Below are 922,746 nucleotides of genomic sequence, written 5' to 3' on the forward strand. Positions count from 1 at the left end.
AGAAGGATTAGAGAAAATACGTAAAGATTTAGGACCAGATGCCATGATTTTACAAACGAAAAAAACTAAAAAAGCAACGGGATTTCTCGGTCTCTTTAAAAAGGAGCAACTAGAGATTATGGCAGGTGTCGACCCTGAGGCAAAGCAGCAGAAATCTGATCAACCACCAGCCTTTCAAACGCAGACTTCTTCAAGTGAGTTAGAGAATATGCAACAAATTATTACGCAGTTGAATGAAGTGAAAGGGCTAATGAAAGAAAAGCGAAACAATTTACATAGGCAAACTGAAACCGTGCCAACAGATGTTAAAACAATGATTGAACGATTACACAATATGGAATTGCCAGCATTTCTTATCAATGAGATGACAGACCATCTATTATCGAGATGGTATAAAGAATCAGAGCAATTACGTGATAGCAAGGTGACAGAATGGATAGAAGAATATCTGACTAGTAAACTAGAAGGTATTTCATTTGGCGGTATTACTTTTAACAATAAATTAATTAAACTGGTAGGTCCAACAGGGGTTGGGAAAACAACTACCATTGCTAAACTGGCTGCTGAAGCGGTATTAAAACATAAGAAACAGGTAGCATTTATTACAACTGATACGTATCGTATTGCTGCTATTGAGCAATTAAGGACATATGCTGATATTTTCCATGCACCTCTAGAGGTTTGCTATTCTGCCGAAGATTATCAGCAGGCAGTAGAAAAGTTTGCTCATTACGATGTGATATTTATAGATACAGCAGGAAGGAATTATCGTCTCGAGGAAAATATAAAGGAGCTTTCCTCTGTAACAAAAGCCACTGATTTTCCGACTGAGACGTTCCTGGTGCTGTCACTTACTGCAAAAGTAGAAGATATGAAAGAGATATATGAGCAATTTACCAGAATGGACATTGACCGTTTCCTATTTACTAAAATAGATGAAACGAGCAACCTTAATGCAGTAGGAGAAATGGTGCTTCGTTTTCAAAAAGGGATTGCTTATATGACAAATGGACAAGAAGTACCCGAAGACTTGAAAGAGATGACAAAGGAAAAATTTTTGAATATCGTTCTCAAAAAGGATTCGGCTTATGTATGATCAAGCAGCTAAACTACGTGATCATTTAAGCAATAATCAACCCTTTATCGATCAAGAAGGTCGTGTCATCTCTGTGATTAGTGGTAAAGGGGGCGTGGGGAAGTCAAATATATCCTTGAATCTTTCCATTTTATTGAAAGAGCAACAGAAGAAAGTCTTGTTAATTGACATGGATATAGGTATGGGGAATCAAGATATTCTAATCGGTCGTTCTTTTCCATTTACTTTAGCTGATTATTTTCATGAAAAGCGCTCATTCAATGAGTTAATAGAAAAGGGGCCATTAGGTATTGATATGATTGCCGGTGGTTCAGGACTCTCAAATATATTGCAACTGGATAAACAAAAGGTGGATAACTTCCTTGATGATTTAAGTGTCGTTTTAAGGACATATGATTTCATCATTTTAGATATGGGAGCAGGGATGAGTTTGGAAGCTGTTTCATTTATTTCATCTTTTAAAGAAGTGATTGTTGTTACAACACCAGAGCCTCCAGCTATAATGGATGCTTATGGTGCGATAAAACAAATTGCCCGAAATCAGTCGGATATTCAATTTTCAATGATTATGAATCGCGTCGATGACATACAGCAAGCTGGTGAAGCATACGAGCGTATTTCGGCAGTAGTAAAGAAGTTCTTACAATTGGAAATTGTATATTTAGGATGTGTGTTTGAAGATAAAAAAGTGAAAAAAGCCGTTCAACACCAAGTCCCTTTTGTCCAATTGGATCGACAGGGACAAGCTGCTAAACAATTAGCACTCATTACTTCTCAATTATTAAATGAAATAGAAAGAATGGAACAAGGAAGCGGTACTTCTTTTATCCAGCGTTTAAAACATTTGCTTTTAAGTAGGAGGTGATGGGTGTGAATAAGATAAAGGTAGTTGTAATTGATGACTCAGCATTTATGAGAAAGCTAATTACCGATTTTTTATCTGGAGATCCACTAATAGAAGTAATAGGTGTAGCGAGAAATGGTGAAGAGGGCGTACGTGAAGTGATTCAAAAACAGCCTGATGTCGTTACACTAGATATTGAAATGCCAATTATGAATGGACTTGAGGCGCTGCAAAAAATAATGGCAAATAAACCTCTACCAGTTATCATGTTATCTAGTGCCGCGAAAGTAAGTACAGATCATACGATACTAGCATTTAAATATGGCGCATTTGATTTTATAGAAAAGCCATCGGGTCCGATTTCCTTAGATTTATATAAAATCAAACATGATTTAATAGAAAAAGTGAAAATAGCACGACAAACAAACATGAAATCGTTAATTAGTCCTATAAAACAACCTCACAAAAACATAAAAACATCTGCCGATTATAGTAATATAGAACTAAAGGGTGAGCATTTAGTATTAAAAGAGAAAAAACCTTTACTCGTTACAATTGCTGCATCAACAGGAGGGCCACGAGCCATTCAATCTATTTTACAAAGTTTTCCGCAGGATATAAATGCAACAATGCTGATTGTCCAACATATGCCACCGTATTTCACCCATTCTTTAGCAAACCGATTGAATCAAATGACTCATATTACGGTGAAAGAAGTAGAAGATGGAGAAAAGTTGGAGAAAGGTGTTGCTTATATTGCTAAAGGCGGCTTACATTTTACTATAAATCAAAAAGGCAGTTTTCTTTTCGCTCATTTATTACCACCGGAGAAAAAAGTGGGGCATTGTCCATCTGCTGATATGCTGTTTGCTTCATTTAGTGAATTGCAGGGCTATAGACAAGTAGCTGTCGTATTGACCGGAATGGGCGTAGATGGAAAAAAGGGAGCACAAAAGTTAAAAGAGAAAACGAAAACAACCATTATTGCCGAATCGAAAGAAACAGCCATCGTTTACGGGATGCCAAAAGCGATAGTTGATAATGGATTAGCTGATGAAGTAGTAGAGTTACAAAATGTCTCATCTACAATCTTGAAGTATGTTTAATGGAGGTGTCCTTAGATGGAAATGAACCAATATTTAGATCTTTTTATTGAAGAAAGTAAAGAACATCTACAAAATTGTAATGATTTGCTGCTTAAATTAGAGCAAAGTCCAGAGGATTTATTCATTGTTAATGAAATTTTTCGCTCTGCTCATACTTTAAAAGGCATGTCAGCTACGATGGAGTTTAATGATTTAGCCCAATTAACTCACCAAATGGAGAACGTGTTAGATCTTATTCGTAATGAGAAACTAGCTGTATCTTCACAAGTACTTGATGTATTATTTTTAGCAGCTGATTACTTAGAAGAAATGGTAGAATCTATTGCCAGTGGAGGCAATGGACAATTGAATGTAGAGACTGTAGTGAAACAATTGCAGAGCTTGGATGGCAAAGAACAGCTTGAGAATGTAAATGCACCGGAAACTATGCAATTTGGGAAGCTGACCTATGATGATTATGAATGGACTGTATTAAGTCAATCAAAAGGTACCGATTATCACCCCTATGAAGTGACGGTGCAATTACATAAAGATTGTTTATTAAAAGCAGTTCGAGTATTTATGGTTTTTGAAACACTAGAGAAAAATGGAGAAATCATTAAATCGCACCCTCAGGCAACTGCTCTTGAAGAGGAACAATTTGACTTTGAGTTTACAGTAACTATTCTCTCCTCTAACACAAAAAAAGAGATTGAAATGGAGCTGTTGAAAATATCTGAAATCGACGCTGTCGAAATCATAGCGATAGATTTGTCTCAGGCAAGTGAAGAAGCGGCGGTAGCTGTAGAACAAGTGGTATTGCCTACAGAAAAAGAGGTTGAAGTAGCACAGCAACAGACTTCATCATTCAAACAGCAGAGCAAACATGCAACGAAAACGATTAGGGTAAACATAGAACGACTAGATATCTTGATGAATTTATTTGAGGAATTGGTGATAGATAGAGGACGTCTACTACAAATTTCTCAAGATTTAGACCATCAAGGGTTACAAGAAACCGTTGAACATATGTCTCGTATTTCCGGAGATTTGCAAAATATAATTCTCAATATGAGGATGGTTCCAATTGATACAGTCTTCAATCGTTTTCCTAAAATGGTAAGACAACTAGCGAAAGATTTACATAAGTCTGTCAACCTAGAGATTATTGGTGCCCAAACGGAATTAGATCGAACAGTCATTGATGAGATTGGTGATCCACTCGTTCATTTGATTAGAAATGCAATGGACCATGGAATTGAAAAGCCCGAAGAGCGTTTAGCGAAAGGTAAGTCACAACAAGGAACAATTATCTTGAAGGCTTATCATAGTGGAAATCATATTTTCATAGAAATAACGGATGATGGGGCAGGAATAAATAAGGACAATGTGTGTCGAAAAGCCATTTCCAAAGGGATTATTAAAGAAGAAGAGATCGCTTCTATGGAAGATCAAGATATTTATCAGCTTATTTTTTCATCAGGCTTTTCTACAGCTAAGGAAATTTCCGATGTTTCGGGCAGAGGCGTCGGTTTAGATGTTGTTAAAAGTACAATTGAATCATTAGGTGGATATGTTACGATTCAGTCTAATGAAGGAAACGGCTCAACCTTCTCCATTCAATTACCTTTAACCCTTTCAATTATTTCCGCTATGTTAGTAGAAGTAGAAAATGAAAAGTATGCTATTCCTTTATCCTCCATTATTGAAACAGCAATTATAAAAAAAGCTGACATTATGAAAACACATAATCAGCAAGTAATCGATTTTAGAGGTAAAGTCGTTCCGCTCGTTTCTTTACAATCTATTTTTGAAGTGAATGATGAAAGTGAAGAAACACCAGAGACGCTTTCAGTTGTTATCGTTCGAAAAGGAGAAAAGCTGGCTGCATTAATCGTGAGTTCTTTTATCGGGCAACAAGAGATTGTACTAAAATCATTAGGTGATTATTTAACGAATGTTTTTGCCATATCGGGTGCGACAATATTAGGCGATGGACAAGTAGCGCTAATTATTGATTGTAATGAGTTGATAAAATAATAGGAAGATGGTGATTGGACTGTGGAAAATAACCAACATACTGTTCAATTAATTGTATTTCAGCTTGGTGATAAAGAATATGGGGTACCTGTTGCAGATGTACTCTCAATAGAAAAAATAGAACATATTACGAGAGTGCCAGGAACAGAGAAGTATATTAAAGGTGTCATTAATCTGCGTGGTGTTATATTGCCAATTGTCGATTTACGCACGAGATTTAATTTACCCGAACACCCCTATTCCGAACATACTAGAATTATTATTACGAAAAAAGGTGAAAAGGAAGTGGGGTTAATTGTCGATGCAGCTAATGATGTGATAGATGTTGCAACATCACAATTAGAGCCCCCGCCTGAAGTGGTAGGAACAGAGTCGTTTGATTATATAAAAGCTGTCGCCAAAATGAATCAACAAATTCTTATTTTGATTGACTTAGCTAAAGTATTAAATATAGAGGAGAATGTAGAAGTTTAATGGCTGATTCTTATTCTATTAATAATCGACACCATCTCCCAAAATTTATAGATATGTTAAAAGAAGTAGCAAATATTGGTGCAGGTAATGCAGCAACAGCACTTTCTTCTTTGCTGGATAAAAAAGTAAATATGCGTGTTCCCTCGGTTCACATCTATACCTATCAAGAGGTAGTCGAGGCGAACGGTAATGACGAGAATGTAACGGTTGGGGGTCTGTCGCAAGTATCAGGCTCTCTTTCAAGCCAACTATTATTATTAATGTCTTATCAAAATGTAGAACGGTGGATAGCAAACTTGCTACAAAGCCAAAATGAAATGTTTAGTAGTCTATACGATCACATGGAACAATCAGCATTAGCGGAATTAATGAATATGTTAACAGGCGCCTACGCTTCAGCACTTGGGGATTTTTTTGAAGAACCACTCTTTTGTTCACTTCCTGCTATAAGTATTGATATGTCAGCTGCATTAATCAGTGATGCTTGTATTACACAATCATACGACTATGATGAGTTATTAGTTATTCAAACGAGTATGGAGATTGTTGAAGAATCGAAAGAAGAGCTTTGTCACTTATTGATCTTCCTCGATAATCACTCGTTATCTGAAATCTTAAAGAAATGTGACGGATAAATATAATGAATACAAGTGAAGTCGTGAAAGTTGGGATAGCTGACTGTCATATTGTTCAGGCACCTCAGTTAATTAGGACGTCAGGTTTAGGTTCTTGCGTAGGTGTCGTACTTTATGATCAAAAAAAGAAAATAGCAGGATTGGTTCATATAATGCTCCCTGACTCATCCTTAGCAAAATCAAAGGTATTTAACCCCGCTAAGTTTGCTGATTCAGGAATTAAGCATTTGTATGATGAGTTAATTAAAAGTGGTGCGCATCGTATTTCCATCATGGCTAAGTATGCAGGTGGGGCACATATGTTTAAATTTTCATCCGGTCAAGATGTGATCCGTATTGGCGAAAGAAATATAGCCACTACAGAACGAATATTAAAAAACTTGCAAGTTGAAGTGACAGGTAAGGATGTAGGTGGTCACTGTGGACGAACGATAGAGTTCAATCCAGAGAATGGCAAGATGATGGTTAAGACGGTTAATCAAGGAGTGACATATATATAAATATTTGTTAGAGGAGGTGAGTATCTGGTTTAAATCATGTATTTAACCAGATTCAATCAATGCTACAAGTTTCAGAAGAGAAAGCTTGGGATGAGTGGGTATGTTCACGAAATCAAGACGCGGGTAATTTTCTCGTTAAAAGATATATGCCACTTGTGAGTTATCATGTTCAAAGGATTGCAGCAGGTCTCCCTAAAAACGTGTCAAGGGATGAATTAAAAAGTCTTGGCATGATGGGTTTATTTGATGCACTAGAAAAATACGACCCCAATCGTGACCTTAAATTTGATACGTATGCATCCTTCAGAGTTAGGGGTGCCATCTTAGATGGTTTAAGAAAAGAAGACTGGCTATCTAGAAGCACGAGAGAAAGAACAAAAAAAGTGGAAGCGGCGATTGAAAGATTAGAGCAGGCCTATATGCGTAATGTCACAGTTGAAGAAATTGCTCTTGAGGTACAATTATCAACTAAGGAAGTATATGCTACTCTAAATGAACAATACATGGCCAACTTATTATCTATTGATGAAAAACCGAGTGACTATGATTATGATGATTATTCATTTGTTCTTCAAGATGAGAGAGCTATTTTACCAGAAAAACAGCTTGTTAAAAATGAATTAATTGAAGAATTAACATCACAAATTAAGCAATTAAACGAAAAGGAACAATTAGTGGTTAGTTTATTTTATAAAGAAGAACTGACATTAACCGAAATTGGTGAAGTTTTACAGCTTTCTACATCTAGGATTTCACAAATTCATTCAAAGGCAATTCAAAAGTTAAAGAAAACATTAGAAAAAATCGTCTAATGTTCTTTGAAGGAGGGTTTTTCTATGGTAGGAGGGCATATCATTTCTGTATCACCTGATAGGTTAACTGCTTTGTTACATCTACAGGCAAGTGAGATACAAGATGATAATATTAAACAAGTAATAGAAAAAAGTATTCGTAAAGCGAATATTACATACGGACTTGACCATGCGCTAATCGCGAAAATAGTTGAAGACCCTCTAGCCTACACTTCCCCAATCGAAATTGCAAAAGGCGAGAAACCAATCGCTGGAAGAGATGCTTATTTAGTAAAGGAAAAGTTAAATATGCATAGTGAGAAGCGAGAGAAGCTTAATGACATACATGAGCATATGGTCACAGTAGCAAATGGAGAGGTGATCGCAACTATTTTTCCAGCTACACCTGGAACGGACGGAATTGATGTTCATGGACAAAGGGTTAACAGCATGAATGGAAAAGAATTACACATCACTCCAGGGGAAAATGTGATCTTACATCATGAGCAATATTATTCTTTAATTGATGGTGAAGTCTTACTGTCAAAAAACAGCTTGTCTGTGTTGCCGATACAACTGATAGATGGTGATTATCATCCAGGAAAAGGTATAATGAAATTTGATGGTAACGTGGTTGTGAAAGGGAATGTCTTAACAGGAAGCCATATAGTGGCAACAGGTAATATAAGGGTAGAAGGAACAGTTGAAAACGCAAATTTAGAGGCACAAGGCTATATTTATATTGAAGGTGGAGTCCTCGGAAATCAATATGGTAAAATTCAGGCTCAAGGTAGTATAAGAGCCCATTTTTTAAATCAAGCAGTAGTAGAATCTGAAAGTAATATATATATAGAGCGTTCAATCCTTCATAGTGTAGTGTTTGCCAAGGAACATATTTATGCTAATAATGCATCTGTCATCGGGGGGCATTTATCAACATATGGTGAAATGATTGTCAAAGATATTGGCAATCACCATTTTACATATACTGAAATTGAATTAAAAGATGAGGATTATTCACTACAAGAAAAGTTAGGGGAAATCTCGAACAAACTTGCTGATTTAAATATCGTAAAACAAAAGTTAGTTTCTATTGAGTCTAAATTGCAGGAGGATCAACAGGGACATCCGTTGGCATTAAAACATAAAAAGACTAAGAAGCATATCGAGCAAGAAATCTTAAATCTAACGAAAAAGAAACAAGAGATAGAAAGTCACCACACTTTTCAAAAGGATAAGCTAGCTATCAAAATTCTTGGAGATCTATACCCTCAAACAAAGATAAAAAAAGGTAAGTACGCCAAGCTTTTTAAAAAGCCGAATGCGCATATTACCATTCATTTTGATAAATCAGAATTTATTGTATTACCTATTGAAAATTAAAAAGTAGAGAGTCACTAATAGTTGACAAAAAAGAAGGGATAAATAATGATTGTTTTCTTCCTTATCATTAGTCTCATATTGAATATACTCGCAATCACTGCGATTCTTCTCCTTTATTTACGGCAAAATCGTTTTGTTTCTTTAGAAAAAGAACAAAAAAATAATATAGAACAAATGGATCAATTATTAGCGATATACATAACGGAAATGCGTGAAGAGAACGAAGCTTTTTTGAAGCAGGTCCAGCAAAGAAATATATTATCTCCAGTAAATGACGAATCTAACGTACAAAATGAGCCAAATCCACAAGAGTTGAATAAACGCTATCGGACAACAACAGCTAAAAAGAAGGCTGCATCTATTTATCAAGCTAATCAAGCCAATAAGGATACTCATATTGACCGTCAAAAAGAAAAGAATGAAGCGACTACCCATTCTTCTATTCAGGACCTTTATCATCAAGGGCACTCCGTCGATGAAATTGCAAAACGCATGAATAAAGGAAAAAAAGAGGTAGAACTTTTATTGAAATTTTCTAAGGAATGATGATAAGTCTTGCTTACTTACTGGAGTTATGCTATATTATAAAACGGTGTTAATACACACGCTTATTGATTTAACTAGTTGGTGCTGTCAATACAGTTTCTAGTTAAAGATGATATGAGCGGAGGAAAATAAAAACCATTAGGAGGAAACATCCATGTCAGTAATTTCTATGAAGCAATTGCTTGAAGCTGGTGTACATTTCGGACACCAAACTCGCCGTTGGAACCCAAAAATGAAAAAATACATTTTCACTGAGCGTAACGGCATCTACATTATCGACCTTCAAAAAACAGTTAAGAAGGTAGAAGAAGCTTATAATTTCGTTAAAGAACTAGCTGGTGAAGGCGGAACAGTTCTTTTCGTTGGTACTAAAAAACAAGCGCAAGATTCTGTTAAAGAAGAAGCAATTCGTTCTGGTATGTACTATGTAAACCAACGTTGGTTAGGTGGTACATTAACAAACTTTGAAACAATCCAAAAGCGTATTGCACGTCTTAAAGATATCGAAAGAATGTCTGAAGATGGCACTTTTGAAGTACTTCCTAAAAAAGAAGTTGTTCAATTAAGAAAAGAGCAAGAACGTTTAGAAAAATTCTTGGGCGGAATCAAAGATATGAAAGCTCTTCCTGATGCTTTATTCATCATTGATCCTCGTAAAGAGCGCATTGCAGTTGCAGAAGCGCATAAATTAAACATTCCAATCGTTGGTATTGTTGATACGAACTGTGATCCAGATGAAATCGATGTAGTAATCCCTGCAAACGACGATGCAATTCGTGCCGTTAAACTTTTAACTGGTAAAATGGCGGATGCAATTTTAGAAGCTAAACAAGGTGAAGAAGTAACGACTGCATAATTGCTATGAAATGCGTTATTTTTGAAAAGGTGATAATAGGGAGCACCCTTTATCACCTTTTTTTAAAAAGAATGACGTATTTGTTGCCTGCAAATCAAAAGAACGATTGGCATACGCAATATTTGGAAAAGATAATGTAATAATAAAAAATCATGCTGAATGTTCATATACGACATTTACATATTCAATAAGGAGGATTCCATAATGGCAATCACTGCACAAATGGTAAAAGAATTACGTGAAAAAACAGGTGCTGGAATGATGGATTGTAAAAAAGCACTTCAAGAAGTAGACGGAGATATGGAAAAAGCAATTGACTTTCTTCGTGAGAAAGGTATTGCAAAAGCTGCGAAGAAAGGCGATCGTATCGCTGCTGAAGGCTTAACTTCTATTAAAGTAGAAGGAAATGAAGCTGTTATTCTTGAAGTAAATGCTGAAACAGACTTCGTTGCTAAAAACGAAGGTTTCCAAACACTTGTAAAAGAATTAGGAGAGCACTTGTTAAGTGTAAAACCTGCGTCAGTTGAAGAAGCACTTCAAGGATCTATGACAAATGGTAACACAGTTGAGTCTCATATCAATACAGCTATTTCTAAAATTGGAGAAAAACTATCATTACGCCGTTTTGAAGTTAAAACAAAAACAGATAACGATGCTTTTGGCGCATACCTACACATGGGTGGACGTATTGGTGTACTTACAGTACTTGAAGGTACAACTGATGAAGAAGCAGCAAAAGACGTATCTATGCATATTGCAGCATTAAACCCTAAATATATCTCTCGTGATGAAGTTTCACAAGAAGAAGTTGAACATGAGCGTCAAGTTCTTACTCAACAAGCGCTTAACGAAGGTAAACCAGAAAAAATCGTTGAGAAAATGGTTGAAGGTCGCTTAGGTAAATATTTCGAAGAAGTTTGTGTAAACGATCAATCATTTGTTAAAAACCCAGATGAAAAAGTTGGGAAATTTGTTGCTTCTAAAGGCGGTAAAATTAGCGAATTCGTACGTTATGAAGTAGGAGAAGGTATCGAAAAACGCGAAGATAACTTTGCAGAAGAAGTAATGAGCCAAGTGAAAAAATAATAAATCTACCATAGTAGATGAATTTGTGGGGAACACTGTGTGTTCCCTGTTTGTTAGAATAAATGTAATTTGAAATTTTAAGCAAAAGCTTTTTTTGCTTACTATTCATTATGGAGGTTCTTATGAGCGACCCTAAATATAAAAGAGTTGTTTTAAAATTAAGTGGTGAAGCATTGGCTGGAGAACAAGGTTTCGGCATTAATCCATCAGTAATTAAGTCAGTCGCACAGCAAGTGAAAGACTTAGCTGAGCTAGATGTTGAAGTAGCTGTCGTTGTTGGTGGCGGAAATATTTGGCGTGGTAAGATTGGTGAAGAGATGGGTATGGAACGTGCTAATGCAGATTATATGGGAATGCTTGCAACGGTAATGAACTCCTTAGCACTTCAAGATAGTTTAGAACAACTTGGGATTGAAACAAGAGTACAAACTTCAATTGAAATGAGACAAGTTGCTGAGCCATATATCCGTAGAAAAGCCATTCGTCACTTGGAAAAGAAAAGGGTCGTTATTTTCGCTGCAGGCACAGGAAACCCTTATTTCTCTACAGATACAACAGCTGCACTAAGAGCGGCAGAAATTGATGCTGAAGTTATATTAATGGCAAAAAATAATGTTGACGGTGTATACTCTGCTGATCCACGAATCGATAAAAATGCAAAAAAATACGATGAATTATCCTATTTAGATGTCATTAAAGAGGGATTAGCAGTCATGGATTCAACGGCATCATCACTTTGCATGGATAATAATATTCCACTGATTGTCTTTTCTATTATGGAAAAAGGAAATATCAATCGCGCTGTATTAGGCGAGCCAATCGGTACAATCGTAAGGGGGAAAAACTAAATGCCAAAAAATATCATAGCTAATGTAAAAGAACGTATGACAAAAGCAACACAATCTTACTCACGCGAATTAGCCGGTATCAGAGCTGGGAAAGCTAACTCTTCTATATTAGATAGAATAACAGTAGATTACTATGGTGCACCAACACCTATTAACCAATTAGCTGGTGTTTCTGTACCAGAAGCACGTTTATTAGTCATTCAACCCTATGATAAATCTATATTAGGTGACATTGAAAAGGCAATCTTGAAATCAGATTTAGGACTTACTCCAACAAGCGATGGAAACCTTATTCGTTTATCCATTCCACAACTAACTGAAGAGCGCCGTAAGGAACTTGTAAAAGTTGTGAAAAAAGAGGCGGAAGAAGCAAAAGTAGGCATCCGTAATATTAGAAGAGACGGTAATGATGATCTGAAAAAACTAGAAAAAAATGGAGAAATCACTGAGGATGATCAACGTGGTTACTCAGATGATATCCAAAAAGCAACAGATGAGTTCATTAAGAAAATTGATGAGCTTACAAAAGATAAAGAAAAAGAAATTTTAGAAGTATAATCTTATTTACATTATATAGGACATACTTTTTCGATTGTAGGCGAAGCCCTCTATGATAAATAGGGGGCTTTTTCTATAATGGACCGATTCTAAAACTTCGTGTTTTATGAATGAAGTGAAAAAGGCAGTAGCGTAGAAGAAAATGGAACTATTTTCTTTACTGATAGAATTTGTTGGCAGATAAACCAAAACGGCAATCCTTGAAATCGAACTCTTAATTTTAATTAATATCTTAAAAAAATATCTTATTGCATCGTTTTGTGGTAATCTTTAAAATGAGGAGCACAATTGGAGGAAAGTTATTGATGTGCTTACTTATTCTGCCTATAATGAATATATCTGAAATGGCAAAAGCGTCACTCGTTTAATCATCGAAGTAGTATGAACGGAAAAGGGTGCTTATCCATTAAATACATGGCATTACTTATTTAATGGTAAATCAGCCGATTAAAAGGAGTATTCAAATGTTCGATAAAATGAAACTTTGGAAAAATAATAATGACTCAATAGATCTTCAAGATAGAATAGATAATATTAAAGCACAGCCAATTCCAGAGCATGTAGCTATCATCATGGATGGTAATGGTCGCTGGGCTAAAAAAAGAACGTTGCCACGTGTTGCAGGTCATCATGAAGGGGCAAAAGTCGTTAGAAAAATCACACGATTCGCCAATCAACTGGGTGTTAAAACGTTAACATTATACGCCTTCTCTACTGAGAATTGGAAAAGGCCGAAAATGGAAGTCGATTTCCTTATGAAGTTGCCATCTGAATTTCTGCAAACGTTTTTACCCGAATTAATTGAAGAGAATGTTCAAGTGAAAATGATAGGAAATAAATCTATTTTACCGGCAGCGACATTAAAAGCGATTGACGAAGCGATCCAATCTACTGCTCATAATGATGGGTTAGTGTTAAATTTCGCTATGAACTACGGGAGTCGAGCGGAAATTATTGAGGCAGTTAAAAACGTCTTAATTGATGCGCAAAGTGGTATAATAGATGATGAAAAGTTAACAGAAGAAGTTTTTTCATCATACTTAATGACAAATGAGTTGACCGATCCAGACCTACTGATACGAACGAGTGGGGAAATTCGTTTAAGTAATTTTATGCTATGGCAACTAGCTTATGCTGAGTTTTGGTTTACAGATGTTTTATGGCCAGACTTTGGGGAAGAACATTTTGTTGAAGCAGTTGAAGTATTCCAAAAGCGTCAAAGGCGTTTTGGAGGAGTTTAATAAAGGTGTTGAAATGAATGAAAGAAAGAGTAATCACAGCAATCATTTTTGGAGCAGTTCTCTTGCCACTAGTATTTATTGGTGGGTGGCCATTGATGCTCCTTGCCTATTTTTTTGCAACAGTAGGCTTATACGAACTATTAAGAATGAAAGGGTTTAATCTATTTTCCCTTCCAGGACTCATATCTACGTTTATATTATGGATGATCATGATTCCTACAGAATTTTATTTTGCTTGGTTAATACGAGCAGGAGTTGGAAAGACAGATATTTTAGTACTTGGTGTACTTCTTTTGCTTACATATACAGTATTAACAAAGAATCGTGTTACATATGATGATATTGCCTTTATGCTCATTTCTACTATCTATATAGGTTTTGGTTTTCATTACTTTCTAGAAACGAGAGCGATGGAGAATGGTCTTATTTGGATCTTTTTTAGCCTATTTATTATATGGGCTTCTGATTCAGGTGCGTATTTCTTTGGAAAGGCATTTGGAAAAAGAAAGCTATGGCCAGATATTAGTCCTAATAAAACAATAGAGGGTAGTGTTGGCGGTGTTATTTCATCTGTTGTTGTTGCTTGTTTGTTTTTGATTTTTACAGATATTAGTGAACCCGCTATTCTCATTATTCTTATGACCTGTCTATTAGCTGTCTTTGGACAAGTTGGCGACTTGGCAGAATCAGCATTTAAAAGACATTACGGGGTAAAAGATTCGGGTAGAATATTACCTGGTCATGGTGGGATCCTTGACCGTTTCGATAGCTTGTTATTTGTTTGGCCATTTATGTATATTATCTTATCTATCATGTAATAAAAGACAGGGTAGAGAAACGATTATATAGAGACGCCGTTTTTAGCGGGGAAAGTGTAATCATACTATATGATATGTGGCTTAGTAGACACTTTTCTTAATAGGAGATGTTTTAGAAATGAAAAAAATTAGTTTAATGGGTGCTTCAGGTTCTATCGGTACACAAACGTTAGATATCATTAGACAGCATCCTGATGAATTCCAATTAGTAGCTTTTTCAGTAGGAAAAAATATTCATTTTGCCCGTCAAGTAATCAATGAATTCCATCCAGAGCTTGTTTCCGTCTTAGAAAAAAGTTCGATGGAGATGCTTAAAGCTGAGTTTCCAAGCATATCATTTACATATGGACAACTCGGTTTAACAGAAGTGGCTGTATACAATAAAGCAAATATATTGGTAAATGCTGTTTTAGGTCGTGTCGGACTAGAACCAACATTACAAGCAATTGAGGAAAGAAAAACGATTGCTATTGCAAATAAGGAAACATTGGTAACAGCGGGGCATTTAGTCATGGAAGCAGCAAAAAACTATGGTGTTGACCTTTTACCTGTTGATAGTGAGCATTCAGCGATTTTTCAAGCATTACAAGGTGAGAATGCGAAGAATATCGATAGATTGATTTTAACCGCTTCTGGAGGATCTTTTCGTGATTATAGCAGAGCGGATTTAGAAGCAGTAACAGTTGAACAAGCGTTAAATCATCCTAACTGGTCAATGGGAGCTAAAATCACAATTGACTCGGCAACAATGATGAATAAGGGCTTAGAAGTAATCGAAGCTCATTGGTTATTCTCATTACCATATGATAAGATTGACTGTCTTCTTCATAATGAAAGTATCATTCATTCAATGGTTGAATTCCATGATAGTAGTGTCATCGCACAATTAGGTACACCGGATATGAGGGTACCTATCCAGTACGCACTTTCATATCCAGACCGTTTACCATTAAAGAATAAGCGATTAGATCTAGCCAAAATTGGCCAGCTCCATTTTAAAGAGATGGATTATGATCGCTTTCGTTGTTTAGCGCTTGCTTACCAAGCAGGAAAAGAAGGTGGATCGATGCCTGCGGTTTTAAATGCAGCAAATGAAGCAGCGGTTGCAGCATTTTTAGAAGGAAAAATAAGCTTTTTAAAGATTGAAGAGTTAATTGAAAAAGCTTTAACAAGACATTCCTGTATAAAAGCACCGACATTATCAGAAATACAAGAAGTAGATGAGGAAACAAGAGCCTATATCTATTCGCTTTTATCAAGCTGATTCGTTTTTGATTCAGAAAAAAAGGTGGTTAAAAATTGAGTACAGTCATAGCCTTTATTATCATTTTTGGGGCACTAGTATTTTTCCATGAACTTGGACATTTAATCTTTGCGAAGCGAGCAGGTATCCTATGTCGTGAGTTCGCGATTGGTATGGGACCAAAAGTTTTTTCATTTACAAAAAATGATACACTTTATACGATCCGGTTGTTACCGATAGGTGGCTATGTTCGGATGGCTGGTGAAGATGTTGAAATGGTCGAATTGAAAGCAGGTTACCGTGTAGGATTAGTCTTCAATGACCAAAATGAAGTTCAGAAGATTATTTTAAATAACAAAGATAAATATCCGGATGCAAGGATTCTCGAAATCGAACATGCAGATATTGAACATGAATTGATATTAAAAGGGTATGTCGAAGGTGAGGAAGAAGAAAAATTAGAAACTTTTAAGGTGAATCGCCGAGCAGTATTGGTGGAAGATGGAACAGAAACACTGATTGCTCCTTATGATCGCCAATTTTCTTCTAAAACTTTAGGACAAAGAACAATGGCTATTTTCGCTGGACCGATGATGAACTTTGTTTTAGCTTTTGTTATTTTTGTCATCATCGCTTTATTACAGGGGATGCCATCAAATGCGCCGATGCTTGGGGAATTAACAGAAGATGGTGCAGCGATTGATGCAGGATTCAAACAAGGTGACATTGTTCATTCAGTCGATGGTGCAGAAATTTCAAGCTGGCAAGATGTTGTAGAAATCATTCAGAAAAACCCTAATAATGAGCTTGAATTTCAAATTGATCGCGGTGGGGAAGAAATGACGATCCCGGTTACACCTAAGTCACAAGAAATAGAAGATGGTCCGACAATCGGTGTGATCGGTGTATATAGTCCGATGGAAAAAAATCCATTAAAATCAGTTGTATACGGTGCTGAGGAGACCTTATTATGGACAAAAGAAATTTTTGTTATTTTAGGGAAGTTAATCTCTGGGGAATTTACGATTGATGCCCTTTCAGGTCCTGTTGGTATCTATGTTTCAGTTGACACAGTTGCTCAATCAGGTATATTTTATTTAATGAAGTGGGCAGGCGTCTTAAGCATCAATTTAGGTATCATGAACCTATTGCCTATCCCTGCTCTCGATGGTGGAAGATTAATGTTCTTTGCTATTGAAGGAGTTAGAGGAAAACCGATAGACAAACAAAAAGAAGGTATGGTTCACTTTGTAGGCTTTGCGCTATTAATGCTGCTTATGTTAGTTGTAACATGGAATGACATTCAGCGATTCTTTTTATAAGAAGATGAAACCTGAGGCTCAGAGATCCGTTTTCACTAAATGGTTTCTGAGCCTTGATAATGAATATAAATAATAGAGGTGTATAAATTAAGATGAAACAAAGTCAGGTATTAATTCCAACTTTAAGGGAAAACCCTGCTGATGCAGAAATTAAAAGTCATCAACTTTTATTAAGAGCAGGATTTATTCGTCAAAATGCTAGTGGTATTTATAGTTATTTACCAATGGCAAGAAAAGTGTTACAAAATATTGAAACGATTATTAGAGAAGAGCTTGAAGCCATTAATGCCGTAGAGATGCTTATGCCTGCACTTCAGCAAGCAGAGTTGTGGCAAGAGTCTGGTCGCTGGTATACATATGGTTCAGAGTTAATGAGAATGAAAGACCGTCATGAGCGAGAATTTGCTCTTGGGCCAACACATGAAGAGGTTGTGACGAGTCTTGTACGTGATGAAGTGAAATCATATAAAAGGTTACCCCTTGCTCTGTATCAAATTCAAACGAAGTTTCGTGATGAAAAGCGTCCGCGTTTTGGTGTGCTAAGAGGTCGAGAATTTATTATGAAAGATGGTTATTCTTTCCATTCAAGCCAAGAAAGTTTAGATGAGATGTACGACCTTTTTTATCAAGCTTATTCCAATATTTTTTCTCGCGCAGGTTTGAATTTTAGAGCTGTTATTGCGGATTCTGGAGCAATGGGTGGTAAAGATACTCATGAATTTATGGTTCTGTCCGAAATTGGAGAAGATACGATTGCTTATTCTGATACATCTCAATATGCAGCAAATATTGAAATGGCAGAGGTAGTTTCAACATATGAAAAATCTAATGAAGAGTTAAGAGAAATTGAAAAAGTTAGTACTACGAATCAAAAAAGTATTGCAGAAATTGTGGATTATTTAAATGTCTCAGCAGAAAAATGCATAAAATCATTACTGTTTAAAGTAGATGAAGATTATGTATTGATACTTGTTCGTGGTGATCATGAAGTCAATGATATTAAAGTAAAGAATCTGCTCGCTGCCAATGATGTGGAATTAGCTGATGCTGAGGAGACAAAATCCGTTATTGGCTGTGAAATTGGTTCCATTGGTCCGGTTCATACAAATGTACGGATCATTGCCGACCATGCTGTCAGTGCAATTGTAAATGGTGTCTGCGGTGCAAATGAAGCTGGTTACCACTATGTCAATGTAAATGTGGATCGCGACTTTACCGTAGAACAATATGCAGATGTTCGCTTTATTCAAGAAGGAGACCCATCACCTGATGGAGAAGGTAGTATTCTTTTTGCAAAAGGAATTGAAGTTGGTCATATATTCAAGCTTGGTACGAGATATAGTGAAGCTATGGACGCGACTATTCTTGATGAAAATGGCCGTTCACAACCAATGATTATGGGTTGTTATGGCATCGGGGTTTCTCGTGTAATGGCAGCTATTGCGGAACAACATAGTGATGAAAATGGACTTGTTTGGCCGGAGAATATCGCACCTTATCAGCTTCATCTTGTTTCTTTAAATATGAAAAAAGAAGACCAAGTGCAATTAAGTGAAAGAGTATACGATTCTTTGAAAGATTTAGGGTATCGTATTTTATGGGATGATCGCGCTGAACGAGCTGGCGTAAAATTCGCTGATAGTGATTTAATCGGTTTACCTTTACGAATTACTGTTGGTAAAAAGGCAAATGAAGGCATCGTAGAAGTTAAATTAAGAAGTACAGGCGAGCAATTTGAAGTATCGGTGGATGAATTACCACAATTCATTCATAATCAGTTAGCATAAAAAACCTAAACATTCCTATATAAAAATATTCCGACCCCATTAGTCGTCAAATGTTAAAGATGAGAATGGGATCGGTTTTTTATTTATCATCGATAGAATTAGATTGTAGTCCTATTAATAAATTGCGTCACTTTCCGAATTATAGCTTGATACTTATGCTTAATAGCCTACGCTTCATTCATTTTTGAAGTGTTAAATAACCCGTTCATTCCTCGGGGAAATAATATACATTACCACAAAATAGTTGACAATTAGCGTGATTTTTACTTTATCAAATCTAGTATTTAATTATGATATAATAGTGACCGATTGAAAAAAATAGAACGTTAATGAAGGGGGAGGGCTGAAATGAGCGATGTAAAAGGAAACAAAGAACGTTTTCAGCTCCTGTTACAACAATTAGAATTAACAGAAGATGCTTTTGTTCATTATTTTGAACAAGCCGAAATCATGAAAGTATATATTCAAAAAAAGGAAAAAAGGTGGCATTTTTCCTTTAGCTTAGAACAAATCTTACCGGCAACTGTTCTTCAAAGATTTGCAGCTCAATTGCACCACAAGTTTTCTCATATTGCACGTACCTCTTTTTCTATTACTGTTACGAATCAACAATATGATGAGAGCTTAATTCAAGATTATTGGACATTTTGTATGAAAGAAATTGAAGGCATCTCACCACCGATGCTTAAGCTTCTTCATGAGCAATTGCCGAAAATAAAGGGAAATAAGGTAATCGTTACCGTTAGTAATGATATGGAAAGTCAGTCTATTAAAAATAAGTATGCGCCCCTTATTCTTGATAGCTTTCAATCATTTGGATTTCCACCATTTCAAATTGAAACAGAATTGTCAACCGAAGAGAGCAATGAAGCATATGAGCGTTTCTTAGAAGCAAAGAGAAAAGAAGATCAAGAACGCGGCATGCAAGCAGCAATTGAAATGGAGAAGAAAGCATTAGAGCAAGAATCAGATACACCGATACCACAAGGGCCATTGACAGTTGGCCTGACAATTAAAGATGATGCTGACTTCCGCAAACTAATTGATATAGTTGACGAAGAAAGAAGAATTGCTGTGGAAGGTTACGTCTTTCATGCAGAAACAAAAGAACTCAGAAGTGGTCGGACATTATTAACTTTCAAAATTACTGATTATACAAGCTCGATACTTGTAAAAATGTTTTCCCGAGATAAAGAAGATGCTGCACTCTTTCAAATGGTACAAAAAGGCATGTGGCTGAAAGTTCGTGGTAGCATTCAAAATGATACCTTCGTGCGTGACCTAGTCATGATTGGTAATGATTTAAATGAAATTAAACCAATTGAAAGAAAAGATACAGCTAAGGAAGATGAAAAGCGGGTTGAACTTCATCTTCATACACCAATGAGCCAAATGGATGCCGTTAGTTCGGTTAGTGCGCTTGTTTCACAAGCAAAGAAGTGGGGACATAAAGCAATTGCGATTACAGACCATGCTGGTGCTCAATCCTTTCCAGAAGCATTTAATGCCGGTAAGAAAAATGGTATCAAAATACTTTATGGTGTTGAGGCGAACTTAATCGATGACGGTGTACCAATTGCTTATAATGATGCTCATAGACGAGTAGCTGAAGATACTTATGTTGTGTTTGACGTTGAAACGACTGGATTATCTGCTGTTTATGACACCATTATAGAACTTGCAGCCGTGAAAATTCACGACGGCGAGATTATTGATCGTTTTGAATCCTTTGCTAATCCGCATCATCCATTATCTGCTACGACAATTAATTTAACGGGCATAACAGATGATTTAGTAGAGAATGCCCCTGAAGTAGCTGACGTTTTAAAAGATTTTTACGAATGGACTGGCGATAGTGTGCTTGTGGCCCATAACGCTTCATTTGATATGGGTTTTTTAAATGTAGGGTATAAGAAAATAGGTCTTGGAAAAGCAACAAATCCCGTTGTAGATACACTTGAATTAGCGCGATTTTTACACCCTGAAATGAAAAATCATCGCCTCAACACATTGGCAAAGAAGTTTGATGTTGAACTAACTCAACATCACCGGGCAATATACGATGCGGAAGCGACAGGCTATATATTAATCAAAATGCTGAAGGATGCGATGGCTAAAGGCATTGAATACCATGATCAATTTAATGACAATATGGGTAAAGGAAATGCTTATCAAAGGGCTAGACCGTCCCATTGTACTTTGATAGCGCAAACGAGTGAAGGATTGAAGAATCTTTTTAAATTAGTCTCGATTGCTCATATTAATTATTTTTATCGTGTGCCACGTATTCCTCGCTCGGTATTACAGAAATATAGAGAAGGTATAATTGTTGGTTCTGGATGTGACAAAGGTGAAGTTTTTGAAGGGATGATGCAAAAATCGCCTGATGAAGTGGAAGAGATAGCTGAGTTTTATGATTATCTAGAGGTTCACCCTAAAGAGGTCTATGCTCATTTATTAGAATTAGAGTTAGTTCGTGACGAAAAGGCGCTCGAAGAAATCATTACGAACGTTGTACAACTTGGTGAAAAATTAAATATCCCAGTTGTTGCCACAGGGAATGTTCATTACTTAAATCCGAATGATAAGATTTATCGTAAGATTTTAGTAAATTCTCAAGGTGGGGCAAATCCGCTCAACCGTCATGAACTGCCTGATGTGCATTTTCGCACGACCAATGAAATGCTTGAATGCTTTGCATTTTTAGGAAAAGAAACAGCGAAAAAAATCGTAGTAGATAATACGAATAAAATTGCTGAGATGATTGATGAAATCAAACCAATAAAAGATGATCTCTATACGCCAAAAATAGAAGGCGCAGACGAAGAAATGCGTGAAATGAGCTATAGCATGGCGAGAAGTATTTACGGAGAAGAACTACCTGAAATCGTAGAAGCTCGTTTAGAGAAAGAATTAAAAAGTATTATCGGACATGGCTTTGCCGTTATTTACTTGATCTCTCATAAACTTGTTAAAAAGTCACTAAATGATGGCTACTTAGTAGGATCAAGGGGTTCGGTAGGTTCCTCATTTGTTGCGACAATGACGGAAATAACAGAGGTTAATCCACTGCCTCCTCATTACGTCTGCCCTGATTGTAAACACTCTGAGTTTTTTGATGATGGTTCAGTAGGTTCAGGGTTTGATTTACCAGATAAAGATTGTCCAAACTGTTCTCAGCATTATCGTAAAGATGGCCATGATATTCCATTTGAAACTTTCTTAGGCTTTAAAGGGGATAAAGTACCAGATATTGACTTGAACTTCTCCGGGGAATATCAGCCTAGAGCTCATAACTATACAAAAGTTCTTTTTGGTGAAGAATATGTATATCGGGCAGGAACGATCGGTACTGTAGCAGACAAAACGGCATTCGGCTATGTTAAAGCGTATCAAAATGATAATAATCTTCAAATTCGAGGCGCAGAAATTGATCGCTTAGCTTCTGGTTGTACCGGTGTTAAGCGAACAACTGGACAACATCCAGGCGGCATTATTGTTGTTCCTGATTATATGGATATTTATGATTTTTCACCTATCCAGTTTCCGGCTGATGATCGTAATTCAGAATGGAAAACAACTCATTTTGACTTCCACTCCATTCATGATAATGTGTTGAAGCTAGATATACTTGGTCATGATGATCCCACTGTTATTAGGATGTTGCAAGATTTAAGTGGGATTGATCCGAAGACCATTCCAACCGATGATCCAGAAGTAATGAAAATCTTCAGTGGAACGGAATCGTTAGGCGTCACAGAAGAGCAAATTATGTGTAAAACAGGGACATTTGGTATTCCGGAGTTCGGAACAAGGTTTGTTCGACAAATGCTAGAAGACACGAAACCAACGACATTTTCTGAGCTTGTTCAAATTTCAGGTCTTTCACATGGAACTGATGTATGGCTCGGCAATGCCCAAGAGTTAATTCATAACAATACATGCACATTAAGTGAAGTTATTGGATGTCGTGATGATATTATGGTGTATTTAATTTATCAAGGCTTAGAACCGGCTTTCGCTTTTAAAATTATGGAATCAGTCCGAAAAGGAAAAGGCCTGACAGAAGAGATGGAAGCGGAAATGAGGAAGAATGAAGTACCTGAGTGGTATATTGACTCTTGCTTAAAGATAAAATATATGTTCCCTAAAGCCCATGCCGCTGCCTATGTCTTAATGGCGGTACGTATAGCCTACTTTAAAGTTCATCATGCGCTTTTATATTATGCAGCTTATTTTACCGTTCGTGCAGAAGATTTTGATATAGATGCGATGGTAAAAGGCTCACAGGCGATCCGAGCAAAAATTGAAGAAATCAATGCGAAAGGCTTAGATGCTTCTACAAAAGAAAAAAACTTGCTGACTGTAATGGAGTTAGCGCTTGAAATGAATGAAAGAGGATATAGTTTCCAAAAAGTTGATTTGTATAAATCCAGTGCAAGTGACTTTATTATTGAAGGTAATACACTGATTCCGCCGTTCAACTCTATACCAGGATTAGGTACGAACGCAGCACTGAATATTGTAAAAGCAAGAGGAGAAGGAGACTTCCTATCGAAGGAAGATCTTCAGCAAAGAGGTAAGGTATCTAAAACAATTATCGAGTACTTAAATAATCATGGTTGTTTAGAAGAATTACCAGACCAAAATCAGTTAAGTTTGTTCTAAGTCGCTTTTACAGCTATTCCATTTGCATAAAAATTATGGTTATGGTATAGTTTTATTGGAAATACTAACGGATATCTTCGCAAACAAGAGTGGGGCAACCCACTCTTTCGTCTTGTTATTAACCAAAATTTTCATCGGTTACAAAGATGATCCGGTATATCTCGATTAGCAGCAACTCTAGTGTTTGCTGCTACATTTATAATGAATAGGCATCTTGCTAGAAGGAGGGATAAAGATGAGTAAAGTGACTGAAGAAGTTGAACAATTAGTCACTCCTATTTTGAGCGATCTTCAGTTGGAATTAGTTGAGATCGAATATGTGAAGGAAGGAAAAGACTGGTTTCTTCGTGTCTTTATTGATAAAGAGACAGGCGTTGATATAGAAGAGTGTGGAGTAGTTAGTGAACGCTTAAGTGAGAAATTAGATGAAATTGACCCAATTCCTTACAACTATTTCCTTGAGGTCTCTTCACCAGGAGCGGAACGCCCTCTAAAAAAAGAACAAGATTTCATGAAAGCAATTGGTAAAAACGTATTTATAAAAACGTATGAACCAATAGATGGAGAAAAAACATTTGAAGGTGTATTAACAGACTTCGATGGCCATATCGTTAAAGTTGAAATGAAAGTTAAAACAAGAAAGAAAACGGTAGAATTACCGTATGAAAAAATCGCAAAAGCTCGCTTAGCTATTGTCTTCTCATAAAGCAATTGGCGTAACGCAACTTATTTAAAGGGGGATATGAATCACATGAGCAGTGAATTATTAGATGCTCTTATTTTGCTTGAAAAGGAAAAAGGAATTTCACGAGATGTCATTATTGATGCAATGGAAGCCGCGTTAGTGTCTGCTTATCGTAGAAACTTTAATCAAGCACAAAATGTCCGTATTGATTTAAATTTAGGTAGTGGCACTATGAAAGTATTTGCCCGCAAAGAAGTCGTTGATGAAGTGTTTGATCCAAGATTAGAGATTTCTATCGAGGATGCACGCAAGATTAATCCTAACTATACGGTTGAAGATATTGTAGAAATGGAAGTAACGCCAAAAGATTTTGGTAGAATTGCTGCACAAACAGCCAAACAAGTCGTTACTCAACGTGTTCGTGAAGCAGAAAGAGGCATTATCTATTCTGAATTCATTGATCGAGAAGAGGATATCATGACAGGCATTGTCCAAAGACAAGACGCAAAATTTATTTACGTTAGTCTTGGTAAGATTGAAGCGATTTTACCTGTAAGTGAACAGATGCCTAGTGAACAGTATCGCCCACATGATCGTATTAAAGTGTTTATTACAAAAGTCGAAAAAACGACAAAAGGTCCACAAATTTATGTTTCTAGAACACACCCAGGACTTTTAAAACGTCTTTTTGAAATTGAAGTACCAGAAATTTATGACGGTACTGTTGAATTAAAATCTGTTGCGCGTGAAGCGGGAGATCGCTCAAAAATCTCTGTACATTCTGATAATCCAGAGGTAGATCCAGTTGGTTCATGTGTTGGACCTAAAGGTACACGTGTGCAAGCCGTTGTTAACGAGTTAAAAGGTGAAAAAATTGACATTGTGAAGTGGTCTAGCGATCCAGTTGTCTTTGTAGCCAATGCATTAAGTCCTTCTAAAGTGTTAGATGTTGTAGTAAATGAAGAGGACAAAGCGACAACGGTTGTTGTTCCAGATTATCAACTATCGCTAGCTATTGGGAAACGCGGACAAAATGCAAGACTTGCGGCGAAGCTTACTGGTTGGAAAATTGATATTAAATCAGAGACAGAAGCAAGAGAAGCCGGCACATATCCAAGAGATGAAGCTCTTTTAAGCTATCATCAAGATGATGAAGATGAAGATTTTACATTCCCTGAAGATAAGGAATAAGAGGTGAATGGCTGGTGAACAAAAGCAGAAAAATTCCGATGAGAAAATGTATAGCGACGGGAGAAATGATGCCGAAGAAATCACTCGTACGCATTGTTCGCTCAAAAGAAGGCGAAGTTTCGGTTGATGTTACAGGTAAGAAATCCGGTCGTGGAGCGTATCTTACAAAAAGCAAGGAAGCCATCTTACTTGCAAAAAAGAAAAATATTTTAGCTAGTCATCTAGATGTACAAGTGGATGAGGACATATATAACGAACTTTTAGATCTTATTGAAAAGGAGAAATGACCGTCCAAAATGAATGAGAGAAAATGGATGTCATTACTTGGCTTGGCCAATCGAGCGCGTAAAATCACTTCAGGTGAAGAGCTTTCTATAAGCGATATTAGAAAAGGGAAAGCGAAGCTGGTTTTGTTGTCTGCAGATGCTTCTGCTAATACGACAAAAAAAGTAACAGACAAATGTAAATCTTATGCTGTTCCTTATAAGATTGTCCCAGACAGAGAATTGTTAGGGCAAGCAATTGGCAAGGAAGCAAGAGTAGTGGTGGCTGTTTTAGACGCTGGATTCGCCAAAAAGCTATTAACGTTGCTCGATTAATTCTAGCGGGGGTGAAAGCATGAGTAAAATTCGCGTTTACGAATATGCTAAAAAACATAATCTATCTAGTAAAGATGTAATTACGAAATTAAAGGAAATGAATATAGAGGTTTCGAATCATATGACAACATTAGAACCAGGTGAAGTAACAAAATTAGACGGTATTTACAATAAGCAAGAAGAGAAGCAACCACAAAAACAACAATCAGCGCAAGCACAACCTGCAAACAATCAGAAAAATAAACCAGCAGGTGCACCAAAAGGCAATAGAAATAAGCCAAATAATAATAATAATAAGAATCAAAAACCTAATCGCAATAATAATCAAAAAAATAAACCAAAGAATAAAGGGCAGAAGCCACCTCAACCACCAGCACCTAAAAAAGTAAAAGAATTACCAGAGAAAATTACTTTTACTGAATCACTAACGGTTGGTGAGCTTGCTAAGAAGCTCCATAGAGAGCCTTCAGAAATCATTAAAAAGCTATTTATGCTTGGTGTGATGGCAACAATTAACCAAGAACTAGATAAAGATTCAATTGAGTTAATTGCAGGCGAATATGGTGTTGATGTAGAAGAAGAAGTATTAGTAGATGTGACAGATTTAGAAGCATATTTCACTGAAGATGAAGAGACTAATCTTGAGGAACGTCCATCTGTTGTAACGATTATGGGTCACGTTGACCATGGTAAAACGACATTACTTGATTCCATTCGCCACACAAAGGTAACTGCTGGCGAAGCTGGTGGAATTACACAGCATATCGGTGCCTATCAAGTAGAAGATAAAGGTAAGAAGATTACATTTCTAGATACACCTGGTCATGCGGCATTTACAACAATGCGTGCCCGTGGAGCGAAAATAACTGATATTACAATTTTAGTTGTTGCAGCGGATGATGGTGTGATGCCGCAGACAATTGAAGCAATTAACCATGCTAAAGCTGCTGAGGTACCAATTATTGTTGCTGTTAATAAAATGGATAAAGAAGCGGCAAATCCTGACCGTGTAATGCAAGAGCTAACAGAACATGGATTAGTTCCTGAAGCATGGGGCGGAGATACAATCTTTGTACCGATTTCAGCCATTAAAGGTGACGGTATTGATGAGTTGTTAGAAATGATTCTCCTTGTTGGTGAAGTAGAAGAATATAAGGCGAACCCTAATCGTAATGCTGTCGGAACAGTTATTGAAGCACAGCTTGATAAAGGTAGAGGATCAGTAGCCACATTACTTGTACAAAACGGAACATTGAAGGTTGGTGATCCGATTGTTGTCGGTAATACATTTGGACGCGTACGTGCAATGGTTAATGACCTTGGACGTCGAGTAAAAACTGCGGGACCATCTACTCCTGTAGAAATTACAGGATTGAATGATGTCCCTCAAGCAGGTGACAGATTTGCTGTTCTAGAAGACGAGAAATCTGCGCGCCAAGTAGGGGAAGCACGTGCACAATTAGCTCTACAAGCACAAAGATCTGAGAAATCTCGTGTTAGCCTTGATAACTTATTTGAGCATATGAAAGAAGGGGAAATGAAGGACATAAACATCGTTGTAAAAGCTGATGTCCAAGGTTCTGCTGAAGCCCTAACTTCCGCATTAAATAAGATTGATGTAGAAGGCGTAAAAGTACGTATTCTTCATACAGGTGCGGGTGCCATTAATGAATCAGATATTACGCTTGCTGCTGCATTTAACGCAATCGTTATCGGCTTTAACGTAAGACCAGATACGAATGCAAAACGTGCTGCTGAAGCAGAAGATGTTGATATTCGTCTACACCGCATCATTTATAACGTAATTGAAGAAATTGAATTAGCAATGAAAGGGATGCTAGACCCAGAGTTTGAAGAAAAAATTATTGGTCAAGCAGAAGTCCGTCAAACATTTAAAGTATCAAAAATTGGTACAATTGCTGGTTCTTATGTTACGGAAGGTAAAATCACAAGAGATTCTGGTATTCGCCTAATTAGAGATGGCGTTGTTATTTTCGAAGGTGAAATTGATGCGTTAAAACGCTTCAAAGATGATGCGAAAGAAGTAGCAACAAATTACGAATGTGGTATCACAATTAAGAACTACAATGATGTCAAAGAAGGCGACATCATTGAAGCTTATATTATGCAAGAAATTGAGCGTAAATGATTGTAGGTTTGGTTTCGTGTGAGTGTATGATATATGATGCTCGTTCATTAAAGGAGAAGAGAAGTGTATTACAGCGAATCCTCACTCGTCTGCAACAGAAGTTTAACATTTCTGTTGCAGAAGTAGGGTTTCAAGATACATGGCAACATACGCAAATTGCCATAACTGCTGTAGCTTCAAGTAAGCAAGCCGTTGAGTGGGAGCTTTCAAATGCGCTTAAATTAATTGATTCTTTTCCTGAGATTGAACGGACAATTACAGACATTGAATGGCTTTGAAAAAGAGGTGTAACAATTGAGCCTAAGATCAAATAGAGTTGGCGAGCAAATGAAAAAAGAGCTCGGAGAAATTATCGGTCGAAAAATTAAAGATCCACGAGTGGGATTTGTAACAGTAACAGACGTTCATGTGACAGGTGATTTACAACAAGCTACTGTCTATATTTCTGTTCTCGGTAATGAAGAGCAAAGAGAAGATACATTGAGAGGATTGGCTAAAGCTAAAGGGTTTATCCGTTCTGAAATTGGTCAGAGAATACGTTTGAGAAAAACCCCTGAAATCACTTTTGAGTTTGACGAATCAATCGATTACGGTAATCGTATTGAAACACTCCTTCATCAAATTCAAGATGACGGTCAATCCAAAGATAAGGAATAAATAATGATTGGCGGATAGACGTTTGTCTATCCGTATTTATTTCACCTTAATTTGAATTTGAAAGGGGGCGTACAAAATGGAAGGAATATTACCTTTATTAAAGCCAAAAGGAATGACTTCTCATGACTGTGTATTCAAGTTACGCAAGATTCTAAAAACGAAAAAGGTGGGTCACACAGGAACATTGGACCCTGAGGTAACTGGCGTATTACCTATTTGTATTGGACGTGCTACGAAGGTTGCCGAATATATTACGGATGCAGGTAAAGAGTATGAAGGAGAGGTCACAATAGGTTTCTCTACAACGACAGAAGATGCCTCAGGTGAAGTGGTTGAAGAGAAGAAGGTAGATAAACCGATTACTCGAGAAGAGATTATCGCGGTGTTCCAGCAATTAACTGGAGAGATTGTCCAAACACCACCCCTGTATTCTGCTGTTAAAGTGAATGGTAAAAGACTTTATGAATATGCACGACTAGGGCAAGAAGTGGAGCGGCCAAGTAGAAAAGTGCGCATTGATCGTATCACCTTGCTAAATGAGCAGGAAGTATATAATGGGGAACGGATTACTTTTCGTTTTCGTGTTGCATGTGGAAAAGGAACATATATTAGAACATTAGCAGTTATGATGGGTGAACTTCTTGGTTATCCTGCCCATATGTCTGATTTAACTCGCATCCGGTCTGCAGACTTTACTATTGAGGATTGTTTGACATTACCACAAGTGGAGGAAGTGATGAACGAGGGAAGAATAGCTGATGTGCTCAAACCTTTAGAATGGGGGATTAGCTATTTGCCGAAATATCAAATAAATGATAAAGTAGCAATGAAAGTGAAGAATGGCGCAGTTCTTCCTACTCCCGAAGAACTTGAGAGTGTATCTGGTCCTATTGTAATGGAGACTGTGAACAATCAAGCGTTAGCCCTGTATATCCATCATCCTGATAAACCAGGTATAATAAAGCCAACTAAAGTTCTATACATAGGTGAATAGGGTAAAGGTAAACGTTCTTTAACATAAAGTAGACGTTCTATGCCTATCTTCATGTTTAAACAATATAAAAAGGTGAATGATCATGGAAGTTATAAAAATAGTACATCCACATAACCATACTAAAGATAGCTGGCCACCTCTTTCAATGGCATTGGGCTTTTTCGACGGTGTTCATCTTGGTCACCAGAAAGTGATGCAAAATGCAAAGGAGAAGGCAGCTGAACTAGGGTTGAAAAGTGCCGTAATGACATTTGATCCTCATCCATCAGCTGTATTAGGTGATCCACAAGAACAAATTAGATACATCACACCGATAAATGAGAAAATTAAGATTGTTGCACAGTTAGGCATTGATTATTTATTTATTGTGCACTTTTCTAAAGCATTTGCTAATCTAGATCCAGAAGCTTTTATCGATCAGTATATTATTGATTTAAATGTATCACATGTATCTGCTGGATTTGATTATACGTATGGTAAATTCGGAAAAGGCACTATGGATACGATAAAGACACATGCTAAAGGGTATTTCTCTACAACCACGATTCCACAATTAAAAAGAGATAATGCCAAGATTAGTTCCTCGCTTATTAGGTCTTACTTAAAAGAGGGGAGCGTTGAAAAAATCCCTCCGCTTTTGGGAAGATACTATACAGTTAGTGGTCCGGTCGTGCAAGGTGATCAAAGAGGGAGACAATTAGGTTTTCCAACAGCAAACGTTGCTGTTAGCGAAGATTTCATCACCCCGCCTACAGGTGTTTACGCTGTAAGAATTTTTGTTCAAGGAAAATGGCGTAAAGGGGTCTGTAATTTAGGCTATAAGCCAACTTTCCATGATGACTTAAAGACCCCTTCTATTGAAGTTCATATTTTTGATTTCGATCAAGATATATATGGTGAAGAGGTTGAAGTAGAGTGGCATCAACATATTAGAGATGAACGAAAGTTTAATGGAATTGAAGCTTTAATAGAGCAAATTGCTAAAGATAAGCAAGCAACACTCGATTATTTTGCAAAAAACAACGGTTAATTCTTGCATTTTGTCTAAAAAAGTTGTATTCTTATAAACGTATTGATTGATGAACCTTTGCTTGGCAAGTCGAGTCACCGACGCTCGCTCAGTAACAGGGGATTGAAATTTTAGGAGGTGAATCGGATGGCAATCACTAAAGAACGTAAAAATGAACTTATCAGTGAGTACAAAACTCATGAAAATGATACTGGATCTCCAGAAGTTCAAATCGCTGTCCTTACAGAAGAAATCAACAATTTGAACGAACATTTACGTACTCATAAGAAAGATCACCACTCTCGTCGTGGTCTATTAAAAATGGTAGGTAAACGTCGTAACCTATTAACTTACCTTCGTAACAAAGATGTACAACGTTACCGTGAGTTAATCAATAAGCTTGGTTTACGTCGATAATAAGAAGCTTGTCTTCTTATTTGAAGAAGCGGGATTTTTTCCCGCTTTTTTATTAGCCTAAAAACGCTATTCTACATAAAATTTTGTTATTTTATATATTTGAAAAAGTGTGCATAATAGTATTAATGATGAAAATATGTCATGGCATTTTGCTTTAGTATATATGATTTTGTAAGTGAAATGGTAGAGAGGGGTACAAATATGGGACAAGATAAGCATATCTACAGCATAGATTGGGCTGGACGCAAGTTGTCTGTTGAAATTGGACAATTAGCAAAGCAAGCAAACGGTGCTGTATTGGTTCGCTATGGTGATACAGCTGTACTAAGTACAGCAACGGCATCAAAAGAACCGAAGAACTTAGATTTCTTTCCACTTACTGTGAACTATGAGGAAAGATTATACGCAGTCGGTAAAATACCTGGCGGCTTTATTAAACGTGAAGGTCGTCCAAGTGAAAGAGCCATTCTAGCTAGCCGATTAATTGATAGACCAATTCGACCACTTTTCCCGGACGGTTTCCGCAATGATGTTCAAGTTGTCAGTATGGTTATGAGTGTCGACCAAGATTGTTCTTCGGAAATGGCGGCAATGTTTGGGTCATCTCTTGCATTAAGTGTTTCTGATATTCCGTTTGCCGGTCCAATTGCAGGTGTAACTGTTGGCAGAGTTGACAATGAATTTATCATTAACCCTTCTGTAGAACAAACAGAAAAAAGTGATATTCATTTAGTCGTTGCTGGTACGAAAGATGCGATCAACATGGTAGAAGCAGGGGCAGAAGAAGTTCCTGAAGAAACGATGCTTGAAGCAATTATGTTTGGTCATGATGAGATAAAACGATTAATTGCCTTCCAAGAGAAGATTGCTGAAGAAATTGGTAAAGACAAGATGGAAGTTACACTTTATCAAGTCGATGAAGAGATTAATGCAACTGTGCGCGCTATGTGTGAAGCGGATATGATTCCTGCTATTCAAGTTCAAGAAAAACATGCTAGAGAAGCGGCCATTAAAGTTGTCAAAGATAAAGTGATCACCCATTTTGAAGAGCAAGAAGTTGATGATGACTATCTTAAACAAGTAAAGCAAGTACTTGATAAAATTGTTAAACAAGAAGTACGCCGCTTAATTACTGAAGATAAAGTAAGACCTGATGGGCGTGGACTAGAGGAAATTCGTCCGCTGTCATCTGAGATTGATTTACTTCCACGTACACATGGATCAGGACTGTTTACACGTGGTCAAACACAAGCGTTGAGCATTTGTACATTAGGTGCGCTTGGTGATGTACAAATTTTAGATGGTCTTGGCATTGAAGAAGAAAAACGTTTTATGCACCATTATAATTTTCCTAATTTCAGTGTTGGTGAAACTGGCCCGATGAGAGGACCTGGTCGTCGTGAAATCGGACACGGTGCTTTAGGAGAAAGAGCTTTAGAACCAATTATTCCATCAGAAAAGGATTTTCCTTATACGATTCGACTTGTTTCTGAAGTGTTGGAATCTAATGGTTCCACCTCACAAGCAAGTATCTGTGCAAGTACTTTAGCAATGATGGACGCTGGGGTACCAATTAAAGCGCCAGTTGCTGGTATTGCGATGGGTCTTATCAAATCAGGTGATTATTACTCTATTCTAACCGATATTCAAGGAATGGAAGATCACTTAGGTGATATGGACTTTAAAGTAGCAGGTACAAGTAAAGGCGTTACAGCACTACAAATGGATATTAAAATAGATGGTCTTTCTAGAGAAATTTTAGAAGAGGCATTACAACAAGCAAAAATCGGTAGAATGCAGATTCTTGATTCCATGCTAGCAACAATTGCTGAACCTAATAAAGAGCTTTCACAATATGCACCGAAAATCTTAATGATGTCAATTAACCCAGATAAAATCCGTGATGTTATTGGACCAAGTGGAAAACAAATCAATAAAATCATTGAAGAAACGGGCGTAAAAATTGATATCGAACAAGATGGTACAGTATTTATTTCTTCAGTCGATGAAGCGATGAACCAAAAAGCGAAGAAAATCATTGAAGATATCGTTCGTGAAGTAGAAGTTGGACAAATGTATTTGGGTAAAGTGAAGCGCATAGAGAAATTTGGTGCTTTCGTAGAAATCTTTAATGGGAAAGATGGACTTGTTCATATTTCTGAACTAGCTGAAGAGCGGGTAGGAAAAGTCGAAGATGTGCTTTCAATAGGTGATGAAGTCCTTGTAAAAGTGACGGAAATCGATAAACAAGGTAGAGTGAACCTTTCTCGTAAAGCTGTATTAAAAGAGCAGCGTGAACAAAAAGAAAAAGCTGAGAATAAATAAACTTGTAAGAAAGTCAGGGTTGTCCCCTGATTTTTTTCTTTCTTTTTTTGTTAGAATATAAAATGATGATGTTTTTTGTGAGCCCTTGGCTTGTTTCTTTTACTTGTCAAAGGGATTGTTATTATGTAAGCGCTTTATCAAATAGTTAAACTGTTCTACCTTGTCCTCCTTTAACATATTTTAATGAAGAGGGAGGCTGGTGTTATGAGAAAAATTGGATACACGCTGGTAATAGTCATTAGTGGATTTTTAATCGTTGCGAACCCGTTAACAGATCAATATATGTCTTTAGCCCTGAATGAAAGCATATCGGTAAGTAAAGTAGATGATCCGCTTTTAATAGAAATAAAGGAGCAAGCGAAGACGTTTGAAGTACCTGCCAAGGATGCTGTTATAGATAGAGTATGGAAGGCGATTCCAGGATTAAATGGACTAAAGGTTGATGTGAATGCATCTTATAAAAAGATGAAAAAGGACGGGTCCTTTGATAAAGAGAAACTCGTATTTTCCGAAGTAAAACCAAAAATCCATCTAGAAGATTTAGAACCTTCACCGATTTATAAGGGCCATCCAGACAAGCCGATGGTTAGTTTATTAATTAATGTAGCTTGGGGAAATGAGTATCTTCCTAAAATGTTGGAAACATTAAAGAAACATAATGTAAAAGCAACGTTTTTTTTAGAAGGAAGATGGACGCAAAATAACCCTGATTTAGCAAAAATGATTGTTGCCGCAGGGCACGAAATTGGCAATCATTCTTATACGCATCCTGATTTGAAAGTTGCTTCTGATCAAAAAACGAAAGAAGAAATTGCGAAAACTAACGAAGTCATAGAGGCGACGACTGAACAAAAGGTGAAATGGTTTGCCCCCCCAAGTGGTAGTTATCGTAATCAAACCGTCAACATTGCTAATGGGCAAGGACTACTTACTGTGATGTGGACTGTCGATACGATAGATTGGCAAAAACCATCACCTGAAACGATTATTAATCGTGTAGTCAATAAAGTAGAAAATGGTTCAATGGTCTTAATGCATCCAACAGAATCAACAGCAAATGCACTGGACAGAATGATTGTAGGGATTAAAGACAAAGACTTACAAATTGGGACAGTGACATCCTTATTATCAGAGGAAAGAATCGGATCACACGAAAAGCCGAAAAAATAACAAGCGAGATTTTGCAAAAAATAGCAACAATAGATACACTTATGTTATTCTACCATCATGAGTCTTTTTTTCTAATGAATGATAAACAGTTGTTTTGAAAAGCATTTCGTATCATTCGAAAAAAAGACAGCTTGCAAACAGAACAGGAGGAGCATGCTTGATTAAAAGATATACTTGCAAAAATGGAACAAGAATCGTATTAGAAAATATTCCGACTGTCCGCTCTGTTGCCATTGGCGTTTGGATTGGAACAGGATCAAGAAATGAAGATAAAGAGAATAATGGGATTTCCCACTTTCTTGAACATATGATTTTTAAAGGTACAGAGTCAAAAACAGCTAGAGAAATAGCGGAGTCTTTTGATAGTATTGGTGGACAAGTGAACGCTTTCACATCAAAGGAATATACATGCTATTACGCAAAAGTACTGGATACTCACGCCTCATTTGCGTTAGATGTACTAGCAGATATGTTTTTCAACTCTTCCTTCGATAACGAAGAGTTGAAAAAAGAGAAAAATGTTGTCTACGAAGAAATTAAAATGTATGAAGATACACCGGATGATATTGTCCATGATGTTTTAAGCAAGGGTGTATATGAAAGTCATTCATTGGGGTACCCTATACTCGGAACGGAAGAAACACTAGAAACGTTTAACGGGGACACATTAAGAGACTATATGCATAATCACTATATATCTGAGAATGTCGTCATCTCCATTGCAGGTAATGTGCCTGAATCATTTATTAAAGAAGTTGAGTCGCATTTTGGTACATATACAGGTGGTAGTCCGGCAGTAAACGAAACAGTACCTACTTTTCACAATAATAAGATCGCCAGAAAGAAAGAAACGGAACAAGCGCATCTTTGTTTAGGGTTTAACGGACTTCCAGTCGGTCATGATGATATGTATCAGTTGATCGTTCTAAATAATATTCTTGGTGGTAGCATGAGTAGTCGCTTATTCCAAGATGTGAGGGAAGATAAGGGGCTCGCTTACTCTGTGTTTTCTTATCACTCTTCTTTTAAAGATAGTGGTTTGGTTACAATATATGGCGGTACCGGTGCGAAACAAATGAATGTTCTTTTCGAAACGATTCAGAACACATTAGACGTTTTAAAACGAAACGGAATAACAGAAAAAGAATTAGTCAATAGTAAAGAGCAATTAAAAGGTGGCTTAATGCTAAGTTTAGAAAGTACAAATAGTCGCATGAGCCGTAACGGCAAAAATGAACTATTGCTTGGATCTCATCGTACATTAGATAAAATTATTGAAGAAATTGATGAAGTATCAATGGATGAAGTCAATGAAATGGCGAAAAAGATCTTTACAGATGACTACTCCTTAGCCTTAATTAGTCCAGATGGTGAATTACCTCAAGGGCTATAAATAAAAGAGAACAATTTCCCGTTTGTTAAGATAGGAAATTGTTCTTTTTTTATTATAAAAATTATATTTTCTTTAGCCTTTGTTCTTTTTTAAAACCGCACGAAAACAACTTAATTCTCCCCATATAGTTGATGTGAGGACATTAGAAGGTCGGGTGAAGGTCACATGATCAAAAAAGGTTAATCCAGCTTCGTGAATCATACGATTGAACATGTCTAGATCGATGGTAGGATAATCACATGTTAAAATAATAAGTCCATCCTCTTTTAATACACGTTTAAACTCTACAAGGCTTTTATATATATCCTCAATACTTAAATGTTCAATAACGGAAATACAGAAGATTTTATCAAATAGTTGCCCACTGTATGGTAAATCAGTTAAGGAACAGCAATTCATAGATAAGTTGTTTAACAATCGCTGTACATTTCCTTCTTGTATGTCGTCATGTGTATATGTTTCCTTCATATCTAACAAAATGGCTTTACTGTCTAATAATCTCTCATCGATATCACAGGCAAAAGTGTGTTTGCATATCTCACTTAGATAAAATTTTAAGGGATGCCCCAATCCACAGGCTGCATCGAGAACAATTTCATTTTTGTCTGCAAAATTTTTTGCCCATTCATACTCATAGGGTCTTGTTTCCCATTCCTTAGGTAACTGGAAGACAAACTGCTGAGATTTCGGATCGTCAGTTGTAATAAACCTAGAATCTGTTATGTTTTTCATTTTATTTCCTCCTCACTTAGCATTTTATTGTATGTGAATAAAGATGAGTCGCTACCTCACTATTTAATAACTTTTCTTATTTAAAGTGTTTTTTAAAAGTAAGGAGTTTCGTCCTTCATTCTTTATCAATCTTCTCTTCACAACTAAGGTTCAAACTTAGAGTCTATTCTTTGTTAGAGAACTCACCGAATAGGTCATTTCTACATAAGATGTTGAAGTAATTGAGTAAAAGAACATAAAAAGTTCTTTAAAAGAAGGTGAGTGTTGCATGCTGACAGGATTACAAATTGCAGTGATCGGCGGAGATGCAAGGCAGCTTGAGGTCATTCGTAAGCTGACAGAATTGGATGCAAAATTATATTTAGTTGGTTTTGAACAGCTTGACCACGCTTTTTCTGGTGCAGTAAAGGAGAAGTTAGATGAAGTTGACTTTACATGCATTGACGCCATTATATTGCCAGTGCCTGGGGCTGGGGTGGATGGACAGATTGATACAATTTTCTCTAATGAAAAAATTACAATAAATGAAGAAATTTTAAAGAAAACACCGCAACATTGTAAAATTTATTCTGGTATTAATCCTCCTTATCTTCAAGAAATTTCAACCAAAGCAGATCGTGAAGTTGTTCAATTATTTAATCGTGATGATGTCGCAATATACAATTCAATCCCCACTGTTGAAGGTGCATTAATGATGGCCATTCAACATACTGATTTTACAATTCACGGATCAAATGTGACTGTATTAGGACTAGGAAGAACAGGTATGAGTATAGCTCGTGCATTTCATGCTTTAGGAGCTAAAGTGAAAGTAGGAGCTAGAAAAAGCGAGCATATAGCGAGAATAACTGAAATGGGTCTTACGCCTTTTCATTTGAGTGATATTGAAGAAGCCGTTGTGGATACAGATATATGCATTAATACAATTCCCGTACAAGTCGTGGTGGCGTCAGTAATAGCGAAAATGCCAGTTCATACGCTCATTATTGATTTAGCTTCTAAACCGGGTGGTACGGACTTTAGGTACGCAGAGAAACGCGGGGTCAAAGCACTATTAGCACCTGGCCTTCCAGGAATCGTTGCACCAAAAACAGCGGGACGTATTTTAGCTAATGTTCTTTCACAATTGATTTTGGCTAATTTTGATGAAAGGGAGGATAAACAATCATGAATTTAAAAGGGAAAAAAATAGGATTCGGGTTAACTGGGTCGCATTGCACATATGATGCCGTTTTTCCGGAAATAGAGAAGTTAGTCGGGGCAGGAGCTGAAGTAATACCAGTCGTGACTTTTACAGTTCAAAACACGGTGACAAGATTTGGCGATGGAGAAGATTGGATTAAAAGAATAGAAGAAGTGACTGGGAATAAAGTCATCGATTCTATTGTAAAAGCAGAACCATTAGGTCCGAAAATCCCATTAGATTGCATGGTTGTTGCCCCATTAACAGGAAACTCCATGAGTAAATTTGCAAATGCTATGACAGATTCTCCAGTGCTTATGGCTGCCAAAGCAACATTAAGGAACGAAAAACCAGTTGTACTAGGTATATCGACTAATGATGCACTTGGCTTAAATGGCACAAATCTCATGCGTTTAATGTCAACAAAAAATATTTATTTTATCCCATTTGGGCAAGATGACCCGGTGAAGAAACCGAACTCAATGGTCGCCCGTATGACCGCATTATCTGATACAATAGTGAAAGCAATAAATGGTGAACAGATTCAGCCAGTCATTGTAGAAAGATACAAAGATGGTAACTAAGTTCGAGATTTATCATAGTTCCTTTTGTTAACTCATGAATATTTAGCAGACGACGGCTTTCGCCAGTAGACTTGGCGATAAGCCATGTTTTCTCATAAAATTTTATTTTTTAATGCGGGAATATGATAAAATATAAAATAATCTTAGTATACTATCTCTAGCTCGCTCTCATAGCTGAAATACGACTGAAAGATAGTCGCTCACTTGTTTGTTAGCTGAAAGGTAAACTAAAAAATATCAATCATTATGTTGGCCGGAAGGAGAAATGGTTATGACAGAGAAAAAAGACTTCCATGTAGCTGTAGTAGGAGCAACAGGAGCAGTAGGTGAACAAATGTTAAAAACATTGGAAGAGCGTGCTTTTCCGATATCAACGTTGAAAGTATTATCTTCGTCTCGCTCAGCTGGGAAGAAGATTCAATATAACGGTAAGGAATATACTGTAGAAGAAGCTACACCTGATAGTTTTGAAGGTGTAGATATTGCCTTGTTTAGTGCAGGGGGAAGTGTATCCAAACAATTAGCTCCAGAAGCTGTAAAGAGAGGAGCAATTGTGGTTGATAATACGAGTGCATTCCGTATGGATGAAAATACTCCACTCATCGTACCTGAAGTAAATGAAGAAGACTTGCATAACCATAATGGCATCATTGCCAACCCCAATTGTTCAACCATTCAAATGGTTGTAGCGCTTGAACCGATTAGAAAAGCATTTGGTTTAAATAAAGTGATTGTCTCCACTTATCAAGCAGTCTCTGGCTCAGGGCAAGCAGCTATTGATGAATTGCAAGAGCAAACAAGAGCGATCCTAGATAATCAAGCATACACGCCTGAAGTATTGCCAGTAAAGGGTGATAAAAAGCATTATCAAATCGCTTTTAACGCCATTCCTCAAATAGATAAATTTGTTGATAACGGTTATACATTTGAAGAAATGAAAATGATTAATGAAACGAAAAAAATTATGCATCTGCCTTCTTTACCAGTCGCTGCGACTTGTGTTCGTCTACCCGTAGGAACTGGTCATTCTGAATCTGTGTATTTTGAGATTGATCAGGAAGGCATTAACGCAAAGGATATAAAAGCTTTGTTAAGTACCGCACCAGGTATAGAACTACAAGATGACCCTGAACAGCAAATTTATCCAATGCCAGCAGATTGTGTTGGTAAATCAGAAGTGTTCGTCGGTCGTATTCGCAATGACTTAGATGAGCCAAAAGGGTTCCATATGTGGGTCGTTTCTGATAATCTACTAAAAGGTGCAGCCTGGAATTCTGTACAAATCGCAGAAAGTCTTGTTAAATTAAAGTTAGTGAAATAAATTGCAATTACTCGAGGTGTTAAGATGAAAATCGTCGTTCAAAAATTTGGCGGTACATCGGTAAAAAATGAAGAAGGCAGGAGTCATGCATTAAGGCATATTAAAAATGCCGTTCAGGAAGGGTTCAAAGTGGTAGTTGTTGTTTCTGCAATGGGAAGAAAGGGAGACCCTTATGCAACAGACACGTTATTATCACTTGTTGGTGCGCCCCTTGCCAAAATCAATAAACGTGAAACAGATTTATTACTATCTTGTGGAGAAGTTATTTCAAGTGTTGTATTTACGAATATGCTTTTAGAAAATGAGCTAACGGCGACCGCATTAACAGGTGCGCAAGCTGGTTTTCGTACAAATCATGATCATATGAATGCGAAAATTATTGATATGAAATGTGAACGTTTAAAAAACGAGTTAGAATTACATGATGTTGTTGTCGTTGCAGGCTTTCAAGGATCAGCTAGAAACGGTGATACAACGACGATTGGACGTGGCGGTAGTGATACTTCAGCAGCTGCGCTAGGTTCTGCCCTTAATGCAGAGTGGATTGATATATTCACAGATGTTGAAGGGATTATGACAGCTGATCCGCGGATTGCACAGAATGCACGTTCTTTGGATGTCGTAACTTATACGGAAGTTTGCAATATGGCTTATCAAGGTGCAAAGGTTATTCATCCACGAGCAGTTGAAATCGCGATGCAATCAAAAATTCCCATTCGTATCCGTTCCACTTATACAGACGGTTTAGGGACGCTAGTTACGGCTGTTACGAAACAAAGTAGAGGAACAGATATAAAAGAAAGGCCGGTTACCGGGATTGCACATGTAGCGAATATTACGCAAATTAAAGTGGTTGCTAAAGAAAATCAGTATGACCTACAATCAGAGGTTTTTAAGGCAATGGCTAAAGAAGGCATTAGCGTTGATTTCATTAATATTTATCCACATGGAGTAACCTATACAGTGACCGAAGAAATGACCGATAAAGCGATACAAATTTTAAATGGATTAGGTCATGAACCAAAAGTGGAAAGAGGCTGTGCGAAAGTTTCAGTTGTCGGTGCAGGTATGCAAGGTGTACCTGGTGTTGCCTCTAAAATTGTAACAGCACTTTCGGAACAAGGCATTAGAATTATGCAATCAGCAGATAGCCATACGACTATTTGGGTTTTAGTTGAACAAGAAGATTTGCCGAAAGCAGTCAATGCACTCCATGATGCCTTTCATTTAGAAAAAGATCAAGTAGAAATGATATAAGTGATTATTAAAAAGAGGTGTAAAAATGGTTTTATTCGGAAGAGTTTCAACAGCAATGGTTACGCCATTCGATATCAATGGGCATATTGATTTTGCAAAGACAACTCAGTTGATTAATCATTTGATTGAGAATGGGACAGATTCCCTTGTTGTTGCTGGAACAACAGGCGAATCCCCTACGTTAACGAAAGAAGAAAAGCTTGCTTTGTTTAAACATGTAGTGAAGGTAACGGATGGACGCGTGCCAGTTATTGCCGGTACAGGTAGCAATAATACTTACTCATCCATTGAATTAACGAAAAAAGCAGCAGAAATTGGTGTAGATGCCATCATGTTAGTCGCTCCTTATTACAATAAGCCAAACCAAGCTGGCTTATATGAACATTTTAAAGCGATCGCAGCAAGTACAGATTTACCTGTTATGTTATATAATATTCCAGGTCGATCATCTGTTAATATTGCACCTGAAACAATTATTGAACTATCCAAGATTAAAAATATTGTCTCTGTAAAAGAAGCGAGTGGTGATCTTAATGCAATGACGAAGATTATCGCTGAAACAGATGACGATTTCTTGTTATATAGTGGCGACGATGGTATCGCTTTACCAGTCTTATCCATTGGTGGAGCAGGTGTTGTATCAGTGGCCTCACATATAATCGGCTCTGAAATTCAAGAAATGGTGCAAGCATTTTTAGATGGACACTATCAAGAGGCTGCAAAATTGCACCAATCCTTACTACCAATAATGGAAGCGATGTTTGCAGCGCCAAGTCCTGTACCAGTTAAAACCGCTTTGCAGGTCAAAGGCCTTGATGTCGGTTCGGTGCGTTTACCAATGGTACCACTTTCTGAACAAGAAAGAGCTACACTGATTGCCATTATTAAATAGTTAGCAAAAAATTCTGAACGTTCATTCCCACCTTAGGGTTTGAATTGTTCAGATTTTTTTTGTGATGTCATAACAAATTTACACTGGATAGTGGAGTAAAAAGGGGGCTCATCTTATATTTCACACAAATCTAAAATATATTAAGCAAACATAAGTAGTGCAGCTATCCTTGGAGAAGTTTTCGCATACTAGCTGAACTAGAGATATTTAAATCTTTGATTACTACTATTTAGTCCTTGTTCAATCCAAATCCAATACATCAATCGGGATGAAGGGAATTTACACGTTTCTTGGGTCTTTTACGTTCTTTTTTTAAAAGCAAGACTAACTGAATTATTAAAAACTTGATATTAGGTATCACTTTTTGAGGAGAGTATTTGCTAAAGTAAAATTATCCTTTATTGTGCCGTCTTCTTTAATTACTAAAGTGTTTAATTACTTAATTTAACTGGATAAATTGCTTAATAACCGCAAAAATGCATAAATTTGGTTGTTATTATTTTCTTAGTTAAAGTATAATGGGAATAACTGATTTTGATCGGGTGAATGAACTATAGGAGGATACATAAGTGAAAAGACAGAACGAAAGCATCAAGTTAGCAGCACTAGGTGGAGTTGGTGAATTAGGAAAGAATATGTACATAATCGAAGTTGATGAGGATTTATTCGTAATCGATGCAGGTTTAATGCTTCCAGAGAACGAAATGCTTGGAATTGATACGGTTATTCCAGATTTCACCTATCTTATTCAACAAAAAGATCGTGTGCAAGGAGTATTTTTAACCCACGGACATGAAGACCATATTGGAGCTTTATCTTATTTGCTTCGTCAAATTGAGGCCCCGGTATACGGAACTAAGCTTACGATTGCGTTAGCAAAAGCAAAAATGAAAGAGCAAGGATTTAAAGGGAAAGCTAAACTAGTGGAAATACATAGTGATACTGAACTACACTTTGATCATTGTGAAATTTCATTTTTTAAAACAAATCATAGCATCCCAGACAGTGTTGGGGTATGTATTCATACCTCACAAGGCAGTATCGTCTACACTGGGGATTTTAAATTTGACCAAGCGGCTGGCCCACTTTATAAAGCCGAAATTGGAAAAATGGCTAAAATCGGAGAAAATGGCGTTTTATGCTTATTATCTGATAGTACAGAAGCAGAAAAGCCGGGCTACACAAAATCTGAAGCTGAAGTATTAGATGATTTAGTGAAGCATTTTTATCAAGCAAAAGGGAGAGTCGTAGTAGCTACATTTGCGTCTGAGTTAATTAGGATTCAACAAGTATTTGACGCTGCGAAACAGACTAACCGAAAAGTAGCAATAGTAGGAAGAAGTTTGCAAAAAATATATGATATTGCCATCAGATTAGGGTTTTTGGATATTTATGAAGACGTAATGGTTTCTATGAACGATGTGAAAAACTTGGCAGATGAAGAAATCATTTATTTAGTGACAGGTACGCAAGGAGAGCCAATTGATGCACTGTATAAGATGGCGAAAAACTCTCACCGTCAAGTGCATATTCAATCTGGAGATTATGTGATATTCTTTGCTTCTCCTTTGAGAGGTTCGGAAGTTTATTTATCAAAAACAGTTGATGTATTGTTCAGGGGAGGAGCACATGTGGTCTCAGGTAAAGGGAGTTTTAATACATCTAGTCATGGTAGCAAAGAAGAGCTTAAATTCATGATTAATTTAATGAATCCGAGATATTTCTTTCCTGTTCATGGAGAATATAGGATGTTAAAGGCACATGCAAAAGTAGCTGAGTCGACTGGTATGGAAAGTGAAGCTATTTTTATTCCTGAAAAGGGAGAATTATATGAAATAGCAAAAGGAACCATGAAAAATGTGGGGAAGATCCCAACCGGACATGTATTAATTGATGGCAGTGGTGTAGGTGATGTTGGTAATATTGTCCTTAGAGATCGTAAGTTATTATCTCAAGATGGGATATTACTTGTGGTTGTTACGTTAAACAAAAAACAAAAAATCATTTCAGCAGGACCAGAAATTATTACAAGAGGCTTTGTTTATGTTAGAGAATCTGAAGAATTACTTGCAGAAGCAAGCAAATTGGTAAAAGAAATTGTTGAAGCCAAACTATCGAAAGAAGCTTTTGACTGGTCAGGTATCAAACAAGATATGAGAGAAGGTCTCAATCAGTTCTTATTTGATAAAACAAAACGTCGTCCGATGATCTTACCGATAATTATGGAGTCCTAAAAAAGCAGGCAATTACGTATTCGTGGTTGCCTGCTTATATTTTTATTTCGATAATAGATATCTTCGTTTCTAAAAGCATTAGTAGAATGAAAATCCCATCCCTGTTCATACTAAATATATAAAAGTTTGAAGGGAGAAGTCTTATGGATTTTGAAATGAATGGGAATGATCAAGAGCAACAACCTAAAGAAGATAAACAATCGCCTTTAATGGAAAAGATACAGCAATTAGGTCAAACAAATGTACCGCAACTATCTCAAGATTCCAAAATTCACTGTTTGACTATCGTTGGACAAATAGAAGGGCATTTACAACTACCGCCACAAAATAAGACAACAAAATATGAACATCTTATCCCTCAGATTGTAGCCATTGAGCAAAATCCAAAAATAGAAGGTTTGTTAGTAATATTAAATACTGTAGGTGGAGATGTAGAAGCAGGATTAGCGCTTGCTGAAATGTTAGCATCATTGTCGAAACCTACAGTTTCAATCGTGTTAGGTGGTGGACACTCAATAGGTGTACCTATAGCCGTATCTTGTGATTATGCCTATATTGCTGAATCAGCAACGATGACCATTCACCCCATTCGGTTAACCGGCTTAGTAATTGGGGTGCCACAAACTTTTGAGTATTTAGATAAAATGCAAGAACGCGTCATTAACTTTGTAACAAAACACTCACAGATTACTGAAGAGAAGTTTAAAGACTTAATGTTTGCTAAAGGAAATTTGACAAGAGATATTGGAACGAATGTGATTGGTGCTGATGCTGTTGAATTTGGTTTGATTAATGAAGTAGGTGGTATTGGCCCAGCATTAAAAAAACTTGAGGAGTTAATTGAAAACAATGAACATCAGGAGGGGCTTGTGCAATGATATTATATACAGCCATGCCAAGTGAATGGATATACCAAGCTGAACCATCTGAATATGCGAAACAAAAAGTGGTTAACTTTGAAGGTATCCCGTTACTAGTGGAATTAACTAGTGGTTCTGAATATCGTGTAATCCAAGTAATGAGTACGGACCCAAATGATTTCATGAATGAAAATATTGGACCTGGAGTAAAAATCACCCTCAGTTAAGTAAAAGATGGATGAAATTATGCTATAATAAATGAACAAACGTAGAGCAGCCACTAAAAGGCTGCTCTCTTCTTTCATGCATCATTCAAGTACTTATAAATCAGGTGATAAAATGGCGAAAAAAAAGAAGCGTAAAACGCGAAAAAAGCAACAAGTGAGACAAACTTTAAAATATGAATTAACTGCTCTAGTGATGCTCGCATTAGCAGTGATTGCTATAGCGAAATTAGGGGCAGTAGGTGGAGCAATCGTACTTTTTTTCAGGTTTTTTACCGGCGAATGGTACATGCTTTGTTTAATTGGATTAGTGATTTATGCAGGATTTCTAATGTGGAAAAGGGAGAGACCTGATCTCTTTCATATGAAATTAGTGGGCATGTACTTCATCATTAGTGCACTTCTTTTATTAAGTCATGTAACGTTATTTGAATTACTTTCAAATGGGGGAGCATTTACCGACCCAAGTGTAATCATGAATACATGGCGTCTCTATTGGGGTGAGGTGACAAATCAAGCCAGCACTTCAGATTTAGGTGGAGGCATGATTGGAGCATTAATGTTTGCCGTTTTCTATTATTTATTTGATGAAGCTGGCTCAAAAATTATTGCATTCCTCTTGATTATCGTAGGAATTATATTAATTACAGGGAAAACTTTTGGCCCTGCGATGGGCGATATGACCATTTCATTTGCTCAATTTCTAAAAAAACAATGGCTAGCATTTCTTGATGATGTAAAAGGTTGGGTAAGTAAAAAGAATAAGCGCAATGCTAAACCTCGTACGAGAAGAAGTAAAGAGAATCAAGAAGAGCGGGCAATAACAATCCATAACAGCTCAGAAGACATGGATAAAGACAATACACCAGAAGAACCAATTATTTCTAGTTTTTCTCAAAATGCTTATGATCAAGAACAAGATGTTACAGTCCCGGTACAAGGGATAAGCGAGAGACAACCGGAGGACGAAGAGCAGCAAGATGAGACTGTACCACCGATTACATTTACAGAAGTGGAAAATAAGGATTATAAACTACCACCAATGAAATTATTAAAGGCACCTAATCACACCGACCAAAGCGGTGAATATAAACTTATTCATGATAATGCAGCAAAGCTTGAGAGAACCTTCCAAAGCTTTGGTGTTAAAGCTAAAGTAACCCAAGTTCATCTTGGACCGGCAGTAACCAAATATGAAGTACATCCTGATGTAGGTGTGAAAGTGAGTAAAATTGTTAGTTTAAGTGACGACTTAGCACTTGCTTTAGCAGCAAAAGATATCCGAATTGAAGCACCAATTCCAGGAAAATCAGCTATCGGGATAGAGGTACCGAATTCAGAAGTTGCGATGGTTTCCTTAAGAGAGGTCATTGAACCTAAAGGTAAAGATCGCAATGATTCAAAACTATTAATCGGTTTAGGAAGAGATATTACTGGCGAAGCTGTCACGGCAGAGTTGAATAAAATGCCGCATTTGCTCGTCGCTGGAGCGACAGGAAGTGGGAAGAGTGTTTGTATTAATGGCATTATTACTAGTATTTTAATGAGAGCGAAACCTCATGAAGTGAAATTGATGATGATTGACCCAAAAATGGTAGAGCTTAATGTATATAATGGCGTCCCACATCTATTAGCGCCTGTTGTGACAAATGCCAAAAAAGCTTCTCAAGCACTGAAAAAGGTTGTAAGCGAAATGGAGAGAAGATATGAATTATTCTCCCATACAGGCACAAGAAACATAGAAGGTTATAATGAATTTATAAAAAGGCAAAATAAAATAGAGGAAGCTAAGCAACCACTACTCCCTTACATCGTTGTTATTGTTGATGAGTTAGCGGACTTAATGATGGTTGCTTCATCGGATGTTGAGGATGCAATCACTAGATTAGCACAAATGGCTAGGGCAGCTGGTATTCATCTAATCATTGCGACTCAACGTCCTTCAGTAGATGTCATCACCGGTGTGATAAAAGCAAATATTCCATCAAGAATTGCGTTTGCTGTTTCTTCTATGACGGATTCAAGGACGATTTTAGACATGGGCGGAGCAGAGAAGTTATTAGGAAGAGGCGATATGTTATTTATGCCAGTCGGCGCATCAAAACCTATTCGGGTACAAGGCGCATTTTTATCGGATGATGAAGTAGAAGAAATTGTTGATTTTGTCATTGGTCAGCAAAAAGCGCAATATCAAGAAGAAATGATTCCCGATGATTTACCAGATTCACAAGCAAGTGAAGTTGATGACAAATTATATGATGAAGCAGTTGAGCTTGTCATTGAAATGCAAACAGCCTCTGTTTCCATGTTGCAAAGGAGGTTCCGTATCGGTTATACGCGAGCAGCGAGGTTAATTGATGAAATGGAGCTGCGAGGAATCGTCGGACCTTATGAGGGAAGTAAACCAAGAACAGTACTCGTCAGCCAAAGTATGGATGAGGCATCTTCTTAAAAATATATTTAACGCTTTTTAGCAACACAGCTTTAATCAACAATTGAAAGAAAGTATGTACAAAGAATAGGTTAATATTTATTATAAATATGACCTATTCTTTTTTTAAAAGGTTTCTAAAATATTTTAGTAGCATTTGATTTTTATCAAAAGAAGCCTATAACGAAAGGGAAAATAAATAAACAAAACTCTTTAAGACATCAACTATGAGTCAACAAATGTGAAAAATATTCACTTTTTTCACTATCTTTTTCGACATTTTTTGAAAAATATGTTTCTTTATATTTAGAAAAATGGTATAGTATTTTCGATTAGTAGAGATGATTGAACATCAGAGGTCTGATGTCTTGAGATTTGGATTTGGAGGAGCACAGCATGTCTATTAAGTCAGATAGCCGCCATTTGTATTTACAAGTAATTGATCGTTTGAAGCAAGATATTGATAAAGGAATTTATAAAGAGAGAGAAAAATTACCTTCAGAATTTGATCTTGCCAAACAATTAGGTGTCAGTCGTGCGACATTAAGAGAGGCATTAAGGATATTAGAAGAAGAGAATGTCATTATTCGTAGACACGGTGTCGGCACGTTCGTAAATACAAAGCCATTATTTACATCAGGAATTGAACAGTTAAATAGTATCACTAATATGATTACCCAAGCAGGTATGCAACCTGGGACTATATTCCTTAGCTCAGAGACGCAATGTCCAAGTGAGGAAGATATCAGACTTTTTTCCTGTTCAGCAGATGAAGAAATCTTAGTAGTAGAACGGGTGAGAACGGCAAATGGTGAACCTGTTGTTCATTGCTTGGATAAAATGTTGGCGAAGCATATTCCAGACTCTATCTCTTGGGAAAAAGAATCTATTTTTGAAAATTTGGAAGAAAAAACAGGCAGAAGAATTACATATGCGGTCTCTGAAATTGAACCGATTGGTTATCACGAGAAGGTCTCACCTATTTTAGATTGTAGCCCTGAGACAGCTCTACTCGTTCTTAAGCAGATGCATTACACTGAACAAGACGAGCCATTACTCCTCTCGGTTAACTATTTTAGAGCAGACAAATTTAGCTTCCATGTTCTTAGAAAACGGATTAACTAATCAATCATACTCATCTACTAATGTAAACCAATTCCTTAAGGGGGAGCAAAATGAAAAAACGTAAACTTGGATTAGTACTTTCTTTTGCACTAGCAGCAGGTACCATTTTAGGAGCATGTGGTTCTTCAGAAGAAAACGAAAAAGGATCAAGTTCAGAAGGCAACAAAGAAGAGTCATTCACGGTTGCAATGGTAACAGATGTTGGTGGCGTAGATGATAAATCATTTAACCAATCTGCATGGGAAGGGATTAAAGCTTTTGGTGAAGACAATGGCTTAGAAGAAGGTAAAGGTGGATACACTTACCTTCAATCCCAATCTGATGCTGATTATGCAACAAATTTAAATAACTTAACTCGTCAAAAATTCAATTTAGTGTTTGGTGTTGGAGCGATGATGCATGATGCGATTGCTGAAATTGCCGAACAACAAAAAGATAGCCAATTTTCAATTATTGATTCAGAAGTAGAGGCAGATAATGTAGCTAGCATTATGTTTAAAGAACAAGAGTCAGGTTTCTTAGCTGGTGTCGTTGCTGCAAATGCAACAAAAGGGGATACAGTTGGTTTTATCGGCGGTATGGAACTTCCTGTTATTGAACGCTTTGAAGCAGGGTTTATTGCAGGTGTTAGAGCTGTAAATCCAGATATTAAAGTAGAAAGCAATTACTCAGGTGCATTTGACAAAGCAGAGCTTGGTCAATCAATAGCCTCTAAGATGTATGCTTCTGGCATTGATGTCATCTTCCATGCGGCTGGTGGAACAGGTAATGGATTATTCAAAGAAGCACGTGACTTAAAAGGAAAAGATCCAGAGAGAGAACTTTGGGCAATTGGTGTTGACGCAGACCAATCAGCAGAAGGGGTAGTCGGAGATCATAATATTATCCTTACATCTGCTATGAAACGTGTAGACGTTGCTGTACAAGATATCGCTACTAAAGCAAAAGTTGGGAACTTCCCTGGTGGCGAAACTACTGTTTACGGTTTAAATGAAGATGGAGTGACTTTGGCACCAATCAACGAAGAGTTCGCTGCCAAAGCGGAAGTTGAAACACAAGTAAACGAATGGATTGAAAAAATTAAGAGTGGAGAAGTTACTCCTCCTCAATCAGTAGAAGAAGCGAAGGCATTTACAGCAGAGTAATGAGGAAAGGAATAAGGGACTTGAAATCTCTTATTCCTTTTTAACTTAAAAGGTTAATTGAAAAGAATAACAAATTATCCTTTTCAATTAGGTTTTTAAAGATAAGCCTAAAATTTCATTCATGGATGTTCAATCAATCATAAATAAAAAGCGAGGTCTGACCTCTAACTACATAAGGGTAAGGAGTGGAGAGGGTGGAATATGTTATTGAAATGCTCAATATTCGTAAAGAGTTTCCGGGTATTGTAGCGAATAATAATATCACACTTCAAGTTAAACCAGGAGAAATTCATGCGCTCCTCGGAGAAAATGGTGCAGGAAAATCAACGTTAATGAATGTTTTATTCGGTCTTTATCAACCTGAAAAAGGGGAGATTAAAGTCAGGGGAAACATTGAAAAAATCACCAATCCAAATGTCGCGAATGAGTTGGGTATTGGGATGGTTCATCAACATTTCATGCTAGTTGATAAATTTACAGTAACAGAAAATATTATTTTAGGGAAAGAGATCACATCAAAAGGTAAAATTGATTTAAAAGAAGCGGAAAAAGTAGTTAGCGACATTTCACAAAAATATGGTTTATCGGTAGATCCAAAAGCAAAAATTGCAGATATTTCTGTAGGAATGCAACAGCGTGTTGAGATTCTAAAAACACTTTATCGAGGAGCAGATATCCTAATATTCGATGAACCTACTGCAGTGCTAACACCACAGGAGATTGCAGAGCTTATTCAAATAATGGGTAAGCTGATTAAAGAGGGTAAATCTATCATTCTGATTACTCATAAACTAAAAGAAATTATGGAAGTATGTGACCGAGTAACGGTTATTCGCAAAGGTGAGGGAATTGGAACGCTAAATGTATCTGAAACAAATCCCGATGAATTAGCTAGTTTAATGGTTGGTAGGGAAGTGACGTTTAAAACTGAAAAAACAGAAGCTATGCCGAAAGAAGCGTCATTAGAAATACAATCGCTTACAGTAAAAGATTCTCGCAATATCGCAGTTGTAGACAATTTAAACTTAACAGTCAGAAAAGGGGAAATTGTCGGTATTGCAGGTGTAGATGGTAATGGACAAACAGAATTGGTAGAAGCCATTGCAGGATTAAGAAAAGTAGAAAAAGGGTCAATTCTGTTAAACAATAAAGAAATTACTAAATTAAATACAAGAAAAGTAACTGAATCAGGTATTGGACATATCCCGCAAGATCGCCATAAACATGGCTTAGTATTAGATTTTACAATTGGTGAAAATATGGTGCTACAAACCTATTACCAACAGCCTTATTCGAAAACAGGTTTGATGAATAAGAAAGCGATTTATGACCAAGCAAATAGATTAATAGAAGAATATGATGTACGAACACCAAGTGAATATACACCAGCTCGCGCTCTTTCTGGAGGTAATCAGCAAAAAGCGATTATCGGCAGAGAAGTAGATCGTAATCCAGATTTATTAATTGCCTCACAACCGACTAGGGGGCTTGACGTGGGTGCAATTGAATTCATCCATCGCAAGTTAATTGACCAAAGAGATCAAGGTAAAGCCGTGCTGTTAGTTTCTTTTGAAATGGACGAAATCATGAATGTGAGTGACCGTATTGCTGTTATTTTTGAAGGGGAAATCATTGCAATGGTTGATCCCAAGGAAACGACAGAGCAAGAGTTGGGCTTATTAATGGCTGGTTCAACGAAGAAAAAGGTAGGTGATGGAAATGTCTAACCGTATGCAAAACATATTAATACCAATCATTGCCGTGCTTCTTGGTATCATTGTCGGGACTATATTAATGATTGTAACAGGTTATGATGCTATTGCAGGGTTTATAGCTCTGTGGAATGGTGCATTTGGTGATGTTTATTTTTTCGGTGAAACCGTTAGACAAATCATCCCCTATATATTAGCTGGCCTTGCAGTTGCATTTGCTTTTAAAACAGGCCTTTTTAACATCGGAGTTGAAGGGCAATTAATTGTTGGTTGGTTAGCTGCTGTTTGGGTAGGTGTAGCTTTTGAACTACCGAAGATCATTCATTTACCTTTAGCTGTGCTAGCTGCTGCTTTAGCGGGGGCGATTTGGGCATTTATACCTGGTTTCTTAAAAGCACAATATCGTGTTCATGAAGTTATTGTCACAATTATGTTGAATTATACTGCACTTCATATTACGAACTATATTATTCGAACAAAATTGTCAGAAGGTAGTGATAGTTCGGACCCAATTGCTGAAACAGCAAGTCTTCGTTCACCTTTATTAGAATCTTTAACAGATTACTCTCGTATGCACTGGGGAATTGTTATTGCCATTATTGCTGTTATTATTATGTGGTTTATTTTGGAGAAAACAACGAGAGGATTTGAGTTGAAGGCTGTTGGCTTAAATCAACATGCTTCAAATTATGCAGGCATGAATGTTAAAAAGAATATTATTCTTTCCATGGTGATATCTGGAGTTTTTGCTGGTTTAGCTGGTGCAATGGAGGGGCTTGGGACTTTCGGATATGCCGCTGTGAAAAGTGGATTTACTGGAGTCGGCTTTGATGGTATCGCTGTAGCTTTATTAGGTGCTAATTCACCGATAGGCATTGTTTTGGCGGCGATTCTTTTCGGGAGCTTGAAGGTTGGTGCCCTTAATATGCCACTAGAAGCAGGCGTTCCGAACGAGTTGGTTGATATTATTATTGCTTTAATTGTTTTCTTTGTGGCTTCAAGTTATATGATTCGATTACTCATAAGAAAGATTAATAAGAAGGGGGTGAAGTAAGTGGGTATCATGGAAATATTAATGATTATTGTGCCAACTACTTTACTTTGGGCAGCACCCCTTATTTTCACCGCGTTAGGTGGAACTTTCTCAGAACGTTCAGGTGTAATTAATATTGGATTAGAAGGATTAATGGTAATAGGTGCTTTTACAGCAATTGTCTTCAATTTATCGTTTGCCGATGTATTAGGGGCATCGACCCCGTGGGTTTCGCTATTAGTAGCCATGCTTGCTGGAGTCATTTTTTCAGCTATTCATGCGGTAGCATCCATCACTTTTAGAGCGGATCAAACTGTTTCTGGTGTCGCAATCAATCTGTTAGCAGTAGGAGTTACCTTATTTCTAGTAAAATTTATTTATGATAAAGGGCAAACAGATATCATTCAAGAGAGCTTCAGTAAAATAGATATCCCGCTTTTAAGTGATATCCCGTTTATTGGCCCGATATTCTTTTCTAATACGTATTACACTTCGTTTGTAGCAATCATTTTCGCTGTGGTTGCTTGGTATGTCATTTATAAGACAAAATTCGGTCTCAGATTACGGTCTGTTGGCGAACATCCGATGGCCGCAGATACTATGGGGATTAATGTGACAAAAATGCGCTATTATGGCGTATTACTTTCGGGAGCGCTAGGTGGTATAGGTGGTGGTGTATATGCCCAAGCGATCTCTTCTGATTTTGGTCATGCGACAATTAGTGGACAAGGATTTATGGCATTAGCTGCAATGATATTTGGGAAATGGCATCCCTTAGGAGCAATGGGTGCAGCGATATTCTTTGGCTTTGCCCAAAGTTTGAGTATTATTGGTTCTAGCTTACCGCTATTAGAGAATATCCCAAATGTCTATCTACTTGTTGCACCATATGTATTAACGATTATAGCACTCACTGGATTTATAGGTAGAGCAGATGCGCCAAAAGCTTCTGGGATACCGTATATTAAAGGAAATAGATAATAAGTAAAGTCTCGGGAGATTGGCCCTGAGACTTTTATTTTACTTATTTTCTCCTATAGATGTCTGCAAGATTAGCATAGGATGGTTATTAACGTATATAATAGAAAATATTGTTTTCTTTTCATACATATACTAAAAAGATGACAAAATAGGAAGAAGTGCGATTCAAATAGTATGTTTTAAGGTAAAAAGGAATAAGGAGGTTTATTAATGAATATTACAACAGAAACGGTTAAAGAAATTGATGGTGTTAAGCTCCATCAAATTAAAACAGATAAATATAAAACAAATACGATTGTTTGGAAAATGAAAGCGCCTTTAAGTAAAGATACTGTCACACTAAGGGCTTTATTACCGCATGTGTTAGAAAGTAGTAGCGCTGCATATCCTACCACGGCTAAGTTGAGGGCATACTTAGATGAGCTTTATGGCGCTTCCTTATATGTGGACCTCTCAAAAAAAGGGGAGTACCACATTATTTCCATGACTATTGAAATGGCAAATGAAAAATTTCTATCTGATCAGACCCCATTACTTAGAAAAGCTTTTGAATTACTTTCAGAGCTTTTACTCCATCCATTATCCAATAATGGAGCTTTTGACCGAGAGGTGGTTGAAAGTGAGAAAAGAACATTAAAGCAGCGGATACAAGCAGTTAATGATGATAAAATGAGATATGCTAATTTACGTCTTGTACAAGAAATGTGTAAAGATGAAGCCTATGCGCTCCATGTACACGGTGAATTAGATGATTTACCATTAATTACAGAATCGTCTCTTTATCATTATTACGAAAAGGCTCTAGCTGAAGATGAGCTTGATTTATATATGATTGGTGATATTGATACGAATGAAGTTGAACAATATGTTCGTGAATTATTACCTTTAAAAACTCGATCTATTAAAGAAACCTCAATGGCTAGAGCAAACGATTTGATTGAGCCAGAAACGATTAAGGAAGAGCAGGATGTGAAACAAGCGAAATTAAATATTGGTTATCGTACTGGTATCACTTATGGTGATCCTGAATATAGTGCGTTACAAATATTTAACGGAATTTTTGGAGGATTCTCCCACTCAAAATTATTTATTAATGTAAGAGAAAAAGCTTCTCTAGCCTATTATGTCGCCAGTCGTTTGGAAAGTCACAAAGGTCTATTGATGGTGATGTCTGGAATTGACAACAACAGCTATGGGCAAGCAACTTCTATTATTGAAGAACAATTAGAGGAAATGCAGAAGGGTGCCTTTACAGAAGAAGAGATTACGCAGACAAAAGCGGTTATTAAGAACCAAATGTTGGAAACGATGGATACGGCAAGAGGTGTCGCAGAAGTGCTCTATCATAATATCGTTTCTCAACAAAAAATGGACTTAACTGAATGGATGAATGGAATGGAAGCAGTTACAAAGGAAGACATTATAACTGTAGCTAAGAAAGTTCAGCTTGATACAATTTACTTTCTTCATGGAAAAGAGGTGCAAAAATAATGGAACAAATCGCATTTGATCAGCTTCAAGAAAAACTCTATTATGAAAAAATGGCCAATGGGTTAGATGTCTATGTCCTACCGAAAAATGGTTTTAATAAGACTTTTGCAACATTTACGACAAAATACGGATCGATCGATAATCACTTTGTTCCGCTTGATAAAAATGAACCAGTTAAAGTACCAGACGGTATCGCCCATTTCTTAGAGCATAAAATGTTTGAAAAAGAAGATGGAGATGTGTTTCAACAATTTAGTCGCCAAGGTGCATCTGCCAATGCATTTACTTCATTTACTCGCACGGCCTATCTTTTTTCAAGTACGTCAAACGTTCAAGAGAATTTAACTACATTGATTGACTTTGTCCAAGACCCTTATTTTACTAAGGAAACGGTAGAAAAAGAGAAAGGCATTATCGGACAAGAGATTACAATGTATGATGATAATCCTGACTGGCGTCTATATTATGGTCTAATAGCAAACCTATATCATCATCACCCTGTGAAAATCGATATCGCGGGAACGATTGAAAGTATTTCTCACATTACAAAGGATATGCTGTATGAATGTTATCATACTTTTTATCACCCAAGTAATATGTTGCTTTTTGTAGTGGGTCCAGTTGACCCAGAAGCTATAATTGCTCAAGTAAGGGAAAATCAGGCTAATAAAAGTTATAGCGAGCAGCCTGCAATTGATAGAATCTTTGATCAAGAGCCGCAAACGGTTGCTGAAACGATAAGTACATTAAGAATGAATGTGCAAACACCGAAATGTATGGTGGGCATTAAAACAAACGACGCCAGCCAGCAAGGAGCGGAGATGCTTAAAAAAGAACTAAGCCTAAATGTTATGTTAGACTTGTTATTTGGAAAAAGTGGGCAACATTACAATGATCTCTATCGAGAAGGTTTAATCGATGATACTTTCTCTTACGATTACTCCCAAGAATCTGGGTTTGGCTTTGCTATGATTGGCGGAGATACAAGTGACCCAAATAAACTTGCTGAAAAAGTGAAAGAGATTTTATTGCAGTCTACGAATGGTGCAAATTGGGATGAAGCGGCACTTCAACGCTCAATCAAGAAGAAGATTGGTGGGTTTTTAAGGGCGCTTAACTCTCCTGAATATATAGCCAATCAATTTACTCGTTACTCATTCAATGATATGGACCTCTTTCAAATTGTTCCTTTTCTTGAAAAGTTAACGTTGGATGATATTAATGAAGCGGCAAAAGAATTAATTTCGGAAGAAAGAATGTCTGTGTGCCAAGTTTTACCAAAATAAACAATGCTAGCCCCGTTTTAGGTGGGCTAGCTTGATTTATGTATTTGTTTTTTGGAGGAAAAAAATGAAGAAATTTGTATTAATAACGGGAGCTAGTGGAGATATTGGCGAAGCAATTGCGCAGTTATTAGCGAAAGAAGGTTATTCCCTTTATTTGCATTACAACAAAAATCAGTCTCGTATTGATCAGTTAATGGCTGCTTTGAATACTTATGGCGGTGAATATATTGCTATTTCTGCTGATTTAACCTCAACTGAAGGATATCAAAAAATTGTTAAAAACATTTTTTCACTTGATGCGATCATTCATTGCAGCGGTCATGCTTATTATGGTCTATTAACTGATATGACAGATGCTGATGTCCAACATTTAATGAACGTACACGTCTTAAACCCGATTTTATTAACGAGAGCATTAATGCCAAAACTTGTAACAAAACAAAGAGGAAATATACAGTTTATTTCTTCGATATGGGGACAAACAGGCTCTGCCTGTGAAACTGTCTATTCAGCTGTTAAAGGGGCACAGATTAGCTTTGTGAAGGCATTGAGTAAAGAAGTAGCCTATAGTGGCATACGGGTAAATGCAATTGCTCCAGGTGCCATTGAGTCAAAGATGATGTCCTCTTTTAACGAAATGGAAATGGAAGATATTAAGAATGATATTCCTATCGGTCGGTTCGGTTATCCAAGTGAAGTAGCTCATGCTTGTGCATTTTTACTATCTGACGCCTCTTCTTATATAACTGGTCAAACCATAAGTGTCAATGGTGGCTGGTATACATAAAGAATGAATAATTTATTTCTCCTCGTTGCATGATAATATTGTACGTTCTAATATTTTGCATTTGCACCATCTACCTGTTGAGGCAAATGTCTATAACGAGGAGGAAATACAAATGTCTGTACTAGATAATTGGCAACAATGGAAAGATTTTTTAGGTGAGCGTTTAGAACAAGGTCAAGATCAAGGGATGAATCAATCTACGGTAAGTGAAATTGCTTATCAAATTGGAGATTATCTTGCTGGTTCAGTAGAGCCGAAAAACGACCAAGAGAAAATTCTTGCTGATCTTTGGTCTGTCGCAAGTGAGGAAGAACAACATGCGATTGCTAATTTAGTTGTGAAATTAGTACAAAAATAATTAGCGGGTATGGGAAAAGCAATGAAGGTGTATATGCCTTTAATTGCTTTTTTCTTATTTTACATATATTTTTACGAACGAAAAGGATTTTCCTTTCATATTAGTGGAAAATCATATATTATAGAACCTAGATTTAATTAAAAATAAATTAATATTGTGTAATAAGAATATCTGGAACTGTAGGCGAATAAGGAGTGTTTTAGGTGGAGAAAAAAGAATGGTATTTCGAATATGAAATCCAAAAAAACAGACCTGGATTACTCGGAGATATTTCATCATTGTTAGGGATGCTTTCCATCAACATTATTACGATTAATGGAGTTGATCAAGGTAGGCGTGGAATGTTGATCCTTGCTAAAGATGATGACCAAATCGTTCGATTGGAATCAATATTAAAGACGATGGATACGATTAAGCTCATTAAACTAAGAGAGCCAAAGCTTCGCGATCGGCTGGCTGTGAGACATGGGAGATACATACAGAGAGACGCAGATGATAAGAAGACTTTTCGATTTGTCAGAGATGAGCTCGGTCTTTTAGTAGATTTTATGGCAGAATTATTTAAGAAGGAAGGCCATAAATTAATTGGTATTCGTGGCATGCCTAGGGTTGGAAAAACAGAATCTATTGTGGCATCAAGTGTTTGTGCGAATAAACGATGGCTGTTTGTTTCGTCAACGTTGCTTAAACAAACGATTCGCAATCAATTAATTGAAGATGAGTATAGCGATGATAATTTATTTATCATTGATGGGATCGTTTCGACAAAAAGAGCAAATGAACGTCATTGGCAGCTTGTGAGAGAGATAATGAGACTCCCAGCTATTAAAGTAATTGAACATCCTGATGTTTTTGTGCAAAATTCAGAATATACTTTGGATGATTTTGATTATATTATCGAGCTTCGTCACGACCATGATGAAGATATCGTCTATGATGTAGTCGAACGTAACAATCATAATATGTTCTCCGATACAGGCTTCGGAGGTTTTGATTTTTAGTAATGTTGGAAGGTGTTAGTTTTGACAGAATTAGGTAGTCGTTTGAAAGAAGCACGTTTACAAAAAGGGATGTCTCTTGATGAGTTACAGACAGTTACAAAAATACAGAAAAGATATTTAATCGGCATAGAAGAAGGTAATTACCGTATAATGCCGGGTAAATTTTATGTGCGTGCTTTCATTAAGCAATATGCAGAGGCAGTGGGCTTAAATCATGAAGAGCTGTTAGATGAGTATAAAAGTGAAATTCCAGCAACATCCAATGAAGATATTCCAGAGAAACTTTCACGTGTGCAAACAAGTAAGAATATCTCTCCTTCAACTTCGAAGTTTTTAGATCTTTTACCAAAAGTTTTAATTATTGTCTTTATCATTGGTGTTATTGCTGTCATTTATTATTTTGTTGAAAATAACGTGTCTAATAGTGATAAGCAATCAAATGAAGACAATAATAATCCAGGTGCAATTGTTGAAAATAATATGCCTAAAGATGAGAAACAAAATGAAGATGCTGCTCCTGAGGAAGAAAAAGACGATGCAGCAGATGAAAATGCAGAAGAAGAGGAGAAACCAGTTCAAGAGTTAAGTGTACAAGAATCCTCGGGTAAAAACACTGTATATGAATTGAAAAATACGGATACGTTTACACTATCTTTATTAGCAGAAGGTAAAAGCTGGGTAAGAGTGGCTAGTGCTGATAATGAAACCTTCTATGAAGAAACAATGGAAGAAGGCGTTGAAAAAGAGTTAGATTTAACAGACCAAAAAGAAGTACAAGTAATCATTGGAAATACAACTGCTACTGAAATTAAAATCAATGATGAGAGACTCGAATATGAAGTCTCACCATCAGAGTATGTAAACCAAAACATTACAATCCGTTTTACATCGCTTGGCGAATAGTCATCAACCATTGATGACTATTTTCGTGTTTAGCCCCCTGAGGTGGGAAATATAAATAAATCCTAACATTGTATCGCAAATTTAGGCTTTATGACTTTTTTTTGATAAAATATGATCATCCCACCAAGGGAAGAATTACATAATTACCGGAGGGAACTTATGAATTTACCAAATAAGATAACGATTTCAAGGATTTTGTTAATACCGATTTTCATTATTATTATGTACAACCCTTTCTCATGGGGAGACATGAATTTTATCGGTGTGACGCTCCCAATTGCTCATTTTGTTGGCGCGCTTATTTTTATATTCGCTTCCGTTACAGATTGGATTGATGGATATGTAGCGAGAAAATATCAATTAGTAACCAATTTAGGGAAATTTTTAGACCCTTTAGCAGATAAGTTATTAGTTTCCAGTGCATTAATCATCCTTGTAGAATTAGGGATGGCTCCCGCTTGGATTGTGATTATTATTATTAGTAGGGAGTTTGCAATAACTGGTCTTCGCCTGATTTTAGCAGGTGGTGGTGAGGTAGTTGCAGCGAATATGTTAGGTAAGATTAAAACTTGGACGCAAATTATAGCTGTATCTGCGTTATTGCTGCATAATACAATCTTCGCATTGATTCCATTTGACTTTGCGACATTTGCTCTATGGGTGAGCATGGTGTTTACTGTTTGGTCTGGCGTTGATTATTTTATTAAAAACAAACATGCCTTTACCAATTCAAAATAATAGGAGAGTGGTCATCATGAATGCTGAAATTATTGCCGTTGGCTCTGAGTTGTTATTAGGACAAATTAACAATACGAACGCCAAATTTTTATCACAGCAGTTAGCTGACCTTGGTGTGAATGTTTTTTATCATACGGTCGTCGGAGACAATGCGGGGCGGTTAGAGTCTGCTATAAAAATTGCTGAAAATAGAGCTGAACTCATTATCTTCACTGGTGGGCTTGGTCCGACAAAAGACGATTTAACAAAAGAAACCATTGCTAAGCATTTGCAAACAAATCTCGTAATGGATGATACAGCACTGGCGTCTATTGAAGAATATTTTAAACGGACGAATCGACCAATGACTGAAAATAATCGTAAGCAAGCCTTAGTTCTTTCTGGTGCGAAAGTACTTCCTAATGATTACGGTATGGCACCTGGTATGTTTTATCAGACGGAAAATAAGCAATATATGCTTTTACCTGGGCCACCAAAAGAAATGGAACCGATGTTTTTGAAATACGGATTTTCTGCAATAAAATCACAATCAGTAGAAGAAGCAGTTATCTCGTCGCGTGTCCTTAGATTCTTTGGCATTGGTGAAGCAATGCTAGAGGCGGAAATAGAAGATATACTTGATAACCAAACAAACCCGACGATTGCGCCGTTAGCGGGAGATCATGAAGTTACATTGAGGTTGACAGCCAAACATCATAATCTTGATACTGCTTTAACACTTTTGGAAGAAAAAGAGAAAGAAATTATGGCAGTAGTAGGAGACTATTTTTACGGTTATGATGATACGTCGCTCTTTAAAGAGCTCTCAAAAAGAATGCAGGAAAAGAAATTAACCCTGTCTGCTGCGGAAAGTTTAACTGGGGGCATGTTTCAAGAAACATTTACATCGATTCCTGGAGCTGGTGGGCTAATAAATGGTGGCGTCGTTTGTTATACAAATGAAGTAAAAGCTAAAGTACTCAATGTAAAGCTAGAGACAATTAAAAATGAAGGTGTTGTCAGTGCTACATGTGCAAAGGAACTTGCGGAAAATGTCGCCAAGTTAATGGAAAGTGACATTGGTGTAAGCTTTACGGGTGTTGCCGGACCTGATGAATTAGAAGGCAATCCAGTCGGTACCGTTTATATAGGGATTTATCACGATGGTGAAGCAAGAGCTGAGAAGCTCAACCTTGGTGGTTCCCGCACATCAATCAGAAAGAGGTCATCTCTTTATGGCGCCTATTTTCTATTGAAATCCTTGGCGTAGTGAGGCGTTTTAGATACTGAAGGAAGTAAGTAGTTGAAGAAATCCGGACAATGATTAACGTTGTTCGGATTTCTCACTTCTAAAGAAGCAATAGATGCTTGTTATGATCGGCTAGGGTGCAAATATAGCTAAAGGAATAGTCGGAGATTAAAAGAAATTTGAAGTTTATACTGAGAAAGAGGTTTGATTAATGGATTTCTATCTGGCAAAACGATCATTTTTCCAAAAAAACCAACCGATAAAAAAAACGAATGGATGTTCGATTTTTTCCTCGACAAAGTCATAAAAAAAAGCTATAGTATAAATATGAAATCGAAAGACCTAATGATAAATTTATCATAGATAATCGAAATTTAAAGGAGGAAATAGCATGAGCGATCGTCAAGCAGCCTTAGATATGGCGTTGAAACAAATAGAAAAGCAGTTTGGTAAAGGCTCGATTATGAAGTTAGGAGAACAAGCAGAGCGTAAAATATCCACTATTCCAAGTGGTTCATTAGCTTTAGATACCGCTTTAGGAGTAGGTGGATATCCGAGAGGACGTATCATCGAAATTTACGGGCCTGAAAGTTCGGGTAAAACAACTGTTGCTCTGCACGCCATTGCTGAAGTACAAGCAGCAGGTGGACAAGCAGCATTTATCGATGCAGAGCATGCACTTGACCCTGTATATGCTCAAAACCTTGGGGTAAATATTGATGAGCTTCTTTTATCACAACCAGATACAGGGGAACAAGCCCTTGAAATAGCTGAAGCTTTAGTTAGAAGTGGTGCCGTTGATATTTTAGTTATTGACTCTGTAGCTGCTTTAGTACCAAAGGCAGAAATTGAAGGGGAAATGGGAGATTCTCACGTTGGTCTTCAAGCAAGATTAATGTCGCAGGCACTAAGGAAACTATCTGGTGCGATTAATAAATCCAAAACGATTGCGATCTTCATTAACCAAATTCGTGAAAAAGTAGGCGTTATGTTCGGTAACCCTGAAACAACACCAGGTGGTCGTGCATTAAAATTCTACTCAACGGTACGTTTAGAAGTGCGTAGAGCAGAAGCTTTGAAGCAAGGCAATGAGATTGTCGGTAATAAAACAAAAATTAAAATTGTAAAAAATAAAGTAGCTCCGCCTTTTAGAGTAGCGGAAGTTGATATCATGTATGGTGAAGGTGTATCAAAAGAAGGGGAAATTATTGATCTCGGATCAGAGATTGATATTGTACAAAAAAGTGGTTCTTGGTACTCCTATAATGATGAACGTTTAGGTCAAGGAAGAGAAAATGCAAAGCAATTCCTTAAAGAGAATACGGAAATTCGTTTGCAAATTCAAGAGAAAATCCGGGAGTACTATGGTTTAGACGTAGATAAATCTTCTAACAGCGATGATGAACAAGAGGAATTCGAACTAATCGATTAATTGAGAGAAAGCAGAGTACAGACTACTGTAACTCTTGTTACTTCGAAAAGAGATATTCACAACTTATAAATATAGTTGAATATCTCTTTTTGTATAGAAAAATCATGCGGTGAAAATCGTCATCTTCTTGAGCTCGTGATTATACATAATAACAGGCATTGTGGACTTATACTCTACCTTCAAGTACTTGACAATGAAATTCTGCGGCTTTACAATTAAAACTGTATAATTTACATTTTTTATATGTTAATTTGCATATTTGTTAAGGGAAGGTAGAAATAACCTTTTCAGAAGATATCTCTGTTGCAAACAATGGAGAATGCTTCCAAATAACTGTATTATTTGCAAACAATAAGAAGAATGAAAGCGTTGAAAAGCTTAAGTGCAGTATATTGTTAAAACGGTATACATGCCAACACTTTAAAAACGTAACAAAAAAGTTTATAGCAAGAGGAGGTGAAATGATGGAACTAGGTTATATCATCTCCATTTTGCTTGGCCTAATCGTTGCTGCTTTTGTTGGCTATTTCTTTCGAAAATCCGTTACGGAAGCAAAAATCGCTGGTGCCCGAGGAGCTGCTGATCAAATCTTAGAAGATGCAAAACGTGAAGCAGAAGCTCTAAAGAAAGAGGCATTACTTGAAGCGAAGGATGAGAATCATAAGCTTCGCACAGAGGCGGAACGTGAAATTCGTGAACGTAGGAATGAACTGCAAAAACAAGAAAATCGTTTATTGCAAAAAGAAGAGAATCTAGACCGAAAAGATGAAACGCTAGATAAGCGTGAAGCGGTTTTGGAAAAAAGAGACGACTCTCTTGGCAAAAGACAACAGCATATTGAAGAGATGGAAAGCAAAGTGGACAAAATGGTACAGTCTCAGCAAACTGAACTGGAAAGAATCTCCGGGTTAACTCGTGAGGAAGCTAAATCCATCATTTTAGATCGTACTGAACAAGAGGTTGCACATGATATTGCCATCATGGTAAAAGAGAGTGAATCAAGGGCGAAGGAAGAAGCGGATAAGCGTGCGAAAGAAATCTTATCATTAGCGATTCAAAGATGTGCTGCGGACCATGTAGCTGAAACAACGGTGTCAGTTGTTAACTTGCCAAACGACGAAATGAAAGGTCGTATTATCGGTCGTGAAGGGCGTAATATCCGTACACTTGAAACGTTGACAGGTATTGATTTGATTATCGATGATACACCAGAAGCCGTTATTCTTTCAGGATTTGATCCTATCCGACGAGAAACTGCTCGTCTTGCACTTGATAAACTTGTACAGGATGGAAGAATTCATCCAGCTCGAATCGAGGAAATGGTGGACAAGGCCAGACGAGAAGTGGATGAGCATATTCGAGAAATTGGAGAGCAAACGACATTCGAAGTTGGTGTCCATGGTTTACATCCTGACTTGATCAAAATATTAGGTCGCCTAAAATTCCGTACAAGCTACGGTCAAAATGTATTGAAACACTCGATGGAAGTAGCACAGTTGTCCGGTATGCTTGCTGCGGAATTAGGTCAAGATGAGACATTAGCTCGCCGAGCAGGATTATTACATGACGTTGGGAAAGCGATTGACCATGAAGTAGAAGGAAGCCATGTGGAAATTGGGGTTGAACTAGCGACGAAATATAAAGAACACCCAGTTGTCATTAATAGTATCGCTTCCCATCATGGTGACACGGAACCAACATCCATTATCGCTGTTTTAGTAGCTGCAGCTGATGCACTTTCTGCTGCAAGACCGGGGGCAAGAAGAGAAACGCTTGAGAATTATATTCGACGTTTAGAAAAGCTCGAAGAAATCTCAGAGTCATATGATGGTGTTGAAAAATCATTTGCTATTCAAGCGGGTCGTGAAATTCGCATTATGGTTAAACCGGAGCAAATTGATGATTTGGAAGCACACCGTCTTGCAAGAGATATAAGGAAGAAAATCGAAGAAGAACTCGATTATCCAGGTCATATAAAAGTAACGGTTATTAGGGAAACAAGAGCCGTAGAATATGCGAAATAAGAGCGATGCCTTTTAGGCATCGCTTCCTTTTTTGAAGGATAAAAAATCTTAAAGAGCTAACAATCTAGCATAGAGCTTGATTGGCGTATGTATGAATACAAGTATTTTTAGAAGGGGAATTTTATGAGAATTTTATTTGTAGGGGACGTTGTTGGATCATTAGGCCGTGAAATGGTAGAAGAGTATTTACCGAAGTTAAAGGAAAAGTATCGACCGCAAATAACCATTATTAATGGGGAGAACGCTGCTGGTGGTAGAGGAATTACCGAAAAAATATACAGGGAATTTTTATCGGCTGGAGCACAAGCGGTGACATTAGGTAATCACACATGGGATAATAAGGAAATATTTGATTTCATTGAGGAAGCAAAGTATTTAGTTAGGCCAGCTAATTTCCCTGATAATAATCCAGGGAAGGGTTTAGTTTATTTAAAATATAATAGTGAAGAAATAGCTGTTATCAATCTACAAGGTCGAACATTTATGCAACCAAGTGATTGCCCTTTTGAGAAGGCAGAGCAACTTATTGAAGAGGCAAAGCAAAGAACTCCGGTTATTTTCGTCGATTTTCATGGTGAAACAACAAGTGAGAAACAAGCAATGGGCTGGTATTTAGATGGTAAAGTGTCAGCAGTAATTGGGACTCATACACATGTGCAAACAGCAGATCAACGCATTCTGCCAAATGGGACAGCATTCATGAGTGATGTAGGTATGACTGGACCATACGATGGTATTCTTGGTATGGAAAGAGAAGCTGTATTAAAGCGGTTTATTACGAATATGCCGGTTCGTTTTGAAGTACCGAAAAGTGGAAGAGGAATATTGAGTGCCGTAACCATTGACATTGATATGAAAACAGGAAAAGCGAAGAAGATAGAAAGCGTTTTAATTAATGATGATCACCCATTTTATAGCTAAAAAAACCTCCTCATTTTTTAATTTTTCTGGTCAAGCTGGAATATGTCTTTTTCATTATGAATATAGTAGCAGTGGAAACATTTATTGAAACCTGATGAACTCTTTAAAAAAAGAGCATTCAGGAGGGGGAAAAATGAGGAGGAGCTAGGAATGGAAATATTAAAAGTTTCAGCAAAATCTAATCCTAATTCTGTAGCTGGTGCGCTTGCTGGTGTTCTACGTGAAAGAGGAGCAGCAGAAATCCAGGCAATTGGTGCGGGTGCATTGAATCAAGCGGTTAAAGCAGTAGCAATCGCAAGAGGATTTGTAGCGCCTAGCGGTGTAGACTTAGTATGTATTCCTGCGTTTACAGATATTTTGATAGATGGGGAAGAGAGAACAGCTATAAAGCTGATCGTAGAACCTAGATAATGGCTGTCATGTCCCATCAGAAAAAGTAAAAGCTCATTTGATTATCAAATGGGTTTTTTCTCTTTGTAGAACGAAAAACAATAGAGAATGAATGAAATATTTTGTATATTTAAATAATAAGGGAGTGAGAAAGTGAAGATAGTTGATGGTCATTGTGATGTATTAGTAAAAATGTTTTTGGACCCTTCCATTGAGTTTCAGTATTCGCAGCAGCTTCAGGCTAATCTCAATCGATTATTAGCCGGTGATGTGAAAGTCCAATTGTTTGCTATTTATGTACCAGAGAAAATTCATCCAGAATTAAAGTTTAACGCAGCACTACAAATGGTTGATATTTTTTATGAGAAAATAGTTAAACCTCATCCTCAAGTGAAGGTAATTCAGTCGAGTGATGATCTTCAAGGATTACAGGAAAATGAAATAGGGGCGGTTTTAACTCTAGAAGGCTGTGATGCGATTTACAATGATGAAGTGAAATTAAAATCGCTGTTAAGGTTAGGTGTACAATCGGTCGGCTTAACTTGGAATTACGGAAATTTTGTTGCCGATGGTGTATTAGAGGAGAATGCAGGAGGACTATCACGATTTGGCAAAAAGGTTATAGAAATATTAAATGAACGCAATATATTATGTGACGTCTCTCATATAGCAGAAAAAGGCTTCTGGGATGTAATGGATATAGCTAAGAGACCGTTTGCTTCACACTCTAATTGTCTTCATTATTGTTCACATCCAAGGAATTTAACCGATGACCAAATTCGAGCTCTTATTAAGAAAGATGGTTTGATTGGATTGACTTTTGTTAGAGAATTCTTAAATGAGCCACATAGAGCTTCAATCAATGATGTATTAAAACATATTGATCATATCTGCTCCCTTGGTGGAGAAGACCATATTGGCCTTGGTTCAGACTTTGATGGCACTGAACCACCACTAAGAGGGCTTGAGCATGCTGGAGAATATCAATATTTGATTGACACATTATTACAGCACTTTCCACACGATGTCGTAGAAAAGATTACCTATTATAATTTTAAAAATATGTTATTTAGTAGATAAATAGATGAATTTTTCAAAACTATCTAAAAAAATAAACAAATCTATCAATTATTTAATCTTAAAGGCTTGCAATTTTACATTGTTAGGTCTAGAATTGAAAGCGTTTAGTACGTTAAATGGTGAAATGGATGTATAAAAAGAGATTATACAAGTTATTTACATATTTCTCATGTAATAAAAGGGGTGTAGGACATGGTGAAACAACTTTCGTGGAAGGTTGGCGGACAACAAGGCGAAGGAATTGAAAGTACTGGTGAAATATTTTCTATTGCATTGAATCGCCTTGGCTATTATTTATACGGATACCGTCATTTTTCTTCTCGTATCAAAGGGGGGCATACGAATAATAAAATTCGTGTGAGTACCTCTCAAACTCGGTCTGTTGCGGATGATTTAGACGTTCTTGTGGCGTTTGACCAAGAAACGATAGATGTCAATTATAAAGAGTTACATGATGGTGGGATTATCTTAGCAGATGCAAAATTTAATCCAGTGAAACCAGAAGATACAAACGCGCTACTTCTATCCATTCCATTTACACAAATGGCGACTGATCTGGGTACATCACTGATGAAAAATATGGTCGCTGTAGGCTCAACTTGTGCCGTTTTAAATTTGGATGTGGAAGTTTTCAAAGAAGTGGTAGAAGAGATTTTTGCTCGCAAAGGACAAGCCGTTGTAGATAAAAATATGGAAGCGATAAAAGCTGGCTATGATACAACAGTTGAACAATTAGGTAAAACAGATGGCTTGATGCAGTTGGATGAAGCGGATGGTAAGAAAAGAATGTTCATGATCGGAAATGATGCCATTGCTCTGGGTGCATTAGCTGCAGGAAGTCGATTTATGGCTGCTTATCCAATTACACCAGCCTCGGAAATTATGGAGTATCTAATAAAAAAATTACCTGAACTTGGTGGTACTGTTATTCAGACAGAGGATGAAATTGCTGCTGCAACTATGGCGATTGGTGCTAACTATGCAGGAGTACGTGCTTTCACAGCCTCAGCCGGCCCAGGATTATCTTTGAAAATGGAATCGATTGGCCTAGCGGGTATTACAGAGACACCATTAGTTATCGTTGATACTCAACGTGGTGGCCCGTCAACAGGTCTACCAACGAAACAAGAACAGTCAGATTTAATGGCTATGATTTATGGAACACATGGAGAAATTCCAAAAATTGTTCTTGCACCAAGTACAGTACAGGAAGCGTTTTATGATACTGCTGAAGCATTTAATCTAGCTGAAGAATATCAATGTCCTGTAATTGTTTTATCAGATCTACAATTATCATTAGGTAAACAAACAGTGGAACCGTTGAATTTTAATGAAGTAGAAATTCGCCGTGGGAAGCTGCAAGGCGATCTACCTGAAATAGATAGCAAAGAATATTTTAAACGTTATGAAGTGACGGAGGATGGCGTATCGCCAAGGGTAATCCCAGGGATGAAATATGGAATCCACCATGTTACAGGTGTAGAGCATGATCAATCTGGAAAACCATCGGAATCAGCAGCAAATCGTATTCAACAAATGGATAAACGGTTCCGTAAAATTGAAAATGTGAAATTTAATACACCAGTATATAAAAATGCCCCTCATGAAGAAGCAGACTTGTTATTAGTTGGTTTCATTTCAACAAGAGGTGCAATTGAAGAAGCGATTACTAGATTAGAAGCAGACGGTTTGAAGGTTAATCACGCACATATTCGTTTGATTCATCCATTCCCAACTGATGAGTTAATGCCGTTAGTTGCATCTGCTAAAAAGGTTGTGGTGGTTGAAAACAATGCCACTGGACAGTTAGCAAATATTATCAAAATGAATGTTGGACATGCGAATAAAATCATTAAATATAATAAGTACGACGGGAATCCTTTCTTGCCGCACGAAATCCATACAAAGTGCAAGGAGTTGTTCTAAATGGCTACGTTTAAAGACTTTCGAAATAATGTAAAACCGAATTGGTGCCCAGGCTGTGGTGACTTCTCTGTTCAAGCTGCTATTCAACGCGCATCAGCTAATGTTGGTTTAGAACCTGAAGAGTTAGCTGTAGTATCTGGAATTGGTTGTTCTGGACGAATTTCTGGCTATATTAATTCATATGGATTTCACGGAATCCATGGACGTTCATTACCGATTGCTCAAGGTGTTAAGATGGCGAATAAGGACTTAACGGTTATTGCTTCTGGTGGTGATGGGGATGGCTTTGCTATCGGTATGGGGCACACGATTCATGCTATTCGCCGCAATATTAATGTTACGTATATCGTAATGGATAACCAAATTTATGGCTTAACTAAGGGCCAAACATCTCCGCGTTCATCTACCGGTTTTAAAACAAAATCAACACCTGAAGGTTCCATTGAACAAGCGATTTCACCAATGGAAATGGCTTTAACGGCAGGAGCTACGTTTGTTGCACAAAGTTTTTCAACCGACTTGAAAGATTTAACTGCTCTCATTGAACAAGGAATTCAACATGATGGATTTTCACTTATTAATGTGTTTAGTCCATGTGTCACTTATAACAAAATCAATACGTATGATTGGTTTAAAGCGAACTTAACTAAATTAAAAGATATTGAAGGATACGATTCTTCCAATAGAGAACAAGCAATGCAAACCTTAATGAAACACGAAGGATTAGTAACTGGACTTATTTATCAAGACACAGAACGTAGGTCTTATCAGGAAATGCTACATGGTTATTCAGAGACACCGTTAGCAAAGGCTGATTTAAACTTAGATCAAGCGTACTTTGATAAGTTAGTAGAAGAATTTATGTAAATTAAATAAAAGACTTAAGAGAATCCATTGTTGATTTTCTTAGGTCTTTTTTATTCTTTATAGAATGTACGCCTATTTTTAATACTTTCCTACGAAAAAGAATAGATCAGGTGCATTGCTATTGTGTTCAATAGAAATACGCTTTATACTATAGTAATGTGTATAGAAATAATGGATAGAAATCGCCTACAGTATCATAGAAAGGGGCATGTCGTAAATGAATGAAAAACAAAGATTAGAAAGTCAACAAGTAAAGGTCGCAAATCCTGCGGACAAAAAATCCGAAAAGGATTACAGTAAGTATTTTGAACATGTGTATACAGCTCCATCTTTAAAGGATGCGAAGAAACGTGGAAAAGAAGATGTCAAATACCATAAGGATTTTGAAATACCGAGTGAATTTGCCGGCTTAGGGGAAGGTCGTAAGTTCTATATCCGTACATATGGATGTCAAATGAATGAGCATGACACGGAAGTAATGGCAGGGATTTTTATGAATTTAGGCTATGAACCAACTGAATCCGTAGATGATGCCAATGTGATTCTTCTAAATACTTGTGCAATCCGTGAAAATGCGGAAAATAAGGTGTTTGGTGAACTCGGACATTTGAAACATTTAAAACAGCAAAATCCTGATTTACTTATCGGTGTTTGTGGGTGTATGTCTCAAGAAGAATCTGTCGTTAATAAAATTCTTAAAACATATAACCAAGTAGATATGGTGTTCGGAACACATAATATTCACCGCTTGCCAAATATTTTACAAGAAGCTTATATGTCTAAGGAAATGGTACTTGAAGTTTGGTCTAAAGAAGGCGATGTGATTGAAAATTTACCTAAAGTGAGAAGAGGTAATATCAAGGCTTGGGTAAATATTATGTATGGCTGTGATAAATTCTGTACGTATTGCATTGTTCCTTACACAAGAGGAAAAGAGAGAAGTCGCAGACCGGAAGATATCATTCAAGAAGTTCGTCAACTAGCGGCAAAAGGCTATCAAGAAATTACTTTATTAGGACAAAATGTGAATGCTTACGGTAAAGACTTTAAAGACATAAAGTATGGTCTTGGGGATTTAATGGATGAAATTCAGAAAATTGATATTCCTAGGGTCCGTTTTACAACTAGTCATCCACGTGACTTTGATGACCATCTCATTGAAGTGCTTGCAAAAGGCGGCAACCTTGTAGAACATATTCATTTACCTGTACAATCAGGTTCGAATGATGTATTGAAAATTATGGCTAGAAAGTATACCAGAGAACAGTTTCTAGAGTTAGTACGCAAAATAAAAGAAAACATACCAGGAGCAACTTTTACTACGGATATAATTGTTGGTTATCCGAATGAAACTGAAGAACAGTTCGAGGAAACGATGTCGCTCTATCGTGAAGTAGGTTTTGAAGCGGCGTATACTTTTATCTATTCTCCTCGTGAAGGTACACCTGCTGCGAAAATGAAGGATAATGTACCAATGGAAGTGAAGAAGGAACGCTTACAAAGATTAAACGCGCTAGTAAATGAAATATCTGCTGAATCTATGAAGAAATACCAAGATGAAATAGTTGAAGTGTTAGTAGAAGGGGAAAGCAAAAACAACCCTGATACATTAGCAGGCTATACAAGAAAGAACAAGTTGGTAAACTTTAAAGGACCGAAGACAGCAATAGGAAAAATCGTCAAGGTGAAAGTGACGGATGCTAAAACTTGGTCACTTAATGGTGAGATGATTGAAGAAAAAGAAAATCTTGAGGTGAGCTAAGATGGCGAAGTATTCTAAAGATGATATTGTAAAGCGTGCAAGAGAACTAGCTGTAATGATTGCTGAAACGGAAGAAGTAGATTTCTTTAAACGTGCGGAAGCACAAATTAATGAGAATGAAAAAGTTTCAAAGATTATTACGCAAATTAAAGGTCTACAAAAACAAGCGGTTAATTTACAACATTATGGGAAAGAGGAAGCTTTAAGAAAAACAGAAGCGAAAATTGATTCTCTTGAAGAAGAGCTAGATGCAATTCCTGTTGTTCAAGAGTTTAAACAATCTCAAGTGGATGTGAATGATTTATTACAAATTGTCTCTTCAGCCATTTCTAACAGAGTGACAGATGAGATTATTTCGTCAACTGGTGGCGATTTACTATCTGGTCAAACCGGTTCACAATTGAAAAATTCAGGCTGTCAACATTAAGAATGAAATTGAAGGGTGATCACAAGTCGATGTGATCACCCTTTTGATTTTTCACTATTGATATCAGCAGCTTTTAGAAACTTGTTTTATAAGTTTATTGTTCTTTAAGAAAGGAAGTGTTTATCATGGATTACTTTAGACTTATGAATATATTCTTAGATTTCGAACTTCTTATTGTTGAATAGAATGATTATCAATATAGGTTAAATATGTGGATTTATCACCCTTTCCTTTATTGTGTAAGATGAAAATAGGGTCTTTTTTTGCTTGTTAAAAAATACATCACATTCAATGCAACCGTATTTATAACCAATTGCCTGCAATCCATAATCGCCCTTTTTAAAAGCAATAATACATCTGCATCGTTGTCGCTTTGGGCAATGATTGAATCGGTTGCAGCTGCACAACCTTTGTTGATGAAAAACTGTAAAGTTATAAAGATATTGTAAAAAAATAGTCTAAAGACCAGCAATAGTACCCAGCGCTGCTGATCTGTGCTTATTTAAACGGCTAATCTCACTTATGCATGTATCTTATTTGTTTCTATTGAGGCGTAAATTTATATCTCTAATTTTGCGCCGTTTTGTGAGAAATGAAAAAGTGTACTATAAGAAAACAATATAATTGGGAACAAACTATACAGTAAGGTGAAATTTGAGAATTCAAATTTTCTACAAGTGAGATGCGTTTTCAAGATATTATTTAACTGACCAATTAATCCTTCGTAAGACAACTATCACAATAACGCCACTTCTATCCTCGTATGATTAATTTAACAGCTACGTGACAATCAATACCGGTATTTGAACCAAAATTGAGAGAGAATGTTTCAAGAGGTTGCTGAAAAATCTTTCCTAGATTGGGCCCTTGCCCACCTCAGTCCGTAACAATCGCCCGTATGCGGCATATGATAAAGCATGCTAATGGATTTGGCTAATTGCCCACAAGAAAATATGTCGCACACTAGTCTAATATCCCGCATAGGATGAATTGAAAATGAATGAGGAGGGTTCGCTCGCAATGGGAGACTATAGAGAGATAATAACGAAGGCAGTCGTTGCGAAAGGACGTAAGTTTATCCAGTCCAATCACACGGTTTGTCCTCAACACCACCCATCTAGTATTCTTGGTGCTTGGATCATTAACCATAAGTACAAAGCGAAAAAGGTGGGAAATACTGTAGAGGTTAGCGGAAGCTTTGATATCAATATCTGGTATTCTTATAAAGATAACACGCAAACTGAAGTAGTAACAGAATGCGTGGAATACAAAGATGTAATCAAAGTGAAGTATCGTGATGAAGAAATCCTTGACGATATTGAAGTTGTTGCACGGGTCGTTCAACAACCAAACTGTATTGAAGCAACAATCTCTAAAAATGGCAATAAAATTATTGTACATGTGGAGAGAGAGTTTATTGTTGAAGTCATTGGAGAAACAAAGATTTGTGTAGCAGTTGCTGATGCTGGTGACTGCGAAGATGAAGATTGGGGATTAGAAGCAGAAGATGAGGAATTTGAAGACTTAAACCCAGACTTCATCATTGGAACTGAAGAGGAATAAAAACTAACTAGGAGGTTTTACTTCCTAGTTTTTTTCTTTTTTCAAAGTGTTGAAGAGTTAAGGCGGGTAAGAGTATGAAGCATTTCTAATCGTTTGTTGACTTTCAAGTATGATATAATGAGATAAGAAAATAATAGATTATGAATTATGTGGAGGAAATTATGGCAGCAACATATACGCCGATGATACAACAATATTTAAGGGTAAAGGCAGATTATCAAGATGCCTTTTTATTTTTTCGTTTAGGCGATTTTTATGAGATGTTTTTTGACGATGCGATTTCAGCATCAAGAGAGTTAGAAATTACATTAACAAGTAGAGACGGAGGAGCTGAAGACCGCATACCGATGTGCGGGGTACCTTATCATTCAGCCCCGAATTATATCGAACGCTTAATTGAAAAAGGCTACAAAGTAGCCATATGTGAACAAACCGAAGATCCGAAACAGGCTAAAGGTGTAGTCAAAAGGGAAGTTGTTCAATTAATTACACCTGGGACTCGGATGGAAGGTAAGGGGTTAAATGAAAAGGAAAATAACTATATCGCTACAGTAAGCGCATTTGAAGATGATACTTATGGTTTTGCATATAGTGATTTATCAACAGGAGAAACAAAAGCGACCATTATAACTGATGGTTTTACTTCCATTTTGAATGAGCTTTCAGTTTCTAATGCGAAAGAAATTGTCGTCTCTTCGCAGTTCTCAGATAAATGGCTCAAAAAGATGAAAGAGAGAATGGTACTGACCATTTCTATTGAAGACGATATCCAAACTCGGGAAGTGTTTCAGGAAAGTATAGCAAAGTTAGCAAATGATCGACTGCGTGAAACAGTAATGAGATTATATAATTATTTATACAAAACACAAAAACGTAGCCTTGACCATTTGCAACTTGCTGAAGTGTATGAAGTGAACCAATTTATGAAAATTGATTACTTCTCGAAGAAAAACCTAGAACTAACTGAAACGATGCGTTCAAATGGAAAGAAAGGTTCACTTCTTTGGCTGCTGGATGAAACGAAAACAGCGATGGGTTCGAGAATGTTAAAACAATGGATAGATCGTCCGCTAATTAATAAGGATGCCATTATAGAACGACAATCAATGGTGGAAACTTTCATGAATCATTATTTCGAACGAGAAGAGCTAAGAGATACTTTAAAAGAGGTATATGACTTAGAGCGACTTGCAGGTAGAGTCGCATTCGGTAATGTCAATGCTCGTGACTTATTTCAATTGCAAAAATCATTACAGCAAGTACCCAAAATAGGTCATGTAGTGAATCAGTTAACGAATGACGTTGCTAAACAGTTGGCAAATGAACTTGATCCTTGTGAGGATGTAACCGACTTGTTAGAAAGAGCCATTACCGATAATCCCCCGTTAACCATCAAGGAAGGGAATATTATTGCTGACGGTTTTAATGAAGCACTCGATCAATATCGTGACGCAACGAAAAACGGTAAAAATTGGATCGCTCAGCTTGAGAAGAGAGAGAGAGAGAAGACAGGGATTAAGTCATTAAAAATCGGATACAATCGTGTCTTCGGATATTATATTGAAGTGACAAAGTCTAATCTTCATCTGTTAGAAGAAGGTTTATATGAACGAAAGCAAACCTTAACAAATGCTGAACGGTTTATTACTCCAGAGCTAAAAGAAAAAGAGGCATTAATTCTACAAGCGGAAGAAAAATCGGTTGAACTAGAATACACATTATTCTTAGAGGTAAGAGAACAGGTAAAAGAGCATATTCCACGCATCCAGAATCTTGCCAAGCTTATAAGTGAATTGGATGTATTGCAATGTTTCTCTGTGGTTAGCGAACAGCGGCAATACCATAAACCGACCTTTTCTAGTGAACGGAAAATCGTCATTGAGGACGGGAGACATCCGGTTGTTGAAAAAGTGATGAATGCGCAAGAATATGTAGCAAATGACTGTTATATGGATGATGAAAGAGAGTTGTTACTTATTACTGGACCTAATATGTCAGGTAAAAGTACATATATGCGACAAATTGCTTTAACCTCAATTTTGGCACAAGTTGGTTGTTTTGTTCCTGCCAAACAAGCGGTGTTACCTATTTTTGACCAAGTGTTTACTAGAATAGGTGCGGCAGATGATTTAATCTCTGGACAAAGCACATTTATGGTCGAGATGTTAGAAGCAAGGAATGCCATTGTTCATGCCACAGAAAATAGTCTTATCCTATTTGACGAAATTGGTAGGGGAACGTCGACCTATGATGGAATGGCCCTTGCTCAGGCGATTATTGAATATATTCACCACCATATTGGGGCGAAAACATTGTTCTCAACGCATTATCATGAGCTTACTGTTTTGGCAGAGGAGTTACCCCATTTAGAAAATGTGCATGTAAGTGCAGTTGAACAAAACGGGAAGGTCGTATTTCTCCATAAGATTAAAGAAGGCTCAGCAGATAAAAGTTATGGTATACATGTTGCCCAACTTGCAGAGCTACCGGAGACATTGATTCAAAGAGCAAACGAAATCCTTACGCGACTAGAAGCAAAGGATTCAACAAAAATAAATGCAACAGCAACAAAAATAGACGTACAAGAAGAAGCGGTTGGCCAATTGTCATTCTTTGAAGAAGAAACGCAAGCGAAAAGAGGAACAAATATTGCAACAAAGGAAAGAAAGTTGCTTGATCAGCTAAAGAAACTAGACATTCTAGAAATGACACCGATGACGGCATTAAATACCTTATATGAAATACAAAAAAAATTAAAATAAAGATTGAAAGGGTGAATCCTAATGGGTAAAATCAAGCTCTTAGATGATTATCTATCAAATAAAATCGCAGCAGGAGAAGTCGTTGAGCGTCCAGCATCTGTTGTAAAAGAATTAGTTGAAAATGCAATTGATGCAGGCAGTTCTGTTATAGAAGTGGAAGTAGAAGAAGCTGGCCTTTCAAGTATCCGCATCATCGATAATGGAGAAGGAATAGCAGAAGATGACGTTCTCCATGCGTTCCACCGACATGCGACAAGTAAAATCCAAGACGAGAGCGACCTATTTAGGATTCGCACATTAGGATTTAGAGGGGAAGCGTTGCCCTCTATTGCTTCCGTTTCCAAAGTTGAATTGAAGACTTGCCATAGTGATATAGGTACGAGAGTGGTGCTTGAAGGCGGAAAAGTTGTAACGATGGAAAAGGCAGCTAGTCGTAAAGGTACAGATATTACCGTGTCAGATTTGTTTTACAATACGCCGGCTAGACTTAAATATATGAAAACGATTCATACCGAATTAGGTAATATTACAGATGTCATGAATCGCTTATCTTTATCACACCCGGAGATTTCATTCAGGTTACTCCATAATGATAAGCAATTGTTAAAAACAACAGGTAATTGTGATGTTCGTCAAGTTTTAGCGGCGATCTATGGTTTAAATATTGTCAAAAAAATGATTCCCATTCAAACTCAGTCCCTTGACTTCAAGGTTTCTGGTTATGTAGCGTTACCAGAAATAACGAGAGCTTCGAGAAATTATATTTCAACGATGATCAATGGTAGGTTTATTAAAAACTACCCTTTAGTGAAAGCGATTCAGGAAGGTTATCATACATTATTGCCGATAGGACGGTATCCCATTGTTTTATTAAACATTGAAATGGACCCATTATTAGTAGATGTAAACGTTCATCCTTCTAAAATGGAAGTTCGGTTAAGTAAAGAGCATGAATTAAACGAATTAGTAACGGCCACCATTAAACAAGTCTTTAAAAAAGAAGAATTAATTCCAAGTGGCTTTACCGAAAAGAAAATAATTAAGCCAAAAGATGAACAAACATTCCTTCACCTCGATCATTTACCTGAAAGAAAACCATTTAAAGAGATCGAGCAAGAAAGGAAAGAAACAGAAGTACAATTCATCCAAGAAGATTCAGTAACACCAAATCAACAAGTAAAAAATACGATCTTTGAAACGGCTCCTGCAATAGAAGTTTCTGCTCCACCTAAAGAAGTGGATTCACAAGAAGGAGAAAATATAACGCTTGCAGAAGAAGAGGAATTCGTGCTTCCTTCTAGAGTCCCAGCGATGTATCCTATAGGTCAAATGCATGGTACCTATATTTTTGCACAAAATGATAATGGTTTGTATATCATTGACCAGCATGCGGCTCAGGAAAGAATCAAATATGAGTTTTTTAAGGAAAAGGTTGGGAAAGTAGAAAGTGAATTACAGGAGCTTTTGATTCCAATGACCTTTGAATATGCGAATGACGATGTGATAAAGATTGAAGAATATAAAGACGAACTTGAAAAAGTGGGAGTTTTCTTAGAGGAGTTTGGCCACAACAGTTATATCGTTCGTGCGCATCCACAATGGTTTCCTAAAGGAGAGGAACAAGAAACGATTGTGGATATGATAGAACAATTGCTGAATATGAAACGAGTGGATATAAAAAAACTGAGAGAAGAAGCGGCTATCATGATGAGTTGTAAAGGTTCCATAAAAGCAAATCGCCATTTACGTAACGATGAAATTCAAGCATTACTTGATGAGTTACGACAAACGAATGATCCCTTTACTTGTCCTCATGGTCGCCCAATTATCATTCATTATTCTATATATGAAATGGAAAAAATGTTTAAGCGTATTATGTAAGACTTGCTTTAAAGAGACCTTTGTTTTAAGAAGGATACAGGAAATCAACTCTAAAACGCTTATGGTCACATAAAAAGAGAGAACCGCAAAATTAGTGATACGCGGTTCTCTCTTTTTTAATTATTTCGCATTGGCTGTTTGTAATTTGTCCATGTATTTTAATGATTTTCCTGTTCCAATTGCGACGGATTCTAACGGATTTGGAGCAAGGTGAACAGGCACATCAATCTCTTGACTGATCCATTCTTGCATACCGTTAAGTAAAGCTCCACCGCCAGTTAAAATGACTCCACGGTCAACGATATCACCGCTTAATTCAGCAGGGCTATCTTCTAATGTTGCTCTTAGTGCTTCTAAAATACTGAGTAACGCTTCTTTCATCGCATCCCTAATTTCAAAGGAAGAAAGCTCAATGGTTTTTGGTAAACCAGTAACTAAATCTCTCCCACGTATCTCCATTTTTAATTCATCATGGTTAATCAGCGCATGGCCAATCTCAATTTTAATATTCTCTGCTGTTCTTTCACCAATAAGTACGTTGTATTCTTTACGCACATACTGAATAATATCATCGTCTAAACGGTCTCCGCCAATACGGACGGAGTGGCAAGCAACTACACCACCGAAGGAAATAATCGCCACTTCAGTTGAACCGCCACCTATGTCAACTACTACATTTGCTACTGGCTCATCGACTGGCATACCAGCGCCAATTGCTGCTGCAACAGGTTCCTCAATAACGAAAACTTTTTTTGCACCGGCGTTTCGTACTGCGTCTTGAATCGCTCTTCTTTCAACACTTGTCGACCCGGAAGGTGTACATACAACAACACTCGGCTTTCTAATTGAGAAGCCACCAGCTTTTGCAGCTTTTTTCATAATATGACGTAACATTTCTGTTGTTGTATCGAAATCGGCAATTACCCCATCTTTTAGTGGGCGTATGGCGACAATTCGTCCCGGTGTTTTACCAATCATTTCTTTTGCTTCAGAGCCAACTGCAAGCACTTTTTTTGTTTCTGTATCAATCGCAACAACAGAAGGCTCATTGAGAGCGATTCCTTTTGCTTTACTATAAACAAGTATATTAGCTGTTCCTAAATCGATTCCAATTTCAGCATTTCCTATCATTATCAATCACCTAATTTCCTATAATTCTGCTTCGTCTCAATCCATTTTCATAAGACCATATTCATAAGACATCTTATCTTAAACTCCGCTTTTTATAAGGTAACATGAAACGACTATAGAAGCCTGAATGTAAATAAAACGTTATAAAAATGTAATCTCCACTGTAAAAAAGAATCGAATCCGCAATAAAAAAGGTTTAATTTGTAGAAAAAGGGTGAATAATGTTTGAGTATTGATTGTCTTTTTTCCTTCCTATGCTTATGGTACGATAAGGTAGAAATTGAAAGACTAAAAGGCAGTGTGAGTGAATGACAAATCAAAAAGAAAAAATCATTATTCTTATAGGACCTACTGCTGTAGGGAAAACAAAAACAAGTATTGAACTGGCAAAAAAATATAATGGTGAAATTATTAGTGGTGATTCCATGCAAATTTACAAAGGTATGGACATTGGTACAGCTAAAATAACGAAAGAAGAGACAGAAGGTATCAGCCATCATTTAATTGATATTAAAGAGCCAGATGAAAGTTTTTCGACAGCTGAATTTCAAACAATTGTCAGAGAAAAGATAACTGAAATCAGTAGTAAAGGGAAGTTACCCATTATTGTAGGGGGGACGGGACTATATATACAATCCGTTCTATTTGACTATCAATTTTCAAATGCCCCCTCAGATGATGATTTTCGATATCGCTTAGAGGAAAGGGCGAAAGTTGAAGGGAATGTTTGTATACATAAGGAATTACAGGTGGTCGATCCGGTATCTGCGGGAAAAATACATCCTAATAATATTCGAAGAGTGATTCGGGCTCTCGAAGTATACCATTGTACGGGAAAAACGATGACAGAATGGCAAAGTAAACAGGAACTTGAATCGGTATATAATGCCGCTGTAATCGGTTTAACAATGGACAGAGATCTTTTGTATAAACGAATTAATCAGAGAATAGATATGATGATGGATAATGGCCTATTGGAAGAGGTGAAAGGGTTTAGTGATAAGGGGTTGCAAAACTGTCAGTCCATGCAAGCGATAGGATATAAGGAATTCTACCCTTATTTTGATGGTTTGATTACTTTAGACGAAGCTGTTGATCAACTAAAGCAAAACTCACGAAGATATGCCAAAAGACAGCTAACCTGGTTTCGTAATAAACTGGATGTTAGTTGGATAGATATGAGTGAAGCTCTCGATTCAAAGGGTTTTCATAAAAAAATAAATGAAATTTATGTAACGATTGAAGGAAAGCTGAAAATTAAATCGAATACATAATAATAGAGATAAAAGAGGAGGATTTGTAATGAAAACATCAATCAATATCCAAGATCAATTTCTAAATCAATTGCGAAAAGATAATGCCAATGTGACAGTTTTCTTGTTAAACGGTTTCCAAATTAGGGGGCAAGTAAAGGGATTTGATAATTTTACTGTCCTATTTGAATCAGAAGGAAAACAACAACTTGTTTATAAGCACGCGATTTCAACATTTGCTCCTCAACGAAATGTATCGCTAGATATGGAACAAAAATAATAAAGTTGCCTTGTCGAGTCCGCAAATGATGCGGGCTTTTTCTTATGCTTTGACAATCTTGTTGGAAGAAATTCTGTTGTTCTATAATTTATATTTAATTATTAACAATTTTGTTTTCACTAAAAAAACTTTAATGATTTTCCTCCAAATTGAATATATATGAACAAGAAGACTCTAACTTCTAATAATAGAATAGGCTAAATAACGACTTGAGATAACGACTAGGCTTTTGTCACAATTAAGGCAATCTTAGCGTATACTGGTGCAAGAGAATGTGAGGTGAAAGCTATTGGATCAGCCGATTCGTTTGAAAAATAATGGACAAATCAGTATTGTACTAAATTCTCAAAAAAGAAAAGCCTTAACAAAGGAAATACCCGAACCGAATGTTGTACAAAAAACCTTACAATCAGAGCATCTTGCTCTTAGAGAAATTGAAGAAGAATTAGCTGCTTTAGTAGGCATGGAAGAAATGAAGAGAATGATTAAAGAAATTTATGCCTGGATCTATGTGAACAAGAAGCGAGAAGAAGCAGGACTGAAAGCGGGAAAGCAGTCCCTTCATATGATGTTCAAGGGAAACCCTGGTACAGGGAAAACAACGGTAGCGAGGTTAATAAGTAAGCTATTTCAAAAAATGGATGTTTTGACAAAGGGACATTTGATCGAAGCTGAAAGGGCTGACTTAGTAGGAGAATATATTGGCCATACAGCTCAAAAAACGAGAGATTTAATTAAGAAAGCAATCGGAGGCATACTTTTTATCGATGAAGCATATTCCCTCGGTAGAGGAGGGGAAAAGGATTTTGGTAAAGAGGCAATCGATACATTAGTGAAACATATGGAAGATAAACAGCATGATTTTATACTGATTTTAGCCGGATATTCAAAAGAAATGGACTATTTTTTATCTTTAAATCCGGGTTTACATTCTAGGTTTCCGCTAGTTATAGATTTTCCAGATTATTCGATTGAACAATTAATGGAGATTGGGCAAAGAATGCTGAAACAAAAAGAGTACGTACTTAGTAGAGAAAGTGAAAGGAAATTAAAAGATCACTTACTTTGGGTGAAAACAGTCTTAAATCCACAAACATTTTCTAATGGAAGATATATAAGAAATATTATCGAAAAGGCAATACGCGCACAATCCATGAGGCTTTTAATGCAAAGTCATTATGACCGCCATGAATTAATGACTATTAGAAGCAACGACTTAGTTTTTGAAGAAGATGATTGACCTTGTTTTAGCTCCGATTAATTTAGGAGCTTGTTTTTGTTATTAATAGAGATGGAAATTGAATTAAGCAGAGCCAGTCTCCTACCTTTTATCGTGGGCTGAAACGTGGCTCTGTTTTTTTACTATTTTATATTTAATTTAACTTGAATTGTTTTGTAGGAAGTTTCCATTTATAAGTGTAAGATAATACTCTAAGGGCTGTAATTGTTATGAATAATATTATGAGTTCTACTGCTGATGTGAAAATATTTAATCCAATTAATAGCCCAGTAATAATCGCCCAAACAGCATAGATTTCTGATCGTAATACTAAAGGTTTTCTTTGTGCTAATAAATCACGAATCATTCCACCACCACTACCGGTTAATACTGCGGCAACGATAATTGCGCTTAATGGATGATTCATATCAGCAGCATAAAGTGCACCTTGTATAGCAAATGCTGATAATCCGATGGCATCAGTGAAGTTTCCCCACTTATGCCAATGCTTCAATAAGTGATGGGGAAAAATAATAATCAATGTAATAGACAAGAGGGCGATTTGAAAAAAAGTTCCCTGTTCCCACAATGTTGATACGGGTACCCCAATTAATAAATTACGGATGGCTCCCCCACCAAAGGCAGTGACAATACCTAAAATATAAATGCCTAATATATCATAATCTTCTTCCATTGCTACGATAGCACCGCTAATGGCAAAAGCAATTGTACCAATCATACTTAAAAAATCCCAAGTTAACATCACATATCACCACACGTTCTTAAAATCCTGCTAAAACACAAACATATAGATTTTAACATGAAAAAGCATGAAATCAATGATTTTCAATAAATAAATTTTTGTGGTAAACAATAATTATTGATTACTTAGCAGGGACATTTTGGATAACCGGAAATTTTCTCCCTTTAACGTAAAGAATAATTAGTGAATTACAAAAGAATTTGATATGATAATGATATGTTAAAAAGAAAGTAGGGCTTTAATGGAACAACAGTCTTTTAAAGAAAAAGCGATACTTGTCGGCTGTCAAACGACTGAAGACGATTTGCAATATAGTTATTCAATGGATGAGCTTGTGTCTCTAACAAAAACAGCTAAAGGTGAAGTGATTACAAGTGTTGTACAAAAAAGAGAGAGAATTCATCCATCTACATATATAGGAAAAGGGAAAGTTGAAGAAATATCACGCCTACAAGAAGAGACCGAAGCAGATGTGATTATTTTTAATGATGAACTATCTCCTAGTCAAGTTCGTAACTTATCCGAATTCATTTCGGCAAGAATTATTGATCGAACCCAGTTGATTCTTGATATTTTTGCTGGCAGAGCTCGTTCAAAAGAAGGGAAACTGCAAGTTGAACTAGCTCAATTAAAATATTTACTACCGAGATTATTGGGACAAGGAACAGCACTTTCACGCTTAGGCGGGGGAATTGGAACAAGAGGTCCAGGTGAGACAAAGCTTGAATCAGATCGCCGTCATATACGAAGGAAAATTGATGATATTGATAAGCAATTGAGGGCAGTTGTTCATCATAGAAAGCGTTATCGTGAAAGAAGAAAGAAGAACCAAGCACTGCAAATAGCCTTAGTAGGTTATACGAATGCGGGTAAATCGACCTTGTTTAATCGCCTAACCGAAGCTGATTCCTATGAAGAAAATCAATTATTTGCCACACTTGATCCAATGACAAGAAAAATGTCTTTACCAAGTGGATATACAGCTCTTTTAACCGATACAGTTGGATTTATACAAGACTTACCGACTACGTTAATTGCAGCTTTTAGATCTACTTTAGAAGAAGTAAACGAAGCGGATCTCATTTTACATGTAGTCGATATGTCTAATCCGGACTACACCCAACATGAACAAACCGTACAACAATTAATTGATGATTTAGAGCAGGAAGAGATTCCACAATTGATTGTTTATAATAAAAAAGATGAAGCACATGAAAGGTTCATTCCAACAAAAGGTAGGCACACGTTACAAATGAGTGCATTAAATGATCGTGATCGCTATTTGCTAAAAGAAGCAATTGAACATGCGGTCACCCAATTAATGGATTCGTATACTGCTGCAATCCCTGCTTCAGAAGGAAAGTTATTATCGCTCCTAAATACGGTGACTATTGTGCGGAGTAGTGAGTTTATAGAAGAAAAACAAATGTATTTGGCTAAAGGTTTTTACTTCAAAGATCATCCAATCACACAAATGCTAAATCATTATAGAGTATAGAAAGTAAAGGTGTAAATCATGTTCCAAAGCTTAATAAATGGAGAATCTCTTTCTGAGATTGTTCAAGAAGTAGAAAAAAAAATTTCTTGTGTGACACATAAAATAGAGGAAAGAATAGATGAGAATCAATTTCGGGTTCTGCGGAGTTTTCAAAAACACCGTGTAAGTGATAGCCATTTTATACCGTCGACGGGATATGGTTATGACGATGCGGGTAGAGATACTTTAGAATTAATCTATGCAGATGTCTTTGGTGGCGAAGCAGCATTGGTTAGACCACAAATCATTTCTGGTACGCATGCTATATCCACTGCGCTATTTGGTATTTTACGACCGGGGGATGACCTTTTATATATTACTGGTAAACCATACGATACGTTAGAAGAAATCGTCGGTATAAGAGGTAAAGGGGTAGGGTCTCTAAAAGAATTTCGTATTGGGTATGATGCGGTTGAATTGCAAGAGGATGGTACTGTTGATTTTGAGGTACTCAAAGAAAGAATGACATCCTCAACAAAGATGGTTGGTATACAACGTTCAAAAGGTTATGCGGAAAGACCATCATTTACAATAAATGAAATTAAAGAAATGATTCATTTTGTTAAGTCCATCAACCCTGAAGTCGTTATCTTCGTCGATAATTGTTATGGTGAATTTGTTGAAGAAATGGAACCTTGTCATGTTGGTGCCGATTTAATGGCCGGTTCCCTTATTAAGAACCCAGGCGGTGGATTGGCGAAAACGGGTGGTTACATTGTTGGAAAAAAAGCCCTTGTTGAAGCGTGCTCTTATCGATTAACTTCCCCTGGCATTGGAGCGGAAGCTGGAGCCTCACTATATAGTTTACAGGAGATGTATCAGGGTTTTTTCTTAGCCCCCCATGTAGTAGGACAAGCTTTGAAGGGAGCGGTTTTTACAGCTGCAATTCTCGAATACTTTGGGATGAAAACTAATCCAAGATGGGATGCAGAGAGAACAGACCTTATACAATCAGTACAATTTGGTGATGCTAAAATGATGGTTGCCTTTTGTCAAGCGATTCAATATGCTTCCCCAATCAACTCTCACGTTACTGCCTATCCAGCATATATGCCAGGATATGAGGATGATGTCATTATGGCTGCGGGTACTTTTATACAAGGAGCAAGTATTGAGTTAACAGCAGACGGACCTATTCGGCCCCCGTTTGAAGCATATGTTCAAGGCGGATTAACCTATTCTCATGTGAAAATCGCCATTTGTACAGCGTTAGACCAATTATTAGAGAAAAAACTCATTCAAAAGTATTAATAAATATAGGGAAAGGAGGCGGATATACGCTGCCTTCTTTCAGTATTAGGAAAAAAGTTTGAAAATTTCATGATTTCCATGTGATAAAACATAACATTTTGTTGACAGATTATCTAACACGACATATAATAGGATATAAGATACAAAGAAATTAAAAGTAAAAGAATGAAGGAGGAGAGATGGTTGACTGGAAGTGAAATACGTCGTTCCATGCCGCTCTTTCCAATTGGCATTGTGATGCAGCTGACTGAGCTAACAGCAAGACAGATTCGCTATTATGAAGAACACCAATTGATTACTCCAGCTAGAACGGATACGAATAGAAGGCTATATTCATTGAATGATATTGATAAGTTGCTAGAGATCAAAGATTTAATTGATCAAGGTGTCAATATGGCTGGAATAAAGCAACTATTCACAGTGAAACAACAACAAGAGATGGATGAACAAGCATTTAAGAAGCAAGAAGAAAAAGTGAGACACGATTTGTCAGATGACGAATTGAGAAAGCTTTTGCGTAAAGAATTTATGCAAGCAGGTAGGTTTACTCGATCGTCTTTAAGACAAGGTGATTTATCACGCTTTTTCCATTAAAATAAAAAATCTTTTCTTGACTTTAAAGGAGGAAACACAAGGTGGCAAAATTCACTAAAGAAGATATCACACGAATTGCTGAAGAAGAAAATGTAAAATTTATCAGATTACAATTTACTGACATTTTAGGAACAATTAAAAACGTAGAAATCCCAATTAGTCAGCTTGAAAAAGCTTTGGACAATAAAATGATGTTCGATGGTTCCTCAATTGAAGGTTTCGTTCGCATTGAAGAATCAGATATGTATTTATTCCCAGACTTAGACACATGGGTAGTCTTCCCTTGGACAGCTGAAAAAGGAAAAGTTGCACGTTTAATCTGCGATATTTATAATCCAGATGGTACGCCATTCGCGGGAGACCCTCGTAATAACTTAAGAAGAATCCTTAAAGAAATGGAAGACCTCGGCTTTACAGATTTTAACCTTGGACCAGAACCAGAATTCTTCTTATTTAAGTTAGATCAACAAGGTGAACCAACTTTAGAGCTTAATGATAATGGTGGTTATTTTGATTTAGCTCCAACTGATTTAGGTGAAAATTGCCGTCGTGATATCGTTCTTGAGCTAGAAGAAATGGGCTTTGAAATTGAAGCTTCTCACCATGAAGTGGCTCCAGGGCAACATGAAATCGATTTTAAATATGCTGATGCACTTACAGCATGTGATAACATCCAAACATTTAAATTAGTGGTTAAAACAATTGCACGTAAACACGGTTTACACGCAACATTTATGCCAAAACCATTATTCGGTGTGAACGGATCAGGTATGCACTGTAACGTTTCATTATTTAAAGATGGTGTAAATGCATTCTATGATACAAAAGGTGATTTAGAACTTAGTGATACAGCACGTAATTTTATTGCAGGTATCATTAACCATGCACCAAGTTTCACAGCAGTAACAAATCCAACAGTAAACTCTTTTAAACGTTTAGTGCCTGGATATGAAGCTCCTTGTTATGTTGCTTGGTCTGCAAGAAACCGTTCACCACTTATTCGTATCCCAGCATCACGTGGTGTCAGTACACGTGTAGAAGTACGTAGTGTTGACCCAGCTGCCAATCCATACCTTGCAATGGCTGTTCTTCTTAAGGCTGGATTAGATGGTGTGAAAAACAACCTAACACCACCAGCTCCGGTAGACCGTAATATCTATGTTATGAGCAAAGAGGAACGTGAAGCTGAAGGTATTAAAGATCTTCCAGCTACACTTTATAGCGCGCTAGAACTTCTTAAACAAGATGAAGTAATGGTTGCTGCACTTGGTGAACATATTCTTGAGCACTTTATTGAAGCAAAAGAAATTGAGTGGGATATGTTCAGAACGCAAGTTCACCCATGGGAACGCGAGCAATATTTACAAATGTATTAATAGATAATACCAAAGTGGTTTTTCAGACTGTAGGTAAACTCGGTGTAATCGAGGTACCTACAGTCTTTTTTATTTAAAAATAGAAGAAAGTAAAGCGGTGAGGATCATCCTTGAGGCGTTTATTATGAACCTCTTTACATTTAATTTATAGAAGTAGCCTTAACATCTGATTTTTCATAAAAACTTAAGAAGATGTAATATAAAATGGTCTTTTAACAAGGTAATATAGCCCGTACAACTCTTCATCTTCCACATATAGTATTAACATAACCATAGAAAGGAGGATGAGAATATGGGATATAATAATCAAAACTATTCAGACTCATACGGATATGATCATAATGATTGTGGATGTGATGAGTTCTTTAGGAACATTTCCCGTGGTGAGGATGTGAAAGTATTCCTTAAAGGTGGCGGCCATGTGTTCGGAGAGTTTATCGATGTTCGTGGAAATTTAGTTTTTCTAGCAAAAGCTAACTGTAATCGTCACGATGATCGTCACGATGATCGTCATGATGATCGTCACAAAGATTGTTGCAACAAGAAAGATCGTGTAAGGATTACTACGATCTGTTGTGATGATATCATTGCAGTTGAAACTCGATAGTAAGAGTCCTTTTTATGAGTCTAAAAGAAGTTCTTGCAAGGGGTATAACTGCTTCGTATCATCATTCAACTAATTAATAGAAACTAAAAAGGGTCTCAGATAAAAGCAGCCATAATGGCTGCTTTTATATATTTGCTAGGATAGGTTTGAAAAACAAAAAAGGTCCACAGAGAAAAATAAAATGGTCTTTCAACAGGGGGATATAGCCCGTACAACTCTAAGACCATCCACATATAGTATTAACATAATCATAGAAAGGAGGAAGAAAAATGGGATGTAATAATAATTTCTATGGAAGAGGCTCAAGATATTCAGACTCATATGGATATGACAACAACAATCACGGTTGTGGTAATTACAGTAAAAACGACAATAAGGATTGTGGCTGTGATGAGTTCTTTAAGAATATCTCCCGTGGTGAGGATGTGAGAGTATTTCTTAAAGGCGGCGACCATGTGACAGGAGAATTCGTTGATGTTCGCGGTAATTTAGTTTTCTTAGCAAAAGCTAACTGTGATCGTCACGATGATCGTCACGATGATTGTTGCGACAAGAAAAATCGTGTAAGAATCACTACGATCTGTTGCGATAATATCGTTGCAGTTGAAACACGATAGTTAGGAGTTTCTTTATTGTGTCTTAGCGGATGCAAGGGCTATAACTGTTTAGTATTAACATTCAACTTGGTATCTATTTAATAGATACCAAAAATCGAGTTCAAAGCAGCCATAAAGGCTGCTTCTTTATTTTAGTTAGATAGGTTTGACAAACAAAAAGAAGGTCCACAGAGAAAATAAAATGGTCTTTTAATAGGATGATATAGCCCGTACACCTCCTTTATTATCCACATATAGTATTAACATAATCATAGAAAGGAGGAAGAAAAATGGGATGTAATAATAATTTCTATGGAAGAGGCTCAAGATATTCAGACTCATATGGATATGACAACAACAATCACGGTTGTGGTAATTACAGTAAAAACGACAATAAGGATTGTGGCTGTGATGAGTTCTTTAAGAATATCTCCCGTGGTGAGGATGTGAGAGTATTTCTTAAAGGCGGCGACCATGTGACAGGAGAATTCGTTGATGTTCGCGGTAATTTAGTTTTCTTAGCAAAAGCTAACTGTGATCGTCACGATGATCGTCACGATGATTGTTGCGACAAGAAAAATCGTGTAAGAATCACTACGATCTGTTGCGATAATATCGTTGCAGTTGAAACACGATAGTTAGGAGTTTCTTTATTGTGTCTAAACAGATATGTATGCAAGGAGTATAACTGTTGAGTATTAACATTCAACTTGGTATCTCTTTATTAGATACTAAAAAGAGTCCAACCAAAGCAGCCATAACGGCTGCTTCTTTATTTTAGTTAGGATAGGATAGCAAATTAAAAGATAGAAACAAAGAGAAAATAAATGGTCTTTTAACAGGGGGATATAGCCCGTACACCTCCAATACCCTCGACATATAGTATTAACATAATGATAGAAAGGAGGAAGAGATATGGGATATAATAATTGTTTTTTTGGAAGAAGACCAAGATATTCAGACTCATATGGATATGACAACAACAATCACGGTTGTGGTAATTACAGCAAAGACGACAATAAGGATTGTGGCTGCGATGAGTTCTTTAAGAACGTTTCCCGTGGTGAGGATGTGAGAGTGTTTCTTAAAGGTGGCGGCCATGTGTTCGGGGAGTTTATCGATATTCGCGGTAATTTAGTCTTCCTAGCTAAAGCAGACTGTGATCGTCACGATGATCGTCACGATCATTGTTGTTGTGACAAGAAAGCTCGTGTAAGAATTACTACGATCTGTTGTGATGATATTGTTGCAGTTGAAGTATAAGGAACTTAGGAACCCCGTAAGTTGAGAGTGCTTTTACTGTGTTTTAATGGAAGCTTATATATGGGAAAATAACTATTGCTAAAACTAAAAGGCATCTTCAAATACCGTTTTAACGGCTGCTTCAGACTGTAGATAAACTCCTTAAATGAGTTTGTCTACAGATTTATTTATTAATAATAGGAAGAAAAATTATAAGTAATGATGCGGATAGTCGAAATCAATGAGAAATAGTTACTTTAAGCGATTTAGTACTTGTGGGTTATTGGGTATGTAAAATCAAGGGGGGCAATTGATTCATTTATGAACTGAATTTAAGGTGTATGTATGATGAAGTAGGTCGTTCAAGTTACCAATCAATTGAATAATTGGCATTTAATCATCCTAGCTATTTGTTTTCATGAAAAATGCTTTAATATTTATTTACCCATAAAACATCATGTCAAGTAGTAGGTATCAAATTTAAAAACATTAGCTCGTATTGAATGGATGAACAGTACTTCAGGAGAGTGGTTCTATGGGCTGTGTAAGACATACATATTACAATTTAAGAAGCAACACAAAACGTTAAACGAAAATGTGTTATGTCCCTTCCATAAAGGTGAAATAGAACTGTTTAAGCGGGTATTTCTAGCGCTAGAATAGTAGGTAAAAAGCGAAGTTGTCTAAATAAAATTTGTTCTTGTTATATACAACAAAAAACCGTTCATAAGAACGGAATAAAATTTTATTCTTGATCTTTTACTTTTAGGGTATCTAATAATTTTAAGATACCCTCACCTCCCATACCAGATACGAGAGAGATGATGAAAACAGCAGTGGGGGAATCCGGTGTTGTTGTCACAATGACAAATACGGCCGCCAGTCCTCCTAGTAAGATGTCTTCTAAGAACCCTAAATAAATGAATTTTTTCGTCATCCGTGGCTTGACTAGTTTGCCTAATCTCTGCAAATGTCCTGCAACACCGACAATTCCACCAATCAACGCAGCGAAGAGAATGTTCATTAACATTTTTCCTTCACACTCCTAAAGCCGAGATTTTTTTGCGACCTTAGGTTGATTCTTGGTGTAAATTTCATTATAATATATTTTTGTCTCGATGTAATGATTCTATTTTACTGAATTTTTCAAATTTTATAATTGTATGAGTAACATATAAAGATAATTGCAAACTATTAAAAAGGAGTGTCAATAATGACACTCTTTTTTAATGTATTTGACGATAAACACCAATAACTTTGCCTAAAATAGATACATTGTGCAAGATAATCGGCTCCATAGTAGGGTTTTCTGGTTGCAAGCGGATAAAGTTCTTCTCTTTAAAGAATCGCTTAACGGTGGCCTCATCATCTTCTGTCATAGCAACCACGATTTCTCCATTATTTGCTGTTTGTTGCTGCTTGACTATGACATAATCACCATCTAATATGCCAGCTTCAATCATACTTTCTCCCATAATTTCAAGCATGAAGATATTTTCATCACTCGGAGCCATTCTTTCAGGTAAAGGGAAATATTCCTCAACATTCTCAATCGCAGTAATGGGGTGACCAGCAGTAACCTTACCGATAATAGGTACGTTCACCGTTTGCACTTTAGGTATTGGGTTGCTCTCTTCTAGATTTAATACCTCAATGGCACGGGGTTTTGTCGGATCTCGACGAATAAGACCTTTACTCTCTAGTCTGGCTAGATGGCCATGTACGGTTGAACTTGAAGCAAGTCCAACAGCTTCACCTATTTCCCTAACGGAAGGTGGATAACCTTTTTGTTTTACTTCATCTTTTATAAAATTCAATATATCTTGCTGCCTCTTAGATAATTTCACGCTATCACGCACCTTCGTCAATTTCATTAAGATTATTATACCATCAGTAGTAAATAGATACAAACATAAGTTCGAATTTTCTTATTGACAGAAACAAATGTTCGCATTATACTAAAATTATTAAATCGAACATATATTCTATTCAGGGGTGGCAATTAATGATAAAACAATTGTGGAATTCTTATAGTTATGCTATTATTCTTATCGCTTTTAGTTTCGGTATGGTTTTCTTATTATTTTTGAACACTGGTAATGCAAATCAGGAGGAATATGTAAAAGTTGAAGTAAAACAAGGAGATTCTTTATGGAAAATAGCGGAGGAGTTTAAAGATGCCCATAATATGTCTTCTAAAGACTTTGTTGCTTGGGTAGAAGAATTTAATCATATACATTTAGGTAAAATACATCCTGGTGATACGGTATATCTTCCCATTACAAATGGTGAAATAATATCTGAAACAAATTTAGCTAGTGTGATATTAGAAGACTAAAGGAATGAAAGAGAATGAATGTAATTATATATTGCAGGGTGAGTACGACGAAGGATACCCAGGAAACGTCTCTTGCTAGACAAGAAGAAGAACTTTTACATTTAGCGAGAATGAAGGATATGAATGTAGTTGAAGTCATACGTGAGAAAGCAAGTGGCTATGATTTAGAAAGAATTGGTGTGTTGCAATTATTGGAGTTACTTAAACAAAATCAAGCAGAGGCTGTTCTTATTCAAGATGAAACCAGGATTGGAAGAGGAAATGCTAAAATTGCCATCTTACATTGTATACTTAAAGAAAATGGGAAGATTTATACAATTGCCCATAATGGAGAATTGCAACTTTCAGATTCTGATTCTATGGTATTACAAATTGTTAGCATGGTTGAAGAGTATCAAAGAAAACTACATAATGTAAAAATAAAAAGAGGGATGCAAAAAGCTGTTCAAAAAGGCTTTCGACCTGAAAAAAATTTAAAAAACCAAGGAAATATAAACGGAAGAGAACGAATAGAGGTACCAATAGAAGAAATAGTAAAATTGAGACAAAATAACCTTACTTTTGCAGAAATTGCTGCAACGTTAAGAGGCTTTGGTTATAAAATATCTAAAGCGACAGTAAACCGTAGGTATAATGAATATATAGATGATATAGAGCAGATGGATAATGAATCATCATGATATAGGCATAATATGTTAAGTCGATTGATTAGTTGTAATTTAACTTAAAAACTAAGAAATATTAGTACTGATACCAAGCAAGATAAAGGCATACTAAAAGATCCTACAATCGTTCGTGGGTTCAGACAAGTGAACTGTGAATGGTTATTTGTTTCCGAGGATTCATCCGTGTTTTTTCATTTAACGTTAGTTGTTAGTGAAAGTATTATTCCCTTATTCCCCTTATTTACATACATACATACATACGCTCCCTATATTAATAGTCTCACATTTTTAAGTTGAGAACACTGCTACATTGCCATACCTAATAATAAAGCAATACGATACCAACTTATTGGCGTCTGAAATGAAAATCAAAAGATGATTGTAAAACTGCTTTCTTGTAAAATGCAGTCATATTTAGTAATATGGCTATTAAGTATCTTCTCCATATGGAATGAAGAACTTTTTGGATGGGAAGGAGTGTAGCACAATGATTTCAAAAGAAAAATTAGCGAGAATTAATTCGCTTGCTAAGAAAGCGAAAACAGAAGGTTTATCAGAACCAGAAGCAAAGGAACAATCTAAATTAAGAAAAGAATATTTAGAGAAGTTTAGAGCTTCTATGTTAAATACATTAAAAGGTGTTACTGTTATTGACCCTGAAGGTAATGATGTTACACCAGAGAAGTTAAAACGTGAACAAAATAAACCACTTCACTAAGATTGTGTTTATAAATTTTTAAAAGGAAACTGTCACGAACAGTTTCCTTTGTTGTTGTTTTATATGACAATTATATAATTTTTTACCTTTCTGGTTGTAACTGAAGGTGAAAGTCTATTATATTTAATTTGTAGGATATATATTGAAAGGATGTCGTTCATGTTCAACAAAACAGATGCTTTATCAATTAGTGCCATAAGAACATTGTCTATCGATGCAGTCGAGAAGGCAAACTCTGGTCATCCAGGAATGCCAATGGGAGCTGCGCCAATGGCGTATACTTTATGGACAAAGTTTATGAATCATAATCCCAAAAATCCTGATTGGTTTAATCGTGATCGCTTTGTGTTATCTGCGGGTCATGGGTCTATGCTTTTGTATAGTCTCCTTCATTTATCGGGATATGGTCTTTCTTTAGATGATATTAAAGAATTTCGCCAGTGGGGTAGTAAAACACCAGGACATCCTGAATATGGCCATACACCAGGTGTAGATGCGACAACAGGTCCATTAGGACAAGGGATTGCCATGGCAGTAGGGATGGCAATGGCAGAAAGTCACTTATCAGCTGAATATAATAAAGATGGCTACAATGTAGTAGACCACTATACATATAGTATATGCGGAGATGGAGACTTAATGGAGGGAGTGTCTGCAGAAGCAGCTTCTCTTGCTGGTCACCTTCAATTAGGAAAGTTGATTGTAATGTATGATTCTAATGACATCTCATTAGACGGAGATTTAGATCAATCATTTTCTGAAAGTGTAGCCGATCGTTTTAAAAGTTATGGCTGGCATTATCTTCGAGTAGAAGATGGAAATAATCTCGATGAAATTGCCCAGGCAATTGACAGCGCTCGTCAAAATACTACACAACCGACGTTAATAGAAGTTAAAACAGTAATTGGTTATGGATCCCCGAATAAGGCAGGCTCATCTGCTTCTCATGGTTCACCACTAGGCTCATCTGAATTAAAATTAACAAAAGATGCTTATGAGTGGACATTTGAAGAAGATTTTCATGTTCCTGAAGAAGTATATGCACACTTCAAACAAAATGTAGCTATTAACGGTGAAAAAGCAGATAGTGAATGGAAAGATCTTTTCGCTGCTTACAAAAAAAATCATCCGGAATTAGCAGAACAGCTAGAAGGTGCAATCAAAGGTGAATTACCAAATGGTTGGGATAAAGATATTCCCGTATATGAAGAAGGTAAAAGTTTAGCCACTAGAGCGTCTTCAGGGGAAGCTCTCAATAGTATTGCGAAGAACTTACCATCTTTCTTTGGTGGTTCAGCTGATTTAGCAGGTTCGAATAAGACGATGATTAAAGATGCAGAAGACTTCTCAGCAACTAATTATGCTGGAAAAAATATTTGGTTTGGCGTACGAGAATTTGCTATGGGTGCCGCTTTAAATGGTATGGCTTTACACGGTGGTCTAAATGTTTTTGGAGGGACATTCTTTGTATTCTCTGACTACTTAAGACCAGCTATTCGGCTTGCAGCATTAATGAAGCTACCTGTTACTTATGTTCTTACACATGACAGTATTGCTGTAGGTGAAGATGGACCTACTCATGAACCAGTTGAACAATTAGCAGCGCTTCGTGCCATGCCAAATTTAGCAGTTATTCGCCCAGCTGATGGAAATGAGACTTCAGCTGCTTGGAAGTTAGCGATTGAATCAAAAGATCAACCAACAGCACTTGTGTTAACTAGGCAAAATATTGCTACACTACCAAACTCAGCAGAGTTAGCCCCTGAAGGAGTTCAAAAAGGTGCTTATGTGATTGCAAAAGCAGAAAAAGAGCAACCAGATGCGCTTCTTTTAGCGACAGGGTCAGAGGTAGAATTAGCGGTGAAGGCTAAAGCTGCTTTAAAAGAAGAGGGCTTTGATGTGGCAGTAATCAGTATGCCGGATTGGAAACGATTTGATGCTCAATCAAATGAATATAAAGAATCTGTATTACCTAAAAATGTAACCAAACGTTTAGCCATTGAAATGGCAGCATCATTTGGCTGGCATAAATACGTCGGTCTAGAAGGCGACGTTTTAGGAATTGATCAATTCGGTGCTTCTGCACCAGGAGATATTCTAATAAAAGAGTATGGGTTTACTGTAGAGAACATCGTAAGTAAATTAAAAAGTTTATAAACATGAGCGAAGAGGGAATTTCCCTCTTCGTTTTTTTTCGACAAAAAAAGTAGAAATTTATAACAAAAAGAGACAGAAAATACAGAAATAAAATTTTATAATAAGAAAAAGACTTGTCTAAAAAAGGAGTAATTCTATGAGAACGTATCAGCTATATTTAATAGATGAACCTTTTGCGTCTCATTATTTTGGTAGAGAGCAAATGTTTTATCAGCTGTTCAAGGAATATGAACAAGCGACTGGGACGATCCAATTTATTTTGGGAAAACAAATTGCCTTTATCACCAAGAATATTCCAAAAGATAAAGTAAATAATGATTTATATAGAGAATTATATGCAGAGAAAAAAGTTTCTTATAAGAGTAATGCGTTTTATATTAAAGAAAAAAATAGTCAAGCTAAGTTGATGATCTATGATCGTTTTCTTAGTTTAGAGGCTCAAGGAAACTATGATGCAGAGACGGTGTTCTTTGAAGTCCTACGAAAAGAAGAAAGTTCTTATTTAGCTATCGACCTTTTTCATAATCGATTTGGCTGGTTAAAGCCAATAAAAGAAAGAAAGTTTGTCTAAATTAGAGAAAATCATCAGCAAATATTGTATAATAACCTTTGGTCTAGTACACTGTATGATAGACAACATGAAGGAGGAAGTAGTATGTGGACATATATTCTAGTTGGTATATTAGCATTACTTGCTGGTGTAGCACTAGGATTTTTCATCGCTCGTAAATATATGATGAGCTACCTAAAGAAAAATCCACCAATTAATGAACAAATGCTTAAAATGATGATGATGCAAATGGGAATGAAGCCGTCTCAGAAGAAAATTAACCAAATGATGAATGCGATGAATAAGCAACAACCTGGAAAATAACTTACGAACTATAGTTAGATAAAGTTACTAGGTTCAATTGCATATAGATAGAAACAGAGCAAACTTTATTTTTCGGTTCTTCATTGCAACTAAGAAATAGACCAAAGCTAAACTTTAGCTTTGGTCTATTTCTTTAGTCAGTATCATATTGTCGAATTCTCTGATATCACGTCACTTGTTTAATCCAAGTGTTAGCCTTTTATGCTTGTCTATTTAATGTGAGTCTGCTCTCGTAAAGACGATTATATTCATTTAATAAAGAATCTAACTCCTGACTATATTTTATGGCAGAAGCAGAGTTGAGGCCGTTTCTCATAGCGGTTTGTATCAGTTCTCGTCTTTTTTGTTCAATTAATAGTAGTAAGTCTTGTTTGTTCACGCACCTAAAACTCCTCTGCGATTTTGTTCTAACCATGAAGTAGTTTCTATTTTGTCCCAAATATACTTTTATTAATTATAGCGAATAATGGTAATTAATTCAAAAGAAACTTATGTAAAACTTTTTACATTCATTATACATATCACCAAATGATTCAACGAGATTGATACAATATCGAAATAAAACTGGTGTTTAACGTGAGTGTTAAATGTTAGACACAAATTATTCAAAAAGATTAATTTCTTTTCTCATAATGTTTTGATAGAATGGGGAAGGAAAAAGGGGAAGGTATGGAGGTGTTGGTATGACTGATGTGAATTTTATTATTGCTCTTGGTGCAGGCTTTTTGAGTTTCATCTCGCCATGCTGTTTACCATTATATCCGGCATTTTTATCGTATATCACTGGAATGAGCGTAGGTGAATTAAAAACGGAGAATGCACTGCTACAAAAACGTAGTTTGATACATACGCTATGCTTTTTATTAGGATTTTCAATTGTGTTTATTGCCATCGGCTTTGGTTCTTCTTATATAGGTAACTTTTTTTATGAATATGCTGACCTCATCCGTCAAATTGGAGCCATTTTTATTGTTATATTTGGTCTAGTGATCTTAGGTTTACTTAAACCAGCATTTTTAATGAAAGAAAGGAGATTTGATTTTAAAAATCGACCGACTGGTTACTTCGGTTCAGTTTTAATAGGTTTAGCCTTTGCTGCTGGTTGGACACCTTGCTCTGGACCTATTTTAGCATCAGTTATTTTACTTTCAGCAACAAATCCTGGATCTGGCCTATTTTATATGATTGCCTATATTATTGGCTTTGCTGTGCCATTTTTAATATTGTCTTTCTTTATCGGTAAAATGAAATGGATTAAAAAACATAATGTAAAGATTATGAGAATTGGTGGGATTTTAATGATAGTAATGGGTGTCGTCTTGTTTTTTGATTGGATGACTGATATAATCTCCCTTCTCACTATGTTGACAGGTGGTTTTACTGGTTTTTAACAGTGATAATTGGATTAAAAAGCGAGGAAAACTCGCTTTTTGTTCCTTGCGAAAATTGTCGTTGGGTTTAAATTGAAATTATTAGAAAAATTAGATATATTGTAATGAGTGATATTATTTTGAAATCGTAGTTCTTTAATATGAGATGTTGTAGCGGATGTGTTTGGAGGAGGAATAATAGGTGGCAAAGATACTAGTAGTAGATGATGCAAAATTTATGAGGCTGACTTTAACAAATATATTAAAAAAAGCCAATCATGATATTGTGGGCGAAGCGGAGAATGGTAAACAAGCCATTGCTTTATATGAAGAATTAACACCAGACCTTGTGACAATGGATATTACAATGCCAGAGATGAGTGGATTAGAAGCAATGAGAAAAATTAGAGCTGAATACCCAACAGCTAGAATTGTTATGTGTTCAGCCATGGGTCAACAAAAAATGGTAGTAGAAGCGATCGAAGCTGGGGCAAAAGATTTTATCATCAAACCATTTGATGAAGTTAGAGTGATAGATGCAGTATCGCGAGTGTTATCTTAATATCATACATATAATTTACTATTGAATAGGAATTAGATATAATAATAAGTGTCATTGATTTTATTGTAAAAGGATGTTTTTTATGGACATGGTGTTGTTGACATCAATTGGAGCTGTTTCTATGGCAGTATTAGCTATGTTCATCCGAATGAAGGCAGCTAATCATCCAGTCACGATTAAGAAGATAATTTTACCTCCCGTGTTTATGAGTACGGGGGCATTAATGTTTATTTTTCCCTATTTTCGCGTTACGCCAATTGAATTAATGGAAGCTGTTATAGTAGGGGCATTGTTTTCCTTAATATTAATCAAAACGACTAAATTTGAAAAGAAGGAAGACGAAATCTATTTAAAGAAATCGAAAGCGTTTATATTTATCTTAATAGGTTTACTTATTATTCGGCTCGTTGCCAAACTGATGCTAAGTTCGACTATAGACATAGGTGCACTTGCAGGAATGTTTTACTTATTAGCATTTGCGATGATTGTTCCATGGCGTATGGCAATGTTCGTTCAATTTCGCAAAATGGACAAAGCGGTAAATGTCAAACAAGTTAGATCAAGACCAACTACTTAACAAGAAAAGAAGCACCTTTAAGAGTGTCCTAACTTTTAAAGGTGCTTCTTTGTTATTGTGCAATTTCTGCTTCGTTTTAAAAAAGATGTTCATATGGTGTCATGTTGATTTCTTTTTGTGCCAATTTTTTTCTTAGAAATTTATGATCTTTTTTTGGAGTAGCAATTATGTAGCCGCGGATGAGAATTTCCTCTGTTATCTTTGTTGCTTTTTCCTTTACAGCTAATTCCCCAATTTTTCCAGCTATCTTTTGTCTGGCAACATCACGAAAAAGTTCTGGTACTGGACTAACGAGATCATTTAATAACTCTTTTTCTTGTTGTCCCCATAAATGCTGTGTTTGTCTTACGTAATATTCTTCCCAATCCATATCAGATTTACCGTCAGCTTTAGGCAGCCGTTTTAAAAACTTTCGGAACATAAAGAAACCACCAATGGACATAAGGATTACTAATATGACAACCCAAAAAAGTATAAACCACATAAACCAACCATCGAGCATGTTCTTTTCACCCTTACCGTTCTTATTCTCTCATTATTATAAGCCTTCTTATGCAATCAGACAAGCAAGCGTCACAGAAGAGGTTCGTTTTTCCCGATTTGTGAAAACAATGTGGCGTATTCCTTGTCGGTGATTAGTAATCGATGATGTAAATCATATGTTCTCAATACATATTCTTTTACACCTATAAATTCAGATTCAGTAATGACGAGAAAAGGGGTACCTTTTTGAAAATTTTGATAGTCTTTTAATAGACGTACTCTCTTCATGATTTCCCTCGCAAACTATAGTAAATAATTTACTTTCTATTATATTAAAATTTCTTGTTATTGTCGAAACTTGTCTAAAAATAAATCTTTTCTTTTAGTACAAATACTATTGCATATATTAATTATATTTTTTAGAATATACATATATTTCAGAAAATGGGAGGGGATCCATTGGATAACTTAGCGAAAGCGCATGACCAAAAGGAAGAGAATGTAGATTATGAGGTTGTGGCAAGTAGTTCAGCTTTTAAAAGTTTATTAAGTGCTAAGAAAGCCTTTTTAGTACCAATGATTATTTTTTTCATGCTCTTTTATTTTATGCTACCGATACTGACTTCGTTTACGAATGTGCTTAATCAACCGGCAATTGGTTCTATTACATGGACTTGGATGTATGCGTTTGCACAATTTGTGATGACTTGGGTTTTATGCATGATTTACGTTAAAAAAGCTGCAAAATTTGATAAAGATGCAGAACAAATCATTGAAAGTCATAAAACACAAGGAGAACGTTAATTATGAGTGGAATTGGTTTAACTTTATTCGTATTAATCGTAGCAATGACATTGGTGGTCACTTATTGGGCAGCAAAACGCACGAATACAGCAAGTGAGTTTTATACAGCCGGAGGGGGATTAACCGGTTGGCAGAATGGCTTAGCGATTGCTGGTGATTATTTATCAGCCGCTTCCTTTTTAGGTATTGCGGGCGCGATTGCATTATTCGGGTTTGATGGTTTCTTCTATTCTATTGGATACTTAGTAGCCTATTTAGTCGTATTATATATAGTTGCGGAACCACTTAGAAATTTGGGTAAATATACAATTGCTGATATGATTAGTGCCAGATTTAGTGAAAAGAAAGTTCGAGGAGTCGCAGCAATTAGTACGTTAACGATTGTTATTTTCTATATGATTGCTCAATTAGTTGGAGCTGGTGCACTTATACAATTATTGTTGGGTATTGATTACTGGATTGCTGTTGTAATCGTTGGTGTCATGATGACAACTTATGTTTTATTTGGCGGAATGACGGCAACTAGTTGGGTTCAAATTATTAAAGCAGCACTATTAATGATAGGAACAGTCATTATTTCATTCCTTGTATTAAAAGAGTTTAACTTTAATATTCTCGGTATGTTTGAGCAAATGAAAACGGTAACATCCCACGGTGAATCTTATTTAAACCCAGGTGTGAAATATACGAACGGTGTTGACACATTGTCAATGATGGTCGCTCTTGTATTAGGTACTGCTGGACTTCCTCATATTTTGATGAGGTTTTTCACAGTGAAAGATGCTAAAACAGCGAGAAGTTCTGTTGTCACAGCTACTTGGATTGTAGGAATATTCTATATCTTAACGATCTTCCTAGGATTTGGAGCTGCAGCGTTTGTAGGCTCACAAGATATCGTTGCAGCAAATGCAGCTGGTAATATGGCAGCACCTCTATTAGCTGAAGCACTTGGTGGAGACTTCCTAATGTCATTCGTTTCTGCCGTTGCTTTTGCAACCATTCTTGCCGTCGTTGCTGGGCTTGTGCTTTCAGGAGCTTCAGCCTTCGCACATGATATTTATGGGCAAATTATTAAAAAAGGTAAAGCAACTGAGAGAGAGCAAATGCTAGCCGCAAGATATGCTTCCATTGGTGTTTCTGTACTTTCGATTATTCTTGCCCTATTTGCGCAAACGTTAAATGTTGCCTTCTTAGTATCTTTAGCTTTCTGTGTGGCAGCAAGTGCGAACCTTCCAGTTATCATTTATACAATATACTGGAAGAAGTTCAACACAGCGGGTGCCATTTCAGGAATGGTTACCGGTCTCGTTACTGCACTTGTTCTAGTAGCTATTAGTCCAAGTGTATTGAGCCCTGAAGGAACAGCAATCCTTGTTGGTGATCCAATATTTCCATTAACCAACCCGGCAATCATATCAGTTCCAGCAGGATTTCTAGCAGCCTATATTGGTGCAGTTGTTTCAAATAAACGAGATGAGAAGAAATATGCTGAAGTAACTGTTAAAGCGAATACAGGTGTTAAATAATATTTTTAATACAACGCACAAGAGCGGCTTTCCATTAGAAAGTCGCTTTTCTTATATTTTGCGAAATAATGGTGGTGGGGATTTAATGGATATGGAAAGAATAGAAAATTTATCGAAGCGTGCACTTATATTAGATTTAGATGCTCTTGATCGAAACTGCCAGGTCATCGCAATGCATGCAAAAGGCAAAAAAATAAGAGTAGCAACAAAGTCTATTCGTTCCATTGATGTAATCAAGCGTATTTTAGCTTCAAATGAATGCTATCAAGGTATTATGACTTATTCTGCTGATGAGAGCTTAGTATTAGTGAAAGATGGTTTTAATGACATTTTGCTTGGATACCCAAGTATGGATGAAAATTCTCTAATGCTAATTGCTCGAGAGCATCCTAAAGAAATAACTGTCATGGTCGATTCTTTAGCGCATGTTGATTATTTAATAAAACTAGCAAAGTCTGTAAATGGCCAGTTTTCAATTTGTGTAGATATAGATATGAGTACAAATATTTTTGGATTTCATTTTGGGGTTCGACGTTCTTCTTTAAGGAGCTCCTCTGAGGTCCTAGCTATAGTAGAAGCTATTCATGCTAGTGATGTGCTTCACTGGAAGGGAATCATGGGATATGAAGCACAAATTGCTGGCGTTGGTGATAACGTCCCGCATTCATATGGGAAAAATACCATTATCCGTTTAATGAAACAAAAAGCAAAGCGAGAAGTAAAACGGAAGAGGGAAGCAATCATTACAGCTTTACTACAAAAAGGGTATACACCTGCTTTAGTGAATGGTGGCGGGACTGGTAGTATCCATTATACGGCAACAGACGAACAAGTGTCGGAAATTACTGTCGGGTCAGGCTTTTATTCACCACTTCTTTTTGATTATTATCAAGAGATTAAATATGAACCTGCTCTCTTCTTTGCCATACCTATTGTTCGTCAAGCGAAAGCGGATATATATACATGTCTCGGCGGAGGTTACATTGCTTCCGGTGTTACTGATCAAACGAGGATGCCACTTCCCGTATATCCATATGGCATGAGACTTTTATCAATGGAAGGTGCTGGCGAGGTGCAAACACCATTGTCTTATTCAAAAGAACGTTTATCCATAGGAAGTGCAGTTGTTTTTAGAGCTGCGAAAGCTGGGGAGGTATGTGAAAGGTTCACAGAGATTCATTGCTACTCGGAAAGTCAATCTACATCAACTGTAAAAACGTATAGAGGGGAAGGGATGTGTTTCCTATGAGAAAAACTTCGCTCGCATCTATCCGTAACTGGGCAGAAAATGTACAATTCAATGCTGAGCAACTATTTTTTCCACAAAGCATAGAGGATGTCATAAAAGTTATAAATAATGCAAGAAAGGAAAAGAAGAAGATTAGAGTGGTAGGATCTGGACATTCTTTCACAAATCTAATTCAAACCGAAGAGTGGTTCGTTTCATTAGACCGTTTATCAGGTATGATTTCTTTTGATGAGGACCAAGGTTTAGTAGAGGTATATGGTGGTACCAAATTATATGAAATCGGCAAATACTTAGGTGAGAAAGGTTGGGCCCAAGAAAACCTTGGTGATATAAATACGCAAAGTATTGCCGGCGCAATATCAACTGGTACACACGGGACAGGTATGAAATTCGGCAATATTTCTACACAAGTTGAAGAACTAGTGATGATTACAGCAGGAGGAGAGGAACTGTTAATCTCTCGTCATGTAAACTCACAATTGTACGATGCATCGCTCGTTTCGTTAGGGTTGTTGGGCATCGTTGTAAAGGTGAAATTAAAGGTCATTCAAGCACCGACCTATGTTTATAAAAGTAGGAAAATACTTTATAGTGATTTAAAGTCTCATATTAGTTTATATATCCAACACAATCGCCATTTTGAATGCTTCTTATTCCCCTTTTCTAACCATGTGCAAATAAAAACAATGAATATAACAGACAAGAAGCCGAGGAAAAGAAAATGGCGTAAGATGGAAAGTATGATAATGGAGAATTATATATTTGGTTTTCTATCTGTCTTATGTCGCAAATGGCCAAATCTAACGAAACCAGTTAGTCGTATAAGCGCAAAAGCCATTAGTGATAGTGAGCAATATGCGCCAAGTTATGATTTATTTGCTACTCCACGAAAAGTAAAGTTTGTTGAAATGGAGTATGCCATTCCGTTAGAGCATATGGTTGCTTGTCTCGATGAAATAAGGAAAAAGATAGAAGAGCAGCAATACAAGGTCCATTTTCCAATCGAATGTCGCGTCGTGAAAAGAGACAATATTTGGTTAAGCCCATCTTTTGGGAGAGATTCAGCTTATATTGCTTTTCATATGTTTAAAGGTATGCCATATGAAACCTATTTTAACGATATGGAAGCAATTATGAATAAGTATAATGGGCGTCCTCATTGGGGGAAGATTCATCAAGCAAAGGTTTCAGAGTTGACTCGTAAATACAGCCACCTAAGAGAATTCCTTATTTGGAGAGCAAAACTTGATCCAAACCATTTATTTGTCAATCCCTATTTGGCGAAGTTGTTTCATATTGAAAAGGGCAACATGTACGGGAAAGAAACAATGACAGAAAAGCCATGATTTTTCTAATATACGAAAGGGATATGGTAAGATAGTATTATCGAATCTACATTCAGGAGGATTCAGTCTATCTTGTCTAAAGAACTATTTCAAAAAGCTCAGGAATTTATTTATCAGTTTTACGAAGAAACAAGGCAAACAAAAGAACAAGCGGATAGAAGATTAAGTATGATATTTGATGAAATAGAATCAACTGGAACATATACGCAATTACAGGAAGAATTGGCTTATGGTAGCAAACTTGCATGGCGTAATAGTAATCGTTGTATAGGCCGTTTCTTTTGGGAAACACTTCAAGTCATCGATAAGAGATTATGTAACACAGAAGAGGAAGTAGCAAAGGCGCTTTTTGAGCACATAAAACTAGCGACGAATAGTGGGAAAATTAAACCTTTTATTACTGTATTTCCAAGTAACGAAAGTGATACAACCTTTCGTATATGGAATCACCAATTGATTAGATATGCTGGATATGACACCAAAGATGGTATATTAGGTGATTCATCTTCTATTGAATTTACAAAAAAGTGCATCGAGCTAGGGTGGGAGCCAACCTATAGTCATTTCGATATATTACCGCTTGTTATTCAAAAGAACAATGAAGAACCCAAATGGTTTACGATACCGACAGAATTAATTGTTGAGGTAGAAATCGAACACCCCGAATATACTTGGTTTAAAGAATTACAGTTAAAATGGTATGGAATCCCCATCATTGCTGATATGAAAATGGAAATAGGCGGTCTTATTTATGAAGCGGCACCTTTTAACGGTTGGTATATGGGGACAGAAATAGGTGCTAGAAATTTAGCAGATGAAGATAGGTACAATCAGTTACCTATTATAGCAGAATTGTTAGAGTTAAATATTCGCTCGAATGCTTCACTTTGGAAAGATCGTGCATTAATCGAATTAAATTTAGCTGTCATGCATTCTTTTCGACGGGCCGGAGTTAGTATTGTAGATCATCATACGGCTGCAGAACAATTCAAACAATTTGAAACGAAGGAAAGAAAACACAAGAGAGAAGTCACTGGAGATTGGACTTGGCTTATTCCCCCTTTATCACCAGCTACTACTCACATTTTTCATAAACCTTATAAAAATGTAAGTAAGTCACCCAATTTTTATTATCAGCATAAACCTTATTAAAAAAAGATAGATACTCTACCCTAAATGGTTAGAATATCTATCTTTTTTATGATGGGGAAGAAGTGTTGTGAACAATAGACTGAAGCCGTATTATACTACTTTTATTACAAATTGAATCTGTCCGTTTTAATGTCTCTAAGGCACTATCAATAAGAAACTTCCTTGGTTTTTTTCTTAAAAGGAGTTCGTCTTGAATAAACTGTATCAATAATTCTTCGTCCTTAGTTAGTGCTTCCGTTTCTAAGATAAGTTCACATAAATACTTAATTTCATCCTGTGTTTCAGTACCTAATAAATCATTGATCTCTGTATCGATTAAAGAAGGTGAGAATAGTTGAACTTCTTTTGTCGCAACTTGATTTGTCATTTCTACAATTCTCTCAACACTATATTGAACAACCTTAGTAATACTGACCGATGATTGGAATAATTCAGTATAATATTTGCTCAACTGATGAAGAATACCAAGGAAGATAATTGACATATCAAGAAGGTATGCTCGCCGATTCTCTCCAAACAGATCAATAAAACGGTAATAAATCCACTTAATTGTCTGGAGCTGACCTTTTCTTATAAATGCTTTAAGTTCTATGTCATCTGATATGAACATTTCATCAAATAAGGAGATGAGCTGATGTTTATGATTAAACATGACTTGCTGTTCCACTTGCTGCTTGAAAACATCAATACTTTGTGGGCTTTTGCCGATAAGTAAAGCATCTCTCTCCTTTTCCATCAGTTTGTAACTATCTTTAAAGATGGCCATTAGTAATTCTGTTTTTGATGAAAAGTAATTATAGAATGTACCTTTAGATATACCTGTATAAGATAATATATCTTGGATAGAAGTAGCTTGAAATCCTTTTTCAATAAATAATTCATGAGCTAAATGAATGACATGTAATTTTCTGTCCTTCAAAAAATATCACCTTATTTTTAAGTTTTAAATAATTAGTATCATAACATAAAATTCTCCTAAGAAAAAATTCGCAAAGCGAAATATAATGATTGCATTCACTAATCATATCAGTTATGATAAGTCCTACGTGAAATAGTGGTATAAACAATTGAACAATGTGTATAGGGAGGGGAAACAATGACCGCAAATCACCAAAATTCAAATACACCACCCTATGGATTATTAGCAATCCTAATGGTGGGTGCGTTTATTGCGTTTTTAAACAATACTCTATTAAATATCGCCTTACCATCAATCATGGAGGATTTGAATGTAGATACAGCTACTGTCCAGTGGCTAACAACTGGCTATATGTTAGTAAATGGGGTCTTAATCCCTGCAACTGCGTTCTTAATCCGTAAATATAGTGTTCGTATTTTGTTTTTATTTGCGATGCTTATGTTCACATTAGGAACATTTGTAGCTGGATTTGCCGATATTTTTAGCATGTTACTTATAGGAAGAATGATGCAGGCTTCTGGTTCGGCTATATTAATGCCTGTTCTAATGAATGTGATGCTCGTTTCTTTCCCTGTTGAAAAGCGTGGTTCTGCGATGGGGATATTTGGTTTAATATTAATGGCAGCCCCAGCGATAGGTCCAACATTGTCAGGGTGGATTGTCGAAAATTATGATTGGCGAATGTTGTTTCATTTTATTTCTCCAATTGCAATTATCGTTTTACTATTAGGCTTTATATGGTTAAGAGATAAAAAAGAAAAGCAATCAATTAAATTAGATTTTCTTTCATTATTATTGTCTAGTATTGGGTTTGGTGGTATTTTATATGGATTCAGCTCAGCAGGTAATGATGGATGGAGTGCTGCAAACGTTTATTTAACCATCATTGTCGGTGCTATTTCTCTATTCATTTTTATAATTAGACAAAACAAGCAAAAAGAACCAATGTTAAACTTTGGTGTTTTTCAATTTCCAATGTTTACTCTCTCAACGATTATTACAATGGTTGTGAATATGGCGATGTTCTCAGGGATGCTACTCATTCCTATCTATGTACAGAATATCCGAGGTATTGCCCCTTTTGATGCCGGTTTAATGATGCTGCCAGGTGCATTAGTAATGGCAGCAATGTCACCCCTAACTGGAAAGTTATTTGATAAATTCGGTGGGAAAATATTAGCTTTAACCGGCTTAAGCATTATGACAATCTCGACTTTCTTTTTTAGTCGTCTTGGTATGGATACAGGAGCAATTCATATTATGGTATTACATACGATTAGAATGTTCGGTATGTCAATGGTAATGATGCCTGTGTCTACAAACGGTTTGAATCAATTACCACCACGGTTTTATCCCCATGGTACGGCGATGAATAATACACTTAATCAGGTATCTGGTGCCATTGGTACAGCGTTGCTTATTACAATTATGTCTAATAAAGCAAACGCAGTCGGAGAAGATTTAGCAAAAACTACTCTACGTGAAAATGGTGGAGGAGAACTATCTCAAGAAGCGATGATACAAATTGGGTTGCAATCTACATTAGACGGGATTAATTTTGCCTTTTTTGTTTCAACTTTTATTTCGGTTATAGCGTTGATTCTCGTCTTCTTTATGAAACGCTCAGTACCTGCAAAAGATCCCGAAGAACAGACTGAAGCATTAGAAACGGGACCTTTAAATGAAACAGAATCGTCAAGATGATAGAATAAAGTGACTGGAGATCCTCATCTCACAGTCATTTTTTTTGATTTTGTTAAAGTATGATTAATTGCATCTTTATACGAAATAATTGCGAATTTCTGATACCCGTGAAATAATAGGTACCATACATAATAGTTTTTATTAAAAGGAAGTGTTTTCTTTGAAAAAGATATATATTATTCACGAGAATGATGAATGGACAGACCATTTGACAAGAAGATTAGATGAATTACAAGTACCTTACGAAACATGGCACTTACATGAGGGAATAATTGATTTAAATTCTACACCACCAGAAGGTGTGTTTTATAATCGCATGAGTGCTTCATCTCACACGAGAGGGCATCGTTTCGCTCCAGAATTAGCAGCAAGTGTGATTACATGGTTAGAAAGTCACGGTAGACAAGTGTTAAATGGGAGTAACGCACTTTCGTTAGAGGTGAGTAAAGTGAAACAATATGCTCTACTAGAAAAAAGCGGGATTAAAACACCAAAAACAATTGGAGCAGTTGGGAAAGAAAATATTATAACTGCAGCTGAAAAAATAGGAACCACTCCTTTTATAACGAAACACAATCGTGCAGGAAAAGGTTTAGGTGTGCAGTTATTCCAAACAATCGATTCTTTAAGAACGTATGTTAATAGCAATTCCTTCGAAGAACCTGTTGATGGGATTACTCTTATTCAGCAATATATAAAGTCGGAGGATCAGATAATTACAAGGGCAGAGTTCATTGGCGGGAAGTTTTATTATGCTGTAAATGTTGATACTTCAGAAGGCTTTGAATTATGTCCGGCAGATGCTTGTCAAATTGGCGATGCTTTTTGTCCAGTGGGAGAAGAGCCACAGATACGTCCTAAATTCGAAATTACTGAAGAAGTGGATACTGAACAAATGGTTAAATATGAGAAATTTCTTGAATATGCAGGAATTGATGTAGCAGGGATTGAATTTATAAAAGATGGTGATGGTAACGTTTATACGTATGACATCAATACAAATACGAATTATAATGCAGACGCTGAAGCAATTGCAGGTAAATACGGCATGTTACAACTAGCAACGTTTTTGAAGGAACAGTTGAAGCTAGCATAATTCATGTTAGCCATCATATACTAATGAAGCTAGTCCATTTTTCTATGAACAGTTCTAAATAGAATGACATATGCTAATTCAAAATGTGTATGTCAGTAATACTGAAATGTTAGGTAATACATCTAAGGGCTGCTTAATTTTAAGCAGCTCTTGATTATGGAGGACTTTAAGGTTATTTCTTGACATTTGCTCAAAAAAGAGTATATTTATAACTCGTGATAGCGTTAAGTTTAAAGAAAAATTTACATTGTCATAGAACGTTCATAATTATCGACTATAATCATAATATGCTATTGTTCAATACAAACGAGGAAAGTAGTTGGTAAGAAAAGGGTTTTTATTACCAATTGCTTATAGAATTTTTTTAAAAGCATGTTATAATAATGTGCTAGAAGGTAGGTGCAATAATGGATAATTTATCTAAAAAAGGTCAAAGTTTATTCTTCGATAAATATATTGGCTTCTTTATGTTAGCTGTATTCTTCCTTTGGATGAAAACGTATATAACACAATTAACTCAATTTAATCTCGGGGTTGACAGCCCAATACAGCAATTTCTCTTATTTTTAAATCCTTTAGGGTCATCGTTGATCTTTCTTAGTTTAGCTTTATTTTTTAAAGGAAGACGAAAGTATATTGCGACATTAGTGATATACAGCATAATGTCATTCTTGTTATATGCGAATGTGGTATATTATCGTTCATTTACGGATTTTATTACATTACCAACATTAACAATGACACAGAACTTTGCAGATGTTAGTAAAAGTGTAACCACTCTACTACGCCCATATGATTTCTTATTCTTTATAGACATCCTTTTCTTAATTGGTCTATTAGCATTTAAATTTGTTAAGATCGAGAAGAAAGATTATGGTAAGAGACGCATGGTTGCCGTATTATCTTTAGGGTTAGCAATCTCATGTGCAAACCTAGGACTGGCTGAAGCAGATCGACCACAATTATTAACACGTGGGTTTGATAGAAACTATATTGTTAAATATCTCGGTATGTACAATTATACTATTTATGATGCAGTACAAAGTACGAAAGCATCAGCTCAAAGGGTTATGGCAGATAGCAATGATACAACCGAAGTCGTGAACTTTACGCAATCTAATTATGCTGAACCAAATCCAGAAACATTCGGTATTGGGAAGGATATGAATGTGATATATCTTCACTTGGAATCCATTCAAACTTTCTTAATGAACTATGAATTGCATGGAGAAGAAGTTACACCATTTCTCAATTCATTAATTGAAGAAGAAAACACAACTTATTTTGATAACTTCTTCCATCAAACAGCTCAAGGAAAAACAGCTGATGCAGAATTTATGCTTGAAAACTCGTTATACGGGTTACCACAAGGTTCTGCTTTTACTACAAAAGGAATGAATACATTCCATGCAGCACCAGCCATTTTAAAAGAAAAAGGCTATACGTCTGCAGTATTCCATGGAAATAATGGGACATTCTGGAACAGGAATGAGATATATAAAGGATTTGGCTATGACCGTTTTTATGATGCAAGTTATTTTGATATGAATTCAGATAACTTAACTGACTATGGATTAATGGATAAACCATTCTTTGAGCAATCAGAAGCTTATTTGGATGAATTACCACAACCTTTCTATTCGAAGTTTATTACCGTAACTCATCACTATCCGTATCCATTAGATGAAGAAGAAGCGACAATTGATAAACATACAACTGGCGATCCATCTGTGGATAATTATTTCCAAACGGCAAGATATGCGGATGAAGCACTTGAAGAGTTCTTTAATTATCTTAAAGAATCAGGACTCTATGATAATTCAATTATCGTTATGTATGGTGACCATTATGGAATTTCAAGTAGCCATAAGAAAGCAATGGAACAAGTATTAGATACAGAGTATAATGATTTTCTTGATACAAGTTTACAACGTGTGCCTTTATTCATTCGTGTCCCAGGGATGGAAGGTGGAACGAACCATGAATATGCAGGCCAAATTGATTTAAAACCAACGTTATTACATTTACTTGGTATCGATTCGAAAGAGTATATTCACTTTGGAACTGATATTTTCTCAAAAGAACATGATGATTTAATACCGTTTAGAAATGGAGATTTTGTTAGTCCAACTATTACAGCTATCGGTGGAAAATATTACGATTCAAATACAGGTGAACTAATAGAAGATGAAGAAGTTATTGCAAAAGGCGATGAGATGAATGAAAATGTTGAGCAAAAGCTCGCATATTCAGATAAAGTCGTCAATGCTGATTTACTTCGATTCTATGAACCAGAGAATTTCACTCCTGTAAATCGATCAGATTATGATTATGCTGACTTTAAAAAGTTGTTTACTGACACTGAATCAAGTACAAACTCAAACGATATGATTAGAGAATAAAAAGAGGAGCCATTAGTGCTCCTCTTTTTATTATTTCACGTTATTTTTTCAAAAACTATTGAATTTTTTAAAAATTTTAATTATTATATAATATATAAACCAATGACAGTAATTACCTTACTGCAAAAATGGTTTCCCTTTTTGAATTTTGAATATGAAAATCATTGACAATGATTCACTTGATTTTTCTTGCCGAAAAACAAGCCGTGAATTGGAGTCAGTAGAGTAAACTTTTCGGAGGAAAGTTTATTTTGCTGACTCTATTTTATTGTTGTAGAAATGGAGTGTATAAAAGATGGGGCTTGCATTAGAAGGGGTTAAGATTATCGACCTATCACGGGTGTTAGCAGGACCATTCTGTACGATGATACTTGGTGATTTAGGTGCAGAAGTCATTAAAATTGAACATCATCAGAATGGAGATGAAACAAGATTCTGGGGACCTCCTTTTGTTGAAGGTGAAAGCGCTTATTATTTATGTGCAAACAGAAATAAAGAGAGTATGACATTGAACTTAAAAGCTGAAGAAGGGAAGGAGGTTTTTCGTCAATTAGTAATAGACGCTGATATCGTAGTACAGAATTTTAAGACTGGTACATTAGATAAATGGGGACTTGGATACGAGCAGTTAAATGAATGGAACAGTAAAATTATTTTAGCTTCTATTACAGGGTTTGGTCAAAGTGGCCCATATAAAGATCTACCTGGGTATGATTACATCATTCAAGCAATGAGTGGTTTAATGAATATTACCGGAGAGGAAGCTGGCTCACCAATGAAAGTTGGTGTTGCCATTTCTGATGTGATTACAGGATTATATACTTGTATTGGAATATTAAGTGCATTACAACACCGTCAGCACACTGGAGAAGGTCAAGAGATTGATATAGCATTATTAGATTGTCAAATATCGGCTTTAGTTAATGTAGCGAGTAATTATTTGGTCGGTCAAACAGAACCTAAGCGGTTAGGTAATCGCCATCCAAATATAGCCCCATATCAAGTATTTACGGTGGCTGATGGAGAAATGGTCATTGCTGTTGGCAACGATCAACAATTTGCCCGTTTCTGTAATATTTTAGAATTAGCTGAGTTGATAAACGATAAACGGTATGCCACCAATCGTAGTCGCGTTGAAAATCGTAGTTCGCTAATACCAATTCTTCAACGAGAGTTGTTAAAAAATTCAAAACAAAATTGGAAGCGTTTATTTGATGAACATGCGATTCCGAACGGTCCAATTCATACAATTAGCGAAATGTTTAATGATCCACAAGTTCTGGCAAGAGAGATGGTGATAGAGGGCAATCATCCTCATATACCGTCGTTGAAATTAACAGGTTCTCCATTAAAGCTGTCAAAATCTCCGGTCAAAGTAAGACATCATCCGCCGCTTTATGGGGAACAGACAGCCGAAATATTACAGAGAGTGGGATATACCAGAGCTGAAATAAAAGAAATGAAAAAAAATCAAGTGATATAGGAGGAATTATGATGATGAATTTCGAATTAACAGAAGAACAAGAAAGTGTAAAAAAATTAGTGAGACGGTTCGTTGACAATGAAATTATGCCAAATATTCAAGAGTGGGATCGTAAACAACATTTTGAACCTCGTATTTTAGAAAGGCTGTCAGAACTTCAATTAATGGGTGTATGTATTCCTGAGCAATACGGCGGGGCGGGGATGGATTATAACACCCTAGCAATTGTATGTGAGGAATTAGAAAGAGGGGATACAGCATATAGAACAGCAGTGTCTGTTCATACTGGATTAAATAGTATGACCTTATTGCAATGGGGAACTGAAGAACAAAAGCAAAAATATTTAGTTCCTCAAGCAAAAGGTGTAAAAATAGGTGCTTTTGGTCTTACTGAACCGAATGCTGGATCAGATGTAGCAACAATGAATTCGACAGCGAAAAAAGATGGTGATTATTATATTTTAAACGGATCAAAGACTTGGATTTCACTTTGTGATGTTGCTGATCACTTTCTTGTATTTGCTAAAACAGATCATGATGCAGCTCATAAAGGTATCACAGCTTTTATCGTTGAGAGAACATTTGCAGGAGTAGAAACAAAGGCCATTAAAGGAAAGTTAGGTATACGAGCGGGTAATACTGGAGAAGTGTTCTTATCTGATGTAAAAGTACCAGTAGCCAACCGTTTAGGTGAGGAAGGGGAAGGCTTCAAAATCGCCATGTCAGCTTTAGATAATGGTCGATTCACAGTAGCTGCTGGTGCAGTAGGCTTAATCGCTGCTAGTTTAGAAGCAAGTGTGAAATATTGTCATGAAAGAAAAACATTTGGTAAAGAGATAGGAAAGCATCAACTTGTTCAACAAATGATTGCTAAGATGACTGCTAACCTAGAAATTTCACGCCTACTTGTTTTCAAAGCTGGATCGCTGAAAAATGCTGGTAAGAGAAATACAAAAGAAACGTCCTTAGCCAAATGGATTGCGTGTGATGCTGCGTTTGAGGCGGCAAATGATGCGGTACAAGTCCATGGTGCTTATGGTTATTCAGATGAATACCCCGTAGAAAGATACTTGAGAAATTCAAAAGCTCCGGTTATTTACGAAGGAACGAGAGAAATTCATACCGTTATGCAAGGTGAATATGCACTAGGCTATCGTGAAGATAAGCCATTGCGTAACCCACTGCCATCTTGGCCCTTTGAAGAAGAAGAGGTGGCAATTCAACAAAGATAAGGAGAGCAACTATCATGAATACATTTTTTCTAGCAGGACACGCTAAGCTTCCTCAAGGAATGGCGGCAAGGAACCTATATGATTCTATTACAATTACATTAGAATTGGATCAAAAGTATGGTGTAATCATTGATGCATCATGCACGTTAGCAACAGAGCATGGAAGAGAATTTATTCGCCAGTTATTAAGAGGATATAGTTTAAATGATGGTTTGGAACCTTTGATACAGAGAGTAAAAGATCATTATAAAGGCAAAGCGGGTCAAGCGATATTAGCTGCTTTAAAAGATGTGCACACACAATATGAAATGGTTTTATCTATGAAATAAGGAGGGGGGCTGCTTTCATGCAGACCCCTTTTTCCTATCATCGTGTAAAAAAGGAGAAGAGTGATATGGATACCATTCGTTTTAAGATCGGAGACAGTGCAGCCATAGCAAGAAAATTTACAGAAGAAGAAATTTTGAGCTGTCAGCAACTAACAAATGATTATAGCCCTGTTTACCAATTACACAATAAGAAATGGGATGAACCTTTTCATAAAGCAATCGTACCCGCATTGTTAATTGAAGGACTGATCCATCAAGTAGTTAGTGAAAAATTACCAGGTTGTCCATGTGTGCTCCTTCAAAAAGAACTGTTATTTTATGACCCTGTCTACCGTGACGAAATTATTACAGCTAAGTTAGATTTGCTAGACTGTCATAACGAACGTCATTGGTTGACGATGAAGGTATCATGCATAAACGAAGATAATCATGAAGTCATTAGAGGTCAGCTCGTGGTACAATTACTCGGGCCTAGAGGTTGAATAAGATGAAGGATATTACATTGATGGAACAATCTCATCAAAATCCTATATTAATCGTAACTGAGCACGGAAGAATGGTTACTGCTAACCCTATATTTACCCAACGGTTTGCGATTACAATACAAGAATTGAAAGGTCAGTTGATAGAAGTTAGTAATTTTCCTTATCTGATTGGCAAACTTCACTGTCTAACGATCTTATCGGTTCTCTGTATCGTCAAAGTTAATAAAGAAAATGGTCATTATCGTTTAACTATTTTTTTAAAAGCAGATGAAATTTCTCTCCCTGTTTTAAAACAGTTTCTTTCTTTATTACAAGAAAAAGAGCAATATACACCTAAGACACATACAGCTAATTATGAATTTGCGCATATTATCGGTGAAAGTCAAAAGTTATTAGAAGTGAAAGAACTAGCTGCTCGTATAGCTGTTAGTTCATCCACAGTTTTAATTACCGGTGAAAGTGGTACTGGTAAAGAATTATTCGCTCAAGCGATTCATCATGCCAGTCCAAGGAGAAAAGGCCCTTTTATTGCAGTCAATTGTGCGGCCATTCCATCAGAATTATTTGAATCTGAAGTATTTGGTTATGAAGAAGGCGCATTTAGTGGAGCGAAAAAAACAGGCAAGCCAGGAAAAATTGAGCTAGCACAGAATGGCACATTGTTCCTTGACGAAATTTCTGAATTGCCTAAAGCTGCACAAGGAAAGCTATTGAGGGTATTGCAGGAGAGGGAAGTTGAGAGGCTTGGTTCCATAGGAAAAAAGCGAGTGGATATTCGGATAATAGCCGCCACGAATAGAGATCTATTTGAGCTCGTCTCGGCAGGGGAATTCAGACAAGATCTATATTATCGTTTATTCGTATTTGATCTGCCTATCCCCCCATTAAGAGACAGAAAAGAAGATATATTACCGCTTGTTCACTATTTTTTAGATAAATATAATCAACAACTAAATAAAAACGTAAATCAGATTCATCCACATTTGCTAAAATGCTTAATGGAGCATGAATGGCCTGGTAATATAAGAGAATTAAAAGCTGTGGTAGAAAGAGGGGTAACACTTTCTTTAGGAGAAGAGTTAGGCGACAATGCTATGGTGAAAAGAATAGCGACTCAGACTAGTCAAACCCAGTGTTTACCAAGCAATAATACTTCAAAAACCTTAGAAGAGATCGTGAAAGAAACAGAAAAAAAAGCTATTGTTGAGGCTTTAGAAAAATCGGATGGAGATAAAACGATGGCTGCTGTAAAATTAAATATTCATTTAGCTAGTTTATATAGAAAAATGGCTAAATATCAAATCAAAACCTAAGTAAGTAGAAAACGTAAGCAGATTTTGGCAGAGAGCCAATTTGTTTACGTTTTTTTTTTTGTTGATAACACTCGTTCATCTACTGTATAATGACTCACTTTTGCAAATATATTTCGCAAAAGTGAGATAAATTCGCAATAGTAAGAAGAATGAAACTGAATAAACAGCTTCAAACAAATAAACTAATTTGGCATGGTTCTTGCTTAATAGTAACTGAGAGGAGGATGGATGATGTTACAATTTTCATTTACTGAAGAGCAAGAGGACTTTCGAAAAATTTTAAGACAATATTCTAAAGAGGTATTATTACCTCAATATACAAAGTGGGACAGAGAAAAAAAGACGCCGAGACATTTATGGGAGGAGCTAGGGGAGTTAGGTGTAACAGGTCTGCGTATTCCAGAAAAATATGGTGGAAGCGCGGCAGATTGTATCACGACAGGTATTGCTGCTGAAGAAATAGGCAAAGGTGATTTTAATTTAACTTATTCAGTAATGTTAAATGCTTTAATAGGAGAAATTCTCTCCATTCATGCAAATAATGCTATTAAATCAGAGTGGCTTCCGAAAATTGCACAGGGAAAATCGATTGTTGGGATTGCAATTACTGAGCCACAAGCAGGTACCGATGCAGGGGGAATACAATCAACAGCTATTAGAAAAGGCGATCATTTCATTCTAAATGGTGAGAAATCGGGGATTAGTGTGGCAACAGTGGCGGATGCATTTATTCTTTTTGCTAAAACCGACCCAACTGCCGGAAATAGAGGAATATCCGCTTTTCTTGTACCTAGTGATTTACCAGGAGTAGACTGCAGAGGTTATGAAGATATGGGAAATATCCCAATAGGTAGAGGCTCCGTTTATTTAACTGATGTCATGATTCCTGAGCAATACTTGATTGGTAATCTAAATGAAGGCTTCTCTCAAGTGATGAATGGCTTTGATTTAAGCCGGCTTTTAATAGGACTTCAATGTATAGGTACAGCCACACAAAGTTTGGATGAAACAATAGAACATGTGAAAACAAGACATTCTTTCGGCAAACCATTAGCTGTGAATCAAGCAGTCTCTTTTCCGATAGTACACCATTATACTCAACTGGAGCTCGTTAAATGGCAAGCTTATCGAGGACTGTGGTTGCGTGATGAAGGTTTACAACATACGAAGGAAGCAGCATCTGTTAAGTGGCTTGCACCTAAATATAGTAGTGAAGCGATTCATGAATGCCTCCTTTTAAATGGGCACTATGCTTATACAAAAGAAATGCCATTTGAACAACGATTAAGAGATGTCATTGGATTAGAGATTGGTGATGGAACAGCCCAAGCAAACCAAATGGTAATCGCCAAACACCTTATAGGGAAAGAATTCCGATCTTATCAAAAAATATAAATTCAAATCAGAAGAAAAGGAGAATCACTAATGGAATTAATAGATACGATACTAGAAAAGAAAAATGGCGTAGCGAAAATAACTATTAACCGACCAGAAGTTTATAATGCCTTTCGAGCACAAACGATTAAAGAATTAATTTGGTGTTTTCGTGAAGCTTGGGATGATAACACTGTTGGTGTGGTGATTTTAACAGGGACAGGAGAAAAAGCATTCTGTACAGGTGGCGATCAAAAACAAAAAGATGGAGAAAGTGGTTATGATGGTAAAGGTGGTCTAGGAAATGGAATTGGCCTTGAAATAGAGAATCTCCATCAAACGATAAGAAACATCCCTAAGCCAGTTATTGCTGCTGTTAATGGCTATGCAATCGGTGGGGGCCACGTATTACATGTAGTTTGTGATTTAACAATTGCTGCTGCTACCGCAAAGTTTGGGCAATCAGGGCCAAAGGTTGGGAGCTTTGATGCAGGATATGGATCTGCCTATTTAGCAAGAATCGTTGGTGAGAAGAGAGCAAGAGAAATTTGGTACTTATGTGAACAATATAGCGCTGATGAATGTAAAGAAATGGGACTAGTGAATAAAGTTGTACCATTACATGAATTACAGCAGGCGTCAGAAGACTGGGCACATAAAATACTGCAAAAAAGTCCAACAGCAATTAAAATGTTGAAACTGTCCTTCAATGCAGATAGTGCAAATATCCAAGGGATTACGCAGTTGTCAATGGCAAATTTAGCATTATTCTATCAATCTAATGAATCAGCGGAAGGAAAAAATGCTTTCCTAGAAAAACGCCCAGTAGATTTTTCTACGTTTAGAAGTTAAATGAAAGATGAAGGAGTGTTTATTGTGGAACAATTAGATGGATTAACATCATATTCTTCACAATGGCTCAATAAAACGATGATTGATTACTTAGATGAAGCAATCACGCGTACACCAAATAAAACAGCGATTATCGATAGTAAAAGTCGATACACATACAAAATGTTAGGTTCAATGGTCGATCGCGTCGCACTAGGTTTATTGGACTTAGGTATAAAAAAAGGCGATGTCATTTCTATTCAGCTTCCGAATTGGAATGAGTTTGTTATTCTACATTATGCTGCTTCAAAAATTGGGGCGATTACGAACCCTCTTGTACCTATTTACCGAGAAAGAGAACTTACTTATATGGTTAAAGAGGCAGGGGCTAAATTATTAATTATTCCAGATTGTTTTAGAGGCCATGATTATATTGAAATGGTAGGAAAATGTCTAAACGAATGGCCGGAACTTGAGAATATTGTTGTTGTAGGAAATTCGTTACCAATACCGGAAAAAATGAAATCGTTTGCATCAATAGTCACTTCTATAGACATACTTCAAAAGCGTAGAGATGAGCTAAATATAGAAATAGATCCTAATGAAGTGACTGAGATTATCTTTACATCAGGTACAACAGGTCTTCCTAAAGGTGTCATGCATACTCATAATACTTTATGTATTACTTCCCATTATTGGATTGATCATTTGCAATTAACGAATGAAGATGTGTTATTTATGGCTTCAACTTTTGCCCATCAAACTGGGTTTGCATACGGCGTAAGGTTACCAACACAATATGGTGGTACAGCCGTCTACCAAGATACTTGGAATCCAGATTCATTCTTAAAGCTTATAGAAACAGAGAAAGTGACTTTTACGGCTGGAGCTACACCTTTTTTAAAAGACACAATCGCAGCGGCTAAAAAAAGCACAGCAGATATTAGTAGTTTGAAGTATTTTATTGCTTTAGGCGCCCCTATTCCGAGAAACTTAGTCAAGCAAGCAGAAAAGGTTGTATCATTCAAAATATTGGCCGGTTGGGGGCAAACAGAAAATGGGTTAGTTACTTTAACAAAGAGAACTGATTCCATTCAAAAATTGACGGAAACAGATGGTGTTGCTTTCACTGGCATGGAAGTAAAGGTTGTCAATCAAGAAGGGGAGACTTGCCAGGCGGGAGAAGAAGGTAATATTTATTGCCGTGGACCGGCTTTATTTCGCGGTTATTATAAACAAATAGAGAAAACGCAGTCTGAATTCGATCGAGATTGGTTTATTACTGGTGATAGAGGCGTGTTGGATGAGGATGGTTATTTAAGAATTACTGGTAGAAACAAAGATATTATTATTCGAGGTGGGGAAAATATCCCCGTATCTTATATTGAAAATGTCCTATATGAGTATGAGTTGATCAATGATGTGCAGGTTGTGGCAATGCCAGATGAACGATTGCAAGAAAAAGCATGCGCATTTATTCAATTGAAACAAGGGGCTACTACGCTTACTTTAGCTATGTTACAACAGTTTTTACTGGAAAAAGGGGTAGCGAAACAATATTGGCCCGAACATTTTGTCCTTCTAGAGGAATTTCCACGAACAGCAAGTGGGAAAATCCAGAAGTTTAAATTAAGAGAATCGTTACTAAAGAATTGAATGTAACTTAAGTAAAAAGGAGTGTTTGAATAATGAGTAAAATTGCCTATATTACCGGTGGCGGTAGGGGGATGGGAAGAGCAATTTGTTTAGCTGTTGCAAATAATTATCAAGTGGTTGCCAGTGATATCAATATAAATAATGCGAAAGAAACTATTGAACTTGTGAAAGAAATAGGTGGAGAGGGGTTTGCTGTACATTGTGATGTTACGAGTTTAGAAAGTGTAGAACGATCAGTAAAGGAAGTGCAGCAGAAGTATGGGAGTATTGATTTACTTGTAAATAATGCGGGATGGGATAAAATTGAACCATTTTTACAAAGTGAACCCGATACTTGGAGAAAGGTAATAGACATTAATTTAATGGGTCAAGTACACACATGTAAAATGATCCTGCCATTAATGATAGAAAATGGGAAAGGAAAGGTAGTCAACATTGCTTCAGATTCTGGGAGAGTAGGTTCAAGTGGAGAAGGAGTTTACTCTGCTGCTAAAGGTGGTGTAATTGCATTTACAAAGACGATTGCAAGAGAAATGGCCAGATATCAGATTAATGTGAACTGCATTGCGCCAGGTCCAGCCGATACGCCACTTTTCCAGGAGATAGGATCTTATAATAAAGGGATTGCTGCTGCACTAGAGAAAGCCATTCCATTCCGAAAATTAGCCCAACCAGAGGATATTGCTGGTGCAGTCGCTTTTTTTGCTTCGAAGGAAGCGGATTATATTACCGGGCAAACACTTTCTGTTAATGGCGGTTTAACAATGTGTTAAACAAGATAAAAAAAGGATAACCTTTTTCCTAAGTTCTTAAGGATAGAAAATAAGTATAAGAGCATGCAAACAAGCCGAAACCTTATTCGGCTTGTTTGTGTTTGTGCTTGAATAGGCAGTAATATATTGTTACTCTTCTATATCATAAGAATGTTTCTCGTCAATGGTTCCATCTTTTTTATATATTACAAGATGTGTTTTTTTATTTTGAGCGATTTCCTTTGCTCTTTTGACTGCTTCTGCCTTCGTAGGAAGGATCTCAGATGGTTTTTTTCCATGATCAGTTGTAATTGCCCAACCATCATCGTGTGGTAGTACATGTTGTCCTTCTTGAACTCGTTTACTCTTTTCTTTATCCCCTTTTCCTTCGGGTTGTAACTCACTGTCAGTTGCTTGAATCATTTGGTTTCGTTCTTTCGTTGTTGCATCGCTATACCATTTTTTACTTTGTTCAATGGCAATTGGGATAGCACGACTTTCATTATAGCCATCACGAATAAGACTGTTAGCTATTTCAATGGCTTTTTTCTTCATCGCTGTTTCTAAGTTTTTGAATGAATCTGGATAATCTGTCGTATGCCAGGGCATGTTCTCCACCTCCTAGTTTATTATTAAATTCATACCCTAGTTTGATAAAGATTACTCATAAAAAAAGTAAGAGTAGTACATAACAATAGTGAAATGTCTAAAAATTTAGAATAATGATTGACAAATGATGGGTATCTATTTAAAATTAAAACAATGTTTTGTTATAGAAACATAATGAAGAGGAGGAGTAAAATGCCTACCATAAGAGTAAGTAAAGAAATGAAGATTCATTACAGAGTGAAAGGTGAGGGAAAGCCGCTTATTATTTTACACGGGTTAGGTAATAATTCTCAGTCGTGGACAAAACAATTGGATGATTTATCAAAAGACTTTCAAGTATTCGTTTGGGATGCACCAGGTTATGGTCAAAGTAGTGATCCGGAGGAAGAGTTTACAAGTTTCCGGCAATTTGCTGATATACTAAAGCAATTTGTCGATGCCCTAGAATTACAAAAATTTTACTTACTTGGTCATTCAATGGGCTCTGCTATTGCTATAGATTTTACCTATCGATTCAAAGATCGAGTTGAATTACTTATTATTGCTGATCCAACACGAGGGGCTGCTGGGAATAGTGAAGAAGAGAACAGGAAAAAGTTAACTAGAAGAGTTTATAATGTGACAAATCTAACAGGAGAAGAACTAGCAAAACAAAGAGTAAGAGAATTGTTAGCGCCAGAGGCAAATCTGGAGGTTGTGAAAGAAGCAGAAAGAATTATGGCGCAAGTTCGACCGAAAGGATATATTTCGGTTGCTAACTCATTATATTCCTTGGATCACACGGACATTTATGGGAGCATAACAACGCCAACTTTAATATTATGTGGTGAATTTGATAAGGCAACTCCTGTTGAAGAGGCAAAAATATTTCATCATGCGATTGCCGAATCACAGTTGGTGATCATTCCTAATACAGGCCATCTTTGCTATCAAGAGGACCCAGCATCTTTTAATGAAGCCGTTCGGACATTTCTGCAAAATCCTGTAAATATATAAATGAAAATGATTCTTAATATCTTTTTGATCGATTTTTTGTTAAAATAGTAATATAGCATTTACTGGGAAAGTGGGGTGATGGAGTGGCTAACGGTGAAAAAGAGAGATATAATGCCAATTCATTAGTCAGAGGATTAGAAATTTTGAAATTATTCAACGGTGGACGTCCAACGATGTCTCTAGCTGAAATTGCGAAGGAACTAAATGTAAGTCGTACAGTACCATACCGTTTACTTTATACATTGCAAACGTTAGGTTACTTACATCAAGATGAACATACAAAGCGCTATAGCTTAACACCAAAAGTGCTTGAGCTTGGGTTTGCTTATTTGAATAGTTTAAACTTACCTGAAATCATTCAGCCTTATTTGGATACACTCCGTGATACAACTGGAGCGTCATGTCATTTATCGATATTAGATGATTATGAAGTCGTATACATAGGTAGTGCACCTGTTCGCGGGGTATCTGCCATAAATGTAAATATCGGTTTAAGATTGCCTGCACATGCAACAGCTAATGGCAAGCTTTTATTAGCTATGCAACCAGAAGGGAAGCTACGTGAGACAGTGTATGGATCTAACTTAAAACCGTATACAGAAAAAACGCAAACTGATTTACCTGGGTTCTTTGAAGAATTAGAAACAATCAGGAAAAACGGTTATGCAATTTCTTTAGGTGAATTCCATCAAGGAATTCAATCTGTAGCGGCGCCAATATATGATCGTAGTGGAAAAGTAGTAGCAGCCATTAATATTGTCGCCACTGATGTCACATATCAGAATGATTTTATCGAAAAAGTTGCTTTACCGAAAATCCTTGATATATCCAAACAATTATCCGGACTTATTGGAAATTGATTCACTAGAAGACACGAACTACTCATTAACAATTGTTGTACCCGAATCTAATTGATTCGGGTTTTTTTATTGGATTTACCTTTTTCTTTCACATGAAACTTACTTCTTTACAGTTTATCTTTCTTTAGTTATGAAAGAGTAATTGTTTTATATATATGTACAATCTTTCCCTAGTGTCGCTCTCATAGTAATAACTCTACAAATTAATCTACTAGATTAATATATTACTTCTCATCATCAACCTCTTCATTTGTCGTTCCTTAAATTGGCAGGGACTCACTTTTTATAAATAGTTCACAATAAAAAAGGTCATTAAATTAAATAGATTAAAAAAAATATATGAAATCACCTGATAAAGTGACTAAAATTTCGAATCTTTTTGGGCTTCTTTAAAATAATACGTATTCACTTTTAAAATAAGTGAAATCAGTTGGGATGTTCAATTTTCATTATAAGTATAGTGAAAATAGTTTTAATTTATAACAATCTGTATTGACAAAATTTTTTAAAAATTTTAAGATTATATAAACTTTGTTTTGTATAAAAAACAAAGTTTTAAATGGATCGAAATTTATATGGAGGTGATTTTTGTTAATTAGTGATTTTTTCCACATATGATAGGAGGGTAAAGAATGTTAACAGGAAAGAAAAGATGGTTATATATTGCTGTACCGATATTCTTCTTTTGGTTTTTTGGCCAAATTGACAAGCTTGGTATTTCTATTATTCAAACAGATGCTGATTTTCTTAGTGACTTAGGGATTGCTGGTGAAAATGCCAAGATTGGTTTCATCACTTTTATATTCACAATTGCTTATGCGGTTTCAAACCTATTTTGGGGTGTAATTATTGATAAACTAGGTGCCAGAAAAACAGCAATGTTAGGTTTGGTTGTTTGGACCATTACGATGATTACCGCTGGCTTGTCGACTACATATGAGATGTTTATCTTGTCAAGAATCGTTCTTGGGTTTGGTGAGGGAATGATGATTCCTGTATGTGGAAAATTCATTGCTAACTGGTTCCATTATAAAGAATTAGGAAAAGCACAAGCATCATGGTTATCTGGTAACTATTTAGGGCCGGCTGTTGGTGCATTAATGCTAACCGCTATCATTGCTAGTCTCCATTGGCAAGCTGCATTTTTCCTACTCGCTGCTTTTAATTTATTGCTTGTACTGCCACTTTTTTATTTTCTTACAAGAGATATACCAGAAGAGCATAAAGGGATTACACATGAGGAGCTTGCCTATATACGTGAGAAAAACCCGATTGATAAAAAAGATGGATCGAAAAATTTTGCTCAAGACTATAGGTACTGGATTGTATGGTTTGGAATGCTGATGTCTTCTTTCTTATTTTTTGGTATTAGTATATGGTTACCTACTTATTTAATCGAAGCGAAGAGTTTTTCTAGGGAAGCAATGAGTAGTATTACCTCCTTATCTTGGTTATTTGCCTTAGGATTTGTCCTTATTTGTGGTTACTTATCAGATAAGACAAACCGCCCAAGCCTGATGGCGACCATTTTATTTGCATTAACAACAATCTTTTTATGTGGTGGCATTATGTCGCCTAACGCGATAGTTGCAGGTATTTGCATGGGATTAGCTATGGGTACACAAGGTGGCGTCTTCCATCTAAGTAATTTATTTATTGTGAAATTCTCTACACCTGAAACCGCTGGTAGAGCAGCAGGTATGATGGGGTTTACTAATATTATGGGTGGTTTCGCCAGTTATATTATGGGATATTTACGAGATTTATCAAACGGAGACTTTGGGACATCAATCATTGTGTTAATTTTTGCCTCCACTTTAGGTTTTGTTGCTTATTTATTTACTCTTAAGCGGGAATCAACTGAGTTAAGGGTTGTTCATAATAACCAGTCAATAGTAGGTTAATCGTTTCATTCCAACTATTTATCTTTTTAAAATTTTCTCAAAATTTGTTGACTTTTTTGTTAACAGATTTTAAAATTGATTTATAGGAGAAACAGTGTTTCTAATATAAAACATAAAGGAGTGTTTTTGAAAATGGCATTTGATGTTAAAGAATTTGAAAAGAAGCATGTAGCAAGATTACAGGATCGTTCATTAGATTGGAATGTTCTTAAATTCCAAGAAGAAATTGACCCAAGATTTAAAAGAGCACAAATGAGATATATTGGTCGTGGAGCCACTGCAAATGCTGATTCTAATGTTATTGCAGCTGAGCACTTTACATTAAGCACAATGGTATTACCTGCAGGTTGTATTGGACCATTGCATTTACATGATGATGTTGAAGAAGTTTTCTTCATTATTAAAGGAAGTGTAAAAGCGTTGATTCAAGAAGTAGATAGTGATGAGGTTCATGAAATTCGTTTAAACGAGCGTGATTGTATCAGTTCCCCACCTGGCGTATATCGTGGGATTCATAATGATGGTGACGAAGAAGCATTAATGTTGGTTATGCTTGGTGCAGTTAAACCGAATTTGCCAACTTACGTTAAAGGGAGCGAATTAGAAGAACTTCGTCTTCAAAGAGCGAAAGAAAGAGAAGCAATTATTGCAGATAAATAATTAAGTGAGGTAAGGAAGACCAATCTCATATGGTCTATCCTTACCGATTTTTATTAACATTCTATATTCACCAATAATTTGTAACGAGCGAAACATTTACCACGAACTTTCGCTTTATTTATAGAGGAGGTTTCAAGATGATTGGTATTACCCATTTAAGACATATCAGTCTTATTACTCCGAACATTGAAGAACAAGCAGCCTTTTATGAAAAAGTTTGGGGATTAGACAAAACGGCTGAGGATGAACAAACGGTTTATTTCAGAGGAGCAGGACCTGAGAATCATATTCTTAGCTTGCACAGTGGAGATAGAAGTGCTCTTCATCATATCGCATTTGGCATGGTGGATAAGCATGCAGTTGACCGTGCTGCAGAATATTTACAAGAAAAAGGCGTACCGATTGTGCAAGCACCGGGCTATTTAGATGAGGAAGGTAAAGGTTATGGTCTCCGCTTTGCTGATCCAGAAAATCGTGTAATTGAATTATCGACGTGGGTTGAAATTCATACATCTATTTGGAATCAAAAAAATGTAGATCCAGTCAAACTTAATCATGTAGTAATGAATACCGCTGATTTACAAATGATTACAGAATTTTATACAGATATTCTTGGCTTTAAAGTGACAGACTGGAGTGAAGATAAAATGGTGTTCTTACGTTGTAATCGAAAACATCACTCCATTGCTTTTAATCAAGAGGGTCATGCATCTGTCAATCATATTGCTTACGAAGTTGATACAGTAGATGAGGTCATGCGTGGCATTGCTAATGTGCGGAAAGCTGGATTGAATGAACTATGGGGACCAGGTAGACACGGACCAGGAGATAATATCTTTTGCTATTTCAAAGACCCAGGTAATTTTGTTATGGAATACACTTGTTATCTTGAAACGATTGAGGATGAAGCAGAATGGAAAGCAAGAGTATGGAAACGTGTACCACACTTAATGGATCAATGGGGGATTGCTGGGCCACCATCCAAAGAAGCACGTGCAGCAATGGGGGGAAAACCAGATCCAGGCTGGGCAAAATTACAATCTTTGATTTAATGGCTGACTTAAGAAAGGAAGAGTGTAATGGATTTAGGATTAAATAATAAAGTAGCAATTATTATGGGGGGGACTTCAGGTGTTGGATTGAAAACGGCTGAGATGTTCCTAGCTGAAGGTGCTAAAGTTGCTATTTGTGGTAGAGATGAAACAAGAAAAAATACGGCAGAGAAATATTTAAATGATTTAGCATCTGCTAATAGCATTTTTGCCGAAACATGTGATGTAACGAATAAAGAAGATGTACAGCGTTTTGTCAAAGGTGTGGCAGAAAAATTTTCAGGTATTGATATTTTAGTCAATGCAGCAGGGCAAAGTGTAATGGGACATTTCTTTGATGTTACTGATGATCAATGGGAACAACAAATTCAATTAAAGTATTTTGCTATCATCCACGCTGTAAAAGCTGTTCATCCCTACTTAGTTAAGCGTGGCGGCGGCCGAATAATAAATATAAATGCTACGCTCGCGAAAGAACCAGAAAGGCATATGATTGCAACAGCTGCGACAAGAGCAGGATTACTTAATTTAAGTAAAACATTATCGCAAGAACTGGCGAGTGATAATATTCTTGTGAATTCTGTAAGTCTTGGCTTAATTAGAACGGATCAATGGGAGAGAAGAAGGAAGAAAAATGCACCCGATATGGATCCAGAAAGTTATTATGCAGACTTAGCGAAGAAAAGAAATATACCACTTGGTCGTGTTGGAGAAGCAGAAGAAGTAGCTAGTGTGATTTTATTTTTAGCATCCAAACATGCAAGCTATGTCGCTGGCTCAACTATTGAAACAGCAGGTGCATTAGGAAAGGCGTTATAAATACACAAAAAAGGTAGGAAGATACTATGACAGAAACAAAGCAAATGGAGACAGCAGGTGTAACAGATAACTCGGAGATGAACTTTACGGTTGCTGATGCGATTGTTCAAGAGCTTGTTAAAGCGGGCGTTACGACAGCATTTGGAATTGTAAGTATACATAATATGCCGATTTATGATGCCATTTTACGAGAAGGAAGCATCCATCTTGTATGTGCACGTGGTGAAAGTGGCGCGGTAAATATGGCCGATGGCTACGCACGTGTTACAGGAGAGTTAGGGGTTGTCATTACAAGTACAGGAACAGGCGCAGGTAATGCAGCAGGCGCACTTGTTGAGGCTTGGGCAGCAGGTGTACCACTTCTGCATCTAACTGGTGAAGTAGCATCCCCCTATTTAGGTACTGGCCGTGGCTATATTCATGAATGTAAAGATCAATTATCAATGTTAGAAGGATGTTCTAAACAAGCGATGCGCTTAAGAGTGCCACATCAAGCAAAAGCAGTGGTAAGGCAGGCTGTTGTAACTGCTCAAACTGCGCCGGCTGGTCCTGTTTCGTTAGAAATCCCCATTGATTATCAATCTGCGATTATTCCTGACCTGCATTTACAAGACTGGTCGGTAAAAACTCCGGAAGTTAACTCAAATACATATATTCCTGAAGATATTCTCTCATTGGTTGCTAAAGCGAAACGTCCTGTGATTTGGGCTGGTGGAGGTGTCATTTCAGCAAATGCATCCCAAGAGTTAACAAGATTGGCTAATCAGCTAGGAGCTGCTGTTATTACGAGCCAATCCGGAAAAGGAAGCATCCCTGAAGATCATCCTCAATGTATTGGTCATTTTGCTGCCTATCCAGACACGAAAGAAATGCTCAAGAATGCGGATTTGTTAATTAGTGTCGGTGTGAGATTTAGAGGAAATGAAACGTCAAATTGGAAGGTTGAAGTGCCGAATAATCATATTGCAATTGATGCCGATTGGCAAGGAATAAATCGAAATTACCCTTGTAGTTATGGACTTGTTGGAGACGCGAAGGATATTTTAAATCACTTTGTCACGCAATTACAGACAAAAGATGTTCAAGATAAACCATCGTATAAGGCTGAAGTAAAGCAACTACGAGAAAAATTACGAGCTAATTTACGAGCAACTTTAGGTCCATATGAACAAATAATGGACGAAATGAGAGCAGCATTACCGAAAGATACAGTGCTCGTACGAGATGTGACAGTACAAGCTAATGTATGGGGCAGCAGATTGTTCGAGATTCTTGAACCGAGAACATCTATTCATGCTTCCGGTGGTGGAATAGGTCAAGGGTTACCGACAGCGATTGGTGCTCAAATGGCTGCAAAGGATCGCAAAGTGGTTTTAATGGCTGGTGATGGGGGCTTTATGGTGAATGTTGGTGAAATGCCGACTGCTGCCGAGGAGGCTCTCCCACTTATTGTTATCTTATTTGATGATGGTGGTTATGGCGTTCTTCGTAATATCCAACAAAATGCATACGGTCGTCAAGTAGCTGTTGATCTACTAAGTCCTGATTTTGTGCAATTGGGAGAGTCTATGGGATTTGATGCGGTACGAATTCATTCAAGTGATGAATTTGCCGTAGAAATAAATAAAGCGGCAAAAAGTGTTAATCCGACAATCATCGTTGTAGATATGGAAGCTGTAGGGCCAATGGCTAAACCTTTTGAGGGACCTCCTGGTGCTGCTGATGCGTTTAAACCGAAGAAGTTATAAGTAAACATCTGAGTAAAGGAGGAAGCATAATGATTTCAACATATCCTAAAGTTTCAGGAAAATTTTTAATTGATGGTAAATGGTTGGAAGCGGAAAATAAAAAAGAAGTCATTAATCCAGCAAATACGCAAGAAGTAGTTGGAGAAGTTGCCCTTTGTACAAAGGAGCATGTAGATAAAGCGATAACATCAGCAGTGACGGCATTCGAATCTTGGTCTCAATCAGATATTCACGAACGCGCAGAAAAAATGAAGGTAGCAGCAGGAGCGATTGAAAAAATCGTTGAAGAGAATGTGAATTTACTCGTAAGGGAAAATGGTAAAATATTAGTTGAAGCAAAGAAAGATTTACTTCGATGTGTCGACATTATGAAAGAAGCGTCCGATGAATTATTAACTTGGTGGCAACCAGAGTCATTAGATGGAAAACAAAAAGTGCAAATTCGTAGAAGGCCGAGAGGGGTAACTGCGGTAATCTCTCCATGGAATTCACCGATGATTTTAACATTTAAGCGTGTTATTCCTGCTATCTTAACAGGTAATACAGTCATCGTTAAACCAGCTACAAGTTGTCCGCTAACAATTATGACATTTCTAGAAAAAGTCGCTTCATACTTTCCAAATGGTGTATTGAATGTTGTAACAGGGTCAGGTTCAGTAATAGGAGATGCACTTTGCAAAGATTCTAGTGTACGAACAGTTGCCTTTGTTGGTAGTACGGAAACGGGTAAAGAAATTATGAAAGCGTCAGCTAGCAATGTGAAAAACATCTTCATGGAATTAGGCGGGAATGATGCAGCCATCATCTTGGAAGATGCGAAACTCGATGATGAATTAATAACTAAGTTAAGATTTGGTATCTTACGAGCAGCTGGTCAAGTATGCTCAGCAGTTAAAAGGGTATATGTGCATGAATCTCGTTATGAAGAGCTTGTGGAAAAATTAAGGAAAAAGTTCCAATATATTCGGATTGGTAGTGGGATTCAACCAGATGTAGAGATGGGACCGTTAAATAATCAATCACAATATGAATATGTGAAAGGGTTAATTTCGAGAGCGAAAGATGGAGGGGCAGAAGTCCTTACAGGTGGAATCAAAATTGATCCAGAAGGTTGGAATGATGGATACTTTATTGAACCTACTATTATTACTGGTGTTAATCAAAATAGCGAAATTGTTCAAGCGGAACAATTTGGACCAGTAATTCCGATTCTCTCATTTAAGACAAATGAAGAAGCATTAAAGCTTGCAAACGATAGCCATTTTGGTTTACGTGCGTCTGTTTGGACAGAAAATGAAAAGAAAGCGATTGCGTTTGCTGATCAATTAGAAGCCGGTGCTGTATTTATCAATAACCATACTGTATTCCAGGACCTTCATTTAGATTTTCCTGGTTTAAAAGAAAGTGGTATTTCACGCGAAACGAGACACTGTAGCTTGGAATTTTTTGCAGACACTTATGGATTCGCGAATTAGAAAGTAGGGTTAAAAAATGAAGCTGGGATTAATAGGTGGAGGAAATATCGGAAAATTTTTGCTACAATCTATCAATAGCGATAAATTGGTAGATGGCGCACAATTCGTTGGATTGTATACAAGAAATCAAGAGAAAGCAAATGAGCTGGCTGAAGAGTATGATTTGCGAAGCTACCAATCAATCGATGAACTGATTGCTTCAGATATAGATGTGATAGTTGAAGCAGCTACTGTAGACGTTGTTCGAGCTCATGCCACATCGGTTCTCACACATGGTAAAGATCTTGTTGTGAGCAGTGTTGGCGCATTTTCTGATAACGACTATTTTCTCCAATTAGAAACGATTTGTAAAGAACAAGGGACAACGATTCATTTACCTTCAGGTGCAGTAGGAGGCTTGGATATATTAAAAGCTGCTAAGGCTATTGGTGCTTTACAAGAAGTATCGTTAACAACAACGAAGCCACCGCATGCCTTAAACGGTGTTACTCTCGAGAATAAAACAGTCTTATTTGAAGGTAATGCCTATGAAGCGATTAAACAGTTTCCTAAGAATATTAACGTATCAATTATTCTATCATTAGCTGGACTTGGTTCAAAAGAGACAAAAGTGAAGATTATTGCTGATCCAAAAGCAACGAAAAATAGTCATGAGATTACAGCTAAAGGGGCGTTTGGAAAAGTGAAACTAGTGGTTGAAAATGATCCGATGCCAAACAACCCAAAGACAAGTTACTTAGCAGCTTTAAGTGTTCTCTCAACATTGAAACATAAGGATCAATCTATCAAAGTGGGGTAAGAATTAGTACAATAATCTTTGTGACATCGATGAATCAATTGGTAAGAAGGGGGATTATTATGATTAAAACGGCAAAAGACATAGAGGATATGACAAAATCGGAATTATTGGAACATTTGAATGATACGGTCAAACCGGAAGTAGGAGAAATACCTGCCTACGTGTTGGCCGATCCCAAAGTTTATGATCTTGAACATAAAAAAGTCTTTATGAAAACATGGATATTTATTGGTCATGAATCAGAAATACCTAATAAAAATGATTATATGCTGAGAGATTTAGCCGGATATTCAATTATTGTATCTAGAAATGCAGATAGCAGCATCAAGGCATTTTACAATATGTGTACGCATCGTGGTATGAAGTTGTGTCGTGCAGACAAAGGGAATAAATCTGCTTTTGTTTGTCCATATCATGGATTTAACTTTAAAAACAATGGTGATTTAATTGGTGTTCCACTACAAAAAAACATCTATGGTGAAGAGCTAGATAAATCTACTATGGGTTTAACAGAAGTACGAATTGAATCCTATAAAGGATTGTTATTTGGTACTTGGAATGATGAGGCAGAATCATTAGATGATTTTTTAGGAGATTTTAAATGGTATCTTGATATATTAGTAGGTCGAGCTGAAATGGAAGTTCTCGGTGCTCCGCAACGTTTCGTGATTCATTCGAATTGGAAGATTGGTGCTGATAATTTTGTTGGTGACTCCTATCATACAATGGTGACACATGGTTCAATTGCTAAATTAGGAATGGTACCCTCTGCAACGTATTCCAAAATGGGTTATCAAATTCATAGTGAAAATGGCCATGGACTAAATCTTGGTACACCAAATCCTGATTTTGCTTTTCCAGAAGAATTAATAGAAGAATATAAATCGAATTTATCGTCAGAACAGTTTGAAGTATTAAGTAACTTGAAGAATATGATCGGGAACATCTTTCCACATCTATCTTTCTTAATTTCTCATACGAAAGTAAAAGGGCAATTGATTTCCAATACCACTGTTAGGTTATGGCGACCAATCGATCACGACAAAATGGAAGTGATTGCTTGGTTTTTAGTAGAAAAAAATGCACCTGAAGATTGGAAGAGACGTTCACGTGAATCCTTTGTCCTTACATTCAGCCCATCAGGCATTTTTGAACAAGACGATACGGAAGTATTTACTGACATTACTGCCGCAGCAAAAGGCCCTATGCCAGTAATGAAAAATTTAACTTATAACTACACAATGGGACTGCATAGAAAACCAGTAGACTTTATCGGTCCTGGAGTTGCTTATGATGATAAATTCTCTGAAGCGAACCAAAGAAATTTTTATAAATACTGGTTGGAGCTAATGAATAGCTAAATTTTCTTGAAGGAAGGAGATAGATGAAATGAGTATGGAAAAAATGCTTGCAAATTATGAATTTGAACAATGGCTATATAAAGAAGCACAATTATTGGATGATATCGATTTTGATGGCTGGTTCAGTTTGATGCATCAAGATTTGAAGTATCAGATGCCAGTCCGTATAAATAAGGAAGGAACAGAGCGACCTGATTATACGACAGATATGTTTTGTTTTGATGATGATATTGACTTGCTAAAACTCAGAGTGGATCGTTTAAAAACAGATTATGCTTGGGCGGAAATTCCACCTTCTCGAACTCGACGTTTTGTCAGTAATGTAAAACTGGAAGATTATAAAGAGGAAGAATTTGCGTCAGTGAATAGTTATTTACTTCTTTATAGAAGTAGAAGTACAGATATCCATCACGATATTATTTCAGGAGAGCGTCGTGATGAATTCAAGTTCGAGAACGGCAAATGGAAGCTATCGAAACGGGTATTTATCGTGGATCAAACAACAATTAATACTCGAAATCTAGCAATCTTTATTTAATTTATTCACAAGGAAGAGAGGAGGACAACTAGGATGGCAGAGTTTAGTGGTCGCTCGCTTTATGTAACTGGTGGGGCATCAGGTATTGGGAGAGCTGTGGTGGATTCATTTCTGAATGAAGGAGCAAATGTGACGATTCTTGATCGCTCAAAAGACGGATTAGCTGCTATCAAGGCACAATATGGTGAGCAGGTGATTTGTATAGAAGGAGATGTCACTATTTTTGAAGACCACGAAAAAGCGGTATATCAAGCGGTTGAAAAATTTGGGGGACTAGATGTCTTTATTGCTAATGCAGGGGTATTCGATGGATTTGCAAAATTCGAAAATGTGACTGCTGAAGCAATGAATGATGCTTATGATTTATTAATGAACATTAATGTTAAAGGATATTTCAACGGTGCGAAAGCTTCCCTTCACGAATTGCAAAAGACAAAAGGTAATATCATTTTCACCGTTTCAGGTGCAGGATTTTACCCTGATGGTGGTGGAGTATGGTACACCGCTAGTAAACATGCGCAAATTGGTTTAATGAGACAATTAGCTTTTGAGGTTGCACCAGACGTAAGAGTGAATGCAGTTGCCCCTGGTGGGACATTAACAGCACTTAATGTCATCCCACCTTTAAAACCATTTGTGAAAGAAATCGACAATGATACGAAAGCGAAAAGCATAAAAACGAGAAATCCATTACGAATCGCAATGAATGCTGATGATCATGTTGGTCCATATTTATTATTAGCTTCGAGTAAATCACGCGCCATTACTGGCGAAGTCATTTCGAGTGATGGCGGCCTAGCCATCAGAGGTCTTAGTTAAGAAAGGAGATAAATGATTATGGCATCGAATACGAAAATACAGCCACTTCTTGGTAGTACAGAGGTCAATCAATTAGCATTTGTTGTCAATGATATTGAAAAAGCCTCGGCTGATTTTTCAAAACTGTTAGGTATACCTAATCCTGGCTGGTTCCTAACAGGTGATGAGGAAGTCTCTAAAGTAATATATAAAGGAAAGTCGACCGCTTCACAAAGTAAACTAGCATTCCTAAATACACCGACTATTCAATTTGAACTCATAGAACCTAATATGGAGCCGGGAACAATGCGCGAATTTCTCAATGAAACAGGAGAAGGAATCCATCATATTGCCGTTGATGTTGATAAGATTCAAAATCATTTGCCGAACCTAGAAAAAAATGGTTATCCGCTTCTTCAATCAGGTGAGTTTACATCAAGTGATGGAAGGTACATTTATGTTGATACAGCGAATGAAACGAAAACTTTGATTGAATTATTAGAAAGTGCAGAACCTAGGGATACTACATACAAAGCGGGAGAAGAAAAGCCACTTTTAGGTACAAATGTTGTGGAACAACTTGCCATTGTGGTAAAAGATTTAGATAGAGCAGCAGATAAGTTTTGCCAATTACTAGGTGTGAAAAAAACAGCAGTGATTCAATCAGGTCATAGTGACATAACAAAAGTTGTTTTTAACGGTGAAGCAACGGATGCGGATAGTCGCTATATGTTCATTCGAACACCATTATTAGAAATTGAGTTAATTGAGCCTGGAAAAGCGCCAAGCACATGGAAGACACATTTAGAATCATATGGAGAAGGTGTTCACCATATATCCTTTGTAGTAAAAGATATGGATGAAAAGATTACACTTTTAGAAGAAATGGGCTATCCAGTTATTCAAAGAGGTAATTTTTATAACGGAAATGGCAGATATGCTTATATGGACACAACTTCAACTTTTAAAGTCATCATTGAGTTGTTAGAAAAATATTAAACTATATTGGGAAGCGCTTTGTAAATGAAGAGGTATACAAGGTTGCTTCTCTCAATTTTTTAAGTAAATACTTATCAGGTGATTTCATGACAAAAGTTGATGTCTTTATTATCTGAATTTTCAAATAAAAAATAAGCGAGGATTATATGATGGAATTAAAGGAGAAAGCACTAGCGCTTCATCGTTTGCATAAGGGAAAACTTAGTATTACCACAAAGGTGCCAGTAAAAACGAAAGAAGATTTAAGTTTGGCGTATTCTCCAGGTGTAGCTGAACCTTGCTTAAAGATTGCTGAGCATGAAGAGTCAGCCTATGAATATACGAGTAAAGGCAATATGGTCGCAGTCGTTTCAGACGGTAGTGCCGTTTTAGGCCTTGGAAACATAGGTGCTCAGGCATCTTTACCTGTAATGGAGGGAAAGGCGATTCTTTTTAAAGAGTTTGCCAATGTCGATGCAGTGCCGATCTGTCTTCAGACCAATGATGTAGATGAGATTGTCCGTACGGTGAAATTATTAGAGCCCTCATTTGGAGGGGTGAACCTTGAAGATATTTCTGCACCTAGATGTTTTGAAATTGAACAAAGATTAGTTGAAGAATGCGGAATTCCTGTCTTCCATGACGATCAACACGGTACGGCAATTGTAACAGTAGCTGGTTTAATCAACAGCTTGAAGGTTGTGGGGAAAAAGCTTGATGAAATAAAAGTAGTCGTTAATGGTGCAGGTGCAGCGGGGATTTCAATTATTAAATTATTAAGAAAATTAAATGTTAGCGAAATGATTCTTTGTGATACAAAAGGAATGATTTATAGCGGAAGAGAGGAAGGGATGAACGCGATTAAAGAAGAGGTAGCCAAAATAACAAACAGTAAGTCTCTATCGGGTACGTTAAAAGAGGCAATGAATGGAGCGGACGTGTTTATTGGAGTCTCTGCAGCAGGTGTATTATCTAAAGAAATGGTACAAACAATGAATCGTGATGCGATAATTTTTGCGATGGCTAATCCTAGTCCAGAAATTATGCCAAAGGAAGCCAAAGATGCTGGAGCAGCCATCATTGGTACCGGCCGGTCTGACTTTCCTAATCAAGTGAACAATGTATTAGCTTTTCCAGGAATTTTTAGAGGTGCATTAGATGTAGGAGCCAAAGTGATTAATGAGGAAATGAAGATTGCGGCTGCTTATGCAATAGCAGGCATGATTAACGAAGAAAAACTTACTAGAGACTATATTATCCCAGATCCATTTGATATCAATGTAGCACATAATGTGGCAAAAGCAGTTAGTGAAGCAGCCATTTCTACTGGTGTCACTAGAAATGCATATAGAGAACCAATTTTTATATAAAATAATGAATACGCCGGGGATGTTTGTCCAAACAAAATAAAGATGTGGACATACTATAATTGTGTAAGATCTCCTCCCTATTAGATCTTTTGATCTACTTTGGCCACAAGCCATTTAAACTTGTGGTCTTTTTTATGTCCAATTAGAAAAAAGATAAAAGCTACCAAACATGCCGGTAGCCTTTACTCTCACGAACACCATACCTCCTCAAATATCAGCCCTCGTTATCTGTTTTTTTATTTATCACTATCCCTTCCTTTGTTTGTTTCAAAACCTGATGACCAAAAACAGCGATCCCTGCTGCAATAATACCGTTAACAATCGCCTCTAATGAAAAACCATATCCGATGCTCCCAATACCGATAGAACAAATAAACAAAATCCAAATGATTGTCCAATCAGGGATAATAGGGGTCTGTTTGAGTGCATGTCCAATGAGCCAAAGCGCCGGTATTAATACAAAATAATTTTGGTTCAAAAATTGCACAAGGTTCATGTCACCACCTCCTTATTCCGGCTATTAAATATAGTATGAAAACCGCATAAGATTGCTTGTTCGCTTGCACTAAGTTTAGAAGCAGAAAGGTATTATTTTTTGAAAAATACTAGAAATAGTATAAACAAATCCTTATTTTTAGGTTATCTGTTGTATGTAATAGGGGTGGAACAACCTCTAAGTTCTAATAAACGAAAGCACCTTGTAAGTAGCTCAATTTTAATTTATCTGATGATAACCTGTCTCTTTTGCATATTAACTTTTATATAAGAAGTGAAAGGGGGGAGAGAATATGGCACAAACAATTTTAGTTGATTCAAAGCTTCGTTTAAGTTTTGAAACAGGTGTAAATGAAAAGGGAGAAGCGGAGTATAAGGTGAAAACTTTTAGCCATGTGATATCAGAAACTACGGCTGATCAATTATATCGATTTGCCGAGGCATATGGATCTTTAGCACAATCACCACTCGTTTCTATCCAAAGAAATGACAACCATGATATTTTACAATAATACTATTTGAAGGGAGAGAGTAAAGAATGACGAAAAAATTAGAGTTAACTTTTGGAACGGCAGATGGAAGTGTTTCGACCATTTCAGTTGATGATCCTAAAGAACCTATTGACATCGCTGAAGTTATTACTGTAATGGAAGAAATGATTGCTTCAGAAGCGGTTCAATCAACAAAAGGAAAGCTTACAAATGTTAAAGGTGCAAGACTTGTAGAAAGAACCGTTACTGATTATGAGATAGTGTAATATAAGGTTATTGTAACCAAGTTGTAATTTTAGGTGAACCTCTATCTTTTGCAAGGAAAGAGGTTCATCTTTTTATTTATCTTCTATATTCTTATTACGCAAATTTAGGAGGGAACGAATGTGAGTGAGCTTGTTAAAATGATCAGTGAAGTCGGCTTTCCTATCATTGTGACATTGTATTTACTTTACCGCATTGAGGCGAAGTTAGATGTGGTTGTTCAATCGATTCAAAGCTTGCCTGAGAAGCTAAAAGATTAAGCGTAATTTGTTGACAGTGATGGGGATAGATGCTAAATTTAACTTAACCGTTACTCATTAGTGGTATATAAAGAAAGCTTTTCCTTTGATTGGATAGGTCTTTGTAAGTACAATGATTAAAGGTGAATTTTTATATGGTTGTTTTTTCAACCATAAGGAGGATTTTTTGTTATGAAAAACGGTAAAGTAAAATGGTTTAACGCAGAAAAAGGTTTTGGATTTATCGAAGGCGAAGACGGAAATGATGTATTCGTACATTATTCTGCAATCCAATCTGAAGGATTCAAATCACTAGATGAAGGTCAAGAAGTTTCTTTCGAAGTTGTTGAAGGTGCTCGTGGACCTCAAGCGGCTAACGTTAATAAAATATAATTCGATGATAAACAGTCTAACATTTGTTAGGCTGTTTTTATATATAAAAATAATAGTTGATCCTTTCACTTAATATGATGCTGAGCCCACTTACGAAACATCTCATCAAGATCATTCATATTAAAAGTAATAGGAAGGTATGATGCTTCAATATCTTTCCAAAACATTTTTAAAGTATTACCTGCTGACTTCGTACTTCCCCACAATCATTAATATGTTTGCAAGGATTTGCCATCATATCATAATTGCTATACATTTGGAATCTTTCATATGTATAGCAATTGGTTAATTGTGACCCACACGGTTCATTTTTTGCACTCGGTAGGAGTAATCATCGAGATGATTATTCAATCACTATGATGAACCAATAATAATCCTCGTTCACTCCATAACAAGCGGTACACCTTTTATATGATAATCTGATTATCCTTCCAATCATTGCATTATTGTCCGTTCTAGCCCATATTTTTCCTTAATATATTGTTATGCTCACTCCTTTACTTGTTTTTATTTTAAAACATATTCGAAAAATGAAATGGAATATATTAATCTTTGCATTAAGAAAATGTTATTAAGATATAGCTTGTAATCATAGTAGATTATTTGTGATAATATGGTGAGAAAATTGGTTACAGAGTTAAATGGTTCGATTATGGGAAAAGGAAGGTTTAGTTCATTATTAACAATAAGACCTTACGAATCGATGCTGTATGATGGATTGCAGACATGGGGTGTAAGTATTACCAATGGGCGCAGCATTCGCTTGCTATGAAAGTACGACTTTATAAAGATATATTAATATTGAAGATAAGATAACACTAGAAGATTTTGTAACAATGTGGAAGAAAAGCAATATGAAGGCAGATTTGCCTCATTTTTATAAAAGGTTAAAGTAGGCAAACAAAGATACATAGAAGAGAGGGAAAATAAGTGAAATTTATTCATACAGCTGATTGGCATTTAGGAAAGCTTGTTCATGGGGTTTATATGACTGAGGATCAATCATATATGCTAAAGCAATTAGTTAAGCTTGTTGAGGAAGAACAACCAGATTGTTTAGTTATAGCAGGTGACCTTTATGACCGATCTGTCCCGCCCGTTGCTGCGGTAGAATTATTAAATGAAGTATTATTTACAATCAATGTAAAATTAGGTGTCCCCATTGTGGCAATTGGTGGAAACCATGATAGTGCAGAACGATTATCATTTGGCAGTTCATGGTATCAACAAAGTGATTTTTACTTAGCTGGAAAGCTGAAAGACACGGTTGACAGTGTCAATATTAAGGGAGTGAATTTCCATCTTGTTCCCTTTGCTGAACCAGGTCTAGTAAAATATGCTTTCAATGATGATCGGATTATCTCACATGAAGAGGCAATGAAAGCGATTATCGAAAAAATAGAAAAGAAGATGAACCATAATGAGCCAAATGTGCTCGTCGGTCATGCATTTGTACTTGGGGGAGAAACGACAGATTCAGAGCGAATATTATCTGTAGGTGGTTCTGGCTGTGTAAGTGCCCGTAACTTCGATTTATTTGATTATACAGCTCTTGGTCATTTACATAGTCCAGATGCGATATCTCATAACAAAATTAAATATGCTGGATCTCTGATGAAGTATTCTTTCTCAGAGGCAAAACAACAAAAATCGGTTTCAATTGTTGAGATGAATGCTAATGGTACTTTTCAATTAGAGAGAAAAAGTTTAATACCGCTCCGAGATATGAGGGAAATTGAGGGCTATTTAGACGAGTTATTAGACGAGCGTTTTTATAGCGAGCAGAAGAAGGATGATTATATAAAAGTAACCCTATTGGATGAAGGTGCGTTGATTGACCCCATCAATAAATTAAGACAAATATACCCTAATATTCTTCATTTAGAACGAAAGCGTACTTTGCAAGATATGAAAAAGAAGACGAAATTAAATGTTTTAACTGATGAGAGAAAAAGTGAACTTGAACTATTTTCGCATTTTTATCAAGAAGTAACCACAGCTGAATTCACTGAGGATAAGCAAAATATTATTGTCGATGTAATAGAAAAAATGAGAAGGGAGGGAGTTGGCCGATGAAACCACTGTTATTAACAATGCAAGCGTTTGGACCATATGCCGGTAAAGAAAAGATTGATTTTACTCAATTAGGTGGTCGTTCAATGTTTGTTATATCCGGAAAAACAGGAGCGGGAAAAACAACTATTTTTGACGGGATAACATTTGCCATTTATGGTAAGGCGAGTGGGGAAGATCGAATGGGTGCAGACTTACGTAGTCAGTTTGCAGAAGAAGAGTTAATAACGGAAGTATCGCTCACATTCACAATTAAAGAGAAACGATTCTATATTGTTCGCTCTCCTCAGCAATTGAAGAAAAAAACAAGAGGGGACGGCTTCACAACCGTTGGTGCGAAGGCCGAATTATATTCGATCTCTAATGATGGTACACAGCAACAATTAGCTGCGAATGTTCGGGATGTAGATGAAAAGATTAAAGAAATCATGCTTATTGATAGCAACCAATTCAGGCAAATACTGATGATTCCCCAAGGAGAGTTCCGTAAATTACTCACTTCAGATAGTAAAGAAAAGGAAGTCATCCTGCAAAAACTATTTCATACAGAGATATATAAAAGAATAGAAGAAAGATTAAAAGATGAAGCAGCTGAACTGCGCAAAAATGTGGAAGTGAAATTCGAGCAAAAGCAGAGAATCGCGCAGCAAATTCATGCTGTTATGAATCAGGAGTTACAGAGAGTACTAGAAGAGGATAAGCTTGAGTCTATCAATCATTATCAGTTTGTAAAACTTTTATCAGAAGAATTAGCACAAATGGAAGAAAAAATAATTGACTGGTCAAAAAAGATAAAAGAGCTTGAAAAGACAAGTTTAGAATTTCAGCAAAAGAAAATAGAAGGGAACCGGATTATTGAACAATTCACATTAAAGGAACGATTAACTGAAAGGTATGAACAGCTAAAAGATACTGAGGAAATAATGGCGAAGAAAGAGAAAGATTTGTCCTCAGCGTACAAAGCAGCTGTCTTATTCGAACAGGAACAAAATTGCCACCTTCTAAAAAAAGAAATTAATCATATTTCCGAGCAAATGCAATCAGTCCAAAGTGAAGAAAATATCCAAAAGGAACGGCTATTACATGCAAATAAAGTATTAGAAAAGGAGTTGCTTCGGGAGAAAGAAAGAGAATTAGTAGAATCAGAATGGTTGTCATTAAAAAATTTACACGATGATATCCACATCTTTGCTGACACAGAGAAAGAGGTTTCATTATTAGATCATGCAATGACTAGTAAAAAGAAAGAGATTGATAAAAGCCAACAAAAACTTAATCATTTACAGCAAGAATTAAAAAAAGTAAAAGAAGAAAAGCAAGAGCTTGAGAAAAATCAAGAACATATGCTTTCAATAGAACAACAACTTCATCAATACAAATATGAAATCAAACAATTACAATCACTTATACACTTAGAGCAAGAATTAGTTTTTGAAAAGCAATCTTATGAAGAAAAGGATAAATATCTACAGAACGCAATTGCTCGCTTGAATGATAGTAAATCACTTCAGCATGAACTCGAGAAGAAGTGGATAGAAGGACAAGCAAGTATTCTAGCAAAGGAGCTTCAACAAGGTGAACCATGTCTTGTTTGTGGTTCAATTCATCATCCGTCAATTGCTAATGGTCATGAAACCATTCCAACTGAGGAGGATTTAAATGCAGCTAAACATCAAGCATTAGTCATTGAAAAGGAAAAAATAGCGGCAGAGCAAGCTTTCTACCTAGTACAATCTAAATTACAACATATAGAAAAATCTATTGCGAAACTATTAACAGAAATACAATCAGAGCATCTACATCATCTAACATTAGATAATGCAAAAGAAGTTTTAGCAGAAGTGGAAGAAAACGAAAGAAAAAAAATACAACAGAAAAATCAACTAGAAAAAGAAAAATCCAGGTTGAAGCAATGTCAAGAAAAAATCATTTTGTTAGAAGAAGAGGAAAGTCAGTATGCAAAAAAAACAGATACGCTTAAGCAGTCTGTTGTTGATCTAAACAATGAATATATTAAGCATCATACCTCGCTGCAAAGGTTGATTAAGACCATTCCAGAAGATTTACGTTCTTTACCGCAATACAAAATGGCTTTGCAAAATAAACAGAACAAATTGCAGACATTAAAAGACCAATTAAAGTTGGCAGAAGAACAGAAAGAAAAAGTGGCCAAACAATTAACCATTTTGAAATCGCGTTATGAAACATTCACCCAACAACATGACCATTTACAAGGACAATTACATCAGGAAAGAACGGACTTTGTTAATCGAATGCAGAAGCAAGGCTTTAAAAGTTATAGTGAATATGCCAATGCGCAAATTTCAGAAGAACTTAGGGAACAAATCGCTCAAGAGATACGTTCGTATCGTGAAGAATTACGTTCTGTTAATGACCGCTTAAATGAGTTGACGAAACAATTAAGAGATATAATGAAACCAGATCTAGAGCAAATTGAATCGAAAATAAATGAACTCGCTAAAAAGATTCAATTTGAAAATGAGCAATACAATCAACTTATGTATAAGAAAAGAGATAATGAAAAGGCATATACACGTTTAGAAAGTCTTCATGAAGAAATTGCTGATTTAGAAGAACGTTATCGCCTCATTGGTCATTTATCCGATATTTCGAAAGGACAAAATACGTATAGATTGACGTTCGAGCGGTTCGTTTTAGCGGCTTTCTTAGATGATATCCTTATTCAAGCCAATTTACGTTTATATAAAATGACGAACGGAAGATATGAATTAACGAGAAAAACAGATCGTTCCAAAGGAAATGTACAAAGTGGATTAGAACTACTTGTATTTGACCAGTATACGGGACAAGAAAGACATGTTAAAACATTATCAGGTGGCGAGAGTTTCAAGGCTTCTCTTGCCCTTGCATTAGGTCTTGCTGATGTGGTTCAATCACATGCAGGTGGCGTTTCGATGGAAACCATGTTTATAGATGAAGGTTTCGGTACACTTGATCCTGAATCATTAGAACAAGCCGTTGAATCACTCATCGAAATACAGAGTAGCGGTAGATTAGTGGGCATTATTTCTCACGTCCCCGAGTTAAAAGAAAGAATAGATGCACGCCTAGAGGTAGAGTCGTCTAAAGGGGGCAGTACAACTAAGTTTATTTTTACAACCTAAGTAATTTTGGACTCTCTTCATTGATAAGGGGGTCCTTTTTACGTAACCAAAAGGTTTGTTATGAAGACGACATCACTTAGTCTCGAATGATTTTTTTTCGAGCGATTATTCACTATTATTAGGAGTTTTCGGGCGAATAGAAGTGTTTGTCTATAGTCAATTTTTCATAAAAAGAAAATACTTGTGCGAAAGCAACAGATAAGAGTATGGTAAAAAAGGTAAGTACTTCACTTAGAAGCACAAAAGGTGAAAAAGGCGAGCGTATGATGTTTGAACTTTACTCTGAACGAAAGATAGAAATGAAAGCCGTGCACACAAACAAGGCTAGCCTGAGTTAATTAGGTTCAAAAACTCCTAACAAGACCCCAGCAAAAATTGTTTATGTTTTCTTTCGAAAAGCGGAATAATAGGAATCAAAGTTTAATTATTGTATAATTATTAATAATCAGAAAATAATTAAAGGGGGTGAAAAGACATGGCCGTTGCATCCTTCACTCGAACGAGCGCTCATAAGCAAGAGAACCCACAATATAAAAAGTTAATTTTAGCACTCTGTTTTTGTAGCTGGTTTGTCGTTATGAACACAACAATGTTTAATATAGCCTTGCCCAATATAATAACAAACTTGCATATTACCCCGATTATCGGTTCGTGGATGGTTTCTGGATACTCCATCGCTTTTGCCATTTTTACACTCACATTTAGTCGATTATCCGATTATATTTCTATAAAAAAATTGCTCCTTATTGGACTTAGTATATTTATAAGCTCTTCGTTGGTTGGATTTTTTGCTGAAAATTTTATTATCCTTTTATGTTCACGAATCTTACAAGCGGTGGGTGCTGGGGCTGTTCCAGGATTATCTATGATCATTGCTAGTAGATATGTGCCGATATCAGAAAGAGCAAAATCAATTGCCATGATTGGTTCAGGTGCAGCATTAGGTTTTGGGTTAGGTCCAGTAGTAGGTGGGGTAGCAACACAATTTTTTGGCTGGAATTACTTATTTCTAATACCGCTAATGGTTCTTGTCTTTTTGCCTATATTAATGCAATTGTCTCCGGAAAATGAAAGAAGGGAAGGTAGCTTTGATATATTTGGTTGCTTTCTTACTAGTTGTACAACTATTGCCGCCCTTTTAACTATCTCGCAAACATCTTATTTATTCGGCGCAGTATTTGTAGGTTTAGCAATCATTACAATGTTCTATTTGATGAAGCAGAATCACCCATTTATATTTCCGCAATTACTATTAAATAAACACTATATCCGATTATTAGTCATTGGTTTATCAGGTTTTATTTTTCATTTTTCAAATTTATTTATGATGCCACTTATTTTAGGGAATTTGCATCATAAAGAGCCGATTACTATGGGTCTATTGATATTTCCAGGTGCCATCATCGCTATGCTTGCTGGACCCTATATTGGTAAGTTGATTGATTTATATGGAAGCAAGCGTTTTATTTCTCTTGGCCAATTAACATTACTGCTCGCCTCATTACTATTTGCTTTTTTACAAGCTTACAATTCGTACTTTATTATGGGTGCTTACATTTTTGCAAGTATCGGTTTTTCTATGCTAAATAGCAGCGTTGCCAATGAAACAGCCTATCTATTATCAGCAGAATTGAACAGTGCAGGTATGGGTCTGTTACAACTACTTCAATTTATTGGTGGAGGAATTGGAGTGACAATATGTGGATTATTAATGAATCTTCAGGGGGAATTGCCATTATATATTCAGTATGAACGCGTCTACTTTATGCTTGCTAGTATTCTCGTACTCGCTTTTAGCTATCAAATCATCTTTCGGAAAGTAGATATTGAAAACTAATCGTTCAAAACAATATAATAATAGAAAAAGAATTCAAGGGGACAATAGATGATGGAATTGAAGATTGATGATTTATCAGGTACAGATATTCAACAATTGATAATGGAACATTTAGAGGATATGAGTAGTCAATCACCTCCTGAAAGTACACATGCATTGAACTTAAATGGTTTAAAACAGCCTTCTGTGACCGTTTGGAGCTGCTGGGAATCTGGTCAACTTGTTGGTTGTGCTGCATTAAAAGAGCTAGACAACCAACATGGTGAGATCAAATCGATGAGAACAGCCAAAAACGCTTTACGAAAAGGGGTAGCAGGAAAACTATTAGATCATTTGCTTCATGAAGCAAAGGAGCGGGGGTACTTGCGTTTAAGTTTAGAAACAGGTTCTATGGAATCTTTTGAACCAGCTAGAAAATTGTACGAAAGTAGAGGGTTTCAATATTGCCAACCATTTGACCACTATAAGGAAGATCCCAATAGTGTGTTTATGACACGAACAATTTAGAATAAGAAAATTATTCTTGTTAGATAAATGGTTGCTAGTAAAGAATCTCTGTAATGAAACAGGTGCAAACCGAATGTGATTTGCACCTGTCTTTCTTCCATTATGGAAATATTTTTTTAAAGGACAAAGGTGAAAATGAAAAATAAAATGTAAATGAAGATTAATAAGCCGATAATTGTAAAGGCAATAGTTGCTATTTTACTACTAGAGTATTTATTAAGAACAAACACCATCACAATATAGAGAATAAAAAAGATTAGAGCTGGTAAGAAAATAAAGAATGTTGAACTCAATTGGAAAACCCTTTCTTTTTGCAATATATGTACATTCTCTACTATCTTAAATGAAAGCTAGTAGGACATGCAATATTTCGTACAGAGCATAACCTTTTTGAGGTATTTTTAAGCGTATGATAAGTATATTCAAGACGGTTACAGAAGGAGATGTGTAAACGTGAAAAAATAGAAAGATGGAACACTGTACTGGGCAACCTCCTTTTCCATTGTTTTCTATCTTCTCTTTACTAACGAATGTGATATTGAATAATTTTCCCCCCTTATAATGAAAATTCCTGTGATCTCTTTTAAGCAGTTCAGTTCCGACCGCTTAATACACTAATTAAAGAGTGTATATTTTAAGAGCGCCAATCCTTTGTCGGTTCACACCCACAACCTCAGGCAATTATTGTTCTGTCCACTTTTGCTACCTAACAGATATGGAATCTTTGAGCAATTCCTTTCCCTCTTTTCATCAATATGTTTTTTACAGTATTATTTAATATGGCAAAAAAGAAGTGTAAAAAATTCAGATAATTATTAACCTGTTTATTTTGTTGAGGATATTTATGGTATCATTTGTAAATAACAAAGGTCCTAAATTCTAGTTTAAAAGGAGATTTGCGCGACAATTGATATCATTACATAATTTGAAAGAATGGAAAAACCCAATCATTTTATTAATCTCACTTTCTAGTGCCCATATTGGTAGTTTTGTATATTTAGCAGCCATTAATGTATTGGTGTACAAAATAACAGATGGTTCAGCAGCGGCTGTCGCCGGTCTTTGGGTGATTTCACCAATAATCAACATGATGACAAAGTTGTGGACAGGTAGTTTTATAGATTATCGTAGTAAAAAGAAAATCGTGATGATTACTTATGTTTTACGTGCTTTATTAATTGTAACCATGTTCTTCGCAACGAATATAACCTACTTGTATCTTATTTTAATTGCTTTAAGTGTGGCCCAATCATTTTTTGTCCCTGCGTCAGTAACCTATTCAACGATGATAGTCCCTGTTGAGAAAAGAAAAAAGTTCAATACATTCCGTTCGGTCACATCATCTAGTGCTTTTATTATTGGGCCAGCGATAGCTGGTGTATTTATCTTGTTGACAACCGTTGAGGTGACTCTTTTATTAACTAGTTTGTTTTTTGTCATCGCTGCCCTTTTTATTTGCTTTCTACCTGATGTGGATAAGAAGAAGATGGAGATCCCTCGATTAACAGTTAACAGAATAAAGGAAGATTTTACCCTTGTTTTTAGCTTCTTAAAAAAAGAGAAATATGTCAGCTTTGTCTACTTAGGTTATTTATATCTGGTAATTATTTCCTATATTATGGATGCGCAAGAGGTCGCTTTTATTCAAACAGTAGTCGGCCTTTCTGAGACTGATTATAGCTTTCTTTTGAGTATTACAGGTATAGGATCGGTTGGTGGCGCTTTAGTATTAACCATGATGGCAAATAGACTATCAATCCGATCAATGATTGCTTGTGGAATGTTCATGATGGCTATTGGATATGTTATCTACTCATTATCCACGTCATTTACGGCTGTGATGAGCAGTTTTATTCTATTAGGTTTTTTTAATAGTTTCTTAAATGCTGGAGCCTTAACTTTTTACCAAAATAATATCCCTGTAGAAATGATGGGCAGAGTGACAAGTATCTTTCAATTGCTGCAAAGTATGTTACAAGTAGGTTATTTAAGTATCATTATACTAATGACTCATCTCATTCCATTAAAAAATATTATCATTACATTGAGTTTGCTCCTATTTGCATTCACTTGCCTTTATGTTGTAGTTATTTTTCGCTATTCTTTTCAACGTTATTTTACAGAAAAAGGTGAGGAGATGTCTGCTGATGAATAACAGCAAATGGCTATGCTTGAATACAACTTTTCTGCAAACAGTTTTATTTGCTACCTAAGAGTGAAAGGAGTATGATGTGTTATAAGAATATTCAGTTTATTATAAGGAGGATTATATGGGAAAAACGGCTTTATCATGGAGTGGGGGGAAGGACGCTTGCTTGGCATTAGACTACTTATTGGCTAATGGAATAAGTGTTGAAGTATTGATTACAACAAAACAACCATCTGAAAAAAGGACATACGGTCATGGAGAAAAAACAAATCTGTTAGTAAAACAAAGTGAATCATTAGGTATACCCATTCATTTTATTGATACAGACATAAATAATTATACAGATAGATTTGTAGAAGAATTAAAGCAACTGAAGTTAAAATATGATTTAGAGGCTATTGCATTTGGGGACATTTATTTTACGCCCCATAAAGATTGGGGAGAGAAGCTTGCTTCAACAGTCGGGTTACAGGCTATTTATCCATTATGGAGAAAAAAAGAAGAAGTAGATGCACTTCTAAAATCGTTTATTCAGCGTGGTTATAGAGCTAAAGTGATAAGAGTCCGTCCGGATTGTTTATCTGATAGTTGGCTAGGCAGAGAGATTGATGATGAATTTTTTCAGAAGATTAAGTTAGAAGAAGTCTGTCCGATGGGAGAAGCAGGAGAATATCATAGCTTTGTTTATGATGGACCGATTTTTTCTAAAGCGGTTTCACTCCTTACTAAGGAAACAGTGTTATGGGAAGGATCTAAGAAGGTTGATTACCATTTAAGTCATGATGGGGAGGTAGAAGTATGAAAATAGGTGTGGCTGGGGCAGGAGCAGTTGGAAGTTTGTTTGGGGCATTACTTGCAAATGCTCATCATGAAGTGACCTTTCTTGCCAGAGGTAAGCATTTAACTAGGTTGCAAGAGAGGGGCATAAAAGTAGTTACTGAGCAATATCCTATCCTTAACTTAAATAATGAGCAAACGATTTTCACTAATGACATACATGCGTTAGCTTCAGTAGACATCCTTCTATTTTGTGTGAAGTCTACTGATACGAAAAAGTTAGCTGATAGCCTAAAGGGTGTTATTAAAGATGAGACAATGATCGTAACGATGCAAAATGGGGTGGATAATGAAGAAATATTGGCACGTAGTCTAACGAATAATAAAATTTTTTCTTGTGCGACTTATGTGCAAGCAAGTATAACTGAACCAGGCTGTGTGAAAGAATCGGGGTCACATCAATTATTAATAGGTGCATTACAAAAAGAAGATAGCAATCAAGCGAGAAAAATGGTTGATTTATTTCAAAGAGCAGGAATAAGTGCAAAATTCACAGAAGAAATTCTTAACCATAAGTGGAAAAAGCTTCTTTGGAATATTACCTTTAATCCGTTGTCGGCTATAACAAAAGCAACAATTGGCGAAATATTAGAGAGTGTGGAATTAAGTGCTTTGGCGAAAAACGTGGCAGCAGAAGCCGTTTCTGTGGCAGCAAGACAAGGTTATCCATTTGATAAAGAAAAAGTGATTCAGTCTATTTTTAAAAAAGCCGCCTATGCCAAAGATCATCAGACATCTATGCTACAAGACCGGTTAAATGGTAAGACAATGGAATACGAATCGATGTGTGGGTATGTTCTTAAACTTGCCCATGAAACAAAAATAGAAGTGCCAACGATTATGTCTTTATATAGTATATTGAAATTTTGGGACGAAAAAGAAAGAAGAAAGGACTACGGATATGTTGAAATCTTATAAACATGAAGGTGTGATTTGCGCCGAAGGGAATTTATTGAAGAATAGTAAAATTTCAAGAAAAATATTTTCTTTTATTATCGACGGTTTGGTGATTGATACTGGGCCGTATTCGATGTCATCTGCCTTCACTCAATTTTATCAATCCTATTTTGTTGATCAGGTCGTTTTAACACATAGCCATGAAGATCATTCTGGCAATGCCTCGTGGTTTGCCAAGCAACAAATTCCTATTTTTTGTCATCGGTTAGGGATAGAGATATGTTCTGAAGAGGCGCCATACCCCTTATATAGGCAAAAAACATGGGGAGCAAGAAAAGCGTTTCCTGCTTATCCATTATCGCAAAAAGTTTCGTCAAGACAGCTTGATTGGGAGGTAATAGAGACACCTGGTCATGCGGATGACCATGTGGCCCTATTTTGCCGCAATAAAGGGATAATGTTTACAGGTGATTTATATGTTCAGCCTCATACAAAGATTGCGATGGATACAGAATCCATTCCGGAAATAATGCAATCAATAAAAAAATTGTTAACTTATGACTTTGAGGCAATGTTTTGTTCTCATTCAGGGTATTTTCCTCATGGTAAAGAACAATTGCAAGCGAAATTGAATTATTTAGAGGATCTCAGTGGTGAAATCATGCAATTGTATCTTGAAGGAAAAAGTGTTTTAGAGATTCAGCAATTACTTTTTCCAAAGCACTATCAAATGATCGCGTTATCAAATGGTGAATGGGATACGCTTCATATTGTTACTTCTATCATTAATGGCAATCAAGAAAAATTCAAAAAATCATCGGTTTAGTCTTGGCAAGAGAAAAAATCTCTGATATTATAATGAATATTAAAAACATACTGACTAGTCAGATAATATTTGATGTTTTTATTACTCCATGACACATTTCCATTCAACTACTAAGAACTTTGCAAAATTACTGCGTGGTTTGGCTGTAGACACTTCTTTGTTTTTAGTTCCGTTACCTCTGCCAAACGTTTTTATCAAAAAATGAAAGCGTTTCCTAACTATTACGTTCAATGAAATTTAACACCATTGTTCTAAGCCGGTTGTAAAGTGAATAGATTCATAATGTCATTTATAGGTGGCTACTCTATGCTTCGCTACAGGCAAGAGTCAAACAAAATGATCATGTTGTTATTAATAATGTGAAAAAACTAACCGGTTAGTATGTAAAGAAGTTCTAACATACTAACTAGTTAGTATAAATAAATAGATAGAGGTGAAAAGAATGGATTTACGGTTAACAGAAGAACAAAAAATGGTACAACAAACCATTAGAAAGTTTGTGGAGAAAGAATTAATTCCGCTAGAAAATGAAGTGTTAAAGAATGAACGAGAAGGAAAGCCAAGCCTTTCTAAAGAAGTGCAGAAGAAACTACAGTTAAAAGCAAAGGAAGCAGGTTTTTGGGGAATTAACACACCTGAGGAATACGGTGGAGCTGATTTGGGACAAATGATGCAAGCCATTGTTTGTATTGAAGTAGCTAAAACGTTTGTGCCATTTAGTTTTGGTGGATCTGCTGACAACATTCTTTATTATGCTAATGAAGAACAAAAACAAAATTATTTAATTCCGACGATAAATGGTGAGAAAAAATCTTGTTTCGCTATGACTGAACCTGGAGCAGGATCTGATACGCAAAATATTCGCATGACAGCAGTGAAAGATGGAGATGAGTGGGTTCTAAATGGTGAGAAAACTTTCATTACTGGTGGTAATGAAGCAGATTTCGTAATGGTCATCGCGATAACGGATAAGGAGCTACATAAGAAAACAAAGGGTAGAGATGGTGTCACTTGTTTTATCGCTGACCGTGAAATGGGCTGGAAATCAGAATTTATCCATACGATGGGTGAATGGGGACCAGCTGGACTTGTATTTGATAATGTACGAGTGCCAGAGAAGAATATACTAGGTGAATTGCATGGTGGTTATAAACTTGGCCTTGAATGGATTGGATTTGCTCGTTGGATAGTAGGAGCAAGAGCAGTTGGAGCAGCAGAGAGACTATTGCAAATGGCATTAGATTATGCAAAAGAACGAGAAACTTTTGGGAAACCAATTGCTGAGAGACAGGCAATTCAATGGCAAATTGCCGATTCAGCCGTTGAAATTGAGGCAGCTAAGTGGCTAGCTTTAAATGCTGCATTTACTTTGGATCAAGGGGAAGATAATCGACACTATGCATCAATGGCAAAACTTTATGGGTCTAATATGGGGAACAGAGTCGTGGACCGCGTATTACAAATTCATGGTGGCATGGGGTATACAAGAGAGCTTCCGATTGAGAGATGGTACCGCGAGGCAAGACTTTGGAGAATATATGATGGCACAGATGAAATCCAACGTATGATTATCTCAAGAAACTTACTGAAGGGACATGTGAAAATCGGACAACAAATATAAAGGAATGATACAGGGGGCATGTGAAAATGACAAGATTCACAGGGAAAACTGCATTTATTACTGGTGGAAGCCGAGGAATTGGTAAAGGCGTCGCTGAGCTTTTCGCACAAGAGGGGGCAAATATTGCTATTATTGATATCAATGAGGAGGCATTAGCAGAAACAGCCGCAGAATTCAAGGAAAAGGGCTATCATATCTTCGTGAAAAAAGCGAATGTTGTGGAAGCAGGCGAAGTAGAAACAGCAATGGAGGAAGTTGTGCAACAGTTTGGTACACTTGATATTTTAGTTAATAACGCTGGTATCATCCGCGATAATTTACTGTTTAAAATGACGGACGATGATTGGCAATTAGTGATGGATGTACATCTGAAGGGTTCGTTTAATGCATCGCGTGCCGCACAAAAATATATGGTCAAGCAAAACTATGGCAGAATCATTAGTATTTCTTCTACTTCTGCTCTCGGTAATAGAGGTCAGGCTAACTATGCAACAGCAAAAGCTGGTTTACAAGGGTTAACAAAAACATTAGCCATTGAACTTGGACGTTATGGTATCACAGCAAATAGTGTTGCACCTGGTTTCATTGAAACAGAGATGACAAAGGCTACAGCAGAAAGAGTAGGGGTACCTTTTGCAGACTTTGTAAATGGAGCGATTGCGGCTATACCGGTTGCGAGAAGCGGAAAACCTGCGGATATCGCAAATGCAGTTGCTTTTTTTGCAGATGAGAAATCATCATTTGTGAACGGTCAAGTAATCTATGTTGCGGGCGGTCCAAAAAATTAAAATAGGAGTTGATACACAGGATGTACACGGATGTGATCGGCAAAGTATCAGATAAGGTGAAGAATACTGTTGAACGAGGGTTAGTCAAACGGTTCGCGCAATCGATTGGCGACCCCCATCCCATTTTTATTGACGAAGAATATGGAAAGAGAAGTAAGTATGGCACAAATATTGCGCCACCTACTTTTCCACGTGTGTTTGAATCGGGCACAATTGAAGAGTTACAGCTTCCTAAAAAAGGTTTGATTCATGGTGAGCAAAGGTTTCATTATGAAAGACCTCTCCTAGTTGGAGAAGATGTTTATGTTTGGACCGAAGTAAAGGATTATTATGAAAAGAAAGGGAGCAATGGTTTAATGGGTTTTCTTTCCGTAGTGAAGTATGGGGAAGATAAGGATGGGAAGCTCATTTTTAAAGAAGAAGCCATTACCATCATTACAGAAGCTGTGAGAAAGGCGATGAGTGTATGAGTAATATCTTGACATTAGAAAAAGGAAAAACATTGTCAGAAACCTTAGCGCCTGTATCGAGAATGGACTTAATAAAGTATTCAGGTGCATCTGGAGATTTTAACCCCATTCATACAGTTGATGAGGAAGCAAAGAAAACGGGACTTCCTGGAATTATCGCTCATGGCATGTGGACAATGGGTAATTTGGCCAAATTATTCACACCATATTATGAAGAAGGGTTTATAAAGGATTATCGCATTCGTTTTTCAGGTATGGTCTTCATTGATGATGTGATTACACTGGTTGCTACAGTGACTGCTGAAGAGGAGCAGGAAATTGCATTTGAGGTGAAAGCAGTCAATCAAGCAGGGAAGGCAGTTTTAAAAGGTGATGTCACGTTTGTTAAAACAAATGGATAAGAGGAGGTGCGGGTAATGAATTTTGAATATTCGGACAAAGTAAAGCGTTTACAAGCAAAAATTAGTGATTTCATGGATCAATATGTTTTTCCAAATGAGAAAACCTATATGGAGCAAATAAGTAAGGAAAATCGATTTAGTACCCATCCAACCATTATGGAGGAACTAAAAGCAAAAGCAAAAGCAGAAGGATTATGGAATTTATTTTTACCGGATAGCGAAGATGGTGCAGGTTTAAGCAATATCGAATACGCTCCATTATGTGAGTTAATGGGGAGGTCATCTATAGGACCTGAAGTATTTAACTGTGCAGCACCAGATACAGGTAATATGGAAGTATTAGTACGCTACGGAACGGATGAACATAAGGAAAAGTGGCTAAAGCCATTACTAAACGGTGAAATACGCTCTTGTTTTTCCATGACTGAACCGAATGTGGCCTCATCTGATGCGACCAATATCGAATCCAGCATTATTCGTGATGGAGATGAGTATGTCATTAATGGAACAAAGTGGTGGTCATCAGGGGCAGGTGATCCTAGATGTAAAATTGCCATTGTCATGGGTAAAAACGATCCAAACGCCGAAAAACATAAACAACAATCGATGATATTAGTCCCACTTGATACACCAGGTGTAAAAATCAAACGCACATTAAATGTGTTTGGTTACGATCATGCTCCTCATGGTCATGCAGAAATTGAATATAACAATGTAAGAGTCCCTGCTAGTAATATGCTACTAGGTGAAGGGAGAGGCTTTGAAATTGCACAAGGCAGATTAGGACCAGGGCGCATTCATCATTGCATGAGAACGATTGGGGCAGCGGAAAGAGCATTATCCATTCTTTGTGAGCGTGTCCAAGAGCGCATTGCCTTTGGCAAAACATTAGCAGAACAAGGTGTTATTCAAGAATGGATTGCTGAAGCTAGAATGAATATAGAACAATCTCGTTTACTTACATTGAAAGCTGCTTATATGATGGACACTGTTGGAAATAAAGCTGCCAAAACAGAGATTGCCATGATTAAGGTAGTCGCACCAAATGTGGCACTTCAAGTTATTGATCACGCCATTCAAGCACTAGGTGCAAAAGGAGTAAGTCAAGATACACCGCTTGCTGCAAGTTGGGCGAATATTCGAACATTACGATTAGCAGACGGTCCAGATGAAGTCCATAAAAGAGCGATTGCAAGACAAGAGTTAAAAAAATATAAAAAAGTAGCACAGGGGGTCCAATAATGCATGTAAAAGAACTGTTCGATCTATCTGGAAAAACAGCTATTGTCACTGGGGGCGGAAGAGGATTAGGTGAACAAATTGCTGAAGGGTTTGCAGAAGCTGGAGCAAACATCGTGTTATGTTCCAGGAAAAAAGAGAATTGTGATGAAGTGGCCGATCGTTTAAAGGAACTTGGTATTGAAGTACTGACTTTTAAATGTGATATTACTAATCCAGAAGAAGTGCAAACAGTCGTCGATGAAACGATTCAGCGTTTTGGAAAGATTGATATTCTTGTCAATAATAGTGGGGCAACATGGGGGGCACCAGTAGAAGAAATGCCTCTAGAAGCCTTTCAAAAAGTAGTCAATGTAAATGTTGTAGGCACATTTCTAATGTCACAAGCTGTTGGTAAAGCAATGCTGGTTGAAAAACAAGGGAAAATCATTAATATAGCTTCTGTTGCTGGACTTAAGGGGTCAAATCCAGAGTTAATGGACGCAATTGGATATAACTCAAGTAAGGGTGGTGTTATTTCTTTTACAAAAGATTTGGCTGTGAAATGGGGACCAAGAGGCATTCATGTCAATGCGATTGCACCTGGGTTTTTCCCAACAAAAATGTCCAAGGTTCTTATTGAAAGAAATAGCGATCGCTTCTTACAGAGGACACCACTTAGGAAATTTGGTTCCGACTCTGATTTAAAAGGAGTGGCTCTATTTTTAGCCAGTGGTGCGTCCGATTTCATTACTGGTGAAACAATTGCGGTAGATGGTGGAACAACGGCGATGTAAAGAGAAAGGGATGGGTGAAATGGGTAATAGAGAAGCAGTAATCGTTTCAGCTGTACGCACAGCGATTGGTAGGCAGGGAGGTGCTCTTGCCTCCGTTCCAGCTCACGTATTTGGTGGCGAAGTAATAAAGGCAGCAGTAGAGCGGGCGCAAGTGAATGTGGGAGAGATTGATGATGTGATTTTTGGTAATGTGCTAAGTGGTGGGGGAAATATTGCTAGATTATCAAGTCTTCAATCAGGTCTTTCTCTTAATCTACCTGGCTTAACAATAGACCGCCAATGCGGATCAGGTATGAATGCTGTTGCACTTGCTGCAGCAATGATTAAAGCCGGTGAGGGAGATGTCTATATTGCAGGTGGAGTAGAAAGTATGTCGAGGGCACCTTACTTGATGGATCGGGCTGATCAACCGTATAGTCCAAGACCCCCTCAATTTAGAAAATCACGACTTTCACCTGATGAAGTTGGAGATCCTCCTATGGGGATAACAGCAGAAAATTTAGTAGAAAAATATGATATTTCTCGTCAAGAGCAAGATGAATATGCCAATCGTAGTCAAGCAAGAATGGCTAAGGCGATGGCAGAAGGCCGTTTTAATGAACAAATTGTTCCGATAAAGATTCCTATTAGAAAAGGTGAGCCGATTACTTTTAATGAGGATGAACACCCAAGACCACAAACGAATATAGAGGGGTTAGCTAAACTTAAACCTGCATTTAAGCAAGCTGGCAGTGTGACAGCCGGTAACAGTTCAGGCTTAAATGATGCGGCCTCGGCGCTTGTTATCATGTCAAGAGAAAAAGCGAATTCACTCGGTTTACGTCCATTAGCCGTCATAAAAGAATCAACTGTCGCTGGTGTTGACCCTAATATTATGGGAATAGGTCCTGTACCTGCTGTTAGAAAACTATTAAAGAAAACTGGAAAAACACTTGAAGATATTGATTTAATTGAATTGAATGAAGCATTCGCCGCACAAGTCATTGCTTGTGACAGGGAGTTATCATTCAATCCTGAAAAGTTGAATGTGAATGGCGGAGCGATTGCTCATGGTCATCCATTAGGCGCAACAGGTGCCATACTTGTTACGAAAGCAGTGTATGAATTGCAACGGTCACTGAGCCAGACGGCTTTAATTACCGCTTGTATTGGTGGAGGTCAAGGGATTGCCCTTCTCATTGAAAGAGAACTAGTCTAAGAATAGGCATAGACATAGTCAGGAGGGCTTTTAGTGAAAAATCAAATTTTAAAGAAAAGCATCGATTTGTTTGATGATAAAGGCTTTAAGGAAACGACCATTCAAGATATTGTCGATCAACTCGATGTGACGAAAGGTACTTTTTATTATTATTTCAACAGTAAGCAGGAAGTATTAAGGGATATCCATTTAGAATACATCGAAGGTTTATTACAAGAACAAGAGGAAATCTTACAAAATCAAACATTAAGTAATAAAGAAAAGCTCTACGAAAACATTTATTTAACATTAAGTAAGATTGACACCCAGGGAAAAGAAGCACGAATTGTGCATCGGGAGTTAAGGCATTTACATGAAGATCATGTCAAACAAATTAAATTAAAGAGAAAAGAATATCGATTAAATTTTGAAAAAATTATTGATGAAGGTAAAAAGACAAGAGAGTTTAGTAATCATATTCGAACGGATATTCTTGCATTCGGATTTTTAGGAATGACGAATTATAGCTATTATTGGTTTCGCACAGATGGTGAACTAACGGATAAGGAATTAGCACGATTTTATACCGAAATTATTTTAAAAGGTATTGAAGAAGTGCCTGTTAAAGAGGGGATTTGATGATGCATAAAAAACATCAAATAGAGGTGTATGTACGGTTTAGTGAAACCGATGCTGTTGGCCATGTCAATAATACAAGTTATTTTCTTTATTTTGAAGAGGCAAGAACGAAATTATTTTATGAGATTTTACCTAATAGAAATAAACAAAGTAGTATGATTTTGGCTTCTATTCATTGTGATTATGTTGCCCCAGCTTTCGCAGGTGAGGAACTAGTTGTGACTACTGAGGTTAGCAATATTGGCCGTAAAAGCTTTGAATTACAGCATTTATTGACAAAGAAGATGGATGGGAAATTGGTTGCTAAAGCAAGTTGTGTCACTGTGTGTTATAACTTCATAGATGATCATTCTATTTTGATTCCAGAACATTTAAGGGATAACTTAAAAAAATATCAGCCTCTCGCATTACTAAGTAAAACAGAGGAGGGTGTTCATGACTTCTGATACAATTCCCATTCGAGAAGGTGAAGGGCTTGATGTTCATCGCTTAGAACAATATTTAAAAGCAAATATAGAAGAAATACCTAACAAACCATTAGAAATCTCCCAATTTAGTGCAGGTAAATCAAATCTAACCTATCAATTAAAAGCTGGCAACTGGGAAGCTGTGTTAAGAAGACCGCCTATGGGACCAGTAGCACCTAAAGCGCATGATATGGAAAGAGAATATAAAGTACTACAGGAAATCCACCCTTTTTTCAATCAAGCACCGAAGCCTTTTATTTACAGTGATAAAGAACTTTTAGGTGCACCATTCTTTATTATGGAAAGAAAAAAAGGGGTGGTGATAGACGATTCCCTCACTATTCCTGATGGTGACAGTACTTATGATGTAGGTCAAAGAATATCACAATTGATGGTAAACACTCTTGTGCAATTACACGCTATCAATTATCAGAAGACCAAACTAAAAGAGATGACGAGACCAGCTGGGTTCATGCAAAGGCAAGTAGATGGCTGGATAAGCCGATATCATCGTAGTAAAACAGATGAAATTAATGGGATTGATGAACTTACAAATTGGTTAGAGTCACATCTCCCACATTCCGAAAAAACAACGATTATCCATTATGATTTTAAGCTAAATAACAGTATGTTCAATCAACAGTTAACAAGATTAATCGGTGTCTTTGATTGGGAAATGTCAACTGTTGGTGACCCGTTAGCAGATCTAGGTGTTGCCTTAAGCTACTGGCATGAAAAAAATGATTCCGATCTATTGAAGAGAGGTCTAGGAGAAGAGTCGGTGACGACAAAGCCAGGCTTCTTCACAAGAGAAGAGTTTATTCAAGCATATGCGCTAAAAAGTGGGACAGATGTCAGTCAAATTCATTATTATTTAACATTTGCTTACTTCAAACTCGCCGTTATATGTCAGCAAATTTATTATCGTTGGAAGCGCGGGCAAACAAAAGACGAGCGCTTTTCTAATCTAAACTTATATGTAAATAACTTAATACAACATGCTGTAAAGACATCTAGAAGAAAATTGTGAGGTTATTGATATGGTGAAACTTCATGTAGTCATGAAAAAAGAAGAAATCGATAAAGAGAAATTAAATGGGCAGAAGGTGGTAGTTGTATTTGATATTTTGATGGCCACATCAGTTATAACAACTGCGATTCAACACGGGGCAAAGGCGGTCATACCAGTAGCGAATCAAGAGGATGCATTATATGAAGCAAGCATTCGTGAAAAAGGAACATATGTGTTAGTTGGAGAATATAACGGGCTAACGATAGACGGATTTGAATCACCCCATCCAGAAAGATTATCTAAAACTGTTGAAGGTAAGGATATCATCTTAACAACCACCAATGGAACAGTGGCCATCAAACATGCTCTTAATGCAAAGAAAGTGTATATAGCATCCCTCTTAAATGCCAAACATTCTGCTAAGGCAGTTTGTAGCGAACATCTTGATGAGACGGTAGTACTTGTTTGTTCGGGATCTTCTGGTGCATTTAATGTCGAGGACTTTTATGGAGTCGGTTATTATATTGATTGTTTAATAACTAGCAGTCATAAGGCTTGGGAAATGTCAGATACAGCACTGTGTGCCCATCAATTTTATTTGGGTGCAAAAGAAAAAGGAACAGAATTATTAATGGCTTCACGTGTAGGTAAAATGATTGCAAATCACGGTATGAAGACGGAAGTAGCATTCGTAGCTCAAAAAGATATTTTTGCCGTTTCCCCTATTGTAACGGATGAAGGCGTAATCGGCGTTTAATAAAAAATGAGGTGAAGATATGACATCGAAAACAATGAGTCATTTACTAATGAAAATTGAGAATGGTGTAATGGAATTAACATTAAATCGTCCTGAGGCATTAAATTCATTTAGCCCTGAGCTAATTCAAGGGTTAAAATCAGCACTACAACAAGCCAAAGCGGATAAAGATATTCGTGTTATTGTATTGAAGGGAGCGGGAAGAGCTTTCAGTTCTGGTGGAGATGTAAAAAGGATGGGTTCAAGATCGCCTATAGCTACTTATGAACATATTGGGAATTTGAATGAGCTTATTCTTTTAATACAATCTGTAGAGAAACCAATCATTGCAGCCGTACATGGATATGCGGCAGGAGCAGGGTTTAATCTAGCACTAGCATGTGATTTAATCTTAGCAGAAGAAGAAACTAAATTTATTTTAAGCTTTTCTAAAGTAGGCTTAATTTCGGATGGCGGCGGCTCTTATTTTCTACCTCGACTAGTTGGATTACAACGTGCGAAGGAACTATTATTTAGCGCAGAGCCATTAACAGTTGAAAAAGCATACGAATTTGGCATCGTTAACCATATTTACAAAAAAGGTCACTTTGAAGATGATGTAAAACAATATGCGGAAAAATTAAGTGCTGGGCCAAATATTGCGTATGGATTTATTAAAAAACTTACTAACGAATCTTATCAGTTATCATTAAAACAAGTATTAGAACAGGAAAGGATTACACAAGGTACGATGGTAACAACAGAGGACCATCATGAAGGAATTACTGCTTTTAAAGAAAAAAGACAACCTGACTTCAAACGTTCTTAAATTAAATATGACACCTCTATGAGCTATTCTAAAAAGTTAAGGAGGAGATTAAATTAATGCAAACAAGACATTTTGATCACTGGCCAAAGCTTCCAAAAAAACTGATTGTTCCAGAAACTTCAGTTTACCAAAACTTGGAATTCTCAGCACTTCAATATCCTTCGCGAGAGGCTATCCATTATTATGGAAATGAAATAAGCTTTAAGCAATTATTAGACGAAGTGAAGAGTGTTTCTAGTTATCTTCAAACGGAATTACAGGTAAAAAAAGGAGATAAAGTCCTGCTCTTTATGCAGAATTCTCCACAGTTTGTCATTAGTTTCTATAGCATTATGAGAATCGGCGCAGTCGTCGTTCCGATTAACCCAATGCTTGTTACGAGTGAGTTAGCTTTTTATATTAATGATTGTCAAATTGAAACAGCAGTTATCGGTCAAGAATTACAACCTATTGTAAAACCACTTATTGAACAGACTTCTTTGAAACACCTACTTATTGCCTCCTATTCAGATTATATTGACCCACAAGATAACATAGATAGACCAGATGTAGTTGCAGAACCACGAAAAGAATGGACAGAAGAGCAAGATCATTTCCGGTGGGATGACGCTATAAAGATAAGAGAAATCGTTCCTTATTATACGAGCAAACAGGATGATTTAATCGTCCTTCCTTACACTTCAGGAACAACCGGTGTACCAAAAGGCTGTATGCATACGAATTATTCTGTTCAAGCCAATACCGTTGGTGGTGCTTTATGGGGGAGGATTTCAAGTAGCAATGTCATTTTATCTTCTTTGCCATTTTTCCATGTGACCGGAATGGTGCAAAGTATGCATGTACCCATTTATGCTGGAAGTACCATGGTCATTATGACTAGGTGGAATAAAGATACGGCATTACAACTTATTGAGAGAAAGCAGTGTAGTAATTGGACAGCTATAAGTACGATGTTAATTGATTTTATTTCTAATCCAAAATTAACAGCTGATCGTATAGCTTCACTTATTGGCATTTCCGGTGGTGGCGCTACTTTGCCGGAAGCAGTTGGTCAGAAATTAGAGAAATTAACTGGATTAACTTTTTTAGAAGGGTATGGCTTGACCGAAACAATTGCACAAACCCATTCAAATCCAACAGATCATCCGAAAATGCAATGTTTAGGCATTCCCTTCTTCGATGTGGATGCTAGAATTATAGATCCTATTACAAATGAAGAATTGGGAATCGATGAGGTTGGTGAAATCATCATTCATGGTCACCAAGTAATGAAAGGTTACTATAATCGTCCAGAAGAAAATGAAAGCGCTTTTATTACTATAGAAGGAAAACAATTTTTTAGAACAGGTGATTTAGGAAAAGTAGATGAAGAGGGTTATTTCTTTATTGTTGATCGTGTAAAAAGAATGATTAATTCTTCAGGTTATAAAATTTGGCCGACAGAGGTGGAGTCGATTCTATATCGTCACTCTGCGATTCAACAGGCTTGTGTCGTTGGGATTCCTGATCCGAGACGAGGAGAAGCAGCAAAAGCCTTCGTAATATTAAATGAAGACAGTAAAGGAAAGACATCTGCTGAAGAGATTATTCAATGGGCTAAAGAGCATATGGCTGCCTATAAAGTTCCGAAAGTGGTTGAGTTTAGAGAGTCTTTCCCGATGACATCTAGCGGGAAAATATTATGGCGTAAACTGAAAGAAGAAGAAGAATCGAAAGTGAATCAACAAAAAGTCTAATCTTCTACTGACGTGAAAAAGGGGGAAAATGATGGAACTTTTAATGCAACAATTGTTTAATGGATTAACAATTGGGAGTGTCTATGCCCTAGTAGCTTTAGGGCTCACTTTAGTATACGGCATTCTCCATATTCCAAATTTCGCTCACGGTGCTCTGTACATGGTAGGTGGATATATCACTTTAATTATGATGACTGAAGCAGGTTTACACTATATTCTCGCAATGGTTGTTTCCATTTGTGTAGTCGGACTATTAAGTGTCTTAATGGAGAGACTTGTGTTCTATCCTCTAAGACACTCTCCTCCTATTCAAGATAAAGTGGCTGCCATCGGTATTTTACTTTTTCTTGAAGCATTAGCACAGTTTATATGGGGAGCGGACTATCGCCAAATGTCAACACCTTTTGGGCAGGTGGTGGAAGTGTTTGGTCTCACACTGACATTGCAGAGAATACTCATTGTATTCGCAGCAATTGCGGTAATGATTTTGCTTTACTGGTTCTTAAAGAAAACATTTACGGGTAGGACAATCATTGCAATGGCCCAAAATAGAGAAGGGGCGCAATTAGTAGGTATCAACACACATAAAGTAGCGATCCTCACTTTTTTTATTGCTGGTGCTCTGGCGGCAATTGGTGCTTCACTTACGTCACCAATTAACCTCGTCTTTCCTGGAATGGGACATCTGGTAATCCTAAAAGCTTTTGTCATTATCATCATCGGTGGAATGGGCAGTATTCCAGGAGCCATATTGGGTGGATATATCCTAGGGTTCACGGAAAGTTTAGGAGCAACCTACCTTTCTGCAGATTATAAAGACATCATCGCTTTTGTATTATTAATTCTCATTCTATCAATCAAGCCTCAAGGAATTTTCTCTAAAGGAGGCGTATAGAATGAACGTTCTAACAAACAAGAAGGTAATTATACCTTTGCTCATCGTTCTCGGAATCGTTTTCCCTTTCGTTATTCCGAATCTTTATTATCTTCATATTATGACTTTGGCTTTTATTTGGACCATCGCAGTTTATGGCTTGAATTTACTTGCGGGTTATACAGGTTACTTATCTTTAGCTCATGGTGGTTTCTTTGCAATTGGGGCGTATGTTATCGGCATCCTTACTGTTAAACTTGAGATGGGTTTTTGGTTAAGCTTTTTGTTAGCCCCATTGGTAACGATGTTCATCGGGTTAATCATCGGGCTGTTTGCCTTAAGAACGAAAGAACACTTTTTTGCTATATATACCCTTTGTGTAGGCTATATTATTTACCTAGTGATTGATAAGTGGGAAGGTCTAACTGGTGGCGTAAGAGGACTAATTGGTATCCCTTTGCCAGAGGCAATCGGTCCAATTACTTTTCAATCACCAACAGCTCAATATTATTTAGCGTTTTTCATTTTTCTCCTCGTTGTGGCTGTCATTTATCGTATCGTGCATTCACTAACTGGGAGAACATTTATCGCTATTCGTAATAGTGAAGATTTAGCGTTATCACTTGGTATTTCAACTAAACGGAATAAACTTCTTGCCTTTGTACTTTCCACTTTTTTTGCTGGTTTGGCAGGAGCGATGTATGCAGGTTTTATCCGTTTCATCGGTCCAGAAATAGCTTATACAACGATCACATTTGATTTGCTTACTTATATGATTGTTGGTGGAATTGGTACATTTGCTGGTCCGATTGTAGGGACATTTCTTATCGTGATCATCTCGCAAAATCTACAATTCTTACAAGATTATCGGATGCTCATATTTGGTCCATTATTGACATTACTCATCATCTTTTCTCCTAGAGGAATTGTTGGGTTTATTCAAATGCAGTTGTATCAAAGAAAACGGAAAAAACAGGAATCTCTTGCTTACAAAAACAGGGAGGAGGAGACAAATGCTGGAGGTTAAAGGCTTAACGAAGCGTTTTGGTGGAAATGTAGCAGTGAAGTCAGTGGATTATTCCGTCCAACAAGGGAAGATCAACGCCATCATTGGCCCTAATGGTGCGGGGAAAAGTACATTCTTTAACTTGATTACAGGTGTGCACGAACCGACCGAAGGAACGATTATCTATAAAAATGAGGAGATTACTAGACAACCAGCGAATGTGATAGCAAAGCTAGGTGTGGCAAGGACATTTCAAAGTACACACTTATTTGAAATGTCGACGGTGAAAGACAATGTAATCGTTGGCCATCGCTTGCGAACGAAATCTAATCTGTTTGATAGTATCTTTCGGACGAAAAGGCTAAAAGAAGAAGAACAACAATGTATCGCCAAAGCAGAGGAATCTTTAGATTTCGTTGGCTTATCACATGTAAGTGATCAACTAGTAACAAATATTTCTCAAGAAGAGAAGAAACGTGTTGCTTTCGCATTAGCACTTGCTACTGATCCTGAGATCGTTTTTCTCGATGAACCAACAGCTGGGGTCAATCCTGATGAAACAGATGAAATGGCAAAATTAATCCAAAAAATGGCGGATAAAGGTTTAACGATTTGTCTTATTGAGCATAAGATGCCGATGATTATGCGGTTGGCGCATCATATTATGGTTTTAAACTATGGAGAAAAGATTGCGGAAGGAACACCAGCAGAGATCCAAAAAAATGAAGAGGTCATCAAAGCCTATTTAGGAGGGACGGTGAGTGCTTAAATTAGATGGAGTTTCTGCTAAATATGGAAAATATTTAAGTATTAAAGATATTGATATTGATGTTGTGGAAGGCGAGATTGTTGTTTTACTAGGGGCGAATGGAGCAGGGAAAAGCACGACTTTCAAAACAATTAGTGGTCTATTAAAAGCAACTTCAGGCAAGATACTTTTTAATGATGTACCTATTCATCAAACGGCACCTGAAAAGATTGTACAAATGGGGATTGTCCAATGTGCCGAGGACCGTAAATTGTTTCCTTATATGAACGTAGAACAAAATCTAATGATGGGAGGTTATATTCATCGTAAGCGTAAAGCGCAATTGAAACAATCATTAAATGATGTGTTCGAGCTTTTTCCGATTCTTTACGAAAAAAGAAATGAAGCAGCAGGTTTACTAAGTGGTGGACAACAGCAAATGCTTGCAATCGGCAGAGCTTATATGGCTAAACCGAAGTTAATGTTACTTGATGAACCTTCCATTGGGCTAGCACCACTTATTGTTGAGCAAATGTTTGAAAGCATTAAAAATATTAATCAAGAAGGAACAACCATTCTTTTAGCAGAACAAAATGCATTTGCAGCGTTAAGTATTGCGAAGAAAGGTTATGTGTTTGAAAATGGGCAGATTGCATTGCAAGGGACTGCGGATGAGCTTTTATCAAACCAAGAGGTAAGAAAGGCTTATATTGGTGCATAAGTAATAATTATTAAGGGGGAGAGTTTTATGAAAAAGCGGAAATGGTTAAGTGTTTTAGTCGTATTCACTATCTTTTTTCTTTCAGCTTGTGCACAATCAAGTGGTGGCAATGGTGAGAAAGTCGTCAATATTGGTTATAGTGGTCCATTGAGTGGTGCTGCTGCTTATTATGGTGAAAACACATTAAATGGTTTGAAGATGGCAGTAGAGGACATTAATAAAGAAGGTTTTGAAGTAAATGGTGATAAATACAAACTGAATGTTGTTGCCTTGGATGATAAATATTTACCTAATGAAACAGCATCAAATGGAAAACGCTTAGTTCAAGAAAACCAAACACCAATTATATTCTCGCCACATAGCGGTGGCATCTCAGCGTTACAAGTATTTAACGAAGTGGATAATTTCATCGTATCAGCCTATTCGAGTGAACCAGATATTGTTGAGCGTGGGAATACATTAACTGTTAGAATACCGCCGAGCTATGAAGGATATATTGAGCCATTCTCCGATTATGCGATGGATAATTTCGGAAAAAAATTAGCTGCTATTCCGCCTGTTACGCAATATGGAAAAGATTGGGCTGAAGCGATTATTCCATACTGGGAAAGTGCAGGAGGAGAAGTAGTTCATAAAGCTTCAGTTGATTACTCGAAAGATACAGACTTTTTTACTCTTTTAACGAATGCATTAAAAGAAGAGCCAGATGTCCTCTTCATTGGTGGACCTTCAGAACCTACTGCTAAAATTGTATCGCAGGCAAGACAGCTTGGATATGACGGAGGTTTTATCGTGATGGACCAAGCGAAATTGGATGAAATGAAAAATGTGACAGGTTCATATGATGTATTAGAAGGAGCGATAGGTGTTGTTCCGCTTATATATACAGAATATTCTGGAACAAAGGAGTTTATTGATAAGTATCGTGAAAAGCATGACAAGGACCCAGGTTCTGAAGCAGGCTATCACTATTTAGCAATGTATGTATTTGTAGAGGCAATGAAAGCAGCGGGATCTGTTGATGATGCTAAGCTTATACGGGAACACATTGAAGATGGATTAACTAATTTACCAGATGATAAAAAAGTATATGATTTGAAACATATTGAAGAAAATGGGGCAATCGAAAACTTTATCAGAATGGGTGTAATTAAAGATGGTGAGTTTGAAGAAGTAGATGTAGAGTAAAAAGAGGGCGTCTGTGAGTGAAGAAGGTTCACAGACGTCCTATCTTTTGTTTTACCTTAATTGATAAGGGTATAGAGAAGTAGAACGTATAAAATGGAGGGATAAAATGGGTAATCGAAGTATTCTATTAGTCGAAAGACCAACCGGAATGCCAAATGATAAAAATTTTGAATTAGTAGAGAGTGAAGAACTTCCTCGTTTAAATGAAGGGGAGGTATTAATACAAACCATTTACCTTTCTGTTGATCCATATATGAGAGGCAGGATGAGTGGGCGAAAATCATATATTGAGCCTTTTGCATTAAATGAAGTGTTATCCGGTGGAATTGTAGGTCAAGTAATTGAATCAAAGGATGGTAATTTTAAAGTGGGTGACTATGTGGAAGGGCGTCTTGGCTGGTCTGATTATAATGTAGCTAAAAGTCATCAAGTACGTAAATTAAATCCTTCTATAGCTCCTATATCAACAGCATTAGGTATTGTGGGAATGCCAGGATTAACAGCTTATTTTGGCTTACTAGATATAGGTGAGCCTAAAGAGGGAGAGACGGTTGTGGTCTCTGGAGCAGCAGGTGCCGTCGGTTCAACGGTTGGGCAAATAGCTAAATTAAAAGGCTGTAAAGTGATAGGAATCGCTGGAACGGAAGAAAAATGCCAATATTTAAAAGAAGACCTACATTTTGATGAAGTCATCAACTATAAAACTGATAATATAAAGGATAAGGTTAAACAATATACACCCGATGGCGTCGATATTTACTTTGATAATGTAGGTGGAGATATTTCCGATGAAGTAATAAAAAGAATTAATTACAAAGCAAGGATTATTCTTTGTGGACAAATCTCCTCCTATAATGCGACAGAAATAGAGCATGGGCCGAGAATACAAGGGTTATTAGTACAAAAAAGCGCATTAATGAAGGGTTTCATTGTTGGTGATTATGCAAATAATCACGAAGAAGGCTTGAAGCAACTTGGAGAATGGGTTAATTCAGGAAAGCTTCAATATCGTGAAAATATCGTGGAAGGTTTAGAAAATGCTCCTCATGCTTTTATTGGCTTATTTAAGGGAGATAATTTAGGTAAACAACTGGTTAAAGTGAGTGATGATTAACATGAACGAACTATAAGAGCATGGATATTGGAGAAGAACAAATAACGTGTTTGGCATAATTTGTTCTTTTCCTTATTATTGTGAATGTTTGATCCTGCTACTAGCTCTGTAATAGAACAATAAGGGACAATTAGATACATATATTGGAGGAATGTTATGCAACTATTTGAGCAAAACCATAGCAACTACTCCTTTGAGATATTTTCTACTTCACACCTTGTAATGGTAGTACTCTTTTTAATAGGATCCTTCTTCTTATATTTCCAGAGAAAAAGGTTAGCCGGACATAAAACGATGTTAAGAGTAATATTCTTATTGCTCTTGCTCTTTTTAGAAGGAAGTTATCACTATTGGTTATGGATAGGTGGAAAGTGGGATGTCTCTTTTGCTTTGCCTCTTCACTTATGCTCGATTAGTGTGCTACTTTGTTTGCTATTACTTATTTTACAAAAACGTTTGCTCTTTCAATTAACTTATTATATTGGTATTGCGGGAGCGACTATGGCTATCTTAACGCCAGAATTGTTTTTCGGATACCCACATTTTCGTTATTTTCAATTTTTCTTTATCCATATGATCATCGTATGGACAGCTCTACTTTATATATTTAGCTTCAAGTACTCTCCATCAAGTAAAGGGGTTGTAGCTGCGTTTATTTCTCTTAATATATTTGCGATTATAGCGGCTGTTATTAACTATGTTACGGATGGAAATTATATGTTTCTTTCTCGAAAACCAGCGACGAGTTCTGTGCTCGACTTTTTTGGCCCATATCCTTATTACATTTTTGTTCTTGAGGCTGTAGCAGTATTGTTATTTGTACTTATGTATCTTCCTTTTAAGGATAGGAGGAAAGACCCTTTAGAGAAAAGAAAAACAATTAGTTGATTAAATCGGCCCATTTTTTTCATAGGTGTCACAAAATGGACAAATAAAATGTAACTATTTTCTTTTGTGTTACATTTTGTTTTAGTGATAAAGAACTGTTTATTGTGGATGCTATTGGAAGTTTAGTATGTATTTTCTTTTAAATTGTAATTATATTACATATAAACCATGTTTTTCACGGTTTGTTTTTCTTCGTATGCACTCTATCATGAATGAGAAATGATAGATTAGGAGTGTACAAAGAGATGAAAAAACAACTCGTGTCAATAGCAGCGGCTACTACTCTTTTTGCGGCAACATATGCAGAAGTTGGAGCAGCGCAAACACATACAGTGCAATCAGGTGATACTTTATGGAAATTGTCTAATACATATAATCTTTCCATCAATCAATTAATGGAGTGGAATCAGCTAAAGAGTTCTACAATTGTTGTTGGTCAAAAGCTGAAGGTAAATGGGGCAGAACAAACAAGTACCTATACAGTCAAAAGTGGAGACTCACTTTGGAAAATTGCACATCAACATGGTATCTCTGTCATTGATTTAAAAAACATCAATGGGCTGAGTTCCGATAGAATATATCCAGGGCAGAAATTAAAGCTAAAGGTGAGTTCAGGGGGGGCACCTTCAACCCCTAATACAAACCAATCAACTTATACAGTACAATCAGGTGATAGTCTCTGGTTAATTGCCTCAAAGCATCAGTTATCAGTGGCGCAGTTAAAAAATATGAATAACTTAACAACGGATGTAATCCGTCCAGGTCAGGTATTAAAAGTGAGTTCATCTAACTCCTCGGCTGGTGGAAATCAAACTAGTAATAACCAACATTCACAGGTAAATCAATTAATAAAAGAAGCGAAAAAACATATCGGTGTTCCTTATACTTGGGGAGGAAATTCACCGTCTTCAGGGTTTGACTGTAGTGGATTTCTAAAATATGTTTTTAATCAAATCGGTGTTTCCATACCACGAACAGTGGAGACGATTTGGCAAGCGACTACATCTGTTTCATCTCCACAACCAGGTGATATTGTTTTCTTTGAAACGTATAAAAAAGGACCATCACATGCCGGTATTTATTTAGGCAACAATCAATTTATTCATGCTGGAACAAGTACAGGTGTAACAATTGCTGATATGTCTTCAAGTTATTGGAAACCGAAATATTTGGGTGCTAAAACGGCATTATAAAAACTGGATTTAAAAGAGCATTTGGGAGACAGTTCCTAGGTGCTCTTTTTTAGGTTAAAACACTGAATTACTCTGTAAATATTCTAAATATTTAAAATTGACAAAAAAGACTATTTTAAATAAAATATTATATATAGATATATAGTATCGAATACCGATAAAATGAGAGGGTGAAAAGTATTGGTTAAATTAGAAGTGCCAACTGTTCAATTGACATCAGATCAGCAGTCATTTAGAAATGAAGTCCGTGCATTTTTAAGAGAAGAAATACAATCCGGGCATTTTACACCTACATGTGATTCATGGCTAAGTGGAGAATCATCTACTTTTTCGAAAAAGCTAGGTGATAAAGGTTGGATTGGAATGACATGGCCGCAAGTGTATGGTGGAAGTGAAAAGAGCGCCATTGATAGATATATTTTAACAGAGGAGTTGCTTGTAGCAGGTGCACCCGTTGCTGCTCATTGGTTTGCTGATAGACAAACGGGGCCATTGCTTCTAAAATATGGGACGGAAAATCAAAAAAAGACTTTTTTACCGCAAATCACAAAAGGGGAATGTTTCTTTGCTATTGGTTTAAGTGAACCGAATGCTGGCTCTGATTTAGCTGCCATCAAAACTCGGGCAGTACGAACGGATGGCGGCTGGCTACTCACTGGTTCAAAGATATGGTCAAGTGGTGCTCATATCGCTCACTATATGGTCGTACTATGTCGTACATCACCAGAAGATGAAGAAAATCGCCATGATGGTATGAGTCAGTTAATTGTTGATTTACATGTTAATGGTGTGACCATTCGCCCAATCACTTTTTTAACAGGTGAGCATCATTTTAATGAGGTATTTTTTGAAAACGTTTTCGTTCCAGATGAACAAGTGGTCGGTCAAGTCGGGAATGGTTGGAAACAAGGAATGGCAGAACTTGCTTATGAAAGAAGTGGACCAGAGAGAATACTCAGTACATACCCATTATTTTCAGGTGTAATTGATGAACTAAAAAGGATAAATGATCGAGAAGGATTAACAGAAATGCTCTCGCTCCTTCCAGAGCTATGGAGCATTAGAAATTTATCTATTGGTGTGGCAAAGTATCTTGACGAGGGGAAGGATGTTTCATTTATTGCCTCACTTGTTAAAGATAGAGGAACAACTTTTGAAACAAAAGTGGCAGAGACGGTGAGGTTAGTATTGTCTAAGCACCCTGATTTATTAAATAGTAAGTCTATCGGTGAGCTGTATACACAATCTATTTTGCATGGCCCAGGTTTCACTCTAAGAGGGGGAACAACGGAAATCTTACGAGGAATTATTGCCAAAGGGGTTGTATCAGAATGAGTGAAATAAAAGAGTATATTTATGATTCGGCCAGTAAATTTTTGAAGAAACAATCTACACAGGACTTACTTGAAAAGGGACAAAAGGGTTTATTTGATGATGAGTTATGGGCATCCCTAAATGACATGGGTCTAACAGGAGTAAATATACCGGAAGCATATGGTGGAGTGGGTGGAGATTATGAAGATGGTTTTACAGTTATTAGATTAGTTGGTCAATACCCAATTCCTCTACCTTTACCTGAAACTTTAATTAGTAAATGGATTCTGTCACAGTACGAGATGAAGATCACTCATGATCAACCGTTATCATTCCATTTTAATGAACAAAACCCTTTGGAAGTTAGGAAACATAACGGTAACTATATTTTAAGCGGAGAGGCTTTAAATGTACCTTGGGGAAGGGTAGCAAAAGAAATCGTTGCCCTCGCTAAATGTCAAAACGAGTGGATGATGGTCCTCTTACCAGTAAACGAGTCAAAGATACATGAACAGGTGAATCTAGCCGGTGAACCACGTGATTCCTTGATTTTTCATGACATTCATATTGGAGATTCAGCCATCAAAATAATAGAAGATTGTGAGAGTAAGAAAATAGTAGAGCAACTGTATGCATTGGCTAAAGCGGCGATGCTTGCTGGCATTAGTGAACGAGTAGTACAGGAGTGCCTGTCTTATGCAAGTGAGCGTAAACAGTTTGGCAAGAATTTATATCGTTTTCAAGCAGTGCAGCAACATATCTCACTTCTAGTAGGAGAAACCGCTGCTTGCTTAGCTGCTGTTAACAATGCAGTGGAAATGCTTCAGGGTAGCTATGATTCGTTGTCTATCATGTTGACGAAGATAAAGGTGAGTGCCGTTGCAGGCGATATTGCGATGACCGCCCATCAGCTCCATGGAGCTATTGGGATGACATATGAACATACGCTGCATCATTTAACAAAACGGTTATGGTCATGGCGTGATGAAGCTGGAAATGAGCGCTATTGGCAAGGGGAATTAAGCACTTATATAGCACACAGTCCAGTCACTATTTGGTCACTATTAGTGGATAATCACGAAGTTAAATCCATTTTATAAGGAGGTAAAGAAAATGTCTGATTTACATTTTGAGGTAAGAGAAGGAATTGCACAAATTATATTAAACCGCCCAAATGCAATGAATGCGTTTAGTGAGGAAATGCTAGATTTATGGATTGACGCACTACAGACTGTGCGAGATTCTAATGATATACGTGTTGTGATTGTTAAAGGAAATGGAAAAGGTTTTTGTGCTGGTGGAGATATGAAAGAGATGGGCGCAGGCAGGGGATTTTATCGTTCTGATGAAGATCGTGTAACCACTGGTCTTGCAAGAAAAAATTCACTATGGAAAAAGGTACAACGGATCCCTTTATTATTGGAAGAGATTGATCAACCTGTTATTGCACAAATTAATGGAGCGGCATTTGGAGCAGGTCTTGATATGGCATTAATGTGTGATATCCGCATAGCCGCAGAAGGAGCGAAGCTATCTGAAAGTTATACAAAAGTCGGCTTAGTTCCTGGGGATGGTGCTGCTTATTTTCTTCCGAGAATAGTTGGAATAGACAAAGCTTTAGATATGCTTTGGACAGCGAAAGTATTGACGGCTAATGAGGCGAAAGAAATGGGATTGGTCACATTTGTAATTGCTGATGATGAGTTGGAAGGTTTTACAGAGAACTATGCCAAAAAATTAGCAAATGGACCACAAACGGCCATTCGCTTCATTAAAAGAGCTGTCTATCAAAATCAAACAATGAGCCTAAGGTCATCATTAGATATGATTTCTTCGTTTATGGCAATCACAACCGAATTAGAAGATCATCGTGAAGGAGTAAAAGCGGTAACAGAGAAGAGAAAACCGAAATTTCAATGAATGGATGTGAAGGGGGGAGGTAGTCGTGGATAGAGCCTTGGATGGAATTAGAGTATTGGATTTATCAAGAGTTTACGCTGCACCGGCTGGTTCAATGATATTAGCTGATTTAGGTGCCGATGTAATTAGAATAGAATCACCTATGGGTACTGATAGCATGCGAGATTGGGGGCCGTTTGTGAATGGTCACAGCAGCTATTATTTTACAGCCAATCGGAATAAACGTTCTATTACCCTTAATTTAAAATCTCATGAAGGATTGACTATTTTTAAGCAGTTAGTAGCGAAAGCTGATATCGTCCTTGAAAACTTTAAAACAGGGACATTGAAAAAGCTTGGTATTGACTTTGATGAATTAAAAAAAATCAATAATAGGATTATACTTTGTTCTGTAACAGGCTTTGGACAAACAGGTCCAATGCGTACAGAACCAGGTTTTGATCCAGTTATTCAAGCGATGAGTGGATTAATGGATGTGACAGGTCACCCTGATGGTGAGCCAACAAAAGTGGGGATTCCAATTGCGGATATTCTTACCTCTAAATATGTCGCTATAGGTATCTTAGCCGCTTTAAGGATGCGAGATAATAATGGTGTGGGTCAGCATATCGACTTATCTTTACTAGATGTGCAAATCAGCTCAATGGCCAATATTGCGAGTGGCTACCTAAATACTGGTATGGAATCTAAAAGATTAGGCAATCAACATAATAATGTTGTTCCCTATCAAGTTTTTGATTGTAAAGACCAACCGCTAATGATTTGTGTAGGAAATAACCATTTGTTTAGACAATTATGCATACTATTAGATAAACCAGAATGGGTAAGTGATCATAGGTTTCAAACAAACGAAAAACGCTTAGAGTATAAAGATATCTTAGTCCCATGGATAGCTGAACAAATGTTAGCAAATACAGCAGACAATTGGTTAGAGAAGTTTTCCCAATACGGTATTCCTGCTGGAAAAGTTAATAGTATTACGCAAGCCTTTAATGATCCGCAAGTAATTGCAAGAGAAACGGTTGGAACAATGTTACATCCAGTGATGGGAGAGGTGAAATTAACGAAAAGTCCTTTACGTTTTTCTGGATTAAACATAAGGTGTGATCTGGCACCACCAATCCTCGGAGAGCATACAAATTTGTTCTTACAAGAGGAATTAGGTTTGGATGAGGGAGAAATAGCAGCATTAAAAAAACAAGGGGTTATATGAGAAAGATTTATATTTTAAAACATTCGTATAATTGAATTGCTCATCTACCTATTCTCATTTGAGTAAAATAACACTTTTTTACCGATGTGTTGGCACCAGAAAGATACTTCATTAGATATTCTATTTTACATGGATGAGAAACTCCTGTTTTTTCTCATCATTCCTTACCAAATTACCTGGCAAATGTGAAGCAGGATATGTGTCGGAAGTAGTAAAAGCCAAGTAAAATATGTGTTGATATCTATCACTACATGGTAAAATATAGATGAGGATGAATATGATGAGGAGGAAGAAATGAATGAGTTTCTTTTCTAAAGTTTTAGCTAGTGTGGGTATAGGTGGCTGTAAAGTGGATACAAAACTTGCAAAAGCATCTTTTGTGCAAGGCGAACAAATCGACGGTGTCATTGCAATCACCGGTGGGAAAATAGATCAACAGATTGAACATTTATATATAGAAGTATGCTGTAAATATGATGTCGAAAATGATGATAATGGGGTAAGCACACAAACAGCAGTTCTGAGTCGCCAATTGATTACACAAAATATAACCGTTTTAGAAGGTGAAGAAAAAGAAGTGCCTTTTTCTTTTCAATTACCTTATGATACACCGATGACTTACGGAAAAACAAAGGTTTGGTTACAGACTTCAGGGGATATTAAGAACGCTATGGACCCTAACGACACAGATTTTATAAAGGTTGAGCCTAATCAATTATCTTCTTCCATTTTACATAGCATGGAGGATATTGGATTTAGGTTAAGAGAAGTAGTATGCGAGGAAGTACCTAGAAGATTAAGAGATAAATATCCGTTTGCTCAAGAGTGGGAATTTGTTCCTGCTAGTGGAGAGTTTCGAGGCCGGTTGGATGAAATAGAATTGATCTTCATGAAGCAAAATGAAAGTAATGTGGAATTACTCATTGAAGTCGACCGTCGAGCAAGAGACTTTGGCTCCTTTCTTTCAGAATTTATGGAAACAGATGAGACGAAATTAAGGGTCTGTTTGTCTGTAAATGATATCCCTCAAATGGAAGCGAAACTTACAGAGCTTATTCGCAAATATGCTTAAAATGTAACAATATTTACTGGTTATATGCTGGAAGTAAGTAGAATAATAGCCTAATAGAAGCTTAACAAGACAATGATTTTAGCTATTATGTTTATTTATGAATGTGATTTTATGCGAACATATCAGAGGATAATCTTCATTGGATATGTTCGCATTTGTCGTTTCAAGCATATTAAGTCAATCTATAGATGTTCTAATAAATCAGAATTTTTGAATTAATCACTTGGTTTGGTATACTTGTATTATGTTTAATTAAGTAAAATAATTGCTTTACATACAGGAGAGGTTTGGAAAGGGGTAGAATAAATGAAAGCGGTTGTATTAAAAGACAAAATGAAAAAAGGAAATATGATTGCTCCATTATATTATGAAGAAGTAGAGACACCACAGCCCAAAAAAGGTGAAGTGCTCGTGAGATTACATTATGCTGCTGTTAATCGTCGTGATGTATTTATCCGATATGGTGCTTATCCTGGAATCGCGGTTCCTTCTGTTTTAGGTTCTGATGGGGCAGGTGTCATTGCAGCATTAGGTGAAGGGGTTTCAGGTATCGCTCTAGGTAGTGAAGTTGTCATCAATCCAGGGCTTGATTGGGGAGATAACATTGACTATCCTCAAGCTAAACATACAGTACTTGGTGTTCCCTCAAACGGGACTTATGCACAGTATGTGACAGTACCTGCTGAGAATGTGCTACAAAAACCTTCTCATTTAACATTAGAAGAAGCAGCTGCCATTCCATTAGGCGCACTTACAGCATACCGAGCCGTTGTCACAAAAGGTGAGGTCAAACCATCTGATACCGTTATTATTCCGGGTATTGGAGGAGGTGTTGCGACTTTTGCATTACAAATTGCTGTAGCAAAAGGAGCGACGGTCTTTGTTACTTCAAGCAGTGATGAGAAAATTGCTTATGCTAAGGAACTAGGGGCTACTGATGGAGTAAACTACCGCAATGAGGATTGGGTGAAGGAATTAAAAGCACTATCAGGTGGTGCCGATTTAAGTATTGATAGTATTGGTGGATCTACCTTTAATGATCTCATCTATTTGGCTAAACCTGGTAGTAAAATCGTCTCCTTTGGTGCGACATTAGGACCGGTAGAGCAAGTTGTGATGCCAAGAATCTTCTTTAAGCAATTACATATTCTAGGGACAACAATGGGTAGTGCTTCTGAATTTAAATCAGTGATTGATTTCTACGGGGCTCATAAGTTAAAGCCAGTAATTGATGGAGTATATGATCTACAAGATATTGAAAGTGTCCATGAGAAAATGGATAAAGGAAAGGTATTTGGGAAAATGGTTTTAAAAATACCGCATGACTAAGAAGGAAAAATGGTATTAAACATGATTTATCGTTGCCAGGCCAGCTATGAAATTATCATCCACTCATCAAAGATATCAAATCCCAACTGACATGCAAAAATGAAAAACATATAAAATAAATAGCAAAAGGTTGATCTTATCATTACTATAAGTTCAACCTTTTTATGCTGCTTATTGATAATTATTCAGGTTTCCATGAGCTAAATCTTTTTTCAATCAAGCCGATAATGCCGGTGAGAATGACACCAGAAACAGCGATTACAACGACACCTACAAACATTTCCGCAGTTTTTAAATTTTGGCCTGCATGTGTGAGATGATAACCAATACCAGCTGTAGATGCATACATTTCACCAACGACAATTGCGATTAATCCCTGTCCTAGCCCTAAGCGAATACCGTTTAGAAGAAAAGGAACTGTGGAGGGGAGAGCAATCGTTTTAAATATTTGGAATTCAGATGCGGTAAAACTACGAGCTGCTTTAATTAAGTTTTGATCTAGAGTGGACATGGCCTTTTGTGCACTCATGACAATAGGAAAAAATGCCATTAAAAATACGACGACGATTTTAGATGCCACACCAATCCCAAAAGCAATGATGATTATGGGTAATAATGCAACTTTTGGCGTAACGTATAGAGCGGATACAAATGGACTAATTATACTGTTGAAAATACGATTCCACCCTGCAAATATGCCAATCGGAATCCCTATCGCCATAGCCAGTATAAACCCAAGTGAAAATTCATAAGCACTAACACCTAGATGTTGCCAATACCTAGGATCTGCAAAAAGTGTCGTAGCCGCTTCAACAATTTTAATAGGTGAGCTTATAAATAGTGGGTTAATAAGCTTATAATAAGAAATCAATTCCCAAGAAATTAAAAATAGAATAACGGAAGTTACACTAATCCAGACGGTGCTTTTTTTTGTTTTTATTTTTAGCGATTTATTTTTCACTGGAATGGTGGATGTCATTTCGGTTTTACTCACTGAATGTCTCCTCCTTAGGCGAATCCTTGTTTTGCTGACTCATTTTCTATTAACTGCCAAATACGGTCAACATATTGTAGAAAATGTGGTTCTCTTTTTATCTTCAATTCTCTTGGTCTTACTAAATCAATCGAAATATCTTCTACTAAATGGCCAGGTCTTGCACCAAACACAAAAACGCGATCAGCTAAAAAAACAGCTTCGTCGATTTGATGGGTGATAAAAATACTTGTTTTTTTCGTTTCACTCCATATTCTCACAAGTTCCTGTTGCATAAATTCTCTTGTTTGTGCATCAAGAGCGGAGAATGGTTCATCTAAAAGTAGTAAGGAGGGTTCCACTGTTAAGGCTCTTGCAAGGTTTACTCGTTGTTGCATACCACCAGATAGTTCATGCGGATAATGACTTTCAAATCCTTTGAGGCCAACCATTTCGATATATGTTTTCGCTAGCTCTCTTGTAACAGGACTCAGTCTCTTTTGTAATTCTACCCCATATAAGACGTTGTCCATTACATTTCTCCATGGAAGGAGACTCGGAGATTGAAAGACCATAGAGCGATCTTTCCCAGGTCCGACTATTTTCTTATTATCTAAAAGAATGGACCCATTACTCGGTTCAATAAAACCGATCACAGTATTTAAGAAAGTTGTTTTTCCACAACCTGATGGACCGACAATACAAATAAATTCTCCTTCTTGAATGGCGAGGTTAATATTTTTTAAAGCAGTTACCTCTTGACCGGTTTTATGGTTCATATAAGTGACATCGAGGAATTGACTTTGCAGTTTAGGTATTGATTGTGTATCTTTCATCGTACCCTTCCTTTCCTATTATTTTGGGAAAGCCTCTTTTAAGTAACGATTTGTCCAAAGTTTTTCTTCAGCCGTATCATGAGTTTGGCTTACACCAGAAATTTCACTTAATTCAACTAAAGGGTCTTGTGCGTGATCCCATGCAGCTTGAGTCATTTCACCATACCCGACATAGGTTGGTTTTAATGAAGTGAGTGATTTTTCTAATATTTCTTGATCAACTCCTTCAAAATACCCTGTAATTAATCCAGCAGCTTCACCTGGATTGTCCCGAGTAAATTCAATCGCTTTTCCTAATGCCCTTACAACTTTTGTAGTAAGTTCAGGGTTGTCTTCGATATAGTCTCTTTTCGCAAAAACAATCTCCCAAGCTAGTTCAGCGTACATTTCTTCTTCACTTAGTTCGAGTGCAAGTGAACCACCATCTTCTGCTTCAACCAGTGCAGAGAATGGAGGTGACGCAATTCCACCATCAATAATACCTTCTTGCATTCCACCGACTTTTGATCCTGTTCCTTCCATTTTTACTGTTTCAAGGGTCGATTGATCTTGTCCATACTTTTCCATTAAATAACGTAAATAAACATCGCCGGAATCTCCCACTTGATTAGAGCCAATTTTTGCACCAGCTAATGCTTTTACTTTCTCCTCAACAGTGGATTCCTTTGTTATGCCTTTTTCTTTCATAAAGGCTTCAGACAGCGCTACTTCATATGTGAGAGCAGAATTTAATCCTTGGATGGCTACAAGGTCTTCTCCTGCCTCAATGGCAGATAACATGGCACGTGGTGCAGCTAGCGCAAATTGTGTATCTCCTGAAAGAATAGTCGCTGTTACTTGGGAACCACCACCACCTGAAGCAATATTTGCCTCGATCCCTTCGTCTTCAAAATATCCATTTTCAATTGCCACATAGAGAGGGGCGAAGGAAAGAATTCGTGCTGGCTCTGCAAAAGTAAGTGCGGTCTTCCCATCCTCTGTAGTAGAAGAAGCATTTCCACAAGCTGTCAGAAGGAGCAGTGTTGACAGTAATAAAGTGAATAAAGTGCTTTTCATGTTAATTCCTCCTTTGTTTTATATATAATACATAGTTTTAAATATACAAAAAATATTTGATTAATGTCAATATTATTTGAATATTTTATTTATTTTGATGAGTTCGATATATCTTTTGCCGATTCTAGAGTAGAAAGATAGTCGAAGGAGAATTTCGTCTTTTAATCTAATTAAAGAATCCTATGTATGAATTGATTATTCTCCAACATTTGGTGATTCAACCGTTTATTATCAGTTATAATGGTAAATAAGGGAGGTGGGTTGATGAAGCCTAAACCGATTTATGTGGAGATTGATATCAATCGTGCGCTAGATGACGTTTGGACATACACACAAGAACCTACTAAGCATGTGGAATGGGATATCAGGTTCTCAAGCATTCACTATGAAGAAATACTGGATGATGATGTACAAACTTTTACATATAAGCGAAATATCCCACCACTTTTAGAAATAATAGGATGGGGGAAAACAAAAGGTAGCGTAGATAGGGATGGAAAAAAGACTTCATCGCTTCATTTCGGTACCGATTATTCGTTTTCGCCAATAAGGGAAGGTAGAGGATACTGGAAATATGAACCTAAAGGAGAAAATAAGACATTATTTATTACCCAATATGACTATGATGTCCCATTAGGTAAGTTTGGTATGTTGCTAGATAACTATTTTTTCCGACCTTTATTAGGATGGTCAACGGCCCTTAGTTTCGATGTATTGCGAAGATGGTTAGAAAAAGGGGAAAGTCCTCAGACGCAATATCGAAATTTTATCATTCACTGGATAGTTACTTTTCTATTTGCTTTTATATGGATCTATCACGGTTTGGTTCCTAAATTGATTACACAACATCCCCTAGAGGTGCAAATGATTACTGATGTATTGCCAGTCTCATATGCGCATGCGAAAATATTGACGGTAATAGCTGGTGTAGGTGAGATTGCCTTTGGCTTGAGCTTTTTATTTATTCAGCGAAAAGGGAAGCTGTTTATAATAGCCCTCTTGCTTTTATTTGCTTTAGGCATAGCGGCAATTGTCGGAATTCCATCTTTAATGACTGCCCCCTTTAATCCTTTTACGTTTAACACTAGTTTAATTATACTTGCCCTGATTGGGTGGTTAAGTTCGGCTCATCTACCGTCTGCTAAAAATTGTAGGAGAGTGAAAAAGCGTAAATGACTATGTATGAGCAAGTATTAGGTGAACATTTTGAAAGATTACATAAGAGAATGCAGCAAAGATACCGTTTCAAAGAGGCAACTTTTATAGGAAAAGGGAAAATGGACATGATTGAAAATAAATGGTGGCTACGCCCTTTTTTATATTTAGCGACAAAAAGACGTTTAATGTTCCCTGAACATGGTAAAAATATTCCGTTTGAAGTGAAAAATACGTTGAATATAGAAAAAAACGAAGTGTATTGGGAGCGGAAGTTTTTCATTGGTGGGAAAGTACGTTTTTTTGATGCAAACATGAGGTGGAATGAACAGACGAGAGAAGTGGATGATTTTTTAGGATATCCGTCCCCTTTATACTCATCACTATGTTTTCAAGTACAACCTTGTGGTGGTCTAAAGATTGTGTCGGGTCGGCAAAAGTTGCTTATTGGTAAACACGAGGTAGAGATTCCCTCTTTCTTTCAAGTGAAAGCAGAGGTGTATGAACAATTTGATGAGAAAATTGGCCGGTTTCGAATTAAAGTAAAAGTAATGAATCGGTTTTTAGGTACATTGTTTACATATGAAGGGACTTTTATTGATGAATAGACAGAAGAAAACATTACTTCTCCTATACATCATTTTATTTATTATCACACTTATCGTATCAATCGATAGTGGCTATTTTTTACTTTTGACCGTAGCACAAATGATTTATGTCCCGACAATGATCTTGCTTATTGTTGAGAAAGGGGATTGGATAGACAGATTCGGATGGCTATTCATTACAATTGGTGTCCTTTCGATTTTTATACTAACGGTTTTCACTTCAGTTGAGACCAATTGGATTTTCTCTACAATTTACCTGTTTTATACGGTTTTCATATGTTTTTATGGGGTATGCCGCTTTCTAAACCGAGGTTTCACTCTCTTTGAAGAATTTTTGATTGATGTTGGCTTGATTTATTTAGCAATTGGAGGATTATGGACATTTGCTCATTATAATGGAATTGATACTGGTTTTTCACCAATGATTACTTGGTTAACGAGTATCCATTTTCATTATGCTTCTTTTTTATTACCGGTTTTTGCTGGTTTTTTAGGACGCGTACTAAAAGGGAAGCGAAGGGGTTTTTATTACTGTAGCACAGCCGTCCTTATTGCACCGCTTCTTCTTGCAATTGGCATTGCTGTTTCTTATTGGTTAGAAGTAGTATCCGTCGTTCTTTATATATATGGAATCTATGGACTGATTTATTATGCATTAAGTGCACGAATTCATAGATTGTTTTACAAATCCTTAGCTGTCATTTCATTTGCTTCCTTAGGTGTAACCATTTTATTTTCTGTTGCCTATATCATAAGTCGATTTGGTGGAAATGAAGGGATTACTATTCCTTTTATGCTTCAATTTCATGGTATAACGAATAGTGTCTTTTTTGCTTTATGTGGTTGCTTAGCTTGGTTTTTTATCCGACCCCAAAGTCGTTTCGTTAAGCATAATATCCCATTGAGTCATGTGAGAGGTGGCATGATGGTTGGTGAAGAAGTTTTAACTAAAGTGAAAGACAATAGACAAGTAGAGGGACTTGTTGAAGAACTACAAAGTTATTCATCCCGTTCGATTCCAAAACCATACCGAGATTTTTATGAACATACAAGCGAGTTTCGCTTGTATGCAACTGTACATTGGGCTAAATGGTTTAAACCATTTGCTTTCTGTTATTACCAAGTGAGCCGCTTCGTTAAACAAATCCATTTACCCCTCCATAGCAATAAAATAGAAATGAACGGTGAGTTGGTATCGGTCTCATCTAAAGTCGATGGGCGAACAAATCCCCGAGCGTGGGTGAGAAAAATAAACAATGACGTTTGCTTTATTGCTTTATATGCAGCACATGAACATTTAGGGAAAAAATATATGAATATAAGTCTACCCCTTCCTTTCTCTGCTATGACCGGTATTCTTTCACTGAAGATGGATAAAGAGAACTTAGTATTAACTAGTTTTCAAGAAAATGAGCAGTCGCATGAAGGGATATATTTTCAATGGAGAAATGACTTCTTCCGTTTGCCATTAAATGAAAAATTTACGATGTTTGTTTCAAAAGATGGCAAGTTAATGGCGAATCATCATATGTGGATATTCGGAATCTCTTTTCTATTTATCTCCTATGAGATTGAAAATAGGCAGGAAAAAAATACTTAGAGTAGAATTATATTAGCATGATTAAATGATAGGTTGCTAAGGAGTGCCTTAAATGGGAGAGATGTTAATAAAAGGATTTCGGATGTTAGATGGGAAGAAATTTTATATACGACATGCTGAAAGCTCGGATGCCAATGAGTTGCTACTGTTTACTAAGGATGTCATAGAGCAATCTCCCTATTTATTGATTGAGCCCAATGAATATCAAGTTTCCTTCAAACAGCAACAGCAAAAGGTTCAGCAAGTACTTGAAGATCCAAGTAAGTTATTGTTAATTGCTGTTTTTGGAGAGGAGATTATTGGCAGGTTAGATTTTAGTGTAGCCAGTCGCAAGAAAATTGCGCATACAGGAACTTTCGGGATGAGTGTGAGTCAATTTTTTCGTGGAAAAGGGGTAGGAAAAGCGTTACTTTCAAGTTTACTTTTATGGGGGAGACAACACCCAAAAGTAGAAAAAATAGAGTTAGAAGTGCTGGCTGAAAATAAAGCTGCTATCCACTTGTATGAGAGTGCTGGTTTTGCAGTTGAAGGTGTTAAAAGGCAGGCAGTGAAAAATCGTTTTAATGAGTATGATGATCTCATCTTAATGAGCTATTTTTTCGATAATAGCAGCATGTAAAGAAGAAAAAAGGTGATGAAAGGAATCATCACCTTTTTTCTTACTTTTGTTTGTTAAAAGCTTCCTTCACATCGCCGAACTTTTCTTTAACTGTTCCTTTCACTTGATCCATCTTACCTTCAGATTTTTTTGATGTATTATTTGTACTATCACCATATTCTTCTTTCATTTTTCCTTTTACTTTATCTTTAAAACCATCCATTTGCTCTTTATTCATTTGTACCACTCCTTTTGAAGTTTGTTACATTTATTCCCTTTATCAAAAAACTGAAACCTTTTTCTTCGATTATTCGTTTATGAAACTGATAAACTATTGAAAAGAGACAACTTTGTGTGGGGGAAAAGAAAAGGTGAAGATGGTGAAAGTTTTTAGGGCGTTTGTATTTGTGCTCATATTAATTATTATTCTATTATTATTTATCCAATATTTATTTGGTTCATTATTTAAGTATAAAGATGTACCTTTACCAGTTGAGGTTCATCCCGAAGTAAGAGCTAAGACAGAACAGCTAATCACATCATTAGAAGACAAAGGAATCAATATATTGATTACAGATGATTATCGCAGTTTACATGAACAAGATGAGCTGTATGCAAAAGGGCGAACTGAAGAAGGACAGATTGTCACACATGCCAAAGGTGGAGAATCTTATCATAATTATGGGTTAGCTGTTGATTTTGCACTAGTCACAAAAGGTGGAGAGGTTGTATGGGATATGACATATGATGGGAATGGAAATGGCCAAGCTGACTGGGATGAAGTAGTTGCAGAAGCGAAAAAGTTAGGATTTGAATGGGGTGGGGATTGGCAGCATTTTAAAGATTACCCGCATCTGCAATATGACTTTGGTTTATCGATTAATGAATTACAAAGGGGGAAAAGACCACCAGAAGAAGAATAATTATCGTTAAGGGAGGGATTGAGTGTGTTGGATATTGCTGCTGTAACTAAAGAGAAAGGTTTTGATCTGCATTTGCATACGACTGCCTCAGATGGTGAACTAACACCTCTTGAGTTAATGCAATATGCTGTTGAAAAAAGATTAAAGACTATCAGTATTACAGATCACGATACGATTAATGGTGTGGAAGAGGCATATAGCATCTCCCACAATCTCCCTATTCAACTTATTAGAGGGATTGAGCTATCATCATCATATAAAGACAGAAGAATTGATATATTAGGTTACGGTATTCACCCAACTAATCATCTTAAAAAAAAGCTTGCATTAATTTTTGAAAATCGGTTAGATCGTGCCAACAAGATGTTAAAACTGTTAAACTCTTATGGCGTGCATATTAATATGAGAGATATTAGAAAACAGATGGTAGGAGAGCTTATTTGTCGTCCCCATATTGCCATGGCTATAGTTGAAAAGGGCTATGCATCGTGTAAGATTGATGCTTTTCGGCGATACATCAGTGATGATAGCCCAACGCATGTTCCACTCGATACGATGTCTGCGGAAGAGGCGATTGCCACTATTCATGAGGCTGGTGGACATGCTGTGCTAGCTCATCCCCGGCTCATAAAAGATGACCAATTAGTGTTAGAATTACTGCATTTAGGTCTCGATGGTATTGAAGTTTGGCATCGCAGGCATACGAGTAAAGATGTGAAAAAATACAAAAGAATGGCAAAAAAATATGAGATTCTGCAAACAGGCGGATCAGATTTTCATACATACGCCCACTATTTGGGTGAATTTGGTTATAAACGATAATGGAATTATGGAGGTTTGTCATGCCTATTTGTCAACATTGCCATCACAAGTGGAGTTGGATGCAAACATTTAAAAGGCTATTTACTATTAGAAGGGCAATAAAGTGTATGTATTGCGGTGAAAATCAATATCAAAGTGTAAGGTCAAGAAAAGTTACTTTCTTTTTACCGCTCGTTTCCTCATTTATGATCGCTTTTATTTATCTTTTTAACCCTTCGCAAACCATTGTATATCTATTCAGTGGCTTCATATTTATCCTTATTTGTCTTGTCATGCCTTTTTTTATCCGATTCATTAAGGATGATGATGTAATGTAGTGAACTAATGAAGAACTAAAATTTTGCTTGCTATGATGATATGGTAAATACCATTGCATCATAGCTTTTTTTCATTATATATACTCCACTGCCTTCGCCCCTTTTAGGTATATGTTTCAATTTTATCTTTCAAAGACTTGCCTATAGCAAAGTCGAGATACAAGCATAAATTAATATTAGATAAAAAAAGTGCTATGGTCTAGTAATGGAAAGGAAAGGGAGTGAAGGGATGAAGATCATGACAATTTTGGGGACAAGGCCAGAAATTATTCGCTTAAGTTTAATCATAAAAAAACTCGATCAATTAATTGATGAACATCTTATTGTACACACTGGTCAGAATTTTACAAACGAATTAAGCGATATCTTTTTTAAAGAACTAGGCTTAAGACAACCTGATTATATATTAGCATCAAAACAGCAATCACTAGGGAAACAATTAGCCAAAATGTATAGCGAGCTAGAAGGTATATTACAAGATGAGGCACCAGATAAAATTCTCGTATTAGGAGACACCAATAGTGGACTCAGTGCTATTTTAGCTGAGCGCATGGGAATTCCAGTATACCATATGGAGGCAGGAAATCGTTGTTATGATTTAGAAGTGCCTGAAGAGAAAAACCGCCGTGTAATTGATACGATTTCAACAGTTAACCTTCCTTATACACCAGGAAGTAAAGAAAACCTATTAAGAGAAGGGATTGCCCCACAAAGAATTTATACTTCAGGCAATCCGATTAATGAAGTCATCCAACACTATTCGGTCCAAATTAATCAAAGTAATATCTTAACCTCATTATCACTACAAAAAGGAAATTATTTGTTACTTACTGCACATAGAGCTGAAAATGTCGACCATCAAGAAAGGCTGCTTGAGATATTAAATGGCGTTAATCAAGTAGCTGACCATTTTAATAAACGTGTCATTTGCAGTATTCATCCCCGCACAAAATCCAAAATCGATCACCTTACCGATTTCGTTTTACATCCATTAGTCGAATTCCATCAGCCATTTGGTTTTTTTGATTTTGTACAGCTTGAGAAAAATGCTTTCTGTGTATTAACGGATAGTGGAACAGTCCAAGAGGAGTGCTGTTTATTCTATATTCCAACTGTAACGATCCGCCATACAACAGAAAGACCTGAAACATTAGCCTGTGGAAGTAATATGATTTCTGGTATTGATGCAGAAAGAATACTTTCCTGTGCAAAAATAATGACGAGTCAGCCGACAAGTTGGAAATTGCCTGAAGGCTACGAAGCAGAGGATGTTTCAGATAAAGTAATCAAACTACTATTAGGGGGACTGACAGTTGTTTAAAGATAAAATCATCTTAGTAACCGGCGGAACAGGGTCATGGGGCTATGAACTCGTCGAGCAATTACTTTTCTTACAACCGAAAGAGATAAGAATACTATCTAGAAATGAGTCTAATCAATTTTCAATGAAAGAAGCATTTGATCATCATCCTTCATTACATTTTTTAATTGGAGATATAAAAGAAAAAGATGCAATGATTGAAGCAACACAAGGAGTACATTATGTTTTCCATCTTGCGGCACTTAAGCATGTTCCTGTATGTGAAGACCAACCGATTGAGGCATTAAAATCCAATGTAATTGGAACACAAAATGTCATAGATGCAGCGATTATTAATAAAGTAGAAAGAGTTGTATATATATCCACAGATAAAGCTTCTAACCCGTCGAACTTCTACGGTTTATCTAAAGCGATGGGGGAGAAATTGATTATCCATGCCAATACATTAAACTCGGCTACAAAGTTTGTTTGTATAAGAGGCGGAAACGTACTTGGTACAAATGGAAGTGTCATTCATGTGTTTAAGAGACAAATACAAGAAAAGGGAAAGGTAGGTATCACCGATCCAAGAATGACAAGATTTTTCTTAACAGTAGAGGAAGCAATTAAATTGGTATTTAAAGCAACTTTTGAAAGTATCGGTGGTGAAACATTTGTAATGAAAATGCCTGCATGCAAAATTACTGATCTCGCTGACTTATTAATTGAGGCATCAGGAAAACCGAATATTGGAACAGAAATTCTTGGAGTAAGACCAGGAGAAAAAATCCATGAACTTTTACTATCAGATTATGAAAGTACAATGACCGTCACTTATGATGATGAATACTATGTTATCCTACCCTCTATTCATATCGATGGTTTGAAGGCTTATTATAAAGATTATCAACCGATTAATCTAGAAGAATATAATTCTGGTCAATCGTTAATGGATAAAGAGGAGCTGAGGAAGATGTTGAAGAAGGGCGGGTTTATTTAAAATGAAATTATTAATTTTGGGAGGGAAGGGCATGGCAGGTCACATGCTTGCCTCCTATTTTCATGCGTATTCAACCTTTGACGTCTACACAACTTCAAGAGGACATTCAGAAAGTGATCATCAACTATATTTAGATGTGACCCGTACAACAGATGTCGAAGCGGTTATAGATAAAGTACAACCAGATATCGTTATAAATTGTGTTGGTATCTTAAACGAGCATGCGAGCTCTAATACAAAGCTTGCCTTTCAAGTTAATAGTCTGCTGCCACAAGCGTTGGCAGGTATTATGGAAAAAAGGGGCGGTCGTCTCATCCATATTAGTACTGACTGTGTGTTTTTAGGCGATAAGGGTGGATATACTGAAGAAGACATAACAGATGGTACATCTATTTATGCGCAATCGAAACAATTAGGTGAAGTATCTTCACCTCCCCATTTAACTGTAAGAACATCAATTATAGGTCCGGAGTTAAAGCAGGACGGTATTGGCCTATTCTTATGGTTTATGGAACAAACAGGTACCATAAAAGGTTTCAGTAATGTGTATTGGAATGGCGTAACAACTTTAGAATTAGCGAAAGCGATTCATCAAATGATCCAGGAGGATATACAAGGACTGTATCATTTAGGTATGCCTCAAGCTGTTTCAAAATATGAGCTCTTATCTTTAATAAAAGAAGTATTTCACAAAGATGATATATCGATTATCTCTGATGATGTAGAAAAGTTAGATCGTACAGTGCAAACGGTAAGGAAAGATTTTTCCTATCTATTCCCAACATATAAAGAAATGCTTATTGAGCTTAAAGCAGAGATGGAAAGAATGAAGGAAAGAGAATAATTGTCATCAACTATAAGGAAAAACTGCACCTCTGATGGTTAGACGCATGACCTAACAATTGGAGGTGCAGTTCTTTCTTAAATTATTCGCATTTAGATTTTTAGCGAATCAAACCGGATTGATCGTTTTTTTAATTCAATTATTCATCTGTTTTTTCTGTATCGCCTGATGATAGAGGGGGAGTACTAGTTTAATGGCGTTAGCTAACGACCAGTGACTAGTAGCAAACTCAAATGCTTTCGTACCTATACTTCTTCTGACCATATCCTCATGTAGTAAGAAAGCCATTTTTTCGGCTAGTTTCTTTGAGTCTCCTATCGGTGTAAGAAATCCTGTTACGCCGTCTTCAATCATTTCAGGTATACCTCCTACATCACTAGCGATAATAGCTAATCCTGATAGTTGTGCTTCGATAATTGATAAAGGCTGGTTTTCTGAGAGTGTTGGTAAAATGAATAGATCAGCTTGTTGTAATAGAGAGGGGACATCATTTCTTTCTCCTAAAAAGAGAATTTGATTTCTTAAATGATAATCATTCGTTAGTTTTTGTAGATGCTGTTTTTCTTCGCCATCACCAATGATCCAACAAACCCAGTCATTATTTTGTTCTTTCAAATATGACAACGCGGTGATCAAATACTGTACACCTTTTGCTTTAATGAGTCTACCTGTATATATGAATAGTTTCTGTCTTTTTTTTCTTTTTCTAATATGGTTTGCAGGTTTTGCAGCTCGTAATAAGAAATCATCAATATCAAACCCATAGTGAAGGACAGTTAGTTGATGACTCTCGATGTGAATATCATTACATAAAATATTTTTCATCCATTCATTAGCTACAATAGTGGTATAACCTGCCATTCCACCGATGTATTCTAAATTCTTAAAATAGGATAAATTCTCCAGTTTTGATGAAGGGTCTTGGAAAAACTGTTCTTTTATTTCTTTTGTCAGGGATCCATGTATAGTTGTAATGAGAGCAGGGTGTTTGAGTTTTAAGTGATCAATTGCCCGGGCTGCAATAACGTCTTGTGCATGTATGATATGATATGCTTCCAAATCCATTTGAGCAGCTGCCTTCTCATATTCCTTGCTTTGATAAGCGGTATATTTAACAATTAATTCATCAGGCGGAAGTTCTGTATGAGGAAACGTTGTAATCGGAATACTAATATCTTTATTAATAATAATGACATGACGGTTTTGTGTATTAAACCCCATTAGATCTACCTCATGACCTTGTGCCTCAAGCCCTTTTCTTAACTGAATCATATAATTCCACACTCCCCCTAAGTGAGGAATCGCCCAATACGTAGCTAATAGAATCTTCATAAAAAAGCTCCTTTACATTAAGTTAGCTTTTGTTTTTCATAAATTGATAGGTTTGTAGTAAGCCCTCGTCGATAGAATGGTTTGGTATCCAATTGAGTTTCTGTTTGATTTTTTCTCGGGAAAGGCAGCTATCTTTTATATCTCCTTGGCGACTTGTAACATATTGTTTCTTTATCGGCTTGGAATGAATATGCGAGAGTTTTTCAATGATTTGATTAACTGAAGTCTTTAAACCTGTGCTCACATGAAAGGTATCATTTGAGACTTGTTTACTAGCAGACACATTTGCCAGAACGATATCGTCAACAAATATAAAATCTCGCGTTTGTTCACCATTACCATGGATATTAAGTGATTCTCCGGATAAAATCTTTTGAAGGAAAACAGCAATAACACCACCTTCTCCTTTTGGTGTTTGTCTAGGACCATACACATTGCCATAGCGTAATATCGTATAGGGTAATTGATATAAATGGTGGTAGAGGCGGATATAATTTTCTGCTGTATATTTTGACATACCGTAGTAGGAGATTGGTTGAGTGGAATCTGTTTCGTGAATAATATCCTCTGATGATTCTCCGTAAACAGCTGAGGTAGAGGAGAATATAAATTGTTTTACTTTTGCTTGTACACTAGCTTCTAGTAGATTGATTGTACCAACGATATTAATATCTGCATCTGCAGTTGGATATTTGATAGATTTTGTTACATCTGCTTGAGCAGCAAGATGGAAAACAAGATCAGGTTTTATGTTAGAAAAATGTTGCTTTATTTTGTCACTTCTTATATCACAATCAAGAACGATTGACTCAGGGTGGATATTTTTATTTGTGCTAGATGAGAAGTTATCAATCACATATACTTTAGCTCCTTCTTTTACAAAATAGTCCACTAAATGTGAACCAATAAATCCTGCTCCTCCACTAATAACAATATTCATGCTTCTTCCTCCCTATGTTTGCTTTGTCTTCAAGGCTTTTTCGTAAACGGCAATAACACAATCAATGGCTGGGGCTAAACGCCAGTAATCATGTGCGAAATGTTTGGCACGCATACCGAGATTATTCAAGAATGCTGGCTCTTGTAGGAGATAAGCAATCGTTTCATAAAGGGGGTAGGCGTTTTTTGGAGGTACTAGCATGCCTGTCATTCCATGTTGAATCATCTCGGGGACACCACCGACTTGACTAGCGATAATGGCTTTCCCAGAAATTTGTGCTTCAATAACTGATAAAGGCTGGTTCTCAATTAACGTTGGTAAAATAAGCATATCTGACTGTTGCAGTAAGGCAGGGACATCGTCTCGTTGCCCTAGAAAGACAATATCTTTCTCTAATCGTGCTTCTTTAACAAGTTTTTTCAATTCGTTCTCTTCAGGACCGTTCCCTACCAGCCAACATACCCAATCACGTCTTTTTTTCTTAAGCATTGAAAGTGCTTCAATAAGAAACCTCACTCCCTTGAATGGTGTGAACCTCCCTGTGAAAATAATCACTTTTTTATTCCGTGGTTTTTTTATATTGGTTGTTTCCTTAGCGCTAGCAGTAAAAGCTTCAATATCATAGCCATAGTGTAAAATGTTTAATTGCTGACTCGATACACCGAATTGGGAGATCAACTTTTCATACATCCATTGGTTTGCCACAATCGTACAATCGCTTGCTTCGGCTCCTTGTTTTTCAAGTTGACAGAAATATTGAACACCTTCGATGGAGCGATTTTCTATTTGCCCATGATAATGGGCATCAATAATTTCTTGAGCTACACATCCATGCATTGTAGTAACTGATGCAGTGTGAGGGTGTTTTAATCGATTGACTGCGATAGAAGAGAAAATATCTTGGGCATGTATGACATTATATTCGCTAAGGTCAATTTGTTTGAAACAATTTATATATATGTCTAATAAGGAAGAATAAGAGCCAATAATTGGATCATTACTCTCAGCCATAGGTGGTTGTCCAGCGGGTGTAGGGATAAAAATATTACGATTAATGACCGCAAGTGCTTTATGACCTTGAGTAAAGCCAATGATATCTACTGTATGACCAAGTAGTTCATATCTATTCTTTAGTTGGTTCATATATTTCCATACGCCACCAACATGCGGAATTTGCCAAAAGGTTGCAAATAAAATCCTCATATGTTCCTCTCCTTTTTGATTGTCCACATACTATGTATATGCAGTGCGCTATAATCGGTTATAGACGGGTATACCTGCTAAATATCATAAATAGAATAGCTCTGTTCAAATTAAAACGCGGACAAAACATGTTAAAAACATATATTGTCCGTGTTTTGCGTCATTCAAGAATTAATCAGAATAGGCAGCTGCATAAAATGTTTCTGGTCCTGTTCGTGTTGGAAATAACACTACCCCGCCTCCTACATTGATTGTTGCGCGATAAATTGGAAAAGTCGTTGAATCAATTGGGTTGTAATCAGCACCATTGAAAGATAATACAGTAGTTGAAGCTACTCCGAGACCTGCAACTGCTAATGATTGTGTGGCTGAATAAATGAGGCTTGGGGTACCGTTCACCACACGATATACGTTGACGACAATCGGTGTTAACACTGTAGCTAATGAAGTGAAGGCGGCACTGATAGAAAATGTTACACGTGGATTAGCACCAGCACCTGCTAAATTCAAGCCTAATGTACCGAATAATGCTGGTGTAGCTGTTACAGGTATACTAATCTGACCATTAGCTGTTGAGTTTTGTGAACTTTGTGAATCTAAAAATGTTCCCATAATGTTCACCTCCTTTGCTTGTCAGTTAGTAATACATTATGTGAATGAAGTGTAAGGTGCTTGGACAAGTTTCACCATTTTTTTAACGAATTGAGCCCGAAACAAATAGACAAACTCTTCATATGCTATTTAGTAAGTTGTTCGAATTGGAGAGTGAGAGGGGCAATATGGGTAAAGGGAAAACAATCCTTATTACTGGTGCTGGTGGGTTTACGGGTCGGCATGCATGTGATTTCTTTCATAAACAAGGTTATCAAGTATATGCATTAATGAGGAATCAACCAATATTATCATTACCATATAATGTAATTATTTGTGATTTATTATCGCTTGAACAAATTGAAGAAGCAGTAAATGTCAGTAAGCCTGATTATATTTTACATTTAGCTGGGAGATGTAGTGTTACTGATTCATGGGAACATCCAGTAGATGTATTAAGTGTTAATACGATGGCAACAGCCAAATTAATAGACGAAGCTAGAAAGCATGTGAAACACTGTCGCATTCTTATACCGGGTTCTGCCTTAGAGTTTGAACCCAATCAAATAGAGACGCTGAAAAACCCTTATAGTCTTAGTAAAACAATACAAGTCATACTGGCAAAGTCCTGGATTCAGCTCTTTGAAAGCCAAGTCATCTTAGCCAAACCTACGAATTTAATTGGGCCAGGAAATTCGACGGGGATTTGTGCCATTTTAGGTCAACGAATCGCAGGAATAGAAGCAATGCATTCTCATGATAAGGAAGAAGCTATTGAGATTGCTGTCAATGCTACAAGAGATTTTCTCGATGTAAGAGATGCTATAAAGGCTTACGAATTGTTGTTAAGAAAAGGAAAAGTTGGTGAAGTGTACGAGGTTTGTTCTGAAACATCTTACACACTTCTTGAAGTGATGGCTATTTACAAATCTCTTACAAATGAAAATATTCATTTTGAAGAAGTGGAAGAGTTACGACCATCTTATGTCGCATCAATGAGTGCACAAAGATTAAGAGAATTAGGTTGGGTGAGAGACTACACGTTAAAAGAATCTTTAAATGATGTGTTAACTCACTTTAGGAATAAGATAAAGAAGGATGTGTAAATATGGAGCCACTAGTTTCGGTCGTTATTCCTTTTTATAATTGCCAATATGTCGATCAAGCAATTGAAAGTGTATTACAACAAACGTATCAAAATATTGAATTAATTGTTGTCGATGATGGTTCAACTGAATACGTACATTTAGTGCAAGCGTATAAAGATAAACTAACCTATCTTTATCAAAGAAATAAAGGGACAGCAGCTGCATTAAATACGGGAATAAAAGCTGCTAAAGGTAAATATATTGCCTGGTTAAGTGCCGATGATTTATTTGAACATGAAAAGATTGAAAAACAAGTAGATTTTATGGAAGATCGTCTAGTGGATATGAGTTTTACAAACTATGATATCATCAATGAAAATAATGAAGTTTTGATGAAAAACTTAACTATTAATTTTCTATCTACCGGTCATATTTATGAAACATTTTTATACTACAATCCTGTTAACGGGTGCACAGTTATGATAAAGAAAGATGTATTTAATGAAGTGGGCTATTTTAATCCTCAATATAAATATACCCAAGACTATGATATGTGGTTAAGAGTGGTCCTTGCCAAAACTTCAATAGCATTTATTAATGAAAGTCTAACAAAATATCGTTCTCATAGTAATTCAACATCAGCTAAAAATCAGCCGGCAATGAAACTGGAAATACGTAAACTCGAAGCCATTTATCGTAAAAAATTAAGGAAACACTTAAAAAAGTTGATATAAAAATGATACTAGTTTTTATAAATAGTGACCTAGATGAATACATGCCAAATGAACACTCCGAATATGGAGTGTTTTCTTTTTACATAAAATACTTTTGTGCGTTCTAATTGTTAAACTGATAGAGATGGTTAAAAAAATGATTGCAGAGTAGGTAAAACCCTAAAGGGCGAATAAATCAATGGAGTTAAGATTCCGAGTTATACCAATAGAGTAAAAACAGAATTGAGCAGTGTAATGTACTGCTCAATTCATTTCCTAATGTATGATTATTACAATCTACTTTTTTCAATTCCTTAAAGAGGCATCTGAATAAATAAAATATTTAAATGAGTAGTTGCAACGTATTCCTTATAAGATGACATTACGTTCAATTAAAAAACAACAGCACGTAACAGATTTGGTATTTGAATTTTTTATTTGTTTTTCCATCCATAAAACATATTCAGTTACTTACTGGTAATGTACTTGTCATCATTTTCTTGAAATTCTGAGCATAAAGCGAGGGTGCAAAGTTCGTTTTTACATGGGATACTGCGTTATTAATAATTGTCTGTCTGAGCGTCTGGTTTTGAATCAGCTCTATTCCTTCTTTAACAGCTTCTTTTGGGTTGCCAATTTCATAGTATTTGCCGGTAACATTATGAGTAACAGCTGTTCTTATACCGCTAGAGTCAGTTGTGAGTATCGGACATCTACAGCTCATCGCTTCTAATGCTGTTAATGGGGCACCTTCTATTTTTGATGTCGAACAAAGAAATCCACCAGAATCACTAATAATGGAAAAGTAGTCAGCCATTTTCTCATTAGGAATATTCGGTAATAAATTGATGTTTTTTTCTAAATGATACTTTTTCATCACCTTAAAAAAATCCTCTCTATCTTCGGGTAAAGATAGTGTGGGATCTTCAAAAAGGTAGACTTGTAGCTGATTACGTAGTTTCCTTTTGAGTAGAAAACAAATGTTCAAAAATTCCTGCCAGTTTTTATTATCCTCGATTCGACCAACCCAACCAATAATTGGTTGGACAAAACTTTTGCCAGTCGCTTTATAGTTAAAGTGACTGCAATCAAAGCAATTATTAAATTCATACTTAGGCACTTTTGGGAACATCTCACTTAATATTGTGGAAATATGGGGAGTTCTTGGATTAAGAAAACCATCAATATCATTCTCTGCTAATGTTTTACCAATAGAAAAACCATATCTTGTTTGTTGTATCGACCCATAACCTTGGATTTCAACAAAGATTTTACCTTTGTATCCACTTTTTTTGATAGCAGGCACCATTTTAAAATCAGAAGTAATGACAATGGCGTCATATTGATGTTTCTTTATAAGGTTAATAATTTCTTCTTCATCATTTTTAATAAATACAGGATTATAGTGTTCATTTAAATAATTTCTACGGTTTTCATAGTATAGAAAATGACAAGTGATTCCAACGTCCTTTAAAGCAATACTTCTTTGTCGATTTAAGGTTTCGACTCCTCCACTTGGTACATAGAATATAAATAATACTTTCAAGATGTACTCCTCCTATCACATTTATCCTCTAATATTATGAATATGCTTAAGTCTCACATGTGGTTTGGACAATACGTCTAGAAAGAAAGAACGGAGTGCATTTAATTTATGGATAAAGTTTCAGTAGTCATCCCTTTTTATAATTGCCGGTATATTGGTGAGGCAATTGAAAGTCTGCTTGCACAGACATATGGAAATATTGAGATTATTGTCATCGATGATGGGTCCACATTACATCTTGATAAACTTGAACCATATAAAAAACAGGTTACTTATGTAAGGAAGGAAAATGGAGGCACAGCTACAGCTCTCAATGCTGGAATTCAAATTGCAACAGGTAAATATTTTTGTTGGCTTAGTGCCGATGATAGCTATAAGCCAACAAAAATAGATAAACAAGTAAAGTATATGGAAACATATGGCGTAAGAGCTTGTTATACCGGCTGTGAGACAATTGGGAAGAGTGATTCACAGATAGATGCTTATTTTAATCAAACCTATTCATTGCGAAGTCACTTTTTAAAAGCTTTATTAAATAGATGTTTTATTCACGGTTGTACAGTTATGCTGCATATGGATTTATTACGCGAAGTTGGTCCATTAGATGTTAGTTATCGATATACACATGATTATGAGATGTGGCTGCGGGTTGGCCTAAGTGAGGAATTTTACTATCTTTCTGAAAAGTTAGTGAATTATCGTGTGCATGAAGAAATGGGGACAGTGCGTCATCAAAGAGAGATAAAGCAAGAAGTTCTCTTTATAAAGAGACAGTATCGAAATCAAGTATTAAAGAAAATCTCAGAGTTAAGAAGGGATGGGCATTAGGAAAAAAATATACCTGCCGTCAAACGATAAGTTTTTGGCAGGTATGGTTATATAAATTGCATATTGGATGTTAAGCTTTAACCCACTAGTTCTGACTGTAAATAATAATAAAGTAAGTCGTAAGTTTGACGAATACTCTTTTCATGCGTGCGCTCAAAAGCGTGGGAGGAATCGATACCTGGTCCTATTAATCCGTGAATAATATCAAATCCAGCTCTAATAGCGGCAGATGCATCGGAACCGTAGTATGGATAAATATCCACTTTATAACCGATTTGATGTTCTTCTGCGAGAGCGACTAAATGTTTACGCAATTGATAATGATAAGGCCCACTAGAATCCTTCGCACAAATAGAAACCGTATATTCATCAGTTGCCTGTCCATCACCGATCGCTCCCATATCCACAGCTAAATACTCTACTGTTTCGTCAGTGATATTTGAATTGCCTCCATAACCAATTTCTTCATTATTTGAAATGAGGAAATGAGTTGTATAAGGTAATTCAATACGAGCAGTAACGATTTCTTTAATTAACTGCAGTAAAATAGCTACACTTGCTTTATCATCCAAATGTCTAGATTTGATAAATCCAGCGTTGGTTATTTCCACTCGTGGATCAAATGAAACAAAATCTCCTACGGCAATTCCTAGTTTTTTAACGTCTTCAATGGAGTGTATTTCTTCATCTAAACGTACTTCCATATTATTTATATTTCTTTCCGCTGTCCCAGCATCTTTATATACGTGAACAGAGGTCTGATGCATGAGAATCGTACCAGTATATTTTTTTCCATCTGACGATTCTATCTGACAGTACTCGCCTTCAATAGAGTTATAACGAAACCCACCAATCAGATCAATTTTTAATCTGCCACTCGGTTTAATTTCCTTTACAATGGCTCCTAATGTGTCCACATGTGCAGTTAACATCCTATGTTGGGAATTGTCTTTGCCAGTAATTGTTGCGATAAGAGCACCTTTGCGGTTTTTTCGTGTTTGTACTCCAAGTTCACGCAAGTATTCCTCAACGAATGAAATTACTTCATATGTATTCCCTGATGGACTAGGGATGGAAACTAAATCTTTTAATAATTGCAGTGTTTCTTTCGTTTGAAAGTTAGTCAAATTTTGTGTGCCTCCTATATGTTTAATTGTCTATTATTATACGCCTTTTTTGTGTGCCTGAACATGCCAGGCTGTTTATTGCTTTTGTGATTGAGATTCTCTTTTTTTAAGCTCTTGTATGGCAAGTATTTTTAGTGAAAGAATTTCTTCTTCACTAAAATGCTTATTAACGGTATCCATTAATTCTTCTTTATCTTTCTCCGTTAACCCTTGTTTTAGTTTTGTAGAAAAATCCTTGATGTCTTGATTGCTGAAGGTTTGCGTTACTTTAGACATGGCTTCTGATCTCGTTTTTATTGGTAAGTCCGTTTTACTTAAGTTCATTGTTGCAAGCTCGACTTTTTCATTTATATATGGCTGGATTGTAGGGTCGTTTAATAATTTTTGCATGTCTTCTTCTTGAAGCGTGTCAGCCAGTTTTGAAGCTGCTTGATAAGTTACTCCCTCTAGCACCGCAAAACAAATAAGTATGGCGGTGAAAACCGTTGTTAAACTTATGAAAGAAATGAATATGATTTTCTTTCTAGGCATGGGGAGCTTGCACCTCCTTTTTTCGTTTCTTTTAGCATATTTTAACATTAATTGAGGAGGTTTACGTACAAACTCGTTAAATCTTTTGTGATTTTCTCAATGTTAAAATCTTTTAATAATGTTTGACGAATATCTTTCATTCCAAGGTTTTTTTCATAAGTCATTAATTGGAGGATGTCATTTTTGATATTCCGTTGATGAATAGGTTGATCTGCCTGATGATCAGCAAAATGACCATATTTCATCTTTTCCCAGTTTTCTTTTGTCACAATTCCACTATAACCTTTTGCTCCTGCTGCTATAACAGGGACTTCACAGCATATCGCTTCCATTGCTGTTCTTCCGGTTCCTACAACCGCATTAACGGAATAGTAAAAGGGACGTAAATCTTGTTGTGAGCCTAATAAATGAACGTATGGTGTTGCTCTTTTCCGATTCATCGCTTTAATCATATTATGAATTTGTTTCGTTCTAAAACCTTCCCCAGCAACAAGTGCGTATAGGTTTGGTTGTCTCAATTCTGCAATGGATTTTAACAGCCGCATGCAAATATCTGCTTTATCAAATTCGAGCCGGCTGGCATAAAAGACGACAAATCCTGTTTCTGGGATATGAAGGTTTTTTCTTACAGTTATATCAGATTGATAAAAATAATCATCTCCATCAATGCCATTTGGGATGAAAATAGATGACAGATTATATTGTTGAACCAATTGCTCTTGAACTAATTGGCTAACAGTAATGATTTGATTACATTTTGGCAGTATTTTTAATAACTCATCTTTTCTATTATATAGGCCATGAAGGGTGTAGACATAGGGGATGTTATGTTTTTGTGCCATATGAAGTAACAAAATACCTGAATATACTTGATGACAATGAATGAGATCAATTTGATGGTTATGAATGATTTCTTCTATTTTTGCTTGTATTTCGGTAGATTTTTTGTCAAAGTTGTTCGGAATTTCAACCTCATAGACAGGAATGTTCTCTTGCTTAAAATTGTCTCCTAATACGCCCGGTCTCCCGATTACAATAATCGTATAACCCATCTGCTTTAATGCTTTACTAATTGTAAATATATAAGTCACTGTTCCGTTTGCTCCTAAGTGATCAGCTACCATTAATATGGATTTCACCTAAACACATCCAATCATGTTTTTTTACATTATATGTGGGGCGTTAAAGGAATTGTTAGAAAAAAGGCGTTTGTACTGGGAAACTCGTCCATTCAGTTTGAGGAAAACAACATAAGATAGTTAGTGATTAAGGAGTGAAGGGAGGGTATTACAATATGTTATGTACTGACTCTAAGAAAAAACATCGTCATCAAGGTGGTAAGAAAAAAGAATGGAAAGAGTGTTGTGGAAGACCATCTCAGAACATTGAAACTGGCGATGACTTCTGTAATTTCGAAGGTTTAAGAAATGAGTTAAGTCGTTTAGTGGGTTCTTTTGTAGAAAAAGAAACTACTGGTGGTCCAGTTGAAGGTGTATTAGCAGCAGTAAGACAAGATTATGCCGTTGTTACTGACGGGACTTCAACATACTTCGTACCATTTAAAAATATTCAATCTGTTGTCAAATTAGGATAAGGAGGGGTTTAAATGTCTAGAGGGGTTTCAAATTTTGCCTCTACACTAGAAGAAGAATGTACCAACTACATTGGCCGTACGGTCACTGTAGTAAGTAACTTTACTTCTCAAACAGGTATCTTGTTACGTGTAGAAGATGGTTCACTTGTGATAGCTCGTGTCGTATCTGGTTATTTATCTACTGAAACGGACGAGATTATTATTCCGTTATGTAATGTAAGTTATATGGAGTTATCAGGAGTTTATTGATGACTTAGAGCCTTCGAAGGTCTTTACCTTTGAAGGCTTTCTCATTTTTATTTGTGTAGCAGGACGATATCAAAAAGCTTCATTTTTGAAACTTTATTATTTTTGTCTTCGTCTTCAATAGGAGCAAGCCTATATCATATTGCATTTATACTTATAAAAGAACGTGAAAGAGGTTTTATAATGGAAGAAAAAAGCCATAAATATATTTCATTTCATACGATTTTTCTCATTGCATTAAGTAGTTTTGTTATGAAGCTCTTGATTACATATAGCACACAGTTTCGAATGAGTATTGAGCTGGGAACGCAAATGATTATATTAGCTACACATATTTTAAGTTCTGCTAGCTTATTTTTTATCTTGTATATATTTAATAAACGTAAACAAATGATTTATTTACTTATCATGGATCTTTTTTTAACCATTATTCTTTATGCAAATGTTGTATACTATCGATTCTTCAATGATTTCATTACAATACCAGTCTTAATGCAAACAAGAACAAATGGGGGGCAATTAAGTAATAGTGCCTTCGCCCTCATACAGCCATTAGATATTCTCTTTTTTATAGATTTGATCGTGTTGGTCGTCCTTTTAACCGTATTTAAAGTTAAGATTGTTGGACATCGAAGCATGAAAATGGCATTGCTAGGTCTTTTCTTAGGAATAATGATGGTTATAGGAAATGTCATTTTAGCAGAAAAGGAACGACCGGGGTTATTTCAGCGCTCATTTGATCGCGCCTATATAGTCAAGTATTTAGGGTTATACAATTTCACACTTTTTGACATTTATCAAAATATACATGCGACTAGTGAAAGAGCAATGGCAGATAGCGAAGATGTGGCAAAGATTAAAAAAGAAATTCAAGATCGCTATGTTTCGCCTTCTCAGGATTATTTTAAATTGGCGCAAAATCGCAATGTGATAGTAATCTCAATGGAATCATTACAAGATTTTGTAATCAATATGAAAATAGAAGGGAAGGAAGTCACACCTTTTCTCAATTCTTTAGTAGAAGATGAGGAGACGTTTTATTTCGATCAAATCTATAATCAAACGGGTCAAGGTAAAACATCGGATGCTGAGTTCATTCTTGATAATTCTTTATATGGCATGCCGCAAGGATCGGCCTATGTAAATAAAGCGCAAAATACCTTTCAATCTACACCAGGAATATTAAAGGAATATGGTTATACATCTGCTTCCTTTCATGGGAATTATAAAACATTTTGGAATCGGAATGAAATGTATCGTTCTCAAGGCTATGACCGTTTCTATGATGCATCATATTATGATATGAATGAGAGAAATACGAAGAATTATGGATTGAAAGATAAACCTTTTTTTGAAGAGTCGATGCCAATATTACAGGGATTACCTGAACCTTTTTACGCAAAATTTATTACATTATCCAATCATTTTCCTTTTGAAATGGACGAATGGGATACAAATTTCCCACAAGCTAATACAAATGATAAGGTTGTTAATCAGTATTTCCAATCAGCAAATTACTTAGATTCCGCATTATCTAAGTTTTTCACAGGTTTGAAAAAGAGTGGATTGTATGACCGTTCTATTATTGTCCTTTATGGTGATCACTACGGAATTTCAGAGAATCATAATGAAGCGATGGCAGAGATTATCGGTAAAGAAATTACACCATTCGAAAGTTTAAAACTACAACAAGTCCCCGTCTTTATTCATATCCCTGGAGTGAAAACAGGTGATTATCCTCAACCTATCGGTGGACAATTGGATATTAGGCCTACACTTCTACATTTATTAGGGGTTGAAACCAATCAATATTTAGGTTTAGGAACAGATTTATTAGCTAAAGGTCATATCGAACTAACGCCATTACGAAATGGTGATTTTGTCTCGAATGATATAAGTATGATTAATCAGCGTTATTATGATAGTAAAAGCGGTAAAATGATATCGTATGAGGAGGAGTTTGATCAACTGACACAAGCAGCGAGAGAAAAACTTGATCTTTCAGATGAAATATTAACAAAAGATTTATTAAGGTTTTATCATCCAGCAGGGTTTACCCCTATCAATCGTGAGGACTATCAATATGTTCAAGACGATGAAGCGGAAAGTTAAAGTATTGAATGTGAACTTCAGGTTAAAATATAGCAAATAACTTATATTCAATGTTATACTTCATACATTGAAAAATTGATTAAGGGGGATAAAAGATGAGCGAATGCAAATTAGATCACACAATGACTGATGTAAAAAATAAGTATATAGATCAGCAATCGTATTTGCCTAAGGATTTGCATGCAAAGTTCGACCTTTTTTTCCAAGAAGAACATAGCCAAGAAATCCTAAACGATGTATTTCATTTATTAAAGAAATACGATTTAGCTGATGAAGAGGAGCAAGACACGAGAAATAATCGTCTTCATTTAGTCTTAAGAAATGTTTGATGATAAAGCGAGAGGACTTTTGTTCTTTCGCTTTTCATTTGTTGTTTTTTGGGTCGATGTGTGTAGCATGATTTGAAAGTATTTTAAAGTTGCTCTCATAAATTTAATCCAAGCTGAAACCCTCACAAAATAAAAAAAGAAGTTTTCCACTTCCAAGAAGAGTCCCAAACTATGAGCGTTGGCAAAATTAAACAAAAAAACTCTGCTCACGTACGAAAAGTGAGTGATTTTGATGTTAGACGTGGGGATACGTTGACACGTAACAAGTAAATGCCCCCTTCTTTCTCGAGTGAATTGTGGATATAATCTATTCTCATATAAATTTACATAATAGCTATTTTAGACTCACTGTTTTTATTTGTTGTTCTTAGTTTATAGTTCTTTCAGAATGATTTTACAAAAAAATTGTATGCATTAAAAAAATATTTTAATTATAGTTTATGTGTGTTATGATGATTAGGATTTGAAATACAACCATTTTGAAAACGGTTTCATTCGAAGAGTATAGGATGTGACAAAGATGAAAAAGAAGGATCAACATATATTTGACTTTGCTATTAGAACGGCAGATATGCTTGTGAAAATGTTTGGCCCTCATTGTGAAGTAGGTGTTCATGATTTCGCAGATTTTAAGAAATCGCTTATACATCTTGCTGGTAATGTAACTGGTCGTTCAATTGGTGCTCCAATTACGGATTTGGTTTTGAACGAATTAGCAAAGGGTAACCATGAGGCAGAGGATCTTGCCAACTATAAAACGCAGACACCAAAAGGAAATGTAATGAAATCATCGACCGTTTTCTTACGAGATGAACATAATAAAATTATTGGCGCGCTATGTATGAACTACGATATAAGCTTGATGATGCAATTTGGTGGTGTCCTTGAAACGTTAACAAACTTTAATGAAGAAGATACAAAGGATGAAACTTTCTTTACATCCGTACAGGATATTGTTCACGAAATGGTAGAACAAGTCCTTCAACCGTTTAAAAAGGCACCTGCAAGTATGACGATTGATGAAAAAATTGAGGCAGTGAAAAGGTTAGAGGAAAAAGGAACCTTCTTAATTAAAGGAGCCAATGAATATGTTGCTTCTATTTTAGGAGTTTCTAAGTTTACTATTTATAATTATTTACAAAAGATAAAAGTGATGAATGAGAATGAGAACACACATGAGTATGTATAAGATAAAGAGTCAGTTAATGATAAAGGAGCATAAGATATGAAATATAGATCAGCATTTGATATTATCGGCCCAGTTATGATCGGACCTTCTAGCTCACATACAGCTGGAGCTGCTCGAATTGGAAGGGTAGCTCGGACCTTATTTGGCAGACAGCCTTCTAAAGCGGAAATATATCTTTATGGTTCATTTGCAAAAACGTATAAGGGACATGGAACAGATGTGGCAATTGTAGGGGGAATTCTTGATTACGATACGTATGATGAACGCATCCCTGGATCGCTTCAATTAGCCGAGCAACTGGGAATGGAAATCGTGTTTTCTGTTGAAGAAGCAGTTGTCGATCATCCAAATACTGTGCGCATTAAATTGTTCGATGATGATAAAGAAATGGAGCTAGTTGGTATTTCCATTGGTGGAGGCTCTATTGAAATAATTGAATTAAATTCATTTGCGCTTAAACTTACAGGTGAACATCCCGCTATCTTAGTGGTCCATAATGACCAATTTGGTGTGATTTCAAAAGTTACTTACCTTTTAGCACAACATGAAATAAACATCGGTCATATGGAAGTGTCAAGAAAAGAAAAAGGGAAAATGGCTTTAATGGTCATTGAAGTTGACCAAAATATTGATCAAAACTTAATGGACGAAATTGCTCAGTTACCACATATCACTCAAGTCATCAAGATGGTGGATTAATGACAGCATGTAGGAGGGATGTATATGTTATTTAAGAACGCGGCAGAATTAGTAGAAATTGCAGACAAAGAGCAAATTAAAATTGCAGAAGTGATGATTCGCCAAGAAGTTGAAGTATCCGGGCGCGCACGTGAAGATATTATTGCCCAAATGGATCGTAATCTTACCGTTATGGAACAAGCAGTAGAGAGAGGTTTAAATGGTGTAACTTCCGTTTCTGGGTTAACAGGAGGAGACGCGGTTTTATTACAAAAATATATAAAAAGTGGAAAAGCACTTTCTGGTCATACACTGCTAGATGCTGTTAGCAAAGCTGTTGCTACAAATGAAGTAAATGCAGCAATGGGAACTATTTGTGCCACACCAACAGCGGGTTCCGCAGGCGTTGTACCTGGAACGTTGTTTGCTGTTAAGGATGTACTTAACCCAACAAGAGAGGAAATGATTGAATTCTTATTTACATCCGCAGCTTTTGGCTTTATTGTTGCCAATAATGCATCCATTTCCGGAGCAGCTGGTGGCTGCCAAGCAGAGGTGGGTTCAGCGAGTGGGATGGCAGCTGCAGCTATTACAGAAATGGCAGGCGGTTCACCTTCTCAAGCAGCACATGCGATGGCGATTACTTTAAAAAATATGCTCGGTTTAGTATGTGATCCTGTAGCTGGTTTGGTAGAAGTCCCTTGTGTGAAAAGAAATGCAATGGGTGCTTCAAATGCGATGACAGCTGCTGACATGGCATTAGCAGGTATCACAAGTAGAATTCCATGTGATGAAGTAATTGATGCCATGTATCGTATTGGTCAAACGATGCCTTCTGCGTTAAGAGAAACGGCTGAAGGTGGGTTAGCTGCTACACCAACAGGTAGAAGGTTAGAAAAAGAGATTTTTGGGAACAAAGCAAAAGCAGGTAAATAATATGAAATAGTACTTAAATGAACATTCTTGCTTCGTGTCTATACGATTCAAGAGTGTTTCTTTTTTTGATTGTTTAGGTAAAAGTTGTAGCATTACGGCTAATAAGGGATGAGGTATAGGAGAAAGAAGTAGAGCAAAGAGCGCTAGGTATTCTTTTTATCAAAATCGAATGAAAAAGTCTTAAAATAGTGCTTATCTTTCAATACGATAGGCGTTCAAACGTTCATCTTTTTCACAGATTTACAATTAAGTACAGACATAGCATAAGAGAAGACCACTACAATAGTGGTCTAATGTAAAATGGGTGCCAAAGGTAGTTGATGCTTGTGTATTTTGTCTATTATCCTCGTTCCCAAAACCTTTGTTTACCTACATTTTGTATATAAGTTTTAAAAGGGCCATTTGTGATTGTTACTCCAGGTTTATTAATAATACCAACTTCTTGGATTAAGTACATGCCACTTCGAGAAGAGCCGATCGGTTTATAATGATTATATTGTTCAATTATATAGCTCTTTGCTTTTTGATTAAAGTGAGGTGTAGCTCCTCTTCCAGATACGACAAATAGACTGTCATAAACCAGTGGAGAGCCTGTTAAAAAGGAATCGTCGACTTGAAGCGTACTACCATCAGTTCCATTCAATGTTTCCTGTGTTTCACTAATAATGAACGGGCGAGTTTTTGCTGCGAGTAGCTGTTGTAATAATGGACGTACAATAGCTGCATCATATTGGTCAGCTACGATGATCCCCACCTTTAAAGTAGCTGGCGAAAAAGTTGTGTTTGCCATACTAAGTGCTTTAGAGGACGCAGTTTCCGATGATTCTTTCACATTTGGTGGCTCAACACCAATTTTATGTGCCACGGATGTGGCAAGATCGTGGCTAATATGACCAATGAGGTTGACTACATTTTGTCTGACCATTTTACTTTTTACTTTACCTAATTCAAAGCTAAAAGCTAAGAAAATATGATTCCTTTCAACATCACTCATACTATTCCAAAATAACCTCGCCTGAGAAAAGTGGTCTGTAAAACTTGGAGCAGTTTTTCGAACTTTCATGCCTTCAACTTGAGAAGGATATGTGAGGAATCCTCCTCTTGCTGGGGGTACTTCATAAGGTGTATTGTTTTGCAAGGAATTATTGTGATAAGCGACTTTATCCTTATCGATAATATATCTGGCTGCTCCATCTCGTTGGTTGTTATGAAATGGACAAACAGGACGATTAATAGGAATTTGCTGAAAATTTGTTCCTACACGATATATTTGTGTATCTGAATAGGAAAAAATACGCGTTTGTAGTAGGGGGTCATTAGAGAAGTCAATACCACGAACAATACTACCAGGGTGAAGAGCAACTTGTTCTGTTTCGGCAAATACATTATCTACATTTCGATTCAATGTCATTTTACCTATTTTCCGTACGGGAACAAGCTCTTCTGGCCATAATTTAGTCGCATCTAGAATATCAAAGCCGAATTTAAATTCGTCTTCTTCATTTATGACTTGTATGCCTAATTCATACTCAGCAAAGTGACCTTCTTCGATATTTTCCCATAAATCTCTGCGGTGAAAATCGGCATCAGCTCCGCCAAGTTTTTGTGCTTCATCCCAAATTAACGAGTGCAGGCCGAGTACAGGCTTCCAATGAAATTTAACAAATCTCGCTTCGTTATTTTTATTAACCAGTCTAAATGTATGGACGCCGAAGCCCTCCATCGTTCTAAAGCTACGGGGAATTGTCCGGTCAGACATAATCCACATCATCATTGCTGCAGATTCTTCATTGCTAGAAATGAAGTCCCAAAAAGTGTCGTGAGCTGTTTGACCTTGTGGAATTTCATTATGCGGTTCAGGTTTTACTGCATGAATGAGATCTGGAAATTTAATACCGTCTTGAATAAAGAAGATGGGAATATTATTCCCTACCAGGTCAAAATTACCTTCTTCTGTATAAAATTTTGTTGCAAATCCCCGTACATCTCGGTTCGTTTCATTTACCCCTCTAGAGCCCGCCACCTGAGAAAAACGGACGAATACTGGTGTTTCTAAACTAGGATCTTGAAGAAAATGAGCCATTGTTATATCTTCTAACGATTCATATACACGAAAAACCCCATGGGCAGCAAATCCCCTCGCGTGAACTACTCTCTCAGGAATACGCTCTCTATCAAAATGAGCCATTTTATCCTGAAATATAAAATCCTCCATCAAGGTGGGACCGCGTTCACCAGCTGTTAGAGTATTTTCGTCATTCGCAATTTTTACCCCTTCATTAGTTGTTAACGGTTGATTTTTATTTTCACGAATGAATGCTTCTAATTGTTTCGTTTTTTTATTTTCTGGCTTTTTGCCTTCTCGCTCCACTACAGTCACCTCCATTATCAAAGGTATGATGACGGTAAAAAAGTATGTATAAAATTTTATGATATACGCTTTTGATGGTCTTTCACGGCAATTAATATCCCTTTATTAATCCAATAATTGAAGTTTTCTGGCGGGAAAACGCCACGTCTTTGTGAAGACCCCATTTCAATAATAATACTACTATCACTTACATCCAAAACCTTCAAAGATTTTGACAAACATAAGTTCGGTAAAAAACCATCTTTAATTTTAAACTCCATATTCTTTTTAATAGCCATGTAGATTCGCCTCCATTTGAAATGATGCATTAATGCGATAGACTAGGCTTTCATTCGCCTAATCTTTTAGATAATACAGAACTTATATAAATCGTATCTTAAAAACCTTTTAAATGTTTATTTTCCTTTGCTGTTTACTTGGATTGTTCAATTATAATGTAACCAATTTTCATGAGGTTTATCCTTTTATAAGAGTATTTCAGCAATGATGAAGAATAATAGAAAGAACAATGTTGTTGGTTTAAATATTGAAAGGGGCAATAAGAGATGGAATTTCCCGTCATACATACAAATTTTTGGGATGCTATGATCGCCATTCCCATCGTGATTATCTTTACGCAAATGTTAAAATATTTTCTAGGGATTAGTAAACCTTTTGTACCAACAGTGGCTATACTTATTGGGTTAATTGTATCGATTTTTATTAGTCATAGAGGTGATCTCATTGCAGGGGTCTTTATGGGTTATTTTTATGGTTATGGGGCTATTGGTAGTTACGCTTCCCTTAAAACATCTTTGCTTTATTTTAGAAATAAAAAATAATTCAAAAGGGTATAGAGTTTATTAAAACGAAAAAACACGAACAAATTTCCATTTGTCCGCGTTTTATAAAGGATATCATTCCGATTTACTTGGCGTATGAGTCACAAATTGCATCCTTTCATTAAACATTGTTGGATAGGAGAGGAATCCAAGTATAATACTCGTAATAACAGCAGATGAAAGCAACATAAATAGAATCAACAATTGAAACATGACAGCCTGAACAGGATCAGCGCCTGCAATTATTTGTCCACTCATCATCCCAGGTAGTTGTACAAGACCAATCGTTTTTTGACTTTCAATTGTTGGTATTGTACTTGCGCGAATACTAGTCATTAACTGGCGATGAATGGCTTGTTTCGGTGTACCCCCCAATGAGAGAAAAAGTTCTACTTCTCCTGTTCTGTTTTCAATTTCCGCGGTAAATCGATTAAGAAATAATATTGATAATACCATCGCATTACCAATAATCATTCCACTAATGGGTATCATATATTGCGCAGTTGCTGGAATAATTTTAAGACTAATAAGGACACTTTGGGTCAACACTTCAATAAAGCAGTATGTAAGAATTAGTTTCCATGTAATGCCTTTGATCATCACACCTTTTTTTCTTGCATTATGTACGGCAGCAGTAATAATGAGAATAATCATTAAAAAGATATAGAAAAAGCTTTCTGAATCAAAAACGAATTGCAACACGTAACCGACCGCAAGAAGTTGGATGATTGAGCGAATGGTCGCAATCAAGACATCCTTCTCAAGACCTAGCTTGAATGTTTTAGATAAGAGAATAGGAATAAGAACAAATATTAATGTCAGAGATAATTGGAAAAAAGTCATTTTTCCTCACCACCTTCAAAAAACTGCTTGACCTTATCATTAGAGGTTGAAACAATTTCAGAACTTTTTCCATGTGCCGCTAGTTTGCCATCTATAATTACCCACGTCTCATCCCCTATGCGTAGTGCTTGATCAAGATTATGAGTAATCCAAACAATGGTTGTTTTTCTCTTTTGATTAATGGATGTAATTAGTTGCTCAACTTCCCTTTGTGAAGTTTGGTCAAGGGCTGATGTAACTTCGTCTAACAATAATATTACTGGTTCATTCAATAATGTCCGCGCGATAGACACCCTTTGTTGTTGCCCTCCAGAAAGGTCTGTTGCTTTGCGGTGAAGAAATTCTTCATTCAATCCAATCAAATTAAGCATTTCAATCGCCTTTTCTTTTGACAACTTTTCTCCATTGAGGGTTAGCGGCAACGATAAATTATCATAGACATCCCCTTCTATCATAATGGCTTTTTGCAGAACTATTCCTACATTACGACGTAAAACTGTTGGTGTAATGGTCAAAATATCCTCACCATGAATGAAAATGTCTCCAGATGAGGCTGATTTCATCCCATTACATAAATGAAAGAGTGTAGATTTGCCCGAGCCTGATGGACCGACAACGGTCGTTATATTCCCCGATGAAATAGTACCAGTTATGTCTTTAATAATTGATAATGAATCAGTGTGATAATGTACATTTTGAAATGAAATTGCTGTATGCAAATATAACCACCCTTTTAAATTTATGATAAATCTTTATGTACAATCTTAGTATATCCTAAAGGATGAGATTGGTTAGATATTTAAAACATTCTTGCTTAAAATGCCGAAGAAATAACTTGATGTTCTTTAAAATAAAGCGCTCTAACGGTTACTTAGTATAAAGACTTCACTTAATATTTGAAAAAAGAAAAGGATTTATTAAAGGAAGTAAAGAAAAGAAAATATATAACAATGACAACATAGAGGAGGTAAAAATGATGAAAAGATATGAATTAGCAGTGATTCCTGGTGATGGTATCGGGAAAGAGGTTGTACCTTCTGCCGTAAAAGTGCTCCAAACAGCAGCGACTTTACATGGTGGTATTCAATTAGAGACAACTGAATTTCCATGGGGGTGCGACTATTATCTCAAACATGGCAAAATGATGAGTGATGACGGTCTAGAGCGACTGAAGAATTTTGATGCGATTTTTTTAGGGGCAGTAGGAGATCCGAACAAAGTTCCCGATCATATTTCATTATGGGGGTTACTCATTCACATTAGGAGAGAATTTGAGCAGACCATTAATATCCGACCAGCCAAATTATTTAAAGGGCTAACCTCCCCTCTCGTTGATCCAGGGGCATTTAATTTTCTAGTTGTACGTGAAAATAGTGAGGGCGAGTATAGTGAATCTGGTGGGAGAATACATAAAGAAACAGACGAAATCGCTATCCAAAACGCCATTTTTACGAGAAAAGCAACGGAAAGAGTAATGGATTATGCGTTTAAGCAAGCTGTTCTTCGTAAGGGTCATGTCACTTCAGCTACGAAATCTAACGGTATTGTCCATTCGATGCCATTTTGGGATGAAGTGTTTAATGATGTGAGTAATCGCTATACAGGAGTGCGTACATCATCTGTGCATATTGATGCACTAGCTGCTTTTTTTGTTACCAAACCGAGCGATTTCGATGTGATCGTTGCTAGTAATCTTTTTGGAGATATTTTAACTGATATTGGTGGAGCGATTATGGGGAGTATTGGTATAGCCCCTGCAGGAAACATCAATATAAATGGGAAATATCCGTCCATGTTTGAGCCTGTACATGGTTCAGCGCCAGATATTTATGGTAAAGGAATAGCCAATCCAATCGGGCAAATATGGACGGCTTCGTTAATGTTAGATCATTTAGGTGAAATCGCACTAGCTAGAGAGGTCTTACGAGCAATGGAAGAAGTTACTGATGCAGGGATAAAGACGAGAGATATTGGCGGAAATGCTACGACTGATGAAGTGACAAATAAAATTTGTCTTCAATTACAAAATAATATTGGCTGAATGTAGGGAGGTTGAAGATATTTGATGAATCAAATGTTTAGTTTTTTATTCGTACCTGCGATCTCTACCAAGATGGTAAATAAGGCTTTAACAATTAAGCAATCAGCCATCATACTTGACTTAGAGGATTCTGTTGCCCATTCCAAAAAGCATGTAGCCAGAGAGAAGGTCTCTGGTTATATGAGTGAACTTAATGAATGGGATAGGCAAAGGGTATATATTAGGATTAATGATAGTGAAAGTCCGTATTTTTATCATGATCTCCAATTAGTTAAAGTATGTAAGCCACGGGGACTATTTATCCCAAAAGCAGAAGATAAAAACATGATAAAGGAGATAGCAACTTATTTGGCAGACGAATCGATAGCTCTTATTCCCTTAATCGAAACGGCAAAAGGGATACATTATTCATTTGACATTGCCACTGCAACAGAAACCGTTGAAAGACTGGCTTTTGGTGCGGTTGATTATTGTTTAGATACAAATATTGAGGTAGGAGAGGGGAGGGAAGAGTTATTATACGCACGTTCACAACTAGTAAACGCTTCAGCAGCAGCTAAAATACTACCCCCTATTGATTCTGTGTTCCTTCATTTAGAGAATAGCAATGATCTCATTAAAGAAACAACCCATGGCCGGAAAATAGGCTTTGCTGGTAAATTAGCGATTCATCCAAAGCAAGTCGTACGAATCAATGATGTGTATCATCAAGAGAATAACAACCGTATTCATGAAGCGAAAGAAGTGATTAGACTGTTTGAAGACGCTGAGAAAGAGGGAAAAGCATCAATTAATGTGAATGGGCGTTTAGTGGATTATCCCGTTTATAAACAGGCTAAGAAATTACTACAGATAAATAGTGAGTGTAATGAATCAAGGTGATGACACTTTCATATTGTGAACTGTAAAATGTTTGATACGCTAGTATTAGCTGACCCCTTTTCGGCGAACACTTAGTTTTACTACTCTTTAAATAAATTTCAGAAAAGTATAGACAATTTTAATTGGATTTTGTATCCTGTTTTAAAAGGGAGTAAAGGGTGAGTGATCATTGACGATTGATGTTGATTTGAAATTAGATAATCGCGATACACTGCATTTAAAAGTATGTAATGTTCTCCGAGAAGCAATTATAAAAGGTCAGTTTAAACCTGGTGAACGATTAAAACAATCAGATTTAGCAGAAAAACTTGGTGTCAGTAGAATGCCGATTAGAGAAGCATTGAGAAAATTAGAATCTGAAGGTTTAATTACCCTAGTACCACATAAAGGAGCTATTGTTAAAACGATTCATTTATCAGATTTACAAGAGGTGTACACCTTAAGAGCACAGTTAGAGAAGATGGCTTTTATCCAAAGTGCAAAGCTGCTTACAGATACTGAAATCACGAGATTAATAGATCTTGTACATTTGATGGAAGATAGTGAAGATGTAGATGAATTTATTGAAAGAAATATAGAATTCCATCAATTATTATTAAAGCACTGCCATTGGGAGAGATTAAATGGTTTTATTGACACACTATGGAATGGGCTACCACAACAAACACCACATTTTATTACAGGTCAGACGGCTACATCAAATGAAGAGCATCGGGAGATTATCAAAGCGATAAGAGAGAAAAGATTTGAGCATGCAGGTGAGATTTTGTCTCATCATATTTTAAGAACAGGTGAATCACTTATTCACAGTTTAAAAAATGAAAGAATGAAATAAATATTGATTCATCAGGAAGGCAGCACGAATTTTTCAGAGCTGCCTTATCTTTTGCAAACGTTTACTTTAACGAAGGAAGGAAGAATGGACAATGGCTTTAACGGAAAAAATTTCAGAATATATAATTAATTTAGACTATCAAGATTTACCAAAAGATGTGATTGAGTTTACGAAAGTATGTATTTTAGATTGGTACGGTTCAGCAATAGCAGGAATAGATGAACCACCAGTGGTTGCATTAAAAGAGACGTTATTTGAAATGGGAGGGAATGAACAGGCAACCCTTATTTCCGGTGAAAGGACTTCTCTTGCAAATGCTGCCATGATTCATAGTGCTGCTAGCCATATAGTGGAGTTAGATGATATTCATAAAGGATCGATTATTCATGCAGCAACAGTTGTGATTCCTGCTGCTTTATCTGTGTGTGAAGCGTATGACTTATCAATAGAAGAATTAATTACGAGTATCGTCATCGGCTATGAAGTTTGTTATCGTATCGGTGAAGCGGTTACGCCTAGTCATTATTATTATTGGCATAATACCGCAACATGCGGGACTTTCGGAGCAGCAGCTGCAGCAGCGAAGTTATTAGGGCTTAATAAACAACTAATCGTTCATGCTTTGGGGAATGCAGGGACACAGGCAGCGGGGTTATGGGAATTTATTGAAGATGGAGCCAATTCAAAACAGCTTCATACTGCAAAGGCATCCTATAATGGTGTACTTGCAGCACTCCTTGCTAAAAAAGGCTTTACAGGTGCCTCAAAGATATTAGAAGGTGATCGTGGTTTTTTCAAGGCAATGAGTGATTCGTACAACGAACAAAAGATTATTGAAGGACTCGGTGAGAAGTTTAAAATAATGGAAAATGGTTTTAAGCTTTATGCTTCCTGTCGTCATACCCATCCGAGTATGGACTGTGTGCATACATTGATGAACAAACATTCAATTGACTCTACTAAAATTGAAAAAATCCTCATAGAAACCTATCAAACGGTATTAGATATAACAGATAATCCCAAACCTCGTTCCATTTATGCAGCAAAATTTAGTGTACAATTCTGTGTTAGCTTAATTGCCCTTAAAGGCAGCGCTTTTCTACAAGACTTTAATGAAAGATCATTAAATAATAGTGAAATTAGAGAAATGATGAATAAAGTACGAGTAGCATCAACAAAGGATTTTACGGATGCCTATCCAGAACAATGGGGTGCAAAGGTAACTATTGTCTTAAGGAATAAAGAAAGTTATAGTTTCGCGACTGAATTTCCAAAAGGAGACCCAGAGAATCCTGCCAGTAAAAAACAAATGGTTGAGAAGTTCCAGTCATTAGTGGCTCATAAGATCACAGATGTAGATCATAGAGTAGATGATATATACAATATTGAAAATTTAAAAATAAAGGATTGGCTACTGGCAAATAGCCCAATTGTAAATGGAAATGAGGCTTGATGATGAAAGTGATTGCTTATGACCATATAGTGGAAAAAGTAGCGAAGCTTTGTCAGGAAGCGAACTTTGACCTTGGCGAAGACGTTATTTCTGCTTTTCGACAAGCGGTAGAAACAGAAAGGTCACCAATTGGGAAAGATATCCTGTTAGATTTAATTGAAAATGCGAATATCGCTACAGAAAACCGTGTGCCTATGTGTCAGGATACAGGTGTTTCCGTTTTTATAGTTGAATTAGGTCAAGACTGTTTGATTAAAGGTGGGACAATTACAAGTGCCATTAATGAAGGTGTAATGAAAGGATATAAAGACGGGTATTTACGGCATTCTATCGTCAATAATCCCCTGACACGAGATAAATCTGCAACATATAACAGCCCTGCCATTATTCATATTGAAATGAAAGCCGGAGATCAACTCGTTATCCATATGTCGGCAAAAGGGGGAGGGAGTGAGAATATGAGTGCACTTAAAATGTTAACCCCAGCAGATGGTATCGAAGGCGTAAAAGAGTTCATCTTAACAACCGTTGAAAATGCAGGACCTAATGCTTGTCCACCTTTAGTTGTTGGAATTGGAATTGGTGGGAATTTTGAACGCTGCGCTTATTTAGCTAAAAAATCATTGTTTAGACCGATTGGTCAACATCATCAGTCTCCAATAGTTGCCCAATTAGAAAAAGATTTAATGAAGAACATAAATGAAATGGGGATTGGTCCTCAAGGCTTAGGTGGCGATACAACTGCCATAGATGTAAAAATCGAGTTAGAACCATGTCATATCGCTGCACTTCCTGTGGCTGTTAATTTAAATTGTCATGCGTCAAGACATAAAGAATTGAGAATGTGAGGCTGATAGAATTGGAAAAAAAGCAGTTAACTTTACCCTTAAAACCAGAAGAGTTGGAAACATTAAGGGCAGGACAGCAAGTCGAATTATCAGGCTTAATATATACAGCAAGAGACGCAGCCCATAAAAAAATTTATGATCTTTTATCTCAACAAGAAACGGTTCCATTCACGGTAGAAAATGCTTTTATTTATTACGTTGGTCCGACCCCAGCAAAACCTGACCAAGTGATTGGCTCCGCTGGTCCAACTACTAGTAGTAGAATGGATAAATATACACCATTATTATTAGAGCATGGCTTAAAAGGAATGATTGGAAAAGGATATCGAAATGAAGAAGTAAAGGAAAGTATAAAAAGAAACAAAGCCGTTTATTTAGCAGCAATAGGGGGCACCGGCGCACTTCTTTCTACGGCTATTAGAGAGGCTGAGGTTGTGGCATTTCCTGAGTTAGGTCCGGAGGCAGTATACAAGCTCACAGTAGAAAATTTTCCAGTTACAGTTATTATCGATTCTTTAGGTAATGACTGGTATATACAAGCAAGAGAGAAGTTTCAACAAAAAAGATCAACTCTATAATTATTAATTACTATTTTTAAAGGACAAAGTCTCATATGTCTATCAATTGTATCCATTATCCCAAATAAATTATCTGTTTTATTAATAAAATATTGAATATTATTAATATATATAATAGTATAATTAATAAATTCAGAAAATTCTAATTAGGTGGTGGGGATAGATGGAGTTCGAATACACAAATGAAAACCAACAAGTCTTACAAATGGTAAAGGAGTTTGTCCGAAAAGAAGTGTCACCTCATATTAAATATTATGAGAAAAATCAATTATTCCCGAAAGATATTTTTGAAAAAATGGGCTATCTAGGTTTTTTTGGTGCTTGTTTTCCTGAGCGATATGGTGGGTCTGAATTAGGTTTTCTTAATTTAGCTATCATTGCTGAAGAAATATCGAAAGCACATCCATCGTTAGGTTATGCCTTTAATATGCAAGCAATGACCTGCCCTTTTACAATCTTAAATTGGGGAAATAAGCAGCAAATTGAAAAATATGTCCCTTCTCTAATAAAGGCAGAGAAAATTGGTATGTTCGCTCTTACTGAATCTGGTGGTGGCTCAGACCCTGCTGGAGCAATGAAGACAACGGCTGTTTTAGATGGTGATGAGTACGTGCTGAATGGATCAAAAATGTGGATTACTTTTGCTAACGAGGCAGATGTAGGTGTGTTGTTTGCGAGAACAAATCCAGAAGCTGGTCATAATGGCATTTCTGCATTTATTATTGAGACTAATGTACCAGGGTTTTATGCAAAACCAATCGAAATCAGTTCACTAGGATATATGACAAGAAGCTGTGAAGTATTTTTAGAGGATTATCGAATCCCCAAAAGTCAATTATTAGGTAAAGAGGGAGGAGGCTTTAAAATTGCGATGAACGCGCTTGATTATGGACGCTTAACTGTTTCTTCACGATTGGTTGGTATTGCTCAAGGTTGTATTGATGAGGCGATATCTTATGCAAACAAACGAGAAGTGAGTGGTGTGCCAATTGGTCAATATCAAATGATTCAACATTTGATTGCGGATATGGTAGTAGAAACAGAGGCTGCAAGATTGCTTACGTATAAAAGCGCTTACTTAAAAGATAAAGGCGAAGCGGCGACTAGACAAAGTGCATACGCAAAATATTTTGCTTCAGAAGTAGCTACCAAAGCTGCAAGAAGTGCGTTAGAGATATTTGGTGGCAATGGTATAGCAGATGAATATCCGATTATGAAGTATGTAAACTATGCGAATATGCTTCACTTTGGTGAAGGGTCGGCAAATATACAACGTATACTGATTGCTAATGATGCCTTAGGGGAAAAGGATGCTAATCGTCATCATATCGAAAGAAAGTATTCTTTAAGTAGTGATATTAAAAAGGTGAGGGTGTAGTCGATGAGTGATAGGCAACCACTTGAAGGCGTAAAAGTATTGGATTTATCTCGTGTTTATGCAGGACCTGGGGGTTCAATGATACTAGCAGATTTAGGTGCTGATGTCATCAGAATAGAGGCACCGAATGGTACTGATAGTATGAGAGATTGGGTCCCTTTCATAGGTGGAGAAAGTACGTATTATTTTACCGCTAATCGTAATAAAAAATCAGTAGAGTTGGATTTGAAAAACCAAAAAGGGAAGGATATCTTTTTAAAGCTCGTACAAGAGGCAGATATTGTCTTAGAAAACTTTAAAACAGGTACTTTGAAAAAGTTAGGTCTCGACCTACAACAACTTAAAAAGGTAAAAAAAGATATTATATTATGTTCGGTTACCGGATATGGGCAAACGGGACCGTATAAAGGGGAACCGGGATTTGATCCTGTTATGCAAGCGATAGGTGGTCTAATGGATGTTACTGGACTTCCAGAGGGAGACGCAACAAGAGTGGGACTTCCACTAGTCGATATTATGACGTCACAATATGTAACAATAGCGATTCTCGCAGCTTTAAGACAAAGAGATCAAACAGGAAAGGAACAATCTATTGATCTATCCCTATTTGAAGTACAATTAAGTGCACTTGCCAATGTAGCAAGTAGTTATTTAAATGCAGGTACAGTTTCAACAAGAGTTGGCAATGATCATAGTTATATTGTTCCTTATCAAGTATTTAAATGCAGTGACCGTCCATTAATGGTTTGTTGTGGTAATGATAAATTATTTGCGAATTTTTGCGTTGTTTTAGATCGTGAAGAATGGATTGGGGACGAGAGGTTTAAAACGAATCAAGCTAGAGTAACTAACCGTGAAGTGTTAACAAATAGAATCGCAGATATGATGATAACCAAAACGGCAGATGAATGGTTCACTCAATTATCACAAGTAGGTGTTCCAGCTGGACCAGTAAATAATATCGAACAAGTTTTTCAACATCCTCAAGTTGAGGCGAGAGAGGTTGTAGAAGAAGTTTCCCATGTAAAGCTTGGACATATTAAATTGGTGAAAAGTCCACTTAAAAATTCTACCCTAAATGTTAAAACAAAAGCAGGGCCACCTGTTTTAGGACAGCATACAGAAGAACTTCTACATGCATTAGGGTATCAAAAATTAGAGATTGATCAATTGAGAAAAGAGGGAGTTATTGGTTCGTTAGCCGAGCGGAAAATGTGATTATGAACAATAATGGAGGTGTTTCCAATGAAAAAGTTTCTTCTATTGACTTTATTTTTTGTATGTATTTTATTAAATGGCTGTAGTCAACAGACATCCAATGAAAGCGCTTCCGATGAAGTGTATGTGATGGATATAAATAATTGGCAGCCATCTACACATCACTATGCTTATAATGCGTGGGAGCCATGGAAAAAGATGGTGGAAGAAAAGACGAATGGAAGAGTTAAAGTCAATATTTATCATGGGAGTGCCTTAGGAAAGTCTAGCTCCGTTTACCAAGATATAAAAGGAGGGCTCTATGATGTGAGTCTTCTCGTAACGAACTATTTTTATGATACACCTTTTTTTCCTTATACAATCGGTAGTTTACCTTTTGCATTACAAGGACCTGTTGAGGCAAACAAGGTTTTAAGTAAATTCGAAGATCGATTTGCAGACAAAGGGTTAGATAATGTCATCCTTATGCCACCAACCTCAACAGATGCCTATGATTTATTTTCTACAACTCCTATTCACACAATGGAAGATTTACAGAATAAAAAAATGAGAATGAGCGGAAAAGGCGAAAATGCCTTTATTCAATCATTAGGAGGAACACCCGTATCGATCACATCTGAAGGCATATACGAAGGATTAGAAAAGGGGATGATTGATACCGCATTTTATACACCTATTGGCGGTGAAGCAGTAAGGTATTATGAACCTGCCCCTTATATTACACAAATGTCAGTACTCGTAAACCCACTCATTCCTGTAATGAATAAAAACTTCTATGATCAGCTCCCACCAGATTTACAAAAATTATTTACAGAAGAATTGAATCCTGCATTATCAGAAATGTTTACAAAGAGTTATGTTACAGAGTTAGCTGCTTCTAATGAGCAGCTAGAAAAAGCAGTTGAAAAAAGAGGCGAATATATTAAACTTTCAACAGAAGAAGACATTAAGTACCGTGAAGCAGGTAAAGGTGCTTGGGAGTTATGGATAGAAGATGCAAATAAACGTGGATTTGATGGAGATGAAATGGTAGAAGCTTTTTTTGAAATTCTCCGTGAAGAAGATTACCCTTTACCATTTGAAAATTAAAACAGTTAAGGTGGTGGAATGCATGAGAAAGCTTGAAGAGGTCATACACTTTTTAACTGCAATAACAAAATATATTGCGTTAGCAACGATGACACTGATGATGATATTTATTACCTTTGCTGTGTTTAGTCGGATGTTATTTTCACCTATTATTGGTGATATCGAAATTGTTCAGTTAGGTATGGTAGTGCTAATCATGTGTGGTTTGGCTTATACAGAACAAGTTAACGGACATATTACAATAGATATTATTACAAGCAGACTTTCATATAAGTGGCAACGCGTATTAGAGATATTTGGCGCATTTCTTACATTTATTATTACCATCCTCATTGCCTATATTTATCTTCATGTCGGGATCTTTCATCAACTAACAATGCCTATATCTACAACTCTTTTAGAAATTCCTTTTTACCCCTTTGATTATATCATTACAATCGGTTTTCTCATGTGGGGAGCTGAGGCTTTTCTAAGAATGCTCAAGCTCATCCTTTCATTAAATCATGAAAATATAGGAGGTGATGAACATGCCGGTTGAATGGTTTGGTGTTATCGTTATTTTGATCATGTTTGTTTTAATGTTTTTTAAAGTACCCATTGCAATCGCAATGGTCGTACCAGCTGTACTAGGAATCTTTTATTTGAAAGGTTGGACGGCATTAGCCACAGTTGTTGAAACAGTGACATGGGATCATAGTTTTAGTTATACGTTAAGCACTATCCCTATGTTTGTTCTAATGGGAGAACTATTATTTATCTGTGGAATTAGTACAGAGCTCTTTAATACTTTCAGACTTTGGCTTAGTAGATTAAGAGGTGGACTTGGGATGGCGACAATTGCATCTTCTGCTGTTTTTGCGGCCGCTTCAGGTTCAAGCCTAGCAAATACTGCCACAATGGGTGTCATTGCATCGAAGGAAATGCTAAAGGCTGGTTATAACAAATCATTAACCGGAGGAACGATTGTCGCAGGAGGAACATTGGGTGTGCTCATTCCACCGAGTACATTGTTTATTCTATATGGGATGATGACTGAACAATCTATCGGACAGCTTTTAGTTGCGGGCATTATACCGGGGATTATTCTTATCATTTTATATATGATCACCGTTTATGTAGTTGTATCTTTAAAGCCAGAATTAGCACCGATGATTCATACAGAGGTGAAATGGAAGGATCGTTTCATCGCATTGAAATCTACAATATGGATTATTTTGTTATTTGGCATTGTGATTGGGGGTATGTATATCGGATGGTTTAACCCAACTGAAGCAGCAGGGATTGGGGCATTCTTTACGTTTATTTTTGCATTAATCAGAAGGAAATTAACGATTCAGTCATTTGTTAAAGCATTATCTGCTACTTTAAAAACAACAGGATTTTTATTTGCCATAATTATTATGGCATTTATCTTAAATTACTTCTTAACAATTACAAGATTGCCTTTTCTATTAGCGGATATTTTCGAATCTATCTCAGTTCCCCCTTTTCTATTATTTGTGCTTATTATTCTTATGTACATTTTATTAGGAATGGTAATGGATGCTCTTGCTATGGTTGTTGTTACATTACCGATTATTCTACCGATCATTCTAGCGATGGATATGAATTTAATTTGGTTCGGTGTCATTATTGTTTTGGTGATGGAAATGGCAATGATCACACCTCCTGTTGGGATGAATTGTTTTGTGCTAAGAGGATCAGCCCCAGACCTTACTTTAGAACAAATTTTTAAAGGAGCAAGTTTATTTTTAATTCCCATTTTCCTATTAATTATTATTCTTTATCTTTTTCCTGATATTGCTCTGTTTCTACCTAAAAATATGTATTAAGAGGAAGGTGAAAATATGTTTACGAGTGACGACCTTAAACCAATGTTAGAACCAAACGCAGTAGCTATTATAGGAGCTAGTGGAGACAAAACGAAAATCAGCTATAAACCAATAGCGAATTTAAAAGAGGTAGGCTATCAAGGTGAAGTTTATCTTGTAAATCCAAAATATGAAGAGATATTAGGTTTTCCATGCTATCAGAAGATAGAAGAACTACCTGAATATATTGACTTAGCATTGATTTGTGTAGCTGCTAAAAGTGTATTATCTATTATTAAACAATTACATGCGAAGAAGGTAAAAAGTATTTTGATTTTTAGTTCTGGATTTACAGAAATAGGTGGAGAAGGAGCGAAGTTAGAGGAAGAGATAAGGGAGTATTCAAAAGGAAACCATTTGCCGATTTGCGGTCCAAATTCTCTCGGGTTATTTAACTTAAATAAGCAGATGATTGCTTCCTTTTCCAGTTTAAAAGCATGTGATGCTGCAGCGATTGCATTTGTTACACAAAGCGGAGCAATGGGTTCTTTAACTCATACATTAGCAACTGAAATGGGTATCGGATTTCAAGCTTTTGTATCTAGCGGAAATGAAAGCACGGTTGATTTCTTTGAGTATATTGATTATTTTGCTAAAAGTCCTGACATAAAAGTCATTGGTGGATATTTAGAGGGAGCAAGAAATATAACTAAAATGAATCGTGCAATAAAGGCTAGTCATGAAAATAATAAACCAATAGTATTAATAAAAGTTGGTACGTCAGTTATCGGGGCGGATGCGGCTAGTTCGCATACTGCATCATTAGCAGGTAATGCGAAGATTTATCAATCTTATTTTGCTGCAAACAATGTGGTTCTTGTTGATGATGAGGAAGAATTAATTGATACATTATCACTGTTTCATTATGCTAAAAATATCTCTAAAGACGGAGGGGCGGTTATCGTCACACAATCAGGTGGTGCAGGCATAATGATGGCTGACCAATGTGAACGTAAAGGAATGAAACTTGCCACTTTAAAAGCAGAAACGAAAGAGAGATTATCACAAACTCTTCCAGCTTTTGCTTCTATTAAAAACCCAGTTGATATGACGGCACAAGTGAATCAAAATCCTCAACAAATACTTGATACTCTATCTGTGCTAGTTGAAGCAATTGAAGTGCAAACCATCGTGCTTTATATTCAAATGACGGATCATTTATTTACACCTATTATCGACAAACTCAGTAAGTTGATTAAACAAGCTAATAAGCCCGTTGTTGTTTGTTGGTCTGGAATACAGGAAGAAACAAAAAAGGCAGTCTTTAAGGAAAAAAGTATTCCTTGGATTCCTACACCAACACGGACCATTAATGCCCTAGCACATGTCGTAAATTACTATACGGCAGAAAAGCAAGCTTACGATCAAACGAGAAAAGAGATTCGTAAGCATACACCCATGATCGTAAATGAAAAACTAAATGAATGGGAAGGAAAGCAACTATTACAATCGATTGGTATAAAAGTGCCTAAAGGTTCTTTTGTTCGTAATCAAGAAGGTCTGCATGAGCATAGTCTTCCTTTTCCTCTTGTCTTAAAAGGAGTTTCGAAGGAGATCACTCATAAATCAGACTATCAGTTGGTTCAAACAAACATCAACAGTCAACAAGAGTTACTGCAATTTTATGAAGGGATGATTAATAGGATAAAGCATCATCATATCGAACATCTTATCGAAGGGATGATGATTGAAGAAATGGCAGATGAGGGAATTGAGGTGATTATTGGAGCAATTGACGACCCTACATTTGGACCGACAATCATGTTTGGTATCGGTGGGGTATTTACGGAAGTGCTTGAGGATGTTGTTTTCTTGCCTGCACCAATTACAGAGAGCCAAGCGTTACAAATGATTGCTTCTATTAAGGCATTTCCACTTCTAAATGGAGTGAGGGGAAAACCTAAGTCAGATATAAAAGCATTGGCATTAACGATACAAACTTTATCCGAATTTTGTTTATCTCATCAAGGGGAATGGAGAGAAATGGAATTTAATCCGATCCTTGTCCATAAAGAAGGTAATGGTGTTACCGCGGTTGACGCCGTCATTGTTGGGAAAAAACAAGCAGAGATATATAGTTGATTCACTTACCCTTATTAATGAGACAAAGTGCAGAGACCTCATTAATAAGGGGGTTTATATACTTAAATCAAATAGGGCTTCTGTTCAGTTACAAACGATAAAAACTTCTGTATTCCTCCAGCAATTACGGTATCTTGATGGTAAACAAGGTGAGAGTGACGATACAAATGCAGGTTATCACTTATTGGAATGATTTGGAGCTTACCATTTTCAATCTCTTCTTGTACCGAAATACTTGGCAAGAAAGAAATCCCGAGATTGATCTCGATCATTTTTTTCGTTGCATTGATGTCGTTAAGCTCCATTCCTGTTTTCATATGGAAACCATAGGAAAAAAGCTTTTGTTCAATTTGTGCCCAGTAGTTTGACTCTTTCCCATAAACAATGAAGGTTTCATCAGCTAAGTCACTTAAATGAGGACTTGGAATATTTGTTAAACGATTGCTAGCTGAGGCAACGAGTACAATGGGATCTTGTCCAATATGATGGCTGACTAAATCTTCTTCTATAAACTCTTTTTGAGCGGAACGTGCAATGGCGAAATGCACTTCACGATGATAAAGCATATCGATCATTTTAGGTGTAAAAGCGGTATGTAGTATGATTTCAATTGTAGGATAGGAAATATGAAAGCTTTCTAAAATTTTTGGTAAGATCCAGTAACAAAATGAATCGGAAGTCACTAGAGAGAGGGAACCTTTATACCCTTCTTTATATTGAGTGAGTGATTTTTCGGCTTCTTTTACTAATGAAAGAATTTGTGTGGAATAGGGATAAAGAATCTTTCCGGCATCTGTTAAGTTACCTAATGATTTATTTTTACGATTGAATAATTGCAGCCCTAATTGGTCTTCTAAAGATTTGATTTGAGAGCTAACTGTTGGTTGTGAGATACATAGTTCCTCAGCAGCTTTAGAAAAGTTATTATGTTTATATACTGATAGAAATACTTCTAATTGTTTAATATCCATTCTATTAACGCTCCTCACATGTTTTCCTGCTCCCACTATTTTACCATATAGATATCAGATAATTTATATCATTCAAAAAAACAATCTTTATTTCATTGACAAAAAAAATTTTTGTATATAAAATTACTGAAAAAAGGATAATGAAGGGGTAGAAAAGATGGATGAGCATGTAAAGAAGGCGAAAAGAAAATATAATGTACCTGCAGTTGACAGTGCATTTAAAATCCTTACATTATTGAGTCGAAAAAAGTTTAGTAAAAGTAACTTAACTGAAATTGCAAATGCCTTATCATTAACCCCAACCACATGTTACCGCATACTGCAAAAGTTAGAAGAGCTATCCGTTGTACGTTATGATCAAAGCTCTAAAAGATATAGTCTTGGCCCCTATTTAGTTGTTTTAGGAGAAAGAGCGAAAGAGAATATTCTAGATTTATCTGTTATAATGCAGTACTTGGAAAGATTAACAGAAGAAACTGGATTAACGAGTTTCCTAGTCAATCGAATTGGTGAGAAAAAATCGACCATTATTGCTAAGGTAGAAGCAGAACAATTTGGTATAAATGTATCAGTAGGTAGACATTTCTCAATTGTAGATGGGGCTTATGGTAAGTGTTTGTTAGCTAATCTAAGGCGAGAAGAAGCAAAACGTTTAATTGATTATAATGATGGTCTTCGTCCTTTAACGGAAAAAGAAATGAAAGAATTATTAGCAGAGTTAGAAATGATAAAAATAAAGGGATTTGCCATTTCACATGGAGAATATATTGATGGTTTAATTGGCATTGCTGCACCAATTTTTAATAATACAAATACAGTGGAGATGTCCATTTCTTTAGTCGGCTTAACCAGTCAGTTGCAAGGAGCGGAAGCGGAAAGAATTGGTGAACTAATAAAGGGAATTGCGAATGAAATTACAATTAAATTAGGCGGAGAACGCCCATTAGTCTAATTAGAAAAGACATTATTATTCAATCAGAAAATAGGGAGTAATAATGTCTTTTTTGCTGAGAATAATCGAATATAGTTAAATAATCTTAATTTTCTAATTTTTTATTGACAAAAAATTTTTTAATATATAAAATCTTAATTAATATCATATTTTTGAAATGGAGGTAGTTTCATGGATTTAAAGAATAAAGTAGCGATAGTTACTGGCGCTGGGAAGGGGATCGGTAGAGAGATTAGTCTTTTATTAGCTCAACATGGCGCCCAAATAGTCGTTGGTGACTTGAATGTAGAGGCATGTGAATCTGTCGTGAATGAAATTGAAAAGGTTGGATCAAGGGGATTAGCAGTTAAAGTAGATGTTGCCAAAAAAGAAAGTGTTGACGAGCTTTTCTCTAAGACAATTAGTCATTTTGGTGATATAGATGTGCTTGTTAATAATGCAGGAATTACACGTGATGCAATGCTTCATAAAATGACAGAAGAGCAATTTGACCAAGTGATTCAAGTACATATGAAAGGGACATTCTTATGTATGCAAGCTGCTGCACTTCATATGAGAAAACAAGAAAAGGGAAAGATTGTTAATATCTCATCCATTGCCGGTAAGGTTGGTAATATGGGGCAAGTGAATTATGCTGGCGCTAAGGCTGGAATTGTTGGCATGACGAAAGCTGCAGCAAAAGAATTAGCTAAATTCCAGGTCAATGTGAACGCCATTCAACCTGGTTTTATTGAAACAGATATGACCAAAGCCATTCCTGACAAGTTAAAGGAGTTGAAAATAGCAGAAATACCGATGCAGAAAGTAGGTCAACCGCTTGATATCGCTAAAGCTGTCGTTTTCTTAAGCTCTAATTATGCTGACTATATCACTGGGAACGTAATTGAAGTAACTGGTGGCAGATATATGTAAGCGATTGCAAAATATGAAAAATATATCGATTCATTTTTAATCTCTCTTCTAAAATCTACAAAATGATCTAACAACATCCTCAACCAAGATACATCCTGAAATACTCGCTGTTAACTTCTTTGTAAAAGACCAAACCCAATAAAAAATATATTTCTACCAATCTATTAGGTATTACTGCTTTCATAAGGATTTCTACAAATAAATGCATATGGAGGGTTATCATGTCAATTAAAAACGCTGCTGCCATTGTCGGAGTAGGTGATATTGAGCTTGAGGAAGGAAAAGTAAAAGACGGTTTATCTGTCTTGCAAATTCAAGCAATCGCAGCAAAACGAGCACTAGATGATGCAGGTTTAACAAAGTCTGATGTAGATGGTCTGTTTGTTGCTGGTCTATGGGGAGTACCTGGTGTTGGTACATTTCCTTCTGTTGTAATGGGGGAATATTTAGGGATTGAGCCGAACTATACAGATTCTACACAGATAGGCGGTTCTTCATTTGAAGCTCATATTGGCCATGCTGCAGCTGCCATTCAAGCAGGGCTTTGTGAAGTAGCATTAATTTTATATGGAAGTACACAGAAGTCAGAGAGGTCGCGATCTTTAGCAGGAAGACCACCTACGTTTACTGCACAATATGAAACACCTTTTGGCTTACCTTCACCAGCTGGTGCTTACGCGATGGCGGCACATCGTCATATGCATCAATACGGAACAACGAATGAAGACCTAGCAGAAATAGCAGTGGCAACAAGAAAGTGGGCTCAATTAAATCCATATGCGACAAAAAGGGATACGATATCCATTGAGGATGTGCTGCAATCGCCAATGATTACTGATCCTCTTCATATACTAGATTGCTGTCTCGTAACAGATGGAGCAGGGGCAGTAGTGCTTGTATCACCCGAACGGGCGAAGGATTGTCGGAAAAAACCGGTCTGGATCCTTGGCCAAGGTGAGGCACATAGTCATTGGTCTATACAAGCGATGCCTGACTTAACCATGACATCTGCTGCGCAATCAGGTAAACGAGCGTTTGAGATGGCTGGAGTTGGCCATGATGACATTGATTTCGTTGAAATCTATGACTCTTTCACGATTACGGTGTTGCTCACATTAGAATCTTTAGGCTTTTGTAAACGTGGTGAAGGTGGCGATTTTGTGAAAAATCAACGTACAGCTCCAGGCGGTGATTTTCCGATGAATACGAACGGCGGGGGCCTTTCATATGCACATCCAGGTATGTACGGGATTTTTTTAATTATTGAAGCGGTTAGGCAACTAAGAGGTGAGTGTGGAGAGAGACAAGTGAAAGAAGCAAAAATAGGACTTGTAAATGGAACAGGGGGAACACTTTCCTCAACATCAGTCGTCATTTTAGGGAGGGACTAAACAGATGGATAAGATAATGAAGCCATTACCAATTATTGATAATGATTCGAAGTTTTTTTGGGAAGGGTGTGAGAAAGGAAAATTATTCATACAACAATGTCAAAGTTGCTCTTTGCATATCTTTTACCCACGTATTCTATGTCCTCACTGTGGAGAGGAAAACGTTACTTGGGTAGAAGCAAGCGGAGAGGGGACGATTTATTCTTATACAATTGCGCGAAGGGCTGGTGGACCTGCGTTTAAAGAAGATTTGCCGTATTGTGTTGCCCTCATCGATCTAAAAGAAGGGGTTAGGATGATGACGAACATTATTGATACGGATATGGAAGCAATTCATTGCGATCAACAAGTAAAAGTCGTCTTTCAAAAAGTCGGAGAGATGACGCTACCCATGTTTACGCCTGTATAACTTTGTTTTCATTGGCCATATCTGGATGGGAGGTTATTACATGAATAAAGGGAATAAAATGCTTCCATTAGTACTGCTGCTATTACTATGTTTTCTTTTAGCTGGATGTAACTCTGCTCCTCAAGCTTCGTTGCTCGCAGATGAATCGGGCCTAGCTGAGCAAATGACGTGGAGTGTATATGATGTAGGCTCTGGTGGTTATGCAGAAATGTCGGCTATTGCGAATGTGTTGACAGAAAAATATGATACAAAGGTGAGAATGCTTCCATCTGCAAGTGGTGTTGGAAGAATGGTGCCTTTAAGGCGTGAAATTGCTTCTGTAGGTAAAGTTGGAGATGAAATTCAACTGGCATTCGAAGGAAAGGAAGAATTCACTTCAAAAAAATGGGGACCGCAAAATGTTCGAGCTTATTGGGCACCCATTAGTCAATTCGGATTTGCTGTAAGAGAAAACTCAGATATACAAACTCTCAAAGATCTAAGGGGAAAGAAAATTCCAATAATAGCTGGAAACACTTCCGTCAATTTAAAAAATGAAGCAATGCTTGCTTTCGCCGGCTTAACTTGGAATGATGTGGAGCCAGTAAAAATCACTTCCTATTCAGGACAAGGAGAAGCACTTATCCAAGGGCAAATTGATGTTGCCGGTATTAATCCGACTGCATCTACAATGTTTGAAGCCCATAGTAAAGGTGGGATTCGTTGGTTAGAAATGGATAAAGATGACAACGGGGGATGGGGAAGAGTAGAGGAAGTGGCTGCGTGGTTATTTCCTATTAATACAAAACAAGGAGCAGGTATGGAAACAGGTATGGATGTTATGGGACATGGCTATTTAATTGGTGGATACGCAGATCAAAGTGAAGAGGCAATCTATCAGTTTATTAAATCGTTAAATGATTCTTTCCATTTATATGGCGATGCCCTACCTAATTTAGCTCTATATAGTAAGGATGAAGTCTTAACAGAGCCAAAAGGGATTCCGTTTCATGAGGGCACAATTCGTTTCTTTAAAGAAGAAGGCTTATGGAGTGAAGAAAAACAACAAAAAAATGATCAATTAATAGAACGGTACGAAGCGTTAAATGAAGTATGGGAAAAAACGGTTGCCTTCGCTGAAAAAGAAGAATTAACAGATGAGGAATTTGAAGCGCTCTGGTTACGGGAACGGGAATCTGTAAATTAAAAATGAGAGAATCATAACCATCCATTCTGATAAATGTGAGGTGAGGTTAGTCTATGGTGCAATCACGTTTAAACACTTTTTGGAAAACGATTATTATTAGCTCCACTTTAATAGGCATTTTCTTATCTGTAAACATGTTATTCTATCTTGAATTATTTGGCATAAATCCGATTCAAAATGCTTACATGATTTTATTATTAGCCTGTTTTCTCCCTTGTGCCTATCTTATGTTTCCCGCAAAGAAAACGGATCTTTCGATTAAATGGTATGATATCGCCTGTTTTTTATTAACCATGATCATTGCTATAGCCATTGGTTTGAATGGTGAACGAATTATTATTGAGGGATGGGATTGGGAGGCTCCAGTTTTACCGACAATTGCAAGTATTCTTCTATGGGGGTTAATTATTGAAGCTTTAAGAAGAACAGCTGGTCTTGTTTTAGCGATGATCTGTCTAGTAATCTCACTGTATCCCCTTATTGCTGGAATTATACCGATAGAATTGCTCCAAGGACAGTCTTATGATTTTCTTACCTTAGCGAGAAATCACATCATGAGTTCTAATAGCGTGTTTGGTATTGCTTATACAACGATTGGGAATTTATTACTAGGATTTTTAGTATTTGGTGTAGTCATTACGAAAACTGGTGGTGGTGACTTTTTCTTCAACCTCGCTCTTTCTATCTTTGGCAGAACGAGGGGTGGCTCTGCGAAGGTTGCCGTTGTAGGGAGTGCATTTTTTGGCATGTTGAGTGGTAGTGCCGTTTCAAATGCAGTGACAATAGGTGCAATGACCATACCGGCAATGAAGAAAACAGGCTATAAACCCCATTATGCAGCAGCTATTGAAGCGACAGCGTCTACAGGTGGTACCATTACGCCACCGATTATGGGTTCGGCAGCCTTTATCATGGCCTCTTTTTTAGCGGTCCCTTATTATGAAATCGCTTTAGCAGCTGCAGTCCCAGCATTTCTTTATTATCTTGGCTTATTTATTCAAATTGATGGGTATGCTGCCAAAAATGGATTGAAAGGGATGGCTGCTAAGGAAATACCATCATTCTGGAAAACGTTAAAAGAGGGTTGGTATTATATTTTTTCAATCGTAGTCATGATTTTCTTCTTAGCAGTACTAAACTCAGAAGGGCAAGCCCCTTATTATGCAAGTGCTGTATTGTTACTCATTGCCATGATAAAGAAATCAACGAGGATGTCAGCTAAAGATCTAGCAAATATGGTCGTGAATATAGGAAAGGTCTTAACTGATATCGTTGTTATTATTGCTGGGGTAGGCTTTATTGTTGGTGCGTTGTCTGCTACAGGTGTATCGTTTTCATTTTCTCGTGAATTAGTGGCTGCTGCTGGAGATAATACTTTCTTAATCCTAATTGGTGGAGCACTTACCTGCTTTATTTTAGGGATGGGTATGACTGTATCCGCTGTATATGTATTTTTAGCAGTTATTATGGCACCGGCACTTGTTGCTGTTGGTGTGGATCCAATAGCAGCACATTTATACGTTGTTTATTGGGCAACTGTCTCCTATATTACGCCACCAGTAGCATTAGCTGCATTTTCGACAGCAAGTATAGCAGGAGCAAGTCCGATGAAAACAGCTTTTCAATCTGTCCAGTTAGGATCCGTCAAGTTTATCGTTCCTTTCTTCATGATTTATAATCCTGCCATATTAATTGGTCGCGGAGATCCGTGGGATACGGTCCTTAGTATAGTTGTTGCCGTCATAGGAATTGCTTGCATTTCCTTTTCATTAGAAGGATATCTTGTGGGAGCTGGTACTTTAGCCATAGTAGAGCGAATCATTTTATTTATCGCAGGATTGATGATGTTTGTCCCAATGTGGCCGTTTATTATCGGTGGTATCGTGATTGCATTATGTCTTTATGTACTTAAATGGCGAAGAAAAAGAAGTAATTATAATCAAGGCAATGAACTGGAGGTATAACGAATGGATAAAAATGAAGCGATACAAAAATTTCTTCACCCAGAATCAATCGCCATTGTAGGCGTATCAAAAGATTTCACATCCATTAGTGGTAAACCGATCAAAAACCTTATTCAGCATCAATATAAAGGCAATATTTATCCTGTTAACCCTAAATATGAAGAAATTGGTGGTTATAAGTGTTACCCTTCTTTGGTTGATATTCCTGACTCCGTTGATGTCGCATTAATTGCTGTTTCAGCTAAAAGAATGTTATCTATCATCGATCAATGTAAACAAAAAGCGATTAGAAGTATCGTACTTTTTGGCTCAGGTTTTGCAGAAATAGGAGAAGAAGGTTCAAATCTACAGAATGAAGTGTTAGAAAAGGCTGAGGAAGCGAATATTCATATTCTTGGTCCCAACTGTGTCGGTTTATTAAATGTTCATTTATCACTACCAATGGGGTTTGCTACCTCGTTTGAAACAGATCGGCCCTTTATTTCTGGACCAGTCGGGTTTGCTTCTCAAAGTGGAGCGATTGGCTTTTCATTATTCGGGATGGCACAAGAAGAGAATATAGGATTTTCCTATGTCGTGAATACGGGAAATCAGATGGATATTACGACACTTGATGTCATGAATTATATGGTAAAGGATGAGCAGACATCAATCATTACTGGTTATTTAGAAAGTATTCCAGACGGGGAACAATTTATTCGATTAGCGAAAGCCGCAAAAGAAAAAGATAAACCACTCATCATGTTGAAGGCTGGAAGGTCAAAATTAGGACAGAAAGCGGCTTTATCGCATACAGCCTCAATGACTGGTTCTGACGAAACGTATCAAGCAATCGCCAAACAATATGGCATTATTACAGTGAATGATATTGATGACTTAATCACAACAGTCAAAGTCTTTTTAAATCAAAAAAGGGCAGCTGGAAATAGAGTGGTAACAATTTCTAATTCTGGAGCTGCAGGTATTGCAATGGCTGATTATAGTGAAGATTTGCAGCTTAATATGATTACGTTGACTGAAGAAACGAAGAGAAAAGTGGCAGATTTAATCCCTACTTACGGATCTGCGATGAATCCGATTGATGTGACTGCGCAAAGTTTAAAAGAACAACATATTCTAACCGATACATTGAAAGTATTATTAGAAGATACAACAATAGACAGCATTGTTTTTCAAACGACATTTGGAGGCGAATTAGGCTTTAATATTTGCAAAGCAATAGCGGAAATAGACCCGAAAACAGATAAACCGATACTCGTGACGATTACTGGCACAGATGAATTAACAGGCAAAGGAAGAAGGTATTTACAACAAAATAATATCCCAGTATATAAAACATCTTATGAAACGATGGTTGCACTAAGTTTACTAGTACAATATTCAACAAAGACTGTTAATGATGTTCAGGTAGCTGGTGAAAACATTTATCATACTGATGAAATAAAGGAACGAATTTGGACTGAAGTGAAGGTTAAACATTTATTAACAAACTTTGGCATCCGTACACCTAAAGGAGTACTCATCAATAAGGTAGATGAGATAGAGACTATGAAAGTAGACTGGGATATTCCTAAGGTGTGCAAAGTCATTTCTTCCGATATTCTTCATAAAACGGATGCAGGTGGTGTTATTGTTAATATACAGAATGAACAAGAATTAGCGTTAGCGGTTAAGGAGATAACAGAAAGTGTAAAGAAATATAATAAAGAAGCACAGATAGATGGCTTTCTTGTGGAAGAGATGGTTAAGCAAGAAGGTGTAGAATTTTTCATTGGCGTGAAAGAGGATCCTCAATTTGGTGCGATTATTGTCTGTGGGCTAGGAGGGATATTTATTGAAGTATTTAAAGATGTATCGCTAAGAAAAGCTCCAGTCAGTGAGGAAGACGCAATTGAGATGCTAATGGAATTAAAAGGTTATGCCGTTTTGCAAGGAGTTAGGGGAAAAGGCAGTCATGACATTCAGGCATTAGCTCGAGCGATAGAGAAGATATCACATTTTGCTGCTAATCAAAATGGTAGATTAAAAGAGATGGATATCAACCCTCTGATTGTGCTTGAAGAAGGAGAAGGTGTGCTTGCCCTAGACGGTGTCATCGTTTGGGATGAAAAAATTGATCATTTAATAGAATCCTTATGAATGGAGAAGTCTCTATTATGAAGAATGAATACTTACAATGGCTAGAAAAGGAGTTTAATACATCTCCTTATTGGCAGCTTCTTGGTATTACAATGGATGAATTGGAAGCAGGGAGAGCGCGCATTAAGATGTCAGTACAAAAACAACATTTAAACTCTAATGGTGTGGTTCATGGAGGCGCAACTGCCTCCTTATTGGATTCGGTTATAGGTGTCACTATTCGGTCAATGAAAGATGTTAAAGTTGCGACGATTTCATTAACAACTCAATTTTTCGCCCCTGTTAAAGAAGGGATCTTGTATGCAGAAGCGAAAATGATACATGAAGGAAGAAGAATCCAATATGTTGAGTCTATCCTTACTCAGGAAGATGGAAGTGTTGTTGCCAAAGCGCTAGGTACCTTTTCTATTAAACAGCGGATAAGTTAGGAGGTGGATTTATGGATGAGTCTATTAAAGTACCTCAACCGGAACCGATAAAAGGTGGCATGCCAGAACCGACAGAAATCAATTATTTCTTATCAGATCCCCATATTCATTTTTTATTAGCACACTATGTAAATGATGAATATCAATTAGTTAAAGATAAGTTAATTGAGTTAGGGGATAGAGCAAATAATGAAATCGATCCGCTTTCGAGAGAGGCGGACAGACATCCACCAACATTAACAATGTATGATAAGCGTGGACAACGAATAAACGATGTTAATTATCATTCATCCTATTCACGTCTCGAGGAAATCGGTTATGAAGAATTCGGCTTGGTTGCCATGAGTCATCGTAGCGGTGTCATGGGGGCTGAAACGGCTTTTAATAAAGTGATGAAATACACTTTTTGGTATGTATTTGCTCAAGCTGAATTTGGTTTATGTTGTCCGATGAGTATGACAGACTCAGCGGCGAAGATTTTGGAGGATTATGGAAGTGTAAAACTAAAGAAAGAATACTTACCCCAATTAATTAGCACGAAGAGTGATAGAATGACGGCTGCTCAATTTATGACAGAAAAGCAAGGCGGCTCGGATGTGGGTGCCAATTCAGTCAGAGCAGAAGCTAATGGAGATTCATGGTTAATCACGGGGGATAAATGGTTTTGTTCAAATGTTAGTGCTGATGTAGCACTTGTATTAGCGAGACCAACAGGTGCAAAAGAAGGAACAAAAGGGTTGGCTATGTTCTTAGTACCAAGAATCTTGCCTAGTGGAGAAAGAAATCATTATACGATCAATAAATTAAAAGATAAATTAGGGACAAAAGGAATGGCTTCAGGAGAAGTAACTTTTGAGCGGGCGACTGGTTACTTAGTTGGGGAACTTGATCATGGGTTTAAACAAATGATGTCAATGGTCAACGCTTCAAGGTTATCAAATAGTGTCCGTTCTACAGGTCTCATCAGGCGCTCTTATTTAGAAGCCTTATACACAACTAGAGGACGTATCGCATTTAAAAAACCATTAGCCAAACTTCCTCTCATGCAGAAACAATTATTTGAAATGATGCTAACATCGGAAGTGGCGACATCCATGTCACTATACACGGCACATACCTTTGATTTGACCGAAACTAAAAAGGATGAGAAAGCAAAAACGATGCTAAGATTGTTAACACCTTTGTTAAAAGGTGTAATATGCAAACAAGCAAGAGTGATTGCAGGTGAATCAATGGAAATGAGAGGCGGCAATGGATATATTAAAGAATGGGCAAATGCTAAACTTGTACGTGATGCACATTTAGGGTCAATATGGGAAGGTACGACGAATATTGTTGCGCTGGATGTTTTAAGAGCAATTACAAAAAATAAGGCAAATACTGTGTTAATACAAACAATGAAAACGATTTTAAATGAAGTGACGTTTGTTGATTTTACCCCATTGAGAAAGAAGTTATTAACTAATATGCATCTATTAGAGGAAGATCTTAATCTAATAGGGCAAGTTAGCCCTACAGAAGTAGAAATGGAAGCTATTTCTATCATGCAACGCATTTATTATTTATTAGCGAATTGCTTATTGTTGAAAGAAGCTGAAATTGAAACAAAGGAAACAAGCAGTTATAGAAAATATTTTAATGCTTGTTATTATTATCATCTGCATATCGAAAATAGTAAAAGTCGGTGTTTTCACCAAAGTGTATGGCAATGGGGAGAAGATGTTATCAATTGGGTGACTATCCCCAAATCAGCGATCTCTCATTTTAATGAGCAATTAAGTAAATAGAAAATTCTAAAAAATATTGCAATTAAAAATTGGATACAGTATCCTATAGATAACCATTTTTATAAGTAGGGTGAAGACGAACGACAACTTGTGAGAAAAAACGTGAAGCTTCGTTGTTACTCCTAGCAAACCATTAAAAACATCATTTAAAGGAACCTTTAAGGATTGAATGAATGTTACGATGCATTTCCACAAAGAACATCTACGAACATTTGGCGAAAAATGAGCAGGTATTCGTCTCCACTTCTTTTAATGAATCATACTAAACCAACAAGAATATTAGGAGCAACTATGTCAATGATTGCGTATGGAATAAATGCTCATTTATAGCAAAAAAGGAGGATATAAATGAAAGTTGAGACATATGAAACGATTGACCTAAAAAAAACTCATCATAATCAAATTGCTATCTTACGTTTAAACCGTCCACAATCAATGAATGCATTGAACACCAAAATGGCGAGTGAAATCGTATCAAGTTTAGAAATCTTAAAATATGATCCAGATTTACGAGTCATTATTTTAACTGCAGAGGGGGATAAAAGCTTTTGTGTTGGAGCTGATTTAAAAGAGCGAAACGGAATGAGCCAACGTGACTGGAAAAAACAACATGATATTTTTGAAAGAGTGACTGAATTAATTCGTGAGTTTCCTTTTCCTATTATTTGTGCTGTAAATGGTTATGCGCTAGGCGGTGGTATGGAGATTGCATTAAGCTGTGATATGCGCACGGCAAATGAAAACGCTTCATTCGGTTTACCTGAAGCGAAACTCGGTCTCATACCAGGGATAGGTGGTACACAAATGGCCATAAGAGTATTACCACTTGCAATAGCTAAAGAAATTTTATTTACAGGTAAAAGAATCAGTGCTACAGAAGCTGAGACATATGGACTCGTGAATAAAGTTTGTCGAGAAGAAAGCTTATTAGAAGAGACAATTAAGTTGGCATCAGAAATTGCAGAGAACGCGCCACTTTCATTAAAGGCATTAAAGAAAGTTGTTAATAAAGGAGCAGATTGCGATTTATCTACGGGAATCGCACTAGAATTAGAAGCATATTATCGTTGTGCTAATTCTAACGATCGTTTAGAAGGAATTTATGCTTTTAATGAAAAAAGAAAACCACAATGGCAAGGAAAATAAAGGAGGGTAAAAATGGCACAGACGAAAGTCAATACTGAACATGACATGATTAGAAAAAGTGTGAAAAGTTTATGTGAGAGATTTCCGGAAACGTATTGGCAAGAAACGGATGAAAGGGAAGAATATCCAACAAGTTTCGTTCAAGCCTTAACAGATGAGGGGTGGCTTTCAGTTCTTATTCCAGAACAATATGGCGGAGCTGGTTTGGGAATGACAGAAGCGAGTATTGTATTAGAAGAAATTAATCGCTCAGGCGGGAATGCGGGTGCTTGCCACGCACAGATGTATACAATGGGTGCAATATTAAGGCATGGTAGTGAAGAACAAAAACAGAGATTTCTCCCAAAAATCGCCAGTGGTGAAGCAAGACTCCAAGCATTTGGGATTACGGAACCTACAGCTGGCAGTGATACAACTAGTATTGAAACTTTTGCCCAAAAAGAGGGAGAAAAATATATAGTTAACGGACAAAAAATTTGGACATCTAGAGCTGAGCATTCTGATTTGATGCTACTTCTAGCAAGAACAACACCGAAAGAAACTGTAACGAAGAAAACAGATGGCTTAAGTTTATTCATACTAGATATGAAAGAACAACGCGATAAAATAACCATTCGTCCGATTGATACAATGATTAATCATGCGACAACAGAAGTATTCTTTGAAAATGCGGAAATTCCTGTAGAAAACTTAATTGGTGAAGAAGGTAAAGGGTTTAAATATGTTCTTAGTGGAATGAATGCGGAGAGAATATTAATTGCCTCAGAATCTGTTGGAGATGGTTTATACTTTATAGATCGCTCAGTACAGTATGCTAATGAACGTGTAGTATTCAATCGCCCTATTGGAAAGAATCAAGGTGTACAATTTCCAATTGCTAAGGCATTTATGGAAATAGAAGCTGCAAAGCTAATGAGAGATAGGGCGGCTGAATTATTTGATGAGGGAGTCAATTGCGGTGCAGAAGCAAATATGGCTAAATACCTTACTTCCGAAGCGACATGGAATGCTGGAAATGCGGCAATGGATACTTACGGTGGCTATGGTTTTGCCAAAGAATATAATATTGAACGTAAATTTAGAGAAGCGAGATTATTTAAGGTTGCCCCAATTGCCAATAATTTAGTATTAAGCTTTGTCGGACAGCATGTATTAGGATTACCAAGGTCTTATTAACTTGTACCATTTCTTTTACTACAGGGAGGGATAAGGATGACGGGACCTTTAGCAGGCATGAGAGTCGTTGATGTCACAACCAATATTTCTGGTCCAACTTTAACAATGATTCTAGCGGACTTAGGTGCAGAAATTATTAAAATTGAACGTCCGGGTACGGGAGATGACGCCAGAGGAATGGGGCCATTTATGAGTGGAGAAGGTGTATATTTTCTCCATATTAATCGAAATAAAGAGTCGGTTGTCATCGACCTTAAGAAACAAGATGGGAAACAAATCGTTTATGATCTTGTCGAATCGGCAGATGTATTCGTTGAGAACTTCCGACAGGGAAAAGCTGAGCAAATGGGATTAGGTTATGCTAAATTGAAAGCAATAAACAATCAAATCATCTATTGTTCATTATCAGCATATGGCCAAAGTGGGCCGCAAAAATTGCAACCGGGCTATGATGCTATTGCTCAAGCTGAAACAGGTATCATGGGTATCAATGGAGCCAAAGACGCTGAATTAGCGAGAGTACCTGTCTCTATTTTAGATCAAGGAAGTGCAATGTGGGGTGTGATTGGTATTCTATCTGCACTTTTGCATCGAAAGCATACAGGTGAAGGGCAATTTGTTTCTACTTCTTTATATGAAACCGGTTTATTTTGGAGTAGTTATCATATGCTTTCCTTTTTAGCGACAGGAGAAGAACCACAGAAAAACGGCTCTGGTCACACGGCATTTGCTCCTTATGGTGCTTACTTGGCAAGCGATACGTATATCATGATTGGCATTTCTAATCAATCGCTATTTGAAAGATTATGTCGGGTTTTAAATAGTATGGAGTGGCTATCAGATCAGCGATTTAGAGATAATAAAAATCGTGTGGAAAACCAATACATCTTAAAAGAAAAAATAGAACTGATACTTCAAAGGGAAACTGCTGATTATTGGGTGACGGAATTAAGCGCGGCAGGTATCCCAAGTTCCAAAGTGAAAAAAATATCTGAAGTCATTGACGCAAAACAGACAGAAGCCCTCGACATGTGGGAACAAGTAACACATGATACAATTGAAGATTTACGTCTCCCAAGACTACCTTTTCAGCTAAGTAAATCTACACCTAAGGTGAAAACGGCATCGCCAAAACTAGGGGAAAATACGGATTATGTCCTACAATCATTAGGCTATACGCAAGAAAGAATAGCAGAACTTTCATCCAGCCAAGTTATTGCACCTTATGAAAAAGAACTGAAAAACAGATAAAGCATTTATGAGCTCTTCTATTAATGTGGTAAGACATTTATAGGAAGAGCGTTTCTCTTGGTTCAACTAACACGTAAAATAGAACAACTGTTTTTCATCTACAGTATCAAAAAAGTTGAAGAAAAGATGTGTTTGATGAATATTACATATGAAGTGGTAATATTTCATTACTACGATAAATATTTCTTTTCATGAGAAAGATTTCTGCTATAATAGTTGTAATACTGAAACGTTTTAATAGAAGAAAGAGTCAAAATTATAAATGAACGATTGAAAGAGGGCTAGTAAATAGGGATTGGCATGAAAGAGAGTGGAATTTATCAGCTGAAAGATTCCACCATGTTTCAACCTATTGAACCTGCCTCTATAGTCTGGTGAAAACCATCAGCGGTGATTGAGACGTTAACTCATAAAGTGGAATGTTTAAAAGAGAGCATTCAATTAAGGTGGTACCGCGAACCTAACTCGTCCTTATGTATTAAGGCTTGAGTTAGGTTTTTTTTTATCTTTTAAAAAACTAGACTGAGACATCACTACATGGGTGTTCGTGCTCTTAAAAGGAATGAATCATATGGGGAAGAAAAGAATGATCGTTAAAATTGGCAGCAGTTCATTAACGAATGAAAGGGGAGAGATTGACCGCTATAAATTTACCGATCATATATTAGCAATTGCAAAAATACAGAAGATGGGCCATGAAGTGATTGTCGTATCCTCGGGAGCAGTAGCAGCAGGTTTTAGAAAACTAGGTTATTCTTCCCGTCCCATTACATTAAAAGGGAAACAAGCTGCGGCTGCTATCGGTCAAGGATTATTAATTCAAAGTTACATGGAAGCCTTATTAAAATTTGACACCTTGGCAGCGCAAATTTTACTGACTCGATCCGACTTTAACAATCAAGTCCGCTTTAGAAATGCGTACGATACGATTATGGAACTGTTAGATCGTAAAGTCATACCGATTATTAACGAAAATGACACTGTTTCTATTGAGGAATTGACTTTCGGGGATAATGATATGTTATCAGCACTCGTTAGCGGGCTTGTTCATGCTGATTTACTTGTAATTTTAACAGATATTAATGGCTTATATGATCAAAACCCGTTTAAGTACCCAAATGCCAGCCGAATTGACTTCTTAAATGAAATTACTGATGTGCAAATGAAAGCGACAGACGGTGCGGGCTCTAAAGTTGGTACTGGCGGCATGTACTCAAAGTTGAATGCTGCTAAAACAGCTATGGAATTAAATGTTCCGGTTTTTATCGGTACTGGTAAAGGTGAAGACAAACTTATAAGCATCCTTAATGGAACTGGAGACGGTACATATCTTTCTAATCAGCAAATGAAAAAGATTAATACGAAACGGCAATGGATTGCCCTTCATTCAACGGTCAAAGGAAAAATCTATGTGGATAAAGGTGCCGAAAAAGCACTTGTGCATGGTGGTGGCAGTCTATTATCACCTGGAATTGTTAAAATTGATGGAAGTTTTCTTTCGGGTGAGGTTGTTGAAGTGAGGTTTGAAAGTCAACTAATTGCTAGGGGAGAAGTAAGTTGTTCTAGTCAATATCTTACGCAAACAGCACATAAGAAAAACCGAATTAAAGAAGTGATTCATCGTGATAAATTAGTTTTGGAATCGAATAGGAGTGAAGGGAAATGACAAGTGAAGTATATGAAAAAGGTAAGTTAGCAAAAAAAGCGAGCTATCGTTTAAGTGGAGCTACGACAGCAGAAAAAAATCAAGCATTAAAGGCCATTGCCAATCAATTAATAGAAGATCAAGAGGAGATCCGTTTAGCCAATGAAAAAGATATAAGGATGGCGCGTGGCCACATGAATGACAGTATGATTGATCGTCTTATGTTAGATGAGTCTAGAATAAAAGCAATGGCACAAGCGGTCACTGATATCGCACAACTTGACGATCCTATAGATCGTGTATTGCAGACAATAAAAAAAGAAAATGGTCTACTTATTCAACAAAAGTCAGTCCCACTGGGTGTTATAGGCATGATTTACGAGGCAAGACCTAACGTAACTATTGATGCAGCTTCACTAGCTTTAAAGACAAATAATTGTGTAATTTTACGAGGGAGTAAAACGGCTCTACATAGTAATCGTGCGCTTGTCCAAACTGTTCATCGGGCATTACAATCGACGGAGCTACCAATTGATAGCGTCTTATTAATTGAAGATACGAGTAGAGAAGCTGCCAAAGAATTATTTCATCTTCATACTTTTCTCGATGTGCTTATCCCTAGAGGTGGAAAAGGATTGATTGATACTGTTGTACGTGAGGCATCCGTGCCGGTTATTGAAACAGGCGCAGGCAATTGCCATATGTATATTGATGAGTTTGCGGAATTAGAAATGGCGAAGAAAGTAGTATTAAATGCGAAGAAACAAAGACCTTCTGTTTGCAATAGTATCGAATCTCTTTTGATTCATACTCATTGGTTGGAAAAATACGGGGGAGAATTTTTAGCTTACATGGAGAACGAGGGAATTGAAATGGTTGGTGATCAATATGTGAAAGCCATTCTTCCTCACATCGAATTAGCCACTACAGAAGATTTTCACAGTGAGTTTCTTTGCTTAAAAATGAGCGTTAAAACAGTTGCCTCTGTTGAAGACGCCATTACTCATATTCGTCAATATGGGACAAAGCATTCAGAAGCAATTATAACTGAAAATAATAGTCGTGCAGCAACCTTTATGAATCATGTAGATGCTGCTGCTGTTTATCATAATGCTTCAACAAGATTTACAGATGGATTTGAATTTGGTTTTGGCGCTGAGATTGGCATTAGCACACAAAAAATGCATGTGCGTGGACCAATGGGATTAAAAGCATTAACATCAAGTAAATATTTTATTGAAGGCAATGGACAAATAAGAGAATAATTGTTAGCTAGAAGTTAGAGGAATTTTGCTAGCGTTAGAGAAGTATAAATGAATAAGATGATATTCTTCTAAAAAGGTGTGACTTATACATGGAAACTATTCCTAAGCCAGCGGCGACAGTCTTATTAATCAATCCACAAGGACAAGTATATATGACGAAACGCCCAGCAACAATGAAATTTCTTGCTGGGCATTATGTTTTTCCTGGTGGCGCAGTGGATGAGAAAGACTCGCTGCTATCTAATAGATTAATTGCTCCAACAGATCAGGCAAATATCCCTTTAGCTTATTATGTTGCTGCCGCAAGAGAAGTCTATGAAGAAATTGGAGTTTTCCTTGGATGTGATAGAACAGGGGAGCCGCTCTCATTTCAAAGAGAAGAAAGTTTGAACGATAGGAAAAGGCTCTTAAAAAAGGAAATAAGTTTTATCGAGTTATTAAAAGAAAAAGAAGCCGCGCTAGATTGTCGCTGCTTCACATATATCGGCCATAAAACGACACCAGCAAAAAGTCCAATACGTTTTGATACACGTTTCTTTATTACGCGTCTTCCAAAACGGCAACAACCAATTCCTGATCCTTATGAAGTGGCAGAAGCCAGGTGGATATATCCAAAAGATGCTTTGCATGCATATGAGAAGGGTGAAATTAAACTCATACACCCGACTATCCGTTCACTTGAAAAAGCAATTTGTTGGTTAGATGCAACTTCATGAATAACTTGAGTAAGCATTTCTGTTCTGTATAACCTTTCTTTCTTCTATCAACTTAATTAAATGAGCTTCTGTTGTTTTTTCTGCCACTACTTTGTTTGAAGGGTGAATATGACCAGCGTATATCTTATTCGTAATTTCGTGTAATAACAGGGGCTCATTCTCTTTTAAAATTTGTAAAATTTGTTCTTCTCTCTGTATCCTTCTATTCAGTACATAATCAATATGTTCGTATGGATTATTAATCCAATCGCCATGACCAGGACCAACCATTGTTAAGGATAATGATTTTATTTTTTCTAATGTGATGAAATAATCTTTCATATTCCCATCTGGTGTACCAATCCAAGAAGTTCCCTTTTCTATTAAATTGTCACCTGCCAGTAAAATCTTCTTAGAAGGTAAATAAAAGCTTAAATGGCCTGAAGAATGCCCTGGGAGATGTAATGCGATCAGAGATTCATCGCCTATAGATATTTCTTCGTGATCAGAAAGGTAATGGAGGTGATCAATTTGAACATTCCTTCTGATTTCCGGCTCCTCAAGTGGATGAGCAAATATAGGTATTTGCCAATCAAGAAGTTGTTTCACTCCAGGTGAATGATCTTTATGTCCATGGGTGAGAAGAATCGCTTTCGGAATGGGAAGCTCATGTTTTTTTAGTGCTGTATGTAGTGTTTCTCTTGTAATGGGTTGATTATAACCAGTGTCAATGATTAGAGTTTCCTCTTTATTACCAATGATGTAGCTATTTGTTGTTGTATATGGCCAAAGAGTGGGAGTAGGAATAGGTATTCGTAAAACACTAATATCAGATTTCATTATGTCCACCTTTTATAAATAATTTGAATATTATGAATATTTTTTAGCTATTGATACTTACTGAAAAAATATGCTATGATACATAAGTATGGCTGTTTGTTATTATTGTGTAAAAGTATCCAATATAATAATACCAAAAATATTGAGATGTGTCAACTAATTTTTTATCGAGGAGTGATTCTATGCAAGAGCGACAAGAAGAGCAAAAAAGGGTTGATAGAATAATACATGAAGTGATTAAGAAGCAAGTCGCTTATATAGAAAATCGCGACCACGTACAAAAGGATGTAAAGCAATTAAAAACAGGATTTTGGGATGATGTGACAGTCAACCTAGAGGAAATGGACGATGTAATTGAGACATTTCAAAGTGTAAAGCAGCAAGCAGAATTATTAGGGGAAAGAGAACGGCGAATGGGAATGCTCGATCAATATGTCAACATATTGTCGAAACAAAAAGACTCACCCTATTTTGGCAGAATTGATTTTAAGGAAGATGGGGAAGAAAAGGAATCCATATATATTGGTGTTGCCTCATTAATGGATGAAAACGATGAGCAGTTTCTTATTTATGATTGGCGGTCACCTGTTGCGAGTATGTATTACGATTACACACCTGGAAAAGCAAAATATGACACCCCTTATGAAACAATTATGGGAGAAATGTTATTAAAGCGTCAATTTATTATAAAAAAGGGGAAAATTGAAGGGTTATTTGATACGGGTTTAACGATTGGCGATAGTGTGCTGCAGGAAGTGTTAGGTGGACACGCAAATGCACAGATGAAAAGTATTGTTGCTACGATTCAAAAGCAACAAAATGCAATTATTCGCAATGTGAAAGACGATTTGATTATTGTTCAAGGAGTGGCAGGTAGTGGGAAAACATCAGCAGCATTACAAAGAATCGCTTACCTACTATATCATTATAGGAAATCATTACATGCTGAAAATATCATGCTATTCTCGCCAAATCCGCTATTTAATAGTTATGTTTCTCAAGTGTTACCAGAATTGGGTGAGAAAAATATGAAGCAGGATACTTTTTGGCACTTCATTCAAAGTAAGTATGATGCAAAGCTTACGATAGAAACACCGCTTGATCAATTAGAATTTCTTCTTCAAGAAAATGATTCAAGTGAAAAAAGAGTCCAGGAAATTGAAAATAAGTCCTCTTTATCCTATAAATCTTCTATGGATCAATATATTAGCCATTTATTAATAGAAGGGATGATTTTCCGTGATATCACCTTTCATAATGAAAAATGGCTGACTGTCGATGAAATCGGTGAGAAATTTTATTCTTACGAAAGTAATATCTCAATCGCGAACAGACTGCAACTTATACAAGAATGGATCCTTTCTATAATAAAGAAAAAGGAGAAAGCAGAACGGAAAAAGGCATGGGTTGAGAATGAAGTAGAATTACTTGATAAAGAAGATTATTTACAAGCATATAAAAAGGCACAGCAAATAGATAATGATGGCTTTATGCAACCAGAAGTTGAGCAAGCGTATTTGATGAAAATGGTTGTAAAAAGGAGACTTAAGCCACTTCGGAAACAAATCAAATCTTTCTATTTTGTTGATATACTTGCAATGTACGTTGAGTTTTTACGTACAAGTAACAAAGATGATTCGGGATTAGAGGCAACTGTATCTGGTGATATGCTGTATGAAGATGTGGTACCCTATTTATATTTAAAACAACAATTACTAAAGGAAGATGGTCATACGTCTGTACGTCATATTTTTATTGACGAAGCACAGGATTATTCACCCTTTCACTTTGCCTATTTAAAAGAGTTATTCCCGCATAGTAAGTGGACGTTATTGGGAGATGTGAATCAAACTATTCACTTTCACGCTGACAATCAGTCTGTCCTTTTTAGTAATGAAAAAGCTACAGTTTATCAATTAAGACAAAGTTATCGTTCAACAAAAGAGATTACGACATTTACTTCAAGTCTACTTTTGAATAATGAAGATATCATTCCTTTTAACCGAAGTGGCGAAAAGCCCGTTATCAAAAATGTGGATGAGAAAGAAGCGCTAACGATACTCATAGATGTCGTTCGTCGATCCGTCTCGCTAGGCCATGAAACCATTGCGATCATTGCTAGGAGTGCGAGTCAAAGTGAGGAGTGTTACCGTCAATTATTTCCTCATTTTAACAATGTGAACCTTATCCATCAAAAAACAACGGAATTTCAAAAAGGAATTACCATTATTCCATCTTATTTAGCAAAGGGGATTGAATTTGATGCTGTTGTTATCCCTGATGGTGAACAATATAAAAAAGAGAGGGACCGCTTTTTATTCTATACTGTGTGTACGAGGGCAATGCATCAATTAGTCATCCTGCAAAAATCGCAAACGAATCCGTTTATAAATGGAGCAAATGTGCACACATATGAATCTATATTATAATGATTGTTTTAGGTATGTAGGATATTATTCGTATCTTGCATACTTTTTTTATATCTTTTGATGTGTTTTTACAAATTAAAGGAGGAAAAGGGGATTTCTTGCATAACCCTTTTAAGGGAGCAATTTTTGCTTTCAACCTGATTAGAGGGAGGAATGTGAAGTGAAAAAAATGGTCGCTTGTATTGCCATCGTCACGCTATTTATGTTAACAACCTCTCAAGTATTTGCTGCTAAAACGATTACGCCTCAAGGAAAGCTTAAGCCACCAGGAGAAGTATTCACGCCGGGAGAATGGTTTCTCGGAAGTGTACCACCGAATTTAGATACAAGTAAACCCCCGATTGTCTTTGTTCAAGGAAAAAATGGTAGTTCAACTAGTTGGTATGAAGAAACGGAATATCATGGTGTAAATGATATGTATACAAAAGCGTATGAATCTGGTTATCAAACTGTGTTTTTACAATTGCATGATGCGGCAGGGGAAGGTTCGGCAAGCCAATTTGATAACGGTGAACTTCTCGCTTCGATGCTTGCTGATATTTCCGCGCATTTTCAAGGGAGAAAATTAAATATTGTCGCTCACAGTAAAGGTGGGCCAGATACACAAGCGGCCCTCATTCATTATGGTGCACACGCATATGTTGGTCGAGTCATTACATTAGGTTCCCCTCATCATGGTTCACATTTGGCTGACCTTGCTTATAGTTGGTGGGCAGGGTGGTTAGGTACGTTGTTAGGGCAAAAGGATGATGGGACCTTTTCTTTACAGGTAGGTGAAATGGCTCACTTTCGCTCAATAACTGATCATCATTCTAATGCAACGAAGAATAAGTATTACACTGTTTCCGGGACAAATAAGGGACCGTCAATGTCCGCTTTATGGATGGGTGGCCAATACTTATCCTCTGAAGGTGAAAATGATGGTTTAGTTAATGATTGGAGTACAAGATTACCATATGGTACACATCTCTTTAATGACACCTCTCTCGATCATGATAAAATTCGTATGGGCTCCGCTGTATTTTCTAGAATTGAACCATATTTGCGTACATCATCTGTAGCCGGATTGAAAACGGATGATGTAAAAAGTAGCGACACATTTATGTCTGAAGATATTTCCTCCTATACCCACGGTGGCGAATGGCAAGGGAATGCCCTTTATAAACAATCCTTTCATGTGGATGAACAACTTAAAAACATACAAATCTGGACATCAACGAAGGATGTTAAAGTTAGATTAATCTCGCCAACTGGAAAAGAGTATCAAAGTTACGCTTCATCACCTAAAAGTGCAGAAATATTTAATGGGGCAGCAGCACATAGTTTTACTGGCATTATATCTGAAACAGGCCGTTGGCAAGTGCAACTAACATCTAATAAGAAAGATAATGCCTATGTGATGAATGTTACCCATGAAGGGAAAAATAATCTAGAACTAAAGATGAATCCACTTTTCTCAAAGGATCCAGTTGCTTTCTCCCTACAATCAAACAACAATATACAATCTATCACAATGAATACGAAATTAGTGGATAAGAACGGCAATACAGTAGTGGCACCTTTAGATGTACAAAACACTTCGCGTAATGGGTCAATTGGCCAATTTAATGCTAAGTTAAGTAGTGGTGTTTATAATATGACTATTGATATAAAAGGTAAAACACTTCAAGGGGCCCCTTATGAAAGAACAGTTATTCGCTCGTTTTATGTACAATAGTAGTGTTTGATTTATCGTTTGATTGATGACTGAGGTGCTGATACTGGCATCTCTTTTTCTTTTTAACTAAAATAAAGGCAAGTCAATTGAATTAGATGGGGTGAGATGTGAATGAAGTTTATAAATAAAACAGTTATTGTCACTGGTGCAGGAAATGGAATTGGTCAAGGGGTTGCACTCGCTTATAGGCGGGAAGGTGCCAATGTAGTAGTGGCTGATTGGGATGATTCTAACTTTGCTGCGCTTGAAGCAAAGGGGCTTGATTGCCTTCAGATAAATGTCCAAGAAGAAGCAGACATTCAACGATTATTAGAACAAACAATCGAGAAGTATGGACAAGTAGATATTCTCATTAATAATGCTGGTGTATCTGTCTTTAAACCTTTGTTCGAATTAACATTAGACGAATGGGATCGTGTCATCAATACAAATGTAAGAAGCGTATTTCTAGCCACGAAAGAAGCGGCGAAATATATGAAAAATAACGAAACTGGTGGAGCGGTTGTAAATATGGCTTCTACTCGTTCGATGATGTCTGAAGTCAATTCAGAAGCCTATGCTGCTTCAAAAGGTGGCATAGTTAGTTTAACTCATGCATTAGCTCTTTCCCTAGCAGATTATCACATTACGGTTAATTGTATTTCGCCAGGGTGGATTGAGACGAATGAGAAGGCGGAACTGCGAGAAGTTGATCATCATCAGCACCCTTCAAGGAGAGTCGGGACGGTAGCTGATATAGCTAAAGCCTGTCTTTACTTAACAGATCCAGAAAATAACTTTGTGAACGGAGAGAATATTACTGTAGATGGTGGTATGACGAAGAAAATGATATATGAAGAATAAATAAATGATAAAAAGCAAGGTTCCTCTAGTAAAGAATAAAGGAACCTTGCTTGTTCATATTTCTATTTCATTGCGTCTGACCACTCTTCTACATTCCACACTTTTGTGACCCAATCTTCGTAAAAATCGGGTTCGTGGCAAACGAGGACAATGGTGCCTTTGTATGCTTTTAAGGCTCTTTTTAATTCTTCTTTCGCAGTAATATCTAAGTGGTTTGTTGGTTCGTCAAACAGCAGCCAATTGCTTTCGTTCATCATTAACTTGCAAAGACGTACTTTCGCTTGTTCTCCCCCACTTAGTTGGTTCATTGGTCTTGAAATATGTTCATTTTTTAGCCCGCATTTAGCGAGAGCTGCACGTACCTGATGCTGATCCATCGCTGGGAACTCGTTCCATACATCATCTATGGGTGTAATTTGCTCGCCTTTCACTTCCTGTTCGAAATAGGAAGGGTAGAGGAAGTCACCTCTTTCAATTTTTCCGCTAATCGCTGGGATTTTTCCAAGCATTGTTTTTAAGAGGGTAGATTTTCCGACACCGTTACAACCAACTATGGCAATGCGATCCCCTTTTTCAATCGTAATTGACATTTTTGGCAATAGGGCATGTGTATAACCAATTTCAAAATTCTCGCCTTCAAACACATAACGGCTACTAGCCCTCGACTCTTTAAATTCGAAAGTAGGTTTAGCGGCTGTTTCAGGACGATCAATTCTCTCCATCCGGTTTAATTGCTTTTGCCTACTTTTTGCACGACCTGTGGTTGAATATCTCGCCTTGTTTTTTGCGATAAAATCTTCTTGTTTCTTGATGAATTCCTGTTGCTTTTCATATGCTTGGATATGTTGATTTTTATTGATTTCTGCCAGTTCTAAGAATTTTTCATAACTAGCCGTATAGCGAGTAAGTTTAGAGAATTCTAGATGAAAAATAACATTTGAGACACCGTTCATAAATTCAGTATCATGCGAGATTAAAATGAAGGCATACGGATATTCTTTTAAATAGTTGGATAACCAGTCTATATGTTCAACATCTAAATAGTTTGTTGGTTCATCTAAGAGTAAAACTTGAGGTTGCTCAAGCAATAGTTTAGCAAGTAAGACTTTTGTTCTTTGCCCACCGCTAAGTGCTGCGACATCTCTATCCAAACCTATTGCATCTAATCCCAATCCTCTTGCGGCATCGTCTATTTTTAAGTCGATTGAATAAAATCCGCCTGCTTCTAGTGTATCTTGAATTTCTCCCATTTGCTCTAGCAAAACTTCTAATTCTTCTGGTGTGGCATCTGCCATCTTCGCTGTGACTTCATTTAATTCTTCTTCTTTTTTATATAATGGTAGAAAGGCATCTCTTAATGCATCGCGCATCGTTTTTCCAGGGGTTAAAACAGTATGTTGATCCAGATACCCATATTGAACATTAGGTGTCCATTCCACTTTGCCCCCATCGTGAATAAGTTGCCCTGTAATAATATTCATTAAAGTAGATTTACCTACCCCGTTCGCTCCAACTAACCCTACGTGATCTTCTGCTAATAAACGAAAAGACACGTCCTTAAATAATGTTCGATCGCCAAAAGTATGACTAAGATGATCAACTGTAAGTAAACTCATTTTGTAATCCTCATTTCTTCATAATCATTTAATAATCATACTAGATTTCTCGATGTTTAACTAGGGGAGAGGCGATATTTATCTATAAAAGAAAAATTCCTTTTGAGGAATGGCTGGTGGTATAATATGGTTTAAATACATATAAAAGGGGGATTGTTATGCAATTAACGATTCATGCAAAAGGAGAAGGAGCGAATGTCCTTTCTTTTTTATTGGCTAAACACCCTGAACGTCTTTATGAAAGAGATCATAAAGGGCATAAAGTACGTCTCTTTTATCAATCCTTTACTCCCAATGAGGTGAAAGTAACGATATACGTCGTTTTGGATGCTATAAGTTTATTAAGGGATAGTGGAGAGAAGTTAGATATTACACATTATATTAATGACCGTGAATTTGCAGTTAGTAGTTTGTTTTTATCGCTCATACGCTCTCCTCTTGCGACAGCTCTAAATGGCTTACCTAAGGAAGAATATTTATCATATGTGGGGCAGGTATTTCAATTTTCTTATTCATTTGGTCCAGTAAATACAGACCTTTCTGTAGAGAATCTTCGGGAGTTGTTTTCACCGCTTGGATTTAGCTTATCTGTGCAATCTGAAACGAAAAACAGTCCTCTTTATGTAACTGTTACAGGTGAGACAACGTTACAAAAGGGGTTAAGGCAGTTATTTATTCTCATTCCAGTTATTGATAATTATAAGCACTATTATATTGATGAAAAAGAGGCGGAAAAGCTTCAGCGTTTCGGAGAAGGTTGGCTAGATGATCATCCTCAAAAAGACTGGATTTATAAACGTGCCTTAAAGTATAAAGGGCTCTTAGGCGACAATATAACCGAACACACAAAGGTTGAAAAGGAAAAGAAGCAAAAAGGACTAAACCAACTACGTTATGAAAAGATAATCGAGATCATTCAATCTAAACCTCATCTTAGAAAGATAATAGACATGGGGAGTGGAGAAGGAAAACTTAGTACTAGATTAGGTTTTTTACCAAATGTGAGTGAAATAATCGCAGTTGAACCAAGTGAACGAGAAACGGTAAAGGCGACAAAAAGATATGCAAAAGCTGCCGAAAATCCGGGCTTCTTAATGCCAATGCAAAAATGGGGTTCGGTATTTTATTATGATGATGGACTAAAGAATAAAGACGTCTTTATTTTATGTGAAGTGATTGAACATATTGCCGAAGAAAAATTGCAAACGGCCATGCAACTTATTTTTCAAGAGTATAAGCCTGCGGTTTGTATTATTACAACACCGAATAAAGAATATAATACACTTTATCAACTTGGTGAATCCATGCGCCATTATGATCATCGCTTTGAATGGACAAGAGCAGAATTACATGCATGGGTTGAGAAGATGACTGCTATGTATGCATATAAGGCAAGCATTTCTAGTATAGGTGATATAGATCATGAACGAGGTGCGCCGACTCAAATAGTCGTTTTCGAAAAAGAGGTGATGGTATGAGGAGAAGAATCACAATTCCTAACGCTGGTGTCATTTTACTTGTTGGGCCTTCTGGTAGTGGTAAAACAACATTATTGCAGAACTGGATCGATAGCGGACAAATAAGAGACTCAGAAGTTTTAAGTTCAGATAAATATAGAAAAATAGTTGCAGATCAAGAGTACACCTCAGTTGAAAGCAGTAATAACAAGGTGGGGCAGATCTTATTTGAACAGTATCAAATGATTTCTAAAGAGGCATTTGAACTACTAGAATCAACCCTACAAGCAAGATGTCGTTTAAATAAATGTAGTTTCATTGATGCGACTAATATAAATAGTGATGATCGCAAAAAATTGATTTCCATTGCACATCGCCATCATTTACCGATAAGCGCAATTGTGCTAGATATCGATTTAGATACATTATTAATGAGAGATAACGAACGAATATTCCCAAGGGGTTCAAAGCGCATTAAACAACAAATGAAAAGGTTCCAATATAATAAGCGTTATTTAAAAACAGAAGGTTATCATCAACTTCATATGATAAAAGAATTGAATCACTCTGTTGAAATAGCACGAATGGATGAAGTTCCTCCTATTGATGTGGGAGCAGGAATTGATATCATTGGTGATATTCATGGTTGTTATACTGAGCTATTACAATTATTAGAGAAGTTAGGTTATGAAGAAAATGAACAAGGGCTCTATACTCATCCCTTTGGGAGAAAGTTTTTATCACTAGGTGATATTATGAGTCGAGGACCGCGCTCTTTAGAAACGCTTTTATTTTTTAAAAATCATGTCAATAATAACTTAGCTTATATGATTGATAGTAATCATGGTTGGAAAATCTACAGATGGTTAAAAGGAAATCAAGTCACTTTGCAACATGGTGACGAATTGACGGCTAAAGAAATCAATCAATGGTTAGCTACCTATTCAGAAGAAGAGCAAAAACGACTGAAGGATGAGTTCATTCAGTTTTTAGGAAATGCTCCGGCACATTATATAATCGAGGATGAAGGTGTGCCGATGCTTGTATGCACGCATGCAGGGATTAAAGATGAGTATATAGGCAAGAAATCCCAACAAATATCGGATTATTGTCGATACGGTGAATCATCAAGTCGCATGAAAGATGGTATTCCCATAAGAGATGAATGGTATCATCATCATACAGGTCATATGACCATTATATGGGGGCATGATCCGAGACCATATCCGACTACTATCAACTCTACGATTAATATTGATCAAGGTGTCGTATTTGGAGGGAAATTAACAGCCTATCGATATCCCGAGAAGTCATTTGTCGCGGTGGATGCTCTCAAAAATTATAACGGTGTAGAGCATAACCCAATAATAGAATGGAAGAGCAAGAGGTTGCAACCCCCTAATATACAAGCGCTTATTGAAGGTTATCGCATACAAATGGAAGAATTCGAAGATGTAAGTGTGAAAGGTAAGTATGTCAAACCAGTCATTGGTTCGTTATCTACAGCCGATACCCATTTTGGTCAACTGGTTTATCTCCCTCCTACTATGAGTCCTGTTCCTATTCCGAGTCAGTTGCCAGATTATTTAGAACATCCAGTAGAGGCTTTTAAATATTATCGGGATTATGGTGTTAATCAACTTATTGTTGAGAAAAAGCATATGGGTTCACGGGGGATTTTACTCATTTTTAAGAATGAGGAAGTAGCATTAAACTATACTGGGATTAGTAATTTAGGTGCGATATATTCAAGAAGTGGGAAGCGCTTTTTTAAAAAGGATATAGAAGAGCGAATATTAACGGTTATTCAATCTAGTTTAAAGAAAAATGACTATTTTGATAAGTACGAAACAGACTTTGTATTACTGGATTGTGAGATCATGCCGTGGAATTTAAAGGCACAAGATTTAATCAATAAACAATATAATCTTGTAGCTGAAAGTGCAATCTTAGACCGAAAAATCTTGGATAAAGCACTAAGCGAAGCATTGGTTGAGAACCAGTGGTTAAAAGAAAATGAAGAGAAGTTAGAACGTGCAGAAAGTTTTCAAAAAGTGTATGAAAAGTATTGCTGGGAGGTTTCTGACATAGATCGCATTGTGATAGCTCCATTTCATATCCTAGCACATAGTGGAAGAGTATATCACGAAAAACCCCATACATGGCATATGACTCATGTGGAAGAACTATCCAACGCATGTAGTATTTTTAGGCCTACTGAATATTTGCTAATTGAAGATGAATCGGATTGGGAGCAAGTAATTAGTTGGTGGAAAGAAATGACAGAAGAAGGGCATGAAGGAATGGTTGTTAAACCCAACCAGTTTACCGTATGGGAAAAAGGGAAGCTGTTACAACCGGCGTTAAAGGTAAGGGGAAGAAAGTATTTACAAATCATATATGGCATGGATTATTTAGAAGAGAAATACTTAGAGCGGTTGAAGAAAAGAAACACGAAACGTAAACAAAAATTAGCTTTACAAGAATTTTCCTTAGGGATAGAGGCGTTAAACCGCTTTGTAAAGCAAGAAGAAATAGGTCGAATTCATGAATGTATTGTCGCTATACTTGCCCTCGAAGGAGATGAAGTCGACCCGAGATTATAGTCGTCATAGAGAAAAGTCATCTATATTGATGGCTTTTTTATGATGGAATTTTATCTTTCATAATCTTATTACCACAAGCGCAAATTGTACTATGCTTTAATTTAATCAATTTTGTTTTACATACTGGGCAAATTTTATCTTCTTTTTTCATCGGAATCATCCTTTCTCTATGCATTCTTGGCATTTCCCATACACTTCCATATTGTGATTATTGACGGAAAAACCTGTAAGATTAGCTACCATTTCTTCAATTTCTGTAAGTTCCGGATAGTTAATATCTGCAATTTTTCCACATAATTCACAGATAACGTGATAATGATTGGACTGACTAAATTCAAAACGACTTAATCCATTGCCATAAGGTAGCTCATTAATGATTCCTAATTCAACAAATAGTTTTAAGTTATTGTAAATGGTAGCGAGACTAATGATAGGGATTCTTTTTTGAATGTCTTCAGCTGTTGGATGTCCATTCATGTCAATCAGTGTCGTTAAAATTTGTATTCTTTGTGGTGTAACCCTTAAATTTTTTTCTTTTAATAAGGGAATTAAGCTTTCTATTTGGTCTTTGTTCATGCTATAACCCTCATTTATAATGATGTAATTGTAGAGAATGCCTTTAAGTAGAACTTAAAGGCATATGAGAAAAAGTGAAAAATAAACGAAATATGAGAATGACTAACATATTAACGATATATATTAATAATAACACTTCTCATTCGAAAATCAATACTTTTTTATAATAATTATAAATAAGGATTGTGTATAAATATAGTTTCGACATTTCCGGTAATATACCTTCGTTGAGTGTGTAATAATTTTAGTTTTTTAATCACCACTATACTAATATGTTACATGATATCAATGTGTGAAAGAATATTGAAAACGGAAGGGGATTATCAATTACACTTTGAATAGGGATTCTAGTTGATAAAAGAGTTTGAATTTTATACAAATATAAAATCCGTAATGTCTCAAAAACATTAGCGTTGTTTGGGACATTACGGATTTTTATATGTTTAATCTAATAATGGAAGTGAATGTTATTTTACTTTTTCTGACCAGTTAATAAAATTGATTACAACCTGATCTAAGAAATCTAAAGTTTGTTCGTGTACAAGTTCTCCTTGTTCATTTACTTTATCAAGGACGGTACCGATAAAAACTTCATTTCCTGGAAGCGTGACAGCGCCGACTCCAGCTGAGTTGAGTATTTGACGCAAGTGCATTTGCGCTTTTACTGTTCCCATTGCACCAGGCGTTGCACCAACAATCATCGCAGGTTTATTGACCATAACTTTTTCCACTCTTGAAAACCAATCAATGGCGTTCTTTAAAAAGGCAGGAATGGAGTGATTATATTCAGGGGTTAAAAATAATAACCCATCACTATCTTTAATTCTTTGGCGAATTTCTAAAACGGACGCTGGCGGTGTAAGTTCATCATCTTGATTATACATCGGTAATACTTCAAGAGGGAGGATATCTATCTCGAGCTCTTCTTTATAACGTTCTTTCATTAATAAGGCTAACTTTTTATTAATTGATTCTTTGCGATTGCTTCCGACAAATGCAGCTATTTTCATAATAAATGCCTCCATTATGTAATAATTAATGTTTCCATCATAGCATAGACCTATTTGAAATCTGTTATAAATGCTCAGAAAATCTAAACGTTTCCATTAAATTTGAACATTTTTTAAGTAAGATGGGTAAATTAACTAATAAAGTTCTTTTGAAAATATGTCCTCTATATGTGTACAATTATTTAAAATGTGGTAAAGTATAATTTGTAAAACCTATACATAGCAAATGTATAACTAGAAAATAGTTGTATTTTTACAGAGGACAGTTGTCTATTTTGAAAAGAAAATGAAGATGAAACACTAGGAGGAAAAGGAATATGTCAAGCAATATTCTAAATCAATTTTTAAGTGAAAATCTTGAGGATTTAAAAGATAAAGGATTATATAACGAAATTGACCCGTTAGAAAGTGCGAATGGTCCAATCATTAAAATTAACGGGAAAGAGTTAATTAACTTATCTTCGAACAATTATTTAGGTTTAGCAACAAATGATACGTTAAGAACAATTGCTAAAGAAGCGATTGATAAATATGGTGTTGGTGCAGGGGCAGTTAGGACGATTAATGGTACGTTGCAAATCCATGTAGAGCTTGAAGAAACACTTGCAAAATTCAAGCATACAGAGGCAGCAATTGCTTATCAATCTGGATTCAATTGTAATATGGCGGCGATTTCTGCAGTTATGGATAAAAATGATGCCATCCTTTCAGATGAGCTTAATCATGCTTCAATTATTGACGGTTGCCGTTTATCCAAAGCAAAAATCATTCGATTTAATCATTCTGATATGGACGATCTTAGAGCAAAAGCAAAGGAAGCAACAGAATCTGGGCAATACAATAAAGTAATGGTCATTACAGATGGCGTATTTTCAATGGATGGTGATATTGCTAAATTACCAGAAATCGTTAAAATCGCTGAAGAGTTTGATCTAATAACATATGTAGATGATGCTCACGGTTCTGGTGTATTAGGTAAAGGTGCTGGTACGGTAAAACATTTTGGTCTTTCTGATAAAGTGGATTTCCAAATTGGTACATTATCGAAGGCAATCGGAGTAGTTGGTGGTTATGTAGCTGGTAAACAACAATTAATCGATTGGTTAAAGGTGAGAAGTAGACCTTTCTTATTTTCTACATCTGTTACACCTGCTGATGCTGCTGCAAGTAAAAAAGCGATTGAGATGTTAATGGAGAGCACAGCGCTCAATGAAAAGTTATGGGAAAACAGTGAATACTTAAAAGCAGGCTTAAAGAAATTAGGCTTTAATATCGGTGAAAGTGAAACACCGATTACACCTTGTATCATTGGGGATGAAGTGAAGACGCAAGAATTTAGTAAGAAACTTAATGAAGCTGGAGTGTATGCAAAGTCCATCGTATTCCCAACGGTACCAAGAGGAACAGGCCGTGTACGTAATATGCCATCTGCTGCACATACGAAAGAAATGCTAGATCAAGCATTAACTATATATGAAACGGTAGGAAAAGAATTAGAGATTATATAAAATCACCCCTTTAGAGAGGGTTGAAAAGGGTAGGAGAAAAAATGAAAAAAATTATGATTACTGGTGCACTTGGCCAGATTGGCTCAGAGTTAACACTCAAATTAAGAGAAATCTATGGAACGGACCATGTCATTGCAACAGATATTAGAAGCAATGACTCAGAGGCAGCTACATCAGGACCTTTTGAAATGGTAGACGTTACAGATGGAAAAACGATGTTAGAAGTGGCGAAAAAGCATCAAGTTGATTCTATTATTCATATGGCTGCCTTATTATCAGCCACAGCTGAAGCAAATCCAGTGTTTGCTTGGAATTTAAATATGGGTGGATTGATGAACGCACTTGAAGCAGCAAGAGAAACGGGTGCGCAATTCTTTACACCAAGTTCCATTGGCGCTTTTGGACCTTCTACACCAAAAGACCTTACACCACAAGATACGATTTGCCGACCAACAACAATGTACGGCGTAAATAAAGTTTCTGGAGAGCTCCTTTCTGATTATTACTATCATAAATTTGGTGTGGATACACGCGGTTTACGATTCCCAGGATTAGTTTCTTACGTAACACCTCCAGGAGGCGGAACGACCGATTATGCTGTGGAGATTTATTACGAAGCGATGAAAAACAAAGCGTATACTTCTTATATTGCAAAAGGTACCTATATGGATATGATGTATATGCCTGATGCCTTAAATGCGATAGTCAACCTTATGGAGGCTGATCCAGCAAAATTATTACATCGTAATTCATTTAATGTGACAGCAATGAGTTTTGAACCGGAGCAAATCGCTGCTGAAATCCGTAAGCATATACCAGAATTCGTCTTAATGTATGATGTCGATCCAGTTCGCCAATCAATCGCTGATAGTTGGCCAAATGCCATTGACGCTTCAGCCGCAAAAGAAGAATGGGGATTTAAAGCAGAGTATGATCTCGCAAGAATGACTGAGGATATGTTAAATAAACTAAAATAAAGATAAAGAAAAACGCCCTTTTGTTACGCGGGCGTTTTTCTTTAAGTTAAAATAGATTTTAGTATATCCATGCAGGAGTTATCATATTGTAAATTTGTTTATTTTAGTTCGAATCCTGAGACGATAAAAGGTTCACATAATTTTATTATGTCAACTAAATATTGTATCATTATTTGTCTATGAAAATTTCCAAAATAGAATGCTGGTGAACGATTCGTAGTGGAGTTGTAATATGAGGAAGCATAAGTTTTCTGCTATATGTTGCACCATCACTTTTTGCAACAGCACTGATAATAAGCTCATCTCCCGTTGGTATAACTTGCACATGATGATAACGATCCTCTTCAATTAAGGCTTCAATTATATAAGCTGATTCAGTATCAAATACATCGATACGAAAGATAGACTCGTCTAAAAAAGATGTTAACGGATCAAGAAACATGCTTTCAAACCAACTCTGCCACTCCATATTCATACATATCACCCCAGTATGATAATGTATGCGTATACACAAATAATGTGAATCGTACAATCGATTTTTTTAAATGTTAATGTGGAAATTATATTTTCTTCCAAAATTGATGATAACTGTACAAGAACTACAGTTTATAAAATATATTTGTATGAAGCTACTTAATCAAGTTAAGGAAATGAATGATGTATTATTTTTATTAATAACAGTCCGGGGATAAGGTGAAATGAGTCCGATACAATACCGAACTCATTTCAAGAATGCAGAGTTATTTCATTAAGGTTTTTATTTTGATCATTTATTCAATTGTATCGAACAAACTTCTACATATCATGATGAGAGTGATTCTTTTGTCTTGAATGATTTCTATTCTTTACTTTCTTAGAGCCACTTAAAGGCTCAGGTTGTCCTGGGTTATCCCCTTTTGGAGCGTTTTTTCTCATATCTTTACCATCATTTTTATTCATTTTTTCATTTCCCTCCTTTTGTTTATAGGATGAAAGAATCCCCATTTTTTATACGGTATATTTTATCCTCACTCTGAACAATTTAATTGTAAGAAAAGCAAAAGAGGTGAAAACAAGTTATGCCTTATCATAAAAATAAACAGCAAGCATTTCAAGCAGCCCAACAAAGTATGGAAGATGTAGAAGAACAGTATCATGTAATAGATAAACATGCTAGTACGTATGGCCAACAACTCAAACATCTGTCTCAAGAAATAGCAGAAACTTATGAACAAATCCAAAATGCTTTAGAAGTTGCATCTGAGCATCAAAAAGAGCAATTGCTTAAATTTCAAACGGATTTGGATGCCATCACAAGCCAAGTGCAATCAGAAAAATAAAAATAGGGCTAAAAAAGTCGAAAAAAGTCAATTAAACGCGATTGGTTTATTTTCTTAATATAATAATTAAATGAAGTGTATTTCACACCGTAATTGATAACCTCTCTCAATTGCGGTGTTTTTATGTTTATCATATCATTTATTAGAAATACCATAAGAAAAACTTATCAATAACAATAACTTTCTTGTTATTTACTTATGTTGAATGTTGTATTATTATAGGAATTGTGAGAAAAGTGAGGATGGGTAAAAATTCAAACTTTTCGACTGATTACCATTAAGTGGTATTATAGTACTTTGTAGTTCGAATTAGGGGGTAATACTATGGCGAAAAATGATGTGTTTAATTCCCGTAAATCATTTGATGTAGATGGGAAACGTTATCATTACTATGACTTAGCAGCACTTGAAAATGCAGGTATAGGACAGGTATCTAAATTACCATATTCTATTAAAGTCCTACTTGAATCTGTACTACGTCAATATGACGGTCGTGTAATTACAAAAGAGCATGTTGAAAACTTAGCAAAATGGGGAACAGCAGATGTGAAGGAAGTGGATGTACCATTTAAACCTTCACGTGTTATCCTTCAAGACTTTACAGGTGTACCAGCAGTTGTAGACTTAGCTTCTTTAAGAAAAGCTATGGCTGATATGGGTGGAGATCCAGATATGATCAACCCTGAAAAACCAGTTGATCTTGTTATTGACCACTCTGTACAAGTTGATAAATATGGCACACCAGATGCACTAGATGCAAATATGGTTTTAGAATTTGAAAGAAACGCAGAACGTTACCAATTCTTAAGTTGGGCACAAAAAGCATTTGATAACTATCGTGCTGTTCCACCTGCGACAGGTATCGTTCACCAAGTAAACTTAGAATATCTTGCTGATGTTGTAATTGCAAATGAAACAACAGAAGGAGATTTTGAAGCATTCCCTGATACACTTGTTGGTACTGACTCTCATACAACGATGATTAATGGTATCGGTGTACTTGGTTGGGGTGTTGGTGGTATTGAGGCGGAAGCTGGGATGCTTGGACAGCCTTCATATTTCCCAGTTCCTGAAGTTGTTGGGGTGAAACTTGTTGGTGAGCTACCTAATGGAGCAACAGCTACTGACCTTGCCTTAAAAGTAACACAAGTTTTACGTACACACGGTGTTGTAGGTAAATTTGTGGAATTCTTCGGACCAGGTGTTCCTGCACTTCCACTAGCTGATCGTGCAACAATCGCGAACATGGCACCTGAATATGGTGCAACATGTGGGTTCTTCCCAGTTGATGGTGAATCTTTAGAATACATGCGTCTAACTGGACGTAAAGAAGAACAAATCAAAGTTGTTGAAGCTTATTCTAAAGCAAATGGCTTATTCTTCGATCCTTCATTAGAACCAGTTTATACAGATGTAGTAGAAATTAACTTAGCTGATATTGAACCGAACCTTTCCGGTCCAAAACGTCCGCAAGATTTAATTCCGCTTTCTGCTATGAAAAAAGAATTTAATAAAGCTGTTACTGCTCCTCAAGGTAACCAAGGTTTTGGTTATGATGAGAAAGAGTTTGATAAAACAGCAACAGTTAACTTCAAAAATGGCGATTCTACGACAATGAAAACGGGTGCAGTTGCAATTGCTGCAATCACTAGCTGTACAAACACATCTAATCCTTATGTATTAGTTGGTGCAGGTCTTGTTGCGAAAAAAGCAGTAGAACTTGGTTTGGAAGTTCCTAAATATGTGAAAACATCTTTAGCACCAGGTTCAAAAGTTGTAACTGGGTACTTAAATAACTCTGGTTTACTTCCTTATTTAGAGCAATTAGGATTTAACCTAGTAGGTTATGGATGTACAACATGTATCGGTAACTCTGGTCCTTTAAAAGAAGAAATTGAAGAAGCGATTGCTGACAGTGATTTACTTGTTACTTCTGTTCTTTCTGGTAACCGTAACTTTGAAGGTCGTATCCATCCATTAGTGAAAGGTAACTACCTTGCTTCACCACCGTTAGTAGTTGCATACGCTCTAGCTGGAACAGTTGATGTTGATCTTCAACATGATGTTCTTGGTCAAGATAAAGATGGGAACGATGTATTCTTTAAAGACATCTGGCCAACAACAGAGGAAATCAATGCAGTCGTTAAACAAACGGTTACACCTGATTTATTCCGTGCTGAATATGAGCGTGTATTCGATGATAATGAGCGTTGGAATGAAATTAAAACAAGTAATGAACCATTATATACTTTCGATGAGTCATCTACTTATATCCAAAACCCACCATTCTTTGAAGGTTTAAAACCAGATCCAGAAGAAGTAAAACCATTAAATGGTTTACGTGTAGTTGGTAAATTTGGTGATTCTGTTACAACTGACCATATTTCTCCTGCAGGTGCAATCGGTAAAGATACACCAGCTGGTAAATACCTTCGCGAAAATGGCGTAGAAGTTCGTGACTTTAACTCTTATGGTTCTCGTCGTGGTAACCATGAAGTTATGATGCGTGGTACATTTGCTAATATCCGTATCCGTAACCAAATTGCACCAGGTACTGAAGGTGGATTCACAACGTACTGGCCAACTGGTGAAGTGACATCCATTTATGATGCATGTATGCAATATAAAGAAGATGGCACTGGATTAGTTGTACTTGCTGGTAAGGATTACGGAATGGGATCATCTCGTGACTGGGCAGCAAAAGGAACAAATTTACTCGGTATTAAAACAGTTATTGCCGAAAGCTATGAGCGTATTCACCGTTCTAACCTTGTGTTAATGGGCGTTCTACCACTTCAATTTAAAGCTGGTGAGAGTGCTGATACACTAGGATTAACTGGTAAGGAAACAATTAGTGTTGAAATTGGAGAAGACGTGAGACCTCGCGACTTTGTAAAAGTGACAGCAATTGCAGAAGATGGCACTATAACTACTTTTGAAGCACTTGTTCGTTTCGACTCTGAAGTGGAAATTGATTACTATCGTCATGGTGGTATCTTGCAAATGGTTCTTCGTAATCGATTGAAGAAATAATTGTAGCTTTCCTGCCCTCTACACCTCTAGATGTGTAGAGGGTTTTTAGTTTCCAAACTTCAACAAACTTCACCCTTTAGGAAGGAATTTGCCTTCATTCAATACACATAGAATCACGATGTGAAAGTTTAAAAAAACCTTAGAACTAAATGAAATGAGTAAAAATGATTGAGCATAGTAAAACAAAAGGAGATAACAATTGAAAGCATGGATGATTGGTCCGTTTTTAATTACTGTGAATCAGTTAAGTCTTGCGATAGCGTTTGTAATCACATATTTTCTTTTAAAAACTTTGTTTAGAGTTGATGGGAAGATAAAAGATGAAGTTAGTTCTAGTCTGGTGACTGGTCTAATTATTTTTCTCCTATGTTATAAAGGGCTGCCACTAATAATGAGGTTTACAGATGTAATAAAAAACCCTCTTATAATTGTTTATTCAAATAGTGGACTGAAAGGTCTATTCTTCGCTTTAGTTATCATGGTAATTTATTTATTTATTAAAGCCTATCACTCGCATTTCCCTATGATTCAATGGATGCGTATCGCTTTTGTTTATTTATTTACATATTTTCTTTCATTTTGGATGATCAGAACACTATATTTTCTTTTCTATTAGGAACAATAATGAAAGGAAGGAGTGTTCTAGTTGAAAAAAACCTTATTATTCCTTTGTTGCCTTTTACTATTTATCCCGCTAGAAACTGCAGCAGAAGATCAATTACCTGGTTTGAAGATCGGCACAAAAGCACCCGAATTTAAGCTTCAGACTATTGAAGGTAAAAATGTCAGTTTAACGGAATTTCGCGGAAAAAAAGTGATGCTCAATTTTTGGGCTACTTGGTGTGCGCCATGTAAACAAGAAATGCGTGATTTCCAATCATTTTATCAAAATAAAAAGGATACTAATATAGAGATCATTGCCATTAACATTGATACAAAAAGTAATGTCAGCAAATATGTTGAGCGATTAGGTATTACTTTTCCGGTTTTATTAGACGAGAATGATCAAGTAAATGAAATTTATCATGTGATGGTAATACCAACTACTTATTTCATTGATGAAAAGGGCGTCATAAGGGATAAATACTATAGTGCTATGCCTTTATCATTAATTAAAGAAAAGTTAAAACAGTTTTAATCTATCTCTTTTATAATTCAATAACTAAGCCCATTATTAAATTTTCTAAAATTTGTAATAACTTTCTATTGAATGGGGCATACTGCTTATAAAATAGAAAGAAATGGTGGGTGAAGAATTTTATGAGAAAACCTAAAAGAAGAACGTTTGCTGATCTGGTATTAGAGAATAAGCTTCAATTAATGAAAGATCAGTCTGCAATGGATAAAATAGAAATGCGATTAGAAGAAAAACATGCTAGTCACCTAAAGGCAGAGTAGATTTTTACCTGACTATTTCACTTAACTTCCGAACATAATAAAATGAAGGAGGGATAAGTGATGGGTAATCCAAAAAAGAACAGTAAAGCTTTTGTCCCCAATCACCTTGGTACACAATCAAGAGGTTTTGGTGGCAATAAAGGTAAACAAATGCAGGATAAAACAGGCAAACAACCTGATGTGATTCAAACAAAAGGTGAATAAATGTCAAAAGGATGCTTAGGTAAGCCGTACCTAAGCATCCTTTTGTATGTAAGCGGCTTTACTTCAATATGAAGAAAAAAATATGGTATAGTTAGTTTAAACCATTGAATAAAGTGATGTGAATAGAATGAAACAAAAGAAAAAAACAGATATTGATAAAAATGGTTCCCAGCAAGTACATACTGAAAGAAATATATTTGAACAAATCTCTCGTTTAGATGAAAAAACGGATGCTGAACAATTATCAGAGTTGCTAACAGAAGCAGCGCAATTGTCTGCTATAAGGGACAAAACAGATGTTCAATTGCCAGTTGCATGGTTACAAAAGGCGATTGAATTATCACCGCAGAATCTCAGAGCAAAAGAAGCGCTCGCAGAAACAAAATGGATGATTAACAAAGAATTCATGGATCAACTTCAATATCCTATTATTCGTGAAACTGATAATCGTGCAACAAAAAAATATGCTGCAGAAGAAATGATAGCCATCACAAACCGTTTTATGCAACAAACTCATAAAGCAAAAGAACATTTAAAACGACAAAAAGAGGAACTACGTAAGTATAAAAATGATCAATTGAGTCCTTTTGTAAACGATTTATATGCTATCCTCGAAGACGCTCTATCCATTGGCGGTGAATTAGTTGAGGTTGCCGAAGCATATGAGCAGTCGATATCTGGCGTATTTCATACAGCGATACATTATGATGAAGTAAAGAGAAAAATTGAGCAACTTTTGAAAGTGAAAGAAAAGTGGCAACAAAGAATTGAAGCCTACGAAATACAGAAAAAGCAACATGTGACTCCTTTAAATGAACTTGATGAAATGGTTGGTATGATAAATGTAAAGAAGAGAATTAAAGCTTATTATCAATTTTTACAGTATCAACATAGACGTCGTACTTTAGGTTTTAACCAGCGAGATCAAATGAGTCTCAATATGGTGATTACAGGGAATCCTGGAACAGGTAAAACAACTTTAGCGAGAACACTTGCGCGTATATACAATCATTTGGGTGTCTTACCAAGGGAGAATGTCATAGAAACTAATCGTTCACAATTAGTTGGTGCATATGTTGGGCAAACCGAAGAGAATGTTGGACAATTAGTCGAAAAAGCGCTAGGTGGAGTATTATTTATCGATGAGGCTTATACATTGAATCGATCAGATCAATCAAAGGACGATTATGGACAAGTAGCAATTGATACCCTTGTTTCGTTAATGACAAGTGAAAAGTATAGTGGACGATTGGCAGTAATATTGGCAGGCTATCCTGATGAAATGCGACAGTTTCTTGAAGTAAACCCGGGATTACGCAGTCGTTTCCCGCAAGCAAACCATCTCCATCTTTCAGATTACAATGACTACGAGTTGTTAGAGATAGGAAAGCGAATCGCTTTAAATAATGATTATGTGCTAACTAGTTCAGGAGAAAGGGCGTTGTTAAAGAGAATAGAAAGAGAGCGTGTTGATGATACCTTTGGTAACGCAAGAGCTGTACATGATGTCATTCTCGATGCGATATTTTCTAAAGGTATAAAGGGTGATCAAGCAGATATTAGAGAACTAACCATATTAGAAGAAGATGATTTTACCATTGATGAGGAAGAGTCTATTGATCAACCGCAGAAGCAACTGGATGAAATGATTGGATTGGAGCATGTTAAAGAAGAAGTAAAGACTTTAGTGTCATTTGTACAAGTACAGCATATGCGAGGGCAACAAGGATTACCGGCCATTCCTGTGCAGCTACACTCAGTTTTTACAGGGAATCCAGGTACTGGGAAAACGACGATAGCGAAAATCTTCGCACAATTATTAAAAGAATGCGGCTTGCTCAAACGGGGCCATCTTATTGTTTCGAGTAGAGCCGACTTTGTTGCTGGTTATATTGGCCAGACAGCATTAAAAACAAGAAAACTTATTCGCCAAGCATTAGGTGGTGTTTTGTTTATTGATGAAGCGTATTCTCTTTTATCTGATATCACTACTGATTTCGGAAAAGAAGTGATAGATACGCTTGTAGATGAAATGACTAAGCATAACGAAAACTTGGTAGTGATATTAGCAGGCTATCCAGTGGAAATGGAAAAGCTATTGGCAAGTAATCCTGGACTAAGGTCGCGTTTTAAAAAGTTTTTACATTTTCCGGACTATACTGCTGAAGAGATGCTGAAGATGATGAAAGCATTTTTAACAAGATATGAAATGAGTTTAACGAAGGCGGCCGAACAATTACTGCTGGAGTATTTTACGACTACAGTAACAGAAGGGAATGGTCGTTTAGTTGTGAATCTTGCTGAAGGGGCTATTCAGAATCAAGCAAGAAGAATTATGGAAGATTCACATACAAGTGAGTCATCGTTATCCACATTAACAGAGAGAGATTTTATAAATACAATTGGTCCGAATAGAAAGGAAGACAAGACTAGTGCTAGTTTCAACGAAAGAGATAGAAGTTAGATATGCGGAAACAGATCAAATGGGTGTGGTCTATCATGCCAATTATATTATTTGGATGGAACTAGGTCGAACGCAATTCGTAAAAGACCTAGGTTTTAATTATGCGGCATTAGAAGAACAAGGTGTATTATCACCTGTACTTGACATACAAGCATCTTATAAAAAACCTCTCCATTATGGAGAGACAGCTACAGTCAAGACTTGGGTAGAGGATTATGATGGTTTAAGGACAACTTATGGATATGAAATATATAACCAAGAAGGCATTCTCGCTGTTAGTGGGTCTTCATTACACACTTGTGTGAAGAAGGATAGTTTTCGACCGATTTCACTTCGGAGGAAGTTTCCAGATTGGCATGAAGCATACGAAAAAGCAAAGAAATAAAGAAAGAAGGCTTAAAAATGGCGTTCGGTATTACTAGGGTTGATGTAAGAAAGTGGAAATCTGATATAGATGCTGGAAAGATCGCCTTTCTTACTCATTATTGGCTTGATGATCGTTTTCCCACGTGTAAGACGGTCACGAAGGTGGGAGCGTCCGATTTGAATCAGCTCATTTTATGGGGGAAGAAGTACGGATTGAAGCCGGAGTGGATTCATCATCGTAAAGACGGATACTCTCATTTTGATTTATTAGGAGATAAACAAATTGAAATTATGAAGTTAGAGGGAAAAGAAGAGCATATTTGGAGATAATAAACATCACCCCTAGTTTTATAGAGCTAGGGGTGATGTTTATTTTTCATATTTATACTGCGGTTCGTTTAAGTCCTCGTCATATTGCACAATCAAATGATGATTATCGAAGTACCACAAGTCTTTTTCCTCGATAAAAAACTGGATACCGTCAGATTCTTTCGTAACGACAGGATTGACCGGTTCTTCATTAGAAATACCTAAAGAAAATCCTTGTTGTATCGGGCTTGAACCTCCATACCGGGCAAAAAAACGAACGTAATCTCCGGCAGTTAAAAGCATCTCATCTTTAAACCAGTTAATGGCTTTGTCACTCAATCGAATGTCCAAGGTCCCCACTCCTTTTATCTTTATAAGACTATTGTATACGAAAGCGAAACACACTGCTAAGATTTTGATTGGAAAGAGAAGGGAACCTTATTTATGCTCAGAAAAATATTCATTGATGGCACGAATCCAATTGATTCTTGTTACATCAGAGGCTGTTTGTTTGTCACCTGCTTCTAGCGCTTGTATGATCCGTTCATGCTCGTCGATAGATGATTCTGTTAAGATAATGGCTTTGTAATAGTAAAGTCTCATAACGTGAGGTTGGAGACCTTCAATCGCCTGAGTTATATAAGGGTTTTTTGTTTCATCTACTATTAATTGATGGAACTCTTCGTCATATTTAAGAGCAGAGAATGAATCCTCAGTTTTAATAGCTTCAGCAAATTTCTGATTAATTTCTTTTAAACGATTAATTACCTCTTGCCCCAGATTGCCTGCTACTAATTCAGAAGACAATGCTTGCAGGACACTTAATGGAGGAAGGATTTTCGTTATATCTTCGTGATTTACTGCAGTAACTTGTGTCCCTACACCCGGATACATTTCTACAAATCCTTGGGAATTTAATAATTGTAATGCTTCTCTAATGGGTGTTCTGCTGACTCCTAAAGCTTCCGCAAGATCAGCATCATTCAGCTTTTCTTTTGGTTTTAACGTGCCATCAATAATCCATTCTTGAATTTGCAAGAATGCTCGTTTTTTAGCTGAAAGTCGTTGTGGAGTTGAAAAATTACTTGGAATTGGCATAATAAACCACCTTTGCGTATCAAATATCTGTAAATTACTCTGTTAGTATAGTGTGATTTTTCAAAATTGCTGAAAGAAATCCGGAAATATTCTATCTATATTAGTAATATATAGAAAAAATTATATAATAATATAGTTTTTAATGCAATATATCACCTCTTCCGTTAGTTTCTTAAGATAATTTATTGTGTTCATTATAGTGATATGTTATCTTATTAATGCAATATATTAACGGGAATTAGATAAGTGACAGAATTTTTAAAAATTATTTCAGAATATTTAATTTTATGAAGAATAAATATTCTGAAAAATACTAGCGGTGAAAAAATCATCTGCTAGTTGTAATTGAGAGGGGTAAACTTGTAAATATGAATCAAAAATCTTCAAATTCTTATGTGGTTGTATTAGGTTTAATGTTATTCTCTTTGTTCTTTGGAGCGGGTAATTTAATATTCCCGATTATGATGGGGCAAGAAGCGGGTACAAATGTTTGGGCAGCGACAGCTGGGTTTATTATAACTGGTGTGGGACTGCCATTATTAGCTGTTGTTGCTCTTGGCTTTTCAGGTAAGAGTGATTTGCAATCGCTTGCAAGTCGAGTGAATCCAACATTTGGACTGATTTTCGCTATTATATTGTATTTAGCTATTGGTCCATTATTTGCCATTCCGAGAGCAGGAAGTGTTTCATTTGAAATTGGAATTCGACCATTATTGCCAGAATCTTCACTGACGATTGGTTTATTAATATTCTCAATCTGCTTCTTTGGTGTTGCGACGATATTATCATTAAATTCATCAAAGATTGTTGATATTGTTGGTAAATATTTAACGCCTATTAAAATTAGCTTTATACTACTATTAATTCTTGTTGCTGTTTTTAATCCTCTAGGATCTTTTGGGGAGCCAACAGAAGCTTATTCACAACACTCATTCTTTAATGGCTTCTCAGAAGGCTATTTAACTATGGATGTACTGGCTGCATTTGTCTTTGGTGTAATTGTTATTAATGCACTGCGGGCAAAAGGTATAGAGTCAAATCGCTCTATTATGTTTGCTACGATGAAGGCTGGTTTGATTGCTGCGGTTTTATTAGCATTCTTTTATAGTGCGATGGCTTATATGGGTGCTAGTAGTGTTGCGGAATTAGGTATCCTTGAAAATGGTGGAGCTGTTCTCTCGGGTGTTGCCTATGCATATTTTGGCTCTTATGGAGGAATCGTTCTAAGTGCTGTTATGATTATTGCTTGTATGACAACAAGTGTAGGTTTGATCAGTTCATGTGCTAGCTATTTTAGTAAGATCATGCCTAAATTTTCCTATAAGACATATGTAATTGCATTTGCTATTTTCAGTACTGCAGTTGCGAACTTTGGTTTAACAGAGTTAATAGCTATTTCTGTTCCAGTACTTACAGCGATTTATCCTTTGGCGATTTTATTATTAATTTTAACATTTTTCCATCAGTTTTTTAATGGGAAGAAGACTGTCTATCAAGTGAGTATGATTTTAACGTTTATTGTTAGTGTTTTTGACGGTTTAAAAGAAGCAGGAGTTCAAATAGAGCCTGTTTATCATTTATTCGCAAACATTCTTCCGTTGTATGAAGTGGGATTAGGTTGGATTGTACCAGCTATCATTGGTGTAATTTTAGGTATTGTAATAGATCTGTTTAAAAGAGAGACAAAGATAAAAGAGAATGAAGAAGTAATTTAACTGTTTTTTACCCTTACAAAAGATTTTCCTTTTGTAAGGGTTTTTTTATGTAACCTATAATAATATTCACTATTTTTTTGATAACTAGAAGGATTATTCTTAGTCATTCCAATCAAGAATGTAAAATTATCGAGGTCTCTACTAGTAAATTAAGTAAGAATAATTCTATTAATATATTACATATGACTATATTTTTTTAAAATAATATATTGCATTCATTACATGGATATGTTACTTTAATAATGCAATATATTGCTTGAATTTTTTCAGAGATTGTAATTCATACAATATTATATTTAAATATGAATTTTCTGAAGAATTAGTAAATTGTAGTAATTGAAGATTGTTAACTACAACAGTAGAGGCAGAAGGGGGTAGAAGATATGAATCAAAAGGTTCCGTCTTCTTATATTATTGCAGTAGGATTTATGTTATTTTCATTATTTTTCGGTGCTGGGAACTTAATTTTTCCAGTAATGATGGGTCAAGAAGCAGGAACGAACGTATGGGCCGCAGTAGCGGGCTTTATTATAACAGGTGTTGGTCTTCCTTTATTGGGTGTAATCGCTTTAGGTTATTCTGGTAAAAGTGACTTGCAATCGCTTGCAAGTCGTGTAAGTCCACTCTTTGGTCTACTTTTTACAGTTGTTCTATATTTATCTATCGGACCATTATTTGCGATACCAAGAACTGGTACGGTCTCTTATGAAATTGGTATTAGACCATTCATTTCTGATGAATGGAGTACGATTGGATTAGTTATCTTCTCTATCATCTTCTTTGGAATTACCGCATTCTTCTCTCTGAATGCATCGAAAATTGTTGATATTGTTGGTAAAGTTTTAACACCTATTCTACTATTATTTATTTTAATTTTAATTGTAGTAGCATTTGTTAATCCACTAGGATCTCTACAAGCACCAAGTGAGGCATATACTGTTAACTCTTTCTTTAACGGCTTTACTGAAGGTTACTTAACAATGGATGCCCTTGCTGCTTTCGTATTCGGAATTATCGTAATTGATGCCATTCGTTCTAAAGGCGTTCAATCAACTAAAGTAGTGATGCTTTCAGTGATTAAAGCAGGATTAATTTCAGCCGGTTTGCTTGCTGTGATATATGGCTCACTTTCTTATATTGGTGCTAGTAGTGTTTCTCAATTAGGTATATTAGGAAACGGTGGGGCGGTTTTATCTCAAGTTTCCGGGCATTATTTTGGCTCATTTGGAGGAGTTATACTAAGTGTGATTGTCATTGCCGCATGCTTAACGACTAGTATTGGTTTAATCTCTTCATGTGCAGCTTATTTTAGTAAAATCATGCCTAAAGTCTCCTATAATACGTTTGTTATTGTTTTCTCAGTATTTAGTGCAGCGATTGCTAATTTTGGATTAAGTCAATTGATTGCTATTTCAGTACCGGTATTAACAGCTATTTATCCATTAGCGATTGTATTATTAATCCTTACGTTTTTACACCCGTTGTTTAATGGTAAGAAATCTGTTTACCAAATGAGTATGTTATTTACGTTTATTATTGGTATCTTTGATGGCTTTAAAGCAGCAGGATATACGATTACCTCAGTAGATAATCTATTCACTAGTATTCTTCCATTATATGATGTAGGGTTAGGTTGGTTAGTACCTGCATTTTTAGGAGCGGTTCTAGGAATAATCATTGGTTTATTTCAAAATAAAAAGGTTGAGGATGAAAAAGAACAATTAATTTAATAAGAAAAAAAGCCTCCGACTAAAACGGAGGCTTCTTTTTTTTGCTATAAAACGATGCCAGATCATTCGGATATGTGAAGTTAATCTCTCAATTGCTGTATGTATTTTCTTTATCTAGCGGTAAAGTAATCTTAATCGTTGTACCAACATTCATTTCAGATGAAATGTTAATCCAGCCATTATGTTGTTCGATAATTCTTTTACAAATGGATAACCCAATGCCTGTGCCCGTCGATTTAGTAGAATAAAAAGGTTGAAAAAGCTTTTCTAATGTCTCTTCATTCATTCCGAAACCAGTATCCTTTATAACGATTAAACATGTTTCAGCTGTCCTTCTAACAGAGATATTAATCGTATTTTCTTGATGCTGCTCTTGTGTATCAAATGATTCCAGTGCATTTTTAATTAAGTTGACTAGTACTTGTTTTAATTGTTTGGCATTACCATAAATATATGGATCGTCTTTTGATAATTGGAAGGAGAGTGCAGTATTCTTTAAAATCGCTTCACTCTGAAACAACAGGAAAGTATCGTGAACAAGTTTATTAATAGAAATACGTTCTTTAATATTGTCTGTTGGCTTTGCTGCATTTAGAAACTCATGAATAATATCATTGGCACGATTAATCTCATCTAGAGCAATATCAACATATTGATTTTTCCCTGACTCATTGAGATAGGGTTTTAACAATTGTAAAAAACCTTTAACTGTTGTAAGCGGGTTACGTATTTCATGTGCCATCGATGCTGCAAGTGTACTTAAATTTTGTGCGTACTCATTTGTGAAATTAGCTTCATTAATCTGAGACGCAGTTTCATGAATGATTTTCTTTTTTTCATTTAGTTCTAAGCTAAATCTGAGGAGTTTTTGCTCTAATTGTTGTGTTTGATAATTATGATCAGTAGATAATGAATGAAATAAGGGGTAGCAAAATAAATGACATGATTCTTCCTCAGGAATCGTATAGACGCGATAATTGTGATAACCGTTTCCGAAAAATAGCTGTAAATTAAGAACTGCTTTTTTCTTGCGTATTTCATTAAATTGTTCGACATCTTCGTAATTCATTAATTGTGTGAATGGGGTACCAATGATTGTATGCTGATTAACTATAGATGTTGAAACCACGTGATTATTGTTGTCAATTAAGAAGTATGGAAATGGTAGTTCTTTTAAGACAATCTCAGTTAATTTCATTTCTTATCATCCTTACCATTGTTTGTCATGTGGAAGTAGTATCTAATGTCATTCTCTTTTATTCTATTAGAAGAAATTGCATTATATGTTAGAAAAACATGTATATTGAGAAAAAAACACGAATCATCTCTACTTTTCTTGTTATGTATATGAGTTAAAATGTCATATTTTTAATTAAATCGCAATGATGGACTTATTAATCTTATCATACCAAAGTCATTCAATGGCTTTCAATCACCGTTTTCATTCGTTAAAGGAATTTTTTAGGAATTGTAAAAAAGATAGATTACTAGAAAAAATTATAGCTTCGATCTACCTAGTATAGAAATGAATAAATAAGAAAAGACAGCATTCTATAACGCTGTCTTTTGAATGTTAACTTTTCTTTTTAAATAAATTGACTTTTGGTTCGGTTTTATTGATAATCCTTTTAATATTTGTACGATGTCGATAAATGATGAACAATGTCATTAAGGCAATCACTATGATTAAAATTGGATCACCAAGAATGAGTGAATAAATCAATCCTGCAATACCAGCAATCATTGATGATAATGAAACATATTTAGTAGTGAGAAGTGAGATGAAAAATACAGCTAATATTACCACAAACATGACGGGCACGAACGCCAGCACAACACCTGCAGATGTAGCAACAGCTTTACCACCTTTGAATCCTGCAAATATCGGGTACATATGGCCAATAACAGCAAAAATTCCTATAATTACTGTATGTATATCTATATCAAAGAAGATTGGTAATAATCCAGCAGCTATGGTACCTTTCAGGATATCGGCCAGTGTAACGGTAAAACCTGCTTTTTTTCCTAGCGTTCGGAAAGTGTTTGTCCCACCAAGATTACCACTACCATGCTCACGAATATCAATGCCATAAAACACTTTACCAATGATTAATCCAGATGGAATGGAACCAATTAAATAAGCAATAAGAAAAACGATGATTACTTCAAATGTCATAAACTCTCCCCCACGGAATAAAAATACAGTTCTTATATTGTACCACGTAAATAAGTGAATGTACTATGTTGCTTTTAAAATATCTTTTCAATTGCAAAGATTACCCTAGTATGAAACGAATGTTAAATAGATATATGATTAAAATTAGTAGAAAAGAACTTTTTTGTTAAGTGGATTACGTGATATTTAGCGAAAAGGAAAGCTTTATAAAAAAGATGAAGCTGTATGTCAGAAAGAACAGCATTGCGATCTATTCGCATTTATACTTTAATTCAGATAAAATAGTGTAGAGTTCAAAATAAGAGGTGAATGTATTGAGTATAGAAAACCCATCAAGAACTGAAATCGGAAAGATGTTAAAACAAGCAAAGAGGATTGCCGTCGTAGGTTTAAGTGATAAACCTAATCGTACATCCTATATGGTAAGTGAAGCCATGCAAAAAAGTGGTTACGAAATCATCCCTGTTAATCCCAAAGTTAAGGAAGTATTAGGTGTAAAAGCGGTTGCATCATTAGCTGAAATAGAAGGCAAAGTGGATATTGTTAATGTCTTTAGACGTTCGGAATATTTGCCAAGTCTTGCGAGTGAATTTCAAAATATTGATTGTCCCATTTTTTTGGACTCAGCTAGGTGTTGTAGATGAAGACGTATTTCAGCAGTTAAGTGATGCTGGTTATACCGTGATCATGGATCGATGCATTAAAGTAGAGCATGCGCTAACAAAATAACATTTGTAGCATGGGATCATGACATTGATTTCATGCTTTTTCTTTCATATGCGGTTTAGACGTATAAATATGATATAATGATTAGAACGTTTGTTCTTATTCGCCTCTTGCAACAGTATATACATGACCTTAATGCATGTTACAATGGGGAACATATATGCATACGACTCGCATGATAAGAAGGAATATAGTGAATAAGAATGGAATAATAAACCGATATCTATTGTAGAGAGGTGCATAAAGGCGCGGTTATGATATAATCAAACTCTATTGCCGACTCGGATTGATAGACAATAGATGGTTTTTGAAGAGATGAAAGGGGAATGCTTGTGGCAAAAAATCAGGAAGTATTTGACTATAATGATGATGCCATACAAGTACTTGAGGGATTAGAAGCTGTTAGAAAACGTCCCGGAATGTACATTGGAAGTACGGATGCAAGAGGGCTACACCATCTTGTATACGAAATAGTCGATAACGCTGTAGATGAAGCACTTGCAGGTTTCGGCGATCATATCATTGTCAAAATACATAAAGACAATTCAATTAGTGTTCAAGATAAAGGTCGAGGAATGCCGACCGGAATGCACAAGATGGGCAAACCTACAACCGAAGTCATATTGACTGTGTTGCACGCTGGAGGAAAGTTTGGCCAAGGTGGATACAAAACAAGTGGTGGACTTCATGGTGTAGGTGCTTCAGTTGTTAACGCCTTATCACAATGGTTAGTCGTTAAAATTAAACGCGATGGAATTGTTTATGAACAGCGGTTTGAAAACGGCGGAAAGCCAGTAACCACGCTTGAGAAGGTTGGTAAAACGAATCAAGTAGGGACAACGATCCACTTTAAACCAGATTCGACAATTTTCTCAACAACTACATATAATTTTGAAGTGCTAAGTGAACGATTACGTGAATCCGCTTTTCTCTTAAAAGGGATGAAAATCGAGATAACGGATGAACGTCATGATCTTAAAGAGATTTATCATTATGAAAATGGGATTGAAGCATTTGTTCAGTACCTAAATGAAGAAAAAGATACGCTCCATCCAGTAGTTAGTTTTGAAGGGGAGCATAATGGTATTGAAGTTGATTTTGCCTTCCAATTTAATGATGGTTTTTCAGAAAATGTCCTTTCTTTTGTCAATAATGTTCGTACGAAAGATGGAGGGACACATGAAGCTGGAGCTAAAACAGCGATGACTAGGGTGTTCAATGAATATGCCCGTAAAGTTCAGCTTCTAAAAGAGAAAGATAAGAACTTAGAAGGAACTGATTTACGAGAAGGTTTTGCGGCGATTGTCTCAGTACGTGTACCCGAAGAACTGTTACAATTTGAAGGACAAACAAAGGGCAAGCTCGGAACAAGCGAAGCGCGTTCAGCTGTCGATGCTGTTGTATCAGAGTATCTCTCTTACTTCCTTGAAGAAAATCCAGATACAAGCTCTTTATTAATTAAGAAAGCAATTAGAGCTTTTCAAGCAAGAGAAGCAGCACGTAAAGCAAGGGAAGACGCTAGAGGCGGAAAGAAGAAGAAACGGGCTGAAGCGGTTCTGTCAGGGAAATTGACACCTGCTCAATCACGTAACCCAGAAAGAAACGAATTATATTTAGTAGAAGGTGACTCTGCGGGTGGTTCAGCAAAGCAGGGGCGCGATAGAAGGTTTCAAGCAGTATTGCCATTAAGAGGTAAAGTAATAAATACTGAAAAGGCAAAGCTCGCAGATATCTTTAAAAATGAAGAGATAAACACGATTATACACGCTGTTGGAGCGGGTGTCGGTGGTGACTTTACGATTGAAGATATTAATTACGATAAAGTGATTATTATGACGGATGCTGATACCGATGGAGCCCATATTCAAGTGCTCTTACTGACCTTCTTCTACCGCTATATGAAGCCGTTACTAGAAGCAGGTAGAGTCTATATTGCTTTACCACCATTGTATAAAGTGAGTAAAGGTTCTGGAAAGAAAGAAGTAATAGAGTATGCATGGAGTGATGAAGAGCTTCCTGATACGATTAAAAAGGTTGGTAAAGGCTATATTATTCAGCGTTATAAAGGACTTGGTGAGATGAATGCTGACCAATTATGGGAAACAACGATGGATCCAGAAACGAGAACGCTCATCCGTGTGAAAATTGATGACGCTGCGAGAGCGGAACGTAGAATTACCACTTTAATGGGTGATAAAGTTGAACCACGGAGGAAATGGATTGAAACAAATGTCGCATTCGGATTAGAAGAAGATGGCAGCATTTTAGAAAATGAAAACATTTCGACGCTTGAGGAGTTAGATTCATGAACAAAGCAGAACAATTTCGTGATCTGCCGTTAGAAGATGTCCTTGGTGACCGATTTGGCAGATATAGTAAATATATTATACAAGATAGAGCATTACCTGATGCGAGAGACGGGCTTAAGCCCGTGCAGCGTCGTATCTTATATGCCATGCATGTTGAAGGTAATACGCATGATAAAGGTTTTAGAAAATCGGCAAAAACGGTCGGTAATGTGATTGGTAATTTTCACCCACATGGTGACTCCTCTGTATATGATGCCATGGTGCGTATGAGTCAAGATTGGAAGTTGCGCAAGCTTCTTATTGAAATGCACGGCAATAATGGTAGTATCGATAATGATCCACCTGCTGCGATGAGGTATACAGAGGCGAGATTATCTTCTATTTCTTCTGCACTCTTAAATGATATTGAAAAAAGAACGGTTGATTTTATTCCGAACTTTGATGATACTTCGAATGAACCAACCGTTTTACCAGCTAGTTATCCCAACTTACTTGTAAATGGATCAACAGGGATTTCTGCCGGATATGCAACGGAAATCCCACCTCATCATCTTGGAGAAGTTATTGATGCTGTTATTCATCGTATGGATCGTCCACAAAGTACTGTCGATGATTTAATGCAGTATATAAAAGGACCTGATTTTCCTACCGGTGGAATCATACAAGGTGTAGAAGGCATTAAGAAAGCCTATGAAACGGGCAAAGGTAAAATTATTATCCGTGGTAAAGTAGATTTCGAGGATATTCGTGGTGGTAGAAAGCAAATAGTCATTACTGAAATCCCTTATGAAGTAAATAAAGCGAACTTAGTGAAGAAAATGGATGAATTTCGCTTCGATCGTAAAATCGAAGGAATCGCTGAAGTCCGTGATGAAACGGATCGTACAGGGCTAAGAATTGTCGTTGAATTAAAGAAGGATGCTGACCCACAAGGGGTTTTACATTATTTATATAAATATACTGATCTGCAAATCCCGTATAACTTTAATATGGTGGCTATTCATAACCGTCATCCGAAAACGATGGGTCTAGTCCCCTTACTAGATGCCTACATTGACCATCGAAAAGAGGTTGTCACACGTAGAACACAATTCGATTTAGAAAAGGCTCAAACACGTCAGCATATCGTTGAAGGCCTAATCAAGGCATTATCTATATTAGACGAAGTCATTGCGACGATTCGTGCTTCAAAAGATAAGCGTGACGCGAAAGAGAATTTAATGAGAGAGTATCAATTTACAGAGCCTCAAGCAGAAGCGATCGTCTCATTACAACTATATCGTTTGACGAATACAGATATCACTGCATTGCGTGCAGAAGCAGAGGAATTAGCGGCCAAAGTAGAGGAACTCACATCGATTCTTGCCAGTGACAAGAAACTCGCATCAGTGATTAAAAAAGAACTTCGTGAAGTGAAGAAGAAATTTGAAGACAATAGAAGAACAGTAATTGAAGCAGAAATAGAAGAAATTAAAATTAACCTAGAAGTTCTTGTAGCAAATGAAGATGTGATTGTTACTGTCACAAGAGATGGGTATATTAAGCGGACAAGCCAGCGTTCTTATTCAGCTTCAAATGGACAAGATTTAGCGATGAAGGAATCCGACCGTTTATTAACAAAGCTAGAGATGAATACAACGGATGTTCTACTTCTATTCACGAATAAAGGCAGCTACTTATATTGTCCTGTGCACCAATTACCTGACATCCGCTGGAAGGACATGGGTCAACATATTGCCAATATCATTGCCATCGATCGTGATGAATGTATCATTCACGCAATCCCTATTACTGATTTTGAACAAGAGAATGCAACATTATTATTTATTACGAAAAACGGTATGGTGAAGAAAACCGAATTAAAATCATATAAAGCTCAACGCTTTTCAAAAGCGCTCGTTGCACTTAACCTAAAAGGTGATGATGAGGTTGTCGATGTTCACCTAACACATGGCGAGCATGATGTGTTTCTCACAACTCATTTAGGTTATGGTCTCAGGTTTCATGAGAAAGAAGTAAACTTAGTAGGCCCAAGAGCTGCGGGTGTAAAAGGAATCAATCTAAAAGATGATGACTATGTTGTTTCTGGAAAAATGATTAGTAATGAGAAAGAAGAAGCAGTTGTCATTGCGACGCAACGCGGGGCAGTGAAAAAAATGAAACTGCAAGAGTTTGAACAAACATCAAGGGCAAAACGAGGTGTAGTGATGTTACGCGAATTGAAAAAACATCCGCATCGCATTGTTGGTATGGTTATAACGAATAATCATGAAACAGCATTTGTTGAAAGTGAAAAAGGGACAATCGAGTCCATAGCAATGAATGAACTTAGATACAATGATCGCTACTCCAACGGATCGTTTATATTAGATGAAGAAGAAAATGGTGCAATTATTCATTTATGGACTGAGACAAAGGAACAAACATAAACGATTTCTTCAAAAAGTTGAAAGGTTGTATTTAACTTAATGACACATTATTAAAAAAGTACACACTCATAAAAGTGATGTACTTTTTTAATGTGCATTATCATTCTTTTAGTTGATCATTTTAGTATTGAAAAAACACTGAAGGCATCCCTCTAACGTTTCTTGGTCAACAGGGAAGATTACTGTGTAAAGTAAATAATTTTTTTATTAATGTTAAGTCTTCTAGTTATCTAATCTTCATGATTAATGAACGGAAATAGACAGAACTTCTGTTCATTTAATCGTAGTTACTTCAAAATTTTAGATAGAATTTTTTTATGGGTGTTCGACAATTTTAACAAATTAAAGTTTCCAGCTCTAACTAAACTTTTAATGATTTTTACTTCTTTCCAAGCTAAATCATATAGAGGTTGATTAATAATATTATTTTTTAGCGCATCTTCAAGTTCGTCGTCATCCAAAACATATAATTCCCCGGTTGGTAATATAACAATATCTAAGAATAAATCGTCCATCCATGGAATATTATTGTCTATTCCATAATGGAGGCATATGTCTATATACCACTGAATGATATTCCCTTTAGAATCGAACATCGTAGTTACTGTATGGTTTTTTCTTAAAGGAAATTGTTGAAGCCACATATATCCATCATCCACTATACATAATTTCTTTCTCCCATAACTTACACATAATGGTGAGGTAACGGATAGTGCATGTAATAAAGTTATGTGACCCTTAAAGTTTTTGGTATTGAGGAAAGCCTGTGAATATTTCCTTTTATCAATTCTTTTCCAATCTGAACGATCTCCGAACTTCCTCTTTAGCATCATCATCCCCCACGCAAGTTTTTATGCGAATTATAGCATTTGATTGTAACGAGTTTACTTATATTAAACAAAATTATTGGATGAAATTCTATATTAAAGATTTATTCAACATATCATCACTTTTATTTGAAATATTAGATACTACCGAAGATATTTCATAAGTAATGCTGTTACCTCTAAAATTAATATGCTTCCTTTTACTGAGCTATATTAGTGAGAAAAAATTTAATTGAGGATAGAGGAATTTTACAATAGGAGGTCTAATACTATTAATAGTCAGAATATTTTCGACAAAACCTATAAAATGTAAGCGCAATCATTTAAGTGGAAAGGTGTGAGTAATTGATGGACAATCACAATCATCAAGATTTCCCTTCCTATGATGCAATCATTGTTGGTGCTGGGTTTTCTGGCATGTATATGCTCTACAGATTACGAGAACGTGGCTTAAGTGTCCGAGTGTTTGAAAAGGGAGCTGGTGTAGGGGGAGCTTGGTATTGGAGCCGCTACCCTGGTGCGAGGTGTGACTCAGAGAGCCATACGTATAATTTTACCTTTTCTGAAACGTTATATGAAGAATGGTCTTGGCGTTCTCGTTATCCGACTCAACCAGAAATTCTCGAATACTTAAACTTTGTAGCAGATCGCTTACAACTGAGAGAGGATATTGAGTTAGAAACAGAAATAAGAGCGGCTCATTTTGATGAAGAAATTACACAATGGAGAGTGTATTTACAAGATGGTCGACAATTGATATGTAAATATTTCATTACAGCTGTCGGTTGTCTGTCAGCACATGCGAAGAATATCCCGAAAATACCAGGTTATAGTCAGTATAAAGGTGAAAGCTATCACACAGGTACTTGGCCACATCACGAAGTAGATTTTCATGGCAAGAAAGTAGGGATTATTGGTAATGGTTCAAGTGGAATTCAAAGTTTACCGGTTATTGCAGAAACAGCAGCGGAAGTATATAGCTTCCAAAGAACTCCTCAATATGCGATTCCTGCACAAAATCACCCTTACACAGAAGAAGAAATCAATGAATATAAAGCAAATCGATTAGATACAAGAAAGAAAATGTTTCAATCTCATACTGGTTATCCCTTTTTTTCACGACCGATTTCTGCCTTAGAGGAAAATCAATTTAAACGGCAGGAAATTTATGAAACAGCATGGAAGAAAGGTGGCTTTGAGATAAGTGCCACTTATAATGATTTATTAATTAATGAAACCTCTAATGAAACACTTAGTCAATTTGTTCGAGATAAGATAAAACAAGTTGTTAAGGATCAATCGTTAGCAGAAAAATTGTTACCCACTTATCCAATTGCCACTAAACGTCTAGTTCTTGATACAAATTATTATGAATCATTTAATTTGCCACATGTCCATTTTGTCGATGTAAAATCTGCGCCTATAACACAATTCAGTGAAAAGGGTATTTGCACAACAGGCAGAGAGTATCCCTTAGATATGGTTGTGTTCGCTACAGGTTATGATGGAATGACCGGACCATTATTAACGATGGATATTAAAGGACGTGGAGGAGAATCACTTAAGGAGAAATGGGAACATGGAGCTAATGTATCAACTTATTTAGGTGTTGCCACTAACCTCTTCCCGAATATGTTTATGATTACTGGACCACAAAGTCCATCTGTAGCAACAAATATGCCGACAAGTATTGAACAGCATGTGGATTGGATTGACCGTTTTATTGCTTATATAGAGGCAGAGGGAATCGAAATGGTAGAAGCTAATGCGCAACAAGAAGAAACATGGCGTATCCACTGTGAAGAAGTATATAGACAAACATTATATAGTAAAACCCCTTCTTGGTATTCTGGAGCAAATGTAGAAGGAAAGCCTGAAGCATTTTTAATTTATCTAGGTGGGCTAGGACAATACGGGAAAATCCTCGAGAATTGTGCTACTAGTGAGTATAGTGGGTTTGACCAACATTCTTCCATCACAAAAAGTATGTAAAGGAGTGCTATTAATGGATTTTATCAGTAGAGTAGCAGAAGAAATAAGAGAAATCTGTGAGGTTTTCCCACCATTTAAGTTACCAGAGGGATTAGAAGCAGCAAGGCAGGCTGCATTCGTCCCAGTCGAAACATCCCCTTATGTAAGAATCAATCAATTATCTATTCAAGGTGGAGATAAACAAAGAATGTTAGTGAAGATCTATGAACCTTCTAATAGAAATGAAGAGGCACTTCCAGCTGTTCTTTTCATACATGGAGGAGGGTATGTAACTGGTCATCCAGATGGTAGTGATGCTATTTGTCAAGCGTTTGTAAAAGAAGCTGAATGTGTGGTTGTGTCAGTCGATTATCGGTTAGCTCCAGAGCATCGCTATCCTTGTGCAATAGAAGATTGCTATGCTGCCTTGTTATGGATGCATGAGAGCTGTGAAGAATTAAAGATTGATAGAAGTAGAATCGCAGTAGCTGGTCAGAGTGCGGGCGGAGGATTAACAGCTGCCCTCTCATTGTTAGCACGAGATAGAAGCGGTCCGAAAATAGCCTTTCAAATGCCACTTTATCCAATGATAGATGATCGTAATACGACTGCATCAAGCTATGAAATCACCGATGAAAAAGCGATATGGAATCGTGGCAATAATCTAGCAGCATGGAGGATGTATTTAGGTAAAAATATCAATGGTGAGATTTCACCGTATGCTGCGCCGGCAAGAGCAAAAAATTATTCTGGCCTACCACCAACCTATACATGTGTGGGTCAATTGGATCCATTTAGGGATGAAACAATTGAATATGTCTCGAGACTTGCGAAAGATGGAGTCGATGTAGAGTTTCATATTTATCCTGGCGCTTATCATGCCTTTGAATTATTAAATCCAACTTCTGATTTGGGTAGTGCAGCCATTCACAACTATATACAAGCATTAAAGAAAGCGCTTAATCCAAAAGTAAAAATCATGAAATAAAAAAATGAGCTGCGAGATTGAATCGCAGCTTATTTTCACGAAAAATAATATTGTTAATTTAGAAATATCTGATATTTAATTGACGGGTAACAGAAATATGGGTTAAATTGGACATATAGAAAACAGATGTAAATAAGTGTTACCGTTTTCATTCGTTCTTTGAAGGGAGAAAAGAAAATGTCTCGTTTACCAAAACAATTTCAGCAATTACAGTTACCGGTCATTGGATCACCACTTTTTATTATTAGTAACCCAAAGCTAGTTATTGAACAATGTAAAGCTGGTATCGTTGGATCAATGCCAGCATTAAATGCCAGACCTTCTTCTCAGTTAGATGAATGGTTAGCGCAGATTACAGAAGAGCTTGCTGATTATAATGCACAAAACCCGGATAAACCGGCTGCACCCTTTGCAATTAATCAAATCGTACATAAATCAAATCAAAGATTAGAAAAAGATATGGAGCTATGCGTGAAATATAAAGTGCCAATTATAATTACCTCTCTAGGAGCGAGAGAGGAAGTATTCTCCGCTACTCATAGTTATGGTGGTATTGCACTCCATGATGTAATCAATAATACTTTTGCACATAAAGCGATAGAAAAAGGCGCAGATGGTTTAATTGCTGTTGCTGCAGGAGCGGGTGGCCATGCTGGTGATAAAAGTCCGTTTGCGCTCATTCAAGAAATTAGACAATGGTTTGATGGAACATTAGCGCTATCTGGCTCTATTGCGAACGGACAAGCCATTTTAGCTGCGCAAGCGATGGGAGCAGACTTAGCCTATATCGGCTCGCCATTTATCGCTACAGAGGAAGCTAGAGCCTCAGAAGAGTATAAACAAGCTATTGTTGATGGTTCATCCGATGATATTGTTTATAGTAATCTATTTACTGGGGTTCATGGTAACTATTTAAAACCATCCATAAAAGCTGCTGGTTTGGATCCTGATAATCTACCAGATAGTGATCCAAGCAAAATGAATTTTGGGGAAAATCGAGTAAAAGCATGGAAAGATGTTTGGGGAAGTGGACAAGGTATTGCTGCTATTTCCGCGGTGACAACTACCGCTAATTATGTCAATAAACTAAAACAGGAATATAAACAAGCACAAGAAGACTTGTTCGCTTATAGCAAACAATTTACGTGAACAATGAATCTTTTAGCCACCTTTTAGGTGGCTTTTTTAATGTTCGAAGTTATAAGCATACAAAAAATTAACGAAAATAATTCTAACAGAACTATGTTCCAAATATTCAATAGATAAAGAAAAAACAAAAAATGCGATTAAGTAAGAAAAGGCCGAAAGTATAAAAAGTGACTTATTGCAATATACAGTTAGACTGTATATAATTGAACTATATAGTTTAACTGTATATATAGTGTCGGGGTGATTCAATGGACATAAATAAATATTCTCCATTAACCGAAACAACCTATTACATTCTATTATCATTAATTGAACCTTCCCATGGATATGTCATGATGCAAAAAGTGGAGGAATTAAGTGACAACAAAGTGAAAATAGCGGCAGGAACGATGTACGGAGCAATAGAAAATTTAGTGAAACAACGGTTAATACAATCTGTGGAAAGTGATGATAAACGTAGAAAAACGTATGTGATCACAGAGAAAGGAATTGAGGTACTAAGACAAGATTATAAAAGGATGAGCCATATGATTCACATTACTGATAACTTATTCTCTAATACAGATATTTAGTGGAGGGGAGAAGATGCGCAAATTCAAGGTTTTTATTGACTTTGATAAAGAGGAACAATGGTTAGAGAGAATGGCGAGTGAAGGGTACCAATTAGAAAGCACTTATTTCGGCTACAAATTTCGGTTAGTTGAGGCAAAAGAGAAGAAAATCAAAATAGATTTCAGAAAGTTCAAGCATTCAGCAGACTTTTTGGATTATATTACACTGTTCGAGGATAGTGGTTGGAGACATATTGCTGGATCAAAATATTCAGGGATTCAATATTTTGAGAAAATCGATGATCAAGCCACAGATGATATTTTTTCTGATAATGTTTCAAAGGCAAAAAGGTATAAACGTTACGCTCATTCTTCTCTCATGCTTGCCATTGGTAACTTCCCACTAATAGTCTTTCTTTATTATACAGGCATCATTGATCCAGCCTATTTCATTCGACCAAGTGAACTTTACTTAACTCCGGGGCTATGGGACAAAAGTGGAATGTCATTTTGGTTTTCGTTTATTTTTGAGACACCTTTTGCCTTGTTAAGAGGGGCAGCTTGGACATTCATTCCACTATCTGTTCTATCCTATTTATTCTTTAGTTATAAAGCAAATAAACGGTATATTCAATCAATGATAAAAAAATAACATGATTCTTCATAGCAAAGGTAGGAGAGAACAATGGAATCAGAATTAAAGAGGGGCTTTCTTGTAAGACAAAGAGCATTTTTGAAGTTGTATTTACTAAAAATGATTGAAGCGAATAAGCGTTATGGTACTCAGTTTTTAGATGATCTTAGAACCGAATTTAAACCATATGGATATCATCCTACTCATTCCGAAATCTATAAAACATTACATGAATTAACCAGAGAGGGATGGGTGAGAAGAGAAAAAAAGTTACTTGGTGAACCTGGTGTAGATTTTCAAGAAATTATTATTTATCATCTTACGGATAAGGGGAAGCAAGAATACGAGCTATATAGAAAGCAAATGAAAGTGGAGTTTGACCGTTGTTTAGGACTGCTAAATCAGGCCATGAGTGATCATTATGGACCAATAAAAAGAAAATAAATTTTTCAAGTCTCTTTTTGCATTATTCTTCCAATAAAGGGCATCCTTATAATAATGTTAGGAGGGTCTTTATAATGAAGAAAGAAGTGCTTGTCGCATTAACTGCCTTTTTCTTGATGAGTTTATCCACGATGACCGCTGTATATGCCGGTGTAGACAAGAATGAAGAGCAAAAAACAGTCATTACCCAAGAAGCAGAGCTTTCTGGAAAAGAGATAAAAGAGACGATAAAGATTAAAGGTATCCGTTATGAAGAAGAAGCTGGTTTTTTTAAAGAATTATCATTAGAAGTAGAAGATGATCTTAAAAAAACTGTCAAAGTAGATTTAGAACCAGGGTTTGACCCACGATTAAAAATAATTGATTTTAATGATGATGGTAATAAGGAATTGCTAGTGAAAATCAACAGCGAAGATAGTGGAGAAAATGCTTCATTCTATCTTTATAGTTATCAAGATGGAAAACTAATTAACTTAGGTGTACCTGATCCAGTCATTTCTACTGCGCAATTAGAGGATAATTACGAAGCTGTTATCGCAGTAGAAAATGAAAATAGAGAAGTAACTTTTGATTTGGCTGAGAATGCAAAAGAATATGAAAAACTCGGTTTATATCATAAAGGAAAATTAAACGAACCTTTTGAACTAACTGTTAACTCATACAATATGCTTACTCCTTTTGAAAATACAAAGGGGGAAAAGGGCTTGAAGGGAATGCAAAGGGTCACAGGTATAGACCAAAATGATACTATAGCTTATTTGCAATCTTTTTGGAAAAGAGAAGATGAAAAATGGCAATTAGTGAACGTAGAAATTTTAGATGTAAGAAACAAATAAGCGGTTATTGCTAAAATGCTTATAGTTTATCTTCTTTTAAAGATAAACTATAAGCTATTTTTTATGATAAGGGCAGCTCAAGGAGCATTGAGTTTTCTTCTTTATGGTAAGAATGAGGTACAAATCTCTAGCTAGCACAACTTTAGTTAATGGGCATATGATGTATAGAAGTAACAATCTTTTAATGAAGGGGAAGGATTCAATGAATCAAGAATTAGATTTAACAAAATTAAAGGTTGATATTCTTGCTCCTGCTACAAATGTTAAGCCAGTTGAATATAGAAATTATTACTTTCGACAGCCTTATGGAGATGAACAAGCTTATTTAAGCATTTCTATTGAGAGCGTAAAAGGCAATGAGAACAATCATTCTGACGCGCTTCAGGCACAGTGGATACCGCAAATGGGGCAATATGTATTGTTCTGCCGATTTCAAATTAGCAAAGGAGAATATACCGAACCGTATGCTAAGATACGATATCTTATTTATGAAAGAGAAATCAATAATTGGTTAACAGCGCTGGTTTTTGGAGATCAACAATTTTTACAGCATTATCCATGGTTACTTGATTCTCCAATCTACGTACAGTTTCAATCTGATTATCCTGCGTTTAATAAGATACAATATTACGGAAATGTAAGACAGTTTTTAAGCAAAGCTTTACAAAGACAATAATATTATTATGTAAACTAAAAGTTATAAATCATAGCATGGTTTATAACTTTTTCTATTTAAAATTCATAAAGTAGAAATATGTTGCAGTTAATTAAATTCGTGAATAATCTTAGTGATCAAGGAGTTATTTTTATATCATGCAGAAAGACATGATAATAGATAAAGCAATTTTTCTGTTACATCCAAACTTAATTATGAGCATTCAGCAGCTGGCAATGCTGGAGCAAGAGCCAGAGTACGATTAGAGGAAAAATAGAAAAGGTAGCTAAGAAAGAGCTAATACGATATTCTAATCGTATACAACATAGCTAGAGCAAGAACGTAAATAAAATTATTGAGTTAACTGGATTTTTTTATTGGATAATAGATTTATAAATACACTAAAACTTGAATCATATGCGAATCAATCATTTTGTTATATTTATTAAAGATGACATATTGATTTGCAATTTATCGCAGAATAAGATCAGAATCATAAAATTTTATTTTGTCTCAATGTTTTAAGTATACTTGGATATTGAGACAAAAATGATTATAATTATTTAACTTCCTATAATATATATTATGTAAACTAGATAAAAATGATAAGAATAGTAGATACTTTCATTTCATTGCGATTTCTCGCCTACGACTTCACCTCCATCTAACCGAAAAATAGCAACTCTATGTTTATTTTTTTTATGCCAGTTCTTTAAACTTTCATAATCCTTATTCTTTTGAATGCTCTGGATTATCAACTAATAATTTGTTTTAGATACTGAGGTACCTTAATCATCTCTATTTTTTTCTAAAGCCAAAAACCAGTCATCAGATGACTGGTTTTTGGCTTTCACTCTGTTAAAAGCATATTAATTGATAGCAACCTCGCTTTGATATTTTAAGTCACCTGCCGCTTTTACTCTTACTCTCGTTGCATTTCCTGGCAAGTAGGCCAATGGGACATCCTCAATATCTACAATCTCTACACTACTGGGTTCGGCTCCAGCTTGCACAGCTTCTTTTATTGCTTGTTCTTTTGCGCTTTGTAACGCAGCAGCTCTGCCGATCTCATCTAAAACAAATATCTTTTCCACTTGCCCGCTCACTTGAGCAATGGCTGAGCCGATGGCATTTGCTACTCCTGAATGGTTCGGGCGGATAACATGTGAGGCACCTTTAAGGGTTTCTGGTAGTAAAATACTACCTCCTCCAACAAGAATAACGGGAACTGGATCAGCACTTGTTTTCATTCTGTCTATTGCTTCTTCGACCATCTCAACCATTCTTACGTATATTTTTTCTAATAAATTTTTATCAAGATGTGACACTTTTTTAACGTCTCCTAAATTACTTTTCCCAAGTGCCACAACAACATCAGTAGTAGTTAATGTATCTCCACCGAAGACCAATCCTTTCTCTGGTAATCGATATCCCACACTTTCAGGACCGATTGTAAAAGAGTGTTCGTCTTCTATCTTTATAATTGTTCCGCCCCCTAAGCCTATAGAAACTAAATCCGGCATACGGAAGTTCGTTCTTGCTCCACCAATCTCAACTGCAAGAGAAGATTCTCGTGGAAATGATTGCACTAGCACACCTACATCAGATGTTGTTCCTCCAACATCTACGACTATGGCATCCGATAATTCACTTAAATATGAAGCTCCTCTCAAAGAATTAGTAGGTCCGCATGCAACTGTGAAAATAGGATATTTCATAGCGTATTTTACAGACATCAATGTTCCGTCATTTTGTCCAAAGAATACTTTCGCTTGAATCCCTTCATTTTTTAATGCATCGATAAACCCTTCTGCAGCCATCTTTGCGACATTAATAACTGAAGCGTTTAATATGGTCGCATTCTCCCTTTCTAAAAGCCCTACAGAACCAATCTCAGAAGATAACGATAATGCGATAGAGTCTCCCAATACTTCTTGAAAAATCTCGGCTGCTCTTTCTTCATGTGCCTTTGATACTGGAGAGAAAACAGAAGTAATTGCTATGGAATCCACTTTTTCCTTTAATTCATTTGCGATTTCATATAAGTGATTTTCATCAAGTTCAACTATTTCTCTTCCATCAAATTCATGACCCCCTCGCACTAAGAAGACATGTTCACCTAGTAATTCTCTAAGGTCATTTGGGACACCTATTAAAGGTTTGACTGCCAGTGTCGCTGGCGCACCAATTCGTACTACCGCCACTTGATTTAGTCTCTTTCTTTCAACAATCGCATTCGTGCAATGAGTTGTTCCTAGCATTGCATATTTTATATTTTCTTTTGGCACATTCGCATGAGAAACAATTTTGTGCATTGCGTGATATATGCCTGTAGCTACATCTTCAGTAGTTGAAGCTTTTGTTTCTGATATGACTTCATTCTTGTCATTTAACAAGACCGCGTCAGTATGAGTACCACCTACATCAATTCCAATTCTATATGTTGCCATCATTGTGTCACTCCTTTTTTTACAAGTTCCTCTACAGGTGTATATGCCATATCATAGCCAAAGTAGTTTGGTCCTACTGTTGCTATGCCTTTTTCTGTTCTCCATTTTGGATGACAAGGGATGCCAATTACAACACATCTAGATCCATAGCGTATGCCTTCTGTTGTTATAGGTAAACCTGTTTCTGAATCGAGTACAGCTATTAAATCCGGCGTCATACATAAAACCTTTTCATTCGTTTGAGCAATAAGATGTTCATTTTGAAAGCGGAGTTTTAAATTTTCACCTTTATTTTGTTCAAGCCCCTCAAAAGTAGCGACACCCTTTGCAAAACCTGATTCAGTTTTCCTATCTATATCAATGACTTTCCCTTTAAATAACTCAAAGCCATTGACTGTTTCTAAAATTTTTTCTATAGGATTCACATTATTTATTTTAGCTAATCTAATACTTTTACCAATTTCCTCTTCAAGCTTAAGAATATTTGTAATCCCACTTTTCTTAAGGTCTTTAGCTTTCATTGAATACATCGCACACATGACTGAACCACCCATTTGTATAGTTGCAGATCTAGCAATCCGCTCTGTCCATACATTATCAATTGTAGACAATAGCGCCGTATTTCCCTTTTCATCAGCTATTATTGCAGGAGTTGCTGATATCCCGTCTAAATAAAAGGTTACCATTTGGAGTTCTGGAAATGCTCGTCCCATCCCATCAGCATCTATTACTGGAATTCCTAATCTTGCAGCTAATGCAAAAGGTAACATGCTATTTACACCACCCGCTTCAATAGGAAAAGTCCCGTATATCTTTTCACCTAAATATTCCTCTAATTGATTAAAAGCACGAATAGCCTCCTCACCACTTGGTGCTTTTTCTAACATAACAGTGGGTGCACCCATCATTGATGATGGGACAACCAATGCATCGTCTGGTACTTCCTCTGGGTCTAATAATATTACTTCTCCATATTCTTCAATTGCTTGAAGCGCCATTAGCTTCCCGATGTACGGATCTCCACCTCCGCCCGTTCCAAGTAAAGCTGCACCAATTGCCATATCCTCAATTTCTTGTTTTCCTATTTTTCTCATTTCGCGCACTCCTTTGAAGTTTCTAAATATTTATGCTACATCTGCATGAATATCAGTTTTATATAATCGCTCCATTTTTTTTGCAACATAATAAATGACCGCACTAATCACTAACGAGTTAATAGACGGTATACCTATTGTAATAAAATAACCAGCTAATCCTCCGCATCCCCAGGCTAAAATCGTAGGCCAGCCAAGTTTCTCGGTATTTGCAGGCAATTGGCCCTTCTGGCGACTTTCGTCTAGTATTTTCCTATGTGTCTTTAAAATGAAATAGTCAATAACCATAATTCCCGCAACAGGTGGAACAAGTATCCCAAGTAAAACGAGAAAATCAGTGAAACGTTCTAGTATCCCTAATACAGATAATAGCGTCCCAATAATACCAATAAGTAACGTAACCATTCCACGATTTAATTGAATTCGAAATAATGAGTCAAAAATATTAGTAAAACCGAGGGATGATGAGTACAAGTTTAAATTATTGATTTTAACTGTGGAAAGGACCACAACCAAAACCCCTAACCAGCCAACTGTTGTCATCATAATATTAGCTACATCATTTGTTCTTGCTGCTAAAGCCATTAAGACAGCAATCATATTAATCCCTAACTCTCCAACTAATAATCCGATGGTAGTCATCCAGAAAACATCTTTTCCACTCTTAGCAAACCTACTAAAATCCGGGGTAATCACGGCACCTATGATAAATCCACCCGCAACCATCGTCGCAGCAACGCCAATTGATAAAGGCTCACCTGCTGGCTGTGTTGCTAGTAAATCAGAAAAACTCTGTCCTTTTAGTGTTTGATAAATTCCTATACTGACAGCTATTAGAAATAAAGGTACAGTGATAGAAGCAGTAATACTTAAAAGTTTAAAACCGAAAATAACCAAAATTGTTACGCCAATTCCTGTTAATGTTGCTGCTAAGGGTAAAGAAATCGCTCCATTCGTAGATTGTACAATTCCTTCAGCAAACACGGAATTTTGTACACCAAACCAACCAATACAAGAAATAGCTATAACTGCACCAATTATGCTCGAACCATGGCGCCCAAACCCTGTCCACCTAGCTAAAAGGCTTGTAGATAACCCTTCTTTCGCGCCTGCATACCCTAAAAGGAAACCAACCACTTGAAGAATCACACTACCTAGAAACGTAGCCCAAAATGCCTGCCAGAAAGTCATACCGTATCCTAAAGATGCTCCTAAAATAAATTGTGAAATGGTTGCTAATGCCCCGACACGAATGATCGTAATACTCCACAGTGATCGTCTAGCCTCCTGAGGCACCCTTGTTAATGAATAATCGTCCCCAATAGTAGAATGATTTGCCAACGTCCTATCCCTCCATTCAATTCGTATTCATCACCCTTTGTTTACTTGGCGGCTTCATATAAGTAATGCGACTTTGCTTCACTCCCATGCTTATTGTTGCTTCTAATAATTTAGTTGCAGCAAAGCCAGGATCTACAACTGGAATGTCATAGCCTTTTTCAGTTAGCTTCATTTGGAGTTCGCTAGCTACCCCCATAAATCCAGTACAGCCCAAAATTAGTGCTTCTGCTTGGTCTTCTTTAATCGCTTTTAACATTTCGTCTAAAAGGGCACTCTTTAACTTCTCTTTCTCATGTACTTCTAAAACGGGGATGTTTACATAACGAATAGAGGCAAGATTATGATAAACACCTGTTACTTTACTAATGTTACTAATCATTGAAACGACATTGGGGAGAACAGTTACAACAGAGAAACGTTTTGCCAGTGTGCTTGTAAACAGCATAGAAGCCTCGCAAGGGCCTATCACTGGAATATCAACGACCTCTCTAGCTGGCTTCACTCCTGGATCTCCAAAACAATTACTAATCACACCGTCGTACCCGTCTGCTTCCGCTTGTTTTACTTTTTCGATAAAATCAGGTACACATAAGGCTTCATCGTACTCACTTTCTATAGAAGCAGGCCCGTAATCTAGGTTTGTTACATCAATGGTTGTTTGAGGATAGGAAAATCCAGTAAATTCTTTTTTCATTTCATCCATAAATGTGTCTGAGATAATAGGTGCAATCACTTTAATTTTCATATTTCGCCCTCTCTTTTTTAAAATAAGATTATAAATCACCAAATGCCATTATTTTCAAACGAAACATTTCACCTTTTAAATAATCGAATGGAAATTCCTCCACTCTATTAATTTTGATCGTTTCAGGTTTTGCTCCTTTATGAATTAACTCTTTAATTACTCTCTCTTTCTCTCTTTCTACAATTTCTTCTTTTGTGCGATCATTTAGCCAAAAAACTTTGTCTAGACTTGAGCTTAGAGGAGCATAACAAGCCCCTACCGCATTACATATTTGATAACCTACAGGCTGGATAGCTTTATCAAATTTAGTGAAAATATTATTTAGAAGTAAAGGACTTCCACCCCCAACTAGAACGAGTGGGATGTATTGATCTTTAGGTTGTAATTGTCTGATTTTTTCTCTTATCCTGCTTGATACCGTATTTACTACTTTTAAACAATCTTCTGTTGAAATACCTTCTAAATTTTCATATTTAATGTGTTTATCCTTGAATGAATGAGGAAAGATTTTTAAAAACGAGTCGGATATTGTCCATTGCTCTCCTCCCCATGCAAGCCCATCTTTTGTTATATCACTTGCAATTGTATCTTCAATTAATAAATTCCCTTTATGAGTATTGACCAAATTGCCTCCACCTGTTGAAAGTGAATGTACTTTTGGAAGCCTAACATTTACTGGTATATCCAATACTTTTACAGGCCCTTCTTCTGTTTGTGGATGACCATGACTTACCATACCAATATCAATTGTGCTGCCTCCAACATCAATCGCTATGAAGTTCTTTAAACCAGTAAGTTTGGAAGCGCCGCGTAAACTATTAGTTATGCCAGAACCGATTGTGAAAATAGGTAACTTAATCGCTTCTTCTACTTTCATCAATGATCCATCATTTTGGGTTATCCAATAAGGGCAATGCAGACCTAAGTTTTTTAAGATATCATTAATGGAGCTTAAAGCATCCTTCATCACAAATGACAACATTGAGTTAAGCAAAGAGGCATTCTCACGATCTAAAAAGCCTATACTTCCTATTTCATTAGATACAGTGACAGAAAGAGAAGGCATATGAGAGGCGATCACTTTTTTTAAGTTATTTTCTTCATCCTCATAAAAGGAAGAAAAGGCGCCTACTATACATACAGCATCTACTTTTGCTTTTTCTATTTCCTTCATTATCTTCAATACACTTTCATAATCGATTTCATAATGAGGTATTTGCCTTGTAAAATCATATCTTGTTTCTAAATGAAACTCTTTTATAATGTATTTACTTAAATGACTTGGCCAAAATAAACCTGGTTTGATTTTCGATGGTTTCTTAGTTAAGCGAATCAAAGCTGTCTTGGCTAAATTTTTTGGATAGTACAATTCATTTAGTACATGTGTAGTGCCTAAGAAGACCCCTTTTATCGATTCTGACTTTACATTAGCCTCATTTAATAGTACTTTTGCGGTTTTATAGATGGTTTCTCCCAAGTTACTTGTCGTCAATTGCTTTGACCAGCCCTTTATATTGTCTGATTCATCAATGATAACTGCATCAGTATTTGTTCCACCTACATCAATTCCTAACCTCATTGGTCTTCCTCTTTCTTTAATAGTTGATAGGATTCTTTCATGTGTATGAGTGTTAACATATCTGTAGTATGCAATATGTTAGGAGCAGGTATAACTAAAACTATGACTGATTGAGCCTTTTGAATGTCTACAACACTGATTGGTTCAAGTGAATCTATATGGAGAAACACAATTAAATCTGGCACACGATAAATGTTTTCGCCATTATGAATGAAAAAAAATTCATTCATAAATTGGATTTCAATTTTCTGGTTATGTTGTTTTGTATAGCTTTCAATGAATAGTTTTCCAACAATCCCTTCATTTTCAAACCAACGAGAGACTTCTGTTACATACCCTTTAATCACAAAAGATAATTCTCCGTAGATAGAATTTTCAAATGCGTTCATTATTTGTCTTAATCGGGTCATTCCGTCGCCATAAGACGCAATAATTTTCCCTAAACGATAAGCTAAATAAAGTGTCCCTGACAACATGGAAGTTTTGATCTCATCTCCACTAGCACCATAGCCAACTAAGTGACTATGCCCTCCATTATTCTTAGCAAATGATTTCGCTTCATCTACTGCCTGATCGGAAGTGTATGAAGAAGGAATGAACTTCATATTTTCTTGCGTGACTAGTGAAAGAGGGGCAAGTGGAATACCATTTAAATGCAAAGTAGTCATATAAAGCTCTGGAAAGGCTCTTCCCATTCCATCTCCATCAATCACAGGAAGGTGCCGCTTTAGAGCAAGTAAAAGGGGAGCCAAAGCATTCACACCGCCTATTTCAATAGAAATGAGGGCATCTACATTTTTGTTAAATTCCTTTTCATATAAACTAAGTGCTGTTTCCACTTCTTCGCCTGTCGGTAAATCTTCATTAAAGAGGACTGTTGAACCCATAATTCCAATAGCAGTTACCCACCAATCATCCTTCACTTCATGAATGGGTATCACCTCTATCACATCATCGTCTTTCATCACAGACAAAATTAAAGCTTCAATTGATCTTGTATTACCACCACCTCCACAAGATAATATTCTTGCCCCAAGGGAAATGAATCGAATGTCTTCTTTAGTTATTTTCCAAGGCATTTCTTTATCTCCTTCCTTTACTAATTGCAAGTTCTGTACCAAAATTCAAAAATAAAATAATAACTTAAAAAACCACGAATCTCGTAACTTTATGTATCTAGATTAAACGTGAAAATCCTCTCAAGTGAGAGGATTTTTATATATTTACTTGAGAATGATAATTGAGAAAAACAGGTTAAATACATTGATTTCTCATTTTTTCTCAACTTTTCTCTTTGTTTCTCAAATTACTTAATTCTTAATTTATTCAGTTTGCGGTATAAGGTTGGTAAACTTATATTCAAAGATTTTGCTACTCTTTTTTTACCCAAGGTATCCCTTCCGAATTCATCTAATAGTCGGAGGATTTCCTCTTTGTTTTCATTGGATTGTTTTCTATATAAACGCTTTTGATTTGGTTGTAATTGTATTTGAGATTGTATTTCATCTTTAAGATACGTTGGCAAACTTTTTTGAGTCACCAATTCACCGATTTCTAATTGAACAAAGTGGTGAACGACATTTTGTAACTCTCTAATATTGCCGCTCCAATTGTTTTTCAATAAAATCTCCAATACTTCTTTAGAAATTCTTTTCGGTTTTTTTCCAGCTTGTTTTGATAAGTTTTTCATAAAATATTCAATCAATATCGGGATATCCTCCCTTCTATCTCTTAAAGGTGGGATGACAATCGGTATAACATTTAAACGGTAATATAAATCTTTTCTGAACTTACCTACTTGAACCAATTGCTCCAAGTTTTGATGAGTAGCAGTAATGATTCTTACATCAACTGGGGTTGATTGATTATCACCTACTTTTTCTATTCTTCTTTCTTGAACAACCCTTAATAACTTCGCTTGAAGAGAAGGAGATAAATCACCAATCTCATCTAAAAAAAGCGTACCGCCATTTGCGAGCTCAAAGCGCCCAACCCTTGTGGTATGTGAACCAGTAAATGCACCTTTTACATGGCCAAATAATTCACTTTCTAATAATGATTCCGGTATGGCCGCACAATTTAGTGCAATAAATGGCCTTTTACTTCGATTGCTTCCATGGTGAATAGATTGGGCAAAAATTTCCTTTCCCGTACCACTTTCACCTCTTAATAGAATAGATGAGTCACTATTAGCTACTCTCTGTGCTTTTTCAATCGTTTTTTGAATACTATGACTAGTCCCTTTAATTTGTTGAAAAGTATAGAGCGTTTGTTTAGCAATCGGTTTTTTCACAGTTCCTTTATCCATTAATATTTGTATTAAATAGGAGATTGTTACATCATTTGATTTGATTGTTCTTAAAGAAACCGTAGCTTTTCCTTTGTTCACCAATAATTCAACCTCTTCAATGACTTTATCCTTTTTGAGTCTTTCCCAATCTTTACTGTACATTAAAGTCGAAATATTTAAGCCTACTACATTTAATCTATCCTCATTAATAGATGAGAATGTTTGACTGGTCGTTTCAATGATGTCTTCTTTGTTAATTAGGACAAATACATCGCTTGTAGTTTGTAAAAAGATTTGCAGTTCATCTAACGTTTCATGATAAAGACGTTCTAGTTCTAGACTTTGTAATTTTATTTCGATCGTCGATTTACATAAGTCCAATTGAGAGTCAATGAGTTCTAATGTTTCATATCGCTGTTCATTTTTCATACCATTTTGAATAACAAGATATGCCACTATTTGATCCGCTATCCTAATTGGGGTCATACTTATTTCTTCATCTGGGTATTCAGTTAATGTACATAAGTCAGTACAAATGCTACATGATTCTTTAAATAATTGTCCAATATGGTTCCTCGTTTTCCGGAGTTTTTCTTCAATAAGGACACTAAAGGTTGAATTCTCCCTATCACAATTCTCAAAATAGATATGTATCTTACAAGAATAGTGGCGAAAGAACCTTATAGCAATTGTCGTTATTTCACTTTTGTATAATTCAGATAACAACAGGATCACCACTTTTACTGAGATTAAAGTTATTATAACAAATAATCTAGATTTCCCATTGGTATATTGACGCATTTAGATCAATGTTACTTTAAATGATCTTATGAAAAATAAACCTTAGTTTAAATAATTCCATTCATATAAAGGTGAATTAAGGTCGCGCCTCCCAAGGCTTAAGTGTGCCAATGATGGTGAAATCCCTCTCTGATTGCATACTGTCAATTGTACCAGCTGATATTTCTTCGTGTGTGAGCCACCTGGAAGATGTTCCGTTATATTTGAAGCCTAGTTGGATGATTTTAAGCTTACATTGGTCTTGGTAGTTTTGTTGGGAGGATTTGATACTTTCGATGTCTGAACTGCTGCCTTTTACAAGATAGAGTGTCCAAGGTTCATTTTGTAATTGCTCTATTTGTTTGTTCATTATAGGAATAGCGTTGGGGGCTGTATTGTGAATCCATGCTAAAACAGTGTGAATGGGACCGCCATCTTTGTGAGCAAGGGTAATCTCTTCAATAAGTTTGTCAGTATCTGTGTAATCTAAAAGGCGATAAGTTGTATTTGAATGCTCTAGGGATTTGCTCTTTCTTCCATAGATTCTTGTTTGAGTCGTGCGATCAATTAACCATTTTGTTGTTTCCTTTAACATACCTGTTCCTCCAAAAATGAGCGTATGTCCAAAGTTTTTCATACTGCTTCTCCCTCCTTCTAATTAGCTGCGATGTTACTGCGAGCGCATACATAAAACTTCCATTTATCAGCGATTAAACCCTCTTTTTTACAAAATTTCATTGAAGAATTTTGACGGTTTAAAGAACTTGCTTCTTGTATTGGAAATATTTCTTTTCTAATTTTGCAGAAGTTGCAAAGATATATTGGTAGCTTTGCTGAATAAGCTGAATTAAATCATTTAGTTGCACATTCGATTCATTCACTACTTCTTCTCTCATCTCTTTAAGTGATTGATGAAAGCCTTTAATGTCTTCATATTCCATAATGTCATAGAGTGTTTCCATATCTTCATATGATGTATAGATGAACCGTTTCATTAGTTCGTGTAATCTTTTTGCTTTCAGATGGTAATCAATGTCTAAATTAAAAACATTAGAGTATAGTAATGCTTCATTAGCAATCTCTTTATATTTAGGTTCAATCTTCGTCGTTATTAAAAGTAGTTTTGAGGTAGCGGTTGAGAGAAAGATTTCCTTATCACGATGCCAAATGGTTACTCTAACACCGTAGAAGGTAATCATTCCGCCAATAATCGCTCCAACAAATCCGATCAAACCAGCTATAATGGTCAAGTCCCATTCAAACATGATATGTAAACAAGCCCCTAGAATCAATGTAATACATAATAGTAATAGAGTAATGATGATGATTAAGAAGCTGTTTTCCTTTTGATGAATCATTGCCTTCCCCACCTATTTAAAAGGATTATTAAGAAAGATTATATTAATCAAAGGCTAATACTTTCCATTTTAGTTACTTTCATTTACAATAAAAGATAAATAGTCAGATTTTTCTATCTTTATTTTATGACCTCTATTAACTGATAATACCTTTTACTGATTTATTTTCATTTACATATTAATTTTATCAATTTCATTTGCGTTTTCTCATATCCTCCTTCTCTTTTTACTATTTTACAAGAATAAAAGGACCCTAATATTCCATTGTTTATCCTCTTAGAATATAATTTTCTCGTAAATTTCATCTTTTCCCTTTACTTTTTTTATTATATTTTATTATAATCATTATATAATAATTATTATTATCTGAGATTGATTAGTAGATGATGATAATTACCTCACTTCACAATAAAGGAGAATCAGTATGAGCGAAAATAATATTATTTCTGAAGCAAACCATTCAGGCGGAGGTGGCTGCCCTTTTCATCATGGAAGTGTAACGAAGCAGCAATCTGAAGCAACGACTAACAAAGATTGGTGGCCCAATCAATTAAACTTAAATATTCTTCACCAACATGATAAAAAGTCTAATCCAATGGGTGAAGATTTCGATTATACTGAAGAATTTACTAAACTAGATTACTATGCTTTAAAGCAAGATCTTCATAAATTAATGACGGATAGCCAAGATTGGTGGCCAGCAGACTTCGGTCATTACGGACCACAGTTTATTCGTATGGCTTGGCATTCTGCAGGTACTTACCGTACAGGTGATGGCCGCGGGGGTGGCGGTACAGGTTCACAACGGTTTGCCCCTCTTAATAGTTGGGCAGACAATGCCAACATTGATAAATCTCGTCGTCTTTTATGGCCTATTAAACAAAAGTACGGTAACAAAATTTCTTGGGCAGATCTCATTCTATTAGCAGGAAACGTTGCCATCGAATCGATGGGTGGTAAAACATTTGGTTTCGGTGGTGGCCGAGCAGATATTTGGCACCCTGAAGAAGATGTATACTGGGGTAATGAAAAAGAAATGCTTGGTGATAACCGCTACTCAGGAGATCGTGAATTGGAAAATCCTTTAGCGGCTGTACAAATGGGTCTGATTTATGTGAACCCTGAAGGTCCAAATGGGAAACCAGATCCTGTAGCAAGTGGTAAAGATATTCGGGAAACATTTGCACGTATGGGTATGAATGATGAAGAAACAGTTGCCCTTGTTGCAGGTGGACATACTTTCGGTAAAGCACATGGTGCTGGAGATGCTGCGCAAGTTGGCCCAGAACCAGAAGCAGCGCCAATTGAAGCGCAAGGACTTGGTTGGATCAGCTCACATGGTAGTGGTAAAGGTCGTGACACAATTACAAGTGGAATTGAAGGTGCATGGACTGCAAACCCTACTCAGTGGGATAACGGTTTCTTCGAACAATTATTTGGATATGAGTGGGAATTAACAAAAAGCCCTGCCGGTGCGTATCAATGGCAAGCAGTAGGTCAAGATGAAGCACATATGGCGCCTGATGCCGCAGATAGCTCTGTCCGTGTAAAAACAATGATGACAACTGCTGATATGGCGCTACGTATGGACCCTGCTTATGAGAAGATCTCTCGTAGGTTCTATGAGAATCCAGAAGAATTCGCCGATGCTTTTGCACGTGCTTGGTTTAAACTTCTGCACCGTGATATGGGTCCACGTGATCGTTATTTAGGTCCAGAAGTACCAGAAGAAGAATTAGTATGGCAAGACCCCATCCCTAAAGTAGACTATGAACTAACAGATGCTGAAGTGTCTGAGTTAAAAGCCAAAATTTTAGATTCAGGTTTATCAATAAGTGAGCTTGTTACAACTGCATGGGCATCAGCTAGTACATTCCGTGGTTCTGACAATCGTGGAGGTGCAAATGGTGCGCGAATCCGTTTTGCTCCACAGAAGGACTGGGAAGTGAATCAACCTGAACAACTTTCTAAAGTACTTCATACATTAGAAGGTTTACAAGCTGGATTAAATAAAAAAGTCAGCTTAGCTGATTTAATTGTACTTGGTGGTAGTGCGGCGATTGAACAAGCAGCAAAAAATGCTGGTTTTGACGTCACTGTTCCATTCTCAGCAGGTCGTGGAGATGCCACAGAAGATCAGACGGATGTAGAAAACTTCGAAGTATTAGAGCCAATTGCTGATGGTTTCCGTAATTATCAAAAGCAAGAGTACAGTGTAGCTTCTGAGGAGTTATTGGTAGATAAAGCACAACTACTAAACTTAACTGCTCCTGAAATGACTGTGTTAATTGGCGGTATGCGTGTATTAGGTACAAATCATGGTGGCACAAGCCATGGCGTATTTACTGAAAATGTAGGCACACTATCCAATGATTTCTTTACGAACTTACTTGATATGAGTGTAGAATGGAAACCAGTTCAAGGCGGTATTTTTGAAGGCCGTAATCGCCAAACAGGTGAAGTTGTTCGTACCGCTTCAAGAGTGGACTTAGTATTTGGTTCTAACTCTGTATTACGTTCGATCGCTGAAGTATATGCACAAGAAGATAATAAAGAGAAATTTGTTAAAGACTTTATCTCCGCTTGGGTTAAAGTAATGAATGCCGATCGTTTTGATTTAAAAATCAAGGATGCCGTATTAAGCAAGTAATATTATTCTAAAAAGAAACGCCGCTACTTATGTAGACGGCGTTCTTCTTATTTGCTTCTGCGTGCGGCTTGTTGCACTGGGTCCCATACCCCGTTGAAAGGTGGCGCATACGATAAATCTAAATCCATTAAGTCATCGATAGACATTTGATTGTATAACGCAGTGGCAAGAACGTCTATTCGCTTATCTACCCCGTACTCTCCAATTATTTGTCCCCCAAGTAATGTGCGATATTTCTTATGGTATAAAAGTTTAACCTTCATTCTTTTTGCATCTGGGTAATACCCAGCAATATCGTGAGCGTCTGTTACGACAATCTCGTAAGGAATATTTAGTTCTTTAGCTTCCTTTTCAGAAATACCTGTTCTTCCTAATGTTAAGTTAAAAAATTTAATGACAGATGATCCTACGATTCCTTTAAACGGCTTAGGAATTCCTAATAGGCTCAGACCTGCAATTTGTCCCTGTTTATTTGCGTGTGTGCCCAAAGGAATATGATCATCTAACGCTTTAATTCGATGATATTGCGTAGCACAATCTCCTGCTGCATATACATCTTTTATACTGGTTTGCATATAATTGTTCACCCGTATTGCCCCGTGCTGACTGAGTGAAATATCTGTTTTTTCGAGAAATGCTACGTTTGGCTTGACACCAATTGCCACTAAGACAAGATTTGTCTTGTATGACCCTTTATCAGTCGTAATGCTTTCGACAAAAGCCTTTCCTGAAAAGGATTGAACTTCTTCACCTAATTTTAAAGTTACTTGATGCTCTTTAGCCTTTTGATGGATTAGCTGTGCCATATCTTCATCAAAAATGGTAGCAAGTTGTTTATTCCGCTCGATAATGGTTACCCTTTTCCCTAACCTCACAAAGCTTTCAGCCATTTCCAAACCAATGTATCCACCACCAATAATCGTCACATGTTTAATCGTTCGATTATTCATTTCCTGGATTATTTCATTTGCGTCAGGTATGGTTTTTAAAGTGAATATTCCTGGAAGATCAGTCCCCTCCCAATCAGGCATAACAGGACTAACTCCAGTGGCAATCAATAATTTATCGTATGTAAGTTGAAATGGTTGTTGATCAATATAGTTATATCCCTCAACAATTTTCGTATCTGTATTAATATTAGAGACTTCATGTTGTACTTTGGCATCAATTCCATATTTCTCGCGGAAAGTTGTTACAGAACGGGCAATTAAGTCTTCTTTTTGAGGAATTACCCCACTAATATAATAGGGAAGACCACATTGTCCATAAGAATAAATCGTTCCTTTTTCTAATACAGTAATTTCGTGATTTTCCTTGCTGTTGCGAATGATTTGCATCGCTGCACTCATCCCGGCAGCATCGCCACCAATAATAATTATTTTCATCTTTCATTCCTCCCTTCACTAGTTTTGCTCAACAATGTGTTTTTCACACAATGATTCGTTTATTACCTACAATTAAACGATTGAACGAAGTTAATTGAGGATTAACGTTATCGTTTCTTATCCTCTTCCACCATCGTGAATTTCTTAATTGAATACCCTTTAGTTCATTTTAAGAAACCATAATGATTGCTTGAGTAATTTATACTCATTGATGGGGCCCAGTAGCAAAACGCAAACTTGTTCACTTATATCATCAGAAATGCTAACAAACGCTAACATTGGTTCTGATGTAAGCTATGCTCTTCCTCTTAACCACATTCTTTTACTATCTTACAAAATTGCTTGGCATTAATGTCGATACAGGGATGTCTTTATGTTTCACTTTTCATTTCCTTTTTTAGCCTGCTTCCTTATCTAAATAACAATAGATAGTTCTACGAAGAAATCCCCCCATTTAAGCAACATCCTTTATAGGGAGGCCGTTTGCCAAATTTGTTTTCTGCATTACTATTTCTTCCTTTCTAATTTTACTGATTTTCAGCCTCATCTACTTCTAACCTTCGCTGCTATCCTTCAGCTTGCTGAATGTTCTTGAATAAGGTTTCGTTCCGGAGAGATTCCTCAAATCCTTTTCTTTCCTCTTTTAATCCACTCATTTGTCAGTTAAGATTTCTTCACAACCATGACTTTTTAAAGCTCTATTGCAAGTCCAACTTCTGAAGACCAGTTGATAGACAAGCTAACTATTTTCATAGAGAACCACCATTTCTAATTATTCCCAAAAATAATTGTACCATAACTTGATGCAATGGTATTAAGGAAACATAGATTTATTAACAGAGTTAATGTGAATTATTTGCAATAAAATATAGAAAACTAGATTACAAAATATTTTCTACAGAAAAAGATGACTTTCCGGACTGAACTCAATAATAAAATAATCTTCTATTTGTATATTTCATTTTCTCTTTTCGGTTATTTATCTCTCTTTATATGAATGAACAAACCCCCAAATAGCGTTAAGATTCCTCCTATAACAGAAACGGTAGTCGGTACCTCTCCAAGCCAAACCCAAGCGATCACAAATGTAAGAGCTGGTGTTAAGTAAAGGGAGCTTGTCGCCTCTGAAGCTCCTACCCGAGATGTTACATAAACTAATACAAGATAAGGAATAACCGTAGGAAAGAGACCTAAGTACAAAATGCTATAGGGAGGATCTTATTATTTCCTGACCCAGTCCCGGGAGATAGAAAAGCATAAAAAATGTACCTGCCAAATCGTATATGTAGTAAAAGCAAGAAATCCATACTTTATTAAATACCGCTTTTGAAAAACGAAGTATAAACTTTCTGAAAAGGATGCTAAGAGAATCATTCGTGAATTAGTAAAGTGTTAATAAAAAATCCTCTTCCAATAGAAAATTGGTTGAGGATTTTTGTTTACGCTTCCTGTCTGTTGATTTTTGAAGTCTTTATTATATTCCTTAATCTTTTTATACAATTTACAATTAAACAGATTCTGGTGTTGCTATTATTGTTATTGTTCCATTTCAAGTAGGTTGAGATCAAATGATATCTTTTTCGACCATTGTCAATACAATCTGGACTGAATTCCAAGCAGCCCCTTTTAATAAATTATCTGATACAATCCAGAGGTGGAAACCATATGGATTGTCAGGGTCTTTTCGAACTCTTCCAACAAACGTTTCTGTTTTTCCTACCGCGTAAATAGGCATTGGATATAGTTGATTACTTGGAGAATCCTGCAAAACAACGCCCGGTGCCGAAGATAATACTTCTCTCATTTCATCAACAGTTGCTACTCGTTCTAATTCAATATAAACAGATTCAGAGTGCCCTGTTACAACTGGCACTCTGACACAAGTCGCAGCCATTTTTAGGTTAGAATCTTCGAATATCTTCTTCGTTTCTTGAATTATCTTTACCTCTTCAAAGGTGTAATCATTTTCAGTAAATACATCTACTTGCGGGATTACATTATAAGCAATTGGATAATGTTTCTTATCTTTTTTTGCAGGCATTATAGAAGCGGTAGCCTCCTCACCCGCGAGTAAACTCATTGATTGATCTTTTAACTCATTGATGGCATGTATTCCAGTTCCTGATACAGCTTGATATGTAGAGACAATAATTCTTTCTAAACCAAATAATCTTCTAATTGGCTGAAGTGCTGTCACCATTTGTAAAGCAGAACAATTGGGTACTGCAATAATCCCCTTGTGTCTAATAAGAGTATGTGCATTCACTTCTGGAACAACAAGTGGGACTTCACTTGACATACGATATTCGCTAGTATTATCAATCACCACTGCGCCACTTTCGACCGCGAATCTTACTAATTGTCTGGAAACTTCTCCGCCAGCACTAAAAAATGCAATATCAACATCCTTAAAGCTTGCTTCATCCGCTTCCTTAATGATGATTTCTTGACCTTTAAAAGAAATTTTCTTACCAGCAGATCGCTTCGATGAAAGAAGAGTGATTTCGTTTATATTAAATTCAGTTATTTGCTCCAGTAAGTTAATAATTTTCTGGCCAACTGCACCAGTAGCACCTACAACAGCGATATGATAGCTCTTTTTCCTCATATTATTCTCCTCCGTTAATTAATTTTAAGAAGTGGAATAGGTCCATTTTTTTATTCCTACTTTTACTATAATGGAAGAGTTATTATTTGATAAATTGAAATATATGATATAATCATTCATAAATTATGATACTAAAAAGAGGTTTAGCTATGGAGATGAGACATGTTAAGACTTTCTGTGCTGTTGTTAAATATGGTGGATTCTCAAAAGCAGCGCGTGAATTAGATTATGCACAATCCACTGTAACAACGCATATTAAAGCTTTGGAGAACGACTTACAATCTCCACTTTTCGATCGGTTAGGGAAAAAAGTACTTTTAACAAAATCGGGGCATCATTTTCATCCTTATGCGTTAGAGTTACTTGCGATTTACGAAAAAGCACAAGAAATCCCAAAAGATAGCAACCATCCTGAAGGTACGCTTACGATTACTGCGAATGAATCTTTAGCTGTTTATCGATTACCAAATATACTACAAAAATATAAACAGATAAATCCTAAAGTGAATATTGTTCTTGAGACGGGAACAAATGAACAAGCAATTAAGAAGCTGAGAGATGGAGAAACAGATATCATTTTTTTGATTGGACAATCAATGGAGTACGATGAGCTCATTACGACTCCTTTGTTTGATGAGACCTTAGGTTGGGTTTTACCGGCTGACTTAGCTTCATGTAAAAATCCATTAAAGATATTAAAGGATTATCAGTTTATCTATACAGAGAGAAATTGTGGGTACAGATCCATGGTGGATAATTACATACGTATGAGTGGACAGATGCCTGACAGAACATTTGAAAGTTCAAGTATTGAAGTTATTAAACAATCAGTTTTGTGTGGGTTGGGCCTTGCTATTCTTCCTTATATTGTTGTGAAAGAAAATTGTAACAATAACGAACTAATCTTTAAGCCAATTGAAGCATCACAACTTATTAAAAGTAATGTGATTTATCATAAATCCAGATGGATCTCTCCAGTACTACAATCTTTTCTTAGTATATTAGAAAAGTAGAGTAATTTAATGTATGATTAAATACTATTATTTTTTCAAACAGTTAGTAACGATTTTAAAGAGCCTTACTATGTATAAAATGTAGTAGGGCTCTTTAAAATCGTTAAGTTAAATAACCAAAATCGACTTTTTTAATATCAAATTTGCTTAGCGTATGTTTTCCGCGTATTGCTACCAGGCCCCCTTGATTTGGATGAGACCAATGTCCTCTAAAATATAATGAACTCGTACTCAAAAAAATCAGTAATATGATAATAATTAGCCCAATCTACTTCAGAGTATGTAAAATTACTCTCATCTATAATCACTATAAATATTTTTTATATCTAATGATTTAAACACTTCGATCGGAGCAACTCCACTATTAATAATAACAGTATCATTCATCTACTTTGAAAATTATTGTATCTTGATCAATATTAGTTACTATAAAATTATTATGTAAACTAATCCTCCTTCAGATTGTCATGTATACAAAAAATTATTACAGTGAAGCAAATAAGGATAAATTACCGGATTAGGTGTAAATTTTGTATAATAATAAATTTTATTAGATGATAGTCCCGATAATTTTGTAATAATATCCTTTTTAAAGTATAATTATGCATCGTAGTTTTCCATAAACAAAGGAATTATACTTGCTTTTTTCAACATGTGTTGTAGTAATATCTTTAATATCAGTTTACAATTTACACTTATTGTAAAAAAGGGGTCAAACTGAATAAAATATATCCTCTAAAGTATTTAGTCCATTTTTATAGTATTATAGTCTAAAAGGTTTGCCGCTTACATAAAGTGGATATGTCATAAGAAAGGAGAATTTACATGAAGACGATAGAGATAAAAAGATTTTCTGTTGGTAGTGTTGTAAAAAGCACATTGTACTTATTATTTATCCCCATTATTGGGATGATTATTTTCGGATTATTTTCTTCCTTATTATTGTTTACCGAAGATGGTGTCATCGCCTTTACTGGCATTTTATTTATGCTTTTATTATCTGTATTGTATGCGGCCATTTATTTTGGCATACTTGCACTCATGACCGTTATTTATAATTGGTTAGCTGGAAAGTTTGGTGGCTTGACGATGGTAATTGAAGAGAAAGAGTAAAGAAACTAGGCTGGGATCATTTCATCCCAGCCTTACTGGTGTTTTAAGAGTTTAAATGTAGCATTTTTTTATGGTAGATTCGAATGATTGTAAAGATAATTGCTGTTACCCATATGATTGCGACAGCACTATACACAATGGGATGAATCTCTTCATTACTAATCCATGTTTGTACAATTGTTTGAATGTTAATGAGAATGATGAATCCTCCAACAAGCACCCCCATTAATTGTGGATTTAATTTCTGTACAAGCCAAGCAGCGATAGGTGCTGCAATCACACCCCCTACCATGAGTGCTCCCACCCAAAGCCAATTTACCTCGTGCCATCCTAAAGAAATAAGAAAACCAATGGATGCAGAAAGGGCAATCGCAAATTCACTTGTGTCAACAGTCCCAACAACTTTCCTTGGGCTTACCCCTTTTTTTGAAAGCAATACTGGTGTTGTAACTGGACCCCAACCGCCACCACCTGTGGCATCAGCAAATCCGGCTATAAAACCTAAAGGAATCGATTGCTTTTTACTGAGATTGATCGATGACTTGTGGCTACTTTCCTTATATTTAAATAAAAATCGTATAAAGATAAAAACACCTAATAGTAAAAGGAAAAGGGCAATATATGGCTTAGCTAAATCACCTGGGATATTACTTAAAAATGTGGCACCTAAGAACGCACCAATGGAACCAGGGATGATTAACTTAAATACTGTTTGTTTATCTACATTGCCAAATTTAATATGTGAGATACCTGAAGCGGCAGTAGTGACAACTTCAGCAAGATGTACCGATGCGGAAGCAACGGCAGGTACAATGCCAAAAGCAAGTAAAAGCGATGTAGAAGTCACTCCGTATGCCATTCCAAGAGCACCATCAATTAACTGTGCGAATAAACCAATAAAAATAAAAAGCAATAAATTTTTCATGGGTAACACCTCTTTCGTTAAATAAAAAAAGACAAAATCTATTTTCTAGATTTTGCCTTCGGTTGACCGAACAGCAGCTATATGTAATGCTTCTAAGCTCTCTCTTTGTTGTTTATTATTTACACGGAATTCATCTGCTAGTACCTCTTGTAAATAGTCATTTTTTTCAATCTTACTTATAGGCAATTTTTTAACCAACTGCCTATATTCGGCAAGAAACGCTGTATACTCCGTCCAACTTTCATCAAATTGTTTACTTAATTGTTGTTTTAATGCTCTTGTTAACTTTGGACTACTGCCATTTGAAGTAACCGCTACTTGCAGATGCCCTCTCGTTACAGTAGCGGGGAAGATTGTATTGCCATCCGTTAATTCATCTACTACACAAACTAACTTTTGCTGGGTTAATATTTCGCCAAAATGGTTATTAATCGCTCGATTATTGGTGGCGAGAATACAAAGAAACGCATCCTCGAAATCAGCCAATTCGACCTCTCTTTCTATGCATTGAAAATGATTTTGTTGCGCTAATTTCAAGACTTCATTTGAAAATGCAGGTGCGATAAAAGTAATATTGGCTCCTTGTTCTAATAAAACTTTCGCTTTGCGTGCGGCAATCTTCCCACCTCCCGCAATGACAATTGCCTTATTACTTAAATCAATAACGAGTGGTTGCAATCTTCTGGGCCCCCTTTATTTAAATATTGCATCAATCGAAGTTGTATGTTGGAGATGCGACTTAACGGTTCAATGATGAAAGTTTGATCTCCTAAAGCTCTTTTTTGTTCGGTGAATTGCTGCAATTCATCTAGTAATAACCCTGAAAATAATAAGTAAGGGATAATAATTACTCTATTATTTGTACGATTCTGTGATAAATGGTAGCCCTCTTCAAGTCGAGGAGTGGCTGCAGCAAGAAAGCAGGAGGTCACGTTATTCACAGCTAACCTTTCCTTTAACCCAGTTGTAATTAAGTGGAAATCCTTATAAATGTTCATATCGCTACTTCCACGTCCTACTACAAGTAAATGATCTGTTTCGGTAATGGGAGAATATTTTTCGTTTATTAAATCAGTTATTCCGTCTAAAATATAGCTCTGGACGCCAAAAGGTGGATGCAAATTGATTTTAATAGCTGAAAAGCGCTTCTTCAATAATAGTAGAAGGCCAGGAATATCCTTCTTGTAATGCCCTCCTTTTAATAAAAGTAACGGAATGACATCAATTTCCCGTGCTCCTTGATGAACACAAGCTTCTATTCCTTGCTCAATCGTTGGGGCACATATTTCTAAATAGGACCATTCTTGTATAGGGACATTTACTTGTTTCATGATGGTCTGCAAAAAACCTTCTACTTCCCGTATCCCTTTTTTTGACCTTGTGCCGTGAGCAATATAAAGGATGGCTTTCATTCGCTATGTACCTTCTGAAGGGCTGAGCCATTTTCAATATACCAGTTCAGTTCGTCTCGTAGTTTAACGACCTCCCCAATAATAATCATACTTGGATTGATGATTGCTTCTTCTTCCGCTAAGTTTACAATCGATTTTAAATTTCCAGTTATCGTCCGTTGTTTTAATGTTGTTCCCCACTCCACAATAGCAATTGGGGTATCACTATTTTTTCCGCTTTTAATAAGATGATCGACAATGACAGGCAATTGTGAAACACCCATATATATACAAAGTGTATCAACCCCATGTGCTAAGTGATGCCATTTTTGGTCAGCAACTGAGTCACCCGCTTGATGACCGGTAATAAATGCAAAGCTTTGACTGATTTGCCGATGGGTGACAGGAATGCCGGCATAGCTCGCAGCGCCAATGCCAGCAGTAATCCCAGGAATCACTTCAAATGGAACACGATGTTTCACACATTCAAGGGCCTCTTCTCCTCCACGACCAAACACGAAGGGGTCCCCACCTTTTAGGCGAACAACTGCTAATCCTTTTTTTGCATATTTCACGAGGAAATTGTTGATCGTTTCTTGTTTCATCGTATGATAATGAGGAAGCTTCCCACAATAAATCAATTGTGCCTCTTCTCTCGCAAATGATAAAATTTCCTGATTGACTAGTCGGTCATATAAAATTACATCCGCTTGCTGAATTTTTTTTATTGCTTTTAATGTAAGTAATTCAGGATCACCACAGCCTGCACCAACAAGGTAAACATAACCCTTCATTTATCCGCCTCCATTATTCATCTAATATAAAACCGATTTTTTTCGTTATTCGTTTCTTTTCTCTTAACGTGACCTCGTCTATTTCTGGCAATTTTAAATAATATTTTTCTAGTTCAATATCTAATTGGGTAAATGCTTCATCATCAGAATCAGCTACAATGACTGCTGGAATTTCCTTATTTACCAATGACAATTCAAACCTATATAGAAAGGCCATCTTTATGATTCTCCAATACAATATTTAGTTGATCTTGCAAAGATTGTGTGCCATTTCTTTGTACAAAAGTATAAAAGTTCTCACCTGCCATTTTTTCTTTATTAAAAAAATGTAGTAGATGTTCAAGTGTATCTGTGAGGAAGTTGGCTGGTACTTTTCCTTTTAACTTTTTGTTAAACTCTCCGCCAGATTCTAACGTTCCTCCAACATACACTTCATAAGCTTCTTCCATTTCCTTATTCTTGTTTCGTACCATCACACCTTGTAAACCGATATCGGCTATTTGCCGTTGACCGCAGGAATTCGGACAACCGATCATATGCATGCGTACCGGAACATCAACAGTTAAGCGACGATCGAGTTCTTCTGCAATTTGGCGCATTCTTTCCTTTGTCTCAACTAAGGCTAAGTTACAAAATTGGATACCTGTGCAAGAAACGGAATGTCCGATGAAAGAATTCGGATTCACTGTAATTCTATTAAAAATGGGCTCGGCTAGTAGCGATTCTACATGTTCTTCTGGGATATGTGGAATAATCAAGTTCTGTGAATTACATGTTCTAATTTCACCTTGACCATATTGATCAGAGATTCGAACAAGTTCAAATACTTCATCAGCTGTTAAACGGCCGACAGGTACATTAAAACCGATGAACTTAAGCCCTGATTGTTTCTGATCATGGACGCCATAGAAATACCCTGCATTCCATTTCTTCACGGGTTCAACTCCTTTAGAAGGCAATTCCCCTGTATATTCTTCAAGTTTTTCTTTAAATTTCTCTACACCCCAGTCAGCAATTAAAAACTTTAATCTAGCACGATGACGTTTATCTCGATAACCGTAATCTCTAAATATTGTCGTTACGGCAATAGCAATCTGCAACACTTGCTCTTTTTCTACAAATATATCAACGGTTTCTGCCAGAAAAGGCTTAGCAGATAGGCCTCCCCCTACTTTTAAATGAAAGCCTTGTTTTACTTCACCATCAATGTTTTTTTCAGCCGGTGTAAAAGAGACACAGTTAATTTCTGCATTAGCGGCGTTGTGTAAGTTTGTACTGATAGACATCTTATATTTTCTTGGTAAATTCGAAAATTCCTCATTAAATTGAAAATACTCATACACTTCTTTGACAATATCTCTCGTATCAAATAATTCGTCAGGGTCGATGCCTGCAATCGGATTTCCGACTATATTCCTCGTTATATCCCCACATGCACCAGCACTGGAAAGGCCAACACTTTCTAGTCTTGTAAAAATATCAGGGATTTCCTCAATTGTTAACCAGTGAAATTGAATCGCTTGTCGCGTCGTAATGTCGAAAATCCCGCGACCATAATCTTTGGCAATACCAGCAAGAATATTCGCTTGTTCCTTCGTTAAAATTCCTGAAGGTACATTTACGCGCATCATAAAATAACCTGCTTCTTTAGGCTTTTGCAAATACAAGCCTGCCCATTTGAAAAGATCCCATTGGTCTTTAGGAATAGACGAGAAGCCATTCTTTGCATAATGTGGAATGTCTTCATAAATTTTCAGTCCATCTTTTTCGAGTTTAGCTATTTCGCTTTTGTTTAGTTTTTCATTATTTGACCAATGCTTTGTATAAGCCATTGCCTACAACTCCTTAATGATTTGTTGTTGTTGTAAAAACGATAGTATTTCAGTTATTGCTTCCTCAACTGATAACCGGTCGGACCTAATAGTTAAATCCGGATGTTTAGGAGGCTCATAAGGTGAATCGATTCCGGTGAAGTTTTTTATTTCACCTCTTCGCGCTTTCTCGTATAATTTCTTCGGGTCTCTTTTCTCACATTCTGCTAACGGGCAGTCAATAAATATTTCAAAAAATTCATTGGAAGCAAACTGTTCACGTACACAATCACGGTCTGCAGAAAATGGTGAGATGAATGCCGTAACAACAATTGTTCCACTATCAACAAACAGTTTAGCTACTTCCCCAATACGGCGGATATTTTCTGTACGATCTTTTTCAGTAAAGCCTAAGTCTGCATTTAGACCATGTCTGATATTATCTCCATCAAGCACATATTCCTTTATGCCCTTCTCAAATAGTTTGGCTGATAAGGCATTCGCTAAAGTTGATTTACCAGAACCTGATAATCCTGTAAACCATAATGTGCAACTGCTATGTTGCTGTTTACTACGGCGCTCGTCTTTTGTAATCACGGCATCATGCCAAGTAAGGTTACGATTCGTCATATTCATTCACCCTCTCGTAACCGTTGCATCTGACTTTAATCCGTTAATCAATACATCAATCACTTCTTTACGACTAAATGTGGAAGGTGGCTGTTCACCCTTACTTAATAGCTCTCGTACTTTTGTACCAGATAAAATTACACGATCTTCCATTTCATGAGGACAAGTTTTATCTGAAGCCATTCCCTCGCAACGGTGACAATAGAAACTATGTTCAAAGAACAACGGTGTAATACCCAGCTCTTCTTTCGTAAAGTTGTGGAAAATTTCTTGGGCATCGTATGTACCATAATAATTGCCAACACCAGCATGGTCTCGCCCAACAATAAAATGTGTACACCCGAAGTTTTTTCTAGCGATAGCGTGAAAGATGGCTTCCCTCGGCCCAGCATATCTCATTGCTGCTGGGTATACACCGAGGTGAACACGTTCACGAGGGAAATATTCTTTTAAAAGAATGCGATAACTTTCTAAACGAATAGTTGCCGGGATATCATCCGCTTTCGTTTCACCGACTAAAGGGTTCACAAATAAGCCATCGACAGTCTCAAGGGCGGCCTTTTGAATATACTCATGGGCACGATGAATCGGGTTACGTGTTTGAAAGCCAACAATCGATTGCCAACCTTTTTCTACAAACAAAGCCCTAGTGTCTTTTGGCTCTAACCAAACATCTGTAAAGTCTTTTTTCTCAGGTTTTCTTATAAGGGTGATCTCACCAGCTACGTAATGATTGCCTCTTTCAAAAAGTCGTTTCACACCTGGATGCTCATGGTCGTTAGTTTGATAAACATGATGTGCCTCTATCTCTAAATCTGGTCTAAACCATTCCGACACTGTGATGACTCCATAAGTTGTATTCTCGAAATCCAAGCGATATTGTTCCCCTTTATCGAGTTGTTCTGCAACCGATAGATCAACAGGTAATGTAATGGGAATTGACCAAACCGTGCCATCACTTAATCTCATTTTTTTCACGACAGATTCATAATCTTCTTTGCCTAAGAAACCGGTTAGTGGGCTAAATAGGCCAATAGCAATCAACTCTAAATCACTTAATGCAATTCGGTCGATTGCGATTGTTTTTGTCACTTTAGCTAGATCGAATTGTGGTTCATATTTTTGAATTAATGTTCCTCCATGTGGACTAGGTAAGCTCATTTGTTTACTCCTTTTTATGAATTAGTATGCAAGCCGCATTCTGTTTTCGTTAAGCCTTGCCAACGACCCGCGCGGGAATCAGCGTCTTCATTTGTTGGTTGCGTGCAAGGAAAACACCCAATACTCGGATAGTTCACATCATGTAAAGCATTATAGGGTAATTGTTTTTCTTTGATATAATCCCAGACATCTTTCGTGCGCCAATGAATAAGTGGACAAATTTTGATGTTTGTGAATTTCTCATCCTTGTTCACAAAATTAGTATGCTTTCTTGTGGGTGACTGTTCGCGCCTAAGACCTGAAATCCACGCTTTTTTTCCCACCATTGCTTCTTGTAAAGGTAGTATTTTACGTATTTGACAGCATTGATTCGGATCTTTTTTCCACAATGCCGACTCGTAACGAGCGGCTTGTTCATCTAATGTTAAATGAGGTTTTTTCATTTCAACTTGAAGCGCTGGAAAACGTTTTTTTATATCTTCAATCACTTGATAAGTTTCAGGAAAGTGTAAATCCGTATCAAGAAAAACCAACTTAGCCTCTCTTTTGATTTGCGTAATTAAGTCGATAAGGACGATGGCTTCGGCACCAAAACTAGAAGCATACACAATTTCATCCTCGTTGTACGTGTGATAGGCCCACTCTAGAACAGACAAAGCGCCTTTCGAGTGATCATCGGTAGTAAAGCTTGCAGAAATATCCTGCCAGTTCTCATAAGTAATCGCCTGTTGCATTTCATCCCTCCTTTTCCGATAAAAAAAGACGGCATTTCCCCATTGAAGGAAAATGTCCGCCTTTAGTTGTCTAATCAGCGAATGACTATTATTTTTTAAGAATCACCTCTTATACAAAAAACACCTTTTCAATAAGAAAAGGTGTGAGATAACGATTCATGACACCTTATCTTTCAAAATGAATCAACATTTTGCTGGAATTAGCACCTTGCATTAAGCAGGTTGCCGGGTTTCATCGGGCCAGTCCCTCCACCTCTCTGGATAAGAAAATATTGGATAAGATAAATCCTAACATACTATCAATAAAAGTCAATACAAAAATCTAATTTTTATGATTTGTCAGAATCATTTAATTGAAACTCATGAATATACATAAACGTTAAGAAAAAGTTAATTTCTTCTGAGAGCGCTTCTCAAATATCCTCATAAAAGAAATAACGTTTTATAAAGGATGTAACTGCCGTTAATAATTAGTTAAAGATATAGTAAAAAACATGGTATGAGCTTCTCTTTTGATGGTCTCAATTGTTCTTTGAAATTAAAATCGAAAATAATCATATTAGGAGAATTATATACTGCATTTACAACTAAAAGATTTCCTCCAAAAGCTGCCCTTGAAAAATTAAAGACATAATACTTCTCACTTAGCTAAAAGTAAAATTCAATCTATCTTCATTCTCTTAAAGGAGGATTAATAAGAATAGAAGTTTTATCCCAACTTTTCTTGGGTTTTTGGAGCTAGGTGTAAGTCAGAACATTTACCAGCCTTCAAAATAAAGCTATCAGAATATTCAGGATATTTAATCTCTATTTTTTTTCCTAGCTTAATGACTTTATCCAAATCTACACCTGTTGAAATACCCATCTCTTCAAAACCATGAATAAGGTCTTCAGAGGAGATATTTCCAGTGGCGTTTGGTGCATAAGGGCAGCCACCTAGTCCAGCAATCGAGCTATCAAAATCCCGAACACCCATTTCATAGCCTGCTACGGCATTGGCAAAAGCCATACCTCTCGTATTATGCAAATGTAAGGATAAGGATAATTCTGGGAATTTACTAGTGAGATGCCCAATAATGCGCTTAACTTTTACCGGATTCGCCATCCCTGTTGTATCAGCTAACGATAACTGGTATATTCCCATATCTATATATCTTTTGCAAATCTCTTCAATTCTTACCAAAGGTACATCCCCTTCGTAAGGACATCCAAATATGACAGAAATGCTGCCTGATACACCCATAGAAGCTTCTGTTGCGCGTTTTACTAGAGGTTCAAAACCTTTCATTGCATCGAACGTTTTGCTATTAGCGTTACTGATACTGTGGGAATCTGTTGCTGAAAGCATTAGTTTTACTTTATCTACTTCTGCTTCAATCGCTCTTTCTAATCCTCGTAAATTCGGGACAAGCGCACGTAGTTTTACCCCTTGCTTGCGCTTTATTTTTTGCAGTACTTCAGCAGCGTCCGACAGCTGAGGAATTGCTTTTGGGTGAACAAAAGATGTGACCTCAATTTGCTTGAAACCACAGCTAATCATTGAATTAATCAATTCGACCTTTTCTTCTGTAGGAATGATTTCTGCCAGACTTTGAAAGCCATCGCGGGGGCAAACTTCAGAAATAATGACCTCTTCTTTCAAATTCATGTTTTTCCCTCCTTAGATTACGTTATTTTCTTTTAAAATCTCAATTTCTTCATGATTATAATTAAGAATGCCAGAAAGGATTTCCTCATTGTTCTCTCCCAAATCTGGGCCTACATTTCGAACAGCCCCAGGTGTCTCAGAGAATTTAGGGATGATACCAGGCATTTTTATTTTTCCTAGACGAGGGTGGTCAACCTCTATGATATTTTGTCGTTCTTTATAGTGAGTGTCTTCGAAGATATCTTTAATACTATATATTGGACTAATTGGGACCCCATAGTCATCTAGCAGATTCTGCAATTCTTCTCTATTAAATTGTTTCACCCAATCGGCAACAATTCCGTTTGTTTCCTCAAATCGGCTAAGGCGGGCGGCATTATTATGATATCGCTCATCTTCAAGCATATCTTCCCTGCCCATTGCAGCTGCTAAACGTTCAAATGTACGATCAGAGCTAGTGACAAGAGACATCCAGTGACCATCTTTTGTTTGAAATGTTCCTGCCGGACTGGAGTGTCCGCTCAAACCTGGCGTACGCTCTTTCACGATTTGCTTTTGATCATATTCCGCAATAAGAAATTCCATCATTCTAAACATAGATTCATATAATCCGATATCAATATATTGTCCTTCCCCTTGTTCTGCTGTATCACGATGATATAGACCTGTAACCGTTGCAAAAGCAACGTAAATACCCGTCACATAATCTGTTAATGAAAAAGACGGACTAATGGGAGGTCGATCCGTGTATCCATGTAAATAAGTAAATCCACTATAGGCAGTCGCTGGTGTACCAAATCCTGCTTTGCTGGCATTTGGACCTGTCTGACCATACCCTGTAACCCTTGTCATGATTAAGTTCGGATTCTCTTTCTTTAAATTTTCGTATCCAACCCCCCATTTTTCCAACGTTCCTGGTCTGAAGTTTTCTATTACTACATCTGACACTCTAACAAGCTTTCTTAAAATTTCTTTCCCTTCTTCTTTATGCAAATCTAAAGTAAGTGATTTTTTATTTCTTGCTAAAGCTGGCCACCTTAATGGTTCATCCTCACGAAAAGGACCCATGCCTCTTAATGTATCCCCTTTACCGGGAATCTCTACTTTAATAACCTCAGCTCCAAAATCCCCTAGTAATGTAGCGCCAAAAGGTGCCGCAATCATTGTAGACAAATCTAACACTCTCTTACCAGTTAGAGGGCCATATTTCTGTTTATTATTCATTACTTTTAACCTCTCTTCTGTTTAAAAAATATACTCTTATTTCAACTCCAACAAAACAAATAGTTTCTCAATATTTGTTTCCGTTTCTAAATGAGTAATAAAATCAATTATTTTATCCTGTTGATTGCTGCTGTAGACGGCAGATGTCAAGGTCTTAAATTTTTCTATCAATTCGCTTTCAGATAGTTTTTTACCCGGCCCGCCCTTTGCAATGTCTACACGTTCGCTATATATATTTCCATATGAATCTATAATTTCCACTCGAGCGGGCATTTGAAGAGGATAGTCCTTTTCGAGCTCAGCAGAATATTGAACAAACACCTTTTTAGCGAACTCTTTTATCTCTTTATCCTTGTGTAGCTGATCTATGAAAACAGATTGATTCGCTTTTTGATGATAGAGCTGTACAGCAATAGCAAAAGGTATGCTAAACTTCGATGACAGTATATTTTCATAATCCTGATGTAATAAAGAGGATGCTCTTGCATAGGTAAATACGTTTATTTTTTCTATCTGATCTGGACCAAGTTGCTGTTTGTCAAGAATAGACTTAAAGGCATCAATAGGTGAATGCACATAACGACAAAAAGCATAGGGTTTAAAATAATTGAGTTCAATATCCCAGGGCACATTCTTACCCCTCTCTAAATCAGTCCAATTAAATCCACTGCCGAGAATAGTGGAAAACACAGTTGAAACATTATTTTTCGGCGCCAAATGATTGGTACGGGCAAATATCACACTCTTCATTCCCATTTCAATCGCATGGCCAGCGTAAATATTTCTAATTAATTTACCTTCTAATGCCGATGTCCATAAGGTTGGCAATGAGAAGCTAGCGCTTAGGTTCACACCTTCTTGAAATGTTGCTTCATCTGCTCCATCAATCATGAGTGCAGTTGCTGCAGCCCCCATTACTCCCCATGTACCATGAGCATGTGCTTCTGGTAATAGAGTAGTCGCTCTACCAAATCTTGAGCAGTATTCATAGCTTTTAATAATCATACTAATCAGTTCTTGTCCAGAAACATTTTTGCTTCTCTGAAGCATCGTGAGAATAACAGGAATCACATGAGCCGCAGGGTGGCCTTTACTATATTGGTTTCCTTCATCCATCTCTGTAGCCACACATGCCGTACCATGTACAAGTCCAGTACTATACATATCTGCATGGAGGGTAGTACCAAGCAGCTGATAGCTACCCGTTCCAGAAAATTGCTTAGCTAATTCGAGCGTATCTTGTTGCTGCATGCCAGCAATCAAAGCTCCTAATGTATCTAACAAGATCCATTTAGCTGAATCAATTGTTTCTTCATTAAAGTCTGACCAAACTGCATCATATATTGCTGAAGCTTTCTTGATCAATCGGCCTTCTCCCCCTTCTCTTATTCAAAATAACCTAGGTTGTTGCTGATTTGTCTAGCTCCCTCCTTTATTTTTGCAATCAATTCCTCCTCATGTTCTGGCGTAAGTCTCTGGATAGGACCTGCAATCGTTAAGCTTGCGACCATCTCTTTGTTTTGATCAAATATAGGTGCAGCAATAGCAAAGCTCCCAGGAACCCTTTCACCTTTCGTAACACAGAAACCACGTTGGTTGATTTGATTGAGTTCTTCTCGTAGTGCTTGAATAGGGATAAGACTGTTTTGCATAGCTAGATTATCGAGTGTTTTTTCTCTGTCGGTTTCCTTCTCGAATGCAATCAATACCTTACCTGAAGCACCTAAATGAAGTGGCTTTCGTTCTCCAATTCTTACAAAGTTTCGGACATCCTGAGGACTATCAACCTTTTCTACGCATACTCGATTAAGGTCGTCCTTAATATTAAGTTCTACTGTTTCGCTTGTTTCTTCTACCATTTTTTTCATTATCGGTATGGCGACATGCCTAAAATCCAATTGGCTTTGAACAATGCTACCCAGCCTAAAAAAATTAACACCTAAAGAGTATCTATGAGTATCTTTGTTCCTTTCAATATAATCAAATTCTTCTAGTGCGTTGAGGATACGAAAGACGGTGCTTTTAGGGTATCCCAACTCCTCTTGTACCTCACTAATAGATAAGCTTGTTCTATTCATAGAGTACAAAGATAGTATTTTAGCCATTTTTTCAATTATTTTCATTTTGTGAACTCTCCAGTCTATCAAAAAACTATTCGGTGCAAGGGTCTTAATTGGCTAGACCTAAATAAGATTCTCTAAGTTTATTGTCCTGCAGCAAAGACTCTGCTGTACCTGACATCACTATCTCTCCATTTTCAATCACATATCCCCTATCAGACATGGATAATGCTTGATGTGCATTCTGTTCAACTAATAGGACAGTGACACCCTGTTGCTTAATTTCCTTAATAATGTCAAATACTTGTTTTGTTAATAAAGGCGATAACCCTGTAGAAGGCTCATCTAATAATAGAATCTTAGGTTGAGCCATCAGTGCTCTACCTATTGCAAGCATTTGTTGCTGGCCTCCACTGAAGCTTCCTGCCATCTGGTTTTCCCTTTCCTTTAAAATCGGAAATAGCTTAAAGCAGTACTCGATATTTTTCTTCATATTTTTACGTGCCCCTGAAGAATAAGCACCTAACTCTAAGTTTTCACGTATTGTCATTTCAGTAAATAACATTCTGCCTTCTGGCACCTGTATTAATCCTTCCTTGACAATATTTTCTGGTTGCATTTTTTGTATATGCTTTCCATTGAACTCTATTTGTCCATTGGTAGTAGAAATTAATCCAGATAAGGTCCTCAACAAAGTAGTTTTCCCTGCACCGTTCGTTCCTAGTATACTGACTAATTCACCGGAGTTCACTTCAAAAGTGATATTTCTTAAAACCTGTAAATTTCCATAACCTGCATTCAGGTTCGATACTCTTAGCATCATGATACTTCCTCTCCTAAATACGCCTCTACTACAGTTGGAATTTTCATTACTTCCTGCGGGTCTCCATCAGCTATTTTTTCTCCCAGATGCATAACAGCTAGACGATCAGATAGTGCCATCACCGCAGACATAAGATGTTCAATGAAGAAGATGGAAATTCCACTGTCTCTAATATTCTTAATAAGCTCAATGAATTCATTAACCTCAGATGGATTAAGCCCTGACATTACTTCATCTAAAAAAAGAACTTCAGGGCTTGTAGCAAGAGCTCTGGCTACTTCTACTTTCTTTTGATTTGGAAAGGTTAGGTCTTTCATTCTGGAATAGGCAAGAGATGAAATACCAATTAAATCTAAGTTTTCCAAAGCCAATCTTTCTGCTTCTTTATAACTTTTTTCTCGATTAAATGCGCCAACAATGACATTTTCTAACACTGTCAGATTGCCAAAAGGCTGCACAATTTGAAATGTTCTCGCAATCCCTTCTTTACATATATGCTCCGGTTTATTTCCAATTATCTCTTTACCATTATACTTAACAGATCCTTCCTCCGGTGTGTGAAATCCACATACAGAATGGAATAAAGTTGTCTTTCCTGCTCCATTCGGACCAACCAGCCCAACAATTTCTCCTTTATTGAGCGTTAAGTTGACATTGTTTACTGCTACTAGGCCAGCAAAGCGTTTTGTCAATCCTTCAATTTTTAAAAGTTCCAACGTCTTCACTCCCATTTATGCTATTATCTTTCTTTTTCTTTGCATTTTTTTCCTTCCCAAATTTATTTTGGAACCACCCAACAATCCCTTCAGGCAAGTACAGCATGACAAGAATTAAAATGACCCCGTAAGCCATTAAATTCGCTCCGACAAAGTCTCCAAATAAAGTGGTTGTAATCTCCCCAATTGGAATAATAATGAGTGAACCTACAATAGGACCTAAAACCGTTCCTGCCCCGCCAATGATAGCCGGTAACAAAATATTAATCGATACATCATTAGAAAAAGTCGTCGCAGGCTCAATAAAGAGCATATATTGTGCATAAAATGTACCTCCTATTGCTGTTAGGCTTGCACTAATTGCAATAGCAATCATTTTATTCTTATACGTATTTACACCTAGTGATTGGGCAGCATCTTCATTTTCGCGGATGGCGACCAAGTTATAGCCCAACTTAGAACGACTAATATAATAAACTAAAACAGTGACTGCGATAGCAAATAATAGAATGATGTAATAATAAGTGGTGCGTGAGCTAAATTGAAACATAAGGGGATCTGGTTTATACGGAATAAGTACACCAAGTGTTTTATTGAAAATGTCAAAATTCTGAATAATGATTCGCAGAATTTCCGCAAATGCAAGTGTTCCGAGCGAAAAGAACACACCTCTCAATTTGAATCTGAACGACAGATATCCAATAAATAGACCAATTAAGGCTGCAATTATGGCCCCTGCAAAAAGTCCAATCCAAGGCGATACACCAAGCTTCGTGAATAATATACTTGATGTATAAGCACCTGTTCCAAAAAAAGCTGCATGCCCAAATGAAAACTGGCCCGAGTAACCGCTTAGTATATTCCATGCTTGGCTCACCAATGCATAATACAAAATGAGAATGGCAATGTGCATGTAGTACTGGTCTTTTACAACAAGTGGAAAGAACGTAAAGATAAGTAATGCTAAGATGATTAGAATAGGAGATTTTCTCATCGTGCTTTCCCTCCAAATAAACCATTAGGTTTTGCCATTAGGACAATGACAAAAATAATATAGGTCATGAGTTCTTTTAAACTACCAGGTAAAAAAGCTCCTCCTAACGCTTCAGAAATGCCAATAATGAGCCCACCTATTATTGCACCGATAAAGTTGCCCAATCCGCCAAGAACTACCACAACAAATCCCTTTAATATAAAAGTGGCACCTACTGTAGGCGAAGTATAGAAAAATGGAGTAATGAGCGAACCAGCGATTGCTGCAAGTGAAGCGCCTAATCCAAAGGCAATATAGTTTATGCGGTTCGTGTTGATTCCTGATAGCATTGCACCGTTCCGATTGATTGAAGTTGCGCGTATCGCCTTCCCAAGCATCGTTTTTTTAAGAAATAAAAACAGGCCTATGGATAATACAATCGCTGCAATAAAAGCAATTAATTTTGGGACATTTACGCCTACTTCACCTATATTAAACGTTTGAATAAAACCTTCTAATTTTACGCTGCGAAAATCAGGACTCCATAATATTAACGCAAGGTTTTCGATAACAAGCATAATTCCAAGTGTCACTAGCAATTGATTATGCTCTGGCGCATTTAACATTTTAGATAAGATTGTCTTCTGAATGATCGCTCCAATGAAAAATAAGGAGATGGCGCTTAATGGTATTGATAAGTATGGATTTAGCCCAAGAAGGCTAAACGACCAGTATGAAATATACATACCTAACATTAATAATGCCCCTTGAGCAAAATTAATAATTTTCATTACCCCAAAGATTAAGGTGAGGCCTATAGCTACCAGTCCATAAATACCTCCCATTAAAATACCGTCCACCAAGGACTGTAAAATCAAAGTGAGCATCAACTTCCCTCCTATACCTAGTGTTTTTTATAAAAGAGAACCCATTTCGTTCCCTCAATCATCCTAATTTTGAAAGTTGGGGTGGAGTTTTCCGATATATGACGCAAGCTTCCAAATGAGATAAGAGTATACAACCGGCCACAAGTACAACTGAAGGCCCTAAATGTTAACATTGTCTATACATAGTACTCTCTCTTCGTTCCCTCTTTTCATTACTTTGCTGGTAATACAGCGTCGGCATTCTTGTATTCATCAGGGAAAACAACTTTAGTTTCACCGTTAATAATTTGATTTAAAACAGCCTGGGCATTTGCGTTTTGTCCACTTTTATCAAAAATAATTGAATCTTGGGGGAGAATATGCTCTGTTAAATTTGTTTCGGATAAAGCCTTCTGAACTTTGGCCCGATCGGTTGATTCAGCTCTCTCTACTGCATCAATTAAGACTTTCGTGGCAGTATAAGAATAAGCTGCATTCGGCCCCATATGTTTATTAAATAGGTCCTCATACTTTTTTGAAACTTCAATTGCCAGGTTACTTTGAGGGTTGATAGAATAGTTGACATCCATAATATATTGATTGATTTCTGTTTCATCATTAATAAATGCCGTATTGCTAAAAGCTCCATTAGCAACACCGATTATTGCTTTAGGCTGAAAGTTAGATTGTTTTAATCCATTTACCAGTAGCGTGCCGTCACGCAAATAGGTTGTTGCGATTACTGCGTCAGGCTTGAGCCGATTAATTTTATTGATTGTCGATGATAAATCAGCTGTTGTTGCAGCGTGAGGGATGTTATCCAACACTTCAATTTCGTGATCTGCTGCCCCTTTCTCTATCAAACTAGCAATACTTGTCCCAAAAACTGAGTCCTCATGAACAAGAACAACTGTCTCTAGAGGGGAATCACTCATTTCATTAAGCACATTAAAATAGTCTAAAAAGTTCGCTGCCATAGTCGATGCTGGCGGCTGAACTCTGAAGGTGTATTTAAAGCCTCTCTTTGTAACTTCTTCGACTGTAGCAATATCGACAACGAATGGGATTCCTGCTCTTTCAGCTTCTTGGGTTGCAGGTAATGTAACACCACTTGAATAAGCGCCAATAACACCAACTACTTTTTCACGATCTAACCTTTGAATTTCAGACATCCCTTTTTCTGGTGCACCTTCATGATCAGCTTCTATTAATTCGACCTTTGCACCGCCTAAAGACTCGATTCCGCCTGCTTCATTAATTTCTTCAACTGCAAGTCTTGCTGCATCACGCATTTCCTGACCTTCATTAGCCAATGCGCCGCTTAATGGATGAAGTGCGCCGATTTTAACAATATTCTCATCGTCTGATTGTGCTTCTCCAGTACAACCTGTCAATATGAACAGCGTCGCCAGCATAAGAAAAACGATTTTTTTCAATTCCATCCCCCACTTTTATCATTAAATGGACCTTCTAACGAATTTACCTCTACCACTTTCCTTTGTTGGTATTCCATTGTTTACGATTACTTCTCCTCTACTGATGGTATACACTGGCCATCCTACGGTCTCAAATCCATCAAATATAGAATAATCTGAATTCGAATGAAGTACTTCTGGCGAAATCGTTTTGGCTTTAGCTAAATCCACAATGGCGAAATCAGCATCTGCTCCTATTTCAATTCGCCCCTTATTTTCCAAATTAAACGATTCAGCTACTTGATAGGAAGTGATATCAGCAATTCTTTCAAGCGGAATTCCTCTTTTTATATGACCTTCAGTAATCATCATTGGCAATAGTGCACCAGCACTTGGGAATCCGTACTCTGCTTCAAATACTCCATTCCCTTTAGAAAATTTGGTTGCAAGTGATCCAGGCACATGGTCTGTTCCAATTGCATTCACAATTCCTTCCTTAAGCCCCTCCCATAAACGATCTGAATCGTATTGACCATGAATAGGTGGACCTACTTTTGCTTTTAATCCAGTTGAAGATTCTTCTGTTAAGTTCAAATAATGGGGACAAGTTTCTACCTTTACCCCTTTTTCAAGTAGCCAAGGCATCTTTTCAAGCACATCGATACTAGCACCTGACGTCAAATGCACAATAAAAACATTTCCACCAACAATGGAATTAATATACAATGTGCTTAGTAATGATTCTGCTTCCGCAAAACCAGGGCTTGTAAGAGACCATGTTTTTAATCCTTCTTCCGCACCTTCTTCTTTATACTTCTTAATCAAACTGCGATTAATATCCATATTCTCGCAATGAATCGCTAATAGCAGTTTAGGAGAGATAGATTTAAACTTCTCCAGAAGACGCATTAAATCATAAGAAGATAAGTTAATGCCATTGGATATTTTGAATTTATCATTTAATTGTCGTTCATAATTCCTAAAAAACTTAAATGATGTCAGCCCGAAACGTGTAACCGTCTCTTCAAGCTCATCAATGTGCTGTTCTGTCAAAATACCTAAGCTATATGTAAAGTCAATATAACTATGTTTTTCACCGATATCTTGTACTTTAGGAAAAAAATCTAAATAGCTAACTGGTTGCCGATCATAATTGACAATCGTTGTAATACCTCCAACGGCATGCTGTTTCGTATCAAGAAAATCTTTTTCAATTGAGTTATAGATTCCTAGATGTTGGTGGGCATCGATCACTCCAGGGAACACATGTAAACGGTTTGCATCAATTACTTCATCAGCTTCTATCTCTGTGTTCTGATTATAAATACCAGCAATTTTACCATTTATGACACCGATATCAACCGCCTTAACTCCTTCTTTAGGGAAGACGACTAACCCATTTTTAATCAGTTGATTAACCTTCAACTTTAACTCCTCCTTCTTAAAATTGTTTTAGATAATCGTAAATTTCTTCTGACGGTGATACGTCGCAATACTTCATCCATAGATCAAGTAGACCGGCTTTATGAGACAGTTCGATCCGATCATAAACACAGTCCTCCACAACAGCCACATTGAAATTATGCGTGACTGCATCTACGGCTGTTGCACGGACACATCCACTCGTCGAACCACCTACAATAATCAATGTATCGACGCCCATTTTTACTAGATAACTAATCAGTGGCGTACCAAAAAAGGCGCTTGCATAGCTTTTATCAACAACAAGATCCTTGCTTTCTGGCTCAAGTTCAGAAACAATTTGTGCCTCAGGCCTTCCGTCAATGTACTTAGAATTATCTCGTTCAGCTTTAACCGCAAATGAATCAAAATTGATGGTTTTCTTCTGCACATTCCTTGTATAGATTGTTGGTATATTTAATTGATCTGTCAGCTTTTTCATTTTCTTTATTTTCTCGATCGATTCCCATGCCTTTGCACCTCCCCCACTTGGCCATGTTTCAAGCTGATCTGCTATCGGAAGGTTTGCCCCTACATAGTTATGTTGAATATCTATCATAACAAGAGCAGGCTTTTTCCCTAATCCTCTCTTTTTTCCATATCCTCCTTTTTGAATTACCATTCTATCTACCTCAGTCAACATATCTTCCCATGGTCTAGTCATAATATTTCTATCCCTTCATTTAAAATTGATAGTGCCGCATGGTCTCCGGCAATTTTCCCGAAACCTAATGCAGCTAAGAGGCCGTTTCCTGACATATAACCATAAGAATGGTTACCTGAAATTCCAACCGCTGCCCCTCCGCCTGCATATAAATTCCTAATAGAATTACCATTCTTATTTATCACCTGTGCATTGGAATTTATTTGCAAACCTCCTTGTGTATGAAAAAGAGCAGGCGATACCTTGATCGCATAATAAGTTGGGGTAAGCTTCTTCGGCCATTCTGCTCTTCCATATGCATCTCTGCCTTCATCAACAGCTACATCAACTGATTCGAAAGTTTTTTGTAGATTTTCTGCAGGCAAACCTAACAACTTCGCTAACTTATCAATCGAATCACTTGTTTTAAAAGCTTTCATCCCAACAAGCTGGTTAAAATCTTCAATACTAATCAATTGATCGTATATATGCTGATCGAAAATAATATATCCGCATTGGCCAGGCTGACTTAATACTTGCACAGCGAATTCTGAGTATCCATGAGATTCATCGCCAAATCGCTCACCATTTTGATTGACCATAAATCCACCCATCATAACCGTTCCCCATGTAACTAAAATACCTTGTGATTTTGCAACAGCAGAGTGCCCTTGATAACTTGTTAAGGAGGCAAATGATGCCTCTACTTTCTCGCCCATCCTAATAGCATCACCTGTATTTGCTTCATAACCAAAATAGAGCGCATCTGCTATTTCAGGAATATATTTACGTACCATTTCTTTATTTGCCCCAAACCCATTTGTTGCTAGTATGACTTTTTTTGCTTTAATTCGCTGGACACCATCATCTGTTTTTACTTCTATTCCAATGACTTCTTTGTTCTCATTTGTTATTAATTCATTTACCTCTGATTTTAATAGCAAGTATATGTTGTCCCGCTTTGCAACAGCTTGTTTAAGCTTTTTTATTAGTTCTAATCCTGATCTCGAGGGCGGTGCATGCATTCGAAAATTCCTTTGACCAGGATATTTAAACTCTTTTACAAGTGAAAGCTGAATTTGCAACGTATCTGCCATCCACTCAATTAATGGGCCCGATTCTTTACATAAAGCTAAGGTTAAATCATAGTCACTTTCATGATGATTTTTCCTTAAGATATCCTCTGTCATCTCTTCTGCTGTCTCAAAAATTCCTTCCTCTTTCTGAAATCTTGTATTCGCTGCAGGAATCATTCCGGCACTGGCAGCTGTATTGCCCAAAACAAAATCTGTTTTTTCAAAAACTCCTACCTCTAAGCCTTTTTCAGCTGCTGCTAATGCAGCCACCAAGCCGCAACCACCAGCCCCTGCTACAACTACATCTAACTCAGCATCCCACATAATGTTGAATCCTCCAATTTGTTCCATATTGTGAAACTAGTTTCATTTAATTATCATAGTAACACTATAAAATAAATTGACAACTAAGATGTCATATTTATTTACAATATTTTTTATTTTGCAATAATTAATGAGCTGGTCTCAGCAATTCTGTGATTGTTGATATATCTTCCAATTCTTCTAAAGAAAGAATTTTTTCTATAAGATCCTTTGCACGCTGACAGCTAAGAACCTTTCCTAAAGTTCTTTCGCTTTTTTCTATTACTTTTTGTTCAAGTCCTACCTCATGAGCATCTCCGCTAGCTCCACTAACAGTCATCGTAAATTGCTGTTGATTTACCATTTTAAGTACAACACGTGAATCGCGTTGGTCAGGAAGCAATTTTGTCATATTAACATCCTCATGAACAAATACTTTCTTGGTAAAATTGAGCCTCTCTTCGTTCTGACTTTCCTTTGGATAAAATAAGCTTGCCACAGCATAAGGTATAGAAAATTTGCCTGCATATGGATTTTTCACATTTTGATTATTTAGCCTAGCTGCCATTGAATAGGTAAAGATATCTACTCTCTTCACATCTTTAGGGAGGATTGTTTCCATTTTTAATAGTTTAATTACTCCATCCATAGGAGAGTGGCAAAAACGACAAAAGTCATAAAATTTGAAATAAGTTTTCAGCAAGTAGTATTCAACGCCAAGATTTTCTGTTAATTTTTCGCTTTGAAAACGCTTTCCTAATATTCCATCACCATAAATTTGCTTCATAGCGTTAGGACTGCTCGAAAAACCAGCTGTAATAAGATGGTCAATTAAAAATGAATGCATATTGTTCAAACCAATGTATACATCCCGTAACCGATGACCTTCTAACACAGGCTGCCATAAAGATACATTAGGCAATGAGCTACTTAAATAAAATCCTCGCTCGTAATCACTTGCATGATAGTTTTTCAGTTTACCTAAAGCAAATATAGCCCCAATTACTCCCCAATTTCCATGGGGATGTATGTCGTCGCGCAAGGTAATAGCTGCCCCTGCTCTAGTTGCAATCTCATAGGCGAGTATAAAGCTTTCTAAAAAACTTCTTCCATTGCAGTGACTCGTTTCAGCATAGGCCAATAAAGAAGGAAAGAAGTGACAACTTGGATGCCCTTTTGCTATCGGATTACCTTCATCCATCTCCTCACTCACCATTGCAATCCCATTAATAAAGGCTGCCATCTGAGGGTTAATAGAAGCTTGTCTGCCTACAATAGTTGCGTAGCCTTTATTGGCTTCATTCTGACTGATATCCTCTTGTAGCTTGAGCATATGTGAAGACTGATTTCCATGGATAATGGCAGTTATTGAATCAAGAATGATTAATTTCGCTCTCCGTTTTACTTCTTCTGATGCATTATGAAGTTGAAATTTGATTGCGTACTCACTTAAAACTTGTTGATATTCCATTCAGACACCTTCTATTGTTCCATATTATGAAACATGTTCTATTTTTTATAAATTCTATCACTATTTAAATTTTTAAGTCAATGAATTTCATTAAAAAGTTTTGAATTAATTTTAAATTTTAATAAATCTGATAATTGTATTGACTTCTCCTAATACTTCCCTTACGATGTTTGTATGTTCGTATCGTGAACATGTTGTTCATAATATGTAATAAGGGGATTAAAATTTGAAAACAAATGAAACTGAAACGGTTCAATCTGTTGAAAGAGCGATTGAACTATTATATTGCTTCACAACACGAACACCGGAGCTTTCACTCAATGATATCGTCAAACGCACAGGGCTGAATCGGACAACGGTCTTTCGATTACTCTCTTCTTTGATGAAAAAAGAACTGATTAATAAAAATGCAGCTATGAATACTTACCGACTTGGTCTACCTTTTATACATTTCGCCCAGATTGTTACTGAAAATCTAGATTTAAGAAAAATGGCCCTGCCTATCATGAATGAGCTTAATGAGATTACGAAAGAAACAATAAGTTTGAATATCATACAAGGAGCTTCGAGAATATGTATTGAGAAATTAGAGGGAAAGGAAGATATTCGACAGTTTATCAACTTAGGCATTCCTTACCCTCTTTATAAAGGGGCTTCAGGTAAACTGCTGCTTGCCTTTTCTAAAGACGAACTAATTGAAGAAGTTATTGAAGGATCCGGATTGACGAAGAATGAAACAACAGAATTAAAAAAAGACCTCTTACTTTTCCAGGAGCAGGGATTTGCCTTCAGCATGGATGAACGAATTATCGGAGCATTTGCGATTTCCACCCCCATTTTAAATAGCCAGCAGCAGCTAATTGGCGGACTCTCTATCTCAGGGCTATCAGCAAGGCTAGATAATAATAAACAGTTATTTATAAAAGCAGCCATACAGTCAGCAGAAAAATTATCAGCTATGATGGGTTATCAAAAATTAGGAGGATGATTCATTATGGGACAAACCATTATTGAAAAAATCGTATCAGCACATGCAAATAAACAAGTTAAGCAAAATGAAATTGCAATTGTCAATGTCGATGGTGTGATGGCTACCGACACAACTGCCCCTCTTACAATTAAGGCCTTTCAGGATATGGGTGGATGGAAGGTATGGGATGCAAAAAAGGTTTTCCTTATTATTGACCATGCTGCACCAGCGCCTAACGAAAAAATCGCAAATCTTCATACATTCATGAGAGAGTTTGCGAAAGCTCAGAATATAAAGCTTTACGATATCGGTGAAGGCATATGTCATCAGCTGATGGTAGAAAATCATCATGTGAAGCCAGGTCAATTATTTTTAGGAGCGGACTCCCATACTTGTACATATGGTGCATTGGGTGCCTTTGCTACAGGTGTGGGTTCAACCGATTTGGCAGGAGTCATGTTGACAGGGCAAACTTGGCTAAAAGTACCTGCTTCATTCAAGATCACTTTGAATGGAAAGCTGCAACGAGGTGTGTCTGCTAAAGACTTAATTTTATATATCGTCGGTCAGTTAGGAATTGAAGGTGCAACCTATAAAGCAATCGAATTCACAGGCCCTGCAGTCGAATTACTTTCACTTGATGACCGGATGACTCTTTCCAATATGGCCATTGAAATGGGAGCTAAAGCTTGTTTTGTTGATACTACAGGATTAGAGCTTCCATACAATTTTGATCATATATATGGTGATGAGGATGCAGCGTATGAAAAAGAGTTTTTATTTAATGTCAGCCAAATTAATCCTGAAATTTCCATCCCTCATTCTCCAGACAATGTAAGAGATATTGCTGAAGCCATTAACACACCTATCCAAATGGCTTTTATCGGAAGTTGCACAAATGGCAGATTGCAAGATTTACATGTGGCAGCAGAGATTTTAAAAGGGAGGCGTATTCATCCAGATGTTCGTCTAATCATTGCTCCCGCATCGCAAAAGGTATTACTAGATGCACTAAAGGATGGGACTGTGGAGATCTTAACTGCAGCAGGTGCATCCTTCATATCTTCAGGCTGCGGGCCATGTGTTGGGACGCACCAAGGGGTACCAGGGAACGGAGAAAACGTTATTTCGGCGACAAATCGTAACTTTCAAGGTAGAATGGGAAATCGTCACTCCAATGTATACTTAGCATCTCCAGCAACTGTTGCAGCCTCCGCCTTGAATGGAAAAATCACTGACCCTACAACACTAAAGGAGGCATTTTCTTGATTATTAAAGGTCAAACACATGTATACGGAGATAATATCGATACTGACCGGATTATACCCGGAAAATACACTAAAACACTAAATTTACAAGACTTAGCCGATCATGTCCTTGAAGATTTAGATCCTGAGTTTCGCACAAGAGTAAAACAAGGTGACATCATCGTGGGAGGAAGCAACTTCGGCTGTGGCTCATCAAGAGAACAGGCCCCTCTTGCGTTAAAAAAAGCAGGGATCTCTGCCGTTGTTGCGCAATCCTTTGCGCGCATTTTCTTCCGCAACGCAATCAACATTGGCTTGCCTGTTATTGAAGTGAAGGATCACTCTATCAATATGAATAATGAAGTAGAAGTAGATTTAAAGAACGGAAAAGTGACAAACTTATCAAAAAATGAAGTATATGAGGGGACACAAATCCCTGAGGTAATGGTAAAGATACTAAATGAAGGTGGATTAGTCCCTTATTTGAAGGAACATAAAACTTATTCTTAATCCCATTTTGGCGCTTTTTATTGACAATTATAAGAGAGATGAAAGACATAGATATATCATGCCTTCTTCTGTTCGACTATAAGGGAGCTTGCATGTACCACTGGAAATTAAGATTTCCAGTGGTACACTTGCTCGAATCGTAGGGCATTTATGCAAAACATTGTTTTTTATAATCAAAATACATGTAAAAATGAACTTAGGGAAAATAGCCAACTTATTCCTGGCTTACATATGTACAATTAATGAACAAAAAGCTCTCCTTTGTAGAAGCAAAATCGACGCCTTCCGATTCCATACCTAGCACATTGCCACTTCTTTTTGATTTCATCCCTCCTAGTGGTTTTTAGCTAAATCTCATTAATTATAATATTTTATTATATTTACTAATAATATTTTTGAAATCTGATTCTTTCATTTATCTGAATAATATCCCTTTATACCAAGAGATATTTTATAAGAAACGAATGAGTAAATACCTATTAAAAAAAAGATAATTTCGTCTGAGGGCGATTCTCAAGCATCCTAATTACTGGAAATATATAATTTTATTTTCATAGATTTCTATGATAATATATAAGTAAAGATAATTACGCATTATCTTTACTATACATAATATAATTATTGTTAATTAAAAAGGAGTTCCTTCTTATGGATGAATTAATTTTATTACATACCATTTCAAATGAAGATTATTTACGGCAATTACAAAATCGGCTAGCATCTAGTAACTTACTAGATTCCAATCGAAATCTCAGCTTAAAAAATGCCAGTGATCAAGAATTACTTGAAATGTTTTTTGTCGTAAAGATTTTTACAAGTAATAAAGAGTTATCTCCCCATACTTTGAAAGCTTATCGTACAGATGCAAAAACATTATTAATTTTTATGAATGATCATCAGCTTGGATTTAGAGATATCGGTTTTCCAGAAGTGAAAGCCTATAATCATTATATTAATGAAAAATATGCACCAAAATCGGCAATTAGAAAATTAGAATTTTTTCGGAGAATATTAGACTTTGGCTATGAGACACAATTTTATGTCGCACATTTATCTACGTGGGTTTCGAAACCTTCTAGTAAAAAAGGGCATTTTGCCCAACCGGATAGCGGTCAAGTACGAGAACTAACACCTCATGATGCTGAACATTTGATAGCCTGCTTTCCCCAAGTTGTAAAAGCAAAGAAAAATCGAGAGGCCTTGCAAAATCGCAACTTATTAATTGGATATTTACTTTATACAACCGGTATGCGTGCCAGTGAGTTATTAAGCTTGAACTGGGGAAGTTTTCGTATTAACCGTAGAGGAGCACTTTATGCTGATGTGTTAGGAAAAGGAAAAAAGCATCGTTCCATACCCATTCGAGGAGAAGTAAAAGAAGTTCTCTTTACTTATCGAGAAAGTATTTGTGCACCGATAGAATGGAATAGCAATGATACAACGCCTCTCTTCTTCTCCCTCTACAATAAAAATGATATTGAGACAGATCCAAAGCGCTTGTCCTATCCTGCCTTGTATAAAATTGTAAAAGAAGCCGTTACCTTAGCAGGAAAACAATCAAATATCTCCCCGCATTGGTTCAGACATACATTTGTTACGATGTTGCTCGAAAACGATGTCCCCCTTGCCGTTGTCAAAGATTGGGCTGGACATGCAGATATATCGACTACCAATATCTACTTGGAAAGGATTAATCAAGATGATTCATTTAAACATTTACAAAAAGTGTCTATATTTCAATAATACCCCTATAAAGTTTGTTTTGCATGCCATCCCCTTTTGAATGTTTGAGGCAATGGCTTCGGACTATTCGCCTGTTTATCTTTAAATTGGTGAATAGTCATATCTATCAAGAAAAGAATATAAGCTTTTTCTCTATCACTCTGCATTCGTTTGTCGTTTGCTACCTTTAGATTTCATGTCAGTCCGTACCCTTTAGTTTAGCTCATTACAATTTTTACCTTTGCTTATGTGGGAGTACTCAATAAAGGGGCTGGGTAATCACTAAATGAGCTAACCTTAAAAACAATCAGTAACAAATGATGATCTTAAGAACATCATTTGCAAAAAAGTCCTTACCATTGTGCTACAGACACTCGCTTTCCGAGATAAGGGGCTGAGCTTCCACGGCATTGCTTGCGGGGTCGCAGCTTTCCCATTTCACTATTTACATCATATAAGGAAATCATTACAAAAAATCCGAATGATTAGATGTTAGATACCCCTAATCACTCGGATCAATCCTTAGCTAGAATACTTATGTCCCAACCTCTTTTGAAAATATGATGATGTCTAACAATAGGATGAAAATAAGCGCTACTACATGCAGAGATTGGCTGTTTGATTTTGAGTAATCGCTATCTTCTTATTGAGTCTCTTCCTATTTAATATATTGTGTTTTAGATAATGCTTGATTCATATAAGCCAGTTCACTGGCTAAGTTTTTCACTCTTAATAAGACATCTTTATCAATTAGTTCGTTCTTATGATTGAAATGATCAATATGTGCGTACACATAGCTTGGAGATACATATGCACGAAAATAGCCTGCAATCGGTTTTAATTGATTTTCAATTACGAGATAATGTTGATATGTTCCTCCTGTCGCAATAAATCCCATGACTTTGTTACGAAATACATCTGGAGGAACTAAATCAAACAAATTTTTAAGTACGCCTGTTATCGATCCTTGAAAAATAGGTGATCCGATAACATAAAAATCAGCGGAAGTGATGGTTTCAATCACTTTTTTTGTATCATCATTGTAATCAGAAGGATGTCTGCCATCACAAAATTGCAGGTCAAAATTCTTTAAGTCTAGTAACTCTACTTCTATTTCAGGGTGAATTGATTTTAATTCATCTAATACTTTATTTACTACGACTAACGTTTTCGAGCCTGTTATTGTTCCAGAAATCCCTAATAATCGCATCCTTAATCTCCCCTTTATTTAGCATTGTTAATATAAGATTAAGTTGCAATATTTATGCCAATTTAAAAAGTAGTGATTAGATGACACAGCTTATTTTATATGTATCATATTCGAACCAATATGATGAATTTTGCAACATTGGGAGCGTTAAGATTCGACGATGATTATATTCAAATTAATTCTTCTTCATTTAACTTCCGCCATAATGTACTTCTGCTGATCCCTAGTAATTTTGCTGCCTCACTTTTGTTCCCATTTGTTTTATTTAGCACATCTTTGATTGTACTCATCTCTGCTTTTTTTATTAGATCTTGAGATGACGTATTTTCGGCATAAAGGTCAGCATTTAATTGTGAAAAGTCATTATCCTCTAATGTTTCAATTAAATAATGCATTAACTCTTTTCTAGTCAACTTTGTTGGTGATTCTAAGTAGGCAAATAACCGTTCAAGATTGTTTTCCAATTCCCTAATATTTCCCTGCCATTGGTACTCTGCTAATAGTTCTGTCATTTCATAAATGTGCTCATTTATCGTATGTAAAAAATGAGGATATCGCTTGGCAGTATAAGATAAAACCAAATCTTCCAAATCTTCTTTGCGTTGATTTAATGTCGGTAAAATAAGATTTAATACACTAATACGATAAAATAAATCTAAACGAAACTCACCTTTCCTCACTTTTTCAAGCAAGTTCACATTTGTAGCAGCAATAATTCTCACGTCTATTGGGATAATCGAAGCACTTCCCACACGTCTAACGACTTTTTCTTGAAGAATTCTTAATAATTTTGATTGCATGCTTAATGGGATTTCTCCTAATTCATCTAAAAATACAGTACCTTTATGAGCAAGTTCGAATAAACCTGCTTTTCCCTCTTTTTTTGCGCCTGTAAAAGCACCTTCTGTATAACCAAAAAACTCTGATTCAATTAAGTTTTCCGGGATTGCTGCACAATTGATTGCAATAAAAGGTTCAGATGAGCGAGAGCTTTCATTATGTATACTTTGTGCAAAAAGCTCTTTCCCAGTTCCTGATTCTCCAATGATTAAAACATTTGCATCGGTTTTCGCAAACTTTCTGGCCTTTAACTTTGTCTTTTGAATCGCTCTACTCTTACCGACAATATCATGAAAGTCGTAAATGGCGCGATTGGATTGATCATATAACTTTTTTCTTATTTTCTTTTCATGTTTTTGTATCTCGTCCGTGTCCGAAATAATGATAACCGTTCCGTCAAAAATACCTTTAACATAGATTGGGAAGGAGTTTAAAAATAAAGTTTTGTTTTTATAATCAAGTAATTTCCCCTTGATAGGAACATTTTGTTTTGAGCTTTTAGAAATAAAACCAAACTCCCCAATTTCATTGATTGAAATCCCTTTCAAATCTCGATATTTTTGTAGATCTAACAATTCGATTGCTTTTTGATTGATTTGAAGGATTCTGTTTGTTACGTTTAAACTAATGACACCTTCATTAAAATGTTCTAATATATATTCTTGACGTTTTAAATTACTTTGCTCTTCAAATCTCCCGGTTAATACATTGAATGCAATATCGACTGCCTGTTTTACACTTTCTCTTCCATACCAAATGAACCCGCTTAATCCTTTTTTAATAGCTTTAGAGACAATTAAGCCAGAACCTATGACACTATTTTGATTGTTCGCAACAAGCTCATCGATTAAATCATCAATGGACTCTACATTCGGATAAGAGTATTGGTTAATCTTTATATTCAATAAATTTTCTAAATCCGACAAATCTTCCTTAAAAAACTTTTCTTTATAATTAATAATATTAATTTCATTTCCAAGTCGTACGGCTTGATTTAATGCTTTTAGAAATTCATTCGTTTGTACGCGAAATGGAATCAAATGTCCTCTAACATGACGCTTCTTAAACTCTTCATAAATGGTAGCACCACAAATTAATACATCATCATTTTGTATATAGGTAGGGTTTTTCAAAATATCTTTTGCTTCTAATTTTTGTACTACTAATTCTTGGAAATTTTGTTTCCTTATTGAGATTTCTTCTTCGACAAACACATCCAAAGGTGAAAAACCAGTTACAAATAACTTCATCCTCATCCCCCCTTATCTAACGATATTAATGAAACATTTGGGTATGTTGATTTTCAATTAATTTAACCATGTTTTCACATTTTCATAGAGCATCGTATGGATTTGTTCTTCACTTACCCCATCAGCTATCAACATAGGAACCACTTTATCTAATAAAAATGTCATTGACCAATCGGGGTATACTTCCTTTTTTAAACTTTCAGGTTTATATCTATCTGTCGTACAACAATAATCTTGTGATAAAAACATTCTATTAGTGTATCCTTTTTGAATAAGCGCGTTTATTGTCGCATTTCGTCTTTCTGTTGATAAAGTAGAGGTAAGACCATAGCGGTCCATTCCGATATAAACCCCTTTATCTAACAATCTTTCGAGATAACCCAGTTGGTCAGTGTCCCCACAATGACCGATTAGGACTTTATTCAATTGAACGCCTTCCTCTTCAAAAATTTCAATTTGAGTGAGGCCATTTTCTTTGGAGGGTACTGAATGAGTCATGATAGGTACTCCTGTGCGGAGGTGTGCCCGAGCGACTGCTCTTAAAACTTTTTCTACTTGAGGAGTAAGACCAGGAACATCCGTTGCACATTTTAAAAAGCCTGCTTTGATCTCACTATTTTGAACGCCTACTTCAATATCCCTTACAAATTGTTCTACCATAAAGTCGATGTCATTGAACATAAAGCGTGTCGGTAAATAATGAAATGTAAAGATACCTGCAGCAGCAATGATATTTACTCCTGATGCCCTAGAAACCCTTTGCATAAATCTGACGTCACGATCTAGTCCCATTACACTTGGATCAAAAATAGTCTGTACCCCTTGTTTCTTAACACCAAGCACTTGTTCTAAAGCTAATTGATATTCTTCATCATGATTGTATAAATGGGGGAATTGAACAGCGACTTCTTCTGCTCTTGTCCTTAAATGTTCATGGATAAGTGTTTTACCTAGTTTGTTGACTTCAATTGGCCCGGTAACCGAATGAATTACTTTCATATATTCAACCTCCATTCATTTTTTAATTATTTCATAAATTTATAATTTTGAATACAAATGAAGGGAGAAGATAGATGTAGTAAACGTTTTCATTTTCACCTTCTCCCTGATTGAAGCAAGTTGGATGTACTTTTGAAGAAAATTGAATCACCTTACGTAATTCGGTAGAAATAGGGCGATTTCAGGGAAAATATATAACAATATTATTAATGATAGAATTGGAATCATGAACAATAGTGCGCCTTTAAATATGGATTGAAGGTCAAGGTCGTCCACGACGCCCTTCAACACAAAACAATTCATCCCAACTGGTGGTGAAATTAAGGCCATCTCTACGAGGAGAACAATAATTACGCCAAACCAAATCAAATCAAATTCAAGCGCTTGAATGATTGGCATGATGATTGGGATTGTGACGACAATCATTGCCATTGTATCCATAATGGCTCCTAAAATTAAATACATAAGCACAATGAGTAAAAAAATCATTGTTGGTGATAATTCTTTACTAAATAAAAAGTCGGCTAATAGATTCGGTACTCTCGTAATCGTCAAAATAAAGTTTAAGAGAAATGCCCCCATCACAATAGCGAAAATAAAACCAGTCGTTTTTACTGTACTAAAAATCGCTTCACGAAATCGAGCGAATGTCAGTTTTTTTCTTAATAAGGCAACAAGTAAAGCACCTAATGCCCCAAAACCAGCTGCTTCTGTAGCGGTGAAAAATCCGATATATATTCCACCCATAACTAGGATAAATAGTAAAATAATCCATATATTCGTTTTTAAAGATTTAACTTTTTCACTCCAAGGTACGTTGTTCTCATAAGTCCCCGAAACTAAACTAGGCTTGATCAATATACTAATCCATATCGTTAGCATAAAAAAAAGCGTCAATAAAATTCCAGGTACAATGCCTGCCATTAGTAACTTGCCTATAGATTGCTCGGTCATCATGCCATAAAGAATGAACATGGTACTTGGAGGGATAAGTATGCCTAATGTTCCTCCTGCGACAATCGATCCACCTGTTAAGCTTTTAGCATAGCCCGCTTTGAGCATTTCTTTTGATGCGACGACTCCAATGGTTCCTGTTGTTGCTAAACTCGAACCTGAGGAAGCGGCAAACATAGCCGATGCCCCAATGGTTGCTATACCTAAGCCGCCTTTAAGCTTGCCGAACCAATTCTTGAATGCGGTGAATAATTCGTCACTAAATCCAGCAACATATAAAAATTGTCCCATTAATACAAATAGAGGAATGGTACTTAATGTATAGCTATAACTATGGTGCCAAATGATGCTTTCAATAGCAGTAAACAATGCATTTTCACTTTTTAAGACTAAAATACCTATACAGGCAGGTAACGCCATTGCTACTACAATCGGAATTCTTAAAAACATTAAAATAAACACAAAAACTAAAACAATTACACCTATAGCAGTTACATCCAAACGAATCCCCTCCCTACTTTCCTTGTGTGAGTAACTTAATGTGACCAACTATCTGCTTGATTGATTCAAATCCCCAGCCGATGAAACCAAATATTAATAGGGCTTTAAAGTAGAAAAAAGGTATCCTGAGAATGATAGAGGCTTCGGCGAGATCAAATTTGATGAAAAAAACATAAGCAACTAAAAAAGCGAAAATCGTAATTAATATAGAAGAAATTAAATCAATCACATATTGAACTTTGATTGGAAAATGATCTGCTAGGATCCCTACCGAAATATGAGCTCTTAGATTTTCAGTATACGAAAGGGCACCTACGATCAATGTAACCATTGTTAATTGGACAAGCTCAACATCACCGACAATCGGACTGCCTAAACCTCTTGATATAGCTGAAAAGGCAACAATTATCATCATTACTATCAATGAGAGGAATGCCAACCATTTATTGATTTGAGTACATTTCGAAATTATTTTCGCCCACATCTTTAACCCTCCAATCACAAATGATCACTACTATTAAAATATGTCGGGGCTCATTTAGTAGCCCCTTTTCATTATTCTGGAATGATAATCCCTTTATCTTCAAGTAGACTTGTAAAGTACGCCATCATTTCTTCGCCAGGATAGCCTCTCTTATTTGCAATTTCTACCCATTGATCCATTACAATTTTTGCAGGTTTTCTAAACGTAGCTAGTTCTTCTTCAGTAGGAATGATTACTTTGCCTCCATCTTCTTTTACATTCATTTCAAAAGTATCAATCGCTTTGTCAGCACTTTGTGTGTAAAGGTCTGTAATCAAACTGGCGTAGGCAGGGCCAAATTTTTCATAAAACATCTCTTTTATCTCTTCAGGTAAGCTCTCTAAAAAGTCATGATTCATCATAAACATTTGTGTTGCCACACCAATATCTAATTTCGTCATATAAGGACTCACTTCTTCTAATTTGAATCCATTTGCACCGACTGCGGTGTAAGCAACGGAATCGACTATGCCTTTTTCAACAGATTCATATAATTCTGTATTATTCAAGGATACTGGTATGGCGTCTAACTCTTTGAATAACTCGATTCTTTCAAGAACTGAATCGGCTATCTTCAGTTTCTTTAAATCCTTCATCGTACGAATTGGTTGAGTACTATATAATTGATAAGCGTCAGTGGAAGAAATTGACATAAATTGTCCTTCTTTAAAAGTATCTTTCATATATTTATCTTTGAATTGAGTAAGGACAGATTCTGCGATTGCGGGGTCATCAATTAGAAAAGGCAAATCACCAATAGTTAACGGGAAAAGGTCTGTATCTATATGTCTACCTGGTGATACAATTCCAGCTTCATAAAGGCCTGATTTTATATCTTCATAGGCAGAAGAAAGCTCTCCTAAAGCAGCACTAGGGAAAATATTAACTTGAACAATCCCATTCGTCTCTTCTTCAACCATTTCTGCCCACGGCTCTGCTACTTGTTTGGTAAAAGGATGTACAGGTCCGGCTGAAACATTTAAGTTTAATTGATATATTTTTTCGCCGGAAGCTGTTTTTTGAGAAGAACAAGCTGATAAAAACAAGAGTGAAATGAACAGTGTAACTATTAATGCCTTGTATCTCATAAAGTTCCCCCTTTTTAGTAAACGTTTTCATTACACCGCATTAGCGAATGGAATGTTCTGTCTGCGAAAAATATGGCATCACTTTTTCTGAGAACAACTTCATCGACTTTAACACTTGCCGTTGTGGTTGACCACCAATATTCATCCAAAGAATCATATTATTTAAACCTGTAATTCTCTTGTATTCTTGTATATCATGTATTACTTTTTCTGGTGATCCAACTAATGTATTCTCCGATTGTAAAAAATGTTGGTAATCTATATTTCTTTCTCTATCAATCACACCAAATGTTGGTCGGTTATCCCTTTCACTCATATACCATTCAAGCCCTTTTCTATATTCCTCTTGTGCTTGTTCAGTCGTTTCTGCAACATAGCAGAAAAGTAACTTTCCAGATCGAGCAACCGCATTTTCAACATATTCAGGAGTTAAACCTGATTCAAGTGCAGACTTTTTATACAATGCAATCTTGTGATTCGTATCTTCATTCGTTATTCCTCCTAGAACAAATGAATGCCCCTGTTTTGCTGCATTAATGATAGAAGAATCATTACCAGATACCATTACAAATATCGGTGGTCCTGAACGACGGACGGGTCTTGGGTAAACAGGAATGTCTTTGATATCAAAGAATTTTCCTGCATAAGTAACCTTCTCATTTTTCAATGCGGTAGTAAGAATATCTAATGACTCTAAGTATTTTTCATGACGTTGATCAAAGTCAATATTATATGCTTCATATTCTAATGCATCGTAGCCTTTACCAACGCCTAAATACAATCTACCATTACTGATAATATCAACTAATGCCATATCTTCAGCTAATTGTAATGGGTGATGGAGAGGTAATCTAGAAACGGCAGAGCCTAGCATAATTGTATTCGTTTGTGCGGCTGCTGCTGCCAGATAAACAGATGTAGAACTAACAACACCGTAAGCACGAGCATTATGTTCAGCAATCCATGCTGAATGAAATCCTAATTGATCAGCAACCTTTATTTGTTCTAATCCATCACGTAACTCTTCTGCATCAGTTTTCCAAGGGGCAACCGAATTCAAGAAGAATAGTCCAAATGTCATATCTTTTCCTAAAATAGGCATAATCCAACACTCCATTTCATTTGATTTTCAACTTTTGACTAAATATTACAAAAATTTAACTAGAGACTATTTATTGTATCTTTATAATCCCTTAAATCTAAGGACTTCTTTTTATATTTCTGAAAGCGCTTCTTCCAAAATAGGCAAGCTTATATGAAAAGTACTACTGCCTTGTGTACTGACAATTTTTAAAATTTCCATTATCTCTTCAAAGCTAGCTCCATACTTCAATGCATTTCTTATATGAATTCGAATCCCATTCTCGAATAAATGTGTTGTAGAGCTATCGATTGCAATATAAATAAATTCTTTTAGCTTTGCACTGATGATGTCTTTTTCCCAAGGGTTTGTTAAAACTTTAAGATAACTTTCAAAAAATGGTTCATCATTAACTAGAAGTATGTCACGAAAACGGTTCCAATAGCCCATTTTCTTTATAAACTGATCTTTTTGTTCCTTTTGGCTTTCGTTCAACTTTACAGGCATAGAATCGTTTGAGTACGCATTATATTCATCTACTAAAATCGGTATTCCTACTGCACAAGTATGCATGCCTAGCACACTAACGAGTTTAAGAACCTCGAATATTTCCTCTTTTTTTGCCCCGTGATTGATTGCGTTTTTCATATGCATTTCTAGTTTGCTTTGGCAAAGGTTTGTCGGAGAAGCGTTTATTGCGATATGAATCAGCTCAATTGTTTTTGCATCAAAAATATGATTTGTATAAGGAGTACATAAGAAGTCTTTGTATATATGATAAAAGTCAGTAACGAAAGTCGATATATAATCCATTATCGAATCCCAATAACCCATTTCTTTTAGTTGATCTTCTGCGATTGTTTTTTTAGTATTGCCGTTAGTTTCCAACGATAAATCCTCCTTCCGTGGGATGAAGAGATGGATTGATCCGTCAAGCAAAACTGGTGACTTAACTTGTTCTACATGATCAATTTTTCTATCCCCTTTTAGTCACAAGTTCAATAAAATCCATAGTCTGTTAATTATTTGGAGCTCCTGATACATAGATGATTTGTCCTGTAACATAATCGGATTTTTCTGTTGCCAAAAATTCAATGACATTTGCCACATCTTCTGGTTGACCAATTCTTCTTATTGGATTCCGATCGAGTATCGCTTGCTTCATTTGATTGAAATTATCAATTCCCCTCTTATGCGCATCGGCTTCAGACACTTTACTCATCTGTGTTTCTATATAGCCAGGGGCAACCGCATTAACATGGATGCCATGGGGACCAAGTTCAATGGCTAAAGATCTTGTCAGTCCTTGAATGCCTGCTTTTGCAGCAGCATAGTTGACTCTTCCTTGTGTACCTAGAGCTGCGACGGATGAAATTAAGATGATCTTTCCTTGTTGCTGTCTCTTCATATAAGGTGTAACCGCTCTACAACAATTAAAGGAACCTTTTAAATTTACATCAATGACTGTATCCCACTCATGATCCAACATATCATCAATTAGATGATCTTTTAATATTCCAGCACAATTGATCAAAATATCAATGCGATTAAACTTTTTATATACACTCTTTACAGCTTCTTCAACCTCTCTTCTATTCCTAATATCTACTTTTATTTCCTCAATATCGTCTTGATAGCCCTGCCATTTTCCTTGTTGTAAATCAAAAACAACTACTTTTGCTTCCTCACTCAACAATTTCTTCACTGTTGCTTCGCCTATTCCCCCTGCACCGCCTGTAATAATAGCCACTTTCCCTCTGAACATCCTGATAGGCATCCATTCCTCCTTTTAAATTTCTTGTTCATTAAACCATTGAATGGTTGGCTTAAGGCCCAATTCATTTATCTTCTCTCTAATTGATTGAATCCCTTCAGTCGTATGGATAATTGCATCCTGTTCTGGACCAAACATTACACTCGTTCTAAATCCTTGAATGTCCATTACGCGATTATGTGCTTGCTTCTTTAACTTCAAAATATCAAGAGGTGTTTTGGCAATTCCTTTAGCAATTTCTAATGTTTTATCTTCTAATTCAGCTTCTTTAAAACAACGAGCGGCAAATCCATACTCTGTTGCTTCAATACCTGTTATTCTACTTCCAGCTGTTAAGTCTAGTAATTTTGCTCGTTGATGCCCAATATGCCACCCCCAATAAATCCCGACAAATCCTCCTCCAAGAGGCAGAGAGGGAAAGCCAAATTGGGCATTCTCCGCTGTGATGACAAAGTCACATGAAGCTAATAGCTGTGTACCCCCTGCCAATGCATAACCATGCACTTGAGCAATGATTGGTTTGGGAAAGGCCCATATTCTTAACCATCTTTTCGTAAATTCCTCTAATTTATCTCGATCTTCAGTGACAGTCGGATGACTGTACTTACCAACATCGTAGCCTACACTAAAGGCTCTCCCACTTCCTTTTATAATGACTACACTAATAGAATCATCTTGTTCAATTTCGTTTAGCGCTTGATCAAGTTCTGTTAACAGCTGGTTATTTAAAGCATTTAATTTTTCTGGGCGATTCAATATGATATAGGCTATTCTTCCTTTTTTTTCTTGTAATACTGATAATTCTGACATCTGATGACCTCCCATATATATTTTTTAAAACCCACCACCACTAACATCCAATGTTACACCTGTAATATAAGATGCATCGTCTGAGCTTAAGAATGTAACAGCAGCAGCTTGCTCATGAGGTGCGGATGGTCTGCCGATTGGAACATTTCTTAATGTGGATCCAACATCTCGGTTCTTCCATATTTTCTGCATTCTCTCACCACTAACACAATAGCCTGGAGCAATTGCATTAATCCTAAATCCTGATGGGGAAAACTCTTTTGACATATGCTTAGTTAAACCTATAACAGCCGCCTTTGCTGCACTATAATGTGGCCTCATCGAATTATTTGGGTTGATTCCTGCTTGTGAAGCCATATTGACAATTGTTCCTTGTGTCCCTTTTTCAACATGATTTCTAATAAAAGATTGAGATACGAGGAAAATACTTTTTGTATTTAAATCAAATACACGATTCCACATGTCTTCTGTTAGTTCCAATAGATGAATGGGGTGTTCCATACAACCTCCACCCGCATTATTTATTAAAATATCGATAGTACCTAGTTGTTTCCAACAATCTTTGATGACATTGTTCACTTGATTACTCGATGTGACGTCACAAATCTTCGGTAGGCAAGAACCAGGAACTTGATGATTGATTTCATTACAAGTGACATGTAAAGATTGTTCGTCTATATCTAATACAATCACGCGAGCTTCTTCTTGAACAAAACGCTCGACAATTGATCTGCCAATTCCTGAGCCTCCTCCAGTGACGAGCGCAATCTTGTTTTTTAGTTTCCCCATTTCAGCTCCCCCTTGTAATAATGCTTCTGTTTAATTAAAGTTCAAGTCACCTTTTAATAGGCTTCTAGCTATTGTTCGTCTATGGATTTCTGATGTACCATCAGGGATTCGCAGGATTCTGGCATAACGGTATCCTGCTTCAAGCTTTAATTCATTTGAAACGCCGACTCCTCCATGAACCTGGATGACTTTATCATATACACGCCCTAACATTTCCGTACAGTAAGCTTTTACCATCGAGATTTCTTTCACCGGTTGCTTTTTCGTGTTTTCAATTTTCCATGCGCAATGTAAAGCCATATTCCTAGCAGCATAGATATCCATGGCAGATTCTGCGATCATATTTTGAATAGTTTGGTGCTCACCTATTGTTTTTCCAAACGTTTTTCGCATATTTGCATAATCTATTGCCTGTTTCAATGCCCATTGAGCAGAACCGATACATTTCCCGCTCATCCCTAATCTGCCATTATTAATCCCGTGCATAGCCTTTGTAAAGCCTTGATCTAATTCTCCAATAATATTTTCTTCTGGAACTCTTAATTGATCGATGCTAATAATTCCAGCATCCCCTCCTAATTCTCCCATAACTGGAATGACTGAATCTACGTTGAAGCCTGTGCTATTTGTTTCAACAAAGAAACAAGTAATTCCACCTTTTCTCTTCGCATGTAATTCGGGATTTGTCACTGCAAATAACATACAGTAATCCGCATAAGGTGCATTCGTTATCCACTGCTTTGTTCCATTTATTACCCATTCATTGTTCACTTTAACAGCCTTTGTTTTAATCCCCCAAACATCAGAACCGGCATCTGGTTCAGTTAAGCCAAAGCATAATGTTTTCTCTCCCTTTCTTATCCCATCTAGATACTCATCTTTTAGTTCTTGTTTCAACCCTCTCAGTACTGGTGTAATTCCATTGGTAAATGGAGAGGGAATCACTATAGGGTCGATTAGTTTTCGATTAGGATAGTTTTTTGCAATCGCTTCTTGCGTTAATAATGCCGTAATAGGTCCAAGTTCCTCTCCACCTAGTTCTTTATCCCCGAACATTGTATAAAAGCCAGCTTCTGCTGAAGCCACTCTTACTTCTTTTCTTAAGCTCTCAACCTTTGGATGACGTTTACCATTTTCTAGATAATAATTCCTTTCATTGTAGAGTAATTCTGCGTTTTCTTCTTCTAAAGGAATGACCTTTTTATCAATAAATTGTTTTAAGCCGTTTATAATTTCTAAAGTTTCTTCTGGTACAGTAAAATTCATGCATAATCCTCCTTCATTATTTATTTAACTTAATTTCATCAATGCGTCCGCAACCTTTACACCTTTCCTACCTTCAAATACCATAATAGGGTTTAGGTCAACTTCCTCTAAAACCCCTTCTTGCATACTGATTACAAAACTAAACTGTGAAATGAGATTACATAATGAGTCAACATCGTACTGAGTTTTTCCTCGAAACCCTTTTAAAATCTGGCTTGCTTTTAATTCCTCTACCATTTCTTTCGCAATTTTTGGTGATACCGGCGCTTTTCTCATTGAGACATCCTTAAAAACTTCAATAAAAATTCCGCCTAAACCGACAAGTATCATTTGGCCGAAAATGGGGTCTTTCTTTGCACCGACATACATTTCTATCGAATGATCGTTTATCATTTCCTGTATTAACACGCCATCAAATGCTGCCTCTTCTTCGTTTTGAATAATCGTTTTAAGTTGATTGAAAACTTCTTTTACTTCTTGGTCACTGTTAATATTTAATTGCACTAGTCCCTTTTCAGTTTTATGTAATATTTGTGGTGACATGCCTTTTAACACTACTGGATACCCTATTGAATTTGCCGATTCCACCGCTTCTGTTGGAGATAGTGCCAATTGCTCTACTGTTATAGGAATCTTGTAATGACTTACTATTTGTTTGCTTTGAAATTCTGTTAACGCTTTTTTACTAGAGTATGAAATGAATTGATTGATTCGATCAAGCGGTACCCTCACACCCTCGTCAGCAGACATTTCTTCTAGATGGTTTTTAGATTTTCTCAATTCATTCATTGCGGAAAGAATCTTTACAGCTCTAGTTGGGTCTTCATTTAAGACCATTCCCGATTCATGGATTAATTTTTTTGCTTCGGGATTACATAATGTAACCATGACACAAGGAATATCAGGAAATTGTTGTTTCATATGCATCAGAGATGTAAGCTTTGTAGCTAATGAATCCGGTTTCAATCCTGAAAAGCCTAAGAACACTATTGCTGCATCATATTGCCCACTCTCTAAAACCGCTTTCATAAAATCTTCTAATAATGTCGGCATGTAAGAGACTTGTGCTGTAGTATCGAGGGGGTTTTTCACTCCAGCAATAGGAATAATTGATTTTAAATGTCTTTGAACTTCTTTAGGCGTTTCTGGTAAAGTGAGTCCGTTTTCTATTACTTGGTCGGAAAGCATAATGCCTACACCTCCAGAGACCGTAAAAATGGCTACGCGGTGCCCTTTCATCCGCGGTAATTGTGCGAATGCGTTTGCTACATCAATAAACTCATCGATCGTCTCTGCCCTGTAGACGCCGTACTGTTTAAAAATCGTGTCATATACCGAATCAGAGCCGACCATTGAACCGGTATGTGACATAGCCGCCTGCATACCTACATCTGACTTTCCTACTTTTAGTAAGACGATTGGCTTTTTCTTTTGCGCAGCTAACTTAAACATATTGATTAATTTTTTTCCATCTTTTGTTCCTTCAAGATAACAGGCAATCACACTTGTTTTATCATCATGTACCAAATAATCGATGCAATCTGCCACATCAATATCACTTTCATTTCCAGTGGCAACAAAGTGACTAAAACCGATATGATGTTGTCTTGCTAAAGTAAAAACATGTGATCCAAATGCCCCACTTTGACTGACGAAACCAATTTTCCCTTCAGGTAATGGTTCTTCGTTTTCTAATATGGTGGAAAAGGTAGCATACATTCTTTTACTTGAATTAAATAACCCTAAACAATTCGGCCCTAATACTCTAATATGATGTTTTTTGGCAAGGGCAGTAATTTGATCTTGGTCTTTTTTGCCATCTTCCCCTAATTCTGAGAAGCCAGCACTAAAAATAACAACAGACTTCACATTCTTTTTGATACAAGCTAGAAATGTATGGAGAACTAATTTTTGTGGCAACGCAATAATTGCTAGATCAATCTCACTTGGAACATGCATAATGGTCTCATAACACTGCATGTCTTCGATCATTTCATAATTAGGATTAACTGGAAAAATGCTTCCTAAGAATCCATATTTCAATAAATAATCTAACGGTCTGCCACCAATTTTTTTTTTGTCAGGGGAACAGCCTATAATGGCAATACTTTCAGGCTCAAATAGAGATTTTAATTCATTCCGCATAAAAGACTCCTTTCATGAAGTAATTATTAACCTTTTTGCAATTTGTGTGCCAAAAAATTTAGAATAATTAAAATAATGGAGATAACTATTCTTGTTATAGAGAATCTTAAGTGACGGAGGGTGAAATTCAAATATCAAAACGATGAATGTGTTTCAAAATAAAATACTAGCTTTTTAAAATGAAACAAATAAAAGATTTCATACTGTTATTTGGGAACATCATTTTCATGAATTTTATGAACGTTAGTCTTATTAAACGCATAGTTAGTTTTTTTACTGAGCAGGTTTGATATACACTGGATAAATGGGGCGGCGGTTAGGTTGGATGCTAGTATTTTTAATTGAAAAATCCCTCCTGCAAGCAGAGGGATCCTCAATCATAAACGCTATTGTTTCTTGCTTTTTAACACATAAGTTGCTCTCCCTGTTGCTAATAGCTTTCCTTCTTCATCAAATATATCTGCTACACCAACTACCAGGGTCCCTCCTTTATGAATAATTTTGCCTTCTGCTTTTATCTCGCCTTTTGAAACTGTGCGGAAATAATTAATATTCATTTCAGCTGTCATAGCATTATGATGATCTGTGAGAATGGTTCTAACAGCTGTCCCAATGACAGAGTCGATTAAAACTGATATTACGCCTCCATGAACAACTAGATTCGGTTGTAGTAATTTCTTACTTACCGGTAGAATAAGTGTCGCCTTACCATCATCAATTTCTTCCAACTTCACCCCGATTAGTTGACGAAAATGATTGTTTTTCATCCGGTGTATTTCTTTATCCCATAGCTCATTTTTCAACGAAATCTCCCCTTCCTCACATAGGTATCTAAACAATTATGTATCATGCAAATTATATGCCTATCTCAACAAGTTAAGATTCTCCCAAATACTTTGTTAACTATTAACTGATGAAAAGCTGGTTGCCTTCATTGGATTGTTTGAATAGAAATATGAAAAAGACAGCCTGGGCGAGCTGTCTTTTTCTCCGTTTGAGGTGAATCAGTTTTTCAGAAGGATTACTATACTATATGTACAAGCAGGGAATGTGGACAAGGACAATGGTCTAATTTTTAAAATTTGGGCTACACTTAAATTTGATACTCTTTATTTAATTCTTTTAATTTTCGTGCGAGTGAGCTAATCTTTAAACCCTCTTCGTGACTTTGTGCCACTTCCTTCATTAAATGGTTTGAATCCATCACCATTTGCTCTGATTTTGCTAAAGTCTCTTGCGAAATCGCTAAAGCATATTCTGTTTTGTCCTCCATTTGCGGTAGAATAGTCTGTAAACCAACTAATTGTCGTTTTGATTCATCTATAATGTTACAAACAGAAAGGACTTCTTTCATTAACAAATCGAATGCTGTTCGATTCTTAGTCATGATCTCTTTATATTGTAAAAAATGGTTATTCGTTTCTTCAGATTCAAAAAGTGTTCTAGATGAGATGTCTTTCATTGAAATAATATTTTCTTTGACTAATTCAACAGCTTGTGCTGATTTTTCTGCCAAAGCACCGACTTCAGTTGCCACTACCGCAAAACCGCGCCCTGATTCCCCTGCTCGCGCTGCTTCTATGGAAGCATTTAAAGCTAGCAGCTTTGTTTGAGTTGAAATATCTTGTATAACTGAGGTCACCTTTTCAATAGAAGAAAAATAGTTATTCATTTGGGCAACAGTGTGAGTCATTTTTGAAAATGAAGTTGAAAAAGATTCAAATGTGGCGATGACTTTACTTATACTCTCTTCACCATCTACCGCAGTACCTTCCATTGTATATGCTTTTTTCATCATACTATCCATACTATCAAATAATTTATTGGTTTTTTCTTTCATAGATTGAAACTTCTTAATACTCTCTTCAGAACTAATGGCAGTTTGCTCTGCTCCCTGTTTTACCACTTGAATACCGACTAATAATTCTTCATTTTCTAATTTTACTTTATGAGAAATATGATCAAGACTATTGCCTGATTGGGATAAATTGTCTGTAGCATCCATTATATTTGTTAATAACTTCCTCATATGAGCAATCATTGTTTGATAACTATTAATAAGTGAGACAATTTCAGGTGTTGTACTTTCCATTTTTATATCATTTATTAGTTGTCCTTTACTAGCCTGTCTCATCATTATTGTTAACTTTGAAATAGGGTTGGTCAAATTTCTTACTAAAAGAATGACAATCACTCCAGTTACTAACAAACATAAAAGGACTGTTACACCAATAAACTGGTTCATTTCTGTTAATGTTTGTAGATACTGTGATTGAGGTATAGCAATAGTGTAGATTCCCTTTAATTCTTGAATGTTACGAAATGCTATCGTGTAGGTTTCCCCATTCATGTCACGCTCAATGATTCCATTTTGTTGTTGAGTAATAGTTTCAACAACGTTATCAGGAAAGTTAATTGGTCGATTTTCACTGACAGAAAAAGGGTCTGCTCCGTTTTGATTAATCAAAAAGAAATATGCACTGAATCCATCTTGGGCTAATTGTGATTCTTGTCTTCTGATCACTTGATTCAGTTTTGTTGTGTACTCATTCTCGTCATCTATGTATATGAGTAATAAATTTTGGGCAATTTCATAAATATAACTTGTTTCCTTATCAAGTCTTTGTTCCATAAAGCCAATAATAGTTTCTTTTGATTTACTAATAGAAATCATTGTCACTACCGTTGCTGAAAAAAGCAGAATAGTAATAACAATAATTAATAGCCTTGTTTGTAAAGAAAGTTTTCCAACAATCCCTTTGATGGCGTCTAAAACATTTTCCATATCTCTCTCCCCCTTGTTCTCATTATGAGGGTGAAATATAAAGAGAATGTAAATAAGGAGTTATAATTGTTTTAATTCTTTATACCCATTACTAAAGTAGCGAGAATGAAAAGTTGTGCACTCATTCTTAATACATTGAATAATGTAATTTCTGTCATTTTTTAATATTCATTTGACATCAGATGTCATACTACCTTATCATCAATACTATTGGAGAAAACTTTTTAAGGGGAGACATCATGGTAAATATTTTAATAGGAATTTTAGGTTTTTTTCTCGTTCTCGGCTTAGCATACCTTATTTCCAATGATAAAAAAAATATCAACTATAAAGCGATTGCTATTATGGTTGTCTTACAGATTATCATTACTTTATTCATGTTCCAAACAACCATTGGTTTAAAGTTAGTTGAATGGATTTCAAATGGCGTTACAACTGTTTTAAATTTCGGTTATGAAGGTATTGATTTTGTATTAGGTGGCTTGGTGCAAGAAGGACAAACAGTCTTCTTTATGAATGTACTTATGCTCATTATTTTCACTTCAGCATTATTATCCATTCTTACTTATATTAGAGTTTTACCACTCGCTATTAAGTATATTGGTGGGTTTTTAGCGAAAATTACCGGTTTGTCAACAGTAGTTACATTCAATAGTATTAACTCCATTTTCTTTGGCCAAAGTGAAGCACTATTGGCGATTAAATCACATTTAGCAAGAATGAGTGATAACAAACTATTTATTATTAGTACATCAGCAATGGGGAGTGTATCAGCTAGTATTATGGGCTCTTACATGACAATGGTTCCTCCTCAATATGTTTTAATAGCGATGATTTTGAATTCGCTTTCAGGCTTGATTATCGCGACAATGATGGCTCCGATCAAAAACAATGAAAAAGAAGAAATTGATGTAAAAGACGTAACGGGGTCAAAATCATTATTCGAAGCTATTTCTAACGGTGCACTTGATGGTGGTAAAGTAGCTTTAATCGTTGCAGCTATGCTTGTTGCCTATATTGCGTTAATGGCTTTACTTAATGCCATGTTTGATGGAATATTCGGTATGGATCTAACAACAATACTAGGTTATATATTTGCTCCTGTTGCCTGGTTGATGGGTATACCATCAAATGAAATTATTACAGCAGGATCCATTATGGGAACAAAACTTGCTACAAACGAATTTGTTGCAATGTTACAATTCCAACCACTTATTGGAGAGCTTTCAGAGAAAACAGTTGCGATTATTTCAACATTCTTGATCTCTTTCGCTAACTTTAGTTCAATTGGTATTATTAGTGGTTCGATTCAAGCTATTAATGGTGAAAAAGCGGCAGTCGTTGCTAAATTTGGTTTGAAGATTCTATTAGCAGCAACATTGGCGTCTACCTTAACATCCATTATGGTCGGTTTATTTAGTTAAACACAAAAAAAGGCATATATCTCTATGCCTTTTTTTCGTGTTAAAATCATGAGTTTGTTCGACTGAACTTATACTTACTTTGATTAAATCTAAAGTCACCGCCCTAAGATCTTATGATAAAAAGATAAAATTGACCAGATGAATATAGGTAGCACAAAAGCACCTATAAGCATATAAGCGAGCGTTTTAATTGCATCATTTGGGCCGCTTCCATAAAACAGAAAATTTGTCAATGTAGCTAAAAATAATATGATTATTGTATTTATGAAAAATACACTTCTTTGTTTCCCTTGAACTTTCCATTTATTTGATTGAATTTTAATCGCTGTCCAAACAGCTGGGATTGCTATGATTGTTAATATTACTGCTACAATTGTGAGTATATTTGCTATCATTCCAGTTGTAAATATTGTACCCGTCCAAGAACTTACTGTAAACAACACTAATGCTCCTATTCCCCATCTTGCCGTGTTACTTAAAGATTCTTCATGTTTTTGGGCAAGTGTTTCCATATCTGAATAAATTGGTTCAGTACCAGGATCGGCGCGAAATAAATGAATACCTGCTTCTGAGAAAACGTGGTTCCAACCTGCGTCTTCAAAATAGCTTAAATATTCCTCTTCCTCATTTTCTTCTACTGTACGGTAATCAATGCTGTATATATACTCTTTTTTCTCACCTTTCACCAATGTATAACCCATGAAACTTAGCTTTTTAACATGCCACCCTTTAAGAGACTGCTGCCTCAGTTTCTCCATATCTTTGCTTTCTGCAAATGCTAATCCACCAGACATCATATACTTTGATTTACTCATTGTCCATTCCTCCCAATCCTTCTTCAGCTAATTGAACCATTAGCTTTCTCACATTCATTTCATCTTTTAAAACCACTTTACCTTGTTTAGTCAATTCATATACTTTTCTTCTTGAATCTGAACCGTCCTGTAAATAAATCCATTCTTGTTTTAAGAGCTTCTTTATAATCGTATACATCGAGGCTGGCCCAATGGCTATTCTCCCCTGTGTAGTCTCTTCGATCAAAGACATAATTGCATATCCATGCCTTGGACGGGTTAGTGCCGTCATAATATAGAACATAGAATCGGTAATCTGCCCTTCTGATTTCAATTTACATCATCCTTAATGTATTCTTTTTTGATATATCACAAATGGATATATTAAGAATATATCACTTTATGATATAAGTGTCTATAGTTATATCATAAAGTGATATAAATTTTTATAAAAAAAAGCTTCCTTCAACATAAAGAAGCTTTCTAGTCAATATTAACGGCGAACATATCTTTGCAATTTTAATTTACTCAAACATTGCGCACTACTTCAAAGAATATACCATCAACCAATGACTACCCTTATTCATTTTTCTCATTTTCGTAAACCCAACTTTTTCATAACAAGCAATAGCACGATGATTGTTAGTCGCAGTATCTAAAATAACCATCTTTGCTTCAGTTCTTTGCGCAATGTATTCAACAAATAGTTTCACCATTCTTGTTCCAATACCTTTTCCGAAAAGCATGGGTTCACCGATGAACTGATCGATTCCATAAATCAGTTCATTGTCCCTAAATCCAAAATATTCATTATCTACCTGATAATACTGCATAAATCCAATCGGTTGATCTTTGAGTTCTACGATAAATGGTGGGACATTGATTTCGCCGTCTATACGAGGACCGTATTTCTCTTTCACCATTTCTAGAGAAAAAGGTTCATTGACATCTCCGTAGAATGTCAATACTTCTTTCGTACTTAACCATTTACTCATATACTGATAGTCATTTTCACACATTTTTCTTATAAATAAATCATTTTCCTTCAACACGAACTCTCCTGTTCAAGATATAGAGTGACCTCTCGCACGCATAAAAACAGAAATGTTTGACGACCAACCTACCGAATAAGAAAAGTCTCCCCTTGGAAAAATAATCGTATCTTAACTGTTCCAAAGAGAAACAACTGAAATTCCGAATATTTATTCATATGTTTATCCATACACATACCTGCTTAATAGGACTGAATTTTCAGTTAATTAATTACACACTATTTCTTAAAGTCCTTATCTATTAAAGGTTTACCATCTGAATCAACCATAACAGTTAATCCACTGACCGGACCTGCATAATGGAACATATACATCACTCCGGTTTCATTATCTCGAATAATCTTAAAAATTTCTATTTTCCCTTGAGAATAAATTGTTTCAAAACGTTTATTATCCATCATTCAACGCTCCCTACATCTTTTTTAATGAAGTTCCTCTGAGGTAATATAGCTGTATATAAGTTTCATTAACTTATTTTTACCATAAAACCATCTCTTGGACAATGCACATTTCAAAGCATTTCTCTTTTAGAGATTAAATCGAAAATTTTCATAAACAATTCTTAAAAATAAAATTAACTCCATGAAAGTGATATAGCAGACTAAATTATTATTATTCCATTCAGTTAAAGTCCACTCAACGCCTGTATTGAGTGAAACTAAAATTCACCTAAATAAAAGCTTGTTAACTTCAAAAGCTAACAAGCCAAAAATGATCTTATTCTGTTTTTCTTTTTTGATCTTTGTTTCGTTTATTTCCCTTACTATTATCACCACTTATTGCGCTTTGAGTTCCTTGCGGTGAGCTTTGGTTCTTACTGCCGTTATTAGGTACTTTCGTCAAACTGCTTCACTCCCTTCTATTAAGGAGTATTGTGGACCTTTCGAGAAAATTCTATACAAGCCCTCTTCTTATCAAATCACGAGGCGAGTAATTCCATCCATATTGCTCTATTGTTTTTTTGAATGATAACCAGTGGTTTCTTCCTCAAAGCAAGAAAAACAAATCATTTTACCATCAGCTTCAAGAACACCACCTAAAAATCCGCCATGACAATAAATCCCCTCACCACAACTACGACATTGACCAAGATACTCTTTTTCCATATATCCTCCTTTAAAAATAAGTGCTCTTTTTACTTCAGACCTTAAAATACTTCATATGTTCTTTTGTAGAATTGAGTCCGATCAAATGAATCTCAAAATTAACTTAGGTTATATATATATTTAGACAACCAGAAAACATATTCCCTCTAGTTTGAAGCCATTTGATGAGAATTTTTGGTAAACTTAAAAGGTACTTTGAGTTTTTATAAAGGAAGAAACACGTAAAATACAAGTGCAAGTTGTAATAAGAGACTTTCTTTTATCATATAGCTACAAATGTTTTTCAAAATTAAGGGGGAATTTATAATTATGTAGTAGAGAAAAATATGTATATTACTACAAAGTAGACGAAATTATTGCAGGTATAAGCGTGCTAAGAAATTATTTAAAAACTACCTGGAATGCTAGATTCCACGTAGTTAATAGATTTTACGATTTCATTCTACTGTTTCGCGTAACAATCAAAAATAACTTTGTAACGTCTCATCTCCAATCTCAGAGATGTGTGAAAGTTTTATCATGTTTTATGACCCGTACTTTTAATATTTTTAAAATCTCTGGGCTTGCCAATTACATTGTTCGTCTATTACAAAGTTAATTATAGTAATAGCCTTAAAAAATAATAAGTAAGAAACCTCATTATCTAAAATGAAGTTTCTTTACTTAACTATAATTAAATGCTCATTACGCCACCTTTTGATGCATTTGTTACTAGTTTGGAGTACCTTCCCAACCAGCCATTTTTAATCTTTGGTTCAAATGGTTGTAATGATTTTTTTCGGTTAGCTAATTCTTCATCAGATAATTTTACGTTCATCGTTCTGTTAGGTAAGTCGATCACAATGATATCTCCATTTTCAATAAGTGCGATTGGGCCACCCTCAGCAGCTTCTGGAGAAATATGACCAATGGAAATTCCGCGTGATGCTCCGGAAAAACGACCGTCTGTTAGCAAAGCAACTGAACTACCTAATCCTCGACCCATAATGGCTGAAGTTGGTGCTAACATTTCCGGCATTCCTGGACCACCTTTAGGTCCCTCATACCTGATGACAACAACATGACCTTCTCTTACAGCTCCATTATCGATTGCTTGTTGTGCTTCTTCTTGTGACTCAAAAACAATTGCTTCTCCTTCAAACTCTTGAATCGTTGGGTCCACTGCGCCGACTTTGATGACAGCACCTTCAGGGGCGATATTTCCATATAAGATGGAAAGGCCACCAACTGGGCTATAGGGATTATCTTTAGGACGAATGACTTGTTCATTAGTAATGTCATGTCCACTTACTAACTCACCCATTGTTTTACCTGTAATCGTTATTCTCTCTGGATGAATGGCATTTGGAATTTTCGTTAATTCATTAATGATTGCACTAATGCCCCCAGCTTTATTAATATCATCCATTGAATAATCTGACGCTGGCATAATTTTTGCTAAATATGGTACACGGGCAGCGATTTTATTAATATCTTCAAGATTATAATCAATACCAGCTTCATTTGCGATTGCCAAAGTGTGAAGCACTGTATTAGTCGAACCACCCATCGCCATATCTAAAGCAAAGGCATCATCAATGGCTTCTTTCGTAATGATGTCACGTGGTTTCACATCTTCTTCAATCATGCGAACTAAATGTTTAGCAGCTTCATAGATTAACTCTTTCCGTTTTGCACTTGTTGCGACAATCGATCCGTTACCAGGAAGAGCGACACCTAGCATTTCCATTAAGCAGTTCATTGAATTAGCTGTAAACATCCCTGAACAAGACCCACATGTTGGACACGCATTATTTTCAATATCATTGAACTCTTCTTCTGTCATTTTTCCTGACTTAAAAGCCCCTACTCCTTCGAAAACAGATGTTAATGAAAGTTGTTTTCCGCTCGCACTTGTTCCTGCTTCCATCGGTCCACCTGAAACAAAAACGGAAGGGACATTTGTACGCGCCGCTGCCATTAACATACCAGGAGTGATCTTGTCACAGTTTGGAATATAAAAAACGCCATCAAACCAGTGGGCATTAATAACGGTTTCCGCACTATCAGCAATTAACTCTCTGCTAGGTAAGGAATAACGCATACCAATATGCCCCATGGCTATTCCATCATCAACACCGATTGTATTAAATTCAAAGGGAATGCCACCTGCTTCAATGATTGCTTCTTTAACCACATCTGCAAATTCTCGTAAATGAACATGTCCAGGAATAATGTCAATATATGAATTACATACACCAATAAATGGTTTCTCTAAATCTTTTGCTTTAACTTTTCCTGTCGCATATAAAAGACTACGGTGAGGAGCTCTATCTACTCCAAGTTTAATCGTATCGCTTCTTCTCATTTACAACCACACCTTCAATTTTCATTATTTTGATTATTTGTATAATGTATTGTAAAACGTAAGTTGTCTGCTGTCAATAACGTTGTTAGACAAAAAGAGCATCTTATACAAAAAGATGCTCTTTTTTGCTTTTTATTCAATTCCTAATTCACTCATTGCATGTAATATATGAATTTTCATCGCACTTCTTGCTCCTTCAGGGTTACGATTCATCATAAAATCCATAATCATTTGATGATCATTCAATGTATCTTTAATTGCAACCTCTTTTTCGACTGATAAAATCACACCTTTATCGATGGCTTGATAAATGACAGGCATGAGCTTTTCCATAAATTCATTATGCGTCGCTTTAACGATTGATTGATGAAATTTCTGCTCTTCAGCCGTTCGATCTTGCTTTTTTTTAATCTTCTCTTCAATTTGTAATCCATAATCGATAATTCTTTTCATTTCTTGGTCACTTGCACGAATGGTCGCATAGTATGCAGCTTCTGGTTCAAATATTAAGCGCATTTCATACAAATCTTTCGCATTAATTTTTGCATCTGTAAGCAATCCGAAATGTTGCATATGGTCAATATCCAAAGCTTCTTTTATAAAAGTCCCTCTACCTCTTTTGATTTCGACAATGCCATTTGTAACGAGGATTCTAATCGCTTCTCTTAAAGTTGTTCGACTAATATTCAATTCTTCCGATAATTCATTTTCGTTAGGTAGCTTATCTCCAGGTTGAAAACGTTTCTCAATGACAATCATAGAGATAATGTCATCAGCAATGGAATCGGATAATCTTTTTTGAGTCATATATTTGTCCACACCTTATTTAGTATTAATATAGAATATAGTGTAAACGATCATTTATGTAAATGCTTATTTTTCGCAAAAAGAAAAACCACGAATGCGAGAACATTCGTGGAAAGAATTTATTCATTATTGGTTGGTTGTTACTAGTGGCGCGTTTTCGTCTTGCACCCATTCTGTCATGGAACCATCGTATACAGCAACATCTTTACGGCCTAGTGTATATAGAATGAAAGCATTCCATGTAGCAGCAATCCCACCGCCACAATAAGTGATGACTTTTTTAGATTGATCAAATACACCGGTCGGCTCAAAAATTTCACGTAATTTTTCTTCATCTTTAATGAGAAGTGATTCATCATCTGATAAGTCGGCAAAGAAGACATTTTTACTATTAGGGATATGACCGGGACGGCCGTAAGTGTTTTTCTTACCACTAAAGACATCTGGTGATAAACAATTCATAATAATCATGTTGGGATCATCAATCGCTTTTTTGACATCTTCTTTTGTAGCTAATAATTCCCGTCTTCTTCTACCATTAAAAGTTGCTTTTGGATAATATTCAATTCCAGACTTAATTTCTCTACCTTCTTCTTTCCATTTTCTAAACCCGCCGTTTAAGATTGAGACATTATCAAACCCTTCGAAGCGAAGTTGCCACCAAACACGTGATGCCCAATCAGACGCGGCATTTGGGGAGCCGACTTCAGCGATTTTGTCATAAATAATTACATGCGTACCATCACCGACACCCAATTTTTCAATCCCTTCTACGAACCTTTCTCGGGATGGCAATGTAAATGCTTTTGGATCATCTGGGTTTGCTAATTCGTTTACTACATCTGCATGCACAGCACCTGGAATATGCTCTTCTTTATAAGCGTCTCGTCCGTTCGTTACAGAGTAAAGTCCATCACCATCTGGTAACTTTAAGAAAGTCGTCGCGTCTAGTATGCGGATATTTTCATCATTTAAATGTTCCTCTAACCATTGGGTTGAAACAATTGGTGGAATAGTTTTGGTCATACTTTTCTCTCCTCTTTCGATTTTTGATTAATATAACATTATACCCATCTGTTTACAAGGAATTAGGTTTGCAATGTTCATTTTTATGAAACAAACCATTATATTTTCATATTCCCTATTTACAAAGGTTAGAAACATTGATAAAAGCTTTATCATAGAAATCATTATTTATGAAAGCTTTCGAGCAAAAAACAATCTCCCGAAACCTGTTCATTGAATGGAGAGAATGAAATGAAGTAAAGACATTCGACATTCATACCAATAATTATAAGAAAATATCTTTTCGATTCGTCTCTACATTACAACTCAATCTTGCTACATAAGGCCCTCCTTTATGGAGGAAAGAAACAACGGGAAAAAAACCGATTCTTATTTTAATCGGTTTTTAAAATAATTTCCTATTAATAGAGGGTGCTTTCTGCTTCTTTTGTATAAATCTTCACCTGATCAAGTGCCCCATCTTTTAACTTGGTTACCCATTCTGGATCTGCAAGTAGGGCACGACCGATTGCCACGTAATCATATTCACCAGCATTTATTTTTTCATCGACAATTTTAAGATTTTTTTCAATGGTGATTTGTGCATTATCTTCACTACTCAAATATGCGCGATTAATGCCAATGGATCCAACTGCAATTGTTGGTTTTTGTGTGATTTTCTTTGTCCAAGCAGCTAAGTTATATGTAGGGTGTTCATCTACAAATTCTGGTTCCCATATGCGTCTTGTTGAACAATGAAAAATATCGACACCCGCTTCAACTAAAGGTAATAATATGGTCTCAAGCTCCTTACTATTATTCGCTAACTTGGCTTTGTAATCTGTACCCTTCCATTGAGAATAGCGGAAAACAATTGGAAAATCGGGCCCAACACTTTGTCTGCATGCCTTAACGACCTCTGCTGCAAATGTAGAGCGTTCCTGTAGGTCTCCACCATACTGATCTGTCCGTTTATTAGTCAGTTCCCAGAAAAATTGATCAATGAGATAACCGTGAGCTCCGTGTAATTCGATGCCATCAAACCCAACCTCTTTGGCAGATTTAGCAGCCTTTGCATACGCATCAACTAGGTCATGTATATCTTCTTCTGTAAGTACCTTGATTTGATCAATTTTCTTTCCTTTTAACGTGATGCCTGAAGGACTGACAGGCGGTGAATCGATGTTAGGTAGACTCCCGGCTTTTCTTGCTGCACCAACATGCCATAATTGTGGAATAATCTTCCCGCCGGCTTCATGTACTTGAGCTACTACATTTGCCCAACCTTTTAATGCATCCTCGCCATAAAAAAGGGGAATTGTTTCACCAGCAACTGCTGATGGATGATCAATCGCTGTGCCTTCAGTAATAATAAGGCCTACACCATTTTCTGCTCTCCTGCGATAATATTGAGCTACCTTTTCATCTGGTACACCATTTGGTGAGAATCCTCTTGTCATTGGTGCCATTACTACCCTGCTTTTTAATTGCCCATTTCCAAATGACACCTTTTCCAATAAACTATGCCCTGCAATTTTTTCTACCATCTTTATCACTCCTTGCTTTCATTTTACAAAGAATGATAACAAATACAAGTAAAATGCTTTCAATTAACAGAATATTTTATTCATTTGTCACTACATAAAAAAACATTTCAAAAAAAGGATTGAAATGTTTTCTCTTTATTAGGAATCAGCTCTTTTAATTTCTTCAGGTTTAAAGCCATAAATGACAGAAACACCTAAATACAACGAAAAGAAATCCAAGAACCAATTATTATTCCTTTCCTTTGTGTGAAGACAACGAAAGATCTCTTGGAACTGCATGCTTTCATTTGCCTTCACCACGGGGGTGATTCCGAAATATTTAATTACCGTATCTAAATTTAAATGTTTTGCAACCTTCAAAACATCCTCTAATAGTGAATAATAGATTGCGATTTCCTTTTCCTGAAATAGTTTAATCATTTGCGTATTTAAGTTAGCTAATAATAACTGTCCTTCTTCTTCCTTCACAACAGGAACTTGATTTAACATTTCTTTTATATCGATTTTAATCACCTATTTTTCCAATTTTATTCACGAGTTGAGAGTTATACTTGCAAAGGTTTATCAAAAACATAAATCGTCATCGCAATATCTTTTTCTAAATCAATATCAGTAAAAATATTGATTAATTGAGCACCAACGAGTACTTCAAGTTTTTCAACCTTTTCTGTATCGCTATATAATTGTTTGATAAGGGTTGTTCGAGCTTCATGGACTACTTGGTAGCCTTTCGTTGATTCAATCATGAACTTCTCGACATTTGTTAAGTTCCCTTTCATTTCCGTAATCGCCCAACAGCCTGTAAATTTTGTAGTCATTTCTCTTGGTCCATTGCCTACATGTTTTTTTCGAATTTCTCTTATAATCATATTGAATTGATGTTCGATATTCATTAAAAGCGTCCTCCAATAATAAAGTCACAGTTTTTCCAAGTTAAGTGTATAGTGAAAATGTAATCTTATGGTCCTCCATGTGACCATTTGTTAAACCTATTACTCTATGCATACAATAAGCCCGCCATAAAATAGCTTGTTTTCACAAACTATTTTATGGCGGGCTAATAGCAAAGCAGCAGACGCTACTCGTTATCCATCTCACCATTCACCTATTATTATATAGTAATAGGCAATCTCTTTACCTATTAGCCATATATTACTTATATAAGTATAATTTCTTTCTCAAAAAATATCAATATTAAAGAAAAATTGCTTTCTCTTCTATTTGATATAGTAATAAACTCATACCCTTGCTGTTTCATTTGCGTCCAAGGTTTTATCATTGATAACGAGCCATTAAGAATCAACTCCATATATTCCTTTATCATTTCGAGTGCTTTTAGGATTTGCACCTCTTCGGTAGTAAATCATCAAGGAGCTCAAACATTGTTATTATTTAATTTGAGCAGCTGCTTTTTATTTTCACCACATTCTACAAGTATTCAACTACTTTCATTTATATTTACAAAAAGGAAATTTATCCTTTGTTAACCAATAGTACCTAAGATCTATTTTACATCTAAAAAACAAATGAGAATACATCCTTTACTAAAGTATGTATTCCATCGATAAAGAGAGAGGTTTGTGGATTTTTCTTCAAAATTTCTTTAAAACATACTTACTTCTCCAGAAGAAAAATTGAATTCTATTATGAAAATTTTAAAATGCGTAAACAAAAAGAAACTACCTTGTGTAAAACATAACTAATACGTAAATAAAAAAACCTTGCTTGCGTGGAGCTTATAGCTACAATCGGCATACAAGGTTTTTTAATTCAATGAAGTTTACTTTTTAATTGTTTTTATGTGCGTTCAGAGTTAGATTACTTTTTTTGAAAGAATCCTTCAACATGTTGAGATGTAAAATCGGATAATTGTGCAAAGTCATATTGGGGATTGCGGTCTTTGTCAATGACCACTGACCGTACACCTTCATAAAAGTCACTATGGTTTAAAAAATTTCTAGCAAGTATTAAGTCTGTTTCTAAGCAAGTTGTGAGAGATTGTTCTTCACCGTCAATCAGTTGCTTAAGTGTGACTTTAAGTGATGAAGGTGATTTAGATAATAAGATATCACTTGTCGTTGTAGCGAAATCACTAGGATGTTCACGAAGAGAGTGTAGAATCTCTTCTAATGTTTGAAAAGAAAAGTGCAAATCAATTTCTTCTTGTAATTGTGATAACTTACTTTCTCCGCTTTCGTTGTTGGCGTACTGATTGAGGAAATCATTCAAGTTATAATCGAGATTTACATCTAACCAATTCATATTCTCTAGATTTTCTAAGAGGGAGTTAAATTGTTCACTCTTGATGAAATAATCAGCTCCTCCTATGTAGAGAACATCAGATGCATGTATCGTCTCTGCCGTCAACGCTAAATAACGGCCAATATAGCCTAGAGCTTTGTTAAGGAAATAGGCAGCACCTACATCAGGGAAGAAGCCAATATTCATCTCAGGCATGGCCCACTTCGTCCGTTCAGTTACGATACGATAGTTTGCCCCATAAGTCAGCCCAACTCCCCCTCCCATTACAATACCATCAAGATAAGCGATAATGGGCTTTGGATAGTCATAAATTAATTGATCTAATTCATACTCCTCTTTGAAAAATTGCATTGCCAGACTTTTATTTTTTTCATTCAAGCGGGCATCGTATAAAGCTTTTATATCTCCACCTGCACACAAGCCTTTTTCTCCTGCTCCTTTGATCAGAATAATCTGTATGTGATTATTGTTTTTCCATCGCAGTAACTTTTCTTTAAGTGGTTGAACCATTGCTAAAGAAAGTGAGTTTAGCGCTTTCGGTCGGTTGAGTGTAATCACACCTAACCCTTTATCATTTACTGTGAAGAGTACTTCATCTGTCATACAATCTCTCCTTTCGTTTTTTTAAAACCAACGTTCAGTTACAACTTTCTTTCTTGTATAAAATTGAACACCATCTTTTCCGTTAGTTCCTAAATCTCCATAAAATGATGATTTGTTACCAGCAAAAGAGAAAAAGGCCATAGGAGCAGGTACATTCACATTTACACCAATCATGCCTGCATCAATCTTCTCCCTGAAAATTTGTGCTTCTTTACCACTGGATGTATAAATAACAGCTCCGTTGGCAAATTTTGATTGGTTCGTTAAAGCGATGCCATCTTCAAATGTTTTTACTCTAACGACACTTAAGACCGGTGCAAAAATCTCATCTTGCCAAATTTTCATATCGGATGTTACATTGTCAAATATTGTTGCACCTACATAATAACCATCTTCTGTCGTCTCTGTATCCCTGCCATCTACGATTAAATGGGCCCCTTCAGATACCCCTGAGGCGATATATTGTAACACACGGGATTTATGAGTGTCACGAATGAGTGGTCCAACAAAATGCTCTTCAAAGCGACCATCCCCGACAGTAAGTTTTTTCGTTTCTGCTACGAGTAGGTTCATAAACTCATCTGCTATATCTTCTACAACGGCTACCACAGAACAAGCCATACATCGTTCCCCACTACTTCCAAACGCTGCGCCAATAACACCTTGAACCGTTTTTTCTAGATGACAACTAGATGTTATAACTGCGTGATTTTTCGCACCAGCTAATGCTTGGACTCTCTTTCCGTGAGCGGTGCCTGTTTGATAAACATGTTTGGCTACCGGCTCTGACCCAACAAAAGAAATTGCACGAATTTCTGGATGATCTAATAAGCGATTAACCACGTCTTTTCCCCCATGTACAAGGTTTAATACACCCTTAGGAAAACCTGCATCATAGAATAACTCGACGAGTCTACCAGCCAAGATCGGCGTTCTTTCTGAAGCTTTCAGTATAAATGTATTCCCACAAGCGATTGCCAGAGGAAACATCCATAAAGGAACCATCATTGGAAAGTTAAAAGGGGAAATCCCAGCAACAACACCAAGCGGATAGCGCCAAATTGAGCCATCTATCCCTTCGGCAATACTAGGAAGAGCATCTCCCATCATTAAATTAGGAGTGGAGGTTGCGAGTTCAACGACTTCAATTCCTCTTTGTACCTCACCACGCGCATCTTTTAATGTTTTTCCATTTTCCTCTGTAATAATTTGAGCGAGGTTTTCTTTTTCCTCTTTTAACAAATGAAGATATTGGTAAAGCAGACGCGTTCTATTTGGGACGGGTACTTCAGCCCACTTAGGATAGACCGCAGCAGCAGCTTTGACAGCTAAATCAACATCTCCTTTACCAGAAAGGGGGACGTAAGCAATAATTGTCCCATTCGCCGGATTCGGTACGGCTTCCACTTCCTTACTACTTGAATCAACCCATTCACCATTAATATGGTTTTTCATTGTTGGAATTTCTGTTTTAATCATTCCTTCATCCCCGTTTCTTTGGCATTTTTTGTTTGATCATTTTTCACTTTTTCATAAAGAACAGCCATATCTTGGCTTCCATAACCCTCGTTTTCAGCATGTTTGTATATATTTAATAGTAATTCACTAACTGGCAATTGCAATTCGTGTTCCTTGGCTAAATCAAGCGCAAAACCAAGATCTTTATTTAATAACTGCAAAGTAAAACCGGGACGATAATCTTCGTTTGCGATAAAACTTTTATAGTTTCTTTCATATATCCGACTTTGGCCGTAGCTCACATTCAACATCTCAAATAATTGCGCTAAATTAATGTTGCTTTTTTCTGCCAGATTTAAGGCTTCGCTTACACCAGCAGTATAAAAACCGATAAGTAAGTTATTGATTAATTTGACTGCAGTTCCGCTTTCAATATGTTCGTTCACATGAAAAATATTCTCTCCAAGAATATTTAACAATGGTTGGGATTGCTCGAAAGCTTGTTTAGGACCACCGACCATAATGGTTAAAGTACGATTTTCAGCACCGATTACACCCCCACTGACAGGAGCAGCAAGAAAATGAATCCTCTTCTTTTTTGCTTCTTCTGCTAATTTTTGATTCAAGCTAGGAGCAACAGTACTTGTATCAATCAGGACAATGCCTTCCCGTCCTTTTGTAATCAATCCTTCCTCACCTAAATAGATTTCTTCCACCGCTTTCATTGAAGGTAAGCTTGTGAAAATAAAATTTACTTGCTTTATGATATTATTGATAGATAATCCAATCACACCTCCTGACCTTAGCAATGCCGCTTCAGCATCTTTGTTAAGGTCGACACCGTACACTTCATTGCCTTCTGATAATAAGCTTTGCGCCATCGGTAAACCCATATTCCCTAAACCAATAAAACCGATTTTCTCACCCATCATTTTAGCTCCCTTCATTTCAGTAATTTTGGTTGATCAATAAGTATTTGTGCTAATTGCCTTTTTTTCAATAACAGATTGCTGTAGAGTGGGATTTGGTAATTTTCAATGTTTGCGAAAGCAACGAATCGTTCTTTTTCATCAAGTATCGCTGCTGAAATCAGGCTAATCGTTTGTTGTTTCAAATATTGAAAGCATTGTTCGCATATAATATCAGTCGCTAAATCTTTCCACTTTTGAATTTGTTTTCGATGTTGCAGTTTTGACGTCCGCATATAAGTCGCTTCCATTGTATATAATTCTGTGATGATATTAGCTAAAAGACGTGCATACTGCTGTTCTCTATTAATATCAATCTTTGCATTTGAAACCGCTTCCAAAGACAGCGATAACAGTTCTTTTCCTAACTCAATAAATTGGCTGTTTCTATCTCGGTGTAATGGTGTCGGGGTATTGATTGTGATACCTTTAGATGAGTGTTTGTGAAGTAAGTTTTTTGCTATGGTTAAGCGATTGATTTCGTTTGTTCCTTCAAAGATACGACTGATTCGAGCATCCCTATATAGTCGCTCAACATCGTAATCTCTCATATAACCGTATCCACCGTGAATTTGAACGGCCTCATCTGTTACATGCCCAAGCATTTCAGAGCATCGTACTTTGTTTATGGCACATTCCATTGCGAATGCTTTTAAAGAGGTGATTCCTTCATCCGTTGGAGCTTGATCAATCATATCTGCTGTGCGATAAGCGGCACTTTCACTTGCATAAATAGATGTCACCATTTCAGCTAATTTTTCTTGTATCAACGTAAATTCAACCAGCGCTCTATCAAATTGTTGTCTCTCTTTCGCATAGCTAAGAGAAAAGTTGAAGGCTTGTTTAGCTGTGCCAATATTCGAGAAAGCTAGCTTCAATCTAGCTAGATTTAATATATTCATGGCAACTTGATGACCGTTTCCTTTTTCTCCTAGTATATTAGCGGATGGCACAACGACATCTTCCAATATAAGAGTAGCTGTTGATGATCCATGAATACCCATCTTTTCTTCTTCTGCACCAATAGATACGCCTGCTGTGTTTTTTTCAACAATAAAAGCAGTCATCCTGTCATTTGTTTGGCAAAACACAACAAACACATTTGCTATGTGAGCATTGGTAATCCATTGTTTTTCCCCATTTATTATCCAACTATCACTCTTGCTGTTGTAAATAGCTCTTGTTTTAGGTGAAAGTGCGTCTGATCCAGCTCCTGCTTCCGTTAAGGCATAAGCACCAATCCAATCCCCAGAGATGAGTTGTGGTAAATACTTTTGTTTTTGTGCTTCTGAACCAAAATAAACATACGGTAATGTGCCAACACCTACATGAATATTATAGGAAACACTAAAAGCCCCACCGTATCCTATCTTTTCAGCAATAAGCCCGGATAATTTTTTACCAAGTGCAAACCCGCCATAATCTTCAGGTACATCAATAGCAAGTAGACCAAGTTCCCCTGATTTTTTAAACAGATTCTTAGCCACTTCATAGTTCTTATTTTCTAATGAATCCATTTGGGGCAACACATCATTCTTAATAAATAATTCTGCCGTTTGTGCAATGAGTTGTTCCTCTTCAAGAAAATCTTCAGGAGAAAAAATATCTCCCTTTTCTTCTAGCGTTTTTTTTAGCTTCGCCATCGTGCACTCCCTTTACATCTTTCTATCTCCTTTGATTGAGCGCTTGCTCAAATCAGTAGTAAGAAGCAAACCTCCTTCAAACAAAAAACAACTCCTATTAAAAGAAGTTGTTAAGTAACGAGTGGACAAACAAATAAACATGTGTAGTGTTATATACATGTTCTTCTATCCGCACTTAACACCCCCTATCCGCGTAGGTAATGATGTTGGCTAAAACAGGCAGGTCTCCTGGCTTATGGTCGTGGCGGATTTGCTCCTTCCCCATTCAATAATGAATAAGTGGTTATGTACAATCCGCTCGCAAATACAGTTGCGGGACAGCACCGGAGTCTAACCGGTTTCCCTTTTAAGCTTGATGAACAAGCACCTGTTTATTTAGCTTATTTAGTTTTCACACTAACAATATATCAATTTTTCGGAAAATTTACAATTTATTTTTTAGAATATGTATTCTCAGCTTAAAACGATGAAAAAGTTAGGCTCTTTATCATTTTTCTTCCAACCACAATATAAGCTAGATTCATTGATTGAATCCACTCCTACAACCCGAGTAGAAGAAGGTCAAATTCTTCATTTTGACCTCGTTTTATGTAACATGAAAGGTTAAATAAATTTACCCCCTAAAAGAGAAACACGCCTCCTAGATTGCAGAGGCGTGTTTTTCAAGTTTACTTAAATAAGTTAAGAAGTTTCTCGAAGAATCCTACTTTATCTTTTGTTTCTTTAACATCTTCTTTGTTATCTTTTATTTTAATCTTATCTGTTTGAATGACAAATTGGACTAGTTCCAACTTATCATTATTTTTATCTGATACAAAAGAAATTGGCTCATAATCAGATTTATCATATTGCGATATCATTTCATCAACTTCTTTTGTCACCTCATCAGGAATGCCTTTAGTTGCATCATGTAATTGTCCAGTTCCATTATGAAGCGAGCTAGCTCCTTTCGTTAGTTGCTCAGCTCCAGATAGAGAACCGCTAATTCCTTCATGGATGTCATTATATGATGTACTTAATTCAGAAACACCGCCTGTATAAGCAAGTAACCCTTGGTGGAATTGATTATAGTTAGATACCATTTCTTCAACACCAGATGTCAATTGTTTTAAACCTTCATCAATGTCAATTTGAAGAATAGATTCATCTATATTAGATGATATTGCACGGAGGTTACCTGCTGCTTCTCTCATTGATTGACTAAAGGTTGATAGAGGTTCAACCATGTCTGTAAGGTTATCTTTGGCTAGTAGTAGAACTTCTTGAGCAACTTTTGTCCCTCTATAGGTTTCTACCAATTGATCAATTACCTCTTTATCCGCATTACTTTCATATAATTTATTTATCTCTTTATCTGAAATTTGGTTATCTGGTATCTGCTCCAGAGCACGGTTGATTTGTGTTTTTACCTCATTGTAATTAACAACTACTTGGTCTACATCATTAGCTGCTTGTTCTAGATTATCCGTCACCTCAGGCAGATCGATTGTTACATTCTCGAGTTCCCCAATACCACTCACGCCACTGGCTTGTTTAATCTCATCTTTAATCAATGATAAAGTATTATTTATTTGTGCTGATCCTTCAGTTAATCGGTCACCAGACTGACTTAATTCATTTAGTCCTTTTTTATATTGTGCAGACCCACCCTCTAATGACCGTAAGCCTGATGAAAGTTCATTCATTCCTATTTCTAAGTCTCCGACACCATGATGAATGTCACCAATTGCCTCAGTTAATGAGTGAAATTCACTCGTCAATTCTTCAGTATCTGGGCTATCAATGGCAAGTGAAGCAGGTAAAGCAGATATTTGCACACCTTCTGTTTCAAAATGATTTGTTTCTGCCTCAATCGTAAATACTTCTTCCTGCTCAGGCATAACGGTAAAAGTGAGCTGCTTATCTTTGCCGGATTGTGCAACAGTGGCATTCTCAGCTTTTATATCCTTAAATTTTTCAGTGTTCAGCGGTACGCTAATTTGCAGCATATAATTTTCAGAGAATGAAGAACGCTTACCTTCATTCGCTTCTACAGCAATTTCCATTTTTATATCGCCAGATTTACCAGCTAAATTTTCTGGATTAATCTTTTTATTATTAAGGTAATAATTAATTGTAAAACGCCAAGGTAACTCAGAGTTATTTGGTAAGTTTCCTTGATAATAATAATTTTCTTCTCTTGCTTGTAATGTGATCTGATTATTTTCTTTGCTAATTTTTGATGTGTCAGTTAGATTTTTAACTTTTTCGTAATTTCCAAAATCCTCAATCACACCAGGTTCTATCATTTCAAAAGAATTGACAACATATAATTCGGTTAGGTTACCGTCTGCTAGCAAGTTAGCATAAATCACTTCATTTTTGTTTGCTACTTTCCCTTTACTCATTCCATCTTTAACAGGTTGTGATTCTGCATGTATATTCATCACAGGAAAGAAAAATAGAGAAGCAGTGATAAGCATCCATTTAATGATCTTCATGTTTTTCCTCCTTGTTACTAAAGTCCATTTGAAGAGATGTTTTTTGAATCAATTTATCACATAGTAATAATAATCCAGGTAGAAAAAGTATAACGAGTAAAAACGCGAGCAATGCTCCTCTACCTAATAATAATCCTATAGAACCGACGATTGGATTTGAGGAAGTTAGCCATAATATAAATCCGACACTTGATAATATGGACGCTGAAACGATAATGGAAAATAATTTCTTATCAATTGTTTTTCTCATCGCTTGTTTTGGAGATAACTTTCCACGATTATGCTTATAAGTCTCTGTTAATAAAATGGCATAATCGACCGTTGCTGCAAGCTGTACAGTGCTAACGATGAGATAACCAATAAATACTAATGACGTATCGGTAAAATAGGGTATGGCGAGATTAATCCAAACAGAAGCTTGTATTGTTAATAATAAAATAATCGGTAATGATAATGATTTGAATGTGACAAGTAACACGAGTCCAACCGCGATAACGGTTAAAGTATTTACTAAAGAATTATCTTCTGTAACAGTTGATTTCATATCATAAAGTGCAACACTTTCGCCTAAAGTTAACGCTTGATTACCAAAATAGTTAGTACCTATTTCCCTTATCTCTTCTACTAATTGAAAAGGAATATCTCCTTCTGTTCCTGCATCAGTATTAATGATGATTCGACTGTAATTATTAGATAAGAATTGTTCCTTTGCTTCCTCCTCCAAATATTCTTGCGGAATAGTCGAACCAACCATATTCGCGTATCCAATTACATTTGAGACATGGTCAACCTCTTCAATAGATTCGATCATTTCTTTTTCTTTACCTATTTCATTATTAGGTACCAATAATACTACAGCGGTTGATTCGCCAAATATTTCTTCTACTTTTTGGATGTCTTGCCCTAATCTAGTACTATCAGGTTGATCCCCCATTCCATAAGTAAATGAGGTTTCTTTTTGTGCTAAAAAGCTAGGTATAATGAGAAGTAAGACGAAAATCAAGACTGGAAACCTTAACTTTAATGTTTTTTTTCCAATACCTTTAAAATTTGGTATTAATGATTTGTGCTGTGTTTTTTCAATCCAATGATGGAATAATAATGTAAGTGCTGGAAGGAATACCATCACACTTATAAAACTTAAAATTATTCCTTTAACAAGGTTTAAACCTAGGTCTGATCCAATCTCAAAATCCATAAACAATAATGCAATAAATCCAAATAGAGTTGTAGATGCGCTCGAGGCAATGACACTAAACGATTCTTTCATAGCTAGTTTCATAGCTTGATTTGGCTCATGCCCTTGTTTACGATAATCTTGAAAACTATGTAATAAAAAGATAGCGTAATCCAAGGAAACAGCTAGCTGCAAAATTGGTGCAACTGATTGTGTCACAAAGGACACTTCTCCTATAAAAACATTACTCCCTAAATTAATAATTACCGAAACACCGATAGCCGTTAAGAAAAAGAGCGGTTCGACCCAAGAGTTTGTCGAGAGAACTAGTATAATGATAATAATGGGAATAAGTATCCCTGCAGCGAGTAACGTTTCTTGCCCTGTCATTTTCTGCTGCGTAGCTGTATTTGCAGCTTCGCCAATAAGTGATCCCTTCTCACCAATTATTTGATATATATCTTCTGTTGCTTCGACCTCTTTGCCACTCTCAATGGTGACAGAATAAAGAGCGTGATTATTTTTGTAGTAATTTTCTATTGTGCCTTGGTCTCCGGTTTCTATTGGTGTTCTTATGTCCATCGCATCATCTAACCACATCACATCAGTTACACCTTGAACCTTATTTAATTTCTCTTTAATAACGAGCGCTTCTTGGATTGTGACATTCTCAACCATTACGCTTGTATTTGGAATGCCACTAGTAAACTCATCTTCCATCACTTCTAAAGCAACGGTAGATTCAGCTTCTGCTGGGATATAATCTTTCATATTATAATTAACATTCACAAACAGAAATCCAATAGCAGAAAGCACTGATAACAAAAAGAAAATGATGGTTACAGATTTTTTATAACGAATAATAAACTCAATCATTATTGGTTTCCCCACTTCTTGATGTTGAAATTCTTTTACAGTAACATTATACATACCACTGTGTTAGATAAACAACAAACAGTTGTGTAAAAAATGTTTTACATCCAACATTTAAGCGTACTTTGTTGGATTTCTCTAAAAAAGTGAGGGTGGCATGATGAACAAAAAATTGGATCGTCGGAAACAATATACTCGTATGGTGTTAAAGGAAAGTTTAATGGAATTATTAAGAGAAAAGATAATTTCATCCATTACCATTAAAGAATTATGTCAAAAAGCAGATATCAATCGTTCTACTTTTTATAGCCATTATCGTGATCAATTTGATTTACTTCAGCATATTGAAGATGAGATTTTGTTAGAATTACAGGTCACTTTAAAACAGTACAACCATAATGAGACAAATGAAACTTTTGCAATGACGAAGTATTTATTAGATTATGTTTATAAACGAAGTGCTGATTTTCTTGTTTTATTTAGTGACCATGGTAACAAAGCTTTTCAAACGAGAGTGATTGATACTGCACAATCAATCATTATTAATAGTTTAAAGGAAGATCCGCAGGTCATAAATATAGATAAATCAAAATATATGATTTACTTTGTAATTAGTGGATGTATTTATGTAATTGAAAAATGGTTAATGAATGGGATGAAAGAATCTCCGGAAGAAATGACAACCATTATTACTGAAATTAGTAATCGGGTTATTCTTCATTCTAAATAGTATGCGAATATATCAACATTCTTCACATCAATATTTTATTCACCTCTACTATATTGGGATTTAAACTGTATTCCTTACTCTTTTGCATCATTTACGTATCAATTAATAAATTGTATTTATCTCTACTACATTATCAATTGACAAGTATTGGTTTACAGATAATGATTTTTTGCTTATGATAGGATAGACGAACAAATAAAATATATCGAATGCGCTAGGGGAGCTATATTTAATGGCTGAGAAGGCAATTGCCTGACCCTTATAACCCGATCTAGATAATACTAGCGTGGGGAAGTGCAGTTGGTCAGTGTATTCTCTTTTTTTCTGCATAGCCAAACTGCATTCCATCGGGGTGCAGTTTTTTTTGTTCAAAAAATGTTAAAAGGAGATTTTTATATGAATCAATTATGTGGAACAAGTAGTATCGTAGGTTGTCAGTTTACGCTTTCTCCAATGAGTGAGAGGTATGTGGACATCATCTTATTTGCCCTTAAAGAAGTGAATATGTCAAAGGTGTGGTCAGAAACTGATGATGTATCTACTTGTATCCGTGGTAAGCAAATTCATGTTTTTGATGTAGTGAAGGCAATCTTTTTACACGCAGCTAAAACAGGAGAACACATCGCTATGAGTGGTACCTTTTCGATTGGTTGTCCAGGAGATTCAGCAGCAGATGTATACATGGACGAATCTGACATTGCCTTGAACAAGGATGATACAAAAGAAATAGACCAGCTTGCAGGTTGTAAATTTGCCCTCTATCCCTTAGGGAGGGAAGATTATATGGAAAAAATTTATGAGCAAATTGATTGGTCCAAGGAGACTGAAGTAAACGTTAGCCATAGCCATTATGCCACAAGGCTTGATGGCAAGGTGAATGATATTTTTAACTTGTTACAGAACGTTTTCGATCAGACCAAGCAAGATGTATCTCATGTGACAATGACATTCACATTATCAGCTAACAGCCCTACTGGAAAAGCTAAAGAAGTGAAAGTCTCATGATAAAATCATGGCGTCTGAAAGATATTGTTCTCATGTCAGTCCTGGGTGTCGTATTTGGCTTTATTTATTTAGGGTTTTTTGGGGTCGGTAAAGTTCTTGTTGCCATCCTTACCCCGTTTGGATTTGGACCCATTGGTTATGAATTGATTTATGGCATATGGTTTATTGTATCCATAATAGCTGCTTACATTATCAGAAAGCCAGGCGTTGCTTTTACAGCAGAAACCATTGCTGCTATTACCGAAGTACTTGTCGGCTCAACATCTGGACCCACTTTAATTCTTTCAGGGATGGTGCAAGGATTAGGGGCGGAAATCGCTTTTGCTCTGACAAAATGGAAAAATTATCAACCTCGTATTCTCGTTTTTTCAGGTGTCAGCGCTGCATTTATTAGTTTTCCTTACCATTTCTTTGTATCAGGTTTTCATGCCTATGAATCCTGGCTTATTATGACAATGTTTGTTATACGTCTCTTAAGTGGAGCTATCATTGCTGGTTATTTAGGAAAAATATTAGCAGATCAACTAGCGAAAACTGGTGTTTTAAATGGGTACCCTATTGGGAAGGAGGTACTAGCAAGGCATGGAAAATCATCAACCAATTTTTGAATTAGACTCTTTCTCATTTTCCTTTGATAAACACGATGAACCTTCTGTAAATAATGTAAGCTGTAAGTTATATGCAGAGGAAGTGACTTTATTACTTGGAGCAAGTGGTTCTGGCAAAAGTACACTGACACTATGTTTAAATGGTCTATATCCTGAGGCGGTTGAAGGTTTTACTTCAGGGGACCTTTTATATAAAGGGAGAAATATCTCCTCCTACCCTAAAGGAGTAATAAACCAAGAAATAGGCATTGTCTTTCAAGATCCAGAAAGTCAGTTTTGCATGGTTCGTGTAGAAGATGAATTAGCATTTGTGTTAGAAAACTTGTCTATTCCCAGATGCCAAATGAAACAAAGAATAGAACATGTGCTAGATATTGTAGGATTATCACAATATATGAAACATAACATTCACCATCTTTCAGGAGGACAAAAACAAAAGGTTGCGCTAGCTTCTATCCTTTTAATGGACCCTCAATACTTAATTTTAGATGAACCTACAGCAAATTTAGATCCGATATCTAGCCTAGAGTTTATCGAGACAATTATTAAGATTCAAAAACAACAAAGATTTGGTTTGCTTGTAATTGAACACGAAATCGATGACTGGGAACCATACGCTCATCGGTTGGTTGCGCTTAATAAAAAAGGAGAAATACTTTTAGATAGTACGCCGAAGGAAGGTTTTCAAAATCATTTACATAAGTTGACGAAGAATCGTATAAGAGTTCCTAAAAGGTATGAAAATAGGAAAATGCCTAGTCGACCATCAAGTGAGAAAGAAAGTACAGAAGTAATCGTCAATCTTAAAGATATACAATTTAACTATAAAAATAAGCAAATCCTAAATGAACTTTCCTTTTCAATCAAAGAAGGGGACTTTTGCGCAATAGTTGGCGAAAATGGTGCTGGTAAATCTACTTTATTACAGTTAATAGCCAAATTAATTAAGCCCGTATCAGGCTCAATCGATTTTTTAAACACTCCATTAAGTAATTGGCATGAAAACGAATTGTATAAGAATATGGGCTATGTATTTCAAAATCCTGAGCATCAATTTATTAACCAAACTGTATACGATGAAGTGTGTTTTGGTATCAAGCTAAGTGGCTATTCTAGAGAAGAAACAGAAAGAATGGTTCATCATTTATTAACCGATTTTGATCTCTTATCTGATAAGTGGAAAAATCCATTTTCCTTAAGTGGTGGCCAAAAAAGAAGGCTAAGTGTAGCAACGATGTTACATTCCAAACCTGATTTACTTCTATTCGATGAACCAACATTTGGACAAGATGCCTATACGACCTCTCAATTTATGCGTAAAGTCATGCACCTAAATGATAAAGGGGCCACCATCGTTTTCGTTACACATGACATGGATTTAGTTGATTCATACTGTAATAATGTCTTGGTTATGCAACAAGGAAAGATCGTTTATGATGGTACACCTAAAGCACTTTGGCGAAAAACTGACCTTTTAGAAAGAGCCAGATTAAGGATACCTTACCGCTTACGGTTGATAAATGAAGAGATGACGATATGATACACTCATTAAATCCAACCATAAAAGCTATTACGGTTATCTTACCTGCCATTTTGTTGAGCTTTTCCTTTGATATTATTACACCAGCGATTATGTTTATTTATATCCTGATACTTACCTTTTTCTTCAGTAAACTGAACATAAAGAAATGGTTGTTTTACTTTATACCGATGTCCTTTTTTGCGCTCGGGTTAGCTTGGATGACAATGCTGTATACGGATGATAAGTACGCAACTGGTCCTATTGTTTTTTCGTTCTTTTCTTTTGATATTAGGACGGGTAGCATTATAGTTAGTATGAGTTTAGCACTAAGGTCATTGTGTTTTATAGGGTTATCTTTACTCTTTGCTTTTACAACTGATCCAACAAAATTTATGTTAAGTTTAATGCAGCAAGTTCGCCTTTCACCTAAGTTAACTTATGGTATTTTGGCAGGGTATCGCTTTGTTCCAACCTTCAAGCACGAATTAGACTTGTTAAAGAAAGCTCATCGTGTTCGGGGCCTTGGTCGTGCAAAAGGATGGAGAAATCGCGTGGAACATACGAGACAATATTTTATCCCCCTATTAGCTGGCGCCATTCGGAAGGCTGAAAGAGTCGCAATTGCAATGGAATCAAAAGGTTTTACAGGGTCAAAAGATCGAACCTATTATACTGTAATGAAAATCAAAGCGACTGATTACCTATTTTTTATCATCATGCTTATCATATTAATAATCGCCTATTACGTCTCCTATCGATTGGGTACACTTAATATATTTGGCCATCGGATTATGCCCTAACTTTACTCGCTAAAACCTTTCTAAGTAAAATTAACAACGAACAAGTTCAGTTATATGATAAGAATTTGTTCGTTGTTGATTATCTTAAAGTACTTAATTCTAATTTTTTTATTGAATCAAGCAAAGATAGATTTATCTAATCAATCTCATCCATCCCCCACGCTTTGACCAATGCTTTCAAGCTGTGTTCCAATTGCTCTTCAAGAATACCTGCAAAGCCTAATATAATTTGCGGTTCTTTATCATCTCTTCTAATTATGGAGTAATTAGATAATGGATAAATTTTCAAGCGCTCTCTTTTTGCGCGTGCTACGAGTTCGCTTTCATTCATTCCGTTCTTGACAATCAATACGACATGTAATCCAGAGCTTTCTCCCATAACTTCTAATTGCGGAAAGGACTTGAGTACGTTTAGAACTATTTCGACCTTTCTTCTATAAACTTTTTTCATCCGGTTTAAATGCTTTTCAAACTCCCCGTCTTTCATAAATCCACTTAAAGCATTTTGGTCTATTCTCGAAACCGTGCAATGATAAAAAGATAATTTTTCTTTATAAGATTTAACAAGGGGTTTTGGCAAAACCATATAACTAATTCGCAATGATGGAATAAAAGATTTAGAAAAAGAGCCTAAATAAATAACCTTTTCCCCTCTGTCCATACTTTGCAGAGACGGTATCGTTTTTCCGTTATAGCGAAACTCGCTGTCATAATCATCTTCAATAATGTAGCGATCATCCTTCTCTGCTGCCCAATTCAACAATTGTTGTCTTCGTTGAATCGGTAAAACGGTTCCATAAGGGAAATGGTGTGAAGGTGTCGTATACAGGATATCTATAGGTGATTTTTTTATGGCGTGAATGTCGACTCCATGTCTATCCACTAACAGTGGATACACTTCATATCCGTAATTATGTAGTATCTTCATCATTAAATGGTAACCTGGGTCTTCCACCCCATAGACTGTATTTTTATCAAATAGAAAAATCAGCTGTTGTAAAAGAACTTCTACACCTGCGCCAATTACTATTTGTTCAGGCTTGCAAGTTACGCCACGGGAATGATATAAGTACTGCGCAATTTCCTGCCTTAAATCAAGTTCCCCTTGGTTTTCACCAAGCAGTAATGAGGACTGATGAACCGGTTCAATATGTTGTTTCACATACTTTCGCCATTTATCATATGGAAAGTGAACAGTATCAATTTGGCTCGGGTGAAAATCATAGATCGCGGTTTGTTCTTTAGGATAAACACCAACTGTTGAACCTTCATTCTTCATTTTACTTTCGATATATTCTAAGTCTGTTAATGGTAATATAAAGTAGCCTCTGCGCGCTTGTACTTCAATATAACCTTCCGCTTCAAGCTGTTCATACGCTGTTTGAATAGTATTTTGACTTATTTTTAACAAGGTGGCTAATTTTCGTTTAGATGGAAGCTTATCTCCTTCTAGTAATCTTCCCACTGTTATTTCGCCTTTAATATAGTCATATAATTGCTCATATAAAGGTACATCACTGTCTCTTAACAACTCACAAGCTAAGTAATCCATCTAACTGCCCCCTCTAACTGATACTATAAAATTATCAAAAACTGATACTTACAATCATATCAGTTCCTTTTTATACTAATAAACAAATCTGAAAAATGCAATGGAGGAATGAAAATGAGTCAATTAGTAGGTACAGAAACAGTAAAACGCGGGATGGCACAAATGCAAAAAGGCGGTGTCATTATGGATGTCGTCAATGCTGAACAAGCAAAGGTCGCTGAAGCAGCAGGCGCAGTTGCTGTTATGGCATTAGAGCGCGTGCCTTCGGATATTCGTGCAGCTGGAGGAGTCGCTCGCATGGCCGATCCAAGAATTGTAGAAGAAGTGATGCAGGCAGTGTCTATTCCTGTCATGGCCAAAGCTAGAATTGGACATATTGTTGAGGCACGAGTGTTAGAAGCAATGGGTGTTGATTACATAGATGAGAGTGAAGTATTAACCCCTGCAGATGAAGAGTACCATATTTTAAAAAGTGAGTTTACGGTTCCATTTGTGTGTGGATGTCGTGATTTAGGTGAAGCAGCAAGAAGAATTGGTGAAGGTGCATCCATGTTAAGAACGAAAGGTGAACCGGGCACAGGTAATATTGTTGAAGCAGTAAGACATATGAGAAAAGTTCAAGCACAAATTCGGAAAATCACTTTAATGAATGATGATGAACTCATGACAGAAGCTAAACTCTTAGGTGCACCATATGATATCCTTCGTGAAATTAAGAAAAATGGCAAATTACCAGTAGTAAACTTTGCTGCTGGAGGGATTGCAACACCAGCAGACGCTGCTCTTATGATGGAACTTGGTTCTGACGGTGTCTTTGTAGGATCGGGTATTTTCAAATCTGAAAATCCAGAAAAGTTTGCTCATAGCATTGTGCAAGCAACAACGCATTATAAAGACTACGATTTAATCGGGAAGCTTTCGCAAGAACTCGGTGCTGCTATGAAAGGATTAGATATTTCTAAATTATCCTTAGAAGAAAGAATGCAGGAGCGTGGTTGGTAATGTTGAAAATTGGCGTACTCGCCTTGCAAGGAGCCGTTTCTGAGCACATAAAACAAATCGAGTCAGCCGGGCAAGCCGCTGTAGCCGTAAAAAAAGCAAGTGAACTATCATCACTTGATGCTTTAATTATTCCTGGTGGAGAAAGTACGGCAATAAGAAAACTAATTGATTATTATGAATTCAAAGCACCAATTCAGCAGTTTTCAGCAGAAAAGAAACCAATTTTTGGCACTTGTGCGGGTTTAGTATTACTAGCTAATGAGTTAGCCGATGGTAGTGAAGCGCATTTACGGTTAATGGATATAAGTGTAAAGCGAAATGCCTTCGGTCGACAAAAGGACAGTTTTGAAACAATGTTACAAGTAAAGGGCTTCACAGACAATGTTCCAGCAGTATTCATTAGAGCGCCCATTATTACAGAAGTAACAGAGCATGTGGAAGTGTTAGCTACATATGATAACCAAATTGTAGCTGCCAAACAAGATCATCTACTTGTTACCTCCTTCCACCCTGAACTGACAGAGGATAATCGTTGGATGAAATTATTTATCGAGATGGTAAAACAAGCACATCAAAAGGCTACCATTCATTAATCAAAAAAAGAGCCTTGCTACAGATAATTTAAAAAGAAATGCCCGGAAAAGTGCTGTTTTCTAATAGGGATTTTTCCGGGTTCTTTATGCATTGATTTACTCTCCTTTTCCTAACCTGCAAATCTATTCCTAAGCGTGAGAAATTATCAATGGCAAGATGACGAAACACACTTGCTTACCTCGGTAAAAATACGCTCCTTTCTTCGAGCCCAATTGTTTAGAAGAATAAAAAGTTCTTTTTACATATTTTGCAATAAATGCCTTTGGCTTTAATATCTTAACTTTATTAGCAATTCCGGACAAATTTACTTTAGTAAGGGTACTACTAAACGCTACACTATATATGAAGTTATATAATAAATAGGGATCTATCTACAGAATTAAACCAAACCATGCTGCATTGTTTGATTGTAAAATGGTTTACACATTTACTTGCTTTTAATCATTGCAACAGAAAAAAAATTTAAATTATGATTGAGATAATATAAAGTTGTATAAATGTATGAAAAATCCTAATTACCATATTTCTACTTAGTCTAATCTTTCAGTCCGTAAAAAAGAAGCGGAATGACCGCCACTTTATGGTAGTTTTTTTCTGTTAATACCCCTTTAATGAAACCTTTTCTACAATTGTTTCGTAATATTTATGAATGGTGTGTTACTGTTAAAACGTAGATTTCTCAACGGCTTTGCGGAAAATTAGTAAACAATCAGGGCGTTTTCCAAAAAGGAGGGTTACTGAATGGCTTATATTGGAGTGGCATTTGCTTTAGCCGTAGCTATTTGGATAGGTTGGAAAGAAGACAAAAAGAAAAAGGTTGAATAAAAATGATAAAAAAACGGGTGCTTAACAATTAATAGAAATTTTCATTTGTATATAGTGAAAATCACCCCAACCGACTGTTAGTTGATTAACCACCTTAAGGTGGCTTTTTTTTAAAAAAAAAGCAGTAAAAGGGGGAGGTGACGAAGGTTTTATTCATGTTTTCATTCATTCTTTAAAAAGAACGAATCGTGCCTTATCACTGTTTCTTAACATGAATAATATACTAGGCCAACAAAAACGCAAAGAAATAGCCAGATTCCACATGGGTTCTGGCTTTTGGTAACTAACTGCCAATATTGAGGCGTTAAGTCTACTAAAATGTATGAGCTTTGTATATATATTTATCAAGTTGGAATTCTAATTTAAGGTAGGTTATTTGCTTTAGAGTTGCTGTTCTGTTCGCTTTACTTCTCTTTTTTATCTTCTTCTAACGCTTTCCCCTTTTTTTGAATCAATAAAATGATAATAGTGAAGATAATTATAAAAAATACAATACCGATGTTCGAAAATGAGATACCCTCTAATCTATTATCCAACCATAAGCTGAAATAAAATATCGTTAATGAAGGTGCCTATTAAATGAAAGAACTCGGTGCTTTTGAATTTCTATACGAATATCATATAGAAATGAGATTCATTCATAAGGGAATAACCATAAAAAAATACATACGGAACTTTTGAACTTGAAATGGGTTAGCGACTACCTATTAAAAGTCTCTTAAATCATTATTTCAATTAGAGTAAAAACCAGCTAATCCCTAGACAGTACATTAGCTGGTTTTTGTTATAAATACATAGATGTAAAAAGAGCACACTCCTTCCTCCGAAAATGCGCCCTATTCGCGAATAAGAACTAAATTTATCAATTGTTATTTTTAATTAAAATTTGATTGTGAATATGGTGTTCCATATGCGAAAGATAATCTTGAATAAGCCACTCGAGTGTCTTATGTTGATTATTGCCTATGTCACAAAGTTTAGATAGGCTTTCGCTAGGAACATTTTTAACAATAGTGAGAATTTGCTTATTTAATGTCTGAAAAAGGTTTATTATTTCACCCAGCGGTCTATCTTGATAATTCTGAACCTTTACCCATTGATCTTGATTATATGATTGAATAACATACACTTGTTCTTCATACTGAATTTTTATAAACCTTTCAATATTATTTATCGCAGAGTCACATAAATGTCCTAAAATTTCTTTTTTAGACCATTTATTTGGTAATGGTCGATTAGAAATTTCTAATTCTGACATAGAATTGTACTCATCTGGCAATGTTTTTATCCAATGATTGATCCCCTCAACTACCTTTTGCATATTTCTCTTCCCCCTAAAATTTTTATAAGACGAATATTCAACTGTACTGGAGGTCTATCCTTTTGAAGTTACCCGTATATAATATCCATCTGGGTCAATGACTCTAAAATCAGTTGCCCCCCAACTTTGGTGTTTAATAGGAGATTCTATGACTTTTGGTGCGACTTTTGTGATTTGCTCGTAATGATCATTGACGTCATCCACACTTAGAATCAACTCAACGCCCACTCCCTTATTTGCTAAATTCCTTTTTCTGAAGTAATGGTCCTCGTCTAGAATGGATTCTCCTGTGAGTAAGAGAAAAGTATCCTCATTCTTAAACAAGGCACTATTCTCCCCTTGTTTCATAAGGCTACATCCTAATATTTCTTGATAAAAATGAATCGACTGGTGCAAGTCTATGACAAATAATTCAATTTTAAAAGCCATCAACTACCTCCTTTATTTTACTAGTAATGGTTGAATCAGTCTGATGACATCTTGATAAAACGAAGGCGGATGCGGAACAAAGTGTGCTTGAGTGATATTAGTGTTCAGCTCATCACTTTGCCTAGGATCTAAGATAGATCGATCTATAATAGGAATCGTATCTTGTTCCCCCACCCATAATCGGCAAAAATCAGTCCATTTCACTTTAACCAAGCCGGCTACTTCTTCTTCTTGAAGAGAAAATTGATCCCAGTTGAATAATCCACGATATAAAAAAACATGTGCATGCTCTCTATCTTTCATCTTTTCGGTTTCTATGGCACAGCGAAGCATACCAATTGAGGAAAGTTGTTTTATAGAGACATTGATGCCTAGCTCTTCCTCTACTTCCCTAACTCCATCTTCAATGGTTTCATCCGCTAATAAATGCCCTGCAGCAGTAATATCTAGCAAATTAGGATAATCTTTCTTTTGCGCACTTCTGATCTGTAAAATGAGGTAGTCTGTTTCTCCTTCCTGACTTAGTAGCCAACAATGAAAGACTTCATGCCAATAGCCATTGTCGTGAGCGTCGTCTCTTGTTGCTATACCAATTTCGTTATATTGTTCATCAAAGATTTTCAAGAATTCTTTAGTCATGTATACCGTCCTTTCCTACAACCAATCTTCTAGTACACTCCAAGTAATAGTGGGTTTGCCGTTGTCTGATTTCATTGTGCCGGTATAGATTAATTCATTTTCCAGGTGTTCATTATAATGACTGGCAATGGCCCTCGACGTTTCAGAAACGTTTTCTTTTTCCAAATTTTTCATCCTGATCCAGCACAATTCTCCCTCCTCACCTGTAATCGGTACATTATCCTTTAAGTTTGCAAAGAAAACATATTGAACCCTTATCTCATTTTCATCTGCTTTTAATCTATGAACAATATACTTTAACTGTAGTTTATCTAACATAAGTCCAGTCTCTTCCTTCACTTCTCTTATAATCGTACGTTCTGGGTCATTTAGCTCATCTGGCTCCATATGACCACCGATTGGAACGAGTTTCTCTGGAAGAAATGCGTGCGTGGAAGGTTTTTGTAATAATAAAACTTCACCATTTCGATTGGTTAAAAACGCAACGGCCATCTGCCTTAACCTCACCCAGTAATCGCCTCACTTCCAATTGACTTTTATTCTCCCCTTTAAATCTGAACCAGTTATGAAAACACGATACTCACCTGTTGTATTTGCTGTAAAATAGATTCGAAAATTGTTCACGTCTTGATCGATTGCCTCTATCATCTGATAAGACACATCTTGATTTTTTTCGTCTAAAATATAATAACCATAGCCACCCTCATTTTCAGGTGAAAATTGAATGGTTATGTAGACTATTTCACCACGAGCAAGTGAAATAGGAATAGGGTGCATACCATTAAAATGAGTAAATTGAGCAGAAAATGAGTTTTCTGACGTTTGTTCATGCCAGTCTTTCTTCTCTGTATAATCTATGGTGGATAAGGCAACTAACACGGGAAGAAGTAGGACAATTACCCATAACTTTTTATGATAGTGTTTCACGATTTTATAGCAAAAGAAAAAGATAACAGCTATAAATGCAGCGAAAACACCTGCGAAAAAGGTAAAAAAGCTGAATCCCGTAAGAGGAAAGAAAGCTATAAAGCCAGCGACTGTATAAAAGATGGCCTGAGCTGACAAGGATAAAGTTAATTTAACCGAAAACCCATCAATAACCACAGCAACGAGTAGAGCATAAATGATGCAATAAAGATAAACCCATGATTGATATGACTGCTTCCATGCGTATAAATCAAAACCAACACTACTTAGAAGGAAAACATTTAGTAGAATAAGTAAGAAAGTGAGTGTAGTCAATAGATTCATTATATATGATAGAATGGATTGGTTTTTATCCGTGTTCATATGTACAACCCCTATGAAGCAAAAGATTTTATTGAAAGATCTGTAATTTCTGCTGATTATTAATGGCAATAATGCCTATCCATTGTTGTTTAGCTACAGCAAAATTCAACTGATCGTCTCCCCAATCCCAAGAAGGGTTCCATACCCCCTCCGTTGTAATTGTTTTATGTAAGTAAACAATATTTTCTTCTACAAGATTGCGATATTGATGATATAGAAGGTCCTCTTTATTATGAATTAAATCTAGTGGCGTTGCGCCATAACTTTTCCCCCATGTATCTGGTAATTTGTTCATCGCTCGCTCTGCTAGTTGATGGATTTTAGCAAGCACTTTTTTGGAATCACCCATTTTGTCCTGTAATAAGTTAGCTGCCTTCTGATAATTATTAATCTCATGAAATCCCATGTCTTCCGCTTGCTGCAGATAGGTGAAGGCTTTTTCAATTACTTGCCATCCCAACTTATTTGCTTCACTCTCCTCGTTCGACCAATGTATCAAATAGGCAGCTAATTCAACTGATGGATTATACATCCACGTAGATTGAACATCTTTTGTATATTGCCAATGAGGGGCATGGGGATAAAGGTTATGTTCTGGTGTTACTGTGAGCCAAAGTTCCGCTTCTCTATTATAAGAAAGTAATAAATAGTTGACGAGATTCCTTACTATCTTTTCATCCTTAGTCGCATTCACTTCTATTAATTGTTGGCACGCTGACCATGTAGCAATAGCCGAAGAATCTGGCAGCCAGAAATCGGGTTCCAATCCATTGCCGAAACCTCCATCTTCGTTTTGGTAGGACGCTAAATACTGAATGACCCTTTCTCGTGACCCTCCATCAAATAGGTATTCCCATCGTGCCAATTCAAGTGGTCGAGCATTACGCTGCATCCAAATCTTCGTTTTTTTATTCATCCTGTCTCCTCCTTAATCTTAGCGTCTTGAATAGAGCTCGTTAGTCAAGATTAGAAAACTGACCACGGCTACTGGCATATCTTGATGAGAGCTGTTTAAACTTTGTTCACCGTTTTCTATTGCCTCTTTTCCTTCTGCCATTGTTTCATCTAAGGAACTAGATGAAGAATCATTATATTCACTAAACGCGTCAGCAATATATCGTGAATAATGAAAGCATCACTAATATTCGATATCATTTTGCGCCTTATCATTCATTCTTTTGCTTAAGCTTCATAGATAGTAGAACCCTTCCATATAATTATAGAAGAATACATTCTAACTTAGGAGGTCTATTAGCAATGAATTTGTTAGGTATGATTACTTTTCTCTTATTAATTATTGCTGTTGATTATTTTAACTTTGATAGGGATAGAAAAAGATGGGGTTGGTTGAAAGGTGCAAGTCGCGCAAAGAAAGCAATTTGCATATCCTCTATCCTTCTACTTTCTATCATATCTTATCTAGGTTTAAGTATGTGATATTCCCTCTGAAAATTCTTATAATTTTTGTTACTTTTGTAATAAAAGAACAGGCATTTTTTCCTCTTTAATATGAAAAGAATGGCTAATCTCTTGTTTTGCTGGTATCATATGTAAATAGTTAAAATTTTTATTGATTTTTCAATTTGATTACATCTTATAATTGGAGGGTCTATTGGTTTCTTTTTAGCCAAACATACTATATAATGCGCACTAGATGATTTTAATCAAAAAATCATTCTGCTTGCAGGAAGGAGATTGATTATGAAGAAATGGACAGTTTTATTAATGACAAGTTTGATGGTGCTTTTCTTAGCCGCTTGTGGAGGAGACGAAGAAGCAAAAGATGCTGAGAAGAAGGACGAAGGGCAAAACACTGAATTATCTGCTGAAGATAAGAAAAAACAAGAAGAAATGCAGAAGAAATTAGACGAACAAATGGTTGAGGATGATTCAACTGTTGCTGTAGTGAATGATGAAAAAATCTTAGGTGTTGATTATAATTTGACACTTACTACACTACAAGGGCAAATGCAACAAATGGGTCAAGACCCAACTACTAAAGAAACATCTGAACAAATGAAGACTCAAGTAATTGATAGCCTTGTTGGACAAGCACTTATCCTTCAAGAAGCAGATAAAAAAGGGATTAAAGCTTCTGAAGAAGATATCAATGAACAATTTGAGCAGACAAAAGGTCAGTTTGAAGATGAAAAAGCCTTTGCAGCTGCTCTAGAACAATCTAAATTAGATGAAAAAGAATTAAAAGCACAAATCGCTGATAGCATTCAATTCAACCAATACGTTGAAAAAGAAGTACCTACTGGTGAAGTATCAGAAGATGAAATCAAAAAAGCGTATGAAGAAGTAAAAACACAAAGTGAAGGTGCCGATCAAGAAGTTCCAAAACTTGAAGATGTAAAAGAACAAATTAAAGCATCTATTCAACAGCAAAAACAACAAGAAGTACTTGCTCAACATGTTGATGACTTGAAAGAAAAAGGGAAAGTTGATATTAAGATTTAAAATGGTATCTCATCCCGAAACGAAGGGGCATCAATAAGTTAGATACAGTTATATTATTAGGCATTTGGGTAAAATGAGTTCGGTACACTACCGAACTCATTTTTCATTTAAGACTTTTACAGTCAAATGGCAATAGGGATGGACACGTTTAATACATATTTTCCTTCAATCGCTCAGTAATTGATTGTTTTGTCATTTTTTTGTAGGTTAGTAATGGAACTGTCACACAAATAATGACTACGACTAATGACACAAGTACCATTGGGGTGACTGGGAACTGATAGACTGCATATTTTGAGACTGAATTAAATAAAGTGAATAATCCATAAGCTATTCCATTTCCTAATGTCCATACTAATCCCAAGGAAAGCATAGCGTAATATGCGCCTTCAATCGCAACCATCTTATTCACTTGCTTCCTTGTCATGCCAATACTTTCTAATACAGATAACTCTTGTTTTCGGTTGATTATTCCGGTAAACATGATATTAATAAAGTTCACAATGCCTATTAAGGCAAGTAGAACAGAAAACCCACCACCAATAAGTGAGATTGCAATTTTTGATAGCTGCAGATTATCACGTAGGGCTTCTTTTGTTTCGATTTGGAAATCACCGTATTTCTCAGATATCTGTTGGATTTGTTGATGGACTTCCTTGTCTTTTCCTTTTTCGACGGACACATAGACCGACCCGATCACTGGTTGAACTTTACCATTGAAGGTATTCATAAATTTTTCCGGTACTATTAAGGTCGGTGCCCAGTGATTAATTCCGGATGATCTTAGAGAGATTGGTAGGTAGCCTCCAAAATTAACTTTATATTCTTTACCCGAGATTGGATGAGTGATATCAAAATGAATTGGAAGCTCATAGGTTCCCTCCATTGATTGACTTAAATAGACCGTATTTGACTTGGGTAAATCTATATTGCTAGTTATTTCACTGGTCTGAATACTAAATAAACGTACGAAATCCTCACTTTCTAAGCTAATCATTTCACCCTCAAATCGCTTTGCCAGATCTGCTTTTGAAATACTATCCTTAGCCCAATTATAATAAGATGAAAATTCATCCGAAAATTCTGCTTTATATTTAGATTCGTACTGCGGCATAACAGCAGTAACTCCAGGAACTGCTTTAACTTCATTGATTAGTTTGCTCGATAAATTGTAAATTGGTTCAAATTCCCCATCATCACCAACCATATAGCTATTGCGCATTTCAATATCGCTTACCATAGTTCTGGACACATAATTCTCAATATCCAAGCTTTCAACAACTGTAAAAACCGATAAAAATGTTGTTAAACCAAAGAATAAGGACATAAAAACTACAGTGGTCCTTTTACCATGTCGGAAAATGTTTCTCCATGCCATTTTCCCTATTTTTCCACCATGGGTTGTTAACTTCGTTTTTTTATTTTGAATTTTTATATCTGTATAACGAGTTGCTTCTACTGGTGATATCTTCCCAACCTTTCGGGCTGGTTTCCATACACTAATAAGAACAGTCATAAATGCGAAGAAACTACTTAATATAATGAGTACTAACTGTACTTGCCAATATCTAAAGAAATGGGGTAGGCCGCCATATAAAGCAAAACCAAAAGCTAAAGCGATAGCTATGGCACTACCAATTGGAATACCAATGACAGAAAGGCTCAATGCTTGTCCTCTAATAATTTGTTGAAGCTGTTTAGCAGTAGTTCCAATTGTTTTCAAAAGTCCATATGACCGAATATCGTGTGAAATCGATAGATAAAAGATATTATAAATAAGTAAGTATCCACTAAACATAATAAGGAGGATAACTACTCCAATACCTACAAGCATCAACATTTGATCACTTGATCCAGATAAATTAAAGTATGTTGCAAATGCTTGAGAATCAAGTGTTTTTATTTGCTGTTCTAACCGTTCTACTTCATCTTCTGCGGTTATTCCTCTTTTAAACTGAACATCTGCATACCCGTTATTTTCTATGGTGTGATTTGTACTTTCTAAGTAGGCTTTTGAAACAAACCCAATACTGGTTAAAGGATTATTTGAAGCTAGTGGATCAGTAAACCACCCTGTAAGAATAAATTCCTGCATAACCTGATTCCCGTGCTCATCAGAAATCGGTAATTCAATTTTCAATCCCTTTTTCGGTGTTGAACCAGTTAAATGGTTAACTGCTTCAACCGAGAGCATGATTTCATTTTGCTTTTTCGGGTATTCTCCCTTTATTGGATATAATGCATCTTGCTTCATTTGAAATGCTTCTTTTGATAAGTAACTTAATTCAATACAATCATCATCCATTTCACTACTTGCAACTTGTGTAATTTGACCTATTCGTTCAACTGAAGATGATTTATCTAAAGTAGATAACTGTAATTCTGTCGGATTGGTTAAATATGCATCAGCTGCTGTTCCCGCAGATTGAATCCAATTTACTTCATTGAACCGATAAGCATTCATGCCAAAAAGGATCAAGGCACTCAGCATAAAACTTGTTAAAATAATCGCCAGTAATGCTACTTTATTTCTAGACTTATTTTCTTTCAGTAAACGTTTAGATAATGTATGAATGACCTTTCGATTATTAACCTTTAGCATAACCCATACCACCTACGATCTGACCATCCGCTATTCGTATGGTGCGATCAGCCATTTGCGCAATTTCTTCGTTATGTGTAATCATGATAATTGTCTGTTTAAAACGCTCACTTGTTACTTTTAATAAGCCAAGGACGTCTAAGCTTGTTTTACTATCCAGGTTGCCTGTTGGCTCATCTGCAAGTATAATGGACGGTTTTGTAGCCAGTGCTCTTGCTATAGCAACACGCTGCTGTTGTCCTCCTGAAAGTTGATGAGGAAGATTGTATACTTTATCCTTCAACCCTAATAATGTAATAATCTCCTGAACATATTCCTCATCGACCTGATTACCATCTAATTCTATTGGCAAAACAATATTTTCATATACATTTAGGACGGGGATTAAATTAAATTGTTGAAAAATAAAACCGATTTTACGTCTGCGAAAAATAGTTAATTCATCAGGACTTAAGGCAAATAAAGATTGACCATCAACGATTACCTCACCTGAATCTGGAAAATCCAAACCACCAAGCATATGGAGTAAAGTGGATTTCCCACTACCTGATGTCCCGATTATCGTTACAAATTCTCCATGCTCAATTTCTAAGGTAACATGATCTAATGCTTTGACAATATTCGTTCCACTACCATAGAGTTTTTTTAAAGCGTTTGCTGTAACTATGTTCAAATGTCTCTCCTCCAAAATACTTGTTTGTTAACAATGTGATTGTAAAAATTAAATCTTTCTATGTTCTTTCTGAAATCTGTCACAATTGAAAGAAATGAAAAGTATTTATGATTTTGGAAGAAAAACTGAAAACAATGATCCTTGATTTTGCTTAGAGGCAACTTTAATATAACCACCTTGGAGCATAATAATTTCTCTTGTCAAAAACAAGCCAATCCCTACACCTTCCATATGATACACCTCTTTAGAGCGGAAAAAACGAATAAAAATCTTGTTAATTTCAGATTCTTTTATACCAATGCCTGAGTCCTGGATATCTATCCTACAGAAGCTATCATATTCAAGTACCTTAATTGTTATTTTTCCTGCTTCTTTCGTATATTTATTAGCATTATCAACAATATTTAATAACGCCTCTTTTGTCCATTTATAATCAAAACTAGCTTGTTCTAGCCCACATTGAAGATGAATACTTTGTTGCTTCTCGTTAAACATGGGCTGCAAATCTTTAATAATATCTTCTAGTAAAGGTCTCAATAACTGTCGTTTTGGCGTCACATGGATCATACCGGTTTCTAATCGCGAGGTATTTACTAAGGCTTGTACTAAAAAGCTTAATTTTGTCGTTTGATGGTTTAATTGATTAATATAAGTCTTTCCATTCACTGATAAGCCTTCTTCATCTAACAGTTGCCCATAAAGCATAATATTGGATATGGGTGTTTTAGTTTGATGGGCTATATCAGATATTAATGTCTTTATCTCGTCACGTTCTTTTGAAAGCTGTTCTTTAGATGTCCCACTTTCTAAGAGATACTGCCTCATCTTTGATTCTATCGCGGATAATTTTGACTCATCATACGTCGACTCTCTGAATTGTCCGTTCTTAGCTGATTCAATCATCTCAGATAAGCGATTTAACATTCGGCTCATTTTTCGCTCATAATACCATTTCCCAAATAGCCATGTGCTTATAATAGATACAATCATCACCAACAAAACAGCTATTTTTTCCATGAGTAGCCTATCCCGTATACTGTTTCAATTCTATTCTCTACCCCTAACTTATCTCTCAGCCTTTTAATAGCAACCGAAAGAGCATTCTTCTCAACAAATGCTGATTCATCCAACCATACCTTATCTATCAACAGTTCTCGTTGTAGAGTTTGCCCTCTATTGATGATTAATAAGCGCAACAATTTCTGTTCCGTCTTGCTTAATTCTATTGGCAGTGATTGATTCATAAATTGCATTTTTTCAAAGTTGAAATAAAAATTTCCGATTTGATAAATATCTGTATTCTGATGAGATTGTTGTCTACGGAACACCGCTGAAACTCTTGCCCGTAAGATCATTAAACTGAATGGTTTCGTTATATAGTCATCGGCACCAAGTTCTAACCCTCTCACAATATCGACTTCAAGATCATTTGCTGTCAGAAAGATGAAAGGACACAAGTCATTCTTCATCATAGCTTGAATCCATTCAACACCATTTCCATCTGGCAAATTAATATCTACAAGCATCAAATCATATATATCCTTATGTAAAGCAACAGTCGCTTCTTCTAATGTATATACTTGAGTAAATGAATAATTATCTTGTTTCAAACTCAGGGTAATGCCTTGATTCAGTGAAATATCATCCTCTATTACTAAAATTTTTTTCATCCTTACGCTTCCTTCCTAGAGACAATTGACATAAACCTGTCCCCCTTTTATTTATCCTTTCCATACTAGACGTATGTAAAAATGCATTCATCAGTTTTAAGTAAAAGCTACAAGTTAGCACCTCAATCAGGGAAAATCATCTTCTTTACATATTAAGTACTTCTCAGAGTTTGTGCAAACAACATCAGCTATTAACAATTGAACACGCTTCCCTTTATCTTGACCTTTTAGTGCTTGTTTCCCATTGCTTTGAAATTTCATTGATTAATGATAAACGCTTCATTTTTTCAAACATAATTAATATACATCCATAACAAATTCATGGTATAAACAGGTGTAGGAAGAAAATAATAGTAGGTATCCATATATGTAAAAGGGAGCGTGGATGATGACTTATATTTTATTACTTGTTGGATTCGCATTATTGATTAAAGGGGCTGATCTTTTTGTTGACGGTTCTTCCAATATTGCTAGGTTGTTAAGAGTCCCGCCCATTTTAATTGGGTTAACGATTGTGGCATTTGGTACAAGTTCACCTGAGGCTACTGTTAGTATTATTGCGGCACTTGAAGGAAGTGCAGATGTTTCACTAGGGAATGTACTTGGAAGCAATATCTTTAATATCACACTTGTGGTCGGTGTTACAGCCTTTTTATATCCATTGAAAGTACAAAGTGAAACCATAAAAAAAGAAATCCCTTTCACATTACTTGCAAGTGTTACTTTGCTCATTCTTATGAGTGATGTGGCATTACAGGGTTTTGATAGTAATTTACTTACTCGTAGTGATGGTCTTGTCTTTTTATTATTTTTATCTATATTTCTGTACTATGTCATTGAAATTGGTCTAAAAAGTAGGCAGAATAAAGAAAATATAACTACTCCTAAAGACATTACGTGGGGTAAAAATATATTCATTTCGATTTTAGGTCTGGCGGCCATTATTTTTGGTGGGAATTTGGTCGTTAACAATGGGACAGAAATTGCGTACTCCCTCGGTATGAGTGAAACATTAGTAGGGTTAACAATTGTTGCAATAGGGACCTCTCTACCGGAGCTAGTAACTTCAATTACTGCAGCGTTAAAAAAAGAGAGCGAAATCGCTTTGGGTAATATTGTAGGTAGTAATATTTTTAATATTTTATTTGTACTTGGTGCCTCGGCAACCATCTCACCATTAGCCGTAAATGATAAAGTCTTTATTGATGTCATTCTTATGATAATCTTAACGATTGTTCTATTTATATTCTCGCGGACCAGTTTTAAAATCGGCAAAAGAGAAGGGTTCATTCTCGCTGTCGCATACATTATTTATTTGGTTTATATTATTATTCGTAATTAAAAAATGCTATAAAATAATTGAATGTGCATGATAAAAAAAGACTTCCATTTCTAGTTTGAAAGTCTTTTTTGTTTACCCTATATGTTTGGCTTACGACATTTGATAATAAAGCTAGTCGGTAATAGACTAGCTTTATCAGGTGAATACCAGCCATTACTATGTCTTTCTTTATCTTCTTCTGTTATACAGACCTCTTCGATTATTTGCTCAATATGAAAGCCAGAAGCAATAAGTAAATTTATATATGTACTTAATTTATATTGTTGCATTGTTGCTGGTTCCTGCCATGCATGATGATTATAAGCACCTTCCTCATGATAGCTTTTAGTCATAACGAGTTGTCCATTTTCGTGGCTCATTCTATTATATAGTGGGTGCTCCCAACTAAAGATAAATAAACCACCATCATTTAAATATTGAAAGACATTGGCCAATGTCTTTCTTAAATCCGTCGACCATCCGATCGCGTATATTGAAAAGACAATATCAAAATACGCACTTGGAATACCAGGATTCTCTTCCATTGGAGACTCAAATAATTGAATCGATGTATTACTTTCTGCTAATAAGTGCTTAGCTGTTTGAATTTGCACATGAGATAAATCAAGCCCCCATAACTCACTAGGAGATTTTCCATCTAAATATTTGATTGAATGACCACTCCCACATCCTAATTCCAATATCCTCTTTCCTTTCACCTCACCGAATAACTGTAAATCTTCTTCTGTAGGTGCGAACGGACCATATTCAGGTAGCGGGTTTCTAGCAAAAAAACGCTCTGCGGCTTTATCCCAACTTTTTTTGTTTTGTACTAACGTTTCATTATTCATACTTTCACCTCTTAAGAACATACATTCGACTATTGAGTAGTGAAACCCTGCAAATTATTTTCGTATTTTAAAAAAAAGCGATATATACATACCATTGTGTATTATTCTTTTAGTCCTTTCCTTTCAGTTCTTTCCACCTAGCAATAGCCACATTCACTCGATGTGCATTTATAATTAACTATTCTAGCATGTTGCAAGATTTAAAATTTTTCTAAAAAAATTGAAAAGAGCATCCTAAAAATTAGGACGCTCCATTACTTTATGCTGTTACAGTGCTTTTATCGAATTCTGTTACAATGTAAGTTCCTGATGTATTAAAATTGCTCATTTCTTCAAAGATTTTTGTTACTTCTGATAAACTGATTTCTGCTGTTACCATCTTACCTGGTGTTATTTTCCCTTGCAATACTAAAGGAAGTAATGAATCAAAACGGTGATTCGGCATCCCTAAAGTTCCGATAAATTGGATTTCTTGCATAACCATTTGATCAATAGGTAAGGCAATCTTTCCGCCTTCAACCTGTGTTGTCACTCCAACTTGCAAGTGACGACCACGTTTAGCTAAACTATTAATCCCATTTAAACATGTATCTGCAATACCAAGGGCATCAATTGATACATTCGCCCCACCACCAGTGATTTCCTTCACTGCATGAACCGGATCTACTTCTTTACTATTAATCACTACATGTGCTCCCATTTGCTTAGCCAACTCTAGATTCTTTGGATTAATATCGACACCAATGACGGTTGCACCAATGGAAGCAGCAATATTAATGGCATTTAAGCCCACTCCTCCACATCCATAGACCACTACCCACTCACCTGGTTCCACTTTTGCTCGATCGACTACTCCATGAAAAGCTGTCATTAAACGACAACCTAATGCAGCACCATCTAGAAAACTAATTTCATCTGCTAAAGGAATAATATTGCGGTCACCCAATGGAACTCCTACATACTCCGCATACCCCCCATTGTAAGTCGAACCCGGAATAAAGGAAGAGTGACAGAGGTTAGAGTGGCCTTGTAGGCAATAAGGACATGTACCATCACTACCAGAGAAAGGAACGATAACGCGGTCTCCTTTTTTATAGTTTTTCACATTTTTACCTACTTCTTCGACAACACCAGTAAATTCATGACCTAATATTTTTTGGGTAATCGGTATATCTCCTGCCCAGTAATGCCAATCACTACGGCAAACGCCATTTGCTTTTACCTTTACAATCACCCCATTCTCATCAATTGTAGGGTCAGCGACCTCTTGAACAATTGCATTTTTTATTCCTTCAATTACTAATGCCTTCATAACATCAGCTCCCTATCCATGGTTAATGGCAACACTTTTTACTTTTGTATAAGCTTCTATACCTGCTAATCCTAATTCCGACCCTATTCCACTTTGCTTAAATCCAGTTAATGGGATATTGTCATCAGTTAAATAATATTCGTTGACCCAAACAGAACCAGCATTTAATGAATCAACCATTTTATGGGTTGTCTCTATATTTGTCGTCCACACACCTGAAGCTAGTCCATATTCTGTAGCATTCGCTCTCTCAACGACTTCCTCGATTGAATCAAAAGGCATAATGCAAAGGACAGGACCAAAAATCTCCTCATAGACAGACTGACATTTTTCATCAAGTCCTTCGATAATTGTTGGTAAATAGAAGTTTCCTTGTTGAAGATCTGGACTATCAGGTCGTTTCCCCCCGGTGAGAATGGTAGCTCCATCTTTTTTGGCAAGTTCAACATATTTTTCTACAGTGGTTATTTGGTTTTTCGAAATGAGTGGCCCCATTTGAGCATTTGGATCAAGAGGATCACCTAAAACAAAGCTTTCTGCTATTTCAACAAGCTTCTCCTTGACCGTATCGTAAACAGAACGTTCAATATATAGTCGTGAGCCTGCCGCACACACTTGCCCTGTATTCATGAGGATCGCTTTTATAGCGCCAGGAATCGCTTTGTTTAAATCCGCATCTGCAAAGATTATGTTTGGCGATTTGCCCCCTAGTTCGAGCGTGATTTTCTTTAAAGATTTCGAGGCTTTTTCCATAATTCGTCTTCCCACACTAGTTGAGCCTGTGAAACCGATTTTATCGATATCAGGGTGTGATGTAATCGCTTCCCCGAGCTTCCCTCCTGCACCTGTAACAATATTAACCACCCCAGGGGGAAAACCAGCTTCTTCTATTAATTTACCAATATATAAAGTAGATAAAGATGTTTGTTGTGAAGGTTTTATCACAACAGTATTCCCGGCTGCTATTGGAGCAGCAATCTTCCAACATGCAACTAAAGCAGGGAAGTTCCATGAGGTGATCTGACCACAAACACCAAGGGGTTCACGTTTAGTAAATGCATGGATATTTCCACCACTAGTTAGTTCGAGAGTATTGCCATAAAGCTTTGTTGCCCAACCAGCATAGTAACGAACATGATGTACTGCATTCTCTGCAAAGCCACCTGCAACTGCAAGTGTACCACCATAATCAAGGGCATCCAGTTGCGTAATAACTTCTAAATTTTCTTCTAATAAATCCGCTAGCTTATTTAATAATCTAGCTCTCTCTCTTGGAGCTGTATTTTTCCAGCTACCTTCAAAAGCTCGTCTGGCAGCCTTTACTGCTACATCGAGATCTTCCTCATCCCCTTCATAGATTTTTGCCAGAATTTCATTCGTTGTTGGGTTAATAGATTCATACACTTTCCCCTTAATTGCCGGAACCCATTTGCCATTTAAGAACATTTCCTTTGTTCCACTTAAAAACGCTTGAACGATCGGATTAATTTCTAACGTAGTATTGGCCATGCTCATTCCTCCTAATCAGACTTGAATTTTATTAACTCCTAAAACATATCCTTTGTAACCCTGTTGAGAGACCTTGTTACATATTTGGCGATAATTGTCTAAACCACCTAAATAAATTAAGAAATCTGGTGACTTTCCATCAATATTAGATCCTGTATACCAGGACGCTGTTTTTGTAAATAGCGTATTATGGGCAAGCTCTGTACAATCCTTACTCCATTGCCTTTGTGCATCCTCAGTTGGCTCAATCGTTTTCAGATGATGTTGACGCATGTACTTTAGGCAATCTGATATCCATTCAACATGTTGTTCAATGGCTGACGGTACATTGGTTAAAACAGAAGGACTTTGTGGCCCAGTAATCGTAAAAAAATTTGGGAATCCTGCTAAGCCAAGTCCTAAATACGTCTCAACTTTTTTCCCATTTTGCCACTTGTCTCTAAGGGACAGCCCTTTACGTCCTTTTATATCTAGTTTCAATAGCGTCCCTGTCATGGCATCATAACCAGTTGCAAAAACAATCAGATCTAGTGGATATTCTTTTTCCGTTGTTTTAATTCCGTTTTTTGTTATACACTCAATTGGTTGCTGTTGTAAATTTACTAATGTGACATGTTCTTGGTTATACGTATCATGATAGTTTGTATCTAAGATTGGGCGTTTTGTTGCGTAGTAATAATATGGAAGGAGATCTTCAGCAACTTCAGGATTTTTAATTTTTGCACGAATTTTATTTCTAAGAAATTCTGATACTAACTCATTTGATTTCTCATTAATCGTTATATCATTAAATGCATTGTTTAAAATCATCCCCCCTTTGTCCCAAGCATTTTCTAAGATTGTATTGCGTTCCTCTTCTGACGTTTCTACTATGGATTTGGTTGCTTTAGGAATGGGTAATCCTGAAGGTGAGGTTAACATGATTCTTCGTGCTGAATGAAACTCATCTTTAAATTGTTCAACTTCCTCGTGCGTAAATGAACGATTTCTAGTTGGTACAGAATATTGCGGTGTTCGTTGAAATACATAGACTTCTTTCGCAGTTTCTGCAATAACAGGAATCGATTGTACACCACTAGAGCCTGTGCCAATCACTCCCACACGCTTGCCTTTAAAATTAACGTCAGTATGTGGCCATTCACCGGTATGGTAGCTTTGACCTTGAAAATCTGCAATCCCTTTAAAGTTGGGAATACTTGAGGTGGATAGGCAGCCGACGCCTGAAATTAAGTAAGTTGCTGCAAACTCATCACCTTTTCCCGTTGTAATGTGCCACATTGAATGTTCTTCATTCCAAACGGCCGATTTGACTTCCGTATTAAATTGCATATATTGCCTAACATCTAATTCATCAGCTACGAAATTCAAATAGCTTAAAATTTCATCTTGACCAGCAAACCTTTTAGACCAAGACCACTTTTTATATAAATCCTCTGAGAACATAAAATTATAATAAAAACTATCTGAATCACATCGGGCACCAGGATACCTAGCGACATTCCACACGCCACCAACTCCAGCTGCCTTTTCAAATGTCTTTACAGAAAAACCGTCTTCGTGTAATTTATACGTCATATAGATTCCAGAAAAGCCAGCACCAATCACTACAGCGTCAACATATTGAGTCATTCCTTATCCCCCTTTGTAGTGTAATAGATGATTTTTAGAACATATGATCTTTAGCTACTTATTTACTGCTTTCTCTCCCCCTTGGTGGACATTATTTAAAAATTTCACAATATGTTGAACAGACTCTTTTGTTTCTTCTTCAAAGAAATCCATATTACTGTAATAACCATGGACTGCCCCTGATATCACTTCATATTGAACAGGTACACCGTCTCGTCTTAACTTTTCTGCATAAGCAATTCCCTCATCTTTTAGAACATCATTTTCCGCTGCGATAATAATAGTTGGGGGTAGCCCTTGAACAGTATCGTATTTTAATGGTGATACATCGGGATGACTATACATTTTTTCATCACCTACATAATGGAAACCAAACCATTTCATAAGATCTCGATCGAGACCATATCCCTCAGCAAATTCATTATAAGAATTGGTATTGAATTCCAAGTTTGTGACTGGGTATATAAGAACTTGTGATTGAATGGATGGCCCATTGTTTAAAGCTCTCTTGGCAATAACCGTGGATAAGTTCCCACCAGCACTATCTCCACCAACAGAAACTTTAGTTAAATCTACATTAAGCTCTTCTGCATGATTAGCTACCCATTCTAGTGCTGTATAGCAATCATTCATTGGAATGGGAAATTGATTTTCCGGAGCAAGACGATAATCCACAGAGATAACTACCGTTTTAGCCTCTGTCGCTACTAATCGATTGGCCGCTTCAAACATTTCAACAGAACCAATGACCCAACCGCCTCCATGATAATAAACTAGTGCTGGAAAAGGCCCTTCTCCTTCCGGTGAATAAATACATAATCGTATTTCTGCTCCATCATTTACTTTAATTAAGCGCTCTTCTCTGCGATGAATATGAGGTAGAATATTTTGTTCAGGTATTGGGGCATTTTTCTGAATTTCCTTTAATTCAATTGGATCAAATGATTCGATTTTCGGACCAGAATAAAAGCTCTCCAAATACAATTTTGCTCTTTCAGATAAACTTGCCAAATGATCTCCTCCTTTTTACTCAGAAAATTGTAATCGCTTACAATGATATTGTATAATCTAAATATTCTAACAACTATTCCTACTTTTTGATAAAACAGTACATACTTTAAGTCAAATTACAAATAAACTATGCCATTAGGTAATGAATATATAAGACTAAATTAAAAAAGGAGAGTGTATTTATTGGTTAAATTAGATAAATGGGAAAGTAACGTAGATAAAATAAAGGCAGCTATCAATCAAGAGCATAAAATTAAAATAATATTGGAAAGCTTTCTTACTGATTTTTCATTAAATGAAGCGATGTTATTTCGATATTCTCCGATAGACCACTTAGCGGAGGGGATACTTTCTGCTACTAAGTCAGAGTTCAAACATATTTCCTCTATAAGGGATGATATCACTTCTATTCCGGCCATATTCAAAGCTATTAAAACGAGAACACCACAATATTACGAAGGAAATAACTTCCATTTAAATATATCAAAAAAATATATTATCGCAGATAACCAAGATGCTCTATTGGTTGTTCCTATCATATTTAACCAAGTTGTCATTGGCTATTTTCTGGGATCCCAATTTAAGAAGCCCTTTGACCTTAAACTATTAATAGAAGCAACTTTATTTAGCAAGGACATTGGGGAAATTTTATTCAATCAATTTAATTTTATCGAGGAGGCAGAAATAAAACTATCGAAACGTGAATACGAAGTAATGAAATGTACTGCAAGCGGTTATAGTACGAAACAAATTGCCCATATATTAGAGATTAGTGAAACGACGATTAAACAATATATCAAAAGTGTCATGGCAAAAACCAATACATTAAATCGAACACATGCTGTAGCGTTTTTAATTCAAAAAAATATTCTTAAATAAGATGGGATTTTGTTAGAATCTCTTTACGTTCTTGTGAAAAAATACAGCTCATAAAAGTATCCTTTTATATAATGTAGAATAAGGTTTTGGATAAAAGAAATACCCCTCTATAAAAGATGGAATTTTCATACTTTTATTCTATCTAAAAGGGAGCATATCATTATAATCTAATATTTGTTTTCTAGTATAATATTTCGTCTTAACGGAATCAAAATCGGATAGTTCTTTAAATCACTTGAATTAAACTCATAAAATCTTCCAAGATTGCATTGTAAAGCCTTAAACACTTAGCTAACTTCTAAAATGAATATTGCTTGCCTCCCTAATTTTCGTTAATTACCAATTGTAGAAACTAAATATATTAATATAAATCACTCTTTCTAGCTCTATAATCACACCATTTTGGAACTCCTGGTTAATGACGTTAGAAGCATTATTTATCGGGATGTTCGCTCATACCCGTGGTTTAGTACCAGGCTTAACAGTTGAAACAAGTGATCGGATTATTCCGTTATTCTTCTCTACTTATGCACTGGTATTTGGGGCGATTGTAGTAGCAGCTGTAATTGCAGCGGGAATCTCGTCTATTAATAGGGCGTTATTATCATCTGCTAGGTTATTAGTTAATGATATTTATGCCCGATTTATCAAAAAGAACGCTTCTTCTGCTGAGATTTACCTTGAAGAAATATCATCAAGACCTGAATTTCAATCATTAGAAAATGAACTAACGAGTGGAGGTAGCTCCATCGTCAACCCACTTAGGCAATTTATAGCCGAGCCTGTATACGGAGAAGAAAAGATTATTTATGCCGATATTATTCTCGACCAAATAGCAGAAAGCAAATTTGACTTTGATGTATTTGGCCATTATGCAAGGCCTGATATCTTTCAACTGACTATCAATGAAAAAGAACAGGAAAACGTCGTTTGGAAAGGATAAAATGATAAAATGCTCGCTAAGATTTTGATTTTCTAAGCACGAACCAGGGGATTCTAGGGTTAGATCTAACCCTAGAATTCCCTATATAAACTTGGTAACCAATTTTAAAATCATACTAAATAAGTATAATAGCAGTAGTCAAAAATACCGGATGTAATAATTATACATTATTTTAAACTATTAGGATTTGTAAATGACTTTCACTATTCACACTCCTATTTGTTATAGCTTTAAATAAAAGAATGAACTATAAAAACTGTTTGTACTACTAAGTTAGACTTATGTGATTTATGTTTCATAGGTTTATCTACCCATTGCGACATTTTTTACATCTATTACCTTAAAATATAGATATGTATAGTTGAACTCATATCAACACCGTTTGGTAAACAGATACCATATACAAGTTATAGTCATTTAGCAACACTACACTTTGTACATTAAATATATCTGATCTGAAATATACTCTGAACTATAGTGAATCCCCTTTCGTATCCACCACATAATGATGCCTACTAAAGAGGCAGTTTTAATTTCAATGGAAACATAATCGTCAGGTAAATCTTTCTCTGTATTCTCTCTTCGTACTTCTATTAATTTTCTTATCTGTAGAAATAATTGATCCTCAAACTGATTTAAATTGAATAAAGTTTGTAAATAGTTTCGATGGATATACAAGAAATCTAATAAATGTGTTAGTTGCTGTTTTTCTGTTAAATCTTTTACTTGAATTAATGAAAAGATTCTAGAAGAAAGATCATTTACTAGCTCTTCTGTCACTTGCGTTAATAAGTCTTCTATATCTAAATAATGCAAGTAAAATGTGGTTCGATTTAAGCCTGCTTTTCCAGCTACTTTCTGAACTGTCAAATTCGAAATGGTGTAGCCTTCCTCTCCTAAGAGAGAGAGTACAGATTTTTTAAACATTTCTTTTGTACGTATGGTACGTGGATCTTCTTTTTTAGAATTAGACATTTATAACTCCTTCGTATATTTTCATTTGACTTCAACGACAACTACTGATCAATATGTCGATTAGTATACACTCGCAAATAAAACTGTTCATGGTCATCAAATTATATATTTGTTACTATAAATTTTATCGACGTCATGTTGATAATGCAAATTGGAGTAAGGAGTATATATATGGAAAAGGAAATAACCAAAAGAAGTAAAAATATTTTAATGGTTGTATTAATTGCTGGCTGCTTTTTATCAACATTAAATCAGACTTTATTAAACGTGGCTATGAGTGGTTTTATGGACATTTTTGAAGTATCCGCTGCAACTGTACAATGGTTATCAACGGGATTTATGTTAGTAAACGGGGTTTTAGTACCGATAACAGCATTTTTAATGAAACGATTTACAACTAGACAGCTGTTTATTAGCTCGATGTTCTTTTTATTGTTTGGTTCAGTCCTATGTGCTTGTTCAATCAATTTCGGCATGTTATTAACAGGAAGAATGATTCAAGCCATTGGTGCTGGCATTATCATACCTTTATTAATGACAGTTGTTTTGTATTTATATCCGATTGAAAAGCGTGGAAGTGTTATGGGTACTATTGGCTTTGCGATGATTTTTGCACCAGCTATTGCTCCTACATTATCCGGTTTTATTATGGAATTTTCATCATGGAGATGGCTATTTATTGGAATAACTCCTTTTATATTAATCGTTATTATACTTGCCTTTAAATATTTAATGAATGTGGCAGAAACATCAAAAGCAAAGTTAGATATTCTAAGTGTCATTTTATCAACATTTGGTTTTGGTTCTATTTTATTTGGATTTAGTAGTGCAGGAAGCAAAGGCTGGGATGACCCTGTTGTTATTACGACCATTATTACCGGATTAATTGTTACGACTTTATTTTGTTCACGTCAATTGACTTCCAAAGATCCATTGTTAAATCTCTCTATATTTAAGTATAAAATATTTACACTCACATCACTAATCAATGTACTAATTACTATGATTATGTATGCTGATTTAATCCTACTACCCATCTACTTACAGGATGGTCGAAGTTTTACAGCTTTTGAAGCAGGTTTACTTTTATTACCTGGTGCGATAATTAATGCTTTCTTATCACCGGTCACAGGTAGGATGTATGATAAATACGGCGCCAAGCCACTTTTTATAACAGGTCTAGTGTTTATTATTATTGCGATGTGGGGCGTGATTGATTTATCAGCATCAACTACCTATTTTTATTTATTGTTACGAACATGTATTTTACGAATTGGCTTAAGCTTTATTACGATGCCTATAAATACAGCGGGTTTAAACGCGTTACCAAGAGAGTTAGGTTCCCATGGTTCAGCAGTAAACAATACTATTCGTCAATTAGCAGGTGCGATTGGTACTGCAGTAGTTATCACGATTTACACCATTCAATCTACATCTTATGCTCAAGAATTATCCCTTGAAAATGGGCATATTTCTGCCGTTCAACTTGCTAAATTGGCATCTATCTTTGGCTCAAGTAGTGCCTATATATTTATGTTAGTTTTATCTTTTGCGGCACTAATTTTAGCATGTTTTATGCCTACTCAAAAAGCAAAGAATCACAAAAATACAACTAAAAAAAATGTATTTAAACAAAGCCCCAATTAATTTACAAAAATTAGCATACCTAACGTTTTTATCAGGTATGCTATTTTTTGTACACTTAATAAATAGCAAACACACAAAATAGTACTCTCATTTTATTACTAAAATCTTACTCTCTTATTATCCTCACCTACCTAAAACGAACTGTGACTCTGCATCTTCAGATTTATCTTCTAGAGGAATAATTCTTAGTCATTTTTACTTATTCAGCACTACTCTTCTTGCTATTAAATCTGATCGCATTTTTCATAAACTAATTTTCCTCATTTATTAATAACTTTCTTTTTTGAAAGTGAACCAAACAAATTATTTTGCTCTCTTTTCAGCTAATGAAATATCAATCTTCTTTTAAAAATTATATATTCATATTGACAAACCACTAAAAACATTATACTCTTTAAAACGTAATCGTTACGATTAAACAGAAAAGACATGCATCTGAGGAAATCATACTCAATACATATTGATCAGCCTTCTAAAAGTATATTCTTTAAAACGTAATCGTTACGATTAAATCCAACGCGAAAGGATGTTTATTTTGAAAAGACCGTATTTATATTTAAGTGTATTGGCTTTAAGTTTAGCATTAGTAGCTTGTCAAGATTCAGAAAAAACAGCAACTACTAACAGTACTTCTGCAGAAGAAGGGGAATCTACAAATGATAATGCAACTTCAGCAGAAACAGCAGATATTGCGATCGATGGCTTAGGTGATCATTATCACACTGGGGATACCATTGAATTGGCTGCTGTATTAAGTGAAGATGCTGATTATGATCACTGGCATTGGTATACAAGAGAAAGTGGTCAATCAGAATGGGAGGTTGCATCTGGTCAAGAAGGTGACACCTTCTCAGGCGAAGCAAGCGTCGATGGTTTAGAAATTAAAGCAGCTCTTTACAACGATAATCATGAGGTATTTGCTGAATCAGAACCGGTAACTATTGTTATTGATGATCATCATGGGAATGATGAAGAAAGCAAACAAATTTATCAAGGGTATTTTGATGATGATCAAGTAGCAGATCGTGAATTAACAGACTGGGAAGGCGATTGGCAGTCTGTCTACCCTTACCTTTTAAATGGTGATTTAGATGAAGTCTTTGCACATAAAGCTGAAGAAGGTGACATGACTGCGGAAGAATACAAAGACTATTATACAGAAGGTTATGTAACAGACGTCGAGCGTATTGTTATTGATCATGGTAATGTAACGTTTTACAAGGACGGAGAAGAGTTTTCTGGAGACTACGAATATGATGGCTATGAAATTCTGACTTATGAAAAAGGAAATCGCGGTGTTCGTTTTATCTATAAACTTGCAGAAAAATCTAATGAGATGCCTCAATACATTCAATTTAGTGACCATATCATATCCCCTCAGAAATCTAGTCATTTTCATCTTTATTGGGGAGATGATCGCGAGAAATTATTGGAAGAAGTAACTCACTGGCCGACTTATTATCCATCTAACTTAGACGGCGATGATATTGTCCGTGATCAATTAGCCCATTAATACTTTGGAGAAGAGATGGATTGGTCCTCTCTTCTCTCTACTTTTGCAACACATTCTAACAAGGAGATTCATAGATAAAATGAAAAAACACCAAACTATATTCATATGTTTTACCGTGATAGCATTTCTTTTTGGTTGTCAGTCTCAAAATTCAAAAGAAGTTGGAAATAAGAATGAATCTGAAATAACTGTTGTCGCTTCCTTCTTACCGATGTATGAATTCACCAAACAAGTAGCTGGTGATCGAGCAAATGTTCAACTTATGGTTTCAGAAGGTCAAGATACCCATCACTACGAGCCTAGTGCCCAAGATGTAGCTGCTGTCAGTCAAGCAGATGTGTTTGTCTACAGTAGTGAAGAAATGGAGTATTGGGTAAAGAGCCTACTTAATACGGTAGAGAACAACAATCTCGTTATAGCACGTGCTGCAGACGGTCTCTATGAATCAAACCATGAAAATGTGCATGATGAACACGACTCAACTGGAACAGAACAAGTGAAGATCAATGGGGTAGCAGATCATTACCATACGGGTGATGAAATTCAACTTTCAGCTGAATTAATAGGAAATGCCGATTATGATCACTGGCATTGGTATCAGCAGTTAGATGAGAGTGAAGAATGGGAAGCTATTTCTGAGCAAAGTACTGAAACGTTGACAATGGTTGCTCCAGATAAAAGTTTAAATATTCGTGCTGTTATTTATGATGATAATCATAATAAATATGCAGAATCAGAGCCAGTAGAAATTAATATTGATAACCATGATAACCATGTAGACACTGAACATAACCATTCCAAGAAGGAAGCGGAAATAAACATTAAAGGGTTAGCAGATCATTATCATACAGGTGATGTTGTTACATTAGAAGCTGTGCCGACTGATTCATTCAATCATAATCATTGGCATTGGATGATGAGAGAAGATGCTAACCAAGAATGGAAAGCAGTACCAAAACAAGTAACCGATCATTTTGAGTACAAAACCACAGGAAAAAGCTTTGAATTGAAAGCTGTTCTTTATGATGATAAACATCATATTCAGGCAGAATCTAACCCTGTATCTGTGTTAATTGATGATCACGAAGAACAAGATCCTCACATATGGCTTGATCCAGTTTTAGCACAAAATCAAATCAAAGCGATTCGTGATGCCTTAATTGAGGCAGATCCAGGTGGAGAAGAAATATATGAGAAGAATGCTGAATCCTTTATGAATGAACTTAAGGATCTAGATGAGGAATATCAAACTACTTTAAAAGATGCGAAAAATCGTGTTTTTGTCGTGCAACACCAGGCATTTGGCCATCTGGCGAAACGTTACAACCTAGAACAAATTGCGATTGGGGGATTATCTACAGAAGTTGAGCCCAGTCCTTCACGTATTGCGGAAATCGGTCATTTAGTCGAAGAGAATAACGTACCTGTGATTTATTATCAACAAGGAGCGAGCTCCTCCATTGCTCAAACCGTTGCATCAGAGACAGGAACAGACACAGCTGTATTGTATGATTTAGAGGTACTTTCTGAAGAATTATTAGAAAATGACTTAGGTTATATTGAAGCTATGCGTCATAACCTTAAAGCATTGCAACTTAGTGTACATTAGAATCAATTGGTGAAGGCGGTTATTTAAAAAAGGCTAACTAACCAAGGTTTGGGTTTGCATCATTCTAGTTAGCCCATCTGGTTAATTTAACTTCTATCTATTAGATAAAGAATCAGATAGACGATCCTGCAATCCTTCCACCTTATTTTTGGAAAATGAAGAAAGGTAGATGAAAAAGTGTTCTATATAAAAGTAGATGATCTCTCTTTCCACTACGAAAAAGAACCCGTCTTAACAAATATTTCATTTGAGCTAAACCCGGGTGATTTTGTCATGTTAACCGGTGAAAATGGCGCCGCAAAAACAACTTTGTTACGTAATATCTTAGGATTGCTTAAGCCTACTATGGGGGAAGTTACGCAGTCTCCTACGAATCGATATGGTGAGAAGTTAGTGGTTGGATATGTTCCCCAACAAGTATCTTCATTTAATATTGGTTTTCCTAGTACAGTCTTAGAATTAGTTCAATCAGGACTCTATCAAAGGGGCAAGTGGTTTAAAAAGTTGACTGAAGCGGATAAAGATCAAGTGAAACGATCCCTTGAATCTGTAGGATTATGGGAGATGCGTCATAAAAAAATTGGTGAATTATCAGGAGGCCAAAAACAACGAATATCGATCGCACGTGTATTTGCTACAGATCCGGACTTATTTGTTCTAGATGAACCTACTACAGGAATGGATAAAAAATCACGGGAGGAATTCTACCAATTATTGCGACATCAAAGTGAAATACACGAAAAAGCAATTCTGATGGTGTCGCACGACCACGACGAATTACGAAATTATTGTAATAAACATATTGAACTTGTTCGAAAGGAGGAATTGCCTTGGAGATGTTTCTCTATGAATTCATGCAGAGAGCTTTCCAAGCCTCGATTCTCATCTCTTTAATTGCCCCTATGCTAGGCTTGTTTCTCATACTACGGAGACAGTCTCTGATGGCAGATACTCTAGCTCATGTTTCTTTAGCTGGTGTAGCACTTGGATTATTAGTTAGTATCAATCCGACTTGGACGAACATTATCATGGTGGTGATCATTGCGATCTTACTGGAATACTTACGTATGTTATATCGCACCTATTCAGAAGTTTCAATTGCTATTTTAATGTCTGGCGGGATGGCCTTAGCATTGTTTTTAATGAGTTTGAACCAAGGTGGAACTACACTTAATATCAATCAGTTTTTATTCGGTTCTATCGTAACAATTAGCACACAACAAGTATGGATGCTCTATCTCTTAGCGGGAATCATCGTCATACTATATATCATTTTCCGTAAGGCGATGTACGTTTTAATATTTGATGAAGAAACAGCGTTTACTGCTGGATTACCAATCAAAACGATGTCGATTGCCTTTAATGTATTAACCGGAGTAACGATTGCTATTATTATGCCTATAGTTGGCTCCCTGCTCGTATCCGCCATTTTAATTCTTCCTGCAGCCATTTCTATGCGATTGAGCCGTAGCTTTGCAAGCACAATTCTATTAGGGATACCTATTGCGTTGACTGGTATGTTAAGTGGTTTATTTACATCTTATGAGTATGGTACGCCTCCGGGTGCCACTATCACTTTAATCTTATTGGCCCTATTTGTGATAGCAATCATAGTAAAAAAAGTGATGAAACAAAACCAAAAAGAAAAAATCACTTTGAAAGAACAGCAATAAATGGTACAACATCATAAAACCAAGCTTCATAAGGTTCTGGTTCTATGTCTTGTTAGGGTGGGGATACTATCTCCACCCTTAATTTATCTTATAGATACTTTTATTTAGAGTATTTATATTCAGAGGTTAAGTAGTTTTTTAACTCTCCACTTAAACTTTGTTCTATTTACCTTTACCTCTAGATAAATTTCAACATTCATTTAAGATATTTTTCAAGTATCATAATATCTTATCTGTTTGAAATAGCGTTCCGTACATATCGAACATTTATATATACTCTCGATGAATAACGTTCATGGCCTCGTCTATCCCTTCAACAACCTTATCCAACTCAATGTCTTTGAGTCTCTCCTGGTGCTCTTTTAATGTTTGCTCTCCTGCCCCAGTTTTGACTAAGATTTTCATTGCACCTACTTTTGAAGCGGCAACCATATCACTCCAGCGGTCGCCAATTACGACGGTTCGAGCTAGGGAAAGCTTATAATCTTCTGCTGCTTGCTGGAGCATTTCAGTATTTGGTTTGCGACATTTACATTCCGCTTCAGGGGCATGAGGGCAAATATACACTTGATCGAATCCGAAAGAAAGTAATTCGTGAATAAATGCCGTTTTTGTCGTTAATCCTTTCGCAATTCCAGGTTGGTTCGTGAAAGCAAAAACCTTTATTCCCTTTTCCTGTAACTTGCTTATATTTTCTTTTACACCGGGAAAGAGTCTAAATTCCCCAGGATAATGGATGGTGTCATCGCCACCAATTGTGCCATCTCTATCTAAGAAAACGGCTTGTATTTTATTGTTTTTCTTCATGATGACTGTTCCCCCATAGGCGATTAACCGTTAACAGTTTTTCTTCAGCAAAAGCCATCTCATAAATATCAGGTTTTGTTGTTTGTTGAAAAAATTGAAAATCAAACTGTTTTTGAAAGTAATTCATTATAATCGTCATGATATTTCCATGTGTCCCAATAACAATAGATTCTCCCTTATAATTGTTTAAAATCTCTTTTATGACTGGAATAGAACGTTCTTGTGCGGCAACTCTGGATTCTCCTCCAACTAAACAGTAATTTTTGTCTTTAAATGACTGCTCAATGGCGGATAATAATTCCTTTTCTTCTGCATGGTAATCGAGCCCCTTAATTGGTCTTTCTCTTAGATTTTCATATGTTTTGATTTGTAGTTGCCTATTTTCTGCAACCTCTCGAACAGTCTCTATTGCGCGTGTATATGGACTAGAGATGACTCTATCAATCTTTTTATCCTTTAAAATCTCAGTGACCTTAATTGCTGCTTCTCTTCCCCTTGGCGATAAACCTCTCGTTTTCTCCTCACCAAATATAAACGGCGATTCTGCATGTCTAACCATATAAATTGTCGTTACCATAGATTTCCCCCTATCATTCTCTATAAGACTCGAAAAAAAATTCCGATAATTTCGAGTCTTATAGTTAACGTAAATCCAAATATATAAAATTCTTTATACAATCTTTACTCTTCTTTTTACGCTAAGAATCGAGCAAAATGACATTCTTTATTCTGCTCCACCCTCATGTTTATCTTGACCTAGGGAAAAGAAAAGCCTGCAAATAATCGAGCACCATATGGAAGCAACACCTCATAAGTAAGTGCGATTAACCCTGCTTTGCTATTTTACTTATCCAATTGAGGATAAGAAGGACCAAAAAAATGAAGTACGAGATATCTATACCTCTTTATTTACAGTAGTTGAGTTGAGAAGGTTAAAAATGGGGAACTATAAATTTGCGAAAGGCATGGTGTGAAACATCCAACATGCCTTTTCTTTATTCTATTTAATCTTTATCATACTTATAATAGATTTGGTTTTACAGAAACTTCTCATAACAAAAACATTCATATGCTCGCTTATACTGTGACTTCACTTCTTCTTTGTTATCACCGACATAATGCGCGAAGATTGTCATTGGTAGGATATTTTTTTCTTTGCTATAAATGACATCACTACCCTCTTCTTCATTGATATAAAGATGAAGATAGGAGTAATCACTAGTAAATCCGTTTTGCTGGTACCAACTGTTGACTCCATTATCGTCTCTCGTCCACGCTTCTAACCGATTGATGTTTTTTTACGAGCTATTCGCTCAGCTTCTGTCAGTAATGCCCGGGCAATCCCTTGTCTTCGGTAATCGGGATGGACAGCGATATGCCAAATCATGCCACCGAGTCCACTCCCATGGTAACAAATACTTCTTTCTTCATTTTCATATTCTACATCGATCAAGCCGACAACTGTTTTGTCCATGATAGCTGTGAGTTCAATCGCTTGATTTTCGTAATGCTCTTTTGCAGTTAAAACATTGTCATAATAAGCTGAATCCAAAAAGGCAAGTACTCTACATCTCACCCAACCTATTTCATCCTCTGGTCTATAAGCTCTTATTTCCATTTACTCTCTCCTTAAGTAAAAGAATCCCCTAAACACCTACATGCAATTATTGTTAGATTCATTGTGAACATGGCAATCACTCCTTTCAATATGAAAGTCTTAATGATTAAAGATAAAAGGCATTAAATAAACAAACGAGAAGTCCAGTTTCTATGGATATAGAACCAACACACTTTGCTAAACGGCCTCACATCCCATTCTATAGAACAAGATTGGCGAGAAACAATGCCTTTTTTGTAAAACGAAATAGCCGATTACTATTATTTTGATATTGCTTGGCATGAATGTCTTTCTCTCGAGATTTCAGTTATCCATTTGAAAATAAAAAGAGCACGTTCTTTTTCTCCATGCTTTACCTTACATTTCGATTACAATAAAAAACAGGTGGAAATTTGATACAGATGATTATCTGGTCAATTTATAAATTGTAGCCTATTTTATTTTCTGTATTTCCTATTTTTTCTTGCAATTATTCAACTTCCTATTACTTTTTTTGCTATAATTAATAGTATCATATTTTGGAAAAAATGTAATTTTGTAAGAGGAGTGAAATGATTTTGTTCCAGTTCTTTCAATACAATTGGCAAGTGAGAGATGAATGGTTGACACTGTTGAAAGACATCCCTCCTAATGAACTATTAAAGGAGAGGGTCGGTGGTGTCAAGAGTATTCTTTATACCTTCTTCCATATCATTGATGTGGAGTATAGCTGGCTACGATGTATCAATGGAAAAGAAGATGTACTATTTGATTATAGTGACTATCAGACACTTGATCGTATTCATTATCTATCAAATCAACTAAGAACTGAAATAAGCGCTACCTTTCCTCATGATGTACCTATAGATAAACAAGTATTTATTCCTTGGGACTCTAGTCACCAAAATGTGACTGCGATTCTTCATCATATAATTGCCCATGAAATTCATCATATCGGCCAGTTGTCTATTTGGGCGAGAGAAATGAATTTACACCCTGTCTCTGCTAGCTACATTGGGCGGAAATTTTAATCGGAGGTATCTATGCGTCGTCTTACTTATTTTTGTCTTAGCTTAACAGTGTTGTTTTTATTATGCGGGTGTTCTGAAATGAGTAGGAATGAAAAATTAGAAACGAACTGGTCTTTCCAAACTGAAACCGGACAATCATTTAATATTGTAGAAATCCAACATTTAATGGAAAAGTACATAAAAGATCATGATGAAGAAGATCTATATTCGCAGATTATAAAGAAGCGGTCATTGATCCTATTTATAATGATTGCTTTCTTGACGGCGAATTTCTTCATATCGCTGAAGATGTATTGTCACATAACCCGGAGAATTTCGACAAACTACAAAGAGCCATCGAACGGATGAATAGTAAGGAGGTAAAAGATAACTTGTCAGAAGCATTAGAGCTTTCTGCTGCTGCCTTACCGATAGAAAAGGAAATCAATGTATGCTTACTTCCTGTTTCCTACCCTGGTTTTGGAATGGCAGTAGGATCAGATAAGATTCTCATTTTGTTTGACGAGTACCTTTCCATCGATCGTTTTAAGGTTACACTCGCTCATGAATATCATCATAGTGCCTGGCAAGCTTCATATAGAGGGCCATCTGAGAAATGGACTGTCCTAGATAATATGGTTTTTGAAGGAAAGGCAGTGATGTTTCAAGAGATCATTTACCCTAATCAACAAATGATCAATACAAATGAGATTTATGACCAAGAGGCATGGGATTATGCTTCACCTCATTTCGAAAAAGGAACACTCGAGCACTCTAATGAGATTCTTTATGGCGGATTTGATCCACTGCCACCATTGTATGGCTATTCTGAGGGCTACCGTATGGTGAAAAATTACATTGAGAAAAATCCGAAAATGAGTATTCCGGAATGGACAAAACAAGACGCTGCCACTATTTTCAAAGAAGGTAATCATGAGGAAAACTATGATTAAGATAGGAGAGCTCTTATGCAACATGGAAATGTATTAATTCCTTCAAAAAAGGGACTGTTTCTCTATAAAAACACCTTTCAACAAGAAAGCTTATTACGTTCAGATGCTTCGTATAAATTGATATATGCTTTAAACGGACCCATTCATTACCATCTATCACAAAGGGTGGAAAAACTTAAGGTTAATCAATTTATTATGGTTGATCCATTTACACCTCATCAGCAATTATTTGTTGAAAAGCAAAAATTTCTTATTGAAATCAACCCTTCTTTTTTAAAAGATGTGAATGAATCTTTTGGTGTTGAACCTATTGATATTGCATTTGCAGCGGTTATTCAGCTCAATCCAATGATCACGAAATGGATTGAGCTGGTAATTGAAATGATGACACTAGAAGAAGACGATCAACAGCCGATGTTTCGCTTATTCCTTGAGAACAGCTACACACAGCTAGCGATCCTTCTATTAAAACACACGATACATACGAATAACCATCAGCTACCAACAGAGCATTATCAAACCGTAGCACCTGCTATTTACAAAGTTACGTCCTCATTAAAAGAAGCCTATCAATCACCATGGACCCTCAAGGACATGGCAACAATTATTGATTGGGATGTCTATTATTTCTCTCATTATTTTAAGGAAATCGTCGGGGTTTCGCCCTATTCGTGGTTACAAATCTATCGTCTGCAAAGAAGTTTGTTTTCATTGAAACAGAATGATACGACTATTCTCGATACGGCTCTGAACGCAGGTTTTTCATCCATTGCTGTCTATAATCGCCTTTTTAAAAGAGTATATGGCATTTCACCTCGAACATTTCGAAACAACTTCACGAAGTAATAAAATGTGAAGAGACATATAAAAAGGCCACATATTGCAAAGAGGAATCTTACTGGTACAATATGTGAGAATAAACCAAATAATAATAAGGAAAAGGCATTCGCACAATATAAAGTAAATGCGCTAAAACTAAATCCTCGGCCTAACATCTCATCTGGTAGGTGTTTTTGTAACAAATAAACTCTAGCTAACCCTGAAATCGGTAGACCAATCGCTGCGAGGGACACACCAATAAACAAAAATGGGAGCCCATTAACTAAACCGACGATACTAATGCCAGCTCCCCATATAAATGAACCAATTACATATTGCATCATAGTGAATCTTTTGATAAATAAAGGAATGATTACATTAACAACAATGACAAATAGGCCGTACCAACTGGTTAAAATACTGTACCATTCTTCTCCCTTTGTAACCATTTGTTCTACTAACAAAAATAATCCTACTTGCCAGACCCAAGTATGGAAAAATACAATCACAACAGTGATGAAAATGACATTCCTAAGAATATGGTGCTGTATTAACCAGTGAAAAAATTCCTTTAAGGACCTGTAAATTTTTAATTTATTCGTTTTGATGTCACTATGAATGTATACCTTCACAAATGAAAGGAATATTGTACTAACAAGATAGCTAACTATCGAAACTGTAAATAAATGTATTTTACCGATCGTAGCTAAAATGATGAGGTTTCCAACTGGGCCTACTATAACAACACCTCTTGTAATAGAGTCAACTAAACTGTTGGCCGTTGTTCTCTCTTCTTCAACCGTCACTTTCATCAATAACGCTCTACTCGCAGGATCATATAAGCAACCTATTGTATGTATAGATAAACAGAGAAAAATAAGTTGCCAATACTGTAATTGCTGAGTATAAAATAAAACAACCACTATCATGATTATCGGTATTTTAATGATTTCCATCCGAATAAGCCATTTCTTAATAGGAATCCAATCCGCTAATACGCCTCCTATTAATCCAAATAGCAAATATGGCAACACCTGTGCGGCCACCATAGCAGTTACATAGCTAGATGAACCAGTTAATGAGAAAGCAAAAAACAATAAAGCCATATTTATCATCATATTACCTAAACTGGTGAAACTCTTACTTAGTAAATAAAATCTGAATGCCCGGTTGTTTCGTAGAATTGATTGATACATCTCGCTCACCTCACCTACTACCTTATAGTTGAGCGAGGGATTTTTCTGCTATGATATTGCATATATTTTGCACAAGATCATACCACTTCTATTGTTTAGTATCATTCATATCAAAAATATGAAAGATGATAATCCTAATTACGATACCATACGAGGCCTATGGTCGGTCTTAAACTCTCACGCATTAGGTAAATCATATAGTTGTTAGGTTACGCTATAGCCTTCCTCACCAATTTCACCAACAATTTCCTCTAGAACATCCTCCATTGTGACAATACCAACGGCTTGATTTTCTTCATTATGAATAAGTGCCATATGCTTTCTTGTTTTTTGCATCGTTAGTAAAGCTTCCTTAATTGGAGAAGTCTCTAGAAAGTTTGGAATTTCATGAATAAGATCACTGATAGATACATCTTGATCCACTAGACTTTTCGTTAATAATTCCTTTGCATTTATATAACCTTTAATCCTTCCATCTATCTTGTCTTTAACAGGATAACGAGTAAAAGCGTGTTTTTCTAAAATATCTAATAATACGGCAAGGCTCATGTTTTTTTCAAGTGTAATGATACTTGATTTAGGAATCATGATATCTTTTAGTTTTCGTTCATCAAAACTAAAAATATTTTCTAAATAAGTAAGTTCTGCTTGGTTAATCTCACCACTTTCAAAGCTTTGTGTGGCAATCAACTTTATTTCTTCTTCTGTATGCGCTGTTTCATGTTTCGACGGTTCGACACCAAACAATCTTAGAAGACTTTGCGAAGCTCCATTTAAGAATTTGATAAACGGTTTTGTTATTTTCCCAAACCAATATAATGGTGGAGCAAGTAACAATGTCATCTTCTCTGAATATTGGATCGCCAATGTTTTTGGAGCTAATTCTCCAAAGACAACGTGGAAAAACGTGACAATCGCTAAAGCAATGAAATACGACAATAAAGTGGCTGTTGCTTTAGATACTTCGAATCGTTCAAAAACAGGATGTAAAATTTTTTCTACTGTTGGCTCACCCAATGCACCGAGTACGAGGGCGGTAACAGTAATTCCTAATTGGCATGCCGATAAATGATAATCGAGCCCCACAACCACTTTTTTCGATATTTTAGCCTTTTTATTTCCTTCTTCAATCAGTTGGTCAATTCGTGACATTCGCACCTTAAGAATAGCGAACTCTGCACCAACAAAAAATGCGGTTAAAATAATAAACACAACAACAAGAAATAGATTTAAAATAATCATACCGTCCATTCTCAATCCCCTTTGGGTTCACCTCCAATATGAAGTCCTTCTAATTGTACTCTTTGGATTTGTAGTTGTTTTACTTTCATTACTGTCCAAGTGAGACCGTTTTCTTCTATGACATCTCCCTTTTTTGCCATGCCCGCTAATTTTTGATGAATCCAACCGCCTAATGTATCAATTTGATCACTATTTGCGAAGGTAATCCCAAATTTTTCTTCTAAATCAGCCAATAAAACGCGTCCAGAGATACAGTATTTGTTAGGTGCACGATACTCAATTTCTTCGACTTCCTCTTCGTCAAATTCATCGCGAATTTCACCAACAATTTCTTCTAAAATATCTTCTATCGTAAGTAAACCAGAGGTACCACCGTATTCATCCACAACTATCGCCATGTGAACACCGGTTTTTTGCATTTTGATGAATGCGTCGTATATTTTTGTTGTTTCTAAAATAAACGGAATAGATTGAATAAAATCAGACAAGTGATAATCCCTTTTGCCTGCCATCTTTGCCAACATTTTTTTAACATTAACGATGCCGATCACTCGATCCTTAGTTTCATCTATAACAGGATATCTTGTAAAATTATGTTCTATCATGGTTTGCGCAATTTCTTCCTTCGCCATGTTCTGCTCGAACACAGCCATATTAATTCTCGGAACCATGATATCTTTGGCCACCCTTTCATCAAAGGAGAAAACATTTTCCATATACTCGAGTTCGGTTTGGTTAATTTCACCGCCTTGATAACTTTGCGTCATCACAATTTTCAATTCTTCTTCCGTATAGGAATCTTCTTTTGCTTTTGCCGGCACGCCAAACATACGTAATATTACTCTTGATGTTCCATTAAGTAACCAAATGAAAGGAAACATGATTTTTCCGAACCAGTAAAGAGGGGGCGCTAATAATAAGCTCATTCTTTCGGCAAATTGAATCGCTAAGGTCTTAGGTGCCATTTCACCGACAACTACATGTAGAATGGTTACTAAAATAAAGGCAATGGCATATGAAAGAACTGATGATAATGATTGTGAAATATTTAACCAATCAAAAACAGGATATAATATCTTCTCAACGGTTGGCTTACCAAGGGAACCAAGTCCTAAAGCTGTTACGGTAATCCCCAGTTGGCAAGCTGATAAATTATAATCTAAGTTATCTGCTACCCTCTTGACAGTAATTGCTTTTTTATTCCCCTCATCAATAAGCTGATCAATCCGTGACATTCTTAGTTTGACAACAGCAAATTCAGCTGCTACAAAAAAACCGGTCGCAAAGATCAAGAAGGCCAGTAGTAGTAAATTTAATATTGTAATCAGATCCATAAGACACCACCAGTATTAAAATTGTATTTTATTAATGTGTCCATTCTTATATCATGTACTCATGCATTTGTAATGATTAGTTAACCTCTAATATCAAAGGCTAAAATGCATAACAGTATCTTATGAAAACTCCTATTAAAAATAAAAACGAGGAAAGAAAATAATTTTTCTTTCCTCGACAACATCAACATGTTTTATAACTGGACCGATTTATCTAACTATTGATTGTCCAGCTAAATGGATCTGGCAGTTCATCCCACTTGGCATCATACTCACTTGGTGATAACAAGCAGTCATCTAATTCTTTTGTTATTAAATCTACATCAATATCCATTCCAATAAACACAAGTTTAGTATGACGATCACCAAATTCCACATCCCAATCATCTAACAAACTAGGGTTTTCCTTTAAGGTCTCATCTTTTTCCTTCTCTGGTAGTGATGCTACCCAATAGGATATGGGCTGCATCATTACAGAAGGACCAGCTTGTGACATTAATATAGCTAAGTTATTTCTGCTCGCGCACCAAACAATCCCTTTTGATCTAACTATTTGTGATGGCATTTTTTGACACCAAGTATTAAAACGTTCAGTATGGAAAGGGTATTTTCGGTAATAGACAAAAGATGAAATGCCATACTCTTCTGTTTCAGGCGTATGATCAGAAGGACCGATCGAGAGCTCTTGTAACCAACCTGCAGATTGACTCGCTTCATCAAAATCGAAAAGCCCAGTATTTAATATTTCATTCGGATTTACTTCACTATTTACCGTACGAATAATCTTCGCTTGTGGCTGCAGTGTTCTAATCACTTTTTCTAATTTATCAAGGGCTATATCATTTACTAAATCACACTTATTTAATATAAGCACATCGCAAAATTCAATCTGGTCAATGAGTAAATCAGCGATATTTCTATCATCTTCTTCCCCAATTGCCTCCCTACGTTCTAATAATGTGTCTCCTGATTCAAAATCATGCCAAAATCGATTCGCATCAACAACCGTTACCATCGTATCTAATTTACAAAACCGAGTTAAATCTATATTCATTTCTTCATCGATATAAGAAAAGGTTTGTGCTACAGGGACAGGTTCGCTAATACCTGAAGATTCAATCAGTATGTAATCTACTTCACCTTGTTTAGCTAATCGTTCAACTTCTATAAGTAAGTCTTCTCGAAGAGTGCAGCATATACATCCATTTGACATCTCCACCAATTTTTCCTCCGTTCGAGAAAAGTTTCCTTGTTTTCGAACAAGTTCACTATCGATGTTTACTTCACTCATGTCATTTACAATGACTGCTACTTTTAAACCGTTTCTATTATTTAATATATGATTTAATAATGTTGTCTTACCGGAACCTAGATAACCACTAAGAACGGTCACTGGAATTTTTTTCATTGTTAAACACCCCTATAATTCAAAATGATTACGATTTAAGAATTAAAAAAATACTCTTCTTATCTTCGTTTATATACTCCCATCTAATAAGGATTGTAGATTACCAGCTCGATTTTTTAACGCCTGGTATTTGACCTTTATGTGCATATTCGCGAAAAGCTATACGAGACATCTTAAATTTTCTAAGATAACCTCTAGGTCTTCCGGTTAATTCGCATCTGTTTTTTAACCTTGTCGGGGACGAATCTCTCGGTAGTTTTCTAATACCTTGAATGTCACCTTTTTCTTTCAGCTCCTTCCGAATTTCTGCATATTTTTTCACTAATTCTTGCCGTTTCTTTTCTTTTGCTATTTTAGATTTCTTAGCCAACTTTCACCATTCCTTTTCTATATTCTAAATTCTCTACTTTGTTTCTCTATGCAAAGTTTTTCTCTTTAACCGTGGACAATATTTCATCAGTTCAATTCTATCTGGATGATTTCTTTTATTCTTTGAAGTAATGTAATTTCTATCACCCGTCTCTGTGCAGGCTAGTGTGATTTTAACTCTCAATTTTTTATCTCCTTTCCGTTTCCTATTCATAAAAAACTAAAAACAATCAGATACTTTCAACTCATAGTATAAAACGTAATCATTACGATTTGCAAGTGTTTTTTACTCCTTTATAAAAAAGAGCCATCATTTTGTATGATCGCTCTATCCTTTGATTATTTAATTTACATAGTTGCTAAGGGGCTAATTTTCACTGCAACTCTTACTGATTGCTCTAATTTATGATCGAGCATAAAGTTCGCTTGAATATAATAATCATTATCTTGAGCATTCATCTCATTTGCTGATGGAATTTCCAATGTAAATACTGTTTCTTTCTGCTCATTCGGTTGGACAGGAATCGAACAAAATACAGAGTGAGATCTCACAATTTCTTCTTTATCATTTTTTTGGTTGCAAGCAATCAAATCAATATCATATCTTCTAATCTTCTGTGGGATGAGACCACCAAAAAATTTTATGCCACCTTCAATAATATGGCCTTCTTTATATTCTTTTTCATTAGTAGATAAATGAATTTTCTTCATTCCTATACCCATTTTTAGAGCATATTTTTTAAGCATTCTAGCTATGTCACCTATACCTTCTTATATATTGTTTAATAACTATGTTTGTAATCGTACTAACCTATAATAGTATATGATAGAAATAATGGTAAAGAATTTTTTTTACATAATTATTTTTTAAAATTATTTATCCTTCTTTTAACCTTAAAATTATAAGCTTTCAATCAGTAACGCATTTTACTAAACAATTAATCAATTCCATTACTCCCTTTTTGAAAGTGAAACGTTACAATTGTCTAACATTTCTTTAGGTAATTAACCAAAAGATAAAGTGCAACGTTATAGTTCTTTAAATTATATAATGCTCATCTACCTTTGACAAGATAAAAACATGTGCTAATAAAAAATTTACTTTGTTTTTACATTCGTTGATAATAAGAAACAAAAACATTCGCCAAGAAATAAGCGAATGTTTTATCATGATTGTTTATGCATTTACAACTTCATAAATCTTCCCACCAACAGCTTCAGTTAATTCTTCAGTTGTTTTTGGTACAAATGATTTTAGGATTTGATTAATCATTGGACCCATAGCACCACCGGCCGTGATGTCCAGATTACCCGTCATTTCCGTGGTTCGATCATTAACAACAACAGCATTAAAATAACCGCCTCCTTTAAAGTTATCCGAAATCCCCTTTAAATCGAAGGTAACTGTTGTTGGTTCTTTCCATTCTATAATATTTATTTTTAGCTTAACTGTTTTTTTCATAAACCCTAAATCACCTTTAAAAGCCCAAGTCGATTCATTTTCATTGAGAATTTCATGTTCGATGTAACCAGGGACTAATGGGGCCCATTTGTTCATATCGCTTACAAAAGACCAGATTTCTTCAATTCCCACTGGTAACGTAATGGTATGTGTTCCTGCTGGCATATATATGCACTCCCTCACTTTTTGTATTTAACTTCATCATTCATTTTCTTGACTTATAGCCAATCCTGCTAAGTAACCAAATGTAAGTGCAGGCCCAATTGTTCCACCAGCGCTAACATATCCTTGGCCGAAGATGCCCATCGCTGCATTTCCTGCTGCATATAAACCTTTAATCTTATTACCACGTAAACTGATTACTTGTCCGTTTTCATCTATTTTTGGTCCCCCATTTGTGCCTAAGCTCCCAAAGTGAACTTGTACAGCGTAGAAAGGACCTTTTTCAATCTTTCCAAGGTTTAGTTCCTTATTACCTCCGCCAAGTGCTAAACCTTCAAAGAAAGTTGTTCCACGGTGGAAATCTTTATCTTCCCCTGCTTCAACTTGGCTGTTCCAACGATTTACAGTTTCTTCTAGGGCATCTGGATTGATATCAATCTTACTAGCCAATTCTTTTATGCTATCTGCTCTCGTCATCCATTCTGGTGCATCTTCACCTGGCATAACAGTAACAATCATGGAAGCGTCTTTTACTTGTTGATCAAAAATCATCCAGTTATTTTTTTCGTTTGGCCATTCTACATTCACTGGATCAAATTCATAAAATGACTTTGGTAAATCATTGTAGGTCGTTCCTTCATGGACGAAACGTTTCCCTTTACCATTTACAATAATACTATTAGGACCCGTACGACCGCCTGAAGCTAATTGGTTCATCACACGATCCTCATATTCAAACGTGGGATCTTGCATTGTCGGATACCACCAAGCCTCACTCATATTCCCTAATGCTGCTCCAGCTTCCATGGCCATAATTAAGCCATCGCCTTCATTCCCCCAAGGTGTAAGTGGATGAGTAATCTCACCTTTTAAAAAGGTTTTAATTAATTCCTTGTTCCATTCAAAACCACCTGAACCTAACATCACTCCTTTTTCGGTACGGTAATAAATTTGATTGTCTTTATTTTCAGCAATGAGGCCAATGACTTCACCTTCGTCATTTAACACAAGCTCTTTACCTGATGTTTCCATCACAATATCGATACCTCGATCTAAACAACCTTTAACCAATCCAGCGATTAGTGATCGTCCCATTGTCACAATATTATTTTCCATTCGCTCTGCGACCTTTACGAAGTCAATTCCACCAATTGCTCCACCTTCTTCAAGTGTTAAAGGTGGGAAAGTTGGATTGTGACGAATGAGTGCTCCCCATTCACCAATTTCATTTAAATCGTATGGAAGGGGATCTAATGAACGTCCCTTTCTAGAACCCTCAAAATAACTATAATATTCTGGATAACTTCCCGGTACAGCGAATCTTACCGGAGTATGCTCATATAAATAATCAATCGCTTTGTAAGCGTTATCAACGTATACCTCAAGCAATTTCGGATCTGGTACTTTGCCACCAGTTACACGATTAATATAGGCAAGTGCATCTTCTCTTGTATCCTCTAATCCTACTTCTTTCATATATCTGTTTAACGGTATCCATGGTACACCACCTGAAAAAGCTGTTGTTCCACCGATTTGATGAGTCTTTTCTAAAACAACAACTTTAGCTCCTTGGTCGTGTGCCGTAATGGCTGCAACTAATGCTGCTCCCCCTGTTCCCATGACAACGACATCGGTTTCATAATCCCATTTCTCTGGTTTCTTTGCAGACATCTCTTTTCCCCCTTATCCCAACGATTAAATTGAATTTTTTAAAAATAATAGTTTAACTATCATGGGTATTTTATCATGCGGCCGTTTGTTAGTAAATAAGTTTTTTTACAATTGTAAATTATTTTTTAATGCTATCATTTATTTTATTTTTCTGTTCGTACCCTTAGAAAAGAGAAATTCATGAAATAGTTATGATAATATAAATGAAATATAGTTATGCTTATGCATTCGCAAAAAATATGAGGAGTTAAGCCGGTATTATGAGAGAGAATACGAAAAAGAAAAAGAGAGAAAAGATTTTACAAAGTGCAGAAATTCTATTTGTTGAAAATGGTATTGAAAAAACAACAATGAATGACATAGCAGTCAAAGCAGAAATGGGTGTTGCAACGATATTTAGACATTTTCCAAAAAAAGATATGATTGTCGATGAGGTTGCTGCTGAGAAATTGAAAATATTGCTTTCTTTTATGGAAGAATTGAGTAAAAAAGAAGATATCTCGTACCTTGAAAAAATCACCTACCTTTTGGATTTCTTCATTTTTCATTCAAACAAAGAATCAGGCGCATTACCGAAAATTTTAGACTATATCGTCAATTACATTGCTGTCAACAATTTTTCCTTTGAAGAAAATCGATGTTATTTAAATGTCCGAGATCAATTGTTTAGCCTTTTTTTCGACATGATTGATGCTGGCGCTAATGATGGAACAATTCGCTCAGATATTAATGCCAGAGAAGTAATTCCAACCATTATTAACAATTTCACTGTTTTCACATTTAAACTTGCTGTACAAAGCAAAACTAATATAATCGAACCGGAATTACCTGCGCAGCATCAACTAGTAACAATGAAAAATGTTATCTTAAACTATTTAACCGCGAATGCAGCAAAATAAAGTCATTTAGAAAAGAGGAGAATAATCATTTCATACTTACCTGAATGTCAGATAGAATGGGGAAAACGTGGTGTGAGAGAAGCAGCAAATCGAGGAGATATTGTGATTATTGTTGATGTCCTCAGTTTTTCTTCTACAGTTGTAACAGGTTTAAATTATGGAGCAATCATATATCCTTATCCCCCTCATTTAAATGGCAAAGCATACGCGCAATCATTGGGAGCGCAATATATTCTTGGGAGAGCTGAGGCAGCGAGATTAGGTGCACCCACTTTATCACCTGTTACATTTAACCACTCACATGATAGGCAAAAATATGTTTTGAGTTCCTTAAATGGTGCCTTTTGTACTTGGATTGCCTCCCATATACCAGCTTTATTCATTGGCTCTTTATTAAACGCTTCTGCAGTAGCATCAGCTGCAAATCAATTATCCGCTTCATTAAACGCTAATATTACTGTTGTTCCTTGTGGAGAATTATGGAATGGCGTGAAAGAATTTGAAGACTCCCTTCGTCCTGCAATGGAAGACTACTTGGGGGCTGGGGCCATCCTTTCTAGGATAGAAGGAAAGCGATCAGCTGAGGTGCAAGTGTGTATTGGCGCTTTTCAGTATTCAAAATCAACACTTAGTAGATTAATATGGGAATGTACGAGTGGAGTAGAATTAAGAGAAAGAGGGTTTGAAAAAGATGTGAAGCATTGTAGCCGTTTAAATATTTACCAAACCGTTCCTATATTAAAAAACCAACATTTTTCCGAGTATACAACAACGATATGAAGAAGCAATCCACGATAATGTTCACAATTGCTTCTTCTTTGGTAGCTTTTAATCTTGTCATCTTCATCTTAAGCTGTTTGATTCGCCAATTATAAGTGTCACTATTTGGTAGAAATCTCGTTGTGCTATGAGGAAGTGGGGATGATTTTCGTCATCTAATAACATAATATAAGGTTCTTCTTCTTCAGGAATAATTAATACCATTTCGTTGATAAAATCATTAAACCATTTGTTTTTTACGGTCAATGATGGTGCCAACGGAATACGAACCATATAGCCGTCTTTAGGCATAGGATTAATCTTCACATATATCCCATTGATTGATTGAAGAATGGATGTTGCTTCTTGTTGTATTTGTTCATTAGGGGGGCGTTTTTTTACAACGTCGTTGACTTCCACATCAAACAATTCCACTTGCGGAAGTCCTTGTGCTGAAACTGTTGAAACAAATGATAATAATAGTGCGAAAAAAAGTAAGATCAACATTTTTTTCATCTTAATCACCTCTATTATTAACTTTTCCCTCAAGATTTTTTTTACTCTTAATTGTGTATTTATTAATTTTCTTCCTATTGAATATTTGGAACATAGTTCGTTTAATTTATTAGTTAAATAAAAAAACCAATCTAAGATTTATACTCAGATTGGTTTTTTTCTTATGCTTGTAAAGATTTCGCTTGCATCTCGTACATTTGTTCGTATATACCGCCTGCTGCAATGAGCTCTTCATGACTGCCTTGTTCTTTGATTTCACCTTTATCAAGCACCAAAATGCGGTCAGCATTTTTAATTGTAGACAGTCTATGAGCGATGATAAAAGTGGTTCTTCCTTGTTTTAGAACATTCATTGCGTTTTGAATAATCTCTTCCGTTTCTGTATCGATATTTGATGTTGCTTCATCGAGGATTAGGATCGCTGGATCGAAAGCGAGCGCCCGTGCAAACGAGATTAATTGTCTTTGACCGGAAGACAAAGTACTTCCTTTTTCAATTACCGGTTCATCTATCCCTTTTTCTAAATGTGATAGCACTCGATCAGCACCAACTGACTGAATCGCATGCTCCACTCTTTCTCTTGTAATATTAGGTTGATTTAAACTTACATTCGAAGCAATAGTCCCGGTAAAAAGATACGGGTCTTGTAAAACTATCCCCATATGTTCACGAATCGTTTGTCGTGGTATCGTCGTAATATCCACTCCATCAATATAAATTTTACCGATTGTTGGATCATAAAAGCGAAATAATAAGTTCATAATCGAGCTTTTTCCTGAACCTGTATGACCCACGAGCGCAATCGTTTCTCCCTTTTTTGCTTGGAATGAAATATCCTTTAAAACAAAATCAGGTTCTTTATATGCGAAGGATACTTGATCAAACACCACATGCCCTTTATATTTTGGTATCTTTTCATTAGATACCTTCTCACCTTTTAGTGCTAAGACTTCAAATACACGATTACCGGCTACGAGTGAACGCTCCATTTGCGAAAATTGATTCACAATATTTGTAATCGGATTAAAAAGTCTTGTTAAATAGTCAACAAAAGCATATAGTGTTCCAGCTGTCACTATTTGTGTACCACTAAATGATTGTGTCCCAAAATAAATGATAAAACATGTAAATAACAGTAGCCTTAACGTATTTACAAGGTTATGAGAAGTCGCAGAATCAAGAATAATTAGCTTTCTCTCATATTGATAATGTTCTTCATTCATTTCATCAAACTCTTTCGTCATTTGTTTTTCTCGACGGAAAGCTTGAATAATAGTCATCCCTTGAATGGATTCATTGATCATTGCATTAATATCAGCAATTTTTGTTCGGATCACGTCATTATACTGTGAAGCATACTTTCTATATAGAATCATCCAAATATAAACGATTGGTATCATAACGAGTGCGATTAAAGCCATTTTCCAGTTCAAAATGAATAGGGCAATATAGACACCAGTTATAGAAATGGCACTCGTAGCAAAACTCGAAAGTACTTGCACAAATAAGTTTCTTATTGCCTCTGTATCATTTGTCACTCTTGCAACAATTTTACCAGATGGTAATTGATCAAAAAAACCAATTGGTAATGTTTGAATATGCTTGAATACATCTTTTCTTAATGCTTGAATAATTCTATTTGAACCCTTTTGTAATTGTAAATACATAAAATAACGGAAAATAGCCGTACAAATTGATAACGAGAAATATAGAATGAGTAAGTATAGAATTGGTGTAAAGTCAAATTGGCCGACTGTCATATGATTATCAATGATGTGTTTAGCAATAAAGGGGCCCGCTAGGTCAGTGAACACTGCAATGGATAGAAATAACAACCCGAGTAAAATGGTGCCTTTAAACCTTAGCGCATACGATAATAATTGTTTGCCTGTGCTCATGAATTGGCCCCCTCTAGCTGTTGGCGTACATACTGTTCTTTATACCAACCGTCTTCATTAATTAAATCATCATGTGTACCTACTTGTGTAATCACACCATTATCTAAAACAATAATTTGATCTGCGTGTTGAATACCTGATAAACGATGTGTTGTAATAATTGTCGTTTTTCCCGCTCTTTCGCGTTGAATATTGCTGATAATTGCAGACTCTGTTTTTGCATCTACAGCAGATAAGGAATCATCTAATATTAAAATATCAGGATCTTTAATTAATGCGCGAGCAATCGATACCCGCTGCTTTTGTCCCCCTGATAAGGAAACACCTTTTTCACCTACTAACGTATTTAACCCGAGCGGAAGATAAGCTAAATCTTTTGTAAAAGCAGCCAAATCAATCGCTTTTTCTATTTCTTCGTCTGTGGCATCTTCTTTACCGAATAATATATTTTCTTTAATTGTTCGAGAAAAAAGCACGTGACTTTGCGGTACATAACCAATCCAATCTAATACTTGTTCTTTCGTCTGTTGGGAAAGGTCGATATCATCAATAGATATTCCTCCTTCTCCTAAAGGATACTCCCTCAACAATTGGCGAATAAAGGTCGTTTTCCCTGCGCCTGTTTTACCCACAATTCCTAACGTTTCACCACTTCTTAAGCTTAAATTAATATTTGAGAGGTTAACGACTTTACTCGTAGGGTATTGAAAGGTTAACTCTTGGAATTGTAAAGTATGGGGCTTATCGACTGCTAAAGGTTTTGTTGGCGGCATGATATCCGCTTCATAATTTAATGTCTCTTGCACCCTGTCTAAAGAAGCGTTCCCTTGTTGCATCACATTGATTAACTCACCAATAGCAAAGATTGGCCAAACCGCTAATCCTAAATAAACATTAAAGGTAACTAATTGCCCAACAGATAAGTCTCCATTAGCCACTAATACTGATCCATAACCTAGTGCGACAATATAACTAATGCCGGTTCCAATTGTTGTGATTGGATTGAATAAAGCATTTATCTTGGCGGTATGCATATTTTTCTCAAAAACATCTTCACTCATATCAGCAAAACGTTGTTCATCTGCCTTCTCTTGCACATAGGCGCGAATAACTCTAACACCAGAGACGGATTCTAAAACACTATCATTCATCTCGCCAAAAGCATCTTGTGCTCTCATATACCTTTCATGGACAAGTTTGCCATAATATTGAATTAATATGGCCATAACTGGGACAGGTAACATGGCGAAAAAAGTAAGTTCCCACGAGATCATGAAGCCCATCGCTAAGATAATACCACCGAGAAAGAAAGTAGAGTCAATCAACGTCATAATCCCAAATCCTGCGGTTAACGAGACAGCATTCAAATCATTGGTCGCCCTGGCCATAAGATCTCCGGTGCGATTTTTTTCATAAAAAGTCGGTGTCATACGCAGAAATTGGCTCATTAATTTTCGCCGCATTAATCGTTGCAAGTTGACGGATCCTTCGAATAGACCGTATTGCCAAAAGAAATTTAACATATAGCTAAAAATAATAATACCTAAGAAGACCGCTACATACTGAATGAGTAAATCACGCGTCATTTCACCTTCTGTAATGTAATCAATAATGACCCCAATTAAGTACGGTGGAATAATTTCTAATACAGTAGCTAACATCAATAATAGAACGGCGATACCGTATTGCTTTTTGTATTTTTTGAAAAACCAACCGAGTTTCTTTAACACATCAAACATTTATTTCACAACCTTTCCTCTCTTGCTGTCTGATTCCTCTACCCACAACCTATACGCTGCTTTTTTAATAGTAATATTCTTTGTTTTCTGTTCATCTTTAACATCCCCTTATCCTTATTCAACTATCTATTAGAAAAACTCGACTTGCACCGAAATTTACATGGCAAGTCTCTGTTTATCTCCCCTATTTACTTCTCCAAAAAAAAGAAAATGCGGCCCCCATAAAGAGGCCGCATTTCTCTTCTAAGGTATGAACGTGTTGCCATACCTCTATTCATTAAAAGAATAAAGCATTATCGAAAAAAAGGTAGGGACGAATATGAATTTGTATTCATGAATGCCTTCACTCTTGCTTTCATCGTCCTTACCTCCTCTCATTTGTAAATAGCGTCTTTTGAATATTACCACTATTTTCATATTTGTGTCAATATGTTTTTTTCAAAGACATTCTTTTTGAATACCTGTCTACTTCAACTGTTATGCCAAAAAAATCAGTTAATGTTTCACTCGTAAGTAACTCAGATGTATTTCCACTTTTAAATACCGTACCGTCTTTGATTAATAGAGATTTATTGAAAATAGGAATGATTTCTTCAATATGATGGGTAACGAAAATAATGGTCGGCGCTTCTTTTTGTTTTGAGATACGAGCAATTGAATCCAGCAGCTGTTCACGAGAAACAAAATCTAGTCCCGTTGTTGGTTCATCAAGAATGAGCAATTTTGGATGGGCCATTAGGGCACGAGCGATTAATATTTTTTGTTTCTCACCTTGAGAGCAAGTTTGATAAGTTTCATTCTGTAATTGGGTTAAATGGAATTGCTCTAACCATTCATTTGCTTCTTCAATATCATCCGTTGAAGGTTCTTCATAAAGTCCGATAGATGCGTATTTCCCACTTACTATAATATCTTGTACTCGCTCATATGGACGAATCTTCTCTTGAAAAGAAGAGGATACCCATCCAATGGATTGCCTTACTTGCTGTATATCTACTTTTCCGTATGTATGACCCAATACTGAAATTTGTCCACTTGTTGGCCAAATATAGCCCATAACCATATTTAATAATGTGGTCTTTCCTGATCCATTTAAACCAAGCACTGCCCAATGATCCCCATTATTTACATGCCAATTCATATTTTGTAGGATGAGCTCCTGATTTCTTGACCAGTAGACATTTTCTATTTGAAGCACTGTATCCATCTTTACCTCCTAAAAACCAAAAATTCTGTTATTTACATCATAAAAAAACAGAACGGTGCTTTTGGCTTTTGTCCGTCCTGTTTATGTAAATTATTCATTTCACTCATAAAAACTGTCAGGAATACCTGCGAATTTACGCTTATGATATAATAACGGTTCTTTTTTATTGCTTTCTATATCAACCACTTTTCCCACTAAAATACTGTGGTCGCCAGCTTCAATTGTGTCATGCATCTCACATTGAAATACACCAGCACAATCAGCAATAATTGGCAATCCATTGGCTGATTCAGACCAATCAGTATTTTTAAAACGATCAAGACCTTTTGAAGCAAATAATGAACAAACTTCTGCTTGATCATGAGCTAATACATGGACAGCAAATTTTTTCGTTTGCGTGAACTTCTCATAAGAAGATACTCTTTTATCTATTGACCACAATAATAACATTGGATCTAATGAAACAGAAGCGAATGAATTCACCGTTAAACCGATAGGTGTGCCTTCTTCGTCCATCATTGTGACAACAGTGACACCTGTAGGGTAATTACCCATGACTTCTTTAAATAAATCTGTTTTACTCATGATTCTTTCCCCTTTCATTCTCCTCATAATCCCCTAAAATTTGTACTTCTCTTTCTAGCTTCACACCAAAATTGGCAAAGACCTTTTCTTGTACAAGATGAATGAGCTGAATATAATCACTAGCAGTCGCTTCATTCATATTCACCATAAAACCTGCATGTTTCGTCGACACTTGCGCGCCCCCAACCGTTAAGCCCTGTAAGCCGCTATCTTGAATCAACTTCCCAGCGAAGTATCCAGGAGGTCGTTTAAAGACACTACCACAAGAAGGATACTCTAGTGGTTGTTTCGATTCTCTCGCAAAGGTAAATTCATCCATCTTTGCTTTTATGTCTGCTTTATTTCCTTTTTGTAGCGTGAATGTCGCTTCTAGTACAATTAGCTTTTTCTTAGCAAATGCACTTGTACGGTAAGCAAAATCGAAGTCTTCTGGTGTTAGCGTTAATAACTCACCTTCCGTATTTAAAGCAATGACCTTTGTTAATACATTCGAGATTTCACCACCGTATGCCCCTGCATTCATAAATACCGCACCGCCTACACTTCCTGGTATCCCGCATGCGAACGCTAACCCATCTAACCCGTGTTCATATGCAGTACGAGAAACATGAATAATTTCAGCGCCACTACCTGCTGTTATTTGTTTTTCATTAACAGAAATATCATTAAAATGATTCAGGTTTAACACAATTCCAGGTAAACCATGATCACTAATAATGACATTTGCTCCTTTTCCAAGTAAAGTTAGAGGAATCTTTTTATCGAAGGCAAATTTTACGACCTTTTGTGCGTCTTCAGTATTTCTTGGCTGTACGTAAATTTCCGCCTCGCCACCAACCTGTATATATGTATGTTTTGACATCGGCTCTTGATGATAGATATCACTATTCGTTAATAGCTGACGTAATGTTTCTTTGATGTTCATTTTTTTACTCCAATCTGTTATGCTTTACAAAAAGTCAATGCATTTTTATACTGAAAGGTATAAAAATAAAATAACATGAAATCATGTATTTATCTAGTACTTTGTGAGACGAAAGAAAGTGTGATAACCATGGGTTTAATATTACTAGAAATTTGCGACATGAACCTCTTGTCAGAAGAAGCGTTGCAAGCACTATTAGAAAAATATCCCGAAGTAGCTGTTATGAGCTATGATTGTCAAAACTTATGTGGTCTTTGCAAAATGAGACCATATGCGCTTGTAAACGGACAAAGGATATTTGGAAAAGACTTGCCGGAATGCATTGAAAATATACGCATTAAAATAGAAGAGGAACTGGCATTGTTCGCATAATTCATTCACACTGGAGCCTAATAAAGGCTCCAGTTTTTTATTTATTCTTTAATGTAATCCCAAATAGATCTTTAGCTAATTGTAAAAATTCAGCTGTTGCTACTTTTCTTTTCGTTATATTTCCCCCTACATTTAGGGTATAGGAACTTTCTGTCAACGTAACCGTTTCATATTCTCTAATAGATGTGAATAGATAACCCTTATTAAAAGGTGATGATTCACTATGAATAATGGTGTCTTGTATGGTTGTTAATTCATCTTCTGATTGTATAGTGTTTGCCAAAGAGAATTTATACCCTGTTTTCCAATCATGTACACCGTTTTTTTTCATATTTAAAATATATTCATCGTTATTGTATGTGATTCTAAAAAAACCGTTCGCTGATTTGACTTCTTCACCGTCTAACGGTACAGCTTTTAAAGGTAAATTATTGCCAAAACCTGTATCTACTAAGAAAGGTTTATTTTCTTTAGTGAGAATGATAAATACATGCGTGTCCCCAGTACTTGACCATGTTTGATTAGTGTGATCATAGACATTCCCTTTTACTAATTTTACATCTAATCCTTCATCTTTTAATACATAAAAAAGCAAAGGGTTCAAATGATAGCAAACACCACCAAATCCATTGTTTAAACAAGTTTCTTCAATTAATTCTTTCGTAATAGGTGTTGTACTTCTCGCCATAATACTCGTGTTTTCAAACGGGAAGATATTTGTTGTTTTTCTTAGAACTTCGTCCAGATTATTAAATGTAATCTTCTCTTGAAAATGAATTTTCTCTTTAAACTTCATAGTCAAGTCTGTCATTGTTCATCATCCTTTGGTATAACTTCACTCTACTATAACACTCTTCGGCTATCTCATAAATGAATCTGCATAAGTTTGGCGAGCTCAAGGTATATTTCTGTTTCTTTGAATTACTGAGAATTATTTAAAAAGACAAAATAATCATTCCTCCTATCACAGATTGCCTACTATTTTATTCCTAAAAAAACAAACACATGCAAACACAAATCACTTTGAATAAACCTTACATAATAAAGAGACAAACCGCTGACAATATAAGCAACAAAGATAGGAGGACTTCATTATGTTATCTGCTGAACAACTACATCATTTTAAAAAATTGTTAACACAATCTTTGAAGGAAAATGAACAACAAATAGAGCAAAATCATCATTTCGGACTACATGAAGATCAAAATAATGTTGGTTTTTCAGGAGAATTATCTAATTACGATAATCATCCAGCTGATTCTGCGACTGAATTATATGAAAGAGAAAAGGACCTAGCCATAGACGATCATTATAGAGATGAAGTGGATGAAATTCGCACAGCTCTTACTGCTATAGAAAAAGGAACTTATGGAGTGTGTCAAGTTTGTCAAAAAGAGATTCCCTTAAGCCGCCTTGAGGCATTGCCAACAGCAACAACTTGCATTGAACATAGTCAACAGCAGAACTTAAATGAGTACAGACCAATAGAAGAAGAAGTCATTAATGCCGATGTCGAGGTACCACATGATGATAATAACGGTTTTGATGAAGAAGATAGCTGGCAATCTGTTGCAAAATGGGGGAATTCAGATGGACCGTCAGATTTATACGATGCCCCAACAGATTATGAAAAAATGTATCTTAATTCCGGTGAAAATGTTGGCTATACAGAAGAGTTCGAAAATAGTGTGGGAACGGATATCGATGGCAAAAACATTCAAATTTTTGACACTAAACAGTTACGTGCTTATGAAGAAGCACTTGATGAAGAAGGCATTATGACCACTTTCGGTGATTTAAAAGCTTATGAAGAAGAACCATATGTAGAGAACGAAGAAGATGAGCAATAATAAAAAGCGAGACTATAGCGTCTCGCTTTTTATAATTCACTGCTTTACTTCTCTTCTTTGGCGAGATCGATTATCATGACAATTAACACGAGTAATTGAATCAAGACATCGGCTTCGATCGGAATCATCCTCCTCCATAAATGGTGAAGTTCATTCCTCCGTTTCTTCTAAGAAGTAAAGACTTACGTTTCCCTTACTCCATCTATATGCAGAAGCGTCTTCATTATGTCTCCATATACTAGTAACCAGTGAAGATATACGTTAAACTAAAAAGGATTATATACATAGGTGGGGAGAATAAATGACATTAAAGGAAATTGAAAACCAATTAGCAGAGTTAAAAATGGACTATATGCGCTTACAAGATGATATCGAAAAGTTAGAGTCATTTGGACGTTCAGTTGAGAAACAAGAATTACGAATGAAAGAAATTGAAGAAGAACTACAAAGGCTTAATCGTTTAAAAGCTGAGCTTGAGAAATAATACGTTGACTATAGGTGAGAAACGGCCTGTTGATTTGCAGCCGGGTCCATTAGGTGATAATGAAGGCTTCCCCCAATTAATTTGGGGGATGTTTCCTGAGTTGATGAACACATGACTTGCACTAAAAAATAATCTTATTTTCATATTTTTCCCTTCACATTCTATTTAACAGAGTGTCAACAGAACGCTGATTTGATATCTTGTGACAGCAATCTTATAATGAGAAACTTTGTGGTTGTATAAAGGATAGTAGAAAAAAACCACTTGTTGCCCTTCCGATTGGATTTCTAACAAAGACAAAAAATAGGGGTATTAATCGAAACCTGCTCATTAAATTTAGTTACCCTTATAACGGATATAGAAAGCTCGCAATTAGAAGAAGTTCAAATACATAACGGTATAATCGGTTATTATGCAGTAACACCGTAACTTTTCTACAAGATGATGTTGCTATTGATACCGTATAAGTTAACTAAAAAGGTGGATGAAGATGAGCATTCTCTGTGGAATCAAGTGATTAATGAGGCAAGCTAAGGAGGCATTACCAATGTCTAAAGGAATGATTCATCATATAGAATTGTATGTGTCAGAACTTTCACGTAGTGTAGCTTTTTGGGATATATTACTAACAGAGCTGGGTTACAGTCGTTTTCAAACATGGAAGTACGGACAAAGTTGGAAAATAGAGAACAGTTATTTAGTCATTGTACAAGCAGAAGAGAAATATTTAGACATCCCCTATCATCGTTGTCGCGTTGGCCTTAATCATTTAGCTTTTCATGCACAGTCACGAGAGCAGGTTGATGTGATTACAGAAAAATTAAGAGAAAATCATGTCACAATTCTCTATGAAGATAAGCACCCCTTCGCTGGTGGTACAGGGCACTATGCTGTTTATAGATCCAGACCGGATGAAGGTCGAAATTGTTGCACCCGCAACATAGTTTCATCGTCATTCTCCACCATTTAAATACTTGTTATCACCCAACATCATCATTTTATCTTCTCTCATATTTACATTAGTAGGAGGCGAATATGGATGATGCCTCCTTTTTCTATCAATCCAAAAAGCTATACTAAATAAAAAAACAATGATAAAAAACAGCACCCATATTTTTATCATCACCACGCTTTTAATCAATCGCTTTTTGTCTAATCCATTTGGTTGCCACCCACTTTTCTCCTCTTTGTACCGGTAAACTTGAATGTAATGATTTGCGATCGACTTCACCTAGAGAATTACTATAGTGAAAAAAGACAGCAGATCCTTTCTTAGGGGTAAATGAAGCATTAATCTTCGGAAATATCGTTTCACCGCCTGATTCGACATCATTCAAATAGATTAGCATCGTCGCTATTCTTTGGCCGCCTTTACGATTGTCTACACGGTTTTCCGGAAAAAAATCAAAGTGAGACTTATATTCATCACCGACTTCATAATGCAATACTTGCAAACCTTCCCCATTTTCAATTGGATAAGAGGTCAGCAAACTGATTCGTTTTTCAATTCGAGCAATAAAATCATCTTCTTGAAGCTTAAAATACATCCCTTTGCTCGTTCTACCAGCAGCGGCTTTTTCTGCTCCAGAATTCGCATCTATTACTTTAGAAGGCTGAAGGCGGCATTTCGCCCGTTCAATGAGAAAATCACATTCCTCATCTGATAATACATGGTCTAATTGGATAATCGTGGGTTTTATAAAGTTAGAGCGAACAAACACCATTTGATTATCTACCACAATGGAATGAGGTTGTTCATTTAAATAGACAGGTTCATATTGATAAGTTGAGGCACCTTTAATATCTGAACTGGCAAACGCAATTTCAAACATTGTCTCATAGGCAAACCTAGCATCAAATCCTTTTTTAATCAGACCATTCGTAATAGCTAATGGACTTACTCCTTGTTTTAATGTATCAATAATCCAATCTTGTAGTTCATTTGAAATAGTTTTCATTTTTTCCAAAACAGACGTCAACTCCTCCCCTATTTTGACAATATGTTTTGTTGAGACTGAACAATCTTCATTAGTTGCTCTGAAGAATAAATACAAACCCCTTGTTTCTCCATATCAGTGATACATTTCATTGCTTGAGCAACATGCTTGGCTTCAATGGCATATTTCATTTTTTTCTCGTCATTCAATAATGGCGACAAAAGTTGATACAGCTTTTTACCCGCAAGTTCCCCTCTACGCTTTTCTAATCGTTCTCCCATTAACAATGAAGGCCTTACAATCGATAATGCAGGTAATGACAATGTTTTTAGTTTATCTTCTAGTAAGCCCTTAATCCTTGGATAGAACAATTTAGAACGAGCATTTGCATTGATAGAACTTATAATGACAAAATGTTCAACCTCATGACTTTTCGCTAATTTTGCCATCGTATAAGGATAATCTACATCTACTTTAATCATTTTCTCTTTTGTTTTTGCTTTTTTAATGGTCGTTCCTAAACAGCAATAAACGTGATCAACACAAAAATGTTCGGCATATTCTTCTAAATAATCAAAGTCAATGACTAATTCAATCAATTTTTCATGTTTCATATGAAGCGGTGTTCTAACAATAGCAATCACTTTCTCATACGAATCTTGTAGTAATAATTTTAATAATTCTTGCCCAACTAGGCCTGTTGCACCTGCTATCAGCGCAGTCTTTCCCATCTTTAAACCATCCTTCTATATTTTTTCCTTTCATTCTATGATACATGGAAACGGGTACAGATAAAAACAAAAAGTTTGAATTATTGTGCATTTATTGTTTTTTTCTAGTCACGAAGCTTTTCTTTTTGCAAAAATTACATCATATGCCATAATATGACCATAACATTAAAGGAGGTACTACATGAATACAATTACTTTAAACAATGGAGTAGAAATGCCCCAACTTGGCTTTGGTGTTTGGCAAGTGCAAAATGAGGAAGCAACCGCTGCTGTGCAAACAGCCATTGAAGTTGGGTATCGTTCCATTGATACAGCGATGATTTATCAAAATGAAGAAGGTGTCGGCAAAGCCATTAAAAATGCTGGTATTGCTAGAGAAGATCTATTCATTACGACAAAAGTTTGGAATACTGATCAAGGATATGAACAGACACTAAAAGCGTTTGACGAAAGTCTAGAAAAGTTAGGATTAGATTATGTTGATTTGTACTTGGTTCATTGGCCAACACCACAATTCGATACTTATGTAGATACATATAAAGCACTAGAGAAATTATATAAAGATGGTCGTGTAAAAGCGATCGGCGTCTGCAACTTTCATATTGAACATTTAGAACGTATATTAAATGAGTGTTCAGTCAAACCTGTCTTAAATCAAGTAGAATGTCACCCCTATTTATCACAAAACGAATTAAAGGAATTTTGTAAGAAACATGATATCTATGTTGAGGCATGGAGCCCCTTACAACAAGGCGGGGAAGTATTACAACTTGATTCAATTAAAGAAATAGCCAACTCAGTAGGAAAAACACCTGCCCAAGTAGTTCTGCGTTGGCATTTGCAGAACGATACAATTGTTATTCCTAAGTCAGTTACTCCTTCTAGAATTAAAGAAAACTTCGATGTCTTTGATTTTGAGCTTTCGCAAGCACAAATGGAAACCATTAATAAACTTAATCGCAATGAAAGAAAAGGACCAGATCCATCGGATATGAATGTTCGCTAATATTCTTTCATCAATAGGATAAAGAGGTAAGTGCTATAATATTCTTATATTTGCACCTCCCTCTTTTTTTATTACCTAAAGGCGTCTTTAATATTATATAGGGCTATATCAATATCTAATTCCTCGCCACTTACAAGCTTTGCTAATTGCGCACCTAAATACGGACCAGATGTTAATCCAGATGCTCCTAAACCATTGGCAGCATATAGTTTCTCGTACCCAGGAACTTGACCTATAACGGGTAAAAAACCAGGTGTATACGGTCTAAATCCCACTTTTGTCTCAACAAGAGTTGCTGCTTGTAAACCAGGTGCCACAGTCAACGCTTTAGATAATACTTCAAGCACGCCCCCCGCTGTCACATTCGTATTAAACGGATGTTCATCCTCATGTGTCGCACCAACAACGACTTTACCATCTTCAAAAGAGAGTAAATAATGATTTGTTGGAGGCTGAACCACAGACCATTCAGATGTGTCTGCATCAGGTACGTGAAGATGGGCAATTTGTGCTTTTTGAGCGCTAACTTGAAAGTTGAGCCCTATTGGCTCTAATAATTCCCTTGCCCAAACGCCGGCGGTTACGATGATTTTATCTGCATGTAATAGCTCTCCATTCACCTTTACCCCGTCTAGTTGACCATTTTCACTTACTAAAAAAGCTTCACCATGAATGATATCTGCGCCATATAGTTCGGCGGCTTTTAGCAGTGCCTTCCTAAGTTTACGCCCATCTACTCTAGCCGCTCCACTCACATATACTGATTGAAAATCTTGCGACAGTGGTGGAAAGGCGTCTCTCGTTTCTTCTTGATTATAATTTTTGATTTCACCGATTTCTGGTGCATCTTCTCGCCTTTTTATCGCCCTATCTATCATCTTTTCAAGTTTTGTTTCGTCGTGATGTAAACTAATCGCACCTACTTTTTTATAACCGGTGTCTTGATCAGTTTCCGCTTCAAGTGCTGGAATTAATTGTTGATAATACTTCGCTCCCCCTTTAGCAAGCTGATACCACGCTTTGTTTCGACGTTGTGACAACCATGGGCAGACGATACCCGCAGCTGCTTCTGTCGCTTGCCCTGCATCTTGCCGATCGATTACTGTCACCTTAAAACCAACTTTCGCTAAATGGTAAGCCGTAGATGCACCTAGTATGCCTGCTCCAATCACTATCATTTGTTGCATATTTTTTTCCTCCATCATGGATAAAAGACGAAAGGCAATATGCTTTCCGTCTTTTTTCTTTCTAGCTTAATCTTGCGAACTCTTCCACAAGCTCTTCAAACGTTTGTAACGCTTCGTCAATCGGTTTTGACGTCGTTAAATCCACGCCCGTATTTTTTAATAAGTCTAATGGAAATTCTGAACTCCCGCTTTTTAGAAACTCAAGATAAGTCTTTAATGTTTCCTCATCGCCATTATAAATCTTCGTTGCTAATTGAATGGCTGAAGCATAACCTGTCGCATATTTATATACGTAAAATGGTCGATAAAAATGCGGAATTCTTGACCAACCATATTTTACCTCTTCATCTAATACAAGGCTTTCCCCGTGATAATCTTTAAATAGTTGTTCATAAATACCATTAAACACTTCTGTATTTAACGTTTTACCTTCTTCTGCTAATTGATGCGTTTTCCATTCAAATTCACTGAACATGACTTGTGTAAAGAATGTGCCTTTAAACTGATCAATAAAATGATTAAGTAAATGTCGTTTAATGTCTTCATTGGTTTCGTGATCAAGTAAATATTTTATTAAAAGTACCTCATTTACAGTTGATGCAACTTCAGCGACAAAAATACTGTAGCCTGCCGTAATTTGCGGCTGATGCTGGGCACTCCATTTACTATGAACACCGTGGCCACATTCATGCGCAAGTGTAAACATACTATCAAGATCATCACGATGATTTAAAAGTATATAAGGGTGTACACCATATACCCCCATATTATAAGCACCAGAGCGCTTTCCTTTCGTTTCTCTTACATCAATATAACGATGTTCTTTAAACGATTGCAATGTAGAAATATACTCTTCCCCTAGTGGCGCTAACGCTTTACACATCGTGGCAAATGCCTCTTCATATGGAATCTGTATATCGACATCTTTCACAAGCTGGGCACTTAAATCGTATTGTCTTAATTCATCTAACTGCAATAACTCTTTTCTTAATGCTGTATATTTGTGCATCGTTTGCAAATGGTCTCTTGTGGACTGAATAAGATTATGATAAACCTCTTTCGGAACATTATCACCAAATAATGCTTTTTCTAATGCAGAAGGATACTGCCTTATTCTTGTGGTTGTAACATTATTCTTGATCGCTGCTGATAAAGTCGAGCCGATTGTATTTTTAAGTTGTACATAAGGCTTATAATACGCCTTATACGCTTCTTTCCGCTTTTGTCGATCATCACTTTCAATTAATTTCGCATACATTCCTCGTGTAAGTTCTACTTTTTCACCATTATCATTTGTTACGAGACCAAACTCAATATCAGCATTATTAATCATATTATATGTATTTGATGGTGCAGAAAGTGATTCACCGAGTTGTGATAATAAACTTTCTTGCTCAGTTGAAAGCACATGCGCTTTATAACGAAACGATTCGAGTAAGTCTTCTTCAAAATATTGCAGCCCTTCTTCTTCTTTAATATAAGCTTTTAATGTCGCTTCATCTAAGCTAAGTAAAAACGGCATAAAGAAAGAAGTTGCACTACTTACTTTTACACTTAGTTGTTTCGATTGATCTAATAAACTTTGAGCACGACTATCCCTTGTATCAACATCAGATTGTAACATCGCATAAGCATATACTTTACCAAACAAATAAGATAAATCTTCCTGCTTCTTCAGAAATTGAAATAAACTTTGCCCATCGCTTATTTCCCCCTCGAACCCAGCTAACTCCTGCGCTAACGACTGAATGGATTCATAATCCTTTTGCCACTCAGACTCCTCACTATAAATATCAGTGATATTCCAAGTTTCTTCTACGGGAATCTCTTTTCGACTAGAATAGGTCGTCATAATTTTTAACACTCCTTAAATAGTTCATTTTTTTGCTCATATGCGTTATATTAACTAAATATATTCTATTTCGCCATTCTTAAACCTTTTTATAGTAATTAATAATGGAAAAAGGAAAGGAGATCCAATCATGGCTATTACATTACCTCATATCGAGGATGCGAATCAAACTAATTATCTCCCACCTCAAGGTGAGATTCAACCGTTTGAATCTGAAGAAGAATACGAAACTAAGTTAAAAGAATGGAAGCTGCCTGCCAAGAAAACGTTTTGGTTTAAACAAAAAACCCATCAACGCAAAGTAGAAATTGTCGGCTATCAAGCATACGGTGAAGAAGATGATCATTACACCATTGTAATCAAGTTCCAAGATGGAAAACTAAGTTGCATTCATCCGGCTTATTTAAAAGAAATGCAAGCAGGCAACTTTGGTAAAGAAGCTTTTGATGCTGCTGGACAACCAAACACCGCACAAATAGAAGAAAAACAGGCCGACGAAAAAACAAAAGAGCAAGCGCCAACACCGCCGAAAATCACAGCTACAAAAACGAAAACAAAGAAAAAAGAAGCAGCTAAAAAAATCCAACTTCCTGAAGATAAGGTCGCTTTTTCAGCAATTGTGAAGCAATTTGCGCTAAGCTATAACCATTTCACTGAGGACCATGATGAAGTCATTGTGCTCGATGAGGTTGTCATTCATCAAGACGACCCTTTACCAATTGGACTAGCTTGGTGCAGTCACTCTAAAACATTAAAAAAACAAGAATTAGCTATCGGAGACAAACTTTCCTTTAATGGCAAAATCGTCAAAAAGAAATTACCAAAAGCCCAAGACGATGTCGATGAAGAGCATAAAGTAGAAGAAACAGTACCTTATAAAATAAACAATCCTTCAAAAATTGAAAAACAATAGCAAACAGAGTGAGGCCATTCCTCACTCTGTTTTGTTCTACTTTAAGATAAGTAAGTAAGCTCGTAACAGATTGGGTACTGATTCGACAAATAGTTCCTCAGCAATCATTCATGCTTGTAGTTAAAAAACATATTTAACTGCGTATACGTTTTTATCTTACTAGCTTGTTTAAAATGTCTTCCTGTTTTGAATCCTAACCTCTTTACACATCATCGAGTTGTGTGATACTGGTCAAGTTTATTCAAGGTTTACACAAAGAATGAGCGACCGTGATTTCCTAAATACAAGTTTTAGGACGTCCTTTAGACAAAAAAAGCACCTCTACAAAAATATAGAGATGCTTTCGTATCGAATTAGAATTGAGCAGCAGCTTTAGCTACGTTTTGTAATCCTTCTTCAATAATATCTTGTGTACGATCTGGGTATTGGTTATGTCCTTCAATCACTACTTCTGAAGGAGAAGTAATGCCCCAAAGGCTGATAATTGTTTTTACTAAGTTAACTGCCATTTCGCCAGCAGCCATACCTTCTAGTGAATAATCAGAACCTCTAGCATTTAAAAGCATCACTTTCTTGTCGCCAGCAAATCCTACTGGACCTTCAGCAGTATATTTAAACATTTTACCTGCTTGAGCTAAGTAAGAAACATAGCTGATCAATGGAGCTGGTACAGTTGAATTCCAAAGTGGGAATGCGAAAACGATTTTATCAGCATCAAAGAACTGATTTAAATACTTCTCAACTAGCGCCGCACCCTTTTCTTCTGCAGCAGTTAATTCCAACCCTTGGTTCTTTTTAAAAGTACCATTGATTGCATCATTACCATAGTAAGGCATGTTTTCTTCAAAAAGATTCAATTCCGTAATATCATCTGATGGATTTGATTCTTTATATGATTGTAAAAATGCATGATACATTTTTACAGAAATTCCAGCTTCAACTGGACGATCACTTGCGTTTACAAATAGAACTTTTGCCATTATGTGAAGACCTCCGAATGTCGTAATAATTTATTCGAAATACACTAAAATGAAATATCTCGAACCAAAAGTAATTTTAGTATATTAATAGTATCTTGTCAATGGAATAAGTTCTCTTTAACTACACTTATGATATTTTTTAGGTCTAAAGGAATAATTGAAGTAAATCTCGAGCTGACTTTTCTGGATTTTTAGATTTACTAATTGCTGAGACAACAGAAACACCTGCTAACCCTCGATTTTTAAGCATTTTTATGTTTTCTAGTTGAATACCACCAATAGCGACAGCAGGAATATCAATCGCTGCAATGATTTCCTCGAGCATACCTGGTGCTAATAAATCAGCATCTGATTTAGAAGTTGTCGGAAACACCGAACCTATTCCAACATAATTTGCTCCTTGTTCTTGAGCAAGTTTCGCTTCTTCCACATTGGATACAGAGATACCAACTACCATATCATCAGGAACAATCTTTCTAACGACGGCACATGGCAGATCATCTTGTCCAACATGCACACCTGCTGCACCTACCGCTAAAGCGATGTCTACTCTATCATTAATAATCAGTGGAATATCCAATGGCTTTAATATAGATTGTAATATTTTCGCCTTTTCATAAAAGAGTTGACCATCCGCTGTCTTCTCTCTTAATTGAACGATGGTCACACCACCTTTTACACCACTTCGAACAATATCATATAATTCATTGTTTGCTATTTTATCATCTGTGACTAAATATAAACGGTAATCCATTAGTTTTGCCTCACTCCATCTAGCCATATGGCTGCATTCATTGTACTAATCGTATCCATTAGCTTCACTCGAAATGAACCTAACCCTTCACCGGCATGTAAGCTCTTAGCTGCGATTTCCCCTGCTAGACTCATAGTAGCCATACCAATAACAGCCCCGTCAAACCAATTTTCTGAAACAGCAGCAGCAGTTGCTACTAATGAAGCTGTCATGCAGCCAGTTCCTGTTACCTTCGTCAAAAGATAATCTCCATTATCAATCACAACTAATTGCTTCCCATCTGTAATGACATCTTCTTTTCCACTAATAACAATGAGACAGTTTAGGACTTCAGCTGCCTCCTTTGCAAGTGCTTCAGGTGCTATTTCAATTGCCCCTGCATCAACACCACGCGTTTTTGTATTCTTACCAATAAGAGCAGAAACTTCAGAAGCATTGCCGCGAATAATGGACACTTTTATTGTGCTAATTAGCTCTTTTGCCTTATTTGTGCGATAAGTGGTTGCACCAACACCAACTGGATCAAATATTACTGGGACCCCTTTTTTATTGGCAGTTTGTCCAGCTTTAATCATTGCCGCAAACATCGCATCATTAATAGTACCAAAATTAATTACGAGCCCATCTGCCATCATAGCCATTTCTTCTACTTCTAAGAGTTGGGTGGCCATAACAGGTGAACCGCCCATTGCTAGGGTCACATTTGCACAATCATTAATAGTTACTGTATTTGTTAAATGATGAATGAGTGGGGTTTGTTCTTGTAACTGCTGAAAGACTCTCTCAACTGCTTCACTTGAAATCGCCATTATCTTTCCTCCATCTTTGCTTTGTTGTATAACTCATAAAAATGATTTGTCGGACCATGCCCATGACCGAGTGCTAGGCTATGCTCAATCGCTATGGAAATATAATTTTTCGCAGACTGTATGGCCTCAATAAGTTCTTCCCCTTTTGCTAACCCAGCAGCAATGGCAGATGATAGAGTACAACCTGTACCATGGGTGTTTTTTGTCTCTACTCTTCGACCATTAAACCAGTTGAAACTTTGTCCATCCCATAATAAGTCATTCGGTTCTCCTTCTAAATGTCCACCTTTTAATAAGACGGCTTTTGGCCCTAATTCATATAATTTTTTACAAGCTTGCTCCATATCATCAACCGTGCGAATTGTCATACCCGAAAGTACTTCAGCTTCAGGAATGTTTGGCGTAATTACAGTCGCAAGTGGTAACATTTTCGCTTTTAATGCTTCAATAGCTTGTTCCTTTAAAAGATGATGTCCACCTTTTGAAACCATAACAGGATCTAACACAATCACTTTTGGACTATAATGATTTAAACGGTCTGCGACGATTTTTACAGTCTCACTAGATGACAACATCCCGATTTTGACAGCATCAACTTGGATATCATCAAACACAGCTTCTATTTGGTCTTTTATAATATTGATTTCTATATCCTGTACCGAACGTACCTCTACTGTATTTTGAGCGGTAATCGCCGTAATGACGGACATGCCAAACACACCATTGGCGGAAAAAGTTTTAAGATCTGCTTGAATCCCAGCTCCTCCTCCTGAATCAGAACCTGCGATCGTTAATGCTGTTTTCATTGATGTAACCTCCAATAGCTTTATTCTTAATTAATACTCTTAATAAACCATATCCTAAAATTGCTCCAGTAAACGAGCTCACCATAAATGCTGGTAGGAATCCGAAAAGGGTTGCTTCTTGTCCTAAAAGTAATGTACTAATCGGATAAGTCGCTACTGCCCCTATCATTCCTGTTCCAACGACTTCACCTAGTGCTGAGAAGCCAATTTTTTTCGTTTTTTGATAAAGGAACCCTGCAAGTAATGCGCCAATCATACTCCCGGGATAGGCAAAAACACTTCCAGTCCCCATCATATTTCTCAATGTAGATGAAAGAAACGCTTGACTAACGGCATACCATGGTCCAAGAAGTACAGCAGATAATACATTCGCCAAGTGCTGAATCGGAAAAATTTTCGCTATTCCAATCGGAATAAAAATGAGACTACTCGACACAGTAGTGATGGCTGCAATCGTTGCCGTCATCGTCATTTTTTGGATTTTATTCATAGACCTTTCCTCCTTTCGATAAAAATAAAAAAGCCGCTATTTTGAATAAGCGGCTTTGGTCATCATGATATGTATGACGTCACTCGCTTCCCTACGCTAGTATTAACTAGATCAGGTTCAAAGGGTTCATCTCAGCCAAGTATTTGGCACCCCTAGCATTTATTCATATATAAAAAAAATCCTCTACTTCCAAAAGGAAGCGAGGACGACTACATCGACACACTTCCCTCCACTGGTACAAACCAGATCAGGTTCAAAGGGTTTTGAACGGCATTCAATCTCAGCCTCTATGTGAAGGCACCCCCAGTGAAAACTTATAACATATGATGCACTCAATATAACATGAAATGATAGAAATGAAAATAAAAAACATTGGATAGAAACGATGTTGCGACATAAAACGTTATGATATGATATTTTATATAACATTCAGGAGGACAGTCTATGGAAGATAAGAGTATTGTACTTATTGGGTTTATGGGGGTCGGTAAGACATCCATAGGAACGGAATTAGCTAAGAAATTACAGTGGGGTTTAATCGACACGGATGAACGCATTGAACAACAGTTTGGGATGTCAACTTCAAAAATTTTCCTTGATCATGGTGAAGAAATTTTTCGAAAAGCTGAAAGCGAATTGATTGAACAACTATCTGCCGAAGAAAAACAGATTCTTTCATTAGGCGGCGGCGCCTTTTTAAACAGTAAGAACCGCGAAATTTGTTTACAAAACAGTACCGTTGTCCTTATCGAGCTCTCATGGGAAAATTGGCTCGATCGATACCCATTGATTAAAGATACAAGACCGAAATTGAATGGTCTTTCTACTGACGAAATGTATCATCTCTACAAAGAAAGACAAGCTCATTATCAACCATATCATCTAAAAATCAATGTTGACGGGAAAACAGCTGAAGAAGCTGCTGAATTGATTGTTAGTGGGATAGGATAAAGCTTGTGATGATTATGGTTATAGTTCATTAGAATATTTCTTTTACTATCTAAGTAATTCGCATTATCCTAAACGAATTTATGAAAGCCGGGCACTCCCTTGCTCGGCTTTCATTTGTGTTTGGTTCTAAATAAATTGCTGAATAACTCCCTTTTTGTGAGGCGGTTATCTCTGGTTTTCTTTCTGAGTGACTTGCTAAACCCTTTTGCGAGGCGTTCATCTCTGGTTTTCTTTCTGAGTGAATTGCTAAACTTTTTTGCAGGGCACTCATCTCTGATTCTCCTTTTGAGGGACTTGCTAAACCCTTTTGCGGGGCGCTCATCTCTGGTTTTCTTTCTGAGGGACTCGCTAAACCATTTTGCGAGGCGCTCATTTCTGGTTTTCTTTCTGAGGGACTTGCTAATCCCTTTTGCGAGGCGCTCATTTCTGGTTTTCTTTCTGAGTGACTCGCTAATCCCTTTTGCGGGGCGCTCATCTCTAATTCCCCTTCCGAGTGACTTGCTAAACCCTTTTGCGAGGCGCTCATCTCTAGTTTTCTTTCCGAGGGACTTGCTAATCCCTTTTGCGAGGCGCTCATCTCTGGTTTTCTTTCTGAGGGACTTGCTAACCCCTTTTGCGGGGCGCTCATCTCTGATTCTTCTTCCGAGTGACTTGCTAATCCCTTTTGCGGGGCGCTCATCTCTGATTCTCCTTTTGAGTGACTTGCTAAACCCTTTTGCGGGGCGCTCAGTTCTGGTTTTCTTTCTGAGTGACTTGCTAAACCCTTTTGCGGGGCGCTCATCTCTGATTCCCCTTCCGAGTGACTTGCTAAACCCTTTTGCGGGGCGCTCATCTCTGATTCCCCTTCCGAGTGACTTGCTAACCCCCTTTGCGAGGCGCTCATCTCTGATTCTCCTACTGAGTGACTTACTATCCACTTTTATTGTGATGTTATATAGATTTTTTTTGTGCACAAAGTCCTTTGTTCAACATATAACTGCTTACTAATAGATTGACCCCATCAGAATACATTTCAATCTATAAGATACTGTCACTTCTCTTCATTACTAAATAATTCAACTGTTTCTTCGGTTTTAAAACCCATTAATGATAATAAAAATAATTTCCACCACCATTAAGTGTATATTTCTCTTGTAAGAATCGTTGTATTGCGGAACTACTTATTGCTCCACCACACCAATCATAAATCGCCGTCTTTGTTACTTTTTCTGATGGAAAAAGAATAATAAAGTCATTGATTGCTTCACTTAATGCATCACAAGATGAAATGTTCCTCCTACATTTTGAGCAATGAAATTTGCGCAAACTCGCTCGCTTCATCTGCCCACCGCACTCTCGACAAACCACTCCTTTTACCAAATCCTCCGTACAATATTCGATTTTTCTAGCGTAATTCTTTTCTTCTTTATGATGACTCAAAAAAGTGTGAACAATTTTTGTATGAAATGGAGAGTGTTGAATGTCCATTTGATTTAGTTCTCTTAATAATCGTGGAATTTGCGGTGGAAGAATAACATTTTGTTTCTTTGTACGGTCATATAACATAAACTCGGGATGGACAAAAACAAGTAGATAATCAAATGCAATGTTTAATTCGTGCTTAGTAAGGAATTGGTGTAGGAGGGTTTCATTTCTTTGGATTTGTAGAAGGGGATTTTTAATTTCCTTGTTTGTTGGTGAATACCATTTAGTGTCCTGAACCAAAAAATCACCACTATAATTTTTCACTTCGAAAGCAATGAGTTTGTGAGGAGTTAAACAGAGAGCATCAATTTGGAAGGATGTATGATTAATTTCTAGCAATACATCATAAAGAATGGGGAATTTTGGTGAAAGTTGCTGCAAATCATCTCGCCATTTACTTTCTCCTTCATATCCTTTTTCTAACATTTTGAGATATTGTTCATTCTCAGGGGACAATTTTGATCTAAGATGGAGCACGCGTAATAATCGGAGTTGATAAGAGGGATTGAGTGGTTTTAGGTCTGGCAAATTACTTCATCCTTTCTTTTTACTCTATTATAACGAATTTTCCGCATGAAAAAAATACCAATTTATTTAACTTCTCTCGGAAAGGACAACCTTGCTTGTTAAAAAGCGTAAAATCCTTTTGTGATTGTAGGGCTGAAGTAGCAAAATCAAACGATAATAATATATACAGTCAGTCCATTTTCTAAATCCATCACTTCGGTTTTATTCTTTTCAGTTTTTGTCCATTTTACAGAACCACATTTCTAGTCTAACCCTTTAAAAAACCACTTACCATCAATGGCAAGTGGTTCTTTTTCTTCTATTAAATTGCTGTCGTAACAGCTTTTTCTTCGTCTACTTTCACGATCCAACCAAATTTATCTTCTACTTTTCCTTTTTGGATTCCTGTTAGCGTTTCGTAAAGTTTGCCGGCGATTTCACCTGTTTGTCCGCCACCAATGGTAAGTTTTTCGTTATTCCAGAATAGTTCTCCGACTGGTGAAATGACCGCTGCAGTACCCGTTCCGAATGCTTCTTCTAGCGTGCCATTTTTTTGCGCTTCATAGATCTCATCGATTGAGATACGACGCTCAGATAAAGGAATACCCCAGTCTTTAATGAGTTCAATAACAGAGTTTCTTGTAACGCCTTCTAAAATGCTTCCGTTCAATTCAGGTGTAACGACTTCACCGTTAATTTTAAAGAAAATATTCATGCTTCCTACTTCTTCAACATATTTATTTTCCTTGCCATCTAACCAAAGTACTTGTGAATATCCTTCCTGTTCTGCTACTTCTTGTGCTTTTAGGCTAGCAGCATAGTTTCCTCCTGTTTTGGCATTACCCGTTCCACCTTTGACTGCACGAACATATTCGCTTTGGACAGCGATTTTCACTGGGTTAATTCCTTCTTTATAATAGGCACCGACTGGTGACATGATAATAATAAATTTGTATTGATGTGATGGAGCAACGCCTAAATAAGGTTCTGTAGAAATAATAAATGGACGAATATATAGCGATGTTCCTTCTACATTTGGAACCCAATCACGATCAACTGCAATTAATTGTCTTAATGCTTGAACAGCAAGTTCTTCGTCAATTGGCGGAATACAGAGTCTGTTGTTCGATTTGTTCAGTCTCTCCATATTTTTATATGGTCTGAACATGAGCACTTCCTGATCTTCAGATAAATATGCCTTTAATCCTTCGAAAACACTTTGGCCATAATGAAATACCATTGCAGACGGGTCAATTTGTAATGGCTCATAAGGGACAATACGTCCATCATGCCACCCCTTGTCTGCATGATAGTCCATTACAAACATATGATCTGTAAAGTTCCTACCGAAAATCAACTGATCAAATGCCGGTTTTTCTTTTTTGGTTGCACGTCTTTGGATTTCAAACTGATAATCATTCATTTCTACTCTACTCCCTGTCTAAGATCAATTTAAAGTGCCGTTAAACATCTTTACTCTTTTTCTTGTGGTATTATGCACCATTGTAAACGAAATACTTTGATGATTAAACTACTCCTTCGCAATTTATACGATATTAAGAATTTATTACTTTAATACATAAAATCAATATAACATTTCCTTAATAAAGTACATTGATTGTTTAAAATATTATGAACCCTATTTTTGGTATTGTCAACACAGTTTCTGAAACTTTTCTATTATTCTTACAAATTTATAATTTCGCTATAAATACAGGATTTTACTAGCTTTTTATTGAAATGATTTGCATGAAATATTATGCAAAAAAAGGTTTGGTTTTTTAGATAATTAGTCAAGAAATACAAAAAATACTCGTGACTTCCTGCTCGTCACGAGTATTCATTAATGAAACCAGCCTTTGTTTTTTGACTCTGTGATGGCTTCGATTCTGTTTGTTACTTCTAACTTCTCCAATATAGCTGATATATAATTACGAACTGTACCAACTTTAATCGTTAATATAGAGGCAATTTCTTTAGTACTTTTTCCCTCTGCCATTAATTCAAGTACCGCTTTCTCACGTTCTGTTAAGGGATTTTCTTCTCGGTAGACATCATCCATCAGTTCCGGGGCAAAAATTCTTTTGCCTGCCATGACATTACGAATCGAATCAGCTAACTCTTCACTCGGGCTATCTTTCAATAAATAGCCCCGTACCCCTGCTTTTATCGCTCGTTGAAAATATCCAGATCTTGCAAAAGTGGTTAAAATAATGACCTTTATGCCACTGTTTTTAATTGCTTCAGCTGCTTCTAACCCTGTTTTTAAAGGCATTTCAATGTCCATAATACAAATATCGGGACTTAGTTCTTGCACTAATGTAACGGCCTCTTCTCCATTGGAGGCTTGACCAACGACTTGCATATCATCCTCAAGGTTCAGTAACGAACCGAGTGCGCCTAACATCATTCTTTGGTCTTCTGCAATGACAATTCGAATCATGCCAAATCTCCTCCTTCAACTTGTTTAACGACAAGTGGAACAATAATTGAAATTGTCGTACCCTCGTCACAACTGATGTCCAAATGGCCATTTACAAATTCTAATCTTTCTTTCATGCCATTAATCCCATTACCATAGCTTTTTTTCTCACTATTCGTAATGCCTATTCCATTATCCTTTACTGTAACGACTAATTCTTTATTTCGTTCTTCTATTGCTACCGAACATTTTGTTGCTCGACTATGTTTGACTACATTTGTAACCGCTTCTTTTAAGCACATACTAATAATATTTTCTATAAAAATGGAAGTGTAAGCTTCTTTTAATGGTTCAGTGATTTCCATATCCATTTGCGCTGCTTGTAAAATTTCCTTTATACGAACGACTTCTTCCTGCAATCGTATTCCTCTCATTTGCGATACCATTTTCCGTACTTCATTCAATGCTGTACGGGCTGTTTGCTGAACATCTTTTAATTCAACTTTTGCTTGTTCTGGATCTTTTTGAATTAACTTTCTCGCCAGGTCACTCTTTAATCCTATTAGTGAGAGTTTTTGACCAAGTGTATCATGTAAGTCACGCGCAATTCTTTGACGTTCTTCTTGTTTAACAAGGTCGGCAATTCTTTGGTTCGCGTATTCTAATTGTTTCTCTAGCCTCTCTTGTTTTCTTTTATTATAGATATTAAAAGGCAACAATATCATACTCACTAAAATAATAATCACAAATGGAATTTGACTTAAAAACATGTCACTTTTAACAACGATATTGTAATTAATGGCTACAGTCGTTGAAACAATGTGAATGATATAAACAATAAAAAACGCCACTCTATTTCTTATATATCCATTATAATAAGCGATGAAAAAAGCAAAATACACATACTGATAAATAATTAACATTGTCATTGAAACTGCAATCAATAAAAGAGACCATATATAAACTGGCCATTTATTAGATATGAAGGCAAAACGAAAAGTGATAAAAAAGACGACCGTTAATATGATACCAACAATAATCTCCCAAGTCGTTGAAGATTGAAAGATAAAATAAAAAGGGAGAATCGTCAGGATAATCCATATGTATGGTGTCATCCCAGAGCTTTTTAATTTATATAAAAGTGGATATGACATTATAAACCTCCGCTTCAATGTAGAAATAGAAAACTCCTTTGTTTCTTTCATACAAAGGAGTTTCTTAACAGTATTATAGCAGATTATTATTAAGATACCGGTACTTTTCGGTATTGTTTTACCGCACGGTAGCCGACAAATATTTTCTTCTCTTCATCCCAAAGCTTAAAGCGAAGAGATTCTAGGCTTGTTGCTAGTGAAATGGTCGGTACATTTTGTAATTGCTCACTGTTAGTATGTGCTTTCTCTAATTCGTAATTTGGGACTCTTGGAGCTAGATGGTGTACATGATGGTAACCAATATTTCCTGTCATCCATTGCAGTGGTTTTGGCAATTTGTAAAATGAACTGCCTTCAATTGCTGCACTCACATATTCCCACTCTTTATCTGGCTCAAAATAAGAATCTTCAAATGTATGCTGGACATAGAATAACCAAATACCAGCTGCACCAGAAATCAGGAAAATCGGGGTTTGCACAAGTAGGAATGCTTCCCAGCCGATGAGATAACACATGAAAGCATATAAAGCAACAATTCCTACATTGGTTAAATACGTATTTAATCTCTCCGGTAAACGAGCACCCTTTCGATTAAAACGATTTTTAAATAAAAATGTGTAAATCGGACCTAATCCAAACATAATGATTGGATTACGGTAAAGTCGATAACCAACCTTCGTTAAAAAAGAGGCATCCATATATTCTTTAACAGTCAATAACCATATATCTCCTGTCCCACGCTTGTCCAAGTTACTGCTTGTTGCATGATGAACGGAATGATCATGTGCCCAAGCGCTATATGGAAAAATCGTAATAATCCCAGCAATCGTTCCCACAATTTTATTCGCTTTGCGGCTTTTAAAGAATGAATTGTGACAGCAATCATGAAAGATGATAAATATACGTATTAAAAAGCCCGCCGCTAAAACAGATAAAGCTAATGTCAATAAATAATGAATGGAAAGTGAAAAATAAGCAAGTGTCCATAAACCCAAAAATGGTACAAGCGTATTGATTAATTGATATATACTTTTGTTACGATTCGCCTTTTCAAATGGCAGCATTTGTTTTCTCAATGTTTTCAAACGTTCTTTTGTCATATTGTAAGTTCCTTTCCTTCAATATAATTTAATAATAAAGACGTCTGAAAATACTGTGAAGACATAGGTGTCATCACGCAACCATGATAAATGTCATGTATCCATTAAGACCAACTACTAATATCAGCCTTCAAGCTCAATTATTAGGTCAAATAAAACTTTATATATAAGAGAAAAAGCTTCGCCTATCTTCATATCTTCAGAAAATCCTTCAATATAATCTAACGTAAAGTTAATTTCCCATAAGCCATCTTTTTGATTAAACATAGGGCTCAGTCGCGCTTCATCACTTGTGAAGATTGACATAAAATAGGCTTTAATTTCTTTTTCCTTTTTCTTAGGCTGCTTTAAACCAATCAAGCAATCATAAGTACGGAATAAATCATCTACTTCAAAAGAAAGTGATTCAACATTTAGTTGATCGAACCATACGGATTCAACATAGACGAATTCATTGATATGTTGCTTAAAATAAGTGATCGGCTGCTCAAAAAATTCACTGGCCGATTCTGTCCCAAGAAAGTTTTCTGTTTCTTTATCGCCTCTTTCAATATAACTATCAAAAAAGCGCTTTTTAGGGTCGAGGACATTTACCTCTTTTTCATCTATTATCTCCTGCTTTTTAGCGTAGTTTAATTCTTCAATAAATAGTAATTCCCCATTATCTTTTGCTTGTTTGATTCTTTCGACTAACTGTTCTTTAAACATTATTCGCACCTCTTTGTCTTTCATTGCAAGTTTTTCTCCTTTACATTCTACACAACTCTCTATCATGCTTTCAACAATGGAAAATCAATATAGACGAACATCCACTATCAATGGGCCCAATAAAGGCCATCTTAGCCTTTTTCAATCCGTTTAGCTTGCAGGATGGTCATAAAATTTATCTTAAAATCTTTACTTCTTTCATATGTATAAAATAGGCTGCAATTGATTCATGAAGGTTCGTGAATGCATAAACTATAAATTAAAAATGTGGTGATGACTTTGCAAATACTTCCTTTTCAAAATTTAAAAGAGAAAAACTTAACATTTGAAAATGTCTTTGAGCGCATTCTTCACTTCATGTACATCCAACCGAGAGGAAATTATAAACTGATTGTTGGAACAGACTCTCAAGTACATCCTGCCCATACTTTATTTATCACTGGTATAGTGATTCAAAATGCAGGAAAAGGAGCGTGGGCTTGTATTAGAAAATGTTCCGTCCCACGAAAGATGCTTCATCTACATGAAAGAATTTCTTTTGAAACTTCTTTAACTGAAGAGATTGTTGCATTATTTGATGAAGAGAAGAAAAACAAGATGATTGATATTGTCTTACCATTTATTTACCAAGGTGCAAGTTTTACGATGGAAGGCCATTTAGATATTGGTGCCGGCTCTCGTAATAAAACGAAGGAATATGTAGCTGAAATGGTCGCAAGAATGGAATCCATTGGTGTGGAAGCCAAAATAAAACCAGAGGCATATGTCGCCTCTAGTTATGCAAATAAATTCACAAAATAAATTACTGATGCAGTGAATACTGCTGTTCTGCTTTCTCTGCGACTGCATTCGTTAACTCAGTTGTAATTTCGGGAAGAGAGGTTTCTAAAATAGCATTCGCCATTTTTGCCATCATTCCCTCAGCTACAATCTCTAAAAAGCCCGTCATCACTACTTCTTTTTTAGAAGAATTTACACTCGAGAAAAAACCATTGCCCTTAAATTTCTCATTGATACCTGTTAAGTTAAATGTCACTTTATTAGGCGCCTGCCATCTAGTGATATCGACCTGTAGCTCTATCTTTTTTTTCATTAAACCGACATCTACTTTAAACACCCAGATGGAGCTTTTTTCATTTAATATTTCATGCCTTATATATCCAGGAACAAGTGGTGCCCAATGATTCATATCACTAACAAACTGCCATAGGTGGTCAATTGATACATTTACCTTTTTCTCATGATGAAAGCTTGCCATTATACCTCTCTCCTTCATTCTCGTCTTAGATGCTACTGCCTTATTTCTATTCAAGCAGTAAGGGAAACATGCTATCGAATTTATGATTAACGCATCGTAAACGAAAACAAATTAGAAACTTTAGAGGTAAAAGCTGCTTGCTTAAAATTGACATTGCTTCAATTTAATACAACCCATATACCTCTCATGTTTGCCCTTTTAAAGAGCGGAAAAAAAGAAAATAAATTCTTCTAGACATGAGCAATAAATATTTATTTATAGAGGAATAGCAACCAGCTTTCGTTTGACCATGACAAAAAAAGATAAGAGCTTCCCCCTATAAATATTGAAGAAATAATGAGTAGGTTGCTTCACATTCCCTTTATATCTCTAAAAAACTGGTTTGTTAATCATATCAGCCAATAATTTATATGACTTTAGACGATCTTCATAATCATGTGTTATTGTCACGATCATGACTTCATCTATGCCGTATTGGTTTGTAAGACTTAACAAGTCTCTCTTGACCTTTTCCGGATTACCAATAATCATTCTTTCTTTCATCTTAGCGACTTTTTCTTGTTTTGCAATGAAATAGGGATGCTTAATTGCTTCCTCTACTGAAGGTACTTCTTGCTTCTCTCCATCATCTGATTGGAGATGCCATAATAATACTGAGGTAGCTATTTCTTCAGCCTTTTCATCTGTTTCAGCACAAATAACAGAGACGGTTAACATCATATTTTGTTGTTCGCTCTTGCGCTTCTCTTTAAAAAGATCAATCGCTTCTTTTCCATTAGCATCACTCATAAATTGTCCAAAACAGTAATGTAACCCCTTTTCAGCTGCTAAACTAGCACTTTTATGGCTTGTTCCTAACATCCACACTTCAGGCTTTATTGGGGGGATGGGACTTGCCTTTACTTTACGAAAAAGATGGTCTTCTGGATGATGGTCATTTAAAAAAGCAAGTAGTGTATCAATAGACTGGGGCCACTCTTTGACAGCTTGCAAATAATTCCCTGCTAGTGCAATACTTGCTTCAGCAGATGCACCTGGTGCTCTTCCTATGCCGAGGTCTATACGTCCTGGAAAAAGTGTGCTTAACAAATGAAAGTTCTCTGCCACTTTAAAAGGTTTATAATTCGGTAGTAACAACGCACCCGAGCCAATCCTTATAGTTGACGTTTGTGATGCAATATATGTCATCATAATTTCAGGAGAGGAACTAGCGAGCCCAGGCAAGTCATGATGCTCTGCAATCCAATAGCGGTAATAGCCTAATTCATCCGCTGTTTTTGCTAACTGCAGTGATGCCTCAAGTGCTTCTTTTGCTGTCTTGCCTTTTGCAATTGGTGATTGATCTAAAATACTCAGCTTCACATTACCCCTCCTGTTTACCTCTTATAGTAACGTCTTCTTCTACTCGGTTGATTCTTATGGCAATCATCGCAAATGTTAAAGGCATGATCCCAAGCTAAAGATTTTCCACAACGCTTACATGTTTTTTTCATATTTGCAATATCATCATCTAATCGTTCAAACACATGATTAGATATATCGTCCCTCACTCTTTCCCAATAGATGGCTTCAGTATGTTGACCTAATTTATAGAGAAATAGTAAATGAAGACCTATTGCTTTATATGAATACTCAAGGTCTTCAAGATTACGGTTTCTTAACCTTGGTTCAGGCAGCTCTTCATGATCAATGATACTGTACATCGCCTGCTCCCATTGCCGAATCAAGTCCGCTTCTTTTTTTGAAAAAGGTAGATGTAAGAAACTGTACAAATCTTTTAAAGGCATTCTCGCCTCAATCTCTGTCCCTCTAACCAGTTCATAAAGCTCCCTTTCTTCACTTAATGTTGCTTTCTTAGTTCCCTTTGGACTCTCAAATAAATCCCAGAGTTCAAAAAACTTCCCTAAATCACGATAATACGAAAGAAAGCGATCAAAAATGGCTGAAGTAGGTGCAATAGCAAAACTTTCAATCGGAGCATCTACTTGTGATAATAAACTGCTCATTAACTTAATCCGGTCAAAAAAGGCCACTCTACCTACAGGGTAAATACCTTTTCTCCCCGCTCTCCCAGCAATCTGTTTCACTTCTTGAGATGTCAGTGTGCGACGTTTCGTACCATCAAATTTCTCCGTTTCCAAAAAAACAATCCGTCGTATCGGTAAATTTAATCCCATTCCGATTGCGTCTGTTGAGACAATGACATCAGATTGACCAGCTATAAAGCGATTAACCTGTTTTTTCCTCGTTTCAGGTGGCATACTGCCATATATCATACTCACTTGATGACCTTTTCTTTGTAACATAGACGCTGTTTCGAGTACCCTTTTACGTGAGAAACAAATCAGCGCGTCACCCTCTTTTACGTTTTTAAGAGTGAACTCTTCACTGTCTACTTCCAAAGGGGCTTCTCGTTTATATCTATGTATTTCAACATTGCTATCTCCAATTAATTGCAACAGCATAGCTTCGGCATTTTTACTCGCAATAATATGCACTTCTCTCGCATTTGCCTTTGTGATTGCCTTAAACCAAGCATAGCCACGGTCCTTATCACTAATCATTTGTGATTCATCTATAACAATGACATCATAATCATCTTTCTCATAAAACATTTCAACCGTACAAGCTAAATGTGTCGCACCTGAGGTTTCTCGTTCTTCTTCTCCAGTTTTTAAAGAACAGGGTGTTCCTTCATTGTTTAGCTTTTCATAGACTTCAAGCGCCAACAAACGTAATGGGGCTAAATATAACCCGGATGGGGCTGCTTTCATTTTCTCTAGTGCTTGGAACGTTTTCCCTGTATTTGTTTCACCAATATGAAGAACAAATTTCTGATAAATATTCTTTCGGCTCTCATAAGCAGAGCCAAAAATATCATTCAACATTTTTTGTTGTTGTTCTTCTTTTTGTCTCCGTTCCCGTTCTTCTTGTTTGCGCTTCATTTTTCTTTCTTTCACTTGTATTTCATATAAGCTTCGCTGCTCTTCTAAATCAAAATTCTCATTTGCTATCTTCAATAAATCTTTCACATAATCTTCCATGATTCGGCCTAGTGCATTTGGAATTATATCTTCCCAATCAATTAGATCTAACAACTTCTCTCCAGTCAAACTATGCTGGAACAAAGATTGATATTTATCAATATGACCTTGACCAAGATGTAATAGAAGCGCTTGTTGTATAAGCGTATGTAAAGTTTCTCCTACCATTTGTTCGTATTCAAAATAGTATGTTTCATACTCAAAATACCATTTATTTTTTATCATCACTTTGTGGAGATTACCTGTAAACTCTTCAAAGAAATCTTCTACACGGGGGTAATCATCAACGATAAATGGCCCCACTTCCACTAAAGGTTCTTCTAAGTAACGTGATTCCGTCTCATGATACTTCACTCTATTTGCTAAATCCGTTTCAAGCTTTAAAGCCAATTTATGTCTTAAAGCTAAAAAGAGATTTTCACTGTTTTTTGACAACCATTGTTCTGCTTCTTCACATAGAAATTCTTGATAGGCGTATCTTTCTTGTTTGATCTGGCGTTCTTTTTCTTCTTGAAGATATTTTTCTCTTGCATAAACATAACGTTTGGCCCACTTTTCAGGTTGATCTGCAAAAATCGAATGTAGCAAACTATTTACATTTAATGGACGGAACTCAATGACTTCTTTCCTAAATGCTTGATTTAACGTTTTCTTATTCATATCTTCAATAACATAGTTTTTTTTCTTTAAATATTCCTTCTTATGAAAACGAGAGAGTTTGTTTGTCGCTTTATTACTCCACACATTTTGCCAAACTTGTGCTAAAAACGGAGCTCGATCTTTGATATATTGTGAAAAACTTAACATTTGTTCATTTGCACCTAAATAATAATCTATATCTTCATAAATTTTCATTTTTGTATATTCAATCGCTTGACGATGGATATCCTCTAATTGCTTCATTCCTTTAACTCCTCTAACAAATACATATTATTCCTATTGTATACGAACTCTTGTCACTTCACTACCATAACATATCGCACTTCCGCGAAAAAATTATTAGAAAATTTAAAAATAAAATTGACAAACACGGATGGCGAGATTATAATTATTTCGAAATCAATTATTTTTAATTTGAGATTTATTAATCAAAGATATATAGGAGGAAAATAAAATGGCTAAAACAAAGTGGACGTTAGACCCAGCACATAGTAGTGTTGATTTTTCTGTTAAACATATGATGATTGCTAATGTAAAGGGATCATTTACAGCGTTTGATGCTGTTATTGAAGCTGATCCTAAAGATTTAACAACAGCGGATATTTCATTAACAATCGACTCAGCTAGTATTGATACCAAAAACGAAGATCGTGATAATCATTTAAAATCACAAGATTTCTTCGATGTTGAAACCTATCCAAAAATTAATTTTAAAGCAACGAATATTGTAAAAAATGGGGAAAATGAATATAGCGTGACAGGTGATCTGACGATTAAAGATACAACAAAACAAGAAACGCTTGCAGTCGAATTTGAAGGAACGGGAATTGATCCATGGGGAAATACAAAAGCTGGATTTAACGTAACTGGATCAATCAGCAGAAATGATTATGGATTAACATGGAACTCTACATTAGAAACGGGTGGCGTTCTTGTCGGAGACAAAATCAAAATTAGTTTAGATGTTCAGGCTAGCAAGGGTGAGTAATTTTTATCAGAATCTTATTTAGAAATAAAGACGATTACAAAAACGCTTGGTGTCCAGCATCCAAGCGTTTTTGTAATGATAGAGCGTAGTTTATTGTTCAGCTAAAATGGTAGCAATTTTATCTTCAATGATTTTCCCCTTTGACCCATCTACCATATTATTCAATATAATAGAAAATACATATCTTTCTCCTGACTTGTTATCCACATAGCCTGAAAGCGAGCTAACAGTTGAAATCGATCCTGTTTTTGCATAAACATGACCCTCAGCTGGAGAGTTTTTCAGTCGATTTCTTAATGTACCCCCTACCATTCTGTCCGCATGACCAGCTACTGGTAATGAATGAAAATACACATCAAACCAAGATTCCTTCTGTACTTCGTATAAGAGTTTGGAAAGCTCATTAGCTGGTAATAAAGTGACATGAGAGATGCCTGATCCGTCTCTTAAAAGCATGGTATCTTGATTGATTCCCCAAGCATTCAATTCATCTGCTAAAACTTCTAATCCTGCATCCCAACTGCCTTCATTTTTAACTACTTTCCCCATTTCTTTGATTAAAATTTCGGCATGTGTATTATTACTCAACTTCATAAAGGGAATGAGCAATTCCTCTAACGGCATGGATTGTTGTTCATACAACACTTCTGTTTGATTAGGTGCGACTCCTACCTTAACGCCACCATGGATTTTAATACCCTCATCTGCTAAAGAATCCTTTAATAACTCTAAAGCATACTGTGTTGGCTCCCATACGGCAATCCACTCTCTACTAGATGTAGCTTCTATAGGAATCGTCCCAGTGATGGTTATCTCATTTGTACCATGTTCTCTTACAATATCAATTTCTTTCTTATCAGATGCACCAACGGTTTTAGCGTTATTGTTGATTTTGACATATCTATTGTTCGGCTGCAGAGTTATTTCTGGCTTTTTCCCCTCTTGTTTACCTGGTTTTACCTCGACAATTACACTTCCAGCATCATAATCTTCATTCGGACTTACAGTCAATGCTGATATTTGCGCACCATAATAATAACTCTCATCTTTCCAGATGATATCTTCTGACAAACGTTCATCATCATACCAACTATCATCTGCAATAAGTTGACCCTTAATCATTTTAATACCTTGTTTTTTTAATGCTTTAGCCATGTTAGTAAAATCTTCTTTCAATAAAGTTGGGTCGCCATACCCCTTTAAATAAATATCCCCATGGTGGACAGAGCCCCGTTGCTGGCCTATCGATAATAATTCTGTTTTAAAGCGATAATCTTCACCTAATACTGACAGTGCTGCTGCTGCTGTTAATAGTTTCATATTAGAAGCTGGTCGTAATCTAGTATCAGCTATATGTTCATAAACAATCTTCCCTTCTTCTGCGCTCCTCACGCTAACACCAGCAAGAGCTCCCGCTAACAGTGGATCATTGTTAATAAGTTGATTAAGCTTCTGAACTAACTCATCACCTTCTTCATTAGCCGAAACTTTAGGTTCCACTGCTGATTGAAACGGTGTATAGGCAATTGAAAATAGTAGTACAACCGTCAACAAACTCACTAAAGCTTTTTTCATTTTCCCTCATCCCCTCCTATATTCTTCCTGTCTACATTTCTCCTACATAGATTGACAAAAAACTACATCTATATGTATTGAACTTCGCTTTTTCTTCATTTTTCTCCTTTAAGTGAATGGATGTGTTTTTCCTTCTGTCCTAAATAGGTAGCAATGACTAGTCAATCATTTCTTTCAGCAAAACTAGGCATACTTAGGGGAAAAAAAGAGGAAAGATAGAGAACAAACCTTGACTGTGTGTTAGTGCTTCACTTGGCGCGGTCATACTGTGAGCGACTCATATCCACTTGATGAGCCTGTATAAAGAAAACTCCTTCTTGTTCAAGTAACTCTTTTTGCATATCGGCTTGGTGGCAATCATTTAGTCTAATTTCACCTACTTTATTGACCACTCTATGCCAGGGCAAACCATATTTATGACTCATTGAATGGAGAATGCGAACAACTTGCCTTGCACCACGGGGGCTACCAGCATATGTTGCGATTTGTCCATAGCTCATTACTCTTCCTTTAGGGATTTCTTTAATTATTTTAATCACTGTTGCTGTAAATGGCTGCATATCCTTTCCTCCAAACGCGCTCGTTTTGTTACTAGTATAATAAACTAAAGGATCATAACATAGTCTCAATTCATTCATCATAAAATACATGTAATACAAAACTACCAAGCCTTGAGAATCTTCTATCTTCATTATTAGACAAAAAATAACAAGAACAAATTCAAAGAAGCAGAATTTGTTCTTGTTTTTAATACAATCAATATATTAACTTTTTACTAATCTATTTTTTACTACTTCAGTTAATACACGGTTTAAATGCTCTGGTACAGTTAAATAAAGTAGACCGTTTCCTTCTAATTTTGGCGAATAGCCCAGCGGAACAGTTCTTCTAATCAATTGCGCATATGACTCAGGCTCTGAGAAATCTCTTTCAAATGTAACTTGAGAAAAATCTTTTATTAATGCCAAAGCCCCTGCGACGTGTGGTGCGGCCATTGATGTACCGCTTAGTTTTGCATATTTACCATTTAAAAAAGTAGATAATATTTCTTCACCAGGAGCGACCAAATCAATTTCGGTATGAGAATTGCTGAAAGGTGATGATTCGCGGTTTAAATTAACAGCACCAACACTAATGACTTCATTATATGAACCTGGATAAGCAAGCTCATCGGTATTATCATCCCCGTCACCTTCATTTCCAGCTGCACAAACAACGAGAATATTTTCTCCGACGGCTTTTTGTATCGCTTCATGTAGTTCTGGAACATCTTCAGGGCCACCTAGTGACATCGATATAATATCTACTTTCTGTTCAACCGCATACAATATTCCATTTATAATCCAATCATATTGACCAGATCCATCTTTGTTCAATACTTTTACAATTAACAAATCTGCTTCCGGGGCTACACCAATTACTCCTGATTCATTAGCAGTAGCAGCAATTGTACCAGCAACATGTGTGCCGTGACCATTATGGTCATCTAAGATATCTGGTGAACTCCCATCATCGTCTGTAAAGTTTCTACCACCTATAATTCTCGCTTTTAAATCTGGGTGGTCTATGTCACAACCTGTATCTAATATTGCCACCTTCATGCCTTTTCCTTTCGTCTCTTTCCAAATCTCAGGTGCCTGAATCAATTGTATTCCTTGCGGCGTTTCATTGACATCTGTCACTTGATCATTGACTGTGTAAGGCATTACTCTAACTAATTGCTTCATCCTTTATCCCTCCCTAACATAATCGTGAAAACCATTTGGTCCCTTCAACGCATAGACAAGAGAATTTTGAAGCGATACAAGTTGTATCATTATTATAACAAAAGATTAAATATTCTGAAAGAAATTAGACCTTTTTTTCTCTCGGTCTTTTTTCCTGTTTTTTACTTCCGTAACTTTTCCCTCAATTGTTTATAGATATCGACAATTTCATCTATTTTCATTCTTACAAGCCCGCTTGATGAAGGTGCAACAAAATCAATTACACCTGGTACAACCGATTCGCTCTGAAATCCCCAAGATACCTTCTTTTTCTTACTAAATTCTTGATATACACCTTTCCCTACATAACAGGCCACTTCAGGTTGATATTTTTTTAGTTTTTCTAATAGTTCTAATCTACCTGCTTGATATTCTTCCTTCGTAATATCGCTAGCCGCTTTAGTTGGTCTTGAGACAATATTTGTTAAACCATATCCTAATTGAAGTAATTGATGATTTTCTTCTGGTAAGTAAACCCGTTCAGTCAGCCCAGATTGATAGAGTATTTTCCAAAACCGGTTATGACGGTTGGCATAATGAAATCCATTTTCTGCAGACTTTACACTCGGGTTAAACCCAATAAATATGACTTTTAAATCCTTTTTGAGATGATCATCTATCGGTTTCATTTATCTTTACTCCTTTTATTTTTTCATACAATAACCATAGCATGTGAATGATCATTTTTGCATTGATACAATCTACAATTTTTTTGAGTGGAAGAAAAAAAGACATTTACAATCTTAAAAATGGACAGTGATTATCCTGACAATCATTTTCATCATTTAAAGTGCTGTTTAGACGATTTCTTAATTTTTATGATGTTGCACTATGCATGCAGAAAACAAAAAAACCTCTCTAAAAAATGAGAGGTTTTTATGCATGATATGCTCTCAAGCCATTCTCCAGTAACTCAATAGCTAAGCTTGCTTCTTTCTCTTTGATAATAAGGGGTGGATGCCATGTGATGCAATTGCCAGCTGCTACTTTAAACGATAGACCATGCTGCAAACAGTAGTAGAGAAGAAACTCGGTCAACTGCTCATCTTTTTCTTTTGTGTCTCGGCTTTTAACAAGCTCGATCGTTATTAACAATCCGCAGATTCGTAAATCCCCAATGCAAGTATACTGCTCCGCTAGTTTTTTTAACTTAGCCGCCATGAATTGAGATTGGCTCAAACTATTTTCTTTTAACCTGTAATCGTCAATATAGTTAAGCATGGCAACGATAGCGGCACTGCCTATTGCTGGCTTTTCATGTGTATAATGACCGAGTGAAACTTCTGCCGCCGTATCAAGCACTTTTTTCACTAAAACGGCAGCTTGTGGCACGATGCCTCCGCCTAATCCTTTTCCCAATACAAGGATATCTGGTTCGATATCATATAATTGATGCACATAACATTCACCGCTTCGGTAAAAGGCGGTTGGAATCTCATCAAAAATGAGTAGGATTCCATGTTCGTCACATATTTTTCTTAACCTTTTAAAATAAGATCGTGGAGGAATATGCGTGTCTGTTGCTCTAATTGGCTCTAGTAAGATGCAACTAATATTCCCTTCATTTATAATCACATACTCCAGATAATTTAACGACTTTTCAGCGATATCTTCTGGTGAGCTTGCACCAAAGACATTCCGGTAGGACTGGTAGGACATTACTTTAATCATCCCAGGTAACATCGGACCAATACCGTTTTTAAATACAGACTCTCCTCCCGCAGAGATTGCATCTAAGCCAGCCCCATGAAATGACTCCCACATGGAAATCACTTTATGATTGCCAGTCACTTTTCTAGCAATTTTCATAGCAAGCCCTACTGCTGCACTGCCTGAGGGAACGAATAATACTTTGAAATCTTTTGAGATCGTCTTCTCTATTAACCTTTCTCCTGCCTCCATCGCAATGTCAGCAGTAAATCTCCGCGGAATAAAAGGCAAAGTATTCATTTGTTTCGTGATAGCTTCAATCACGTACGGATTTTTATAGCCGACTTGATGCAAGCTATTGCCATGGAAGTCTAAATAACGTTTTCCCTCTCGATCGATTAAGTAGCAACCGTCTGCGTCAACAATGGTTTGTAGACAAGGAGTCGACATCGATTGCCTTATAAAGACCGCTTCGTCGCGCCAAAGTGTTTCTCGACTTACCTGATCAAGTGAATGATTCCACCTCATCCGTGAAGGGCTATTATTCACGTCTCCTTCACGGTGTGCTTCTTTATTTTTCAATAGCTTCCCTTTCCTTCCCGGATCCTTGAAGATTAATTGTTTCTATCAGTGAAGGTAATTCTGTCATTGTCTCAATTGTAAAATCAGCCCCTGCGCTTATAAAGGCTTCTTTTGTTCGTGCCATTTCTCTCTGTTGTTCCTCTCCAGATAATTTGTTAAATTCATTGGCTGATAAGCCCATTTCAGAACTACCAACTATCACCCCAACCGTCCATACGCCGGCTTGCGCACCTTCTTTCATATCTGAAATCGTGTCTCCAACCTTCACGACGTTTTTCACACTCGATACTTTTAATGCCTGCAAGTTTTTAAAGATCATAAACGGATACGGTCGACCGTACGAATCGGTATCATCAGCCGTAAAGTAACAATCAGGTGTATAGCCTTTTTCCTTTGCTAAGGGTACAACAATATCCATCATTGTGCTCGTATAGCCTGTCGTTGACCCTATTTTCAAACCATTTGCTCTTAACTCTGTAACCGTTTCGACCACACCAGCTATCGGATCAGTAAAATGAGCTAATGACTGCAATAAAGCCGGTTCGAATTTGCTATACAACCTTTCTACATCTGTTTCAGTGAATGGCTTGCCATTTTCTTCTTCCCAAAGACATGCAATCCGGGGCATCGACAGCATGGCGCGAATATGATCGATCTTTAGCATGCCCATTGGTTCTCTCGCCTCTGCCATCGTCACCTCAATACCCGCATCTTTAAAAATATCAATAAAGACGTTTACAGGTGCAAAACAACCAAAATCTACTGTCGTACCCGCCCAATCAAATATCACTGCTTCTATTTTTTTCATTATGCTTTCACTCCCAAATAGTTTTCGATAATATCACATAAACGGTTAATATCTTCTTCGTAAATTTCGCCAATATTGCCCATTCTAAAAGTATCTTCATCAGTTAGTTTTCCTGGATAAATAACAAACCCATGTTCTTTCATATAATCATAGAAAGCTTGAAAACTAAATTGATCGTTCGGATAAATAAAGGAAGTAATAATTGGTGATTGTTTGTCCTCACTAATATATGTATCAAATCCAATGGCTTTCATTCTCTTCCTTAATAACTGATTATTATTTCGGTATCGTTGTTCACGAGCAGGAACCCCTCCTTCTGTATCCAGTTCATCCAAGCTCTTCCCGAAAGCAGCAACGACATGAGTTGGTGAAGTATAGCGCCATTTGCCATCTTTGTCCATCACTACCCATTGATCATATAAATCGAGTGAAAGGCTTCGTGCATTACCTTTACAAGAGATGATTTTCTCTCTTTTAGCAATCACAAATCCGAACCCTGGCACTCCTTGAATACATTTGTTCGCACTGCTTATTAAGAAGTCAATTCCAAGTGCAGGTATATCAATTTCCATTCCGCCAAAGCTTGACATTGCATCAATAATTAATGTTTTATTTGTTTCTTTAGCAACGTTGGCGATCATCTCAAGTGGATTAAGAATACCTGTCGTTGTTTCACAATGGACCATGACGATATGTGTAATTTCGTTATCTAAAGACAATAAATTTTTAATCTCTGCTTCTTTCGGATATTCATTATAGGCAACAGCGTAATGCGTATGCTTGATACCAATATAGTTAGCGATTTTGACCATCCTCTCACCATAGGCACCGTTCGTAATAATCAATGCTTTATCCTCTTTACTAAAAGCAGAAGTCATAACTGATTCCACTGTAAAAGTGCCGCTTCCTTGCATCAAGACAACGGTATAGTCATCATTTTCTGCATGAGCAAGTTTTAATAAATCTGTGCGGATTTTTTGCGTAATTTGCTTATAATCATCATCCCAAGTACAACGATCAAACAACATTTCTCTTTTAACCGCCTCTGTCGTTGTTAATGGACCTGGTGTTAATAATTTATATTGTTTCATTCGTAAACTCTCCTTTATTTAGCTGAATTAAAGAATGCTTGATGTTTCTCTAATAACTCTAATGTCATTGGTTCTGAGAATATTTTTTGATTGCTAGCAATGTTTTCATCTGCAACCGTCTCGCCATCGTACAAAGCAACTGGATAATAGTCGATTAAACCTTCTCTCGCTTCTTTTACCAGAACTTCAGCCATTTCTTCCGCTAATTCTTTTTGCTCTTCACCTTTATCAATGACGGCAATCGATTCTGTAGTTGAGAAGTTCCCTTCTGTTGGATCGATAAAATCAATTGGTGCGCCTCCCGTTTTTGCAGCAACCGCTTGATGACGCAATCCAAATCCAACCGCGACTTCCCCTGCTTGCACCTTTTTAATAGAACCAGAACCTGAACTTTCTAAATGGGGCCCTGCATTTTTTATAATCCCAGCCATAACCTTCTTACCAGTTTCTTCTCCATACTCACTAATAATTGCCTGAATAAGCATCCATCCTGTGGAAGAATCCATAATATTAGGAATTGACACTAAGCCTTCGTATTGTGGTTCTGCCAACTCTTTTATTGAGGTCGGGACTTCTAGCCCTTTTTGCTCTAAAAGAGAAGTGTTATAAAATAACGAACCAGTATTAGCTAATAAAGGAGTATAAAAGTTAGGATATTCTTCTAAACTACTTGTATCGAAACTTAAATCTTTAAACATGTCATGTTGCTTTTCAGCACTTTCTAAAAAGTAAGAGCTCATTGTGACGATATCTGCTTCAATACTTTTCCCTTCTGCTAATAATTTTCCTCCTAATTCTGATGTTCCTAATGATTGAATTAAATAGTCTCCTTCAAAGCCAGCATCGTTTAATGTTTCTTCCATCACGTTTACTGCTTCTTCATCACCATTTGATAAGATCACGACTTGATTACTGTCACCACTTGCTGCCTCCCCTCCACATCCAGCTAGAATCATGACGATAGCAACTGACAAGAGTGTGAACCATTTTTTATTTTTTCTCATGTTACATCCCTCACTTTTATATATTTTTTAATGATCTTCTTTTTTGTAAATAATCACAGAGTAGTTTGATAATGAGATTAGTGAAGAAGATCAGTAAAGATAGTACAAAAATGTCATTAAATTTAGCAAAGTGCTGTAGTTCTTTGATCTTACTTGAAACAAGCGATGTTTGAGCAGATACGAGAAAAATAATTCCGCTAATCGTGACCATCGCATTGATAAAATAATAACTAAACATTTCTATCACTGTGCCCCAAGAGTTTGGCAGAATCACTCGGTAAATCGTTTTAAACCAACTATCTCCGAGTAATCCTCCCGTTGTTTCCCATGTCGGGTTCATCTTAGATAGAGAATTTTTCGCCATTAAGTAAGGCGTTGTGTAGTAGTGGACAATATTGCATACAATAATAATGATAAACGTGCCTTTTAGACTACTATTATTGAAAAGTAATAGATACGATAGACCAAGTACCATACCAGGCAAGGTATTTGTAATCATTGAAACAATATCAAACGCGCCTTTTCCTTTTATCTTTGTTCTCGCATTAATAATCGCTGAACTGTAGGCTATCAATATCCCAAATAATGTCGTAAAAAGAGCAACGATTAGAGAATTCTTATACACACCAATGAGGTCATTTGATTGAAATACATTGATGAGATGATTCCATGTAAAAGTTGAATCGTAAGGAAAACTTGTTAAAAACGGTGCAATGAACATCACCAGAAAGACAGATAACATACCAATGATGACAATGGAAGATAATAACGCAAAACTCATATCTCTGCCTTTATGTTCAACCATTTCAATCTCAGTGAATTTGTCATAATGGAAATTGAATCGTTCTAAATATTGCAGTAAAAAAACACCGAATAAGGCTGGTAAGAGCATTAATATAGCGATGACTGCCCCATGGCTGAAATTCGGGATTGAACCAAGCATCACTTGATAAAGTTGAGTAGAAACAACCGAGTATGTTCCGCCAATTGAAGCTGGTATCCCATAATCAGTAAAACTTAGAATAAATGAGAGTACAAAGGCTCCACCTATAGCTCCAGTTAATGGACGTAAGATCGTATGAAAAAAACTTCTCCAAGTACCGTCTAACATCAACTTTGAAACAACCATGAATCTCTTATCTATATACATAAATGAGTTATTGATAATAAGAAAGGCAGCCGGTAAAGTGTAAATTGTATAGCCTAACAACAAGCCATTAAATCCATAGATATTAAATAAGGGTTGTCCCATGAGCTGCGTGATTAATCCTTGATTACCAAAAGAATACATAATCGCAAAACCGTATGTAATCGTAGGTAACAACATAGGAATAAGTATCCCAACTTTAATGATACTTTTATAACGTTTTTCAATATTCGTACAATGTAATGCGTAAGCAATCATAAACGCTAACACAGTTGAAATTACGGCTGTTAATCCTGAAACTTTTATACTGTTCATGAACGCTGTTATTAGTTCGCCATTCGCTAGTACATTTATATAATTAGTTAATTCAAGGCCATTGGTTGTTTGGAAGGAGCGGTAGAATAATGCCAGCATTGGCGATACTAGAAATACCGAGAATAATAGGATGATAGCCATATAGATGACTTTCATTTCCAACTTGATATTAGGCATATTGCTCACCAAACAAATGAAAAATATTTTGCCTTTTAATGTGGAGTTGTTTGAGTATAAAATCTTTCACAAATTCATTATTCGGTTCATGAATGATTTCATGTGGGGTACCAAATTGTGACACATGACCTTGATTAATAATTAAAATTTTATCTGACAAAGTTAACGCCTCTTCCGGATCATGCGTAACAATAATGGTTGTCAATTGAAATTGCTTAGCAATCGACTTGATTCTTTCTTTAATGGACTCTTTTATCACCCCATCTAATGCACTTAACGGTTCATCTAATAGAAGAATTCTTGGTTTCATCACTAACGTTCTCGCAAGCGCGACTCTTTGTTTTTGCCCGCCAGATAGTTGACTGATTTTCTTGTCCAAATGTGGACCGAGCTCAAGGAAATCAATATATTCGTGTAATTCATTCTTTGAGTCCATAGATTTCTTATTCTTCAAGCCATATACAATATTTTCATAGGCGTTTAGATGGGGAAATAATGCATAATCTTGAAAAACAATATTAAAGCCCCTATCCTTCATCTTTACATTCGTTAAATCTTCATTCTCATAATAAATTTTTCCACTATCCATTTTTGTCAATCCTAAAATGATGTTTAATAACGTTGTTTTTCCACTTCCACTTTGACCAAGAAGTGACACGATTTCTCCTGGTTGTATTTCTAAATCAATATTTTCTAATACTGATTTGTTATGATATTTTTTAGATACATTCTCAAGTTTGAGCATATTTAAATCCTCCAATAGTTAGAAAATTCAGTATTTAAAACTGAGCATTCCCCTCTTTTAATCTCCAAATATTTACCAAGAGGAATGATAAAAAGTGTCACAATGATAAAAATTAACCATGTTATAGACCCCTTTACCGCCTACAAAAAATATTATCGCTGCTGAAGTAAGTCTCTTTACTTTAAAAACCGTTTTTCATAATTAAATCAGCATCTAGAAATCCTAACCACGATACAATAGTGCGGCAACCGGCATTGGAATAATCATTTTTCCATTCCCCTCTGAACTAAGGAGGGCAGCAATCAGCTACCTAAACTGCATCCCTCTCCTTTTAGCTCTGTATCCATTGTTCTTTAGTAAGGTCAACTGTGTCCGAATAATCGATATTCGTAATAAAGTAATTCACTTCTTCTAATGAGGCGATTTTATAATTGGCTACCTTATCCACCTTAGAATCATCACTTAGCACATAAGATTTTTTTGATTGCGAGATAAAAACTTGTGACAGAAGACATTTATCTAAGTCATAACTTGTAAATCCAGCTTGATTAGCCACACCGTCGATGGCAATAAATGCTTTATCGACATAAAATTCTTTTGCCATTTTTTCTGCCAAAGATCCGGTTGTACGGAAGTGATCATTACGAACATGTCCACCTAAGAAGATAAGTTCACCTGTGAAACTTCTTAACTCCTCTCTTTCCATTAATTTAATCGCGATGGGAAAGGAATTCGTTATCACTGTAATGCCTTCTTTCATTAATAAACCATCAGCCATCTGCATCGTTGTACTTCCTTCATCAATGAAAAGTACATCACCATCTTCAACAAGTGAAGCTGCTTTCTTACCAATCAATTTCTTTTCGTCGATATGAAGAATTTCTCTTTCAAACATCGACAATTCATTATTTACAGGCTCAACTTTGACTGCACCACCATGAACTTTTTTTATTTTATATTCATTTGATAATTCTTCTAAGTATCTACGAATGGTTTCCGTTGATACATGAAATTCTTTCGCCAATTGATTAACCTTCACTTGTCCAAACTCTTGGATTAAACTCATAATCTTCTTCTTTCTTTCTTCGGCTAGTAGAGACATCCATGTTTGCTCCCTTAATCAAAATTCTTTTGTTGTTTTACTTTGTTTTATTTTGTTTTATGTTGTTTTTTATTATATAAGCAAGAATATCACATGTATACCATCCTGTCAGAGAATCTCACAAACATTTACAAAACCTTAAATATCATTTACAACCGCTTAAAGGGTTTTACATATTTCTTATATTTGTTGATTTATAACAACACAAAAAGACCGCCAAAGACATTGCTTTGGACGGCTCTATTACTCAATGATTTACTCTGCTAACAGCAAAGAGATTTCAGGGAATATGATAACAAGAATCAGTGCAACCACCATAAGCAAATAAAAGGGAACCACACCTCTAATCACTTCACCAATTTTTTCTTTTGTAATTCCACTAACTACGAATAGATTTAGCCCTACCGGAGGAGTAATCATCGCTAACTCCATATTAATCGTCATAATAATGGCAAAATGTATGATATTGATATCAAACAATACTAATACAGGTAGTAAGATTGGCAAAGTGATTAAAATAATCGCTGTTGCCTCCAGAAACATCCCCAATAAGAAAAACATCAAGTTGACACCAATTATAAATATCCACTTATTTGCTGCACTAGCTTCAATCCATTGAGCAAAAATCTGTGGTACTTGTTCCGTTGTTAAGAACATCCCAAAAACCATGGCTGAAGCAATTACTAAGAAAATCATCGCAGTTATATTAATAGACTCTTTTAATACTTCTCGAAATTTATTAAAAGTCATCTCTTTGTAAATAAATATCGACACAATTAAACCGTATAAACAAGAAACAAAAGCTGCTTCAGTTGGCGTGACAGCCCCACTATAAATGCCACCTAAAATAAAAACGGGTAGTAAAAAGCCCCAGATTGCCTTATATGTCTTTTTCCATCTCAATTGAAAGGGAACTTTTTCTAATCTACCATAATTATGTCTCCTTGCATGAAATATAGCTGAACACAAAAGTAAACTTGTTAGTAGCAAACCAGGGATTATTCCTGCAGCAAATAATTTACCTACTGAGGCTTCTGCAACTGTTGCATAAATAATTAACGGAATGGACGGTGGGATTAATATACCTAGCGTTCCAGCAGCTGCCACTAAACCCATCGAATATCTTTTACTGTAACCTGCCTTTACCATCGCAGGAATCATAATCCCACCAATTGCTGCAGCTGTGGCTGGGCTTGAGCCTGAGATGGCAGCAAAAATCATGCAGGCAAGGATAGTGACAACAGCTAATCCACCGCGAAAATGACCGACCCATGATTTTAGTGCTTCAATTAAGTGAAAGGATATGCCACCTTTGGACATAATCACCCCTGCAAAAACGAATCCGGGAATCGCCATTAAAGTTGCTGAGTTTAAAGCATTAAACATCTTCAAACCAACCGTATAAAGCGTAAAATCTACCATAAATAAAGCAACGATACTAGATAGGCCAAGGCTGACTGCGATTGGAACTCTTAATAAACAAAGAATCGTAAATACAACAAAGAGGACAATAATCGCACTCATAAACTAACCCCCTTGTTATGATTTTCTCTATTTTGTTGTTCAATTTCTTCATATAATTCTTCTACTTCACCTGTTAACTCTTTCTTGTCTCCTTTAGCAGATCTATAAGCTTTTCTAATGAAGTAAAGCCCTAGTAGTCCCATACTGATAGGTAATACAAGTAAAGTAATCCAAATCGGAATACCTACGTCAACAGTTTCAGTACCTTGTACTCTTGTAAGCGTTACCAATTTAATGCTTGTAAACATTAAAAAAAAGGCAAAACCCGCACCGATACAATTGCTAATACAGTTAATAATCATTTTTGCTTTGTAAGATAAACGATCAAATAGGATTTCTACACTGATATGACGATTTTCTTTTAAAGCGATACCAAAACCCAAAAAGATGGACCAAACAATCAAAAATTCAAAAATCTCTGTCACCCAAGCTTGCGGCATATTGAGGATATACCGTGTAAATACCCCATACAGACTTACAAACACACCAGCAATAAATAACAAACCAGCCATTCCCTCTTCTAAGCTTGATAGTTTCTTAAGCATGACGATTATCAACTCCCTTTTGTAGATTGTATCCAATATTTATACTTTACTATAAAACAAATGAATAATAAACAGAATATTTATTTATTTTTATTTATTCACAATTTTCATTTATTTTGTTATAATTCTAGATATTGTATCCAATATACTATTTTGTAAGCGATTTCTTTTGTAACTTAGGGGGGTTTTTCCATGTTAAGAGTAAAATCGATTTTTGTCCTTTGCCTTTTGATTATCGTTGGAACACTTCTGTCTGGTTGTCAAAGTCACCCTACACATGCAGATGCTACCCAAGTAAACGGCGTTCAAGCAATGACTATTAAGATATCCCACGTAGTTGCAGAAAATACCCCCAAGCATAAAGGGGCATTAAAAATGAAAGAAGTGATTGAAGAACAATCCAATGGGAAGATCCGAGTTGAGATTTTTCCTAATAGCTCCTTGTTCGGTGATAAAGATGAGTATCAAAACTTAATTGCCAATAATGTTCAATTCATCATGCCGGAAATGACAAAATTAGTTGGTTCTGAAGTCGGTTTTAATATTCCAGGTATGCCTTTTCTATTTGAAAATGATGAAGCTGCTGAAAATTTTTGGGATGGACCAAAGGGGAAAGAAGTATTAGCGCGTTTACAGAAAGATAAAGTATTAGGGTTAACCATGTGGCCAAACGGAGCCAAGCATGTGACAAATAATAACCGTACTATATCCTCTCCAAGTGATTTTGCTGGATTGAAAGTGCGGACAACTGGAGGGCAACTATTAGAAGAACTATATAAATCATTAGGGGCCGGCTCAAGTTCGATCCCTTTCGGAGAGCTATATACTGCCTTGCAACAAGGAACGGTCGATGGTCAAGATAACCCGTATAGCAACATCGAATCGAAAAAGTTTGCTGAAGTACAAGAGTACTTAACCATTATCGGTATGAACCGTGTTGACTATGCATTACTAACAAACACAACTTTTTGGGATGGATTAAATGATGAGAGCAAGCGTATTGTGCAAGCTGGAATCGACGCAGGTACAGAGATTGCTAGAGATTCTGCTGAAAAGCTCAATGATGAAGCTTATGTAAAAATACAAAATGAGAGCGATATAGAAATAAATGAACTGACTGATGAAGAGATAGAAGCTTTTAAAGAGCATTTACAGCCAGTGTATGATAAATGGAAGGAAATTATTGGCGAAGATATTATTGAGGATGCTGAAAAAAGATAATCCACATTTCCAATAATTACTATAACATGTATAATGGTTAGAAAGCGATTAAATGAGGTGATATAGGTAATGACTGGGGATATGGTCTTTCAACTAATATTGTTCCTCCTCCTTTTAGCTATTCTATTCATATTCACTGCCGCTGTAAAATTTCTTTTTCGGAAAAATAGTATGAAACCAAACCTTGAGGTAGAGCAAAAATTGGACCAAATTATAGAATTATTGCAAAGTGAAGCAAATAAGAAAAGATAGAAGGCGTTCTTTAATGGGCGCTTTTCTTTATTATCATGTTCTTATTCGTTTCTAAGAGATTTCCGCATTATAAAAGCTTTATCACCTTCTTCTATCATAAAAAATATTCATGTTTTTAAAAGTATCATTGTCATAATATAAGTGGTTACGATAAAAAACAATAAAAGAGTAATAGAAGGATAAAACATTGCGCTATATTCCTGCCTTCTGGTTATATAAGTTTGTCTAAACTGCTCTAAGCTTTCCAAGGACTTATTCTTAACTACCCCTTTTATAAGAGTATTTTCTACTTTTTCAGTTCCTTGTTACCGTACTTCTGGCAATTCTACTTCGCTTTTTTCGATAAATTCCAAATCCCAAAATATTAGTAACAATATCCTGTATGATTATTTTGGTTATTGGCATACTCAGGTACTTATTTTTTTATTGATCGAGTGAAAGACCAATATTCGTTTTAATGTTAGGTGTATTTATCGTTTTTTATTCAACAAGTGGTGATGTGGTTTATTAGAAAAAGAGTGAAAACAATATGTTGGGAAGGTGACTTATTTGAAAAAATAACTCACTCCCTTTAATGATTTAACAATCCGGCGTTATCCTTTAACAAGGATAGCGCTCTTTTTTCATTAAAGGACCTTTTAAAGGAGGAGGCATTATTTCGTCCTCGTTATTTCATGATTTCAAAATAAAACGGAATTGCTTTAAGGCATATTCAAATGACTATGTAAATATGAATAGAATAGAACAGAAGAAGTATTTCAGGGAGGTTATTGAATGAACGGGGATGATACATCTTTGCATGCTGATACCGGTGTTACATCCGGATTGTTTGTTGAGAGATCTTTAAATGAAATTCGTTTTTGGGCTAGGATTATGAAAGAACATTCTCTATTTCTTCGATTAGGTTTTAGAGCAGAAGATACTCAACTAATTCAAGAGGCTAATCAATTTTATCGCTTATTTGAACAAATCGAACAAACTGCACATTCCTTTAATAATCAAACAGATCCCGAACAAATAAGAAGATTTAATTCAGAGGTACAACAAGCTGCAACTAATATTTTCGCATTTAAAAGGAAGGTGCTAGGACTAATTCTTACATGCAAATTGCCGGGGGCAAATAATTTCCCACTATTAGTGGACCATACAAGTAGGGAAGCTAATTATTTTAGAAAACGATTAATTGAATTAAATGAAGGGAAATTACAAGCGCTTCCAGATGCTATTATTAAAGAGAATGTCTTCTTCTTAAGGATTATGGCAGACCATGCAAAATTTATTGGTCATCTCCTTGATCCGTCAGAAAGGAAACTGGTTGATGTAGCACGGGATTTCAGCAATGATTTAGATCAATTGCTGTATCAAGCAAAGGACTTAGAATCTATGAGGCCACAATCTCAAACCGGTCCACTTTTAGATCAATTCCTGGATCAAAATCGGGTGTCAGTTTCATCTCTAAGGGACTTCAAGAAAACAGCCCGTGATTTAATTGAACAATGTAAAATTAAGAGTATTATTCATCCTCTGTTAGCCGACCATGTTTTCCGGGAAGCTGATAGGTTCCTAGAAATCATTGATATGTTTGACGCACATCTTACAGGTGGTTCCAAATCCTGATCAAAGACAGAAAATTTTGGCTAACCTTATATAACGAACGGGTGGCTTTCGTAAAAAGTAGAAAGGGTTCTACATATTAGTCATATCTAATATGTAGAACCTTTTCATTTTTCTATCTTTTTTAAATTTAGGTCCTGAAAAAAAAATCCCTTACTCTCTTTTTTAAACTTCATATTTTTATCACAGTGCGAACATTTTATTTTTCTACTGAATGCGTTCATACTTTAAGCATATTCTTTCTTTTTTTTAAAATAATAACCTAAACCATTCCTTTTTTAAAATAAAAAGCCCCTCATAAAAGAGGAGCCTTACTTAGCTTTATTAGTCTTCTACAACTACTTTTTCCATTACGTCACCATTTTTCATTGCTTTAACAGCTTCCATACCAGAAGTTACTTTACCAAACACAGTATGAACACCATTAAGATGCGGCTGAGGTTCATGGACGATGAAGAATTGGCTTCCACCAGTATCTTTACCAGCATGAGCCATAGAAAGTGATCCTTCTTCATGTTTATGTGGATTTCCTTCTGTTTCACATTTGATTGTGTAACCTGGACCACCTGTACCATTACCAGTTGGACAGCCACCTTGAGAAACGAATCCAGGAATCACACGGTGGAAAGTTAACCCGTTATAAAAGCCCTCGTTAATCAACTTTTTGAAGTTTTCTACTGTACCTGGTGCTTCATTTGGGTATAATTCAAATTCAAGTTTTTCTCCATTTTGTAGCTGTATGTATCCTTTTTCAGACATGTATAACACTCCTTTATATTTCAAAATCTTTTCTATCATAACATTTTTTTATGTAAGAATAAAATCTGAAGGTTAATTAATTTAAATGAAGCATTTATTATGTACCAAATAAGCTTAAGAATAGTAATAAAAGAAATATGATCGATGCATAAAATGAGACATGGAGAAAAAAAGTAGTGAGGTTGAATTTTATTTCTTCAGTGTTAAAAGTTTGTCTTTTCGTCCGTTTTTGCATATCATCACCATCCTTATGTAGATGTTAATAATATTCGTTATTCATATGACAAAATCCTCCAACTTTAAGCAAAATAAATAGCCCTTCGTTTGTATGAAGTGCCATTTATTCAGCTTGTCTTTGCTGAAGTTGTTGAGTTAAATGACGATCAATGATACTGTCTAACTTTTGTAGACTTTGCCTTGCTTTGTCAGCAGTAATGGTCCGATAATGATGGGCTCCTCCTGGTTCTTCATCCTTTTCATCTGCTCTTTTAACAATGGATTGTAAGGCCGTACGATCCACTTCTCCACCTGGTAAGAAAGAATCAGTATGAAATAATATTGCAAGTGAGACTTGTTTGGCTCTAATCGGATTTTCACCTAAGCGAATCAGTAATTTATGGGCTCTTTCCGCTCCTTTGATCGCATGAATATCGTTTTTACGATATAACTCATAGTCCCATTTACCATTTTGATTATACCAAGTGTAATGACCGATATCATGTAAAAACCCTGCTTTTGCAGCTAAGTCGACATCCACATTTTCTATCTTTGCTAATTTCACTGCGTGATAAGCAACCGCTACAGCATGGGCAAGACCTGATCTTGTCACATATTTTTTGGCAATATGATGATCAAAAATATTAGTTAATGTAACATCTCTCATAAAAAATAACCTCCTCTTTTTATCCTTTACCATATTTATACCCCGCTAAACAAACGTTGGCTTATAAAGTTATCATATACATTATTATTGTCGAAAGTGTTAGGGCATATTATGTGGAAATTGATATTTTAACTATACATTTTACTTATTTTCTCTTAAAATTGCTAGTGTTTTGTTTGATTATCTAACAAAAATGTTTGTGAGCAATGTCTCTACCACCTCATAAAAAAACATCATTGACTCATCGTAAGAAAAAGACTGGGACAAAACTAAAATGATCTAACCTTAAAAACGAACAATCACCAATGATGTTCTATAAAAATCAGTTGTAAGAAAGCCCATTCCATTGCACTATTTTTTTATATAAGAATAAAAACACAAAAAAACCGAATGATTAGATATGTATACTACTAATCATTCGGATAAATCCTCAACTAGAATACTTAACTCCCATCTACTTCCTTCTTAATTTACATATTCATTCCATTTATCGCGCAAGTATCTCGCGAAATCTTTTCCGTCTTCAATGCTTTCTTTCATAAATTCTTTCCAAACGGGTAGTTCTTCTTTTATTTTTTCCCCTAGTTTGTCAGATTGTTCTTTAATGGTTGTTTCCATTTTCTCTTTTGCTTTGTTAAAAGTTTCGCCCGTGCTGTTGTTGACTTCTTTAGGTTCAATAGCGCCTTCCATTACCGCTTTGAAAACCGGTACAACATTTGTCGAGGTGCTTCCTGATAAGTAATGTTCTCGGTCCGTTTTATCATACCCCAACCACACTGCGCCAACGATTTCATCTGTATAACCAACAAACCATTGATCTTTTGTTCCATTTAAATCAGCATATGGCAATTGAGTCGAACCTGTTTTCCCAGCAAGTGACACACCCTCTATTTTGGCACCTGCGCCGGTTCCATTTTCAATGACATCTGCAAGCATTGTATCCATTTTTTTTGCGACTGATTTTGATGTGACCTTTGTAGCTTTATCATCATGGGCAACAATCTCATTACCAGTTGGACCAACGATTTTCGTAATAAAATGAGCATCATACCGCTTCCCTTCATTTGGGAAAGTAGAATAAGCTTCTGCTAGTGTTAAAGGAGAAATCCCTTTATGCATACCACCTAAAGCAATACCTAAATACTCATCTTCCTTTTCATAAGGAATGCCAAATCGCTGCAAGGAATCTAACCCTTTTGTTAATCCAATCTGATCTAGTAACCAGACAGCAGGTGCATTAATAGATTCAGCAACAGCTTTTGTCATCTCTACTTCACCAAGGTATTGATCGTTCACATTTGTTGGTGTGTAGTCCCCATAAGTAACTTTTTCATCTTGTAACATTGAATCTGGCTCATAACCTTCTTCAAGCGCAGGGGTATAGGCAGCAAGCGGCTTTAAGGTTGACCCTGGTTGTGCCTTTATATGTGTGGCACGGTTAAATCCTCTAAAAACATGTTCACCTCGCCCACCAACCACTGCACGGACGCCACCAGTTTGTGGATCGAGTAGAACAGCTCCACTCTGAACAAGAGTACTTCCATTACCATTCGGGAATAGAGAGTCATTATGATAAGTCACTTCTAAATTTGCTTGGATATTTTGGTCCATTTGTGTATATATTTTATATCCTCTTGTGAAAATTTCCTCTTGAGTTAAACCATAACGGTTGATCGCTTCATCTAATACCGCATCTACATAGTAAGGGTATTGTCTCTCGAATGTATTTTTTTCCCCTTCTTTTAAGACAATCTCTTCAGCAACTGCTGTTTCGTACTCAGCAGTAGTAATCATGTTCAGTTCCTGCATTTTAGCTAATACGATATTTCTTCTTTTCATTGCGCCTTCATAGTTTTTATAAGGGTCCAGATAAGAAGGTGATTGCAATAAACCTGCAAGCATGGCTGATTCACTTATTGTTAACTCACCGACATTTTTACTGAAGTATTGGTTGGCGGCACTGTCAATTCCCCAGGCACCACTACCAAAGTAAACTTGATTTAAGTACATCTGTAGTATATCTTCTTTTTCATATTCTTTTTCAATTTCAACTGCAAGAAATAGTTCTTCTATTTTTCGGCGGTATGTCTGTTCAGATGTTAGTAGTGCATTCTTAGCTAATTGCTGTGTGACTGTACTACCTCCACCTGTGATTCTACCAGCAAATAGATTGCTTACAAATGCCCTTGTCATTCCTTTTAAATCAAAGCCATTATGTTGATAAAAGCGTTCATCCTCTATGGCAACAACCGCATTTGGTAAATGTTCTGGTAAATCTTCAAATGTTACTCCTTCACTACGATTTGTGGCAAAGCTTGACGCTTCATCCCCATCCTTATCATATATGATCGTAGACTGCTTTAATCCTTCTTGTAATGTAGAAACATTGGCATTTACGGCAAGAAAGGCAAAAAATAGAATCGCAAGTAAAATAAAAGTCAAACCTAATAATAATCCGATTTGCGTTAAATGATATCTTTTCCAAAACTTCTTTATCCATTGCCATAATGTTTTTAATCTCTCTTTTAGTTGAGCTTTCATTGTTTTACTCCTTCATATAAATGCAATAGTGAAAAGTTTTTATTTCCTCTCCTCTATTAAATAGAACGTAATAAATAAAAATAAGTTTCACTTTTATATTATTCTTCTACCAACCATTAGATTTAACCCAGTTGACTAATGTATTTGATATGATTCTTGCACTGACATAAGGGGGTAATAGATTAGTCATTGCTTCAAAAGGAGCTCCAAGCCATAAAATATCATCATCAATCAAGATAAAAGCAAAGCAAGGATGACCTTTTATATGATTAGCCGAAGGAAGCTCAGATAAATGAGACTCGCTACAAATCGTAAGTAAATTCCTTTTCATTAATGATCGAAATACCTCTATATAAGAGGACCCAACACTAAATATTTTCGGCAATCCAATGATTACTTGCTTCTTAGCATGATGTAAATCATATAGTAGGCGTTCACGCTTTTTAGCATAATGCCAAGACAATTTCGGATGAGAATGATTCATCCATTGCCCTATTTCAGCGGGGCCAATCACATGTCCTTCGCTCGTTTGATGTTGCCATAATTTTTTCCATATTTTCTTACTTGATACATGCTGCCTTATAAACGTACCATTTGCTATATGGATAAACTTTCCTTTTGTACGTGTGAGAGCAACATTTAATAATCGTTCACTATTTTGACCGGTTAATAACACACCTGGTCTCGTTTCAGGATCCCCATCGACTGTATCAAATATCATCATATCCTGTTCACTCCCTTGAAAGCGATGGACAGTCGCTGACACAATTTGCGCAGTCATTTTCTCTTTCTCATAGACTTCATCTAAGAACTGTGTCATTAATATCGCTTGTGCCCTATAAGGTGTGACATAGCCTATTGAGCGATTACCCGCCTTATAAGCTTCATGAATGAGTTGAAAAGAGAGCAATAGTTGCCATAGGTTCACACGTGAATGCGTTGATTTTTCCTTTATGCAATAGGCACCTGTACTTGATGTATCTAACAATATAGAGGCACGTTGAGGAAATGGATGACTTTCTACAATGTTCTCTCTCGTTTGATAGACAGATGGATGATCGACAACGAGGGATTGATAAATATATTCATTCGTGAATTTCGATATATCTGGGTGCATTCTTCTTTGTTCATTTAATAAGAACAACTGCGGATGCAGTTTCCCTTTATTCTCTTGACTTACAACACCGGCATGATGGAAAATATCTTCTTGCAACCATTTTTTTACTAAAGGATGCTTTGCTGAAGCTATTGGCGGTAGTTGTTTAAAATCTCCACAGATAATTGTCCGTTTTCCTAGTGAAGTCGCAAGGGCAATTTGAGGGATATATGCCATACTTGCTTCATCTAAAATGATATAGTCGAATTCATCTTCATAGATTAAGGTATCAGTTGCCATTTTCGCCAAGGTTGTGCCAATGATTCTTGATTGCTTTACTAGAGTATTTTCTTTTTTCTTTAGTTTTTCATGTAATGTATGAAGCTTTTTTTCTATTTCAACTAATTGCCTACTATCACGTTGGCTAAAGGAAGAGGATAGATCTAATTTTAATCCTGCTCTTTCCTCCATTAATTGATTTTTCTCTTCTATTAAATCACCATCGCTCATGTTCAATAAGCCAGTCGCTGTAATTGAAACAAACTGCTTCATGAATTCATCTGATTGTCTGCCATACCTTAATAGATCACCAAGATTGTATTTATCCTTTTTCAAGAGAAACTGATAAACTTCTGCCATGAGTACATCCACTGCTTGATTACTATGTGCGACAATTAATATCCGCTTCTTTTTTAAATATTGATTTGCAGCTACTCTTGCTAACGTATAGGTTTTACCGGTTCCAGGAGGTCCCCAAATATAAGTAATTGGATTATACTTCGATCGTAGTACTAACTCATGTAATGATGATTTAATTTTATCTTGCGGATGCTTCACCTCAGTTGAGGGATTCATTAGATGCTTTATTCTTACTCTTTTTTTCTTTTGATCCTTTATTTCCGCTATCCTCTGATAGAGTTGATCTAATAACTCCCAAGGGTCATGCTGCAAATGGGCTTCATGAATCTCTTCACCGAAATAATCTTCTATCGTTACAATAATATTTTTTCCTTCTACAGATACCATTCGGCCCTTTGACTTTCTTTCTCCCCAAAGAACGGTAATGGTTGAACCAATTGGAATTGATAATGGAAAATGGACTTCAAAGTAATAGCTATAGCCCTCTTTTGCATCTAATTTTCTTCCAGCAAAAATATGAAAACTCTTACTACCATATTGTTTTAAGTGACTGATTTCTGCTGCAATCGCTTTTTGCCACTCTTTTATATAAACTTTTGTTGATACCATTTGCTCATACTTCCTTTGTTTTCATTCATAAATATTTACTATACCATATTTACAAACAAGTAGACTCTGCTTGCAATAAAAAGGTAATTAGTCTTCAGCACCATACTCAGTACAAAATGATCTAATCTCGCTACATTCGTTTGGTAAATCACCTTTTAGTAACCACGTTTCAACGATATAAGTAAATAAGTCAGGTTTTGCCAAAGGAAATCCATGGCCAATTTTCAGTAAAGTCACGCCTTGGCAATTTAAATGTGAAGCTACAATGTCTGTTGCAGATTTTTTCATGACTGCTTTTTCTTTCTCACCGACAGTAACCAATATTTTAGTTTTTGCCATTTTAAATTCTTTAGGTATTCGAAACGACATGTTCTCTTGTAATACTCTCATGAGAGTTTCAATCTTCATTCGAGCACTTTCTTCATAATATTTGTCAAAGTAGGCTTCGTTCACATACAATATTTTAGCTTGGATCTTGGAGAAGTATTTATGTTTGATTAAAGGAAATGACCATTTAACTGTGGTTTTTATCAATTTTTCTGTGTATGGATATGGCCTGACCAACGCACTATTGATGATGGCGAAATCTATTAAATATGGTTTCATGCTTAATATTTGTATAATCACTTGAGCACCTAATGAAAAGCCGATTAATATTATTTTCTTACCGTTTGCTTTTTGTTCGAGTAAGTTTATAACTAATTCTGCACTACCTTTTATAGTAAATTTAATATCATCACTGTGCAAACCATGCTCAGGTAAATCTGGAACAATACAATAATAGTTCGAAAAAGGTTGAATTTGTTTATCCCACATCCAACCACTTACGCCACCACCATGTAAAAATACGATTAAAGAAGCACTTTTATCACCGTGTTCTGTATACTTCAAAGTCACTAATTTCACCTATCTTCCTTTAAAATATGACTGATTCATGAATACTTTTCTAATATGCTTTCAATATTAAGATTTTGCATATTTAGTTACTTATTATAGAACGTCCTTGTCGTAAAGAATGACTCTCTTAAATCAAGATTGAACCAGAGATATATGAAAGAGGCTCAATCATTTTTAAAAATGATTGAGCCTCTCTTCCTTATACTTCTAAGCCATAGTTTTTACATAATGCTGCTAGTCCACCTGAGAAGCCACTACCAATGGCATTAAATTTCCATTCGTTATTGTGGCGATAAAGCTCACATACAACAACAGCTGTTTCAATGGAAAAATCTTCTCCTAAATCATAACGTAGAAGTTCTTCATTTGTTTCTTCATTTACTAAACGGACAAACGCATTAGAAACTTGTCCGAAATTTTGCTTTCTTAATTCTGCATCATGAATGGTAACAGCAATTCCGATACGATCAACAGTTGAAGGGATTTTTGAAAATTCGACAATTAATTGTTCATCATCTCCATCTCCTTCACCGGTACGATTGTCTCCTGTATGAATGACCGAACCTGATGGATGTTCCAACTGATTGTAGAAAACAAAATCTTGATCTTGCTGGCAACGGTTTTGATGATCTGCTAAAAATGCAGAAGCATCTAGGTCAAAGGATTCCCCGCCATTATACTTATTTGTATCCCAACCGAGACCGATCACTGCCCTAGTTAATCCCGGGTTTGTTTTCGTTAAATCGATTCTTTGTCCTTTTGATAATTGAATAGCCAAAGAGACTCCCCCTTTTATCGCGTTAAGATTATCCTACTTGTAAGCCGTAATCAGTTGCAATTCTTGCCAAACCACCTTGATAGCCTGAACCAATTGCAGAGAATTTCCATTCGCCATTATGACGGTATAATTCCCCAACAATTACAGCTGTTTCAATAGAGAAGTCTTCTCCCAAATCATAACGAATCAATTCTTCATTGTTTTCTTCATTTAAGATACGAACATAAGAATTAGATACTTGTCCGAAATTTTGCCCTCTTCCCTCTGCATCATGAATCGTAATTACAAACGAGATTTTTGCAATAGAAGCAGGTACATTGGATAAGTCAACTTTTACACTTTCGTCATCGCCATCACCCACACCCGTGCGATTATCTCCTGCATGTACAACTGATCCATTTCCACCTTCTAATTGATTGTAGAAAATAAAGTCTTTATCCGAAGAACATTTTCCAGATTCATCTAATAAAAACACACTAGTATCTAAGTCAAAATCTTGGCCGCCATCATACTTATTTGTATCCCAACCAAGACCGATAACGACTTGAGATAGCCCTGGATTTGTTTTGGTTAAATCAATTTTTTGTCCTTTTGATAATGAAATTGCCACTTTTCATCTCTCCCTTTTCATTGAAAATTGTAAATATGTATACATTCAGTTTAAACGTTTATTAGAAAAACGTAAACTGATATACCCTCGCTTTTCTTCTTAAAAAAGCAAGTGAAAAAAACCTATTCAATTAGCATGGTTTCTTATGCTTATGGAAAATGGAGTTCTTTCATTTCTGACTCTCATTTTCTTTCGCATCCTGTCTATAATACATACGTAAACTCCTGATAAATGGTTTCAAAAATTTTTCATTTAATAGGTGAGTGCCTATTATTGCCACAGTTTAACAACGACACTCATATGCTATAAAAACAGATCTGAAGGGAGGTTTATATTCTGTCTAAACATGAGCAAGTAACACCATCATTGTTTCTTAAGGAAAAAATCACTAGTAATCAAGATGTATATAGAAAAAATTATCTATCTAACCTTTTAGAAGAACAATCACAGCTTAATCATAAAGTATCAAAACAGCATCGCGATTTACAACATCAGTTAGAGGAGACGTATGAAGATTTAATGAGCTTTGCTAAAGATGAGAGTATACGCCACGAAAAAAATATACAGCAATACAATGAGGACTGGACTGCTCTTCAATCAGCCTACCAAGCTCAAGAGCAAAACCAACTCGAAATGAATGGTTATCTTCAACAAATTGAAAATAAAAACGAAGAATTACTAATTCAACTAAGAACTAGTCAGTCTTCATATGAAACTCTATTAGCACAATCATCTATTCAGGAAACAGCTATCTTAGAACTTTCACGAAAATTAGATAACCTTGAGAAACCGACTGAAAAAATCCTAGAGGAATTAACAGTCATTACCGATGATCAAGCTACTATTAAAGACAAAATAGAAACACAAGATATCTATCATCAATCTGTTATGGAAAAACTCGAATCTCAAGATGCACTTAATGAGAAATTATCAAGACAAATCGATCATTTAAAATCGATTATTTTTGAAAGAACAGCTTACCTTACAGAAAACTTTAAGTCACTTATTTCTCCAGTAAAAAGTTTTTTTGTTCATCATGAGGAGAAAAACAAAAATAAATAAGTCCGGTTTATATTTTTCCTTGCGCGATGATTTTGGTTTATTTTAATTGCCTCATCGCGCATTTATTTCCCCGTTGCACTCATCATCCGTAATTTCAGAAATTACATAATATAGATTTCTTCGTTTTATTAGTAATTTAACGAATCTATTGAAATGAGTGTTGTTTTTTCCTCCACTGATATGTTAAATCACTATAATGATTATTACCTTTCTTTTTCTCATTTTCCTTTTTAATAATGACAAGTGCATTCAACTTGCATATTGTTTATGTTGGACCTTAAGGCAGGTTTGGCACAGTCCAATAAACAGAACCTGAGTCTATAATAATTTTTTAGTAGAGAATAAGGATATATACTCCTAAAATCATAGCAAAAAATAACAAGGCAAAATAAGTTTAGTTCGTACATTGCGCAAGATGGTTGAGTAAAAAGGGGTTGTGCAACGTTCAAAGAAAAAAATATAATGAAACTTGAATACGAAATAGCAGTGATCACAACTCTTTCTTTCAGTCTAAGAAAGACCCATAGAGCAAAAAAATCCGAACACATAAACCTTTATAGGTTTAAAATGTGTTCGGACTTGTCACCTAACTATCATACTAGTTTAACCATTTTCTATTTAACAATTAATCTAAGATTGTTACTTTTACTGATTGTCTACCATAATTAATGGCATCCTCTTTATTTGGAATAAAGATATCAATTTTATTTCCTTTAATTGCACCGCCAGTATCTCCTGCGATTGCTTCACCATAACCTTCTACATATACTTTTGTGCCAAGTGGAATAACATTTGGATCAACTGAAATGACCTTCGCATCTGGATTCTCTTTTAAGTTAATCCCAGTTGCTGTTACACCAGAACACCCCTCACAAGATGCTGTATATGCAGTTGCTTCCATTGTAATTTCTTTTGCTCCTTCTTCTGAAGGGGTATTGTTTGTATTTTTCTCTTCCTTAGGTGCATCTACTGTCTCTGCAGGTTCTTCTTTTGCCTGTTCTTTGTTCGTATCTTCATTCACCACTGGTTTTTCTTCTTTAGTTGGTGTAGATTCGGTATTTTCTACCGGAGTATGTACCGGGCTTTCTTTTACGATACTACTCGGTGCACCGGGATATACAACAAGCTCTTGGCCAGGGTGTATCACTTCTGAACTTAAATTGTTCCAGTTTTTTATTGAATCAACCTTCACATCAAGCTCTTTTGCAATGCCCCAAAGCGTGTCGCCTTTATTTACTTTATATTTTTCTTCCTCATATACGTTTAACACATCTTCAATATAAATTGTATTTGAAGATAAGTTATTCCACTCTTTAACCTGTTCAACTGTCGTATTGTATTTTTGTGAGATGCTCCATATTGTATCTCCTTTTTTGACAGTTACTTCCTCGGCTTGCACGCTTGCTGCAGCTCCTCCTGCAATAGTTGCTACAGCTAAAAATGATAATACTGATTTTTTCATTTCGCATAACCTCCTGTATAGCTTGTATTAGCTAACGGTGATAATCATAACAAAAGTTCGTTACAGGAAAAGAACAGGACAATAATAATCTAATGACTTATATAACAGAAGTTTAACAAAATGAGGGTTGTTGCTTAATAAATGTATTAATAGTAATTCTTCTTCCTTAAAATGAAAATTTTTCTTCCTTTTTATTAAAAAATTCAAAAAATAGGTACACATTTTTATTTTAATCGTGTATACTGTATCATAACAGAAGGAATGATAAAATAATTGTTATATAAAAGGAGATGGAAGAAAATGATGAGTCCAGTAGAATTTTTTCAAACTTTACCTAAGAAGGTATGCCCAGAGTGCGGTCAAATAATGGAGGAACAAGCGGAATCCTACTTAATGGAATGTGATCGTTGTCTTTCAAAAAAAGGTGAATAGAACGACAAAAACCGTGTAGTCGCTATAGACTACACGGTTTTTGTATTAATCTTGCTAAAAATAAAGCGATTATCACAAAAATACTATGCTAATTGCTTTATTTTTAACTGGAGTCAAATTACATTAAGATTTCTGGGAGATCTCTTACTTCTAAAGTTGTGTCACTACCACATAAAGGGCATTTCAAATCTACAGATACAAAATCCTTTCTCATCCAGCCATTACATGTATTATCTAGACAAGCATATACATCCGTACTTAAAATCACTACTTCAGGTTTTTCTTCTTGTGCTTTTTTATTAAAAAACATCGTGATCCCCCTCTAAATTTTATCTTCTACTATTAGTATGGACAACTTTGCTTGGATTAATGAATTTAATTCTGTGTATTTTTTCGTAAGTAACGTAAACTATAAAAGAGGTGAATATAAATGTCATCAAAAGAAAAACGATATACAGTAGCAGGAACTGATATTAATGAAGTGAAACGACTGAATCAACAGTCTGGTTTATCTTATAATGAAGTGAAAGCATTATTAGCTGCAAAATATTTAAATTCAAAAAATGAGCGTAACTAAAGAAGCTGCCAGTAAGCAGCTTCTTTAACTTAATTCTGTGATTTTTTTCTTGGAATCGCGATGTCAATACCTTCAACAACATCCCAATTTTCATCTAAATTTTCTAAATCACCATTTAGCAAGGATAGATTCTCATAAAGATTTTTGGATTCACTTAAAGGCATATCCTCATACTCTTTCAAATCTGTTATCCTCCCTTCATGTAATACTATTGTGTTCAAATTTCACTGTTTCATACACTTCTCAAGCATTTATGTACTATTGTCCAACATGATTGCATAGATAGAAGCCATCACACTTGGAATCAATGGTCATCGATTTAAATAGCAGTGGAATAACTGTTCACATGATTAATATGAATACCTTCTTAGCTAAAAAAAGATAAGCCTATGACAAAAAACTTCTATTTCATTTTCATTAGACTTTTGCAGAATTTGACTGGTTGATGAATATTAACATGAACACAGGTAGGTTGAAGGCTGGAAGAAATAAAAAGATAAACTCGGAGGAAAATTCCAAAAATATAATACAGAAGATTATTCTTTATTGAATACTTTTTTGCAAGTTGAAAGTAAATGGTTCCAACCTGAAGTTGCGGAAATTTGACAATGTAGCATAACAAAATTCAAAAAAATTAAAAACAGAAGTATTAAAAAATAATAAAGCAGCCATTACGGCTGCTTCGCGTTTTATTTATCGATCAATTTTAAGACAGTTTCGTATCCTGAACCCATATAATTAAACACAGTATCGTAAAAAATATGGATAACCTTATTTCTTCCTATTCTTTTTACCATAGGATTTAAATTAAGAAGTTGTAACGTCATTATAACAAACCTCTATTATCTTATATTTATCCGTAAGTCCCATGTTGACATCCTCATTTGAAGGATAGCTTTTAACTTTTATTGATCTACTTTTGTTACGGAAAGCGTATTGCGTTAATATCGACATTTAAAGCACTTGAAGAGGTTACATTTGAAGCTACCGTATAAGCTATTCTAATTTCATATGTTGCAGTTCCAGTGACAGTAGCAGTATTTACATTGGTTGATGCAACAGGAAATCTTGATGTACCTGCCGAACTAACACTTCTTTGAACGGAACGCGTATCAAGTAAAGTCCCATTAAGATATAGCCTTATTTGGAAGGTGAAATTAGCATTGGCCGTAGTAATTACATCCACTGATATCGCATAGTCAATTTTAATGTTTTGAGCAACTGTAGTTGGTACATTTAATGTAGCCACTGTCGTTTCAGTTCCAGTAGTTATTAGCGCAATTGGCCCAGCTACTTCTGTAAAAAATAATTGAGATCCAGTTCCTGTGGCTCCCGTTACTCCGGTCGCTCCTGTTGGACCGGTTGCACTTGTGACTCCTGTCACTCCTGTGGCTCCTGTTATTCCTGTTGGACCGGTTAATCCAGCCGTTCCTGTGGCTCCTGTTGCTCCCGTTGTTCCAGTTAATCCGGTCGATCCTGTTACTCCGGTTGCTCCGGTTATTCCTGTTATTCCGGTTATTCCTGTTATTCCGGTGGCTCCCGTTACTCCGGTGGCTCCTGTGATTCCTGTTGTTCCTGTGACTCCTGTGATTCCTGTTGCTCCGGTTATTCCCGTGGCTCCTGCGATTCCTGTTGCTCCTGTTATTCCGGTGGCTCCTGCGATTCCTGTTGCTCCTGTTATTCCGGTGGCTCCTGCGATTCCTGTTGCTCCTGTTATTCCGGTGGCTCCTGTGATTCCTGTTGTTCCTGTTGCTCCCGTTGTTCCAGTTAATCCGGTCGATCCTGTTACTCCTGTTACTCCTGTTGTTCCAGTTAATCCGGTCGATCCGGTTGCTCCGGTTGCTCCTGTGATTCCTGTTGTTCCTGTTGTTCCTGTTGTTCCTGTGACTCCGGTTGCTCCTGTGATTCCTGTTGTTCCTGTGATTCCTGTTGCTCCTGTTATTCCGGTGGCTCCTGCGATTCCTGTTGCTCCTGTTATTCCGGTGGCTCCTGTGATTCCTATTATTCCGGTGGCTCCCGTTACTCCGGTGGCTCCTGTGATTCCTGTTGTTCCAGTTAATCCGGTCGATCCTGTTACTCCTGTTACTCCTGTTGTTCCTGTGATTCCTGTTGCTCCGGTTATTCCTGTTATTCCGGTGGCTCCTGTTGTTCCTGTGATTCCTGTTGCTCCGGTTATTCCTGTTATTCCGGTGGCTCCTGTTGTTCCTGTTGCTCCGGTTATTCCCGTGGCTCCTGTGATTCCTGGTGTTCCTGTTATTCCGGTGGCTCCTGTGATTCCTGTTGTTCCAGTTAATCCGGTCGATCCTGTTACTCCTGTTACTCCGGTTGCTCCGGTTGTTCCTGTTGCTCCGGTTATTCCTGTTATTCCGGTGGCTCCTGTTACTCCAGCCGTTCCTGTGGCTCCCGTTGTTCCAGTTAATCCGGTTGCTCCTGTTGTTCCTGTTGTTCCTGTTGTTCCTGTGATTCCTGTTGTTCCTGTGATTCCTGTTGTTCCTGTGATTCCTGTTGTTCCTGTTAATCCAGTCGTTCCTGTTACTCCTGTTACTCCTGTTACTCCTGTTATTCCGGTGGCTCCCGTTACTCCGGTGGCTCCTGTGATTCCTGTTGTTCCTGTGATTCCTGGTGCTCCGGTTATTCCTGTTATTCCGGTGGCTCCTGTTACTCCAGCCGTTCCTGTTGCTCCCGTTGTTCCAGTTAATCCGGTCGATCCTGTTACTCCTGTTACTCCGGTTGCTCCTGTGACCCCGGTTATTCCAGTCGTTCCCGTTGCTCCTGTTGGACCGATTACTCCGGTCGTCCCGGTAGCTCCTGTTATTCCGGTTTCTCCTGTGATTCCTGTTGCTCCTGTTATTCCCGTAGCTCCTGCGATTCCTGTAGCTCCAGTTACTCCTGCTGTTCCAGTTAATCCTGTTGGACCTGTATTACCTGTGACCCCGGTCAATCCGGTGGCTCCAGTTATTCCTGTTGTTCCTGTTAACCCTGTGGCACCTGTTATTCCGGTGACTCCCGTAGCACCGGTTAATCCTGTCACTCCAGTCGATCCTGTTGGACCAGTTAATCCGGTTATTCCTGTGTTACCTGCGATTCCTGTGGATCCCGTGGAACCGGTTACTCCCGTCGTTCCTGTTGTACCCGTTATTCCTGTTACTCCTGTTGTTCCGGTCGCTCCGGTTAATCCTATTGCTCCGGTCGCCCCTGTAATACCTGCAACTCCTGTGGATCCCGTGGCACCGGTTACTCCGGTCGCCCCCGTGGCTCCTGTAACTCCACTCAAACCTGTAATTCCACTAGCTGTCGCATTAAAACTCTCTGGGCCAACACGTGTTACATCTGAATTAACTGCACCAGTAATATTACGAACATAGGCAGTATATATTAAAAACCCAGAACCTTTGGGGACATTGTAATCTGAAGCGGAAAATGCGTACTCTTGAGGACCGTCCTCAGAACCATTAAGAACAATAGTCTTGATACCTGTAAAAATAGTATTAGCATTAGGATTAGTCCCTCGAACAATTTTTAATTCTACAAAATTTGTATAAGTACTGGCTGTGGGACTTAATTTTAAAGTAATAATACCGTCAAATTGAACACGAATGTTTGAAGTGGGGATTGCTTCACTAACATTAAGGCCAACTTGTCCCCAAATTTGGTAAGCAGATGAAGTTGGAATGTTTATAGAATTGGCATAGGAAGCATTTTGAGATATTATTCCATCAAAGAATTCTGGCATAGGTTGTCACCTTCCTTTTTATAGAGAATACAAGTGAATTTAATTTAAATTAACTTTCTAATTAATTTATGAAATTTGGAACAAAAGTGGAACGGCACATTTATTGATCTTTGAAAAAACTGAGATTAAATAAATGATAAAATTTTGTCGCATTTTAATTAAAAGTACAAGAAATAAATAAAAAAATTCGACATAAAATCTAAAAATAGAATTAAAGACCTTTTCCTATATGCTCATGAGTATGTTGAAAAAGTCATTTCTTGTTGGAATACAAATGTATTTTCACACGGCTCTAGGATGAATATAATACCTGTTAATCCACGCATACATATAGATATCAATTCCGATGTTAAACCTTTACATTAGTGCTGTCCGATAAATAGCTTCTTTCTTATATTCATTAAATGTTATGTCGAATATAGACGGAAAATTATAAATCTTCTTAGTTGATTTATAATTTTAAAAAATGGTACTATATTCATGTAAACGGTTTCTATGCTTAACAATTCCAGCCATGAGAGTACATAGACACTATTTTTAAGGAGGAATTCGATGAGTCAGTTAACTGTAAGTGTGAAAGAAAAGGTGGAGAAATTTTTAAGTGGAAAGAAAAAGCTGTATATTAATGGGGAGTTTGTCGAAAGCAAATCAGGCAAAACATTCGAATCATATAACCCAGCGACAGGTGAAGTACTCGCCCATGTTTATGAAGCTGACAAGGAAGACATTGATTTAGCGGTCAAAGCAGCTCGCGAGGCATTTGATAATGGTAAATGGTCAAAGATCTCTGCTGCACAACGCAGTCGACTTCTCTATAAACTTGCCGACTTAATGGAAGAGAATAGTGAAGAATTAGCACAATTAGAAACCTTAGATAACGGAAAGCCTATTAGAGAAACAACAAATGCCGATATCCCACTAGCTGTAGAGCATATGCGTTATTATGCTGGCTGGTCAACAAAAATCGTAGGACAGACGATACCGGTAAGTGGTCCATTCTTTAATTATACAAGACATGAACCTGTGGGAGTAGTAGGACAAATCATCCCATGGAACTTCCCATTGTTAATGGCTATGTGGAAAATCGGTGCAGCACTAGCTAGCGGTTGTACGGTTGTATTAAAGCCAGCTGAACAAACTCCTCTATCTGCTCTCTATTTAGCAGAACTAGTCGAGGAAGCTGGATTCCCTAAAGGTGTTATTAATATTGTTCCTGGATTTGGTGAAAAGGCAGGTAGTCCATTAGTGGATCATCCATTGGTCGACAAAATTGCTTTTACTGGCTCTACTGAAGTCGGTAAATCGATTATGTCAAGTGCTTCTAAAACATTAAAAAGAGTAACGCTAGAGCTTGGCGGTAAATCACCTAATATTATCTTACCTGATGCTGACCTTTCAAAAGCGATTCCAGGGGCACTAAATGGTGTCATGTTTAACCAAGGTCAAGTGTGTTGTGCCGGTTCTCGTGTGTTCATTCAAAAGAAACAATTTGATAATGTAGTGGCTGATATGGCAAGCCATGCTAAGAATATCAAACAAGGAGCAGGTATACATGCTGACACAGAAATTGGACCACTGGTGTCAACTGAACAACAAAAACGAGTCCTTGGTTATATTGAAAAAGGTGTAAGTGAAGGTGCAGAGCTTGTCGTAGGAGGAACGAAACCACAGGATGATGGCTATTTTGTTTCACCAACAATCTTTGCAAATGTGCAAGATGACATGACGATTGCTAAGGAAGAGATATTCGGTCCAGTTATTTCCGCAATGCCATATGAAGATTTGGATGAACTTATTGATCGGGCTAATCGCTCAGAATATGGTTTGGCTGCGGGAGTATGGACACGTGATGTAGCAAATGCTCATTATATTGCAAATAAACTTCGAGCAGGCACTGTTTGGGTTAACTGTTATAATGCTTTTGATGCTGCTTCACCATTTGGTGGCTACAAACAGTCTGGAATCGGTCGTGAAATGGGTTCCTATGCTCTTGATAATTATACTGAAGTGAAAAGTGTCTGGATTTCAATGAAATAATATAGAATAAAAAGAGTAGCCAAAAAATGGCTACTCTTTTTTTAAGCATATGCTAAAATACTGTCTCTTAAAAGTCGAGCAGCCCCAACACCTGCTTTTTCATCGTAATATTGTGTAAATCTCTCATCAGCGATATACATGTCTGCCAAACCTTTATGTGCCTCAGAAGAATAAGTCGACCATGTATATTGTAACCATTTTTTGTGTAACATCACGATTTGCTTCGCATCTTCTTTTTGTTGATTTTTTTGTTGATTGAATTGTTTTAGTCTTTCAATCAGTTGCCCCTCTACCTCTTGCATTTCTTTATACTTTTCCTCAGACATTCCCAGCCATGATTTATTTGCTTCATCGACTGTTTCTTCACCATATTTTTGACGAATCTCTTCGCCAAAACTGTTTTCGTTTTCTTCTAATCTTTTCTTTTTGAATGCTGCAAATTTTTCTTCATTACTCATTTCTTTCTCTCCTTTATGATAAGCAATCGTCTGTTCCACTGCTCTAATGAGGCTGTCTATATGATTCCTCTTTTCAATTAACGCCTCATAATGTGAATGTAATACACTTTGTATCGATTGACTTTCAGACGATAGTATTTGTTGTATGTCAGACAATTTAAAGTTTAATTCCCGATAAAATAAGATTTGTTGTAACCGATCGACTTCTCTTGTTGAATAGTAGCGATAACCCGCTTCATTGACTGTTGCAGGCTCAAGTAAATGAATTTCGTCATAGTATCTTAAAGTTCGTGTACTTACACCAGACATTTCTGCCATTTGTTTAATTGAATAGAGCATCAATTCACCTCCTAGTCACTACAATAAAGGTTTACGTTGCGTAAAGGTCAAGAGTAAATGAAAAAAATTTTTCAATACCACTTTTAATGCAGGATACAAAGCAACAATATTTTTATATGCTTTTTTGACCCTTTAAACGACAGTCATTAGATGTTCAACCCCAAATGGCGAGTAACACCCTCCTCCACTAGCGGAAGTTCTCTAGAAAAATTCACAATAAATCTTAAATATCTTAAGTCAGTGCTTTTAAGAATCCTTTTATATGTACTCAAATCTTTTTATGGGAAAAGGAATTGATGATGCCTGTCAGGTAATATCCCAAAAGTCTAACTAGTTGGGTTTTATGAACAGTTCGGTCTTTTAGTAAAAGTATTGTTAATTTAGCGTATAATTTCTTCCATGACGCGTTTTGGTAGTTAAATCATCCTTTAATATGAGCCTAATTTACTTAGCTTAAAACCCAATTGTATCATTACACCATGTTCTCTTTAAAATAGAAGATATAGAACTTGAAAATAACCGAAGATAAACTAAAGGGGCTGGGTTATAACTAAATGAACTACCTTAAAACGAACAATAACAAATGATGCCCTTTGAACATGAACATCATTTGTAAAAAAAGTCCAATTCATTGCATTATAGACACTCCTTTCTGACAAAAAATCCGAATGATTAGATGATAAATACGCCTAATCACTCGGATCAATCCTTAGCTAGAATACTTATGTCCCAACCTCTTCAGTTATTTCGTCCTTCTTTCGATCAAATTTACGCCAACGCCCATACAAATCACTCCAATTAATAACATGAGGACTAATGGCATTGTAATCTCAAGCCATCCGGCATCAAAGATGGCTATATCCATTAGGGCTTCAATCGCATGAACGAGTGGAAATAAATCGGCAACGAACGAGAGGACAGGGTGACTAATCAGTCCAGGTGGCATGTAAACACCACTGATGACCGGCACAATTGGCATAACGGACGGGAAAATCATATTAAACTGTTCCGGCGTTTTTATAAATCCTGTAAATAACATGGCTAAACTCACCATACTGAGTGTAAAGACAGCAGCGACAGTAAGTATCATGCCAAAGTTATGTCCTAGATCATAGTCCATCACATAATTAAAAATCGCTAATACAATTACAATTTGCATAAACCCAATCATAAAACTGTAAAACAGATGGCCGGCATACATCCCCGTTTTGCTGACAGGAGAGAGAATCATTCGATCCCATACACCACTCACTTTATCGGAAGTTACTGCATTCACTTTAAATCCAATTGTAAACATGGCTAGAAACAGGGTGAAACCAAACAGTAATTGGAGCTGCATATTATATTCAGGCACTTCTCCACCCTCAATGGATTCCGTTTGCATTTGGAATGGAGCCTCTTCCAAATAACCATTCACTTTCTCTCGTGTGGTGTCAACATTCCCTGTTCCAGATGCGGCTTGGAGCTGCGCCTCTTTCGTAAATACAGAATGAACATAGTCTTCCACTAATTGGACCGCCTGAGTATTGGAAGCTGCAATAATCTGATAATCACTTTCTGATAGCCGAATCGCTGCCTCACTTTTTCCATCTTCCACATCTGTCTGTGCCTCTAATTCATCAGTAATCACAAAATCATAATCCTGATTTGCATTCAACAGAGGCTCCCATTTTTCTTCCACTTCTCTACTATTAGGCTCAAGGCTAAAAATCGGAACGGTTGTTTCTGTTTGTTCATGCAAATCCGTGAAAATAAACGTAAAAAGTATGCTTCCTATGGTCAATAGAATGACTAACCATGGACTTCTTATGTCCTTCTTGAATTGCGCCTTCATCACTGGAAACATTACGACCTCCCCCTTTCAGGAAACAGGAGTATTCCGAGAGAAAAAAATCCACAGAAAAAACCAAATTGCTTCACCAATGGTACGGCAAAAGAAATCGCATTTCCATTTTGCAGAAATTCCGTAAATAAATCTATCGCTACCCCAGTCGGTGTCCATTGACTCAATTCCTGTACCCAATTCGGGAATTGTTCCAACGAGAAAAAATTTCCGCCTAATGCAGCCAACACCATAACGACCATTGTAAACAGTCCATTCGCTGTATTTATATTACTCATCCTTAACGTCAACGAAGTGAAAATCGCAGATAACCCAGCAATAGTTAATGAGAAAAACGTAACAATAACAATGATGCCTAGCCAAAATTCCGATAATTTTTCGGGGAAGATTCCCAACATCAGATCAGTTGCAATAAACACAAGCATTAACTGAATCCAAGCCAGAAAGAAAGTAGAAATTACCTTTCCCATTAAATACGAAAATGGACTGCTGTTCGTTAATAAAATTCGATTGAAAACGCGTTCTCTTTTTTCCGTTGCCGTCTTTACTGCAACTGTTGCAGCAATAAATAGCGCAAAGAGTGAGCTCATCGCAATCGTATAATATTGGGCAAGTTCTATTTCAACAATGTTTTCGCTGATTACGTCTCTTCCTCCTTGCGGTAATACTAGTTCTGTTCCTTCATCTTCTGTCACCGCATCAAGTGCCAATTGAAAATTGAGCGTCTCGATATAATGATCGATTACACTAGCTAAGATATCCGTTTCAAATGAATGCTCTGCTATTTGAAAACGAATAGCTGTATCTGCAGGTTGCCCTAGCATTACCTGACTTAACATATCATGCGTAAATCCTGCTGGAATTTTAATAATGGCTTCTAATTCGCCGTTTTTGACCTGTTTTTTCGCTTCCTCTTCACTCATCTCTATGGTATGAATCCAGGAACTTAATTCAGGATCTTCAAAAAACGATACCATTACCCCACTTGGTGACAATGTTTTAGCCTGGTCCATCATTGCATTTATTTCCATTTCTTCCAAGTTCATTTCCAGTAACGTTTCTTCAAATTGTTTAAATGCGGCAGCTTCATCATCTTCCAGAACCAAACCAGCCCTTACATCCAATTCATCGGTATCATCTATCGATATTCCGGAGAAGGCAACATTCAGAACAATCAAGATCAATATTGGCGCTAATATAGAAATCAAGACTTCTTTACGATCCCGCCAAAAAACCAATAAATCTTTTTTAAAAAATGAAATCATTTGGCTCCCCTTCCTCCTCTTAATCTCTTAATGTCCGACCGGTAATATGCAGGAAAACATCCTCAAGACTTGGCTTTTCCATTTGAAAATTCGTTAAATGAATGGCTTCACTTTCAACCGCGTGTACTAAATCACTTAAGATACTACTTCCTTTTTTGGAGATAATCCGTAAACTTTTATCTGTTACATCTACACGACGTATGTTGTTAATAGCTTTCACTTTCTCGACTACCCTCTCACTCGTCTCGCTCAAAGTTACTTGAATCATATCCTCACTGGACAAAATGCTTAATAACTCTTCTTTACTTCCTGCAGCCACCACTTTCCCATGATCCATAATGTAGACACGTTTGCATAATTGCTCGACTTCTTCCATATAGTGACTCGTATAAAGCACTGTCGTTCCATATTCCTCATTTAGTTTACGCACCGTTTCAAGAATATGGTTTCTTGATTGTGGATCAATCCCTACAGTAGGTTCATCTAGAATAAGAACTTTTGGTTGATGCAACAAAGCAGCTGCAATATTAACCCGTCTTTTCATCCCGCCGGAGAATGTTTTTACCAGCTCTTTTTGACGTTTTTTCAATCCGACCATCTCAAGAACTTCCTGGATACGTTGCTCTAAGATATTCTTTTTGACGTGATAAATTTCACCAAAGAACTTTAGATTTTCATAAGCAGTAAGTTCTTCATATAAGGCAATCTCTTGTGGAACAACACCAAGGATTCTCCTGATTTCTCCCGGGTTTTTAATGGTACTTTTGCCATTTAGTTTCACATCACCGGAAGTCGGCTTGAGTAAAGTAGAAATCATGGAAATCGTTGTAGACTTGCCAGCTCCATTCGGTCCAAGCAAACCAATAGATTCTCCTTCATCTATATAAAGATTAATTTCATCCACAGCTTTTTTTCCTTTAAATATTTTGCTTAATTTTACCGTTTCAATCATATCCACACACCCCTGTATAAGTTGGTAGCACAGAAAAACTTGACGTAACGCTCGTTTTTCTAATACTTATATCCTCTCCTGACATTGTCAATATACATAAAAAAAAACAGTGTCACCACTGCCTTCAGTCATTTTCATCATCATTGGTCATGACTTTAGTCATTTTCATTTTTCGCCTAGTTATTTGCTGCTTCTCTTCAGTTAATCAGACAAGATTATGGCGGATTGCGTAAATAGCCAGTTGTGTCCGGTCTCTTAAATTTAATTTATGTAAAATCTGACTCGTATTATTTTTCACCGTTCCGACAGATAAACCTAGTCGCTCTGCAATTTCATGATTGTTAAGCCCTTCACCGATACAAGTTAATAGTGCACGTTCACGCGGATTCAGCGATGGATCTGGATTTTTTTCTTCCTGGCGATGGAGAAGAAGCGGCATCACTTTGGCTGCAACTTGATCTTCCACACTCAGTCCACCTTTTAGCGCACTACGGATAGAGCGAATGAGAGAATCGGTATCTGCATTTTTTAATAGATAACCGCTTACGCCTATTTTTAATGCTTCCATCACATACTCGTTATTATCAAACGTTGTTAACATTAAAATTTTTGATGGTTTCCAACGGGATTGTATAATTTTAGCAGCTTCGATTCCGTCCATAACAGGCATGTGAATGTCTAAAATAACTACGTCAAATACATGCTTTTCACAAAGGTCGATTGCTTCCTTACCATTGCTTGCTTCTCCGACAACCTTCATTTCCTCATCTGTTTCAATCATCATCTTTAGCCCTTGCCGCACCATCACCTGATCTTCAGCCAATAGAATCCGTATCAACATTACCCCTCCTAGTCTGCTAATTTTATAAAACCCTTAACGATAAATTGCTCTTCCGTTTTCTGTACTTCTAACTGACCGCCGATTTTTTCAAGCCTTTCTCGCATGGAGGTTAATCCGAATCCTTCCTCAAAGCGATAACTATTCATCACCGGATTGGTGATTTCAAAACGAAAAACACTGCCCCCTGGAGCTTCAAACGAAATCTCAGCCTCTCTAGCATTACTATGTTTCATAATATTCGTAAGTGCTTCCTGTACAGAACGAAAAATGACAAAAGACTGTTCACCTGTAAGCGGTACGGTAAACGCCCCATGCTTGACTGAAAACTGAATACGGATAAAACTCTCCGTTTCCAGCTTACGGATTAATCGTAAAATGCCCTGAAGTCCTCCAATTTCATTGCTCTTTAACACTTTCACCGCATTTCGCGTTTCTTCAAGACTTTCACTTGCTAGGGACTTTAAAGACTGGATCTGCTCCTGATCTTTTTCATCTGCCGTTAACCTGAATGCTTCCATTTGCATGAGAAGCGCAGTAAGTTTGTGACCTACAGAATCATGAATTTCATGTGCAATTAGGGTACGTTCCTCCTGCCTTGCTGATTCTTCCTCCGAGGCAACACGCCTTTTTAAACTCCTATATTCACTGAGTAGCACATCATACCTAAGGAAAAAATCATCCTTCTCGTTCTTTGTTTGTTTATAAAGCGTGATCGCTGCAATGAGAAAAACTAAATACAGCAAGATAAAACTAATTTCAGTTGCGGAGAAATCCTTATTTAATATGATAAAAATAACTCCTATAGTACAAACAATTACAATAATACTAGCAAGACGAGTTGACAGCTGATAATAGGCTTCTCCAATTAACAAGGATAAAATCAACAGCAGAAACAGATTAAATCCTTCTCCTTGTTGCGGGAATAATATAATGACCGAAATCACTGCATTAATAGCAATTAACACGGTGGAAATGACAGGCTTTTCCTTAACAAGCGGCATGAAAAAAAACAGTATAAAAAAAAGTGATAAACCAAATAGCCGCCATGTGATCTCTGACAAATCACCTGAAAAGCCTAGAATAGCAAAACTCCAAGCAACTGCATTAAACAACAACCATATCCAGTATAAGTTCATACACATTGTCCCTTTCCTTCCAATGAATATATCGTACCAAATAGGGTTTTAGATAACAATTATCTAAGGTAATATATCTAAAAGAAGAAGAACGTTGTTTCTCGAAAGGATCAGTTATTGGAATTGGGGAAGAAATATGGTTTTTGGTTTTTGGTCTTTGAACTTAACTAAGCAAGCGGCGAGAGATAAATTGACTGGAAACGCCAATGTATTTTTCGTGACATATAAGGTGGAATATTTTATACCTATAGATTTGAGTAATATACGACTGGTGAACAACCACTCAAGTAATGTGGAGGTAGGGGAAAGGATTGTTTATTTTTAGCAAAAGTGTACAAAGTCCAAGTACTTGAACAAATAATGAAATAACTACACATTTAGTCTTCGCCTTATTTGATTTTCTTTAACTGATTGGTGGCACAGCATTTTAGTAACTAGTTTCAGTATTCGGGCGCTTGTCTTGAATAATAAGGCGCCTTTTTAACATGCTCTTCACATTAAAGGATTAAATTATCTATAAATAAAATATTGTAACTTTCCCATTTAAACTCTAAAGTTACCTTACAAAATCTCCGAAATGTGGTCTATACATAAAAAAATATCATTAAACAAAAAAGAAAGAGGTGATACACTCACCTCTAAAATCGATTAATCATATGTAGTAGCCCTGCTTATCCTTAATTAGAAGCAGATGGCATTGCTTTACATGGCTGAATGGTTAATAATGATCTTGGTTTTGTAAGGCTCACTTTAATACCAGCTTTTTTTAAACGGTTCACTAAATCTACGATCTGTGTTTTCTCCATTTATAAAACTCCTTTTTTCCTGCCTTTATACTTTATATATTAAAGGATAATTATGAAAAAACTATGAACAATCCTTTATTTTTTTCCTTCTTTTATAACTTTTTTGTGAAAAAAGTATAAAAGGATTATGATTTTGTTGGATAAAGTGAAAACTTGCTTGTATGTATTGTCCAACGCATCGCATTGTCTATTTTATCATTACTTACCCTTTTAGAATTATGACAAAACCTCAACAATTTCATTTCAAACCATATGTATTTATATTCGCTTTAAAGGGGTAAAATCCCTCTATTTTTTCATGTTTTTCAAATAAATATGATCTAGATTAACACTGTGACTTGAGTTAATGTTATAATTTTATCGATTATGATGCATGGAGGAATATAATTAATGCTAACTGTTACAAACGTAGGTCTCCGCTATGGCGATCGCAAATTATTCGAAGATGTTAATATTAAGTTTACACCTGGCAATTGCTATGGTTTAATCGGCGCAAATGGTGCGGGTAAATCCACCTTTTTAAAAATTTTATCTGGCGAAATTGAATCACAGTCCGGGAATGTTAGCTTAGGACCAGGGGAACGGCTTGCAGTCTTAAAGCAAGACCATTTTGAATATGAAGAATATGAAGTATTAAAAGTGGTTATTATGGGTCATGCACGCCTTTATGAAGTAATGCAAGAGAAGGATGCTATTTACATGAAAGCAGATTTCTCAGATGAAGATGGTATGAGAGCTGCTGAATTAGAAGGTGAGTTTGCTGAGTTAAATGGTTGGGAAGCAGAATCCGAAGCGGCTATTTTACTTAAAGGTCTCGGCATTCCAGAAGAATTGCATATGAAGAAAATGGCTGATTTATCAGGTGGAGACAAAGTAAAAGTATTGCTTGCTCAAGCATTGTTTGGAAAGCCTGATGTTTTATTACTAGATGAACCGACGAACCACTTGGATATTAAAGCAATTGCATGGCTAGAGGAGTTTTTAATTAACTTCGAAAACACAGTCATCGTTGTATCTCATGACCGTCATTTCCTAAATAAAGTCTGTACTCATATTGCTGACTTAGATTTCGGTAAAATTCAAATTTATGTCGGTAACTATGATTTCTGGTATGAATCAAGTCAATTAGCACAAAGAATGGCACAGGATGCAAATAAGAAAAAAGAAGAAAAAATTAAAGAACTACAAAACTTTATTGCTCGTTTTAGTGCGAACGCGTCAAAATCTAAGCAAGCAACATCTAGAAAAAAATTACTTGATAAAATTTCTTTAGATGACATTAGACCGTCCTCAAGACGTTATCCGTATGTAGGGTTTTCACCTGACCGTGAAATTGGTAACGACTTATTAAGAGTAGATGGACTATCAAAAACAATTGACGGTGTGAAAGTGCTTGATAATATAAGCTTTATTATGAATAAAGACGATAAAATTGCCCTTGTGGGTACAAATGAACTTGCTAAAACAACTTTATTCAAAATTCTGATGGGTGAAATGGATCCAGATGAAGGTTCATTTAAATGGGGGGTAACAACTTCTCAAGCTTACTTTCCAAAGGATAACTCAAATTTCTTTGAAAATAGTGAGCTGAATTTAGTCGAATGGCTCCGTCAATATTCTCCTGAAGATGAAAGTGAAAGCTTCCTTCGTGGCTTTTTAGGTCGTATGCTCTTCTCAGGTGAAGAAGTATTGAAGAAAGCAAGCGTGCTGTCAGGTGGAGAAAAAGTTCGCTGTATGCTATCAAAAATGATGCTAAGTGGTTCAAACGTACTTTTACTTGACGAACCTACTAACCATTTAGACTTAGAATCCATTACCGCTTTAAATAATGGTTTAATTGCCTTTAAAGGTTCGATGATTTTTGCATCACATGACCATCAATTTATCCAAACGATTGCTAACCGAATTATTGAAATCACACCAAACGGTATCGTAGACAAACAAGTAACTTATGATGAATACCTTGAAAACGATGAGCTACAAAAGCAAATCACCAAAATGTATCAGGCATAATTGTAAGAAAGCTGGTAGCCATATACGGCTACCAGCTTCTTTAAATGGATATGTAAAGTCGCGAATACCTGAGGACACTCAAAGTTGTATCTATAACAAACACCTACGTAAAAATACATAAATATATCCTTAGTTAATTTCAAGTATTGAATATTCATTAAAGTTATTTTCCGAAATGACTTTAAAACCATTTTTTCTTAATAAGGCTGTTGTGACACCATTACCAACTATTTGTTCCCCTTTGAATTCTCCATTGTAAATAACTGAACTACCACATGATGGACTATTTTCCTTAAGGATAATTGTATCTGCTCCCAACTCTTGAGCTTTTTTTAATGTAGCATATGCACCGTTGATATATTGTTTTGTAACATCCTTACCTGACTTTTCGATCACTTTTGCTTTTCCGTCTAATACATCTTCACCATCTCCGCCCACGATTTCAGCTGGCTCTCTTGGCGTCGTAAAACCTCCGAGTAATTCCGGACAAACAGTCATCGCTTGATTCTCTAATAAAAGTTTCTGGATTCTTTCGTCTAAACTATTAGATCCATTATATCTTACATTCATTCCTGCTAGACATGCACTTACTACTATCATGTTTTCACCGCCATTTGTTAGTCCCAAACAATCTTTTCTATTGATAATAGTAACATAATTCTTTCTTTTTAAAGTTATATTCTCACATTTACTCACATCTATATAAAAGCAAAAAAGCACAGTAAAGTTACTGCGCTTCCTTCCTACCATCTTCTATTATGGATATCATATCGGTTACGTTTCCTCATTTTTCGTATAAATAAGAAAACCACTATCAAAATGATGGCAACCGAGCCTATAGCAATATAAATAATAAGAGTCGTATTTTCCTTCTCAGTATCATCACTAGCTTCATTCATCGTATGATGGTTCGCTACCTCTTGTTTAGGCTGTTCTCTTTCCAAAGTTATTTCTTGTATCACTTTGTCATTATTATCCACGATTTCTAATACACCTTGATTATTTAAGTGTTCTGTAAATCCTTCAATCGGTAAAGATACCTTGTAGCTATTTTCTGTCGGTTGAAACACTTTTTCACCAACAAAATATTCTTGTTCAGGGACAAGTTCTTTATTTTCATAATGAGAGAAACTGTAATCAAAGATGGTTTTGGTGTCTTTATAAATATCACGTTTAAAATCTGCTTTCATAACAATCGCTGTTAATGCCAATTTCCCATTATCTGCAGTAGATGCGAGTGTTTGTTTAGATTCACTGACAAATCCAGTCTTCCCACCAGTAATCCATTCGTACGGTCTTTGTCCAGTTAGGAGTTGATGATGGCTAATGAGTGTCGTATCCCAAGATTCACCATCCCATTTTAATTCTACAGTACCGAAAACTTCAGCGAAGGTCTCGTTTTTCATAGCATAATTTGTGATGATTGCCATATCCTTTGCCGTTGTATAATGGTTTTCGGAAAATAATCCGTGGGGGTTCGTAAAATGAGTCTCGGTCACTTTTATTTTATTTCGCATGTAAGCATTCAATTTTTTCGAAAAATTCTCTTCATTACCTTCCAAATGAATGGCAATTGCCTTTGCCGCATCATTACCTGAGTTAATGAGCATTCCTTGAACGAGCTTTTTTAAAGTTACCTGCTCGCCCTCTTCTAAGTATACTTTTGTCCCATCAACATCTACTGCTTCTTTAGAAATGGTAACCACATCATTTAAGTTTCCGTTTTCAATTGCGTAAATAGCGGTTGCAATTTTAGTTAAACTTGCTGGATACATTTTTGTGTTTGCATTTTTTTCATACAATATAGCGCCCGTTTCTGTTTCCATAACGATTGCCGTTTCACTGACAATTTCTGGTTCATCATCCTTTGCATATGCTTGTGTACCTAATAACATGAGGAATAGGAAGATGATCATCCATTTTTTCTTCATTCATCCACTTCCATTTCTAGTGCTTTTTACCCTATTGAATTGTACCAAAAAAATTAGACTTAATTAAAGATGATAACAAATTGTTACATAATTGAAAGAACATTGTCGTATTTTGTAATAACTTAACTAATACTGGTGATCAGAACTAAACTTATTACGCACCTAATTTTTTGTCATAAAAAAGAGCATCCTTTATTTAGATGCCCTAATTTACTAATTATATGATTTTAACTACTGCCGCAGCCTCCACCGCAACTCCCACCTGAATCACCACTAGAACAAGAACTATCATTGGAAGGTGACGATGCATCACTAGCACAGGCAAAACCACTACATGAAGAAGAAGTAAAGCTATTCTTAGCTATCTCTTCAGGTAAATAACTACTTACCGCTTCCTCAAAATTGTCATAATCATACATTGAAAAATAAATGCTTATAAAAAGAATACTTTGGTGGGGAAATACGGACTTTGATTGCAAACTCTTTTCTTGATTTTCATGAAAATCAGTTGCTAATTTAATATTTTCTTTTATCGATTGAATTAATTCCAATTGGATATTCTTCCATTTAGAATGAGTCCGAAAATAAGTCATTAACAATTCTTTTTCACTTAAAGCTTTAAAATCAGCTATAATTTGCGGGTGCAAAGGTTTTCTCATAAAAGATCCCCATATTTTCACACTATTCTCAGATGGTTGGAAATAACTTAAATACAAAAAGTCAAAAAATGCTCTTTCATTATGTGCAGATTGATTGCCTCCAATGTTAGGGGTATGGTGTAAATATTGACCAAATAATTGCTGGCAAAAATCAGCATATTTTTGTGTAAACAAAATCATTTCATGCCATAATGCATCTACTTTGCTACTATACATGGGTACTGTTTTAAACAAGCTACATAAAAAGAAATATCTTTTCAATTCCATGAAAAGCCAATCAAATTCATGATCTTTCCATTTTGGATGTTCTTTTAGCACACGATTTCTTAACTGCCTTTTATCACTTTCAGTAAATGAATTCTCTACTTGATGAACTAAAGAATGTGCTATCGGCTGAACTAAACCAAGATTATTCGGGATTGGCAATTCCTTTAAAGGTTTTACAGTCGGTTTTAAGAATTTGGCAAATACGAGAATCATGATGATAAATAAAATTATAAATAAGTACAACATTCTCTCTTCCCCCCTCTCGCTCATTATACACAAGATATTGGCACCCCACCATAAATTTGGAAGATTATAACCAAGCATTCAAAAGCGATGCTTTACCCCAAATTTTTCAAAAAAATTTTATCGTTAGGTTTTTTTCATTCAATGATTAATCATAATAAAAAACTCCTCGAAAGGTTTGCTATCTTTTCGAGGAGCTATGACTTACTTATTCTTTTTCATATAATTATCGTATACATCATCTTTCGCTAACCAAGCAAAATCAGCTATCTTAATTGCATTCACTGCCGATTGGAAATCTTTAAATACTGTCGCATTTTCTTGATGATTCTTTTCTATTTTCCACTGCTCTTGTTTTTGGTAGATACGATAAATGTCACCAGAGCGTCCTTCATAAATCGTACCATGGCTATTTTCTTTTTGGTTGAATTTATTTTTAGGTGCATCAATTTTTAATGATTCTTCTGTGAATAATTCTACAACAAATTTTCTAAACGCCTCTTCATTCATCGTACAGCCTGATGCTTTCGCATGACCACCCCCACCGTACGTGCCTGCAACAGCCGAAACATCAATGTGATTGTGAATCGTTCTGAAGCTGACTTTGCGACCACCCGTATTAAGAATTGCAATATAATCTAAATGAGGGTATTCTTTTCCCAGCTCATTGCCGAGTTCGGAATGATAAGATTCCGCATGAACAACACCAACAATATGCTTATCAATCGACGCTTGGATAAGTTCTCTTTTTTTACGCTTAATATAGCGTTCAATTTTAGCTTCTTCCATTGATAATAATTTCGCTTCAAGCTCATCAAATTCAAAATCATCTGCGGTTTTTAATCTTTGCAGTATCATTTCTTCAAATTCTTCTATAGAAAACATATAAAATAAATCATTCAACTGCTTCGCTTTTACATTATTATTTTCGTCCCATTCCCAAGTATCATATTGTCGAACCAATTCAATGAATTGTTCAATGGACCTTTTTGGAGATAGTTTTTTTTGCTCAACAAAATACTCATATAATAATGACGTAGCACAAGTTTGTCTACCATCATCATATTGTACTGTTACTGTAGCCCATTCATATTCATTAAAGTGTAGGGCCGTTTTATGATGATCAATTAGTTGTGCATGACCACCCTGATTGACAAAATCATCTACTCTTTTCGTGTTATCTTCATTGATCGATAAGTCTGTTATGTAAAGCTTGGTATCTTTATGGTCCTTTTCAGAAAAAAACTTCTCGACTTTATAGTCTAAGCCTCCGACAGAATTATAATAAACTTGCCCTTCTTCTCCTAATGCTAGCTTGATTATAATACCACAACCAACACCATCTAAGTCGTTATGAGAATATAATTTATACATTACTTCACCCGCTGTTCTAGAATATTTCAATATGTATGCTCTCCCAAAAGAGTTAGTACTATTATATATGAAAAGAACCCTGCATGAAACCGCAGGGCATTAAATTAAAACAGAAGGTATGCAATAGGTGTAACAAGAATAAGAGCAAGCACTGTTCGTTCAAACCAAATAATCACCATTTGCCTAATGGTAATAGGAATATCAGTTGATAAAATGCAAGGAACTAAAGCCGAAAAGAAAATAATGCCGCTAACAGATACAACACCAATAATAAATTTTGTCATCAAAGCGGCTTCTGTCACTACCATAGAAGGTAAGAACATTTCAACAATCCCAACCGATGTCGCTTTTGCTGTTAGCATTGCTTCTGGTAATCCTAATATAGCTGTAAATGGATAAAATAAATATGCAAGCCAATCAAAAACTGGCGTGTATTCGACTAATACCAAGCCAATAAGCCCAATAGACATAATTGAAGGCAGAATGGACATCGTCATTAATACACCATCTTTTAAATTTTGTTTCACATTTTCAAATATTGATGGTGCTGAAGCAGCAGCTTTCATGGCTTCTTTCCACGCAGTTTTTAGCAGAGGTTTATCATATGCATCTTTCTCTCTCCTCACACCTTGATAATACTCATTTGACATGTTTCTAATTGGCCAAATTCTTACCGTAATTGCTGTTACTACAAATGTAATTATGAAGGATGTCCAAAAATAAATCGCCCACATAGACATTAAGTCTAACGCTTTAGCCACGACAATCATAAAAGTAACAGAAACAGTGGAAAACCCAGTCACTATAATTGCTGCTTCTTTCATTGAGTACTTACCTTCTTTAAAGATACGATTAGTAATTAAAATACCGACAGAATAACTACCGACAAAAGAGGCAACGGCATCAATCGCAGACCGTCCAGGTGTTTGGAAAATCGGTCTCATAACCGGTTTCATTATCACTCCGATAAATTCAAGCAGACCATAGCCTACTAATAAAGCTAAGAAGACAGAACCAATTGGAACTAATAAACCGACAGGCGTAACAAGACTATTAAATAAAAAAGGACCCATATTTGGGTCAAATATGAATGCGGGACCCAAGTTAAAATAAACCATAAATGCAATAACTACACCCAAAAGTTTTAAGAAGGAAAATACTGTTGTCACAATCGTTTCTTTCCAATTACCTTTTATAAAAGGATATAGGCCTCCTATCATGATAATCAATAGCAAATAATAAGGAACAACATTACCTAGAAGGTGGCGCAACCCACTCACAATATGATCGATCATGATGGAAGATTGCCCGTTCAATGTTATCGGAATAAAAAACATAAATATACCAATCATACTGTATATGAAAAACTTCCATACATGACTATTGGCGTTTTTCATTTGAGATTTGGTTTTTGGATTACTCAGTTCAGTTTCCATATTTCCTCACATCCTATCTTCCTTTAAATGTTATTTTTTATAAAAAGAGACTGGCACATACCAATCTCTCCCTTACTATTAGTGACTTTTAAGCTTGTTTGTTACTAGGGCACCATTGTCAATAACTATTCTTCCAGCTTTAATTACCGAATGCGTATGGTTCATTCCATATAAATATTGCGTTTGCATATAATTAGGTACATCAAGTATAAGAACATCTGCCTTTTTCCCTTCTTCCAGACTGCCAATCTCATGGCCCTTCCCAATCGCATGGGCAGCATTGATTGTTGCCGCGTAAATCGCTTCAGCAGGCGTTAAGCCCATATGCATACAAGCAAGATTCATCATAAAAGGTAATGAAGCTGTTGGTGAGGAACCAGGATTACAATCTGTAGACAAAGCAACTGCTACTCCTTCATCAATCATTTTACGACCATTTGCTGCTGCTTCCATTAAGAAAAAGGCTGTACCAGGAAGAAGAACAGCAATGACACCTGCTTCCGCCATTTTTTTAATCCCTTCATCTGATGCTTTCAATAAATGGTCAGCTGATATGGCACCTACTGCTGCTGCTAATTCTGCTCCACCATACGGTTCAATTTCATCTGCATGAATTTTTGGTATTAATCCAAGATTTTTACCAGCTAACAGTAACCTCTTCGATTGTTCAGGCGTAAACACTCCTCGTTCACAAAATACATCATTAAAAACAGCTAACTCTTCCTCTACCACAAGCGGGAGCATCTCATCGATGATTAGATCAATAAAAACATCTGGACGCTCCTTGTATTCTACAGGTATGGCATGTGCGCCCATAAAGGTGCTGACAATATCGATTGCATGAAGATGATTGAGTTCTTTAGCTACAAACAATTGCTTATACTCAGTTTCCCAGTCAAGGCCGTAGCCACTTTTTGCTTCAATCGTTGTTACACCGTGTATTAAAAAGCGATCTAACCGTTTTATACTCTCCTCCTTTAATTCATCTATTGTCGCTGCTCTCGTTTTAGTTGTGGTGGCATGAATGCCACCTCCGTTGTTCATGATTTCCATATAGGTGGCACCATTTAACCTCATATTAAATTCTTCTTCACGGCTCCCTGCATAAACTAAATGTGTATGTGGGTCCACTAATCCAGGCATGACCACTTTACCACTCGCATCAATTATCTCTGCTAAATTTATTTCCTGATGAAATTGGCTGAGCAATTCATCTGTTTCACCGATGGCGACTATTTGTTCATCTTTCATTAGTATCGCCCCATCATTAATGACGTGTAATTGATTCATTGCTGCTTTAACTGCTGGTTGTTGTGAATGTCCCTTTAATGTAAGTAGTTCATTCGCATGCTTTATAAACAAATAAGTTGAGCTCATTACCTCACCTCTCCTCTATTGATTATTTTTCGGTACCCCTCTTCAACATTGGTATATGAATGCCTTTATCTATGGCCGTTTGTTTCGCAAGATCATAACCAGCATCAGCATGCCGAACTACACCCATACCAGGATCTGTTGTTAGCACTCGCTGTAATCTCTTCTCTGCTTGTTCCGTTCCATCAGCAACTATCACCATGCCAGCGTGTAAGGAATAGCCCATACCTACTCCACCGCCATGATGTACTGACACCCAACTAGCACCACCAACACTATTAATTAAAGCATTCAAAATTGGCCAATCTGCTACTGCATCACTGCCGTCCTTCATGGCCTCTGTTTCCCTATTAGGTGAGGCAACAGAGCCTGAGTCAAGATGATCTCGCCCAATTACGATTGGTGCTTTTAATTCACCAGATGCAACCATATCATTAATTATTTTTCCAAACCTTGCTCTTTCGCCATAACCTAACCAACAAATTCTTGAAGGTAACCCTTGAAATTGAATTTTTTCTCTAGCCATTTTAATCCAGTTACATAAATGCTTATTATCTGCAAACTCTCTTAAGATGACTTCATCTGTTTTATAAATATCCTCTGGATCTCCCGAAAGTGCTACCCATCTAAAAGGGCCTTTCCCCTCACAAAATTGTGGACGAATATAAGCAGGGACGAATCCTGGAAAGGCAAAAGCATCTTCCACACCTTCATCATGCGCGACTTGACGAATATTGTTACCGTAATCAAATGTAATCGCACCTTTATTCTGCATTTCAAGCATAGCAGCCACATGAATGGCAATTGACTTCTTAGCTTTTTGAACATAATCTTGTGGATTTTCAATTCTTAACTTGGCTGCTTCTTCCATTGAATAAGCAATTGGAATATAACCATTTAACGGATCATGCGCGGATGTTTGATCTGTTAATATATCAGGGATGAAACCGTCGTCCAACATTTGAGGGAGGATTTCAGCTGCATTTCCAAGCAAGCCAATTGACAGTGACTTTCCCTCTGCTTTTGCTTCCTGTGCAAGCACAATCGCTTCTTTCATATCGTAAACTTTTTTATCCAAATATTTTGTTTCTAATCTTCGGTCTATTCTCGTCTCATCTTTATCTATTGCAATACAAACACCCCCAGCCATTGTCACTGCTAATGGCTGCGCCCCTCCCATACCCCCAAGGCCCGATGTAAGTGTAATCGTTTGCTTTAAAGAACCATTAAAATGTTGCTTTGCCAGTTCTGAAAATGTTTCATACGTTCCTTGCACAATTCCTTGGCTGCCAATATATATCCAACTACCTGCAGTCATTTGGCCGTACATTATTAAACCTTTTTTGTCTAGTTCATGAAAGTGATCCCAATTTGCCCATGCAGGAACAATGTTAGAATTGGCAATTAATACTTTGGGTGCATCTTCATGTGTTTTAAAAACCGCAACAGGTTTCCCTGATTGCACAAGCAATGTTTCGTCATTTTCAAGCTGGTGAAGAGTTTCCATCAAACTATCGTAGCTCTCCCAATTTCGAGCCGCTTTACCAATCCCGCCATATACAATTAATTCATCAGGCTTTTCTGCGACTTCTTTATTTAAATTATTTCTTAACATACGAATAGCAGCCTCTTGAATCCAACCTTTTGCATGAAGTTCACTACCTGTATAATTAATAATTTCTCTCTTCACTTTTTCCATCATTATCCCTCCAACTCATTCATAAGTTTATTTTAACTTAGAATTTTCAGAATAAACCGTCTATTAATATTGGATTATTTATATTTTTTTGTGATTTGTTACTTTGATTTATATAATTATTTATTCATTTATTTGATTTATATAAAAATATAAAGATTATATAACTAAACCATTTTAATTCTGCCGTTCTATTTTTATTATTCTTCTATTTATAAACCATCTAATTCTTTTTTGATCTGAACCAATTCCGTTTCTTTCACGGTAGAATTGCCTCTTTTAATTAATGTTGATTCTGCTCTCTTCATGCCAGACTCGACAATATGTTTAATGAGACTTTCCATGGATTGATTAATCGGCCAAAACAAAAAAATCCAAACAATCATTCTAGGTTTTAAGGAAAAATTGAATGATTGTTCAGATTGAGTTTTGTTTATGATTTCGAGACGAGATGTTCTAGCTGTTCGTCATTAATAAATCGTTGTATATTTTTAAGCGTCAGCTGGTTAATTCTTTGGACTGCTTCAAAAGTAGCCCCACCTATATGAGGAGTTGCTATCACATTTGCTTGTTTTGACAACTCCGTAATAGAAGGCTCTTTTTCAAAAACATCTAATGCAGCACCTTTAATCACATGATTTTTTAATGCTGCAAGCAGGTCCACTTCATTGACTAATCCGCCGCGTGAGATATTAATAAGAAACGCACTCGGCTTCATTTTTGCTAACGTTTTTTCATTTATTAGATGGCGATTTTTCTCAGATAACGACGTAGAGAGAATAATGTAGTCGGCAGTTGATAGTAAATCGTCAAGTTCAGTAAAGGTAACATTCAGCTCTTTCGCTTTTTCCTCGTTTCGGTAATGGCCGAAAGCAATGACTGACATATCAAAACCACTTGCTCTTTTAGCAATTGCTTGTCCGATTGCACCGAAACCAATAATCCCTAACTTTTTCCCGTAAACTTCGTTCCCCATAGAGAGCTGCCATTTACCATTTTTCATCTCATGATCTTTTTGCGCAATTTGTCTTGAAATTGACAATAATAACGAAAAGCCAAGATCTGCTGCGGAATGTGCATTTTCCCCTGGTGCATTTGTAACAACAATCCCTTTTTTCTCAGCATAGTTCACATCGATGTTATCGTACCCTGCTCCGAATTTAATAATGTACTTTAAATTGGGGGCATGGTCAATGACTTCTTGATCAATTTTCACAATAGCAACGACGATGATATCAACATCTTCGACTTCTTTTAATAACTGTGATTTTGTAAGTCCACTATCACTATGAACGAACTTCACTTCTGCATTTAACTGCTTCGCTTCTTCTATGATTGTCGGATATTCCTCGATAAAGGGATCTCTAATTAAATATAAAACTTTCATTTTCATCTTCACCTTTATGTTCATTTTTGTTAGTACGTACGACTGGTGTTTGCACGAAAAGTACTTGGAGAGCACTTCATGATTTGATTAAATACTTTATTAAAATATTGTTGATTACGATAACCACATTCTTTCGCAATTATTTTAATAGGAAGATTTGTTTCCGTCAATTGCTGGGTCGCCTTTTTTATACGACGCATCGTAACAATCTCTCTAAAGGATTGCTTATAATACTTCGTTAATAAGGAGCTAATATAGCTTGTATTACGATTAAATTTGGCAGCAATCATATCTAAGCTTATCTCTTTCTCATGATAATGTTCTTCTAGATAATGATATATTTGCTTGGCTAACTTCTCGGACTTCGAGTCTATTTGCATGTCTGTATCTATTAAACTAGCTATCAGCTTGATCATTTCTTCTATTACTCGATAAATAAGTGGTGAGTATAGAATCGTTTGGAATAACGCTTGATATTTTTCTTCCTTTTCTTTATCAATTAAATGCCTTGAAATCATGTATCGTCTAATTTGTGCCAAAATACTCGTTAACCTAATTCTAATAATAGCTGGATCAGGGTAAGGCGAAGTTAGACTTAAAAATTGCTCATATAGCCATGTTTTGATTGCTTTTATATCCCCTCGCCGTAAATAATCAATCCAAAACTCCTGCTCTTTTGGTGTTAAAAAAGGGTCAATACTCACCCATTCGTTTGCTGACCATGGAATAAGCTTATTTAGACCAGTGTAAAAAGAAAGCTCCATTCGTTGCTTAATCTTACCGTACTGTGATTGCAGTAGACCTGTATCATTTGTATTTCCTTCGGCTAAAATAATCGCTTCATTTGATTCTTTTTCCCATCCACGAATAAAGGTATGGCATTTTCTTAAAAGATCTTGGTCATTCTCCTCTACAAGGCACAAAATCATCTCAGGTAAAAGAAATACTTTTTTGACATTTGCCCATGAATGACCCATTACATATGTATATAACTTAAATATTTCATTTGGATGAATAGTTCTCATTCCTATGACCTTTACATGATGGGCTTGATTTTTTTGCAGTAAGGTTCTATCTTCAGTATTGTCTTCTGCTATTTGCGCATGGTTCAGGCTTTTGCTATGCATACGATAAAGAATCTGAAGTGATCGAAGCACATCCTCTGGTGACACAGGTTTTACTAATAAATCACTCACTCCTATTTCAATGGCTTTCTTTGCTTGATCAAAAGTAGGTTGAATCGTCATTGCTAAAATTTTTATGTTTAAGATAGGCACAAGCTGTTTTAATTTCTTATATCCCACTGAATCGAACATTTCCATTTCCAACAATAAGAGATCCGGACTTTGTTTTTCCAAGGTTGTAAATACTGCATTTGTAGATGATCTTATTTCAATTTGCCAAGTAGGATATACGGTTTTAATTAACCATTTTAATCCCTCTGCATCGACGTTATCTCGATCAGCAATCAAAATTTTATACATTAAAATCATCTCCTTTTTATTATGTTAGCTTAAAATGCAAAAGTAAACAATTTTGAAAAAAAAGATAAAAATGAGACAAGTTCTGCTGTTCAACCTGCATACATATGAAGTACAACCTAATAATGAGGAGAGATAGAATGAAGTTTCTAATTATTACAAAGCAAACGATAATCACTGTTTTATTATTAATTGCCCTTATTGCATCTGCTTCGGTATGGCTTATATCAAAAAATGGGAGTTTAGCGGTGTTTGGGAATACGACAGAAACGACAAGGGAGATTGAAATGGTAACAACGGAATATAAAACAACAATGGAAAATGGGGAAGAAATGGAAGTCTATCGCTGGGATCCAGGAACTGTATTTTTAGAGGTCGGAGAAAAGGTCAATTTAAACATACTAGGTGTGATGGGTAAGGAACATTCCTTTTATATAGAGGGAACTGATATTAAAGGTGTGGTTCAAAAAGGAGAAGAAACTAAAGTCCCCCTCCAATTTGACGAAAAAGGTACCTATCAACTCATCTGCCATAACCATTCCCAAGAGGAAGATCACGGAAAAATGATTGCTTACATTGTTGTACAATAATTATCATTTTCTCTAAGAATATTCAACATAGACAATAGCCAATGAATAATGAAGCGAACAAATTGAATATACTTTTGATTTGTTCGTTTTCCTATTATAATCTCCTTTATGTATCCAGAGAATATCGCTTGGAAAAATCAAAAATCATAAACAACGATTCTATTTTCTTATAATTTAATTTTCAGGAGGGACAAAGGTGTCTAAAGATATGGTTTTTCTTTTTGGTGCTATCATATCTATGATTGGGTTTCTTCTCCAACGAACTTATCAAACCTGCAAAAGAGATACATAGCCTTTATTATTTTTACCAGTATTCTGTTTTCAAGAATTTATTCGATAATAAATTCAATACAGTAAACTAGTTAAAGAGCGCTAAAACATAGCCTTAAAAAACACAATTCGGTAATCGCAATATGCTTCATAAAAAAACTGCCGTAACTCGTACGACAGTAGAATTTCCTTCTATATTATTATTTTGAAATAAACATTTGTGTCCAATAATGACCGTGAGAACCACCTTTAACATAGCCAACACCAATCTCAGTGAACTGACTAGATAAGATATTTTTACGGTGTCCATCGCTATTCATCCATGCTGTTACAACAGCTTGTGCACTTGTTTGGCCAGCTGCAATGTTTTCCCCTGCTGCATTGTATGTTAGACCAAAATCTTTTATCATTTGAAAAGGAGTGCCATATGTAGGAGATTGATGACTAAAGTAACGATGATCGATCATGTCTTGAGATTTAAAGCGTGCCACTCGCGCGAGCTCCCAATTTTCTTTTAATGGTTTTAAACCCACTTTAGCGCGCTCTTCGTTTACAAGCTGAACGACTTGAGATTCCATTGATATTGTTGCTTGAGCAGTGGATGGAATTTGAACTGTTTGACCAGGGTAAATTAGGTTGGGATTCCCAATTTGTTTATTAGCTTGAATAATCTCTTGCACCCCTACTTGATACTTCACCGCTATTTTCCACATTGTATCTCCGGATTGCACTGTATGTATGGTTTGAGCACTTGCTATATTTTTCATTCCAAAGACAAGAGTAACAGTTAACAAAAATAATGATAAGTATTTAGTTATTTTTTTCATATTCATATTAAACCAAAATCTATTAAACTATTATAGCGGTAATTGTTGCCTACATTGGGTAAAAGAAGCTTAGATAGTAAATGAAAGGTAATGCAGGAAAAATCATTACCTATAAATTTGAAATCTGCTCTGAATTTACTTTTTTACGTCATTAAAACTTTTATTGAACAATGGTGTAGGGAATTTGCCTTTATTCTCGTCTATTCTTATGATAATGTTAGTTACTTGTTAGAATCAGATGACAGCAATAGGAAAAATGATTATAATGGAGTAATGACACTAGAAACTGATAGAATAGAAAGGTATTGAGAGATGAACGAAATCAATATTAGTTTATTTAGAGGAATAAATGACCTAGGCTTTGAATATCCAGATTTGAACCCAATAATTGTTTTTATTGCCGAATATACCGTAATATTATTAGCCTTAATAACTTTGATGTATTGGTTTACACGTAAAACAAAACATCGCTATATGGTGATGACGGCAGGATTCACATTTATTTTAGCTGAAATTATTGGTAAGTTCGTTGTTAGCAAACTTCACTTTAACTACCAACCTTTTGTCGAATTGGATAATGTCAATCAGCTTATAGATAAAACGGCAAATAATTCTTTTCCAAGTGATCATACGATATTATTCTTTTCATTCTGTATCGTCTTTTGGTTATTTAATAAGAAAAATGTATTGTGGCCCATTCTTGCTGTATTAGTAGGGATTTCACGAATATGGGTTGGTGTTCATTATCCATTTGATGTGATAACAGGGGCACTCATTGCCATCATTTGTGCGATTATCATGTATAACCTTATAGGTAGAATGCAATTGTTCACGACACTTTTAGAAGTATACGAAAAAATAGAAGAAAAAGTATGGCCAAGAAAAAATAAAGGTAGACATGTAAATCGATAGAAGCGGGATGGATCTTTTTTAGATCCATTCTTTTTTTTCCTTTCTGTTATTGAACAAAAATAAGGGGAGATTATGTAGCATTTGCTCAATAATTTAGCGAAAATGCACAATGATTCGGTGAAAACGACTTATACTCGGTATTCATTCAGGTTTTCTATTTGAAGTAACGCAAACCGTTTTGGCCCGACTTTTACCTTCGTTTTATCTTCGTGATATGTTAACACTGTCTACTTATTTAGTTGTTTATTAGCTTTTAAATTCAGTAGATTGGTTATCCCCCTAATCATGTTGGTTAATTACACTTACCTGTTAAAAAAACAGACTGCCAACTAGCAGTCTGCCTACAAGATTATTTCCACCAATCGTCATGCATAGATGCTGGCATTTGTCTTTTATGTTCCGTTATGATATACCTTTGCTCAATTTTCTTTGCAGCTTCCGCACTGACTTCTTTTCCTTCTAAATAGTCATCAAGCTCATCATAAGTAATTCCTAGTTCTGTCTCATCAGCTTGTCCTGGTGTTTGATCAAGTAAATCTGCTGTCGGCACTTTCATATAGATGCTCTCTTCTGCACCTAGTTCTTTTAATAGAGCTTTACCTTGTCGCTTAGATAAGCCTGCTAGTGGCAATAAGTCTGCTCCTCCATCACCGTACTTTGTATAAAATCCTGTAACTGCTTCTGCAGCGTGGTCCGTACCAATTACTAAAAGACCCATTTCTCCACCGAAAATATATTGGGCAATCATACGTGTTCTTGCTTTCACATTCCCTTTATGGAAATCTTTTAGCTCAGCAATATCGGCCACTTCATTATATACTTTTTGAATCTCATCGACTGGTGATTTCACATTATAAACATATGTTTCATCCGGTTGAATAAATCGCAATGCTTTTTGTGCGTCATCTTCATCATGCTGTTCTCCGTATGGTAATCGAATCGCCACGAACTTGGCTTCATATCCTTCCGCCCGTAATTCTTCTACTGCTATCTGTGCTAATCGTCCGGCTAGTGAAGAATCTTGACCACCACTTATACCCAATACAAATCCTTTTGCACGAGCCTGCTTGACATAATTTTTTAAAAAATTGATTCGTTCAATGATCTCTTCTTTCGGAACAATCAATGATTTGACATTTAAATCAGCGCGAATCTTTTCTTGTATGGACATCATTCCTCATCCTTTCATCAAGCTTTAGCATTTAGGCTATCTTTAATTTTTTTCTTTATTGAATCAATCAGTTCTATTTTGTTATTCCAGCAATTTGGACTTAAATCTACAGGATATTCTTCCGGATTTAATGACCTTCTATACTCATGCCATAATAGAGATAGGTTTTCTTTCACATATCCTTGTATCTCTTGAAGACTAGGCTTTTCATAAACTAATTTTCCATCACTAAAAATGTCCTGATGTAAGTCTTTCGCTTCGAAATTGGTGACAAACTTACTAATATAGGTGTGGACAGGGTGGAACATTTTTAAACGTTCTTCTTCTTTAGGATTTTCACTCTCAAGCGCGATATAATCACCCTCTGATTTGTGATTTTCCCTATTTATAATTCGATAAACACGTTTCAAACCTGGGGTTGTTACTTTTTCTGGATTCCCACTAATTTTAATTGTATCTTCCATTTCCCCAGCTTCATTTTCTATAGACACCATTTTATACACAGCACCCAGTGCAGGTTGGTCATAACCTGTAATCAACTTTGTCCCAATACCCCAAGAATCAATTTTGGCACCTTGTGCTTTAAGATTCATAATTGTATATTCATCTAAATCGTTAGAAGCAACAATTTTTGTGTTAGTAAATCCAGCTTCATCTAACATTTTTCTAGCTTCTTTAGATAAATAAGCTAAGTCCCCGCTATCAATTCGAATACCGACAAAATTAATACGATCACCTAACTCTTTTGCTACCTTAATAGCCGTTGGTACACCAGAACGAAGCGTATCGTATGTATCAACAAGGAAGGTACAATCTTTATGTGTTTGTGCATATTTATGAAAAGCGATATATTCATTTTTATATGCTTGTACAAGTGAGTGAGCATGTGTCCCAGCTACTGGGATATTAAACATTTTACCAGCACGCGTATTTGACGTAGCCCCAAACCCGCCAATTACAGCTGCTCTTGCTCCCCAAACACCGGCATCCATTTCTTGGGCTCTTCGGGAACCGAACTCCATTGCCACACCATCATCTAACACTTCCATAATCCGTGCAGCTTTCGTAGCAATTAATGTTTGGAAGTTGATGATATTTAATAATGCTGTTTCTATTAATTGCGCTTGAGCAAGCGGTGCTTCAATTCGTATAATTGGTTCGTTGGCAAAAACAAGCTCTCCTTCAATCATTGAACGAATATTACCTGTAAAACGCAAATCCGCTAAATAATCAAGAAACGCTTCTGGATAGTGTAATTCATCTCGCAAATAAGCAATATCACTTTTAGAAAATTCGAACCCTTGCAGGTAATCAATGATGCGCTCAAGACCAGCGAACACGCCATAGCCATTCCCAAAAGGTAGTTTCCTAAAATAAATATCAAAAACCGCTTTTCTATCATGGATACCATCTTGCCAATAGGTTTGTGCCATATTAATTTGATATAAGTCTGTGTGTAATGCCATGCTGTCATCTGGATATGGCTTGTTCATACTATTTTATACCCCTTTTTCGTTATTTAACTATTGCATTCAGAGAACCACTAAAATGTTCGAGTGCCCATTTATGACCTATTTCGTTAAAACTTGCTGTAGCTCTTTCATAGACAACCATTGAAAACCCTTTGTTATAGGCATCTACAGCAGTGTGTAACACACATATATCTGTACAAACGCCAACTAAATGCAATTCGTTAATGTTTCGTTCTCTTAGTAAAAGTTCTAAATTCGTCCCGCAGAATGCACTGTACCTTGTTTTATCTAACCACTTTACATGCTCTAAACCCTTATTTTCCTCATAAACTTGTTTTAAATTACCATATAGCTCTCTACCTACTGTGCCGTTTATATTATGAGGCGGGTATAGCCTTGTTTCAGGATGAAAATGATCATTTTTTTCGTGTCTATCGATAGCCAAGATCGTTAAATCACCATTTTTGATAAAATCAGCTGTTATTCGTACAATTTCATCTTCAATAGCAATTGCCGGTTCCCCACAAGGTAATGCTCCGTTAACAAAATCATTGGTATAATCGATATTAATCAAAGCCCTTGCCACTAGTATCTCCCCCGTTATCTTTCTTGGTATCGACCTGTATATATAGGTTTCACTACTTCGACTTCATTAAACCTATATAATTGCGTTGCTTTTTTTGACGTTCTTTGCGTGGTTTTACCCTCAACCTTTTCTATAAAAGGAAGGGATTTAATTTTTCTAGCAAATGCTTGCTCATTTAGTATAGCGGGATCTTTTGTAACTGTTGATAATACGGCTTGTAATTCTGAATATGTAAATTCATCTTGTAATAAATTTTTTGCAGCTGTTGTTTGTAACAGCTCTCTTTTTATTACGCTCAATGCATCACAAATAATCTGTCGGTGATCAAATGCAAGTTCTAATTGCAGGACATCATGAATATTCACTAATTTAACGGCAGATGCGTCATCATTTGCATCCATTTCCCTTAAGTCTTCCTCAGAGATAATTGCATAATGCGCATTGGATATGATCCAACCTCTATTATCACGACCGGGTTCATCGTATATACCAAAATGCTTCATATGCACACAATCAATCCCAGTTTCCTCTTTTAATTCCCTAACAGCTGCTTGTAAGGCGTTTTCATGAACGCCAACAAAGCCGCCTGGCAGCGCCCATTTCCCTCCCTCTGTGTTTAACTCCCCTTCTGTATTCCACTTAGCTCTTTCAATTAACAAAAGGTTTAAGCTCATATCGGGTGGAGTAAATGGTTTAGATTCTTCTGTTACGATGGTAAAAACAGCAATATCTGCTGTATAGCCATCTGGTGTTCGATATTTTTTAGTCATAAGGTAATTGCCCCACCACCATGAATTAATTAACAACTTGATAATTGTTAATTATATTTTACCCTACTTTAAAGAAACTTCAACTCTAATGATTTATTTGATTGCAGGAGTTTTCTTTTTTCCTAAAGAATATATGAGAGGAGGAATAATACTTTTTTTGGAAAGGAAAGAAACCATGATTGAAAATGTCTCGAATCATATACAAACAGTACGTTTATTAACAATCCAATCACTTGATAAAATAAATCCAGCATTCATTTCGACTGTACCAAAAGGATTTAATAATAATATTCACTGGAATTTCGGTCATATCGCTTATATACAGGAGAGACTTGTATTTGAACTAACAGGAGAGCGAATGGGGATTGGAAGTGAGTATGAAACATTTTTTGCTGCAGGTACTGCACCACATCTTTGGCAAGGCAATACGCCATCTATTTTAGAAATCAAAGGTGTATTACAAGAACAGACAGAGAGAGTAATTTCCGTTACCAAAAACAAATTTACTAAAACCTTGCCAACCCCATTCACCAATAAAATGGGGATTACTTTTCAAACAGTTGGCGAATGTATCCTTTTTTCTACCTTTCATGAAGGGATGCATTTAGAAACAATTAAAAGAATATATAAAAGCACGATAAATAAGTAAACCAAAAACAAAACATAGTTGACATAAAAAACCCTCCAAATTATAATGTAAACTATATTATACATAAGGTTAACATTATAAATGAGGTGAAAGAATTGACGAAAGAACAATTACGATTAAGATCGCTCCTTACGACAGCATTATTCGCAGCTATTATTGGGATTATGGCACAATTAATTATCCCTTTGCCACTTGTCCCAATTACTGGACAAACATTAGCCATTGGATTAGCAGCCGTCATTTTAGGGTCGAAATATGGCACTTTTTCCGTACTCTTATATTTAGCCCTAGGATGTGCTGGCGTGCCCGTTTTTGCAGAGTTTTCTGCAGGTTTCTCAGTTATTGTCGGACCGACTGGTGGCTATTTAATTAGCTATATACCAGTAGTATGGATTATGGCTAAATACCTTGAGAAAACAAAATTCACATTTGCACATGCGCTTACAGCAAATATCATAGGTATGTTTATTACGTTAATTATTGGAACGGCGTGGTTAAAGTGGATGGCTGACTTAAGTTGGACCGCAGCATTTCTGTCAGGGTTCGCTCCATTTATTATCGGTGGTTTTATTAAAGCGTTGATGGCAGCATGGATTGGATTGCTAGTTAGAAAACGACTCATTAGTGCTCGATTACTTTTTACGAATCAATTATCAACTAAGGTAGTCGATAAAAGAGCCTCTTAATGATATTATCTTTTTAAAAAGTGAACGAATGCGCATACATCTAAATTGTGTGCGCATTTTACTTTTCAATATTATAATCTTACATTCCCTCTATATATACATTGGATTTAAATCGACACTGGTCTTAGTCCATTTCTCACTCCTAAGCTTACTACTTTCTCTTTGATTTTTTTCTATCTCCACAATCACATTTAATATGATTGATTAACACCGCCCTTTTTAAGCCCTCTTATCTCTAGTCTAACCAACTTTATATATTTGCCCACATTCCAGTATGCATGCAGTTTAAATCTAAATAGTCGATTTTTTATTATTTCATCCTTAGCTGAAAAAATTTTTTGTTTTTAAATGTCCACAAATAGTAGTCAAAACAACCGGTGTACCAACTACCGCAGGAATAAAGTAATAGCTAAGGCGATAAAACATTAAAACCATAAATGTTAATTCTGCAGGTATTCCGTGAGATTCAAAACCGATTAGAATAACTAAATCAAACGAACCAATTCCCCCCGGTAACATACTTATTATGCCAGCACAAGCAGCTACAATGACAATTGGGAAAACAGAAAATAAAGAAAAATTGACACCGACTATATTTAAAATACCCCAAATACAAATAACGACAAATATCCATTCAAACACAGAGATCATTAATAGTTCCGTTATAAACTCCCTCTTGATAGGCAAACTTTGCAGTTTTCTTTTAATAAAATAGACAAAAAGTAGTAGAGGGGTATAAAGCGCAACAATCCAAATAGCAAGATGAGCTAATCTTAACTCTGAGAAAAGTTCAGATCCATTGAATAATACAATCCAAGACAAGATGGATAAACCACAAAGATAAAATAATGACAGTTTAGCGATTACCTTAATATATGGGATATTATTGTCTAAGTAGGGGCGGTAATAAACCGTTCTTAATGTTGCGCCGGCTACCCCGCCAAACCCAATTAAGTTTGAGTAAGCATTTGCAGATAACGAATACCCTAACAGTTTTTGCATCGGAATTTTAACCTGCAGTAATCGATTTAAAATAACATCATAAAAAAACATTGGAGACAAACAAATTAATCCTAGAATAATAATGAAAAAAATCCGCCAAAATGAAAGCTCATCCAAATAATGCTCAAGTAAAGCCCAGTTGAAATCTTTAAAAAATTTATTTGCTTCCATTATTACAATGAGCAAAATAATACATGGCATAACATATTTTACTATTTGAATTAATTTTTGATTAGAAAAAATTGACACGATAATTCACCTTATTCACTACTTTTACAACCATTTTCATTCCCCTTTTGTTTCGATCCTATTAAATATGTATTCAATACTTGTCCATAAATGAACAACCGATTTATGGCAACATTATTAAGCCTAACATGAAAAGGGCTATACCGCCTATATAAGTAACAAAAAAATATATAAATGCCATCTTTTGTTTCTTCACAATTAATTCCACCATCTCCAACTGAACAGATGAAAAAGTTGTAAATGCCCCCAAAAAACCAACTACAAGTAAAGCTGATACATTTTCCCAATGTAGAAAGTGAACAACCACACCCATTAAGAAACAACCAAGTAAATTAACGATAACCGTTCCATAGGGAAAGAGTGAGTTGGTTTTGCTATTTATCAACGTTGATAAGGAGAAACGGGCTATTGCACCAAAAAATCCACCTATCATCACATAAAGTATTTCACTCATTTGTTCCCCTCACCTCTTTACGTTTACCAAAAACAATACCAAGATAGGCCATCACTAAACCTAGTGCGATATTAAATACGATATATACAAAAGCTTGAATGATAAATCCATTTTCAACTAATAAAACCGTATCCGCACTAACAGTCGATAATGTGGTAAAAGATCCAATTACCCCTACAGTGATTGCTTGTTTAAGATTAGGATCAATCGGTAAAGTGATGGACGATAAATAGCCGAGAATAAAGGCACCAAACACATTAATTATCAAAATATCTAAAGGAAATGCACTCTGCCAAAACTGTCCGATGACAATTGAGATAGCAAACCTCATGCTTGCACCTATCATCCCGCCAATTCCAATATATAGATACTTCATCCTTTACCTCCTTGCTTCAAAAAAATTGTTTATGCATACTATCGATTAAATGAGCCAAGCTAACAGTGAAAGAAAAAAAGAAAGGATGTTAAAAGATGAAAGGTACAATCATTGCTGTTGCTCTTTCAAGTTCTCTACTATTAACAGCTTGTGGCATGAATAATGGACAAGATACGAACGACACTGCTTATAGAGCACCAGATATGCATGACTCCGCAAAAGTTGGATATGAAAGAAATGGTAACAATGATAGACCAAGTATTGACAACAATATTCATACTCGTAATGTCGATTATGATGGAACACAACATTCAATGAGGTTTGCCGATAAAACAGCAGATAATATTACACAAATGGACGAAGTTAAAAGAGCAAGGGTTTTACTTACTGGCGACAATGCCTATGTGGCAGCAACCTTAGCGAATGGTAATGAATTAACACAAGATCTAGAAAAGAAAATCGCTGATCAAGTAAAATCAACTGACCAGAACATTGATGATGTCTATGTATCAGTAAACCCTGATTTCTACAACCGTGTGGACACATATGCAAAAGATGTTCGCAATGGAAAACCAATTGAAGGCTTCTTCGATGAATTTAGTGAAACAGTGAAACGAATGTTTCCTAATCATGAATAATGGTCAATTTATGGTCTGGTAGGGAATATCCCTATCAGTCCTAATTATACATAACAGATTTTGTAAGTATTAATCATAAAAAAACCTATTCCCATCCATTCAAGTAATGATAAAAATTCGGTTCAATGCTTTCCTCTATGGTCCCAGCTCTTTCACCACCTGCAAGAATTCTCAAAGGTACATTTTACATATATTATGAACTTAGCTATTTTATTGCACACGAAAAAGCTGTCAGTCAATCTGACAGCTTTTTGCCTTAAACTTCTTTAAAATAGTCTTTATAAAAACCACTAACTTTACCAGAGTTGTCAACAATGAAGAAAAACTCTTCTGTTTCATTTTTCACATCATAGATTTTTCCTTCAGTTAAAGCACGATTAACAATATATTTTGCTGCATTCGTATGTACACATTTTACCTTTTTTAACGTGTCACTTTCATGCCATGTTTGATGAATCATTTTTGCCACTCCTTATGTGTTCTCTTATACAGTGTAAAAAAATTAAATGTGTTCTGCAAGCTGTATAGTGATTTTTTTCTATTTAGGATGGTAAATACTTATTTGAAATGTGTTTTTATAGAAATACTTTTTGTAAAAAAGAAATTTTTTCCTTTTCAAAAGTATACATTTCACTTGTGAAAAAATCTTTAAATGTTATATATAGTATATCACAAATATAATCGACTCTAATCATTTCCAAGTATTGATAATGTTGCTTATCATAAACAATCTCAAAGAAGCATGTTTTCGTCAATTGTTTCATTTAGACGACCTTCTTTCATCTTTGGTGACATTGTTATATACCACCAAAGTAGCTTATAGTAAACTTCTTTGTTTAATTCACGACTCCAAGCTTATTTATCTCTTCTTTTAAATGCTGAACATATTTATAACTGAGTCTCCCTTCAGCTGCACGCAAAATCTCCCTCGCATAAAAGGATGGTGGTGAAGACTGGGGATTTTTATCATAAACATGGAAGGTTAACACATCTTTATATATTTCCCCTTCAATTGTCAAATTAACAAAAGTCGGTCGATAGTGACCAACAGTGACTCCTTCTCTTTGGAATAAATAATCTATTGCTTCTATCGGTAATTGATAAACAATACCTTCTGTTTCACCAGAACCTTCAATGATGTCCGCTCGATTCCCATCAGGTGCATAGAAATAATAGCCCATTTGATAGCCTTTTAATACACCTATACCGACGACATTTTTAAAAAAATGGCCAACTCCAGCTTTCATAAATCTTTCAGTATCCATACAAGACCCATATGCAAAATAGTAAAATGTCTTTGGGGAATTCATTTGCAGATTGTATACCTTCCAGTCTGAAACTTTAATTGCATCTTGCTGTAGACCTTCAGCGGGGGAAACATAAATAAAACCTTGTCGCACTCCCTGATCCGTATATACGTGTACTTTTTTTCTTACAGATAATGAATGCTTGTCATCTTTTACATACCCTTCTAAAACATCAATTGCCTCTAAATGTTCGGCACTTAAAACGTATAATTCTCCATATACTTTTTCAGCTAGTTTATCTGATAATTCGACTCTCGGATAACCATCACCCGTATCAAACATGACTCCATTTATCCAAGCTTGTTCGGCCACTAAACGAGCTTCAGTTAAATAATCATGATGGATCTCATTTTTTCGTAATGTGCCATACACAAAGAGGTGAATCGTTGCCATACCCATAAATGCGCTCCTTTATTGTCACTATAGTAATATACTTATTCTTCCTCCTCCTACAATATTCAACAATTCGAAAGTGATTCCCTCCATATTAACAATTTTTTACCATATTTTTACCTTAACTAAATATCACCAATATCCAATAAAGCTAAGCATTTGGGTGAATAAGAGACAAGGCAAACGATTTGCCTTGTCTCTTGTTCTTTACTCTCCACTTTTTATATTTGATTTCTTCTTTTCACTCATCATTTCTGTGCAGTAATGGATTGAATCGCTTGTTCCTTTAATTTGAATTTTTGTATTTTACCAGAAGCAGTCATTGGATATTCTTTCGTAAAAGTAATATGTTTAGGTATTTTATGCTTGGATATTCTGCCTTTACAATATTCTTTAACTTCTTCAGCCGTAATGTTGGCATAGTCTCTTAAAATAATCCATGCCATTACCTCTTCACCGTATATCTCATCAGGAACACCTACAACTTGAACATCTAAAATATCTGGATGACTATAGAGAAATTCTTCAATTTCTCTAGGGTATACGTTTTCTCCCCCTCTTATAATCATATCTTTCAGGCGACCTGTTATTTTACAATAACCATTCTCATCCATAATAGCTAAATCCCCAGTGTGCAACCATCCCTCTTTGTCGATAGCTTGTTCTGTCGCTTCGGGATTGTTATAATAACCTTTCATAACATGATATCCTTTTGTGCATAGTTCCCCTTGAGTACCAATTGGCACTTCATGTGCTGTCCCAGGTTCAACAATTTTCACTTCAACTTCTGGCAATGCTCGACCAACTGATTCCACGCGTAAATTAATAGGATCATCAGTGCGTGTTTGTGTAATAACTGGTGAAGATTCCGTTTGGCCATAACAAATTGTAATCTCTTCAATACCCATTTTTTCAATAACAGCCTTCATTACTTCAATCGGACAATTGGAACCAGCCATCACACCTGTTCGCAATGATTGTAAATTATATTTTGTGAAATTTTTGCTATTGATTTCAGCTATAAACATTGTTGGCACTCCATGAAGGGCCGTACATTTCTCTTGTTCAACCGTTTGTAAAACGGTATCAGGTTGAAATTCCTGTACAGGTACCATCGTTGCTCCAACTGACACACAAGCCAAGGTGCCTATGACACAACCAAAGCAATGGAAGAATGGTACAGGAATACATAGTCGATCATCTTTTGTGAGCTTCATACAAGCGGCAATATTTAATGCGTTATTCACGACATTACTATGTGTGAGCATAACGCCTTTCGGAAATCCAGTTGTTCCTGAGGTATACTGCATGTTAATCACATCATCCGGCTGAAGTGAAAGCAAACGCTCATTTAAACTCTCATCACTACATCCTTCACCAAGAGCTACAACATCTTCCCAACTGTAGGTGCCAGCAAAGCGCTTCTCTCCTAACACGATGACGTTTTTTAAAAAGGGAAGCTTGCTACATTTTAACTGGCCCGGCTGCGATGTTTTTAATTCTGGTGCGATTTTATAGAGAATATCAATATATGATTGGTCGCGGTATTTTTCCATTAAAATAATAGTGGTAGCATCAGATTGTTGTAATAAGTATTCAAGTTCAGCGGCTTGATAATTCGTATTGACAGTTACTAACACAGATCCGATTTTACCTGTTGCAAACTGAGCACTTACCCATTCAGGTGTATTAGAAGCCCAAATCGCTACATGTTCTCCTTTTTCTAAGCCGAGCTTCATGAAACCTTTAGCAACTGTACGACAATACTCATTAAAGCTATGATATGTGTACCTCAAACCTCTATCTGCATAGACTAATGCTTCATGATTAGGATTTTCTTCTGCTCTTTTTTCTAATAAATCGCCAATCGTTATATTTAATAATTCAGACAATTTTTTTCCTCCTCAGAAAATTAAAATTGAAACGCTTTCATTTTTTTTATGCGAATTTTGAATGTATTATTTTAGTCCTTATCATTTTAAAGTCAATTTCAAAATGAACCAACCCAAGTTTCTAAATTTTCATATTCCGATGGTGCTTTATGTCCAACAGTTAAAAACAAATGTAGATTTATTCTAATAAAAATAAAAAAGCTCGAATATTTATATATTCGAACCTTCTCGTATAATTTCCTTTATTTTTTTCTTACCATTATATAAAAGTTTGTACTTTTTCTTTGAAAATGGTGTTGAATTCTAAAACCGAGTTTTTCATAGAGATGGATGGCTCGTTGATTAAAGGAAGCCACTGTTAACCTTATTGGGGTGCTTGGGAAGAGCACTTCTATTTCCATAAGGATCGTGGTTAAAAAACTGCTTCCCAATCCCTTTCCTGTTAAATCCGGTCTCATCCCTATGCCAATATCAATGCAATCATCTATATATAGATGACTGCTATTCACCGGTACTCTTGCTGATTCACCGTAACAAAAAAAACCAATCATTTCTTCCTGTTTATATATACAAAAGTAGTTTCCCGTTAGCCACTCTTGTTTACTGTCTTCTGTTTGAGCGTGATTATAAAAATCGTAAGGAGATGGATATGTCCAAGAACTGAGGATGACTGCCTCGTATTCTTTTACTTTATTAAACGTAGTAGTTTCCATATCATTTTCCTCCAGTTTATCGTTATTAAAATAATTTCAACTCATATACAAGTTCTTCTTGGCGAGTGTCTTCAAACCACTCTTTTCCTAATAACGTAAACCCTAATTTTTCCATAATTCTTATGGATGCTTCGTTTTTTGGATCACATGAGGCTTGAATATATTTTACTTTTTTATGCCTTTTAGCTAATTTGATACAACCTGTGATAGCTTCTGTCGCATAGCCTTTATGCCAATACGATTTTCTGAAATGGGCAATTAATTCAATTCGTTTTACTGATGCATCAATATTAAATCCAGCCGCTCCAATAACTTCATTGTTTTTCTTATCTTTTAAACTATATACCGATAGGCCGTACTCTTTATGACAGTCTTCATACCATTTGACGATTTTAGGAATCTTAACGGAAGCAACTGCTCCTCCACTTCTGGCCATCACTTCCTGATTGCCCCAAATTTCATTCATTTGCTTAATATACTCTTTTTTAAATACAAAGAATGACATTCGTTTCGTTTCATATATGTGCATATGACACCCCTCTTTCTATAACGAATGATAAGAAGAGCCAAAGAGTTGTATTGCTTCCTCGTTGTTCAAAAAAGGTTGTAATGTGATATGAACGGGACGGTTCTTATTGGCGTATTTTTTGTTATATGCTGCAAACTCAAAGGATACGTCTGCAATCATAACGTTTGTACCGTGTTGTTTTCCTTGAAACAACTCACGCCATTCTGCAGCTGTTTCTTCAGGTGACTCTACATTATACTTAATGCCCTTTATTTTTGTATGGATAAGTTGTTGATCTATCATACCTAATGATTTGAATTCTTCATATCTCGTATGGTCATCTTGTTCCCATTGAATAAAAAAAGGAAAAGGCACTTCTCGTTTTGCTTGCAAAAATAGCATCTTCCATCTAATCATTTGCCCATCTGCCCTCATCCGTTCTCCAGGAAAGATCGGATAGGTTTTATATCCCTTTTCATTCAATTCTTGCTTTAACGCTTCAATATTTTCTGTGCGAAAACATACTTGACCTAACCCTTCAAATGTAGATAAATCCTGCACAGCTTGTTGTACTAAAGGGTTATCTGATTGCGTAGCCTTCGCTTTATTTTCTATTGCTAAAAATTCTATATAAGATGAGTTTAAGTACAATAAACTATTATATGTTCCCCATTTTTCATGTCTACCACCCTGAACCGCTTTTATATTCATAACAGATAAATAATCGATAATCTCTTGCGGGTTTCGTTTAATAAAATGAACGATATGATCAAGTTGCATTGAAGGATACCCCTTTCATTAAAAGAAAATTCATCCAACTTTACCTTAGCTAAGATTAGTTTACCATAACTTTTCTACTTATCTATGAATGTTTTTCACACAACTTTTACTTCTTAATTTAATTGTGTGTCCTTTATAAACATTTTACATTTCCTTAACAATTAAAATTTTTATACATTTCTCCTTTTCAAAACAGGGGATAACGTTTACAATAAATAAAAGAATATTCAATCCTTTACCTAGGAGGTATGTATCAAATGAAGATAATGAGTAATGAACAGTTGGTCGTCTCGTATCGTGATGCATTAAAGTCAGGTTCTGAAAAGGAATGGATTCGGATACTTAAAGATGAAATTCAAAAACGGGGATTAAAACCATTTAAAGAGTAAAGCATAAGGCGAGCAAATATTTGCTCGCCTTTTTATTTTTTATCCTTTCGGTGACGCGGAAGATATCCATCTCATTTTAATTATCTTTGCTTTATTTCCTTAGTGGTTTGGATTTCATTATTTTGTAGTATCTGTTTATAGTCCATATCAGAAATAACACCTAGCTTTTTGAACAGTACGGAATATTTCAATATCCTATTTTTCCTTCCTCTCATAGTAATCACTCCTGCTTTTCTATCATAATATGCATTTTATCAATAAAGTTTCCTTCACGCAACATTTTTACATATCTAAAAATCTTTTTATCAAGTGCATATCCCTTACTATTTCCTATAGTGCTTGAATTTATGATTAATAGTGAAGAATACATGATTTTTTTTTAATGCAACAATAAAAGGTGTGAGTAGCATGTTGAAGAATGATATAGGAAAATGTGAATATTATTTGTTACCATCACCAATCTTGTTTTACTGCTAAAGGGCTGTGATTCTTCCTTTTGTGACAGGATCAAAGCTTTGATTTCTTCTCTTATAGAGGGATATTCCCCTTTTACAATACCCCTCGAGATTCAGATGAAGGCTTCAACCAAGGGTGACTTACAACAAAAAGCGAGGAAGTGAACAATAAATCGCTTCACTTCCTCGCTTTAAACCCTTTTGAGTATTAGTTTATTTTTTATTTTAAATTAAGCTTCAAATAATAAAGACTCAGGGTCTTCAATTAATTCTTTCACACGTTTAAGGAATGTTACTGCTTCTTTACCATCAACAATACGGTGGTCATAAGAAAGTGCAACATACATCATTGGGCGGTTTTCCATTCTTTCAGCATCAATAGCTACTGGACGAGTTTGGATAGAATGCATCCCTAGGATACCTACTTGTGGTCCATTAAGGATTGGTGTTGATAATAATGAACCAAACACACCACCATTAGTAATTGTAAATGTTCCACCTTGTAAGTCAGAAATAGCTAGTTTATTATCTCTTGCTTTTTTACCAAGGCCCATAATATCCTTTTCAATTTCTGCAAAGTTTTTACGGTCAGCATCTCTAACAACTGGAACTACTAAACCTTCATCTGTTGAAACAGCGATACCAATGTCATAGAATTTTTTAAGAACTAGTTGGTCGCCGTCAATTTCAGCGTTTAATAACGGGCTACGTTTAAGTGCTGCGACAACCGCTTTTGTGAAGAAAGACATAAACCCAAGTTTAACATCATTTTCTTCTTGGAATTTATCTTTACGTTTTTTACGTAAGTTCATTACATTTGTCATATCAATTTCATTGAATGTTGTTAACATAGCAGATGTTTGTTGAACTTCTACAAGTCTTTTCGCAATTGTTTGACGACGACGGCTCATACGGATGCGTTCTACTGGTTTTTCACTATTGGCATCAGTTGCTGCTGGCTTAGGAGCTGGCTTAGATGCAGCTTGTGGCTGCGCTGCTTGTGTCGCTTGATTTGGATCGTAGTTCGCAACATCTTGTGAACGTACTCTTCCCATAGGATCTGTTGTTGGAACTTCACTTAAATCGATTCCTTTTTCACGCGCCATTTTTCTAGCTGCCGGTGAAGCAATTGTGCGTTGTTTATTATCTTCCGCTGGTTTGGAATCAGCTGGTTTCGCTTCTTCTTTAACCTCTTGAGGTGCTTCCTCTTTTTTCTCTTCTGCTTTAGGAGCAGGAGCTTCTCCACCTTCACTTACAACTGCGATGGTATCCCCTACATTCACAGTGTCTCCTTCTTCTGCTTTTAATTCTGCAAGTACACCACTATATTCAGAAATGATTTCTACATTTACTTTGTCTGTTTCAAGCTCAACAACATAATCACCTTTATTGACTGTATCACCAGGTTGTTTTAGCCACTGAGCGACCGTACCTTCTGTAATTGATTCTGCTAATTCAGGAACTTTAATATCTGCCACAATAATTTCCTCCTTATTACTTACGTGTTAAAGATTCTTCAATAATTCTCTGCTGCTCTTTTTTATGCACGACTGGATCGCCTTCTGCTGTGCTTGAGCGGCGGCGTCTACCGATATAATTTACCTCTACTCCGTCAGGGGCAATATGTTTTAACCTTGGTTCAACAAAATTCCATGCGCCCATATTCTTCGGTTCCTCTTGCACCCAGATCATTTCTTCAAGATTTGGATAACGTTTTACTACTTCCGTAATGTCAGCAAATGGGAACGGATAAATCTCTTCTACACGTACAATATGGAACCACTCTTTATCTTCAATATCTTTTAATTTATCTTCTAAATCAATAGCCATTTTTCCTGATGTGAAAACAATTCTTTTCACTTGCTCTTTTTTCTCACCAAGGCCAGATTGCTCGAGAATCGAGTTAAACTGTCCTTCTGATAAATCTTTAGCAGTTGCAGCAACTGTAGGGTTACGTAAAAGACTCTTAGGTGACATTATGACCAATGGTCTTACTTCTTCCTGATTCAAAATCGCTGCTTGTCTTCTTAAAATATGGAAGTACTGTGCTGCTGAAGAAAGGTTAGCTACTGTCCAATTGTTTTCAGCTGCCAGCTGCAGGAATCTTTCTAATCTTGCACTTGAATGCTCTGGACCTTGTCCTTCATATCCATGTGGAAGAAGCATTACTAGACCAGATTTTTGTCCCCATTTCGCGCGACCAGCAGAAATGAATTGATCAAACATAACTTGTGCAGAGTTCGCAAAGTCACCAAACTGTGCTTCCCAAAGAACTAAAGTTTCTGGAGCTGACACATTATAACCATATTCAAAGCCTAGAACAGCCATTTCTGACAACGGGCTATTATGAACAGCAAATGAAGCTTTAGCTGTTGAGATTTGATGTAAAGGTGAGAACGATTTACCTGTCACTTCATCATGTAACATGATATTTCTATGGGCAAATGTTCCACGCTCTGAATCTTGACCTGTAAGTCTTACCGGCGTTCCATCTGAAATAATTGAAGCGAATGCTAATGTTTCAGCGTGACCCCAATCAATTTTCCCAACCTCTTCTAGTCCATTTTTACGACGTTGTAATATTTTACTTAGCTTTCTAAAGACTTTATATTCTTCCGGCCATTTTAGAAGTTCTTCATTCAATTGCTGTAAAGACTCTAATGGCACAGCAGTTTGAATGCTTGGTATACCATTTTCCACTGTCTCAGGTGGATTTAATTCAGTTGCATCTTCTTGTTTATCCGGCACTTTATCGTAAGCTTGCTGAAGTTTTTCAGCTACTTCCGAATGAATAGCAGTAACCTCTTCTTCTGATAAGTATTGATCTTTTTTTAATTTCTCACCATAAAGCTCTTTAATCGTTGGTCTTTTATGGATAATATTATACATCGCTGGGTTTGTGGTCATCGGCTCGTCCATTTCATTGTGACCAAAGCGGCGATACCCAATTAAGTCAATTAAGAAATCTTTATGGAATTTATCTCTATATTCAATAGCTAATTTAGCGGCATTGATGACTGCTTCGGGATCATCTGCATTTACATGCACGATTGGAACCTCATAGCCTTTGGCTAAATCACTTGCATATCTAGTCGATCTAGAATCATAAGATTCTGTTGTAAAGCCAATCGTGTTATTAGCAATAATATGGATGGAACCACCAGTATTATAGCCATTTAATTGACCAAGATTTAATGTTTCAGCGACAACACCTTGCCCTGGAAAAGCAGCGTCTCCGTGAATAATGATGGAAAGTGCTTCGTCGTAATTAACTTCTGGGAAACCACCAGTAGTACGTTTATCTTGAGCCGCTCTTGTATATCCTTCAACTACAGGACCAACGAACTCTAAATGGCTTGGGTTGTTCGCAAGTGTTAAGTTTGCAACTGTTGTATTTTCAGCCTTGATTTGTTTGTCTAATCCCAGATGGTATTTTACATCGCCTGTCCATCCATAGCTGATACCAATAGAACCTTCAGATGGGACAAGATCTTTGTTTGGCGCATGCTGAAATTCCGCGAATATCATCTCATAAGGCTTACCAAGTACATGAGCAAGCACATTTAAACGTCCGCGGTGTGCCATTCCAATATTTATTGTTTTTGTGCCATTCGCCACTGAACCTGATACAATTTCATCTAACATTGGTACCATCGTATCTAAACCTTCAATAGAGAAGCGTTTTTGACCGACGAAAGTACGGTGTAAGAATTTTTCAAACTCTTCTACTTCCGTTAATCTTTTGTACACTTTCGCTTTTTCAGGTTTTTGCAAGTTAAGTTTAAGGCTATTTGTTTCAACCTTGCGACGAAGCCAATCCTTTTCTTCTAAATTGTCAACATGAGTGAACTCAAATGCTAACGTATCCATATAAGCATTTTTTAAGTATTCAAATGCTTCTAATCCATCTCTTAACGGAATATTCGCATCTGTACATATAAGATGAGCTGGTATTGCACGTAAATCTGCTTCTGTTAATCCATAATTACTTAAATCAAAAATAGCAACATTCTTTTCTTCCCTATTAACTAGGGGATAAATATCAGCAGCTTTATGTCCGTTTGAACGAATAAAATCGGCAAGACGAATAGCTGATAAAGTTTTTTCAATTTGTGCTGGACTTACGCCAGTGCTTTCTGCTCCTAAACTTACAGGAGCTACCCCTGTTTGTTGCAATGGTGAACCATTAACCTCAAAATACTCTCTCATTTCTTGGTCAACTGATTCTGGATTTTCTAAATACATCTCATAAAGCTCGATTACATAGCCAAGGTTAGGACCATAAAAACTTTGTTCTAAAGGTCCGCTACCCTCTGAAGGCTTCTTCATGGAAAATTACCTCCACAACTCTTTTTTAAATATATTTGGATAATTTATTTCCGCCCCATATCCATTCTAGGATAGTAACAATATTATTTCGTATATTAAAATTCCGAATAATGTTAATTTCCAGAGGACGAAATGTTTCCTAAGCCATTTTACCACGTTAAAGGCGCATATACAAAGGGAAAAAAGAGAAAATCACGAAAATACAGCTAATATTTTTAGAAAAAATACTTATATTAAAAAAGTGAATTAATTTAATTCCTATATCACGCCTATTAGTGTAATAAATTGGAAAGATGAACTAACGTCTACAAGTTGATAATCATTCAACTTCTAAACCGTTTGCCTATTTAAGTATATATCAAAAGCCTTATTATTGGTAGAATTGTGCACTAAATATTCAAACTGAATAAAATACTACGAGAGAGGATGTGAACTTATGGATTTAGCTAGAGCGAGGGAACTACTAAAAAGTCAAAACGAATATGAAGTAACTTTCGATGGCGTAAATATCGTCATTGTCGATCTCTATGAATTAACTAAAATGGCAAGGGTGTGCGAAAGAAACAACGTAGATAAGAATCAAGTTGTTCCACTCGCACAATTAATAGAAGAAAATACAATACGTTAACGGTCCGTTTTTTTCGTTAAAATACGGACGATTTTCTCCGAATCTTTATCATATTCAATAAACACATAGAGCCCATATTCTATCTCCTGTTGACGCATCCAAAGTTTAAACTTTTCTATTTCTGTCTCATCCTTTACTTCTTTTCCAAGATGCTGATAATCAACAATATCTGCTGATGGGTATTTTTCCTTTGCGATCATCATCGCTTCTTTACCCCATTTCGCATAAGAAGGTGCATCATAAACGGCAAAGCTTGTTTGAGGGCTTGAAATAAATATATAGCTAAACAACACTATGACAATTGAGAGAAACACTCTTTTCTCCATTTTCTCCTCACCTCTTCACTTTTATTTTTTGATGGAAATATTTATAGTTTTACTATCTTTTCAATGTTTATTCTTTATGAAAGTTTTTTTGGAAAATGGGTTATATAATGAAAGAAAAATTCAAAGCAAAACTTGCTAGTGCAAAAGTAAATATCAATAGATAAAGAAAAGCGGGCAAGTTAATGGTTAAAACTTGCCCGCTTTTCTTTATCTATTGTTCCATTAACCCTTATATCGTAAATGTCAACATAGCCTTTAAAAAATATAAGAAAATGTTCATTATTATTTCATTTGATTAGTTTTAGTTATGATTATTTTAATAAAAGTAATCGTACAACATCTAAAACAAAAAGTGGAAGACATAAAGGCCTATTTTGTTCTCTCAAGTAAATCATCTATTTCAATTATTTCTATTAAATGATGAATATCATCAGTCGGGTTATATACACCGTCTAAAAATTGATCAATATCAAATTTCTTTAACAAGATAACCCTCCTCTTTTTTCATCCGTTTCAAAACCATTCGAAGACTTCACACTTTTTTTGTGGGTACTGTTAGTCAAATACGCAATATCATTTATATTAATATAATAAATAAAGAAGCAACCTTTAAAATTTATTGAACGATACAATATTCATTTTTCAGTTTTTTCTTAAAATAGAGTATTTAAATAATATTATTTTTTCTTTTTACTTTCAGTTTCATGAACATTTTGTGACCAAATTCATCATTTGTTCATGAACATTTTGTGACACCTATCACATTCAATTGTTTTTAACCATTTATGATACTAACATAGGGTTACAGGCGTGATATTCACGTTCAAATAAAACAATAGATTTTTAGAAAGATAGAAAGGGGTACATCAATGAAATTGAAAAGGGCTCTTTTATTGGCTATAGTTGCCATTGCCGCTGTACTTGCTGGGTGTGAACCACTTACTGTTCTAAATCCTAAAGGTCCACAGGCCGAAGTCCAGGCTAACGATATTATGATGTCCATATGGTTAATGTCTGGCATTGTTATTGTAGTTTTTGCAATGCTTGCATATATGCTCATTAAATTTCGTTCATCTAAACAAGGAAAAGATTATGAACCACCTCACATCGAGGGAAATAAATGGGTGGAGGCAGTTTGTGTCGGAATACCTGTACTAATTGTTGCTTATCTATCATTTGTTTCTGTCCAAAGTAACTATAAAGTTGAAGCAACACCACCAGGGTATGAAGATAAGGAGCCATTAGTTGTATATGCATCATCATCTAACTGGAAATGGCACTTCAGCTATCCTGAAGAAGATATTGAAACAGTAAATTACTTATATATACCTACAGATCGAGCACTTGAATTTAAACTTTACTCATTCGGTCCAATTACCAGCTTCTGGATTCCACAACTTGGCGGACAGAAATATGCAATGGCCGATATGGTAACAACATTACATTTAGCTGCTGATCATCCTGGTGAATTCATGGGTAGAAATGCAAACTTCAGCGGAAAAGGTTTTGCTGAAAATACGTTTGATGTAACAGCAATGTCTCCAGTTGAATTTGAGGAATGGGTAGATGAAGTTCATCAAACAGCTGATCCAATTACTGAAGATAAATTTGAAGAGTTACTAGAGCCAGGTCACTTAGGTAAGATGACCTTTACTGGCACTCATTTAGACTTTAGCCCAGCACCTGAAGGGCATGAACATCATCAATCAAATGATGAAGATTCAGAAGAAAATCATGAAAATCATGATGAGCACGAAGGTCACACTGACCACAGTAGCCATTAATTAGATGAAGTGTCTATTGACATCTTCTGAAAGGAGTATACAGGATGGAGTTCTTTGAACGTTTTGCCATACCACATCCAAGTCCAGCTATTTATGCTTCAATGGTAGCAATTGCAATTGTTTCTATTGCCATTGTAGTTGGGATAACATATTTTAAAAAATGGGGTTATTTATGGCGTGAATGGTTAACAACTGTTGACCATAAACGATTAGGTATTATGTATATTATTGCAGCGATCCTCATGCTATTCCGAGGAGGCGCTGACGCAATTATGATGCGTGCGCAATTATCAGCACCTGAGAACAAATTGCTTGATGCACAGCATTATAACGAGATATTCACTACACATGGTGTTGTTATGATTCTCTTCATGGCTATGCCATTTATTATCGGGTTTATGAACTTTGTTGTTCCACTGCAAATTGGGGCTCGCGATGTTGCGTTCCCACGTCTTAATGCACTTAGCTTCTGGTTATTCTTTGCCGGTGCAATGTTATTTAATATCTCTTTCGTTATCGGAGGATCACCAGATGCAGGTTGGACATCTTACTTCCCGTTAGCAGATAATGAATTTAGTACCTCTGTCGGTACGAACTATTATATGATTGCGATACAGATTGCCGGTCTAGGTACATTAGCAACAGGTATCAACTTTATGACGACAATCTTGAAAATGCGTGCTCCAGGCATGACATTAATGAAAATGCCAATGTTTACTTGGTCAGCATTAATTACGAACGTTATTATCGTATTTGCTTTCCCTGTATTAACAGTTGCGCTTGCAATGGGTACATTAGATCGTTTATTCGGTACACATTTCTTTGCATCAACAAATGGCGGTATGGATATGTTATGGGCCAACCTTTTCTGGGTTTGGGGACACCCTGAAGTATATATCTTAATCTTGCCTGCATTCGGTATTTACAGTGAGGTAATCTCTACTTTCGCTAGACGTAACCTATATGGTTATAAATCAATGGTTGCTTCAATGGTAATCATTTCACTATTATCATTCGTTGTATGGGTTCACCACTTCTTTACAATGGGTCAAGGCGCTTTCGTTAACAGTATTTTCTCTATTACAACGATGGCAATAGCAGTACCTACCGGTGTAAAAATATTCAACTGGTTGTTAACACTGTATAAAGGTAAAATCGTGATGACAACGCCAATGCTTTACTCAATGTTGTTTATCCCACTTTTCACACTTGGTGGTGTAACAGGGGTTATGCTTGGTATGTCAGCAGCTGACTATCAATACCATAATACAATGTTCTTAGTTGCTCACTTCCATATGGTAATCATTCCTGGGGTTGTGTTCGCAATGCTAGCTGCCCTTTATTACTACTGGCCAAAAATGTTCGGCTTCATGTTAAATGATCGTCTTGGTAAAATCGGCGCTTGGATTATTGCGATTGGTACATTAGTTGCCTTTATGCCAATGTTCATCTCTGGTTTAGATGGTCAAGCTAGACGTATGTACACTTATTCTGAAGCAAGTGGATTTGGTATTTGGAATATGATTTCTATGGTTGGCGCCCTTATGTTAGCAGCTGGATTTGCGTTAATCGTTTATAATATTTACTATAGTTTCCGTTATGCACCAAGAGATATTGGTTCAGATCCTTGGGATGCACGTACACTTGAATGGGCTACACATACGCCAGTTCCTGAGTATAATTTTGCAACTATGCCTAAGATCGATTCCTATGAAACATTCTGGGATTCAAAGAAAAAAGGCACACCGTTATTCCCAGATAAAATTGAAAAGATTCACATGCCGAACAACAGTGGTATTCCATTCATTATGGGAATTATCTTCTTCATGTGGGGATTCTCGTTCGTCTTTGCAATGTGGATTCCGTTAATTATTTGTACACTAGGTATTTTCGCTTGTATGGCTTATCAATCATTTGAAAATGATCATGGAAGATATATTTCTATTGAAGAAATAGAAGAAACAGAAAAAGAATTGGGAGGTAAAAGATAATGAAGATTGATCACTCTCTCCCTCTTGAGTACAGTACTGATGAAAATCGCTTAAAGATTCTTGGCTTCTGGATTTTCCTCGGTGCGGAAGTTATGTTATTTGCAACATTATTTGCATCTTACTTTATTTTGTCAGGTGGTACAGGTGATGGCCCATCGGGTGCTGAAATTTTTGAAATCACACCTGTATTAATTGAAACACTCGTTCTATTAACAAGTAGTTTCACAATTGGCCTCATGGTTCACGCGATGAGACTTGGTCGCCAAAAAGCAATGATGGGATTCTTTATTGCAACAATCGTACTTGGGGCTATCTTCCTCGGTGTTGAAATTTATGAATTCGTTCATTATGTTCATGTTGGCGCAGGACTACAAACAAGTGCATTTAGTGCAATCCTATTAACCACTTTAGGAACACACGGCGCGCACGTAACTTTCGGGTTATTCTGGGGAACATGTATCCTAATTCAAGTAAAGAAATATGGCTTAACACCAAGAACAACGAATAAGTCATTTATCTTCTCTCTTTACTGGCACTTCCTAGACGTTGTTTGGATCTTCATCTTCAGCTTCGTCTATCTGAAAGGAATGATGTAATGATGAAAGAATTATTCCCGATGAAACAAGTGATGGGATTTATCTTTTCACTCGTGCTAACAGCTGTTGCCCTAATGGTTTACTTCTTTGATATGTCATTTGCAGTTGGAATGACAATCTTACTTGTAACTGCTTTTATTCAAGCAGGGCTACAATTAGTACTATTCATGCATGCTGGTGAATCAGAAGATAAAAACGCCATCTATATTACAATTTACTATGGTGTATTAATTGCAATCTTCACCATTCTTGGTTCCCTACTAACAATGGTTTGGACTTACCAAATTCAATAAATAAAAAAGGAGCGTCCTCTTTCGGGCGCTCCTACTTTGTTTTAATTGATGTTGCTGTTACTTTTGCTAATGTATCTAGTTTAGATTTTCTTCTACCTGTCTTTTCTAATACTTCCTCTGTAGCTACAAAAAAGACGCCCATTAAAAAGACAAAAATGGCTCCCATTACCGTACCAATACCAATACCAGTTAACGTACTGGAAACGTTTCCAAAGAATCCGATCGAAAAGATGATGATTCCGGCAATCAATAATGTACCTCCATAATACTTAACTGCTTTTAACATAGCTTTTGATGTATTCATTTCCATCATCCTCCTTTTCATCCATTATCCACCCTGTTCACAATTATGTCAATATTTTTTCGCGAATTTGACAAAATTATCTCTTTTTTCGGGTTGACTTTTCGATTAATTAGTTATTTTTTATTATATTATGCAAATAATTATAGTTTGATTTTACTTTTAGCCTTATTTTTGACAAAAATAACGGTTTCACCACTTATTTTCTTCACAAATTATGCATTATATTCCTATGTTAACAACGTTTTATACTAAAAATAGCTTTTCTCTCCCTTTATAATGGACATATATTTACATTACCAAAACATGTTTGATATTAATTTTTTTGGGGGTTATAAATTTGTCACATAAAATAAAACGTGCAACTCTCATTCTTATATCACTGTTATTTATGTTAGCTATTTTTATCACCTATTATTTGATGAATAAACCAACCACTCATACAATCCCCTTCTCTCAATTAGAAGCCAATATACAAAATTATTCCCAAGCTGACATTGAAATGAAGGAATATAAAAACGGAAAAATAGAAGTGGTAATAGACGAGAAAAAATTTATTTCTCATATCACACCTAATAGTGATAAAGTTGAAAACCTTGTCGCTACTTATCCAATAGAATATAAATATTCTACGACTAACTCATATAGTATATGGATTATTATTGCTTTCTTATCATTATTAATTGCAACAGTTATTTATTTGTTTAAATCAGGAAAAATGGGTGCAACCAATCAACTAAAACAATCTGTATCTAAAGCGAAACCGCTCCCCTCGACAACATTAAATGATGTTGGAGGCTTGCAACCAGAAATGAAGGATGAATTATTACAAACCATATCATCCTTAAAGTCGCCATCTAAAGCAGTAGAATTAGGGATTAAGCCTCCTAAAGGGATTCTTCTTTATGGCCCTCCTGGCACTGGTAAAACATTGCTTGCACAAGCAATAGCTAAGGAATTAAATGCGCAATTTTACTCTTCAAGTGGTTCTGCTTTTAATGAAATGTTTGTTGGTATTGGTGCTGCAAGGGTACGTTCACTTTTTCAAAATGCCCGCAAGAATCAACCTGCTGTTATTTTTATTGACGAGGTAGATGCTTTAGCAGGCAAAAGAAAGCCTCATGGCGGGGAAGAAAGTGAAAAAACATTAACGGAATTACTCGTTCAATTAGATGGTGGGCTATCAAATGATGGTATTTTATTTATTGCAGCAACGAACAGAAAAGATATGCTAGATGATGCCTTTCTTCGACCAGGCAGAATTGACTTCAGCTTTCATATTCAGTTACCTGATTTGAAAGGAAGAAAAGAAATCATTGATATTCATGCAAAAAATCGACAACTTGCCAGTGATGTCTCAGCTTCACTTACTGTTTTAGCTGAATCAACATCCGGTTTTTCTGGAGCTGATCTCCATTCTCTGTTTGAAACAGCAAGTAGAAAAGCAATACTCAATAATCATAAAGAAATTACAAAAGATGATCTCAATTTTGCATTGGACCGAACTATACTAGGAAATAGCAGCCTACCTTTACAAGATGTAAATATTAAGCGAAGAGTAGCCATCCATGAAGCGGGCCATGCCCTCATTGCAGCTGTGACAAAACCGGGTTCAGTTAGAAAAGCGACCATTATTCCTCGTGGCCAAGCATTGGGTTATGTTGCACCTATTCAAAAAGAACTCCATTTATCTACTTTTAGTGAACTGCTTGATCAAGTGGCAATGATTTTAGGTGGAGGAGTAGCAGAAAGACAACTATTAGGAGAGCATAGTATCGGTGTTAGTGGGGATGTCCAACAAGCAAAGCAACTATTAGAACAGATGGTTGAAAACGGTCTCTTAGAAGATGGATTCACCCTTTCTTTTGAATCAAAGCGTAAAGACGAATTATTACAATCACTTTATTTTCAAGCATTAAAACGAGCAGAGTCCTTACTACTCGAACATAGTAAGGCGCATGCAGACATTGTTCACGCCCTCATGTCTTATGAAACATTAGATGGAGATGTAATTGAACAATTAGTACGAAACAAATGAATATGCCAACACATATAAATGAACACTTTCAACCGCCTGTTGAAAGTGTTCATTTTTTACTTCTTCCCTCTCCTCAACGATTCTATTATTCGACAAAATGAAGCAGGAATATCCAACTAAATGTATAATGTTTATATATGAATATATAACCATGTTAGGAATGATGCTTTTGTATGAATTCATCACAAATATTATACTGCATTTTTTGATTTTAATGATTATACCAATAACAAAAATAATTGTCCCTTCTAAATATCATCATAAAAAGAAAGTTGGCATTTTTTTTGTTTCTATTTTACTTTCCTTAACCTTAACTATTCTTTTTCCAGTGCATCTTTCTAACCATACTGTTTTTGATTTAATGTACATACCCATTTTTATTTGTTTTTTCTATGTTCATAAGTATACCGGCTTATGCTTATTATTTTTCGCTCTTATTTACCGTTTGATTGAAAGCGATACTAGCGATGTATTTCTCATAGTCAATTATCTCGTCCTCGCTTTCATATTTCATTTACTAACAAAATTTTACCAAAAAAGTTCTTTAAGAAAGAAAATATTGATAGGATTATTATTTTATATTCCTATCGCCAGTACTAGAATGATTATATTTTTTAAGAATCAAGAAACGCAATTTTTTATTCAAGCATTATTTCTTGTCTTCGTTTACGCTTTAACATTAATATTGATTATTTATATGATTGAAATGCACCAATCTCATTTATTAATGAGAGAGACGATCCAAGCGGCAGATAAACTCAATGCGATTAGTCAATTAGCTGCATCCATCGCTCATGAAATAAGAAACCCAATGACTACTGTAAAAGGATTTATGCAATTAATGCACGCTGAGCAAAATCTTACTAAGACACAAATACAGTACATCGAAGTCTCTTTAAAAGAACTAGAACGAACCAATCAAATGATTAATGATTTTCTCACTTTATCAAAACCTGCTAATAACACTGTAATAACATTTGATCTTATTCCTAACATTCAAGATGTAACTGAATTTATGAAATCATATGCCCATCTGTCTAATATTCAATTGCAGTGTAAAATAACCCACTACCCCATTTATATAGATGGAAATGCTAATGAGTTAAAACAACTGCTAATTAATTTTATTAAAAATGCTATTGAAGCCATTAATGAAAATGGTACGGTAGAGATTGAGGTTATTTCCTTAAAAAACAAAGTAAAAATTACGGTTCGAGATAATGGGAAAGGAATGTCAAAAGAGGAGTTATCACGAATCGGACAACCGTATTTTTCAACAAAAACAAGGGGAACTGGCCTTGGTTTAATGATTGCCTTTGATATTATTAAAAAAATGAATGGGAAATATGAAATAGAAAGTAATGAGAACGAAGGAACAGCCATTCATTTGTATTTTTCTACATCAGATTCTGTCTAACGATGTCGCATTTCCCTCAATGAAGAAGGAATATGTCACTTCTTGCGCTTGCCTAGGAAATAACAAGAGAATAAAGTCCTTATTTCCTTATGTATTAGAAGTGATAATCGCTTCATCTAAAATTATCACTTCTAATATATCTTTTCATAAGTTAGTTCTTAACTTCTCGGAACCATTCTATTAACGAAGCCATTCACTTCCTTCAATCTGTTCAGATAAAGGAATGATATGAGCCTTTTCTTTCAAATGCTCAATATGTCGATTTAATACGGTAACCATCATTGGTCCCGAAACGCCAACATGCCCTATCGCAATTAGGCGGTTTTCAGTTTTAAGTCTATTCTCCAGTCTCTGAGTTTGTTTTTCAATGTGACTGACGGAATAAGTGTCATCAAAAAAAAGATTGTTCTCTAGATAAGGTAAGTGTAGCTCTTCTGCTATTTCTGGTATGACACTCTTGCCAGTGGTTTTACTATCAAGATAATATAATCCCCTTTCAGCACAAACCTCTAGCACAATTTGCATAATTCTTTTATCTTCAGTGATTTTCGACCCCATATGATGATTCATTCCAACAGCATGTGGTACATTCTCAATTGCGTCCTCTACCCTTTTGCGAATTTCTTCATCACTCAGATCAGCAGTAATCGCTCCTGGACCTAACCAACTTTTTTTCCCTACTTTGGGCTCCATCGGCATATGAACGATTACTTCGTGACCTTTTTCAAATGCTGCATTGGCATCTGCAGTTGTTGAAGGCATAAACGGCATAATCGCAACAGTTAACTTTGCCTGTAAATTAAGAATATCTTCTGTTCCATTCATATGGTTACCTAAATCATCAATCACAATTGATAAAGAAGGCTTCCCCCCTTCATCAACTTGTGCGAAACTGCCTTTACTCATTAATGGAAATAACATGATATGAACTAGCAAGCTTATGAACAATAATCGTTTCATCTCATCACTCCTCAAAGTTAAATTTCCCATAACTTTGAAGAAAATTGCATTTGTTTTTTATAAAGCTGATTTTTTTTCTACTTGCGTGTAGGGCGTTTTTCTATTTCGAACCCACGCTATGATTACAGCAGCAATAAGAACTAAACCTAAATAACCAGTAATCGGATACAGGATACCAACTAAGTTAGTAAATCCAAAGAAACTAGAGACAAAAGATGTCAAACTAATGGCAAGAACTGCCCATTTAAAGTGTTTGCTTTCTCTTTTCACTATCCTTGAAGTAAAGCTATAGATCATTCCAACGGCAGTGTTATAGATCATTCCTAAAAGAATAATTGTCATCAACACACCAATGATTGGAGAGATTTCATTTGCTAAATAGAGCATCGGAATATCGAGTGTTGCCACATCTTCTATTCTTGTGAACATTCCGACATTAATGAGTATTAGCATAAGACCAAGACCCAGACCACCAAGAACTCCGCCCCAACCTGCTTGTTTCGCGTTTTTAGTTGTGCCACCCATAACCGCTAGCATCGCCACTCCACATGTAATGTTATAGGAAACATAAAGTACTGCACCTAGTAACCAATGTGGTGCTGCTGGACTACCTTCTTGAGCTACGAGACTCAATTGTGAGAAGTTTGCATCAGCTGTAAATAGAGCATACGCTGAAATAATCATGACAAGCATGAGAAGAAAAGGAGTGATACTACCGATTATAGTCATGACTCGATTCACGTTTACAAAACAAGTGAACACTGTTAACAGGACCATGATTAAACTTCCTATTTGACTCGCAATACCAAATTGTTGTTCAAATGTTGAACCTGCACCTGCAAACATAATTGTTGCCACACCGAATAAAAAGAAAGTAATAATAAAATCCACTACTCTTCCTATATATTTTCCACAAATATAGTGAACAACATCTTTGTGAGATTCTGTTTGTAGCCTACTACCTATTTGCGTAATATTCATACCGAGAAAAATGAATAAAATCGTAGCGGCTATTGTACCAATAAAACCTAACCAGCCAAAATTAGTGAAAAATTGCAATACCTCTTGTCCAGATGCAAATCCAGCTCCAATGATTGTACCAATATAAGCACCTGCTATTTGAATGATTTTTCTCATAAAACCTCATCCTTATATTGAATTTTCTGATATTTTATCATAATGAAAGCAGCTGCCTATATACACACAGCTGGCTTTCTTATTAGACATTATTGATATGTTTTTTCCATTATTGTATATTTTTCAATGACCGCTAAATCTGGGGCGTAACCTATTCCGTCGTTTTCAGGTACGGTAATATATCCGTCTTCGACAACAACCTCAGGTGTTATGATATCCTTTTCCCAATATCTTGAGGAACCTGCAGTGTCACCAGGCATAATAAAATTGGCTAAAGTGGTTAAAGCAACATTATGAGCTCTTCCAACGCCTGACTCTAACATTCCTCCACACCAAACAGCAATTCCTTGTTCTTGACAATAGTCATGAATTTTCTTTGCTTCTGTTAAGCCGCCTACTCGTCCAATTTTGATGTTAATGATTTTGCAACTACCCAACTCCACAGCTTTTCGTGTATCCTCCAACGAATGGATGCTTTCATCTAGACATATCGGCGTTTTCATTTCAGCTTGAAGTTTAGCATGATCAACAATATCATCCGAAGCTAAAGGTTGCTCAATCATCATTAAATTGAACTCATCTAATTGTTTAAGATGCTGAATATCTGATAAACGATAAGCAGAGTTTGCATCAGCCATTAGTAGAATATCAGGAAACTTCTCTCTCACTTGTCTCATCACATCTATGTCCCAGCCCGGCTTAATTTTTACTTTCATTCTTTTATAGCCTTCATTTACATAGCCCTCAATTAATTGTAGTAAATCTTCTACAGATTTCTGTATGCCGATACTGATACCTACTTCAATCTTCTTCTTTTCTCCACCAAGTGCCTTAGCCAAAGGGATTTGATTTCTTTTTGCATATAGATCCCAAACAGCGCCTTCTATTGTAGACTTGGCCATATTGTTTTTTCTAATAGAAGAAAAGATTTCATTTACTTCATCTGGATGAGTAATTTCCTTATTTAATAATGCTGGAATGAGAAAATCCTCAAGCATATGCCAATTCGTTTTAAAGGTTTCTTCATTATACCAAGGCACCTCAAAAGCAACAGATTCTCCCCAACCAGTATTACCTAATTCATCAGTTGCTTCTAATAAGATAAACTCTTTATCTTGAAAAGATCCAAAGCTAGTGGCAAATGGTGCTTTCATTGTCATTTTTAGATGGCGTAACTTTACTTCCTTTAATTTCATTGATCTCTTCTCCTCACATCTAATAGTAATTTTTGTCTTTTGATAGTGATGATATAGCTTACGTGATTATTTTTTTGGACATCATACGCGGTGTACCCATGCTGAAATAATTGCTGAAAAATTCTTCTTGTCACCTGTCGCCATTCCTTAGCTAGTGAAGGATTATGTTTTTTAATTTCCATAAACTCCGCGGGAATGGGGACAGCAATACTCATTTCATTATAATCAATGGTTTGTAAAGTTTGTTCCATATCGTTTATCGCAGGAAAATCGTTTCGATTCAAAACTTCAAATGGATATATCGGTGTCACATCATAGTTAAGTTGTTGTTTGACATGTGAACTGCTGATTCGCCACTCTATGTTGAAACGATCGCTTGGTAAGCCTTTATTAATTCCATCTACCATTTCACCATAACAATTCACAAGATAATCATTACAAATACCATTTAGTTTTGATAAATTCAAGTAAGCATTCCTGCTTTGTAAAGGATCAAATGTCCAACGAATCAGATTGTATCCCATTTCCTCAGCAGCTTCCCTCTGTGCAACTTTTAGTAGAGCACCAATTCCTTTATCACGATAGCTTTGATGGATACCGAGCATATGAGAACAAAGAAAAGCTTCTCCATTTGCATAACCAGGAAAGCCATAGCTAAACCCAATCAATTCATTTTCATCAAAGGCGCCTAGCATGAGACCACCGTTTTTTATTGCTGTTGCTGTTTGATGAACAGGAATGGGATCCATTCCCCATACGTCTCGCTCTAACTTTTGGATTGTTTCCATCTCTTCTATCGTGGTCAATTTTTTTATCTCTAAGCTAGTGAGCATGGGTTACGCACCTTCTTTTTCTAACGTATTTAAGACGGTTTTGACAAGAATTTCGATACCCGTAAATATCGCTTCATGGTTAAAATTCATTTCAGGATGATGTAAGCCAGGAGATAATCCACAACCAAGTCCGAGCATCGTTGCTTTCAATTCAGGTCTTTTCAAAGTATAAAAATGAAAATCTTCTCCTCCAGATGTGATAATTGGTGGAATCATTTTGTCTTTACCGATTGTATCAACAATTGCCTGACTCATTAATTGCACTGCGTCAGTATCTACTTGTGCAGCAGCAATATCAGCCGTTGTTTTATAATGAATTTCTACCTCGTGAAGAGAAGAAATATGGGCAAATATCGCATCTACTTTAGTTGCTAATTGTTGCATCACTTCATTTGTTTGTGCCCTTAAATCTAAACTGAAATGTGCTTTACCTGGGATAATATTACTTGACTCACCACCGGCTTGGAACTTCGTCATTTTAACTGAATGCGGAACCATAGGATTTAATTTAATCCGATTTAATTCTTGAACAATCGCTGCACCTATTTCAATCGCGCTTTGCCCGAGGTGAGGTCTCGCTCCATGGGCATCTTCACCAATAATTTCTCCAGTAACGAACCGTCCAGCTCCGTGCATAATTGCTGGTGAACATTGACCATCTCTCAACTCTTGAATCGGCCTTAGATGTACACCGTATAAATAGTTCAGATCGTCTATTAATCCCTCTTCAATAAACTTTAATGCACCAGTACCTTTTTCTTCAGCTGGTTGGAATAGAAATTTAACCCTGCCTTTTTTATGAGCATTCAAACGATGTAGTACAAGTAATGTACCAATCGCCATGGTCATATGTGCATCATGCCCACACGAATGATTGGCCTGCATTACTCCATCGACTTCCTGCCACAATGCATCTATATCAGTTCTAACGCCAATGGCATTTTCACCGCTACCTATTTCGGCAACAAGTCCTGTCGTTTTTGGCAAGGTTTGAAACAGGATCCCTTCTTTTTTTAAAACTTCAGCAATAAATGTTGTCGTTTTTGTTTCTTGCCAACTTATTTCCGGATTTTGATGGAGATGATTAAATATGTTTGTTAATTTTGGCTTTAGTGCTTCAAGTTCCTGCAATTCTTTCACCTCTTTAATCTGTTAACTGGACTCAAAATAATCATGGAATACTTTATCGTAGTAATCCTTTTCTTCTTTAAATGACCCTTTATTCTCTGTCATCATTGCCGCAATCAACGCATTCAAGAATGAAAAAAGCACTGGAGTAGAATCAAGTGTAGGTTTCTTTCCTGAAAAAAGTGGAATGAGAATGTCGACATTGTTTTTTAATGGAGATAGTGGCGTATCAGTAATGCCAACTACTTTGGCATTTCTGCTTTTTGCTTGCTTTGTAAAATCAGTCGTGCTTTTCACATAACGATGAAAGCTGATTGAAACCACTACTGAAGTTTCATCCATCGAATGGAGGATTTTCAATAAATCATCGGACTCTGTTCGAATAAGATGGACATCATCCTTCACAAGCCCTAATGTAAATGCTAACCAGCTTGCAGCAGCAAATGATGTTCTTGCACCAATAATATAAATCTTTTGGGCTGATTTTAATTGCTCAATAGTCAAATCAAATTTCGCTTCATCTATTGTCTGAATGGCTTGTGTGATTCGCTCTGCATCCATGTTCATCACTTTTTCAAGAAAATGTGGTTCGCCAACAAATGGTTGCTTCATTTGAATATAAGAATCCAAACTGCTTTTATCATGAAATAATTGCTCACGAACTTCTTTTTGTAATTGAGTATATCCTGATAATCCTATTCGATAACAAAAACGGATGACAGTGGTTTCGCTCACACCTGCTTTTTTACCTAATTCACTTGCAGACAATACGGCTATATCTTGATAATTGTCTAGTAAATAACTTGCTAATTTCTGCTGGGTTTTCGAAAGTTTTTCATAGCTCCCTGTAATAACTTCTTTCAGATTCACCTGAACACCTACCTCAAAATGAAGTCTGTACTTTTTATGCAATATATCAGAAGTGTTAACTTCTTATTTATAGTAAATTATCACAATTTTTCAGTTATTTCAATGCTTTATAGAGAAAAAGTTTCAACTGCCATATATTTCTTTTTTATTTAGAGTAAGTTCTTTATTTTTTATCCAAGCATGGCTAGCTCTCACGTCCGTTACCCTTCCTATAAATTTAACTGCTCAGCATTTTTAAATGCCACCATTGTTTTGGCCAAAATAATCATAAAGTACGAACAGCATTTGTTGCTTATAACATTTCATTGTACTCTTCCATTAAAAAAGCGGACAAATTCCACCATTGAAATTTGTCCGCTTTTCGGCTGCTATGACGATCTTTTCTAGTCTTTTTTATTTTATTGTTTATTTACGATGCATTTTAAATTCAAGAAATAGTTCGTTATAATAAGCAAGCATTTGTTTACCTAGGTTCTCGTATACCTCTAACTTAGCTGTTTGCTCTTCATCTGGATAGAAGCGCTCATCACTCGTTGTTTCCTCATCCATATGAGGAAGAGCTGCTTTATTCGGTGTTGAGTAACCTACATATTCAGCGTTTTGCGCAGCAACTTTCGGATCTAGCATAAAATTAATAAATTGATGAGCCGCTTCTTTATTTTTTGTTGTTTTTGGGATGACCATGTTGTCAAACCAAAGGTTCGATCCTTCTTCAGGAACCATATATTCCAGTGATTCATTTTCCCACATCGCATCTTGGGCAGTTCCAGACCATAAAACAGCAACGGCCGCTTCATTATTTTGCATTAATAATTTAATTTCATCACCAACGATGGCTTTAATATTTGGTGTTAATGTATCCAGTTTATTCTTCGCTTCCAGTAATCTTGCTTTATCTGTTTCGTTTAATGAATACTCGAGACTATTCAATCCAAAACCTATGACCTCTCTCGCTCCATCAACAAGTAATACATCATTTTTCAAGCTTGGATGCCAAAGATCGTCCCATTGTTTAAAATCAATTTCATCACTTACTTTATCAGGATGATAGAGAATACCTACTGTTCCCCAAAAATAAGGAATAGAATATTCATTGTTCTCATCAAAAGCTAAATCAAGAAAACGTGGATCAATATTTTTCAAATTCGGCAGTTGTGCATGATCAATGGGGAGAAGTAAATCCTCCTGTTTCATTTTGTCAATCATGTATTCTGAAGGTACCGCTATATCGTATGAAGTTCCACCTTGTTCGATTTTTGTTAACATGGCTTCATTTGAATCAAAGGTTTCGTATATTACTTTGATACCTGTTTCATCTTCAAATTGGTCTAATAATTCGGGGTCTATATAATCTCCCCAGTTATAAACAGTAATCGTGTTCTCACCTGTATATCCTTGTGCAGTATTTAAGCGGTGAACGATATACAACAAGACAAAAGAAACAATTAATACAAGTGACAAAGCACGTATGAGGTTTTTCATTTTCTAACCCCCATTCGACCTATCTTGCTCGTTTTCTTTGTTATAAAGTAATAACCAACAACTAAAAGCATGGTGAATAAAAATAACAAGGCTGATAAAGCATTAATACTTAGAGATACCCCTTGTCTCGCCAATGCATAAATTTCTACTGAAAGAGTTGAAAATCCATTACCGGTCACAAAAAAGGTGACAGCGAAATCATCCAAAGAATAAGTAAGTGCCATGAAGAAACCAGCAAATATACCAGGTGTAATATAAGGTAATACAACCTTTGTTAACACATCTAATCGACTTGCTCCTAAATCCAGTGCCGCATAAATGATACTCGTACTCATTTCTTCTAACTTAGGTAATACCATTAAGACAACAATTGGTACACTAAAGGCGATATGTGCCAATAAGACGGAAATAAAGCCAAGCTTTATACCAATCATTGTGAAAAAAATGAGAAAAGATGCGCCGATAATAACATCTGGACTAACAATTAAAACATTATTTAACGACAATAAAGTATTTTTTGTTCTTCTTCTTCTTGCATAATAAATGGCCAAAGCGCCAGCTACCCCTAAAACTGTTGATATAGCTGATGAAAGCAGGGCAACAATAATTGTATTTAATACTATAATGAGTAGCCTAGTGTCATTAAATATTTCTTTATACCAATCCAATGTAAACCCTTCAAAGTGATACATGTCACCGCCACTATTGAAAGAATAAAAAATCAGATAAAAAATCGGTGCATATAAAACCATAAAAACAATGATTAAATAAAGAGAGGACCATTTAAATTTCTTCATCTCATTTCGCCTCTCTTTCTTCTACCAGTAAGAAGCATAATGACAACCATAAAGATAATTAAGAAAACAGCAATGGTTGCTCCCATTCCCCAGTCTTGCGTCACGAGAAAATGTTGCTCAATTGCGGTTCCTAATGTAATCACTCGGTTTCCTGCGATTAACCTTGTCAGCATGAACAAAGAGAGGGCAGGGATGAATACGATTTGACATCCTGATTTCACCCCATCTAAAGTCAAAGGGAAAACGACACGAGAAAAGGTTCGCCAGCTTGAAGCACCTAAATCTTTTGAAGCATCAATAAAAGATGGGTTCAGTTCATCTAGTGCATTAAATATTGGTAAAATCATAAACGGTAAAAAGATATAAACAGAAACAAACACAAAACTAAAGTCAGTAAATAAAATTTGCTTCCCACCTACACCCATCACTTCAAGAAATTTATTCGCTGCACCGTATGTGCCAAAAATACCAATAAATGCATAAGCCTTTAATAATAAATTGATCCATGAAGGAACGATAATAAGGAGTAACCATAGTTGTTTATGCTTTGTTTTTGTTAATAAATAAGCAGTTGGATAAGCGATTAATAACGTGAAAAATGTAATTAAAAACGCGTACCAAAAGGAGCTAAGTGTCATTTTTAAATAAACTGGTGTAAAGAATTTTTGGTAGTTCTCTAAGGAAAATTCACCTTCTATATTAAAAAAAGAATAATATACGACTAGGACAATTGGTGTGATAACAAAAAGAGCAATCCATAAAACATAAGGAATTAAATAATAATTACGAGATTTAGCTTTCATAACTTCCCTCTTCATATGCTTCAAGACGCTTATCGAATTCCTCTTCTGTTTCACCAAGACGCATGACGTGTATGTCTTCTGGCTCAAAGTTGAGACCAATTTCACTTCCGACAATTGCTTTTTTTGTCGAGTGAACGAGCCACTCATTGCCATCTTCATCATAACAACTTATCTCATAATGTACGCCTCTAAATAATTGTGAGTCTACTTTCACCTTTAACTTACCTACATTAGGACTAGTAATTTCTAAATCTTCGGGGCGAATGACAATCTCAACCGTTTCATTTGGATTTAAACCGCCATCAACACAATCAAATGTTTTGCCTGTAAACCGAACGACATAATCTTCAACCATTACACCTTCGACAATATTAGATTCACCGATAAAGTCGGCAACAAAACGGTTAATCGGCTCATCATAAATATCATTAGGCGTCCCACTCTGTTCTATTTTACCGTTATTCAGAACAAAAATTTCATCGGACATCGCTAATGCCTCTTCTTGATCGTGTGTCACAAAAATAAAGGTGATGCCTAAATTTCTTTGTAATTCTCGCAATTCATATTGCATTTCTGTTCGCAACTTTAAATCTAGTGCAGATAATGGTTCATCAAGAAGAATAAGCTCAGGTTCATTAACAATCGCTCGCGCAATCGCAACACGTTGCCTTTGCCCACCTGACATCTCTTTTATCTCTCTTTTTTCATATCCTTCTAAGTTTACAAATTTCAAAGCTTCTATTACTTTTTGATTAATCATTTCAGATTTTAATTTTTTTATTCTAAGTCCAAATGCTACGTTTTCAAAGACATTCAAATGAGGAAAAAGTGCATAATCCTGAAAGACAGTATTCACTTGTCTTTTATTTGCAGGTACTTCATTTACCTTTTTATTATTAAAATAAATATTACCTTTTGATGGCGAAATAAATCCGGCAATTAAGCGAAGTATGGTCGTTTTTCCGCATCCAGAAGGACCGAGCAAAGTATAGAATTTCCCACGCTCTATTTCAAATGAAACATCATTTAAGACAGCCGGGTCATTGTCATATTGCTTTGTTACGTTTTCAAAACGAATAATAGTTTGGTCTGACATTTCAATCTCCTTCTTCTATAAGATATTCCTTAGTAATTCTAGATTAAAAAAAACTGATTATCAATACACAATAATAAATATATATAGATATTTTTATCTACGCATAATAATTGGAATTGCTGAAACAATAAGGAAAAAAACAGGTGAGTAATTGTGAATCAAAAACTAAGCTTTATTAGCATTGCCTATATTATTATTCTCGGCATCGGTTTATTTGCTCATGTTGAAATTATTCCTGCTGTATTGTCTACTTCTAGACGCGATACATGGATCAGTATGTTACTTGCCATTATTCCTTTGATTCTATTCACCCCTCTTATTTATAAAGTGGGGCAAACAGTTAAAGGAACACCATTTATTCGAATTATTAGTGAACAATTAGGGAGATTCAAATTCTATATTTTATTCTTCCCTTTACTCGTATATTTAATAATTTCTGCCTTTGTCTCTACAAAAGAAATTATCTATTGGTCACAGCTAAGTTTTATGCAGAATTTCTCCAGTATGATCATTGGCGGTGTACTATTAATTGCCTGCTTCTATTGTAGTTTTTCCGGTGTAGAATCAATGGCCATTATTAGCCGCTTGTTACTACCAGCCGTCGTATTTTTAGGATTTTTTGTTTCTTTCGCCAATATGAAGAAAAAACATTATGAGTTGTTATTACCCATATTCCAAGAGGGTGTACTAGATATTCTAAAGGGAATGCTTTACACAAGTTTACCGATTATTGAGATTGCTTTTATTTTGTTTTTCCTACCCTATATGAAAGGAATGATTAAAATTAAACATTTAATCATTCTGGGTGTACTTATTATCGGGTTAATGATTGGGCCTGCAATTGGAGCGATAGTGGAATTTGGTCCTAAATACGCTTCCGAATTTAGGTACCCAGCATTTGAAGAGTGGCGAATAATATCTATTGGAAGATATATTTCTCATACAGACTTTTTTGCTATTTTCCAATGGCTTTCAGGTGCTACGATCCGAATTGGATTTTTTATCTACCTCACCTCTCAAATTCTTACGAAAGGGGGGAAAAACAGAACACCCATCTCTATCATTTTTATTTTGTTATTCATTGCAGTTGTTATGCCGTTAGATCAAGACCAATTTTATAATTTTGTTTTTCGTTACTTCTTACCCATATCAACTATTGTTCTTCCTATTCAATTTATTATGGTTTCTATATATATCTTTAAGAATAAACAATTATTCCTAGGAGGATGAAGAGCTTGTATGAGCAATCCCTTTTTACTAAAGAAAAGTTAGCAGAAATCTTTAACCATTCTGCAGATATACACATCAAGAGCATCCCTGTTCGTCATACTCCTAAGGGAGAGCTAATTATTATCTATTGCCGTCCCATTGTAAATATAAAATTAGTCCACTCTCTTGTGATTCCTTATTTAATGGATGAGGAAAGGGAAAGTGAAAAACTTTATAACTACATACAAAGTGACTACAGTTTAAAAGCTAAATTAACAAAAGAAGAATTAATTAACCAAGTATTTTGTGGTAAATTAGCTGTGATATCAAACTTCCGTGAACGCATTTATTATTATGATGTAAAAGAAGAACCAAATAGACAACCAGAAGAATCCGTTATTGAAGTATCAGTAACTGGGCCGAAAGACGGTTTCATCGAAAATATTGACACTAACCTTGGGCTTGTACGTAAAAGGTTAAAAACCCCCTCGTTCGTTAATGAAGTGTTTGTAATTGGACGTCGGTCAAATACGAGGGTTGCACTTCTATATATTAAAGATGTGATGAATGAACAAGTAATTAACGATGTCCGAGAGAAACTAAATAACATTGATGTCGATATTTTGCAAAGTCGTGATGAATTGGAAGAGTTACTAGTAGATAATAAATTCTCACTACTACCACTTACAAATTTCTCAGGACGGCCTGATTTTGTTGTTGAATCACTCAATCAAGGAAGGTTTTCAATTATTATTGATGGTGCCCCAACAGTGATTATCGCCCCCATCAACTTGAGCTTTCTTGTTAAAACAGCCGAAGATAGTAATATTAGCTTTTATTACTCCTCTGTAGAACGAATGATACGTTTACTAAGCTTATTCCTGACGGTGTTTTTACCAGGTTTTTATACAGCACTCGTTATGCATAATGTTGGACAATTACCTTTGCCGTTTATTGCCACTATTACGATTGCAAAGATGGGTTTGCCGTTTTCTACATTATTAGAAATGATTACAATCTTTATTATGTTTGAGTTGTTTAAAGAAGCGGGTGCAAGACTGCCAAAAGGAATTGGACAAACAGTTGCTGTTATAGGGGGATTAATCATTGGTGATGCAGCAATCAGAGCTGGTATAACCTCGCCGACGCTACTCATTGTTGTAGGAATAACGGCAATCGCAGGGTTTACTCTTGTCAATGCCAGTCTTACAGGTAATGTCTTCTTCTTAAGAATTGCTGTTTTATTAATAAGCTATTCTTTTGGTATTTTTGGTTTTATTCTTTCGTTAATTTGTGTATTTATCCACTTATCTACCCTCAAATCCTTTGGTATGCCTTTTTTAACTCTAGCAAGGCAAAGAAAGTGGTCAGAAGAACTAAAAATGTTCATTACACTTCCTTTTAGCCTGCAGAAAAAGAGAAATCTATCTTACGGTGTTAAAGACAAAACGCGAAAAAATAGTGACAATGATTAAAGAAGGTGTTCATTCACAAACATACTACTTGTCTGATTTTTAATGGTTGCCAAAGTAAAGAAGTTCAGCATCGCGTATACACTATAGATATCGGACCCGATTACCAAGAAGAACAGTATATTATTTACCGTTTTAAAACTTATCAAAATTAAGGAAAACGAAAACTACAACAATAGCGATTAAAATGCAGTAACTGGAGCCATCATTCCTACAAAATGAGACGAAGAAAAAAAGGAGTTTTAAACTCCCCAACTTTTAACTGAAATGCTTCATATATTTTCTTTATTATATTTTGATTTTCATTTGTCATTCTTCCGTTTACAATCAATGCGCGTGCCACTTGCGGAAACTCTTTAACTCTTTATAGGGCCTCTTTATTAATGCCTCTACTTGCTTATCTTTAGAAACATTAGGTACTTTTTTTCCTTTAACTTGCTTATAAATTGGGATTACAGAAGTAGCTCCTCCTTCAATAATCCACTTATTTCCATTTTGAGTTAACTCAAGTTCTATTCTTCCTAAATGATTTCCCCAATGCCCCGCTTGAACAATGAATGGTGTTGTCTGAGATTGAAACCATTCATTCGGTTTTTCTGGAAAAATATTATGGCTATGTCCAAATAGAATCACATCAATATTCTCAATCGATTTTAATTCATTGACACTATTCCCTTCTTGCGCAGAAAGGCCCTTATCGGCATTCACACCAACATGAGCTAAAGCAATGATGATATCTGCTCCTTTTGCTTTCATTTGTGGAATATACTGATTAGCCGTTTCAGTGATTGTCCTCATTTTTAGCTTCTGCTTAAAATAATTACTATTCCAATCGGCGACAATAGGGGTTAAAAAACCAATCACACCAATTTTAATTGCACGTTCATCCCCATTGGCATCGACCAATGTCCGATCAAGAATCACATATGGGTTCATATATGAAACATCATCAAAGATGTTTTTCGTCATATCCTCATTGTATATATTGCTACTTATAATGGGAAAAGTCGCATCTCTTAAGCTTTCTGTTAAAAAGCCGATACCATAATTGAATTCATGATTTCCGAGTGTCATGGCATCATACCTTAGTGTGTTCATGACATTAATAACCGGGTGAGTTTGTCCTAAATGCATCAATCTTGTTTGAAATATATAATCTGCAAAGGCATTTCCTTCTAAGATATCACCAGTATCAAATAACAGGACATTTTTGTTTTCATTACGTTCATTTTTAATTAAGGTTGCGGTTCTAACAAGTCCAAAATCGCTAACAGATTCGCCTTCATCGTTTTCATCCATTAAATGACCATGCATATCTGTTGTCTGGAGAATCCGTAATTTAACCGGAGCTGATGAGGCATAAACACTAGTAAATAGCGATAACCCGAAGAGCCATCCAATGATAGGAAGGATAAAGAAAACGACAGTTATCTTTCGCATATGACTTTTCATCATTTCACCTCAACACATTTGATGAATTCTTATTTTGTCATGACTTACTTAAAATCATTCGATGGAAAGTAGAATTGTCCTAAACCACTTTATTCCAATTAGCACATTTATGACAAGTATTGTGCATATGTTAGAACAAGCTATTATATTTTTTTATCTAAAGAAAAATATATGAAATTAAAAAAAAGTAGGATAGAATAATAAATAGAAGGAAATACTGAGAGGATGTAGGTTTTGTATAAGATATGTTTATCAATGATGTTCATTTGCTATATGTTCATTACGCCATTTTTTACTGAGGATATAAACGAACATCGTTCTCTACATTATGATGATGATGTTCAATTAACGGCTACTATTGCCACATTTAAAAGGCCTACGGAGATTGTTATACCAGAAGAAAATAATCCTATTGTACATAAAATCAATGATTTTGTTCGCTTAGAAGAACCCCATAGCATCATTCAGGAGAACCAACAATCAAAACAGGATCGATTTCAACTACCAGTCCAGTATCAATCCAGTTATTTATCTAATCTCCTTATATAAAAAGATGCTTTATTGTTGAAGATTTTATAGGGGGAATGTGAAAATGGAAAATTTAAAGAATTGGTTACAAAGCAGCGGGATTAAAAGAGTTATTATTTTTGCAATTCTCGTATTCGCATTATTTTTAATGAGAAGTATGATTAATGTCATCCTTATTACGTTTATTATTTCCTTTCTAATGGACCGCTTAGTAAATCTTGTCTTGAAGAAAGTGAACATAAATCGAAAATTCACAGTAATCGGTCTTTACTTATTCATTATTGCGATATTTACTGTTGGAATCAGCAGATATTTACCAGTTATTATTTTTGAAATCTCGCAACTGATTGGACAAATGCAAAGCTTCTTTAGCCAAAAGCACGACAATATTATCATGAACTATATTACTGAATTATATGAACGAAATGAAATATCATCTTATTTAGAACAAGGGGTCACGGTTCTACTTAAATACTTCTCTGATATAAGTTCATTTGGCATACAATTTTTGATTTCACTTATTTTAAGTATTTTCTTCGTTTTAGAGAAGCCGAAATTGATGGCCTTTACAAACAAATTCAAATATAGCAAAGTTGCACCATTTTATAATGAGATTGCTTACTTTGGTTCTAAGTTTGTTCAAACTTTTGGCAAAGTAATTGAGGCACAATTTATTATTGCCCTTGTGAACTGTGCATTAACAACATTTGCACTATGGATAATGGATTTCCCCCATTTAATGGGACTATCTATTCTTATTTTCTTTTTAGGCTTAATACCAGTTGCGGGCGTGATTATATCATTGGTGCCATTAAGTTTAATCGGATATACGATTGGTGGATTCATGCTAGTCATTTATTTATTAGTCGTTATTATGATTATTCACGCAATCGAAGCATATATACTTAATCCAAAGCTAATGTCATCAAAAACCAATTTACCTGTCTTCTATACTTTTATCGTATTGATTTTTGGCGAACATTTCTTTGGCGTATGGGGACTTATTGTCGGTATACCAGTGTTTGTCTTCTTACTAGATGTATTAGATGTGCAAACGACAGGAAAAAAGTCGGTAAAAGTGTAAATATAAGATAAACGCCGTGCATATAGCACGGCGTTTATCTTTATTTTTCTCCTGAAACTTTTAGCTGTGAATGACGACATTATCGTTAGATCAGTTGAATTTATACACTCCCGATTAATGTGGTCTATTCCATCATTTATATTGCTTCAACACGATTTATTACTTTAAATTGATCTCAATACCTAGTAACAATCGATAAGAAATATAAAATAGAAACCTCCTAGGTAGTTGTTCTCGTGAGGTTTCCTTACTGTTGATTTTGAATGGACTTTAAACCCGTTATAATTAAAAATAAAGCATATATAAGGAAGAAAACACCTGGAACAATTAATAATAACGCGCTTCCCTCCCTAGACTGTGCGAATTGTGTAAAATAGCCTGCGTAAGGGATAGTAAAGCCGGTATACTTAGCTGTTACATTGTCGGAAAGTACGAGATCTTTATCAATTGTATTATTATTATCTCCTTTTGTTTCATACATGGTGTGCACGCCACTATGGATAACATTATGAATACGATGGGTAACAGGAATGCCTTCTTCACTTTGAAAAGTGATAATATCTTGCTTTTGTAAAGATTGCTTTTCATCCTGCTCTAATGGTTTAACGGCAATAACTGCACCTGTTTGAAACGTTGGTTCCATAGAACCAGATAACACAGACTTTAATTGGTACCCTAAAATTGTTGGTTCCCCGCCTGATGCTTTAGCAGCAACAACAACAACCGCTAACACGATAACTATCACCATTAAGAAAACTGTCAAAGCCGTACTAAACCAATTAAGTACCTTTCTCATTTATTCAACTTCCTCTTCTTCCAGTGTTTGTTCAATTTCGTCATCAGAAGATGGTTTTTCGTTACTAACTTCCTCTTCTTCCAGTTCTTCTTGGTTATGTTCAACATCGACTTTTTTTTCTTCTTCTTCTTCAGTACTTTCGTTTTGCTCCTCCTGCTGTTGCTTATCTTCTTTTGGCATCTTTTCATCCTCTTGCTTTTCTATCCCTTGGTCATTTTCCTTTTCATGCTCATTTTCTGTCTCTCGTTTTTTCTCACTATCGCCTACTTCTGCATTAGATGACCAGACTTTACTCTCTACATTTACATCAACGGAGGTTGAATATGTATAACTTGCTTTTGTTTGTCCTATTAAAACTGAATGGAAAGTCAAAATGAGAGAATAGATAGACAGAACAGAGAGTAATAAAACAATTTTTCCATTGCGCTTCATGTTATATCCCCTTTTCTTTCAAGGGCTGGGGAACAAAGATCATTTCCCCAGCATGTTTTAATTACTGAACGCCAACAGCGTTATAAGCTTGTTCAACTGCAGTAACTGCCGCTGAATCTTCACCATAGAGATCTTCTGCAGCATCGATGGCAGCTTGTCTCATCATGGCAAATGTTGAATTTGGTGTTAAATAAACCGATAAGGCCCGATAATAAATTTGTTCTGTTTTTTCTCGGCCAACACCAGCTACTTCCACTCCGTAATGCTCTCCCCCTTCAGAGACAAGGTAAGCAGCTTTATTATTAATACTACTATTAATATGGACACCACCATTATCAAGAGAGCCTGTATACCTTCTATCCCAATGATCTGGATAAGGTTGTTGTGTTCTATTCTCAATTAAACTAGCTGGGTCTTCCATAGAGCGTAATCCAATCGCCCCATTCGCCATAATATCTTCACCGATAATCCAATCATCTCGATCGACCATAGCACCGAATATATCAGCAAATGATTCATTCAACGCACCTGATTCATTGCGGTAAATTAACCCTGCTGTATGTTGAATGACACCGTGAGACATTTCATGTGCAGCCACATCGAGACCACCAGCTAGCGGATGAAATCTAATACCATCACCATCTCCATAAGACATATATACACCATTCCAAGAAGCATTGTTCCAATTATCCCCAACATGTACACGGGAGAGTAATCTTTGCCCTTGATCATCTACAGAGTTGCGATCAAAGGTTTTTTGGTAATAGTCGTATGTCTTTTGAGAATTGGCATGAGCATCAACTGCAGCACCATCAGTAAATAACTTACTTCTACTAACAATATCTTCATTAATATTATTATCATAATCGTATGTAATGACCCCATCACCTCTTGTTTGGTCATACATTTTAAACAAACCATCAATGTAAGATGCCTTAAACATTTGTTTATCTCCGAATACACCATAACCAAATGCCGTTATTTCATTTGCTGCATTAAAGGAATCAATAATCTGCCCATTCTCTATATTTACAAAGTAATGCCAATACCCTACTTCCGGAGAGGTGGTGGAAGCTTTCACAAGATAAACAGGATAATAGTTATCATTAAACTTGTAAATGAATTTTTCTGCTGTTACTTCACTATCATATTGTTTTACTTCGCCAATTGATGCTTCTATTCCTGCTGTTGCAATGGAAATAGCCTTTTTTTCACTTATTTGTTCGGATGAAGTTTTTATATCAATATCGATGTCTGAAACCACTTCACCATAAAAACTAACTTTATCGCTATCTGTTCTAATATTAAAAGTTTGTTCTGCTCCATATATAGGAATACCTTTATATAATTGTTGCAAACGATAGTGATGAAAGTTTTCATTTTTGTCAAACTCATAATCTTTTACTGTAAAACTTTCGCTTATTTGTTTATTAGATAAATTAAATTGCTTACTTTTAGAAAGAAGATAGCTTTCAAGTACTTGTTTAGGCTGAACAATTTCACTTGCCTGCATATGTTCAGTAAGATTAGATGAGTGGCTATTCAGTTTGGTTTGTGATTCATTTGCATAAACTTGTCCTTGAATAGGACTCGCTAGCATTCCTAAAATGAATGCTGTTGATAATACTTTCGTTTTTATCGACATGCAAAAACGCCTCCCCATTGCTTATTTTAATTTACTTCTCCTCACCAGCTGTTTGTGAAGCATTAAATACCCATTCTAGATTTAACTGGTCCCCTTGGAATTGGTTTTGATCTTCACCGTTTTCAATAAATTCGAATTGTACCCATATTTCATTTGTTTCTCCTGGAGCTAGGCCACTATTCTGCTTCCATAAAGGATCCCATAGGTCTCTTTGAACGATATCAGGGTCCATATTTTTCAATTCATACAAAGTTGTCTCAAAAATAGGTTCAGACTCTTTCTCCCAATTCCACAAAAAGTTCACACGAATATGCTTGCCTAAATCTTCTGTATTATCAGATAATTCATCCGATACTTGGTAATTTGTAAGCAGGTGAACGGATTCAATTGGCAACGAACCACTATTACTTAAAACAAGCTCTCTCGTGACTGTGTCACCCGGTTTTATGTTCTCAACTTGAAACACAACCTCAGGATTAATTGATAAGTCTAGTGTGCCAGCAGCAAATACATGATTCGTCGCTACTTCATCGGAAAAATAGGCAAATGTCCCTCCTCCAACCAGAGCCAATCCAAGTGCTGCTGACATCATCCCAGATGCAAGCTTTCTTTTCACTCCCATAGTAAATCTGCTCCTTTCAACCCTTTATTTTGACTTTTCTTCAATTACTGAGACTTATAAGAAAAGCTTACGTCAAACATAAAGGAATCAATGGTTGGAATTAAGTTTCCTATGCCCTATTTAAATATAGTCATATTCCTTCATTTTTCACATTTTTAGTAAAAATGAGGTATTTATTACCATTATCATAGGCGGAAAAAGTGATTTTTCAAGCTTACTATTAGCAACCCTGTTATATGCCAAGCTTGTTATTCCCTTTGCCCTTCTCCTACCTATAGTACTTAGGTATTTGTCTCATCCAACACCAAAAGTTGAGATTTAACTATGCCGTTTCTCTATTATTCTATGATTGTCACAAAGAGTTGTTTATAGGGTTATTTAATATCAAGTGGACAGATTTTTAAAAAACAAAAGGGGATTGGACCTCATAAAATGTTCCATATGAGAAAATCCATTTCCCCTATAAAAACTTTTTACTTAATGTGCTTAACAGTTTTATACCGCCAAACTCCATTTTCCATTCCCTTCTCTACTTTGTTCTTTTCTTCCAAATAATCTAAGTGACCAATCACCTCTGACATTACAAGGCTGAACTGCGTATAATATTTGTCAGGGTAAAAATGTTGGGCAAGTGCACTCGCTGTTTTTTCTTCTTCAGAAATATAGGACAGGAATTTTTCAGCTTTTCTTTCTATCCCTTTCAACCTTTTATGTATAAGTAAATGTGGCGCCGTTATACGTTCCCCATGCCCACTATAACAATAGTCAATATCATAGGTTAAACATTTTTGCAGTGACTCCACATACTCAAGGACCGTCTTTCTTCTTTCACCATTCATATAAGGTTCAATTAAAGCATTACTTGATATATGGGCGATAAGGTGGTCTCCACCTAACATCACATTGTTTCTTTCATCTATTAAAGCGATATGATCAGGGGCATGTCCTGGTGTTTCAATTACTTTTCTATTAATAATATAATCATTTTCACTTAACGTTCTATAATCAGCACGCAATCCCTCGTTTTGTTTTTCTATGACGATATTCTTAAGCTGCTGTACTCTTTGTTCACCTTCCGTCCCACAACCCATCTCACGATATAACCTTTCATAAAAAGAAGTTCTTTGTTCAAAAAATGACTTTTCCCTCTTTAACCGAGGAATCGCTTCAGCATGAACATAGACGGGGATATTATGCTTTTCAATGATTCTAGGAATCAAGCCTATATGATCCTCGTGTGAATGAGTAAGGATGATTTCATTGATATCCTCTAACAGAAATTGATGGCACTGTAGTGTTTGAAGAAATTGCTGCCAACATGCTTCATGATTAATTCCAGCATCTATTAATGTTAACCCTTTACTGTCTTCTACAATAAAAAAATTAAAAGACCGCAAATCACTGTTTGTCGGTATGGTTATTGGATAAATCATGACCTTATTCCCCCTACTAAACTATTTATCTAAAAATGATTGAGTGAGCACTCAATCAAAATGTCTTATTTCTCTAAAAATTTCACTGGCAATGATTATCTCTTAAGTTTTTTTATACAATATAGTATAATAAGTATGATTGTCAAACCGACCATTGCCACGCGAATATTGTCCATACTTGAGGTGATAGAATGGAATTTCATGCAGAAACAACAAAAGATAAAGTGTTATTTTTATTAAAAAAAGAGTCTTCCATGTCTGTCAACGACCTTAAGGAACGCCTGAATATTAGCCATATGGCGGTGAGAAAACATTTAACCGGATTAGAGAATAGCGGTTTAATCGCATCTATAGAAACGAAACAAGCGCTAGGTCGCCCGACTCAATTCTACTATTTAACAAGTAAAGGCGAACATTATTTTCCGAAAAATTATGAAGGTCTATCACTTGAATTTCTCAATGATATCGAAGAATTGTATGGCAGTGAAGCAATTGAAAACTTATTTATGAAACGGGAAAAGCGACTAGTGGAAGAGTACGAAAATAGATTACTAGAACAAGCGCCTGATATGAAAATGCAAACATTATTAAACATTCAAAATGAAAAAGGCTATATGGCATACTTGTCAAAAACAGGAACAGACGAATATGAGCTCACAGAGTTTAATTGTCCCATTCTTTCCATAGCCCAATCTTATAAAACAGCTTGTCATTGTGAAACCCAATTGTTCAAGCAAGCATTAAACACAAATCAAGTCCACCGTGTAAGATGCAAAACAGAAGGGCATGATCATTGCCAATTTAAAATTAAATTTAATTGACTGAACTATTACTTGATGGAGTAATAGTTTTTCTTTTTTATTGACACTGGTCGGTTGATTGTTTTGTGGATTTTTAGGGCCTCCCTTTTTGTATGTATCTTCTTTTTATGACATGTCGAATAGGAACAACAGAGTATATTTTTTACTTTGTGTTTGTGGTTTGTGTGTATTTTCTATTTGTCCCCTCTTTTTCCTAGATTCCTCATAGGTTGTGTGCTTTTTGTTTTTAGCTTTTAAATGCTTCTACCTCTCATTATGTATATAAAAAAGACCCAAAATCAAATTTTGGGTCCCTCATCAACATCCTTATTTTGATGCTGCGAATAATTTGTTTACTTCATCCCAATTCACAACATTGAAGAATGCTTGAACATAATCTGGGCGTTTGTTTTGATATTTTAAGTAGTAAGCATGCTCCCAAACGTCAAGACCAAGGATTGGTGTTTTACCTTCCATTACTGGGCTATCTTGGTTTGGTGTGCTTGTAATAGATAATTGACCATTTTCAGATACTAACCATGCCCAACCAGAACCAAAGCGTCCAGCTGCAGCTTTAGCGAATTGGTCTTTAAATGCATCATAGCTACCAAAAGCTTCTTCAATTGCACCAGCAACGTCACCAGTTGGTGCACCGCCACCGTTTGGAGAAAGAAGTGTCCAGAACAAGCTGTGGTTTGCATGTCCGCCACCGTTATTACGTACAGCTGTACGAATATCTTCAGGAACAGCGTCTAAGTTAGCAATTAGTTCTTCAATAGATTTGCTAGCTAACTCGTCATGTCCTTCTAATGCAGCATTTAAGTTGTTTACATATGTTGCATGGTGACGATCGTGGTGGATTTCCATTGTTTGCGCATCGATATGTGGTTCAAGCGCATCGTTTGCATAAGGTAATGCTGGTAATTCGTGTTTAGCCATTTTGAATTCCTCCTAATATGTAAAATCTATTTACACTCTATATTTTAGAATACCTTATCTACTTTTTCAACTAATAAGTATAAAAAGTAACTAGAAAATAAAACTCCTTATTTCCACCTTATTTTGTTAAACTTGGGATACAATGAGTGAGAGGGTGACTTTATGAAAGCAGTCCTCCATTTATTTCGATGGTACGTTAGCCAACACATTAAATTGTAACGCTGCGTTAAACAAGATGTTTAACATTTAATGAGCGTACACTTTCTCATCATGAATGCCAACCTATGTTAGGTTCATCAGAATCAGGGATTTCCGAAAACATCTAAAGCTTACCAAACGACGGAGTTTCAACTACAAGCAAATACCGAATTGGATGATTGATAAACATTGTGTAAAGCTTATCAAAGGGGATGAGATAATGAGCGACCAGTGGTTAACATGGGCGAGGAAAATCCAAGCAATCTCACAATCAGGCTTAGCTTTTTCAAAAGATATCTATGATATTGAAAGGTATGAGCAGTTAAAAGAACTGAGTGCTGAGATCATAGGTGAGTACTCAGGGCAAACAATGGATGAGATTGTGGCAGTATTAAGTAAGAATCAGGCTATCAAACACCGAAAATTGACGTACGAGGGGTTGTTTTCAGGAAAAACCAAATTTTGCTAGCGAAAGAAAATGTTGATAACAAATGGTCCTTACCAGGTGGTTTTTGTGATGTTGGCTTATCTGCAAGTGAGAATGTTATAAAAGAAATTCAAGAAGAATCAGGTTTTATTTGTGTTGCGAAGAAGCTCATAGCCTTATTGGATATGAATAAGCACCCACACCCCAAACAATTCTTCCATTATTATAAAATATTTATTTTATGTGAGATGTCGGGCGGACAAGCTGCCTGTGGTATAGAAACCGAGGCGATTGATTTCTTCACTGAAAACAACTTACCTCCTTTATCCCTTAATCGAAATACGGGAGAACAAATCAAAATGGCTTTTAGCTACCTTAAAGATCCTCATAAATTCCCCATCTTCGATTAATCAAAGTAAAAGGCCCATTACCATTTTTGGTTATGAGCCTTTTTCTTATGCATCAATGGTTATCTTCTGTAATCGCTCTTGCCACGCTTCATCTGTTAAACCATTTTCTTTCACGTATAAATTATCAGGGTGTGTGCGGCATTCATCCGAACAGCTCCGTAAATATTTATGCTCGTTTTCTTCTGTCGTCATAAAACGTTTATCACATTCAGGATTAGCACAATTGACATAACGTTCACAAGATTCACCAGTGAAATAGTCTTTTCCGACAATGGTATGTTCTTTCTGATTAATTGGCACACTGATTCTTTCATCAAATACATAACATTGACCGTCCCATAGTTCTCCTTGAACTTCTGGGTCCTTACCATATGTGACAATGCCACCATGTAGCTGACTCACATCTTCAAAACCTTCTCTTACTAACCAACCAGAGAATTTTTCACAACGTATGCCACCTGTACAATATGTTAAAATCTTCTTACCAGAAAGTTGGTCTTTATGTTCACGTATCCAATCAGGTAAATCACGAAATGCTTCAACATCCGGTCTAATCGCCCCTCTAAAGTGGCCGATATCATATTCATAATCATTTCTTGCATCAATAACAACAGTATCCTCTGCTTGCATTGCTTCAAAGAATGCTTTTGGCTCTAAATATTTGCCTGTGATCTCATTAGGATTGAGATCATCCTCAAGTTTTAAAGTCACTATTTCATTACGAGGTCTGACATGCATTTTCTTGAATGCATGGCCATTCGTTTCATCAATTTTAAAGACCATATCACTGAAGCGTTTGTCGTTTTTCATCATATCTATATACGCATTTGTTTGTTCCACTGTGCCTGAAACCGTACCGTTTATACCTTCTTTGGCAACAAGGATTCTTCCTTTTAATCCGAGCTCACGACATGCTTTTAAATGATGTTTACTAAAGGCTTCAGGATGTTCGATTGTTACATATTTATAATAGAGTAAGACGCGGTATTGATTATTTTCTTCTGTCATTTCTTCCACCTGCTTATTTCTGTTCTTTCATTTGCGATAATAGTTCACTGGGCGTTTCACATTGTATAAACTCGCCATTAACTATTGCATATGGACTTTTCTTGCATTGCTTACAATGTGATTGGCATTCATATTGTTTGTAAGATACCTCTTTACTAGAAAGAAAAGGACCAAATAGCGTAAAGTCTTCATCAGTATAAAAACGATCGAGGTTCTTTTCACAAAATTCTATCGTAACTTGTTCTTTTTTCGAAAAAATTTTATTAAATAATCCCATTTACAACATCCTTTTTTAGATGTCTATTTCATATTTATCCGTAGAATACTATACCATGCTTTGACAAGCATTTTCAAATAGATTTGTAACCATTACCTTTCCCTAATCTCATTCACTATAACTTTTAAACCGTTCGTCAAAGGAGATTTGCTCATACTAGCAATCATTTCTGCTCTATCCAATTCCATTTGTCTTAACGTATGTAATAAGGAACCAATTGCTTCTTCCTCAACTACTTTAGCGAATCCTTTTTGTGCAAAAGACTCAGCATTTAACAATTGATCTCCTCTACTTTGTTTTTTAGATAGGGGAATGATTAACATGGGCATATTTAGTGCTAAAAATTCAAATAACGCATTGGATCCACCCCTTGTGATTACACAATGAGTAGCGGCAAGGATATGTGGTAATTCCTCATGAATATATTCAAATTGTTTATAACCTGCTTTCCCTAGTAAACTTTCATCAACTTGACCTTTTCCACAAATATGCACAACTTGATAGTTACCTAATAGATTCGGTAATTCCTTGCGAACTTGTTCGTTTATCTTTTTAGCACCTAAACTACCACCCATAACAGTAATAATTGGCTTTACACTAGAAAAATGAAGCAACTTTAGGGCCGTGTTTTTATCGCCGTTAAATATTTCTGGCCGTATTGGTGAGCCAATGGCAAACACTTTTTCTCGCGGAAAATAAGCTTTCGCTTCTTCAAACGAAGTGAACACCTTTTCAGCAAACCGTTGGGCAATTTTATTTGCTAATCCGGGTGTTAAATCACTCTCATGGATAAATGCTGGTATTTTTAGCATTTTAGCAGCAATTATTACGGGGACTGATACAAATCCACCCTTTGAAAAGAGCAAATCAGGTTTTATCTGTTTTAAGATTCTCCTTGCGTCAATTACACCTTTCATGACGCGAAAGATATCCCTTACATTCTCTAAGTCTATATATCTTCTTAATTTCCCACTGGAAATTGAAAAATAAGGGACCTCGGTCTTTGCGATTAACTCCTTTTCAATGCCTGTTTTCGAACCTATGTAAAAAAAATCGACTTCGTTCTGTAATTCTGTAATAAGGGCGAGATTAGGGGTAACATGCCCCGCTGATCCCCCTCCTGTTAAAACTACTTTTTTCTTAGCCAACATAAATCATTCTCCTCATTCTCTTATTTAATGGTCTTACTGTTATTTTATTTTCCTAACCCCTCCCATGCAAATTTGATTTCTTCTATTTCAGCCTGAGCTCCTCCCTCATCATGAACATCAATAAAGCCAATTGCGCGGTTTAAACTTGTGCCTATTTGATTCAGTTCATTTTTCTCTACAGAAAACTGCACTCGCATCTGAACAGTTAAAAACCCTTCTTTGGCTCTATTGATTTGTTTTTTTGCACTTTTCCAATCACCTTCGTGAATTGATTGTTCAACTAAAGAAAGCGTCCCTATTACATCATCCCCATCAACAAGTGGTTGTTTAAGAAAATCTCCAGACTTCATTGTGAAAATAAAAATAGCCAATATAAGTAATGGAATCAATTTATAAAGAATAAACTCTTTCATTTACTTCAATCCTTTAAAATCTGTTATATCTACGGGTTTTTTCATTTTATCATGATAAGCGTCAATAAAGAGCATCCCGTTGCTATCAATAATCGCTAGAAAGATATCACTAATTTTTGTATATCCACGATTTTTTAATTCTTTCATCAGCCATTCCTCAGATTTTTGCAATTGCTGCAAATTATTGCGGACAAGCACACCATCATAAATTAATTCCGTCCCTATTCCTTTATATGTAGACTTTAACTGTAAATCTCTTGGGGTAACTGGTAAATAATCCGCTTTTTTTAACACTGATATTTGCCCATCTTTTTCTACAATTGCATAATCTACCTCTTTTAAATCAAATATCCCTTTTTCTCTTAGTTGTTCTTGGAGATCAGAGATACGGTAACGCAGTTTCTTCATAACTTCATCCATAATTTCCCCATCCATAATAACGATGACAGGCTCCCCATCGAAATAGATTGATGCTTGTCGCCACTTCATTGTTACTTTTTGCAGACATAATACAAGAACCGTCCATGTAAATAGCCCCACCCAATATGGCCAAGCATCTGTCGCGATGTCTGCTGAAAGATTTGCGGCCATAGAACCAATCGAGATACCTAAAATGTAATCAAAGAATGTGATTTGACTCACTGTTTGTTTACCTAAAAATCGTGTAAATATAAGTAATGTACCAAAAGCAATAATCGACCTTACAATAACGACCGATGTCTCATTCATTGACTTCACTCCTACAATCATTGCCTTTAGTATGAGCAGAACTAGAAAAAGTATCCAGAAAACCATTGAAGTTTGAGGGGAGTAAATAGATTTTTTACAAATGAAATTTTTTTGTATAGATACAAGGGTTCTTATTTAAAGAATCAAGATTCTCGCACCATCTTCACAAGTTTTGCTTGCTTAGTTAACATCTATTTAATTTTACATTTGTTAGTTGCACAATAGATTGCTTTATCCTTTGTCAATTAATATGCACAACACAAAAAAATGAAGCCTTATTAGACTTCATTTCATTTTCTCCCTATATATCTAATTCTAAGAAAATCGGACAATGATCACTACCCATTGTTTGACAGTGTGCACCGGCATCTTTGATTTGTGCTTTTAATTTTTCCGACACGATAAAATAATCAATTCGCCAGCCAATATTCCGCTCTCTCACTTTGGCCATGTACGACCACCATGTATAGACATCTGTCTTTTCTGGATAAAGGTATCTAAAAGAATCGACAAACCCTGATTCAAGGAGAATTGTCATTTTCCCGCGTTCTTCATCAGTAAATCCTGAATTTCCAATATTGGACTTTGCATTCTTCAAATCAATTGTTTGGTGTGCAACATTTAAGTCCCCTGTATAAATCACCGGTTTTTCCGCCTCTAACGAAAGCAAATATGTTTTTAATTCATCTTCCCATTGTAAACGATAGTCTAATCGGGATAGATCTCTTTTTGAATTCGGTGTATATACATTTACAAGGTAAAACGTTTCAAATTCCAACGTGATAATTCTACCTTCTTCTTGTTCTTCGTTTTCCCCTACGCCATATTTTACTGATAAAGGTTTTTCTTTCGTAAAAATAGCGGTTCCTGAATAGCCCTTCTTAACAGCATAATTCCAATATTGATGATAGCCTTTTAAATCTAATTCAATTTGACCCGCTTGAAGCTTTGATTCTTGTATACAAAACACATCCGCATCCACTTCTGCAAAAAAATCGAGAAAGCCTTTCTTCACACAAGCACGCAAACCATTTACATTCCATGACACAAATTTCATGTTGCTAAACTCCCCTTTATCTCTATCTGACCCTTCTTATTCTATAGGAAGTTTGTCTTTGATAAAAGCCTTGTGATTTGCTATAGTTTTTACGTATAGTTGAAGGAGGAATACTAATGGCTGATCATCAATTTCATTTAAAAGCACACTTTCCAGGATTACGAAATAGCATCGGAACAATCGAAAGTGGACAACTGCATACAAAAGTATCTATTCCACCTGAAATGAACGGTCCAGGAGTAGGGACTAACCCAGATGAAATGCTTCTAGGTGCTGCTGCCACTTGTTATATCATTACATTAGCTGCCATGATGGAAAGAAGTAAATTGGAAAAAAATGATTTATCGATGGACTCAACTGCAATTGTTAACGAAACGAATGGCGTCTTAACTTATAAGAAAATCATTCATAAACCAACCATCGTACTTACTAACCGTGATAATGAACGTGACAGAGATCTTGCTCTGAGATTGGCTAAAAAAGCAGAAGCATCCTGCATGATTTCACGCGCCATACAAGGCAATGTAGATATTGAACTAGAAGTAACCATTAGATAAAAGTTTTGCTTTCAATCCACGTCTCTTACAGGTATTCACTAGAGGCGTGAGGATTTAATAAAACGACACCAACCACTTCTCCGTGATTTCTACAAATCTTTTGGCTGCTGGTGACAGATTAAACTTCATCGCTAATCCTAATGTGCGATAGCTTTCTTCCTTTAATGGCATTACCACACAATTTTTAGGAATGGTTTCTAATAATAATTCTGGCAATATGCTTACACCAAAATTATGAGCAACCATTGACTTAATTGAATCTTCCGCCATTAATTCAAAGCGAATATTTGGTTGGATCTCCGCTTTAGCAAATAAATCTTTTACTTCATGGTACCCCCCATATGTCGGCATGATAAAAGGGATATCCTTTAACTCTTGTACGCTTATTTCACTTCTTTTTGAAAAAGGATGATCTGTTGACACAATACAACGCAAACGGTCTTTTTTTAACGGAATAACATCAAAATGACTGGAGCTATCGACATTAATAAAGCCACAATCTAATTTTCCATTAAGAATCCAACGGTCAATCGCTTCATAATCTCCTTCAATTAATTCAATACGGATATGTGGGTAACTTTGCTCCATTGATTTAATGATTTCGGGTAACCAAGTGGATGAAACACTTGTAAATGTCCCTACTTTTACTGTTCCTTTCATCAAACCCGTTATTTTCGCTGCCTCTTGTTGTACTTGTTCGTCATAATGTAACACCTTACGTATACTTACAAGCATGCTTCTTCCTTCATTCGTCAATGTAAGCCCACCTCTTGAGCGATGAAAAAGCGTGAAACCTAATTCCTTTTCTAAATTAGCCATCGCATGACTGACTGCAGATTGTGTCATCCCTAGTACTTCTGCTGCTTTCGTAAAACTTTGAAGCTCAGAAACCTTGCTATAAATCTCATATTTAACTAAACTCATCTCGCTACTCCTTTTCATGAAATTATTTCATATAAACAATGAAAAAGATTCGTTTTATTAATGTTAATAGATTCATTATAATACATGTAGAAAATCATGAGAATGGAGAAATGGTTATGAGTATGCGCACGAAAGCAACGATTCTTTTAGTTGTGGTAAATTTTTTCTGGGGATTATCTTATATTTTTATGAAGATGGGAATCGCGTCGATTGAACCATTTAACCTTGTCGCATTAAGATGTTTAATTGCCTTTATAATTGCCGCTACCTTTTTTTATCGTTCTTTACGGCATGTAAATATCGAACTTTTATTTTACAGTTTTCTATTAGGCTTCTTATTATTACTTGTGTTCTCTTTAGTTACCGTTGGCTTAACGATGACAGATGCTTCTAATGCCGGATTTTTATTAAGTATGACGGTCATATTCGTTCCGGTGATCCAAAGTATTTTGCAAAGAAAGTTACCAATCGTGCCAGTTAGAATTGGCATCATCATTACATTTGTTGGTATTATCATCATGACAATTACACATTCCTTATCATTCAATTACGGCGATATTTTGTGTATGCTTTCCGCTCTCGCATACGCTATTCAAATTCTGATTATTGGAAGAGTCACTAAGGATCATGAACCTATTACAGTTGGTATCATGCAACTCGGCTTTGCTGGTATACTCGCTCTTGTTTTAAGTAGCTTTTTTGAATCACCAATCCTGCCCCAAAACACAGTTGCTTGGATGAGTATACTTGGACTAGCGATCCTATGTAGTGCCTTTGGCTTTATTTCCCAAGCAGTGGCACAAAAACATACATCACCAACACAAACGAGTTTAATGTTTTCGCTAGAACCTCTCTTCGCTGCCGGTCTAGCTGTTATTATTCTTGGTGAAGCATTTACCATTCGAGATATCATAGGTGCTTTTTTAATTATTTGTGGTGTGATTGTTGCGACATTAGGGAGTTATCGAGTGCCTGTTAAGGTAAAAACTGAGCAAACAATGGAACAAAAAACAGAAAAAATTCTACTTTAGTACAGCCATTAACTTAATATGGAAAGGAGGAAGTTTATGTTATCACTTCGTAGAGTCTTAAAATTACGTGATTTAGAAATCTTTCATGTATGGAAGCAAGAACATTTCTTATCTTATGTAATCATTGAAGATACTAGAAAACCTTTTACAATTGATGATAAAAAACTAGAGCCACTATGTTATATGGATGAAGAAGATATTGATGAGATACTAAATGTTTTCAGAATTTCTATCCTTAATGATGAAAAGTTAAACGAAGAGGATTCGGAAACACTACGATTATATTTTTCGGACTTCGTTAACAATACTCACTTAACAAATTTTATTATGAAGGAATATATTCAAGAAGGTTTGTATGAGAACAAAGACGATATAAAATCCTTTAATAAAGTCCTACAAAGTATTGGTTCAAATTATATAATAGAAGAATTTGATGAAAAAAATTGGATTTATTTATCACAAGACTAAGGTTTCTTATAAAAATAGAGCCGTTCACTTCGTTCAGAACGACTCTACTTTTTTAATTTTTTAAAAATGATTCTATATCAATAACCTTTTTTCATCAAATACACACATAATAAAAGTGAAAGAACGATAAAACTAATTAACGCCATAAAACCGCCTGTAAAAGAGCCTGTTGTTGTACTGAAAAAGCCAACAACCATTGGCCCAGCAGCTGCTACTAAATAAGATACACATCCGAATGTACCGCTTATTCTCCCCATCACTTGGGATGAAGCGACTTCATGGAGCATCGTCATGGTTATCGGTGCTGGCATGTATAATACACTTAATAGAATAATTGTAAGTAGAATAACGACTGTAGTATTCGTAGTGTATAAGAAGCCTACGAAGCAGCCTATGATGATGACACTTGCTACGGCGACAAACGCAGCCCGTTTCATCCATCTATCAGAAAGATAGCCACATACTAATTGAACGATGATGGCAAGAGCATAACCCGCTGCATTAATCATAGCTGAATTAACAAAATCAATCCCTTTTGCTTCTGTTAAATAGCTTGGCAAAAATGTAGAAAATCCAAAAAAACCGATGGAGACGCAAGCATATACTGTTGTTAATATCCAGAACAGAGGACTCGTTAAAACAGATTTAACACTTCCTGTATCGATGTTAGCAGTCTTTTTTACTCCTTGCCCCTTTTCTATATAGTTTACTTCTGCAGCATTAGTTGCATAATGTTCAGATGGTTTGTTTCTAATCATAAAAATAAATATGGCCAAACAAATAAAAGAAATAATCGCTAGTGCGAAATAACTTTCTCTCCACCCAAAAGAGGCGGCAATTAATGCGATCGCTGGAATACCAATAACTGGTCCGATTGCATTCCCTGTAAACCAAAAAGACTGTGCTTTCCCTTGTTCTTGTTGCGGAAACCACTTAGCAGTTAAGGTAAGTGCAATGGGGTATAAAACGCCTTCACCTACCCCTAGTAATGCTCTTGACCATAATAATGCCGTAACCGATGTAGCTACTCCACCGATAATCATCGCTATACCCCAAATGGCTATACCAATCATTCCACTTTTAAATGCGCCGATACGGTCGACTACAAACCCCCAGAAAAACTGCCCTAATGCGTATGTAATTAAAAAGACAGAACTTAATGTTCCCTTGATCACATTATCACTAATAGCTAAATCTTGTAAAAACTGTCTTTCTGCAAATAATATATTAATATTAGATTTATCGATCATTGAAACCGTGAACAGTAGCATTAATGGTAGTGAAATATAAATCCACCTAGCATTTGTTGCCTTTGTCATGTTTTCTTCGTGAAGTACATTTGCCTTTTGCATAGTTGAATCACTCCTTGTGAAAATTGGCATGTTAGTAGAAGAGTGATATAATAAATACACTCTTATTGATGGCTTTCCTAGTAATCTTTAAGATAGAACAGGTATCTTGCAATCAAAGGGATTTCCCACAAAATCCTTTGGAAGATACCTGTTTTTTCCTTTAATTTGTTTGTAGTGCTTGAAAAGATGCCTCTGCTTCCTTAATCCATGTTCTTAACTTATTTGGACTGATAGGTAAATCATTTGTTTTAATTTCTAATGGATGAAGTGCATCTACGATTGCATTTGCTATTGCAGCTGGTGGCGCGATGGCACCCCCCTCACCTACACCTTTTATTCCTAGGCGATTTCTTGTTGATTTGTATTCCTGGTGTGCTTTTGCCACCGTTGGTACTTCCATCGATGTTGGTAATAAATAATCCATATAAGTACCGGTAAGCAATTGCCCTGTTTGGTCATAGACGATTTCTTCGTAAAGAGCTGAACCAATTCCTTGTGCAATACCGCCTTGCACTTGACCATCAACAATCATCGGATTAATAACCGTACCACAATCATGTACAACACTATATTTCTGTAAATCTACAAAACCTGTTTCTTTATCAACCTCCACTTGTGCCATATGAATCGAAGCAGCAAATGTAACCGTTGGAGGGGCAAAATAATGTGTTACTTCTAAGCTTGCTTCCATGCCTGCTGGTAAATTCCCTAATTTAGCAGGCAGCGCCGCTCGCCCAACATCTTGATAGGTGACAAACTTTTCAGGAGAAGTCTCTGCATATATTTTCCCTTCATCAATGACTAAATCTTCATCCGTTTTTAGCAAATGTGCGGCGATTTTTAACACTTTCTCTCTCATTTTTAATGCTGCTTCATAAATAGCTGAACCTGCATTTACTGCGCTTCGGCTTGCGTAAGTTCCTTGGCCCATTGGCAACACAGTTGTTTCGCCAACTCGAACAGTAATATTTTGCGGGTTTACACCCAATCCGTCTGCTGCAATTTGTGAAAATACTGTTTCATGCCCTTGTCCTTGAGGGGTACAGCCTAAATAAGCTGTTACATGACCAGAAGGGTCAATAGAGATATGTGCCCCTTCATAAGGTCCTGCGCCCGTACCTTCTACGTAAGAAGAGATGCCGATACCAACTAGCTTACCTTCTTTCTTCTTCTCTTCTTGTTCTTTTCTAAAAGCATCATAGTCAACTAAATCAACTGCCTTGCGTAATGCATCAGGATAATCGCCACTATCATAAATAAGCTGATGGCCATCTTTTACAAGAATTCCTTGATCATAAGGCATGTCTTCAGCTTGGATCATATTTTTCTTCATAATTTCGATTGGATCTACTTTTAATTTTCTTGCGACGATGTCGATAATTCGATCCATTACAAAGACTACTTCAGGTCTACCTGCTCCCCTAAATGGCACATTAGGTGTTTTGTTCGTTAAGATGACTTCACATTCACTATCATAATTAGGGATTTTATAAGCCCCTCTTAAATGATAAGCACTATTATAAGCACAAGTTAAGGCGAAGAAATTAACAGCACCACTATCAATCACAAAAAAATCCTTAATTGCCGTAATCGTTCCATCCTGTTTAAATGAAACTTTCACATCATGGATTTGATCCCTCGATTGCCTTGCACTTGTTAAATGCTCCATTCGGTCCTCTACCCATTTTATCGGCCTCTGCAATTTTTTAGCCAAGTAAGGAATAACAATTTCTTCTGGGTGAACTCCACCTTTTGGTCCAAATCCGCCTCCAACATCAGGTGCTGTAACACGAATACTTAGATCGGGTAATGACAAACAATGTGCTAAAGTAGATCTGATTTCATAAGGCATTTGCGAAGAAGACCAAACTCTCAGCTCTTGATTTCTTGTATCAAATTTCGCCACTACTCCTCTTGTTTCTAACGGATTTGATCCGAGTCGGGGGGTGCGAATTTTTTCATTCATTATATAGTCCGCCTCGGCAAATGCTTGCTCAACATTACCTGTTGTCACATGAAAATGGGACTGAATATTATTTTCTAAATGTTCTTGTATAAGAATTGCATCCTCTTTTCGCGCCTCATATGGGTCAACAAGGGGTTGTAGCGGCTCATAAGTTACTTCAACTAGATCAGCTGCATCTTCGGCGATGTAACGGGTTTTCGCCACAACAATTGCTACAGATTGGCCAACATATGTAACTTTCTTCTTAGCTAAAATATCTTCATAGTTAAAGTTGATTGTTGGCGATATAGCCTCAACCAAATTGGGTGGTAAAAAACAATGTGATTCAAATTGCGTCAATGGTTTTAGGTCTTCAATATCTTTTGCAGTAAATATCCCATAAACACCCTTTAATGCTTTTGCAGCCTCTATATTTATGTCCACAATCTTCGCATGTGCATGAGGGCTTCTTACAAATACTGCCTCTGCCATATTGGTTAAACTAATATCACCTACAAACATGCCCGTTCCAGTTAAAAGGCGATAATCTTCCTTTCTGTGCATGCTTTTTCCGATATATTTATGCATGTTTCTCCCTCCTTTTATACCGTTTGATGTGTAACTTGCTTTACTGCTTTAACAATATTCGCATAGCCTGTACAACGGCAAAGATTTCCTGAGATGGCTTCTCGAATTTCTTCTTCTGTCGGATTCGGATTTTCTTTCGTAAATTGCGTTAATGTCATTAAGAACCCTGGTGTGCAAAATCCACATTGGAGGGAATGGCAATCCGTAAATGCTTGTTGAAGAGGATTTAATTGTCCATCTTCACCAGCAAGCGATTCAACCGTTTCAATTGTAGCCCCATCTGCTTGAACAGCTAGCATTAAACAACCTCGAACCGCTTCACCGTTTAAAAGTATTGTACATGCCCCGCATACGCCATGCTCGCATCCGACATGTGTGCCTGTTAAAAATAATTCTTCTCTTAAGAAGTCTGTTAATAAGAGCCTAGGTTCTATATCTCTTTCCACTTTTTCACCATTTACATTTAAAGAAATATTTACTTTATCCAACCTTCTCTTCTCCTTCCCATGCTCTTGCTATTGCTTCTTCTATTGCACGTTTTAATAGGGTACCAATAAGTTCCCTGCGATAATCAGCACTTCCGTGCAAATCTCCTTCTGGGTCCACACACTCACTCGTTAATTCAGCTATTTCTTTTAATAAAGCTTCTGTCACTTCTTTTCCTATTAATAATTCCTCAGCTTCTTCTATTATAAGAGGAACTGGATTGACACCACCTACAGCTAGTTGTGCCTTTTGAATAAGTCCTTGGTTATCAAGTTCAATTACTGCTGCAGCAATTGCTAAGCCAAAATCTCCATGTCTCCTCGCCACTTCTACAAAAGAATGCCCCACTCTCTCTCCTTGTGTCATAATTGGAAAGCGGATTTCTTTCACTAATTGATTTGTTTGTAATGACGTCAGGAGATAAGTGAGAAAAAAATCTTCAGGACCGACAACTTCCTCTTCATCCACTGAAGCAATCACAATCTCACCTCTTAATGTTGTCAATACACACGGTAGTTCTGCCGAAGGATCACCGTGAGCTACACTGCCACCAATTGTCCCACGATTGCGAATTTGTTTATGACCTACCCACTTAATTGCATCAATAAGCAACGGACATTTTTCTTTAATTAATAGTGAATTTTCCACTTCCACATGCCTTGTCAGTGCACCAATGGCAATATATCCATCCTCTTCACGAATATAATTTAACTCCTTTATTCCGCTCACATCGATTAAAAAGTCAGGGGTGGATAGCCTCATATTCAGTACAGGTATTAAACTCTGTCCCCCAGAAATGATTTTACAATCATCTCCGTATTCTTCTAGATAGGTTAATGCCTCATTAACACTTGACGGTTTTAAATATTTAAATTTTGATGGTTTCATGCTTGTGCCACCCTTTCGTTACGCCTTTTGTAAAGTGATTTGTTTCTCAACATCTTTAAAAAAGTTTCCAGCAATAAATTTCGCCACACCGCTCATTACTCTGCTTCCTACACCAGCAATCATGCCGCCAACTTCAGCATCACATTCCCATTTCACTTCACATTTTTCTTCATCAATTGCAGTAATATAGCAATCCATTTTTGCTTTAACAAATCCTGGTTTCCCACTCCCTTCTGCTATTAATTGATAGTGTACAGGTGCTTCGATATCTTCAAGTTTTACATTCCCTTTGTAATCCCCTTTAACTGAAGCGATGCCCAATTTCATTTCAACATCATAGGTTCCGTCCTCTTTTAACAGTAGGCTTTTGCATCCTGGAATAGCTTTTTCTAATATTTGAGGGTTATGAAGTGCATCCCAAACATCTTTATTATTTTTTTTCATTTTCACTTGACCTGATAAGATCATTATTTTCTCCCCTTTACACTTTTTGAATTGTGCTAATAGTAATAATATTAATTTTTTCAAAAAATTTTGTCAATAAAATACGGATGTTTTTGTTTTGTTAACTAAATAACGTTTATTATATAAAACATAAATGTGTAAATAAGTTTGTTTTAGATAAAGAAATCTATTTTTTGTTTTGAATGTAAAACTACAATTTTATTTTAGCTTTTCATACTCTTTTATTGTGTCTATATCTAATAGAATACCGCGATCATTCACTGCTATTTCTTCCTTATATGGGATGGTCTGAATAAAGTTCTTTCCACTTTGTTGTTGAATCGATTGAATCATTGTATTATTGATGTTTGCAAAATAAACAGGATGGCCAGGCGTTTGATCATATGATGGCCTTATAGATATTGGATGATTTTTATCTCTCGCTAACTGCTGCCCTCTTTGAATAATCATTTCACTTGTTTCCTTTTCTATAAAGGGGGTGTCTCCTAAAAATACGAGTGCATCTTCCTTTGGAAAGGCAACTTGGGTAAGTCCTTTGTACAGTGAAGACGATTGACCATTGGCATAATCCGAATTATAAGCCCAAGAAAAGGAAGGGTCGTTTATCTTTATTTCTTCCATAATGGTAACTGCATCATGACCAATAACAGCTATCACTTCTTTACAATGTAACTTTAATACTTGTTCAATGACATAATGAAGCATAGTTACCCCTTTAAACGGCAGCAACTGCTTCGAGCGCCCCATTCGCGTAGATAATCCTGCTGCGAGAATAATTGCTTTTATTGGACGTTTATGATGATTGGTGGATAAATTCCGCACCTTGTAGAAAGCCTCCTTTATGTCTTGTTCTAACTGCAATCACTTCAGCAACAATACTAATAGCAATCTCCTCAGAGGATACGGCTCCAATATCAAGTCCAATTGGACTATGCATTCTTTGTAAGTCTGTATACGTGAAGTGACAACCTTCCAAATAAAGCTGCTCGAGGATTTTGATACGTCGTGATTTCGGCCCTAAGACGCCTATATAAGGAGCCAGTGAAGATAAGGCAAATTTTAATGTCTGCTTATCTTTCTCAACATGATGATTCATAACGACAATATATGTACGATTTGTTACACGAATACAACCTGAGAAATCCTCTGGTCTAGCTATTATTCTTTCGGCATGAGGAAACCTTTCTTCATTGTTATAAAGGCTTCTTTGATCAATGACAACCGTTTTCATCCCGCATTCTGCTGCATATTTAACAACTGGTATCGCATCATGTCCTGCACCAAACACCATCAAAGTAGGTGATGGAACAAATACATCGAAGAATATGTCTACATCTAATTCATTCTCATCTTGTATCATTAAACTTTCTGATTGCGGGTTGGATTGCCCTAACTTTTCTTTAGCAATGGATAAAGCAGCCAATTCCAATGCTTGATCATAGAAAGATCCAATTGGGGGTTGATTTTCTAGATAGCAAATCCGATAATTTTTTTGTGACAAGCTAGCTTCTGTAATGGTCATTAAAACAGCAGCTTGTTGTTGGTCAATGGCATCTAGCCAAGCATCAAAAGGAGGCAATTTCTTTTGCACATTCATCCACCTCCTCAATATTCTGTATTATATACATTAATGGTTCAATATAGATATGAACCGTTCCTGGACAGCCAAGACCTAACCCCCATACCTCGTCTTCATCTAATTGATACGTTTTAATTATTGGGGTTTTTGTCTCTATTACTTCCTTGGCTATTTCTGCTACATCTGCTTCTAAACAGCCCCCCGATATTAATCCGACAGTAACTCCATCCTCATCGATTAGCATTTTTGCCCCTTCTTTTCGATAAGCCGATCCTTTTACTTTAATAACTGTTGCTAGCGCACAAGGAAGCTTCTTAGCTTTTAGTTTTTGTATTGCCCTCATTACTTCCAGCTGTTCATTTGTCATCGACATCACCCTCCAATGCGTATATATTTAATAGTAAAGATGAAAATTGGAATGTTTTACCTATAAAACAAAGTTTCCGATATAGAATAATATAATCGTTACTTCTTGACTATGTCAATTAAATTTTTAGAAAATTTACAATAGATTACTATTTGAAATTTTTGACTTTTTATTATGGAGGTATTCATTTGAAAAATCCTACATTATCCAATTATTGGCTTTCTCCTCACTCCCCTGAATGGTATAGGCAAATAAGCAAGAACGGGAATGCATACATTTATCCATGGCAATCTACAATTGATTCACCTATTGCAGAGAATATCTTTGATCAACTCGTCTGCTTACATACAAAAGATAAAGTCGCCCTTGATTTTGGCTGCGGTGAAGGAAGATTCACAAAAAAATATGCTTTATATGCCAAGCAAATGATTGGTGCCGATTCTTCTACGCAATTTATTCAGACGGCAATGAAGACAAAGCCCGATAATACATCCTTTATTGTTGCTCATTCAAAACATGTACTTCCTTTTAAACGAGCATTCTTTGATATTGCTATTATCCGTAAAGGGCCTATTTCCATTTATCATCATTTACCTCTTTATGTAAAAGAAGGAGGGCTCATTTTAGGGTTGCACCCTGGTGAAAATGAAGGAAAAGAGTTATCAAACTGGTTTCCTAAACTTTTTCCAAACAACCAACATAACATACCCATTCAACAACATCTCACAAAGATCTTTACAAAGGCTCCTTTCAGGAAATTTGAAATTCACCCGTATCATACGATTGAATATTTACATTCACCCCTTGATCTCATCCACTATCGTTGCTTTGGACAAAAAAAAGAAATCTATGAAGTAGTTAGCTCCGACATACGAGAGATCACTAACATTTTCAAGAAACATCAAACAGTTAAAGGATTACCTATCACCTATGAACGATATATAACAATAGTACACGTGTAAATCCCTTACAATTCTATGGATTAAAGTCATTATTAGAGTAAATATTGGCCTCCCTGCAAGTAGGTAGACCCAGTTTTTATTCTCTAAGGGATAAAAGTATGATTCTTAGGTATGTGTTACTTATAACTCTAGCATGTCTTTTATTTTCAACTTTTTTTGCGGTGGTCATAATTGCTGGATTCTTCTAAAGACAAGATTGGTAACCTTATATAACACGATGACTGATCTTTGATGGAATATAAGATAATAAAAGACTAATCAGTACCTTGTTTATACAGCAAGGTACTGATTAGTCTTCTTCTTTAAATATTTCATGTAAATATCTCTCTCTATTTTCCAAGAAGTATTTCGTTATTTGGTAATGATCTGTTTCTTCATACGTTGTTTCCGCAATGCTACCTTCATCGAAATTTAAAATTGTTGCTCCTGGAAAGCCAAGTAGTATCGGAGAATGGGTGGCAATAATTAATTGGCTTTCTTCTGCTGAGACAATATCATGCATGATTCTAAGAAAAGCAAGCTGCCTTGCAGGCGATAATGCCGCTTCAGGTTCATCTAACAAATAAATACCCTCTCCATCAAAACGATTCAGAAAGAGTGATAGAAACGATTCTCCATGTGATTGTGCATGTAATGACTTGCCACCATAACCACTATATCCTGTTGGGCATTCCCGTTCTAATTCATCAATATGTGAAGAAAACTGATAAAAAGATTCGGCTCTTAAGAAAAAGCCATTTGTTAACTTCGGCATCCAAGAAAGCCTAATGTGGGCAGCTAAGGAAGATTCGGAGGCATGTAATTCATAACTATTACTTCTACTCCCTCCAGCCACATTAAAACCGCATTGATGGGCAATGGCTTCTAATAAGGTTGACTTGCCAGAACCATTATCACCTACAAAGAATGTTACAGGTGACTTAAATTGAATTTCATCCATTGATGCAATCGTGGGAATGGATAAAGGATAGGTATTTTCATGACTACTACTTATTTTCTTTATTTTTCTTAGCAAGGTCTCTCCTCCTGTTTTTAGGATGTCTCATCTAAGCATTTACTAAAAATATGCCATTGTCTATGGTATGATAAACATATCTTTCCAGAATCGAAATTTCTCATAAGAAAAAGAAGGTCTGCACATGAACAAAAGCTATTCACTATTGCTAGCAGTTATTATTGCCGTAGCAGGTGGGGGCATCTTCACCCTACTTCATATCCCTGTAAGCTGGCTATTAGGATCCATAACAAGTATTATGCTTTATTCTATAATATCAAAGAAGACGTTATACTGGCCAAAATCTTTTAGAAACATCGGGATCTTTATAATTGGATACAGTATGGGCCTTTCATTAACAAAAGAAGCGATGGTGTTCATCTTGCACCAACTACCCTCCATGTTATTTTTAACAGTACTTATTATTGGGTTCAGTTTAATCACTTCATTCTTCATAGCAAAATTAACCGGTATCCATTATCCATCGATATTGCTTGGTAGTATTCCTGGCGGTTTGTCACAAATGCTCGTATTAGCTGAAGAAACAAAAGAAATGAATGTGACTGTTGTTACTTTCTTACAAGTAGTAAGATTAATACTTATAATCTTTTTTGTTCCTTTTCTCATATTTGGTCCGTTCTTCCATAATGGCGGTAATATTTTACCAACCTATGAACATACGGCTAGTTGGCAGCAGTTACTACCTGACATTATTCCATTTATGATTCTATCATTTATTTTAGCTATTATTTTTAAGAAATGGAACGCACCAACCCCATTTCTTCTCGGTCCTATTATTGCAACAAGCCTCATGACACTGCTTAATATCAATGGTCCTGAATTACCTAACAGCTTACTTGAGATTGCACAAGTTTTTATTGGTATTAACATTGGTCTCATGATGCATCCAGAAAAACTTGAAAACAAATGGAAATTATTAAGCTTAGGTGCATTGAGCAGCGCTTTATTAATTGTCATTTCGATGGTTCTCAGCTTTCTTCTTAGTCATTTTTATGGGTTTTCCCTTGCTACAAGCTTCTTAAGTTTATCACCTGGCGGAATGGATCAAATGGCTATTATTGCCCATGAAGTCGATGCACAGTTAGCTGTTGTAACCGGCTATCAACTCTTTCGGGTATTTTTCATCTTCTTTATTGTACCACCTTGTTTAAAATATCTATTTTTTCGATATAGGAAAGAAAAAGGGTAACCAGTTGGTGACCCTTTTTGCCTATCCCAAATGATCTACCCTCATCTCAGGACCATTTACCCATTCCTTCCTAAATCTGTTTTTTATCTACAAAATTCATTGTCAAAATAGTCAATTTCCTTATAAAGTGCCTACATTTGTGGAATAACGTCTTGTTTTGATATCTTTTGTCAGCAGGCAGGAAAAGACGGGCTACAATGCGGAATAGCTAATTATACGGAATTTATTATGTAGTTCGGAATCCCCTTCCGAAAGATGAAAAATTACACTATGATGAAAGGGAGTTATTCATGAATCAAATTATGCAAGCATATACCATTAATGAAGTATCTAAACAATTAAATATTCCGCCGGGAACACTAAGACAGTGGGAAAAAGATTTAAAGGATATATTAGTTATTCCCCGATCTAAAAATGGGGCAAGATATTATACAGATGAAGAAATTAGCTTACTAGACACCGTGAAAAAGATGCGTAATCAAAATTTAAGTCAAAAAATGATTCGCAGATTACTTAAGCAACATCTTGATTCAGAGTCAATAGCAGACCAACAAGAGAACCCCTTAGAAACATCATTGAATCCTATACTACATGAAGCAACAACTGAGCAAGATCATCATCCTCTCAATATCGAACAACTATCTATGGTCATGACACAATTCCAGGACCATTTATTACAAGAGATCAAGCAAGAATTAAAAACGAACTTTAAAAAAGAAGTTGTAGAAGAAATGAAAATGGAGCTTTCCAAAAATTCTCTTCATACTGTTAAAACCATTTCAGACTCCATCTATAAATCCAACGAGAAGACGAAAGCAGAAATTCAAGAAATGACTGACGAATGGAAGCATGCTTCAAAACAAAGCTCCGGAGCGCTCGAAACCTTGTCAAAAAGAGTTGCGAAACAGTCGAAGCGAACGACAGACCAGATGCACTATATCACGAACAAAATTACCGAATCCTCAGAAGCATCCTCTGAAGAGTTCAAAACAATGATTCATTATATTTCTAGCTCGCAAGAATTAACAGGTACAGAATTTAGCAATGAAATAAATGAATTAAAAGAGAGCATGAATGCCGATCGTGATATTTATGTCGAAACAATGAGAAAAGAACATGAAGAATATTTACATCGATTACGTGAGCGAGAAGACGCATTTCAAGATATGATGCTATCTTTCCGAGATGCTGCAGCGAGTAAGCAAGAAAAAAAATGGTGGCAAAAGTGGAAAAAATAAATTCGTAGGGGCGAGTATCCCCTCAATATAAAGGGGTTTTTATCAAATGAAAAAACAGCAAAAAGCGCATCATGTGGATGAATTATTAGTTACAATGGACAATGATCATCATCGTGTAGATTTTCGTCTAGATGAACTGGAATCGAAAATGGAGATGTTAAAAAGAAAACTTGAAAAATTTGAACACAAAATGCAAATGCTTAAAGACTAACACGCCTGATAATACCCTCTAAAAGAAGCTGGGACATATATATTCTAGCTAAAGATTTATCCGAATGAACAGGAGTATACAACTTCTAATCATTCGGTTTTTTTGTGTGATTTATATCCTATATGAAAAGAATAGTGGAATGGAGCGGAAGACACTCGACTCCTGCGGAAAATAGAAGGAAAGCTGAGACCCGGCAGGCAATGCCGAGGACGCTCAAGCCCCTCCCCGCGGAAAGCGAGGGTCTGTTTGTGCAATGGAACGGACTTGTTTTCATCTGATTTTTTATAGATCCTAATTTGTTATTGTTCGTTTTTGAGGTTAGGTCATTTAGTTATGTTCCAGCCCTTTTTTAGTTAATCTTCTTAAAAGCGGTCCCATCCCCCATTTATTCAGGGTATTATCTCTCCATTCAATGACTTCTCATACTATTAGAAAGCCAAAACATTTATCCTTTAAAACAAAACTATATTTTCATAAACAGATTATGTTATTCTGTAAATAACAGGAAATACACCCTTGGTGGATAATTATGGATAAGTCGAATGAGTTGTTACCTATGTTTAACGAGACTATAATTTAGGCAATAAAGAGTAGTATCAAGGTTAGAAAGGAATTCTATTTTGAAAAAGATTAGTATATTTTTCTTAATATGTTTACTTATTTATATAAGTTGGCCGTCAATTCGTGAAGCTCTAGGGGATAAAACCAACGAACACTTGAAAGAAATTCAATCATCTATTGAAGAAAAAGATGTTCAAGGCTTTACAGAAGATGCTGTTACTGCTTTTAATCAAATGATTATCAATTTTGAACAATGGATCCAGCCTTCACCTAATGACTCTCCTCCGGCAGAAGATGAATCAATCGAGAAGCCCGCATTATCTAAACCTGATAGCCAAACAATCTCAGTCTATAATTTTGAAATCGGTGAGAAGAAAGCGGAAGTTGAGAATTCATTAGGATCCCCACAAAGAATTACAGCAAATGAATACGGTAGTAAATGGCATGCTTATCATGATAATTATCATCACTTCATCATGATTTCCTATGATGAAAATGAATTAATTAATGGCATCTATACGAATCAAGATTTAATTACTTCTAAAAACGGCTTTCAAATGAATATGACAAAAGAGGAAGTAACAGAAATATTCGGGGAACCGATTAGCGCGATTCGTAAAGGTATAACCAATTATCAATATGCAACCGATAGTAATTATGCACTTTATGAGGTCGATGATAGTTATTTAACCGTTTTCTATGATATTCATGAAAATAACCAAGTAACTGCCATTCAATTAATTGGTAAAGAGCTTGAACTTAATAAAGTTGGTTTCTATGGTGAAAAAAGTGCAGCTTTAAAGGAAGGTTTTGAATTCCAGTTATTTGATTTAACAAATGCTGAGAGAGTTAATTATCGTTTACCTACATTAACTTGGGATGATCCCGTGAGACAAACAGCTAGAGATCATAGTGCTGATATGGCTGTTAATAATTATTTCGGTCATGATAACTTAAAAGGTGAATCACCGTTTGACCGGATGAATGCGGATGATATTCTGTTTCGAACAGCTGGCGAAAACTTAGCCTATGGCCAATTTAGTAGTATTTTTGCCCATGAAGGCTTAATGAATTCTGCTGGACATAGGAAAAACATCCTTAAAGAAGATTACCAGCTTCTTGGTGTTGGGGTGGCATTTAATGATGATAACCAGCCTTATTTCACAGAAAATTTTTATACGAAAAGATAAGCATGCAGAACTGCTCTGACATGCTCTTTTTCATACTGCAAACCATTTAATATAACTATTCACACTTAAGACAAACGTTTAAATGAGCTTTCCTTTAATGATCATATCAGGTAACATTTTATAACCGAATCATTCATTTTAAAAGCAGATAATTTCATTCATGTAATAGAAGTTGCTACAATATGTACAGATACTAAAAAGAAAGTAGCTGAAAACGATGTCAACGATAAAATATTCTGTTTTAGATTTAGCACCAGTCCTTGAAGGTGGATCACCTAGTGAGTCATTAGCGAACTCGCGCGATTTAGCCAAACATGCAGAAAAATTAGGTTATACGAGATATTGGCTGGCCGAACACCATAATATGCCGGGCATTGCTAGTTCAGCCACATCTATTGTCATAAGTGATATTGCCCGCGCTACCAATACAATTAGAGTAGGATCTGGGGGCATTATGTTACCGAATCACTCTTCTTTAGTGATTGCTGAACAATTCGGTACACTCGAATCACTTTACCCAGGAAGAATTGATTTAGGCTTAGGTCGTGCGCCAGGTACTGACCAACTTACTGCGGCGGCATTAAGAAGGACTCGACGAACAGATGCCGAAGATTTCCCTCAACAAGTGGAAGAATTAAGAACTTACTTTGATCCTTCACGCTCGGAACAACCATTACCAGTTAGAGCGGTTCCAGGAGAAGGCTTGAATATTCCAATATGGTTACTCGGTTCAAGTGGGTATAGTGCGCAACTTGCGGGTCAGCTAGGTTTGCCTTTCTCTTTTGCTAGCCATTTTTCACCGGACAATACATTACCAGCAATTGATCTATACCACCGGAGCTTTAAACCATCTGATGTATTAAAAGAACCTTATGTAATGATTGGTGTGAATATCATTGCAGGGGAATCAAACGAAGAAGGACAATACCTAGCAAGCTCTCTTTATCAATCTTTCTTAGGCATGATGCGTAATAAACGTGGAAAGATGTTGCCTCCTGTTGAGAATATGGACGAAGTTTGGACACCTATAGAGAAACAATTATTACAACAACAATTAGGTTCTTCCATTATTGGTGGTCCTGAGAAAGTGAAAGAAAAGCTTGAAATATTCCTTGGCGAAACTGGCGCAAATGAGATCATCGTCAATGCTCAAATCTATGACCATGATAAAAGAAAAGCATCTTATCAGCATGTGGCAAATGTAATGAAGGAAATAAACGCTTAAGAACTTTGAACATCGAAAGCAAACAAAACTACTTGAAATCTAGTTTGCATGTTTGCTTTCGAACCCATTGTTCTCTTTCATATGCGATCGTACTTAGAAGTCTGGGTTACATGGTTTTAGTTGTGGTACGGAGCACCCTTCCTCATCCATCATTTTGATTCACTTCCGATCTTCTTCCCTAGAAAGTGAATCAATTTTTGCTTCAGCTAAGCGGCGATAAAGATTGCTCATATGAACCAATGAGTTAATCATTAATACCTCTTTCATTTCATTGTTCGGTTGGGGGATTTTTTCATTATAATTTTGAGCAATCGATTTCTCCATCCAGTCAACATTTTCATTAAATTGTTCTTCATTCTCATTTATCATGTCAACATACATATCATAAACGTCTTCTATATTCACTCCTTCTTTTTGCACTTCCTCGTTCAGACTCTCTAACGTTGTTTTAATGTCCTGAATCGATAATATACCTTTCAGTTGATAAATAAGGCTCATCGTTAATATATGTTCTTTACTGTAACGCTTATTTTTAATGGGTGGTAATAGTTTTCCTTTGGCATAATTATTAATCATTGTTTTTGTTAAGATTTTCTCATCTTCATTTCGTTTATAAGAATGGTAGTTTTGTTCAAACAGTTGTATGACTTGATCCATATATAAAGCGATAGACGGAATGTCTTCCATGCGAATAGGCTTTCCTTGTCTGATTTTTTCTTGTTTTTCCATCATTTATCCCTCATTATTTTTCTTACTATCATACATCCTATCATTAGAAATGTAAATGTTGACTATATATTATAGTTAGTAGTAATATTATATGTAGTATTAAAAACTACTTATAATATTATTAGGGGTGTTATCATGTCGTTTATAAGAGAACCCATCAATAGCTTAACTCATTTCGTTGGCGCAATATTGTCATTTATAGGTTTACTGGCCTTAATCATCAAAGCATCATTACATAACGGAACAAACATTGCCATATTCTCCGTTACTTTTTTCGGTATTAGTATGATGTTACTTTATCTCGCTTCCTCCACTTATCATGGGGTGAGAGCAAAACATACAGTTATTGCTTTCTTGAGAAAAGTTGACCATTCAATGATTTTCGTTTTAATTGCTGGTTCTTATGCACCTTTCTGTTTAATCGCACTTGATGGCGTATTAGGAATAAGTTTATTCGCTTTCGTTATCACGACATCCATTCTTGGTGTATTATTTAAAATGGTCTGGTTTAGTTGTCCTAGATGGTTATCCACTTTTTTATATATTCTTCTTGGTTGGGTTATCATCATCGCCTTCCTCCCATTAAGTAAAGCATTGAGCACAGCAGGTCTCGTATGGTTAATTCAAGGGGGCGTATTTTACACAATCGGTGGCGTTATTTATGCGGTCAAACCTAAATTCATGGAATTTAAACATATGGGGTTTCATGAGATCTTTCATATCTTTATCTTATTAGGAACGCTTTGTCACTTTATTAGCGTATATGGCTATGTTCTTTAATAAATTGATTGGTCATGGCAATATTATGTTTGTGTAAAAAAATGAAGGGCTAAGTGAGATAGATGTCTATTTTACTCATTAGCCCTTCTATTCTTTATTTAATTAACTTTTTTAATAGCTTTAATGACTTTTCACTCGGATACCGAAATGGAAAATCCACTTTTGTTGTTTGTTTTAAGATGCTTTTATAATGCGTAAATGCATCAAAACTTGCCCGTCCGTGATAAGATCCAATTCCACTATTGCCTACACCACCAAATGGTAAATGTGGGGAACTTAAATGCATGACTGTATCATTGATACAACCACCACCAAAAGAAATTGATTGCAAGATTTTTTGCTGGACTTTTTTATCATCTGAGAAAAGATAAAGTGCTAGCGGTTTCGGTTGTTCATTTATTTTGCTAATGACATCATCTAATTCCTTATAACACAATACTGGAAGGATCGGACCGAAAATTTCATCTTGCATAATCGGATCTTGCCAATTAATTTCAGTTAAGATGGTCGGTTCGATCAGATGATTTGATTCATCCACTCTCCCCCCATAATAAGATTGACCATTAGTTAAAAATGTAGAAAGCCTTTTAAAATGCTTCTCATTGACAATCTTTGTGTAAGATGTATTTTCTATTGCATTCTCTCCATAAAGACTTTCTATCTGAGCTGTGACTTCCTTAAGAAACTTGTCATGAATCTCTTGATGGACATAAACAAAATCGGGTGCTACACATGTTTGTCCAGCATTTAAGAATTTCCCCCATACTAACCTTTTGGCCGCATGGTTTATTTGGGCATCATGATGAATAATTGCTGGACTTTTTCCTCCCAGTTCTAACGTAACAGGTGTTAAATGATTAGCGGCTGCTTTCATAATGTGTCGACCCACTGCTACACTCCCAGTAAAGAAAATATGATCCCAAGATTCTTCTAACAAATTTTCACTAACTTCTACGCCACCTTCCACAACTGTAATATATTCAGCTGGAAAATGCTCCTCGATAAGGTGAGCAATTAAACGAGAAGTGTGAGGTGTTAATTCGGAAGGTTTGATGACTGCTGTATTGCCTGCGGCGATTGCACCAATTAATGGCGCAATCGCTAATTGAAAGGGATAGTTCCATGGTGCAATGATTAATGTATTACCATATGGCTCAGGATAAATCATACTTTTTGAACCGAACGTAGTTAAAGATGATTTTACTTTTGCAGGTCTCGACCACTTCTTCACATGTTTAATTGTAAATTTTATTTCCTCTAGTAAAACAGCAATCTCTGTTAAAAAGGAGTCAAAAAATGATTTCCGTAAATCTTTTTGCAAAGCATCCGCTATGCTGCTTTCGTTCTCCTTAATTAAACTTCTTAATGTATATAATGCGTCCAATCGGTATGTAAGTGCTTTTGTTTTACCCGTATGAAAGAATGCTTTTTGCTGTGCTAAAATATTTTTTTTCATGCTCTTCCCTCTTTCTATTTTCAATTTTATATACCTCCTGCAGGAAAATGGTTTTACACTCTTGAATATATACTAAAAAAATGAGGTGAATCCTATGCGAAAAAAACTGCCATATTTGATTCTTCTATTTGCTATTCTTTATATATTTTTTATACCTGAGGAACCGACAGTCCTAAAAATCTTTTTCAAATTAGTACCGATGATTCTTATTATTCTATACACCTATCGCAATCGGCAAGAAACTAAACCTACTCACTACTATTTTATTTTTTTAGGACTTATTTTTTGTATGTTCGGTGACGGTCTACTCATTTGGTTTGTGGTTGGATTAACCGCATTTTTAATCGGTCATATATTCTATACGATTGGCTTCTTTAAGATCTGGGAATACTCTTTAGCTAGGTTTCTTTCTTTTATTCCTATTCTTGCCTATGGTATCTTTATGAGTTCTGAATTTGTGGAAGCTCTTCACAACCGCAATGAAAATGAATTGATTATACCAGTTATCCTTTATATCGCTGTCATATCATTGATGTTTTGGTCTGCTATTATGTCAGGGCAATTGTATGCCATCATTGGTAGTTTACTCTTTGTCATTTCTGATAGTGTGTTAGCTTGGAATAAATTTATTTCTTCCATTCCTTTCTCTGGAAGCATTATTATGATTACCTATTATTTAGCACAATTTTTAATTGCTTTTAGCTTGCTTCATACAGTCAAACAAGTGAAGATACAGAAACCAATTTCACCCATAGGAACAAAAGGATAATTTTTCAAATTTATGTTAAAATAAAGAAATAACCTAAATTGGGCATTAGCATAAAATAACAATAAGCAAATTTATTTCACTCTCCCTTTTAGGCTTAACTAGCTATACTCTATCTTACATTGTAAAAGGAGGATACCAGTATGAACAAGAAACAGCATTCTTTTCATTCACAAGATAATGGCGAAAATCATGAAAATGAATTAGAGACAGTTGAGACAGCTGCTGAAAGAATTGAAAGAAAACCAGAATTTGATACGTTCGGGACGGGGTTAAATGGTTACGGAAATTAAGAACAAAAAAATGATGGTGATTCATTTTAAAGATGAATCACCATCATTTTTTATGCCGTAACCTCTTCTTGCTCATTACTTTCCTGTTTCTTCTTCTTCACTGGCATTAAGCTTCTTTCCAACCAGCCCATTATCACATCTGCAATTACTGCCATAAATGCTGTTGGAATAGCTCCAGCTAAAATGATTGCCGTTCCGTCTTGCGCATTTGTTCCACGCATAATAATATCACCAAGTCCCCCAGCACCAATAAAAGTACCTATTGTTGCAATACCAATCGTAATGACTAGAGCTGTTCGAAGCCCTGCCATAATGACAGAAAGAGAAAGCGGGATTTCTACCATTCTTAATATTTGCCATTTTGTCATACCCATTGCTTTACCTGACTCTATTAAAGTATGATCTACATTCCTAATTCCTGTGTAAGTATTCTTAATAATAGGCAATAAGGAGTATAGGAATAGTGCAAAAACGACTGTATTTGTTCCAAGGCCCATCACAAGCATTAATACTGCGAGCATAGCGAGTGCAGGGATCGTTTGAATAACATTGGCTAACGAGAGAACTACACTACTCAAACGTGAATATCTTGCTATCAAGATGCCAACAGGAATACCTACTATCGCTGCAAATAAAACCCCGTAGGCTGACATTAGAAAATGTCTAAAGAACTGTTCCCATACATAAGAACCGTTATTTGTAAAATAAGTAATTAAGTCAGAAAACACATCCATTTAAGCCACCCCCTATTCCTTATCACGGAAATAATTATTTTCTTCTAAAAATTCTTCAGCAATGATTGCGGGTTCTCTTAATTCCCCATCTGCTGCATAATTTAATTCTTGCATTTTTTCTGTACTTATTTTTCCAACTAATCTCTCTAATAATGGATCAAGTTCAGGGTACTTCTCTAAAATTTCTTTACTCGCAACAGTAGAGGAATCATATGGAGGGAAGAAATTCTTATCATCTTCTAATACTTTTAAATTAAAGGCTTTTATACGTCCATCCGTCGTGTAAGCTAAAACGACATCCATTTCGCCCGATGCCGCTGCTTGGTAAACAAGTCCAATTTGCATAGGATACACATTCGAAAAATCAAAACCATATGTTTCAACAAAACCATCATATCCATCTCCTTCACGATTCAACCATGAAGTATCTACACCGAAATTTATTTCATTTGCTAATGCCTCTAAATCAGATACCGTTTCTAAATCCTCTGCTTCTGCTAATTCATCAGTTACGGTAAAAGCATACGAGTTCTCAAACCCATAAGAATCATACCATTTTTGATTAAACTTCTCGTCAAACTCTTCTTGGACAACTTCCATTGCCTTATCAGGGTCAAGTACTGGCTCCATTCCTAATGGTCCTGCGATATCTGTGCCTGTATAACGAGTAGATGATATATCTACATCATTACTCACCATTGCCTGGTGAAGCACAATAGAAGATCCAAGATTATTAACCATATTTACACTGAGATCGGTTTCTTCTTCAATTAACTGTTTAATGATTTGACCGACAATTTGTGATTCAGAGGTGACCACAGTCCCTACTGAAATAGAATCTTCACTAGATCCGCTTAAACCAGGAAGTGAACAGCCTGATAATAAAAGAGTCATCGTTAACATCATCGTCATGAAAATTTTTTTGCTTTTTATCAAACTAATCACCACCTTATGCTGTTTTTTCTTTGTCACGCATTGATTTAGGCGTAACCTTAAATTCTAATTTTCCAAGTATTAAATCGACTATTAATGCGAGTATGGTGACAGGAATCGCACCTGCAATGATAAACTCAGTTTGATATAAATTTAACCCGCTAAAAATAAAATCACCTAAACCGCCTGCACCAATAAACGCAGCTAACGTAGCCCACCCAATTAAATATACTGTCGATACACGAATACCCGCCATAATAACAGGGATGGACAGTGGTAGTTCAACATATCGAATTCTCTCCCATCCAGTCATGCCCATCCCACGGCCAGCTTCTAATAAGCTTTTATTAACATCTTTCACACCTGTATATGTGTTTCTTAAGATAGGCAGGACTGAATAGAAAAATAAAGCAATAATGGCGGGGATTTTACCTATTCCAAGAATAGGAATAAAAAAAGCTAAAATTGCGAAACTTGGAATTGTTTGAATCATACCAAGCACTGCCATTACGGGTGATGCCGCTTTATCGAATCTTGTAAGAAGAATACCTAAAGGAACAGCTACAATGACACCAAGAGCTGCAGCAATGACTGATATATATAAATGCTCCCAAGTTTTGATCAATAAATCCGAACCGTTATTATTTAAAAAGTCTATGATGGCACTCATTTATATCTCCCCCTTCTACTGTGCACTTTCTAGCTCTTCGTCTCCCCAAATAGAGTCGTAAACGATATCGACTAAACTTGTTCTTGTCACAATACCGACAAGATGTCTTTGCTCATCTACAACCGGCACATATTTGAGCCCTTTCTTTAATATTTGCCTGATCGTATCACGTACAAGCGCATCTTTATACACAGAAAATGTATCAGGGATTAAGATATCGGCTACATCTTTTGCTTTTTTCCTGTTTTGATCAATGGCTTCCACATCAATATATCCTTCTAAAACTCCTTCTTGATCAATAACCAATAATGAGTCTACACGATTTGTTTTCATAACAGTTATCGCATTAGATAATTGCTCATCACTTGTAATCGTTACAGGATGCGCATTCATTATTTGCTCAACTGTTGTAATGTTTGGTTTTGCTTGCACTAATCTTTCTTTTCCAATAAATTCTTCAACAAATTCATCGGCAGGCTCACGTAAAATTTCGTCAGGAGTCCCACATTGTACAAGCTGTCCATCACGTAAAATGACAATCCTGTCTGCTAGTTTAAGCGCTTCGTCCATATCATGCGTAACAAAAACAATTGTTTTGTCTAACTTCTTCTGCAAGTTTTTAAACTCATCTTGGAGGGCATCTCTCGTAATTGGATCGAGTGCACCAAATGGTTCATCCATTAAGATTAACGGTTGATCAGCAGCTAACGCTCTCAAGACACCTATACGTTGCTGTTGCCCTCCACTTAATTCATGTGGATATCTCTCTAAATAATCAGGAGTCATATCAACGAGAGAAAGAAGCTCTTCTGCCCGACTTTTTCTTTTTTCTTCTGGCCATTTTAAAAGTTTAAGCACAAGTGAAATGTTTTCTTGAATAGTCATATGTGGAAATAGACCAATTTGTTGGATAACATAACCGATTTCTCTTCTCAGCTTAACCGGATCTTTTTCCATAATGTCTTCACCATTAATGAAGATTTTGCCTTCTGTTGGTTCAATTAAGCGGTTGATCATTTTCATTGTTGTTGTCTTTCCACAACCACTTGGGCCGATAAATACAATAAATTCACCCTTCTTAAATTCTAAATTTAAATTAGAAACGGCTGTTTTACCGCCTTTATATTTTTTTGATACATGCTCAAATTTCAGCATTTATAACACCCCCATTTTTTCTCTACCACAAACAATACCCAGTTCTCCGTAATATGAATCCTCTTGTCAGACTTTTTACTTACATAACGTAGTATATTATAAACTTCGTAAAATAAAAAGTTTACAAAGTGTACATATTTTATAAAAAATAGTTAAAATAAATATTGTATAATGTTTTTACTCGTTATATCTTATAATAGCTACGTAATCATACGAATTACTCCCAAAGGTGTGATTATGTAAATTTTTACAAATATGATACATTGACATTAACTAAATGATCCTTATATTGAAAGGGTGATTGGATTGAGCGAAAGTTTTGAGCAAATTGAATCTATTTTTATTGATAAAATAGCTGATAATATGAATACGTATGGTGTTTCCTCAACTGTGGGTAGAGTGTTAGGAATTATTTATATGCACAGAAAACCGATGACACTTAGCGAATTATCGGAAGCAACGGGCATGAGCAAAACACGAATGAGTCAAGTAGTAAGAGAAATGGTGGAGTTAAATATAGCGGAAAAAGTATTTGAGAAGGGCATCCGTAAAGACTTATACAACGTTGAACAAGACTATTACCAAACGTTCGTATCACTATTCACTTCCAATTGGCAAAAAGCGATACAAAAGAACAAACAATTTGAAAAGAAAATAAAAGAAGAACTACACCTTATCACATCAAAAAAGGAACTGACCGCCGAAGATGAATTAAAGATAAATGAATTATTAGCCGAAGCAAAGGAATGGATGGAATACTACAAATGGCTAGCTAATCTTGTGGAGTTTTTTGAAAGTGGGGAAGTATTTAAACATGTACCGAAGCCATACTAAAGAATTTGCTATACCCTTTCTTAAATATTTCTTGTAAAGTTTGTCCTATCTTCTCATATATATAACATATCCAACCGTTTCTAAGGTTAGGAAAAACAATTAAATGGGGATTGTTATATGTTAACTGGACTGATCATCATTTTTTTACTTGTGTTGTTTCTGCCCTTTAGTTCGAAAGTAGTCGAAGAAAATTTAGAAATATTTCTTTTCATTATGGGCGTTTTAGCTGTTTTTATTAGTCAAGTCTATACGGAAGCATTATTTTTTAAGGCAGCAATCGCACCAATTAATATCGCAATAGCGGTTTTTATAGCAGGTGTGTTATTCAAGTGGTTTCGACGCGGACTGCAAAATTCAATCGTCTATGTTAGTGAACGCGTACCCTTTTGGTTTTTTATTTTTTTCACAGTGATCTTTTTAGGACTGATTTCAAGTGTTATTACTGCAATTATTGCCGCACTCATTCTTGTCCTTATTGCTTCTTCACTTCCACTACATAGGCAATCACTAATCATTTTTGTTGTTCTTTCCTGTTTTTCTATTGGTCTAGGTGCATCTTTAACACCGATTGGTGAACCACTTTCAACAATCGCTATTAGTAAATTAAATGAGGATTTCTTCTTTCTTATCAATTTAGTTGGTAAAGAGATTCTAATTGCCTTGTTATTCTTCGGTTTCCTAGCCGCTATTTTTGTTAAACCACCCAACCAAACAGATAAATTCAGCAAAATGGTGCACAACGAGGAAGAAGGCTATGGTGAAATAAGTATCCGTTCTTTAAAAATTTATTTCTTCGTAATGGGGTTAACATTTTTAGGTGCAGGATTTGAACCACTAATTAGTCAATATTTGATCAACCTATCGCCTTCTGCTCTGTACTGGATTAATACATTATCTGCAGTACTTGATAATGCGACATTAGCTGCTGCGGAAATTAGCCCTTCTATGAGTAATCAAACCATTCAAGCGATATTACTCGGCCTTTTAATAAGCGGTGGGATGCTTGTCCCCGGCAATATCCCGAATATTATTGCAGCCGGTAAATTAAATATTACGAGTAAAGAATGGGCGAAAATCGGTTTACCTATAGGACTAGTATTCATGCTTGCTTTTTTTATGGTGCTATTGTTTATTCAATAATTAATCTCCTATAGAAAATAGAGACTTTCTTTGACATAAACGATTGACCAACTGTAGGCTATCTTATTTCACTGATTATTTATAGAAACAAAACTTCACATAATAGAGTAATAGCGGAGACAAATTGAATCGTAAATGTCTCCGCTTCAACATTTGTAGTTTAATAAATAATGGTCTGATCATTTTTTGATTGCTGTATTATTCAACTAAATTTATTTCGAGGATTATTTTATGTATTCCTTTTTCATTTGTATAAGTATGAATAATGTCAAATCCACTTTTTATATTCAAAATCAGCATATTACGCCACTTATTCATCGTTTTTGTCTGAACAATGCGAAAACCATTATTCCTTAAATACTGATGTTGCTTCTTCATTAATATTGATGCAATACCTTGTTTTCTATAATTAGCATCTATTCCACCTAGCCAACTATAAAACTTCGTGCTATCAATTGTGTACCCAATCTTATATCCGACTATCTTCTTTCCATCCTTTGCAATGATAACCAACAATTTAGATTTACTCAGCATATTGGTAATTAAATTATCAGAGGTTCCAAAAATGTCTTCATGCAGTTTCAAAATGTCATTTAATACATCTGCTTCAGGGATTGTATGGTAAGTAATATATTCATAGCCCATATACCTTTTCTCCTTCTAAACATTTTTAGATTGCTTTTTACCTGCTGTAAAAAGACAAAAGTATCCAACATTACAATGACCAAAAATAAATACCTCATTCTCCTTAAACATCAAAGAGAATAAAAAAGAAAAGCTATTTTCCTATAAAAAAAAGCTTTTATGGAAATGTTGATTCACTCCTTATTTAAGCTAAATCAAATAAGGAATGTACAACCGTTTCATTTCTTCCAACGGTCGTTTCAGCTTGGGATAATGAGTTCATAATTGCTTCTTCTGTTACTTCTGCTGCTGCTGCAAACAGCTCATTCATAATTGAATGATCTTCTCTTAAAGTTTTCATCGTATGCAAATAAGATGATTGTTTGTGCTTTATTGTATTTGCAGTAGAAAAAGCAATAACGATATCTCCACTACCATGACTATAATGGCTACCCGTCCTACCCAGTCCAATTCCACATCTTTTAGCAACTCGGTGTAATTGTCTATCACTTAACGGAGCATCTGTTGCTAATACAATTATAATTGATCCGTCAGCTGCTTTATCTAACTCTAAAGGATAATGTAGGTTGTTTTTAAAATAACGATTAAAAGGGAATTCAGGTTTTCCTCCAAAATTACTTAAGACAAGACATCCTACATGAAAGAATCTCCCGTCATTTACTGACAATTTTCTAGAAGAAGTACCTATCCCTCCTTTATAGCCAAAACATACCATTCCCTTACCTGCACCAACTGCACCTTCTTCCACTGGATTTGTTGAAGCGTTCAAGATGGCTTCTATAGTATCTTTAGGTGTAACAACCATTTCTCTTATTGAATTCAGTAGACCATCATTACACTCTCCAGTGACAATATTAATCGTCCCTGTTGTATCTCCAATGTCTTTATTTTCTTGTAACATATATTGCAGGGTACCTTGTGTAACTGCCGGGACTGAAAATGTATTGGTTAACATAATGGGTGATTCTATCTGTCCTAATTCATTTACTTGTACCAGCCCAGTGGTTTTACCAAAACCATTAATAACATACGATGTGGCCACTACTTTTTCTTTAAACAAATTACCACCATGTGGTAAAATGGCAGTGACACCTGTACAGGCATATCCTGTTTCCGTCTTTTCATCAATGGTTTTATGACCGACTCTCACCCCGGGAACATCAATCAAGCAATTATTTTCCCCTGTTGGTATACTACCAATGATTATTCCTCTTTCTCGTATTTTCAATGCTTTTCTCTCCATTTCTTTCAATACCAAAAAAGCAACCTTCCTTGAAGAAGGTTGCTTTTTTTTATTCATTCGTTAACTTATTTAATTCATCAGTTAATTCAATAAATCTCTCTTCGTTTCTTTCTTCAAGAGCGTTATCAATTTCTTGGCGGAGCTTTTTCATTCTGAAGTCAAGTATAGCCTTATTTAACACTTGTTCCGCTACGACTGAGTATTGGTTTTCATCGGTTTGGACTGTTGAGTTAAGCGTGTACTTTTCCATTTTGAAATCAACCCCTTGACCTTTTTTCTATTATAACAAAAAATTTCTGATAATTCAAACCTTAAATGAAATTTATCTTATACTCTATTATTAATTGTTGTTAATATAAATATTACCCCGTTCTATCTTGATTTAAACCTTTTTAAAATATGTTTATTCACTTCCTTGCAAATATAATTTTCTTTACTATAATGGATATTTAGGGAATCAAAATATATCTATTGGTATATATATTTATAAATGAGGTGGGGTTTTGGATCAATCAACAAATTCATTACAAAAAGAAAGAATTTGGACTAAGGATTTTACATTAATTTGTTTTGCAAACTTCTTTGTATTTTTAGGTTTTCAAATGACATTACCAACATTGCCTTTGTTTGTCGAAGAACTTGGTGGCAATGACCAATTAATCGGGTTAGTCATCGGGATATTTACCTTTTCATCCCTTATTATGCGTCCTTTTGCGGGACATGCGTTAGAATCAAAAGGCAGGCGGTTTGTCTTTCTTATTGGACTAGCTGTATTTGTTCTTTCCGTTGGAGTCATTGGCTTTATTACGAGTATATCCTTTCTCCTTATACTCAGATTAGTTCAGGGTTTAGGATGGGGATTCTCTACAACAGCTTCAGGGACAATCGCAACAGATCTTATTCCACAGAAAAGACGTGGCGAAGGGATGGGTTACTTTGGACTATCAGGTAATCTCGCTCTTGCCTTTGGTCCTACTTTAGGATTAGCACTTATTGGTAATATTAGCTTTACTTCCTTATTTCTAATCTGTTCTTTATTAGGACTCGCTGCTTTCATCCTTTCATCATTCATAAAATATAAACAAGTAGATCATACTGCTAGCGTAGTAGAAAAGAAAAAGTTTGATGTTTACGAGAAATCCGCTCTGCCCCCTTCCATATTAATCTTCTTTGTAACCGTTACATTTGGAGGGATTGCTACATTTCTACCTATCTATTCATTACAAAAAGGTATTGATGGAATTGAATGGTATTTCTTTCTCTATGCTTTAGCTCTGCTCATCAGCCGTACTTTTGCAGGTAGAATTTATGATAAAAGAGGGCATCAAGCTGTATTTATTCCAGGTGTGCTCCTTATTATTGCTGCCATGCTTCTACTCGCATGGTTACCGAGTAATGCGATTCTATTTACTGCAGCCATATTATATGGTTTAGGTTTCGGTACGATCCAACCAGCTTTGCAAGCTTGGTCTGTTAAAGAAGCACCGGTCAATCGTAGAGGAATGGCTAATGCCACGTTCTTTTCTTTTTTTGATTTAGGAATCGGTATTGGATCAATTATGTTTGGGCAAATCGCTTTTTACTTAGGATATAGCTCTATCTATATCGTTGCTGCCATTTCAGTTGTTGTTTCTCTATTCATCTATATTGGTATGTTATTACAAATGAGAAAGAACCGCTAACAATCTTGTAAAAAAAATAAGCCTAATAGAAAGCCCGAAAAGACATTTTTTCATTGTGATTAAGATGTTTTTCGGGTTTTTAATTATGACTTATACCAAACTATTATCTCCAAGCTTCGAGATTAGACCGCCTTCATAGGACTGTCTCTTTTATCTTCACACTGCCTCTTTCCTCACATTCAGTCGATCCTTTTCTTCAACCTTATTTATAATCATCCCAAATAAAGCTGCTAATATTTGTTGAAATAGCATGCCAATAACAACAGGCACGGCCACTGGCGGTGGGAAATAGGCAACGGCTAATACAGAGCCTGCACTAATGTTTCGCATACCACCATTAAAAGTAATCGCAATCACCGCTTCTCTATTTTTCCCTACTATTTTTCTAGCAATTAAAAAAGCTACTAAGTATCCTGTAAAGGCTATAAAGAAGACGGTGACAACTAATGCTAGTAAACGTAAATCGAAGGCAGTCAAGTAGGATGAAACAACGGCACTATTAATCATTACAACAGTCGCCATACCTATTTTAGAAAATGGAGCAAGTCTTGCACTAAGTATGTTTGAAACCTTCTCTTTTGCGATCGAATTAACAATCATTGCCAAAATAGATGGAATGACAATCATCATGATTAACCCACTCACCATGCTTATGACATCCATTTCCACTTTTGCTCCTACTAAGAGCTTTAGTGTAAGTGGCACAAGTATTGGTGATAATAACGTATCAACGAGAATAATCGTTAAAGTCAATGGAATACTGCCTTTGTAAATGGAAACCCATATCAGGCTTGAGATTCCTGTAGGTATTGCCATCATTAAAATTAGACCAGTAATTGTATAAGTATCATTTGGAAAAGTAATATGACCAACAGTAAAGGCCCATAATGGCATAAAAATATGTAGAACAAATAAGACAATAAATAGTGGCAAAGGATGAGTGATGGCTTCTTTCATCGATGTAAAATTTGCTTTCAAACTACCTGCGAATGTCATAAATGCAAAGATCCATGGGATAAGACTATCTAGATTTTTTAAATAGATAGCAAAGCATATACCCAATATGACACTAGTAGGAGTAATCAAGGGCATCATTTTATCTAGCTGACTGTTTATTTTCGTTAATATCATCCCTCACTCCTTTCTCTTTTTTATACATATATATTTTAACACTTTTTAGCAATGAATTTTTCGATAAAATAAAAACGTAATATTATGCCTTTATGAGCACAATATTACGTTATTCTTGATTATTCACCTAAAACTTCCCGTAAGGTTACATGATAGTCGCCAATTTCACCTTCACGATACAGATTTGTTACTGATGTATAATATTGAGTTATTGCGGCCTTCATTCTAAAATTATTCGCCGGAACTTGCACATCAAAATTTTCTTCATATAAAAGCACAGCAATATCATGATAGTTCTCACTCGTTACTTTAAAGTCAATGGCAATTTGTTTTAAACCATTTACTGAGGTTTCCTTATATTGATTAATAGATAATGTATAATTGTTTAATTGTATCTCTTGAACCATTATCGTCTGCTCCTTCCTTACAAATTTTATTCTAGCAAATAATGAGTGGATGTTATATTGATTTGCTTATTAAATACCAATGATACAACCTACATGAAAAATGAATGGTGAGAAATATATTCTCATAACAAATAAAAAAACTAGCTAATGACTTCTTAACACCGTTCATACATACATCTATGGAAAAAAGCACTGGTTGCAATCAATGGCAAGCCAGTGCAGCATATATTTAAAGTTGGTTCATTTGCTCTGTTAATGTATCAATTAAAAAAGTGATATCACTATCAGTTATATTTAACGGTGGGGCAAGTGTAATAATATTATTATATCCAGCAACAGTTGCTCCGTTTTTACCTATTAGTACACCTTTCTCCTTACATCCGGAAATGATCTTATTCACATACTCCACAGCTAGCGGTTCCTTCGTCGCCTTATCCTCTACTAACTCAATACCTATTAATAAACCTTTTCCTCTCACATCCCCTACATAAGGGTGATGTTGCAGCTTTTGCAGTAATGTCCTCTTTAGCGCATCCCCAGCTGTTTTCGACCGTTCGTACAGCTTCTCATCTTCCATAATCTCTAGGTTTTTCAATGCTAAAGCGCAAGCAGCAGGGTTTCCTCCAAAAGTATTCACATGGCGAAAGTAATCATATTCTTCTGTTCCTTTGAAATAATCATAGATTTCTTTTTTCACTGCGGTAGCTGACAATGGTAAATACGCACTTGTTATCCCTTTTGCCATCGTAATAATATCTGGTGAGACCTCATAATTCATAAATCCAAACGGTTCACCCGTGCGACCAAAGCCATTAATAACTTCATCACTAATGAGCAATGCCCCGTGCTTCTCACAAACCTCTTTTACTCCTTTCATATAGTTTTCTGGTGGCATAATAACCCCGCCACCTGTAATAATTGGTTCCATTATGACAGCTGCAACGGTCTCGCTTAGCTCCCATGTCATTACTTTATCTATATCCTGTACTGATTGAAGCTTGGTAGATGCCAAGGTTTCATCTTCCGGTTGGCGATACATATCAGGTGGTGCGACATGAATAAAGCCAGGTGCGAGCGGTTCATATTTATATTTTCTTTGCGCCTGCCCTGTTGCTGCAAGTGTTGCCATCGTATTCCCATGATACCCACGATACCTAGAAATAATCTTGTAGCGTTCATGTTCTCCCTTTTGTTTATAATACTGTCTAACGATTTTAAATGCGGTTTCATTCGCCTCTGAGCCACTATTTGAAAAGAAGAATACATAGCCGCCACCGAGCATTTCATTTAGTTTTTCAGCTAATTTTATCGCTGGTGTATGGCTTTGTGATAAAGGAAAATAACTCATCTCTTTTAATTGTTCGTATGCTGCTTCTGCGAGCTCTTTTCTACCATAGCCTGCATTTACACACCATAAACCTGCCATTGCATCTAAATAGCGATTACCTTCATGATCAGTAACCCAAGCACCATCTGCTTTTTCCGCTATAATTGTGCTATTAGGGCTAAATGGTTTCATCGCGTGCCAAACAACCTCTGCATCTTTCTTAAGCAACCCTTTCTCTTCCTTAATTTCAGCCATGCACTTTTCCTCCTTATTAATAATCAAAACGTGAGGTAATCATCTTCTTCCGGGTATAAAAATTAACACCATCTTTCCCGTTTACATGCAAATCACCATAAAACGAATCCTTCCACCCAGAGAAAGGAAAAAAGGCCATTGTTGCTGGGACACCAATATTGATCCCTAACATACCTGCATCCGCTTCTTCTCTGAACTGACGAACAGCACGCGCATCTTTCGTATAAATCGTTGCACCATTTCCATATCTTGATTGACTAATATAAGCTAATCCCTCATCTAAATCTTTCGCTCGCAATAAACTTAGGACTGGGGCAAATATCTCATCCTTCGCAATGGTCATATCGGGTGTGACTTGATCAAAAATTGTCGGACCTAAAAATGTGCCGTTTTTCATTTCAGTCATAACAGCTCTACCATCACGTAACAGCTCTGCTCCTTCTTCAATGCCTTTCTCAATATATCCTAAAACTTTCTGACGATGAGAATCTCTTATAACTGGTGTTAGCAGGACTTCTTCATTAGAGCCTTCACCAATAATTAATTCATCTGCTGCTTGAGAAAGCTTTTCAACAAACTCAGATCCATCACCTACCACAACAACCGCACTACAAGCCATACAACGCTGACCGGCACTGCCAAATGTAGAGCTTATAATATGGCTAATCGCTTTCTCCATATCCGCATCTGGCATAACAATATGATGATTCTTCGCTCCTGATAATGCTTGCACTCTTTTACCGTAAGAAGCCGCTTTTTCATAGACATATTTCGCAACCGGTTGAGAACCAACAAATGAAATTGCTTTGACGAGGGGATGTTCCAGTAAGCCATTAACTACATCATGCGCACCGTGGACAACATTTAAGACGCCAGCTGGTGCACCAGCTTCCATAAACAACTTCGTCAACTCATTAGATAAAATAGGCGTTCGCTCTGATGGCTTAAGAACAAAAGTATTGCCACATGCAATGGCAAGTGGAAACATCCACAAAGGAACCATCATTGGGAAATTAAATGGTGTGATACCAGCGACAACTCCATGTGGGTAACGAAACATTTGTGAATCGATGTCTTCTGCAATCGTCGACAAAGTTTCTCCCATCATTAGTGTTGGGGCTCCAGCGGCAAATTCCACACATTCAATTCCCCTTTGCACTTCCCCATATGCTTCTTTATATGCTTTACCATTCTCTTCTACGATTAATTTTGCTAATCTTTCATGGTTTTCCGTTAACAAATGATGATATTTATAGAGAATTCTCGCTCTTTTTGGAACCGGTGTTTTTTTCCAAGTTAGAAAAGCATTTGCTGCTGCCTTTACTGCTTGATCAACATCTGATTTCATGGATATAGGTACCTTTGCAATAATTTCCCCAGTTGCTGGATTAGGCACCTCCATTGTTTCTGTAGATTGTGAAGGTACCCATTGGCCATTAATAAAATTCTGTAAAGTTTTCGTTCCCTGTTCAATTACGCTCATCATCAAACCTCCTATTAAAGATTGATTATTCTGATTTCATTATCTCTTATTTATTATCCCTTTTTCATTAGACATACTGTAAAAAGGATAACGGTCATTCATAAACAAACGGTCTATATGAAAGAATAGGGTAAATCTTGAAATCAGTGCCTCAAAGGAAATCGTAACAAGCAAAATAAACCGACTACTATAGAGACGGTTCATTCTTTTTTACTTTATTTGTTTTAAATCGATTGGTCGCTGGATAAAATCATAGCTTAATAGCATAAATTCCAATGCCAATCTTTTCTCATGACTCATAAAATCGGAGCCTAATAACTGCTCAATTTTTTCCAACCGATGATATAAAGTTTGTCTAACAATATACAATTTCTGTGCCGTATCTTTTTTTGAGCCATTACAAATTAAGTACATTTTTAATGTTTCCATTAACTTTGATTGATGTGCAGTATCATATTCAACAATCGGTCCTAAATATTCTTCGATCATTCCTTGTAAGTTCATATGCCTACTGGCAACTGAGATAATACGAAATATATGTAAGTCATCATAAAACATACTTGAATACGAACGATGATAAAATTGTTGATTCACTTGGATTGTTTCTAATGCCGTTTGATAACTCTCATGCACCGCATTCAAATCAGATACATATTTTCCAATTCCAAAATTAAAAGTCGTGTCTGATTGCAAATCCGAAAATAATTGCTTCATTTTTTCAATTGCTTGTACTACTCTCCTCTTCCAATCAGTTAATCCTCTTTCATTAAATAATATAAATACAATTGCTTTGTGCTTCTCAACGGCTAAGAAAGAAAAACCTTTTTGTTCTAATATGGAGCGAAAATACAACTTGAAGTAAGTTAAATTTTCTAACATTTCCACTTGATAGACACATACAACCGCCCCTCGAGGTGCATTCGGTAAATAGGCAGATACATGGTTTAGTAATGAAGGAGTCGTTTCCTTACCTTCTAACCAAGAATTTACCCACTCACTTTCTTCTAACCTTCTTTTTTCCTCTACATATAATTCACGAATAAAGAATTGTGCTAGAGCGTTAGCTGTTCTGTCTACAATTAGCTGATCATATTCTGTTAAGTGATGAGATGAAGAAATGATGATAAGTTCAGCAAATTTCTCTCCTAAAAGTTCAATAGTAGCTCTTACGACAAAACGTGAAGGTTCTTGTTGGGCTTGTACCTTCTTTAGGATATTTTCTCTTTTTATTTCCGGTAGTACAGGATAAAACTTCGTACTTTCATCTTGAAATAATAATAGAATTTGCACTTGCAATTCTTCATAAATGACCTTCAAAAGTTCATCATAATGATTAATAGAAAGAAGTTTCTTATTTAAGATATGAGAGATTTTTTCTAAATTAGCTAACATATCATATTGCTGATTAATTAAAGATGTATGAATGTCTTGCGTGATTTCCACGAAAGGAACTTCCTTTAATATGAGAATAATTGGGAAATTCGCTTTGTTTGCCATAGAGATAATTTCATGAGGTATGCCCTTCGTATAAGTGCCATATTCAATACATAAGCCTGCTGCATTCGACTTAATTAACTGTTGTACAATTGAGATAAATAATTCCTTTCTCTCTCGCCATGCAACAGCGGTTGAAAGGATTAGTTCATTTCCTTTTAAGAGATTCCCTATTTTTGTTACCTCAACAATATGAACCCACTTCACTTGATCTACTAACCCATCTTTCCCTGCAACTATTTCTATTTGATCGAAATGCTTCCTTTGCAAGATATCATTGACGGTTAAATAGGATTTCATTCTCGCCCTCCTAAATTCTGAATATATAGAATATTAATAGATAACTAGACAAATTGTCAAATATAATAGAAATATTTAATACATTCAGTAAACATAAGAGGCCCACTCCCATGAAAATAAATGTTTATTCTTTTTACACATTTCTTAAACGCATTGCAACAATTCTTCGGACAAACACTCTTCATACTCAGCAAGATTTCTTTATGTATTCCGTCATATAAATGAGGTTCATAAAATGAAACCCAGCGCTTTATACTGTTTGTACGCTGGGTTTGATAATTTCTTCAAATGTGACAAGTTGTAGATGATGAGGAAGTTTTTCCTCGGGTGACAATGTGCAAATTGATAAGCTATATTGCTTTAGGAGGTTATATACCTTTACTTTTCCCCCTGGATACCGTTTTTGTTGATGGTTGACCTCGAATTCACTCCGATTTTTTTCTTCGAGTTCTATTTCTTGGAGGTCTATATGTAAACCAGTACCGATGGCTTTTAAATAGCTTTCTTTTATCGTCCAACGATTAAAAAAATCTTTCGCTCCCATACACTCTTCTTCCTCTCGAAACAAAAGGGAGTGTAACTCTGGCTTTGGTTTAGTTATTTTTTCTAAATCTATCCCTACCATTCCATCAGATCCAACGGCACACACACACCAATCACCTGAATGAGACAAGCTAAAAGGGGGAAAAGGGTCCGCGTTCAAAAAAGGTTTACCGTATTTGCTGAATTCGAGCTTTGTAAGATCAACTTTAGGTAACTTCTTCATAAGTATTTTCCTTAATAATAGATAACCTACTAACGTACGATATGCATCTTCTATTCTTCTATAACGGTGGATTTGTGTTCTTTTTAATGGTGGTAAATAGTCGCTATAATGATGTAAAGTTACCTCTGAATGTACTTGCGGTAATCGACAAGCAAAAACTTCAAGCATACCTTCCCCTCCTTCTTATACTAGCTTGCTTTTTTCATTTTTGGTGATGTTGACTTAATAGCGGTTTGACTATTGATCGCAAACAAGCACGCAGCAAGTAGAAGCATAGCACAAAAAATAATTGCCACTTGATATAATTGCTCATTTCCGATTGAGAACATGCTGATAATTAAAGAAATACTCACAATTCCCATTGCTGCACCCAAGCGGTTCTGCACATTAAATAATGTGGTTGCTTGTGACATCTTTTCTTTATTAATATGATGGAATGCCGTATACTGCATGGCAATCACGGCATGTCCTAACGTCAGTCCAATTCCAAATAAACAAATTTGTAAACCGATGATAGAACCAGTAGGGCCTATCCAACTGATGAGTAGGAAAAAGACACTGGATAATAAGAATCCATAAACAATCACACGATAAACGCCGAGAAGTTTTAATGTCAGGGGCATTACTCTTGATGCCACCATTAAACCAATCGCTTCAATAAAAATAGTTAATCCACTTTTTAATGGTGATGCACCAGTTGTATATTGATACATAATCGGGAACAAATACAAGAAACCTTGTAAGCCTGCCGCTCCAAGAAAAGAGAGCATGCTTATTCGTTTAAATGTCTTTTCCTCCAATAATTTTAAGTTCAATAATGGTTGATCTGCTTTTAATGCATGAAAAACATATGTAACAATCATTATTAGCCCAATCATCCCAAAAACGATTATTGGCAGACTCATTCCTGCTGTTAGTCGATTCAACGTATACATAAATAATGGAAAACCAATCACCATTAATAATAAGCCTTTCACATCTAGCTTTTTACCCATATACTCATGTTTTTCCTGTAAAAATAGTGCACCGATTATAACGATGAACAAGCCAATCGGAATATTAATTAAGAAGATCCACTGCCATGGTAAATAAGTAACGATTAACCCACCAATTATCGGACCAAGGGCAGGTGCTATAGCAATTGGAATGACGAAAGACCGCGACAGTTTCGGACGTTCTTCAATGGAAAACGTCCGAAAGATCATCGCCATGCCTATAGGGGCAAACAAGCCGCCTCCTAATCCTTGCAGAAACCGGGCTATGTTTAACATCGATACTGAATCTGCTAAAGCACACATATAAGAAGCGAATGTAAAAACGAGTGAGCTAACCATAAACATCTTTTTACTTCCAAAACGATCACCTAAATACCCTGCACAAGGTAAAATCATGCTAACCCCAACAAGATACCAGACAGTCAATCCACTTAACTGAGCGGATGTTACGCCCAGTTCAGCAGCAATCGAAGGAAGGGCAACATAGACGATTGTTCCGTCTAATGCCGCCATAAACATAGCTAGTATATACACTGTACATAATGCTCTTCTTTGGTATTTAACTTTTCTATCCATTGTCATTACAGTGATAGACTTTCCTTCTCTTTTTCATTTGGAAGTAGACTTTCCCAATGCTCTTCAATATATTGATGGCAGCTTGAAAGGGTAGTTTCCCCCCAAACCACTTGCCAGCCTGTAGGCACATCAATATAACTTGGCCATAATGAATACTGCCCTACATTATTCATTAAAACAAAATACAAAGAATCTTTTTGATCAAATGGGTTACTCATGTTTGTAGACTCCCTTCTAAATGCTTGTTTTCAATTAAACACTTTAACTCTCTTGCGATTCCTTCGCCTATTTCTGCTAAAGGTTCTGGTTGACACATATCTTTATGACGGCAAGCAATATCATATTGTCGCATCCTGCCATGAACATATGGTAACCATCTCGCTGGATCATCATTTTTAAACCACTCTGGAACAATGGTTGACTTGAAGAAAATCATATCTCCCTCATATACTTCTGGGTCATATTCTGACATGATACGAACGGAATTTTGATAGGTTTCTTTAAGATTTTCGATTGTTTCTTCATCCAATGATGCAAGTACACTCCCCTTTTCCTGAAGTAATTCTTTAACCAATTTAATTGTTAATTGATCGCCTTTCACTTCTTGAGGATCATAGCCCCCAAGTGCTAGCATCGCAATTAACGCATCATCTTCTGCTTCTTCTTCATTCATAGAAATGAAATGACCTGGATAGGAATCCATCATGACTAAAAACTCAATTTTCTCGCCCTGCTTTTGTAATTCAACTGCCATTGCATGAACAACGTTGCCTCCTAACGACCAGCCAAGTAAGCGATACGGACCTTTTGGTTGAACAGAACGAATCTCTTGGATATAATCCTTCGCCATTTCAACTAAACTTGTAGGTTTATTTTTCTTCTCTTTAATCCCTTTTGCTTGTAGGCCATAGATAGGAAAACGACTATCTAGTTTCGACATCAATCCAGCATAGCACCAGCTTAAACCACCTGCTGGATGCACACAGAATAATGGCGTCTCACTTCCTGTTTTTCGTAAACCCAATAATGACTGTAATGAAGCGCCTTCTTCTGCATCACCTTCAATCACTTTTGCGAGTTGCGCTGCAGTTGGTGCTTCAAATAACACACCAATGCCCAACTCTTTGCCGAATGTTGATTCTATTTTTTTCATTAATTGAACAGCTAATAACGAATGCCCTCCTAAATCAAAGAAACTATCATCAATACTTACTTCAGTTAAATGTAGGGTTTCTGCAAATAACTGCGTAAGTATTTCTTCTTGTGGAGTTCTAGGTAGATGCCTATCTCCCTGCATTGTCTCCATCTCTGGTTTCGGGAGAGCTTTCATATCTAATTTCCCGTGGTTCGTTAATGGAATATCATCTGTTCTAACGAAGTGATTCGGAACCATATATTTAGGCAATCTCGTTTGTAAAAATTGTCTCAGTTCTTTGTAATCAATCTCATTGTGAGAGATGAAATAGCTAACCAATTGCTTATCACCATGCATCGTTAGTACTGTTGTTACAGCTTGTTTAATTGCAGGATACTGAAGAAGTGCTGCATTCACTTCACCTAACTCGATGCGGAAACCACGAATTTTCACTTGATGATCAGAGCGACCAATATAGTCAAGTGAACCATCTTCTGTCCATTTTGCTAAATCTCCCGTTTTGTACATTCGACTTCCTGCTGATCCATATGGATTAGCGACAAATCTCTCCGCTGTCAGTGCTGGTTGATTTAAATAACCATGAGCGAGTCCATCCCCACTAACATACATTTCTCCTATTACACCTTTAGGAACAGGTTGAAGGTAATCATCTAATATATACACACCTAAATCAGGGATACCTTCACCAATTAAACTACTAGCAGATTGTCGAATTATGTCTTTCGTTAGTTCTAAGTAACTGACGTGAACGGTTGTTTCTGTGATACCGTACATGTTAATAAGCTTTGTTTTTGACATTGCATGCAGGTTATACCAACTTTCCAATCTTGGTAGTTCCAACGCCTCTCCACCAAAAATGATATATCTGATTCGCAACATATCCGATAAATCAATTCTTTCTTTTTCAGCTTCCATTAATTGATAGAATGCAGATGGTGTTTGATTTAATACAGTCACTCGTTCTTTAACTAATAATTGTAGAAAAGCTTGTGGGTTTCTAGTCGTCTCGTATGGGACAATAACTAGTTTTCCACCATATAATAATGCACCCCATATCTCCCAAACAGAGAAATCAAAAGCATATGAATGGAAAAGTGTCCAAACATCATCATGATCAAAAGAAAACCATTGATTCGTTGAGGCAAACAGTCTTACCACATTGCTATGTGGAACTAGCACACCCTTTGGCTTACCGGTAGAACCTGATGTATAAATAATATAAGCTGGTGAACTCGGATATATCTCATTCCCATCAATTTCTTCTAAGTTAGAAGTATCATACAATGTCAATGTTTGATGTAATTCTAGATCAAACACAATTTGATTCCCTTGTTCTACCTGTTTTTTATCAGTAATCATCATAGCCGCACCAGCATCACGATGGATATATTGTTTGCGATCTTCTGGGTAATCCGGATCTATTGGTACGTAGGCTGCACCGGCTTTCAATACCGCTAAAATACTTGTAATTAACTCCAAGGACCGTGGTAATGATATGGTGATAAAATCATTTGCTTTTACACCTTTATCAATTAACATTCTAGCAAGCTGATTTGCCCTTTCATTTAATTGTTGATAACTGATTGATGTCTCATCATATGTTACCGCTATTTCATTGCGGTATTGTTCTACCATTTGTTCAAAGTTATGAACGATATGTTCTTGTTTCGCTGTTACTTTCTTTGATTGTAGATGTAATAACTCATTTTTTTCTGTGTCTAATAGAATTGGTAACTTTCCAACAGATTGATTCGGCGTAGCAATGATTGAACTTAAGAGAGTCAACCATTGTTGCAATAAATGTTGGATTTGTTCATGCTTATAAAGGTCTTTTCTATATTCAATCGCACCTTCCAATGTATCTTGATTAGATCCTTGCCAAAATTCAAAAGTTAAATCAAATTTCGCTGTGTTCGTACCGTGAATTTGAATTTCTGCATCCACTCCCTCCACTTTAAATGACGGTTGTGGTGTGTTTTGCATAATAATCATTGATTGGAATAATGGATGAACTTTATTAGAACGGGTTGGGTTAATCGCCTCTACCACTCTATCAAACGGTGTGTCTTGCTGATCATAAATACTCATATTTTGTTTCTTCACGCGATGTAGTAACTGTAAAAATGATGGATTGCCTGAAACATCTGTACGTAGAACAATTGTATTAACAAAGAAGCCAACGATTGCTTGTAATGACGGCTCATTCCTCCCAGCTACTGGTGTACCAAATGGGATATCATCACCAGCGCCTAAACGATGATACAGTGTTGCTAATGCTGATTGTAGAACCATAAACAACGTAACATCTTCATCTTTTGCTAACTGATTGAGTTGTCGATAAAGGTTTTTGTCCATCTCAAAAGTCAATCGTCCACCTTCAACCATTCTTTTTTCTGGTCTTTCAACCCCAAGTGGTAGTGGGATGGCCTCAGGTATGTGGGCTAATTGTTTTTTCCAAAAGGCAAGCTTTTCCTCCATATCATCCACTAACATTTCCTGTTGCCAGAAGGCATAATCACCATACTGAATAGGTAATGAAGATAAAACTGGCTGATCACCCTTAACAAATGCCTCATAAGCAGTTGATACATCTTCCATAAATGGTGCAATCGACCACCCATCAGCGAATAGATGGTGATAAACAATACATAATATATTCTCTTTTTCATTTATTCTAAATAGATAGCTATGCCAACCTAATTCATTTTCCCAATCGATTGGCATTTTGATCGCTTCATCAATCTCATGATTGAGCTCATTTCGATTAATCGTTTTTTCATAGTATTTCAATGTTGCTTCATCAACTGATAATACCCTTTGATATACTTCACCATCTTTTGTTTCTATGACAGTTCTCAACGCTTCATGCTTTTTCATTACCTCAACTAAAGATTCGTATAAAGCGTCCTTTCGGAGTGTGCCTTTCAACTTGACTACTACAGGAATATAATAAGTAGAACCTACATTTTCTGTTTGTTCGATAAACCATAATCTTTTTTGTTCATGACTCATTGGAGCATACTGATCTCTCTTATGTGGCTTTAACTTTCTACCTTCAAACTTGTTGTCTGATTGTTCTTTCACTTGTTCAACAATAAATTGGATTGTTGGGTTTTGATAAAATGCTGAGAATGATAAACTTAGACCGAATTCCTCACGAAGCTTACCCAGTAATTGGGAAGCAAGTAATGAATGACCGCCAAGAGCAAAGAACGAATCGGTTTCGCGTATTTCATTCAACATTAATATTTGGCGGAAAATATGATAAACATCCTTCTGCAAAGGAGTCCAACATTCGTCATCTGTATAGCTTGCGTTACTTTCCAGCGGATTAGGTAATTCACGCAAATTTAACTTTCCATTAAGCGTCAATGGGAAAGCGTCCAAATACATAAAGAAACTAGGAATCATATAATCTGGCAAAAACTCACGTAAGTATGAATTGAAATCTTCACTTGTTTTCTTCACGTTCTCTGCCGCTATTATATAAGCCGTAATACGTTGATCTCCCGGTTGATCTTCTCTTACAATCACTTTACAGCTTTTCACATTAGGGTGTGCTAACAAGTGATGCTCAATCTCGCCTAATTCCATCCGATGTCCACGGACTTTTACTTGATCATCACTTCGTTTCACATAATGAAGTTTTCCAGATAAATCTCTTATGCCAATATCACCTGTTCGATACATTCTTTGGCCGTTTTCAGTAAATGGATTAGCCACAAACCTTGAGGAGGTGAGCGCTGGCTTACGATAGTAACCGTATGTAACAGCCTCTCCCGCAATATAGATTTCACCTGGTCTACCCGGAGCAACTAGTTGCAGGTTTTCATCCAAAATGTAAATTTCTGTGCCTGAAAGGGCGTCTCCCAGTGGTGGTGAAGTAAAACCATCAACTGTCGTTAATACATAATGTGTAGACCAAATTGTCGTTTCAGTTGGACCGTAAACATGATGTACTTCTTGACATAACGTTTGCATTTGCTTAGCTGTATGTGAAGGAAGTTTCTCTCCCCCAACTAATACTTTGACATCCTGTAATTCTTCTGTTATAAATGGCAGGATCATTTGCCAATGTGTCGGTGTTGCTTGAACCGCACTAATGTGCTTTTCCTTTAATTCTTTTACAATATTTGGCGGATCAGAAATGACTGCATTCTTAGCGATCACACATGTGCCCCCAACCGTGATGGGTAAAATCAATTCTAATATAGAAATATCAAACGAAATCGTCGTTAAAGCATAAAAGCGATCCATATGGTTTAACTGTAAATGCTTATTCATTGCCGATAAGAAATAAGAAAGTGACTTTGCAGGTACGAGAACACCTTTTGGATTACCAGTTGAACCTGAAGTATAAATCATATACGCTGGATCTCCACTATTTACGGGAGGTAGCAAAGTTTCACTCTTATCCTTAAAAACATCGATGGTCATAAGATATGGTTGGAAACTTTTTGGTAGTTTCTGCTTCCCTTCAGTATCAGTAAGAATTAGTTGTGTTTGACTATCTTTTAACATATAGTTGAGTCTACTCTCAGGATAATCGATATCAATTGGCACATAGGCACCGCCAGCTTTCCAAACAGCCAATATGGCAACCAAAATATTGGCAGAACGGCTTACAGCTATCCCCGCAATAAAGGGATAATGGTACCCCGTGCTAATCATTTCTTTTGCTAATGCTGAAGTCATCTTATCTAGCTGTTCATATGTCCATATTTCCCCACTATATTCTAATGCCGGATGCTGAGGATATTTCTTTACCATTTCCTTGAATTGAATAAGCGGATGAACGCTTTCAGCTGTCTCACACCCTAAATCTTTTCGCATCAATGCGTTTTCTTCATCTAATAATAAATTAATCTTCCAAATAGGTTGCCCGCCATCAATACTTGGTAGCCTCTTTAGCCAATGGATTATTCTACTTGCATGTTGCTCTACTTCCAATTGCTGAAACTTCGTACCATTTGCTTCAATATCTACTCTTAGACTGCCATCTCTATCTTGCTCAAACATATTCATATTCATTAAATCAATCGGACCTGTGGCTAATTTATAAGTAGTGGCAGCGACATCGCCAAAAATCGGTTGATACGTAAACGGCATAATATTTACTTGAAAAGAGTTCAAAAAACTGCTCTGGCCAATAGTTCCTAAATCTCTTTGTAATTGTTCTTGACGATAATGTTGATGTTTACTATTCTCTCTCGTTTCATTTACAACTTCTTTCACCAGACTCATAAAAGTCGAATCATTAGAAAATGATAGCAGTAATGGTAGAATATTCATTGTTGTTGCTGGAATATTCATCGCAACTGTTGAACGATTCATCATCGGTAATGTTAATAAACTCTTGCGATCCCCCGTTATCTTATATTGATAAACCCCCATAGCTGCAATCACGAGATGTGGCCACGCGATTTTCCATTCTTTTGCCTTGTTTTTTATCTTTTGAAACTCTGTGGCTGTTAATTTTTCAGCAATTTTTATCGTAGATGTTGCCTCAGAAGATTGAAGCTCATTCTGAGACAATGAAACGTCGTGTGTGACTCCTTTATATTTTTCCTTCCAATATTTTTGATCTTCCATATATAACGAAGATTCTTTATACTTGTGCTCTTCTTCAATTAATAGTGACAATGGTTTAAAAGCAGGTTCTGGCTCAAACTTTTCTTTTAGATATGCTGAATAAGTACTTGCCACTTTGTTTGTTATCAATGAAAATCCTAATGCATCACAAGCAATATGATGTATTTTCTGATACCAAAGATATTCATCACTTGCTATTTTAAAGAGAATTTGCTTATATATCGGACCTTTTTTCAAATCAATTGACAGGGATAAGTCATCATTCATGAGATCAATAGCTGTTTGCTTAGGGGTCTTCATTAGACTCACATCGATATATTGAACAGGCACTTCATTCGGTTTTTGAAGAACTTGATATAATTTTCCATTCTCTTCAAAAAAGGTAATGTGGAGGCTGTCTGCTTCTTGAACAGTACTCTTTATACTTTCTATTAATAACGACACGTTTATTCGCCCGTTTATTTCAACATATTCGCCAGTATTATAAGCTGTCTTTCTTTCATCTAATTCATGGGCGTACCAAATACCTGCTTGGGCATCTGTTGCTTGCAGTTTGGTTGCTTCACTGATCATTACATGCTCCTCCTTTTAAGAATAGACTTCGTCTGTTTGTGGAAACATTTCATACCAAGCTTGTAGGGTTGGATTTGATGCCATTTTCATAAAGTTTACATCTGCTCCTTCAGCTCGCCATTCTTCTACTAACATCATCATCCTAATGGAGTCTAACCCTAAGCTCACTAAGTCATCATCATCCTTGATTTCACTAGGGGAGATATCTAGTATCTCTGCTACTTTTGCCTTTATTTCACTGTGCGCACGATTAGATGCGTTTTTTCCTGATAAATCATGAAGTAGTGCTTCTGTTAATAAAACCTTCCCACATCTAGTTGCTGTATAATTTAATGCCTGTACATGTTCCTCATAAGAGAAATCAGCTACTGCATCGGCAATTAGAAATGGTTGGATATCATACATAAATGCTTCCATTGCCGTAGCTAAACAACCTATATGTGCATACACACCACATATAATAAGTTGATCACGACCATCTTCCTTCATACGATCAAGTAAATTTGATTTCTTAAAAGCACTATATCTCCATTTTGTTTGAATCGTATCATTGTCTGTTGGTGCCAACTCAGGTACAATACCTGTTTGCGCTTCATCTTCGGTTAGTCCTGGCCCCCAAAAATCGGTTAATAAGGCACGGTCTTCATCTTTTTGATTACCTGGTTGTGCCGTATAGACAATTGGTATATTTTTACTTTGACAATAAGCTTTTACATGAGCAATCTTTTCAATTACTCCCTCAATCAATTGAGAACCATTCTCATAATAGTTGATAAAATAATTTTGCATATCATGAATTAGCAGTACTGCGCGCTTATTATCAAGCTGCCAATCTACTTTATTTTTTGGTAAACTATTTGCCTCAGGTAATGGATAGGTTTTGATTTTTGGTATTGACATAGGGAATCTCTCCTTTTATATTTTAGTAGCTAATTTTTCTTGGATGATTTCTCTTAAGCTTTTTTTACTTACTTTTCCAAGTGGTGTTTGTGGAAACTCATGTACAAATTCAAAACGGTCAGGTATCTTAAATGCGGCAATTCCTTTTAATTGTAGAAACGACTTCAAAGCTTGACCTGTCAGCTGTTCGTTTTGCGAGATAATAAATGCACAAGATCTTTCACCAAGGAATGCATCTGGCATACTGACAATTGCTGCATCTAATACATCTTCATGTGAGAGCAAATAATTCTCAACCTCTTCAGCAGCAATCTTTTCTCCACCACGATTAATTTGGTCCTTATCTCTTCCTTCTACGATTAAATAACCATCTTCCGTTTGTTTAACAATATCTCCTGTCCGATAAAAGCCATCATGAGTAAATGCTTTTTCGTTATGAGTCTCTGCATTGTAATAGGCAATTATCGTGTAAGGTCCTCTTACTTGTAAATGGCCCGTATCACCAACGGCAATAGACTGATCCTCTTCATCTACAATACGAATCTCATCAAATTCAGACATTGGTCTCCCTTGTGTATAAACGATTTTCTCATCTGTATCATCTAATCTCGTATAATTAACCAATCCTTCAGCCATGCCAAAAACTTGTTGTAGTGAACAGCCAAAGCTAGGTCCCACTTTTTTCGCTACTTCAGCACTACATTTTGCCCCACCTACTTGAATCACCTCTAAGCTAGTAAGATCATAATCTCTTGACTTCTTTGCCTCAATCCAAATAATTGCTAGCGGAGGAACGAGTGATGTAAAGTTGACTTTTTCTTTTTCGATTAATGGAAATGCCGTATCTGGACTAGGATCGGGACTTAAAATGATGCACCCACCAGCATATAAGACACCAAAAACACCAGGTGAACTCATCGTGAAGTTATGTGCTACTGGTAATACAGCTAGATATTTCGTCCTTTCACTTAATTCACAGATTTCTACACTTTTTCGAATACTATATAAATACTCATCATGTGTTCTCGGAATTAACTTAGGCAACCCAGTACTTCCACCAGATAATTGGAAAAATGCTAAGTCGCTACCCGAAATATTTGGTAAATTCACAGACTCTTCAGACATTAGTGCTTCAACGTTTAAAAACTCCTGCTCATCTCCTGCGACAATAATATGTTGTAATGTATTGACTTTTCCTTTCACTTCTCTGGCCATCTTCACATAATCATGTCTATCAAAAACATCAGGTATCACATAAGCAACGGCTTTTGTATGTTCACAAAAGTAAGTAATTTCTGTTTGTCGATGCAATGGCAAAGAGAAAATAGGGAGAGCCCCCATACGGAATAGCGCAAAACAAACTTCAAAAAAGGTAATGGTATTGGTAAGTTGCAATACTACTCGATCTTGCTTCTTTATCCCAAGATGGATGAATCCATGGGCTAAGCGATTGGCTCTATCATTTAACTCTTCATACGTAACTTTACGATTTCCTTCAATCAGTGCAATGGATGTCGGTGTTAATGTTGCCATCCTTTCTAATACTTCACCAAAAGTTTCACCAGTCCAGCATCCATTTGAGCGATATTTTGTTGCCAATTCATCTGGCCAAGGTGTATATCCTTGTAACATTTACAACTCTCCTTTATGAATTATTCAATACCTAATGCACTTAACATCGTTTTTAATTTTGCGGCCGTTTCATCACATTCTTCTTGTGGTACTGACTGAGCGACAATTCCTGCTCCAGCAAATAACTTCATTTTTCGTTGACTCAGTTCTGCACATCTAATCGAAATCGCCCACTCTCCATCACCGTTCCTTTTACTATAACCAATCATCCCTGTGAAATAATGACGATTATATGGCTCGAGTTCATTCAACAATTGAAAAGCTTCAACTGCTGGAGTACCACAAATAGCTGGTGTCGGGTGAATACTCTCGGCTAATTGAACAGATGAAACGCCTTCGTCATACAACTCCCCTTCTATTTTTGTTGAAAGATGCCACATCGTTTTTGTAGAAATAACAGAAGGTCGAGCGGGAACAGTTAGTGTTCGACAATATGGCTTAAGATTTCTTTCAATCGCTTCAACGACAAGGCGATGTTCATATAAATCTTTTTCAGAGCAACTTAATTCTTGGGCCATTCTTTTATCATCCTCTTCGTTCGCCATCCTCGGTCTTGAACCTGCTAAAGGATTGGTAACCACTTTTCCTCCCTCTTTTTTAATCAGCAATTCCGGGCTAGATCCTATCAACGTATTTTTTTCATCTGATAAATGAACCGCAAAATTAAATTTATCTTCATTATCTGCTAATAAATTCTGTAAAACATAACGAATATTCACGTTTTTACTAAACTCAATTTGCATTAAACGGCCTAAAACAACCTTTTTAAGCTCTGCATTTTTTATTCTCGCTACAGCCTTTTCGACCATCATCATATATTCCTGTGGTTGTGGATGAAAATTCACCTTATTAGGTAATGGGAGTCGATTTCCTTCTTGATATCTTGTACTAGTCAACGGTTTCTCCAACATCACTTCTTTAGGGATGAATAAGGTTGCCACATCCTTTTGATCGAAAGGAAAAGCTGCTATCATCAGATCATGATGTCCATATGTCCGGGGACACTTCTGCCAAAGTAAATCCACCCGTTCACTAAAGGATTTTCCTTCCTGTTCTTCCGTATGTAATTCAACTTCCTTTCCCTTTGCTAAAATATGTTTTGTGGGAAAACCAAGGAAACTATCGCCATTATTATATAAATCCGCCATTTTATTGACGCTTTTTTCTTGTAATATCGCCATTAATATTCACCTCTTTTTTCGTCATTGTGCACCTAAGCTCGCTCCACCATCTATCACAATATTATTCATAGTGATATGACTTGCCTGATCTGAAACGAGGTAAAGAATCGAATCAACAATATTTTCCGGAGTGGCAATCCTTTGTAATGGAATACCTACGCGATATTCTTCTTGAACACCCTTAATTCCTTGCTCAATAGCACCGTCCTTCCAGAAGTCTCTTTGCATATCTGTGTCAGTGGCACCTGGCGAAACAATATTGCAACGTATATTGTATTTTGCAAGCTCTAACCCTAAACATCTTGTAAACATGAGAGAAGCAGCTTTTGATGCACAATACGCTGACATAGATGTTCTCGGTACAGATGCTGCGTTTGAACTAACTGTAACAATTGCCCCAGATTGTTTGGCAATCATCACTTTACTCACCTCTTGGGATAGATAAAATACTCCATTTGTATTAATAGAAAAAGTATGTTCCCATTCATCCATTGTCATAGATTGAATCGGATTTACTGATATCACTCCAGCAACATTGACAAGAATATCAATCGTTTTATATTTTTCTATTACTAGTTGTATCGTATCTGTTACATGTGCTTTATTTGATACATCACAGATGTAGCCTTCAAATGTTTGATCCCGGTTTGATAACTCTTCCGATAGTTGTTTTAGTTTTTCTGCTTCGATATCTAACCCAACCACTTGGCAACCTTCAAAACAGAGACGCTTGACTAAAGCGGCACCCATTCCTTTTGCTGCACCTGAGATGACTGCAACTTTTCCTTTAAGCATCAGAACACCCTTTCTCAACAGATAATCATTCTCAATTAAAATTAAAAAAGAAAGCGTTCATTTCTTTCTTAGATTGTTAGAAAAAAAATTCCGCTTGAAATGATAATGATTCTCATTATCACATCACAATATTAACAATAGTATAGATTCCTAATATTCGTCAAGGAGGAAAAAAATCCTATTTCGATGAAAACGAATGGTTTTTTATCGGATTGATTTGTTTTTAATGGAAAATTAAGGATTGAATGACGATCGATTGAACCAAAAAATTTTATAAATGTAGGAAAAGTTATTTAAATATCTATAGTAAAAAATACAGGTGCTTTTTTGGAAATTCATTCATTTTTCTTTTAAAAAACCTTTATTTTCTATTAAACTCCAGATAAAAAAGAAACGAACTCTAAGTGAATGTCACTGTTAAGTTCGTTTCTTTGTTCATTCTTTTATTTTACAAGTTCCAATACAGCCTCTAACATTACATTGACACCTGCTGCACAATCGTTATATGGAGTAAATTCATCTTCGCTATGGCTTTTTCCATTTATACTAGGTACAAATAACATAGCAGTAGGAATCATACTTGCGATAAACTGAGCATCATGCCCTGCACCACTGGCCATTTTTTTATATGGTAATCTCTGTTCTTTTGTCACACTTTCTAGTAATTGAACCATTTCATTATCAAAATGGACGGTCGAGCGATCCCAGAGTTTTTCAATGGATACAGTACATCCTTCACTATTTACGGTTTCTTGTACTTTTTTTATTTTTTCTTCTACAATTGCCATTACTTCAGGTTCCTTATGCCTTGCTTCTATAGTAAAGATTACTTCATTTGGAATAACCGTATGAACATTAGGAGAAACATCTAGTCTTCCCATAGTAAATACGAGGTCATCTGGTAAACTACTTAATTCATTTCTAATATCTTGAATAAAGTTATTGGTTGTAAATAGTGCATCTTTACGTAAATGCATAGGCGTCGTGCCCGCATGATTAGAGTCACCTACGATTTTAATTTCATAACAGACCATCCCTACTACACAGTCAACTACACCAATCTTCAACTCTTCATGCTGAAGAACCGGCCCTTGTTCAATATGTAGCTCTAAAAAGGCATACGCTTCTTTTAATCTATTGGCTTCAGAGCCATTGAAACCGATCTTCGCCAACTCTTCTTTAAAGACCTTGCCATCAGCATCTTTTTTGTTCAGCATCTTTTCACTATCGAACTTTCCACTTAAAACTCCGGAGGACATCATTGAAGGTTCAAATCTAGCACCTTCTTCATTCGTAAAATTAACTAACATAATAGGAATCTTAGGTGTAATATTATTGTCAACAAGTGTTCTCACAATTTCTAAACCTGTAATTACCCCTAAAACACCGTCGAAACGACCTCCGCATTTTACTGAATCAAGGTGGGAACCGATGACCACCGGTGGACGCTCTTCTAAACCTGGTAAGAGAGCATACATATTACCCATATCATCAGTTTTTACTTCCATTTTCAGTGCTTCACAGCAGGTTTTAAAATATTCTCGTGCTAAACGATCTTCTTCTGATAGAGCTAATCTTGTTACACCATTATTCTCTGTCCTACCAAAATTCGCGAAATGTTCAATCGTTTCTGTTAATCTCTCACTATTAATCCTTACTTTTTGTTTCTCCAAAATGTCATCTCCTTCAACTACTTATTTACGATTAATTAAATGGACAGAAAAATACTTGCGTGCATCAGCTGTTAATATGTGTAACGTTTCAGAGTAAATCGTTGAACCTGTAATTCTCTCAAACTCCACAAAGGCACCACTTAAATTCTCTGTAATGCTTTTAATTGTATAACCGTTATTTAACAGGACATCAATGCTTGTTTTTTCTTTCATATATTCAATGTGCTCAGACATTTGACCATCTCCTTTATTGGACTTTTTCTTTGACTTTAGTATTTACTATTTCCTGTTCATCAATAGATAAAACCCAATCTCTTCCGACTGTAATTCCCAAGTATTTCTCATCACTAGGATCATTCATTTCGCTTTGCTTGTATTTTTTAAACCACCAGTACTTCGCTAAAACATAATAGAGAACGGCTCCAACGACAAAACCTACAATGGAAGAGTAAGTAGACAATAGATTTGCACATATCCCCCCGACAATCCAAGCAATTAGTCCAGCACCATTAAAACCTGCAAAATATTTGAATTGCCCTTCATTCTCATATAATGCTGGCACATTTACTCTTCTTTTTCTTAATAAATAATAATCAGCAAATAATATACCAACGATAGATGTTAGGATTCCCCCAATGACTAATAGCGCTTGATTAAGCACATCAAACAAGCTCCATGGCTGCGCAAGAGTACCAATGATTCCTGCAAAAATGACCCCTACCCAAAAAGGTACTTTCGGCCCGCCTACATTAGAGAAAACAGTTGCTGCTGGTATAATGTTGGCCGAAGTATTTGTAGACCACTGTGCTAAAACAATCATTAATAGAAGAATGCCTAAAATAAATCCACTAGCTGATTCTTGTAATGCCACAATTGGATCTGATGTGCTAACTGCCATATATGATACAGCGCCAATCGCAATCATGAATGTATTCACAATTGGCATCACGATGATATTACCAATTAACTGAGATTTATTGCGTTTAAACCAATTCCTCTCATTTCTTGGGGCTTTAAAGAATCTTGATAAGCTTGGCATATCTGCTGCAAGGGTAGCCCAAAAGCCCATATTTGCCATAATAACAACCATAAAAGCTGTAAAAGCAGTTACACCTGTCGCAGGATTTTCCACCCAGGTCCAGACATCTTTACCTTGGCTTGTTGCATTATCTGATAATGTAATATACATCCAACATGAGATTATAATAATAATAGGGGCAGCTAAATCAGCAAACCTTTCAATCGATTTAATCCCTAATGCTGTATTGATTAATTGTGCAGCAGCAAAAAGAATAAAACATACGAACCACTGATCAAAGCCAAAAAGAAGATTAAGTATCCCGTTTATAGCGGAAGCACCAAAATAAGTGTTTATGCCAAACCAACATGAAGCAGTTATCCCCCTAACAACCGAAGGAATATGTGTGCCAATTGTTCCAAACGGCGCCCGCATGTATACAGGAAAAGAAAGTCCATGTTCCACACCAATATCACCAATTAAGGACATCAATATCCCAATGACCACTGAGCCGATAATGGTTGCTAACAGAACCATAGGAAGCGATAAATGAACAATTCCGCCACCACCAATAGCAAATGCTGCTAGCACAATCGCCATACCAATCCAAATAACTGCAAAACCAAAAGTACCAATTTTCCTTTCCTTATAACCAATTGGCATTAGGTCCGGTGATTTTAAATAATTATCTTTCTTCTCCAATATGGACACCCCCTTAATATGAACAACACATTTAGTAAAGTTCTTGAAGTTGGATACCCTGCTGAAATCATTTCAGCAGGGCGCAATAAAAGTTAAATCATTGTTGGTAGTTTTTCTAATGTTTCTCCGTATTTAGCACGCTTAATAAATTTACCCTGACCTGCTTCTCCTACAAATTGTTTATCTTTGATGATAAAGTTACCCCTAGATAACACTGAAATAGGTTCTCCTGTAATTTTCATGCCTTCAAAAGGATTGTAGTCAACTGCCATATGATGCGTTTTAGCCGACAACGTCCTTTCGACATTGCCATCATAGATAACAAGATCAGCATCAGCGCCAACAGCTATCGTACCCTTTTTCGGATATAATCCAAACAATTTAGCTACACGGGTTGAAGTAATCTCTACGAATTGATTAAGCGATAATCTCCCTTTTTTCACACCTTCTGAAAATAAAATACTTACGCGATCTTCAATTAATGGACCACCATTTGGAATCTTAGAAAAATCACCTTTTCCTAAGTCTTTCTGACCAACAAAATCAAAAGAACATTGATCAGATCCGAGCGTTTGTAATTGACCTGTCTTTAACGCATTCCATAAATGATCTTGATTCCATTTTTCTCTTAATGGCGGTGACCAAACATATTTAGCTCCTTCAAAATCTGGTTTCTCCAAATAGGTTTGATCCAAGACCAAATATTGCGGACAGGTTTCACCCCAGATATCAATACCTTGACTTCTAGCTTCAGCTATTTTTTTAGCCGCATCTGCACACGATACATGCACGACATATAATTGGGATCCAGCAAGTCCGGTAAGTGTTGCAGCTCTACCTGTTGCTTCTGCCTCTGCTTCAGGGGGACGAGTTAAAGCATGATAAATAGGGTCAGTATTTCCTTTTGCTAATGCGTCTTTTACTAAATAATCAATCACATCACCATTTTCAGCATGCACCATGACAAGTGCCCCAAGTTCTTTAGCGGCAAGTAAAGTTTTATATAGGGTCTCATCATCTGCTTGGAATTGATTTTTATAAGCCATAAATACTTTTAATGAAGTTATGCCTTCTTCCTCAACCATTTTCGGTATCTCTGCTAATACAGCGTCACTGCTCTCAACAATTTGCAAGTGAAAACCATAGTCAATGACCGCTTTATTTTTTGATTTTTGATGCCAAGTTTCAACCGCGCTACTGAGTGATTTCCCTTTTGTCGTTAAACAAAAATCAACAATCGTAGTTGTTCCACCAAATGCGGCAGCTTTTGTACCCGTTTCAAAATCATCTTTAGTGACCGTTCCACCAAAAGGCATGTCTAAGTGAGTATGGGGGTCAATCGCACCTGGGAAGACATAATGTCCTTTTGCATCAACGATTTCCGCACCACTCTCTTGAATATTCTCTCCGATTTGCATAATTGTTTCATCTTCAATTAGGATATCTGCTTTGTAAGTATCTGTTGCTGTAACAATTACTCCATTTTTTATGATTTTTTTCATAAGTAACCACCCTTTCTCACTCTTTTACTTCGCTGTACTATTTGCAACATAGCTTATATTTGCAATGGCTTCTTGCCTTTCATTCCAAGTCATAGGTGGTAGTTCATTTCGTTTTTCGACCATATCGATTGCTCCATCTACAGGACAAACAATCGAACATAAATTACAACCGACGCAATCTTCTTCGCGAACTTGGAGATAAGGCTTACCATCAGTTCCGGTCAGCATATCAATACATTGATGGGAGGTATCTTCACAGGCAATATGGCATTTATTACAATTAATACAAACATCATTATTAATGTGTGCGACAATTTGATAGTTTAGATCTAAATCGCCCCAATCAGAATATTTCGGTACAGACTTACCGATGATTTCATTTACCGAAGCGATCCCTTTACGATCTAAATAATAATTCAGGCCATCAATCATATCTTCTACGATGCGGAAGCCATGATGCATGGCCGCTGTACAAACTTGTACGCTTGTTGAACCCATGAGCATAAACTCCACAGCATCTTGCCAATTAGATATCCCACCAATTCCTGAGATTGGCACACCAATTCTACTATTACGGGCACATTCTCCAACCATATTTAGAGCAATTGGTTTCACTGCAGGTCCGCAATAGCCACCGTGGGCACCCTTCCCTCCAACATGCGGAATGGTATTCCACGTTTCAATATCTACACCTGCTAAACTATTAATCGTGTTAATCATACTAATTGCATCTGCTCCACCATTAACCGCCGCCTCAGCTGTTGCAGTTATATCGGTGATATTTGGTGTTAGTTTCACGATTACCGGTGTCTTCGCTACTTCTTTTACCCAATAAGTTTGTTGCTCAACAAGTGCTGGTACTTGACCTGAGGCTGCTCCCATTCCTCTTTCAGCCATCCCATGGGGACAACCGAAATTTAATTCCAGTCCATCGACACCTACTTCTTCCACCTTCTTGACAATTTCATGCCATTTTTCTTGTTTCGGTTCGACCATCAACGAAGCAATGATTGCATGATTAGGATATTTCTTTTTTGTTTCATAGATTTCTCTCAGATTTACTTCCAACGGTCGATCAGTAATTAACTCAATATTATTAAACCCTGCTACTTTTTGACCATTAAAACTCACTGCTGCAAAACGTGAAGAAACATTTAAAATGGGGTCACCTAATGTTTTCCAAACTGCACCTCCCCACCCAGCTTCAAAGGCGCGCTGTACTTGATAACCTGAATTGGTTGGCGGAGCTGAAGCTAACCAAAATGGATTTGGGGATTTAATTCCAGCTATATTTGTACTTAAATCTGCCATTATTTCACCTCCAAGATATTTAAGCAGTTTCTATCGTTTCTTTTAATAGAGTGCGGTGGATGCTTATAGCACTCGCTTTTCCTTGTTGTGCAGCAGACACAACCATTGCTTCACCTTGTCCTCTACCAAATATACAATCTCCACAGGCAAATACCTTACTGTTAGATGTTTGAAAGCTTTCACTATCTATTGTCACAACACCACCATCGTGACTAATTTCAAATTGTTCTATTAAATCAATATAACGACTTTGTCCGATCGCTTTAATCACTGCATCTACTTCAATGGTAAATTCAGAATCAGTTAAGGGTACAGGACGTCTCCTTCCATCTTCACCAGGTTCCGATAAAGTCATCTTGACACATTTAATACCTGTAACTTTCCCTTCCTCATCTCCTAAAATTTCAACCGGAGCTGTTAACCATCGAAATTCGACACCATCCTGCTTTGCAAATTCATATTCAAAATCATAAGCAGTCATCTCAGCCAACGTTCTTCTATATAAAATTTTGACATTATCCGCTCCTAATCTAACTGAACAAGTTGCAGCATCGATAGCCGTATTACCAGCCCCGATTACTGCTACCTTTTTTTTGTATAAGTCATCATGAATTGGTGCTGTCTTTGTTTCTTTTACAAATTCAATCGCATCATGAACGCCATTTAAGTCTTCACCAAGAATGCCCAATTCTGGTACAGATGACATACCAATGGCTAAAACAACAGCATCATTTTGTTCCAGAATTTCTTTAGCAGAGATATCTACCCCTACCCTCGTATTTGTAACAATTTCTACATTCAATTTTTTTACTTGTTCTACTTCCCAAAAAGATATATTCTGCGGTAATCTAAATGAGACGATTCCGTAAGTATTTAATCCTCCCGCTTCACTTTCTGCTTCGTAAATCGTCACTTTATAACCCATTCTTGCTAATTCTCTGGCTGCTGATAAACCGGCAGGACCACTTCCTATAATAGCTACTTTCTTTCCATTTGGCTTTCCAGCATGAAACAGGGTCGCTTCATTCTTAATTGCCCAGTCCGTAGCATACCTTTGTAAATTTCCTATTAAAATAGGTTTAGTAGAATGATTGAGTACACATGCGCCTTCACAAAGTTCTTCTGTCGGGCAAACGCGCGCACAACTAGCTCCTACAGGATTAGCAGACATAATTGTTTTTGCAGATCCAAATAAATTATCTGTGGCAATTTTTTTAATAAAACTAGGGATATCAATTCCCGTTGGACACGCTTGAATACAAGGAGCATCATAACAATACAAACATCGATTGGCCTCATCCAGTGCATCATGCTTAGAAAAAGGCGGTTCTACTTCTTCAAAGTTCAGCTTTAGTGTTGCTAATGTCTCTTTTCGGTCGCTTTTCACTATAGAGTAACCTCCTTAAAAGATAGCATCTTTGAATGTTAGTTTTTCTAACATTAATTAAACTGAATTGTTAGAATCTTATAATCATTTTACTGTGTTCTAATCGATTAATCATTATACAATTCGTAAAATAGTTCACTAGTCTTGCTTGTCAAAATGTAAAAAGCAAAGGTTTGTAAGCGCTTCACTTAATACTTGTTCCAAATAGTTTTTTCTTTCTAATTTTCAAATGTTATTTATCCTTACATACCCTGTAAATATTATTGTTCTTTTATATCCTTAAATGGCAAGCCGACGCAATTTATTATGTCTCACAAATAATAATTGAATAATGCTTGTTTTAAGATCTTGTAAGAAATAGAATCATAAACCTTAAATATTAATGTAAAGAATTATTAGGGAGAGCCTTTACAAGACCCTAGAGATGTTTTTTTAAGAGGATACGAGTGGAAAGGACTTTGCAATTCACTATAATGTTATTTCTATTTATTTTTTCTGTATGGAAAAACGAAAACAGTAGTGAGCTCATACAAAGCAAGTGTTTTTCAAAGATCATTTTTTACAGACTTCTTATGTTTATTAGGTATATACCTATTTCTTAATTATTGATCTACTTTAAATTAACACTGTTTTTCGTGACCTTGTTGTTTTTTACATAAATGAAAGAGAACCTCTCTCGTTGTTCCCTTTCTTACCAGACTTTTTCAAACTTTTATTGTTCCTTTGATCGTTTTAATACGTTCTTGCTCTTCTCCCTTATCTAAGTATTCGAAAAAACCAAGTCGATTTCCCCATGGGTCTGTGAAAGTTCCCCATTTCACTGGTACTTCAGGTCTTGAATGTATTTCAAACCTATTGATTTTTAAAACTTCTATAAGTCTGTCTCTTTCAGCCTCAATATTAGTAACTCCTAAACGCAGAGGTCCGTTACCCTCGGAAAGAGTTCCTTCTGCGACCTGCAACCAACATCCAGGAATGAGTTTCCACTCAGCGAACCCCTCATGTGGAGTAAAATCAGGCTTCTTATTAAGCAGTGTTTCATACCACTTTTGCCCTTCTTCAATATTGGCAACTCTAACTTGAGTAGTCATTTCAAAAATCATTTATATCCCTCCTAAATGTAAAATTAAATATAATACATCTTGTACTTTCCGTTATCACTATGAAAACGATTTTAACGTATAATAAGCTTATCAATTTCCTGGAAACAAGTCATTTCTAATAGCTTTAACAAGCACTAATTTTTCCTTTGAAAGTACATTTACCCCTTCTTACAAATTGAAATGCTTCCTTAACCACGATGAAGTTAACCCAAAATAATCGGAAACGGCGTAAATTAAAATAGACCCGAATAATCGATCGGGCCTAATGTTGAAAAAATTATTTCAAAGGAGATTATTGCATTACCTTACAGATATCATTTGTGAACGCTACCGGGTCTTCCACAGATAAGCCTTCAATAAGTAATGCTTGGTTATAAAGTAAATTGGTATATAAAGCTAATTTTTCATCATCATTATTATTAAATGCAGCTTGGATACTATTGAAGACAGAATGGTGGATATTCAGTTCAAGTACTTTATCTGCTTTGACATTTTGATTATCTGGCATCATACTTAATACTTTTTCCATTTCAATGGTTACTTCACCATCAGCTGATAAACAAACAGGATGAGATTTTAGTCGTTTGGATGCACGGACCTCTTTTACTTTACCAGTAAGTATTTCTGACATTTTCGTTAATATTTCTTTATTTTCTTTTACTTCATCTTCATTGTCTTCTTCTTTGCCTTCCGCATCAATTCCTAAATCTCCACTAGATACTGACTTAAACTCTTTTTCTTCATAATTAACAAGCATTTTAATCGCAAATTCATCAATATCCTCTGTAAAATAAAGAATTTCATATCCTTTATCGGCTACGATTTCTGTTTGTGGTAACTTGTCAATACGATCAATTGAATCACCTGTAGCATAATAAATATATTTTTGCTCTTCTGGCATTCTGCTTATATATTCATCTAATGTTACTAGTTTTTTCTCTTTGGACGAATAGAACAATAGTAAATCTTTTAATAAATCCTTATGTGTACCAAACTCATTGTACACACCAAACTTGATTTGGCGACCGAATGATTCATAGAACTTCTCATATTGTTCACGTTCATTTTTCAATAATGTTTTTAACTCGCTTTTAATTTTCTTATTAATATTTTTGGCAATCAATTTTAATTGACGGTCATGCTGGAGAATTTCTCTTGAAATATTTAAGGATAAATCTTCAGAATCAACCATCCCTTTAACAAAGCTGAAATGATCAGTTAATAAGTCTGGGCATTTCTCCATAATTAACACGCCATTTGAGTATAACTCTAACCCTTTTTGATATTCTTGAGAGTAATAATCAAATGGACGATTTTCTGGGATAAAAAGAATGGCATTATATCGGATGGATCCATCGACACTTACATGCACATGCTTTAATGGCTGATCAAACCCATACCGTTTCTCTTGATAGAAGTTTTGATAATCTTCATCCGTTAATTCATTTTTGTTCTTACGCCAAATTGGAACCATGCTATTAATGGTTTGTTCTTCTATGATCTCTTCAAATTCTTTGTCATTATCTTCTTTCGGTTTACTCGTTGTGACATCCATTTTGATTGGATAACGAATGAAATCAGAATATTTCTTAATAATTGATTTTAATTGATATTCATCAAGAAAATCATCAAAGTTCTCTTCTTCTTCATTTTCTTTTAATTTAAGTATGATGGTTGTACCTACTTGATCTTTCGTTGTTTCCACAATAGTATATCCATCGGCTCCTTGAGATTCCCAAAGATAAGCTTGGTCACTATGCAACGCCTTGGACAATACTTTTACCTCGTCTGCTACCATAAATGCTGCATAAAATCCGACACCGAACTGCCCGATAATATCATGACCATCTTTTGCTTCATTCTCTGATTTAAAAGCAAGGGAACCACTTTTAGCAATGACACCTAGATTATTTTCTAGTTCTTCTTTTGTCATTCCGATACCTGTATCAATAATGGTTAATGTGCGTGTTTCCTTATTAGGAATCACCTTTATGTAATAATCGTCTTGTTCGAAAACAAGTTGGTCGTCAGTCAACGCCTTATAATAAATTTTATCAATTGCATCACTTGCATTAGAAATTAATTCACGTAAAAACACTTCTTTTTGTGAATAAATAGAATGTACCATCATATCAAGCAATCGTTTCGATTCAGCTTGGAATTGAATTTTTTCTGCCATCTTCACAGTCTCTCCTTTATCATGAATTTTTCAAAGACTAAATTAGCACTCTATCTTATAGAGTGCTAATACTATTTTAATATCCTCTTTTTTCCCAGTCAATAGTTAATATTTATAAAGAACGCACCATTCCGCCATCTATTAAAATAGAAGAACCCGTTACGTAAGTATTAATATCTGAACATAGGAAAGTGACAAATTGAGCAAATTCTTCGGGCGTGCCATAACGACCTAACGGGATCGATTGTACTGATGCTTTTTGCACTTCTTCTTTCGAAATCCCCTTTCTATTAGCCGTTAATTGATCAAGATAGTCAATACGATCTGTTGCTATTCTACCTGGTGCAACCGTATTGATTAATATTTGATGCGGAGCCAATTCATCAGCAAGCGTTTTAGTCAAACCGACAATTCCTAAGCGAAATGTATTAGATAATAATAAACCTGGGATTGGTTGTTTAATAGATGTGGAAGCAATATTGATGATTTTCCCGCCATGTTTCTTCATTTCAGGCAATACACTTCGGATCGTTCGTACGTAGCTAAGTAAATTTAATTCGAACGAACGATACCAGTCATCATCCGATAAATCCTCAAATCCGCCACCAGGAGGTCCTCCAGCATTATTGATAAGGATATCAATGGTTCCATATGTAGCTTTTGTCTTTTGAACAAGTTCTGTAATATCTTCCTGTTTTGTAATATCACACGCTTGGTACTCCACTTCCATGAAACCACTTGATTTTAGCTCCTGTTGTACGACTTGTAGTTTACTTTCATCTCTACTCGAAATCATTACTTTGGCGCCTTCCTTAGCTAATTCAAGGGCAATCGCCTTTCCTAAACCTTGACTGGAAGCTAATACTAAAGCTACTTTACCTTTTATTTTTAAATCCATCGACTACTCCTCCTATTTCTTTCTATAAAATATATCAAACCGCTCCCATAAGTCTTCTAACTTCTCTAATCTTTCTTCTACAACTTCTGTCCGCTCTTTCCCTAAATAAACAATTAAAGCATTAATTAAACTAAGTGGTGCGGTAAAGGAGTCGATAAACGTTGGAAGCTTGCTAGAAGCAGTTAATACTACGTCTGCATATGGCACTAATGGTGACGTTAAATGATCAGTAATAGCAATCACTTTTGCTCCATGTTCTTTTGCATATTGCACTTGTTCAATTGTATTGATTGAATAACGAGCAAAGCTGATACCAATCACTACATCATGCTCATCCAACTTAAATAACTGTTCAGATACAGTGTCAGCAGCACCGATTAATTCACTATGTCCAAGGATGATATTTAAATAATATTGCAGAAATACACCTAATGACCGAGCACTACGATTGGCACTGATGTATATTCTTCTTCCCTCTAATATATATTGTGCTGCTCTCATAAATTGTTGTTCATCTAACTTTTCCATCGTCAATTGAATGTTAGCCATATCATCCTGGAACAGAGAGACAACCCCTTCTCTTTCGTGTTCATACACATCTGATGACATTCTCAATCTCTCTGTTGTAGTGAGTTGTTTTTGGATAGAGCTTTGCATATATTGCTGTAGATCAGAGTAACCAGTAAATCCAAGAAAAACGGCAAATCTAACAACAGTAGCTTCACTAACTTTCGTAGATTTGGCTAGTTTAGCGACAGTTAAGAATGGAATTTCATTTTTATGATCTAGCATGTATGTAGCAATTTTCTTTTGAGATTTACTCATTATCGGATATTGATCCGTGATTAACTTTTCGATATTCTCCATTTTGTAAGTCATACCTTTTCTTCAAAATTAACAGATTTCTTTCTCATACATTTTATTATACGTGAAAAGCTTAAAAATTGATAATCTGTATAACCATTAATGAATTATTTATTTCATTTTTAATAAAAATGAAATTAACACTTCACAAATAGGTTTTTTCAGCGTATCATGTTCTATATATTTCTTATATTAATAAATATGAAATATACATTTCATTATAGAGGTGAAAAATACAGTGAAAACAAGTTCATTAGATGATGTACACGAACAATTAAAAGCAAAAACGAGTAAATCATATCAATTCTCTTTAGATGCCCAAAGCTATATGCCAGGCGGTGTAACAGCAAATATTAAGTACTTTGATCCATACCCAATTGTTATGCAAAGGGGTAGTGGCGCTTATTTATTCGATATTGATGGCAATGAATACATCGATTACTTATTATCTTATGGCTCTTTAATGCTTGGTCATGGTCACCCAAAAGTGCAAAAAGCATTAGCTGACCAAATGCAAGTGAATGGTACACATTTATTCGGGACGCCTCATCAACTTGAACTCGAAATGGCAAAAAAATTACAAGCACTCTATCCTTCGATGGAAAAACTTAGATATACAAACTCAGGTACTGAAGCAACTTTATTATCAATAAGATTAGCCTATGCTTACACTGGTAAATATAAGATTGCTAAGTTTGAAGGTCATTACCATGGCGGATATGATCAAATGCTTATTAGTGTTAATCCAAAAGTAGATCAAGCAGGTCCAGCATCAGAACCAAATGCTTTAATTGAATCTAAAGGTGTTGACCCCTATCACCAAACTCATACGATTGTTTTACCTTTTAATAATTTGGAAGCAACAGCAGAAATTTTGACAAAGCATAAAGATGAGGTAGCAGCTGTGATTTTAGAACCTGCTCAAAGTGGCTTTATCCCTGCTACACAAGAATTTATGACTGGATTAAGAAAAATAACGGAAGACTTAGGTATTGTTTTAATCTTTGATGAAGTAAAAACCGGCTTTAGATTGGGGCTTGGTGGTGCACAATCCATTTATCATATTTCACCTGATGTAACAACGTTAGGTAAAGTAGTTGGAGGAGGTTTTCCTGTTGGTATGGTTGGAGGTAAAGAAGAGATTATGATGTGTTGTGCCCCTTCTACCTTCTCAGATGTTTTTGACCATAGTACAGGTAAGAACTCCAGTGCCAAAGATGTTCTTTTCCATAGCGGGACATATAATGGTCACCCTTCAATCCTTGCTGCAGGGATGGCAACCATTGACGTATTACAAAATGAAATCTCTACTGTTATAGCTAGAACACATCGTTTAAAACAAGAACTAACAAGTCTTTTTGATAGAAAAGGATTAGCGATGCAAACCATTGGACTCGGTTCCATTTTTAACATCGTATTTACTGATAAAGAAGTATGGAATTATCGCGACTTACAGCAAGCGAATTTTTCCTTACGTAAAAGATTAGATCTATTATTATTAATTAATGGTTTATATACAAAACCAATGAATCGTTTCAGCCTATCTACAGCACACACTGATTTAGAAATTAATAGAACCTTAGAGATATTCGAAAAAGCTTTACAAGATTTATAATCATTAATTGTTTCCAGTGAATAAGCACAAACAAAAACTCCTAAAAATTAGTTTTTGTTTGTGCTATTCATAATTTACCTATTTATCGTTCTCTATCACCATCTGATGCTCATCAATGATTTTTTAAATTTTCTCTCTTTTTCATTCTTTTTCCTCTCGTGCTAGACGAAAGTAGAATTCTGCGAATGACACCATTTATCCTTTTACTAGATTTATAGCATTTTGATTCAGGCTATAAAAACTGCAGCTCTGTTATGACTTAATCAGATAACTATTGATTGTATAATATGTAAAAATATGTGATAATGTAATTAGTTATGATATTTTGAATTCGAGGTAATGACAGATGCAGGTAACTTCTATAGATATTGAAAGTCAGATAAAAGATACAAGAGAAATGCTTTTAATTATCGGGGATATTTTTGGCCTATCAGACCCGTTCACTATTCAAATAAGCGAGGAACTCGACCTCTTAATCAATATGGTACAAAAAGAAAAGTACGCAGTTAATAAATAAGTAAAAGCCTAGTTTCCTACGGAAAGAAATTAGGCTTTTACCATTAAGAGACAACTTTATTTCCTGGTGTCGGCGATGTTGGGAATGGTGGTAGAAATTGTGATAATAAATATTGATAAATCGTTTGTTCAACTGATTTTCCTAGTTTATTTAATCCTTGATTCCCAAATAACACATTAAATTCGATAATATAATATTTCCCTTCGCTCACCATGACATCAAACCCTGCGTGATTAATACCTAATTGACCGGCAATATCTAACACAAGGTCGATAGCTTCTTGGGGAATAAAATCGGCACATAGTTCTCCACCTTGTGCAATATTATGAAGAAACTCTCCTTCTAGTCCCACTCTCCAATAGGCGCCCAATACTTCATTCCCAACCACACATATACGTAAATCTTTTCCATCATTCGGTAAATATTCTTGGATATATAAAGCGTCCACTTTCTCACAATACGTTAGAAAGTCTTCTCTCGATTGGATGAGGAAAACACCTTTTCCCATAGAGTTTCGTGATTCTTTTGCTACAAAAGGAAAGGGAAAAGTATCTAAAACATACTCAATATTGCTCCTTGTATTAGCAAGGATTTCAGTATAGGGAGCATGCTCAGGACTCACCGACCAAAGGGCCCTTGTCATTTCAATTTTACTAAAACCTAGCTGCATTGTTTCTATGCTAGGAAAAATCTTTTTCTTCAACCCATACACAAGTGACGGTACTTGCCACGTTTCAGGAAATAACACGATGTCAGCTTGCTTTATTGCATCTATTTCTTTAAACATATGTTCTGGCTTTATATAGTGCACATTGGGCATACCAATCGTGCGAAATGCATTAAAAGAAACAATTTTCATTGATTCATTCACCTTCATTATTCAATTAGTTTTTCCGTATTACAGATGTTAAAAAATGTATTTAAAAGAATATAAAACTATTAATATCATAGCATTTTTGTAAAAAAATACAATAAAATTTTTAAAGAAATATTATTATTAAAATTTCTAAATATTTATTGTTATTATAAGGAAAAAGAACAAGGTATAATCAGAAAAACAGAACCAATTTTTTTAAAATGAAAAGAGTTGAATGCATTTACACTCACTTTCTTCATTTTTATTCATTTCGAATGCCAAATTTTAAAAACAACTGAGTCAAAAGATTCTCCTGTTTCAATTTCTCGTGTAAGACATCTACCTTAAATTAAACTGGATGGCCTGTTTTGTTAGTCCTTCTAAGGGAACCACCCTCTCTTAAATTATTTAAAGGCAAACCCCATTATCTTACATTCGTTTTACTACGATTCCAACTACATAACCACCTTCACTAGCAAGAGAGAGAGAGAGAGTATTTTTTTGCTTAAAAGATTCATCATATGTCACCATAAAAAAACACCCCGAGCGTTAGACTTCGGGGTGCATATGAAAAGCTCTATTCTATTTTATTTAAAGTTCTTCATTTTCTTCGCCTTTTTTAGTCTTCATTTTAAAATAAGCATCAAATACCTCATCAGCAATATGAAGGTTAATCTTGGATTTATCTGAAGACAACCATGGAATGACAACTGAAATGGCAATTTCAGGATTATCATACGGCGCGTACCCGACAAAGGTTAAATTCCAAGTATCTGGATTCGATTGCACCTTAAGCGGCCCCCCGTAGTAAGCTTGGGCTGTTCCTGTTTTACCTGCAATCTTATACTTTTTATTTGTAATCCCACTATTTGCTGTTCCCTGCGGATGGTTGACTACTTGGATAAACCCATCTTGTACATGTTCAATCCATGCATCCTTCATCGTAATTTTATTCAAAACATTCGGCTCAATGGATTTATAAACCGCACCAAGTTGATTATTCTCAAGATTCGGTTCACGAATTTCCTTCACAATCTGTGGTTGCATACGGTAACCACCATTTGCTATCGTTGATACATATTGCGCCAATTGTAGCGGACTATAAGTATCGAATTGTCCAATGGCAAAATCAAGTGTATTCCCTCCATTAGGAGGAATTGGTGATTGTCCTGTTACTTCACCTGGTAAGTCGATACCCGTTTTCACCCCAAGACCGAACTGGTGAAAATTATATCGTAACTTTCTAATACCTTCATCTTTATCAATACGTAGTTTACCTCGCGGAATGTATTCTTGTTGTCCACCAATTCTCATCGCTATTAGAAACATATAAACATTTGAAGATTTCCTAAGGGCCGTTAGATCATTAATGGCACCAAATCCTGCCGTATTCCAAGATCGTTTAGGTTGTGTTCCGTCAAAATACAAAGGTCTATCTACCAAAACACTCCAAGGTGAGATTACTCCTTCTTCGTAACCTGCTAACACTGTTGCGCCTTTTATAGTGGAACCCATTGAATATTGACTTGTCATATTACCTAAGGCGTAATCCATGACTTCTGTTTCACCAGTTTTTTCATCTTTGACAAATTGTTTGCCAGCCATTGCGAGAACCTCACCTGTTTGTGGGTTCATCGCTGAAACGAAGCCACGATCTAAATAGTAATTACTTCCCCTCAGACTTCGAACATGCTTTTCAATGATTTTTTCTACCTCTTGTTGGAATTCGATATCAGTTGTTAAGACAAGGTCTTTTCCTGCTTGTCCTTCTCTTACCACATCTTGCTTTGTTACTTCACCCGTTTTATCTGTGTAATTTTTCATGATTTTCTTTTGCCCTTGTAAAACAGACTCGTATTGCAATTCTAAATAACTCTTGCCGACACGATCATTGCGACTATAACCTTTAGATTGATAATATTCGAGCATTTCACTAGGCAAGCCCTCTTTTGAACTTGAAACATTTCCAAGTACAGAACTTAATGTTACTTCTCCATCTTCGTCCTTTAAAGCATTATAACGTTCCCAGTCTACCGTTGTATCAATACCAGGTAGTAAATGAAGATTCTCACTAACAAGAGCAAATTCATCTTCATTAACATTTTTGTTCTTAATAAAATGAGGTGTCAACATTCGACTACTTGCCATTTCTCGAAATATCGCTAAAACTTCTAGTTCATCCTTCTTAAAAGCATTCAGTTCTTCTTCTGTTATTCGTTCCCGCGTTCGTTTATATATTTCTTCATCTACTTCTTTTGCTGACATATCACTTGCTTGCAATTCATCTTTTTCTTTATCCGATACTTTTTCTGCTGCTTCATTCGGATACTTTATTATCCAAAAGTCTTGTTTATCTCTTTCCGTAATCGCCTTCAAGTCTTCTTCCGTGTCTTTTTTAATCATTTTCGCTAAAAGCTCTGATGTCTGAATCATTTCTTCTTGAGTTGTAGATTGAGAGCGAGTATAACTTATGGCTAATTGAGGCTTATTCCCTACAACCAGTCTACCTTTACTATCATAGATCTGCCCCCTAGGTGCCGTGCTTGCTACTGGCACCTCCACTTCCCGTTCAATCTCTTTTTTATAATTCTCCCCGTAAACAATTTGAACAATACCTAAGCGGAAGATTAGAATCGAAAAGAGGATAAATACTGCAAAAAACATTAAATTAATCCGAAAAACCATTTTTTTATTTCTTTTCTTTCTTTTCTGCTCTCCCGCCATCATCAACACAACCAATCATCAAAGTATGAATGTTCTTAATTATTACTATATGTAACTATTATATTTCAAAAATATATTATCTATTAAAATTAGATTAATAATATAACCTATCTTACAACAAATATCCAATTTTTTCAATTGTTATGAAGAAATATTTGATAAAAAAAGATCAATTTTACACTTTCAGTAACATTTTCTAAAAAGGACGGTAGATGGTGATCAAATCAGGTATCCACTTGACTGCCTTTTAAGTGATGATTGTTCTTCATTTTTATTAGCTAAATAAAAAAATCGATTGTTAACCAACCGATTTTTTCATTTGACTCATTTGTAGTTTTTGACGATATACTACTGGCTCATATAACATGAATACTCCAATTAACCCAATAATCGCAAAGCTTAAAGGAATATAGAGTCCATATTGATAAGCGGTTGTAAGGTCAAAATTAGCAAAATGGTCCAATACTTTCCCAAAAAGAGCTGGCAGCAACACTGCGCTAAGAAAGCCACCCGTATTGGCGAAACCGGAAATAAGCCCCACTTCCTTTATATGAAAGGACTGTCTAACAACTGTAAAGGTTAGAGCACTCGCACCATTTGCATAGCCTATGATCACGAATAAAAGAATGAATAATAAATACGGTGGCTCTCCACCCAGCAATACTAGTGTGATCCAAGCAGAAACCGACAGCAACTGCACGATAACATACGGTAATTTGACACTGTCAAAAAAAGTAGATAGATAGGTTGTTAATGGCGCTCCGATAATGGCACCAAATAAGCCGTACATAATTACTTCACTTGCACTTGATCTTGATAAACCGTAAATGTCCATACCATAGGGAACAGCCCAAGAGCCAATAAAGCCAATATATGTGCCTACTACACCAAAATGACAAAGGAATGTCGCCCAAGCTTGGCGATTGACTAGTAATCTTCTTATGATGACTAATAACGGTTCATTTGTTTCTTTTTGATTTTTTTCTTCTTCCATTTGAAATTTCTTCTTAGGATATTTTATTAAAACAACATAGAGTCCGATACCGAGGGTGAATATTACGATGCCAACAATTAAAAATGGAAGTCTCCACCCTAATAGAGAAATGGTCGAACTAAAAGGAACTGTTGCCAATAAGAAACCTAAACTTCCTGTCATTCCAGCAAATCCCACTAGCATCGAAAACTCCTGCTGCTTGAACCAAATGCTCAATACAAGAACTAAATTGACCCAAATAGTAGCATCGCCAATTCCACATAATAGCCTAGCAAAGATAAGCATATAACTATTATCTACCGAACTATAGAGGATGGTACCTAGTCCGTTTAGCAGCGTTCCAGCGACTAGAAATACATTTGGACCAAATCTATCAGAGAATAATCCGATGGGAATTTGCAATCCAGCATAAGCAAAAAATTGAATACTCGTTATCAGCCCAATCGTTGCTGCAGTTAAATGAAATTCTTCCATTAATTGATCAGTAATTAAACCAGGTGCTGTTCTTTGACTAACCATAAATAAATAGGCTAAAAGTAAAACACCAAATACAACCCATCTGTACTTACTTTGTTGTTTATTCATTATTTAAACGCCTTCCTCAATTTAACATTCGTCTCTCATTATACGCTTATTGTCTTTATATATATATAGGAAGTTTATATGTCTATGAGGGTGGAGAAGTAGAAGTCATTTCTATTGACTAGATGAGTAGTTGGTGAAGATCTAACTTCTTTTTTAGGAAAATCCGATATGGCAAACTGTCTTAATTGCATAACAAACCTGATATTACAACGATTATAAAGGGTATGATGTTAACAGAATTGAGTTAGTATGAACTAACCTTATTCTGTTAACACTATTCCCGCTTTCATTTATGAAGTTTTATGCATATGTTTTATCACTTAACCACTTTTCTTGGGTATAAGCCATTTCCCAAAAAGCTAACTCATATTGACAGCTAATGGTAAATGCCATTTTCATTTTTTCTTTTTCTGTTTCAGATGCAATTTCAGCAAGCCGATCAAGATGATGAATTTGTTCAAGTACAAGTTTAACAAACCATTCTCCACCGTATGTATCAATCCAGGTACGATAGATTTCTTCTTTTGGTTTTGCCCCTTTAAAGCTCTGCCCAATATCATAATAAATCCAATAACACGGAAGCAAACTAGCGATGACCTCGCCAACTGTGCCTGTCTCTGCTACACGATATAAATGGGATGTATATGCATAGGCAGTAGGAGCGGGTCTAAACTGGTTTAACTCTTCTTCAGAAACTTTTAATACCTCCATAAATTTGTTATGTAACCCTAGTTCAGCTTCATAGGTACCTTGCGCATGCGAGGCCATTCTTGAGGTCATATATAAATTCTCTGCTTTAGAAGCAGCGATTGCTTGCACACGAGCAAAATGTGATAAATAGTAAGAATCTTGTAACACATAAAAGCGGAAACACTCAATTGGTAAATCTCCCTTAGCAATTCCTTTAACGAAAGGGTGTTCAAAATTCGCTTCCCATATATCATGTACTTCTTTCCTTAACGATTGTGTAAACGTTTCTTTTGTTGTCATCATTTCTACCTCTTCTCTTTTTTTATCGAGCATAAAAAATCCAGAAAAGCGAAAAACCACTTCCTATAAGAAAGTGGTTACTGTATACATCATTCATTTAGTTATAGTTATAACGTTAACTAAATTGATATACGCCACTTCCCTACGCTGGTATCAACCAGATCAGGTTCTAAGAGTCTTAAAGTTATTGCACTTTAATCTCAGCCTTTTAAAGGCACCCCTAGTGGATTTATTCAATTATGCTTTCAAAGTTATGTTATCATCTTATCAATAAATGTCAACTGCAAGTTTAGGAATTGAGCAATGTCAAGCTTCTCTTTCAGTAACGATTATGAACAAGTTGGATGAATGCTGTCGTTACCTAAACACTTCAACTGATCTAACACCGCGGCTTAAATTGGCATTGACTCAAGGATGGATAACTCCAAATATTCTCCATGCATTTACACTCTCCACCCTCTTCGCCTAGTGAAGTTTTTCTTTATAATGAAAGCTTACGACTTTTTATCAGCTAAAAAAATGTTTATACTAGAATTATGATTTTGGATAAAGAATGGGTGAATACTACTTGGAAACACATATTTTTTCAAAGGGAGAAGAAATCGCCAACGCGATCGTACACGGAATCGGTGCGCTATTAAGTATTGCGGCTCTCGTCATTTTAACTGTTTTCTCATCCTTATATGGAACAGCTTGGCATATTGTCAGCTTTGTTCTTTTTGGTACAACGATGGTTATTTTATATTTCTCATCAACTTTGCTACATAGTTTACCTGCTGGAAAAGCAAAGGATGTATTTGAGATTCTCGATCATTCTTCCATTTACTTTTTTATTGCTGGAACGTTCACACCGTTTCTATTTATAACAGTTAAAGGAACCTTAGGATGGACCTTATTTGGTCTTGTATGGGGGCTAGCAATTGCTGGAACAGTTTTCAAATGTTTTTTTGTTAAAAAGTTTTTAGTCTTCTCGACATTACTATATGTTTTGATGGGCTGGCTAATTATATTTGCCTGGGAGCCTCTGGTTACACACTTACCTACACAAGGAATGATTTTCCTCATTATCGGTGGCGTTCTATACACTGCTGGTTCAATATTTTATGTATGGAGAGGATTTAAGTACCATCACGCATTGTGGCATGTTTTTGTTCTTGCTGGTTCGATTATGCATTTTTTTGCTGTTCTCTCGCTTTTACCTTGATCAAAATTTACCTCTTTATAAATGATCTGCAGATGGCTACTCTCACCACCTGCAGATTTATTAATATCAGTTTGTAGAGTTTTTATCACATTACTTGTTCTATATTAATAATAAACTACTACTTATAATAACTTCATTACTTCATAGCGAAAGCTCAATTTTTTATACCCTTGTTTACGATACATATCCTTTGGCGTGTCATTGCTGTCGGCTACAAGTATAACCCTATGATTGCTAAATCGCTTCATTACTTCATATTGCAAGCTTGCAGCAATCCCCTTTAATCGGTGAGCTGGTAACACACCTACATTATCAATTTCAGCTGTACACTTATTAAAAAATACTTGTAATGAACCTGCTGGCACACCATGATCATATGCGAGTAACTGTAATGTATCTTTTGCATTATGATGATAGGAATGCATGCTTCTATTAAGGTTCACATATTCCTCACCATAATCTAGATCAAAGTTTCTCTGCAATTGTAGATATTCTCCTAAATTATCATTTGTCACTTCCTCAACCACGATTTCGTTCTTTCTATCTTTATAGATAAATTGAAGAGGGTTAATTTCATATAACTCCTGACACCCGATCGTATAGAATTGTTGATAAAGGTATAATAAAACATCCTCTTGAATCATTTCGTCTGCTGGTAAATAAAACTTCAAATGTTCTTGTTTATGCTCTTTCTGATAGTCTTCCAAATACATTTGTGCCAGTTGAAAATCTTGCAAACTAGGATTTATTTTAAATTGGATAAAGTTTGCATCATATTTAAAATAGAACTGTTTTGTGCCATAGTGATCAAAATTGGCTTTTTCTGCTATTAAATTACCATCATGATGTATATCTCTGAAACTAACCACTGACCATCTCTCCCCTACTTATAGCCCTTAAGTATAACGATTAATTCCTTACGGTAAAAAAATACCTCTATCTATTTTATCATTTTTCACAAATAAAGAAGCCCGAACATTTATGTTCGGGCAACAACACCGCATTATTACAAATACATTTCGATACCGGGTCCAATCGGAATACCGAATAATCCAAAAATGAATAGCATGACTACCCAAATTACTAAGAAAACCATTGAATAAGGAATCATTAAGGAAATAAGCGTGCCTAAACCTGCTTTTTTATCGTATTCTCTCATAAAAGCAAGAACTACAAGGATATACGGATTTAGTGGTGTAATAATATTTGTAGTTGAATCGGCAATTCTATACGCTGCTTGGATAAAAGCAGGGTTATAATCAAGTAACATAAACAATGGAATAAAAATTGGGGCTAATAATGCCCATTGAGCAGACCCACTAAAGATTAATAAATTCAGAATAGAGACGAAAATAATAAATCCAATAATAACAGGAATACCAGTTAAATTGATGGAAGATAAGAATTCCGCACCATTGACTGCAATCCAAGTACCTAAATTGGACCAGTTAAAATAAGCAATAAATTGTGACGCAGCAAATATAAGGACGATATAGCCTGCCATATCTTTCATCGAATCTGCCATATACTTTGGAATATCAGCACTTTTTGTGATTTTCTTTACTGTTACTCCGTATGCTGTTCCCATCGTTATAAAGAATAATAAAACAATTGGGATAATTCCACTTAAAAATGGGGAAGGAATCATACCACCTTCTTCGTTTCTAAGAGGGGAGTCTGGCCAGAAGATAATTGTAAGTAAAATAGCAATATATGCTAGACCCGCTATAACGGCATTTCTTAACCCTTTTGACTCGATAGCTGAAACCGGTTCAAAATTCTTTTTCAAATCCCCATCATATTTTCCTAATCTTGGTTCAATTACCTTTTCAGTTAAGAATCCACCAACTAAAGTTAAGAGAACAGTAGAAATCGACATAAAATACCAATTATCAACAGGTGATACAACAAATGAAGGATCGATTGCTTTAGCAGCCTCAGTAGTAATTCCCGCCAATAATGCATCTGTTCCAGCGATTAAGACATTGGCTGAAAAACCTGCACCTACTCCAGCAAAGCCGGCTGCTAAACCAGCTAATGGATGCCTACCAACAGTGTAGAAAACCATCGCAGCTAACGGTGGTACAAGTACGAACGCCGCATCTGAAGCAATATTCCCCATAATACCAATAAAGAAAACAGCATAAGTGACTAATGACTTTGGTGTACTTAAGATCGACTTTTTAATGGCTGTTTCTAGTAAACCAACTTTATCAGCTAAGCCTACACCAAGCATCATAGCTAACACAAGGCCTAGTGGGGCGAAGCCAGTAAAGTTAGACAGCATCTCAGTTAATATAAACTGCAATCCTTCACCAGAAATTAAACTTTTTATTGCCAACTCTTCCCCTGTTCCTGGGTGCTCAACAGTAACATCAAATTGATTAACAATGAACGTTAATATCATTACAAACGCTGCGAGATAAACGAAAATAAAAAATGGATCTGGTAGCTTGTTCCCTATCGTTTCAATGCCTGACAAGAACTTGGACATCAAGCCCTTCTTTTCTTGTTCGTTGTTTACATTTGCTTGCAAATTATTTCACTCTCCTTACTTCGAAATTTATCGGAATTTATCCTTAACATTTCCGTTATTATATCATCACATTTATATTGTGAATAGTCTTTTTTTAATCTTTTTTGTCTTTTTTATTAATTTTCTAATAAATATCATTTTTATTTACAAATAAAAGAATATATAGGAATTATATGGTTGATAATGATTCTCAATGTTCGTCTTTTATTAGGTGTTATTTAACTTAAACGATAATAAAAACCTAAACAACTGGAAATAAGTGATATTTCTAGTGTTTAGGTTCAAATCATACGGATTTATTTTTTATTGTTTGGCAAACTGATTAAAGTTTATTTGATAAATTTTTCGTGGTCTCCCTCGATGACCTGTCTCTTCTCCTATAATTTCAGCTAAACCTATCTTTTCCATCTCCATCAATATTCTTCTTGCGTTGCGATCAGTGCTTTTTAGCCAATGAGATAAATCTTGAGAAGTAATCTTATTTTTTTGGTAGTGTAATGATAAAGACTCAATTTTTGCAACAATCTTACTACTTATACCTGCATCTTTAAATATTTTTTCCCAATCATTTCCGTAAATCCTTGAATGAAAACTTATTTCTTCTTTTTCATTATTAATAATTGTTAATTCTTTCTCTTCATTAACAGAGATAACAATAGGGCCCTTAAATTCACGGGCATGAGAGAAAGCCATACTCACATTTTCCTCAGCCTCTAATACCGTTAAGCCAAAGCCTACACCTATGCGAACACGTAACCGACTATGAACAAAAATCTCTTCACTGATCGTCAACATCGATTGGTCTCTCATAAAGAGCTCAAGCTCTCCTCGCGTAGTAAAAATATAGTGAACGCCATCATCCATCTGGACTATCGAACCATTCATTTGTTCACCAACGTCAAGCAAGACTTTCTTTAGTTCTAGTTCTTGATGCTTTAACCGGAAGGATCGCCTTCTTTCTTCACTTTCAGAAGAAGCAACGATGCGTTCGACACCAATAATGACAAGCTGGGATTTCCGGTACCATGATGCTTGCCCCTTTTCTTTAATCGTTTCTAAAGAACGTCTGACCGTTAGTTCTGATTGCTCGATGCGATAAGTTGGGATATTCATCTTCGTTAATTCTTTATACACCTTATTCAAACAAGTAATAGCCACATCGACTTTGTTACTTTCATATAATTCTTTATGAAAAGCAATAATCTCTTCAGCCGGCATATATCCATCGTAAGAATTCATCTGGAAAAGGACTCGATTCCTCACTAGCGGATCGAGTCCTCTATCCATTTCTTCTTCTTGAATAGTGTCCAAGCTAAAACGCTTTTGCACTTGATCGCTATCTAAAAAAACCTTTACTAAGACAGCAAGCAGGCTCGCACCACTTAAAGGAATATAACTCGCTTCTTTTTTTGTAATCACTTTCTTGGATAATGCATAAAAATATGGCGCCTGTCCTGAAAAAAGCCACTGGTCAACCCATTCTCTATTTCTAATAATAATTTGCTCAGTTTCTTCAGTCGATTCATACACAAAGGGAATAAAGTGAAGTTCGCCGTAGTCCGCCCCTGTATCTATAATCATTTTAACTGAATCTTTTGGTCCAATAACCCCCACTCGAATTTTCATTCAACGCACCTGCCTCCAACAAATTAAACAATATAGCCTTATTTTAACATGACTGGTTAAGGTTCGTTCTTTTTTAACTTATTGCCATCCTAAAATCACACGACAAATTGATTCAACGGCGATAGGCAGTACCTCTTCATCATAATCAAAACATGGATGATGATGTCCAGCAGCGAGCGGTGTTCCAAATAACATATAGTTCGCCGCTCCCCCATTATTCCTCACCTTCTCTAACATAAAGGCAGCGTCTTCAGAAGCCCCTAGAGGTAATTTCGGAATCACATTTTTAATATTTGTACTTGCTTTCACTGCCTCATTAATAAAATCCACCCATTCTTCTTGACACTCTGCACTTGGCGCTTGGCCAACGATTTCAACATTTGTTGTGACATCATATAGTGCTGCACTAGCTTGAATTATTCTCATGGCTTCGAGGACCATGTACTCTTCATTAAGTTCAGTTGAAGCACCTCGGGTTTCTAATTGCATTTTCGCATAATCAGCAATAATATTTCGGCCACTTCCAGCCTCTAGTGTTCCTATATTGATGCGCGTCGCACCCCCTGCGTGTCTCGTAATACCATTTAAATGTAATGAAGAGGCTGCAGCGGCTAATAGAGCATTCCTGCCTTCATTTGGCTCTAATCCAGCATGTGCTGATTTGCCAAAGTATTCAACGTTTATCTTTGTACTCGCTAAGAACTGATCTGTTGTTGCAACGATGTCACCAATGTTTAATGAGTGGATCCCTATATGTCCGCTTAAAAAGACATCGGCATCATCTAACAATCCTTTATCCACCATCGGCTTTGCCCCTCGTCCGCCTTCTTCTCCAGGTTGAAATAACAAGGTGAAACGTCCGTTTAATTGATGGCGATTTTCATGAATAAAATGCGCCACACCTAAACCAATGGCGGTATGCCCATCATGACCGCACGCATGCATATAGCCCGCTCTGTTACTATGAAACCCATGCACAAAAGGAAAATGTGCTTCATCCTCTGCTTCATTAATCGGCAGGGCATCAATATCAAATCGTAGAACAATATGTTTTCCTTTTCGACCAGTGTCGAAATAAGCTTTAAGTCCCGTAAAAGCACCTTTCATTAAATATAAATACGCTTTATTTATGCCCGCTTCCATCGCTCTTTGTTCTTCTTTTTCTATCTGATCTTCTGTTGGCAACCCCATTCTTGTATGTGGATGGAGAATCGCTTGTCCCATCTCTACTTCAAAATCAAGCTTTTCTATCTCTTCAGCAATTTTTGCAGTTGTCACATACTCTGTCCACGCTACCTCTGGATATGCATGAAACATTCTTCTCATTTTAGTTAAATACGGGGTGATGTCTTTTATGAATGCTTCCATTGAAAAAAATTCCTCCTATAAACCCTTACTTTGTAATTGTTCAATTGTATCAATGGCAACTTGAGCCATTAATTCCATACCGATCGGCAAAATGTTTTCATCAAGTTGAAAAGAAGGGTTGTGAAGCGGCTTTTGATTATTTCCTATTGAACAACCTAGCCAATAATATACACCTGGATATTCTTTTAAAAAGCGGCCAAAATCCTCTCCTGCCATTGAGGGTGCGACTTCTGGGACATTTTCCTTACCTACAAATTTTGCCGCTGTTTCCTTTACTCTTTCAGCCCATTCCGGAGTGTTTACTGTGGAAGGATAACCATCAAGGTATGTGATTTCGACACGTCCACCTAGCGCCTTAACAGTGTCTGTTACGATTTGATGAAAACGATTCTTCACTTGTGTTTTTACCTTATCTGTTAAAGTCCTTACTGTACCTTCAATAATTACTTCTTCCGCAATGACGTTATGGGCAGCACCGCCAGACACCTTACCAACTGTGACTACCGCCGATTCTAGCGGATCAATGTTTCGGCTTACGATCGTTTGCAACATTGTAATTACTTGATTCGCTATAATAATTGCATCTATTGTCGTATGGGGCATACTTGCATGCCCACCTGAACCAGTGATTTTCAAAGAAAATCGATCAGAGTTACCCATCATTGGTCCCGGTCTAACTCCTATTTGACCTGGCGGAAGGTCTGGCCATACATGCTGACCAATAATAACAGACGGTTTATATTCATCAAATACACCATCTTCCATCATGATTTTCGCTCCACCTATTGGAGACTTTTCTTCCGCTGGTTGAAATAAGAGCAAGATTGTGCCGGATATGTTGCCTTTATGTTTATTTAAAATAATTCCAGCTCCTAATAACATTGCTGCATGGCTATCGTGACCACAAGCATGCATCACACCTTTTACTTTCGAAGAATAAGAGACACCACTTTGTTCTTCAATCGGTAGGGCATCAATATCCGCTCTTAAACATACTGTCGGTCCCTGTTTTGCCCCTTTAATAATTGCTAGAATACCAGTTTTTGCAAAACCAGTTTGATATGGTATTTGATAATCGTTTAATTTCTGTTGTATTTTCGAAGATGTTTGTACTTCTTCGCCACTTAGCTCTGGATACTCATGAAGCTCACGTCTAAACAATGTTAATTCAGTAGCTATTTCTTTTGCTTCGCCTTTAAAAGAAACGGTCATAATGATCTCTCCCTCTATCAAATCATTAAGGAAAAATTCCTTATCAATTCCGATAATACACTAAAATGAGTCAAATTTGAGGGAAATCCGAGAATTTTTTAAAAATTTACGCTAAATTTCTTTTGTGAATAGAAAAATATCCGTTAAGATACTCATTTTATTTCACTCTCTGTCTCGAGACGTAAAAGATGCTCCTTCCTTTCTATTCCTCCGCCATATCCACCTAATTTACCGTCTGCTTTAATCACACGATGACACGGTATTATAATGGCTATTTGATTGGCTCCGTTCGCATTTCCGACAGCCCTTACATAATTGCTACTTCCTAATAGCTGACCAATTTCCTGATAAGATACAGTTTGTCCATAAGGAATCTTTTGCAAAAGAGACCATACTTCGAGTTGAAAAGGAGTTCCTTGAAGGAAAAAAGGAATTGTAAATTGTCGAAGTTGTTTAGCATAATAAAGCTTGAGCTGCTCTTCTAGGTTTCTATTAATCTTTGTATCCCCTGGTAGAATTCGCGCATTTTGTTTGTTTCTTAAGTTTTCTATCTCTTTTTCAAGTCCACGTCTATCAACAAATTCCAATAAATATAAATATTTTTCATCACTAATACTGATCATCCGCCCTAGAGGTGTTGATACAATATTTGCATATAATATCGATAAAGAAGCTCTCTTAGGAGACCTACCAAAAATCTTTGAGAATGCATCATTAAACGCACTCGATGAATCATACCCGAGTAATACTTGTTGATCTATGACTTTTTTTCCATTTAATATTTCTTTAAAGGCGATACCCATTCTTCTTGAGCGGGCGTACTGCACAAATGTCATTCCATAAATTTCTTTAAACCTTCTTCTGGCAGTTGCTGAATGGATACCAATTTCTCGAAAATCTGCTTCCTTCCATCTTTTTTCCGGGCTTCCCTCAACGGCTACAACTAATTTCTCAATTTCTTTAGGAATGCTATTTGGATAGAATAATGGTGTACACCGCTTACAAGGGCGATATCCTGCTAATAATGCTTCCTCTGCAGTTAAGAAAAATTCACAATTCTCATACTTAGGCTTTCTTGCCGAACAGGTCGCGTGACAAAAGATACCGGTTGTTTTTATACCAACAAAGAAAATACCATCATATTTTGGATTTCTGTCAACTAAAGCTTGATAAAACTCTCTTGCCTTTTCCTCGCCTATAACCATAGTTGCCCCCTCCTTTATTTCGGTTAATCGCTACTATAATTATAGCGAGACTAAGCAAGATTTCTTTCGAAAAATGAACAACTATTTTTATTTTTGGTTTATCCCACTTTCTAAGTTATTTCAATCATATAGATGATGGGTTATATTATATTCTTTTATGAGCCAGTCTTTTTTCTTTAAAGTAATTGTATTAATACAACCATTTAATAGACGGTCTTTTTTTTGATGAATTTCTCCTTTTGAAAAATGATTTAGTAGTGTGCCAATCACCGCACCATGTGCAACAAGAAGGACTTTTTTATGAGGATATTGATAATGAATGGTTGATAAACCGATTTTTATTCTTTCCATTAATATTTTATCACTTTCATAACCCGGGATATTATGTGATGGAAACTGCTCTTTTCTTTCTTCATAAGTCATTCCCTCTGCTTCTCCAAAACATCTTTCAATAAATTCATCCATGACAACAATAGGTAATTGCAGCTTCTCATTTATAATTTCTGCTGTTTGTCGGGCTCTTTTCAAGGGACTTACAATCATTACATCTGCATCCGTTCCAGAAAAATAGTTTCCACATTGCTTCGCTTGTAGCTTTCCTTTTTCGTTTAGGATAATATCCGTTCTACCTTGAATTCTTCTCGCAGCATTCCAATCGGTTTCTCCATGTCTAATCAAACAAATCGTCGTCATTCTTTTCCCCTCCAAAAAGTTAACGCTTTTTTCATCTTGCGTTCATAGGTTATTCATATTTTATGTGTATATTAATAATACAGCTAGGACATAAACAAATTCCCCCCCTTTTGAAATAGGGATTGAACATTGTTCAATCCCTTTCTTATTGTTTTACATACCGATTTTTCTTATTTTTTTATTCGTATGATGCACATACTTGTCCTGATATCATAAGATATTAACGAATAAAAATTTCTTTCCCGCTAAAACCAGTTTGCTTCGCCTTGTGACCCACCTAGTGACAAAGTCTGCTCGGTGGGCGAATTTATTAGTTTTCAATTTCAAACTCGTTTTATCTATCAAGCTTTTTCTCGTTTTTTTCAAAAAAAGCCAAAGTAATATGCTCACTTACTATCTTCTCGCCCACCAATTGAAAACAATTTTTTTTATAAAAATTGACTGCTGGTGTATTTTTAGTTGCTGTCGAAACCTTCAGTTTTTTTGACTTGTTTTCATTCTCAATAAAGTTTAATAGTGCTTGTGCAACTCCCTTTTTAAAAAAGTTTGGGTGGACCACTAAACGGCAAACCTCTATCACATGCCTATCAATATTGATTGATATAACCCCATATAACCGTTCTTCGCTGTAATAACCAAAAAAAGATTCCCCACAATTTTGCAGCGTTTCTATTGTCTCTTTTAATGGGGGTAAATCATATGAACCAATAATCGCCGCTTCTATTTTATATGCTGCGATTTGAATGGAGAACACCTCTTGAGCTGACTCAAAGTTAGTAATATCAATTGTTTTTATCATTTTACAAATCCCCCAGTCTTCCAACTCTTATGAAGCTTTCACATTGATTGATCATCTGTGGTGTGTATGGCCATTATATCATCAAGTTTTTAAACAAACGCTATAGTTAATATCAAATAACATCATATAAAATCTAGCCATAATCTGAATTTCTTTTCCTTCGATACTTGATTGTCTATAATAATAAAAAGTAATGAAAGGCGGAGAGGAAATTGGATATGTTAACAAAGTGGCTGAATAATGCACATTCAACAGTTGTTTTTACCGGGGCTGGTATGTCTACAGAAAGTGGGTTACCAGATTTCCGCTCATCTACAGGACTATGGAAGCAATTCGACCCAAAGCAATTAGCTAGTATTGACGCATTGAACAATCAACTCAGTGATTTTATGCAATTTTATCTAGAAAGAGTGAACAGTGTACAGCTTGTAAAGCCTCATCAAGGGCATAGCATTCTTGCACAATGGGAAAAACAAGGGTTAATTGAAGGTATTATTACGCAAAATGTTGATGGTTTACATCAAGAAGCAGGTTCTACACATGTAGCAGAACTGCACGGTACATTAAAAAGATTTCACTGTCAAAGCTGTGGGGAGACAAAGGATAGGGAAGATTTTATAAAGCAACAAATCAAATGTCACTGTGGTGGTAAGATAAGACCGTCTATCGTATTATTCGGTGAGCAGTTACCAAATAAAGCTTTCGAAGATGCGTCGCATCTCTCTTCATTTTGCGACCTTTTTATTGTTTTAGGTTCCTCTCTTTCTGTAGCCCCAGCCAATCAATTTCCTTTAATCGCAAAAGAAGCAGGAGCAAAGTTAATAATCATTAATGAAGAATCAACCGATCTCGATCATTATGCTGACTTAGTCATTAATGAGAGGAAGATTGGAGAAGTATTATCCGCTGTGGATCAACAATTACATAGCATTTAATTTAAGAAAATTCGATATAACTTATTAAACGAGCGTTATACATTCTACTTTGTAATAAAAATCATTCGTTCATTCCTTCTATTCAGAACACGTTGTTTTACCTCGGTTAAGCTCATCTTCGCTTTTGGATTCATGTAGGCATATAATTAATTTTTTCTTCATTCTCATAGAGAACTTCCCCACTATCAAAATTGTCATATTTCCATCATTTCATTTCTAAAATGACTAAATTTTTCAGACGGTAACCACAACGATCAAAAAAAGCCTGATAACAATAGTTATCAGGCTTCCTCCCAAGTGGGGCTTAGGATCATATACTTACTATATTATGATTCTTTTCGTTCTGCATCTATTTTGTTAAATAATCTAACATGTTTTTTTATTTTCTTTGCATACGTTGGCTTAGGCTGAATCAAATGTCATCTAATGTTCATTCTCCGTTCAAATTAGCTAGATAGGATTGATTTTGAAGGAGATGAAACGAATAATGAAATCATTAAAAAAAATCGTGCAATTTTCCAGCAGTAAAAAAGGAGCTAAATGGGTCATATTCTTTTGGATCGTCTTTATGATCCTATTAAGTTTTACTGCACCTAGTTCGAAAGAATATGCTTCAAATAGTAGTGAAAGCAGTATATCTGGCAAAATGCCATCAGAAATCGCTCAAGACTTATACGAAGAAGAATATCCATCAGATGATGGATTAACTGCTTTACTCGTTTTCCACCGTGAAGGTGGTCTTAAAGTTGAAGATCGAGAAAAAATTACTTCTTTTAGTGAATGGTTAACAACTGATGACAAACCAGAAGCATTTTCTTCTGTCCTCCCTTTTCATCAATTTAATGAATCTATACAAAATCAAATGTTTTCTAAAGATCAATCCACTTTAATTATAAATGCATCTTTAAAAGAAAATATAGATTCTGATGTCGCTAATCAGGCATTTGACTCTTTACGTAATCAATTCACACGGATGGGAGCAACAGATATTCAGTTCGAAATAACAGGACCAGCAGGTATATCCGCTGATACAGTGACCCTTTTTAAAAATGCAGACTTTGTGCTTATGATTACAACCATCTTACTAATATTCTTTTTACTGATGGTCATTTACCGTTCACCAATCATTGCAATCATACCAGTAATAATTGCCTTAATCGCATATGGTGTGATTGACCGCATCCTTGGTATAGCAGGAAAATGGGATTGGTTTACTGTCGATAGTGCCAGTATCTCTATTATGCTCGTCCTTCTATTTGCTGTCATAACTGATTATAGTCTTTTTATTTTTTCTAGGTATCGAAGTGAATTGAAGAAATATCCGTCTCATTATGAAGCGATGCACCATGCGGCTACACCTTTAGCTGAGCCTATTTTCTTTAGTGGCGGTACTATATTAATGGCAATGCTGACATTATTTTTTACTGTTTTTAAGCCCTATAATCATTTTGCACCAGTGTTTGCTGTAGCTGTCATATTAATCTTATTAGCAGGTTTAACCTTGATTCCCAGCATGTTTGCCTTATTTGGAAGAAAAGCCTTTTGGCCTTTTATTCCTCAAATGGATGCAGCAGATACTAATAAGCATCCGTTTTGGGAAAAAGCTAGTCAATTGATTGTGACATACCCAAAAAGAATGGCTGTTTTACTATTAATTATTTTTGGACTTAGTGCTTATCAATTCAGCACGATTAGTCCTTCTTATAATTTATTAAAATCGTTTCCCGAAGATTTATCCTCACGTGTAGGTTTCGAAATCTTAGAAGAGAACTATCCAGCCGGACAATTAGCGCCGTTAACAGTGTTAGTACATCAAGATCAAATTGCGACTAACAATGTTGCAGAAAATGTAGCAAGTTTGCAGGCGTTGGCAAAAAGTATAGAAGAAACAGAAGGAATATCAACTATTTCGCCTTCCATTACAGATGAGATGGTATCTGCACAAGTATCATTACCAAAAGGTTTTCAATCAGATTCTCTAAATAGTTTTTCCTTTCAAATTATACTAGATGATCACCCTTATGAACAATCGAGTATGGATACGGTGGAAAGCTTGTTGCAACAAAAAGATGAGTTAATGAAAAATGCTGGTTTTGATTCTGAAGAAACTCAACTATATTTAATCGGACAAACGGCTAAATTAGTTGATATCCAATCTATGAATCAACGGGATACTATCGTTTTGATAACACTTGTTACCCTACTGCTGATAGGGCTACTATCAATTCAAACCAAATCATTTAAATTGGCGTTCCTTATGGTAGCAACTATTTTACTATCTTATTTTGCCTCATTAGGCTTCAGTTGGTTGATATTTAAATACTTACTAGGGCTAGATGCCATCAGCTATCGAATACCCGTCTATACATTTGTTTTTATGGTAGCCCTTGGAATTGATTATAATATTATGTTGCTAGCAAGAATTAAGGAAAGAGCAAAAGAAGTTGAATGGATTCAAGCTGTGAAAGAAGGCGTGACGCTAACAGGTGGAGTCATCTCGTCTGCAGGGGTTATATTAGCAGCAACTTTTGCAGTGCTTATCACACAACCTCTACAGGAATTATATCTTTTCGGAATGACGATGGCTATTGGTATCTTACTGGATACTTTTGTTGTTCGTGGTTTCTTATTACCCACACTTCTTGTTTGGACTACTAAAAAGAGAAAGATTACTTTTAATTGTGAAGACACATTAAAAAAATAAAGTAGGTATATCTCTCCACACTTTGATGCAAACTAGTAGAAAAAGTAAGGAGGGACTTTCATGGGATTACTCAATGCTTTTAACGAGTGGCGTGAAACAAGATATGCTAATCACGTAGAGAAGATGAAAGATCTCGAAAAATGCCCTGATTGTCGTGGAAAGGGATTTCAATATTTTGCTGGTCAAGAATATATGTTTATGGACGACGATGCCTACTACTGTGCAAGCTGTAATGGCAGTGGTGAGTATGATATATGGGAAAGTAACCAAATTAAATGATATTCCTCCTGAATTTATTTAAATAGACAAACATAGGAAAACCATCTCCAGCATTATCTCTGGAGATGGTTTTTTATCGAAAATCTATTTCAATGATCATTACTTCTGATTGAGATCCTATACGTAGTGTTGGCCCCCATAATCCGAATCCTGAAGTAGTAAAAGAATGTAATTGCTCTTTTTGCATATAACCCCAATCATTCTCGAACAATTTCGCAGTAATTAAATTTGCTGGAAATAACTGCCCCCTATGTGTATGACCAGATAATATCACATCTGCTCCAGCCACTTGTGCTTCTGTAATCTCATGAGGCTGATGATCTAATACAATAACGGGTAAATCTTTTGTTTTATTCGTAGCAATAAGTTCCTCTATGGTTTTTCTATTTGGGTTCGTTAAATCCTCTCTGCCAATTACTACAAATTGGTCATTTACAATTTCTGCTTCATCCATTAAATAATGAATACCGATATCATTTAATTCCTTTTTCAACTGTTCATTATCACCACCATAATAATCATGGTTACCAGGAGAAGCAAAAACACCAACTGGGGCTTCTAGTTTTGCCATCGTTTTATTCATTTCCTGTTCTACATATGGGGTAATATCATCATTAATAATATCACCAGGTATAAGAATAATATCAGGTTTCTCCTGGTTCGCTATTTTCACCAACTTTTCAAGATGATTATTTCCTATAATCGTACCCAGATGCAAATCTGCCGCTAATAAAACCTTTAACTTCCCTTCTTTTGCTTCTGTCGGTTGATCGATTGTTATTTGATAGTCTCTCACAATCGGAGTCCATGCATTATATGTACCATATACAAAGACAAACGTAAAAAACGCAACCATCGCCCACCCTGAGTAAGTGAAAAATTTAGCATTTTTCTTTGAAATAAAATAAAGCAAATTGATAATCGGTAATAGGAGAATACCATAGCCAACAATGACAAGCCAATATCCACCAATCCATTCAATGACCGGCAGATGAATCGCAAATCCAACAAAAAATGATATTGCAAGAAGAAAAACAACCACGATAAATGTTTTTTTGAATCGAAAAGAAAATGTTTTACTTAACCAACGCCATGTATTAAAGCCAATATAGTAACAAGTTAAGCCATAAATAAGTATCATTGTGATGCCAACGAACAATGTAAGCATATTTTTCCCCTTTACATTATGTATAAAGTATAGAACTGTAAAAAATATTATCAGAGACGTTTGTTGAAAACAACTAATTGCTTCTTAATTACAAAAATAATGTTAAATAACTTTATTACATATATAAAAAGAAAGAAGCCTCCACTTTTACTGTGAAGACTTTAAGGTGTGATTTGTTTTTTGATTTGCTGTAATTCTTTTAAAGATAAACCCTCTAAAGATTGTTTAATTTCTTTTGCAATTTCCTTCTTATGTCGTTCTTCATACTCATTCCACCACTGTCTCAGTCCTTCAGTAGAATCAAGAAGATAATCAAAGTCTATCTCCTCGACTGTTTCATCTGTTAAATAATTCATTACAGCTGCAAGCATAGAGTTGAGATGGTTGATTTCCTTACTATTATTTTCTTCCTTTTTAGCCATGTTTTCATACCCTTCATCTATTGTTAACGATAGTATGGTCGATTTAGCTTTTAATTAATAAATAAATAAAATAAGGTGCGCCAATTGCAGAAACGACTAAGCCAATTGGAATTTCTGAAGGTGCTAAAATGGTACGTGAAACAAGATCTGAAAAGAGTAGTAACACCGCACCGACTAACGCTGAAACAGGTAATAAAATTTCATTTCTTGGCCCTACGAGTTTTTTCGCTAGTTGAGGAGCCACTAAACCTAAGAATGAAATGCCTCCACCAACAGCCACACAAGAACCAGCTAGTCCAACAGCAAGTATTAATAACCATTTTCTTTGACGATTGACATTGACACCTAAGCCAGTAGACATCGCATCTCCTAGTGTAAGAACATTTAAATACCTCGCCTTGAATAACACAATGGGTAACAGCACAATTAACCATGGTAAAAGAGCATAAGTATAACTCCAACTCACCCCAGAAATATTACCCGATAACCAAACAGTTGCTTGTGTAAAGGAACGGGGGTCCATTTTTAATTGGAGGATAATAATTAAAGCAGAAAAAGCCGCATTAATACCTATACCTACTAAGATTAACCTTATAGGTGTAACACCAGAAGACTTTTTCCACGAGAAAATATAAATCAAAAATGCTGCAAGCAGCGCCCCACATAATGCAAATATAGGAAGAATAAACAGTTGTAATAACTCAGATTCAAATCTGATACCTTGTGTAAAAAAGATAAACAAAATTACAGCAAATCCAGCTCCACTATTAATACCTAATATCCCCGGATCTGCTAGACCGTTTTGAGTCGCACTTTGTAATATCGCACCAGAAACAGCCATACCAATACCAATTAAAATGGCTAGAACAATCCTTGGTAAACGAAATTCGAAAAGAATTAAGTCATATTGACCAGGTGTAGAAGATAAAACACTATTGAAAATAGCAACGGGTGAAATAAAACTGGCTCCAAAGCTCAAACTAGCAATGAAGAGTAAAGCTAATAATATCGTTAGAAAGAATACAACCACTTTCCATTTTTGTTTCCTAGATTTATACATCATTATCTTCCCCCTTCCCTTCTTGCTAAATAAAGAAAGAAAGGTACGCCGATCAATGCCATGATGGCACCAACTGGTGTTTCAAAAGGAGGATTTATCATTCTCGCACCAATATCCGCTAACACAAGTAGTAGACCACCTAATACTGCTGAGCAAGGAATGATTAAGCGGTAATCTGTTCCAACTAAAAACCTAATCATATGTGGGATCACGAGCCCCACAAATCCAATCGTACCCGATATAGAAACTGCTGCTCCAGTTAAAAGCAAAACAACTATAAAACCAATTGTACGTATCAAACCTGTCTTTTGCCCTAGTCCGATAGCTACATCTTCTCCCATACTTAAAACAGTAATGGAACTGCTAATCATAATTGCTAGGATTATACTTATAATAAAAACAGGAATAGCAGAAACTACACTTTCCCACTGGATACCAGCCACACCACCTGCATACCAAAAGCTTAAATCTTTTGCGACATTAAAGTGAATAGCAATTGCAGACGAGATAGAACTTAAAAGAGCCGTAATAGCAGAACCTGCAAGAGCCAGTTTAACAGGAGTCAGCCCATTTCGTGATAGCATTCCGACACCAAAAACAAGCCCTGCTCCAATGCTTGCACCGATAAAAGCAGCAAACATAGTTCCAATTGGACTTAAAGTGGTAAATAAGGCTAAAGCAACTGCAATTGCAAATGTAGCGCCAGAGGTAACCCCCATTATAGATGGTGAAGCTAGTGGATTTCTTGTCATCCCTTGCATAATTGCTCCGGCAATGGCAAGTGCAGATCCAACTAGTGCTGCTGCCACTACTCGAGGCACCCTTAAATTCATAATAATTTGATGTGTCGTTTTAGACGGGTCATATGATACAACACTTTCCCATACAGTTGAAAGATTAATATTCACTGCACCAAAAGCAATGGAAGCAGCCATCGATAAACAAAGGATGATTGTACCAAATGTGACGATCATAATCGCAAAAAAACGATTTCTACTCGTGTTTGTTCCATTAAGTAAAGCCATTATGTATCTCTCTTTCATCAAGTTGTGCAAGAAATATCTTGTAATCGATAGTGATAATTGTTATCATTTGCATAGGCTAATTATATCATAGTTCATTTAGGAGGTTAACATCTTGTTTTCATTTCACAAGAAAAAAAACTTATTATTAATTGCTACAATTACAACATCTCTTGCCCTTTTTGGTTGTGGTAATGAGGATGCTGAAAATAGTAACAATGACTCAAACCAAGCAGCTGAGCAAACCGAGGATCGTGTATTAACTGATGCATTAGGAAACGAAGTAACAATTCCTGCTAATCCTGAACGAGTAGTTGCTACATACTTAGAAGATCATCTTGTCGCTTTAGGCATTACACCTATTGTACAATGGTCAGTTGCTAACGGCAAACAAGAATACCTTCAAGAATATTTAAAAGATGTACCTACGATCGCTCATGATTTACCTTTAGAAGCTGTATCTAGTCAAAATCCAGATTTAATAATTATGGATGGAGCAGGTATGGTTGAAGGTGGTAAATATGATCAATATGCGAAAATTGCGCCAACTTACGTGATTGGTGAAGAAGAAAATAGTGATTGGCGTACAGAACTTGAAACAGTTGGTAAAATCTTCGGTAAAGAAGATAAGGCAACTGAAGTTCTTAAAGAGTACGAAGATAAAGCAGCACAAGTTGAAGAAGAGCTACAAAAAGATCATGCTGGTGAATCTGCTGCAGCTATTTGGTTAGTGAATAACAGTTTATTTGTCGTAAGCAAGGATCTTTCTGCAGGTGATGTAATTTATAATGATCTAGGTATGGCAGTTCCTTCTGTCGTTGAAGAAATTTCAGCAGATGCTACTGGGAACTGGTCTGCGATTTCTTTAGAAAAATTAGCAGATATGGATGTGGACCACCTATTCTTTATTAATAGTGATGGTGAAGGAGCAGAAGTCTTATCTGACCCTTTATGGGCAAATATTCCGGCAGTAAAAAATGAGAATGTGTATGAATTCTCTAGAGACACAGGGTGGTTATACACTGGAACGATAGCGAATACACAAATCATTGAAGATGTGGAAGAAACTATTCTTAATAAATAAGACAAGCAAAAAGGCTAAGTTTTCCTTTTGGAATCTTAGCCTTTTTCTTATGCCACGTGATCATGTCCACCTTGTTTATTATGATAAATATGAACAAAAAATGTGATAACGAAGGCTGCAATGATAATACTAAAAAATAATATATGTCCAATCTCTATATGGAACACACTTAATAACATTTTAATTGCAATGATTCCAATAAGAATAAAAGCTGTTGTCTCTAACTCAGGAATCTTATCAATTAGCACTAAAAATAACTTAGCTACTGTACGCATCATTAAAATACCAAGCATACCTCCAATTAACAAAATCCATACTTTATCTGAAACAGCAAAGGCAGCCAATATACTATCTACAGAAAAAGCTAAATCCATTAACTCTACTGAAATAACCGTTCCCCAAAAAACACCAAAAGTACGAATCATCCAACTGTCTTTCTTTACTCCGTCGATATCTTCTTCAGGGGTTTTAAACCAAAATTGTTTAATCACTAAATAAGCTAAATAAGCAGCTCCAAGTACTTTAATCCACCAAAATTTAATCAGCCACATACCTAAACCGATAAATAAAAATCTGAAAAAATAAGCGCCAATTAAGCCATAAGTAAGTGCTTTTTTTTGCTGCTCCTTCGGCAAATGCTTAACCATAACGGCTAATACCAATGCATTATCAGCTGATAATAGACCTTCTAGGACAATGAGTGTGCCTATATAACCCCAAGAAACAGGATCTGTAAGAACCTCTTTCCACATTGACCAATCAAAAAATGATGCATAGGTGGATAACAACTGATTTAATACTTCCATTGACAAGACTCCTTTAAATGAATTGAACCTATTATACTCTTCTATTATATCAAATAGATACGCTACCCGAAAGTTTCGTTAATCTAACAAAATATTTTTCATTTCCTCTCATAAAGTATGAGCAAAAATAATTCTTTTTAATATAATAATTAACAGAAATAGTTACAAACTTTTGCACCCTATAAGATGTACGGGTATATTCAAGACCTTTCATAGTTGAAGCATGAAGTTTAACAGTAGTTTGTCTAGCATCACGACAATTTATCGCTTCATTAAAAAGCGATGCAGAGGTGAAGCCGATGAGTCTAGGTAAATCTTTTAATCAATGGAAAAATGCACGAGAACATAAACATTTAGAAAAGATGAAACGAAGTAATAGATGCCCAGAATGCTACGGACAAGGCTTTTTATTATATCCTAGCCTTATGTACTCCCTACATTCTGATACACTCTTTTGTCCAGGATGCGAAGGAAGTGGTCGTTTCAATGATTGGGTGACTATTCAAGAAAGAGAAAAGCACACAGAGGATGAACAAGTCGAATAACGAAACTTCTACTGAGCAACACAAGTCGAATGTTGAGTGCCTTTAATTATTTGGCAAAGAGTTTTGTATAAGTTACTGCCATTGCCTTTAACTGGAAAGCGTGAATGGACAGAGAAAAGGATGTTTTTCAGCTATATATTCCCATTTCATTATCGAAGTATGCACACATACTCTTTTTAGCTCTGCTCTAATTACTAGGTAACACATTCTCCTCACGCAATATCAATTAATTTTCAATATCAGTATAGAACAATAGACCAATCAAAAAGCCCTCTCCTAAAAATGAAGGAGAGGGCTTAAAAAAGCTTATACTGTTTTCCAATCAGCAGCGAACTTTTCCATCCCTTGATCTGTCAATGGATGCTTCGTTAACTGCTCAATTACTTTATACGGAATTGTCGCAATATGAGCGCCTGCTAATGCAGCTCTTGTGACATGATCCGGATGTCTAACAGATGCAGCAATAATTTGAGCATCTATTTGATGAATACGGAATAACTCAGCAATTTTAGCAACAAGGTTAATCCCGTCTTCTGAGATATCATCAAGTCTGCCTAAGAATGGTGAAACATAAGTAGCACCAGCTCTTGCAGCAAGTAATGCTTGGTTCACAGTAAAGATTAATGTGACGTTTGTTTTAACACCTTTTTTGGATAAATATCTTGTTGTTTCGAGGCCAGCCATTGTCATTGGCACTTTAATAGTAATGTTCTTATCACCATTATTTATCTTAATCAGTTCCTCAGCCTCTGCAATCATTTGTTCAGCTGTTTCTGCGGAAGGAGTGACCTCAGCAGATACTGATTCTAATTCTGGAACAGCTTGAAGAATTTCCTCAATTCTTGTTTCAAACTTAATCCCTTCTTTAGCTACAAGTGAAGGGTTAGTTGTCACGCCTGAAAGGACACCTAACTTGTATGCTTGTTTAATTTCATCTAAATTTGCTGTATCTATGAAAAATTTCATTGTAAAATACCTCCCTTTCTAGCTTCCTTTAACATTATACCATACTAAAGCTGGTAATCGTTTCTAGTTTCATTTGTTACTTTTCCATCCAATTAGTATGATACGTTCCTTCTTTATCTACTCGCTGATACGTATGTGCTCCAAAATAGTCTCTTTGTGCTTGCAGTAGATTAGCTGGTAATGTTGCCGTTCTATAGCTATCATAATAAGCAATAGCACTCGAGAATGCAGGTACAGGAATACCTTGTTCAATAGCAATAGAAAGAACTTTTCTTAATGAAGACTGGTAGCTTTCAACAACTCCCTTAAAATATGGATCCAATAGTAAATTTGCTAATGCTGGTTCACGATCATAAGCATCTTTAATTTTTTGTAAGAATTGGGCACGAATGATACAACCTCCGCGGAAAATCATGGCAATATCGCCATATTTTAAATCCCAATTCTTTTCATCAGACATTGCGCGCATTTGAGCAAACCCTTGTGCATAGGAGACAATTTTACTCATATATAATGCTTGTCTAACAGCTTCTATTAATTCCGCACGGTCTCCACTATAGGTGTCTTCTTTAGGTCCTGCAAGAATCTTGCTAGCATGAACTCTTTCTTCCTTCATTGCGGAAATGAACCTTGCAAATACAGATTCTGTAATAATCGGGAGGGGTACCCCAAGATCTAAAGCATTTTGACTTGTCCATTTACCTGTCCCTTTTTGACCCGCTTTATCGAGAATCACATCAACAAGTGGTTTGCCAGTTTCGTCATCTACTTTTGTAAAGATATCAGCTGTAATTTCAATTAAATAGCTATCTAACTCACCCTTGTTCCATTCTGCAAATGTCTCATGAAGTTCATTCGCTTCTAAACCAAGTACATGTTTGAGGATAAAATAAGCTTCAGAAATCAACTGCATATCACCATATTCAATCCCATTATGAACCATTTTCACATAATGACCAGCCCCATTTGGACCAATGTATGTACAGCAAGGATCGCCATTTACTTTAGCAGAAATAGCTTCAAAAATTGGTTGTACAAGGTCAAATGCTTCCTTCTTACCACCTGGCATGATTGAAGGTCCTTTTAAAGCTCCTTCTTCACCACCAGAAACGCCTGTACCAATAAAATGGTAGCCTTCTTCTGCTAATTCTTGATTACGGCGGATGGTATCTTCAAAATATGTATTACCACCGTCAATTAAGATATCGCCTTTTTCAAGATATGGCTTTAGCGATTCAATTGTCGCATCTGTCGCTGCACCCGCTTTAACCATTAACAAGATTTTTCTTGGTGTTTCGAGTGATTGAACAAAATCTTCAATAGTTTTAGCACCAGTAAAGTTCTTGCCCTTTGCTTCATTTTGTAAGAATGCTTCTGTTTTTTCATAAGAACGGTTAAAAACAGCTACTGAGAAGCCACGACTTTCTATATTCAAAGCAAGGTTTTTCCCCATTACTGCTAATCCAATAACACCTATTTGTTGTTTACTCATTTAATTGGTCCTTTCGTCTTTCATTTTTTCTTGACTGATACTTTAGTCAAGAATAGAATAACCCTCATCTGTGATTATACAAAACGATAAGGGTGATTACAATCAATCCTATTATTGAACAAACTGTGTGAACTTTCTCACTATATCACTCTAATGATAGTATAGTTCCATACCGTTTGAGTCTCCATTGACAATGAATTTCTTCATTAAATCCGATAGAATCATACTATATACCGTGCCATTGCCGCCATATGTGAGAAGATAATAGGCGTTTGAGTAATTCGGATGTCGTTTGATCATAGGTAAGCCATTATGAGTCTCTCCAAAAAAGCCTGTCCAGTAATAGGCAGGTTCTAATTTACCCTCTAACGTGGGGAATAACAAAAATAATTGTTTTAATAATTGATCCCTTTTCTGGACTAACATCCCATCTCTTTTTTTAGAGTCTGAAGTTTTCTCATCAAGACCTCCAATAATGATTCTTTTATCTAATGTACGGCGCAAATATAAATATGGTCTGGCAGTTTCCCAAATTAACATATCTTCTGGCCATTGATAATCAACTGGGTTAGTAGCTAAAGCGTATGAGCTTACAATCATTCCGTTCTTTTCAGCTATATCACTCTGCGCTTCATACCCTGTAGCATAAATTACATATTTCGTTTCAATTACGTTTTTATTATCAGTATATAATTCGACCGTATTTTTCCCCCATTTTTGACCTACAATTTCACTTTCTTCAAAAACGTCCACCCCTTTTTTACTAGCCGCACTTAGTAAATAGTGAACATTTTTAAATATATTAATCTCAGCGTCTCCTTCAGTAACAATGGCACCTTCTTTTTCAAAGGACCAACCATCTCTCATATCTCTCCTTGACAAAAAGCGCACAGGAAACTGATGTGCTTGTAAATTGGCAAACTCTTTTTTCAGCATTGTTATATCTTCACTTTTAGAAGCAAAATATAAGCTTTTTCTTTTTAAAAAATCGGGATTATCTTCTAAAGTAGGCAAAATGGTGTTTTCATAATTAGATATTGATCGAAAGCAGTTCTGTAAATGCATTTTCGCTTTCCTTATGCCAAAAGAGTTAATATAAGATGTAAATGATTTATCATTACTAAATTGTAGTAATCCAGTATTTGCCGAGGAACTACCCATACCGATTTTTCGTTTATCAATGACGATTGTTCGGATGTTTTCTTTCGCTAATTGGTAAGCAAGAAAAGCCCCACTCGAACCACTGCCAATGATACACACGTCACATTTCTTATTCTCTTGCAAGCTGCCATACTTTTTCACGTTGTTCATAGTAATGGGCCAATATAATTTGCCAGTTTTTAAATTCATTGTCATTATCCTTTCATCAACCTATAGAAGGTCATGACATTACTTTCCCCATAAAATATGTATAAGAAACATGATAAGAAAGAAAGTAATGACAAAGAATGGCCATGTCATTACTCATTTACGAAGCTTTTCTATTATGAGATGGCAATAGCGTTAATTTGGTTTTTCTTCTTATATGAGCAACAAAATAGAGCAGAAAGATAACGACGGCGAGTAAAGAAGATAGGATGTACATAAAACCGTATCCCTTTTCGTTTGCAGCAATACCAAGCAGTAATGCGCCCATTGCTAAACCCATATCCATAAAACTTAAGCTCATGGCATTAGCCGTCGCTCTTTTTTCTTTTGGTACGAGTCTAACAGCCCAAGCTTGGAATGTCGGTTGCATGACACCATATGCAATGCCATAAAAAACAGCGGCAATAAATAATGTTGAAACACCTTTTGCAAATGCAATCAGTAACAACCCGATAAATGCTGCAATTGTTGCGCTATATATTAAATAAGCATGTCCAAAGCGATCGAAAATCTTCCCTGAAAATGGGCGAATGATAATGAGCATCGCCACTAAGATGAGAAAGAATAAAGAGGTTTGTTCCCCAACCCCAATAGAACTTCCTAAGCCTTCAATAAAATTCACCACTCCAGCAAACGTAAAATAAAATAATAATACTAAAAAACATGGTAAAAAAGCGCGTGAATCAAAAGCGGATTCAACTATTGACAATTTACTAACTGTCTGCTGATTTATGTTTGAAGTTTTAAGCGCCAGACTACCAATTGTAATCACTATAATAAGAATAAGAGAAAAGTACAAAACGGATTCAAATGAATAGACATTAATCATTGAAATAGCTAAAAAAGGTCCGCTTGTTGTACCTACACTAGTAGCTAACCCAAAATAACCGATTCCTTCACCTAAACGGTGGTCAGGAATTAAATTTGTGGTTATAGTTGCTAATAAAGTAGTAATAAAACCGAAAGCAATTCCTTGTAGTATGCGAAGGATAGTGAATAGAACGATAGAGTTTGTGAATGTTGTCACAAAAATAAACACCAACATACCTATTAAAGATAGAATTAATAACGCTTTTTGATTCAAATACCGTAAGCAAAATCCTAAGAAAAGTCTAGATATAACAGCAGCAATCATAAATGCTGTAGTCATTAACCCTCCATACGTCGGGTTATCACTTAATGCAGTAACATAGATTGGAAATCCCCCTAACAAGGATTGTAAACTTAAAAAAAATAAAAAAGTAAGCATAAGGGCCATGATATACTGTCTGGTCCAAAGCTTGCCTCCTAACGTGTGCATGTTCAACCTTCTTCCTCAAAAAAATGAATATATTATATTTCGACTATCTAAGCAATTATAGCTTAAAATCCTCCAATAAAGTATAATCATTTTACTTATTTTTTTGTCGAAATAAAGTGAAAATTTTTTATTGTTTATGTAAGCGTTTTCATATATACTAAGTATTAGGCGGATAGCAAGTGTGGCTATCAACGTACTTGGCGAAGGTGGGGCCGGTATATTCAATGGTGATCATTTTATTTAGTACATATATAAAGGTTGTGATTAAGCTTGAAAAGAACTAACTTTTCGTATTTTGTTAAGAATAATGAATTTAACCTACAAGCCTACATCAATTATTTATTGTTGAAATATCATTCATCCACTATTCAAATTCAGTCGCATTCTCATCAGACGAAACTTTAATAGCTTAATAATCAAAGCCTATACTAAAAGGTTACCATTACACTTTTTGTAGGGAAATGGATACGTAAAGATGAATGGTTAAACAACATATCCCCCAGTAAAAATCACAGCCATCCGCCATTGGCTGTGATTTTTCATTGTTTAATGGTCTATTTTGAATTTGATTGTTTCTCCATCAACATCAAGATTTGTCATTTCTTCAACTTCTGCTAATGTAATGGTCTGGACAAGTAATGATTCTTGTACAAGCGCCGAAAACTTCTCTAACGCACTTAAAACCCTTTCATTGCCAAACATTGTTAGATGAATACGTAGTTCAACCGCTAACCCTTGCTTTTTTCGAGTGTTTTGCACTTCTCTAATTACTTCCCTCACTAACCCTTCCTGCAAAAGCTCTTCTGTTAATCCGATATCCAGTAGGACCGTACAATCTTTTCCTTCCGCAAATCTATATGGGTGTTTTGCTTTTTTCTCTACTAACACATCCTCATTTTCTAAAAAGAGCATTTCTCCATTTTTCTCTATGTTTAATATTCCATCCATCAGTAACCTATCTTTTTCATGGACCGTTAATCCTTTTATTACTTGCTCAATCATTTTTACTCTTTTACCGAATTTTTTGCCGGCAATTGCGTAATTAACTTTTAACTCAATCATCATGAATTTATTTACATATTTTTCATAAACAATGTCTTTTACATTTGTTTCATCTTTTATAATCTGTTCATAGGGTGACAAATTAACCTTCCCATTAACAGCACTTACGATTAATGTTTGAAGTGGCTGCTTTGTTTTGATATTAGCTGACATCCTGATCGATCTAGTGAGTTCAACAATTTGTCGAATAGCTTTCATTTCCGATTCTAATTGGATGATAGTCTTCATTTTCTCTTGTTTAGGGTAGTCAGTTAGATGAACACTACTGCCGACTAATTGTAAGTGAATCTCATCGGTGACGAACGGCATAAAGGGTGCAAATAATCGTGTTGATTGCTGAAGCACTTCGTAAAGAGTTGTATACGCTGCCCTTTTGTCGTGATCTAACCCTTCCTTCCAGAATCTTTGCCGTGATCGTCTTACATACCAATTACTCACATCATCCAAAAATTCTGCCAGTAATTTAGCACTTTTAAAAAAGTCATAACGCTCTAACCCTTCTCTTACCTCCGCAATCGTATGATGCAATCTTGAAAGTATCCATTGGTCAAAGAGTGCAAATTCCTTGACTCGATGTTGCCTGAAGTCAAAGCCATCTATCTTTGCATACATATCATAGAAGGAAAAAACATTCCTCAACGTATCTACTATTTTTGATTTTGCTTGTTGAACGGTTTTTTTAGAAAATCGCTTATTATTCCAAGGGGCACTATCACTAAGAAGAGCCCATCTTAATGCATCTGCGCCAAACTCTTCAATCAACGATGTAGGATTTAGAGCATTCCCTTTGCTCTTAGACATTTTTTGTCCTTGTTCATCTAATATATGGCCAAGAGATAAGACATTTTTATACGGTGCAACACCTTTGTATAGGGTGGATACGGCCAGTAAACTGTAGAACCATCCTCTCGTTTGATCCACTCCTTCTATTACAATATCTGCGGGAAATTGTTCTTTAAATGGCGTGGTCTGTTCGAAAGGATAATGATATTGGGCATATGGCATTGAACCACTATCAAACCATACATCAATGACCTCTTTCTCTCGCTTCATTTCACCACCACAAGAACATCTCAAATGAATACGGTCAACATAAGGTTTGTGCAGATCGATGCGAACATCTACTTTTTCAATCGCTCTTTCTTTTAATTGTGCAATGGAACCTGGGGCACTTTCTAATCCGCATGTTTGACAAGTCCATACATTTAACGGCGTTCCCCAAAAACGATTTCTTCCAATATTCCAATCAACAAGTTGGTCAAGAAAGTGACCGAATCGACCATTCTTCATATGCGTTGGGTACCACTCAACCATTTGATTATTGTCTATCATTTTTTCTTTAACATCAGTTGTTCGAATGAACCATCCTTCCATCGCATAATAAATCAGTGGATTGTCACACCTCCAGCAATACGGATAACTGTGCTCATACTTCCTCTTGCTATAAAGTAGATTTTGCTGTGCTAACATTTGAATGATTGTTACATCACTTTCTTTCACTCTCTTATTTGCTAGCGGGGCAACTTGTTGAACATACCTCCCTTTCTCATTCACGACTTGAAGAAAATCTAATCCATTTTCTTTTACAGCTTGGTAATCATCTTCACCATGTGCAGGGGCAATATGGACTAACCCAGTTCCTGAATCATCCTTTACGAAATCCGCAGCAATTACAATATGCCCCTTGTTGAGCGGAACAAATGAAAATGGTGCTACATACTTTATACCTATTAATTCTTCACCTCGTATAAACTCGATAACTTTGTAACCTTCTTTAAGTACTGTTGAAACCAAGCTTTCTGCAACAATCAATCGTTCATTATTTTGCTCGACTTTCGCATAACGTAGCTTAGGGTTTACCGCTACAGCTACATTTCCCGGTAACGTCCAAGGGGTTGTTGTCCAACAAAGTAAGTATTCATTTTCAGCCACTTTAAATTTAACTGTTGCTGAAAGGTCATGCACATCTTTATATCCTTGTGCGACTTCATGCGAGCTTAGGGACGTTTCACAATGAGGACAATACGGGACAACTCGATGCCCTTTATATAAACGCCCACCTTGATGAATGTGTGACAATATATGCCAAACTGATTCAATATACTCATTATCGAGAGTTATATAGGGGTTATCCATATCCACCCAATAGCCCAATAGCTCAGTAAACTGTCGCCATTCTTTTTCATATGTGAATACACTTTTCTTACACTCTGCGATAAATGCTTCTACACCAAATGCTTCAATATCCTCTTTGCTATGCAATTGTAATTTCTTTTGTACTTCAAGTTCTACAGGGAGCCCATGTGTGTCCCACCCTGCTTTTCTTAAAACTTGATGTCCCGTCATTGTTTTATAACGGGCAACAAAATCTTTTATCGTTCGACCAAGTGCATGACCAGCATGTGGCATACCATTTGCTGTTGGCGGGCCTTCATAAAAAACAAAGGATGGCGCCTCTTGCCTTTGCTGTATGGACTTTTGAAATATCCGTGTTTCTTTCCAATAATCAGAAATCTTCCTCTCCTTTTCCACATCTCGTTCTTTCATTTGTAAAGACCCCTTTCGATATCCATTCATATACGAAAAAAAACTCGATTCCTATACGTAGAATCGAGTTAAAATATCCCCTCTAAAAAACAAAAAAACCAACTGTAGTGGTTTGTATTTGCTCTCACTACGTACCATCATACGCGTCCAGGTTATCGGTTGGATGCCGTCAAAGCTTAGTTTCACTTCAGCTTTGCTTCTCAGAGAGGATTTTCATTGTGGTCTTAACGTCAGCCTCTCAGCAAATGGCTAACTCTCTTTGGATAAGATGTGCACAACTACTCTTTCTCGTCAACGAATTGAATAGAATTTAATTAATATGAAAGTATCATATGTTAATAATTATGAATTGTCAATAGAAATAAATATTTTATCATTGCAGGATGAAGAGAAGTAACCTATTATAATAATTATTAATAAAAACATGTTAAATAGACAATAAAGCTTGCCTAGAATAAAGGAGATAACAAAATGACGATTCACACCGAGAAAGAGGGCATTTTCACGTCCGTTTGTTCACTTGATTGTCCGGACCAATGTGGTTTACTCATACATAAAAAAGAGGGGAAAATCATTAAAGTGGAAGGCGATCCTAACCATCCTGTAACGCAAGGGAATATTTGCAATAAAGTAAGAAATATGGCTGAACGGCTATATGACCCGAAGAGATTAACTCACCCTCTCAAACGAACTGGTCCAAAAGGTAGTCTTCAATTTGAGGAGATCAGTTGGGATGACGCACTACAAATAATTACAGATAAATGGAAAGATTTAATTAAAACACAAGGTCCCGAGAGCATTCTTCCCTATAGCTTTTACGGTAATATGGGTAGAGTGGCTGCAGAAGGAATGGACCGCCGTTTCTTTTCCCGCTTAGGTGCCAGTAGACTAGAACAAACAGTTTGTCAAGCAGCAGGTAAAGAAGGTTACCGTTACACAATGGGTGGAGGCTTTGGCACTGATCCGGAAGAAACAAGTGAAGCCAAGCTCATCATCCTTTGGGGAATTAATGCTGTCAGTACAAATATGCATCAAGTTATCCTTGCCCGAAAAGCAAAAAAACATGGAGCAAAAATCATCGTGATTGATGTCCATAAAAATCAAACAGGCAAAATGGCTGATTGGTTTATTCCCATTAAACCAGGTACGGATAGTGCGCTTGCACTTGGGATGATGCATATCTTGTTCGCTGAGCATATGGTAGATGAGAAATTTCTTGAAACATATACCATTGGACATGAGCAATTACGAACACATGTAAAAAAATATACGCCAGAAGTAGTCTCGTCTATTACAGGGGTATCTGTAGATGATCTTTATCAATTAGCAAGAGAATATGGTCAGAGTACCCCTTCATTTATCCGGATTGGCAATGGCTTGCAACATCATGATAATGGTGGGATGAATGTACGTGCCATATCTTGCCTTCCTGCTCTAACAGGCCAATGGCTGCATAAAGGTGGTGGCGCACTAAAATCAAACTCTGGTTTTTTAGCTTTCAATACCGCGGCTATGCAGCGTCCCGATTTATTAGCAAATAAACAGACCAGATCGATTAATATGAATCTCATAGGCGAAGCTTTAGTACAAAAAGATAAACCTATCCGCTCCATGTACGTTTATGGTAGTAATCCGGCTGTTATTGCACCAAATAGTAATCTAGTGAAAAAAGGGCTTGAAAGAGAAGATTTATTTTTAGTTGTTCATGATTTATTCTTAACGGAAACAGCTCAATTTGCTGATATCATCTTGCCGTCTACATCATCATATGAGAATACAGATTTTTACACTTCTTATTGGCACCATTATATTCATTTGCATGAACCTGTAATAGAACCGTATGGTGAGTCACGGTCCAATCATCATGTTTTTCAACAGCTAGCACATTATATGGGATATACTGAAGATTTATTTAAGGATTCCGAAGAAGATTTAATCACATCCGCTTTAGAGAATACAAAGAATGAATATATGAAGGAAATTAATTTTGAGCGTCTAAAAGAAAATCGCTTTATGAAAGCAGACGTACGTCCATTACTTCCTGGCAAACTTAAGACACCAAGTGGAAAAATCGAACTTTATTCTGAATTAATGGAGAAGGACGGTTTAAATCCACTGCCGACCTACAATCCAATTGTAGAAGAAGGCGATGCGCCATTTTTATTCGTTCCAGCACCAAACCATAATTTTTTAAATAGTACTTTTTCAAATAATGACAAGCATATTAAATTAGAAAAACAACCAAAACTCCACTTGCATAACAAGGACGCACAAGCTTATCAAATTGAAGATGGAGATCCAGTAAAAATCTTTAATGATCGGGGAGAATGTGAGTTAACCGCTGCTGTCGGAGAAAACGTACTTCCTGGGGTTGTTGTTAGTCAAGGTCTTTGGGCTGATGAGCCAGGTAAGAAACAACTCGTTAATACCCTCACACCTGATAGAGTCGCTGATATGGGAGGCGGGGCGACTTTCTTTTCTGGCAGAGTGTATATTGAGAAAGTCATTAGTAATTAATCCTTTTGAGAAATTGGACAAATGTCAAAAATTACAGAATGGCTAGGACAAACTGTTATCATTGAACGTTTGTTCTAGTCTTTTTATGGTTCTTAAGGGAAGAAGACCAATGATTAGGTTTACTTCTTTAGATTAGTTTCCGTTTTCCATCAACTAAATTGGAAGGTGACCTATTGTTATTTATGTTTAGCTATTTACATTGCCCATGTCCGAAATTGCTCACCTGTTGCCTGTTTCTCCCCTTTTGCGCTAATCTCACATCTCATTAGTTTGGTAGCTATGCATTTACTTCTTCCAATCATACATTTTCCCAAAGAAAAGAGCCGAACAAATCCCTATTTAATAATGGAAATTTGTTCGGCACCTAACGTTTATTTTTTTTAGCCGAATCTGCCAGTCACATAATCTTCTGTACGGCTATCTTTTGGCATGGAGAAGATTTGATCGGTTTGTTCAAATTCAATGACTTCTCCGTTAAGGAAGAACGCTGTCTTATCGGATACACGAGCAGCTTGTTGCATATTATGAGTAACGATGACGATCGTATAATCTTTCTTCAAATGAGCAATAAGTTCTTCCACTTTAAGTGTTGAAATGGGGTCAAGTGCTGAAGTTGGCTCATCCATTAATATGACGTCTGGTTTCATGGCAATTGCTCTGGCAATACAAACACGTTGTTGTTGACCACCTGATAAACCAAGTGCCGAAGATTTCAAACGATCCTTTACTTCGTCCCAAATCGCCGCTCCACGTAAACTTTCTTCAACAATTTTATTCAATTCTTTTTTATTTTTAATCCCTTGCATTCTAGGCCCATAGGCTACATTATCATAGATGCTCATTGGGAATAGATTTGGCTTTTGGAAAACCATACCGACTTTTGTTCTAAGTTCAATAACATCTTTTGATTGATATATATTATTGCCATTAATGTGGATATCTCCATTAATTCTCACACTATCAATTAAATCATTCATACGATTCAATGTTCTTAAAAAAGTCGATTTTCCACATCCAGAAGGACCAATTAATGCTGTTACCTCTTTTTCACGAATATCTAATGACACTTGATAAAGCGCTTGGTTATCACCGTAGAATAAATCTAAGTCTCTTACACTAATTTTCACTGAACGCTGATCATTTTGATTTTCAACATTTGCAGACTCTTTTACTTCTTTACGTTCTAGTGTTGTATTCATGAATAGAACACTCCTTTTTAATAGTCAGCTTTATTAAGCTTTTTAGAAATAAATGTTGCAGCAAAGTTTAGAGCAAGAATCATTACAATTAACACAATACCAATTGCTGCTGCTAATTCAATATCACCAGATTCTTGTGTAACAAGATACGAGTGAACCGTTAATGTTCTCGCTGAGGAGAAAATCCCTTCAGGCATTGCAGCTACTGTACCTGCTGTTAAAAAGATCGCTGCTGATTCACCAATGATACGTCCCATAGAGAGGATAATCCCTGATAAAATCCCGGGCATAGCGCTAGGTAAAATGACTTTATATAGTGTTTGTAACTTTGTTGAACCTAATGCAAGGGAACCTTCTCTATAACTAGCTGGTACTGTTTTTAAAGCTTCTTCTGTTGTACGGATGATCACTGGTAAAACAATAATTGTTAAGGTCAAGGATGCTGAAATAATAGACATCCCCATCGCCAATGTGGTAACAAAAAATACAGCACCGAATAATCCGTATATAATAGATGGAATACCCGTTAAACTCTCTGTTGCAAACCGGATCATTCGAACGAGCTTTCCTTGTTTCGCGTACTCCTGTAAATAAACTGCTGCTAAAATCCCAATTGGAGTGGCAATGACTAGCGATATCACAATTGTATAAATGGTAGTAATAATCATTGGCCAAATTCCACCGCCGCCGACAGGTGAATAGTCACCAAAGATAAAATCAAGATTAATTAATCCGATACCTTTATAAAAAATATAACCAACGATAATAAGTAGGATAGCTACAGTTAAGAAAGCGCCAAACCACAATAAGCCTAATAATAAATTATCTTTAAACTTTCTCACTTTACTTCCCACCTTTCGAACTTATTTTTGCTAATACGAAATTCAATATTAGAATGAATGAGAATAATACAATTCCTGTCGCAAATAACATTTCTTGATGTGTACCATAAGCGTAACCCATTTCAAGGGCAATATTCGTTGTAAGTGGTCTTACACTATCAGTTAAGCTTGTTGGTATAATCAAACTATTACCAGCAACAAGAATGACTGCCATCGTCTCTCCGATTGCTCGTCCTAGCCCTAATACAATGGCTGCCATAATACCTGATTTTGCTGCTGGAACAACGACTTTAAATATGGTTCCGATTGGCGAGGCACCTAATGCTAAGGAACCTTCTCTATACGTTTTCGGTACTGCCCTAATGGCTGTTTCAGCAACGGTTACAATTGTAGGTAACATCATGATCGCTAATACGAGAATAACCGCTATTAAACTTTGCCCTTTTACTAAGCCAAGATTATTTTGTAAGAAAGGAACAATAATCGCTAAGCCGAATACACCATATAATACAGATGGGATACCCGCTAACAATTGTACAGCTGGTGAAATAATTTTTGCAATTGGTTTCGGGGCTATTTCCGATAAAAAGATCGCCGTTAATAACCCAATTGGTACTCCAATGACAAGCGCCCCAATCGTTGCATAAATGGAAGCGACAATCATCGGAAAAATGCCGTACTTATCTTCACTCGGTACCCAATCAGACCCGAAGATAAAATCAATAAAACTATACCCGTCTGCAATGAATGGGTTTGATCCTTTAAAGAAGACGAATCCAATAATGAGAAATAAACTAAGCACAGAGATTAACGCACAGATTAAAAACAATTTCTCTGAAATGAACTCCATAATATATTTTAACCGATTTGATTTATTTGTTTGTTTTACTTCTGATGGATTTGGCAAAACACATACCTCCAAAGTCACTTGCTAATTGTTTGATGTAGCGTTATTCTTCTATAATTGGTATAGCCCCTGCTTCTGCAGCGATTTCCTGCCCAGCTTCACTTAAAATGAAGTCAATAAACGCTTGGCTTTCCTCTGATAAGTCTTTATGCACGAAAAGGAAAGGACGAGATAATGGATATTTCTCTTCAATTACATTTTTAGCGGTTGGTTCTACCCCATTAATATTAATCGTTGAAATTGTATCATCTATATATTCAAAAGAGATAAACCCAATAGCATGTTCATTTGTTGCAACTGTCGTTTTTATATTTCCGTTTCCACTAGCGATAATTGAGCTCCGTACTAACTCACCAGAAGAGTAGTCAACAATTTCCTGAAAAGCATCTCTCGAACCTGACCCGTCTTCACGTGAAACGACAACAATCTCCATATCTTTACCGCCTACCTCTTTCCAGTTTGTTATTTCACCAGTAAAGATCTTTTTCACTTCTTCCATTGTTAAATCTTTTACTTTATTGTTTGCGTGTGTAACGACTACAATTCCGTCAAAAGCAATGATTGTAGGTGATACTTCTTCTTCTTCTCCTGACTCTAAGTTACGAGAAGACATGCCAATTTCGGAAACTCCATTTATTGCATTTGTAATTCCTGCTGAGGAACCAATTTGATTGATTTCAATGTTCACATCTGCATTTTCCATATATTTAGCAGCTAGCTTTTCTGCTAGCGGACCAACTGACGTAGAACCAGAAATGGATATCGTGCTTCCGTTACCTGTACTAGCTTGTCCCTCTCCTTCTTCTTCACCACCATTGCATGCAGTCAAAATTAAAGTAAGTGACAAAAGTAACAAAATACTCTTCCATTTTCGAAGTTTTAACATAGAAAAACCTCCACTTTAGATTGCTTTTAGCTATTTTGTTTGTGTTAATCCCAATATAACGAATCATATTTAATTCTCTATTAACCTTTTGTAAAGCCTTTGTAAATTTCATCAATATACCCATAAATTTATGGAGAAATTGTAAAAATCAACCTAATAATATTATTAATTTTTCAAACTTTCATTTTTTAGAATACGTTTATTATCTCTCCATTATATGATTTAAAAACATTTAAAGAAAAATACGCGGAAGTATGGGCTTTTTTATGTAGGTTGTGGTACGATGATTGCTAGAATAGGAAGTGATTATTGATGATTAATATTGAAATACCTCATCCAGACTTAGTTATCACTAAAAAGAAGCCTGGCGGGGAACAAGGAACAACGGCCATCAGCCATTTATATGGTTTTACGGACTTTACAAAGATTCCAAGAGATAGAGGTGGAATGATTTTATTCTTTGACAAAAAAGAGAACCTTCTTTTTGTTGGGAAAGCACGTAAACTAAGACAACGTGTAAAAAAACATTTCGACGACCAAGTGTCTCCCATTAAAAATCACCGTGAACAAGTGTCTAAAATTGCATGTATGTATGTTGATGATCCTGTTGAGCGTGAAATATACGAAACCTACATTATTAATAAGTTAAAAGCAAAATATAATACTGAAAAAGTTTTCTTTTCAAGCTAATTTTATTTTAGTTATGGGATGAAGGAGAAACCTCCTTCATCCTTTTTTTATAAAATGATTTTTCTCTCCGAAAGACTCAATTAAATTCCTGACTTTATGGTTTCCTAACAACAAAAAAAAGACTCCCAAACTGTAAAATTCTTACTAGTCGGAAGTCTTATTATTTTGGTTCTTTTTAAAGCGGTACGCTAAATAGGCAATGTATAATGGAGTGGCAATATAAATTAAATAAGGATAGGAACCATATGTCCCTTTATAAAGAACAAAAAGCATACAGCCTAAAAAGATTGTCACAATTGTCCCGTACTTTGGTAATGGGATATCTTTTAAACTCGGAATACGAATACGACTGACCATTAAAAAACATAGCGCGGTAAATACAACTGTCGTAATAATACTGGGCACCCAGTGACCAAACAATGTTAAAATAGCTAAAATACCACCAGCGGCAGTAATCGGAACACCGATAAAATAATGCATGGACTGCTTACTAGTACCAATATTGAATCGTGCTAAGCGATATGCACCGAATAGCGGGAATAACCCAGAAACTAATAATCCAATAGAACCAAATTGGTAAAAGTATGTATAATATACGAGAAATGACGGTGCAACCCCAAAAGTTACAACATCCGCTAATGAATCTAATTCTTTGCCTAGCGTACTATCTGCTTTTAACATTCTCGCTGCACGACCATCCATACTATCAAGCATCATACCGATAATAATCAATATCGCCGCATTATTATATTGGCCATGAGCAGCAAATCCAATAGACAAAAATCCACAATATAAATTGCCTAAAGTAAGCATATTTGGTATCATCTTAATAAATTTCACTTACAATCATCACTCACTTTTTTGTGATCTACGTTGCAAAAATAAACCTTCATTTAAACACAAATCACTTTTTAAGGTTTATCTATTATAACACTATATTCTAAGTTGTTACTATATATGTTTGACGATTATTAAGTTCTTTTGTCCCTATTTCTTTTTTTGAGGATTTCTCAAGTCAGAATATTGTTGAATACAAGACCAGTTATCATCATAAACGAAACTCCCTCTTTGTTGATGATAATTACTTTTGGGTACTTCATCGATTTCTAACACAGGTGTTAAGCAACAATCGACTTGCTCGCTAACACCTATCCAATCAGTAAATGATCGCTCCTTAAAAACTGCACAAACTTGTTTATAAACAGGATCACTTACCTTCATCATATGACATGCTATCCATTCGGGATGTTCAACAGCTAAACAAAAAGATTGCCAGAACTTCTTCTCTAATGCGCCTAATGCCATATAGCGACCATCACTTGTTTCGTATAAACAATAGTTAACAATGGTCCCTGCTAAAACCTCTACACCTTGTTTCATTTCTGTCACTTGATGAACGAGATGGTGGTTACCCATCAAAGCCGTCATTGTATCTGCCATACTTACTTGATGGTAGCTACCCTTTGCATTTATCCCTCTTTGAACAAGACCTGCTAAAACTCTTTCGCTTGCCACAATCCCTCCGACTAAATCAGCTATTTGTTGAGAAGGATGAATGGGACGTCCCTTATCATCCTTCCATTGTGCTAACATCCCGCTAATGGCCATATAATTCAGGTCATGACTTCCAAAGGTAGAATAAAAAGTATTTTCACCATACCCAACCAATGAACAATAGACAATTGTGGGATGGTATGTTTGGATCGTTTCATAGTCTAATGTTAAACGCTTCATCACACCCGGTCGAAAACTTTCAATGATTACGTCTGCTTCTAGTATTAGTTCCTTCACCTTATTTAAATCCGTTGTATCTTTTAAATTGAGGAAATGACTGTTTTTACCGCGATTATTACTCGTAAATATGACACCTTGGCCTTTGCCCATCGGCTCTAAATGTCGTGCAGGATCACCATTCGGTCCTTCTATTTTAATTACTTCTGCTCCAAGTTCTGCCAATCTAAGCGTGGCAAAAGGACCTGGTAAATAGTTTGTAAAATCAATTATTTTCACACCTGTTAACATATATTATCCCTTTCATTTACTGGCGGTTATTTTTGCAATAGTTCCTGATTTCTTAATACAAATTTTTGGATTTTCCCAGTAGCATTCCTCGGTAGACTGTCCACAAATTCATATCTTCTTGGTCTTTTATAATTTGCAAGGCTTTCACTTTGCTTACAAAATGCATCTAAAATTTCAGCAGTAATATTCTCCTCTTTTTTGACAACGTAAGCAATAACAACTTCTCCCCAATGCTCATCTGGTACACCTAATACAGCTACATCTAACACGGAAGGATGTGCATGGATAACATCTTCTACTTCCCGTGGATAAATATTCTCTCCCCCTGAAATCACCATATCATCAACACGGTCTTTCACATAAAGAAAGCCTTCATCATCGAGATAGCCCATATCTCCTGAGTGATACCAGCCGTTATGGAGTGCCTTTTTAGTTGCTTCCTCTCTTTTATAATAACCTTGCATCATACTTGGTCCTCTCACAATGATCTCACCTACTGTACCAGTTGGAACGACTTGATCATCATATGAATGACCATCATCATTAGGTGTAACAATTCTTATCTCATGGTTCAAGCAAGCTTGCCCCGCCGAGCCTGCTTTACGAATCTGGTCTTCATCACTAAGGAACGTAATTGCTGGTCCCATTTCAGTCATCCCATATGCTTGAGTTAACTTAACACCCAATTTCTCCCGACAAGCAAATACGAGACTAGGGGCCATTGGAGCTGCACCATATAAACCTTTTTCTAATGTTGAAAGATTATACGCCTGTAAATCTTCTTGAAGCATCATATTCCACATTGTTGGTGCTGCAAAGAAAGCGGTAATTTTTTCTGAATCAATCAGTGATAATGCTTTTTTTGCATCAAACTGGTGGAGAATGGTACTCTTCGCTCCAATATGAACTCTTGGTAAAAAAGCACAATGTAACTCTGCACAATGAAACATAGGCGCAGCAACTAAACCATTATCATTCTGATGATAATTTAGTGCATGGATAACAATCAGACTTTGTTCTGTCATATCTTTATGGCGATGCAGCACGCCTTTTGGTCTCCCAGTTGTCCCACTCGTATACATAATCGCATATAGATCATCAGATGATAGTTTCACATCTACGTTCTCTCTATTAACAGCTGTGATTTGCTCATGATAACTTTTGGCAAAAGGAGGATGGTTGCCATCAATTGACCAAAATTGAACTGTGGGGAAACTATTGGCCACTTTTTCAACAGCTGTCTGTAGAGTTTCTTCAAAAATAAACACCTTTGGTTCAGCATCAGAAATAATAAATGACAATTCTTCTGACATCAGCCGGAAATTAATAGGATTAAATACTGCACCTATTTTTGCACAGGCAAAAAACGTCGTTGCTAATTCTTCTGTATTATATAAATAGGTAGAAACTCGGTCTCCTTTTTTTACTCCTGCTACATGTAACGCCTGTGCTAATCTATTGACTTCGTCTGCCCACTCACGATAAGTAAACCTCAAATCTTTTCTGACATCATATAGCGCCTCCTTCTCTGGAAACTTACTTACCGTTAAATCAAAGATTTCTGCAATCGTCATTGTCATCTATTATTCCTCCCTTTTTTATTAAAAGATTTTTTCTATAATTGTTGCGTTTGCCATACCCATACCTTCACACATTGTTTGTAACCCATATCTACCTTCTGTACGGTCTAATTCACTCATCATCGTTAATAATAAGCGAGCTCCACTTGCACCCAGTGGATGGCCTAAGGCAATAGCACCTCCATTTGGATTCAGTTTATTCGCATTTGCTCCTGTTTCTTTCAACCACGCTAATGGCACAGAAGCAAAGGCCTCATTCACTTCAAATACATCCATATCTGCCAAGGTTAATCCAGACTTGTGCAATGCTTTTTCAGTTGCAGCTATCGGACCTGTAAGCATCAAGGTAGGGTCTGACCCAATAACGACGCGGGTAATTATCTTAAATCTTGGTTTCAATCCTAATTCACGTGCTTTCTCACCTGACATAATGAGCAAAGCACCTGCTCCATCACTTATTTGACTTGCATTTCCAGCATGTATGATGCCATTCTCTTTAAATGAAGGTTTCAATCCGCCTAACTTCTCTATACTCGTTCCTTTTCTTGGCCCCTCATCTTGATCAAAATTGAATGTTGCCCCACTATCGTCAACTAACTCCAGTGGCATAATTTCATTTTTAAAGCGATTTTCTGCTTGAGCAAGTAGTGCCTTTTCTTGACTGTGATATGCATACTCATCTAGTTGAGCACGAGTGAACTGATATTTTTCTGCTATTCTTTCCGCCGATAACCCTTGATGGATAATCTCATATTGCTTTGTCAATTGCTCACTCGGTTTTACACCCTGATAACTTGAACCAATTGGTATTCTCGACATACTTTCAACGCCACCGGCAATAACGATATCCATATCACCTGATGAAATCGCCTGGGCGGCAAAATGAACCGCCTGTTGACTCGACCCACATTGTCGGTCAATCGTTGTTCCTGGTACTGTAATTGGCAATCCAGAGATAAGAGCCGCCACACGAGCAATATCTCCTGTTTGTTCACCTATTTGTGATACACATCCTAAAATAACATCATCTACTAGTGTTGGATTTAACCCTGTTTTTTCTACTAAACTTTTAATGACTGCACCAGCTAAGTCATCAGGACGTGTATTTCTTAAAGAACCGTTCCTTTTTCCGACTGCACTTCTTATCCCATCAATAATAACTACTTCGCGCAAAAGAAATCCTCCCCTATAATCCTAAGTTTTTAGCAATAATTGATTTCATCATTTCATTGGTTCCTGCGTAAATACTGGCAACAGGTATGTCTCTATACCTTCTTGCTATTTCATATTCTTCCATATATCCGTATCCACCATGAAGTTGCATGCATTCTGTCGCAATTCTTCTCGCATTCTCTGTGCATTTCCATTTAGCCATTGAAACTTGAGTGACAATATCCTTTTGTTTCATATGGTCATAAATTAACTTTTGAAGAAAGGCACGGCTCATCTCTACATCTGTTACCATCTCTGCCATTTTAAACTGCGTATTTTGAAAAGAGCTAATAGCCTTTCCAAACGCTTTTCTTTCTTTGATGAAAGCCATTGTCATTCTAATCATTTCTTCGGCAGCAATTTGGGCAGCAATAGCAACAATTAACCGTTCTTGTTGAAGCTTTTCCATTAAATAGTAGAACCCTTTACCCTCCTCACCGAGTAGATTTTCACTAGATACGACACAATCATCAAATATAAGCTCTGCTGTATCCTGACAATGTAAGCCAACCTTGTTTAGTTGCCTTCCTCTTGTAAACCCTTTCATTCCTTTCTCTACTATAACTAAGCTGATTCCTCTATATGGAGGGGTCACCTTCGTATCTGTTTTTACTGCCACAATAACCAAATCTGCATTCATTCCATTTGTAATGAAGGTTTTTTCACCATTCAGTACATAATGGTCATCAACTTTTATAGCTGTCGTCCTAATCGATGCCAAATCAGAACCTGCGCCCGGCTCAGTCATGGCAATCGCCGAAATGAATTCCCCTGTCGCACACTTTGGTAACCATCGCTTCTTTTGTTCTTCTGTACCATATGTTGTGATATAAGGGATAACAATATCATTATGAAGGCCGATACCAATCGTTCCGGATCCGACCCTTTCTAATTCTTCATTTATAACGACAGAGTAGCCAAAATCAACACCACTTCCACCATATTCCTCGTCGATGTTTGGGCATAAGAAGCCTTGCTCACCCATTTTCCTCCAGAAAGCTCTAGGAATCATACCATCTTTTTCCCATTGTGAATAATAGGGATAAGCTTCTTTATCTAAAAATTTCCGTAAAGACTTTCTAAAGAGTTCGTGCTCTTCTGTTATATATGTATCATTCATATTTACCTTTCCTCCTTTTCTATATTTTATTATATTTTTCTTATTTTTTCGAATATTATTAATATAAATCCCACACATAAGCAATATGTAATTATGAAATGGATTTCGTGAAGTTGATTTCTACAGATAATATCCATTTATTAGAAATAACATCATAAAGCTACTAACGCTTGTTGCATGATTATTTTTTTTTGATATGATTACTGTATGAACGTAGGGAAGGACCTGGCATAAAATGAATGATCAAACTGTTTTTGAACTTATTCATGCGATGGAACAAGTAACCAACCGCATGATTATTAAATGGAATCAATCTTTTAATGAGGGATTAGGTATTTCTCATATTCTTCTGCTTAGTCATTTAAAGCGCGATGGAAAAATGAAACCTATCGATCTGGCAGAAAGCCTTGGTATCGCACCATCTTCTATTTCGCATCTTATTCAGAAGTTATCCAAACGGTATTATATTAAACGAATACCTGATTTAAATGATAAAAGGATTTCATATTTAGAAATCACTGATGAAGGCTTAGAAGTATTAAAAAAGGCAGCTGAAGACGGACATCAACTGCAAAAAAATACATTTGCACAGCTCACAAATGAAGAAATAAAACAACTATTAGCAATCTATCAAAAGTTAAATCTTACCCTCGATCAAATGTGAGCTACGTTTTCATCGCTCGTATCACTCGGTAGCCTAGATGGTTACTTAATTGTAAGTTAAGTTGGTAATGATCAATTAACACTTGTGATAAATCTTCTTTTAATAACTTAATATGTTGATGGGAACTATCGTCTCCCATCTTCACTCCTTCTGCAATCATCTCTGCAATCGTACTTGCCTTTAAAACCTCGACCTTTTTAAAGCCGGCAGTGTCTAAAGCCTTCGTCCAATCTTTTTCACTTAACAGTTTTTCTAATTGATAAAAAGCCTTCATTTCTTCTTCCATTTCACTAGTCATTGATGATTCTTTTGTCATCTCTATTAAATAGAGTCTCCCTTTGTCTTTTAATACACGTGCAAATTCCTTTAAGGTATTTGCCACGTTAGTAAAGACGATAACAGATTCAGATAGGATCAGATCAAATTGTTGATCAGAAAAAGATAACTTCTCCACATTACCTACCGATACGTGAAAGGGTTTTGCTAACAAGCTCGCCTTTCTTCTTGCGGCCTGTACCATTTCTGCATGTTTGTCTATTGCTTCTATTCTCGCACCATATATATCACTTAAAAGATAAGATGTACTTCCTGTTCCACAGCCTGCGTCGAGAATAGTCGTTTCTGTTGTAATAGGCTCATTAATTAGTAACTCGCTCGTAAGTTGCTTCCCTCCAGGGTGAGCAAATGGGACCTGAAAATAGGCTAAAGCATCTTCATAAGAATATTTCATTGTTCCCCTCCTTGTATACTATCTATATTATTCTAACTTTCTAGTTGTTGACACTGGATAAAAACTCCGCTCTTCATATAGGACATGTACCTATTCAAAAAAGAAAGGTGGACATACCATAAGGAGAGAAAGCATTTTTATTTCCCGGAGGTGTTATTTTAATGAGTGGTTATTATCATCGCTGTTATAACGGAATAGGAAAGCCTGTAGAAATCAAAATGAATGATGGTAGAATTCATCGTGGAATTATTGAAAGAGTATCTAACGACAGAGTGTATTTACGTCCAATGAACAAAAATTATGGTGGTTACGGTTATGCAGGCGGATACCGCAGAGGTGGTTGCGGTCGTGGTGGTTGCGGTCGCGGCGGTTGGGGCTGGGGATTCGGCGCAGGGATTGCTTTAGGTGCTATTGCTGCCTTAGTCTTTCTTCCTTTATTTTTCTGGTAATTCCAACAAAAAAGTAACCGCTAAATATAGTGCGGTTACTTTTTTTGTTATTACTTTGAAATTGTTTGATTATATTGATGCAACGTATTAAGCCTTTTATTGTTCGTGGCTATAATATAAAATGCAGCCAAAATGATAAGAACAGCAATCAGTGTGCCGAGGTTAAATAAGCCTTTACTTGAATACCATACAATAGAGTACCCTATAGCACCTGCAAATAAAGCGTAATAAACAAATGGCAAGAGTGTTTTACGAATAACTTCTCCCTCTTTACCGACGAGTCCTACTACTGCAGAAGCAGCAACAACATTATGGACACAAATCATGTTACCCGCTGCTCCACCAACTGCTTGTAAAGCTACAATCCAGCTCGGGTTCACCCCAATTTGGCTACCGACATCATACTGGAAAAGGGAAAACATCATATTACTAACCGTATTACTACCAGCGATAAATGCACCAATCCCACCAATAAAGGTAGCAAAGAATGGCCAGAATTCTCCAGCTAATGCCGCTGCCCCATTTGCTAATTCGATTGGCATTTGTTCATAACCGGCGGCTCCACCACCAGTATTGATGAATACTTGAACCATTGGAACAGTGAATACAAGTGCAACTGATGCTGCAGCTGTTGTTTTTGCCGAACTACTCCATGCTTTTTTATAGGAGCTAAAATTCATTCCATGGATGAAAAATGTAATAATTGATACTAAAATAAGAACTGTTCCAGGTGAATAAAGAATCTCAAAGCTTGCAGTAATACTTGAGCCGAATATATTTTCCAATTTAATAACAATAGATTGTAACCACTCTTTTAAAGGAAGCGTTTTCAATCTAGTTAAAACTAAAAAGACTCCCACTAGGATATACGGTGACCATGCTTTTAGTAACCCCATTTTTTTCCCATTGTTATTTAGTTGTACTTCGATTCTACCTGTCCACTCAGGATCCCATTTTGATTTCTCTTCAAAGTCCCACGTTTCATCTTTTGGAAGGAGAAAACCTTTTCTAGCTGCAAGTACAACTATCAGTAAACCAACTAGTCCCCCTGTCATAGATGGGAATTCTGGTCCAAGTGTATTTGCAACAATAACGTATGGAATCGTCATTGCAAAAGCTGCAAACAGCGCAAATTTCCATACTTTAATTCCTTCTGCAAAAGATTTATTTTTACCAAAAAAGCGAGTCATTAAAGCAACAACAAATAATGGAATAAAGGTACCGGCGATCATATGCAAGATTGCGGCATGACCACCAATCGTTGTTACAACATTTAAGAGATTGTCAGTTATACTTTGGTTAGCAGATAAACCTGTTTGTACACCTACTAATACAGGTGTACCCACAGCTCCAAAAGTAACTGGTGTACTTTGTATGACCATGCCAGCCACAACAGCTGCCATTGCAGGAAATCCTAAACCAACCATTAACGGAACTGCTACCGCAGCAGGTGTACCAAAACCTGATGCCCCTTCAATAAATGAGCCAAAGAGCCAAGCAATAATAATCACTTGAATTCTTCGATCTGGCGAAATATCTATGAAGCCTTGGCGAATGGTTCTCATGGCTCCACTTTCTTGTACAGTATTTAATAATAATATTGCACCAAAAATAATATATAACAGTGTAATGGCCACAACTAAACCATTTACACTTGCTGCAGCTACAGTATTGAATGGAACCTTCCATACAAATAATGCTAATGCGGCAGCAATTAGAAAGGAAATCGGCATTGCTTTACTTGCCGGCCATTTAAGTCCTACAAGAAAAATGGCAACAGCAATAATCGGTAATAATGAAATAACTGCTAAAACGCCTGTACTCACACACACTCCCCCTTATTATCTTTGTTGTTATATAACTAAAATATTTTGTTATACAACAAATATTATATATATTAATTATACTAATTTATTATGCAATTACAACAATATTTTGAAAATTATAAATTGATATTTTTTATTTATAATTAAAGTTTTTAAGAAGTAGAATGATTGATCAACAGATGAGGTAATAACAAGTGTTATTCGTCTAAAAAAGTAAAAACGCTCCCTTTTTTATAAGGGAGCGTTTTTACTAATTGAAAGATGACTATTCATCTAAATACCCTAACCGTATAGAAACACTCTTTCCAATATCAACCATAAAGGGAGCGAGTTCCTGCAAACGCTCTTGTGACATTCTTATTAATGGACCGGATACACTGATCGCAGCACATACATTGTTTTGATAGTCAAATATTGGAACAGCAATACACACAATTCCGTTTTCATTTTCCTCTAAGTCAAGAGCAAAACCTTTTGTCTTAATCATCTTTAAATTTTCTAACAATGCCATTTCATCTGTAATTGTATGCTCTGTATGAGGTTTCAACCCTTTTCTCTGTATAATATCTTTGACTACTTGTACTGGTTGATGTGCTAATATCGCTTTACCAACAGATGTACAATGCATAGGCGCACGTTTGCCAACAGATGAGTGCATTCTCAATGCTTCATTCCCATCGAGTTTTTCGATATAAACTACCTCGTCATTATCTGGTACCACTAGATGAATGACTTCATTCGTCTTTTGCTCCAAATCCTGTAAATAAAGCTTCGCTTCTGAGCGGATATCTATTGAATCAAGCAATCTAGTACTAATATTTAATATTTTGTAACCTACTTTATATTTGCCTGAATCTTTTACTTGCTCGATATAACCATACTTCACAAGAGTTGATAATATGCGGTGTACGGAGCTTTTATTGATATCCATTTCATTTGCAATTTCAGTCACACCCATACCGTACTTTCTTAAGCTGATCATATCAATAATATCAAGCGCTCTACTTACCGATTTCACCATATTATCTCTTTCCATACCTTCACCTCAATCAAAACCTACAAAAATCATTTATGACTTTACTTCCGCTTTACTTCTTACGACTGTATTTGTTAACTGACCGATTGATTCAATCTCACATTCAATTATATCACCTTCACCAATCAATTCGGCGCCTACAGGGCTTCCAGTAAGGATAACATCTCCAGCCCTCAAAGTCATTACCTTCGATAGAAAAGCAATCATCTTTTGTATAGAAATAATCATTAACTCAGGTGGGCTATCTTGCTTTAATTGACCATTCAGATTGGCTCTAATGCGAGTTTCTTCTAGCTTAAGCTCTGTTTCTATAACTGGCCCAAGAGGAGTAAAAGTATCAAATGCTTTACCGACCGTCCAATGACCGTCTTGATGGAAAAATTGAGGAGCTGTTACATCATTACCAATCGTATAACCAAAAATATGATCAAACACATCTTCTTCAGCGACATCTTTTGTTTCTTTACCAATCACTACTGCCAATTCTGATTCAAATTTAACTTGATCAATCCCTTTAGGAATGATTATCTCTTCATTCGGACCGATTACGGATGATACCGGTTTAAAGAAAAACACTGGAACTGCTGGTAATTCCTCTGGTAGTTCTTGTTTATCACTAACAAAGTTTGCACCGATTCCGATAATTTGGGTGGGAACAATAGGAGAAACAAGTTTAACATCACTTTGATCATAATAGGTGCCTGTCTCTTCCCACTTATTGAATATATCACCTGAGATTTCTTTGATCTCCCCATTTTCAATGATACCTTGTAATAATTGATTATTAATCGTAAATCTTACAAATTTCATTTAAAATCCTCCTACTACAATCATTTAAGTTTTAAATTACAATTTCAAGTCCCACTCTTCTTACTATATTTAGAAAGAGTGGCCACAAACGAACCACTCTTTTATTCATTATTTTTTTACTGTTTTACAGCAAACTTCGCTTTTGCCTCAATTCTACGACGGTGTAAAATTGGTTCGGTATATCCACTTGGCTGTTTAACTCCTTCAAAAACTAGTTCACATGCAGCTTGAAAAGCAACAGATTCCTCAAAGTTCGGTGCCATCGGATAATACAATGGATCATCCGCATTTTGTTCATCCACTACTTTCGCCATTCTTTTTAGAGTAGTCATCACTTGGTCCTTTGATACAATACCATGATGCAACCAATTCGCCATATGTTGGCTCGAAATTCTTAAAGTCGCTCGGTCCTCCATTAAATCAATATTATTGATATCTGGGACTTTTGAGCAACCGATGCCTTGATCAACCCATCTAACGACATATCCTAATATCCCTTGTGCATTATTATCCAACTCGGCTTGGATTTCTTCCCCAGTCCAATTAGTATCCTTTGCCACTGGTATGGCAAGTATCTCGTCTCTTAAGTCAGTCTTTTTCACTGATAATGATTGCTGTACTTTAGCCACATCTACTTGATGATAATGAAGGGCATGAAGTGTAGCTGCAGTCGGTGAAGGAACCCAAGCTGTATTTGCACCAGCTTTAGGGTGGGCCACCTTTTGTTCGAGCATGGCTGCCATTAAATCAGGCATCGCCCACATACCTTTTCCTATTTGCGCCTTCCCTTTAAAACCGGTAGAAAGCCCTGTTAACACATTAGATGTTTCATATGCTTGCAGCCATTTTGTTGACTTCATATCATTTTTACGAATCATTGCGCCCATTTCCATTGAGGTATGCATTTCATCTCCGGTACGATCTAAAAATCCTGTATTAATAAATACAACTCTCTCTTTTACTTCTTTAATACAAGATTTCAAGTTTAAAGAAGTTCTTCTTTCTTCATCCATTACACCTATCTTCAATGTATAACGATCGAGTCCCAATAAATCTTCTGTTCGGTTAAAAAGCTCATTGGCAAAAGCCACTTCTTCTGGACCATGCATTTTAGGTTTTACGATATAGATAGAATTATTTTTACTATTTTGATATTTTCCATTTCCAAGTAATGTATGTTTTGCTGCTAGTGAAGTAATCACACTATCCAAAATTCCTTCTTGAATTTCCTCACCATTTTCTGTTAATATCGCCTCATTTGTCATTAAGTGACCCACATTTCTGACAAACATGAGTGAGCGTCCATTAAGCGAAAAGGTATCTCCATTAGGTGCCAAATATTCACGATCATCATTCATAGCCCTTGTGATCGATCGGTCACCTTTTTTAAATGTAGAAGTTAAATCTCCTTTCATCAATCCTAACCAATTACGATATACAAGTACTTTATCTTCAGCATCAACTGCTGCAACTGAATCTTCACAATCCATAATCGTTGTAACTGCAGCTTCTAATAAAATATCTTTAATTCCGGCATCATCGGTTTTTCCAATTGGATGTTGACGATCAATTTGAATCTCAAAATGTAGTTGATTGTTTTTCAAAAGAATGGCCGTTGGTTCTGTTTCTGTCCCGCGATAACCGATAAATAATGCTTTATTACGAAGAGATTCTTTTGTCCCACTATTCAATGTAATAACTAGTTCACTGGCTTCAACAGTATAAGCAATCGCGTCTTTATGACTGCCTTCTTGTAATGGGATTACTTCATCTAAAAAGTTTCTACTAAAAGCAATTACTTTCTCTCCACGAATAGGGTTGTATGCACCTTCTTTCGTTGCCCCATCTTCAGTACTAACCGCATCTGTGCCGTACAAAGCATCATATAGACTGCCCCATCTCGCATTGGCAGCATTAATTGCATAGCGCCCATTATTAATTGGAACAACTAATTGTGGTCCTGCTTGAATGGCAATCTCATCGTCAATATTTTGAGTAGTAATTTCAAAATCATCAGCTTCTGGGAGCAAGTAGCCTATATCTTCTAAAAACTGCTTATACTGTTTCGCATCAAACGTTTTTTGTGTTGTATGCCATTCATTAATCTTTGTTTGTATGTCTTCTCTTTTTTGTAGTAACTGTTTATTCTTCGGAGTTAAATCGGCAATTAACTTTTCAAATCCTTGCCAAAATTGTTCTGAATCTACCTCTGCTCCTGGTAATGCCTCTTTTTCAATAAAATGAAATAATTCCTCCGCGATTTTAAGACTGCCTTTTTCTACATATTGCGTCATGATAATCCTCCTTGTTTGTTATTACAAAACACTGTTTCTATTATTCTAAAAAAAATATACCATGATTGACTGATCGCTTCAATGATTTTTAGATTATTCTTACGATTATTCATCCAATAATTTTCTCTTTTATTTCTTTTTTCACTTCTGCACATCTACTTGGAGACGGAAATAACTTGCCAGCATTCAAAAGATTATCCGTATTAAACACAGATCGAATATCCGTTTGTGCTGCAATTTCTTCATCAGTGAAAACGAACCGCATTTCTTCCCTCTTTTCAATACCTACTCCATGTTCACCTGTAATTGTTCCACCAACATCTGCACACACTTTTAGACATGCACTACCAGCTGCCAGCGCTTTCTCTGTTTCGCCAGGAACTCTCGCGTCAAATAAAACGAGCGGGTGTAAGTTCCCATCCCCAGCATGAAATATGTTGGCAATTCGCAAGTCATATTCTTCACTGATCTTATTAATTCTTCGAAGAACTTCAGGTAATTTACTACGTGGGATAACGCCATCTTGAACAAGATAATCAGGTGATATTGCCCCCATTGCACCAAATCCTGTTTTTCTATTAGCCCACCATGCTGCCCGTTCTTTTTCATCCTTTGCTGCTCTTACTTCTCTAACATTACGATGGCGACAAACCGATAAAATTTGCTCAATTTGTTCATCGATTCCTGCTGCAATACCATCTACTTCGATTAATAAAACAGCTGCTATATCTTTCGGATGACCAACCGGAAAGGCCGCTGCTTCTACTCCTTCAATAGCTGTCTTATCCATCATTTCAAGTGCTGCCGGAACAATACCTGCTGAAATGATATCCGATACTGCTTGACTACCGTCTTCAATATCATCAAAATAGGCTAACACGGTTTGTTTTCCTTCTGGATTTTTTAATATTCTGACTATGATTTTTGTTACAATACCTAATGTACCCTCTGAACCTGTAATAAGGCCTAATAGGTCATAACCAGGTTCATCTAAAATACCGTTTCTACCGATTTCAACTATTTCTCCATTTGGTAGAACTAATTCTAACCCTAAAATGTGGTTTGTTGTCACACCGTATTTTAAACAATGGGCACCTCCAGCATTCTCTGCCACATTCCCACCAATGGTACAGCAATATTGACTCGATGGATCTGGTGCATAGTAATATCCGCGTTCAATAATTTGATTTGTGAGTTTCAAATTCACATAACCAGGCTCGACAACTGCTCTCCTGTTATCAAGGTCAATGTCAATTAATCTTTTCATTTTAACCATGCTAATAATGACCTCATTATTAAGGGGAATCGCTCCACCACTCAACCCTGTACCCGCACCTCTCGCTAAAAAAGGTAAGGAATGATCATGACAATACTTGACAATACGTGCCACTTCGTCGGTTGAATGAGGAAAAACAACCGCTCTTGGTAATGATTTATGAATCGTAAACCCATCACAATCATAACTGATTAAATCTTCTTTATGATAAAGAATAGCCTGTTTATCATTTAACAATTGAGAGAGTCCATGAATATGTCGATCTTTTGTTTTTAATTTCCATTTCTTCATCCTCTACTCTCCTTTTGATAAGCCCAATCTAATAGTTGAACGGTATGAACAACCTTTTGACTGCGCCCATGATTTTTCACACCAATGGCCATTTGCAACATACAGCCGGGGTTCCCCATGGAAATCATCTCGACATCATCTGGCACGTTTTCCATTTTACTTGCTAATACAGCTCCCGCCATTTCAGGGTTGGTAATATTATAAATACCTGCACTCCCACAACAACGATCTGCATTCGGCATATGGACCATCTCTACTCCAGGAATATTTAATAACAAATCTCGTGGTTCCTCTCTCACACCTTGACCATGAGCAAGATGGCAGGCATCGTGATAAGTAATTCTTTTATTCAAGGAAGCTTTTGGCTTTTCATAACCTGTATCATAAAGGAACTTCGAGATGTCCTCCACTTTATCTGCTAACGCTTCTGCTTTTTCTCGCCACTCTGGCTCCTCTTTAAATAATTCACCATATTCTTTCATCATACAGCCACATCCCGCTGCATTGACAATTACTGTATCGTCGTTCTCAAAGGCAAGAATATTTTGTTTTGCCAGTTTTCTACCCATATCTCGATCACCTGCATGAACATGTAAAGCCCCGCAACACGTTTGATTTTGAGGAATATGGACATCATTACCATTACGTGTTAACACGTTTATAGTAGATTCATTGACATCACTAAACATAACATCCATTACACAACCAGTTAACATCGCCACTTCACGTTTAGTTTCTTGTTTCGCTTTAATTACTGATCCGTTACGATGTTTTTTCTTTACTGATGAATGAATCTTTGGCATGACCCCTTCCATATCAACTAAATGTTTAGGCATTATTTGAATGAGTTTCGTTTTTCTAACCAATGTTTGCATTCCACTTTTTTGATAGAACTTCAGCAGTCCACCTAAAGTTTGCAGACGATTTTCATGTGGAAATATCCCATGTAAAAATAACTTGTTTACAGACTTTTTCCATCCTTTTAGAGGAATAGCTTGCCTTACTTGCCCACGTGCTTCTTCAATTAATCCACCAACATCAACATCAGCCGGACATGCTGTTGTACAAGCTCGACAATCTAAACATGCAAATACAGGATCCATAAACTCTTCATTTACCGTTAATTTCCCTTCTGCCACAGACTTAATTAAATAAACTCTTCCCCTTGGCGAATGCTGTTCCTGACCTGTTTGTTCATAGGTTGGACAAGATTCTAAACACATTCCGCAATGCACACAATCTGCCCATTTCGTTTCATCAGGCGCATCATTCCACAAATAATTGCTCACCCCGTCTTTGCAAGCTGGTTGCTTTGATTTTTGTTGTGAGACTGTCACCTATATCCCCCCTACATAACGTTTACGGTTTAAGATTTTTTTTGGATCGACCTTCGTTTTAATTCCTTCTAGTAAATAATGAGCACCTTTCGTTTCTCCCCATGTATCAAACACTAACCTTTGAGCTAGCGGTAAATGTTTTATGATACAATAACCACCATTTTCATTTGTTACTTCTCTCATTTTTGTAAGCGCTTCAATCATTTCACTTTCTTTCCCCTTGATATATAGCTGCATCAAGCCATGACCGACTCCTCCATGCGTATAAATATCAATGTTGGTATTTCTTCTAATCTCCATTACTTTTAGGAGAATGTCTATAACGTTTAGATTGATTGTACCTATTTTAGCAACAGCAAAGATTTTTTCACCGTTGTTATACTCATCCTCTTTATCAATAGGCAGATGATAAAGTCGGTCCCATAACTGTTTTTCCTCACTATTTCTAAGAATAGTCAGTTTCATTTCTTCTTCTATCAAACTTTGAATATACTTTATTTGATATTCCACCGATTTTTCTACATCTTCGAAGCTTACGAGTAAGGAAAGTTTATTTATGCCGCTAATATTATATGAAACAATAGGATCAAGTAACTCACAACTAATTGGTTCAATACTATTATTTAATAAATTTCTAGTAAAAGAATAAATCGTATTTCTATCTTCACCTTGAAAAGATATGATGCAAGTGGCTGTACTCTTTGCCAGTGGACGTAATTTAACCGTGACTTCTGTTATCACTCCAAGTGTCCCCATTGAAGAAATAAACAACTTATTCATGTCATAGCCGGCAACATTCTTTACTACTTTACCACCTGTACGAATCACCTTACCATCTGGGTATACTACTCTTAAACCGATGACTGCGTCTCTGGCGGATCCATAATTTAGTCTCTTCGGTCCACTATCATTACTTGCTATCACTCCACCAATTGTACTTACGTGAGGCATAAAGGGATCTAGTGCTAACTTTTGATTAAAATCCTCTAAATAACGTTGAACATCCTCAAGTTTCGTTCCTGCTTTAACGGTTAAAGTCATATCTCCACTATGATGTTCAACGATTCCCGTAAATTTTTCCATTGAAATAAGTAAATCAGCTTGATCAATTAATCCACCGTAACCCCTTTTAGATCCAGCACCTTGGATATTGACCGTGAATTGATGTTTATGAACAAAAGCGAATATTGCACTTAACTCTTCTTCTGAGGTTGGATATACGGTGTATTGTCCACTATTACCATACAAATCAGCTTGAGACATTTCATAGTCTAGTTTATAAGTTGTTAAATACTCCGCTATAGAAAGCACCTCATTCATCAATTTCCTTACCTCCTTATTGTTCGCTATTACAAAACACCGTTTTTTAAATAGCGAAAAATTTTTACTCCATAGTAGATGTCTCTTGTAACATATCTTCGACTGTGGTCAAATGCACCAGCATTTCTTCTGAAGCTTTTTTGCTATTTCGTTCCTTAATTGCTTGGAAAATGTTCCTATGTTGGGCTTCAATGATTGAACCTTTTTCTGTACTGTTCTGTATATATTGATGGAACTTTACTAGCGTTTGCTTCAATGGTGCTGATATGAAGTCTATAAATTGCATTAAAACTGTGTTACCTCCAATACAAGCAAGCTTTTGGTGAAATAAAAAATCCGATTCCCACCCCTTTTTTGCTGTAAGTATATAATGTAAATCCTCTACATCCTTTTCTGATCTGTGATTGGCAGCTAATTCCGCTAAACCTACCTCGACGATCTTACGTGCTTGAAAGAGTTCTTGTATATCCTTTTCATACAAATTCCAATACTTACTCCCCAGCAATGTATGAACATCAAACGCCTTCACATAAGTACCTTCTCCTTGTTTTACCTCAACTAATCCCTTCCCTTTCAATGCAGTGATTGCATCTCGAATCGCTGATCTCCCGACACCAAAAGACTCACAAAGCATGCGGACTGATGGAAGTTTTTCACCGATTTGATATTGACCATCGAGAATCATTTCCTCTAACTTCTCTTCAATAATATGTGAGACTTTCTTCGTCTCAATCTTTTCAATTGCCAAAATCATCACATCCTGTTATATATCACATATCAGATAAGTTAATTTTATTAAAACACCTAATAAGAATAATTGCAACTATTTTTAGAATTAACTGATAATTTTATAACTACTTATAGAAGATAAGTCAGATTTACAATTTTACTTGGAACCTATTTACATAGAGAATACGATAGCTGAGGAGAATAAAACAGGAAGTTTGAAAAACACCACAATCATTTAAGTGCTGATCTATTATTTGATGGGATAATACAACTTAGTACTAGCTTGTTCTCCTTTACCGATTATGATTAGGTTTCAAGATCCATGTTTAAGACGAGAACAGAATTGGGTATAAAATAAATAAGCGCCCTATTACATTCGTAACAAGACGCTCTTTCAAAAATTCAAATGATAGATTAGTTGATGCGGTTAACGCGGCCGTTAAATGCTTTTGCCCAATAACCACTTGACATATCAGCAATGGCTACACCTGTGCTGCTTTGTGAACCGATGAATTTACCGCCACCGATATAAATACCAACATGACCATCTGTTTTATACGTATTAAAGAATACCATATCCCCAGGTTGCATTTGGCTTGCTGGAACTGGTGTACCTTGATTTTTCAATGCATCCGTACTAGCACCTACACTATAGCCACCTTGAGCAAATGCCCAATGTACGAACCCAGAACAATCAAAACGACCTGCAGCGATATCAGATGCTGAGCGACCACCGCCAAATACATAAACTGAATTTCCGATGTATTTATTACCTGCTGAAATAACTGCTTGCATACCGCTACCAACAGTTGTAGATGCTGGTGCAGAAGATGCTTTTGCTGAAGACTTAGATTTAGAACTACTATTAGAGTTTGTAGTATTTGTTGAAGTTGAAGTTGATTCATTATTTGTAACACTTGCTTCTACAGGAGCTTGTCTCGCCATGCTACTCTCAATTTCAGCTTGCATTGCTGCTAGATCAACATCTTTAGCTTGTAACTTAGATTTTTTTTCAGCTGCAACTTCTTCTTTTTCTTTTAATTCAGCTTTTAGCTTATCATTTTGTGCTTCCTGTTCTTTTAGTTGCTCGCGCATACCTTCAAGATCAGTCATTTTTTCATTTAGTGTAGTTAACTCTTTATCTACTGTTGCTTTCTTTTCTTCTACTTCTTTTTTGTCTTTATCATGTTGAATTAATAATTCTTCGTCTGCATCGACAATTTTAGAAATCGCACCAACACGATCAACAAAATCACTGAAGCTAGTAGAACCTAGAAGGACTTCAATATAGTTAACGTTAGAACCACCACTATTTTGGATAGCCACTGCACGCTCTTTTAAGATTTCACTTCTTTTGTCAATTCTTTCTTGAATGACTTTAATTTCTTCTTCAAGTTTTTTTATTTTTGCTTTAGCTTCTTCAATTTCTTTTTCTGTTTCTTTAACAATTTTCTCGTTATCGGCTACTGCTTGGTCTACTTTTGCGATTTTCTCTTCTAAACCATTTAATTCTGTTAATACTGCTGCAAGTTCTTTTTCTGCTTTAGAAAGATCAGATTTGACATCAGAGCGTTCTTTTTTAATGTCATCCAGAGATTCTGCGTTCACTGCTGGAAGTGCGAAGGCTCCAAGGCCTAACATAATTGTTGTGTTTAATGCGATAATCTTTTTCTTCACTCATTTTCCCCTGCCTTTTTAACATTTTTCCTTTTTATGTATGTTTTATCTATATTGTCTATTTTTCTATGTTTTTTTTACTATAGTTCACTTTTATATGTCGGTATATTATCTAGTACAAAATGCATTATATCATCCCTTTTTGACATTCAGGTAATAGCAATGTTACAAATATATTACTAATCCGACATATTTCATCATTTTTTTATTACAAACTGAAACTTTTTCCTAAAAACTTGTATTTTTTTGCACCTTTCTCCTAATCTCTTTGGCCTAATAAAGACGGATGCTTCATCTGTAAAAATCTAGTTATTTCAATTATTTAATTCAGTCTCCATGAAAACATATTCACTTCAACATTTCAATGATTAACTCCTTTAGAATAGACACAGGTTAAATAAATACGTAAAGGTATTGAGTTATATTATTGAGTGAGCTAGCTAGCGAAAACTATAGAATTCCAATTTAAAATTGGTAGACTTTCTTCTTTATATACAAAAGTGAAATATTTGTATGATGAACAACATTAAGTGGATGAACTAGGAATATTACTTGCCTTTATAACACCTAAGCAAGAGACCAGAAACAAAAAAAAGAGACCCATTAGTCTCTTATATCTAAAAGATGTAATAGATCCTCTTCCGTAAGAAAGTCTTCTGTTTCCCGGTCAAGAATTGTATGAATTAAATCTTTTTTGCGATACTGCATTTCTTCCATTCTTTCCTCAATCGTACCTTTAGCAATTAATTTCACGACAACGACATCTTTTTTTTGACCGATGCGGTAGGCACGGTCCGCTGCCTGGCTTTCAACTGCTGGATTCCACCATGTGTCATATAAAATAACAGTGTCTGCACCTGTTAAATTCAAACCAGTACCACCAGCTTTTAATGATAACAGAAAAAGATTCTTTTCCCCGCTATTGAACCGTTCACACATTTCTACTCTTTCCTTTGCGGTTGTATGACCATCTAAATAAAAGAATTCTTTCCCTTGAAAGGAGAGTTCACTACTGATAATTTCAAGCATGCTCGTAAATTGAGAGAAAATGAGCACACGGCGATTCGCCTGTTTTGCTTCTTGTAATAAAGTCAATAAATGATCTAGTTTAGCTGAGCGTCCCTGATAGCCTTCTACAAATAATGCCGGGTGACAACATAACTGTCTTAACCTCGTTAGTCCTGCTAAAATTCTAATACGATTTTTCCTTAACGTCCGTTTATCTAAATGCTTTAATGTATCTTCTTTCAATTTGGCTAGATACGCTAAGTAAATTTTTTGTTGTTCTTTATATAAATCTATTCTTTCGATTTTTTCTTCCTTAACTGGAAGCTCTTCCAATACCTCTGTTTTCATTCTTCGTAAAACAAAAGGTTGAATTATTCGGGCAATCGCAGCGTTATTTAGTTCACTAAATTGTTGTAAGCCGAGAAATAAATCTGGGAAGATAATATGAAAGACAGACCATAAGTCCTCGATTGCATTTTCTATCGGTGTACCTGTTAGTGCAAACTTATATTGTGATAATAATTGTTTTACAGATTTATGTGTTTCTGTTAATGGGTTTTTAAAACTTTGTGCTTCATCAAAGATAATCGTGTGGAAACGTTCATTTTTCAACCAATGAATGTCTTTCCTTATTAACGTATATGATGTAATAACTACGTCTGCTACATGAATATCTTTACGTATTAATTGTCTTTCGCTCTGTTTGCCATCTAAAATCACAACTTTCATATCCGGTACAAACTTCATCCATTCTTGTAACCAATTGTAAAGTACGGATGAGGGGCATACAATAAGAGCAGGTGACTGTTTATGTCTTATTTCATCTATATAAGAATAGATGAAAGTAATCGCTTGTACCGTTTTCCCAAGCCCCATATCGTCTGCTAAAATTCCACCAAATTGGTTTTCTGCCAGCTTTCTCATCCACTGATAACCTTCTATTTGATAGGGCCTTAATATGGACGAAAAATTCCCTGGTAGAGGGTAGTCATCTTCGTTAAGATTTTTAAAATCTTGAAGAAAATTTCTTATAGATGCTTCAAAGGCAATCGTTTCTTCCTTCGTTTTTGCAATAAGCTGTAAGCCACGTACAAGTGTCGTTTCACTCCAATTTTCAGCTTGCAGAGGTACTTCGTTCAAAAAAGCCTTAATTTGTTGATAATCTTCTGTTTCTAATGATAATAATGCCCCGTTCTTGAGGCGATAGTATTTTCTTTTATGTTCAATTGCAGTTAGGATTTCTTTAATTTCTTGCTCAGGAATTCCTTCAATATCAAATTTAAATTGCAGCCAATTCATTCGATCTTTTTTCATTTTCACTCTAATAACTGGACGCGTTTTACCTTTATCAATCCTCATCTTTATGGCTGTAGTCGTGTATATACGTACATGCTCTTGTAAATCAGGTAAAATATGCATTAAAAAATGATATTCCAATTCTTCATTTTGAATATAATAACCTTCATCCGTTTTTGTAAAAGAGGCCTGTTCCATTAAAGAGAGGATTTGCTCCTCGTCTTCTTTATTTCTAAATAGAACCTTTTTAGCTTTTTCGTCATCTAATGGATTAAAACTTAATTTGCCGTAATGAAACTCCAGACTAGCTAATAATTTATGATTTAAGCGATCTAAATAAAGCTTTGCCACTAAGGGGGCTTGCATATATTGCTTTTTAATCGTATCAGCTATGGTTATGGTCGCAAGCCTCTTTAACCCAGGCACTACTTTATTTAAGAAAAATGAGATTTGTTCATCAGCAATCATCAATTTTTTATCTTCCTGCATCATCTTTAACAATTCAGTTAAACGTCTAAAGTCATGTTTAGGCCAATGATAAAAGCATCCCTCTTTATATACAGCTTGATAATATGGTAAAAGCTGAAAAGAATCATTATGATTGTAAGATAAAATAGCCATATTTTCTTCTTCGTTATAAGAGAGTTCAAAAATGATGGGTAAAGGTTGATCTGTTAATCTCATCGTTTGTAACTGTTTGTTCTCTTCTTTAAAGTGACTATTTTCTAACTGAATGATGTTCTCCATTACTTTTTCCCAAGTTAATGAAGGAATGAATAACCATTCGTGCTTTCTTTCTGCATTCTCTAATAGTTGCATAATATTGACGATTGGCTCGGCTAAATAATGTTTAGTAGCATCCAATAGAAATCCATTACTTTCTTTGTAAACCCTTCCTTCCATAAAAGAACGGAACCAATCGAGAGGGGACGAAATAGGTAGACCTTGATAGATAAATGATATCGCTAGCCTTGCTTCATTTTTCCATGTCACCGTACAGCATTGTATATGTATATCTAATTTTTTTCTATACTCAAAATGGGCTTGTTCATTTACTTCCGGAATCTCTTTTGCAAATAAGGAGAATAGTTGATTCGCATCTGAGTCCGCTCTCACTCTGTTCTTTTTTTGACAGGCAATATAAACAGCTGCTAGATGCTGACATTCTTTACGATAAGAAGAGAGTTGAGGGCAACTACACTTTGATTGTATCTCACCATCTATCCGTTCTACTTCTACATTGAAGTGTTCTCCGCTTTTAACAACTGCATAGATTTTGTTTTCTTCTTCTATTATAAAGTTGACTTTCCCTGCAGAGAAAAAAGCTTTACCGCGCTTATAAGAAACAGCTCCACATCTTTCAATAATCATCTTGTCAGTGAGGTTCAATTCCACAAATCATGCTCCTTTTTTCAAATGTTCTTCTATTATAACAAACCTATACATAAAGATTGTATAGCAAAAACTTTCTATTAATTGTTGAATTGATGTTTTGAAAGTGTATAAAAGGAAATATGAATAGTAGCAACAGAAAATATAAACGGAGGAGATTAAATGTTTAAGTTTATACTTTCCTTATCCGTCCTAACATTCGTCCTATTTCTGAACTTAACTGCGGTACCAAATGGGGAACCGGTGGCAGCAAAGGATACTACAGTTGAAAATGTGACTACTCAAGAACAAGCAAATATCGTTTCGACATTAAAAGATAAACTACATAGCGACCTGACAGAACAAGACGTAATCGATCAGTTTGGTCAGCCTGATCAAAAAATGAATGATGATATGTACGGCTTACCCTCTTTTCGCTATGATTTTAAACATGATGAACATTATTCATTAGATGCTGATTATCAGCTCGTCGATATGGATGCGTTAAAAAATAAACAATTAGAGGCCATTATATACTTTGATTTTGATGATAACAAAAATATTAGAAGTGCAGCACTCTATTATGTAAACGATGAGCAGAAAATTGAAGAATACCGTATATTTGCTGATGGTACAGAAAAAAAGATGGAGATTGAATAGTAGAGATAAACTTATAAAGACGATAGATAAAAAGAAAAAGTCAGTCCCGTTAACACTCATATACGGGACTGACTTTTTCTATCCTTTGGCACTCATATATATTCATTAAGTGTTTGCCCTTAATTGATTTCTCAGCACCACACTCGTAAGGTAGTTCGAACATAGAGCGAACCCTTCTAATCATTCTTCTTTATTCAATTCGGCTGCTTTCCTTTGAATTGTAATAATTAGCTTTACTAATACAACCGTACCTGCGATATTAGCGATTAAACTTGAAAGCAATAATAGAATCGCTACGATTGGCGAAACATCTAGTTTAAAGGAAAAATAGAGTAAAACAATACCTATAAATATAAGAAGAAAGCCAGGATATTTTTTCACAACAACACCGCCTATCGAAACCATAATTTAATCCAATCCTATTTTTATCTGTTACTGAGTTTTAACTCGTTTGTTTATCTCAAGGTTCTCCCTAAATATGGACACATACTCACAGTTCTTAGTGGAAAACCAATGACATGTTCAATAATCCTATCTTGCCTTTCCCCAATCATAATATAAATCCGTTCTCCGGTCACGCCAAGTTGTAACAGATCCTTTTTTTCTTACTTCATCCAATAAATGAAGATCGATGTCTGCTGTAATAATCATATCATTATTTAATTCCCCCTCTGCTAAAACACCTTGCGGAGGAAAGGGTATATCGTTTGGTGTCATGATAGCTGCTTGTCCAAAATTTGCACGCATAAAATCAACTGTGGGAAGTGATCCCACCGTCCCTGCACCTACTACATAGATTTGATTTTCGATTGCTCTTGCGTGAGAAGTATATCTGACGCGATGAAAACCATGGCGGTCATCTGTACACGATGGGCAAAAAATAACATCTGCCCCTTTCGCTACTGCCATACGGACAATCTCAGGAAATTCTATGTCATAACATGTAAGAATCGCAATCCTACCTTTTTCTGTATCGAAAACTCTTAAGTCCTCACCCTTTGTTATGCCCCATTCATATATTTCAGTGGGTGTCAAATGAAGCTTTGCTTGTTCTTCTATCCTTCCATCCGGGTAAAAAAGATGGGCCATATTATAAAGACGATTATTTCGCCTGATTACGTGAGTCCCTGCAATCATATGCATATTTGTTTCAGCAGCTAATTGAGTAAACAGCGATTGATATTGTTTCGTAAAACCTGGTAATTCTGCAATGGATAAACTTTCACCCGTTTCACTACCAATTGATAGTAATTGAGTAGTAAAAAATTCTGGAAACAATACAAACTCAGAATCAAACTCTTTTGCAGTAAGAATATAGTGTTTGCATTGTCGAGCAAAATCCTCAAACGAACGAATCGTATGCAAATGATACTGCACACTAGAAACTCTCATCTTCATTGTCATCCTCCTTATCTTTTGGGCATAATAAAACCCAGAGAAAGAAAAGCCGCATTCTTTCTACCGGGTAAACAAGTCAAGTCTTTCTTTAATTTTCTCATAACTTTTATTATGATAAATATTTTTCACTTTGACAACCTTTATTTATTGGTACTGCACATGATGTAGGTTCGCAAATATCCCTTCAAGAGCGAGTAACTCTTCTTCAGTTCCTTCTTCGGTTATACCATCTTCAGTTACAACCATGATTTTATCGGCATTTTTAATCGTGGCAAATCTATGGGCTATAACAAGTGTCGTTCTGTCTTTAGATAACTCAGTTAAGGCCGACTGGATGAGTTTTTCAGTTTCGGTATCAAGTGCTGAAGTGGCTTCATCTAAGATTAAAATCGGTGGATTTTTCAAAAACATTCTCGCAATGGCTAAACGTTGCTTTTGTCCCCCAGAAAGTTTCAACCCTCTCTCGCCAACTTGTGTCTCGAAACCATCAGGTAACGTATCAATCCATTGCGTTAGGTGGGCTTTACTTGCTGCTAATATGATTTCCTCTTCCGTTGCATCCAACTTGCCATAAGCAATATTCTCTTTAATAGTGCCTGTAAACAAAAAGACATCTTGTTGAACGATACCAATTTGATTTCTTAAAGAGTTTTTCGTCATATCTTGAATGTTGATACCATCAATCGTGATGGCTCCTTTATCAACATCATAAAATCTAGGTATTAATGAACAAATCGTAGACTTCCCAGCGCCTGAAGGACCAACAAAGGCAACCGTTTGTCCAGATTGAATATAAAAATTCAACTCTTGTAAAACTTTTTGAGTATCATTGTACCCGAATGTGACATCGTTAAAGGTAATATTCCCTTGTAATGAATCAACTTCTATTGCATCAGGCTTATCATTTATATCTGGTTCTTGATCAATCATTTCGGTGAAACGCTTGAACCCTGCCATTCCTTTTGGATAGAGCTCCATTAACGCACTAATTTTATCAATCGGCTTTAATAAAAGATTAGCATACAATACAAAAGCGACCAACTCTCCTGGTGCTAACTGATTATTGAAAGCTAACCAAGCACCAAAAACTAAAACAGACAGAATTAACACTCTCGTGAGGAAATAGACGCCAGATAATGTGATCCCCATGACTTTATAGCCACGAAGTTTAGCCGAACGAAACCTTCTATTATCCTTTGTAAATCTTTCAATTTCAAAAGCTTCATTCGTAAAAGACTGAACAACACGGGCACCAGAAACACTATCTTCAACCCTACCATTCACTTCGGCAATTTCTGTATACATTCTTCTCCAAGCTTTATTCATAGAAATATTACAATATGCAATGAGCCATACAAGGAACGGTACAATAAATATTGCTACTAGCGCAAGCTTCACATTAATTGTTAACATGATCCAAAAAGCGCCGACAAAAGTCATCGCTGCAATAAAAAGGTCTTCTGGTCCATGGTGGGCTAACTCACCAATATCCATTAAGTCGTTGGTTGTCCGGCTCATAATATGACCGGTTTTCGTATTATCAAAGAAACGAAAAGATTGCTTCTGCACATGTGTAAATAGTTGCTGTCTCATATCTGTTTCAATATTAATACCAAGTTTATGTCCCCAGTAGTTAACAACAAACTGTAGCCCAGTACTCGTAAAATAAAGAGCAAACAAACCCGCACTAACCGCAACAATCATCGACCAATTGTTGGTTGGTAGTAATTCATCTACAAACCAACTAACAGCTAATGGAAAAGCTAATTCTAGTAGAGCAACGATAATTGCACAACTAAAATCAATAATAAATAGTCTTTTATGAGGTAAATAATAAGTCAAAAATCTTCTAAACATGCTATTCTCCTAACTTTCAAAATATATCTTGGATTATATGCTTCGAAGATAAAAGTTACAATACCTTTTTCCTTTATTTACATTCCTGTTCGCTCATTACAATCACTTTTCCTGTTGAATCGTATATTGAAACTGGTAAACATCCTGTTGCTAACAATTCCCCTATAAGATAATCACTTACTGCCTGTATACTAGCTCTCGATTGACTAAATGTAGAAATAAATCCTTGTACAAATTCCCATTGTTCATAGTGATAAGGAGTTGTAGTCGAAATCACTATTATTGGCTTCTTTTCTTTTTGTAGGTTGTTATTCAATAACGCGTCTTTTTTATGATGTAAAATATAAATGAGTCGTTCTGCCTCTTCTTCTGTTGTAACGGTGATTCCCGCATTAACTAACATTTCTGTTAACAGTTTGTTCGATTGATGATTACTGCCATCATCTATGAATGCTACCCTCTCATTTTTTTGAATCGGGAGCGTTTCATCGCGTTTTATAATTGTAATCCCTTTTTCAGCCGCTTCTTTTTCTACCTTAAGATGTTCTTTAGATCGTATGACATCAATCGTGTTATGCTCTTTAAATAACTGTGCTTTCAATTTTAGAATCCTTAGCACAGATAAATCAATTCTTTCCTCACTAATAACCTCTGTTTTGACGGCATTTATTAGTGCCCGCTTAACAGTTAATGCTTCCGTTGGCATTAATAATATATCTGCACCAGCATTAACAGCTGAAATAGCGGCATCAGCTGCTGTAAAAGTGCTCGCTACCGCTTGCATATTTAGGGCATCTGTTATAACTACTCCATTAAACCCAAGACTTTGCCGCAGAAGATTCGTTGTTATAGCGTGAGATAGTGATGCTGGATATATTGACTTCTCAATAGCTGGAAAAGCAATATGAGCAGTCATAATGGATTGAATACCATTATCTATTAAAAATCGATAAGGTATGAGCTCATTTTTCTTTAATTGCTCGATAGATTTAGACACAGTGGGTAACCCTTTATGAGAATCAACCGTTACATCACCATGACCCGGGAAATGCTTTGCTACAGCAAATATTCCTGCTTCATGGAGCCCCTCCATAAAAGCTGCACTCATTTTTGCAACTAAGTATGGATTTTCCCCAAAAGAGCGGACACCTACGATCGGATTTAAAGGATTACTATTCATATCAACCACAGGTGCGAAGTTCATATTAAACCCTAGTGAATCCAACTCCTGTCCTAATACTGAGGCGACACGCTTGGTAAGTCCAAGATCACTACTAGCTCCTAATGCCATATTTCCTGGCATTTCTGTTAAGAAAGGGAGTCTATTCACAATTTCCCCACCTTCTTGATCTACACCTATTAAGAAAGGAATTCCACGATTGCGATGCTGTAATTCCATTGTAAATCGCTTTGTTTGTTCCATCGATTGAATATTTTCCTTAAAAAAAATGATCCCACCAGGTTGGATTTGGTCTATTACCCGAATAATTGAATCATTTACACCTATTTGTCCGCTCCCGACTGTTTGATTAAAATCTATCATCAACATTTGCCCTATTTTTTCCTCTAAACTCATTTCATGGAGTTGCTGTGGTACGTTCGCTTTTTCTATAGTTAGAGCTTGAACCCCCAATGCATTTTGCAATAGAAACATAAAACAAATACAAAATATGACACGCCTCATCCTGCATTCACATCTTTTCATTAATTAATAGAAAAGAGGTGCTATGCGCACCTCCTCTCTATTATGTGTTTCTGGACGTTATTTTATGTTTTGCTTTCATAAACAATTGAAAAAACACTTCTGCAATGACAAGTCCCACCGCAATCGCACCTGATATCATAAATGCCTTTGCTGCCAATTGGATGGCCATATTATAATCATTTAACACAAAATGTCTCATTGCATCATAGGAAATACCACCTGGAACCAATGGAATTATACCAGCAACACTAAAGATAATTATTGGCGTGCGATAGATTTTTGCGAAAATATGACTAATTGCTGAAATGAACACTGCAGAAATTAACGAAGCGGGGATCGCATCATAATGATTGTTCACAAGAATTATATAGATGATCCAGCCAATCATACCAACAAACCCACAACGCAATAATGATTTTCTTGGCGCATTAAAAATGACACCGAACGATGCTGCCGCAATAAAACTTGTAAACAAATGTGTAATAACCATTGTCATGTATTTCGCACCTCACTTTCATTTAACTCATTGTTGCAAAGACAACTGCCACCCCAGCACCTATAGCAAATGCCGTTAAAAACGCTTCTGCGCCCTTGGATAACCCTGAAACAAGATGCCCCGCCATCAAATCTCTCACAGCATTAGTAATCAGTAATCCAGGTACGAGTGGCATGACCGAGCCAATAATGATTTTATCCAGTTGTTCGCCTATTCCGATTTTGACAAAAAGCATCGAGATCACACCAATAATTAGAGAAGCAAGAAATTCAGAAAAGAAGCGAATTTGCACTACTCTCTGCAAAAAAATAAAAGAAAGGAAACCAACACCACCAGTAATAAAGGCAGGAAAAAAATCATGCCACTGGCCTAAAAACATAATCATAAAACAAGCACTAGCAATAGCCGCTGCAAGTACCTGTTGATAAATTGGAAATGTATAATTTGCCTTTTCAATTTCCATTAACTTTTCAAATGCTTCTTGTCTTGTCAGTTCGCCATTACTTACTTTTCTCGATACACCATTTACTAATGTCACCTTATATAGATCTGTAGATCGTTCTGAGATTCTGATTAATTTCGCTGGGTTGGTGTCATCAGTCGAAAAAACAATTCCTGTAGGAGTAACATAACTATGTGAATTAGGAATACCTAATGCTTCCGCTATTCTCGTCATTGTGTCTTCCACTCGATATGTCTCTGCTCCGGATTGCAGCATAATTTTACCCGCTAATAAACAAAGCTCAATTACTTCAAACACATGTTCATTATTTTTACTCAAAGAAATATCCCTCCATGTCGTCAAAACCTTATTCTGAAGGTCCACAATTACGCTTATCCATCGTATACGAATTCGTTAAAATAAGGAAGTATTGAGCAGAAATACAGAATTATTTTAATAATCCCTTCTAAAAGCAATATAGAGGGACAGCCTTCATTTCTCATAGAATATGTATTTATGTCATCATATATAACAGAATACCATTAACATCCTATTCTGTAACTTACGATATAAAAAAAGGGCTTTAAAAACGGAGACTACTTTCGTCATCCTGTTTAAAAGAACCCTGTCACCATCTATTCTTTTCAAATATCAATTAAATCTCTTTCCATTATTTTGCCCCATAAATCTCGCATTGAGCTGTCCTTGTATCATTTTCTTTCTTGTTTCGCGATCTTCTTTCACCTTTTCTTTTTTATATTCCATGCGAATTTCATCTGTTCTCACACCTTCTTCTCGTTTATTTGCAATATCTATTAACCTTTCTACATCCGAAAAAGAATATTTGCGATTACCACGATCAGACCTTGAAGGAAATATCAATTTCCGTTCTTCATAGTATCTAATTTGTCTTTCGCTTAATCCAGTAAGTTCACTAACAGCGCCAATTGAAATGACTTTTCTTTCCTTATATGACCATTCATTTTCCATCTGCAGACCACCCTATTTTTAAGGTTTTATTTCTATTATACAGAATTGTTAAAAAATTTCACTAGTTATGTTAAAAAAAATAACATAAAATAAACCATGTTAGATTATCTAACAATTCAGATGATTTTTTATAACAAACGTTTTAGAATGACATCATCATCAATTTAAAGGAGCAGATAAAAATGCAATATTTACGTAAAGCGGTAGAAAAGAAACGAAATTATTTGATTAAGTTATTACAAGAATACGGTTTGCACGATCAGAAACTTCAAAGCTTAACACTCTCTGAACTTGAGGGATTATCAAAAAAACATTTATCAATTAAATAATCAAAATTAATTGGGGGATTTAACAAATGGAAAATGAAGAAGCAGTTCAATTAGCGAAAAAAATTATTGAACTCGACTTATTAAGAGACGAGATATGGGAGTATTATGCGGCTCTTACAGGAGATGATGCTCATAAACTTCTTCGCCTTGTACAAAACAGTTAAAATCGGGCTATTTTGTTAAATTCTCTAACTAATTATGTAGAGATTATGGAACATGTTAATTATTTTATTCCTATTTACGTAACCATTTATATATAAAGAAACGAACTCAATTTCTAGTAATAGTCTTCGATTGAGCTCGTTTCTTTTTTTATTTATCCAGCCATTCTGTTTATATACAACCATGTTGTACGAAAAATATGATAAAATGAATATTAAAGTCATCTCAGATTTTCCTCATACTGATTAATATATTCCCACTATTAGGAGGGTTATAATTGCCAATTTGGTTAACTATTGCCTTAAGTATTTTAGTAGGATTAATTATCATTGAAGAAGTTATACATTATGTAGTTCATCGTTCACTTTTTTATCAAACCCGTGAAAATGATGAAAACACAACTCGAATCAAGAGATGGTCTCATTTCAAAGAGAAATTAATAAAATTCAGAGCGCAAAAAAACAGGAGTTGAGTAACTTGTTTGCAATTACAAAAGAGGCCACACGGGCACTCTTAGAATGGAGCGGTCAAGACAACGTAATGATTCGCTTTCGAATTACGACCCCTTGTTGTAACCAACGAAAATATGATCTTACACTAACCGATACAATCACAACACAAGACGCTATCTATACACATGATTCAGTGCAAGTCATATACCACCCTACAGATTTACCTTATCTACGGGATACAATGATTGATTATAACGATGGTGGATTCTTTATACGCCATCCACATCCTCTAGTACAACCATTCTAAAATTGTTCAAGAAGGAGCTCTTGAACAATTTTTTTAGATTATAAACTATTCAGTAGCTCAGGATAATCATTATGCACAGAATTCACCAATTCTGAGACTTTAACCATTTGCATTTCTTCACTTTGAAAAGGTTTGCATAATGATTTCAGCTGTTGTTTATCTTTGCTATACATCCACTTATCACCTTCATTACCTGTTAACATGACCGGCATACGATGATGAACAGACGACATGATCTCATTTGCGGTTGTGGTTAAAATACAACATGATGTAAAAAGTTCGTCCCCTTGTCTATATTCGCTCCAGATTCCCGCCATCGCAAACGGCTTATTTTCAAGCAATGTAAAATGAAAAGGCTGGCTTTTACCACCTTCTATTTTCTTCCATTCATAAAAGCCATCAGCTAAGACTAAACAGCGCCTTGTATGGAAAGAGTGCTTAAAGCTAGGTTTCTCATCCACTGTTTCTGCACGTGCATTAATGAATGAAGTGCTATTACGTTTTGCTTTTGCCCACGGTGGTATGAAACCCCATGTCATTTTCCTCCCAATTTTCTCTCCTTGCTCCTCTACTATAGTTAAAATTTTTTGCCCCGGTGCAATATTATACCTGGGTAAATCCGCTTCATCATGATAATAAAACTCAAATGTTTTTTGTAGAATGAACACTTCTTCAGATAAGGTAAATCGACCACACATGATGACAACCCCTTTCTTATTAAAAGCATATACCACTCATATTCAAAACCGTAAAAATATAGCTGCCTGAGCAATCCAAAGAAATCTATTTTCTACCCTAACAACCTTTTTTCATGACCTTAATTACGTGAGTAGTAACGCTCATAGTTACTTTTTAATTCCAATAAAATAAAAAGAAGGGCAACAAGCCCTCCTTTCATTAATAACGATCTGCATCATGCCCCATCTGTTCAGCATGTCCGGGTGCGTCATCGCCATCTTTATCACCAAGTGGACGACCTTTATGCACCCCTTCCTCTTTCCGAGCATTCGCTAAACCTTCTCTTAGCCTCTTGCCATATTCATCATCCGCTGATTCAGCTAATGTAATCATTTTATCTTGTAACACCTTAGCACATGTGGAAAGATCATTCACTAAGTTTGATATCAATTCATCTTTTTCCCAGTCCTCAAATTCACGGAAGGTATGTCCAGCCTGTTTTGTATTATCATTACGATCAATCGATTCTCGAACGAGCTCACCACTGATTTTTGGTGTATGCTCTTTACCGGATTGCTCTGATTCTTTTAAACCACCTAAACTAGAAGGTTCATAGTTAACATGCGGATTTTGACCAGGTGCTTTATCGACATAGTAAGACATCTGTCCTCCACGCTGATTTGTCGCTTGATTTGTTTTCGGCTTATTAATAGGTAATTGCAAGTAGTTAGGTCCAACACGATACCTTTGCGTATCTGAATAAGAAAATGTCCGACCTTGCAACATTTTATCATCAGAAAAATCAAGACCATCAACGAGTACCCCCGTTCCGAAGGCAACTTGTTCGACCTCATTAAAATAATCTTCCGGATTCTTATTTAACACCATCTTACCAATATGAAGCCATGGAAATTGATCCTCCGGCCATAATTTTGTATCATCCAAGGGGTCAAAATCTAATTCTGGATGCGCATCATCACTCATGATTTGAACGAAAAAATCCCATTCAGGATAATTCTCTTTTTCAATTTCGTCATATAAGTCTTGTGTAGCATGATTAAAATTCTTTGCTTGAATCTGTTCTGCTTCCTCTTGTGTTAAATTTTTAATCCCTTGCTTCGGTTCCCAATGATACTTTACAAGTACCGCTTCCCCTTCTGCGTTAACCCATTTATATGTATTCACACCCGAGCCTTGCATTTGGCGATAGTTTGCCGGTATTCCCCAAGGTGAATAAAGAAATGTGACCATATGGAAACTTTCAGGTGAATTAGCACAAAAATCAAAAAACCTCTCTGCATCCTGAATATTGGTTAATGGGTCTGGTTTAAATGCATGCACCATGTCAGGAAACTTCATCGCATCCCGAATAAAAAATACTTTTAAATTATTACCTACTAAGTCCCAATTCCCATCTTCTGTATAAAATTTTGTTGCAAACCCTCTCGGATCTCGAAGTGTTTCCGGTGAGTGACCACCATGGATAACAGATGAAAAACGAACAAACACGGGTGTCTTCTTTCCTTTTTCTTGGAAAAGTTTTGCCCTTGTATATTTAGATACTGGTTCGTCACCTGCCATGCCTGTCGCTTCAAAATAACCATGAGCGCCAGCACCTCTTGCATGCACGACCCTTTCTGGAATACGCTCACGGTCGAAGTGACTAATTTTTTCAATAAAATCATAATTTTCTAGTGTCGCTGGTCCTCTGTTACTTACTGTTCGTATGTTTTGATTATTAGTAACCGGATGTCCTTGGCGGTTAGTCAAGGTTTCTTCTTGTTCGAATTTTTCATTTTCACCATTATGATCATTATTCATAGAAAAAAGCCTCCTTTTACATATCTTTCCTTGAGTAATATGTGCAAGTTAGACCTTTTCTATGTATAAATTTATGGACGAACAACAAATAACTCTCCTTTATAAGCAAAAGAAATACGGCCAGACTCTTCTGATACAACTAAGATAACCGCATCTGTAAGTTCCGATAAACCAAGGGCCGCCCGATGTCGTGTACCTAGAACGCGCCCATCTATTTCCATATTGGTTAAAGGAAGAATATTTCCAGCTGAAATGATTATATCACCACGAATTAATGTTCCTCCATCATGTACAGGACCACCTGGATAAAAAATCGTTTCTATTAAAGCTTGACTCACCCTTGCATCGATTTGAATGCCATTATGGATAAAAGGCGTAACATCCACTTCGCGCTCGATAATGATTAAGCCACCGTGACCTTTGTTCGATAGTGTTTGCCCCGCTAATGATATGCTAGAAAAATGGTTTGTAAACGGTGATAAATAATGCTGCAAGTAATAAGTCGCAGTTAGATTATGGGCATCAGACACGATTTGTTGGAGCTGTTCAAACTCGGTTAAAATGCAACAATCAACGCCAATATTAATATTTGATAAGTGAGAAAGCTGAGCCTCGATATCCTTTATATATTGTTCAAGTGTGCTCTGGTAGTCTTCTAAACCATATTGCATTTTTTTCTCCTTTCGCGGGGATATTTTTTCTCTATATCATATTTTGATTTATCAGTCGTTAATTATGTTCTTTTTCTGTTGTTAGTTTTAGGTAAAAAAAAGAGCCAATCGGCTCTTTTTCGTACTCCATTTTTCAAGCAATAGGTAGCTTGGTTGCGTTAATCAAAGCGCGGATCTGTTCATAATTATCAGCTTCCATTAGCTCTATAATTTTTGATCCGACAATGACACCATCACAATACTGAAGAATTTCTTCTACATGTTCTGGTGTGGAGATTCCAAATCCAGCTAAGACGGGTAGTGGACTTATACTTTTTATTTTCTCTAAATGACTTGAGAGCTGAGAAGCAAATTGTGCTCTCGTACCAGTAATGCCATTTACGGTAACAGCGTAGACGAAACCTTTACCTCGCTTGGTTATTTCCTCAATTCTTTCGATTGGACTTTGTAATGTCACTAAACGAATCAATTCGATCTTAACTTCTTCTAAGTAAGAAGTGATAATCTCTTCTTCTTCAATAGGTAAATCAGGAATGATTAATCCATCGATACCGGATGTTTGAATATCTCTCGAGAACCGCTCCAGCCCATAAGATAATAATGGGTTCATATACGTCATAAAGATCAATGGAATATGGATAATTGGCCGTATTTCTCTAATACAATCAACAATTTCTTTTAATGTTACACCCGTATTTAAAGCTCTAATACCAGCCTCTTGAATAACGGGACCATCAGCTACTGGATCAGAAAATGGGATACCTATCTCAATGGCAGTTGCTCCTGCTTCTTGTAAAAACACTAACTTTTCTTTCAAAGATGGTAAGCCACCGTCCCCAGCCATTACATAAGGTACAAATGCTTTTTTTCCTTCTTTTTTCATTGTTTGGAACACTTTTTCGATGCGGTTCATGCTTTTACTCCCCCTATTTTCGATCTAACAGCCTCCATATCCTTATCTCCTCTACCCGAAAGACAAACAACGATATGTTCTGTTGGCTCCATTTCTTTTGCAAGTTTTATCGCATAACTAATTGCATGGGCACTTTCTAATGCCGGAATAATTCCTTCAGTTTTCGAGAGCACCTGTAACGCTTCCAATGCTTCATCATCGGTAATGGCATCATATTGCACTCGTTCAATATCATGTAAATAGCAATGTTCAGGCCCGATCCCTGGATAATCTAGACCTGCTGATATTGAATGGGCTTCTTGAATTTGACCATCTTGATTTTGGAGGAGATACATATAGGCTCCGTGAAGAATACCAGGTTTGCCTTTCGCTAATGATGCTGCATGCTTTTCACTATGAAGTCCTAAGCCAGCAGCCTCTACGCCATAAAGTTTTACTTCACGATCTTCTAAAAACGGATAAAACATCCCAATTGCATTACTCCCTCCGCCGATACATGCCACTATCGCTTCTGGAAGTTTAGCTTCTTTTTCGATAAATTGTTTTTTCGTTTCCTGGCCAATCACACTTTGAAAATCTCTAACAATTTTAGGGAAGGGATGTGGTCCCATAGCAGAGCCCAGTATATAATGCGTATCTTCTACATTTGACACCCAATATCTTAATGCTTCATTAACTGCATCTTTTAAAGTTGCACTTCCAGACTTTACACTGATGACCTTTGCACCGAGTATTTCCATCCGAAATACATTCAATTGCTGACGCAATATATCTTCTTCTCCCATAAAAATCACACATTCTAAATTAAGAAGCGCACAAGCCGTCGCAGTTGCTACACCATGCTGACCAGCCCCTGTTTCTGCAACAACCTTTGATTTTCCCATTCTTTTAGTCAATAATGCTTGCCCAAGAGAGTTATTTATTTTATGGGCACCAGTATGATTTAAATCTTCGCGCTTGAGATAGATTTTTCCACCCCCAGCGTATTTTGTCAAATTTTTCGCGTAATAGAGTGGTGTTTCTCTTCCAACATAATCTCTTAATAAATCATTTAGCTCATTTTGAAATGCAGGATCGACTTTTGCTTTTTCATATTCTTTTTCTAATTCTAGGATGGCCTGCATAAGAGTTTCTGGTACATATCTTCCTCCATACGTGCCAAAATGTCCTTTTTCATCTGGTAGGGTAGTTGTTGTCATTTTTATTCCTCCTCTTAATTTGTTGCTTCTATAAATCTTCTAATTTTACTCGGACTTTTTTTTCCATCTATTTCAACACCTGAACTTACATCAACCATAAAGGGAGCAGATTGTGAAATGGCGACTTTAACATTTTCTGCTGTTAAACCGCCAGCGAGGATCAATTTCGGGTGTTTTCTTTGCATTTCTTGCAGCAATGTCCAATCAAAGCTCGTTCCATTACCGCCATGGTATTTACCTCTTGGACTATCAACAAGAATGTAATCATCATCGTATTCATAGATAAGGTCGATATCTTTTTCGCTTTTCATTTGTATCGCTTTAATTACCTCAAAACCTTGGGATTTGATTTCTGTGCAATAGGTTTTCGATTCATCACCGTGTAATTGCACATGTGTTAAGCCTACTTCTTTTGCTATAAGAAGAAGCGATTCTATTGGCTCATCAACAAAGACTCCGACCTTCCATACATTTATAGGCAAACCTTTAATAATCTTTTTCGCCTTCTCGGTAGAAATTCTACGTTTACTTACAGCAAAAACAAATCCGAGGGCATCAGCCCCATAGACTATTGCTTGCTGTGCAATTTCCTCACTAACAATTCCACAAATTTTCACTTTCATTTCGATCCACCAGCCAAATTTTGCGTCTTTTTCATTTGTCTCATCAATAATTCTAAGTTTTCAGATTTCATCAATGCTTCCCCGACTAAAATACCGTCTGCTCCAGCATTAATTACTCTTGCTACATCTTCCCCTGTTTTTAAACCACTCTCACTAATTAAGAACGCTCCTGATTCTTTTATAAGTGGAGCGAGTGATTCCGTTACCTGCAAATCCACACCAAATGTATGAAGATCACGATTATTCACACCAATGATTTCAGCTCCTAATTCTATTGCCCTTTCTGCTTCAGCTTTATTGTGTACTTCGACCAAAACCTCAAGACCCTCATTGATTGCAAAATGAAAGAGTTGTTTTAACTGATCTTTCGTTAATGCTGCAACAATCAATAAAATAACTGTTGCCCCATGATTTTTGGCATAAACGATTTGCCTTTCATCGATAATAAAGTCTTTACATAATAAAGGTAGCGATACCGCATCAAAAACAGTTGTTAAATCTGTAAAATTTCCTTTAAAAAATGGGGTATCGGTCAGAACAGACATCGCATCAGCACCAAAGCGCTCATATAAACAGGCTTGCTCGTCAGGTTGTAATAGATTATTTATGATTCCTTTAGAAGGAGATGCTCGTTTAAATTCAGCGATAATCACAGGTTTATTTTTTTCTAATTGTTTTAATAAAGAGCGTGTAGTTCCGTTCCTTCGACTATTTCCGGAATAGGCTAAATTTGATAAAGTTCGTCTTTTTTCTGAAATGATACGATCTAAGATTGTCATGAGTCTATATCACCTTTTCTGTAGATTGAACACTTAATGTTTTTAGTTGCTCTAACTTTTCCATTGCTGCGCCTGAATCAATGATTTCTAAAGCAAGTTGCACGCCTTCCTTAATTGATTCAGTTCTTCCACCAACAAAAATACCTATCCCAGCATTAAGCGCAACGGTTTCTCGATACGCCCCTTTTTCTCCTTCTAAGACCCGAAGTAAAATTGCTGCATTTTCTTTTGCATAACCACCACGAATTTTTTCATTCGCATACACATGTAAACCCACTTCTTCAGGATGAAGCATAGTGGTTTGAATGTTTCCGTCTTTTAAAATAGCTAAATAGTTTTCACCTTGTAAAGAAGCTTCGTCCATATACCCTGCTCCATTGATAACGACCGCTCTTTTTCGCCCTAGCTTTTGAAGGACTTCAGCAAACATTTCAACAGCATCTCTTTTATAAATGCCTAATAATTGATTTTCTAAATTCATTGGATTAATTAGCGGACCTAATAGATTGAATGTTGTCGGAATTCTTAAATCTTGTCTTACTTTCATAATCCTCTTGATTTGCGGATGAACATTAGGTGCAAATAAAAATGCGATGCCAATCTTTTCTAATATTCCTTCAATTTGTCGTGGTGATAAATCAAGACGAATCCCTAAATGTTCCAAGACATCCGCACTGCCCGTTTTACTTGATACGCTCCTATTTCCATGCTTCGCTACAGGAATACCGCTTGCAGCTATAACAAAAGCAGAAGTAGTACTAATATTAAAGCTTTTTGAACCATCTCCTCCAGTACCACAATTATCCATTAAATGAGGAATAGATGTATCAAAGGTTAACGCATGAGCTCTTAATGCTTTTACAAATGTTGCGATTTCATTAACCGTCTCTCCTTTTGCTTTTAAGCTAACAAGAAAGGCAGCAATTTCACTATCCGTAATATCTGGCGAAAACAGATATTGTACAGCTTCTATCATTTCTTCTTCTGTTAATGAAATGCTATTGGTTAATTGCAGCAGAATTTCTTTCATCATTCTCTCTCCTTTTAGTGTTTTCAATAAAATGTCTCAACATCTTTTGGCCTTGTAATGTACCAATCGATTCAGGGTGAAATTGAAATCCATATAAATCAAATGCTTCATGCTTAATAGCCATTATTTCGCCGTCCTCTAGTGAACGTGCTGAAATGTTGAAGTACCCTGGAAGGCTACCTGATTTGATGACTAATGAGTGATACCTCATCACTACCAGCGGTTGACTCATATATTGAAATACCCCCCCACCTGTATGCATCATGTTTGAGGTTTTTCCATGCATAATTTTCTTCGCTTCAGTGATTTCACCTCCGAATGCATATCCAATTGCTTGATGACCTAAACAAACACCTAAAATGGGATATTCTTGATGTAATTGTTGAATTAATTCCACACATATACCTGCATTCTCTGGGCGCCCAGGGCCAGGTGACAAAATGATATGAGTCGGATCTAATAAACGAATTTCTTCGACAGTTATTTGGTTATTTCGTTTCACTACGACCGTTTGCCCTAGTTCTCCTAAATATTGATACAAGTTATAAGTAAATGAATCATAATTATCAATTAATAAAATCATTTGTTTGCCTCCAGAAATGCCTTTAATTTATGAATCGTTTCTTCATATTCTTTTTTAGGAATCGAATCATAAACAATTCCTGCACCAGCCTGAATATATGCGTTCCCATCCTTTGCTACCATCGTTCGAATAGCAAGAGCAAAATCCATATTACCGTTTGTGGATAAATAACCAATGGCTCCGGAATAGATACCTCTTTTTGTTTCCTCTAATTCATTGATAATTTCCATCGCTCTTATTTTTGGTGCACCTGATACTGTACCAGCTGGCAGGCAAGAAATAAGTGCATCAATATTTGTACATTCATTCTTTAACTGCCCCTCTACTTCAGAAACAAGATGCATCACATGTTTATATTTTTCAATATTCATATATTTCCGAATGCTAATCGTCCCAAATTCACATACTCTACCTAAATCATTTCTCCCAAGATCAAGAAGCATTCGATGCTCTGCCACCTCTTTTTCATCTTGCTTGAGCTCTTTTGCTAACAAATCATCTTCTAAATTGTTTCTCCCTCTAGGCCTTGTGCCGGCAATTGGATTGGTCATTACTTTGTGCTGATTCACCTTTACTAAACTCTCTGGCGAAGCCCCCGCTACTTTGTAATCACCAAAGTCCAAGTAATACATATATGGAGAAGGGTTATCAATTCTGAGTTTTCTATAAAAATCAAAAGGATCTCCACTTATTTCTGCTTGTAACCGCTGGGATAATACTACTTGAAAAATATCTCCCGCCTTTATATATTCTTTTGCTTTTTCTACTTTTGAGATAAATGCATCTTCGCTCATTAGTGGTCTATATTGACTGATTCGCGCTTTTTCACCCGTTTTTTGCTCCATAGAAAATAGCTCTGCCTTACGCTTACTTAATTTTTCTTCTAGTTGCCTTTTATTTGATACGATTGGTACTCCTACTAAAAATAATTTTTGCTTTAGATGGTCAAAAACAATCACTTCTTCAAAGAACATGAAATGTACTTCGGGAATTTGCAAATCATCCTGTATTTCAATTCCTATTTCTTCATATTGTCTAATAACATCATAACCAGCAAACCCCACGGCACCACCGATAAACGGGAATTGTTGAGAATTGTGAATGCCAATTTTTTTCATTTGCTCTTTGACTACTTCTAACGGTTTATTTTTTACTTCTTCTCTTTCATTTTCTGAGAGTATAATCGTAGATCTTGCACTTCCTTGCACTTCTAAAACGGGATTGCAGCCGATAAAAGAAAATCTACCAGCGTCTTCATGTTTTAAAGAGCTTTCAAACAAAAATTTCTTTTTACCTGAAAGCTTTTGATAAATGGCAATTGGTGTTAATAAATCACCATCATTGACTTCTAAAATAACCAGGGTTTCTAAAGTCTGATTCATGTTCTCACTTCTCCTTATCAATAATAAATCGAATTTAAACGCAAAAAATCCCCTATACCATAAACGCTCAATAGCTTTAGGTATAGAGGACGTATCTATATAGATGCGTGGTGCCACCTCAAGTTCAGAATGTCCATGGGGACATTCTCTTTTTCAAGTACAGATGTCAAAATCGATACTCTATCCTTTTAACGGCGGAATCCCGTGTCCCTTACTTACATTTTTCAGGGTACCTCTCACAAGTCCATTCCATTTATCGATCACACCGGATTCCCACCAACACCAGCTCTCTTATGTGATTAACGATAAATATACTACTCTTGATCAACGATTTGTTTTATGAAATTAAACGAAAAAGGGCCTCTCTCCTTATTAAAAAGGACGAGAGACCCGTGGTGCCACCTTTATTAGCTGTAAATTACAACTCACTTAACAAATACGAATAACAAATTCGTATTTATCTCTTTTAACGATGAGACATTCGCCAGAGCCTACTAGTTATAAAAGGTTCGGTCTGGAAGCTCGGAAGTCCATTCACTTATATCACCCACTGATTCCCACCAACCATCAGCTCTCTAAAATGAGCATATATAAGATACTACTCTTCGTCATTGCTTACGTCTTATTTGTTACATATGATATGCCTGATTCTTTTAATTGTCAATAGGTTTTCGTTTAATTTTTAATCTTTTTTCTAATATTTCTGTCCACTCTTGCGATAACCCAGATACATTCAACAATTTTTCCATTGCTACAATATCTTTTAGTTTATGTAGTATAATATCAGTCGCATCCCATACAGACAGTTCCGATTGCTTTCTTTCGACTAATTGAATTTCTGACTGAAGGTCAATCGTTCCCTCTTTTAACACACGGAAAAAATAACCTGTATGATTCGTCTGAAAAACCTTTTTTAATAATTGATCTTCACCATTAAATTTTGAGATGGTTGAACAAGGAACTCTCCCTTGTGTCACTTCAACAATCGTTTCACCAATTGCAAACACATCACCAATATATATTTCCTTCTCAGTCATATTTGTTGTACTAATATTTTCACCAAAAGAAGGAAGCAAAAAAGTACGGTTAAATGCCTTTTGCCATTTTTCATAATGTTCGTACGGATAAAGACATAATGCTCTGTCAATCCCACCATGAAAATCTGTATTAGCTACTCCGTCGCCTTCAATCGCATCTTTTTTTAAAAAGAGTTCTTTTACAGGTGTTTTACCGATAGCAGATGTTTCATGCTTTTCTTTCCATTGATAATCTCTAGGTTTACCTTTACTTAAAGATACAATTCTCAATTTCCTGCCCCCTTTATCTACCTTTCATTTTAGCTTTTATTACTAATTTTTACTAGTTAGGAAAAAACAAAATTGTAGCCATACTTTCTGTTCATTTCGTTTATATTAATAAATAGTGTTTGTGAGGGTAAAAACAATTGAAAGTGAGTTAACCATGGACCATATTGAACAAGCCATACAAAAAAAGACGAGTAAAAATAAAAAACAAAATAAAAAGAATAACCAAAAATGGGCTATTTTATCTATTTCTTCCATTCCGCTTGTCATGACCCTTGGAAATTCTATGCTCATACCTGTCTTACCAGTTATGGAAAAAAAACTATCAATTAATTCTTTCCAAGTAAGTATGATTATCACAATATATTCCATTGTCGCCATCTTTCTCATCCCGATTGCCGGTTATCTTTCTGACCATATTGGAAGAAAAAAAGTCATTATCCCTAGTCTGTTGATTGCAGGAATTGGTGGAATTGTTTCTGGTTGGGCTGCATGGAAGTTGGAAAATCCCTATATGGTCATCTTGATTGGAAGAGCCCTTCAAGGGGTAGGAGCTGCCGGAGCTCAACCAATAGTCATGCCATTAGTTGGTGATATGTTTAAAAATGATGATGATGTAAGTAGTTCGTTAGGTTTAATCGAGACCTCCAATACTTTCGGAAAAGTATTAAGTCCCATTTTAGGAGCTTTGCTTGCCGGAGTAATTTGGTTTTTACCTTTCTTTTCAATTCCTGTTTTTTGTTTATGTTCGATTATCTTAATGCTTTTTCTCGTAAAAACACCCAATAAGCGAGAAGAACCTATTCCTTTTAAGGAGTTTTTTCAGCATATAAAAGACATATTTACACAAAAAGGAAAATGGTTATATGCCATTTTTCTTATTGGTGCAATCCTCATGCTTGTTCTATTCGGGATATTATTTTATTTATCCGATTTATTAGAGAAAAGCTATCATATAAAAAATATAAAAAAAGGTCTGCTCCTCGCATTACCTTTATGTTCACTCTGTGCATCTTCCTATATTACAGGAAAGTTAATTAAGCAAAACAAAATATTGATGAAGTGGATGATATTTGTCAGTTGTTTAGGAGCAATGATCTCTGTAGCATTACTAAGCTTAAATGACCAGCTCTGGTTTATGATTATGCTGTTTCTGTTATGCGGAATTGGTATCGGAGCGGCGTTGCCCTGTTTGGATGCAATGATTACTGAAGGCATTGAAAAAGAGCAAAGAGGGACGATATCTTCTATTTATAGCTCTATGCGTTTTATTGGTGTCGCAGCAGGACCACCTATTACGGCATTATTGTTAAAGCATGCAGAAAATTGGATGTTCTATATCTTTAGTCTTATTTTACTGATAGCTGCATTAGCAACCTTCTTAGCAATTAAGCCGAAATCATAAGGAACACAGAAGATAAACCCGTGACAACTGAACACTCATATGATATGATTTTATTATATATTTCGTATAAAAATGACCACAAGTGTTGCAGCACCTGTGGCCATCTGCAATAGGTTCGTCCTAAAAGGGGACGGCCAAATAAGTTTGACGTAGACCTCACCCTAAAAGTTTAAAGGCTCAAGGGGGGTCTATTTTTTATGATTAAAAGCTAAGACCGCCATAATCAGTGTTGTAAATGAAATCATCAACATTAGAGATTCAAATACTGTCAAAAGGCCTCACCCCCTTTCTACGGGGTTAGCCGACCACCCTTGTGAACACTATCGCTCTTCCATTATAACATATTTTCACAAAAATATAAGAACACATGTTCTGTTTTTAAAAATTGAGCCTATCCACCTATTCTACATTAGGTTTTCTTTTGATGGTTCCTAGCAACAGTGCAGCAAAAAGACTACCTACCGCAATGGCCAACAAAAAGGAAAGAGAAGAACCGAACACAAAAGGTGTAACTAATACTCCTCCATGAGGAATCGCAATCCCTGTATGTGTTGCCATCGACAACGCACCCGCAGTTGCAGAACCAAGGAGAATTGGTGGTATATATGCCTTCTTATTCCGCTCGACAAAAGGGATCGCTCCTTCAGTCATAAACAAAAACCCTTTTACATAATTTGTACGATAATATAAACGTTCATTTTTAGAGAACTTCCAATAAAAAATACTCGTCGCAAAAGCAATGGCAAGTGGAGGAACCATTCCACCAACCATAATAGCAGCTAATGGTTCGTATACACCATTTAACATAAATCCAATACCAACCAAATAAGTCATTTTATTAATAGGACCACCTAGGTCAATGGCCATTAATAGTCCGAACATCGCACCAATCAAGATAGACAAAGGTGTCGTCATCGTTTGGAATAATGTTGTAATGAATTGTGTTAACCAGGTTAATGGTTGTAATAATACAAACATCGCCAATAAAGTCATCAAAATGCCGATGACAGGATAAATGATAATGTTCGACATCGCTGTGATAGAGGATGGTAAATAATTCGTCCATTTCTTTAAACGATTAATAATGAACCCACCGATTAAACCTGCACATATCCCACCAATCAAGCCTGAACCATTCATTGCAGCGAATAAACCACCAATTGCTCCTGGCGCAAATCCTGGGCGATCACTAATGCTTTTACCAATATAGCCAGCAAATATAGGCATTAATAAAACAATAATTGTTTGATCACCGAAAAAAGAGAGAATCTCCCAAAATTGATGACGGAAATCTGAACTAAAAATCGTTAATGACAATAAAAATCCAGCTGCAATGGCAAGGGGGAGCATATTAGATAACCCATTCATCACATGTTGATAAAGCTCTCTTGACCAAGTTTTACTATTTTTATTTACATGATTATGGTCATATATGTCACAATCTTGTGAAACAGCTTTTTCTAATAACTGAAAAGGTTTACTCATACCATCTGCAACAGAGGCTTGCACCATATGTTTGCCACTAAATCGCTCCAACTCTACTTTTGTATCGGCTGCAATAATAATGGCAGTTGCTTTTTCTATTTCAGCTTTTGTAATATGTTGCTTAACCCCAGCAGCGCCATTTGTTTCGACTTTTAGAGGAATATGCAAAGTGGCGGCAGCTGACTCTAAGGAATGAGCCGCCATATAAGTATGAGCAATCCCTGTTGGACAACCTGTAACTGCTAAAATAAATGGAGTCTCTTCATTCGTTTCATAAGTTTCATTTCTAGTATCATCTTTATCCAATTCACTAATAATCGAGAGTAAATCACTCTTTGACTCTGCCGTCATTAGTTTGAAATGAGTTTCTTTGTTCATTAAAATGGTTGATAACTTAGCTAATATATCCAAATGAAGTTCATCGGCGTTTTCCGGAACAGCAATAAGGAAGATAAGATGGGCTTTTTCACCATCTAAAGAGTTAAACTCTATCCCTCCATGACTCCTTGCTAAAGCAATACCAACTTGTGTGACTGCCCTAGATTTTGCATGTGGAATCGCAACGCCGTTGCCTATACCTGTAGTACTTTGCGCTTCTCGTTTAAGCACATCAGCAAGGAAAAGCCCTTTTTCCTTTATACCACCATCATTGTACAGCGTATCGACTAACGCAGTAATCGCTTCTACTTTTGTCACTTCCTCAAGTGAGAGAAGAATTGATTCTTCACTTAATAAATCAGTAATATTCAATACCTCTCTCCTTTCCACTAACAAAAAGTCTTTTTATCTTTCAATCATACAAAAAATAATAAGAAAATCAATCATTTTTTCTAGCAAATGATAATTGCTGAAATTGTTCATGTATGCTAGAATCGAAATAACAATATATAGTTAAATTCAACTTCACTAATCACTATATATTGTATTTTGCAAGATTATCCTCATCCATAGTCTCATTTTCCGTTTCTTGATAAGAAACGGCTTTTTTCTGTTTATCTTTTTCCTATTGACTATATCATCACCCAACGATTGGAAATAAAATGATACTTCCAGTATATCTAAAGTTCCTGTATAACTATAGATGTTTACGTATGCATTTCTTACTATTTTTATGACTATTCTGTGACCATTGTATCATTAATTAAAGAAATCATTATTTTTAAAATAGGTAAATAAAATAACTCCATATAGTCCGGTTACATGTTACAATATGAAAAATGCAATATATTACTATTGTTTTGATTCAATTATAACGAAGTGATTAAAATTTAGAGGAGTATGGATCATGGCAAAGCCATCTAGTGAAACAGTCATCTTTTATATTGCAGGAAGTATTTTCACTGTATTATCAATTGGTGGAATTACTTTTTTATTAACAGAATGTTATCAATCACAAACCCTCAATGGTGCAGAGCTATGGATTATTATGCTCGTTAGTTTTGCAGTAACCGCTTTATGTGATTTTGAGTTAGAACTTGAAAAACAAAGTGACACATAAATAATTCACTAACAGGCAGAGGTAATCGTTTTGATTACTGGAATTGCTTTTCTTGTTTGCAAATGGAACATAACAAAAACTTTTTCACTTGTTGCTATGATTTTTTGATCTCTAGTTGCCATTTGTTGAGAAATGACAAAACTCGTATGACCAACTCTCTTTAATGTTGTCGTAATCTCTAACAGTTCTCCCACTAATGCCTCTTTTATATACTCACTTTCCACTTTCTTTACAACGCAACCGATATGTCTTGATTGTAAATATTGATTCGTTAGACCAAGCGCTAAAAACCAGTCATCAATACCACATTCGAAGTAGTTGAAATATTTCAAATAGTTCATATGACCAAGTTCATCTATATCACTCTCACGAACAACAATACTTGTTTTAATTTTTTTCAATTTAAGCCAGTCCTCCTTTTTGTATGCTATTTCCTCTGAACAATATTGATAAAAATGGTGAAAGAAAAGTACTATCCATTCCTTTCACCAAATGAAAACCTAATGATTGATTGCCCTTCTTTTATGAGCAAACTCAATATACGTTTTAAGTATTTCTGGATTAGCCATTGAACCAACATTAATCACTTTTTCTGGCTGATGACCTAATAATATCCTTTTAATCGGTACTTCCATCTTCTTACCGGTCAACGTTCTCGGCACCTGCTCCACAGCAATAATTTCATTTGGAACAAACCGTGGTGAAACTTGTTGTCGTATGACATCTTTAATATGTGAAATGAGTCCATCTTCGAGTAGTTGATCTTGCTTTAACACTACAAATAAAGCCATATATGAATCTTCTTCTAGTGCTTCTAAATCAACTACTAAGCTATCGCTTACAATCTCTATACTTTCGACTGCTCGATAAATTTCACTAGTACCTATGCGAACGCCTTGTTTATTAATGGTTGAGTCTGACCTGCCAAAGATAATGGATCTCCCTTTATCATCAAACTGAATCCAATCTCCATGACGCCAAATTCCCGGAAAAGTACTAAAATAACTTTCTTTGTAACGCTTGTCACCTTCATCATTCCAAAAATAAATTGGCATCGATGGCATTGGATTAAGAATCACTAATTCCCCTACCTCATTAAGTACGAGCTTTCCATCGTCATTAAAAGCTTGAGCGTTTACTCCTAAAGCCTTTGTTTGAATTTCTCCAGCACGAACGGGCAAAACGGGGGACCCTCCAATAAAAGCTGTGCATACATCTGTACCTCCACTTACGGAGGCTAACCATACATCCTGTTTAACCTCGTTATATACCCATTTAAAACCGTCTATGCTTAGGGGAGATCCTGTGGAACAAATGGCTTTTAAATGGGGGAATGTATACTTTTCTTTCGGTTTAATTCCTAATTTTAAACTTGCCTGTATAAAAGCAGCACTCGTTCCAAAGAAACTTACTTTTGTTTTTTCGGCTAATTCCCATAAAACATCGGGTTTTGGGTACATTGGGCTACCATCATATAAAACAATCTTTCCACCTGTTAAAAGGGCACCAACAAGTAAATTCCACATCATCCAACCCGTTGTCGTAAACCAAAAAAATACATCTTCGTTTGTAACCCCTTCTTCAATGACTAATACTTTTAAATGTTCAAGTACAATGCCTCCTTGACTGTGTACAATTGGTTTAGGCAGTCCTGTCGTTCCAGATGAAAATAAAATCCATAAAGGATGATTAAAAGGCACTGGTTCGAAAACAAGTTCACTCTTTCTTTTCATTACTTCTTGCCAGTCGATCGTTTTCTGTGGATTTAACCGTTTATAATCACTATTTATGCTCTTAAACAACACGGTTCGCTTCAAAGTTGGTAGTGCATTCTGTAAGTGAGCCACTTGATCAACTCGGTCTGATGTTTTGCCATTATATACATAACCGTCCACTGCAATGAGTACATTCGGCTCAATCTGTTTGAACCGTTCCACCACACTTTCCATACCGAAATCAGGTGAACAACAAGACCATACTGCTCCAATACTCGCACATGCTAAAAAAGCAATAATCGTCTCAGGAATATTAGGCATATAACCAACGATACGATCTCCTTTTTTTACACCTATCTCTTTTAAATAACCTGCTAGTGAAGCCGTTTTTCCCCTTAATTCTTTCCAGGAAATTTCCTTTATATCTTCCATTTCTGATCGGAAAATAAGTGCTGTTTCATCACCTCTATCATTTCTGAACACATGCTCAGCATAATTCAATGAGGAGCCTTCAAACCATCTAGTTCCTGGCATTTTTCGAGATTGTAAAACATGTGAGTATGGCGTATATGAAATGATTTGACAATATTCCCATACATATCCCCAGAATAATTCTAATTCATCAACTGACCATTTCCACAAATGATGGACATCATTTAATTCGAGCTTCTTTTCGTTTCTGATCCAATGAAGAAATTTTGTTACCCCTGCTTTCTCTATCTCCCTTTCGCTCGGTTGCCATAAAAGTTGACCTTTTGAAACCGCTTCCATTTCCTTCGCCACCTTCATTCTCTTTTGTAAAATGGACGGGAATCTGAGATGAAATGATTTTCCATTTTATATATATTATCAAAAAAATCGTTATTATCATACTATTTAATATATATTCTCCTAGTATAAGTGGCTACTACGATTATTATTATTAAAAATAATTCTATTTGTTTATCTTCCTGTCTCTTCCCTTGACTTCTAAAATTTTAATAAATTCTAACATTTAGCTTTTTTCTAGAGATAACCTTTGACAAGTTGGATAAAATGATGTAAATTACGTAATGGGCGAACAATTAATATGTTAACCCAATATAATATTCGTATTTTGAGGTGCTAGCTATGGAAAACGTATTTGATTATGAAGACATTCAATTAATTCCTGCTAAATGTATTGTGACTAGTCGTTCTGAGTGTGATACAGCTGTAACGCTCGGAAAACATAAATTCAAACTCCCAGTTGTCCCTGCAAATATGCAAACAATTATCGATGAAAAAATTGCTACTTATCTTGCTGAAAACGGTTATTTTTATGTCATGCACCGCTTCCAACCTGAGACGCGTAAAAACTTTATTAAGGATATGCATGCACGTGAACTCATTGCTTCTATTAGTGTTGGTGTAAAAGAAGAAGAATATGGTTTTATTGAAGAATTAGCTTATGAAAAAATTGTACCTGATTATATTACAATCGATATTGCTCACGGGCATTCCAATGCAGTCATTCAAATGATTCAACATATTAAATTACATTTGCCTGATGCTTTTGTTATTGCTGGTAATGTAGGTACACCTGAAGCTGTCCGCGAATTAGAGAATGCCGGTGCAGACGCAACAAAAGTAGGCATTGGGCCAGGAAAAGTTTGTATCACAAAGATAAAAACTGGTTTTGGTACAGGTGGCTGGCAATTAGCTGCACTTCGTTGGTGCGCAAAAGCAGCAAGCAAACCTATTATTGCTGATGGTGGGATTAGAACACATGGCGATATTGCAAAGTCTATCCGTTTTGGCGCATCAATGGTCATGATCGGTTCATTGTTTGCTGGTCATGAAGAATCACCTGGTGAAACAATTGAAAAAGATGGTAAGCTCTACAAAGAATATTTCGGTTCAGCCTCTGAATTCCAAAAAGGCGAACGTAAAAATGTTGAAGGCAAAAAAATGTACGTCGAGCATAAAGGTTCTCTTGTGGATACATTAAAAGAAATGGAACAAGATTTACAATCTTCTATTTCTTATGCTGGTGGAAATAGGCTTGAGAGTATCCGCAATGTAGATTATGTAGTAGTAAAAAACTCAATCTTTAATGGTGATAAAGTTTATTAAACAACCCGATTAAGCCAAGAAAATCATTTATTTCATCCTGCCAGGGATTTGACCCCCGGCAGGATGAGTGCGTTTATTTTGAAGTGAAAACAGGTTTTCTTTTCTCCATAAAGGCCTTTGTTCCTTCCTTTTTATCCGCTGTTGCAAATAAAACTGCTTGTGCTAATTTCTCAATTATTTGTCCTGTTTTTTGATCGGTTTCTGCACCATATTGTACAGCCATTTTAGCGAGCTTAACCGCTAATGGACCTTTAGCTAAAATTTGCTCTGCTATCTCATCTACTTTATCCTTCAAAAATTGCAATGGGACAACTTCTGTTACTAAGCCATGTGTCATTGCTTCCTCAGCAGAAAGAAATTTTCCTAATAGAATCATTTCTAACGCCTTTCCTTTTCCAACAATTCGCGATAGCCTTTGCGTACCACCTGCACCTGGGATAATTGACAAATTTAATTCTGGCAAACCAATCTTGGCATGATCCGCCATCACTCGTATATCACATGCTAATGCCAGTTCACATCCTCCACCAAGAGCAAGACCATTAATCATGGCAATTGTCGGCATGTCATAAGCTTCAATTTCATCATAAATTTCTTGCATACTACCTGTTGCAAAAACATCTAACATTTCCTTCTCATTTAGTTGGGTAATGTCTGCACCTGCTGCAAATGCCTTGTCTCCTTCTCCTGTAAATACAACAAGCTGGGACACTCCATCATGTTTAATTTCTACAAGAGCATCCCTTATCTCACTAAGCGTTTCTTTACTTAATCTATTTCTTACTTCTGGTAGATTAATATATATATAGGCAAGTTGACCTTCTTTTTTTACAATAATGTTTTCATACATCAGATTTCCTCCTTCTTATTTTTGAAGGTTTTCAATCAACATAGCCATTCCTTGGCCGCCACCGACACAGAGAGAGGCAATGCCAAATCTTCCCTTCTTTTTTGCTAGTGCATGCATTAAAGTAACGACAATTCTAGATCCGGTTGATCCAAGTGGATGTCCGAGAGCAATTGCTCCGCCATTAATATTTATTCGTTCAGGTGGTAGCATCAACTCTCTTTGTACTGCAATGGCTTGAGAAGCGAACGCTTCATTTATTTCAAATAAATCTATGTCTGCGATACTAAGCTTTGTTCTTGCCAATAGCTTCCGTATTGCCGGTACAGGTCCAATCCCCATGACTTCAGGTGAAACACCGACAGATGTCCAATCATGAATCATTGCTCTTGCTGATAATCCCCTTTTATCAGCTTCTTGTGCTGTCATAAGCAAGAGTGCTGAGGCGCCATCATTTCTTCCACACGCATTTCCTGCAGTTACGCTACCACCTTCTTTAAATACCGGCTTTAAGCTGGCAAGCTTTTCTCGTTTTGTCTCCGGTCTTGGATGTTCGTCCTGAGCGAAAGTGATTTGTTCTCTTTTGTTTTGTATTGTTACTGGGATGATTTCTTGTTGAAATGCGTTCATTTCTTGCGCCCTTTTATACTTTTGCTGACTTTCATATGCAAACTGGTCTTGATCTTCCCTAGCAATATTGTATCGCTCGGCAACATTTTCTGCTGTCATCCCCATCCCTAAATGAGCGCCATAAATTTCTTGCGGTTGTTGACCATTCTCTTTATTGGCATCCACTAGTATTGTTTGGTCACCTCCAAAGCGTGAGCCTCTAATAAAAATGGGGGAATTACTCATACTTTCCGTACCACCTGCGATAACAACATTTGCCTGTTTGGAATAGATTTGTTGCATACCTGAAGCGATGGCTTGCATCCCTGATGCACATAATCGATTCACAGTAAAAGCGGGGGAAGTTTCAGGAATGCCCGCTCTTAAAGCAGCTACTCTTGCCACGTTGGATGATTGCGAAGATTGTCTCACTTCTCCTAATACGACTTCTTCAATAGTCGATGGGCTCACATTGACACGTTTAAGTAAGCCAGATATAACATCGGATGCTAAGTAGCTAGAAGATATATTACGTAATGTTCCTCCATACCTTCCAATCGCTGTTCTTACGCCATCTACAATGACGATTTTGTTTAGGTCCATTTTCTTCCCCCCTTAGTTATATTCTTTATTTAATTGAGCAGCGATGATATTTTTTTGGATTTCTGATGTTCCTTCATAAATCCTCGTAATTCTCGCATCACGATAAAACCGTTCAATAGGAAAATCTGAAATGTATCCAATCCCGCCATGGACTTGTACGGCTTTATCAGCCACACGGTTATATACCTCTGAGCCGAATAATTTAATCATCGCTGCTTCCTTAATTACTTTCTTCCCTTCATCAACCATCGTAGCTACTCGGTACGTAAAAGATCGTAATGCTTCTATATCGACAGCCATTTCCGCTAACATATGAGCAACGGCCTGATGCTCAATAATTGGCACATTGAACTGCACCCGTTCTTTTGCATACGTCATTGAAAGATCTAATAATTTTTGGGCGGAACCTAAGTTTCTGGCGGCCAAACCTGCACGTCCGTTGGCAAGAATCGTTAATGCATTCACATAGCCTCTCCCTTCTTCACCCAGGACATTTTCTACTGGGACTTCACAGTCTTCCATAATTATTTCTGCTGAATGTGAACCACGAAGGCCCATTTTATGTTCAATCGCTCCTACTTGAAAACCAGGAAAACTTTTTTCTACAATAAAAGAAGTAATCCCTTTTGCACCTTTAGATGGATCTGTGACAGCCATAACCGTAAAAACATCTGCTTGAGGTGCATTTGTAATATAGTGTTTTAACCCATTTAAAATATATTTATCGCCTTTACGTACTGCCGTCGTTTTTAAATTAGTGGCATTCGAACCAGCCTGAGGCTCTGTTAATGCGAAGGCGCCTATTTTCTTTCCTGTAGCCATATCAGGTAAGTACTTCTGTTTTTGATATTCATTTCCCATTTCCACAATGCCCACTGATCCGATACCCGTATGACCACCAATCAAAGTTGTGAATCCATTATGCGTGGCACCAATTTCTTCATACAATGCACATTTGCCTACCATCCCAATGCCTAACCCACCATATTCTTCTGGAATACTTAAACCAAATAAGCCGAGCTCTTTTGCCATTTCTACAATTTTATCTGGGATGTGATCCTCTTTTTCGATCTGCATCGCAACCGCTTCCACTTCATTTTGCACAAACTCTCTAACACCTTTTTTCAACACTTCGATATCTTCACTAACTGTATAACTCATATCATCGGCCTCCCTTTATTTTTGAATATTCTCTATTTTCTTACCATGTTGATCGTATGCGTACCATCCTTTACCTGTTTTTCTACCTAATTCACCTTTTTCCACTTTTTCTACTACCGACTGTTTCGGGCGATCCACCTCTAGCCCTGTTTCTGCATATCTTTGCTTCCTTACAGCATAATTCACATCAAGACCAGTTAAATCCATTAATGCAAATGGGCCAATAGGATGACCTAAAGCCTTTTCGACTACGAAATCGATTTCTTCATAACTGGCATATCCATGTTCATATAAATAAATCGCCTCATCCATGAGTCTCGCTAAGATACGATTGGCGATGAAACCTGAAATTTCTTTTTGTAGAAGTACTGGTTTTTTTCCGATACTTTGAATGAATGTCATCGCTTGCTGTGCAACTTCCTTTGAAGTATGCGGACCTTGAACAACTTCGACAAGCTCCATCACAAGTACGGGGTTAAAGAAATGGATATTACATACACGATTTTGATAGGTTAACTTATCTATCAATTTAGAACTCACTATAGTGGAGCTATTCGTCGCAATGATACAATTTTCCGAGACAATCTTTTCTAAGGATTGAAATAATGTTTGTTTTGCCTCTAAATCTTCAATAATAGCTTCTATGATAATATCTACATCATGTAACTGATTAATTTCAGTAGTAAATGTTAAATGTTCGAAAGCTTTATCCACCTCATCACGCGAAAATCTTCCTTTTCTCACCCTCTTTTCTAACTGTGTTTCTAACACTTCTTTCGCTTTTATTAAACGATCGTTAGATATATCTTGTAACACGACATCATATTGATGAAGCGCTGCTACAACAGCAATTTGTGCACCCATTGCTCCCGCTCCAATCACACCAACTTTTTTTATATTTGTCATTCTCGTTTATTTCTCCTTTCTAATTCTTCTTTCACAAGTAATCTTTTCAATAATTTACCAACACCGTTTCTTGGTAGATGACTTCTTTCTTCGAAAACTCTCGGTACTTTATAAGGTGTTAGTTTCGTATAACAAAATGCTTTAATTTCTTCAAGATGAAGCGTATAACCTTCTTTAGCGACAAGAAATGCTTTCGGAATCTCTCCATTTTCAGAATCAGGGATACCGACTACGGCAACTTCAGCAATACCTTGATGTTCATAAAGGACATTTTCCACTTCTTGAGGATAAATATTAAACCCCGAGAAAAGAATCATTTCTTTTTTACGACCGACAATATAGAAATACCCATCTTCGTCTACTGTGGCTAAATCACCTGTAAACAACCAGCCATCTTGTAACGTAGAGGCTGTATCTTTCTCATTGTTCCAATAACCCTTCATCACTTGTGGACCTTTAATGACCAATTCACCGACCTGATTGATCCCCAAATCCTCCTGTTTTTGATCAACGATACGACAATCTACATCAGGAACAGGAATACCGATGCTCCCATGTTTATGTGTGCCATTTATTGGCGTACGGTGAGTCGTTGGAGATGTTTCCGACATACCAAACCCTTCTAAGATGGTACAACCAGTTAATTGCTTGAATTGTTTAATAACCTCTACTGGCAATGGCGCTGAACCGGATGAACATATTTTAAGAGAGTTTAGTCCTGCGAATCGTACATTTGGATGATGGATAAAAGAGAGATACATTTTAGGGACACCTGGAAACATGGTTGGTGCATATTTCTTCACTTGATTTAAAACCTCATCAACGTCAAATCGTTCAAAGAGCAAGATTCGCGCTCCTAAAAAGATGCCTACATTCATAGCACTTGTCATCGCATACACATGATAAAGCGGGGTTGCCGCTAATATCGTTTCATTTCCAAAAGCCACTTTTTGTCGATACATCACATAACTTTGGTAAACATTCGCAATTAAATTATGATGTGTAAGCATGGCTCCTTTTATCGTTCCCGTTGTTCCGCCTGTGTATTGTATAACGGCTAAATCGTTTTTAGGATCTATAGACGCTTCAGTAAATTTGATACTTCCATTTTTAAAAATATCTATCATATGATGAACGATTGAAGATACTTCCCTATTAATACTGACATTTGTGGCATACATAATATGTTCTAAATCATACACTTCTCTAATTTTCTGCAGTGCAGTGACTGATTTTTCACCAACCACTAGTGCGCGTAATGCTGTATCATGAAACACTTGCAATACCTCTCTTGATGTATAGGCTGGGTTAATTGGCACGATGATAAGACCCAGTGCAAGACTAGCATAATAGGCAGTGATATAATCTGGATGGTTTCCGAGCCATAACCCGATTCTATCCCCTTTTTTTAACCCACAACTCTGCCAATACGAAGCAAGTGCGTCCGTTCGTTTCTTCAGTTCCTCATAGGTAAGTGTTTCGTAATTAAAAATGATAGCCACATGATCTCGATAAGACTGCGCAGTTTCCTTTAGCATTTCATATAGGCCAATATGAGGTATGTGGAAATTTGGTAACCGATCTTCATAATATTTTTCCCATACTCTTTTTAATGAGAGATTACTCAAGACACATTCCTCCTTTATGTGTCACATATAGTCTTTTAATATATCTCTTGCGATAATTAGCCGTTGGATTTCATTTGTGCCTTCATAGATTTTCGTTATTCTTGCATCACGATAATACCTTTCAACAGGATAATCAGCGACGTAGCCCATGCCACCATGAATTTGCACTGCTTTGTCAGCCACTCGATTAAACACTTCAGACGCGTAAAGTTTAGCCATTGAGGATTCTTTCACAACTTTCTTGCCTTGATCGACTAAATGGGCGGCTTTTAATGTTAATGTTCTTGCTGCTTCTGTTTCTGTTGCCATATCAGCTAACATCCATTGTATTGCTTGATTCTTTGCAATTGGTTTACCGAACTGAATACGTTCATTCGCATATTTCGCTGATAATTCAATGAGTTTATCACAAGATCCAACTGCCCTTGCCGCTAACCCAATCCGTCCTTCACTTAAAATAGTTAGTGCAGCTACATATCCGAGACCCACTTCTCCTATAACATTTTCTTCTGGCACTTCACATTGATCAAATAATAATTGTGCAGTATATGAACCTTTTAAACCCATTTTTTTATCCTTTTTTCCTACTGTAAATCCAGGAAAATCTTTTTCTATTAAGAAGGCAGTAATCCCCTTTGCGCCTTTGTTTTTATCTGTAACAGCAAAGACCGTAAATACATCTGCTACAGGCGCATTCGTGATGAAATGTTTTGACCCATTAAGAATCCACTTATCTCCCTTTTTTTCTGCTTTTGTCGCAAGATTAGTAGCATCAGAACCTGCCCCAGGCTCTGAAAGGGCAAAACAAGCAATTTTTTCTCCTGATGCTAAAGCAGGTAAGTATTTTTCTTTCAAGTAAGGAGAGCCAAGCCTTACTAAACCTGTACTACCAATACCTGTGTGTGCACTAATTAAACTAACAAAACCATTATGCGTGCGACCTAATTGTTCTAATACAGCGGTTTTCCCAACCATGCCAAGACCAATACCCCCATACTCTTCTGGTATACTCATCCCAAATAATCCAAGTTCCTTCACTTGCTGAACCAAAGAATCTGGTATACGGTCTTCATCTTCAATTTGTTGTGCTAAAGGCTCTACTTCCTTCTCGACAAATTGGTGAACCATCTGCACGATTTGATCGATTTCTTGGTTTTGAACTGTGAACATAAGATCACTCCTTTGTTTGCTTTATTAATATAGATGCAAAAACCATGCCATCATTTTTAACTCATGATAAATCGTTAATGAATAGCTTTAACACAAGTTATATAGTTATTTTTTCCGCATTATTTAAATCAGCAAAAAAGTAAACGCTTACTTTTTTGATTCAAAAAAGAATAGAGTTGATTCACAAATGAATCAACTCTATTCCATACTTTTTAAGCTTTCTTGAAATTGTCGGCTGGCTTGTATGCAAAGCGGATGCGAGCTCATAGGTTGTTGTACATTTTTTTAAAGCTTTCATAATAGCTTTTTTTTCTGCTGCTTCTACTACATCCTTTAATGTCTCTATTTTTTCATTTTCATATGGAAAATCTATTTCTCGCTGATATTCTGGTGGAAGATCATTCATTGTAATGATAGACTCTTGTGAGACAATAACCAATCTCTCAATTAGGTTGGCTAATTCACGAATATTGCCTGGCCATTGATAATGATATAAAAATTTTTTTACATCATTATGTAGATCTTTGTTGAAATGATACTTTTCGTTCGTCTGTTTTAAGAAATATTCGATTAGAGGATAAATATCCTCCCGCCGATCCTTTAAAGAAGGGATTTCAATGGTAATCACATTTAATCGATAATATAGATCTTCGCGAAAAAGACCTTTATTCACCATCTCTTTTAAATCTCTATTGGTCGCAGCAATGAGCCTTACATTTACATTCTTCGTCTTCGTTCCGCCTACCCGTTGGATTTCCTTTTCCTGAATAACTCTTAACAATTTGACTTGTGAAGCCAACGGTAATTCCCCAATCTCATCTAAAAATAAAACCCCTTCATCGGCTAGTTCAAACATCCCTGGTTTCCCTTGTTTATCTGCACCTGTAAAAGCACCTTTTTCATAACCGAATAACTCAGATTCAATTAATTCTTCTGGAATCGCACCACAGTTTAATTTAATATATTTGCCCTTCATTCTTCTATTGCTTGTTTCGTAAATATATTTAGCAAGAACATCTTTTCCTACGCCTGTATCACCAAGAAGAAGAACTGTGGCATCCACATTAACAATCCTTTCAGCGGTTTCGTATACATGCTTCATTTTTTCACTTTCTATGACAATCGATTGCTGATGTATGTTAATGTTTTGTTTTAACCTTTCAATTTCTTGACGGTAAGAGAGGTTTAATTTATTTGCTTCTTTTAGAGCATTTTGTAGTTCTATCAACTGTGATAAATCTCTAATATTTGTGACAACACTTTCTACTTCACCCGTATCGTCAAAAACTGGACTTCCTGTAAGAAGCAGCGACTCATTGCCAGCTCGATTAAATTGGACATGTGAAATCGTTTCTTTCTTTTCTATCACCCTTTTCGTTAACGAACTCTCGAGAATTCCTCTTTCAATTAAAGCATCGACCTTTTTGTTCATATAATAGTCTTTTGGGATCCCTGTAATTCTCTCCATTGCGGAATTGGTTAAAATGGTATTACCGTTTCGATCGGTTAAATAAATACCATCGTAAGAGTTTTCTATTATTGCTTCTAGTAGCGTATTTGCCTTCATCAAGTCACTTACTTTATTCATTAATTGAGACAATTCGGAAGATAGAATCCCTATATATAAGTAGTGATGTTGTCCTGATTGACTTCTGATAAACAGAAGAAAATCTTCATCCGTTAAAAAGGCAACCTTTATCTTTTCATTACCATACGCATTCCATCTAGGAAATAGGTCGTCAATATATGTAGAAGGCTTCCCTTTTATCAAGATACGTAATGATTCGCTCATCGAAATAATCTCACCAGTGAGCGTTGTCTCTACTGTCAATAAAAGACTACGATTCTTTACAATCATCTACTATCTTCACCTCTTCACATGGTAAGAAAATAGAGGAAATAATTTCACTATATTTCCTCCTAGCTTGGAACGTGGATTAACTATTCGTATCGGCGGTTTTCTTTGTGTGTTGATCAAAAAAAGAGAGAACTTCTTCAAACACAAGCTGCTCATTTTCTTTTTTAGAAAATCCATGTCCCTCATCTTGTAATAAAATATACTTAACTTCACGTCCTTTTTCCCTCAATGCTTGCACAATTTGATCAGATTCCTCTTTCACTACACGGGGATCATTTGCTCCTTGAATAACGAGCATCGGTTTAGTCATAGCTTCCAAATAAGTAATAGGGGAATATTCAGTGAGTTTTTCCTTATCTTTTATGGGATTTCCAACCCATTGATCCATAATCGGTTTCCAATCTTCTGGAACTGATTCTATAAACGAAAATAAATTAGAAGGTCCGAAGATATCGACCACCACTTTAAAATAATCTGGATGTCTACCATGTAAAAGTAGTGCCATATATCCGCCGTAGCTTCCGCCCATTAATAGAATGTCACCTTTCTTTGTATAACCTTTTTCAATGAGCCACTCTATACCAGCTATATTATCTAACCTAGGACCATCTCCCCAATCACCCTCTACCATTTTCATAAAGGACAGCCCATAACCCGTTGACCCTCTAAAATTAGGGGCAAAGATGCTATATCCATGATTGATAAGGAACTGAAAATAGGAACGAAAAGATTTTCTCTCTGCTGCTTGGGGTCCACCATGTGGCCAAAATATAACTTCGCCATTATTTACCTCTTTATTTGCTTCAAACCATAATGCTTCAATTTCTAAACCATCAAATGAAGGATAGTAAATCGTTGTCGGCTCGACAAGCTCTGATTCTTCCACACCTGGTACGTGATATTCAGTTAACTGCTTCCACTTTTCACCCTTTTTGAATTGATAAATATTATGCGGTTTAATAGCGCTTCTTCCTAAAAGATATAAATTTCCTGAGTCATGAACAACTAATTTTTCAATGATATCACAAGGGATTTCTATCTTTTGTAAGGTATTATGATCTAGTGAATAAGCATAAAGAAAATCCTCCACTCCTTTTTCGGAAGTTAAATAGATGATGTGATTACGCTTATCATAATGAATGGAAGAGAAACTTTCATGGTCAAGCCCGATGACTTTACGAAATTGCTTTGTCATGATATTAAATTCGGCCAAATAAGTGAAATTTTCTTTAAAGTTGGTGATCAAATAAATCGTGTCTTCCGTAGTAAACAAAGATCCAGTTACAGTATGCGCCTCTTCCTCTTTTTCAGTTAAACAAAGCTTTTCACTTTCCGTATGTACATAAGAGAGAGAATGCGTATTGGCATATACAGTAGATGAAATATAACTCTCTTCATTTGGACTCCAACTATCTAGAAAGGTCATACCTTCTTTACCCTCTAGGAAAAGTTCTTCTTTCTCCGTTTCTATATGATATCTATAAACATTTAAATAAGTTGGATTATCTTTACCCGAACTATAATATAAATATTGGCTATCTTTTGATAATAAGGGATTAAAATTCCTCGTTTTTTCATTATTGATTAGTTGTTTCAATTTCCCACCACTTGGATGGACTGCATAATATTGCGCACACTCATCCCCATCATGATCAAAACCCGCAAGTATAAACTTGCTATTTTTATCATAGAGGAGACCCATGCACACTTGATTTTTGAATGTTAACTGAACTGGAAATTGTTGCGGCAAATTCATTGCCCATAAATTATAGTAGCCATTTAAATTTGTACTAAACACAACTTGGGACTCATCGGAATTGACGACAAAATCATTAATGCTTAACGTTTTTAAAAACTGATCCATCTCAGGTTTTGGAAATTGAATCATAGAGTTGCCCTCCCTATTAATAGAGTATTCTTATTATTCAGTATACCATACTCTGTTTTACCAATTAAAACCAAACAAAAGCGAACATAGTATGACATTTTTATTTCAAATCTACTTGTTTGCAATAATTTCTCTATAACTGCCCAAAATACCGATAGGAGGAATTACAAATGAGCCTTCTCTTTTTTATATTTTTTTCTTTCTTGTGATTGAAAAAGGTTCAATTGGTCATTCTGTTAATGCAGCGTGTTTACTTAAACTTCCTTCATTATAAATGTAAGGCAAATAGAAAGAGGATACTAACTATGATCAGACTATTTGGAGGACGAATTTTCAAAACAGGCATTTCTGTCTTTATTACTGCATTTCTATGTCAGCTATTTACATGGCCACCAACCTTTGCAGTCATTACCGCTCTCGTTACGATTGAGCCTACGGCGAAAGAATCCATTCGCAAAGCACCAGCTAGATTTCAAGCTTCTTCTATTGCAGCTTCTTTCGCCGTTTTATTTACCTTTATCTTTTCAGATAGTTCGTTGGCTTACGCTCTAACAGCCGTTTTCACTTTGATGATATGTACGAAGTTAAAACTAGAAGATGGCCTACTTGTTGCCGCTTTAACCGGTATGGCCATGATATCAATTGTCCAAGAAGCTTATATGGCAACATTGTTAATGAGACTTGGAGGTACAACACTTGGTTTATTAATTTCAACTTGTGTAAATATATTTATTTTACCCCCGAATTATTTACTAAAAATAAGCAAAACGTCTACTCAGTTAATGAATCGTATGGAAAATATTCTTGTATATGTGACGAACAACATCAAACAAGGAAATAGCAGCAGAAACGAGATCAAACAAGTCATTGCAAAGATTGAGGAAGAAATAGCACATTACCAACAGCTGATACAATATCAAAAAGATGAATGGCGCTTTCATAAATTTTCTAGGAAGGATGTATTTTACCTAAGGCAGAAAGAAAGGCATTTAAATATCCTAAAACAAGCGTTCATCCACTTATTCCAGCTTGTAAACCTTTCTTTGAAAGAGCTTACACCATCACCTTACTTAATGAGATTATTGCAAGATACTATACTGCATCTGAAACAGCCATCAAAGCAACCTAATGAAGAGGACTATTTTCATTTAAGAACACAATATACATTGAATGACAACCACCTTAAAATTGAAGAAAATATGCTCGCCATACAACAACTCATCATGCAGTATCAAATGAATGAAGAAAAGTTAAGAAAACTAAATGAGAGAATAATTAATGTAGAAAATACGAGTATTTAAGTATTTTTTTGAGCGTAGTGTGTAGAAGAGGATTTTATTTTGCAGCGTTATTCAAAATTTGAGCTGTGGTTATTAACTGTTATTTTCTGTTTTGCAAAGGAACTATTACTTATACGGCGCTCTCATTCTTGGGGTTTCGTCTGAGAGCAGCGATTCTCTCATTTAGGATATTTTTATTCTGGGGGCTTTTTCTAAAAGCAAGAATTCGCCCTTATATCACTCTTCTTACAGTTTTAGAAACAAATGAAATTACATTTCAACAAAAAACCACAGATTACTTAATCTGTGGCACTACTTTTCTATATTTATATTGTTCAACATTCATTGCATAGTGTGTATCCTGACACCTTATATCCTTTTCTTCTAAGAAATCGAATGCTCATGTTTTTTTCTATTTTTGATGAAGCAATAACGTGTACGCTCTTTCCATCGATTTCATGATAAAAGCGATGGAGATAAGCAATTGGTATATGCAGACGATGATGAGCCTGATCTACTTTTTCATTATAGTCTCTCACATCAACAATCCGAACATCACTATCATGATTGTCTTGTAACACTTGTGCCTTCACACCTAATACCGGCAAATATCTACTATATATAAAAGTCAAAAGTAAAATGATTAAGAGTATACTAATAAACGTAAGCATTTTTCCCCCTAGGATGTTATATTCACCCTCATATTCTATACCCCTATCGGTATGAAGTCAACAAGAAGAACTCACCATCCACCTATCAATTTCTAAGCGTCATTTATTTTTTCTAAAACCTACAGCTGAAAGCTATTTTTTAATATCACTTTCATGTTTTGTAAAAGTAAGTAATAAGAAAAGAACAAAGCTAATCAATAGGATACTTCCTCCAACAATATAAAAAACCGTATTAATCATCTCTGGCATAAAACCTGGCTTAAAGATAAACATAGCCATTCCAGCTGTTAAACCAATGGTGCCGATAATGGCACTAGTGACATGTAATTTTGCAAGGAATCTTAGCTTTGGAGTAAATAATTGATAATATACCGCCCATGCGAAAAGTGATAGCCAGCCAACAACTAAACTATGAGCATGGATGGGTTTGAAAGCATAACTACCTGCTCCGGCCATATGTGATCCTAGAAAAGCACCTATCACTGCAAAGATAGCAGAAAACCTGAGTAATATTTTGCTAAATTTATTCAATTGACACTCACCCTTTTCATCTTCATTCATTTGATTTTATTTTGTCATCATATGTCCTATCTCACCTTTTATGACTGACAAAATAAGGTTATAGAATGAATATGAACGGAGTATGAACAATGGTTTACAATAGAAATGTTTTACTAATTCGATTGTTTTGGTAGCATAATTGTAAAAATCGTTCCTTCTCCTTCTTCACTTTCAACTCGCACTTCTCCTTGGTGAAGATCTACGATTGAATAAACAATGGAAAGTCCTAAGCCAGAACCAGCAATGGAACGATTTCTAGAAAGGTCGGAACGATAAAAACGATTGAAAACCTTTTTCATTTCCTCCTGATTCATCCCAATACCATTATCCTGAAATTGTACTTTTATCCAGCCCCCTTCTTCTTTAAGAATAATGGAAATATCCCCATTTTCCTTTCCATATTTAATGCTATTTGTGAGTAAATTTTCCCAAACAGAATAAAGCAAGGAGGGGTCCCCTTCGATCATACATTCAGGCAATGAATAACTTAGCATCATGCCTTTGTCTTCTAAATGCCACTGATATTGTTTAATCACTAACTTTATTTGTTCACTCATATTAAATAAAACGATATTCACCATATCTTTCCTATAGTCGATAGAAGATAATAATAACAATTGATTTGTTAAAACAGACAAACGGGTTACTTCTTCTTCCATCATAGTCATTTGATTCATTTCTTCATCTGTTCTTTTCTTTTCCTTAAAAAGATGTAAGTAACCTTTTATATTTGATAAAGGCGATTGAATATCATGTGAGATATTTGTAATAAATTCTTTGCGCATTTCATTTGCTGCTTCTAATTTTTTCGTCATTTTCATAAAACTTTGAGTAAGAGAACCAATTTCATCTTTTCTATTAGTATGTAACTCAATACTGTACTCTCCATTAGCAATTACTGTTGTTGCTTCATTTAACTTTCTAATCGGCTTTACAATATACTTTGTACTGATGAACACGAATAAAATACTTAATAAGAGGATACCAATCAATAACCAAGCAAACATAATGTGCATTTCGCTAAATAAAAGGGAAATGTCAGGTCTGAGAAAAAGAGCATACTCCCTTCCTTGATAAGTAAATGGTACACCGACAGTATTTTTAAGTTCGTTAGCAAAAAAACCGGTCACAAATGTAGCATGTGGAAAGAGATTAATACCGTGATAAATCCGACCATTCAAGACTTGTTGAACAGCAGCACTACTTAAATTATGTTCGCGATACTCCGCTCCATAAAAAGATTCCTCTCCAAGACCATCAGTTACAAATATTTGATAACCAAAAGAGCTGATATGCGTAAGATATAGTTCCTTATTGATTTGTGGATTCTCCTCCATGAAGGTAATAGTAGCTTTCGCCATTTCTGTCACTTTGGCATCGTTTTTGGGCTTTAATGTTTGTTGATAATATGCATTGCTCAAAATAAATGAAATGACACTGCTTAGAAGCATAATACAAATGGTTGTGAGAGCAATTTTTGAGTAAAGTGTTTTCATTTGGCTATCTCCAATGAATAACCGATACCACGAATCGTTTTTATTATTACATCCACCTCTAACTTAGATAAGCGGCTACGTAAACGTTTAATATGTACATCAACGGTCCTTTCATCCCCAGAAAAATCAATGCCCCAGATTTGTTCAATTAATTGCTGTCTACTGTACACTCTATTTTGGTTAGCGGCCAGAAAATATAATAACTCAAATTCCTTCAGTGGTAATAGATAGGTTTTATTGCTCACTTCAATTTCATAGCTTTTTTTATTGATATATAATCGGTCGAGCTTGATACTCGTTGTTCCTACCTTACCATATCTTCGTAATAAAGCATTGACACGGAATAATAACTCTTTCGGCTCAAATGGCTTTACCACATAATCATCTGTACCGACTGAAAATCCCTTTGCTTTATCATCTAATTGTCCCTTTGCCGTAAGCAGGATAATCGGGAGGTCAAAATCCCTACGAATCGTTTTTGTTAGTTGATAGCCATCCATGTTCGGCATCATTATATCCGCAATAACAAGATCGACTACTTCCGTTTCTAATATTGCCATCGCATCCTGTCCATCTTTTGCCTCAGTGGTGTGATAGCCTTCTTTTTGTAAACTATCCTTCATTAAATAGCGAACATGTTGATCATCATCAACAATTAAAATTTTTCTCACAAGAAACACCTCTTCTTCTTAAAGCTTATCATTTCTTCAATTATTAAGAAGAAATAATAAACCTTGCATATGATATGCAAGGTTTATTATAAAACTTATAATTCATCAAATCCATTATCGACTTGATTCACTTTTGTATATTGTCTTGATTTTTGTTCGAAGAAATCAGATTTGCCTTGATCTACCTCTTCATAAGCAACAATCCAACGGAGTGGATTTTTACGAAATCCTTCAAACGGTCGTTCAAATCCTAATTGATTACTGCGGACATTGGCATAAAATTTGATGTATGCTTCAAGGTCAGTAATAAGAATACCATCCATTTTATCACCGATTACCTCACGTGCCCATTCAATTTCGAGATCTGCAGCTTTTCTAAAGGTATCTTTTACAAATTGTTGCAATTCTGGTGTGTTTAATTCAGGATGCTCGTTTAAGATTTCTTTAAAGATTTTTACAAACAAATCAACGTGAATTTGTTCATCACGATTAATATAGTTAATCATCGTTGATGTAGATACCATTTTTTGATTTCTCGCTAAATAATAGAAGAAAGCGAAACCGGAATAGAAGAATAAGCCTTCTAATACTACATCATAAACGATTGATTTTAACATATTTTCCGCCGTCGGTTCTTTTACAAAATCTTTATAACCATTTGTAATAAAATCATTTCGTTCTCTTAATGTTGGTTCTGTACGCCAATAATCGAAGACCTCATCTTGCTTACTTTTTGAAACGATCGAAGAAAGAATATAAGAATACGAGTGATTATGAATAACTTCTTGTTGTGCAAGAATAATCATTAACGCTGAAAGACTAGAATCTGTTAAATAATCTGCTGTCTTCCCAGCATAGTCAGTTTGAATGCTATCTAGTAACGCTAGTAAACCGATAATCTTTAAAAAGGCTTCTTGTGCGTCCTCAGATAACTCAGGGAATTGCTTAATATCTTGAGACATATTAATTTCAAATGGTGTCCAGAAATTAGATAACATCTTTTTATATTTAGGGTAAGCCCAGGAAAATCTTACATCATCCCAGTTTAAAACGTTCGAACATTCTCCATTAATAATACCTGTTGAACGGTTTGGTGCTTCATGATTCATAATGGGACGTTTATTTAAAGTGTTCATTTATTTCATTCTCCTCTCGGTGAAATCAGCTAGAGCATGATTCACAATCTTCAATATCTGTGGAAGTAGAACGTAAATAATACGTTGTTTTCAGCCTGTTTTTCCATGCCGATACGTGAAGATCTAATAATTCTTTAGCTTTAATCGTATTTTTAATATAAAGATTAAATGACACTGCTTGGTCAATATGCTTTTGACGTTTCGCATTTTGAGCAATGCTCCATTTTTGATCGATATGGTAAGCAGATTTATAGTACCACGTAGTTTGAGCGTTTAGGTCTGGTGCAGTTACAGGAATACGATAGTCTTTTTTCTCCTCTGAGTATTGCTTGTTGAAGATTGGATCAATACTCGGTGTACTACCTGCAATTAATGCAGTTGACGCATTTGGTGCTACCGCTTGTAAATAGCCGTTTCTAATTCCTTTTGCTCTCACTTTTTCCATTAGTCCTTGCCAATCAAGTTCGCTATCAGCATTCAGGTAATCTCTTTTTTCGAAATAGGCACCTGTTTGCCAATCTGAACCATTGAATGCGGGGTAGGCTCCCTTTTCCTCAGCTAGATTCATAGAACTTTCAATTGTTAAGTAAGCAATTTTCTCGTAAAGTCGGTCTGCAAATTCTAATGATTCAGGGCTTTCCCAAACGACCTTATTAGTAGCTAATAAATGATGCCAGCCGAAAGTACCTAAGCCAATCGCGCGATATTTTTTATTCGTTAACTGCCCTTGGATAACAGGGATTTTATTAATATCAATTACATTGTCCAGCATTCTTACTTGAATAGGAATCAATCGTTCTATGACTGCTTCATTCACTGCTTTGGCAAGGTTAATAGAAGACAGGTTACATACGACGAAATCTCCAGGTGTTTTCTCGATGACAATTTTACCATCTTTTGTATACTCTTCTTCTCTTGTTGTTACACTTTGATTTTGAACGATTTCAGTACAAAGATTTGTACAATAGATCATACCTGCATGTGCGTTTGCATTCATACGGTTCACTTCATCCCGATAGAACATAAATGGTGTTCCAGTTTCTAATTGACTACGCATGATAGACTTCATAATATCGATAGCAGGAATTTCCTTCTTCGATAGCTCTTCATTATTGACGCATTCTAGATATTTCATTCTAAAAGTACCTGCACCAACTTCTTCATCATAATAATCTTCTAGTGAGAAGCCCATTTTTTGTCGAACCTCATGTGGGTCAAATAAATACCAGTTACTACGCTCTTCTACTTTTTCCATGAATAAATCAGGTAGACATACACCGGTAAATAAATCATGTGTACGTAATCTTTCATCACCATTATTTAACTTTGCATCAAGGAAAGAGAAGATATCCTTGTGCCAAACGTCTAAATAAACGCTAATTGCCCCTTGTCTTTGTCCAAGTTGATCGACACTTACAGCTGTATTATTTAGTTGTTTCATCCATGGAAGCACCCCAGATGAAGCGCCTTTGAACCCTTTAATCATACTACCTCTACTACGAATCTTACCTAAATAAACGCCGATTCCACCACCATTTTTAGATAGTGCAGCAATGTCTGTATTACTGTCATAAATTGAATCTAGACTATCATCAACTGTTTCGATAAAGCAGCTAGATAGTTGTCCCCAATTCTTACCTGCATTAGATAAAGTTGGTGTAGCTACGGTCATAAATAAGTTACTCATTGCCCAGTAAGCTTCTTTTACTAATTGCAGCCGATTTTTTTCTTCTTGATGCATAAGAATCATTGCAATAACCATCCAGCGTTCTTGAGGCAATTCAAAAATCCTCTTTTGGCGATCTTTTGCTACATAACGATCCGTAAGCATTTTGATCCCGAGATAAGTAAAGAGCTGATCTCTTTCAGGGACAATTTCTTTGCCTAATTCATCAATTTCTTCTTTTGTATAACTAGATAATAAAATAGGACTATAAATATCAATATCACTTAATTGTTGAATTAAAGAATGAAAATCACCATAAGCCTGACCACTGTACCCTCGGTTCTCAGCTGCTTGTTGATAAATCTTCTTTAAATATAAATGGGCAGCCACATATGTCCAATCAGGTTCATTAACATTTATGTAAGAAAGACATTCTAGTATTAACTGATCGTAGAAACTATCTAACTCTAAGTGATTTAATTGATCTGCACGCTTTTCTAACGCACTAATTGGTAAGTTGTTGAATTGTTGATATAATTGTTCAAAATTGACTGTCGTATCAATCATTGTTTTCAAATTCCTTCCTCCTTCAAACTATTTCTATCAAATTTAGGCATAAAAAAAACCGCCCCAGTTACACCTTGAGCGGATCAAACGACAGTATAAATACAAGTGTACAATACACTCTTTTCATCAACTGTCGTTTCATCTTCTCAAGCCCCGAAGAATTGAAACTTTTGATTAAGAAGGCAGGTATCCTGGCTTGTGTATCAATCTACTAAGAGCCTTCCCATTCTTTCAAAAGAACAGTGGTTTCCTCTTTTCGTCACACTTACAGTTGCGGGTACAGCTCCGGCTTATCCGGATTCCCATTTTAAGTCCATTTGGACTCCTTCAACCAATTACTATATGTAGTTGTTAAGAAGTAAAAAAATAACTATATATTGTATCTGAGATTGTATGAGTAATCATATCACATCATTTCATAGAATACAATTTATTTCTTTTATCTAAATCTAAAATATACATTTCGTTCTTTTAGCGGTAAATTTAAGACCATAATAAATAATAGCATTTCTTATTTGTGTAAAAAAGTCTTGAAATCCATTAAAAATTGTTCAAGCTGACCAACTCTACTTTTTTACCTTCAAACGAGTATGCTTAAACCAGAAAAGTAATAGTTTTTTGGTAAATAAATTAAAAAATCATAGAATTGTTGAAATAAATCAATGGTGTTAAAGTTGTGGGGCAAAAATTAATTAAAGGTATATTCCATATTAAAAGAAAATAATTTATCTTAAAGGACAAAATTTTTTTACCAATCTTCTTCATGTCTTCTATAAAAATAGAAAAACAAACTAACTATTTAAATTAGCTTGTTTTTCTCATTCAGTTTATTGTATAGAATGTTTTATAGAAATTCATACGGAACTTGTTATTTTTATCTTACACGTTGCAAACGAAGTGCATTTAATACAACGGACACAGAGCTAAACGCCATCGCAGCACCTGCTAACCATGGTGCTAAGAAACCTGCAGCTGCAATAGGAATACCGATTGTATTATAGCCAAACGCCCAAAAAAGATTCTGTTTAATATTACGAATGGTTTTTTTACTCATCATGATTGCATCAGCAATACTATTTAGATCACCACGCATAAGTGTAATGTCTCCTGCTTCCATGGCAATATCTGTACCTGTACCGATAGCCATGCCGATATCGGCAGTTGCTAATGCTGGGGCATCGTTAATACCATCTCCTACCATCGCTACCTTTTTCCCTTGACTTTGTAGCTTTCTTACTTCTTCTGCTTTCGTTTCTGGTAAGACTTCTGCAATGACTTTTGATATACCTACTTCTTTAGCAATGGCTTGTGCGGTTAACTGGTTATCTCCAGTCATCATAATAACTTCTAACCCCATATCATGTAGCCTTTGAATCGCTTCGTTTGATGAATCTTTTATCGTATCAGCTACAGCAAGGAGGCCTTTTGCTCTACCGTTAATAGCCACAAGCATAGCTGTTTTTCCTTCACCTTCTAATTCTTTCATTTGTTTCGAGAACCAAGAGGAGTCTATCCCATTCTCTACCATTAATCTAACTGTACCAATCAGTACATCTTTTCCTGTAACTTTCGCAGAGATACCATAACCCGGTAGCGCTTCGAAATATTCACTTTTTACTTTTTCTATATTTCTCTCCTCTAACCCTTTCACAATGGCTTCAGCAAGAGGGTGTTCAGATGACTTCTCACTCGCAGCAACAATGGAAAGGAAATGGGCCTCATTTGTTCCAGGCTCGACTATGATATCGGTTAATACAGGCTGACCATTTGTAACAGTACCTGTTTTATCAACCACAACAGTTGTAATTTCATGTGTCATCTCGAGATGCTCTCCACCTTTAAATAAAACACCCATCTCGGCTGAACGGCCAGACCCTGCCATAATTGAAGTAGGCGTCGCTAATCCTAGTGCACAAGGACAAGCAATGACGAGTACAGCAATCATTTTTTCTAACGCACTAGCTACATCACCCGGTTGCAAGAAAAGAAACCATATACAGAAGGTAACAAGGGCAATAGCTACCACAATGGGAACAAAGATGCCCGAAATCTTATCGGCTAACCGCTGAATAGGTGCTTTTGACCCTTGTGCTTGCTCGACTACTTTAATAATTTGCGCAAGCGCTGAATCTTTTCCAACCTTTGTTGCTTCAACTGTTAAATGGCCATTTTTGTTTACAGTTGCTCCTATTACTTCATCACCAGCTTTCTTATCAACTGGCACGCTTTCTCCTGTTAACATTGATTCGTCAACTGCTGAATGCCCTTCAATGATTACTGCATCTACAGGAATTCTGTCACCAGGCTTAATGATAACCATATCGCCTTGCATTACTTGCTCAACAGGGACAATGGTTTCCTTCCCTTCTTTTAATACAACGGCTTTTTTAGCCTTTAAATTCATTAATTTTTTTATTGCTTCTGATGATCTTCCTTTTGCACGTGCTTCAAATAATTTCCCTAACAAAATAAGGGTAATAATAATCGCACTCGTTTCATAATAGAGCTCAACATGATGACCATGTGTTGCATTCATCGATTGTAATGTTAGAAACAAACTATAAAAGTAAGCTGCAGAAGTACCTAATACAACAAGTACATCCATATTCGCGCTACCAGATTTCAATGATTTATATGCACCAGTATAAAATTGCCAACCGATAATAAATTGTACAGGTGTCGCCAAAATTAACTGTATCCAAGGGTTCATTAAAAAATCTGGTAGAAAAATGAATGAAGTGAATTCAAAATGCCCAACCATCGTCCAAAGTAATGGTAGAGAAAGGATAGCAGCAGCGATAAATTTCTTTTGCTGCTTTTTAATATGCTGTTCCCTCACATCATTTGCACTGGCTGTTGTTTTTAGCGAAGCGCTATACCCAATCTTATCTACCTTTGCAATAATTTCTTCAACTGAAACCTGTTCAGGATTGTATTCTACAGTACCTGTTTCTAAAGCTAAGTTCACGTTTGCCTGCGCAATACCGGACTGTTTATTTAAAACTTTTTCGATTCGCGCAGAACAAGCAGCACAAGTCATTCCTGAAATATCAAACTCAGCTTTCTCTAAAACAACTTCGTAGCCTAGATCTTTAATCTTCTGCTGAAATGCATGTTCTCCTACTATTTGAGGGTTATAGGAAATGGTTGCTATTTCAGAAGTGAGATTCACATTCGCTTCGTTTACACCATCCATTTTACTTAACCCTTTTTCGATTCGCGCAGAACAGGCAGCACAAGTCATTCCCGTAATTGGCAAATGAATTTTTTGGTGAGAATCGTCTTGATTAGACATATGCTCCTACCACACCTTTCTTTAAATACTATACCCTACTACCCTATATAAACATTTAAAATAAATCGTGCAAAGCTGCACGATTAAGATTTAACTTCATAACCTTGATCATCAATTGTTTCTTTAATTTGATCAAGCTTTACAGATGAAGCATCAAAAGCAACTTTGACTTCTTTTCTATTTAAATCTACTTTAACCGTGTCTACTCCTTTAAGTTCACCAACACTACTTTCCACCGCTTTCACACAGTGACCACAAGACATTCCTTCTACATGTAAAATTACGTTTTCCATGTTTAAAATCCTCCTATTTTTTCATTAATTTTTGAATTGTAATAAGAAATTCATCTAACACTTCTTCGTCACCTTCATTTATCCGATCAATGACACACCCTTTTAAATGACCTTCAAGTAAAATCTTAGCGACACTATTTAAGGCAGATTGTGTTGCGGATATTTGTGTAATCACATCATCACAATACGTATCTTTTTCAATTAGACCTTTAATACCTCGAATTTGTCCTTCGATACGATTCAATCGAGTGACTAAATTCTTTTTTACTTTATCTGAATGATGACTTCGTCTATCTGCATGCTCTAGGCACATTGTTTCTTCTCTTACCTGATCTTCTTCATATCCCATTGAATCGCCTCCCTTACACATATTATATTATACCCCGGTACCCTATGTAAAGTGAAAGAAATTTTAAATATGGTTCATTTCTCCACTATAAATAAAAAGGTAGGTAGCAGTATCTACCTACACTCTAACATGTTGAATTGTAATTACACTTCATTAAGGTCTGAAATATCTACTTCTGTTCTTTCTTCTAAAGGAATTCCTCTTAAATGAACAGTAACTGTTTTATCATCTTCATGTAACTTATCTATCCATACAGAAGTTCCATTGTATTGAACTTCTACATCACTCGATGATGAAAGTATTTGTTTTATCCTCTTTGTTTCCATATGATTCACCTCTCATAATTGATAAATATATTCTTTAACATTTTAGCCTTTTTATACATTTCGAAAGGAACTCATTTGTTGATGAAGGACTTCTCGACAATATACAATTAAGGTTACTAAGAGATGAAAGGTCTTAACAATGGATTGATTTTAATTTATTCATTTATATCGTGTAAGTTGAAAGGGAAAAGGCAAAATTGAATAAACAGAAAAGAGATGAGTTTTCATCTCTTTTCTACTGAAATATTTCAAAAGCTCTTCTTTTACATATTGATCTTTTCTTTTAGAGGAACGGCTGGACCAAACAGTTCAAGATGAATATGCGAATTTTCCACACCTAACATCAATAATTGTTCCTTCATATTTTCCATAAAATTGATAGGACCACATAGATAGTACTCTGCTTCCTCACTAATATGTTGCTTTAAATCCTCACTATCTAATCTGCCCTCGTCATCACTATATTTTACTAGGAAACGCCCATTTTCAATTCCTGCTATCAACGGCCTCACTTCATCTCCAAACGCATGTAAGTTTTTGTTCTTACAACTATGAAGGAAACTTACTTCTCGCTTTGTCCCTTCTAATGTATGAAGCATACTCAATAATGGTGTGGTTCCAACACCACCACTGATGAATACCACTGGTGTCTCTGCTTGGGATGATAATACAAATTCACCAGCTGGTGCACTAACATCCAAACTGTCTCCTATTTGCACATGGTCATGTAACCAGTTAGAGACTTTACCATGTTCTTCTCTTTTAACAGATATACGATACGTCTTTTCTGATGGTTTTCCTGATAAGCTATATTGACGGTTATGGTCGTATTTTTCGCCAGCTATATTTACCCGAATCGTTACATACTGGCCAGGTTGGTGGGTTGGTAAAGTAATACCATCATTTGGCTCAATATAAAAAGAAGTGATAAGATCACTTTCAGGTACCTTATTTACTACTTTAAAAGATTTAAATCCAGCCCATGCTGATGCATTGTATAGCTCTTCTTCTGTGGAAATAAAGATAGCGGCAATCACTCCATAAGCCTCTGCCCATGCCGTAATAATGTCTTCTGTTGCTGCATCACCTAGAACTTCTTTTATCGCTGCTAATAGATGTTCCCCGACGATTGGGTAGTGCTCCTTCTTAACCCCTAAGCTTCGATGCTTATGAGCAATTGTAGCAACTGCCGGCGCTAAATTTTCTAAATGTTCAATATGGTTAGCTGCTTGAAATAATACATTAGCGAGTGCTTTAGGCTGTCTTCCCTTCTCTTGATTAGCATGATTGAAAATGTTAAGTAGTTCAGGATGTTCAGCAAATAATCGTTTATAAAAATGCGTGGTGATAGCGGTTCCATGAATTTCTAATACGGGTATGGTTGATTTGATGATTTTAATCGTCTCTTGTTTTAACATTAATATCTCCACCCTTCAATTTTAAAGCAATATTTTAAATACATCTTTAAAATATACCGTTTCCAAATTTAAAGCAATATTTTAAATACATCTTTTAAAAAGTTGTCACAATTGGTTCCATAACAAGCAATATGTATAATAGAACTATTAATAGAAAAAAGGTGTGATTCATAATGCGTCTTACCAACTACACGGATTATTCATTAAGAGTTCTCATATATTTAGCAACAATTGAAAAAGACCAGCTTACAAATATTAAAGAAATTGCAGACACATATCAAATCTCTAAGAATCATCTGATGAAAGTCATCTATCAATTAGGGAAAAATCAATATGTTGAGACGATAAGAGGAAGAAATGGCGGCATTCGTTTAGCGATGTCACCTAAAGAAATTAATATTGGTGAAGTGGTCAGAAAAACCGAAGAAGATTTTCATTTAGTTGAATGCTTTGATACTAATAACAATCATTGTGTCATTTCACCTGTTTGTGGTCTAAGACATGTATTAAATAAAGCATTAAAAGCGTATTTAGAAGTACTAGATCAATATACATTAGCTGATCTAACGAAGAATCAAGCGGCATTAGCAGACTTTTTGTTTAAAAGTTAATTTTAGATAGCAATGCATTCTTTCCTACCAAGTAGGGAGATGAAATAATAAAATAGCGGACTTTAGTCCGCTATTTTTATTACAATCGAGAACCTAACGCTAAATTGAAGCGAAATTAACATTGATAGCAATTTCAATCATATTGCGTCCGAGGCACATTCGCAATTATCGGCTCACCTCCTCCACTAGCTGACTTACGCAAAAAATGAGCGAACCACTAAAAATTAGGATTCGCTCATTTCGATTACATTGCTTTCTTTCTTTTCTCCTTTTCTCTGACAGGCCAAGCTTCTACTCCTGTTAGACCAGGGATATCCTCTTGATAAAATTGTGGTTCCAAGCCCGCTTTCCGTTGCTGCATATAGTTTTTCAACAGCTTAACTACGATAGGCGATAACATCGTAATGGCGGTTAAATTGACAAGCGCCATGATACCCATTGTTAAATCTGCCATTCCCCAAACAATTTCTAAATTAGCAATTGCACCAAACATGACCATTCCTAATGCGGCTACCTTATAAGCATGATGAAATACTTTACTCTTATGAATGAAATTTAAGTTTGCTTCACCATAATAATATGATCCGATAATAGAAGTAAAAGCAAATAAAAAAATAGCAACACCGAGAAAGATTCCACCTATTGTACCAAAGTGTTCCGACATCGCAGCTTGAGTCAATTCGATACCTGTTAAGCCTGAAGCATAGCTTTCGGAGGATAAAATGATAAAAGCAGTAGCAGAACAAACCAATAAAGTATCAAATAATACCCCTAAAGCCTGAACAAAGCCTTGTTTTACTGGATGAGATACAGTCGCTGTTGCAGCTGCAATCGGATCTCCCCCCATACCTGCACCATTGGAGAATAATCCGCGCTTAATGCCATTAACAATAGCAGCAGCTATCCCTCCACCAATAGCCTGCTCAAATCCGAATGCACTTTTAAAAATAAGAGCAAACATTGCTGGTAACTCAGTAATATTTGAAGCAACTGCGAATAAAGCTAACAGAATATAACCAAAAGCCATAAACGGCACGATTAAAGAAGAAATATCTGCTATTCGCTTAATTCCTCCAAATACTACTAATCCTGTTAAGAAAACAAGAATGATACCAATATAAACAGGCTGAATCCCAAATGAGTTCTCCATTGCAACAGCTATCGTATTACTTTGTACAGCGTTGAATGTCGTACCATACGATAAGATAATCATAATGGAAAATAACACAGCCATCCAAGGACGTTTTAATTGCTTCTTGATATAATATGCTGGACCGCCTTTGAAGCCTACATTAGACTTAACCTTATAAGTTTGCGCTAACGTATTTTCGACAAATGAGCTAGCACTACCAATTACTGCAATTAACCACATCCAAAAGATTGCTCCAGGACCACCTAATACCATCGCAATAGCTACTCCGGCGATATTACCTGTACCTATTCTCGTTCCTGCACCAACAAAAAACGCTTGTAAAGGCGAAATAGTTTTTTTAGATTCTGTTGTAACGGTTTCTTTAACAAACAGTAACCTAACCATCTCACCAATATGCCTGACTTGAACAAACTTTGTTCTTATACTAAAAAACATCCCTGCAATCACTAACACAAATATAAGAACATAACCCCATAATACCTCATTACTCATATTCACAATGTTTTCAATAAACTCCATCAAATCCCCCTTTAATATAAATGAATACTTACTGTATTTATTAAAAAATTCTGTCTTTTCACCCCCTTAAGATATCTACATACCCGTTCTTACAATAAATAAACCTATATTGATAAAGTTTTTAAATAAAATAAAAAAGAGTGGTTATCAAACAACCACTCGTCTTATCCTGTTCATTCAATTACCCTTGACTTAACGGAAGCCAAAAAAATAACAGAAGAATATTATTTGTTATAAAGACTATTGTTATTAACTACTTGTAATTCTTTTGTTGTTGCTACCATTTCACTCTCACAAATTGGGCATTTTGGTGTACTTTTAAAGTTGTCTCTCACCCAAGCATTACATGTTTCTGAGGAACATTCCCAAATTTTAATCTCTTCAGTCTTCACTTCTTCCATGTTCTTTCTTCCAAATCCCATTGCCATTATCAGGCACCTCCTAAAGGTAGAACATATCATCCGAAAAAAATAAAAATCACTCGCTATGCCAAACCAGTATGGTCCTTTATAACAAGTGTGTGTGATATTTTTTACTTAACAAATATTAGTATAGCACATTTTTTTATCCGTGTCAAAACAAGGAAACTTCCACTTTAACATGTTGTCCTATAAAAAACAACCTTTATGTATGAATTATAGTGGAAAAAGTGTATAATAGAGACGCTGATTGCTTTAAAGAAAGGATGAAGACATTTGCATATTTCTAGTTATACGGTGGAAGAGATCAATGATCCAACTGGTATACTGTCTGGAGAGAGGTACGAATTCTTTTTAGATATTGATGTTGATGAAGATGATGAATTATATTCAGAACAAGGTATTCGCTTGCGCGTGTTATTTTATAAAGGTGAGGACGAAATGAAGATACTTAATTATCACTTCCAAGAGAATAATAATGAAGAGATTTTGGAATTTGGATTAGAGGAAGAAGAAGAAATATTAATCACTAAATTCTGTAGTCAACATCTCAATGCAAATGAAGAATAAATCATAAAATGCCTAGGATTAGCTCCTAGGCATTTTTATGATTATTCCTCTACTTCTTTACCTTCTTCAATGATATGATACATTAAATGGGCAAGGTGATGTATTGGACCATACACTTCTTCATCCTCTTGCTCTTCTTCGTTAAATTCTAGATCATTTAAATGCAAGGCAACAAACTGGTAAAAATCCGGCAATGAAAAACTGTAACAAGCGGTTGGCTCTTCTTCTTCGCCTTCATAATGAAGAACCATATACGACTCTTGTCCATCCTTATTAAGACCATCAAAGTAAACAAAAAAGCCAATATTCGTATCTAACTCAAACAGGTGTCTTGTTCCACCTTCTGTCATTCGATTAAAATCTTCCTCTGATAGTTTGTTTACATTCATTTCATCTACTTGATCTTCTTTATGGAATTGTACTCTAAATGATTGCATACATCTCCCTCACTTTCTCTATATGATGATAGCATAAACACCTGTATTATCCTATTATTACCTTCGTAATAAAAAAGAAACTTCTCATTTTAATTTTTACAGATATAATAGCTTAAAGGAGTGTGAAGAATATGAATATTCACGAGATCTATCAGTTGCAAAAAATTTGTGAACAACATGATGATATCATTCTTAAATTAAACTTTGATATGATAGAAAATTCCCAAACCGAAACACCTTTGTACAAGCACTCTATTGATGGTCAACTTATCGGTTTTGTTGCACTTTATCCATTCGGGTCAAAACTTGAAATATGTGGTATGGTTCATCCTAATTATCGTAGAAAAGGAATATTCTCTTCATTATTTACAGAAGCTTTGCCGATGATTGACCACTATCAAGAAGTACTAATTAATATACCAGGTCAATCACATACGGGTACTACCGTTATGTCTGCATGGAAACAACCGTATGCTTACACAGAATATCAAATGGTCTATGAAGGAGACCAACCGACAAAAAAAGAGCAGCGAAATATTCATCTCAAAATCGCAGAATTAGCAGACTCTACTTTCTGCAACCGAATCGATCAACTATGTTTTAACCTTTCAGAAGAGGATGCTAAAGCGATCAATGGTGATTTCAATTTACATAAACAAGATAATCAATTACTAGTCATTTGCGATGGCAATCAGAGAGTCGGTAAGATACGTCTTCAAATAAGGAATCATCATTTATGGATATACGGTTTCGCCATTCATCCCGATGAACAAGGTAAAGGGTTAGGAAGTGAAGTATTGCGTCAAATCATTGAACAATACGAAGGGCATTATTCCATTCACCTAGAGGTTGAGGTTCAGAATAACCGGGCACTCATGCTTTATAAAAAGTGCGGATTTAAAGAGTGTGGCAGTCAGGATTATTATCATTTCAATAAAAACCATAGATAGGCAATCACATTCGTTTCCATCTGAATGGGTTTCTATATAAATCTCTTCAAATACAGCGGTGGAGTACTAATAACCATGAATCAAAGAAAAAGATCACTCCCCAATGGAAGTGATCTTTTTTCTTTGATTGAACATTTGTATTATAGCTTTGTCACATTTACAGCTTGAGGTCCACGTTGCCCCTCTTCTATATCAAAAGACACTTCTTGTCCTTCATCTAATGTTTTAAAGCCTTCTGTTTGAATTGCAGAGAAATGTACGAATACGTCATCTCCACTTTCTTGTTCAATGAAGCCAAATCCTTTTTCTGCGTTAAACCATTTTACTTTACCTGTTGCCATTTTTTCTTTTCCTCCTAAACATTTGAAAAACTCACAGGAATAATCTCCTGCATTTCCTAATATACCACAATTTACTTTATTTTAATCAATCGCGGCCCTTATTATTTTTTACACGACGTCTTTCGCGACCTTTATAGTCACGTCCGCCCCCTTTACGATCTCTTCCACCAGATCTCGGACGATCACCAAAGCGACTGCGGTTACGTCCATCTCTATTTTTAGGTTTTTTCGAACGAAGTGGCTCTACAGCTGTAATTTTTACAGGTGTGACATCTGGATCTTTTGTTAATAATTTTAATGCTGCTGCCAATACTGTCACTGAATCTGTATCTTCTAACAATGATTCTGCAATACGCTTATACTCATCGTAGTCATTCTTATCAATCGTATTCATTAAACGATTAATTGTCACACGTTGGTTACCTGCCACAACATCTTTAAACGTTGGCACTGGTTCTTTTTTCATTTTTGTCTTTGTTACATTTTCAATAATTTTCAAGTGATCGATTTCTCGTGGAGAAACAAATGTAACAGCTAAACCTTTATTCCCAGCTCTCCCAGTACGTCCAATACGGTGCACATAGCTTTCAGGATCTTGAGGAATATCAAAGTTATAGACATGTGAAACGCCTGAAATATCTAGTCCACGTGCGGCAACATCTGTTGCTACCATAATATCGATTGTTTGATCTTTAAAACGACGAATAACTTGATCACGTTTCGCTTGTGGAATATCACCATGAATACCTTCTGCAGAATATCCACGTTTAATTAATCCTTCTACCACTTCATCTACGCGTTTTTTCGTTCTACCAAATACAATCGCAAGTTCAGGAGATTGAATATCCAATAAGCTGCATAATACATCAAATTTTTGTTTTTCATGCACTTCGATATAAGATTGTTCAATATTTTTTACTGTTAACTCTTTTGCTTTTACACGAACAATTTGTGGGTCATTCATAAACTTCTCAGCTAGAGTTTGAATACGTCTAGGCATTGTTGCTGAGAAAAGAAGCGTTTGACGTTCATGCTCAATTTCACCAAGAATTCTTTCAATATCTTCAATGAAGCCCATATTTAGCATTTCATCCGCTTCATCTAGAACAACTGATTTAATATTGTTTAGACGAATCGTTCTTCTTTCAATATGATCAATTAGACGGCCTGGTGTGGCAGCGATTATTTGCGGACGATTTTTAAGTGCGCGAATTTGTCTACCAATATCTTGACCACCATATATCGGTAAAGTTCTGATTCCTTTCACTTGTCCAATACGATTTAATTCTTCAGCCACTTGCACAGCTAGTTCCCTTGTTGGAGCAAGAACCAAACCTTGAATGCCATCTTCTTTCGTTACTTTCTCTAACATTGGGACACCAAATGCCGTTGTTTTACCAGTACCTGTTTGGGCTTGACCAATCATATCCGCACCAGCTAATGCGATTGGTAGTGATTGTGCTTGAATAGGTGTTGGCTCTTCAAAACCCATATTAGAAAGAGCTTTTTCTAGCTCTGTACTTAAACCAAAATCCGAAAATTTTACCAAGATAAATCCTCCTTGTATTTCAAACATACTTCAAAATAATCTATAGTATGAGTGTATCCAGTTTCCATTAATTTTTATCAATTTATAAGCAATAAAAGTAAAATCATTGTAACGGTATAAGAACGGTTGGGGAGTAGTTCACATAAAAAGGTGATGCATGAAAGGCCATGCATCACCGCATTATTATGCTTTTACAACGTTTGCAGCTTGAGGGCCACGGTCGCCATCAACGATTTCAAAAGTAACTTCTTGACCTTCTTCAAGAGTTTTGAAACCTTCAGATTGAATCGCACTGAAATGTACGAATACGTCTTGTCCTTCTTGAGACTCGATGAAACCAAAACCTTTTTCTGCGTTAAACCATTTTACTTTACCGTTATTCATGATAATACCTCCAAAAAATAATCACTAAAAAGTCATAATTATATAAGCTTATAGAGAAAAGTGGAATGCCTCGTACTTTAATTTTCTTATGAAGTTAAAAAGGCCGTAACTGAAAGAAATGAAGAGTACAATCGCCTACATTTCTTGCAGTTACGACCACTTATCCAAATAATATATAACGAACTTTACAGCGTATATTTTATAATACATTGTTTTATCGCTAAATGTCAATAGTTATTTCTCACTGAACCGTTTTCTCTGCGGAAGCTACAGTGTGTTTTAATAACATAGAAATCGTTACAGGGCCCACTCCACCAGGGACAGGTGTAATGGCAGATGCTTTTTCATAACAGCTATCATAATGAGCATCGCCAATATTTCCTGGGTTGTATCCCGCGTCTAACACAACAGCCCCTTCTTTTAGCCAGCTTCCTTGAATAAAATTAGGTTTCCCAACAGCTGCAACAACAATATCAGCTTTGCTTAAATGTTCACTTAAATCCTTTGTTTTAGAATGACAAGTCGTTACAGTTGCATTACGATTGAGTAGTAATGCAGAAACAGGCTTACCTAAAATAGGACTTCTTCCAACCACAACTGCATTTTTCCCTTCAACAGGAATATCATAAAAATCAATAATTTCCATAATAGCAGCAGGTGTACAAGATGGGTAAACACCAAAACCAAGTGCTGTTTGACCATAGCCAAGACTGGTGACACCATCCACATCCTTTTCGATGTCAATCGCTTCAAATGCTTTTCTTTCATCTATATGTGCAGGTACTGGATGTTGCAATAGGATCCCATGTACATTTTTATCATTATTCAAATCCTGAATCGTTTCTATGAGTGTTTCAGTAGAAATACTTGCATCTAGATGTATTCTCTTTGATAAAATACCCAGTTTTTCACAGGCGTTACCTTTCATACGTACATACGTAGCAGAAGATGGATCATCTCCCACTAAAATAGTAGCTAGGCAAGGCGTTACTCCTTGTGCCGATAATTTTAATACTCTTTCTTTTAAGTTTTCTTTTACATCTTTCGAAACTTTTTGTCCGTCTAGTATCGTTTTTTCTTCCATGTCTATTCCCTCCGAAATAAAAAAGAGATAAGGAAAACTTACCTCTGCCCAGACGACCGGCTAAACATAGACGCAGCTCCCCAGCGGTTATTTCCGCAATGTCGTCAGTTACTGCGATTTCTTCAGCTTCCTCTTTATTATAACAGAAAACACATATGTTTCAATAAAAAATACGCTTATTGTTCGCCTTTTTGAATTTACGTCATAGGCTATTTTATTACTTTACATTTGATTATTGGTTGATTATTGCATAATTTTTGTTGAGAATCAAAGGTAATGCTGAGAACTACATAAATGAAGGGAATTTATCTTAATTAACGCTACACGACTTTATCTCTATTATAAAGAATAAATCAAAAGCGAACCGCTTCAATGACGGTTCGCTGGTTATATTTGAGATTATTAAATTTCAATAAGTTCTTTACCTAAAACAACGAAAGCCCTACCTCTCTTCCATCCTTGCAACCCCGAAGCTGCGCCAGTGAGAATCAGGTTAAATCTTCATTTGTTCTTGAGAAAAGTAACTCTTTGTTGAATTGTATATTGGGGTTTAATTATTGAAGTAACCATATAAAGTTCATTTATGGGTAAATAGAAGATGATTTAAGAAGAATTTCAACTTACTTATGAAGTTGTCCACAAAATAGTTCTTAATTATAAACCTTGCTTAGCGAACTTTACTCTAAAGAGTAACTTTCACATCAAGAAAAGCCGTATGACTACCGACTATCTTTCTATCTCAAATACCACAATCTATTATAGTACTTTGGTAGATATATGTCAAATTCATTGGTTTTATACGACAGGATATGAGAGAGGCTCACTATATCCCGTCGTCACCCACGATCTTTTCACCCTTTGTTTGTCGCCCATTTAATTACTTCATTTAGTTCGTTCGTATATGATCGTGTTTGTTCAACTGTCCAGTCAAGCTCATCTTCCATGATCTCAATGATAGCCTTTTTATATGTGAACACACACTTAATGTTAAACAACAATGCGCCTGTCCGGCGGAAAAAAAAGTCTACAGGCGAAACAACCATTTCATATTCAATTGCATATTTTAGCTCTAACCATAAGACTCGTGGGATTAGATGCTCTCCTTTATGATATTGCTTAACCAAAGAGAATAAAACCGGCGCATTTGAACCGTAACGCCTTAAGAGATAAAGAGACTCTTCTCCATTTAATCCAGCTTTTATCCCTTCCTGTTTCTTTGATTCAATAAAAGTAGGGAAATATTTTGCTCCGCCTACTCTTCCACCTGACAACGGTAGATGTTTTGTCATACTTTTTGAAAACAATAGTTGATATTCTTCTTTTAACATAAACGAAACTTTGTCTACAATTGTCTCGGCCATTTTCCGGTAACCTGTTAATTTACCACCAGCAATCGTAATTAAACCGTGCTCTGACACCCAGATTTCATCTTTTCTCGAAATTTCTGACGGTGACTTTCCTTCTTCATGAATAAGTGGACGCACACCTGACCAACTAGATTCGATATCTGCTTCTGTCACCTTCACGTTTGGAAAAATCCCTTTAATTGCGTTCAGTAAATATTGCCTATCTTCATCTGTTATCGAAGGATGCACAGGATCACCTTTATAAAAGGTATCGGTCGTTCCAACATAGGTTTTCCCTTCCCTTGGAATAGCAAAAATCATTCGACCATCTTCACTGTCAAAGTAAATAGCTTGCTCTAATGGGAAAATAGAATGATCGATGACAATATGAACACCTTTTGTTAGTTTTAAAGATTTATTTTTCATTTGCTCATCTTTATCTAAAAGCTGTTCCACCCAAGGACCGGTTGCATTCACGCATTTTTTTCCGAAAACTTGAAAAGACTCATTACTTAGTTGGTCTTGCACCTCAACACCAATAATCGTTCCATCCCTATAAACAAAATCAGTTACTTTAGCATAATTAATCACATCTGCTCCTCGATGAGCGGCTTCTTTCATCACTTCAATAGTTAACCGTGCATCATCAGTCCGGTATTCCACATAATGACCACCACCAAGTAAACCTTCTTCTTTCAATAATGGTTCTTTTATTAGCACCTCTTCTTTATTTAACATTTCTCTTCTTTCATCTCTTTTAACTCCCGCAAGGAAATCATAGACCTTCAACCCAATTGATGTTGTGAACTTCCCGAAAGTTCCTTTTTGATAAAAAGGTAAGACCATCCATTCTGGTTTTGTAATATGAGGGCCGTTTTCATACACAATCGCCCGTTCTTTTCCTACTTCAGAAACGACATGAAATTCTAATTGTTTTAAATAACGTAGACCACCATGCACAAGTTTAGTTGAGCGACTTGACGTTCCTGCAGCAAAGTCCTGCATTTCAATTAAAGCTACTTTCATCCCTCTTGTCACAGCATCAAGGGCAATTCCAGCTCCTGTAATACCTCCACCGATAACAACGAGATCATACTCATTGTTAGTTAAATGCTGAATGGTAGTAGAACGATTTTTCACAGAAAATTTCATTTTCGTACCCTCCTGTTTTTTCAAATGGTGAAGTACCTTACTTAAATGCCATTGTTGCGTTGATTGCTGTTTGCCAGCCTTGATACAGTTTATCTCTTTCTTTTTCATCCATTTCTGGTTGAAATTCTTTATCTAGATCCCACTTCTTGGTAAGTTGCTTTTTGTTTTCCCAAAAACCAACAGCCAAGCCTGCTAAATATGCTGCTCCTAAAGCTGTCGTTTCATTAATCTTTGCCCGTTCAACAACTGTATCCAGTAAATCTGCTTGGAATTGCATGAGAAAGTTATTTTTTGCTGCACCGCCGTCCGTCCGTAAAGAAGTGATATCAATCCCCGAATCCTCAATCATCGCTTGTAATACATCCTTCGTTTGATAGGCAAGTGACTCCAAAGTGGCTCTTATAAAATGTTCCTTTTCCGTTCCACGAGTTAATCCAAAAATAGCTCCCCTTACCTCACTATCCCAATAAGGTGTACCTAAACCAACAAATGCAGGTACCATATACACACCTTCTGTTGATTGTACTTTTGTTGCGTAATCTTCACTATCCTCCGCATGCTTTAACATCCTCAAACCATCTCGTAACCATCCAAGAGCAGAACCGGCTACGAAAATACTCCCCTCAAGCGCATAGGTGATTTTACCATCTATCCCCCATGCTATCGTTGTTAAGAGACCATTATCTGAATGTACTGCTTTTTCACCTGTATTCATGAGCATAAAACAGCCCGTACCGTACGTATTTTTTGCCATACCTTCAGTAAAACATGCTTGACCAAATAATGCAGCTTGTTGATCACCTGCTGCGCCGGCTATAGGAACTGACTGACCGAAAAAATGATAAGGAGCCGTTTCTGCATATATCTCTGAAGAACTTTTCACTTCAGGCATCATAGAATGGTTTGCCCCAAATAAATCTAACAGTTCTTCATCCCATTTCAGGTCAAAAATATTAAACATTAGAGTTCTTGCCGCATTTGTATAGTCCGTGACATGAGCTTTACCACCGGATAATTTCCATATAAGCCATGTATCAATGGTCCCAAATAATACTTCCCCTTTTTTCACCTTTTCACGTGCACCTTCCACATGATCTAGGATCCACTTCACCTTTGTTCCAGAAAAGTAAGGGTCAATTAATAGACCAGTCTTTTGACGCACCTTCTCTTCCATTCCGTTTTTCTTAAGCTCTTTACAGATGTCGTTCGTTTGTCTAGATTGCCAAACAATGGCATGGTAGATGGGGTCTCCCGTTTCTTTGTCCCATAAAACTGTTGTTTCTCGTTGGTTCGTAATACCTATACCGGCAATTTGAATGGGAGTAACATTTGCCTCTGATAAAACACTAGCAATCACTGACAGTACACTTCCCCAAATTTCATTCGCATTATGTTCCACCCATCCAGGTTTCGGAAAATACTGTTTAATCTCTTTTTGCGCACTATGTACTGGTTCCCCTTCATGATTGAATAAAATTGCTCGAGAGCTCGTTGTTCCTTGATCTAATGAAAGAATATATTTTTCCAACCTTTTCCTCTCCTTTTATTTATTAAATATATGCTCATACATATGAAAAACCATAATTGAAAGCATTAACCAAATCGCTCCGACCAAAAAACCAGCCGCTACGTCACTAGGGTAATGGACACCTAAATATATCCTACTTAACCCAATCGACAAAATCAGTAACCCCATGATGATTGCTACAGCCCATTTCATACTTGTCTTTTTAGCTACATGAATGATGACAAAAGCAAGCGATCCGTAGAATATAAACGAGCCCATTGAATGTCCACTTGGAAAGGCATAGCCAGTTTCTTCAATTAATGGAAGGATATCTGGCCTTTCCCTTTTAAAATAGTGCTTAAGAGTCCAATTTAAAAGAGCCCCTACTCCCGATGTCAAACAAATATAAATAGCTAATGCATACTTCTTTTTTAAGACAAGAAGGACTATTACAACAACTGTGGCTATGACAAACCACAGCACAGAACCTAGGAAAGTAAAACGATCGATAAATGTGGTTAATGCAGGAGTTACATTTTGCTGGACAATATGAATGACCTCCATATCAAACCAAGCAAGATCATTGTTTGTGTAATCGAAAACGATAAACAAAAACATACCTAAAAATAGAATGAATAGTATGATGTTTGTCGTTATGTATAAGGTTGATTTTTTCATTGCCCATTCCTTTATATTTTTTAGGAAGTTGGAGAAGTCTAGACTTCTCCAATTGAATAAACAAAACTATGCTTCCTTCTTTGTCTTTGCAGCACTCGTTGATTTTTTCTTTTTTGACTTCGTCGTCGCTTTTTCTTTTTTCGGTTGTGGTGGTTTTGTTTGATCGATGGATGCTTGCAATGCAGCCATAAGATCAGTAACATTGGATGTCTTTGGTTGCTGTTGATTTGTTATTACTACCTCTTCCCCATTTTTCTTTGTTTCAATCAACTCTAGAAGTGCTTGGCGATATTCATCTGTATATTTCTCAGGTTCAAATGTTGTCGTTAGTTGGTCTATCAATAACAATGCGGTGTCTAATTCTTTTTTGGCTATTTTTTCTTCTGCAGGAATATTAGGCACATCTGCAAAATTTCTCACCTCATCAGGAAAGTGGATGGTTTCCATTACTAAAGTATTGTGAAAAACTCTAAGAAGAGCTAGCTGTTCTTTTGCGCGAATGATAATTTTCGCTATCCCCACTTTTTCAGACTCCTTCAAAGCTTCCCTTAATAAGGCATACGCTTTCGATCCACTATCTCCTGGAGATATATAATAAGATCGAGAAAAATATATCGGATCTACTTCATTGATTTTGACAAAATCTAAAATCTCCACTGCTTTATCTTCATTTTCTTTTTTTAACGCTTGTAATTCCTCTTCATCAAGTACGATAAATTTCCCTTTCGTGTACTCATATGCTTTCACTATATCACTTTGTTCCACAGGTTCATCACATACAGGACAAACTTTCTCATACTTAATAGGCGAATGACATTTACTATGCAAATTACGCAATTTAATATCTTTATCTTCAGTTGCCGCATGCAATTTGATCGGGATATTGACTAAACCGAAACTAATGCTTCCTTTCCACATTGTGTGCATCAGAAAACCTCCTCCATTCTTATTAATTGTATTTTTTCTCTGAGGATTATTCATATACACGTACAATGTTGGTAAGATTAGCTACATCTCTTTTATATGTCTTCATCTAACACTGTCTTTACAAAAAAAACAAGCAATAAAAGCAATAAACACCACAGCTGAATCTGTGGTGTTTGTGAAATCTGAGCCATTTTTTTAATAAACCGGATAAGGTGGGTATGGTGGGTATACAGGATATGGTGGATAAGGCGGGTACACCAGAGGTGCTAATAATGCGCCACCTAATAAACCTGCCGCTACACCACCTAAAAATGGACCACCAAAACCAAAACCAGGTCTCCCAAAGCCGGGGCCGCCAAAGCCTGGCCCTCCCCCAAAACCAGGACGACCACCATAAGGCCTTCTATATAAGTGAGTCTGTGTATATGCCGGGTAAAAGTGTTGATTCACCATTTAACCTCCTCTGTCGTTCTCTTTATATACTCCTTATAAACTATGTAAAACACCTAAATTTGCTGTAGGCAAAAACCTATCCGAAAACGATTTAAAAAACAAACGACTGAATGACTGGTTGCCTCATTGTATGATCTTTTGTCCACTCTAAGAAAGTAACCTTCACTTTTAAAATTGGAGAAAGCCATTCATGATTTTTCAATAAGCCGCTATAATTATGAAACGGACTTGCTCCCTGAAGTATTTGGTTAGTCACTTCAGTCACTTCACGCCAATCCTTTAAAGTAAGCTTGCTCGAGCCTGCACTGCCGATATAAATAAGCTCACCCTTTTCATTATATACACCTAAATCAATTGAACGAATAAGTGCTCCATTATAAGTTACCCCTCCAACAATAGCAATAAGGTCCTGTTCTTTTTTCTTTTTTAACCAGCGTTCATCTTTTCCTCCTAATATATAAGCACTATATAAATCCTTACAAACAATACCCTCTAATCCTTGCTCTATGACAGCATCATATAATGATTGACAGTCTCTAAAACTTTGGACGATTTGAATCTCATTTGTTGGCTGGATGATTTCCATCAACATCTCCTGGCGTCTATATAATGGGGTTTCAATCAGCCATTTACCGTTAAAATATAAGAGGTCAAATATCATATAAGTAATAGGAATTTCTGTCTGTAAATGATTGATTGTTACCGTATTCTTCCGCCGATCTCTTCTCATCACATCATAAAAAGAGGGAACACCGTCTTGAAAAGCGATTACCTCTCCATCTAAAATGAAGGAATTCCCCTTAATTAATGAGGGTAATTGATGTAATTCCGGATATTGGATGGTGCGCTCATTTCCTTTTCGATTAAAAATCCTTAAATTCTCTTTTTCATAATAAGTCAATATCCTTGTACCATCCCACTTTACTTGCGCTATCCATTGATCGCCATTTGGAATCTCATTTGTCATTTTTGGTTCAAAAGGAATAATTGGCTTCATTGGATCGATCCTCACTTGTATGTCTTTTTTTAATCTAACCATACTATGACCATGTGTAATAGGTTTTATGAATGTAAACCAAAATCTAGTCAAAGGATGGTTGAAGGTCATATGAGGAAAAAAGGTCGTTTCTTTATTACTGGCTGGAATGTTACAACTAATCAGTTTGAATATAGTATCGTATATCAAAATAAAGTAAAGGCAATGGGCGAATTTTCCGAAGGTCTAAATGAACAAGAATTGGCTATTTTAGTCAGCTTGATTCAAAAGAATGGAAAAAAAGTAAGTCAAGTAAAATACAGCATCTCCCCAAGCATTTGTATTCAACTTTGCTTTCGCGACATAATTGAGGATACCTTGATCCACCCTCAATTTATGCAATTCTTACCGACTGAGCAATGGGAAACATGTACTTGGGAGAGATTACTGATAGAAAATGCAAATATCGACTCTTCTATAGAAGTGACCCACCCAGAAAAACCGTTATGGGACAACCCAAAAATCAATAAAGAGCAGCTCATTGCATATCTTGTTTGCGTCGCTCCACGGTTGTTACCGTTTGTGAAGAATAGATTGTTAACAACCATTCGCTATCCACATGGCTATATAGGGAAAGAATGTTTCTATCAGAAGAATAAACCTGATTATGCACCGTCATTTGTGAATTCTTTTACAAAAGACGAAATCGACTATATCCTTTGTAATGATTTATCTACTCTTGTTTGGCTAGGTAATCAATTAGCACTAGAGTATCATACCCCTTTTGAAACAATTGGTAGCGACCATCCGCTTGATATTGTGTTCGACCTTGACCCACCAGATGAAACACACTTTCTACTAGCTGTTGATGCTGCACAGAAACTAAACAAGATTTTCGAAGAATTAAATATTATCGGCTTCCCAAAATTAACTGGTGGTAAGGGAATACAAGTACATATCCCAATTATGCATCATCATTTTTCTTATGAAGATACCAGACTGTTTACTTCGTTCATAGCTTCCTATTTAGTTGAAAAAAACCCAGATTTATTTACGACAGAAAGAATGAAAAAGAATCGCGGGAAAAAGTTATATATCGATTATATACAGCATGCAGAAGGAAAAACGATGATTGCTCCTTACTCTCCTAGAGGCAGAGAAGGTGCGATAATAGCAGCCCCACTCTATTGGGATGAAGTAAATAAACAACTGCAACGAAAGAATTTTTCACTAGACAACATTCGCAAGTATCGTTTAACTGATCGCTGCCCAATGGCAACCTTTTTCGAAACAAAAAATGACACGATTGCAAAAATTATAGATTCATTAAAAGGATAAAACTATACGCAAGCATATGCGATTTTTTGTGTTTTAGGAAGTGAAAGCTAAGCAAATCTGATATGCACGTTATCCAAAGCCAAAACGCATTTAAACGATTGCCTTTTCAGTTTACGTATCACTCAAAAGCTAAAACTGATTTGAACGTTTTGCTCATTCAGCATGCACGACATCAAGGAGCGAAAACACATATGAAACGACCTGCTAATGCAATTCCTGCGCGTTATTCAGATGAAAAAACAAAAAACCGAACCAACACTATTTACTCATAGTGCCGTTTCGGTCCAAAACCCTTTTTTCTTAAACATTTCTTAAGCATTTAATTGCTTGGTTAAAAAAGCAGAAGCTTCTTGTTGCAACTTCGCATATTGCATCATTTCTTCAATATATTCTTCGCTATTATCGACGGTAAATGTCCCTGGATGATTTATATCTATCTCAATTGTACATTGATAGACAAAGCTAGCATTACCAATAAGGTCGATTGTAAAGCTATCATTTTGCTTATGAACAATGCAACGGACCTTACCACCATTGTTATAAACCTCAATCGGCTGCTCATAGGTATTGATACTTTGCAGACATGTGACTAAACTTGAAGCCGACATCGCTGTCCCACATGCATTCGTAAAGCCCACCCCTCTTTCATACGTACGAACAAAAATCCCACCTTCTGGTAGTGGTTTGACGAAACTCACATTTACACCATCAGGAAAGTAATCATTTTCTCCGTTGACATACAAACTTATTTCTTCTTGAATATCTGATTGCATCTGTTCTTTTTCGACAATAGCAACAAGATGGGGATTAGGTACAGAAAGAGCAGTAAAAGCGATATCTTCCGAAAGGTCTTCCATCTTTTCATTGACTAATTGGTGCTGATTGATGTGAAGTGGTAAAGTAGCAACATCAAATGACACCGGTGAAATTTCTACCTTGTAAGTAGGGATATCTTTATAAATATCGCTTTCTTTACTAACATGAAGGGTTACTTTCATCGTATCAATTGTCGCCTCTTTGATTTTCAGTTTCTCACAAACATACCTCGCGACACAACGAAGACCGTTACCACACATGGAAGCTTCTGAACCATCTGCATTAAATACGCGCATTTTTGCATCAGCAACTTCACTGGCTAATATAAATAAAATCCCATCCGCACCGAGCTCACTGCCACGATTACAAAGACTAATCGTTAATTTCGCTCGTTCTTCATCACTCCACCCGAAGGACTGCTCCATTTCATCAATAATAAAAAAGTCATTTCCCGAACCGTGACATTTAATTAATTCTAATTTCATCATAAACCCTCTTTCTCTTTTAGGCTCTTCATTTATCTTCTATACATGTTTTTACCATTGTTCATGTGAATATAAACGTAATATTATTATAACGAGAAAAAGAAAGAGGGAGCAAAGAAAATTTATTTTTAACGAAAATGTTTATTAAAATTACTCATTTCAATCGCATTAACAGCTGCATCCCAGCCTTTGTTGCCTGCTTTTGTACCCGCTCTCTCAACCGCTTGTTCAATAGAATCAGTTGTTAACACACCAAAAATTACTGGAATGCCAGTTTGTAATGAAGTTGCTGCCACTCCTTTGGCTACCTCTGCATTCACATAATCAAAATGTGGTGTTGCCCCTCTAATAACTGTTCCAAGGGCAACAACCGCATCGTATTCGCCACTTTCCGCAAGTTTTTTCGCAGCTAGAGGAATTTCAAACGCTCCTGGTACCCAAGCTACCGTAATATCCTCTTCAGCCACATCGTGACGCTTGAAGCTATCTAATGCACCATCTAATAATTTTTTTGTAATAAACTCATTGAAACGTGATACAACAACAGCTACCTTTATTCCCGTTCCAATTAAATGTCCTTCTAGTATTGTATTCATTCTACTTCACTCCTAAATTAGATTAGTTTAATAATAATTGTGATTGCTTATAAGATATTAATTGTTCAATCGTAATCATCTTCAAATCATATTTTTCTGCTACTTTCTCTAACTCTGCTACTCTAGCCATTTCACCATTTTCTTTCATAATCTCGCATATAATCCCGACCGGACTTGCCTCAGCCAATTTTGCTAAATCTACTGCCGCTTCCGTATGGCCTGAACGCTCAAGGACGCCACCATCCTTCGCTATAAGGGGGAAAATATGACCTGGACGATTGAAGTCTGATGCTTGTGTTTTGTCGTCTAACATTTTTTCTACGGTTAAAAACCGTTCAAATGCACTTATACCAGTCGTTGTCTCTTTATAATCAATACTTACAGTAAAAGCAGTTTGATGGCTGTCTGTATTATTAGTTACCATCGGATGCAAGTCTAATTTTTTGGCGATTGACTGCTCAATCGGCACGCAAATAAGCCCTCTTCCCACTGTCGCCATAAAATTGATTGTTTCAGCTGAAGCATACTCGGCAACAGCGATAAAATCACCCTCATTCTCACGATTCTCATCATCACAAACGATAATCACTTTTCCCATTTTCAAGTCAGCAATCGCTTCTTCAATTGAGTGACTCATATATTCCCTCCTAACTTAAGAATCCATTATTCTCTAATAACTGTTCGAAATTTCTTTCACGTTTCGATGTGTCTGAAAAGGCAAATACATATTTAGCAAATAAATCATATTCGATATTGACAGTATCATTTGGCTTTTTTTCACTAATCACCGTTTCTTCAGCTGTATGAGGAATTAACGCAATCGTAAAATAACCATCCCCTACCTCCATCACTGTTAATGAAGTGCCATCAATAGCAACAGATCCTTTAGGTAGAATTAGATGCTGATACTTCTCTGATAGTGAAATTGAAAGATAAATCGCATTTTCTTGTCTTTGTTTTTTTAAAATTTTTCTCGTTTCATCCACATGACCACTTACATAATGGCCGCCAAATCTTCCTCCTGCTAACATCGCTCTTTCTAAATTCACATTGCTTCCTACTTTTAAAGAGGAAAGCGATGTCGCATGAAAAGTTTCTGGCATCACATCTGCTGTAAAACTTCTTTGTTGGAATTCGGTCACTGTTAAACAAACACCGTTCACAGCGATGCTATCACCGATATGGATATCATCCATAATCTTTGTAGCATTGAACACTAATTGAATAGTAGATCCACGATGAATCGTTCTTTGTACAGTACCGATTTCTTCGATAATACCTGTAAACAGAATGATCAACCTCTCTGCATAAGATTTATTCGTTTAAGTAAAAGTTGAAATTTTCCGCTCGGGGCAAATACGCGGTATCGGGAGAGTTTGTTGAAAATTACAAAAAGAGTTGGACTCACACTTATCGTTATCCCATATCATCACCACCCTTTTTAAAATACTCATGAATAAATAAACCCGTATACGAATACGTATACGGGAAAAGTAATCATGGCCAAATAAACGTCAAAATCAACTGTTTTTGAACGTTTTTACACACACGCATCCTTCTCCCATCCAGACTATACTGTCGGCTTTGGAATTGCACCAAATCCACCGTTCTCATTCCTGAGCCCGGGTCACGGACTAAGAGGTCACCCTCATCACCGCCGGTTGGGAATTTCACCCTGCCCCGAAGGATATTCTATTAAATTGTTGATACTATAGAGAACAGACAGTATCTAATACTTTTAAAATAAATAAAGATTCCCCTGCTCTTATTACAGTATCTAAATATAGGATAAATGTAAATAAGTAATTAATCAATAGAAAGAGTGTTAAATAGGAGATTATACATAAAGAAAACTAAAATAAACCATCACCCTAACATTTGAGACAGAAAAAGGATAATAGTTATATATCTAATATTATATTTCAAAACCCTACCTCAATTTTTTCTTTACTCCTTAAAGTTGTCAATTCATCTATGTATGATATAAAATACAGTTAAATACAGTTAAATACATTATTTCTATTAAATTACATAGAAAAGAAGGTGTGTTTTTGTAAATAACTATTCATCAGGACATAAAGATAACATAAAAATTACAAAATCCAACTATAAAAGGAAGCCCATCTATGAATAGAAAATTAATTATTATTTTCATCTTTCCTTTAATTTTAGTGTCTTGGATGATTTATTCTTGTAAGCAACCAATTGTACTAAAAGGAAAGAGCTCCGATGGAAATTGGAGAGCGGAATATAGCCCTCATCATTCTCCTAACCCTAAAGGGATTTGGAAAGGAGAGGCAACTTGGTTAGGAGGGACCAATCTCCCTACTCTGAATTTTTTGGTATTTAAATCTGGAGAGGAAATGGTCACTTTATACGATAAGCCAAGTGATTTTCCTCAGGGAGATGTTATTGAATTTGTCAGTATTGGAGACGCCCCGTTATATGCTAATTACTCTTTACAAATTAAATGGACATACGAAAACAAGGAATTTGATGAGGAAATAAAACTAGAAAGAAAGAAACGCTTTTTCATCTTACCGTTTTAATATTATCATTTGCATAAAGCAAATAGCGCTATTAATATTGCTGACAGTATTTTTATCTAAAAATAGCTCCAATTCTTTCTATAATAAATTCATCACACTCCATAAAGTTTGCTTCATTCACAATATTTCAGTGTTCTACTATCTGCAAAAAGGTTTACAAACCGTTCATCATTGATTTGCACACTATTGGCTTCAATAAAAAATGAGTCTTTATTATTTACTTGAAAGTAAAAATTAGTTTTAGCATGTAATTTTTCGATTTCTTTCAAATCTGATTCTAAACTTTCAATTTTTATATGACCAAAACCATTCTTGTGATAACTAATTTCGCTTAATAAATTCGCATCAGTAAAACTACGGTCATTTAAGCGTATCGTTCCTACATTAGGCTCTTGATAAACAAAGAACGACATCACTTCCTTTATGAAGATGTAGGTTCTCTTAATTTGTTGTTTATGACAACTAAGTAATTTTAATGTAATGGATTCATTTAAATAATCAATCTGTAAATCATCTAAATCCCAGTATTCTGCTTTTTCGGCAAACAAAGTATTTATTCTATTTGGACCGCTAGACATCTGATCACCCCGTTTACTTTTTTCTATTACCTGTGGAAAGCACACAATCCACCGGCGATATTTCAGTCAACCATCTTCTTTTTGACAGTTTATTCCCCTTTGTTTTCGAGTATTTCAATATACCTTTCAAAATTGTCATTGAATCTTTGTTGTTCATAATGACCATCATTCCCTAAACTATTATCTAGTAGACTCTCAATCGCTCCAGCAATAGTACAGGATCCCAATATAAAGCAAATTCCAATAATCCAAGCAGCATTAAGTAAATCTTTCCTGTTTATGTTCATCATTTTTCTCCTATCCTTTAATTGTTGGACATCGAATTACATAGAACCGTTTTTTCGGTAATTTCTTAATGACGGTAACACTATTTGCTAATCCGTCTTACAGAAGATTACTCATCTTCGTAGAAAGTATCATACATTTCAGGGAATAGATCTTTTAATCTCCTTATCGTATGCGCATTTGCAACAATATCCAGTACATCAGAACTAATATAAAATAAAAAAGCACGATGCACAAAACAAATATAGAGTGACGTGTGACCATCAATCATTTTAAGGCTATAGCGAAAAAACGCAGATGATTTGACGTTCTTTACTGTTGAAAAGACAAAATAACTGCTCATCTCTTCTTGCCAAACTACTTCATTAGACCAATTATTTATTTTAAAAAACCGCCGTAAATTTAACTTTTCTCTCCTTACCCTTGTGCTATTAATATCTTGATAACCAGAAATAAACGTCATATCTAACTTTTCCTCTATAGGAAATAGATGATGAAATAAGCTTTTCGCTAAACCTGGATGTTGCCTGAATGTCTCTAAACCGAACCGAATTCGATTGTCTTTCACTACTTGAAAATAAGGCGTTGCGGCGTTCGTCATATCAACACCGAAAGTATTTGCAGGGATCATTCTACCACTCGCTTCTTCACAAAATATAATGATTACCATAATTATACACTCATTTCATACTAACCGCTTATATATTTCTTTCACACTTCTTTCCTTAACCTGCGTTCACTTAGAAAATAAAAAAGCACGTGCTCATTCCACCTTTAAGCAGAATCTACACGTGCTTCATTCAATCATTTCCTTATTTAATTAACTCTAACTCAACAGGGATAAATTCTTCCACCGTTTCACCATCGAGTACTTTTTTGGCTATTTCTACAGCTTGCTCGCCCATTCTGTCTGGTTTTTGAGCGACTGTTGCTGCCATATCGCCACCTTCAACTGCAGCAATGGCATCATCTGTTGCGTCGAACCCGACAACAATGACATCTTTCAATCCAGCAGCCGTTAATGCTTGATAAGCACCAAGTGCCATTTCATCATTATGAGCAAATACAGCTTGGACATCTTTATTGCTTTGGATGATGTTTTCCATTACTGTTAAGCCTTCTGCACGATCAAAATTCGCAGATTGTTTTGTTGCTACTTCCACATTGTCAGATGCTTCAATGGCTTCATTGAAACCCGCACCTCTTTCGCGTGCTGCCGATGAACCAGGGATCCCTTCAAGTTCAACTACTTTTCCTTCGCCATCAAGTTGTTCAATGATAAATTCTCCTGCCATTTTACCCCCTTCTGCATTATCAGAAGCTACGTGAGCGACAACTTCGCCACCTTCTGCACTTCTATCAACAGTAATAACCGGGATATCTGCATTATTAGCTGATGTAATGGCAGAAGCAACCGCTGCTGAATCAGCTGGATTAATAATTAATAAGTCAACACCTTGTTGAATTAAATCCTCAATATCACTTACTTGTGTTGCTGGGTCATCTTGTGCATCTACTGTTTTAATCGCATAACCAAGCTCTTTTGCCTTCGCCTCTGCACTATCACGTAGTGTAACAAAGAAAGGATTATTTAATGTAGAAATCGATAGACCAATTGTTTTTTCTCCTGATGCTTTTTCATCATTATCAGTTGCTTCATTATCATCAGCCCCATTATTTAATGAACATGCACCTAATAAAGCGACTACTAAAACCAAAGTAAGAAGCTTCCATATTTTTTTCATTTGAGTATTCCTCCTTCATAGGTTTGCAAATCATATATGTTAAGCAGCTTTCTTTCTATCAATTAGTACAGCTAATAGAATGACGCCGCCCTTCACCACTTGTTGGTAGAAAGATGATACATTTAATAAATTCAAACCATTATTAAGTACACCAATAATCAAAGCACCAATTAATGTACCAAAGATCCATCCGCGTCCGCCTGAAAGACTTGTCCCACCAAGAACAACTGCCGCAATGGCATCTAATTCGTAGCTTGTACCAGCTGTTGGCTGTGCAGAGTCAAGACGAGAAGTTAACGTAATTCCGGCAACTGCAGCAAATAATCCTGAAATCGCATAAACACCCATTTTCAAGCGATCCACTTTTAAACCAGAGAGCTTAGCGGCTTCTTCATTCCCACCAATCGCATAAACACCGCGACCAAAAGTTGTTTTCTTTAGCAAGAAGTATAAAAATAAATAAGCTAACAGCATCGTAACAACAGGAAATGGTACCCCGAGAAAATAACCTTTACCAATCATTTGAAAGCTAAAAGCATCAGATAGACCAGTTATTGGTCGACCTTCTGTATAAACAAGTGTTAACCCTCTGAAAATTGTCATTGTCGCTAATGTTGCAATAAAAGGAGCGACTTTACCTTTTGCAATAATTACGCCGTTGACAAGTCCCATTAAAGCACCTGCTAATAAACCGAGAAGAACCGCAATTACCGGATCCATACCACTAGCTAACATACCTGCAGTAAGTGCGGAAGATAGCGCTAAAATCGAACCGACAGATAAGTCGATTCCCCCTGTCAAGATAACAAATGTCATTCCAAACGCAATTAAAGCATTGATTGAAACTTGTCTTAATACGTTCAGTATATTGTCAGCTGTTGTAAAGCTTGGACTCATAACCGATAAAATAATAATGATGAGCAGTAAGCCTAAAACCGGTCCTAGCTTTTGAATGGAGCCGATGCCTTTACTAATTTTGTTCATGCTTTGTCCCTCCTGTTGCTGCTTCCATAATTTTTTCTTGAGTCGCATCTGTTTTTTCCAGAATGGCGGCTACTTTCCCTTCATGAATCACCATAATACGATCTGACATACCTAGTATCTCTGGTAACTCAGATGAGACCATAATAATGGAATGGCCCTTCATTGTTTCTTCATTCATAATCGTATATATCTCTTTTTTTGCTCCTACATCCACACCACGAGTAGGTTCGTCCAAAATTAACAGTGTTGGATCGATTCCAAGCCATTTTCCAAAGACCACTTTTTGTTGGTTCCCACCACTTAAATTCTTAACTTCTTGTTCTGGACCGGCTGTTTTAATTTTTAACTTGTCTATCATTTCTTTGGAGAAAGCTTTTTCCTTTTTAGTAGACATAATGGCACTTTGCGAAAGCGCTTTTAAATTAGGAACGGCTAAATTCTCCCTTACACTTAATCCAAGTATAAGACCTTCATCTTTACGGTCTTCTGTAATGAAACCGATACCGGCAGCAATTGCTTGTTTTGGTGCACGAATGTGTAGTTCTTGACCATTCAAAAATATCTTCCCAGACGATTTCTTTCGTGACCCAAAAATCGCTTCCATGATCTCCGTTCTTCCAGCTCCCATTAAACCGGCGACGCCAAGTATCTCACCTTTTCTAACATCAAATGAAATATTAGAAAAATGATCTTTCACACTTAAGTTCTCGACTTTGAAAAAAACATCACCAATTGTTGCCGTCCGAGCCGGGTAACGCTCACCAATTTCTCTACCAACCATCATTTTCACGATTTCATCGAATGAGGTGTCTGTGGTATATTTCGTTCCTATTGATTGACCATCTCGTAAAACCGTAATACGGTCACACATTTTAAAAATCTCTTCCATGCGATGAGATATATAAATGATTGCCACATTCTCTTTTCGCAATTGATCAATAACGGAAAATAATGTATCAATCTCTCTATCTGTTAAAGCGGCTGTTGGTTCATCCATGATAAGAACTTCAGAATTGGCAGCGATTGCTCTTGCAATTTCAATCATTTGTTGTTGTCCAACGGAAAGTTCTCCAGCAGGCTGTTTTACATCCATTTCAATGCCTAAGCGCTTTAAATGCTTTTCTGCTTTTACATTCATCTCTCTCGTCTTTAATAAACCGAAAGTACTTAATTCTTTACCTAAGAACATATTTTCAGCCACTGTTAAATAAGGAATAATATTTAACTCTTGATGAATGACAGCAATACCATTTTTTTCTGCATCTTTCGGTGAAGAAAATACGGCCTTATTCCCTTTATAATAAATCTCACCTTGATTGCTTTCATGAATGCCTGTAAGGATTTTAATTAAGGTCGATTTCCCTGCCCCATTCTCACCCATAAGCGCATGGATTTCCCCAGCTCTCAAGTCAAAATCAACGCCTTTGAGTACTTCCACCGAATAGAAGGATTTATGAATATTCTTCATTTCTATTATTGATGATTGCTTCATTAAAATATCACTCCTGACGTTAATATGATGTTAGCGTAAGGGGAAGCTTCTCCAGTTCGTATAATCGCCTTTGCTTTTTCCGTTTTTTTCTTAAATGTTTCATGCGAGACATAGCTACAATCAGAGAACTTGTCTTTAATTGCTAAAAATAACGGTTCATTATCTGTTTTAATTTCAGTTGCTAATGTGACACTCTCTATCATTAATTCTTTTTCAAGCTCATTTAAGACGTCTAAAAAGGAAGGTGTCCCTAGCTTTAGAGCTAGGTCAATTTTTTTTACACCATCTGGGATAGGTAGTCCACAATCAGCAATAACAATTGTATCTGTATGTCCCATATCACTGATGACTTTTGTTATATCACTATTCAGCATTCCTTGTTTCTTCATGATGATTCACTTCCATTTTTTCAATTTCAGCTTTTGTCGGCATTCCTACTTGTGCACCCATTTTCGTTACAGATAAACCTGCAGCCTTTATTGCGAACGTAATTGCCTGTTCTATTGTTAAGCCATCATCAAGGGCAACCGCTAAAGCGCCATTAAAAGTATCTCCTGCTCCAGTCGTATCAACCGCCTTTACCTTAACAGCAGGAATGGTCATAAGTTCCCCGTTTTTAAAGAACGCGGCACCTTCATTTCCTTTTGTAATGACAAGCTTTTTTTTCAGTAGTTCCGTTGCCTCTGTATCATTTGCATATGCTTCGAATAACTGTTTCGCTTCATATTCATTCGGTGTGAGGTAAGTTACTAACTCAAACCAATGAGAAGGAATATGATGGAAGGGAGCTGGATTTAAAATGACACCGACATTGCCCTCTGCCGCAATCTCTAGTACTTTTTCTACGGCAGACAATGGAATTTCTAATTGCAGAAGCACCCATTCACTCGCTAAAATATCATCGCGATATGCTTCTATAACGTCACTTGTCATTAAATGATTGGCACCAGGTACAACAATAATTTTATTATCATGGTTATACACTGTTATGCTTGCTGTTCCAGTACGTACAGATTTTTCTATTTGGATACTTTCCGTATTGATATGCATGTCATTAAAATAATTCATATACTCTTGACCAAAAGGGTCATCGCCGACTTTACCAATCATTTTCACATTCGCTCCAAGCTTAGCTGCAGCCACTGCTTGGTTTGCTCCTTTACCACCTGGCACAGTAAAAAATGATTCTCCCATCACGGTTTCACCCATTGACGGGTCTATACTTGTTACCGTGACTAGATCCATATTGATGCTTCCGATTACTGTAATCATCTAATCACTCTCCTTCTTCTGATTTAATGCGTTGTTGTTTCTCTTATTTTTAGTTCGGTCGGGAATACAATATGATCCTGACCTTCTTCCTTTCCGTTGATACGGTTCAAAAGCATGGTTGCTGCTTTTTTCCCCATCTCATATATTGGTTGAGCGATGGTTGTAATTTCTGGTGAAACAGTTTCCGTCCACTCAATTCCATCAAAACCAATGATTTGAAGTTCTTTCGGTACATTAATCCCGAGCTTTGTGCATGCCTTTAGGGCACCAACTGCCATCACATCATTACCTGTGAATATGGCATCAATGTCCTTCTGTTCGTGCAGGAGACGAAATGTAGCTTCTTGGGCTGTTTTCATTTGATAATGACCTTCACTTATATACACAGGTCTTTCTAGTGCCATCATGACATCTTGGTATGCTTTTTTCCTCAGTTGGGAATTGATAATATTTTCTGGTCCACTAATATGGGCGATTTTCTCGCAGCCATTTTCAACTAAATGCATAACTGCCCTTCTCGCTTCCTGATAATTATCTATCGTCACTGAGGGAATACTTTCATGGAACACACGGTCAAGTGCAACTACCGGGATCTGTAAATTGGCGAGATGGCTTTCATTCATATGATTGGATACAATGATTACGCCATCAATATAGTTTTCCGCCATTTTATTTAAATACATCAGTTCCTTTTCTAAATTGTCATCACTATTACATAGAAAAGTAGTATACCCTTGTGCTACTGTCACATCTTCCACAGCGCGGACAAGTTGTGGGAAGAATGGGTTTGTAATATCAGGGACAATGTACCCAATCATTTTTGACTGCTTTTTAAATAGGCTACGCGCTACATTATTAGGTCGGTAGTTAAGTGCTTTGATCGCTTCTTCCACTTTTGTTTGCGTTTCCTTTTGGACATATCCTTTTTTATTTATCACTCTCGATACAGTCGCAACAGAAACATTTGCATACTTTGCTACTTCTTTAATTGTGGCTATATGAATCATCACCTTACATTTGTTAATACTCTTATTATTAAACTTATATTAAAAGGTAGTATGTAACCCGTTACATATTAGACACTCACTATCTGAAGCGTTATTCTCTCATGACTAGGAAAGGCATGTAACGGGTTACATATTTCAGAAAAACTATTTTATTTGATATGTAACGCGTTACACACTCATCTGTAACCGTTTACACAAATTTAGTTTACCATCTATTAAAATTTTGTCAACTTTATTTTATCCCTCCTTTTTATAGAGAGGATTTCTGTTCTATCACCACTTGTTTATACGGTCCTTGAATGGTAACTTTCATGAGTTGCGCAGCCATATATTTAGCGGTATACGGACAATCATTTTTCAACCACCATATAATCACACCTAAAAACGCAGAAGCGTAGAAGCGTATGGCCATTTCTCTTGGTATAGTCAATAAGTCATCATCTGGTTGCATAACGGTCATGCCATCTGCAATAAATTCGCTCAACACAGCTGTTAGTTTATCACGAAAATGAGGCATTGTACTTTCAGACAGCAACACTCTATATATGTAATCATATGTGCCAATTTGCGCAAATAATTGAATAAAGCTTTCATTTGGTGATTCAGTATCATACGTCCCCTTACTTGCTACAAAAGAAGTCTTCATTGCTTCTTTTAACTCATCAATCATGTCATCTGTACTTTGCTCAAGCAAATCGTATTTATCTGTAAAATGGAGATAAAAAGTAGCGCGGTTCAGCATCGCTTTTTTTGTAATTGCCTGCACCGTTACTTTTTCAAAACCTTGTTCTTCTATTAAAGAAATAAGGGCGTCAGTTAACATTCGCTTTGTTCTTACTACACGGGGATCGACTTTTTCTTTTTTCGACATTTTTCTGCTCCTTGTATTAATTATTCTTATTTTTAAACAAATTTGTATGAACTGTTGAGTATACAACGATCTCAACTTTTTTGTTCATTGCTTCATTTTTTCATCAGTTGATATAATCAGATTATCAACGGATTGTTGATAAAGCAACTAGTTGTATTAAAAATCGTACGATATTGTCTAAGTTTTTACCAAATGGGGGTATATCATGAAAAGGTTAGAAGGAAAAGTAGCCATTATTACCGGAGCAGCTAACGGGATGGGTGCAGCAGAAGCAAAGTTATTCGCGAAAGAAGGCGCTAAAGTAGTAGCGACTGATTTACAAATGGAAACTTTAAATAAAGTGGTTGCAGAGATAAAAGAAGCAGGTGGTGAGGCGATTGCCCTTGCCCATAATGTGACGTCTGAAGAACAATGGCAAGCAGTTATAAATGAAGCCATTGAACAATTTGGTAAACTAGATATCCTGATTAACAATGCTGGTGTCGCTTCTCCCAAAACTCTAGAGGATATGTCAATGGATGAATGGAATAAAATTTTAGAAATCGACTTAAATGGTTGTGTAATCGGCATGAAATATGTCATTCCCGAATTAAAGAAAAATGGCAGCGGTTCCATTGTCAATATTTCTTCCATCGGCGGTATAGTTGGCATGGCAGGGACAAGTCCATATACAGCCGCTAAGGGTGCTTTACGAGTATTATCCAAATCTGCAGCAATAGAATATGGAAAAGAAAATATTCGAGTCAATTCTGTACATCCTGGGATTATTTCGACCCCAATGACAGCTCCTTCAATGGAATCTGCCTTACCGTTCTATCAAACTTATACGCAGTTGCCTTATTTCGGCAACCCTGAAGATGTTGCTTACGGTGTCCTTTTCTTAGCATCAGATGAGGCAAGATTTGTTACAGGTACAGAGTTAGTGATTGACGGCGGTTGGACTGCCATATAATAAAGCCTAATCTAAAAACGAGCCGTGACTGATTTCATCGGCTCGTTTCATTTAATATACTTTTGTTTTATTTTGTTTTGAACTAAGACCAGCATCTACAAATAATAACAACGCTGTAATAATATGCATAATCATTCCAACTACCGGAATCCAACCAATAATAGAAGTAATGATACCTGTGATACTACCGTACTTGTTTTCTCCAGCTCTTACGGATAGTACAAGTGTGATTACATGAAGGAAAAACATAACAATAAGTGGCACCCATCCATTTGCGAGGATAAAAATTCCTCCTAGAAAAGGAATGCCAAGAAATGCTTCACATGCACCTGTTATCCATTTTAGTATTGTTGATGTACTCAATTTGCCACATCCTTATTGCTTAATCTAATATTATTATACATTTATACCCACACATTCGTTTTAGAAAACATCCTCTATGGTAAACGTAAAATTTCCTTTTCCAAGAAGTCTTCATTTAGCGCACCTAATACTTTATTTCGAATAATCCCATCCGAATCAATGAAGTAACTAGTTGGGTAGGCAATCACCTCATAGTTATCTAAGACAACGCCTTCAGGGTCCATTGGTATGATGAAGGATAGTTCATTCGCTTTCACGAAATCAGCGGCATTTGTTTCGTTTCTTTCCGTTTTGGTCATATTTACAGCTATGACTTCAAATCCGTCATCTTTATATTCTTTATAAACTTTTTCCATATAAGGCATTTCTTCTTCACAAGGTCCGCACCAGCTTGCCCAAAAATTAAGTAATATTTTCTTTCCTTCATAGTCACTTAGTTGAAATGACTCACCATTCAGTGTTTCCAACTGGATTTCAGGTGCCTTCTGACCAATTTCCAGGCCAACAGCTACATTTTCAGGGTTTTCTATTTCCTCATATTGGTCAATTTGTACTTGTGACAATAAACCTTTGTCCTTTAGAATGGTCCGATCTACGATTAATAAAATAATAAGTAATGAAGCCGCAATGATTAAAAACTTTCTCATAGAACACCTCAACTTAGAACACTTTTCAAAACTGTCTTAATCATACTATAGTTGAGACAACTTTAGCGAATCTTTTACTTCAATGTTGAATGTTTTTTACATACATGATCAATAAACTATAAAAAATTAATTGTTCATCAGCGGGCAAAGGTTGATTCATCATTAAAAAGGGGGTGTTGTTTACCTTGAACGATTCCATCCATTCTCTCGGAATCCATCCTTTTTGTAATTTCCCAAGCTCCCTTCCATTCTCAGATTGAACCAATAGATTCATAAAAGTCCGTTCATACCTTAGCGTATAAGCTCGGCTATCTTTTTGACAAATAAAGCGTTTATTATTGTCATTGTGGAGAAGAATCGTATTACTGTTATAATCAATCTGGATATTGTGTTTTCGCACTGTAATTATTGCAAGCACCCTTTGATCAACAACTAAAGCATAGCGATTTCTATAAATCCAGCGGTCGACAAATGTAGGCAAAAACCAGCGCCACTTATGAAAAGCTAAATCACGAATTTCAGCAGCCGTTCTACCATCTCTATTAAATAATAATAATCTTAAATTCGGTGCTGGTAAAAAACCTATAAGAAATTCCCTTTGTGAAAATATATTTTTTTGCTTGCTATTTGTTGATGCATATGAACTTATCTTTGCTTGATTATTTGCTAACACATAGCTTTGATAAGACATCCCACTATATAAAACAAAGGGTAAACACCACCAAAGAAGCCCGCTAATCTCCTGAAAGAAACTATGATATATGACTAATATCCATAGTGGTATACACGCAACTAAACTACCATTAAGAGAGGCTTGTGCTGATTGCTGATAATATTGCTGAATATTCATGAACTTCCTACCCCGATTCTCTCAATAAATGTATTACTACCAATCTATTATAGAACGAAGGAAATCATGAGTAATATTCATTTTCACCGCTAAAAACCAAAAGAGAAAGACATTTCTCCTCTTCTATGGGAGAAGAGAATGATCTTTTTTCACCAAACTTTCAATTAAAATATAAATCTTGTTAAACTATCTTCTGCATCCTTATAGCCTTGCTCATAAAAGGCAGATAATTTTTTTAAATCTCTTTCCATTCTTCCCACATCAACCTTCTCAGGTCTAATAATCATCACTTGTCCTTTTTTTTCTTGCTCCTCTAAATATTCAACGGTTTCATTATACATTTTGTAACGATTCATCATTGCTCTTTGGAGCCCTGGATATTGTGGATATTTTCTTCGCAATAAAAAACTCATTCTTGATGGTTTTTTTCGGTAACCTTTGGGTCGTGTTAAAACAACAACAGCTTTATCATATCCATCTGCTTGTGCTTTTCTTATTGGTATGGAATCAGCAATACCACCATCAAGTAACATTCGATTATTAAAAGAAATTTCAGGTGCAATAAAAGGTAATGAACTTGACGCTTTTAAAAGAAGCAACAAGTTTTCCCCATAGTCTTTCTTCCCATAATAAACAGCTTCTCCACTCAGACAATCGGTTGTACCAATTATAAACTCACTTTTCCCGTGAGAGAACGCTTCATAATCATAGGGAACCAGCTTATTTGGAATTTCATCAAAAATAAAGTCCATACCAAATAACTGTTTAGATTTTCGATAATTTCGCAAGGAGAAGTATCTAGGATCAGATACATACTCCACACTTACCTTCTTGTTACGGCCCTTTTGTTTCGATAAATATGAGGCAGCATTCGCGGCTCCTGCAGAAACACCAATTACATATGGAAAAGTAATACCTTTATCTAAAAATAATTCCATTACACCAGCAGAGTATGCCGCTCTCATTCCTCCACCTTCTAATACAAGGGCTGTTTGATGTACATTCATTCTCACAACGAATCCTTTCTTATTAAAGTCCTTGTTCTATTATAACAAGCTTGAGTTGTCTATTCTACGAAAGAGAGGTACGCGATGAATGATAAAAATGCTGAAAAAACGAAAATAGCATTGTGTGCTCTGTCCTAGTGAATGCATATAAAAAAGTTTGCTAAGAAGCTATCCCACAACTTTTATTAAACACGGTCAGCTGTTCACGAATAATAATGTTATTTAATAATGTAGCGCAATGATTGTAATCTTGTCAGTTCTTCTTGATCTAACGGGGAAAGTTAATTGAATAAGTATGTATCAGAGAATCGTCATTAAAGTCGACCTTTTTCTTGTCACTGTTTCAGATAAAAGTATAACTAACCGTATGAATCAATTTCTAGTAATAAATTTTACTAATTGGAAAATAATAGTACAAAGAATGAGGGATAAAAGGAAATGCAGGGGAAACTTCGCTCGAGTCGATACCCGCTTATAGAGTCATGAGGTTTGGGAAGTCTTACTTTAGCTTTCGTGCCGGACACGGCACTGCTAAAACCAGTTAACTTTGTCCAAAATATATATTTTCTTATCTTATGAATACAGGCTGATCAAGCTAAGTCTTCTTTTTTAATTCTGTTTAAAGGGTGTGTAAGATTATGGAATTTTTTACTTCGCAGGAATCCTTAACTATTGTCCAATAGATGCTCCGGGCAATTGTTGGATTTGTGTTTTTCGTCATACTTGTCAAATTAATGGGTCAGCGTTCCCTTTCCCAAGTAGGACTTCTCGATTTTGTTATCGTGCTGATTATTGGAAATATTATTGCCCATCCGCTGTCCGATGAAGGGTTAGGTCTGGAAGGGTCGATGATTACAATGAGTGTTATTTTAATCTTGTATATAATCGGAATCTACCTAAGTTTGCATTTTAGACATTTTAGAAAGTGGTTTATCACCGATCCGATTCCATTAATAGAAAATGGAATGATTAATAACCGTAATATGAAACGTGCCCGAATTTCACTTGATGAACTGCAGACCGAATTGCGAATGAAGAATATTGAAGAAATCCAAAAAGTCGCACTTGCCTTATGGGAGCATGGTGGCAAGGTTTCCATCTTTCTGAAGACGGAACATTTGCCTTTAACAGCAGTCACATTTAGCAAACCAGTCAAACCTTTTTATTTTCCAAATACCGTTATAAAAGAGGGAACGATTGATTGTAAACAGTTGCATCAATTAGGCAGGGATGAAGAATGGATTCTTAAAAAACTTCAAGATACCTATCCAAATATAACCATCAAAGATATTCTGCTTGGTACCGTAGATGACAAGGAAGATCTAAGTATATTCCTATATAATTCCTGAGCTTCCTCATAATCTTATTTTCCTATGATCAGGTGCAACCGACAGTATGTTTTCCAATTTAAATAGCTGGAATTTTTTGTTTGCATAGCAAGAAGCAAAAATCGCGGACAATCCTTTTTTTCTTTGAAGAAGTTAACTAAAAGAAAATGTTGAGGCTAAGCTATTTTATAAGATGTTTTTATATTTATATAAGCGATCTTTCGACATGAATAAATATATAGGAGATGGCTTTTCTCTTTTTGATACACTATTATGAAGACAAAAAATAAATTGGTAGCACGAAAGCTTTTTCAATAATTTATAATATCGGTAGTGGATGGAAAATGTTTCAAACCCTAATTTCCCACAACTTTATTAAGCATTGTAATGCCGACTAATCCCTTTTTTTCATTAACATTATCATGCAATTATATACATTTAGCTATTAATGGAAGTGATTCCTTAACTTTTTTATAGATCATTGAAGCTTTTCTTGTTTCACTATCAAATTCTTGTATCTGCCTTAGTAATTCTACATTATGTAGGTGGATTTTTAGAAGTACATCATTCTTATTTATTACTGTTCCGTCCGATAAAGCTATTTTTTCCTTTGTACCTTGTTATACGAACACGCATAATGGAATGATATTTCAAAATTAAACGTGTTTATTATCTCTTTACATCAGCTGCCCTATCTTTGACACCCTAACCTACTTAAATCAAAGAATCACCGAATAAGCATTCCTCTATGAATGAAGCAATGATTTACTTTGTTCCTTATTAGTATATATTATTCTATAAGCCAATAATTCGGCTTACAATGGAAAGGCCAAAAAGAAAACACGAACATTGATTGGTTCGCGTCTTCTTTTTGGCCTTTTATATTTACTCGTTTATTAGAGGATACGGATGATAAACGGGATGCGATACTCTTCCCCTTCAAACGCCTTAACGGCTGCAATAATGGTAAATACGATAAATGCAATGCCAAATATGGCTCCTAATAAATAACCAATAAGCACTAACATCAAGATCGTACTAATGATTCCATAAACAAAGTAAGTAATGAGGAAGTTAAAATACTGTCTTCCATGATAGTCTACAAGCTTTGAGCTATCTTTCTTTATGAGCCAAATAACAAGTGGTCCTATAAATACAGTAAAGAAACTAATAATATAAATGCCCGCAGCAAGTATTCTGTCTGTTTGTGAATCTTTCATTGTTGTTTTCCCCTTTCTCTTATTCCTTCTTGTACTATATACCTATTTTACGAAGATTATTATAAAAAGTTTCAAAGTTTTTATTTTCAAATTTCGGTTCTTCTATTGGACAACTTGAATACATTTATAAAAAACGAGAGAGAAAACAAGTTGATCGTGAGTTCCCCTTATTTTACTACTAGGAAAAAAATAAACAAATAGGTGATTTATATGATGTCAAAAATTGAAGCATTTATTCTTGGAATCATTCAAGGGATAACAGAATTTCTTCCTATTTCAAGCACTGGGCATTTGTATCTTGGAAGACATTTATTTGGTCTTGATGAAGCAGGATTATTTTTAGATACCATGCTCCATATTGGTACACTATTAGCTGTCCTTGTTGTTTATAAAAATGAGTTACTAGAAATCATAAAAAATCCATTCGGAAAGTTATCTATGCTGCTTGTCATTGGTACGATTCCTGCTGTCTTTGTTGGTTTATTATTTAATGATCTATTTGAGACGGTCTCAAAAACCGGCGTCACCATTGGCTGGGAATTTATTATTACCGGAATCATTCTTTGGTTCTCAGATAGTATTAAAAATGGTGCGAAAAAAATGAAAGATATTAGCTATAGTGATGCATTATTTATTGGTAGTTTTCAAGCAATTGCGATATTCCCTGCTATTTCAAGATCAGGTTTAACAATCGCTGCAGGGCTCATCCGTAAACTTGATCGAGAAACAGCTGCATACTTTTCATTTTTACTATCTATACCGACCATAGCAGGAGGCATTGTACTGCAATTTGGAGAAATATATGCTGGCCATATTGAAGCTATTAGCTTTGGCAGTATGTTAATTGCCACACTTGCATCAGCCATTTTCGGTTATATTGCCGTTGTTTGGATGATTAATTTTCTAAAAAGAAAATCACTAAAGATATTTGCCGTTTATGTTTGGATTTTAGGATTAACAATCCTATTTATGCAAATGGCAGGCATTTTTTAAATTTATTCTCATGAGTAGGTTCTTGATTTCTACTCACTTTTTTGTCACTTTAACAGTGTATTTGCTAAGGATGAATTTTATTAGAAAAAGGACTGGATGCTGATGTCGACGATACTTTTTAAAAATGCCATTGTCTATCCCATTACTTCAAAGCCTTTCCATGGAGATGTATTAATAAAAAATCGTATAGTGAAAAAGATCGGAAAAGATATTCAAGATTTGCATGCACAAGTCGTTGATTGTTCTCATGGTTTTCTGTTACCTGGTTTTATTGATGTGCATACACATATTGGATTATATGACGAGGGGACTGGTTGGGCTGGTAATGATGCGAATGAGACAACACAGCCATTAACACCTCATATTCGGGCAATCGATGGCATCCACCCTTTTGATCCTGCTTTTCGTGATGCACTTAAAGCTGGGATAACTACTGTTCACGTAATGCCAGGCAGTGCGAATATTATTGGTGGCACCACATCCATCTTGAAAACGTACGGCAATAGTGTTGAAGAAATGCTTGTTAAAGAAACTGCTGGATTAAAAATTGCTCTTGGAGAAAACCCTAAAAAGGTTCATAGTCATAGCAATGAACATTCAATTACTAGAATGGGCATTATGGGGATGTTAAGAGAAGCTTTTTATAATGTTCATGCTAATCCAAATGAAGTAAACCTGCGCACATCCCCTATTATTAAAGCACTTACACAAGAAATACCTGTACGAATCCATGCCCATAGAGCAGACGATATTTTAACTGCACTACGATTTGCTAAAGAATTTCATTTAGATATTCGAATTGAACATTGTACAGAGGGTCATTTAATTACTCCTTATTTAGGAAAGAATCTACAAGTGAGCGTTGGACCAACATTAACAAGACGATCAAAAGTAGAGTTAAAAAACAAGACGTGGGACACTTATAAAATCCTCGATCAAGCAGGTGTCTCCGTTTCAATTACTACCGATCATCCTTATACACCTATTCAATACTTAAACATTTGCGCAAGTATTGCTGTTCGAGAAGGTTTATCCGAACAAAAAGCATTGGAGGGAATAACTATCGCTGCCGCTAAAAACTTAAAAATCGATCATATCGTTGGAAGCATTGAAGAAGGGAAAGAAGCTGATCTTGTACTCTGGAGCCATCATCCTTTTCATTTTCTAGCAAAACCAAAATGGACAATGGTCTCAGGCAATTGGGCATATACAAATGCGGTGGATAAATAAAATGATAAGGAGGCGATTTATCTTCAAATTGGAATTTCCGTCTCCTATCTTTGTCTAAATGATGATAAGGTTTCTTCACCATTTATCTCCAATCAATAAACTGTTTTCTATGTCCCTACCTCTCTTACCTCAATGTATGGTACCTTTTTCACCTTCTCATTTACTGGTTCCTTTTTGCAATTTTACCATTAGAATCCGGTATGCAAAAAATGGAGAAATTTGGCGAAAAATAATCTTAAAAATAAGGTAAAAAATCTATTCCCTTTTTGCTATTTTTTTAGTATTATACTTTCATAAAATAATATCTTTAGTCGATAATATCTTTTGTTTTTGGATATTGGGAAGGCAAATGGTGCGCCACCAGTTTACTGGTTCTAGTGGGTTCGATTCCCACCCCGAAATTTTTTAGTTACATTACAAAAAATTTCGAGGGTGGGCCTTTTCTGTCTTTTTGGCATGGAGTAGGTTTACTCTCACGTGGAGGGATAACCAATGCTGAAAAAACGTGACCTAAATGATTGTCAAGTTTTATTCGAATTGATGACGCACCCCGATGTCTTCCCTTTTGTGCGTCATAAAGCTCAATCTTATGAAGAACTGTTATTTATTACGAAACAAACGCTCGAAGCTGAGGAACAAGAAAAGCTCATCTCTCGTACCATTACAGATGAATGGAATAATCCAATTGGCACAATTAGCTTATATGACATTGAAAACCAAGCTGGTTTTCTTGGCACATGGATTGGTAAACCTTATCATGGTAAAGGTTATAATCAATTAGCCAAAGATGCTTTCTTTAATGAACTTTTTTATGATTTAAATATTGAAACTATTTTTATGCGCATAAAAAAAGAAAATATTCGTTCATTAAAAGCTGCCCAGAAACTACCTTATGCCATTTATGCCAATGAATCACGTAAAAGTTTGTATGATAAAATAAATGAAACTGGCCAGATTTATGATTTATTTGAAATTCCTAAAGATCTTTATTCTCTTCATATGCTTAGAGAAGGACTTACAGTGGAAGATACAACTCATCTAAAAGAAGCTTAAAAAACAAGGGAGCTTAATAGCTACCCTTGTTTTTTATTCGCTAAAACCTGTTGATAAATTTTTCTGACTTCATAGGTCTTGTAAAGTTCTAATTTCCGCAACTCTATTGGATGTCTATTAACACCAAATTCTTTTAGTTTTGCAATATACCAGCCTTTTGAACCTTGATAAGCCATCCTCATCTCTCCCACAGTCTTTTTAACAATATATGTGATAAGAATCGGAGACATGCTTATTGATGAAGGTTTTTTCCTAACACATCTTTTGCTCCAGTTATGGGAATGACACTACCCGTGATAAAACTAGATGCAGGTTCAATAAGAAAAGCAATCACCCTCGCCACATCCTCCCCTGTGCCAGGGCGCCCGACAGGAGTTCGATCATCTTTTACTGTACAGGCATCGTCTATATCACTCTCTTTCCACTTGCCAATAATATCCCCTGGACAAACCATATTTACTGTTATGCCATTTTCTGCTTCTTCTAAGGCAAGCGTCTTTGTTAATGAGACTACACCTGATTTTGCTGCAGCAAAAGCCGAACGATACATCCATCCTGGGGCAGTTTCAGCGCGATCAAAACCTATTGTTATGATTCTCCCCCACTTCCCCTTTCTCATGAGTGGAATGATGGCTTTTCCTAATATAAATAAAGCTTGTAGATTTCCATTTATTAAATAAGACCATTCATCTAAAGAGTATTCAATCATTTTCTTTTTTTCATGAATATATGGGCCCGCGTTATGTATCAAGATATCAATTGAATCTGTTTTCACTAATGATTGCTGTATGAGATGATTACATTCATCTTCATTCGTAATATCTGCTTTAATGGCAATATTTTTTGTCCCATATTTGTTAGTAAGGGCCTCACAAAGTTCAATTGCTTTTTGTTCACTATGTCTATAATTAATAATCACATTTACATTTTGCTCTGCTACTTTCCAAGCAATACTGCTACCGATACCGGTTGACCCACCAGTAATTAACGCTGTCTTTGTATTCACAAAACAACCCCTTTTAGTTAGAATTTTTAAAATTATTATTTAATTTTAATACTAATCACTATAAAGTAATGTTGCAAGTGTTTTGAATTGATGTTTTTTTAACGAAAATAGAAATGTTGCATAAATTAATGAATAGGCGATTATCATCATCGGAAAGATCATCTCTTTTTTTGGAAGGGTGAAAAGTGTATGTTCCCTTGGAATCAATTCCCATTTAATAAAGAAATGAAGTCCAAATTCGAAAAATTAAACCAAAAAGAAGTCAATGAGTATGTACAAGGGATGCTCGGAAAAGTCTTTCCGAATGACCTTCAATATTCAAACGAGCAAAAACAAGAAGAAACTCAACATACAACAGAAAATAGTCCATCACAAAGTAAATTAAGATTTCGTGTCTTGGAGACACATAAATATGTTTTTGTGCGAATAGAAATCCAAAAACGAGAATGGTTAAAGCAATTAAAAATGTATCATACAACCAATCAACTCATTCTCGAACATATTCCAAAAGACAGTGACCAAACACTTATTACATTACCGACTCTTGTAAATAAAAAAGGCGCTAAAGCAGACTACCAAGATGCCATTTTAGAAATCCAACTTTATAAGTTGATTGACCGGCAATTATCTGAAATACATGTCGATGACCATTAGTTAGGAGGGGAATATTATGTTACTACCTGAATACCCTAACGACATGCTTTCAATCATCAAAAATGGATTACCAAATATAAAAAAAAGAAAGAAGAAAGTCTTAATTGCAGGTGCAGGCATGGCTGGATTAGTTTCAGCCTCACTCCTTAAACAAGCGGGTCATACTGTCACTGTTCTAGAAGGGAATAACCGTATAGGGGGTAGAATCTACACGCTTAGGTCCCCTTTTACAAATGGAAATTATCTTGATATGGGTGCGATGAGAATTCCTCATACACATAAACTCGTATTACAATATATAGAAAAGTTTCAATTGCCATTATCCCGTTTTATTAATAGTCATCCAAACGATATTATTTATATTAATAATAGGAAGATTTCAAGAAAACAATACGAAGAAAATCCAAACTTACTTGATTTTCATTTAAATAAAAATGAGCAAGGAAAGACAGCCTTTACACTATTACAAGATGCCGTAGAGCCATTTATCACTCTCTATAATAATAGTACAGAAGAAGAAAAGAAAAAAATGATCTCAGAATACGACAAATATTCAATTGTCGATTTTTTAAAGTTTAACCCTTTAGCAACGCCTTTATCTTCAAATGCGATCAGATTAATTAGTATTCTCTTAGGTATTGAAGGGTTTCAAGAATTATCATTTATGTCGATTTTATCTAGTGTTCTCTCCCCACTCTTTCAACCTGATATCCAATATTTTGAAATAAGAGGTGGGAATGATCAACTTCCCTATTCCTTTCAAATGGAATTAGCATCGAACCTATTTTACAATCAAAAAATAGAAAGAATCAAACAAAGTAGTAATAAAGTAAATATATACGTACATGATACATATCAACATACATTTAAAACGTATACAGGCGATTATTGTCTTATTACCTTACCGTTTACTACACTTCAATTTATAGATTTACTACCCAAAAATAGCATTAGTCAAAAAAAATGGCAGGCAATTAGAGAATTGCAAAACATTTCTTCTATGAAAATTGGAATTGAGTTTATTAGCCCTTTTTGGGAAAGGTACAACTTTGGTCATGTCATAACTGATTTACCGATTCGTTTTAGCTATATTCCAAGTAGAGTAAATAATGATGCACCAGCGGTTTTACTTGCAAGCTATAGTTGGGGCAGTGACGCTTTATTATGGAATAGTTTGTCACAATCAGTTATTACGAGGGAAGTCTTGAAATGCTTAAGTGAAGTATATGGCAATATTGTCTATAAAGAATACCTTAGAACCTTTACATTTAATTGGAGCAGAAATTCATTTTCTGCAGGTTGTTTCACGTTATATGCACCAGGTCAACAAAAACATTTCGGTGAGGAGGTAAGTAAACCCTCAGGCAAACTTCATTTTGCTGGGGAGCATACATCCTTATTCCCTGGTTGGATTGAAGGAGCAATCGAGTCAGGTATTCGTGCAGCGGCAGAAATTCACATGAGGGAATAGTCATAATAAAAAAACGGTGAAAAAGCCATAAATAATACAAAGACCTTTTCACCGTATATGTTATTTAAGTAACAGTATATCCACCGTCAACTGTTACAGATTGAACCGTAAGTAAGCTTTACCCATCTTTACGCTCATATCAGCAATGACAACGTTTGCACATTTTTCACTGCATGCCTTGACATCTACATAGCCAATCACTGTAACACCACTCGTGATGATATGCTTTCGCGTAAGTTTATTTACAAATTAAACCGATGTAGCACCTTGTCCACCATCGATACGATAATATGAACCTGAAATAAATGAAGCTTTTTCTGATGATAAAAATACCATTAGATCGGCAATTTCCTCAGCTGTTGCATATCTTTTCATTGGTACAGAGCTTTCAAATTGTGTACGTGCATTCTCTGTTTGTTCAGGCATGGCGTTTGCTTCAATGGATCTCATCATTTGTGTATCTACACCAGATGGTGCAACCGCATTTACTCTGACACCATAATCTGCCGCTTCTAATGCAGCCGTTTTGTTTAACCCGATTACCGCATGTTTAGATGCAACATAAAGTCCCATACCTGGTGCACCTAATAAACCACCGTTTGAAGCCGTATTAACGATTGCCCCACCTTTTTGAGCTTTCATCACAGGTAAAACATATTTTAATCCTAAAAACGCACCGTAAACATTTACACCAAATACTGCATCAAAATTTTTCTTTGTTTGCTCATCTAAGATGGCAAAATCGCCATTGATTCCAGCGTTATTTATAAATGTATCGATACGACCAAATGCTTGTTGCGTATCTTCAACATATTTCTTTACATCTTCTTCTTTTGTTACATCAGCTGATAACAGTAAAATCTCCTCAGCATCAATAGAAGCAGCAGCCTTTTCTAATGCTTCTTTAGATAAATCTACTAGTGCGAGCTTAGCACCTTCTTTAGCAAAAGCTTTAGCTGCTGCTATTCCAATACCACCTGCGGCACCTGTAATTAGTACTACTTTGTTGGCAAAATTCATCTGATATTCCTCCCTTTTGTTTCATACAAAATAATCATACTACTAAAATTGTATATTGTCGACAATTTTGTTTGCTATAATAGGATGCCCAAAAAGTGGCATCCTTATTCTAACGTTTCTAATAAAAGAGCTGGAACTACATCCTTCGCTTCAGTAATCTTATTTTCCATTAGATTTTTGGTAATTAATTTCATTTTCGGATGAAAACGATTCATCGTATTCATTGTCCATTTCACTTGGGCAAACACCGTTAATATATAAACAGATTCATAATAAAATTTAGATAGTGCTTTATTATTCGCCACTTCAAAAAAGAATGTTGTTAAACCCGTGGATTTCATTTGATAACCAATGAGATCACCTGCAAGGAACGCTTCTTCCACAGCATTGAGTTTTAATTTTAACGTATCTTTCGTTTCATCATGCCATCGATTCGAAGTCATATCTAGTGCCATTTGAATGAGTCCAACCATGACATGTGTATATTCTTTAATATCTTCTGTCGTAAAGGATTTTACAACTGTCCCTTTTCGATGAATACGCTCGACAATATTGTCTACTTGAAGTAAATATAATGCTTCTCTCACTGGAGCTCTGCTTGTTTTTAGCTCCTCTGCTATTTTCTCTTCAATAATTTTATCTCCAGGAATATAAGAACCTTCCATGATTTTCGTTAATATGTATTTGGCAATTTGTTCAGGAAGCGATTCACCAAATCGCTGTTCATTATTAAATAAAAAATCCTTCAAACCATTCACTCCGATGTTTAATTACTCTTTATTTATACATTATATCATTTAATTAGAACGATTTGGAAATTTAATCAGAATTGGATGAATAAGCCGTCCGGTATATAGTTGTAATCAGATGGTTGTAAAAATTAATTTGGTATCCATCAAATTCATGCACATAAACTCAAACTATATTGGTAGATATTCATAAATAAACCTCACTTTGCTACAATAAGTCAAATCATAAAGTCTGAATATGCATTTGTTTTATAGAGGAATAAGAAAAAGATGAGCAACGTCTGCATCATATGATACAGGTGTTGCTCATCTTGAAGGATAATTTAAGCATATTTATCCGATGATTATTTACCGATGAACATTTGAGTCCAGTAATTACCGTTCTCAACATAACCTACTCCAAGGTGAGTATAGCTAGAGTTAAGAATGTTTTCACGGTGACCTTGGCTATTCATCCAAGCTTGTACTACTTCTTCTGGTGTTTGTTGACCTTGGGCAATGTTTTCACCTGCTGAAGTATAAGAAATACCAAATTGTTTCATCATATCAAATGGAGAACCATATGTTGGGCTGTTATGATCGAAATACCCTTTTGCTTGCATATCACGAGATTTTTCACGCGCTACCTTACTAAGCTCCACATCAAGTTTTAATGCAGGAAGACCAGCATTTGCACGCTCTTTATTTGTTAAATCAAGTACTTGTTGTTCATATGCACTAACTTCAGATGAAGCTTCTTCTGATGGTGCTTGTTCTTCTTCAGTTACTTCTTGCTCTGGTTGTTTTTCTGGTTGTGCTGCTTCTTCAGCTGGTTGTTTTTCTGGTTGTGCTACTTCTTCAGCTGGTTGTTTTTCCGGTTGTGCTGCTTCTTTAGCAGGTTGTTTTTCCGGTTGTGCTGCTTCTTCAGCTGGCTGTTCCGCTTGCTCTGGTTGTGCTGCATGCGCTTTACCTTGTTCTAATGCTGCTTGTGCTTTTTCTTTCGCTTGACTTAAGATATTTTGAATATCCTCTTGATTCCAATTTACATTATATTTACCGATGCAATCTTGCATCACTTTATTAATATAATCTTGGTTTAACATATTAGAAGTTTGATAGACAAAAGCCTTTGTATCTACTTTTACTTGAGCTGGCTCTGCCGCTTCTGCCTTGTTTAAACCTGGTGCTGATACTAGTAATGCAGCTGCTGCCGCTACTGAAAAAATAACTTTCTTACTCATAATCTATTTCCTCCCTAATGGATGTTTTTTGTTGTTTCTTGCTGTGACATAATCATATCATAGGTTTTTTTGTAATATTTTTGGGAGGAAATAGCAATGAATTATTCTTGTATGGTTCTATCTAAAAATAGAAAGAAAAAACGTTATGATTAGTAGGTTTGTTTGATTTTTAGAGAATAGGTTTTTTTATCATTAATTGGTAATGACACTATCGTGTTTCCATTTATATACTAGAATACTATACTTGACAACTTAAAAAAGCCTTTTTCTCTTTTACGTTTATTACATGAAGGTAACATTCGTGATAATTATTATGCAACTATAATGAAATGATATCAAAGCCTTAAAACCTTGATATAAGGCGGTTTGTAGCATATAAACCTATTTTCATTTGCCTATTGAAGAGGAAGGGAAATACATCCCTATCCTTCTATATAAAAGGCCACTCTTCTTCTTATAGAAAGAGTAGCCTTTAAAAATTAATGATCATTTACCATCGGAAGTATAATTTGTATCGTTGTCCCAATATTGTATTCACTTTGAATAAGCAAGCGCCCTTCATGTAAATGTACGAGTTTCTCCACAATAGCTAACCCAAGCCCTGTACCTCCATCAGCTCTTGTCCTTGCTTTATTCACTCGGTAAAATCTTTGCCGGATTTTATCTAAGTCTTCTTCAGGTATCCCAATCCCAGAGTCTTCCAATTGAATACAACAGCCATCTTCTGTTTGGAAAAGATCAAGTAGTAATGTGCCCTCATCAGTATATCTAATCGCGTTATCAAAAATATTTTGCATAATTTGTTCGATTCTTCCTTCATCTGCAATAATAATGATATCAGGATCAAGATCTACTTCTATAGATAAGCCTTTTCTTTTAATTCGCGGACTATACTTTTGCACGACATCTTCCAAAAGCTGGGCTAGGGGTATTGGCGCCTTCACCAAACGATAGTCATCAGTTTCAAGTTTTGACAAATCTAATAAATCACCGACAAGTCTCTCCATCCGAGTTGCTTCCCGATAAATGAGTGCAAGGTATTTTTCGTGATCTTCTTCATTTGTTACAAGACCTGACTTTAGTGCATCACTATATCCTTTGACATAACTAATCGGTGTTCTTAATTCATGAGACACATTAGCAAGAAATTCTCTCTTTCTATCATCTTCTTTTTGAATAGATGTGGCCATTGAATTAAAAGCACTAGCCAGTTCACCAATTTCATCTTGTTGATTTGTCGATAGTTGCACATTGTAATTCCCTCTAGACACTTGTTCAGCTGCTAACTTCATTTCCATTAACGGGCTAGTCATTCTTTTAATGAGGAAAGTACCTGTCATAATGGCGAATAGAAGAAAGATGAACGCGGCAAGCATCCAAAGATAAGCGAAATCCTGTGTAATATCAGAAATTTTCTCTAACGGTAAATAAACATATATAATACCAGCGAGACGATTATCATCTAATAACGGGATAATGACACCCATAATACGAGTATCAAACCTTTCTTCAAAACCCGTTTTGTAAATTGGATTTCCTTTTAATAATTGCTCTCGTTCTTCTCCGTTAATGAGCGAATCATATTTCATTTCAAATGGAAAGCATGCGCTCAATTCCCTAGCATTATCTACCATGATGATATCGGTTTCTGATTTATCATTGTACCAAGCTACTTTTTCCTTTAAGTCTGTACTTATTTCTCCACCTTTGTAATCAGACGCTAAGGCTAATCCTTCTTCTAATAATGTATCTTCTACATTTTCGACATATAATTTCTCATAAAACAGATAAGATAATATGTAGGAATAAACAATTGTGATAAGTATCGCTATCGTCACCGTTAACCATAACTTTTTGGCTAATGTGTCGGTAAGGTACTTCATTTGTCTGGTACCTCTAGTTTATAACCTACCCCCCATACGGTTTGAATGTAATCTGCTATACCTAATTTCATCCTTAATGTTTTAATATGGGTATCAACCGTTCGTAGGCTACCATCATATTCAATTCCCCACACATGTTCAAGGAGCTGCTCCCTTGAAAGAGCCTGGTTAACATGTTGAATTAAATAAGAAAGCATTTCAAACTCTTTTAATGTTAAAGATATTTTTTCCTCTTCGACAAGGACTCTCCGCGCTTTTTTATCTATTGATAACTTTCCTATTTTTATTTGCTCTGATTCTTGTTTCACTTTTCCAGATCTCCGAAGGACTGCATGTATTCTAGCAACAAGCTCTCCTGGACTAAGTGGTTTAACAATATAATCGTCCCCGCCTAATTGTAGCCCCTTCACTTTATCCCATTCTTCTCCTTTTGCCGAAAGAAAAATGATTGGAATATCTGAATTAGTACGTATTCTTTGACAAACTTCATATCCATCTTCATTTGGCATCATAATATCTAAAATGACTAAATCAATTTCAGCTTCCTTCAATATCATGTAGCCCTCTTCACCACTCTCTGCTGTAAAGCATTTAAATCCCGAATTCTCCAAATACATCTCAATCAATGTTCTCATATCTGGTTCATCATCAATAATTAATATATTTACTTTTCTCATGAATCCTCGTTCTCCCTAAGCAAAATTTGAAACGGACCTTCGCCTACATCTACTGATCCTTTCAGTTTTATTGTTTCTGAATCGATAAATTGTAACTCAGAGCTATCATACCCTGCGACTAATACTATATCGCTAAAGGTTTCAATTGTGAAAGGGTTGGCTGTTACGCTCATTTCACCTATTACTTCACCAGCCTCATTTAACTTATACAGCAAATTGGTTCCATGGCTCACAACAAATATCGACTCATCAGCTTTGGTAAAATCGACTGGCATCGAAGGAACACTAATTTTTCTTAATGCTTTTCCGGTCTCTCTATCATAAACATGTACATATTTTTCAATATCTAATCCTTCACCATGTCCACCAACCCATATTTCGTTATCTAATGGGAACAAACCTGTTGCATGTGTATGTATTTCATAGTTTTCTTTTATTTCCATTCTTTCCAAATCAATACTTGTAAGAAGATTTTCATCAAACCCTATAATGATGAGTTCATCCCGAGCTTCATCATGTTTCATCTCGAGTGGTCGATCAAAGATATCAATATGACTCGTTTCTTCTCCATTACTATTAAAAAAACGGACGCTATTTTTTCTTTCATCTAAAGCAACTATTGTATCAGGTCTTAGTTCCTCAACATCTACAACACCCTCACCAATTGTCCACTGATGAATCAGTTCCCCTTTAGATAATGAATAAAGATCAATGGTGTTTAACTTTTCACCATACAGTAACAGAGTGTCGCCATCTGATAGTACACTTCCTCCTGTGTATGCTTTATTGACCTTCCATGAACCAATGTTTTTTTGCGCCTGTATGTCTATAAATGATAGGCTCATCTCCTTAATATTTACTGTTATCGCAATATCCCGCTCAGCTGGTATATTAGTGAATTCTTCTTGTCTACAACCAGTTAAGAAAGAAGAAATCAGTAAGAAAAATATGAACGCCTTGTAATAACGCATATAAAGTTTCTCCCCAGTTTTAATGTTTTTATAACTCAAGGATACCGGATGGTTGTGTTAAAAGTGTGAAAACCTTCAATCGAGTGTATCGAAAATTTCAAAATGTATATCAATGAGTGCGACTTTCATATCAGAAGAAAGTGAGGAGTCAATAATTCTTTTAATCGCAGCAATTAACTTTTTTTGTTTATCTTTTCTTACTCGTGGGTGAGCATTTTCATCTCTTAATTCTTTTTCTATTGCTATCATTAACACAATATCCGGATTTTCTTCATCTGTTGCCAGTGCTCTATTTTTCCATAATGAACGGTAGCTTTGTAAAAGATCCTTACTATTCATTTTAATTCACTCCTCTCATATTGAATCTACTTGATTCATACATAAATTTCAATTGAACGTTAAAAATAAAAGTAATTCATTAATAGGAAGGGGCTAGTCTATGACTACACCATATTGCTGTCCATCATGTAAAACTAATCGTTCACGCTTTAATATTATTGAACAACATCCGCGTTCAGTTAAGCTTGATCCACAATCAGGCTCTGTACTGGAAGAATACGCAGCAGAAAATTTAACTGCTTTCCATTTAAAATATAATGGTCCAACAGTAAGAATTCAATGCGGTGCATGTGGCCTAATAGAAGATGAAAAAACTTTTATTAAGTTTGGAGAAAACCAATAAAAAATAAGGGTGTAGTAATGAAGAAAGCGTTCAAAATCGATACGATTAAGAACGCTTTTTTTATCTTGTTATTTCCCTATCTCATTTAAAGTCAAATGCGATTTTTCAACAAAAAATTCTTAGCATCGACCTGCCATGGATCAAGTGGAGAGAATCTTACTAAACGAATGGAACCCCGATAGCTCTTCTTGCCTTTATTCTTTATATACCAATCCACTTGAATGGGAAGATTAACTACTAATGCAGTATTTCCTTTCTCTAAGTGACCAATTGAAGTTAACTTTACATTTTCAATCGAACGAATCGCTTTGTCATCTATCTTGTTTAATGCGACAAGAGACAGGAGATAAGCATCTTGTTGTTTCAAGCCTGCTATAAAGGCAGCTGATACTTTTTCCGGATCAGATATTGCCATATACTCATCAAGTTTACCTGCAGCTTTGAGAATCATCAATTTATGAGATAAATCCATTGAATTGGTACGATGTGTCGTACTACCAAAAAAATGAATACAAAAATGACCTGGAAAATTATTCGATAAAGCACCTGCCCCGTGTGGCATCCCGTGCATGGAAGCAGCAATCCATTCTCCATCACTAATGACGATAATTGCTCTTCGCTTCCAACTCCATTTTCCATTATAAATTTCCTTCATTGTCTTTGTATCTTCTTTCGTTAATGGTTGAACATCTGCATGCTCACTACCAGCTCTTCGTTGGACATCAAATCGCTTACCAGTATCGACATCTAGCACGGTAAACTTCTTAAACTTCGGTAAATGTTCTTTCGCTTCTTTCCAAGGCAACATCTGGATAGGTAATCCAATTTCATCATCCACCATACTATACATCTTTATAGGGGACACTAAATAAAGCATTAAAAACAGGGAGACAATGCTCAACTTTTTCATCTTTTATCACTCTTCTTTATTAGGTTTCATCGTAAAGTTTGCCTAAAGATGAGCATTTATATGTATAGTAACTTTTGGATGGATTTGTCCATATGAAAAACAATAACAGAGTAGCTTCTAGAACTTGTTAACAGCTAAAGGCTTGGACTGTATTCCACAAAAAAACTGAGTAAGAACAAAATCCTACTCAGTTTATTTTTAATCAATTTATTCTTTTGGTTTTTCTAGAGATTGTAGTCCGCTTTCGATTTTATCCCAATCAATATTTTCTCCGATGAATACCATGTTTAAAGGAATATTCATATCTTCTTGAAAATATACAGGCATCCCGTATGAAAATTGGAAAAGCTGTGGATAGGCTAAAGATGAGAACTTAATATATCCCTTCATTCGATAGAGCGTGTCAGGTAATTCCCTCAAAAAATCCTCAAAAGCAGAGCGATCTACAGCTCCTTTAAATTGATAAACAAAGGTGCTCAAATGTAAATCTGTGCCAATCCTGCTGCTAGATTGTTTTTCTTTCGGCAGTAAGGACAATTCTCTTATTCGTTTAATTGGTACTTTTGCATTTTTTGTTAACAATGTAAAAGCTGTCGAATTAATACTTTGAACTTCTTGGATGACATTTGCTTGTTCATCTTCAGATAACAAGTCAATTTTATTAACAAGTAGGCAATCTGCATGTCTAATTTGTTCAACTAAAAGCTGTAGCACTTGCGGTGTCAATTGTTTTCTGTGTAGCCATCTTGCACTATCAAGGATTGAAATAATACCTTTAGGGACAATTGAGTTAGCAAAAAGTGGTGAAAGCACAGCATCTAAGACTTCCACTGGATGTGCTGCTCCTGTCGCTTCGATATAGATGACATCTGGTTTTTCAAGCGTTAATAAACCTTGTAACTGTCCTTCTAATTTGTCTTGAATGGTACAACAAATGCAGCCATCCAATAATTCTTTTAATGGAATGTCCTCATCTATTGCATCTGAATCAATTGATACTTTTCCTAATTCATTCATTAAAACAGCCACTTTTCTACCGTTCTCTTTTTCATCCTGTAGCAACTGCTTTAACAGTGTTGTCTTTCCACTCCCTAAAAATCCAGCTAATATATAGATCTCTGTACTCATGTTTATTTTTTCCCCTTAAAGTCTATTCTGCAATTGTCTCTTCAATCATATTACTGAGTTTGTTTTTTATTATTTCATACGTATCGTCGGTGATATAACCTATTTTTTGGAACTCTTCTTGCTTACATTTCCATACGGGAATATAACCATGTGGGAAATATTCATCCTCTTCTTCTAATCCTACTTCAATAAAAGATTGGTAGTCGCTTTCTAAACATTGATCATGTTGTGCTTCTTTTCCTTTTTTACAGCGAATGAATTCAATCACCAAGTGTTCATGTTGTTTGTAATGTCTTAGCATTTCAGCGATTAACATTTCACAAGTTTGTTCGACCTGAACGACCTCCTTCTTCATATTATCATTCATTTGAACAATCTGCCTCATGGAAACCACCTCTTTCATTGAACCATTGTAAAGGATAGAAGAGAATGGCACAAATATTACGGTCGCCCATTGACCTCCGTGACATTCTTCTCTTTGAAAAACTGCCTGAGAGCGGAGATATTTTCTTCATAATCCATATCTAACACAGCGCCAGCATGTGGAGAATTTTTGTCAACAAATGAATCGTCTACCGGAATCCGCATTGTCTCTATATCTGTTATTGGATTCAATAATACAGAGGTCGCCATCGCAAACATCTGATCAATATGTAAATCTGTATCAACATTTGCCATAATCATTTTCATCATTTCAGGTGATTTGGCGATTCCTTCAATAGATGTCATATGGTTTTTTAGTTCTTCCTTTAATAAAGCAAGCACTTCCTGTTGTCGCTTTACTCTTCCATAATCGTATTCATCATCATGACGAAATCGAACGTAATCTAATAGTTGCTCACCATTCAAAAAGTTTTTACCTGGCTCAATGTTCATATTCATATCTTCAATCATTGCTGCAGGAACATCAACTTCCAGTCCATTTGGAGCAACAGTATTTAGGATATTTGCAAATCCTTTAAAGTCAATGACAACTGAATGATCAATATTTATTTGAAAATTTTCTTCGATTGTTTGTGAAAGTAATTCCGTTCCTCCTAAAAAATAGGCATGATTCAATTTATGGTATCCTTTTTCATAATTCGGAATTTCTACATAGCTATCACGCATAATAGAGACTAGTTTAACTCTTTCTTCTTTTGGTTCATACCGAGCTAACATAATTGTATCAGATCTTGAATCTGTTTCTCCTCTAGAATCAACACCAACAAGTAAAAATGTTTTTGGTTCTGAATTGTTCCATGTTGTTCCCTTCTCCTTTTGACGGTTATCTTTCTCAGATATGCCAGATGAACATGCTGCTAATAGTAAAGCTAACAAAATGATGACATATTTTCTCACGGTTCATCCTCCTTATTTTTCCTTATTCATTCATTGTAGGGATAGATGAACAACTTTATACTTTAAAAAAGAGGAAATAGTTTTTTACATTTTTTCCTTCCTAGAGTAAGAGCGGTTTCTCATAAAAAAAGAACAAACTAACAACCCATATAACGCGTGTTGTTAGTTTGTTCGGTGCTTATCAACTTAATTTCTTTTCAACTGTCACAATCACTTCTTTTTTAATTCCTGCTGAAAAGAAAATGATGCTACATAAACAAATGACGGCTATCACAAAGAAGGCAATCGTTCCCCCGCTGATACCAATCAAGTATCCACCAATCATTGGGCCTATAAAACTTCCTGTATTCCTGAACTGAGCAGCACCAAAATACGTGCCACGTAATTCCTCTGAAGCTAATTGATCAATTAATATACTACTTGCTGGAAACGATAATATTTCTCCAAAGGTGAATAAGATTACACCGATAACTGCCATTATCCAATGAGTGGATATAGCAAAAAAGAATAACCCAATAGCTACAAGAGCCGAACCAATAATCATAGATTTTAAAGGGCGAACCTTTTCCATCAGTTTTGCAAAAGGTAATTGTAATATAATTACAAGGATGGCATTAATGGATAAAAGAAATGAATAAATGACGACTCCATTCTCCAATCGATTATCAAAGTGTTGTGGTAAGTTAGAATCCATTTGCGAATAACCTATCGCAAGTAAAATACCACCTAGAATATAATACAATAGCGACCTATCCCTCCTAACAATGTGAAAGGCAACAGGCAAAGTAACATTTTCTTTATTCTCCAAACGAGGAACAGGCTGAATCGTAAACAATAAAATGAGCATATATGCTAAATAAATACCACCAGTAATATAAAAAGTGAGAGTCGCATTTGTTAATGCTAATACAGCCCCGATTAATGGGCCAACAGCTGCCCCAATATTAATGGCGACATATCTTAAGGAAAATACTTTCATTCTTTGTTCCTTTTTTGTTAAATCGGCCATCAATGCTTGTGCAGTTGGTTCAAAAAAGGAATTACACAAACCCAGTAAAGCATTGAGTAGCAAAAAAGCAATAGCTGAGGAGGACAAAGCAAAGCCAAAATAAGCGCCTGCTGTACCTATTAATGCAACAAGCATAATCGGCTTTCTTCCAAATTGGTCAGATAAATGGCCCCCTATAAAACCACCTATTGTCGACATTAATGGACCCATCCCGATAATGAGGCCGATTAAAAACGAAGGATAGTCCTGATTGACTAAATATATAGATAAAAAAGGCAACGTCATAAATGCTGCCCCACGAGATAAGATTGTACCAACTAGTAAAATCCATATCGTGCGATGAAACTGATTATAATAATCTTGTAATCGTTTAATCATGTTGGTTATCCTTTCTATTCTTTTACAATCCGCCCTTTAACTAGAAACAAATAAGATAATAGAGCTAAGATTTCTGCAATAGCAATAATAAATGCCATTGGCCATGAAGAAGATTCACCAGCTATTCCAACTAACGGAGCGGCCATACCACCAAGCAAGAACGTCATTAAGCCAATTAAGGCCGAAGCACTACCAGCATTTTCACCTTGTGAAGCCATTGCCAAGGAAAAAGTTGATGTATTAACTACTCCAACAGCAGAAACAACTAAAAATAACGGAATTAGAACACCCCAAATACCTAGATGGAAAATTTCACTTAGAAGTAATGTAACCCCTCCAACTAAAGCAATCATCAATCCACCTACTAATAAAATTCCCTCATGTATTCGCTCTGAAAGTTTTCCCGTTAATTGACTGCCTAAAATAATGCCAATTCCATTTATTGCAAAACAAACACTAAACATTTGCGGAGAAAGACCATAAATATTTTGCAATACAAAGGGAGATCCAGAAATATAAGCAAACATTGCAGCACCAACAAAACCTTGAGATAAAGCGTATCCCATAAATTTACGGTCTTTTACGATTTTTCCGAAACGGCTAAAGGAAACAAAAACGCCTCCATTTAACCTCTTCTCAACAGACAAACTTTCTTGTAATGAAAAGATAACCAGTAATAAGCTAAGAAACCCGATTAATGTTAAAACAAAAAATACTCCTCTCCAAGAGGTAATCGTTAATAGTTGGCCACCAAAAACGGGTGCTAAAATAGGGGCTGCCCCGTTTATTAAACTAAGTGTGGCAAAAAATTTAGTTAATTGTGTACCACTGTATAAATCTCGAACTACGGCTCTTGATATAACAATTCCTACAGCCCCGGCTAATCCCTGAATAAACCTTAATATGATGAATAATTCAATGTTTGGAGAGGCCATGCAGGCAACTGAAATGAGACAGTATAAAATAAGTCCAAATATTAACGGGCGCTTACGGCCAACCATATCACTAATTGGCCCGGCAAAAATTTGTCCTAAAGCTAAACCAACCATACATGCTGTTAAGCTTAATTGTGCATAGGATGCACTTGTTTGCAGATCATCTGCTAGATTAGGTAATGCCGGAAGATACATATCCAAGGATAATGGCCCAAAAGCAGATAACAATCCGAGAATAACTGCCAGCATGAGACGCTTACTTCTACTTTCCTCCTTATCGTTACTTAATTCACTCGTTTCGTGCATCACACATCCTTCTTTCCATCTTCTATACAATTTTAGAATATTGCTAATTTACCATAAAACCTTTAAAAAAACATCAGTCTTTTTTAAATAAATTCGTCAAGCGAAATAAATATTTTAAATTTATATTAAAGCTCAACAACTAAAGCCTCCGTTTGCTATTTTCTATTTAGTGCTAATCTCGGGCTATCTAAATGACAAGTAAACCCTCTTTTGCGAGGCGTTTCACATAATTTGTCTTTCAATGAAGCGTAAACTCATCATATTCTTTCTCAGTCTTAAAATTAACTGTCAAAACTAACATCTCACAAAAAAAAGAAGCATATCAATTGTTGATTTTGATTAAAAAAAGAAACGACCATAACCCTTATAAATTAAAGGGTTATGGTCGCTTAAACGATTTTCACATGTTGTATAGAAGCTAGAATGAGTTATTTTTTCATTTCTTCTTTTAAAACTTCTATTGCTTTTTTGATTTGAGTATCGTTCTCTAGAAGCTTTTCACGTAAAGCTTCCATTAGTTTCACGGTTGTTTCACCTTCAATGACTCCAGTTTCATCCAATTCATTATCCTTTTGGAATGCTTTCACTGCAGCTTCTGTCTCTTCATCAAAGAATCCATCATTTTTATCAAGCTCATATTCCAGTGCCTCTAACATCTGCTGTGCTGCCTTAATTTGACTTGATGATTCCGATTTTTTTAATGGTTTCTCAGGATTAATATAAGGCAAGGAAGCATATTCAGGCAAGGAAACTTCATAATCAGGCTCAATACCTTTTTCATGAATCCAATTTGCATCTGGCGTTAACCATTTTTCTGTTGTAAATTTCATATTTGAGCCGTCAGTAAAATCTTGAGCACGTTGTACAGTTCCTTTACCAAATGACTTTTTACCGACTAGACTTACATCAGCTGATTCATGAACGGCAGCTGCTAATATCTCAGAAGCACTAGCACTACCTTCATCAATAACTACTACTAGAGGCGTCTCCATTTGCTTGCCATTAGGAGCTTGCACGGCCTCCCTATTCCCATTACGATCTTCAATTTGGAATAAAATTTCGCCTTCAGGTACAAACAAGCTCGAAATTTCAATTGCTTGATCTAATAATCCGCCAGGGTTTTGTCTTAAATCTAAAACTAGACCCTTCATCCCTTTTTCCTCTAAATCATTTAATACATCAACGAGTTCTTGCGCTGTATTTTCAGAAAAAGAAGTGATCTGAACTTTGGCGATATCATCTTCTAACATTTCGCCATATACCGTTTCAAGAGGAATTGTATCTCTCGTAATTGTTACATTCATCGGTTCACTGTTACCACCACGAGCAATTTCCAGTTCTACTTTGGAACCTTTTTCGCCTCTTATTAATAGGACAGCTTCTGAAGAACTCATTCCTTGCAAGCTCTTGCCATCAACAGAGACAATTTGGTCATTTGGTTGTAGACCAGCATCTTCTGCAGGTGAACCTTTTAATGGTGAAACAATGACAATTTGTCCGTCTTGTTCTGTAATTTCAGCGCCAATTCCTTCAAAAGAAGAGGAGATGCTTTGATGGAAATTAGCAGCTTCATCTTCATTCATATAATCAGAATATGGATCATCTAGAGAATCTAGCATCCCATTGATAGCTCCATTAATTAATTCACCCGAATCAATTTCTTGGAAATAATTTTCGTTCAAGGAATCATAGGCTTTATATAACTTTGAAAATTCACTTCTTTCATTCGTTCCTACATTTACGGCCTTCTCATCACCGAAAGACAATGCTAATGTGGTGATTCCAGCTGTAACAAAAACGAGGATGAATACAAGCATAATAAACGGGAATAACTTCATTTTTATTAGCTTAGGCTTATCCTTTACTTCCTGTTTTTCTTCATCATTATTTACTTCATTAGACAACCCTTTCACCACTTTCATCACTGTAAGCTGTGATGCTTACTCAAGTTTAAGATTCTTTATTGGCGTTATCGGTATCAATAACTGTACTACTGTAATGAAAATTATATCTTATTTCTTTGGAAAAGAGGAAGATTTTTCTTATGTATTCCTTTCATCTCAAGAATTCAAGCTTCTTTTATTATGTATCGATTAAATGGGGAAAGTCTTCTTCTACAAAGTGAATCTCATTTGTTCACTTCTAATTTCCCCAAACCCCACATAATCATTACATAAATGATGAAAGGAGAATGAATGCATGATTCCTGGTATATTACTATGGTGCTGTTTTGCTTTATCTATTATCTTTCTTATCTCAGGAATATTTAATCATTCTTATGTTCAAGCATTATTAAGTTTCGTTTTATTCCTGCCATTGAGTTGTTATTTATTTCGTATTGATCATTTTTTTCAATACTTTTTTCTTTTCCCTATTATTCCATTAATCGCTTTTTGGTACATTTTTATGAAGAAGCGTACTTAAATTTCTTTTACAGACTCAAAGTATTCTTCTAATGTTAGATCTTTCTCAAAAATGACTTTCGCTGCTTCTTTTCCAACATAGCGAAAATGCCAAGGTTCAAATTTGTATCCTGTTATTTCTTCTTTACCTTTTGGATAACGTAAAATAAAGCCGTACTTATGTGCATTCTCTTTTAGCCATTTACCTTCTGTTGTATCTTCGTAATCTTGAGTTAACGTGTAATCGACTGAAGGACTTGAAATATCCATCGCTAATCCTGTTTGATGTTCACTACTTCCAGGTAGAGCAACTGCTTCTGAAGCTTTTTCCTCACCTACGCTATTTACCTCTGCTTGGAAAACTGCTTCCTGCCGATCATATGAACGATACCCCGAAACAGCAAATAACGCTATTTTTTCTTTTTTAGCTGCAGAGAATAATTCTTCTAATGCATCTGCGGCTTCTTTTCTAAGGTAACTTTTTTCAATATCTTGATCTCCGAAAGAATATTCAACATCTGCACGAACAAGATCTTCAGGAGCATAATCTGCCGGTAAAGCAAAGTCTTTATTCACCATTACCATCAAGTTTGTTGGGTTTGCTATTGTTGGTTTTCCATCCACATCTTCAATTTGATTAAAAAATTGAGAAGCTAATGTTAGGTCATCTTCATTTTGTTCATCTTGTTCGGGAGGTTGTTCAGTTGGATTGTTTTCTGTTTCTTGCTGATTGTCCTCTTCTTTTTCTACAGGCTCATCTACTGAAGTTGGTTCCGAATTAGATAGAAAAGGTATTTTTTCTAAATAAGGATCTAATTGACTGCAGCCTCCAAGAAAAAGAGCAACTGTAACTGTTCCTGCAAGTACTTTCTTCATTACTTTTCCCCTATTCTCTTTCTTTATGTCAACGTCTATCATAACACTTTATATAATAAATTGCGAAAGAAGAGAAAGGCATAGTCTATGAACCTTACTATTAGTGATTCTACCAATAACAAATGAGAAGAGGACCACTTAAAGTAGCTACAGAACCACTAGAGAAACGAGGGAAATAACAATTCTTAGAAAAGATGTCTTCATAAAATACTTCCCTTCATACGGATGTACATCTGCTTTAACTTTTACCTTAAGGCAAAAGAAAAGCGAGTGACTATGAAAAAATAATCACTCGCTAACATGTACGATTTATGAAATTGCTGCTTCTAATGCTACTTCAATCATTTCGTTAAAAGTCGTTTGTCTTTCTTCGGATGTAGTTTCTTCACCAGTAATAATATGATCACTCACTGTAAGGACAGAAAGAGCTTTTCTTGCATGCTTAGCTGCTAACGTATAAAGTGCTGCTGTTTCCATTTCGATAGCAAGAATTTGGTACTGTGCCCATTTTTCATGTTCAGCATTATCATTGTAGAACATATCAGCTGTAAAAACATTCCCAACCTTCAATTCCAACCCTTTACTTACCCCACTATCATAAGCTTTGCGCAATAGATCGAAATCAGCTGCAGGTGCATAATCAACTCCACCAAAAGTTAAACGATTCATTTGTGAGTCCGTGGAAGCAGTCATCGCAAGGATCACATCTCTTACTTTTACATCTTTTTGGATGGCTCCGCATGTACCAACACGGATCAAGTTTTTTACATTATAACTATTAATCAGTTCGTTCACATAAATAGAAAGGGAAGGAACGCCCATTCCAGTACCTTGAACAGATATTCTTTTACCTTTATAAGTGCCTGTATAACCAAACATATTGCGGACTTCATTATAGCACTTTACATCTTCTAAAAAGTTTTCTGCAATATATTTTGCCCTTAATGGATCACCTGGTAGTAAAACTGTTTCTGCAATTTCATGTTCTTTTGCTCCAATATGTACACTCATCATATTCCTCCATCTATTAATCGTTCATTATCTAAAATATAGCATAGGATGAGTGATGATGGAAATGAAAAGGGGAAGCTAAGTTTTTCACTACATACCATTCATATAGATAAATATGAACAAACATTTTATTACCTAACCATTATTCGGTTCACTAAGGCCCAACCACCCGACTTTAATTGATAATAATATTGCCCCCTTCTCCCTTCATCAATATATAAAATATCTCCCGTTGATAAAAACCTCCCTTGGAAATCAAACGGCATGCGATCAAGGACATTAAATTGCTTAAATACAGTTGATAAACATTCTTCATGATTTGCACCTTCAATAAGTGTTCGATAAACTTCTCGATAGCCCCGAGTTTCTCTATATTTTGGAGTTTGAAAAATGGTAACATCATATTCTTTTGTTCTTGGTTTTACAAAAGTCTTGATCATATATACCCCTCCAATAAATGATTATTTTAAACAATATATTAGCTTTTTCTACGTTTATTTCCTTCAAAGAAATTCGCCTATTTTTGTCGATTAAAGAGAAATTTTATTATGAAAACGCTTACAATTTTATTTTTCTTTCATAAACTAGTATTAAACATAGTGGTGGTACAAAAGGGAGGGATAATTTGAAACGAGAGAAGATTCACTTCCATAAATTCTTTTTGTTGTTTGTTTGTATTTCCATCATATGCAGCTCATTACATTGGGTATTCCCATACAAAAACTATACAAAAATTGCACATCGTGGAGACGTTGCTTCAGCACCTGAAAATACAATGGCCGCCTTTCATTCTGCGCTAAACAATGGTTTTGATGTTATCGAATTAGATATCCATTTAAGTAAAGATAAAAAAATTGTCGTCATACATGATTCATCTGTTAACCGGACCACAAATGGTGAAGGTTTAGTGAGAAATATGTCAGTATCAGAGTTACAAAAACTCAATGCGGGCGGTTGGTACAGTCAACGTTTTTCTGAAGAGAAAATTCCATTATTACAAGAAGTGTTAGATGAGTTTGCTGGAAAGATCGTTCTGTTAATAGAAATAAAACCTGGCACAGAAACTCCAGAAATTGTAGATCAATTGGCAACTCTGCTAAAACAAACTGTAAATGCTGGTGTCCCTGAAAAAATGTTACAAATCCAATCCTTTCATATTGATACATTACAGCAATTTACACAACGCGCTCCTGACTTTCCCATTGGCCTTGTCTTAACCGCGCCTATTAATCTTATTCAAATGTATACGTATAAGACAGAAATTAGTTTTTTATCGATTCATTATACGAATTTAACACATTCATTCATTCAACAAGCACAACATTATGGATATACGATCTATGCCTGGACGATAGTTACCCCATCACAGTTCAAGCAAATGCAATTATTAGGTGTAGATGGAATTATTTCGAATAGCTTGGAGCGGAGAGAAGAGAATAGATATTATGCATTTCTACAATCATTTATAGAAGGTCATAAACTATTAGAAAGATTCTTTGTATAAATATAAAAACCCAATCAACTATAGCTCCATAAAGGAACATGAATAGTTGGTTGGGTTTTTGTTTATCTTGTTTCTTACTCTTCCGAATCAAAACTTACATCTTCATCGATAATACACTTTTTGATTAAGTATTCAAATGTAATATCAGCTAATTCATCTACTTCTTGCTCTACAGGAACGAACCCTCTTTTAGTCAACTCATGAAAGAAAAATTCAGCAATTTCTTCAGTATCAATAAAAACTTCAATTTCCTTCATATGCGACTCCCCCTTTGTACAAATTGTATGTGACACATTAATGAAACATGCAACATTTCAATAGAAAAATATTTTTTTATTCTTTTGTCATTAAATCTAGTAAAAGTACATAAATATTTTCTATCACTAGTTTTGAAAGGTTGATTAGATGGAAAAATTCACAGCAGTCTGCGATCGTTTTGTAGAAGATATAAATAATGAAGAAGGAAAATGTCTACAACTATTTGATCGATTATTACATTTTTTATTCATCGCTGTTTTACTAGTAGGCATTCCTGTCATGTCAGTGGCAATTATTCAACTGTTTCATCTTTTGTAAGATTAACTTTTTTTACTTTTGTTGTGATGGTTTCTAGCTTTTTCAAGATGATTTTCATTGCTTTTTTATATTCTTCATCTTGAAAAAAGTTGTACAAAAAAGAATAGTCATTATATATGTCTAGCAAACCATCTATGATTTGTTTCTCTTCGTTAGTACGATCCATTAGATTTGAATCAACATCTTGATAACAAACATCCTCAGAATTCTTTATTTCGTTCAATGCTTGTTGGTTAATAAGAAACAACATCCCTAATTTTTCTATAAATTCGTCAGCCTGTTCGGCATCAGATAATAAGGAAAGTTCCTCTTCACCAGCCTCAAGCCACTCTCCGTCAGATATTCGAGATAACTCATAAATGACGTCTTCCCATGCATCTTCTTTATAACGCCAAATCTCGGTACGGAAGCCGACTACTTTAAAAATCTCAGTACCATATCCTTTCACTTGGACAAGGTCCCCAAAAAAGTATTGGTACTCAATATCTACATGCTCCTTATCACTTACATCTCCTTCAAACTCTGAAAGAGGCTGTAAACTTGACTCCAAATAGAGACCATCACTTTTATTCACTTCATAAACATACATACCATCAAGCCATTTTACATCTGTTACTTTCCCTACCGTTCCATAAATTGTAATCACGACTGTATCACCAACTTCATATTTCGGTTTTTTACGATTAACCATTGCCCTCATCCTTTCCAATATAGTCGTGACTTTTAATTAAGATAGTATATGCATGAAAAAGCATTTTCGCTCGTATACAGGGCCGTCCAAATTTTTTTAGGGCCATCTTCATCATATGTTTATTTACGCAAAAAAACTGAATAAGATTTTACCTCACTCAGCTTTTTTATTCTTTATCTATTTTGAATTGCACTACTACCTATTTGTTATCTACTTCAAGTTTATAAGCTTATCATCATTTATATTTTTCTTATCTTTTGTTTTCTCATCGTCTAGGGAAACAAAAGAAGATTATACTGTTTTGATTAAAGCCTTCATAACTATTTACTCTCTTCACAAGTGATGAACAGTCTTTCACCTCATATATAGAAAAGAATCACCACTTTCCCGTTGAGCATAAAACTTTATTTGTTTATCTTCAAGTAATTGTAATATAGAGATATAGCTTAGCTCTTTTGCAAACTTCTTTGTCCATCCTGCTTTTGCTGCCGTATCTCTGATGGGTCCTTTCATACCGACAAAGTATATAGAAATCCCCTTTTCATGTTTTAATTGTTCTATCATTTCTTCTAAGGATTTAAAAGAGTGTGCATCTATATCATTTACTCCTGAAAAATCAACAATGACTAATTTAGCATTAGGTTTTATCAATATAAGCTCATTTAATTTATGCTCTAAATATGAAATATTTGAAAAATGTATAGAAGAGTCTATTCGTGCAATAATCAAATCATCTCGCGTTTTTGCATTTGGAAATCGTTTTATATCTCGAAATACTTTCTCCTTTTCTAAATATCCCATTTCTATGAGCCTAGGTCTAGATATCTTAATTAATAAAAGGCTGAAATTAAAAACAACCCCAATAACTATTCCCCATTGAATGCCAATAACTAATGTCGCAGTAAAAGTAACTAACCAGCTCCAACCATCAATTGCCTTTATATTAAACCATTTCCTTATTTGCTTGAAATCTATTAGTTTATAGACCGCTACGATGATTACTGCAGCTAATACTGCATTAGGCAGATAATAAAAATAAGTAGTAAAAAATTGGAGGGCAATTATAACAAGTACGCTTGTAAATATGGATACCATTTGTGTAACTCCACCACTTTGATAGTTTACTGCACTCCTTGAAAAACTACCATTAATTGGTAATATTTGAAAAAAGGACCCTAAAAAATTGGCAAATCCTAAAGCGGTTAGCTCTCGATTAGGATTTATTTTATAACCTTCTTTTTCTGCAATTGTTTTTCCTATAGAAAGTGACTCCATAAACCCTAATAGCGCAATGGTAAGTGCAGGAAGGATTAATTGCCTAACTGCATCTAGCGTAATTGTTGGAAAAACCGGAATAGGCAAGCCACTTGGTACCCCTCTGACAATTTGAACACCTCGTTCATGTAAATCAAAGGCATAGACACTTATAATGGAAAAAACAATTAATAGTAACGCACCCGGAATTCTAGTATTTATTCTTTTTAGTACAAGTAAAAATACAATGCTGCATCCCCCAATCAAAAGTGTTAAAAAATGAATCTTCGGAATCGCATTGATTAAATCCATAAATATTAGGTGTATTTGTAAGTAAGTTCCTAATGTTATTCCCAATAAATGCTTTAATTGACTTAATCCAATAATTATGGCAGCAGCAGAGGTGTAGCCTCCCAAAACCGACGGAGAAATATAGTTTACAATCATCCCCATTTTCAACACAGCTAAGAGAAGTTGAAAAATCCCAACCATCAAAGCTAAAAAGATTACAAGAGTGATATATTCATAGGTGCCCGGTTTTTCAAGTAAAGATACACCTGAAAAAACCAATAATGAGGTTATAGCAGTTGGCCCAACGGATAAATGCCTAGAAGAAGCAAATAATGCATATATGATTAATGGTAAGGTTGATGCATATAGACCCATTATTAGTGGAAGTCCCGCTAACATCGCATAAGCCATTCCTTGGGGGACCAGCATGACAAAAAGAGTGATTCCTGAAATGAAATCTTTTTTTAGTGTTTGTAATTTGTATGATCTAATCAAAGTGAAAGGATTATATTTTTTATCTAACATATCAACCTATCCTTTTTGAGCTTTCTATACATGAGATTAGAGAGATTACCTTGGTACTGCCTAAGATAAGAAATAGGGCATTTCTGCCCTATCCATTAAGGAGTTACAATATTAATAAACTGATCAAAATGATCGAGTAGGTTTAAAAATTCATCCAATTTTGTTTGGTCTCCAAATAATTTTAGTTTGTTTGAAGTAACAGCTTCCCTTGGGTCAAGGATTCCATTTACAATCGCATAAAATGTTGCCTTATTACTAATGAATGAAAGATCTGGATTATCATCTAGTTTATTTCTCTTATTTAATACACAATTTTCGAGATAAATGGTGTATTTCTCCTCTACATCTGATAGAGAAACATTCATGATCATTTTTTTATCTGCTGCTTTCGGACCATTTAATCTTACAGAAAGTAATTTAAAGAATTCATCAAACGGCATTTTAAGCATCATTCCCGAATGACCTTTTGCTATTGCTCCCTTCTTCCTAGTCCCATTTCTTAGTTCTGACGCACCGATAAGATAAGCGTTACGCCAATTAGCTGATTCGGCCTGATATCCTAATTGTTCAAAGGTGTCTGCTAATAACTCTTTTGCTTCCTTATTGTCCGGTTCTGCCATCACTACATGTTTTAATACTTGAGCAACCCAACGATATTGCCCGTTTTCAAAATCTGCTTTCGCTTGTTTGACCACATGAGCAGAGCCACCCATGTAACTTACATATTTTTGACCTGATTCAACTTGGGGAAGTGGATCCAAATCAGAAGGATGGCCACTATAATATCCTAGATAGAAATTATAAATCCCTTTAGAATTATGCTTTAAAGTACCATAGTATCCTCGATTACCCCAATATTGGTCCAACGTCTCAGGTAGCTTGAGCTCTTCTGCTATTTCTTCCATTGTATACCCGTGATTGGCTAGACGAACGGTTTGATCATGGATATATTTGTAAAGGTCACGTTGTAATACTAAATGTTCTAAAGCTTGCTCTTTTCCCCATACTGGCCAGGCATGTGCCATGACTAAAGCATCAATCTCTTTACTCATAGTAAGATCAATGGTTTTATCGATTGCCTTCACCCATTCTAGCGTATCGCGAGTTTTTGCCCCTCTAATCGTATAAATTTGATGCATTGTTTTATTAACATTTTCTGATACAAATAATACTTTGTAATCCTGAATATAAAAGTGCATTTCTGCTGGTGCTTCAGTATTTGGTGTTAACAGGAATTCGAAATTAATACCATCTATTGTTAATTGCTCAATCTCTTCTTTTATTTCTCTATTAGGCATTTCAAAACCATTACCTGAGTGGAAAACAGTTCCGATGCCTGCGGATAAAAACCCTTTTTCTCCCACTGGTAACCCTATACCAAACTGATAGGATGCACGCCTAGACATTATTGGACCTAATAGGACATTTTCACTGAACATCTCTTGTGTAAAATGTTCAGGGACAATAATTGGAATTGTGGATGTCTCAGCATATTGAAGAATTGAATGTGTACCCCCAAAATGATCAGCATGGCTTTGGCTGATGATAATTGCAGTAACTGGCCTTTTAGGTCGATAACTAAAATATAATTCAATTGCCGCATCTGCAGCAGAATTACTAGATGAAGTATCAATGACAATGACTCCGCTTTTCCCTTCAACAAAAATCACGGTAGCTAACGAAAGTCCGCGAACTTGATACACACCTTCTACGACTTTATAAAGACCTGATTTTGCCTGTAATTGTACATTTCTCCACAAGCTTGGATTTACAGTTTCAGGAGATGGCTGATTTTGGATATTTAAATTTTTTATCCTATTTTCATACGGAGCAATTAGACCCCTATCTGCATCTTCATAATCTTGCTTGTTTTCAAAATTTAGAGATTCAAAAAAATCCTTGTTAGCTTTTTTTGTCACAGTAGTAGCATTCTTTGGGAGCTTGGATAAATGACTTGTCGGAACAGTACCTGACATTTAATATACCTCCTAGATTAAGAGATGAGATAGGATTTCTCATACTTTTTAATTTATTTGTCTTTCTTTATCTTTCCAGAAGTCCTTTTTCAATTCTTTTTTATCAATTTTTCCTATTTGAGTTAATGGTAAATTTTCTTTAAAATAGACTTTTTTAGGTACCATATAACTAGATGTCCGCGCTTTACAGAACTCAATAATTTCTTCATCGGAACACTTCAGCCCATCACGTAAAACAACAAAAACTGTTACTAGTTCGCCCCAATCTGGGTCCGGTACGCCAATACATGCACTCATAACAACTGCAGGATGTTGATTAACAACTTTTTCAACTTCAACAGAATAGACGTTCATTCCACCTGAGATGATCATATCTTTCTTTCTATCAACGATATACAAAAAACCTTCTTCATCGAATTGTCCAATATCTCCTGTATGAAACCAGCCATCTTTGATTGCTTCTAATGTTAAATCGGGCCTTTTATAATAGCCTTCCATTAAGTACGGTGATTTTAAAATCACTTCTCCCTTTTCGTATGCTTTAACATCTTGACCTTCCTCGTCTATTATTCGAATCTCGGTCATTAAACAAGGTTTTCCACAACTCTGGAGAAACTTAGCACCTGTCTCTAATGCCCGTACGTGATCGAATTTGTGCATTCTTGTGATAAGAACGTTCGCTTCAGTTGCTCCATATTGCTGCACAAATACCGGTCCAAACAGCTCCATCGCTTCTTTTAATCTTTCGGAAGAAATTGGCGAAGAACCGTAGTGAATGCTTCGTAAAGAACTAACATCAAATTTCACCTTTTTCACTTTGTCGATGATTCTGTAAATGATAGTTGGCACCGTGAATGTAACTGTAATCTTTTTTTCTTGCACCGTCTTTAAAAATGTATCGGGCTTAAAAGTATCAATATAAATATGCGCTCCACCAGCTAACGCCCGTAGCATTAAACTTCCCGCTGAATGCTGAAGCGGGGTTGTTAATAACACTTTATCGCGATCATCCATTGGAAACTCTATGAAGCTCGCAATAAGTGCAGCAGCTTTTCCTCCTTGAGAGTGCATAACACCTTTTGGCCTGCCTGTTGTCCCCCCGGTATAGGAAATCATAGAGATATCCTCAGGTAACATGTCTGGGAATGACGACACATTTTCGACCTTTTGAACCTCTTGTCTGCTTACCGTAGTAAATTCTTCAGGGTATTTTAGATTAAAACCCGCCAATCCCAGTACTTTTACGGATTGATGTTGCTCTTTTTTATCATTTACATATTTCAATACTGTTTTCATATGCATTTCCGTTGCCATAATGACAAAATCCGTATCAGAATCATTTAAAATAAAGTCAACTTCACGAACGCCTAACTTAACACCCATTGGAATTGAAGTTGCACCGCAGCGAGCAACAGCTTGGCTAAATAGAACGAATTCTATACTATTTGGAATGAGATAAGCAACGTGCGACCCTTTTTTTACACCTAAATGAACTAAAAAACTGGCAATTTTGTCTATTTCTTTCCGTAATTCACGGTAGGTTAAGGTTTCATTTGTTGACATGAATGTTACTGCAGGATGCTCTTCAAATCGTTTTAATGCTTTATTCATATAACCTTGAATAGTCTCTATACTCATCAGAATCACCTATCCTTTATTTTATTTTTACTTTGTCTGTAACAATTCTTTCGCAATTGTATTTCTCTGAATTTCAGAAGTACCAGTTAAAATTCTAAACATTCTTACCGTACGATACATTTGTTCAATTGGATGGCCCTTCAAAAGCCCCTGGCCGCCGAAGATTTGCACGGCTTTGTCCAACACACGTCCAGCCACTTCAGATGTAAACAGTTTTACCATTGAGGCAGTTGCTCGATTATCTTCCCCACTCTCGATTCTGTCGATAGCATCGTACACCATACACCTTGCAGCATAAATCTCTGTCGCCATATCCGCTAGCATATGTTGAATAGCTTGAAACTCACCGATTGACTGTCCGAACTGCTTTCGTTCATTTGCTCTTTCAATCGATAAATCTAATGCTCTTTGAGCCACCCCAATATATGTAACCCCCCAAATGGCTCGATTTTGACTGATCCTTTTTATTCCAAGTAAAAATCCTTTCCCTGATGCTCCAAGAATATTTTCAGAAGGTACTCGACAATTATTAAAAATCAGTTCCCCTGTTCCACGTTCTCCTGAAATGGGAATTTGTGTCTCACCTAATTCATAACCCGGTTTTTCATTTGTTTTTTTATCAACTAAAAAGGCCGTTATGCCAACAAATTTTTCTTCAACGACTTCTTTGCAGATTACAATAGCAAAATCTGAATATGGTGCTGCACTAATAAAGTGCTTGATACCATTTAAAATGTATCCATCTCCATCTTTTACGGCAGTCGTTTGGATTGCTCTTGCATCTGAACCTGCTCCTGGCTCGGTTAGAGCGAAACAGCAACTCGTTTCCCCTCTAATTAATGGATTAACATACTTCTCAATCTGTTCTTTTGTGAATGATTCAAGCATCTGCCCGATTCTAAGGACACCGCCTTTTTCACCTAAAACAAATCCCCATAGAGCAGACCCTGACCGAGCTAGTTCTTCTTTTAGCAAACATAACTCTTTTAAACTTACATTTTGACCACCATATTCGTGTGGTAGAGTAATCCCATAAAAACCTAATTCAATGGCTCTATTTCTCACCCATTGAATAGCTTCGTTCGGAATGACCTCTTCCGTCTTAATATTCATTGCTTTTTCATATGGTAGTAGCTCATTATAAATAAAGTCACGCATTTTAGTAAGTAATTCTTGTGATTCACTCGTTATCACCATATATACTCCCTCCTGATTATGTGTAGACATCTATATACATCTTATATAAAACCAAACGATGACGATTCCTTATCCTATTTACATGTTTTTAGTGGAAGAATCTTTTTCTGTTTTATTTTTCCTTATATGTGGAAGTACTAGAACGATAGCTGTTGCTATTAGGAAAAATAGTGAGATCGGGCTTTTAAAGAATACGGTTAAATCACCTGTGGCAGTCAAGATTGCTTTCCTAAGATTATCCTCAAGCATTGGTCCTAATATAAATGCAAAAAAGAACGGTGCTAACGGGAAATTCGTTTTTCTAAAAAAATAACCTAGCAGTCCAAAAATGATCATAAGCCAGATATCAAAAAAACTATAATTAATCATATAAACACCAATAAAACAAAATGCAGCAATAAATGGAACTAGGAACAGTTCAATTTTTTGGATTAAAAAGGCAAAGGCAGGCACAAAAGCAACGTTTAATATTAACAGCAATACATTTGCAATGAAAAAGCCTGCAAATGATGCCCACACGATGGTTGAAGAATTTTCAAATAAAAGCGGCCCAGGCTGTAAGCCAACCATAAGGAGTCCCCCCATCAATATGGCTGCAGAAGCGGAACCAGGGATACCTAAAGCAAATGTAGGAATAAGTGCACCACCTACTGACGCATTATTGGAAGCTTCTGGACCACTCAATCCAGCAGGGGCACCTTTTCCAAATTCCTCAGGTTTCTTCGACAACTTTTTCTCGACAGTATAAGACAAAAACGTGGATAGAAGACCACCGGGTCCTGGCAAAACCCCTACGATAAATCCGATAATTGATCCTCTTATCATCGAACCCGTGTTACTAACAACCTCACTTACTTTTGGAAATAAAGAGGAGAATTTTATATCTGTCTTCATCCCTCTTGTAGTTACTTTCTCTTCAAGCCTAAACAGTACTTCTGAAATACCAAAAAGCCCAATACCGATGACAGCGATATTCATTCCATCCCATAATTCCACAAAGCCAAAAGTTAAACGTTCCTCACCTGTAACCATATCTGTTCCGATAGTTGATAGTAACAGACCTAACAATGTAGCGATAATTGGTTTTAATGGATTTTTCTGCGTTAACCCACAAGCTACAATCAACGTAAATAAGATGAGTGAGAAATATTCCGTGGGTCCAAACATGAGTGCATATCTAGCAAGGATGGTGGTTAAAAATACCATACCTGCAAACCCAAAAACGCCCCCAACAAATGAAGCAATCGCACTTAATGTTAAGGCATACCCGGCTTTTCCTTTTCTCGCCAATGGGTAACCATCGAATGTTGTCACAATGGCGCCACCATCTCCAGGTACGTTGATTAAAATTGAACTAATCCGTCCCCCATACATCGATCCTAAATAAATACTCATTAATAAAATTAAAGAACTTAACTGGTCCATCTTAAACGTTAAAGGTAACAGAAGGGCCATGCCGGTAATAGGACCCAAGCCAGGTAATGCACCGATGATTGTGCCTAAAGTTACACCAATTACACACCAGAGCATTGCTTCTGGACTTGAAAGCATCGTTGTAAATCCAGTTAATAATTCCGATAACAAAATCTCACCCCCAGAAATGAATTATTTTTCATCCAAAAATACCCAATGGTAGCGGACTATCTAACCACAATTCAAAAATCAAATACATCAAAATCAAAACAACAATGGTAAAGGTAAACGCTTTAAACCAAGGTATTTTCTGCACAAATGCTAAAATGGTGAACATAAACACCCCTATACTTGCTAGCATGCCAATGAAGTGTGATAATCCAATCGTCACTGCAAGAAAGAGGATAATGAAAACTTGTTGAAATCGGATTTTTTTATCGACTTCTTCTTCTGACTCTTTTTTCTTTAATCTCATTATCTGCATAAGGTGGAAGCAAAGAAGCAGGAATAATAATATGGAAATGATTCGTGGAAAAAAGCCTGCTCCAACCGCACCCAGATTAGTCGAATATACTTGTAAACCAAACGACATGATGAGAAAAACAATACTAATAAACAGTAAAAACAATCCAAAATAGCGCTCAACGAACATACGAAACCTCCTTTCGAGAAATGAAATTTAATAATTACAAGAAAATTATTTTTCTAAATCTTCCAAATATTTTTTAAACTCTATTCCTTCTTCTTCAATTAATTTTGTATATTCTTCCGTATTTAGATAATAAGGAGACAAACCACGGTTCTTTAAAAATGTTTTCCAGGTATCTGTTTCTGTCATTTCCTCTAGGTTTTCTGCCCAATAATTAACAACCTCAGCTGAAACGTCCCCACCTGTCCAAATTCCTGTATATCGATGGAAAGCAACTTCCACTCCCGATTCCTTTAAAGTCGGGACATCTGGTAAATCTTTAGAACGTTCTTCTGAAAGGACAGCTAACACTCGCACTTCACCTGTTTTGATATAGTCATTAATTAATGGAAGTACACCTAAGGTTGTATCAATTTGGCCACCGAGTACAGCCGTCAAGCCTTCAGAAGCCCCTTCCATTGGAACGAAGTTTAATTTATCAATACCTGCACCTTGTTTGATTAGATCCCATTTAAAGGCTTCACCCCCATCAATTGGACCGAGTGTACCAATAGTTACATCTTTCTCCGATTTTAATGAACTTAACAACTCCTCTATCGTTTCATATGGGGAGTCTTTATGGACATAGATAAATAGTTCACTAGTAGCCAGGGAAGCAATAGGTTGGAAATCAGAAAACTTTAAACTAAGTCTTGGGTCCCAACCTGGACCATATTCAGGAATCACTATTAACTTGTAAGGATCACTATTTTGCCTCGCTAATTCTTCACTTGCAATACGACCTCCAGCACCTGTTTTATTAGTGACGACAAAAGATTGTTTTATTATCTCTGCATCATTTAAAATTTGTGCCGTTGTACGCATAATTAGGTCTTGACCACCACCAGGAGCAAAACCAACAAGTGCATCAATAGATTTATTAGGATAATTCTCTGGTAAGCCTTCATTTTCTTCTTTTGCTTTTTCAGACGAAGATGCAACATCTGATGAATTACACGCGGATAAAACTAGCATTACTAATGTAACTAGCAAAACAACAACGAATGAACGCGCTTTCATTTTTTTCATATTAAAATATTCCCCCCTAATTTTAAATTTATTTTTTATCAGTAAATTGATAACATCTCTAAAGTCGGCTTATCATTATTATCTTTACTGTTACTTCTAATAGTGAATTGATAACAGTCTGTATTTAGATACATGAGCCCTGCTACAAGAGGAGAAGCATCTTTATAGTAAAATACTCGGCTTAATGTCATTAGAGGCTGGTTATTAGGGACGTTTAGCCTATTTGCTATTTCCTTCGAAACAGGACGTACCCCTATTGAACATCTTATTTCCTCAAGACCCAGCAGAGAATTATCTTGGCTTGTTTTTAACAATGTACTTAATGGTTGGTGCTCCACTTCATCGATCATCTTTTCTGTAAAAACTAATTCAGGGGATAAATAGGTAATGTTAAAAGCGATCGGCATATCTTTCAAATAAAATATTCGGTATATTGTACGTATTTTAGTATCCATCGAGCATTCTAGTGCTTCGGCAATATTTTTTGGTATCTCTTCTTCGCCGTATTTGACTAACTTTATTTTCACGTTTAGACCTTGACCTGTTAAAGTTTCATAAAATCCTCTAAAGTTTTGCACGTCTAATACATCGTTCATAATGTCCGTTTGAATGATTGGAAATTTAACATACATACCTTTTCCTTGTTGAATGATAATTAGGTCTTCTTCCAATAAAAGTTTTATTGATTTTCGAACCGTTAATCTGCTTACCCCATATTCTTCTGTTAATTCATGTTCACTAGGTAATCTCTGTCCTGGCTCAAAGATGTTATTCTCAATCTTCCTTTGAAGGTCTTGAGCAATTTGTTTATATAAAGGTATATAACTTTCACGATTAATAGTCATCATAACTCTCCTCACATATATACATGTATATAGATGTTATATATAAACTTAAAAAAATTTTTTTCAGGAAAACTATTGGGATAAGCTCTTTAATAAGTCTCATTTCACCCTTAGTTTAAATTCCCAACTTCTTTTGGTTTAGAAACTTCAAACTCCACCATACATTTATACATGTATGTAGACGTTATATAACAAGTTAAAAAAATACTGATATATTCGCCCTTATGATTAAGGTATGGCAAACGGGCGTATAAACACCAAGCTATTCCTACAGCTTTTTCTAAATATATCTCTTTTCTATTACCCCTCCTAACGAAGATTTGGGCGTATGCCTAGCTTATTAACTAACATTTTATTAAAACTATTTGTAATTGTCAATTTATTCTTAATATTATATTTCCATTATTATAGGCAATTCATTAAATAAACATGTCATTCACTTCATATGAAGATTATGGTCCTTGATCCTATCAAAGATATTATGTTACTAGCTAGGGAGTATAAAACACGGCGGTCATACCCAAGTCAATTATAAATAAAAAGCACCTTTAGGTAGATCTTTTACGTATCTACTCTATAAGGTACTTTTAAATTTACTTCCTACTCTCTTATATAAAACGTAAGTCTACACCATATTAATAGAATCATAGGCGAAGAAATTGAGTAACACTAAGCATTTATCCCTTATGATTATATAGTTCCCACGCTTCATCAAAGACAGTCATCGTTGCTAAATAAGATCCGTTTAACTCAAGGTAAGAACTGATTTCTTGATAGTTCTTAGACATTTTAGGAAAACTATGATCAAGGTAAGCATCGTTTGCAAAAATACTTATTTCATCCTTTGGTTCAGGATGGCGGTAGGTCATTAAAAAATGATAAAAAGATTTTGCCATCGTACCAACTTCCTTTAATCCGTTTTTCTACATCATGAAGGAAAGTTAATAACAAATCAAGCATTAGGTTAATCTAAATGAGAGAAATCAAAATAATTTCTCTTAAGCAATCGTGGTCTAGCCATCAATTCAGCAAAAGAAATCTCCTTATCTATTGTTTTCGTATCAATTAAAAAAAGTTGATCTTCAATTTCTTTAACTTGTTCATCAGGTTGATATTCCATATCACAGTCTTGGCACAAAATAGATGGTGTTTGGGTAATTTCTATTGCTCTCGTGCCATCTGGGAGCTCCCAAAACACACTGGCTTTTGTCTCTTCAATATGCTTACTATCACACCATGTACAATGGCTATGCATTGTTATCACCTCACTCATTAGAAGCTGCCGTTTCCGACTCTGACCTTTTCTTTTGTTCTGCTTGGTATTTCTTTTCTTTTAACTCGTCACGTTTTTCCCTACGATTCTTCAAATTACTATGAGATGGATCATGGTCATAATTATCACGACGATTTAATCTTGATAGTCCTTCTGGGACAAGATTAAATGCTTCATCATTCAATAGGCCCGCAATACCTACTTTTGATTTCATATCTTCCATATCTCCATATACACCTTGGAAATAATCATCAGCTTTACCTGCGACATAGTTTTCAGGCTCTGGATAAGTCGTAATTACTCCCTCAAAGTTTCTTAAGACTACTTTATCAGCACTTTGTGAGATCAAGTAATTCGGCTGAAGAGAAATTTTCCCTCCTCCTCCTGGCGCATCGACCACAAAGGTTGGCACAGCATATCCTGAAGTATGACCTCGCAAGCCTTCAATAATCTCTAACCCTTTTGAAACAGGTGCACGGAAATGGCCAATCCCTTCAGATAAGTCACACTGATAAATATAATACGGCCTTACCCTAATCTTAACTAAGTCATGCATCAGTTTCTTCATAATTGCTACACTATCATTGATTCCTGCCAAAATAACTGATTGATTACCTACTGGCACACCAGCATTTGCTAACATTTCACAAGCCTTTTTCGATTCTTCAGTAATTTCAATCGATGTATTAAAATGGGTATTTAACCAGACTGGATGATACTTTTTCAAAATATTACATAGATTCTCCGTGATTCTTTGCGGGAATACGACAGGTGCTCTTGTACCAATTCTAATAATTTCCACGTGATCAATTTCTCGCAAGCTTTTTAAAATATACTCAAGTATTTTATCGTTGATTAATAGACCATCTCCTCCAGATATGAGGACATCACGAACTTCAGGTGTGTTTCTAATATACTCAATTGCATCATCTAATTGTTTCTTCGGCACACCCATGCCAATTTGACCGGAAAACCTTCTCCTTGTACAATAACGGCAATACATAGAACATTGATTAGTTACTAAGAAGAGGACACGATCTGGATAACGATGAGTCAATCCAGCAACAGGCGAATCCTCGTCCTCATGAAGTGGATCTTCCAAATCATATTTGGTTTTATGAATTTCTTCTGAAATGGGTACAGATTGCATGCGAATCGGACAGCGTGGATCATCTTGACTCATAAGTGAGGCATAATAAGGTGTAATATTCAATGGAATGGTTTTCGTTGATATTTTAACCCCTTCTTCTTCTTCAGGCGTTAAATCAATAACCTTTTTTAAATCATCTAACGTTCTTATCGTATTGGTTAGTTGCCATAACCAATCGTTCCATTTTTCCTCAGGTACGTCTTTCCAAAGTTCGATATCCTTCCAATGCCTTTTTGGCTTATACAAAAACTGTTTCACATGATTTCCCCCTTCAAAGTAGTCGTCAATTTTATTATGCAAAAGCCATGCCAACTATTTCATTCTAAGAATAAGATATGCGAACACCTACACAGTGGATACAAATGGAGGGAACAGCTAATAGAAGGGCTCTTAACAAATGGTGATCATAAAAAAAATGCCGATTATTCGGCACTTTAAGAAGAACATTTATTATGTCAAAGCTTAGTCATCCCCTATCATTCTTTAGCACCTGATATCACTTCAAGCCTTTGTAGTTTATATTGAAGCGTTTGCCTTGGAATTTGTAACAATTTAGCTGCTTTTAATATATTTCCCTCTGTCTGGTTGATGGCTTCCTCTATTAATTGGTTCTCCAATTTGGCTAAAGCGGGACGCAGGGCAAAGTCAGTTTGTTTAGTAGAGTCCTTCTTTTCTTTTACATATTGTTTAAGCATTAGAGGGAGGTCTTGAATAGTCAGGGTTGATCCATTACACACATTCATCATATATTCAATCGTATGCTTAAGTTCCCTGACATTTCCTGGCCATTTGTACTTGAAAAAAAACTGCTGTACTTGTGGGTGTAGACCTGTAATATTTTTTAAAAATTGCTCGTTATATTGCTTAATGAAATGTTCAGTTAAGAAAACAATGTCTTTTTTCCTTTCTCTTAAAGGTAATAATTCAAACGTGAGTACATTTAAACGATAGAATAAGTCTGCTCGTATTTTCCCTTCTGCCAGGGCAATTTGAGGGTGAATATTCATTGCCGCAATGACGCGAAAGTTCACATATGTGTTTGTTGTGCTTCCTAGTCTCCTCACTTGACCATCTTCTAACACACGTAATAGCTTCGCTTGTAGCTCTATAGGCATCGCATGAATCTCATCTAAAAATAATGTGCCCCCATCAGCCAACTCGAATAATCCTGGCCGATCCATGGCACCAGTATAGCTTCCTTTCGTTGTCCCGAATAAGACACTTTCTAATAAAGATTCTGGAATAGCAGCACAGTTTTGTGCAATAAAGGGAGCATTTGCCGAGAGTGATGCATCATGTATTCCTTGAACAAATAATTCCTTTCCGCTTCCACTTTCCCCAATTACAAGCATCGGTGACTGTGAACGGGCTAGTTTTTTTGCTTCGTTTTTTACCGCTATCATTTTCTCATCTTTTGTTAATAAGCTATCAAGGGTATATTTGGTTGCATGTGAATGACTTGTTGCTGTTTTTCTTTTGCTTTTTACTTTTGATCTTAAATCAATCAAACTATCATTCAGTTCTTTAATTCGCGAATAATCTTTCGCAATTTCAACCGCACCAGCAACTTTCCCATCAAGCTCGATCGGTAAAGTAGTATTGACGGTCTCAATCTGTTTTCCATATAAGTTCACATAACTTTGCTGTTCATTGATCATTGGTTGCTGAGTTTGCATGACATTAAACAATGTGCTCGTATTTTTGTTTAACGAGGGAAAAACGTCTAAAAGTGGTCTTCCTAACACTTCTTCTATTTTTAAACCATCATGTTTGGCCGCTATCTCATTGTAGTAGATCGTATAGCCATATTGATCAACAACATGAATCCCTTCGTCTATGCTATTTAAAATTGCAGATAAGACCTCTTTAGAAATACCGTACTCGCTTGTCAATCTCATTCCCCCTCTATTCCATAAATACAGATGAGGTGCCGAAAATTTGTCATACACTGCCAACTTTTGGGCAAATTATTTTAAAATCGTTGTTGATAAATCTTTTACCCAAACATTCATATCCTCGAGTTTATTAAAAATATAACAATTCTTTCCTAACCTTCCACGATAGACGTAGTCTAATTGGTGTAGGGCTGCGTTCATACCAAAAGATAAAGAACGAGCAATCGAATAAGCACAAAAGATTCCATCATTTGCAAGTTCCTTCTCTAATCTCTGTAATAACACTTTCATTAGTCCATGCTTACGATGTTCCACTAAAGTAGCACAATCCGTTAGCTCTGCGTTTTTATACTCATTATTTACTTCTGCTGAAGCAGCGCTTACAATTTCATCTGCATAAACATAACCAAAATAAATCGTACCATCATTCATTGTTTTCTTAATATACTCGGGGTCATGAAGAGGCGTTGGATATACTTCAAATATAGCCCGATAAAGTGTAGCCAACCCTTTGGCATCATTTTCTGTCATTCTTCTTAATTGATAGTCTGCGGGTGGGATATTTATTTGAAACTCCTTTGACAATTTAGAAACATTTTCAACAATCTCATCTTCTTTTATCCAGTCATCACTTCTTCTTCTTTCTGTTTGATAATACTTACAGAAAAAGAATAAATCAGACCCAAGAAAATAGCGATTTATGGTAGCTTCACATAGAAAACCATTCTGTATCAGCGTTTCAAAATCCTCCTTTCTTGCTTTAATTATTACCTTTTCAATCTCATGTTCATCGGAAACTTCAGTTATTTTTTTTATAATTGCGCACATATCACCACGATAATCATCAATCCTTATTCGTTTATTATAGAAATCCTTTACAACGTCCATTACGTAATGATTTGTACACAGTTTTTCCTGTATAATTTCAACCATTTTTCGCCCTCCATTATAGAAAAAGCCCGGCTATCGCCGAGCCTTCATATTCTGTCACTCATTTGGTTCCTTACGCTAAGCGAAAGCTTACTAGTTTCATTTCAGTCATTTCTTCCACCGCATATTTTATTCCTTCTCTACCTGTTCCACTTTCCTTCACGCCTCCATATGGCATATGATCTACTCTAAATGTTGGGAAATCATTAATCATCACACCACCAACATGCAGCTTTTTCGCAGCCTGAAACGCTCTTTGCAAGTCATTTGTAAACACACCTGCTTGTAACCCATATTTAGATTGATTCACCCAATCAAGTGCAGTATCAAATGAAGCAAACTCATTAATATGAACGACCGGGGCAAAGGCTTCCTCACAAGAAACTTTATCATCCAACCTTGTATTTAATAATATAGTTGGTTGCAGTACACCCTCTTCTTCTCTTCCTCCATATGCTAACTCAGCACCATTCCTTATCGCTTCATCAATCCATGCTGAAGCCCTCACTGTATCGTCTTCAGATATCAAAGCTGATACATCTGTTCGGTCATCGAGGGGGTTTCCTAAATTAAGCTTTTTGGTTTCAGCAACAAAGGCTTTCACAAAAGAAGCAAAAACATTTTGATGAACGAAGACTCTTTGTACGGAAATACACACTTGACCTTGAAAATTATAAGCTCCAGCAACAATCCGAGGTACGATTCTTTCAATATTTGTATGTTCATCAACAACAACAGCTGAATTGGATCCTAATTCAAGCGTCACCCTTTTTAAACCAGCATTTTCTTTAATTGATTTTCCAACTGCAGGCGAGCCCGTAAAAGTAATCATCGCAATTCGTTCATCACTGGTGAAAACATCGCCAATTATACTCCCGCTCCCTGTAACAACATTGAGCGCACCTGCTGGAAGACCTGCCTCTTGAAACATTTCGGCGATTTTATAGGCTGATAGCGGAGTTTGACTTGCTGGTTTAAGCACAACAGCATTTCCAGCTGCAATTGCAGGACCAACTTTATGAGCAACAAGATTCATAGGGAAATTGAAAGGGGTAATCGCAGCAATAACTCCAAGTGGTTCGCGAACAGTGTAAGCCACCCTTCCCTCTCCTCCTGGAGCCGCATCCATAGGGATTGTTTCACCTTGGATATTCCTTGCTTCTTGAGCGGCAAATCGATAGGTCATAATGGTCCGCTCTACTTCTGCTAATGCCGCTTTTATCGGTTTTGCTGCTTCTTTTGCAATGATCTCAGCACAATTTTGTCTTTGCGCCTTTAATTGTTCAACAACAGATTCTAAAATCTCTGCTCTTTGATAAGCAGGCATTTCTCTCATTTTTTTCGCCGCTTCATTTGCTGATTCTATCGCCTCTTCTACTTCATTTGATGAAGCTTGAGCGATTTCTGCTATTACCTCTTGGTTATAAGGACTTTTTAGTGCTTTTAACGTTTGCGTATTTTTATGTTTTCCGTTAATCCATAATAATTGCTGCATCTAAATTGCCTCCTACTAATCTTTTAATATTGTTTGTTTATCTATTATTTACCCTACTGCAACCAACAACTAACCTAAGCAACTATCTATTTACTCTTCAACCATGCCACACCATGAAACAATGGAGAGGGCAATTACCTCAGCAGCCTCAAATACATCATCTAAAAAAATATATTCATTAGCATCATGAGCAGAAGCTGTGACACCTGGACCAATGACAACAACCGGTGTATGACCAACGTTTGATAAGATGCCTCCGTCCGTTCCCCACGGAGAGGCTTCAATGATTGCTTCTTTATTTGTCACCCTTTCAAAAGCTTTACCGACAGTAGTGATTAATGGATGATCACTTTCTAGATTCCCCGGTTGCCACCTGCCTCCAAACCATTCAATACTTGGTATATTTTCTGATAGCCATCCATCTTTCACACACACCTCATCAATGGCCGCTTCTAATTCTTTTTCTACGTCTTCCATTCTCTCATGAGGAGCTACACCGATCCTGCCCTCAATTATAGCTATATCCGGTACAGAAGATGGCCAATCTCCACTCTTAATTTTGCCAATATTCACTGGCACAGGGATGGGTATATTTTCATATAAAGGATCGTCAATTCTCGCATTTCGCACTCTCTCTAGCTGCTGAAGTCCTTCTATGACTAACATCGATTTTTCAATGGCATTGATTCCTTCATATCTGGTGCCACCATGTGCTGATTTACCTTTCACAGATACACGAAACCACATTGACCCTTGTTGCTTTGGAAATACTTTCATATTAGTAGGCTCTGGTATGATTGCGCCGTCCGCTTGGTAACCTCTTAAAACAGCTGCTAATGTTCCTGCTCCTCCACTTTCTTCTTCTATCACACTTTGAAAGATAACATCACCTTTCAGTTTAATATTTGAAGCAATAATCGCTTCTAAAGCGAGTAGTAATGCGGCTGTTCCACCTTTCATATCTGTTGTACCTCTACCGTACATTTTACCTTCTTGGATATGCCCACTAAACGGATCATCTGTCCAGTCATTTATATCCCCTTCTGGTACAACATCAATATGACCATTTAAAATGATTGATTTGCCGTCTCCTTTGCCCTTTAGAACAGCCACTACATTTGGATTACCACTATAATCCTTTCTATCAGAACAATAAGCAGGATGTTTAAGCAGCTCTTCATCTCCAATTTCCCATATATCGAGGGCAAGCCCTAATTTACGGCATTTTTCAATAATAATTGCTTGTGCACTACTCTCGTTTCCACGCGTACTTTTTTCTTGAACAAGCCTTTGTAAAAAACGTGTACCCCTCGCTCGATTTTCATTTAACCAGTCTTTGAGTTTTAAATCTTCATTCATCGAAGCCCCACTCCTTTAAAGATATCGTCGATGGTGAAAAAGGTTAAATCATGTGGAAAAAGTGCTTTCTTTTCAGTTATTCGCTAATGCTAAGTATTTTCCTTTGCCCTATGAAAAAATAATCTTGTCATGGAGTGACACAGTTGCATCAGTAAGTTGTAATACTTCATCAATAGTATGAGGTTTAAAGACCTCATGAAGAACTAATCCACGATTTTTCTCAACCGAAAAAACTGCCATATCTGTAATAACCATATTGACACAAGCAGTTGAGGTTAAAGGAAGACTACATTTTTGCACAATTTTCGATTGACCGTGTTTATCCGTTTGATTCATGACGACGATCACTTTTTTCGCTTTTTGGGCTAGCTCCATTGCCCCCCCCATCCCCGGTACCTTTTTACCCGGGACAATCCAATTAGCTAAATCACCGGTTTCACTCACTTGTAATGATCCTAAAATGGTTAAATCCACCTTACCCCTACGAATCATGCCAAAAGCGAGCGCGCTATCAAAATAAGAACCACCTGTAACTAAAGAAACAGGAAATCCACCGGCATTGCATAAGTTTTCATCTTCTTCGCCATGGATGGGGCTCGGTCCCATCCCAATAATGCCATTCTCGGCATGAAACATGACGGCAAAATCTCTAGGGAGATGATTAGGTACTAATGAGGGTATACCTATGCCGAGATTCACAACCATTCCAGATTTGATTTCTGCAGCTGCTCTTTTGGCCATACGATTACGCTTTTCTATTGCCAAGCCCATTTCCAGTCAACCCCCTCAGATTGGATGATATAATCAACAAATACACCAGGCGTAATTATTTCTTCTGCCTGTAAACTTCCAACTGGAACAATTTCTTCTACTTCAGCAATGGTAATGTCTCCTGCCATCGCACAAAGGGGATTCGTATTTCTTGCACTTTTATCAAAAATGAGATTACCAAATGTATCTGCTTTCTTAGCATAAACGATACTAATATCCGCTGTTAACGCCGTTTCAACCATATAGCGCTTTTCAGCGATTTCACAAAAAACCTTGCCCTTTTGTACGATATCATTATCGATTGCAATATCTGATAAAATCCCTGGTAACCCCATACCGCCAGCTCTGATACGCTCTGCCAGTATCCCTTGTGGAGAAAATTCAACCGCCATCCTCCCATCTGTCATTAATTGGCCTGCAATCGGATTAGAGCCGATATGAGAAGTAATTATATGGGACACACGGCCGAGGCTAACGATTTTTCCAATACCAATATGAGGAAACCCAGTATCGTTACCAATAAGCTTTAACTGTGAGACCCCTTTTTGCTTAATCGCTTCAATCAGTGTCGGCGGTGATCCTACCCCACCAAAACCACCATACATTAATGTCATACCGTCAAAAAATAAGTGATCCACTTCTTCAATAGATGAAACTTTATTGAGTGCCTGTTTCACTCTTCATCACCTTCTAACTTTAACTCGACTTCTTTTAAATAAAAGTTCGTAAATTGTTGTAAGGTTTCTTGCAAGCGTTGAATTAAGTCATCCATTTCTTTAAAAGTAATATTCAAAGGGGGGGCAATCATAACTGCATCTCCATTCACACCGTCTGAACCTGCTCCAGCAGGATAAACAAGTAACCCATGATGTTGAGCAATACTAATCATACTTTCGGTTACTTTCATCGCCCTAGGGAATGGCTTCTTTTCTACAAAGTTCTGGACAAACTCTATCCCCAGCATTAAACCTCTTCCCCTTATATCCCCGATAAATGAAAAACTTTTTTGTAGCTGTAATAACTTTGCTTTTAAATATTCACCTTTTTTCTTTACTTCAGGTATAATTTTATTCTTTTCTAAATATTCTATGACAGCGAGTGAAACGGCACAGGCTTGAGGGTTAGCACTCAAAGTATGCCCTCCCATAATGGTCTTAGAACCTGAGACAATCGGTTCCATCACATGATCACCGACTAAAGTAGCAGCAATCGGCGTGTATCCCGCCCCCATCCCTTTACCTAATGTAACGATATCTGGTTCAACACCCCACTGCTCACAAGCGAGCATTGTACCTGTGCGTCCAAATCCCGTCATTACTTCATCCGCAATAAATAAGATTTGATGGCGCTCACAAATCTCTTTAATAATCTTGTAATAATCTTGCGGTGGAGTGATAGCTGCCCCCGATGCCCCAATGATCGGCTCCGCTATAAAAGCAGCAATATGCTCACTCCCTATCCTTCTAATCATATTATCTAACTCATTTGCACAGAGGTAACCACACTCAGGAGCTTCTTTATTGTACGGACACCTGTAACAATAAGGAGGTTGAATTACTGGAAAATCTTCTAATAGGGGAATAAACCGCGCTCTTCTCCCAGTATGCCCTGACATAGAAAGTGCACCTAAAGTGATTCCGTGATAACTCATCCATCTAGATAAAACCTTTGTCTTGGTCATCACACCTTTTTCTTGCCAATATTGAATACTAATTTTCATGGCAGTTTCTGTTGCTTCCGACCCGCTATTGACAAAGAAACACCAATTCAACTCTGGGAAGGATAAACTTGCTATTTTCTTGGCTAACCTTTCTGCTGGCTCACTTGTGAACTGTGAGCGATATACAAAAGATACTCGCTTAGCCTGTTCTGTCATTGCATCAATAATTTCCTGAACTCCATGACCGATATTTGCCGTAATCGCTCCAGATGAAGCATCGAGATATTCCTTCCCCTCACTATCGTACAAATATACACCCTTGCCATAATCAATCATTGGATACTCTGCATCTATTACAGGTTTGATTAAATATGTGCGGTCCATCCCCATCCCCCTTACTAATCGAGCATTTAAACGTACATAAAGAAAACCCGCTAAAACCTACCAATAACATGTGAGGTAAACGAGCAATGAAGTATTATTATTTTTTTGGAGCGGGCGAATCAGATTGATTTATGTTTTTATTTCAATTGTATGTTTGAGAAATGTAAAACTTTCTTAAAGATTTAAAAGAATATTTTAGTTGCCATTGTTATGAATTGAATGAGGGATTTGACGGAGGCTCTAAGTGTGAAGTCAGCTTGATTTGTGTATTAATGACTTAACGAATAAAAAAACAGTATACCCAATTACATGAGTACACTGTTTCCCTATCTATTCACCTACAAAAATCTCCACATCTTCTTTTTCCGCTTTAATGGTAGCATACGACCCAAACGGAATCGTCGCTGCTTGATTTGTATGTCCAAAGTCAATATTGGCAATAATTGGAACACCGCTAATTTCCTTTTTCGATTCAATCATTTTCTTTAAGAAATAATCTGTAACCTGTGATTCCTTTTGAAATCTCCCGATAAGTATCGCTTTTATCTCATTCGCATCTTTTTGCTGTAGCAAAGATTGCAGCCCCCGTTCAAAAAGAAAGGGATGTGATTCTTCATTATCCTCTATAAAGATAATCGCACCTTTCAATGAAGGCATATATTCTGTCCCTTGTAATGACGTTAATGTTGATAAATTTCCACCTATTAATTTTCCGCTTGCCTCTCCTTCTTGAAGAACAGGATAGCCTTCGGATGCTATATACTGCTTTTCATCTTGCTCCAGATGCCATGGATCATCACTCCATTTATCCGAAGGTTCAATTTCATACATGCCATCAGTCGTTACTGCTTGAAGGAAGCTATTGAGTGTATATTCAAACCCATATTTTATACCAAAATCAGCAAAGAAAGGGCCGGAGTATGTAATTAAGCCCGTTTTATGATGAATGGCAGCTAGCAATGCTGTTATATCACTATACCCACAAAAAACCTTTGGGTTGTTCTTGATTAATGAATAATCAATTGATTTTAATAATTGATTGGTATTATAACCGCCTATACCAGCTATAATCGCTTTAACATTCGGGTCACGAAACGCATCATGTATATCTGCCACTCTTTGCTCAATACTTGTACTAAAAAAATCATCATGTTCGAGGACATATTGACCATATGTTATTTTAAATCCTAAATTAGCTAACCGTTCTTCTGCTAATCTTCTTTGTTCACCCTTTATGACAGCCATACTTCTTGAAGGAGCAATGATTCTGATTTCATCTCCTGATTGTAATCTCTTTGGAAACATCTATGTACACATCCACTTTTTTCTTTCTATTTTACCGTAATTTTCATCTAATTTCGACAAGATAAATGAAATCTTGTTTATAATCACTCAACGATTTTCCACTTGTTATTCACTGACAAATATGTTGATAAAAAAAAGAGAGACTCCTAAAAGCCCCTCCTTATTCTTTATTATTACCAGTTACCACACCAGCTAGCACCGATGATTACTAACAAGATAAATAATACTACAATTAACGCAAAGCCACCGAATGCTCCATTTCCACAACCACCGTATCCACCTACTGGATAGCTATAATAAGGTTGAACTTGTTGAGCACAAGGATCGCATCCATATCCGTAATTCATAATCATTCCACTCCTCTTTTTGTTTTAGGCATTTTCAAAATCATCATATGACATAGGTTCTTGTCCTGCATGTGTTTTTGCCCAATTTTTTTAGAATGTCAGTTTTTTTCTTTTTCCTCTAGACGTAAAGCGTTTTCATCTCATACAATTTAATTACAAGATAAATTGGGTAATCTAAAATTGTCATATTTAAAGGAGTACAAAGAATGAAAAGAAAATCACTCCTCCTATGTTCCATGTTATGTATTGGATTTATATTTTTATTTCAATTCTTTCAAGAACCTAAAGTGGAGGGAGATCAATCAGTAGAGAATTTTTATGAAAAAGTAGGAAGCGAAAAAACAATTAACTATTTAATCATCGGTGATAGTATTGGTAGAGGATCAGGGGCATCAGAGCCAAATAAAAGATGGTTTCAAATATGGGAAAATAAAATGAAAGATACATATGATGTTGATTTTAAACGTCATATGGTTGTACAAAGCGGAAGCACTGCTTTTGAAGGGTTAAATAAGCTGAACGCCACTCCGCACCTAGGAAGCATCGATTTAACTTTTATTGTGTTCGGGGAAAATGACCGAAAATATATGAATGAAAAGCAGTTTGCCCAATTTTATGAAGGACTTCTTAGGCAAGTAAAGAAAGATTATCCTGATACAGAAATATATACATTAACAGAATCACCTTTAGATAATGAATTATTCATTCAAAAGATCACAGATATCTCAGCCCATTATTTAGCTAAAAATATTGATTTACGACCTGTATTTAGTGAATCAACTTATTCTGCCTTTGAATTAACGACAGACCTTGTACATCCAAACGATAGAGGCTATCAACTTTATGCCGAAGCGATTTTTCAAGAAACACAAAATTTGATGAATCAGGATACGCAAATAGCTGTACTAGCTGCTCCTCTTCATGATGACGTAAATATCGCCTTACAACAATCTTCTGCCTACACACATGCCAGTCATCCATATAAAGGTATTTACTGGTATAGTGAAGATGCTGGAGAAACAATCAAATTTTCCTTCTCTGGAACTTTTCTCGGGATGAAAGTGAAGAGTCACCCTGCAGGAGGCATGCTCGATATTTATATTGACGGTCAGCCTGTACGAACATTATCAACGTGGTGGCCTTTAGAAAAAGAAAGACATCTATATATATCAAGCGGTTTAGAGAAAGGTATTCATCAAGTTACATTTACTGTGTCCAAGCAAAAATCCATCTTTAATGACTCAGGTAAAGCGGAAATATTTCTTTCAACGATCATTACCGAGGGTACGAACTAGACCGTTTTTCAAAATAAGTGAATGAGCTCTCCTTCCTTTACACACATTAACAAAAAAAGACAGGGAGAGTTTTTCTCATGTATCGATGTTTAGTATTACTCGTTTTCATAGCCTTCATATATTCCAATCATGTGCTTGCCTCTTTTGCTCCAACAGCGGCAGAATTACAAGAACAAGACTACATTCTTGAACAACTCAACCATATCTTAGATGAACCCCATATTACGAGTAAGGAAGAATCAGTTAAACTTGCTCATCAACTTTTCGAAAGTTTAAATGAAGAACAAAAAGAAGAGATGATCCTTCCACTAAATAAGGCAATTGCACATAAATGGTCTAATCTACCTATTAATCAAGCAAGTAGAAATGGCGTTCCCTTGTCTGAACTAAATACACAAAGTTTTATACTCGCCATGTTATTACTTCAAGCAAATCTCAGTCCACTTGGCTTTGAGCATATGACAGAAATCATTAAAGCTGATTACTTTTTATCAACAACAATCAAGAACCCTCCATTTAAATGGGGGGCACAAGAATATTATATCTCTATACATGGAAACCCTTCCTATACAAAACCTTGGATGATTCAACTAACAGGGCATCATCTTGCAGAGAATATTTTCATTAACCGTTCAAAAACGACGATTACCCCTGAGTTTACGGGGACGCAACCTCGTATTTTTCAAATAAATAATCGTACGTATCATCCAATGAATGCAAAAGTAAATGCTGTCCATGCACTCTTACTATCTTTATGTAATGAGCAAAAACAGCAAAGTAAACTTAATGATGAGTTTAACGACATTTTACTAGGCCCCGGAAATGACCAATCGTTTCCCACTCAAGAAGGTTTACTTATAAAAAATCTAAATACAGAGCAACAAATACAAGTAAAACACATGATTGAGGAATGGGTCGCTCATGCACCTTATGAAGCAAGAAAGGCATTGCTACACACGTATTTATCTCAGGAACAACTTCAGAAAACGACGATTGCTTGGGCTGGTTCAACTTCAATCAAGCGACCGGGTAGCTACTTTCGTATTGATGGACCGCAAATTTGGATAGAAATCTATAGTAAAGAGGGCGTTGCCAATAAAAAACAAGCACATGTACATTCTATATGGCGCGATAAATTAAATGATTATGGGGGGATATTGAAGTAAATAACATCAGTCTAATTTTTCTGTATCTTACCTGTTATAATCCTGGCTCCTTCAATGACAGTTTCAACTAGCTCTTCTTCTTCATAATCATCAATACGAACAGACGGGATGGTAATAGATATACTTGCTAAAATTTCATTTTGAGGATTAAATATCGGTGCACTATATGAAATCGCACCTTTCACTCTTTCACCATTGCTTTTGGCATATCCTCTTTGTTGAATAGATTGTAGCTCCTCATATAAGACATCTTTATCAATAATCGTCGTACTTGAAAGAGGTTCGAATTGGATTTTTGCTAAATACTCTCTTTGGATGTCTGCTGGGAAATAAGCCAATAATATTTTTGCTGAAGCGCCTGCATATAGTGGTGATTCTTGTCCCACCGTAATCATTGTTTGTAGTTGATGACTGCTTGCGATAAAATCTATACACTTTCTTTTTTCGTTTTCAATCACATTTAAACTAATGCACTCTTCTATTTTCACCCACATTTCTTTCATTACCGGGGCGGCTATGTTTAAAAAACTTGAGTTTTTTTCTACTAAATGACCTAAAAACAATAACTCTAATCCTAACTGATATCTTTTTGTTTCTTCATTTTTATGTAATAAGCCTTCATAAACAAGGGTAGAAAGCAATCTTTGCAAACTAGGTTTAGATAGACCCGTACGTTTATGTAATTCTGTTAATGACAAAGTTTTATGCTCATAAGAAAAAGATCGTAGAATTTGTAATGCTTTATGTAAGGTTTGCATCGAATAGTTCTTTTTAAACATTTGATCATTCATGGATGCATCCATCACCTCTTAAATAATATTTACTTTACAATAAATTTACCATTTTCAAAACCTTTCCACAAGCGGAAAAAGATTTCTTGGGAAATGAAAAGAAGGATTCAACTAAAGTGAATCCCCCTTGGTCTAAATACACTTATATTAAGCTTCTTCAGCAAATAATTTCAGATAACGCCCATAGCCTTCTTTCTCCATATCTTCATATGGTATGAATTTTAAAGAGGCTGAATTAATACAATATCTTAATCCATTCTCACCTGGCCCATCATTAAACACATGACCTAAGTGAGAATCAGCTTCCTTACTACGAACCTCTGTTCGAACCATATTGTGACTGTGGTCTTCTTTTTCTAATACTTCTTTCTCTTCTATTGGTTTGGTAAAACTTGGCCAACCACAGCCTGCATCATACTTTTCGGTTGAACTAAATAACGCCTTACCTGAGACGATGTCAACATAAATTCCCTTTCTAAATTCATCCCAGTATTCATTTCTAAATGGCGGTTCCGTACCATTATTTTGTGTGACATAAAATTGCATCTCATTTAATTTATTCTTCAAATCTTTTTTCTCACTCATCTTTTTTCTCACCCCAATTTTGTTTAATAAACCCTGCTCTACCTGAGCCTTGATGGTAAGCCTGGTAATGAGTTGGATTTTTCTTATAATAATGTTGATGATACTCTTCTGCAGGATAGAAAGCTTTTGCTGGTAATATCTTTGTCACGATTGGATCTTTAAAGGGCCCCTCTTTCTCCAATTTTTCTTTTGAAGCTTCGGCCAATTGTTTCTGCTGTTCATTATAATAAAAAATAGCCGTCTGATAAGATTGGCCCCGATCGTAAAATTGACCACCAGTATCGGTTGGATCAATTTGTTGCCAATACAGTTCAAGTAATCTTTCATACGGGAAAATCGTTGGATCAAACGTGATTTGCACCGCTTCATAATGACCAGTCGTTTCCGAGCAAACCTCTTCATAAGTTGGATTTTCTTTATCACCGCCGGTATAACCAGATATTACCGCTTTAATGCCCGGTAACTCATCAAATGGTTTAACCATACACCAAAAACAACCACCGGCAAATGTCGCTTTTTCCTCATTATTATTCGCCATCTTGTCACACCTCATTTTTATTTTCCTTAGCTCTTAAAGAAATAGCTTGTAACACTAAGATAAAGAAAAGTGGATGTAGATGCAAATAAACAACCTTCAATTTCTACTTATGGTCTCCGAAACCCTCTTCTCTATAATTTTTTAGCGCATTAAACATTTCGATGAATACAATAATGAAAAATCATAAGTAAGGAGGTTGGCTTAACTAATGGTGCAGCAATCATCTTCAGAGCAAAAGGTCTTACAAAAAATGTCGTCACCTGCCAATCAACTACTGAATCAGAACTTAGATGCATTAGGCTATATCCAATTCTTTCATCTCTCTTCAAGTAGCAAAATGATAGATATCTTTATAAATGGTGTCAAGATATACAAACAAATTTCTTATAAACAATTGACTAATAAACTTGCATTACCTGCCTCTAGTTACCATATTGATATTTATCCAACTGACGTCATGGTCTCATCTTTACTTAGTAGAAAAATTGAAGTCCTCCCCGAAACATTGCATAATATCGCACTCTCAGGTGAAGCAAATGACATGAAATATACTGATACACCAACTAGTATCGCTATACCAAATTCACTCAATGCAAAATTTATTCATCTGGTAGCTGATGGTCCATCATTCAAACCGGTAATATTAGCACCCAAAAGTGAGGAATTGCCACTCATACAATACAAGCAATCGAGTAAATGGATGAATCTTTCGCCTAGTATGCTTCAAGGCTGTATTTACGGTTACCCTTATAGAGATTATCTCACATCGTTTCGCTTTCCCCTACAGCCTCAAAAGCAACATCTTATCTATATCTTTGGTTCTGTGACAGGAGATCCACCATTAGAACTAATGGTACTTATTCAATAACTGCCAGAACTTTTCTTATTCGTTCATATAAAAACCTGTAGCTGGTATATTACTCAATAAGAGTACTCGCTACAGGTTAATGCTTACTTTACCGGTACTAATAAAGTAAAGTCAATATCATCTTCTTCTAAATTGAATTCATTCACTTTTACTTTTATATCACTTTTTAAATCCATTTCTGTTAACGCTACATAGATTTTCTCTTCATTTGGTTGGATGACTACCCAATCTGGTGTTTTATAATGATTATTAATTAGTTTGAGTAAGAAGGAGATCGGTAAATCCATTTGGCCAATAGATAAATCCTTTTGTTCCAATACAACATCCCCGTTTGGTAATACAGAGGGTTCAAAAGACATTCTTAAACGCAACTGTTGACTGAATACCGGTAAGGTGCCGTATAAATTCACTTCATCATCCAACCTTACTTCATAGTCCAGTCCTCCGTCTAAAATTTCTTCCTCTAAGTAATGATTAATTAATAGGTTTAAATCATTTTTATTTGTTGATATATGAAATGGAGCGTAATCCGCCTCATTTAATTGCACACTTTCATAAGGGTCATCCTTCGCTGGAATACTAACCATAATAAATAAAATAAGCGCAAATAGAATGATTATACCCAGTAGCCCTAAGAAAAGCACTTTCCATTTATTCCCCTTCAATGAAGCTCCCCCTTAATTCTCTTTATTTTCAATGACAGACTTAATTCCTATTTGATCTAAAACTTGATAAATTCTCCCTGCCATTAATTCATATCCTCGATCATTAGGATGGAAATGATCTGTGAATAGTAGATTTTCTTCACTCGTTTCAAAAATATCATCTACATTTACAAAATACATGTTCTCATACTCACCTAGTACTTGTTGGCTGGCTATATTCCACTGACGCATGATCAAACTTAGCTCTTTAATGCTTGAAAACCATTCTAAAAAAGGGTTATATAATCCCACTAATAATACTGTACTCTTCGGATTATATTCGCGAATGGTATGTAGAATTGTATTTAAATTATCTTCAAAAACATCTTGTTCTTTTTCAAAAGCAGCTACATTTAATTTGGTAAAATTAGATCTGACTACCTTCATAATATCATTGCCACCAATAGTAATAATAACGAGATCCGATTCTGTTACCGCATTTTTTACTTTGTCCATATTAAGCCGTTCTAATAATTGGTTTGACCGATTCCCTTTTACACCATAATTAATAAAACTTGTATAATTAATCGACCGATGTTCCTCTAAGAGCTTCTCTAAATAGGGTATATACCCACCACTTTCAGTCGTGTCGCCTACACCTTGGGTCAATGAATCACCTATTGATACGACATTTAAATCAATGGGGAAAAATTCTGCAGGAATATCTTGTTTAGTTAAATCCTCCATTTGTTTTGCTTCAGCGGCCTCATTATCGCTTGTCATCGCATTGGTATTACAACCCGCCAATAGAACCATGATTGATAGTAATAAGGTGAATATTCTTTTCAATTCTTTCTCACCTCTTTATTAAAGTATGTTTCATTATATCATGTTGTGGTAATCACATAAAAAAGTGTGATTACTTAATAATATTAAATTATACTCTTTTAACCACTATTAAACTTAAATGAAGAGAATAATTTAAATAAAATACCATCTATGGGTACAGAAGAAACAATTTATCACTTGATACTCTTATGAAATGAAGTTAAAAGCAACACTTAAAGAGGTAAATATATTAGCACAAAAAAGAAGCAAGACCAAGCTTTGAGTTTACACTTTAGGCTTGGTCTTGCTTCTAAGATCTGTTGAATGAAATTATTGAATTTTTTTTATATCGGCAATGATTTCTTCATAAGGAACATCGGATACACCATCATAATCCTTCATAACCACACCATTTTGATCGACTAAATAAATTGAAGTCTGATGAATGACTTGATCATCATTCTTTGGTTTTTTTACTAATGACTTGAAAGAATCAACAGCAAAGCTTTCAATCTCTTCTTGGGTATAGCCCGTTAAAAAATGCCAGTTTGAAAAGTCTATTTCATAGTTGTTCGCAAAATCTTTTAATGCCTCAGGACTGTCCACAGTTGGATCAACACTAAAAGAAACAAACTCTACATTTTCAATCCCTTCTTCTTTAACCTTATCTTGCAATTGACTCATATTATATGTCATTGGTGGACAGACCGTTTCACAGCTAGTAAAAATAAAATCAGCTATCCATACTTTCCCCTCTAAATCACTTAAACCTACAGCCTGATTGTCTTGATTAGTATAATTAAAATCTCCCACATCATAGTTTAGTGCATTTTCTATACCACTTTGGCCACAAGCGGCTAGAATAATTGTAAAAAGACCAATAACCGCGGCTAATTTTTTCAACACTTTCACCTGCTTTTATGTATTTATCAATTCAACATTAATGTACCAAACGAAATTGTTTGAATGAAGAAAAAAGTATGACATCTATGTGAACAAAGGAAAATAATGCAAATACCTCTTCTAATAATCGAATAGAAGAGGCATTTACTGCTTAAAGGTTATTCGATGTGATAACAAAAACCAATTGCGCCTTCACCAGTATGGGTACTAATAATTGGTGTTGTATCCTCTATTGTTACATGATTAAAGCCTGTTAATTCACTGATTACTTCTTTCAGTTTTCTTGCTAATTCTAAACCACCCGCATGGGTAATTCCTACACTTTTAATCGTCTTTCCTTTTGCATCTTCTACTAATTGTTTGGATAAAAACTTTATCACTTGAGAGTGACTTCGTACCTTTGTTATTGGTGTATACACGCCATCTGCTAACGAAGCAATCGGTTTAATATTTAATAGAGAGCCAATTAAACCTTTGCCTTTGCCTATTCTTCCACCTTTAATCAGGTTTTCCAAAGTGTCTACAACAACATAAAGTTTCGTATTTTCTTGAATTTCTTGAATTCTCTGGATAATACGCTTGTAATCTTCTCCCTTATCTGCGAGTTCAGCAGCAGCTATGACTTGAAATGCCAACGCTTTTGAAATGAAGCGAGAATCAATAACAGTCACATTGGCCTCTGTTATGTCTGCAGCAGTTCGAGCAGAATCAACTGTCCCACTCATTCCTCCAGTCATATGGATAGAAATAATTTCGTCGTAACCATCTTTGGTTAGTTGATCATACAATTCTACAAATGTCCCTGTTGCAGGTTGAGAACTTTTAGGAAGCTCATCAGACTGTCGCATTAAATCCAGAAATTCTTGGGGCGTAATATCGACACGGTCCTCATAAGATTGTCCATTAATATTAATTGATAATGGTACAACAGCTATATCTAACTTTGTAATCATTTCAGCTGATAAGTCAACAGTTGAATCCGTTACAATTTTTATTCTAGTCATTCATTCACGTCCTATCATAGCAATTCAACCTTCATTATACATGTATATCACTGCGATTAAAAGATTTATGTTGAAACGTCTTTATACTGTCAAAATTACAATAAAAAAGATTATTACATTTATTTAATGTTTTTTTAGTTAGGTAAACTGGACAAATAATCAATAAACAAAACAAAAAACCTTTCAAAATAAATGTTAACTAAAATACATGATTTCACAGGCATATTAGCTTTTATAACTATGTGGACCCTTTTTATAACTTTCTCAACTTGTTCACTACACTAAAAAAAGACCCCTTTACGGGATCTATCATGCATTGCTTTTTAATTCTTTTGTTTGAAATACCATCTCAACATCTGACCACTTCATCACACGTTTTAAATACTCTTTAAATGAGTACACAGTTGTCTTACAATGTTCCGTATGATAAATTTTCGTTACAAACTGCTGTAGTCGAATGTGTACTAAGAAAAAACAAGGACTATCCTTATCCACTAAAGGAATCTCTGTAATCTTCACCTTCTGTCCAAATACATTTCTGAACTCTAGGCTTTTACATATCAAAATATCAATCCTCATTTTCACCCGTTTAATCGTATTATACATCATTTCGTTTAATAATTCTTCTAGATTTTTTGTGCTTATTAAAATTATGATGAGGAGCTTTCCAATGCTTCTAATTGTTCTTTCTTTAACTTTCTGCGATAAACGATTTTTGATAAGGTAATACTGATTTCATATAGGACAAGAAGCGGAATACTGACGATAATATCTGACATTAAATCAGGTGGTGAAATAATAACAGAAATCACTACAAGAACAAAATAAGCGTATTTCCTGATTTTTGTTAACACGTATGGGTTAATCATCCCGAGGGATGTTAAAAACATCGCCACAACTGGCAATTCAAATAGTATTCCAAAAGGCAACGTCATATGAAATATAAACTGAAAATACTTATCTACCGTAAAACTCATTTCCATCATACCTTCACTTAACCCAGTCAAAAAGTTAAACAATGTAGGCATAATGACAAAATAACCAAAGCTTAACCCAACTAAAAACAATACAAAAAGAGCTGGAATGTAAGCTAATGTAATTTTTCTCTCTTTAGGCACAAGTCCAGGTTTAACAAATTGCCATAATTGCAATGCCACAACTGGTATTGTCCCAGCTATGGCAATAACAGAAGCAATCGTAAAATACACCCAAATGATATCACTTGGTCCAAGTACAATTAACTGCTCTTTCAAATCACGGACAAACCATTGGTAAATATGATCGACGAACAGAAAACCGACAATAAAAAACAATACAAATGCCACTATACAAAGAATTAACCGCTTTCTTAATTCCTCTAGATGCTCAATATAATTCAATTCTTCTTGTTTCATAACCTACTCCTGCTTCGTTTTCAATTTAACCTGTTGAATCTTGCTTCACTTTTGTCCACTATTTAAAGACGAACAAAATGGAAAACCTACACAAAAAACGAGAAACATGTGGTTAGGTCAAAAGTAGTTGATTACTTTGACTAATACATGTTTCTAATTTTCACAATTATTCATTTTCATAACTATATGTAGCCCTATCGATTAGGCCTTTTTATTCATTGTCTCTCTCTCAGCATCATCGTCATTGGCTAATTCTTTCGTAGATTTCTTAAACTCTCTTAATGTATCACCTAGCGCGCGACCAATTTCGGGTAATTTCTTTGGACCGAAGATGATGAGTGCCAGCACAAGAATGAGAATAAGTCCTGGAAAACCTATGTTTGAAAACATGAAAAACATCCCCTTAAACTGTTGTTCAAGCCATCCCCATTATAGCGTTATTTTAAAAGAAAAGTCAATTAATTCCTAACAATCATTAGACTAAAAGATGAAACAAATTTTCATCATTGTTAATTTCTTGATAAGAGAATCCTTTTTTATTCATGCGCTCGATTAAACTATGATTATCACGTCGATTCTTTAGCTCAATACCGACTAGAGCTGGACCACTACCTTTATTGTTCTTCTTTGTATATTCAAATCTTACAATATCATCCGTAGGACCAAGCACCTCATCTAAAAACTCTCGTAATGCCCCTGCTCTTTGAGGGAAATTAACAATAAAATAATACAATAACCCTTCATACAACAAGGATCGTTCTTTAATTTCCTGCATTCTTTCAATATCATTATTTCCACCGCTTAAAACACATACAATTGACTTTCCTTTAATCTCATCTTTATAAAAGTCTAAAGCTGCAATTGATAATGCTCCTGCTGGTTCGGCAACAATTGCATGCTCATTGTATAATTCTAATATTGTTGTACAAACTTTTCCTTCTGGGACGCTAATAATGTCATCTACATATCGTTTACAAATATCAAATGTCATCTCACCCACTCTTTTAACTGCTGCACCGTCGATGAATTTATCAATTTCATCTAGGGCCACGACTTGATTTTGTTGAACGGATTCCTTCATCGAAGAAGCTCCTTCAGGCTCGACACCAATCATTTTCGTTAAAGGTGACACACTTTTAATGTACGTGGACAAACCAGACATCAATCCGCCCCCGCCAATACTTGCGAAAACATAATCAATTGGTTCATCGCAATCATGAAGCATTTCAACAGCAATAGTTCCTTGACCAGCTATCACATGCTCATCTTCAAAGGGATGAATAAATGTGCGCCCTTCCTGATTACAGCAAGCCTGAGCCTCAGCGAATGAATCATCAAATGTATCGCCAACAAGAATAATTTCAATTGAATCTTTGCCGAATAATTCAACTTGGCTTACTTTCTGTTTAGGTGTAGTTGCCGGCATAAAGATTTTCCCGTTAATACCTAATCGATGGCAAGCATAGGCAACCCCTTGTGCATGATTGCCTGCACTTGCACAAACAACGCCGTTCTTTATCCGTTCCTCTGGTAATGACATCACTGAATAATAGGCACCTCTTAGTTTAAAAGAGCGTACATGTTGCAAATCTTCCCGTTTAATATACACATTGCACTCATATCTTTCAGACAAGCGATTATTTTTTTGCAGCGGTGTATGGGCAACGATATCCTTTAAGTGCTGGTACGCAATTAAGATATCCTCCAATTGCACCATTTTCTCTTTCACTGCTCTCTGTTCCATTTGCCAACTCATCCCTTTTCCTTTTGTAATTTGTACATTATAACATGAGAATAATAGATTGATGCACAATTTTTTAAAAATTCATGTTTTTTTAAAAATGAAAACGGTTACTTTATTTCTGATTTTTTAATTTCCTATATATGGAATAATAATCATTTACTTCATAGAAAAAAATTGATGAGGAGATTATAGTGAATCGGGCATAAGACTTGGAGTACATACACTTATAATTGTTCCCGAGCAATAATGGGTTGCACGATTTTTTAGAAGTAAAAACTGGGATGAACGCTTTTTCAAATGTGATTTTACGTTATTCATGGTATGAGGGCAAATTGGCAATGTCATGTTTACATGCAAGAGTCAGAAGAAAAAAGATGACAACTGGTAGAAATGATATTATTTTATAAGAATCACCAGAAAAAAGATAAATGTAGGTGTACCCACCCATAACATATAATTGTTTTTGGACATTCTTAAGTAATCAAAAAAAGAGATTAATAGCTTAACGTTTATAGTTACGCCGCATAATGCATTTTCTTACTCCTTGCCTGTTTTAGGGTAGGCAAATAGATAAAGAACAAATACTTCATAGGAGACCATGAAAAAAACACGAAGCCACTTCGTGTTTTTAATGGCTCATAAAGAAGCCGTCTATTTTATTTTCTAACATATACTTGAAATTCGTAATCGTAAGCATTTTTTTCGTCTTTGCTTCGTTTCTCGACGGACACTTGTTTCCATTCGGTGAGGTCGAATGATGGAAAGCTTGTGTCACCCTCGATTTCAGCATGAATTTTGGTAATATAGAGCTTATCTGCATAAGGTAAAGTAGATTGATAAATTTGCGCTCCACCAATGACAAAAACTTCCTGCTGTTTTTCTTGACTGTATGTAATTAATTGTTCAATCGAATTTAATACTGTTGCTTGCTCTGGAGAAAAATCTGTATTCCTAGTAATGACAATATTTTCTCTTCCTGGAAGTGGCCTTCCAAGTGAGAGCCATGTTCTTCTCCCCATCGCAACTGGGTGACCTAACGTCGTCTCTTTAAAAAACTGCAAGTCCCCTGGTAAATGCCACGGTAACTGATTATCTTTTCCTATCACTCTATTTTCACTCATTGCCCAAATTAATGAAATCATTTTCATATCCTCCAATCGGCACTAGCAATTAATTATAAGTTTAATATAATTCTCTGCACTTGAAAAGAAAATCCAATAATAAAGCTTCTCAGCAAAAGAAAAGCACTCATCCCATGATGAGTGCTTGGTCTACTTAAACGGCAACTGGGGCTTTAATTGTTGGATGAGGATCATAGCCCTCAATTGTTAAATCTTCCATTTCTATATCAAAAATCGAGGTTTTATTGTTATTAATTCGTAGTTGCGGCAATGCCTTTGGTGTTCTTGATAATTGTTCCTGTACTTGCTCAAGATGATTCGAATAAATATGCGCATCACTGATTGTATGAACAAAATCACCAACCTCTAAACCACACTCATGAGCAATTAAATGAGTGAGCAACGAATAGGAAGCCACATTAAATGGAATCCCTAAGAAGGTGTCGCCACTGCGTTGTAATAGATGGCAACTCAACTTACCATTTATGACATAAAATTGGAACATGGCATGACAAGGAGGTAATGCAGCTTTGCTTCCTTTTCCACCTGCATTGATCACATCTTCAGGGTTCCATGCATTCACAATGATTCGTCTTGAGTCAGGGTTATTTTTTATCTGTTCTATCGCATCTTTTAACTGGTCAAGCTCTTCCCCAGTTGAAGCAGTCCAATTTCTCCATTGCTTTCCATATACATTTCCTAAATCTCCGTATTTTTCTGCAAACTCATCGTTAGTAAGGATTCTTTCACAAAACTGTTGTAATTCTTTTTGATAGATTTCATTAAACTCGTTATCAATTAAACAACGTCTACCAAAGTCTGTCATATCAGGACCGTTATATTCATCTGATTCAACCCATTTTTTAAACGCCCATTCATCCCAAATATGGTTATTATGCTGCAATAAATAGCGAATGTTTGTATCACCTTTAATAAACCAGAGTAATTCACTTGCAATTAAACGGAACGGTACACGCTTTGTTGTAAATAATGGGAATCCTTGACTTAAATCGAAACGCATTTGATAGCCAAAAACACTTAAAGTTCCAGTACCAGTACGATCTTGTTTCTTTTGTCCATTTGTTAAAATATGTTGTAGCATGTCTAAATATGCCTGTTCTGGATGTTTCTCCATGATACTCACCTCTTAAACTTTATATCTTAATGATTATGGGCCATTTGTCTAATAAAAGAAAACGTTTTTGGCGCATTTTCATACAAGTAACTTCTCGTTTCTACATTCAAAAAATAAAGGGCAAAACTCTCAGCAAAATATTCTTCGGAAAACGTAGAGAAATAGGAGTCATTTGGAAATAATCGTGGTTGCTCTTCTTGCCAAATACGAATAAATTGGCTATTCGAACGGATTTCCTCAAAGATATAACGATCAATGGAATGTGCCAGCTCATGTAATTCCAAATTAACGGAGCCATGGTCCATCCCTTGGTCACTATAGCCTATTTTTACAAGCACTGTTTTCCCTCCACCAATGCCTGGAACTTGATCCCATGTCGTTGATGAAGTATATCCACGTGGAATCATTCCAGTTAGATGTTTTACGCTAGGATTCTCTGTCAACCTGCCTGAAAAAAGCTTAATCTTAATATTTTGATTGTCTATTTTTTGTAATAAGGTAGACGGTAATTGGTCCAAGCGGGATATGATGGCAGCTGCTTCTATTTCATCAAAAGATTCTGTTGGTAATAAGACAATCTCTCCTAACAAATCCGCTGATGTAAGATCAACTGCTTGCTTTAGTTCTGAAGAATATGGATAGTTCTTTAACTGAATCGCACCGATATCGGCTTGTGAACTTCCCATTAATGTTAAGGAAACAACTAAAAATAAGCCTGTAAATATCCACTTTTTCATAGCTGTTCCTCCCTTTTTTATCATTAATCGTATCATTACTAGTCTATTAATTATATCATAGATTTTCATTAAATATAAAAAGGACTAATCAAAGATCAGCCCTTTTAATCTAGCACACTTATGAATAAGAACGAACAATATCGCTTAAGCTAGCAGCTTGCGTACCATTCCCTACCGCTGCAAATTTCCAGTCTTGACCATGGCGGTAAATCTCACCAGCAACTAAACTTGTTTTCCCATCGTAATTTTCCGTTAAGTTAAAATGAATTAACTCTTGATGATTATTTGAATTGACAATGCGAATAAAAGCATTCTGAATCATACCAAAATGTTGTTTTCGTTTTACACAATCATAAATATTAACAACAAATACAAGTTTATGGATATGACTAGGAATACGACTCAAATCGATAAGGATTTGTTCATCATCACCATCTCCATCGCCCGTTAAATTATCACCGGTATGTTGAATGCTTCCATCACCACTTTTTAAATTTCCAAAATAAATGACATCTTTATTGTTACGTAATTTATCGTTATCCCCAAGCAGTATAACCGAAGCGTCACAATCGATATCGACACCCCCACCGCCTCCAAAGAGACCAGCTAATAGTCCACCACTACTTTTTTGCTTTACTGGATCCCATCCTAAACCAACAAGTATTTTTGAAAGACTTGGATTCCCTTTTGTTAAATCTACTCTTTGTCCCTTTTGTAAACTAATCGCCATTGTTTATCTCCCCTTTGTTTTTTTATCTCTTGTTTTTCATATTGCGAAAATTATCTTGCAACTGTTCTAATTTTTTCGTTCCTTCTTCTCTTAATTTGCGATTCTCTTCCTCAATCGACTTTGTTTCTTGCATCCCCTTCATGATGATATCCCAAGACTGTTCAATTGTTTCAATCTTAATACTTGGTCCACCAGCAAGTCTTGCAATGTCTGTACTTTGTTGTGATATATTTTGCGCATTTCTAACTAACATTTCATTTGTTCTGCGATCTAATTCACTCATCGAATCAGCAACGAGCTTTTGCCTTTTCGCTGCCATCGCTTGAATAAGTCCATTTTTAAAGATTGGAATCGTCGTCACAAAAGCTGAATTAATTTTCCCAATTAACTTCGTATTCCCTCTTTGAAGCATACGGATTTGTGGTGCCGTTTGTAATGCAACCATTTTCGCCATTTCTAAATCATACACTCGTTGATCTAATAATTCGACTGCATTTCTTAGAGTATCTAATTGCATAGAGGCCATTTGATCACCTGCAATTGCTTTTTGCTCTAATTGTGGCAATTGATTGGCTTTGAGTTCATCAGATTTCATCTGACCAGCAACAGCATACTGTTCAAGGGAAAGGTAATATTGATAGTTTTCCTCATACATCCTATCTAGCGTAGTAGTTGCTTCAACCATTTCATTTTGATATTTAGAGATTTCAACATAAATTTTATCGATTTCCTTGCCCATTGTTTGGTATTTTCCAAACAACTTTTCAATAAGTTTTTCGCCCTTTTTGAAGAGTTTATCAAAAAAACCTGGCTTTTCTTTCTGAAAATCTTTCGGGTCAAACTGATCCATAATTTTTCCAAGCTGTTTCAATAATTCTCCGGAATCCTCTACTTTTGTTGTTCTCATATTGCCGAGAATTTGATCAGAAAACTTGGATATCTCCTCAGCTGGTTCTTTACCAAATTCCAAAATTTGGATTTGATCGCGCTCGTCTATTGAGGCAGAGAGTTGTTGAACCTCTTTATTTTCTCTTAAAGCTAGTTTAATTTGACTCGCAGATGCTTCTGTTAACTTGTCTTCTGGGTTTGTTGAAATGACATCCAAATTCGTTTGCATATCAGATGAATTCATTTATTTCACTCCTTTATAACTTCTTGAAAAATTTAGTTAGTGCAGATTTTATGAAAGATGGTTCTTTATACTCTAATTCAAAAATGACATCTTCCAACCAATGAACATCATATAAACGCTCATCAATATAATTCTCAATATCATTATGTCCTGCTGGATTATAAACGGTGATATCCACACCGAACTGATTCATCAAAAGTAGCAATACGGCATCATGGCGACTCATTAAGCCATTTAATTCATTATTAAATAAGATAAGCTTAGGTACATCTTGTGAATAATCAAAACGTTGAATGAGTTGTAGCATCTTACCTTGGAGTTGCATACTTTGAGCGAAAATATAAACCTTTAAATCTTCTTCAGATTCATTTGCTTGTTTTTTTAATAATGATTTTTCACAAATTTTTCTTATCGCATAGGCTATCCCTTGCTGTAAGCCATTAGGTAAATGCTTGTAAGTCCAAAAATGAGCATTCATCACTTTATCTGGATCAACTAATCCGTCTTGATCAAGTGCATTACGATAATGGTAGCGATAATCGCTGCTCACCCCTTTTGAAAAAGGAAAAGAGCGGATTAAATAACTATGATCGTTTTCTTCAAGTGTGTGAAGCCTTTCCCAGTATTCTTTGCGGTCTCTACTGACACCTTGAATTTTTGCAAATACGTGCGGAATTTTCACAACCTTGTCTGCCACATCAAAATTAGGGCGAATCATCGCCTTTTCTTTAACAAGTAGAAAAAGTTCATCATAAGTTGTTTTCAACGTCAGCGACGCGGGCAAATATTCTCGTAATTGCCATGGCTTAAAAATACCTGATCCATCTTGATTAAGTATCGATTCTATTTCTTTTGATGCACGATAGGCAACGGTCGATTTTCTTCGTCGCTTTTCAGTTGGAAAAGGTTCAGCCTCATTCTTATTTTGAAAATGATGTACCGGAGTATTTGCCCAATCTAATTGAAACGAGGCAAACGCATCTTCTCCACTAGGTGATATGTAAATCACATCACAACCGAGCGAAAGTAAATAGTAAATAAAGTAAGCATGCGTTTTTTTATAAGGTCCATACCAAATAAATTTCGGGAGCTTTACTGTTAAATCAGCGTTGGTTAAGCTTTCTCCCAAATGGTTATGAGACCATTTAATAAGATCTGTTAAGATTCTACGCAAATCATTATGCTTAAGCCCACCTTCCTCTTTATCAGAGAAAAGTTGTAATGTTTCCATTAATGCTTCGCGGATTTTACGCTGAATAGCTGGTAGTTCTGAACGAAGTAGTAATCCTTCCCCATCTAAAAAAGCGACAAATCGATTAATTGAAAGCTGCTGATCTCTATGGATATTAATAACCTTTTGGATGGACTTAAAATGTTCATTATTCATCGATTTGTCTAAATAGTCTTCACCAATTACTGAAATATCGATCGTTGGATCATTAGCTAGGTCAAACAGTTCATTATAATAGGCATCCTCGTCTAATGGTACACCTAATAACCGGAGAAAGATTTGATTATAAGTAAGTGTACGATTGGCCACCTCATACATCGGCCTTTCATTTAGTGGCGTTTTTAATGCTTCTTTATACCCTTCATATGTAACTGCCATTCGGATATTTTTCACATGACTATGAGTGACATTCATTGACTGATCCCTTCCCTTTAATACATTCGTCTTACAGGTTCATTTTGTATATATATTGTTGTTTTAGAAACAATGATTATAAACACGTATCCATTTCATCTTAACATAAATAGTTACGATTTGAAGCTATTGAATAAGGGCTTCTGCCATTTTCACCATTTACTGTGGTTATGCATATAGTTGCATTACTAAGGATACCTGTATTTGCTTCAAACGAAAGGATAAATGTAATCAAAGGATGGATTAAAAATGAGAATGTTAGCGAAGCGTTCCAAGTTACCTAATATCGATTCAGAATTAAAAATACTGGAACGAACTTTAAACTCCTCAATATTTATAATGCTTGATTTACTCTTTTTGGCTGCCTTTCTTTCATTATTCACTTATACAGTTCACCAGTCCATTTTCTACACGAGCATGATCTTTATTTTCTTTATCACAGCTGGATTGGTTGTATTTTCTGTTGTAAATCGGATCTTTCTCTCCGGTCGAAAGGATTGGTAACTGTCTGAAGTATTTTAGTAAGGAATTCTTCTGTTGCCAGCATCCCTTTTTCCTTTGTTAACCAACGGGAAGACTTTTTTATATGTTGAGCTAGTTCTCCATGAGCAGGAACAAATGATTCATCACAAATTTTTAAAAAGTCATAATCTAATAATGAATCGCCTGCTCCGAATAAATACTGGGCCCCTTCATTTTCTGCGATATACTGTAGTGCCCTACCTTTGCTTATCGCATTTGGTATAAAATATAATTTTCTACCTTGCAAAGAAATACGCCATCCAAGCCCTTCTGCCATTAGGCGTATTTCAGCCAATTGGCAATCTGGCAATGTTTCCATTAGCACATAGTAGAAAAACCACCCATCTGCTTCACGCAATCTCCCCTCTATCTTAAATGGGAATAAATGATTCAAGAGTTTCTCTTTCGTTCCACTCTTATCATAGACTTCTCGCTTGATACTTTCTTCCCAATTTAGCAAAGGCTGACCGTTATATAGAATTTGTGCGCCATTGGCAACAACTGCATAACGATGGCTAAAAGGAAATTCAATCCGCTCAAATTGTTGCCGTGTTCGTGTAGTAATTGGCACGAACAGAAGGGTATTACGAATTTGTTGTAATAATTTTATGGCACAATCACTCATCACAGATAAAGCTTTATTATTTTTATATTCAACAACGGTTGCAGATTTACTTGGAATTGCTTCCAATTGCGATATCGCTGTCTCTGAATAGATTAATGTCCGATCTAAATCTGAGGCAAAAATTCCTCCTCTCATTGGATCACCTTCTTAATTAGTCCACAACATGTATAGCTCATTTGTGGATAATGAACCAATTCAATCTTTCTCTCCTCAGCAAGTGCAAACAAATGTTTTAGATAAGGACTATTTTTATCTTTAATCAGTATTTTCCAAGGTACCCTTCTTAAAGCTACTCTCGTCGTCTCACCTACACCTGGTTTAACGAAATGAGAAGATTCGATACCGAACTCCTTTTGGATTCTTAGTATTTCATTCATACCTGAAAAGGTCGCTCCGTAATTTTCATCCACTATTTTACTTGCTTCCTGCTTTGCAATAGATACAACTTTTTGAAATTGCTGAGTTATTTTGTCTAAATAGATGTTTGATAAATCTTCATCAATCATATGATGGTAATATTTCGCCCCATGAAAATCCTTTTCACCAATCCATTGATTATTTAAAACCGTCCTGCTGACTAGTCCAGAAACAGTCGAATTTAAGCAAGCACTCGGAATTAAAAAGTCTTCCCTCGTTCCAAATACGGTTGTACAATGGCCAGGGTCAGCTAAAACAGCCAATGTATCATCAATTTTCACTCCATATTTCTGAAAGAATAAGTGGCAAGCATTTGTTAATTCTATCGAAATGGCACCTTTTCCTGTCCAACCGTCTACGAATTGAATCATTCCCGTTGAATGTTTTTCTAAAATATAGTGAAGAGCATTTTCATCGATTCCTCTATCGCGAATAATAGAAATACTATAATGCGGCAAATCTACATGGTATTTAAAAAACAAATATCTTTTAATTAAAATGCCTATTGGTGTACCTGCTCTCGCTAGTGAAACCAAAACTGTCTGTTTGCCTTTAGCTGCATAAATCTGTTCTGCTACAACAGCTATACTTAAAGCCACTTTCTCTTTAAATTCGTCTAAAGAACGAAAGAAAAGATCGATATACGCTTTTGGTGGCTGGTATTCTATTGGTAAGGTTTCACTATAATGAGCACCTGATTGAATGGCATGTTCTCTGTTTTCTGTTGTATCTTCTAAATGGATATGACTTAAATCCTTTAAAAGAAAGGTGACCTCTCTTCGGTCATATGACCCAAACATAGGCTGTCTGGCGACAATAGTCAAATCACCTCACTCCTTTCAAAAAGACAACTTGAATACTTGGTATTTTTAACTGTTGTAAAAACTTGCTTAAAACCTGTTCATCTACTAATCTTTCAAAAAAGATAAATACTTCATCATATGTTTCCGGTGGGATATTATAGATATAGTTCACCACTTCTTCCACTTCAGGGCTAGGAAAAGTCATACCAAAGCGTGCGCCATAGGATGGTTTATTATGGACATGAATAGGGCTACGGGTTGTACTTTGATACTTTACACTACCCTCCATTAAGCTAGCTATTTTCATTGGCAAATACATAAACTCACCTGTGCCGATACATAAAATATGTTTACCCTTTCTTTTTTGATCAAGAAATGTTGCAACCTTCTCTGCTTTTGAGTTTAATAAAACGTTCACTTTACTATCCAACCCGAATCGACCACTTTCAGCAATATAAGGAACAGTGTTGAAGGGAGACTTTTGATTTGTCGTAGGATAATACTTAGAAGCAAACAGCATAGGTAATTCTTTTTCTATGTAAATTTCATTCATTTCTGTAGATGGACGGTAAAAGTCTACACTTTCTTCCTCCTTAATAACTGGGTTCCCATCTACTTCAACTTCGCCAGCAAGAAGGGATATATGACGTATAGTGATATCTAACGCTTCCTCTAGTTCAATAAATGCATTCTTGTTGGTCTCATTTCTCCAATCAAGAATAGAAACAACAGTGTAATGCTTCCTCGGAAACTTATCATGTAATGAAGTGATAATATTTCGCGCTGTCTTTCCAGTCGTCATCTCATCATCTACTAATATAATTTCCCGACTATTTTGCAACAAATTGGCGTCGATATAACAACGATGAGAAGTAGCATGTGAATGCTCTTCCTCAAAATGAATGATCGATTCAACGTTTAAAAGATCTTCTCTCGTTGTATGAAAATAATCTGCATTCTTAAACGCTTGAAAAAATGCCTGACCGAGCGCTGTCGCAGTTTCTGCAAAACCAATAATGATGGGGGAATATTGATCGCCAATAAATGCTGTATCACTAAATTTAGACTGCTTATTTTTCAGTACATCCACAAAGGGTGATGATGACGAAAGCTTTTTCCCTTCCACATCCTTAAGGTAGCTTTCTGCTAATAACAGTCCCGTTGCTAACCCTTTTGCCGGCGAGATAGGCAGATGTTTACCTAACACTTTACTAACGAATAAAAAGGATCTTTTTTTATTCTTTCTTGCTGCCATCTGGAATAATTCATCGAATTTAAAATGGTAAGGATTATAGTTGATATTTAGCTTCACCTGCATGGGCTCGATGACGTCTATCATGTGATAACTGTTGGAAGAAATCAATTGTGTTGTATTGTTCATTTAGCACCCCGTAAACTCTTGATTTTAACTCGATTTTTTTTGCCCAATAATAATGGGGCTTCATTTCGTTCATTTTGTTCTGACTCGCACTTTTCATCACACCACGGGCCCCATTTGAATGATTTAATATATCCATTGCATCATTGTATTCTTCATAAGTCACAGTGTTTAAAGCTTGTACCGGCGTAATTTGCGTGGGATGTATAATTGTTTTACCGATGATACCATTACTAATATCGAGTAATATTTCTGCTATGAATCCTCTCATCTCTTTCGGTAGTTTGTTCATAAATGACGATGAATCCATGATTTGCTCCGTTTGATTACTTAGTACGTTAACTTTTTCTTTAGAAACAAAATGCTCCCAAACAGGTCCAGAAAGTAAGTAAGTATTAGGTGCCCTTTGGAAAAAGTTCATAATGTCTGCTAGACAATCTCTCAATACAGCAATATCATATAATGAAGTGGATGTGTTTCTTCTGATTCCTAAAAGTCCACAAAAATCTGTCGCCCCTATCCGGATATTCAAAATAAAATGGGCGTACTTATCGAATATTCCTTTTAGTTTTTTTAATTCTTCCATTCTTGTTTCTTTAAATAGAACTTCTTTCGTTTCAAGAATTGGCATCGCATATAATTCATGGCCACTATTTCGTATATCACTTACGAGTTGCAGCATGTCTTCACCATCGATTGAAGAGAATTTTGGAATGACAATACCAGTTAGTAACTGCCATTCATCTTTAAATAAAGTTATTAGCCGAACTAACTGCTCTTTATTTCTTATACGAATAAAAAGTAATGGCAATTCTTCTAATGTAATAAAGCCTCTAGAAATATCTTGTTGAAGTTTATGTAATGAATGCTGTAATTCCCTTTCCGCTATTTCCACTTCTAGATCACCAATACTATCTTCTAAACAAATGACAACTGATGTTAGACCAGCGTGCTTTTTATTAATCAAATCTTGATGGATTGCAGGACGTGTTGCAGGCATATAAAGGGTGGCTGCTAATGCATATGCAAGCTCATTCTTCGGTGTATATTTATTAAATGTCGTCGGTTCTTTAAAAAAGTACTCATCTAGTGCAGCTTGAGATAAATCTGTAAATAACCTCATACGCCAACTCCTTTTTTTAATTTCAGAAAAATTTAATAGAGGGGACCCAGAAATAATTGCAATTATTATCAGATATTGGAAGATATTGATGGAGTGAAAAAAGAGGGATGAAGCAATTCATCCCCTTTTCTTATGAGCCTGCTGCTTCAGTACGTTTTCTCTTCGCATGTACAATAAAAGTAATTGCAAAAACAATCACAAGTACGCCAAAGAAATACATATGATCTATGTGAATACCTGCTGCACTTAACAACATCTTTAAAGAGATTAATAGAATAAGAATATAAGAGCTTGTTTCAAGTTCAGGTACACGGTCAATTAATTTTAAGAATACCCCTGCAACGCCCCTCATCATGATGATACCTAGCATACCACCAACAAGAAGTACCCATATTTCTTGACTCACACCTAATGCTGCTAAAATGCTATCAATTGAAAAAGCAATATCCATTAATTCAACGGCAATAACTGTTCCCCAAAATGTCCCAAACAGACGAATCAATAAGCCTCGTTGATTGATTCCTTCCAACGCTTCTTCGTCTTCTGCTTCTTCTGCTTTCTTTTTGTCGATAAAATATTTAATAGCTAACCAGCCTAAGTAAGCGGCTCCTAGTACTTTTATCCACCAAAATTTAATTAAAAATACACCTACACCTATCGCTAAAAAACGGAAGAAATAAGCGCCAAGCAACCCATAAAAAAGTGCTTTCTTTCGTTGTTTTGGTGGTAGGTGCTTAACCATTACTGCTAAGACAAGCGCATTATCGGCTGAAAGCAAGCCTTCTAAAATGACCAATGTGCCAATTAGCACCCATGCATCTGGTCGAGATAATGCCTCAACCCACATATCCCAATCAAAGAAACTAGAATAGGTATGTAGGATCCCATCGATAATTTCCATAGTGAATTTTTCCCCCTGATCAACTTTATATACTATCGTTCCTCACCTAGTATATACGAATATGTACTAGAAAAGTTTCAATTTTTGAAATTAACTCATCCATTTTGGCGGGGTATTTTTATCCCAGTAGATAGACCCTAGTTCATGGTGAGTTTGGAATTGATCATAGGCAGTATGATAATGGAAATTAAACCAATAACCTTGCTGTGGTGGATGATCTCTTCTGACATGAAAACGAATGACATCTTTCTGCTTGGCCTCATCTGCTATATGAAAAATTCGTTCTGAAACGCCCGCAGAGGCCGTTTCAGTGATACTCAAATGATGCAGATTCTCCTCTGTATACTGCTCTGCAACTTCTGAAATCGCCTTTTCTATATTAGGTAGGATGACGATTTGAAATTCTGATTCAATGACCGGTTTAATTTTTTCACCAAACTTTTCGAAAGAATGCTTTTCCGCGGAAGTAACCATTTCCTTTATAAAATCCTCCCTCGAAACTTGTGAAGTTTCTTCTCCACTTACATCTGGTAAGCTTTCAGCTAAAACTGCTTTTCTTGGTGACTTATCTTCTTCATGCTGAATAGGTAATAAACTCGTTGGTGTTACCAATCCAAATGTAAAGATTGTCACCATCACCACTAATGATTTTCTTAACCAACTCGGCAAGTGTATCTCCTCCTCAGATGACTTTCATTATTTATTTAAAAATGCCACTTTTCTCAATACGGGAAACAACTTCTAATAATGTTTCTTCTGATTGGACAATACCCATGCGTACATAACCTTCGCCCCATTCACCAAAGGCATTTCCAGGTGTTACAACGACTCCCGCTTTTTCAATTAATTCAAGTGCGAATGGCTTAGATTTCATTCCATCCGGTAATTTCCCCCATACGAACATCGACCCTTTAGGTAAAGCCACATCCCAACCTACTTCTCGTAATCCAAGAACAAAAGAATCTCTTCTTTTTTTATAGACCGCTCTCAATTCATCTAAAAAGGAGGAATCATCAGCTAACGCCTGTACAGCAGCCATTTGAATAGGATAAAAAACGCCATAGTCAAGGTTAGACTTTAGATTACTTAAAAGAGAAATAACTTTACGATTTCCTGCAGCATAAGCCACACGACACCCTGCCATATTAAAGCTTTTAGATAACGAGTTCATTTCAATCCCTACATCCATCGCACCATCAACTGATAAAAAACTAATTGGCACCTCTTCAAAATATAATTCAGAGTAAGCAAAATCGTGGAGAATGACAATCTCATTTTCTTTCGCATATTCGATTGCTTGTCCAAAAAATTCTTTTGTCGCCAGGGCAGGAACCGGATTTCCAGGATAATTTAGAATCATTATCTTTGCTTTTTTACTAACTTCTTTTGGGATATCAGCGAAAGAAGGTAAGTAATCATTTTCTTCTTTTAAAGGCATACGATACATTTGCCCTCCTGCAAGATTCACACCTGCTTCGTACGCTGTATAACCAGGATCTGGAACGAGTACTATATCACCAGGATTACAAAGCACCATTGGTAAATGGACCAAACCGTCTTGTGAGCCCATCAGTAACGTGGTTTCTTCCTTCGCATCGAGGGTTACGCCGTATTTTCTACTGTAATAATTCGCCACTGCCTCATGAAACTCCGGAATCCCTTTTAATGTGTAACCATAAAGCTTTGGATCACTTGCCATTTCGCCCATTATCTTTGTTATAATTGGAGGAGGTGGTAAATCGGGACTACCGACACTAAGATCGATCATTTTTATGCCTTCTTCTAGTTTCCGTTGCTTGATTTCAGCTAGTTCCGAAAAAATACTCTCTTGGAATTGCTCCATTCTCGCTGCCATTTGAATATTCATGTTCATTGCCTCACAAAATTTTTCTTTTATTCTACCATATTTTATCACTTTTTGGGCATTGGTTCATGATTAATTGCTGCTTTTTTGGGGGATATATACAAATAAGAAAATAAGAAGGGGGAAGGTACATAATGGATTCTAGTTGGATTGCGCTTGTTGGTGGTTTAGTACTACTTGCTTACTTTGTTTATATGTGTATCACTGATTAAAAAACGTTTGCCATTAGTTTCGATTGCTGTAGCCATTAGTAAGGCAACAGCAATCTTTTTATCTTTTTTCCCACACACCGTAGTGGAATTTCGCTGATTTACGTTTGATTTGCTGAAATGCAAAGGCTTGGAATCTTTCACTACGGAAATGATCCTTCAATACCACTCTCTCTTTAGACACGCGCTTCGCCTCAATAATCATATCCTCAGTCAAATCACCTTTGTATGTAATCGAATGTAATGCATTGATATTAGGCGATTCTTTTATCGTTGTTTCAAACATGGGGTCAATATAGACACATTCAAAGGAAGCATCAGGGACAGATTTCAAGTAATTGATGGCTAAATCATGAACTACTTCGATTCTTTCCATACTGCCTTTCATGATTACGTTGTCATTTGGCCATTCTTTCAAACCTTGACCAACGAAATACGCTATCACCTTACTTGCTTCTAACCCAATTACCTTCCCTGTCTCACCTACAGCATAACTTGCCACAATGCTATCTGAAGCTAGCCCAAGTGTGCAATCAAGAAAAGTAGAACCCGCTTTTAGTTGACAAATTTCTATAAAAGGATCATGTTCACCTTTTTGCAGACGCTTAATGCGGAACATTGCTGAACTAGGATGAAAGAAAAAAGGGCTTTCCTCACCTACTTTATATAGTTCCATTCGCTCTTTTCCAACGACAATTCCGTTCGTTTCGTATTGATTGACCATACTCTTTATTGTTCTTTTTCTTCTATGTATAAAGGGAAGGTTCAGCGTCATTGCTACCTGCTTTGCCTTATTGGTTTCGTCAGGATTTGTCCTCGCTGATGTTGTAACAAACATCAAAACACCTACTTATTTTATTGAAATTAAAAAGCAACAGTCAGGATAAGAGTGCTCCTAACTGCTGCATTCAATCACCTTTTATCGTGTGATCCTTTTTATAATTTATTATCAAACGCTGCTAATAAATTGTGCATAATTTCTTCCATAGAGTGATCTTCAATATCATGACGTGGAATAAAATGTACCACTTCTTTCCCTTTAAGAAGGGCCATAGATGGAGAAGACGGCTCAATACCTGTGAAATATTCACGCATTTTTGCTGTTGCATCTTTATCTTGACCAGCAAAAACGGTCACTAAATTGTCTGGTTTCTTCTCTGCATTTAATACAGCCTGAGTCACTGCAGGTCTTGCTAATCCTGCTGCACAGCCACAAACAGAATTCACGACAACTAATGTTGTACCTTCTGCTTGCTCCATATAATCGTTTACTTCTTCTTCAGTTGTTAACTCGCTAAAACCGGCCTGAACAAGCTCAGCTCTCATCGGCTTCACAACTTGTTTCATATACTCTTCATAAGCCATAGACATAAATATTCCCCTCCTTTACTAATGATTGCACAGTAAGCATACTATATTTCAAGCCTATATTGCAAAGTTATCGTTCTCGGATAAAAGGAATAGCCAATGATAGACGATTGAATAATTGGAAATCCAAAATATTTATGACTGGACGGATGCTTCTAAGTCTATTGCAGGGTTTCGCCTTTTTTGAGGTGTTGATGCATGTGTTTTTTTCGGATAATACCAAAAGTGCGATGTTAGATCACGTCTCAAAGGGAGACATCCCCACACACATTAAGCTAACAAACACAAGAGCCCACAATTGAATAGTCCTACTATAAATTTTTGCCTAAGGTTAGTCAATTAGCCATAAAAACTGCTACTCGCTGAAGTTACTATTGATTGCCCTTCCACTCTTTTCTAAGCAAACTATAAGTGACAATATTGTTATAACATCCGTTGATGAACTCAGCTTCACGGTTTATACCTTCTTGTTTAAACACTAGACGTTTAGGTATATTTCTACTTTTAATATTTGCTTCTGCACACTGAATCTCGACTTTATTAAGCCCTAAATCACAGAGAATATAGTCAAGCAGTGCTTTTACACAACATTGAAATTATCCCCTTACCTTCAATAGTATCCCATGCTCGTATGTTTTGTCTTCCAATTGATAAAATGAAGTGAACTCATCCCAACTAATCTACCATCGTAAAATATACCTGTGTTAAAACCTTGATTTCTGCAAATTGCTTAACCAGATAGGAACTCAATCTCTTTTGCGAATCTGAGTGACTTGCAAAACCTGTTTGCTCTGCTCTCAATCTCATTTCCGAACCTGAGTGATTTGCAAAACCTGTTTGCTCTGCTCTCATTACTTTTTTTCGACCTGAGTGACTTGCAAATCCAATTTGCTCTGCTCTCAACCTCATTTGGGAGCCTGAGTGACCTGCAAAACCTATTTGCATTGCTCTCAACCTCATTTGGGAATCTGAGTGACCTGCAAAACCTGTTTGCATTGCTCTCAATCTTATTTGTAGATTTGAGTGACTTGCAAAACCAATTTGTACAGCTCTCAAACTCATTTGGGGAATCTGAGTGACTCACAAAATCTGTCTGCACTGCTCTCAATCTTATTTGCGAATCTGTGTGACTCGCAAATCCAATTTGCTCTGCTCTCATTACTTTTTTTCGACCTGAGCGACTTGCAAATCATATTTGCTCTGCTCTCAACCTCATTTTCGAATCTGAGTGACTCGCAAATCCAATTTGCACTGCTCTCAACTTCATTTGGGAATCTGAGTGACTCACAAATCCAATTTGCTCTGCTCTCAACCTCATTTTCGAATCTGAGTGACCTGCAAAACCTATTTGCATTGCTCTCAATCTCATTTTCGAATCTGAGTGATTTGCAAAATCTGTTTGCACTGCTCTCAACTTCATTTGGGAATCTGAGTGACCTGCAAAAACTGTTTGCACTGCTCTCAATCTTATTTCCGAACCTGAGTGACTCACAAAACCTGTTTGCACTGCTCTCAATCTCATTTCCGAACCTGAGTGACCTGCAAATCCAATTTGCACTGCTCTCAATCTCATTTCCAAACCTGAGTGACTCGCAAATCCAATTTGCTCTGCTCTCAACTTCATTTCCAAACCTGAGTGACTCGCAAATCCAATTTGCACTGCTCTCAAACTCATTTCCAAACCCGAGTGACTCGCAAATCCAATTTCCATAGCTCTCATTCCCTTTTTCTAACCTGGCCGACGTGCAATTCCGGTTTGCCCACTCTTTTTCACTCAACTCATGGAGGCACGCACACATCTCGACATAACACTATTCCTGCCAATGTAAAAACCTTCTATATCTATGTTTCTATCTCTACTTTTTGATCGAGTTTCTTTTGGACTGAACCCTGCTTATCCTCAGTTCTAACACAAAAAAATTACCTACGGCTTCGTCGTATACTGGTTATGATTGAAAAAGGACACCTGCATGTTGCGCATGCAGGTGTCCTTCTAACTCATCCATTTTTCCGTGATTCTGTCATTTGCTTCCATACAGACCCTTTTGCTTCTTCGCCTTGCTCAATTCTTTCAATTGCTAGTTTAATTTGCAGACTTACTTCAAATTCATTATCATTTTCAGCTGCTTTTAAGGCAGGAAGCGCTTTTTCGTCGCCTACTTCGTATAAGAACATTGCTGCACGCCAGCGAACCAGCTTGCTTTTATCAGATAATGCTTCCATCATTTTTTCAGAAGCTTCAGGGAAGCCGAGATCTGATAAACAATCCCCCGCTGTTCTTCGCACTGTGACTGATTTATCTGTTAGCGCTTTATATAGATAAGGTAGTACTTGAACGTCTTCAATCATCCCTAAGTAAACAGTTGCTAATCTTCGCACAGACGCTTTTTCATCTTGAAGGGCAAAGTCAAGTACATCTAAATCATCTAGAGAAGGATCAGCCATTTGCTCAAGCTTTTGATAGCGTATACGCCAGTCTTCCACTTTTAAATCATCTGGGGTAAGTTTAAGACGGACTCTTGGTGCCAATGCTTCTTCTGATTCTGGACTTTGGGCTGCAGTGATGAGTGTTTTTACTCTTTCCTCTGGGTATGCAGCTAGAATCTCATCCACTACTTCTTTACCCACTTGTTCGAATTCACCATAACGCACTCCTAGTTCTTTCCACTTTCTTACCATGACTACATTATCATCAGGTGCTTGTGCATCACCTACGGCTTTAACATAAAGTTCCGGTAAGCCAAAGCGCTTTTCTTCTGTACCATCTGTTAATTTCACTTGCATCGGTATGCCTTTATACGTTTGCACAAAAGCTTGTACTTCACCAAAATGTTCATTTACTTCCGTTCCCCCAGCACTCTCAGCTTCTTCACCAAAGGCTGCTCTCACTTGAGGAAGTAAATCTTTCCAATCGAATTTCGCATTTCGTTCGACTGCAAGAAAATCGGCTACATGATAGACACCTTTAATTCCATCTATTTTTAAGATATCAACAATGACTTCCGGCGCTCCTTCAGCCTGACCTACTTTGTAATTATTGCTTGTCCCCATAGGCAGTTCTTTATCTAAGATCACCTTCATCGTATTCGGACTTGGTGTAGGTTCAATCGCTTTTATAATCAATGAAATCACCCTTTACTTTAATTGTTCTCTCATGATAATTATTCTAACATAAATCATCGTCTACTTTCATTTATCTACATTGATTAAGCATCTGCCCATTCAGACAGATAACTCCAACGTTCAATGAGATATTCTAAATCATGATTTAGCTTTTTTTGTTCATCCATGAGCTGTTGAGCTTTCTCGAAATCACTACCAATATTGTTCATATCCTCATCGATTTCTTTCAATCGACTTTCAATCGCTTCCATTTTATCATCGATTTGCTCCCATTCTCTTGCTTCATTATAGGAAAGCTTTTTCTTTTTTGGTTTACTTTCTTCCTTTACTTCTACTATCTTTTTCTCATCCGCTTTTTTACTTGATGCTTGTTTTGATTTCTCAAGGTATTCACTATAATTCCCATAATAACTAGTTATTTCCCCATTTCCTTGTAATACAAGTAATTGAGTGGCGACTTTATCAAGAAAATAACGATCATGTGAAACCGTTATAACCACACCAGCAAAGCTTTCTAGATAATCCTCTAGCACCGTTAACGTCTGTGTATCAAGATTATTTGTCGGCTCGTCTAAAAGCAAAACATTCGGTGAAGTCATTAAGATTTTCAATAAATATAATCTACGTTTTTCTCCACCTGAAAGTTTTCTAATTAATGTACCATGCATATAAGGTGGAAACAGAAAACGCTCAAGCATTTGAGCAGCAGATATCGTTTTTCCGTCAGTTGTTTCGATTACTTCGGCCGCTTCCTTTAAGTATTCAATCACTCTTTTGCTCTCATCCATTTCTTCACTTTCCTGTGTGTAATAAGCGATTTTAACCGTCTGACCGATGATTCTCTCACCTTGGTCTAACGGTAAATTGCCGGCTAAAATATTTAGAAAAGTGGTTTTTCCTGTCCCATTTTGACCAATAATGCCTAGTCGGTCACCTGGTTTCACTAGCAGGTCATAGTTTTTTAGGATGGCTAAATCACCATAGTATTTTGTCGCTGATTTCAACTCAAATACTTGCTTTCCTAACCGACTACCACTTAAAGACATGTCTAATTTTTCACTTGAAGTAACATTTGTCAATTTTTCATCTAATTGATCAAAACGATCTATGCGCGCTTTTTGTTTGGTTGTTCGCGCCTTGGCACCGCGTCTCATCCACTCTAACTCTCTACGATATAAATTCCGTTGTTTATCGATTACAGCTGCTTCATTCTCCTCTCGGACCGCTTTCGCCTCAAGGAATGCTCCATAGTTACCTTTATAACTGTATAATTGTGCCGCATCAAGTTCAAACATCCGGTTTGTCACACGATCAAGGAAATAGCGATCATGTGTCACAAGCAGAATTGCTCCCCGGTATCGGGTAAGATACTCTTCTAGCCATTGAACCGATTCATGATCAAGATGATTCGTTGGCTCGTCGAGAATTAATAAATCACTATCTTGTATCAACGTTTGTGCTAACGCTACCCGTTTTTTTTGTCCACCGGACAATTCACCAACTTTTTTTTCAAAGTCGACAATACCTAGTTTTGTTAGGATCGTTTTGGCATTTGTACTTGCTTCCCACCCATTATTAGCATCTAATTTTTTTTGTAATTGGAAAAGATGCTCCTGTACTTCGCTATGATCTGGATGTTCATTCAAAGCGATTAATGCTTGCTCATACTCTCTTAAAAGCACGAGTAAAGGAGAATCGCCTGCAAATACTTGTTCAAGTATAGTCAATTGTTCGTCTAATTTAGGTTCTTGTTCAGCGTAGGAGACTGAATAATCCTTAGGCGCAATAATCTCTCCAGCATCAGGCAAATCAATACCAGCGACGATTTTTAACAGTGATGACTTTCCTGTTCCATTTACACCAATTAAGCCAACGCGGTCATTTTCTCCGATAGTAAAATTAATTTGCTTAAATAGCTCTTTTTCACCGTAAGTTTTTGTTATATTTTCTAATGATATATTTTTCATTTCGACCATCCATTCATTAATCTATCTAAACCAGCTATATTGCGGTTAGTCTATTAACTATTCTAATAGCTAATTGTAACATGAAAAATGGCGATCCGTGATATATTCATGCTTATCAACTTTACTCATACAATTTTTTATAAAAAAAGTCGAGACAATAGGAACTGGATTGTTCTACTGAGCACCGCTTTTTAGCGTTGCCATGTAAGAATACCATCTCACCTATTGTCTCAAACCTCTAATATTGATCTAATACTATTAATGTTTGTTGTGTGTAGTCAATTAAATCAAGTAAGTCTTCTAATTGATCTTCTGTTATCAGTCTGTCAAAATTGACTACTATCTCTTGCGTCCATTCATTCTCTACCTTTATTAATCGTTGTTGAATGGTACGGCGATTCCCCCATTGTTTAACGACTTGCTCGTAAGCTGATTCTAACTTATTTTTTTCCTGTTTTTGCAGAATAAAAGAGATGGATAGATGAGCACCGATTTCATTTGTGAATGGGTGCGTAGGCTGCAATTCCGCCGTAATTTGTTGCAAATTGGCCTGTAAGGTAATTTTTGCTGATAAAGTGTTAGCAACGGTTGTATCCGTAAATGAGATGTCATAGCGTCGGCTAAATTTCGCTAGATTCATCCAATCATTTCGATCGATTATCTTCATTTCACCCGTTAAATCAAAATCATAAATATGCCCCTCTAAAACAACCTTCATATTATCAAAAGCTATTGGGTCAAACAATGTATCAATTCCCCTTTATATTGATTAAAATAATCCTTTCGCTTGTCCTTGTTGATCCACATCCATTTGCATCGCTGCGGGTACTTTAGGTAACCCAGGCATTGTCATAACAGCTCCTGTTAATGCCACAATAAAACCGGCACCTACAGAGGGCTTTAATTCTCTTATAGTTATTGTGAAGTCAGAAGGAAGACCTAATTTTGCTGCATCATCGGATAATGAGTATTGGGTTTTAGCCATACATATAGGGAGCTGAGACCAGCCAAAGCGTTCAAAATCGGCTAATTGTTTCTTTGCTTTCGATGTAAACTCAACTCTGCTTGCACCATACACATTTTTAGCAATTGTTTCAATTTTCTCTTCTAAGCTGTCATGTAAATTGTAAAGTGGTGTAAACGATTGGTCTGTTTTTGCAATTTGCTCTAACACTTTCTCTGCTAACTGTAAGCCACCTGTTCCTCCTTCTGCCCATACTTCTGTTAGTGACCATTGTATATTTTGCTCTTCACACAACTCTTTAAAAGTCTCAATTTCATCTGCGGAATCACCATTAAAGCGATTAAGTGCAATAACGAACGGCAATCCGAAACTCTGAACTGTTTCAACATGCTTTTTCAAATTAGAAAATCCTTTTGCTAGTGCAGCCGTGTTCTCTGAGCTGAGATTTTCCTTAGCGACGCCCCCATGCATCTTAAGTGCACGAATCGTCGCCACAATGACAACTGCATCAGGACTTACACCCATATTTCTCGCTTTTATATGTAAAAATTTCTCTGCTCCTAAATCGGCGCCAAATCCAGCTTCTGTTACAACATAATCAGCTAACTTCAAAGCAGTGTTTGTCGCGATCACACTATTACAACCATGTGCAATATTCGCAAATGGTCCACCGTGTATAAGTGCAGGTGTATGTGCTAAAGTTTGTACTAAATTAGGCTTGATTGCCTCTTTTAATAAAAGGGTTAAAGCACCTTCAGCACCTAAATCAGCCACCGTAACCGGTTGTTTGTTAATATTATAAGCAATAATCATTTTGCCTAATCTTTTCTTCAAATCATGTAGGTCTTTCGCTAAACATAGTACAGCCATTACTTCAGAGGCCACTGTAATATCAAAACCATCTTCTCGCGGAATACCTTGAGCAGGACCTCCCAGACCAACAATGACATTTCTTAGCGCACGATCATTTAAATCCATCACTCTTTTCCAAATAATTCTTCTCTGGTCAATTTTAAGATCATTTCCTTGTTGGATATGATTATCGATTAAGGCAGATAAGGCATTATTTGCTGTAGTAATCGCATGAATATCACCTGTAAAATGAAGGTTAATATCTTCCATCGGTACGACTTGTGAATATCCCCCTCCTGTCGCTCCACCTTTAATGCCCATTGTTGGACCTAGAGATGGTTCTCTCATGGCAATCATCGACTTTTTCCCTAACAGATTTAATGCATCACCTAAACCTACAGTAACAGTTGATTTCCCTTCGCCTGCAGGTGTGGGATTAATGGCTGTAACAAGAATTAATTTCCCATTTTCCTTACTCTCCACTCTTTTAAGTGTTTCGGCTGTAAGTTTCGCTTTATATTTACCAAATTGCTCTAAATCATCGGCCGTAAGTCCGAGCTTTTCCCCAATCTGGTGAATTGGTTTCATCGTTGTTTCTTGAGCAATTTCAATATCTGACTTCACATATTTCCCCATCGCTTTTCCTCTCCTCTATACCAGTTGTCATTGCAAGCGTTACTATTGTATCACTTCCTAAATCTAAATAATGATATGTGACGAGAAATTTTCAAATTAATGATAATTTTAAGGTTTTCAGGTTGCTCAATAAGTTAAACGTCTTTATAATAAGTTTATTGAAATTTCACACAGTAGGGGATGATCACTTGCCAATCACCATTCCACAAGGACTTCCAGCACGGGAAATTCTCGAGGAAGAGCAAATATTCATTATGGATGAAGGTCGCGCTAAGGGGCAAGATATTCGCCCATTAAACATACTTATACTTAACCTCATGCCGCAAAAAGAAAAAACAGAAACACATTTATTAAGGTTATTAGGTAATACACCGCTTCAAGTCAATATTACCTTGTTGAAAACCGTTACACATCAATCAAAAAATACAAGCCACATCCATCTTGAGCAGTTTTATTCAACATTTTCTGAAATCAAACAAAAAAAGTTTGATGGCATGATTATTACGGGTGCTCCGATTGAATTACTCTCCTTTGAAGAAGTCGATTATTGGGAAGAGTTAAAAGAAATAATGGACTGGACAAAAACCAATGTCACGAGTACACTCCATATTTGTTGGGGAGCACAAGCAGCACTTTACCATCATTTCAATATTGATAAGTTTGAGCTACCGGAAAAATGTTTCGGCGTGTTTGACCATGATGTAGAAAATTGGTCAGAAAACTTATTACGCGGTTTTGATGACTCTTTTGTCGCACCCCATTCAAGGCATACGGATATATCATTAGAAGAGTTAAAGAATCATAGTAAGGTCAAGGTTCTTGCTGCATCACCTCAAGCGGGTGCTTTTATTATGAGCGCCAATGAAGGTAAACAAATTATGATTACCGGTCACCTTGAATATGAAGCAACGACACTTGCTGAAGAATATGAGCGAGATCGGGCAAAAGGATTGCCCATAGCCATTCCGAATCACTATTATCCCAATGATGACCCAACCAAGACACCAAAAAACAAATGGCGTTCGCACGCCCATCTATTATTCTCCAACTGGTTAAATTACTATGTTTATCAACAAACACCCTATGAATGGGATTAAAAATAGCCGATCCGTAGAATATACGGATTGGCTATTTTTTTATTTTGCATACATTGTGAATAGGAATTGATTTTGAAGAACTAGACAGTTGACAATTAAGAGGATTCTACTCGGACAAAAATGGTCACAATAGCAATTTCGGCAATAATTTTGATTACTCCGTTTCGAGCAATAGTAGAACTATTATTGAGAGATTCCTTAATTCCTCTCCTTGGGAAACAGTATTTTAAAAACTGAGTTTCATTATTGCATTATGATCAGGTCAGTTTCCATAATCAAAAGCGGTGTTTTCCCCCTTTTTGCACTACTCCCTATAGTCACTTTCATCGCCCATGAGCAGCGCCTCTCTTTTGAGGCCCTTTTAAAAAATTCCGCTATACAAACAACCAATACATGTACACTAATTCTGCTGCACATAGCCACCTTCTTCATACGGTTGGACAACGACAAAACCTTCACCTGAAAATTTCATTTGCACTGAGTCACCGCTACCACGGCCTACAAATGTTTTGAATGAGACATCCGCAACGAATTCCGGTTGCAAATGGCCAGACCAAGCGACCGTTGCATGCGGATCTGTTAATACCGGTTTATCAGGAGTTACCTTTAGTGTTAATGGTTCATAATGAGTCGTTATTGCCGCCATTCCCTCCCCTTCTAAGCGAATATTGAATAGTCCACCTGAAACGATGCCAGCTACTTTTCTCATAAGCTTGACGTCCCACTTCAAACTTGGTTCAAACGCTAATAAATCATTGGCACTCACGCATAATGTATCATTATGAAAGCGGATGATGGAAATCTTCTTTCCTTGATCCGCTAAATAGAGTTTCCCCCTACCTGTTGCCTTCATAAGAGCTGTGCTCTCCCCAGAGAAAGCACGTTTGAACATTTTCCCAATTCCATGTTCTAAAATCCCTTCACGAACAAATTTGATTTGACCTTCATACGCAATCATGGAACCAGCTTTTGCCCAAATCTGCTGTTGTAAGTTCACTTCTAATAACCGGTCCGTTTCTAACTCAAATAGGCCCTGACCCCTATCTTCTTGCTCTGTTTTCTCTACAAACTCTGATAATGAGTACCTACTCATAAGCTCACTCCTTTTGAAAAATAAAAATCCACATAAAAGATAGTGCTTGTTGCAATGGAAGAGGTAATCCTCCTTTAGGTAACGACTCTGCAGCCTTTTTATAAACACCTTGCTCTGCCACTTTTTTCATTGGGAGCCCTTGCATTAGCTGTTCAAACTCCCATGGCATCATCGTGTTGCAAATGACCTTTTCTCCTAGTAATCTAGGAAAACTATTGTTTCTAGGTCCCGCAGTTGGTCCCAGTATCCCAAAACATCCATAACCACCCGGCTTCAATATTCTCACAGCCTCTTTCATTGCATTATACGGATTTTCTGTCCATTCCATAGAATTTATTGCCAACACCCCGTCAAAATGATGCTCAGCAAATGGAAGTTCTGATAAATCCCCTTTGATAAATTGGTTATCATTCGTTTGGTTCACCCGGTTTGCTTTTATAAGCATTTCATCAGATACGTCGACCCCAACTACATTGATGGCATGTGTTGAAAGCTTATAAGCTCCCATTCCATCACCACAACCAAGGTCACATACCTGATTATTCGCCTTTAGGTACTGAAGGAAGAAAGGGATAATTTCCTTGCGGCTCCCTTCATTCCACATACTTTCTGATCTTTCATGCCAACTATCCGACCGCTTATCCCATTCTGTAGCAGATGCCTTTTTCCAATCAAATTCAGCCATCAAATATTCACCTAACCCTCTTTATACCTATTTTTACATTATGTGATATAAAATATTTAATTTTCTGTCTATATTAATGTAAAAAAAGCAGAGTTATCCACCCTCCATAACTCTGCTTTTATTCTTCTTCATTTTTTCGTTGCACCACTCTTAATGACTCTACTCTATCTTTATTCTCTTCGAAAAACTGTACTAAATCACCAATGCGGTCAATAGCATCCCAACTTAAATGATGTTCAATTCCTTCAACATCTTCATATATATGTTCTTCTTTCACACCAATAATTCGAAGCATTTGCTCTAATAACTCATGGCGGTAAACGAGGCGTTTGCCTATTTTCTTTCCTTTTGTCGTTAATACTAAACCACGGTATTTTTCATATACGAGATATTCATCTTTATCTAATTTCTGCACCATTTTAGTGACTGAAGAAGGGTGGACAGATAGTGCTTCTGCGATATCAGAAACGCGTGCATAGCCTTTTTCTTCAATTAATAAATAGATTTGTTCTATATAATCTTCCATACTAGGTGTTGGCATGTGGATCCTCCCAAAAAAGGCTAACATCTATGATAAACGATATTTGTTACATACAGTATAGCCGCTTACTTGATCAAAAAAAGCATAATGATAGTGGTTTCATAAGCTGTTATAACGCAAATGAAAAACCACTACTTAAAATATTACTATAAGAATCCTCATGAAACAAGGAAGATATGGGAATAGACGGAAAGACTTAGGTTGGAAACTTAAATTTAATTTTATTTTCCTTTTTATCCCACACCAATGCTGCTGCAAACAATTTGTCTTTCCCTTGGAAACCCTCCAGCACATCAGTCTCACCACTTTTCAACAGTTGTTTCACTATTTTTTGTGTCATTGACTTACCGAGAATTTTCTTAGATAAGGTAAATGTACAATTCTTTTTCTGATAGTTGCTGCAACCAAAAAATTTACCCTTGTCTACCACTTGACCATCACATAATTGACAATTACCTAATGGGGATTGTCGCTTTTTCTTAAATGTTTTTGGGATAAATTGTTGTTTATCTTCTTCAGAGAATATCCATTCATTCGTTACTTCCTTCGTAGCGGCAATTAAATGATGGACCATTTGACTTGTTTGATCCATAAATTGTTTAGGCGATGCCTCTCCTTTAGAGATTTGCTTTAAGCGTTGCTCCCATTTCGCCGTCATTTCAGGAGATGCTAATATCTCTTTACCAACCGCGATAATGAGAACCTTAGCTTTTGAAGTAGCATAGACTATATTCTTTTTCACATCAATATAACCACGATCTTTTAGCATCGTAATAATGCCCGCTCTTGTTGCTTCAGTTCCAAGTCCTTCTGTCTGTGTTAATACTTGTTCAAGTTCTTTATCATCGATATGTTTTCCTGCTGTTTTCATCAACGTTATTAATTGACCTTCAGTGTATCTTTTAGGAGGCTGTGTTTTACTCTCCTTTACTTCTGTTTTTTCTGTTATTCCTTTATCTTCTTTATCTAATAAGGGGAGATTCACATCTTTATCTTTCTCAACTGGAGAAATCACTTGGCGATAGCCTTGATCAACAATTACTTTCCCTTTAGAAATGAACATCGCTCGCTCATCAACCAGAGTTCTAATTGTTGAGTACTCGATTATTGCTTTCTTATGGTGGGCAGCGATGACACTTTTCGCAATTAGGTCATAAAGTTTTTTCTCCTCAGAAGCAAGTTTGGAGAAGTCTGGAATTTGCTCAGTCGGAATAATGGCATAATGGTCAGTCACTTTCTTTTCATCCACATAGCGCTTATTCTGAATGATGGAGGAAAACGGTAAAGGAAAGAAATCCTCATAATCCTTTATTTTTTCATAACGAGCCAAAATTTGTGGCAATGTGTTGGCCTCCTCCGTGGTAATATGCCTTGAATCGGAACGAGGATAAGAAACCCACCCTTTTTGGTATAACTTTTGAACAATATCAAGTGTTTTCTTAGGTGAGAATTTATAACGCCGATTCGCTTCTGCTTGAAGTGCTGACAAATTATACAATTGAGGCGGTAGGAATTCTTTCTTTTCCTTTTTTATATCTGCTATTGTTGCTTCCTTCCCTTGGCAAAACAAAGCAATTTTCTGAGCTAATGCGCTGTCCATAATACGACTATTACCCTTATCTTCCCATTTCCCCTTATATTTTTTCCCGGTGATCTTGAAGGTTGCTTCTACTTCCCAAAAAGGTTCAGAAACAAAAGATTCAATTTCAAGCTCCTTTTTTACAATCAATGCTAATGTAGGTGTTTGTACTCTACCAACCGAGAATACATCTGAGAATCCTTTTTGTTGTAATAATAACGTATATAGTCTAGAAGCATTCATTCCGACAATCCAATCGGCACATGACCTTGTATAAGCTTCGAAAAAAAGGTTTCGCGTATCTTCTTCATCTAATAGCTGTTGAAACCCTTTTTTAATGGCATTCGGCGTTAATGAAGAAATCCATAATCTCTTCATTGGCAAATTTGATTTTGCTTGACGCAATATATTTCTTATTATCAGTTCCCCTTCTCTCCCTGCATCTCCCGCATGAATAACTTCATTCACCTCTGGATGTGATAAGAGCTTTTTAATGACCTGGAATTGCTTTATTTTATCTTTGGAGACTTCGTGCTGAAACTGGTTAGGTAGAAGAGGGAGTGTATCTAATGTCCATTTTTTCCAAGTTGTATTATACACTTCAGGAGGAGAGAGTTGACATAAATGCCCGATAGCCCATGTGATAAAGCCACCATCTGTCAAAATAGGATTAGGAAGAATTTCGATATAGCCTTGGTGTTTCTTTTTGGGGAAAACAGAAGCGAGTGTAGCTCCTTGGTCTGGTTTTTCTGCAATAATTAGTTTCATTCTTACTCTCTTTTCTATCAAAATATTATGTTTCTATCTTACTAAAAAATGTGAAGAAAGCAAGAAGTAAGAGGTCGATATCTTAAGATGGATTACTATAAATGATTTATACATTCCCGTTCGTAAACTTTTATTTAACAAAAGTAGAATAAAGGCTGCTATTTTAAATAACAGCCTTTATTACATATGAACACGATTTAAGGAGCAGTAGTTCCTGATCGAAAACGTTTATGATTCAGCTTTTTACCTAACAGTCCTTTTGTTGGTGAAAAGATAAACACGAGCGCGAATAGAACCCCACTCATCATCGCCATTGAACCAGAGATTGAACTGTCAATCCAGGTAGCTACATAATAACCACTAATCGCTGCTATTACTCCGAAGAATGCACTTAAACACAGCATATGACTTAGTTTATTGGTTAATAAATAAGCAGAAGCACCTGGTGCTATTAACATCGCTACGACAAGTATGGCACCGACACTATCAAATGAAGCGACAGTTGATACTGAAACCATGCCCATCAATAAGTAATGAATAAACATAACTGGAATACCGATAGAAGCAGCAAGTGCAGGGTCAAAAGATGTAATTTTTAGTTCTTTATAAAATAATATCATCAAAATAATATTTAATATCAGTATACTCATCAACATGATGAATGCTTTTGGAAGCGGTGGTAAAAAACCGATTTCCACCATGTCGAATGGAACAAAGGCAATTTCACCCATTAAAGCATGGTCGACATCTAAATGAACACTATCAGCAAACACTGTGATAAGTATCACGCCAATAGCAAAAAAGAAGGTAAACACGACGCCAATTGATGCGTCTTCCTGAATGCCCTTATGATTAAGAAATTGGATAAGCATAGCCGTAAATAAACCAACTATTGCAGCACCGATGAGCATATAAATTCCATTCATTGATTGACTGATTAGAAAAGCAAGCACAATCCCCAACAAAACTGTATGACTAATTGCATCAGCAAGCATCGCCAACTTCCGTAAAATGAGGAAACAGCCGATTACACCACAAGTAATGCCCACTAATGATGCGACAATAATAATCCAAATTTCATAACTCATCTACTTCACCTGCCCTTGTTCACGAAGAAGCTTTTGATTGGTCATTCTCCGTTTGATTTTAAGTGTGATGATACCACGGGCAGGTGCAAATAGAATGGATATAAAAAAGATAATCGTAGCAGTTACTACGATAAAGGGGCCAGTTGGAATCCCTCTATCTAGTGAACTAATCAAAGTACCAATCACACCTGATATCGCTCCGAATATGCCAGAAATCATGACCATTTTACTAAGTGAATTCGTCCAATAACGGGCAGATATCGCAGGTGTAATAACTAATGCCGCCATCAGAATGACACCGACTGCCTGAATACCGATTACAACAACAGCTACTAAAAGGGTCATAAACAAAAAGTTTAACGCGCTAACCGGTAAACCTAAGCCTTTAGCGAATTCCACATCAAAAGTAATTAGTTTAAATTCTTTAAAGAAAATAATGGTCACCATAAGTAATAATGCCGCTGCCCCTGCCATTAATTTCACATCACTACTAACCATTCCTGCTGCCTGACCAAAGATAAAAGAATCTAGACCGCTCTTATTGCCAGAAGGCATTTGCTGTACTTTCGTTAATAAGACAATACCTACGCCGAAAAACGTGGATAGAATTAAACAAATGGCCGTATCTTCTTTTAAAATAGACGCGGAGGCAATGTATTGAATACAATAAGCAGCTAGTAAACCTGTAAGGGTCGCTCCTATTAAAAGGATGATGAGCGACCGCTCTCCTGTTAACATAAACCCTATACATATTCCTGGTAATGCAGCATGTGCAACAGCATCTCCGATTAAGCTTTGTTTTCTTAGTAAGGCAAAACTCCCTAAAATACCGCTAGCTAACCCTAGAAGAAGCGTACCAATTAACACCCACTGCGTATTTGCTGCTAGTAGCATTTGCCCTATTTGTTCCATCACTCATGTCACCTCTTTTGTTCCACCATTACTTTTCCTTTATCTAAAAAAGCTAGCTTGCCCCCGTATGTTTGGTGTAATTGTTCTACTGTAAAAACCTCTTCAGTGACACCAGATGCAATGACTTCTTTATTTAATAAAATACAATGGTCAAAGTATTCTTCAACTGTTTGTAGGTCGTGATGAACAACAATGACTGTTTTCCCTTGATCTTTAAGGTCTGTTAATAATTGTATAATCGCTTTCTCTGTTGCTGCATCCACACCGACAAAGGGTTCATCCATAAAGTAAACTTGTGCATCTTGAACGAGCGCTCTTGCTAAGAATACCCTTTGCTGTTGCCCCCCGGATAATTGACTTATTTGCCTATTGGCGTAGGAATCCATTCCCACTTTCTTCAAACTTTCTTTTGCGAGTGCCGTATCCTCTTTACCTGGTCGTTTAAACCAACCGATATGGCCATACCTTCCCATTAAGACAACATCTAATGCACTTGTTGGAAAATCCCAATCCACTGACCCTCGTTGGGGCACATAACCCACCAGACGATCTTTTGCTTTGTAAGGTTTTCCGTATATTTTAATCTCACCTGACACTTTAGGAATTAGGCCCAATATCGCTTTAATCAAAGTAGATTTTCCGGCACCATTTGGTCCAACAATTCCGGTTAAACTGCCTTTTGGTATTGAGAATTGAATATCCTTTAGTACTGCCGTTTTATCATAGGCTACAGTTAAATTTTTTATTTCTATTGGATTTGTCACTATAATCACTCCTATATACACTTACATAAAAACAACCTTTATTTTAATGATTGAACAATCGTATCTACATTATGTTTATACATACCAACATAAGTGCCTAGTTCAGTGCCCTCTTCTCCCATAGCATCAGAGTATAATTCTCCACCTATACTTACCGTATGGCCCTTTTCCTTCGCTCCTTCAATCACTGCATTAATTGATCGTTCGGATATACTTGACTCTACAAAAACGGCATTGATTTCTCTATCAGCAATTGTATTCACTAAATGTTGCACATCCCCTAAACCATATTCAGCGTCTGTACTTAACCCTTGTAAGCCCATAACTTCCATATCATAAGCATTACCAAAGTAATTAAAAGCGTCATGAGCAGTGACTAGAACACGTTTCTCTTCAGGAATTGAATGAATTTGTTCTCTGGCATATGCTTTTAATTCTCTCAGCTCTGTAAAATAGGCTTCTGCATTCGCTTCATAATCATCTTTATTTTCAGGATCAACTTCAATCAATGCATCCTTTGCTGTAGTCAATGCCTCTATCCACAAATCAATATCGAACCAAATATGTGGGTCTACCGCATTTTGATTATCTTTATCAGCTAGTAAGTTGGATTCTTCTAATGAATCGCCTACTGCCACAACAGTAGTTTTCTCGCCCATTTTCTCTAACACTTCAAGCATCTTGCCTTCTAAGTGCAAGCCATTATACATAATTAAATCCGCATCTTGAAGCAGACTAATGTCACTTTGCGTAGCTTTATATAGATGTGGATCTGTGCCTGGTCCCATCAGACTATTTACTTCCACATGTTCACCACCGATATGCTCAATACCATCAGCTATTTGAGCAATAGTCGTTGTTACTTTCAATTGATCATTTTCGGTATTTCCTGCTTCATTACTTGAACAAGCGGCAAGCACCATTAAACTAAACATAGTAACTAATATTCTTTTCATCTCTACCCTTCTCTCCCTTTATATTACTTATTTGATTATATGCATACTTTTTTAATCGATACACTTTTTTTAACTAAATCTATAAAAGTTTCCTATGTGCAACATTTTAACTCATGGTGAAAAAACCGTCAATAAGTAAACATGACAAAACAGAAAAAACCCGCAAACAGCGGGTTTCTCAATTTCTATTATAAACTGCATCAAACTAAGGTTCGTTTATCAACTTCAGGAACCATTTTTTTCTCATAAGAGACTAAAGAATCACTAATACTGATCTTTTTTCCTCGAAACGATGCCATTTTTTATTTGGAACCAATCGACTTCATTTATAATGTTAGCAACGGTGAGGATATATGATGGGATCGTCTCAATTGAAAAAATGATCGCACCGATATCTTTGTCAAATAAAATAAAGGAATCCCCATGATTATAGTGTAAAATCTCATGTCCCATTTTAACAATCGATTGAAAAATAATATTCTTTTCTATATCATCAGCATCCACATTAATAGCAAAACGCAAAATCCACTCCCTCTCATTGATGCGAAAACGATACATATGGCCACCTTCTTTGATTGATTTACCTATCATATGAATGCCGCGATTAATTATGACACTTTCTTCCTAATAACCATAATAGAAAAACATGTATCTAAGCTTGTCATTCTTACTTTGAACCAATCATTTAGGATGGTTATATTCTTCTAAATAAAGCTACTTCTATCACCAAAATATCCATTTGATAACCCAACTTAGTAGCGCCACTCCACACCCTGGAGAAAAAACTGAAATTTTTACAATATTTTAAAGAAAAAACTTTCAGATTTCTTGACGGAATTCGATTAGTATTGTATATTTAATACATCATTTAACAGAATATATTTCCTATATTCCATGATAATATTGCAGTATGTTTATGTTGGATGAAAATTTTTTCTGAAGGCTTGGAGCCTTCAAAGTTTTAGGAGGAAAAGTTCACATGCAAAACGGTAAAGTAAAATGGTTTAACAATGAAAAAGGTTTCGGTTTCATCGAAGTTGAAGGTGGAGACGATGTATTCGTACATTTCACAGCTATCACTGGCGAAGGCTTCAAATCTTTAGAAGAAGGTCAAGAAGTTTCTTTCGAAATCGTTGAAGGTAACCGCGGACCTCAAGCTGCTAACGTTGTAAAACTTTAATCTGTATATAATCAAGGCTGGCAAAATTGCCAGCCTTTTATTATGTAAAATTTTTGCCAATACTTTGGATTTTTTCTCCCACAGTACATTTGGTTATACAAAATCGGTGAGCAAAGTTTCGTCCATATTCTTTACGATGATATTTGTATAAGAAACAATCCTCACAATAAAAATCAATGACTTGATCAACCTCTTTTACTAATTTCTTTTTCTCATCCACAATAAACCTTCCTTCCTATAACAACTGCATTTTACTATAGATTCTTTTCCCGTTTAAACTTTGTGTCGCTAACTTATGTGCTTCCTGATTATCTTTTCTTACAATAGGAGTGTACGTTACATTTAATGATAATAGGCTCAGCTTTTCCTCAATCCGATCTAACCAATCATTTAATACTTTCTCATAACAAGGCCATTCGCCAGCTAATTGCATTAATAGTCCTTTTGCATCTCCTCTTATTTCACAACTCTGCCGACTGACATTTAATTCTTCTAATTGTGAAAGAGCAAAGAAAAGGGCAGCATATTCCGCTTCATTATTTGATTCTAACTCGTGAAAACATTCATTGGCTCTTATACGATACTTTTTCTTTCCTTGTCGATAGTAGATAACAGCACCTAAGCCTGAGGTCTTCGTTTCGTCATGAAAGCCACCATCAAAATAAATCACTAAATCATGCGGTTCTTCCTCTACTTCTTCTAATAGCTTATTTAATTCTTTTATGGTCCAAGATGTACCGTTTTCATCCAAACACTTTATTTCTGTCCATTTAGGATGATGAGAAAACTCTTCTCCCATATCAAGAGCAGACTCACCATCTAACCATTCGGAAGAAAATAAATAGCTTTCGTTATTTTTTAGTTTATAAGCTGCAATCAATTGATATTTCATTTATTTTAACACGCCTTTTAATAAAATGATGATTCAAAAATAAGGTGCTTGTATGCTACACTTACTTGTAGTTTGTATTTTTCATCATATGTCTTTCTGTAGCAAAATATCTCTTTAATGTTATACGATTATTATGAACATTTCTCCTTCATCGCATTACAAAGAACTCCCACTATTTTATCACAAAAGGAGGAATTGCATTGATTGAAGTATATATAGACGGTGCAAGTGCTGGTAATCCTGGTCCGAGTGGTGCAGGAATATTTATAAAAGCGAACGGAATTGTAGAGAGGCATAGTATTCCACTTGGAAATATGGAGAACCATGAAGCGGAGTTTCAAGCATTGATTTTAGCATTAAGAATTTGCATAGAAAATAATTATCGAACCGTTTCCTTTCGCACGGATTCACAAGTGGTAAATGCGAGTATTGAAAAGGAATTTGCCCGTAATAAAAAGTTTGCTCCACTTCTTGATGAAGCACTTGAATTAAGTAAGCAGTTCGACCTTTTCTTTATGAAGTGGATACCAAGTATACAAAATAAACCTGCGGACGAATTGGCAAGAGCGGCTATTCGAAGAAATAAAAAATAATGTGGCAGTCAACTAAAACGGCAGACTTCTCTCTTCTACTTGTCGCGTTCATTTGGGGAACTACTTTTGTTCTTGTACAAAATGCTCTCCAATCTCTTAGCGCCTTTTCATTTAATGGTATCCGCTTTCTTATTGCTGCATTTTTCTTAACAATAATGGCGATTATTTTTTATAGGAAGCAGTGGGAAAGACTAACTAAACGTACACTAATGGCAGGTATCTTGTTAGGTTTATGTCTCTTTATCGCCTATACATTTCAGACAATTGGGCTTCATTATACTTCTTCAAGTAAAGCAGGTTTTATTACTGGTTTGAGTGTGATTCTTGTGCCTATATTATCAATTTTTATATTAAACATAAAAATTACTCGTAATGCTTTTATTGGCGTATTTGTCGCTACCTTAGGACTTTACTTACTAACAGCACAAGATATCTCTGCATTTAATAAAGGTGATGGTTTTGTATTCATTAGTGCATTAGGCTTTGCTTTCCATATTATATTAACAAATTTATTTGCACAGGCTCATTCAGCTATTATTTTAACTATTATACAAGTAACAACTGTGGGTTTACTCTCTATTTTATCAGGTTTTGTCTATGAGGGATGGTCTTACGATAGTGAATTATTATTCAGGCAAGAGGTTATATTCGCCTTACTCATTACAAGTATTTTTGCTACAGGGCTGGCCTTTTTAGCACAAACACACTTCCAGCAATTCACCTCTCCAACAAGAGTCGCTGTTATATTTGCAATGGAGCCTGTTTTCGCTGCACTGACAGGCTATATCTTTGCTGGAGACCGTTTATCGATCATCGCCATGTTTGGTTGCCTATTCATTCTACTTGGTATGATATTAGCTGAGTGGCCGCAAAAAAAATCGGTTTACTGAGAATTCAATCGAAAAAAAATGAACTGTACCTCCAATTGTTAGCTCATATGTCTAAAATTTGGGGCGCAGTTCAGCCTCTACATCATGCTTGTTCATTTTTTATTTTTTAAATAGATATATGCAAACTCGTTTTCATATAGTTAATTGCTTCCTTGCGGTTCGGTATATTATTTCCCATAAAACGCTCTAACAGTGATAAATAAAAACTGCCATCAAATGATTTTTGCGCCTTTAATGTCATCTCTATTGCTGTATTAACTAATTCATCTGGTGCATTTGTGTAATGTTTACCGAAGTATATAAAGCCTATACTATCTTCTTCAAGCTGAAATCCTTTACCTTCCAAATGGCATAAATATTCTTCTAACGATTTCAATGGTCGCGCCAGTCCCCTCTTTTTCTCCTACTCAATACCTATATTTTAGCTTATTTTCCGACAAGTTTCTACAATATTAAGTGAAGTATTCTAACTTTGCTTCAGGAAAGAATTTTACCATATATTGATAGAGCGTCTCCTTTATATCTTCCTCTTCTTCTTTTTTATAAACATATTTTCCAATTCCATACTTTCCCCATTTATATCGTCTTTTTTCCTCATCTAGTTCAAGTTTTGTCATTGGATAGTTTTTTTCAATTACTCGTTTCGCCGGCTTAGTAAAACGATGTTGAATAAATTCAAAAGTTAAATCTTTTTTTGCTTCAATTGGCAACTCGGCTTCTAACCGTTCAAACATTTCATAATATCCTTGTTGCCAACCGTCATGTAAATAAATAGGTGCCACAATAAACCCGAGTGGATAACCAGCTCTCGCCACTTTGCCAGCAGCTGCTATACGATCTTTCAACCTTGATGTTCCAGGTTCAAAAAACTTAATTACATAATCAGCATTCACACTAAAGCGAAAACGTGTTTTACCATTATGGTTCGCATCTAATAAATGATCGACATGATGAAACTTTGTCACAAACCGCAATTTACCATATTCTGATTGCCCAAAATGTTCAATCGCTCTTTTTAATGTGTGAGTAATATGGTCAATGCCAACAATATCAGATGTACAAGATGCTTCAAATCTTGTTATTTCTGGTGCTCTTTCCGCCATATATTCATCAGCAGCAGTTAGAATCTCGTCTACATTTACATATGTGCGAATATAAGGTTTACTTCCCATTGTTGTTTGTAGATAACAATAATGGCAATGTCCCATACATCCAGTCGCGAATGGAATCGCATATTCTGCTGAGGGCTTTGATGTATCAAACTTTAACGTTTTCCTTATACCGACAACTAACGTAGATTTAGCAACACGATATTTTTGAAAATCATTGTCCCCTGGTAAATTTCTGACTTGATTATGGGATGTTGTATATCTAATTTCTACATCAGTATTTTCAAACCGCTTCTTTAATTGTTGGCCAAGTGGATAATCCAGCGCGTTCGGTTCAAAATAAACAAGTTTTGGCTCGAATGGCTTCAATCGTCTATCCCTCCTTGAAGGGTATCATCAAAATAGTTTCCATATGTTTCATATGCTTCTGCTTCATTTGAGAAAACAGCCACTTCCTCTGTTAATGGATAATAATTTTCATATAAAAACAATGCTAACTCACCTGGTCGCTCTGGGTTATTGACGACAGCAGCAGCCTGAATATTAGCTACATCTTGTGTATGCGGATTACGATAAAATACATAAACAATATCTCCAGCATTATAATTCATCATAACGTCTCCTTTTAATGAATGATCTATCATACATTTTGTGTTAGTTTCCTAAATACTTGCTATAATAATTTTGGTAAATTTATTGAGAGGAAGTGCAATATACGATGAACTGGAAGGTGTAGTTGGGGAAAACGTAATTTAGGATAACAAAAAAAAGCCATCAGGAATGACCATTCCCAATGACTTAAACGTTAAATCACTGCAGGATGACGCAGTAATTTAGCAATACCTCTTAGTTCAATTTCTTCTAGCTTCTGATTAACTTTATTTACGTTATATTTCCATTCAGCTTCTACTAAAGTACATTCAACAGGAACATCACATTTAATTTCTGCTAATTGTCTGCTTAAATGTAGCATGTCCAAATCTTGCTCGATTTTAGTTTTTTGCCCTTTTGTTAGTGCTTCAATGTTCTCTAATACGCCTTCTATGTGCTCGTATGTTTGTAAGAGTTTTAGTGCAGTCTTCTCTCCAATCCCCTTTACCCCAGGATAATTATCGCTTGGGTCACCCATAAATGCTTTTAAATCGATTAACTGCCTTGGTTGTATCCCTTTCTCTTCATAAAAGCTATCTGGTGTGTGGACTTCATAATTACCCATCCCCTTTTTCAAAAGGGCAACCGATACATTCTTATCTAATACCTGTAAAATATCACGATCCCCTGTAAGAATCACAACCTCTGCTTCTTCTTTTAAAACCTGTGAAAGCGTGCCGATACAATCATCTGCTTCATAACCTGTAACACCGATATTTGGAATATCAAAGCTCGCTACCATATCTTTCGCCAGCTCAAATTGTGGGACCAATTCAATCGGTGCTTCCGGTCGATTTGATTTATACCCGTTATACATATCTGTTCTGAATGTTTTACTGCCCATATCCCAACAAACGGCAACATGGCTAGGGTTAAAATGGTTCACACCCATTAAGAAATGCTTCATAAATCCATATATGCCATTCGTTGGCGTTCCTTTAGAGTTATACATAAATTGACCAGTTACAGCTGTTGCAAAATAAGCTCGAAATAATAAAGCCATCCCATCTACAAGAAGGAATCGCGGGTTTTGTAGTTGTTGATTTTCGTTCAAAGTTGTTCCTCCTCCATCTAAAGTATCATTATTATAACATAGATATAAAAAATGTATGGTTTTCGCTCTGTAACTGATTTATTGCTGCAAAAAAAAGAGGAAAATCCGTTGTCATCGCAACCAGTTAAGGTGACAAAGAGTTCGGTTTTCCTATAAAATTATTTCTCTTTCGTTGCAACCGAATGCTCCTCATAAGAAATCCAGTCACTAAAGCTACCAGGATAGAGCTTTACATTTTTGTAACCTGCTTCTTTTAATGCTAAATAATTGGGGGAGGCCGTAATCCCTGAACCACAATAAACTATAATCTGCTTGTCTTTCTCAATTTCTGAAAACCGTTGCTTTTGCTCATCAATTGATTTAAACTTGCCTTCACTTAGAGTGTCCATCCAAACTTTATTCATTGCTCCAGGTATATGACCTGCTTTCTTATCAATCGGTTCAATCAAACCGAGATATCTCTTTTCTTCTCTTGAATCAATTAACACCACTTCATTATTCGGATGCCCAATTGCTTCTTTTACTTGTTTGTAATCGGCAACCATGTCCGTTTGAATGGTTGCTGTGAATTCACCGCGTCCAAATGACTGAACCTTGCTTTCAGTAGGATGACCTGAAGCTAGCCATTCTTTAAAGCCGCCATCTAAAATATATACTTTCTCATGACCAAAATAGTGAAACACCCACCAACAACGAGCAGCAAATGACCCTTCCCCGTTGTCATAAACGACAATTTTTGTATCATTCGTTAAACCGACCGCTTCTGCCTTTTCGACAAATTGCTCTGTTAAAGGCAGTGGATGTCTACCCCCATGCTTTTCTACTTTTGATGATAGATCTTGTTCTAGGTGAAAATAAACAGCGCCGGGAATATGACCGGTGCGATACTGCTCAAATCCTTCTTCAGGATTAGCGAGGTTAAATCTACAATCAATTACTCTCACATCATTTAGATGTTGGAAGAGCCATTCTACGTTAACTAAGCTGTTCATCCCCGTCACCCTTTCTTTTTTCAATGAGTCTTTTCACATGATCCTTAGGCTCCCAGCAATTAAACTTGTAATTAGGCTTCGTTTCATAACCTAAACGTTCACAAAAATATCTCATTCCATTTTCATTTTTAACGGCTAAGAAGTTTATACAAGTTGCACATACATGAAAGGTATTTACATCTTTCAAGCATGTCACCTCCAATGCCTTAATAGGCCCTCAGACGTTCTTCTGTTGCAACTAACTGTTCAATTGGGAAGTCTTGAGATAATGTTGCTAACAACCCTTTATAATACTCTTCTGATTCAGCAATTAAATCAGACAGTAGTTGTTGATAAACGGCTGAAAGTTTCTCATCATAATAATCTTTGAGTTGTTTAGATGATTCTTGTAAATATACATCTGTTGGTTCTTGCAAGCTTTCCTCAAGACTTTCTGCCAGTAATTTTCTTTCATTCTTCTCAAAGAAGTTCTTAGGGTTTTTAAAATAACTCATTGCTTTTTTAAATGTAGTGCGATCCACGTTACTGAAAGCAGACTCAAAATTCACCCCTTCAAAAGAAGGATTTTCTGGACGACTAAAGGTTACATCGCGATTCAATTGGTTTACTTGGTTACTTCGTTTCTCGTATGTTTGTTGTAATAACTTTCCTATAAATACTTCTAGACGAATGGTCGTCGCTCGCAATTCTTGGGCAAAGTCAAATCCGAAACTTTGTAAAAAGTCCTCTAAAGCTACTTGGAGCGCTTTTTTCATATCACGGCCATCCTCTTTTAATTGTCCTGGATTAAAAGATTCTTTTAAGAAATCATTAAATCGTAAGAAAACTCTTTGTTTGATATAAAACACTAGTTCGTCCGCTTCTTGATTTAATGCTTGAGTTAATAAATCAAGATCATCTTTAGCAATCTTCTCTTTAATAATCGCTAGTTCATTCGTTAGAAGTTCTCTTTTTGCTAACTTTGCTTCTTTACTTTCTTTAGAAGATTCAATAAATGTACGCAATTGGTTCATTACTCGATTCCACTCAAGTTCAGCAGCAGATAATGAAAGTGACATCAAATCGTGATTAATGAAACGATAGAAACTTTCTTCAAAATCCTTCATTCCAGAAGAATGTTCTTCACCTGATTGTTTTTCGAATAATGCCTGTAAACTCGATAACCCATGTAAGGTTGGTCTTCTAATGCCGTATTGAATGAGCTGATCATGAACATATTGCAAGACATCGTTTTTCTCTTCTTCATCACTTGCAAGGTCAATAGCGTTGACAACAAAGAACATTTTATCAAGTTCAAACGCATCTTTAACCCGGCCCAACTGTATAAGGAACTCACGATCGGCTTTGGAGAAAGCATGATTATAGTACGTCACGAAAAGAATGGCATCTGAGTTTTTAATATAGTCAAAAGCTACTCCTGTATGACGTGCGTTAATGGAATCCGCACCTGGAGTATCAACGAGTGTAATGCCTCTGTCAGTCAATTCACATTGATAAAATACTTCAATCATCTCAACAAAACATGATTTTTCTTCTTTAGCAACATAATCTGCTAGTTCTGTGAGGTCTGTAATCACTTCTTTACCAAACTTTTCTTGAAAATTATTATACCCTTTGGCAAAGGCCGCAAGAAAGGCAAAGTGCGTTTTTTCATGCGCATCAAAATCATGATGCTCTTTTAAAATCACATCTATCTTCCCTATAGCTTCAGTAAATGATTGTGCTTGTTGATTAAAGACTTGTAGCGAACGATTAATATCTGCAAACATGACTTTTTCACTTTTTACAAATACCTTAACGGTACCATGAGGGTACTCTGCAGTAACAGGCATAATTTTATTAATGGCAGCAGTTGTTGGATTTGGCGATACCGGCAAGATTTTTTCACCAATTAATGCGTTGGCAAACGAAGATTTTCCAGCACTAAAGGCACCAAACAAAGCAACAGTGAAACTGCGTGATTGTAGTCGGTCAGCTTTCTCTAATAGCTCTGCTGATATTTTGTGGAAACCTGGGATATCTCGTAACTCTTTTGCGGTATGCTCGAGCTTACTAATTAGAGCCTCGATATCAGCTTCATGATTATTTTCTTGGTTCATTTCTTTTTCAACAATTGAATGAGTACTCACTACTTGTTTAGTATCAACAAACTCTTCTTCACCTTCACGAATAATTTGGACATCTTCATCCTTTGGTCTCATTAACTCTTGGACGGAAGCTGAAACTTTTTTATGGTCTAGCTCTCCTGCCAATAGTTTCTTAATTTCTGCTTTTTGCTCTGATTGTTTTGCTTTAATTTCCTTTAATATACTAAGTGCCTCACCGAAACGAGCATAAGCATCCCATTCATCTTTCATTGCGAGAATTTTTTCATTAGCTAACTCTTCTAACTCTTTCAAATACAACTCTTTCCAGTTAATTATTTGTTTCTTCGTTTCTTTTTTTACAGCATCAGACACATCCCGTGTATATTGCAAAACATAATCACCTGAGAGCCTTGCCCCTTCTTTAATAGCTGTCTTTAACAGGCTTTCTGGTATATTGATATTAATGTTTTGAGCTTGTGACTGTAACTCATTATGATGTATGTGATCATCTTTTAATTTTTTTAAGAATAACTCTTTCACATGCCATTCAATTTGCGATTGGACTTTTTCCTTTAAATCGTTATATAAAAGACTTAGCCTTGTACTTCGTTCTTGTTCAGTTTTAGCCTTCGCAAATAATAGGCCCACTTTAAAGCCAGGTTGCATTGATTCTAAATAATTCTCAGCTAATTCTCTCGTTTGAAACGGCATTAAATAAGCATTATTTAAGATATCTTCCATATCATGATTCAAATCAATTTCTGCCTGATATTTTTTTTGCTGCAATGCTTGTTTATGTGACTGTAATTGTTCAATCTTTTCAAATACGAGCGCTCGTTCATCTTCAGGCAGAGCTGCTAAAATTTCCTCATTAGCTGCTATGTCATGAGCGTCTTTTTCTTCTAAGAAGATAAAATGTTCTTCAGTTAATTTCTGTAATGAGTGAAGAACAGATTGTGGTAAGAGCCTATCTTTTTGGCCAATTTGTTCGTAGATGAACTTCTGAAGAGCAGAAAAATCATTATGTGGTAACTCTGGTTTCTTCAACGATGTATAGAAGATTCTTTCAGGTTGAACGCCCCACGAGGCGAAAGAATCCTTTACACTTTCAGTAAAATGTTGAAAACTTAATTCTTCTTCTCGATGCTTATCTATTTGATTGATAATTAAGTATACTTGTTTACCCGCTGCAGTTAAGTCTTTAGTGAATAAGAAGTTGAGTTCTGATTGCACATGATTATAATCCATCACATAAAAGACCATATCAGCTAAATGTAGAGCCGACTCAGTAGCAATTCTATGCGCATCATCTGTTGAATCAATTCCTGGTGTATCCATAATAACCGTATCTTTTGGCAAATTTGTTTCCGAATGGCTAATTTCTACAGTATGAATGAGGTCTCCATCTTTACTATATTTTTTAATTTTTTCATAATCATAAGGTGCAGGATAGAGCTTTGGCATCCCTTCCTTAAGATACACCTTGGCATAATCCTCTCCAGATTTCACTTTAACTAAATTCGCACTTGTTGGGATAGGGCTGGATGGCAGTAAGTTTTCTCCCACAATTTTATTGATCATGCTCGATTTACCCGCAGAGAAATGTCCACAAAATGCAATCGCGTATTGTGAATCTCGTAATTTATAGACGAGGTCTCTTGCTCTTGAAGCAGAAACATTATCTCCATTTTGTTCAAAAAACAATGATAATGCTGCTATTCTTTCAATTAATTCATTTTGACTAAGTTGTTTACCCACTGTTTGAACCATAATTAATCCCCTTGTCACATCAATTTACTACTATAATTGCGCAAGCTTTTTTCCTATATAGGTATTAATATATTATAAATATGGGGTAAAGTGAACCTTTCGTTATGAAAATTGGTATTTTCACCAAAAAAAAGAAGAAGCCTCACTCACTAAGGCTTCTTCCTATATGTAATAAAGGGGTAAACGCTAATTTAAGATTTTGCTTCTGACTTTGTAACACCATTCAACACATATTTCATTACTGCACCATAAACAGCGATAGTGCCAACCACAAAAAGAGCTGTCAAATGTATCACGCCTTTCATTAATTGAGAATAAGTATCATCTTCAATTAATAATTTATCATAATCGAGAATGATTTTCAATACTAAAATAAACCTTTTTCAAATTTTTCCTATTTCTTCATCTCTCTTCATAGGAAACGCTTCTTCATATTTCGTTAATGCTTTTAATGCTTCTTCCTCAACTGGAATACGAATGGCTAAAATAAAGAAATTTAACAGAGTGAAAACCAGGGCAGTATAGTAAGCTTGAAACAATAGAGGCATAATAAGAAACTCCATTGCAACGACTGTATAGTTTGGGTGCTTTAGCCAACGGTATGGTCCTTTAGTTACCACTTTTGCTTTGGGTAAAACAATAATCTTTGTATTCCAGAACCTCCCTAAGGAAGATAACGCCCATATTCTTATCACTTGTGTGAGTATAAATAACGGCAGTAAATAATACCAATAAGGAGATAATCCTTTACCGAACACAATTACCTCAACTGTTAAAACAATAAAAAACAAACTATGTACCATAACGATTAGTGGATAATGACTTTGACCAAATTCAATGCCACCTCTTTTTTTCATCCAATCCTCATTGAATCTTGCGACGATTAACTCGATACACCGTTGAGAAATAACAAATAGAAGAAAATAAAAAAACATTTAATTCACCTCCATTTTAATAAAAGTAATTCCGAGCTAAAACCCGGCCCTAAGGCAGTTGCCAAACCTATATCATCCTTTTTTCCAAGGAGAAAAAACCTTCGCAAAACATATAATATTGTGCTTGATGACATATTGCCGAACTCCCTTAGAACGTCAAGTGAAGTGGCGGTCATCTCAGCAGGAATTTGTAAAGACGCTTGATAAGCATCAATCACTTTTTTTCCACCTGGATGAGCAATAAAATGTTGCAAATCGGTTATTTGTAATGAGAATTGATTTAAGAATGTCTGTACATTTGGCTTCAGCCAGCCTTCAATAATTGTGGGAATATCTCTTGAGAATATGACATATAAACCATCATCCTTTACGTCCCAACCCATTACATCAAGCGAATCCTTTTTTGTCGTTGATTGTGTCCCGTATATATGGGGGATGGCAGGCAATTTCTGATATTTTTGATAACCACTTTCATCACCAGCGATTAATGCACAGGCAACACCATCAGCAAATAAAGAAGTACCAACAAGATTACTCTTAGAGCGATCATTTCTTTGAAAAGTTAAACTGCATAATTCAATTGTTAATACTAAAACCTTTGCTTTTGGATAAGCTAAGCAATATTCATAAGCCCTTGATAAACCCGATGCACCACCTGCACAGCCTAAGCCCCATATTGGGATCCTTTTTGTTTGCTCAGAAAAGGGTAATAGATTCATTATTCTTGCCTCAAGCGATGGTGTAGCTAAACCTGAGCTAGTAATCGTAAAAATCGCATCTATCTCTTGATACTTAATAGGTTGATTTAGAAACTCCCTCGTTGTTAAACACTTTTCAATCGCCTCACACCCAAGTTTTACTCCCGTTTCAATGAAGGCATCATTTTTATCAGCAAAGCTATGGTCCTCTTTAAACCAATCTAGTTCTTTGGCAAAATGACGTTTTTCAATTTGTCCGTTTTGGAATACTTTTAATAAACGATCGATATCTTTGAAAGATTGCCCAAATAAGTGGCGTGCAAATGCTACCACTTCATTTTGAGTAATTTCATTTGATGGGGGTACTTCTGAGATAGATAAAATAGCTGGCATAAGGAACTCCCTTTCTGTCTATGTACGGGTATTTTTTCCTTAATAAGGATATTTATGCATTGATTGGTTTTTAATCTTTCTCGTTCATTTTTTGCATAAAAAAAAGCCGAATGAGTTATCTCATTCGGCTCAGAAAGATGTGTTTTGAAGGAGTTGCTGTGCCCTTTTATCATATCTTAAAGTGGCTCTCTTGGCATTACGCAAACTTTACCAATTATATTTGCTTATTTATTGCCTTGCTTATGCACATCAATGATAATCGTTTTATCAATGATTTGACCACAGACACGACAAACTCCTTGTTCTTTATATAGCGTTTTACAATAATCACAATAATATTGCTGCATTTGCTCACATCCAATATCTCTAATAGATTATTTTATGTAAGCTATGATGAATGTGCTTCTATTATGAAGCTTTTTTCAACTGAGATTTTGTTTCATTTTTTGGTTTATAAGAGACAAAGTAAGCTAGGCCAACAAACACAGCCCCTCCAACTACATTACCTAAAAAGGCAGGTATGATATTGCCAATGAAATCTACCCAAGTAAACGAACCTGCAAAAATCGCAGCTGGAATAACGAACATGTTGGCAACAACGTGCTGGAATCCAATCGCAACAAATGCCATAACCGGGAACCAAATAGCCAAAATTTTACCTGCAAAATCATGAGCACCATAAGCTAACCAAACAGCTAGGCATACGAGCCAGTTACAACCAATCGCTGAAACAAATGTTTGTAAGAATGTATCATCAATTTTTGCACCAGCAATCGCTACTGTTTTATCAAGGTATGGACCTGTCTCTGTTAATCCAACGACATGTCCAAAGAAATAAGCAACAAACAGTGCCCCTACAAAATTGGATAATAACACCCAAAACCAATTATTCAATAATTGCCCAAGACTAATTCTCTTTGAGAACAAAGCACTCGCAACTGACATCATGTTACCTGTAATTAATTCAGCCCCAGCCAATACTACTAATACAAGGCCTAAAGGGAAAACTGCTGCACCTAAAAACGATCCGAAACTTCCCCACTCTGCCGGTAAATTCCCAATAACACGAATGTCTAATAAAAATCCTAGTGCAATAAATGCCCCACCTAAAAAGCCTAAAACCAACAGCGACAAAAGTGGTATTTTCGTTTTTGCAACACCTGTTGCAATCGTCTGTTCCATAATTTCTTGCGGTTTACTAAATCCCATTCTAACTACCCCCTAAATAAAAAAGGCAGCACTCAGACATCCCTTACTTTTGTAAAGGATTTCAAAGAATGCTGCCTAACCCTTCTGCAATCCCCTACAGAAGTATCAGTCATCATATTTATATTGTTTGTAAAAAGAAATAAAACAGTGCTTGCCTTACTTCCATTTACCCATTGCAAACTATATGCTACCAAAAAACAAAAAATTTTACTAGACTATTTTTTATTTTTTTCGTGTAGCGAAGTATTTCTTTTTATAATAGGATTCGTTCAGGATAAGTATATATATTCATGTTGCCATTACGAATAAATCCAACAGTCGTAATTCCTAATTCCTCTGCTGAGCGCAAAGCAAACTCTGTTGGTGCAGATTTTGAGAGAATCATTTCACAACCAATTTTTGCTACCTTTAAAAGTATTTCTGAGGAGATTCTTCCTGTGAAAACAATAATCTTCCCTTTCATGCTGATGCCCTCTCTTAAACTATAACCATATATCTTATCAAGCGCATTATGCCTACCAATATCCATTCTGCTTAATAATATCCCATTTTTGTCACAAAGCGCAGCGCTATGTACACCACCTGTTTGTTTAAATGTAGTCGCAGACGCTTGTAATTGTTCCATTAACTGATTACATTCATTGACAGTTAATCGAATATTAACATCTTCCATTTTCTTAGCTGTTAATGCATCATTAACAAAAACAAAGCCTTGTCTACTCATACCACAACAAGAAGTAATATATCTTTTATTTTGGAAGTTTTGTATATAAGGATTTGTACGATCTGTTGTAACATGAACGAACCCTTCCTTTTCTTGTACCCATATATCTTTAATATGCTTGTAAGATCTTATGATACCTTCTGATGCAAGATAACCTATCACCATGTCCTCAATATATTCTGGTGTACATACCATTGTGACTAGCTCTTCTCCATTCAGCTTAACCGTTACTGCATATTCGGTAACAATGGTATCTTCCATTTTTTCAACTTTATTTCCAGTCACTCGTATGATTTTACGACTCGTTTCCACTTGCTTCATCTTTTCTCCTCTTTCTATGAATCTATGATATTTTTATCGAATACAAATACAGATATCGCCATATTCTCTTCCACTTTAATATCAGAAAACAAATGTAACAGCGTCGCACCGACCAATTCTTCCATTCCTTCTGGCGTACCTTCTGCATATACATCTTGAATCATTTTTGTTCTTGCTGAATGCACCATTTCTTTGCCATCTTCTGTACGAGAAATAAATTGTTCTGTCGGTGTGAGATTACCGTATAAAGTCGAAACGGCCATATTCTCTACAAACACTGTGTGGATTTTCTCCGGTCCCTTACCAAATAAGTCTTTTCTTAATTTACGAATGATATCATTAAACTCATGCACCATTTTTGACATCTTCTTTACCCCTTTATATAAGATTCTGTCTCAATTGTATAATCATAGTACATGCTTAAAAAAAATGAAAGGGGCTGCAAATAGGAAAAAAATTGCACGATGATTGCTTCACTGTTTCACAATACCAAAATTACCCTATTGGACTGTAATCGTTATAAGATTAAATTCATTATTGTTAAATTTAATTTTTAGCGCTATAATAACTAGTGGAATTGTTGGAGGGGTAATATTTTCATGTTGTCTCTCTATCAATGGTACTTTCTACATACTAAAAATGGTATGGATTGGTATAATAGCAAGCGTTGTTATTTAACTATTCCACCATGGATTATGCTCGCTTTTTGAAAGCGGTATAGTACATGGTGGTTTTTTTATTGGTTTAAGCAGAAACACTCACTTTATTCTCTTTAAACCATTGTTTGATCAAGTGTAAGGGGGAAACAAAATTGACTTCCAATGTAAACATTACAATTAATGGTGTGGATTATGAGGGGCATGAGGGGCAAACCATTCTCCAAATCATTAATCAAAATCAAATTGAACATCCACAGATTTGTTATTTACCAGAGGTTGACCCAATACAAACATGTGACACATGTATTGTAGAAGTAAATGGTCAACTTTTGCGCTCATGCTCGACTGTAGCAGAAAGTGGTATGAGTGTTAGCTTAAGCTCCAACCGTGCCAAAGAGGCACAAACAGAAGCAATGGACCGTATTTTAGAAAACCATTTACTGTATTGTACAGTTTGTGATAATAATAACGGCAACTGTAAAGTCCATAATACAGCTGAATTATTAGAGATTGAGCATCAAAAGTATCCTTATACGCCTAAAGAAGATAAATCGGCTGTCGATATGTCGCATCCTTTCTATCGTTATGATCCAAATCAATGTATTGCCTGTGGACAATGTGTTGAGATTTGTCAAAGTCTACAAGTAAATGAAACACTTTCAATTGATTGGGAAAGAGAAAGACCAAGAGTTATTTGGGACCAAGGTGTATCCATTGATGAATCGTCATGTGTTTCATGCGGACAATGTGTAACGGTTTGTCCATGTAATGCCTTAATGGAAAAATCAATGCTCGGTAATGCAGGTTTCATGACAAAGATTGATGATGAGATCATGACACCAATGATTGACCTTGTAAAAGAAGTAGAACCGAACTATGGCACGATTTTTGCTGTATCAGAAGTTGAAGCTGCGATGCGTGAAGAAAGAATCGAAAAAACAAAAACCGTTTGTACTTTCTGTGGTGTAGGTTGTTCGTTTGAAGTATGGACAAAAGACCGTGAAATTTTGAAAGTGCAACCAAGCCACGATGCACCAGTAAATGCAATTTCCACTTGTGTCAAAGGTAAATTCGGTTGGGATTTTGTTAATTCTGAAGAGAGAATTACAAAACCATTGATTAGAAAAGAAGGTCGCTTTGTAGAAGCTAGTTGGAACGAGGCATTAGACCTTGTAGCTAGTAAACTAGGAAGTATTAAAGAAGAATTCGGCAAAGATTCAATTGGCTTTATTTCTTCTTCAAAAATTACAAATGAAGATAGCTATTCATTACAAAAATTAGCTAGACAAGTATTTGAAACGAATAATATCGATAACTGCTCTCGTTATTGCCAATCACCAGCCACTGATGGCTTATTCAGAACTGTAGGTATGGGCGGTGACGCTGGAACCATTAAAGATATTGCTGAAGCAGGTCTTGTCATTATTGTTGGTGCAAACCCAGCAGAGGGTCACCCTGTTCTTGCTACACGTGTAAAAAGAGCCCATAAATACCACGGTCAAAAGTTAATTGTCGCAGACTTGCGTAAAAATGAGATGGCTGAACGTTCTGATATATTTATAAGTCCGAAACAAGGAACAGACCAAGTTTGGTTAATGGCTGTAACCAAATACATGATCGATCAAGGTTGGCATGATGCTGAATTTATTAAGGAAAATGTCAATTACTTCGATGATTTTAATGAAGTTTTAGAGAAATATACGTTAGCATATGCTGAAGAAACGACTGGTTTATCACAATCACAAATCATCGAAATTGCCGAAATGATTCGTGATGCTGACGGTACTTGTGTCCTTTGGGGTATGGGCGTTACGCAAAATACTGGTGGTTCTGATACTTCAGCTGCTATTTCTAACCTGTTATTAGCAACAGGTAACTATCGTCGCCCAGGTGCTGGAGCTTATCCATTGCGTGGACATAACAATGTACAAGGTGCATGTGATATGGGTACCTTACCTACTTGGTTACCAGGCTATCAACATATTACCGATGATATCGCTCGTGCGAAGTTTGAGAAAGCTTACGGAGTTGAAATCTCAGGTACACCAGGTTTAGATAATATTCAAATGTTACAAGCGATTGAAAAAGATGAAATGAAAGCAATGTACCTTGTTGGTGAAGACATGGCACTTGTTGATTCGGACGCGAACCATGTAGATAAAGTACTTTCTAGTCTTGACTTCTTTGTTGTTCAGGATATATTCTTCTCTCGCACAGCTCAATACGCTGACGTTATTTTACCTGCCGCACCATCACTAGAAAAAACAGGTACATTTACAAATACTGAGCGTCGTGTACAAAGATTGTACCAAGCGTTACCAACATTAGGAGACTCTAAACCTGACTGGTGGATTATTCAAGAAGTAGCTAATCGCCTAGGGGCAAATTGGACATATACACACCCTAGTGAAATCTTTGCTGAAATGGCGAGTCTTGCACCACTATTCTCTCAAGCAAGCTATGATGTACTAGAAGGTTGGGGTAGCTTCTTATGGGGAAGTCTTGATGGAGCAAGCACACCATTGTTATATGAAGATGGTTTTAACTTCCCAGACAAAAAAGCGCGTTTCGCCTTATCTGATTGGGCAGAACCTGCATATTTCCCTGAAGAATATGACCTCCATATTAATAATGGGCGTATGCTTGAACACTTCCATGAAGGAAATATGACCAATAAGTCAAGAGGCCTGACTGCAAAAGTACCAGATGTATTTGTGGAAGTATCAGAAGAACTAGCACAAGAAAGAAAACTTTCAGATGGCTCGACAGTAAGACTCGTCTCTCCATTTGGTGCAGTTAAATTGAATGTTCTAATTACAGACCGAGTGAAGAAAAACGAACTGTACTTACCAATGAATTCAGTTGATAAGGATTCTGCTATCAATTTCTTAACTGGTCCTTTATATGATAAACGAACGCGTACACCGGCTTATAAACAAACGAAAGTTCGTATGGAAATTTTAAATAACAAAGCCGGCGACAAACCATTACCAAAAACGAACCCGCGTAATAAAAAACGCAATCCACAAAACGGTGTGGAAGTTCAACGTAAATGGAATCGCGAAGGGTATGTTCATTTAACAGATCAATAAAGATTGGAGAGGTGATTCATTATGGCAGCGCCTATTACTGAAATTCATCGTGAGAGAAATGAAGCACTTGAACAAGAGCAAAAGCTTAACGAATTAAAATCATTACTCACTGAAAATGATCAAGCAGTACAAAGTATCATGGCTCTTATTGGCGAATTACAACAAGCAGGTATGCTTGATGCAGCCAATTCCATGTTAAAAGGGAAAGAACAAATTGCTAAAGTAGCACTTGGTCAAGTCACAAAAGAACCTGTAACCAACTTGATTAACACATTAATGGGTGCAACTGGTGCACTTATGCAAGCTGACCCTGAACAAACAACAAAACTCATTAAAAGTGCAGTATCAGGCATGGACGAAGGAAAAAACTTCTTACATGAAGAAAAGAAAATTGGTATTATGCAATTGGCCAAAGTTTTAAATGACCCTGATATTAATCGCGCTATTGGATTCGGTATTCATTTCCTTAAAGGCATGGGTAGGGAATTAAAAGAAGATAAATAATGCAGTAAACCTCCCACTCGATTGTTGTGGGAGGTTTTTCATTATCATTCACCCTGAGCAATATAAAAGTTATACAAAGAAAGATTCTCCCCCCTCTTCCTCTGGCTACATATAAAACCTAACTTATCGAGATAGAGGACTTCATCATCCTCCTTTCTTTTCTAGTTAATCGTTCACTTCCTAAAGCTATTCTTATACCATGACTTAATCTCATAGATGAGTGTCTATTTTGGTGCTCGATCTTCATTTCTGTTTTTTTCCTAAATGCAAGATTATCTACCTTATACAGCTTTGATGATCTATCATTAATCAAATACGACCGTTAGTTATCCCCCACGCAACCTCAACAAGCCCGTAAAAAAGGCTAACCCTATCAAGCTTTCAAGCCTGATTCTCTCATATGGAATCAATCCCCTTCAAATGTTTGTCAAGGTCCGTCACAGCAATGGTGGCCTTCTAAAAGGAGGTTTTATACGAAACGGGGTTTGCGCTATTTATCTTGTTGGTTCTTCTCTTTTATAGCGGGAATTGGGTTGCCCTACTTATCTTGTTGGTTCTTCTTTTTTTAGTAGCAGGGGTTAATTTCGCGCTACTCATCTTGTTGATTCTTCTCTTTTTAGTCGCGCATTTTGGGGTTACCCTACTCATCTTGTTGATTCTTCTCTTTTTAGTCGCGCTTTTTGATTTTGCCCTACTTATCTTGTCGCTTCTTCTCTTTTTAGTCGCGCTTTTTGATTTTGCCCTACTTATCTTGTTGGTTCTCCTCTTTTTAATCGCGCTTTTTGATTTTGCCCTACTTATCTTGTTGATTCTTCTCTTTTTAGTCGGGCATTTTGATTTTACCCTACTCATCTTGTTGATTCTTCTCTTTTTAGTCGCGCATATTGGGGTTACCCTACTCATCTTGTTGATTCTTCTCTTTTTAGTCGCGCTTTTTGATTTTGCCCTACTTATCTTGTCGCTTCTTCTCTTTTTAGTCGCGCATTTTGATTTTGCCCTACTTATCTTTTTGGTTCTCCTCTTTTTAATCGCGCTTTTTGATTTTGCCCTACTTATCTTGTTGATTCTTCTCTTTTTAGTCGCGCTTTTTGATTTTACCCTACTCATCTTGTTGATTCTTCTCTTTTTAGTCGCGCATTTTGGGGTTACCCTACTCATCTTGTTGGTTCTCCTCTTTTTAATCGCGCATTTTGATTTTGCCCTACTTATCTTGTTGATTCTTCTCTTTTTAGTCGCGCTTTTTGAGGTTACCCTACTCATCTTGTTGATTCTTCTCTTTTTAGTCGCGCTTTTTGATTTACCCTACTCATCTTGTCGCTTCTCCTCCTTTTAGTCGCGCATTTGATTTTGCCCTACTCATCTTGTCGCTTCTCCTCTTTTTAGTAGCGCATTTTGATTTTGCCCTACTCATCTTGTCTCGTGCCCTCTTTTTTTAGTAGTTTTATTGATTTACGCTACACTCACTTTACCCTCACGTTCATTTTAAGTAGCTCAGCTTGATTCTAATTATTGGCTTCCAAATCCAATTTACGAGGCGCTCAACTCTATTTTCTAATTTGAGTGACTTTAAAAGATACACCCATTTTTTATCCCTACTTGGATATAAGAGCAGTTTTGTAACCTTCCATTATCTCTACTATTTTTATATCCACAATTAGTTATTTTTTTATAAAAGGCAAAATTGATAGTCTTAAATTTAGCATATCTCTCTCTTTTTCTTCATAAGCATTTTAATAGAAAGGATGGATGATATGCAAAAATCACAAGGCTATCAGTTATTTCTATTTATTAACACTACTGCTCTCTCCATTACTATTGCTTGCATTTTTTTAGCAAGTACCGTCGCACTCGTCACAATAAAGATGTCTTCTGATATTGCTAGTTCTGTCATCAATGGACCTCAATCGCATTCCATTTATCTACACTTATTAAAAAGTGCTAACCAAAGTTTTATTAGTGAGGATGCGATTGAAGAAGTGGCTATCTCTGACCTTGCTTTTAAGTTTGCAACAAGTATTACACCTGAGGATCCACGAACATTCCTTGGTAGAGAACTTCCTTTATTCTCCTTTTTCGATGGCAAAATTCACATCGCTGGAAAAGGAACAGATTATACAACTTTACCAATTGAGTCAACAAACGTACCAATGGATAAATTAATAAAAGACAAAGAGACTATCGGAAACGATGATGATAATAACGATGACGAGCAGGAAGGAACAACTTCACCTAAAGAAAAAAATGTGTATATTTATCATTCACATAGCTATGAATCTTACCTTCCATTTATAAAAGAAGCACAAACAGCAGACGACGCTGTAAGTAATGATGAAAAGTATAATGTGATCTCAGTTGGTTCTAAACTACAAAAGGATTTACATGCTGAGGGTATCGGCGTTGAACATAACAGAACAAATATGACAGAAGCATTGCATAGTCAAGGATTACAGCATAATGATGCTTATACAAGGGCAAGAGATTTCGTTTCTGAGGCATTGGCTAGTAATAAAAACTTAACTTACATTATTGATATTCATCGAGATTCACAGAGAAAAGATGTCACTACTATTGACATTAATGGTAAAAGTTATGCTCGACTCTTCTTTGTTGTCGGTGCAGAGAGTAAGAATTACGAAAAAAATTTAAAACTGGCAGAAGATCTTAATAAAGCTGTAGAGGAAAAATACCCTGGTCTAAGTAGAGGAGTCTTAAAGAAAGATTACTCAGTAGGCAATGGTGTCTACAACCAAGACTTATCCGATCGCGCCATCCTTCTAGAAGTCGGCGGTGTCGACAATAACCGTGAAGAACTTGATAATAGTACAGATGCCTTTGCCGATATTTTTAGTGAATATTACTGGAAGCAAAAAGAAGTAGAATCTCAGTAATTAAACAGCGACTATTCATTTTGAGTAGTCGCTTTTTACTGGGGATATATTTAACTGTCACATTTCACCCTACTTACAATTGATATAGATAAAGAGATCAAAGGAATTTATAGTAGGGTTGATATAAACTTAATTATTGGGGAGATTATAAGATTCAAGTTCCGATTGGTGCAAGTGGAACGAACTCGAATTTTTAATTAAGTTGGTTAAGTAAATCGCTATTAAGCATTAATTAGTTTCTTTCATTCTTTCTTCTTAATTGACTTCATACTTATTTTAAATTTTACAAATCTGTGATGCAAATCTAATGTAATATCCCTTATAATGATAGTTGGAAACAATCGACTAATTATATTACAGAGGGGCGTATTTGAATGTTTAAAAAAATTGCTTCAGATGCATTAGGCTTATCAGATATCGGAAAAATTATAAAACCAGAGGATTTTGATAAAACACAATCAGATGATTTTGTACGTCATGAAGATAATGAAAAAATCTATTTTCTTATCATGACGAAAAGTGATGAATATTGCTTTACTAACTTAGGTTTAATTCATATTGATGGACAAAACGCAATCTCTTCAAAAAGAGTCATGAAGCGTTATCCTTACTTCCAATTTGACGTCAGTGACGTAAAGTTAGAAACTGCTGGTAAAATTGACTTAGATGTAGAGATTAAATTTAATCTTGGTAGTATCCCATTCAGTATTGATGTTGATAAAAAACAAGTAGATGAATTGAAAGATTTATATAAAGCCTTATTATATATTGCTGAAAAAGTGTATGAAAACAAAATTATGTTAAAAATGGCCAATGATAGCCTTGATAAAGCTGTGCAAGTTCTACATAATTCGAGAATCGGTGAACAAGATCTAGCAAAACAATTCCAAGCACTCACGGAATTTTCATTTAATTGGCTTGACTCAAGTAAAAATCAACTACATGAAAAAGACTTCGGTTCAGTGTTCGAAAAATACATTAATAACTAAACAGAAAAGGTTCTTGCCGATTATAGATGAAACAAAAGGCAAAGGCATGTCGTTTATACTTTCTTATGTATCAGCAGTTCGTAGTACATATCTAATAAAACGAGTTTTGCTCGAATATCTTGCATTTCCTTTAGATGTACGAGCAAATCCCTTTTGACGATTTCTCTCTCGATGAACGAGCAATCCTTTTTTCCTCTGCTATCATCCATTTTTATATCAAAGACGAATAATCAAATCGACTTTTAATGAATCGGATTTGAACCGCCTTTTTTTAAAGCAAAGAAAAGCAGCTGACTTGAATATCAGCTGCTTTCCATTACCTATTAAGAAGCTTTCGCTTGCTCAACTTCCTCTTCATTTACTCCACTCTTTTTGCCAAGCATATTAAAAACGATATTTAAAATAATTGCCGTTAAACTCCCAACCACAATTCCGCTTTCAGTAATTATACGGATATTTTCTGGTAGATTCGCAAAGATCGTTGGAACAAATGTAACCCCTACACCTAGCCCAACAGAACAAGCGATAATGAGTAGGTTTTCTTGTGAGTTAAAGTCTACTTTGCTTAACATTTTAATTCCTGATGCTATAACCATACCAAACATAGCAAGCATGGCTCCACCCAGCACAGAAGATGGGATAACTGTTGTTAAGGCACCGATTTTAGGTACTAACCCTAAAATGACTAAAAATGCACCAGCAACATAAATAACATTTTTGGTCTTTACACCTGATAATTGAATTAAACCTACATTTTGCGAAAAAGTTGTGTATGGAAATGCGTTAAAAATACCACCAAAGACGATCGCTAATCCTTCTGCACGATAACCGTTTGCTAAGTCTTTATCTTTTAATTTTTTATTCGTAATATCACCTAATGCGAAATATACACCCGTAGATTCGACAAGGCTGACCATTGCCACGAGAATCATTGTAAGAATCGGAATCAAATCAAATGTAGGCATTCCGAAATAAAATGGCTGTGGCATATGGAAGAATGACGCCTCGCCAACCGCTGAAAAATTCACTTTCCCCATGATAGAAGCAATAATCGTTCCGACAATAATACCAATTAAAATCGAAATAGCACGTACAAAGCCTTTTGTAAACTTATACAAAACTAAGATAACAAGAAGCGTTGTAAAAGCTAAGATAACATTTTCCGTTGAACCAAAATCTGGGCTACCTTCCCCGCCAGCCATATTATTCATAGCTACAGGAACTAAAGTTAATCCGATAATTGTCACAACTGATCCTGTTACAACAGGAGGGAAAAATCTAACCAATTTACCAAAGAAAGTAGCAACCAATATTACAAACAATCCAGAAACAAGAATGGCACCATAAATGGATGTAATACCATAGTTTCCGCCGATTGTAATCATCGGCCCTACTGCTGTAAATGTACAACCTAGGACAACAGGCAAACCGATACCAAAAAATTTATTCTTCCAAACTTGCAATAATGTCGCAATCCCACACATCATAATATCAATTGATACAAGATAGGTTAATTGCTCTGCTGTTAAACCTAGGGCACCACCAACAATCAATGGGACAATAACTGCTCCAGCGTACATGGCCAGCACATGTTGTATTCCTAGGGAAGCTAATTTCAACGGATTTTGATTCATTTTGAGGATTCCTCCATCTCTTCAACTTGTGTAAAAGTAACCTTGCTATTCGCAAGTGATTGAACAATTGCTAAAGATTCAACTTTATAACCTTTTTCGCGTAATTGTTTTCCTCCATCTTGGAATCCCTTTTCAATGACAATGCCCATACCAGCGATAGATGCTTTCGCTTGGTCCACGATATCCGCTAAGCCTAGAGCTGCCTGCCCATTTGCTAAGAAGTCATCAATAATTAACAGACGGTCATTTTCACTTATAAATTTTTGCGATACTGAAATCTCATTGGTTTCTTGTTTTGTAAATGAATACACCTCTGCAGTTAACAAATCATTAACCAATGTCAAGGATTTTCTCTTCCTAGCAAAGACAACAGGTACATTCAAATATAATCCAGTCATGACAGCTGGAGCAATTCCTGAAGATTCTAATGTAAGTATCTTCGTCACGCCTTCTTCTTTAAACCGAGCTGCAAATTCTTTGCCTATTTCTAACATAAGCTCAGGATCAATTTGGTGATTAAGAAAAGAATCTACCTTCAAAACAGTATCTGAAAGTACTTTTCCTTCTTGTTTGATTTTTTCTTTAAGCAGCTCCATAATTATCCCCCTTGGCTATAATACAAAAAACCTAAAAGTCATCCGCTTCACTTTCAACTTGAGTGCAGCAAGGACCTTTAGGTTTTAAAGGTGTGGAAACAAGAGCAGATAAAGACTACTCCTCCACTTGCTCACCCATAGTCAAATAATTTACGGTTATTCGGTAGAAACTCGCGGACCATATTTCCGCTATTATATGAATGACAACTATTAAGTTATTTAATTTGAATTACTATCATTATATCATGCGACTTCAAAAATTCAATAGGATAATGATAGAAAAAACGAACAATAGAGAATTTCATGTAATTATCATTCGTATATTATTGGTAATTTTCTAAAATCTCATTTTCCGTTACTCCGTTTATATAAAGAAATAACCATGATAAAAATGTTCCCTTCCCTTAAAATCATCTTTACTCTTGATATTTCTGCAAACAATATCATTTCTAACAAAAAAACATCTAAGCCTACTTCAATGAATAGGTTCAGATGTTTAAATATCTTAATAATCGTCATTATTGGGTGATTTCATCGCTTGTATAGCGCTTCCTTTTCTTTTGCGGTAAGTTCACCACAACAACTGAACTGACAATAAACAGGGCACCCACTACTTGTAACCAAACAAGGCTTTCATTAAATAATAATACACCCATTATTGTAGCAACCACAGGTTCAACTGTGGAAATGACTGCGGCTGTACTTCCTTCTGTTTTCTCTAACCCTTTTGTATAAAGAATATAAGCAAGTACTGTTGGTATAAGCCCTAGGCCAACACTTAAAAGCATGACATCAGTTTGCATGAAGAGTGTACTTTTCTCCCA

The 922,746-nt window shown here is 36.2% G+C and carries 860 protein-coding genes, 7 pseudogenes, 10 riboswitches and 2 other annotated features (2 of these 879 only partly in view); of the genes and pseudogenes, 364 read left to right on the forward strand and 503 right to left on the reverse strand.

The features are described from left to right. From flhF to U9M49_RS02845, 33 genes are all read left to right on the forward strand, one after another. On the forward strand, positions 1–1,096 hold the 3' portion of the coding sequence (flhF, locus tag U9M49_RS02685) for a flagellar biosynthesis protein FlhF (RefSeq protein ID WP_307314403.1). 35 nt of this gene lie to the left of the window's left edge; the window shows 1,096 of its 1,131 coding nt (coding positions 36–1,131); its start codon lies beyond the left edge, outside the window; the stop codon is at positions 1,094–1,096. Further along, positions 1,089–1,961 carry a MinD/ParA family protein gene (locus tag U9M49_RS02690; protein WP_322909235.1) on the forward strand — a complete coding sequence of 291 codons (873 nt, stop codon included), beginning with the start codon at positions 1,089–1,091 and terminating at the stop codon, positions 1,959–1,961. Before flhF ends, U9M49_RS02690 begins: the two co-directional genes overlap by 8 nt. Next, positions 1,961–3,046: a protein-glutamate methylesterase/protein-glutamine glutaminase gene (locus U9M49_RS02695; RefSeq protein WP_307314400.1), complete on the forward strand. Its 1,086-nt coding sequence runs from the start codon at positions 1,961–1,963 to the stop codon at positions 3,044–3,046. Before U9M49_RS02690 ends, U9M49_RS02695 begins: the two co-directional genes overlap by 1 nt. Positions 3,047–3,061: 15 nt before the next feature. Further along, complete coding sequence (locus U9M49_RS02700; RefSeq protein ID WP_322909236.1) at positions 3,062–5,065, forward strand: chemotaxis protein CheA; 2,004 nt, start codon at positions 3,062–3,064, stop codon at positions 5,063–5,065. A 21-nt stretch (positions 5,066–5,086) separates the two neighbouring features. After that, the gene (locus U9M49_RS02705; RefSeq protein ID WP_095369510.1) at positions 5,087–5,539 is read left to right on the forward strand and encodes a chemotaxis protein CheW; all 453 of its coding nucleotides are present in this window, start codon (positions 5,087–5,089) and stop codon (positions 5,537–5,539) included. Beyond that, entirely contained in the window at positions 5,539–6,174 is a 636-nt protein-coding gene (locus tag U9M49_RS02710) for a chemotaxis protein CheC (RefSeq protein ID WP_095369509.1), read from the forward strand. Before U9M49_RS02705 ends, U9M49_RS02710 begins: the two co-directional genes overlap by 1 nt. 5 nt (positions 6,175–6,179) lie before the next feature. Then, positions 6,180–6,674, forward strand: a complete 495-nt coding sequence (locus U9M49_RS02715; protein ID WP_180316976.1) for a chemotaxis protein CheD — start codon at positions 6,180–6,182, stop codon at positions 6,672–6,674. 59 nt (positions 6,675–6,733) lie between these two features. After that, on the forward strand, positions 6,734–7,486 hold the full coding sequence (locus U9M49_RS02720; protein ID WP_289433539.1) for a FliA/WhiG family RNA polymerase sigma factor: 753 nt from the start codon (positions 6,734–6,736) through the stop codon (positions 7,484–7,486). 24 nt (positions 7,487–7,510) lie between these two features. After that, a complete protein-coding gene (locus U9M49_RS02725; RefSeq protein ID WP_322909237.1) occupies positions 7,511–8,848 on the forward strand; it encodes a FapA family protein in 1,338 nt (445 codons plus the stop codon). Between the two features lie 45 nt (positions 8,849–8,893). Further along, positions 8,894–9,394, forward strand: coding sequence for a hypothetical protein (locus tag U9M49_RS02730; RefSeq protein WP_095369505.1), 501 nt, complete (start codon positions 8,894–8,896; stop codon positions 9,392–9,394). A gap of 154 nt (positions 9,395–9,548) precedes the next feature. Next, positions 9,549–10,250 (forward strand): 30S ribosomal protein S2, encoded by a 702-nt coding sequence (gene rpsB, locus U9M49_RS02735; RefSeq protein ID WP_095369504.1) that lies wholly within the window; start codon positions 9,549–9,551, stop codon positions 10,248–10,250. Positions 10,251–10,454: 204 nt separating this feature from the next. Next, the gene (gene tsf, locus U9M49_RS02740) at positions 10,455–11,336 is read left to right on the forward strand and encodes a translation elongation factor Ts (protein ID WP_095369503.1); all 882 of its coding nucleotides are present in this window, start codon (positions 10,455–10,457) and stop codon (positions 11,334–11,336) included. 122 nt (positions 11,337–11,458) lie between these two features. Further along, a complete protein-coding gene (pyrH, locus tag U9M49_RS02745; protein WP_095369502.1) occupies positions 11,459–12,184 on the forward strand; it encodes a UMP kinase in 726 nt (241 codons plus the stop codon). Next, on the forward strand, positions 12,185–12,742 hold the full coding sequence (frr, locus tag U9M49_RS02750; protein ID WP_095369501.1) for a ribosome recycling factor: 558 nt from the start codon (positions 12,185–12,187) through the stop codon (positions 12,740–12,742). Between the two features lie 464 nt (positions 12,743–13,206). After that, positions 13,207–13,983: an isoprenyl transferase gene (locus U9M49_RS02755; protein WP_095369500.1), complete on the forward strand. Its 777-nt coding sequence runs from the start codon at positions 13,207–13,209 to the stop codon at positions 13,981–13,983. Positions 13,984–14,000: 17 nt separating this feature from the next. Further along, positions 14,001–14,801 (forward strand): phosphatidate cytidylyltransferase, encoded by an 801-nt coding sequence (locus U9M49_RS02760; protein ID WP_095369499.1) that lies wholly within the window; start codon positions 14,001–14,003, stop codon positions 14,799–14,801. Positions 14,802–14,919: 118 nt separating this feature from the next. After that, complete coding sequence (gene dxr, locus U9M49_RS02765) at positions 14,920–16,065, forward strand: 1-deoxy-D-xylulose-5-phosphate reductoisomerase (RefSeq protein ID WP_095369498.1); 1,146 nt, start codon at positions 14,920–14,922, stop codon at positions 16,063–16,065. Positions 16,066–16,100: 35 nt separating this feature from the next. Then, positions 16,101–17,366 carry an RIP metalloprotease RseP gene (rseP, locus tag U9M49_RS02770; RefSeq protein ID WP_095369497.1) on the forward strand — a complete coding sequence of 422 codons (1,266 nt, stop codon included), beginning with the start codon at positions 16,101–16,103 and terminating at the stop codon, positions 17,364–17,366. Positions 17,367–17,458: 92 nt separating this feature from the next. Continuing rightward, positions 17,459–19,153 (forward strand): proline--tRNA ligase, encoded by a 1,695-nt coding sequence (locus U9M49_RS02775; protein WP_322909238.1) that lies wholly within the window; start codon positions 17,459–17,461, stop codon positions 19,151–19,153. Between the two features lie 348 nt (positions 19,154–19,501). Further along, positions 19,502–23,821: a PolC-type DNA polymerase III gene (locus U9M49_RS02780; protein ID WP_322909239.1), complete on the forward strand. Its 4,320-nt coding sequence runs from the start codon at positions 19,502–19,504 to the stop codon at positions 23,819–23,821. Positions 23,822–24,056: 235 nt separating this feature from the next. Further along, positions 24,057–24,527: a ribosome maturation factor RimP gene (gene rimP / locus U9M49_RS02785; protein ID WP_095369494.1), complete on the forward strand. Its 471-nt coding sequence runs from the start codon at positions 24,057–24,059 to the stop codon at positions 24,525–24,527. Positions 24,528–24,572: 45 nt separating this feature from the next. Then, positions 24,573–25,697, forward strand: coding sequence for a transcription termination factor NusA (gene nusA, locus U9M49_RS02790; RefSeq protein ID WP_191812158.1), 1,125 nt, complete (start codon positions 24,573–24,575; stop codon positions 25,695–25,697). A 14-nt stretch (positions 25,698–25,711) separates the two neighbouring features. Then, positions 25,712–25,984: an RNase P modulator RnpM gene (gene rnpM, locus U9M49_RS02795; RefSeq protein WP_095369493.1), complete on the forward strand. Its 273-nt coding sequence runs from the start codon at positions 25,712–25,714 to the stop codon at positions 25,982–25,984. 9 nt (positions 25,985–25,993) lie between these two features. After that, the gene (locus tag U9M49_RS02800; protein WP_095369492.1) at positions 25,994–26,296 is read left to right on the forward strand and encodes a YlxQ family RNA-binding protein; all 303 of its coding nucleotides are present in this window, start codon (positions 25,994–25,996) and stop codon (positions 26,294–26,296) included. A 19-nt stretch (positions 26,297–26,315) separates the two neighbouring features. Then, positions 26,316–28,445, forward strand: a complete 2,130-nt coding sequence (gene infB / locus U9M49_RS02805) for a translation initiation factor IF-2 (protein WP_095369491.1) — start codon at positions 26,316–26,318, stop codon at positions 28,443–28,445. Further along, positions 28,442–28,723 carry a DUF503 domain-containing protein gene (locus U9M49_RS02810; protein WP_095369490.1) on the forward strand — a complete coding sequence of 94 codons (282 nt, stop codon included), beginning with the start codon at positions 28,442–28,444 and terminating at the stop codon, positions 28,721–28,723. The genes infB and U9M49_RS02810 overlap by 4 nt, the downstream gene beginning before the upstream one ends. A gap of 16 nt (positions 28,724–28,739) precedes the next feature. Beyond that, positions 28,740–29,102 (forward strand): 30S ribosome-binding factor RbfA, encoded by a 363-nt coding sequence (gene rbfA, locus U9M49_RS02815; protein ID WP_095369489.1) that lies wholly within the window; start codon positions 28,740–28,742, stop codon positions 29,100–29,102. A gap of 76 nt (positions 29,103–29,178) precedes the next feature. Next, positions 29,179–30,096 (forward strand): tRNA pseudouridine(55) synthase TruB, encoded by a 918-nt coding sequence (gene truB, locus U9M49_RS02820; protein WP_095369488.1) that lies wholly within the window; start codon positions 29,179–29,181, stop codon positions 30,094–30,096. Between the two features lie 82 nt (positions 30,097–30,178). Next, positions 30,179–31,126, forward strand: a complete 948-nt coding sequence (ribF, locus tag U9M49_RS02825; protein WP_095369487.1) for a bifunctional riboflavin kinase/FAD synthetase — start codon at positions 30,179–30,181, stop codon at positions 31,124–31,126. Between the two features lie 126 nt (positions 31,127–31,252). Beyond that, a complete protein-coding gene (gene rpsO / locus U9M49_RS02830) occupies positions 31,253–31,522 on the forward strand; it encodes a 30S ribosomal protein S15 (RefSeq protein WP_095369486.1) in 270 nt (89 codons plus the stop codon). Between the two features lie 201 nt (positions 31,523–31,723). Further along, positions 31,724–33,847, forward strand: a complete 2,124-nt coding sequence (pnp, locus tag U9M49_RS02835) for a polyribonucleotide nucleotidyltransferase (RefSeq protein ID WP_095369485.1) — start codon at positions 31,724–31,726, stop codon at positions 33,845–33,847. Between the two features lie 204 nt (positions 33,848–34,051). Then, on the forward strand, positions 34,052–35,017 hold the full coding sequence (locus tag U9M49_RS02840) for a polysaccharide deacetylase family protein (protein WP_322909240.1): 966 nt from the start codon (positions 34,052–34,054) through the stop codon (positions 35,015–35,017). 157 nt (positions 35,018–35,174) lie between these two features. Beyond that, positions 35,175–36,410 carry a pitrilysin family protein gene (locus U9M49_RS02845; protein ID WP_322909241.1) on the forward strand — a complete coding sequence of 412 codons (1,236 nt, stop codon included), beginning with the start codon at positions 35,175–35,177 and terminating at the stop codon, positions 36,408–36,410. A gap of 72 nt (positions 36,411–36,482) precedes the next feature. Here U9M49_RS02845 and U9M49_RS02850 read toward each other — a convergent pair whose 3' ends face one another. Next, on the reverse strand, positions 36,483–37,142 hold the full coding sequence (locus tag U9M49_RS02850) for a class I SAM-dependent methyltransferase (protein WP_322909242.1): 660 nt from the start codon (positions 37,140–37,142) through the stop codon (positions 36,483–36,485). Between the two features lie 268 nt (positions 37,143–37,410). Here U9M49_RS02850 and dpaA point away from each other — a divergent pair, with 268 nt between their 5' ends. The 34 genes from dpaA (at position 37,411) to mutL (ending at position 78,951) form a co-directional block, all read left to right on the forward strand. Then, positions 37,411–38,313 (forward strand): dipicolinic acid synthetase subunit A, encoded by a 903-nt coding sequence (dpaA, locus tag U9M49_RS02855; protein ID WP_095369481.1) that lies wholly within the window; start codon positions 37,411–37,413, stop codon positions 38,311–38,313. After that, on the forward strand, positions 38,310–38,909 hold the full coding sequence (gene dpaB, locus U9M49_RS02860; protein ID WP_095369480.1) for a dipicolinate synthase subunit B: 600 nt from the start codon (positions 38,310–38,312) through the stop codon (positions 38,907–38,909). Before dpaA ends, dpaB begins: the two co-directional genes overlap by 4 nt. Before the next feature lie 271 nt (positions 38,910–39,180). Next, positions 39,181–40,230, forward strand: coding sequence for an aspartate-semialdehyde dehydrogenase (asd, locus tag U9M49_RS02865; protein WP_095369479.1), 1,050 nt, complete (start codon positions 39,181–39,183; stop codon positions 40,228–40,230). Between the two features lie 24 nt (positions 40,231–40,254). Further along, the gene (gene dapG, locus U9M49_RS02870) at positions 40,255–41,487 is read left to right on the forward strand and encodes an aspartate kinase (RefSeq protein ID WP_307314365.1); all 1,233 of its coding nucleotides are present in this window, start codon (positions 40,255–40,257) and stop codon (positions 41,485–41,487) included. 25 nt (positions 41,488–41,512) lie between these two features. After that, entirely contained in the window at positions 41,513–42,379 is an 867-nt protein-coding gene (gene dapA, locus U9M49_RS02875) for a 4-hydroxy-tetrahydrodipicolinate synthase (protein WP_095369477.1), read from the forward strand. 569 nt (positions 42,380–42,948) lie between these two features. Next, positions 42,949–44,613 (forward strand): ribonuclease J, encoded by a 1,665-nt coding sequence (locus tag U9M49_RS02880; RefSeq protein WP_218971969.1) that lies wholly within the window; start codon positions 42,949–42,951, stop codon positions 44,611–44,613. A gap of 155 nt (positions 44,614–44,768) precedes the next feature. Next, complete coding sequence (locus tag U9M49_RS02885) at positions 44,769–45,491, forward strand: ClpP family protease (protein WP_233435397.1); 723 nt, start codon at positions 44,769–44,771, stop codon at positions 45,489–45,491. Then, positions 45,488–45,700: a YlzJ-like family protein gene (locus tag U9M49_RS02890; RefSeq protein ID WP_095369475.1), complete on the forward strand. Its 213-nt coding sequence runs from the start codon at positions 45,488–45,490 to the stop codon at positions 45,698–45,700. Before U9M49_RS02885 ends, U9M49_RS02890 begins: the two co-directional genes overlap by 4 nt. Positions 45,701–45,812: 112 nt before the next feature. Beyond that, positions 45,813–48,149: a DNA translocase FtsK gene (locus tag U9M49_RS02895; protein WP_095369474.1), complete on the forward strand. Its 2,337-nt coding sequence runs from the start codon at positions 45,813–45,815 to the stop codon at positions 48,147–48,149. A 375-nt stretch (positions 48,150–48,524) separates the two neighbouring features. After that, the gene (locus U9M49_RS02900; protein WP_095369473.1) at positions 48,525–49,253 is read left to right on the forward strand and encodes a GntR family transcriptional regulator; all 729 of its coding nucleotides are present in this window, start codon (positions 48,525–48,527) and stop codon (positions 49,251–49,253) included. A 50-nt stretch (positions 49,254–49,303) separates the two neighbouring features. Then, positions 49,304–50,398 carry a BMP family protein gene (locus U9M49_RS02905; protein WP_322909243.1) on the forward strand — a complete coding sequence of 365 codons (1,095 nt, stop codon included), beginning with the start codon at positions 49,304–49,306 and terminating at the stop codon, positions 50,396–50,398. A gap of 194 nt (positions 50,399–50,592) precedes the next feature. Further along, positions 50,593–52,125: an ABC transporter ATP-binding protein gene (locus U9M49_RS02910; RefSeq protein ID WP_095369471.1), complete on the forward strand. Its 1,533-nt coding sequence runs from the start codon at positions 50,593–50,595 to the stop codon at positions 52,123–52,125. Beyond that, the gene (locus U9M49_RS02915) at positions 52,118–53,164 is read left to right on the forward strand and encodes an ABC transporter permease (RefSeq protein WP_095369470.1); all 1,047 of its coding nucleotides are present in this window, start codon (positions 52,118–52,120) and stop codon (positions 53,162–53,164) included. Before U9M49_RS02910 ends, U9M49_RS02915 begins: the two co-directional genes overlap by 8 nt. Further along, positions 53,165–54,124, forward strand: coding sequence for an ABC transporter permease (locus tag U9M49_RS02920; RefSeq protein ID WP_322909244.1), 960 nt, complete (start codon positions 53,165–53,167; stop codon positions 54,122–54,124). It abuts the gene before it with no gap. 210 nt (positions 54,125–54,334) lie between these two features. After that, positions 54,335–55,615: an EF-P 5-aminopentanol modification-associated protein YfmF gene (yfmF, locus tag U9M49_RS02925; protein WP_307314356.1), complete on the forward strand. Its 1,281-nt coding sequence runs from the start codon at positions 54,335–54,337 to the stop codon at positions 55,613–55,615. Further along, positions 55,615–56,901: an EF-P 5-aminopentanol modification-associated protein YfmH gene (gene yfmH, locus U9M49_RS02930; RefSeq protein ID WP_095369467.1), complete on the forward strand. Its 1,287-nt coding sequence runs from the start codon at positions 55,615–55,617 to the stop codon at positions 56,899–56,901. The genes yfmF and yfmH overlap by 1 nt, the downstream gene beginning before the upstream one ends. A 64-nt stretch (positions 56,902–56,965) precedes the next feature. Then, the gene (gene ymfI / locus U9M49_RS02935; protein WP_095373472.1) at positions 56,966–57,688 is read left to right on the forward strand and encodes an elongation factor P 5-aminopentanone reductase; all 723 of its coding nucleotides are present in this window, start codon (positions 56,966–56,968) and stop codon (positions 57,686–57,688) included. Between the two features lie 112 nt (positions 57,689–57,800). Continuing rightward, positions 57,801–58,046 (forward strand): DUF3243 domain-containing protein, encoded by a 246-nt coding sequence (locus U9M49_RS02940; RefSeq protein WP_095369466.1) that lies wholly within the window; start codon positions 57,801–57,803, stop codon positions 58,044–58,046. A 203-nt stretch (positions 58,047–58,249) separates the two neighbouring features. After that, positions 58,250–59,047 (forward strand): DUF3388 domain-containing protein, encoded by a 798-nt coding sequence (locus tag U9M49_RS02945; protein ID WP_095369465.1) that lies wholly within the window; start codon positions 58,250–58,252, stop codon positions 59,045–59,047. A gap of 12 nt (positions 59,048–59,059) precedes the next feature. Further along, positions 59,060–59,950 (forward strand): helix-turn-helix domain-containing protein, encoded by an 891-nt coding sequence (locus U9M49_RS02950; protein ID WP_095369464.1) that lies wholly within the window; start codon positions 59,060–59,062, stop codon positions 59,948–59,950. 159 nt (positions 59,951–60,109) lie between these two features. Beyond that, entirely contained in the window at positions 60,110–60,688 is a 579-nt protein-coding gene (pgsA, locus tag U9M49_RS02955) for a CDP-diacylglycerol--glycerol-3-phosphate 3-phosphatidyltransferase (protein WP_095369463.1), read from the forward strand. A 16-nt stretch (positions 60,689–60,704) separates the two neighbouring features. Then, positions 60,705–61,937, forward strand: a complete 1,233-nt coding sequence (locus tag U9M49_RS02960; protein WP_307314351.1) for a competence/damage-inducible protein A — start codon at positions 60,705–60,707, stop codon at positions 61,935–61,937. A 370-nt stretch (positions 61,938–62,307) separates the two neighbouring features. Next, positions 62,308–63,348: a recombinase RecA gene (gene recA / locus U9M49_RS02965; RefSeq protein ID WP_095369461.1), complete on the forward strand. Its 1,041-nt coding sequence runs from the start codon at positions 62,308–62,310 to the stop codon at positions 63,346–63,348. Positions 63,349–63,812: 464 nt separating this feature from the next. Further along, entirely contained in the window at positions 63,813–65,372 is a 1,560-nt protein-coding gene (gene rny, locus U9M49_RS02970) for a ribonuclease Y (protein ID WP_095369460.1), read from the forward strand. 123 nt (positions 65,373–65,495) lie between these two features. Continuing rightward, a complete protein-coding gene (locus tag U9M49_RS02975; protein WP_095369459.1) occupies positions 65,496–66,293 on the forward strand; it encodes a TIGR00282 family metallophosphoesterase in 798 nt (265 codons plus the stop codon). 150 nt (positions 66,294–66,443) lie between these two features. Next, the gene (gene spoVS / locus U9M49_RS02980; protein ID WP_095369458.1) at positions 66,444–66,704 is read left to right on the forward strand and encodes a stage V sporulation protein SpoVS; all 261 of its coding nucleotides are present in this window, start codon (positions 66,444–66,446) and stop codon (positions 66,702–66,704) included. Between the two features lie 132 nt (positions 66,705–66,836). Beyond that, complete coding sequence (locus U9M49_RS02985) at positions 66,837–67,763, forward strand: dipeptidase (RefSeq protein ID WP_095369457.1); 927 nt, start codon at positions 66,837–66,839, stop codon at positions 67,761–67,763. Positions 67,764–67,955: 192 nt separating this feature from the next. Then, on the forward strand, positions 67,956–69,689 hold the full coding sequence (locus U9M49_RS02990) for a 2-oxoacid:acceptor oxidoreductase subunit alpha (protein ID WP_322909245.1): 1,734 nt from the start codon (positions 67,956–67,958) through the stop codon (positions 69,687–69,689). Continuing rightward, positions 69,690–70,556, forward strand: a complete 867-nt coding sequence (locus U9M49_RS02995) for a 2-oxoacid:ferredoxin oxidoreductase subunit beta (protein ID WP_322909246.1) — start codon at positions 69,690–69,692, stop codon at positions 70,554–70,556. It begins immediately after the preceding gene. A gap of 217 nt (positions 70,557–70,773) precedes the next feature. Further along, entirely contained in the window at positions 70,774–72,318 is a 1,545-nt protein-coding gene (gene miaB, locus U9M49_RS03000; RefSeq protein ID WP_322909248.1) for a tRNA (N6-isopentenyl adenosine(37)-C2)-methylthiotransferase MiaB, read from the forward strand. Between the two features lies 1 nt (position 72,319). Then, the gene (locus U9M49_RS03005) at positions 72,320–72,745 is read left to right on the forward strand and encodes a RicAFT regulatory complex protein RicA family protein (protein ID WP_095369453.1); all 426 of its coding nucleotides are present in this window, start codon (positions 72,320–72,322) and stop codon (positions 72,743–72,745) included. A 1,020-nt stretch (positions 72,746–73,765) separates the two neighbouring features. Continuing rightward, the gene (locus U9M49_RS03010) at positions 73,766–74,308 is read left to right on the forward strand and encodes an outer spore coat protein CotE (RefSeq protein WP_095369452.1); all 543 of its coding nucleotides are present in this window, start codon (positions 73,766–73,768) and stop codon (positions 74,306–74,308) included. A 161-nt stretch (positions 74,309–74,469) separates the two neighbouring features. Then, complete coding sequence (gene mutS, locus U9M49_RS03015) at positions 74,470–77,070, forward strand: DNA mismatch repair protein MutS (RefSeq protein ID WP_322909249.1); 2,601 nt, start codon at positions 74,470–74,472, stop codon at positions 77,068–77,070. A 21-nt stretch (positions 77,071–77,091) separates the two neighbouring features. Beyond that, positions 77,092–78,951, forward strand: coding sequence for a DNA mismatch repair endonuclease MutL (gene mutL, locus U9M49_RS03020; protein WP_095369450.1), 1,860 nt, complete (start codon positions 77,092–77,094; stop codon positions 78,949–78,951). 120 nt (positions 78,952–79,071) lie between these two features. On the opposite strand, the gene mreBH is transcribed toward mutL, so the two are convergent. Beyond that, a complete protein-coding gene (gene mreBH, locus U9M49_RS03025) occupies positions 79,072–80,082 on the reverse strand; it encodes a rod-share determining protein MreBH (RefSeq protein ID WP_095369449.1) in 1,011 nt (336 codons plus the stop codon). A gap of 308 nt (positions 80,083–80,390) precedes the next feature. Between mreBH and miaA the strand changes: the two genes are divergently transcribed. From miaA to spoVK, 3 genes are all read left to right on the forward strand, one after another. Continuing rightward, positions 80,391–81,356 (forward strand): tRNA (adenosine(37)-N6)-dimethylallyltransferase MiaA, encoded by a 966-nt coding sequence (gene miaA, locus U9M49_RS03030; RefSeq protein WP_095369448.1) that lies wholly within the window; start codon positions 80,391–80,393, stop codon positions 81,354–81,356. 28 nt (positions 81,357–81,384) lie between these two features. After that, positions 81,385–81,615, forward strand: a complete 231-nt coding sequence (gene hfq, locus U9M49_RS03035) for an RNA chaperone Hfq (RefSeq protein ID WP_095369447.1) — start codon at positions 81,385–81,387, stop codon at positions 81,613–81,615. A gap of 289 nt (positions 81,616–81,904) precedes the next feature. Then, complete coding sequence (gene spoVK / locus U9M49_RS03040; protein ID WP_095369446.1) at positions 81,905–82,855, forward strand: stage V sporulation protein K; 951 nt, start codon at positions 81,905–81,907, stop codon at positions 82,853–82,855. Positions 82,856–82,988: 133 nt separating this feature from the next. On the opposite strand, the gene U9M49_RS03045 is transcribed toward spoVK, so the two are convergent. Further along, complete coding sequence (locus U9M49_RS03045) at positions 82,989–83,597, reverse strand: trimeric intracellular cation channel family protein (RefSeq protein WP_095369445.1); 609 nt, start codon at positions 83,595–83,597, stop codon at positions 82,989–82,991. 241 nt (positions 83,598–83,838) lie between these two features. Between U9M49_RS03045 and hflX the strand changes: the two genes are divergently transcribed. The 8 genes from hflX to U9M49_RS03085 all read left to right on the forward strand — a co-directional run bounded on the left by hflX (position 83,839) and on the right by U9M49_RS03085 (position 90,821). After that, positions 83,839–85,095 (forward strand): GTPase HflX, encoded by a 1,257-nt coding sequence (hflX, locus tag U9M49_RS03050; RefSeq protein WP_307314327.1) that lies wholly within the window; start codon positions 83,839–83,841, stop codon positions 85,093–85,095. 18 nt (positions 85,096–85,113) lie between these two features. Further along, positions 85,114–86,385: an aminotransferase class I/II-fold pyridoxal phosphate-dependent enzyme gene (locus tag U9M49_RS03055; protein WP_095369444.1), complete on the forward strand. Its 1,272-nt coding sequence runs from the start codon at positions 85,114–85,116 to the stop codon at positions 86,383–86,385. A 183-nt stretch (positions 86,386–86,568) separates the two neighbouring features. Continuing rightward, complete coding sequence (locus U9M49_RS03060; protein ID WP_095369443.1) at positions 86,569–86,979, forward strand: MerR family transcriptional regulator; 411 nt, start codon at positions 86,569–86,571, stop codon at positions 86,977–86,979. 41 nt (positions 86,980–87,020) lie between these two features. Further along, positions 87,021–88,355: a type I glutamate--ammonia ligase gene (gene glnA / locus U9M49_RS03065; protein ID WP_095369442.1), complete on the forward strand. Its 1,335-nt coding sequence runs from the start codon at positions 87,021–87,023 to the stop codon at positions 88,353–88,355. A gap of 292 nt (positions 88,356–88,647) precedes the next feature. Further along, on the forward strand, positions 88,648–88,962 hold the full coding sequence (locus U9M49_RS03070; RefSeq protein WP_322909250.1) for a hypothetical protein: 315 nt from the start codon (positions 88,648–88,650) through the stop codon (positions 88,960–88,962). Between the two features lie 269 nt (positions 88,963–89,231). After that, the gene (locus tag U9M49_RS03075; RefSeq protein WP_322909251.1) at positions 89,232–89,579 is read left to right on the forward strand and encodes a hypothetical protein; all 348 of its coding nucleotides are present in this window, start codon (positions 89,232–89,234) and stop codon (positions 89,577–89,579) included. 269 nt (positions 89,580–89,848) lie between these two features. Next, complete coding sequence (locus U9M49_RS03080) at positions 89,849–90,196, forward strand: hypothetical protein (protein WP_322909251.1); 348 nt, start codon at positions 89,849–89,851, stop codon at positions 90,194–90,196. Between the two features lie 439 nt (positions 90,197–90,635). Continuing rightward, positions 90,636–90,821, forward strand: coding sequence for a hypothetical protein (locus tag U9M49_RS03085; protein ID WP_157733734.1), 186 nt, complete (start codon positions 90,636–90,638; stop codon positions 90,819–90,821). A gap of 724 nt (positions 90,822–91,545) precedes the next feature. On the opposite strand, the gene U9M49_RS03090 is transcribed toward U9M49_RS03085, so the two are convergent. Next, positions 91,546–91,830, reverse strand: coding sequence for a DUF4257 domain-containing protein (locus U9M49_RS03090; RefSeq protein ID WP_224936226.1), 285 nt, complete (start codon positions 91,828–91,830; stop codon positions 91,546–91,548). Positions 91,831–92,026: 196 nt separating this feature from the next. After that, positions 92,027–92,674 (reverse strand): transcriptional repressor LexA, encoded by a 648-nt coding sequence (gene lexA, locus U9M49_RS03095; RefSeq protein WP_095369436.1) that lies wholly within the window; start codon positions 92,672–92,674, stop codon positions 92,027–92,029. A gap of 131 nt (positions 92,675–92,805) precedes the next feature. Here lexA and U9M49_RS03100 point away from each other — a divergent pair, with 131 nt between their 5' ends. The 6 genes from U9M49_RS03100 (at position 92,806) to U9M49_RS03125 (ending at position 97,552) form a co-directional block, all read left to right on the forward strand. Next, complete coding sequence (locus U9M49_RS03100) at positions 92,806–93,138, forward strand: LysM peptidoglycan-binding domain-containing protein (RefSeq protein ID WP_095369435.1); 333 nt, start codon at positions 92,806–92,808, stop codon at positions 93,136–93,138. A 14-nt stretch (positions 93,139–93,152) separates the two neighbouring features. Further along, positions 93,153–93,818 (forward strand): recombinase family protein, encoded by a 666-nt coding sequence (locus U9M49_RS03105; RefSeq protein WP_095369434.1) that lies wholly within the window; start codon positions 93,153–93,155, stop codon positions 93,816–93,818. Between the two features lie 472 nt (positions 93,819–94,290). Further along, the gene (locus tag U9M49_RS03110; protein ID WP_095369433.1) at positions 94,291–94,521 is read left to right on the forward strand and encodes a DUF896 domain-containing protein; all 231 of its coding nucleotides are present in this window, start codon (positions 94,291–94,293) and stop codon (positions 94,519–94,521) included. A gap of 159 nt (positions 94,522–94,680) precedes the next feature. After that, a complete protein-coding gene (gene tkt / locus U9M49_RS03115; protein ID WP_095369432.1) occupies positions 94,681–96,678 on the forward strand; it encodes a transketolase in 1,998 nt (665 codons plus the stop codon). 136 nt (positions 96,679–96,814) lie between these two features. Continuing rightward, positions 96,815–97,249 carry a sporulation inhibitor of replication protein SirA gene (sirA, locus tag U9M49_RS03120; protein WP_095369431.1) on the forward strand — a complete coding sequence of 145 codons (435 nt, stop codon included), beginning with the start codon at positions 96,815–96,817 and terminating at the stop codon, positions 97,247–97,249. Between the two features lie 84 nt (positions 97,250–97,333). Continuing rightward, positions 97,334–97,552 carry a YneF family protein gene (locus U9M49_RS03125; protein ID WP_095369430.1) on the forward strand — a complete coding sequence of 73 codons (219 nt, stop codon included), beginning with the start codon at positions 97,334–97,336 and terminating at the stop codon, positions 97,550–97,552. A gap of 199 nt (positions 97,553–97,751) precedes the next feature. Here U9M49_RS03125 and U9M49_RS03130 read toward each other — a convergent pair whose 3' ends face one another. Then, the gene (locus tag U9M49_RS03130) at positions 97,752–97,931 is read right to left on the reverse strand and encodes an aspartyl-phosphate phosphatase Spo0E family protein (protein ID WP_095369429.1); all 180 of its coding nucleotides are present in this window, start codon (positions 97,929–97,931) and stop codon (positions 97,752–97,754) included. Positions 97,932–98,235: 304 nt separating this feature from the next. Between U9M49_RS03130 and U9M49_RS03135 the strand changes: the two genes are divergently transcribed. The 3 genes from U9M49_RS03135 to U9M49_RS03145 all read left to right on the forward strand — a co-directional run bounded on the left by U9M49_RS03135 (position 98,236) and on the right by U9M49_RS03145 (position 100,061). Continuing rightward, positions 98,236–98,943, forward strand: a complete 708-nt coding sequence (locus tag U9M49_RS03135; RefSeq protein WP_095369428.1) for a cytochrome c biogenesis CcdA family protein — start codon at positions 98,236–98,238, stop codon at positions 98,941–98,943. A gap of 181 nt (positions 98,944–99,124) precedes the next feature. Next, positions 99,125–99,484, forward strand: coding sequence for a response regulator (locus tag U9M49_RS03140; protein ID WP_095369427.1), 360 nt, complete (start codon positions 99,125–99,127; stop codon positions 99,482–99,484). A gap of 82 nt (positions 99,485–99,566) precedes the next feature. After that, positions 99,567–100,061: a CcdC family protein gene (locus tag U9M49_RS03145; protein WP_095369426.1), complete on the forward strand. Its 495-nt coding sequence runs from the start codon at positions 99,567–99,569 to the stop codon at positions 100,059–100,061. Positions 100,062–100,137: 76 nt separating this feature from the next. Here the strand turns inward: U9M49_RS03145 and U9M49_RS03150 are convergent, their stop codons facing one another. Together U9M49_RS03150 and U9M49_RS03155 are read right to left on the reverse strand one after the other, a co-directional pair. Continuing rightward, complete coding sequence (locus tag U9M49_RS03150; protein ID WP_095369425.1) at positions 100,138–100,563, reverse strand: DUF2621 domain-containing protein; 426 nt, start codon at positions 100,561–100,563, stop codon at positions 100,138–100,140. Between the two features lie 71 nt (positions 100,564–100,634). After that, positions 100,635–100,832: a hypothetical protein gene (locus tag U9M49_RS03155; protein WP_095369424.1), complete on the reverse strand. Its 198-nt coding sequence runs from the start codon at positions 100,830–100,832 to the stop codon at positions 100,635–100,637. Positions 100,833–101,003: 171 nt separating this feature from the next. Here U9M49_RS03155 and U9M49_RS03160 point away from each other — a divergent pair, with 171 nt between their 5' ends. From U9M49_RS03160 to U9M49_RS03180, 5 genes are all read left to right on the forward strand, one after another. Then, entirely contained in the window at positions 101,004–101,348 is a 345-nt protein-coding gene (locus tag U9M49_RS03160) for a DUF485 domain-containing protein (RefSeq protein WP_233435262.1), read from the forward strand. A 2-nt stretch (positions 101,349–101,350) separates the two neighbouring features. Next, complete coding sequence (locus U9M49_RS03165) at positions 101,351–102,874, forward strand: cation acetate symporter (RefSeq protein ID WP_095369422.1); 1,524 nt, start codon at positions 101,351–101,353, stop codon at positions 102,872–102,874. Between the two features lie 85 nt (positions 102,875–102,959). After that, the gene (locus U9M49_RS03170; protein ID WP_322909253.1) at positions 102,960–104,123 is read left to right on the forward strand and encodes an alanine racemase; all 1,164 of its coding nucleotides are present in this window, start codon (positions 102,960–102,962) and stop codon (positions 104,121–104,123) included. Beyond that, positions 104,120–105,469 (forward strand): D-arabinono-1,4-lactone oxidase, encoded by a 1,350-nt coding sequence (locus U9M49_RS03175; RefSeq protein ID WP_322909254.1) that lies wholly within the window; start codon positions 104,120–104,122, stop codon positions 105,467–105,469. The genes U9M49_RS03170 and U9M49_RS03175 overlap by 4 nt, the downstream gene beginning before the upstream one ends. Positions 105,470–105,541: 72 nt before the next feature. After that, positions 105,542–106,621: a nitric oxide synthase oxygenase gene (locus tag U9M49_RS03180; RefSeq protein ID WP_095369420.1), complete on the forward strand. Its 1,080-nt coding sequence runs from the start codon at positions 105,542–105,544 to the stop codon at positions 106,619–106,621. Positions 106,622–106,667: 46 nt separating this feature from the next. On the opposite strand, the gene U9M49_RS03185 is transcribed toward U9M49_RS03180, so the two are convergent. Beyond that, on the reverse strand, positions 106,668–107,540 hold the full coding sequence (locus U9M49_RS03185) for a TetR/AcrR family transcriptional regulator (RefSeq protein WP_322909255.1): 873 nt from the start codon (positions 107,538–107,540) through the stop codon (positions 106,668–106,670). A 177-nt stretch (positions 107,541–107,717) separates the two neighbouring features. Here U9M49_RS03185 and U9M49_RS03190 point away from each other — a divergent pair, with 177 nt between their 5' ends. The 12 genes from U9M49_RS03190 (at position 107,718) to U9M49_RS03245 (ending at position 122,218) form a co-directional block, all read left to right on the forward strand. After that, positions 107,718–109,244, forward strand: coding sequence for a DHA2 family efflux MFS transporter permease subunit (locus U9M49_RS03190; protein WP_095369418.1), 1,527 nt, complete (start codon positions 107,718–107,720; stop codon positions 109,242–109,244). A gap of 160 nt (positions 109,245–109,404) precedes the next feature. After that, complete coding sequence (locus tag U9M49_RS03195) at positions 109,405–110,340, forward strand: ATP-grasp domain-containing protein (protein ID WP_095369417.1); 936 nt, start codon at positions 109,405–109,407, stop codon at positions 110,338–110,340. Between the two features lie 407 nt (positions 110,341–110,747). Then, complete coding sequence (locus tag U9M49_RS03200) at positions 110,748–112,742, forward strand: LTA synthase family protein (protein WP_095373470.1); 1,995 nt, start codon at positions 110,748–110,750, stop codon at positions 112,740–112,742. A gap of 295 nt (positions 112,743–113,037) precedes the next feature. Then, entirely contained in the window at positions 113,038–114,225 is a 1,188-nt protein-coding gene (locus U9M49_RS03205; RefSeq protein WP_322909256.1) for a CaiB/BaiF CoA-transferase family protein, read from the forward strand. A gap of 14 nt (positions 114,226–114,239) precedes the next feature. Then, positions 114,240–115,457, forward strand: coding sequence for an acyl-CoA dehydrogenase family protein (locus U9M49_RS03210; RefSeq protein WP_322909673.1), 1,218 nt, complete (start codon positions 114,240–114,242; stop codon positions 115,455–115,457). A 14-nt stretch (positions 115,458–115,471) separates the two neighbouring features. Continuing rightward, a complete protein-coding gene (locus tag U9M49_RS03215; RefSeq protein WP_095373468.1) occupies positions 115,472–115,786 on the forward strand; it encodes a DUF3870 domain-containing protein in 315 nt (104 codons plus the stop codon). A 17-nt stretch (positions 115,787–115,803) separates the two neighbouring features. Continuing rightward, positions 115,804–116,268 carry a hypothetical protein gene (locus U9M49_RS03220; protein ID WP_095373467.1) on the forward strand — a complete coding sequence of 155 codons (465 nt, stop codon included), beginning with the start codon at positions 115,804–115,806 and terminating at the stop codon, positions 116,266–116,268. Positions 116,269–116,273: 5 nt separating this feature from the next. Beyond that, the gene (locus U9M49_RS03225) at positions 116,274–117,584 is read left to right on the forward strand and encodes a sigma-54 interaction domain-containing protein (protein ID WP_095373466.1); all 1,311 of its coding nucleotides are present in this window, start codon (positions 116,274–116,276) and stop codon (positions 117,582–117,584) included. A gap of 231 nt (positions 117,585–117,815) precedes the next feature. Beyond that, positions 117,816–118,979 carry an acyl-CoA dehydrogenase family protein gene (locus U9M49_RS03230; protein WP_322909257.1) on the forward strand — a complete coding sequence of 388 codons (1,164 nt, stop codon included), beginning with the start codon at positions 117,816–117,818 and terminating at the stop codon, positions 118,977–118,979. Positions 118,980–119,009: 30 nt separating this feature from the next. Continuing rightward, positions 119,010–119,810 (forward strand): 1,4-dihydroxy-2-naphthoyl-CoA synthase, encoded by an 801-nt coding sequence (gene menB, locus U9M49_RS03235; RefSeq protein ID WP_322909258.1) that lies wholly within the window; start codon positions 119,010–119,012, stop codon positions 119,808–119,810. A gap of 24 nt (positions 119,811–119,834) precedes the next feature. Then, positions 119,835–121,445 (forward strand): AMP-binding protein, encoded by a 1,611-nt coding sequence (locus U9M49_RS03240; protein WP_233435261.1) that lies wholly within the window; start codon positions 119,835–119,837, stop codon positions 121,443–121,445. 32 nt (positions 121,446–121,477) lie between these two features. After that, entirely contained in the window at positions 121,478–122,218 is a 741-nt protein-coding gene (locus tag U9M49_RS03245; protein WP_095373462.1) for an SDR family NAD(P)-dependent oxidoreductase, read from the forward strand. A 129-nt stretch (positions 122,219–122,347) separates the two neighbouring features. On the opposite strand, the gene U9M49_RS03250 is transcribed toward U9M49_RS03245, so the two are convergent. Then, positions 122,348–122,806 carry a DUF2188 domain-containing protein gene (locus U9M49_RS03250; RefSeq protein WP_095373461.1) on the reverse strand — a complete coding sequence of 153 codons (459 nt, stop codon included), beginning with the start codon at positions 122,804–122,806 and terminating at the stop codon, positions 122,348–122,350. A 192-nt stretch (positions 122,807–122,998) separates the two neighbouring features. Here U9M49_RS03250 and U9M49_RS03255 point away from each other — a divergent pair, with 192 nt between their 5' ends. The 14 genes from U9M49_RS03255 (at position 122,999) to U9M49_RS03320 (ending at position 138,164) form a co-directional block, all read left to right on the forward strand. Further along, entirely contained in the window at positions 122,999–123,802 is an 804-nt protein-coding gene (locus tag U9M49_RS03255) for an alpha/beta hydrolase (protein WP_322909259.1), read from the forward strand. Between the two features lie 83 nt (positions 123,803–123,885). Beyond that, on the forward strand, positions 123,886–124,662 hold the full coding sequence (locus tag U9M49_RS03260) for an IclR family transcriptional regulator (protein WP_095373459.1): 777 nt from the start codon (positions 123,886–123,888) through the stop codon (positions 124,660–124,662). Between the two features lie 632 nt (positions 124,663–125,294). Further along, positions 125,295–126,566 carry an MFS transporter gene (locus U9M49_RS03265; protein WP_095373458.1) on the forward strand — a complete coding sequence of 424 codons (1,272 nt, stop codon included), beginning with the start codon at positions 125,295–125,297 and terminating at the stop codon, positions 126,564–126,566. A gap of 132 nt (positions 126,567–126,698) precedes the next feature. Continuing rightward, a complete protein-coding gene (locus tag U9M49_RS03270; RefSeq protein WP_095373457.1) occupies positions 126,699–127,226 on the forward strand; it encodes a cupin domain-containing protein in 528 nt (175 codons plus the stop codon). 137 nt (positions 127,227–127,363) lie between these two features. Then, a complete protein-coding gene (locus U9M49_RS03275; protein ID WP_307314255.1) occupies positions 127,364–128,278 on the forward strand; it encodes a VOC family protein in 915 nt (304 codons plus the stop codon). A gap of 27 nt (positions 128,279–128,305) precedes the next feature. Continuing rightward, positions 128,306–129,097 (forward strand): SDR family oxidoreductase, encoded by a 792-nt coding sequence (locus tag U9M49_RS03280; protein WP_322909260.1) that lies wholly within the window; start codon positions 128,306–128,308, stop codon positions 129,095–129,097. A 26-nt stretch (positions 129,098–129,123) separates the two neighbouring features. Beyond that, on the forward strand, positions 129,124–130,845 hold the full coding sequence (locus U9M49_RS03285) for a thiamine pyrophosphate-binding protein (protein WP_095373454.1): 1,722 nt from the start codon (positions 129,124–129,126) through the stop codon (positions 130,843–130,845). 29 nt (positions 130,846–130,874) lie between these two features. Further along, positions 130,875–132,320: an aldehyde dehydrogenase family protein gene (locus U9M49_RS03290; protein ID WP_322909261.1), complete on the forward strand. Its 1,446-nt coding sequence runs from the start codon at positions 130,875–130,877 to the stop codon at positions 132,318–132,320. Between the two features lie 16 nt (positions 132,321–132,336). After that, positions 132,337–133,119 carry an aspartate dehydrogenase gene (locus U9M49_RS03295; protein ID WP_095373452.1) on the forward strand — a complete coding sequence of 261 codons (783 nt, stop codon included), beginning with the start codon at positions 132,337–132,339 and terminating at the stop codon, positions 133,117–133,119. 59 nt (positions 133,120–133,178) lie between these two features. After that, the gene (locus U9M49_RS03300) at positions 133,179–134,480 is read left to right on the forward strand and encodes an aromatic ring-hydroxylating dioxygenase subunit alpha (protein ID WP_095373451.1); all 1,302 of its coding nucleotides are present in this window, start codon (positions 133,179–133,181) and stop codon (positions 134,478–134,480) included. Between the two features lie 28 nt (positions 134,481–134,508). Next, the gene (locus U9M49_RS03305; RefSeq protein ID WP_095373450.1) at positions 134,509–135,018 is read left to right on the forward strand and encodes an aromatic-ring-hydroxylating dioxygenase subunit beta; all 510 of its coding nucleotides are present in this window, start codon (positions 134,509–134,511) and stop codon (positions 135,016–135,018) included. A 33-nt stretch (positions 135,019–135,051) separates the two neighbouring features. Further along, positions 135,052–135,837 (forward strand): SDR family NAD(P)-dependent oxidoreductase, encoded by a 786-nt coding sequence (locus U9M49_RS03310; RefSeq protein WP_095373449.1) that lies wholly within the window; start codon positions 135,052–135,054, stop codon positions 135,835–135,837. 18 nt (positions 135,838–135,855) lie between these two features. Continuing rightward, entirely contained in the window at positions 135,856–136,815 is a 960-nt protein-coding gene (locus U9M49_RS03315) for a VOC family protein (protein WP_322909262.1), read from the forward strand. Positions 136,816–136,961: 146 nt separating this feature from the next. Further along, positions 136,962–138,164: an NAD(P)-dependent malic enzyme gene (locus U9M49_RS03320; RefSeq protein WP_322909263.1), complete on the forward strand. Its 1,203-nt coding sequence runs from the start codon at positions 136,962–136,964 to the stop codon at positions 138,162–138,164. A gap of 214 nt (positions 138,165–138,378) precedes the next feature. On the opposite strand, the gene U9M49_RS03325 is transcribed toward U9M49_RS03320, so the two are convergent. Then, positions 138,379–138,660, reverse strand: coding sequence for a phage holin family protein (locus U9M49_RS03325; RefSeq protein ID WP_095373446.1), 282 nt, complete (start codon positions 138,658–138,660; stop codon positions 138,379–138,381). A 292-nt stretch (positions 138,661–138,952) separates the two neighbouring features. Between U9M49_RS03325 and U9M49_RS03330 the strand changes: the two genes are divergently transcribed. The 40 genes from U9M49_RS03330 (at position 138,953) to U9M49_RS03525 (ending at position 178,789) form a co-directional block, all read left to right on the forward strand. Further along, positions 138,953–139,171, forward strand: a complete 219-nt coding sequence (locus U9M49_RS03330; RefSeq protein ID WP_095373445.1) for a DUF1659 domain-containing protein — start codon at positions 138,953–138,955, stop codon at positions 139,169–139,171. 26 nt (positions 139,172–139,197) lie between these two features. Next, positions 139,198–139,416 (forward strand): DUF2922 domain-containing protein, encoded by a 219-nt coding sequence (locus tag U9M49_RS03335; protein WP_095373444.1) that lies wholly within the window; start codon positions 139,198–139,200, stop codon positions 139,414–139,416. Between the two features lie 138 nt (positions 139,417–139,554). Beyond that, positions 139,555–139,674 carry a YvrJ family protein gene (locus tag U9M49_RS03340; RefSeq protein WP_263624176.1) on the forward strand — a complete coding sequence of 40 codons (120 nt, stop codon included), beginning with the start codon at positions 139,555–139,557 and terminating at the stop codon, positions 139,672–139,674. 171 nt (positions 139,675–139,845) lie between these two features. Continuing rightward, positions 139,846–140,046 carry a cold-shock protein gene (locus U9M49_RS03345; protein ID WP_095373442.1) on the forward strand — a complete coding sequence of 67 codons (201 nt, stop codon included), beginning with the start codon at positions 139,846–139,848 and terminating at the stop codon, positions 140,044–140,046. A gap of 625 nt (positions 140,047–140,671) precedes the next feature. After that, on the forward strand, positions 140,672–140,818 hold the full coding sequence (locus tag U9M49_RS03350; RefSeq protein ID WP_180316972.1) for a hypothetical protein: 147 nt from the start codon (positions 140,672–140,674) through the stop codon (positions 140,816–140,818). 158 nt (positions 140,819–140,976) lie between these two features. Then, positions 140,977–142,122, forward strand: a complete 1,146-nt coding sequence (locus U9M49_RS03355) for an exonuclease SbcCD subunit D (RefSeq protein ID WP_095373441.1) — start codon at positions 140,977–140,979, stop codon at positions 142,120–142,122. Further along, positions 142,119–145,265, forward strand: coding sequence for an SMC family ATPase (locus tag U9M49_RS03360; protein WP_322909264.1), 3,147 nt, complete (start codon positions 142,119–142,121; stop codon positions 145,263–145,265). Before U9M49_RS03355 ends, U9M49_RS03360 begins: the two co-directional genes overlap by 4 nt. A gap of 475 nt (positions 145,266–145,740) precedes the next feature. Further along, positions 145,741–147,102: an MFS transporter gene (locus U9M49_RS03365; RefSeq protein ID WP_095373440.1), complete on the forward strand. Its 1,362-nt coding sequence runs from the start codon at positions 145,741–145,743 to the stop codon at positions 147,100–147,102. 51 nt (positions 147,103–147,153) lie between these two features. Next, positions 147,154–147,609 (forward strand): GNAT family N-acetyltransferase, encoded by a 456-nt coding sequence (locus U9M49_RS03370; RefSeq protein WP_095373699.1) that lies wholly within the window; start codon positions 147,154–147,156, stop codon positions 147,607–147,609. 907 nt (positions 147,610–148,516) lie between these two features. Beyond that, a complete protein-coding gene (locus U9M49_RS03375) occupies positions 148,517–149,764 on the forward strand; it encodes an MFS transporter (RefSeq protein WP_307314229.1) in 1,248 nt (415 codons plus the stop codon). Between the two features lie 115 nt (positions 149,765–149,879). Next, on the forward strand, positions 149,880–150,560 hold the full coding sequence (locus tag U9M49_RS03380) for a diphthine--ammonia ligase (protein ID WP_307314228.1): 681 nt from the start codon (positions 149,880–149,882) through the stop codon (positions 150,558–150,560). Then, positions 150,557–151,513, forward strand: coding sequence for a 2-dehydropantoate 2-reductase (locus U9M49_RS03385; RefSeq protein WP_322909265.1), 957 nt, complete (start codon positions 150,557–150,559; stop codon positions 151,511–151,513). Before U9M49_RS03380 ends, U9M49_RS03385 begins: the two co-directional genes overlap by 4 nt. Beyond that, positions 151,497–152,318 (forward strand): MBL fold metallo-hydrolase, encoded by an 822-nt coding sequence (locus U9M49_RS03390; protein ID WP_095373437.1) that lies wholly within the window; start codon positions 151,497–151,499, stop codon positions 152,316–152,318. The genes U9M49_RS03385 and U9M49_RS03390 overlap by 17 nt, the downstream gene beginning before the upstream one ends. Before the next feature lie 442 nt (positions 152,319–152,760). Next, positions 152,761–153,939 carry an acyl-CoA dehydrogenase family protein gene (locus U9M49_RS03395; RefSeq protein ID WP_095373436.1) on the forward strand — a complete coding sequence of 393 codons (1,179 nt, stop codon included), beginning with the start codon at positions 152,761–152,763 and terminating at the stop codon, positions 153,937–153,939. A gap of 26 nt (positions 153,940–153,965) precedes the next feature. Then, positions 153,966–154,727 (forward strand): 3-oxoacyl-ACP reductase FabG, encoded by a 762-nt coding sequence (fabG, locus tag U9M49_RS03400; protein WP_095373435.1) that lies wholly within the window; start codon positions 153,966–153,968, stop codon positions 154,725–154,727. A gap of 20 nt (positions 154,728–154,747) precedes the next feature. Continuing rightward, entirely contained in the window at positions 154,748–155,197 is a 450-nt protein-coding gene (locus U9M49_RS03405) for a MaoC family dehydratase N-terminal domain-containing protein (protein WP_095373434.1), read from the forward strand. Next, positions 155,194–155,598 (forward strand): MaoC/PaaZ C-terminal domain-containing protein, encoded by a 405-nt coding sequence (locus U9M49_RS03410; protein WP_307314219.1) that lies wholly within the window; start codon positions 155,194–155,196, stop codon positions 155,596–155,598. Before U9M49_RS03405 ends, U9M49_RS03410 begins: the two co-directional genes overlap by 4 nt. Before the next feature lie 15 nt (positions 155,599–155,613). Beyond that, positions 155,614–156,840 (forward strand): acyl-CoA dehydrogenase, encoded by a 1,227-nt coding sequence (locus tag U9M49_RS03415; protein ID WP_095373432.1) that lies wholly within the window; start codon positions 155,614–155,616, stop codon positions 156,838–156,840. Further along, positions 156,840–157,613, forward strand: coding sequence for an SDR family oxidoreductase (locus tag U9M49_RS03420; protein WP_322909266.1), 774 nt, complete (start codon positions 156,840–156,842; stop codon positions 157,611–157,613). The genes U9M49_RS03415 and U9M49_RS03420 overlap by 1 nt, the downstream gene beginning before the upstream one ends. Before the next feature lie 19 nt (positions 157,614–157,632). Further along, positions 157,633–158,811: a thiolase family protein gene (locus U9M49_RS03425; protein ID WP_224936304.1), complete on the forward strand. Its 1,179-nt coding sequence runs from the start codon at positions 157,633–157,635 to the stop codon at positions 158,809–158,811. A gap of 33 nt (positions 158,812–158,844) precedes the next feature. Further along, positions 158,845–159,429, forward strand: coding sequence for a TetR/AcrR family transcriptional regulator (locus U9M49_RS03430; RefSeq protein ID WP_095373429.1), 585 nt, complete (start codon positions 158,845–158,847; stop codon positions 159,427–159,429). A 2-nt stretch (positions 159,430–159,431) separates the two neighbouring features. After that, the gene (locus U9M49_RS03435) at positions 159,432–159,875 is read left to right on the forward strand and encodes an acyl-CoA thioesterase (protein ID WP_095373697.1); all 444 of its coding nucleotides are present in this window, start codon (positions 159,432–159,434) and stop codon (positions 159,873–159,875) included. Beyond that, entirely contained in the window at positions 159,865–160,926 is a 1,062-nt protein-coding gene (locus U9M49_RS03440; protein ID WP_322909267.1) for a phosphotransferase family protein, read from the forward strand. The genes U9M49_RS03435 and U9M49_RS03440 overlap by 11 nt, the downstream gene beginning before the upstream one ends. Positions 160,927–160,936: 10 nt before the next feature. Further along, the gene (locus tag U9M49_RS03445; RefSeq protein ID WP_322909268.1) at positions 160,937–161,665 is read left to right on the forward strand and encodes a 2-phosphosulfolactate phosphatase; all 729 of its coding nucleotides are present in this window, start codon (positions 160,937–160,939) and stop codon (positions 161,663–161,665) included. Between the two features lie 19 nt (positions 161,666–161,684). Then, positions 161,685–162,473, forward strand: a complete 789-nt coding sequence (locus U9M49_RS03450) for an enoyl-CoA hydratase/isomerase family protein (RefSeq protein ID WP_095373426.1) — start codon at positions 161,685–161,687, stop codon at positions 162,471–162,473. 56 nt (positions 162,474–162,529) lie between these two features. Continuing rightward, the gene (locus U9M49_RS03455; RefSeq protein WP_322909269.1) at positions 162,530–164,209 is read left to right on the forward strand and encodes a long-chain-fatty-acid--CoA ligase; all 1,680 of its coding nucleotides are present in this window, start codon (positions 162,530–162,532) and stop codon (positions 164,207–164,209) included. A 31-nt stretch (positions 164,210–164,240) separates the two neighbouring features. Beyond that, the gene (locus tag U9M49_RS03460; protein WP_095373424.1) at positions 164,241–165,104 is read left to right on the forward strand and encodes a branched-chain amino acid ABC transporter permease; all 864 of its coding nucleotides are present in this window, start codon (positions 164,241–164,243) and stop codon (positions 165,102–165,104) included. Between the two features lies 1 nt (position 165,105). After that, on the forward strand, positions 165,106–166,110 hold the full coding sequence (locus U9M49_RS03465; protein WP_095373423.1) for a branched-chain amino acid ABC transporter permease: 1,005 nt from the start codon (positions 165,106–165,108) through the stop codon (positions 166,108–166,110). Then, on the forward strand, positions 166,097–166,858 hold the full coding sequence (locus U9M49_RS03470) for an ABC transporter ATP-binding protein (RefSeq protein ID WP_095373422.1): 762 nt from the start codon (positions 166,097–166,099) through the stop codon (positions 166,856–166,858). Before U9M49_RS03465 ends, U9M49_RS03470 begins: the two co-directional genes overlap by 14 nt. Beyond that, positions 166,851–167,558 carry an ABC transporter ATP-binding protein gene (locus tag U9M49_RS03475; protein ID WP_307314199.1) on the forward strand — a complete coding sequence of 236 codons (708 nt, stop codon included), beginning with the start codon at positions 166,851–166,853 and terminating at the stop codon, positions 167,556–167,558. The genes U9M49_RS03470 and U9M49_RS03475 overlap by 8 nt, the downstream gene beginning before the upstream one ends. Positions 167,559–167,585: 27 nt before the next feature. Further along, positions 167,586–168,746: an ABC transporter substrate-binding protein gene (locus U9M49_RS03480; protein WP_307314196.1), complete on the forward strand. Its 1,161-nt coding sequence runs from the start codon at positions 167,586–167,588 to the stop codon at positions 168,744–168,746. Positions 168,747–168,852: 106 nt separating this feature from the next. Next, on the forward strand, positions 168,853–169,860 hold the full coding sequence (locus U9M49_RS03485) for an NADP-dependent oxidoreductase (protein ID WP_095373419.1): 1,008 nt from the start codon (positions 168,853–168,855) through the stop codon (positions 169,858–169,860). Between the two features lie 156 nt (positions 169,861–170,016). Continuing rightward, positions 170,017–170,748, forward strand: coding sequence for a TIGR02206 family membrane protein (locus U9M49_RS03490; protein WP_322909270.1), 732 nt, complete (start codon positions 170,017–170,019; stop codon positions 170,746–170,748). 245 nt (positions 170,749–170,993) lie between these two features. After that, complete coding sequence (locus U9M49_RS03495; protein WP_322909271.1) at positions 170,994–171,941, forward strand: C40 family peptidase; 948 nt, start codon at positions 170,994–170,996, stop codon at positions 171,939–171,941. A gap of 180 nt (positions 171,942–172,121) precedes the next feature. Then, on the forward strand, positions 172,122–173,276 hold the full coding sequence (locus tag U9M49_RS03500; protein ID WP_322909272.1) for an acyl-CoA dehydrogenase family protein: 1,155 nt from the start codon (positions 172,122–172,124) through the stop codon (positions 173,274–173,276). Beyond that, positions 173,273–174,355 (forward strand): acyl-CoA dehydrogenase family protein, encoded by a 1,083-nt coding sequence (locus tag U9M49_RS03505; protein WP_322909273.1) that lies wholly within the window; start codon positions 173,273–173,275, stop codon positions 174,353–174,355. The genes U9M49_RS03500 and U9M49_RS03505 overlap by 4 nt, the downstream gene beginning before the upstream one ends. Positions 174,356–174,368: 13 nt before the next feature. Then, the gene (locus U9M49_RS03510; protein ID WP_322909274.1) at positions 174,369–175,175 is read left to right on the forward strand and encodes an enoyl-CoA hydratase/isomerase family protein; all 807 of its coding nucleotides are present in this window, start codon (positions 174,369–174,371) and stop codon (positions 175,173–175,175) included. Positions 175,176–175,200: 25 nt separating this feature from the next. Further along, a complete protein-coding gene (locus U9M49_RS03515; RefSeq protein ID WP_095373413.1) occupies positions 175,201–176,388 on the forward strand; it encodes a CaiB/BaiF CoA transferase family protein in 1,188 nt (395 codons plus the stop codon). Between the two features lie 298 nt (positions 176,389–176,686). Next, positions 176,687–177,460: a sporulation protein gene (locus tag U9M49_RS03520; protein ID WP_322909275.1), complete on the forward strand. Its 774-nt coding sequence runs from the start codon at positions 176,687–176,689 to the stop codon at positions 177,458–177,460. A gap of 306 nt (positions 177,461–177,766) precedes the next feature. Continuing rightward, positions 177,767–178,789: a zinc-binding dehydrogenase gene (locus U9M49_RS03525; protein WP_322909276.1), complete on the forward strand. Its 1,023-nt coding sequence runs from the start codon at positions 177,767–177,769 to the stop codon at positions 178,787–178,789. Positions 178,790–178,970: 181 nt separating this feature from the next. Here U9M49_RS03525 and U9M49_RS03530 read toward each other — a convergent pair whose 3' ends face one another. The 3 genes from U9M49_RS03530 to U9M49_RS03540 are packed head-to-tail and all read right to left on the reverse strand — an operon-like array spanning position 178,971 to position 181,654. Further along, the gene (locus U9M49_RS03530) at positions 178,971–179,783 is read right to left on the reverse strand and encodes an ABC transporter permease (protein WP_095373410.1); all 813 of its coding nucleotides are present in this window, start codon (positions 179,781–179,783) and stop codon (positions 178,971–178,973) included. 14 nt (positions 179,784–179,797) lie between these two features. Then, positions 179,798–180,598: an ABC transporter ATP-binding protein gene (locus tag U9M49_RS03535; RefSeq protein ID WP_307314180.1), complete on the reverse strand. Its 801-nt coding sequence runs from the start codon at positions 180,596–180,598 to the stop codon at positions 179,798–179,800. Positions 180,599–180,616: 18 nt separating this feature from the next. Then, positions 180,617–181,654, reverse strand: a complete 1,038-nt coding sequence (locus U9M49_RS03540; protein WP_095373408.1) for an ABC transporter substrate-binding protein — start codon at positions 181,652–181,654, stop codon at positions 180,617–180,619. Between the two features lie 264 nt (positions 181,655–181,918). Here U9M49_RS03540 and U9M49_RS03545 point away from each other — a divergent pair, with 264 nt between their 5' ends. Genes U9M49_RS03545 through U9M49_RS03560 form a run of 4 tightly spaced genes read left to right on the forward strand, consistent with a single transcriptional unit; the run spans position 181,919 to position 185,636 of the window. Further along, positions 181,919–182,830 (forward strand): DoxX-like family protein, encoded by a 912-nt coding sequence (locus U9M49_RS03545; RefSeq protein ID WP_322909277.1) that lies wholly within the window; start codon positions 181,919–181,921, stop codon positions 182,828–182,830. Continuing rightward, a complete protein-coding gene (locus tag U9M49_RS03550; RefSeq protein WP_322909278.1) occupies positions 182,827–183,417 on the forward strand; it encodes a DUF4166 domain-containing protein in 591 nt (196 codons plus the stop codon). Before U9M49_RS03545 ends, U9M49_RS03550 begins: the two co-directional genes overlap by 4 nt. Beyond that, a complete protein-coding gene (locus U9M49_RS03555) occupies positions 183,410–185,017 on the forward strand; it encodes a YndJ family protein (protein WP_322909279.1) in 1,608 nt (535 codons plus the stop codon). Before U9M49_RS03550 ends, U9M49_RS03555 begins: the two co-directional genes overlap by 8 nt. 52 nt (positions 185,018–185,069) lie before the next feature. Further along, complete coding sequence (locus U9M49_RS03560) at positions 185,070–185,636, forward strand: GNAT family N-acetyltransferase (RefSeq protein WP_322909280.1); 567 nt, start codon at positions 185,070–185,072, stop codon at positions 185,634–185,636. 40 nt (positions 185,637–185,676) lie between these two features. On the opposite strand, the gene U9M49_RS03565 is transcribed toward U9M49_RS03560, so the two are convergent. Further along, positions 185,677–185,853, reverse strand: coding sequence for a CsbD family protein (locus tag U9M49_RS03565; protein WP_095373403.1), 177 nt, complete (start codon positions 185,851–185,853; stop codon positions 185,677–185,679). Between the two features lie 139 nt (positions 185,854–185,992). Here U9M49_RS03565 and U9M49_RS03570 point away from each other — a divergent pair, with 139 nt between their 5' ends. The 6 genes from U9M49_RS03570 to U9M49_RS03590 all read left to right on the forward strand — a co-directional run bounded on the left by U9M49_RS03570 (position 185,993) and on the right by U9M49_RS03590 (position 190,821). After that, positions 185,993–186,538 (forward strand): M15 family metallopeptidase, encoded by a 546-nt coding sequence (locus U9M49_RS03570; protein ID WP_322909674.1) that lies wholly within the window; start codon positions 185,993–185,995, stop codon positions 186,536–186,538. A 24-nt stretch (positions 186,539–186,562) separates the two neighbouring features. Then, a complete protein-coding gene (locus U9M49_RS03575) occupies positions 186,563–187,360 on the forward strand; it encodes a PHP domain-containing protein (protein WP_322909281.1) in 798 nt (265 codons plus the stop codon). Between the two features lie 20 nt (positions 187,361–187,380). Further along, on the forward strand, positions 187,381–187,677 hold the full coding sequence (locus U9M49_RS22660; RefSeq protein WP_416337082.1) for a TIGR04104 family putative zinc finger protein: 297 nt from the start codon (positions 187,381–187,383) through the stop codon (positions 187,675–187,677). Positions 187,678–187,906: 229 nt separating this feature from the next. Continuing rightward, positions 187,907–188,998, forward strand: coding sequence for a non-hydrolyzing UDP-N-acetylglucosamine 2-epimerase (gene wecB, locus U9M49_RS03580; RefSeq protein ID WP_322909282.1), 1,092 nt, complete (start codon positions 187,907–187,909; stop codon positions 188,996–188,998). Continuing rightward, positions 188,991–189,977: a polysaccharide biosynthesis protein gene (locus U9M49_RS03585; protein ID WP_095373400.1), complete on the forward strand. Its 987-nt coding sequence runs from the start codon at positions 188,991–188,993 to the stop codon at positions 189,975–189,977. Before wecB ends, U9M49_RS03585 begins: the two co-directional genes overlap by 8 nt. 1 nt (position 189,978) lies before the next feature. Next, a complete protein-coding gene (locus tag U9M49_RS03590) occupies positions 189,979–190,821 on the forward strand; it encodes an SDR family oxidoreductase (RefSeq protein WP_322909283.1) in 843 nt (280 codons plus the stop codon). 135 nt (positions 190,822–190,956) lie between these two features. Here the strand turns inward: U9M49_RS03590 and U9M49_RS03595 are convergent, their stop codons facing one another. From U9M49_RS03595 to U9M49_RS03610, 4 genes are all read right to left on the reverse strand, one after another. Continuing rightward, the gene (locus U9M49_RS03595; protein WP_322909284.1) at positions 190,957–192,153 is read right to left on the reverse strand and encodes a glycosyltransferase family 4 protein; all 1,197 of its coding nucleotides are present in this window, start codon (positions 192,151–192,153) and stop codon (positions 190,957–190,959) included. 22 nt (positions 192,154–192,175) lie between these two features. Then, positions 192,176–193,093, reverse strand: coding sequence for a GDP-mannose 4,6-dehydratase (locus tag U9M49_RS03600; RefSeq protein WP_322909285.1), 918 nt, complete (start codon positions 193,091–193,093; stop codon positions 192,176–192,178). A 12-nt stretch (positions 193,094–193,105) separates the two neighbouring features. Beyond that, the gene (locus U9M49_RS03605; RefSeq protein ID WP_095373396.1) at positions 193,106–194,296 is read right to left on the reverse strand and encodes a glycosyltransferase family 4 protein; all 1,191 of its coding nucleotides are present in this window, start codon (positions 194,294–194,296) and stop codon (positions 193,106–193,108) included. Between the two features lie 171 nt (positions 194,297–194,467). Continuing rightward, complete coding sequence (locus U9M49_RS03610; protein WP_095373395.1) at positions 194,468–194,908, reverse strand: hypothetical protein; 441 nt, start codon at positions 194,906–194,908, stop codon at positions 194,468–194,470. Positions 194,909–195,075: 167 nt separating this feature from the next. Here U9M49_RS03610 and U9M49_RS03615 point away from each other — a divergent pair, with 167 nt between their 5' ends. Beyond that, positions 195,076–195,993 (forward strand): NAD-dependent epimerase/dehydratase family protein, encoded by a 918-nt coding sequence (locus tag U9M49_RS03615; RefSeq protein ID WP_322909286.1) that lies wholly within the window; start codon positions 195,076–195,078, stop codon positions 195,991–195,993. A gap of 2 nt (positions 195,994–195,995) precedes the next feature. Beyond that, positions 195,996–196,709: a glycosyltransferase gene (locus tag U9M49_RS03620; RefSeq protein ID WP_095373393.1), complete on the forward strand. Its 714-nt coding sequence runs from the start codon at positions 195,996–195,998 to the stop codon at positions 196,707–196,709. A gap of 442 nt (positions 196,710–197,151) precedes the next feature. Here U9M49_RS03620 and U9M49_RS03625 read toward each other — a convergent pair whose 3' ends face one another. Continuing rightward, a complete protein-coding gene (locus U9M49_RS03625) occupies positions 197,152–198,234 on the reverse strand; it encodes a glycosyltransferase (protein WP_322909287.1) in 1,083 nt (360 codons plus the stop codon). A gap of 108 nt (positions 198,235–198,342) precedes the next feature. Here U9M49_RS03625 and U9M49_RS03630 point away from each other — a divergent pair, with 108 nt between their 5' ends. Next, a complete protein-coding gene (locus U9M49_RS03630; RefSeq protein WP_322909288.1) occupies positions 198,343–199,062 on the forward strand; it encodes a glycosyltransferase family 2 protein in 720 nt (239 codons plus the stop codon). Positions 199,063–199,139: 77 nt separating this feature from the next. Here U9M49_RS03630 and U9M49_RS03635 read toward each other — a convergent pair whose 3' ends face one another. The 3 genes from U9M49_RS03635 to U9M49_RS03645 form a co-directional block, all read right to left on the reverse strand. Next, positions 199,140–200,162: a M42 family metallopeptidase gene (locus U9M49_RS03635; protein ID WP_370873311.1), complete on the reverse strand. Its 1,023-nt coding sequence runs from the start codon at positions 200,160–200,162 to the stop codon at positions 199,140–199,142. A 102-nt stretch (positions 200,163–200,264) separates the two neighbouring features. Then, entirely contained in the window at positions 200,265–200,720 is a 456-nt protein-coding gene (locus U9M49_RS03640) for a hypothetical protein (RefSeq protein ID WP_095373389.1), read from the reverse strand. 47 nt (positions 200,721–200,767) lie between these two features. Then, a complete protein-coding gene (locus U9M49_RS03645) occupies positions 200,768–201,859 on the reverse strand; it encodes a glycosyltransferase (protein WP_322909289.1) in 1,092 nt (363 codons plus the stop codon). A gap of 155 nt (positions 201,860–202,014) precedes the next feature. Here U9M49_RS03645 and U9M49_RS03650 point away from each other — a divergent pair, with 155 nt between their 5' ends. From U9M49_RS03650 to sdaAA, 7 genes are all read left to right on the forward strand, one after another. Then, entirely contained in the window at positions 202,015–202,314 is a 300-nt protein-coding gene (locus U9M49_RS03650) for a DUF2642 domain-containing protein (RefSeq protein WP_095373387.1), read from the forward strand. A 12-nt stretch (positions 202,315–202,326) separates the two neighbouring features. Continuing rightward, positions 202,327–202,563, forward strand: coding sequence for a hypothetical protein (locus U9M49_RS03655; protein WP_095373386.1), 237 nt, complete (start codon positions 202,327–202,329; stop codon positions 202,561–202,563). A 180-nt stretch (positions 202,564–202,743) separates the two neighbouring features. After that, positions 202,744–204,672, forward strand: a complete 1,929-nt coding sequence (locus tag U9M49_RS03660) for an LTA synthase family protein (protein ID WP_322909290.1) — start codon at positions 202,744–202,746, stop codon at positions 204,670–204,672. Between the two features lie 95 nt (positions 204,673–204,767). Further along, positions 204,768–205,001, forward strand: coding sequence for a group-specific protein (locus tag U9M49_RS03665; protein WP_095373384.1), 234 nt, complete (start codon positions 204,768–204,770; stop codon positions 204,999–205,001). A 520-nt stretch (positions 205,002–205,521) separates the two neighbouring features. After that, positions 205,522–206,190 carry a helix-turn-helix transcriptional regulator gene (locus U9M49_RS03670; RefSeq protein WP_095373383.1) on the forward strand — a complete coding sequence of 223 codons (669 nt, stop codon included), beginning with the start codon at positions 205,522–205,524 and terminating at the stop codon, positions 206,188–206,190. Positions 206,191–206,226: 36 nt separating this feature from the next. Next, positions 206,227–206,889, forward strand: a complete 663-nt coding sequence (gene sdaAB / locus U9M49_RS03675) for an L-serine ammonia-lyase, iron-sulfur-dependent subunit beta (RefSeq protein WP_095373382.1) — start codon at positions 206,227–206,229, stop codon at positions 206,887–206,889. Positions 206,890–206,913: 24 nt separating this feature from the next. Then, a complete protein-coding gene (sdaAA, locus tag U9M49_RS03680) occupies positions 206,914–207,804 on the forward strand; it encodes an L-serine ammonia-lyase, iron-sulfur-dependent, subunit alpha (RefSeq protein ID WP_322909291.1) in 891 nt (296 codons plus the stop codon). Between the two features lie 340 nt (positions 207,805–208,144). Here sdaAA and U9M49_RS03685 read toward each other — a convergent pair whose 3' ends face one another. Beyond that, on the reverse strand, positions 208,145–210,175 hold the full coding sequence (locus U9M49_RS03685) for a catalase (RefSeq protein ID WP_233435259.1): 2,031 nt from the start codon (positions 210,173–210,175) through the stop codon (positions 208,145–208,147). A 56-nt stretch (positions 210,176–210,231) separates the two neighbouring features. Continuing rightward, a complete protein-coding gene (locus U9M49_RS03690; protein WP_095373379.1) occupies positions 210,232–210,453 on the reverse strand; it encodes a hypothetical protein in 222 nt (73 codons plus the stop codon). Positions 210,454–210,720: 267 nt separating this feature from the next. Here U9M49_RS03690 and U9M49_RS03695 point away from each other — a divergent pair, with 267 nt between their 5' ends. After that, positions 210,721–210,996 (forward strand): hypothetical protein, encoded by a 276-nt coding sequence (locus U9M49_RS03695; RefSeq protein ID WP_095373378.1) that lies wholly within the window; start codon positions 210,721–210,723, stop codon positions 210,994–210,996. A gap of 75 nt (positions 210,997–211,071) precedes the next feature. Here the strand turns inward: U9M49_RS03695 and U9M49_RS03700 are convergent, their stop codons facing one another. Continuing rightward, complete coding sequence (locus U9M49_RS03700; RefSeq protein WP_095373377.1) at positions 211,072–211,839, reverse strand: ABC transporter permease; 768 nt, start codon at positions 211,837–211,839, stop codon at positions 211,072–211,074. Further along, positions 211,836–212,558, reverse strand: a complete 723-nt coding sequence (locus tag U9M49_RS03705) for a phosphate ABC transporter ATP-binding protein (RefSeq protein WP_322909292.1) — start codon at positions 212,556–212,558, stop codon at positions 211,836–211,838. The genes U9M49_RS03700 and U9M49_RS03705 overlap by 4 nt, the downstream gene beginning before the upstream one ends. Positions 212,559–212,815: 257 nt before the next feature. Between U9M49_RS03705 and U9M49_RS03710 the strand changes: the two genes are divergently transcribed. The 12 genes from U9M49_RS03710 to U9M49_RS03765 all read left to right on the forward strand — a co-directional run bounded on the left by U9M49_RS03710 (position 212,816) and on the right by U9M49_RS03765 (position 226,114). Continuing rightward, on the forward strand, positions 212,816–213,880 hold the full coding sequence (locus U9M49_RS03710; RefSeq protein ID WP_322909293.1) for a tartrate dehydrogenase: 1,065 nt from the start codon (positions 212,816–212,818) through the stop codon (positions 213,878–213,880). Between the two features lie 24 nt (positions 213,881–213,904). Then, positions 213,905–214,762 carry a CoA ester lyase gene (locus tag U9M49_RS03715; protein WP_322909675.1) on the forward strand — a complete coding sequence of 286 codons (858 nt, stop codon included), beginning with the start codon at positions 213,905–213,907 and terminating at the stop codon, positions 214,760–214,762. A 169-nt stretch (positions 214,763–214,931) separates the two neighbouring features. Beyond that, complete coding sequence (locus tag U9M49_RS03720) at positions 214,932–215,597, forward strand: GntR family transcriptional regulator (protein WP_095373373.1); 666 nt, start codon at positions 214,932–214,934, stop codon at positions 215,595–215,597. 91 nt (positions 215,598–215,688) lie between these two features. Continuing rightward, entirely contained in the window at positions 215,689–217,050 is a 1,362-nt protein-coding gene (locus tag U9M49_RS03725; RefSeq protein WP_322909294.1) for an MmgE/PrpD family protein, read from the forward strand. 2 nt (positions 217,051–217,052) lie between these two features. Then, entirely contained in the window at positions 217,053–217,898 is an 846-nt protein-coding gene (locus U9M49_RS03730) for a fumarate hydratase (RefSeq protein ID WP_322909295.1), read from the forward strand. 11 nt (positions 217,899–217,909) lie between these two features. Beyond that, positions 217,910–218,476 carry a Fe-S-containing hydro-lyase gene (locus U9M49_RS03735; protein WP_095373370.1) on the forward strand — a complete coding sequence of 189 codons (567 nt, stop codon included), beginning with the start codon at positions 217,910–217,912 and terminating at the stop codon, positions 218,474–218,476. A gap of 163 nt (positions 218,477–218,639) precedes the next feature. Continuing rightward, the gene (locus tag U9M49_RS03740) at positions 218,640–219,854 is read left to right on the forward strand and encodes an acyl-CoA dehydrogenase family protein (RefSeq protein WP_322909296.1); all 1,215 of its coding nucleotides are present in this window, start codon (positions 218,640–218,642) and stop codon (positions 219,852–219,854) included. A 3-nt stretch (positions 219,855–219,857) separates the two neighbouring features. After that, positions 219,858–221,072, forward strand: coding sequence for a CaiB/BaiF CoA transferase family protein (locus tag U9M49_RS03745; RefSeq protein ID WP_307314116.1), 1,215 nt, complete (start codon positions 219,858–219,860; stop codon positions 221,070–221,072). A 27-nt stretch (positions 221,073–221,099) separates the two neighbouring features. After that, the gene (locus U9M49_RS03750; RefSeq protein ID WP_322909297.1) at positions 221,100–222,161 is read left to right on the forward strand and encodes a TRAP transporter substrate-binding protein DctP; all 1,062 of its coding nucleotides are present in this window, start codon (positions 221,100–221,102) and stop codon (positions 222,159–222,161) included. A gap of 22 nt (positions 222,162–222,183) precedes the next feature. After that, complete coding sequence (locus U9M49_RS03755) at positions 222,184–222,699, forward strand: TRAP transporter small permease (RefSeq protein ID WP_095373365.1); 516 nt, start codon at positions 222,184–222,186, stop codon at positions 222,697–222,699. Next, on the forward strand, positions 222,689–223,993 hold the full coding sequence (locus U9M49_RS03760; protein WP_307314110.1) for a TRAP transporter large permease: 1,305 nt from the start codon (positions 222,689–222,691) through the stop codon (positions 223,991–223,993). The genes U9M49_RS03755 and U9M49_RS03760 overlap by 11 nt, the downstream gene beginning before the upstream one ends. Positions 223,994–224,008: 15 nt before the next feature. After that, positions 224,009–226,114, forward strand: coding sequence for an acetate--CoA ligase family protein (locus U9M49_RS03765; RefSeq protein WP_322909298.1), 2,106 nt, complete (start codon positions 224,009–224,011; stop codon positions 226,112–226,114). 62 nt (positions 226,115–226,176) lie between these two features. Here U9M49_RS03765 and U9M49_RS03770 read toward each other — a convergent pair whose 3' ends face one another. Next, on the reverse strand, positions 226,177–227,085 hold the full coding sequence (locus tag U9M49_RS03770) for a LysR family transcriptional regulator (RefSeq protein WP_095373362.1): 909 nt from the start codon (positions 227,083–227,085) through the stop codon (positions 226,177–226,179). Positions 227,086–227,242: 157 nt separating this feature from the next. Here U9M49_RS03770 and U9M49_RS03775 point away from each other — a divergent pair, with 157 nt between their 5' ends. The 15 genes from U9M49_RS03775 (at position 227,243) to U9M49_RS03845 (ending at position 245,452) form a co-directional block, all read left to right on the forward strand. After that, positions 227,243–228,037 (forward strand): IclR family transcriptional regulator, encoded by a 795-nt coding sequence (locus tag U9M49_RS03775; protein WP_322909299.1) that lies wholly within the window; start codon positions 227,243–227,245, stop codon positions 228,035–228,037. A 171-nt stretch (positions 228,038–228,208) separates the two neighbouring features. Further along, complete coding sequence (fabG, locus tag U9M49_RS03780) at positions 228,209–228,949, forward strand: 3-oxoacyl-ACP reductase FabG (protein ID WP_095373360.1); 741 nt, start codon at positions 228,209–228,211, stop codon at positions 228,947–228,949. A gap of 221 nt (positions 228,950–229,170) precedes the next feature. Then, positions 229,171–230,340: an acetyl-CoA acetyltransferase gene (locus U9M49_RS03785; RefSeq protein ID WP_095373359.1), complete on the forward strand. Its 1,170-nt coding sequence runs from the start codon at positions 229,171–229,173 to the stop codon at positions 230,338–230,340. A gap of 4 nt (positions 230,341–230,344) precedes the next feature. After that, on the forward strand, positions 230,345–230,749 hold the full coding sequence (locus U9M49_RS03790; protein ID WP_095373358.1) for a Zn-ribbon domain-containing OB-fold protein: 405 nt from the start codon (positions 230,345–230,347) through the stop codon (positions 230,747–230,749). Positions 230,750–230,789: 40 nt separating this feature from the next. Next, a complete protein-coding gene (locus U9M49_RS03795) occupies positions 230,790–231,935 on the forward strand; it encodes a TAXI family TRAP transporter solute-binding subunit (protein WP_307314098.1) in 1,146 nt (381 codons plus the stop codon). 53 nt (positions 231,936–231,988) lie between these two features. Then, complete coding sequence (locus U9M49_RS03800; protein WP_322909300.1) at positions 231,989–233,899, forward strand: TRAP transporter fused permease subunit; 1,911 nt, start codon at positions 231,989–231,991, stop codon at positions 233,897–233,899. Between the two features lie 3 nt (positions 233,900–233,902). Further along, a complete protein-coding gene (locus U9M49_RS03805) occupies positions 233,903–236,038 on the forward strand; it encodes an acetate--CoA ligase family protein (protein WP_322909301.1) in 2,136 nt (711 codons plus the stop codon). Positions 236,039–236,055: 17 nt separating this feature from the next. Then, positions 236,056–236,466: a PaaI family thioesterase gene (locus U9M49_RS03810; RefSeq protein WP_322909302.1), complete on the forward strand. Its 411-nt coding sequence runs from the start codon at positions 236,056–236,058 to the stop codon at positions 236,464–236,466. 11 nt (positions 236,467–236,477) lie between these two features. Then, the gene (locus tag U9M49_RS03815) at positions 236,478–238,253 is read left to right on the forward strand and encodes an acyl-CoA dehydrogenase family protein (RefSeq protein WP_322909303.1); all 1,776 of its coding nucleotides are present in this window, start codon (positions 236,478–236,480) and stop codon (positions 238,251–238,253) included. A gap of 348 nt (positions 238,254–238,601) precedes the next feature. Further along, positions 238,602–239,399: an enoyl-CoA hydratase/isomerase family protein gene (locus U9M49_RS03820; RefSeq protein WP_307314088.1), complete on the forward strand. Its 798-nt coding sequence runs from the start codon at positions 238,602–238,604 to the stop codon at positions 239,397–239,399. Positions 239,400–239,411: 12 nt separating this feature from the next. Then, positions 239,412–240,575 carry an acyl-CoA dehydrogenase family protein gene (locus tag U9M49_RS03825; RefSeq protein WP_233435257.1) on the forward strand — a complete coding sequence of 388 codons (1,164 nt, stop codon included), beginning with the start codon at positions 239,412–239,414 and terminating at the stop codon, positions 240,573–240,575. A gap of 36 nt (positions 240,576–240,611) precedes the next feature. Further along, positions 240,612–241,826 carry a CaiB/BaiF CoA transferase family protein gene (locus U9M49_RS03830; protein WP_095373351.1) on the forward strand — a complete coding sequence of 405 codons (1,215 nt, stop codon included), beginning with the start codon at positions 240,612–240,614 and terminating at the stop codon, positions 241,824–241,826. A gap of 571 nt (positions 241,827–242,397) precedes the next feature. Then, positions 242,398–243,492, forward strand: a complete 1,095-nt coding sequence (gene proB, locus U9M49_RS03835; protein ID WP_322909304.1) for a glutamate 5-kinase — start codon at positions 242,398–242,400, stop codon at positions 243,490–243,492. Further along, positions 243,489–244,736 (forward strand): glutamate-5-semialdehyde dehydrogenase, encoded by a 1,248-nt coding sequence (locus U9M49_RS03840; RefSeq protein ID WP_322909305.1) that lies wholly within the window; start codon positions 243,489–243,491, stop codon positions 244,734–244,736. The genes proB and U9M49_RS03840 overlap by 4 nt, the downstream gene beginning before the upstream one ends. An 89-nt stretch (positions 244,737–244,825) precedes the next feature. Continuing rightward, the gene (locus U9M49_RS03845) at positions 244,826–245,452 is read left to right on the forward strand and encodes an NUDIX hydrolase (protein ID WP_095373348.1); all 627 of its coding nucleotides are present in this window, start codon (positions 244,826–244,828) and stop codon (positions 245,450–245,452) included. Here U9M49_RS03845 and U9M49_RS03850 read toward each other — a convergent pair. Beyond that, positions 245,447–246,271, reverse strand: coding sequence for an MBL fold metallo-hydrolase (locus U9M49_RS03850; RefSeq protein WP_095373347.1), 825 nt, complete (start codon positions 246,269–246,271; stop codon positions 245,447–245,449). The two genes, U9M49_RS03845 and U9M49_RS03850, sit on opposite strands and share 6 nt — an antisense overlap. Before the next feature lie 182 nt (positions 246,272–246,453). Here U9M49_RS03850 and helD point away from each other — a divergent pair, with 182 nt between their 5' ends. The 3 genes from helD to U9M49_RS03865 all read left to right on the forward strand — a co-directional run bounded on the left by helD (position 246,454) and on the right by U9M49_RS03865 (position 251,260). Continuing rightward, on the forward strand, positions 246,454–248,700 hold the full coding sequence (helD, locus tag U9M49_RS03855; RefSeq protein WP_095373346.1) for an RNA polymerase recycling motor HelD: 2,247 nt from the start codon (positions 246,454–246,456) through the stop codon (positions 248,698–248,700). 169 nt (positions 248,701–248,869) lie between these two features. Then, positions 248,870–250,417: a hypothetical protein gene (locus U9M49_RS03860; protein WP_322909676.1), complete on the forward strand. Its 1,548-nt coding sequence runs from the start codon at positions 248,870–248,872 to the stop codon at positions 250,415–250,417. Between the two features lie 111 nt (positions 250,418–250,528). Then, positions 250,529–251,260, forward strand: coding sequence for an SDR family NAD(P)-dependent oxidoreductase (locus U9M49_RS03865; RefSeq protein ID WP_095373345.1), 732 nt, complete (start codon positions 250,529–250,531; stop codon positions 251,258–251,260). A gap of 62 nt (positions 251,261–251,322) precedes the next feature. On the opposite strand, the gene U9M49_RS03870 is transcribed toward U9M49_RS03865, so the two are convergent. Further along, positions 251,323–252,876 carry an ABC-F family ATP-binding cassette domain-containing protein gene (locus U9M49_RS03870; protein ID WP_095373344.1) on the reverse strand — a complete coding sequence of 518 codons (1,554 nt, stop codon included), beginning with the start codon at positions 252,874–252,876 and terminating at the stop codon, positions 251,323–251,325. A gap of 158 nt (positions 252,877–253,034) precedes the next feature. Here U9M49_RS03870 and U9M49_RS03875 point away from each other — a divergent pair, with 158 nt between their 5' ends. Both U9M49_RS03875 and U9M49_RS03880 read left to right on the forward strand, forming a co-directional pair. Continuing rightward, positions 253,035–254,354, forward strand: a complete 1,320-nt coding sequence (locus tag U9M49_RS03875) for a 3' terminal RNA ribose 2'-O-methyltransferase Hen1 (RefSeq protein WP_095373343.1) — start codon at positions 253,035–253,037, stop codon at positions 254,352–254,354. Next, on the forward strand, positions 254,351–256,939 hold the full coding sequence (locus U9M49_RS03880) for an AAA family ATPase (protein ID WP_322909306.1): 2,589 nt from the start codon (positions 254,351–254,353) through the stop codon (positions 256,937–256,939). Before U9M49_RS03875 ends, U9M49_RS03880 begins: the two co-directional genes overlap by 4 nt. A 156-nt stretch (positions 256,940–257,095) precedes the next feature. Here U9M49_RS03880 and U9M49_RS03885 read toward each other — a convergent pair whose 3' ends face one another. Next, positions 257,096–257,515 carry a Fur family transcriptional regulator gene (locus U9M49_RS03885; protein WP_322909307.1) on the reverse strand — a complete coding sequence of 140 codons (420 nt, stop codon included), beginning with the start codon at positions 257,513–257,515 and terminating at the stop codon, positions 257,096–257,098. A gap of 467 nt (positions 257,516–257,982) precedes the next feature. Next, positions 257,983–258,525: an NADPH-dependent FMN reductase gene (locus U9M49_RS03890; RefSeq protein ID WP_095373340.1), complete on the reverse strand. Its 543-nt coding sequence runs from the start codon at positions 258,523–258,525 to the stop codon at positions 257,983–257,985. Between the two features lie 317 nt (positions 258,526–258,842). Here U9M49_RS03890 and U9M49_RS03895 point away from each other — a divergent pair, with 317 nt between their 5' ends. Then, positions 258,843–260,033, forward strand: a complete 1,191-nt coding sequence (locus U9M49_RS03895; protein ID WP_095373339.1) for a glycine C-acetyltransferase — start codon at positions 258,843–258,845, stop codon at positions 260,031–260,033. Between the two features lie 41 nt (positions 260,034–260,074). Further along, complete coding sequence (locus tag U9M49_RS03900) at positions 260,075–261,010, forward strand: L-threonine 3-dehydrogenase (protein ID WP_095373338.1); 936 nt, start codon at positions 260,075–260,077, stop codon at positions 261,008–261,010. Between the two features lie 169 nt (positions 261,011–261,179). Here U9M49_RS03900 and U9M49_RS03905 read toward each other — a convergent pair whose 3' ends face one another. Beyond that, positions 261,180–261,485 carry a heat-shock protein Hsp20 gene (locus U9M49_RS03905; RefSeq protein WP_095373337.1) on the reverse strand — a complete coding sequence of 102 codons (306 nt, stop codon included), beginning with the start codon at positions 261,483–261,485 and terminating at the stop codon, positions 261,180–261,182. Positions 261,486–261,805: 320 nt separating this feature from the next. Then, complete coding sequence (locus tag U9M49_RS03910; protein WP_224936401.1) at positions 261,806–261,949, reverse strand: small acid-soluble spore protein P; 144 nt, start codon at positions 261,947–261,949, stop codon at positions 261,806–261,808. A gap of 119 nt (positions 261,950–262,068) precedes the next feature. Between U9M49_RS03910 and U9M49_RS03915 the strand changes: the two genes are divergently transcribed. The 9 genes from U9M49_RS03915 to U9M49_RS03955 all read left to right on the forward strand — a co-directional run bounded on the left by U9M49_RS03915 (position 262,069) and on the right by U9M49_RS03955 (position 270,124). Beyond that, positions 262,069–262,329 (forward strand): hypothetical protein, encoded by a 261-nt coding sequence (locus tag U9M49_RS03915; protein ID WP_095373336.1) that lies wholly within the window; start codon positions 262,069–262,071, stop codon positions 262,327–262,329. A gap of 324 nt (positions 262,330–262,653) precedes the next feature. Next, the gene (acnA, locus tag U9M49_RS03920; protein WP_095373335.1) at positions 262,654–265,362 is read left to right on the forward strand and encodes an aconitate hydratase AcnA; all 2,709 of its coding nucleotides are present in this window, start codon (positions 262,654–262,656) and stop codon (positions 265,360–265,362) included. A 199-nt stretch (positions 265,363–265,561) separates the two neighbouring features. Next, complete coding sequence (locus U9M49_RS03925; RefSeq protein WP_322909308.1) at positions 265,562–265,978, forward strand: hypothetical protein; 417 nt, start codon at positions 265,562–265,564, stop codon at positions 265,976–265,978. A gap of 30 nt (positions 265,979–266,008) precedes the next feature. Then, positions 266,009–266,500, forward strand: a complete 492-nt coding sequence (locus tag U9M49_RS03930; protein ID WP_322909309.1) for a TlpA disulfide reductase family protein — start codon at positions 266,009–266,011, stop codon at positions 266,498–266,500. Between the two features lie 122 nt (positions 266,501–266,622). Further along, positions 266,623–266,760 carry an FbpB family small basic protein gene (locus tag U9M49_RS03935; protein ID WP_095373332.1) on the forward strand — a complete coding sequence of 46 codons (138 nt, stop codon included), beginning with the start codon at positions 266,623–266,625 and terminating at the stop codon, positions 266,758–266,760. Between the two features lie 60 nt (positions 266,761–266,820). Beyond that, positions 266,821–266,964: an acid-soluble spore protein N gene (locus tag U9M49_RS03940; RefSeq protein WP_095373331.1), complete on the forward strand. Its 144-nt coding sequence runs from the start codon at positions 266,821–266,823 to the stop codon at positions 266,962–266,964. 127 nt (positions 266,965–267,091) lie between these two features. After that, positions 267,092–269,428, forward strand: a complete 2,337-nt coding sequence (locus U9M49_RS03945; RefSeq protein WP_322909310.1) for an AAA family ATPase — start codon at positions 267,092–267,094, stop codon at positions 269,426–269,428. After that, a complete protein-coding gene (locus U9M49_RS03950; protein WP_095373329.1) occupies positions 269,397–269,813 on the forward strand; it encodes an acyl-CoA thioesterase in 417 nt (138 codons plus the stop codon). The genes U9M49_RS03945 and U9M49_RS03950 overlap by 32 nt, the downstream gene beginning before the upstream one ends. A 17-nt stretch (positions 269,814–269,830) precedes the next feature. Next, a complete protein-coding gene (locus U9M49_RS03955) occupies positions 269,831–270,124 on the forward strand; it encodes a hypothetical protein (RefSeq protein ID WP_307314047.1) in 294 nt (97 codons plus the stop codon). Positions 270,125–270,163: 39 nt separating this feature from the next. Here the strand turns inward: U9M49_RS03955 and U9M49_RS03960 are convergent, their stop codons facing one another. Both U9M49_RS03960 and U9M49_RS03965 read right to left on the reverse strand, forming a co-directional pair. Beyond that, positions 270,164–270,454: a HesB/YadR/YfhF family protein gene (locus tag U9M49_RS03960; RefSeq protein ID WP_307314045.1), complete on the reverse strand. Its 291-nt coding sequence runs from the start codon at positions 270,452–270,454 to the stop codon at positions 270,164–270,166. An 87-nt stretch (positions 270,455–270,541) separates the two neighbouring features. Then, the gene (locus tag U9M49_RS03965; protein WP_095373327.1) at positions 270,542–271,201 is read right to left on the reverse strand and encodes a GntR family transcriptional regulator; all 660 of its coding nucleotides are present in this window, start codon (positions 271,199–271,201) and stop codon (positions 270,542–270,544) included. A 368-nt stretch (positions 271,202–271,569) separates the two neighbouring features. Here U9M49_RS03965 and brnQ (U9M49_RS03970) point away from each other — a divergent pair, with 368 nt between their 5' ends. After that, entirely contained in the window at positions 271,570–272,916 is a 1,347-nt protein-coding gene (gene brnQ, locus U9M49_RS03970; RefSeq protein WP_322909311.1) for a branched-chain amino acid transport system II carrier protein, read from the forward strand. 383 nt (positions 272,917–273,299) lie between these two features. Next, entirely contained in the window at positions 273,300–274,646 is a 1,347-nt protein-coding gene (gene brnQ / locus U9M49_RS03975) for a branched-chain amino acid transport system II carrier protein (protein ID WP_322909312.1), read from the forward strand. Between the two features lie 88 nt (positions 274,647–274,734). Here the strand turns inward: brnQ (U9M49_RS03975) and U9M49_RS03980 are convergent, their stop codons facing one another. Then, on the reverse strand, positions 274,735–275,844 hold the full coding sequence (locus tag U9M49_RS03980; protein WP_095373324.1) for an ATP-binding protein: 1,110 nt from the start codon (positions 275,842–275,844) through the stop codon (positions 274,735–274,737). A 375-nt stretch (positions 275,845–276,219) separates the two neighbouring features. After that, positions 276,220–276,822: a glycerol-3-phosphate 1-O-acyltransferase PlsY gene (plsY, locus tag U9M49_RS03985; RefSeq protein ID WP_095373323.1), complete on the reverse strand. Its 603-nt coding sequence runs from the start codon at positions 276,820–276,822 to the stop codon at positions 276,220–276,222. Positions 276,823–277,136: 314 nt separating this feature from the next. Between plsY and U9M49_RS03990 the strand changes: the two are divergent. From U9M49_RS03990 to parC, 3 genes and pseudogenes are all read left to right on the forward strand, one after another. Next, positions 277,137–277,551 (forward strand): annotated as a pseudogene (locus U9M49_RS03990) (CoA-binding protein). A gap of 329 nt (positions 277,552–277,880) precedes the next feature. Continuing rightward, complete coding sequence (parE, locus tag U9M49_RS03995) at positions 277,881–279,857, forward strand: DNA topoisomerase IV subunit B (RefSeq protein WP_322909313.1); 1,977 nt, start codon at positions 277,881–277,883, stop codon at positions 279,855–279,857. Then, complete coding sequence (gene parC, locus U9M49_RS04000) at positions 279,854–282,286, forward strand: DNA topoisomerase IV subunit A (RefSeq protein WP_307314039.1); 2,433 nt, start codon at positions 279,854–279,856, stop codon at positions 282,284–282,286. The genes parE and parC overlap by 4 nt, the downstream gene beginning before the upstream one ends. Before the next feature lie 287 nt (positions 282,287–282,573). Here the strand turns inward: parC and U9M49_RS04005 are convergent, their stop codons facing one another. Beyond that, positions 282,574–283,116, reverse strand: a complete 543-nt coding sequence (locus U9M49_RS04005; protein WP_307314037.1) for a DUF402 domain-containing protein — start codon at positions 283,114–283,116, stop codon at positions 282,574–282,576. Between the two features lie 345 nt (positions 283,117–283,461). Between U9M49_RS04005 and U9M49_RS04010 the strand changes: the two genes are divergently transcribed. The 8 genes from U9M49_RS04010 to U9M49_RS04045 all read left to right on the forward strand — a co-directional run bounded on the left by U9M49_RS04010 (position 283,462) and on the right by U9M49_RS04045 (position 290,362). Next, positions 283,462–285,105 (forward strand): flavin-containing monooxygenase, encoded by a 1,644-nt coding sequence (locus tag U9M49_RS04010; RefSeq protein WP_095373320.1) that lies wholly within the window; start codon positions 283,462–283,464, stop codon positions 285,103–285,105. 13 nt (positions 285,106–285,118) lie between these two features. Continuing rightward, positions 285,119–286,072, forward strand: coding sequence for an alpha/beta hydrolase (locus U9M49_RS04015; protein ID WP_322909314.1), 954 nt, complete (start codon positions 285,119–285,121; stop codon positions 286,070–286,072). Positions 286,073–286,249: 177 nt separating this feature from the next. After that, the gene (locus tag U9M49_RS04020) at positions 286,250–287,221 is read left to right on the forward strand and encodes an NAD(P)H-dependent flavin oxidoreductase (protein ID WP_095373318.1); all 972 of its coding nucleotides are present in this window, start codon (positions 286,250–286,252) and stop codon (positions 287,219–287,221) included. A 248-nt stretch (positions 287,222–287,469) separates the two neighbouring features. Then, positions 287,470–287,793 (forward strand): PadR family transcriptional regulator, encoded by a 324-nt coding sequence (locus tag U9M49_RS04025; RefSeq protein WP_095373317.1) that lies wholly within the window; start codon positions 287,470–287,472, stop codon positions 287,791–287,793. 13 nt (positions 287,794–287,806) lie between these two features. After that, positions 287,807–288,424 carry a DUF2812 domain-containing protein gene (locus U9M49_RS04030; RefSeq protein ID WP_095373316.1) on the forward strand — a complete coding sequence of 206 codons (618 nt, stop codon included), beginning with the start codon at positions 287,807–287,809 and terminating at the stop codon, positions 288,422–288,424. A 33-nt stretch (positions 288,425–288,457) separates the two neighbouring features. Beyond that, positions 288,458–288,850: a helix-turn-helix transcriptional regulator gene (locus U9M49_RS04035; protein WP_095373315.1), complete on the forward strand. Its 393-nt coding sequence runs from the start codon at positions 288,458–288,460 to the stop codon at positions 288,848–288,850. 74 nt (positions 288,851–288,924) lie between these two features. Continuing rightward, complete coding sequence (locus U9M49_RS04040) at positions 288,925–289,686, forward strand: hypothetical protein (protein ID WP_322909315.1); 762 nt, start codon at positions 288,925–288,927, stop codon at positions 289,684–289,686. Positions 289,687–289,888: 202 nt separating this feature from the next. Continuing rightward, positions 289,889–290,362, forward strand: coding sequence for a staygreen family protein (locus U9M49_RS04045; RefSeq protein ID WP_180316968.1), 474 nt, complete (start codon positions 289,889–289,891; stop codon positions 290,360–290,362). Positions 290,363–291,210: 848 nt separating this feature from the next. On the opposite strand, the gene U9M49_RS04050 is transcribed toward U9M49_RS04045, so the two are convergent. From U9M49_RS04050 to U9M49_RS04090, 9 genes are all read right to left on the reverse strand, one after another. Next, positions 291,211–292,791, reverse strand: coding sequence for a hydantoinase/oxoprolinase N-terminal domain-containing protein (locus U9M49_RS04050; RefSeq protein ID WP_095373693.1), 1,581 nt, complete (start codon positions 292,789–292,791; stop codon positions 291,211–291,213). Continuing rightward, positions 292,791–293,885, reverse strand: coding sequence for a DUF917 domain-containing protein (locus U9M49_RS04055; protein ID WP_307314022.1), 1,095 nt, complete (start codon positions 293,883–293,885; stop codon positions 292,791–292,793). Before U9M49_RS04055 ends, U9M49_RS04050 begins: the two co-directional genes overlap by 1 nt. A 30-nt stretch (positions 293,886–293,915) precedes the next feature. Further along, positions 293,916–295,226, reverse strand: coding sequence for a cytosine permease (locus U9M49_RS04060; RefSeq protein ID WP_322909316.1), 1,311 nt, complete (start codon positions 295,224–295,226; stop codon positions 293,916–293,918). A 16-nt stretch (positions 295,227–295,242) separates the two neighbouring features. Then, entirely contained in the window at positions 295,243–295,971 is a 729-nt protein-coding gene (locus U9M49_RS04065) for an aspartate/glutamate racemase family protein (RefSeq protein WP_095373692.1), read from the reverse strand. Between the two features lie 28 nt (positions 295,972–295,999). Beyond that, positions 296,000–297,550 (reverse strand): hydantoinase/oxoprolinase N-terminal domain-containing protein, encoded by a 1,551-nt coding sequence (locus U9M49_RS04070; RefSeq protein WP_322909317.1) that lies wholly within the window; start codon positions 297,548–297,550, stop codon positions 296,000–296,002. Continuing rightward, positions 297,547–298,629: a DUF917 domain-containing protein gene (locus U9M49_RS04075; RefSeq protein WP_322909318.1), complete on the reverse strand. Its 1,083-nt coding sequence runs from the start codon at positions 298,627–298,629 to the stop codon at positions 297,547–297,549. The genes U9M49_RS04070 and U9M49_RS04075 overlap by 4 nt, the downstream gene beginning before the upstream one ends. A gap of 227 nt (positions 298,630–298,856) precedes the next feature. Continuing rightward, positions 298,857–300,566, reverse strand: coding sequence for a sigma-54 interaction domain-containing protein (locus U9M49_RS04080; protein WP_322909319.1), 1,710 nt, complete (start codon positions 300,564–300,566; stop codon positions 298,857–298,859). Between the two features lie 151 nt (positions 300,567–300,717). After that, complete coding sequence (locus U9M49_RS04085; protein ID WP_322909320.1) at positions 300,718–301,257, reverse strand: short-chain dehydrogenase; 540 nt, start codon at positions 301,255–301,257, stop codon at positions 300,718–300,720. Between the two features lie 118 nt (positions 301,258–301,375). Beyond that, positions 301,376–301,978: a hypothetical protein gene (locus tag U9M49_RS04090; protein ID WP_095373306.1), complete on the reverse strand. Its 603-nt coding sequence runs from the start codon at positions 301,976–301,978 to the stop codon at positions 301,376–301,378. 424 nt (positions 301,979–302,402) lie between these two features. On the opposite strand from U9M49_RS04090, the gene katG reads away from it, so the two are divergent. Continuing rightward, on the forward strand, positions 302,403–304,628 hold the full coding sequence (gene katG / locus U9M49_RS04095; protein ID WP_095373305.1) for a catalase/peroxidase HPI: 2,226 nt from the start codon (positions 302,403–302,405) through the stop codon (positions 304,626–304,628). Positions 304,629–304,675: 47 nt separating this feature from the next. Here katG and U9M49_RS04100 read toward each other — a convergent pair whose 3' ends face one another. From U9M49_RS04100 to U9M49_RS04110, 3 genes and pseudogenes are all read right to left on the reverse strand, one after another. Beyond that, the gene (locus U9M49_RS04100) at positions 304,676–306,013 is read right to left on the reverse strand and encodes an FAD-dependent oxidoreductase (protein WP_322909321.1); all 1,338 of its coding nucleotides are present in this window, start codon (positions 306,011–306,013) and stop codon (positions 304,676–304,678) included. A gap of 975 nt (positions 306,014–306,988) precedes the next feature. Then, positions 306,989–307,387: pseudogene (locus U9M49_RS04105) on the reverse strand (DMT family transporter); the annotation flags it as partial. 190 nt (positions 307,388–307,577) lie between these two features. After that, entirely contained in the window at positions 307,578–308,621 is a 1,044-nt protein-coding gene (locus U9M49_RS04110; RefSeq protein ID WP_322909322.1) for an aspartate-semialdehyde dehydrogenase, read from the reverse strand. A gap of 125 nt (positions 308,622–308,746) precedes the next feature. Between U9M49_RS04110 and U9M49_RS04115 the strand changes: the two genes are divergently transcribed. Together U9M49_RS04115 and U9M49_RS04120 are read left to right on the forward strand one after the other, a co-directional pair. Then, positions 308,747–309,634, forward strand: a complete 888-nt coding sequence (locus U9M49_RS04115) for a LysR family transcriptional regulator (protein ID WP_322909323.1) — start codon at positions 308,747–308,749, stop codon at positions 309,632–309,634. An 825-nt stretch (positions 309,635–310,459) separates the two neighbouring features. After that, positions 310,460–310,747, forward strand: coding sequence for a SoxR reducing system RseC family protein (locus U9M49_RS04120; protein ID WP_095373301.1), 288 nt, complete (start codon positions 310,460–310,462; stop codon positions 310,745–310,747). Between the two features lie 43 nt (positions 310,748–310,790). Here the strand turns inward: U9M49_RS04120 and U9M49_RS04125 are convergent, their stop codons facing one another. The 22 genes from U9M49_RS04125 to U9M49_RS04230 form a co-directional block, all read right to left on the reverse strand. Next, positions 310,791–311,672, reverse strand: coding sequence for a sulfite exporter TauE/SafE family protein (locus U9M49_RS04125; RefSeq protein WP_322909324.1), 882 nt, complete (start codon positions 311,670–311,672; stop codon positions 310,791–310,793). A gap of 45 nt (positions 311,673–311,717) precedes the next feature. Beyond that, positions 311,718–312,350, reverse strand: a complete 633-nt coding sequence (locus tag U9M49_RS04130; RefSeq protein ID WP_322909325.1) for an NAD(P)-dependent oxidoreductase — start codon at positions 312,348–312,350, stop codon at positions 311,718–311,720. Next, positions 312,326–313,084, reverse strand: coding sequence for a sirohydrochlorin chelatase (locus tag U9M49_RS04135; RefSeq protein ID WP_095373298.1), 759 nt, complete (start codon positions 313,082–313,084; stop codon positions 312,326–312,328). The genes U9M49_RS04130 and U9M49_RS04135 overlap by 25 nt, the downstream gene beginning before the upstream one ends. After that, positions 313,081–313,857 (reverse strand): uroporphyrinogen-III C-methyltransferase, encoded by a 777-nt coding sequence (cobA, locus tag U9M49_RS04140; RefSeq protein WP_095373297.1) that lies wholly within the window; start codon positions 313,855–313,857, stop codon positions 313,081–313,083. The genes U9M49_RS04135 and cobA overlap by 4 nt, the downstream gene beginning before the upstream one ends. Before the next feature lie 13 nt (positions 313,858–313,870). Continuing rightward, positions 313,871–314,074 carry a DUF3906 family protein gene (locus U9M49_RS04145; RefSeq protein WP_095373296.1) on the reverse strand — a complete coding sequence of 68 codons (204 nt, stop codon included), beginning with the start codon at positions 314,072–314,074 and terminating at the stop codon, positions 313,871–313,873. Continuing rightward, positions 314,058–315,689, reverse strand: a complete 1,632-nt coding sequence (locus tag U9M49_RS04150; protein WP_095373295.1) for a nitrite/sulfite reductase — start codon at positions 315,687–315,689, stop codon at positions 314,058–314,060. The genes U9M49_RS04145 and U9M49_RS04150 overlap by 17 nt, the downstream gene beginning before the upstream one ends. A 3-nt stretch (positions 315,690–315,692) precedes the next feature. After that, positions 315,693–316,298, reverse strand: coding sequence for an adenylyl-sulfate kinase (cysC, locus tag U9M49_RS04155; RefSeq protein WP_322909326.1), 606 nt, complete (start codon positions 316,296–316,298; stop codon positions 315,693–315,695). Positions 316,299–316,304: 6 nt separating this feature from the next. Next, the gene (sat, locus tag U9M49_RS04160) at positions 316,305–317,459 is read right to left on the reverse strand and encodes a sulfate adenylyltransferase (protein ID WP_322909327.1); all 1,155 of its coding nucleotides are present in this window, start codon (positions 317,457–317,459) and stop codon (positions 316,305–316,307) included. Positions 317,460–317,473: 14 nt separating this feature from the next. Next, complete coding sequence (locus U9M49_RS04165; protein ID WP_322909328.1) at positions 317,474–318,193, reverse strand: phosphoadenylyl-sulfate reductase; 720 nt, start codon at positions 318,191–318,193, stop codon at positions 317,474–317,476. 163 nt (positions 318,194–318,356) lie between these two features. Beyond that, positions 318,357–318,461, reverse strand: a riboswitch (SAM riboswitch). A gap of 441 nt (positions 318,462–318,902) precedes the next feature. Then, positions 318,903–319,841, reverse strand: coding sequence for a hydroxymethylglutaryl-CoA lyase (locus tag U9M49_RS04170; protein ID WP_322909329.1), 939 nt, complete (start codon positions 319,839–319,841; stop codon positions 318,903–318,905). A gap of 12 nt (positions 319,842–319,853) precedes the next feature. Then, on the reverse strand, positions 319,854–321,065 hold the full coding sequence (locus U9M49_RS04175) for a CaiB/BaiF CoA transferase family protein (protein WP_307313966.1): 1,212 nt from the start codon (positions 321,063–321,065) through the stop codon (positions 319,854–319,856). A 36-nt stretch (positions 321,066–321,101) separates the two neighbouring features. After that, positions 321,102–322,430, reverse strand: coding sequence for an MmgE/PrpD family protein (locus U9M49_RS04180; protein WP_322909330.1), 1,329 nt, complete (start codon positions 322,428–322,430; stop codon positions 321,102–321,104). Between the two features lie 20 nt (positions 322,431–322,450). Continuing rightward, on the reverse strand, positions 322,451–323,188 hold the full coding sequence (locus U9M49_RS04185; protein ID WP_322909331.1) for an IclR family transcriptional regulator: 738 nt from the start codon (positions 323,186–323,188) through the stop codon (positions 322,451–322,453). 46 nt (positions 323,189–323,234) lie between these two features. Beyond that, the gene (locus tag U9M49_RS04190) at positions 323,235–323,945 is read right to left on the reverse strand and encodes an ABC transporter ATP-binding protein (protein WP_307314796.1); all 711 of its coding nucleotides are present in this window, start codon (positions 323,943–323,945) and stop codon (positions 323,235–323,237) included. Then, positions 323,945–324,673 (reverse strand): ABC transporter ATP-binding protein, encoded by a 729-nt coding sequence (locus U9M49_RS04195; RefSeq protein WP_251161613.1) that lies wholly within the window; start codon positions 324,671–324,673, stop codon positions 323,945–323,947. The genes U9M49_RS04190 and U9M49_RS04195 overlap by 1 nt, the downstream gene beginning before the upstream one ends. Next, on the reverse strand, positions 324,645–325,658 hold the full coding sequence (locus U9M49_RS04200) for a branched-chain amino acid ABC transporter permease (RefSeq protein WP_322909332.1): 1,014 nt from the start codon (positions 325,656–325,658) through the stop codon (positions 324,645–324,647). Before U9M49_RS04200 ends, U9M49_RS04195 begins: the two co-directional genes overlap by 29 nt. After that, a complete protein-coding gene (locus tag U9M49_RS04205) occupies positions 325,655–326,524 on the reverse strand; it encodes a branched-chain amino acid ABC transporter permease (RefSeq protein WP_191811574.1) in 870 nt (289 codons plus the stop codon). The genes U9M49_RS04200 and U9M49_RS04205 overlap by 4 nt, the downstream gene beginning before the upstream one ends. A 212-nt stretch (positions 326,525–326,736) precedes the next feature. Next, the gene (locus U9M49_RS04210; protein WP_322909333.1) at positions 326,737–327,939 is read right to left on the reverse strand and encodes an ABC transporter substrate-binding protein; all 1,203 of its coding nucleotides are present in this window, start codon (positions 327,937–327,939) and stop codon (positions 326,737–326,739) included. 21 nt (positions 327,940–327,960) lie between these two features. Beyond that, the gene (locus U9M49_RS04215) at positions 327,961–329,343 is read right to left on the reverse strand and encodes a dihydroorotase (RefSeq protein ID WP_322909334.1); all 1,383 of its coding nucleotides are present in this window, start codon (positions 329,341–329,343) and stop codon (positions 327,961–327,963) included. Positions 329,344–329,359: 16 nt separating this feature from the next. After that, entirely contained in the window at positions 329,360–330,043 is a 684-nt protein-coding gene (locus tag U9M49_RS04220) for an isochorismatase family protein (RefSeq protein ID WP_322909335.1), read from the reverse strand. After that, a complete protein-coding gene (locus tag U9M49_RS04225) occupies positions 330,040–331,422 on the reverse strand; it encodes a flavocytochrome c (RefSeq protein WP_307313942.1) in 1,383 nt (460 codons plus the stop codon). The genes U9M49_RS04220 and U9M49_RS04225 overlap by 4 nt, the downstream gene beginning before the upstream one ends. A gap of 127 nt (positions 331,423–331,549) precedes the next feature. Next, positions 331,550–332,872: an MmgE/PrpD family protein gene (locus U9M49_RS04230; protein ID WP_322909336.1), complete on the reverse strand. Its 1,323-nt coding sequence runs from the start codon at positions 332,870–332,872 to the stop codon at positions 331,550–331,552. A 226-nt stretch (positions 332,873–333,098) separates the two neighbouring features. Between U9M49_RS04230 and U9M49_RS04235 the strand changes: the two genes are divergently transcribed. From U9M49_RS04235 to U9M49_RS04250, 4 genes are all read left to right on the forward strand, one after another. Further along, the gene (locus tag U9M49_RS04235) at positions 333,099–333,860 is read left to right on the forward strand and encodes an IclR family transcriptional regulator (RefSeq protein ID WP_322909337.1); all 762 of its coding nucleotides are present in this window, start codon (positions 333,099–333,101) and stop codon (positions 333,858–333,860) included. 6 nt (positions 333,861–333,866) lie between these two features. Further along, entirely contained in the window at positions 333,867–335,111 is a 1,245-nt protein-coding gene (locus U9M49_RS04240) for a 3-isopropylmalate dehydratase large subunit (RefSeq protein WP_322909338.1), read from the forward strand. Further along, positions 335,108–335,599, forward strand: a complete 492-nt coding sequence (locus U9M49_RS04245; protein ID WP_307313932.1) for a 3-isopropylmalate dehydratase small subunit — start codon at positions 335,108–335,110, stop codon at positions 335,597–335,599. Before U9M49_RS04240 ends, U9M49_RS04245 begins: the two co-directional genes overlap by 4 nt. A gap of 648 nt (positions 335,600–336,247) precedes the next feature. Continuing rightward, positions 336,248–337,342 (forward strand): tyrosine-type recombinase/integrase, encoded by a 1,095-nt coding sequence (locus tag U9M49_RS04250; protein WP_307313929.1) that lies wholly within the window; start codon positions 336,248–336,250, stop codon positions 337,340–337,342. 637 nt (positions 337,343–337,979) lie between these two features. Here U9M49_RS04250 and U9M49_RS04255 read toward each other — a convergent pair. From U9M49_RS04255 to U9M49_RS04325, 15 genes are all read right to left on the reverse strand, one after another. Next, entirely contained in the window at positions 337,980–338,531 is a 552-nt protein-coding gene (locus U9M49_RS04255; RefSeq protein ID WP_095373291.1) for an NADPH-dependent FMN reductase, read from the reverse strand. 170 nt (positions 338,532–338,701) lie between these two features. Next, positions 338,702–340,621, reverse strand: a complete 1,920-nt coding sequence (locus U9M49_RS04260; protein WP_322909339.1) for a sigma 54-interacting transcriptional regulator — start codon at positions 340,619–340,621, stop codon at positions 338,702–338,704. A 57-nt stretch (positions 340,622–340,678) separates the two neighbouring features. After that, positions 340,679–341,620 (reverse strand): phosphotriesterase, encoded by a 942-nt coding sequence (locus U9M49_RS04265; RefSeq protein ID WP_322909340.1) that lies wholly within the window; start codon positions 341,618–341,620, stop codon positions 340,679–340,681. 147 nt (positions 341,621–341,767) lie between these two features. Next, positions 341,768–343,075: a TRAP transporter large permease gene (locus U9M49_RS04270; protein ID WP_322909341.1), complete on the reverse strand. Its 1,308-nt coding sequence runs from the start codon at positions 343,073–343,075 to the stop codon at positions 341,768–341,770. Positions 343,076–343,088: 13 nt separating this feature from the next. After that, a complete protein-coding gene (locus U9M49_RS04275; protein ID WP_322909342.1) occupies positions 343,089–343,559 on the reverse strand; it encodes a TRAP transporter small permease in 471 nt (156 codons plus the stop codon). Positions 343,560–343,630: 71 nt separating this feature from the next. Then, entirely contained in the window at positions 343,631–344,686 is a 1,056-nt protein-coding gene (locus U9M49_RS04280; protein ID WP_322909343.1) for a TRAP transporter substrate-binding protein DctP, read from the reverse strand. Between the two features lie 40 nt (positions 344,687–344,726). Then, a complete protein-coding gene (locus U9M49_RS04285; protein WP_322909344.1) occupies positions 344,727–345,788 on the reverse strand; it encodes an LLM class flavin-dependent oxidoreductase in 1,062 nt (353 codons plus the stop codon). 111 nt (positions 345,789–345,899) lie between these two features. Continuing rightward, positions 345,900–346,655, reverse strand: a complete 756-nt coding sequence (locus U9M49_RS04290; RefSeq protein ID WP_322909345.1) for a carboxymuconolactone decarboxylase family protein — start codon at positions 346,653–346,655, stop codon at positions 345,900–345,902. Between the two features lie 130 nt (positions 346,656–346,785). After that, positions 346,786–347,544, reverse strand: coding sequence for an SDR family NAD(P)-dependent oxidoreductase (locus U9M49_RS04295; RefSeq protein ID WP_322909346.1), 759 nt, complete (start codon positions 347,542–347,544; stop codon positions 346,786–346,788). Between the two features lie 12 nt (positions 347,545–347,556). Further along, on the reverse strand, positions 347,557–348,351 hold the full coding sequence (locus tag U9M49_RS04300; protein WP_322909347.1) for an enoyl-CoA hydratase-related protein: 795 nt from the start codon (positions 348,349–348,351) through the stop codon (positions 347,557–347,559). A gap of 24 nt (positions 348,352–348,375) precedes the next feature. Continuing rightward, entirely contained in the window at positions 348,376–349,140 is a 765-nt protein-coding gene (locus U9M49_RS04305; protein ID WP_095373281.1) for an SDR family NAD(P)-dependent oxidoreductase, read from the reverse strand. 30 nt (positions 349,141–349,170) lie between these two features. Continuing rightward, positions 349,171–350,406, reverse strand: a complete 1,236-nt coding sequence (locus U9M49_RS04310; RefSeq protein WP_322909348.1) for an acyl-CoA dehydrogenase family protein — start codon at positions 350,404–350,406, stop codon at positions 349,171–349,173. 24 nt (positions 350,407–350,430) lie between these two features. Further along, entirely contained in the window at positions 350,431–352,551 is a 2,121-nt protein-coding gene (locus U9M49_RS04315) for an acetate--CoA ligase family protein (RefSeq protein WP_322909349.1), read from the reverse strand. A 386-nt stretch (positions 352,552–352,937) separates the two neighbouring features. Continuing rightward, positions 352,938–353,354, reverse strand: a complete 417-nt coding sequence (locus tag U9M49_RS04320; protein WP_322909350.1) for a PaaI family thioesterase — start codon at positions 353,352–353,354, stop codon at positions 352,938–352,940. 290 nt (positions 353,355–353,644) lie between these two features. Then, positions 353,645–355,336, reverse strand: coding sequence for a methyl-accepting chemotaxis protein (locus tag U9M49_RS04325; RefSeq protein WP_322909351.1), 1,692 nt, complete (start codon positions 355,334–355,336; stop codon positions 353,645–353,647). Between the two features lie 239 nt (positions 355,337–355,575). On the opposite strand from U9M49_RS04325, the gene U9M49_RS04330 reads away from it, so the two are divergent. Continuing rightward, positions 355,576–356,760: a NupC/NupG family nucleoside CNT transporter gene (locus tag U9M49_RS04330; protein WP_095373276.1), complete on the forward strand. Its 1,185-nt coding sequence runs from the start codon at positions 355,576–355,578 to the stop codon at positions 356,758–356,760. 95 nt (positions 356,761–356,855) lie between these two features. On the opposite strand, the gene U9M49_RS04335 is transcribed toward U9M49_RS04330, so the two are convergent. The 18 genes from U9M49_RS04335 to U9M49_RS04420 all read right to left on the reverse strand — a co-directional run bounded on the left by U9M49_RS04335 (position 356,856) and on the right by U9M49_RS04420 (position 376,885). Continuing rightward, a complete protein-coding gene (locus U9M49_RS04335) occupies positions 356,856–357,575 on the reverse strand; it encodes a DUF2812 domain-containing protein (RefSeq protein ID WP_322909352.1) in 720 nt (239 codons plus the stop codon). After that, positions 357,568–357,888 carry a PadR family transcriptional regulator gene (locus U9M49_RS04340; protein WP_095373274.1) on the reverse strand — a complete coding sequence of 107 codons (321 nt, stop codon included), beginning with the start codon at positions 357,886–357,888 and terminating at the stop codon, positions 357,568–357,570. Before U9M49_RS04340 ends, U9M49_RS04335 begins: the two co-directional genes overlap by 8 nt. A 208-nt stretch (positions 357,889–358,096) precedes the next feature. Next, positions 358,097–358,603, reverse strand: coding sequence for a GNAT family N-acetyltransferase (locus U9M49_RS04345; RefSeq protein WP_322909353.1), 507 nt, complete (start codon positions 358,601–358,603; stop codon positions 358,097–358,099). A gap of 221 nt (positions 358,604–358,824) precedes the next feature. Next, entirely contained in the window at positions 358,825–359,004 is a 180-nt protein-coding gene (locus U9M49_RS04350; protein ID WP_307313880.1) for a DUF6440 family protein, read from the reverse strand. 319 nt (positions 359,005–359,323) lie between these two features. Continuing rightward, positions 359,324–359,449, reverse strand: coding sequence for a hypothetical protein (locus tag U9M49_RS04355; RefSeq protein ID WP_267892241.1), 126 nt, complete (start codon positions 359,447–359,449; stop codon positions 359,324–359,326). Positions 359,450–359,556: 107 nt separating this feature from the next. Continuing rightward, positions 359,557–359,712, reverse strand: a complete 156-nt coding sequence (locus U9M49_RS04360) for a hypothetical protein (RefSeq protein WP_322909354.1) — start codon at positions 359,710–359,712, stop codon at positions 359,557–359,559. A 673-nt stretch (positions 359,713–360,385) separates the two neighbouring features. Then, the gene (gene ilvD, locus U9M49_RS04365; protein ID WP_307313873.1) at positions 360,386–362,059 is read right to left on the reverse strand and encodes a dihydroxy-acid dehydratase; all 1,674 of its coding nucleotides are present in this window, start codon (positions 362,057–362,059) and stop codon (positions 360,386–360,388) included. A gap of 132 nt (positions 362,060–362,191) precedes the next feature. Further along, complete coding sequence (locus tag U9M49_RS04370) at positions 362,192–362,866, reverse strand: FadR/GntR family transcriptional regulator (protein WP_322909355.1); 675 nt, start codon at positions 362,864–362,866, stop codon at positions 362,192–362,194. Between the two features lie 126 nt (positions 362,867–362,992). Further along, positions 362,993–363,892 (reverse strand): sulfurtransferase, encoded by a 900-nt coding sequence (locus U9M49_RS04375; RefSeq protein WP_095373270.1) that lies wholly within the window; start codon positions 363,890–363,892, stop codon positions 362,993–362,995. Positions 363,893–364,293: 401 nt separating this feature from the next. Further along, positions 364,294–365,418 (reverse strand): NADH:flavin oxidoreductase, encoded by a 1,125-nt coding sequence (locus tag U9M49_RS04380; protein WP_307313865.1) that lies wholly within the window; start codon positions 365,416–365,418, stop codon positions 364,294–364,296. A gap of 138 nt (positions 365,419–365,556) precedes the next feature. Continuing rightward, a complete protein-coding gene (locus U9M49_RS04385) occupies positions 365,557–365,931 on the reverse strand; it encodes a hypothetical protein (protein WP_095373268.1) in 375 nt (124 codons plus the stop codon). Positions 365,932–365,963: 32 nt separating this feature from the next. Continuing rightward, complete coding sequence (locus U9M49_RS04390) at positions 365,964–366,311, reverse strand: DUF2294 domain-containing protein (protein ID WP_095373267.1); 348 nt, start codon at positions 366,309–366,311, stop codon at positions 365,964–365,966. A gap of 925 nt (positions 366,312–367,236) precedes the next feature. After that, positions 367,237–368,283: an enoyl-CoA hydratase/isomerase family protein gene (locus tag U9M49_RS04395; RefSeq protein ID WP_322909356.1), complete on the reverse strand. Its 1,047-nt coding sequence runs from the start codon at positions 368,281–368,283 to the stop codon at positions 367,237–367,239. 21 nt (positions 368,284–368,304) lie between these two features. Next, the gene (locus tag U9M49_RS04400) at positions 368,305–369,762 is read right to left on the reverse strand and encodes a CoA-acylating methylmalonate-semialdehyde dehydrogenase (protein ID WP_322909357.1); all 1,458 of its coding nucleotides are present in this window, start codon (positions 369,760–369,762) and stop codon (positions 368,305–368,307) included. After that, entirely contained in the window at positions 369,759–370,670 is a 912-nt protein-coding gene (locus tag U9M49_RS04405; RefSeq protein WP_233435253.1) for an NAD(P)-dependent oxidoreductase, read from the reverse strand. Before U9M49_RS04405 ends, U9M49_RS04400 begins: the two co-directional genes overlap by 4 nt. 14 nt (positions 370,671–370,684) lie before the next feature. Next, the gene (locus tag U9M49_RS04410) at positions 370,685–372,352 is read right to left on the reverse strand and encodes an acyl-CoA dehydrogenase family protein (protein ID WP_322909358.1); all 1,668 of its coding nucleotides are present in this window, start codon (positions 372,350–372,352) and stop codon (positions 370,685–370,687) included. Positions 372,353–372,552: 200 nt separating this feature from the next. Next, positions 372,553–372,738, reverse strand: a riboswitch (cobalamin riboswitch). Positions 372,739–373,020: 282 nt separating this feature from the next. Next, complete coding sequence (locus tag U9M49_RS04415) at positions 373,021–374,832, reverse strand: YhgE/Pip domain-containing protein (RefSeq protein WP_322909359.1); 1,812 nt, start codon at positions 374,830–374,832, stop codon at positions 373,021–373,023. After that, positions 374,819–376,885 (reverse strand): efflux RND transporter permease subunit, encoded by a 2,067-nt coding sequence (locus tag U9M49_RS04420; protein ID WP_322909360.1) that lies wholly within the window; start codon positions 376,883–376,885, stop codon positions 374,819–374,821. The genes U9M49_RS04415 and U9M49_RS04420 overlap by 14 nt, the downstream gene beginning before the upstream one ends. 157 nt (positions 376,886–377,042) lie before the next feature. Between U9M49_RS04420 and U9M49_RS04425 the strand changes: the two genes are divergently transcribed. From U9M49_RS04425 to U9M49_RS04445, 5 genes are all read left to right on the forward strand, one after another. Beyond that, positions 377,043–377,612: a TetR/AcrR family transcriptional regulator gene (locus U9M49_RS04425; RefSeq protein ID WP_307313847.1), complete on the forward strand. Its 570-nt coding sequence runs from the start codon at positions 377,043–377,045 to the stop codon at positions 377,610–377,612. Positions 377,613–377,818: 206 nt separating this feature from the next. After that, positions 377,819–377,922, forward strand: a riboswitch (TPP riboswitch). Between the two features lie 86 nt (positions 377,923–378,008). After that, complete coding sequence (locus U9M49_RS04430; protein ID WP_322909361.1) at positions 378,009–378,617, forward strand: YkoF family thiamine/hydroxymethylpyrimidine-binding protein; 609 nt, start codon at positions 378,009–378,011, stop codon at positions 378,615–378,617. Next, positions 378,614–379,225, forward strand: a complete 612-nt coding sequence (locus U9M49_RS04435) for an ECF transporter S component (RefSeq protein ID WP_095373259.1) — start codon at positions 378,614–378,616, stop codon at positions 379,223–379,225. Before U9M49_RS04430 ends, U9M49_RS04435 begins: the two co-directional genes overlap by 4 nt. Continuing rightward, on the forward strand, positions 379,200–380,765 hold the full coding sequence (locus U9M49_RS04440; protein ID WP_322909362.1) for an energy-coupling factor transporter ATPase: 1,566 nt from the start codon (positions 379,200–379,202) through the stop codon (positions 380,763–380,765). The genes U9M49_RS04435 and U9M49_RS04440 overlap by 26 nt, the downstream gene beginning before the upstream one ends. Beyond that, complete coding sequence (locus U9M49_RS04445) at positions 380,762–381,547, forward strand: energy-coupling factor transporter transmembrane component T (protein WP_322909363.1); 786 nt, start codon at positions 380,762–380,764, stop codon at positions 381,545–381,547. The genes U9M49_RS04440 and U9M49_RS04445 overlap by 4 nt, the downstream gene beginning before the upstream one ends. 136 nt (positions 381,548–381,683) lie before the next feature. Here U9M49_RS04445 and U9M49_RS04450 read toward each other — a convergent pair whose 3' ends face one another. Then, entirely contained in the window at positions 381,684–383,099 is a 1,416-nt protein-coding gene (locus U9M49_RS04450) for a PLP-dependent aminotransferase family protein (protein WP_322909364.1), read from the reverse strand. A gap of 114 nt (positions 383,100–383,213) precedes the next feature. Here U9M49_RS04450 and pdxS point away from each other — a divergent pair, with 114 nt between their 5' ends. Beyond that, on the forward strand, positions 383,214–384,101 hold the full coding sequence (gene pdxS, locus U9M49_RS04455) for a pyridoxal 5'-phosphate synthase lyase subunit PdxS (protein WP_322909365.1): 888 nt from the start codon (positions 383,214–383,216) through the stop codon (positions 384,099–384,101). 2 nt (positions 384,102–384,103) lie between these two features. Further along, positions 384,104–384,694, forward strand: coding sequence for a pyridoxal 5'-phosphate synthase glutaminase subunit PdxT (gene pdxT, locus U9M49_RS04460; protein WP_322909677.1), 591 nt, complete (start codon positions 384,104–384,106; stop codon positions 384,692–384,694). A 1,688-nt stretch (positions 384,695–386,382) separates the two neighbouring features. On the opposite strand, the gene U9M49_RS04465 is transcribed toward pdxT, so the two are convergent. Genes U9M49_RS04465 through U9M49_RS04490 form a run of 6 tightly spaced genes read right to left on the reverse strand, consistent with a single transcriptional unit; the run spans position 386,383 to position 390,115 of the window. Then, on the reverse strand, positions 386,383–386,841 hold the full coding sequence (locus U9M49_RS04465) for a DinB family protein (RefSeq protein ID WP_281203026.1): 459 nt from the start codon (positions 386,839–386,841) through the stop codon (positions 386,383–386,385). Positions 386,842–386,895: 54 nt separating this feature from the next. Then, complete coding sequence (locus tag U9M49_RS04470; protein WP_289433786.1) at positions 386,896–387,270, reverse strand: VOC family protein; 375 nt, start codon at positions 387,268–387,270, stop codon at positions 386,896–386,898. A gap of 12 nt (positions 387,271–387,282) precedes the next feature. Next, entirely contained in the window at positions 387,283–387,909 is a 627-nt protein-coding gene (locus tag U9M49_RS04475) for an NUDIX hydrolase (protein WP_322909366.1), read from the reverse strand. A gap of 15 nt (positions 387,910–387,924) precedes the next feature. Continuing rightward, a complete protein-coding gene (locus U9M49_RS04480) occupies positions 387,925–388,401 on the reverse strand; it encodes an NUDIX domain-containing protein (RefSeq protein WP_322909367.1) in 477 nt (158 codons plus the stop codon). A gap of 27 nt (positions 388,402–388,428) precedes the next feature. After that, positions 388,429–389,199, reverse strand: a complete 771-nt coding sequence (locus U9M49_RS04485) for a hypothetical protein (RefSeq protein ID WP_322909368.1) — start codon at positions 389,197–389,199, stop codon at positions 388,429–388,431. A gap of 28 nt (positions 389,200–389,227) precedes the next feature. After that, positions 389,228–390,115 (reverse strand): hypothetical protein, encoded by an 888-nt coding sequence (locus U9M49_RS04490; RefSeq protein ID WP_322909369.1) that lies wholly within the window; start codon positions 390,113–390,115, stop codon positions 389,228–389,230. Positions 390,116–390,456: 341 nt separating this feature from the next. Here U9M49_RS04490 and U9M49_RS04495 point away from each other — a divergent pair, with 341 nt between their 5' ends. Together U9M49_RS04495 and U9M49_RS04500 are read left to right on the forward strand one after the other, a co-directional pair. Then, entirely contained in the window at positions 390,457–390,636 is a 180-nt protein-coding gene (locus U9M49_RS04495) for a hypothetical protein (protein ID WP_322909370.1), read from the forward strand. A gap of 264 nt (positions 390,637–390,900) precedes the next feature. Next, on the forward strand, positions 390,901–391,662 hold the full coding sequence (locus tag U9M49_RS04500; protein WP_224936505.1) for a SurA N-terminal domain-containing protein: 762 nt from the start codon (positions 390,901–390,903) through the stop codon (positions 391,660–391,662). 148 nt (positions 391,663–391,810) lie between these two features. On the opposite strand, the gene U9M49_RS04505 is transcribed toward U9M49_RS04500, so the two are convergent. From U9M49_RS04505 to U9M49_RS04520, 4 genes are all read right to left on the reverse strand, one after another. Further along, positions 391,811–394,264, reverse strand: coding sequence for an ABC transporter permease (locus U9M49_RS04505; RefSeq protein WP_322909371.1), 2,454 nt, complete (start codon positions 394,262–394,264; stop codon positions 391,811–391,813). After that, positions 394,251–394,937, reverse strand: a complete 687-nt coding sequence (locus U9M49_RS04510; RefSeq protein WP_322909372.1) for an ABC transporter ATP-binding protein — start codon at positions 394,935–394,937, stop codon at positions 394,251–394,253. Before U9M49_RS04510 ends, U9M49_RS04505 begins: the two co-directional genes overlap by 14 nt. Positions 394,938–395,042: 105 nt before the next feature. Next, positions 395,043–395,954: a HAMP domain-containing sensor histidine kinase gene (locus tag U9M49_RS04515; RefSeq protein WP_322909373.1), complete on the reverse strand. Its 912-nt coding sequence runs from the start codon at positions 395,952–395,954 to the stop codon at positions 395,043–395,045. Continuing rightward, positions 395,942–396,607: a response regulator transcription factor gene (locus U9M49_RS04520; protein ID WP_322909374.1), complete on the reverse strand. Its 666-nt coding sequence runs from the start codon at positions 396,605–396,607 to the stop codon at positions 395,942–395,944. Before U9M49_RS04520 ends, U9M49_RS04515 begins: the two co-directional genes overlap by 13 nt. A 388-nt stretch (positions 396,608–396,995) precedes the next feature. Here U9M49_RS04520 and U9M49_RS04525 point away from each other — a divergent pair, with 388 nt between their 5' ends. Beyond that, the gene (locus U9M49_RS04525) at positions 396,996–397,949 is read left to right on the forward strand and encodes a calcium/sodium antiporter (protein WP_095373243.1); all 954 of its coding nucleotides are present in this window, start codon (positions 396,996–396,998) and stop codon (positions 397,947–397,949) included. 77 nt (positions 397,950–398,026) lie between these two features. On the opposite strand, the gene U9M49_RS04530 is transcribed toward U9M49_RS04525, so the two are convergent. The 5 genes from U9M49_RS04530 to U9M49_RS04550 form a co-directional block, all read right to left on the reverse strand. After that, entirely contained in the window at positions 398,027–398,779 is a 753-nt protein-coding gene (locus U9M49_RS04530) for a class I SAM-dependent methyltransferase (RefSeq protein ID WP_322909375.1), read from the reverse strand. A gap of 259 nt (positions 398,780–399,038) precedes the next feature. Further along, positions 399,039–400,091: a zinc-binding dehydrogenase gene (locus tag U9M49_RS04535; RefSeq protein ID WP_095373241.1), complete on the reverse strand. Its 1,053-nt coding sequence runs from the start codon at positions 400,089–400,091 to the stop codon at positions 399,039–399,041. 12 nt (positions 400,092–400,103) lie between these two features. Beyond that, the gene (locus U9M49_RS04540; protein WP_095373240.1) at positions 400,104–401,600 is read right to left on the reverse strand and encodes an aldehyde dehydrogenase family protein; all 1,497 of its coding nucleotides are present in this window, start codon (positions 401,598–401,600) and stop codon (positions 400,104–400,106) included. Positions 401,601–401,615: 15 nt separating this feature from the next. Continuing rightward, a complete protein-coding gene (locus U9M49_RS04545; protein ID WP_322909376.1) occupies positions 401,616–403,229 on the reverse strand; it encodes an NAD(P)/FAD-dependent oxidoreductase in 1,614 nt (537 codons plus the stop codon). A gap of 54 nt (positions 403,230–403,283) precedes the next feature. Continuing rightward, a complete protein-coding gene (locus U9M49_RS04550) occupies positions 403,284–404,240 on the reverse strand; it encodes an alpha/beta hydrolase (protein ID WP_322909377.1) in 957 nt (318 codons plus the stop codon). A 174-nt stretch (positions 404,241–404,414) separates the two neighbouring features. On the opposite strand from U9M49_RS04550, the gene U9M49_RS04555 reads away from it, so the two are divergent. Further along, a complete protein-coding gene (locus tag U9M49_RS04555; RefSeq protein WP_307313787.1) occupies positions 404,415–405,119 on the forward strand; it encodes a helix-turn-helix transcriptional regulator in 705 nt (234 codons plus the stop codon). A gap of 418 nt (positions 405,120–405,537) precedes the next feature. After that, the gene (locus U9M49_RS04560) at positions 405,538–406,062 is read left to right on the forward strand and encodes a sodium:solute symporter family transporter (RefSeq protein WP_322909378.1); all 525 of its coding nucleotides are present in this window, start codon (positions 405,538–405,540) and stop codon (positions 406,060–406,062) included. Between the two features lie 426 nt (positions 406,063–406,488). On the opposite strand, the gene U9M49_RS04565 is transcribed toward U9M49_RS04560, so the two are convergent. Next, on the reverse strand, positions 406,489–407,037 hold the full coding sequence (locus tag U9M49_RS04565) for a TetR/AcrR family transcriptional regulator (protein ID WP_095373236.1): 549 nt from the start codon (positions 407,035–407,037) through the stop codon (positions 406,489–406,491). A gap of 171 nt (positions 407,038–407,208) precedes the next feature. Between U9M49_RS04565 and U9M49_RS04570 the strand changes: the two genes are divergently transcribed. The 5 genes from U9M49_RS04570 to U9M49_RS04590 all read left to right on the forward strand — a co-directional run bounded on the left by U9M49_RS04570 (position 407,209) and on the right by U9M49_RS04590 (position 413,479). Continuing rightward, positions 407,209–408,684, forward strand: coding sequence for a DHA2 family efflux MFS transporter permease subunit (locus U9M49_RS04570; RefSeq protein ID WP_095373235.1), 1,476 nt, complete (start codon positions 407,209–407,211; stop codon positions 408,682–408,684). Between the two features lie 526 nt (positions 408,685–409,210). Beyond that, positions 409,211–410,197 (forward strand): metal-binding protein ZinT, encoded by a 987-nt coding sequence (locus U9M49_RS04575; protein ID WP_322909379.1) that lies wholly within the window; start codon positions 409,211–409,213, stop codon positions 410,195–410,197. 79 nt (positions 410,198–410,276) lie between these two features. Beyond that, positions 410,277–411,806, forward strand: a complete 1,530-nt coding sequence (locus tag U9M49_RS04580; protein WP_322909380.1) for a metal ABC transporter solute-binding protein, Zn/Mn family — start codon at positions 410,277–410,279, stop codon at positions 411,804–411,806. 177 nt (positions 411,807–411,983) lie between these two features. Continuing rightward, positions 411,984–412,700: a metal ABC transporter ATP-binding protein gene (locus U9M49_RS04585; RefSeq protein WP_281203043.1), complete on the forward strand. Its 717-nt coding sequence runs from the start codon at positions 411,984–411,986 to the stop codon at positions 412,698–412,700. Then, the gene (locus U9M49_RS04590) at positions 412,637–413,479 is read left to right on the forward strand and encodes a metal ABC transporter permease (RefSeq protein ID WP_281203044.1); all 843 of its coding nucleotides are present in this window, start codon (positions 412,637–412,639) and stop codon (positions 413,477–413,479) included. Before U9M49_RS04585 ends, U9M49_RS04590 begins: the two co-directional genes overlap by 64 nt. Positions 413,480–413,746: 267 nt before the next feature. On the opposite strand, the gene U9M49_RS04595 is transcribed toward U9M49_RS04590, so the two are convergent. The 3 genes and pseudogenes from U9M49_RS04595 to U9M49_RS04605 all read right to left on the reverse strand — a co-directional run bounded on the left by U9M49_RS04595 (position 413,747) and on the right by U9M49_RS04605 (position 415,904). Continuing rightward, positions 413,747–414,286, reverse strand: a complete 540-nt coding sequence (locus U9M49_RS04595; RefSeq protein WP_322909381.1) for an HAD-IIIA family hydrolase — start codon at positions 414,284–414,286, stop codon at positions 413,747–413,749. Then, entirely contained in the window at positions 414,270–414,863 is a 594-nt protein-coding gene (locus U9M49_RS04600) for a histidine phosphatase family protein (RefSeq protein WP_322909382.1), read from the reverse strand. Before U9M49_RS04600 ends, U9M49_RS04595 begins: the two co-directional genes overlap by 17 nt. Positions 414,864–415,323: 460 nt before the next feature. Further along, positions 415,324–415,904, reverse strand: a pseudogene (locus U9M49_RS04605) (GNAT family N-acetyltransferase). Positions 415,905–416,461: 557 nt separating this feature from the next. Here U9M49_RS04605 and U9M49_RS04610 point away from each other — a divergent pair. The 3 genes from U9M49_RS04610 (at position 416,462) to U9M49_RS04620 (ending at position 418,692) form a co-directional block, all read left to right on the forward strand. Beyond that, complete coding sequence (locus U9M49_RS04610; protein WP_322909678.1) at positions 416,462–416,914, forward strand: DinB family protein; 453 nt, start codon at positions 416,462–416,464, stop codon at positions 416,912–416,914. 371 nt (positions 416,915–417,285) lie between these two features. After that, complete coding sequence (locus U9M49_RS04615; RefSeq protein ID WP_322909383.1) at positions 417,286–417,846, forward strand: DUF2268 domain-containing putative Zn-dependent protease; 561 nt, start codon at positions 417,286–417,288, stop codon at positions 417,844–417,846. A 15-nt stretch (positions 417,847–417,861) separates the two neighbouring features. Then, positions 417,862–418,692, forward strand: a complete 831-nt coding sequence (locus U9M49_RS04620; protein ID WP_322909384.1) for an AraC family transcriptional regulator — start codon at positions 417,862–417,864, stop codon at positions 418,690–418,692. On the opposite strand, the gene U9M49_RS04625 is transcribed toward U9M49_RS04620, so the two are convergent. The 9 genes from U9M49_RS04625 to U9M49_RS04665 form a co-directional block, all read right to left on the reverse strand. Continuing rightward, entirely contained in the window at positions 418,623–419,861 is a 1,239-nt protein-coding gene (locus tag U9M49_RS04625) for an MFS transporter (RefSeq protein ID WP_322909385.1), read from the reverse strand. The two genes, U9M49_RS04620 and U9M49_RS04625, sit on opposite strands and share 70 nt — an antisense overlap. Before the next feature lie 204 nt (positions 419,862–420,065). Then, positions 420,066–421,112, reverse strand: a complete 1,047-nt coding sequence (locus U9M49_RS04630) for a hemolysin family protein (RefSeq protein WP_322909386.1) — start codon at positions 421,110–421,112, stop codon at positions 420,066–420,068. Positions 421,113–421,114: 2 nt separating this feature from the next. Next, positions 421,115–422,437, reverse strand: a complete 1,323-nt coding sequence (locus U9M49_RS04635) for a hemolysin family protein (RefSeq protein WP_322909387.1) — start codon at positions 422,435–422,437, stop codon at positions 421,115–421,117. Between the two features lie 214 nt (positions 422,438–422,651). Next, entirely contained in the window at positions 422,652–423,845 is a 1,194-nt protein-coding gene (locus U9M49_RS04640; RefSeq protein ID WP_322909388.1) for a GTP-binding protein, read from the reverse strand. Between the two features lie 100 nt (positions 423,846–423,945). After that, entirely contained in the window at positions 423,946–424,215 is a 270-nt protein-coding gene (rpsN, locus tag U9M49_RS04645; protein WP_307318543.1) for a 30S ribosomal protein S14, read from the reverse strand. A gap of 33 nt (positions 424,216–424,248) precedes the next feature. Next, positions 424,249–424,398 (reverse strand): 50S ribosomal protein L33, encoded by a 150-nt coding sequence (gene rpmG / locus U9M49_RS04650; protein ID WP_095373222.1) that lies wholly within the window; start codon positions 424,396–424,398, stop codon positions 424,249–424,251. Between the two features lie 164 nt (positions 424,399–424,562). Continuing rightward, positions 424,563–424,961 carry a sporulation protein gene (locus U9M49_RS04655; RefSeq protein WP_307318540.1) on the reverse strand — a complete coding sequence of 133 codons (399 nt, stop codon included), beginning with the start codon at positions 424,959–424,961 and terminating at the stop codon, positions 424,563–424,565. 430 nt (positions 424,962–425,391) lie between these two features. Then, positions 425,392–425,841: a CoxG family protein gene (locus tag U9M49_RS04660; RefSeq protein ID WP_307318538.1), complete on the reverse strand. Its 450-nt coding sequence runs from the start codon at positions 425,839–425,841 to the stop codon at positions 425,392–425,394. A 36-nt stretch (positions 425,842–425,877) separates the two neighbouring features. Beyond that, on the reverse strand, positions 425,878–427,509 hold the full coding sequence (locus U9M49_RS04665) for an FAD-binding protein (protein WP_307318536.1): 1,632 nt from the start codon (positions 427,507–427,509) through the stop codon (positions 425,878–425,880). Positions 427,510–427,769: 260 nt separating this feature from the next. On the opposite strand from U9M49_RS04665, the gene U9M49_RS04670 reads away from it, so the two are divergent. Together U9M49_RS04670 and U9M49_RS04675 are read left to right on the forward strand one after the other, a co-directional pair. Further along, complete coding sequence (locus U9M49_RS04670; RefSeq protein ID WP_307318534.1) at positions 427,770–428,408, forward strand: TetR/AcrR family transcriptional regulator; 639 nt, start codon at positions 427,770–427,772, stop codon at positions 428,406–428,408. Positions 428,409–428,480: 72 nt separating this feature from the next. Beyond that, entirely contained in the window at positions 428,481–429,188 is a 708-nt protein-coding gene (locus U9M49_RS04675; protein ID WP_322909389.1) for a 2-phosphosulfolactate phosphatase, read from the forward strand. 63 nt (positions 429,189–429,251) lie between these two features. Here U9M49_RS04675 and U9M49_RS04680 read toward each other — a convergent pair whose 3' ends face one another. The 6 genes from U9M49_RS04680 to murB form a co-directional block, all read right to left on the reverse strand. Further along, positions 429,252–429,683, reverse strand: coding sequence for a hypothetical protein (locus tag U9M49_RS04680; protein ID WP_095373216.1), 432 nt, complete (start codon positions 429,681–429,683; stop codon positions 429,252–429,254). 161 nt (positions 429,684–429,844) lie between these two features. Further along, positions 429,845–431,581 (reverse strand): ABC transporter ATP-binding protein, encoded by a 1,737-nt coding sequence (locus U9M49_RS04685; protein WP_095373215.1) that lies wholly within the window; start codon positions 431,579–431,581, stop codon positions 429,845–429,847. After that, positions 431,578–433,320 carry an ABC transporter ATP-binding protein gene (locus U9M49_RS04690; protein ID WP_095373214.1) on the reverse strand — a complete coding sequence of 581 codons (1,743 nt, stop codon included), beginning with the start codon at positions 433,318–433,320 and terminating at the stop codon, positions 431,578–431,580. The genes U9M49_RS04685 and U9M49_RS04690 overlap by 4 nt, the downstream gene beginning before the upstream one ends. A 424-nt stretch (positions 433,321–433,744) precedes the next feature. Continuing rightward, complete coding sequence (locus U9M49_RS04695; protein WP_095373213.1) at positions 433,745–434,527, reverse strand: ABC transporter ATP-binding protein; 783 nt, start codon at positions 434,525–434,527, stop codon at positions 433,745–433,747. A 99-nt stretch (positions 434,528–434,626) separates the two neighbouring features. Continuing rightward, positions 434,627–435,112, reverse strand: a complete 486-nt coding sequence (locus U9M49_RS04700; RefSeq protein WP_233435247.1) for a flavin reductase family protein — start codon at positions 435,110–435,112, stop codon at positions 434,627–434,629. Further along, entirely contained in the window at positions 435,105–436,037 is a 933-nt protein-coding gene (murB, locus tag U9M49_RS04705) for a UDP-N-acetylmuramate dehydrogenase (protein ID WP_095373212.1), read from the reverse strand. The genes U9M49_RS04700 and murB overlap by 8 nt, the downstream gene beginning before the upstream one ends. A gap of 129 nt (positions 436,038–436,166) precedes the next feature. Between murB and U9M49_RS04710 the strand changes: the two genes are divergently transcribed. Further along, the gene (locus U9M49_RS04710) at positions 436,167–436,409 is read left to right on the forward strand and encodes a DUF1450 domain-containing protein (RefSeq protein ID WP_095373211.1); all 243 of its coding nucleotides are present in this window, start codon (positions 436,167–436,169) and stop codon (positions 436,407–436,409) included. Between the two features lie 37 nt (positions 436,410–436,446). Here U9M49_RS04710 and U9M49_RS04715 read toward each other — a convergent pair whose 3' ends face one another. Next, positions 436,447–437,220, reverse strand: coding sequence for an arylamine N-acetyltransferase family protein (locus U9M49_RS04715; protein WP_095373210.1), 774 nt, complete (start codon positions 437,218–437,220; stop codon positions 436,447–436,449). Positions 437,221–437,503: 283 nt separating this feature from the next. Here U9M49_RS04715 and U9M49_RS04720 point away from each other — a divergent pair, with 283 nt between their 5' ends. The 3 genes and pseudogenes from U9M49_RS04720 to U9M49_RS04730 all read left to right on the forward strand — a co-directional run bounded on the left by U9M49_RS04720 (position 437,504) and on the right by U9M49_RS04730 (position 439,687). Further along, positions 437,504–438,259: a TraR/DksA C4-type zinc finger protein gene (locus tag U9M49_RS04720; RefSeq protein ID WP_307318515.1), complete on the forward strand. Its 756-nt coding sequence runs from the start codon at positions 437,504–437,506 to the stop codon at positions 438,257–438,259. A gap of 301 nt (positions 438,260–438,560) precedes the next feature. Further along, entirely contained in the window at positions 438,561–438,743 is a 183-nt protein-coding gene (locus tag U9M49_RS04725) for an SE1832 family protein (RefSeq protein WP_095373208.1), read from the forward strand. Positions 438,744–439,290: 547 nt separating this feature from the next. Beyond that, positions 439,291–439,687: pseudogene (locus U9M49_RS04730) on the forward strand (VOC family protein). A 189-nt stretch (positions 439,688–439,876) separates the two neighbouring features. Here the strand turns inward: U9M49_RS04730 and U9M49_RS04735 are convergent. After that, positions 439,877–440,701: a 2OG-Fe(II) oxygenase gene (locus U9M49_RS04735; protein WP_180317079.1), complete on the reverse strand. Its 825-nt coding sequence runs from the start codon at positions 440,699–440,701 to the stop codon at positions 439,877–439,879. 29 nt (positions 440,702–440,730) lie between these two features. Continuing rightward, positions 440,731–441,411, reverse strand: a complete 681-nt coding sequence (locus tag U9M49_RS04740; protein ID WP_095373204.1) for an NAD-dependent epimerase/dehydratase family protein — start codon at positions 441,409–441,411, stop codon at positions 440,731–440,733. 181 nt (positions 441,412–441,592) lie between these two features. Here U9M49_RS04740 and U9M49_RS04745 point away from each other — a divergent pair, with 181 nt between their 5' ends. Continuing rightward, a complete protein-coding gene (locus U9M49_RS04745) occupies positions 441,593–442,417 on the forward strand; it encodes an aldo/keto reductase (protein WP_095373203.1) in 825 nt (274 codons plus the stop codon). 71 nt (positions 442,418–442,488) lie between these two features. On the opposite strand, the gene U9M49_RS04750 is transcribed toward U9M49_RS04745, so the two are convergent. Both U9M49_RS04750 and pepF read right to left on the reverse strand, forming a co-directional pair. Continuing rightward, entirely contained in the window at positions 442,489–443,604 is a 1,116-nt protein-coding gene (locus tag U9M49_RS04750) for an FAD-binding oxidoreductase (protein ID WP_322909390.1), read from the reverse strand. A 61-nt stretch (positions 443,605–443,665) separates the two neighbouring features. Continuing rightward, on the reverse strand, positions 443,666–445,456 hold the full coding sequence (gene pepF / locus U9M49_RS04755) for an oligoendopeptidase F (RefSeq protein ID WP_322909391.1): 1,791 nt from the start codon (positions 445,454–445,456) through the stop codon (positions 443,666–443,668). A gap of 130 nt (positions 445,457–445,586) precedes the next feature. On the opposite strand from pepF, the gene U9M49_RS04760 reads away from it, so the two are divergent. Continuing rightward, complete coding sequence (locus tag U9M49_RS04760; RefSeq protein ID WP_322909392.1) at positions 445,587–446,369, forward strand: hypothetical protein; 783 nt, start codon at positions 445,587–445,589, stop codon at positions 446,367–446,369. A gap of 353 nt (positions 446,370–446,722) precedes the next feature. Here U9M49_RS04760 and U9M49_RS04765 read toward each other — a convergent pair whose 3' ends face one another. From U9M49_RS04765 to thiW, 5 genes are all read right to left on the reverse strand, one after another. Continuing rightward, positions 446,723–447,349 carry an FMN-dependent NADH-azoreductase gene (locus tag U9M49_RS04765; protein WP_095373199.1) on the reverse strand — a complete coding sequence of 209 codons (627 nt, stop codon included), beginning with the start codon at positions 447,347–447,349 and terminating at the stop codon, positions 446,723–446,725. Positions 447,350–447,494: 145 nt separating this feature from the next. Further along, positions 447,495–448,103, reverse strand: a complete 609-nt coding sequence (gene thiE / locus U9M49_RS04770; protein WP_233435246.1) for a thiamine phosphate synthase — start codon at positions 448,101–448,103, stop codon at positions 447,495–447,497. Then, positions 448,103–448,912, reverse strand: coding sequence for a hydroxyethylthiazole kinase (gene thiM, locus U9M49_RS04775; protein ID WP_322909393.1), 810 nt, complete (start codon positions 448,910–448,912; stop codon positions 448,103–448,105). The genes thiE and thiM overlap by 1 nt, the downstream gene beginning before the upstream one ends. Beyond that, a complete protein-coding gene (thiD, locus tag U9M49_RS04780; RefSeq protein ID WP_322909394.1) occupies positions 448,912–449,718 on the reverse strand; it encodes a bifunctional hydroxymethylpyrimidine kinase/phosphomethylpyrimidine kinase in 807 nt (268 codons plus the stop codon). Before thiD ends, thiM begins: the two co-directional genes overlap by 1 nt. After that, positions 449,687–450,208, reverse strand: coding sequence for an energy coupling factor transporter S component ThiW (gene thiW / locus U9M49_RS04785; protein ID WP_095373195.1), 522 nt, complete (start codon positions 450,206–450,208; stop codon positions 449,687–449,689). Before thiW ends, thiD begins: the two co-directional genes overlap by 32 nt. A 71-nt stretch (positions 450,209–450,279) precedes the next feature. Next, positions 450,280–450,372, reverse strand: a riboswitch (TPP riboswitch). A 43-nt stretch (positions 450,373–450,415) separates the two neighbouring features. Then, positions 450,416–450,523: riboswitch (TPP riboswitch) on the reverse strand. Positions 450,524–450,652: 129 nt separating this feature from the next. Between thiW and U9M49_RS04790 the strand changes: the two genes are divergently transcribed. After that, a complete protein-coding gene (locus U9M49_RS04790) occupies positions 450,653–451,159 on the forward strand; it encodes a shikimate kinase (protein WP_322909395.1) in 507 nt (168 codons plus the stop codon). 49 nt (positions 451,160–451,208) lie between these two features. Here U9M49_RS04790 and U9M49_RS04795 read toward each other — a convergent pair whose 3' ends face one another. The 7 genes from U9M49_RS04795 to U9M49_RS04825 form a co-directional block, all read right to left on the reverse strand. Beyond that, the gene (locus tag U9M49_RS04795; RefSeq protein ID WP_322909396.1) at positions 451,209–452,042 is read right to left on the reverse strand and encodes a hypothetical protein; all 834 of its coding nucleotides are present in this window, start codon (positions 452,040–452,042) and stop codon (positions 451,209–451,211) included. A gap of 200 nt (positions 452,043–452,242) precedes the next feature. Beyond that, the gene (locus U9M49_RS04800; protein ID WP_322909397.1) at positions 452,243–453,151 is read right to left on the reverse strand and encodes a nuclease-related domain-containing protein; all 909 of its coding nucleotides are present in this window, start codon (positions 453,149–453,151) and stop codon (positions 452,243–452,245) included. A gap of 301 nt (positions 453,152–453,452) precedes the next feature. Continuing rightward, on the reverse strand, positions 453,453–454,553 hold the full coding sequence (locus U9M49_RS04805; RefSeq protein ID WP_095373191.1) for a branched-chain amino acid aminotransferase: 1,101 nt from the start codon (positions 454,551–454,553) through the stop codon (positions 453,453–453,455). A 420-nt stretch (positions 454,554–454,973) separates the two neighbouring features. After that, entirely contained in the window at positions 454,974–455,573 is a 600-nt protein-coding gene (locus U9M49_RS04810) for a response regulator transcription factor (protein ID WP_307318480.1), read from the reverse strand. Further along, a complete protein-coding gene (locus tag U9M49_RS04815) occupies positions 455,570–456,706 on the reverse strand; it encodes a sensor histidine kinase (protein WP_322909398.1) in 1,137 nt (378 codons plus the stop codon). The genes U9M49_RS04810 and U9M49_RS04815 overlap by 4 nt, the downstream gene beginning before the upstream one ends. Before the next feature lie 89 nt (positions 456,707–456,795). Then, positions 456,796–457,806, reverse strand: coding sequence for a fatty acid desaturase (locus U9M49_RS04820; RefSeq protein WP_322909399.1), 1,011 nt, complete (start codon positions 457,804–457,806; stop codon positions 456,796–456,798). 123 nt (positions 457,807–457,929) lie between these two features. After that, positions 457,930–458,538 (reverse strand): branched-chain amino acid aminotransferase, encoded by a 609-nt coding sequence (locus U9M49_RS04825; RefSeq protein ID WP_322909400.1) that lies wholly within the window; start codon positions 458,536–458,538, stop codon positions 457,930–457,932. A gap of 249 nt (positions 458,539–458,787) precedes the next feature. Here U9M49_RS04825 and U9M49_RS04830 point away from each other — a divergent pair, with 249 nt between their 5' ends. Further along, positions 458,788–459,315 (forward strand): ribonuclease H-like YkuK family protein, encoded by a 528-nt coding sequence (locus tag U9M49_RS04830; protein WP_322909401.1) that lies wholly within the window; start codon positions 458,788–458,790, stop codon positions 459,313–459,315. Between the two features lies 1 nt (position 459,316). Here U9M49_RS04830 and U9M49_RS04835 read toward each other — a convergent pair whose 3' ends face one another. The 3 genes from U9M49_RS04835 to U9M49_RS04845 all read right to left on the reverse strand — a co-directional run bounded on the left by U9M49_RS04835 (position 459,317) and on the right by U9M49_RS04845 (position 463,719). Beyond that, a complete protein-coding gene (locus U9M49_RS04835) occupies positions 459,317–459,772 on the reverse strand; it encodes a CoxG family protein (RefSeq protein WP_307318471.1) in 456 nt (151 codons plus the stop codon). A 369-nt stretch (positions 459,773–460,141) separates the two neighbouring features. Next, positions 460,142–461,134: an LLM class flavin-dependent oxidoreductase gene (locus tag U9M49_RS04840; protein ID WP_322909402.1), complete on the reverse strand. Its 993-nt coding sequence runs from the start codon at positions 461,132–461,134 to the stop codon at positions 460,142–460,144. A gap of 14 nt (positions 461,135–461,148) precedes the next feature. Continuing rightward, complete coding sequence (locus tag U9M49_RS04845; RefSeq protein WP_322909403.1) at positions 461,149–463,719, reverse strand: DEAD/DEAH box helicase; 2,571 nt, start codon at positions 463,717–463,719, stop codon at positions 461,149–461,151. 211 nt (positions 463,720–463,930) lie between these two features. Here U9M49_RS04845 and U9M49_RS04850 point away from each other — a divergent pair, with 211 nt between their 5' ends. Next, positions 463,931–464,464: a YceI family protein gene (locus U9M49_RS04850; protein ID WP_095373185.1), complete on the forward strand. Its 534-nt coding sequence runs from the start codon at positions 463,931–463,933 to the stop codon at positions 464,462–464,464. Between the two features lie 90 nt (positions 464,465–464,554). Here U9M49_RS04850 and dacB read toward each other — a convergent pair whose 3' ends face one another. The 13 genes from dacB to U9M49_RS04915 all read right to left on the reverse strand — a co-directional run bounded on the left by dacB (position 464,555) and on the right by U9M49_RS04915 (position 478,495). Further along, positions 464,555–466,039, reverse strand: a complete 1,485-nt coding sequence (dacB, locus tag U9M49_RS04855) for a D-alanyl-D-alanine carboxypeptidase/D-alanyl-D-alanine-endopeptidase (protein ID WP_095373184.1) — start codon at positions 466,037–466,039, stop codon at positions 464,555–464,557. Positions 466,040–466,287: 248 nt separating this feature from the next. Continuing rightward, positions 466,288–466,599 (reverse strand): MGMT family protein, encoded by a 312-nt coding sequence (locus U9M49_RS04860; protein WP_322909404.1) that lies wholly within the window; start codon positions 466,597–466,599, stop codon positions 466,288–466,290. Positions 466,600–466,803: 204 nt separating this feature from the next. Then, complete coding sequence (locus tag U9M49_RS04865) at positions 466,804–467,766, reverse strand: S8 family peptidase (RefSeq protein WP_307318464.1); 963 nt, start codon at positions 467,764–467,766, stop codon at positions 466,804–466,806. Positions 467,767–467,927: 161 nt separating this feature from the next. Then, entirely contained in the window at positions 467,928–468,434 is a 507-nt protein-coding gene (gene mug / locus U9M49_RS04870; protein ID WP_322909405.1) for a G/U mismatch-specific DNA glycosylase, read from the reverse strand. Positions 468,435–468,681: 247 nt separating this feature from the next. Next, positions 468,682–470,037 (reverse strand): aspartate aminotransferase family protein, encoded by a 1,356-nt coding sequence (locus tag U9M49_RS04875; RefSeq protein ID WP_322909406.1) that lies wholly within the window; start codon positions 470,035–470,037, stop codon positions 468,682–468,684. Continuing rightward, positions 470,027–470,845, reverse strand: coding sequence for a phosphonoacetaldehyde hydrolase (gene phnX, locus U9M49_RS04880; protein ID WP_307318456.1), 819 nt, complete (start codon positions 470,843–470,845; stop codon positions 470,027–470,029). The genes U9M49_RS04875 and phnX overlap by 11 nt, the downstream gene beginning before the upstream one ends. Continuing rightward, positions 470,845–471,936, reverse strand: coding sequence for a 2-aminoethylphosphonate--pyruvate transaminase (gene phnW / locus U9M49_RS04885; RefSeq protein WP_307318453.1), 1,092 nt, complete (start codon positions 471,934–471,936; stop codon positions 470,845–470,847). Before phnW ends, phnX begins: the two co-directional genes overlap by 1 nt. 14 nt (positions 471,937–471,950) lie before the next feature. Next, on the reverse strand, positions 471,951–472,940 hold the full coding sequence (locus U9M49_RS04890) for an extracellular solute-binding protein (RefSeq protein WP_322909407.1): 990 nt from the start codon (positions 472,938–472,940) through the stop codon (positions 471,951–471,953). Between the two features lie 16 nt (positions 472,941–472,956). Beyond that, entirely contained in the window at positions 472,957–474,579 is a 1,623-nt protein-coding gene (locus U9M49_RS04895) for an ABC transporter permease subunit (RefSeq protein ID WP_322909408.1), read from the reverse strand. Further along, positions 474,572–475,324, reverse strand: a complete 753-nt coding sequence (locus U9M49_RS04900; RefSeq protein WP_307318444.1) for an ABC transporter ATP-binding protein — start codon at positions 475,322–475,324, stop codon at positions 474,572–474,574. Before U9M49_RS04900 ends, U9M49_RS04895 begins: the two co-directional genes overlap by 8 nt. Before the next feature lie 331 nt (positions 475,325–475,655). After that, positions 475,656–476,426 (reverse strand): DeoR/GlpR family DNA-binding transcription regulator, encoded by a 771-nt coding sequence (locus U9M49_RS04905; RefSeq protein ID WP_095373175.1) that lies wholly within the window; start codon positions 476,424–476,426, stop codon positions 475,656–475,658. 255 nt (positions 476,427–476,681) lie between these two features. Beyond that, positions 476,682–477,950, reverse strand: a complete 1,269-nt coding sequence (locus U9M49_RS04910) for a TRAP transporter large permease (RefSeq protein ID WP_095373174.1) — start codon at positions 477,948–477,950, stop codon at positions 476,682–476,684. Continuing rightward, a complete protein-coding gene (locus tag U9M49_RS04915) occupies positions 477,947–478,495 on the reverse strand; it encodes a TRAP transporter small permease (protein ID WP_095373173.1) in 549 nt (182 codons plus the stop codon). Before U9M49_RS04915 ends, U9M49_RS04910 begins: the two co-directional genes overlap by 4 nt. A 192-nt stretch (positions 478,496–478,687) precedes the next feature. Between U9M49_RS04915 and U9M49_RS04920 the strand changes: the two genes are divergently transcribed. The 3 genes from U9M49_RS04920 to U9M49_RS04925 all read left to right on the forward strand — a co-directional run bounded on the left by U9M49_RS04920 (position 478,688) and on the right by U9M49_RS04925 (position 481,585). Continuing rightward, positions 478,688–479,716, forward strand: coding sequence for a DctP family TRAP transporter solute-binding subunit (locus U9M49_RS04920; protein WP_322909409.1), 1,029 nt, complete (start codon positions 478,688–478,690; stop codon positions 479,714–479,716). 81 nt (positions 479,717–479,797) lie between these two features. Further along, entirely contained in the window at positions 479,798–479,968 is a 171-nt protein-coding gene (locus tag U9M49_RS22665) for a DUF4083 family protein (protein ID WP_416337090.1), read from the forward strand. A 774-nt stretch (positions 479,969–480,742) separates the two neighbouring features. Beyond that, the gene (locus tag U9M49_RS04925; protein WP_322909410.1) at positions 480,743–481,585 is read left to right on the forward strand and encodes a DUF2935 domain-containing protein; all 843 of its coding nucleotides are present in this window, start codon (positions 480,743–480,745) and stop codon (positions 481,583–481,585) included. 321 nt (positions 481,586–481,906) lie between these two features. On the opposite strand, the gene U9M49_RS04930 is transcribed toward U9M49_RS04925, so the two are convergent. From U9M49_RS04930 to U9M49_RS04960, 7 genes are all read right to left on the reverse strand, one after another. Beyond that, complete coding sequence (locus U9M49_RS04930) at positions 481,907–482,341, reverse strand: peptidylprolyl isomerase (protein ID WP_322909411.1); 435 nt, start codon at positions 482,339–482,341, stop codon at positions 481,907–481,909. Positions 482,342–482,681: 340 nt separating this feature from the next. Then, on the reverse strand, positions 482,682–483,224 hold the full coding sequence (locus U9M49_RS04935) for an HD domain-containing protein (RefSeq protein ID WP_095373168.1): 543 nt from the start codon (positions 483,222–483,224) through the stop codon (positions 482,682–482,684). A gap of 465 nt (positions 483,225–483,689) precedes the next feature. Further along, positions 483,690–485,765 carry a PBP1A family penicillin-binding protein gene (locus tag U9M49_RS04940; protein WP_322909412.1) on the reverse strand — a complete coding sequence of 692 codons (2,076 nt, stop codon included), beginning with the start codon at positions 485,763–485,765 and terminating at the stop codon, positions 483,690–483,692. A 106-nt stretch (positions 485,766–485,871) separates the two neighbouring features. Beyond that, positions 485,872–488,109 (reverse strand): AAA domain-containing protein, encoded by a 2,238-nt coding sequence (locus U9M49_RS04945; RefSeq protein WP_307313710.1) that lies wholly within the window; start codon positions 488,107–488,109, stop codon positions 485,872–485,874. An 87-nt stretch (positions 488,110–488,196) separates the two neighbouring features. Then, the gene (locus U9M49_RS04950) at positions 488,197–489,006 is read right to left on the reverse strand and encodes an alpha/beta hydrolase (RefSeq protein ID WP_322909679.1); all 810 of its coding nucleotides are present in this window, start codon (positions 489,004–489,006) and stop codon (positions 488,197–488,199) included. A 199-nt stretch (positions 489,007–489,205) separates the two neighbouring features. Continuing rightward, positions 489,206–489,784 (reverse strand): TerD family protein, encoded by a 579-nt coding sequence (locus U9M49_RS04955; RefSeq protein ID WP_095373166.1) that lies wholly within the window; start codon positions 489,782–489,784, stop codon positions 489,206–489,208. 28 nt (positions 489,785–489,812) lie between these two features. Continuing rightward, the gene (locus tag U9M49_RS04960) at positions 489,813–490,394 is read right to left on the reverse strand and encodes a TerD family protein (RefSeq protein WP_095373165.1); all 582 of its coding nucleotides are present in this window, start codon (positions 490,392–490,394) and stop codon (positions 489,813–489,815) included. A 366-nt stretch (positions 490,395–490,760) separates the two neighbouring features. On the opposite strand from U9M49_RS04960, the gene U9M49_RS04965 reads away from it, so the two are divergent. Beyond that, entirely contained in the window at positions 490,761–491,456 is a 696-nt protein-coding gene (locus U9M49_RS04965) for a hypothetical protein (protein WP_322909413.1), read from the forward strand. Positions 491,457–492,081: 625 nt separating this feature from the next. On the opposite strand, the gene U9M49_RS04970 is transcribed toward U9M49_RS04965, so the two are convergent. After that, positions 492,082–492,918: a LysM peptidoglycan-binding and 3D domain-containing protein gene (locus tag U9M49_RS04970; protein WP_322909414.1), complete on the reverse strand. Its 837-nt coding sequence runs from the start codon at positions 492,916–492,918 to the stop codon at positions 492,082–492,084. 300 nt (positions 492,919–493,218) lie between these two features. On the opposite strand from U9M49_RS04970, the gene yhfH reads away from it, so the two are divergent. After that, positions 493,219–493,350, forward strand: a complete 132-nt coding sequence (gene yhfH, locus U9M49_RS04975) for a protein YhfH (protein ID WP_224936580.1) — start codon at positions 493,219–493,221, stop codon at positions 493,348–493,350. 118 nt (positions 493,351–493,468) lie between these two features. On the opposite strand, the gene U9M49_RS04980 is transcribed toward yhfH, so the two are convergent. After that, positions 493,469–493,660 (reverse strand): cold-inducible protein YdjO-related protein, encoded by a 192-nt coding sequence (locus U9M49_RS04980; RefSeq protein ID WP_095373161.1) that lies wholly within the window; start codon positions 493,658–493,660, stop codon positions 493,469–493,471. Between the two features lie 120 nt (positions 493,661–493,780). Between U9M49_RS04980 and U9M49_RS04985 the strand changes: the two genes are divergently transcribed. Then, entirely contained in the window at positions 493,781–493,927 is a 147-nt protein-coding gene (locus U9M49_RS04985) for a hypothetical protein (RefSeq protein ID WP_095373160.1), read from the forward strand. Between the two features lie 29 nt (positions 493,928–493,956). Here the strand turns inward: U9M49_RS04985 and U9M49_RS04990 are convergent, their stop codons facing one another. Both U9M49_RS04990 and U9M49_RS04995 read right to left on the reverse strand, forming a co-directional pair. Continuing rightward, entirely contained in the window at positions 493,957–494,109 is a 153-nt protein-coding gene (locus U9M49_RS04990) for a hypothetical protein (RefSeq protein ID WP_157733977.1), read from the reverse strand. Positions 494,110–494,849: 740 nt separating this feature from the next. Beyond that, the gene (locus U9M49_RS04995; protein WP_322909415.1) at positions 494,850–497,660 is read right to left on the reverse strand and encodes a hypothetical protein; all 2,811 of its coding nucleotides are present in this window, start codon (positions 497,658–497,660) and stop codon (positions 494,850–494,852) included. Between the two features lie 552 nt (positions 497,661–498,212). On the opposite strand from U9M49_RS04995, the gene U9M49_RS05000 reads away from it, so the two are divergent. After that, entirely contained in the window at positions 498,213–499,697 is a 1,485-nt protein-coding gene (locus U9M49_RS05000; protein ID WP_322909416.1) for an aldehyde dehydrogenase family protein, read from the forward strand. Between the two features lie 41 nt (positions 499,698–499,738). Here U9M49_RS05000 and U9M49_RS05005 read toward each other — a convergent pair whose 3' ends face one another. The 7 genes from U9M49_RS05005 to U9M49_RS05035 form a co-directional block, all read right to left on the reverse strand. After that, positions 499,739–500,494, reverse strand: a complete 756-nt coding sequence (locus U9M49_RS05005) for a MerR family transcriptional regulator (RefSeq protein ID WP_322909417.1) — start codon at positions 500,492–500,494, stop codon at positions 499,739–499,741. 742 nt (positions 500,495–501,236) lie between these two features. Continuing rightward, positions 501,237–502,340 carry an ABC transporter permease gene (locus tag U9M49_RS05010; RefSeq protein ID WP_322909418.1) on the reverse strand — a complete coding sequence of 368 codons (1,104 nt, stop codon included), beginning with the start codon at positions 502,338–502,340 and terminating at the stop codon, positions 501,237–501,239. Continuing rightward, positions 502,340–503,602, reverse strand: a complete 1,263-nt coding sequence (locus U9M49_RS05015; RefSeq protein WP_322909419.1) for an ABC transporter permease — start codon at positions 503,600–503,602, stop codon at positions 502,340–502,342. Before U9M49_RS05015 ends, U9M49_RS05010 begins: the two co-directional genes overlap by 1 nt. A gap of 19 nt (positions 503,603–503,621) precedes the next feature. Beyond that, complete coding sequence (locus U9M49_RS05020) at positions 503,622–504,554, reverse strand: ABC transporter ATP-binding protein (RefSeq protein ID WP_322909420.1); 933 nt, start codon at positions 504,552–504,554, stop codon at positions 503,622–503,624. A gap of 205 nt (positions 504,555–504,759) precedes the next feature. Next, the gene (locus U9M49_RS05025) at positions 504,760–505,392 is read right to left on the reverse strand and encodes a response regulator transcription factor (RefSeq protein ID WP_322909421.1); all 633 of its coding nucleotides are present in this window, start codon (positions 505,390–505,392) and stop codon (positions 504,760–504,762) included. 11 nt (positions 505,393–505,403) lie between these two features. Next, complete coding sequence (locus U9M49_RS05030) at positions 505,404–506,531, reverse strand: sensor histidine kinase (protein WP_322909422.1); 1,128 nt, start codon at positions 506,529–506,531, stop codon at positions 505,404–505,406. 677 nt (positions 506,532–507,208) lie between these two features. Further along, positions 507,209–507,337 carry a hypothetical protein gene (locus tag U9M49_RS05035; RefSeq protein WP_263624167.1) on the reverse strand — a complete coding sequence of 43 codons (129 nt, stop codon included), beginning with the start codon at positions 507,335–507,337 and terminating at the stop codon, positions 507,209–507,211. Positions 507,338–507,727: 390 nt separating this feature from the next. Between U9M49_RS05035 and U9M49_RS05040 the strand changes: the two genes are divergently transcribed. Further along, positions 507,728–509,350 carry an ABC-F family ATP-binding cassette domain-containing protein gene (locus U9M49_RS05040; protein ID WP_322909423.1) on the forward strand — a complete coding sequence of 541 codons (1,623 nt, stop codon included), beginning with the start codon at positions 507,728–507,730 and terminating at the stop codon, positions 509,348–509,350. A 129-nt stretch (positions 509,351–509,479) separates the two neighbouring features. Here U9M49_RS05040 and U9M49_RS05045 read toward each other — a convergent pair whose 3' ends face one another. From U9M49_RS05045 to U9M49_RS05085, 9 genes are all read right to left on the reverse strand, one after another. After that, on the reverse strand, positions 509,480–509,950 hold the full coding sequence (locus U9M49_RS05045) for a DUF523 domain-containing protein (RefSeq protein WP_095373682.1): 471 nt from the start codon (positions 509,948–509,950) through the stop codon (positions 509,480–509,482). A 143-nt stretch (positions 509,951–510,093) separates the two neighbouring features. Next, a complete protein-coding gene (locus U9M49_RS05050; protein ID WP_322909424.1) occupies positions 510,094–511,281 on the reverse strand; it encodes a D-alanyl-D-alanine carboxypeptidase family protein in 1,188 nt (395 codons plus the stop codon). Positions 511,282–511,508: 227 nt separating this feature from the next. Then, positions 511,509–512,453, reverse strand: a complete 945-nt coding sequence (locus tag U9M49_RS05055; RefSeq protein WP_322909425.1) for a hypothetical protein — start codon at positions 512,451–512,453, stop codon at positions 511,509–511,511. A 201-nt stretch (positions 512,454–512,654) separates the two neighbouring features. Then, positions 512,655–513,854, reverse strand: a complete 1,200-nt coding sequence (locus U9M49_RS05060) for a DHH family phosphoesterase (RefSeq protein WP_307313672.1) — start codon at positions 513,852–513,854, stop codon at positions 512,655–512,657. A gap of 74 nt (positions 513,855–513,928) precedes the next feature. Further along, on the reverse strand, positions 513,929–515,260 hold the full coding sequence (locus U9M49_RS05065) for a YjiH family protein (protein WP_322909426.1): 1,332 nt from the start codon (positions 515,258–515,260) through the stop codon (positions 513,929–513,931). A gap of 78 nt (positions 515,261–515,338) precedes the next feature. Then, positions 515,339–516,637 carry an imidazolonepropionase gene (hutI, locus tag U9M49_RS05070; protein ID WP_095373151.1) on the reverse strand — a complete coding sequence of 433 codons (1,299 nt, stop codon included), beginning with the start codon at positions 516,635–516,637 and terminating at the stop codon, positions 515,339–515,341. 22 nt (positions 516,638–516,659) lie between these two features. After that, positions 516,660–518,336, reverse strand: coding sequence for a urocanate hydratase (hutU, locus tag U9M49_RS05075; protein WP_322909427.1), 1,677 nt, complete (start codon positions 518,334–518,336; stop codon positions 516,660–516,662). Between the two features lie 427 nt (positions 518,337–518,763). After that, positions 518,764–519,717 carry a phosphoglycerate dehydrogenase gene (locus U9M49_RS05080; protein WP_095373149.1) on the reverse strand — a complete coding sequence of 318 codons (954 nt, stop codon included), beginning with the start codon at positions 519,715–519,717 and terminating at the stop codon, positions 518,764–518,766. A gap of 29 nt (positions 519,718–519,746) precedes the next feature. Further along, a complete protein-coding gene (locus U9M49_RS05085; protein WP_322909428.1) occupies positions 519,747–521,201 on the reverse strand; it encodes a helix-turn-helix domain-containing protein in 1,455 nt (484 codons plus the stop codon). Between the two features lie 137 nt (positions 521,202–521,338). Between U9M49_RS05085 and U9M49_RS05090 the strand changes: the two genes are divergently transcribed. Beyond that, positions 521,339–521,788, forward strand: a complete 450-nt coding sequence (locus U9M49_RS05090; protein WP_095373146.1) for a cupredoxin domain-containing protein — start codon at positions 521,339–521,341, stop codon at positions 521,786–521,788. A 470-nt stretch (positions 521,789–522,258) separates the two neighbouring features. Here U9M49_RS05090 and safA read toward each other — a convergent pair whose 3' ends face one another. Then, on the reverse strand, positions 522,259–522,825 hold the full coding sequence (gene safA / locus U9M49_RS05095; protein ID WP_370873276.1) for a SafA/ExsA family spore coat assembly protein: 567 nt from the start codon (positions 522,823–522,825) through the stop codon (positions 522,259–522,261). A gap of 372 nt (positions 522,826–523,197) precedes the next feature. Between safA and U9M49_RS05100 the strand changes: the two genes are divergently transcribed. Then, positions 523,198–523,797: an undecaprenyl-diphosphatase gene (locus U9M49_RS05100; RefSeq protein WP_307313662.1), complete on the forward strand. Its 600-nt coding sequence runs from the start codon at positions 523,198–523,200 to the stop codon at positions 523,795–523,797. A gap of 349 nt (positions 523,798–524,146) precedes the next feature. Here the strand turns inward: U9M49_RS05100 and nadE are convergent, their stop codons facing one another. From nadE to U9M49_RS05120, 4 genes are read right to left on the reverse strand one after another with little or no spacing between them, the layout of a single operon-like run. After that, positions 524,147–524,968, reverse strand: coding sequence for an ammonia-dependent NAD(+) synthetase (gene nadE, locus U9M49_RS05105; protein WP_322909429.1), 822 nt, complete (start codon positions 524,966–524,968; stop codon positions 524,147–524,149). A 17-nt stretch (positions 524,969–524,985) separates the two neighbouring features. Beyond that, positions 524,986–526,461, reverse strand: coding sequence for a nicotinate phosphoribosyltransferase (locus tag U9M49_RS05110; RefSeq protein ID WP_322909430.1), 1,476 nt, complete (start codon positions 526,459–526,461; stop codon positions 524,986–524,988). A 22-nt stretch (positions 526,462–526,483) separates the two neighbouring features. Beyond that, positions 526,484–527,026 (reverse strand): cysteine hydrolase family protein, encoded by a 543-nt coding sequence (locus tag U9M49_RS05115; protein ID WP_095373141.1) that lies wholly within the window; start codon positions 527,024–527,026, stop codon positions 526,484–526,486. Between the two features lie 14 nt (positions 527,027–527,040). Further along, positions 527,041–527,796, reverse strand: a complete 756-nt coding sequence (locus U9M49_RS05120) for an NUDIX hydrolase (protein ID WP_322909431.1) — start codon at positions 527,794–527,796, stop codon at positions 527,041–527,043. Positions 527,797–527,953: 157 nt separating this feature from the next. Here U9M49_RS05120 and U9M49_RS05125 point away from each other — a divergent pair, with 157 nt between their 5' ends. Together U9M49_RS05125 and U9M49_RS05130 are read left to right on the forward strand one after the other, a co-directional pair. Next, entirely contained in the window at positions 527,954–528,445 is a 492-nt protein-coding gene (locus tag U9M49_RS05125; RefSeq protein ID WP_322909432.1) for a DinB family protein, read from the forward strand. Between the two features lie 95 nt (positions 528,446–528,540). Further along, on the forward strand, positions 528,541–529,131 hold the full coding sequence (locus U9M49_RS05130; RefSeq protein WP_095373139.1) for a biotin transporter BioY: 591 nt from the start codon (positions 528,541–528,543) through the stop codon (positions 529,129–529,131). A 321-nt stretch (positions 529,132–529,452) separates the two neighbouring features. Here U9M49_RS05130 and U9M49_RS05135 read toward each other — a convergent pair whose 3' ends face one another. From U9M49_RS05135 to crcB, 3 genes are all read right to left on the reverse strand, one after another. Beyond that, positions 529,453–530,382: a lysylphosphatidylglycerol synthase domain-containing protein gene (locus U9M49_RS05135; protein ID WP_307313650.1), complete on the reverse strand. Its 930-nt coding sequence runs from the start codon at positions 530,380–530,382 to the stop codon at positions 529,453–529,455. A 103-nt stretch (positions 530,383–530,485) separates the two neighbouring features. Next, positions 530,486–530,836 carry a fluoride efflux transporter FluC gene (locus U9M49_RS05140; protein ID WP_307313648.1) on the reverse strand — a complete coding sequence of 117 codons (351 nt, stop codon included), beginning with the start codon at positions 530,834–530,836 and terminating at the stop codon, positions 530,486–530,488. Then, positions 530,829–531,212, reverse strand: a complete 384-nt coding sequence (crcB, locus tag U9M49_RS05145) for a fluoride efflux transporter CrcB (RefSeq protein ID WP_095373138.1) — start codon at positions 531,210–531,212, stop codon at positions 530,829–530,831. The genes U9M49_RS05140 and crcB overlap by 8 nt, the downstream gene beginning before the upstream one ends. 95 nt (positions 531,213–531,307) lie before the next feature. Between crcB and U9M49_RS05150 the strand changes: the two genes are divergently transcribed. After that, positions 531,308–531,850, forward strand: coding sequence for a YhcN/YlaJ family sporulation lipoprotein (locus U9M49_RS05150; protein ID WP_322909433.1), 543 nt, complete (start codon positions 531,308–531,310; stop codon positions 531,848–531,850). A 256-nt stretch (positions 531,851–532,106) separates the two neighbouring features. On the opposite strand, the gene U9M49_RS05155 is transcribed toward U9M49_RS05150, so the two are convergent. The 7 genes from U9M49_RS05155 to U9M49_RS05185 all read right to left on the reverse strand — a co-directional run bounded on the left by U9M49_RS05155 (position 532,107) and on the right by U9M49_RS05185 (position 537,443). Then, the gene (locus U9M49_RS05155) at positions 532,107–532,310 is read right to left on the reverse strand and encodes a DUF6501 family protein (RefSeq protein ID WP_095373136.1); all 204 of its coding nucleotides are present in this window, start codon (positions 532,308–532,310) and stop codon (positions 532,107–532,109) included. 115 nt (positions 532,311–532,425) lie between these two features. Continuing rightward, the gene (locus U9M49_RS05160) at positions 532,426–532,614 is read right to left on the reverse strand and encodes a hypothetical protein (RefSeq protein WP_095373135.1); all 189 of its coding nucleotides are present in this window, start codon (positions 532,612–532,614) and stop codon (positions 532,426–532,428) included. Between the two features lie 72 nt (positions 532,615–532,686). Continuing rightward, entirely contained in the window at positions 532,687–533,556 is an 870-nt protein-coding gene (locus tag U9M49_RS05165) for a gamma-glutamylcyclotransferase (protein WP_307313644.1), read from the reverse strand. Between the two features lie 242 nt (positions 533,557–533,798). Next, positions 533,799–535,442 carry an AMP-binding protein gene (locus U9M49_RS05170; protein ID WP_322909434.1) on the reverse strand — a complete coding sequence of 548 codons (1,644 nt, stop codon included), beginning with the start codon at positions 535,440–535,442 and terminating at the stop codon, positions 533,799–533,801. Between the two features lie 242 nt (positions 535,443–535,684). After that, a complete protein-coding gene (locus U9M49_RS05175; protein ID WP_095373133.1) occupies positions 535,685–536,155 on the reverse strand; it encodes a GNAT family N-acetyltransferase in 471 nt (156 codons plus the stop codon). A 25-nt stretch (positions 536,156–536,180) separates the two neighbouring features. After that, positions 536,181–536,684, reverse strand: coding sequence for a GNAT family N-acetyltransferase (locus U9M49_RS05180; RefSeq protein WP_095373132.1), 504 nt, complete (start codon positions 536,682–536,684; stop codon positions 536,181–536,183). A 15-nt stretch (positions 536,685–536,699) separates the two neighbouring features. Beyond that, positions 536,700–537,443, reverse strand: a complete 744-nt coding sequence (locus tag U9M49_RS05185; RefSeq protein WP_322909435.1) for a VOC family protein — start codon at positions 537,441–537,443, stop codon at positions 536,700–536,702. 257 nt (positions 537,444–537,700) lie between these two features. On the opposite strand from U9M49_RS05185, the gene sda reads away from it, so the two are divergent. After that, positions 537,701–537,832 (forward strand): sporulation histidine kinase inhibitor Sda, encoded by a 132-nt coding sequence (gene sda, locus U9M49_RS05190; protein ID WP_095373130.1) that lies wholly within the window; start codon positions 537,701–537,703, stop codon positions 537,830–537,832. 685 nt (positions 537,833–538,517) lie between these two features. On the opposite strand, the gene odhB is transcribed toward sda, so the two are convergent. After that, the gene (gene odhB / locus U9M49_RS05195; protein ID WP_095373129.1) at positions 538,518–539,765 is read right to left on the reverse strand and encodes a 2-oxoglutarate dehydrogenase complex dihydrolipoyllysine-residue succinyltransferase; all 1,248 of its coding nucleotides are present in this window, start codon (positions 539,763–539,765) and stop codon (positions 538,518–538,520) included. Positions 539,766–539,781: 16 nt separating this feature from the next. Continuing rightward, on the reverse strand, positions 539,782–542,616 hold the full coding sequence (locus tag U9M49_RS05200; RefSeq protein WP_095373128.1) for a 2-oxoglutarate dehydrogenase E1 component: 2,835 nt from the start codon (positions 542,614–542,616) through the stop codon (positions 539,782–539,784). A gap of 436 nt (positions 542,617–543,052) precedes the next feature. Here U9M49_RS05200 and U9M49_RS05205 point away from each other — a divergent pair, with 436 nt between their 5' ends. Then, positions 543,053–543,244: a small, acid-soluble spore protein, H family gene (locus tag U9M49_RS05205; RefSeq protein WP_095373127.1), complete on the forward strand. Its 192-nt coding sequence runs from the start codon at positions 543,053–543,055 to the stop codon at positions 543,242–543,244. Here U9M49_RS05205 and U9M49_RS05210 read toward each other — a convergent pair. Then, positions 543,241–543,570: a DUF3889 domain-containing protein gene (locus U9M49_RS05210; protein WP_095373126.1), complete on the reverse strand. Its 330-nt coding sequence runs from the start codon at positions 543,568–543,570 to the stop codon at positions 543,241–543,243. The two genes, U9M49_RS05205 and U9M49_RS05210, sit on opposite strands and share 4 nt — an antisense overlap. An 869-nt stretch (positions 543,571–544,439) precedes the next feature. Between U9M49_RS05210 and qoxA the strand changes: the two genes are divergently transcribed. From qoxA to qoxD, 4 genes are read left to right on the forward strand one after another with little or no spacing between them, the layout of a single operon-like run. After that, a complete protein-coding gene (gene qoxA / locus U9M49_RS05215) occupies positions 544,440–545,354 on the forward strand; it encodes a cytochrome aa3 quinol oxidase subunit II (RefSeq protein WP_095373125.1) in 915 nt (304 codons plus the stop codon). 44 nt (positions 545,355–545,398) lie between these two features. Beyond that, positions 545,399–547,345, forward strand: a complete 1,947-nt coding sequence (qoxB, locus tag U9M49_RS05220; RefSeq protein ID WP_307313633.1) for a cytochrome aa3 quinol oxidase subunit I — start codon at positions 545,399–545,401, stop codon at positions 547,343–547,345. Continuing rightward, positions 547,345–547,941: a cytochrome aa3 quinol oxidase subunit III gene (qoxC, locus tag U9M49_RS05225; protein WP_095373124.1), complete on the forward strand. Its 597-nt coding sequence runs from the start codon at positions 547,345–547,347 to the stop codon at positions 547,939–547,941. Before qoxB ends, qoxC begins: the two co-directional genes overlap by 1 nt. A gap of 2 nt (positions 547,942–547,943) precedes the next feature. Then, positions 547,944–548,234: a cytochrome aa3 quinol oxidase subunit IV gene (gene qoxD, locus U9M49_RS05230; protein WP_095373680.1), complete on the forward strand. Its 291-nt coding sequence runs from the start codon at positions 547,944–547,946 to the stop codon at positions 548,232–548,234. Positions 548,235–548,265: 31 nt separating this feature from the next. Here the strand turns inward: qoxD and U9M49_RS05235 are convergent, their stop codons facing one another. Further along, the gene (locus tag U9M49_RS05235) at positions 548,266–548,538 is read right to left on the reverse strand and encodes a hypothetical protein (protein ID WP_095373123.1); all 273 of its coding nucleotides are present in this window, start codon (positions 548,536–548,538) and stop codon (positions 548,266–548,268) included. A gap of 337 nt (positions 548,539–548,875) precedes the next feature. Here U9M49_RS05235 and U9M49_RS05240 point away from each other — a divergent pair, with 337 nt between their 5' ends. Next, on the forward strand, positions 548,876–550,573 hold the full coding sequence (locus U9M49_RS05240) for an AAA family ATPase (RefSeq protein ID WP_322909436.1): 1,698 nt from the start codon (positions 548,876–548,878) through the stop codon (positions 550,571–550,573). Between the two features lie 559 nt (positions 550,574–551,132). Continuing rightward, on the forward strand, positions 551,133–551,990 hold the full coding sequence (locus U9M49_RS05245) for an ATP-binding protein (protein WP_180316964.1): 858 nt from the start codon (positions 551,133–551,135) through the stop codon (positions 551,988–551,990). Between the two features lie 180 nt (positions 551,991–552,170). On the opposite strand, the gene U9M49_RS05250 is transcribed toward U9M49_RS05245, so the two are convergent. The 10 genes from U9M49_RS05250 to U9M49_RS05295 all read right to left on the reverse strand — a co-directional run bounded on the left by U9M49_RS05250 (position 552,171) and on the right by U9M49_RS05295 (position 562,292). Then, entirely contained in the window at positions 552,171–552,950 is a 780-nt protein-coding gene (locus U9M49_RS05250) for a divergent polysaccharide deacetylase family protein (RefSeq protein WP_095373121.1), read from the reverse strand. Positions 552,951–553,007: 57 nt separating this feature from the next. After that, on the reverse strand, positions 553,008–554,087 hold the full coding sequence (locus U9M49_RS05255; RefSeq protein ID WP_095373120.1) for a hypothetical protein: 1,080 nt from the start codon (positions 554,085–554,087) through the stop codon (positions 553,008–553,010). 89 nt (positions 554,088–554,176) lie between these two features. Continuing rightward, positions 554,177–555,283 (reverse strand): o-succinylbenzoate synthase, encoded by a 1,107-nt coding sequence (gene menC / locus U9M49_RS05260; protein WP_095373119.1) that lies wholly within the window; start codon positions 555,281–555,283, stop codon positions 554,177–554,179. Continuing rightward, positions 555,280–556,116 carry a GNAT family N-acetyltransferase gene (locus U9M49_RS05265; protein ID WP_307313626.1) on the reverse strand — a complete coding sequence of 279 codons (837 nt, stop codon included), beginning with the start codon at positions 556,114–556,116 and terminating at the stop codon, positions 555,280–555,282. The genes menC and U9M49_RS05265 overlap by 4 nt, the downstream gene beginning before the upstream one ends. Positions 556,117–556,119: 3 nt before the next feature. Further along, positions 556,120–557,256, reverse strand: coding sequence for a M20 peptidase aminoacylase family protein (locus U9M49_RS05270; RefSeq protein WP_322909437.1), 1,137 nt, complete (start codon positions 557,254–557,256; stop codon positions 556,120–556,122). A gap of 12 nt (positions 557,257–557,268) precedes the next feature. Next, positions 557,269–558,114: a MurR/RpiR family transcriptional regulator gene (locus U9M49_RS05275; protein ID WP_307313622.1), complete on the reverse strand. Its 846-nt coding sequence runs from the start codon at positions 558,112–558,114 to the stop codon at positions 557,269–557,271. Between the two features lie 405 nt (positions 558,115–558,519). Continuing rightward, positions 558,520–559,596: an ABC transporter substrate-binding protein gene (locus tag U9M49_RS05280; RefSeq protein ID WP_307313620.1), complete on the reverse strand. Its 1,077-nt coding sequence runs from the start codon at positions 559,594–559,596 to the stop codon at positions 558,520–558,522. Further along, on the reverse strand, positions 559,593–560,393 hold the full coding sequence (locus tag U9M49_RS05285; protein ID WP_095373115.1) for an ABC transporter permease: 801 nt from the start codon (positions 560,391–560,393) through the stop codon (positions 559,593–559,595). The genes U9M49_RS05280 and U9M49_RS05285 overlap by 4 nt, the downstream gene beginning before the upstream one ends. After that, positions 560,390–561,196, reverse strand: a complete 807-nt coding sequence (locus U9M49_RS05290; protein WP_095373114.1) for an ABC transporter permease — start codon at positions 561,194–561,196, stop codon at positions 560,390–560,392. Before U9M49_RS05290 ends, U9M49_RS05285 begins: the two co-directional genes overlap by 4 nt. Then, a complete protein-coding gene (locus U9M49_RS05295; RefSeq protein WP_095373113.1) occupies positions 561,186–562,292 on the reverse strand; it encodes an ABC transporter ATP-binding protein in 1,107 nt (368 codons plus the stop codon). The genes U9M49_RS05290 and U9M49_RS05295 overlap by 11 nt, the downstream gene beginning before the upstream one ends. A 153-nt stretch (positions 562,293–562,445) precedes the next feature. Between U9M49_RS05295 and U9M49_RS05300 the strand changes: the two genes are divergently transcribed. Then, a complete protein-coding gene (locus U9M49_RS05300; RefSeq protein WP_322909438.1) occupies positions 562,446–563,522 on the forward strand; it encodes an endospore germination permease in 1,077 nt (358 codons plus the stop codon). Between the two features lie 5 nt (positions 563,523–563,527). Beyond that, positions 563,528–564,976 (forward strand): spore germination protein, encoded by a 1,449-nt coding sequence (locus tag U9M49_RS05305; RefSeq protein WP_322909439.1) that lies wholly within the window; start codon positions 563,528–563,530, stop codon positions 564,974–564,976. Positions 564,977–565,300: 324 nt separating this feature from the next. On the opposite strand, the gene U9M49_RS05310 is transcribed toward U9M49_RS05305, so the two are convergent. Next, positions 565,301–566,425 carry a metallophosphoesterase gene (locus U9M49_RS05310; protein ID WP_322909440.1) on the reverse strand — a complete coding sequence of 375 codons (1,125 nt, stop codon included), beginning with the start codon at positions 566,423–566,425 and terminating at the stop codon, positions 565,301–565,303. A gap of 234 nt (positions 566,426–566,659) precedes the next feature. On the opposite strand from U9M49_RS05310, the gene U9M49_RS05315 reads away from it, so the two are divergent. Together U9M49_RS05315 and U9M49_RS05320 are read left to right on the forward strand one after the other, a co-directional pair. Continuing rightward, positions 566,660–566,974 (forward strand): hypothetical protein, encoded by a 315-nt coding sequence (locus U9M49_RS05315; RefSeq protein ID WP_095373109.1) that lies wholly within the window; start codon positions 566,660–566,662, stop codon positions 566,972–566,974. A gap of 43 nt (positions 566,975–567,017) precedes the next feature. Further along, positions 567,018–568,037 (forward strand): AI-2E family transporter, encoded by a 1,020-nt coding sequence (locus U9M49_RS05320; protein WP_095373108.1) that lies wholly within the window; start codon positions 567,018–567,020, stop codon positions 568,035–568,037. Between the two features lie 247 nt (positions 568,038–568,284). Here U9M49_RS05320 and sipW read toward each other — a convergent pair whose 3' ends face one another. The 5 genes from sipW to U9M49_RS05345 form a co-directional block, all read right to left on the reverse strand. After that, complete coding sequence (gene sipW / locus U9M49_RS05325; RefSeq protein ID WP_322909441.1) at positions 568,285–568,833, reverse strand: signal peptidase I SipW; 549 nt, start codon at positions 568,831–568,833, stop codon at positions 568,285–568,287. Further along, a complete protein-coding gene (locus U9M49_RS05330; protein ID WP_095373106.1) occupies positions 568,834–569,265 on the reverse strand; it encodes a hypothetical protein in 432 nt (143 codons plus the stop codon). A gap of 61 nt (positions 569,266–569,326) precedes the next feature. Continuing rightward, a complete protein-coding gene (locus U9M49_RS05335; protein WP_416337091.1) occupies positions 569,327–570,904 on the reverse strand; it encodes a M4 family metallopeptidase in 1,578 nt (525 codons plus the stop codon). Positions 570,905–570,941: 37 nt separating this feature from the next. Next, a complete protein-coding gene (locus tag U9M49_RS05340; protein WP_322909443.1) occupies positions 570,942–571,532 on the reverse strand; it encodes a CalY family protein in 591 nt (196 codons plus the stop codon). A 473-nt stretch (positions 571,533–572,005) separates the two neighbouring features. Continuing rightward, a complete protein-coding gene (locus U9M49_RS05345; RefSeq protein ID WP_322909444.1) occupies positions 572,006–572,965 on the reverse strand; it encodes an MBL fold metallo-hydrolase in 960 nt (319 codons plus the stop codon). 191 nt (positions 572,966–573,156) lie between these two features. Between U9M49_RS05345 and U9M49_RS05350 the strand changes: the two genes are divergently transcribed. After that, entirely contained in the window at positions 573,157–573,786 is a 630-nt protein-coding gene (locus tag U9M49_RS05350; protein ID WP_095373102.1) for a helix-turn-helix transcriptional regulator, read from the forward strand. Between the two features lie 306 nt (positions 573,787–574,092). On the opposite strand, the gene U9M49_RS05355 is transcribed toward U9M49_RS05350, so the two are convergent. Further along, positions 574,093–574,704 carry a superoxide dismutase gene (locus U9M49_RS05355; RefSeq protein ID WP_095373101.1) on the reverse strand — a complete coding sequence of 204 codons (612 nt, stop codon included), beginning with the start codon at positions 574,702–574,704 and terminating at the stop codon, positions 574,093–574,095. Positions 574,705–575,122: 418 nt separating this feature from the next. Between U9M49_RS05355 and U9M49_RS05360 the strand changes: the two are divergent. After that, positions 575,123–575,739, forward strand: a pseudogene (locus U9M49_RS05360) (NUDIX hydrolase). A 45-nt stretch (positions 575,740–575,784) separates the two neighbouring features. Here U9M49_RS05360 and U9M49_RS05365 read toward each other — a convergent pair. The 6 genes from U9M49_RS05365 to U9M49_RS05390 all read right to left on the reverse strand — a co-directional run bounded on the left by U9M49_RS05365 (position 575,785) and on the right by U9M49_RS05390 (position 580,374). Continuing rightward, entirely contained in the window at positions 575,785–576,747 is a 963-nt protein-coding gene (locus U9M49_RS05365) for a rhodanese-related sulfurtransferase (RefSeq protein WP_307313593.1), read from the reverse strand. Positions 576,748–576,760: 13 nt separating this feature from the next. Continuing rightward, positions 576,761–577,024 (reverse strand): DUF1450 domain-containing protein, encoded by a 264-nt coding sequence (locus U9M49_RS05370; RefSeq protein ID WP_095373098.1) that lies wholly within the window; start codon positions 577,022–577,024, stop codon positions 576,761–576,763. Positions 577,025–577,116: 92 nt separating this feature from the next. Beyond that, positions 577,117–578,172, reverse strand: a complete 1,056-nt coding sequence (locus U9M49_RS05375) for an undecaprenyldiphospho-muramoylpentapeptide beta-N-acetylglucosaminyltransferase (RefSeq protein WP_412728597.1) — start codon at positions 578,170–578,172, stop codon at positions 577,117–577,119. Between the two features lie 47 nt (positions 578,173–578,219). Then, positions 578,220–578,588: a DUF4363 family protein gene (locus U9M49_RS05380; RefSeq protein WP_095373097.1), complete on the reverse strand. Its 369-nt coding sequence runs from the start codon at positions 578,586–578,588 to the stop codon at positions 578,220–578,222. Further along, positions 578,589–579,317, reverse strand: a complete 729-nt coding sequence (locus tag U9M49_RS05385; RefSeq protein WP_095373096.1) for a DUF421 domain-containing protein — start codon at positions 579,315–579,317, stop codon at positions 578,589–578,591. 301 nt (positions 579,318–579,618) lie between these two features. Then, on the reverse strand, positions 579,619–580,374 hold the full coding sequence (locus tag U9M49_RS05390) for an exodeoxyribonuclease III (RefSeq protein ID WP_095373095.1): 756 nt from the start codon (positions 580,372–580,374) through the stop codon (positions 579,619–579,621). Between the two features lie 116 nt (positions 580,375–580,490). Between U9M49_RS05390 and U9M49_RS05395 the strand changes: the two genes are divergently transcribed. After that, entirely contained in the window at positions 580,491–580,931 is a 441-nt protein-coding gene (locus U9M49_RS05395) for an OsmC family protein (RefSeq protein WP_322909446.1), read from the forward strand. Positions 580,932–580,985: 54 nt separating this feature from the next. On the opposite strand, the gene U9M49_RS05400 is transcribed toward U9M49_RS05395, so the two are convergent. Next, positions 580,986–581,855: a LysR family transcriptional regulator gene (locus U9M49_RS05400; RefSeq protein ID WP_322909447.1), complete on the reverse strand. Its 870-nt coding sequence runs from the start codon at positions 581,853–581,855 to the stop codon at positions 580,986–580,988. 116 nt (positions 581,856–581,971) lie between these two features. Between U9M49_RS05400 and U9M49_RS05405 the strand changes: the two genes are divergently transcribed. Further along, a complete protein-coding gene (locus U9M49_RS05405) occupies positions 581,972–582,886 on the forward strand; it encodes a DMT family transporter (protein ID WP_322909448.1) in 915 nt (304 codons plus the stop codon). Positions 582,887–582,922: 36 nt separating this feature from the next. Next, positions 582,923–583,354 carry a terpene synthase gene (locus tag U9M49_RS05410; RefSeq protein ID WP_322909449.1) on the forward strand — a complete coding sequence of 144 codons (432 nt, stop codon included), beginning with the start codon at positions 582,923–582,925 and terminating at the stop codon, positions 583,352–583,354. Positions 583,355–583,431: 77 nt separating this feature from the next. Here U9M49_RS05410 and U9M49_RS05415 read toward each other — a convergent pair whose 3' ends face one another. The 8 genes from U9M49_RS05415 to U9M49_RS05450 form a co-directional block, all read right to left on the reverse strand. Next, positions 583,432–584,706: an MFS transporter gene (locus U9M49_RS05415; protein ID WP_157733968.1), complete on the reverse strand. Its 1,275-nt coding sequence runs from the start codon at positions 584,704–584,706 to the stop codon at positions 583,432–583,434. 160 nt (positions 584,707–584,866) lie between these two features. Continuing rightward, entirely contained in the window at positions 584,867–587,239 is a 2,373-nt protein-coding gene (locus tag U9M49_RS05420) for a xanthine dehydrogenase family protein molybdopterin-binding subunit (RefSeq protein ID WP_322909450.1), read from the reverse strand. Positions 587,240–587,253: 14 nt separating this feature from the next. Further along, positions 587,254–587,727 carry a (2Fe-2S)-binding protein gene (locus U9M49_RS05425; protein WP_095373088.1) on the reverse strand — a complete coding sequence of 158 codons (474 nt, stop codon included), beginning with the start codon at positions 587,725–587,727 and terminating at the stop codon, positions 587,254–587,256. Then, positions 587,720–588,613, reverse strand: coding sequence for an FAD binding domain-containing protein (locus U9M49_RS05430; protein WP_095373087.1), 894 nt, complete (start codon positions 588,611–588,613; stop codon positions 587,720–587,722). The genes U9M49_RS05425 and U9M49_RS05430 overlap by 8 nt, the downstream gene beginning before the upstream one ends. 18 nt (positions 588,614–588,631) lie before the next feature. Further along, entirely contained in the window at positions 588,632–589,081 is a 450-nt protein-coding gene (locus tag U9M49_RS05435) for an SRPBCC family protein (protein WP_095373086.1), read from the reverse strand. A 195-nt stretch (positions 589,082–589,276) separates the two neighbouring features. After that, positions 589,277–589,900: a nucleotidyltransferase family protein gene (locus U9M49_RS05440; RefSeq protein ID WP_095373085.1), complete on the reverse strand. Its 624-nt coding sequence runs from the start codon at positions 589,898–589,900 to the stop codon at positions 589,277–589,279. Next, complete coding sequence (locus U9M49_RS05445) at positions 589,872–590,669, reverse strand: XdhC family protein (protein WP_322909451.1); 798 nt, start codon at positions 590,667–590,669, stop codon at positions 589,872–589,874. Before U9M49_RS05445 ends, U9M49_RS05440 begins: the two co-directional genes overlap by 29 nt. Further along, a complete protein-coding gene (locus tag U9M49_RS05450; protein ID WP_322909452.1) occupies positions 590,644–591,024 on the reverse strand; it encodes an XdhC family protein in 381 nt (126 codons plus the stop codon). Before U9M49_RS05450 ends, U9M49_RS05445 begins: the two co-directional genes overlap by 26 nt. Positions 591,025–591,212: 188 nt before the next feature. Between U9M49_RS05450 and U9M49_RS05455 the strand changes: the two genes are divergently transcribed. Further along, positions 591,213–591,986, forward strand: a complete 774-nt coding sequence (locus U9M49_RS05455; RefSeq protein ID WP_322909453.1) for a class I SAM-dependent methyltransferase — start codon at positions 591,213–591,215, stop codon at positions 591,984–591,986. A 289-nt stretch (positions 591,987–592,275) separates the two neighbouring features. On the opposite strand, the gene U9M49_RS05460 is transcribed toward U9M49_RS05455, so the two are convergent. Then, the gene (locus U9M49_RS05460) at positions 592,276–592,926 is read right to left on the reverse strand and encodes an AAA family ATPase (protein WP_095373677.1); all 651 of its coding nucleotides are present in this window, start codon (positions 592,924–592,926) and stop codon (positions 592,276–592,278) included. A 199-nt stretch (positions 592,927–593,125) separates the two neighbouring features. On the opposite strand from U9M49_RS05460, the gene U9M49_RS05465 reads away from it, so the two are divergent. The 5 genes from U9M49_RS05465 to U9M49_RS05485 all read left to right on the forward strand — a co-directional run bounded on the left by U9M49_RS05465 (position 593,126) and on the right by U9M49_RS05485 (position 598,615). Next, complete coding sequence (locus U9M49_RS05465; RefSeq protein ID WP_095373081.1) at positions 593,126–594,190, forward strand: AbrB family transcriptional regulator; 1,065 nt, start codon at positions 593,126–593,128, stop codon at positions 594,188–594,190. 290 nt (positions 594,191–594,480) lie between these two features. Further along, entirely contained in the window at positions 594,481–595,428 is a 948-nt protein-coding gene (locus U9M49_RS05470; protein ID WP_224938355.1) for a MerR family transcriptional regulator, read from the forward strand. Positions 595,429–595,474: 46 nt separating this feature from the next. Further along, a complete protein-coding gene (locus U9M49_RS05475; protein ID WP_157733964.1) occupies positions 595,475–595,639 on the forward strand; it encodes a hypothetical protein in 165 nt (54 codons plus the stop codon). Positions 595,640–596,259: 620 nt separating this feature from the next. Continuing rightward, on the forward strand, positions 596,260–597,390 hold the full coding sequence (locus U9M49_RS05480) for a CAP domain-containing protein (RefSeq protein ID WP_233435241.1): 1,131 nt from the start codon (positions 596,260–596,262) through the stop codon (positions 597,388–597,390). 217 nt (positions 597,391–597,607) lie between these two features. Beyond that, entirely contained in the window at positions 597,608–598,615 is a 1,008-nt protein-coding gene (locus tag U9M49_RS05485; RefSeq protein WP_322909454.1) for an LLM class flavin-dependent oxidoreductase, read from the forward strand. 159 nt (positions 598,616–598,774) lie between these two features. Here the strand turns inward: U9M49_RS05485 and U9M49_RS05490 are convergent, their stop codons facing one another. Further along, entirely contained in the window at positions 598,775–599,344 is a 570-nt protein-coding gene (locus U9M49_RS05490; RefSeq protein WP_233435240.1) for a DUF1836 domain-containing protein, read from the reverse strand. 132 nt (positions 599,345–599,476) lie between these two features. Between U9M49_RS05490 and trhA (U9M49_RS05495) the strand changes: the two genes are divergently transcribed. Next, positions 599,477–600,124 carry a PAQR family membrane homeostasis protein TrhA gene (gene trhA, locus U9M49_RS05495; protein WP_095373078.1) on the forward strand — a complete coding sequence of 216 codons (648 nt, stop codon included), beginning with the start codon at positions 599,477–599,479 and terminating at the stop codon, positions 600,122–600,124. A gap of 94 nt (positions 600,125–600,218) precedes the next feature. Here the strand turns inward: trhA (U9M49_RS05495) and U9M49_RS05500 are convergent, their stop codons facing one another. Next, a complete protein-coding gene (locus U9M49_RS05500; RefSeq protein WP_322909680.1) occupies positions 600,219–601,649 on the reverse strand; it encodes an aldehyde dehydrogenase in 1,431 nt (476 codons plus the stop codon). Positions 601,650–601,674: 25 nt separating this feature from the next. On the opposite strand from U9M49_RS05500, the gene U9M49_RS05505 reads away from it, so the two are divergent. Together U9M49_RS05505 and U9M49_RS05510 are read left to right on the forward strand one after the other, a co-directional pair. Beyond that, entirely contained in the window at positions 601,675–602,349 is a 675-nt protein-coding gene (locus tag U9M49_RS05505) for a lysoplasmalogenase (RefSeq protein ID WP_322909455.1), read from the forward strand. A gap of 140 nt (positions 602,350–602,489) precedes the next feature. Beyond that, entirely contained in the window at positions 602,490–602,639 is a 150-nt protein-coding gene (locus U9M49_RS05510; protein WP_157733963.1) for a hypothetical protein, read from the forward strand. A 50-nt stretch (positions 602,640–602,689) separates the two neighbouring features. Here the strand turns inward: U9M49_RS05510 and U9M49_RS05515 are convergent, their stop codons facing one another. Genes U9M49_RS05515 through U9M49_RS05530 form a run of 4 tightly spaced genes read right to left on the reverse strand, consistent with a single transcriptional unit; the run spans position 602,690 to position 606,131 of the window. Next, complete coding sequence (locus tag U9M49_RS05515) at positions 602,690–603,373, reverse strand: ABC transporter permease (protein ID WP_095373075.1); 684 nt, start codon at positions 603,371–603,373, stop codon at positions 602,690–602,692. 12 nt (positions 603,374–603,385) lie between these two features. After that, complete coding sequence (locus U9M49_RS05520; protein ID WP_370873274.1) at positions 603,386–604,306, reverse strand: osmoprotectant ABC transporter substrate-binding protein; 921 nt, start codon at positions 604,304–604,306, stop codon at positions 603,386–603,388. A gap of 16 nt (positions 604,307–604,322) precedes the next feature. After that, complete coding sequence (locus U9M49_RS05525) at positions 604,323–604,976, reverse strand: ABC transporter permease (protein WP_095373074.1); 654 nt, start codon at positions 604,974–604,976, stop codon at positions 604,323–604,325. A gap of 15 nt (positions 604,977–604,991) precedes the next feature. Next, positions 604,992–606,131: a betaine/proline/choline family ABC transporter ATP-binding protein gene (locus tag U9M49_RS05530; protein WP_095373073.1), complete on the reverse strand. Its 1,140-nt coding sequence runs from the start codon at positions 606,129–606,131 to the stop codon at positions 604,992–604,994. A gap of 306 nt (positions 606,132–606,437) precedes the next feature. Here U9M49_RS05530 and U9M49_RS05535 point away from each other — a divergent pair, with 306 nt between their 5' ends. Further along, positions 606,438–606,965: a GbsR/MarR family transcriptional regulator gene (locus U9M49_RS05535; RefSeq protein ID WP_233435238.1), complete on the forward strand. Its 528-nt coding sequence runs from the start codon at positions 606,438–606,440 to the stop codon at positions 606,963–606,965. Between the two features lie 117 nt (positions 606,966–607,082). Then, complete coding sequence (locus U9M49_RS05540; RefSeq protein WP_307313543.1) at positions 607,083–608,105, forward strand: DUF1646 family protein; 1,023 nt, start codon at positions 607,083–607,085, stop codon at positions 608,103–608,105. A gap of 198 nt (positions 608,106–608,303) precedes the next feature. On the opposite strand, the gene U9M49_RS05545 is transcribed toward U9M49_RS05540, so the two are convergent. The 3 genes from U9M49_RS05545 to U9M49_RS05555 all read right to left on the reverse strand — a co-directional run bounded on the left by U9M49_RS05545 (position 608,304) and on the right by U9M49_RS05555 (position 610,243). Beyond that, positions 608,304–608,750, reverse strand: coding sequence for a GNAT family N-acetyltransferase (locus tag U9M49_RS05545; RefSeq protein WP_322909456.1), 447 nt, complete (start codon positions 608,748–608,750; stop codon positions 608,304–608,306). Positions 608,751–608,934: 184 nt separating this feature from the next. Then, positions 608,935–609,993: a P1 family peptidase gene (locus U9M49_RS05550; RefSeq protein ID WP_322909681.1), complete on the reverse strand. Its 1,059-nt coding sequence runs from the start codon at positions 609,991–609,993 to the stop codon at positions 608,935–608,937. A 49-nt stretch (positions 609,994–610,042) separates the two neighbouring features. Then, positions 610,043–610,243, reverse strand: a complete 201-nt coding sequence (locus U9M49_RS05555; RefSeq protein ID WP_224938368.1) for an IDEAL domain-containing protein — start codon at positions 610,241–610,243, stop codon at positions 610,043–610,045. 253 nt (positions 610,244–610,496) lie between these two features. Here U9M49_RS05555 and U9M49_RS05560 point away from each other — a divergent pair, with 253 nt between their 5' ends. Continuing rightward, positions 610,497–611,675 carry an MFS transporter gene (locus U9M49_RS05560; protein ID WP_322909457.1) on the forward strand — a complete coding sequence of 393 codons (1,179 nt, stop codon included), beginning with the start codon at positions 610,497–610,499 and terminating at the stop codon, positions 611,673–611,675. A gap of 156 nt (positions 611,676–611,831) precedes the next feature. Here U9M49_RS05560 and U9M49_RS05565 read toward each other — a convergent pair whose 3' ends face one another. The 23 genes from U9M49_RS05565 to U9M49_RS05675 all read right to left on the reverse strand — a co-directional run bounded on the left by U9M49_RS05565 (position 611,832) and on the right by U9M49_RS05675 (position 644,890). Continuing rightward, positions 611,832–612,806 carry a bile acid:sodium symporter family protein gene (locus U9M49_RS05565; protein WP_307313538.1) on the reverse strand — a complete coding sequence of 325 codons (975 nt, stop codon included), beginning with the start codon at positions 612,804–612,806 and terminating at the stop codon, positions 611,832–611,834. A 119-nt stretch (positions 612,807–612,925) separates the two neighbouring features. Beyond that, positions 612,926–613,213: a DUF3219 family protein gene (locus U9M49_RS05570; RefSeq protein WP_322909458.1), complete on the reverse strand. Its 288-nt coding sequence runs from the start codon at positions 613,211–613,213 to the stop codon at positions 612,926–612,928. Positions 613,214–613,442: 229 nt separating this feature from the next. Then, complete coding sequence (locus U9M49_RS05575) at positions 613,443–614,795, reverse strand: aspartate aminotransferase family protein (RefSeq protein ID WP_095373068.1); 1,353 nt, start codon at positions 614,793–614,795, stop codon at positions 613,443–613,445. 16 nt (positions 614,796–614,811) lie between these two features. Then, positions 614,812–616,278: a CoA-acylating methylmalonate-semialdehyde dehydrogenase gene (locus U9M49_RS05580; RefSeq protein WP_322909459.1), complete on the reverse strand. Its 1,467-nt coding sequence runs from the start codon at positions 616,276–616,278 to the stop codon at positions 614,812–614,814. A 210-nt stretch (positions 616,279–616,488) separates the two neighbouring features. After that, positions 616,489–618,072, reverse strand: coding sequence for a PucR family transcriptional regulator (locus U9M49_RS05585; protein WP_095373066.1), 1,584 nt, complete (start codon positions 618,070–618,072; stop codon positions 616,489–616,491). Positions 618,073–618,322: 250 nt separating this feature from the next. Beyond that, the gene (locus tag U9M49_RS05590; protein WP_322909460.1) at positions 618,323–619,006 is read right to left on the reverse strand and encodes a 4'-phosphopantetheinyl transferase superfamily protein; all 684 of its coding nucleotides are present in this window, start codon (positions 619,004–619,006) and stop codon (positions 618,323–618,325) included. Positions 619,007–619,026: 20 nt separating this feature from the next. After that, positions 619,027–620,415, reverse strand: a complete 1,389-nt coding sequence (locus tag U9M49_RS05595; RefSeq protein ID WP_095373064.1) for a DHA2 family efflux MFS transporter permease subunit — start codon at positions 620,413–620,415, stop codon at positions 619,027–619,029. Beyond that, positions 620,415–620,627, reverse strand: a complete 213-nt coding sequence (locus U9M49_RS05600) for an MbtH family protein (RefSeq protein WP_095373063.1) — start codon at positions 620,625–620,627, stop codon at positions 620,415–620,417. The genes U9M49_RS05595 and U9M49_RS05600 overlap by 1 nt, the downstream gene beginning before the upstream one ends. After that, the gene (locus U9M49_RS05605; protein ID WP_322909461.1) at positions 620,624–627,730 is read right to left on the reverse strand and encodes a non-ribosomal peptide synthetase; all 7,107 of its coding nucleotides are present in this window, start codon (positions 627,728–627,730) and stop codon (positions 620,624–620,626) included. The genes U9M49_RS05600 and U9M49_RS05605 overlap by 4 nt, the downstream gene beginning before the upstream one ends. Before the next feature lie 15 nt (positions 627,731–627,745). Further along, positions 627,746–628,630, reverse strand: coding sequence for an isochorismatase family protein (locus tag U9M49_RS05610; protein WP_322909462.1), 885 nt, complete (start codon positions 628,628–628,630; stop codon positions 627,746–627,748). A 15-nt stretch (positions 628,631–628,645) separates the two neighbouring features. Then, positions 628,646–630,262: a (2,3-dihydroxybenzoyl)adenylate synthase gene (locus U9M49_RS05615; protein ID WP_322909463.1), complete on the reverse strand. Its 1,617-nt coding sequence runs from the start codon at positions 630,260–630,262 to the stop codon at positions 628,646–628,648. Positions 630,263–630,282: 20 nt separating this feature from the next. Continuing rightward, positions 630,283–631,443, reverse strand: coding sequence for an isochorismate synthase (locus tag U9M49_RS05620; RefSeq protein WP_322909464.1), 1,161 nt, complete (start codon positions 631,441–631,443; stop codon positions 630,283–630,285). 21 nt (positions 631,444–631,464) lie between these two features. After that, positions 631,465–632,238: a 2,3-dihydro-2,3-dihydroxybenzoate dehydrogenase gene (locus tag U9M49_RS05625; RefSeq protein ID WP_095373058.1), complete on the reverse strand. Its 774-nt coding sequence runs from the start codon at positions 632,236–632,238 to the stop codon at positions 631,465–631,467. Between the two features lie 443 nt (positions 632,239–632,681). Further along, on the reverse strand, positions 632,682–633,911 hold the full coding sequence (locus U9M49_RS05630) for a Zn-dependent hydrolase (protein ID WP_322909465.1): 1,230 nt from the start codon (positions 633,909–633,911) through the stop codon (positions 632,682–632,684). A gap of 21 nt (positions 633,912–633,932) precedes the next feature. Then, the gene (locus U9M49_RS05635; RefSeq protein ID WP_095373056.1) at positions 633,933–634,145 is read right to left on the reverse strand and encodes a hypothetical protein; all 213 of its coding nucleotides are present in this window, start codon (positions 634,143–634,145) and stop codon (positions 633,933–633,935) included. A 13-nt stretch (positions 634,146–634,158) separates the two neighbouring features. Then, positions 634,159–635,631, reverse strand: coding sequence for an NCS1 family transporter (locus U9M49_RS05640; protein ID WP_322909466.1), 1,473 nt, complete (start codon positions 635,629–635,631; stop codon positions 634,159–634,161). Between the two features lie 92 nt (positions 635,632–635,723). Beyond that, complete coding sequence (gene hydA / locus U9M49_RS05645) at positions 635,724–637,133, reverse strand: dihydropyrimidinase (protein WP_322909467.1); 1,410 nt, start codon at positions 637,131–637,133, stop codon at positions 635,724–635,726. A 24-nt stretch (positions 637,134–637,157) separates the two neighbouring features. Further along, positions 637,158–638,444, reverse strand: a complete 1,287-nt coding sequence (preA, locus tag U9M49_RS05650; RefSeq protein ID WP_322909468.1) for an NAD-dependent dihydropyrimidine dehydrogenase subunit PreA — start codon at positions 638,442–638,444, stop codon at positions 637,158–637,160. A gap of 19 nt (positions 638,445–638,463) precedes the next feature. Further along, the gene (locus U9M49_RS05655; RefSeq protein ID WP_095373053.1) at positions 638,464–639,831 is read right to left on the reverse strand and encodes an NAD(P)-dependent oxidoreductase; all 1,368 of its coding nucleotides are present in this window, start codon (positions 639,829–639,831) and stop codon (positions 638,464–638,466) included. Between the two features lie 704 nt (positions 639,832–640,535). Then, complete coding sequence (locus tag U9M49_RS05660; RefSeq protein WP_322909469.1) at positions 640,536–640,934, reverse strand: VOC family protein; 399 nt, start codon at positions 640,932–640,934, stop codon at positions 640,536–640,538. 292 nt (positions 640,935–641,226) lie between these two features. Further along, entirely contained in the window at positions 641,227–643,113 is a 1,887-nt protein-coding gene (gene htpG / locus U9M49_RS05665; protein WP_322909470.1) for a molecular chaperone HtpG, read from the reverse strand. A gap of 112 nt (positions 643,114–643,225) precedes the next feature. Further along, the gene (locus tag U9M49_RS05670) at positions 643,226–644,011 is read right to left on the reverse strand and encodes an SDR family oxidoreductase (protein ID WP_095373050.1); all 786 of its coding nucleotides are present in this window, start codon (positions 644,009–644,011) and stop codon (positions 643,226–643,228) included. 12 nt (positions 644,012–644,023) lie between these two features. After that, positions 644,024–644,890 (reverse strand): MurR/RpiR family transcriptional regulator, encoded by an 867-nt coding sequence (locus tag U9M49_RS05675; RefSeq protein WP_322909471.1) that lies wholly within the window; start codon positions 644,888–644,890, stop codon positions 644,024–644,026. A gap of 223 nt (positions 644,891–645,113) precedes the next feature. On the opposite strand from U9M49_RS05675, the gene U9M49_RS05680 reads away from it, so the two are divergent. Both U9M49_RS05680 and U9M49_RS05685 read left to right on the forward strand, forming a co-directional pair. Beyond that, positions 645,114–646,490 (forward strand): aspartate aminotransferase family protein, encoded by a 1,377-nt coding sequence (locus tag U9M49_RS05680; RefSeq protein WP_307313509.1) that lies wholly within the window; start codon positions 645,114–645,116, stop codon positions 646,488–646,490. A gap of 346 nt (positions 646,491–646,836) precedes the next feature. Next, a complete protein-coding gene (locus U9M49_RS05685; protein WP_095373048.1) occupies positions 646,837–647,007 on the forward strand; it encodes an aspartyl-phosphate phosphatase Spo0E family protein in 171 nt (56 codons plus the stop codon). Between the two features lie 43 nt (positions 647,008–647,050). On the opposite strand, the gene U9M49_RS05690 is transcribed toward U9M49_RS05685, so the two are convergent. From U9M49_RS05690 to tenA, 4 genes are all read right to left on the reverse strand, one after another. Next, positions 647,051–647,866 carry an ATP-grasp domain-containing protein gene (locus U9M49_RS05690; RefSeq protein ID WP_224938395.1) on the reverse strand — a complete coding sequence of 272 codons (816 nt, stop codon included), beginning with the start codon at positions 647,864–647,866 and terminating at the stop codon, positions 647,051–647,053. Between the two features lie 588 nt (positions 647,867–648,454). Then, positions 648,455–650,587, reverse strand: coding sequence for a peptidoglycan D,D-transpeptidase FtsI family protein (locus tag U9M49_RS05695; RefSeq protein ID WP_307313502.1), 2,133 nt, complete (start codon positions 650,585–650,587; stop codon positions 648,455–648,457). Positions 650,588–650,885: 298 nt separating this feature from the next. Beyond that, positions 650,886–652,166 carry an MFS transporter gene (locus U9M49_RS05700; protein WP_307313499.1) on the reverse strand — a complete coding sequence of 427 codons (1,281 nt, stop codon included), beginning with the start codon at positions 652,164–652,166 and terminating at the stop codon, positions 650,886–650,888. Positions 652,167–652,466: 300 nt separating this feature from the next. Then, positions 652,467–653,156 carry a thiaminase II gene (gene tenA, locus U9M49_RS05705; RefSeq protein WP_095373668.1) on the reverse strand — a complete coding sequence of 230 codons (690 nt, stop codon included), beginning with the start codon at positions 653,154–653,156 and terminating at the stop codon, positions 652,467–652,469. Positions 653,157–653,278: 122 nt separating this feature from the next. Further along, positions 653,279–653,388, reverse strand: a riboswitch (TPP riboswitch). 336 nt (positions 653,389–653,724) lie between these two features. Here tenA and trhA (U9M49_RS05710) point away from each other — a divergent pair. Then, positions 653,725–654,360, forward strand: a complete 636-nt coding sequence (gene trhA, locus U9M49_RS05710) for a PAQR family membrane homeostasis protein TrhA (protein WP_307313496.1) — start codon at positions 653,725–653,727, stop codon at positions 654,358–654,360. Positions 654,361–654,482: 122 nt separating this feature from the next. Here the strand turns inward: trhA (U9M49_RS05710) and U9M49_RS05715 are convergent, their stop codons facing one another. From U9M49_RS05715 to U9M49_RS05750, 8 genes are all read right to left on the reverse strand, one after another. Beyond that, positions 654,483–655,229, reverse strand: a complete 747-nt coding sequence (locus U9M49_RS05715; protein WP_095373044.1) for a GNAT family N-acetyltransferase — start codon at positions 655,227–655,229, stop codon at positions 654,483–654,485. A gap of 137 nt (positions 655,230–655,366) precedes the next feature. After that, positions 655,367–656,854: an AbgT family transporter gene (locus tag U9M49_RS05720; protein ID WP_095373667.1), complete on the reverse strand. Its 1,488-nt coding sequence runs from the start codon at positions 656,852–656,854 to the stop codon at positions 655,367–655,369. A gap of 345 nt (positions 656,855–657,199) precedes the next feature. Next, positions 657,200–658,522 carry a hypothetical protein gene (locus U9M49_RS05725; RefSeq protein ID WP_095373043.1) on the reverse strand — a complete coding sequence of 441 codons (1,323 nt, stop codon included), beginning with the start codon at positions 658,520–658,522 and terminating at the stop codon, positions 657,200–657,202. Between the two features lie 78 nt (positions 658,523–658,600). Further along, the gene (locus tag U9M49_RS05730; protein WP_095373042.1) at positions 658,601–659,890 is read right to left on the reverse strand and encodes an amidohydrolase; all 1,290 of its coding nucleotides are present in this window, start codon (positions 659,888–659,890) and stop codon (positions 658,601–658,603) included. A gap of 15 nt (positions 659,891–659,905) precedes the next feature. Further along, on the reverse strand, positions 659,906–661,102 hold the full coding sequence (locus U9M49_RS05735; RefSeq protein ID WP_322909472.1) for a M20 family metallopeptidase: 1,197 nt from the start codon (positions 661,100–661,102) through the stop codon (positions 659,906–659,908). Positions 661,103–661,254: 152 nt separating this feature from the next. After that, complete coding sequence (locus U9M49_RS05740; protein WP_095373040.1) at positions 661,255–662,307, reverse strand: bifunctional transcriptional activator/DNA repair enzyme AdaA; 1,053 nt, start codon at positions 662,305–662,307, stop codon at positions 661,255–661,257. Positions 662,308–662,427: 120 nt separating this feature from the next. Next, positions 662,428–663,000 (reverse strand): histidine phosphatase family protein, encoded by a 573-nt coding sequence (locus U9M49_RS05745; protein ID WP_095373039.1) that lies wholly within the window; start codon positions 662,998–663,000, stop codon positions 662,428–662,430. 334 nt (positions 663,001–663,334) lie between these two features. Further along, the gene (locus U9M49_RS05750; protein WP_322909473.1) at positions 663,335–663,799 is read right to left on the reverse strand and encodes a GNAT family N-acetyltransferase; all 465 of its coding nucleotides are present in this window, start codon (positions 663,797–663,799) and stop codon (positions 663,335–663,337) included. Between the two features lie 218 nt (positions 663,800–664,017). On the opposite strand from U9M49_RS05750, the gene U9M49_RS05755 reads away from it, so the two are divergent. From U9M49_RS05755 to U9M49_RS05765, 3 genes are all read left to right on the forward strand, one after another. Next, the gene (locus U9M49_RS05755) at positions 664,018–664,734 is read left to right on the forward strand and encodes an NAD-dependent deacylase (protein WP_322909683.1); all 717 of its coding nucleotides are present in this window, start codon (positions 664,018–664,020) and stop codon (positions 664,732–664,734) included. Between the two features lie 487 nt (positions 664,735–665,221). Further along, positions 665,222–667,438 (forward strand): MMPL family transporter, encoded by a 2,217-nt coding sequence (locus U9M49_RS05760; RefSeq protein ID WP_233435232.1) that lies wholly within the window; start codon positions 665,222–665,224, stop codon positions 667,436–667,438. A 60-nt stretch (positions 667,439–667,498) separates the two neighbouring features. After that, entirely contained in the window at positions 667,499–667,717 is a 219-nt protein-coding gene (locus U9M49_RS05765; RefSeq protein WP_095373037.1) for a methionine aminopeptidase, read from the forward strand. A 73-nt stretch (positions 667,718–667,790) separates the two neighbouring features. On the opposite strand, the gene U9M49_RS05770 is transcribed toward U9M49_RS05765, so the two are convergent. The 4 genes from U9M49_RS05770 to U9M49_RS05785 form a co-directional block, all read right to left on the reverse strand. Next, positions 667,791–668,885, reverse strand: coding sequence for a metallophosphoesterase (locus U9M49_RS05770; RefSeq protein ID WP_095373036.1), 1,095 nt, complete (start codon positions 668,883–668,885; stop codon positions 667,791–667,793). 161 nt (positions 668,886–669,046) lie between these two features. Then, positions 669,047–669,307, reverse strand: coding sequence for a hypothetical protein (locus U9M49_RS05775; RefSeq protein ID WP_322909474.1), 261 nt, complete (start codon positions 669,305–669,307; stop codon positions 669,047–669,049). A 43-nt stretch (positions 669,308–669,350) separates the two neighbouring features. Further along, positions 669,351–670,367 carry a FecCD family ABC transporter permease gene (locus tag U9M49_RS05780; RefSeq protein WP_370873273.1) on the reverse strand — a complete coding sequence of 339 codons (1,017 nt, stop codon included), beginning with the start codon at positions 670,365–670,367 and terminating at the stop codon, positions 669,351–669,353. Between the two features lie 2 nt (positions 670,368–670,369). Beyond that, a complete protein-coding gene (locus tag U9M49_RS05785; protein WP_322909475.1) occupies positions 670,370–671,392 on the reverse strand; it encodes an iron ABC transporter permease in 1,023 nt (340 codons plus the stop codon). Positions 671,393–671,501: 109 nt separating this feature from the next. Here U9M49_RS05785 and U9M49_RS05790 point away from each other — a divergent pair, with 109 nt between their 5' ends. Next, positions 671,502–672,473: an ABC transporter substrate-binding protein gene (locus U9M49_RS05790; protein WP_370873272.1), complete on the forward strand. Its 972-nt coding sequence runs from the start codon at positions 671,502–671,504 to the stop codon at positions 672,471–672,473. A 47-nt stretch (positions 672,474–672,520) separates the two neighbouring features. Here U9M49_RS05790 and U9M49_RS05795 read toward each other — a convergent pair whose 3' ends face one another. Next, entirely contained in the window at positions 672,521–673,279 is a 759-nt protein-coding gene (locus tag U9M49_RS05795) for a TerC family protein (protein ID WP_095373031.1), read from the reverse strand. A 299-nt stretch (positions 673,280–673,578) separates the two neighbouring features. Between U9M49_RS05795 and U9M49_RS05800 the strand changes: the two genes are divergently transcribed. Next, positions 673,579–673,824, forward strand: a complete 246-nt coding sequence (locus U9M49_RS05800; protein WP_095373030.1) for a methionine aminopeptidase — start codon at positions 673,579–673,581, stop codon at positions 673,822–673,824. A gap of 306 nt (positions 673,825–674,130) precedes the next feature. Here U9M49_RS05800 and fsa read toward each other — a convergent pair whose 3' ends face one another. From fsa to ileS, 5 genes are all read right to left on the reverse strand, one after another. Continuing rightward, positions 674,131–674,790: a fructose-6-phosphate aldolase gene (gene fsa, locus U9M49_RS05805; RefSeq protein WP_095373029.1), complete on the reverse strand. Its 660-nt coding sequence runs from the start codon at positions 674,788–674,790 to the stop codon at positions 674,131–674,133. Positions 674,791–674,866: 76 nt separating this feature from the next. Continuing rightward, positions 674,867–676,282 carry an NADP-dependent phosphogluconate dehydrogenase gene (gene gndA / locus U9M49_RS05810; RefSeq protein ID WP_322909476.1) on the reverse strand — a complete coding sequence of 472 codons (1,416 nt, stop codon included), beginning with the start codon at positions 676,280–676,282 and terminating at the stop codon, positions 674,867–674,869. A gap of 150 nt (positions 676,283–676,432) precedes the next feature. Then, complete coding sequence (locus U9M49_RS05815; protein WP_322909477.1) at positions 676,433–677,632, reverse strand: FAD-dependent oxidoreductase; 1,200 nt, start codon at positions 677,630–677,632, stop codon at positions 676,433–676,435. A 118-nt stretch (positions 677,633–677,750) separates the two neighbouring features. Then, positions 677,751–678,950: an MFS transporter gene (locus U9M49_RS05820; RefSeq protein WP_322909478.1), complete on the reverse strand. Its 1,200-nt coding sequence runs from the start codon at positions 678,948–678,950 to the stop codon at positions 677,751–677,753. Between the two features lie 546 nt (positions 678,951–679,496). Continuing rightward, a complete protein-coding gene (gene ileS, locus U9M49_RS05825) occupies positions 679,497–682,559 on the reverse strand; it encodes an isoleucine--tRNA ligase (RefSeq protein ID WP_322909479.1) in 3,063 nt (1,020 codons plus the stop codon). A 471-nt stretch (positions 682,560–683,030) separates the two neighbouring features. Here ileS and U9M49_RS05830 point away from each other — a divergent pair, with 471 nt between their 5' ends. After that, entirely contained in the window at positions 683,031–685,076 is a 2,046-nt protein-coding gene (locus U9M49_RS05830; RefSeq protein WP_095373025.1) for a molybdopterin-containing oxidoreductase family protein, read from the forward strand. A 380-nt stretch (positions 685,077–685,456) separates the two neighbouring features. On the opposite strand, the gene pstB is transcribed toward U9M49_RS05830, so the two are convergent. From pstB to U9M49_RS05850, 4 genes are read right to left on the reverse strand one after another with little or no spacing between them, the layout of a single operon-like run. Beyond that, positions 685,457–686,275 (reverse strand): phosphate ABC transporter ATP-binding protein PstB, encoded by an 819-nt coding sequence (gene pstB / locus U9M49_RS05835; RefSeq protein ID WP_095373024.1) that lies wholly within the window; start codon positions 686,273–686,275, stop codon positions 685,457–685,459. A gap of 17 nt (positions 686,276–686,292) precedes the next feature. Then, entirely contained in the window at positions 686,293–687,117 is an 825-nt protein-coding gene (gene pstA / locus U9M49_RS05840; RefSeq protein ID WP_095373023.1) for a phosphate ABC transporter permease PstA, read from the reverse strand. Between the two features lies 1 nt (position 687,118). Beyond that, entirely contained in the window at positions 687,119–688,024 is a 906-nt protein-coding gene (gene pstC / locus U9M49_RS05845) for a phosphate ABC transporter permease subunit PstC (RefSeq protein WP_233435231.1), read from the reverse strand. 43 nt (positions 688,025–688,067) lie between these two features. Next, positions 688,068–688,910 (reverse strand): phosphate ABC transporter substrate-binding protein, encoded by an 843-nt coding sequence (locus U9M49_RS05850; RefSeq protein ID WP_095373022.1) that lies wholly within the window; start codon positions 688,908–688,910, stop codon positions 688,068–688,070. A 312-nt stretch (positions 688,911–689,222) separates the two neighbouring features. Here U9M49_RS05850 and U9M49_RS05855 point away from each other — a divergent pair, with 312 nt between their 5' ends. Beyond that, positions 689,223–689,600, forward strand: a complete 378-nt coding sequence (locus U9M49_RS05855) for a nucleotide excision repair endonuclease (protein ID WP_095373021.1) — start codon at positions 689,223–689,225, stop codon at positions 689,598–689,600. A gap of 144 nt (positions 689,601–689,744) precedes the next feature. Here the strand turns inward: U9M49_RS05855 and pssA are convergent, their stop codons facing one another. From pssA to U9M49_RS05880, 5 genes are all read right to left on the reverse strand, one after another. Further along, a complete protein-coding gene (gene pssA / locus U9M49_RS05860) occupies positions 689,745–690,440 on the reverse strand; it encodes a CDP-diacylglycerol--serine O-phosphatidyltransferase (protein WP_095373020.1) in 696 nt (231 codons plus the stop codon). Positions 690,441–690,587: 147 nt separating this feature from the next. Then, complete coding sequence (locus tag U9M49_RS05865; RefSeq protein ID WP_095373019.1) at positions 690,588–691,622, reverse strand: CaiB/BaiF CoA transferase family protein; 1,035 nt, start codon at positions 691,620–691,622, stop codon at positions 690,588–690,590. Positions 691,623–691,648: 26 nt separating this feature from the next. After that, entirely contained in the window at positions 691,649–693,202 is a 1,554-nt protein-coding gene (locus tag U9M49_RS05870; RefSeq protein WP_322909480.1) for a fatty acid--CoA ligase, read from the reverse strand. Positions 693,203–693,223: 21 nt separating this feature from the next. Continuing rightward, positions 693,224–694,375, reverse strand: coding sequence for a thiolase family protein (locus U9M49_RS05875; protein WP_095373017.1), 1,152 nt, complete (start codon positions 694,373–694,375; stop codon positions 693,224–693,226). 13 nt (positions 694,376–694,388) lie between these two features. Further along, positions 694,389–695,534, reverse strand: a complete 1,146-nt coding sequence (locus tag U9M49_RS05880) for an acyl-CoA dehydrogenase family protein (RefSeq protein ID WP_307313453.1) — start codon at positions 695,532–695,534, stop codon at positions 694,389–694,391. A 235-nt stretch (positions 695,535–695,769) separates the two neighbouring features. On the opposite strand from U9M49_RS05880, the gene U9M49_RS05885 reads away from it, so the two are divergent. After that, a complete protein-coding gene (locus tag U9M49_RS05885) occupies positions 695,770–696,198 on the forward strand; it encodes a MarR family winged helix-turn-helix transcriptional regulator (protein ID WP_095373015.1) in 429 nt (142 codons plus the stop codon). Position 696,199: 1 nt separating this feature from the next. Here U9M49_RS05885 and U9M49_RS05890 read toward each other — a convergent pair whose 3' ends face one another. After that, entirely contained in the window at positions 696,200–696,928 is a 729-nt protein-coding gene (locus U9M49_RS05890; RefSeq protein ID WP_095373014.1) for a class I SAM-dependent methyltransferase, read from the reverse strand. A 161-nt stretch (positions 696,929–697,089) separates the two neighbouring features. On the opposite strand from U9M49_RS05890, the gene U9M49_RS05895 reads away from it, so the two are divergent. Then, complete coding sequence (locus U9M49_RS05895) at positions 697,090–697,377, forward strand: hypothetical protein (RefSeq protein ID WP_095373013.1); 288 nt, start codon at positions 697,090–697,092, stop codon at positions 697,375–697,377. Positions 697,378–697,427: 50 nt separating this feature from the next. Here U9M49_RS05895 and U9M49_RS05900 read toward each other — a convergent pair whose 3' ends face one another. The 10 genes from U9M49_RS05900 to U9M49_RS05945 form a co-directional block, all read right to left on the reverse strand. Continuing rightward, on the reverse strand, positions 697,428–699,203 hold the full coding sequence (locus U9M49_RS05900) for an L-lactate permease (RefSeq protein WP_095373012.1): 1,776 nt from the start codon (positions 699,201–699,203) through the stop codon (positions 697,428–697,430). A 265-nt stretch (positions 699,204–699,468) separates the two neighbouring features. Continuing rightward, positions 699,469–700,239, reverse strand: a complete 771-nt coding sequence (locus U9M49_RS05905; RefSeq protein ID WP_095373011.1) for an IclR family transcriptional regulator — start codon at positions 700,237–700,239, stop codon at positions 699,469–699,471. Positions 700,240–700,272: 33 nt separating this feature from the next. Continuing rightward, a complete protein-coding gene (locus U9M49_RS05910) occupies positions 700,273–701,049 on the reverse strand; it encodes a fumarylacetoacetate hydrolase family protein (RefSeq protein ID WP_095373010.1) in 777 nt (258 codons plus the stop codon). A 116-nt stretch (positions 701,050–701,165) separates the two neighbouring features. After that, positions 701,166–703,343, reverse strand: coding sequence for a malate synthase G (locus U9M49_RS05915; protein ID WP_095373009.1), 2,178 nt, complete (start codon positions 703,341–703,343; stop codon positions 701,166–701,168). Positions 703,344–703,452: 109 nt separating this feature from the next. After that, a complete protein-coding gene (locus tag U9M49_RS05920) occupies positions 703,453–704,910 on the reverse strand; it encodes an FAD-linked oxidase C-terminal domain-containing protein (protein ID WP_307313442.1) in 1,458 nt (485 codons plus the stop codon). Continuing rightward, positions 704,907–706,247, reverse strand: coding sequence for a (Fe-S)-binding protein (locus U9M49_RS05925; protein ID WP_095373007.1), 1,341 nt, complete (start codon positions 706,245–706,247; stop codon positions 704,907–704,909). The genes U9M49_RS05920 and U9M49_RS05925 overlap by 4 nt, the downstream gene beginning before the upstream one ends. Further along, positions 706,248–707,567: an FAD-binding oxidoreductase gene (locus tag U9M49_RS05930; protein ID WP_233435389.1), complete on the reverse strand. Its 1,320-nt coding sequence runs from the start codon at positions 707,565–707,567 to the stop codon at positions 706,248–706,250. A 64-nt stretch (positions 707,568–707,631) separates the two neighbouring features. Beyond that, the gene (locus U9M49_RS05935) at positions 707,632–708,315 is read right to left on the reverse strand and encodes a FadR/GntR family transcriptional regulator (protein WP_307313439.1); all 684 of its coding nucleotides are present in this window, start codon (positions 708,313–708,315) and stop codon (positions 707,632–707,634) included. Positions 708,316–708,710: 395 nt separating this feature from the next. Then, complete coding sequence (locus tag U9M49_RS05940) at positions 708,711–709,973, reverse strand: C40 family peptidase (RefSeq protein WP_095373004.1); 1,263 nt, start codon at positions 709,971–709,973, stop codon at positions 708,711–708,713. Between the two features lie 603 nt (positions 709,974–710,576). Continuing rightward, positions 710,577–713,672 carry a DEAD/DEAH box helicase gene (locus tag U9M49_RS05945; RefSeq protein ID WP_322909481.1) on the reverse strand — a complete coding sequence of 1,032 codons (3,096 nt, stop codon included), beginning with the start codon at positions 713,670–713,672 and terminating at the stop codon, positions 710,577–710,579. A 159-nt stretch (positions 713,673–713,831) separates the two neighbouring features. Between U9M49_RS05945 and U9M49_RS05950 the strand changes: the two genes are divergently transcribed. Beyond that, the gene (locus U9M49_RS05950) at positions 713,832–714,308 is read left to right on the forward strand and encodes a hypothetical protein (RefSeq protein ID WP_095373002.1); all 477 of its coding nucleotides are present in this window, start codon (positions 713,832–713,834) and stop codon (positions 714,306–714,308) included. Between the two features lie 180 nt (positions 714,309–714,488). On the opposite strand, the gene U9M49_RS05955 is transcribed toward U9M49_RS05950, so the two are convergent. The 7 genes from U9M49_RS05955 to U9M49_RS05985 form a co-directional block, all read right to left on the reverse strand. Then, entirely contained in the window at positions 714,489–714,689 is a 201-nt protein-coding gene (locus U9M49_RS05955; RefSeq protein ID WP_191817260.1) for a hypothetical protein, read from the reverse strand. 150 nt (positions 714,690–714,839) lie between these two features. Next, positions 714,840–715,706 (reverse strand): carbon-nitrogen hydrolase family protein, encoded by an 867-nt coding sequence (locus tag U9M49_RS05960; protein ID WP_322909482.1) that lies wholly within the window; start codon positions 715,704–715,706, stop codon positions 714,840–714,842. A gap of 144 nt (positions 715,707–715,850) precedes the next feature. Continuing rightward, on the reverse strand, positions 715,851–717,563 hold the full coding sequence (locus tag U9M49_RS05965) for an ABC transporter ATP-binding protein (protein WP_322909483.1): 1,713 nt from the start codon (positions 717,561–717,563) through the stop codon (positions 715,851–715,853). A gap of 73 nt (positions 717,564–717,636) precedes the next feature. Beyond that, positions 717,637–719,247 (reverse strand): glycoside hydrolase family 3 protein, encoded by a 1,611-nt coding sequence (locus tag U9M49_RS05970; protein ID WP_322909484.1) that lies wholly within the window; start codon positions 719,245–719,247, stop codon positions 717,637–717,639. A 61-nt stretch (positions 719,248–719,308) separates the two neighbouring features. After that, the gene (locus U9M49_RS05975; protein WP_095373663.1) at positions 719,309–719,758 is read right to left on the reverse strand and encodes a threonine/serine exporter family protein; all 450 of its coding nucleotides are present in this window, start codon (positions 719,756–719,758) and stop codon (positions 719,309–719,311) included. A gap of 28 nt (positions 719,759–719,786) precedes the next feature. Next, the gene (locus U9M49_RS05980) at positions 719,787–720,545 is read right to left on the reverse strand and encodes a threonine/serine exporter family protein (RefSeq protein ID WP_322909485.1); all 759 of its coding nucleotides are present in this window, start codon (positions 720,543–720,545) and stop codon (positions 719,787–719,789) included. A 312-nt stretch (positions 720,546–720,857) separates the two neighbouring features. Beyond that, complete coding sequence (locus U9M49_RS05985) at positions 720,858–721,196, reverse strand: MerR family transcriptional regulator (RefSeq protein WP_095372996.1); 339 nt, start codon at positions 721,194–721,196, stop codon at positions 720,858–720,860. A gap of 182 nt (positions 721,197–721,378) precedes the next feature. Here U9M49_RS05985 and U9M49_RS05990 point away from each other — a divergent pair, with 182 nt between their 5' ends. The 4 genes from U9M49_RS05990 to U9M49_RS06005 all read left to right on the forward strand — a co-directional run bounded on the left by U9M49_RS05990 (position 721,379) and on the right by U9M49_RS06005 (position 722,446). Beyond that, positions 721,379–721,525 (forward strand): Fur-regulated basic protein FbpA, encoded by a 147-nt coding sequence (locus U9M49_RS05990; protein ID WP_224938446.1) that lies wholly within the window; start codon positions 721,379–721,381, stop codon positions 721,523–721,525. A gap of 26 nt (positions 721,526–721,551) precedes the next feature. Further along, complete coding sequence (locus tag U9M49_RS05995) at positions 721,552–721,689, forward strand: hypothetical protein (RefSeq protein WP_180316959.1); 138 nt, start codon at positions 721,552–721,554, stop codon at positions 721,687–721,689. A 275-nt stretch (positions 721,690–721,964) separates the two neighbouring features. Beyond that, positions 721,965–722,159 (forward strand): hypothetical protein, encoded by a 195-nt coding sequence (locus tag U9M49_RS06000; protein WP_157733958.1) that lies wholly within the window; start codon positions 721,965–721,967, stop codon positions 722,157–722,159. A 5-nt stretch (positions 722,160–722,164) separates the two neighbouring features. After that, positions 722,165–722,446, forward strand: a complete 282-nt coding sequence (locus U9M49_RS06005) for an iron-sulfur cluster biosynthesis family protein (protein WP_322909486.1) — start codon at positions 722,165–722,167, stop codon at positions 722,444–722,446. 38 nt (positions 722,447–722,484) lie between these two features. On the opposite strand, the gene U9M49_RS06010 is transcribed toward U9M49_RS06005, so the two are convergent. The 11 genes from U9M49_RS06010 to U9M49_RS06060 all read right to left on the reverse strand — a co-directional run bounded on the left by U9M49_RS06010 (position 722,485) and on the right by U9M49_RS06060 (position 733,432). Further along, on the reverse strand, positions 722,485–723,144 hold the full coding sequence (locus U9M49_RS06010) for an SOS response-associated peptidase (protein WP_095372993.1): 660 nt from the start codon (positions 723,142–723,144) through the stop codon (positions 722,485–722,487). Between the two features lie 199 nt (positions 723,145–723,343). Continuing rightward, positions 723,344–724,945 (reverse strand): catalase, encoded by a 1,602-nt coding sequence (locus U9M49_RS06015; RefSeq protein WP_095372992.1) that lies wholly within the window; start codon positions 724,943–724,945, stop codon positions 723,344–723,346. Positions 724,946–725,016: 71 nt separating this feature from the next. Further along, positions 725,017–725,616, reverse strand: coding sequence for a sporulation-specific diadenylate cyclase CdaS (gene cdaS, locus U9M49_RS06020; RefSeq protein WP_322909487.1), 600 nt, complete (start codon positions 725,614–725,616; stop codon positions 725,017–725,019). Positions 725,617–725,749: 133 nt separating this feature from the next. Beyond that, positions 725,750–726,529, reverse strand: a complete 780-nt coding sequence (trpA, locus tag U9M49_RS06025) for a tryptophan synthase subunit alpha (protein WP_322909488.1) — start codon at positions 726,527–726,529, stop codon at positions 725,750–725,752. Next, positions 726,526–727,728, reverse strand: coding sequence for a tryptophan synthase subunit beta (gene trpB / locus U9M49_RS06030; RefSeq protein WP_307313411.1), 1,203 nt, complete (start codon positions 727,726–727,728; stop codon positions 726,526–726,528). Before trpB ends, trpA begins: the two co-directional genes overlap by 4 nt. Before the next feature lie 14 nt (positions 727,729–727,742). Continuing rightward, the gene (locus tag U9M49_RS06035; protein ID WP_095372988.1) at positions 727,743–728,351 is read right to left on the reverse strand and encodes a phosphoribosylanthranilate isomerase; all 609 of its coding nucleotides are present in this window, start codon (positions 728,349–728,351) and stop codon (positions 727,743–727,745) included. Beyond that, positions 728,348–729,130, reverse strand: a complete 783-nt coding sequence (gene trpC, locus U9M49_RS06040; RefSeq protein ID WP_095372987.1) for an indole-3-glycerol phosphate synthase TrpC — start codon at positions 729,128–729,130, stop codon at positions 728,348–728,350. Before trpC ends, U9M49_RS06035 begins: the two co-directional genes overlap by 4 nt. Positions 729,131–729,134: 4 nt before the next feature. Beyond that, positions 729,135–730,160, reverse strand: a complete 1,026-nt coding sequence (gene trpD / locus U9M49_RS06045) for an anthranilate phosphoribosyltransferase (RefSeq protein WP_095372986.1) — start codon at positions 730,158–730,160, stop codon at positions 729,135–729,137. Then, positions 730,129–730,743, reverse strand: coding sequence for an anthranilate synthase component II (locus U9M49_RS06050; protein WP_095372985.1), 615 nt, complete (start codon positions 730,741–730,743; stop codon positions 730,129–730,131). The genes trpD and U9M49_RS06050 overlap by 32 nt, the downstream gene beginning before the upstream one ends. After that, positions 730,740–732,125 carry an anthranilate synthase component I gene (trpE, locus tag U9M49_RS06055; RefSeq protein WP_307313405.1) on the reverse strand — a complete coding sequence of 462 codons (1,386 nt, stop codon included), beginning with the start codon at positions 732,123–732,125 and terminating at the stop codon, positions 730,740–730,742. Before trpE ends, U9M49_RS06050 begins: the two co-directional genes overlap by 4 nt. Before the next feature lie 82 nt (positions 732,126–732,207). Further along, positions 732,208–732,462, reverse strand: a binding site (T-box leader). 37 nt (positions 732,463–732,499) lie between these two features. Continuing rightward, positions 732,500–732,746: a binding site (T-box leader), on the reverse strand. Between the two features lie 32 nt (positions 732,747–732,778). Next, a complete protein-coding gene (locus U9M49_RS06060) occupies positions 732,779–733,432 on the reverse strand; it encodes an MOSC domain-containing protein (protein ID WP_322909489.1) in 654 nt (217 codons plus the stop codon). Positions 733,433–733,586: 154 nt separating this feature from the next. On the opposite strand from U9M49_RS06060, the gene U9M49_RS06065 reads away from it, so the two are divergent. After that, positions 733,587–734,834, forward strand: a complete 1,248-nt coding sequence (locus U9M49_RS06065) for an MFS transporter (RefSeq protein WP_322909490.1) — start codon at positions 733,587–733,589, stop codon at positions 734,832–734,834. Positions 734,835–735,022: 188 nt separating this feature from the next. On the opposite strand, the gene U9M49_RS22670 is transcribed toward U9M49_RS06065, so the two are convergent. Both U9M49_RS22670 and U9M49_RS06070 read right to left on the reverse strand, forming a co-directional pair. Further along, positions 735,023–735,106: a putative holin-like toxin gene (locus tag U9M49_RS22670; RefSeq protein ID WP_224938507.1), complete on the reverse strand. Its 84-nt coding sequence runs from the start codon at positions 735,104–735,106 to the stop codon at positions 735,023–735,025. A gap of 127 nt (positions 735,107–735,233) precedes the next feature. Further along, positions 735,234–737,069: a fructose-specific PTS transporter subunit EIIC gene (locus U9M49_RS06070; protein ID WP_322909491.1), complete on the reverse strand. Its 1,836-nt coding sequence runs from the start codon at positions 737,067–737,069 to the stop codon at positions 735,234–735,236. 535 nt (positions 737,070–737,604) lie between these two features. Between U9M49_RS06070 and U9M49_RS06075 the strand changes: the two genes are divergently transcribed. Continuing rightward, a complete protein-coding gene (locus U9M49_RS06075; protein ID WP_095372981.1) occupies positions 737,605–737,817 on the forward strand; it encodes a hypothetical protein in 213 nt (70 codons plus the stop codon). 8 nt (positions 737,818–737,825) lie between these two features. Here the strand turns inward: U9M49_RS06075 and U9M49_RS06080 are convergent, their stop codons facing one another. Both U9M49_RS06080 and U9M49_RS06085 read right to left on the reverse strand, forming a co-directional pair. Beyond that, positions 737,826–738,218 (reverse strand): acyl-CoA thioesterase, encoded by a 393-nt coding sequence (locus tag U9M49_RS06080; protein WP_224938462.1) that lies wholly within the window; start codon positions 738,216–738,218, stop codon positions 737,826–737,828. A 99-nt stretch (positions 738,219–738,317) separates the two neighbouring features. After that, the gene (locus tag U9M49_RS06085) at positions 738,318–740,303 is read right to left on the reverse strand and encodes an acetoacetate--CoA ligase (RefSeq protein WP_322909492.1); all 1,986 of its coding nucleotides are present in this window, start codon (positions 740,301–740,303) and stop codon (positions 738,318–738,320) included. A 339-nt stretch (positions 740,304–740,642) separates the two neighbouring features. Here U9M49_RS06085 and guaC point away from each other — a divergent pair, with 339 nt between their 5' ends. Further along, positions 740,643–741,626 carry a GMP reductase gene (gene guaC / locus U9M49_RS06090; RefSeq protein WP_307313397.1) on the forward strand — a complete coding sequence of 328 codons (984 nt, stop codon included), beginning with the start codon at positions 740,643–740,645 and terminating at the stop codon, positions 741,624–741,626. A 73-nt stretch (positions 741,627–741,699) separates the two neighbouring features. Here guaC and U9M49_RS06095 read toward each other — a convergent pair whose 3' ends face one another. From U9M49_RS06095 to U9M49_RS06130, 8 genes are all read right to left on the reverse strand, one after another. Beyond that, complete coding sequence (locus tag U9M49_RS06095) at positions 741,700–742,476, reverse strand: enoyl-CoA hydratase/isomerase family protein (protein WP_095372977.1); 777 nt, start codon at positions 742,474–742,476, stop codon at positions 741,700–741,702. A 15-nt stretch (positions 742,477–742,491) separates the two neighbouring features. Then, the gene (locus U9M49_RS06100) at positions 742,492–743,685 is read right to left on the reverse strand and encodes a thiolase family protein (protein ID WP_095372976.1); all 1,194 of its coding nucleotides are present in this window, start codon (positions 743,683–743,685) and stop codon (positions 742,492–742,494) included. Between the two features lie 12 nt (positions 743,686–743,697). Then, positions 743,698–744,846: an acyl-CoA dehydrogenase family protein gene (locus U9M49_RS06105; RefSeq protein WP_307313393.1), complete on the reverse strand. Its 1,149-nt coding sequence runs from the start codon at positions 744,844–744,846 to the stop codon at positions 743,698–743,700. A gap of 15 nt (positions 744,847–744,861) precedes the next feature. Beyond that, positions 744,862–745,752 (reverse strand): 3-hydroxyacyl-CoA dehydrogenase family protein, encoded by an 891-nt coding sequence (locus tag U9M49_RS06110; protein ID WP_307313390.1) that lies wholly within the window; start codon positions 745,750–745,752, stop codon positions 744,862–744,864. Continuing rightward, the gene (locus U9M49_RS06115) at positions 745,749–747,380 is read right to left on the reverse strand and encodes a long-chain fatty acid--CoA ligase (RefSeq protein ID WP_322909493.1); all 1,632 of its coding nucleotides are present in this window, start codon (positions 747,378–747,380) and stop codon (positions 745,749–745,751) included. The genes U9M49_RS06110 and U9M49_RS06115 overlap by 4 nt, the downstream gene beginning before the upstream one ends. Before the next feature lie 21 nt (positions 747,381–747,401). Further along, entirely contained in the window at positions 747,402–748,550 is a 1,149-nt protein-coding gene (locus U9M49_RS06120) for an acyl-CoA dehydrogenase family protein (protein WP_322909494.1), read from the reverse strand. A 181-nt stretch (positions 748,551–748,731) separates the two neighbouring features. After that, the gene (locus tag U9M49_RS06125; RefSeq protein WP_095372971.1) at positions 748,732–750,408 is read right to left on the reverse strand and encodes a sigma-54 interaction domain-containing protein; all 1,677 of its coding nucleotides are present in this window, start codon (positions 750,406–750,408) and stop codon (positions 748,732–748,734) included. A gap of 79 nt (positions 750,409–750,487) precedes the next feature. Next, the gene (locus U9M49_RS06130; protein WP_095372970.1) at positions 750,488–752,296 is read right to left on the reverse strand and encodes a S9 family peptidase; all 1,809 of its coding nucleotides are present in this window, start codon (positions 752,294–752,296) and stop codon (positions 750,488–750,490) included. Between the two features lie 305 nt (positions 752,297–752,601). On the opposite strand from U9M49_RS06130, the gene U9M49_RS06135 reads away from it, so the two are divergent. Beyond that, on the forward strand, positions 752,602–753,597 hold the full coding sequence (locus U9M49_RS06135) for an aromatic acid exporter family protein (protein WP_157733956.1): 996 nt from the start codon (positions 752,602–752,604) through the stop codon (positions 753,595–753,597). A 314-nt stretch (positions 753,598–753,911) separates the two neighbouring features. On the opposite strand, the gene U9M49_RS06140 is transcribed toward U9M49_RS06135, so the two are convergent. The 11 genes from U9M49_RS06140 to hmpA all read right to left on the reverse strand — a co-directional run bounded on the left by U9M49_RS06140 (position 753,912) and on the right by hmpA (position 766,025). Beyond that, positions 753,912–754,247 carry a hypothetical protein gene (locus tag U9M49_RS06140; RefSeq protein ID WP_095372968.1) on the reverse strand — a complete coding sequence of 112 codons (336 nt, stop codon included), beginning with the start codon at positions 754,245–754,247 and terminating at the stop codon, positions 753,912–753,914. Positions 754,248–754,379: 132 nt separating this feature from the next. Beyond that, the gene (locus U9M49_RS06145; RefSeq protein ID WP_322909495.1) at positions 754,380–754,778 is read right to left on the reverse strand and encodes a hypothetical protein; all 399 of its coding nucleotides are present in this window, start codon (positions 754,776–754,778) and stop codon (positions 754,380–754,382) included. 143 nt (positions 754,779–754,921) lie between these two features. Then, positions 754,922–756,304: a HAMP domain-containing sensor histidine kinase gene (locus U9M49_RS06150; protein WP_322909496.1), complete on the reverse strand. Its 1,383-nt coding sequence runs from the start codon at positions 756,302–756,304 to the stop codon at positions 754,922–754,924. After that, on the reverse strand, positions 756,301–756,975 hold the full coding sequence (locus U9M49_RS06155) for a response regulator transcription factor (protein WP_322909497.1): 675 nt from the start codon (positions 756,973–756,975) through the stop codon (positions 756,301–756,303). The genes U9M49_RS06150 and U9M49_RS06155 overlap by 4 nt, the downstream gene beginning before the upstream one ends. 95 nt (positions 756,976–757,070) lie before the next feature. Next, positions 757,071–758,111 carry a ribonucleotide-diphosphate reductase subunit beta gene (locus U9M49_RS06160; protein ID WP_095372965.1) on the reverse strand — a complete coding sequence of 347 codons (1,041 nt, stop codon included), beginning with the start codon at positions 758,109–758,111 and terminating at the stop codon, positions 757,071–757,073. Between the two features lie 25 nt (positions 758,112–758,136). Further along, the gene (locus U9M49_RS06165) at positions 758,137–760,344 is read right to left on the reverse strand and encodes a ribonucleoside-diphosphate reductase subunit alpha (protein WP_307313745.1); all 2,208 of its coding nucleotides are present in this window, start codon (positions 760,342–760,344) and stop codon (positions 758,137–758,139) included. Positions 760,345–760,507: 163 nt separating this feature from the next. After that, a riboswitch (cobalamin riboswitch) is annotated at positions 760,508–760,688 on the reverse strand. A gap of 530 nt (positions 760,689–761,218) precedes the next feature. Beyond that, positions 761,219–763,639 (reverse strand): heavy metal translocating P-type ATPase, encoded by a 2,421-nt coding sequence (locus U9M49_RS06170; protein ID WP_095372964.1) that lies wholly within the window; start codon positions 763,637–763,639, stop codon positions 761,219–761,221. Between the two features lie 83 nt (positions 763,640–763,722). After that, positions 763,723–763,932, reverse strand: a complete 210-nt coding sequence (copZ, locus tag U9M49_RS06175) for a copper chaperone CopZ (RefSeq protein ID WP_095372963.1) — start codon at positions 763,930–763,932, stop codon at positions 763,723–763,725. 13 nt (positions 763,933–763,945) lie between these two features. Continuing rightward, positions 763,946–764,281, reverse strand: a complete 336-nt coding sequence (locus U9M49_RS06180; protein ID WP_095372962.1) for a metal-sensitive transcriptional regulator — start codon at positions 764,279–764,281, stop codon at positions 763,946–763,948. A gap of 143 nt (positions 764,282–764,424) precedes the next feature. Continuing rightward, positions 764,425–764,607, reverse strand: coding sequence for an H-type small acid-soluble spore protein (locus U9M49_RS06185; RefSeq protein WP_095372961.1), 183 nt, complete (start codon positions 764,605–764,607; stop codon positions 764,425–764,427). Between the two features lie 263 nt (positions 764,608–764,870). Then, on the reverse strand, positions 764,871–766,025 hold the full coding sequence (gene hmpA, locus U9M49_RS06190; protein ID WP_095372960.1) for an NO-inducible flavohemoprotein: 1,155 nt from the start codon (positions 766,023–766,025) through the stop codon (positions 764,871–764,873). Positions 766,026–766,198: 173 nt separating this feature from the next. On the opposite strand from hmpA, the gene U9M49_RS06195 reads away from it, so the two are divergent. Next, positions 766,199–766,636, forward strand: coding sequence for an Rrf2 family transcriptional regulator (locus U9M49_RS06195; RefSeq protein ID WP_095372959.1), 438 nt, complete (start codon positions 766,199–766,201; stop codon positions 766,634–766,636). Between the two features lie 244 nt (positions 766,637–766,880). Here U9M49_RS06195 and U9M49_RS06200 read toward each other — a convergent pair whose 3' ends face one another. Beyond that, positions 766,881–768,308, reverse strand: a complete 1,428-nt coding sequence (locus U9M49_RS06200) for an alanine/glycine:cation symporter family protein (RefSeq protein ID WP_322909498.1) — start codon at positions 768,306–768,308, stop codon at positions 766,881–766,883. Between the two features lie 224 nt (positions 768,309–768,532). Beyond that, on the reverse strand, positions 768,533–768,736 hold the full coding sequence (locus U9M49_RS06205) for a cold-inducible protein YdjO-related protein (RefSeq protein ID WP_095372957.1): 204 nt from the start codon (positions 768,734–768,736) through the stop codon (positions 768,533–768,535). 267 nt (positions 768,737–769,003) lie between these two features. Here U9M49_RS06205 and U9M49_RS06210 point away from each other — a divergent pair, with 267 nt between their 5' ends. Then, positions 769,004–769,297: a DUF6509 family protein gene (locus tag U9M49_RS06210; protein ID WP_095372956.1), complete on the forward strand. Its 294-nt coding sequence runs from the start codon at positions 769,004–769,006 to the stop codon at positions 769,295–769,297. 41 nt (positions 769,298–769,338) lie between these two features. Here U9M49_RS06210 and U9M49_RS06215 read toward each other — a convergent pair whose 3' ends face one another. Continuing rightward, positions 769,339–769,734 (reverse strand): cytosolic protein, encoded by a 396-nt coding sequence (locus U9M49_RS06215; protein WP_095372955.1) that lies wholly within the window; start codon positions 769,732–769,734, stop codon positions 769,339–769,341. Between the two features lie 131 nt (positions 769,735–769,865). On the opposite strand from U9M49_RS06215, the gene U9M49_RS06220 reads away from it, so the two are divergent. Then, positions 769,866–770,684, forward strand: a complete 819-nt coding sequence (locus U9M49_RS06220; protein ID WP_095372954.1) for a GNAT family N-acetyltransferase — start codon at positions 769,866–769,868, stop codon at positions 770,682–770,684. A gap of 140 nt (positions 770,685–770,824) precedes the next feature. Here U9M49_RS06220 and U9M49_RS06225 read toward each other — a convergent pair whose 3' ends face one another. From U9M49_RS06225 to U9M49_RS06270, 10 genes are all read right to left on the reverse strand, one after another. Then, positions 770,825–771,025 (reverse strand): cold-shock protein, encoded by a 201-nt coding sequence (locus U9M49_RS06225; protein WP_095372953.1) that lies wholly within the window; start codon positions 771,023–771,025, stop codon positions 770,825–770,827. A gap of 85 nt (positions 771,026–771,110) precedes the next feature. Continuing rightward, a complete protein-coding gene (locus U9M49_RS06230; protein ID WP_095372952.1) occupies positions 771,111–772,574 on the reverse strand; it encodes a DEAD/DEAH box helicase in 1,464 nt (487 codons plus the stop codon). A gap of 183 nt (positions 772,575–772,757) precedes the next feature. Continuing rightward, complete coding sequence (locus tag U9M49_RS06235; protein WP_095372951.1) at positions 772,758–772,958, reverse strand: cold-shock protein; 201 nt, start codon at positions 772,956–772,958, stop codon at positions 772,758–772,760. A 241-nt stretch (positions 772,959–773,199) separates the two neighbouring features. Then, positions 773,200–774,042: a bifunctional 5,10-methylenetetrahydrofolate dehydrogenase/5,10-methenyltetrahydrofolate cyclohydrolase gene (locus U9M49_RS06240; protein ID WP_095372950.1), complete on the reverse strand. Its 843-nt coding sequence runs from the start codon at positions 774,040–774,042 to the stop codon at positions 773,200–773,202. A 39-nt stretch (positions 774,043–774,081) separates the two neighbouring features. Continuing rightward, positions 774,082–774,164: riboswitch (ZMP/ZTP riboswitch) on the reverse strand. A 729-nt stretch (positions 774,165–774,893) separates the two neighbouring features. After that, the gene (locus U9M49_RS06245; RefSeq protein WP_095372949.1) at positions 774,894–776,540 is read right to left on the reverse strand and encodes a glycerol-3-phosphate dehydrogenase/oxidase; all 1,647 of its coding nucleotides are present in this window, start codon (positions 776,538–776,540) and stop codon (positions 774,894–774,896) included. 37 nt (positions 776,541–776,577) lie between these two features. Further along, entirely contained in the window at positions 776,578–778,068 is a 1,491-nt protein-coding gene (glpK, locus tag U9M49_RS06250; RefSeq protein WP_322909499.1) for a glycerol kinase GlpK, read from the reverse strand. 15 nt (positions 778,069–778,083) lie between these two features. Continuing rightward, positions 778,084–778,725, reverse strand: a complete 642-nt coding sequence (locus tag U9M49_RS06255) for a phosphatase PAP2 family protein (protein WP_095372947.1) — start codon at positions 778,723–778,725, stop codon at positions 778,084–778,086. Between the two features lie 66 nt (positions 778,726–778,791). Continuing rightward, the gene (locus U9M49_RS06260; protein WP_095372946.1) at positions 778,792–779,652 is read right to left on the reverse strand and encodes a Ku protein; all 861 of its coding nucleotides are present in this window, start codon (positions 779,650–779,652) and stop codon (positions 778,792–778,794) included. A 195-nt stretch (positions 779,653–779,847) separates the two neighbouring features. Continuing rightward, a complete protein-coding gene (locus U9M49_RS06265; RefSeq protein ID WP_233435229.1) occupies positions 779,848–780,102 on the reverse strand; it encodes a spore coat protein in 255 nt (84 codons plus the stop codon). Between the two features lie 94 nt (positions 780,103–780,196). Next, positions 780,197–781,102 carry an RNA ligase family protein gene (locus tag U9M49_RS06270; protein WP_095372944.1) on the reverse strand — a complete coding sequence of 302 codons (906 nt, stop codon included), beginning with the start codon at positions 781,100–781,102 and terminating at the stop codon, positions 780,197–780,199. 111 nt (positions 781,103–781,213) lie between these two features. On the opposite strand from U9M49_RS06270, the gene ligD reads away from it, so the two are divergent. Beyond that, entirely contained in the window at positions 781,214–782,419 is a 1,206-nt protein-coding gene (gene ligD / locus U9M49_RS06275) for a DNA ligase D (RefSeq protein ID WP_322909500.1), read from the forward strand. Positions 782,420–782,730: 311 nt separating this feature from the next. Here the strand turns inward: ligD and dapF are convergent, their stop codons facing one another. From dapF to ribE (U9M49_RS06295), 4 genes and pseudogenes are all read right to left on the reverse strand, one after another. Then, positions 782,731–783,720 (reverse strand): diaminopimelate epimerase, encoded by a 990-nt coding sequence (gene dapF, locus U9M49_RS06280; protein WP_095372941.1) that lies wholly within the window; start codon positions 783,718–783,720, stop codon positions 782,731–782,733. A 128-nt stretch (positions 783,721–783,848) separates the two neighbouring features. Beyond that, the gene (gene ribE / locus U9M49_RS06285; RefSeq protein WP_095372940.1) at positions 783,849–784,316 is read right to left on the reverse strand and encodes a 6,7-dimethyl-8-ribityllumazine synthase; all 468 of its coding nucleotides are present in this window, start codon (positions 784,314–784,316) and stop codon (positions 783,849–783,851) included. A 46-nt stretch (positions 784,317–784,362) separates the two neighbouring features. After that, positions 784,363–784,953: pseudogene (gene ribB, locus U9M49_RS06290) on the reverse strand (3,4-dihydroxy-2-butanone-4-phosphate synthase); the annotation flags it as partial. 10 nt (positions 784,954–784,963) lie between these two features. Next, positions 784,964–785,605, reverse strand: a complete 642-nt coding sequence (gene ribE / locus U9M49_RS06295) for a riboflavin synthase (RefSeq protein ID WP_095373660.1) — start codon at positions 785,603–785,605, stop codon at positions 784,964–784,966. 260 nt (positions 785,606–785,865) lie between these two features. Next, a riboswitch (FMN riboswitch) is annotated at positions 785,866–786,008 on the reverse strand. Between the two features lie 434 nt (positions 786,009–786,442). Here ribE (U9M49_RS06295) and U9M49_RS06300 point away from each other — a divergent pair. After that, positions 786,443–786,865 (forward strand): hypothetical protein, encoded by a 423-nt coding sequence (locus tag U9M49_RS06300; protein WP_322909502.1) that lies wholly within the window; start codon positions 786,443–786,445, stop codon positions 786,863–786,865. A 113-nt stretch (positions 786,866–786,978) separates the two neighbouring features. Here the strand turns inward: U9M49_RS06300 and U9M49_RS06305 are convergent, their stop codons facing one another. From U9M49_RS06305 to U9M49_RS06350, 10 genes are all read right to left on the reverse strand, one after another. Beyond that, on the reverse strand, positions 786,979–787,443 hold the full coding sequence (locus tag U9M49_RS06305; RefSeq protein ID WP_095372937.1) for a hypothetical protein: 465 nt from the start codon (positions 787,441–787,443) through the stop codon (positions 786,979–786,981). A gap of 89 nt (positions 787,444–787,532) precedes the next feature. After that, positions 787,533–787,730: a hypothetical protein gene (locus U9M49_RS06310; RefSeq protein ID WP_095372936.1), complete on the reverse strand. Its 198-nt coding sequence runs from the start codon at positions 787,728–787,730 to the stop codon at positions 787,533–787,535. A 107-nt stretch (positions 787,731–787,837) separates the two neighbouring features. After that, on the reverse strand, positions 787,838–788,398 hold the full coding sequence (locus U9M49_RS06315) for a hypothetical protein (protein ID WP_322909503.1): 561 nt from the start codon (positions 788,396–788,398) through the stop codon (positions 787,838–787,840). 142 nt (positions 788,399–788,540) lie between these two features. Then, on the reverse strand, positions 788,541–789,473 hold the full coding sequence (rbsB, locus tag U9M49_RS06320; protein ID WP_095372934.1) for a ribose ABC transporter substrate-binding protein RbsB: 933 nt from the start codon (positions 789,471–789,473) through the stop codon (positions 788,541–788,543). A 39-nt stretch (positions 789,474–789,512) separates the two neighbouring features. Beyond that, positions 789,513–790,457: an ABC transporter permease subunit gene (locus tag U9M49_RS06325; protein WP_095372933.1), complete on the reverse strand. Its 945-nt coding sequence runs from the start codon at positions 790,455–790,457 to the stop codon at positions 789,513–789,515. Beyond that, positions 790,444–791,949 carry a sugar ABC transporter ATP-binding protein gene (locus tag U9M49_RS06330; protein WP_307313344.1) on the reverse strand — a complete coding sequence of 502 codons (1,506 nt, stop codon included), beginning with the start codon at positions 791,947–791,949 and terminating at the stop codon, positions 790,444–790,446. The genes U9M49_RS06325 and U9M49_RS06330 overlap by 14 nt, the downstream gene beginning before the upstream one ends. After that, on the reverse strand, positions 791,949–792,338 hold the full coding sequence (gene rbsD / locus U9M49_RS06335; protein ID WP_307313342.1) for a D-ribose pyranase: 390 nt from the start codon (positions 792,336–792,338) through the stop codon (positions 791,949–791,951). Before rbsD ends, U9M49_RS06330 begins: the two co-directional genes overlap by 1 nt. Beyond that, positions 792,313–793,221: a ribokinase gene (gene rbsK, locus U9M49_RS06340; RefSeq protein WP_095372932.1), complete on the reverse strand. Its 909-nt coding sequence runs from the start codon at positions 793,219–793,221 to the stop codon at positions 792,313–792,315. Before rbsK ends, rbsD begins: the two co-directional genes overlap by 26 nt. A 23-nt stretch (positions 793,222–793,244) precedes the next feature. After that, on the reverse strand, positions 793,245–794,228 hold the full coding sequence (locus U9M49_RS06345) for a LacI family DNA-binding transcriptional regulator (protein WP_263624248.1): 984 nt from the start codon (positions 794,226–794,228) through the stop codon (positions 793,245–793,247). A gap of 250 nt (positions 794,229–794,478) precedes the next feature. Next, positions 794,479–795,099, reverse strand: coding sequence for a TetR/AcrR family transcriptional regulator (locus U9M49_RS06350; RefSeq protein WP_095372931.1), 621 nt, complete (start codon positions 795,097–795,099; stop codon positions 794,479–794,481). A 205-nt stretch (positions 795,100–795,304) separates the two neighbouring features. Between U9M49_RS06350 and U9M49_RS06355 the strand changes: the two genes are divergently transcribed. Next, complete coding sequence (locus U9M49_RS06355; RefSeq protein ID WP_322909504.1) at positions 795,305–796,051, forward strand: glucose 1-dehydrogenase; 747 nt, start codon at positions 795,305–795,307, stop codon at positions 796,049–796,051. Between the two features lie 51 nt (positions 796,052–796,102). Here the strand turns inward: U9M49_RS06355 and U9M49_RS06360 are convergent, their stop codons facing one another. From U9M49_RS06360 to U9M49_RS06375, 4 genes are all read right to left on the reverse strand, one after another. After that, a complete protein-coding gene (locus U9M49_RS06360; RefSeq protein ID WP_095372929.1) occupies positions 796,103–796,414 on the reverse strand; it encodes a hypothetical protein in 312 nt (103 codons plus the stop codon). 74 nt (positions 796,415–796,488) lie between these two features. Further along, positions 796,489–797,061 (reverse strand): TlpA disulfide reductase family protein, encoded by a 573-nt coding sequence (locus tag U9M49_RS06365; RefSeq protein WP_322909505.1) that lies wholly within the window; start codon positions 797,059–797,061, stop codon positions 796,489–796,491. Positions 797,062–797,140: 79 nt separating this feature from the next. Then, positions 797,141–797,911, reverse strand: coding sequence for a hypothetical protein (locus U9M49_RS06370; RefSeq protein ID WP_322909506.1), 771 nt, complete (start codon positions 797,909–797,911; stop codon positions 797,141–797,143). 164 nt (positions 797,912–798,075) lie between these two features. Next, positions 798,076–798,918 (reverse strand): patatin-like phospholipase family protein, encoded by an 843-nt coding sequence (locus tag U9M49_RS06375; protein ID WP_224937588.1) that lies wholly within the window; start codon positions 798,916–798,918, stop codon positions 798,076–798,078. 683 nt (positions 798,919–799,601) lie between these two features. Between U9M49_RS06375 and U9M49_RS06380 the strand changes: the two genes are divergently transcribed. Further along, positions 799,602–800,267: a DUF421 domain-containing protein gene (locus tag U9M49_RS06380; protein WP_322909507.1), complete on the forward strand. Its 666-nt coding sequence runs from the start codon at positions 799,602–799,604 to the stop codon at positions 800,265–800,267. A 165-nt stretch (positions 800,268–800,432) separates the two neighbouring features. On the opposite strand, the pseudogene U9M49_RS22675 reads toward U9M49_RS06380, so the two are convergent. The 3 genes and pseudogenes from U9M49_RS22675 to U9M49_RS06385 all read right to left on the reverse strand — a co-directional run. Then, positions 800,433–800,603: pseudogene (locus tag U9M49_RS22675) on the reverse strand (hypothetical protein); the annotation flags it as partial. A gap of 71 nt (positions 800,604–800,674) precedes the next feature. Then, a complete protein-coding gene (locus U9M49_RS22680; protein WP_416337092.1) occupies positions 800,675–800,848 on the reverse strand; it encodes a YkoP family protein in 174 nt (57 codons plus the stop codon). 294 nt (positions 800,849–801,142) lie between these two features. Beyond that, on the reverse strand, positions 801,143–801,466 hold the full coding sequence (locus U9M49_RS06385) for a DUF4870 domain-containing protein (RefSeq protein ID WP_095372924.1): 324 nt from the start codon (positions 801,464–801,466) through the stop codon (positions 801,143–801,145). Between the two features lie 213 nt (positions 801,467–801,679). Between U9M49_RS06385 and U9M49_RS06390 the strand changes: the two genes are divergently transcribed. From U9M49_RS06390 to U9M49_RS06400, 3 genes are all read left to right on the forward strand, one after another. Continuing rightward, a complete protein-coding gene (locus U9M49_RS06390) occupies positions 801,680–802,459 on the forward strand; it encodes an undecaprenyl-diphosphate phosphatase (protein ID WP_322909508.1) in 780 nt (259 codons plus the stop codon). Positions 802,460–802,561: 102 nt separating this feature from the next. Further along, positions 802,562–803,689, forward strand: coding sequence for an amidohydrolase (locus U9M49_RS06395; RefSeq protein WP_095372922.1), 1,128 nt, complete (start codon positions 802,562–802,564; stop codon positions 803,687–803,689). Between the two features lie 492 nt (positions 803,690–804,181). After that, on the forward strand, positions 804,182–804,742 hold the full coding sequence (locus U9M49_RS06400) for a GNAT family N-acetyltransferase (RefSeq protein WP_095372921.1): 561 nt from the start codon (positions 804,182–804,184) through the stop codon (positions 804,740–804,742). 20 nt (positions 804,743–804,762) lie between these two features. Here U9M49_RS06400 and U9M49_RS06405 read toward each other — a convergent pair whose 3' ends face one another. Both U9M49_RS06405 and U9M49_RS06410 read right to left on the reverse strand, forming a co-directional pair. Beyond that, positions 804,763–804,918 (reverse strand): DUF2639 domain-containing protein, encoded by a 156-nt coding sequence (locus U9M49_RS06405; RefSeq protein WP_095372920.1) that lies wholly within the window; start codon positions 804,916–804,918, stop codon positions 804,763–804,765. A 56-nt stretch (positions 804,919–804,974) separates the two neighbouring features. Next, entirely contained in the window at positions 804,975–805,748 is a 774-nt protein-coding gene (locus U9M49_RS06410; RefSeq protein ID WP_322909509.1) for an SDR family oxidoreductase, read from the reverse strand. Between the two features lie 189 nt (positions 805,749–805,937). Between U9M49_RS06410 and U9M49_RS06415 the strand changes: the two genes are divergently transcribed. Continuing rightward, complete coding sequence (locus U9M49_RS06415) at positions 805,938–806,402, forward strand: Hsp20/alpha crystallin family protein (RefSeq protein ID WP_307313313.1); 465 nt, start codon at positions 805,938–805,940, stop codon at positions 806,400–806,402. 16 nt (positions 806,403–806,418) lie between these two features. Next, on the forward strand, positions 806,419–807,873 hold the full coding sequence (locus tag U9M49_RS06420; RefSeq protein ID WP_322909510.1) for a flavin monoamine oxidase family protein: 1,455 nt from the start codon (positions 806,419–806,421) through the stop codon (positions 807,871–807,873). A gap of 249 nt (positions 807,874–808,122) precedes the next feature. Here the strand turns inward: U9M49_RS06420 and U9M49_RS06425 are convergent, their stop codons facing one another. The 7 genes from U9M49_RS06425 to U9M49_RS06455 all read right to left on the reverse strand — a co-directional run bounded on the left by U9M49_RS06425 (position 808,123) and on the right by U9M49_RS06455 (position 814,732). Next, positions 808,123–808,893, reverse strand: a complete 771-nt coding sequence (locus U9M49_RS06425) for an SDR family NAD(P)-dependent oxidoreductase (RefSeq protein ID WP_224937579.1) — start codon at positions 808,891–808,893, stop codon at positions 808,123–808,125. 104 nt (positions 808,894–808,997) lie between these two features. Then, positions 808,998–809,642, reverse strand: coding sequence for a GntR family transcriptional regulator (locus U9M49_RS06430; RefSeq protein WP_251161828.1), 645 nt, complete (start codon positions 809,640–809,642; stop codon positions 808,998–809,000). Positions 809,643–809,986: 344 nt separating this feature from the next. Further along, the gene (locus U9M49_RS06435; RefSeq protein ID WP_322909511.1) at positions 809,987–810,862 is read right to left on the reverse strand and encodes a CAP domain-containing protein; all 876 of its coding nucleotides are present in this window, start codon (positions 810,860–810,862) and stop codon (positions 809,987–809,989) included. A 479-nt stretch (positions 810,863–811,341) separates the two neighbouring features. Next, positions 811,342–812,745, reverse strand: coding sequence for a HAMP domain-containing sensor histidine kinase (locus U9M49_RS06440; protein ID WP_322909512.1), 1,404 nt, complete (start codon positions 812,743–812,745; stop codon positions 811,342–811,344). After that, positions 812,742–813,422: a response regulator transcription factor gene (locus U9M49_RS06445; protein ID WP_322909513.1), complete on the reverse strand. Its 681-nt coding sequence runs from the start codon at positions 813,420–813,422 to the stop codon at positions 812,742–812,744. Before U9M49_RS06445 ends, U9M49_RS06440 begins: the two co-directional genes overlap by 4 nt. After that, complete coding sequence (locus U9M49_RS06450) at positions 813,419–814,393, reverse strand: WD40 repeat domain-containing protein (protein ID WP_322909514.1); 975 nt, start codon at positions 814,391–814,393, stop codon at positions 813,419–813,421. The genes U9M49_RS06445 and U9M49_RS06450 overlap by 4 nt, the downstream gene beginning before the upstream one ends. 75 nt (positions 814,394–814,468) lie before the next feature. Then, a complete protein-coding gene (locus tag U9M49_RS06455; RefSeq protein WP_322909515.1) occupies positions 814,469–814,732 on the reverse strand; it encodes a hypothetical protein in 264 nt (87 codons plus the stop codon). A 100-nt stretch (positions 814,733–814,832) separates the two neighbouring features. Here U9M49_RS06455 and U9M49_RS06460 point away from each other — a divergent pair, with 100 nt between their 5' ends. Next, positions 814,833–815,075, forward strand: a complete 243-nt coding sequence (locus tag U9M49_RS06460) for a DNA alkylation repair protein (RefSeq protein ID WP_095372909.1) — start codon at positions 814,833–814,835, stop codon at positions 815,073–815,075. Between the two features lie 91 nt (positions 815,076–815,166). On the opposite strand, the gene U9M49_RS06465 is transcribed toward U9M49_RS06460, so the two are convergent. The 10 genes from U9M49_RS06465 to U9M49_RS06510 form a co-directional block, all read right to left on the reverse strand. After that, positions 815,167–815,985, reverse strand: coding sequence for a hypothetical protein (locus U9M49_RS06465; RefSeq protein WP_322909516.1), 819 nt, complete (start codon positions 815,983–815,985; stop codon positions 815,167–815,169). A gap of 207 nt (positions 815,986–816,192) precedes the next feature. Beyond that, complete coding sequence (locus U9M49_RS06470; RefSeq protein WP_307313294.1) at positions 816,193–817,113, reverse strand: CobW family GTP-binding protein; 921 nt, start codon at positions 817,111–817,113, stop codon at positions 816,193–816,195. 22 nt (positions 817,114–817,135) lie between these two features. Beyond that, on the reverse strand, positions 817,136–817,498 hold the full coding sequence (locus tag U9M49_RS06475; RefSeq protein ID WP_307313291.1) for a hypothetical protein: 363 nt from the start codon (positions 817,496–817,498) through the stop codon (positions 817,136–817,138). Between the two features lie 56 nt (positions 817,499–817,554). Continuing rightward, positions 817,555–818,454, reverse strand: coding sequence for an LCP family protein (locus tag U9M49_RS06480; RefSeq protein ID WP_322909517.1), 900 nt, complete (start codon positions 818,452–818,454; stop codon positions 817,555–817,557). A 181-nt stretch (positions 818,455–818,635) separates the two neighbouring features. After that, positions 818,636–819,841 (reverse strand): MDR family MFS transporter, encoded by a 1,206-nt coding sequence (locus U9M49_RS06485; protein ID WP_095372904.1) that lies wholly within the window; start codon positions 819,839–819,841, stop codon positions 818,636–818,638. Between the two features lie 14 nt (positions 819,842–819,855). Next, positions 819,856–821,082 (reverse strand): multidrug effflux MFS transporter, encoded by a 1,227-nt coding sequence (locus U9M49_RS06490; protein WP_095372903.1) that lies wholly within the window; start codon positions 821,080–821,082, stop codon positions 819,856–819,858. Between the two features lie 428 nt (positions 821,083–821,510). Beyond that, the gene (locus tag U9M49_RS06495) at positions 821,511–823,004 is read right to left on the reverse strand and encodes a S41 family peptidase (protein ID WP_095372902.1); all 1,494 of its coding nucleotides are present in this window, start codon (positions 823,002–823,004) and stop codon (positions 821,511–821,513) included. A gap of 498 nt (positions 823,005–823,502) precedes the next feature. Beyond that, a complete protein-coding gene (locus tag U9M49_RS06500) occupies positions 823,503–824,360 on the reverse strand; it encodes a M15 family metallopeptidase (RefSeq protein ID WP_095372900.1) in 858 nt (285 codons plus the stop codon). Positions 824,361–824,669: 309 nt separating this feature from the next. Further along, positions 824,670–825,371, reverse strand: a complete 702-nt coding sequence (deoD, locus tag U9M49_RS06505; RefSeq protein WP_095372899.1) for a purine-nucleoside phosphorylase — start codon at positions 825,369–825,371, stop codon at positions 824,670–824,672. Positions 825,372–825,502: 131 nt separating this feature from the next. Continuing rightward, positions 825,503–825,811, reverse strand: a complete 309-nt coding sequence (locus tag U9M49_RS06510) for a YodL domain-containing protein (protein WP_095372898.1) — start codon at positions 825,809–825,811, stop codon at positions 825,503–825,505. 185 nt (positions 825,812–825,996) lie between these two features. Between U9M49_RS06510 and U9M49_RS06515 the strand changes: the two genes are divergently transcribed. Then, positions 825,997–826,875: a glycerophosphodiester phosphodiesterase gene (locus U9M49_RS06515; RefSeq protein ID WP_095372897.1), complete on the forward strand. Its 879-nt coding sequence runs from the start codon at positions 825,997–825,999 to the stop codon at positions 826,873–826,875. Between the two features lie 74 nt (positions 826,876–826,949). On the opposite strand, the gene U9M49_RS06520 is transcribed toward U9M49_RS06515, so the two are convergent. After that, positions 826,950–827,132 (reverse strand): YozD family protein, encoded by a 183-nt coding sequence (locus U9M49_RS06520; RefSeq protein WP_095372896.1) that lies wholly within the window; start codon positions 827,130–827,132, stop codon positions 826,950–826,952. Between the two features lie 148 nt (positions 827,133–827,280). Between U9M49_RS06520 and U9M49_RS06525 the strand changes: the two genes are divergently transcribed. Beyond that, positions 827,281–827,451 (forward strand): hypothetical protein, encoded by a 171-nt coding sequence (locus U9M49_RS06525; RefSeq protein ID WP_157733954.1) that lies wholly within the window; start codon positions 827,281–827,283, stop codon positions 827,449–827,451. Here U9M49_RS06525 and U9M49_RS06530 read toward each other — a convergent pair. The 21 genes from U9M49_RS06530 to U9M49_RS06630 form a co-directional block, all read right to left on the reverse strand. Further along, positions 827,426–828,142 (reverse strand): hypothetical protein, encoded by a 717-nt coding sequence (locus tag U9M49_RS06530; protein ID WP_095372895.1) that lies wholly within the window; start codon positions 828,140–828,142, stop codon positions 827,426–827,428. The genes U9M49_RS06525 and U9M49_RS06530 overlap by 26 nt on opposite strands. 354 nt (positions 828,143–828,496) lie before the next feature. Next, positions 828,497–830,212, reverse strand: coding sequence for a SulP family inorganic anion transporter (locus U9M49_RS06535; RefSeq protein WP_322909518.1), 1,716 nt, complete (start codon positions 830,210–830,212; stop codon positions 828,497–828,499). 95 nt (positions 830,213–830,307) lie between these two features. After that, positions 830,308–832,188, reverse strand: a complete 1,881-nt coding sequence (locus tag U9M49_RS06540; protein ID WP_322909519.1) for an alkyl/aryl-sulfatase — start codon at positions 832,186–832,188, stop codon at positions 830,308–830,310. Positions 832,189–832,236: 48 nt separating this feature from the next. Beyond that, positions 832,237–833,826: a class I adenylate-forming enzyme family protein gene (locus U9M49_RS06545; protein ID WP_322909520.1), complete on the reverse strand. Its 1,590-nt coding sequence runs from the start codon at positions 833,824–833,826 to the stop codon at positions 832,237–832,239. A gap of 27 nt (positions 833,827–833,853) precedes the next feature. Beyond that, positions 833,854–835,023 (reverse strand): acyl-CoA dehydrogenase family protein, encoded by a 1,170-nt coding sequence (locus U9M49_RS06550; protein ID WP_322909521.1) that lies wholly within the window; start codon positions 835,021–835,023, stop codon positions 833,854–833,856. A 78-nt stretch (positions 835,024–835,101) separates the two neighbouring features. Next, positions 835,102–836,607 (reverse strand): tripartite tricarboxylate transporter permease, encoded by a 1,506-nt coding sequence (locus tag U9M49_RS06555; protein WP_095372890.1) that lies wholly within the window; start codon positions 836,605–836,607, stop codon positions 835,102–835,104. Between the two features lie 28 nt (positions 836,608–836,635). Further along, positions 836,636–837,088 (reverse strand): tripartite tricarboxylate transporter TctB family protein, encoded by a 453-nt coding sequence (locus tag U9M49_RS06560; RefSeq protein ID WP_307313261.1) that lies wholly within the window; start codon positions 837,086–837,088, stop codon positions 836,636–836,638. A 45-nt stretch (positions 837,089–837,133) separates the two neighbouring features. Then, complete coding sequence (locus U9M49_RS06565) at positions 837,134–838,153, reverse strand: tripartite tricarboxylate transporter substrate binding protein (RefSeq protein WP_322909522.1); 1,020 nt, start codon at positions 838,151–838,153, stop codon at positions 837,134–837,136. Positions 838,154–838,191: 38 nt separating this feature from the next. Next, complete coding sequence (locus tag U9M49_RS06570) at positions 838,192–838,998, reverse strand: GntR family transcriptional regulator (protein ID WP_180316956.1); 807 nt, start codon at positions 838,996–838,998, stop codon at positions 838,192–838,194. A 677-nt stretch (positions 838,999–839,675) separates the two neighbouring features. After that, positions 839,676–839,894, reverse strand: a complete 219-nt coding sequence (locus U9M49_RS06575) for a YozE family protein (protein WP_095372886.1) — start codon at positions 839,892–839,894, stop codon at positions 839,676–839,678. A 68-nt stretch (positions 839,895–839,962) separates the two neighbouring features. Next, positions 839,963–840,253: a YokU family protein gene (locus U9M49_RS06580; RefSeq protein ID WP_095372885.1), complete on the reverse strand. Its 291-nt coding sequence runs from the start codon at positions 840,251–840,253 to the stop codon at positions 839,963–839,965. Positions 840,254–840,263: 10 nt separating this feature from the next. After that, positions 840,264–841,679 (reverse strand): lysine 2,3-aminomutase, encoded by a 1,416-nt coding sequence (gene ablA / locus U9M49_RS06585; RefSeq protein ID WP_095372884.1) that lies wholly within the window; start codon positions 841,677–841,679, stop codon positions 840,264–840,266. Positions 841,680–841,897: 218 nt separating this feature from the next. Next, the gene (locus U9M49_RS06590) at positions 841,898–843,313 is read right to left on the reverse strand and encodes a sigma-54 interaction domain-containing protein (protein WP_322909523.1); all 1,416 of its coding nucleotides are present in this window, start codon (positions 843,311–843,313) and stop codon (positions 841,898–841,900) included. A gap of 75 nt (positions 843,314–843,388) precedes the next feature. Further along, on the reverse strand, positions 843,389–844,249 hold the full coding sequence (gene ablB / locus U9M49_RS06595; protein ID WP_322909524.1) for a putative beta-lysine N-acetyltransferase: 861 nt from the start codon (positions 844,247–844,249) through the stop codon (positions 843,389–843,391). Between the two features lie 70 nt (positions 844,250–844,319). Continuing rightward, on the reverse strand, positions 844,320–845,741 hold the full coding sequence (locus tag U9M49_RS06600) for an aldehyde dehydrogenase family protein (RefSeq protein ID WP_322909525.1): 1,422 nt from the start codon (positions 845,739–845,741) through the stop codon (positions 844,320–844,322). A gap of 90 nt (positions 845,742–845,831) precedes the next feature. Continuing rightward, the gene (locus U9M49_RS06605) at positions 845,832–847,100 is read right to left on the reverse strand and encodes a peptidase (RefSeq protein WP_095372880.1); all 1,269 of its coding nucleotides are present in this window, start codon (positions 847,098–847,100) and stop codon (positions 845,832–845,834) included. A gap of 108 nt (positions 847,101–847,208) precedes the next feature. After that, positions 847,209–847,871 (reverse strand): 3-oxoacid CoA-transferase subunit B, encoded by a 663-nt coding sequence (locus U9M49_RS06610; RefSeq protein ID WP_095372879.1) that lies wholly within the window; start codon positions 847,869–847,871, stop codon positions 847,209–847,211. Further along, entirely contained in the window at positions 847,856–848,548 is a 693-nt protein-coding gene (locus U9M49_RS06615) for a CoA transferase subunit A (protein ID WP_095372878.1), read from the reverse strand. Before U9M49_RS06615 ends, U9M49_RS06610 begins: the two co-directional genes overlap by 16 nt. Next, entirely contained in the window at positions 848,545–849,915 is a 1,371-nt protein-coding gene (locus U9M49_RS06620; protein ID WP_307313243.1) for an aspartate aminotransferase family protein, read from the reverse strand. Before U9M49_RS06620 ends, U9M49_RS06615 begins: the two co-directional genes overlap by 4 nt. Before the next feature lie 330 nt (positions 849,916–850,245). Continuing rightward, positions 850,246–851,220, reverse strand: coding sequence for a S66 peptidase family protein (locus U9M49_RS06625; protein ID WP_322909526.1), 975 nt, complete (start codon positions 851,218–851,220; stop codon positions 850,246–850,248). A 173-nt stretch (positions 851,221–851,393) separates the two neighbouring features. Further along, positions 851,394–851,567, reverse strand: coding sequence for a YjcZ family sporulation protein (locus tag U9M49_RS06630; RefSeq protein WP_095372875.1), 174 nt, complete (start codon positions 851,565–851,567; stop codon positions 851,394–851,396). Between the two features lie 206 nt (positions 851,568–851,773). Here U9M49_RS06630 and U9M49_RS06635 point away from each other — a divergent pair, with 206 nt between their 5' ends. Beyond that, positions 851,774–852,862, forward strand: a complete 1,089-nt coding sequence (locus U9M49_RS06635) for a GDSL-type esterase/lipase family protein (RefSeq protein ID WP_322909527.1) — start codon at positions 851,774–851,776, stop codon at positions 852,860–852,862. A 77-nt stretch (positions 852,863–852,939) separates the two neighbouring features. Beyond that, a complete protein-coding gene (locus U9M49_RS06640; protein ID WP_307313234.1) occupies positions 852,940–854,028 on the forward strand; it encodes a DUF3500 domain-containing protein in 1,089 nt (362 codons plus the stop codon). Between the two features lie 11 nt (positions 854,029–854,039). Here U9M49_RS06640 and U9M49_RS06645 read toward each other — a convergent pair whose 3' ends face one another. From U9M49_RS06645 to msrA, 3 genes are all read right to left on the reverse strand, one after another. Beyond that, positions 854,040–854,819, reverse strand: coding sequence for an IclR family transcriptional regulator (locus U9M49_RS06645; RefSeq protein WP_180316955.1), 780 nt, complete (start codon positions 854,817–854,819; stop codon positions 854,040–854,042). A gap of 147 nt (positions 854,820–854,966) precedes the next feature. Beyond that, on the reverse strand, positions 854,967–855,404 hold the full coding sequence (gene msrB / locus U9M49_RS06650; RefSeq protein ID WP_095372872.1) for a peptide-methionine (R)-S-oxide reductase MsrB: 438 nt from the start codon (positions 855,402–855,404) through the stop codon (positions 854,967–854,969). After that, positions 855,397–855,942, reverse strand: a complete 546-nt coding sequence (gene msrA, locus U9M49_RS06655; RefSeq protein WP_095372871.1) for a peptide-methionine (S)-S-oxide reductase MsrA — start codon at positions 855,940–855,942, stop codon at positions 855,397–855,399. Before msrA ends, msrB begins: the two co-directional genes overlap by 8 nt. Before the next feature lie 208 nt (positions 855,943–856,150). Between msrA and U9M49_RS06660 the strand changes: the two genes are divergently transcribed. Further along, positions 856,151–856,810, forward strand: coding sequence for a DUF4397 domain-containing protein (locus U9M49_RS06660; protein ID WP_307313227.1), 660 nt, complete (start codon positions 856,151–856,153; stop codon positions 856,808–856,810). 83 nt (positions 856,811–856,893) lie between these two features. Here U9M49_RS06660 and U9M49_RS06665 read toward each other — a convergent pair whose 3' ends face one another. The 29 genes from U9M49_RS06665 to U9M49_RS06805 form a co-directional block, all read right to left on the reverse strand. Beyond that, positions 856,894–857,475 (reverse strand): YpmS family protein, encoded by a 582-nt coding sequence (locus tag U9M49_RS06665; RefSeq protein WP_095372869.1) that lies wholly within the window; start codon positions 857,473–857,475, stop codon positions 856,894–856,896. A gap of 12 nt (positions 857,476–857,487) precedes the next feature. Beyond that, complete coding sequence (locus tag U9M49_RS06670) at positions 857,488–858,303, reverse strand: SGNH/GDSL hydrolase family protein (protein ID WP_233435227.1); 816 nt, start codon at positions 858,301–858,303, stop codon at positions 857,488–857,490. Positions 858,304–858,612: 309 nt separating this feature from the next. Then, positions 858,613–859,194 (reverse strand): SCO family protein, encoded by a 582-nt coding sequence (locus U9M49_RS06675; RefSeq protein WP_370873261.1) that lies wholly within the window; start codon positions 859,192–859,194, stop codon positions 858,613–858,615. Between the two features lie 149 nt (positions 859,195–859,343). Further along, on the reverse strand, positions 859,344–860,189 hold the full coding sequence (locus tag U9M49_RS06680) for a DegV family protein (RefSeq protein WP_307313220.1): 846 nt from the start codon (positions 860,187–860,189) through the stop codon (positions 859,344–859,346). Between the two features lie 309 nt (positions 860,190–860,498). After that, complete coding sequence (locus tag U9M49_RS06685; protein WP_095372867.1) at positions 860,499–860,753, reverse strand: DUF2535 family protein; 255 nt, start codon at positions 860,751–860,753, stop codon at positions 860,499–860,501. Between the two features lie 86 nt (positions 860,754–860,839). After that, a complete protein-coding gene (gene tatC / locus U9M49_RS06690; RefSeq protein WP_307313215.1) occupies positions 860,840–861,583 on the reverse strand; it encodes a twin-arginine translocase subunit TatC in 744 nt (247 codons plus the stop codon). Between the two features lie 201 nt (positions 861,584–861,784). Then, the gene (locus tag U9M49_RS06695) at positions 861,785–861,973 is read right to left on the reverse strand and encodes a twin-arginine translocase TatA/TatE family subunit (protein WP_095372866.1); all 189 of its coding nucleotides are present in this window, start codon (positions 861,971–861,973) and stop codon (positions 861,785–861,787) included. Positions 861,974–862,058: 85 nt separating this feature from the next. Then, the gene (gene ilvA, locus U9M49_RS06700) at positions 862,059–863,327 is read right to left on the reverse strand and encodes a threonine ammonia-lyase IlvA (RefSeq protein WP_095372865.1); all 1,269 of its coding nucleotides are present in this window, start codon (positions 863,325–863,327) and stop codon (positions 862,059–862,061) included. Between the two features lie 656 nt (positions 863,328–863,983). Then, positions 863,984–864,469: a dihydrofolate reductase gene (locus U9M49_RS06705; RefSeq protein WP_095372864.1), complete on the reverse strand. Its 486-nt coding sequence runs from the start codon at positions 864,467–864,469 to the stop codon at positions 863,984–863,986. A gap of 133 nt (positions 864,470–864,602) precedes the next feature. Beyond that, positions 864,603–865,583 (reverse strand): thymidylate synthase, encoded by a 981-nt coding sequence (locus tag U9M49_RS06710; RefSeq protein ID WP_095372863.1) that lies wholly within the window; start codon positions 865,581–865,583, stop codon positions 864,603–864,605. Between the two features lie 26 nt (positions 865,584–865,609). Beyond that, positions 865,610–866,320: an anthrax toxin lethal factor-related metalloendopeptidase gene (locus U9M49_RS06715; protein ID WP_307313209.1), complete on the reverse strand. Its 711-nt coding sequence runs from the start codon at positions 866,318–866,320 to the stop codon at positions 865,610–865,612. Positions 866,321–866,438: 118 nt separating this feature from the next. Continuing rightward, positions 866,439–867,050, reverse strand: a complete 612-nt coding sequence (locus U9M49_RS06720) for a TerD family protein (RefSeq protein WP_095372861.1) — start codon at positions 867,048–867,050, stop codon at positions 866,439–866,441. A 22-nt stretch (positions 867,051–867,072) separates the two neighbouring features. Further along, a complete protein-coding gene (locus U9M49_RS06725; protein WP_416337093.1) occupies positions 867,073–868,167 on the reverse strand; it encodes a toxic anion resistance protein in 1,095 nt (364 codons plus the stop codon). A 28-nt stretch (positions 868,168–868,195) separates the two neighbouring features. Continuing rightward, the gene (locus tag U9M49_RS06730) at positions 868,196–869,827 is read right to left on the reverse strand and encodes a YceG family protein (RefSeq protein ID WP_095372859.1); all 1,632 of its coding nucleotides are present in this window, start codon (positions 869,825–869,827) and stop codon (positions 868,196–868,198) included. A gap of 436 nt (positions 869,828–870,263) precedes the next feature. After that, positions 870,264–871,109, reverse strand: coding sequence for a hypothetical protein (locus U9M49_RS06735; RefSeq protein ID WP_322909529.1), 846 nt, complete (start codon positions 871,107–871,109; stop codon positions 870,264–870,266). Beyond that, a complete protein-coding gene (locus tag U9M49_RS06740; protein WP_322909684.1) occupies positions 871,106–872,191 on the reverse strand; it encodes a cysteine protease StiP family protein in 1,086 nt (361 codons plus the stop codon). The genes U9M49_RS06735 and U9M49_RS06740 overlap by 4 nt, the downstream gene beginning before the upstream one ends. Positions 872,192–872,216: 25 nt before the next feature. After that, positions 872,217–873,575, reverse strand: a complete 1,359-nt coding sequence (locus tag U9M49_RS06745; RefSeq protein ID WP_322909530.1) for a phosphoribosyltransferase family protein — start codon at positions 873,573–873,575, stop codon at positions 872,217–872,219. Then, positions 873,484–874,695: an HpcH/HpaI aldolase/citrate lyase family protein gene (locus U9M49_RS06750; protein ID WP_322909531.1), complete on the reverse strand. Its 1,212-nt coding sequence runs from the start codon at positions 874,693–874,695 to the stop codon at positions 873,484–873,486. The genes U9M49_RS06745 and U9M49_RS06750 overlap by 92 nt, the downstream gene beginning before the upstream one ends. Positions 874,696–874,825: 130 nt before the next feature. Continuing rightward, on the reverse strand, positions 874,826–875,596 hold the full coding sequence (locus tag U9M49_RS06755) for a TerC family protein (RefSeq protein WP_095372854.1): 771 nt from the start codon (positions 875,594–875,596) through the stop codon (positions 874,826–874,828). Positions 875,597–875,686: 90 nt separating this feature from the next. Further along, complete coding sequence (locus U9M49_RS06760; protein ID WP_307313193.1) at positions 875,687–876,265, reverse strand: YpjP family protein; 579 nt, start codon at positions 876,263–876,265, stop codon at positions 875,687–875,689. Between the two features lie 31 nt (positions 876,266–876,296). Beyond that, the gene (locus U9M49_RS06765; protein ID WP_322909532.1) at positions 876,297–877,463 is read right to left on the reverse strand and encodes an LL-diaminopimelate aminotransferase; all 1,167 of its coding nucleotides are present in this window, start codon (positions 877,461–877,463) and stop codon (positions 876,297–876,299) included. 267 nt (positions 877,464–877,730) lie between these two features. Then, positions 877,731–878,507: a class I SAM-dependent methyltransferase gene (locus tag U9M49_RS06770; RefSeq protein WP_322909533.1), complete on the reverse strand. Its 777-nt coding sequence runs from the start codon at positions 878,505–878,507 to the stop codon at positions 877,731–877,733. Positions 878,508–878,605: 98 nt separating this feature from the next. Next, on the reverse strand, positions 878,606–879,040 hold the full coding sequence (locus tag U9M49_RS06775; protein ID WP_095372850.1) for a BrxA/BrxB family bacilliredoxin: 435 nt from the start codon (positions 879,038–879,040) through the stop codon (positions 878,606–878,608). Between the two features lie 672 nt (positions 879,041–879,712). Next, positions 879,713–880,099, reverse strand: a complete 387-nt coding sequence (locus U9M49_RS06780) for a hypothetical protein (RefSeq protein WP_322909534.1) — start codon at positions 880,097–880,099, stop codon at positions 879,713–879,715. Positions 880,100–880,226: 127 nt separating this feature from the next. After that, on the reverse strand, positions 880,227–880,748 hold the full coding sequence (locus tag U9M49_RS06785; RefSeq protein WP_322909535.1) for a hypothetical protein: 522 nt from the start codon (positions 880,746–880,748) through the stop codon (positions 880,227–880,229). 287 nt (positions 880,749–881,035) lie between these two features. Then, entirely contained in the window at positions 881,036–882,160 is a 1,125-nt protein-coding gene (locus U9M49_RS06790) for a conserved virulence factor C family protein (protein WP_095372847.1), read from the reverse strand. A gap of 83 nt (positions 882,161–882,243) precedes the next feature. After that, positions 882,244–884,127 carry an ABC-F family ATP-binding cassette domain-containing protein gene (locus tag U9M49_RS06795; RefSeq protein WP_307313174.1) on the reverse strand — a complete coding sequence of 628 codons (1,884 nt, stop codon included), beginning with the start codon at positions 884,125–884,127 and terminating at the stop codon, positions 882,244–882,246. A gap of 238 nt (positions 884,128–884,365) precedes the next feature. Then, positions 884,366–884,872, reverse strand: a complete 507-nt coding sequence (locus U9M49_RS06800) for a hypothetical protein (protein ID WP_095372845.1) — start codon at positions 884,870–884,872, stop codon at positions 884,366–884,368. Between the two features lie 24 nt (positions 884,873–884,896). Next, complete coding sequence (locus U9M49_RS06805; protein WP_322909536.1) at positions 884,897–886,579, reverse strand: formate--tetrahydrofolate ligase; 1,683 nt, start codon at positions 886,577–886,579, stop codon at positions 884,897–884,899. A gap of 188 nt (positions 886,580–886,767) precedes the next feature. On the opposite strand from U9M49_RS06805, the gene metA reads away from it, so the two are divergent. Further along, positions 886,768–887,676 (forward strand): homoserine O-acetyltransferase MetA, encoded by a 909-nt coding sequence (gene metA / locus U9M49_RS06810; protein ID WP_307313168.1) that lies wholly within the window; start codon positions 886,768–886,770, stop codon positions 887,674–887,676. Positions 887,677–888,076: 400 nt separating this feature from the next. Here the strand turns inward: metA and U9M49_RS06815 are convergent, their stop codons facing one another. The 9 genes from U9M49_RS06815 to U9M49_RS06855 all read right to left on the reverse strand — a co-directional run bounded on the left by U9M49_RS06815 (position 888,077) and on the right by U9M49_RS06855 (position 896,653). Continuing rightward, positions 888,077–888,769, reverse strand: coding sequence for an AIM24 family protein (locus U9M49_RS06815; protein ID WP_095372842.1), 693 nt, complete (start codon positions 888,767–888,769; stop codon positions 888,077–888,079). 4 nt (positions 888,770–888,773) lie between these two features. Further along, entirely contained in the window at positions 888,774–889,454 is a 681-nt protein-coding gene (locus U9M49_RS06820) for a class I SAM-dependent methyltransferase (protein WP_095372841.1), read from the reverse strand. A 118-nt stretch (positions 889,455–889,572) separates the two neighbouring features. Further along, on the reverse strand, positions 889,573–889,995 hold the full coding sequence (mntR, locus tag U9M49_RS06825; protein ID WP_095372840.1) for a transcriptional regulator MntR: 423 nt from the start codon (positions 889,993–889,995) through the stop codon (positions 889,573–889,575). 196 nt (positions 889,996–890,191) lie between these two features. Beyond that, on the reverse strand, positions 890,192–892,342 hold the full coding sequence (locus U9M49_RS06830) for a DNA topoisomerase III (RefSeq protein ID WP_322909537.1): 2,151 nt from the start codon (positions 892,340–892,342) through the stop codon (positions 890,192–890,194). Between the two features lie 197 nt (positions 892,343–892,539). After that, complete coding sequence (locus U9M49_RS06835; protein ID WP_322909538.1) at positions 892,540–893,430, reverse strand: metal ABC transporter permease; 891 nt, start codon at positions 893,428–893,430, stop codon at positions 892,540–892,542. After that, the gene (locus U9M49_RS06840) at positions 893,431–894,342 is read right to left on the reverse strand and encodes a metal ABC transporter permease (RefSeq protein WP_322909685.1); all 912 of its coding nucleotides are present in this window, start codon (positions 894,340–894,342) and stop codon (positions 893,431–893,433) included. Positions 894,343–894,350: 8 nt separating this feature from the next. After that, positions 894,351–895,106, reverse strand: a complete 756-nt coding sequence (locus tag U9M49_RS06845) for a metal ABC transporter ATP-binding protein (protein WP_370873260.1) — start codon at positions 895,104–895,106, stop codon at positions 894,351–894,353. A gap of 38 nt (positions 895,107–895,144) precedes the next feature. Then, positions 895,145–896,062: a metal ABC transporter solute-binding protein, Zn/Mn family gene (locus U9M49_RS06850; RefSeq protein ID WP_322909539.1), complete on the reverse strand. Its 918-nt coding sequence runs from the start codon at positions 896,060–896,062 to the stop codon at positions 895,145–895,147. Between the two features lie 264 nt (positions 896,063–896,326). Then, positions 896,327–896,653 (reverse strand): hypothetical protein, encoded by a 327-nt coding sequence (locus tag U9M49_RS06855; RefSeq protein WP_322909540.1) that lies wholly within the window; start codon positions 896,651–896,653, stop codon positions 896,327–896,329. A gap of 388 nt (positions 896,654–897,041) precedes the next feature. Here U9M49_RS06855 and cspD point away from each other — a divergent pair, with 388 nt between their 5' ends. Beyond that, entirely contained in the window at positions 897,042–897,242 is a 201-nt protein-coding gene (gene cspD / locus U9M49_RS06860) for a cold-shock protein CspD (protein ID WP_053476725.1), read from the forward strand. Between the two features lie 40 nt (positions 897,243–897,282). Here the strand turns inward: cspD and U9M49_RS06865 are convergent, their stop codons facing one another. Continuing rightward, positions 897,283–897,462 (reverse strand): zinc-finger domain-containing protein, encoded by a 180-nt coding sequence (locus tag U9M49_RS06865; RefSeq protein WP_095372834.1) that lies wholly within the window; start codon positions 897,460–897,462, stop codon positions 897,283–897,285. A 15-nt stretch (positions 897,463–897,477) separates the two neighbouring features. Next, positions 897,478–898,134: a reverse transcriptase-like protein gene (locus U9M49_RS06870; RefSeq protein WP_095372833.1), complete on the reverse strand. Its 657-nt coding sequence runs from the start codon at positions 898,132–898,134 to the stop codon at positions 897,478–897,480. Positions 898,135–898,334: 200 nt separating this feature from the next. Between U9M49_RS06870 and U9M49_RS06875 the strand changes: the two genes are divergently transcribed. Together U9M49_RS06875 and U9M49_RS06880 are read left to right on the forward strand one after the other, a co-directional pair. Next, positions 898,335–898,727, forward strand: coding sequence for a reverse transcriptase-like protein (locus tag U9M49_RS06875; RefSeq protein ID WP_095372832.1), 393 nt, complete (start codon positions 898,335–898,337; stop codon positions 898,725–898,727). Beyond that, on the forward strand, positions 898,727–899,617 hold the full coding sequence (locus U9M49_RS06880) for a DMT family transporter (RefSeq protein WP_322909541.1): 891 nt from the start codon (positions 898,727–898,729) through the stop codon (positions 899,615–899,617). The genes U9M49_RS06875 and U9M49_RS06880 overlap by 1 nt, the downstream gene beginning before the upstream one ends. Before the next feature lie 106 nt (positions 899,618–899,723). Here the strand turns inward: U9M49_RS06880 and U9M49_RS06885 are convergent, their stop codons facing one another. The 14 genes from U9M49_RS06885 to U9M49_RS06950 form a co-directional block, all read right to left on the reverse strand. Continuing rightward, positions 899,724–899,993 (reverse strand): DUF6123 family protein, encoded by a 270-nt coding sequence (locus U9M49_RS06885; RefSeq protein WP_191811007.1) that lies wholly within the window; start codon positions 899,991–899,993, stop codon positions 899,724–899,726. 76 nt (positions 899,994–900,069) lie between these two features. After that, positions 900,070–901,095: a spore photoproduct lyase gene (splB, locus tag U9M49_RS06890; RefSeq protein ID WP_095372829.1), complete on the reverse strand. Its 1,026-nt coding sequence runs from the start codon at positions 901,093–901,095 to the stop codon at positions 900,070–900,072. Continuing rightward, complete coding sequence (locus tag U9M49_RS06895; RefSeq protein ID WP_095372828.1) at positions 901,092–901,340, reverse strand: transcriptional regulator SplA domain-containing protein; 249 nt, start codon at positions 901,338–901,340, stop codon at positions 901,092–901,094. Before U9M49_RS06895 ends, splB begins: the two co-directional genes overlap by 4 nt. A 191-nt stretch (positions 901,341–901,531) precedes the next feature. After that, positions 901,532–902,431 carry a 5'-3' exonuclease gene (locus U9M49_RS06900; RefSeq protein ID WP_307313135.1) on the reverse strand — a complete coding sequence of 300 codons (900 nt, stop codon included), beginning with the start codon at positions 902,429–902,431 and terminating at the stop codon, positions 901,532–901,534. Positions 902,432–902,589: 158 nt separating this feature from the next. Then, positions 902,590–903,423: a sulfurtransferase gene (locus tag U9M49_RS06905; RefSeq protein ID WP_095372827.1), complete on the reverse strand. Its 834-nt coding sequence runs from the start codon at positions 903,421–903,423 to the stop codon at positions 902,590–902,592. Continuing rightward, entirely contained in the window at positions 903,407–903,610 is a 204-nt protein-coding gene (locus tag U9M49_RS06910; RefSeq protein WP_095372826.1) for a hypothetical protein, read from the reverse strand. The genes U9M49_RS06905 and U9M49_RS06910 overlap by 17 nt, the downstream gene beginning before the upstream one ends. A 19-nt stretch (positions 903,611–903,629) precedes the next feature. Next, complete coding sequence (locus tag U9M49_RS06915) at positions 903,630–907,280, reverse strand: dynamin family protein (RefSeq protein WP_095372825.1); 3,651 nt, start codon at positions 907,278–907,280, stop codon at positions 903,630–903,632. Between the two features lie 191 nt (positions 907,281–907,471). Then, on the reverse strand, positions 907,472–907,645 hold the full coding sequence (locus tag U9M49_RS06920) for a hypothetical protein (protein ID WP_157733949.1): 174 nt from the start codon (positions 907,643–907,645) through the stop codon (positions 907,472–907,474). 18 nt (positions 907,646–907,663) lie between these two features. Further along, on the reverse strand, positions 907,664–908,215 hold the full coding sequence (locus U9M49_RS06925; RefSeq protein WP_095372824.1) for an isoprenylcysteine carboxyl methyltransferase family protein: 552 nt from the start codon (positions 908,213–908,215) through the stop codon (positions 907,664–907,666). A gap of 5 nt (positions 908,216–908,220) precedes the next feature. Next, positions 908,221–909,306: a type III polyketide synthase gene (locus U9M49_RS06930; RefSeq protein ID WP_095372823.1), complete on the reverse strand. Its 1,086-nt coding sequence runs from the start codon at positions 909,304–909,306 to the stop codon at positions 908,221–908,223. A gap of 224 nt (positions 909,307–909,530) precedes the next feature. Further along, positions 909,531–909,653, reverse strand: coding sequence for a hypothetical protein (locus tag U9M49_RS06935; RefSeq protein ID WP_263624244.1), 123 nt, complete (start codon positions 909,651–909,653; stop codon positions 909,531–909,533). Positions 909,654–909,714: 61 nt separating this feature from the next. Further along, positions 909,715–910,515, reverse strand: coding sequence for a formate/nitrite transporter family protein (locus U9M49_RS06940; RefSeq protein WP_095372822.1), 801 nt, complete (start codon positions 910,513–910,515; stop codon positions 909,715–909,717). A 253-nt stretch (positions 910,516–910,768) separates the two neighbouring features. Next, positions 910,769–911,560, reverse strand: a complete 792-nt coding sequence (fdhD, locus tag U9M49_RS06945; protein ID WP_095372821.1) for a formate dehydrogenase accessory sulfurtransferase FdhD — start codon at positions 911,558–911,560, stop codon at positions 910,769–910,771. A gap of 14 nt (positions 911,561–911,574) precedes the next feature. Next, positions 911,575–911,925: a DUF2294 domain-containing protein gene (locus U9M49_RS06950; protein ID WP_095372820.1), complete on the reverse strand. Its 351-nt coding sequence runs from the start codon at positions 911,923–911,925 to the stop codon at positions 911,575–911,577. A 446-nt stretch (positions 911,926–912,371) separates the two neighbouring features. Between U9M49_RS06950 and fdhF the strand changes: the two genes are divergently transcribed. The 5 genes from fdhF to U9M49_RS06975 all read left to right on the forward strand — a co-directional run bounded on the left by fdhF (position 912,372) and on the right by U9M49_RS06975 (position 919,692). Further along, positions 912,372–915,311, forward strand: a complete 2,940-nt coding sequence (gene fdhF / locus U9M49_RS06955) for a formate dehydrogenase subunit alpha (RefSeq protein ID WP_322909542.1) — start codon at positions 912,372–912,374, stop codon at positions 915,309–915,311. A 21-nt stretch (positions 915,312–915,332) separates the two neighbouring features. Next, positions 915,333–915,815 (forward strand): DUF1641 domain-containing protein, encoded by a 483-nt coding sequence (locus U9M49_RS06960; protein ID WP_095372818.1) that lies wholly within the window; start codon positions 915,333–915,335, stop codon positions 915,813–915,815. Between the two features lie 547 nt (positions 915,816–916,362). Then, positions 916,363–917,148: a hypothetical protein gene (locus tag U9M49_RS06965; RefSeq protein ID WP_322909543.1), complete on the forward strand. Its 786-nt coding sequence runs from the start codon at positions 916,363–916,365 to the stop codon at positions 917,146–917,148. 418 nt (positions 917,149–917,566) lie between these two features. Beyond that, a complete protein-coding gene (gene spoIIP, locus U9M49_RS06970; RefSeq protein ID WP_157733948.1) occupies positions 917,567–918,703 on the forward strand; it encodes a stage II sporulation protein P in 1,137 nt (378 codons plus the stop codon). A 374-nt stretch (positions 918,704–919,077) separates the two neighbouring features. Then, complete coding sequence (locus tag U9M49_RS06975; protein WP_095372815.1) at positions 919,078–919,692, forward strand: PH domain-containing protein; 615 nt, start codon at positions 919,078–919,080, stop codon at positions 919,690–919,692. Positions 919,693–920,015: 323 nt separating this feature from the next. Here the strand turns inward: U9M49_RS06975 and U9M49_RS06980 are convergent, their stop codons facing one another. From U9M49_RS06980 to U9M49_RS06990, 3 genes are all read right to left on the reverse strand, one after another. Then, positions 920,016–921,326: a nucleobase:cation symporter-2 family protein gene (locus U9M49_RS06980; protein WP_307313109.1), complete on the reverse strand. Its 1,311-nt coding sequence runs from the start codon at positions 921,324–921,326 to the stop codon at positions 920,016–920,018. Further along, a complete protein-coding gene (locus tag U9M49_RS06985; RefSeq protein WP_095372813.1) occupies positions 921,323–921,922 on the reverse strand; it encodes a xanthine phosphoribosyltransferase in 600 nt (199 codons plus the stop codon). The genes U9M49_RS06980 and U9M49_RS06985 overlap by 4 nt, the downstream gene beginning before the upstream one ends. Positions 921,923–922,040: 118 nt before the next feature. After that, a riboswitch (purine riboswitch) is annotated at positions 922,041–922,142 on the reverse strand. 298 nt (positions 922,143–922,440) lie between these two features. Further along, positions 922,441–922,746, reverse strand: partial view of a DMT family transporter gene (locus U9M49_RS06990; RefSeq protein WP_322909544.1) — the 3' end only. Its footprint extends 606 nt past the window's final position; only the last 306 of its 912 coding nucleotides appear in the window; the start codon falls outside the window, past its right edge — the gene reads right to left on this strand; the stop codon is at positions 922,441–922,443.

The organism is Cytobacillus sp. OWB-43 (genome assembly GCF_034651445.1).
Classification (GTDB): Bacteria; Bacillota; Bacilli; order Bacillales; family Cytobacillaceae; genus Cytobacillus; species Cytobacillus kochii.

Bases quoted from the DNA above. Each gene is read 5' to 3' on its own strand.
- U9M49_RS03460 (WP_095373424.1), top strand. From the start codon at position 164,241: ATGGAACTTTTAATGCAACAATTGTTTAATGGATTAACAATTGGGAGT.
- U9M49_RS04485 (WP_322909368.1), bottom strand. From the start codon at position 389,199: ATGAACACGGATAAAAACCAATCCATTCTATCATATATAATGAATCTA.
- U9M49_RS03330 (WP_095373445.1), top strand. From the start codon at position 138,953: ATGGCACAAACAATTTTAGTTGATTCAAAGCTTCGTTTAAGTTTTGAA.
- U9M49_RS04745 (WP_095373203.1), top strand. From the start codon at position 441,593: ATGAATACAATTACTTTAAACAATGGAGTAGAAATGCCCCAACTTGGC.
- U9M49_RS05265 (WP_307313626.1), bottom strand. From the start codon at position 556,116: ATGCTCACTAGCTTAGAGATAAAAAAATTGACCACGATAGAAGAGATG.
- U9M49_RS03310 (WP_095373449.1), top strand. From the start codon at position 135,052: ATGGCAGAGTTTAGTGGTCGCTCGCTTTATGTAACTGGTGGGGCATCA.
- rny (WP_095369460.1), top strand. From the start codon at position 63,813: ATGGAACTAGGTTATATCATCTCCATTTTGCTTGGCCTAATCGTTGCT.
- U9M49_RS05045 (WP_095373682.1), bottom strand. From the start codon at position 509,950: ATGATAGTAGTAAGTGCATGTCTAGCAGGAATGAATGTAAGATATAAT.
- U9M49_RS04120 (WP_095373301.1), top strand. From the start codon at position 310,460: ATGAAGACGATAGAGATAAAAAGATTTTCTGTTGGTAGTGTTGTAAAA.
- murB (WP_095373212.1), bottom strand. From the start codon at position 436,037: ATGAACATCAAAGAAACATTACGTCAGCTATTAACGAATAGTGATATC.
- U9M49_RS04225 (WP_307313942.1), bottom strand. From the start codon at position 331,422: ATGTGGGATGCTGAGTTAGATGTAGTTGTAGCAGGGGCTGGTGGTTGC.
- U9M49_RS04330 (WP_095373276.1), top strand. From the start codon at position 355,576: ATGGTAAATATTTTAATAGGAATTTTAGGTTTTTTTCTCGTTCTCGGC.
- sat (WP_322909327.1), bottom strand. From the start codon at position 317,459: ATGAGCTTACCTAGTCCACATGGAGGAACATTAATTCAAAAATATGAA.
- U9M49_RS04900 (WP_307318444.1), bottom strand. From the start codon at position 475,324: ATGCTCAAACTTGAGAATGTATCTAAAAAATATCATAACAAATCAGTA.
- U9M49_RS03450 (WP_095373426.1), top strand. From the start codon at position 161,685: ATGACATCGAAAACAATGAGTCATTTACTAATGAAAATTGAGAATGGT.
- U9M49_RS03870 (WP_095373344.1), bottom strand. From the start codon at position 252,876: ATGAGTTTACTTACAGTTGATCATCTTAGTCATACTTTTGGCGATCGA.
- U9M49_RS03900 (WP_095373338.1), top strand. From the start codon at position 260,075: ATGAAAAAAATTATGATTACTGGTGCACTTGGCCAGATTGGCTCAGAG.
- U9M49_RS03170 (WP_322909253.1), top strand. From the start codon at position 102,960: ATGGATATGGAAAGAATAGAAAATTTATCGAAGCGTGCACTTATATTA.
- U9M49_RS03200 (WP_095373470.1), top strand. From the start codon at position 110,748: ATGGATAATTTATCTAAAAAAGGTCAAAGTTTATTCTTCGATAAATAT.
- U9M49_RS06195 (WP_095372959.1), top strand. From the start codon at position 766,199: ATGCGTCTTACCAACTACACGGATTATTCATTAAGAGTTCTCATATAT.
- U9M49_RS03545 (WP_322909277.1), top strand. From the start codon at position 181,919: ATGAAGCCTAAACCGATTTATGTGGAGATTGATATCAATCGTGCGCTA.
- wecB (WP_322909282.1), top strand. From the start codon at position 187,907: ATGAAGATCATGACAATTTTGGGGACAAGGCCAGAAATTATTCGCTTA.
- U9M49_RS03190 (WP_095369418.1), top strand. From the start codon at position 107,718: ATGACCGCAAATCACCAAAATTCAAATACACCACCCTATGGATTATTA.
- U9M49_RS04065 (WP_095373692.1), bottom strand. From the start codon at position 295,971: ATGAAAATTAAAGTGATTGCACCTATTATCTCAGACACATTTATGGAT.
- U9M49_RS06550 (WP_322909521.1), bottom strand. From the start codon at position 835,023: ATGGTGATAACGAGTGAATCACAAGAATTACTTACTAAAATGCGTGAC.
- U9M49_RS05200 (WP_095373128.1), bottom strand. From the start codon at position 542,616: ATGAAGAAGCCTTCAGAGGGTAGCGGACCTTTAGAACAAAGTTTTTAT.
- U9M49_RS06220 (WP_095372954.1), top strand. From the start codon at position 769,866: ATGAATATTCACGAGATCTATCAGTTGCAAAAAATTTGTGAACAACAT.
- tatC (WP_307313215.1), bottom strand. From the start codon at position 861,583: ATGAAACAAGAAGAATTGAATTATATTGAGCATCTAGAGGAATTAAGA.
- U9M49_RS03345 (WP_095373442.1), top strand. From the start codon at position 139,846: ATGAAAAACGGTAAAGTAAAATGGTTTAACGCAGAAAAAGGTTTTGGA.
- U9M49_RS06260 (WP_095372946.1), bottom strand. From the start codon at position 779,652: ATGCACACAATGTGGAAAGGAAGCATTAGTTTCGGTTTAGTCAATATC.
- U9M49_RS06105 (WP_307313393.1), bottom strand. From the start codon at position 744,846: ATGAGTTATACAGTTAGTGAAGATATCGAAGTGTTGAAAAAAGGTGTT.
- ribE (WP_095372940.1), bottom strand. From the start codon at position 784,316: ATGAATACAATACTAGAAGGACATTTAATTGGAACGGGAATAAAGGTA.
- U9M49_RS02720 (WP_289433539.1), top strand. From the start codon at position 6,734: ATGCTACAAGTTTCAGAAGAGAAAGCTTGGGATGAGTGGGTATGTTCA.
- U9M49_RS03940 (WP_095373331.1), top strand. From the start codon at position 266,821: ATGGGTAATCCAAAAAAGAACAGTAAAGCTTTTGTCCCCAATCACCTT.
- U9M49_RS04575 (WP_322909379.1), top strand. From the start codon at position 409,211: ATGTTTATTTTGAAAAGACCGTATTTATATTTAAGTGTATTGGCTTTA.
- U9M49_RS02840 (WP_322909240.1), top strand. From the start codon at position 34,052: ATGAGAAAAATTGGATACACGCTGGTAATAGTCATTAGTGGATTTTTA.
- hydA (WP_322909467.1), bottom strand. From the start codon at position 637,133: ATGAAAAAAATCATAAAAAATGGAGTAATTGTTACAGCAACAGATACT.
- U9M49_RS05530 (WP_095373073.1), bottom strand. From the start codon at position 606,131: ATGCTGAAATTTGAGCATGTATCAAAAAAATATAAAGGCGGTAAAACA.
- U9M49_RS05295 (WP_095373113.1), bottom strand. From the start codon at position 562,292: ATGTCAGACCAAACTATTATTCGTTTTGAAAACGTAACAAAGCAATAT.
- U9M49_RS04700 (WP_233435247.1), bottom strand. From the start codon at position 435,112: ATGAGTAAAACAGATTTATTTAAAGAAGTCATGGGTAATTACCCTACA.
- U9M49_RS04430 (WP_322909361.1), top strand. From the start codon at position 378,009: ATGAATCAATTATGTGGAACAAGTAGTATCGTAGGTTGTCAGTTTACG.
- U9M49_RS05550 (WP_322909681.1), bottom strand. From the start codon at position 609,993: ATGGAGAGAAAAGCATTGAAAATACGAGAAAGAGGAATAATCATTGGT.
- U9M49_RS06610 (WP_095372879.1), bottom strand. From the start codon at position 847,871: ATGGGCTTGGCAATAGAAAAGCGTAATCGTATGGCCAAAAGAGCAGCT.
- U9M49_RS05030 (WP_322909422.1), bottom strand. From the start codon at position 506,531: ATGAACTTATACTGGATATGGTTGTTGTTTAATGCAGTTGCTTGGAGT.
- U9M49_RS04420 (WP_322909360.1), bottom strand. From the start codon at position 376,885: ATGATTGAGTTTATTATTCGTTATAAAAAATCTGTAACCATCATTTTC.
- plsY (WP_095373323.1), bottom strand. From the start codon at position 276,822: ATGACATTTGAAGTAATCATCGTTTTTCTTATTGCTTATTTAATTGGT.
- U9M49_RS03455 (WP_322909269.1), top strand. From the start codon at position 162,530: ATGCAAACAAGACATTTTGATCACTGGCCAAAGCTTCCAAAAAAACTG.
- U9M49_RS03640 (WP_095373389.1), bottom strand. From the start codon at position 200,720: ATGCCTAGAAAGAAAATCATATTCATTTCTTTCATAAGTTTAACAACG.
- trpB (WP_307313411.1), bottom strand. From the start codon at position 727,728: ATGACAACAACTACCCTACCAGATGAAAAAGGACATTTTGGCACGTAT.
- tenA (WP_095373668.1), bottom strand. From the start codon at position 653,156: ATGACAACAAAAGAAACGTTTACACAATCGTTAAGGAAAGAAGTACAT.
- U9M49_RS04925 (WP_322909410.1), top strand. From the start codon at position 480,743: ATGAACGGGGATGATACATCTTTGCATGCTGATACCGGTGTTACATCC.
- U9M49_RS05370 (WP_095373098.1), bottom strand. From the start codon at position 577,024: ATGGGATTATTTAATAAAATTTTTTCGAAAAAAGAACAAGTTACGATA.
- qoxA (WP_095373125.1), top strand. From the start codon at position 544,440: ATGAAATTGAAAAGGGCTCTTTTATTGGCTATAGTTGCCATTGCCGCT.
- U9M49_RS03495 (WP_322909271.1), top strand. From the start codon at position 170,994: ATGAAAAAACAACTCGTGTCAATAGCAGCGGCTACTACTCTTTTTGCG.
- U9M49_RS04725 (WP_095373208.1), top strand. From the start codon at position 438,561: ATGACATTAAAGGAAATTGAAAACCAATTAGCAGAGTTAAAAATGGAC.
- parC (WP_307314039.1), top strand. From the start codon at position 279,854: ATGAACAAAGCAGAACAATTTCGTGATCTGCCGTTAGAAGATGTCCTT.
- U9M49_RS05910 (WP_095373010.1), bottom strand. From the start codon at position 701,049: ATGAAATTTGTAAGATTTACGATTAATAATCAATTATTACAAGGTATC.
- U9M49_RS04665 (WP_307318536.1), bottom strand. From the start codon at position 427,509: ATGTCTGCAAAGAAACCAGAGAAATGGGATTATGAAACCGATGTCGTT.
- U9M49_RS06525 (WP_157733954.1), top strand. From the start codon at position 827,281: ATGGAAAAATTCACAGCAGTCTGCGATCGTTTTGTAGAAGATATAAAT.
- U9M49_RS05435 (WP_095373086.1), bottom strand. From the start codon at position 589,081: ATGATCTTATCAGGTCAAGTGAAAATGAAAAAAAATAATAAAGATGTT.
- U9M49_RS03570 (WP_322909674.1), top strand. From the start codon at position 185,993: ATGGTGAAAGTTTTTAGGGCGTTTGTATTTGTGCTCATATTAATTATT.
- U9M49_RS05475 (WP_157733964.1), top strand. From the start codon at position 595,475: ATGAAAAAACAGCAAAAAGCGCATCATGTGGATGAATTATTAGTTACA.
- U9M49_RS06315 (WP_322909503.1), bottom strand. From the start codon at position 788,398: ATGGTAATCATTATATTTTGTGAAGAAGCGAGTGGTAGAATGATCCCT.
- U9M49_RS04030 (WP_095373316.1), top strand. From the start codon at position 287,807: ATGCGCAAATTCAAGGTTTTTATTGACTTTGATAAAGAGGAACAATGG.
- sirA (WP_095369431.1), top strand. From the start codon at position 96,815: ATGAGAACGTATCAGCTATATTTAATAGATGAACCTTTTGCGTCTCAT.
- U9M49_RS04480 (WP_322909367.1), bottom strand. From the start codon at position 388,401: ATGGCCGTTGCGTTTTTAACCAATCGAAATGGTGAAGTTTTATTATTA.
- U9M49_RS22660 (WP_416337082.1), top strand. From the start codon at position 187,381: ATGCCTATTTGTCAACATTGCCATCACAAGTGGAGTTGGATGCAAACA.
- U9M49_RS04085 (WP_322909320.1), bottom strand. From the start codon at position 301,257: ATGAAAAACTTTGGACATACGCTCATTTTTGGAGGAACAGGTATGTTA.
- U9M49_RS03275 (WP_307314255.1), top strand. From the start codon at position 127,364: ATGATTGGTATTACCCATTTAAGACATATCAGTCTTATTACTCCGAAC.
- U9M49_RS05920 (WP_307313442.1), bottom strand. From the start codon at position 704,910: ATGAAGAAATGGAAATTAAAAACAAAAGATCGACATATTCATGGACTC.
- brnQ (WP_322909311.1), top strand. From the start codon at position 271,570: ATGAATCAAAAATCTTCAAATTCTTATGTGGTTGTATTAGGTTTAATG.
- U9M49_RS06435 (WP_322909511.1), bottom strand. From the start codon at position 810,862: ATGAGTAAGAAAGTTATTTTTTCAGTAGCGGCAGCAGCTGCATTACTA.
- U9M49_RS06680 (WP_307313220.1), bottom strand. From the start codon at position 860,189: ATGACTAGAATAAAAATTGTAACGGATTCAACTGTTGACTTATCAGCT.
- U9M49_RS06835 (WP_322909538.1), bottom strand. From the start codon at position 893,430: ATGAGTTATGAAATTTGGATTATTATTGTCGCATCATTAGTGGGCATT.
- U9M49_RS02905 (WP_322909243.1), top strand. From the start codon at position 49,304: ATGAAAAAACGTAAACTTGGATTAGTACTTTCTTTTGCACTAGCAGCA.
- U9M49_RS06830 (WP_322909537.1), bottom strand. From the start codon at position 892,342: ATGAAACTAATTATTGCAGAAAAACCAGACCAAGGAGCTACACTCGCT.
- U9M49_RS03230 (WP_322909257.1), top strand. From the start codon at position 117,816: ATGTTACAATTTTCATTTACTGAAGAGCAAGAGGACTTTCGAAAAATT.
- U9M49_RS05595 (WP_095373064.1), bottom strand. From the start codon at position 620,415: ATGACAATGGATAGAAAAGTTAAATACCAAAGAAGAGCATTATGTACA.
- U9M49_RS03280 (WP_322909260.1), top strand. From the start codon at position 128,306: ATGGATTTAGGATTAAATAATAAAGTAGCAATTATTATGGGGGGGACT.
- U9M49_RS03590 (WP_322909283.1), top strand. From the start codon at position 189,979: ATGAAATTATTAATTTTGGGAGGGAAGGGCATGGCAGGTCACATGCTT.
- U9M49_RS04680 (WP_095373216.1), bottom strand. From the start codon at position 429,683: ATGAAAAAAATGTTGATCTTACTTTTTTTCGCACTATTATTATCATTT.
- U9M49_RS05855 (WP_095373021.1), top strand. From the start codon at position 689,223: ATGATTAATATTGAAATACCTCATCCAGACTTAGTTATCACTAAAAAG.
- U9M49_RS06770 (WP_322909533.1), bottom strand. From the start codon at position 878,507: ATGTTTGTTACAACATCAGCGAGGACAAATCCTGACGAAACCAATAAG.
- U9M49_RS06720 (WP_095372861.1), bottom strand. From the start codon at position 867,050: ATGGCGATTAGTTTACAAAAGGGACAAAGAGTAGATTTAACAAAAGGG.
- U9M49_RS06215 (WP_095372955.1), bottom strand. From the start codon at position 769,734: ATGCAATCATTTAGAGTACAATTCCATAAAGAAGATCAAGTAGATGAA.
- U9M49_RS06255 (WP_095372947.1), bottom strand. From the start codon at position 778,725: ATGAAAAAATCAACCTTATACATAACGACAAACATCATACTATTCATT.
- U9M49_RS05885 (WP_095373015.1), top strand. From the start codon at position 695,770: ATGAATGATCAAACTGTTTTTGAACTTATTCATGCGATGGAACAAGTA.
- U9M49_RS05735 (WP_322909472.1), bottom strand. From the start codon at position 661,102: ATGACCGTTTCTTTTAAAGGCGAAGCAAAAGAAATAGCTACTGAATTA.
- U9M49_RS04865 (WP_307318464.1), bottom strand. From the start codon at position 467,766: ATGAAGCAATTAGTTAGAGTAATGCCTTACACAGTCAATGATCAAGTG.
- preA (WP_322909468.1), bottom strand. From the start codon at position 638,444: ATGGCAGATTTAAGTACAAATATAGCTGGAATTAAATCCCCAAATCCA.
- U9M49_RS06130 (WP_095372970.1), bottom strand. From the start codon at position 752,296: ATGATTCAATTTCCAAAACCTGAGATGGATCAGTTTTTAAAAACGTTA.
- sda (WP_095373130.1), top strand. From the start codon at position 537,701: ATGAAGATAATGAGTAATGAACAGTTGGTCGTCTCGTATCGTGATGCA.
- U9M49_RS06930 (WP_095372823.1), bottom strand. From the start codon at position 909,306: ATGCCAGCTATTTTATCTATCTCAGAAGTACCCCCATCAAATGAAATT.
- ilvD (WP_307313873.1), bottom strand. From the start codon at position 362,059: ATGAGAAGAAGCGATACGATTAAACTTGGAGTAGATAGAGCTCCTCAC.
- U9M49_RS06705 (WP_095372864.1), bottom strand. From the start codon at position 864,469: ATGATTTCATTAATTTGGGCAATGAGTGAAAATAGAGTGATAGGAAAA.
- U9M49_RS06310 (WP_095372936.1), bottom strand. From the start codon at position 787,730: ATGAACATAAACAGGAAAGATTTACTTAATGCTGCTTGGATTATTGGA.
- U9M49_RS06850 (WP_322909539.1), bottom strand. From the start codon at position 896,062: ATGAAAAGAATATTAGTTACTATGTTTAGTTTAATGGTGCTTGCCGCT.
- U9M49_RS02780 (WP_322909239.1), top strand. From the start codon at position 19,502: ATGAGCGATGTAAAAGGAAACAAAGAACGTTTTCAGCTCCTGTTACAA.
- U9M49_RS06795 (WP_307313174.1), bottom strand. From the start codon at position 884,127: ATGAAAAATATATCATTAGAAAATATAACAAAAACTTACGGTGAAAAA.
- U9M49_RS03370 (WP_095373699.1), top strand. From the start codon at position 147,154: ATGGAATTGAAGATTGATGATTTATCAGGTACAGATATTCAACAATTG.
- U9M49_RS03765 (WP_322909298.1), top strand. From the start codon at position 224,009: ATGTTTACGAGTGACGACCTTAAACCAATGTTAGAACCAAACGCAGTA.
- U9M49_RS03695 (WP_095373378.1), top strand. From the start codon at position 210,721: ATGGAATTTCCCGTCATACATACAAATTTTTGGGATGCTATGATCGCC.
- U9M49_RS02715 (WP_180316976.1), top strand. From the start codon at position 6,180: ATGAATACAAGTGAAGTCGTGAAAGTTGGGATAGCTGACTGTCATATT.
- U9M49_RS03075 (WP_322909251.1), top strand. From the start codon at position 89,232: ATGGGATGTAATAATAATTTCTATGGAAGAGGCTCAAGATATTCAGAC.
- U9M49_RS04820 (WP_322909399.1), bottom strand. From the start codon at position 457,806: ATGACAAAAGAACGTTTGAAAACATTGAGAAAACAAATGCTGCCATTT.
- U9M49_RS06935 (WP_263624244.1), bottom strand. From the start codon at position 909,653: ATGCAGCAATATTATTGTGATTATTGTAAAACGCTATATAAAGAACAA.
- U9M49_RS05085 (WP_322909428.1), bottom strand. From the start codon at position 521,201: ATGTATAAAATTTTGATTGCTGATCGAGATAACGTCGATGCAGAGGGA.
- U9M49_RS04895 (WP_322909408.1), bottom strand. From the start codon at position 474,579: ATGCCTAATATCAAGTTGGAAATGAAAGTCATCTATATGGCTATCATC.
- U9M49_RS03825 (WP_233435257.1), top strand. From the start codon at position 239,412: ATGGCACAGACGAAAGTCAATACTGAACATGACATGATTAGAAAAAGT.
- U9M49_RS05040 (WP_322909423.1), top strand. From the start codon at position 507,728: ATGCTAACTGTTACAAACGTAGGTCTCCGCTATGGCGATCGCAAATTA.
- U9M49_RS05620 (WP_322909464.1), bottom strand. From the start codon at position 631,443: ATGGCGATATTACAAGAAAAAAGCGTCAATAAAATGGCGGATTTATAT.
- U9M49_RS06820 (WP_095372841.1), bottom strand. From the start codon at position 889,454: ATGGCTGAATTTGATTGGAAAAAGGCATCTGCTACAGAATGGGATAAG.
- U9M49_RS05730 (WP_095373042.1), bottom strand. From the start codon at position 659,890: ATGGAAGCATTCATAAAAGACATCACCCCGTATTTAACTAAAATGAGA.
- U9M49_RS05005 (WP_322909417.1), bottom strand. From the start codon at position 500,494: ATGCTCTATTCAATTAAACAAATGGCAGAAATGTCTGGTGTAAGTACA.
- U9M49_RS04055 (WP_307314022.1), bottom strand. From the start codon at position 293,885: ATGAGAAAAATAGGAAAACAAGAAATTGAGGATATGGCAATTGGTGCA.
- U9M49_RS05775 (WP_322909474.1), bottom strand. From the start codon at position 669,307: ATGGCTAAAAAGGAAGAAAATAATAGTAAGGAAATCAACCATCTCAAC.
- U9M49_RS03840 (WP_322909305.1), top strand. From the start codon at position 243,489: ATGACAAGTGAAGTATATGAAAAAGGTAAGTTAGCAAAAAAAGCGAGC.
- U9M49_RS06745 (WP_322909530.1), bottom strand. From the start codon at position 873,575: ATGAACAATACAACACAATTGATTTCTTCCAACAGTTATCACATGATA.
- brnQ (WP_322909312.1), top strand. From the start codon at position 273,300: ATGAATCAAAAGGTTCCGTCTTCTTATATTATTGCAGTAGGATTTATG.
- U9M49_RS04505 (WP_322909371.1), bottom strand. From the start codon at position 394,264: ATGCTAAAGGTTAATAATCGAAAGGTCATTCATACATTATCTAAACGT.
- U9M49_RS03165 (WP_095369422.1), top strand. From the start codon at position 101,351: ATGAGTGGAATTGGTTTAACTTTATTCGTATTAATCGTAGCAATGACA.
- U9M49_RS03245 (WP_095373462.1), top strand. From the start codon at position 121,478: ATGAGTAAAATTGCCTATATTACCGGTGGCGGTAGGGGGATGGGAAGA.
- U9M49_RS03270 (WP_095373457.1), top strand. From the start codon at position 126,699: ATGGCATTTGATGTTAAAGAATTTGAAAAGAAGCATGTAGCAAGATTA.
- U9M49_RS06735 (WP_322909529.1), bottom strand. From the start codon at position 871,109: ATGAGAGGAGGAATTTTTGCCTCAGATTTAGATCGGACATTAATCTAT.
- U9M49_RS06895 (WP_095372828.1), bottom strand. From the start codon at position 901,340: ATGATGAATTATAATGCTGGAGATATTGTTTATGTATTTTATCGTAAT.
- U9M49_RS04325 (WP_322909351.1), bottom strand. From the start codon at position 355,336: ATGGAAAATGTTTTAGACGCCATCAAAGGGATTGTTGGAAAACTTTCT.
- U9M49_RS05625 (WP_095373058.1), bottom strand. From the start codon at position 632,238: ATGCTTAAAGGAAAAGTTGCAGTCATCTCAGGTGCAGCAAAAGGAATG.
- U9M49_RS04525 (WP_095373243.1), top strand. From the start codon at position 396,996: ATGACTTATATTTTATTACTTGTTGGATTCGCATTATTGATTAAAGGG.
- U9M49_RS04980 (WP_095373161.1), bottom strand. From the start codon at position 493,660: ATGTTTTTTAATAAAAAAGCACAAGAAGAAAAACCTGAAGTAGTGATT.
- U9M49_RS03795 (WP_307314098.1), top strand. From the start codon at position 230,790: ATGAATAAAGGGAATAAAATGCTTCCATTAGTACTGCTGCTATTACTA.
- U9M49_RS03690 (WP_095373379.1), bottom strand. From the start codon at position 210,453: ATGGCTATTAAAAAGAATATGGAGTTTAAAATTAAAGATGGTTTTTTA.
- U9M49_RS03365 (WP_095373440.1), top strand. From the start codon at position 145,741: ATGGCCGTTGCATCCTTCACTCGAACGAGCGCTCATAAGCAAGAGAAC.
- U9M49_RS06560 (WP_307313261.1), bottom strand. From the start codon at position 837,088: ATGTTCGTTGAGCGCTATTTTGGATTGTTTTTACTGTTTATTAGTATT.
- U9M49_RS06580 (WP_095372885.1), bottom strand. From the start codon at position 840,253: ATGCATAGCCATTGTACATGGTGTGATAGTAAGCATATTGAAGAGACA.
- U9M49_RS04145 (WP_095373296.1), bottom strand. From the start codon at position 314,074: ATGGCCTTTCTATATAGGTTTGAATTGTCATTGGTAAATAAGGAAATT.
- U9M49_RS05895 (WP_095373013.1), top strand. From the start codon at position 697,090: ATGAGTGGTTATTATCATCGCTGTTATAACGGAATAGGAAAGCCTGTA.
- U9M49_RS06740 (WP_322909684.1), bottom strand. From the start codon at position 872,191: ATGTTTGGGTCATATGACCGAAGAGAGGTCACCTTTCTTTTAAAGGAT.
- U9M49_RS06695 (WP_095372866.1), bottom strand. From the start codon at position 861,973: ATGTTTTCAAACATAGGTTTTCCAGGACTTATTCTCATTCTTGTGCTG.
- U9M49_RS05820 (WP_322909478.1), bottom strand. From the start codon at position 678,950: ATGCACACGTTAGGAGGCAAGCTTTGGACCAGACAGTATATCATGGCC.
- U9M49_RS04295 (WP_322909346.1), bottom strand. From the start codon at position 347,544: ATGCCTATCAGGATGTTCAGAGGGAAAGTGGCTATTATTACAGGCGGT.
- U9M49_RS03805 (WP_322909301.1), top strand. From the start codon at position 233,903: ATGGATAAAAATGAAGCGATACAAAAATTTCTTCACCCAGAATCAATC.
- U9M49_RS03465 (WP_095373423.1), top strand. From the start codon at position 165,106: ATGAACGTTCTAACAAACAAGAAGGTAATTATACCTTTGCTCATCGTT.
- U9M49_RS06815 (WP_095372842.1), bottom strand. From the start codon at position 888,769: ATGAGTAGGTACTCATTATCAGAGTTTGTAGAGAAAACAGAGCAAGAA.
- U9M49_RS03305 (WP_095373450.1), top strand. From the start codon at position 134,509: ATGAGTATGGAAAAAATGCTTGCAAATTATGAATTTGAACAATGGCTA.
- U9M49_RS03785 (WP_095373359.1), top strand. From the start codon at position 229,171: ATGTCAATTAAAAACGCTGCTGCCATTGTCGGAGTAGGTGATATTGAG.
- U9M49_RS03620 (WP_095373393.1), top strand. From the start codon at position 195,996: ATGGAGCCACTAGTTTCGGTCGTTATTCCTTTTTATAATTGCCAATAT.
- U9M49_RS05080 (WP_095373149.1), bottom strand. From the start codon at position 519,717: ATGAAAGTTTTATATTTAATTAGAGATCCCTTTATCGAGGAATATCCG.
- U9M49_RS06710 (WP_095372863.1), bottom strand. From the start codon at position 865,583: ATGGAGAAACATCCAGAACAGGCATATTTAGACATGCTACAACATATT.
- U9M49_RS05950 (WP_095373002.1), top strand. From the start codon at position 713,832: ATGTTTAAGTTTATACTTTCCTTATCCGTCCTAACATTCGTCCTATTT.
- U9M49_RS04475 (WP_322909366.1), bottom strand. From the start codon at position 387,909: ATGACTAAAGAATTCTTGAAAATCTTTGATGAACAATATAACGAAATT.
- U9M49_RS04410 (WP_322909358.1), bottom strand. From the start codon at position 372,352: ATGGCGAAGCTAAAAAAAACGCTAGAAGAAAAGGGAGATATTTTTTCT.
- U9M49_RS05280 (WP_307313620.1), bottom strand. From the start codon at position 559,596: ATGAAAAACCTCATACGTGCTTTGTCACTTGTATTAATTGTTTCTTTT.
- U9M49_RS03615 (WP_322909286.1), top strand. From the start codon at position 195,076: ATGGGTAAAGGGAAAACAATCCTTATTACTGGTGCTGGTGGGTTTACG.
- U9M49_RS05395 (WP_322909446.1), top strand. From the start codon at position 580,491: ATGGCTGATCATCAATTTCATTTAAAAGCACACTTTCCAGGATTACGA.
- U9M49_RS05450 (WP_322909452.1), bottom strand. From the start codon at position 591,024: ATGACAAATGAACAGCTGGAAGTAATGAGGGCAATACAAAAACTAAAA.
- U9M49_RS06050 (WP_095372985.1), bottom strand. From the start codon at position 730,743: ATGATTTTATTAATTGATAATTATGATTCATTTACTTATAACTTGTAT.
- U9M49_RS06270 (WP_095372944.1), bottom strand. From the start codon at position 781,102: ATGAAGCCAATTATTCCTTTTGAACCAAAAATGACAAATGAGATTCCA.
- U9M49_RS03300 (WP_095373451.1), top strand. From the start codon at position 133,179: ATGATTAAAACGGCAAAAGACATAGAGGATATGACAAAATCGGAATTA.
- U9M49_RS04685 (WP_095373215.1), bottom strand. From the start codon at position 431,581: ATGAGCACAGGCAAACAATTATTATCGTATGCGCTAAGGTTTAAAGGC.
- sdaAA (WP_322909291.1), top strand. From the start codon at position 206,914: ATGTTATTTAAGAACGCGGCAGAATTAGTAGAAATTGCAGACAAAGAG.
- U9M49_RS03660 (WP_322909290.1), top strand. From the start codon at position 202,744: ATGGAAGAAAAAAGCCATAAATATATTTCATTTCATACGATTTTTCTC.
- U9M49_RS06160 (WP_095372965.1), bottom strand. From the start codon at position 758,111: ATGAACACTTTAAATAAACGTCCCATTATGAATCATGAAGCACCAAAC.
- U9M49_RS06880 (WP_322909541.1), top strand. From the start codon at position 898,727: ATGTGGCAGTCAACTAAAACGGCAGACTTCTCTCTTCTACTTGTCGCG.
- U9M49_RS03385 (WP_322909265.1), top strand. From the start codon at position 150,557: ATGAAAATAGGTGTGGCTGGGGCAGGAGCAGTTGGAAGTTTGTTTGGG.
- U9M49_RS05110 (WP_322909430.1), bottom strand. From the start codon at position 526,461: ATGAACAAGCCATATCCAGATGACAGCATGGCATTACACACAGACTTA.
- U9M49_RS05690 (WP_224938395.1), bottom strand. From the start codon at position 647,866: ATGAAAATTGTTTCTTTTAATGCATTTCGCACGATTGGTATGCCCAAT.
- U9M49_RS06490 (WP_095372903.1), bottom strand. From the start codon at position 821,082: ATGCACGAAACGAGTGAATTAAGTAACGATAAGGAGGAAAGTAGAAGT.
- U9M49_RS06575 (WP_095372886.1), bottom strand. From the start codon at position 839,894: ATGGCAAAATCTTTTTATCATTTTTTAATGACCTACCGCCATCCTGAA.
- U9M49_RS06235 (WP_095372951.1), bottom strand. From the start codon at position 772,958: ATGAATAACGGTAAAGTAAAATGGTTTAACGCAGAAAAAGGTTTTGGT.
- U9M49_RS06470 (WP_307313294.1), bottom strand. From the start codon at position 817,113: ATGAGTACAGAGATCTATATATTAGCTGGATTTTTAGGGAGTGGAAAG.
- U9M49_RS06520 (WP_095372896.1), bottom strand. From the start codon at position 827,132: ATGAAGGAAATTGAAGTTTTTATTGATACTGAAGAAATTGCTGAATTT.
- U9M49_RS03885 (WP_322909307.1), bottom strand. From the start codon at position 257,515: ATGAACAAAGACCAAATAGAAAGCTTAATTCCCTTATTAAAAGAAAAA.
- cysC (WP_322909326.1), bottom strand. From the start codon at position 316,298: ATGACGAATCGTAACCTTACTTGGCATGATGCCGTGATTACAAAAGAC.
- U9M49_RS03595 (WP_322909284.1), bottom strand. From the start codon at position 192,153: ATGAAGATTCTATTAGCTACGTATTGGGCGATTCCTCACTTAGGGGGA.
- U9M49_RS03550 (WP_322909278.1), top strand. From the start codon at position 182,827: ATGACTATGTATGAGCAAGTATTAGGTGAACATTTTGAAAGATTACAT.
- U9M49_RS03725 (WP_322909294.1), top strand. From the start codon at position 215,689: ATGGCTTTAACGGAAAAAATTTCAGAATATATAATTAATTTAGACTAT.
- mutS (WP_322909249.1), top strand. From the start codon at position 74,470: ATGGCAGCAACATATACGCCGATGATACAACAATATTTAAGGGTAAAG.
- asd (WP_095369479.1), top strand. From the start codon at position 39,181: ATGACAGAGAAAAAAGACTTCCATGTAGCTGTAGTAGGAGCAACAGGA.
- U9M49_RS05830 (WP_095373025.1), top strand. From the start codon at position 683,031: ATGACGATTCACACCGAGAAAGAGGGCATTTTCACGTCCGTTTGTTCA.
- U9M49_RS04500 (WP_224936505.1), top strand. From the start codon at position 390,901: ATGAAGAAATGGACAGTTTTATTAATGACAAGTTTGATGGTGCTTTTC.
- U9M49_RS06205 (WP_095372957.1), bottom strand. From the start codon at position 768,736: ATGGCAATGGGATTTGGAAGAAAGAACATGGAAGAAGTGAAGACTGAA.
- infB (WP_095369491.1), top strand. From the start codon at position 26,316: ATGAGTAAAATTCGCGTTTACGAATATGCTAAAAAACATAATCTATCT.
- U9M49_RS05250 (WP_095373121.1), bottom strand. From the start codon at position 552,950: ATGAAACGATTATTGTTCATAAGCTTGCTAGTTCATATCATGTTATTT.
- U9M49_RS06150 (WP_322909496.1), bottom strand. From the start codon at position 756,304: ATGAAAACACTTTACTCAAAAATTGCTCTCACAACCATTTGTATTATG.
- U9M49_RS04795 (WP_322909396.1), bottom strand. From the start codon at position 452,042: ATGAGCGCCTCGCAAAGGGGGTTAGCAAGTCACTCGGAAGGGGAATCA.
- U9M49_RS06630 (WP_095372875.1), bottom strand. From the start codon at position 851,567: ATGAATTACGGATATGGATGCGATCCTTGTGCTCAACAAGTTCAACCT.
- U9M49_RS04660 (WP_307318538.1), bottom strand. From the start codon at position 425,841: ATGCCAGCAGGAACACATACCATTACGTTACCAGTGGGAATTGAAGAA.
- U9M49_RS02730 (WP_095369505.1), top strand. From the start codon at position 8,894: ATGATTGTTTTCTTCCTTATCATTAGTCTCATATTGAATATACTCGCA.
- U9M49_RS04175 (WP_307313966.1), bottom strand. From the start codon at position 321,065: ATGAATAATAAACAGAAATATGGCCCTCTAACTGGTAAGAGAGTGTTA.
- U9M49_RS06245 (WP_095372949.1), bottom strand. From the start codon at position 776,540: ATGAAATTTTCTGTGAAAAATCGTTCTACTACCATTCAGCATTTAACT.
- U9M49_RS03655 (WP_095373386.1), top strand. From the start codon at position 202,327: ATGTCTAGAGGGGTTTCAAATTTTGCCTCTACACTAGAAGAAGAATGT.
- U9M49_RS05695 (WP_307313502.1), bottom strand. From the start codon at position 650,587: ATGGCGGGAGAGCAGAAAAGAAAGAAAAGAAATAAAAAAATGGTTTTT.
- U9M49_RS06125 (WP_095372971.1), bottom strand. From the start codon at position 750,408: ATGATTGTAAAGAATCGTAGTCTTTTATTGACAGTAGAGACAACGCTC.
- U9M49_RS04450 (WP_322909364.1), bottom strand. From the start codon at position 383,099: ATGGATTACTTAGCTTGTGAGTTGTTAAGAGACAGTGATGTACCTTTA.
- trpE (WP_307313405.1), bottom strand. From the start codon at position 732,125: ATGAATCAGACTTTAGAAACCCTGGTTATTTTAGAAGTCAATGATGGT.
- U9M49_RS05865 (WP_095373019.1), bottom strand. From the start codon at position 691,622: ATGTTAACAGGTGTGAAAATAATTGATTTTACAAACTATTTACCAGGT.
- U9M49_RS06565 (WP_322909522.1), bottom strand. From the start codon at position 838,153: ATGAAAAAAATGAAAGCGCGTTCATTCGTTGTTGTTTTGCTAGTTACA.
- U9M49_RS03225 (WP_095373466.1), top strand. From the start codon at position 116,274: ATGAAGGATATTACATTGATGGAACAATCTCATCAAAATCCTATATTA.
- U9M49_RS05390 (WP_095373095.1), bottom strand. From the start codon at position 580,374: ATGAAATTTGTGTCATGGAATGTAAATGGTTTGCGTGCTTGTGTGAAG.
- U9M49_RS04560 (WP_322909378.1), top strand. From the start codon at position 405,538: ATGACGTTAGAAGCATTATTTATCGGGATGTTCGCTCATACCCGTGGT.
- U9M49_RS03070 (WP_322909250.1), top strand. From the start codon at position 88,648: ATGGGATATAATAATCAAAACTATTCAGACTCATACGGATATGATCAT.
- U9M49_RS04395 (WP_322909356.1), bottom strand. From the start codon at position 368,283: ATGACAGATGAAGTACTCTTCACAGTAAATGATAAAGGGTTAGGTGTG.
- U9M49_RS04690 (WP_095373214.1), bottom strand. From the start codon at position 433,320: ATGTTTGATGTGTTAAAGAAACTCGGTTGGTTTTTCAAAAAATACAAA.
- thiM (WP_322909393.1), bottom strand. From the start codon at position 448,912: ATGGCGATTTCAAGTGAAGCAGTTGAGAGAGTCTTTCAGCAGTTACAA.
- U9M49_RS03845 (WP_095373348.1), top strand. From the start codon at position 244,826: ATGGAAACTATTCCTAAGCCAGCGGCGACAGTCTTATTAATCAATCCA.
- U9M49_RS02725 (WP_322909237.1), top strand. From the start codon at position 7,511: ATGGTAGGAGGGCATATCATTTCTGTATCACCTGATAGGTTAACTGCT.
- U9M49_RS03600 (WP_322909285.1), bottom strand. From the start codon at position 193,093: ATGAATATTGTTATTAGTGGAGGAGCAGGATTTATTGGTTCACATTTA.
- U9M49_RS05255 (WP_095373120.1), bottom strand. From the start codon at position 554,087: ATGAGAAAAATCATTCAAATAGCAGGTGCTTATATTGGTACAATCATT.
- U9M49_RS04520 (WP_322909374.1), bottom strand. From the start codon at position 396,607: ATGAAAAAAATTTTAGTAATAGAGGATGATATTTCACTGAATCAAGGC.
- U9M49_RS04150 (WP_095373295.1), bottom strand. From the start codon at position 315,689: ATGGCTTATACAAAGCATTGGTCAAATAATGAAAAACTAAACAAAAGC.
- U9M49_RS03415 (WP_095373432.1), top strand. From the start codon at position 155,614: ATGAATTTTGAATATTCGGACAAAGTAAAGCGTTTACAAGCAAAAATT.
- U9M49_RS05675 (WP_322909471.1), bottom strand. From the start codon at position 644,890: ATGACTTACAAAATGGAGAATATCGAAAAGTTAATCACGGATCAATAT.
- U9M49_RS03740 (WP_322909296.1), top strand. From the start codon at position 218,640: ATGGAGTTCGAATACACAAATGAAAACCAACAAGTCTTACAAATGGTA.
- U9M49_RS06365 (WP_322909505.1), bottom strand. From the start codon at position 797,061: ATGAGAAAGTTTTTAATCATTGCGGCTTCATTACTTATTATTTTATTA.
- U9M49_RS03210 (WP_322909673.1), top strand. From the start codon at position 114,240: ATGAATTTCGAATTAACAGAAGAACAAGAAAGTGTAAAAAAATTAGTG.
- U9M49_RS06170 (WP_095372964.1), bottom strand. From the start codon at position 763,639: ATGTCTAATCAAGACGATTCTCACCAAAAAATTCATTTGCCAATTACG.
- U9M49_RS04750 (WP_322909390.1), bottom strand. From the start codon at position 443,604: ATGCAACAAATGATAGTGATTGGAGCAGGCATACTAGGTGCATCTACG.
- U9M49_RS05770 (WP_095373036.1), bottom strand. From the start codon at position 668,885: ATGCTTACATTGTTCGTTGGCATCACAATGATACTTATTTATGGCTTA.
- tsf (WP_095369503.1), top strand. From the start codon at position 10,455: ATGGCAATCACTGCACAAATGGTAAAAGAATTACGTGAAAAAACAGGT.
- mug (WP_322909405.1), bottom strand. From the start codon at position 468,434: ATGAAACCGATAGATGATCATCTCAAAAAGGATTTAAAAGTCATATTT.
- U9M49_RS05330 (WP_095373106.1), bottom strand. From the start codon at position 569,265: ATGAAGCGCAATGGAAAAATTGTTTTATTACTCTCTGTTCTGTCTATC.
- U9M49_RS03910 (WP_224936401.1), bottom strand. From the start codon at position 261,949: ATGAATAAAAATGATGGTAAAGATATGAGAAAAAACGCTCCAAAAGGG.
- U9M49_RS05570 (WP_322909458.1), bottom strand. From the start codon at position 613,213: ATGGTTCAAGAGATACAATTAAACAATTATACATTATCTATTAATCAA.
- U9M49_RS05720 (WP_095373667.1), bottom strand. From the start codon at position 656,854: ATGTCCAAGTTCTTGTCAGGCATTGAAACGATAGGGAACAAGCTACCA.
- U9M49_RS06305 (WP_095372937.1), bottom strand. From the start codon at position 787,443: ATGTCTAGCGGTCCAAATAGAATAAATACTTTGTTTGCCGAAAAAGCA.
- U9M49_RS03710 (WP_322909293.1), top strand. From the start codon at position 212,816: ATGAAAAGATATGAATTAGCAGTGATTCCTGGTGATGGTATCGGGAAA.
- U9M49_RS06395 (WP_095372922.1), top strand. From the start codon at position 802,562: ATGTCGACGATACTTTTTAAAAATGCCATTGTCTATCCCATTACTTCA.
- U9M49_RS06390 (WP_322909508.1), top strand. From the start codon at position 801,680: ATGTCAAAAATTGAAGCATTTATTCTTGGAATCATTCAAGGGATAACA.
- U9M49_RS02760 (WP_095369499.1), top strand. From the start codon at position 14,001: ATGAAAGAAAGAGTAATCACAGCAATCATTTTTGGAGCAGTTCTCTTG.
- U9M49_RS05975 (WP_095373663.1), bottom strand. From the start codon at position 719,758: ATGGTTATTACACATTTGTTTACAAGTTTTATTGCGGCAGCATCGTTC.
- safA (WP_370873276.1), bottom strand. From the start codon at position 522,825: ATGAAAAATATAGCAAGTGCTCAAACCATACATACAGTGCAATCCGGA.
- msrA (WP_095372871.1), bottom strand. From the start codon at position 855,942: ATGGCGAATAATAATGAGGAAAAAGCGACATTTGCCGGTGGTTGTTTT.
- U9M49_RS02755 (WP_095369500.1), top strand. From the start codon at position 13,207: ATGTTCGATAAAATGAAACTTTGGAAAAATAATAATGACTCAATAGAT.
- U9M49_RS04275 (WP_322909342.1), bottom strand. From the start codon at position 343,559: ATGTGGGCGAAAATAATTTCGAAATGTACTCAAATCAATAAATGGTTG.
- U9M49_RS03080 (WP_322909251.1), top strand. From the start codon at position 89,849: ATGGGATGTAATAATAATTTCTATGGAAGAGGCTCAAGATATTCAGAC.
- U9M49_RS06015 (WP_095372992.1), bottom strand. From the start codon at position 724,945: ATGAATAATGATCATAATGGTGAAAATGAAAAATTCGAACAAGAAGAA.
- U9M49_RS03360 (WP_322909264.1), top strand. From the start codon at position 142,119: ATGAAACCACTGTTATTAACAATGCAAGCGTTTGGACCATATGCCGGT.
- U9M49_RS04540 (WP_095373240.1), bottom strand. From the start codon at position 401,600: ATGGCCAATACTACGTTAGAAATTAATCCGATCGTTCAAGCGTTTTTA.
- U9M49_RS04670 (WP_307318534.1), top strand. From the start codon at position 427,770: ATGAGAGAGAATACGAAAAAGAAAAAGAGAGAAAAGATTTTACAAAGT.
- rbsD (WP_307313342.1), bottom strand. From the start codon at position 792,338: ATGAAGAAACAAGGAATGCTGAATAGTGATATAACAAAAGTCATCAGT.
- U9M49_RS06500 (WP_095372900.1), bottom strand. From the start codon at position 824,360: ATGAAGAAAGTACTTGCAGGAACAGTTACAGTTGCTCTTTTTCTTGGA.
- U9M49_RS05930 (WP_233435389.1), bottom strand. From the start codon at position 707,567: ATGAATGAGGTGCTTTCTATAGCGGAGTATTTAACAACTTATAAACTA.
- ligD (WP_322909500.1), top strand. From the start codon at position 781,214: ATGAGGAAAAAAGGTCGTTTCTTTATTACTGGCTGGAATGTTACAACT.
- U9M49_RS05600 (WP_095373063.1), bottom strand. From the start codon at position 620,627: ATGAGTAACCCATTTGATCAAAAAGATTCTTTGTATTTTGTTTTAATG.
- U9M49_RS04930 (WP_322909411.1), bottom strand. From the start codon at position 482,341: ATGTCTGAAAAAGGATACATACAGCTACAAAATGGAGAAAAACTTGAA.
- U9M49_RS04390 (WP_095373267.1), bottom strand. From the start codon at position 366,311: ATGAATATCGAACATCAATTCAATATGATTATAAGAGAAATTCGAAAA.
- dpaB (WP_095369480.1), top strand. From the start codon at position 38,310: ATGAATTTAAAAGGGAAAAAAATAGGATTCGGGTTAACTGGGTCGCAT.
- rimP (WP_095369494.1), top strand. From the start codon at position 24,057: ATGAGTAAAGTGACTGAAGAAGTTGAACAATTAGTCACTCCTATTTTG.
- U9M49_RS06600 (WP_322909525.1), bottom strand. From the start codon at position 845,741: ATGCAGCAATTATTATGGATTAACGGAAAACATAAAAATACGCAAACG.
- U9M49_RS03605 (WP_095373396.1), bottom strand. From the start codon at position 194,296: ATGAGGATTTTATTTGCAACCTTTTGGCAAATTCCGCATGTTGGTGGC.
- U9M49_RS03490 (WP_322909270.1), top strand. From the start codon at position 170,017: ATGCAACTATTTGAGCAAAACCATAGCAACTACTCCTTTGAGATATTT.
- U9M49_RS04170 (WP_322909329.1), bottom strand. From the start codon at position 319,841: ATGAATTTGAAAGAAGAGGTCATTATTTCTGAAGTTTGCCCCCGCGAT.
- U9M49_RS06660 (WP_307313227.1), top strand. From the start codon at position 856,151: ATGGTGCAGCAATCATCTTCAGAGCAAAAGGTCTTACAAAAAATGTCG.
- U9M49_RS03435 (WP_095373697.1), top strand. From the start codon at position 159,432: ATGCATAAAAAACATCAAATAGAGGTGTATGTACGGTTTAGTGAAACC.
- nadE (WP_322909429.1), bottom strand. From the start codon at position 524,968: ATGTCCATACAAGAAAAGATTCGCGCTGATTTAAATGTCAAATCATTG.
- U9M49_RS06570 (WP_180316956.1), bottom strand. From the start codon at position 838,998: ATGACTATTAATCGTGAAAGTTATATACCTTTATATAAACAAATTGCT.
- U9M49_RS05350 (WP_095373102.1), top strand. From the start codon at position 573,157: ATGGAATTTCATGCAGAAACAACAAAAGATAAAGTGTTATTTTTATTA.
- U9M49_RS02800 (WP_095369492.1), top strand. From the start codon at position 25,994: ATGAATGAGAGAAAATGGATGTCATTACTTGGCTTGGCCAATCGAGCG.
- cspD (WP_053476725.1), top strand. From the start codon at position 897,042: ATGCAAAACGGTAAAGTAAAATGGTTTAACAATGAAAAAGGTTTCGGT.
- U9M49_RS04465 (WP_281203026.1), bottom strand. From the start codon at position 386,841: ATGCAAAAGGTAGTTGAGGGGATCAATCATTGGATAAAAACATTGCCA.
- U9M49_RS04285 (WP_322909344.1), bottom strand. From the start codon at position 345,788: ATGCCTATTTTAGGAAAAGATATGACATTTGGACTATTCTTCTTGAAT.
- U9M49_RS05065 (WP_322909426.1), bottom strand. From the start codon at position 515,260: ATGGAAACTGAACTGAGTAATCCAAAAACCAAATCTCAAATGAAAAAC.
- U9M49_RS03875 (WP_095373343.1), top strand. From the start codon at position 253,035: ATGCAATTAACGATTCATGCAAAAGGAGAAGGAGCGAATGTCCTTTCT.
- U9M49_RS05745 (WP_095373039.1), bottom strand. From the start codon at position 663,000: ATGACGACGATTTGTTTGATTAGACATGGAGAAACCGATTGGAATGCT.
- U9M49_RS05460 (WP_095373677.1), bottom strand. From the start codon at position 592,926: ATGGATGAAATTCAATTTAAGTCACCTGTAACATTCTTTGTAGGTGAT.
- U9M49_RS02690 (WP_322909235.1), top strand. From the start codon at position 1,089: ATGTATGATCAAGCAGCTAAACTACGTGATCATTTAAGCAATAATCAA.
- trpD (WP_095372986.1), bottom strand. From the start codon at position 730,160: ATGAAAGAAATTCTGCTGCAATTAACCAATAGCATTTCATTAACAGAA.
- U9M49_RS06485 (WP_095372904.1), bottom strand. From the start codon at position 819,841: ATGATTAAACGATTACAAGATTATTATAATCAGTTTCATCGCACGATA.
- U9M49_RS03945 (WP_322909310.1), top strand. From the start codon at position 267,092: ATGAAACAAAAGAAAAAAACAGATATTGATAAAAATGGTTCCCAGCAA.
- U9M49_RS04470 (WP_289433786.1), bottom strand. From the start codon at position 387,270: ATGGCTTTTAAAATTGAATTATTTGTCATAGACTTGCACCAGTCGATT.
- U9M49_RS05685 (WP_095373048.1), top strand. From the start codon at position 646,837: ATGCAGGTAACTTCTATAGATATTGAAAGTCAGATAAAAGATACAAGA.
- U9M49_RS04715 (WP_095373210.1), bottom strand. From the start codon at position 437,220: ATGACAGACTTGACTATGAAGTTTAAAGAGAAAATTCATTTTCAAGAG.
- U9M49_RS04915 (WP_095373173.1), bottom strand. From the start codon at position 478,495: ATGCTTAAGAAACTATCAAGCTTAGAAGAGGGAATGGCTGGTTTGTTA.
- U9M49_RS04045 (WP_180316968.1), top strand. From the start codon at position 289,889: ATGAATCAAGAATTAGATTTAACAAAATTAAAGGTTGATATTCTTGCT.
- U9M49_RS03215 (WP_095373468.1), top strand. From the start codon at position 115,472: ATGAATACATTTTTTCTAGCAGGACACGCTAAGCTTCCTCAAGGAATG.
- U9M49_RS06420 (WP_322909510.1), top strand. From the start codon at position 806,419: ATGTTACTACCTGAATACCCTAACGACATGCTTTCAATCATCAAAAAT.
- U9M49_RS05635 (WP_095373056.1), bottom strand. From the start codon at position 634,145: ATGTCTGAGCACATTGAATATATGAAAGAAAAAACAAGCATTGATGTC.
- U9M49_RS04220 (WP_322909335.1), bottom strand. From the start codon at position 330,043: ATGACTAGACCATGGGAAGATATGTTGACTGAGGTAGATAGAATGGTA.
- U9M49_RS03775 (WP_322909299.1), top strand. From the start codon at position 227,243: ATGGATGAGCATGTAAAGAAGGCGAAAAGAAAATATAATGTACCTGCA.
- U9M49_RS05345 (WP_322909444.1), bottom strand. From the start codon at position 572,965: ATGATTTATCCAATAACCATACCGACAAACAGTGATTTGCGGTCTTTT.
- U9M49_RS06010 (WP_095372993.1), bottom strand. From the start codon at position 723,144: ATGTGTGGTCGATTTACCTTATCTGAAGAAGTGTTCATTCTACAAAAA.
- U9M49_RS04405 (WP_233435253.1), bottom strand. From the start codon at position 370,670: ATGGGTGAGAAAATCGGTTTTATTGGTTTAGGGAATATGGGTTTACCG.
- U9M49_RS04535 (WP_095373241.1), bottom strand. From the start codon at position 400,091: ATGAAGGCATTAGTAATTGAAGGAATAAAAAATGCAATTGTTCAAGAG.
- cobA (WP_095373297.1), bottom strand. From the start codon at position 313,857: ATGAAGGGTTATGTTTACCTTGTTGGTGCAGGCTGTGGTGATCCTGAA.
- U9M49_RS04905 (WP_095373175.1), bottom strand. From the start codon at position 476,426: ATGTCTCTACTAGCCGAAGAAAGAAAGAAGAAGATTATGAGTTTAATC.
- U9M49_RS04720 (WP_307318515.1), top strand. From the start codon at position 437,504: ATGTTATCTGCTGAACAACTACATCATTTTAAAAAATTGTTAACACAA.
- U9M49_RS03055 (WP_095369444.1), top strand. From the start codon at position 85,114: ATGTTCCAAAGCTTAATAAATGGAGAATCTCTTTCTGAGATTGTTCAA.
- U9M49_RS05050 (WP_322909424.1), bottom strand. From the start codon at position 511,281: ATGAAGAAAAAATGGATGATCATCTTCCTATTCCTCATGTTATTAGGT.
- tkt (WP_095369432.1), top strand. From the start codon at position 94,681: ATGTTCAACAAAACAGATGCTTTATCAATTAGTGCCATAAGAACATTG.
- sdaAB (WP_095373382.1), top strand. From the start codon at position 206,227: ATGAAATATAGATCAGCATTTGATATTATCGGCCCAGTTATGATCGGA.
- U9M49_RS03265 (WP_095373458.1), top strand. From the start codon at position 125,295: ATGTTAACAGGAAAGAAAAGATGGTTATATATTGCTGTACCGATATTC.
- gndA (WP_322909476.1), bottom strand. From the start codon at position 676,282: ATGAGTAAACAACAAATAGGTGTTATTGGATTAGCAGTAATGGGGAAA.
- dapA (WP_095369477.1), top strand. From the start codon at position 41,513: ATGGTTTTATTCGGAAGAGTTTCAACAGCAATGGTTACGCCATTCGAT.
- U9M49_RS05725 (WP_095373043.1), bottom strand. From the start codon at position 658,522: ATGAAAATTCGAGTGGGGGTTATTGGACCAAAAGATTCAGTTAAAATG.
- U9M49_RS04595 (WP_322909381.1), bottom strand. From the start codon at position 414,286: ATGAAGAAAAACAATAAAATACAAGCCGTTTTCTTAGATAGAGATGGC.
- pnp (WP_095369485.1), top strand. From the start codon at position 31,724: ATGGGACAAGATAAGCATATCTACAGCATAGATTGGGCTGGACGCAAG.
- U9M49_RS06765 (WP_322909532.1), bottom strand. From the start codon at position 877,463: ATGAATATTCAAATGGCAGCGAGAATGGAGCAATTCCAAGAGAGTATT.
- U9M49_RS05210 (WP_095373126.1), bottom strand. From the start codon at position 543,570: ATGGAGAAAAGAGTGTTTCTCTCAATTGTCATAGTGTTGTTTAGCTAT.
- U9M49_RS03420 (WP_322909266.1), top strand. From the start codon at position 156,840: ATGCATGTAAAAGAACTGTTCGATCTATCTGGAAAAACAGCTATTGTC.
- U9M49_RS03045 (WP_095369445.1), bottom strand. From the start codon at position 83,597: ATGTTAACTTGGGATTTTTTAAGTATGATTGGTACAATTGCTTTTGCC.
- U9M49_RS03510 (WP_322909274.1), top strand. From the start codon at position 174,369: ATGTCTGATTTACATTTTGAGGTAAGAGAAGGAATTGCACAAATTATA.
- hmpA (WP_095372960.1), bottom strand. From the start codon at position 766,025: ATGTTAAAACAAGAGACGATTAAAATCATCAAATCAACCATACCCGTA.
- U9M49_RS06635 (WP_322909527.1), top strand. From the start codon at position 851,774: ATGAAAAGAAAATCACTCCTCCTATGTTCCATGTTATGTATTGGATTT.
- crcB (WP_095373138.1), bottom strand. From the start codon at position 531,212: ATGAAGTATCTATATATTGGAATTGGCGGGATGATAGGTGCAAGCATG.
- U9M49_RS03565 (WP_095373403.1), bottom strand. From the start codon at position 185,853: ATGAATAAAGAGCAAATGGATGGTTTTAAAGATAAAGTAAAAGGAAAA.
- U9M49_RS06200 (WP_322909498.1), bottom strand. From the start codon at position 768,308: ATGGAGTTTATTGAAAACATTGTGAATATGAGTAATGAGGTATTATGG.
- U9M49_RS04040 (WP_322909315.1), top strand. From the start codon at position 288,925: ATGAAGAAAGAAGTGCTTGTCGCATTAACTGCCTTTTTCTTGATGAGT.
- U9M49_RS06495 (WP_095372902.1), bottom strand. From the start codon at position 823,004: ATGAAAGTGGTGAAAGGGTTGTCTAATGAAGTAAATAATGATGAAGAA.
- U9M49_RS03470 (WP_095373422.1), top strand. From the start codon at position 166,097: ATGCTGGAGGTTAAAGGCTTAACGAAGCGTTTTGGTGGAAATGTAGCA.
- U9M49_RS06775 (WP_095372850.1), bottom strand. From the start codon at position 879,040: ATGTCTATGGCTTATGAAGAGTATATGAAACAAGTTGTGAAGCCGATG.
- U9M49_RS05510 (WP_157733963.1), top strand. From the start codon at position 602,490: ATGAACAAGAAACAGCATTCTTTTCATTCACAAGATAATGGCGAAAAT.
- U9M49_RS04440 (WP_322909362.1), top strand. From the start codon at position 379,200: ATGGAAAATCATCAACCAATTTTTGAATTAGACTCTTTCTCATTTTCC.
- U9M49_RS04495 (WP_322909370.1), top strand. From the start codon at position 390,457: ATGAATTTGTTAGGTATGATTACTTTTCTCTTATTAATTATTGCTGTT.
- U9M49_RS05610 (WP_322909462.1), bottom strand. From the start codon at position 628,630: ATGTCAATACCAAAAATCAAAACCTATCCATTACCTGAGGCAAATAGT.
- U9M49_RS04135 (WP_095373298.1), bottom strand. From the start codon at position 313,084: ATGAAAGCCATCCTTTATATTGCTCACGGCACAAGGTCAAAAAAAGGG.
- U9M49_RS03700 (WP_095373377.1), bottom strand. From the start codon at position 211,839: ATGACTTTTTTCCAATTATCTCTGACATTAATATTTGTTCTTATTCCT.
- rpsB (WP_095369504.1), top strand. From the start codon at position 9,549: ATGTCAGTAATTTCTATGAAGCAATTGCTTGAAGCTGGTGTACATTTC.
- U9M49_RS03250 (WP_095373461.1), bottom strand. From the start codon at position 122,806: ATGCCCTGGCATACGACAGATTATCCAGATTCATTCAAAAACTTAGAA.
- U9M49_RS03090 (WP_224936226.1), bottom strand. From the start codon at position 91,830: ATGTTAATGAACATTCTCTTCGCTGCGTTGATTGGTGGAATTGTCGGT.
- ilvA (WP_095372865.1), bottom strand. From the start codon at position 863,327: ATGGAACAGAGAGCAGTGAAAGAGAAAATGGTGCAATTGGAGGATATC.
- U9M49_RS05850 (WP_095373022.1), bottom strand. From the start codon at position 688,910: ATGTTAAAACTTCGAAAATGGAAGAGTATTTTGTTACTTTTGTCACTT.
- U9M49_RS04765 (WP_095373199.1), bottom strand. From the start codon at position 447,349: ATGGCAAAAGTTCTATTTGTAAACGCAAGTGATCGTCCAGTTGAAGCT.
- U9M49_RS05400 (WP_322909447.1), bottom strand. From the start codon at position 581,855: ATGAGTTTAGTTAAATATGAGATTTATAGCAAGGTTTCTGAGCTTCAA.
- U9M49_RS06240 (WP_095372950.1), bottom strand. From the start codon at position 774,042: ATGGAAGAAAAAACGATACTAGACGGACAAAAAGTTTCGAAAGATGTA.
- U9M49_RS03405 (WP_095373434.1), top strand. From the start codon at position 154,748: ATGTACACGGATGTGATCGGCAAAGTATCAGATAAGGTGAAGAATACT.
- msrB (WP_095372872.1), bottom strand. From the start codon at position 855,404: ATGAGTGAGAAAAAAGATTTGAAGAATAAATTAAATGAGATGCAATTT.
- U9M49_RS06750 (WP_322909531.1), bottom strand. From the start codon at position 874,695: ATGAGGTTATTTACAGATTTATCTCAAGCTGCACTAGATGAGTACTTT.
- U9M49_RS06440 (WP_322909512.1), bottom strand. From the start codon at position 812,745: ATGAAGTACCTTACCGACACATTAGCCAAAAAGTTATGGTTAACGGTG.
- U9M49_RS05890 (WP_095373014.1), bottom strand. From the start codon at position 696,928: ATGAAATATTCTTATGAAGATGCTTTAGCCTATTTTCAGGTCCCATTT.
- U9M49_RS02975 (WP_095369459.1), top strand. From the start codon at position 65,496: ATGAGAATTTTATTTGTAGGGGACGTTGTTGGATCATTAGGCCGTGAA.
- U9M49_RS05515 (WP_095373075.1), bottom strand. From the start codon at position 603,373: ATGGATGTGTTTTCTGACTTAATTACTTATTTTACAAATAACGGTTCT.
- U9M49_RS05795 (WP_095373031.1), bottom strand. From the start codon at position 673,279: ATGGAAGTATTAAATCAGTTGTTATCCACCTATGCATCATTTTTTGAT.
- U9M49_RS03860 (WP_322909676.1), top strand. From the start codon at position 248,870: ATGGTCGCTTGTATTGCCATCGTCACGCTATTTATGTTAACAACCTCT.
- U9M49_RS04350 (WP_307313880.1), bottom strand. From the start codon at position 359,004: ATGGATAATAAACGTTTTGAAACAATTTATTCTCAAGGGAAAATAGAA.
- U9M49_RS06345 (WP_263624248.1), bottom strand. From the start codon at position 794,228: ATGATTCATATAGCCACAATTAAAGAAGTAGCAAAGTATGCAAATGTT.
- U9M49_RS03100 (WP_095369435.1), top strand. From the start codon at position 92,806: ATGATAAAACAATTGTGGAATTCTTATAGTTATGCTATTATTCTTATC.
- U9M49_RS02695 (WP_307314400.1), top strand. From the start codon at position 1,961: ATGGGTGTGAATAAGATAAAGGTAGTTGTAATTGATGACTCAGCATTT.
- U9M49_RS04435 (WP_095373259.1), top strand. From the start codon at position 378,614: ATGATAAAATCATGGCGTCTGAAAGATATTGTTCTCATGTCAGTCCTG.
- U9M49_RS04400 (WP_322909357.1), bottom strand. From the start codon at position 369,762: ATGATTAAAACAGAAATTCCAACAATGAAAAACCATATTAATGGTGAA.
- hfq (WP_095369447.1), top strand. From the start codon at position 81,385: ATGAAAACATCAATCAATATCCAAGATCAATTTCTAAATCAATTGCGA.
- U9M49_RS03155 (WP_095369424.1), bottom strand. From the start codon at position 100,832: ATGAAGAGAGTACGTCTATTAAAAGACTATCAAAATTTTCAAAAAGGT.
- U9M49_RS06805 (WP_322909536.1), bottom strand. From the start codon at position 886,579: ATGGGGAAATATGTGAAGTCAGATATTGAAATTGCTCAAGAAACAACG.
- truB (WP_095369488.1), top strand. From the start codon at position 29,179: ATGGAAGGAATATTACCTTTATTAAAGCCAAAAGGAATGACTTCTCAT.
- U9M49_RS03010 (WP_095369452.1), top strand. From the start codon at position 73,766: ATGGGAGACTATAGAGAGATAATAACGAAGGCAGTCGTTGCGAAAGGA.
- U9M49_RS02890 (WP_095369475.1), top strand. From the start codon at position 45,488: ATGATATTATATACAGCCATGCCAAGTGAATGGATATACCAAGCTGAA.
- U9M49_RS03800 (WP_322909300.1), top strand. From the start codon at position 231,989: ATGGTGCAATCACGTTTAAACACTTTTTGGAAAACGATTATTATTAGC.
- U9M49_RS04830 (WP_322909401.1), top strand. From the start codon at position 458,788: ATGACTTTGCAAATACTTCCTTTTCAAAATTTAAAAGAGAAAAACTTA.
- thiD (WP_322909394.1), bottom strand. From the start codon at position 449,718: ATGAAAACAGCATTAACGATCGCAGGTTCTGATTCAGGAGGAGGAGCT.
- U9M49_RS06905 (WP_095372827.1), bottom strand. From the start codon at position 903,423: ATGAACAGCTTAGTTAACGTAGAATGGCTCTTCCAACATCTAAATGAT.
- U9M49_RS04860 (WP_322909404.1), bottom strand. From the start codon at position 466,599: ATGCAGCCATTTACAGCAACAGTGATTAAAATAATTAAAGAAATCCCT.
- U9M49_RS05780 (WP_370873273.1), bottom strand. From the start codon at position 670,367: ATGTATAAATCTAGGAAACAAAAATGGAAAGTGGTTGTATTCTTTCTA.
- dapF (WP_095372941.1), bottom strand. From the start codon at position 783,720: ATGAAATTAGAATTAATTAAATGTCACGGTTCGGGAAATGACTTTTTT.
- U9M49_RS06715 (WP_307313209.1), bottom strand. From the start codon at position 866,320: ATGAAAAAGTGGATATTTACAGGCTTATTTTTAGTTGTTTCCTTAACA.
- U9M49_RS06180 (WP_095372962.1), bottom strand. From the start codon at position 764,281: ATGGGATATGAAGAAGATCAGGTAAGAGAAGAAACAATGTGCCTAGAG.
- U9M49_RS03955 (WP_307314047.1), top strand. From the start codon at position 269,831: ATGGCGTTCGGTATTACTAGGGTTGATGTAAGAAAGTGGAAATCTGAT.
- U9M49_RS03650 (WP_095373387.1), top strand. From the start codon at position 202,015: ATGTTATGTACTGACTCTAAGAAAAAACATCGTCATCAAGGTGGTAAG.
- U9M49_RS05700 (WP_307313499.1), bottom strand. From the start codon at position 652,166: ATGAATAAACAACAAAGTAAGTACAGATGGGTTGTATTTGGTGTTTTA.
- U9M49_RS04010 (WP_095373320.1), top strand. From the start codon at position 283,462: ATGGACAATCACAATCATCAAGATTTCCCTTCCTATGATGCAATCATT.
- spoIIP (WP_157733948.1), top strand. From the start codon at position 917,567: ATGCAAAAATCACAAGGCTATCAGTTATTTCTATTTATTAACACTACT.
- U9M49_RS03850 (WP_095373347.1), bottom strand. From the start codon at position 246,271: ATGAAATCTGATATTAGTGTTTTACGAATACCTATTCCTACTCCCACT.
- U9M49_RS05470 (WP_224938355.1), top strand. From the start codon at position 594,481: ATGAATCAAATTATGCAAGCATATACCATTAATGAAGTATCTAAACAA.
- U9M49_RS04445 (WP_322909363.1), top strand. From the start codon at position 380,762: ATGATACACTCATTAAATCCAACCATAAAAGCTATTACGGTTATCTTA.
- U9M49_RS03410 (WP_307314219.1), top strand. From the start codon at position 155,194: ATGAGTAATATCTTGACATTAGAAAAAGGAAAAACATTGTCAGAAACC.
- thiE (WP_233435246.1), bottom strand. From the start codon at position 448,103: ATGGATTACCGTTTATATTTAGTCACAGATGATAAAATAGCAAACAAT.
- U9M49_RS03440 (WP_322909267.1), top strand. From the start codon at position 159,865: ATGACTTCTGATACAATTCCCATTCGAGAAGGTGAAGGGCTTGATGTT.
- miaB (WP_322909248.1), top strand. From the start codon at position 70,774: ATGAATGAAAAACAAAGATTAGAAAGTCAACAAGTAAAGGTCGCAAAT.
- U9M49_RS05755 (WP_322909683.1), top strand. From the start codon at position 664,018: ATGTTAACAAAGTGGCTGAATAATGCACATTCAACAGTTGTTTTTACC.
- U9M49_RS06405 (WP_095372920.1), bottom strand. From the start codon at position 804,918: ATGGCTTATCAAGGTTCAAAAGGCTGGTATATTGCAAAACTAAAAGAA.
- U9M49_RS02710 (WP_095369509.1), top strand. From the start codon at position 5,539: ATGGCTGATTCTTATTCTATTAATAATCGACACCATCTCCCAAAATTT.
- U9M49_RS04845 (WP_322909403.1), bottom strand. From the start codon at position 463,719: ATGAAGCAATTAGAGGATATCCATCGTCAAGCGATTGAATATACAAAA.
- fabG (WP_095373360.1), top strand. From the start codon at position 228,209: ATGGATTTAAAGAATAAAGTAGCGATAGTTACTGGCGCTGGGAAGGGG.
- U9M49_RS05815 (WP_322909477.1), bottom strand. From the start codon at position 677,632: ATGAATTTAAAAACTGGCAAATTATATTGGCCCATTACTATGAACAAC.
- U9M49_RS05995 (WP_180316959.1), top strand. From the start codon at position 721,552: ATGGAAAATGAAGAAGCAGTTCAATTAGCGAAAAAAATTATTGAACTC.
- U9M49_RS04515 (WP_322909373.1), bottom strand. From the start codon at position 395,954: ATGGAAAAAATAGCTGTTTTGTTGGTGATGATTGTATCTATTATAAGC.
- trpC (WP_095372987.1), bottom strand. From the start codon at position 729,130: ATGACAATCTTAGATCGTATCATTTCAGAAAAAAGACGAACTTTATCA.
- U9M49_RS04125 (WP_322909324.1), bottom strand. From the start codon at position 311,672: ATGAAAAATTTATTGCTTTTTATTTTTATTGGTTTATTCGCACAGTTA.
- U9M49_RS04545 (WP_322909376.1), bottom strand. From the start codon at position 403,229: ATGACTCAATATGTTGACGCTGTAGTGATTGGTGCTGGCTTTTCTGGA.
- U9M49_RS06350 (WP_095372931.1), bottom strand. From the start codon at position 795,099: ATGTCGAAAAAAGAAAAAGTCGATCCCCGTGTAGTAAGAACAAAGCGA.
- U9M49_RS03340 (WP_263624176.1), top strand. From the start codon at position 139,555: ATGATCAGTGAAGTCGGCTTTCCTATCATTGTGACATTGTATTTACTT.
- U9M49_RS05310 (WP_322909440.1), bottom strand. From the start codon at position 566,425: ATGAAAAGTCATATGCGAAAGATAACTGTCGTTTTCTTTATCCTTCCT.
- U9M49_RS05760 (WP_233435232.1), top strand. From the start codon at position 665,222: ATGAAATCATTAAAAAAAATCGTGCAATTTTCCAGCAGTAAAAAAGGA.
- U9M49_RS06165 (WP_307313745.1), bottom strand. From the start codon at position 760,344: ATGATTGATACGACAGTCAATTTTGAACAATTATATCAACAATTCAAC.
- U9M49_RS05490 (WP_233435240.1), bottom strand. From the start codon at position 599,344: ATGGAAAAACAAGAAAAAATCAGACAAGGAAAGCCTATTCGCATGGAA.
- U9M49_RS04940 (WP_322909412.1), bottom strand. From the start codon at position 485,765: ATGAAAGCTCAACTAAAAGAGAGATTAAAAACATTATGGCAATGGATA.
- U9M49_RS03745 (WP_307314116.1), top strand. From the start codon at position 219,858: ATGAGTGATAGGCAACCACTTGAAGGCGTAAAAGTATTGGATTTATCT.
- U9M49_RS06940 (WP_095372822.1), bottom strand. From the start codon at position 910,515: ATGGGATTTAGTAAACCGCAAGAAATTATGGAACAGACGATTGCAACA.
- U9M49_RS05615 (WP_322909463.1), bottom strand. From the start codon at position 630,262: ATGTTACAAGGATATACACCTTGGCCAGATGAATTGGCAACAAAATAT.
- U9M49_RS06460 (WP_095372909.1), top strand. From the start codon at position 814,833: ATGACTACACCATATTGCTGTCCATCATGTAAAACTAATCGTTCACGC.
- U9M49_RS05180 (WP_095373132.1), bottom strand. From the start codon at position 536,684: ATGCACATATATGAAACGAAACGAATGTCATTCTTTGTATTTAAAAAA.
- U9M49_RS04490 (WP_322909369.1), bottom strand. From the start codon at position 390,115: ATGAATAAAAAAACGAAGATTTGGATGCAGCGTAATGCTCGACCACTT.
- U9M49_RS02900 (WP_095369473.1), top strand. From the start codon at position 48,525: ATGTCTATTAAGTCAGATAGCCGCCATTTGTATTTACAAGTAATTGAT.
- U9M49_RS03320 (WP_322909263.1), top strand. From the start codon at position 136,962: ATGATGGAATTAAAGGAGAAAGCACTAGCGCTTCATCGTTTGCATAAG.
- U9M49_RS04380 (WP_307313865.1), bottom strand. From the start codon at position 365,418: ATGGTAGAAAAAATTGCAGGGCATAGTTTATTGGAAAAGGTGTCATTT.
- U9M49_RS04200 (WP_322909332.1), bottom strand. From the start codon at position 325,658: ATGAGAAAATCTCCTATTCTAATCATCTTAGCATTACTTATCTTTACG.
- U9M49_RS05990 (WP_224938446.1), top strand. From the start codon at position 721,379: ATGCAATATTTACGTAAAGCGGTAGAAAAGAAACGAAATTATTTGATT.
- U9M49_RS05090 (WP_095373146.1), top strand. From the start codon at position 521,339: ATGAAGTTTCTAATTATTACAAAGCAAACGATAATCACTGTTTTATTA.
- U9M49_RS04190 (WP_307314796.1), bottom strand. From the start codon at position 323,945: ATGCTAAGAGTATCGAACCTGAATGCAGGTTATGGAAATTTACAGGTT.
- U9M49_RS03395 (WP_095373436.1), top strand. From the start codon at position 152,761: ATGGATTTACGGTTAACAGAAGAACAAAAAATGGTACAACAAACCATT.
- menB (WP_322909258.1), top strand. From the start codon at position 119,010: ATGGAATTAATAGATACGATACTAGAAAAGAAAAATGGCGTAGCGAAA.
- U9M49_RS03730 (WP_322909295.1), top strand. From the start codon at position 217,053: ATGAAAGTGATTGCTTATGACCATATAGTGGAAAAAGTAGCGAAGCTT.
- U9M49_RS06415 (WP_307313313.1), top strand. From the start codon at position 805,938: ATGTTCCCTTGGAATCAATTCCCATTTAATAAAGAAATGAAGTCCAAA.
- U9M49_RS03895 (WP_095373339.1), top strand. From the start codon at position 258,843: ATGTCAAGCAATATTCTAAATCAATTTTTAAGTGAAAATCTTGAGGAT.
- proB (WP_322909304.1), top strand. From the start codon at position 242,398: ATGGGGAAGAAAAGAATGATCGTTAAAATTGGCAGCAGTTCATTAACG.
- U9M49_RS06300 (WP_322909502.1), top strand. From the start codon at position 786,443: ATGAATAGAAAATTAATTATTATTTTCATCTTTCCTTTAATTTTAGTG.
- U9M49_RS04985 (WP_095373160.1), top strand. From the start codon at position 493,781: ATGTCATCAAAAGAAAAACGATATACAGTAGCAGGAACTGATATTAAT.
- U9M49_RS04580 (WP_322909380.1), top strand. From the start codon at position 410,277: ATGAAAAAACACCAAACTATATTCATATGTTTTACCGTGATAGCATTT.
- cdaS (WP_322909487.1), bottom strand. From the start codon at position 725,616: ATGCAATATGGTTTAGAAGACTACCAGAGCACACTTGAACAATATATA.
- mutL (WP_095369450.1), top strand. From the start codon at position 77,092: ATGGGTAAAATCAAGCTCTTAGATGATTATCTATCAAATAAAATCGCA.
- pdxS (WP_322909365.1), top strand. From the start codon at position 383,214: ATGAGTCAATTAGTAGGTACAGAAACAGTAAAACGCGGGATGGCACAA.
- U9M49_RS04530 (WP_322909375.1), bottom strand. From the start codon at position 398,779: ATGAATAATGAAACGTTAGTACAAAACAAAAAAAGTTGGGATAAAGCC.
- U9M49_RS03480 (WP_307314196.1), top strand. From the start codon at position 167,586: ATGAAAAAGCGGAAATGGTTAAGTGTTTTAGTCGTATTCACTATCTTT.
- U9M49_RS03665 (WP_095373384.1), top strand. From the start codon at position 204,768: ATGAGCGAATGCAAATTAGATCACACAATGACTGATGTAAAAAATAAG.
- U9M49_RS03315 (WP_322909262.1), top strand. From the start codon at position 135,856: ATGGCATCGAATACGAAAATACAGCCACTTCTTGGTAGTACAGAGGTC.
- U9M49_RS04635 (WP_322909387.1), bottom strand. From the start codon at position 422,437: ATGGATCTGATTACAATATTAAATTTACTACTACTGGCCTTCTTGATC.
- dxr (WP_095369498.1), top strand. From the start codon at position 14,920: ATGAAAAAAATTAGTTTAATGGGTGCTTCAGGTTCTATCGGTACACAA.
- U9M49_RS05505 (WP_322909455.1), top strand. From the start codon at position 601,675: ATGCGAAAAAAACTGCCATATTTGATTCTTCTATTTGCTATTCTTTAT.
- U9M49_RS03915 (WP_095373336.1), top strand. From the start codon at position 262,069: ATGCCTTATCATAAAAATAAACAGCAAGCATTTCAAGCAGCCCAACAA.
- U9M49_RS03445 (WP_322909268.1), top strand. From the start codon at position 160,937: ATGGTGAAACTTCATGTAGTCATGAAAAAAGAAGAAATCGATAAAGAG.
- U9M49_RS04310 (WP_322909348.1), bottom strand. From the start codon at position 350,406: ATGAATTTTACTGTACCAGAAGAAACTTTAGAAATTATAAACGGCTTA.
- U9M49_RS03175 (WP_322909254.1), top strand. From the start codon at position 104,120: ATGAGAAAAACTTCGCTCGCATCTATCCGTAACTGGGCAGAAAATGTA.
- recA (WP_095369461.1), top strand. From the start codon at position 62,308: ATGAGCGATCGTCAAGCAGCCTTAGATATGGCGTTGAAACAAATAGAA.
- U9M49_RS04815 (WP_322909398.1), bottom strand. From the start codon at position 456,706: ATGTCATATCCACTTTTATATAAATTAAAAAGCTCTGGGATGACACCA.
- dacB (WP_095373184.1), bottom strand. From the start codon at position 466,039: ATGAAAAAAGCTTTAGTGAGTTTGTTGACGGTTGTACTACTATTTTCA.
- U9M49_RS03005 (WP_095369453.1), top strand. From the start codon at position 72,320: ATGGCGAAGTATTCTAAAGATGATATTGTAAAGCGTGCAAGAGAACTA.
- fabG (WP_095373435.1), top strand. From the start codon at position 153,966: ATGACAAGATTCACAGGGAAAACTGCATTTATTACTGGTGGAAGCCGA.
- U9M49_RS06400 (WP_095372921.1), top strand. From the start codon at position 804,182: ATGCTGAAAAAACGTGACCTAAATGATTGTCAAGTTTTATTCGAATTG.
- U9M49_RS06840 (WP_322909685.1), bottom strand. From the start codon at position 894,342: ATGGAACAAATAGGGCAAATGCTACTAGCAGCAAATACGCAGTGGGTG.
- U9M49_RS04250 (WP_307313929.1), top strand. From the start codon at position 336,248: ATGGATGAATTAATTTTATTACATACCATTTCAAATGAAGATTATTTA.
- U9M49_RS03760 (WP_307314110.1), top strand. From the start codon at position 222,689: ATGCCGGTTGAATGGTTTGGTGTTATCGTTATTTTGATCATGTTTGTT.
- U9M49_RS04300 (WP_322909347.1), bottom strand. From the start codon at position 348,351: ATGTCAGAATTATCAGTATTACAAGAAAAAAAAGGAAGAATAGCCTAT.
- U9M49_RS03145 (WP_095369426.1), top strand. From the start codon at position 99,567: ATGGACATGGTGTTGTTGACATCAATTGGAGCTGTTTCTATGGCAGTA.
- U9M49_RS06545 (WP_322909520.1), bottom strand. From the start codon at position 833,826: ATGAGTATAGAGACTATTCAAGGTTATATGAATAAAGCATTAAAACGA.
- acnA (WP_095373335.1), top strand. From the start codon at position 262,654: ATGGCGAAAAATGATGTGTTTAATTCCCGTAAATCATTTGATGTAGAT.
- U9M49_RS03285 (WP_095373454.1), top strand. From the start codon at position 129,124: ATGACAGAAACAAAGCAAATGGAGACAGCAGGTGTAACAGATAACTCG.
- U9M49_RS03820 (WP_307314088.1), top strand. From the start codon at position 238,602: ATGAAAGTTGAGACATATGAAACGATTGACCTAAAAAAAACTCATCAT.
- helD (WP_095373346.1), top strand. From the start codon at position 246,454: ATGCAAGAGCGACAAGAAGAGCAAAAAAGGGTTGATAGAATAATACAT.
- U9M49_RS04100 (WP_322909321.1), bottom strand. From the start codon at position 306,013: ATGAAAATAATTATTATTGGTGGCGATGCTGCCGGGATGAGTGCAGCG.
- U9M49_RS03125 (WP_095369430.1), top strand. From the start codon at position 97,334: ATGTGGACATATATTCTAGTTGGTATATTAGCATTACTTGCTGGTGTA.
- rpsO (WP_095369486.1), top strand. From the start codon at position 31,253: ATGGCAATCACTAAAGAACGTAAAAATGAACTTATCAGTGAGTACAAA.
- U9M49_RS04805 (WP_095373191.1), bottom strand. From the start codon at position 454,553: ATGAATGATTATCAGTTTGAAATCCAAAGACGTGCAACCAAAAAAGAA.
- U9M49_RS04415 (WP_322909359.1), bottom strand. From the start codon at position 374,832: ATGAAGATCATTAAATGGATGCTTATCACTGCTTCTCTATTTTTCTTT.
- U9M49_RS06065 (WP_322909490.1), top strand. From the start codon at position 733,587: ATGGACCATATTGAACAAGCCATACAAAAAAAGACGAGTAAAAATAAA.
- U9M49_RS04090 (WP_095373306.1), bottom strand. From the start codon at position 301,978: ATGATTCATCAAAAGGAAAACAGCTTCTTAATCATCATCATTACTCTA.
- U9M49_RS05430 (WP_095373087.1), bottom strand. From the start codon at position 588,613: ATGAAACCATCAAAATTTAAATATTTAAAACCGTCAAGTGTTAATGAG.
- U9M49_RS05565 (WP_307313538.1), bottom strand. From the start codon at position 612,806: ATGATATTAACGAAAATAAACAGTCAGCTAGATAAAATGATGCCCTTG.
- U9M49_RS03520 (WP_322909275.1), top strand. From the start codon at position 176,687: ATGAGTTTCTTTTCTAAAGTTTTAGCTAGTGTGGGTATAGGTGGCTGT.
- ileS (WP_322909479.1), bottom strand. From the start codon at position 682,559: ATGAAAGAACGAGATGTGGAAAAGGAGAGGAAGATTTCTGATTATTGG.
- U9M49_RS03540 (WP_095373408.1), bottom strand. From the start codon at position 181,654: ATGAAAAGCACTTTATTCACTTTATTACTGTCAACACTGCTCCTTCTG.
- pyrH (WP_095369502.1), top strand. From the start codon at position 11,459: ATGAGCGACCCTAAATATAAAAGAGTTGTTTTAAAATTAAGTGGTGAA.
- U9M49_RS03555 (WP_322909279.1), top strand. From the start codon at position 183,410: ATGAATAGACAGAAGAAAACATTACTTCTCCTATACATCATTTTATTT.
- htpG (WP_322909470.1), bottom strand. From the start codon at position 643,113: ATGGCAGAAAAAATTCAATTCCAAGCTGAATCGAAACGATTGCTTGAT.
- U9M49_RS04240 (WP_322909338.1), top strand. From the start codon at position 333,867: ATGGGACAAACCATTATTGAAAAAATCGTATCAGCACATGCAAATAAA.
- U9M49_RS04375 (WP_095373270.1), bottom strand. From the start codon at position 363,892: ATGACCAAAACTATTCCACCAATTGTTTCAACCCAATGGTTAGAGGAA.
- U9M49_RS05870 (WP_322909480.1), bottom strand. From the start codon at position 693,202: ATGACAATGACGATTGCAGAAATCTTTGATTTAACGGTAAGTAAGTTT.
- U9M49_RS04075 (WP_322909318.1), bottom strand. From the start codon at position 298,629: ATGCCTTGGAAAATAACTAAAGAAGACATTCGATTCATTTCCCTTGGG.
- U9M49_RS05320 (WP_095373108.1), top strand. From the start codon at position 567,018: ATGGAAAATTTAAAGAATTGGTTACAAAGCAGCGGGATTAAAAGAGTT.
- U9M49_RS04230 (WP_322909336.1), bottom strand. From the start codon at position 332,872: ATGGAATATCAACAAGTTTTAAGTGAGTACGCAATCAAATTTCAACTT.
- U9M49_RS06465 (WP_322909516.1), bottom strand. From the start codon at position 815,985: ATGAAAAAGTTGAGCATTGTCTCCCTGTTTTTAATGCTTTATTTAGTG.
- hflX (WP_307314327.1), top strand. From the start codon at position 83,839: ATGGAACAACAGTCTTTTAAAGAAAAAGCGATACTTGTCGGCTGTCAA.
- U9M49_RS04910 (WP_095373174.1), bottom strand. From the start codon at position 477,950: ATGAGTGCGATTATTGTCCTCTTTGTTGTATTTACGATTCTTTGTTTA.
- U9M49_RS06075 (WP_095372981.1), top strand. From the start codon at position 737,605: ATGGCAAAGCCATCTAGTGAAACAGTCATCTTTTATATTGCAGGAAGT.
- U9M49_RS05750 (WP_322909473.1), bottom strand. From the start codon at position 663,799: ATGATAAAAACAATTGATATTACTAACTTTGAGTCAGCTCAAGAGGTG.
- U9M49_RS06960 (WP_095372818.1), top strand. From the start codon at position 915,333: ATGGCAGCGCCTATTACTGAAATTCATCGTGAGAGAAATGAAGCACTT.
- fsa (WP_095373029.1), bottom strand. From the start codon at position 674,790: ATGAAATTTTTCATAGATACAGCAAATTTAGATGAAATTAAACAAGCA.
- U9M49_RS05580 (WP_322909459.1), bottom strand. From the start codon at position 616,278: ATGAGCGTAATTGAACAGGGAACGAAAACTTTACAGAATTTTATTAAT.
- dapG (WP_307314365.1), top strand. From the start codon at position 40,255: ATGAAAATCGTCGTTCAAAAATTTGGCGGTACATCGGTAAAAAATGAA.
- U9M49_RS04260 (WP_322909339.1), bottom strand. From the start codon at position 340,621: ATGAAGTTATTTGTAACTGGTTTTTCACCTTTGGATGTGTTTGTCGAA.
- U9M49_RS02990 (WP_322909245.1), top strand. From the start codon at position 67,956: ATGGTGAAACAACTTTCGTGGAAGGTTGGCGGACAACAAGGCGAAGGA.
- U9M49_RS06120 (WP_322909494.1), bottom strand. From the start codon at position 748,550: ATGTTCACAGTTCAAAACCAAGAAATCGATCAAATCGTGCAGATGGTT.
- U9M49_RS05185 (WP_322909435.1), bottom strand. From the start codon at position 537,443: ATGCAACTTGATCATATCGTTCATTTTATTAAACGAAACCCGCAAGAG.
- U9M49_RS03815 (WP_322909303.1), top strand. From the start codon at position 236,478: ATGGATGAGTCTATTAAAGTACCTCAACCGGAACCGATAAAAGGTGGC.
- pstB (WP_095373024.1), bottom strand. From the start codon at position 686,275: ATGAATACAACACTAGAACGTAAAGAAGTAAAAGAGTCTGCAAATGTT.
- U9M49_RS04005 (WP_307314037.1), bottom strand. From the start codon at position 283,116: ATGCTAAAGAGGAAGTTCGGAGATCGTTCAGATTGGAAAAGAATTGAT.
- U9M49_RS06355 (WP_322909504.1), top strand. From the start codon at position 795,305: ATGAAAAGGTTAGAAGGAAAAGTAGCCATTATTACCGGAGCAGCTAAC.
- U9M49_RS02995 (WP_322909246.1), top strand. From the start codon at position 69,690: ATGGCTACGTTTAAAGACTTTCGAAATAATGTAAAACCGAATTGGTGC.
- U9M49_RS04035 (WP_095373315.1), top strand. From the start codon at position 288,458: ATGGAATCAGAATTAAAGAGGGGCTTTCTTGTAAGACAAAGAGCATTT.
- U9M49_RS03750 (WP_322909297.1), top strand. From the start codon at position 221,100: ATGAAAAAGTTTCTTCTATTGACTTTATTTTTTGTATGTATTTTATTA.
- phnX (WP_307318456.1), bottom strand. From the start codon at position 470,845: ATGAAAAAAATAGAAGCAGTGATATTTGATTGGGCGGGTACGACAGTA.
- U9M49_RS03525 (WP_322909276.1), top strand. From the start codon at position 177,767: ATGAAAGCGGTTGTATTAAAAGACAAAATGAAAAAAGGAAATATGATT.
- miaA (WP_095369448.1), top strand. From the start codon at position 80,391: ATGACAAATCAAAAAGAAAAAATCATTATTCTTATAGGACCTACTGCT.
- U9M49_RS03830 (WP_095373351.1), top strand. From the start codon at position 240,612: ATGACGGGACCTTTAGCAGGCATGAGAGTCGTTGATGTCACAACCAAT.
- U9M49_RS06370 (WP_322909506.1), bottom strand. From the start codon at position 797,911: ATGAATATTCAGCAATATTATCAGCAATCAGCACAAGCCTCTCTTAAT.
- U9M49_RS03610 (WP_095373395.1), bottom strand. From the start codon at position 194,908: ATGGGAACATTTTTAGATTCACAAAGTTCACAAAACTCAACAGCTAAT.
- U9M49_RS04935 (WP_095373168.1), bottom strand. From the start codon at position 483,224: ATGAGAGATGTTACATTAACTAATATTTTTGATCATCATATTGCCAAA.
- U9M49_RS03150 (WP_095369425.1), bottom strand. From the start codon at position 100,563: ATGCTCGATGGTTGGTTTATGTGGTTTATACTTTTTTGGGTTGTCATA.
- U9M49_RS06725 (WP_416337093.1), bottom strand. From the start codon at position 868,167: ATGCAAACGAATTTGGATGTCATTTCAACAAACCCAGAAGACAAGTTA.
- U9M49_RS03890 (WP_095373340.1), bottom strand. From the start codon at position 258,525: ATGAAAATAGCTGCATTTGTCGGAAGCAATCGCAAAGAATCAATTAAT.
- U9M49_RS03965 (WP_095373327.1), bottom strand. From the start codon at position 271,201: ATGCCAATTCCAAGTAATTTTTCAACTCCACAACGACTTTCAGCTAAA.
- U9M49_RS06755 (WP_095372854.1), bottom strand. From the start codon at position 875,596: ATGGAAATTATCGATGGGATCCTACATACCTATTCTAGTTTCTTTGAT.
- thiW (WP_095373195.1), bottom strand. From the start codon at position 450,208: ATGAATAAAATCCAAAAAATGACGATGACGGCAACGATTGCAGCCATC.
- U9M49_RS05155 (WP_095373136.1), bottom strand. From the start codon at position 532,310: ATGATTCATCAAACATGGCATGAAAGTGACACGTTAAAAAAGGTAAAA.
- U9M49_RS02915 (WP_095369470.1), top strand. From the start codon at position 52,118: ATGTCTAACCGTATGCAAAACATATTAATACCAATCATTGCCGTGCTT.
- U9M49_RS05020 (WP_322909420.1), bottom strand. From the start codon at position 504,554: ATGATTGAAACGGTAAAATTAAGCAAAATATTTAAAGGAAAAAAAGCT.
- U9M49_RS05405 (WP_322909448.1), top strand. From the start codon at position 581,972: ATGAGTATGCGCACGAAAGCAACGATTCTTTTAGTTGTGGTAAATTTT.
- U9M49_RS06645 (WP_180316955.1), bottom strand. From the start codon at position 854,819: ATGAATGATCAAATGTTTAAAAAGAACTATTCGATGCAAACCTTACAT.
- U9M49_RS04050 (WP_095373693.1), bottom strand. From the start codon at position 292,791: ATGGCAACATATAGAATTGGAATTGATGTAGGTGGTACTCATACTGAC.
- U9M49_RS05965 (WP_322909483.1), bottom strand. From the start codon at position 717,563: ATGTTTAGAAGATTTTTGACTTATTATTTACCTCATAAAAGACTATTT.
- U9M49_RS03770 (WP_095373362.1), bottom strand. From the start codon at position 227,085: ATGGATATTAAACAATTAGAAGTATTTCTATCAGTATATAAACATAAT.
- U9M49_RS06100 (WP_095372976.1), bottom strand. From the start codon at position 743,685: ATGGACCTAAACAAAATCGTCATTGTAGATGGCGTAAGAACAGCGATT.
- U9M49_RS05140 (WP_307313648.1), bottom strand. From the start codon at position 530,836: ATGAGTGAAATACTTTATGTGATGATAGGTGGATTTTTTGGTGCAATA.
- U9M49_RS04655 (WP_307318540.1), bottom strand. From the start codon at position 424,961: ATGCTTAAAAAATATGCTCTAAAAATGGGTATAGGAATGAAGAAAATT.
- U9M49_RS05880 (WP_307313453.1), bottom strand. From the start codon at position 695,534: ATGAATGATACATATATAACAGAAGAGCACGAACTCTTTAGAAAGTCT.
- U9M49_RS06985 (WP_095372813.1), bottom strand. From the start codon at position 921,922: ATGGAGCTGCTTAAAGAAAAAATCAAACAAGAAGGAAAAGTACTTTCA.
- U9M49_RS04600 (WP_322909382.1), bottom strand. From the start codon at position 414,863: ATGGTAACGACAATTTATATGGTTAGACATGCAGAATCGCCGTTTATA.
- U9M49_RS04760 (WP_322909392.1), top strand. From the start codon at position 445,587: ATGGCTATTACATTACCTCATATCGAGGATGCGAATCAAACTAATTAT.
- U9M49_RS03630 (WP_322909288.1), top strand. From the start codon at position 198,343: ATGGATAAAGTTTCAGTAGTCATCCCTTTTTATAATTGCCGGTATATT.
- U9M49_RS03105 (WP_095369434.1), top strand. From the start codon at position 93,153: ATGAATGTAATTATATATTGCAGGGTGAGTACGACGAAGGATACCCAG.
- U9M49_RS05010 (WP_322909418.1), bottom strand. From the start codon at position 502,340: ATGTTTCCAGTGATGAAGGCGCAATTCAAGAAGGACATAAGAAGTCCA.
- U9M49_RS04110 (WP_322909322.1), bottom strand. From the start codon at position 308,621: ATGAGGAAAAAGAGCTATCATATCGCTGTTGTAGGTGCTACTGGTGCA.
- U9M49_RS05365 (WP_307313593.1), bottom strand. From the start codon at position 576,747: ATGACAGAAGAAAATAATCAATACCGCGTCTTACTCTATTATAAATAT.
- spoVS (WP_095369458.1), top strand. From the start codon at position 66,444: ATGGAAATATTAAAAGTTTCAGCAAAATCTAATCCTAATTCTGTAGCT.
- U9M49_RS04620 (WP_322909384.1), top strand. From the start codon at position 417,862: ATGCAACATGGAAATGTATTAATTCCTTCAAAAAAGGGACTGTTTCTC.
- U9M49_RS06980 (WP_307313109.1), bottom strand. From the start codon at position 921,326: ATGAATCAAAATCCGTTGAAATTAGCTTCCCTAGGAATACAACATGTG.
- U9M49_RS06620 (WP_307313243.1), bottom strand. From the start codon at position 849,915: ATGGACCGCACATATTTAATCAAACCTGTAATAGATGCAGAGTATCCA.
- U9M49_RS05585 (WP_095373066.1), bottom strand. From the start codon at position 618,072: ATGAAATCCTATTTAACCGTCAATGATATCTTGCAAAGGAAGCATTTC.
- U9M49_RS03295 (WP_095373452.1), top strand. From the start codon at position 132,337: ATGAAGCTGGGATTAATAGGTGGAGGAAATATCGGAAAATTTTTGCTA.
- ribF (WP_095369487.1), top strand. From the start codon at position 30,179: ATGGAAGTTATAAAAATAGTACATCCACATAACCATACTAAAGATAGC.
- qoxD (WP_095373680.1), top strand. From the start codon at position 547,944: ATGAAAGAATTATTCCCGATGAAACAAGTGATGGGATTTATCTTTTCA.
- U9M49_RS05290 (WP_095373114.1), bottom strand. From the start codon at position 561,196: ATGAAAGCTAAATCTCGTAATTATTATTTAATTCCTTATGTTTTATGG.
- frr (WP_095369501.1), top strand. From the start codon at position 12,185: ATGCCAAAAAATATCATAGCTAATGTAAAAGAACGTATGACAAAAGCA.
- U9M49_RS02895 (WP_095369474.1), top strand. From the start codon at position 45,813: ATGGCGAAAAAAAAGAAGCGTAAAACGCGAAAAAAGCAACAAGTGAGA.
- U9M49_RS05355 (WP_095373101.1), bottom strand. From the start codon at position 574,704: ATGGCTAAACACGAATTACCAGCATTACCTTATGCAAACGATGCGCTT.
- U9M49_RS05380 (WP_095373097.1), bottom strand. From the start codon at position 578,588: ATGAAAGAGTTTATTCTTTATAAATTGATTCCATTACTTATATTGGCT.
- U9M49_RS02960 (WP_307314351.1), top strand. From the start codon at position 60,705: ATGAATGCTGAAATTATTGCCGTTGGCTCTGAGTTGTTATTAGGACAA.
- U9M49_RS06325 (WP_095372933.1), bottom strand. From the start codon at position 790,457: ATGAACAAAATTAGTAAAGGCATCGGCTCCATTCAAAAGCTAGGACCG.
- hutI (WP_095373151.1), bottom strand. From the start codon at position 516,637: ATGAGCTCAACTTATTTGTTTATAAAGCATGCGAATGAACTACTTACA.
- U9M49_RS06540 (WP_322909519.1), bottom strand. From the start codon at position 832,188: ATGTCAGGTACTGTTCCGACAAGTCATTTATCCAAGCTCCCAAAGAAT.
- U9M49_RS06640 (WP_307313234.1), top strand. From the start codon at position 852,940: ATGTATCGATGTTTAGTATTACTCGTTTTCATAGCCTTCATATATTCC.
- U9M49_RS03865 (WP_095373345.1), top strand. From the start codon at position 250,529: ATGAAGTTTATAAATAAAACAGTTATTGTCACTGGTGCAGGAAATGGA.
- U9M49_RS05985 (WP_095372996.1), bottom strand. From the start codon at position 721,196: ATGGAAAATGAATGGTCATATAAGGAAAGAAAAGTCATTTCAATTGGC.
- U9M49_RS06455 (WP_322909515.1), bottom strand. From the start codon at position 814,732: ATGAATAGTAAGGATCTTTTACAAAGCTACCGTTCATTATGGAAAAAT.
- fdhD (WP_095372821.1), bottom strand. From the start codon at position 911,560: ATGAAGCAAGTGGAAACGAGTCGTAAAATCATACGAGTGACTGGAAAT.
- U9M49_RS02885 (WP_233435397.1), top strand. From the start codon at position 44,769: ATGAATGGGAATGATCAAGAGCAACAACCTAAAGAAGATAAACAATCG.
- U9M49_RS03335 (WP_095373444.1), top strand. From the start codon at position 139,198: ATGACGAAAAAATTAGAGTTAACTTTTGGAACGGCAGATGGAAGTGTT.
- U9M49_RS04185 (WP_322909331.1), bottom strand. From the start codon at position 323,188: ATGAAAATAATTGAAAAAATGGCTAAAATACTATCTTTGTACTCTATG.
- U9M49_RS06785 (WP_322909535.1), bottom strand. From the start codon at position 880,748: ATGGAAATTGGATTTGCGAGTCACTCGGGTTTGGAAATGAGTTTGAGA.
- U9M49_RS04165 (WP_322909328.1), bottom strand. From the start codon at position 318,193: ATGCAACAGGCGATTACTTATGAGAACTGGCAGGATATTTCTGCAAGC.
- U9M49_RS05340 (WP_322909443.1), bottom strand. From the start codon at position 571,532: ATGGGAGTGAAAAGAAAGCTTGCATCTGGGATGATGTCAGCAGCACTT.
- menC (WP_095373119.1), bottom strand. From the start codon at position 555,283: ATGAAATTAAAGGAAGTAAAGTTACGCCATCTAAAAATGACAATGAAA.
- guaC (WP_307313397.1), top strand. From the start codon at position 740,643: ATGGAAAACGTATTTGATTATGAAGACATTCAATTAATTCCTGCTAAA.
- U9M49_RS06140 (WP_095372968.1), bottom strand. From the start codon at position 754,247: ATGCTTACGTTTATTAGTATACTCTTAATCATTTTACTTTTGACTTTT.
- U9M49_RS06185 (WP_095372961.1), bottom strand. From the start codon at position 764,607: ATGGAAACAAAGAGGATAAAACAAATACTTTCATCATCGAGTGATGTA.
- U9M49_RS05740 (WP_095373040.1), bottom strand. From the start codon at position 662,307: ATGGTTATAGGCGAGGAAAAGGCAAGAGAGTTTTATCAAGCTTTAGTT.
- U9M49_RS05015 (WP_322909419.1), bottom strand. From the start codon at position 503,602: ATGATTTCATTTTTTAAAAAAGATTTATTGGTTTTTTGGCGGGATCGT.
- U9M49_RS06730 (WP_095372859.1), bottom strand. From the start codon at position 869,827: ATGAATGTCACTCATAGTCATGTGAAAAATATCCGAATGGCAGTTACA.
- U9M49_RS04255 (WP_095373291.1), bottom strand. From the start codon at position 338,531: ATGCGATTATTAGGGATTTCTGGAACAATAACAGGCTCGAAAACGTTA.
- U9M49_RS03880 (WP_322909306.1), top strand. From the start codon at position 254,351: ATGAGGAGAAGAATCACAATTCCTAACGCTGGTGTCATTTTACTTGTT.
- U9M49_RS06605 (WP_095372880.1), bottom strand. From the start codon at position 847,100: ATGAATGAAGATTTAAAACTCAAAGACTGGTTAAATGAAAATCGAGCG.
- U9M49_RS03425 (WP_224936304.1), top strand. From the start codon at position 157,633: ATGGGTAATAGAGAAGCAGTAATCGTTTCAGCTGTACGCACAGCGATT.
- U9M49_RS06530 (WP_095372895.1), bottom strand. From the start codon at position 828,142: ATGGTTAATCGTAAAAAACCGAAATATGAAGTTGGTGATACAGTCGTG.
- U9M49_RS03790 (WP_095373358.1), top strand. From the start codon at position 230,345: ATGGATAAGATAATGAAGCCATTACCAATTATTGATAATGATTCGAAG.
- U9M49_RS03290 (WP_322909261.1), top strand. From the start codon at position 130,875: ATGATTTCAACATATCCTAAAGTTTCAGGAAAATTTTTAATTGATGGT.
- U9M49_RS03560 (WP_322909280.1), top strand. From the start codon at position 185,070: ATGGGAGAGATGTTAATAAAAGGATTTCGGATGTTAGATGGGAAGAAA.
- U9M49_RS06625 (WP_322909526.1), bottom strand. From the start codon at position 851,220: ATGTTTCCAAAGAGATTACAATCAGGAGATGAAATCAGAATCATTGCT.
- U9M49_RS03205 (WP_322909256.1), top strand. From the start codon at position 113,038: ATGGGGCTTGCATTAGAAGGGGTTAAGATTATCGACCTATCACGGGTG.
- U9M49_RS04640 (WP_322909388.1), bottom strand. From the start codon at position 423,845: ATGAAAAAAATTCCAGTGACCGTTCTTAGTGGTTATCTAGGTTCCGGT.
- U9M49_RS06975 (WP_095372815.1), top strand. From the start codon at position 919,078: ATGTTTAAAAAAATTGCTTCAGATGCATTAGGCTTATCAGATATCGGA.
- U9M49_RS03810 (WP_322909302.1), top strand. From the start codon at position 236,056: ATGAAGAATGAATACTTACAATGGCTAGAAAAGGAGTTTAATACATCT.
- trpA (WP_322909488.1), bottom strand. From the start codon at position 726,529: ATGAACCGCATCGAAAAAGTGTTCCAAACAATGAAAAAAGAAGGAAAA.
- phnW (WP_307318453.1), bottom strand. From the start codon at position 471,936: ATGAAACAATATAAATTATTAACACCAGGTCCATTAACAACGACAGAG.
- U9M49_RS05235 (WP_095373123.1), bottom strand. From the start codon at position 548,538: ATGAATACATCAAAAGCTATGTTAAAAGCAGTTAAGTATTATGGAGGT.
- U9M49_RS05785 (WP_322909475.1), bottom strand. From the start codon at position 671,392: ATGGCTTTACTTAATGGAACAAACACGAGTAGAAATCGTTTTTTTGCG.
- U9M49_RS04695 (WP_095373213.1), bottom strand. From the start codon at position 434,527: ATGGATACAGTGCTTCAAATAGAAAATGTCTACTGGTCAAGAAATCAG.
- U9M49_RS06385 (WP_095372924.1), bottom strand. From the start codon at position 801,466: ATGAAAGATTCACAAACAGACAGAATACTTGCTGCGGGCATTTATATT.
- U9M49_RS04425 (WP_307313847.1), top strand. From the start codon at position 377,043: ATGAACAAAAAATTGGATCGTCGGAAACAATATACTCGTATGGTGTTA.
- U9M49_RS02810 (WP_095369490.1), top strand. From the start codon at position 28,442: ATGATTGTAGGTTTGGTTTCGTGTGAGTGTATGATATATGATGCTCGT.
- U9M49_RS03220 (WP_095373467.1), top strand. From the start codon at position 115,804: ATGCAGACCCCTTTTTCCTATCATCGTGTAAAAAAGGAGAAGAGTGAT.
- mntR (WP_095372840.1), bottom strand. From the start codon at position 889,995: ATGCCAACACCTAGTATGGAAGATTATATAGAACAAATCTATTTATTA.
- U9M49_RS06380 (WP_322909507.1), top strand. From the start codon at position 799,602: ATGCTCCGGGCAATTGTTGGATTTGTGTTTTTCGTCATACTTGTCAAA.
- U9M49_RS05465 (WP_095373081.1), top strand. From the start codon at position 593,126: ATGAACAAAAGCTATTCACTATTGCTAGCAGTTATTATTGCCGTAGCA.
- pgsA (WP_095369463.1), top strand. From the start codon at position 60,110: ATGAATTTACCAAATAAGATAACGATTTCAAGGATTTTGTTAATACCG.
- hutU (WP_322909427.1), bottom strand. From the start codon at position 518,336: ATGATGGAAAAAGTGAAGAGAGAAATTATTAATTATACAGGTAGTGAA.
- U9M49_RS04710 (WP_095373211.1), top strand. From the start codon at position 436,167: ATGGGTTTAATATTACTAGAAATTTGCGACATGAACCTCTTGTCAGAA.
- U9M49_RS03755 (WP_095373365.1), top strand. From the start codon at position 222,184: ATGAGAAAGCTTGAAGAGGTCATACACTTTTTAACTGCAATAACAAAA.
- U9M49_RS06510 (WP_095372898.1), bottom strand. From the start codon at position 825,811: ATGATCAAGACTTTTGTAAAACCAAGAACAAAAGAATATGATGTTACC.
- U9M49_RS04810 (WP_307318480.1), bottom strand. From the start codon at position 455,573: ATGATTCGAATTGTCATTGCAGAAGACCAAAGAATGATGTTAGGCGCA.
- U9M49_RS06225 (WP_095372953.1), bottom strand. From the start codon at position 771,025: ATGGCAACAGGTAAAGTAAAATGGTTTAACGCAGAAAAAGGATTTGGC.
- U9M49_RS04205 (WP_191811574.1), bottom strand. From the start codon at position 326,524: ATGCTCACTTTGATTTTACAGTCCTTGGTGGACGGTATTTTAATGGGA.
- deoD (WP_095372899.1), bottom strand. From the start codon at position 825,371: ATGAGTGTACATATTGGAGCAAAAGAACATGAAATTGCAGAAACAGTT.
- U9M49_RS05905 (WP_095373011.1), bottom strand. From the start codon at position 700,239: ATGGAAAGAGATAATATGGTGAAATCGGTAAGTAGAGCGCTTGATATT.
- U9M49_RS06445 (WP_322909513.1), bottom strand. From the start codon at position 813,422: ATGAGAAAAGTAAATATATTAATTATTGATGATGAACCAGATATGAGA.
- U9M49_RS05605 (WP_322909461.1), bottom strand. From the start codon at position 627,730: ATGATCAGTGAAGCAACCAAACTGCAAGCAACAGATGCCCAAGCAGGT.
- U9M49_RS04825 (WP_322909400.1), bottom strand. From the start codon at position 458,538: ATGAAAGACAAAGAGGTGCGAATAATGTTTAAAGAACAGTTAGTCGAA.
- copZ (WP_095372963.1), bottom strand. From the start codon at position 763,932: ATGGAAAACGTAATTTTACATGTAGAAGGAATGTCTTGTGGTCACTGT.
- yhfH (WP_224936580.1), top strand. From the start codon at position 493,219: ATGATGAGTCCAGTAGAATTTTTTCAAACTTTACCTAAGAAGGTATGC.
- U9M49_RS06450 (WP_322909514.1), bottom strand. From the start codon at position 814,393: ATGCGTTATTACAAGGCGTTCATATTTTTCTTACTGATTTCTTCTTTC.
- U9M49_RS03325 (WP_095373446.1), bottom strand. From the start codon at position 138,660: ATGAACCTTGTGCAATTTTTGAACCAAAATTATTTTGTATTAATACCG.
- U9M49_RS03110 (WP_095369433.1), top strand. From the start codon at position 94,291: ATGATTTCAAAAGAAAAATTAGCGAGAATTAATTCGCTTGCTAAGAAA.
- U9M49_RS05410 (WP_322909449.1), top strand. From the start codon at position 582,923: ATGTTATCACTTCGTAGAGTCTTAAAATTACGTGATTTAGAAATCTTT.
- U9M49_RS04890 (WP_322909407.1), bottom strand. From the start codon at position 472,940: ATGAGAAAAAATAAAAAATGGTTCACACTCTTGTCAGTTGCTATCGTC.
- U9M49_RS03905 (WP_095373337.1), bottom strand. From the start codon at position 261,485: ATGAATATGGAGTGGCAGAGTTGGTTTGAAAGCATGTTTCTTGATCCG.
- U9M49_RS04970 (WP_322909414.1), bottom strand. From the start codon at position 492,918: ATGAAAAAATCAGTATTATCATTTTTAGCTGTAGCAACTATTGCAGGA.
- U9M49_RS04335 (WP_322909352.1), bottom strand. From the start codon at position 357,575: ATGAGTAAATCAAAGTATATGATGTCTGGTGGATTAGCATTTGCAGAA.
- nusA (WP_191812158.1), top strand. From the start codon at position 24,573: ATGAGCAGTGAATTATTAGATGCTCTTATTTTGCTTGAAAAGGAAAAA.
- dpaA (WP_095369481.1), top strand. From the start codon at position 37,411: ATGCTGACAGGATTACAAATTGCAGTGATCGGCGGAGATGCAAGGCAG.
- U9M49_RS03535 (WP_307314180.1), bottom strand. From the start codon at position 180,598: ATGAAAGATACACAATCAATACCTAAACTGCAAAGTCAATTCCTCGAT.
- U9M49_RS06855 (WP_322909540.1), bottom strand. From the start codon at position 896,653: ATGATAGGTAAATCAATCAAAGAAGGTGGCCATATGTATCGTTTTCGC.
- U9M49_RS04370 (WP_322909355.1), bottom strand. From the start codon at position 362,866: ATGACTCAAAAAAGATTATCCGATTCCATTGCTGATGACATTATCTCT.
- U9M49_RS04735 (WP_180317079.1), bottom strand. From the start codon at position 440,701: ATGAAAACTATTTCAAATGAACTACAAGATTGGATTATTGATACATTA.
- U9M49_RS05055 (WP_322909425.1), bottom strand. From the start codon at position 512,453: ATGTTGTACTTATTTATAATTTTATTTATCATCATGATTCTCGTATTT.
- U9M49_RS03255 (WP_322909259.1), top strand. From the start codon at position 122,999: ATGCCTACCATAAGAGTAAGTAAAGAAATGAAGATTCATTACAGAGTG.
- U9M49_RS05420 (WP_322909450.1), bottom strand. From the start codon at position 587,239: ATGCATAAATATATCGGAAAAAGCATGCACAGAAAGGAAGATTATCGC.
- U9M49_RS05285 (WP_095373115.1), bottom strand. From the start codon at position 560,393: ATGAAGAAATTTAAATGGTCCTCTCTTTATTTAATCATTGTTTTTATG.
- U9M49_RS04025 (WP_095373317.1), top strand. From the start codon at position 287,470: ATGGACATAAATAAATATTCTCCATTAACCGAAACAACCTATTACATT.
- yfmH (WP_095369467.1), top strand. From the start codon at position 55,615: ATGGAACAAATCGCATTTGATCAGCTTCAAGAAAAACTCTATTATGAA.
- U9M49_RS05160 (WP_095373135.1), bottom strand. From the start codon at position 532,614: ATGAAACAATTGACGAAAACATGCTTCTTTGAGATTGTTTATGATAAG.
- U9M49_RS06425 (WP_224937579.1), bottom strand. From the start codon at position 808,893: ATGAATTTTGCCAACAAAGTAGTACTAATTACAGGTGCCGCAGGTGGT.
- lexA (WP_095369436.1), bottom strand. From the start codon at position 92,674: ATGAAATTGACGAAGGTGCGTGATAGCGTGAAATTATCTAAGAGGCAG.
- U9M49_RS06915 (WP_095372825.1), bottom strand. From the start codon at position 907,280: ATGGTTCAAACAGTGGGTAAACAACTTAGTCAAAATGAATTAATTGAA.
- U9M49_RS05915 (WP_095373009.1), bottom strand. From the start codon at position 703,343: ATGACGCAATATGTAGAAAAAGGCAGTCTTAAAATCGCGGAGGAATTA.
- U9M49_RS04630 (WP_322909386.1), bottom strand. From the start codon at position 421,112: ATGGACGGTATGATTATTTTAAATCTATTTCTTGTTGTTGTGTTTATT.
- sipW (WP_322909441.1), bottom strand. From the start codon at position 568,833: ATGAGAAAGGTACTTAATTGGTTTAGTACGGCTTTGACAGTTTTCTTA.
- U9M49_RS02850 (WP_322909242.1), bottom strand. From the start codon at position 37,142: ATGAAAAACATAACAGATTCTAGGTTTATTACAACTGACGATCCGAAA.
- U9M49_RS22665 (WP_416337090.1), top strand. From the start codon at position 479,798: ATGGTCTTTCAACTAATATTGTTCCTCCTCCTTTTAGCTATTCTATTC.
- U9M49_RS05175 (WP_095373133.1), bottom strand. From the start codon at position 536,155: ATGGAAACTACTACGTTTAATAAAGTAAAAGAATACGAGGCAGTCATC.
- U9M49_RS05970 (WP_322909484.1), bottom strand. From the start codon at position 719,247: ATGAGGCGTGTCATATTTTGTATTTGTTTTATGTTTCTATTGCAAAAT.
- U9M49_RS04280 (WP_322909343.1), bottom strand. From the start codon at position 344,686: ATGAGATACAAGGCATTAATAGTTACACTGTTCATTTCACTCTTGTTT.
- U9M49_RS04565 (WP_095373236.1), bottom strand. From the start codon at position 407,037: ATGTCTAATTCTAAAAAAGAAGATCCACGTACCATACGTACAAAAGAA.
- U9M49_RS03390 (WP_095373437.1), top strand. From the start codon at position 151,497: ATGTTGAAATCTTATAAACATGAAGGTGTGATTTGCGCCGAAGGGAAT.
- U9M49_RS06085 (WP_322909492.1), bottom strand. From the start codon at position 740,303: ATGGAAGCGGTTTCAAAAGGTCAACTTTTATGGCAACCGAGCGAAAGG.
- U9M49_RS04115 (WP_322909323.1), top strand. From the start codon at position 308,747: ATGATACTAAAAAGAGGTTTAGCTATGGAGATGAGACATGTTAAGACT.
- U9M49_RS03485 (WP_095373419.1), top strand. From the start codon at position 168,853: ATGGGTAATCGAAGTATTCTATTAGTCGAAAGACCAACCGGAATGCCA.
- U9M49_RS06475 (WP_307313291.1), bottom strand. From the start codon at position 817,498: ATGAGGCAGATTGTTCAAATGAATGATAATATGAAGAAGGAGGTCGTT.
- U9M49_RS04995 (WP_322909415.1), bottom strand. From the start codon at position 497,660: ATGCCAGAATTCTTTGATGGAATAATATCTCAAAATGCTTCCTATGCC.
- rbsB (WP_095372934.1), bottom strand. From the start codon at position 789,473: ATGAAAAAAATATGGAAGCTTCTTACTTTGGTTTTAGTAGTCGCTTTA.
- U9M49_RS04945 (WP_307313710.1), bottom strand. From the start codon at position 488,109: ATGGTATCAACAAAAGTTTATATAAAAGAGTGGCAAAAAGCGATTGCA.
- U9M49_RS05035 (WP_263624167.1), bottom strand. From the start codon at position 507,337: ATGGAGAAAACACAGATCGTAGATTTAGTGAACCGTTTAAAAAAAGCT.
- U9M49_RS05415 (WP_157733968.1), bottom strand. From the start codon at position 584,706: ATGCAAAAGGCAAATGTACTTCACGAAGAAAACATGACAAAGGCAACA.
- U9M49_RS06925 (WP_095372824.1), bottom strand. From the start codon at position 908,215: ATGTTTTTTTATTTTCTTCTATTTGTTATTTCTCAACGGTGTATCGAG.
- U9M49_RS05960 (WP_322909482.1), bottom strand. From the start codon at position 715,706: ATGAAGATGAGAGTTTCTAGTGTGCAGTATCATTTGCATACGATTCGT.
- U9M49_RS04015 (WP_322909314.1), top strand. From the start codon at position 285,119: ATGGATTTTATCAGTAGAGTAGCAGAAGAAATAAGAGAAATCTGTGAG.
- pepF (WP_322909391.1), bottom strand. From the start codon at position 445,456: ATGACGACCTATTCTAGTCGAAAAGAGATTCCCGTAGAAGAAACTTGG.
- ymfI (WP_095373472.1), top strand. From the start codon at position 56,966: ATGAAGAAATTTGTATTAATAACGGGAGCTAGTGGAGATATTGGCGAA.
- U9M49_RS06535 (WP_322909518.1), bottom strand. From the start codon at position 830,212: ATGTTAGATAAAAAATATAATCCTTTCACTTTGATTAGATCATACAAA.
- U9M49_RS05150 (WP_322909433.1), top strand. From the start codon at position 531,308: ATGAAAGGTACAATCATTGCTGTTGCTCTTTCAAGTTCTCTACTATTA.
- U9M49_RS05555 (WP_224938368.1), bottom strand. From the start codon at position 610,243: ATGGAAAAGTACACGCTTAACTCAACAGTCCAAACCGATGAAAACCAA.
- U9M49_RS04790 (WP_322909395.1), top strand. From the start codon at position 450,653: ATGGAAGATAAGAGTATTGTACTTATTGGGTTTATGGGGGTCGGTAAG.
- U9M49_RS05590 (WP_322909460.1), bottom strand. From the start codon at position 619,006: ATGCTTGAAGTTTTTGCTTGTCGATTACCGCAAGTACATTCAGAGGTA.
- U9M49_RS03380 (WP_307314228.1), top strand. From the start codon at position 149,880: ATGGGAAAAACGGCTTTATCATGGAGTGGGGGGAAGGACGCTTGCTTG.
- U9M49_RS06330 (WP_307313344.1), bottom strand. From the start codon at position 791,949: ATGAAGCAATCATCAATAATAGAAATGAAGAATATTCATAAATCCTTC.
- ablB (WP_322909524.1), bottom strand. From the start codon at position 844,249: ATGGTTGAAATTATACAGGAAAAACTGTGTACAAATCATTACGTAATG.
- U9M49_RS06780 (WP_322909534.1), bottom strand. From the start codon at position 880,099: ATGAGTTTGAGAGCTGTACAAATTGGTTTTGCAAGTCACTCAAATCTA.
- U9M49_RS04625 (WP_322909385.1), bottom strand. From the start codon at position 419,861: ATGTATCAATCAATTCTACGAAACAACCGGGCATTCAGATTTTATTTA.
- U9M49_RS02700 (WP_322909236.1), top strand. From the start codon at position 3,062: ATGGAAATGAACCAATATTTAGATCTTTTTATTGAAGAAAGTAAAGAA.
- U9M49_RS05670 (WP_095373050.1), bottom strand. From the start codon at position 644,011: ATGGATTTAAAAATAAAAGGTAAAGTAGCTTTAGTATTAGCTTCCAGT.
- U9M49_RS05205 (WP_095373127.1), top strand. From the start codon at position 543,053: ATGGATTTAGCTAGAGCGAGGGAACTACTAAAAAGTCAAAACGAATAT.
- U9M49_RS05540 (WP_307313543.1), top strand. From the start codon at position 607,083: ATGTTAACTGGACTGATCATCATTTTTTTACTTGTGTTGTTTCTGCCC.
- katG (WP_095373305.1), top strand. From the start codon at position 302,403: ATGAGCGAAAATAATATTATTTCTGAAGCAAACCATTCAGGCGGAGGT.
- U9M49_RS04020 (WP_095373318.1), top strand. From the start codon at position 286,250: ATGTCTCGTTTACCAAAACAATTTCAGCAATTACAGTTACCGGTCATT.
- U9M49_RS02775 (WP_322909238.1), top strand. From the start codon at position 17,459: ATGAAACAAAGTCAGGTATTAATTCCAACTTTAAGGGAAAACCCTGCT.
- U9M49_RS04920 (WP_322909409.1), top strand. From the start codon at position 478,688: ATGTTAAGAGTAAAATCGATTTTTGTCCTTTGCCTTTTGATTATCGTT.
- U9M49_RS03935 (WP_095373332.1), top strand. From the start codon at position 266,623: ATGAGAAAACCTAAAAGAAGAACGTTTGCTGATCTGGTATTAGAGAAT.
- U9M49_RS06110 (WP_307313390.1), bottom strand. From the start codon at position 745,752: ATGACAAATATAAAAAAAGTTGGTGTGATTGGAGCGGGAGCAATGGGT.
- U9M49_RS04850 (WP_095373185.1), top strand. From the start codon at position 463,931: ATGGCTAAAACAAAGTGGACGTTAGACCCAGCACATAGTAGTGTTGAT.
- U9M49_RS05485 (WP_322909454.1), top strand. From the start codon at position 597,608: ATGTCAACGATAAAATATTCTGTTTTAGATTTAGCACCAGTCCTTGAA.
- qoxC (WP_095373124.1), top strand. From the start codon at position 547,345: ATGAAGATTGATCACTCTCTCCCTCTTGAGTACAGTACTGATGAAAAT.
- U9M49_RS06135 (WP_157733956.1), top strand. From the start codon at position 752,602: ATGATCAGACTATTTGGAGGACGAATTTTCAAAACAGGCATTTCTGTC.
- U9M49_RS05575 (WP_095373068.1), bottom strand. From the start codon at position 614,795: ATGGCTGAAATTAAGGAAGAGAAAGGGTTGCTTAAGAAAGATGCAGAG.
- U9M49_RS03670 (WP_095373383.1), top strand. From the start codon at position 205,522: ATGAAAAAGAAGGATCAACATATATTTGACTTTGCTATTAGAACGGCA.
- U9M49_RS04740 (WP_095373204.1), bottom strand. From the start codon at position 441,411: ATGGGAAAGACTGCGCTGATAGCAGGTGCAACAGGCCTAGTTGGGCAA.
- U9M49_RS04305 (WP_095373281.1), bottom strand. From the start codon at position 349,140: ATGGGGAAACTAAAAAACAAGATTGCGCTCGTCACTGGAGGAGGCTCA.
- U9M49_RS04315 (WP_322909349.1), bottom strand. From the start codon at position 352,551: ATGCGGAATGAATTAAAATCTCTATTTGAGCCTGAAAGTATTGCCATT.
- U9M49_RS05525 (WP_095373074.1), bottom strand. From the start codon at position 604,976: ATGAGTGCCATCATAGACTTTTTAAATAATAACGGTTCGGATTTATTG.
- qoxB (WP_307313633.1), top strand. From the start codon at position 545,399: ATGGAGTTCTTTGAACGTTTTGCCATACCACATCCAAGTCCAGCTATT.
- U9M49_RS05385 (WP_095373096.1), bottom strand. From the start codon at position 579,317: ATGAATGAGACATCGGTCGTTATTGTAAGGTCGATTATTGCTTTTGGT.
- U9M49_RS04360 (WP_322909354.1), bottom strand. From the start codon at position 359,712: ATGGAAAAAGAGTATCTTGGTCAATGTCGTAGTTGTGGTGAGGGGATT.
- U9M49_RS06870 (WP_095372833.1), bottom strand. From the start codon at position 898,134: ATGAAATATCAATTGATTGCAGCTTATAAACTAAAAAATAACGAAAGC.
- U9M49_RS03505 (WP_322909273.1), top strand. From the start codon at position 173,273: ATGAGTGAAATAAAAGAGTATATTTATGATTCGGCCAGTAAATTTTTG.
- U9M49_RS05765 (WP_095373037.1), top strand. From the start codon at position 667,499: ATGGGATTACTCAATGCTTTTAACGAGTGGCGTGAAACAAGATATGCT.
- U9M49_RS06950 (WP_095372820.1), bottom strand. From the start codon at position 911,925: ATGTCAAAAATGGTGCATGAGTTTAATGATATCATTCGTAAATTAAGA.
- U9M49_RS06375 (WP_224937588.1), bottom strand. From the start codon at position 798,918: ATGAATGTACATCAAACAGCCCTTGTATTAGAAGGTGGAGGAATGAGA.
- U9M49_RS05165 (WP_307313644.1), bottom strand. From the start codon at position 533,556: ATGGGTATGGCAACGATTCACCTCTTTGTGTATGGCACATTACGAAAA.
- U9M49_RS05545 (WP_322909456.1), bottom strand. From the start codon at position 608,750: ATGGGCTATGAATATATTACTTACCATACAATCCCTGAAGCAGATGTA.
- U9M49_RS02940 (WP_095369466.1), top strand. From the start codon at position 57,801: ATGTCTGTACTAGATAATTGGCAACAATGGAAAGATTTTTTAGGTGAG.
- U9M49_RS04070 (WP_322909317.1), bottom strand. From the start codon at position 297,550: ATGAGGTTAGGAATTGATGTAGGTGGAACAAATACTGATGCAGTTATC.
- U9M49_RS05120 (WP_322909431.1), bottom strand. From the start codon at position 527,796: ATGACTAAAAAATATCGAACACCAGATGGCTATACAGCAGATATTGCT.
- U9M49_RS04265 (WP_322909340.1), bottom strand. From the start codon at position 341,620: ATGAAAGTAATTCATTCGGTTACCGGGCCAATTGAAGTCAACAAACTA.
- yfmF (WP_307314356.1), top strand. From the start codon at position 54,335: ATGAATATTACAACAGAAACGGTTAAAGAAATTGATGGTGTTAAGCTC.
- U9M49_RS03980 (WP_095373324.1), bottom strand. From the start codon at position 275,844: ATGAAATTAACTGAGATTGTCTTAAAAGAACTACCATTTCCATACTTC.
- U9M49_RS03715 (WP_322909675.1), top strand. From the start codon at position 213,905: ATGAATCAAATGTTTAGTTTTTTATTCGTACCTGCGATCTCTACCAAG.
- U9M49_RS06095 (WP_095372977.1), bottom strand. From the start codon at position 742,476: ATGTATGAAAACATTATTGTAAAAAAAGAAGGTCAACTTGCCTATATA.
- U9M49_RS05000 (WP_322909416.1), top strand. From the start codon at position 498,213: ATGAGTCAGTTAACTGTAAGTGTGAAAGAAAAGGTGGAGAAATTTTTA.
- U9M49_RS05800 (WP_095373030.1), top strand. From the start codon at position 673,579: ATGAGTCTAGGTAAATCTTTTAATCAATGGAAAAATGCACGAGAACAT.
- rbsK (WP_095372932.1), bottom strand. From the start codon at position 793,221: ATGATTACAGTAATCGGAAGCATCAATATGGATCTAGTCACGGTAACA.
- U9M49_RS05100 (WP_307313662.1), top strand. From the start codon at position 523,198: ATGAACGAAATCAATATTAGTTTATTTAGAGGAATAAATGACCTAGGC.
- U9M49_RS04835 (WP_307318471.1), bottom strand. From the start codon at position 459,772: ATGGCAAGCTTTCATCATGAGAAAAAGGTAAATGTATCAATTGACCAC.
- U9M49_RS04570 (WP_095373235.1), top strand. From the start codon at position 407,209: ATGGAAAAGGAAATAACCAAAAGAAGTAAAAATATTTTAATGGTTGTA.
- U9M49_RS06035 (WP_095372988.1), bottom strand. From the start codon at position 728,351: ATGAAAGTGAAAATTTGTGGAATTGTTAGTGAGGAAATTGCACAGCAA.
- U9M49_RS05660 (WP_322909469.1), bottom strand. From the start codon at position 640,934: ATGATTTTTGAAATGACTACTCAAGTTAGAGTTGCCAATATTGAAGAA.
- mreBH (WP_095369449.1), bottom strand. From the start codon at position 80,082: ATGATAGGAAATGCTGAAATTGGAATCGATTTAGGAACAGCTAATATA.
- U9M49_RS03135 (WP_095369428.1), top strand. From the start codon at position 98,236: ATGACTGATGTGAATTTTATTATTGCTCTTGGTGCAGGCTTTTTGAGT.